Annotated in this window: 630 protein-coding genes, 9 tRNA genes and 10 pseudogenes (1 of these 649 cut by a window edge); 345 read left to right on the top strand and 304 right to left on the bottom strand. The window is 65.2% G+C overall.

Annotated elements, in window-relative coordinates; all coding sequences use genetic code 11:
- The 5 genes from H4O11_RS02430 to H4O11_RS02450 form a co-directional block, all read left to right on the top strand.
- A protein-coding gene (locus tag H4O11_RS02430) for a DUF3011 domain-containing protein (RefSeq protein ID WP_246333263.1) crosses the window boundary here: on the top strand, positions 1-623 show its 3' portion. Its footprint begins 46 nt before the window's first position; the window shows 623 of its 669 coding nt (coding positions 47-669); its start codon lies beyond the left edge, outside the window; the stop codon is at positions 621-623.
- A 20-nt stretch (positions 624-643) separates the two neighbouring features.
- A complete protein-coding gene (gene mtnA, locus H4O11_RS02435) occupies positions 644-1,708 on the top strand; it encodes an S-methyl-5-thioribose-1-phosphate isomerase (protein ID WP_182337835.1) in 1,065 nt (354 codons plus the stop codon).
- Between the two features lie 205 nt (positions 1,709-1,913).
- On the top strand, positions 1,914-4,628 hold the full coding sequence (gene gyrA / locus H4O11_RS02440; protein ID WP_182337836.1) for a DNA gyrase subunit A: 2,715 nt from the start codon (positions 1,914-1,916) through the stop codon (positions 4,626-4,628).
- 193 nt (positions 4,629-4,821) lie between these two features.
- Positions 4,822-7,344 carry a membrane-bound PQQ-dependent dehydrogenase, glucose/quinate/shikimate family gene (locus H4O11_RS02445; protein ID WP_182337837.1) on the top strand — a complete coding sequence of 841 codons (2,523 nt, stop codon included), beginning with the start codon at positions 4,822-4,824 and terminating at the stop codon, positions 7,342-7,344.
- A 98-nt stretch (positions 7,345-7,442) separates the two neighbouring features.
- Positions 7,443-8,051, top strand: a complete 609-nt coding sequence (locus H4O11_RS02450; protein ID WP_182337838.1) for a hypothetical protein — start codon at positions 7,443-7,445, stop codon at positions 8,049-8,051.
- Positions 8,052-8,070: 19 nt separating this feature from the next.
- On the opposite strand, the gene H4O11_RS02455 is transcribed toward H4O11_RS02450, so the two are convergent.
- The 4 genes from H4O11_RS02455 to H4O11_RS02470 all read right to left on the bottom strand — a co-directional run bounded on the left by H4O11_RS02455 (position 8,071) and on the right by H4O11_RS02470 (position 11,321).
- Entirely contained in the window at positions 8,071-8,463 is a 393-nt protein-coding gene (locus H4O11_RS02455; protein ID WP_182337839.1) for a DUF3037 domain-containing protein, read from the bottom strand.
- Positions 8,441-9,217 carry a HipA family kinase gene (locus H4O11_RS02460; protein WP_182337840.1) on the bottom strand — a complete coding sequence of 259 codons (777 nt, stop codon included), beginning with the start codon at positions 9,215-9,217 and terminating at the stop codon, positions 8,441-8,443. Before H4O11_RS02460 ends, H4O11_RS02455 begins: the two co-directional genes overlap by 23 nt.
- 100 nt (positions 9,218-9,317) lie before the next feature.
- Positions 9,318-9,992 (bottom strand): class I SAM-dependent methyltransferase, encoded by a 675-nt coding sequence (locus H4O11_RS02465; RefSeq protein WP_343042758.1) that lies wholly within the window; start codon positions 9,990-9,992, stop codon positions 9,318-9,320.
- Between the two features lie 90 nt (positions 9,993-10,082).
- On the bottom strand, positions 10,083-11,321 hold the full coding sequence (locus tag H4O11_RS02470) for an MFS transporter (RefSeq protein WP_182337842.1): 1,239 nt from the start codon (positions 11,319-11,321) through the stop codon (positions 10,083-10,085).
- Between the two features lie 65 nt (positions 11,322-11,386).
- Between H4O11_RS02470 and H4O11_RS02475 the strand changes: the two genes are divergently transcribed.
- Positions 11,387-12,190 carry an AraC family transcriptional regulator gene (locus tag H4O11_RS02475; protein WP_182337843.1) on the top strand — a complete coding sequence of 268 codons (804 nt, stop codon included), beginning with the start codon at positions 11,387-11,389 and terminating at the stop codon, positions 12,188-12,190.
- A 21-nt stretch (positions 12,191-12,211) separates the two neighbouring features.
- Here H4O11_RS02475 and H4O11_RS02480 read toward each other — a convergent pair whose 3' ends face one another.
- Positions 12,212-13,114, bottom strand: a complete 903-nt coding sequence (locus tag H4O11_RS02480) for a LysR family transcriptional regulator (protein ID WP_182337844.1) — start codon at positions 13,112-13,114, stop codon at positions 12,212-12,214.
- Between the two features lie 105 nt (positions 13,115-13,219).
- Here H4O11_RS02480 and H4O11_RS02485 point away from each other — a divergent pair, with 105 nt between their 5' ends.
- On the top strand, positions 13,220-13,954 hold the full coding sequence (locus H4O11_RS02485) for an SDR family NAD(P)-dependent oxidoreductase (RefSeq protein ID WP_182337845.1): 735 nt from the start codon (positions 13,220-13,222) through the stop codon (positions 13,952-13,954).
- A 26-nt stretch (positions 13,955-13,980) separates the two neighbouring features.
- Here the strand turns inward: H4O11_RS02485 and H4O11_RS02490 are convergent, their stop codons facing one another.
- Together H4O11_RS02490 and H4O11_RS02495 are read right to left on the bottom strand one after the other, a co-directional pair.
- Positions 13,981-15,135, bottom strand: a complete 1,155-nt coding sequence (locus tag H4O11_RS02490) for an aldo/keto reductase (RefSeq protein ID WP_182337846.1) — start codon at positions 15,133-15,135, stop codon at positions 13,981-13,983.
- A 101-nt stretch (positions 15,136-15,236) separates the two neighbouring features.
- Positions 15,237-15,680 (bottom strand): MarR family winged helix-turn-helix transcriptional regulator, encoded by a 444-nt coding sequence (locus tag H4O11_RS02495; protein WP_246333214.1) that lies wholly within the window; start codon positions 15,678-15,680, stop codon positions 15,237-15,239.
- Between the two features lie 93 nt (positions 15,681-15,773).
- On the opposite strand from H4O11_RS02495, the gene H4O11_RS02500 reads away from it, so the two are divergent.
- A complete protein-coding gene (locus H4O11_RS02500) occupies positions 15,774-17,276 on the top strand; it encodes an FAD-dependent oxidoreductase (protein ID WP_182337848.1) in 1,503 nt (500 codons plus the stop codon).
- Here the strand turns inward: H4O11_RS02500 and H4O11_RS02505 are convergent.
- The 6 genes from H4O11_RS02505 to H4O11_RS02530 are packed head-to-tail and all read right to left on the bottom strand — an operon-like array spanning position 17,273 to position 25,585.
- The gene (locus H4O11_RS02505) at positions 17,273-19,129 is read right to left on the bottom strand and encodes an NPCBM/NEW2 domain-containing protein (RefSeq protein WP_182337849.1); all 1,857 of its coding nucleotides are present in this window, start codon (positions 19,127-19,129) and stop codon (positions 17,273-17,275) included. The two genes, H4O11_RS02500 and H4O11_RS02505, sit on opposite strands and share 4 nt — an antisense overlap.
- 49 nt (positions 19,130-19,178) lie before the next feature.
- Positions 19,179-20,117: an N-acetylglucosamine kinase gene (locus H4O11_RS02510; RefSeq protein ID WP_182337850.1), complete on the bottom strand. Its 939-nt coding sequence runs from the start codon at positions 20,115-20,117 to the stop codon at positions 19,179-19,181.
- Positions 20,114-21,274: an SIS domain-containing protein gene (locus H4O11_RS02515; RefSeq protein ID WP_246333216.1), complete on the bottom strand. Its 1,161-nt coding sequence runs from the start codon at positions 21,272-21,274 to the stop codon at positions 20,114-20,116. The genes H4O11_RS02510 and H4O11_RS02515 overlap by 4 nt, the downstream gene beginning before the upstream one ends.
- Complete coding sequence (locus H4O11_RS02520; protein WP_182337852.1) at positions 21,261-22,550, bottom strand: D-tagatose-bisphosphate aldolase, class II, non-catalytic subunit; 1,290 nt, start codon at positions 22,548-22,550, stop codon at positions 21,261-21,263. Before H4O11_RS02520 ends, H4O11_RS02515 begins: the two co-directional genes overlap by 14 nt.
- 12 nt (positions 22,551-22,562) lie before the next feature.
- Positions 22,563-23,489: a DMT family transporter gene (locus tag H4O11_RS02525; protein WP_182337853.1), complete on the bottom strand. Its 927-nt coding sequence runs from the start codon at positions 23,487-23,489 to the stop codon at positions 22,563-22,565.
- Positions 23,486-25,585 carry a glycoside hydrolase family 36 protein gene (locus H4O11_RS02530; RefSeq protein ID WP_182337854.1) on the bottom strand — a complete coding sequence of 700 codons (2,100 nt, stop codon included), beginning with the start codon at positions 25,583-25,585 and terminating at the stop codon, positions 23,486-23,488. Before H4O11_RS02530 ends, H4O11_RS02525 begins: the two co-directional genes overlap by 4 nt.
- A gap of 148 nt (positions 25,586-25,733) precedes the next feature.
- Between H4O11_RS02530 and H4O11_RS02535 the strand changes: the two genes are divergently transcribed.
- Entirely contained in the window at positions 25,734-26,858 is a 1,125-nt protein-coding gene (locus tag H4O11_RS02535) for an amidohydrolase family protein (RefSeq protein WP_343042759.1), read from the top strand.
- Between the two features lie 131 nt (positions 26,859-26,989).
- On the opposite strand, the gene agaR is transcribed toward H4O11_RS02535, so the two are convergent.
- Positions 26,990-27,775: a transcriptional repressor AgaR gene (gene agaR, locus H4O11_RS02540; RefSeq protein ID WP_182337855.1), complete on the bottom strand. Its 786-nt coding sequence runs from the start codon at positions 27,773-27,775 to the stop codon at positions 26,990-26,992.
- 158 nt (positions 27,776-27,933) lie between these two features.
- Here agaR and H4O11_RS02545 point away from each other — a divergent pair, with 158 nt between their 5' ends.
- Positions 27,934-30,789, top strand: a complete 2,856-nt coding sequence (locus H4O11_RS02545; RefSeq protein WP_343042760.1) for a TonB-dependent receptor — start codon at positions 27,934-27,936, stop codon at positions 30,787-30,789.
- 55 nt (positions 30,790-30,844) lie between these two features.
- Here H4O11_RS02545 and H4O11_RS02550 read toward each other — a convergent pair whose 3' ends face one another.
- The gene (locus H4O11_RS02550) at positions 30,845-33,007 is read right to left on the bottom strand and encodes an AsmA family protein (protein WP_182337856.1); all 2,163 of its coding nucleotides are present in this window, start codon (positions 33,005-33,007) and stop codon (positions 30,845-30,847) included.
- Between the two features lie 225 nt (positions 33,008-33,232).
- Between H4O11_RS02550 and H4O11_RS02555 the strand changes: the two genes are divergently transcribed.
- The 5 genes from H4O11_RS02555 to H4O11_RS02575 all read left to right on the top strand — a co-directional run bounded on the left by H4O11_RS02555 (position 33,233) and on the right by H4O11_RS02575 (position 39,893).
- Positions 33,233-35,701, top strand: coding sequence for a S9 family peptidase (locus H4O11_RS02555; RefSeq protein WP_182337857.1), 2,469 nt, complete (start codon positions 33,233-33,235; stop codon positions 35,699-35,701).
- A gap of 78 nt (positions 35,702-35,779) precedes the next feature.
- Positions 35,780-38,167 (top strand): GH92 family glycosyl hydrolase, encoded by a 2,388-nt coding sequence (locus H4O11_RS02560; RefSeq protein ID WP_246333218.1) that lies wholly within the window; start codon positions 35,780-35,782, stop codon positions 38,165-38,167.
- 36 nt (positions 38,168-38,203) lie between these two features.
- Positions 38,204-39,004 carry an SGNH/GDSL hydrolase family protein gene (locus tag H4O11_RS02565; protein ID WP_182337859.1) on the top strand — a complete coding sequence of 267 codons (801 nt, stop codon included), beginning with the start codon at positions 38,204-38,206 and terminating at the stop codon, positions 39,002-39,004.
- Positions 39,005-39,045: 41 nt separating this feature from the next.
- A complete protein-coding gene (locus tag H4O11_RS02570; RefSeq protein WP_182337860.1) occupies positions 39,046-39,552 on the top strand; it encodes a GNAT family N-acetyltransferase in 507 nt (168 codons plus the stop codon).
- Positions 39,549-39,893 (top strand): hypothetical protein, encoded by a 345-nt coding sequence (locus H4O11_RS02575; RefSeq protein WP_182337861.1) that lies wholly within the window; start codon positions 39,549-39,551, stop codon positions 39,891-39,893. The genes H4O11_RS02570 and H4O11_RS02575 overlap by 4 nt, the downstream gene beginning before the upstream one ends.
- 9 nt (positions 39,894-39,902) lie before the next feature.
- Here the strand turns inward: H4O11_RS02575 and H4O11_RS02580 are convergent, their stop codons facing one another.
- The 5 genes from H4O11_RS02580 to hutI form a co-directional block, all read right to left on the bottom strand.
- On the bottom strand, positions 39,903-42,014 hold the full coding sequence (locus H4O11_RS02580; RefSeq protein WP_182337862.1) for a TonB-dependent receptor family protein: 2,112 nt from the start codon (positions 42,012-42,014) through the stop codon (positions 39,903-39,905).
- Positions 42,015-42,400: 386 nt separating this feature from the next.
- Positions 42,401-44,071 (bottom strand): urocanate hydratase, encoded by a 1,671-nt coding sequence (hutU, locus tag H4O11_RS02585; protein ID WP_182337863.1) that lies wholly within the window; start codon positions 44,069-44,071, stop codon positions 42,401-42,403.
- A complete protein-coding gene (gene hutG / locus H4O11_RS02590; protein ID WP_182337864.1) occupies positions 44,068-44,922 on the bottom strand; it encodes an N-formylglutamate deformylase in 855 nt (284 codons plus the stop codon). The genes hutU and hutG overlap by 4 nt, the downstream gene beginning before the upstream one ends.
- The gene (hutH, locus tag H4O11_RS02595) at positions 44,919-46,472 is read right to left on the bottom strand and encodes a histidine ammonia-lyase (protein ID WP_182337865.1); all 1,554 of its coding nucleotides are present in this window, start codon (positions 46,470-46,472) and stop codon (positions 44,919-44,921) included. Before hutH ends, hutG begins: the two co-directional genes overlap by 4 nt.
- Before the next feature lie 14 nt (positions 46,473-46,486).
- The gene (hutI, locus tag H4O11_RS02600) at positions 46,487-47,692 is read right to left on the bottom strand and encodes an imidazolonepropionase (RefSeq protein WP_182337866.1); all 1,206 of its coding nucleotides are present in this window, start codon (positions 47,690-47,692) and stop codon (positions 46,487-46,489) included.
- 68 nt (positions 47,693-47,760) lie between these two features.
- On the opposite strand from hutI, the gene H4O11_RS02605 reads away from it, so the two are divergent.
- Both H4O11_RS02605 and hutC read left to right on the top strand, forming a co-directional pair.
- Positions 47,761-49,131, top strand: coding sequence for a formimidoylglutamate deiminase (locus H4O11_RS02605; protein WP_182337867.1), 1,371 nt, complete (start codon positions 47,761-47,763; stop codon positions 49,129-49,131).
- Positions 49,132-49,157: 26 nt separating this feature from the next.
- A complete protein-coding gene (gene hutC / locus H4O11_RS02610; protein WP_182337868.1) occupies positions 49,158-49,883 on the top strand; it encodes a histidine utilization transcriptional repressor HutC in 726 nt (241 codons plus the stop codon).
- A gap of 59 nt (positions 49,884-49,942) precedes the next feature.
- Here the strand turns inward: hutC and H4O11_RS02615 are convergent, their stop codons facing one another.
- The 3 genes from H4O11_RS02615 to H4O11_RS02625 form a co-directional block, all read right to left on the bottom strand.
- Positions 49,943-50,917: a restriction endonuclease gene (locus H4O11_RS02615; RefSeq protein WP_182337869.1), complete on the bottom strand. Its 975-nt coding sequence runs from the start codon at positions 50,915-50,917 to the stop codon at positions 49,943-49,945.
- A gap of 231 nt (positions 50,918-51,148) precedes the next feature.
- Positions 51,149-51,652, bottom strand: a complete 504-nt coding sequence (locus tag H4O11_RS02620; protein WP_182337870.1) for a phasin family protein — start codon at positions 51,650-51,652, stop codon at positions 51,149-51,151.
- A 91-nt stretch (positions 51,653-51,743) separates the two neighbouring features.
- Positions 51,744-52,019 (bottom strand): polyhydroxyalkanoic acid system family protein, encoded by a 276-nt coding sequence (locus H4O11_RS02625; protein WP_182337871.1) that lies wholly within the window; start codon positions 52,017-52,019, stop codon positions 51,744-51,746.
- Positions 52,020-52,134: 115 nt separating this feature from the next.
- Here H4O11_RS02625 and H4O11_RS02630 point away from each other — a divergent pair, with 115 nt between their 5' ends.
- The 4 genes from H4O11_RS02630 to aroA all read left to right on the top strand — a co-directional run bounded on the left by H4O11_RS02630 (position 52,135) and on the right by aroA (position 56,758).
- Entirely contained in the window at positions 52,135-52,935 is an 801-nt protein-coding gene (locus H4O11_RS02630; RefSeq protein WP_182337872.1) for an FHA domain-containing protein, read from the top strand.
- Between the two features lie 127 nt (positions 52,936-53,062).
- Positions 53,063-54,148, top strand: a complete 1,086-nt coding sequence (gene serC, locus H4O11_RS02635; RefSeq protein WP_182337873.1) for a 3-phosphoserine/phosphohydroxythreonine transaminase — start codon at positions 53,063-53,065, stop codon at positions 54,146-54,148.
- 49 nt (positions 54,149-54,197) lie between these two features.
- A complete protein-coding gene (gene pheA, locus H4O11_RS02640; RefSeq protein WP_182337874.1) occupies positions 54,198-55,370 on the top strand; it encodes a prephenate dehydratase in 1,173 nt (390 codons plus the stop codon).
- A gap of 74 nt (positions 55,371-55,444) precedes the next feature.
- A complete protein-coding gene (aroA, locus tag H4O11_RS02645) occupies positions 55,445-56,758 on the top strand; it encodes a 3-phosphoshikimate 1-carboxyvinyltransferase (RefSeq protein WP_182337875.1) in 1,314 nt (437 codons plus the stop codon).
- A gap of 56 nt (positions 56,759-56,814) precedes the next feature.
- Here the strand turns inward: aroA and H4O11_RS02650 are convergent, their stop codons facing one another.
- Positions 56,815-57,393, bottom strand: a complete 579-nt coding sequence (locus tag H4O11_RS02650) for an energy transducer TonB (RefSeq protein ID WP_182337876.1) — start codon at positions 57,391-57,393, stop codon at positions 56,815-56,817.
- 143 nt (positions 57,394-57,536) lie between these two features.
- Complete coding sequence (locus H4O11_RS02655) at positions 57,537-58,178, bottom strand: energy transducer TonB (protein ID WP_182337877.1); 642 nt, start codon at positions 58,176-58,178, stop codon at positions 57,537-57,539.
- 115 nt (positions 58,179-58,293) lie between these two features.
- On the opposite strand from H4O11_RS02655, the gene serS reads away from it, so the two are divergent.
- Entirely contained in the window at positions 58,294-59,574 is a 1,281-nt protein-coding gene (gene serS, locus H4O11_RS02660; RefSeq protein ID WP_182337878.1) for a serine--tRNA ligase, read from the top strand.
- A gap of 286 nt (positions 59,575-59,860) precedes the next feature.
- Here serS and H4O11_RS02665 read toward each other — a convergent pair whose 3' ends face one another.
- Positions 59,861-60,445 (bottom strand): FMN-dependent NADH-azoreductase, encoded by a 585-nt coding sequence (locus tag H4O11_RS02665; protein WP_182337879.1) that lies wholly within the window; start codon positions 60,443-60,445, stop codon positions 59,861-59,863.
- A 121-nt stretch (positions 60,446-60,566) separates the two neighbouring features.
- Between H4O11_RS02665 and H4O11_RS02670 the strand changes: the two genes are divergently transcribed.
- The 6 genes and pseudogenes from H4O11_RS02670 to H4O11_RS02695 all read left to right on the top strand — a co-directional run bounded on the left by H4O11_RS02670 (position 60,567) and on the right by H4O11_RS02695 (position 67,021).
- Positions 60,567-61,559, top strand: coding sequence for a LysR substrate-binding domain-containing protein (locus H4O11_RS02670; protein WP_182337880.1), 993 nt, complete (start codon positions 60,567-60,569; stop codon positions 61,557-61,559).
- A gap of 156 nt (positions 61,560-61,715) precedes the next feature.
- Positions 61,716-61,805, top strand: a tRNA-Ser gene (locus tag H4O11_RS02675).
- 952 nt (positions 61,806-62,757) lie between these two features.
- A complete protein-coding gene (locus H4O11_RS02680) occupies positions 62,758-64,491 on the top strand; it encodes an ATP-binding protein (protein WP_182337881.1) in 1,734 nt (577 codons plus the stop codon).
- Positions 64,492-65,106: 615 nt separating this feature from the next.
- A protein-coding gene (locus tag H4O11_RS02685; protein WP_182337882.1) for an IS3 family transposase occupies positions 65,107-66,263 on the top strand; the annotation gives its coding sequence in 2 pieces (ribosomal slippage) (positions 65,107-65,347 and positions 65,347-66,263; 1,158 coding nt in all).
- Positions 66,264-66,569, top strand: a pseudogene (locus H4O11_RS02690) (integrase core domain-containing protein); the annotation flags it as partial.
- 128 nt (positions 66,570-66,697) lie between these two features.
- Positions 66,698-67,021, top strand: coding sequence for a hypothetical protein (locus H4O11_RS02695; RefSeq protein ID WP_182337883.1), 324 nt, complete (start codon positions 66,698-66,700; stop codon positions 67,019-67,021).
- Between the two features lie 343 nt (positions 67,022-67,364).
- Here the strand turns inward: H4O11_RS02695 and H4O11_RS02700 are convergent, their stop codons facing one another.
- Positions 67,365-70,133: a winged helix-turn-helix domain-containing protein gene (locus H4O11_RS02700; protein ID WP_182337884.1), complete on the bottom strand. Its 2,769-nt coding sequence runs from the start codon at positions 70,131-70,133 to the stop codon at positions 67,365-67,367.
- Positions 70,134-70,577: 444 nt separating this feature from the next.
- Here H4O11_RS02700 and H4O11_RS02705 point away from each other — a divergent pair, with 444 nt between their 5' ends.
- Complete coding sequence (locus H4O11_RS02705; RefSeq protein WP_182337885.1) at positions 70,578-73,751, top strand: TonB-dependent receptor domain-containing protein; 3,174 nt, start codon at positions 70,578-70,580, stop codon at positions 73,749-73,751.
- A 117-nt stretch (positions 73,752-73,868) separates the two neighbouring features.
- Here H4O11_RS02705 and H4O11_RS02710 read toward each other — a convergent pair whose 3' ends face one another.
- Positions 73,869-74,762, bottom strand: coding sequence for an SDR family oxidoreductase (locus H4O11_RS02710; protein ID WP_182337886.1), 894 nt, complete (start codon positions 74,760-74,762; stop codon positions 73,869-73,871).
- Between the two features lie 78 nt (positions 74,763-74,840).
- Between H4O11_RS02710 and H4O11_RS02715 the strand changes: the two genes are divergently transcribed.
- On the top strand, positions 74,841-75,407 hold the full coding sequence (locus tag H4O11_RS02715; RefSeq protein ID WP_182337887.1) for a TetR family transcriptional regulator: 567 nt from the start codon (positions 74,841-74,843) through the stop codon (positions 75,405-75,407).
- A 77-nt stretch (positions 75,408-75,484) separates the two neighbouring features.
- On the opposite strand, the gene H4O11_RS02720 is transcribed toward H4O11_RS02715, so the two are convergent.
- Positions 75,485-76,240 carry an SDR family oxidoreductase gene (locus tag H4O11_RS02720; protein ID WP_182337888.1) on the bottom strand — a complete coding sequence of 252 codons (756 nt, stop codon included), beginning with the start codon at positions 76,238-76,240 and terminating at the stop codon, positions 75,485-75,487.
- Positions 76,241-76,671: 431 nt separating this feature from the next.
- Between H4O11_RS02720 and H4O11_RS02725 the strand changes: the two genes are divergently transcribed.
- The gene (locus tag H4O11_RS02725; protein WP_182337889.1) at positions 76,672-77,232 is read left to right on the top strand and encodes an H-NS family nucleoid-associated regulatory protein; all 561 of its coding nucleotides are present in this window, start codon (positions 76,672-76,674) and stop codon (positions 77,230-77,232) included.
- On the opposite strand, the gene H4O11_RS02730 is transcribed toward H4O11_RS02725, so the two are convergent.
- The 7 genes from H4O11_RS02730 to H4O11_RS02760 all read right to left on the bottom strand — a co-directional run bounded on the left by H4O11_RS02730 (position 77,225) and on the right by H4O11_RS02760 (position 82,796).
- On the bottom strand, positions 77,225-77,431 hold the full coding sequence (locus H4O11_RS02730; protein WP_182337890.1) for a hypothetical protein: 207 nt from the start codon (positions 77,429-77,431) through the stop codon (positions 77,225-77,227). The two genes, H4O11_RS02725 and H4O11_RS02730, sit on opposite strands and share 8 nt — an antisense overlap.
- 389 nt (positions 77,432-77,820) lie before the next feature.
- Positions 77,821-78,054: a hypothetical protein gene (locus tag H4O11_RS02735; RefSeq protein ID WP_182337891.1), complete on the bottom strand. Its 234-nt coding sequence runs from the start codon at positions 78,052-78,054 to the stop codon at positions 77,821-77,823.
- Between the two features lie 364 nt (positions 78,055-78,418).
- Positions 78,419-79,144, bottom strand: a complete 726-nt coding sequence (gene hxsA / locus H4O11_RS19520) for a His-Xaa-Ser repeat protein HxsA (protein ID WP_425505987.1) — start codon at positions 79,142-79,144, stop codon at positions 78,419-78,421.
- Positions 79,072-80,241: a His-Xaa-Ser system radical SAM maturase HxsC gene (gene hxsC, locus H4O11_RS02745; RefSeq protein WP_182337893.1), complete on the bottom strand. Its 1,170-nt coding sequence runs from the start codon at positions 80,239-80,241 to the stop codon at positions 79,072-79,074. Before hxsC ends, hxsA begins: the two co-directional genes overlap by 73 nt.
- On the bottom strand, positions 80,228-81,721 hold the full coding sequence (hxsB, locus tag H4O11_RS02750; protein WP_246333220.1) for a His-Xaa-Ser system radical SAM maturase HxsB: 1,494 nt from the start codon (positions 81,719-81,721) through the stop codon (positions 80,228-80,230). Before hxsB ends, hxsC begins: the two co-directional genes overlap by 14 nt.
- On the bottom strand, positions 81,721-82,020 hold the full coding sequence (locus H4O11_RS02755; protein ID WP_182337894.1) for a hypothetical protein: 300 nt from the start codon (positions 82,018-82,020) through the stop codon (positions 81,721-81,723). Before H4O11_RS02755 ends, hxsB begins: the two co-directional genes overlap by 1 nt.
- Before the next feature lie 527 nt (positions 82,021-82,547).
- Positions 82,548-82,796 carry a FitA-like ribbon-helix-helix domain-containing protein gene (locus H4O11_RS02760; protein WP_246333222.1) on the bottom strand — a complete coding sequence of 83 codons (249 nt, stop codon included), beginning with the start codon at positions 82,794-82,796 and terminating at the stop codon, positions 82,548-82,550.
- A 204-nt stretch (positions 82,797-83,000) separates the two neighbouring features.
- Between H4O11_RS02760 and H4O11_RS02765 the strand changes: the two genes are divergently transcribed.
- Together H4O11_RS02765 and H4O11_RS02770 are read left to right on the top strand one after the other, a co-directional pair.
- On the top strand, positions 83,001-83,285 hold the full coding sequence (locus H4O11_RS02765; RefSeq protein WP_182337896.1) for a hypothetical protein: 285 nt from the start codon (positions 83,001-83,003) through the stop codon (positions 83,283-83,285).
- A gap of 433 nt (positions 83,286-83,718) precedes the next feature.
- Positions 83,719-84,141 carry a hypothetical protein gene (locus tag H4O11_RS02770; RefSeq protein WP_182337897.1) on the top strand — a complete coding sequence of 141 codons (423 nt, stop codon included), beginning with the start codon at positions 83,719-83,721 and terminating at the stop codon, positions 84,139-84,141.
- Positions 84,142-84,365: 224 nt separating this feature from the next.
- On the opposite strand, the gene H4O11_RS02775 is transcribed toward H4O11_RS02770, so the two are convergent.
- From H4O11_RS02775 to H4O11_RS02800, 6 genes are read right to left on the bottom strand one after another with little or no spacing between them, the layout of a single operon-like run.
- The gene (locus H4O11_RS02775) at positions 84,366-85,169 is read right to left on the bottom strand and encodes a hypothetical protein (protein WP_182337898.1); all 804 of its coding nucleotides are present in this window, start codon (positions 85,167-85,169) and stop codon (positions 84,366-84,368) included.
- The gene (locus H4O11_RS02780) at positions 85,166-85,810 is read right to left on the bottom strand and encodes a DUF3299 domain-containing protein (RefSeq protein WP_182337899.1); all 645 of its coding nucleotides are present in this window, start codon (positions 85,808-85,810) and stop codon (positions 85,166-85,168) included. Before H4O11_RS02780 ends, H4O11_RS02775 begins: the two co-directional genes overlap by 4 nt.
- Complete coding sequence (locus H4O11_RS02785) at positions 85,800-86,354, bottom strand: DUF3299 domain-containing protein (protein WP_182337900.1); 555 nt, start codon at positions 86,352-86,354, stop codon at positions 85,800-85,802. Before H4O11_RS02785 ends, H4O11_RS02780 begins: the two co-directional genes overlap by 11 nt.
- On the bottom strand, positions 86,351-87,604 hold the full coding sequence (locus tag H4O11_RS02790; RefSeq protein WP_182337901.1) for an ABC transporter permease: 1,254 nt from the start codon (positions 87,602-87,604) through the stop codon (positions 86,351-86,353). The genes H4O11_RS02785 and H4O11_RS02790 overlap by 4 nt, the downstream gene beginning before the upstream one ends.
- The gene (locus H4O11_RS02795) at positions 87,601-88,308 is read right to left on the bottom strand and encodes an ABC transporter ATP-binding protein (RefSeq protein ID WP_182337902.1); all 708 of its coding nucleotides are present in this window, start codon (positions 88,306-88,308) and stop codon (positions 87,601-87,603) included. The genes H4O11_RS02790 and H4O11_RS02795 overlap by 4 nt, the downstream gene beginning before the upstream one ends.
- Positions 88,305-88,853, bottom strand: coding sequence for a ZrgA family zinc uptake protein (locus H4O11_RS02800; protein ID WP_182337903.1), 549 nt, complete (start codon positions 88,851-88,853; stop codon positions 88,305-88,307). Before H4O11_RS02800 ends, H4O11_RS02795 begins: the two co-directional genes overlap by 4 nt.
- Positions 88,854-88,887: 34 nt before the next feature.
- Here H4O11_RS02800 and H4O11_RS02805 point away from each other — a divergent pair, with 34 nt between their 5' ends.
- Positions 88,888-89,364: a MerC domain-containing protein gene (locus H4O11_RS02805; RefSeq protein WP_182337904.1), complete on the top strand. Its 477-nt coding sequence runs from the start codon at positions 88,888-88,890 to the stop codon at positions 89,362-89,364.
- 81 nt (positions 89,365-89,445) lie between these two features.
- Here H4O11_RS02805 and H4O11_RS02810 read toward each other — a convergent pair whose 3' ends face one another.
- Together H4O11_RS02810 and H4O11_RS19425 are read right to left on the bottom strand one after the other, a co-directional pair.
- Complete coding sequence (locus H4O11_RS02810; RefSeq protein ID WP_343042761.1) at positions 89,446-90,858, bottom strand: alkaline phosphatase; 1,413 nt, start codon at positions 90,856-90,858, stop codon at positions 89,446-89,448.
- A 199-nt stretch (positions 90,859-91,057) separates the two neighbouring features.
- Positions 91,058-91,903 (bottom strand): AraC family transcriptional regulator, encoded by an 846-nt coding sequence (locus H4O11_RS19425; protein WP_281367567.1) that lies wholly within the window; start codon positions 91,901-91,903, stop codon positions 91,058-91,060.
- Between the two features lie 129 nt (positions 91,904-92,032).
- On the opposite strand from H4O11_RS19425, the gene H4O11_RS02820 reads away from it, so the two are divergent.
- Together H4O11_RS02820 and H4O11_RS02825 are read left to right on the top strand one after the other, a co-directional pair.
- A complete protein-coding gene (locus H4O11_RS02820) occupies positions 92,033-94,219 on the top strand; it encodes a TonB-dependent receptor (protein WP_220466551.1) in 2,187 nt (728 codons plus the stop codon).
- Between the two features lie 210 nt (positions 94,220-94,429).
- Positions 94,430-96,595 (top strand): TonB-dependent siderophore receptor, encoded by a 2,166-nt coding sequence (locus tag H4O11_RS02825; protein WP_182337906.1) that lies wholly within the window; start codon positions 94,430-94,432, stop codon positions 96,593-96,595.
- A gap of 58 nt (positions 96,596-96,653) precedes the next feature.
- On the opposite strand, the gene H4O11_RS02830 is transcribed toward H4O11_RS02825, so the two are convergent.
- On the bottom strand, positions 96,654-97,559 hold the full coding sequence (locus tag H4O11_RS02830; RefSeq protein WP_182337907.1) for a LysR substrate-binding domain-containing protein: 906 nt from the start codon (positions 97,557-97,559) through the stop codon (positions 96,654-96,656).
- Between the two features lie 95 nt (positions 97,560-97,654).
- Between H4O11_RS02830 and H4O11_RS02835 the strand changes: the two genes are divergently transcribed.
- The 7 genes from H4O11_RS02835 to H4O11_RS02865 all read left to right on the top strand — a co-directional run bounded on the left by H4O11_RS02835 (position 97,655) and on the right by H4O11_RS02865 (position 104,567).
- Positions 97,655-98,242 carry a LysE family translocator gene (locus tag H4O11_RS02835; protein ID WP_182337908.1) on the top strand — a complete coding sequence of 196 codons (588 nt, stop codon included), beginning with the start codon at positions 97,655-97,657 and terminating at the stop codon, positions 98,240-98,242.
- A 20-nt stretch (positions 98,243-98,262) separates the two neighbouring features.
- Positions 98,263-98,856: an NADPH-dependent FMN reductase gene (locus tag H4O11_RS02840; protein ID WP_182337909.1), complete on the top strand. Its 594-nt coding sequence runs from the start codon at positions 98,263-98,265 to the stop codon at positions 98,854-98,856.
- Between the two features lie 372 nt (positions 98,857-99,228).
- A complete protein-coding gene (locus H4O11_RS02845; RefSeq protein WP_182337910.1) occupies positions 99,229-99,930 on the top strand; it encodes a response regulator in 702 nt (233 codons plus the stop codon).
- On the top strand, positions 99,923-101,275 hold the full coding sequence (locus H4O11_RS02850; protein WP_182337911.1) for a sensor histidine kinase: 1,353 nt from the start codon (positions 99,923-99,925) through the stop codon (positions 101,273-101,275). Before H4O11_RS02845 ends, H4O11_RS02850 begins: the two co-directional genes overlap by 8 nt.
- A 164-nt stretch (positions 101,276-101,439) precedes the next feature.
- Positions 101,440-102,237, top strand: coding sequence for a MipA/OmpV family protein (locus tag H4O11_RS02855; protein WP_182337912.1), 798 nt, complete (start codon positions 101,440-101,442; stop codon positions 102,235-102,237).
- A 199-nt stretch (positions 102,238-102,436) separates the two neighbouring features.
- Entirely contained in the window at positions 102,437-103,885 is a 1,449-nt protein-coding gene (locus H4O11_RS02860; protein WP_182337913.1) for a DUF4832 domain-containing protein, read from the top strand.
- Between the two features lie 169 nt (positions 103,886-104,054).
- Complete coding sequence (locus H4O11_RS02865) at positions 104,055-104,567, top strand: nuclear transport factor 2 family protein (RefSeq protein WP_220466552.1); 513 nt, start codon at positions 104,055-104,057, stop codon at positions 104,565-104,567.
- Between the two features lie 35 nt (positions 104,568-104,602).
- On the opposite strand, the gene H4O11_RS02870 is transcribed toward H4O11_RS02865, so the two are convergent.
- Positions 104,603-105,265: an NAD-dependent epimerase/dehydratase family protein gene (locus tag H4O11_RS02870; RefSeq protein ID WP_182337914.1), complete on the bottom strand. Its 663-nt coding sequence runs from the start codon at positions 105,263-105,265 to the stop codon at positions 104,603-104,605.
- Positions 105,266-105,332: 67 nt separating this feature from the next.
- Positions 105,333-106,181, bottom strand: a complete 849-nt coding sequence (locus H4O11_RS02875) for a hypothetical protein (protein WP_220466553.1) — start codon at positions 106,179-106,181, stop codon at positions 105,333-105,335.
- 90 nt (positions 106,182-106,271) lie between these two features.
- Between H4O11_RS02875 and H4O11_RS02880 the strand changes: the two genes are divergently transcribed.
- The 6 genes from H4O11_RS02880 (at position 106,272) to H4O11_RS02905 (ending at position 114,446) form a co-directional block, all read left to right on the top strand.
- On the top strand, positions 106,272-107,159 hold the full coding sequence (locus H4O11_RS02880; protein WP_343042762.1) for a M15 family metallopeptidase: 888 nt from the start codon (positions 106,272-106,274) through the stop codon (positions 107,157-107,159).
- Between the two features lie 94 nt (positions 107,160-107,253).
- Positions 107,254-107,514 (top strand): PAAR domain-containing protein, encoded by a 261-nt coding sequence (locus H4O11_RS02885; protein WP_182337915.1) that lies wholly within the window; start codon positions 107,254-107,256, stop codon positions 107,512-107,514.
- 46 nt (positions 107,515-107,560) lie between these two features.
- Entirely contained in the window at positions 107,561-109,009 is a 1,449-nt protein-coding gene (locus H4O11_RS02890; protein ID WP_182337916.1) for a hypothetical protein, read from the top strand.
- The gene (gene tssM / locus H4O11_RS02895; RefSeq protein ID WP_182337917.1) at positions 109,009-112,695 is read left to right on the top strand and encodes a type VI secretion system membrane subunit TssM; all 3,687 of its coding nucleotides are present in this window, start codon (positions 109,009-109,011) and stop codon (positions 112,693-112,695) included. Before H4O11_RS02890 ends, tssM begins: the two co-directional genes overlap by 1 nt.
- On the top strand, positions 112,692-113,675 hold the full coding sequence (gene tagF / locus H4O11_RS02900; protein WP_182337918.1) for a type VI secretion system-associated protein TagF: 984 nt from the start codon (positions 112,692-112,694) through the stop codon (positions 113,673-113,675). Before tssM ends, tagF begins: the two co-directional genes overlap by 4 nt.
- Before the next feature lie 3 nt (positions 113,676-113,678).
- Entirely contained in the window at positions 113,679-114,446 is a 768-nt protein-coding gene (locus H4O11_RS02905) for an OmpA family protein (RefSeq protein ID WP_182337919.1), read from the top strand.
- Positions 114,447-114,490: 44 nt separating this feature from the next.
- On the opposite strand, the gene tssA is transcribed toward H4O11_RS02905, so the two are convergent.
- The gene (gene tssA / locus H4O11_RS02910; protein ID WP_182337920.1) at positions 114,491-115,552 is read right to left on the bottom strand and encodes a type VI secretion system protein TssA; all 1,062 of its coding nucleotides are present in this window, start codon (positions 115,550-115,552) and stop codon (positions 114,491-114,493) included.
- 244 nt (positions 115,553-115,796) lie between these two features.
- Here tssA and H4O11_RS02915 point away from each other — a divergent pair, with 244 nt between their 5' ends.
- The 6 genes and pseudogenes from H4O11_RS02915 to H4O11_RS02940 all read left to right on the top strand — a co-directional run bounded on the left by H4O11_RS02915 (position 115,797) and on the right by H4O11_RS02940 (position 122,827).
- Entirely contained in the window at positions 115,797-118,589 is a 2,793-nt protein-coding gene (locus tag H4O11_RS02915) for a type VI secretion system Vgr family protein (protein WP_182337921.1), read from the top strand.
- Positions 118,589-119,476, top strand: coding sequence for a DUF4123 domain-containing protein (locus H4O11_RS02920; RefSeq protein WP_182337922.1), 888 nt, complete (start codon positions 118,589-118,591; stop codon positions 119,474-119,476). Before H4O11_RS02915 ends, H4O11_RS02920 begins: the two co-directional genes overlap by 1 nt.
- A gap of 220 nt (positions 119,477-119,696) precedes the next feature.
- Positions 119,697-120,098 (top strand): DUF3304 domain-containing protein, encoded by a 402-nt coding sequence (locus H4O11_RS02925; protein WP_343042763.1) that lies wholly within the window; start codon positions 119,697-119,699, stop codon positions 120,096-120,098.
- Complete coding sequence (locus H4O11_RS02930; RefSeq protein ID WP_246333223.1) at positions 120,095-121,927, top strand: T6SS phospholipase effector Tle1-like catalytic domain-containing protein; 1,833 nt, start codon at positions 120,095-120,097, stop codon at positions 121,925-121,927. Before H4O11_RS02925 ends, H4O11_RS02930 begins: the two co-directional genes overlap by 4 nt.
- Positions 121,928-122,347: pseudogene (locus H4O11_RS02935) on the top strand (DUF3304 domain-containing protein); the annotation flags it as partial.
- Between the two features lie 18 nt (positions 122,348-122,365).
- A complete protein-coding gene (locus H4O11_RS02940; RefSeq protein ID WP_182337923.1) occupies positions 122,366-122,827 on the top strand; it encodes a hypothetical protein in 462 nt (153 codons plus the stop codon).
- A 68-nt stretch (positions 122,828-122,895) separates the two neighbouring features.
- Here H4O11_RS02940 and H4O11_RS02945 read toward each other — a convergent pair whose 3' ends face one another.
- From H4O11_RS02945 to tssJ, 7 genes are all read right to left on the bottom strand, one after another.
- Complete coding sequence (locus tag H4O11_RS02945) at positions 122,896-123,657, bottom strand: hypothetical protein (protein WP_182337924.1); 762 nt, start codon at positions 123,655-123,657, stop codon at positions 122,896-122,898.
- Positions 123,650-127,087: a peptidoglycan DD-metalloendopeptidase family protein gene (locus tag H4O11_RS19430; RefSeq protein ID WP_182337925.1), complete on the bottom strand. Its 3,438-nt coding sequence runs from the start codon at positions 127,085-127,087 to the stop codon at positions 123,650-123,652. Before H4O11_RS19430 ends, H4O11_RS02945 begins: the two co-directional genes overlap by 8 nt.
- A gap of 13 nt (positions 127,088-127,100) precedes the next feature.
- The gene (locus H4O11_RS02955; protein WP_182337926.1) at positions 127,101-127,574 is read right to left on the bottom strand and encodes a hypothetical protein; all 474 of its coding nucleotides are present in this window, start codon (positions 127,572-127,574) and stop codon (positions 127,101-127,103) included.
- 32 nt (positions 127,575-127,606) lie between these two features.
- Positions 127,607-130,123 (bottom strand): type VI secretion system Vgr family protein, encoded by a 2,517-nt coding sequence (locus tag H4O11_RS02960; RefSeq protein ID WP_182337927.1) that lies wholly within the window; start codon positions 130,121-130,123, stop codon positions 127,607-127,609.
- A gap of 10 nt (positions 130,124-130,133) precedes the next feature.
- A complete protein-coding gene (icmH, locus tag H4O11_RS02965) occupies positions 130,134-130,937 on the bottom strand; it encodes a type IVB secretion system protein IcmH/DotU (RefSeq protein WP_182337928.1) in 804 nt (267 codons plus the stop codon).
- Complete coding sequence (tssK, locus tag H4O11_RS02970) at positions 130,934-132,268, bottom strand: type VI secretion system baseplate subunit TssK (RefSeq protein WP_182337929.1); 1,335 nt, start codon at positions 132,266-132,268, stop codon at positions 130,934-130,936. The genes icmH and tssK overlap by 4 nt, the downstream gene beginning before the upstream one ends.
- 133 nt (positions 132,269-132,401) lie before the next feature.
- Positions 132,402-133,010, bottom strand: a complete 609-nt coding sequence (gene tssJ / locus H4O11_RS02975; protein ID WP_182337930.1) for a type VI secretion system lipoprotein TssJ — start codon at positions 133,008-133,010, stop codon at positions 132,402-132,404.
- 202 nt (positions 133,011-133,212) lie between these two features.
- On the opposite strand from tssJ, the gene H4O11_RS02980 reads away from it, so the two are divergent.
- The 14 genes from H4O11_RS02980 (at position 133,213) to H4O11_RS03045 (ending at position 152,080) form a co-directional block, all read left to right on the top strand.
- Entirely contained in the window at positions 133,213-133,830 is a 618-nt protein-coding gene (locus H4O11_RS02980; protein WP_343042764.1) for a tetratricopeptide repeat protein, read from the top strand.
- A gap of 39 nt (positions 133,831-133,869) precedes the next feature.
- Entirely contained in the window at positions 133,870-134,370 is a 501-nt protein-coding gene (gene tssB, locus H4O11_RS02985; protein WP_182337931.1) for a type VI secretion system contractile sheath small subunit, read from the top strand.
- A 3-nt stretch (positions 134,371-134,373) separates the two neighbouring features.
- Complete coding sequence (tssC, locus tag H4O11_RS02990; RefSeq protein WP_182337932.1) at positions 134,374-135,870, top strand: type VI secretion system contractile sheath large subunit; 1,497 nt, start codon at positions 134,374-134,376, stop codon at positions 135,868-135,870.
- A 137-nt stretch (positions 135,871-136,007) separates the two neighbouring features.
- Complete coding sequence (locus tag H4O11_RS02995; protein ID WP_182337933.1) at positions 136,008-136,505, top strand: Hcp family type VI secretion system effector; 498 nt, start codon at positions 136,008-136,010, stop codon at positions 136,503-136,505.
- A 151-nt stretch (positions 136,506-136,656) separates the two neighbouring features.
- Positions 136,657-137,142 carry a type VI secretion system baseplate subunit TssE gene (gene tssE / locus H4O11_RS03000; protein ID WP_182337934.1) on the top strand — a complete coding sequence of 162 codons (486 nt, stop codon included), beginning with the start codon at positions 136,657-136,659 and terminating at the stop codon, positions 137,140-137,142.
- A 1-nt stretch (position 137,143) separates the two neighbouring features.
- Positions 137,144-138,979: a type VI secretion system baseplate subunit TssF gene (tssF, locus tag H4O11_RS03005; protein ID WP_182337935.1), complete on the top strand. Its 1,836-nt coding sequence runs from the start codon at positions 137,144-137,146 to the stop codon at positions 138,977-138,979.
- On the top strand, positions 138,943-140,037 hold the full coding sequence (tssG, locus tag H4O11_RS03010; RefSeq protein ID WP_182337936.1) for a type VI secretion system baseplate subunit TssG: 1,095 nt from the start codon (positions 138,943-138,945) through the stop codon (positions 140,035-140,037). The genes tssF and tssG overlap by 37 nt, the downstream gene beginning before the upstream one ends.
- A 52-nt stretch (positions 140,038-140,089) precedes the next feature.
- Complete coding sequence (gene tssH, locus H4O11_RS03015) at positions 140,090-142,819, top strand: type VI secretion system ATPase TssH (protein WP_182337937.1); 2,730 nt, start codon at positions 140,090-140,092, stop codon at positions 142,817-142,819.
- A gap of 43 nt (positions 142,820-142,862) precedes the next feature.
- The gene (locus H4O11_RS03020; protein ID WP_182337938.1) at positions 142,863-143,219 is read left to right on the top strand and encodes a hypothetical protein; all 357 of its coding nucleotides are present in this window, start codon (positions 142,863-142,865) and stop codon (positions 143,217-143,219) included.
- A gap of 37 nt (positions 143,220-143,256) precedes the next feature.
- Positions 143,257-146,010 (top strand): type VI secretion system Vgr family protein, encoded by a 2,754-nt coding sequence (locus H4O11_RS03025; protein ID WP_182337939.1) that lies wholly within the window; start codon positions 143,257-143,259, stop codon positions 146,008-146,010.
- Positions 146,011-146,057: 47 nt separating this feature from the next.
- Positions 146,058-146,984: a DUF4123 domain-containing protein gene (locus H4O11_RS03030; RefSeq protein WP_343042765.1), complete on the top strand. Its 927-nt coding sequence runs from the start codon at positions 146,058-146,060 to the stop codon at positions 146,982-146,984.
- Positions 146,981-149,941 (top strand): T6SS effector BTH_I2691 family protein, encoded by a 2,961-nt coding sequence (locus H4O11_RS03035; protein WP_246333224.1) that lies wholly within the window; start codon positions 146,981-146,983, stop codon positions 149,939-149,941. The genes H4O11_RS03030 and H4O11_RS03035 overlap by 4 nt, the downstream gene beginning before the upstream one ends.
- A gap of 27 nt (positions 149,942-149,968) precedes the next feature.
- Complete coding sequence (locus tag H4O11_RS03040; protein WP_182337941.1) at positions 149,969-150,715, top strand: putative type VI secretion system effector; 747 nt, start codon at positions 149,969-149,971, stop codon at positions 150,713-150,715.
- Positions 150,716-151,087: 372 nt separating this feature from the next.
- Positions 151,088-152,080 carry a DUF6708 domain-containing protein gene (locus H4O11_RS03045; RefSeq protein WP_182337942.1) on the top strand — a complete coding sequence of 331 codons (993 nt, stop codon included), beginning with the start codon at positions 151,088-151,090 and terminating at the stop codon, positions 152,078-152,080.
- Between the two features lie 248 nt (positions 152,081-152,328).
- Here H4O11_RS03045 and H4O11_RS03050 read toward each other — a convergent pair whose 3' ends face one another.
- Positions 152,329-152,589 carry a helix-turn-helix domain-containing protein gene (locus H4O11_RS03050; RefSeq protein ID WP_182337943.1) on the bottom strand — a complete coding sequence of 87 codons (261 nt, stop codon included), beginning with the start codon at positions 152,587-152,589 and terminating at the stop codon, positions 152,329-152,331.
- A gap of 29 nt (positions 152,590-152,618) precedes the next feature.
- Entirely contained in the window at positions 152,619-153,023 is a 405-nt protein-coding gene (locus H4O11_RS03055; RefSeq protein ID WP_182337944.1) for a hypothetical protein, read from the bottom strand.
- Positions 153,024-153,508: 485 nt separating this feature from the next.
- Between H4O11_RS03055 and H4O11_RS03060 the strand changes: the two genes are divergently transcribed.
- The 6 genes from H4O11_RS03060 (at position 153,509) to H4O11_RS03085 (ending at position 158,522) form a co-directional block, all read left to right on the top strand.
- Positions 153,509-154,618, top strand: coding sequence for a DNA adenine methylase (locus tag H4O11_RS03060; RefSeq protein ID WP_182337945.1), 1,110 nt, complete (start codon positions 153,509-153,511; stop codon positions 154,616-154,618).
- Positions 154,619-154,735: 117 nt separating this feature from the next.
- A complete protein-coding gene (gene mntR / locus H4O11_RS03065; RefSeq protein WP_182337946.1) occupies positions 154,736-155,188 on the top strand; it encodes a manganese-binding transcriptional regulator MntR in 453 nt (150 codons plus the stop codon).
- The gene (gene tadA, locus H4O11_RS03070) at positions 155,185-155,706 is read left to right on the top strand and encodes a tRNA adenosine(34) deaminase TadA (RefSeq protein WP_182337947.1); all 522 of its coding nucleotides are present in this window, start codon (positions 155,185-155,187) and stop codon (positions 155,704-155,706) included. Before mntR ends, tadA begins: the two co-directional genes overlap by 4 nt.
- A gap of 68 nt (positions 155,707-155,774) precedes the next feature.
- Positions 155,775-156,347 (top strand): oligoribonuclease, encoded by a 573-nt coding sequence (gene orn, locus H4O11_RS03075; protein ID WP_182337948.1) that lies wholly within the window; start codon positions 155,775-155,777, stop codon positions 156,345-156,347.
- An 80-nt stretch (positions 156,348-156,427) separates the two neighbouring features.
- Positions 156,428-157,279, top strand: coding sequence for an EcsC family protein (locus tag H4O11_RS03080; protein ID WP_182337949.1), 852 nt, complete (start codon positions 156,428-156,430; stop codon positions 157,277-157,279).
- 130 nt (positions 157,280-157,409) lie between these two features.
- Positions 157,410-158,522, top strand: a complete 1,113-nt coding sequence (locus tag H4O11_RS03085; protein ID WP_182337950.1) for an alkene reductase — start codon at positions 157,410-157,412, stop codon at positions 158,520-158,522.
- Between the two features lie 75 nt (positions 158,523-158,597).
- Here H4O11_RS03085 and H4O11_RS03090 read toward each other — a convergent pair whose 3' ends face one another.
- A complete protein-coding gene (locus H4O11_RS03090) occupies positions 158,598-159,488 on the bottom strand; it encodes a mechanosensitive ion channel family protein (RefSeq protein WP_182337951.1) in 891 nt (296 codons plus the stop codon).
- Between the two features lie 171 nt (positions 159,489-159,659).
- The gene (gene ppsA / locus H4O11_RS03095; protein ID WP_182337952.1) at positions 159,660-162,038 is read right to left on the bottom strand and encodes a phosphoenolpyruvate synthase; all 2,379 of its coding nucleotides are present in this window, start codon (positions 162,036-162,038) and stop codon (positions 159,660-159,662) included.
- Between the two features lie 146 nt (positions 162,039-162,184).
- Here ppsA and ppsR point away from each other — a divergent pair, with 146 nt between their 5' ends.
- The 12 genes from ppsR (at position 162,185) to H4O11_RS03155 (ending at position 174,029) form a co-directional block, all read left to right on the top strand.
- Complete coding sequence (gene ppsR / locus H4O11_RS03100) at positions 162,185-163,006, top strand: posphoenolpyruvate synthetase regulatory kinase/phosphorylase PpsR (protein ID WP_182337953.1); 822 nt, start codon at positions 162,185-162,187, stop codon at positions 163,004-163,006.
- 488 nt (positions 163,007-163,494) lie between these two features.
- On the top strand, positions 163,495-164,007 hold the full coding sequence (locus H4O11_RS03105) for a DUF1249 domain-containing protein (protein WP_182337954.1): 513 nt from the start codon (positions 163,495-163,497) through the stop codon (positions 164,005-164,007).
- 40 nt (positions 164,008-164,047) lie between these two features.
- Positions 164,048-164,536 carry an NUDIX hydrolase gene (locus tag H4O11_RS03110; RefSeq protein WP_182337955.1) on the top strand — a complete coding sequence of 163 codons (489 nt, stop codon included), beginning with the start codon at positions 164,048-164,050 and terminating at the stop codon, positions 164,534-164,536.
- A gap of 290 nt (positions 164,537-164,826) precedes the next feature.
- The gene (locus H4O11_RS03115; RefSeq protein WP_182337956.1) at positions 164,827-165,441 is read left to right on the top strand and encodes a CDP-alcohol phosphatidyltransferase family protein; all 615 of its coding nucleotides are present in this window, start codon (positions 164,827-164,829) and stop codon (positions 165,439-165,441) included.
- Between the two features lie 13 nt (positions 165,442-165,454).
- A complete protein-coding gene (phaE, locus tag H4O11_RS03120; protein ID WP_182338405.1) occupies positions 165,455-166,537 on the top strand; it encodes a class III poly(R)-hydroxyalkanoic acid synthase subunit PhaE in 1,083 nt (360 codons plus the stop codon).
- Complete coding sequence (locus tag H4O11_RS03125) at positions 166,534-167,604, top strand: class III poly(R)-hydroxyalkanoic acid synthase subunit PhaC (RefSeq protein WP_182337957.1); 1,071 nt, start codon at positions 166,534-166,536, stop codon at positions 167,602-167,604. Before phaE ends, H4O11_RS03125 begins: the two co-directional genes overlap by 4 nt.
- A 50-nt stretch (positions 167,605-167,654) precedes the next feature.
- Positions 167,655-167,861 carry a PspC domain-containing protein gene (locus H4O11_RS03130; protein ID WP_182337958.1) on the top strand — a complete coding sequence of 69 codons (207 nt, stop codon included), beginning with the start codon at positions 167,655-167,657 and terminating at the stop codon, positions 167,859-167,861.
- A complete protein-coding gene (locus H4O11_RS03135) occupies positions 167,858-168,301 on the top strand; it encodes a hypothetical protein (RefSeq protein ID WP_182337959.1) in 444 nt (147 codons plus the stop codon). Before H4O11_RS03130 ends, H4O11_RS03135 begins: the two co-directional genes overlap by 4 nt.
- 212 nt (positions 168,302-168,513) lie before the next feature.
- Positions 168,514-168,729 carry a hypothetical protein gene (locus H4O11_RS03140; protein ID WP_182337960.1) on the top strand — a complete coding sequence of 72 codons (216 nt, stop codon included), beginning with the start codon at positions 168,514-168,516 and terminating at the stop codon, positions 168,727-168,729.
- Positions 168,730-168,952: 223 nt separating this feature from the next.
- On the top strand, positions 168,953-171,328 hold the full coding sequence (locus H4O11_RS03145) for a Tex family protein (RefSeq protein ID WP_182337961.1): 2,376 nt from the start codon (positions 168,953-168,955) through the stop codon (positions 171,326-171,328).
- Between the two features lie 229 nt (positions 171,329-171,557).
- Positions 171,558-173,717 (top strand): PAS domain S-box protein, encoded by a 2,160-nt coding sequence (locus H4O11_RS03150; protein ID WP_182337962.1) that lies wholly within the window; start codon positions 171,558-171,560, stop codon positions 173,715-173,717.
- Between the two features lie 96 nt (positions 173,718-173,813).
- On the top strand, positions 173,814-174,029 hold the full coding sequence (locus H4O11_RS03155) for a hypothetical protein (RefSeq protein ID WP_182337963.1): 216 nt from the start codon (positions 173,814-173,816) through the stop codon (positions 174,027-174,029).
- 45 nt (positions 174,030-174,074) lie between these two features.
- Here H4O11_RS03155 and H4O11_RS03160 read toward each other — a convergent pair.
- The 7 genes from H4O11_RS03160 to H4O11_RS03190 form a co-directional block, all read right to left on the bottom strand.
- Positions 174,075-174,160: transfer RNA gene (locus tag H4O11_RS03160), tRNA-Leu, on the bottom strand.
- Positions 174,161-174,293: 133 nt separating this feature from the next.
- Positions 174,294-174,369, bottom strand: a tRNA-Glu gene (locus tag H4O11_RS03165).
- A gap of 51 nt (positions 174,370-174,420) precedes the next feature.
- Positions 174,421-174,496 (bottom strand) — tRNA-Ala (locus H4O11_RS03170).
- A 44-nt stretch (positions 174,497-174,540) separates the two neighbouring features.
- Positions 174,541-174,616 (bottom strand) — tRNA-Glu (locus H4O11_RS03175).
- A gap of 52 nt (positions 174,617-174,668) precedes the next feature.
- A tRNA-Ala gene (locus tag H4O11_RS03180) sits at positions 174,669-174,744 on the bottom strand.
- Between the two features lie 182 nt (positions 174,745-174,926).
- A tRNA-Glu gene (locus H4O11_RS03185) sits at positions 174,927-175,002 on the bottom strand.
- Between the two features lie 53 nt (positions 175,003-175,055).
- A tRNA-Ala gene (locus H4O11_RS03190) sits at positions 175,056-175,131 on the bottom strand.
- Between the two features lie 309 nt (positions 175,132-175,440).
- On the opposite strand from H4O11_RS03190, the gene H4O11_RS03195 reads away from it, so the two are divergent.
- The 3 genes from H4O11_RS03195 to dsbG all read left to right on the top strand — a co-directional run bounded on the left by H4O11_RS03195 (position 175,441) and on the right by dsbG (position 178,225).
- A complete protein-coding gene (locus tag H4O11_RS03195) occupies positions 175,441-176,490 on the top strand; it encodes a GlxA family transcriptional regulator (protein ID WP_182337964.1) in 1,050 nt (349 codons plus the stop codon).
- A gap of 80 nt (positions 176,491-176,570) precedes the next feature.
- Positions 176,571-177,371 (top strand): TlpA disulfide reductase family protein, encoded by an 801-nt coding sequence (locus H4O11_RS03200; RefSeq protein WP_182337965.1) that lies wholly within the window; start codon positions 176,571-176,573, stop codon positions 177,369-177,371.
- 29 nt (positions 177,372-177,400) lie between these two features.
- The gene (dsbG, locus tag H4O11_RS03205; RefSeq protein WP_182337966.1) at positions 177,401-178,225 is read left to right on the top strand and encodes a thiol:disulfide interchange protein DsbG; all 825 of its coding nucleotides are present in this window, start codon (positions 177,401-177,403) and stop codon (positions 178,223-178,225) included.
- Positions 178,226-178,303: 78 nt separating this feature from the next.
- Here the strand turns inward: dsbG and H4O11_RS03210 are convergent, their stop codons facing one another.
- Both H4O11_RS03210 and H4O11_RS03215 read right to left on the bottom strand, forming a co-directional pair.
- Positions 178,304-179,071, bottom strand: a complete 768-nt coding sequence (locus tag H4O11_RS03210; protein WP_182337967.1) for a YggS family pyridoxal phosphate-dependent enzyme — start codon at positions 179,069-179,071, stop codon at positions 178,304-178,306.
- A 77-nt stretch (positions 179,072-179,148) separates the two neighbouring features.
- The gene (locus H4O11_RS03215; protein WP_182337968.1) at positions 179,149-179,655 is read right to left on the bottom strand and encodes a hypothetical protein; all 507 of its coding nucleotides are present in this window, start codon (positions 179,653-179,655) and stop codon (positions 179,149-179,151) included.
- 314 nt (positions 179,656-179,969) lie between these two features.
- Here H4O11_RS03215 and H4O11_RS03220 point away from each other — a divergent pair, with 314 nt between their 5' ends.
- From H4O11_RS03220 to lldD, 4 genes are all read left to right on the top strand, one after another.
- Complete coding sequence (locus H4O11_RS03220) at positions 179,970-182,756, top strand: beta-glucosidase (protein ID WP_182337969.1); 2,787 nt, start codon at positions 179,970-179,972, stop codon at positions 182,754-182,756.
- Between the two features lie 132 nt (positions 182,757-182,888).
- Entirely contained in the window at positions 182,889-183,647 is a 759-nt protein-coding gene (locus H4O11_RS03225; protein WP_182337970.1) for an SDR family NAD(P)-dependent oxidoreductase, read from the top strand.
- A 105-nt stretch (positions 183,648-183,752) separates the two neighbouring features.
- On the top strand, positions 183,753-184,208 hold the full coding sequence (locus tag H4O11_RS03230; protein WP_182337971.1) for an MgtC/SapB family protein: 456 nt from the start codon (positions 183,753-183,755) through the stop codon (positions 184,206-184,208).
- Positions 184,209-184,271: 63 nt separating this feature from the next.
- Entirely contained in the window at positions 184,272-185,405 is a 1,134-nt protein-coding gene (gene lldD, locus H4O11_RS03235; protein ID WP_182337972.1) for an FMN-dependent L-lactate dehydrogenase LldD, read from the top strand.
- 374 nt (positions 185,406-185,779) lie between these two features.
- Here lldD and H4O11_RS03240 read toward each other — a convergent pair whose 3' ends face one another.
- Complete coding sequence (locus H4O11_RS03240; protein WP_182337973.1) at positions 185,780-186,406, bottom strand: hypothetical protein; 627 nt, start codon at positions 186,404-186,406, stop codon at positions 185,780-185,782.
- 140 nt (positions 186,407-186,546) lie between these two features.
- Positions 186,547-187,428 (bottom strand): LysR substrate-binding domain-containing protein, encoded by an 882-nt coding sequence (locus H4O11_RS03245; protein WP_182337974.1) that lies wholly within the window; start codon positions 187,426-187,428, stop codon positions 186,547-186,549.
- 122 nt (positions 187,429-187,550) lie between these two features.
- Between H4O11_RS03245 and H4O11_RS03250 the strand changes: the two genes are divergently transcribed.
- On the top strand, positions 187,551-189,014 hold the full coding sequence (locus H4O11_RS03250; RefSeq protein ID WP_182338406.1) for an amidohydrolase family protein: 1,464 nt from the start codon (positions 187,551-187,553) through the stop codon (positions 189,012-189,014).
- Between the two features lie 3 nt (positions 189,015-189,017).
- Here H4O11_RS03250 and H4O11_RS03255 read toward each other — a convergent pair whose 3' ends face one another.
- Positions 189,018-189,818: a potassium channel family protein gene (locus tag H4O11_RS03255; RefSeq protein ID WP_182337975.1), complete on the bottom strand. Its 801-nt coding sequence runs from the start codon at positions 189,816-189,818 to the stop codon at positions 189,018-189,020.
- 176 nt (positions 189,819-189,994) lie between these two features.
- Here H4O11_RS03255 and H4O11_RS03260 point away from each other — a divergent pair, with 176 nt between their 5' ends.
- From H4O11_RS03260 to H4O11_RS03270, 3 genes are all read left to right on the top strand, one after another.
- Entirely contained in the window at positions 189,995-190,423 is a 429-nt protein-coding gene (locus tag H4O11_RS03260) for a hypothetical protein (protein ID WP_182337976.1), read from the top strand.
- 147 nt (positions 190,424-190,570) lie between these two features.
- The gene (locus tag H4O11_RS03265; RefSeq protein ID WP_182337977.1) at positions 190,571-193,291 is read left to right on the top strand and encodes an ATP-binding protein; all 2,721 of its coding nucleotides are present in this window, start codon (positions 190,571-190,573) and stop codon (positions 193,289-193,291) included.
- Between the two features lie 38 nt (positions 193,292-193,329).
- Positions 193,330-196,731 carry a hybrid sensor histidine kinase/response regulator gene (locus H4O11_RS03270; RefSeq protein ID WP_182337978.1) on the top strand — a complete coding sequence of 1,134 codons (3,402 nt, stop codon included), beginning with the start codon at positions 193,330-193,332 and terminating at the stop codon, positions 196,729-196,731.
- Positions 196,732-196,768: 37 nt separating this feature from the next.
- On the opposite strand, the gene H4O11_RS03275 is transcribed toward H4O11_RS03270, so the two are convergent.
- Complete coding sequence (locus tag H4O11_RS03275; protein ID WP_182337979.1) at positions 196,769-197,425, bottom strand: response regulator; 657 nt, start codon at positions 197,423-197,425, stop codon at positions 196,769-196,771.
- A 56-nt stretch (positions 197,426-197,481) separates the two neighbouring features.
- On the opposite strand from H4O11_RS03275, the gene H4O11_RS03280 reads away from it, so the two are divergent.
- A complete protein-coding gene (locus H4O11_RS03280; RefSeq protein ID WP_220466555.1) occupies positions 197,482-198,219 on the top strand; it encodes a response regulator in 738 nt (245 codons plus the stop codon).
- Positions 198,220-198,311: 92 nt separating this feature from the next.
- Positions 198,312-198,533 (top strand): hypothetical protein, encoded by a 222-nt coding sequence (locus H4O11_RS03285; protein ID WP_182337980.1) that lies wholly within the window; start codon positions 198,312-198,314, stop codon positions 198,531-198,533.
- A 66-nt stretch (positions 198,534-198,599) separates the two neighbouring features.
- On the opposite strand, the gene H4O11_RS03290 is transcribed toward H4O11_RS03285, so the two are convergent.
- From H4O11_RS03290 to H4O11_RS03350, 13 genes are all read right to left on the bottom strand, one after another.
- Positions 198,600-199,307 carry a DUF2968 domain-containing protein gene (locus tag H4O11_RS03290; protein ID WP_182337981.1) on the bottom strand — a complete coding sequence of 236 codons (708 nt, stop codon included), beginning with the start codon at positions 199,305-199,307 and terminating at the stop codon, positions 198,600-198,602.
- Positions 199,308-199,407: 100 nt separating this feature from the next.
- Complete coding sequence (locus H4O11_RS03295) at positions 199,408-201,567, bottom strand: TadG family pilus assembly protein (protein WP_182337982.1); 2,160 nt, start codon at positions 201,565-201,567, stop codon at positions 199,408-199,410.
- Positions 201,568-201,569: 2 nt separating this feature from the next.
- On the bottom strand, positions 201,570-202,088 hold the full coding sequence (locus tag H4O11_RS03300) for a DUF3613 domain-containing protein (RefSeq protein WP_182337983.1): 519 nt from the start codon (positions 202,086-202,088) through the stop codon (positions 201,570-201,572).
- Positions 202,085-203,029, bottom strand: a complete 945-nt coding sequence (locus H4O11_RS03305; RefSeq protein WP_182337984.1) for a tetratricopeptide repeat protein — start codon at positions 203,027-203,029, stop codon at positions 202,085-202,087. The genes H4O11_RS03300 and H4O11_RS03305 overlap by 4 nt, the downstream gene beginning before the upstream one ends.
- A gap of 2 nt (positions 203,030-203,031) precedes the next feature.
- Positions 203,032-203,961, bottom strand: coding sequence for a type II secretion system F family protein (locus H4O11_RS03310; protein ID WP_182337985.1), 930 nt, complete (start codon positions 203,959-203,961; stop codon positions 203,032-203,034).
- A 31-nt stretch (positions 203,962-203,992) separates the two neighbouring features.
- Positions 203,993-204,922, bottom strand: coding sequence for a type II secretion system F family protein (locus tag H4O11_RS03315; protein WP_246333226.1), 930 nt, complete (start codon positions 204,920-204,922; stop codon positions 203,993-203,995).
- Positions 204,923-204,930: 8 nt separating this feature from the next.
- Positions 204,931-206,277 carry a TadA family conjugal transfer-associated ATPase gene (locus tag H4O11_RS03320; RefSeq protein WP_182337987.1) on the bottom strand — a complete coding sequence of 449 codons (1,347 nt, stop codon included), beginning with the start codon at positions 206,275-206,277 and terminating at the stop codon, positions 204,931-204,933.
- Positions 206,262-207,512 (bottom strand): fimbrial protein, encoded by a 1,251-nt coding sequence (locus H4O11_RS03325; RefSeq protein ID WP_246333227.1) that lies wholly within the window; start codon positions 207,510-207,512, stop codon positions 206,262-206,264. The genes H4O11_RS03320 and H4O11_RS03325 overlap by 16 nt, the downstream gene beginning before the upstream one ends.
- 23 nt (positions 207,513-207,535) lie before the next feature.
- Positions 207,536-208,870 (bottom strand): type II and III secretion system protein family protein, encoded by a 1,335-nt coding sequence (locus H4O11_RS03330; RefSeq protein WP_182337988.1) that lies wholly within the window; start codon positions 208,868-208,870, stop codon positions 207,536-207,538.
- Between the two features lie 17 nt (positions 208,871-208,887).
- A complete protein-coding gene (gene cpaB, locus H4O11_RS03335) occupies positions 208,888-209,904 on the bottom strand; it encodes a Flp pilus assembly protein CpaB (protein WP_182337989.1) in 1,017 nt (338 codons plus the stop codon).
- A 20-nt stretch (positions 209,905-209,924) separates the two neighbouring features.
- The gene (locus tag H4O11_RS03340; RefSeq protein WP_220466557.1) at positions 209,925-210,413 is read right to left on the bottom strand and encodes a pilus assembly protein; all 489 of its coding nucleotides are present in this window, start codon (positions 210,411-210,413) and stop codon (positions 209,925-209,927) included.
- Positions 210,410-210,955, bottom strand: a complete 546-nt coding sequence (locus H4O11_RS03345) for an A24 family peptidase (RefSeq protein ID WP_182337990.1) — start codon at positions 210,953-210,955, stop codon at positions 210,410-210,412. Before H4O11_RS03345 ends, H4O11_RS03340 begins: the two co-directional genes overlap by 4 nt.
- Positions 210,956-211,059: 104 nt before the next feature.
- Positions 211,060-211,233 carry a Flp family type IVb pilin gene (locus tag H4O11_RS03350; RefSeq protein WP_182337991.1) on the bottom strand — a complete coding sequence of 58 codons (174 nt, stop codon included), beginning with the start codon at positions 211,231-211,233 and terminating at the stop codon, positions 211,060-211,062.
- A gap of 589 nt (positions 211,234-211,822) precedes the next feature.
- On the opposite strand from H4O11_RS03350, the gene H4O11_RS03355 reads away from it, so the two are divergent.
- From H4O11_RS03355 to betT, 6 genes are all read left to right on the top strand, one after another.
- The gene (locus tag H4O11_RS03355) at positions 211,823-212,806 is read left to right on the top strand and encodes a helix-turn-helix domain-containing protein (protein ID WP_182337992.1); all 984 of its coding nucleotides are present in this window, start codon (positions 211,823-211,825) and stop codon (positions 212,804-212,806) included.
- Positions 212,807-213,008: 202 nt separating this feature from the next.
- Positions 213,009-218,222, top strand: a complete 5,214-nt coding sequence (locus H4O11_RS03360; RefSeq protein WP_182337993.1) for a YadA-like family protein — start codon at positions 213,009-213,011, stop codon at positions 218,220-218,222.
- Positions 218,223-218,287: 65 nt separating this feature from the next.
- On the top strand, positions 218,288-219,136 hold the full coding sequence (locus H4O11_RS03365; RefSeq protein ID WP_182337994.1) for an OmpA family protein: 849 nt from the start codon (positions 218,288-218,290) through the stop codon (positions 219,134-219,136).
- Positions 219,137-219,273: 137 nt separating this feature from the next.
- Positions 219,274-219,558, top strand: coding sequence for a DUF6959 family protein (locus tag H4O11_RS03370; protein WP_182337995.1), 285 nt, complete (start codon positions 219,274-219,276; stop codon positions 219,556-219,558).
- Positions 219,559-219,636: 78 nt separating this feature from the next.
- Complete coding sequence (locus tag H4O11_RS03375; RefSeq protein WP_182337996.1) at positions 219,637-220,566, top strand: M14 family metallopeptidase; 930 nt, start codon at positions 219,637-219,639, stop codon at positions 220,564-220,566.
- Between the two features lie 265 nt (positions 220,567-220,831).
- Complete coding sequence (gene betT / locus H4O11_RS03380; protein WP_182337997.1) at positions 220,832-222,811, top strand: choline BCCT transporter BetT; 1,980 nt, start codon at positions 220,832-220,834, stop codon at positions 222,809-222,811.
- 40 nt (positions 222,812-222,851) lie between these two features.
- Here the strand turns inward: betT and H4O11_RS03385 are convergent, their stop codons facing one another.
- Entirely contained in the window at positions 222,852-225,473 is a 2,622-nt protein-coding gene (locus H4O11_RS03385; RefSeq protein ID WP_182338410.1) for a TonB-dependent receptor, read from the bottom strand.
- Positions 225,474-225,960: 487 nt separating this feature from the next.
- On the opposite strand from H4O11_RS03385, the gene H4O11_RS03390 reads away from it, so the two are divergent.
- The 4 genes from H4O11_RS03390 to H4O11_RS03405 all read left to right on the top strand — a co-directional run bounded on the left by H4O11_RS03390 (position 225,961) and on the right by H4O11_RS03405 (position 230,312).
- Positions 225,961-228,339 (top strand): ribonucleoside-diphosphate reductase subunit alpha, encoded by a 2,379-nt coding sequence (locus H4O11_RS03390; protein ID WP_182337998.1) that lies wholly within the window; start codon positions 225,961-225,963, stop codon positions 228,337-228,339.
- 135 nt (positions 228,340-228,474) lie between these two features.
- Positions 228,475-229,515, top strand: a complete 1,041-nt coding sequence (locus tag H4O11_RS03395) for a ribonucleotide-diphosphate reductase subunit beta (protein ID WP_182337999.1) — start codon at positions 228,475-228,477, stop codon at positions 229,513-229,515.
- Positions 229,496-230,008, top strand: coding sequence for a flavodoxin (locus H4O11_RS03400; protein WP_246333229.1), 513 nt, complete (start codon positions 229,496-229,498; stop codon positions 230,006-230,008). The genes H4O11_RS03395 and H4O11_RS03400 overlap by 20 nt, the downstream gene beginning before the upstream one ends.
- A complete protein-coding gene (locus H4O11_RS03405) occupies positions 229,980-230,312 on the top strand; it encodes a thioredoxin family protein (RefSeq protein WP_182338001.1) in 333 nt (110 codons plus the stop codon). Before H4O11_RS03400 ends, H4O11_RS03405 begins: the two co-directional genes overlap by 29 nt.
- A gap of 29 nt (positions 230,313-230,341) precedes the next feature.
- On the opposite strand, the gene fabR is transcribed toward H4O11_RS03405, so the two are convergent.
- Positions 230,342-230,995 carry an HTH-type transcriptional repressor FabR gene (gene fabR, locus H4O11_RS03410; protein WP_182338002.1) on the bottom strand — a complete coding sequence of 218 codons (654 nt, stop codon included), beginning with the start codon at positions 230,993-230,995 and terminating at the stop codon, positions 230,342-230,344.
- A 94-nt stretch (positions 230,996-231,089) separates the two neighbouring features.
- Here fabR and H4O11_RS03415 point away from each other — a divergent pair, with 94 nt between their 5' ends.
- From H4O11_RS03415 to H4O11_RS03435, 5 genes are all read left to right on the top strand, one after another.
- Positions 231,090-232,169, top strand: coding sequence for a flavin reductase family protein (locus H4O11_RS03415; RefSeq protein WP_182338003.1), 1,080 nt, complete (start codon positions 231,090-231,092; stop codon positions 232,167-232,169).
- Between the two features lie 13 nt (positions 232,170-232,182).
- Complete coding sequence (locus H4O11_RS03420) at positions 232,183-233,313, top strand: fatty acid desaturase family protein (protein ID WP_182338004.1); 1,131 nt, start codon at positions 232,183-232,185, stop codon at positions 233,311-233,313.
- A gap of 84 nt (positions 233,314-233,397) precedes the next feature.
- Positions 233,398-234,429, top strand: a complete 1,032-nt coding sequence (locus tag H4O11_RS03425) for a glucokinase (protein ID WP_182338411.1) — start codon at positions 233,398-233,400, stop codon at positions 234,427-234,429.
- 48 nt (positions 234,430-234,477) lie between these two features.
- On the top strand, positions 234,478-235,479 hold the full coding sequence (locus H4O11_RS03430; RefSeq protein ID WP_182338005.1) for a glycosylasparaginase: 1,002 nt from the start codon (positions 234,478-234,480) through the stop codon (positions 235,477-235,479).
- Positions 235,476-236,204 (top strand): copper homeostasis protein CutC, encoded by a 729-nt coding sequence (locus H4O11_RS03435; protein WP_182338006.1) that lies wholly within the window; start codon positions 235,476-235,478, stop codon positions 236,202-236,204. Before H4O11_RS03430 ends, H4O11_RS03435 begins: the two co-directional genes overlap by 4 nt.
- 338 nt (positions 236,205-236,542) lie before the next feature.
- On the opposite strand, the gene H4O11_RS03440 is transcribed toward H4O11_RS03435, so the two are convergent.
- The 9 genes from H4O11_RS03440 to mdcA all read right to left on the bottom strand — a co-directional run bounded on the left by H4O11_RS03440 (position 236,543) and on the right by mdcA (position 244,841).
- Positions 236,543-237,262, bottom strand: a complete 720-nt coding sequence (locus H4O11_RS03440; protein ID WP_182338007.1) for a GntR family transcriptional regulator — start codon at positions 237,260-237,262, stop codon at positions 236,543-236,545.
- Between the two features lie 94 nt (positions 237,263-237,356).
- Entirely contained in the window at positions 237,357-238,703 is a 1,347-nt protein-coding gene (locus tag H4O11_RS03445; protein WP_182338008.1) for an SLC13 family permease, read from the bottom strand.
- 91 nt (positions 238,704-238,794) lie between these two features.
- Entirely contained in the window at positions 238,795-239,712 is a 918-nt protein-coding gene (locus tag H4O11_RS03450; protein ID WP_182338009.1) for an acyltransferase domain-containing protein, read from the bottom strand.
- Positions 239,709-240,602 carry a triphosphoribosyl-dephospho-CoA synthase MdcB gene (gene mdcB, locus H4O11_RS03455; protein ID WP_182338010.1) on the bottom strand — a complete coding sequence of 298 codons (894 nt, stop codon included), beginning with the start codon at positions 240,600-240,602 and terminating at the stop codon, positions 239,709-239,711. Before mdcB ends, H4O11_RS03450 begins: the two co-directional genes overlap by 4 nt.
- The gene (mdcG, locus tag H4O11_RS03460; protein WP_182338011.1) at positions 240,599-241,234 is read right to left on the bottom strand and encodes a malonate decarboxylase holo-[acyl-carrier-protein] synthase; all 636 of its coding nucleotides are present in this window, start codon (positions 241,232-241,234) and stop codon (positions 240,599-240,601) included. Before mdcG ends, mdcB begins: the two co-directional genes overlap by 4 nt.
- A 3-nt stretch (positions 241,235-241,237) precedes the next feature.
- Entirely contained in the window at positions 241,238-241,942 is a 705-nt protein-coding gene (mdcE, locus tag H4O11_RS03465; RefSeq protein ID WP_182338012.1) for a biotin-independent malonate decarboxylase subunit gamma, read from the bottom strand.
- Positions 241,939-242,829: a biotin-independent malonate decarboxylase subunit beta gene (locus H4O11_RS03470; protein ID WP_182338013.1), complete on the bottom strand. Its 891-nt coding sequence runs from the start codon at positions 242,827-242,829 to the stop codon at positions 241,939-241,941. Before H4O11_RS03470 ends, mdcE begins: the two co-directional genes overlap by 4 nt.
- Positions 242,826-243,185 (bottom strand): malonate decarboxylase acyl carrier protein, encoded by a 360-nt coding sequence (mdcC, locus tag H4O11_RS03475; RefSeq protein ID WP_182338014.1) that lies wholly within the window; start codon positions 243,183-243,185, stop codon positions 242,826-242,828. The genes H4O11_RS03470 and mdcC overlap by 4 nt, the downstream gene beginning before the upstream one ends.
- 12 nt (positions 243,186-243,197) lie before the next feature.
- A complete protein-coding gene (mdcA, locus tag H4O11_RS03480) occupies positions 243,198-244,841 on the bottom strand; it encodes a malonate decarboxylase subunit alpha (protein WP_182338015.1) in 1,644 nt (547 codons plus the stop codon).
- 154 nt (positions 244,842-244,995) lie between these two features.
- On the opposite strand from mdcA, the gene H4O11_RS03485 reads away from it, so the two are divergent.
- The gene (locus H4O11_RS03485) at positions 244,996-245,313 is read left to right on the top strand and encodes a DUF3817 domain-containing protein (protein WP_182338412.1); all 318 of its coding nucleotides are present in this window, start codon (positions 244,996-244,998) and stop codon (positions 245,311-245,313) included.
- Between the two features lie 95 nt (positions 245,314-245,408).
- Here H4O11_RS03485 and H4O11_RS03490 read toward each other — a convergent pair whose 3' ends face one another.
- From H4O11_RS03490 to H4O11_RS03505, 4 genes are all read right to left on the bottom strand, one after another.
- Complete coding sequence (locus H4O11_RS03490) at positions 245,409-246,548, bottom strand: MFS transporter (protein ID WP_425505988.1); 1,140 nt, start codon at positions 246,546-246,548, stop codon at positions 245,409-245,411.
- Positions 246,549-246,569: 21 nt separating this feature from the next.
- Complete coding sequence (locus tag H4O11_RS03495) at positions 246,570-247,373, bottom strand: DeoR family transcriptional regulator (RefSeq protein ID WP_182338017.1); 804 nt, start codon at positions 247,371-247,373, stop codon at positions 246,570-246,572.
- Between the two features lie 531 nt (positions 247,374-247,904).
- Positions 247,905-249,392, bottom strand: a complete 1,488-nt coding sequence (gene proP, locus H4O11_RS03500; protein ID WP_182338018.1) for a glycine betaine/L-proline transporter ProP — start codon at positions 249,390-249,392, stop codon at positions 247,905-247,907.
- 201 nt (positions 249,393-249,593) lie between these two features.
- Positions 249,594-249,779, bottom strand: coding sequence for a hypothetical protein (locus H4O11_RS03505; protein WP_182338019.1), 186 nt, complete (start codon positions 249,777-249,779; stop codon positions 249,594-249,596).
- Positions 249,780-249,860: 81 nt separating this feature from the next.
- On the opposite strand from H4O11_RS03505, the gene H4O11_RS03510 reads away from it, so the two are divergent.
- Positions 249,861-250,571 (top strand): YjjG family noncanonical pyrimidine nucleotidase, encoded by a 711-nt coding sequence (locus tag H4O11_RS03510; RefSeq protein ID WP_182338020.1) that lies wholly within the window; start codon positions 249,861-249,863, stop codon positions 250,569-250,571.
- 27 nt (positions 250,572-250,598) lie between these two features.
- Here H4O11_RS03510 and H4O11_RS03515 read toward each other — a convergent pair whose 3' ends face one another.
- A complete protein-coding gene (locus tag H4O11_RS03515) occupies positions 250,599-250,841 on the bottom strand; it encodes a hypothetical protein (RefSeq protein ID WP_182338021.1) in 243 nt (80 codons plus the stop codon).
- A 190-nt stretch (positions 250,842-251,031) separates the two neighbouring features.
- Here H4O11_RS03515 and H4O11_RS03520 point away from each other — a divergent pair, with 190 nt between their 5' ends.
- The 3 genes from H4O11_RS03520 (at position 251,032) to H4O11_RS03530 (ending at position 254,206) form a co-directional block, all read left to right on the top strand.
- The gene (locus H4O11_RS03520; protein ID WP_182338022.1) at positions 251,032-251,445 is read left to right on the top strand and encodes a host attachment family protein; all 414 of its coding nucleotides are present in this window, start codon (positions 251,032-251,034) and stop codon (positions 251,443-251,445) included.
- Positions 251,446-251,450: 5 nt separating this feature from the next.
- Positions 251,451-251,774 carry a thioredoxin family protein gene (locus H4O11_RS03525; protein WP_182338023.1) on the top strand — a complete coding sequence of 108 codons (324 nt, stop codon included), beginning with the start codon at positions 251,451-251,453 and terminating at the stop codon, positions 251,772-251,774.
- Positions 251,775-251,863: 89 nt separating this feature from the next.
- Complete coding sequence (locus tag H4O11_RS03530; protein ID WP_182338024.1) at positions 251,864-254,206, top strand: GH92 family glycosyl hydrolase; 2,343 nt, start codon at positions 251,864-251,866, stop codon at positions 254,204-254,206.
- Between the two features lie 111 nt (positions 254,207-254,317).
- On the opposite strand, the gene H4O11_RS03535 is transcribed toward H4O11_RS03530, so the two are convergent.
- Positions 254,318-255,865 carry a thioredoxin family protein gene (locus H4O11_RS03535; RefSeq protein WP_182338025.1) on the bottom strand — a complete coding sequence of 516 codons (1,548 nt, stop codon included), beginning with the start codon at positions 255,863-255,865 and terminating at the stop codon, positions 254,318-254,320.
- A gap of 310 nt (positions 255,866-256,175) precedes the next feature.
- On the opposite strand from H4O11_RS03535, the gene H4O11_RS03540 reads away from it, so the two are divergent.
- From H4O11_RS03540 to H4O11_RS03620, 17 genes are all read left to right on the top strand, one after another.
- Positions 256,176-259,169, top strand: a complete 2,994-nt coding sequence (locus H4O11_RS03540) for a TonB-dependent receptor (protein WP_182338026.1) — start codon at positions 256,176-256,178, stop codon at positions 259,167-259,169.
- 130 nt (positions 259,170-259,299) lie between these two features.
- Positions 259,300-261,717 (top strand): TonB-dependent receptor domain-containing protein, encoded by a 2,418-nt coding sequence (locus tag H4O11_RS03545; RefSeq protein WP_182338027.1) that lies wholly within the window; start codon positions 259,300-259,302, stop codon positions 261,715-261,717.
- Between the two features lie 13 nt (positions 261,718-261,730).
- Positions 261,731-263,023, top strand: coding sequence for an aminotransferase class V-fold PLP-dependent enzyme (locus H4O11_RS03550; RefSeq protein ID WP_182338028.1), 1,293 nt, complete (start codon positions 261,731-261,733; stop codon positions 263,021-263,023).
- A gap of 300 nt (positions 263,024-263,323) precedes the next feature.
- On the top strand, positions 263,324-263,995 hold the full coding sequence (locus H4O11_RS03555) for a secretin and TonB N-terminal domain-containing protein (RefSeq protein ID WP_182338029.1): 672 nt from the start codon (positions 263,324-263,326) through the stop codon (positions 263,993-263,995).
- 25 nt (positions 263,996-264,020) lie between these two features.
- Complete coding sequence (locus tag H4O11_RS03560; protein ID WP_182338030.1) at positions 264,021-264,551, top strand: RNA polymerase sigma factor; 531 nt, start codon at positions 264,021-264,023, stop codon at positions 264,549-264,551.
- Positions 264,552-264,620: 69 nt separating this feature from the next.
- The gene (locus H4O11_RS03565; RefSeq protein WP_182338031.1) at positions 264,621-265,601 is read left to right on the top strand and encodes a FecR family protein; all 981 of its coding nucleotides are present in this window, start codon (positions 264,621-264,623) and stop codon (positions 265,599-265,601) included.
- 55 nt (positions 265,602-265,656) lie between these two features.
- A complete protein-coding gene (locus tag H4O11_RS03570; RefSeq protein WP_182338032.1) occupies positions 265,657-266,202 on the top strand; it encodes a hypothetical protein in 546 nt (181 codons plus the stop codon).
- 122 nt (positions 266,203-266,324) lie between these two features.
- The gene (locus H4O11_RS03575; protein ID WP_182338033.1) at positions 266,325-266,918 is read left to right on the top strand and encodes a hypothetical protein; all 594 of its coding nucleotides are present in this window, start codon (positions 266,325-266,327) and stop codon (positions 266,916-266,918) included.
- A 57-nt stretch (positions 266,919-266,975) separates the two neighbouring features.
- Positions 266,976-267,413 carry a type II secretion system major pseudopilin GspG gene (gene gspG / locus H4O11_RS03580; RefSeq protein ID WP_182338034.1) on the top strand — a complete coding sequence of 146 codons (438 nt, stop codon included), beginning with the start codon at positions 266,976-266,978 and terminating at the stop codon, positions 267,411-267,413.
- A 10-nt stretch (positions 267,414-267,423) separates the two neighbouring features.
- The gene (gene gspK, locus H4O11_RS03585; RefSeq protein ID WP_246333230.1) at positions 267,424-268,323 is read left to right on the top strand and encodes a type II secretion system minor pseudopilin GspK; all 900 of its coding nucleotides are present in this window, start codon (positions 267,424-267,426) and stop codon (positions 268,321-268,323) included.
- Positions 268,320-269,489, top strand: a complete 1,170-nt coding sequence (gene gspL, locus H4O11_RS03590) for a type II secretion system protein GspL (RefSeq protein ID WP_182338035.1) — start codon at positions 268,320-268,322, stop codon at positions 269,487-269,489. Before gspK ends, gspL begins: the two co-directional genes overlap by 4 nt.
- The gene (gene gspM, locus H4O11_RS03595; RefSeq protein ID WP_246333231.1) at positions 269,489-270,034 is read left to right on the top strand and encodes a type II secretion system protein GspM; all 546 of its coding nucleotides are present in this window, start codon (positions 269,489-269,491) and stop codon (positions 270,032-270,034) included. Before gspL ends, gspM begins: the two co-directional genes overlap by 1 nt.
- Complete coding sequence (gspD, locus tag H4O11_RS03600) at positions 270,031-272,400, top strand: type II secretion system secretin GspD (protein WP_182338036.1); 2,370 nt, start codon at positions 270,031-270,033, stop codon at positions 272,398-272,400. The genes gspM and gspD overlap by 4 nt, the downstream gene beginning before the upstream one ends.
- Positions 272,397-273,836 (top strand): type II secretion system ATPase GspE, encoded by a 1,440-nt coding sequence (gspE, locus tag H4O11_RS03605; RefSeq protein ID WP_182338037.1) that lies wholly within the window; start codon positions 272,397-272,399, stop codon positions 273,834-273,836. Before gspD ends, gspE begins: the two co-directional genes overlap by 4 nt.
- Before the next feature lie 11 nt (positions 273,837-273,847).
- Positions 273,848-275,047, top strand: a complete 1,200-nt coding sequence (gene gspF, locus H4O11_RS03610) for a type II secretion system inner membrane protein GspF (protein ID WP_182338038.1) — start codon at positions 273,848-273,850, stop codon at positions 275,045-275,047.
- 210 nt (positions 275,048-275,257) lie between these two features.
- Complete coding sequence (locus H4O11_RS03615) at positions 275,258-276,445, top strand: substrate-binding domain-containing protein (protein WP_182338039.1); 1,188 nt, start codon at positions 275,258-275,260, stop codon at positions 276,443-276,445.
- A gap of 196 nt (positions 276,446-276,641) precedes the next feature.
- On the top strand, positions 276,642-289,058 hold the full coding sequence (locus H4O11_RS03620) for a filamentous hemagglutinin family protein (RefSeq protein ID WP_182338040.1): 12,417 nt from the start codon (positions 276,642-276,644) through the stop codon (positions 289,056-289,058).
- Positions 289,059-289,240: 182 nt separating this feature from the next.
- Here H4O11_RS03620 and H4O11_RS03625 read toward each other — a convergent pair whose 3' ends face one another.
- From H4O11_RS03625 to gspH, 3 genes are read right to left on the bottom strand one after another with little or no spacing between them, the layout of a single operon-like run.
- Positions 289,241-289,858: a PulJ/GspJ family protein gene (locus tag H4O11_RS03625; RefSeq protein WP_182338041.1), complete on the bottom strand. Its 618-nt coding sequence runs from the start codon at positions 289,856-289,858 to the stop codon at positions 289,241-289,243.
- Positions 289,855-290,217 carry a type II secretion system minor pseudopilin GspI gene (gene gspI, locus H4O11_RS03630; protein WP_182338042.1) on the bottom strand — a complete coding sequence of 121 codons (363 nt, stop codon included), beginning with the start codon at positions 290,215-290,217 and terminating at the stop codon, positions 289,855-289,857. Before gspI ends, H4O11_RS03625 begins: the two co-directional genes overlap by 4 nt.
- Positions 290,214-290,663 carry a type II secretion system minor pseudopilin GspH gene (gene gspH, locus H4O11_RS03635; RefSeq protein WP_182338043.1) on the bottom strand — a complete coding sequence of 150 codons (450 nt, stop codon included), beginning with the start codon at positions 290,661-290,663 and terminating at the stop codon, positions 290,214-290,216. The genes gspI and gspH overlap by 4 nt, the downstream gene beginning before the upstream one ends.
- A gap of 114 nt (positions 290,664-290,777) precedes the next feature.
- Here gspH and H4O11_RS03640 point away from each other — a divergent pair, with 114 nt between their 5' ends.
- Positions 290,778-291,239 carry a general secretion pathway protein gene (locus H4O11_RS03640; RefSeq protein ID WP_246333232.1) on the top strand — a complete coding sequence of 154 codons (462 nt, stop codon included), beginning with the start codon at positions 290,778-290,780 and terminating at the stop codon, positions 291,237-291,239.
- A gap of 7 nt (positions 291,240-291,246) precedes the next feature.
- Here H4O11_RS03640 and H4O11_RS03645 read toward each other — a convergent pair whose 3' ends face one another.
- Entirely contained in the window at positions 291,247-291,579 is a 333-nt protein-coding gene (locus H4O11_RS03645; RefSeq protein ID WP_182338045.1) for a hypothetical protein, read from the bottom strand.
- Between the two features lie 264 nt (positions 291,580-291,843).
- Between H4O11_RS03645 and H4O11_RS03650 the strand changes: the two genes are divergently transcribed.
- The 6 genes from H4O11_RS03650 to H4O11_RS03675 all read left to right on the top strand — a co-directional run bounded on the left by H4O11_RS03650 (position 291,844) and on the right by H4O11_RS03675 (position 298,611).
- Positions 291,844-293,424 (top strand): ShlB/FhaC/HecB family hemolysin secretion/activation protein, encoded by a 1,581-nt coding sequence (locus H4O11_RS03650; protein WP_182338046.1) that lies wholly within the window; start codon positions 291,844-291,846, stop codon positions 293,422-293,424.
- A 33-nt stretch (positions 293,425-293,457) separates the two neighbouring features.
- Positions 293,458-295,248 carry a DUF2341 domain-containing protein gene (locus H4O11_RS03655; RefSeq protein ID WP_182338047.1) on the top strand — a complete coding sequence of 597 codons (1,791 nt, stop codon included), beginning with the start codon at positions 293,458-293,460 and terminating at the stop codon, positions 295,246-295,248.
- 11 nt (positions 295,249-295,259) lie between these two features.
- On the top strand, positions 295,260-295,673 hold the full coding sequence (locus H4O11_RS03660) for an ExbD/TolR family protein (protein ID WP_182338048.1): 414 nt from the start codon (positions 295,260-295,262) through the stop codon (positions 295,671-295,673).
- 5 nt (positions 295,674-295,678) lie between these two features.
- Positions 295,679-296,374, top strand: coding sequence for a TonB family protein (locus tag H4O11_RS03665; protein WP_182338049.1), 696 nt, complete (start codon positions 295,679-295,681; stop codon positions 296,372-296,374).
- A gap of 42 nt (positions 296,375-296,416) precedes the next feature.
- On the top strand, positions 296,417-298,165 hold the full coding sequence (locus tag H4O11_RS03670; protein WP_182338050.1) for a putative porin: 1,749 nt from the start codon (positions 296,417-296,419) through the stop codon (positions 298,163-298,165).
- An 86-nt stretch (positions 298,166-298,251) separates the two neighbouring features.
- Complete coding sequence (locus tag H4O11_RS03675; RefSeq protein WP_182338051.1) at positions 298,252-298,611, top strand: hypothetical protein; 360 nt, start codon at positions 298,252-298,254, stop codon at positions 298,609-298,611.
- A gap of 168 nt (positions 298,612-298,779) precedes the next feature.
- Here H4O11_RS03675 and H4O11_RS03680 read toward each other — a convergent pair whose 3' ends face one another.
- Together H4O11_RS03680 and H4O11_RS03685 are read right to left on the bottom strand one after the other, a co-directional pair.
- Positions 298,780-300,102, bottom strand: a complete 1,323-nt coding sequence (locus H4O11_RS03680; protein ID WP_182338052.1) for an ATP-binding protein — start codon at positions 300,100-300,102, stop codon at positions 298,780-298,782.
- Complete coding sequence (locus H4O11_RS03685) at positions 300,102-300,821, bottom strand: response regulator (protein WP_182338053.1); 720 nt, start codon at positions 300,819-300,821, stop codon at positions 300,102-300,104. Before H4O11_RS03685 ends, H4O11_RS03680 begins: the two co-directional genes overlap by 1 nt.
- Before the next feature lie 218 nt (positions 300,822-301,039).
- Between H4O11_RS03685 and H4O11_RS03690 the strand changes: the two genes are divergently transcribed.
- Both H4O11_RS03690 and H4O11_RS03695 read left to right on the top strand, forming a co-directional pair.
- The gene (locus tag H4O11_RS03690; protein WP_182338054.1) at positions 301,040-301,300 is read left to right on the top strand and encodes a hypothetical protein; all 261 of its coding nucleotides are present in this window, start codon (positions 301,040-301,042) and stop codon (positions 301,298-301,300) included.
- A 174-nt stretch (positions 301,301-301,474) separates the two neighbouring features.
- A complete protein-coding gene (locus H4O11_RS03695; protein WP_182338055.1) occupies positions 301,475-303,679 on the top strand; it encodes a TonB-dependent receptor domain-containing protein in 2,205 nt (734 codons plus the stop codon).
- A 159-nt stretch (positions 303,680-303,838) separates the two neighbouring features.
- Here the strand turns inward: H4O11_RS03695 and H4O11_RS03700 are convergent, their stop codons facing one another.
- Complete coding sequence (locus H4O11_RS03700; protein ID WP_182338056.1) at positions 303,839-304,264, bottom strand: YqaA family protein; 426 nt, start codon at positions 304,262-304,264, stop codon at positions 303,839-303,841.
- Positions 304,265-304,389: 125 nt separating this feature from the next.
- Between H4O11_RS03700 and H4O11_RS03705 the strand changes: the two genes are divergently transcribed.
- The 3 genes from H4O11_RS03705 (at position 304,390) to H4O11_RS03715 (ending at position 306,727) form a co-directional block, all read left to right on the top strand.
- The gene (locus H4O11_RS03705; protein ID WP_220466560.1) at positions 304,390-305,505 is read left to right on the top strand and encodes a phosphatidylinositol-specific phospholipase C1-like protein; all 1,116 of its coding nucleotides are present in this window, start codon (positions 304,390-304,392) and stop codon (positions 305,503-305,505) included.
- 69 nt (positions 305,506-305,574) lie between these two features.
- Positions 305,575-306,024 carry a helix-turn-helix domain-containing protein gene (locus H4O11_RS03710; RefSeq protein ID WP_182338057.1) on the top strand — a complete coding sequence of 150 codons (450 nt, stop codon included), beginning with the start codon at positions 305,575-305,577 and terminating at the stop codon, positions 306,022-306,024.
- Positions 306,017-306,727: a nucleotidyl transferase AbiEii/AbiGii toxin family protein gene (locus tag H4O11_RS03715; protein ID WP_182338058.1), complete on the top strand. Its 711-nt coding sequence runs from the start codon at positions 306,017-306,019 to the stop codon at positions 306,725-306,727. Before H4O11_RS03710 ends, H4O11_RS03715 begins: the two co-directional genes overlap by 8 nt.
- On the opposite strand, the gene H4O11_RS03720 is transcribed toward H4O11_RS03715, so the two are convergent.
- Both H4O11_RS03720 and H4O11_RS03725 read right to left on the bottom strand, forming a co-directional pair.
- Positions 306,702-307,112: a DUF350 domain-containing protein gene (locus tag H4O11_RS03720; protein WP_182338059.1), complete on the bottom strand. Its 411-nt coding sequence runs from the start codon at positions 307,110-307,112 to the stop codon at positions 306,702-306,704. The genes H4O11_RS03715 and H4O11_RS03720 overlap by 26 nt on opposite strands.
- Before the next feature lie 177 nt (positions 307,113-307,289).
- On the bottom strand, positions 307,290-308,423 hold the full coding sequence (locus H4O11_RS03725) for an alkene reductase (RefSeq protein WP_182338060.1): 1,134 nt from the start codon (positions 308,421-308,423) through the stop codon (positions 307,290-307,292).
- A gap of 151 nt (positions 308,424-308,574) precedes the next feature.
- On the opposite strand from H4O11_RS03725, the gene H4O11_RS03730 reads away from it, so the two are divergent.
- On the top strand, positions 308,575-309,501 hold the full coding sequence (locus tag H4O11_RS03730) for a LysR family transcriptional regulator (RefSeq protein ID WP_182338061.1): 927 nt from the start codon (positions 308,575-308,577) through the stop codon (positions 309,499-309,501).
- Between the two features lie 22 nt (positions 309,502-309,523).
- Here the strand turns inward: H4O11_RS03730 and H4O11_RS03735 are convergent, their stop codons facing one another.
- Positions 309,524-310,417: a LysR family transcriptional regulator gene (locus tag H4O11_RS03735; RefSeq protein WP_182338062.1), complete on the bottom strand. Its 894-nt coding sequence runs from the start codon at positions 310,415-310,417 to the stop codon at positions 309,524-309,526.
- A 16-nt stretch (positions 310,418-310,433) separates the two neighbouring features.
- Positions 310,434-311,435, bottom strand: coding sequence for a LysR family transcriptional regulator (locus H4O11_RS03740; protein WP_182338063.1), 1,002 nt, complete (start codon positions 311,433-311,435; stop codon positions 310,434-310,436).
- Positions 311,436-311,611: 176 nt separating this feature from the next.
- Between H4O11_RS03740 and H4O11_RS03745 the strand changes: the two genes are divergently transcribed.
- From H4O11_RS03745 to H4O11_RS03755, 3 genes are read left to right on the top strand one after another with little or no spacing between them, the layout of a single operon-like run.
- On the top strand, positions 311,612-312,343 hold the full coding sequence (locus H4O11_RS03745; RefSeq protein WP_182338064.1) for a gluconate 2-dehydrogenase subunit 3 family protein: 732 nt from the start codon (positions 311,612-311,614) through the stop codon (positions 312,341-312,343).
- 2 nt (positions 312,344-312,345) lie between these two features.
- On the top strand, positions 312,346-314,121 hold the full coding sequence (locus tag H4O11_RS03750; RefSeq protein WP_182338065.1) for a GMC family oxidoreductase: 1,776 nt from the start codon (positions 312,346-312,348) through the stop codon (positions 314,119-314,121).
- Positions 314,122-314,131: 10 nt separating this feature from the next.
- The gene (locus H4O11_RS03755; RefSeq protein ID WP_182338066.1) at positions 314,132-315,502 is read left to right on the top strand and encodes a cytochrome c; all 1,371 of its coding nucleotides are present in this window, start codon (positions 314,132-314,134) and stop codon (positions 315,500-315,502) included.
- A 66-nt stretch (positions 315,503-315,568) separates the two neighbouring features.
- On the opposite strand, the gene H4O11_RS03760 is transcribed toward H4O11_RS03755, so the two are convergent.
- The 5 genes from H4O11_RS03760 to H4O11_RS03780 all read right to left on the bottom strand — a co-directional run bounded on the left by H4O11_RS03760 (position 315,569) and on the right by H4O11_RS03780 (position 321,616).
- On the bottom strand, positions 315,569-316,315 hold the full coding sequence (locus tag H4O11_RS03760; RefSeq protein WP_246333233.1) for a phosphatase PAP2 family protein: 747 nt from the start codon (positions 316,313-316,315) through the stop codon (positions 315,569-315,571).
- Positions 316,308-318,035, bottom strand: coding sequence for an ArnT family glycosyltransferase (locus tag H4O11_RS03765; RefSeq protein ID WP_182338068.1), 1,728 nt, complete (start codon positions 318,033-318,035; stop codon positions 316,308-316,310). The genes H4O11_RS03760 and H4O11_RS03765 overlap by 8 nt, the downstream gene beginning before the upstream one ends.
- A 14-nt stretch (positions 318,036-318,049) precedes the next feature.
- Entirely contained in the window at positions 318,050-318,421 is a 372-nt protein-coding gene (locus H4O11_RS03770) for a diacylglycerol kinase (RefSeq protein ID WP_182338069.1), read from the bottom strand.
- Between the two features lie 100 nt (positions 318,422-318,521).
- A complete protein-coding gene (locus H4O11_RS03775) occupies positions 318,522-319,838 on the bottom strand; it encodes a sensor histidine kinase (RefSeq protein WP_182338070.1) in 1,317 nt (438 codons plus the stop codon).
- 83 nt (positions 319,839-319,921) lie between these two features.
- Positions 319,922-321,616, bottom strand: a complete 1,695-nt coding sequence (locus tag H4O11_RS03780) for a phosphoethanolamine transferase (protein ID WP_343042779.1) — start codon at positions 321,614-321,616, stop codon at positions 319,922-319,924.
- A 185-nt stretch (positions 321,617-321,801) separates the two neighbouring features.
- Between H4O11_RS03780 and H4O11_RS03785 the strand changes: the two genes are divergently transcribed.
- From H4O11_RS03785 to H4O11_RS03800, 4 genes are all read left to right on the top strand, one after another.
- A complete protein-coding gene (locus tag H4O11_RS03785) occupies positions 321,802-322,503 on the top strand; it encodes a response regulator transcription factor (protein ID WP_182338072.1) in 702 nt (233 codons plus the stop codon).
- A 63-nt stretch (positions 322,504-322,566) separates the two neighbouring features.
- Positions 322,567-322,956 (top strand): BlaI/MecI/CopY family transcriptional regulator, encoded by a 390-nt coding sequence (locus tag H4O11_RS03790; RefSeq protein ID WP_182338073.1) that lies wholly within the window; start codon positions 322,567-322,569, stop codon positions 322,954-322,956.
- Positions 322,953-324,452 carry a M23/M56 family metallopeptidase gene (locus H4O11_RS19300; RefSeq protein ID WP_182338074.1) on the top strand — a complete coding sequence of 500 codons (1,500 nt, stop codon included), beginning with the start codon at positions 322,953-322,955 and terminating at the stop codon, positions 324,450-324,452. The genes H4O11_RS03790 and H4O11_RS19300 overlap by 4 nt, the downstream gene beginning before the upstream one ends.
- A gap of 109 nt (positions 324,453-324,561) precedes the next feature.
- Complete coding sequence (locus H4O11_RS03800; protein WP_182338075.1) at positions 324,562-326,751, top strand: TonB-dependent receptor plug domain-containing protein; 2,190 nt, start codon at positions 324,562-324,564, stop codon at positions 326,749-326,751.
- Between the two features lie 27 nt (positions 326,752-326,778).
- On the opposite strand, the gene H4O11_RS03805 is transcribed toward H4O11_RS03800, so the two are convergent.
- The 7 genes from H4O11_RS03805 to H4O11_RS03835 form a co-directional block, all read right to left on the bottom strand.
- Positions 326,779-329,346 (bottom strand): TonB-dependent receptor plug domain-containing protein, encoded by a 2,568-nt coding sequence (locus H4O11_RS03805; RefSeq protein WP_182338076.1) that lies wholly within the window; start codon positions 329,344-329,346, stop codon positions 326,779-326,781.
- A 47-nt stretch (positions 329,347-329,393) separates the two neighbouring features.
- Complete coding sequence (locus tag H4O11_RS03810; RefSeq protein ID WP_182338077.1) at positions 329,394-329,933, bottom strand: TlpA family protein disulfide reductase; 540 nt, start codon at positions 329,931-329,933, stop codon at positions 329,394-329,396.
- Positions 329,930-330,931, bottom strand: coding sequence for a cytochrome-c peroxidase (locus tag H4O11_RS03815; RefSeq protein WP_182338078.1), 1,002 nt, complete (start codon positions 330,929-330,931; stop codon positions 329,930-329,932). Before H4O11_RS03815 ends, H4O11_RS03810 begins: the two co-directional genes overlap by 4 nt.
- 14 nt (positions 330,932-330,945) lie before the next feature.
- Positions 330,946-331,398 (bottom strand): protein-disulfide reductase DsbD domain-containing protein, encoded by a 453-nt coding sequence (locus H4O11_RS03820; RefSeq protein WP_182338080.1) that lies wholly within the window; start codon positions 331,396-331,398, stop codon positions 330,946-330,948.
- Positions 331,395-331,973 carry a YceI family protein gene (locus tag H4O11_RS03825; RefSeq protein WP_182338082.1) on the bottom strand — a complete coding sequence of 193 codons (579 nt, stop codon included), beginning with the start codon at positions 331,971-331,973 and terminating at the stop codon, positions 331,395-331,397. Before H4O11_RS03825 ends, H4O11_RS03820 begins: the two co-directional genes overlap by 4 nt.
- A gap of 119 nt (positions 331,974-332,092) precedes the next feature.
- Positions 332,093-333,448 carry a peroxiredoxin family protein gene (locus H4O11_RS03830; RefSeq protein ID WP_182338084.1) on the bottom strand — a complete coding sequence of 452 codons (1,356 nt, stop codon included), beginning with the start codon at positions 333,446-333,448 and terminating at the stop codon, positions 332,093-332,095.
- Between the two features lie 313 nt (positions 333,449-333,761).
- On the bottom strand, positions 333,762-334,388 hold the full coding sequence (locus tag H4O11_RS03835; protein WP_182338086.1) for a hypothetical protein: 627 nt from the start codon (positions 334,386-334,388) through the stop codon (positions 333,762-333,764).
- 194 nt (positions 334,389-334,582) lie between these two features.
- On the opposite strand from H4O11_RS03835, the gene H4O11_RS03840 reads away from it, so the two are divergent.
- On the top strand, positions 334,583-337,183 hold the full coding sequence (locus H4O11_RS03840) for a glycosyl hydrolase 115 family protein (protein WP_182338088.1): 2,601 nt from the start codon (positions 334,583-334,585) through the stop codon (positions 337,181-337,183).
- Positions 337,184-337,223: 40 nt separating this feature from the next.
- Here the strand turns inward: H4O11_RS03840 and H4O11_RS03845 are convergent, their stop codons facing one another.
- Together H4O11_RS03845 and H4O11_RS03850 are read right to left on the bottom strand one after the other, a co-directional pair.
- Complete coding sequence (locus H4O11_RS03845) at positions 337,224-339,326, bottom strand: TonB-dependent receptor family protein (RefSeq protein ID WP_182338090.1); 2,103 nt, start codon at positions 339,324-339,326, stop codon at positions 337,224-337,226.
- Positions 339,327-339,410: 84 nt separating this feature from the next.
- On the bottom strand, positions 339,411-340,340 hold the full coding sequence (locus tag H4O11_RS03850; RefSeq protein ID WP_182338092.1) for a LysR family transcriptional regulator: 930 nt from the start codon (positions 340,338-340,340) through the stop codon (positions 339,411-339,413).
- Between the two features lie 104 nt (positions 340,341-340,444).
- On the opposite strand from H4O11_RS03850, the gene H4O11_RS03855 reads away from it, so the two are divergent.
- On the top strand, positions 340,445-341,458 hold the full coding sequence (locus H4O11_RS03855) for a Vgb family protein (protein WP_182338094.1): 1,014 nt from the start codon (positions 340,445-340,447) through the stop codon (positions 341,456-341,458).
- A gap of 142 nt (positions 341,459-341,600) precedes the next feature.
- Positions 341,601-342,539: a M14 family metallopeptidase gene (locus tag H4O11_RS03860; protein ID WP_182338096.1), complete on the top strand. Its 939-nt coding sequence runs from the start codon at positions 341,601-341,603 to the stop codon at positions 342,537-342,539.
- Positions 342,540-342,645: 106 nt separating this feature from the next.
- On the opposite strand, the gene H4O11_RS03865 is transcribed toward H4O11_RS03860, so the two are convergent.
- Positions 342,646-343,194: a cytochrome b gene (locus H4O11_RS03865; RefSeq protein ID WP_343042768.1), complete on the bottom strand. Its 549-nt coding sequence runs from the start codon at positions 343,192-343,194 to the stop codon at positions 342,646-342,648.
- Positions 343,191-344,291 carry a catalase family peroxidase gene (locus tag H4O11_RS03870; protein WP_182338098.1) on the bottom strand — a complete coding sequence of 367 codons (1,101 nt, stop codon included), beginning with the start codon at positions 344,289-344,291 and terminating at the stop codon, positions 343,191-343,193. Before H4O11_RS03870 ends, H4O11_RS03865 begins: the two co-directional genes overlap by 4 nt.
- Before the next feature lie 129 nt (positions 344,292-344,420).
- On the opposite strand from H4O11_RS03870, the gene H4O11_RS03875 reads away from it, so the two are divergent.
- Both H4O11_RS03875 and H4O11_RS03880 read left to right on the top strand, forming a co-directional pair.
- Positions 344,421-344,936 carry a sigma-70 family RNA polymerase sigma factor gene (locus H4O11_RS03875; protein ID WP_182338099.1) on the top strand — a complete coding sequence of 172 codons (516 nt, stop codon included), beginning with the start codon at positions 344,421-344,423 and terminating at the stop codon, positions 344,934-344,936.
- Entirely contained in the window at positions 344,933-345,682 is a 750-nt protein-coding gene (locus H4O11_RS03880) for an anti-sigma factor family protein (RefSeq protein WP_182338100.1), read from the top strand. The genes H4O11_RS03875 and H4O11_RS03880 overlap by 4 nt, the downstream gene beginning before the upstream one ends.
- Before the next feature lie 20 nt (positions 345,683-345,702).
- Here the strand turns inward: H4O11_RS03880 and H4O11_RS03885 are convergent, their stop codons facing one another.
- Positions 345,703-347,061: a retropepsin-like aspartic protease family protein gene (locus H4O11_RS03885; RefSeq protein ID WP_182338102.1), complete on the bottom strand. Its 1,359-nt coding sequence runs from the start codon at positions 347,059-347,061 to the stop codon at positions 345,703-345,705.
- Between the two features lie 63 nt (positions 347,062-347,124).
- On the opposite strand from H4O11_RS03885, the gene H4O11_RS03890 reads away from it, so the two are divergent.
- Genes H4O11_RS03890 through H4O11_RS03900 form a run of 3 tightly spaced genes read left to right on the top strand, consistent with a single transcriptional unit; the run spans position 347,125 to position 348,571 of the window.
- Positions 347,125-347,625: a DUF2975 domain-containing protein gene (locus tag H4O11_RS03890; RefSeq protein WP_182338104.1), complete on the top strand. Its 501-nt coding sequence runs from the start codon at positions 347,125-347,127 to the stop codon at positions 347,623-347,625.
- 8 nt (positions 347,626-347,633) lie between these two features.
- Entirely contained in the window at positions 347,634-347,873 is a 240-nt protein-coding gene (locus H4O11_RS03895) for a helix-turn-helix domain-containing protein (RefSeq protein ID WP_182338106.1), read from the top strand.
- A complete protein-coding gene (locus H4O11_RS03900) occupies positions 347,870-348,571 on the top strand; it encodes a hypothetical protein (protein WP_220466561.1) in 702 nt (233 codons plus the stop codon). The genes H4O11_RS03895 and H4O11_RS03900 overlap by 4 nt, the downstream gene beginning before the upstream one ends.
- 12 nt (positions 348,572-348,583) lie before the next feature.
- Here the strand turns inward: H4O11_RS03900 and H4O11_RS03905 are convergent, their stop codons facing one another.
- Both H4O11_RS03905 and H4O11_RS03910 read right to left on the bottom strand, forming a co-directional pair.
- Entirely contained in the window at positions 348,584-348,991 is a 408-nt protein-coding gene (locus H4O11_RS03905) for a VOC family protein (protein ID WP_182338107.1), read from the bottom strand.
- Complete coding sequence (locus H4O11_RS03910; RefSeq protein WP_182338109.1) at positions 348,988-349,464, bottom strand: helix-turn-helix transcriptional regulator; 477 nt, start codon at positions 349,462-349,464, stop codon at positions 348,988-348,990. The genes H4O11_RS03905 and H4O11_RS03910 overlap by 4 nt, the downstream gene beginning before the upstream one ends.
- 235 nt (positions 349,465-349,699) lie before the next feature.
- On the opposite strand from H4O11_RS03910, the gene H4O11_RS03915 reads away from it, so the two are divergent.
- The 8 genes from H4O11_RS03915 (at position 349,700) to H4O11_RS03950 (ending at position 359,593) form a co-directional block, all read left to right on the top strand.
- Positions 349,700-352,360 carry a TonB-dependent receptor gene (locus H4O11_RS03915; protein WP_182338110.1) on the top strand — a complete coding sequence of 887 codons (2,661 nt, stop codon included), beginning with the start codon at positions 349,700-349,702 and terminating at the stop codon, positions 352,358-352,360.
- 29 nt (positions 352,361-352,389) lie between these two features.
- Positions 352,390-354,966, top strand: a complete 2,577-nt coding sequence (locus H4O11_RS03920) for a glycoside hydrolase family 3 protein (RefSeq protein WP_182338112.1) — start codon at positions 352,390-352,392, stop codon at positions 354,964-354,966.
- A complete protein-coding gene (locus tag H4O11_RS03925; RefSeq protein ID WP_182338114.1) occupies positions 354,963-355,985 on the top strand; it encodes a glycoside hydrolase family 16 protein in 1,023 nt (340 codons plus the stop codon). The genes H4O11_RS03920 and H4O11_RS03925 overlap by 4 nt, the downstream gene beginning before the upstream one ends.
- A 31-nt stretch (positions 355,986-356,016) precedes the next feature.
- On the top strand, positions 356,017-356,442 hold the full coding sequence (locus H4O11_RS03930) for a DoxX family protein (RefSeq protein WP_182338116.1): 426 nt from the start codon (positions 356,017-356,019) through the stop codon (positions 356,440-356,442).
- 160 nt (positions 356,443-356,602) lie between these two features.
- A complete protein-coding gene (locus H4O11_RS03935; protein ID WP_246333234.1) occupies positions 356,603-357,565 on the top strand; it encodes an acyl-CoA dehydrogenase in 963 nt (320 codons plus the stop codon).
- Positions 357,553-358,311: a PIG-L family deacetylase gene (locus H4O11_RS03940; protein WP_182338118.1), complete on the top strand. Its 759-nt coding sequence runs from the start codon at positions 357,553-357,555 to the stop codon at positions 358,309-358,311. The genes H4O11_RS03935 and H4O11_RS03940 overlap by 13 nt, the downstream gene beginning before the upstream one ends.
- Complete coding sequence (locus tag H4O11_RS03945; RefSeq protein ID WP_182338120.1) at positions 358,308-358,895, top strand: SAM-dependent methyltransferase; 588 nt, start codon at positions 358,308-358,310, stop codon at positions 358,893-358,895. Before H4O11_RS03940 ends, H4O11_RS03945 begins: the two co-directional genes overlap by 4 nt.
- Positions 358,892-359,593, top strand: a complete 702-nt coding sequence (locus H4O11_RS03950; RefSeq protein WP_182338121.1) for a glycosyltransferase family 2 protein — start codon at positions 358,892-358,894, stop codon at positions 359,591-359,593. The genes H4O11_RS03945 and H4O11_RS03950 overlap by 4 nt, the downstream gene beginning before the upstream one ends.
- Before the next feature lie 19 nt (positions 359,594-359,612).
- Here the strand turns inward: H4O11_RS03950 and H4O11_RS03955 are convergent, their stop codons facing one another.
- Positions 359,613-360,554, bottom strand: a complete 942-nt coding sequence (locus tag H4O11_RS03955) for a LysR family transcriptional regulator (protein ID WP_182338123.1) — start codon at positions 360,552-360,554, stop codon at positions 359,613-359,615.
- A gap of 135 nt (positions 360,555-360,689) precedes the next feature.
- Here H4O11_RS03955 and H4O11_RS03960 point away from each other — a divergent pair, with 135 nt between their 5' ends.
- Positions 360,690-361,082 carry a RidA family protein gene (locus tag H4O11_RS03960; RefSeq protein ID WP_182338125.1) on the top strand — a complete coding sequence of 131 codons (393 nt, stop codon included), beginning with the start codon at positions 360,690-360,692 and terminating at the stop codon, positions 361,080-361,082.
- 33 nt (positions 361,083-361,115) lie between these two features.
- Here the strand turns inward: H4O11_RS03960 and H4O11_RS03965 are convergent, their stop codons facing one another.
- Positions 361,116-361,451, bottom strand: coding sequence for a winged helix-turn-helix transcriptional regulator (locus H4O11_RS03965; protein WP_182338126.1), 336 nt, complete (start codon positions 361,449-361,451; stop codon positions 361,116-361,118).
- 86 nt (positions 361,452-361,537) lie between these two features.
- Here H4O11_RS03965 and H4O11_RS03970 point away from each other — a divergent pair, with 86 nt between their 5' ends.
- Positions 361,538-361,864 (top strand): nuclear transport factor 2 family protein, encoded by a 327-nt coding sequence (locus tag H4O11_RS03970; protein WP_182338128.1) that lies wholly within the window; start codon positions 361,538-361,540, stop codon positions 361,862-361,864.
- A gap of 16 nt (positions 361,865-361,880) precedes the next feature.
- Here the strand turns inward: H4O11_RS03970 and H4O11_RS03975 are convergent, their stop codons facing one another.
- Positions 361,881-362,855, bottom strand: coding sequence for an oxidoreductase (locus H4O11_RS03975; protein WP_182338130.1), 975 nt, complete (start codon positions 362,853-362,855; stop codon positions 361,881-361,883).
- A gap of 83 nt (positions 362,856-362,938) precedes the next feature.
- On the opposite strand from H4O11_RS03975, the gene H4O11_RS03980 reads away from it, so the two are divergent.
- Complete coding sequence (locus H4O11_RS03980) at positions 362,939-363,868, top strand: cupin domain-containing protein (protein WP_182338132.1); 930 nt, start codon at positions 362,939-362,941, stop codon at positions 363,866-363,868.
- Positions 363,869-363,955: 87 nt separating this feature from the next.
- Here the strand turns inward: H4O11_RS03980 and H4O11_RS03985 are convergent, their stop codons facing one another.
- The 7 genes from H4O11_RS03985 to H4O11_RS04015 form a co-directional block, all read right to left on the bottom strand.
- Positions 363,956-364,207 carry a hypothetical protein gene (locus H4O11_RS03985; RefSeq protein ID WP_182338134.1) on the bottom strand — a complete coding sequence of 84 codons (252 nt, stop codon included), beginning with the start codon at positions 364,205-364,207 and terminating at the stop codon, positions 363,956-363,958.
- Entirely contained in the window at positions 364,204-365,520 is a 1,317-nt protein-coding gene (locus H4O11_RS03990; protein WP_182338136.1) for a TFIIB-type zinc ribbon-containing protein, read from the bottom strand. Before H4O11_RS03990 ends, H4O11_RS03985 begins: the two co-directional genes overlap by 4 nt.
- 21 nt (positions 365,521-365,541) lie before the next feature.
- A complete protein-coding gene (locus H4O11_RS03995) occupies positions 365,542-366,693 on the bottom strand; it encodes an SPFH domain-containing protein (protein ID WP_182338138.1) in 1,152 nt (383 codons plus the stop codon).
- Positions 366,694-366,817: 124 nt separating this feature from the next.
- Complete coding sequence (locus H4O11_RS04000) at positions 366,818-367,093, bottom strand: hypothetical protein (protein ID WP_182338140.1); 276 nt, start codon at positions 367,091-367,093, stop codon at positions 366,818-366,820.
- Between the two features lie 169 nt (positions 367,094-367,262).
- A complete protein-coding gene (locus tag H4O11_RS04005; protein WP_182338142.1) occupies positions 367,263-368,855 on the bottom strand; it encodes an SDR family NAD(P)-dependent oxidoreductase in 1,593 nt (530 codons plus the stop codon).
- Positions 368,856-369,012: 157 nt separating this feature from the next.
- A complete protein-coding gene (locus H4O11_RS04010) occupies positions 369,013-369,939 on the bottom strand; it encodes a tyrosine-protein phosphatase (RefSeq protein WP_182338144.1) in 927 nt (308 codons plus the stop codon).
- Between the two features lie 17 nt (positions 369,940-369,956).
- Positions 369,957-372,230 carry a TonB-dependent receptor gene (locus H4O11_RS04015; protein WP_182338146.1) on the bottom strand — a complete coding sequence of 758 codons (2,274 nt, stop codon included), beginning with the start codon at positions 372,228-372,230 and terminating at the stop codon, positions 369,957-369,959.
- A 128-nt stretch (positions 372,231-372,358) separates the two neighbouring features.
- Between H4O11_RS04015 and H4O11_RS04020 the strand changes: the two genes are divergently transcribed.
- Positions 372,359-373,003, top strand: coding sequence for a TetR/AcrR family transcriptional regulator (locus tag H4O11_RS04020; RefSeq protein ID WP_182338148.1), 645 nt, complete (start codon positions 372,359-372,361; stop codon positions 373,001-373,003).
- A 55-nt stretch (positions 373,004-373,058) separates the two neighbouring features.
- On the opposite strand, the gene H4O11_RS04025 is transcribed toward H4O11_RS04020, so the two are convergent.
- The 6 genes from H4O11_RS04025 to H4O11_RS04050 form a co-directional block, all read right to left on the bottom strand.
- Positions 373,059-373,892, bottom strand: a complete 834-nt coding sequence (locus H4O11_RS04025; protein WP_182338150.1) for an SDR family NAD(P)-dependent oxidoreductase — start codon at positions 373,890-373,892, stop codon at positions 373,059-373,061.
- 56 nt (positions 373,893-373,948) lie between these two features.
- Positions 373,949-374,506, bottom strand: a complete 558-nt coding sequence (locus H4O11_RS04030; protein WP_220466562.1) for a thioredoxin family protein — start codon at positions 374,504-374,506, stop codon at positions 373,949-373,951.
- A gap of 76 nt (positions 374,507-374,582) precedes the next feature.
- Positions 374,583-375,662, bottom strand: coding sequence for an alpha/beta fold hydrolase (locus H4O11_RS04035; RefSeq protein ID WP_182338154.1), 1,080 nt, complete (start codon positions 375,660-375,662; stop codon positions 374,583-374,585).
- A gap of 64 nt (positions 375,663-375,726) precedes the next feature.
- Positions 375,727-376,467, bottom strand: coding sequence for an SDR family NAD(P)-dependent oxidoreductase (locus H4O11_RS04040; protein ID WP_182338156.1), 741 nt, complete (start codon positions 376,465-376,467; stop codon positions 375,727-375,729).
- A gap of 250 nt (positions 376,468-376,717) precedes the next feature.
- A complete protein-coding gene (locus tag H4O11_RS04045; protein WP_182338158.1) occupies positions 376,718-377,419 on the bottom strand; it encodes a LytR/AlgR family response regulator transcription factor in 702 nt (233 codons plus the stop codon).
- Positions 377,407-379,110: a histidine kinase gene (locus tag H4O11_RS04050; RefSeq protein WP_182338159.1), complete on the bottom strand. Its 1,704-nt coding sequence runs from the start codon at positions 379,108-379,110 to the stop codon at positions 377,407-377,409. Before H4O11_RS04050 ends, H4O11_RS04045 begins: the two co-directional genes overlap by 13 nt.
- Positions 379,111-379,297: 187 nt before the next feature.
- On the opposite strand from H4O11_RS04050, the gene H4O11_RS04055 reads away from it, so the two are divergent.
- Positions 379,298-380,938 carry an alpha/beta fold hydrolase gene (locus H4O11_RS04055; RefSeq protein ID WP_246333235.1) on the top strand — a complete coding sequence of 547 codons (1,641 nt, stop codon included), beginning with the start codon at positions 379,298-379,300 and terminating at the stop codon, positions 380,936-380,938.
- Between the two features lie 15 nt (positions 380,939-380,953).
- Here the strand turns inward: H4O11_RS04055 and H4O11_RS04060 are convergent, their stop codons facing one another.
- Complete coding sequence (locus H4O11_RS04060) at positions 380,954-382,057, bottom strand: alpha/beta hydrolase family protein (RefSeq protein WP_182338160.1); 1,104 nt, start codon at positions 382,055-382,057, stop codon at positions 380,954-380,956.
- Between the two features lie 56 nt (positions 382,058-382,113).
- A complete protein-coding gene (locus tag H4O11_RS04065) occupies positions 382,114-383,019 on the bottom strand; it encodes an AraC family transcriptional regulator (protein WP_182338420.1) in 906 nt (301 codons plus the stop codon).
- A 98-nt stretch (positions 383,020-383,117) separates the two neighbouring features.
- On the opposite strand from H4O11_RS04065, the gene H4O11_RS04070 reads away from it, so the two are divergent.
- Complete coding sequence (locus H4O11_RS04070) at positions 383,118-383,861, top strand: SDR family oxidoreductase (protein ID WP_182338161.1); 744 nt, start codon at positions 383,118-383,120, stop codon at positions 383,859-383,861.
- A 31-nt stretch (positions 383,862-383,892) separates the two neighbouring features.
- On the opposite strand, the gene H4O11_RS04075 is transcribed toward H4O11_RS04070, so the two are convergent.
- On the bottom strand, positions 383,893-385,308 hold the full coding sequence (locus H4O11_RS04075; protein WP_182338162.1) for a sensor histidine kinase: 1,416 nt from the start codon (positions 385,306-385,308) through the stop codon (positions 383,893-383,895).
- Positions 385,301-385,975, bottom strand: coding sequence for a response regulator (locus H4O11_RS04080; protein ID WP_182338163.1), 675 nt, complete (start codon positions 385,973-385,975; stop codon positions 385,301-385,303). The genes H4O11_RS04075 and H4O11_RS04080 overlap by 8 nt, the downstream gene beginning before the upstream one ends.
- A gap of 62 nt (positions 385,976-386,037) precedes the next feature.
- Here H4O11_RS04080 and H4O11_RS04085 point away from each other — a divergent pair, with 62 nt between their 5' ends.
- The 4 genes from H4O11_RS04085 (at position 386,038) to H4O11_RS04100 (ending at position 392,075) form a co-directional block, all read left to right on the top strand.
- Positions 386,038-387,288, top strand: coding sequence for a TolC family protein (locus tag H4O11_RS04085; RefSeq protein ID WP_182338164.1), 1,251 nt, complete (start codon positions 386,038-386,040; stop codon positions 387,286-387,288).
- Positions 387,285-388,466, top strand: a complete 1,182-nt coding sequence (locus H4O11_RS04090; protein ID WP_182338165.1) for an efflux RND transporter periplasmic adaptor subunit — start codon at positions 387,285-387,287, stop codon at positions 388,464-388,466. Before H4O11_RS04085 ends, H4O11_RS04090 begins: the two co-directional genes overlap by 4 nt.
- Positions 388,463-391,603 carry an efflux RND transporter permease subunit gene (locus H4O11_RS04095; protein WP_182338166.1) on the top strand — a complete coding sequence of 1,047 codons (3,141 nt, stop codon included), beginning with the start codon at positions 388,463-388,465 and terminating at the stop codon, positions 391,601-391,603. The genes H4O11_RS04090 and H4O11_RS04095 overlap by 4 nt, the downstream gene beginning before the upstream one ends.
- Before the next feature lie 136 nt (positions 391,604-391,739).
- Positions 391,740-392,075, top strand: a complete 336-nt coding sequence (locus H4O11_RS04100; protein WP_182338167.1) for a carboxymuconolactone decarboxylase family protein — start codon at positions 391,740-391,742, stop codon at positions 392,073-392,075.
- Positions 392,076-392,089: 14 nt separating this feature from the next.
- Here H4O11_RS04100 and H4O11_RS04105 read toward each other — a convergent pair whose 3' ends face one another.
- The 17 genes and pseudogenes from H4O11_RS04105 to H4O11_RS04180 form a co-directional block, all read right to left on the bottom strand.
- The gene (locus H4O11_RS04105; RefSeq protein ID WP_182338168.1) at positions 392,090-393,532 is read right to left on the bottom strand and encodes a serine hydrolase domain-containing protein; all 1,443 of its coding nucleotides are present in this window, start codon (positions 393,530-393,532) and stop codon (positions 392,090-392,092) included.
- Between the two features lie 201 nt (positions 393,533-393,733).
- Positions 393,734-394,507, bottom strand: coding sequence for a hypothetical protein (locus tag H4O11_RS04110; protein ID WP_182338169.1), 774 nt, complete (start codon positions 394,505-394,507; stop codon positions 393,734-393,736).
- Positions 394,504-396,957 (bottom strand): TonB-dependent siderophore receptor, encoded by a 2,454-nt coding sequence (locus tag H4O11_RS04115; protein ID WP_182338170.1) that lies wholly within the window; start codon positions 396,955-396,957, stop codon positions 394,504-394,506. Before H4O11_RS04115 ends, H4O11_RS04110 begins: the two co-directional genes overlap by 4 nt.
- A 111-nt stretch (positions 396,958-397,068) precedes the next feature.
- Entirely contained in the window at positions 397,069-398,043 is a 975-nt protein-coding gene (locus H4O11_RS04120) for a DUF4880 domain-containing protein (protein WP_182338171.1), read from the bottom strand.
- A 3-nt stretch (positions 398,044-398,046) separates the two neighbouring features.
- Positions 398,047-398,559, bottom strand: coding sequence for a sigma-70 family RNA polymerase sigma factor (locus H4O11_RS04125; protein ID WP_182338172.1), 513 nt, complete (start codon positions 398,557-398,559; stop codon positions 398,047-398,049).
- Between the two features lie 14 nt (positions 398,560-398,573).
- Positions 398,574-400,751, bottom strand: coding sequence for a TonB-dependent receptor (locus tag H4O11_RS04130; protein WP_182338173.1), 2,178 nt, complete (start codon positions 400,749-400,751; stop codon positions 398,574-398,576).
- Positions 400,752-401,163: 412 nt separating this feature from the next.
- A complete protein-coding gene (locus H4O11_RS04135; protein WP_182338174.1) occupies positions 401,164-401,868 on the bottom strand; it encodes a TetR/AcrR family transcriptional regulator in 705 nt (234 codons plus the stop codon).
- 9 nt (positions 401,869-401,877) lie between these two features.
- Positions 401,878-402,315 (bottom strand): Rossmann-fold NAD(P)-binding domain-containing protein, encoded by a 438-nt coding sequence (locus tag H4O11_RS04140; protein ID WP_182338175.1) that lies wholly within the window; start codon positions 402,313-402,315, stop codon positions 401,878-401,880.
- 306 nt (positions 402,316-402,621) lie between these two features.
- Positions 402,622-403,008, bottom strand: coding sequence for a hypothetical protein (locus tag H4O11_RS04145; RefSeq protein WP_220466563.1), 387 nt, complete (start codon positions 403,006-403,008; stop codon positions 402,622-402,624).
- A 1,788-nt stretch (positions 403,009-404,796) separates the two neighbouring features.
- Complete coding sequence (locus H4O11_RS04150; protein ID WP_102789240.1) at positions 404,797-405,762, bottom strand: hypothetical protein; 966 nt, start codon at positions 405,760-405,762, stop codon at positions 404,797-404,799.
- The gene (locus H4O11_RS04155) at positions 405,759-407,648 is read right to left on the bottom strand and encodes a hypothetical protein (RefSeq protein WP_146027616.1); all 1,890 of its coding nucleotides are present in this window, start codon (positions 407,646-407,648) and stop codon (positions 405,759-405,761) included. Before H4O11_RS04155 ends, H4O11_RS04150 begins: the two co-directional genes overlap by 4 nt.
- The gene (locus H4O11_RS04160) at positions 407,645-408,193 is read right to left on the bottom strand and encodes a hypothetical protein (RefSeq protein WP_146027615.1); all 549 of its coding nucleotides are present in this window, start codon (positions 408,191-408,193) and stop codon (positions 407,645-407,647) included. The genes H4O11_RS04155 and H4O11_RS04160 overlap by 4 nt, the downstream gene beginning before the upstream one ends.
- Before the next feature lie 779 nt (positions 408,194-408,972).
- Positions 408,973-409,206 (bottom strand): hypothetical protein, encoded by a 234-nt coding sequence (locus H4O11_RS04165; RefSeq protein WP_102789238.1) that lies wholly within the window; start codon positions 409,204-409,206, stop codon positions 408,973-408,975.
- A 356-nt stretch (positions 409,207-409,562) separates the two neighbouring features.
- Positions 409,563-410,716 (bottom strand): annotated as a pseudogene (locus H4O11_RS04170) (IS3 family transposase); the annotation flags it as partial.
- Between the two features lie 579 nt (positions 410,717-411,295).
- Complete coding sequence (locus H4O11_RS04175; protein ID WP_182338177.1) at positions 411,296-411,820, bottom strand: Pycsar system effector family protein; 525 nt, start codon at positions 411,818-411,820, stop codon at positions 411,296-411,298.
- Positions 411,765-412,640, bottom strand: a complete 876-nt coding sequence (locus H4O11_RS19250; RefSeq protein ID WP_220466564.1) for an E2 domain-containing protein — start codon at positions 412,638-412,640, stop codon at positions 411,765-411,767. Before H4O11_RS19250 ends, H4O11_RS04175 begins: the two co-directional genes overlap by 56 nt.
- Positions 412,640-414,172, bottom strand: coding sequence for an adenylate/guanylate cyclase domain-containing protein (locus H4O11_RS04180; RefSeq protein ID WP_102789236.1), 1,533 nt, complete (start codon positions 414,170-414,172; stop codon positions 412,640-412,642). The genes H4O11_RS19250 and H4O11_RS04180 overlap by 1 nt, the downstream gene beginning before the upstream one ends.
- Before the next feature lie 136 nt (positions 414,173-414,308).
- On the opposite strand from H4O11_RS04180, the gene H4O11_RS04185 reads away from it, so the two are divergent.
- Positions 414,309-415,229, top strand: coding sequence for a TIR domain-containing protein (locus H4O11_RS04185; RefSeq protein WP_102789235.1), 921 nt, complete (start codon positions 414,309-414,311; stop codon positions 415,227-415,229).
- Between the two features lie 2 nt (positions 415,230-415,231).
- Positions 415,232-415,810: an adenylate/guanylate cyclase domain-containing protein gene (locus H4O11_RS04190; protein ID WP_174704360.1), complete on the top strand. Its 579-nt coding sequence runs from the start codon at positions 415,232-415,234 to the stop codon at positions 415,808-415,810.
- Here H4O11_RS04190 and H4O11_RS04195 read toward each other — a convergent pair.
- From H4O11_RS04195 to H4O11_RS04205, 3 genes are read right to left on the bottom strand one after another with little or no spacing between them, the layout of a single operon-like run.
- Entirely contained in the window at positions 415,777-418,770 is a 2,994-nt protein-coding gene (locus H4O11_RS04195; protein WP_074058973.1) for a Tn3 family transposase, read from the bottom strand. The genes H4O11_RS04190 and H4O11_RS04195 overlap by 34 nt on opposite strands.
- A 23-nt stretch (positions 418,771-418,793) precedes the next feature.
- Positions 418,794-420,065 carry a site-specific integrase gene (locus tag H4O11_RS04200; protein ID WP_102789687.1) on the bottom strand — a complete coding sequence of 424 codons (1,272 nt, stop codon included), beginning with the start codon at positions 420,063-420,065 and terminating at the stop codon, positions 418,794-418,796.
- Positions 420,062-420,475: a MerR family transcriptional regulator gene (locus H4O11_RS04205; protein ID WP_017160757.1), complete on the bottom strand. Its 414-nt coding sequence runs from the start codon at positions 420,473-420,475 to the stop codon at positions 420,062-420,064. The genes H4O11_RS04200 and H4O11_RS04205 overlap by 4 nt, the downstream gene beginning before the upstream one ends.
- Positions 420,476-420,580: 105 nt before the next feature.
- Between H4O11_RS04205 and H4O11_RS04210 the strand changes: the two genes are divergently transcribed.
- From H4O11_RS04210 to H4O11_RS04235, 6 genes are all read left to right on the top strand, one after another.
- Entirely contained in the window at positions 420,581-421,198 is a 618-nt protein-coding gene (locus H4O11_RS04210; protein ID WP_182338178.1) for a cation efflux transmembrane domain-containing protein, read from the top strand.
- On the top strand, positions 421,195-421,551 hold the full coding sequence (locus H4O11_RS04215) for a hypothetical protein (RefSeq protein ID WP_182338179.1): 357 nt from the start codon (positions 421,195-421,197) through the stop codon (positions 421,549-421,551). Before H4O11_RS04210 ends, H4O11_RS04215 begins: the two co-directional genes overlap by 4 nt.
- Positions 421,552-421,637: 86 nt before the next feature.
- The gene (locus tag H4O11_RS04220) at positions 421,638-422,921 is read left to right on the top strand and encodes a TolC family protein (RefSeq protein WP_182338180.1); all 1,284 of its coding nucleotides are present in this window, start codon (positions 421,638-421,640) and stop codon (positions 422,919-422,921) included.
- Complete coding sequence (locus H4O11_RS04225; protein ID WP_182338181.1) at positions 422,918-423,868, top strand: efflux RND transporter periplasmic adaptor subunit; 951 nt, start codon at positions 422,918-422,920, stop codon at positions 423,866-423,868. Before H4O11_RS04220 ends, H4O11_RS04225 begins: the two co-directional genes overlap by 4 nt.
- A gap of 8 nt (positions 423,869-423,876) precedes the next feature.
- Positions 423,877-427,074, top strand: coding sequence for an efflux RND transporter permease subunit (locus H4O11_RS04230; RefSeq protein WP_182338182.1), 3,198 nt, complete (start codon positions 423,877-423,879; stop codon positions 427,072-427,074).
- On the top strand, positions 427,071-427,349 hold the full coding sequence (locus H4O11_RS04235; RefSeq protein WP_182338183.1) for a hypothetical protein: 279 nt from the start codon (positions 427,071-427,073) through the stop codon (positions 427,347-427,349). Before H4O11_RS04230 ends, H4O11_RS04235 begins: the two co-directional genes overlap by 4 nt.
- A 28-nt stretch (positions 427,350-427,377) precedes the next feature.
- Here H4O11_RS04235 and H4O11_RS04240 read toward each other — a convergent pair whose 3' ends face one another.
- From H4O11_RS04240 to H4O11_RS04285, 10 genes are all read right to left on the bottom strand, one after another.
- Positions 427,378-428,682: an arsenic transporter gene (locus tag H4O11_RS04240; RefSeq protein WP_182338184.1), complete on the bottom strand. Its 1,305-nt coding sequence runs from the start codon at positions 428,680-428,682 to the stop codon at positions 427,378-427,380.
- A gap of 18 nt (positions 428,683-428,700) precedes the next feature.
- Positions 428,701-429,426: an arsenical resistance protein ArsH gene (gene arsH, locus H4O11_RS04245; RefSeq protein ID WP_182338185.1), complete on the bottom strand. Its 726-nt coding sequence runs from the start codon at positions 429,424-429,426 to the stop codon at positions 428,701-428,703.
- On the bottom strand, positions 429,423-429,836 hold the full coding sequence (gene arsC, locus H4O11_RS04250; protein ID WP_102789630.1) for an arsenate reductase (glutaredoxin): 414 nt from the start codon (positions 429,834-429,836) through the stop codon (positions 429,423-429,425). Before arsC ends, arsH begins: the two co-directional genes overlap by 4 nt.
- On the bottom strand, positions 429,833-430,381 hold the full coding sequence (locus H4O11_RS04255) for an arsenate reductase ArsC (protein WP_102789629.1): 549 nt from the start codon (positions 430,379-430,381) through the stop codon (positions 429,833-429,835). Before H4O11_RS04255 ends, arsC begins: the two co-directional genes overlap by 4 nt.
- On the bottom strand, positions 430,378-430,725 hold the full coding sequence (locus H4O11_RS04260; RefSeq protein ID WP_102789628.1) for an ArsR/SmtB family transcription factor: 348 nt from the start codon (positions 430,723-430,725) through the stop codon (positions 430,378-430,380). Before H4O11_RS04260 ends, H4O11_RS04255 begins: the two co-directional genes overlap by 4 nt.
- A gap of 245 nt (positions 430,726-430,970) precedes the next feature.
- Complete coding sequence (locus H4O11_RS19305; RefSeq protein WP_246333236.1) at positions 430,971-431,378, bottom strand: copper-binding protein; 408 nt, start codon at positions 431,376-431,378, stop codon at positions 430,971-430,973.
- Positions 431,379-431,465: 87 nt separating this feature from the next.
- Positions 431,466-434,645 carry an efflux RND transporter permease subunit gene (locus H4O11_RS04270; protein WP_102789627.1) on the bottom strand — a complete coding sequence of 1,060 codons (3,180 nt, stop codon included), beginning with the start codon at positions 434,643-434,645 and terminating at the stop codon, positions 431,466-431,468.
- The gene (locus H4O11_RS04275) at positions 434,642-436,126 is read right to left on the bottom strand and encodes an efflux RND transporter periplasmic adaptor subunit (protein ID WP_167390410.1); all 1,485 of its coding nucleotides are present in this window, start codon (positions 436,124-436,126) and stop codon (positions 434,642-434,644) included. Before H4O11_RS04275 ends, H4O11_RS04270 begins: the two co-directional genes overlap by 4 nt.
- Complete coding sequence (locus H4O11_RS04280) at positions 436,123-437,433, bottom strand: TolC family protein (protein ID WP_182338186.1); 1,311 nt, start codon at positions 437,431-437,433, stop codon at positions 436,123-436,125. The genes H4O11_RS04275 and H4O11_RS04280 overlap by 4 nt, the downstream gene beginning before the upstream one ends.
- A gap of 71 nt (positions 437,434-437,504) precedes the next feature.
- Positions 437,505-437,897 (bottom strand): hypothetical protein, encoded by a 393-nt coding sequence (locus H4O11_RS04285; protein WP_102789625.1) that lies wholly within the window; start codon positions 437,895-437,897, stop codon positions 437,505-437,507.
- A gap of 317 nt (positions 437,898-438,214) precedes the next feature.
- On the opposite strand from H4O11_RS04285, the gene H4O11_RS04290 reads away from it, so the two are divergent.
- On the top strand, positions 438,215-439,267 hold the full coding sequence (locus tag H4O11_RS04290) for a DNA-binding protein (protein WP_032961134.1): 1,053 nt from the start codon (positions 438,215-438,217) through the stop codon (positions 439,265-439,267).
- A gap of 20 nt (positions 439,268-439,287) precedes the next feature.
- Here the strand turns inward: H4O11_RS04290 and H4O11_RS04295 are convergent, their stop codons facing one another.
- Complete coding sequence (locus H4O11_RS04295; protein ID WP_223293216.1) at positions 439,288-440,046, bottom strand: hypothetical protein; 759 nt, start codon at positions 440,044-440,046, stop codon at positions 439,288-439,290.
- Between the two features lie 125 nt (positions 440,047-440,171).
- Here H4O11_RS04295 and H4O11_RS04300 point away from each other — a divergent pair, with 125 nt between their 5' ends.
- From H4O11_RS04300 to H4O11_RS04360, 13 genes are all read left to right on the top strand, one after another.
- The gene (locus tag H4O11_RS04300) at positions 440,172-440,522 is read left to right on the top strand and encodes a helix-turn-helix domain-containing protein (RefSeq protein WP_043033515.1); all 351 of its coding nucleotides are present in this window, start codon (positions 440,172-440,174) and stop codon (positions 440,520-440,522) included.
- A gap of 174 nt (positions 440,523-440,696) precedes the next feature.
- Entirely contained in the window at positions 440,697-441,116 is a 420-nt protein-coding gene (gene copL / locus H4O11_RS04305) for a transcriptional regulator CopL (RefSeq protein ID WP_074058987.1), read from the top strand.
- A gap of 113 nt (positions 441,117-441,229) precedes the next feature.
- Complete coding sequence (locus H4O11_RS04310; RefSeq protein WP_012480217.1) at positions 441,230-443,098, top strand: copper resistance system multicopper oxidase; 1,869 nt, start codon at positions 441,230-441,232, stop codon at positions 443,096-443,098.
- Positions 443,095-444,363 (top strand): copper resistance protein B, encoded by a 1,269-nt coding sequence (locus H4O11_RS04315; protein WP_182338187.1) that lies wholly within the window; start codon positions 443,095-443,097, stop codon positions 444,361-444,363. Before H4O11_RS04310 ends, H4O11_RS04315 begins: the two co-directional genes overlap by 4 nt.
- A 12-nt stretch (positions 444,364-444,375) precedes the next feature.
- Positions 444,376-445,146, top strand: coding sequence for a c-type cytochrome (locus tag H4O11_RS04320; protein ID WP_012480216.1), 771 nt, complete (start codon positions 444,376-444,378; stop codon positions 445,144-445,146).
- A gap of 19 nt (positions 445,147-445,165) precedes the next feature.
- Positions 445,166-445,675, top strand: a complete 510-nt coding sequence (locus tag H4O11_RS04325) for a nuclear transport factor 2 family protein (RefSeq protein WP_012480215.1) — start codon at positions 445,166-445,168, stop codon at positions 445,673-445,675.
- 14 nt (positions 445,676-445,689) lie between these two features.
- A complete protein-coding gene (locus tag H4O11_RS04330) occupies positions 445,690-446,214 on the top strand; it encodes a DUF411 domain-containing protein (protein WP_223293215.1) in 525 nt (174 codons plus the stop codon).
- Positions 446,215-446,284: 70 nt separating this feature from the next.
- Positions 446,285-446,635: a four-helix bundle copper-binding protein gene (locus H4O11_RS04335; RefSeq protein ID WP_182338188.1), complete on the top strand. Its 351-nt coding sequence runs from the start codon at positions 446,285-446,287 to the stop codon at positions 446,633-446,635.
- A gap of 178 nt (positions 446,636-446,813) precedes the next feature.
- Positions 446,814-447,197: a copper homeostasis periplasmic binding protein CopC gene (gene copC, locus H4O11_RS04340; protein WP_005413416.1), complete on the top strand. Its 384-nt coding sequence runs from the start codon at positions 446,814-446,816 to the stop codon at positions 447,195-447,197.
- A 10-nt stretch (positions 447,198-447,207) separates the two neighbouring features.
- Complete coding sequence (gene copD, locus H4O11_RS04345; RefSeq protein ID WP_005995728.1) at positions 447,208-448,137, top strand: copper homeostasis membrane protein CopD; 930 nt, start codon at positions 447,208-447,210, stop codon at positions 448,135-448,137.
- Between the two features lie 61 nt (positions 448,138-448,198).
- The gene (locus H4O11_RS04350) at positions 448,199-450,625 is read left to right on the top strand and encodes a heavy metal translocating P-type ATPase (RefSeq protein WP_074058989.1); all 2,427 of its coding nucleotides are present in this window, start codon (positions 448,199-448,201) and stop codon (positions 450,623-450,625) included.
- A 28-nt stretch (positions 450,626-450,653) separates the two neighbouring features.
- Positions 450,654-450,929 carry a hypothetical protein gene (locus H4O11_RS04355; RefSeq protein ID WP_005413412.1) on the top strand — a complete coding sequence of 92 codons (276 nt, stop codon included), beginning with the start codon at positions 450,654-450,656 and terminating at the stop codon, positions 450,927-450,929.
- A 74-nt stretch (positions 450,930-451,003) separates the two neighbouring features.
- Positions 451,004-451,555, top strand: coding sequence for a DUF305 domain-containing protein (locus H4O11_RS04360; RefSeq protein WP_005995733.1), 552 nt, complete (start codon positions 451,004-451,006; stop codon positions 451,553-451,555).
- A 29-nt stretch (positions 451,556-451,584) separates the two neighbouring features.
- On the opposite strand, the gene H4O11_RS04365 is transcribed toward H4O11_RS04360, so the two are convergent.
- Entirely contained in the window at positions 451,585-451,773 is a 189-nt protein-coding gene (locus tag H4O11_RS04365; protein ID WP_187756563.1) for an arginase family protein, read from the bottom strand.
- 88 nt (positions 451,774-451,861) lie between these two features.
- Between H4O11_RS04365 and H4O11_RS04370 the strand changes: the two genes are divergently transcribed.
- A complete protein-coding gene (locus H4O11_RS04370; protein ID WP_005413409.1) occupies positions 451,862-452,149 on the top strand; it encodes a TonB-dependent receptor in 288 nt (95 codons plus the stop codon).
- Between the two features lie 26 nt (positions 452,150-452,175).
- Complete coding sequence (locus H4O11_RS04375; RefSeq protein WP_182338189.1) at positions 452,176-453,006, top strand: DUF4198 domain-containing protein; 831 nt, start codon at positions 452,176-452,178, stop codon at positions 453,004-453,006.
- A gap of 104 nt (positions 453,007-453,110) precedes the next feature.
- Here H4O11_RS04375 and H4O11_RS04380 read toward each other — a convergent pair whose 3' ends face one another.
- The 9 genes from H4O11_RS04380 to H4O11_RS04415 all read right to left on the bottom strand — a co-directional run bounded on the left by H4O11_RS04380 (position 453,111) and on the right by H4O11_RS04415 (position 461,963).
- Entirely contained in the window at positions 453,111-453,911 is an 801-nt protein-coding gene (locus tag H4O11_RS04380) for an efflux RND transporter permease subunit (RefSeq protein ID WP_425505991.1), read from the bottom strand.
- 107 nt (positions 453,912-454,018) lie between these two features.
- Positions 454,019-456,514 (bottom strand): efflux RND transporter permease subunit, encoded by a 2,496-nt coding sequence (locus tag H4O11_RS04385; protein ID WP_425505992.1) that lies wholly within the window; start codon positions 456,512-456,514, stop codon positions 454,019-454,021.
- Complete coding sequence (locus H4O11_RS19525) at positions 456,511-457,050, bottom strand: heavy metal-binding domain-containing protein (protein WP_421115963.1); 540 nt, start codon at positions 457,048-457,050, stop codon at positions 456,511-456,513. The genes H4O11_RS04385 and H4O11_RS19525 overlap by 4 nt, the downstream gene beginning before the upstream one ends.
- Positions 457,023-458,024 carry a heavy metal-binding domain-containing protein gene (locus tag H4O11_RS04390; RefSeq protein ID WP_224096873.1) on the bottom strand — a complete coding sequence of 334 codons (1,002 nt, stop codon included), beginning with the start codon at positions 458,022-458,024 and terminating at the stop codon, positions 457,023-457,025. Before H4O11_RS04390 ends, H4O11_RS19525 begins: the two co-directional genes overlap by 28 nt.
- Complete coding sequence (locus H4O11_RS04395) at positions 458,021-459,379, bottom strand: TolC family protein (protein ID WP_224096874.1); 1,359 nt, start codon at positions 459,377-459,379, stop codon at positions 458,021-458,023. Before H4O11_RS04395 ends, H4O11_RS04390 begins: the two co-directional genes overlap by 4 nt.
- A gap of 24 nt (positions 459,380-459,403) precedes the next feature.
- Positions 459,404-459,793, bottom strand: a complete 390-nt coding sequence (locus tag H4O11_RS04400; RefSeq protein WP_224096875.1) for a hypothetical protein — start codon at positions 459,791-459,793, stop codon at positions 459,404-459,406.
- 605 nt (positions 459,794-460,398) lie between these two features.
- A tRNA-Ile gene (locus tag H4O11_RS04405) sits at positions 460,399-460,501 on the bottom strand.
- A gap of 92 nt (positions 460,502-460,593) precedes the next feature.
- The gene (locus tag H4O11_RS04410; RefSeq protein WP_074058992.1) at positions 460,594-461,145 is read right to left on the bottom strand and encodes a 3'-5' exoribonuclease; all 552 of its coding nucleotides are present in this window, start codon (positions 461,143-461,145) and stop codon (positions 460,594-460,596) included.
- A gap of 80 nt (positions 461,146-461,225) precedes the next feature.
- Positions 461,226-461,963: a site-specific integrase gene (locus H4O11_RS04415; protein ID WP_182338190.1), complete on the bottom strand. Its 738-nt coding sequence runs from the start codon at positions 461,961-461,963 to the stop codon at positions 461,226-461,228.
- A gap of 101 nt (positions 461,964-462,064) precedes the next feature.
- Between H4O11_RS04415 and H4O11_RS04420 the strand changes: the two genes are divergently transcribed.
- Positions 462,065-462,991 carry a DNA-binding protein gene (locus H4O11_RS04420; protein ID WP_182338191.1) on the top strand — a complete coding sequence of 309 codons (927 nt, stop codon included), beginning with the start codon at positions 462,065-462,067 and terminating at the stop codon, positions 462,989-462,991.
- Positions 462,992-463,105: 114 nt separating this feature from the next.
- Positions 463,106-463,237, top strand: a complete 132-nt coding sequence (locus H4O11_RS19435; protein ID WP_269801247.1) for a hypothetical protein — start codon at positions 463,106-463,108, stop codon at positions 463,235-463,237.
- Between the two features lie 248 nt (positions 463,238-463,485).
- Here H4O11_RS19435 and H4O11_RS04425 read toward each other — a convergent pair whose 3' ends face one another.
- From H4O11_RS04425 to H4O11_RS04505, 17 genes and pseudogenes are all read right to left on the bottom strand, one after another.
- Positions 463,486-464,355 carry an MBL fold metallo-hydrolase gene (locus H4O11_RS04425; RefSeq protein WP_232767548.1) on the bottom strand — a complete coding sequence of 290 codons (870 nt, stop codon included), beginning with the start codon at positions 464,353-464,355 and terminating at the stop codon, positions 463,486-463,488.
- A 21-nt stretch (positions 464,356-464,376) separates the two neighbouring features.
- Positions 464,377-464,628, bottom strand: a pseudogene (locus H4O11_RS04430) (transposase); the annotation flags it as partial.
- Positions 464,629-465,528: 900 nt separating this feature from the next.
- Positions 465,529-466,266: a response regulator transcription factor gene (locus tag H4O11_RS04435; RefSeq protein ID WP_080341495.1), complete on the bottom strand. Its 738-nt coding sequence runs from the start codon at positions 466,264-466,266 to the stop codon at positions 465,529-465,531.
- Position 466,267: 1 nt separating this feature from the next.
- Entirely contained in the window at positions 466,268-468,727 is a 2,460-nt protein-coding gene (locus tag H4O11_RS04440) for a heavy metal translocating P-type ATPase (RefSeq protein WP_102789636.1), read from the bottom strand.
- Positions 468,728-468,805: 78 nt separating this feature from the next.
- Entirely contained in the window at positions 468,806-472,042 is a 3,237-nt protein-coding gene (locus H4O11_RS04445) for an efflux RND transporter permease subunit (protein WP_182338192.1), read from the bottom strand.
- A 15-nt stretch (positions 472,043-472,057) separates the two neighbouring features.
- A complete protein-coding gene (locus tag H4O11_RS04450) occupies positions 472,058-473,311 on the bottom strand; it encodes an efflux RND transporter periplasmic adaptor subunit (RefSeq protein WP_182338193.1) in 1,254 nt (417 codons plus the stop codon).
- Positions 473,308-474,561, bottom strand: coding sequence for a TolC family protein (locus H4O11_RS04455; protein WP_182338194.1), 1,254 nt, complete (start codon positions 474,559-474,561; stop codon positions 473,308-473,310). The genes H4O11_RS04450 and H4O11_RS04455 overlap by 4 nt, the downstream gene beginning before the upstream one ends.
- Before the next feature lie 56 nt (positions 474,562-474,617).
- Positions 474,618-474,965 carry a hypothetical protein gene (locus H4O11_RS04460; RefSeq protein ID WP_046272799.1) on the bottom strand — a complete coding sequence of 116 codons (348 nt, stop codon included), beginning with the start codon at positions 474,963-474,965 and terminating at the stop codon, positions 474,618-474,620.
- 108 nt (positions 474,966-475,073) lie between these two features.
- Positions 475,074-475,445, bottom strand: coding sequence for a diacylglycerol kinase (locus H4O11_RS04465; RefSeq protein WP_101098476.1), 372 nt, complete (start codon positions 475,443-475,445; stop codon positions 475,074-475,076).
- A gap of 73 nt (positions 475,446-475,518) precedes the next feature.
- Entirely contained in the window at positions 475,519-477,234 is a 1,716-nt protein-coding gene (locus H4O11_RS04470) for a phosphoethanolamine transferase (protein WP_182338195.1), read from the bottom strand.
- 163 nt (positions 477,235-477,397) lie between these two features.
- Complete coding sequence (locus H4O11_RS04475) at positions 477,398-479,032, bottom strand: ArnT family glycosyltransferase (RefSeq protein WP_167390411.1); 1,635 nt, start codon at positions 479,030-479,032, stop codon at positions 477,398-477,400.
- 614 nt (positions 479,033-479,646) lie between these two features.
- Positions 479,647-479,904, bottom strand: a complete 258-nt coding sequence (locus H4O11_RS19530) for a zinc-binding dehydrogenase (protein ID WP_425505993.1) — start codon at positions 479,902-479,904, stop codon at positions 479,647-479,649.
- Between the two features lie 12 nt (positions 479,905-479,916).
- Positions 479,917-480,363, bottom strand: coding sequence for a quinone oxidoreductase family protein (locus tag H4O11_RS04485; RefSeq protein ID WP_182338197.1), 447 nt, complete (start codon positions 480,361-480,363; stop codon positions 479,917-479,919).
- A gap of 100 nt (positions 480,364-480,463) precedes the next feature.
- On the bottom strand, positions 480,464-481,141 hold the full coding sequence (locus tag H4O11_RS04490; RefSeq protein WP_182338198.1) for a DsbA family protein: 678 nt from the start codon (positions 481,139-481,141) through the stop codon (positions 480,464-480,466).
- A 1,357-nt stretch (positions 481,142-482,498) separates the two neighbouring features.
- The gene (locus H4O11_RS04495; protein WP_167390418.1) at positions 482,499-482,672 is read right to left on the bottom strand and encodes a hypothetical protein; all 174 of its coding nucleotides are present in this window, start codon (positions 482,670-482,672) and stop codon (positions 482,499-482,501) included.
- Positions 482,673-483,184: 512 nt separating this feature from the next.
- The gene (locus H4O11_RS04500; protein WP_182338199.1) at positions 483,185-483,502 is read right to left on the bottom strand and encodes a hypothetical protein; all 318 of its coding nucleotides are present in this window, start codon (positions 483,500-483,502) and stop codon (positions 483,185-483,187) included.
- A 210-nt stretch (positions 483,503-483,712) separates the two neighbouring features.
- Positions 483,713-483,997 carry a hypothetical protein gene (locus H4O11_RS04505; RefSeq protein ID WP_017354460.1) on the bottom strand — a complete coding sequence of 95 codons (285 nt, stop codon included), beginning with the start codon at positions 483,995-483,997 and terminating at the stop codon, positions 483,713-483,715.
- 123 nt (positions 483,998-484,120) lie between these two features.
- On the opposite strand from H4O11_RS04505, the gene H4O11_RS04510 reads away from it, so the two are divergent.
- From H4O11_RS04510 to H4O11_RS04520, 3 genes are all read left to right on the top strand, one after another.
- Complete coding sequence (locus tag H4O11_RS04510; RefSeq protein ID WP_017354461.1) at positions 484,121-485,257, top strand: site-specific integrase; 1,137 nt, start codon at positions 484,121-484,123, stop codon at positions 485,255-485,257.
- 189 nt (positions 485,258-485,446) lie between these two features.
- Positions 485,447-485,686, top strand: a complete 240-nt coding sequence (locus H4O11_RS04515; RefSeq protein WP_146027648.1) for a hypothetical protein — start codon at positions 485,447-485,449, stop codon at positions 485,684-485,686.
- 312 nt (positions 485,687-485,998) lie between these two features.
- Entirely contained in the window at positions 485,999-492,058 is a 6,060-nt protein-coding gene (locus H4O11_RS04520) for a DEAD/DEAH box helicase family protein (protein WP_026070503.1), read from the top strand.
- An 804-nt stretch (positions 492,059-492,862) separates the two neighbouring features.
- On the opposite strand, the gene H4O11_RS04525 is transcribed toward H4O11_RS04520, so the two are convergent.
- The 5 genes from H4O11_RS04525 to H4O11_RS04545 form a co-directional block, all read right to left on the bottom strand.
- Positions 492,863-496,687 carry a hypothetical protein gene (locus H4O11_RS04525; RefSeq protein ID WP_051008550.1) on the bottom strand — a complete coding sequence of 1,275 codons (3,825 nt, stop codon included), beginning with the start codon at positions 496,685-496,687 and terminating at the stop codon, positions 492,863-492,865.
- Between the two features lie 91 nt (positions 496,688-496,778).
- On the bottom strand, positions 496,779-497,936 hold the full coding sequence (locus H4O11_RS19485; RefSeq protein ID WP_182338200.1) for a Wadjet anti-phage system protein JetD domain-containing protein: 1,158 nt from the start codon (positions 497,934-497,936) through the stop codon (positions 496,779-496,781).
- A 50-nt stretch (positions 497,937-497,986) separates the two neighbouring features.
- Complete coding sequence (locus H4O11_RS04535; RefSeq protein ID WP_158704768.1) at positions 497,987-501,406, bottom strand: SbcC/MukB-like Walker B domain-containing protein; 3,420 nt, start codon at positions 501,404-501,406, stop codon at positions 497,987-497,989.
- Entirely contained in the window at positions 501,393-502,049 is a 657-nt protein-coding gene (locus H4O11_RS04540) for a DUF4194 domain-containing protein (protein ID WP_017354467.1), read from the bottom strand. Before H4O11_RS04540 ends, H4O11_RS04535 begins: the two co-directional genes overlap by 14 nt.
- Before the next feature lies 1 nt (position 502,050).
- Positions 502,051-503,472: a Wadjet anti-phage system protein JetA family protein gene (locus tag H4O11_RS04545; protein WP_049400904.1), complete on the bottom strand. Its 1,422-nt coding sequence runs from the start codon at positions 503,470-503,472 to the stop codon at positions 502,051-502,053.
- Between the two features lie 118 nt (positions 503,473-503,590).
- Between H4O11_RS04545 and H4O11_RS04550 the strand changes: the two genes are divergently transcribed.
- From H4O11_RS04550 to H4O11_RS04565, 4 genes are all read left to right on the top strand, one after another.
- Positions 503,591-504,448, top strand: coding sequence for a BrxR family helix-turn-helix transcriptional regulator (locus H4O11_RS04550; RefSeq protein ID WP_146027645.1), 858 nt, complete (start codon positions 503,591-503,593; stop codon positions 504,446-504,448).
- A 353-nt stretch (positions 504,449-504,801) separates the two neighbouring features.
- Positions 504,802-506,367, top strand: a complete 1,566-nt coding sequence (locus H4O11_RS04555; protein ID WP_017354470.1) for a hypothetical protein — start codon at positions 504,802-504,804, stop codon at positions 506,365-506,367.
- Between the two features lie 57 nt (positions 506,368-506,424).
- On the top strand, positions 506,425-509,181 hold the full coding sequence (locus H4O11_RS04560; RefSeq protein WP_017354471.1) for a caspase family protein: 2,757 nt from the start codon (positions 506,425-506,427) through the stop codon (positions 509,179-509,181).
- 273 nt (positions 509,182-509,454) lie between these two features.
- Positions 509,455-509,940: a hypothetical protein gene (locus H4O11_RS04565; RefSeq protein WP_017354472.1), complete on the top strand. Its 486-nt coding sequence runs from the start codon at positions 509,455-509,457 to the stop codon at positions 509,938-509,940.
- A 144-nt stretch (positions 509,941-510,084) separates the two neighbouring features.
- Here the strand turns inward: H4O11_RS04565 and H4O11_RS19535 are convergent, their stop codons facing one another.
- The 9 genes from H4O11_RS19535 to H4O11_RS04600 form a co-directional block, all read right to left on the bottom strand.
- Complete coding sequence (locus H4O11_RS19535; RefSeq protein WP_080355009.1) at positions 510,085-510,702, bottom strand: flavodoxin family protein; 618 nt, start codon at positions 510,700-510,702, stop codon at positions 510,085-510,087.
- A gap of 105 nt (positions 510,703-510,807) precedes the next feature.
- Positions 510,808-511,848 (bottom strand): lipid A deacylase LpxR family protein, encoded by a 1,041-nt coding sequence (locus tag H4O11_RS04570; RefSeq protein WP_017354473.1) that lies wholly within the window; start codon positions 511,846-511,848, stop codon positions 510,808-510,810.
- 543 nt (positions 511,849-512,391) lie between these two features.
- Positions 512,392-513,135 (bottom strand): cation diffusion facilitator family transporter, encoded by a 744-nt coding sequence (locus tag H4O11_RS04575; RefSeq protein WP_049400906.1) that lies wholly within the window; start codon positions 513,133-513,135, stop codon positions 512,392-512,394.
- A 97-nt stretch (positions 513,136-513,232) separates the two neighbouring features.
- A complete protein-coding gene (gene gfa / locus H4O11_RS04580) occupies positions 513,233-513,808 on the bottom strand; it encodes an S-(hydroxymethyl)glutathione synthase (protein WP_005413334.1) in 576 nt (191 codons plus the stop codon).
- A gap of 56 nt (positions 513,809-513,864) precedes the next feature.
- Positions 513,865-514,974 carry an S-(hydroxymethyl)glutathione dehydrogenase/class III alcohol dehydrogenase gene (locus H4O11_RS04585; protein ID WP_005413335.1) on the bottom strand — a complete coding sequence of 370 codons (1,110 nt, stop codon included), beginning with the start codon at positions 514,972-514,974 and terminating at the stop codon, positions 513,865-513,867.
- A 265-nt stretch (positions 514,975-515,239) separates the two neighbouring features.
- Entirely contained in the window at positions 515,240-516,529 is a 1,290-nt protein-coding gene (locus H4O11_RS04590) for an NAD(P)/FAD-dependent oxidoreductase (RefSeq protein WP_037590709.1), read from the bottom strand.
- 72 nt (positions 516,530-516,601) lie between these two features.
- Positions 516,602-517,474 (bottom strand): carbon-nitrogen hydrolase family protein, encoded by an 873-nt coding sequence (locus H4O11_RS04595; RefSeq protein ID WP_017354476.1) that lies wholly within the window; start codon positions 517,472-517,474, stop codon positions 516,602-516,604.
- Positions 517,471-518,076 (bottom strand): GNAT family N-acetyltransferase, encoded by a 606-nt coding sequence (locus H4O11_RS19320; RefSeq protein ID WP_017354477.1) that lies wholly within the window; start codon positions 518,074-518,076, stop codon positions 517,471-517,473. Before H4O11_RS19320 ends, H4O11_RS04595 begins: the two co-directional genes overlap by 4 nt.
- Position 518,077: 1 nt before the next feature.
- Positions 518,078-518,485 (bottom strand): ketosteroid isomerase-related protein, encoded by a 408-nt coding sequence (locus tag H4O11_RS04600; RefSeq protein ID WP_017354478.1) that lies wholly within the window; start codon positions 518,483-518,485, stop codon positions 518,078-518,080.
- Positions 518,486-518,616: 131 nt separating this feature from the next.
- Here H4O11_RS04600 and H4O11_RS04605 point away from each other — a divergent pair, with 131 nt between their 5' ends.
- Entirely contained in the window at positions 518,617-519,576 is a 960-nt protein-coding gene (locus tag H4O11_RS04605; RefSeq protein WP_182338201.1) for a LysR family transcriptional regulator, read from the top strand.
- Between the two features lie 85 nt (positions 519,577-519,661).
- On the opposite strand, the gene H4O11_RS04610 is transcribed toward H4O11_RS04605, so the two are convergent.
- From H4O11_RS04610 to H4O11_RS04710, 21 genes and pseudogenes are all read right to left on the bottom strand, one after another.
- The gene (locus H4O11_RS04610; protein ID WP_026070507.1) at positions 519,662-522,313 is read right to left on the bottom strand and encodes an excinuclease ABC subunit UvrA; all 2,652 of its coding nucleotides are present in this window, start codon (positions 522,311-522,313) and stop codon (positions 519,662-519,664) included.
- Positions 522,314-522,354: 41 nt separating this feature from the next.
- Complete coding sequence (locus tag H4O11_RS04615; RefSeq protein ID WP_005413341.1) at positions 522,355-523,683, bottom strand: replication-associated recombination protein A; 1,329 nt, start codon at positions 523,681-523,683, stop codon at positions 522,355-522,357.
- 54 nt (positions 523,684-523,737) lie between these two features.
- Positions 523,738-525,042, bottom strand: coding sequence for an NAD(P)/FAD-dependent oxidoreductase (locus tag H4O11_RS04620; protein ID WP_026070508.1), 1,305 nt, complete (start codon positions 525,040-525,042; stop codon positions 523,738-523,740).
- 15 nt (positions 525,043-525,057) lie between these two features.
- Positions 525,058-525,888 (bottom strand): S-formylglutathione hydrolase, encoded by an 831-nt coding sequence (gene fghA, locus H4O11_RS04625; RefSeq protein WP_017354482.1) that lies wholly within the window; start codon positions 525,886-525,888, stop codon positions 525,058-525,060.
- Between the two features lie 68 nt (positions 525,889-525,956).
- Positions 525,957-527,285, bottom strand: a complete 1,329-nt coding sequence (locus tag H4O11_RS04630; protein ID WP_026070509.1) for a DUF3422 family protein — start codon at positions 527,283-527,285, stop codon at positions 525,957-525,959.
- A 503-nt stretch (positions 527,286-527,788) separates the two neighbouring features.
- A complete protein-coding gene (frmR, locus tag H4O11_RS04635; protein ID WP_017354484.1) occupies positions 527,789-528,064 on the bottom strand; it encodes a formaldehyde-responsive transcriptional repressor FrmR in 276 nt (91 codons plus the stop codon).
- A gap of 212 nt (positions 528,065-528,276) precedes the next feature.
- On the bottom strand, positions 528,277-530,256 hold the full coding sequence (uvrB, locus tag H4O11_RS04640) for an excinuclease ABC subunit UvrB (protein WP_017354485.1): 1,980 nt from the start codon (positions 530,254-530,256) through the stop codon (positions 528,277-528,279).
- Positions 530,257-530,489: 233 nt separating this feature from the next.
- The gene (locus H4O11_RS04645) at positions 530,490-531,413 is read right to left on the bottom strand and encodes a bestrophin family protein (RefSeq protein ID WP_227832955.1); all 924 of its coding nucleotides are present in this window, start codon (positions 531,411-531,413) and stop codon (positions 530,490-530,492) included.
- Between the two features lie 120 nt (positions 531,414-531,533).
- Positions 531,534-533,555: a cache domain-containing protein gene (locus tag H4O11_RS04650; RefSeq protein WP_017354487.1), complete on the bottom strand. Its 2,022-nt coding sequence runs from the start codon at positions 533,553-533,555 to the stop codon at positions 531,534-531,536.
- Between the two features lie 9 nt (positions 533,556-533,564).
- Complete coding sequence (locus tag H4O11_RS04655) at positions 533,565-534,962, bottom strand: sigma-54-dependent transcriptional regulator (protein WP_026070510.1); 1,398 nt, start codon at positions 534,960-534,962, stop codon at positions 533,565-533,567.
- 685 nt (positions 534,963-535,647) lie between these two features.
- Positions 535,648-536,307 (bottom strand): annotated as a pseudogene (locus H4O11_RS04660) (ATP-binding cassette domain-containing protein); the annotation flags it as partial.
- A complete protein-coding gene (modB, locus tag H4O11_RS04665) occupies positions 536,297-536,980 on the bottom strand; it encodes a molybdate ABC transporter permease subunit (RefSeq protein WP_005413347.1) in 684 nt (227 codons plus the stop codon). The gene modB and the pseudogene H4O11_RS04660, both read right to left, overlap by 11 nt.
- 3 nt (positions 536,981-536,983) lie before the next feature.
- Positions 536,984-537,727: a molybdate ABC transporter substrate-binding protein gene (gene modA / locus H4O11_RS04670; RefSeq protein ID WP_026070511.1), complete on the bottom strand. Its 744-nt coding sequence runs from the start codon at positions 537,725-537,727 to the stop codon at positions 536,984-536,986.
- A gap of 87 nt (positions 537,728-537,814) precedes the next feature.
- Positions 537,815-538,174, bottom strand: a complete 360-nt coding sequence (locus H4O11_RS04675) for a hypothetical protein (RefSeq protein ID WP_017354491.1) — start codon at positions 538,172-538,174, stop codon at positions 537,815-537,817.
- A complete protein-coding gene (mobA, locus tag H4O11_RS04680; protein ID WP_026070512.1) occupies positions 538,171-538,737 on the bottom strand; it encodes a molybdenum cofactor guanylyltransferase in 567 nt (188 codons plus the stop codon). Before mobA ends, H4O11_RS04675 begins: the two co-directional genes overlap by 4 nt.
- Positions 538,703-539,221 (bottom strand): molybdenum cofactor biosynthesis protein MoaE, encoded by a 519-nt coding sequence (locus tag H4O11_RS04685; RefSeq protein WP_017354493.1) that lies wholly within the window; start codon positions 539,219-539,221, stop codon positions 538,703-538,705. The genes mobA and H4O11_RS04685 overlap by 35 nt, the downstream gene beginning before the upstream one ends.
- 3 nt (positions 539,222-539,224) lie before the next feature.
- Positions 539,225-539,485, bottom strand: coding sequence for a MoaD/ThiS family protein (locus H4O11_RS04690; protein ID WP_017354494.1), 261 nt, complete (start codon positions 539,483-539,485; stop codon positions 539,225-539,227).
- Positions 539,485-540,738, bottom strand: coding sequence for a molybdopterin molybdotransferase MoeA (locus H4O11_RS04695; protein ID WP_017354495.1), 1,254 nt, complete (start codon positions 540,736-540,738; stop codon positions 539,485-539,487). Before H4O11_RS04695 ends, H4O11_RS04690 begins: the two co-directional genes overlap by 1 nt.
- Positions 540,735-541,733, bottom strand: coding sequence for a bifunctional molybdenum cofactor biosynthesis protein MoaC/MoaB (gene moaCB, locus H4O11_RS04700; protein WP_026070513.1), 999 nt, complete (start codon positions 541,731-541,733; stop codon positions 540,735-540,737). The genes H4O11_RS04695 and moaCB overlap by 4 nt, the downstream gene beginning before the upstream one ends.
- Before the next feature lie 8 nt (positions 541,734-541,741).
- Complete coding sequence (moaA, locus tag H4O11_RS04705; RefSeq protein ID WP_017354497.1) at positions 541,742-542,782, bottom strand: GTP 3',8-cyclase MoaA; 1,041 nt, start codon at positions 542,780-542,782, stop codon at positions 541,742-541,744.
- A gap of 31 nt (positions 542,783-542,813) precedes the next feature.
- A complete protein-coding gene (locus H4O11_RS04710) occupies positions 542,814-545,087 on the bottom strand; it encodes an FdhF/YdeP family oxidoreductase (RefSeq protein WP_026070515.1) in 2,274 nt (757 codons plus the stop codon).
- Positions 545,088-545,564: 477 nt separating this feature from the next.
- Between H4O11_RS04710 and fdhD the strand changes: the two genes are divergently transcribed.
- The 3 genes from fdhD to cydB all read left to right on the top strand — a co-directional run bounded on the left by fdhD (position 545,565) and on the right by cydB (position 548,948).
- On the top strand, positions 545,565-546,425 hold the full coding sequence (gene fdhD / locus H4O11_RS04715) for a formate dehydrogenase accessory sulfurtransferase FdhD (RefSeq protein ID WP_026070516.1): 861 nt from the start codon (positions 545,565-545,567) through the stop codon (positions 546,423-546,425).
- A gap of 109 nt (positions 546,426-546,534) precedes the next feature.
- Positions 546,535-547,923, top strand: a complete 1,389-nt coding sequence (locus H4O11_RS04720) for a cytochrome ubiquinol oxidase subunit I (protein WP_017354500.1) — start codon at positions 546,535-546,537, stop codon at positions 547,921-547,923.
- Positions 547,924-547,934: 11 nt separating this feature from the next.
- Positions 547,935-548,948, top strand: coding sequence for a cytochrome d ubiquinol oxidase subunit II (gene cydB, locus H4O11_RS04725; protein WP_017354501.1), 1,014 nt, complete (start codon positions 547,935-547,937; stop codon positions 548,946-548,948).
- Positions 548,949-551,234: 2,286 nt separating this feature from the next.
- Here the strand turns inward: cydB and H4O11_RS04730 are convergent.
- From H4O11_RS04730 to H4O11_RS04740, 3 genes are all read right to left on the bottom strand, one after another.
- On the bottom strand, positions 551,235-551,795 hold the full coding sequence (locus tag H4O11_RS04730; protein WP_026070517.1) for a cyclin-dependent kinase inhibitor 3 family protein: 561 nt from the start codon (positions 551,793-551,795) through the stop codon (positions 551,235-551,237).
- Between the two features lie 95 nt (positions 551,796-551,890).
- Complete coding sequence (locus tag H4O11_RS04735; protein WP_017354503.1) at positions 551,891-552,325, bottom strand: NIF family HAD-type phosphatase; 435 nt, start codon at positions 552,323-552,325, stop codon at positions 551,891-551,893.
- 95 nt (positions 552,326-552,420) lie between these two features.
- The gene (locus H4O11_RS04740) at positions 552,421-553,221 is read right to left on the bottom strand and encodes a hypothetical protein (RefSeq protein WP_017354504.1); all 801 of its coding nucleotides are present in this window, start codon (positions 553,219-553,221) and stop codon (positions 552,421-552,423) included.
- A gap of 95 nt (positions 553,222-553,316) precedes the next feature.
- Between H4O11_RS04740 and H4O11_RS04745 the strand changes: the two genes are divergently transcribed.
- The gene (locus tag H4O11_RS04745) at positions 553,317-553,562 is read left to right on the top strand and encodes a helix-turn-helix domain-containing protein (RefSeq protein ID WP_017354505.1); all 246 of its coding nucleotides are present in this window, start codon (positions 553,317-553,319) and stop codon (positions 553,560-553,562) included.
- A 432-nt stretch (positions 553,563-553,994) separates the two neighbouring features.
- Here the strand turns inward: H4O11_RS04745 and H4O11_RS04750 are convergent, their stop codons facing one another.
- Positions 553,995-554,822 carry a hypothetical protein gene (locus tag H4O11_RS04750; protein WP_049421696.1) on the bottom strand — a complete coding sequence of 276 codons (828 nt, stop codon included), beginning with the start codon at positions 554,820-554,822 and terminating at the stop codon, positions 553,995-553,997.
- 479 nt (positions 554,823-555,301) lie between these two features.
- Here H4O11_RS04750 and H4O11_RS04755 point away from each other — a divergent pair, with 479 nt between their 5' ends.
- The 9 genes and pseudogenes from H4O11_RS04755 to H4O11_RS04795 all read left to right on the top strand — a co-directional run bounded on the left by H4O11_RS04755 (position 555,302) and on the right by H4O11_RS04795 (position 565,091).
- Complete coding sequence (locus H4O11_RS04755) at positions 555,302-555,541, top strand: hypothetical protein (protein WP_049399270.1); 240 nt, start codon at positions 555,302-555,304, stop codon at positions 555,539-555,541.
- A 532-nt stretch (positions 555,542-556,073) separates the two neighbouring features.
- Positions 556,074-556,817, top strand: a complete 744-nt coding sequence (locus H4O11_RS04760; RefSeq protein ID WP_017354507.1) for a hypothetical protein — start codon at positions 556,074-556,076, stop codon at positions 556,815-556,817.
- On the top strand, positions 556,814-558,664 hold the full coding sequence (locus H4O11_RS04765; RefSeq protein WP_049399271.1) for a hypothetical protein: 1,851 nt from the start codon (positions 556,814-556,816) through the stop codon (positions 558,662-558,664). The genes H4O11_RS04760 and H4O11_RS04765 overlap by 4 nt, the downstream gene beginning before the upstream one ends.
- Before the next feature lie 80 nt (positions 558,665-558,744).
- Complete coding sequence (locus tag H4O11_RS04770) at positions 558,745-559,668, top strand: ATP-binding protein (protein ID WP_329761816.1); 924 nt, start codon at positions 558,745-558,747, stop codon at positions 559,666-559,668.
- A gap of 1,717 nt (positions 559,669-561,385) precedes the next feature.
- Positions 561,386-561,594 (top strand): annotated as a pseudogene (locus H4O11_RS04775) (integrase); the annotation flags it as partial.
- Between the two features lie 215 nt (positions 561,595-561,809).
- Entirely contained in the window at positions 561,810-562,775 is a 966-nt protein-coding gene (locus tag H4O11_RS04780; protein WP_026070609.1) for a CBASS oligonucleotide cyclase, read from the top strand.
- A gap of 7 nt (positions 562,776-562,782) precedes the next feature.
- Entirely contained in the window at positions 562,783-563,298 is a 516-nt protein-coding gene (locus tag H4O11_RS04785) for an HORMA-1 domain-containing protein (RefSeq protein WP_026070608.1), read from the top strand.
- Complete coding sequence (locus tag H4O11_RS04790) at positions 563,298-564,230, top strand: AAA family ATPase (protein WP_017355006.1); 933 nt, start codon at positions 563,298-563,300, stop codon at positions 564,228-564,230. The genes H4O11_RS04785 and H4O11_RS04790 overlap by 1 nt, the downstream gene beginning before the upstream one ends.
- A 135-nt stretch (positions 564,231-564,365) precedes the next feature.
- Entirely contained in the window at positions 564,366-565,091 is a 726-nt protein-coding gene (locus tag H4O11_RS04795; protein WP_026070607.1) for a DUF6602 domain-containing protein, read from the top strand.
- An 848-nt stretch (positions 565,092-565,939) separates the two neighbouring features.
- On the opposite strand, the gene H4O11_RS04800 is transcribed toward H4O11_RS04795, so the two are convergent.
- The gene (locus H4O11_RS04800) at positions 565,940-566,539 is read right to left on the bottom strand and encodes a hypothetical protein (protein WP_182338202.1); all 600 of its coding nucleotides are present in this window, start codon (positions 566,537-566,539) and stop codon (positions 565,940-565,942) included.
- A gap of 370 nt (positions 566,540-566,909) precedes the next feature.
- Positions 566,910-567,467: a hypothetical protein gene (locus tag H4O11_RS04805; RefSeq protein WP_182338203.1), complete on the bottom strand. Its 558-nt coding sequence runs from the start codon at positions 567,465-567,467 to the stop codon at positions 566,910-566,912.
- Positions 567,468-567,905: 438 nt separating this feature from the next.
- Between H4O11_RS04805 and H4O11_RS04810 the strand changes: the two genes are divergently transcribed.
- From H4O11_RS04810 to H4O11_RS04895, 18 genes are all read left to right on the top strand, one after another.
- Complete coding sequence (locus H4O11_RS04810) at positions 567,906-568,580, top strand: response regulator transcription factor (RefSeq protein WP_182338204.1); 675 nt, start codon at positions 567,906-567,908, stop codon at positions 568,578-568,580.
- The gene (locus tag H4O11_RS04815) at positions 568,580-569,935 is read left to right on the top strand and encodes a sensor histidine kinase (protein ID WP_182338205.1); all 1,356 of its coding nucleotides are present in this window, start codon (positions 568,580-568,582) and stop codon (positions 569,933-569,935) included. Before H4O11_RS04810 ends, H4O11_RS04815 begins: the two co-directional genes overlap by 1 nt.
- Positions 569,936-570,204: 269 nt before the next feature.
- A complete protein-coding gene (locus H4O11_RS04820; RefSeq protein WP_182338206.1) occupies positions 570,205-570,834 on the top strand; it encodes a hypothetical protein in 630 nt (209 codons plus the stop codon).
- A 133-nt stretch (positions 570,835-570,967) separates the two neighbouring features.
- Positions 570,968-572,194 (top strand): efflux RND transporter periplasmic adaptor subunit, encoded by a 1,227-nt coding sequence (locus H4O11_RS04825; protein ID WP_343042770.1) that lies wholly within the window; start codon positions 570,968-570,970, stop codon positions 572,192-572,194.
- Entirely contained in the window at positions 572,191-574,155 is a 1,965-nt protein-coding gene (locus H4O11_RS04830) for a MacB family efflux pump subunit (RefSeq protein ID WP_182338208.1), read from the top strand. The genes H4O11_RS04825 and H4O11_RS04830 overlap by 4 nt, the downstream gene beginning before the upstream one ends.
- Positions 574,156-574,361: 206 nt before the next feature.
- A complete protein-coding gene (locus tag H4O11_RS04835; RefSeq protein WP_182338209.1) occupies positions 574,362-574,754 on the top strand; it encodes a hypothetical protein in 393 nt (130 codons plus the stop codon).
- A gap of 76 nt (positions 574,755-574,830) precedes the next feature.
- Complete coding sequence (locus H4O11_RS04840; RefSeq protein WP_182338210.1) at positions 574,831-575,208, top strand: EF-hand domain-containing protein; 378 nt, start codon at positions 574,831-574,833, stop codon at positions 575,206-575,208.
- Positions 575,209-575,570: 362 nt separating this feature from the next.
- On the top strand, positions 575,571-575,834 hold the full coding sequence (locus H4O11_RS04845) for a hypothetical protein (RefSeq protein WP_182338211.1): 264 nt from the start codon (positions 575,571-575,573) through the stop codon (positions 575,832-575,834).
- Entirely contained in the window at positions 575,831-576,121 is a 291-nt protein-coding gene (locus H4O11_RS04850; protein WP_182338212.1) for a helix-turn-helix domain-containing protein, read from the top strand. Before H4O11_RS04845 ends, H4O11_RS04850 begins: the two co-directional genes overlap by 4 nt.
- A gap of 133 nt (positions 576,122-576,254) precedes the next feature.
- Positions 576,255-576,686 carry a DUF2946 family protein gene (locus H4O11_RS04855; protein ID WP_343042772.1) on the top strand — a complete coding sequence of 144 codons (432 nt, stop codon included), beginning with the start codon at positions 576,255-576,257 and terminating at the stop codon, positions 576,684-576,686.
- Between the two features lie 185 nt (positions 576,687-576,871).
- On the top strand, positions 576,872-578,911 hold the full coding sequence (locus tag H4O11_RS04860) for a TonB-dependent receptor (protein WP_182338214.1): 2,040 nt from the start codon (positions 576,872-576,874) through the stop codon (positions 578,909-578,911).
- Position 578,912: 1 nt separating this feature from the next.
- Positions 578,913-580,325 carry a PepSY-associated TM helix domain-containing protein gene (locus H4O11_RS04865; protein ID WP_182338215.1) on the top strand — a complete coding sequence of 471 codons (1,413 nt, stop codon included), beginning with the start codon at positions 578,913-578,915 and terminating at the stop codon, positions 580,323-580,325.
- Between the two features lie 115 nt (positions 580,326-580,440).
- On the top strand, positions 580,441-582,816 hold the full coding sequence (locus H4O11_RS04870) for a TonB-dependent receptor (protein ID WP_246333238.1): 2,376 nt from the start codon (positions 580,441-580,443) through the stop codon (positions 582,814-582,816).
- A gap of 90 nt (positions 582,817-582,906) precedes the next feature.
- Positions 582,907-584,859: a TonB-dependent receptor domain-containing protein gene (locus tag H4O11_RS04875; RefSeq protein ID WP_182338216.1), complete on the top strand. Its 1,953-nt coding sequence runs from the start codon at positions 582,907-582,909 to the stop codon at positions 584,857-584,859.
- 2 nt (positions 584,860-584,861) lie between these two features.
- Positions 584,862-588,740, top strand: a complete 3,879-nt coding sequence (cobN, locus tag H4O11_RS04880) for a cobaltochelatase subunit CobN (RefSeq protein ID WP_182338217.1) — start codon at positions 584,862-584,864, stop codon at positions 588,738-588,740.
- 4 nt (positions 588,741-588,744) lie between these two features.
- Positions 588,745-589,221, top strand: coding sequence for a MotA/TolQ/ExbB proton channel family protein (locus tag H4O11_RS04885; protein ID WP_182338218.1), 477 nt, complete (start codon positions 588,745-588,747; stop codon positions 589,219-589,221).
- On the top strand, positions 589,221-589,529 hold the full coding sequence (locus H4O11_RS04890) for a DUF2149 domain-containing protein (RefSeq protein WP_182338219.1): 309 nt from the start codon (positions 589,221-589,223) through the stop codon (positions 589,527-589,529). The genes H4O11_RS04885 and H4O11_RS04890 overlap by 1 nt, the downstream gene beginning before the upstream one ends.
- A 92-nt stretch (positions 589,530-589,621) precedes the next feature.
- Positions 589,622-590,017 (top strand): VOC family protein, encoded by a 396-nt coding sequence (locus H4O11_RS04895; protein WP_182338220.1) that lies wholly within the window; start codon positions 589,622-589,624, stop codon positions 590,015-590,017.
- A 145-nt stretch (positions 590,018-590,162) separates the two neighbouring features.
- Here H4O11_RS04895 and H4O11_RS04900 read toward each other — a convergent pair whose 3' ends face one another.
- The 6 genes from H4O11_RS04900 to H4O11_RS04925 all read right to left on the bottom strand — a co-directional run bounded on the left by H4O11_RS04900 (position 590,163) and on the right by H4O11_RS04925 (position 601,416).
- Positions 590,163-591,608, bottom strand: a complete 1,446-nt coding sequence (locus H4O11_RS04900; RefSeq protein WP_182338221.1) for a mannitol dehydrogenase family protein — start codon at positions 591,606-591,608, stop codon at positions 590,163-590,165.
- A gap of 2 nt (positions 591,609-591,610) precedes the next feature.
- Positions 591,611-594,238, bottom strand: a complete 2,628-nt coding sequence (locus H4O11_RS04905) for a glycoside hydrolase family 3 protein (protein WP_425506002.1) — start codon at positions 594,236-594,238, stop codon at positions 591,611-591,613.
- Positions 594,239-594,309: 71 nt separating this feature from the next.
- Positions 594,310-596,037 (bottom strand): glycoside hydrolase family 43 protein, encoded by a 1,728-nt coding sequence (locus H4O11_RS04910; protein ID WP_182338425.1) that lies wholly within the window; start codon positions 596,035-596,037, stop codon positions 594,310-594,312.
- 2 nt (positions 596,038-596,039) lie between these two features.
- Positions 596,040-597,293, bottom strand: coding sequence for a D-mannonate dehydratase ManD (gene manD, locus H4O11_RS04915; protein WP_182338222.1), 1,254 nt, complete (start codon positions 597,291-597,293; stop codon positions 596,040-596,042).
- Between the two features lie 17 nt (positions 597,294-597,310).
- Positions 597,311-599,251, bottom strand: a complete 1,941-nt coding sequence (locus tag H4O11_RS04920; protein ID WP_182338223.1) for a sialate O-acetylesterase — start codon at positions 599,249-599,251, stop codon at positions 597,311-597,313.
- 2 nt (positions 599,252-599,253) lie between these two features.
- Positions 599,254-601,416 carry an alpha-glucuronidase family glycosyl hydrolase gene (locus H4O11_RS04925; protein ID WP_425506003.1) on the bottom strand — a complete coding sequence of 721 codons (2,163 nt, stop codon included), beginning with the start codon at positions 601,414-601,416 and terminating at the stop codon, positions 599,254-599,256.
- A 199-nt stretch (positions 601,417-601,615) separates the two neighbouring features.
- On the opposite strand from H4O11_RS04925, the gene H4O11_RS04930 reads away from it, so the two are divergent.
- Entirely contained in the window at positions 601,616-602,698 is a 1,083-nt protein-coding gene (locus tag H4O11_RS04930; RefSeq protein WP_182338224.1) for a substrate-binding domain-containing protein, read from the top strand.
- 30 nt (positions 602,699-602,728) lie between these two features.
- Here H4O11_RS04930 and xylA read toward each other — a convergent pair whose 3' ends face one another.
- The 6 genes from xylA to H4O11_RS04960 all read right to left on the bottom strand — a co-directional run bounded on the left by xylA (position 602,729) and on the right by H4O11_RS04960 (position 612,138).
- A complete protein-coding gene (gene xylA / locus H4O11_RS04935; protein WP_182338225.1) occupies positions 602,729-604,060 on the bottom strand; it encodes a xylose isomerase in 1,332 nt (443 codons plus the stop codon).
- 30 nt (positions 604,061-604,090) lie between these two features.
- On the bottom strand, positions 604,091-605,608 hold the full coding sequence (gene xylB, locus H4O11_RS04940; RefSeq protein ID WP_182338226.1) for a xylulokinase: 1,518 nt from the start codon (positions 605,606-605,608) through the stop codon (positions 604,091-604,093).
- Positions 605,609-605,794: 186 nt separating this feature from the next.
- Positions 605,795-606,613: an aldose epimerase family protein gene (locus H4O11_RS04945; protein ID WP_182338227.1), complete on the bottom strand. Its 819-nt coding sequence runs from the start codon at positions 606,611-606,613 to the stop codon at positions 605,795-605,797.
- Entirely contained in the window at positions 606,603-607,619 is a 1,017-nt protein-coding gene (locus tag H4O11_RS04950; protein WP_182338228.1) for a glycoside hydrolase family 43 protein, read from the bottom strand. Before H4O11_RS04950 ends, H4O11_RS04945 begins: the two co-directional genes overlap by 11 nt.
- Before the next feature lie 26 nt (positions 607,620-607,645).
- Positions 607,646-609,118 (bottom strand): MFS transporter, encoded by a 1,473-nt coding sequence (locus H4O11_RS04955; protein WP_182338229.1) that lies wholly within the window; start codon positions 609,116-609,118, stop codon positions 607,646-607,648.
- Between the two features lie 101 nt (positions 609,119-609,219).
- On the bottom strand, positions 609,220-612,138 hold the full coding sequence (locus H4O11_RS04960; RefSeq protein WP_182338230.1) for a TonB-dependent receptor: 2,919 nt from the start codon (positions 612,136-612,138) through the stop codon (positions 609,220-609,222).
- A 396-nt stretch (positions 612,139-612,534) separates the two neighbouring features.
- On the opposite strand from H4O11_RS04960, the gene H4O11_RS04965 reads away from it, so the two are divergent.
- From H4O11_RS04965 to H4O11_RS05015, 11 genes are all read left to right on the top strand, one after another.
- On the top strand, positions 612,535-613,842 hold the full coding sequence (locus tag H4O11_RS04965) for an MFS transporter (RefSeq protein ID WP_182338231.1): 1,308 nt from the start codon (positions 612,535-612,537) through the stop codon (positions 613,840-613,842).
- 51 nt (positions 613,843-613,893) lie between these two features.
- On the top strand, positions 613,894-615,318 hold the full coding sequence (uxaC, locus tag H4O11_RS04970; RefSeq protein WP_182338232.1) for a glucuronate isomerase: 1,425 nt from the start codon (positions 613,894-613,896) through the stop codon (positions 615,316-615,318).
- Positions 615,319-615,341: 23 nt separating this feature from the next.
- On the top strand, positions 615,342-618,083 hold the full coding sequence (galB, locus tag H4O11_RS04975) for a beta-galactosidase GalB (protein ID WP_425506004.1): 2,742 nt from the start codon (positions 615,342-615,344) through the stop codon (positions 618,081-618,083).
- Positions 618,080-619,276, top strand: a complete 1,197-nt coding sequence (locus H4O11_RS04980) for an endo-1,4-beta-xylanase (protein ID WP_182338234.1) — start codon at positions 618,080-618,082, stop codon at positions 619,274-619,276. The genes galB and H4O11_RS04980 overlap by 4 nt, the downstream gene beginning before the upstream one ends.
- Before the next feature lie 133 nt (positions 619,277-619,409).
- Positions 619,410-620,210: a MipA/OmpV family protein gene (locus H4O11_RS04985; protein ID WP_182338235.1), complete on the top strand. Its 801-nt coding sequence runs from the start codon at positions 619,410-619,412 to the stop codon at positions 620,208-620,210.
- Positions 620,211-620,237: 27 nt separating this feature from the next.
- Positions 620,238-620,954 carry a response regulator transcription factor gene (locus tag H4O11_RS04990; protein ID WP_182338236.1) on the top strand — a complete coding sequence of 239 codons (717 nt, stop codon included), beginning with the start codon at positions 620,238-620,240 and terminating at the stop codon, positions 620,952-620,954.
- A complete protein-coding gene (locus tag H4O11_RS04995) occupies positions 620,935-622,338 on the top strand; it encodes a sensor histidine kinase (RefSeq protein ID WP_182338237.1) in 1,404 nt (467 codons plus the stop codon). The genes H4O11_RS04990 and H4O11_RS04995 overlap by 20 nt, the downstream gene beginning before the upstream one ends.
- Positions 622,339-622,399: 61 nt before the next feature.
- A complete protein-coding gene (locus H4O11_RS05000) occupies positions 622,400-623,092 on the top strand; it encodes a DUF3348 family protein (RefSeq protein ID WP_182338238.1) in 693 nt (230 codons plus the stop codon).
- 10 nt (positions 623,093-623,102) lie between these two features.
- A complete protein-coding gene (locus H4O11_RS05005) occupies positions 623,103-625,181 on the top strand; it encodes a DUF802 domain-containing protein (RefSeq protein WP_182338239.1) in 2,079 nt (692 codons plus the stop codon).
- Positions 625,178-625,825, top strand: coding sequence for an OmpA family protein (locus H4O11_RS05010; protein WP_182338240.1), 648 nt, complete (start codon positions 625,178-625,180; stop codon positions 625,823-625,825). The genes H4O11_RS05005 and H4O11_RS05010 overlap by 4 nt, the downstream gene beginning before the upstream one ends.
- Positions 625,815-626,147 carry a DUF2894 domain-containing protein gene (locus H4O11_RS05015; RefSeq protein ID WP_182338241.1) on the top strand — a complete coding sequence of 111 codons (333 nt, stop codon included), beginning with the start codon at positions 625,815-625,817 and terminating at the stop codon, positions 626,145-626,147. Before H4O11_RS05010 ends, H4O11_RS05015 begins: the two co-directional genes overlap by 11 nt.
- Before the next feature lie 198 nt (positions 626,148-626,345).
- Here H4O11_RS05015 and H4O11_RS05020 read toward each other — a convergent pair whose 3' ends face one another.
- The gene (locus tag H4O11_RS05020; RefSeq protein ID WP_182338242.1) at positions 626,346-627,089 is read right to left on the bottom strand and encodes a SapC family protein; all 744 of its coding nucleotides are present in this window, start codon (positions 627,087-627,089) and stop codon (positions 626,346-626,348) included.
- Positions 627,090-627,205: 116 nt separating this feature from the next.
- Positions 627,206-627,478, bottom strand: a complete 273-nt coding sequence (locus tag H4O11_RS05025) for a hypothetical protein (RefSeq protein WP_182338243.1) — start codon at positions 627,476-627,478, stop codon at positions 627,206-627,208.
- A gap of 328 nt (positions 627,479-627,806) precedes the next feature.
- On the opposite strand from H4O11_RS05025, the gene H4O11_RS05030 reads away from it, so the two are divergent.
- On the top strand, positions 627,807-629,942 hold the full coding sequence (locus H4O11_RS05030) for a TonB-dependent siderophore receptor (protein ID WP_182338244.1): 2,136 nt from the start codon (positions 627,807-627,809) through the stop codon (positions 629,940-629,942).
- A gap of 173 nt (positions 629,943-630,115) precedes the next feature.
- On the opposite strand, the gene fusA is transcribed toward H4O11_RS05030, so the two are convergent.
- From fusA to H4O11_RS05080, 10 genes are all read right to left on the bottom strand, one after another.
- Positions 630,116-632,143: an elongation factor G gene (fusA, locus tag H4O11_RS05035; RefSeq protein ID WP_182338245.1), complete on the bottom strand. Its 2,028-nt coding sequence runs from the start codon at positions 632,141-632,143 to the stop codon at positions 630,116-630,118.
- Positions 632,144-632,569: 426 nt separating this feature from the next.
- Positions 632,570-633,331: a heme ABC transporter ATP-binding protein gene (locus tag H4O11_RS05040; protein WP_182338246.1), complete on the bottom strand. Its 762-nt coding sequence runs from the start codon at positions 633,329-633,331 to the stop codon at positions 632,570-632,572.
- Positions 633,328-634,368, bottom strand: a complete 1,041-nt coding sequence (locus H4O11_RS05045) for a FecCD family ABC transporter permease (RefSeq protein ID WP_425506005.1) — start codon at positions 634,366-634,368, stop codon at positions 633,328-633,330. Before H4O11_RS05045 ends, H4O11_RS05040 begins: the two co-directional genes overlap by 4 nt.
- 17 nt (positions 634,369-634,385) lie before the next feature.
- Positions 634,386-635,456 (bottom strand): ABC transporter substrate-binding protein, encoded by a 1,071-nt coding sequence (locus tag H4O11_RS05050; protein WP_246333239.1) that lies wholly within the window; start codon positions 635,454-635,456, stop codon positions 634,386-634,388.
- Positions 635,457-635,509: 53 nt separating this feature from the next.
- Positions 635,510-636,886, bottom strand: coding sequence for a YncE family protein (locus H4O11_RS05055; RefSeq protein WP_182338247.1), 1,377 nt, complete (start codon positions 636,884-636,886; stop codon positions 635,510-635,512).
- A gap of 115 nt (positions 636,887-637,001) precedes the next feature.
- On the bottom strand, positions 637,002-637,997 hold the full coding sequence (locus H4O11_RS05060; RefSeq protein WP_182338248.1) for an alpha/beta hydrolase: 996 nt from the start codon (positions 637,995-637,997) through the stop codon (positions 637,002-637,004).
- Positions 637,998-638,166: 169 nt separating this feature from the next.
- The gene (gene crcB / locus H4O11_RS05065; RefSeq protein WP_182338249.1) at positions 638,167-638,559 is read right to left on the bottom strand and encodes a fluoride efflux transporter CrcB; all 393 of its coding nucleotides are present in this window, start codon (positions 638,557-638,559) and stop codon (positions 638,167-638,169) included.
- On the bottom strand, positions 638,559-639,854 hold the full coding sequence (locus H4O11_RS05070) for a replication-associated recombination protein A (RefSeq protein WP_246333303.1): 1,296 nt from the start codon (positions 639,852-639,854) through the stop codon (positions 638,559-638,561). The genes crcB and H4O11_RS05070 overlap by 1 nt, the downstream gene beginning before the upstream one ends.
- 148 nt (positions 639,855-640,002) lie before the next feature.
- Positions 640,003-640,641 carry an outer membrane lipoprotein periplasmic chaperone LolA gene (lolA, locus tag H4O11_RS05075; RefSeq protein WP_182338251.1) on the bottom strand — a complete coding sequence of 213 codons (639 nt, stop codon included), beginning with the start codon at positions 640,639-640,641 and terminating at the stop codon, positions 640,003-640,005.
- A gap of 109 nt (positions 640,642-640,750) precedes the next feature.
- The gene (locus H4O11_RS05080; protein ID WP_182338252.1) at positions 640,751-643,105 is read right to left on the bottom strand and encodes a DNA translocase FtsK 4TM domain-containing protein; all 2,355 of its coding nucleotides are present in this window, start codon (positions 643,103-643,105) and stop codon (positions 640,751-640,753) included.
- A gap of 255 nt (positions 643,106-643,360) precedes the next feature.
- Here H4O11_RS05080 and trxB point away from each other — a divergent pair, with 255 nt between their 5' ends.
- Positions 643,361-644,332, top strand: a complete 972-nt coding sequence (gene trxB, locus H4O11_RS05085; protein WP_182338253.1) for a thioredoxin-disulfide reductase — start codon at positions 643,361-643,363, stop codon at positions 644,330-644,332.
- 57 nt (positions 644,333-644,389) lie between these two features.
- On the opposite strand, the gene H4O11_RS05090 is transcribed toward trxB, so the two are convergent.
- On the bottom strand, positions 644,390-645,952 hold the full coding sequence (locus H4O11_RS05090) for an N-acetylmuramoyl-L-alanine amidase family protein (RefSeq protein ID WP_182338254.1): 1,563 nt from the start codon (positions 645,950-645,952) through the stop codon (positions 644,390-644,392).
- Between the two features lie 350 nt (positions 645,953-646,302).
- Here H4O11_RS05090 and H4O11_RS05095 point away from each other — a divergent pair, with 350 nt between their 5' ends.
- The 3 genes from H4O11_RS05095 (at position 646,303) to infA (ending at position 648,477) form a co-directional block, all read left to right on the top strand.
- On the top strand, positions 646,303-647,436 hold the full coding sequence (locus tag H4O11_RS05095) for a GNAT family N-acetyltransferase (RefSeq protein ID WP_182338255.1): 1,134 nt from the start codon (positions 646,303-646,305) through the stop codon (positions 647,434-647,436).
- The gene (gene aat / locus H4O11_RS05100; protein ID WP_182338256.1) at positions 647,433-648,173 is read left to right on the top strand and encodes a leucyl/phenylalanyl-tRNA--protein transferase; all 741 of its coding nucleotides are present in this window, start codon (positions 647,433-647,435) and stop codon (positions 648,171-648,173) included. Before H4O11_RS05095 ends, aat begins: the two co-directional genes overlap by 4 nt.
- An 85-nt stretch (positions 648,174-648,258) precedes the next feature.
- Positions 648,259-648,477 (top strand): translation initiation factor IF-1, encoded by a 219-nt coding sequence (gene infA, locus H4O11_RS05105; protein ID WP_005409596.1) that lies wholly within the window; start codon positions 648,259-648,261, stop codon positions 648,475-648,477.
- A gap of 159 nt (positions 648,478-648,636) precedes the next feature.
- On the opposite strand, the gene clpA is transcribed toward infA, so the two are convergent.
- Positions 648,637-650,919, bottom strand: a complete 2,283-nt coding sequence (clpA, locus tag H4O11_RS05110) for an ATP-dependent Clp protease ATP-binding subunit ClpA (RefSeq protein ID WP_182338257.1) — start codon at positions 650,917-650,919, stop codon at positions 648,637-648,639.
- Between the two features lie 330 nt (positions 650,920-651,249).
- Positions 651,250-651,576 carry an ATP-dependent Clp protease adapter ClpS gene (clpS, locus tag H4O11_RS05115; protein ID WP_182338258.1) on the bottom strand — a complete coding sequence of 109 codons (327 nt, stop codon included), beginning with the start codon at positions 651,574-651,576 and terminating at the stop codon, positions 651,250-651,252.
- A 164-nt stretch (positions 651,577-651,740) separates the two neighbouring features.
- Here clpS and H4O11_RS05120 point away from each other — a divergent pair, with 164 nt between their 5' ends.
- The 5 genes from H4O11_RS05120 to H4O11_RS05140 all read left to right on the top strand — a co-directional run bounded on the left by H4O11_RS05120 (position 651,741) and on the right by H4O11_RS05140 (position 655,582).
- The gene (locus H4O11_RS05120; protein WP_182338259.1) at positions 651,741-652,211 is read left to right on the top strand and encodes an NUDIX hydrolase; all 471 of its coding nucleotides are present in this window, start codon (positions 651,741-651,743) and stop codon (positions 652,209-652,211) included.
- Positions 652,208-653,347 carry a tRNA 2-thiouridine(34) synthase MnmA gene (gene mnmA / locus H4O11_RS05125; protein WP_182338260.1) on the top strand — a complete coding sequence of 380 codons (1,140 nt, stop codon included), beginning with the start codon at positions 652,208-652,210 and terminating at the stop codon, positions 653,345-653,347. Before H4O11_RS05120 ends, mnmA begins: the two co-directional genes overlap by 4 nt.
- A complete protein-coding gene (gene hflD / locus H4O11_RS05130) occupies positions 653,344-653,958 on the top strand; it encodes a high frequency lysogenization protein HflD (RefSeq protein ID WP_182338261.1) in 615 nt (204 codons plus the stop codon). The genes mnmA and hflD overlap by 4 nt, the downstream gene beginning before the upstream one ends.
- 184 nt (positions 653,959-654,142) lie before the next feature.
- Positions 654,143-655,333 (top strand): methyl-accepting chemotaxis protein, encoded by a 1,191-nt coding sequence (locus H4O11_RS05135; protein WP_182338262.1) that lies wholly within the window; start codon positions 654,143-654,145, stop codon positions 655,331-655,333.
- A 6-nt stretch (positions 655,334-655,339) separates the two neighbouring features.
- A complete protein-coding gene (locus H4O11_RS05140; RefSeq protein ID WP_182338263.1) occupies positions 655,340-655,582 on the top strand; it encodes a hypothetical protein in 243 nt (80 codons plus the stop codon).
- Between the two features lie 270 nt (positions 655,583-655,852).
- Here the strand turns inward: H4O11_RS05140 and H4O11_RS19490 are convergent.
- Positions 655,853-656,935: pseudogene (locus tag H4O11_RS19490) on the bottom strand (PAS domain-containing protein); the annotation flags it as partial.
- Positions 656,936-657,094: 159 nt separating this feature from the next.
- On the opposite strand from H4O11_RS19490, the gene H4O11_RS05150 reads away from it, so the two are divergent.
- Together H4O11_RS05150 and H4O11_RS05155 are read left to right on the top strand one after the other, a co-directional pair.
- A complete protein-coding gene (locus H4O11_RS05150; RefSeq protein ID WP_182338265.1) occupies positions 657,095-659,200 on the top strand; it encodes a sensor histidine kinase in 2,106 nt (701 codons plus the stop codon).
- Between the two features lie 5 nt (positions 659,201-659,205).
- A complete protein-coding gene (locus H4O11_RS05155; protein ID WP_182338266.1) occupies positions 659,206-660,975 on the top strand; it encodes an EAL domain-containing protein in 1,770 nt (589 codons plus the stop codon).
- Positions 660,976-661,053: 78 nt separating this feature from the next.
- On the opposite strand, the gene H4O11_RS05160 is transcribed toward H4O11_RS05155, so the two are convergent.
- From H4O11_RS05160 to flgA, 4 genes are all read right to left on the bottom strand, one after another.
- On the bottom strand, positions 661,054-662,277 hold the full coding sequence (locus H4O11_RS05160; RefSeq protein ID WP_182338267.1) for an ATP-binding protein: 1,224 nt from the start codon (positions 662,275-662,277) through the stop codon (positions 661,054-661,056).
- Positions 662,278-662,336: 59 nt separating this feature from the next.
- On the bottom strand, positions 662,337-662,675 hold the full coding sequence (locus H4O11_RS05165; RefSeq protein WP_182338268.1) for a flagellar protein FlgN: 339 nt from the start codon (positions 662,673-662,675) through the stop codon (positions 662,337-662,339).
- Positions 662,672-662,974, bottom strand: a complete 303-nt coding sequence (gene flgM / locus H4O11_RS05170) for a flagellar biosynthesis anti-sigma factor FlgM (RefSeq protein WP_182338269.1) — start codon at positions 662,972-662,974, stop codon at positions 662,672-662,674. Before flgM ends, H4O11_RS05165 begins: the two co-directional genes overlap by 4 nt.
- Positions 662,975-663,047: 73 nt before the next feature.
- The gene (gene flgA, locus H4O11_RS05175; RefSeq protein ID WP_182338429.1) at positions 663,048-663,692 is read right to left on the bottom strand and encodes a flagellar basal body P-ring formation chaperone FlgA; all 645 of its coding nucleotides are present in this window, start codon (positions 663,690-663,692) and stop codon (positions 663,048-663,050) included.
- 155 nt (positions 663,693-663,847) lie between these two features.
- On the opposite strand from flgA, the gene H4O11_RS05180 reads away from it, so the two are divergent.
- The 14 genes from H4O11_RS05180 (at position 663,848) to H4O11_RS19445 (ending at position 678,946) form a co-directional block, all read left to right on the top strand.
- Complete coding sequence (locus H4O11_RS05180) at positions 663,848-664,789, top strand: chemotaxis protein (RefSeq protein WP_182338270.1); 942 nt, start codon at positions 663,848-663,850, stop codon at positions 664,787-664,789.
- Positions 664,790-664,961: 172 nt separating this feature from the next.
- On the top strand, positions 664,962-665,357 hold the full coding sequence (gene flgB / locus H4O11_RS05185; protein WP_182338271.1) for a flagellar basal body rod protein FlgB: 396 nt from the start codon (positions 664,962-664,964) through the stop codon (positions 665,355-665,357).
- A 3-nt stretch (positions 665,358-665,360) separates the two neighbouring features.
- On the top strand, positions 665,361-665,768 hold the full coding sequence (flgC, locus tag H4O11_RS05190; RefSeq protein WP_182338272.1) for a flagellar basal body rod protein FlgC: 408 nt from the start codon (positions 665,361-665,363) through the stop codon (positions 665,766-665,768).
- 23 nt (positions 665,769-665,791) lie between these two features.
- Positions 665,792-666,475 (top strand): flagellar hook assembly protein FlgD, encoded by a 684-nt coding sequence (locus tag H4O11_RS05195; protein ID WP_182338273.1) that lies wholly within the window; start codon positions 665,792-665,794, stop codon positions 666,473-666,475.
- A gap of 31 nt (positions 666,476-666,506) precedes the next feature.
- On the top strand, positions 666,507-667,733 hold the full coding sequence (gene flgE / locus H4O11_RS05200) for a flagellar hook protein FlgE (protein ID WP_182338274.1): 1,227 nt from the start codon (positions 666,507-666,509) through the stop codon (positions 667,731-667,733).
- A 35-nt stretch (positions 667,734-667,768) separates the two neighbouring features.
- Entirely contained in the window at positions 667,769-668,518 is a 750-nt protein-coding gene (locus tag H4O11_RS05205) for a flagellar basal body rod protein FlgF (protein ID WP_182338275.1), read from the top strand.
- A 136-nt stretch (positions 668,519-668,654) separates the two neighbouring features.
- Positions 668,655-669,440, top strand: a complete 786-nt coding sequence (gene flgG / locus H4O11_RS05210) for a flagellar basal-body rod protein FlgG (protein WP_182338276.1) — start codon at positions 668,655-668,657, stop codon at positions 669,438-669,440.
- A gap of 40 nt (positions 669,441-669,480) precedes the next feature.
- Positions 669,481-670,173, top strand: a complete 693-nt coding sequence (flgH, locus tag H4O11_RS05215; RefSeq protein ID WP_182338277.1) for a flagellar basal body L-ring protein FlgH — start codon at positions 669,481-669,483, stop codon at positions 670,171-670,173.
- A gap of 11 nt (positions 670,174-670,184) precedes the next feature.
- Positions 670,185-671,303 carry a flagellar basal body P-ring protein FlgI gene (locus H4O11_RS05220; RefSeq protein ID WP_425505996.1) on the top strand — a complete coding sequence of 373 codons (1,119 nt, stop codon included), beginning with the start codon at positions 670,185-670,187 and terminating at the stop codon, positions 671,301-671,303.
- 1 nt (position 671,304) lies between these two features.
- Entirely contained in the window at positions 671,305-672,495 is a 1,191-nt protein-coding gene (gene flgJ / locus H4O11_RS05225) for a flagellar assembly peptidoglycan hydrolase FlgJ (protein ID WP_182338278.1), read from the top strand.
- Between the two features lie 8 nt (positions 672,496-672,503).
- Positions 672,504-674,384, top strand: a complete 1,881-nt coding sequence (gene flgK / locus H4O11_RS05230; protein ID WP_182338279.1) for a flagellar hook-associated protein FlgK — start codon at positions 672,504-672,506, stop codon at positions 674,382-674,384.
- On the top strand, positions 674,381-675,589 hold the full coding sequence (flgL, locus tag H4O11_RS05235; protein ID WP_182338280.1) for a flagellar hook-associated protein FlgL: 1,209 nt from the start codon (positions 674,381-674,383) through the stop codon (positions 675,587-675,589). The genes flgK and flgL overlap by 4 nt, the downstream gene beginning before the upstream one ends.
- 65 nt (positions 675,590-675,654) lie before the next feature.
- On the top strand, positions 675,655-677,145 hold the full coding sequence (locus tag H4O11_RS19495) for a flagellin N-terminal helical domain-containing protein (protein ID WP_182338281.1): 1,491 nt from the start codon (positions 675,655-675,657) through the stop codon (positions 677,143-677,145).
- A 289-nt stretch (positions 677,146-677,434) separates the two neighbouring features.
- Positions 677,435-678,946: a flagellin gene (locus H4O11_RS19445; RefSeq protein WP_182338282.1), complete on the top strand. Its 1,512-nt coding sequence runs from the start codon at positions 677,435-677,437 to the stop codon at positions 678,944-678,946.
- 143 nt (positions 678,947-679,089) lie between these two features.
- Here the strand turns inward: H4O11_RS19445 and H4O11_RS05250 are convergent, their stop codons facing one another.
- Genes H4O11_RS05250 through H4O11_RS05260 form a run of 3 tightly spaced genes read right to left on the bottom strand, consistent with a single transcriptional unit; the run spans position 679,090 to position 683,948 of the window.
- Positions 679,090-682,158 (bottom strand): efflux RND transporter permease subunit, encoded by a 3,069-nt coding sequence (locus H4O11_RS05250; protein ID WP_182338283.1) that lies wholly within the window; start codon positions 682,156-682,158, stop codon positions 679,090-679,092.
- A complete protein-coding gene (locus H4O11_RS05255) occupies positions 682,155-683,267 on the bottom strand; it encodes an efflux RND transporter periplasmic adaptor subunit (RefSeq protein WP_182338284.1) in 1,113 nt (370 codons plus the stop codon). The genes H4O11_RS05250 and H4O11_RS05255 overlap by 4 nt, the downstream gene beginning before the upstream one ends.
- A gap of 48 nt (positions 683,268-683,315) precedes the next feature.
- A complete protein-coding gene (locus tag H4O11_RS05260; RefSeq protein WP_182338285.1) occupies positions 683,316-683,948 on the bottom strand; it encodes a TetR/AcrR family transcriptional regulator C-terminal domain-containing protein in 633 nt (210 codons plus the stop codon).
- A gap of 295 nt (positions 683,949-684,243) precedes the next feature.
- Between H4O11_RS05260 and fliD the strand changes: the two genes are divergently transcribed.
- The 49 genes and pseudogenes from fliD (at position 684,244) to H4O11_RS05505 (ending at position 735,597) form a co-directional block, all read left to right on the top strand.
- The gene (gene fliD, locus H4O11_RS05265; protein ID WP_182338286.1) at positions 684,244-685,599 is read left to right on the top strand and encodes a flagellar filament capping protein FliD; all 1,356 of its coding nucleotides are present in this window, start codon (positions 684,244-684,246) and stop codon (positions 685,597-685,599) included.
- A gap of 152 nt (positions 685,600-685,751) precedes the next feature.
- On the top strand, positions 685,752-686,171 hold the full coding sequence (gene fliS / locus H4O11_RS05270) for a flagellar export chaperone FliS (protein ID WP_182338287.1): 420 nt from the start codon (positions 685,752-685,754) through the stop codon (positions 686,169-686,171).
- Positions 686,168-686,467, top strand: coding sequence for a hypothetical protein (locus H4O11_RS05275; RefSeq protein ID WP_182338288.1), 300 nt, complete (start codon positions 686,168-686,170; stop codon positions 686,465-686,467). Before fliS ends, H4O11_RS05275 begins: the two co-directional genes overlap by 4 nt.
- Positions 686,464-687,042, top strand: a complete 579-nt coding sequence (locus H4O11_RS05280; RefSeq protein WP_182338289.1) for a PilZ domain-containing protein — start codon at positions 686,464-686,466, stop codon at positions 687,040-687,042. Before H4O11_RS05275 ends, H4O11_RS05280 begins: the two co-directional genes overlap by 4 nt.
- 102 nt (positions 687,043-687,144) lie before the next feature.
- Positions 687,145-687,777, top strand: a complete 633-nt coding sequence (locus H4O11_RS05285) for a response regulator (protein ID WP_182338290.1) — start codon at positions 687,145-687,147, stop codon at positions 687,775-687,777.
- Between the two features lie 254 nt (positions 687,778-688,031).
- On the top strand, positions 688,032-689,441 hold the full coding sequence (rpoN, locus tag H4O11_RS05290) for an RNA polymerase factor sigma-54 (protein WP_182338291.1): 1,410 nt from the start codon (positions 688,032-688,034) through the stop codon (positions 689,439-689,441).
- Between the two features lie 11 nt (positions 689,442-689,452).
- Complete coding sequence (locus H4O11_RS05295) at positions 689,453-689,824, top strand: response regulator (RefSeq protein WP_182338292.1); 372 nt, start codon at positions 689,453-689,455, stop codon at positions 689,822-689,824.
- 1 nt (position 689,825) lies between these two features.
- Positions 689,826-691,310, top strand: a complete 1,485-nt coding sequence (locus H4O11_RS05300) for a sigma-54 dependent transcriptional regulator (RefSeq protein ID WP_182338293.1) — start codon at positions 689,826-689,828, stop codon at positions 691,308-691,310.
- Positions 691,311-691,536: 226 nt separating this feature from the next.
- Positions 691,537-691,971 carry a hypothetical protein gene (locus tag H4O11_RS05305; RefSeq protein ID WP_182338294.1) on the top strand — a complete coding sequence of 145 codons (435 nt, stop codon included), beginning with the start codon at positions 691,537-691,539 and terminating at the stop codon, positions 691,969-691,971.
- 205 nt (positions 691,972-692,176) lie between these two features.
- A complete protein-coding gene (fliE, locus tag H4O11_RS05310; RefSeq protein ID WP_182338295.1) occupies positions 692,177-692,539 on the top strand; it encodes a flagellar hook-basal body complex protein FliE in 363 nt (120 codons plus the stop codon).
- A 12-nt stretch (positions 692,540-692,551) separates the two neighbouring features.
- Positions 692,552-694,195 (top strand): flagellar basal-body MS-ring/collar protein FliF, encoded by a 1,644-nt coding sequence (fliF, locus tag H4O11_RS05315; RefSeq protein WP_182338296.1) that lies wholly within the window; start codon positions 692,552-692,554, stop codon positions 694,193-694,195.
- Positions 694,196-694,202: 7 nt separating this feature from the next.
- Positions 694,203-695,189 (top strand): flagellar motor switch protein FliG, encoded by a 987-nt coding sequence (fliG, locus tag H4O11_RS05320; protein WP_182338431.1) that lies wholly within the window; start codon positions 694,203-694,205, stop codon positions 695,187-695,189.
- 47 nt (positions 695,190-695,236) lie between these two features.
- Entirely contained in the window at positions 695,237-695,821 is a 585-nt protein-coding gene (locus H4O11_RS05325) for a FliH/SctL family protein (protein ID WP_246333308.1), read from the top strand.
- On the top strand, positions 695,818-697,203 hold the full coding sequence (locus H4O11_RS05330; RefSeq protein WP_182338298.1) for a FliI/YscN family ATPase: 1,386 nt from the start codon (positions 695,818-695,820) through the stop codon (positions 697,201-697,203). Before H4O11_RS05325 ends, H4O11_RS05330 begins: the two co-directional genes overlap by 4 nt.
- A complete protein-coding gene (gene fliJ / locus H4O11_RS05335) occupies positions 697,200-697,658 on the top strand; it encodes a flagellar export protein FliJ (RefSeq protein ID WP_182338299.1) in 459 nt (152 codons plus the stop codon). The genes H4O11_RS05330 and fliJ overlap by 4 nt, the downstream gene beginning before the upstream one ends.
- The gene (locus H4O11_RS05340; RefSeq protein WP_182338300.1) at positions 697,658-698,779 is read left to right on the top strand and encodes a flagellar hook-length control protein FliK; all 1,122 of its coding nucleotides are present in this window, start codon (positions 697,658-697,660) and stop codon (positions 698,777-698,779) included. Before fliJ ends, H4O11_RS05340 begins: the two co-directional genes overlap by 1 nt.
- A 173-nt stretch (positions 698,780-698,952) precedes the next feature.
- On the top strand, positions 698,953-699,471 hold the full coding sequence (locus tag H4O11_RS05345; protein WP_182338301.1) for a flagellar basal body-associated FliL family protein: 519 nt from the start codon (positions 698,953-698,955) through the stop codon (positions 699,469-699,471).
- A gap of 8 nt (positions 699,472-699,479) precedes the next feature.
- Positions 699,480-700,487 (top strand): flagellar motor switch protein FliM, encoded by a 1,008-nt coding sequence (gene fliM, locus H4O11_RS05350; RefSeq protein ID WP_182338302.1) that lies wholly within the window; start codon positions 699,480-699,482, stop codon positions 700,485-700,487.
- Positions 700,484-700,819, top strand: a complete 336-nt coding sequence (gene fliN, locus H4O11_RS05355) for a flagellar motor switch protein FliN (protein WP_182338303.1) — start codon at positions 700,484-700,486, stop codon at positions 700,817-700,819. Before fliM ends, fliN begins: the two co-directional genes overlap by 4 nt.
- Positions 700,816-701,205: a flagellar biosynthetic protein FliO gene (gene fliO / locus H4O11_RS05360; protein ID WP_182338304.1), complete on the top strand. Its 390-nt coding sequence runs from the start codon at positions 700,816-700,818 to the stop codon at positions 701,203-701,205. Before fliN ends, fliO begins: the two co-directional genes overlap by 4 nt.
- A gap of 1 nt (position 701,206) precedes the next feature.
- Positions 701,207-702,007, top strand: coding sequence for a flagellar type III secretion system pore protein FliP (gene fliP / locus H4O11_RS05365; protein WP_246333240.1), 801 nt, complete (start codon positions 701,207-701,209; stop codon positions 702,005-702,007).
- 82 nt (positions 702,008-702,089) lie between these two features.
- The gene (locus tag H4O11_RS05370; protein WP_182338305.1) at positions 702,090-702,359 is read left to right on the top strand and encodes a flagellar biosynthetic protein FliQ; all 270 of its coding nucleotides are present in this window, start codon (positions 702,090-702,092) and stop codon (positions 702,357-702,359) included.
- Between the two features lie 12 nt (positions 702,360-702,371).
- Positions 702,372-703,163 carry a flagellar biosynthetic protein FliR gene (gene fliR, locus H4O11_RS05375; RefSeq protein ID WP_182338306.1) on the top strand — a complete coding sequence of 264 codons (792 nt, stop codon included), beginning with the start codon at positions 702,372-702,374 and terminating at the stop codon, positions 703,161-703,163.
- Between the two features lie 152 nt (positions 703,164-703,315).
- Positions 703,316-704,614: pseudogene (locus H4O11_RS05380) on the top strand (diguanylate cyclase domain-containing protein); the annotation flags it as partial.
- 89 nt (positions 704,615-704,703) lie between these two features.
- Positions 704,704-705,834: a flagellar biosynthesis protein FlhB gene (gene flhB / locus H4O11_RS05385; RefSeq protein ID WP_182338308.1), complete on the top strand. Its 1,131-nt coding sequence runs from the start codon at positions 704,704-704,706 to the stop codon at positions 705,832-705,834.
- The gene (flhA, locus tag H4O11_RS05390) at positions 705,831-707,933 is read left to right on the top strand and encodes a flagellar biosynthesis protein FlhA (RefSeq protein WP_182338309.1); all 2,103 of its coding nucleotides are present in this window, start codon (positions 705,831-705,833) and stop codon (positions 707,931-707,933) included. The genes flhB and flhA overlap by 4 nt, the downstream gene beginning before the upstream one ends.
- Before the next feature lie 153 nt (positions 707,934-708,086).
- Positions 708,087-709,799 (top strand): AAA family ATPase, encoded by a 1,713-nt coding sequence (locus H4O11_RS05395; protein WP_182338310.1) that lies wholly within the window; start codon positions 708,087-708,089, stop codon positions 709,797-709,799.
- The gene (locus tag H4O11_RS05400; RefSeq protein ID WP_182338311.1) at positions 709,786-710,673 is read left to right on the top strand and encodes a MinD/ParA family ATP-binding protein; all 888 of its coding nucleotides are present in this window, start codon (positions 709,786-709,788) and stop codon (positions 710,671-710,673) included. The genes H4O11_RS05395 and H4O11_RS05400 overlap by 14 nt, the downstream gene beginning before the upstream one ends.
- Complete coding sequence (locus tag H4O11_RS05405) at positions 710,670-711,413, top strand: RNA polymerase sigma factor FliA (RefSeq protein WP_182338312.1); 744 nt, start codon at positions 710,670-710,672, stop codon at positions 711,411-711,413. The genes H4O11_RS05400 and H4O11_RS05405 overlap by 4 nt, the downstream gene beginning before the upstream one ends.
- 20 nt (positions 711,414-711,433) lie before the next feature.
- The gene (gene cheY, locus H4O11_RS05410; RefSeq protein WP_182338313.1) at positions 711,434-711,826 is read left to right on the top strand and encodes a chemotaxis response regulator CheY; all 393 of its coding nucleotides are present in this window, start codon (positions 711,434-711,436) and stop codon (positions 711,824-711,826) included.
- A complete protein-coding gene (locus H4O11_RS05415; RefSeq protein WP_182338314.1) occupies positions 711,826-712,443 on the top strand; it encodes a protein phosphatase CheZ in 618 nt (205 codons plus the stop codon). Before cheY ends, H4O11_RS05415 begins: the two co-directional genes overlap by 1 nt.
- 2 nt (positions 712,444-712,445) lie before the next feature.
- On the top strand, positions 712,446-714,278 hold the full coding sequence (locus H4O11_RS05420; protein ID WP_182338315.1) for a chemotaxis protein CheA: 1,833 nt from the start codon (positions 712,446-712,448) through the stop codon (positions 714,276-714,278).
- Positions 714,279-714,354: 76 nt separating this feature from the next.
- Positions 714,355-715,095 (top strand): flagellar motor protein, encoded by a 741-nt coding sequence (locus H4O11_RS05425; protein WP_182338316.1) that lies wholly within the window; start codon positions 714,355-714,357, stop codon positions 715,093-715,095.
- A gap of 1 nt (position 715,096) precedes the next feature.
- Complete coding sequence (gene motD, locus H4O11_RS05430; protein ID WP_182338317.1) at positions 715,097-716,089, top strand: flagellar motor protein MotD; 993 nt, start codon at positions 715,097-715,099, stop codon at positions 716,087-716,089.
- A gap of 4 nt (positions 716,090-716,093) precedes the next feature.
- On the top strand, positions 716,094-716,876 hold the full coding sequence (locus H4O11_RS05435; protein ID WP_182338318.1) for a ParA family protein: 783 nt from the start codon (positions 716,094-716,096) through the stop codon (positions 716,874-716,876).
- A 398-nt stretch (positions 716,877-717,274) separates the two neighbouring features.
- Positions 717,275-717,712, top strand: a pseudogene (locus H4O11_RS05440) (chemotaxis protein CheW); the annotation flags it as partial.
- A 348-nt stretch (positions 717,713-718,060) separates the two neighbouring features.
- Positions 718,061-718,369, top strand: a complete 309-nt coding sequence (locus H4O11_RS05445) for an STAS domain-containing protein (protein ID WP_182338320.1) — start codon at positions 718,061-718,063, stop codon at positions 718,367-718,369.
- Positions 718,366-718,731 carry a response regulator gene (locus H4O11_RS05450; protein ID WP_182338321.1) on the top strand — a complete coding sequence of 122 codons (366 nt, stop codon included), beginning with the start codon at positions 718,366-718,368 and terminating at the stop codon, positions 718,729-718,731. Before H4O11_RS05445 ends, H4O11_RS05450 begins: the two co-directional genes overlap by 4 nt.
- Before the next feature lie 63 nt (positions 718,732-718,794).
- The gene (locus H4O11_RS05455; RefSeq protein ID WP_182338322.1) at positions 718,795-720,786 is read left to right on the top strand and encodes a chemotaxis protein CheA; all 1,992 of its coding nucleotides are present in this window, start codon (positions 718,795-718,797) and stop codon (positions 720,784-720,786) included.
- Between the two features lie 300 nt (positions 720,787-721,086).
- A pseudogene (locus tag H4O11_RS05460) lies at positions 721,087-723,231 on the top strand (methyl-accepting chemotaxis protein); the annotation flags it as partial.
- Positions 723,232-723,534: 303 nt separating this feature from the next.
- Entirely contained in the window at positions 723,535-725,727 is a 2,193-nt protein-coding gene (locus H4O11_RS05465) for a methyl-accepting chemotaxis protein (RefSeq protein ID WP_182338324.1), read from the top strand.
- 94 nt (positions 725,728-725,821) lie between these two features.
- Positions 725,822-726,607: a flagellar brake protein gene (locus H4O11_RS05470; protein WP_182338325.1), complete on the top strand. Its 786-nt coding sequence runs from the start codon at positions 725,822-725,824 to the stop codon at positions 726,605-726,607.
- 517 nt (positions 726,608-727,124) lie between these two features.
- Entirely contained in the window at positions 727,125-727,616 is a 492-nt protein-coding gene (locus H4O11_RS05475; RefSeq protein ID WP_182338326.1) for a chemotaxis protein CheW, read from the top strand.
- 117 nt (positions 727,617-727,733) lie between these two features.
- Entirely contained in the window at positions 727,734-728,114 is a 381-nt protein-coding gene (locus H4O11_RS05480) for a hypothetical protein (RefSeq protein WP_182338327.1), read from the top strand.
- A gap of 95 nt (positions 728,115-728,209) precedes the next feature.
- On the top strand, positions 728,210-730,573 hold the full coding sequence (locus H4O11_RS05485) for a methyl-accepting chemotaxis protein (RefSeq protein ID WP_182338328.1): 2,364 nt from the start codon (positions 728,210-728,212) through the stop codon (positions 730,571-730,573).
- 163 nt (positions 730,574-730,736) lie between these two features.
- A complete protein-coding gene (locus H4O11_RS05490) occupies positions 730,737-733,010 on the top strand; it encodes a methyl-accepting chemotaxis protein (protein WP_182338329.1) in 2,274 nt (757 codons plus the stop codon).
- A gap of 60 nt (positions 733,011-733,070) precedes the next feature.
- The gene (locus H4O11_RS05495; RefSeq protein ID WP_182338433.1) at positions 733,071-733,937 is read left to right on the top strand and encodes a CheR family methyltransferase; all 867 of its coding nucleotides are present in this window, start codon (positions 733,071-733,073) and stop codon (positions 733,935-733,937) included.
- The gene (gene cheD, locus H4O11_RS05500; protein WP_182338330.1) at positions 733,934-734,530 is read left to right on the top strand and encodes a chemoreceptor glutamine deamidase CheD; all 597 of its coding nucleotides are present in this window, start codon (positions 733,934-733,936) and stop codon (positions 734,528-734,530) included. The genes H4O11_RS05495 and cheD overlap by 4 nt, the downstream gene beginning before the upstream one ends.
- Complete coding sequence (locus H4O11_RS05505) at positions 734,527-735,597, top strand: protein-glutamate methylesterase/protein-glutamine glutaminase (protein WP_182338331.1); 1,071 nt, start codon at positions 734,527-734,529, stop codon at positions 735,595-735,597. Before cheD ends, H4O11_RS05505 begins: the two co-directional genes overlap by 4 nt.
- 170 nt (positions 735,598-735,767) lie before the next feature.
- Here H4O11_RS05505 and H4O11_RS05510 read toward each other — a convergent pair whose 3' ends face one another.
- The 6 genes from H4O11_RS05510 to H4O11_RS05535 all read right to left on the bottom strand — a co-directional run bounded on the left by H4O11_RS05510 (position 735,768) and on the right by H4O11_RS05535 (position 742,157).
- Complete coding sequence (locus tag H4O11_RS05510) at positions 735,768-736,667, bottom strand: amidohydrolase family protein (protein WP_182338332.1); 900 nt, start codon at positions 736,665-736,667, stop codon at positions 735,768-735,770.
- On the bottom strand, positions 736,667-737,689 hold the full coding sequence (locus H4O11_RS05515; RefSeq protein WP_182338333.1) for an amidohydrolase family protein: 1,023 nt from the start codon (positions 737,687-737,689) through the stop codon (positions 736,667-736,669). Before H4O11_RS05515 ends, H4O11_RS05510 begins: the two co-directional genes overlap by 1 nt.
- Before the next feature lie 24 nt (positions 737,690-737,713).
- Positions 737,714-739,000, bottom strand: a complete 1,287-nt coding sequence (locus H4O11_RS05520; protein ID WP_182338334.1) for a carbohydrate porin — start codon at positions 738,998-739,000, stop codon at positions 737,714-737,716.
- An 81-nt stretch (positions 739,001-739,081) separates the two neighbouring features.
- Entirely contained in the window at positions 739,082-740,395 is a 1,314-nt protein-coding gene (gene dctA / locus H4O11_RS05525) for a C4-dicarboxylate transporter DctA (RefSeq protein WP_182338335.1), read from the bottom strand.
- Positions 740,396-740,437: 42 nt separating this feature from the next.
- A complete protein-coding gene (locus H4O11_RS05530) occupies positions 740,438-741,493 on the bottom strand; it encodes a 4-oxalomesaconate tautomerase (protein ID WP_182338336.1) in 1,056 nt (351 codons plus the stop codon).
- A complete protein-coding gene (locus H4O11_RS05535; protein WP_182338337.1) occupies positions 741,486-742,157 on the bottom strand; it encodes a 4-carboxy-4-hydroxy-2-oxoadipate aldolase/oxaloacetate decarboxylase in 672 nt (223 codons plus the stop codon). Before H4O11_RS05535 ends, H4O11_RS05530 begins: the two co-directional genes overlap by 8 nt.
- A gap of 100 nt (positions 742,158-742,257) precedes the next feature.
- Between H4O11_RS05535 and H4O11_RS05540 the strand changes: the two genes are divergently transcribed.
- On the top strand, positions 742,258-743,538 hold the full coding sequence (locus H4O11_RS05540) for a LysR family transcriptional regulator (protein ID WP_182338338.1): 1,281 nt from the start codon (positions 742,258-742,260) through the stop codon (positions 743,536-743,538).
- Positions 743,539-744,169: 631 nt separating this feature from the next.
- On the opposite strand, the gene acnB is transcribed toward H4O11_RS05540, so the two are convergent.
- The 8 genes from acnB to H4O11_RS05580 form a co-directional block, all read right to left on the bottom strand.
- Positions 744,170-746,761, bottom strand: a complete 2,592-nt coding sequence (gene acnB, locus H4O11_RS05545) for a bifunctional aconitate hydratase 2/2-methylisocitrate dehydratase (RefSeq protein WP_182338339.1) — start codon at positions 746,759-746,761, stop codon at positions 744,170-744,172.
- A gap of 60 nt (positions 746,762-746,821) precedes the next feature.
- On the bottom strand, positions 746,822-747,220 hold the full coding sequence (locus H4O11_RS05550) for a type II toxin-antitoxin system VapC family toxin (RefSeq protein WP_182338340.1): 399 nt from the start codon (positions 747,218-747,220) through the stop codon (positions 746,822-746,824).
- A 7-nt stretch (positions 747,221-747,227) separates the two neighbouring features.
- Positions 747,228-747,452, bottom strand: a complete 225-nt coding sequence (locus H4O11_RS05555) for an AbrB/MazE/SpoVT family DNA-binding domain-containing protein (protein ID WP_182338341.1) — start codon at positions 747,450-747,452, stop codon at positions 747,228-747,230.
- A 146-nt stretch (positions 747,453-747,598) separates the two neighbouring features.
- The gene (locus H4O11_RS05560; protein ID WP_182338342.1) at positions 747,599-749,035 is read right to left on the bottom strand and encodes an OprO/OprP family phosphate-selective porin; all 1,437 of its coding nucleotides are present in this window, start codon (positions 749,033-749,035) and stop codon (positions 747,599-747,601) included.
- A gap of 119 nt (positions 749,036-749,154) precedes the next feature.
- Complete coding sequence (locus H4O11_RS05565) at positions 749,155-749,931, bottom strand: ABC transporter permease (protein WP_182338343.1); 777 nt, start codon at positions 749,929-749,931, stop codon at positions 749,155-749,157.
- On the bottom strand, positions 749,915-750,748 hold the full coding sequence (locus H4O11_RS05570; RefSeq protein ID WP_182338344.1) for an ABC transporter ATP-binding protein: 834 nt from the start codon (positions 750,746-750,748) through the stop codon (positions 749,915-749,917). The genes H4O11_RS05565 and H4O11_RS05570 overlap by 17 nt, the downstream gene beginning before the upstream one ends.
- 19 nt (positions 750,749-750,767) lie before the next feature.
- A complete protein-coding gene (locus tag H4O11_RS05575; RefSeq protein ID WP_182338345.1) occupies positions 750,768-751,817 on the bottom strand; it encodes an ABC transporter substrate-binding protein in 1,050 nt (349 codons plus the stop codon).
- Positions 751,818-751,905: 88 nt separating this feature from the next.
- Entirely contained in the window at positions 751,906-753,012 is a 1,107-nt protein-coding gene (locus H4O11_RS05580; RefSeq protein WP_182338346.1) for a 4-oxalomesaconate tautomerase, read from the bottom strand.
- Positions 753,013-753,120: 108 nt separating this feature from the next.
- On the opposite strand from H4O11_RS05580, the gene H4O11_RS05585 reads away from it, so the two are divergent.
- The 4 genes from H4O11_RS05585 (at position 753,121) to H4O11_RS05600 (ending at position 758,397) form a co-directional block, all read left to right on the top strand.
- Positions 753,121-754,023 carry a LysR family transcriptional regulator gene (locus H4O11_RS05585; RefSeq protein WP_182338347.1) on the top strand — a complete coding sequence of 301 codons (903 nt, stop codon included), beginning with the start codon at positions 753,121-753,123 and terminating at the stop codon, positions 754,021-754,023.
- A gap of 177 nt (positions 754,024-754,200) precedes the next feature.
- Positions 754,201-756,954: an aconitate hydratase AcnA gene (gene acnA, locus H4O11_RS05590; protein WP_182338348.1), complete on the top strand. Its 2,754-nt coding sequence runs from the start codon at positions 754,201-754,203 to the stop codon at positions 756,952-756,954.
- 430 nt (positions 756,955-757,384) lie between these two features.
- The gene (locus H4O11_RS05595) at positions 757,385-757,759 is read left to right on the top strand and encodes a type II toxin-antitoxin system Phd/YefM family antitoxin (protein ID WP_182338349.1); all 375 of its coding nucleotides are present in this window, start codon (positions 757,385-757,387) and stop codon (positions 757,757-757,759) included.
- Entirely contained in the window at positions 757,759-758,397 is a 639-nt protein-coding gene (locus tag H4O11_RS05600; RefSeq protein ID WP_182338350.1) for an ATPase, read from the top strand. Before H4O11_RS05595 ends, H4O11_RS05600 begins: the two co-directional genes overlap by 1 nt.
- Before the next feature lie 92 nt (positions 758,398-758,489).
- Here the strand turns inward: H4O11_RS05600 and H4O11_RS05605 are convergent, their stop codons facing one another.
- Complete coding sequence (locus H4O11_RS05605; RefSeq protein WP_182338351.1) at positions 758,490-760,034, bottom strand: BCCT family transporter; 1,545 nt, start codon at positions 760,032-760,034, stop codon at positions 758,490-758,492.
- A gap of 171 nt (positions 760,035-760,205) precedes the next feature.
- Between H4O11_RS05605 and betI the strand changes: the two genes are divergently transcribed.
- The 5 genes from betI to H4O11_RS05630 all read left to right on the top strand — a co-directional run bounded on the left by betI (position 760,206) and on the right by H4O11_RS05630 (position 767,214).
- Positions 760,206-760,796, top strand: a complete 591-nt coding sequence (gene betI / locus H4O11_RS05610; protein WP_182338352.1) for a transcriptional regulator BetI — start codon at positions 760,206-760,208, stop codon at positions 760,794-760,796.
- 46 nt (positions 760,797-760,842) lie between these two features.
- Positions 760,843-762,318, top strand: coding sequence for a betaine-aldehyde dehydrogenase (betB, locus tag H4O11_RS05615; protein ID WP_182338353.1), 1,476 nt, complete (start codon positions 760,843-760,845; stop codon positions 762,316-762,318).
- A gap of 98 nt (positions 762,319-762,416) precedes the next feature.
- Positions 762,417-764,093, top strand: coding sequence for a choline dehydrogenase (betA, locus tag H4O11_RS05620; RefSeq protein WP_182338354.1), 1,677 nt, complete (start codon positions 762,417-762,419; stop codon positions 764,091-764,093).
- A 228-nt stretch (positions 764,094-764,321) separates the two neighbouring features.
- Entirely contained in the window at positions 764,322-765,998 is a 1,677-nt protein-coding gene (locus tag H4O11_RS05625; protein ID WP_182338355.1) for a long-chain fatty acid--CoA ligase, read from the top strand.
- Between the two features lie 346 nt (positions 765,999-766,344).
- Entirely contained in the window at positions 766,345-767,214 is an 870-nt protein-coding gene (locus H4O11_RS05630) for a crotonase/enoyl-CoA hydratase family protein (protein WP_182338356.1), read from the top strand.
- 173 nt (positions 767,215-767,387) lie between these two features.
- On the opposite strand, the gene H4O11_RS05635 is transcribed toward H4O11_RS05630, so the two are convergent.
- From H4O11_RS05635 to lysS, 3 genes are all read right to left on the bottom strand, one after another.
- On the bottom strand, positions 767,388-769,562 hold the full coding sequence (locus tag H4O11_RS05635) for an ATP-binding protein (protein WP_182338357.1): 2,175 nt from the start codon (positions 769,560-769,562) through the stop codon (positions 767,388-767,390).
- A gap of 2 nt (positions 769,563-769,564) precedes the next feature.
- Entirely contained in the window at positions 769,565-770,704 is a 1,140-nt protein-coding gene (gene rpfG / locus H4O11_RS05640) for a cyclic di-GMP phosphodiesterase response regulator RpfG (protein ID WP_182338358.1), read from the bottom strand.
- A gap of 207 nt (positions 770,705-770,911) precedes the next feature.
- Complete coding sequence (gene lysS / locus H4O11_RS05645; RefSeq protein WP_182338359.1) at positions 770,912-772,423, bottom strand: lysine--tRNA ligase; 1,512 nt, start codon at positions 772,421-772,423, stop codon at positions 770,912-770,914.
- Positions 772,424-772,705: the final 282 nt, after the last annotated feature.

Genomic DNA, 772,705 nt, shown 5'->3' on the forward strand with positions numbered 1-772,705 from the left:
TGGTGCGCTGCCAGTCGCACGACCTGGGCTGGGTGCACTGCGATATGGACGTGAGCCAGGGCGTGGACCTGGTGCGCCAGTTTTCCGACAACGCCTGCGTGCGCGGCAGCGAATGGGGAACCGACCGCTCCGGCGTGTGGGTGACGCTGGGATGCCGGGCTGAATTCCGCTCGCGTGCCGCCGCCCACGCCGCGCCGGCAACCGACGCCAGCAAGCGCCTGGTGCGCCGGGTGGTGCGTTGCGAATCCAGCGGGCGCCCGCAGAACTGCCCGGTCCGGCTGGACGGCGCACCGGTACGGCTGCTGCGGCAGAACTCGCGATTGCCGTGCCGCGAAGGACACAGCTGGGGATACCGCCGCAATGAGATATGGACCACCCGTGGCTGCCAGGGCGATTTCGAGGTCGGGGCGGAAGACGGCGGTGGATTCGTCGATGTGCCGCGCCGGCTGACCTGTGAGTCCAAGGACCGGCGCAAGCGTTTCTGCGGCGCCAGCATCAGTGTCGGTGCGAAGCTGGTCAAGCAGCTTTCCGGCAGTCCCTGCGAGCAGGGACGCAGCTGGGGATGGGATTCCAAGGGCGTGTGGGTGGACAACGGGTGCCGCGCCGAGTTTTCGGTGAACTGAGCCCGCATTACAATGGGTGCATGAACGCGCCCACCGATATTGATTACGCCCGCTATGACCACATCCGTCCGATCCTGTGGACCGGCGATGCCCTGCAACTGCTGGACCAGCGCAAGCTGCCGTTCGTGGTGGAACACGTGGCCTGCAGCAGCAGCGACGAGGTGGCTTCTGCCATCCACGCGCTGACCGTGCGCGGTGCACCGGCCATCGGCATCGCCGCGGCGTGGGGCGTGGTGCTGGCCGCACGCACGGTGCAGGCCGACGACGGCGCGCAGGCGCTGCAGAAACTTGAGCCTGCGCTGCAGCGCCTCAACGCATCGCGGCCGACGGCGGTCAACCTGGCCTGGGCACTGGCGCGCATGCGCCGTACGCTGGCTGTCGCCGGTGCGGATTGGCAGCAGGTGCTGGAGACCGAAGCCGAGGCCATCGCCACCGAGGACCTTGCAGCGAACCGCCACATGGGTGCGCTTGGTGCCGGGCTCATCGAAGCGGGCAGCGGGGTGCTGACACATTGCAACACCGGTTCGCTGGCCACGGCCGGTTTCGGCACTGCATTGGGGGTCATCCGTGCCGGCATGGCGCAGGACCGCATCGCGCGCGTGTTCGCCGGTGAAACCCGCCCCTGGCTGCAAGGCGCGCGCCTGACCGTGTGGGAACTGCAGCAGGACGGCATCGATGCGACCTTGATCGCCGACTCGGCGGCATCCCACCTGATGAAGACCGGGGCGGTGCAATGGGTCATCGTCGGTGCCGACCGCATCTGCGCCAACGGGGACACCGCCAACAAGATCGGCACCTACCAGCTGGCCATCGCCGCGCGCCACCATGGGGTGAAGTTCATGGTGGTGGCGCCCTCGTCCACGGTGGACATGGACACCGCTGACGGCAGCCAGATCGAGATCGAACAGCGCGACCCCGGCGAACTCTTCGGGGTGGGCGGTAGCCGCACCGTGGCCGAAGGCATCGCGGCGTGGAATCCGGTATTCGATGTCACCCCGGGTGAGCTGATCGATGCCATCGTGACCGAGCGTGGGGTGATCCTGGCCCCGACCGTGGCCAGCATGAAGGCGGCCTTCGGCGATTGAGCCTCCGGGCGTGGCTCGGCGCCAACGGGCCATCAGGTTGCGAACCAGGCCCTAAGTTGCTGATTTTTGCCGGTAAAAACCGCCTGAACAGGGGCGGAGGACGGCCCGTTGTGGTAGAATCCACCGGTTAATCGAGATTCCGCCGCTGCTGCTCCGTAAGGGGCTGGCGCGGCGGACTGGACCGCTCCCAGACAACGGAACCCGAATGGCAGAATCCGCCAAGGAAATCATCCAGGTCAACCTGGAAGACGAGATGCGCAAGAGTTACCTCGATTACGCGATGAGCGTGATCGTGGGACGCGCATTGCCGGATGCGCGCGACGGCCTCAAGCCCGTGCATCGCCGCGTCCTGTTCGCGATGAGTGAGCTCAACGCGCACAGCAACAAGCCTTACTTCAAGTCGGCGCGTATCGTCGGTGACGTCATCGGTAAGTACCACCCGCATGGCGACCAGTCGGTGTATGACACCCTGGTGCGCCTGGCGCAGCCGTTCGCGCTGCGCTACATGCTGGTCGATGGCCAGGGTAACTTCGGTTCCGTCGATGGCGATTCGGCTGCGGCGATGCGTTACACCGAGGCGCGCATGTCGCGGCTCGCCCACGAGCTGATGGCCGACATCGACAAGGAAACCGTCGATTTCCAGCCCAACTATGATGAAAAGGAACTGGAGCCGACGGTCATGCCGACCCGGTTCCCGAACCTGCTGGTCAACGGTTCGGCCGGCATCGCGGTGGGCATGGCCACCAACATCCCGCCGCACAACCTGACCGAATCGATCAACGCCTGCATCGCGCTGATCGACAACCCGGCCATCGATGTCGACGGCCTGATGGAATACATCCCGGGCCCGGACTTCCCGACAGCCGGCATCATCAACGGGACCGCGGGCATCATCGCCGGTTACCGCACCGGCCGTGGCCGCGTGCGCATCCGCGCCAAGGCCGACGTGGAAGTGGCCGACAACGGCCGCGAATCCATCATCGTCACTGAAATCCCTTACCAGGTGAACAAGGCGCGTCTGATCGAGAAGATCGCCGAACTGGTCAAGGAAAAGAAGCTGGAAGGCATCAGCGAACTGCGCGACGAGTCCGACAAGGACGGCATGCGCATCTACATCGAGGTCAAGCGCGGCGAGTCGGCCGAGGTCGTGCTCAACAACCTCTACCAGCAGACCCAGATGGAGTCGGTGTTCGGCATCAACATGGTGGCGCTGGTCGATGGCCGTCCGCAGTTGATGAACCTCAAGCAGATGCTGGAGGCGTTCGTCCGCCATCGCCGCGAAGTGGTCACCCGCCGCACCGTGTTCGAGCTGCGCAAGGCGCGTGCGCGTGCGCACGTGCTGGAAGGCCTGACCGTTGCATTGGCCAACATCGACGAGATGATCGAACTGATCAAGGCCTCGCCGAACCCCAACGAAGCCCGCGAGCGCATGCTGGCCCGCGTGTGGGATCCGGGCCTGGTCGGTGCGCTGCTGGGTGCAGCCGGCGCCGAAGCCTCGCGTCCCGATGACCTGCCCAAGGGCGTGGGCCTGGTCGAGGGCGGCTACCAGCTGACCGAAGTGCAGGCCACGCAGATCCTGGAGATGCGCCTGCACCGCCTGACCGGGCTGGAGCAGGACAGGCTGACGGATGAGTACAGGCAGCTGCTGGAAACCATCGCCGGACTGATCCACATCCTGGAGGATCCGGATCGCCTGCTGCAGGTGATCCGCGAAGAACTCATCAACGTGCGCGAAGAGTTCGGTGATGACCGCCGCACTGAAATCCGCCACAGCGAAGAAGACCTGGACATCCTCGACCTGATCGCCCCGGAAGACGTGGTGGTCACGCTGTCGCATGCCGGCTATGCCAAGCGGCAGCCGGTCAGCGCCTACCGCGCACAGCGTCGCGGTGGCCGTGGCCGCAGCGCGGCGGCGACCAAGGAAGAGGATTTCATCGAACAGCTGTGGCTGGTCAACACGCATGACACGCTGCTCACCTTCACCAGCTCGGGCAAGGTGTTCTGGCTGCCGGTGCACCAGTTGCCGGAAGCAGGCTCCAACGCGCGCGGCCGGCCGATCATCAACTGGATCCCGCTGGAGCCCGGTGAGCGCGTGCAGGCGGTGCTGCCGGTGCGGGAGTATGCCGAAGGCCAGTTCGTGTTCTTCGCCACCCGCAATGGTACGGTCAAGAAGACCCCGCTGGGCGAGTTCGCCTTCCGCCTGGCACGCGGCAAGATCGCCATCAACCTCGACGAGGGCGATGCGCTGGTCGGTGTCGGCCTGACCGACGGTGCGCGCGACATCCTGTTGTTCGCGTCGAACGGCAAGACCGTGCGTTTCGGCGAAGACAAGGTGCGTTCGATGGGCCGTACCGCCACCGGCGTGCGTGGCATCAGGATGGCCAAGGGCGAGGAAGTGGTCAGCCTGATCGTCGCCGAAAGCGCCGGTGGCGTGGAAGACGAGAACGACGACGAGAACAACGTGGTCGAGGATACCGGCGTGGACGGCGGCGAGATCGCGGTCGATGCCGGCGACGATGACGGCGCGCTGTATATCCTGACCGCCACCGAGAAGGGCTACGGCAAGCGCACCCCGCTGCCGGAGTATCCGCGCAAGGGGCGTGGTACCCAGGGCGTGATCGGCATCCAGACCAGCGAACGCAATGGCAAGCTGGTGGCTGCGGTGTTGATGGGGCCGGCCGACGAGGTGCTGCTGATCTCCGACGGCGGGACCCTGGTGCGCACCCGTGGCTCGGAGATCTCGCGCGTGGGCCGCAATACCCAGGGCGTTACCCTGATCCGCCTGTCCAAGGACGAAAAGCTGCAGGCCGTTGAACGGATGGATGCATCGATCGAAGACGGCGAAGACACCATGGCGCCCGGCGAGGACGGTGTGGTGGAGGCTGTCGCTGCCCCGGCAGGCGACAACCCGCAGGGCTGATATCACGCGCTGCAATGTGTTGCATGGAAGACGCCGGCCCCGTGCCGGCGTCTTCGTTCCGGCTGGATAAAGATCGCATGACGTTCACGTCAGCGATGGGATAACGCGGGCGGGGATCCAGTGCGCATGTGTTGTTGCCAGCACATCATCGCAGCACCGCGCTTTCCGCCCTGCCCAGCTCCAGGAGCCGTCGATGTCCGCATCTTCCGATTCCGAAGTCGTTTCCTCCCGTCCGCGCCATGCGCTCATCACGGTCCTGTCGCTGCTCCTGCTGCTGCTCGGGGGCGTGATCGGGGGATTGGGCGCGTGGCTGGCGCTGCTCGGTGGCTCCTGGTACTACGTGTTGGGTGGTATCGGCATGCTGGCCAGTGGGGTACTGCTGTGGCGCAACCAGCGCAGTGGCGCCTGGGTGTTCGCCGCGTTGTTCGTCGGTACCCTGCTGTGGACCTGGTGGGAGTCGGGCAGCAATTACTGGCGCTGGGTACCGCGCCTTGGCCTGGTCACCGCGCTGGGCTTCGTGCTGGCGTTGCTTGCACCGACACTACGCAGCCCGGTACCTGCGCGGATTTCGCGCAGCATTGCCGGTGTGCTCGCACTGGTGTTCGTCGCCGCCTTCACCCTGGCGTTCGTGCCGCATGGGGTCACGGCGGCAGCGCCAGGCTTCCCGCAGCCGCTGGCGGTGGCTGGCATGTCGCCGACCAAGGAAGCGCCGCTGCAGCCGGCGGACCGGCCCGCGCCGGAGGACTGGCCTGCCTGGGGGCGCAGCAACGAGGCCACGCGGTTCAGTCCGTCGCAGCAGATCACGCCGGACAACGTAGCCAACCTGCAGCCGGCGTGGACCTTCCGCACCGGTGACCTGCCCGACAAGCGCTGGGGGGCCGAGACCACGCCGTTGAAGGTGGGTGACAGCTTGTACCTGTGCACGGCGCGCAACCAGTTGATCGCGCTGGATGCGGCCACCGGCAAGGAGCGCTGGCGCTTCGACCCCAAGGTCAAGGATGCCTCCATTCCCTATACCGCCGCCTGTCGTGGGGTGTCGTACTACGAAGTGCCCGCTACGCCCTCGCGCGACACGCTGCTCAACGACGTCGCCGCCGATCTGGCACTGCCCACGCTCCTTGCCACGGCAGCTGCACCCGTTGCCCCCAGGGCTGCCTGTGCGGCACGGATCATCGAAGGCACGCTGGACGGCCGCCTGGTTGCCGTGGACGCCGCCACCGGCGCGCCGTGCCGTGATTTCGGCAACAACGGGCAGGTCGACATCACCGTCGGCATGGGTGATGTACCCCCGGGCTACGTCTCCATCACCGCGCCTCCGGCCATCGTGCGCGGGGTGATCGTCACTGGCCACCAGGTGCTGGATGGCCAGCGTCGCGACGCACCTTCGGGCGTCATCCAGGCCTACGATGCGGTGACCGGCAAGCTGCGCTGGGCCTGGGACATGGACCGCCCGGATCGCTCCGGCGCGCCGCCGGAGGGCGAGATCTATACCCGCGGTACCCCGAACATGTGGACCACCGCCACCGGCGACGATGCGCTCGGCCTGGTCTACCTGCCGATGGGCAACTCGGCGGGCGATTACTGGAGTGGCTCGCGCACCGAGAACCAGAACCGCTATGCGACCTCGCTGGTGGCCATCGACGTGACCAGCGGCAAGCCGGCCTGGCATTTCCAGGCGGTGCGCAAGGACGTGTGGGATTACGATCTCGGCTCACAGGCCACGCTGGTCGACTATCCGACCCCGGCCGGCAAGGTGCCGGCCATCCTGCTGCCGACCAAGCAGGGTGACATGTATGTGCTGGACCGCCGGACCGGCAAGCTGCTGACCGACGCGGAAGAACGCGACGTTCCCGGTGGCGGTGTCGAACCGGACCAGCGTGCGCCACGCCAGCTGTTTTCGCTGTTCCATACGCTGCGCAAGGATGACCTGACCGAGCGCGACATGTGGGGCATCACGCCGATCGACCAACTGGTGTGTCGCATCCAGTTCCGCAAGGCGAGCTACAAGGGTTTCTATACGCCACCGGAAACCGACCGCCATTCCATCGAATATCCTGGTTACAACGGTGGCTCGGACTGGGGTGGCGTGGCGGTGGATCCGCGGCGTAGCGTCATCATCGCCAACTACAACGACATGCCCAATTACAACCGGCTGGTGCCGCGTGCCGTGGCCGACCGCAAAGGCTGGTTGCCACGCGAACAGATGACGGCCGACAAGGGCGGCGCGGAAGGTGCCGGCGATCCGCAGGTGGGCACGCCCTACGCCATCGACGTCAATGCCGGTTGGCGTCTTCCCTTTACCAAGCTGCTGTGCAAGCAGCCGCCATACGGTGGCATCCGTGCCATCGACATGCGTACCGGCAAGACACTGTGGGATCGTCCGTTCGGCAGCGCACGCGGCAACGGGCCCTTTGGCCTGCGCTCCGGCCTGCCGATCGACATCGGCACGCCGAACAATGGTGGCTCGGTGGTTACCGCCAGTGGGTTGATCTTCATCGCGGCAGCCACCGACGACCTGCTGCGCGCCATCGACATGGAGACCGGCAAGGAGCTGTGGCACGCCAAGCTGCCCGCCGGTGGCCAGGCCAATCCGATGATCTACGAGTACCAGGGTCGTCAGTACGTGGTCATCATGGCGGGAGGCCATCATTTCATGGAGACCCCGCCGGGCGATTACGTGATCGCCTACGCATTGCCCGAAGGGAAGAAGATATAGGGCAGCAGCGCAACCCCTTTTCGCGCCCCTGCACGTTGGAAGTACTGTGCGGGGACGGGGTCGCCGCCATGTGGATCCATTGACGAGGAGGTGTGCAGATGAAGGAAATGGAAGGAATCCAGGTCTCGGTCGCTACCCGATGGCACCAGCTTGCGGTGCCACTGGGCTTTCTGCTGGCAGGCGGCAGCGTGGCCTTCATCGTATTCAATCGCGGTCCGCTGCTGCTGGCGTTCGCCGTGGCGCTGGGATTGCTGGTGTTGCCACCGGTGCTGGCTTTCGTCGGTTTTCCCACCCGCAACCTGGTCAGCGTGATGCCCGATGGATTGATCTTTTCGCGCCGTGACCCGGTTGCCTTCGCGGACATATCCAGTTGGGGCACCGATGATTTCCTCAAGCTGGTCCGCCCCGGCCAGCCCACGCTGTTGATCAGCGCGGTGGACCTGCCCAGCCGCGAGCGGCTGCTGCGGGAGTTCGAGACGGCACTGCAGGCCTGGCAGCAGCGCCAGCCTGCGGTGACCAGGCATGCGCGGCGCAGCTATTTCTACGGCTCGCTGCGTGCCCGTGCCATTGGCGCGCTGATCGTGGTGCTGGGCGTGGGTTCGTCCATCCTGGCGTTGTCCACGCGCGATCCTTCCTACCGCCTGGCGGCGGTCGGCGGCCTGGGCGCGATGTTCGGCCTGGCGATGATGCGGGGCAGGCGGGTATAGGGGCGCCGGCACGCGTCTGTCACTCGGGGGTACGCACCATTTTCGCCAGCAGGTGCTCCACCACGCCGGCAGGGTTCGTCGTACGGCCCACGTGCGAGCTGGACATCTGCACCACCGAGCTGCGCTTGGCGGTGAGGAAATGGAAGCGCGCACGTGCCGGCAACCGGGCGATCGGACCGGCATCGGCATCGCCGCGGCAGATGGCGACGATGGCATCCAGCCATGGTTGCAGTGCTTCCAGGTCCAGCGATGGCGCGAACGCGCGCAGGCGGCCGGGATCGATCTCGATGGCTGCTTCCAAGTGCCGCGCACCAGGGCAGGACACGATCACCCCGACGTTGATGAACTCCTCGCGCTCGACCCGCGGTACCACGCGGATCACCGCATAGTCATAGGTATGCAGCATGGGCACGGACGGCCTCCTGGACGAAGGCCGCGCGCCTGCGCAGGCGTTGCTTGAGATAATCCAGGTAGGCTTGGCGGTACGCGGCAGGGCTCTCGAAAGCCGGCTCATCGACCAGCCAGGCATCAGGCACCAGCGCCACGATGCGCTCGATTTCGTGATCCGGAAGGCGTGCTGCCAGCGCGTCGTCGACAGCGGCGATATCGGTGGCGAATGGCAGCAGCACATGGTCGCGGATCAGCACGAACGGTTTTTCGCAGGCTTCGCCGGCACTGGCCCAGTCGTGGTGGAAATACATCGCGGCCCCATGGTCGATCAGTTGCAGTTCGCGGTGCCATACCATCAGGTTGGGGTTGCGTGCCGTGCGGTCGACATTGCTGGTGAATGCATCGAACCAGACGATGCGCGAGGCGAGGCCGGCGTCCACCGGCATTGCTGCAGGGTCGTAATTTATCGCGCCTGGCAGGTAATCGCTGCCCAGGTTCAGCCCTTCGCTGGCGCGGATCAGGTCCTGGATTTCCGGGTCCGGTTCGGTACGGGCGAACTCCCGGTCCAGGTCGACGAACACCATCTCCGGAATCGGCAGGCCCAGCGTCCGCGCCAGTTCGCCGGCGATCAGTTCAGCGATCAGCGCTTTCGGTCCCTGTCCGGCGCCGCGGAACTTGAGCACCACCATGCCGTCGTCATCCGTCTCGACGATGGCGGGCAGGGAACCGCCTTCGCGCAGCGGGGTTACATATCGCAGGGCGTGCACGGTACGCACGGCGGTTTCCTTGTCAAAGCCGATCGCAAGGTTACCGCAACCGCCACGCCGGTAGTGACGGGCAATGCCCGTCACCAGGCAGAGCTGCCCGCGTATGCAGTCAGCCCGGTTTCCGGCCAACCCATCCCTTGAAGGTCAACCCTGCATAGAACAGCTCGATATCCACGAATCCCGCTTCCCGCAGCAATGCCGCTTCCTGTTCCGGGTCCAGCAGGGCAAGGCGCTCGCTGATGGCACGGGCGGCATTGGCAGCGTTGCCCGGATCGACGCCCGAAGACGCGGCAAACGCCGCATAGCGCGCCAGCCAGCGTGACTTGGCTGGCTCGGCCTGCGGGAAACTGTGGTGCGCAAGCACCAGCGGTGCGCCGGGTTTCAGGCGCCTGGCCAACTCGCGCAATGTCGTGCGGCGTTCTTCCAACGACAGGAAATGCATGACCAGGATCGACGTTGCGCCATCGAATGCCTCCTGTGGCGCTGAATCAAGATAGCCTTCGTGCAGTTGCACCCGTTCGGCCAGGGCGCCCAGATGGGCACGTGCCAGCGACAGCATCTCCGCCGAAGGATCAACACCCAGGAACTGCCAGCCCGGATGCGCCTCGGCGAAGACCTTCAGTTCCAGTCCGCCGCCTGCGCCCAGCACCAGCACGCGGCCGGTAGCGGGTACCGATTCGGCCAGCAGCAACGTGGCCATCTGTTGCAGCGCATGAAAGCCCGGCACCTGGCGGATGGGACCTTCCGCGTAGCGCGCGACGGCCTGGGGATCGGTGAAAGACACGGCAGGCCTCATCAGGCAGGGAGTGCCCCACATTGTATCGGCAGTGACGGGCCATGCCCGTCACCGGATAAAGCAGAGGGCGCCCCCGGATCAGTGGCTGCGGCGGTTCGGCAGCAGTGCAGCCACGATGCCCAGCAGTGGCAGGAACGAGATCAACTGGTAGACCCACAGGATGCTGGTGTGGTCGGCCAGCACGCCCAGCACCGCCGCACCCAGTCCGCCCATGCCGAAGGCAAAGCCGAAGAACAGCCCGGACACCGTGCCGATGCGATGGGGCATCAGCTCCTGCGCGTAGACCAGGATGGCCGAGAACGCCGATGACAGCACGAAGCCGATGATGACCGCCAGTACGCCGGTCCATGCCAGGTCGACGTATGGCAGTGCGAGCGCGAACGGCGCCACGCCGAGGATCGATGCCCAGATCACCGGCTTGCGGCCGATGCGGTCGCCGACCGGACCGCCGATCAGCGTGCCCGCCGCCGATGCCAGCAGGAAGGCGAACAGGTGCATCTGCGCGCTCTGCACCGACACGTGGAATTTCTGGATCAGGTAGAACGTGTAGTAACTGCTCAGGCCCGCGATATAGAAATACTTGCTGAAGATCAGCACCAGCAGGATCGCGATGATCCAGCCGACCTTTTTCGCCGGCAGGGCATTCGATGCCGCGGCCGGGCCGGTACCGGCGATGGCAGCAGCGGGAGGCGCGGCGGCCGTGCTGGCCAGGTGCTGCTGGTACCAGCGGCTGACATAGGTCAGCAGCGCGATGCCGATCAGCGCCGCACCGGCGAACCAGGCCACGCTGGTGCGCCCGTTCGGCACGATCACGGCCGCAGCCAGCAGCGGCCCGATCGCGGTGCCGGTGTTGCCGCCCACCTGGAACACCGACTGCGAAAGGCCATGGCGTCCGCCGGATGCCAGCCGTGCGATGCGCGAGGATTCGGGGTGGAAGATCGCCGAGCCGATGCCCACCAGCATCGCGGCCACCAGCACCATCGTGAAGTTCGGCGCATATGCCAGCAGCAACAGGCCGCACAGGGTGGAGGTCATGCCGAAGGGCAGCGAATAAGGTGCTGGCCGCCGGTCCGTGCGCAGGCCGATCAACGGCTGGAACAGTGATGCGGTGAGCTGGTACGTCAGCGTGATCAGGCCGATCTGGGCGAAGCTGAGGTTGAACTGTCCCTTCAGGATCGGGTACAGCGCCAGGATCAGCGACTGCATCATGTCGTTGACCAGGTGTGAACCGGTGATCGCCGCCAGCACGCTGGCGACAAGCGGGCGGCGCGAAACAGGCGCAGCGGCAGGGGGCAGGGAGGTGGCCGTCGAGGACATGGGGCAGGGGGGAAGTCGGGATGCAGCGCATGGTAGAGTGGCGCCGGTTGCCCATCCCGCGAGATATGGTCATTCATCGTCTGAAAAAGGACATCGCCGGGGCGCTCGGGCACGGTCGTCCGCTACCGGCCGGTGCCGAAACGCCAGTGTTCTGCCGCGCGCGCGATTATCTTGCCGATACCGTCATCGGCCTGCATCACCATCCCGACCGCCATCAACTGGTCTACGCCGAAACCGGCGTGCTGGTGGTGCATGCCGGTAGCGGTCGCTGGGTAGTGCCCAGCACGCGGGCGATCTGGATGCCGGTCGGCATGGGCCATCGCGTGGACTGCATCGGCAGAGTACGCATGCGCAGCCTGTACGTGCTGCCCGATGCCATGCCCCACGCGCCCGTCGAAGCCTCCACGGTATCGATCACGCCGCTGCTGGCCGCACTGATCCACGCAGCGGTGGAAGTGCCGCACCCTTATGACGAGCATTCACGCGATGGCCGGCTGATGCGCTTGATCCTGGACGAACTGCAGGCACTTCCCATCTTGCCGCTGCATCTGCCCGAACCCGCCGATCCGCGGCTGCGCCGCATCGCCCGGCAGCTGGAACGGCGGCCGGATGATCCCTCCACGCTGCAGGACTGGGCTGCGCGCCTGCAGGTGGACGTCAAGACCGTCCAGCGGCTGTGCCAGCGTGAGCTGGGCATGACGTTCGGCCAGTGGCGACAGCAGGCGCGCCTGCTGCGCGCGCTGGAGCAGTTGGCACAGGGGCGGAAAGTCATCGACGTGGCGCTGGCACTGGGGTACGACAGTCCCAGCGCGTTCGCCAGCATGTTCAAGAAACGTTTTGGCCTCAGCCCGAGCCGGTTCTTCAATTGAACCCTGTGCCGCGACGCGGTGTCAGGGAGTAGACCCACGGTGCCAGGCACGCACATGCTCCACCAGCGCACGCAGCTTGGCCGGCGGGTTGTGCCGGTTGGGGAAATACAGGAAGAAGCCGGGGAATGCCGGAAGGAATTCGGCAAGCAGCGGCACCAGTTCGCCGCGCGCGATGTACGGCGCGAACGTTTCCTGCATCCCGATGGTGATTCCACCGTCGGCCAACGCGGTGCGCACCATCAGCAACATGTCATTGCTGGTGATCCGTGGCTCGACGGTCACGTCGAAATCCTGGCCGTCTTCGGCGAATTCCCAGCGATAAGGCGCCACGCCGGGTGCCGGTCGCCAGCCGATACAGCGCTGTGCTGCCAGTTCGCGTGGGTGCGTGGGCGTTCCATGGCGGGCGAGATAGGCGGGCGAAGCGACCACCACCTGCCGTTGCGGTCCGGTGATGGGAATGGCCACCATGTCCTGTTCGATCACCTCGCCAAGGCGCACGCCTGCGTCGAAGCCGGCCGCCACGATGTCTGATTCATCGTCGGTCACCGTGACATCCAGGGTGATGCCCGGATGGTTTTCGGCGAACGCGGCGATCAGTGGCCCGGACAGGAAGTGCTCGGCAATGGAGGTTACCGCCACCCGCAACAGGCCGCGTGGCTGGCCCTCACCGGCTGCTTCTTCCATCGCCGTGGCCACCGTGGCAAGCGGGCCGGTTATCTGCCGGTGCAGGCGCTCGCCGGCCTCGGTCAGGCGCACGCTGCGGGTGGAGCGCTGCACCAGTGCGATGCCCAGGTCATCTTCCAGGCGACGGATGCCCTGGCTGACGGCGGAGCGGGTCACACCCAGGCGGTCGGCCGCCGCGCGGAAATTGTCGCCTTCGGCGACGGCAAGGAACAGGCGAAGCAGGTTGAGATCGGCGTCCATTGGTTACCAATACTAACCATTCTGTCCAGCCGCTGACGGATTCCCTCGACAGCTGATGGTCCGTAACGTGGCCGCTCCCGTTGCATCCACCATCAGGAGCCCGCCGTGAACGAAGTGTCCAACAAGATCGTGCTGATTACCGGTGCCAGCAGCGGTATCGGCGAGGCCACCGCCCGCCTGCTGGCCCGGCAAGGGGCAACCGTCGTGCTGGGCGCGCGGCGCGTCGAGCGGCTGCAGCGCATCGTTGCCGACATCGAAAGCAGCGGTGGCAGCGCACAGGCGCGCGAACTGGATGTCACCTGCCGTGACGACGTCGATGCATTCGTGCGCAGTGCGCTGGATGCGCATGGACGCATCGATGTCATCGTCAACAACGCCGGGGTGATGCCGCTTTCCCCGCTCGCCTCGCTGAAGGTGGAGGAATGGAACCGGATGATCGACGTCAACATCCGCGGCGTGCTGCATGGCATCGCTGCGGTGTTGCCGCCGATGCTGGCGCAGGGGCACGGGCAGGTCATCAACGTGGCGTCCATCGGCGCGCACGCAGTGTCGCCGACCGCTGCGGTCTACTGCGCGACCAAGCATGCGGTGTGGGCGATCTCCGAAGGGCTGCGCCAGGAGAGTCCTTCCATCCGGGTCACGACCATCAGTCCCGGGGTTACCGAATCCGAACTCGCCGACAGCATTTCAGACGCACGGGGCAGGGAAGAGATGAAAGCATTCAGGGCAACGGCCATCCCGGCCGACGCCGTTGCCCGCGCGATCGTATTCGCGATCGGGCAACCAGCGGACGTGGATACCAGCGAAATCATCATCCGGCCCACCGCCAGCCCGCATTGACGGCAGGATGTCGCCGCCTCGGCCGGTCACCCGGTAGCAGGCACGGGCGCGTCGGATGCGATCAGCTTCTGCTGCTTCAGCTCGGCCCAGAAATCGGCCGGGATCGCGATCGACATGGATTCCACGTTCGCCTGCACCTGTCCGGGCGTGCGCGCACCGGGAATGATGCAGGAGACCACCTCCGGCGCGTTGGCGAACTGCAGCGCTGCCGTCCGGATGTCGATGCCATGGCGTTCGCAGATCGCGGCGATCTGCGCGCGCTTGCCCGGCGCCCATTCGGGGATCGGGCTGCCATACAGATAACGCTCCCGGCCGGTCAGGTAGCCGGCCAGCAGCGGCGAGCCCACCATCACCGAAACACCCTTCTCGGCCAGTTTCGGCAAGGTGTCGTGCAGGGTGGCTTCGTGGTCCAGCAGCGAATACTGGCAGGCCAGCAGCATGATGTCCGGGTCCGCTTCGGCGACCGCGCGCAGCGCCGGCTGCGGCCGGTTCACGCCGAAGCCCCAGCCCTTGATCAGGCCTTCTTCGCGCATCTTCGTCAATTCCGGCATGGCACCGCGCAACGCCTCGGCAAAACGCTGCTCCCAGGGCATGCCCAGGTCTTTTTCATTGTCCGGCGACAGGTCGTGGATGTAGACGATGTCCAGCTGGGAAACCCCCAGCCGGTTGAGGCTGTCCTCCACCGAACGCCGTGCGCCGTCGGCCGAATAGTCGTAGCGGTAACGGAACGGAGCCGGGTCATGCCAGCTGGTCTTCTGCAGCGGCCCGGCGGTGCCGCTGAGCAGCCGTCCCACCTTGCTGCTCAGCGTGTACTGGTCGGCCGGATGCTGGTGCAGTTGCTGGCCCATGCGCCGTTCGCTCAGGCCCAACCCGTACCATGGCGAGGTGTCGAACAGCCGCACGCCGGCGGCCCAGGCCGCAGCCATGGTGGCCTGGGCCGCTTCGTCGCTGGTGGGGGCCAGGCTGCCCCCCAGCGGTGCACCACCCAGTCCGATCCGGGTGGGAGGACGGTAGCGGCCGCCCGTTCGCTGCGGGCCTGGCGCTGGCAGCCTGCCGCTGCGTGGCGTGCCGCGCGTAGGCAGCACGCTGCCCGGCGCGGGTTGCTGGGCGAACAGCGGGGAGGCGGCGATCGCTGCCGCACCGGCGGCGGCGACGGAAAGGAACTGGCGTCGAGAGTTCACTGGAGTTTCCTTGGGAAAGGCAGGCAGGGGTCTCTGGCGTCGTTCGACCATACCGTGCAGGCATGTCAATGCAGTGGGAACGGAGCACCGGGCAGCCGCGGTCATGCCCGATCGATGTCGACGGCCTCCAGGTCGGTGGCGAAACGCCGCATGAGCCGCACCAGGTCCTCGAAATCCCGCGTGTCCCACTCCGCGAAGATCATCCTTCCCATCTTCTCCCGCGCGATGTCCACCGCGTCGGTCATGGCCTTTCCTTGCCGCGTGACGATGGCTTCGCGCAGCCGCCGGTCGTGCGTGCTTTCCTGGCGCTGTATCAGCCCCAGCCCCTCAAGTTTGGCGACCTGGCGGCTGACGGTGGTGTAATCGCGGCCAATGCGGTCGGCAAGTTCCACCACGCCGATGGGCCCCAGGCGCTCGATCCCGACGAGCAGGGGAAACAACGCGCGATCCAGCGCGATGCCGGCTTTCCGGACCATCGCCTCGTCACGTTGTGGGCGGTTCATCACGCTGACGATGCTGACCATGGCGTCGTGCAGCGTGCGCAACTGGCTCGATATATGTGCATCTTGCACATTTCTTTTCGGTGGCATAGCATCCTCTCCAATCACGTGCATATTACACATATTGGAGCGCCCACCATGCAGCAGTTCGTCCCGGTCGATGTGATCATCTGCGGAGCCGGTGCGGCCGGCCTCACGCTGGCCCTGGATCTGGCCCGCCGCGGCGTTGCTTTCCGCCTGTTGGAACAACGCGACACGCCGTTCAATGGATCGCGTGGGAAGGGCATCCAGCCGCGGACACAGGAACTGTTGGAGGACCTGGGCGTGCTGGACCGGGTAGTTGCCGCAGGCGGGTTCTATCCGCCCCAGCGGGTGCACCAGGCCGATGGCAGCCACGTCGATTCAGCGGTCGCGGAGGTTGGTGCGGCAACGCCGGCGGAACCGTACGCGTTGCCCTTGATGGTGCCGCAGTTCCTTACCGAAGCCACCCTCCGCGAGCGCCTGGCGGAGCTGGGTTACCGGCCGGAGTTCGGCAATGCGGTGGTCGGTTTCGTCCAGGACGACGAAGGAGTGACCGTCGAGGTGGAAGGCCCAGCCGGCAGGTCGATGCAGCGTGCACGCTACCTGGTGGGCGCGGACGGCGGGCGCAGCTTCGTGCGCGGGGCGCTTGGGGTCGGCTTTCCCGGCAGGTCCCTCGGTGCGCGCGCGGTGGTGGCGGATGTCGTGCTGGCCGGCTTGAGCCGGGATGCCTGGCACCGTTTCAACACTGCCGACAAGGAGGCGCAGATGGCCCTGTGCCCATTGGCGGGAACCGACCTGTTCCAGCTGCAGGCACCGGTTCCACTGGAGGGTGAGGTCGATCTTTCGGCTGCAGGGCTGACCGCGATGGTGGCCGCGCGTACAGGCCGCCAGGATATCCGCATCGACGCAGTGGAGTGGGCGTCGGCTTATGCAATGAGTGCAAGGTTGGCCGATCATTATCGTCGTGGACGGGTGTTGCTGATGGGCGACGCCGCGCATACGCACCCACCGACGGGCGGACAGGGCCTCAACACCAGCATGCAGGATGCGTACAACCTCGGCTGGAAGCTGGCGGCGGTGCTGGAAGGCGCATCACAGGCGTTGCTGGACACCTACGAAGAAGAACGGCGGCCCATCGCGGCGGACATGCTGGGCATGGCGACGCGGTTGCTGGACGCGGCCCGCCAGGGCGACATGCGGCGCGGGCGTGAAGTGCAACAGCTCGACCTCGGCTATCGCCAGTCCTCGTTGTCCCGGCATGCCGCGGAGCGCGCCGGCGAACGCCTGCAGGCCGGCGATCGCGCGCCGGATGCCCTGCTGCGCGGAGCGGCAGGGCAGGCCCGGCGCCTGTTCGATGTTTTCCGTGGCGCCCACTGGACCCTGTTCGGTTTTGAAGCCTCGGCCAGCTCATTCGCACCACGATCGAACCTGCACATCCACAGGATCGGTCCCAGCGGCGACCTGCGTGATGAAGCGGGGCAGGTGCGTGCGGCGTATGGGCTGGCAGCGGGCGACTGGGTGCTGGTTCGTCCGGATGGCTACATCGCGGCCATCCGTGCGACCGGTGATGCAGCGGCGATGGAAGAGCACCTGCGCGACCTGGGCCTGGTAGCGGCCTAGCGCAGCTGCGCCTCGCCCCAGGCAACGGCGGGTGGCAGCGCCGGGCCAGGGGCCTGGTGCCCGCTGGCAACCCATTGCGCGACCAGTTCCAGTACCTGGCTGCCGGAGACCGCCACGTCGACCGGAAGGGCAGCGTCCGTGGCGCTGATTGCAGGGCTTTCAAACAGCAGGCGTCCGTCGCCGTAAACGCGGAACCTGACCTCGCCGGCATCGCGTGGCGCGCCCTCCAGCAGGCCGACCTGTGCGCTGAAACGTGAGAATTCGCCCTTCGCATGCACTTCAAGGCGCGAATTGGCATGCACGCCGATGCCGTGGCGGTATTCATGCCCGTCGATCCGGAGTGGCTGTCCGTCCGGCGCCGCGTCGGCACGTGGCGTCCCACCCTGCGGATCGCGCGGCGTGCTGTATACCGGCAGGCCGTCGGCCGCCACGTGGATGCGCGCGGTCATCTCGCTCAGCAGCATGCCTTCGGCCAGGATCGGCGTGCCTTTGACCTTCAGCATGACCACCTCGCGTGGCTGCAGGGTGTAGCGCAAGGCAGCGCGGGCCTGCGGCTGGTCTTCATGTCGCCACAGGTCGCGTACGGAGAACGCAGTGCCCGCGGCGAGCTTCATCCGTGCCGGGTCCACCGATGCCGTGGCAACCGACGGGCCGCGATTGAACAGCAGCACGGCGCGCTCGCCACGTACCGAAAGCGGCTTGACCAGCACCTGCACGCCATCGCCATCCTGTACCAGTGTCGCCTGGTTGCCGGCCGCATCCTGGTTCACCGCGATGACCTCGGGATTGGACAGCACCTCGATCAGCGCATCGGGCGCCTTGGCCAGGTCGAAGCCCATCAACAGCGGTGCCGACAGCATCGCCCATAGCGAGAAATGCGTGCGTGCTTCGGTCAGGTGCTTGCCATCGAATTCGCCCAGGCCCACCGCCAGCATGTCCGGGTCGTTCCAGCGGCCAGGGCCGGCATACAACTCGCGCTGCGATGCCGAATCGAAGTTGTGCAGCATGCTCTCCCAGGTCGGCTCGATGTCCGGGCTGGTACGCCACAGGTTGCCATGCCGGCCCCCCCAGTCGCGCACCCCGGCTTCGCCCCAGGGGCAGATCGACAGCACGTAATCGTTGTCCGGATTGAGTTCGGCCAGCAGGCGCCCGACGCGGGCGTACTGCGTTTCCACTGCATCGCGATCGGTGTGCAGCGCATCGCCGCGCACGATGGTCGGGCGCACCACGTCCAGGCCGGATTCGAGTACCGGCGCGCTGCCGGGGCCGAAGTCGGCCAGTCCACAGGCATCGACCTTCAGGTAATCGAAACCCCAATCCTGGAACATGGTCTTCAGGTCGGAGGCCTCGAAGCCCTGCAGCCCGATGCCGCGCTCTGCCACGCTGCCCACCGGCAGGTTCGGGCTGCTGCGATCAAAGGCCTGCGAACACGCATTGCGCCCCACGTCGGTATACAGCCCTGCCTTGAAGCCGCGGGCATGCAACTGGTCGGTCCAGGCGCGCAGGCTGGTGCGGCCATCGCTGCCTTCGGCGATGGGGAACATGGACGTGCGGATCCTGATCTCGCCGTTGGCCTGGCGTTTCAGCCACCAGCCGTCGTCGATGTTGATGTAGCGGTAGCCTGCCTGCTGCAGGCCACGGCGCTGGATGGCATCGACCACCGACAGCATCTTCTGCTGGTCCACTTCGGTCCGGAAAGCATTCCACGGGTTCCAGCCCATCGGGGGCGTCGCCGCCGCCCCATGGCCGTAGACACTGAAACGCGCCGTCGGCTGCAGCGCATCGTTGCGCTCGCTGGCCACGGCGGTGAAGGGAAGGGTGGCCAGCAGCGCGGCCATCAGCAGCGGTTTCATCGCAGGTCTCCGTCCAGGTCCGGTAGGGCGGGGCCATGCCCCGACGGTTTCAGTATCCAGCCAACTTGCGTGCATACATCGCCGCGCCGAAATGCGGTGCATGCAGCGGTTCCTGCAGTGCGAAATCCGCACTGGCCGCATGCAGCGCGGAAGCAAACGGCAGCATCAGCGCATCGCCGGCACTGAAGGCACCGCCGGACCAGGACAACGGCACGGTTTCACCGGCCTCGAAGCCCAGCGTGATCCGCAGCGCGTCGGCGATGGCAGCCAGCTCCTGCCCGGCGCGTTCGAAGATCGAGGCCGCCACGCCGTCGCCAGCGCGCGCCGCCTGGGATACCAGTGGCGACAGCCGGGCCAGCTCGCCGCGCGATCCGTGGCCTTCACCGTATACGAATGCGCAGATGTCCAGGTCATGTTCGCCGAGCTGGAAGTGCTCGCGCAGGATCGCGTGCAGCGGCCCCCGCGGCAGCCGGCCGTCGCTCATGCGCGAGAACGCGTTCAGGCCCTGCACCGCGATCCAGTAGGCCGAACCTTCGTCGGAGAACGCTTCGCCCCAACCGCCCGCCCGTGCCGACGCATCGCCGCGTCGCCCGTAACCCATCGAGCCGGTGCCGGCGATGATGTTGATGCCGTCGGCGCAGGCCAGCGAACCGGCCCAGCCGCACACCATGTCGTTGTCGCAGGCGTAGCGCGCATGGCCGAGTACCTGGCCGGGAAGCACCTGCAGCGTGGCCGTGGCACGGCTGTCCTCGCCATAGGCGGGCAGGCCGAAGAACGCATGGGCGATGTCGGCGCTGCCACGCTGCACCTGCGCCAGGACCTGCGCGAGGCCATCGGTGAGGACCTCGCGCACGCCGTCCAGCCCCACCTGCGGGTGGTAAGTGGTTCCCAGCTGCGCTTCGGCCAGCAGGTTGTCTTCGGCATCGATCAGCGCGAAGCGGGTCTTCGTGCCGCCGCCGTCCACGCCCAGGAAGAGGGCGCCGGTCATGCGTCCAGCGCGTACAACTGCACGCCCTGTACCACGCGGTTGACGATGCCGGCCGGGTTGGGATTGTCCGGTGTCACGCCGCGCGCCAGGGAATGCAGCAGGGCATGGATCTGCGCGATGGCGATGTACGGCCACGACAGGTCCAGGTCCGGCGCATCTTCCAGGCCGGCCACGACCATGACGTCGGCAGCCGCGTCGCTGCGCGGGCGTGCGGTGATCTCGACCACCCGCGCGGCGCTGCCTTCGCGACGCAGTTCGTCGATCAGGTCCTGGTCGTAGCGGCGGGTGTAGGGATCGTTGGAGACGAACACGAGTACCAGCGTGCGGTCGGTGAGGAAGGTCTTCGGTCCATGGCGGAAGCCCAGCGGCGAGTCGTAGCAGGTGGCCACGGCGCCATTGGTCAGTTCCCCCAGCTTCAGCGTGGCCTCGCGCGCCAGCCCCTGCAGCAGGCCGCTGCCCAGATAGACCACGCGGTCATGGCGGACGTCGGCCAGCGTGTGCAGCAGCGGCAGCGACGCGTCGATGACCTGCGCGGTGGCGGCGGCGATCGGGCCGATGCGTGCGTCCAGCGTGCCGGCCGGCAGCAGTGCGGCGGCGGTGGCGTACATCATGCAGCTGAAGCTGGAGGTCATCGCAAAGCTGGTGTCGTGGGTTTCCTCCGGCAGCAGGATGGTCATCGCCTGCGCTACCGGCACGCGGGCCAGCGCCCCTGCCGGGTTGCAGGTCACCACCAGGTGCCTTACGTCGTCGACCAGCGATTCGGCAAGTTCGACCGCAGCCAGGCTTTCCGGGCTGTTGCCGGAGCGGCCGAAGGACACCAGCAGCAGCGGCTGCGCCGGGTCCAGGTACAGCGTGGGTGCGCACACGATATCGGTGGTGGGTACGGCATCCACGCGCGCGGCCAGCGCACGGTCCAGCAGCGGCGCCAGGCACTGGCCGATGTAGGCCGAAGTGCCCGCACCGGCCAGGATGACGCGGGCACGCGGATCATCGACCAGCGGGCCGGCGAACGCGCGCAGCTGCGCGTGCATCTGCGCGACCATGGCATGCGTGCGCTCCAGCATGCGCGGCTGCTGGGCGATTTCGCGCGCGGTCCACAGCGCACCCTTCGCTTCCAGCGTGTGTTCGGGAAAGCCCAGTATTTCAGGAGAGGTCATGGTCTTGGCATGCATGGTGGTAGTCATCGAGGACAGCGCTGATATGGGCCATGGCCAGGGACTGCGGATCAAGCGAAGCAGTCCCGTTGCGTACTGCATGCAGGGCATGGGGGAGGTATTGGCCGATGAGCGGCAGCGGCGGCGGGTCGGCGCGCAGGTTGTCGAACAACTGCGCGCGCGCCTGTTCGATCCGCGCATCCGGCCAGTAGTAGCGGATGCGGTCGCTGAGGCTGTACTGCAGGTCGGTGGCCAGCGCGCGGCCTTCGCCGTGGTAGTAGCGCTGCCAGTAGCCCGGCGCGTCCTGCATGCGCTGCAGGGTCACCTCGCGCAGGCCGGCACGTTGCCCTTCGGCAATCCATTCGCGCTCGATCGCATCCAGTGCCCACAGAGCCTCACGCAGCGCGAAGGTCAGGCCGGGGCCGACCTTCAGGATGGCGAAATGATCGCGTACCAGTGCGCCCAGCGCATCGCGGGTCTGGTAATCGGTGGAGTGTGCTTCGAACACCATGCCCGGTACGGTGGTGACCGCTTCGCTCAGCGCATGCGCCTTGCTGCTGTCGTAATCGATGACATCGTGATGGTCGAACTCTACGCCCGGCTGCACCACCGAGGCCACCACGCGCTGCCACGCGTCCTCCAGGCCAGCACCGGCGAAGGCATCGCGGTGCGCCTGGATGGTGGCCAGCGCCGCGTCCGGGGTGGTCAGCGCCAGCCCTTCGATGGCCTCGGTGGCGCCGCCCGGCACCGGTACCTCGGTGCCGATCACATACACGGGTGCTTCGCCGCCCGCCACCGCCCAGGCCGCTTCGGCGGCACGGCACAGGCGCACGGCGCGGCGCACTATTTCTGCTTCCGGCAGCGGCTCTGGATCGCCAGAGCAGGCCATGGAACAGTCCAGGTGGATCTTGCGGAAGCCTGCCGCGATGTAGGCGGCCACCATGACCTCGGCCTTGTCCATCGCCGCGCCGGCGTCGAGGTCGGTCCAGGGGTTGGGGCCCAGGTGGTCGCCGCCCAGTGCGATACGTGACGTATCGAAGCCGACACGCTGGGCGATGCCATGCACGAAGGCAACGAAATCAGCCGGACGCATGCCGGTGTAGCCACCGTCCTGGTTGACCTGGTTGCAGGTGGCCTCGAACAGCAGCAGGTCCTGGCCGGTGCGCTGGGCATGGCGCAGGCTGGCTTCGATGACGAGGGGATGGGCCGAGCAGATCGAGGTCACGCCGGTGGCGTGGCCCTGCCGATGCCGCGCGACCAGGTCGAGCAAAGCGTGCATGGGAAAATCCTGTCAGGGGAGGGGGGGCCGTGGCGGTGCGCGTTCGGGTTCCAGCACCAGCAGCAGCGAAGCGACCAGGGCGAGCACCAGGCCGATGGCTTTCAACGGCCCCGGCACCACGCTGGCGAACAGCAGCGACAGCACGGCGGTGATCAGCGGCGCGCCGGCATTGCTCAGTGGCGCGACCACCATCGCCTTGCCGTGGCGGAATGCATGGACCAGGGTCAGCGCACCGATCGCGTTGAGTATCTGGATGCCGGCTGTCATCCACGGTCCGTCCAGTCCCATGTTGATCGGTTGCGACCAATCGGTCATCGCCAATGCCACCGGTGCCAGCAGCAGCGCGCCCAGGGTCATGTAGGCGAAGATGCTTTCCGCGCGCACGCTGTCGTTGGCGAGCTTCATGAAATAGGCCTGCAGTCCCCAGGCCAGCATGATCAGCAGCGACTGCAGGAACCAGCCCAGTCCGGCAGCGCCGCGGCCGAAGGACAAGTCCAGCAAGGGCAGGGCGACCAGCGCCAGCACGATGCCGAGCGTGCCCTGCCAGCCGGTGCGCTCGCGCAGCAGCAGGTAGGACAGGGCGATGGTGACCACCGGCGACAGCGAGATCACCGGGAACACGAAGTACGCCGGTCCCACCGTGAGCGTGTGGAACAGCAGCATCTGTCCGCCGGCGCCGAGCAGGCCGATGATCAATCCGTACGTTACCGCGCGCGGCGAGCGTTCCAGCTGCCAGCCGCCGCGCCACAGGATGTACAGCGCCGGCGGCAGCATGGTCAGTGCCCAGACGCAGTACACCAGCGTGTCCGGGAACCCATGCGCGGCCGACAGCGGCGACAGCGCGCCCCAAACGCCCCACAGCGCGACAGTGGCCAGCGCGAAGCCCAGCCATGGCCGACGTCGGGGGGCAGCGGACACGGCCACCGCATCGGCACTCATGCCGTGGTCCCGGCCGGGGTGGCCTGCAGGAACAGGAAGCGTTCGAAGCGCGCAGGCAGGCTGGCGGTGGCGCCGCCTTCGACCACGCCCAGGTCCTTCTCGTTGAACAGGTCGCGGACCTGCCAGCGGCCCGGCGGCAGCCCGCGCAGCTCCACCTTGCCGGTCCATTGAGGTGCGTAGAAGGTGTAGTACTGCGCGCCATCCTTGCGGATCGCATGGGCCTCGGGCTTGTCGAAACCGATGTCATACAGCGTGCCCAGGTACTCGCCCTTTGGCAGCATGTGGGTGTTGTACAGGCCCACCCACCTGCGCCACAGCGCCTCGCGCTCTTCGGTCAGCACGTAGCCGCCCGGTGGCATCGGCATCGAGGGGCGATCGGTGTCCTTGGGCCAGGTGAACTTGCTGGAGATCACCGCACCGATACCGACGCTGGAGGCGAAGTCATCACGGTTGTCCGACAGCTCCACGTGGTCGCCGGCGTAACTGCTGCGCTCGCCGATCAGTGCCTTGATCGACTTGCCCTTGCTGCGTACCTGCCACGAGGACAGCGGGTCGGAAGACGGGAACTGGTCGGTAGCCGGCAGGTTGTGGAAGGCGAAGGCGGTACCGCAGGGACACAGCTCCACCACTGCGTCGGGATTGGCATCGTGCGCGGCACGGTAGATCGCATCCCAGAACTTCGCCAGGCCGACCACCGAATCCTCCGGGCTGGCATGCTTGTGCGCCGGGTTGTAGCACGGCGCCACTGCGTTGAGATGCTGGCCATCGAGCTTGATGCCCTCGAAGCCCCAGTCGCCGATGGCCTTCCGGGTAAGTGCGACGTAGAAGTCGATGGTCGGCTGGTAGGCCGGGCACTGGGTCAGCGCGTTCCACCAGGTCACGGTCTGGAAAGCGCCTTCCTTGTCCAGCAGCAGCATGTCCACGTGGTCGTGCAGCACGTCGCTGCCCGGATCGGCTGCCAACGGTGCCAGCCACAGGCGCGGGCGCATGCCATGCCTGCGTACTTCGGCAGTGAAGGCACGCATGTCCGCATCGCCGCGCGGGAACTTGCGCAGGTCGATCTTCCAGTCGCCTTCATTGGTCTGCCAGCCATCGTCCAGTACCGCCCACTCGAAGCCGAGCTCCCTGGCCTTGGGCAAGGTGGCGTAGATCTGCTCGACGCTGAAATCGCGCTCATAGCCCCAGGCGCACCAGATCGGCGCGAACGCCGACTCCGGCGGGCGCGGGCCTTCGATGCCTTCGGCACGCATGAACGCCTGGTACTGCTCCAACGGGGCATAGAAGTCGCCTTCATGGACCGCCAGCAGGGTGCGCTCGGTGACCAGCTCCTGGCCCGGTGCCAGGGTGATGGGCTGCGGCGATTCGATGGCGATGGTCGCGCCCTTGGCAGTGCGCTGGACCGGCATCTCCAATGGACGCGGCACCGGTTCGATGTGGCCCACTGCCAGCCCGACGTCGCGGCGCCAGATGTTGGCCATCGGCGTGCCGCCGCCATAATCGGACGAGTCCATGGCCAGCGAGTTGCGCTGGTCGAAGCTGTCATCCAGCGGCTGCACCCAGTCGCGCCGATCCGTGTGGGTGGCGCCGGAGAAACTCCAGAATCCGCCCGGCGCATCGTCCAGCTGGTAGGCGCTGCTGCGCCAGCCGGTGACTTCCAGTGGTGCGTTGCCAATGTTGCGGTATCGCACCTGCAGCAGCGCGGCGCCTGGCTGGCTGTCGAAGCTGCTCACCGCTACCTGTTTTTCGACACCTGCGGCGTCGGCGCGGCCGGAGAAAACCACCTGCCGGCCGGAACCGTGGCGTGGGTCATCCAGCACATGCGCCTGCTGGTCGATCAGCGCAAAGTCGGTCAGGGCACCGCTGGCCAGCAGCAGTGCCTCGCTTGGCTGCCAGCCGGTGAGGGCTTTTCCATGGCGCGAAACACGCGTGTGCATGCGCTTGTCGAATGCGATGGACAACACGGCATCGCCGGCATCCTGGCCTGTGCTGCGGGAGGCAGTGGCGGCGCGCACCCAGGGGGCTGCACTCCAGACCATGCTGCCTGCCACGCTTCCGGCAATCAGCTTCAAGGCGGTACGGCGTCCAATCGGTGGCATGAGTGTCATTCCGGTGGAGATGCCTTGCATTCTGCGCGAGCGCTTCCTGTTGTTGCAAGCGTTTTGTTGCGATATGGTTCGATTAAGTTTCGTTTCCTTGCGAGGGTGGGCCATGCGGTTGGATACAGGTGTATGGAAAGCGTGTGCGGTGGCGGGTTTGTTCAGCATGGCGGCCTGTACGCCGACGCCCAGCGCGGAAACCGGCGTCGCGGCGGATACGTCCACCGAAGCGGCCGGCCCGGCTACGGGCGACGATGCGCCCTACGCCATGGCGGACTTCGCCACGGTGCGCAAGTTCGATGCGCATGTGCACGCCAACGATGCCGACACGTCGATGCTGCAGCAGGCGCGCGCGGACAATTTCGAACTGTTGTCGATCAATGTCGACTACCCGGATTTCCCCAGCCTGCAACACCAGCGCGAGATCACGCTGGCACAGGCCAAGGCCGATCCGGCCCACTTCCATTGGGCGGCGACGTTCTCGATGAGCGGGTTTGGCGACAAGGCCTGGTTGCAGCAGGTCAACGCCGGGCTGGACCGCGACGTGGCCGAAGGCGCGGTGGCGGTGAAGGTCTGGAAGAACATCGGGATGGTGGAAAAGGATGCGCAGGGCAAGGCGATCATGCTCGACAACCCCGGCCTGGCGCCGGTGGCCGAGCATGTGCGCGCGCTGGGCGTGCCGTTGATCGCGCACCAGGGCGAGCCCTACAACTGCTGGTTGCCGCTGGACAAGATGACCACCAACAACGACCGCGAGTACTTCGCCAAGCACCCGCAGTACCACATGTACCTGCATCCCGAGCAGCCCTCGCACGCGACACTGATGGCCGCGCGTGACCGTTTCGTCGCGGCCCACCCGACGTTGCGCGTGGTCGGCGCGCACATGGCCAGCCTGGAATACGACGTGGACGTGCTGGCCGGCTTCCTGGATCGCTTTCCGAACGCTACCGTGGACCTGGCCGCACGCATGAGCCAGGTGCAGTACCAGTCCAATGCGGACCGCGCCAAGGTGCGCGACTTCTTCATCCGCTACCAGGACCGGCTGCTGTACGGCACCGACCTGACCCAGTCGCCAGGCGCGGAGCCTGCGCAGGTCAAGGCGGAAACGCACGCGGTATGGCAGTCGGACTGGCGTTACCTGGCCACCGCTGAAACCCAGCATGTGGACGTGCTGGAAGCCGACGTGCAGGGACTGGGGCTGCCGCGCTCGGTTATCGACAAGGTGTATTACAGCAACGCCGTGCGCGAGTTCAACCTGCAGCGCGCGTTGTAGCGCCGAGCCATGCTCGGCGGCCTTTCGCGGTCACCACAGCCGCCGAGCATGGCTCGGCGCTACGGATGGTTCGGTGCCACGAATGGTTCGGCGTTACGGATGGTTCGGTGCCACGGATGTCGCAGCGACGTCTAGGCCAGCTGCAGGTCCACGCCCAGCGCGCGGCAGGCCTGGGCGACGTCATCGGGCGTACCGGTATCGGTGATCAACGCATCCAGGCCGGAGATCGGGATGATGCGGTGCAGGCAGACCCGGCCGAACTTCGAGCTGTCGGTGATGGCGACGATGGCCTGGGCGGCTTCGACCATCTTGCGGTTGAGCATGGCCTCGGGCTCGTAGTGGGTGGTGATGCCGCGCTCCAGGTCGAAGCCGTCCACGCCCAGGAACAGCAGGTCCACATGCAGCGCGTCCAGCGCTTCCACGGTCAGGCCGCCGTAGAAGGCCATGTTCTTGCGGCGCAGCTCACCGCCCAGCATCACCAGGTTGATGCGGGTCTTGGGGCTGAGCGCGGTCAGTACGCCGAAATCGTTGGTGACCACGGTGATGTCGATATCCGGCAGCGCTTCGGCCAGCTGGATGGAGGTGGTTCCCGAATCCAGCGCGATGGTATCGCCGGGCTTCACCATGGCGGCTGCACGCGCACCGATGCGCCGCTTCTCATCCAGGTAGACGGTGCGTTTGGCCTCGTAATGCGGTTCGGCGGCCGTGGCCGGCGCACTGACGGCGCCGCTGTCGATCCCGCCGCCGTAGGCGCGCGCCATGACCCCGCGCTCGGACAGGTAGCGCAGGTCCTTGCGGACGGTCTGCGGGCTGACACCGAACTGTTGGGCCAGGGAGGACACCTGCACGCTGCCGTGCTGGCGGACCAGTTCACTGATCTGTTGACGGCGATGACTGGTGTCTCGGGTGGCGGCCATGCAGAAAGCTCCTTTCAAACATTCCAGAGTATGGGCCTTTTCGTTACATTTCGCTATTGATGCAAAACGAAACCTCATATACGCTCGGTTTCGTTGTTTCACCAGCCAGGCCCCCACAGCCGTCCGTCCTACGCTTCATGCCTCAGGAGAGAGAGCCCGTGAACGCCGTCCGTCTGCACCGCCACTGTCTTTACCATGGAATTGCCCTTGCCTTGCTGATGCCCGCCGCCACGGCGTGGTCCCAGCAGGCTACTGCCACTGCGGCAGTCGACCCTGCCGGCGAAACTGCCGCGGCGGCCGAAGATGACCCCGACCGCACTGCCATCGACCTGGAGACCGTACAGGTCAGCGGCGTACGCGCCGCGCTGGCGCGCTCCACCGAACTCAAGCGCGATGCTGCCACCGTGCAGGATTCGATCAGCGCGCTGGAACTGGGTCGTTTCCCGGATGACAACGTGGCCGACTCGCTCAGCCACATCACCGGTGTATCCATCACCCGCACCGCCGGCGGTGAAGGGCAGAAAGTCAGCGTGCGCGGCCTCGGCCCGGAGTACACGCTCACCACCTTCAACGGCCGCATCCTGGCCACCGACGGCGCCGGTCGCGATTTTGCCTACGACGTGCTGCCATCCGATGTGATCAGCGGCGCCGACGTGGTCAAGGGCGCGCAGTCGGTGCTGACCGAAGGCGCCATCGGCGGCCTGATCAACCTGCGCTCGGCCAGTCCGTTCGACCAGAAGGGCCAGCACGCCATCGTCCGCGTCGAGGGCGACCGCAACCAGATGTCCGAACTCAACGGCCGCAAGTTCTCCGCGACCTACAGCAATACCTTTGCCGACGACACGATGGGTATCCTGCTGGGAGCGGTATATGCCGAGCGCAAGGACCGTACCGACATCGCCGGCAACGACGGTGGCTGGACCCGCAATCCCGATCCCAGCGACCCGAACTGGGGTGGCAATGCATGGGGCGGCAACATCGACCCCAACGGCAACGGCGAACTGGACCCGGATGAGTACGGCCTGATCGCGCCTGGCCAGTTCCGCGTCGGTTCGATCCTGGAAGACAAGAAGCGCCGCGCATTCTCCGGCAAGTTCGAATGGCGCCCCAATGATGACGTGACCATCGTGGTGGACGGCCTGAAGACCCGGCTGGATTCGCCGCAGGTGTCCTACCAGCAGTCGTTCTATCCGCTGTTCGCGCCGGGGCGCTGGTCGGACATCAACGTGCAGAACGGCATCGTCACCGGCTTCACCATGGACAACCCGGATCCGGAGCAGCGGATGAATCCGGAACTGCTCAATCAGACCGAACACCGCGTGGTGGAGACCGACCTGTTCGGCATCAACGGGCGCTGGAACGTCAACGACAGCCTGACCCTGACCGGCGACCTGTACCGTTCCAGTTCCGAACGTTCCTCCGGTGGCCAGGATACCTACGTGGTGCTGCGCATGAACCAGCCCAACGTAACCCGCATCGACCTCACCCGCGGCGCGATGCCCAACGTGACCACCACCTTCGACGATGGCCGCGACCTGAGTACAGGCCTGGCCAATGGCCAGTTCACCGACCGCGATTTCAACACCCATTACATGGAACTGCGCGGTGACAACATCAAGGACGAGATCACCGGCGGCACCATCGGCGGCAAGCTGTACGTGGGCGAGTGGAACATCGACAACCTCAACTTCGGCTTCACCCGCACCGAACGTAGCAAGCGCCGCGACCTGATCAACAACACCCTCAACGGCGGTGCCGATTACTACTCGGTGGACAACGCCATCAACGTGGGCGACCTCGGTGGCGGCGTACTGGACCGCACCCTGGCGCTGCCGCATTTCATGGACAAGGTCGGCTCGGCCTTTCCGCGCGCGTTCCTTGGCTTCGACGTGCCGAACTACCTGGCCAGCCTGGAGGCCTACAACGGCCAGCCGCGCCCGGATGGCACCGTCTACGACTATTCGATGGCGGCGCCGCAGTGGAATCCGCTGGAAAGCTACCGGGTGGAGGAGAAGACCAACGCGTTCTACGTGCAGGCCGACCTGTCCGGCGAGCGCTGGAACGCGGACGTGGGCGTGCGCGTGGTCAGCACCCAGACCCGTGCCGAAGCGTGGGACGCGAAGATCATCAGCATCACCGAGAACGGTGCCTTCAACTACACCGCGCGCTATGCCGATCCGACCCCGGTGCTGCAGGACGGCAGCTACCGCTACATCCTCCCGTCGGGCAACTTCACCTGGCGCTTCACCGATGACCTGATGCTGCGCCTGGGCGCGGCCAAGACCATGGCACGCCCGCCGGTGGACAAGCTGGCCCCGACCAACACCACCGCCAGCGTGTCATGGGGTGAGTTCACCCAGATCTACGGCGGCAACGTCGACCTCAAGCCGTATACCGCCAAGCAGGGCGACGTGTCGCTGGAGTGGTACTTCGCAGAACAGTCCATCGCCAACGTGGCGGTGTTCTACAAGCGCATCGAGAACCAGATCACCACCAGCTGGGAGCCGGGGCAGGACATCGGCGTACCGGGTTACCTGTTCAACGTCATGCGGCCGATCAATGGCGATTACGCCAAGGTCCATGGCGTGGAAGCCGGCCTGCAGCACTTCTGGGAGAACGGCCTGGGTTTCCGCGCGCAGTACACCCGCAACTGGTCCAAGAGCTTCGTCGACGGCGAAGAGCGTCCGCTGGAGGGCATCGCGCCGTCGGTGTATTCGCTGGGCCTGATGTATGAAAAGGGCCCGTGGTCGGTCAGTGCCACCGCCGACCACAGCGATGGTTTCGTCACCGCCACCAACGTGCTGGGTACCGGTTACAACGAACAGTCCGACAAGCTCACCTGGCTGACCGCGAGCATCTCCTATGAGATCAATGACATGTTCAGCGTAAGCCTGCAGGGCCAGAACCTGCTGGATGAGGCGCAGACCTACAGCATCAACGGCAACCCGTTGCTGTCGCAGGGCTACTACCGTTATGGCCGGTCGTTCACGCTGGGCTTCAGCGCGCGCTTCTGACGGTCCATCGGGGCCAGGTTCCTTCCTCGAGCGGAGGACCTGGCCCCATGCAGCTTTACTTTGGCGGCAGCAGCCGCGGCTGCTTGTCGTACCATTCCCGCGCACCGGCCAGATGCCATTGCCGCTGCTGGCCGTCCAGTTCGATGCCTGCGCCCAGCATTCCCCAGCGCAGGTACAGGTCACCCCGCTTGCCGGATTTTCCAAGGTCCAGGCGGCCACGTAACGAAAGACGATCGTTCTCTGCGTGCAGGTCATCCACCAGCAACTGGCCCTGTCGCCAGCGCAACTGGCCGGTAGCCTGTACCTGCCCGGAGTCAACCAGTCCCAGCACCCAGCGTGGGTACGCGCTGCGTTCGCCGAAGACGTCCAGCAACGGGCCCGCATCGCGCAGTTCCAGCCCTGCCACCGCCTCTGCCTGCCACGGCGCGGCCGCGCCAAGGTGCCCCTTGCGTATCGCCACCTCGCCCCACCAGTTGCTGTCGGTGCCATCGCCGATGCGCACGTCCTGCAGGCGCAGCGTGGTGCCGTCCAGATCGAATTGCCTGCTGTCGAAGTCGGCCCGGCGCAGTCGCGCCTGCAGGCGCGCGTTGCCGCGCATCGCTATGCCCGCCAGCTGCAGCCGTGCCTGCTGGCCACGCAGGTCCGCATGGCCGGTGCCGACCCGGCCGGTGGCGTCCAGCTCGACATCGCCACTGAGCAGGCCGCTGCCACCGAGCAGTTGCAGCGGTTCATCGCGCAGGTAGCGGTTGTAGCGGGCCAGGTCGGGCACCCGGGCATCGTTGAAGCGCAGGTGTGCACGGGCTCCTTCCTTCAGCTTTTCCAGGCGCGCGTCGCCGGCAAGATCGAGCGTCATCGCATTACCTTCGAACAGCACCTGGCCCGGTGCCTGGAGCGGAGCGGCGCTGAAGCGTGGGATGGCCACCTGCAGGCGCGCCTGGTCCGGCTTGCCGGCGACGATGCTCCCCTGTGCATGGGCGGCGCCACGCATCTGTATGCCGGCGACCTCGGCCACGGCCGTTACCTGCGGGATCTCCAGCGTGCTGCCCGGTGCGAGCTGCCCCGCTGCAAGCTCCAGGTCGGCGCGCAGCAGGCCACCGCCGTCCAGGTGGAACCATGGCTTGCGCACGAACAGATCGGAAATCCAGTTGAGCGATTCGAACTTCCAGCTGCCGCGCAGCTGGCCTGACAGGCGTGGCAGCAGGTCCGACATCGCGTGGAAGGGGATCTCGCGGCCGGCGACCTGCAGGTCTGCCTGCAGTTCGCTGCCGGTGGCCGGGTCGCGTGGCAGCCGTGCCTGCACCCGCACAGCCTCGGCCACGTCCAGCTGCAGCGCGAGCAGGCCGCGATCGGTCGCCCCGACCCCCGCATGCACCGGCATCCGCCACACCAGGTGGCTGCCCCGGCGCAGCTCGCCGTGGTCCATGGCAAGGTCTGCGGACAATCGGGCGGTGGACGGAACCGCGCCGACTTTCACCTGCGCGCCGCCGGTGTCGACGGTGATCGCCTGGCTGCGCGCATCGATCTTCAATCCTGCGGAAAGGATGCCGAACTTGCGCAGGCCCGGTGCCTGGTCGCGGTAATGGCGGGGGTAGCGTGCGTGGGCGGAGATGCTCGCTTCATCGAGCAGGGTCAGGCCATCGACGCTGACGCTTGCCTGTTCGAAGGTGGCGTTGGAATCGAACAGCTCCGATGGGCCGCCGCGCATCTGCTTGAGGAAACCGGCCGTCCCGCGTCCATTGCCAGTGATCAACAGGCCGCCGAACTGCCCGCTGCGGATGCTGTCGCTATGGATCGCATCGAGTCGCAGGGTCCAGCCGTCGTCACTGCGCGGCGGCGGCGCGATGGCCTTGTCCGCGCGCGTGACCACCGCGCGCACCTCGCTGGCATCCACGCGGGGAATGCGCACTTCGCGGCGGAACAGTGCCCACACGGAAATGCGCGCGCTGGCACGTTTGGCGCTCAGCACGTAGGCGGTGCGGTTGGCTTGCCCACGCATGCGCACGTTCCACAGCACGGCATGCCCGGGGACCACGGTCAACGCCGGTCCGGTCTGCAGCCAGTACTTCTCCGGCTTGCGGTTGGTGAGTGCGTCGAACAACGGGGTGTTGAGGAACACGTTGCCGGCGATCAGGTACACCAGGTACAGCGCCAGCAGGACCGCGAGGGTGGTGCGCAGCGGGCGTGGCCAGCGCTGCATGCGCTCGCGGATCAGGGACATGGCAGGGCGGATGGCGGAGGGATGGCACCACTATCGACAGGTGCGCGGCGCCATGGCGTGAAGGGGCGGCAGTGGCGGATTCGGGCACGCAGGGAATGCGCCACGATGTGCCGGATCCGGTGACTGGCCCTTCCGGCCCGTTTTCATCTGCACGGGCAGTGCTATGTTCCCCTGCAGGCCACGCAGCCATCGTGCGTCGGCAACCACCATCGCAAGGGGATCAGCATGCTTGTCCGTCATACCGCTCTGGCATCGGCCGTGGCCGTTGCTGCACTTGGCCTGCTGGTCGTCCCGTCGGCGTTCGCCGACTACAGCAGGCCGCCCGAACACCTGCTCAAGGTATTGAAAGCCCCGCCACCGCCGCTGCCCAGCGTGGACCCCAGCGGCCAGCGCCTGTTGCTGACCACGGCGCAGACCTATCCGTCCATCACCCGCGTCGCACAGCCCTACCTGAAGCTGGCCGGCGTGCGCCTGGAGCCCGGCAACCGCAGCCGCCACGACACCCCGGGGGGCTACGGCATCCCGGCCTGCGTGGCGGATTTCACCCTCGTCGATGTCGCCAGCGGCAAGCAGACCAAGGTGCCCTTGCCGCAGGGATGCGCTGGCCAGGCGCAATGGTCGGCCGATGGCCAGCGTTTCGTGTTCCAGAACGCGGTGGAAAGCGCGGTGCAGCTGTGGGTGGGCGACGCGGCCAGCGGCCAGGTCAGGCAGGTCCCCGACGTGCAGTTGAATCCCATCTTCGGCGATACCGTGCAATGGCTCGGCGGCACGCAGCAGTTGCTGGTGAAGCTGGTGCCAGCCGACCAGGGCCCGGCACCTTCCAATGGCGGCGTGCCGACCGGTCCGGATGCGCAGGAATCGCTCGGCAGCAGCGGCGAGAGCAGCACCTACGAGGCGCGCGACACGCTGGCCAGCACGCATGATGAGGCGCTGTTCGCGTACTACGGCCAGTCCCAGCTGGCCGTGGTCGATGCCAGCAGCGGCAGCACGCGGCCGGTGGGCCAGCCAGGCCTGTACAACGGCATCGACGCCGCCCCCGATGGCGTGCACGTGCTCACCGAAACCATCAGGCCACCGTTCTCGCACGCGGTGACCTACCAACGCTTCGCCCACGAGGTGGCGGTGCTGGACCTGGCCAATGGCCGCAGCGCGACCATCGCCAGCCTGCCGTTGGCCGACCGTGTGCCGGTGCACGGCGTACCCGAAGGGGCGCGTGACTTCGATTGGCGCGCTACCGATCCGGCCACGCTGGTCTACGCCGAGGCGCTGGACAAGGGCGACTGGAAAGTCAGCGTGCCGCATCGCGATCGCGTGCTGATGCTCAAGGCACCGTTCACCGGCAAGCCGAGTGAGATCGCGCGTACCGCGCAGCGCTTCGAGGGCATCGCCTGGAGCGCACAGCCGTCGGTGTCGTTCCTGTTCGAGAACGATGAGAACCGTCACTGGATACAGACCCGCATCGTCGATGTGGACCAGCCCGGGAAGGAAGGCCGGTTGTTGTGGGACCTGTCCAGCGACGAACTGTATGGCGATCCGGGCAACCTGGTGTTCAGGCGCCTGCCCAACGGCGCGTCGGTGGTGCGGCAGGAGGGGCAGTTCGTGTTCCTGCGCGGGCAGGGCGCTTCGCCGCAGGGCGATCGTCCGTTCCTGGACCGCCTGGACCTGGACACGTTGAAGACCGAACGCCTGTTCCGCAGTGATGCCGATGCCTACGAACAGTTCCTCGGTTTCACCAGCAGCCCCGGCCGCTACCTGACCTGGCACCAGTCGGTGATGGACCCGCCCAATGCGTTCGTGCGCGGGCAGGGCCAGCCGCTGGCTGGTGTGAAAGAGGGCGAAGCACAGTTCGCTTCGACCGCCACGGCGCTGACCACGCTGGCCGACCCCACGCCTGAGGTGAGGCAGATCAAGAAGCGGCTGGTCACCTACAAACGCGCCGACGGCGTGGACCTGTCCTTCACCCTGTATACGCCGCCGGGTTACCAGGAAGGCGAGCGCGTGCCTGCCATCCTGTACGCCTATCCGGCGGACTTCGCCAATGCGGAACAGGCCGGGCAGGTGTCCGGTTCGCAACAGACTTTTACCCGCCTGGCGCCGTATCGGCTGATGCTGCTGGCTGGCTACGCGATCATCGACAACGCGTCGTTCCCTATCGTCGGCGATCCCAAGACCGCGTATGACACCTACCTTGAGCAGCTGGAAGCCGATGCCCGGGCAGCGGTGGACAAGGCCGTGGAACTGGGCGTGGTGGACCGCAACCGCATCGGCGTCACCGGCCACAGCCATGGCGGCCTGATGACCGCCAACCTGATCGCGCATACCGACCTGTTCAAGGCCGGCGTGGCGACCAGCGGTTCGTACAACAAGACGTTCACGCCCTTCGGCTTCCAGAACGAGCGTCGTTCGGTATGGCAGGCGCAGGATGTGTACCTGAAGGCGTCTCCGTTCTTCTACGCCGACAAGATCAAGCTGCCGCTGCTGCTGGTCCACGGCGAGGATGATGCCAACCCGGGTACCGAACCGTTCCAGTCGCGCAAGCTGTACCAGGCCATCCGTGGCAATGGCGGCATTACCCGGCTGGTGATGCTTCCGAACGAGCCGCACTGGTACACCGCGTTGGAATCCAACCAGCAGCTGGTGTACGAAATGCTCAACTGGTTCGATACCTATGTAAAGAACAGCCCGGCGAAATGACCTTCGCCGCCGCCGGCCGTGCCGTACTACCTTGATCACCTGGGGCGCCGCCGTGCGCCCACCACATGGGAGTGAATGATGTCGCGTTCGTTTCGGGTCCTGGTCTCTGCCGTGCTGGCTGCTGCGCCGGTGTCGTTGCTTGGCGCCACGCCGCTGCCGGCCGACCTGGCTGCAGAGGTCAATCCCTTCATTGGCACCACCAATGCCGGCAACGTCTATCCCGGCCCTTCGGTGCCGTTCGGGATGGTGGCGTTCAGCCCCGAAATGACACCGCTGCCGGGCAAGCGCTTTCCGATTGCCGCCCCGGGTGGTTACGAATGGCGCTCCAATGGCGTGCGGGGTTTCAGCCTGACCCACGTCAATGGCACCGGCTGCACTGGTGCAAGTGGCGATATCCCGATCATGCCGGTCACGTTGCCGGTGGAACTGTCGCCATCATCGGTCGACGCGGGCATGCGCTATGCCAGCCTGCTCGACCATGGCAAGGAGATGGCACGTCCGGGTTCGTACGAAGTAACCCTGGACAATGGCGTTGCGGTCGGGCTCGGCGCCACTGCCCGCACGGCGACCGGCCGTTTCAGTTTCCCGGCCGACAAGCCGGCCAACCTGTTGTTCCGCACTTCCGACAGTGAAGTGGGCAGCAGCGATTCGCGCATCGTGATCGATCCGGCGACACGCACCGTGCGCGGTTCGGTGACCAGTGGCAACTTCTGTGGTTACCTGGCCGAGGACCGGCGCGAGAGCTACTACACCCTGCATTTCGTGGCCGAGTTCGACCAGCCGTTCGAGGTCGGTGGTACCTGGCAGGACGAAACGCTGCAGGCCGGCGCACGCGAGGGCGGCGGTGGCACCACCTACGGTAGCAAGGGGCATCCCCCAGCCGGCAAGGGCGCCGGTGGCTGGATCAGCTTCGATGCCACGCGCAGTCCGGTGGTGACCGCACGGATCGGTATTTCCTACGTCGACGAAGCCGGTGCACGCGCCAACCTGCGCCGCGAGAACCCGGCCGGCACCCCGCTGGAAACGGTGCAGGCCGCCACCCGCGCGCACTGGAACCGGACGCTTGGCCAGGTACGCATCGGCGGTGGTTCGGCCGATGAGCGCACCGTGTTCTATACCGCGCTGTACCACGCACTGCTGGCGCCAAACCTGTTCAGTGACGGTGACGGACGCTACCGTGGCATGGACGGCAAGGTGCACACGGTGGCGAAGGGGCAGGGCGCGCAGTACGCGAACTATTCCGGCTGGGATGTGTACCGCTCGCAGCTGCAACTGGTGACGCTGCTCAAGCCGGACGTCGGCTCGGACATCGCCCAGTCACTGCTCAACCAGGCCGACCAGAACGGTGGCGTGTGGGATCGCTGGACCCATCTCAGCGGCGCGACCGGGGTGATGAACGGCGATCCGTCGCCCCCTTCGGTGGCCGCCATCCATGCCTTCGGCGGCCGCGCGTTCGACCTCAAGCGTGCCTACGCCTCGTTGAAGCAGGCGGCCACCGTGCCGACCGTGCACGACCTGGGCCGGCGCGGCTGTCCGGTGCTGTGCGTGGGCCAGCGTCCTGGCCTGGACCAATGGATGAAGCTGAAATACATGCCGGTGGGTGCACCGGGGTGGGGCATGGCCTCGGACACGTTGGAGATGGCCGCCGCCGACTTCGGCCTCGCCGAGCTGGCCATGGCGGCCGGTGATCGCGAAGGCGCATCGCTGTTCCGCGAGCGCTCGGGCTGGTGGCGCAACCTGTTCAATCCCGATGCCACCGCGCAGGGCGGATACATCCAGCCACGCAATGCCGACGGCAGCTGGCCGGCATTCGATCCGGCGTCGGACGAGGAGTTCGTCGAGGGCAGTGGCGCCCAGTACCTGTGGATGGTGCCGTTCGATCCCGCTGGCCTGGTCGAGGTGCTGGGTGGACGCGAGGCGACCGTGCAGCGCCTTGATGCGTTCTTCCGCAAGCCGGATGGCAGCTGGGCGGTGACCAAGTCCGGGCCGTTGCATGCCGAGCTGGACAACGAACCGTCCATTGCCGCGCCATGGCTGTACAACTTCCTCGGCCAGCCATGGAAGACCCAGGAAACCGTGCGCCAGGCGATGCGCCAGATCTGGACCAACGCGCCTGAAGGCATGCCCGGCAACGATGACCTCGGGCAGATGTCGTCCTGGTATGTGTGGTCGGCATTGGGGCTGTATCCGGTGTATCCGGGCAGGGCCGAGCTGGTGATCGGCAGCCCGCTGTTTCCCGAAGCAGTGATCCAGCGCCCGGGCGCCACGATCACCATCAAGGCGCGCGGCGCGGCGATGGACGCGCCGTACGTACAGGCGTTGAGCGTGGATGGCAGGCCGAGCGAGCGCAGCTGGCTGCCGGCCAGCTTCGTGCAGCGTGGTGGCGTGCTGGAATTCGACCTGGGTGCGCAGAAGAACGAGCGCTGGGGCAGCAGCGAGGTACCGCCGTCGCATGGTCCGCGCTAGGCTGGAACCGATCCGTGCAACCGTTGGAGGAGCCGCATGTCCCGTCTTTCCCTTCCCGTGGCAGCGGCAGCAGCCGTCGTCCTTGCTGTTTCCGCTGCCTGCGCAGGTGCCAGCGAGGACCCTGCAGTGAATCCGCTGCTGTCCAGGCCGGTCGCCGAAGTAAAGGCCGATGAGGTCAGGTTCATGCAGCAGCGCCTGGCGGATTTCGCGCAGCTGCAACGTTACCGCGGCGAGAACGCGGCGTTGCCTGCCGCCGTTGCCGGACAGCCGCGCGTGGTGTTCTTCGGTGATTCCATCACCGAAGGATGGGGGGCCACCGGCAGCGACACGTTCTTCCCCGGCAAGGGCTACCTCAACCGTGGAATTTCCGGGCAGACCACCGCCCAGATGCTGCTGCGCTTCCGCCAGGACGTGGTTGCGCTGGAGCCGACCGTGGTGGTGGTACTGGCCGGGACCAACGACATCGCCGGCAATACCGGACCGGCCACGCAGCGGATGATCGAGGACAACCTGCACTCCATGGTGGAGCTGGCGCAGGCCCATGGCATCAAGGTCGTGCTTTCTTCGGTGCTGCCGGTCAGCGACTACCCATGGCAGCCGGGTGTGCATCCTGCAGGCAAGATACGTGCGTTGAATGCCGCATTGAAGGGCTATGCGGCACGGCAGGCTTTGGTGTACCTGGATTACCACGCGCCGTTGTCCAATGCGGATGGTGGGCTGGACAAGGCATTGGCCGAGGACGGTGTGCACCCGACCGCTGCCGGCTACGCACGCATGGCGCCACTGGCCCAGGCAGCCATCGATGCGGCGTTGACCGCGCCTGCGACGCGCCGTTGAAGCCATTCGGTGAACGGTACACCCCTGCGAGGCCTTGCAGAATGACCATCGAAATCCGCGAAGAACGTCCCGGCGACGTCAGCGCAATTGCCGCACTCACCGAAGCGGCGTTCCGTGATGCGCCGCATACCAGCCATACAGAGCAGTTCATCGTCGATGCGCTGCGCGATGCCGGCAAGCTGGCCCATTCGCTGGTTGCCGTCGACGACGGACAGGTCATCGGCCATGTCGCGTTGTCGCCGGTCACGTTGTCCAGCGGCGAAAGCGGCTGGCAGGGACTGGGGCCGATCTCGGTGCAGCCGGATCGGCAAGCGCAGGGTGTCGGTTCGCGGTTGATGCGGGCCGCGCTGCAGCGCCTGCGCGAATCCGGCGCGGCCGGCTGCGTGCTGCTCGGCGACCCGGCGTATTACACCCGTTTCGGCTTTGCCGCCTACCCGCAACTGGTGCTGCCCGGCGTACCTGCCGGGTATTTCATGGCGTTGTCTTTCGGTGGCGGCGTGCCGCACGCCGATGTTGCTTACGACGCAGCGTTTGAAGCAGGGCAGTGAGCACGCTTACCACGCCGGATGGACGTTACATCATCGTGCGCGGCCGGCTGTGGCGTGCCGCCAATCCCAACCTGGATGCAGCCACGCATGCCTTGCTGGTCAGGCAGCTGATGGACGCGCGGCGTGCGGTGAAGGCGGCCAACGGCGCGAAGGATGCCGGGCAGCTTGCTGCTGCCCGTGCCGCCGTGGATGTGGCGAAGACCGCGCTGGGCGAACGCGGTCCAGCCTGGTGGAGTGATGGCGCCAAGGACTTCAACCGGTACCTGGCCAGGAACAGCCCCTATGCGGAGTGGTTCGCCACGCTGCAGGCGGGGCCGGATCCTTCCGAAGACGGAACCTGACCCCGGTTGTCAGAAGCGCAACCGTGCGCCCGCATACACGCCGAACCCTTCGCCGGGCGTGGAGCGCGCCACGTCGTTCCCACCGTCGTCGTAGCCTGGCGTCACCGTCGCGGCATAGTGGCGGTCGCCGAGGTTGCGCAGTTCCAGCCATCCCTGCCAGCGGCCACTGGGCGCATCGAAGCCCAGCCGGCTGCCGAATATCACATGGCTGTCGGCGCTGAAGCTGTTGGCATAATCCACGAACATCTTCGAGGCATATTCGGTGTTCAACGCCGCATAGAAGCCTGAGCCGTGGTCGTAGCGCAGCTCGGCCTGGTAGAAGTGCTTCGGCAGGCCCGGCAGGCGGTTGTCGCCGAAGCGCTCGTCGTGGCGGTAGCGGAAGTCGCTGAAGGTATACGCCTGGCGCAACGACACCCGGCTGCTGCCGCCCTGCCACAGCGTGCTGTCCAGTCCGGCTTCCACGCCGCGATGGACGGTGGGGCTGGCGTTGTTCTCGGCAATGAACAGGTTCGGGACCGGCATGACTTCCACGCTCAACAGCTCGTGGTTGACGTGGGCGTAATAGCCGGTCAGTTCCCAGCGTCCGATGCGGGCTTCACCGCGTGCGCCCAGTTCCAGTGTCGTCGCGGTCTGGTTGTCCAGTTCGACCGGCGCGCGCTGGCGGCCGGTGGATGGGCCGTAGCCAGCACCGAAGTACTGGTTGGAGCCCCAGATCATCGACCATGGATGCGCCGGTTCCACCGAACGGCTGAGGTTGCCGAACCATTGCGTCTGCGGCGAGGCCTGCCAGGTAAAGCCCAGCCGCGGTGCGTAGTCCCAGTCGCGCTGGTTCAAGCGCTGGTCGGTCCGTGGCCATGTCACCTGCACGTCGCTGCGGGTCTGCACCACGGCGAAACCGGTCTGTACGTGCAGTGCGTCGGTGAGCGAGAGCTCGTTGCCGACGTGCAGCGTGCTGATGGTGCCCAGATGCGAGAAGTCGCGGGTATGGGTGCCGGCGGCGTAGCCGTTGCTGGCAAAGCGCAGGGTTTCGCGCACATCCGCATCCAGGCCGTGGGCGATACGCAGGCCGATCGTGGTCACGCTGTCATGGCCGAACAACGCATGCCGGCGGCGGTAGTCCAGCGTGGCGTTCAGATCGGCATAGTCCAGCTTCTGCCGGTACAGGCTCTCGTTCAAGTCCATCGGGTACTTGTGGTAAACCAGCCCGGCCTGCAACGAGGAATCCTCGTCCAGCTGCAGCGTGGTCATGTTGCCGATCCAGATGCTGCCCGGCTGTGGCCGCTTCGCATCGATGGCCAGGTTGGCCGGGTTGGCCGCGCGCGGATCATTGCGGACCTGGTCGCGGGTCAGGCGCCCGGGCGTTTCGTGGTTTGTCTCGCGGTAGCGCAGGAAGAAGCGCGTCTGCAGGTCCGGGGTGATCTGCCAGCCGATGTTGGCCATCGCACCCTTGCCGTCGCCGGAGGCGTGCTTCTGGTAACCGTCGAACTCGGTGTCGGTGTAGGCGAAGTAGTAATCCAGCGTGTCCTGTACGCCGCCATAACCGATGCTGCGCTTCTGGTAACCATGGCTGCCGGCTTCGTAGTGCAGTTCCATGCCCGGTGCGTCGCGGCCGTTGCGGCTGACGTAGTTGATCGCTCCGCCCAGCGCCAGCGCACCGCGCTCGAAGCCATTGGCGCCGCGCAGTACTTCAACGCGCGACAGCCACAGCGGCTCCAGCAGTTCGTAGGGCGTGCCGCCGGCACCGGTGAGCGGCAGGCCATCCAGCGATACCGAGATCCCCGATGCGTGGGCACCGGGCCCGCGATTGATGCCCGAACCGCGGATGGACACCTTGGTGCCTTCGTTGCCGGGCGACTGTGCACTGATGCCGGGCTGGTAGGCCAGTACGTCGGCGGTACTGCCAACGCGTCCCTGCGACACCGCGGCCAGGTCGATCACGTTGCCCGCGCCGGGAACGCGGGACAGCGCCTTGCGCGCGGCGTCGGTGGAATCGGCGGCGGTGACATCGACGCGGTCCAGGGTGGTGGGCTGGGCAGCGGTGTCGGCCAAGGCGGGCAGGGCGGTGAGCGCGGTCAGTACGGCGACGGTGAGCGCGCAGGTGCGGGGAACAGCAGATGTCATAAGCAGGGAAACCAGCAGCGGAGTGGAATCGCGGGCTGGGCTGGAAGCCTGTAAACCGCGATGAGGCGGCAAAAGTTAACAGGACGGCCGGATTCTGTCGAGCCCCTTGTCCCGTAGCGCCGAGCCGTGCTCGGCGGGCGGCGCGCCAAAGGCCGCCGAGCATGGCTCGGCGCTACAAAAAGGTGCATGGGTAGTGACGGGCCATGCCCGTCACCGGCGCGCAGCGTCGCGCAGGGAAAGCGACCCACCAAGGTAGTGACGGGCCATGCCCGTCATCGGCGCGCAGCGCCGCGCAGGGAAAGCGACCGACCATGGTAGTGACGAGCCATGCCCGTCACCGGCGCGCAGCGCCGCGGAAAACCGCCGAGCATGGCTCGGCGCTACGGTCAGCTGCCCAGGATGCCGGGCAGGTCCAGGCCTTTTTCCTTCGCGCAGTCCAGCGCGATCTCGTAGCCGGCGTCGGCATGCCGCATCACGCCGGTGGCGGGGTCGTTCCACAACACGCGACCAATCCGCTTGGCGGCCGCTTCGGTGCCATCGCAGACGATCACCATGCCGGCGTGCTGCGAAAAGCCCATGCCTACGCCGCCGCCGTGGTGCAGCGACACCCAGGTCGCGCCGCTGGCCGTGTTCAACAAGGCGTTCAACAGCGGCCAGTCGGACACGGCATCGGAACCATCGGCCATCGCTTCGGTCTCGCGGTTGGGCGATGCCACGCTGCCGCTGTCCAGGTGGTCGCGCCCGATCACCACCGGCGCCTTCAGTTCACCGTTGGCGACCATCTCGTTGAAGGCCAGTCCCAGGCGATCGCGATCGCCCAGGCCAACCCAGCAGATGCGGGCCGGCAGGCCCTGGAACTTGATCTTCTCGGCGGCCATGTCCAGCCAGCGGTGCAGGTGCGGGTTGTCCGGGATCAGTTCCTTGACCTTGGCATCGGTCTTGGCGATGTCTTCCGGGTCGCCGCTCAGCGCCGCCCAGCGGAACGGGCCGATGCCACGGCAGAACAGCGGGCGGATGTAGGCCGGCACGAAGCCCGGGAAATCGAACGCGTCCTCGACACCTTCTTCCAGCGCCATCTGCCGCAGGTTGTTGCCGTAGTCCACGGTCGGCACGCCCAGTGAGTGGAAGCCGAGCATGGCGCGGATGTGGTTGGCCATCGACGCACGCGCGGCCTTCTCCACTTCCTTGGGCGCCGACACGCGCTTTTCGTCCCATTCTTCCACCGTCCAGTCCTGCGGCAGGTAGCCGTTGACCGGGTCGTGTGCGGAGGTCTGGTCGGTCAGCAGGTCCGGCTTCACGCCGCGGATCAGCAGTTCGTCCAGCACGTCGGCGACATTGCCGAGCAGGCCGACCGACCGCGGCTTCTTCGCCGTGCAGGATTCCTCGATCAAGCGCAGCGCTTCATCCAGGTTGTCGGTCCAGGTGTCCAGGTAGCCGGTACGCAGGCGCATCTCGATGCTGCTCCTGCGGCATTCCACCGCCAGGCACGACGCGCCGGCCATCACCGCGGCCAGCGGCTGCGCGCCGCCCATGCCGCCCAGCCCACCGGTGAACAGCCACTTCCCGGCCAGGCTGCCGTTGTAGTGCTGGCGGCCCATTTCCACGAACGTCTCATACGTGCCCTGCACGATGCCCTGCGCGCCGATATAGATCCAGCTGCCGGCGGTCATCTGGCCATACATGGCCAGGCCCTTCTTATCCAGCTCGTTGAAGTGGTCCCAGTTGGCCCAGCGCGGCACCAGGTTGGAGTTGGCGATCAGCACGCGCGGCGCATCGGCATGGGTGCGGAACACGCCCACCGGTTTGCCGGACTGCACCAGCAGGGTCTGGTCGTCGTCCAGGCGCTTCAGTGTCTCCACGATGGCATCGAAGCTCTCCCAGTCGCGCGCGGCACGTCCGATGCCGCCGTACACCACCAGTTCCTGTGGGCGCTCGGCCACGTCCGGGTGCAGGTTGTTCATCAGCATGCGCAGCGGCGCTTCGGTCAGCCAGCTTTTTGCATTCAGCGTGGTGCCGGTGGGCGCGATGATGGTGCGGGACGGGTCGTTGCGGGTCATGCGGCGCTCCGGTTCGAGGCGAATTCAAGGCAGGCGTTGAGCACCTGCGCCAAGGTGCGGCGCAGCGGTGCGGCGTGGTCATCATCCAGCGGGGTGGGCCAGCTGTGCACATCCACCTGGTCGGGCGCGGGTTCGTGCATGTAGCCGCGGCAGGCCAGTTCCATCTGCAGGCTGTGCACGCCAGCGGGAACATCGCTGTAGTGGCGCGTGATCCAGCCGCCCTTGAAGCGGCCATTGCGCACGTGGCTCATGCCGCTCAGCCGGCACAGGTTTTCCACCACGTCGGCCAGGGTGTTGTCGCACGATGTGTCCACCGCGCCGGATGGACCGGCAGTACCGAGGTTGAACTGTGGCAACTGCCCGTCGAACAGGTGCGGGATCTGCGAGCGGATCGAATGCGCGTCGTAGACCACTACGGTGCCATGCCGTTCGCGAAGACGCTGGATCTGCGCCGCCAACGCCATGTGGTAAGGATCGAAATACCGGGCACGGCGACGCTCGATTTCCGCTGCATCCGGCGCCATGCCGTCGCGGTACAGCGGCTGGTTGTCGAAGCTGGTCAGTGGGCACAGGCCGGTGGTGTTCTGCCCGGGATACAGTGAAACGCCGCTGGGATCGCGATTGACATCGATCACCGAACGCGAGATCGCCGTCCGCACGGTGGTGGCGCCCAGGCCGCGCGCGAATGCGTACAGCTCATGCACCCACCAGTCCGCGTCACGCCGCGCCAGCCAGGGCGACACGAACTGATCGGCAAGGTCTTCGGGAAGGTCCGTGCCGGTGTGCGGGAAGCTGATCACCAGTGGTGCTTCGCCTTCGTGTATCTCCAGCCATCCAGGATGCAGGTTCATGCGCGGGGCTCCACGTCGGGCAGCACGTCGGCCAGTCCGGCGGCCAATGCGCCGCTGCGTACCAGGTCGGTCGCCGCCACCATGTCCGGGTGGAAGTAGCGGTCATCCTGCAGCGTCGGCACCTGCGCGCGCAGCAGTCCGCGCACCGTCTCCAGTACCTCGCTGGAGCGCAGCGGCGCGTGGAAATCGCAGCCCTGGGCAGCAGCCAGCAGTTCGATGCCGACCACGTTGGCAGCGTTCTCGGCCATCTGCAGCAGGCGGCGTGCGCCGTGCGCCGCCATCGACACGTGGTCTTCCTGGTTGGCCGAGGTGGGAATCGAATCCACGCTGGCCGGGTAGGCGCGCTGCTTGTTTTCCGAAACCAATGCGGCGGCAGTGACCTGCGGGATCATGAAGCCGGAATTGAGGCCGGGCCGCGGGGTCAGGAACGCAGGCAGGCCGGACAGTGCCGGGTCTACCAGCATCGCGGTGCGGCGTTCGCTGATCGACCCGATCTCGCAGATCGCCATGGCCAGCATGTCGGCGGCGAAAGCGACCGGTTCGGCATGGAAATTGCCGCCGCTGAGCGCTTCACCGGTATCGGTGAACACCAGCGGATTGTCGGACACGCCGTTGGCCTCGATTTCCAGCGTGGTCGCGGCCTGGCGGATGATGTCCAGCGCTGCGCCCATTACCTGTGGCTGGCAACGCAGGCAGTACGGATCCTGCACGCGCACATCATTGTCGCGGTGCGATTCGCGGATCGCTGATCCCTGCATCAGCGTGCGCAGCGCGGCCGCGGTGGCGATCTGCCCGTGTTGGCCACGGACGGCATGGATGCGTGGATCGAACGGCGTATCCGAGCCTTTGGCCGCTTCCACTGACAGCGCGCCGGTGACCAGTGCGGCCTGGAACACGATCTCGATCTCGAACAGGCCGGCCAAGGCGTAGGCGGTGGAGAACTGGGTGCCATTGAGCAGCGCTAGTCCTTCCTTGGCGCCCAGCTGCAAGGGCTGCAGCCCGGCCTGGGCCAGCGCGTCGGCCGCTGCCAGGCGCACGCCGCCCACGAATGCTTCGCCGACGCCGATCATCACGCTGGCCAGGTGCGAGAGCGGGGCCAGGTCGCCGGAAGCGCCCACCGAACCCTGCGCCGGCACCACCGGCACCACGTCCTGTTGCAGCATCGCTTCCAGCAGCTGCACGGTCTCCACGCGTACTCCGGATGCGCCCTGCGCCAGGCTGGCCAGCTTCAGCGCCATCATCAGGCGCACCACCGGTGCCGGCATCGGTTCGCCCACGCCGGCGGCATGCGACAGCACGATGTTCCGCTGCAGCGTGGCCAGGTCTTCGCGCTCGATACGCACGCTGGCCAGCTTGCCGAAGCCGGTGTTGATGCCGTACACCGGCGCACCCTTGGCGACGATGGCATCCACCGTCGCGGCGCTGGCCCGGATGGCGGGCAGCGCGGCGGCATCCAGTACGACGCGCGCGCCGCGGTACAGCTGTCGCCACTGCGCCAGCGCAACGTGGCCGGGGCGAAGAACCAGGGTATTGCTTACGTCATGTTGCATTGAAGCGCGCTCCATCAGATGGGGTCGGGCTGCCCGCGCACCACGCGCGCGTACAGCGGATTGAAGCCGATGCGATAGACCAGGTCGGCCGGGGCGTCGATGTCCCAGATCGCCAGGTCACAGTCCATGCCCACCCCCAGTTGGCCGATGCGGTCACCACGTCCCAGCGCCCGCGCTGCATTGCGGGTAAAGCCGGCGATGCATTCGTCCACGGTCAGGCGGAACAGGGTGGCGCCCATGTTCATCGCCAGCAGCGGGCTGGTGAGCGGAGAGGTGCCGGGGTTGCAGTCGGTGGCCAGCGCCAGCGGCACGCCGGCCGCACGCAGCGCCGCGATCGGCGGCAGGGTGGTATCGCGGGTGAAATAGAACGCACCGGGCAGCAGCACGGCGACCGTGCCGGCAGCGGCCATCGCCGCAATGCCGGCATCGTCGAGATGTTCGATGTGGTCGGCCGACAGCGCGCCGTGCCGTGCAGCCAGTTCGGCGCCGTGCTGGTTGCTCAGCTGTTCGGCATGGATCTTCACCGCCAGCCCGTGCGCGCGGGCCGCCTCGAACACCTGCGTGGCCTGCGCGGTGTTGAAGGCGATGTTCTCGCAGAAGATATCGACCGCTTCGGCCAGCCCTTCGGCGGCGATGGCCGGAATCATCGACTGGCAGACTTCATCGATGTACTCCTGCGCCTGCCGCCCCGGTGGCACGGCATGTGCGCCGAGGAAGGTCGGCACCACCTGCACGTCGCACTCCTGGCCCAGCTGGCGCGCCACCTGCAGCTGCTTGCGCTCGTCTTCCAGGGTCAGGCCGTAGCCGGACTTTATTTCAAGGGTGGTGACGCCTTCGCGGCGCATCGCCAGCAGGCGCGGGCGGCTTTCATGCGCCAGTCGTTCGTGGCTGGCAGCGCGGGTAGCGCTCACGGTGGCGACGATGCCGCCGCCGGCGCGGGCGATGTCGGCGTAGCTCACGCCCTGCAGGCGTTGCTCGAACTCATTGGCGCGGTTGCCGGCATACACCAGGTGCGTGTGGCAGTCGACCAGGCCCGGCGATATCCAGCGGCCGGCGCCGTCGATGCGGGTGGCTGGCTGCAGGTGCGCGGCACTGCCGGCGGTGCCGACATGTACGATACGACCGTCACGGCTGGCCAGCTCGGCATCGCGCAGGATGCCCAGGCCTTCGCCCTGCAGGGTCATCAGGTGTACGTTGGTCCAGAGGATGTCGCATTGCATGGGCGTCGGCTACACGGCGTGGCTTATATGTCTATACAATATAGGCGTCCTTTTCAGGTTGTCCAGCCATGATTGATCCGCTGTCGCCCACTGCTTTCCACGCCAGCCATGCGCTGTTGCCGCAGGGCTGGGCGCGCGATGTCCGGGTGCAGGTGGTGGATGGCCGCATCGGCGACATCACGGTCGGGCAGGCGGCGCAGGCCGGTGACAGGCCGGCGCAGGTCCTGGTGCCCGGACTGCCCAACCTGCACAGCCACGCCTTCCAGCGCGGCATGGCCGGCCTTGCCGAGATCGGTGGCGGCAACGGTGACAGTTTCTGGAGCTGGCGCGAGCTGATGTATCGCTTCCTGGCCAACCTGGTGCCCGATGCGGTGCAGGCCATCGCCGCGCAGGCATACATGGAGATGCTGGAAAGCGGCTTCACGCGCGTCGGCGAGTTCCACTACCTGCACCACGATGCCGATGGCCGTGCGTATGCCGATCCGGCGGAGATGAGTACGCGTATCGCCGCGGCCGCTGCCCAGACCGGTATCGGCCTGACCCTGCTGCCGGTGTTCTATGCCCATGCTGATTTCGGTGGGGCCGCACCGAATCCTGCGCAGCGCCGCCTCATCCACGGCGTGGACGGTTTCGCGCGCCTGCTGGAGGGCGCAGGCACCGCGCTGGCCTCGTTGCCCGATGCACGGCTGGGCATCGCACCGCACAGCCTGCGTGCGGTGACCGGCGAAGAGCTGGCCGCGCTGCTGCCGCTCACTACCGGCCCGGTGCACATCCATATCGCCGAACAGCTGCGCGAGGTGGATGCGTGCGTGGCCTGGAGCGGCCTGCGGCCGGTGCGTTGGCTGTACGAAAACGCAGCGGTGGATGCGCGCTGGTGCCTGGTGCATGCCACCCACATCGACGACGACGAACGCGCGCGCATCGTGGCCAGCCAGGCGGTGGCCGGCCTGTGTCCGATCACCGAAGCCAACCTGGGCGATGGCCTGTTCCCGATGCAGGCCTTCGCACGCGAAGGCGGGCGCTTCGGCATCGGCTCGGATTCCAACGTGCTGATCGACGCAGCCGAGGAGCTGCGGCTGCTGGAGTATGGGCAGCGCCTGGCGTTGCGTGGACGCAACGTGCTGGCCCCGGATGCCGCGCGCAGCAGCGGCCGCTTCCTGTTCGACGGCGCCGTGCAGGGCGGTGCCCAGGCACTGGGCGTGGCGGCGGGATTGCAGGCCGGTGCCAGCGCGGATCTGCTGGAACTGGATGCTGCCCACCCGGCCATGATCGGCCGCGAAGGGGACGCATGGCTTGACAGCTGGGTGTTCGCCGCACGTAATGGCGCGCTGCGCGCCGTCTGGCGCCACGGCCGCCAATGCGTAGCGGATGGCCGTCACCTGCAGCGCGATGCAATCAACGCACGTTTTGCCCAGGCCCTGCACGGCGTGCTGGGCTGATCTCTTTACTACTACCCGGAATTCCAGTGAAGGCAAGCAAGTCCGCCACGCTCAACCAGCGCATCCGCAGTGAACTGGAAAGCCGCATCCTCAGTGGTGAGTGGGCGCCGGGGTTCCGTATCCCGTACGAGCACGAGCTGATGGAGCAGTACGCCTGTTCGCGGATGACGGTGAACAAGGTGCTGACCGCGCTGGCCGAAAGCGGGATGATCGAACGCCGCCGCCGTGCCGGTTCGTTCGTTGCCCGGCAGTCGCCGCACCTGGAACTGGTGGCGCTGGAGATCCCGGACATCGCCGTGCAGGTCAGCGCGATGGGACATGCCTACGGGTATCGGTTGCTGCAGCGTGCACTGCGCAGCGCACGTGCCGATGATGCAGGCGAACAGGAACTGGCCGGTGATTCCCAACTGCTGGCGATGGACTGCCTGCACCTGGCCGATGCGCGCCCGCTGGCGCTGGAGCATCGGTTGATCAGCCCGGCTGGCGTGCCGGAAGTGCTGGAAGTGGATTTCAATACCACCGCGCCGGGCAGCTGGCTGCTGCAGAACGTGTCCTGGACGCGTGCCCAGCACCGCATCAGCGCCTGGGGAGCCGACGCGACAACGGCCCGGCTGCTGGACGTCAAGGTCGGCACCGCCTGCCTGGTGATCGAGCGCCATACCTGGCGTGGCGAACAGGCCATCACCCGGGTGCGGCAGATATTCCTGGGCGATGCCTGGGACCTGGTGGCACGCTTCGCCCCTGGCCGATAGCGCCGGGCCATCCTGTAGCGCCGAGCCATGCCCGGCGGCTCCCCCGATCCAACCGCGAACTACAACGTCGCGCACTGCCGCCAACGTACCGGCTCATCCACGCCTGGCCGCGCATTGAGCTGGACGCGCACGGTGCGCAGCGCTGGATAAGCGGTGACCACTTCGCAGATATCCGGCCACAGCGAGTCGATCTCGCCGGTACGGTCCACCGCCAGTGTCTGCCGTGTCTGCCAGATGCCGCTGGCCACGCCGGGAATCCGGCCCAGTGCGCGGGACACTTCCTGCTGGTAACGCTCCAGCGTTGCCGCGTCCGGATCGGCCTGCTGCGAACCGGCCACGTTCGCTGGCGTCGGCACGGTTTCACCCGCGCGTTCGGGCGCAGGTGCAACTGGTGCCGCCGTGGCCACCGCCACGACGACAGCGGGTTGCGGTTCGGCCACCTGCGCCGTCTGGTACCCCATGCCGGCCAGCAGGCCGAGCGTGCACGAGGCCAGCGCGGCGACCACGATGCGCTGCCGTGCGTGGCGGCGCGCGGCCGAATGCACGCGCGATTCGATGTCGCCGGGCAGGTAGGGCGACAGCATCGGCCACAGGCGCCGGCCATCCAGCACTTCCACCGCCTGCTTGCCGGCGACCACCAGGCCCTCGGCATCCACCCGTCCTTCGGTGATCAGGATGCCGCCATGCGCACCGGACAGGCGCGCCGCCGCACCCAGTTCGTTGATGGCGGCCGTGCCGATGCGGTATGCCAGCCCATGCTTGCAGGACACCAGCCACTGCCCGGCGTCGTTGCCCATCGGGAAATCACTGCACGACGCGCGGCTGTCCTCGTCGCTGTGCTGCTGCTCCTGCAGGCCGCGCTGTTCGTGCAGGGCACGCTTGACCAGTTCGGAAAACTCGCGCCAATGCATGCTGGCCAAGGCCTGCAGGCCCAGCGTCATCTGCTTGCGGCGGCGTGTCACCAGCCACAGGTACGCGGTGGCAAGCAGAAAACAGGCGAGGGCCAACAACAAAGCCAGGATCCAGGAAAACATGCAGACGGCAGCGCAGGGTACGGGAAGGGCGCACAGTGTAATGGCGCGGCATGGCGCGTGGCGCGGGCCTCGACGGCGGCGCAATGGCCGGCGATCGCGCACGAAAAACCCGCCAGTACCAAAAAGCCGTGAGGGGAGGGACAAACGGCGGGTGACTGGCGGGTTGAATTGATTCTGGCCCAGCCGCTGCTGCAATGCAACAACGGGAGCCAGCGGTCGCTCAGCGACAGGTCAGGGCACGCTGCCGGGCGACTGGTGGCTGCCCGGGGTGGGGTCGCCACTGGCCGGACTGCTGCCGCGGCTTTCCAGCCGGTTCAGGCGCGTGGTCAACGCATCGATGCGGGCATTCAACGCGCTTACATCTTCCGCGCTGGGTACATGCAGGCGCTTGAGCACGCCATGTACCCGGTCCTCGAACGCCTTTTCGACCTTGTCCCAGGTGCCGGAGGCTTTCTCACGGGCCTGGCCCAACTGCTCTTCCACGTTGTCGCGCCAGCCGGGGCCATTCTCCTCGGCCTTCTCGCGACGCCGGTTCTCGAAGGCCTCGCCTTCCTTCACCAGCCCATCGAAGAACCGGTTGCCCTCTGCCTGTGCACGGCCCAGCGCGCCCAGCCCGGCCAGCCAGACCTGCTGCGCCGAATCGCTGAGGCGACGGGAAACACGTTCGGCCTGTTCCTGGAAGGAGGCCTTGTCCTGCGCGTCGTTGCCGGGGTCGTGCTCGTCGTACTGGTTCATGGGGGTCTCCTGCATGGGCGGATGCAGGGGCCAGACTAACGCCGTCGGCGCGGATTTGGCGTGATGGCGGTGCAGGGGACCGCCAGCAGGTTCAGCCCAGCTTTTCCTTCAGCACGCGCTGGATCTCGCTCTCCACCATGCCCTTCATCGCCGACAGCAGGAAGCCCAGCTTGGCGGTCACGCGCACCGCGCCGGGCTGCAGTTCGATCGCCCCGTCCACGCCGCTGCCGGAGAAATCCAGCACATCGCCACGCCAGTTCGACTGCAGGCCGAAGCGCTCGGACAGCTTGGCCGCCACCTCCTCGATCGCCTTGCGTGCTTCCGGGGCGGCCAGGGCGTGGGCGTGCTGTACATCGATGCTGGACATGGGGATTCCTTGCGGGTGGAAACGGACTTGGGGCGTGCATTGTGCGCATCGCGACGGTAAACGCCAACACTGGCGGTTCTTCTGCGATCGTCGGCCACCTGCTAGTCTGCGCCGCATGCCTAAACTGCTCGTCCATTTCAGCCAACACGCACAGCCCGACCAACCCCTGGCGCCCGGCGTGCAGAAGATCGTGCGCCAGGCCAACGGCAGCATCCGCCTGGTCGAAGCCAGCCAGGGCAGCCTGCTGCTGGCCCAGCTGAGCCTGGATGATCGCGGCCTGTGGCTGCAGGTCGCCACCGGCGTGCGCGGGGTACACGTCAACGGCCGGCCCATCCGTCGGATGGCACTGTTGCGTGCCGGCGATGCGGTCTACGTCGATGGCGTGGAAATGCTGATCCAGGGCGAGGTGGACAGCCCGGTGCTGCCGCCGTCGGCGCAGGCGGCGGTGAATGATGACGAGCCGCGGCTGCTGCGCGGTGTCGGCGGCCCGCACCATGGCCGCAGTTTCACCCTGGACCGGCCCCGTGTGGTGGGTCGGGGCAGCGACGCGGACATCGAAATCGACGAGCCGGCGCTGGCCGAACAGCACGCGCGCATCGAACTGCATGGCGAGCGGGTGCTGCTGCGCGACCTCGGCCACGGCGAAGGCAGCCGGGTCAACGGCGTGGCGGTGCGGCACTGCTGGCTGCAGGGCGGCGACCAGGTCGTGTTCGATGGCCAGCACCGTTTCGTGCTGGAACTGGCCAACGACCCGCAGCAGCGTCCCGCCCCGCGCGAGGAATTCGTCTTCAACGACACCGACGCCGAGCCGGCCGAGTTGGCGCCGCGCGGTGTGCGGCGCTGGCCATGGCTGCTGGCCAGCGCGCTGCTGCTGGCTGGCGTGCTCAGCCTGCTGCTGTGGTTCGGCGCGCGCTGACCTGGTAGCGCCGGGCCATGCCCGGCGGCACCCAATGGATACCAATGCAACCAAATTTCCCTTGGACGGCGCGGCCTAAAGGCTGGTGCGCTGCGGCATACTAGGGGTCTTGCCCCACAGGTGTGACATGACGCGCGCGTTCAACTTCAGTGCCGGCCCTGCAGCGTTGCCGGAAGTGGTCCTGCGCCAGGCGCAGGAAGAGATGCTGGAATGGCATGGTGCTGGCGCCTCCATCGTGGAGATGAGCCACCGCGGCCCGGAATTCATGGCCGTTGCGGCCGAAGCCGAAGCCGACCTGCGCCAGCTGCTGGACATCCCCGACGACTATGCGGTGCTGTTCCTGCCCGGTGGTGCCACCACCCAGCAGGCACTGATCCCGATGAACTTCGCCAGCGCCGGCCAGCGTGCCGACTACGTGCTCACCGGCCACTGGGGAAAGACCGCCGTCAAGCAGGCCACGCCATATGTGTCGGTCAACGTGGCCGCCAGCAGCGAGGCCGAAGCCTTTCGTGATCTGCCCGACCGCGCCGGCTGGCAGCTCTCGCCCGATGCCGCCTACGTGCACATCACCGCCAATGAAACCATCCATGGCGTGGAGTTCCGCGATATCCCCGACACCGGCGGAGTGCCGCTGGTGGCCGATTTCAGTTCGTCCATCGCCAGTGAACCGCTGGACGTGCGCCGCTATGGGGTGATCTACGCCGGCGCGCAGAAGAACCTCGGACCGGTGGGCATCGCAGTGGTGATCATCCGTCGTGACCTGCTGCAACGCGATGGCCAGCCGCGCGCGGATATCTTCGATTACCGCTCGCACGCCGCGCGCGATTCCATGCTCAACACCCCGCCAACGTGGAACTGGTACCTGGCCGGGCTGGTGTTCAAGTGGATGCTGGCCGAAGGCGGCGTGGTCGAGTTCGCCAGACGCAATGCCGCCAAGGCAGCGCTGGTGTATGCCGCCATCGACGCATCCGGTGGCTTCTACCGCAACGAGGTCGCGCCCTCGGCACGCTCGCGGATGAACATTCCGTTCTTCCTGCCCAGTGCCGAGCTGGATGCGCGGTTCGTCGCCGAGGCCAAGGCGGCCGGCCTGCTGGCGCTGAAAGGGCACAAGGCCGTCGGTGGCATCCGTGCCTCGCTGTACAACGCCATGCCCGTGGCCGGCGCCGAAGCGCTGGTTGCCTTCATGGCTGATTTCCAGCAGCGTCACGGCTGAGTCTTCTCCCGGCGTGCGGTCTGCGCACGCCCTGCACCAAGGAATATCGATGGCAAGCAAACCTGCCAAGCCGGCCAGCAAGAAGGCCGCAGCCGCAACCGGGAAATCGAAGGCATCCAAGGCCGAGGTGGCGGCCAGTGCGCCGCCGGTACTGGCCGATGTGCGTGCCAAGATCGACCAGATCGACCGTGACATCCAGTCGCTGATCGCCGAGCGTGCGCGCTTCGCCCACCAGGTCGGCAAGGCCAAGGGCAAGCTGGCCGCGGCCGTGGACTATTACCGCCCGGAACGCGAAGCGCAGGTGCTGCGCATGGTGGTGGACCGCAACGAAGGCCCGCTCAGCGACGAGCTGCTGGTGCATGTCTACCGCGAAATCATGTCTGCCTGCCTGGCCCAGCAGGAGCCGCTGAAGATCGGCTACCTGGGCCCGGAAGGCACCTTCAGCCAGCAGGCGGTGCTCAAGCATTTCGGCCGCTCGGCGCTGGGCCTGCCGATGGCCAGCATCGAAGAAGTGTTCCAGGAAGTGGAAGCGGGCAACGCCGATTTCGGCGTCGTGCCGGTGGAGAATTCTGGGCAGGGCACCATCCAGATCACCCTGGACATGTTCCTCACCTCCAACCTGAAGATCTGCGGCGAAGCCGAACTGCGCGTGCAGCAGTACCTGATGTCGCGCAGCGGACGCCTGCAGGATATCGAACGTGTCTACGCGCATCCGCAGTCCTTCATGCAGACCTCGGCGTGGCTGCGCGCCAACCTGCCCAAGGCCGAGAAGATCCCGGTGGCCAGCAATGCCGAAGGCGCGCGGCGGGCCCGCAACGCCGACGACGCGGCGGCCATCGGCGGCGAGAGCGCCGGGCACGTGTATGGGCTGAAGAAGGTGGTCACCAAGCCGATCCAGAACGATGCCGACAACACCACCCGTTTCCTGGTGGTAGGCCGCAGCATCTTCCCGACTTCCGGCCACGACCGCACCTCGGTGCTGGTGTTCATCCATGACAAGCCCGGTGCGCTGTTTGACGTGCTCAGCCCGTTTGCCCGCCATGGCATCAGCATGAACCGCATCGAGTCGCGGCCATCGCACCACGGCAAGTGGGAGTACGGTTTCTTCATCGACCTGGCTGGCCATGTCGACGATGCACCGATGCAGGCCGCGCTGGCCGAACTGGAAGCGCATGCCGCGCAGATCAAGGTGCTGGGCTCCTATCCGGTGGCCGTGCCCTGAACCGCCCGGCGAGGGCCTGGCCCTCGCACTTTGTTCCATCGCCGCCCATGCGGCGCAGACGGAAGCAGCAGACGATGAGCAACGCGCAGTACTGGATCGCCCGCAAGGGCCAGCCCCTGCAGGGCAGCCTGGTCATTCCCGGCGACAAATCGGTGTCCCATCGCGCGGTGATGTTCGCCGCGCTGGCTGATGGCACCTCCACCATCGAAGGCTTCCTTGAAGGCGAAGACACACGCGCCACCGCGCGCATCTTCAGCCAGCTCGGCGTGCGCATCGAAACCCCCAGCGCCTCCCGGCGCATCGTCCACGGCGTCGGCATCGACGGCCTGCAGGCGCCCACCGCGCCGCTGGATTGCGGCAACGCCGGCACCGGCATGCGCCTGCTCTCCGGCCTGCTGGCCGGCCAGCGCTTCGACTGCACCTTGGTCGGCGATGAATCGCTGTCCGGCCGCCCGATGCGCCGCGTCACCGGCCCGCTGGCGCTGATGGGCGCACGTATCGACACCGAAGACGACGGCACGCCGCCACTGCACGTGCACGGCGGGCAGCCGCTGAGGGGCATCGAATTCGCATCACCCGTGGCCAGCGCCCAGGTGAAATCGGCCGTGCTGCTGGCCGCCCTTTACGCCGAAGGCGAAACCTCGGTGGTCGAACCGCACCCCACGCGCGATTACACCGAGCGCATGCTCGCCGCGTTCGGGGTGGACATCGAATACGCCCCCGGCAAGGCGCGCCTGCGTGGCGGCCAGCGCCTGCGTGCCACCGACATCGTGGTGCCGGCGGACTTTTCCTCCGCGGCGTTCTTCCTGGTGGCGGCCAGCATCATCCCCGGTTCCGAACTGCGCCTGTGCCAGGTGGGGCTCAACCCGCGCCGCACCGGCCTGTTGCACGCGCTGCGGTTGATGGGTGCGGACATCCGCGAAGAGAACCCGGCAGAGCAGGGCGGCGAACCGGTGGCGGACCTGGTGGTGCGGTATGCACCGCTGAAGGGCGCACGGATTCCCGAAGCGCTGGTGCCGGACATGATCGATGAATTCCCGGCGCTGTTCGTGGCCGCCGCAGCGGCGCAGGGACAGACCGTGGTGACCGGCGCGGCCGAACTGCGGGTCAAGGAATCGGACCGCCTGGCTGCCATGGCCACCGGCCTGCGCGCACTGGGCATGCAGGTGGATGAAACCGAAGACGGCGCCACGCTGCATGGCGGCGCCGTGCTGGGCAGCGGCACCATCGAAAGCCACGGCGACCATCGCATCGCCATGGCGTTTGCCATCGCCGGCCAGATCAGCGGCGGCGAAGTGCGCATCAACGACGTGGACAACGTAGCCACCTCGTTCCCTGGCTTCGATGCCCTGGCCGGCGGCGCCGGCTTCAGCCTGTCCACCGGCTGATAAAAAAGAATGCCGGCCACTGGCCGGCATTCCACTCGCCCACTGATGCAGCTAACTCAGCGTCCGGTAGTCTGGAAATCCACCGGCACGTTGACCACGCTGGCCACTGCCCGGCCGTTCTGCATCGCGGGCTCGAACTTCCAGCCACGTACGGTGGTCAGCACCGCACGGTCCAGGTCGCGATCACGCTGGCCACTGCGCGAGACGATGCTGGCCTCGGTGACCTGGCCGTTGGGGGCAACCTGCAGGCGTGCCACCACGCTGCCCTGCACGCCGTTACGCAGCGCGCTGACCGGATAGTCAGGCTTGGCATTGCTGGCCAGCGGACGTGCCTCACGGTTGCGTACCACCGGAGCCGTACGCTTCTGGGTGGTGGTTGCCGACGGCGCGGTGCGCGGCGTCGTGGCAGGCGTGGTCGCCACTGGCGTATCGGTAGCCGGCAGGCTGCGCTCGCCGATCGGCGCCGGCGCCACTTCCTCGTTGGACATGCGCAGCCACATCAGCGCGGCGGCGAACATTGCCACGATCAGCGCCACCCACAACCAAGGCGACGGACGGCGGCGTTCCTGGACCAGGTCGGCGTCCCCCTGATGTTCGGGCGATGCCGGCACTTCGGAAGCATGGGTAACATTCATGTCTGATCTCCTGCACAGTCGTTTCCGACGACGCCCAGAGTGTTGCCGCAGACCGGTTGCAGGTGCGTCAGCGCCGCGTCAATGCCGCGCGCAGGGTTCAGCTTCCAATGACGCTGGCGTTCAGCGATGAAACGAAGCCGTGATCAACGCCCGGGAGTAAAGTCGAAAGGCACTTCGACGCTGCCGGGCACCGGCTGGCCATTGCTCATCGCCGGAGTAAAACGCCAACGGCGCACCGCTTCGCTGGCCGCACGGTCCAGGTCACGCGAACCGCTGCGTTGAATCAGGGTGACTGCGGCGGGCCGGCCGGCCGCATCCACGTCCACGCGTACCACCACAGAACCGGAATCGCCGCGGCGCAAGGCGGCGGGAGGATAATTGGGCGGCGGCGACTGGCCGGCGATCGGCATGGGCCGGTCGCTGGGCGCAGCGGCAGCGGCCGGCGCATCGCCAGGCAGCGGCGCGGCCGGGGCAACGGGCGGCGGGGGCGGGGCGGTTTCCACCAGCTTCGGCGCCTCTTCCTGTGGCGGCGCCGGGCGTGCGTCGGGCATGTCGCTGGAACCGCCCGCAGCGGCCAGTGGCTCCGGCAACGGTTCTACCTCGGCCACTTGCTGCGGCGTCTGGGTTGCCGGGTCGGCCTGGTAGAACCCCTTGTCCCGGCTGGCCAGCCAGACCACCAGGAACAACAACAACCCACCGCAGAAGGCGATGCCGGCAATCTTCAAACTGTTGCGCGGAATCTGCAGGGTGATCGACTTGCCGGACGAGGAACGGGAAGCGGGCATGGCATGAACCGGGACAGGACCCCAGCGATTCTGTCACAGCCGCGATGAACCGGGCGGCAGAAACCTGCGTAACAGGCGATAATCCACTTCCTGATCCACGAACCGACTCCCTGCCATGCTCGATCCAGCCCTGCTTCGCCAACAGCCCGCCGACCTCGCCGAACGCCTGCGCACCAGTCGCGGCTTCGAGCTCGACGTGTCTGCGCTGGAGTCGCTGGAAGCCGACCGCAAGCGCATCCAGGTGCGCACCCAGGAACTGCAGAGCCTGCGCAACAGCCGTTCCAAGGCGATCGGCCAGGCCAAGGCCAAGGGCGAGGACGTGTCCGCCATCATGGCCGAAGTGGCCGCGTTCGCCGACGAACTCAAGGCATCCGAAGTGGCGCTGGACGGCCTGCGCGAGCAGATCGACGCCATTGCCATGGTGATCCCGAACCTGCCGTCCGAGGACGTCCCGGCCGGTGCGAACGAAGACGACAACGTCGAGCAGGCGCGCTGGGGCACCCCGCGCCAGTTCGATTTCAAGGTGCTGGACCACGTCGAACTGGGCGCACGCAACGGCTGGCTGGACGCGGAAACCGCCGCCAAGCTGTCCGGCTCGCGCTTCACCGTGCTGCGTGGCCCGGTGGCCCGCCTGCACCGCGCGCTGGCGCAGTTCATGCTGGACCTGCACACCGGCGAGCACGGTTATGAAGAAACCAACGTGCCGCTGCTGGTGAACCCCGAATCGCTGCGTGGCACCGGCCAGCTGCCGAAGTTCGAGGACGACCTGTTCAAGACCGCCGTCGGCGAATCGCCGCGCTACCTGATCCCGACCTCGGAAGTGCCGCTGACCAACATCGTCCGCGACGAGATCATCGATGCCGAGCGCCTGCCGCTGCGCATGACCGCCCATTCCATGTGTTTCCGCGCCGAGGCGGGCAGTGGTGGCCGCGACGTGCGCGGCATGATCCGCCAGCACCAGTTCGAGAAAGTGGAGCTGGTGACTGCCTGCCGCGCCGAAGAGAGCGATGCCGAACACCAGCGCATGACCCGGTGTGCCGAAGTGGTGCTGGAAAAGCTGGGCCTGCCGTACCGCAAGGTGCTGCTGTGCACCGGCGACATGGGGTTTTCCGCAGTGAAGACCTACGACCTGGAAGTGTGGCTGCCCTCGCAGGACACCTACCGCGAAATCTCCTCGTGCTCCAACACCGGCGATTTCCAGGCCCGTCGCATGCAGGCCCGCTGGCGCAACCCCGCCACCGGCAAGCCCGAACTGCTGCACACCTTGAACGGATCGGGCGTGGCCGTGGGCCGCGCGATGATCGCGGTGATGGAGAACTACCAGAACGCCGACGGCTCGATCACCGTGCCCGAAGCGCTGCAGCCCTACATGGGCGGCCTGCAGACCATCGCCTGACCGCCCCGGTAGTGACGGGCCATGCCCGTCACTCTTCTCGCGCCCCAAAAAAAACGGCCCCGCCTTCCCGGTAGTAACGGGCCATGCCCGTCACTCTTTTCGCGCCCCAAAAAAACGGCCCCGCATTCCCGGTAGTGACGGGCCATGCCCGTCACTCTTTTCGCGCCCCAAAAAAACGGCCCCGCATTTCTGCAGGGCCGCAGGGGTGGGCCGGAATGGGGGAGGGAATCTTCCGGCCCGTGGTCGCTGGCCGACGAGGAATCGCCAGCAACCGTGAACTGAAACCTCAGGCTGCGATCGCAGCGAACTCCGCTTCCGGCAGGCTGGCCAGCGCTGCCTCGATGGCGTCCTCGCGGTGCTTCGGCGAGTAGGCGATGCCCTCGGCACGCACGAACTCCACCTCATTGATACCCATGAACCCGAAGATCGCGCGCAGGTAGGGTTCCTGGAAATCGGCCGGCGAATCGCTGTAGATGCCGCCGCGGCTGCTGACGATGATCACGCGCTTGCCGCCGGCCAGGCCAACCGCGCCGGCTTCGGTGTACTTGAAGGTCTTCCCGGCCACCGCCACGCGGTCGATCCAGGCCTTCAGCGTGGAAGGGATGCTGAAGTTGTACATCGGCGCACCGATCACCACCACGTCGGCGGTCAGGAACTGCTCCATCACCTGCTGCGCATCAGCGGTTTCAGCCGCATCGGCCTGGGCCAGCGAGCTGCCACGCAGGTGCGGAATCGGATTGGCGTCCAGATCGCGGTAGGATACGTTCAGGTCCTGGACCTGGTCGTGGAAACGGGCGACCACCGCTGCCGACAGCTGGCGGGAGACCGAGTTGTCGCCGAGCGCGCTTGCGTCGATGTGAAGAAGCTTCATGGCAGTCACCTTTGTTCTGTGGGAGGCGGGAGCCCCGCCGACAGGACATACGATAGGTTGTTGCCAATTTGGGATAAAGGTGGTTGAATGCCACGTATTGTTCTAGATATGGAACTGCCGCATGCAAGACCTCAATGACCTCTACTATTTCGCCATGGTCGTCGACCATGGTGGGTTTGCCGCAGCAGAACGCGCGCTGGGCATTCCGAAGTCACGCCTGAGCCGACGCATCAGCCAGCTCGAAACCGACCTGGGCGTACGCCTGCTGCAGCGCTCCACGCGACGCTTCGCGGTAACCGACGTGGGCACCAGCGTGCACCGCCATGCACAGACCATGCTGGCCGAAGCACAGGCCGCACGCGAAGTGGTGGACCGGCTCAGTGCCGAACCGCGCGGCCTGGTACGTGCCAGCGTGCCGGTATCGCTGGCACAGATGCAGTTGCCCAAGCTGCTGCCGAAGTTCCTGGAGCAGTACCCCAAGGTGCGGCTGCAGTTGAACATCAGCAACCGCCGCGTGGACATCATCAATGAAGGCTACGACGTCGCCCTGCGCGTGCGTTCGCGGCTGGACGACGATGGCAGCCTGGTGATGCGCAGCTTCGGCCAGGTGCAGGAACTGCTGGTGGCCAGCCCGAAGTATCTCGACCGTGCCGGGCGTCCCAAGGACCCCGACGAACTGACCGACCACGTGACGTTGAGCATCAGCGAAGACGAGGCCCGCCAGCGCTGGGAACTGCACGGCCCGGAAGGCGCCGTGCGCCGCGTCGACCTGCAGCCGCGCGTGGCTGGTTTCGATTTCCCGCTGCTGCAGAGCATGGTCAAGGACGGATTCGGCATCACCATGCTGCCGGAAACCGTCTGCGCCGATGCCGTGCGCAGCGGTGAACTGGAAGTGGTGCTGCCGGACTGGTCGCTGCCGCAGGGCATCTGCCATGCCGTGTTCGCCTCGCGCCGTGGCCTGCTGCCGGCGGTACGGGTGTTCATCGACTTCCTGGCCGAGCACCTGCCCCCGCAGTTGGAAGCCTCGCGCCTGGACTGCGGTGGCGCCTGCGAACGGGCCAAGGAAAAGATCAAGGCGACCGCGCTGGGTGCACTGGCGATCGACGCCGGCTGACCGGCTTCCTGGTAGAGCGGGGCCCCGCCCCGCTGCTTTCCTGATGCATGCCCGGCATGCCTGTCTGTCCCAGATTGCATGGCGCGGCATGGGCAAACGCCCCCGGCCCATGCGAGAATACGCCTCCCCGGGAAATGCCCCCGGACGCAGCACATCGGAGAGATGGCCGAGCGGTTTAAGGCACCGGTCTTGAAAACCGGCGAAGGGTCAAACCTTCCGTGGGTTCGAATCCCACTCTCTCCGCCACCTTTTCGGACAAGTCATTGATTTTGAAAGATAAAATCATTCGACTCTAAATTCGGTATGCCAGCTGGTATGCCGCGCCCGCTTGGGCATACATGGACAGATCTGGACGCCACCTCTGGCTGACAGAGGCTGGGTTCGTTCGACGCTTCGGGGGCATTCCAAGAGTTGCATTGCTCAGTCTGGGGCGACTTCGTGACGTCTGCGATGGCCTCTCGCGGTCGGCAATCCGGGAGTCCTGATTTCTGCCCATGGCACGGGGAGGCTCAGCGGCGAGGGAAGTTGTGGGCGCAGCTGCCGACTCCCTGGCTATGCTTACTCAAGATCGTCGGAGGCGTTGGTGAGGCGGACGCAGCTTCATCATTGCGTGTCGCGAAGTCTGCAAAGCCGTCAGCTGACGGCGCTTCTTAGGCAAAGTGGCCCCTTAGTACTTCCGGCTGTCTCCCGGCGAAACTTGGGCGGGTGATCGCACGAGCCTGAAGCAGATAAAGCGTTGCATTCGGATCATCTGCTGTCGCAAATAGCTTGCTTAGCCCAGAAGTCTCCTGAGCGGGACTTTGATTGCTTGGGCCGTAGGTCGCAACGTTCTTCGCCGCGTTCGATCATGCCGATGTAGATCCTGTGGGCCCAAGCCGCTTCCGCGAAATCTTCGTATAAGAGTCCAAGGGCCCTTCCGAAATCCCTTACTTTGAACAAGTAGCTGTCACCGCGAGCGAAAGCCTCGCGCCGGGATTGTAGTGGCACCATCGAGATGGCCAAAGAGCGGATCACGGCCAGCGCGCTTTGCGCATTGGCCGTGGAAGCGGGCTTCCGTGGGCGACGTGTGCCGATATCTTCTAGAGGATGGTCTCAAGCTCACCTGCTTTGAGCCGATAGCGCTCTGTGGTACTACATTTCTGGATTGCCTTTATCTGCCACGCAGCGTCGTATGTCATTTGGAATGGAGCTCTTGGGAATGGATAAGCTCAACTTTGGCGTCAACTCTCGTATTGCCACTTTGCTTAGCAATGAGTACTCATCAACGGAGCGGGCGTTGATTGAGCTGATCGATAACGCCTGGGACGCTGATGCAACGAGGGTACTTGTGGATATCCCAGAGCCTCTCTCCGGTAATCCCATCGTCGTCTCGGACAATGGGAACGGAATGACCGTTGACCAGATCCGTACCCACTATCTGCAGATCGCGGCTGACAGAAGGCGACGCTCCGGCGACAGCTCCATTCGGTTCAAGCGGAAGGTCAAGGGCAGCAAGGGCATCGGCAAGTTCTCTGGTCTGATGGCCGCCGCCGAGATGCGCGTTGATACCGCAGTGGGTGGGCGGCGGGTGAAGCTGAGCTTCACCCTCGAGCAGCTTAAGGATGTTGATGGAATCGATGAACTGGAGATCCCCTACACGGTGTCTGTAGAGGATGAACATGTGCAGGGCACAACCATCACGCTCTCTCAGCTCAGGCAAGGGGGAGCTTATCCAGACGCCGTTGAACTGAGGCACTTGCTAGTCCAGTCCTACGGGCGGCGTCAAGACATGGTTATCGAGATCAACGGCAAACCATTGGACGTCGACGATGTTCAAGGCCATTTTGAGGAGAAGGCAATCAGTGTTCCAGGCGTCGCGGACCTGACTGTTCGATTCGCCCTGAGCGAGCGAAAGACCGGCATGAAGAGTCCGGGAATTCAGATCCGCGTGGGCTCGCGCATTGTGGGGCGGCCTTCACTCTTTGGGCTCGACCAACGTGGAGATATCTCGCCTAAGTTGCTGAAGAAGCTCTATGGCGAAATCGACCTAGAAGGCGTGGTGGACGCCAATGTTGCTAGCTGGGAGACCCTTGTTGCTGGTGACCCGACGTGGGCTCTCGTACAGGATCGTGTCAGGGATGCTCTCTATGAGAGCTATCAGGCTCGCTTCAAGAGGCATATGAGTTTGGCCCGGGCTCGGCTGCAGCAGCAGTTCAACAAGAGGATGGCCGAGCTCCCCGAGTACAAGCGTGAGTTTGCTGATAAGGCGATCATGAAGGTGCTCAATCGATACTCCGACGAGCCTCACGAGAGGGTTGCTCCCATGGTCGCGGTTCTGCTTGATGCTCTGGAGAGTAGCGACTACCGGCTTCTGCTCGAGCACATTGCGGGGGCCTCAAGCGCCGATGTCTCAAAGGTTGCAGACTCACTCAACGACTTTGGTCTGGCTGATATGGCCCATTTGGTTGATCAAGCTCGAGCTCGGACGGCTGTTCTTGATGCGCTTGAAGACTTGTCCCGGGACAAGAGTACGCTAGAAGCTACTATGCATAGGGCGCTGGAGAGCAATCTTTGGGTGTTTGGTCCGGAGTTCGCCTTGTTTTCGTCCAACAAGACGCTGCGTCGAATGGTGGAGGAATACTTGGACCAGAAGTACACCGGCGCCAATGCTACCGATCGGCCAGATTTGATGCTGAAGCAGAACTTTGCGGGAGAGTACCTGCTCATTGAATTCAAGCGCCCCGCGCATACGTTGACTGTCTCTGACTACCAGCAAGCAACTGGCTACAGGCATCACTTTGGTCCCTTCACATCCAGGCGTATCCGTGTCTACGTGGTTGGGGGAGATCGGGGCGCCTTTCCAACGAGCAACTTGGAACCGGACGTCGTAGGTACTTCATTTTTTGACGTCATCTCAATGGCGCGAACTCAGCTCGACTGGCAGCTCAAGTAGATCTTCAAAGGCCTGGATACGCGATGACGAACAGTAAGCCAATCCATGAGGAGCAGTGCCCTTTCTGCAAGGTCGGCGTCTTCGTAGACCGAGTGGGGCGCAATGGGCGCTTCAGGAGCTGTTCGAGCTATCGGGACTGCGAGAAAAAGCCGAGAAAGCGGCGCTGAAGGCGTGGGTTCACTTGCAGTCCTTTCGCCGTCGTTTGACGCAGCTGTCCGAGAGGACAGCTGCGTCTGTGGACGATTCCCGCTTCCTGGCTCTTAAGGTTCGCTCAACTAGGGGCTTGTGCGTCGCGCCAGCCGGTCAGAGTCGGCTTTGCTGGCCAGACAGCCTGTGTATCTCTAACACGTCGGTGCTTCTCAAATGCTTGCAATCTGCCCACCTCTAGTCGAGACAACAGCTCCTCGGGACAGTCGCGGCGGGAGAGGACATATTTCAGGTCTGACCATGTTCGATGTAGCCGCGGTTTGCATTCTTCTATCGCCGCTACGAACGGTTCAAATATGCTCTGACGTAGCATGTCCGCCGCCCGCATCTGCTCAGCAGCCAATTCGGGTTCTACCCCGTTTTCACGGACACTTACAAGAAGGTCGATTCAGGCCATGAGGAGTGTTCATGTCAAAGCGTAGGAAGTTCAGTGTCGAGTTCAAGCGCGGTGCGGTTGAGCAGGCGAGCCAGCCCGGTGTCAGCTGCGCCCAGGTGGCCCGGGACCTGGGCATTCGCGACACCTTGCTGACCCGCTGGAAGCGCGAGGCACAGAATCCGGGAGCGGCCGCTTTCGCCGGCACCGGGACGCCACGGGACGAAGAGTTGGCTCGACTCAAGCGCGAGTTGGCGCGGGTGAAGAAAGAACGTGATTTTTTGCGAGAAGCGGCGACGTTCTTTGCAAAGGGATCATCCTGAGGTATCAGGTGATCGAACGTTGTCGCGATGAGTTTCCGATTCGGCTGATGTGCCGGTGCCTGAAGGTATCGGCCAGCGGCTACTACGAGTGGAGTAAGCACCCTGCGAGCGCCCGGCAGGTCGACAATGAGCGCCTGGTTGTACGGATGCGCGAACTGCACGAAGACAGCCGCGGTACGTTGGGGGCTGGTCGCATGCGCGAAGACCTGGCTGAGGAGGGCGAAAGTGCCAGCCTGAACCGGGTTGCGCTCCTGATGGCAGCAGAAGGCCTGCAGGGCTGGCCCCGGCGCAAGCGTCGCGGGCAGCGTGCAGGTCCGGCCGTGACGCCACCAGGGGTGACTAACCTGCTTGAGCGCGATTTTGTCGCGCTGGAGCCGGAAAGCAAGTGGGTCACCGACATCACCGAGATCAAGACCCAGCAGGGCAAGCTGTATCTGTGCATCGTATTGGATCTGTACGACCAGCGTATTGTGGGCTGGTCAACGCACGATCGGCAGGACCGTCAGATGGTGCTGCGGGCCGTACAAATGGCGGTGTGGCAGCGGCAAGAAAGTCATGAAGTGATCCTGCATTCGGATCGTGGCAGCCAGTTCCGCAGCGGTGACTACCAGGCGTATCTGGCGGCTAACGGACTGATCTGTTCAATGAGCGCAGTGGGGCATTGCGGTGACAACGCGGCCTGCGAAGGCTTCTTTGGGCTGCTCAAGCGTGAGCGGATCTATCGAACGAGCTACCCCACACTGGATGCAGCACGAGCGGATGTGTTTGACTACATCGAGCGACGACATAATCCAAGGATGCGACGAAGGGTCGCCAGGCAGGATCAGAAGGTTGCAGCTCTTTTAGAACCGTCCGTGATATCGGGGTAGAACCCCAAGGAAATTTGCGGTAAGGCGACGGTGGCGTGGGCTCACAAAAAGGGAGTTGCCCTCCGTCTGATCGAGCCGGGCAAACCGAACCAGAATGCTTACGTCGAGTCCTTCAACGGGCGGCTCCGGGACGAATGCCTGAACGAGCATTGGTTTCCGACGTTGCTCCATGCCAGAACCAGTATCGAAAGCTGGCGGCGCGACTAGAACGAAGAAAGGCCTAAACGAGCGCTTGGCGGGCTGACGCCCGCCCAGTACGCCGCGCAGTTAGCCGGCAAGAGAGATAAAATCAGCTCCGGACTCTAAACCACACCTCTACTCAGGCCGGGGGCGTCGAAGCTCCAGCGAGACCTATAAAAAAACTTGCGCCTCTCTTGGCATGCGGAGGTTGGTGAAGCTCTCTTCTGGACACGCTTACAGGCTAGCAATGACATATGGAAAGCTCTGATCGCGTAACACTTGAGCATCTTTCAGAGGCCCGCAAGGCTGTGGCGGTCATGCGTTCCCGTTCGATGCTTGCTGCAGCTGCTGGCGGGCTTGTGTTTAGCGCACTTCTGGCTGGAATGTGGCTTTGGTTGCGCCCCGGTAAAGTTGCCCCGGCTGTGTTTATCGGCATTGTCAGTTATCTTCTCTTTGGTCTTCCCTTCCTGCTGCGATGGATTTTTCATTGGCGGAAAATCTACCGGCGTCTGGCGGAGTTGGAAGCACGTATCAAGGCTGGTGAGGTGGTGGAGGGATCGAAGGTATCCTTTCGTTGATGTAGGCCGCCGTCCAACCGCCCTTGGTGTCCCGCTCCCGGCTTCAAAGTGGGATTCAGGTTCCTGTTTGTTAGATTGGGCCTTGGCACGTCAGCGTTAGCGTTAGCGTTTGGTAGTCCACCCGAACGGGTTGTAGAGCTGCCGATACCAGCTGAACGCGACGGCCTGACCCACGTTATGCTCGTTGCACGCCGGCAGGCCTTCCTGGGTGCCAAACCCACCGTTGGGCGTGCATGTGTAATGACCCACTGATTTCCTGCTCAGGTGTTACTTTTCCCAAAGGAGACACCGATGAGCGAAATGATGGAAGAAGAGATCAAGCGAGGGGGCGTCGGGCGGCGGACTACCCCCCGCCGTCGCCAACCTCCGGCCGCGACGGCCGCTGCAGCAGCCCCCGCTGCAACGCACTTGCCAGTGCTGCCTCGCGCGTGCGCGCCTCCAGCTTGCGGTAGAGGTTCTTCAGATGGAACTTCACCGTGTTCTCCGACAGGTTCAGGCGGCGGCCGATCTGCTTGTTGGAATAGCCATGTGCCAGTTGTTCCAGTACCTCCAGCTCGCGTTCGCTGAAGGCCTCGCTCAGCGCCCATTGCTCGCCGCTGAGGCGCTCCAGCAGGGTCTGCACGGTCAATGCGCGGGTGGTGCCGGCGGTGGTCTGCGGGTCGTGCTGGCGGATCGAGCGCAGCATTGCCTTGGCCGGCAGCCCAAGCTCGGTGATCACCTGCCAGCTCTGGGTCCGGGCTACGTGGTCCAGTGCGTTGTGCAGCGGCGGCAGCGCCGCGTCCAGTTCGCCGCGCTGCTGCAGCACCAGCGCGATGCCTGCGCGCGCGCGCGACAGGTGGCACAGGTTATCGCTGGCCAGGCAGGCCTGCTCCAGTTGCTGCAGGATCGCCAGCGCGGCGCTGCTGCGTCCTGCCAGGCGATGCCAGCGCGCCAGCGCGAAGCCCAGCGCGGCGCGTTGGCGCCAGCGGTGCGGCTGCCGCAGGGTGTGAGTGAAGCCGGTTTCGCTGCCGGAGCGCGCAACCAGTTGCTCCACTGCGCCGCCGCCGGGCAGTTCCGCCAGGATCGACAGGCGCCACGCGATCGAGAGGTCGGACAAGCGCTCCAGCCGCCGCGCGTGCACGAGCCGGTCCACGCGTTCGAGCAGGGCCAGCGCCTCGCGCCCGCTGCGGTCACGTTGCTGCGCCAGGCCCAGGGCGGTTTCGTAGGCGCTGGCGAATACGTCCAGCCAGCCATCGTGCTGTTCGATGAACGTCAGCGCTGGTTCCAGCAGGTCCGCAGCCTGGTCGTGGCGGCCCTTCTCGTACTGCAGCTGTGCCAGCAGGCAGCTGGCCGCAGCGTGCAGCGTGCCGTCCAGATGCTGGTGGCGTGCAGCCAGCGCAAGCGCTTCCTGATACGCCGCTTCGGCCTCGCCCAAGCGACCACGGTAGTAGCGGCTTTGGCCAAGGTGCAACAGCGCATAGCCGGCGCCGATCTCGCTGCCGCTGCGCCGCATCGCCTCGCGCGCAGCCAGCGCATGGCGCTCGGCGCAGGAAAATTCGCCTTGGCCCAACGCGGTGGTCGCGCAGATACATAGCAGGATGCCCCGGCCGAGGTGGTCGTCCTCATCCAGCGCGCCGGCCTGCGCGGCCAGTTGCGGCAGGCCGTGTGGGTTGGCGCAGATCTCGTCCAGCAGGCTGCGCAACAGCGCCACCACCACGGTGTAGTCGCGCTGGAATGGCTCGCGTAGCGTGGCTGGAAGGTCGCGGAAGCGTTCCAGCAGCACCCGTGCGTGGCCGAATTCGCCCAGCTTCATGTGCAGGTAGGCCTGGGTGAGGTTGAGCGCGGGGGTGTCGCGGATCGCCTTGTGGTCGATGGTGCGCAGCAGCGCGCGCATCTGCGTGGTGCCATGGTGCAGCAGCAGTTGCCAGGTGCCTGCACGGGCGACGTAGCTGGCAGCCACTTCGATCGCACCGGCGTGCGAGGCGTGGCGCACCGCTTCCATCAGTTGGCCGTGCTCACCGAACCAGTGCGCTGCGCGCGCGTGGATGCGCAGTGGTTCCCCGGGGCGCTCGCGCTCGAGCTGCTGTTGCAGGTAGTCGGCGAACAGCGGGTGGTAGCGAAACCACTCGTGCTCGCCGTCCAGCGGCACCAGCAGGCCGTGGAAGTGTTCCAGGCGGCCAAGCAGGCGACCACTGTCCTCGCGCTCGCGCAGGTGGTCGGCCAGCGCGGCGTTGAAGCGCTGCAGTGGCGAGGTGCGCAGCAGGAAATCGCGGGTGGCCTCGTCCAGCTTGTTGACCACCTGTTCGGCCAGGTAGGCGGCGATCTGCGCCGAGCGGCCGCTGAAGCGCGCCACCTCGCTGTAGCATCGGTCACCGCCGTCCAGCCACAGCCGCGCCAGGTGCAGTGCCACCGGCCAGCCCTCGGTATAGCGGCGCAGTTCCTCGGCGACCTCGGCGGGAACCGCGGCGCCCAGCAGCGTGCGCGTCTCGGCGTCGTCCAGCGCCAGTTGCGCACAGCCCAGCCGCGCCAGGCGACCCTGCAGCGACAACCGTTCCAGCGGCAGCGCCGGCGCGCACCGGGTCGCCAGCAGCAGGCGCAATTGCGCGCCAGCGTGTTCGACGAGGCGCAGTACCAGTTCGTCAACCGCACCGCCGCCGGCGCGGTCGTAGTCGTCCAGCAGCAGGGTGATCGGGCGCGGCGCGGCGCGCACCGAACGGACCAGCGCATTCGTTGCCTGCATGAGGTCCTGTTCGTGCGCGTGTGGCTGCAGCAGATGTGCGCAGGGGCCGGGATCACCGCCTGTAGCCTGCAGCGCCAGCGCCAGGTGGCCGAGAAGGCGGGCGGGATCGGCGTCGTCCTCGTCCAGCGACAGCCACGCCACGGCGGTGCCGTCCTGTTGCAGGCGGCGGTGCCATTGCGCCAGCAGCATGGTCTTGCCGAAGCCGGGCGGGGCCAGCAACAGGGTCAGCGGCAGCGCGCGCGCCTGCTCAAGCTGTTCCAGCAGGCCGCGCCGCAGCACCACGCCAGCGCCCAGCGGCGGTGGCTCCAGCTTACTGCCCAGGATCCAGTCGGGCAGGGTGGGATCGCGCGGATGCGGCGGGCGCGGGGCAAGCAATGCGACAGGCTTCAGCATGGGATGGGCGACCGTTGGCGGTGTCCCGGGGACGCCGGCTGGCGTCATCGGGGCGGAAGAGGCAGCGGCATCGCACGCGCCGCCACGGTGCGGCGACGTCCTGCGGTGCATTGCTGTTTCATGGGTCCCCACCCGTGTCCGTCCTGGACACCTGCTCCCAACTTATGACACGGGCAAGACAAAAGCAAAGCCTGTAGGGGCCCGCGTTCGTTTCCGTGGTGCCCGATGCCGCTCCCCGCCTACCCACCCGCGTCCGACCTACCCGTCGCGGCTGCTCCGGGCCGTGTGCTGCCCACCTAGCATCGGGAGACGGCATGAGGGCGCGGCGGATGGTTGTCGGCCGTGTGCTGCTCGCCTGGACAACGTATCCAGACGGTCTGTCTGGTGCGCCGTTTTTTCCATCGTGCTGTCAGCGATTTCATTTCGGGGATTAAAGAGAGAGCCATGAATCGATTGATCCGCAAGAGCGCCCTGGCGCTTGCGTTGGCGGCGACGTTCGCCGGCGGCGCCAACGCGCAGTCCACCACCGGCAGCATCGTCGGCAGCGTGACCGAAGGCTCCGGCAAGACCGTGCTGGTGGAAAACAACAGCGGCTTCAGCCGCGAAGTGCCGGTGGATGATCGCGGCCGCTACGCGGTGGGCAACCTGCCACTGGGCACCTACAAGGTCACGGTGAAGCAGGGCGGGGCGTCCGTCGAAACCCGCGACAACGTTGGCCTCATCGTGGGCGCGAGTACCGACGTGTCCTTCGCCGGCGCCGGTGGCGTGCAGACTTTGGACGGCGTCACCGTCAGTGCCATGAGCGTGTCCCCGATCGACGTAACCAGCGTGGACACGCGCACCGTGGTCACCGCCGAGCAGCTGCAGCAGCTGCCGCTGGGGCGTAGCGCCGAGGCCATCGCGCTGCTGGCGCCGGGCGTGGTGGTCAACAGCGGTGGCTACGACAATGGCCCGCTGGGCGGCGCGCTGCCCAGCTTCGGTGGCTCGGCCGCTTCCGAAAATGCGTACTACCTCAACGGCTTCAATACCACTACGGCGAGCAACAGCCTGGGCGGCCTGACCCTGCCTTACGGCGCGATCGACCAGCAGGAGATATTCACCGGCGGCTACGGCGCGCAGTATGGTCGCAGCAATGGCGGGGTGATCAACCAGATCGGCAAGCGCGGCACCAACGAGTGGCACTTCGGCACGGCGGTGATCTGGGAGCCGAACGGCCTGAAGACCAGGCAGAAGGATCTGTACTGGCGCCCGGACAGCCAGACCCTGGACGTCGACAATACCGCCTATGACTACGCCAGGGCGGTCAACGGCCTGTACCAGCCGTCCAGCGAAACCAAGGCCAACCTGACCACTTACAGCGCTTATGTCGGTGGCCCGATCATCCAGGACAAGCTGTTCTTCTTCCTGGCTGCAGAGAAGGTCGATTCCGATGGCACCCGCATCGACTCCAATCGCGACTCGGACAACGGCAGCGCCGGCGGCCTGACCGACTACGACTATGAGCAGAAACGCTGGTATGCCAAGGTGGATTGGTACATCACCGACAATCACCTGCTGGAAGTGACTGGCGCCAGTGACGAATCCGAGACCCGCGGCGGCATCTATCGCTACGACTATATCAACCGCGAGCGCGGCGCCTACGTTACCGACGAATCGAAGTGGAAGACCGGGCCGACGCTGTTCACCGGCAAGTACACCGGTTACTTCGGCGACAACATCACCTTGACCGCGCTGTACGGCAAGATGACGACGCCCGACGAACTGACGCCGTTCAATTACGATGCGGCAAACGGCGCGCTGATCAGCAGCGCGGCGCTCCAGAATCCGGCCTACACCGGCGGCTCGCCGCTCATCGGCAACCAGCGGGTCAGCTCGGTCAGTTCGCCCGACCGCGAGTACAAGAAGGACAACCTGCGGTTGAACCTGGAGTGGCGCATCGGCGACCACGCGCTGAGCTTCGGCGTGGACAACCAGAAGTCAGAGGGCATCGACGTCGGCTCGATCCTGTCCGGCCCTGGCTATTCGTGGACCTACGGCCGCACCAACGACCCGTACGGCCTGGAGACCGGTGGCCTTATCAGCCAGTCGGCCAACGAGGCCGGTGGCGTCGGCGCGCCGAGCCCGGCGCTGGTCGATCCGGCCTACGGCGCGGGCGGCTATTACGCCATCCGCACCGTCAACACCAGCCTGTACTCCTACGAGGCCAAGCAGAAGGCGTACTACATAGAGGACAAGTGGCAGCTCACCGACAACCTGCTGCTCAGCCTGGGCCTGCGCAAGGACGAGTTCACCAACTACACGCCATTCGGCCAGGCCTACATCAACGTCGATGACGCCTGGGCGCCGCGCCTGGGCTTCAGCTGGGACGTGTTCGGCGACTCCAGCCTGAAGGTGTTCGGCAACGTCGGCCGCTACTACCTCGGCCTGCCGCTGTCGCCGGTGGGGCTGTTCACTCCGGCGGTCAACACCGATACCTACTTCACCTACAGTGGCATCAACGCGGACGGTACGCCGATCATTTCCGAGCAGCTGGGCTCGGCGGTATCGGCCAACTCGCGCTTCGGCAACATCGCCGACGTGCGCACCGCGGTGGCCAAGGACATCGAGGGCGAGAACCAGGACGAGATCATCCTGGGCTTCACCAAACAGCTGGAGAGCGGCTGGGTGTTCGGCATGCGCGGTACCCATCGCCGACTGAACGCCGGCATCGACGACCAGAACTACGATGTCTCCAACACTGCGCTGATCGAGGCGGCCGCTGCGCAGGGCGTAACGATCGACTGGTCGAAGGTATCCGGCGGCGCGCTGATCAATCCCGGCAAGACGAACACCTGGGGCGTGATCGGGACCGACGGCGAATTCCACGAGGTCGATGTGACGCGTGGGGCAGCGGGATTCCCGAAGCTCAAGCGCAACTACTCGGCTGTCGAGTTCAACCTGGAGCGCCCATTCGATGGCAAGTGGTACGCCAAGGCCAACTATGTCTGGTCGCACAGCTACGGTACCACCGAGGGCCAGCTGCGCTCGGACCTGTGGCGTACGGGCGGCGCGCTCGGCAGCTACCAGGGCCAGGCCGCAGTCTCCACCACCCAGAGCTGGGACCATGCCGCGCTGATGGAGCATTTCAACGGTGACCAGTCCAACGACCATCGCCACCAGCTCAAGCTGTACGGTTATTACCAATGGACCCGTGAGTGGGGCACTTCGGCGAACTTCAGCCTGATCTCGGGCGCGCCGCGCAACTGCCTGGGCAACTACTACGGCGACAACTATGAGGGCACCGACCCGGCCGGCTATGGCGGCAGTGCGATCACCGGTGGTCCGTATCACTTCTGCTACAACCCGGAGACCGGTACCGGCACGCCGTCGCCCCCGGGTTCGCACGGGCGCCTGGGCTGGATGGCCCAGCTCGACCTGGGCGTGACCTACAAGCCCTCATTCGCCGACGGCAAGCTGGCAGTCCGCCTGGACGTGTTCAACGTGACCAACGAGCAGACCGAGAGCAACATCTATCCGTTCTCGCAGCTGCCGGACGGCTCGGTGAACCCGTTGTGGAACCAGACGGTGGCGTATCAGACGCCGCGCAACGCCCGCTTGACGGTCAGCTACGACTTCTGAGCATTCGCCCCGGCCTGCCTTCGTGGCGGGCCGGGGTTGAGCCGGCTGGCCACGACTGGACGATCACCAATATCAAGCCTGGGTACGTCGACCTGCGAAAACAGCTTCCCGCGCTACTCAATGGCCGGGGTAGTGCCCACCCGCGATGTCTTCCAACAGCGTGGCATGTGTCGGCTCCCAACCCAACAACGAACGGGTGCGTGCGCTGGACGCCGGGGCATCAGCACCGAAGAACATGCCAAGCCAGTCGAAGTGCTGCTGTGCACGTTCGACCGGAATCGACTCCACTGGCACGTCCAGGAACTGACCCAGCGCCGTTGCAATGTCGCGCGTGGCTATCCCTTCTTCGGCGACGGCGTGCAGTACGCTGCCCGGGGGAGCCTTGTCGATTGCGAGTCGTACGAGCTTGCCTGCGTCGAGCCGGTTCACCGCCGGCCAGCGATTATGGCCCTCGCCCAGGTAGGCCGAAACGCCTTTCTCGCGGGCAATTCGCGCCAGTACTGCCACGAACCCGTGGTCGCCCCCAGCGCCGTGCACTGTCGGGGCCAGGCGCAGGACCATCGATCGTATGCCGCGGTCGGCCAAACCAACCGTATAGGTCGCGTTGGCGATGCGAGGATGGACCGAGACATTCGGTATGTCGTCCTCTCTACCCACACGACCAGGTGCCAGCCCAAGTGTTCCCGAGGCGATCAGTAAAGGACCGCCGGTGCCCTGCAGCACGTCCGCGAAGACTTCGATGGCAGCGCGATCAGTCTGTGCGGCTGCCGCCATTTGCGAGAAGTCATGGTTGTAGCCAAGGTGCACCACGCCTTCGGCTTGTGCCGCCGCGCTTCTCAGGCTGGCAAGGTCGTCGAGGCTGCCACGCACCGCCTCAGCGCCGAGTTGGGTGATCTTTGCGGCGGCTTCGTCATTCCGGGCAAGGCCGAGGACCTGATGTCCTGCAGAAACAAGCTCTTTGACGCTTGCCGAGCCGACCCAGCCCGAGGCGCCAGTGACGAGGATTCGCATGGATTGCTCCGTTGATGTCATGTTGTGACATCATCATAAACCTATGATGTCACTCTGTGTCAACACTAGGGTGAAAATATGGGTCGGTGGGAACCGGATGCCGAGAGCCGCTTCCGTGCTGCGGCCATTGAATTGTTTGGAGAGATTGGCTACGAGCAAACGACCGTGGCGGCCATAGCGGAGCGCGCGGGGCTGACCTCCCGTACCTTTTTTCGCTACTTTTCCGACAAGCGCGAAGTGCTTTTCAATGGCACCAAACCTCTTCAGGAGGCGATGTTGGAAGCGTTGTCCCAGGCCCCGGCGGAGGCGTCTCCACTAGAAGCGATTACGGCCGCCTTGCTGAAGGCTGGTGATTTCTTTGATGACGATCGCCGCCCGTTCGCGCGCCAACGCAGCAAGGTGATCGCGGCCAATGCGGAGCTGCGCGAACGCGAGCTGATGAAGTTGGCGACACTGTCTGCGATGCTCGCGCAGGCGCTACGCGAACGTGGTGCCAGCGAACCTGGTGCGAGCCTTGCCGCCGAAGTGGGCATTGCCGTTTTCAGGACCGCTTTCGAGCAGTGGGTCGGCGATGGTGAGCGATGCGACTACGGCGGGAAAGTGCATGAATCGCTTGAACAGTTGAGGATGCTTTGGGCCAACTGACGGCCTTTCTCCTGCGCATCAACATCGAACGGACTCCACTCCGTGGCCGAGGCTCGCCTCGGCCACGTGTATCTGCACTAGCTCGGATTCATGCTGGCAAAGAGGGCATCGTAGCTACCATCTCGTTCAGCCCAGCGTCGGGCATGGTCGCGTTCAAGCAGGATCTCGCCGCGGGGATGATCGAGTTGCTCCAGCTTCTGCATTACCTGTGCGATGTAGTCGGCAATGGGCATGGCGCGGGGATCTTCGGCCTGGTGCGCGCCGGTGAGTTCGGTTTGCACGTAGGGCGGGGATAGTTCCAGGACTTCCACCGGGACCTGTTTCAGCTGATGGCGTAGTGATATCAGCCAGGAGTGCAGGAATGCCTTGCTGGCGCAGTAGGTGGGGAAGCTTGCCAGCGGCAGGAAGGCCAGCGCCGAACTCATTGCCATGAAGGTTGCATCGGGGCGCATTTGCAGCGTGGGCAGGAAGGCGCTGGCCACCCGCAGCACGCCCACTATGTTGGTCTGGACGATGGCTTCGGCATCGCTCCCATCCCAGTGTGGGTCCGTCACATCTTCCGCGCGGGAGATGCCGGCATTGGCAATAAGCACGTTGAGATCGGGAAAACGGGTCTGGACGTCGCTCACAACGCGAGGCAGCGAGCTGGGATCCTCAAGGTCAAGCGTGATGCCGATGAGGCCGGGACGACGCGAGCTGATCTCATCGAGCAGGGCCTGGCGCCGCCCGGTGATGATGACGCGGTTGCCGCGGTCGTGGAAGGCTTCGGCAAGCGCGCGGCCGATACCGCTGCTGCCGCCAGTGATCAAAATGGTGTTGTCAGTCATCTTCATGGTGGTTACTTTTCCATCAGCGTGTTCAGGGAAAAGGCCACGGCAACGCGACTGTTCCAGCCGAAATGGCGCCCATGGATACGCATGCAAAGCCATGCAGGCGAACAGCTTGAACAGTTGAAACAGGGGGGCGAGGGCGCTGCCGTAAGCCAGTGTCCGAGTTCCCTCTGCTGAGGCCCACTCGGTATTGGGCGCGTTGGATGACGATAACGCCTGCGGCAATGCCAGGAAGAGATTGGCAGCGCGGCGGAATATAACGTCGGCGGCGGGGGGCGTCAAACAGGCGAGATGCTACGGATATCCTGACGTTGTCTGGATGTTTGTTGATCGCTTCGCATACCGAAAAAGTCCTGTCACCAGCACCCATTGGGTGGAAGCGTTGTCCGCTATTAGGCTATAAGAGACGTGTCCCCACCAATGGAGTACCCCTTTTGGCCCTTACCACGCTCAAATTGCTCAACGCCGAAATCAAGCTGCTGGAAGCCCGGAAGAAACTGGTCGAGAAACGTGATGGCGAGGTGCCGAAGGCGCTGGCGGTCCTGCAGAACTACGCCAAGGTACTGACCGAAGCCCAGCGCCGCAAAGTCGCCCAGATCATCGGCCTGGCCTCCGACGGCGCCGCCAGTACCGCCCACGCTGCCAGGACGCCGAAAGCCGCCAGGAGCCCGCTCAAGGGGCGCAAGCTCGGCAAGGTCGTTGCCAAATATCAACTGCCCAGCGGGGAAACCTGGGCCGGTCGCGGTTTGACGCCGCGTGTGTTTACCGCCTGGGCGAAGTCGGCCCAGGGCAAGGCCTGGATCGCGGCGAACCCGGGCGAACGCTTCCCCGCAGCCGGTGCTGCAGCGAAGGCACCGGCCAAAGCGACCAGGAAGGCCGGCAAGGTCGTCAAGAAAGCTGCCAAAAAGCCAGCTGCCAGGAAGGCAGCGAAAAAGGCGGTAAAAAAGGCAGTTCGCAAGGTCTCCAGCAAGCCGGCCAATCGCGCCGCTAAGTGAACTTCCGGAACATTTCGCGCGTGACGCTTTCCAGTTCGCTCTGGATGGCGTCAAACATTTCTGCCTCGATTTCGCCAAACGAACGCGTTTCACCGCATCCGGGGCAGACGACCGGTGCATCAGGCCGCATGTGATCTGAATCGAACTGCTGTTCAGCTCCGCATTTTCCACAGTTGAATGTTGCGGTGACTCTGTCCATTGCAGGCTCCGTGATGGTGATGGGTAGGGAAGCTCAGCGCGATCATGGGGCCGCCCTGGGTTCGCGTTGGCGGTGAATCTGGAAGCGAAAGCCCGAGTAGGTCCAGGCCTGGCTGAACCCGGGCGCGGGCTACTTGGGTGCGCCACGCCGCATTTTCGACGACGAACAGCCCCTGATCCACGAATACCGCATCGCCGCCAGGATCCTTGTTCGTGGCTTCACGCGCCCTGCAAGGTGGGACTGCTCGAATGGGCACCCTATTAGCCGGGGAGGCGGCCCCCATGATGCTTTTACTGTGGGTTCTTGGAACTGCGTCTGCATTCGCGGGCCTGCTTGGCCTGGTGACCGCCGCCGCATGGGCATGGAATGCCAGGAGAAGCTCGGTACGTTCACGAATGGAAGTCCTGAAGGCGGGCCTTGCAGATGGCCTGTCGGTTCCCGCAACCGGGGCATATCAAAACAGCCGCCCCGTCCAGGTCGAGCAGGCCGTGGTCGCGGATGGCTGCGAACTGGCGATGGCATTGCAGGCAGCTGCAATCAATATGAGTGACCTGCAGCAGGGCGCCCCCCTCATCCTTGACGCCTTCGACGCTGAGGAGATAGAACTGGCCGGTGTTGGGCATGGGGGAGCTCCAGACCGCACGGGCGAGGGACGTCCATGATGGACGTGAATGTGTAAGCTTGCCAGCCCCGCCGGGAATTCTCGTGAACGCTTCATAGGCGCGCCGGTTTGTAAGATTTCCCGGCGCTTTCAGACGATCTGTCAATAACGATTTTCAATCATCCGAGCACTGAAGCATCAACAAAGCTTGGATCTGTGCCTGTACTACCCTCCGCGTCTGCACTCTGCTCACTGAAGAATGCTTGCGGCGCCGTGCTCCAAGGAGTCGCCGGTCCCATCATATACACGGACGCGGATTTGACCGCTGGAGCATTGCAAAGTCCTTGATCAGACGTGCGACGTCGATGAGCATTCTCCCTTTCAAATCAAAGGCGAACGCCCAGCGCATCAAGCGTCGGAGTTGTCATCGTCCCGGTAGCCTTGATCCCATGCGCCAACTGGAACATTCGAAGCGCAGATTGCGTTTGGACAGAGAGTGTCCCGTCTATTGCCCCTGGGTCATATCCTTTCGAATATAGGGCCGCTTGCACTCTCATGATCAGTAGTTTCAGTTGGTCCGCATCCCGGTGTCCCGTGCCCTGGGATGGGGTGCTGCTGGGCTGAAGGCGCTGATACGACTGGCCCGGCAGCGTCGTATCCGTTGCAGCTGATGCAGGGTGTTGAAGATTCTGACGGGTAGCATTCGCCCCGCTTGAGTCTGTAGACGCGGGATGGGGGGTGAGCGTCGTTTGAGTGGCAGGTGGCGGTGTGTAGGTTGCGGGCGGCGGAGAATAGGACCTGTAGGAGCTTCCTGATCCCGATGAATGAGATCGATGTGAGCTATGAGACCTGTGAGAGCTATGGCTACGGTGACCCGCATACAGATTGTGGCGCCCTGCGTTCAGAGGGGAGCTGAGAACGGTGGCGTACTTACTGTCCAGCTGGGAGAGCAGAGAGATATCGGAGTTGCCTATCGGTGGCTCTGACGCAAGTGTGCCAAGGGAGGCAGCGCCAACTATGATTAGTGCATTGGACATCACTAGGCATCCTTGATGGGGGTGACGGCGCGGCTGGTCCACGCAGGCGTCACCCAGGAGAAGAACCCGCCGCATTGATCTTTGACGGCGCACGTACTACAGGCGGGGAGGTAATCATTCTTCCAAGTGGAGATGCTCTGTGCAGCGTAGCGCCAGAGGCTCCTGTCGATAGTGCATAGCGGGAGGTTATAGAGCGAGACGGAGATTCCGCCGGAATGTAGTACTTCAACCGCAGCTTCGAGTTGCGCTGCGTAATCTGCCGGGTCTGCCCACAGGTCCCGATGGTGGGCTTTGGCGAACCCAATCGGTTCCACGCCCATTAGGGCAACGTGTTCGACGAATGGCAGGTTGCGGCCTATGAAGCGCGCCAGCTGAGCGAGTCGCTCGAAGGTCGGGCGTACGAGCACCACGCGGATCTCAATGCGCTGCCTCGCCGCATGTAGGGCATAGATCCCGCGCAACGTCTCTGCAAATGCTCCTTCGCTCTGCACCACATAGTCGTGTAGCCCGTAATGGTCGCCGTAGAGGGGTATGCCCCAGCTGAGATTCGGATGAGCACCGTCGAACTTGGCATGAAGTCCCGGATCGCGCAGTCGTCCGTTGGATAAAATGTGCAAATGGGTGCATGGCAAGATGTCAGCGCACTTCCTCACCACGTCCACCAGCCCCTCGCCCAAGAGGGTTGGTTCACCGCCGCTTATCGCCAGCGACGGTTCGGTAGGATCAATGAGCTCAATGAGATCGAACAATTGGCGCACGCGCCAGTTGTCCTGTACATCACGAGGAGGTTGGGAACACATCAAACAATAGCTGTTGCAACGTTCGGTGGCGAAGAGGACGTTGCCATTGTCCCCACGGCGATATCGAACAGCTACTCGTTGCCGGATAGGATCCAGCTCAATGACGTCTCCGGGCCTTGCAATTCGCGTATCGCCCTCGAACTTGATCCATGGAAGACTTTCCGGCCAAACCGTTCCATCTGGAGGGAGCAAGGCGCCCCATGGGATATCGAGAAGAGATGTGCTGATGACCTCCTCAGGAGCATCCCGAAGGTCCAAGGCCATCTTGCCGATGGGAAGGCCTGAGCCCGCGAACTCTTCCAAGCTCATTACCTTCAGCAACGGCGAGACAGCCGTCAACGGCACTCGTGCCTTGGACTCAAGCGGCAACATCACATGGCTCCGGGGTTGAATTCCTCCGTGTGCCCCATGATTCCATCAGGCGCTTGGTAGCCCGGTCTGCCAACTCGTAGCGTTCGAGTAAGAGGTCGAAGAGGCCCAAGTTGCGTTTGCAGAAATCGCTTGTTGGTCTGTGACCAACAGGGTCACCCTGTCTGGCGTAATGCTCGATGGGATCGGCGCCGCAAAGGGGGACGTAAGCGCAGTCAGCACAGGTGGGAAGTGCCTCCGCGACGCCGGCGCCCAACAACAAGGACATGGCAGGTGAGGAAAGCCATGAAGAAATGGGCTGGGAGACATCTCCCAATGAAAAGCTATGGTCCCCCATTGCCGCTAGCATTCGTGCCTCGTCCGACGGGTATACACGCCCGTCATAGTCGTAAATTATGGCGCCCAATCCCGCGCCGGAAGGCGATCGGAGATCGACGTAGCCGTGACCAAACGAGGTGAACAGTTGGGAAAGCAAGAGGGACGCATACGACTCGTCCATCGGATAGCCAGACTTGTTCACCGCGATCAGGTGTTCGAAGGCTTTCTTGTAGAACGCCAAGTATTCGTTTGTCGAATAGCCAGTTCGTTCTGCGGTTTTCCTCGCGAACCCATACGGACTCAATGGCCGCAGCGATATGGAGTTCAGGCCGAGCTTGCGGTACTCATCGATGATGGCTTCTGGGACATCCAGACTGCGTCTGGTGAGAGTCGTGAGGGCAGATACAGCGTCGTCTCCCAAGCGACGACGACCAGCGTCGATGCCCCGCACTGTTCGCTCGTAGCTATCTCGCCCTGGTCGCGGTCGATTAGCGTTATGCAGCCATTCTGGGCCGTCCAATGAAGTTGAAAGCTTGAAGCGGTGCTCAGCGAGGAAGTCCAGTTGGAAATCGGTTAGGTCATGCAGCGTGGAAGCAAGTACGAACCGAAGGCTTCGCTTCTCTGCGCGATTTCGTTCAACGATGAGGTTGGTGATGGTCATCACTTGCTCAAAGTTGAGCAGGGGCTCTCCGCCCTGAAACTCGATGGTCAGCTCGGGGTTTGGCCACTCGAATAATCTGTCAACCGCCTGACGAGCGTGGTGCCCGGTGATGTCGAAGGAAGCGGCGTTTGTTTGTTGGCGAGAGACTTGGCAGTAGTTGCAGGTGTGATGGCAACGAAGGGAGACAACAAAGATATGCAGAGCGGGCCCGCCGATCAGGTAGGACTTTCGACTGCGGTATTGGCTAAACAGCGGAGCAAGCGTGCTCTGATGTGTGCCACCAATAGCTAGATGCCGAGCTTGGAGGTCTGCAAATAGCGGAGAATCGGCAGCTAGTTCATGCCTGATAAAGCGTTCCAAATCCCCCATGTCCATGAGGAGCCAGTCGCCAGCCATCGATGAGACAAAGGCGCGCTCACGATCCCAGGGCAGCCGCCTGAATCGCATCGGCAGCAATCGGTACGGTTGGGGTGGGTTGAAGGTCTCCGGTGGCCTGAACTTCATCACGGTAAACCGTCCAAAGGGCGCGCCTGGGCAAGAGCGGCTTGGACAAGTTCTTGCTGGATACCCTGAGTTTCCGCGCGAACCAAGGCACGTAACTTCTCATCCAGAAGATTGTTGAAGAGGCGCGCTCTAAGGTCGAAAGGGAGATCTTTACCGTGGGCGGCCCGGAAGACAACTACGAGGTTGCCTTCTCGCAACAAAAGCTCAATGGAACATTCGCCTGAGTGCCGATGGGCTGCTCGCGTCACTACCTCGTCGCTGTAAAGACTGCGATCAATGACAAATTCCGAGCTTTCCATTGCCCATCCCCCTTTGGATAGCCAAGCTTTGCATCCTGCGTGCGTGTTGACAAGGTCCCGTGATTATCGGTGCTGGCGTCGTCTGGCGAAGTTGACACGGTCCGCAAACACTTTTCTGAAGAAAACGAGGCCCGCCGCAGCTATTGCGACGAAGGTGAGCCAAGCGAACCATGACCCGACAAGGCTTCCCGCAGCGATTGACATAATCACGGAGACAATGAAGGTGAGGGGAAGTGCCCACCGAGGCGTGCCGTATTCAATTTCTGCTTGGCAGCCCCGACAGACAACGGCGCCCCGCGGGACGTCGTTGTGGCAGAAGGGGCAGGTCATCGAGTCAATCATTGGGGAAGCCATTCCAGGCAGCCGAGTCGGATGTGCTATCGGCCAGCTTCCGGGGAACTTTAGTTGAGTGATGCAGCATGGGCGGTGCGAGTGGCGCGGAACTGGTCAGAGCGAGTGTTGGTGCCCAGGACTGCATGGCTGGACTGCTGCTGCATGGTCGGTTGTGATGGCAAGGGTGCCCCGGTTTAATCGAAGCCCATTGGCATGGCCGACATCTGGTTGGTATTTCGTCGCAGTGCCTTGACATCAGTATCTGTCAGGCCCGCCGCGCTGCTCAACGCCGCCAAGGCGGTTCCGATGCGAACTCGGCCGGCAGGCCGGAGCGCCGACTCCAGGGTGGAGCGAATTTCGATTTCCGTACAGCGGCGATGATGGGTTATACGCACCTTGAGGATGCGATGGATGTCTGCGGGCAAGCTTCGAACAGTTGGCATGGGCAACTGATGCCTCCTATATGGTGGATAAAAATGATGTCATGAGGAGGAAGTAACATCATTGGGCAAGATTGGAGTTCATCAGGAGATTGTCCGCCAAACCCAGCCGCCTTGGCGCTAATGGCGGGTTTCGACGGGCTATTCCGTCATAGAGGGAGAGGAGGGGCAGAACCCATCCCGAGCTCCAATTCGATGGAGACTGCAATGCAATCAGGCCGCATTCGTAACGTGACGCTGGTCTTGGCGATGGCATCGATGTTCACCAGCTGCGCGTCAGCCCCGCCGTCGGGAGATACATCGGGTTCGACAGTTGGCACCGGGGACGCGGGATATCAACAAGCAACGGCTGATAGCCAGCGCATGACGAAGGAGCTGGCTCCTCCCTCCTCAGTGACCGTGCCAGGCAAGCTGCCCGTCTCCGAGCAGATCATCCGCAAGCCGCCAAATGAGCTCGGAATTATCGTCATTCCTCGGCAGGAGCCGCTCTGAGTCGAGCGACATAGTGACCCGTAGTGTCCTGCGTGAGGCATGCGACCAGCGGATCAGCGCAGGCAACTTCATCGTCAGTGCTTGATGCGACCGCTTGCCGATGTCCTGGGGTTGCCCGTGGATGGTCAGTTGGTACGGCAGAATCAAGTTTTCCTCATGGACGCCAACGCGCCCTCTGCGCACGATGACGGTGCTGGCTCGTAGAGCCAGCCGGGATTGGCATCCTGACTCAGGTAATTCCATCGTTACTCTGTTCTTGCCCCTGGGGCACGGCGGAGAATGCACTGCATCGCCAGTCGGTCATACGGCGGGCGATGTGTGGGGATCCTTGATCCGCCGGATTTTCTGATGGTTTTGCCTGCCGGTATGCCAACCCGCATCGCCCGCCACCTTGCGCCTTGGCGCAGGTGGCCCATGCCAAGCGAGGTGATCCATGTCCGCAGAACTCAGCGCCGGCGCGCGCCTGTACGCACTCATCGGCGAGGCCGTGCATAACCTGCCGCCGCGTTTCGTTACCAAGCTGGAACGCATCCTCAAGGCACAGGAAGAATCCCGACGCGGCTACCGCCCCGTGGTCGGCCTGCCATCGCTTCAGCAGCGCACGCCCACGGATGGATCAGCTGCAGACCCGCGCGAGCTGGCAGACGCGTGGCGCTGCGACCTGATGCTGGTTGATCGCAAGCTGCGCGGTCTTGGTGCCGTGCTGGAAGTCATGCAGACGGCCCATCTGGACGTGGGCGTGTATGACGACGTGGAAGAGATGTTGCTGGGTGGCCACCTGGTGGAAGGCCTGCTGGTGGTCGGGCGGGACCTGGTAGCAAGCGCGCGGGATGCCCTGCGCGGAGGATGTGGGTAACCGGTTCGACGGTCGGTGCGGTCGCCACTGTCGCGTCGCTGGCGTTCATCTTCTTGCTGGTGCTGAATTTTGACTGGGGGTGGTTCGCAGCTCCGCTCGTGTGGCCGGTGTATGGGGGCGTGGCGGGTGTGTGCGGCTACTGGTGGTTGTCGGTGATCCGTCTTTGAGGGTGTCCGGTGCCGTGCGGCGCAGCGGGGCGCAGTGAAGCGGGTCATGGACCTGCTCTACCGGCATTGCTGGGGGACCGTGGCGACGATGGTGCTGACCGGTTGGGCCAGCACCTGTCCCAGTGTTTCGGTCAGTTCCTCCGTCTTGGTTGCGCCGAGCTGTTGTCGCGTTGCTTCGCAGGCATCGACGATGCGCCGCCGTGCACCGGATCGGCCTGCATCGCATCGCCAGTCCGGGTCGGACAGGGGCAGCACGGCATAGGCGACGGTTTGGCAGGCCTGTTGCGCGCGTGTCGCCAGCGGGCGGTCGCGGTATTCGCTGGACATGGTGGCCTGCTGCCACGGCGTGAAGTAGCTGTCGGGGAAGCGCTCTGCGTAGCTGTCGATCCCTGCGCTTGGCTGGTCCGTCAGCTGGAAAGCCTGTCCACACACCACCTGGTTGGCCACCTTCTGCACGTAATGGTAGATCGCCCGATCCAATGCCGGGTTGGCCTCGGTGACCTGGCTCACGCCCGCCAGGATCGGCAGCTGCGCACGATTGGCCATGCGGGCCAGCTCACCGGCATGGGCGGGCGTGCACCGGTCGCGGGCGGTGGCCACGATGAGGAACAGCACGTCATTGCGAAAAGACGCATTGCGGGCGATTTCCGTTTCGATCTGCTGGATGGGCTGTCCGCCCAGGCTCGTATCGGCCTGCGCCCGCAGGCGTGTCACCTTTGGCGCCGCTACGGTGGCAGTGGCGCCAGTGGATAACGCAGGCCTCGCCCGGTCGGCATGACGCGGCCAGAACAGCAGTATCAGCATGACCATGGCCGCAGCCAGCGCGCCTATCCCGGTAATCCATCGAACCGGAAGCTTCATCCTGGAATCGTGCTGAGCGTGGCGTCCCGGGCTTCATAGGACGCACTGGCGATGTCGGCATCAAAGCGTGCGATATGCAGCGTGCCGCTGAGGTGGAAGGGCTCCCACAGTTCGGGAACCGGAATGGCGTGGCGCAGCACGACCCGGATGATCTGGTTGGGTGGCGGTGGTGGCACGTGGATGCAGGCGCCGTAGAACGACACGAACAGCAGCTCCCGAACGCGGCCTTGATCGTCCATCTCCAGGGGAACCACGTAGCCATCCAGCGCGAGGCCACGCCCTTCCATTTCCTCAACCACCTCCGCCGATCCAAACTGCGCTGCGCGGTTGGGGCTGCTGTGGTCAATGGCCATGCCGGGAATCGTTCCGGAACCGCTGTCGTCCATCAGCCCACCAGGGGCCACGGGCCGGCCGAAGCCGGTGCCGCCGATAGTCGGTGGTGGGCGCACGGTGCGGCTCTGCTCGGTCATCAGGCTTTCCCAGTCATCCACCGGTGCGGCGGGGAGGGGCGTAGGCGCAGTGCGCGACGTTGCCACCGGTGCCGACGCGGTCGTTCCCGCGGTCGTTTGCGCGTCATCGCCGGCGTGGCATCCGGCAAGGGCCACCAGTGCCAGCAGCAGGCAAGCCAGGTCAGTTCTCATAGGGTTTCAATCCTGCGTCCTGCATGGTGTAGGCCGATCCGGCGAGGGCATCGTCGAAGCGTTCGGCCGCAAGTTTCCCGGTCAGGAAGAACGGCGAATACATGTCCGGCATGGGGATGCCCTGCGCCAGCCTGACGTGGACGATCTGGTTGGGTGGCGGCGGTGGCACGTGGATGCAGGCACCGTAGTAGGGCACGAACAGGAACTCCCGCAGGCGCCCGTCGGCCTCGTTCTCCAACGGAACCACGTAGCCCGGCAGGCGCACGGATCTACCCAGCACGTGGTTGACGGTGCGGAAGGTGCCGAACTGCGGCATCGCGCGCGCCTGGTCATGGTTGACCTCGGGTACGTCGCCGTCTTCCAGCGCCTTGAGTTCCTCGGCGGGCATCATCTCCAGCCAGTCCAGTTCCTGCTGTTCGGCCACCACATCGGTAGCGGCTTCGACCACGTGCGCAGAGGCAGCGCCCCCGCCGTTTGAAGCTGCCTTGCAGCCGGCTGTTGCAGCGGTCACGCTGATCAACGCGATGAGGACGAAGTGCTTCATGTCTGCGGCGACAGTCCGTCGGAAAGGGTCCTGCGGTAGGCCAGCAGGGCAGGGAACAGGCCGGCCAGCGCACCGGCCAGCATCACCCCGCCGAGCCAGATCCATTCCCGTGGGTTGGGGCCGATGCGGTCGATGGACAGCCCGAACGCATCCAGCACCCAGCCACGTGCGGCCAGGCTGACGACGGCCAAGGTGGCAAGCGCCAGTACGCAGGCTGCCGTGGTGACCACGACGGCCTCCAGCACCAGCAGTGCCGCCACGTACGCAGGACGCGCACCCAGGGCGCGCAGGACGGCCATTTCCCGTCGTCGCTCCTGCAGCGTGGCCACCAGCAGGGCGACAAGCGAGGTCAATCCAAGCACCACAACCAGTCCACTGATCAGGCGCAGCGCGCCTTCGGCGGTGCCCAGTGTTCCCCAGAGTTGTTGCAGGGCAACCCCTGGCATCACCGCCAGCATGGGCTCATCCGGGTAGGCATTGATCTGCCGCTGCACGCCAAAGGTGGCGATGCGCGAGCGCAGGCCCACCAGGAAGGCGGTGATGGAGGTGGGCGTCAGGTCCTGATGGCGTGCGTCGTCGGCACTGATCGCCGCCCCGCGCAGATGCACGCCGGCGCGCCAGTCCAGGTGTATGGCTTCGATGGCTGGAAGGGAGACCAGCACGCTGGAGTCGACCGGGGTGCCGGTCCGGTTGAGGATGCCAACGATGCGGAACGGTTTGTCATCGTGGCTGGCCAGCGTCACCCGTCCGGTGCCATGGGCCAGTACGATCTCATCGCCCACCTGCTGGCCCAGCCGTCGGGCAACTTCGGCGCCCACCACGGTGTCGTACAGATCGTTGAACGTTTTCCCCTGCGACAGGGACAGCGGATGGCCAGCACCATGTTTGTAGTGTTCGAAGAAGCCGGTGGTGGTGCCGACGACGCGGAACCCCCGGTAGGAATCACCCAGCGACAGCGGAACCGTCCAGGCGATGTCATCCAGCGCGGCAAGCTCCTGGTAGCTCTGCCAGGACACATTGTTGGTGGCGTCGCCGATGTGGAAGATCGAGTAGAGCAGCAGGTTGACCGGTCCGGAACGCGCGCCGACGACCAGGTCCGTCCCGGAGACGGTGCTGGCAAATCCGGCATGCGCCTGTTCCCGGATCCGCTCGACCCCCAGCAGTAGGCACACGCTGAGCGTGATCACGACCAGGGTAAGCAGCACGCTCAGCGTGCGGCTGCGCAGGCTGGCAAAGGCGATCCGGATCATGCCGCCGCCCTCTGGCCAGATGGGCGATTGATGTCGGCAAGTTCGGACACGGCATCAAACAAGGGCGTCAGCGTTGGATCATGGCTGACCACGATGCAACTGATGCCATCCTGCCTGCAGGCCTGTCCCATCACGCTGAGGAATGCCTGGGCAGAGGCAGGATCCAGCGCCGAGGTGGGTTCATCGGCCAACAGCAACCGCGGCTTTCCAATCAGTGCCCGGGCGGCCGCCACGCGCTGTTGTTGGCCCACGCTCAACCGCCCGGCGGGGCGGTTGCAGAGCGATGCGGCATCCAATCCCAATGCGTCCAGCAGTTCCTTGATGCGCGCGTCCAGGCCCTGTGCAGCGGCGTTGCGCAGGGTGCGCGAAGCGAAACCCAGGCCCAGTGCGATGTTGTCGCGCACGGTCAGGAAGGGCAGCAGGTTGAACTGTTGGAAGATCACACCGCAATGGTTGGCACGAAAGCGGTCGCGGGCCGCGCCAGACAGGTCGCCAAGATCCTGCCCCGCAACCCGCACCTGGCCCTGCGATGCCTTCAGTACCCCTGCAATCAAGCCAAGCATCGTGCTCTTGCCGCTGCCACTGGTCCCGCGCAGCAGCAGTTGCTGGCCTGCCGGCAGGGTGAAATCGTCGATGACCAGCACCGGGTCGTGTCCCGGATAGGCGAAGCGAACCTGCTTGAGTTCCACGGCCAAGCCGGTCATCGCGGCAGATCCACGCGTTGCTGCGCCCCACGCAGCTCGACGCGCCCTTGGCCTTTGTCCGTTGCCAGGTCCACCACCGTTTCGTGCAGGTTGGCGAAGGCGGTGCCCAGTGAAAACGTCAGGTGGTCCAGCCGGGAAGGTTGCTGGCAGCGGTAGCGCAGCTGCACCTGGAAGCCGGCGTGGTGGTGGTGCTGGCCGTCGCCATGGTCGTGGTGGGCGTGTTGCTCATTGCCTGCCGCGAAGCCGTCCGCCGTGGCCTTCCGGCTGTCCAGGCGGCAGGACGCAGCAGCGGGGAGTTGCAGCCATGTGGCGCTGGTCAGCAGCGCGGTGGCCTGTTTGAGCTGGTCTGCCTCGGTCGGCGTGGCCGGTGGTCGTTCAAAGCTCAGGATTCCCATGCCGGGGGCCTGCAACGCGATGTCGAGCGTGTTGCCGTCAAGCGCGACCTGGACCTGCGCCTGGCCGTGGACATGGGGACCCTGTTGGCGCGTTTCATGGCCCGGTGCCGCTGCGGGGAGGGCGAGGAGAAGCAGGAAGAACGACTTCATTGGGGGGAGTCTCGTATTGTTATAATGTAACAATATGAAGCTTACTCCCCCCGATTCTGGAAGTCACATCCCCATCGCCAATGGCCACAAGGTGCACAGCCGGTTCGACCTGGCGGCCTCGTTCCTGTCGCTTGGCTGTGCGTTGCACTGCATGCTGCTGCCGATGCTGTTGGCATTCCTGCCCGGCTCGATGATTGCCCTTCGCTCGTTCCAGCATCCCTGGCATGGGGCGATGACCTGGCTGCTCAGGCTGTCCCGATGGGAATGGGCGCTTGCCCTCACCGCGACCAGCCTGTGCCTGTTGAGCATCAGCTGGGGATGGAGGACCCATCGGCGCAATCCACCCGTCATCTTGGCGCTTGCCGGTGGGGGGATGCTGCTCCTGGCTTCCCTGCATCCCCAGGTCCGTGAGGCGGTGATGCTGCATGGTGGCTTGGCGGCGGCCGGTGGTGCCTGCCTGGCAGCAGCGCACCTGGGTAATCGACGCGCGTTGGGCGTGATGTCGGATTGATCGCTGGAATGCTCAGCGCAGGGATATCTGCCGTGCGGGGCGCCGGCAAAGCAGGCAGCCCACCCAGGCCATCGTTCATCGCTACTCCAGCACTTCCCGGACCGCTTCGGCGACATCGGTGTTGTCGATGTAGCTGCCGTCGTTCCAGCCCACGTACGTGCCATAGGCGCGATCCAGTCCCCTGGTGCGCGCCCGTAGCCCTTCCGAGCCAGCGCCCTTGGCCCATAGTGGAACCAGTGCATTGGAATGGTTGCCGGTCGGCCGGAAGCTCATTCCCGGCATCACGCCGCGCCCGTGGTTGACGACGGGCGCGAAGGCTGTTCGCTGTGCATCCGGGCCCATCGGCAAGCTGTTGTCATGGTCGGTGGTGACGATGAGCAGGTTGTGCTCCCAGCCGCCGTTGTCCTCGACCCAATCCACGACGGCGGCGACCGCGTTGTTGAAGTCCACCGACTCTTCGATCAGGCGTCCGTACTGCGGTTGGTCAGTGCAGGGGCCATAGCTCCATTCGGTGCCGCAGGCGCTGGTGTGTGCCGCCCAGTCGGTTGCTCCGCCCTCGACCATGAGGAAGAGGCCTTTGCCCGAACGGCGCTTCAGGAACTCCAGGGCGCCCACGGTCATCGTGGACAATTCGGGGACGGTGGTGATCCGGCCGACACCGGACGGCCGCGTTGCATCGGTTCCCACCACGTCGGCCTGGCGGGCCTGTTGGAGCGTGCGTGCGACTTCCGGCACGCCGAGCAGGGGACGATCAGCCGGGATGCTGGCGTTGGCAAGATCCGAAAACGCAGCGTGGCTGCGGATCAGGCGCCAGGGTCCAGCGGGATTGTTGCCGACGGGCTGGTTGGATAGAACCTGTTCCCAATCCTGTTCGGAGACATACTCCCACTGCGATTGGCAGCCTTCCGCGGCGGCGGCATCGAGCGCGTTGGTGCAGGCCTGGCCATTCACGCTGAACCCTGGGCCCCCTGCACCCATCACCAGGTCCATATGGCCCTGCGACAGCATCTGGTGGGCGATCTGGTGATAGTTGTTCCGCGATGCGTTCTGCGCTGCAAATGCCGCCGGGGTGGCATGCGCGAACGGCACGGTGGTGACCACGCCAGTGGCCATTCCACGCTGTTTCGCCCGCAGTGTGTTGAACACAACCGCAGCGCCGTTGTTGTCGACATTGATGGCGTTGTTGTAGGTCTTGACGCCGGAAGCGAGCGCGGTGCCGGCGGCCGCGCTATCGGTGGCCACCGACGCCAGGTACTGGTAGCCGGCAAAGGGTAGGTCGGGGGCTGGAACGGCGGTGATGTCCCATGCCTTCGCGGCGTCATAGCCGATGCGCTGGGTGTCGTCCCGCGTTGGCTGGTTGCTCATGTTGAGCGGGAACGTCGTCATCGCCAGGCGAACGGGGAAATCGGCATAGGGGGCGCCTTCCCGGCTTCCATATTGCCAATAGGCCGCGGCATCCCAGGTGCCCCAACCGGCACCATCATTGATCATCACGATCACGTTCCTGGGGCCTGGTTCCTGCGAAGTGGCTTCGGCAGGGGTCAGCGATTGGCAACCCGCCAATGCGAGGGTAAGCGAGGCCAGGGCCAGTCGGAGACGGTGGGCAGGGGGCGTGAACGGCATGCGGGACCAGCCTGTTGATGTCGGGTGCCGCGTTATAACATAACAATATCGAGATGCGTCACCTCAGGCTCTACCCGGGCTGGACGCGTGTTCCCGTGGCCCGAAGACGGGTGGCCGACGGCGCGTGTCCGATGACGCGGCGAAATGCGGCGGCAAACTTGCTGGCGTTTGCGTAGCCGGCGGCATGCGCGACGGTCGTGACGCTTCTGCCGCGGGCGAGCTCAATGCGTGCCGAATGCATGCGTCGGTGGGTAAGGAAGGCATACGGAGACAATCCCGTCGCGGCACGAAGCGCACGCGCAAAGCGCGTCTCTTCCATTCCGACGGCGCGGGCCATCAGCGCGACGTTGGGCCGGCTGTCCGTCGATGCGTCGATGTAGTCGATCAGCGCCTGCAGTTGCGCCGTGCCCAGTGGCCGGGATGCAGGGTGGCGCGGCAACCGGGCGAGCTGCCCGAGCCGACGGATGATGGCATGGGCGCCAGCGTGGAGCAGGGCGTCTGAAAGCAGTTGGGTTTCTGCTGCTGACCACAGCGCGTGGAGCAGGGCACTGACGGTGGCGTCGCGGTGCAGTGCGTTGGCCAGCGGAGCCAGGGCTTCGGCCTCGAACGGCGTGCCGTGCAGGGAAGGCCAGTCGATGGCCAGGCCCAGCACCTCCACGGCCGGGCTCACATAGGTGCCGGTTTGCCCGGGAAGGACCAGGTTGAACTGCCCGACGGACCACAGCGCCTTGAGTCCGGCAGACGCGCTGGTCTGCTGCTGCAGCGGCCCTCCGCCATTCAACGCAAGGGCCAGGCGAAGCTGGGTGGCGTGTCCCATGGGCCCCGTGCTGGCGTCGAAACAGTGGTGGAGCAAGGCAACCGATCCGTCTGCACTGGACGACAGGCCCAAGCGTGGGTTGGCGGCTTCCCGCTTCAATTGTTCAACCAATGTCGTCATGGGGCGGGGAACGGAGTCCTGCACAGGGAAACGGAGTAGCGCCGCAGTCTAATTGTTACATCATAACAGCGGGGCTGCCTGGCCCTTGTTCCCCTTTGAGAGGTTTCCTTGAAAGCGCCTGTTTCCGTGGCTGCCGTTGTCGCGGCCAATCTGTTTGTCTTCGCTGCTCCGGGATTCGCCCAGGATCCGACCACGCTTGATGGGGTCCGCGTCACCGGCTCCAAGCGGGATACCCCCTATCTCAAAAGCGATCTGTCCGTCACCGTGCTCGACCGCCAGGCACTCAAGGAAGCGGGAGTGGTTGAATTCCGTGACCTGGACAAGCTGGCGCCGAACGTCAAGTTCAATGCCATGGGGCAGTTGAGCGACATGTTCATCTCCATTCGCGGCATCGAGTCCAATCCCTTCCTGGTCAACCGGGCCTCGGTCTACATCGATGGAATCCCGTTCCGGGAGCTCAGCAATGCCGTGCTCAACCAGGTGGATTCGGTTGAAGTGCTGCGTGGTCCCCAGGGCACGCTGTATGGCGCCAACAGCGAATCCGGCCTGGTGCTGGTCCGTACCCGGGGGCCTGCCGATGCTCTTGAAGGCGAGGTCAATGTCCGCAGCACCTGGTTTGGCAATGGCAACGGCAACAGCCTGGACGGGTTTGTCGCAGGGCCGCTGACGAAGGGCGGGGAACTGTCCGGGTCGCTGGCTTTCATGGCTTCCGACGAGGACAGCTACCTGCGCAACCTGACGCCCTTCGAAGGGACGGAAGGCAAGGTCCGCGAAGGCTACCTGCAAGGCAAGCTGCGCTGGCGGCCCAGTGATTACGTCACGGTGAATGCGCTGGCCTACCACCTGCGCACGCGCGCACCGGGAATGTTCGAATACGAGTACCTGCCCCTGGACGTGGGTCTTTACAACCGGACCTATGGGGCCAGCCTCAATGGCGGGCGGCAGACGGGCGACTTCACTTACATCAACGACGCACCGAAGCGCACGGAGAAGGACGAATCCGTTGCCGGTGTGAGTGCGCAGTGGCAGCTGGCGGCAGGCACGGTGGATGTCGCTGCATCCTATAGAGCGCAGGAAGACATGTCGGCAGGCTATGACTTCGACATGACCGAGCGGGCCGAACTGGCCGGGCGCATCTACGACAAACAGGACGCCTGGAACGCCGAGGCACGGTTCAGTTCCCTCGACGATCGTCCATTTACCTGGATGGCAGGTGTTTCCACTTACCGGACCGACAAGGATTCGATCCTGGGCACGTTCGTCGGACCGATCACGCGCGGACTGCACAGTTATAACCTGGCGCCCAGCCAGACGGCGAAGGGCGAGGACTACAGCGTGTTCGCCACCGCCAGCTACACCTTCCCCGCCGTGCCACGGCTTACCGCCAGCGTAGGGTTGCGCCATGAGCAGGCACGTCGTTCCACCGAGCAGCGCGCCGGATCACTGGACCTGGCGGCCGGTGGCGTGGTGCTGTACCGCGACGCGGCGCTTGCCCACACCTTCCGCGCCACGCTGCCAAGGGTGTCGTTGCGCTATGACGCCAGCGAGGACCTCTCGTTCTATGCTGCCTCCGCCAAGGGCTACATTCCGGGTGGTTTCAACCTGGCCGCTGCGCAGAGCGATGAAGTCAACGACAAGGTGTTGCGTTACGAATCGGAAATGATGTGGAGCCATGAGCTGGGCTTCAAGATGAACCTCGGCAACGGGCGGGGCCATGTCGGTGGTGCGCTGTTCCACATCACTTCGGACAACTGGCAGGAAATCCAGGTGGCAACGGATGCCGATGGCCGGCCGATCTCTTCGGATTACGTCGGTTCCGATGCCTCCATCCGCTCGCGCGGGGCAGAGCTGGAGGGCGCCTACGAGGTAGCCCCCGGGTTCACGCTCACGGCCAACGTGGGCTACGTGGATGCCAAGTACACCAAGCTGTGGGCAACGATCGACGAGAACCTGGCGGGAAATCGGGTCAAGTTGACGCCGCACTACACCGGCTACCTGGCCGCGCGCTACCAGCATTCGTCGGGTGTCTTCGCACGGGTTGAATCGGCCTTTACCGGCTCCAGTGCGCTCGACGAGCGCAACCGGGCCTACCAGCCGGCGGTTGCCATCCTCGGCCTGCAGCTGGGCTATGAGCACGGGCCATGGACCGGACGCATTTTCGTCCAGAACCTCACCGACAAGCGACGCGTCAACGGGCTGATCTTTGACAACCTGGCCTTTGGCCGCGACGGCAACTACTACGGCCCGATCGACAATCCGCGCATCGTCGGTGCGGAGATGAGCTTTACGTTCTAGGCCCGGGGGACGGTCGCGGGTAGTGACGGGCCATGCCCGTCATCGCCCATCACCGCCCATCACCGCCCAAAGCCTCAGGCCATGGCCCCACTCTCCCGGGGGGCCATGGATCGGCCGACTTTCCTTGGCGTCACGGATACGTCATCATTCCGCCCATTCCTTTCCCTCCAGCCGCCGCCAGAGGATCCAATCCTGCCTGGAGGCATTGCCGTGTCCGTCGTTCCGTCCCGTATTTCCCCGCTGACGCAGGCGGTTGCCGCTGCGCTGGCACTGGCCCTTTTCGCCCCCGCCGCGCAGGCGCAGGATGCGCCGGCACAGACCGACGACGAAGCCGCCCGGACCCTGCAGACGGTGCAGGTCACCGCCAACCAGCTGGGCACCGTCACCGAAGGCAGTGACTCGTATACGCCGGGCTCCATCGCCACGGCCACCCGCCTGGTGCTCAGCCCGCGGCAGACGCCGCAGTCGATCAGCGTGATCACCCGGCAGGAAATGAACGACTTCGCCCTGAACGGCATCGACGATGTCATGAAGGTCACCCCGGGCATCAGCATCGTCACCTATGACAGCGAGCGCACCGAGTATTACGCCCGTGGCTTTGCGGTACAGAATTTCCAGTACGACGGCATTCCGATGGCGCGCGATTCGGCCTACTCGGCAGGCAATACGCTCAGCGACATGGCCATCTACGACCGCGTCGAAGTGCTCAAGGGGGCTACCGGCCTGCTGACCGGCATGGGCGATCCGGGCGCCACCATCAACCTGATCCGCAAGAAGCCGACCAGTGAGCTGGCCGGCAGTGCCACGCTGGGCGTGGGATCGTGGGACAGCTATCGCGCCGAGGTGGATGTCAGCGGGCCGCTGACCGAAAGCGGCCGGGTGCGTGGCCGTGCAGTGGCCGCACAGCAGGACAAGCATTCCAACGTCGACCATTACCAGCGCACCAACAAGGTGTTCTACGGCATCCTGGAAGCCGACATCGACGACAGCACGCTGCTCACCGTCGGCGCGGATTACCAGGACAGCGATCCGCAGGGCTCCAGCTGGGGCGGCATTCCATTGCTGGACACCACCGGTAACTTCAACAAGATGCCGCGCTCGTTCAACAACGGCGCGCGCTGGAGCCGCTGGGGCCAGTACAGCCGTACTGCGTTTGCGACCCTGGAGCACACCTTCAGCAACGACTGGGTAGCCAAGCTGCAGCTCAACCATCAGGTGAACGGCTATGACGCGCCTCTCGGTGCAGCGGCCGGTGGCAACCCGGATCCGGTCACCGGCGAAGGCGTGAGCATGTGGCTGGGCAAGTACGTCGGCAAGACCACCAGCAATGCCGCCGACCTGTACGTAAGCGGCAAGTTCGAATGGTTCGGCCGCGAACATGAGCTGGTCGTCGGCGGCAGCGTGTCGCGCAAGCGCTGGATCAACAACGGATACTCGCCACAGGAAGGCTACGACGGCAGCGTGGCCGACTACCGCGCCTGGAATGGCGACGTGCCCGAGCCGGACTGGCAGTGGGGCTATGGCGATAACCAGGTCACCCGCGAGAGCGGTGCCTACCTGGTGGGTCGGTTTGACCTCGCTGACCCGCTGAAGCTGATCCTCGGCAGCCGCATCGCCAACTACAAGTCGCCCGATACCGATGAGAGTGGCGTGGTCGTGCCGTACGCAGGCCTGGTCTACGACCTCAACCGCAACTACTCGGTGTTCGCCAGCTACAGCACCATCTTCAAGCCACAGGGCAACCAGGACGAACAGGGCAGGGTGCTCGACCCGCTGGAAGGGCGCAGCTACGAGGCGGGCCTGAAGGCCGAGTTCCTGGATGGGCGCTTCAACGCCAGCGCCGCGGTGTTCCAGCTGGAGCAGGACAACTACGCAGAACCCAGCGGCGGGCTGACGCCCAGCGGCGGCATCGCCTACCGCGGGCTGATGGGCGTGCGCACCAAGGGCTACGAACTGGAGATGTCCGGCCAGGTGGCGCCGGGCTGGCAGGTGCAGGGTGGCTACGCGCACAAGATCGCGCGGCAACAATCCACCAAGGTATCCACGCTGGAGCCGGAAGACCAGTTCAGCGTGCACACCAGCTACCGGCTGCAGGGCGCGCTGCGCGGGGTGAGCATCGGTGGCGGTGCACGCTGGCAGGGCAGCACGTTCGGCACCATCACCAACCCGGCCGACGGCAGCAGCCTGGTGCACCGCACCGATCCCTACTGGCTGCTCGATGCGATGGCCCGCTATGAGTTCAACGACCGCCTGTCGGCCACGCTCAACGTCAACAACCTGCTGGACAAGCACTACTACACGATCTTCAGCTGGTACAGCACCTACACCTGGGGCGAGCCGCGCAATGTGCGGCTGACGTTGAACTACAAGTTCTGAGCAATGCGATGACGGCCACCCTGGCATGCCGGGGTGGCCGGATGATCCGGCTGGCCCGTCATCCCGGTTCGCCGCTGGGGTATGCAGCCTGGCTTTTCAGCCATTCGACGACAGTCTTGAGCGCATGGCGGCGCGTCGTCCCGGTGCTGTCAGGACACACGATCCAGTAGGCATCCGGCAAGCGCACCTCCCGTTCGCCGAACGGTCGTACCAGTGCCCCTCTTGCCAGTGCGTCTTCGGCCAGGCGCCCACGCGCGAGCGCAATGCCCTGTCCCAGTTCGGCTGCACGCAGCACCAGATCGGATGAGGCGAGGCGGGGACCGTGCTGCATCGGCAAACCAGCCGGGCCATGTTCCCGCTGCCAGCGTTCCCAACCCGCCACCGGGTCGCGATCATGCAGGAGGCGTAGATCCAGCAAGCTTGCGGGTTCTCCCGCAGCCCCCGTGGCCTGCCAGAAGGCTGGGCTTGCGACGGGAAACAACGTGTCGTCCATCAGTGGTTCGCAGTGGAGGCGCGGCCATGGGCCACTTCCCATCCTCACTGCGAGGTCGATTCCCTCGGAAAGTGGATCAAAACCTTGGCCTACCATCACGGACAGCTCGATCCTCGGATGTGCACGCTCCAGTGCAGGCAACCGCGGTAGCAGCCAGCGTGCTGCGAATGACGGGGCGACACTCATCGTCACCGAGAACGCCGAGCGTGCTTCGCGCGTTGCTGCGACGGCGGCCGCCATGTCCTGGAACTGCACAAGCAATCGCCGGCCCAGTTCGGCTCCCTGGCGCGTAGGCGTCCACGAGGCGCTGTCGCGCTCGTAAAGGGGCACTCCCATCCAGGCTTCAAGTTCGCCCAGGTGCCGGCTCACAGACGAATGCGCTATGCCGAGTTCACGCGCGGCCGCGCGTACACCGCCGTGCGCGCATATCAGTGCGAATGCCCGGAGAGCATTCAAAGGCAAGGTCTTCATGGTCTGAATATTAGACCAGTCCGGCACACGCACGCACCAATCCGTCCACCCAGAATCTGCCTATTCCACCTGCAACCAGGGAACGACATCGCCACATGGTTTCCAACTCCCTCATGGCCGCCGCTGGGCTGCTGCTGATTTCAACCCTTTCTCCCGGACCGAACAATCTGGTGGTATTGCGTGCCGCTGCCCATGGCGGCCTGCAGGCAGCAGGGCCAGCCATCGCTGGCATCGTGTTGGGCGGGCTGGCGATGCTTGGACTTGTCCTGGCAGGCCTTGGATCGACATTCTTGCACTCGTCATCGCTGCGTACGGTGGTGGCGACGGGAGGTGCCGGGTATCTGGCCTGGCTGGGCATCGGGCTGATGCGCGCCCACGCCGGGAATGAGGACCGGACTGCGCTTCCCGCCGGACTGGCAGGTCTTTTCGGCTTCCAGTTCCTCAATCCGAAGAGCTGGGTGATGGTGCTTTCCCTCGTAGCGGCGTTCCCGCAGGTCGGGCTGGCAACGACCTTGGCCTGGCTGGCACCTGCGTTCGTGTTGATTCCAACGGCGAGCCTGCTGTTATGGGCAAGCGCTGGCCAGCGGCTTGCAGTTCACTTTCAACATCCCACGACCCGCCGCCGGATTGACTGTGCCATGGGCATAGCGCTGCTTGCGTGTGCAATCCTCCTGTTGCTTTGATCCCATATAGGAACCCAACGATGTCATTGATCGATCCGCCGATTCGCGTGCTTGCCCTGGCCGGCAGCCTGCGCCGTGACAGTTACAACCGCCGGCTTCTCGAAACCGCAACCACGCTTGCGCCATCGGGCATGACGCTGGAAGTGCACGACACCATTGCCGACGTTCCTCTTTTCGACGAGGACCTGGAAGCAGCAGGAGGGCGTGGGCTGGAGGGAGTACGGCGTCTTCGTGACGCAGTCGCTGCAGCCGATGGCCTGCTGATCGCCACGCCCGAGTACAACCAGTCATTGCCTGGGGTAGTCAAGAACGCGATCGATTGGCTTTCACGGTCCGATGCCAATGGGCTGGGGGTGCTGGATGCCAAACCCGTGGCGATCATCGGCGCCACGACGGGGCCGTGGGGGACACGGCTTGCACAGGCGCAACTGCGCCAGACGCTGGCCGCCACGGGGTGCAGGACATTGCCAGCGCCCATGATGTTCGTTCGTGGTGCATCGCAGGCGTTCGACGTTGCAAACGCGCGCTATGACAGTGCCACGCAGGACAAGCTCCGGCTGGTCCTGGAGGCATTCCAGGCCTGGATCAGGTTGACGTTGCCGCGTACGGTTTGAACCGGTCTCCTGCGCCCAGGGCGTGAAGGGAGAGCGCACTTCATATGCGCGACATTTGCACGACATGCGTCGGCCATCATCGTTTCCCAGGCGGTTCCGCGATGGCCGGGCCGCAGGACGAGGAGGACCGGGAACAATGAAGTACTGGAGGCCGATCAGGTGGATATCTGCGCTGGTAACACCGGTGCGGAGTTCGGTTTTCACCTTGAAGGAGAAGCATCGAAGGCTGTACCTGCTTTTGAAGTACTCATTGAATACGGGCCTTGTCCTGCTGGCCTTCCTGCTGGTGTATGTCATGCTGGATTCGGTGGAGCGCGTCGGCACCGCCGCATTGTTCTGATCCGTACCCAGGCGCATGCGAGAAGCATCCCAGTGAGCAGAGAATCCCAGCCCTTATCGATCCTGATCATCGAAGACAACGCGCAGCTGGCAGCCAATCTCTACGATTACCTGGAGGGATGCGGGCATAGCCTGGACGCCGCCCCCGATGGATTGTCCGGACTCCACCTGGCATCGTCCAAGGATTACGACGCGATCGTGCTCGACTGGAATCTTCCCCGGCTGGATGGCCTGACCGTGCTGCGGCGGCTGCGGGGCGAGGCGAAGAAGCGCGTTCCGGTGATCATGCTGACCGCGCGCGACCAGTTGACGGACAAGATCGATGGTTTCGAGTCCGGGCTGGACGATTACCTGGTGAAACCGATCGCCCTGCCGGAGATCGAGGTCCGCCTGCGCTCGTTGGTGGCACGCCTCAAGCAGTCGGCTGCGCCCCAGAACGTGCTGAGCGTTGGCGATCTGCAGTTCCATGTCGGCACGATGGTGGTCCAGCGTGCCGGCCGGGACATCGTGCTCACCCGTACCGGGCGGCGCCTGCTGGAGCTGCTCATGCGCGAGAGTCCGCAGGTGGTGACGCGCGAACGCCTGGGGCGGGCAGCGTGGGGCGACAGCGTGCCGGGAACCGATCTGTTGCGCTCGCACATGCATGTGCTCCGCCGTGCGATACAGCAGGGCGAGGAAAAGACCCTGCTGCATACCGTGCCGGGCTCCGGCTACAGGCTTTGCGACCTTGGGTAAGCTCCTTTCCCTGATCCGCAAGCCGCGCGGTGTCCACTGGTGGATCAGCGTCGCCTTGATCGTGTTCGGACTGATCATGCTGGCGGCATTGAGCGCCCAGAGCTTCAGCAGCCAGCAGCTGATCGAGCACAAGTACTGGGTCTCGCTGTTGCAGTCGGTATCCGACGACCATGCCGCGCGTATCCGGAAGGATCGCAACGCGCCGCTTCCCACGACCGGCGTGGTCCGGTCCTGGTATGTCGAGGGAAAGAACGGCGCCGCCGCGGTGCCGCCCTATCTGGCCGGCCTGCCACCGGGTCTTTACTCGACAGAAGACCGGATCGGGTCCGCGCGCTTCGAGTCCAGGGAAAGTTTCCATGACCAGCAGAGCTTCCACGCGCTGGTGGTTGACCTGCCTCCGGGCCGGCTGGTCACCGAGGTCAACATCGATGTCCTTGAGAGCCAGCAGGACCATGACGCCATGCTCAGCGCGATCTGGGCGCTGGTGCTTGCGACGCTGATCGGCTGGGCCATCTTCTGGCTGCACGCCAACCTGGCCAGGCCGGTGCGGGACCTGGCCGACCGGATGCGCGCGATCGATCCGCGCGACATCGGGGCGAGGTTGCCGACCACTTACAAACGCGAGGAGATCCAGGTGATCGCCCGGGCCAGCAATGCCCACCTGGAGCGCGTGGAGCAGTTCATAGAACGGGAACGGAGCCTGATGGACCAGGCCAGCCACGAGTTCAGGACACCCATCGCCGTCATCGCCGGCGCGGTGGACGTGCTCAAGCAGATACCGCTTCCTGAAACGTCGCGACCTGCATTGGGCCGGATAGAAAATGCGGTCGGGGATCTGTCGGAGACCATGGTGGCGTTGTTGTACCTGGCGCGTGAACCGGAACGGGGATTTGAACCCGAAGACGTCACCGTGCTCCATGAGTTCCTGCCGCGCCTGGTGCAGGATCACGAACACCTGCTGGTGGGCAAAACAGCGCGGCTGAGGATTGGCGAACTGCAACCTACCTTCATCGCCGTACCGGATCCCATGGTGCGCATCGCGGTAAGCAACCTGGTCCGCAATGCCATCGAGAACACCGAAGCAGGGTTCGTCGAAATCACGCTGAGCAATGGCGTCATCTGCGTTGCCGACTCGGGCAGTGGATTCAATCCGGTTGAAGCCGCCCGGCGTTATCGGGACAGCCTGCGGCAGGCCGCGCCAGTGCGGGGGCAGGGCTTGGGGTTGTTCCTGATCGGTCGCATCTGCGAACGCTTCAAGTGGAAGCTGGCGATCGAAGCGGTCGCGATGGGGGGCACCCGCGCCACCCTGGACGTCACCGCCAGCATGTTCGAGCCCGGACCGTAGCACGGTTGGCCAGCACAGCTGGCGTTCAGCCTGCGAGCACCTGGCACGACATTCCGGCGACATCGCCGACTCATTCTGGAATGGAAGTCTGCAGCCGCCCGTGTCGAAGCGGCGGGCAGGCTCGCACGTTCGATATTCCATTACTTGATGAGGTCAGGCTTCCAATGAACAAACTACTGTGGCCGATGCTGCTGCTCGGCCTTCCCTTTGCCGCGGTTGCCCAGGCAGGGCAGGAGAATGACGGGGAATCGGCAGGTCCCGCGCGCTGGGGATTGGGCGTGGGCGTGATGGTCAACGACAGCCCGTACGCCGGGGAGGGCACGCGCGTGATGCCGGTGCCCTTGGTCAGCTACCACGGCGAACGCTTCTACCTCCGGGGAATCTCCGTGGGCTGGAAGTTCGTCAACAACGAAGCGCTGGAACTGTCCGTGCTGACCAAGCCGCGCCTCGATGGCTTCGACGTGGACGACCTGGGCCGGCGGGAACTGGCTGTCAATGGCATCGACCGTGGCCTGCTTGAGGATCGCGACAAGGCACTGGATGTCGGCGTGGACATGAAATGGAAGGGCCGGGCCGGGCAGCTGGACCTGGAACTGCTCGCCGATGCCACCGACAAGAGCGGTGGCCAGGAAGCGTCGCTCAGCTACAGCTATTCCTTCGAACTGGGCAACGGCGTGCTGACCCCGAACGTGGGCGTCACCTGGAAGTCCAAGGACATGGCGAACTACTACTACGGCACGCTGGACGAGGAAGTTGCGCGGGGCGTGGTCGACTACAAGCCCGACGCCGTCACGGTGCCGTATGTGGGCGTGAACTATTACCGGCCGCTGGGGGAGAAATGGTCGCTGCTGGGATTCGCCCGTTACAGCAGCCTGCCGGATGAGATCAAGGACAGCCCGCTGATCGAGCGCGATACCGATGGCACTGCGTCGGTGTTCATCGGCCTCACCCGCAGCTTCTGATCCCGCCGATGGACCTTCATCCGAAACTGTGATGCGTTCGTTATATTTCGGTATTGATGCATAACGAAACATAAGATAAGGTCGTTTGCGATCGCCCCGGTCGGTGCCGACCGGGGCGTATCGCCTCCCGGCGACAACAATCGTCTGCATGCTTCACCCCTGATCGCCGCCTTTTCCGCGCATCTGATGAGGTAAGTCCATGTCGTCACGTCCCGTTTCCGGTGTACTGGCCGTTGCCATCCTTGCGAGTGCGTTGGGCGCGGCCTGCGCCCATGCAGGCTCGCTCAGCCCTGCGGTGTCCACGCAGGAATTCGACAATCCGCATCGTGGTTTCATGCTGTGGGGGAGCTCCTATGCTGCCGATGGCGGCGTGGACAACTTCCACGATGCGCACATCTACCATGTGTACCTGCCGTGGAGGATCATCGAGACCGCCGACCAGGTGTTCGACTGGAACGCGGTGGAGACGCATTACCTGCAGCCGATCCTCGACGACGATCCGTTGGCGACTTTCGTGCTGCGGCCGGTGGCCGATTACCCGGACAGCGCGGGCAGCCAGATCGACGCGCACTACACTGGCGGCGAGAACGAGCGCGATTACCCCAAGTTCCTGGAGCAGGCACCGCTGTCGATACCGTATGCCGTGCGCACCCAGTGCGACGGCGACGGTCCGATCCGCAGCCTGGATTACAACAACCCCGCGGCCAGGGAGCAGATGGGCCAGTTCGTGCAGGCGCTGGCCGCCCGCTTCGATGGCGACCCACGCATCACCGCCATCCAGGTGGGCCTGCTGGGATTCTGGGGCGAGTGGCATACCAGTGGCTGCGAGGACCTGCAGCCGAACGCGCAGACGCGCTCGCTGATCCGCGACGCCTACGTCGCCGCCTTCCAGAGCACGCCACTGCAGACACGCTATGCGCGCAGTTCAGACGTGGGCTCGGCGATGTTCGGCTTCCATGAGGATTACTTTCCATCCTTCACCGGCAGCTGCAGCGCCTTCAGCCCGCAGATGCCCAGCTGCGACGATACCGGCTGGTGGAACCTGGAGTATGGCCTGGCCCACGAGGTACCTGCCGCGCGGCAGAACTGGATGGTCAACCCGGTCAGCGGCGAAAGCCCCAACAACAACCAGAAAGCGACCTGGACCAACCGTACCGCGGACGTGCGCAAGCTGCTGCGGGACTATCACTTCAGCTTCCTCGGCCCGGCCGGTGCGCACGAAACCAACGGCAACGCGAGCAAGCTGCGCGAACTCAAGAGCGACCTGGGGTATCGCCTGGGCATCACCCAGGTGAGCTGGCCCGACACGCAGGTGCGTGGCCAACAGGTCGCCCTGCAGTTGGACATCACCAACCATGGCTCGGCGCCGTTGTACAACGCTTACCACGTTGAACTGCATTGGGTGGCGGCCGATGGCACCACGCGCGCACGTACGACGATCCCCGACGTGGCGCTGGGCGGGATCATGCCCGGTACGGTGCAGAGCCACGGCACCAGCTTCACCGTGCCTGCCGGGTTGACCGCCGGCAGCTATTCGCTGCGCCTGGCGCTGGCCGACGATGCACCGGGCCGTCGCAACATCGCGCCGCAGAACGATGGCCAGGATACGGAACGGCGCCTGCCGCTGGGGCAGGTGCAGGTGCTTTGAGCGGAGGGATCAACAGCAGGCGTGGCGCATAGGCACGACGGAGCAGGCCCCTCGTGCCATCCTGCCGCATTGTCCAGAACAGCTAACCATGGCGTCCAGCGGCCGATGGATACCGACACCACGCGCCATCGCGCATCTTCTCCATCGCCCCCCAGTGAAGGAGAAATCCGTGGACAAGTCGATTCGGCCGGCACGGCTGTTGTTGATCGTCACCTTGATCATTGCCTCGATGAGCGCAGCCCAAGCCACCACGCCAGAGCAACCGGACCAGGTTGCTGCGCGCAATGAGGCCGCCGTGCGCGACGCGTTCGCCAACTGGTCCGCAGGGCAGGGCAGCGTGTTCGACCTGCTGTCTCCGGACATCACCTGGACCATCCACGGTTCCGGCCCGGTGGCAGGCACCTACAACGGCGTGGAAGCGTTCCTGCAGCGTGGTGCAGTGCCGCTGACCAGCCGCCTGGCGCGCCCGCTGGTGCCCAACCTGCATGCAGTGTGGGCCGTGGGCAATACCGTGATCATCCGCTTCGACGCTGCCTCCACCACCACCGGGGGCCACCCATACAGGAACCAGTACGTCTGGATATTCCGGATGGAGAACGGCGCCGTGGTGGAGGCCGAGGCCTTTCTCGATCTTGTCGCCTACGACAAGGTCGTGGCTGAAAACCAGCCGCGCCAGCCATGAACACTGCAAGCCCACTACAGGTCCATGGACCCCCTTCAGCCCAACGCACCCAGCCGGTTGATCTCGCGGTTTTCAACCACGGCCGGCGGCGTGGACAGGCTGGCCAACTGCAACATCGCCCGGCCGATCGTCCCGTTGGTCGTCGCCACGCCGGGCGCGCCCTTCACGATCACGCCCTGTAGCGGTTTCGACAGTGCATGGAAGAAGCGAAGCACGCCATGCGGGCTCCGGGTGCCTGCTTCAGGCAGGATGCCTCCCGGCCGCAGCATCACGGTGGTGATGGGCAGTGCCTGCAACGCGCTTTCGGTTTCACCCTTTACCCGTAGTGGCATCACGCGGCTTCCGGGATTGGAATGGGCGCCGGAGATATAGAAGAACCTGCCATGCGGGTTCGCTGCGGCGTAGGCACGGGCAACGGCAAGGGTCAGCCCAAGCGTTACGTGACGGTACTCGTCTTCGGCGGTGCCGATGGGCGGGGCGCCGGCGCAGTAGAAGCACGCGTCGATTCCGGCCAATTGCATCTGCAGGCTGGCCGCCTGGGCGAAGTCGGGCAGGACCAGCTCGTCCAGGCCAGCCTGTTGGAGACCGGTTTGGCGGCGGCTGAGCAGGGTGATGTGGGTTGCCTGCGGCGCTGCACGGCAGGCGCCGAGGACGCCCTGGCCGAGCAGGCCGGTGGCGCCGGTCAGCAGGATGTGCATGGCGGGCCCTGCGCGCTGGAGAGATGACAGTCGAGCATGGCTCGACTGTACAGCGGCAGGTGTGTTCTCAGCGTGCGGGGCAGGCCGGATCCTTGCCGGCGTGCGCGGCGCAGATGCGGCGCCGGCAATCGATGCCCCCGAGGGTATTGGCGCTGGGGCAGCGGCGCAGCTGGGCCTGGATCTCCGATCCGGTTGACGCGCCCGGGCTTGCCTTGGTGCGGTCGATGGAGTCGAACGCGGCGGTGGTGCTGGCGGCGTTGCGCTGGTCGTCGGCCCGGATCTTGGCGATCAGCGAATCCATGGATTCGTGCTGTGGCACTTCCTTGCGGTCATCCTTGATGATGCCGAGCAGGGTGCCGAGCAGGTCTTCATCGGTGGCCTGCTTCTGCTTCTGCGTGGCCTGGCGGCGTGGCTGGGCGCGCGCGCTTGCCGTCCTCGTCGCGGCCGGGGCGGGTGCCGCCGCAGCATCGGCTGCGTCGAGCGATGGCGTGCCCTCGGTCGTTGGCTGGCCGTCGGCCACCGCCGCCTGGGCGCCGCTGGCCTCGCTGCCGCCGCCGGCATCAACGATCATCGCCGCTCCGTCAGCAGCGCCGGTACGGGCTGCGGCGGGAGCATCGTTGCCGGGCAGCGGTGATGCACTGGCCGGGGTCCGTGAGTACAGGTCGGGCGTCTCATCGTGGCTGTTCCAGCCGAACCCGAGCAGGGCAGCGATCACGACCACCACCCCGATTACCGCGATGATGATCCAGCGCCGGCTTGCGCCTTTGCCGGAGGCACCTGTGCCACGGCCCTTGCCTTGGGGCGCACGGCCTTCAATGTCGGCGAGGATCCTTCCCGAAGCGGCCGCGCCGCTGTTGTTCGGATCGCTGCCGGAAAGAAGACTTGGACGATTTATTCCGCCATTATTCAAGTGCATCCAGCCTGGTTCGGGGGTCGGCATCATGCACGGCCCGGTTCGTCCGCATTCTAGTGTGTAAGGGGGGTGCGTCAACTCCAGGGAGGGCGCGTGGTTCTTGTCGTTGCTGTGATCGCACTGGTGCTGGTGTTCGCCATCGCCTGCGGCCTGCTGCTGTTTCCATCGTATGGCGAGCGGCTTCGGTCGTGGGTGTCGGACTGGCAGGCGCGCGGTGCCGAGCGACGCCTGCGGGCACGTACCCAGCGCATGTCACGTGAAGCCGAGCGCCAGCAGGCGCCGTTGTCGGACGTGCGCGAGGACCTGGGTGGCATGTTCGACACGCTGCGGCGACTGCGCTGGGTGATCGGCGGCGCGCTGCTGCTGGTGCTGCTGCCATCGCTGGCGATCCTGGTGGCCCGCCGGACCGTGGTACTCGATGATTTCCGTGGACAGGACCTGGCTGAATCGACCTCGATGGTTGCCCAGTTGCTGCGCGGTGAGCGGCTGGCGCCGCCGCCGCCACCGCCGCCGGAGGTGTTCACCACCGAGGAAATACGGCGGACGCGTCCGGAAGTGGTGACCGCCGATCGCCGCTGGGACAGCATCGACGCGGGCCTGCAGCAGCGCGTACTGGCCATTTTCGAGGTGATGCGGCGCCAGCACGGCTACGAAATGGTGCTGGTGGAAGGCTATCGCAGCCCCGAACGGCAGGCCGAGCTGATGGCTGGCGGCCAGGCGACCCGCGCCGGGGCCTGGCAGAGCTGCCACCAGTACGGTCTGGCGATCGATGCCGCGCCCATCCGCGATGGCAAGCTGCAGTGGGACATGGGCGATGCCTGGACCCGCCAGGGCTACATGCTGTACGGCGAACTGGCTGCCCAGGCCGGGCTGGAATGGGGCGGAAGCTGGCGCAGCATCAAGGATTACGTGCATGTCGAGCTGGCCAGCGCCTGCCGCAGCGCACGCGCGGCCAAGCGTGCCGAGCTGGCGCGGGGGTGATCCGGCGGTGCCAGTACTGGTATCGTAGCGGCGCTGACCGGCTGTGGCGGCATGAGGGACACGCCGGGAGTTCCCGGGACAAGGAGCAGGATCGATGGCACGACCGTTCATTGTGGTAGGAGATGCGCTGGACCATGGCGGCACTGTCGTGTCCGGCTCCGGCGACACCGATGTGTCCGGCAAACCGGTCGCGCGCGTAGGCGATAAGGTGGCGTGCCAACGGCACGGGAATACCACCATCATCAGCGGCGACGACAGCGCCATCATCGATGGCCGGCCGGTTGCGCGCCATGGCGACAAGACCGCCTGTGGCGGTACGCTCATTTCGAGCCAGGGCACGACCGGAATCGGTTGAGTACCCGGTGTTGATGAACAGGAATCAGCAGGGGGCAGGACGCTAGATGTTCGGTTTTGTTCGTGGTGCGTTGGCGGCGATCGTGGTTCTGGGGGTGACCTGGGGCGGCGTGATCGCCTATTGGCGCAGCGCCGGCACGGTACCGAACGCGCGCGACCTGCTGCTTTACCTGGGGTTGCTGCCTGCCGGCGTGTTCGGCGGTGGTTGGGCATTGCGCGGGATGCTGCAACGTGCGCGCGATGCTGCGATCAACCGCGCTGCGTCCGCACCAACGGGCGAAACAGCACCAGCGGGGCAGCCGGACGAGGCCGCCCTGGAGGCCACGCCGTTGCCGCGGCCACTGGCCGTGCTGGCTGCCGGGGTGCGCATGCCGCTGGGGCTTGAACCGGCCGCCTTGCTGGCCGATCCGCTCGGCAGTGCGCGGCTGCGCCCCCACCCGCAACAGCGTGATGACCGCGGCCTGCCGGTTTATGTGGCCATGTCCGATGCGGTGGATGCATCCACCCCGTTGGCGCAGGAACTGGATGGCGAACAGGTCGAGCATGTCCGCCGGGCGCTGGCCTTGCTGGAGCCGGTGGCCGAGGAGCTGCTGCTGCAGGCTGCACGGGCATTGCCGGTGCTGGCGCAGAACGAAGGCCGGGTGATCGCCGGTTGGCGGCAGACCGTTGCCGAGGCGGTGGAACGGCAATTGTCGATCGAGCTGCTGGTGCCCACGGACTGGCCCGCGCCCTTGCGCGAGGCCTGTGCGGCCTGGCTGCAGCGCGTGGCCGAGGACGATGGCATCGATCCGCGCCGGTTCGCGGTGCAGGTGTCGCCGGTGGACGGTGGCGACGAGGTCTGGCGACGGCTGCACCGGCGCCTGGAAGAGTCGTCACCGGCCACGCCGGGCTGGCAGGTGCTGCTGGCCTGCCATTCCAGCATCAGCCGGGCCAGCCTGGATCGGTTGCAGGCCAGTGGCCGGCTGCGTACTTCGGCCACGCCTGAAGGGCGCGTGCCGGGCGAGGCGGCCGCCGGCGTGCTGCTCGGCTGGCCGGCCGCCAGCGCACCGGTGCTGTGCGTCATGGAGCGCACCGAGCTTCCCGGGCAGTGCACCGGAACGGCACGTAGGCGCCTGACCGGAAGCTTGGCCGGCATGGCGCTGGAGCGCGGCCAGACCGAGGCCGCGCGCATTGACCTGGTGCTGTCCGACGCCGACCTGCGCGCAGGCCTGGCGGCCGAGGCCAGCGGCGCGGCATCGTCGGCCTGCAATGAACTTGATCTGTCGCGCCAGTACCTGGCACTGGGTGCCAACCTGGGCGACACCGGCGCCGTGCAGCCGCTGGCGCAGTTGGCGCTGGCCCATGCCCATCTCCAGGGGGGCGGCGAAGCCGCGCTGTTGCTGGCGGTGACGCCGGCAGCCACGCGCTGGGCCGCCGTGCTCGATTCCCGATTCCCAGAACAACGCGGTCCGGACGATACCCGGACCACCGATGCCGCCAAAACGGAACCCGTGTGATGTTCAGCAATCTTCGGTATTACCTCAGCGACTACCGCGTATGGATGGTGCTTGGCCTGATCGGTGCCGGCGCGGTCTCGTATTTCGGGGGCGACGGGCTACGTGAAATCGCGGTATGGGTGGCTATCGCACTGGCCGTGGCACTGGTGATCGCGCTGCTGGTGTGGGTGGTGCGGCGGTTGCTCGCCAACCGCGCCGCGCGCAAACTGGACCGCATGGTCTCCGACCAGGCTGACCAGGCAGTCAATGCCGCCCAGCCGGCCCAACGTGCCGATACCGAGGCGCTGCGCAGCCGGATGCTGGAGGCGGTGAAGGCGATCAAGTCGTCGCGCATGGGCGTGCTGAAGGGCAAGGCGGCGCTGTACGAACTGCCGTGGTACGTGATCATCGGCAACCCGGCTGCGGGCAAGAGCACGGCGATCCTCAACTCGGGCCTGCAGTTCCCGTTCCAGGACAACCGCAGCAACGTCATCCAGGGCATCGGCGGCACCCGCAACTGTGACTGGTACTTCACCACCAACGGCATCGTGCTCGATACCGCCGGCCGTTACTCGGTCAGCGTGGAAGACCGCCTGGAGTGGCTGACCTTCCTCGGCCTGCTGAAGAAGAACCGCCCGCGCGCGCCGATCAACGGCATCATCATCGCCGCCAGCATCGCCGAGCTGTCCGGCAGCAAGCCGGAGTTCGCGATCGAACTGGCCAAGAACCTGCGCCAGCGCGTGCAGGAAATCACCGAGCGGCTGGAAGTATTCGCGCCGGTGTACGTGGTGTTCACCAAGGCCGACCTGATCGCCGGCTTCACCGAATTCTTCCAGAGCCTGGACCCGTCCGAGCGTGACAGCGTGTGGGGGGCGACCCTGCCGTTCGACGTGGGCGCGCAACGCGATGCACTGGCCGATTTCGACGCGCATTTCGATGAGCTGGCCGAGGGCATCAAGGAGATGAGCCTGGCGCACATGGCGATGCAGCGCGGGCGCGAAGTCTCGCCTGGCCTGTTGACGCTGCCACTGGAATTCCAGGGCATCAAGCCGGCCCTGCGTACCTTCATTGCCACGTTGTTCGAAGAGAACCCGTACCAGTTCAAGCCGGTGTTCCGCGGCTTCTATTTCAGCAGCGCGCTGCAGGAAGGGCATTCGGTCCACCATGCCTCCGAGCGCGTATCGCGGCGGTTCGCGCTGCAGAATGGCGGCGGCACGACCGACGAGGCGCCGGTGGGGCATACGGCGTTCTTCCTCAAGGACCTGTTCCGCAAGGTGATCTTCGCCGACCGGCAACTGGTGCGGCAGTATTCCAGCCCGCACCAGAACCGGCTGCGGTTGGGCGTGTTCTTCGGTTCGGTCGCGGTGCTGGCGCTGGCACTGGGCCTGTGGACCTGGTCGTACACCACCAACGTGCAGCTGGCCAACAACGCCGCCAAGGACCTGGCGCAGGCCGTGCAGCTGCAGTCCGGACGGGTGGACCTGAAATCGCGCATCGACGCGTTGCTGCTGTTGCAGGACCGTCTGGAACAGCTCGACCGCTATGGCCGCAAGGGCAGCGTCACCACGCGCCTTGGGCTCTACCAGGGCGAGGCGATCCGCGAAAAGCTGCTGGCCGAGTACTACCACGGCATGCGCCAGGTGATGCTGGACCCGGCAGTGGCCAACCTGGAGAAGTTCCTGGGTGAAGTGGTTGCCCAGCGGGGCAAGCTGGGGCAGACCGCGCAGAAGGCCGCCAGCAGCAACGTGCTGTACCAGGATGCCTCGCCGACCAGCACCAACGACGCCTACAACGCGTTGAAGACCTACCTGATGCTGGGCAACCGCAAGCATGTCGAAGGTGGCCACCTGTCACAGCAGCTGACCCTGTTCTGGCGTACCTGGCTGGACGCCAACCGCGGCCAGATGAGCCGCGAGGAGATGCTGCGCGCGGGCGAGAAACTGATGACGTATTACGTGGCCCAGTCCTCGGACAAGGATTGGCCGCAGGTGCAGTCCAGGGTCGCGCTGGTCAACGACAGCCGCGAAGCGCTGACCCAGGTGATGAAGGGGCAGCCGGCGATGCAGCGCGTATTCGCGCAGGTCAAGGCACGTGCCGCTGCGCGCTTCGGCACCGTGACCGTGAACAGCCTGGTTGGCGAAGAGCGCAACAACGGCGTGGTCGCCGGCAGCTACGCGATCTCCGGCGCCTTCACCCGCCAGGCATGGGAAGAGTTCGTCAAGGATGCGATCAGCGAGGCGGCCAACACCCAGCTCAGCACGACCGACTGGGTGCTCGGCACCACCGAGCAGAGTGACCTGTCGCTGGCCGGCAGCCCCGAACACATCGCGCGCGAACTGGCCGCGCTGTACAAGCAGGAATACGCCCAGGAATGGCGCAAGTTCGTCGGTGGCCTGAGCATCAGCACCTTCAGTGATTTCGACGAAGCGGTGGCGCGGATGAACCGAATCGGCGACCCGGCCAATTCGCCGCTGCGCCTGCTGCTGCAGGAAATCAACAAGCAGACCATCTGGGACAACCCGGTGGCTGAAGCCCGCAACAAGCAGGCCACGGGAGGCTTCGTTGCCTGGTTCCAGCGCACCATCATGCGCCGCGACCCGGAAAGCGTGGCGCAGCAGCTGCCGGTCGGCCCGGTCGGCAAGGCCTTCGATGGACTGGCACGCCTGACCATGCCGCGCCAGGACCAGCCGGCGGTGATCGATGCCTACTTCGCCGAGATGGGCAAGCTGCGCAGCCGCCTGAACACCATCAAGAACCAGGGCCAGACCGGCGTGGGCACCCGCAAGCTGATGCAGGACACGCTGGGCAACGAGGGATCGGAACTGAGCAGCGCGCTGGCGCTGGTCGACGAGCAGGTGTTGACCGGGCTGGATGAATCGCAGCGCGATGCCATCCGCCCGCTGTTGCTGCGCCCGTTGACCCAGACTTTCACCGCGCTGGTCAAGCCGACCGAAAGCGAAATCAACCGTGCCTGGTCGGCGCAGGCCTATGCACCGTTCAACAACGGCATCGGCAAGCAGTATCCGTTCAACCTCAATGCAGACGTGGATGCCGCACCCAGCGACATCGCGACGATCTTCGGCAGCAATGGGGCGATTGCTTCGTTCAACAAAGAGGCACTGGGCACGTTGGTGATCCAGCGCGGCAACCTGCTCGAAGCACGCAAATGGGGCGGCACCGGCATCACCCTGGCCAACGAACTGGTCGCCAACTACGGCAACTGGGTTAGCGGTTCGGCGGCCGGCGTTGGCCAGGACACCACGATCTTCGAGATCCTGCCGTCGCCAGCGACCGGTGCGATCGAGTACACCATCGAGATCGATGGGCAGGTGCTGCGCTACCGCAACACCCCGCCGCAATGGACCACCATGCAGTACCCGAACGTCGGCGCAGTGCCCGGCGCGAAGATCAACGCGGTGACCAGCGATGGCCGCACCGTGGAGGTGTTCAACGCACCGGGCGGCAACGGCTTTACCCGCCTGATGACCGAGGGCAGTTATGAGAACCTGGACGAAGGCAGCCGCATTACCTGGAGCGCGCAGGGCGTGGCGGTGAGCGTGGAGATGCGCATCGTGCGGCGTCCTGGCGCAGCCGCCGAGGGTGGTGACTGGCAGCGCGGGCTGCAGTTGCCGGAAACCGTGGCCGGTGCCCCCGCCACGCCGGCTGCACCCGCACCGGCTGCACCGACGAGCGGAGGCACGCCATGAACCGGGAAGCCAACGCGGGCGTGTCCTACTTCGGCAAGGTTCCTTCGCGGGGCGACTTCGTGCGCGCTACCGATGACCACCAACTGGTCGCCTGGCTCGACCGCTGGGCGGGACAGAGCGTGGAGCTGCTGAGCCAGAATTCCGACTGGAAGCGCCTGTACGACGGTGCGCCGGACATCTACTTCGGCTTCCTGGGATCGCGTAGCCGTACCGTGGTCTGCGGACATTTCCAGCCCAGCCGGGATGCATCGGAGCGGCGTTTCCCGCTGTTGTCGGCGGTGCGGCTGGAGGCATCGGAGCCACTGGCATTCATCGGCCGTGGGCCGCTGGCGCTGTCCAAGGTCTGGACCGGGCTGTCACGGCTGGCCACCCAGGCAGTGGCTGACGCGGACGCCACCGGCACGCTTGCCGAGATGGCCACCACGCAGTTCACGCTCAACCCCGATGCGGTGGCCTACAACGCCACCTTCAACGATTTCCTGGAGATGCAGTCCATTGGCGCGCTGGAGCGCCTGTTCGCCGAAAGCGGACATGGCCAGGTTCGCCTGCGCCAGGTGCTGCCGGCGCTGGGGTTGCTGCTGCAGCCACTGCTGGCTGGTGGCAACGTCGCCATCGACAAGGCACTGGAATTCCCGCTGGTGCGCGATCCCCTGTACCGGCCGCTGGTGGCGGCATTCTGGCTGGACCTGGTGTCCTCCTTCCTCGGCAAGGGGGATTTCGAGCTGGGCGTGCTGATGCGCAACGATGCCGCACCGCGGATGGTGGTGGGCTTCAATGGCGCCGACCATCGTGCGCTGCGTGCCGTGCTTGATCCACGCGAGGCTGGCGAGTTCCTGATCCGCGTCGACCAGGCCGAATGGGTGGACGACTATCTGCACGGCGACTACAACCTCAACCGGCTTGCCGGCTACCTCGATCGCGACGAGCTGGCGCTGAAGACCGCGCGCAAGCTGTTCGGCGAGACTTTCCTGGGAACCTGAGCGATGCGACTCCAACGATTCCTGCCACTGGCGCTTGCAGCCCTGCTGCCTTTCCCTGCCGCGTTCGCCCAGGAGGCCGCGACCGAGCGCCCGGTGGTGGCCGAGGGCGTGGTTGCCGACCAGGCGACCAAGGCACGCATCCTGGAAAAGCTGCGTGGCGTGTATGGCAACGAGCGTGTCGTCGACCGCATCCAGGTGCAGGCGATCGCCACTCCGCCGAACTGGGGTGAATATGTCGCCGGCATGATCACGCCCGGCCTGCAGCGGGTATCGGCCGGCCAGTTGGAGATCAACGGCCAGTCCGTGCGCATCGGCGGCCAGGTGGCCAACGAACAGCAGCGCCAGCAGGTCGCCAGTGACCTGAGCCTGGCCAGCAACACGGCCTATACGGTGACCAACGGGCTCAAGCTGGGTGCATCGGACCAGAGCGTGCTGGACCAGACACTGGCCAACCGCATCATCGAGTTCCGCAGTGGCAGTGCCCAGCTCACTCCGCTTGGCGCCGGCATCCTGGATGAGATGGTGAGCAAGATGGCGCAGATGCAGGCGCGCTTCCTGATCGTCGGCCATACCGATGACGTCGGCAACCGCGAATCCAACCTGGAGCTGAGCCGTGCACGCGCGCTGGCAGTGAAGAATTACATGGTGTCCAAGGGCATCGCCGCCGGACGCATGGATGTGCTGGGCAAGGGCCCGGACGAGCCGGTGGTCGCCAACGACAGCCCGGACGGCCGCGCACGCAACCGTCGCATCGAATTCAAGATCCAGTAAACGCGTCGCAGGGCGGCCGCGATGCGCGGCCGCCGGCAAGGGTTTCAGGTGTTGTCGTTGTTCTGGTTGACGTCCAGCATCTCTTCCATCTGGTAGAGCACGCTGTCGTCCTTGATGACCCGCTTTAGCCAGACATGCAGTGGCATCTCGCCCCAGTTGGCGGCCTTGTCTGCCAGGTAGGCCACCGGGCTGTGCGGTTCGGTACGACGGAAGAATTCGGCAACCTGGCGCAGCTGGGCCAGCGCTTCGCGCCGCGTTGCCGGTGCGCCACCGGGACCGCGTGCAGCGGGGGAGGCGGCCTGCTGCCCGGCATCGGCAGCGAAGCCGTCCTCTTCGCCGGATGCTTCGTCCGCCGTTGAAGTCTGCCCGTCGATCAGCAGGCCCGAATCGCGTGCGGAACGTTGCACCGTGCGCAGCAGGTGTTCGATCAGTTCGCGTACCGCGCTGAAGCTGGGGCCGTCCATGCCCAGTCGCGCATCGACCGCTGCCTGCAGCTCGGCCAGGGCCTGGCCACAGTCGGGCAGGGTCTCCAGCAAGCGGCGGTAGAAGTCGGCAGAGGTATCGCGACGGGCTGCTTCCAGCTGTTCCAGCGTGGGCTGGCCATACTCGGGTTCGGCATTGCCGCGACCATGGGCAGCATCGAAGTCGAGCAGGGTGAAGCGGCCCTGCGAAGCAGAGGCAATCGGCGTGGTGCGCAGCCACTGCAGCGAATTGGACAGCAGCCAGGTGAGGTTGCCGATGCGTTCCTCCTGGTCGCCATCGACGGCCACCGGATGTACATCCTCCCAGTAGCGATCACACAGGCCGGCGATCAGGCGGTAGGCAGAGGCCAGCCCGGCGAAGCCGTCGATCTGCACTGCGGCCTCGGCCAGCCAGCCGGCCAGCCGCAGGTCCTTGGTGCGGCTGCGCAACAACTGGTCGCAGTCACGCAGCACGGTGGACCAGTCGGCGTACTTGATGTCGGTCTGCCACTCGCCCTGGTCAAGGGTGGGGTCGTCGGCGCGCCGGGATTCCTGGATCCGGTCGAACTCGATGGAGAAAGAAAGGTCCTGGCCGGTGGGTGAGGCGTCGTCGACAGGAGCCAGCAGGGCATCCAGATCCAGCATGGCGAATCTCGTTGGCGGGTGACCCCTGCATTGTAGCGCCGGGCCATGCCCGGCGAGCGCAGCGGCGCCTCTGCATTGGAACCTACTGGCATCAGCCTTGGAGGCGAGGGGGTTGCTCCGGTGTCAGGAAATTGACGAATTTGGGCGCTTGATGCTGGCCCGGTGGCGCAGGCTCTGGTAGTTTTCGTTACCTCAAGGTCGAAAAGCGGGGCTGTTGGCCGGCCCTCGCGCAGAAAGGTGGGCAATGGACGCACATGTCACGCTGCAGGCCGCACTGGCCGGATTCACCGATGGAAGCCGCCAGCACCGGCTGGCGCTGCCGGGATCGCCGTCGGTGGTGGTGGAACGCTGGCAGGGGCGCGAGGCCTTGTCGCAGGGATTCGATTACTGGGTGGACGTGCTGTCCACCGATGCGTCGCTGGCGTTCGAGGACTGGCTGGCCCAGCCGGCGCAGCTGCAGGTGCGGGCTGCCGATGGCAGCCAGCTCGTGCGCAGCGGCCTGATCAACGAAGCGGAGCTGCTGGGCAGCGATGGCGGCCTGGCGCGCTACCGCGTGCGTCTGGTCGGCTGGAGCTGGTGGCTGTCGCAGGGGCGCCACAGCCGGGTGTTCCAGGACCGCAGCGTAAGCGAGATCGTGGAGGCGGTGTTTGCCGGCTATGCGCCGCAGGCAAGCTGGCGCTGGAGCGAGGAGGCCGGTGACTTCCTGGCGCAGGCGCGGCCGCGGGGATATTGCGTGCAGTACCGCGAGAGCGACATGGCGTTCGTGGACCGGCTGCTGGCCGAGGAAGGCATCGGCTGGCGGATGGAGGCCTGCGAGGAGGCCCCGGCCGGGCACCGGATGGTGTTGTTCAGCGACAGCAGCCTGCAGGCACGCGATGCCAGCGGCAGCGTGCGCTACCACCGTGCCGACGCCACCGAGGCCAGCGACAGCCTGCAACTGCTGGGGCGTCGGCGGCGGCTGGGTGCCAGCCGGCTGGCGGTGCTCAGTTCCAGCTACGCGCACATGCAGGCCACGACGGCGCAGTTGCCGCTCAACGGCGGTGGTGGGCAGTCGCAGCGCGAGGTGTACGACCCGGTGGGCGAGTACGCCTTCGCCAGTGCGGCCGAGGCCGAGCGCTACGCCGGGCTGATGGCGCAGGCGCAGGAAGCCGGGTTGTCGCCGTGGGAAGGCGAGGGCAGCGTGCGCAGCTTCCAGGCCGGGCACTGGTTCGCGGTAACGCAGTGGCCGCATGGCGCGGCGCCGGAATTGCTGCTGACCACGTTGACCCATGCGGCGGTGAACAACCTGCCGCTGGATGCGCGCAAGGCCGCGCAGGACCTGCTGGGCGAAGTGGACGCGCCGCTGCCGGTCAGCGAATCGCTGTGGGCACGTGCCGAGGCGGTGGGGTATGCGAACCGCTTCAGCGCGGTGGAGCGCACGCAGCCGTGGCGCCCGGTGCTGGCCGACGAGACCGGTGCACGCTTCAACCCGCGTCCTACCGCGCCGGGCTACCAGAGCGCGCGGGTGGTCGGGCCCGATGCGGCGTTGAGCGCGGCAGGCAGCCAGGAAGTGCATGCCGATGCGCAGGGCCGGATCCGGGTGAAGTTTCATTTCCAGGAAGGCGCCGAGGGCGCCGCCAGCCAGGACAGCACCTGGCTGCGGGTGGCCCAGCGCTACGCCGGCCCGGGCGTGGGCAGCCAGTTCCTGCCGCGGATCGGCCAGGAAGTGCTGGTCGGTTTCCTGGGCGGCGACATCGACCGTCCGGTGGTGCTGGGCGCGCTGTACAACGGCCGTGGCGAGGCGGGCGTGGCGGCCACGCCGGGCGGACGCAGCGCGACATCGGATACCTCACTGTACGCACAGGCCGGCGATGGCAAGCCCAGCGCACAGGCCAACCTGGCCGGCGGCCACGCCCCGGCCTGGCATGCCGGCGGCGGCGGCGAGGACGGCCACCGGCATACCGGTGCGCTGTGGGGCGTGCAGTCCAAGGAGTGGGGCGGCAGCGGGCACAGCCGGCTGGTGTTCGACGACAGCGACCAGCAGTTGCGGGTGCAGCTGGCGACCACCCAGGCGCATAGCCAGCTGACGCTGGGCCACCTGCTGCACCAGGCCGACAACCACCGTGGCAGCTTCCGTGGCGAGGGCTTCGAGCTGCGCAGCGATGCGTGGGGCGCGATCCGAGGCCAGCGCGGGCTGTGGCTGAGCAGCTATGGGCACCCGGGCAGCGCACCGGCCGGGGTCGCCACCCAGCCGGTGGCGCTGCTCAAGCAGGTGCAGGGGCTGGGCAAGACGTTTTCGCAGGCCGCCGGCACGCACGTGACCACGCGGCTGGCTGCGCATGAAGGGGTGCAGCAGGCCAATGCCTCGCGGCTGGTGGCCGACCAGGCGCCATTGCAGGCGCTGCTGACCAGCGCGTCGACGGTGGTGCCGGGCACGGACTTTGAGCAGGCGCAGGGCGCGGCTGGCGAGCGCAGTGCGGCGCCGGGCCAGGACAAGGTGCCGCACAGCGGCGATGCGCTGCTGGGCGTGGCGGCGCCGGCGGGGATCGGGATGGTGGCCGGGCAGGGCTTGAGCTGGAGCGTGGGCGAAACGCTGACGCTGGCCAGCGGGCAGCACAGCGAAGCGGCGGTGGCCGGCAATGCACGGCTGCACAGCGGGCAGAGCATTGGGCTGCTGGCGGCGGCGATGGAGGGCGGACAGGGCGAGGCGCACAGCCTGAGCGTGGTCAGTGGCGAGGGCGCGCTGGACATCCAGGCGCAGAACGACGCGATCCGGGTGCAGTCGCAGGGCGCGCTGAAGATGGTGAGTGCGACGGCGGCGCTGGAGATGGCGGCGGGCAAGACGATCAAGCTGACCACGGCCGGCGGGGCCAGCATCACCATTGAAGGCGGCAACATCAGCGTGGCGTGCCCGGGCAGCATCACGGTGCATGCGAGCAAGAAGTCGTTTGTGGGACCGGTGCAGGAAGGGTATGCGTTGCCCCAATTCCCGCGCAGCAGTTGCAAGAGCTGCATACTTGATGCCATGCGCCAAGGCACGCCGGGGGTGCTGGTTTGATGAGGCGCTATGCTGTCATCGACAGTGCGCAACGGCCTCACTTCAATGAAAGGCTGGCCCGGCTCGGCATCCGCTATTGTTCATTGTTCGATGGGCAGGCCGAGTCGAGCCTGACGGACATAGCGCCGTTGTTGGTGGAGTATGCGAACGATGCCTCGGGTTCCGAACTCTCTGGGGAGATCGAACGGTTGGGCGTGGCCAAGCCGGCGGTCAGCCTGCTGGCAAGCCCTCTTTCGTTGCAGGATCTAGCGCTGCATTTCCGTGCCTTTCATCTGATCAAGGTGCCGGAAAAGGGAGGGCGGGAAATGCTGCTCCGTTGGTACGACACACGCATTCTTCCGGTTTGGCTGGACCTGCTGACGACGGCGCAACAGAAGGCATTCCTTGCGGGAATCCATCAGTGGCAGTACTTCGATCGCTTCGGCGACTTGCGGGAATGGGTATTTCCCACAATACCGAGCGAGGAACTGCCTTCGCTGCCGCCACTACGGCTGGATCAGGACCAGTACGCTCGGTTCCTGGATGCCTGTGAGCCCGATGTGGCGATCGCCCAGTTGCGCCGGATCATTCCAGATGAGATGCGTCGGGTGCCTGCTCGCAATTTGTTTCCATTTGTCAGCATGCACTTGGAGGATTCAAGGGCCCATGGTGTGCAGCAACTGGACGACCACGTGCAGTACCTGCTGCTGGCCCTTTATACCTCTGGAGGGTTCCGGGGCCATCCGGCCGTCGCAGCGCGACTTGCCAAGCATTGCGACCAATGCGTCGAACCCTTTCCCGAGTGGGCAGTGGCGCTGCCAGAGGACGTCTGGCAAACCGGCAGTCCGCTGTGGGATGTCTCCTCCAGCGAAGCCATCATGCAGGACATCACGGCGTGGCAGCAATGAACAACGTATATCTGGACCATCGACAGAGTTCGTTGATGCTGTCGGATGATGAATTGAATCCGGGAGAGATCTGGTGAATGTAACGATGCAACGTATTGAGAGGGGGCCGGCAGTGCCTGACGCACGGAGACTGCGTCGGGGGGCCCGTTGGGTCATCGCGTTGCTGGTGTTGTTGATGCCGTTACTGGCAGCTTGCCAAGGGCGAGGAGAGTCTACTGCCGTGGGCATCGTTGGTTACAACCATACTGATACAACCATCGCTCAATTTTTGATCAATGGAGAGAACGGCGACTCATTCGTGGATGCACATTCGGGAGGGGGGAGCACCTCATGTTGTGCAATGGTGCCAGACAACTGGCGGCCAGGTCTGGAGGTTGAGATTAGTTGGACTACTGATCTGAAGACTTACCAGAAGCGGATAGTTCCAATTCCAGAGTACGACGATGCGGCTGGCCATCTGGCAGTGCACTTCTTGCGTGATGGAAATATAAAGGTGTACGTAAGCAGCACGTATCTTGGTCATCCGGATTATCCATTGAAAGGTCCGGAGGCAGGCCTGAATGAAGGTGAGGATCCGGTGCGGAAAGATCTTCTTGATGCGAAAAGCAGGGGGAAGCCATGACAGCAACTACAACGGGCGCATTGCCGATGCCAGCTGATGGCATGCGGCGCCTGACGGGCCCAGAAGCGCAGCGCCGTGCCCAAGCATTGGCGTGTCTGCGCGACAAAAGCTCGGAGTGCCAAGGGCAGGTTCATGTGAACATTTACTTTGATGGCACTGGGAACAATCGCTTATGGCCGGGTACTTTCGTTTCCGGGAAGACGCGAAGTACAGAAACGCAGCTGGCACGCAATGGCCATAGCAACGTTGCACGCCTATACGACGCGCGTTTGAATGAAGAGGCTAGCGGCTTCTTCAATTATTACATCCCAGGTGTGGGCACGCCTTTCCCCGATGTTGGGGATGACAGCCAGGAAGGCGACATGCTCGGCGGTGGTGCTGCGCTATATGGTGCTGATCGCATTCATTGGGCGATCCTGCAGGTATTCAACGCAGTCAATAGACATCTCGCAGGCGTAGATCTTCTTGGTCGTGACCAGGTAAAGCTGCTGGTAACTGCGATGAGTAAGACACGTCTTTTTGAAGGTGCTCTGCGGCGAACTTTATTGACAATGGCTGCTCAGCGCTTGGAGGCGGCGGTCAAGAGTGACCCTCAGCGCAAGGTGAAATCGGTGAATATATCGGTGTTTGGCTTCTCGCGCGGTTCGGCGCAAGCACGAGCATTTGTTCACCGTCTCTACGAAATTGCCGAGATCTGGGGTAGTGGGTGTGGTTACAACGTGGCTGGAATCCCGATGCAGCTCAGCTTTCTGGGTATCTTCGATACGGTCGCTTCGGTCGGCCTCGCAGGCATGAGTCGAGTATCTCAAGGCAAATGGGACTGGGCATCGGGCGAGATGATGAGCATCCATCCGGAAGTGAAGCAGTGCGTGCATTTCGCTGCTTTGCACGAGCAACGAATCAACTTTCCGGTGGATCTTGCCACCAGCGGCAGGGAAATGCTGTATCCGGGGATGCACTCGGATGTCGGGGGGGGCTATTCGCCGGGTGGGCAAGGAAAGGATTACGTTGGCGGCAAGGCAGAGGGTACCGCCAAGCTGGCTCAGATTCCGCTGATCGACATGCATCATGAAGCAATTAAGGCTGGTGTACTGTTGAAGACGATGGAGGAGATCAAGCAGAGCTCTCTCCTCGGTATGCACTTTGGCTGTCACCCGCAACTGATCCGCGACTACAACACGTGGTTGGCCGGGCACGGTGCTGGTGGCGGCGCGCATGCAGAACAGATCCGTGCGCATTCCCGGCAATACGTCGCATGGAAGGGAATGCGGCTGTGGAACGGCCAGGAAAGCATGCTGCAGCAACCGTTCTACAAGCAGGCAGATGCAGAGGACCAGGTGGATTTGGCCAACGCACAGCGCGATTTCGGCAAGATGGTAAGCAATCTGGCCCAAGGGAAGAAGGACATGGCAGCGCATCGCGCCACTCTCGCGGAGATCGAGAAGCGGATGGAAGCCGGACGCCTGGCCGGACGCCCAGTGTTCGAGCCGACGCCGCGTGCATCCCAGCCAACGTATGATTACGCAAAAATCCCTGCCGAGACGAGCCAGTTGCTGGATATGGTGCTGTCGCATTCACCAGTTCCCGAACCGAGCAAGGTGCTCTTCGACAACTATGTGCATGATTCGTTGGCGGGCTTCTACATTGGTAAATACACTGAGCTGAATATCACGGTACTCAGCACGTACGGTTATCTGCGGTACCGGGGCGTCTTCAGCGTGGCGGGAAGCCAGCGCCAGGAATGTCGTGACCCGGCTACGCTGCCGCCAGCAAATATTCCTTCCATTGGTGGGGCATTCCAGCAACTCGGGATGGCGATGGGCGGCTGAGACCATACCGGTGATTACATTCACCAGCTGTACGTCAACGGGCAATGGGGTGGGAACTCACGCGCCTATGGCGGTGGCGGTAGCTTTGTGTGCTGTGTCACGTATCCGCGCACGTGGCGGCCGGACCTGACGGCGACCGTGAAGTGGACGACGTCGAGTTCGAATCCGAACGCCACTGAGGAAGAAGGGAAGCCGGTCTGGCATGAGAAGGTGGTGCCTATTGATCAGTACTTGAAGCCAGGTACTCGACTCAACGTGCATTTTCTGCCGAACGAAGACGTTCGTTTGGGCATTTGGAATGGGGCGGCAGGAGGTGCCGGCTATCCAGGGCCGCCGGCGCCAGCGGCGCCAGCGGATTGGCCACCTTGGCGGCATGACAAGAAGTGGATTCTTGTGGCGGATGCGCATGTTGGATATTGATTGAAAACGGTGACCTGCATGGATTCGTTGGAAAAATTCACAAAAGTAGTGCTTTCCATGATCATTGGAGGGATCCTGGCACTTACGATCCTTCTCTTGGGCTGTTTCCTGATTGACTTGATAGCTGGTCTCACGAAACCAGTTATCTATAACGACACTGCAGTTGGATCTTCTGGAGATAGCTCATTCGGGCAAGGCCACGGCATGTGGCTGATTTTCATGAGCCCTTTGGCATTGTTGTTTGGCGCAGTGGTCTTGTCCTTCCCTGTTTACCACCTGCTGTTTCGGTTGGCGATAGGACATAAGGTGCCAGAGCGCATCCAGATGGTTTGGGCCACGATAGCCTGCTGCGTCGTCGGTGCGATCGCTGGTTATTATCTCGGCTTAAGCTTCATCGGTGGCGCGGTCTGGGGTGGCAGCCTCGGGCTCCTCCTGGCCGTTCCCACCGTATGGTTGCGCAGCAGGCATCAGAAAGCCTGACTGGCTTGGCGGGCCTCACGGCCGGATAATAAATCTTGAATCCACCCAGTCCGTGCGGCTGCTACGGCTTACGGCGCCTGCAGCAGCTCGCACTGCATCCATCGGACGATGGCTTTCGACTTCCCTTGGTAACTCACCTGGCACCAACCACCACTGGCGTCCTGCACCGACACCGTATCGCCTTTGATTACATACGCCTTGCTCGCCACCCGTGAGTCGGGCTCCGGGTAAAGAAAGGCCTTGTCCTTGACCTGCGCGGCGACCGGATTGCTGGCGCTGGCATTGAAGATCGGCGAGTCCAACGCAGCAATGACAGGCTGGCGGGTCTTGTATGGATAATGGAAGGTGATGTTGCCGCTGGCATCGGCGACGTCGCCACCGATGTCGAAGAATTTCCGTGCTTTTTCGCTGACCACCGGATGCTTGCCTGAAACGTCCAATACCGTGACATCGTGCAGCTTGCCGGTGATCTCGAACGTGCTCGGGGCATCGCTGCTGTGGATGATGACCACCTGTTCCCCGGCGCTGCGCCCGTTGGCCAGGAACGCATCGTCGACGACGCTGTCGGTACCTGAATAAGGCAGTTCGTAGACGAACGTGGCCGGTGCGCCTTGGCGGGAGGCATAAACGGAAATGGCGGCAGGGCCCGACGGCGCCGAGCCGGGTGCTTCATCCTGTGGGCGTGCGTGGACGAAACAGAACACCGTCCCGTTGGCTTCTACCGGCTTGCTGGCTGCTTCCTGCGGCAGCGCATCGCAGGGCAGGGCGCTGGCATTGGCGCAGGCGCTGAGTGGGAGCACCAGGGCAACGGCGAGGAGAGCTCTAATCATTGGCTGTACACCTGCTGCTGAATTCCGTGTTGAAGATCGGCGAGATTTCCCGCTTGTAGCGTTGGCGATCGGCAAGGCCGGCAAGGCCGGTGTTGATGGGCTTGGTGACGGCGGTAACTGCATCGTCGCCGGACAGGTCCGTGCTGTTGGCAATGGCGGCGATGCTGTTGTCCTGCCAGAACCACAACGCGGACTCGATGGCTGCAGGATAGTTGCTTTCCAGCATCTCAGGATTGGAATCGATCGCCAGTCCGGTCGCATCAGCGCACTTTTTGTACGTGCTGTAGTGGGTCAGATGGATGAAGCCGCGCCCCCGATAATCCTTCCCCGGGTGCGCGGCATTGCCGAAGCAATGCTCGCCGTAACCTGGATCATTGCCGATCAGGTTGTCTTCGATCCATTGGAGCTTTTCCTGGTCGGTCCTGAAGGTGATACCCCTGCGCCGGAATCCCGCGTTGATCGCCGTGGGCGCAAGGCGGTAGAGCTTCACGGCGGTATAGGTCCGGCTGGAATAGTTCAGCGATTCCCTGAAGGCGACGAAGCCGCCAGTCTCCTTCTTCGCCTGGGCCAGTAGGTGCTTGACCTGGCTGCAGGTGTCCACCCCATATTTTTCGAATTGGGTTTCCGATGCGGTGATCAGCGCGGCGATGAAATCCTTGTTGACCGACGCGCCGCAGATCTGGTTCAGGAACTTCTCGGTCAGCGTGATGTTGGCGCCGCAGGTCTTGCAGACCAGGGCGCCGGATGCGGCACGCTGGCCCTGGAAATTGTTCACCAGTGCGATCGGGTGCAGATGGAATGCCTGCGGATCACTGGGGAACCCGTGCTTGCCAGCAACACCATCCCACCAGCGCAACCGGTCGATGCGTTCTTTTTCGATAGTCCAGTCGGCGAGCAGCTCACCCTGCATGTGCGGGTCCAGCGCGGTCCATTTATCCATGGATCCGCCCCATTCGCTTTCGTAATGGACGATCAGGTGGGAAATGGCCTGCGCCAACCATGGGCGCCGCTGTGCCTTGCGTAGTTCGTCCCGGCTCACCCCATCCTTGCCATCCAGGTCCATCACCCGGCGCAGTCGCTGGAACAGTGCGCTGCCATCGACCTGGTCGGCGGTGGCCTTGAAGTTCTCGCCCGATTGCGCCTCGCCGTTGACCTCCAGGCCATGCGCATGCATCTGCTCGTTGCTGGCTGATTCACGGGTGATGTCGAAGCCCGGCCAATCCCATGACGAGCACAGACGGACCTTGGCATGCGCCTTCTCGCGTGCCCAGCCCAGCGCGGTATTGCCATTGTCTGCGCCGATCTCCACCTGCCACCAACGGGTGCTGTCCGATTCGACCACTGCAGTGCCAAGATCGGCGACGGGCACCACCCTGGCGAATCCGGCGACGGGACCGTCGCCTTGGCCAACGACCAACGGAAAGCGGCTCCATGCAGGGACCTCGCGCCCGCTGATGGGCACGCCGTCCTGCAGGTGCGATGCCTCGACCCACAGCGGATCGCCTTCCACCGTGATCACTTCCCGGTTGGGATAATTGGCCTTGGCAGCGCTGTCCAGGGCGTTGAACTGCGCCAGATCGATGCCGTTGCCATTGGCATCCATGGCGCGCAGCAGGTGATGTTTTCCGCCATAGATGCGGGTGCTGTCGCCGCTGTAGCTACCGAGCGTGCTGCGCGCAAGCGTCTGCACCGTGCCCTTGCGGACCTGGGCCCATTTCGCGCCCGCGGTCGACTTTTCCGCCACCGCGCCTTCGGTGCTGGCGATGACCTGGTCGGCTTCGCCAGGGAGTACGAGCTGTGCACCTTCCTCCACCAGCAACAGGGTCCTGCTGCTGTCGGGTAGTTCAGCCGCACGGGCGCGACTTTTGTCGATGAACGCCTCCAGTTCCTGGCCGGCGAACACTTCCAGATGTACCAGCGGGCGCTCGGCACAGAATGGCCCAGCATCGCGTCGGCGGCGGTACTGGCCCAGATAGCCGATGAAATCACCGGCCTTCATCTTGATCGGCGCCTCCGGGATCACGATCTGGTCGGTTGCGGCGGGGTCGCTGATCGCTACTTTGTCCAGTTCGGGCGTATAGACCCAGCCATGTGGCGCTTGTTGGCTCGCACTCTGGTCTGGCGCTGCGACCATGGCGCCTTCATCGATGCTGGTGACTTTGCGCCACGCGCCCGTGCCGGCCTCGACGGTAAGTACGGTCGCCGGTGGCAACCAACCAATGCAGGCACTGGAACTGCCGCGTGCCTGGCGCACACGGAGGCCTTTCTGCTGGATGCTGCTGTCGAACGGATTGCGGTCCACGGCGCGGCTGGCGACACGGAAGCGGTTGTCCGGACTATCCCAATAGGCAGGACGTTGCCGGCCCTCGCCGGTATAGCTGTCCACCTGGGCCAGGTGCATGTACAGGCTGTAGAAGACCAGGGACTCTTCTTTCTTCTGCTGTTCAGCAGTCTGTTCGGTGGTCTGTCCGGCAGCCTGGCCTGTGGGGCTGCTGCCGGGGGTGCCGGTAGTGGTGCCGGGTGTTGCCGCCGGGGTTGCAGCGGCTGCAGGCGCTGGCGTTGCAGCGGTGCCGGATGCGGCTGGTGCGTCCGCGGCTTTCTGGGGTGCCGGCGGCAACTGCAGGGTGTGCTTGAGCAGAGTGAAACCGCTGGAGAACTCTGCCTCGCCGTTGCTGTAGCGACTGACCGGATAGGTGCCATCGATGCGGTATGCGATGACCTCGCCGGTGGCGATACAGCGCACGCCCTTGTCCTGCTGCAGCGTGCCGGCAGTACCCTGGTCGAAGTGCACGCCGCCGTGCCAGATGCCATTGGCACCCACCGGGTAGGCACCACTCTCTGCATTCCCCAATGCTTCCTGGTAGCGCTGTGACAGTGGCGCGGCATTCGTCGCCGGCGCGGCCGGCGGGCTGCGTTGTTCGCTCTGGTCCTGGGTCTGGTCCTGCGGCGCTTCGAGGATCTGGAAGGGATAGGCCCAGTCGCCGGTGGCCGGTGCGGCTGCATCTTCGTCCGGAAAATCGAACGTGGATGGCGCGACATGCGTACCGTTGACGATCACCTCGAAATGCAGGTGCGGGCCGGTACTGCCACCGGTGCTGCCAGCCTCGCCGATGGGTTGGCCCTTGACCACGTCAGCGCCGACCGCCAGCGGCGAGCGCTCGCGCATGTGTGCATACCGGGTGCGGACGACCTGGCCCCGCACGCTGTGCTCCAGCAATACGTACCAGCCCCAACCGGTGCCGGAGGCGGCGTTGAACTGATGGCGGACTTCCTTGACCACGCCGGCATAAGCGGCGGGGATCGGCGTGCCTTCGGGGGTTGGCCAGTCGTCTCCCTTGTGGCCGGTGGCCTGTCCGGTGATCGGGTGCACCTGGAGGCCGAACTGGCGGTTACCGCGGCGGAAGCCCGGGCCGGGATTATAGGGCGGCATTGCAGGTCTCTCCTTAGAACTGTTTCGTGCAGATCAGCACGGACTTGCCGGGGTCTGCAGGGTCCTTGATCAATTCCGGCCGGGCACCTTTCTCGGATGCCGCCGATGGGCGGAACTCGCTTCCCAGCCCGCGCTTGAGCTGCTGCCGGGCGGTGGCCAGGTCATCGTCGAAATACAGCGCGAACACCGGTGTGGTGGTCTTGGGCACCGCCAGGCGATGCACTTTCAATCCATGGAAACGTTCGTCGACGCAGAAGCTGGCCAGTACCTCATCGCTGTCGCAGCGCTGGCTCTCTATCGTCTTCAGGTAGGGATCGGTCGTGGTCTGCCGATATTCGTCGAAGTACAGCGTACCGAGCGTGCATTGTTCGAAGCCAGCTGTTGCTTTGGCAAATCCGCTTGTCGCGTTGGCCGCCGTGGCACAGCCGACCAGGCCGACCAATCCGAGCGTCGATACGAAGAGGAGTTTGGTGCAACTTGGCAGCATGTTCGCTGTTCCTTGGGTTCTGCGGCAACGGCTCAGTCGGAGAAGTCGAAGAACCGTTGCGGTTGTACGTTGACCAGGCCGTTGGGAAGGCTCAGCCGGTGGTCGGCCGAAGCGCCCCCCAGGAACGGATGCTCACTGGCCTTGACCGTGAAGTTGCCCGGGCAGGCAAAGGTGATGTCGCCGCCTTCCAGGGTGATGCGGCTCTGCCCGGCCTGCAGCACGATCTTCTGCTGGGCCAGCACGTCGATGCGGGTATCGGTGGCGGTGATCGTCACCGCCTGGTCGGCCAGCAGTTCCAGCTCGCCGGTATGCGCCTGCAGGCTCACCGCACCGGCGGCGGCGATGACCTTCAGCGGCCCGGCCTGCGCAAACAGGGCAGCATGCTGGCCGACGGTCGCCGCCAGGGTCCTGCCGGCCACCGCATGCAGGTCGTCCTGCGCGGTCAGCTGCAGGTTCTGGCCGGCATGGCTGATGCTGCTGTTGGGCGTGGTCCAGGCGATATGGTCGGGTGATTCGGCCAGCACGCGCGCTTCGGCGAAGCGCTCCACCGGCGTGTCACCGGCCGTGCGCCCATCGCTGCCGGGCTTCATCGCTGCCTGCCCACCCACGCTGCCGCTGTAGCGGCCATCGGCCGTCGGGTCCAGGCCCTGGTGCAGCGTTTCGATGCCCGGCAACCCTTCCAGTCCCGGCACCTGCTGGGCCTGCAGGGCATCGTGCAGCGCCTCGCTGGTGCGTTGGGCGCCCTTGATCTGGGCCACTGCCTCGGCCGCGTCCAGCTGCGTGGAGGTCGCCTGCGCGCGTGCGGTGGTCGACAGCAGCAGGCCCTGCGCGGCATGCACGTTGCCCCAGCCACCGGTGGCCAGTTCGAAACCCTGCCCACGCAGTGCGCCGCGGCTGGCATCGCCGCCCTGCAGCAGGTAACCCAGCTGCAGCGTGGAATCGGCCAGGCTGGTGTGCAGGCGGGTGCGCAGCTGGCCGGGGGTATCGTCCAGCAGCCACTGCTGGCTGCCGTTGCCATCATGGGCGGTGCTGTGCAGGCCGCTGAGCGTGCCGGGATGGTTGGCCTCGCCCTGCAGCCCGCCGCCGAAGGGCGGGGCGACCTCGCCGTTGTACAGCTGGCCGGTGACGCGCGGCTGGTCGATGTCCCCGTGCAGGAACTCCACCAGCACCTCGGCGCCGATGCGCGGCAGGAAGTGCGTGCCCCAGTTGGGGCCGGCCACCCATTCGGCCACCGGCACCCAGGTGCCGGAGGTGGCATCGCCCGGTGCGTGGCCGTCGCTGGCGTCCAGGCCGCCGGCATTGGGCGCGCTGCCGCGTTGCCAGGCGAACTGGATGCGTACCTGGTGGTCGCGGGTCGGGGTGACGGCCGCATCGGCCTGGCCGACCACGCGTGCGGTCAACGGGCCATGCAGGGTAGGCCGGTCGGTGGGCAGGGCGCGTAGCGCGGTGCCCTCGGGCACCACCACGAAGCGGTTGCGGTAGCTGCCGGGCTCCATCTCCTCGCGGCCCAGCAGCACGTTGATGCCGGGGTCCAGGTTGTTGCGGGCACTGTGTTCGATGGCCAGCACGGTGAAGCGCTGGCCGGCATGCTGCGGGTGCTGGCCGAGGGCGAAGGTGCTGCCGCTGGCCAGCGCGCGCACGCTGCCGCCGCCGGCATGCAGCGCCGAGGCCACGCGCAGGCCATCGAGGCGGTACTGCGCTTCATCGTCGGCCGAAGCTCCTTCGCCGAAGCGTCCGGCGCGCGGCTGCACGTGCACTTCCAGCGGCGGTAGCAGGCCAGCCTCGGCCTGGCCCTGGCCGCTGCTGGCGGTGAGGCGTTCGCTGTGCCAGCTGCCTACCGACAGGGCGCTGGGCGTGACCCGGCGCTGCGCGCCGAAGGCGGTGATGGCATCGGTGGCCTCGGCGATGTCGCTGCGGTGGAAACGCAGCGTACCGGCGTCGGCCAGTTCGGCCTGGGTATCGAACACCACCAGGGTATGGGTGCCGCCGTCCTGGCCATCGGCATGGTCGAAGCGCCAGGCCAGTCCGGATTCGGCCAGCAGCCGGGTGAGGAAGTCCCAGTCGCTCTCGCGGTACTGGGTGGTGATGGCGCGTGCCGGCAAGGCCTGCTGCACGTCGAAGCGGAAGCTGGCCTGCGGGTACTGCGCGAAGATCCGTTCGCACACCGCGCGCACGTCCAGGTCCTGGAAGATCACCGCATTGCGGCGCAGCGCCAGCAGTGCCGTCCACGGTTGCAGGGTCAGCCGCAGCCGGGTCAGGCCGCCGTCGCCGCCAAGGAAGGCCGCGTCGGTGCACAGCCCGTTCCAGGCCCGCAGGCTGCCGTCATCGCGGCGCAGCTGCAGCGTCAGTGGCTGTTCCAGCAGCGCATCGAGGTCGATGTCGCTGCGCGTGGACAGGCAGTCGATCTCGAACCGGAATGGTGCGCAGACTGCTTCGCTGCCCTGCAGGTGTTCGACCACCAGCCCCGGCACCGGGGCCTGCAGCTGGATCAGCCGCGCCTGCTGGGACGGAACGGCGAGGGCGACGAGCGGTGGAGGGGCGATATCCATATCAAGGCACTCACGGCAAGGTGATCGTGATGTGGGCGGTCCGTTGCGGCATCTGGACCACTTCGTTGTAGGCAGCCATCTGTTGCTTGGTCTGGTGGCCAAGGTAGGTGCGCAGGCCAAAGAAACCGACCACGCCGAAACTGGCGACCATCACCGCTGGCAGCCATAGCGGCACCACGCGGCGCAGGCTGTGGCGGACGTTGTCCGGCGGCAGCGCGTGCGGGGCGAAACCGTGGCGGTTGCCTTTGAGGTAGATGATCTCATCGCCCAGGCGGGCGGTGAGGTAGCCGAGCTTTTCCGGGCCTTCCAGCCGATACTTGCCCTCGAAACCCAGCAGCAGGCAGTAGTGGTAGACCTCCAGCGACGGCAGTCGTGCCGCGCCCTGGCGCCGCAATTCCTCGAGGCGGTCGAAGAAGTGTTCGCCGGCCAGGTGCTCGCCAAACAGGCGCAGCTGCAATGGGTTGCGTTCCCACGTCTCGTGCAGGGGCGAAGGCTGCGACAGGATGGCCTCGTCGACCGCCGCGCAGAACGCGTACTTGGCCGCGTAGATGTCTTCGGCGGCAATGCCCAGCTTGACGGCGCCGCGCTCCATGCCGTCCAGGTATTTCTGCACCGTTGCCACGAACGATTCGGCATCGGCCGGCAGGCGACCACGCTTGACCAGCAGCAGCAGGTAGAAGGCATCGGCCATCAGGTCCTGCAGGGTCTGCGGCGCGGTGGCTGCGGCGCCTGGCGTGCCTTGCGCGCCGTTCGATGCGCCGGACATCAGCGAGGGCATCGGGCCCGGGGTCGGTGGAAGATTCTGGTTGATCATGACGTCACCGCGATGAGTTCCATCTTCAGGTCATGCAGGCCGGCCGGTACGTAGATCGTGACCGACTGCGCCTTGAGCATGCGTTCGTACAACGTGCCGCGCGCATCGAGCTGGAAGTAATAACTGCCCGGACGCACCGGGATCGCTGCCGGCACCTGTGCGGCATGCGCCAGCTTGACGCCCGGCAATGCCGACAGCACGCACTTTTCGACGTCGTCCGGAGCACCCACCTTGAAGCGTACCGGCACGCTCTGCACCAGCTCCTGGCCGGGCAGGTCGGCAGACACCGACAGGTAGAACGTGGCGTTCTCGTCGATGCGCTGCGAGTCGATGCGCCCGAGATGGAACGACGGCTTCACTTCGTTCAGCGGGATCTGGAAGTAGCGCGTGGAGATCACCGTATCGAGCAGGTCGCGCACGATCTCGAACAGGCGCTCGAATCCGGCCTGCGGCTGGTCGTGCCGGTAGGGCGGCAGGTCGCTCAGCTGGTAGGCACTGGAGAATGTCATCAGCGCGCCGGCCATGCGCAGCAGTTCCTGGTGCAGGCGCTCGGGATGCAGGCGCGGATGCTGCAGCAGGTGCGCCAGCGCGCCGAACGAGCTGTTGATGGTATGCAGCAGCCAAAACGAGGCGATGTCGCCGGAGCGGAATTCGATGATGTTCTGCGAGGTCTGGCGATGCAGGCCGTAGAGCGCGTCGACCTTGGCCTGCAGCGAATCGAGCATGCCGCGCACGCTGCGCACCAGTGCCGGGGAGGCTTCCAGGTTGGCGCATGGCGGGATGAAGGCCTCGTCCAGTTCGAAGCCACCGGAAGAGGTGCGACGGATGCGGGCCACCGCGATCGATGTGTAGGCATCACGCGGCTGGTCATCGGTCAGCAGGCGCACGTGCTTGCCGAGATAGGCCAGGTCCGCGTCGGCCGCGTCGGTGTACAGATCCTTGGTGGGCCGATCGGCCTGCCGGTAGCGGGCCGTTTGCGATGAATCGCCGCTGGCGCAGTTGTCGCCGTCGTCGCGCAGCAGGGGCAGGGCAAGGTGGATCGTGGTTGCCGCCATTCCGGCTGGCAACTCCTTCAGCGAGAGCGCATCGGGCAGCGCGTCGTGCGCTGGCGCGTCATAGGACTCGCTATCGGAAAACACCACTGACAGGTCAAGCGGGCGCAACGTACCGCCGGCCAGTGCCTGCGGGTCGAATCGGATCCGGCGGCACCCCCAGCCATAAGGATGCAGCACCGTCGACAGGTCCTGCAGCCTTGCCTCGTGGTAAGTATCCTGCCGCTGGAAATGCTGCGGGCGCAGAAACAGGCCTTCACCCCACAACACTTTGGACATCCTGCTTACATGTGACACGGTTCGATCCTTGAAAAACTCGGTTGAATGCCATCGCTGCAGCATCGGCAGCCTGCGCCGATGACGGTGTCACCCCAGGGCCATACTAAACCACACCCGGAGTGGGCCATGATAATCATCGGCTGCAACGCACCGAGGCCAGGCTGGACGGATCGCCGGAAAGCTGGGTCAGCAACGCGGCGTTCTTCTGCGTGGTCAGCGCACAGGCATGGATGCCGACGGTGATGCCGTCGACCGGCAGTTGCGCTGCTTTTGCGTCAAAAGCCAGTCGCCAGCGGTTCTCGGCGGGGGCCCGGAACAGGGCCACCACGCCGATCACGCCGGTGCCGGCTGAGAGTTTCTCGTCCAGGCTCTGGCGGGCGCCAGGCGTCAGCACGATTTCATTCACCGATAACAGATCGGCACCGAGCGCGGCCTGCTCGCCGGCCTGGTCGAGAAACGCATTGAGGGGGGCCTTGTCGAAGCGCTGGGCGCTGCGCAGGTGGTAGACCTTGACGATGGCGGCCGTGGCGCGCTTGTCGTTCCCGGCATTGAGGTTACTGCCAGCAAACAGTCTCAGCTGTATGACGGGTGGTTCCGCGGGTTTGGTTTCGCGCAATCCGACAGCTTGTAGTGTTTTATCGACGCCGCTTCGGAATCCGCCGCTGGCACACCCACTAAATGAGATGACGGTCACAAAAATAAATGTGATGACGCGTGCGCAACGGGTGAAAGATCGCAGCATGCGTAAAGATCCTGTGAAATTCATATATAGATGTCATGGCTCGCCGACATTCACATTCCGCCAGTGAAGGCGCCCGCACTATACCCGTCAGCCTGCGTGGCTGTACACTCGCCAAAAAACCGACTCCAGAACATTCCTCGCAGCATGTTCGACATTGCAGGAAGCATCTGAAGCGAATGATTTGTCTTCAAGGAGAAACAGGGTGAAGAATGTAATGGTCGCGGCGCGCCCGCTGCTGGGTGTCACGTTGGGAATAACGCTTGCGGGTTGTTCGATGTTCTCGAAGAAAGAACCGCCGCCGCCGCCGTCTTTCGACACGGTGATGTCGGAGGCCGAGGCACAGGTAAATGCCGGTCCCGACGGTGCGGTCGCCGCGTTTGAAGAAGCAGCCAAATCCGATCCGACGCGCAAGGAGCCGTGGGTGCGTATCGCCCAGCTCCAGTTCGACCGTGGCAACTATGCGCGCGCCATCGTGGCCGCCGAGGAAGTCCTGCAGCGCGATCCCGATGACCTGGTGGCCGACGGCGTGATGACCGTGGCGGGCTTCCGCATTGCCAACCAGTCGCTGCAGCGCCTGCAGGGACGTGGCGCCCTCTCCTCTGATACGGCACGCACGGAAGCCAAGACCCTGGCCGATACCCTGCGCGCCACCATGGGCGATGCCGTGATCGAACCGGAGAAAGAGCAGCCGAAGCGCACCGTCCGCCGTACCCGGCGTGCCGCTACTCCGGCGCCCGCTGCGGCGACCCAGCCGGCCGCCAGGCCGGCCGCCAGCCAGCCGGCCAATGCCGACCCATTCAAGAACGTCGGCGGCAACTGATCGCCGGTTCGCACCCCAATTTTGTAAGGAGACGCCTGCATGGCCAAGAAGGACAGCATCCAGAAACGACTTCAGAAGATCCGGCCGCCGCGCGTGCAGCTGACCTACGATGTCGAGAAGGGCGATGCGATTGAACAGAAGGAACTGCCGTTCGTCGTCGGTGTGCTTGGCGACCTCAGCGGGAACCCGGAGCAGCCGCTGCCGAAGGTGAAGGACCGCAAGTTCGTCAGCGTCGACCTCGACAACTTCGATGAAGTCATGGACGGTGCCGCGCCGCGTGCGGTATATCGCGTTCCGAACAAGATCGGCGAGCAGGGCGGCGAGTTCGCCGTGGAGCTGAAATTCAAGTCGATCGACGATTTCCGGCCTGAGGCCGTGGTCGAGCAGGTCGAACCCCTGCGCAGGCTGCTCGAGTCGCGCACCAAGCTGGCCGACCTGCGCAACAAGCTGGCCGGTAACGAGAAGCTTGAGGACCTGTTGACCGACGTTCTGAACAACACCGAGCAGCTGAAGAAGCTCGGGTCGGACAAAGGGGAATAAGCCATGAGCGCAGACGCAACCAGCGTGACCCAGCCGGCCAGCGAGGCCGGTGTCGCCGAAGTGGGGCTGCTTGACCAGATTGTCGAGCAGAGCAAGGTCGCCAAATCCGAGAGCGAGCACAACCGGGCCAAGGACATCATTTCCGAACTGGCCAGGGAGGTGCTGGAAGGCACCGTGGTGGTGTCGGACAACCTCAACCTGACGCTGGACGCCCGCATCGCGGAGATCGACCGGATCATCTCCGAGCAGCTCAGTGCGGTGATGCATGCGCAGGAGTTCCAGCAGCTGGAAAGCACCTGGCGTGGCCTGCACTACCTGTGCCAGCAGACGTCCACCGGCCCGGCGATGAAGATCAAGGTCCTCAACGCGCCGAAGAAAGACCTGGTGCGTGACTTCAAGTCGGCCATCGATTTCGACCAGAGTGCCCTGTTCAAGAAGGTGTATGAGGAAGAGTTCGGTACGTTCGGTGGTGCGCCGTTCGGTGCGTTGATCGGCGACTATTACATTGGCCGCCAGCCGGAGGACATGTACTTCGTCGAGCAGATGTCGCACGTGGCGGCAGCGGCGCACGCGCCATTCATCTCGGCAGCGTCGGAAAGCATGTTCGGCCTGGAAAGCTTCACCGACCTGGGCAAGCCGCGTGACCTGGCCAAGGTGTTCGATACCGTTGAATACGCCAAGTGGAAATCGTTCCGCGAGGCCGAGGACAGCCGTTATGTCGGCCTGACCCTGCCGCGTTTCCTGGGCCGCCTGCCGTACAACCCGAAGGATGGAACCACCGTCGAGGGGTTCAATTTCGTCGAGGAAGTCGAAGCACAGGACCACAGCAAGTACCTGTGGTGCAACACCGCCTATGCGATGGCCGCGCGCCTGACCCAGGCCTTCGAGAACTATGGTTGGTGTGCCGCTATCCGCGGCGTGGAAGGCGGTGGCCTGGTCGAGGACCTGCCCACGCATACCTTCCGCACCGACGACGGTGAGGTGGCGTTGAAGTGCCCGACCGAGATCGCCATTACCGACCGCCGCGAGAAGGAATTGTCCGACCTCGGCTTCATGCCGCTGGTGCATTGCAAGAACACCGACTATGCCGCGTTCTTCGGCGCGCAGTCGGCGCAGAAGCCGAAGAAGTACAACACCGATTCGGCCAATGCCAACGCGATCCTGTCCGGGCAGCTGCAGTACATCTTCGCGGTGTCGCGCATCGCCCATTACCTGAAGGCGATGATGCGCGAGAAGATCGGCAGCTTCGCTTCGGCGCGCAATGTAGAGGACTTCCTCAACCGCTGGATCTCGCAGTACGTACTGCTGGACGACAACGCGGGGCAGGAAGCCAAGGCACAGTTTCCGTTGCGTGAAGCGGCGGTGCAGGTTTCGGAGGTGCCGGGCAAGCCCGGTGTCTACCGCGCGGTGGCCTTTGTCAGGCCACATTTCCAGCTCGATGAGCTGAGTGTTTCGTTACGCCTCGTGGCTGAATTGCCGGCCGGAGCAAAGAAGGGGTAACGAGTTGCTGTTCGTTGTAGCGTCGGGGGCATGAGACTCCAGGCATTTCAGCCAGACGCAGCCCGTAAATGGGCACACAACGCCGGGGGCTTTCCCGGCACCAATCTCACGGAAGAACGTAATTTAGGAGACCAGATATGCAACACGCTTTCCTCTCGATTGACACCATCAAGGGCGAGTCGCACGACGACAAGCACAGGGACTGGGTTGAAATCCAGTCGTTCTCGCAGGACCTCCTGCAGCCGCGTTCGGCAACGGCATCGACCTCGGGCGGCTCCACCGCCGCGCGCGTCAATCTGTCGCCGATCGAGGTCGTGAAGGCGATCGACCTCGCTTCCACTGCCCTGAACCAGGCATGCGCCAATGGCACCACCTTCCCGAAGGCCCGCATCGAATTCATGCGCGCCGACAAGGATGGCAATGCCATCAATTACTACCTCGTCGAGCTGTTGAACGTTCTTGTTCACCGCGTCACCACCACGGTGGACTCGGACGGCATGCCGCAGGAAGTAGTCCAGCTGAGTTACGGCGCCATCAAGTGGACCTACAACCAGCAGAAGCCCGAAGGCGGGATTGGCGGTAAGGCGGTTGCTCAGTGGAGCGCCACCAAGAACATCCCGAACTACACGGTTTGATGTGTCAATGCGATGGCGTCCCCGCGGGCGCCATCGCATCTCGCCGTGGTCATGACGACTGCAGGCATCGGCAGGACGGCCGGCGCCAGTTTGCTGTCTGGGCTCTGCGCCCCGTGCGACAGGCATGGACGCGCCTTGAACGAGAACGATGATGAAGGGACTCGAACCCAGCCTGCTCGAGAAACTGTTCGACGATGCACCGAAGTCCACGACGAGCAACGCCTACAAGGTGGCCTCGCTGGACCAGCACAAGGAATCGATCGCGCGCGACCTGGAAGGCCTGCTCAACTCGCGTGCCGCCTTCAGCGAAGCATCGCTGGATGGTTTCCCGAACTGCCGTCAATCGCTGATGACCTACGGGCTTGGCGATTTTTCGGCGATGAGCCTGTCCAGTGGTTATGACCGTGCTGCCATCTGCCGTTCGCTGGAACAGGCGGTGGCGCGCCACGAACGGCGCCTGCGCAATGTCAACGTCAAGCTGGAGGTCGGTGCGCAGTTCGGTGGCGGGCTGCACTTCACCATCCACGCGGTGCTGGACATGGAACTGGCCCGCGAACCGGTAAGTTTCGATGCCATGCTGCAGCCATCCACGCTGCAGTACCAGGTAAGCCGCATGCGCCGGCAGGCGACGGCCTGACATGCAGGACCTGCTTCCTTTCTACGAGCGTGAACTGGCCTACCTGCGCCGCTATGGGCGTGAGTTCGCCGAGCGCTACCCCAAGATCGCCGGGCGCCTGCAACTGTCTTCCGAAGGCAGCCAGGACCCGCATGTCGAACGTTTGATCGAGGCGTTCGCCTTCATGGGTGCGCGCATCTCCAAGCGCATCGAAGACGATTATCCCGAGTTCACCGATGCGCTGCTGGACGTGCTCTATCCGCACTACCTGCGTCCGTTCCCCTCGTGTTCGATCGCGCACTTCGACATGGAAGGCATGGGCGGAAAGCTCAGTGCGCCGGTGACCCTGCCGCGTGGCACGTTGCTGCAGTCGCGCATGGTCAAGGGCGTAAGCTGCCGCTTCCGCACCGCCTATGACGTCGTGCTGGCGCCGATCGGCGTGCGCTCGGCGCAGTATCGTTCGGTCGCCGAGCCGCCCATGGCGACGGCGTTGCCGGCCGGTAGCGGCGGCCAGATTTCCATCAGCTTCGCGCTGCTTTCCGACCAGGCCAGCTTTGCCGCGCTGGGCAACGATGCATTGCGCTTCTTCGTCGACGGCGAAGCGTCGTTCTGCGCGGCATTGCGCGACGCGCTGGCACTGGAAGTGAAGGCCGCCTATGTCGAAGCCGATGGCAACGGGCGCTGGCGCCGGCTTGATGCCAGTCCCCTGCAGCAGGCGGGATTCACCGAGGACGAGGCGCTGGTCGATTTCCCGGCGCGCTCGCATCCGGCCTACCGGCTGCTGACAGAGTTGTTCGGCTTCCCGGAGAAATTCGGCTTCTTCGACCTGCCACTGCAACAGGTGGCCGCCGGAGCAAGCCGCTGGTTCACCCTGCACCTGGTACTGAAGGCGTCGATGCCTGATCGTGCATCCGGCCATGTGCTTGAAGCGCTGGAGCGCGAGCATATCCGCTTGGGTTGTACGCCGATCGTGAACCTCTTCGAGCAACCCGGCGACCCCATCCGTGTCACCCACCGCAACGTCACCTATCCGGTGGTGGCCAATGCACGCAATGCCTACGCCTACGAGGTGTATTCGATTGATTCGGTGCACCGGGTGCGGCAGACGCCGCAGGGCGAGGTCATCCAGGAGTTCCGGCCGTTTTATTCGCTGCACCATGGCGAGGAACCCGAGCGCACCGGCCAGTACTGGGTAGCGCGCCGCGATGAGAACGTGGCCGCGCACAGCCCCGGTTACGAAACCGAACTCAGCTTCGTCGATCTCGATTTTGATCCCACCGTGCCACAGACCGACGTGGTCAGCCTGCGCCTGACCTGCAGCAACCGCGACCTGCCCACCCAACTGGCGTTCGGCGTGGCCGGCGGCGACCTGACCATCGAGGGAGGCACGCCGGCACGTGCGATCGCGCTGCTGCGCAAACCCAGCCGTCCCCTGCGTTTCCGCCAGGGCCGTGGCGCGCAATGGAGGTTGATATCGCACCTGTCACTCAACCAGTTGTCGCTGACCGGTAGTGGCCTGTCGGCATTGAAGGAGATGTTGCGGCTGTACGACCTGACCGGTTCCAGCGTGTCGTCCCGGCAGATCGAAGGCATCGTGGCGCTTGAACAGCATCCGGTGACTACGTGGATGTCGGGCAAGCACTTTGCTTCCATGGTGCGTGGGCTGGAAGTGCGGCTGAGCATCAACGAGAGCCATTTCGTGGGGACCGGCGTGGCCGCGTTCGCCCAGGTGATGGACCACTTTTTCGCACTGTACGTGCACGCCAACAGCTTCACCCAGCTGGTGTTGGCTTCCAGCGAGTCCGGGGAGGAAATCGTCCGATGCCCAGCGCGAAGCGGCGAATCGATCCTGGCGTAGTCCAGCAGTTGCTGGCGGAACCGCATCGCTTCCAGTTCTTCCAGGCGATGCGGGTGCTGGAGCGCGTGTTCCAGCGCCAGGGCGTCAAGGCCGGCCAGGCCGTACCGATGCGGGTGCGGTTCCGCAACACGCTGTCGCTCGGGTTTCCCACCGCAGACCTGGACCCGCATGGCGAAGCCTATTCCCTGAAGGGCGAGCTGCTGGAAGGCGATGCCTTGGTGGCGGCGCTGGAAGCCGGCGGGGAAGGGGTGGGCGAGGTACACCTGACCCCCCAGTTCATGGGCCTGCTGGGCACGACCGGTGCGTTGCCGCTGCACTACACCGAGACCCTGCAGGAGCGCGAGATCTACCTGCGCGACCGTACCGCGCGCGCGTTCCTGGACATCTTCTCCAACCGTGCCGTGGCGTTGCACTACGCGGCCTGGAAGAAGCACCGGCTGGCGCTGCAGTACGAGCTGGACCGCCGTGAACGCTTCCTGCCACTGATCCTGTCGTTGCTGGGCATGGGCATGTCGGGCCTGCGCGAGCGTATGGTCGACGAGAAGAGCCGGGTGTTCGACCAGGCCGTGGCCTATTACGCCGGCGCGATCCGCCAGCGCCCGGTGTCGGCGGTGATGCTCAAGCGCGTGCTCGGCGATTACTTCCGCGTGCCGGTGCAGCTCGAACAGTTCGTCGGTGCCTGGTACAAGGTGCCGGCTGGCCAGGCCACGCGGCTGGGCATGGCCAATGCCACGCTGGGTTCAAGCGCACTGGCCGGCGACCGCGTGTGGCAGCGCGACCTGCGCCTGCGCCTGCGCATCGGACCACTGCGCAGGCACGAATTCGATGCGTTGCTGCCCGGTGGCGATGCGGCGAACGCCCTTTCCAAATGGCTGTCGCTGTTGACCGGAGGTGGGCTGGAGTACGAAGTCCAGCTGGTGCTGCACGCCGACGACGTGCGCCCGTCCGCCATCGGCAAGGGGCATGCGGCGCGGCTGGGGTGGGATGGCTACCTGGCGACCCGGCCGGCTACCGAACATCGCGGCGACACCACCTACGGCATCCATACACTGCAATGACCCGTCGCATCCGCAGACGCACAGGAACCCAGCAAGGAGCAATGTTTCCCGCATGAGCATCAACTTGAAGACCCTGATCAGCAAGCTCGACGACACCTGTCGGCTGGCCGCCGAGCGTGCCGCCAACCTGTGCATGGCGCGCGGCAACTATGAGGTCGACCTGGAGCATCTGTTCCTTGCGCTGCTGGAGCAGCCGCAGAGCGATTTCGTGTTGATCGCGCGGCGCTGTGGCATCGCGCCGGAAGCACTGGAGCAGGACCTGTCCAACGAAGTGGGGCGCTTCAAGGGCGGCAACACGCGTACGCCGGTGTTTTCCCAGCACCTGCCGACATTGTTCGAGCACGCCTGGCTGATCGCCTCGCTGGATTCGGAAACCACCCGCATCCGCAGCGGTCATCTGCTGCTGGCGCTGCTGACCGAACCTGGCCTGTCGCAGCTGGCGTACCGTGGCTCCAAGTTGTTCGTGCGGATCAAGCTGGATGAGCTCAAGCATGATTTCGCGCGCCTGACCGAGGGCTCGCAGGAGGCGACGCAGGAGGTGCGTTTCGCCGATGCCGGCAGTGCCGGCTCCAGTGCCGAAGACGATGTCCCCATGCAGGCCAACGGCCTGTCCAGGACGCCGGCGCTGGACCAGTTCACCAACAACCTTACCCAGCGTGCGCGCGAAGGCCGCATCGACCCGGTGATCGGTCGTGATGGGGAGATCCGCCAGGTCATCGACATCCTGATGCGACGCCGCCAGAACAACCCGATCCTCACCGGCGAAGCCGGCGTGGGCAAGACCGCCGTGATCGAAGGGCTGGCGTGCCGCATCGCCGACAATGATGTGCCGGAAGTGCTGCAGGGCGTGGCGCTGCACGTGCTGGACCTGGGCCTGCTGCAGGCTGGCGCCAGCGTCAAGGGCGAGTTCGAGAACCGCCTGAAGAACGTGATCGACGAGGTCAAGAAGAGCCCGCATCCGATCATCCTGTTCATCGACGAGGCCCACACCATGATCGGTGCCGGCGGCACCGCAGGGCAGAACGATGCGGCCAACCTGCTCAAGCCGGCGTTGGCACGTGGCGAGCTGCGTACCATCGCAGCCACCACCTGGGGCGAGTACAAGAAGTATTTCGAGAAAGATGCCGCGCTGGCGCGCCGCTTCCAGGTTGTCAAGGTGGAAGAGCCCAGCGAGACGCTGGCCTCGGCGATGCTGCGCGGCATGGTGCCGCTGATGGAAAAGCACTTCGGCATCCGCGTGCTGGACGAGGCAGTGACCGAGGCGGTGCGCCTGTCGCATCGCTACATCAGTGGCCGCCAGTTGCCGGACAAGGCGGTCAGCGTGCTCGACACCGCCTGTGCCAAGGTGGCGCTGGGCCAGAGCGCGACGCCGGCGATCATCGAAGACACCCAGCGCCTGCTGGAACGCCTTGCGGCCGAACTGACGGCACTGGAGCGCGAAGTTGCCGGTGGTGCGCGTCATCATGACGAGCGCCTGGGCGAATTGCGCCAACTGCAGCAGGATGCCATCGCGGTGCTGGCGACAAACGAAGAGCGCCTGGGGCGCGAACGCGATATCGCGGCCAAGGTGGTTGCGCTGCGCCAACAGATGGAAGCTGGCAACGGTGCAGCGGCACCTGCATCCACCGATGCGGCTCCGGCAGTGAATGCCAAGCCGGCACGCGGCAGGAAGGCCGCGTTGCAGCTGTCGCCGCAGCAGGCCGAACTGGACGCCTTGCTGGGGCAACTGCGCGAGCTGCAGGGCGACACCCCGATGGTGCCGTTGCAGGTGGACGGCGGCGTGGTTTCCGAGATCGTCTCGGCCTGGACCGGGGTGCCGCTCGGACGCATGGTCAAGGATGAGATCCGCGTGGTGCGCAGCCTGGGCGGGCTGATTGGCGAACGCGTGATCGGCCAGGACCACGCGCTGGATGCGGTTGCCCAGCGCGTGCGTACCGCCAGTGCGAAGCTGGAAGATCCCAACAAGCCGCGTGGCGTATTCATGTTTGTCGGGCCCTCCGGCGTCGGCAAGACCGAGACCGCGCTGGCGCTGGCCGACATCCTCTACGGCGGCGAGCGCAAGCTGGTCACCATCAACATGAGTGAGTACCAGGAAGCGCACAGCGTGTCGGGGCTGAAAGGCTCCCCTCCGGGCTATGTCGGTTATGGCGAGGGCGGTGTGCTGACCGAAGCGGTGCGGCGCAATCCGTACAGCGTGGTGCTGCTGGATGAGGTGGAAAAGGCGCATCCGGACGTGCTGGAAATGTTCTTCCAGGTGTTCGACAAGGGCGCAATGGACGATGCCGAGGGGCGCGAAATCGATTTTCGCAATACCTTGATCATTCTTACGTCCAACGTGGGTTCTTCACAGATCATGCAGGCCTGCCTGAACAAGACTCCTGAAGAACTGCCGGCAGCCGACGCGCTTGCCGAAGCGCTGCGCCCGGTGCTGATGAAGACTTTCAAGCCGGCCTTCCTGGGCCGGATGAAGGTGGTGCCGTATTATCCGATCAGCGACGACGTGCTGGCGCAGATCATCACACTCAAGCTCGGCCGCATCCGCGACCGCGTCGCGGCCAACCACAAGGCGGCGTTCCAGTGGGATGGCACGCTGGTCGATGCGGTGTTGCAGCGCTGCACGGAAGTGGACTCGGGCGCACGCAATGTTGATCACATCCTCAATGGCACGCTGCTGCCAGAGATTGCAGAAAGTGTATTGGCGTCGATGGCCGAAGGCAGCAGGATCAACGCCATCAAGGTAAGTACCAGCAAGAACGGTGCGTTCAAGTACAAGCTGAGTTGAGTTGACCGCGGAATTTTCCGCCCATTCAAGAAGGAGAACACCCATGGATTTCTACGGATTGGATCGCAGCAAGGCCCTCACGCATTTCGACGGCGTTGCACTGGGACGTGCAGATCGCCAGACCGACACGGTGCGCGGCTGGAACCGCCTGCGGCCTGAGAACCTGCTGGACCTGCTCGATGGTGCCGCTACCGAAGCACGACGCGACGCACGTACGCTTGCCGCGCTGATGACCCGTGCCTCGTGGCGCATCAACCTGCAGGCGCCCTCGCAGGGCAAGGCCAACCAGCTGGTGAGCAATGCGCGCGAAGTCAGCGTGAGTGCCGGCGGCCGTGAATACCGACTGCAGCTGAGCGAAGGCTCGCGCCTCCAACTGGAGCGGATCAGCCAGGCCGGCTGATCTTCCGACGGACCGAACGAGCAAGCAAGGAGCTTCCATGGACGCAGTCGCCACCCTTCTGTCCACGCTGGGCGCCCCGGGCCAGTCCGAACGGCTGCTGCGGCTGCACACGCCGCTGGGCGCCGACCAGCTGGTGCCGGTGACCTTTGCCGGCGTCGAATCCGTGGACGGCATCGGCTTCCGTTTCGAGGTGATCGCGCTGTCACCCGATGCGGGCCTGTCCATGGATGCACTGCTGGGCGCGCCGGTGCTGCTGGAACTGCTCTGTGCCGATTCCAACGCCGACCTGCGCCCCTTCCATGGCCATGTCACCCAGGCCGAACGGCAGGGCAGCAATGGCGGCCTTGCGCGCTACCGGCTGCTGATGGAGCCATGGCTGGCATTGCTGGACCAGCGCGTGGACAGCTACGTCTTCCATGACATGAGCGTGGTGGACATCGTTGAAAACGTGTTCGCCGACTATGTCGGCCAGGGTGTACTCGATGCGGCCTGGCGCTGGGACCTGGCGGACAGCGCGCTGTATGCCAAGCGCAGCCTGACCACGCAATACCAGGAAAGCGACCTGGCCTTCGTGCAGCGGCTGTTGGCGGAAGAGGGCATCTGGTTCTGGTTCGAACATGCCGGCGATACCGAAAGCGATACCTTCGGTGCCCACACACTGGTGCTGGCCGACCACATGCAGGCGGCCGGCGACGCCGGTACGGTGCGCTTCCATCGCGGCGATGCCACCGAACGCGAAGACAGCCTGCAGCAATGGTCGGTATCGCGCCGTGCACGCACCAGCCGGCTGAATCGCGCCAGCTGGGATTACCGCAGTCTGGACCTGCGTGCGGTTTCTGCGCAGGCCGACGCCCCGCAGTTCACCGCGGAAGATGCCGATACCAGTGGCCCGTATGGGTGGGTGGACCGTGCCCAGGGCGAGCGCCGCGCGCAGCAGCACCTGGACGCGCAGCGCGTGCGCAGCCATACCATCAATGCCCTGGGACGCTGGCGCCGGCAGGCCCCGGGCACCCGCTTCACGGTGAGCCAGCATCCGGCCATCGCCGCCGATGCCGGGTTCCTGTGCCTGTCCGTGCAGCACCAGGCGCGCAACAACCTGGGCGCGGACGTGTTCGATGCGCTGGAGCAGGCGTTCGGTGAGCATCTGGCGCCGGTTACATTCCTGCCCACCGCGCTGGCTGGGCGCAGTGCCACGCATGATGCGTCGGCCAGCATATCGACCGAGTTCTATGAGAATCGCGTGGCGGCGTTGCCGGCCACGCAGACCTATCGCCCGCAGACCGAGGATGGGCATGGTGCCCGGTTGCATCCAAAGCCGACCATCACCGGCACGCTGGGCGCGATCGTGGTCAGCGACGGCGAGCCATTGCAGTCCGACCGCGACCATCGCATCAAGGTGCAGTTCGCCTGGCAACGCGGCGGCAATGCCAGCAGCGGACTGTCCCATCCGGGCGGGGACGACAACGCGCCGGGTAACGCCACGGCGTGGACCTGGGTACGAGTGATGACGCCATGGGCCGGCGACAACTGGGGTGGCGTGGTGTTGCCCCGACGCGGCCAGGAAGTGCTGGTGGGCTTCATGGAGGGCGATATCGACCGGCCGGTGGTGCTGGGCGCGGTGTACAACGGCCGTGGCCAGGCTGATGCGGCGCACAACCAGGTGGGCGGCGGCGGTGCTGGTGCCACCGGCAACGCTGCAGCGTGGTTCGAGGGCAATGAACATGCGGCGGTGTTCACCGGCTTCAAGAGCCAGGCGCTGGCCGACAGCCAGGCCGGCACCGGCGGCTACCAGCAACTGCGGCTGGACGACACGCCCGGGCAGGGGCGCGCCGAACTGGGCACCACCCAGCATGCCAGCGTGCTGGCGTTGGGCCACCTGAAGGGCGGCACGGACAACGTACGCCAGGCCGAGCGCGGCTTTGGCGCGGAACTGTCGACCCAGGCCTACGGCGCGCTGCGCGCCGGCCAGGGCCTGCTGCTGAGCAGCGAAGACGGCAACAACCAGCTCGCCGCTGATGCAGCACGCGAGCAGCTGCAGCAGGGCGATGAACTGCTGGCCAGCCTCGCCGAGGCGGCACGCACGCAACGGGCGGGGCTGCCCGATGAACCGGAGCGACTGCCGAGCCAGGAGGGGCTGACCACGCTGCAGGAATCCCTGGCGGCCACCACTGACGGCAGTGCCAACGCGGACATCGGCGGTGGCGCCGGCAAGGTGCCGGGCTGGAGTGCGCCGGTGTTGCTGGGCAGCGGCCAGGCGGGCGTAATGAGCCTGACGCCGGCGGACCAGGTGTGGGTGTCGGGCACGCAGACCACGCTGAGCGCGGGCAATGCGCTGAACTGGATGAGCCAGGGCCACCTGGTGCTGGCGGTGGCCGGTGGACTGGTGCTGTATACGCAGGGCGGCGCGGCACTGGCTGGTGCACCAAACCAGGAGAAGGGCATCGCGCTGCACGCGGCGCAGGGCAAGGTGAGCGCACGTGCGCACCGCAACCAGGCCACGCTGGCGGCCAAGACCGAAGTGCGCATCGCCAGCATGGAGGCCGATGTGGAGCTGGCTGCGCCGAGCCAACATCTGCTGGCCACGGCCGCTGGCGCCTACCTGCGGATAGAGGGCGACAACATCGAATTGGGTGCGCCGGGGACGATTGAATTCAAGGGCAGCCGCCGGGAGTGGATGGGGCCGCAGGCGGCGGCTGGCACTGCCGAGATCCCGAAGGGAGACTTCAAGGGATGCGACCCCCAGATGATGAATGCCCAGCTTCGTTATGAAGCAACGGCGGATCTGGGGTAGGTCGAGTCATGACAGCCGCAGTGTCAAATGAATCAAGAATCGAAGCGGTGCGCGAGCGCTTGTATGCGCTCGCCCAGGCGTCAGGGGCGCTCAAGTGCTACCTGCTCATGCAGACGGCAGACCTGCCCGATGAACTGGATGACCACCTCCAGCAGGCAATGTCGGCCGCAGGAATCGAGCCTGTCCAGGCGAAGATCGCCCAACTGCCGGCGCGTTACTGGCCCGTGCTGGTTACATTGAACCTGCGCGAGGGCCTGCACTCGGCGGTGTCCGCACAGGCGGTGTCGCTGGCAATGGCCGATACCGAGCCGCAATCGCTGCGTCGGGGAAAAGTACAGCGGACATGTGCCTGGATCTTCAGCGATATGTCCATCGACGAAGTGGCCCGCCACATTGCAACAACGGCAGTCGCCCATCATCCGGCGTCGCACAAGAATCGCTGGGTGCGCTACTACGATCCGATGGTGGCCGATCTGTTCTGGCGCGCCTGCACGCCGGGGCAGCACCTGCATTTCCTGCGGGGCATTGCGCATTGGGCCTATATCGACCGCTGGCAGCAACTGCAGCTCGTCCAGCCCTCCCGGATCGGGGAGGGGCCTGTCTCCCCGCTCACCGCGCCGGTCTGGGAGCGCCTGCAGGGCGTGGGCGCATTGAACCAGGCATGGCTGCGTGCCCGCAGCGAAGGCCTTGAGATAGAACCGGACCGCCTGTGGCGTGCCGCCGCGTCGCTGCAACAGGGCTATCGCAGCGGCCTGCGCAAGCACGTCGACCTCGACCTGTTTGCCTGGCAGGCGATTCAGCTGGGGCCCGATTTCTACAGGCATGACAAAGTACAGGCATTGCTCAAGCAAGCCAGCGAAGGCCATGACTACGGTGAACTGGCACATCAACTGGACGATGCGCAATGGCATCGGATTGGTCTGGAAGCGGGCACCACGCGTGCCCAGTCTGCTCAGGAACGAGAATCGCCATGACGAATGATGACACCCTGCCAAGATCCCCCGGTGGACAGACGCCGACGGAGAACGCCAGCGCGAGTATCCAATCCGGGAACAACGTTACTGACCTGCCTGCGGTAAAAGCCGTCGGGCCCGATGGAGGTGACGGCGATATCCCCTGCGATATATGCCGCAGCACCGGCCTTGTGATCCTGCCCGTCCGCTACACGGTGGTGCCTGCTTCCTGCCCAGGAGCGGGATTGGGCTCCCTGCCGCGGGGGCGTGCATGCAAGGAAGATGTGTCGGCTGCGGGCTATGAGTATGCGCTGCGCACGTTGCGCCAGGGCATGCTGTATTTGTTCTACGAACAATCAGGTCCCTACGGACCCAGGCAGTGGGAAGCGTATGCGGTGGCCGAGAACGGCACGCTGTGGCGGCAGCCATCTGCCCATGCTGCACGCAGCATTCAGGGTGGTGGCCTGCCTGCCTGCTCGCGTTCCTCGCACAACGCCGAGCGCATGGAGTTCATTACCGTGCAACGTCCACACCAGTGCGGCACGGTGTGGATGGCGTTCTCCGAACACCTGTGGACGCCGGCCACGCTGGATCGGTATGCCAGCGATCCCACGTTGCGTGCCGAGCGCATGCAGCCGATCACCCCGGGGGAGTGGATCGGCACGCCAAAGGCCAGGGAGGACGCCGCGCCGCTGGCAGGCGCCGACGGCCTGAAGGCGGTAATGGAATATCGCGGCTTCGAAGAGGCAATCGGCGAGCCTGTCGAGCTGCCACACCAGCAAAGGCCAGAAGAAATCAGCAATGCGGATGGCAGCCACAAGGACGTAGTCCTGAAACGCAATGCCACGCGTTACCGATGGTCGTTGCGCACCCACGCGTCCAACGGCCCTTCGGGCGAGGCCGCACTGCAGCAGCGCTATGCCTTGATGCAGTCGTTCAGCCACAACGGCCAGCAGGGCGACAAGCGCAAGGCCTACACCCCGATGTTGCTGGGTTTGTGGGATGCGGTGGGCGTTGCGCACGAACTCAACGGTTACCGTCACGACGTGGTCGGCGCCATGGCGCGCTACAACGAAGAGCGCGCCATGGAGCGCAACGCGATGGAGCATATCGAGGAGATCGATACGCTGCTGCAGCGCAATGCCGGGGTATTGTCAGACCAGTACGCGCGGGCAAGCCGTGCGCGGATGGAAGAGATTGAGCAGGACCTGAAGCAGTCCAGCAGCAACCCGGTGGTGCGCGCGGGCATGGAACAGATGCGTGCCCATGGCCTGGAATCATCGAACGAAGCGACTTGGGACAGCCTGTCCAAGGCGCTGCTGCCGCTGTACCAGCGGGAGGCGCGCGAGAAGTGGGAGAAGACCTATTGGCCGATGATCGACGAGCCCGCGTATACCCTCTTCAAGGAGAACGCGGGGAAGTTCGCCGAGGCGGCGATGGAGCTGTTGGCGCCCCGTACCCAATTACTGGGCAAGTGGCTGTCCAATGAGCTGTTCTTGGCGACGCTGGAGGACTACGACGGCACCTCGCCGGAATGCGGTGTTCGTTTCGAGGACGCGGTAACCACGGCTGTGGAAGGGCTGGGCATGGACGCGCTCGGACGCAAGCTGTTGCAGGACATGGCCAGCGACCTGAACGTGACTGGCCGAAGCTGCCTGCTGTGGCGCGTGGTGGCGCAGAACCAGGACGGGGCGCGGGAGGAGTTGCAGCAGGTGCTGGGCGAAGCTGACAGCCTGAAAGACACCGTGCTGTCGGCATCGGGCGCTGCCTGGAACACCTTCGTGACGACCAGCAAAACCTTGAAGAAGTTCATGGGCGTGTATAAGGGCTTCGACGCGGTGCAGAAGAAGGTGGGGCCGCTGACGCCAACCGATCGCATGCTGCGCGACAGCGGCGTGGACCGGTTCATCACCACGGCGGGTGCATTCCTGCTCAATTCCTTCCCATTGAACGGCTTGCAGGACAAGGTGGGCAACGGACTGGTGCGCTTCGTGCTGATGACACGGGGACTGATGGATGAAGCTGAAGCTTCGAACCTGATCAACCTGGAAGCCAGTACTGCCGTGGGCGTGCGCAACTACTTCCTGCAGCAGGTGAAGCACTACCAAGGCCAGAAGCTGACCGCCGGCACGCCGATGATGTACGCGCTGCGGGATGTGGAACGCCACCACGGCACAGAGCTGATGCGCCAGCGCTGGGCGCGGGCCAGTGAAGGCAGCCGCAATGCGATGCGGCTGGGTGCGCTGACCGGCGTGCTGGAGCTGGTGAACTTCATCAACCTGTTGAACAAGGCCGACAAACAGGCACGCGACTACGGCAGCCTGGTGGCATCCGGTGCGTCGCTGGTGGCGGTGTATACCAGCATGTCGGAGAAGGTGAGTACCGAGTTCTTTGGCGGTACCAGTCGCAGTGCGGCGAAGATGAAGGCTATCGGTGGGTGGCTGGGCGGGTTTGGTACTTATATTGGGGTTTATTACGATGTGGGAACTACTTTAGCTCGAACTGAAAGAAATAATTGGTCGGAGGCGCTCCTATACGCTGTTAAGACAGGTGCTGGCGCCGTAGTTGGCGCATCTCAGTTCCTCACTGCTTTGATATTCTCTGCACCACTCATTGAGAAGGCTCTCGGCCGACGGGGGGTGGTAATTTGGCTGGACGCAGCTAAAGCCGGCATACAGGCTGCTGCTGCGAAGGAGGGCGCGGAGATATTGGCAAAGGCTTCGATGAAGCGCCTTGGAGTCTGGATGCTGCGTTTGGGTAGCTGGGAGGTTACAGTAGCTTTGCTGGCCATTGACGTGCTGATCTACGTTGTTGAACCAGATGCCTTGGAAAAATGGTGCCAGAGCAATCGTTTTGGCAAGATTGATGAAGGTGGGTGGCTTGGCTTCGGTGCCAGTGCACCTCGCTATAAAACACTTAAGGAGCAGGACGAAAAATTCCATGGCGCCATGGGTGAGGTCAGTGCTCGTGGCGTTTGATTGAGATCATATGGCGAGGCAGAGAGCGTGGCACAAGAGCTGAATGGTCAAGCGCAGGTATTAAGCGGCAGGCTACGTAACGTAAAAGTCACCAATACCACAGCGGAGGTGTTCTTTCGCGCGGGTGACCGTGAGGGGATGGCGGCAACGGGGGTCGCGGCGGCTGCCTTGGGATTGAGTGGCGCCGCTGCAGGAATGGTGGCGATGTCCATGGAGGAGATGAGTGAGCCGGTCAGCCAGGTTAGCTTCGACATCGACGGAAAGCATGTAGAAGCATTGCTGTGGAACTGGCCATTCAAGGAAGAGGATGAGGTCCAGGTAGTGGTCGAGCCATCACCTTCCGGTAGCTATACCGGGTTCGCGGTTCTGGATCCAAGGGAGCAAATTATCGTCCTGTACCCGCATGTCTCTGCGGGGGGGGTAGCACATTGGAAGAACGTTATCCGATTGTCTTCCTTGGTGTCTGCGGCACTTGTTGTTTTCATTTATCTTCTGGTAATGGCTATTACATACTTCCCTGGTGGCGTGAGGGGGGATAGATTTTATGATTTTGCTAAATTTATGCTTCTCGCCTCGCCACTCCAGTTTTTGTTGTTCTTTGTTATAGGTTGTCGTATGGGGCGCCGTTTTACTGCGTTTGTCAGGATGGCCGAGCCGATATTTGCTGTGCTTGGCTGGAAAAACGTCAGAAATATAAGTCTTCGCAAGATGACCAAGGCCAAGAAGAAACCGACCGATCCGCCTGCAATGGGCGACAGCTACTTCCGCTATTGACATATCGATGGCAGCCTACCCTCGGGGCTGGCTCGCCGCACATGGGGTTGATGAGGCCCATATCTATTTTTCGGTAGAGCCTGCCTGGCGGAATTGTTGGCGCTGGGTAATGATTACGATGGGTGCGCCGTTGGCGAGGCTACGATACCTGCTTGCGCCCATCTACTCTCCTGTCCTGACGATCTTGGCTGCATGGCGCTGGCTGGTTTTTAACAGCTGCCGAAAGCCTGAATGGCTGCCTGATCTGGTCAGCAGAAATAGTTCTGCAGCAGAGCCGGGTGCTTGGCGAGAGCTTGCGCTTATTGCGGGAATTTGAAACGAACCCAAGTGCCCAGCACGGGACGTTCTGAGGAAATAGCTGGGAATCATGAAATGTTTACTGGTTGGTTGAAGGCCTTTCCGTCCGGACGAGCCCTGAGTCGTGAGGAACGTGCAGCTGGGCTTTCATCTGTGAGCTATGACAAAGTGGGTCTGGATGAACAGCTGAGCTTGACAAGATTGAACTATAACTTTTCGGAATTTGTTGATCGCGCGTTTCGAGTGCGCGGGAGTGCGGCCACTTTACTTGGATTTTTTTCATTTCTAATAGTTATGGGCACAATCCTTGCGCTCTGGTCGCTGACTTATGATCTCGCGAGTGGCGGTAAACATGATGTGGTCGAGTTGCTGACTACAGTTTGCATAGGTTCCGTGTTCCTGGTCTTCTTCCTGATTGCGATATGGTATGTATCGTTGAGGAAGGAGCTATTTGCATATCGTTATTATCCTGTAAGGTTCAATCGTACCTCTGGCATGGTATCGATTTTTCGTCATAATGGGCGTAACGGAGTTTTGTCTATTCCGTTCGATCAGGTCTTTTGGTTTGTCGGGCGTGGTGATCGCATGGAATTTTTGTGTGACCTCCGTGGTGCTGTTCTCGACGGTGAGAAGATCGTTCACATGTTTTCGGTCGGTCATTACTTCGAAGCAGCGGGAGAGCAGCGGGTCAGGTCACTCTGGTCTTTCATCTGTACATACATGGAGGGGGGGGCTGACTTGCTTGCTGCCCGTGGCGTGAAGGCCAATATCGATCTTTCGGTAGAACCGACATGGCGGAACTGCTGGCGTTGGGTAATGCTTACGATGGGCGCGCCATTTGCGCAGTTGCGATATGTGCTTGCGCCGATTTATTACCCTGTCCTGACGATCATGGCTGCATGGCGTTGGCTTGCCCTTAATAGCTGCCGAAAGCCGAAATGGCCGCTGGATCTGTTTAGTGGGCGTAGTTCCGCAATAGAGCCGGGAGCCTGGCGAGAACCTGCGCTTATTGGGGAATTTGAGGTGGACCCAGGTGCCCGGCTCCAGACGCCCGGAGGCAAGAGGTGATCCATATCGCCTGGGGAATTATAGGTACCAACGTCCGAAGGCCATGAGCGGCTGCAGGTCAAGAAATCGCTCGGCTACCTCGCCTGATACGAGGACGAAGAGCTTGGCGCCTTAGCCACGAAACGGGCGTGTCTGGCATAGTCCCGGGAGTCGATGCTTGCGATCTTGGGCGGACCAGCATTGAGTGACACCGAGGTCCAGCGGTTTGCTGCAGGCGGCGTCGAGGCCGCTTCAGGTCTACTGATGCGTCAGGAAGCTTCTGCCCGCAATCGAATCCCCAGCGTCTTCATCACGCTCAGTACCGTAGCGAAGTTCAGCGACTGCCTGCTGTTCAACTGCTGGCGCAGGGTCTCGCAGCTCAGGCTGCGATGCCCTCCCGGCACGCCGATCCCCCGCATCTCCGCGATGAGCAGCAGCGTTCTCACAATGTCGTCTGCATCGGCGTCGCGCAGACAGAGCCGCGCATCCAGCGACGCCGCCATTTCGGCTGCACGATCAGGCGACTGCATGGGCAGGCCTGCCTTGCCGTTGGCCCGGATCACCGCCCACCGCCCACATCATGCGACGACCTGGCCAGCGCCCGTCCGGCCACGATCAACCCTTCCACCAGATGATCGCTGAGCATTGCGTCGATGTCGCCGTCGCGCTGCCCGATATGCGCGGCGTACAGCAGCTCCAGGATCGCGTCCAATCCCTGCAGCGTACGAACCGGCACGCAAACCGTCTCTTCAATGGTAGGGCGCGTCCATGACCCGCCGCTCTCGTACTCGATACTCTCGCCAGCTTCCATCGACAACCTGGACAAACGCGCAGCCGCGGGATGGTCCCTGTCGTACTGCTCCAGCTTCCGCTCCAGCTCCTCGATGAAGTAGGGCGGCAGATCATGGATGGCGTCGCCCAGCAGGGCACGTAGGCGGGCGGAGCTGAGAGGGTGTTGGGACATCGGTAGACCTACCTTGCATGGCTGGAGGCCACCTGCGCCAGGGCGCAAGGTGGCGGGCGATGCGGGTTGGCATACCGGTGGAAACACAAAAAAGGCCGGCGGATCAAGGATCCCCACACATCGCCCGCCGTATGACCGACAGGCGATGCAGTGCATTCTCCGCCGTGCCCAAAGGGCAAAACAGAGCCAAATGTGTTGTCCATACAGGATGCCAATCCCGGCTGGTGCTCTTCGTCACCAGCGCGATCATCGTGCGTGGCACCAAGTGCCTGCGTCCATGAGGAAAATTGCGGATTTGCCCGCGACCAACCGGTCGATGCGGCAGGCGGGAAACGTCCAGATCACGAAGATGCATCCCCGCAGGGAACGCATCCAGATGCAGGCGGATTGCGTCCAGCGTGGTCCGTGCCATCGCCCGTAGGCGGCGACGGCACGCGTTGACGGTAGAATCACCGCCCGTCCCCCCGAAAACCCAGGAGCAGCGCTTGGTCCCGCAGGAAGATGCCGAGCACGAAGCCTTCCTGCGCAGCCAGCTGATTACCTATATCGGCAACAAGCGTGCGTTGTTGCCTTTCATCGAGGCCGGCATCGTCCATGCAAAGGCCTGCCTGGGCAAGCCGCGTATCGATTTCCTGGACCTGTTTTCGGGCTCCGGCGTGGTTGCGCGGCTGGCGCGCCGGCACGCGCAGGCACTGCATTGCAACGACCTGGAGTTGTACAGCTACGTAGGCAATCGTTGCCACCAAGCCAACGCCGGCGATGTCGACCACGCTGCATTGGGGGGCGAACTGAAGCGCGTGCGGGACGCGGTGCAGGCGGGCCTGGCGCCGGGTTTCCTGTGCGAACTCTATGCCGCTGGCAATGACGACAACATCCAGCCTGGCGAGCGGGTGTTCTACACGCGCCGCAACGCCATGTTCCTGGATACGTTCTGCCAGGTGCTGGCCAATTCCCCGGCGGCGCTGCAGCCTTTCCTGCTGGCGCCGGTGCTGGCGCAGGCGTCCATGCATACCAATACATCCGGCGTGTTCAAGGGTTTCCACAAGAACCGCGAGGGAATAGGGCAGTTCGGCGGCACGGCGCGCAACGCGCTGTCGCGCATCCTGCGGCCGATCGAGGTACAGGCGCCGGTATTGAGCCGCTTCGCCTGTGAGGTGCACCTGCACCGACGTGATGCAAATGCACTGGTGCGCGAGCTGGATCCGGTGGACGTGGCGTACTTCGATCCGCCGTACAACGAACATCCGTATGGGTCGAATTACTTCATGTTGAACCTGCTGTGCGATTACCGGCGGCCGCAGCAGGTCAGCCGGGTGTCCGGCATTCCCGTGGACTGGAACCGCTCGGCCTACAACAAGGCGCGCGAGGCGGAGGCGGCATTGTTCGATGCGGTGGCGGCGGTGCGCGCGAGTTTCGTGTTGATTTCGTACAACTCCGAGGGGTTCATCAGCCATGAGCGGTTCCTCGCCGGGCTGGAAGGGCTGGGCGCGGTGAGCGTGATGGATACGCGTTACAACACGTTCCGGGGCAGCCGTAACCTGGCGGCGCGCGATACGCATGTCACCGAATTTTTGTATCTGGTCGACAAGCGCTGACCTATCGGTGCTGAAGGCCGCTGGCCGTCAGGCTTGCTTGTACCGGCCGCTGCGCTCGCCGAGCATGGCTCGGCGCTACCAAGGGTGTGCGGCTTTCGGCCCGCGTACAATAGCCACATGCCCGATAGCGCCCGCCCGAAGACCGTTCTGCCCGCCACCCAGGTCCATATGGAGGGTTTCGCGCAGGTGCGCGAGGCGCGCCGGTCGGAGCTGGTGGAGGACTACGTGGAGCTGATCGCCGACCTGATCGCCGATGGGCGCGAGGCGCGGCAGGTGGATATCGCCAGCCGGCTTGGCGTGGCCCAGCCCACCGTGGCCAAGGCCCTGAAACGACTGGCCAAGGAGGGGTGGGTGGTGCAACGGCCCTACCGTGGCGTGTTCCTGACCCCGGAAGGCGAACAACTGGCAAGGGATGTGCGCGCCCGTCACCAGACCGTGGAGCAGTTCCTGCTGGCCCTGGGCGTGGATGCCGATTCGGCGCGCCGCGATGCCGAGGGCATCGAGCACCATGTCAGCGAGGCCACCCTGGCGGCCTTCGAGGCCTTCCTGCAGAAGGCGAAGACCCCATGACTGACGGCCTGCCGGTACACGACGCCGACGAGCACTGGATGCGCCATGCGCTGGCGCTGGCCGAGCGCGCCGAACGCGAGTTCAACGAGATCCCGGTCGGGGCGGTGCTGGTCAGTGCCCAGGGTGAGGTGCTGGGCGAGGGCTGGAACCTCAACATCGCCGACCACGATCCCAGTGCGCATGCGGAAATCGTCGCGATGCGCCGTGCCGGCAAGGCGACAGCCAACCACCGTCTGATGGGAAGCACGTTGTACGTGACGCTGGAACCCTGCGCGATGTGTGCGATGGCGATCGTGCATGCCCGCGTGGCGCGGCTGGTCTACGCGGCTACCGACCCCAAGACCGGGGCCTGCGGCAGCGTGTTCGACCTGCTCGGCGATGCCCGCCACAACCACCGCGTGGAGATCCACGGTGGGGTGCTGGCACGGGAGGCGAGCAACCGGCTTACCAATTATTTCCGTGCCAAGCGCGGTCGGCCGCTGCTGGCACTGGATGCACCGGCCACCGACGAAGGCTAGGCGGCGCGGTATGATGCGCGCATCAATTCATGGCGCGGCCGCAGGCCTGCCTCCAGCAAGGAACCAAGATGGCTGAAAGTGGCGCGGGCAATGATCGACTGATCTGGATCGATCTGGAAATGACCGGGTTGGATACCGACAACGATTCGATCATCGAGATCGCCACGGTGGTCACCGATGCACAGCTGAACGTGTTGGCCGAGGGCCCGGAATTCGCCATCCACCATCCGCTGGAACGGCTGGAGGCGATGGACGAATGGAACCGCAACCAGCATCGCCGCTCCGGCCTGTGGCAGCGCGTGGTCGACAGCCAGGTCACGCTGGGCCAGGCCGAGGCGGCGACGGTGAACTTCCTGGCCGAATGGATCGGTGCCGGTGCCTCGCCGATGTGCGGCAATTCGATCTGCCAGGACCGGCGTTTCCTGCACCGGCAGATGCCGCGGCTGGAGCAGTATTTCCATTACCGCAACCTGGACGTATCCACCATCAAGGAACTGGCCAGGCGCTGGGCACCGACGGTGGCGGCGGGCGTGGGCAAGAACAGCAACCACACCGCGCTGAGCGATGTACATGATTCGATTGCCGAGCTGCGCCATTACCGGCAGTTCATGGGCGAGCTGGCTGGCTTGCCGGCGGCCTGAAGGCAACGTGCCGGCCAGCGGCCGGCCTCAGCAGGGGGCGCGCACGCAGCGTTCAAGCAACCGGCGCTATGATCGGGGCCATGAACGAGCCGATCCTGCTGCCCCGCGATATCGCCCACCAGCCCACCGACTGGGCAGACCTGCAGCGCGCAGTGAATCTGCTGGAAGCGCCGACGATCACCGCGCGCATGGCCAACCTGGTCGGTACGCCGCTGGAGTTCGCGGTCAGCCGGTTGCCGGCATCGGTGTCCAACCGCATCCACGGTGCGGTGCAGGCAGCGCTGTTCAAGGCGGTGCAGGCGGCGTTGCTGAGCATGGACAACACGCCCGGAAAATCCGCCTCCACGCGCTGGCACAAGCTGGCGGCCGCCACCTCGGGGGCCGTGGGCGGTGCGTTCGGTTTTGCCGCGCTGCTGATCGAGCTGCCGGTATCGACCACCATCATGATGCGGGCGGTGGCCGATGTGGCGCGCAGCGAAGGCTTCAACCTGGCCGATCTGTCTACCCGCCAGGCCTGCCTGGAAGTGTTCGCGCTGGGTGGCAATGCGAAGAGTGATGATGCCAGCGAAACCGGCTATTACCTGGCGCGCGGGTTCACCGCCGACGTGGTGCGCCACCTGTCGGCCGAACTGGCGGGGCGCGTGGTGACCGGGCGCAACCTGACCCTGGGCGTGGCGCCCAAGGAAGCCGGCAAGCTGCTGGCCAAGCTGGCGGAAAAAGTGGCGGCGCGTTTCGGCGTGGTGATCACCGAGAAGTTCGCCGCGCAGGCGGTGCCGATCGTCGGGGCGGCCACTGGCGCGGCATTGAATACGATGTTCACCGATTACTACCAGGACGTGGCGCGCGGCCATTTCATCGTGCGCCGGCTGGAGCTGAAGTATGGCGAGGACGTGGTACAGGCCTGCTACGAGAGGCTGGCAACCGGGCGCTGACGCCGGGCTGTGCCCTGTGCCCGCCTCATCGTTGCGCGGGCGGCACAACTGTATTGCCTTGATGGGCCTGTAAGCCCGCGCAGGCGGCCCCCATCCTTGCGGCATGCTTATTCCGCAAGGACTCTCCCCCATGTTGTTCACGCCTTACTCCCTCGGCCCGCTGCAGCTGGCCAACCGCATCGTGATGCCGCCGATGACCCGCTCGCGCGCGGCGCAGGGCAACACCGCCACGGCCGAGATGGCGCGCTATTACGCGCAGCGTGCATCGGCCGGCCTGATCGTCAGTGAAGGCACCCAGATCAGCCCGCAGGGGCAGGGCTATGCGTGGACGCCGGGCATCCACAGCGCCGAGCAGGTGGCCGCGTGGCGCGTGGTGACCGATGCGGTGCATGCCGCCGGCGGACGCATCTATGCCCAGCTGTGGCATGTTGGTCGGGTTTCGCACGTGGCCCTGCAGCCGGGTAATGCCGCGCCGGTGTCTTCGTCGGCGCTGCAGGCCGAAGGGGTGAAGGTCTTCGTCGACCCTACCGGCGCGGGCCCTGGAGCCGGCGTCGGCGAGATGGTCCAGCATTCGATGCCGCGTGCGCTGGCCGAGGAGGAGATTCCCGGCATCGTCGCGGAATACGCACAGGCCACCCGCAACGCGCTGGCGGCAGGTTTCGACGGTGTGGAACTGCACGGTGCCAACGGCTACCTGATCAACCAGTTCATCGATTCACGGGCCAACAACCGTACCGATGGTTACGGTGGTTCGCTGTCCCATCGCCTGCGTTTCCTGCGCGAGGTGGTTGCGGCGGTGGTGGGCATCGCCGGTGGCGATCGCGTGGGCGTGCGGCTGGCGCCGCTGACCACCCTGCAGGGCGCGGTGGACGATACCCCGCAGGCCACTTATCTGGCGGCGGCGCACCTGCTGGACCAGTTGGGCGTGGGTTACCTGCATATCGCCGAGGCCGACTGGGAAGATGCGCCGGTGATGCCGGTGGCGTTCAAGGAAGCGTTGCGGATCATCTATTCCGGCACGCTGATCTACGCGGGCAAGTACACCGTCGAGCGCGCCGAAGAAGCGCTGGCCAAGGGGTGGGCAGACCTGATCGGGTTTGGTCGGCCGTTCATCGCCAACCCGGACCTGCCGATACGGTTGCGTGAGGGCGCAGCATTGAATGCACCGGACCGGGCAACGTATTTCGGCGGTGGTGCCGAAGGGTTCACCGATTACCCGATGCTGGAAGAAGCCGCAGCGTAAGGTAACGCCGGGCCATGCCCGGCGGGAGCAGGTGGAGCGGGCCGATGGCCCGCTGGACACGGTAAAGGCAGCGGGTCATGGACCCGCTCCACCCACGCCACTGTCCTTGCCGTGCAGGTACAGGTGCATGTCCTGCTGCGGGTAGGGAATGTTGATGCCAGCCTTGTCGTACCCCAGTTTGAGCTGCTCCAGTAGGGTCACCTTGGTGCCGAAGTGGTCGTCGGCCAGCACATGGCAGCGGATGCCCAGGTTGATCGAGTGCGCGCCCAGCTCGTACACCACCACGTCCGGTGCCGGCGTGGCGAGCACGCGCTTGTCGGCTTTCATGATCGACAAGGCGGTGTCGCGTGCCAGCTGGATGTCATCCTCGTAACCGATGCCGATGACCAGCTCGATCCGGCGCGTGGGCTCGGCGGTGAGGTTGATGATCGGCTCGGCGGTGATCAGCGTATTGGGGATGGTGGTGTGCTGGTTGTCCGCACCGGTGAGGACGGTCTGGAAGATGCGCACTTCGCGCACGGTGCCGGTCTGCCCGGCCACGGTTACCACGTCGCCGACGCGGAAAGGACGCAGGGTCACCAGCATCACCCCGGAGGCGATGTTGGACAGCGAATCCTTCAAGGCCAGGCCGACGGCCAGGCCGGCGGTGCCCAGCACGGCCAGCAGCGGTGAGATCGGCACCCCGAGGGTCGCGATCGCCAGCACCGCCACGATCACCAGTGCGGCGGCATACACCACGTTGCGCATGAAGCTGCCCAGCATGGGGTCCAGCCCGACCCGTGCGGTGGCACGGGGCAGTACGTTGGACAACCGGCGTGCGATCCAGATGCCGACCAGCAGCACCACGATCGCACCGATCAGCGGCAGGCCGTAGGTTTCGAAGATGCGTTCCCAGTCCAGGTTCTGCAACCAGGATGCGCCGGGAAGCGGCGGAGCGGTGTCGGGGGTAGGGGCTGCGGCAGGCATGCGGATCTCCTGGGAGGACACTGGAAACAACAAGCCCCGCATACGCGGGGCTTGTGTGTCACAGGAGTATGTCGGCCAACCGGTAAAGATCCTGTCGCGGTACGCCGGGCCATGCCCGGCGTACCCTTAAAGATCCAGTCGCGGTAGCGCCGGGCCATGCCCGGCGTGCCCTCAACCGGCCTGCTTCAGCTTGGCCAGGCGCAGCCAGGTGTCGACCACGGTATCGGGGTTCAGCGATACCGATTCGATGCCTTCCTGCATCAGCCATTCGGCCAGGTCCGGGTGGTCCGACGGGCCCTGGCCGCAGATGCCGACGTACTTTCCCTTGGCGCGTGCCGACTTGATCGCCATCGACAGCAGCTTCTTCACGGCAGGGTTACGCTCGTCGAACAGGTGCGCGACGATCGACGAATCGCGGTCCAGGCCCAGGGTCAGCTGGGTCAGGTCGTTGGAACCGATCGAGAAGCCATCGAAGATCTCCAGGAACTCATCGGCGAGCAGTGCATTGGACGGCACTTCGCACATCATGATGATCTTCAGGCCGTTCTCGCCCTGCTTCAGGCCATTCTGTTCCAGCACTTCGACGACCTTGCGGCCTTCTTCCAGCGTGCGTACGAACGGAATCATCACCCACAGGTTGTCCAGGCCCATTTCGTTGCGCACGCGCAGCACGGCCTTGCATTCCAGCGCGAATGCTTCGGAGAAGCTGGAGTCGACGTAACGGCTGGCACCGCGGAAGCCGATCATCGGGTTCTCTTCGTGCGGTTCGTAGTTGCTGCCGCCGATCAGGTTGGCATACTCGTTGGACTTGAAGTCCGACAGGCGCACGATCACCGGGTTCGGTGCCACCGACGCGGTCAGCGTGGCGATGCCTTCGGCCAGGCGGCCCACGTAGAAGCTGACCGGGTCGGCGTAGCCGGCGATCTTCTCGTCGATCTTCTTCTTGGTTTCCGCATCCTGGCGGTCGTATTCCAGCAGCGCGTTCGGATGGATGCCGATATGGCTGGCGATGATCATTTCCAGGCGTGCCAGGCCGATGCCTGCGTTCGGCAGCTGGCCGAAATCGAAGGCACGTTCCGGGTTGGCCACGTTCATCATGATCTTCAGCGGCGCTGGCGGCATGTTGCCCAGGTCCGTGGTGGTGCGCTCGAACCCAAGCTTGCCTTCGTAGATGAAACCGGTATCGCCTTCGGCGCAGCTGACGGTCACTTCCTGGCCGTCCTGGATCAGCTGCGTGGCATTGCCCGAGCCGACCACGGCCGGCACGCCGAGTTCACGCGCGATGATCGCCGCGTGGCAGGTGCGGCCGCCCCGGTTGGTGACGATGGCCGAGGCACGCTTCATCACCGGCTCCCAGTCCGGGTCGGTCATGTCGGCGATCAGCACGTCGCCGGGCTGCACGCGGGCCATGTCGTCCAGCGACTTCACCACGCGCGCGGTGCCGGCACCGATCTTGGCGCCCACGGCGCGGCCTTCGGCCAGCACCTTGCCATCGGTCTGGGTCAGCGCGAAGCGCTCGATCTGGGTGGCATGGCTGCGCGACTTCACTGTCTCCGGACGCGCCTGCACGATGAACAGCTTGCCGCTGACACCGTCCTTGGCCCACTCGATGTCCATCGGGCGGCCGTAGTGCTTTTCGATGACCAGCGCCTGCTTGGACAGTTCCTGCACGTCCTCGTCGCTGATGGAGAAGGTGTTGCGCAGTTCGGCCGGAGTGTCTTCGATGCGCACGCGCTCACCGGGGACATCCGAATACACCATGCGGATTGCCTTGCTGCCCAGCGAACGGCGCAGGATCGCCGGCTTGCCGGCGGTCAGCGTGGGCTTGTAGACGTAGAACTCATCGGGATTCACTGCACCCTGCACGACCATCTCGCCCAGGCCGAACGAAGAGGTGACGAACACCACGTCGCGGAAGCCCGATTCGGTGTCCAGGGTGAACAGAACGCCCGACGAACCCACGCCTGAACGCACCATCAGCTGTACGCCGGCGGACAGGAACACGTCCTCGTGCTTGAAACCGTGGTGGACGCGGTAGGCGATGGCGCGGTCGTTGTACAGCGAGGCGAACACTTCCTTGACCTTCAGCACCACGTCGTCGGCGCCGGTCACGTTGAGGAAGGTTTCCTGCTGGCCGGCAAACGAGGCATCGGGCAGGTCTTCGGCGGTGGCCGAGGAGCGCACTGCCACGGCGACATCACCGCCGCCGTTGTCGGCGCTCAGCTTTGCATAGGCGCTGCGGATGTCCTGGTCCAGCTGCGGCTGCAGCGGGGCGTCGATCACCCAGCCGCGGATTTCCTTGCCGGCTACGGTCAATGCGGCAACGTCCTCGACATCCAGCGTGGCCAGCTTGTCGAAAATCCGCTTGGACAGGTCGTTGTGGGCAATGAAGTCCTTGAAGGCTTCAGAGGTCGTGGCATAGCCACCGGGCACGGAGACCCCGAGACCGTCGAGATTGCCGATCATTTCGCCAAGCGACGAATTCTTGCCACCTACGCGGGCCAGGTCGGCCAAGCGCAGTTCGTGCAACCACAGGATATTCTCGTTCAAGCGCGATGCTCCGTATGGCCATCGCCCGAGGCGGGCTGGGAATGGCCGCGTCCGTAGGAAGAAGCCGCTATGATGCCGGTCGGACGGCCATCGGCACAAGCTTGCGATGGCACTGGTTTTAGGTTTCACACTGGGAAAAAGCGCGAATGACGACCATCCGACCGGTGTTTTATGTTTCCGATGGAACCGGTATCACCGCTGAAACCATTGGGCATAGCCTGCTGACCCAGTTCGCTGGATTCAGTTTCGTTACCGACCGGATGTCGTTCATCGACGATCCTGAAAAGGCTACTGAAGCCTGTGCCCGGATCCGGGCGGCGGGCGAACGCTACCAGGTGCGGCCGATCGTGGTGAATTCCTGCGTGGACCAGGGCCTGAGCGTGATCCTGGCCGGGAGCGGGGCGTTGATGCTGGACGTTTTCGCCCCTTTCATTGAAACCCTGGAGGCCGAGCTGTCCTCGCCGCGGGTGTCGCGGGTGGGCCAGGCGCACGGCATGGTCGACTTCGAAACCTACCATCGCCGCATCAACGCGATGAACTTCGCGCTGAGCCACGATGATGGAATCGCGGTGAATTACGATGACGCCGATGTCATCCTGGTGGCGGTATCACGGGCCGGCAAAACCCCGACCTGTATTTACCTGGCATTGCATTACGGGGTCAGCGCGGCCAATTATCCGCTGACCGACGAGGACCTGGACAGCGAACGGTTGCCGCCGCGCCTGCGCAATTACCGGCGCAAGCTGTTTGGCCTGACCATCGACCCGGAGCGGCTGCAGCAGATCCGCCAGGAACGGCGGCCGAACTCGCGTTATGCCAGTGCCGAGACCTGCCGGAAGGAAGTAGCCATTGCCGAACGCATGTTCCAGATGGAACGGATTCCCACGCTGAGCACCACGCATACCTCGATCGAGGAGATTTCCAGCAAGGTGCTGGCGACGCTGGGGCTGCGCCGCGAGATGTATTGAGCCGCGCCCGGCTCGGGTAGCGCCGGGCCATGCCCGGCGGATTGTCGGATAAGAGCGGGCCGCTGCGCTCGCCGAGCATGGCTCGGCGCTACGGGTGGTTCGGTGCTCGGGTAGCGCCGGGCCATGCCCGGCGGATTGCCGGCTAAGGGCGGACCGCTGCGCTCGCCGAGCATGGCTCGGCGCTACGGGTGGTTCGATGCTCGGGTGGCGCCGGGCCATGCCCGGCGGATTGTCGGCTAAGGATGGGCCGCTGCGCTCGCCGAGCATGGCTCGGCGCTACGGGTGGTTCGGTGCTCGGGTAGCGCCGGGCCATGCCCGGCGGATTGTCGGATAAGAGCGGGCCGCTGCGCTCGCCGAGCATGGCTCGGCGCTACGGGGGGTTCGGTGCTCGGGTAGCGCCGGGCCATGCCCGGCGGATTGTCGGCTAAGGGCGGGCCGCTGCGCTCGCCGAGCATGGCTCGGCGCTGCAGAACGTGTAGGATCAATCCATGGCACGAGCACGTCCCCGCATCGAACGCATCCCACGGCTGAGCCGGCTGAGCTGGTTGATGGGGCTGTATGCGGAAAACCACCGGCACCTGGTGCGACTGTTCGCCCCCGGCGACCTGGTGGTCGGCAGCTATGTGTCCTCGGTGGGCGATGGGCTGGACGTGCGCCTGGACGTTATTGCCTGCCATGCCTACACGGTGGAACTGCGCCTGACCTACGACCTGTGCGACCCGGTGACCGGGCAGCCGGATCCGTCGGCCTATATCCGCCTGTACCGCGATGCGCGGCAGGCAGAGACCACCCATTGCTACGTGGGCCGCCGCTGGCAGGACGTGGTCGGCATGTATCCGCCGCCGGCTGAGCTGATCAGCCACCGCATGCGCATGAACACCTTCCTGGGCAAATGGCTGGAATACCTGGCCGAACGCGGTCATGGCGTGGCGACGCTGGTGCGCGACCCGCATGCGGCGGCGGCCATGACTGCCGGACGGCGCCTGTCGCTGGTTCCCTGATCGTCCATAATCGTCGGCTTCCCCACCGCTGGAACGCCGCATGCCGTACACGCCGATCGTCGCCACCCTGGGCTATGTGCTTTCGCCGGATCGTCGCCAGGTGCTGATGATCCATCGCAACACGCGGCCGGGGGACCATCACCTGGGCAAGTACAACGGGCTGGGTGGCAAGCTGGATCCGGACGAGGACGTGGCGGCCGGCATGCGCCGGGAGATCCAGGAAGAGGCCGGGATCGACTGCACCTCGATGCAGTTGCGCGGCACCATCAGCTGGCCGGGTTTCGGCAAGCACGGCGAGGACTGGTTCGGTTTCGTGTTCGTGGTGGACGCGTTCGAAGGCACCCCGCATGCGGGCAACCATGAAGGCACGCTGGAATGGGTGGACCGGGACAAGCTGGACGCGCTGCCGATGTGGGAAGGCGACCGCCATTTCCTGCCGCTGGTGTTCGACGCGGACCCGCGTCCGTTCCATGGCGTCATGCCTTATCGTGATGGACGTATGCAGTCGTGGAAGTACAGCCGCCTGTAACGCGCCATGGCGGGTAGTGGCGGGCCATGCCCGTCAATCAGCCACGGCCAGGGCGCGTCGGTGCGTCACTTGTCCACAGGGGGTGTGGATTGTTGGTGAGCAACTTTGTGGATAACCGCCATGCGGCCCCGAGGGCCAAGGCTGTCAAGATGGGTGGCCAAAAATTCACCACGAATGAAGATATGTGATGGCCGGATGAACGGGCCCCCGAGCGCAGCTGTCGCCCTGCTGTCTGTCGCCGTGATGCCCGCTCGCGTAACCTGTAACCCACCGTTGTCCCGTGAGTTTCCATGAAACGACACTTCTCCATGCTGCGCGAGTTCCACCTGGCAGACTGGTTCACCCTGGCCAACGCGTTCTGCGGCACCGGTGCGGTGTTTGCCGCCATGCGGTTCCTGCAGGATGGGGCGCATGGCTATCTGCTGTTCGGCATGGCGCTGATCCCGCTGGCTTTCATCTTCGATGCGCTGGACGGGCGCATCGCGCGCTGGCGCAAATCCAGTTCCACCCTGGGTCGCGAGCTGGATTCGTTGTCCGACGTGATTTCCTTCGGCGTGGCGCCGGCCGCGCTGGCCTATGCCTGTGGCATGCAGGGCGGCTGGGACTGGCTGGTGCTGAGTTACTTCGTCTGCTGCGGTGTGAGCCGCCTGGCGCGCTACAACGTTACCGCCGAGGCATTGGCCGAAGGCGAGGACAAGGTGCCGTATTTCGAGGGCACGCCCATTCCCAGCAGCCTGCTGCTGGTGATCGTGCTGGCCATTGCCGCCAGCACCGGCGGCATCGGCGCCGACCTGTGGCTGGGCCAGTGGCAGGTCGGTCCGTGGCAGTTGCATCCGCTGGTGTTGCTGTTCGCGTTGTCGGGGTCGCTGATGATCAGCAAGACCCTGCATGTCCCCAAACCTTGATGCGGAAACAGGCATGAGCGAGCACGGCAGCGACAACGACAAGGGCTTCGAGGACCTGGCGCGGCAGTATTACAGCGCTTGGGGCGATGCATTGCGCCACGCGGGAAGCACCGGCGTGGGCGGTGGCGGCAACGACCCGGGAGACTGGAAGCAGGTGCTGGACTGGTGGGCGCAGTTGCTGCCCGAGCGTGGCCCCGGCCCCGCCGATGATGCCCTGCATCGTTTCCGCCAGCAGGCCGGCGGCTGGTACGGCACCATGCAGCAGGTCGCGGCGCGCTTTGCCGGTCGCGATGCCAGCAGTGCCGATGTCGCCCAGGCCTGGCGCGAAGCGGTGATGGGGCAGGGCAAGGACGAGGGGCTGCTGCACTGGATGTTGCAGGGCGCGCGCGGCAGCACCGGCGTGGAGGGTGGCCTGGACGATATCGTCGGCATGCTGGAGCAATGGCAGGAGCGCCTGGCGCCGTGGTTGCAGGGGCCGGCATTCGGTCCGGGACGCGAGCACCAGGCACGCTGGCAGAAGCTGCTGCAGGCGCAGCAGGAGTTCCAGGCGCACTCCAATGCGTATGTCGAGCAGATCCGGCAGGCGCTGGACGATGCTTTCGCGTTGTTCGAAAAACGGCTGGGTGAGCACGAAACGCCGGGCAGCCAGCTGACCAGTGCGCGGGCGATGTTCGACCTGTGGATCGAGGTGGCCGAAGAGGCCTATGCCAAGGTCGCGCTGTCCGATGCGTTCCAGCAGGTCTATGCCTCGCTGGGCAATGCGCAGATGCGCCTGCGGTCGGCCGTGCAGCGCGAAGTGGAGCAGATCAGCGAGCGGGTGGGGCTGCCCACGCGCACCGAGATGGATGCGGCGCACCAGCGCATCGCGGAGCTGGAGCGGCAGCTCCGGCGCCTGCAGGCCACGGTCGAACAGTTGAGCGGGACCGCGCAGGACGACCCTTGGGCACAGGCGGCGCAACCGGCGACGGCCAAGGTCGCCAAGGCGGCACCCCGGGCCCGCAAGCGTGCTGCGCCCGCACCGTCCCCGGCGCCCGGCCCGCGCAGGGCCGCAGCCGCGAAGAAGAGCCCACCCAAGCCACGGAAACCACGCACATGAAAGGCCCGTTGGGCTTCAACGCCGATGACCTGATGCAGGAGACCCTGGCCATGCAGCGCAAGCTGATGGAAGGCCTGCAACTGCTGCCATCGGTGGACGACGTGGATTACGGCGCGACCGCCCGCGAAGAGATATGGCGCGACGGCAAGGTGGCGCTGTACCGCTTCGTCGGCACCGAGGCGCCCACCCGGAAGCGCCCGCTGCTGATCGTCTATGCGCTGGTCAACCGTCCCTACATGGTCGACCTGCAGGCTGATCGTTCGCTGGTGCAGAAACTGCTGGCGCTGGGCCATGACGTATACGTGCTGGACTGGGGCTACCCGGACCGATCCGCGCGTTACCTGACGCTGGAAGACTACCTGCTGCGCTTCATCGACGGTGCGGTGGACGCCCTGGCCCGCCGCAGTGGCGGCCCGGTGGACATGCTCGGCATCTGCCAGGGCGGCGTATTCGCGCTGTGTTACGCCGCGCTGCGCCAACGCAAGCTGGCCAACCTGGTGACCATGGTCACCCCGGTCGATTTCCATACGCCCGACAACATGCTCTCGCACTGGGCGCGGCACGTGGACGTGGACCTGCTGGTGGACACGCTGGGGAACATCCCGGCCGATCTGATGAACGCCAGCTACCTGATGCTCAAGCCGTTCCGGCTCAATGTGCAGAAGTACGTGGGGCTGCTGGACATCCTCGACGACAAGGCCGCGCTGGAGGATTTCCTGCGCATGGAGAAGTGGATCTTCGATTCCCCGGACCTGGCGGGCGAGGCGTTCCGCGACTTCATCAAGCAGTTCTACCAGGCCAACGGATTGATCGAAGGCGGGGTGCGGATCGGCGCGGAAACGGTCGACCTGGCCAAGGTGACGCTGCCGGTGCTGAACATCTACGCCGAGCAGGACCACCTGGTGCCGCCGGATGCATCGCGCGCGATGCGTGGCCGGCTGGGCTCCACCGATTACACCGAATCCAGCTTCCGCGGCGGGCATATCGGGATATATGTTTCCGGCAGGGCCCAGCGCGAGGTGCCTGCGACCATCCATGGGTGGCTGCTGGCGCGCGAGGCCACCTGACGTAGACAGCACTGCGGTTACAGTCGGTGCACTTGAACCGGAGCCTGCCCATGAACACCGCCACGCCCCGTACCCTGTCGCGTTCACTGAACGACCGCATGATTGCCGGTGTCATGGGCGGCATTGCCCACCGCTTCGGCTGGAGCGCCACGCTGCTGCGCATCCTGTTCGTGATCATTTCGATCGCTTCGGCCGCCTTTCCCGGCATCCTGGTCTACCTGATCCTGTGGCTGCTGATTCCCAACGAAGCCGATTGAGCCGGTCCCCGCCATGGCTGCGCCTGCTGCAGGTGCTGGGCGCCCTGTGGACCGCACCCAATACGCTGATCGGCCTGGCCGGTGGCGCGGTGGGCATGCTGGCCGGGGCACGCCCGCGCTGGAGCGCGCGTGACTGCGCCGTGGTGTTCGATCACTGGCCGTGGGGGCCGGGCGGGGCCATCACGCTGGGCAACGTCATCCTGCACACCGGTGCGGACCTGGGCATTGCCTGCCGCACCTATGCACACCAGGCAGGCCGCTGCGTGGAGCCGATGATCCGCCTGGACGACCACGAGCGCGCACATGTTTACCAGTACCTGGTGCTGGGGCCGCTGTACCTGCCGGTCTACCTGCTGTGCGGCGGCGTCAGCGTGCGCAATCCGTTCGAACGGGCGGCGGATCATTACGCGCGGCATGGCCACGGCTGGTGGCCCCGCTAGCCGGCATCGACGACCGTTACGTTACTGTCCCGTTAAAAACACGTAAGCATTTCGCTGGAAACGGCCGTCATTTCCATGCAACGGGTCGTCATTACCCTTGGTGACAAGCCAGTCAGCCAGGACGCGCTATGCTGGCCCAAGGTGGTGGTGATGGCAGTACTGCAGCCGCCTCCTGATAGCAATGCAGTACGTAACGTAGAGGAAGACATCACATGGCAATTGTTCTTTATGTCGGTGGTAGCAAGGACGGCGACAAGGGCGTGATGCCCTATGGCTTCAGCAAATCCCGCGCCGATACCGCGCTGGGGCCGGAGATCTACACGGAGCGGTTCATGGAACTGCAGGGCGTGGGCAAGGTCAGGTTGATGGCGCTGGAAGGGCTGCGCGACGACATCGTCATGCAGCAAGCCGCCCGCCACTACCGCTGATCATCAGCAGGGGCCCGGACACGCCGCCAACGCGTGTCCTGGCCATGGGCCTGCCGCATGTAGTGCCGGGCCACGCCCGGCGACGGATCCCCAGCCCATTGCAAGGATGCCGTCGCCGGCAGGATTCCTGCCTCTGTTTCCAGCCCGCTTGTCAACGCCTTCCCGCGCCCGCCATGCCGGGCCAGAATGGGGTCTTTCCGCAACGCGGCCCCGGCCGGAAGCAATGTCAGACATCAAGCTTGCCCAGCAGATCGCCCAGACCATCGCCGACGAGATCGGTGCCCAGGCCGCCCAGGCGCGTGCCGCCATCGCCCTGCTGGATGAAGGCGCCAGCGTTCCTTTCATCGCGCGCTACCGAAAGGAAGTTACCGGGGGGCTGGACGATACCCAGCTGCGCAACCTGGAAACCCGCCTGACCTACCTGCGCGAACTGGAAGATCGCCGTGCCGCGGTGCTGGCCAGCATCGACGAACAGGGCAAGCTCAGCGACGAACTGCGCAATGACATCCTCGCCGCCGACACCAAGAGCCGGCTGGAAGACCTGTACCTGCCCTACAAGCCCAAGCGCCGCACGCGTGCGCAGATTGCCCGCGAGGCGGGGCTGGAGCCGCTGGCCGATGGCCTGCTGGCTGATCCGATGCTGGATCCGCAGGTGTTCGCTGCCGGTTTCGTCGATGCCGGCAAGGGCGTGGCCGATGCCAAGGCCGCACTGGAAGGTGCGCGCGCGATAGTGATGGAACGCTGGGGCGAAGACGCGGCGCTGGTGGGCGAACTGCGTGCATGGCTGTCGACCACCGGCGTGATCCGTGCACGCGTGGCCGAGGGCAAGGAAAACGAAGGCGCCAAGTACCGCGATTATTTCGAGCATGCCGAACCGCTGGCGAAGATTCCCTCGCACCGGTTGCTGGCATTGTTCCGCGCGCGGCGCGAAGAGATCCTGTACCTGGAACTGGACCCGGGCACGGATGCCGAGGCTGGCCACCAGTATGCCGAAGGGCGCGTGGCCTACCGCGCCGGCATTGCCGACCAGGGCCGCCCGGCCGACCGCTGGCTGCTGGATGCCTGCCGCCTGGCGTGGCGTGCAAAGCTGCACATGCACCTGCTGCTGGACCTGTTCAACCAGGCCCGCGAAAAGGCCGAGGCCGAGGCGATCACGGTGTTCGGCGACAACCTGAAGGACCTGCTGCTGGCCGCGCCGGCCGGCCCGAAGACGGTGCTTGGCCTGGACCCCGGCATCCGTACCGGTTGCAAGGTGGCGGTGGTCGATGCCACCGGCAAGCTGGTGGCCACCGACACCATCTATCCGCACGAGCCACGCAGGCAGTGGGAACAGTCGCTGCAGGCACTCAAGCACCTGTGCAGCAAGCACGACGTGGAACTGATCGCGATCGGCAACGGTACCGCCAGCCGGGAGACCGACAAGCTGGCCGGTGAGGTGATCTCGGCCTGCGGCAATCCGAAACTGCAGAAGGTGGTGGTCAGCGAGGCCGGTGCATCGGTGTATTCGGCATCAGAGTTCGCGGCCAGGGAATTCCCGGACCTGGACGTGTCGATCCGCGGCGCGGTGTCCATCGCGCGTCGCCTGCAGGATCCGCTGGCGGAACTGGTGAAGATCGAACCCAAGGCGATCGGCGTGGGCCAGTACCAGCACGACGTGGACCAGTATCGGCTGGCGCGTGCGCTGGAGGCCCGCGTGGAGGACTGCGTCAACGCGGTCGGGGTGCACGTCAACACGGCGTCGGCCGCACTGCTGTCGCGGGTGTCCGGCCTGTCGTCCACCGTCGCCGAGAACATCGTGCGCCACCGCGACGAAAACGGGCCGTTCAAGCGCCGCAAGGACCTGCTGAAAGTGGCGCGGCTGGGCGACAAGACTTTCGAACAATGTGCGGGCTTCCTGCGCATTGCCGACGGCGACCAGCCGCTGGATGCCTCCGCCGTGCACCCGGAGGCCTATCCGGTGGTGGAACGGATCGTGGCCGCCAGCGCCCGCCCGATCAAGGCGTTGATCGGCGATGGCAGCTTCCTGCGCGCGTTGAAGGCCGAACAGTTCACCGACGAGAAGTTCGGCGTGCCGACCGTGCGCGATATCCTCAAGGAGCTTGAGAAACCCGGCCGCGATCCACGCCCGGACTTCAAGGCGGCGCGCTTCGCCGATGGCGTGGAAGACATCAAGGACCTGCGCGAAGGCATGGTGCTGGAAGGGGTGGTCAGCAACGTGGCCGCATTCGGCGCCTTCGTCGATATCGGCGTGCACCAGGACGGGCTGGTGCATATCTCGGCGCTGTCGGACACCTTCGTCAAGGACCCGCGCGACGTGGTCAAGGCTGGCGATATCGTCAAGGTGAAGGTGCTGGAGGTGGACGTGGCGCGCAAGCGCATCGCACTGACCCGGCGCCTGGACGACACGCCCGGACAGGCAACCAGCAGGGCGGGCGCGCGTGACGAGCGTGGCGCAGGCCATGCCGGGCGCCGCGAGGGCGGTGGCGGGCGCGGCCAGGCGCGGGGTAACGGGGGCGCGGGCGGCAATCGTCCCGGCCAGTCCGCGGCGCCGGCCAACAACGCGCTGGCCGACGCATTCGCCCGCGCCAAACGCGGCTGAGCCAAGCGCAGCGGGCCGGTCCATCGTGACCGGCCCTGCCTCGCACGCCGGAAACGGGCGGGGGGCTTACGCAATGGGCCGGTATTGCGCACACTTCGATGCGAATGGGCCCTGCCGGGTCCGGACCAGAAGCCGGGGGGGCCATGACGGTCAATGCTGCAGGCGTGGCAATCGGAGCATGTCGCAAGCCGATGGCAGGCGTATGCCATGCCGCAGGTGGGCGTCGGCGATGAGCTCGGGCTCACCGGCTTCCAGCGATGACATGCGCGAGTGCCTGGAGCAGGCACTGGAACAGGTGCGCCGGCTGCGCATGATCATCGATGGCAGCGCGGCCGGCACCTGGGAATGGAATCCGCAGAGCGGCTGGATGCAGGTAAACGAGCGCTGGGCGGAGATCGTCGGTTACGCGCTGCACGAGTTGCAGCCGGTATCTTCCGATACGTTCGTGCAGTTGGTGCACCCGGACGACCTGCAGCGCTCGGACGCCGCGCTGCAGGCGCATTTCGATGGGCTGGCTGCGCATTACGAGTGCCTGCTGCGCATGCGCCACCGCGATGGCCGATGGGTCTGGGTGCAGGACCGCGGCCGTGTCTACGAATGGGACGGGCAGGGCAGGCCGCTGTGGATGGCCGGTGCGCACGCCGATGTGAGCGACCTGCAGCAGGCACGCCATGACGTGGCCGGTGCACGGCAGCGGCTGCAGGCAATCGTGGATGCATCCGACGAAGTGGCGGTGATCGTGACCGATGTGCAGGGCGTGATCACGCTGTTCAATTCCGGCGCCGAACGGCTGCTGGGGTATCGCGCCGAAGAGGTGGTCGGGCAGGCCAGCCCGGTGCTGTTCCACGATGAGCAGGAAGTGCAGGCGTTCCTGCAGGCGCAGCCGGCGACGGAAGGGGCCGGGCTGGATCTGTTTGCCATCTTCAGTGCGCGGGCGCGCGAGCATACGTTTTCGCGGCAATGGACGTTCCTGCGCAAGGATGGCCAGCACCGCCAGGTGCGCCTGTCGATCAGTGCGCTGTCCGATGCGCAGGGCGAGGTCACCGGCTTCGTGGGCATGGCCACCGACGTGACCGAGATGCTGCAGGCGCGTGCCGAAGCGCGGCTGGCGGAGGAAACCTTCGCCGGCGCCTTCACCAGTGCCGCGCTGGGCATGGCGCTGGTGTCGCTGGACGGCACGTGGCTGGACGTCAACGAGGCGCTATGCCGGATCCTCGGCTATTCCCGCCAGGAACTGCTGCAGGTCGATTTCCAGCAGCTTACCCATCCGGATGACCTGCCGGCGGAACTGCAGATGGTGCAGGACCTGCTTGCCGGGGAGCGTGCGCACTTCCATCTTGAAAAGCGCTACGTCGGTCGTGATGGCAACCTGGTGTGGGCGCGGCTGTCGGTATCGCTGGTGCGCGACGAGCGCGGTGATCCGCTGCACTTCGTGTCGCAGATCCAGGACGTGAGCGCGCAGCGGGCCAGCGAGCAACGCCTGGTGGATACCGAACAGCGCAGCCGCATCACCCTGGATGCGGTGACCGACCTGGTGCTGAGCGTGGACATGCAGGGGCGGATAGAACACGTGAACGCGGCGGCGCGGCACTGGCTCGCCCACGGCGCGGCGGATGCGCTGCACGGGCGTTTCGTGGGCGAGGTGATGCAGCTGACCACCGAATATGCACCGCTGTCGCCGCTGGACCTGTCGGTGCTGCTGGACCCGGATGGCAACGCCGTGGACCTGCATTCGGACCTGCTGCTGGTGCACGCCCACGGCCACGTGCCGATCGACCTGTCGCAGGCCTGGCTGCACGACGATGGCGGCGCGTTGCGGGGGGCGGTCTGGGTGATCCGTGACGTCACCCAGTTGCGTGCCCGCCAGCGTGAAGCACGCCAGCTGGCCGAACTGGATCCGCTGACCGACCTGGTCAACCGGCGCGGCTTCGAGGCGCACCTGCAGCAGGCCATCGCCCGTCTCGAGCGCACCGGCCAGGCGGCATCGCTGATGTTCATCGACCTGGACCGCTTCAAGCCGGTCAACGATACCTGGGGGCATCTTGCCGGTGACGCGGTGTTGTGGGCAGTGGCCAATGTGCTGCGCCAGGGCGTGCGCGATTCGGACGTGGTGGCCCGGCTGGGTGGCGACGAGTTCGCGGTGATCCTGGTGGGATGTTCGCTGCGGCGCGCGCGCCGGATCGCCGGCGACCTGCTGCATGCCATCGGGGGGCTGGAGATTCCCTGGGAAGGGCAGCAGCTGCGCGTCGGCGCCAGCATCGGCATCGCATCCATCCAGCCGGGGATGCGCGTGGACGAAGCGGTGGCATCGGCCGATGCGCAGTGTTACCGCGCCAAGGCAGCCGGACGCAACAACGTGCAGACCGAAAAAGGGGACGGAGGGAATTAAGTGAACTTAATTTCCTCCGTCCCCTTTTTCGGTTCTCAGCTGATGAGAGCGGTGCGCGACACACTGCTCCCCACCTTCAGACAGATGGGGAACGGCATGGCAGGTTGGGATCGACAGGTACTTCGCGCATATGCACCCGCAGTCATTGCCTGGCTGGCAGCCGTGGCCGGGTGGATGCTGCTGGAACGGGTGCCACTGCAGGCGCTGCAGCTGGAACCGGCGCTGCTGCTGCGCTGGGCGGTGGCCGTGCTGCTGGTGGCCACGTTCGGCCACGGTGGCTGGGTCAGCTGGCGCCTGTGGCGGACGCGTTGAGGCAACAAAAAAGCCAGGCGATCGGCCTGGCTTTCTTGATTTTCCTGGTGCCGGTGAAAGGACTCGAACCTTCATGGGGTTGCCCCCGGCTGATTTTGAGTCAGCTGCGTATACCATTCCGCCACACCGGCAGCGTGGCCGCGTAGTGTAATGAAATTCGTGCCGTACGCATAGGGTTGGCGCACGTCGCGCCGCGGTTTTCCGCGCGACCACAGCCAGGCGTAGGAAAAGAAAAACCCGGCCGAAGCCGGGTTTCTGCAGAATTGGCGTCCCCACGGGGATTCGAACCCCGGTCGCCACCGTGAAAGGGTGATGTCCTAGGCCTCTAGACGATGGGGACGCACGAAAACTTCAAGTTGTACTGCTTTCCAGGCGGCCTAATGCCTGAAAGTGGTGGAGCCAAGCGGGATCGAACCGCTGACCTCCTGCATGCCATGCAGGCGCTCTCCCAGCTGAGCTATGGCCCCACTAAAACGTCGGTTGCCTGCATGGGCAGGTTCCCGGATAAAACTGGCGTCCCCACGGGGATTCGAACCCCGGTCGCCACCGTGAAAGGGTGATGTCCTAGGCCTCTAGACGATGGGGACGCACGAAAAGCTTCAAGTTGTACAACCTTCCAGACGGCCTAATGCCTGAAAGTGGTGGAGCCAAGCGGGATCGAACCGCTGACCTCCTGCATGCCATGCAGGCGCTCTCCCAGCTGAGCTATGGCCCCGTTTAACCGAGCCGCCTATCATACCGGCACATTCACATTTGTGGAAGCCTTTTCTGCTTCCCCCGACGCCTGCATCGTCCATCACCGGGAGTGAAGGGGATGCAACGCGCCACGTGATGAATACCGAAGGCGAAGAACAAAAAAGACCCGGTTTCGGCCGGGTCCCTGTTGTTCCAGATGAGTGGCGTCCCCACGGGGATTCGAACCCCGGTCGCCACCGTGAAAGGGTGATGTCCTAGGCCTCTAGACGATGGGGACGCAGATCTCATCAATTTCATTGGCGACCTTCCGACGGCCTAATGCCGGAAGTTTGGTGGAGCCAAGCGGGATCGAACCGCTGACCTCCTGCATGCCATGCAGGCGCTCTCCCAGCTGAGCTATGGCCCCACGTCGCTGAGGTGCGAAATCATAGCGATGGCCCCCGGGGTTGGCAAGCATTTTCGGCAGTGCGGGCGCTTGGCCCGCTGCGCCCCTGTCCCGCGTGTTCACCCGCGTTCAGGAGCCTCTTCAACTGTGACGGTGATCAAATCGGGAGTGAGGTCCACCCTCCGTACCTGCTGATCAATGCGAGAAGTGACGCAGATTGCAGCTTTCTTCATAGCCGCCGCCTGTGTGCGATTCCTACCCTGCAGCCACCGAAGAGTCACGCCATCAATGGCGCCGGCTCGGTTCGTGGCGAGGCAAGAGGAGGAGCAGATGGACGCACACAAGAACGACCTGACTGAAATTGCTGTAGTGGAATACCCCGGCGCCGATCCGTCGGCGGCATCGATGTTGGCCGAGATGGCCCACGTCGGCAATCGCCTGGCGCAACAGCAAGGCCGTCATACCGCGCGCATCCTGGTGTCGCGCTGGGTGATGGCGGCCGATGGCGGCGGACCGCAGCGCGTCGCCGGCGCCGAACTGCTGGATGCGACCGTGCCAGCCATCATCGCCTTGCCCGGACAGGTCAGCCAGAACGGACAGATCCGTGACGAGGCGATCCTGCTGGACTGGCTCAGTGCCCACTATGACGGCGGCAGCCTGCTGGCGGCGGTGAATGACGGAATCGGCGTGCTTTCACGCGCAGGCCTGCTGGCCGGACGTGCCGTGGCCAGCCTGGACGCGACCCGGTTCCCCGGCCTGAGCGCACAGAACGGCAGTTGGGTACCGAGCGAGCGGCTGCTCGTCGACGATGGTGACCTGCTCACTGTCAGCGGCCCGCAGGCATGGCGCTTCCTCGGCCTGCGCCTGCTGTACCGGGTGCACGGCCAGGGCGTGATGGCGGCCGTGGCCCAGCAGCAGGGCATCGTGGTGCCGGCGGGCATGCAGCAGGACCTGGAACGTTTCAGCGCCAACTTCGCCCATGGCGATCGTGACGTGCTGAAGGCCCAGCGCTGGTTGCACACCACGGCGGCACGCGGGGCCACGCTGGGAGCGATCTGCCAGGCATCCGGGCTGGAGCCGCGTACGCTGCAGCGCCGTTTCCTGAAGGCCACCGGCCTGCGGCCGATCGAATACTGCCAGCGCCTGCGCATTGCCAAGGCGCAGTTGCTGTTGCAGCAGGGCGGGGCCATCGACGAAGTGGCATGGGGCGTGGGCTATGCGGACCAGAGCGCGTTCCGGCGCCTGTTCCTGCGCATCGTCGGCATGACGCCGGCTACTTACCGGCGGATGGTCGCCGGCAAGCTGCGCGATCGCGTGGCAGCGCCTGCACCCTCGCTGATGGGAACACCGGTGCGGCCGATTGATCGCCATGCAGCCTGAATGGGATCCGATGGCTTGCCTTGCACTGGACAGGGTGGTCGGACAGCATCGATCACCGTGAACAGAGGCAGGAGTCGTCGATGCTGAGCCTGGGGCCAGTACCACTTTCGGTGGTGCTGGCCGTTTCTTCGCTGCTGGTCGCCCTGCTGGCGGCACGTCTGTGGCCGCGCCCCGCGGGGGTTTCATGGCGTCCCGCCAATGCGCTGCTGATCGACATGTTCCTGCTTGGCCTGCTGGGCGCGCGGCTGGTCTTCGTGCTGCGCCATGGCGCGCAATACCTCGCAGATCCGTGGTCGGTGCTGCGTATCGGCGATGGTGGCTTCGACCTTCCTGGCTTCCTGCTGGTGGCGTGCGCATGGGCTGGCTGGAAGCTGCGACGGCTGCCGGGCCTGCGGGTGCCGGTGCTGGCAGGTGCGTTGCTGGCCCTGCTGGGCTGGGGCGGCATGTCGATGGGGCTGGAACGCTGGCAGGCACATCACGTGCAGTTGCCGGCGTTGGCCCTGCAGGACCTGCAGGGTGCACCGGTAGTGCTGGCTGCCGTGCCGGGCCAGCCAACGGTGGTGAATCTGTGGGCCAGCTGGTGTGGCCCGTGCGTGCGTGAAATGCCCGTGCTGGCCAAGGCCCAGCGGAGTCACGCGCAGGTGCGCTTCCTGTTCGTCAACCAGGGCGAGGACGCCGCTACCGTGCGCGGATTCCTGCAGCTGCATGCGCCGCAACTGCAGGGTGTGCTGCTGGATGAAGAGGCAGCGACATCCGAAGCATTGGGGGCCAAAGCCTATCCCAGCACGCTGTTCTTCGATGGACAGGGCCGGCTTCGCGAAATGCACCTGGGCGAACTGACCGCCGCGGGGCTTGAACACAAATTGCGCCGGCTACGGTAGCCTGCGCTGGCATCCCATAAGGAGTTTCCATGTTGTCCATTTCCCTGCGCGTCGCTCCGTCGGCGCTGGTGTTGCCGATCCTGCTGGCGCTTGCCGGTTGTGGCCAGGCCCAGACCCCGCAGAAGCCGACCGACGGCAAGCCCGCTGCAGCCAGTGCCGGTGCCCATCCGGACGTGTTGAAGGGTATTGAAAAGCATGGCTTCGAGGTGGTCGGTGAGTTCGATGCGCCGGGTGGCCTGCGTGGGTTCGCTGGCGTGGTCGGCGGGCAGCAGCCCGCCGCTGCGTACGTGACGCCCGACGGCAAGCACGTGCTGGTAGGCAGCCTGTTCGATGCCGAGGGCAATGACGTGGCCAAGGACCAGCTGGAGCAGAAGGTCGCCGGCCCGATGACCGAGAAGATCTGGAAGCAGTTGGAATCCAGTGCCTGGGTGGCCGATGGCAAGGCCAATGCACCGCGCGTGGTCTATACCTTCAGCGATGCCAACTGCCCGTATTGCCACAAATTCTGGGAGGCGGCGCGCCCGTGGGTTGATGCAGGCAAGGTGCAACTGCGCCACATCATGGTCGGGGTGATCCGCGAGGACAGCCCGGGCAAGGCAGCGGCGATCCTGTCGGCGAAGGATCCCAGCGCGGCCTTGCTGCAGAATGAAACCGGGTTCCAGACCGGTGGCATCAAGCCGGTCGCCATCAGCGCCGACGTGTCGCGCAAGCTGGACGCCAACCAGGTGTTGATGGTGGAAATGGGCTTCCAGGGCACGCCCGGCATCCTGTTCAAGGATGAGAAGGGCAGTGTGCAGCGCCGCTCCGGCATGCCGCAGGGCGCGGACATGGACCTGGTGCTCGGCCCGCGTTGAGTTGGGTGACGGCCGCAGGCCGTCGTGGGTGACGACGGTTGATCGTCACCCGTTACGCCAGCGGGGCATGGCCCCGCTCTACCTGGGCGCCGGCCAGTAAAAACTGTCCGGCGTAGCCCGCGACCCGAAGATGGCCTGGCCGACGCGCACCACTGTCGCGCCTTCTTCGATGGCGATCTCGAAATCGCCGGACATGCCCATCGACAGCTCCTCCACGCTCACCGTGGCCGGCACCTGCGCACGAAGCTGCCCACGCAGTTCGCGCAGGCGCACGAAGCAGGCACGCACGCGTGCGGCATCCGGGGTGAATTCGGCGAGGGTCATCAGCCCACGCACCTGCAGCCGATCGAATGCAGCAAGCGCCTGCAGGAAGTCGTGCACCTGCGCTGGCTGCAGCCCGTACTTGCTGGTTTCGGCCGACGTATTGACCTGGACGAAGACGTCCAGCTGGCGGTCTTCAACCTGCAGGCGTTGCTGCAGCGCGTCGGCCACGCGCAGGCTGTCCAACGCCTGGAATTCATCGGCGAAACGCGCAACGTCGCGCGCCTTGTTGGTCTGCAGGTGGCCGATCACCGACCAGCGCAGGCCGGCCAGGTCGGCCAGTGCGGCGGCCTTGCGCTGCGCCTCCTGCACCTTGTTCTCGCCCAGCCCACGACATCCTGCGGCCCAGGCCATGCGCAGGTGCGCCTCGTCGACGGTCTTGCTGACCGGAAGCAGCCGTACCTCGGCCGGATCGCGGCCAACGCGCTGGCAGGCAGCGGCGATGCGCTCGCGCACGGCCTGGATGTTGCGCGCCAGCGCGTCCACGCTGTCGGCCTGCGGCCAGGGGGGGGGAATCAGGGACATGGGCAATTCCACGGGGATGCAACAGCCGGCCAGTGTCGCCGCAGGGCGCTGCGAAGGCCAGCCCGATGGCCGCGGCTTCAGGGCGCGGCCTGGGCGCCCGGCTTTACGTAATGGGTGCGGCCGCCGTCATCGATGAACATCAGCTCCGGCAGGCCCTGCCACGACGTGAGCATCGCACCGGTATTGTTCTGGTGTTTCACCATGAGCGTCGCGCCCCGGTCCGGGTTGGCGACCACCTTGAACACTTCGGTGGAGGAGGTGGCATCGTCCAGGGTCAGCAGGGCTTCGCCGCCGGTATCGGTGGTTCCGTAGCCGCCGCGTTCGGATCCATCGGGGCCCAGCAGAACCAGGCCGGACAGCGGTGCGGCGCGAGGTGGTAGCGGATTGCCGGCGGAAGTGGGATCGGGCACCGGCGCGCCAAGGATCAGCCGTGCCTGTCCGTGGGCATCGGAGATGACCAGTCCACGTGCGTTGAGCACGCGTTGCGGTGATTCCAGCTGATGCTGCCGCCATGCCGTCCAGCCACAAGCCAGCAGGGCGCACGAGGAAACGATGAGGGCGGCAGTGCTGAGGGCACGCGTCATGGGCAGGCTCCTTCCTTGGATCAGGCAATGACAATAGCCCAAGCACGCAGGGCACTCCAGCACAGTGTTCGACTTTCGGCGAATACGACGAAGGTTGACAGCAAAGAACCGGCTCGACCACTCTTCACCGTTGGGTTGCCCTGCAACCCGGAGCAGGTTGTCACGCCGGACGGAGGGGTCCGCGCGCATGCCTGCTCGACCCCGGCCTCCGCCATATCACTCCGGTGATAGCGGCGTGCGGCCCGCGCTGCTCCCTTCGGCGGCACCCTTTTCCAGGACCGACTGCGCAGGCATCGGTAGACAGACGCCCGTCGATGAAAACGTTTACAAAGCAGATTTCCCTTTCCGCCGCGATCGCCCTGGCGCTTTCGGTACCGGCCTTCGCCGCTGAAACCGTGGCTGCCTTCACCGTGCTGGGCCTGGAGAAGGCTCCGGCCTCCGGCGATGTCGCCGTGCTTGCCGCGCAACTGCCGGCGCTGGATGCCGATGTCATCGCCGTGGACAGCGTTGAACGGGCTGCCGGGCAGATCGATCCGCTGCAGACCCTGGCTGACCAGTTGGGTTACGCCTACCGCTTCGTCACCTTGGCAACGGATGCGCAGGGCACCACGCGCGGCCAGGTGCTGCTGAGCCGCTTGCCGGTGCAGGAGGAATCCGGGCCAGGCCAGGCGGGGCGTGGTTATGTGCGGCTGGCTGATGGTCGCCACGTGGTGGCGGTGTATGCCGGTAGCGGCGAGGATCCGCAGGCGCTGGCGGCATGGGTGCAGTCCACGCGGCTGGGCGCGCCGGCGGTGTGGCTGGGCGCACGCGGAACGGATGCCGACGGGTTCACGGCGACGGCGCTTGAAGGCGCATCCAGTTCCGGCTTCGCCCCAGGTGATGCCGGCAAGGTGGCGTTGCACGATGCGGCCGGCAAGCAGTTGGCCGCGCGCCTGTTGAGCCTGCCTTATGCGGGCGACGGCGATGCGGCACGGCCGTGGATGGATACCACGCTTGGTGCCGACGAACGCACGCGCCTGCTGCTGGGACAGATGACCCAGGATGAAAAGTTCCAGATGCTGCGCAGCTACTTCGGGCTGGGCAAGGATGGAGGTCCGCTGCCGGAAGGTGCAGTCGGCTCGGCCGGGTTCGTCCCCGGCGTGCCGCGGCTGGGTATCCCGGCGCAGCAGTCGGCCGATGCCGGCGTGGGCGTGACCAACCCCGGTGGCATCCGACCGGGCGACTTCGCCACCGCGATGCCGTCGGGGCCGTCCACTGCCTCCAGCTGGAACCCGGCGATCGCCTATGCAGGCGGAGCCACCATGGGCCGTGAAGCCTGGCAGCAGCGCTTCAACATCCTGCTCGGTGGCAGCGTCAACCTGCAGCGCGATCCGCGCAATGGCCGCAATTTCGAGTACGCCGGCGAAGATCCGCTGCTGGCCGGCATGATCGTCGGCGAGTCGATCCGCGGCATCCAGAGCCAGCACGTCATCTCCACCATCAAGCATTACGCGATGAACGACATGGAGACGCGGCGCAACTTCCACAGCGTGGACATCGGCGAGCAGGCGATGCATGAATCGGACCTGTTGGCTTTCGAGATCGCCATCGAACACGGCAAGCCAGGTTCTGCGATGTGCTCATACAACAAGATCAACGGCATCTACGGCTGCGAACATCCATACCTGATGAACCAGGTGCTGAAGCAGGAATGGATGTTCCCCGGTTTCGTGATGTCCGACTGGGGTGGCGTGCACAGTGGGTCCAAGGCGGCACTGGCGGGGCTGGACCAGCAGTCGGCCGGTGAAGTGTTCGATGCCACCACGTTCTTCGATGCGCCGTTGCGCCTGGCCGTCGAGGGTGGGGTGGTGCCGCAGGCACGCCTGGACGACATGGTGTCGCGCATCCTGCGCACGATGTTCCTGCATGGCAACTTCGACAACCCGCCGCAGCACCAGCCGATCGACGTGGAAGCCGGTTTCGCTGCCGCGCAGCGCACGGTGGAAGAGGGCAGCGTGTTGTTGCGCAACGAGGGCAACCTGCTGCCGTTGGCCGACAGTGCCAAGCGGATCGTCATCATTGGCGGCCATGCCGACAAGGGCGTCATCGGTGGCGGTGGCTCGTCGATGGTCGGCATTACCGCCAAGGGCGGCAACGCGGTGCCGGGCGTGCTGCCGACCACCTGGCCGGGCCCGGTGATCTTCCATCCGTCCTCGCCGCTGGAGGCATTGCGTGCCGCGCGCCCGGATGCGGACATCCAGTACGTGGATGGCAGCAACGTGGCTGCAGCCGCGCGCGCAGCGGCCCAGGCCGACGTGGCCATCGTGTTCGCCACCCAGTGGTCGGCAGAATCGGTGGACCTGCCGGACATGCAGCTGCCAGGCAAGCAGGATGGCCTGATCGGCGCGGTGGCCAAGGCCAATGCGAACACCGTGGTGGTGCTGGAAACCAACGGCCCGGTGCGCACGCCGTGGCTGGCGCAGGTGCCGGCGCTGCTGCAGGCCTGGTATCCGGGCATCCGCGGCGGCGAAGGCATTGCCGCGCTGCTGACCGGCACGGTCAATCCGTCCGCGCGCCTGCCGGTGACCTGGATGGTCGACGAATCGCAGCTGCCGCGTCCGCACGTGCCGGGGCTGGGTTTCAATCCGGAACAGCCGCCGGTGGATGTCTTCGATTTCGATATCGAAGGTGCGAACGTGGGCTACAAATGGTTCGCGGCCAAGGGCCTGACCCCGACCTTCGCCTTCGGCCATGGTCTTTCGTACACCACCTTCGCCTACGACAACCTGCAGGTGAACGTGGAGGGCCAGCGGCTGGTGGCCAGCGTGGACATCCGCAACACCGGTGCGCGCGCCGGTGCCGACGTGGCCCAGCTGTACCTGAAGCTGCCGCAGGGCAGCACCACGCCGATCCGGCTGGTTGGTTTCGAGAAGGTGATGCTGCAGCCGGGCGAACAGCGCCGTATCCGCATCGAAGCCGAGCCAAAGACGCTGGCCAGCTTCGATACGGCCACCCGGCAGTGGAAGATCGCGGCCGGCAGCTACCAGCTGCAGTTGGGTCGCACGGCGGCCGAGCCGTTGCAGGTGGTGGACGTGGAACTGCCCGGGATCGTCGTGCGGTAAGGCGGGAAGCAGGCGCCGCTGGTGGTGGCGGGGAACCGGAATGGCCCGTCACCCCCGCAGGCGGTCCCGTAACGCGCGCGGGCGTAATGTCTGTCGCAGGCACCCATCCGCGTTTCCATGAGGGAAAGACAGATGATTGATTACCAGTTGAAGGGAAAGACCGCGATCGTCACCGGTGGCGTATCCGGTATCGGGCTGGCCGTGGCCAGGGTGCTGGCGGCATCCGGCGCGCGCGTTTCGGTCTGGGACCTGAAGCCGGAGGCAGTCGACGCCACTGCAGCGGCGCTGCGCGATACCGGCGTGGAAGCCATCGGCATCGCGCTGGATGTCACTGACGAGACGGCGGTGGACGCGGCGGTGAAGCGCACCGTGCAGGAGTTGGGGGGCGTGGACATCGCGGTCAACAACGCCGGCATCAGTGGGCCGGCAGCGAGCAGCGGGGACTATCCGATCGACGGGTGGCGACGGGTGATCGAGGTCAACCTGAGCAGCGTGTTCCTGTGCCAGCGCGCGCAGATCCAGGCCATGCGTGCAGCCGGTAACGGCGGCAGCATCATCAACATGGCCTCCATCCTGGGGCAGGTGGGCTACGCCGGATCGGTCGCCTATGCAGCGGCCAAGCACGGCGTGGTCGGCCTGACCCAGACCGCCGCGTGGGAACATGCCGCCGACCGCATCCGCATCAACGCGGTGGGCCCGGGGTTCATCAATACGCCGCTGCTGGACCAGATGGACGCCAAGGTACGCGCGACGCTGGAAAGCCGCCATGCCCTGAAGCGGTTGGGCACGCCTGAAGAAGTGGCGGCGCTGGTGGCCTGGTTGGCCAGTGATGCGGCGTCGTTCGCGACCGGTGCCTATTACCCCATCGATGGTGGTTACCTGGCGGTGTAACCGGGCTGGCGGCCCCGGCCGTCGCTACCCTGCGCGGAAGCCTGCTTCACGGCATCCGCACACGCATCCGGCCAACGTCTGCGCACGGGCGTCGGGAGAGGTGCGATGGACTTCAGCCAGGATGTATCGCTGCTGCTGCGCGTAGCGGCAGCCATGCTGTTCGGTGGCGTGCTTGGGTTCGAGCGTGAGCTTGGCAAGCATGCCGCCGGGCTGCGCACGCACATGCTGATCGCCGGTGCGGCGGCCTTGATCGTCGGGCTGGGCGATTCGGTCGCCGAACATTTCCAGCAGGACCAGTATCGCGACCTGCTGCAGATCGATCCCATCCGCCTGATCGAGGCGGTGGTGGCGTGCGTGGGCTTCGTCGCCGCCGGCACCATCCTGCGCGGCTCGCGCGAGGAAGAGGTCAGTGGGCTGACCACGGCCAGTTCGCTGATCATGTCCGCGGCGATCGGCATCGCGGTCGGCATCGGCGCCTATGTGATCGCCACCGGGGTGACCGTGTTGTGCCTGGTCGTGCTGGCGGTGATCCGGCAGCTGGAGAAGCGGATGCAGAAGTGACGGGTTACTCTTTGCTGGACGGCCAGCGGCCGTCGCTACCAGGGCCTTGGACCGCTTGCACCCATGATCATTTCTGCCTCCACCGATTATCGTGCTGCTGCGCAGCGCCGGCTGCCGCCGTTCCTGTTCCATTACGTTGACGGCGGCGCTTATGCCGAGCACACGTTGAAGCGCAACGTGTCCGACCTGGCCGACATCGCCTTGCGCCAGCGCGTGCTGCGCGACATGGGCGAACTGAGCCTGGAGACCGAGCTGTTCGGCGAAACGCTGGCGATGCCGGTGGCGCTGGCACCGGTGGGATTGACCGGGATGTTCGCCCGGCGCGGCGAGAGGCAGGCGGCACGTGCGGCGGCCAGCCGCGGCATCCCGTTCACCCTGTCCACCGTGTCGGTATGTCCTATCGAAGAGGTGGCTCCGGCCATCCCGCGGCCGATGTGGTTCCAGCTGTACGTGCTGCGCGACCGTGGCTTCATGCGCAATGCACTGGAACGCGCGCAGGCAGCGGGAGTGACCACGCTGGTGTTCACCGTGGACATGCCGGTGCCCGGTGCGCGTTACCGCGATGCGCATTCGGGCATGAGCGGGCCCAACGCGGCATTGCGCCGCATCGGCCAGGCCATCACCCACCCGCACTGGGCGTGGGACGTGGGCCTGCGCGGGCGCCCGCATGACCTGGGCAACATCTCCACCTACCGCGGCAACCCCACCGGGCTGGCGGACTACATAGGCTGGCTGGGCAGCAACTTCGATCCGTCCATTTCGTGGAAGGACCTGGAGTGGATACGCGAGTTCTGGAAAGGCCAGATGGTCATCAAGGGCATCCTTGACCCGGACGACGCACGCGACGCGGTCAGGTTCGGTGCCGATGGCATCGTGGTGTCCAACCATGGCGGGCGCCAGCTTGATGGCGTGCTGTCCACCGCACGCGCGTTGCCGGCGATTGCCGATGCGGTGCAGGGTGATCTGAAGATCCTCGCCGATTCGGGCATCCGCACCGGGCTGGACGTGGTGCACATGCTGGCGCTGGGTGCCGATACGGTGCTGCTGGGACGCGCCTTCGTGTACGCGCTTGCGGCGCAGGGTGAAGCGGGCGTGGCCAACCTGCTGGACCTGGTGGCCGCGGAAATGCGCGTGGCGATGACGCTCACCGGCGCGCGCACGATTGCTGACATCGGCCGCCATTCGTTGGCCGGGTAGAGCGGGTCCATGACCCGCTGCTGTTGCTGTGCTGACGGGCATGGCCCGTCACTACCGGTGGAGCGGGGTCCATGACTTCTGCTGTTGCTGTGCTGACGGGCATGGCCCGTCACTATCGGTAGAGCGGGTCCATGACCCGCTGCTGTTGCTGTGCTGACGGGCATGGCCCGTCACTACCGGTGGAGCGGGGTCCATGACTTCTGCTGTTGCCGTGCTGACGGGCATGGCCCGTCACTACCGGTAGAGCGGGTCCATGACTTCTGCTGTTGCTGTGCTGACGGGCATGGCCCGTCACTACCGGTGGAGCGGGGTCCATGACTTCTGCTGTTGCCGTGCTGACGGGCATGGCCCGTCACTACCTTGATGCATGGCTGTCATGGCAACGCTTGTGCCAGGTAGGATTCGATGACGTAGCTGAAAGGATGCCGGTCGCGGTCGCGCAGCAAGGCATGCACTTCCAGCAGCACCGCTTTCGGACCTTCCCCGCGTGGCGGCCAGTAGGCCTCGTCGCGCAGCGTCTGGCGCTGGAATCCCAGCGGCCCGACCACGCGTCCGAAGGGTTCGTCGCTGCCATCGAGCACCTTGTTCATCGCCGGTGTCAGCAAGCCCGGTACGTACCAGTTGTCGGCCTCCGACAGCACGCGCTGGCCGCAGGCCAACTGCACGCGCCGGTAGCGCAGCGGCGTATCGGCTTGCACCTGCAGCGCCTTGCGCACTTCTTCCGGGGCGTCGCGCTGCACGTCGCGCACCTGCACGGCGCGCACCCGCGCCTTGGCGGCCAGGCCATGTTCGGCACACCAGGCTTCCAGCGTGGCGGTGGCGCTATGGCCGGCCAGCAGGCGCGCATGCAGTGCCTGTGCCTGCTCGGCGCGCGCAAGCTGTGGCTGCACCGCGGCCGGCGGCGCAGGTCCGGCTGCGGCAGCAAAGGCAGCCACCGGTGCGGCGGCCAGCAGTGATGCGGCTTGCCAGCGAAGTCGGTCGGTGCGGTCGAACGGGCCCATGTGGATCCTGGGTAAAGGCTGTGCTGGAGTTTAACCTTTCCGGCCAGAAGCCGCTGTCGACAAGGCCGGTCCGATACCGTCCGCATGCCTGCCGGCAACCCCGGGATGTCATTGCAGGCAGGCCTGCCTGGACCCTCCGCTCATCGTGCTTCGTCATCTACCTGGCGCTTGAGTTCCAGCGCCAGCGCACGCACGCCGTCGTCGGCATTGTCGCGGTACAGGATGCCGATCTCGTAGCTGTCGATCACCGGCAGCCCACGCTGGCCATCGATGACCTGGTGCCCGGCCAGCACGGCGCGCCGCGGCAGCAGGCTGATGCCGATGCCATCTGCGACCGCGCCCTGGATGCCACTCAACGAAGAGCTGGTGAACGTGATCCGCCAGCGGCCACCGGACGCTTCGATGGCATGGATCATTTCGTCCCGATACAGGCCGCGCGGCGGGAAGGTCACCAGTGGCAGCGTTTCCTGTTGCACGCACGGTTCGTGTGCGCTGTCGATCCAATGCATCGGTTCGGGCCAGCAGTACACCGCCGGGCGGCTGTTGCGGCGCTGCTTGACCAGTGCCAGGTCCAGTTCACCGTGGTCGAAGGCGTGGGCCAGGTCGCGGCTGAGGCCGCTGCTGATCTCCAGCCGCACGCGTGGATGGCGGCGACTGAAGGCGGCAAGCATGCGCGTGGTCCGTGGGTTGACGAAGTCTTCGGGCACGCCCAGCCGCAGCGTGGTCGCCACGGTGGCACCGGCCAGCGCCTGCAGCAGTTCGTCGTTGAGCCCGAGCATCCGCCGCGCGTAGCCCAGCAGGATGTGGCCTGCGTCGGTGGGCTGTACATCGCGATGGCCGCGTTCCAGCAGCCGGTGGCCGGCCAGCATTTCCAGCCGGCGGATCTTCTGGCTGACCGTGGACTGGGTCGAATGCAGGCGGCTGGCGGCGGTGGTGAAGCTGCCGCAGTCGGCCACCCTCACCAAGGCACGCAACAGGTCCAGTTCGAACAGGGATCTATTCGTTTCATTCATCACAGGCATTCACTTATTTCGTTTCCGCATGTCGCCATCCACTTCTACCCTAGATGGCGAGGGCAGGCCAGCATGCTGCCCGAGCCCTTTCCCCGGCGCGCCCCGCCGCCCTCCTGGATGTTCCCATGCCAATGCCCACCCGTTCGCTGCTGTTGCTCGCACTTGCCACCGCGTTGCCCGCCACCGCCGTCGCTGCCGCCGCAGGCAGACAGGCCGACCTGTTGATCCGGCACGCCACCGTGGTCGACGTGGAGCATGCGCGCACGCTGCCCGGCCAGAGCGTGGCCATCCGCGGTGGGGACATCGTCGCGGTGGGAGCGGATGCAGGCGTGGCCGCCGAGTGGAGCGCCGACCGGCAGGTCGATGCCAACGGCCGCTACCTGATCCCCGGGTTGTGGGACATGCACGTGCACTTCGGTGGCGGCCCGGCGTTGGTGGAAGAGAACAAGGCGCTGCTGCCGCTGTACCTGGCACATGGCATCACCACCGTGCGTGATGCCTCCGGTGACCTGCCACGGCAGGTGCTGGAATGGCGTGGGCAGATCGCAGCCGGCACGCTGCCCGGCCCGCGGCTGCTGACTTCCGGCGCCAAGATCGAAGGGGTGAAGCCGGTCTGGAAGGGCACCATCGAAGTGGGCAGCACCGCCGACGTGGATGCGGCGATCAAACGCCTGCGCAACGACCGGGTGGACTTCGTCAAGATCACCGACAGCACGTTGAAGCCGGAGCTGTTCCTGTATGCCGCCAGCGAGGCGCGCAAGGCCGGGCTGAAAGCGTCGGGGCACATCCCGATGGCGCTGACGGTGGAGCAGGCGGTGGATGCCGGGCTGGCTTCCATCGAACACCTGGATTACGCCTATAAGGCCGGCAGCCGCGATGAGGCGACGATCGCGGCCGACTTCGCCGCGGGCCGCATCGACCGCGCCGAGGCCAACCAGCGCCTGGCCGGCAGCTTCGACCGGGCTACCGCGCTGGCGGCCTACCGCGATTTCGCACGGCGCGGGGTGTTCGTGACGCCGACCCTCAACGGCGGACGCATCCTCGATTTCCTCGACCAGGACGATCACCATGACGACCCGTACCTGGCCTATATCGGCCCGGGGTTGCGTGCGACCTATGCCTGGCGGGTGGAGCGCGCGGCCAAGGCCACGCCGGCGCAGGTGCAGGCACGGCACCAGCACTACAAGGAGGTAGCGGCGGTGCTGCCGATGCTGCAGGAAGCGGGCGTCACGATCATGGCCGGCACCGACGCCGGCTTCCTCAACTCCTTCAACTTCCCCGGCATCGGGCTGCACCAGGAACTGCAGCTGTTCGTGGCCGAAGGGTTGACCGCACCGCAGGCGCTGTCGGCTGCCACCCGTGCCGGCCCGGCATGGTTCGGGCAACTGGACCGCTACGGTTCGATCGCCGTCGGCAAGGCGGCCGACCTGGTGCTGCTGGATGCCAATCCGCTGCAGGACATCAAGGCGACCGAAGCCATCGACACAGTCGTGGTGCGCGGCCAGGTGCATGACCGGGCGGCGCTGGATGCGATGTTGCTGCAGGCGCGCACGCAGGTGCAGCAGTGGAACCTGCAGGCAGGAAAGGCGCGCTGAGGCTCAGTCGCCGCTGCGCGTTGCGGCGGTGCCGCCCTTGCCGCACCGGCAGGGGCACTGGCAGCCGTCACGGCGCGGCCGCTTGCTGTCCAGCACCCCGGCGAACAGTTCCGCGCCCATGATGCCGGTGGGGAAGGCGATGATGCCGTAGCCGAGCAGGATGGCGCACGCGGTGATCAACCGGCCCAGGCTGGTCTGTGGCGTGATGTCGCCATAGCCGGTGGTGCTCATGGTCACCGCTGCCCAGTAGACGCTTGCTGGAATGCTGCTGAAGCCGTTGCCGGGACCTTCGACCAGGAAGATGACGGTGCCCAGCACCACCACCAGCAGCACCATCACCCCGATGAAGACCAGGATCTTGCGCCGGGCACGGACCAGGGCCTGGCGCAGGTGGCGGGTTTCGTCCAGGTAGACCGGCAACTGCAGGATGCGGAACAGCCGCAGCAGGCGCAGCAGCCGCACGTCGGCCAGCACGTGCAGCCCGGGCAGCAGCAGGGCAAGGAAGGCCGGGAGGATGGACAGCAGGTCGACGATGCCGAAGAAGCTGCGCGCGTAGCGCCACGGTGAGCGCAGCAGCCACAGGCGCAGCAGGTACTCCAGCGTGAACAGTGCGGTGAATATCCATTCCAGTGCATGCAGCAGGCGGCCATGGCGCTGGTGCACTTCGGCCACGCTGTCCAGCATCAGCACCAGCACGCTGAGTACGATGAGCACCATCACCAGCGCTTCGGCGCGACGCATCAGCGATGCGCGTTCGGTGACGCGGCGGACAGCGCTGCGGAGGTGGGGGAGTGGAAGGGGCATGGGAGTAGCGCAGGGCGGAGGGGTCGTATCCGGCTGGCCTGCCGGTGCAGCCGCGAAGCTTCGGCCCTGCACGCGCTGCACGGAATACAGCAATCGCGAAATGCTGGCCGATGCCGCTGGTGGCCCTGTGCAGTGGCGTACCGGTCCAGCAAGGTGGGGCGGAACAGGAGGACGCCATGCACGCTGCGGCATTGTGGTTGCTGCTGTCCCTGGCCGGTGCGGGACAGATGGACCCAACGATGGCCGGCGTGGTGTACCGGTGCGGGCAGGCCGATGCGGTGCGTTACCAGGACGTTCCCTGCGCGGCAGGCGAAGCATCGCATCGCTGGCGTCCACCTGCGGGCCGCGTGGACCCGGCTGACGTGGCCGGCCCGGCCATCGTGAAGCGGGCCCCGGCAGCCGCCGCGCGGGGCAAGGCTGCCTCACGCCGGCGTCGCATTGCCGGGAGGAAGCCTGCGATGGCGCTGATTACGATCCAGCAGGACCCGGCCGCCTGTCGCAGGATGCAGCGACAGCGCGAAAATGCCCTTCGGCAGCGCCGCCGGGCACCCGGCTACCTGCTCGAACGGGCCTGGGACGACCGCGTCCGTGATGCATGCCGATGAAACAGACTGCATCGGCTGCAGGATTCAGGCGCGTCCTATGTGGATGCCGGTCAGGTCTGAATATCGTGGTCGGCTTCCTTCGCGAATCGTCCCTTGCCGACGCGCGCTTGCCTTCGACGGCAGGTGGCGCGGCCGGCCCCCGCTGCAATGAATGCCATCCTGCAACGCCTCTCCGCTGTGTTTCCCTGGCCTGGCCGTGCCGCCGGCAACGAGGACGGCGACCTGCGTGCGCTGCGCAGCCACCCGCGTCGCCTGCTCTACATCGCCGGGGCGTTGCTGGGCCTGTTGCTGCTGTCTGCGCTGGTGGCGGCCGTGGCCCTGCATGTACGCCGCTACCAGGAGGATCGCCTGCAGGGCTTCGTGCGGGCACAGGCGGCATTGGCCGCGCAGCTGACCCGCCATGACGCCAGCTACGCACGGCTGGTCAACATGACCGAGTACGCGTGGCAGCACCGCATGGACAGCGATCCGGCGGTGCTGGCCGCCGATGCACGCGCCTATCTGCACGATGGCCAGCGGCTGGTGCTGCAGCAGGGCGAACGTGGTGCGCCGCAGCTGGTGATCGGGCTGGGTACCGAACGCTGGCCGGCCGGACGCCTGCAGCGCTACCTGGCGCTGTCCCGTTCGATGTCGACGATCTCGCGCATGGCCTTTGCCGGCACCGATGTCGAAGCAGCAGGCGCGGCCTATTTCCTCGACCCGACCGGCCACCTGGCAGTGTTGAACCAGGGGCTGGCCGACAGCGATGCCTCTGCTTCGCTGCCACAGCTCGATCGCGAGCAACGCTTCGCGCGGATGCGTGCCTACGCCAACCTGTCGCCACCGGCATCGCCGGGTGACAGCGTGCCGGCGCTGCGCCCGGCCACCGGCAATGGAAGGGCGCGGCTGGGATTCGCCGCCCATCCCGTCACCGGGCGCGCCTCGCTGGTGTCGGTGTTCCCGGCCCATGACGGCATGCGCGGGCTGGGCGTGTTCGTGGCGTTCGAGCCCACCGATGGCCTGGCCCGGGTGTTGCGCGAGGCCAGCGACAGCAACCTGCTGGTGGTGGCGCCCAATGGCGAGGTGATCCTCGGTTCGCGTGCCGGCAACGAGATGCACCTGGTCGGGGCAATGCACGAGGCCGGGCTGTGGACGCATGCGCGCAGCGGCGTGACGGTGCACCGGCGCGGTGGGCAGTTCTACATCGCCGCGCTGGTCGCCGGCACCGACTGGCTGCTGGTGACGACCTACGGCTGGCGCGACATGCTGGCCGATGGCCAGCGCCTGGGGGTACTGGCCGCGGTGGTATGGACGGTGCTGATGGCGGTGCTGTGGCTGCTGCTGGCCTGGATCGACCGGCGCGTGCTGGCGCCGGCGGCCCGGCGTGCTGGCCGCGTATATGCGAGCGAGCAGATGTTCCGTTCGCTGATCCAGATGACGCCGATCGGGCTGTGCCTGCTCGACAGCGGGCAGGCCGTGCCGGTGGTGCAGAACGAACTGGCGCAGCGTTATGCCGGCGCGGCCGAGCGCGCGGGCCTGCCCCTGTACGAGGCGCTGCTGCAGGGCCATGCAGGGGCCACGGCGGGGCAGGAGGAAAACATGGACGTGCGCGAGTTCGAACTGTCGCACGCCGGCGCACGCAAGGTGGCGGCACGCCACCTGCTGGTGCGTGCCACCGAAGTGGTGCACCAGGGGCGCGTGGTGCTGTTGTGCGCCTTGCAGGACCTCACCGCGCGGGTGGAACTGCAGGAACAGCGCGATCGGCTGCACGAGGATGCCGAGGCCGCCAATCGTGCCAAGATGCATTTCCTGGCCATGATGAGCCATGAAATCCGCACGCCGCTGCATGGCATCCTCGGCCACCTGGAGTTGTTCGGGCGCTCCCGGCTGGATCCCGAACAGCGCACCCGCCTGCGACGCATCATCCAGTCGGCCGACTCGCTGCTGCTGATCATCAACGACGTGCTGGACCTGGAACGGATCGAGGCCGGCCGGATGGAGGTGGAACTGGTGGACTTCGAACCGGTGGTGCTGCTGGAACGGGTGGCGCTGCTGTATGCGCCGCTGGCGCAGGGCAAGGGCGTGGACCTGGACCTGGTGGTCGATGCCGGCCTGGGGCCGCTGTACCGTGGCGCGCTGGGCTGGATGGAACAGGTGCTGCGCAACCTGGTCAGCAATGCCGTCAAGTTCACCGCATCCGGACGTATCGAGATACGCATCCTGCCGGCGCGGCAATCGCCTGGCCTGCGGCTGGAGGTCGCCGATTCCGGTATCGGCCTCAGCGAGGCGCAGCAGCAGCGGCTGTTCCAGCCGTTCATGCAGGCGGACGAAACCATCAGCGACCGTTTCGGCGGCTCGGGGCTCGGGCTTTCGCTGTGTCGCCAGCTGTGCCAGCTGATGGGCGGCGACATCGATGTGCGCAGCACGCCCGGGGTGGGCAGCGTGTTCGGTTTCAGCGTCCCGGTGCAGCCGTGCCTGCAGGATGATGCCGTGCTGCCCGGGCCATTGGCCGGCCGCACCATTCTCGTGCATTCGGCGGTGGCCAGTTGGCGCGATGAACTGAGCCGTCGGCTGCGGGGTTGGGGTGCGGTGCCGTTGCCATTGGAGCATCCGGGCGACGTGGCACAGGTCACCGGGGTGGAAGGCATGCCGCTGGTCCTGTTCGAGCGCAACCAACCGGTGATCGGTGACGAGGCGCTGCAGCGCTGTGAACGCGTGGTCCGGGTCCGCGCCGACGGTCCCCTGCGTGCCTCGCGGCGGCAGGGGCATTGGCGCGCGTCCTGCTATTCGGGCCAATCGCTGCTGGAAGCGCTGGAGGCGACGGACGGGCCGGGTACCGCCATGGTCGCGTACAGCCCCATCATGGCGGCGCCTGCCGCAATCGGCTAGATTCGGAGCCGCCGCAACGGCGCAGAAGAGGACAAGGCTTGGACAGGCTGCCATCCACCGACGCATCGGTAGCGCAGGAGCGCGCGCAGTTGCCTGCACTGCGTCGCCACCAGCGCCGGCTGCTGTTTGGCGGCGGCGGGCTGGTCAGCCTGCTGATCGTGCTCACCGCCGTGGTGGCCGCATTCTCCGACGTCAACGATTTCCATGCCGCCGAACGCCAGCGTTTCACCGAAGCGCGCACATCGGTGGATTACTTCCTGTTCCAGCGCGACCGCGCCTACGCCACCATCATCAATGGCACTGACGCGATGTGGAGCAGCCAGCAGGCCTATCTGCAGCACCAGGGCGCGCCGCTGGCCGAGCGCTTCGAGGCCAGCGGCGGCGAACTGCTGGTACGTGCCGAAGGGCCGGCGGCGGTACCGTGGCTGGTGCTTGGGCGCAGCGACAAACCGATGCCGCGTCCCCTGCTGGACGCATACCTGGGGCTGGTGGCCGAGCATTCGGCGTATACCGCGGCCACCATTACCGCCCTGCGTGCACAGGGCATGGTCACGATGTACGCCTACGAACCGGAGGGCCGGCTGCTGGCGGTATCCGGCGTGGCCGACGAGGCGCAGTTGATGCGTGCGTTGCGGGTTGGATCGCGCGAGGAGATATTCGCGCGGCTGCTGGTCACCGAAGAGGCGGCGCGCCTGGTGCGCCCGGCGGCGGGCCCGGTACAGCACGCGGCGGCCAGCGGGCGGCTGGTTTCGCGTTTCGATGCCAACCCGGTCACCGGCCAGCCCTCGCTGGTCGGCCTGCAGACGCTTGCCGAAGGGCGCACGCCGTTCCTGCGGCGCGTGGTGTTCGAACCGGTGGAGAGCATCAAGACCCGGCTGGACGAGCGCGAGTCCGGGGCGTTCGCGGTGATCACGCGCGATGGACGCACCGTGCTGCGCAGCGCGGCCATGCCGCACGATCCCGACGCCGGGCTGGTCCAGCGCGCCATGGGCCAGGCGGGGGAGGGCGACCATCGTTTCTTCAGCCATGGCAGTTTCGTGGTCGCCGGTGCGCTGCGTGGCGTGGACTGGACCATGATCCACGCCTATGGCTGGAATGCACTGTGGGCTGACAAGGGGGCACGGCTGCTGGCCCAGCTGCTGGCGGCGGTGACCATCCTGGCGGCCTTGTGGTGGCTGCTGCTGCGGATGGACCGGCGGATATTCGCCCCGGCATTGGCCGATGCCTCGCGGGTGTATGAAAGCGAAGCGCTGAGCCGGGTGATCATCGATACCTCGCCGGTCGGCCTGGTGCTGATCGACCCACATACCGGGCAACCGCTGGTCCAGAACGAACTGGCCCGGCAGATGGCCAGTGACGCCGGTGGCAGCGGTGGCGACCTGTATGCCCTGCTGGCGGAACAGGCACGCCAGCAGCCCGGGCAGGCGGCACATGAATTCCAGTGGGCCACCCCGGCCGGCACGCTTCCGGATATCCGCCTGCAGGTATCGATGGCTCCTGCGAGCTATCGCGAGCGTGCCGTATGGGTGTGTGCGCTGCGCGACGTGACCGCGCAGGCAGAGCTGGAAAGGACGCTGCGCGATGCCCGTCGCGATGCAGAACGTGCACGCGAATCCGCTGAATCCGCATCGCGTGCCAAGACCGCGTTCGTGGCCACGATGAGCCACGAGATACGCACCCCGCTGAACGGCGTGCTGGGCCACCTGGAACTGCTGGGAAGATCGCCGATGCAGCCGGCGCAGCGCGAACGGCTGGACCGCATCCGGCTGTCGGCCGATGCGCTGATGGGCATCATCAGCGACGTGCTGGACTTCTCCAAGATCGAGGCGGGCCAGCTGGACATCGACCCGGTGCGGTTCGAGCCACGGCCCTTGATCGAACAGGCAGCGCTGCTTTATTCCGCTGACGCACAGCGCAAGGGCGTCAAGCTGTACTACGCCATCGAGCCGGAGCTGGAAAGGCCGTTCGAGGCGGATGTGCATCGTATCCGGCAGATCCTCAACAACCTGCTCAGCAACGCGGTCAAGTTCACCGAATCCGGCCGCATCGCGGTCCGGGCCGGCCTGTTGCAACGTCCACCCGGGGCCGCGCCGATGTTGCGCCTGCAGGTGGTGGATTCGGGCATCGGGCTGGATGAGGAGCAGCTGGCGCAGCTGTTCCAGCCGTTCCAGCAGGCAGATGCGAGCATCTCGCGGCGCTATGGGGGCAGCGGCCTCGGCCTTGCCCTGTGCCAGCAGCTGGCGCGCCTGCTGGGTGGCAGCATCCAGGCGGAAAGCACATTGGGCGTGGGCAGCGTGTTTTCGCTGGAAGTGCCGGTGCAACCGGCGGAGCGCGCCACCGAACCGCCGCGCCCGCTGCTCGGCAGGCGCATCACCTTGCTGTCGGCCGCAGCCGAATGGCGTACCGAGATCGGTCGCCTGCTCAAGCGCTGGGGCGCGGAGGTGCTGGTCATCGAGCAGCCAGGGCAGGTGGCCGGCGTGGTATCGGAGGCCACGCTGCTGCTGTTCGGGGAGCGGCGCGCCTGGGGCGTGGATGAGGAACAGGCGCTGATGCAGGCACATCGTCGCGTGGTGCGCGCCTACCCGGCTGGGCCGTTGTCCGCGGAAGACAAGCCCGATGGACTGCATGTGAGCTGCTATGCCAGCGACGCGCTGTTGCGCGCGCTGGACGATGCACGCCGTGACGCGGTACGGGTGTTGCCTGAAGTGCTGCCTGCGCCGGCAACGGAAAACGGGCGCATCCTGCTGGTGGAAGACAACCCGGTCAACCGCGAGCTGATCCAGCAGCAACTGGAAGAACTCGGCTATGGCGTGGATGCCGCGGAGAATGGCAAGGAGGCATTGCTGGCATGGGACCCGCAAGCGCATGTCGCCGTGCTGACCGACATCAACATGCCGATCATGGACGGATACCAGCTCGCCGCGGCGCTGCGCAGCCGCGCGCCGCACCTGCCGATCCTGGCGGTGACGGCCACCGCATTGGCCAGCGAACGGGAACGTTGCCGCCAGGCGGGCATCACCGACCTGCTGCTCAAGCCGTTGAACCTTGGCAACCTGGCACGCGCGCTGCAGGCCCACCTGGGCACCGCGCCGGTCCCGGGATCCAGCGCTGTCGCGGTTCCCACGCCTGCTGCCGCCGATATGCCCGAGCGCCTGCGGCGTACTTTCGTGGACAGTTCCCGTGACGACCTGGCGCGGGCCAGACGCGCGCTGCTACGGAGGGACGATGAGGCCCTGCTGGACCGCATGCACGCCTTGAAAGGCGTACTGATGATGCTGGGCCAGCGCGATCTCGGCAGGCGCTGTGGCCAGGTGGAAGCGGACCTGCGCGAGGGCCGGGAACGGATTGCCGATGACCTGCCGCAGTTGTTGCAGGACCTGGATGCGCTGGTGGAGCACCACGCCAGCCTGCTGCCACCGCAGGGTGACGGCAATGCCTGACCGCAACGCATGTGGCCGCAACTACCGGCCGAAGCCGTCAGTCGGCAGGCGTGGTCTTGCCCAGGCCGAGTTCCACGGCGTATTTGAACAGGTCCGCATCGCGTTCGATCCCCAGCTTGGCCATGCCGTTGACCTTCTGCGTGCTGATGGTCTGCTTGCGCCTGCCGAGCTGGTCGGCGATGGCATTGACGCTGAGGCCGGCGACGAACAACGACAGCACTTCATGTTCGCGCGGCGACAGCGGCAGCGGCGTGCGCACGTTGCCACGCAGCGGCAGCAGCGCCGCGATGCTGGGCGACAGATAACGCCTGCGGACGTGCGCGGCCATCACCGCGGCGGCGATATGGCCGACATCATCGCCCTTGCTGAGGATATGGGTGATGCCGGCCGCCGACAGCGCCTGCACGATGGCGGGCTGGTCCATGCCGGTGAAAACCACGATATGCATGGCCGGGTAGCGCGCCTGCAGCAGCGCCAGCAGTTCCAGTCCATCGCCGTGCTCGCCATGCGGCATCGCATAGTCGGTCACCAGCACGTCGCAGGGCTGGGAATCCAGCAGCGTGACCAGCTCGGTGGAATCGACCGCCGAACCGATGTGGTGCAGCGCAGGGACCGTATCCAGTGCCGCTTCGATCGCCATCCGGATCAGCGGGTGGTCGTCGGCTACGGCCACGCGGATCGTGTTGTCGGCCATTATGGACTCCAGGTTTCGTGTTTGGCCCGATGCAGTTCCGGGCGCGCCGCAACTATATGCCAGCTGGCTTCGAAGGTGGCATCCTGCAGCACATTCCTCCCTTGCCATGGGCCACCAGCGTGACCATCCGTATCGCAATCGCCGATGACCATCCGGTCCTGCTGGCCGGAATGGAGCACCTGCTGCAGTCGCGGCCCGGGCTGGTCGTGGCCGGCCTGGTGAAGAACTCCACCGCACTGGTCGAGCTTGTCAGCAGCACCAGCGTGGACGTGGTGGTAACGGACTTTTCGATGCCGCATGGCCGCTATGGCGACGGCATCGCCATGCTGCGCTTCCTGCAACGGCGCTTCCCGAAGATCCACCTGGTGGTGCTGACCGGCACCGAGAGCCCATTGGTGCTGGCCAACATCCAGGCCGCCGGCATCCGCTGCATCATCAGCAAGGCCGACCCGTTGGAGCATCTGCTGCCGGCCCTGCAGGCGGCCTGCAACGACGGCAGCTACGTGTCGCCTGAAGTACAAAAGCTGTTGGCCGGCGCTACCGCCGGGGACGTGCCGGGTGCGTCATTGTCCAAGCGCGAAAGCGAAGTGCTGCGCATGTATGCCGAAGGGCTTTCAGTGATCGAGATCGCCGTCAGGATCGGGCGCAGCCGCAAGACGGTGAGTACGCAGAAGATCGCGGCGATGCGCAAACTCGGCCTGGGCACCGATGCGGAAGTGTTCCAGTACGCGATAGCCCATGGCCTGGTGAATGCCTCGCAGCTGGCACGGGCCAAGGCCAGCGACGCAGGCTGACGCTGAAGGCCGTAATTCAGACCGGGTCCGATGCTTTTGCAGCAGGGGAATCCTATCGTCTGTGGGCTTACTTTGAGATCCCCGGTCCCGATGTGCCGCCCGTATCCGCTTCCCCCGTAATCCAGCTGCTGATCCAGTTCGCCGAACTGGCGGCCACGGAACAGGCCGCTTTCCTGGATACGTTGAACGTGTACCTGTATACCTCGCCGCAACAGCGCAGGATGCTGCGCCATGCCTGGTCCAAGGGGCTGGAAGGGTTGACGGATGTGGCCGATGCCCCGCCTCGCACGGGAGGGGCGCCGCGCAGGCGGTGATCCAGCCTGCCGGTCGGTGCGCCGTCTTCAGGCAGGTGCCGGCATTGGCCGGCACCCCGTATGCAATCAATACGTCGTGTCGGCGGCCGGCGCTTCAGGGGCCTGGGCGGGGGCCGGCTTGGGCAGGCTCAGCTCCGGGTCACCCTGCTGCAGCTGCAGCATCTGGACTCGCTGCTGCAGCGAATCAAGCTGGCTGTTGCTGCTCTGCAGGTCGGTACTCAGGCTGACCGCCTGCTGCTGTGCCTGTTCCAGCGCGGTGCTGACCTGCATCGATTGCGCACGTTCCTGTTCGAGCTGGGTCTGGAGGGTCTGCAGGCGCTGCTCGTTGAAGGCGACCAGGCGCTCGGTATAGCGCTTGCCGGCTTCCAGGCGGATGGAATCGATGTTGACCTGCGCCAGCTGTTCGGTCTGCTGCACGAACGAGCGGTATACGTGCTCGGCGTTCTCGACCGAATCGGTCTTGATCACGCGCCAGAAATTCTTGTCCTGGAACAGGGCCACGTAGTAGTTCAGCGTGCTGGGATTGAACAACAGGCTGGCACCGTAATTGCCATTGTAGGTGGTGCGCAGTTCGCTCAGCTGCTGGGCGTCCATCAGCTGGCGCAGCTCATCGACCGAACTGCGGGCGACCGGTGCGGCCTGGGCCGGGTCCGGCGTCGGCGTGCGGTCGGCGCGTGCGGCGAAGGCCGACGGTGCGGATAGGATCATCGCCAGTGCCAAGGCCCCGGCCAGCGTGCGCCGGTTTGGCGCTGCTTCCCCTGAGTTTTGTCGCATGTATAGACCACCCACGAGTGGATTGTTGTTGGTTGTGGAGTTTCCCCGACTGGAGTCTAGCACGCACGAATCGGTCGCAAATGCCCCCGGCCTGGACGGCTTAGTAGACCAGCTGGGCACCGCCGCACTGGATGGACTGGACATGGACGTCGGTACGGCCGAGTTCGAGGCCGAGGAGGTTGGCGAGGAGGTCGCTGAGCAGGCTGCCGATATTGTTGAGCAGGGGCTTGAGCAGGTCCAATGGCCCCTTCAGCACGATGCACAGGATACCAGTGCAGGCTATCTCCTCGTTACCTGGGGCAGTGACGCCGCCGCCGTTGAACTGGTCGAGAAACCCTTCCTCGGTATTGGTCTGGATGTAGGACGCCAAGTTTCGCTTAGCGCAGTTCTTGTAGTCCAGGCTTCCGACCACGCTATTGCAGCGCTCTACTACCAGGCCACCGAGGAGAGTTCCGAGAAGGCCCGGGAGGAGTCCACTACCTTGGCCGGTGACCGTTGCACGGAAACCTTCCCAGACCGTGCCGTCGCGGAAACAATTGAACAAGCCTAGAACGCAAGGCTCTGGGACTCCTTTCTTGATCTGCCAGCTTCCTAGTTTTTCGATCCCAAGGTCCTTGGATCCATGCTCAAGCAGCGTGATTGTACGCTCGATGTTGTACGTTCCGTTGCTGTTGCTTCCCGCGAGCAGGTAGCGTTCCGCAAGCTGATATGCCGTGTCGGACGTAGACAGCCCATTGCCCCGAGGATTCAGCATCCCGGACAGCACGTTCAACAGTTGGGTCGTGAGTTCGGAAACCGTGTTTCCCAACGCCAGCTTGTTGATCTGGGTGGAGCCCGTTTCGCCGGCCGCCAAGGTAATGCTCTGCTGGTCAGCCAGTGCATTGACCTTGATCTGGTTGTTGATCAGCGGGATACCCAGCAGGGTCAGCAGTTGTTCGTTCTGCAGTCCTGCGTCGCACACATTGGTCTTTGAGAAACGGTCTGCGTCGCCGACCTTGCCCACACAAGCACGCAGCACCGACGCGTCGACCTGGATGGTGGCGGTGGGAGGGCTGCTGCTACATTGCAGCGAGGTAAGCGTTCCCATCGCGTTGGTCACGTCCACATGCAAAGGCAGGTTAAGACGTGTGCCGAGCAAGCCGAGCAGCCCGCCGACAGCCGGAATGTTGTTCGTATCGATGTTGGCGAACAAGCGTACCTGTGCGTTGTAGGCGCGTGCGCCGACGCCACCGATAGCGATCGACGGCGGCTCGACCACGCCCGCTTTTACCTGCACAAGACCGAGGAGATTGAGGTTGTTCACGGCCACGCCGCGGCCATCGCTGGCGATGGTGATGCCGGTGGTGATGAGATCCAGGAGATTGACGTCCGCCTGCAGGGCGCTGCTTGCCGACCCATCGGGGGCGATGATCTTGGCGAAAAGTCCGCTGCTTCCGTCGTCGCTGCCGAGCTGGACGGCAAGGTCATCCAGGCTCAGCTCCAGGCCAAGCGCGTCGCGAAGCGCCTTGAGGTCGATATCAGTGACGCCGCTGCGGGCCAGTACACTGGCGCTGGCGTCGAGCAGGCTACCCAGCGAGACCTTGTTCGCAGCCAGCAGCGCGTTGAAGTCGCCGATGCTGATGTTGGCATCCACGGGAATGCCCAGCGCTTCCAACAGTCCGCCGGGTGTGATGTGGGCGTTGGCCAGTCCGTCATACCCCAGTACGGTGGTCGCATTGAGGTCCACGCCCACCAGCTTGAGCACATTCCCCAGCGGCGTATCGCCGTTTATCCGCAGCAACTGCGAGCCGACGCTGAACACCGCCGACGGGGCAGACCGCTTGGCCACAGCCTGCGCGGTGACGGTGGGCAGCGATTCGTTCTGGCCGAAGAACGGGATCACGCTGCGGCTGGCGATGACCCGCACCGCGTTGAGCGGATTGCCCTCCGATACGCCCTGCACGAAATGGTCGGCCGCTGCATGCACGGCATTCCAGTTGCCGCAGTGGATTTCAAGTTGGCCCGGGAAGGCATTGTCCTTCTCGGCATTGATCCGGGCTGCCGTATTGTTGCTGTAGCTTGTGTTGCATAGATCCAGCCGCTGCGCGCCGGCGATCGCGGACAGGTCCGCCACCTTCTGCGCATCACGCTTGGCCCAGTACAGATAGCCGATTTCGACCAGGCCGAGCATTGCCACCAGGCCGATCATCAGCAGCAGCATCGTGACCGACATGGCACCGCGCTGTCGGCCAATCCGTGATGGCAAGCGAGCGCGGGCCATGGTCAGTTACCTCCGCCCTGGTTGTTCTTGCCCACGGTGTTCTCGAAGAACTCCGGCAGCTCGTGTTCGAAGCTCTTCAGATAGCGCGTGTAGCTGGCGTGGGCCTGGTCGCCCAGCGTCGGCAGGCTGCCGCCGGCCTGGTCGCCTGATGCCTGCAGGCGCAGCAACTGGCGGGTGACGTCGCCGATCTCGGTGCGTGCCGGCTTCGCCGCGACAGGGACTGACTGGGCCGGGGCATACGCCGGTTCGTAGCTGGGCACGGGGGCCGGGGCATACGTCGGCGCGGCCGCGTCAGCCTGCAGTTCGGTCGCCACGGAGGGATCCGGTGCGGCATACACCTCTGCGGGCGCGGCAACGCGCCGGGGTGCTGGCGCCTGCACCGGTGCGGCAGCCACTGGGGCAGGCGTGACGCCGCCCAGCATGCGGCCGGTCACCGGCGCTTGCTGCGCCTGTGCCGTGGTGGCCGACAGCAGCAATGCGAAGGCCAGGCCGCGCGGGAGGAGGAAGAAGGACGATGTCATGGGGTGTTCTCCGTGGCGGTGGTGACCTGGCCAAAGCGTTCCAGCATGGTGGCTGGCAGGTGGGAATCATTGCGCTGGGCGGCGTCGACGACCGCCGACACCGTTTGCGGATCTGCAGCTACCCGCCGCGGCATGGCCGGGGCGGCAGCGACGCGTGCGGCAGCATTGGACGCGCGCGGGGGCGCGGCGCGTGGCGTGTCGGCGGCCAGCGCGGCATGGGCGGTACTGCTGGCGGCAGGTGGTGCTGGCTGTGCCGGGGTGATCTGTGCCTGGCGCTGGCGCAGGGCGATGGCCTGGCGTTGCACCTCCGCGCGGCTCTCGGCGCCCAGCTTGCCTTGCTGCATCAAGCGCTCGGCGGTTGCCGGGTCATTGCGCAGCAGGGCCCATACCGCCAGGTTGGCCACCGCGCGGGCATTGTCCGGCGCCAGTTCGATCGCCTTGGCCAGCGGCACCTGGGCCTGGGCCAGTTGGCCTGCCCGCAGCCGTGCATAACCCAGGTCGCCCAGCACGTTGGTGTCCAGCGGTTTGAGTTCGGCCGCGCGTGCCAATGCGGTCTCGGCCTTGCCGTCCTCGTCGCGGCCTGCGGCGATCAGGCCGATGCCATGCCATGCCGCGGCTGCCTGGTCGCCACGGGTCAGGCTTTCATACAGCGCGTTGGCTGCATCCAGCTGGCCGGTGTGGCGTAGCGCATCGGCCTGCAGCAGGCGCAGCGCGGGACTGTCGCCGTGGGTCTGGCGGAAGGCTTCGATGTGCGCGAGCGAGGCATAGTACGCACCCTGTGACTGCATGCGCTGGATCAGGTCCAGGTAGGTGCCGCGGGTATTGACCGGGTCGGATTGGGGCTCGGCCAGGCTGGGCCCGGCCTGCCTGTAGCCACCCACGCTCTGCGCGCAGGCAGCCAGCGCGAAACAGGACATCAGCAGCAGCGTTCGCAGCATCATGGTTACATCCGGGTGAGAGTGGAGGCGAGCGCCATCAGCGCAGGGCCGGACAGGACCAGCATCAAGGCCGGCAACAGGGTGAGCATCATCACCACGGTCATCTTCACCGACAGCTTTCCGACCTTTTCCTTCAGCGTGTTGCGGCGCTGCTCGCGCAGCCGCACGCTGAACTGCCGCAGCGGCTCCTGCACCGCGCCGCCGTGTGCATGCACCTGCAGGATCAACTGCACCAGGCCGCGCAGGTCTTCGTCGTCATAGGCTTCGGACAGGCGACGCAGTGACTGTGGACGGCTGCGGCCATGCGCGTAGGCGATATTCGCGTCGTGGATCTCCTGGCCCAGCACCGGCAGGGCAGGGCGCAGCTTCTCGCCCAATGTCTGCAGGCTCTGGTCCATGCTGAAGCCCACGCCCTGCAGCAGGCGCAGCAGGTCGATCAGCATCGGCAGTTCGTTGTTGACCTGCTTGCGCCGCCGCCGCGCCCAGCTGCCGAGCACGATCTTCGGCAGCAGCAGGCCGGCGGCCAGTGCGCCGATGCAGGTAAGCAGGCGCGCGGTGCCTTCGCCCGTGCCCAGTGCCAGCGCCGCCACCAGCACGGCGATCGCCAGCAGCAGGCGCAGGGCAAGATAGATGGCCGTGCCACTGCGGGTATTCCAGCCACCCAGGTCGAGCAGCATGCGGTCTTCGCTGGCCAGCAGTGCGCTTTCGATGCGGCCACCGCTGAAATGTTCGCCAAACGCTTCCAGCCAGCTGAAGCGCCCGGCGGCGGCCGCAGGGGCCGCACTTGCGGCGCTGTCACGCGGTTGCAGGGCACTCTGCAGCGTGTTTTCGCTGCGCTGCTGGCGCGTGCCCTGCATCCAGTGCACGATGCCGAACAGGGCGATGCCGGCGGCAAACACCAGCAGGGTCAGTACCCACCAGCTTGCAGGGTTCATCGCGGGTCTCCAGCAGGTGCGGGCAGGCGGGTCATATGGATTTGGCCAGGCGGTACAGCAGGAAGCCGCCGACCAGCTCCAGGCCAAGCGCTGCCAGCAGCAGCTTGTGGCCCTGGGGGTCGCGCAGCATCGGCTCGAAGAAGTCGGGGCTGGCAAGCGCCATCAGCAGGGCGCTGATGGGCGGCAGCAGCCCGAGCACCCAGGCCGACATCCGGGTTTCGGACGTGGTGGCCTTGAGTTCCTGCTGGGCCTGGTCGAGGTCGCGCATGAAATCGCTCAGCCGCTGCAGCACCTGGTCGGAGCGGCCACCGATGCGCACGCACACGCCCATCACCACCGACAGCACCTCCAGTGCTTCCACCCGCCATGGCGCCGCGGCCTGTGCCAGCGCGCGGTCCAGGTCCATGCCCGAGCGCGCGTTGCGCAGGGTGGCATCGAGCAGGTCGCGCAGCGGCGTGATGGTCTGGCCGGATGCGTTCTGGAATGACATCTGCAGGCTGTTGCCCAGCGCGGTCAGCCGCACCAGGTTGTCCAGGAAGTCGGGAAGCTGGCGGATCAACTTGCGCTGCAGCGCATTGACGCGACGCTGCAGCAGCAGCCAGGCGACCAGTGCGTACAGGCCCAGGGTGATCGGAAAGGCCCAGCCGGTGCCCAGCCGCAGGGCGGCGAACGTGGCCAGTGCAAGGCCCGGCACCAGCACCAGCAACGGGGCACGCCAACCGGGACGGATGCCGGCCCGGATCAGGGTGGAATCCCAGGGCAACGGTCGCTTGCCGCCGGCACCGGTGCTGCCGGGCACGGCCAGCAGGGCGGCGGCGGACGTTGCCGGCGCGCCACGGTGCAGGCGTTGTTCGGCATGGCCCAACGATGCCTGCGTCCGTGCGCGGCGCTGTGCGTTGCCCAGCAGCAGCAACGCGCAGGCAGCAAGCAGGACGGCCAGGCTGAGCAGGAGCAGGACCATGCCCATCGTCACCAGGCTCCCGGGCTGAAGGATTCGCGCAGCGCCTGCCGGAACGGTTCCAGCTTGTGCGAATGCGGGTGGAAGCCGAGCCCGATCCAGCGATCGGTCTCGCGGCCGTCACCGTCGATCTGCACTTCGTGGCGGAACATTTCCTGCGTGGAGATCATGTTGTCGCTGACGCCGGTGATTTCCGTGATCGACACCAGGACGCGGCGACCACTGCCCAGGCGCGAGATCTGCACGATGAAATCGATGGCGCTGGAGATCTGCCGCCGCAGGCTGTCCTCGCTGCCCTGGAAGCCGGCGAAACCGGCCAGCATCTCGATCCGGTACAGGCAGTCGCGCGGCGAATTGGCGTGGATGGTGGCCATCGAGCCGTCGTGGCCGGTGTTCATGGCCTGCAGCATCTCCAGCACTTCGGCGCCACGCACCTCGCCGACCACGATGCGGTCCGGACGCATGCGCAGGCTGTTGCGGACCAGGTCGCGGATGCTGACCGCGCCTTGTCCGTCGGCGCCACCGAGGCGGCTTTCCAGCCGCACCACGTGCGGATGGTTCAGCGACAGCTCGGCAGTGTCTTCCACCGTCAGCACGCGTTCGTTCTCCGGGATGTAGTTGGCCAGCGCGTTCAACAGCGAGGTCTTGCCCGAGCTGGTGCCGCCGGATACCAGGATGTTGCAGCGGCCCAGCACCATCGCCCGCAGCAACGCCTGCATAGCCTGGTCGAAGGTACCCATGGCCAACAGCTCGTCGGGGGTGAACGGGTCCTTGCGGAATTTGCGGATGGACACCATCGGACCGTCGACCGCCAACGGCGAGATGATCGCGTTGAGGCGACCGCCATTGGGCAGCCGCGCATCGACCATCGGATTGGAATCATCCAGGCGGCGGCCGAGCGGGGCGATGATGCGGCGCAGGATGCGCAGCAGGTGGGTGTCGTCAGTGAAGCGCTGCGGCGCCCGCTGCAGGCGCCCGCCCTGGGAGACGTGCACGTCGCGGTAGCCGTTGATCAGGATGTCTTCGATGCTGGGATCACGCAGCAGGTCCTCGAGCGGGCCGAAGCCGGTCAGCTCCTTGACCAGTCCGCTCGATACCGCCTGTACTTCCTGTTCGTTGATCGGAATGCGCCATTCCTGCACGAATGCCGCTGTCTCGCCCTCGACCCAGCGACCGACCGTGTCCGGTGCCCAGGCGTCGATGTCGATGCGCTCGTCTTCGATCCGGTTGAGCAGGTGTTCGTGCGCGGCCGAGAGCACCTTCTGGTACTGCTCGCTCTGCGCGAAAGGCGTCTGCGCCGACTCTGCCGGCACGTCGCGGAACTGGGCGTTCGGGAAGGGCATCACTTTGTCTTCCATTGCAGGCTACTCAATGCGTTGGCGAACCTGTCGCGCAGTCCATGCGCTTCAGGCGTGCTGGTGGTCGGGTCGAACCGGGCGAGCAGCGGAGCGAGTGCACGCAGGTACGGGTCGCGAGGTGCGTCGTCGAGCAGCAGGCGGCCATGGCTGGCGCTGGCGCGCAACCGTGGCCGGTCCGGCAGGGTGGCCAGCAGTGGCAGCTGGAAACGCTGTGCGATCTGCGCAGCGGAAAGGCCGGCCTCATCATCGTCGCGGTTGACGATCAGCTTCAACCGATCGCCGGCTTCGCGCAGGCCGGCCGGCAACTGGCGCAGCAACTGATCCAGCGAGACCAGGCTGGCGATGGCGTTGTCGGTGAGCAGCCATACTTCATCGGCGGCTTCCAGCAGGGCACCCGGCACCTGCCGCAGCGGGGTGCCACCGAGATCGCACAGCACGCTGCAGAACAGCCCGCGCAGGCGCTGCAGCAACAGGCCGGGATCGCTGGGTGGCAACGCCTCGCTGCCGGGGGCGCGGTCGAGCAGCACCAGCCCGCTGGGATGCCGCGCCATGGCGGTGCGGGCCAGCGTGGCATCGATGCGGCTGGCGCCGCGCAGCGCTTCGTCGTAATGGAACTGGCTGTCGATATTGAGGTACAGCGCCAGGTCACCGGCTGGCTGGCTCATGTCCAGCAGCAGCACGTCCTGCTGGTTGCCGGCCGCACGCATCTGCTGCGCCAGCACGCACAGGTGGGCGGCCAGCGTGCTGCTGCCCATGCCGGTGCGCACGCCCAGCAACAAGGTGACCGGTGCCTTGCGGCCCGGCTCCGGCATCGGTGCGGATGCCGATGGCGCGGCGGCGCGCTTGAGTACGTTCTGTACTTCTTCGGCATCGGCGTCGAGATCGATGAAGTCACGCAGGCCGATGCGCAGGGCGGCCACCACGCCTTCCACCTGCGGCACGCTGGTGGAACCGACGGCGACCAGGCACAGGTCCGGGCGCATCTGCCGCAACTGGCGTACCAGCTCGGCCGACGCGGTGGCGCGCGCGGCATGGAAGTCCAGCAGCACCACCGCCTGTGCGCCCACCCGCAGCTGCTGCACGGCACCGGGGAAGCCGGCATCGTGATGGCCCAGCGTCCAGTGCGCAGGCAGCTTGGCCGCCAGCTTCGGCACCAGGTCGCGGTCGCTGGCGAGCACGACCAGGTTCATCGGCATTCCCGACGAAGGCAGGCGGTGGTCGATGGCGAGTGACATGCGCTGCGTGCTCCGGCCATGGCTCAGCGTGAGAAGCCTGGGACGGCGTCCGGACCGGCCGGTCCGATCAGCCAGGAGCCCCATACCGGAAGGTTGGCACGGGCTTCGCGTTCGCCGGGCAGCGGCAGTTCGGTATTGCGTGCCAGCGGCTTCACCAGGCGTGGGGTGACGATGATCACCAGCTCCTTGTCCTGGCGCTTGTAGTCCAGGTTGCGGAAGAACGAACCGATGATGGGCAGGTCACCCAGCAATGGCAGCTTGTTGACGGTGGAGGCGATGGTGCTGCTGACCAGGCCACCGATGACGAAGCTTTCGCCATCGCCGAGTTCGACCGTGGTGTCGGCACGGCGGGTGCTGATGGAAGGCACCTGCACGCCGTTGAGGGTCAGCGCATTGCTGTAGTCCAGGTCGCTGGCTTCCGGTGCCACCTTGAGCGCGATGCGATCAGCCGAGAGCACGGTCGGCGATACGGTCAGGCCGATGCCGAACGGCTTGAAGGTGATGGTGGTGGTGCCCAGGCCCTGTGGCTCGAGCAGCGGCAGCTCACCGCCGGCGAGGAAGCTGGCGCTCTGGCCGGACAGCGCGACCAGCGTGGGCTCGGCCAGCACGCGTGCCATGCCGTTGCTCTGCAACAGGTCGATGTCCGCGCTCCACAGGTCCTTGCTGGAACCGAACACCAGCTTGAATGCCGACTGCAGCGGCGTGCTGCTGCCGCTGTCGCCATCACCACCGCTGGCGGTGCCGCCCGGGCGGGCGATGCCATACGAGAAGCCGCCGTTCTGGTTCTGGAAGTTGATGCCGATCTGGCGCAGCACGCTGCGGTTGAATTCCACGATCTTCACTTCGATCTGGACCACGCCGCCGGGGCCGACCGTGGACACATCAGCGACCTGGCCTTCGCCGCCGGCAGCGGCGTCGGCGGCCTTGCGCACCTGCGCATGGTCCAGCAGCGAGGGGCTGTTGCCACTGATCAGCGCCTGGTTGCCCTGTACGGTCAACGCGGCGTCGTTGCTGCGGGTCAGGCCATCCTGGACCGCGCTGCGCACGTCTACCTGCAGGCGCTGCGGATCGGTCTGGCCACGCTGCCACAACAGCAGGGTGGTGGTGCCCGGCGCCTTGCCCACCAGCAGCGCCTGGCGGTTGCCACGCAGCATCACCACATCGGCCACCGACGGATCGGCGATGGCCACCCGTTCCAGGTTGGCCGGCAGCGGCCACGGCCGCTGCTCGTGGGTCTGCAGCACGAAATCCGCTGCAGCGTCGGCCTGCACCATCAGCGGGCAGGCGACGGCGACGAACACGGTTGCCAGCAGGAGCGGGCGCAGGAACAGCCGACGGGGATTGTTACGTGGGGTCATGATCGGTCTCGTCGAGTTCAAGGGGTGCCGCCGCCGCGGATGATTTCAATGCCAGCCGCGCGCGGTGCCGCGGCCCGGCGCACGGGTGCCGCTGCCTGCGGGGGGCGCACACTGCTGCGGCCTGCCAGTGCATCGCCGTCGATGCCGGCGTATGCATCGTTTTCCGGATCGGTAAGTGCAGCGGTGCGTTCGGCATCCAGGCCACGCGCGGGCGCCAGCACCGGGCGCGGCAGCGGGAACAGTGATGGATCGGCGATGCCGGTGTCGGCCGGATTGCGCAGGGCCAGGAACAGCTTGCCCTGCTGGGCACCGAGCAGCAGGCGGTTCGCATCGGCCACCGGCACCGCCAGCACGGCGCTGCGGGCAGGCTGTTCGGGGCGGTTGCTGCCGCTGCCGCTGTTGCTGCCGGAGCCACGGATGTCTGCGGCACGGGGATCGCTGTCCGCGCTGGCGGTGGCTTCCTGCTCGCCCTGCGGCTGCGTCGGATGCAGGTCCTGCATGCCGTAGCTGAGCACGCGCAGCCGTGACAGCAGCAGGCGCGTCTGTGCCGATTGTTCTTTCTCACCCAGCCCCTGCGCGCCGCGCAGGTTGAGGAATACGTCGACGAAATCGCCGGGCAGGATGCGGTTGCCGGCGGCAGCCAGTTCATCCACCGGCACCGCCAGTGCACGCTCGCCCGGGCGCAGTTGCAAGGAGAAGCCCTGCGCCAGCAGGCCCTGCTGCAGCAGGGTGCCTTCGGGCACGTCCTGGGTGGGAACCAGGCCGATCACGCTGGACACATCCAGGAACGCCCCGGACGGTGCCTGCGGGCGGCTGGCCATGCGCACCTGACCTGGCTCGATCGGCACGCCGGCTGCCAGCCGGCCACTGGCCTCGACCACCATCACCGCCTGCGGTGCCTCGGCGGCGACACTGGTGGGGGTGCTGGCCGGTGGCGCGCTGGTGGCACGTCGGCCGACCACGAGGGCAATCAGCGCCAACAGCACGGCAAGGGCGATCAGGGCGATGGCGGCGATGCGGGTGAATTTGAGCATGGAGCTTCTCCTGGCGCCTCTCAGTTGCTGCCCACGTCAAGCTGGGCGACGGCGATACTGCTGATGGGTTTGTCCAGCACCCAGCCATAGAGACGGCCGGTTCCGGGCAAGAAAGGGTGGCTGCCGTAGTCGTAGCTGACCGCGACGTGGATGCATTGCGTATCAGCCAGGCCGTCGCACGGTGCCGGCATGGACACGACGATCGGCGCCGCGGCGGCGTTGCTGCAGCTCACGCTGTCGCCGCTGTAGGCCAGCAGCCATTGCATGGAGCGCTGCGCGGCCTCGCAGGCGGCGACACGGCGTTGTTCGGTGGTGCCAAAGCGCAGCGAGGCACGTGCGCCTTCGGACGAGGCGGTGGCCAGGGTCTGCTGCACGGCCATGATCATCACCCCGGTATAGGTGAGCAGCAGCAGCGGCAGCACGCCCAGCATCAGCATGAAGGCATATTCAATGGTGACCACGCCACGCTGGCGGCGACGGTTCGGCTGAGGGCGCATGCTGATGCTCATGGGGAGCCTCCGTTGATGGACCACAGCACCCAGGCGATGGCCGCGAAGCCGAGATAGGCGGCATAGGGAATGCCGACGCGTCCCTGGCGTGCAGCCTGCATCGTCTGCAGGGCAGGGCGTTGCTGCAGACGGTCCGATATCTGGTTCTGCAAGCTCATGGCGCGCATCGGCAGGAATCCCCGCACGCCGCGCCAGACATAAACTGTGACGGAATGCAGGCCTGCGAGCAGACTTGCACCGATCCAAACCGGTAGAAGTGCCTGCCAGCCCAACAGGAAACCCAGCACGGCGAAGAACTTGACGTCGCCGGCACCCATCCAGCGGATGGCATAGAAGGGAATCAGCGCGGCAAAGCCAATCAGCAGGCCGAGCAGGTGGGGGAGAATGTCAGTGAATGAAGAAGAGAGCGCCGAGGCCGCAACAAGTACGGCCCCAACGCCGGCTCCCGCCAGCAGCCAGGTATTGGGGACACGACGAGCGTACAGATCGCTGATCACGATCCGCAGACTCAAGGCCATGGCCAGCAGACCCAAGGCGGTCATCTTCCTGCTCCTCCGGTGAGCAATCATTCGGCGCACGTGCGCCGTGCATGCCAGATCCATTAGCAATGCATGGCACAGCGCTTGCGGAACGTTGTCGAGCCAACTTACGCAGTCTTGACGACGGCTTCGAGAGTTTTGAAGAGCTCGGTGAAGAACGACGTGATCGCTGGCTTGGCAGTTGCAACCAGAATGCCGGCGACAATCGCAGCCAGCAGGCCATATTCCAGCGCGGTAACGCCGTCTTCTTCTTTGAGGAACTTACGGATGGATGCGTTCATGGCAGTGAACTCCTTATCTTGGTTGGGTATTCCACGGAAACTGCGCCAATGGTCGATACGGCTCCGCCGCAACCATTTTCGTTCCCCGTCCATTCCCTGGGCGGGTAGCGGCTCCGGTATTGGAGCCTGCATGTCGTGGTAGCCAACTGCCAGGTTCTTTCGCTGACGACGCCGATAAAGAAGCGTCCAGGAGAACGGTTCCATCCGATAGCGTTTTCACTATTGTTCCCCGTCAGGCAGCCAGATGTCCCCCGGCGAGCCACCGTGCAGCTACTTTGCCCTACTTTCACCGCGCGACAACATCAATCGCTATGCAAATTCGGCAGGAATGCAGAATGTGATCGCCAGGTATGTCTAGACGTGAGTTGAATCACATTCCAAAAAAAATCGTGATAGGTTTTGCGTCAAAAAATTGACGCGTGTTTGGATCGATATACATCAAGTTATCAATTCGACAATATTGGTTTACTGCCGGACTTATTCAGGCATACTTGATTAGGAAAGCGTGAAGCGCATGACAGGCGCACACGCAGCGCGCCAGCCAGGGTGGCGCACGGGATAATCAAGAAACACGGGGGCGATCACTGTCATGGCCGATGGTGTAGGAGACGGCACGTGCAGGGACGAGTTGAGGCCGGTTGACCTGGCTACGCTCGCCAGCGTGCTGCGGGTATGCGATGTCGAACTCGTGCTGCTTGACGGCAAGGGGCCGCGTGCGGCCATCGATTCGCGCGTCCATGACGAAGCATTGTTCTGCAGCGCCCGGCTTGGCTTCCAGGCCCGTGGCCGCTTCATGCTGCCCACCGATTGGGCACTGATCGGTTTCGTCCATGAGGCCGATCCATTGTTGAGCTGGTGCCATGGCGTGCCGCTTGCCGCGGGCACCGTGCTGACGGTGTTGCCGGAAGGCATCAGCGAGTTCGCGCTTGCCGCAGGGACGCGCCTGACCGTGGTGCTGGTTCCCGTGGCACGCCTGCAACGCAAGCTTTCCGAACTGAGCCTGCGCAGCACGCCTCCATCGGGGCAGGCGCTGAGTTTGTTCACCGTCGGCGAGGGCGCGCCGCTGGCGAATCATTACGCTGGCCTGCAGCGCGTGCTGGCCAGTGGCGATGCCGCTGCACTGGCCACGCACGGTACCGATGCATTGCTGCATGAGCACGTGCAGGCGCTGCTGGCGTCGGGCCCGGGCGAGCATCCGGTGAACACCCGTGCACGCCGGACGCACTACCTGATCGTGCAGCGTGCGGAGAACTTCATGCGGCTCAACCTGCGCCACAACATCTATATGAATGAGATCTGTGACGCGGCCGGTGTCAGCGAGCGTGGCCTGCGCTATGCGTTCGAAGATCTGTTCGGCATCTCGCCCAACCGTTACCTGTCGATGCTGCGCCTGTGCGCGGCGTGCCGCGGGCTGTCGACCGCCGATGGCGGCCGCCGTTCGGTCAAGGCCATCGCACTGAGTTGCGGGCTGTGGGATCTGTCGCGCTTTGCCGACAACTACCGCAAGGTATTCGGCGAACTGCCCAGCGATACGCTGATGCGCGCCCCTGGTGCGCTCGGCCAGCCGGCGTGATCGGCATGCCCGGCACCGGCTGGAAAGTGCTTTGCCGGAATTGCATAGGCTGCTGCCGATTCCGGTGATGGTTTTGCCGGATCGGCCGATTGTCCTGCCGGAATGAAGTGCCCCGCCTGCGCTGCACGCGCTGAAATATGAGTCACCTGCCGCTCGGCAGCCCAACTGACTCACGCAGCGCCGTCCACGGGGGACAGAACTCATGAATCGTATTTTCCGCTTGGTGTGGAGCAGGCAGCTTCGCGCCATGGTCGTAGCCTCCGAACTGGCTACCGGCGCCCACGGCGGCGCATCCTCGCTCATCGACCAACGCAGCCTGTTGCCTGCGCCCGCCGTACTGGCGGTTGCGCTGGCATTGGCGCTATGCGCAGGCAACGCGAGCGCATCCGAAACCAACCAGACGCTGCGCGACCTGCAGGCGCTGGCTGCCAAGTACACCCAGCAGGCACCGCTTAAAGTGGATGCGGAAGTCGCCCTGGCGGCGATCGCCAGCCAGCAGGCTGCGCGTCCGCTGGCCGATGTCGATGCCAACGTGCGGTTGCGCCTGGCCAGCGACGTACCTGCGGTACGACGCGCGGTGCCGGTGGCTGTAAAGGTCGACGCGGGCGTACGTGCGCAGGTTGCCGCGCCGCCGGCCGTACGCAGCAGCGCGGCCAGTGCAGCGGCGGCATCGGTCAGCGCCGGCCTGGCGACGGCCGTGTCGCTGGACCGCACGGCCGCAGCCACGGCTGATGTAAAGGTGGCTGCAGCGCTGGACGCAACCGTTGCACCGGCCTCGACGGCACTGGATGCGCAGGTGGCTGCACAGGCTTCCGCGCGGCTGGCTGCCAAGGAAGAGGAGATTGCCGCGACGGACGCCGTGGTCAGCGCAGCGCTGGACAGCGACGTGGCCGGCGGCGTTGGCGTTGCAGGCGAGGCGAACGCGCTCGCTGCCGCGGACCGCAACCCGAAGCTGGCCACGCAGGCGCAGGCAACGGCCCAGGCCAGCAGCCTGGGGCTGGGCAGCATCATCGGTGGCGTCGGCTCGTTGCTTGACGGTGTAGGCGATGCAGTGGGTGGGCTGGTGCAGGGTGACCTGGGTGCGGTGGTGGGTGGCGTCGGCAGCGGCCTCGGTGGCCTGGTCGGCGGCGTAACCGACGGCCTTGGCCTGACCTCGCCCTCGGCGATTCCGCCGGACAGCCCGAAAGCACCGCGTCCGGCAGATCCGAACTCCGGCCTGATCATCGGCAGTGGTGGCCTGGTCGGTACCTTGTCCACGCTGGTCGGACCGACCGTGCAGGACCTGCTCGGTGGCGACGGCTATGTGCGCAACGGCAACCTGGCGGTCAGCAACGCCAACGTGATGCAGACGTACTCGGTGACCAACGTGCTGGGCATCCCGCTGGTGAACCTGTCGCCAGTGGGCACGCTGCTGAACGGCCTGGGCGGGGCCACCACCGGTGGCAGCTCGCACCTGACCCTGATCGGTGGCGTCACCTCCGACAGCTACATCTACAACATCAACAACGGCGATCCCAACGGGCTGCTGGGCCTGCTGCTGCCGGGCCAGGCACCGGACTGGGCGGCAAAGTGCCTCAACGTGCTCGGCGTGGTCTCCATTGACTGCTGGGCGGTGAACCCGGCACAGGACTACCAGGTGCTGATGGGCGATGGCGCCTATGCCAACGGCTCGCGCGAAGTGGTCATCGGCGCCAACGCCAGCCATCGCCTGCCGCTGCAGGATGCCAACGAAGCCTTCCCGGGCGCCGGGGTGAACGACCCCACCGACCCGACCGGCGTACCGACCGCAGACTATGCGGCGCGCCTGGGCCATTCGGTGATCGTGGGCGACAGTGCCAGCGGCACCGCCAACGGACAGGTGCTGCTGGGTGCCGAGGCGACCTCGGACAAGGCCAACAGCGTGGCGCTGGGCTTCCGCTCCAGTGCATTGCGTGGGGCGCAGGCCAGCTACAACGCGTACGGCCTGAACACCGCGCAGACGTCCAGTGGCGAAGTGTCGGTGGGCTTTGCCGGAGGCGAGCGCCAGATCACCAACGTGGCGGCAGGCAGCCAGGCCACCGACGCGGTCAACGTGTCGCAGTTGCAGGGCGCGATCAACCAGATCGAAGCAGTAGGCACCCTGGCGGTGACCTACGATGATGATGGCACCGGCGCGCCCAACTACCGCCGTGTCACCCTGGGTGGCGGCACCGGCAACACCACGCTGGCCAACGTGGCCGATGGCGTGGACGCCAACGATGCGGTGAACGTCGGCCAGCTGCAGGCGTCGGAGCAGGGCGCGCTGCGCTATGACACCGCGGCTGGTGGCGGCATCGATTACAGCAGCGCAACGCTGGGCGACGGTGCCACCGCGACCACCCTGCGCAACGTGGGCGCGGGCGCGGTATCGGCCACCAGCAACGAGGCCGTCAACGGTGCGCAGCTGTTCGGCAGCAGCCAATCGGTGGCTACCCACCTGGGTGGCGGTGCCGGCGTGGATGGCACCGGTGTGGTCACCGCGCCGACCTACAGCATCAGCAACGTGGGTGCCGACGGATCGGTCAGCAGCGGTGACTACAACGACGTCGGCACCGCCTTCGATGCAGTGGACGGATCGCTGGTCAACCTCAACACGCAGATCACCGACATCAACAACGGCGCGGCGTCGCGCTACTTCAAGGTGAACTCCAGTGGCGCCGACGCGGTGGCAACTGGTGCGGAGGCGGTGGCCATCGGTGCCGACGCCAGTGCGACTGCCGCCAATGCCGTTGCCCTGGGCAACGGCAGCGTCGCCGATCGCGACGACAGCGTGTCGGTCGGTGCTGCCGGCGCGGAGCGCCAGCTGACCAATGTCGCGGCCGCCACCGAAGCGACCGATGCAGTCAACCTGGAGCAGCTGCAGGCGTCGGAACAGGGCGCGCTGCGTTATGACACCGAAGCTGACGGCAGCATCGATTACAGCAGCGCAACGCTGGGCGACGGCGCCACCGCCACCACCCTGCGCAATGTCGGCGCAGGCGAGGTGTCGGCTACCAGCAATGAAGCCATCAACGGTGCGCAGCTGTTCGCCACCAGCCAGTCGGTCGCTACCCACCTGGGTGGCGGTGCCGGCGTGGATGGCACCGGTGCGGTCACCGCGCCGACCTACAGCATCAGCAGCGTGGGCGTGGACGGGGCGGTGAACAGCGGCGACTACAACGACGTCGGCACCGCCTTCGATGCGGTGGACGGGTCGCTGGTCAACCTCAACACGCAGATCAGCAACATCAACAACGGTGCAGCCTCGCGCTTCTTCAAGGTGAACTCCACCGGCGCCGATGCAGCAGCCGGCGGCAACGAGGCGGTGGCCATCGGTGCCGGCGCCAACGCCAGTGCCGACAATGCGGTGGCGCTGGGTTCGGGCAGCATCGCCGATCGCGCCGACAGCGTGTCGGTGGGCGCGGCGGGTGCAGAGCGGCAGCTGACCAACGTGGCGGCGGCAACCGAAGCCACCGATGCGGTCAACCTGGGCCAGTTGCAGGAATCGGCAGAGGGCGCGCTGCGCTATGACATCGCGGCCGATGGCAGCATCGACTACAGCAGCGCAACGCTGGGCGACAGCAGCACCGCCACCACCCTGCGCAATGTCGGCGCAGGCGAGGTATCGGCGACCAGCAACGAGGCCATCAACGGCGCGCAGCTGTTCGCCACCAGCCAGTCGGTCGCCACCCACCTGGGCGGCGGTGCCGGCGTGGATGGCAACGGGCTGGTCACCGCCCCGACCTACACCATCAACAGCGTGGCGGTGGATGGCTCGGTCAGCAGCGGCGACTACAACGACGTGGGCACGGCCTTCGATGCGGTCAGCGATTCGCTGGCCAACGTCGCCGACAAGACCGACAGCGTGGACCGCCTGGCAGTGAAGTACGACGCCGACGGCGCTGGCAATGCCAGCAACGCGATCACCCTGGTCGGTGATGGCAGCGGCAGCGCGGTGCTGCTGGACAACGTGGCCGACGGCAGCGTGACGGCGGGAAGTCGCCAGGCGGTCACCGGCAACCAGCTGTTCGAGAGCAACCAGACCGTGGCCAACTACTTCGGTGGCACGACGGTGTATGACGGCGCCACCAACACGTGGACCGCCCCGACCTTCCGCATCTCCTCCATCGCCACCGATGGCAGCGTGATCGGCAACGACTACAGCAATGTCACCGTGGCGTTCTCCGCGGTGGATTCCTCGCTGCTGAGCCTCAACCAGCGCATCGACAACATCGGTCCGGGTGGCAGCCCGTACCTGGCGGTGAACTCCAGCAAGGCGGCTGCAGTGGCCACTGGCAGTGATGCAGTGGCGGTGGGCGGCGAAGCGAGTGCGTCGGGCAATGCCAGCGTGGCTGTCGGCGATGGCGCCAACGCTACGGCTGACAACAGCGTGGCACTGGGCGCGGGCTCGGTGGCCGACACCGGCGCGCAGAGCGGTTATACCGGGGCCTATGGAGAAGCCGGTGCCAGCAATTCGGCCGGTGAGGTATCGGTGGGCAGCACCGGCGGCGAGCGCAAGGTCACCCATGTGGCCGATGGCTCGGACCGCTATGACGCGGTCAACGTCGGACAGCTGCAGAACGGCGTGGAGCACGCCATCAGCGAGTCCAAGAACTATACCGACCAGCAGATCACCAACATCAACAACGGCACCTCGGGCATGTTCCAGGTGAACGACAGCCAGTCGCTGGGCAATCCTTCGGCCAGCGGTGACAACAGCGTGGCAGGCGGCGCGGGCGCGGCGGCGGCCGGTGCCAATGCCACGGCACTGGGCAACGGTTCGCAGGCGCAGGCCGACAACTCGGTGGCATTGGGTGCGGGTTCGGTGGCCAACCGTGCCAACACGGTGTCGGTGGGCAGTGCCGGTGCCGAACGCCAGATCGCCAACGTTGCCGACGGCAGCGAAGACACCGATGCGGTGAACGTGCGCCAGCTGCAGGCATCGCAGCAGGGTACGCTGCGCTATGACAGCAACACCAACGGCACCACCAACTACAACAGCGTGACGTTGGGGCAGGCAGGCAGTGGCCCGACCCAGGTCCGCAACGTTGCCGCCGGTACGGCTGGCACCGATGCGGTCAACGTGAACCAGTTGCAGGCCGGCATGTCGCAGACCCTGGACTGGTCCAAGGCCTATACCGACCAGCGCATCGACAGCTTCGACCGCAACCTGCGCAAGGTCGACAACCGTGCCTCGGCAGGCGTCGCATCGGCGATGGCGGTGGCTTCGCTGCCACAGCCCAGCGAGGCTGGCCGCAGCATGGCCTCCTTCGCGGCAGGCAGTTTCAATGGTGAATCGGGCATGGCGCTGGGTATCTCCGGCGTCTCCGAGGGCGGGCGCTGGATCTACAAGTTCAGTGGCTCGACCAATACCCGCGGCGACGGTGGCGTTGCGGTAGGTGCCGGCATCCAGTGGTAAGCGCGCTGCGCTGGCCGGCACGGTGCCGGCCAGCATCAGCCCGACGACTTTCAGGGGGAATCTCCATGTTCATTCGAAATCACACGCTTCACGCGAAGCATTCCGCGCTGCTGGCAGGCCTGCTGGCCTGCCTGGCCATCACCGGTTGCCGCAGCCACGCTGCGGCCGACGATGCACCGGTGCAGGCAACTCCGGCGGGGGAGACAGTGCAGTTCCCGGACCCGGCCAAGGCTTCGCTGAAGGAAGGTGTGTTCGCCGACCCGGGCGACCTGCGCCGCTTCTCGCCCGGCATGACCAAGCCCCAGCTGTACGCATTGCTGGGAACGCCCCACTTCAATGAAGGCATGTGGGGCGTGCGCGAGTGGAACTACCTGTTCAACTTCCGCACGCCGCAGGCGACGGAGTACTTCACCTGCCAGTTCCAGGTGCGCTTCGACGGCAAGGGCGTCGCCCAGGGCGGCTACTGGAATCCGCAGTCGTGTGCGGCCCTGGTCGAGCCGCCACCGCCGCCAGTGGCCGAAGCCCCTGCGGTACTGCCACGCGAACCGCTGCGGCTGGCCGCCGATGCGTTGTTCGCCTTCGACAGCGATGTGCTCAGCGCGACTGGCCGGCAGGCAGTGAACGGCGTGCTGGGCCAGGTGCAGCGCGCCAGCCAGGTGCAGTCCATCGACGTGGTGGGTTACACCGACCGCATCGGTAGCGCCGACTACAACCTGGACCTGTCCAGGCGTCGTGCCGACGCGGTGCGCAGCGCGCTGGTGGAGGGTGGCGTATCGACCGCCGCCATCCGCGCCGAGGGCCGCGGCGATGCCGAGCCGCTGGTGCAATGCAGCCAGCGCAACCAGCGCGAGCTGATCGCCTGCCTGGCACCGAACCGGCGGGTGCAGATATCCGGCCGCGCACGCGCCGACTGAGCGCTTCTTTCCGTGACGCGCCCTGCGGGGCCCTGCACGTTCCGTGTCCCCCCTGGCCTGCTGGCACGCGCGGCAGCGTCTCCCCCGTCCAGTCCGCGCGTGCTGGTGGGCCAGGTTTTCTTTCCTGCAGGCAACCGATGAACGCCCAATTGGCCACCAAGACCCAGACCACGATCAGCCTGTATGGCCGGCTCGGCAACCATGCCGTGGTGCGCATGCCGGGTCGCCGGCATCCCGGCCTGATCGTCCAGGCCGATACCGTTTCCGGCTTTGTCAGCCAACTGCAGGAGGCGCAGTCTTCGCTGCGCGCCGGGCGGCTGCCGCGCGCCGATGCCGAGATGGGCCTGCTGATCACGGTGTTGCAGGAGTGGTACGCGCAGATCGAAGAACGCCTGGCCGAAGCCGGTGAGGCGATCGACTGACGCAGGCGGTGCGAGGGGCAGGGCGGCAGCCAGGCGGATGTTAAAGTAGCGGCTGTTTCCAGCAACCGCGAGCCCAGCATGCCTGCCAGCGCCTTCTATCCCGTGGGAACCCCCGGCCAGCCCTGGGGGCCGGCAGAACGCGCGCAATGGCGTGCACGACAGCAGCGCCTGCGCCGCTTCGACGAAGACGTCCTTCCGCGCATCGAGGCACTGGCCGAACGCTTCGAGCGGGTCCAGTACGGTGTGCTGGACTACGCCGGCGAGCGCTATCCGCTGCTGGCGCTGCGCAGCCGCGATTGGAACCCGTCGTTGCCGGCGGCGCTGGTCACCGGCGGCGTGCATGGGTATGAAACCAGCGGGGTGATGGGGGCGCTGCAGTTCCTTGAACAACACGCCGGATCCTACGCCGGCAGGATCAACCTGCTGGTCGCCCCCTGCGTCAATCCGTGGGGGTATGAGCGGATCAACCGCTGGAACTTCGATGCGATCGACCCGAACCGCAACTTCCGCGCCGGCGGCCCAGCGCTTGAATCCACCGCGCTGATCGCGCTGGTCGCGCCGCTGAAGGCGCAGATGGTGCTGCACATCGACCTGCACGAGACCACTGACAGCGACGAGAGTGAATTCCGGCCTGCGCTGGCAGCGCGCGATGGCCAGCCGTTCCAGCCCGGCCTGATCCCGGACGGGTTCTACCTGGTCGACGACAGCGACCATCCGCAGCCGGCGTTCCAGCAGGCGGTGATCGCGGCGGTGGAGCGGGTGACCCACATCGCGCCTGCGGACGACAAGGGCGAGATCATCGGCTCGGCAGTGGTGGCACATGGGGTGATCGAGTACCCGTTGGTTGCGCTGGGCCTGTGCGCCGGCATCACCGGTGCGCGCTTCACCACCACCACCGAGGTCTACCCGGACAGTCCGCGGGCCACGCCGCAGCAGTGCAACGATGCCCAGGTGGCGGCGATCCGCGCGGCGCTGGATTACGCGCTGCAGCACGCCCAGCCGTCTTGAGGCCACGCGAGGCCTGACGCATTCGCCGCGATCGGAGACGGCAGCGGCGCATGTCGTGATGGCGGGGTACCAGGCAACCGGCGGTCCGCAGCGCGCCGGGCGGCCTGTCCAAGTCATTGAGCCGGTTGGCGTTGGACCGGGTTGTCGGTGGCATGACAGGCGATGAGGGTCGCTGCCGCAGCCATGAGCGTTCATGACGCCGAGATGCGATGCGTGTCACGCTTCGCAGGATATATCCCTGATCATCCCGGAGTAGGCCGCTTTTATGGAAGCACTGGAGCCACGATCCACCCCGGTGCGAACCCTGCGACCTGTCTTCGCTGTTGCGTCGATCATCGTCGTGGCCTTCGCCGCCTTCGTCAGCCTGTACCCGCTGGGTGCAGGCCGCATGCTGATGCAGGCGCAGGACTGGGCATCGGCCAATGTCGGCTGGTATTACCTGCTGGCAATGACGCTGTACCTGGTGTTCGTCGTTGTCGCCGCCCTGTCGCCGTATGGCGGCATCAAGCTCGGTGCGGACCATGACGAACCGGAGTTCAGCTATCTGTCGTGGGCGGGGATGCTGTTCGCCGCCGGCATCAGCATCACCCTGTTCTTCTTCTGCGTCTCCGAACCGCTGACGCATTACCTGCAGCCACCACAGGGGGCAAGCGCGGCCGGTGAGCAGGGCGCGCGGCAGGCCATGCAGCTGCTGTTCCTGCACTGGGGCCTGCACGGCTGGGGCGTGTTCGCGCTGGCGGCCATGGCGATGGCGTACTTCGCTTACCGGCACAACCTGCCGCTGGCCTTGCGTTCGGCGTTGTATCCATTGATCGGCAACCGCATCAACGGCCCGATCGGCTATACGGTGGATGCACTGGGCATCGTCGCCACCGTGTTCGGGCTGGGCGCGGACATGGGCTTCGGCGTGCTGCATCTCAATGCGGGCCTGTCGCACCTGTTCGATGTACCGCACGCGCACTGGGTGCAGGTGACGCTGGTGGTGGTGATGATGGGCGCGGCGGTGGCCGTGGCAGTCACCGGCGTGGAGAAGGGCGTGCGCCTGATGTCCAACGTCAACATGCTGCTGGCCATCGCGCTGGTGCTGTTCATGCTGTTCGCCGGGCCAACGCAGTACCTGCTGGGCACGCTGATGCAGAACGCGGGCGACTACCTGGGCAGCGTGGTCGGCAAGAGCTTCGACGTCTATGCCTATGGTGGGCGGCCGGGCTGGATGGGCAGCTGGACGGTGTTCTACTGGGCCTGGTGGATCGGCTGGTCGCCGTTCGTGGGGCTGTTCATCGCGCGCATTTCGCGCGGCCGCACCATCCGCCAGTTCGTGTTCGGCGTGCTGCTGATACCGCTGGGTTTCACCCTGGCGTGGTTGTCCATCTTCGGCAACAGTGCACTGGACCAGGTGCTGCACCATGGCCAGTCGCAACTGGCGCAGCTGGCCATCGATGACCCACCGACCGTGCTGTATGCCCTGCTGGACAGCTATCCGTGGAGCCGCGCGGTGATCGGGATCACCGTGCTGGTGAGCTTCGTGTTCTTCGTGACCTCGGCCGATTCCGGTGCGGTGGTGCTGTCTACCTTGTCATCGCATGGCGGGGGGCCGGAAGACGATGGCCCGCGCTGGCTGCGGGTGTTCTGGGGCACGGTCACCGCCGTGGTGACCGCAGGCCTGCTGCTGGCCGGCAACATGGATGCGTTGAAATCGGCGGTGGTGCTGGCTTCGCTGCCGTTCTCGGCGGTGCTGCTGCTGATGATGTGGGGGCTGATGCGCGCCTTCTCCGATGAGTCGCACCGGCGCCGGGCACTGCAGCACCGTGCATCGCCGTTGATCGGCGCCAGCCGCCACCACAAGGGATGGCGCCAGCGGCTTGGACGCGCGGTGAACTTCCCGGTGCGCGACCAGGTGTACCGCTTCATGGACAGCGAAGTGAAGCCGGCGATGGAAGCGGTGGCCGAGCAGCTGCGCGGCCAGGGCTGGGAAGTGTCCACGCGCTTCGAGGCCGGTGACATGGAACTGTCGGTGGACCACGGCGAGCAGCAGGATTTCCTGTACCGGGTGATCCAGGCCGGTTACCGGGTACCGTCGTTCGCCGCGCACCAGGCGCGTACCAGCCGCTACTACCGTGCCGAGGTGCACCTGTACGAAGGCAGCCAGGATTACGACCTGGTGGATTACAGCCGCGAACAGATCATCAACGACATCATCAGCCAGTACGAGCGCCACGTGCAGTTCCTGCACCTGAGCCGCTGAGGGCAGGGACGGCGGCCATGCCGCCGTCCCCGTGGGGGCCTCAGAAGCGGTAGCGCGCACCCAGCGAGACGAACTGCCCGCGCAGGTTGTACTGGCTGATGTCGAAGCCGTTGGCGCCACCGGCCGGATCGAACGGCGGATCCTTGTCGGTCAGGTTCAGTACCGACAGCGACAGCGTGGTGCTGGGGATGCCTTCGTAGGCCACGTACAGATCAAGCTGGTGGTAGGGCTTGATCCGGTCGCGCAGGCCCGGGTTGCTGGTGGCGGTCGCCACGCGCTGGTCGTAGCCGCTGACGTACTGCAGGCTCAGCGTGCTGTTCCAGTCGCCGGCGGCCCAGTTCAACGACGTGGTACCGCGGGTGCGCGGCAGTGCGCCGTGGCGGTTGTTGCCGGCGCCGTCATAGGGCGCCTGGCCGGCCACCAGTGGCTGCTTGAAACTGAGCAGGTGGGTCCAGCTGCCCGCCACGGTGAAATTGCCCCAGCCGTCGGTGCGGAAGGTGCGGCTGGCCTCCAGGTCCAGGCCGGAGGTGGTCAGTTCGCCCTGGTTGGCATACTGGTTGGTGATGATCTGGATGCGGCCCTGTGCATCGCGCTGGACGCGGTCGGGGAACAGGCCGGGGTTGTCGACGATGAACTGCGCGCTGTCCGGCTTGATCAGGTTGTCCTGTTCAATGCGGTACCAGTCCAGGCCGATGCTGCTGTCCGCATCGGGCGACCACACCGCGCCCACGTTGAGGTTGCGCGAGCGCTCGGCCTGCAGGTCCGGGTTGCCGGTACGCAGGTTGGTCACGCCGCGGGTGCCACCGGGCTGCAGCGGATCGAACGGATCGACCACCGAGCCGTAGCTGATGGTCTGCCCCGGTGCGATCTCCGGCAATGACGGTGCGCGGAATCCACGCGAGAACGAGCCGCGCAGCAGCAGGCTGTCCAGCGGCTGCCAGCGCAGTGCGAACTTCGGCGAGAACGCATTGCCGAAGTCATCGTAATGATCGCCGCGGCCGGCCACCTGCAGTTCCAGGGTGCGGTGCAGCGGGACGCTGAATTCGGCGTAGGCGGCGCTGACCTGGCGTTCGCCGTTGACGATGTTGATCGCCGGACGCAGCTCGGTGCCGGACAGTACCTGCGCGCTGGTGCGTGCATCCAGCGACTCGCGGCGGATCTCCCCGCCCCAGGCGAAGCCGACCGCACCGGCCGGCAGCTCCCACAACGAAGTGGATGCCTTGACGTTCAGCGAATGCAGCTTGTACCAGCCCGGGCGCTTGGTCTGCAGGCGCAGTGCGTCCAGTGCCCCCGGCGTGCTGGACGGGTCGAGGAAGTCGTAGCTGCCATCGCGCAGTATCTGCTCGAATGCATAGCGGTTGATGAAGTTGTCGACGTACTCGCGCTGCTCGCTCTGCGAGGTCAGGGCGGCCACTTCCCAGTCCCAGCGCTCGCCGCTGCCGCGCACCCCCGCCAGGGCACGGTAGAACACCTGGGTGTTGTCCTTCAGGCGTGGACCGAGATCGAAGAAGCTGTACTCGAACGGCAGTGGCGTGCTGCCGGGATTGTTCGGATGGCCCACTGGCAACACGGCGGCGACGTCGGTGAGCGTGCCGGTGGCCGGATTGTAGGCGCGCAGGCCAGGGCCGACGGTCAGCGGCGCGCTGAAGACCTGGTCGGCCTTGTTGTGGCTGTACAGCACGTCGGCGAAGGCTTCGACATGGTCGCTGAAGCGGTAGGTCGCGCTCAACGAGGCCTGCAGGCGCTCGGCGCCGGGTTGCAGGGTCTTGAATGGCTGTGCGTTGAAGGCGCAGGCGTCGCCCGGCAGGGCACTGCCGAAATCGCTGTAGGGCCGCAGCACGCTGCCGTCGGGGCAGGGAGAGAACGGTTGCGGTGCGCGTGGGTCGGCCAGCCAGTTGCCGCCGGCGGTGGACCAGCCGGCCAGCCGGCCACCGGGCTTGTCGCGGAAATCGCCGCTGCGGGTGTAGGCGCGCTGGTCCGCGTCCAGCCGATCGCGCTTGAGCAGGTCCAGCCCGAACAGCACGTTCCAGCCCTGCTGCTCGAGGTCGCCGAAGCCGGCCAGCAGGTTGGCCTTGCGTTCGTCCAGGCCGCCCTGGGTGGCGGTGCCGAGGCCGCCGCCGACTTCCAGGCCCTGGAAGTCGCGGCGCAGGATGATGTTGATGACGCCGGCGATGGCATCGGAGCCATACACGGCCGATGCCCCGTCCTTGAGCACTTCGATGCGCTCCACCGCGCTGATCGGCAGTGCGTTGAGGTCGACGAAGGTGTCCTGGGTGTTGAGGGCGAAGCCGAAGTTGGCCACGCGGTAACCGTTGACCAGCACCAGCGTGTTCTTCGGCGAAAGCCCGCGCAGGCCGATCGACGCCGAGCCGGCGGCGAAGCTGCCGGTGTACTGTTCGTCGAAACTGTTGCCGGCGTTGGCCGACAGGTTGCGCAGCACGTCGGTGAGAGTGGAGCGTCCGGTCTGTTCGATCTGTTCACGGCTGACGATCTGCACCGGATTGGGGCCGGCGGTGTCGCTGCGCTTGATGTTCGAGCCGGTCACCAACACGGTGCCGAGGGTGGTGCCGTCCTTGCCGGTCTCGGCAGTTTCAGCGGCGCTGGCGGTGCCGGCGGCAAGGGTCAGCGCAACGGCGCTGGCGAGCAGGGTGGTGCGGAGCATGGAAGCGGCGATGCCCATCAGTGGAGGAAGCGCCAGTAGTGCATGCAGCCCCTGGCAGCGGCCAATGGCGATTACGCATTCAGTCATGCATAACGGTTTTTTAATGGTGCAGGCATCCAGGCAGGAGGGTCAGGCCTGGTCTGCTGCGACCGATGGTCGCGATGCTGGAAAATCGCCCATGTTGTGTTGACGTAGTGGGGAATCCCCACTATGTTGGGGCCGTCTCTCCCGGTCAGCCGCCGCCGCCGGACGATGTTGCAAACGTCCCGCGGCCTGCCCTGAAGGCTTGCCGTGTCGACGCGGCCGCCAACGTGCGGATGCAGGTCGCCCCCCACGGCCCGGATACCGGCCGCAGGCGCAGGCAGATGCCGACGACCTACGTTCCCGTGCATTGGCACACACCCGACTGCCCCGTGCGCCGGTATCACGCGCAGGGCTGCCATGGCAGCGGACGCCGACGTGCGTACGCACCTGGAGAAGCAGGACAATGACTGACAGTACCTTCCGCGCGGCCGAACCGGCCGGCGCTGGCGATGCCGTGCGCCGTGGTGGCGAGCGCGTGCCGACCTGGATCACCAAGGAAGCAGGCAACCGCCGCCAGCGGTTCGACGCTGCACGCCTGCAACGCAGCCTGGACCGCATCCATGCCGAGCTGCCGCTGCTGGACGTGGGCGACTATCGCCGCAGCGTGCAGGCGATGATCGAGCGCAAGCCAACGCTCAGTGCCGATGAGCTGGTAGACCTGCTGATCCGCGAGGCGGAATCGCGCGTGGACCTGGTGGCGCCGCAGTGGGAGCAGTTCGCCGCGCGGTTGTACCTGCAGCGCCTGTACAAGCGCGCCAGCCGCAACCGCTTCTACGACGCCAGCCTGAAGTACGGGTCTTACGTGGGCCTGCAGGAAAGCCTGGCCGACCGGGGCCTCTACAGCAACGACATCCTGCGCTGCTATTCCAAGGAAGAGCTGCAGCAGGCAGGGGAGATGATCGATCCGCAACGCGACACGCTGTTCGCGTACAACGGCCTGTACCTGCTGGCCACCCGCTACCTGGCCAGCGATGGATCAGGCGAGGTCTACGAGCTGCCGCAGGAACGCTGGCTGACCATCGCGCTGTTCCTGATGCAGGCCGAAGGCGGGCAGGGCAAGGACGGGCGCGAGCGCCGCATGCAACTGGTCGGCGAGGCGTACTGGGCGCTGTCGAACCTGTACATGACCGTGGCCACGCCGACACTGGCCAATGCCGGCAAGGTCGGTGGCCAGCTGTCGAGCTGCTTCATCGACACGGTGGACGACAGCCTGCAGGGCATCTATGACTCCAACACCGACATCGCGCGGGTATCCAAGCACGGTGGCGGTGTCGGCGCCTACATGGGCTATGTGCGCAGCAGCGGTGCGCCGATCCGCGGCGTGGCCAATTCGTCCGGCGGCGTGGTGCCGTGGATCAAGCAGCTCAACAACACGGCGGTATCGGTGGACCAGCTGGGCCAGCGCAAGGGGGCGGTGGCGGTGTACCTGGACATCTGGCATCGCGACATCGAAGCCTTCCTGGACCTGCGGCTGAACAACGGCGACCAGCGGTTGCGCGCGCATGATGTGTTCACGGCGGTGTGCGTGCCGGACCTGTTCATGGAAGCGGTGGAGCGGCGCGCGGACTGGTACCTGTTCGATCCGCACGAGGTGAAGCAGGCCAAGGGCTGGTACCTGCAGGACTTCTTCGACGAGAAGCGCGGGCAGGGCAGCTTCCGCGACCGCTATGCGGAACTGGTGGCCGACGAGCGCATCAGCCGCCGCACGGTACGTGCCATCGACCTGTTCAAGCGGATCATGTTGAGCCAGCTGGAGACCGGCAACCCGTTCCTGTTCTATCGCGACGAGGTGAACCGGAAGAACCCGAACAAGCACTGCGGCATGGTGTATTCCAGCAACCTGTGCACGGAAATCCTGCAGAACATGAGCCCGACGCGGATGATCCAGGAGATCGTCAGCGGCGACCAGATCGTGACCACCCGGCGTGCTGGCGACTTCGTCGTCTGCAACCTGTCTTCGATCAACCTGGGGCGGGCGATGGCGGCACCGGGCGACCTGCTGGCGGCCGACGTGCTGGAGCGGCTGATCCCGATCCAGGTGCGCATGCTGGACAACGTCATCGACCTCAATACGTTGCCGGTACCGCAGGCCACCATCACCAACCGTCGTTACCGTGCCATCGGCCTGGGCACTTTCGGTTGGCACCACCTGCTGGCACAGCAGCAGGTCCATTGGGATGACAGCGAAGCCGAAGCACTGGCCGACCGCCTGTACGAACGCATCAACTTCCTCACCGTGCAGGCCAGCCTGCAGCTGGCGCGCGAGAAGGGAAGCTATCCGATGTTCGCCGGCAGCGACTGGCAGACCGGTGCCTACTTCCGCGACCGCGGCTATGACAGTCCGGAATGGGACGTGCTGGCGAACGAGGTGGCACGCGACGGCCTGCGCAACGGCTGGCTGCTGGCGGTCGCCCCGAACATGAGCACTGCGCAGATCGCCGGGTCCACCGCGTCCATCGATCCGATCTACAGCGCGTTCTATTACGAGGAGAAGAAGGACTTCCGTCGTCCGGTGGCTGCGCCGGGGCTGTCGCTGGATACCTGGCCGTACTACGAAAAGGGTGCCTACAAGGTGGACCAGTTCGCCAGCGTGCGGCAGAACGCACGCCGCCAGCGGCATGTCGACCAGGGCATCAGCTTCAATCTCTACGTGCCGAGCAGCATCCGTGCCAGCACCCTGCTGGAACTGCACCTGTCGGCATGGCGCGAAGGATTGAAGACCACCTACTACGTGCGCTCCAACGACATCGACATCAGCGAATGCGAGTGGTGCTCGAGCTGACAGACCGCCGGGCATGGCCCGGCGCTACAAAGCCACATCCGGCCCGCGGTAGCGCCGGGCCATGCCCGGCGAGCGCACCGCGCGGCGTGCATTCAAACCGCCAGGCATGGCCCGGCGCGACAAAGGACATCCCCCATGGCAACACCCCTCGATCGCATCCGCATCCTCGAACCGCGCCACCCCAACCGCAGCACCGGCATCATCAACGGGCGCACCAGCGGCATACTGAACTGGAACGACATCCCGTATCCATCGTTCTATCGTGCCTACAAGGAACTGTCGACCAACTTCTGGATCCCCGACGAAGTGGACATGAAGCTGGACGCGCGCCAGTACGGCGAGTTGTCCGGGCGCGAGAAGAACGCCTATGACTCCATCATCGGGCTGCTGGCCACGCTGGATTCGCCGCAGACGCGCTTCATCTACAACGTCGCCGAATACATCACCGATCCGGCGGCGCACGCCAACGCGGCGATCATCGGCCAGCAGGAAGTGATCCACAACGAGAGCTACAGCTACGTGCTGGCGTCCATCACCGACCTGCCGAACCAGAACCGCATCTTCGAGATCGCGCGTACGCACCCGACCATCGTCAAGCGCAACGCGCCGATCATGGGGTCCTACGATGACTTCCTGCGCGAGAAGACCGCCGAGACGCTGCTGAAGTCGCTGATCCAGTCCTCGATCCTGGAAGGCATCAATTTCTACTCGGGCTTCGCGTTCTTCTACAACATGGTGCGGCAGAACCGCATGAACGGTACCGGCAAGATCATCAGCTTCATCAACCGCGATGAACTGGCGCATACCAAGTTCATCAGCGAGCTGATCCGGGCCATCGTCGGCGAGAACCCTGAACTGCAGAACGATGAGCTGACCGCCTATGTGCATGCAGCCTTCGAGCACGCGATAGAACTGGAAACGCAATGGTCGGCCGAGGTGCTCGATGGCATCGACGGCATCGACGTGGACGAGATGGTGCGTTACGTGAAGTATCGCGCCAACAAGATGGCCGGGATGCTGGGCATCGAGCGCCTGTACAGCGATGCCACCGACAACGAGATGCCCTGGATCCGTGCCTATGCGGACAATTTCACCGAGACCAAGACCGACTTCTTCGAGATGCGCAATGCAAGCTACAAGAAGACCAACCTCGACAATGGCTTCGACGATCTCTGATGCCGCCCCGGCGCTGGACATCCTCATCGTGGTCGCCTCGCTCAGTGGCAATACCCGCGAGCTGGGGCGGATGATCGCCGGCCGCTGCAGGCAGGCTGGCCATGCGGTGCACTGGCAGGAGGCTGACGAGGCCGATGCGGTGCCGCCATTGCAGGCCGACGCGGCCGACCTGCTGTTGCTGGGCAGCTGGACCGACAACGGCGGGCGCACGCCGGCGGAAATGAAGGCATGGGTCGCCAGGCTGGCTGGAAGCGGCCATCAGCCGCTCCACGTGGCGGTGTTCGGCACCGGGGAAACGCAGTGGGGTGCCGAGTATTACGGCGGCGCGGTGCACCGGCTGCGGCGCTACTTCCACAGCCCGCATCCGCCGCTGCTGATCGAACAGATGCCGCATGGCGATGCGCATGCCACGGCCATCGCCGCATGGACCGACGCGGTCCTGGACAACCATGGGAACCAGATGCATGCAGATCATCGACGTCACCACGCCTGAGCAGTTCCAGCACTGGGTGGCCGAACGGCCGCGGTTGCTGGTGGATTTCCACAAGGCCCAGTGCCCCGGCTGCCGGATGCTGGAACTGTCGCTGCAACGGGTGGCTGGCAGCGAAGCGGGGCAGGGCATGACCCTGCTGCGGGTGCAGCTGGAGGTGCTGGGCGAGGCGTTCTTCCGTGCGCTGGGGCTGCGGCAGACGCCGACGCTGGCGATGTTCCGTGACGGGCAGGAGGCGGCGCGGATGCCGGGTTACCAGAGCCCGGCGCAGATCGAGGCGGCCATCGCCACGCACCTGCCCCGGTAGGGCGGGGCCATGCGCTGCCGCCGGCTCCCTCAGCGCCTGCGGCGGAACGCGGCCGGGGTGCGTGCGCCGACGATGATCATCCGCACCATCGTTGACACTTCCTCGATCAGCTCGGCGTCGTTCTCCGGTGGCAGGTCCATCGCACTGGCGCCCATCGCGAACACCAGCCGGGTGATCGCCTTGGCGGCCAGCTCGGGGGCATGCAGCTTGACCCCGTCCACGGCCGCCAGCCGCACCAGGTCGTGCTGCAGCTCGTCTTCGAAATAATGCAGCTCGCGTTCGACCGCGTGCTTGAAGTCATCCGACCCGACCGCGCCTTCGCGCAGCAGCACGTGCAACAGCTTGTCGTCGGCGCGCAACTGTTCGATGAAGGTTTCCACCGACACCCAGACCACGCTGGTGGCCGAGGTGGTGGCGCGCCGCCGTGCCTGGCCGATGATGGTGCGCAGCGAACGGCCGGCCAGGTCGATCAGCGCGATGGACAGTTCGTCCATGTCGCGGAACTGCCGGTAGAAGCTGTTCGGCGCGATGCCGGCTTCACGCGCGACCTCGCGCAGGCTGAGCGTGGACAGGCTGCGGTGCGGCCCGATCAGCGCCAGCGCCGCGGCGATCAGATCCTCGCGGGTCACCGTGCGGCGGACCGGCGTGGCATCTTCTGGCGGGGGCATGACGGTGGGGGGCATGGGGCTACCGGGTCGGCGAATGCTGAATCATACCCACTTCTGGCGGATATACACCTGTATACACAGCTGTGTGCGCGGACGTATAGTTCGCTGCATGAACGCTGCCGTCCGCCCTATCGGGGTTGCCCGTCCATCGCTGGTTTCCCCGCAACGCTGGTTGTCGCCTGCGCTGTTCGACTTCTGGGCCGGCCACCTGAACCCGTTGTGGACCCTCCGCCAGCCGCTGGCGCGCCTGCTGCGCCGTGAGCCGGCGGGGGCCGGTGCCTGCACGCTGGTACTGCGCACCAACCGCCACTGGCGCGGCATGCAGCCCGGCCAGCACGTCACCCTGGGCGTGGAGATCGATGGCCGCCTGCTGCAGCGCAGCTACAGCCCCACGATGCTGGGCCCGCGCGAGCTGGCCATCACGGTCAAGGCGGTGGAAGGCGGGCGGGTCAGCAGGCACCTGGTGGAGCAGGCGCGGATCGGCACGGTGTTCCAGCTCGGTCCGGCCTTCGGTGAATTTTCCGTTCCCACCGCCGCGCCGCTGCTGCTGCTGGCGGCCGGCAGCGGCATCACCCCCATGCGCAGCCTGCTGCGTGCGCTGGCGGCCGGTCCGCTGGCTGCGCCGGTGGACCTGTACTACTGGGAGCGCCAGAGCGACGCCTTCAGCTTTCGTGAGGAGCTGCAGGCCCTGGCCGAGGCCGACCCGCAACTGCAGGTGCACCTGCTCGCCACGCGCGACGCACAGGCACCGGCGGCGCGGGTGGACGCCTGCGATTTCGATCAGCTGGGCGACGTGCCGCTGGCACAGCGACACGTGCTGGCCTGTGGCCCGGATGGCTTCGTCGCGGCCGCCCGGCAGCGCCTGCTGCATCACGTCGCCGGCTTCCAGGCCGAGGCGTTCACCCCGCCCGCTGCCGCGCCCGATGCCATCGGCGAGGTGCAGCTGACGCTGGCACGCAGTGGCCGGCAACTGGTGGTTCCGCGCGGCGTACCGCTGCTGGACAGCCTGGAAGCACATGGGCTGAAGCCGAAACACGGCTGCCGCATGGGTATCTGCAACACCTGTACCTGCCACCGCGTCAGTGGCGCCACCCACCACCTGCGTACCGGCGAACAGCATGCCGAGCCGGCCCAGCCGGTGCGGATCTGCGTCAGCGCCCCGACTACCGACCTGGTCCTGGACCTGTGAGGAACCCATTGCAATGAGCCGTCCTGACCGCGCCCTGTCCCCCCAGGAGCTGAATGCCTTCGGTGCAGAACTTGATGCGATCCGCGACCGCGTGATCGGCGAGCTGGGTGCATCCGATACCCGCTACATCCGTCGCGTGGCTGCCGCCGTGCGCTGGTCCAGCGTGCTGGGCCGCCTGCTGCTGTTTGCTGGTGCGTTCTCGCCGCTGTTCTGGTCGCCGCTGTTGTGGCCGGCCTGCATTGCCGGCGCGCTGCTGCTGGGCCTGGCCAAGATCCTGGAAAACATGGAGCTGGGCCACAACGTGATGCACGGCCAGTACGACTGGACCGGCGACCCGAAGCTGGAGGGCAACAGCTACGAGTGGGACATCGTGGCCACCAGTGACAACTGGCGCAAGACGCACAACTTCAAGCACCATACCTATACCAACGTGCGTGGCATGGACGACGACATCGGCTACGGGCTGCTGCGGATCTTCCCCGAGCAGCGCTGGCGCCCGTTCTACCTGCTGCAGCCGATCATCGCGCCGGTATTCGCGCTGCTGTTCCAGTGGGGCGTGGCGATCCAGGACCTGCGCATCGGCCGTTGGCTGAAGGGGCGCATGACCGCCCGCCAGTTGTGGAAGGAGACCCGTCCGGTGGGCGCCAAGATGGCGCGCCAGCTCGGCAAGGACTACGTGCTGTTCCCGCTGCTGGCCGGCCCGTTCTTCCTGCCGGTGCTGCTGGGCAACATGGTGGCCAACGGCCTGCGCAACATCTGGACCTACGTGATCATCTTCTGCGGGCATTTCACCGCCGACGCGGAAACCTTCCCCAAGGACTGCCTGCGCAACGAATCGCGCGGCCACTGGTACCTGCGCCAGCTGCGCGGCTCCTCGAACCTGACCGGCGGCTGGGTGATGAACGTACTATCGGGCAACCTCAGCCACCAGATCGAGCACCACTTCTATCCGGACCTGCCGGCCAACCGCTATGCGGCGATCGCGGTGGAGGTGAAGGACATCTGCCGTCGCTATGGCCAGCACTACAACACCGGTTCGCTGCCGCGCCAGTTCGGCCAGGTGGCCTGGCGCATCCTGCGCCATGCCTTCCCCAGCCGGCCCACGCGGATGGTCGCCCGGCAGCCGGCGGCCGGCACTGCCTGACGAAAACGCCGGCCCGCGCTATGCAAAGCGCGGGCAATGGCTGAGAATCGGGCGGATTGAGTTGCTTTGAGCAAAGGCGTGCGAGTGAACGTTGCGGCATCGTCCCCGGTCTCTGCGGAGATTCCTTCCCCCTTGCCGCGGCAACTGCCCGAGTTCCCCGATGCGTTGATCGTCGCCGATGTCGGCGGCACGTTCGCGCGCCTGGCCTGGTCCAGCGGCGACCAGCGCCAGCCGAAGATCGAGGGTTTCCGCAGCTTCCGTTGCGCGCAGTACCCCAGCCTGGCGGCAATCCTCGCCGAATTCGCCGCTGGGCGGCCACGGCGGCAGGCCAGCGCGGTGGTCGCCATCGCCGGGCTGCTGCAGGGCGACCAGCTGGTCAACGCGAACCTGCCGTGGCCGGTCGCCAGCGAGCGCACGCGACGTGAGGCAGGGCTGCAGGCACTGCGCCTGATCAATGATTTCGAAGCGGTGGCGCTGGCCATCCCGCATGTACGTGCCGATGCACTGGTGGCGCTGCATGGCAACGGCGCGCCGGGGCCTGCATGGCCGGCACTGGTGCTGGGTCCAGGCACCGGGCTGGGAGCGGCGCTGCGCTTCGCCGATGGCAACCGCCCGGTGCTGACCAGCGAAGTCGGGCATTCGGCCCTGTCGGCGGGTACGCCGCTGGAACTGGACGTGCTGCGCCTGCTGCTGGCGCGGTGGCCGCACGTGGACAATGAGCGCGTACTGTCCGGCACCGGCATGCTGAACCTCTACCAGTGCCTGTGCCAGTTGCAGGGCAGCGCGCCGCGCTGGACCGACACCGAAGGCCTGCTGGCGGCCGCGCACCGCCGCGACGATGCGCTGGCAGTGGAAACCGTGGCGGTATTCTGTGGATGGCTGGGCAGCTTCGTGGGGGATCTTGCCATCGCTTTCGGTGCGCGATCGGTGTACCTGGCCGGTGGCGTTTCCGCGCATATCGCCGCCTTCCTGCCCGACAGCCGGTTCGTGGAACGTTTCCTCAACAAGGGCGTGCTGGGCAAGGTGCTTGAGCAGGTACCCGTATGGCGCGTCGAACATGGCGAGCTCGGGGTGCTGGGCGCGGCTGCCTGGCGCGAGGATGTGCCGCACCCGTAGGTATCGGCCGCCGGCCGGTATGGGGACGTCGACCAGGAGAAACATCGCATGACCGATCGTAGAAGCTTCCTCCAGGCCGGTGCGCTGGCCGTCGGCGCGCTGGGCCTGCCACGCGGCGCCCGTGCCGGCGCAGACCCGGGCCCACGCGTGGTCTCGACCTGGGATTTCGGCGTGGGTGCCAACCAGGCCGCGTGGAAGACGCTTGCCGGCGGTGGCAGCGCACTCGATGCCGTCGAACAGGGGGCACGCTGGGCCGAGAGCGAGCTGTGCAACCCGACGGTCGGCCGTTGTGGCAATCCGGACCGCGATGGCGTGCTGAGCCTGGACGCCAGCATCATGGACGGTGACGGCCGTTGTGGCTCCGTCGCCGCCCTGGTGGACATCCTGCATCCGGTATCGGTGGCACGCCAGGTGATGGAGAAGACCCCGCACGTGATGCTGGTCGGGCAGGGCGCGCAGCAGTTCGCGATGGAGCAGGGTTTCCCGCGCGAGAAGCTGCTTACACCCGCGGCGGAGCAGGCGTGGAAGGCATGGTTGAAGACTGCCGAGTACGCGCCACAGATCAACGCCGAACGGCGCAGCATCCCCGGCGACAGCAGCAACCACGACACCCTGGGCATCCTGGCGCGCGATGCGCAGGGCCGGCTGGCCGGCGCATGCACCACCAGCGGCATGGCCTGGAAACTGCACGGACGGGTCGGTGACAGCCCGGTGATCGGTGCCGGCCTGTATGTAGACAACGAAGTCGGTGCGGCGACCGCATCCGGCGTGGGCGAGGAGATGATCCGCAACGCGGCCTCGTTCCTGGTGGTTGAACTGATGCGGCAGGGGCGCAGCCCGGCGCAGGCGTGCCACGAGGCGATCGCGCGGGTGGTGCGCAAACGCCCGGAGGCCAGCCGCACCCTGCAGGTGTGTTTCCTGGCGATGAATCGTGACGGCGAGGTGGGGGCCTATGCACTGCACCGCGGCTTCGTCTACGCGGTATGCGATGCACGGCGCCAGGACGACCTGCGCGATTCCAGCGCGGTCTACGACAGCGAACAGACGTGAGCGCGCGGCGGCTGCTGGAAATTGCCTGCGATGGGCTGGGATCGGCGTTGGCCGCCCAGCAAGGCGGCGCCGACCGCGTTGAACTGTTCGCCGATCTCGCCTCCGGGGGCCTGACGCCGTCGCACGGCACCATCGCGGTGGCGAGGGAGCGCCTGCAGTTGCCGTTGTTCGTGCTGGTGCGGCCACGTGCGGGTGACTTCCTGTACCAGGACTGGGAGGCCGCGGTGATGCTGCAGGACATCCGCCATTGCCGCGAACTGGGCTGCGACGGCGTGGTGCTGGGTGCGCTGACTGCCGAGGGCGATGTCGACCTGCCGCTGTGCCGCGAGCTGGTGGCAGCGGCCGGTGACATGCACGTCACCTTCCATCGCGCCTTCGATGCGGTGCGCGACCCGCGCACGGCACTGGAGCAGATCGTGCAGCTCGGCTGCACGCGGGTGCTGAGTTCCGGCGCGCGGGCAAGTGCGGCAGAGGGCATGGCGACGCTCGCCGGAACAGTGCAACAGGCGGCTGGACGCATCGGCATCATGGCCGGTGCGGGAATCACGCCGGACAACATCGCCGGGATCGCGCTAGGTACCGGATGCAGTGAGCTGCATGCCTCGGCCAAGCTGCGACGGCAATCGCGCATGCGACACCGCAACCTGGCGCTGGCAGGGCTGGAGGTCGATCATCTGCAGACCGATGTGGCACAGGTGGCCGCGTTGCGTACCGCGTTGGGGTAGAGCGGGTCCATGACCCGCTGCTTCTGCGCGGGTGACGGGCATGGCCCGTCACTACCAGGGGGAAGCGGGTGACTGCAGACCGATGTGGCACAGGTGGCTGCGTTGCGTGCCGCGCTGGGGTAGAGCGGGTTCATGACCCGCTGCTTCTGCGCGGGTGACGGGCATGGCCCGTCACTACCGGGGAAGCGGGTGACCGCAGACCGATGCGGCACAGGTGGCCGCGTTGCGTGCCGCGCTGGGGTAGAGCGGGTCCATGACCCGCTGCTTCTGCGTGGGTGACGGGCATGGCCCGTCACTACCGGGGAAACGGATGACGGGCATGGCCCGTCATTACCTGCCTAGATGCCGCCCTGGCGTGGCAGTGGCGCTGGTACGTTCAGCTGCCCGCCGGCGGCGACATAGGCGGCCAGCGCTTCGCCCTGGCTCAGCAGGTGCCGGTTCATGGTCTGCTCGGCGGCCTGTGCGTCGCGTCGACGGATGCAGTCCATCAGTTCGCGGTGCTCTGCCAGCGACTGCGCCATCCGACCGGGAGTCAGCAATTGGCGACCACGATGCATCTTCAGGATGCGGTGCAGGTCATGGGTGACCCGGATCAGCCAGGGGTTGGCCGCGTGGGTCTGCAGTGATTCATGGATCAGGTAGTTGTTGCGGTAATACTCGGCCAGGTCACCGCAGGCGGCGGCGGCTTCCATCGCATCATGCAGCGCCTGCAGTCCGTCGACGCCGGCATCGTCGATGCGCCGCACCGCTTCATGCGCGCAGCGGCCCTCCAGCATCGCCATCACCGGGAACAACTGGTTCAGGTCTTCCAGCGTAAGCCGGGTGACCCGGCTGCCGCGCCCGGCATCGATCTGTACCAGTCCCTCGGCGGCCAGCAGCTTCAGGCTTTCGCGCAGCGGCGTGCGGCTGATGCCAAGTTCGTCGGCCAGTGCCGGCTCGTCGATCCATTCCCCCGGCGGCAGCGCATAGTCGTAGATCTTCTCGCGAAGCTGCTCGGCCACCTCTTCATAGAGCGGCACGCGTCGATTGCTTTTGCGGGGGCCAGGGGCCAGGGGCATGGGGAAATGGATTGTCCAGAGGATGCAGCAGTTTACCGGTTGCGCCGTGGCGGTAGTGACGGGCCACGCCCGTCACCCACCCGCCATGCCGGCATTACATCCAGCCCGGCACCACGAACAGCAGCCAGGCCAGCAGCGGACCGAATGCCACCACCAGGCCGCTGTAGACCAGGAAGCGACGGAACAGCGCTTCGCGTTCTTCCTTGGCCGCCGATGCGACCACCAGCGCGCCATTGGTCGAGAACGGGCTGACATCGACCACCGTGGACGACACCGCCAGTGCGCAGATGACCCCGGCCGCGCTGAGATGGCCCTGCATCAGGAACGGCACCGCCAACGGAATGGTGGCACCCAGCACCGCTGCCGACGAAGCGAACGCGGAGACGATGCCGCCAACGTAGCAGACCAGCAGCGCGCCCAGCAGCGGAATGCCGATGCTGCCCACGCCATGGCCGACGAAGTCCACTGCGCCGGCCTTCTGCAGCACCGCCACGTAGGTCACCACGCCGCTGATCAACAGTACGGTGGACCAGCTGATGCCATCCACGGCGCCTTTCTGCGCTTTCGGCGATGCCAGCGCCAGTGCCACGGCCACGGTGATCGCGACCAGGCCCACGTTGAGGTCGTAGACCAGCGCGGCGATGCCCAGGCCCAACAGGCCGACCAGGGTAATGAAACGATCACGGTTGATGCGCACCTCGTCCAGTGCCTGCGGGTCGTTGGACAGGGTGCCACCGCCGGCGCTGACCATCGCGCCGTGCCCTTCGATGGCGAACTGCCGCGATGATGCCTGCGAGCCGGCAAGCAGCGGTTCGCTGGCGGTTTCGGGCCCGCGACGCATCAGCGCGACGCCGCCGAACACGAAGAAGCAGATGAAGGCCATCAGCAGGTTGAAGCCGAGGCTGGTCAGGAACACGGCCATCTCGGTGACGTCCAGCCCGGCCTTCTGCACCACCTGGTTGGTGATGCCGCCATACACGCTGATCGGCGAGAATCCGCCGGCCTGCGCACCATGGATGACCAGCAGGCCCATCATCAACGGGTTGATGCGGTACTGCTTGGCAAAGCGCAGCGCGACCGGGCCGATGATGGCCACTGCGGCCGGCCCGAGCGCGCCGAACGCGGTCAATACCGCAGTGACCACGAACATCACCCACGGAATGGCGACGATGTGGCCTCTCACCGCCTTGACCGCCCAGTGCACCAGCAGGTCGATGGTGCCGTTCTTCTGCGCGATGGCGAACAGGTAGGTGATGCCGACCAGGGTCAGGAACAGGTCGCCGGGGAAACCGGCCAACACGTCCTTGCCCTCCATGCCGACCCAGACCCCGCCCACGATGAAGGCGAGTGCGAAGGCTACCGCACCCATGTTGATGGGCAGGGCGGTAGCCACGATGAACATGATCACCAGACCGATGATCGTTGCGATTTCCGGACTCATGCGCCCTCCCGGGACACTCGGTTCGACTGCTGCACGGATGGCCACCCGCCATCCAGGGTCCTGCGTTGCCAGCGGTTGTTGCCAGGGCGGTTCATGCGCGTGCGCATGCCGTCGCCACCCATTCCACGACGCCCTCCAGCGTCTGGAAATCCTCCACCGAACGTGCCTGCAGCTGCGGATGCAGCTCGCGTGCGCGCCGGCTCAATGCACGGCCCGGGCCCAGTTCGAGGAACACCCTGCCGCCGTATTCCACGGCCTGTTCCATCACCGCCTGCCACTGCACGGTCTGGCTGATCTGTGCGCCGAGCGAATCGACCACGCGCCCGGCGCTGCCCACGGCGTGCCCGTCGATCCCGGCCAGCAGCCGCCGTTGCGGCGCACGTACGCCGGCACCGGCCAGCAGCGTGGTGAATGCCTGCGCGGCGGCAGCCAGCAAGGGGGTGTGTGCAGGCACGCAGACCGGTATCTCGACGCTGCGCGCACTGCGTGCTTCGGCCGCGGCCTGCACCTGCTGCAGTGCGGGACGGTGCCCGCCGAGCACGAAATGATCCGGGCCGTTGACGATGGCGACGGCCGCACCGTGCTCGATGCACAGCGCATCGATGACGGCACGGTCCAGCCCGAGCAACGCCAGCAGCGCACCATCGGCCGGACTGGCGGCGTCCATGGCGGCGGCACGGCGTACCGCCAGTTGCAGGCAGGTACTGGCATCGAAGCTGCCCGCCACCGCATGCGCGGCCAGTTCGCCGGCGCTGTAGCCGGCGACTACCACGGGCTGCGGCAGCTGTCGCTGCAACGCCTGCCAATGCGCCAGGGCACCGGCGCAGACCAGCGGCTGCGCCACGGCATTGCGGAAGCGATCGGGACGTCCGGCAACATCGGCCACTGGTGCGCCGAGCAGCTGTCCGGCCAGCGACAGCAGGTCGCGGCTTTCGCTGCACGCCTGGACGCGCGAAAACATGCCCGGATGCTGGCCGCCCTGGCCGGGGCACAGGATGACCAGGCTCATGGTGCCTCCTGGCGAGGCAGCAGGCCCATGCTTTCCATCTGTTCCTGCTGAAGCAGGAACAGGCTGCATGCCAGCAGGTCGGCGCTGCCGCCCGGACTCAGGCGGCGCGCTTCAAAGGAGCGGCACAGGATGTCCATGCGCGTTTCCCAGTCCGTGGCGCGCACGCCGCCTTCGGCAAGGAATGCACGTGCCTGCGCCTGCGCGAAGCGCAGCCCTTCGGCACCGCCGCGATGCAACAGGTTGAGGTCGTCGGTGGCCGCGACCAGCTGCATCAACGTCTGCACCCGTGCGGCGTTGGCCGGCAGGCCGTCATGCAATGCCGCGCGTAGGGTGGGGATGCCGATCGCCCGCAGCAGCGGGAAGCCATCGGCGGCTTGTTCACGCACGCCGCGGACAGCATGGCGCGCGCATGCGCGCTGGCCAGGGCTGGCGGGATCCAGCGCCCCGGCCAGCAGGTCATCGCGCCAGTCGGCGACGCTGGCGCAGACTGCCTCGGCCGTGGCAGGGGTGCCGCTGCCTGCGCGCAGGCGCGCGGCCTGTGCCACCAACAGGCCAAGGCTGAAGATGGCGCCACGGTGGGTATTGATGCCGCCGGTGGCAGACAGCATCGCGCGCTCGGCATCGATGCCCAGCCTGCGCAACGGTTCGAAGTCATCGCTGCGCGGCGCTGCATCGGCGGTCGCCACGTAGTAACCACGCAGCGCGAACAGGCTGCGCATGAAGGTAGCCGCGTCCATGTCGTGGTGGCTGCCACTGCTGAACGGCGTGACCAGTCCCGGCTTCGGGCTGCAGGCCAGTTCGCCGTGCAGCGCGCTGATCGCCAGCCGGCCCAGCCGACGTGCCGACGTGGTGGGAGCGTACGCGGGGCTGCAGGCGGGCAGGGCGTTCATGCCACGTCCCGTTGTTCGATCAGTGCAGTACGCGGCGACAGCCAGCAGGCCGCATCCGCCTTGACCAGCACCTGGGTCGTCGTGCCGGCGTACTCGCGCCAGTTCACGCTGCGCGCGCCGGGAAAGCGCAGCTCGCCGTCGGCGCGCAGGCCGTGTTCCGACTCCCATGCGTGCAGCAACCTGGCGATGCCCTTGGCCTGGTCGTGGCTGGCCACGTCCCACAGCAGGTCCAGGTCGGAGCCGGCATGCAGGTAGTCCAATCCAGTCAGTGCCTGCCAGGCGAAGCTGCCGAACACGCGCGGCGGCGGCTGCACGCTGCAACGGCGCAGCAGGGCCTGCAGGGGGGTGCGCCATGGCGCGGACACTGCGGCGATGACCGCCTCCAGCGTGAGCGGAGGCGAATGTCGAAGCACCTGGGCGGGGTCGATCCGCAATGCCAGCCGCTGGCGCTGTTCGGCCAATGGCAACGGAACGCCCAGCCGCAGCAGCGCGCCATCGACCGCCGGGTCACGCCGCGCCACTACCAGCGGCAGCCGCGCCCGTGCCCATGCGCGCAGGCGTGCATCGGACTGCGGCAGCAGCGCGGTCCATGTGGCATGCGGTTCTATCCAGGCCAGGTCGTGGCGATGCATTGCTCAGGCCTCGCCAGCGGCCACGGCGGCGGCGACATCGCGTGCCAGCAGGCGGCCTGCGCGCTGCAGCCCGCGTTCCGCGCGCAGGTCGGCAGGCACTGCGCTGGCAAGCGCTGCATCCAGTGCAGCGGCGAGGTCACCTTCCCATACAGCCTCCACCGCACCCATGCGCACGTAGTTGTCCACGCCCGGCGCGAACACCGGTGAGCTTTCGCTGAGCGCCTGCAGCTTCTCCAGCGGTTGCTTGGTCACCCGTGCCATCGCGCGCAGGTCCATCACCCGCACCTGCGCTTCGGGCAGGGCGAAGATGCGATCCGCCATCAGCCCGAAGGACAGGAAGCCGCCGCTGACCGATTCGCCATAGACCAGGCTGAGCAGCGGCGCGCCACGGCGGCGGGCAACTTCCAGGCTGCGCGCGAGGTGCGCGAAGCAGCCATTGATGCCCAGCAGTTCGTCGCGGCGGGCCAGGCGCTGGCCGGCGGTGTCCACCAGCATCACGATCGGTCGCTGCGGATGCGCCCGCGTGCTTGCCAGCACGCACGCCGACAGCGCCAGTGCGTGGTCTACGCCGACTTCCAGTTTGTTGGCGGTGCCGATCACGGTCACGACGCCGGCCGCCGTGGTGGCGGTACCGGTCAGCACGTCGTTTTCGCGATTGATGGCATGGCCGGCCGGGAACAGCGCCGGCAGCAGGGAAGCAAGCTTCATGGCAGTCTCCGCGCAGCGACCGCATCGAGGAAGGTGGGGGTGTCCAGCAAGGGCAGGCGCTCGGGATCGGCGATGCCCTGGCGGGCCCAGATCTGCAACCCGTCCCGGCAGTCGCCATAGGCATCGACGCGCGCCTGCAGTGCCTGCTGGGCCTGGTCGAGAGCGTCCAGCGGATCGGCGTCGGGCACGAAATCGCGCACCCGCTGCGCCGCTGCGTCGGCGAAGTCGTCCATGCGGTCGGCCACCAGCTGTGTCGCCTCGCCGATCAGGTAGCGGTGCTTGCCACCGGTGACGCGCCATACCAGCGCGCGATCACGCGAGTCGAACTCCTCCACGCCGCGCACCGTTTCGATCACTTCCGGGCCGGACAAGGAGAGGCGTCCTTCTTCGGACATCAGCACCGCGGTGCAGCAGCGGGCGACGATGCCCATGCCACCGAATGCACCGTTGCCACTGCCGACCAGCGCCAGCACCGGGATGCCTTCGGCGCGCGCGGCCAGCACCGCGCGCATGATTTCGGAGATGGCGATCAGTCCGGCGTTGGCTTCGTGCAGGCGCACGCCGCCACTGTCCAGCAGCAGCAACACCGCCCGGGGTCGCGTGGACAGCGCGCGTTGCAGCAGCCCGGTCAGCTTGGCGCCATGCACTTCGCCGACACCGCCGCCCATGAAGGCGCCCTGTTGCGCGGCGACCAGCACCGGCAACCCGCGCAGCGTGCCTTCGCCGACCACGATGCCGTCGTCGAAAGCGCCCGGCACGTCCAGCTGCGCCAGGTGCGGGCTGATGGTGCGTCGGCGCGGACCGTAATACTCGTTGAAACTGCCGGCATCGAGCAGGCCATCGATGCGCTCGCGTGCATCGGCTTCGTAATAGCTGCGCTGGCTCATGCGCGGCCTCCCTGCGCTGCATCGGTGGCGCCGCCTGTGGCCAGGCGGCGGTCGGCCAGGGTTTCCAGCGCCTGCTGCAGGCGCAGGCTGACCACCGCCGGGGTGGCACCGGCATCGTTGATCGACAGGCGCACGTCACGCAGCGGATGGCGCGCGGCGAAGTCGGCCAGCACCGCCTGCCAGATGGCGCCGAAGCCGCGCGCGGAGGTGATCACCTCGATCTCCATCGCGCCATCGAGCGCGGCCGGTTCGACCAGCACTTCCAGGTTGCCGGAGGCGACCACGCCCACCAGCGCATGCAGTTCGCGCGTGCCCAGGTCCTGCTGGCCGGGAAAACGATAACGAAGGGTTTCCATGGGGCGTGTCCCTTACCAGTTGCGGAAGCGTTTGGGTGGTTCGTACAGGCCGCCGGACCAGTGCACCAGGTCTTTCACCGAGCGCGCCGCCAGCAGGTCGCGGCTGGCGTCGCGGCTGCGCACGCCGAGGTCTTCGGCACGCCGGATCACGCCACGGTCGCGCAGGTTTTCCACCATTGCCTTGTCGCGGGCCATGCCGACGGCGGTGTAACCGGCCACGCCGCGGATCGCCTGTTCGCGCTCTTCCGGGGTCCGGCACAGCAGCAGGTTGGCGATGCCTTCTTCGGTGAGGACGTGGGTGACGTCGTCGCCATAGATCATCACCGGCGGCAGCGGCATGGCCGCACGTTCGGCCAGCTCCCAGGCATCGAGGCGGTCGACGAAGGCCGGTGCCATGTGTTCGCGGAAGGTTTCCACCATCTGCACCACCAGTTTGCGGCCGCGCGGCATCTGCCCCGGCAGCGCCGCCTGCTGGCCTGCCTTCAACCAGGCGGGGCTGGCGTGGCGGCGGCCGCGTGCATCCGATCCCATGTTCGGCGCACCGCCAAAACCGGCGATGCGGTCGCGCGTGGCGGTGGAGCTGTTGCCCTGCAGGTCGATCTGCAGCGTGGAACCGATGAACATGTCGCAGGCGTACAGGCCGGCGGTCTGTGAGAAGGCACGGTTGGAGCGCATGCTGCCGTCGGCACCGGTGAAGAACACATCCGGCCGGGCCTGGATGTACTTCTCCATGCCCAGTTCGGAGCCGAACGAATGCACCGACCTGACGAAGCCGGATTCGATGGCCGGGATCAGTGCGGGGTGTGGATTCAACGCCCAGTGGCTGCCGATCTTTCCTTTCAGGCCGAGCGATTCGGCATAGGTAGGCAGCAGCAGTTCGATGGCGGCGGTGTCGAAACCGATGCCATGGTTGAGGCGCTGCACGCCGTACTCGGCGTAGATTCCCTTGATGGCCATCATCGCCATCAACACCTGGATTTCCGAGATCTGCGCCGGGTCGCGGGTGAACAAGGGCTCGATATGGTTCGGCCGTGGGGCCAGGGTGACGAAGTCCACCCAATCGGCGGGAATATCGACGCGGGGGAGGGTGTCGACGATTTCGTTGACCTGGGCGATGACGATGCCGCCGCGGAACGCGGTGGCCTCGACGATTACCGGGGTGTCTTCGGTGTTCGGGCCGGTGTAGAGGTTGCCGTGGCGATCAGCGGCCTGTGCGGCGACCAGCGCGACCTGCGGGGTGAGGTCGATGAAGTAGCGGCCGAACAGTTCCAGGTAGGTGTGGATGGCGCCGATTTCGATCCGGCCCTCGGCCACCAGGCCGGCCAGGCGTCCGCCCTGTGGCCCGGAGAACGAGAAATCCAGGCGCTTGGCGATGCCGCGTTCGAATACGTCCAAGTGCGAGGGCAGGGACAGCACCGACTGCACCATGTGCAGGTCGCGGACCCGTGCCGGGTCGACCTGGCCAAGGCAGTCGGCGAGGAAATCGGCCTGCTTCTGGTTGTTGCCTTCCAGGCAGACCCGGTCGCCCGGTTCGATCACCGCCTCCAGCAGGTCCACCATGCGCGGGTGCGGCACCTCGCGCGGCAGGCCGGCCTGCGCAGCACGTTGCAGGCGCTGCTGGCGTTGCTGCTCAAGGGTATTCCAGACACGGGTCATGCCAGTGACCTCTGTAATTACGTAGTAATTACGACGCTATCACCGGATCTGACCGCCTGCAAGCTGGGCTGCAGCATGAAATAACGCGGATGCGTATCATGTGCATCTTTGCCTGACGGAGCTGCTCGTGAAGACCCTTCCTCCCATCAGTGGCATGGGCCGCGTGTTCGCCTGGGTCGCCTTCCTCGAGGCCATTACCTGGGCCGGCCTGTTGCTGGGCATGTGGTTGAAGTACGGGCCGCAGGCCACCGAGTCGGTGGTCTGGTTGTTCGGGCGCCTGCATGGCGTGGCCTTCCTGGTCTATGCGGTGGTGGCCGTGGTGGCGGCCGTGCGCCTGCGCTGGCCCTGGTGGGCCACCTTGCTGGCGGTGCTGGCGGCCGTGCCGCCGTTGGTCACCCTGCCGCTGGAATGGGTGTACCGCCGCCGCGGCCTGCTGGCCGACCCGGCCCAGCGCGTGCCGGTTCCCCGGTAATGACGGGCCGTGCCCGTCACGGCCAGAAGCAGCGGGGCATGGCCCCGCTCTACCGAGGGCAGGGTAATGACGGGCCGTGCGCGCCGAGGCCGGAATCAGACGCGCACGCGGCGGGCGGCGATGCCGACCCATAGCAGGGCGACCGCCACCGCCACGAAGGCCAGCAGCAGGCTGCTGGCCTGGGCGATGAAGCCGACCAGCGCTGGCCCGGCCAGTACGCCGGCATATCCCAGCGTGGTCACTGCCGGGATCGCCAGGCTTTCCGGCATCGCCGCCTGCCTGCCGGCCAGCGAGAACAGCGCTGGCACGATGTTCGCGCAGCCCATGCCGATCAGCGCATAGCCCAGCAGGGCCAATGGCAATGCGTCGGCAAGGCTGGCCAGCAGCAGGCCGCCCGCGCCCACCACGGCACCCAGCAGGATGGCGCGGTGATGCCCCAGGTACGTGATCACCCGGTCACCCAGCAGCCGGGTGACCGTCATCGCCACCGCGAATACGAAGAAGCCCAATCCCGCATTGCCGGCCGGCACGCCCTGGACCTCGTGCAGGAACACCGCGCTCCAGTCCAGCATCACGCCTTCGGCAAGGAAGGCGACGAAGCACAGCACGCCGATCAGCAGCACGATGCCGCGCGGCATGGCGAACATCGGTGCGTCATCGGCTGCACGATCCGTCCGCCAGTGCGGGGCGCTGGCCAGGACCAACAGCAGCATGGCCGCAACCAGCAGGCTGGCGCCCATCCATGGCGCGACACCCATCGCCAGCAGCGCGGTCATCGCCGCCGCACCGACGGCGCCGCCGATGCTGTAGAACGCATGGAAGCCGGACATCATCGGACGCGCCGCATCGCGCTCTACCATCACCGCCTGCAGGTTCATCACGCAGTCGCAGGCGCCGATGCCTGCCCCGAACATGAACAGGGCCAATCCCAGCGTGATGGCGCTGGGGGCGACGGTCAGCAAGGGCAGCGCGATGCAGGCCAGCAACAGGGTCGCCAGCATCAAGGCGCGGCAACCGAAGCGAGCGGCCAGGGCGCCGGCCAGCGGCATCGCCAGCAGCGAGCCGCCACCCAGGCAGAGCAGGGCAAGCCCCAGGCTGGCGTCATCCAGTCCGATACGGGCCTTGGCGAAGGGCACCAGCGGGGCCCAGGCGGCGATGGCGAAGCCGGGCAGGAAGAATGCCGCGCGCGTGGCGTGCTGCTGTCGCGTGGCGACAGGAGGGGAAAGGGACATCATCACGATTCTCTGCAAAGGAAGTCAGGCAGCGACGGGGGGCGCGAGCAGTACGTCCAGGCCGCGTTGGCGCAGTGCGTGCACCAGCGCTGCGGGCGCGTCGGCTTCCACCAGCAGGGTGTCGACCTGGACGTGGCGGGCGATCCGGTGGGCAGCCACCGCGCCAAGTTTTTCGTTGGTGGCCACCGCCACGAAGCGGTCGGCGCGGCGCAGCAGTGCGCGCTTGAACGCCGCCTCTTCGCCATCGATCGCCCAGGCATCGCCCTGGCTGTCGATGGCGCAGGTGCCGGCGAAGCAGACATCCACGTGCACGGTGTCCAGGTATTCCATGGCCTGCAATCCGAGCACCGCACCGGAACGTGGCTCCAGCCGTCCGCCGACCAGGGTGACTTCAATATCGTGGCGCCCCATCAGGGCCAGCGCGATATCCGGCGCGTTGGTGACCACCCGCAACTGCAGGTCGATGGGCAGGGCGGCAGCGATCGCGCTGTTGGTCGAGCCCGCGTCCAGTGCGACCACGTCACCGTGGCGGAGCAGTCCCGCCGCCAGCGAGGCCAGTGCCTGCTTGCGCGATGGGTCCTGCCGTTGGCGTTCGGCCAGTGGCGGGAACGCGGGGGTCAACGGCAGCGCGCCCCCGTGCACGCGCCTGCACAGTCCGCGCTGGGCCAGCTCACGCAGGTCGCGGCGGATGGAATCTTCGGAGACGTTGAAGTGGAGTGCCAATGGCGCGGCGAGCACGCGTCCCTGCTCACGCAGCAGGCGCAGGATTTCCTGCTGGCGTTCGCCGGGCAGGGGGATGGCAGGTTCATGGGCGGTGGCGTGCGACACAGGCGCTGACCTTCAGGCTCTCGATGCGATCATTCTATATCATTCGTGCACGGTCATGCATATTCGTGCATCAACGTGCATTAATTGGCATCGAGCATCGCAAGGACACCGATGCATTGATCCTGTATTCCAATGAGCGGAATCTGGAAGCTGCCGCTCCGCTTCGTTGCTTGAATACGCCTGCGCCGCCGTCGTCGGGGCGCACCCGGTGCAGGTGTGGCAACGGGGACATGGCTGTATGAAGCAATGAGGAGGCGTTACGGAAGCGGGTCCGAGTCCTGCCAGCTCCATCGCCTGGGTATTGGGGGGCCGATGCCCAGGTGGAGGGGCTGTACTGGTTTCGACGTGGCGAGCAATCGGCGTGGACAGCCCGGGAGGCGACCGACGTAACCGGCGCGACCACCATAATCGCCAACCAGGACGATTATCGCCAGGCCGCGTATCGCAGCCTGGTCCACGCAAGCGCACGTGGCACCCAACGCGCAGGCACCCCGCCGGCAACGGCGGGGTGTTTTTCATCGCATGCCAGGCTCAGCCCGGGCGGACGGCCTGCGGCTCCTCGCCTGCGGCCAGTGCCGGCAGGGTGGAATCGACGGTCACCTGCGAATCGCCGCGTAGCAGCGCAGCCGCTTCGGTATCGCTGGCGACCGCTGGCGGCGAACCGCGCAGTGGCAGGCCGGCGGTTTCGCGCACGAACATCATGGTGACCAGGCCGATCACCGCCGCGCCCATCAGGTAGTAGGCCGGCACCATGGGGTCGCCGGTGCGTTCCACCAGCCATGCGGTGACCAGCGGCGTGGTGCCGCCGAACAGCGATACCGAGACGTTGAACGCGATCGACAGCGCGCTGTAGCGCACCGGGGTATAGAACAGCGCCGGCAACGTGGACGGCATCGAACTGGTGAAGCACACCAGTGCCACGCCGAGCAGCATCAGGCCGATGAAGATGAGTCCGTCATGCCCGCTGCGCACCAGCAACAGGCACGGGATGGCCAGCAGCAACAGCGCGATGCACGCACCGATGATCATCGGGCGGCGGCCCAGCCGGTCACTGAACAAGCCACCGACGATGTTGAGCGGCATCATCACCAGCATGACGATGATGATCAGCAGCAGGCCCTTGCTCTCCGCGTAGCCCAGGGTGACGCTGAGATAGCTGGGCATGTAGGTCAGCAACATGTAATCGGTGACGTTGAACACCAGTACCAGGCCCATGCAGATGATCAGCTGGCGGCCGTGCACGCGCAGCAGTTCGCCCAGCCCGGGACGTTCATGGTCGCGCTTCTCGGCTTCTTCGGCGTACGCACGGAAGGCGGGGGTTTCTTCCAGCCGCATGCGCATGTACAGGCCCAGCAGGCCCAACGGACCGGCAACCAGGAACGGAATGCGCCAGCCCCAGTCGAGCATCTGCGTGGAGCTGAGCAGCATGTGCAGCGTGGTGACCGTCGCCGCGCCAGTGATATAGCCGCCCAACGTACCGAACTCCAGCCAGCTGCCCATCAGGCCACGGTTGCGGTCGGTCGAATACTCGGCGATGAAGGTCGCGGCGCCGCCATATTCGCCGCCGGTGGAGAAACCCTGTACCAGGCGCGCCAGCAGCAACAGTGCAGGGGCCCAGATGCCGATGCGTTCATAGGAAGGGATCAGGCCGATGCAGAAGGTGCCCAGCGCCATCAGGATCATGGTGAACGCCAGCACTTTCTGGCGCCCGTAACGATCGCCCAGCGGACCGAAGACCAGCCCGCCAAGCGGGCGCACCAGGAAGGCGACGGTGAAGGTCGCGAATGTTGCGATCAGCTGTGCGGTCGGGTTGCTGGACGGGAAGAACACCTGGCCCAGGGTGACGGCGAGGTAACCATAGACGCCGAAGTCGAACCACTCCATCGCATTGCCCAGGGCAGCGGCGCCCACGGCACGCCGCAGCATTGGCTTGTCGACCACGGTGATCTCTTCGACCTCCATCTGCCGTCGTCGCTTGAACCAGCCAAAGTGGGCATGTGCATTGGAATGATCCTGCATCTGCATCTCCTGTAAGAAAGAAAAACGGCAAGCCAGCGACCGGGGGCGCGGCAATGGAAAGGGGGAGGGTTGGCCGGAGCAGGCACGGCACGGCGCATCGCGCGCAGGACGCGCGACGAAACACACGCTGGCGGGCAGTGGGGGCTGCGGGCCGGTGCGGGAGCGGAAGGAGGGCGTATTACAGGCAGATGCCTGCTGCTGTCAGCCGCCAGGGTCCAGGGCGAGTCGCAGGACCTTCAGCGCGGAAATCATCGTGGCAAGCAGGGAGCCGGTCGGCAAAGCTTCCCACGTGGCAGCAAAGCCCGTCACATGGTGAATCGTGTCGATCATCGCGGCGTAGTATACCTGCATCAGCCTGTGGCCGCTCGCAATCAGCTGCGATGGCACGCTGTGTTCCATCACCGCCGCGTGCGCCCGCGCAGCCGTGCGATGCTAGGCTGCCGGCCGGATACGCGATGGAACATCGGCATGGATTACCGTCTTTTCCTGTTCGACCTGGACGACACGCTGCTGGACTTCCGCGCCTCCGAGCGCCTGTCCTTCGCACGCACGATGTCCAGCCTTGGCATCGAAGACGCACCCGATACGCTGTTCGCCGACTACCAGCGCAGCAACCAGCAGTTGTGGACAGACCTCGAGCGCGGGCTGGTCGACAAGGACTTCCTCAAGGTGGAGCGGTTCCGCCGCGTGTTCGCGCTGCACCGGCTGCAGGTCGATGCCGTGCGTGCCAGCCATGCCTACCTGGAATGGCTGCCGCAGACCGTGGTGCTGATCGACGGCGCACGCGAGGTCTGCGAAGCGCTGGCAGCGCACGGCGAGATCGGCATCATCAGCAATGGCATCGAGCAGGTGCAGGGCCGCCGCATCGCCAATGCGGGCCTGTCCGACCTGATCGGTTTCGTCGCCACCTCCGAAGCCTGCGGCCATGCCAAGCCGGATGTGCGCTTCTTCGATTACGCCACGCGCATGGCCACGGCATTCGACAAGGCGCGCACGGTGATCGTCGGGGACCGGCTGGAGGCGGACATACTGGGTGCCAACCGTTTCGGTATCGACAGCTGCTGGTTCAACCCTTCGCGCCGTATCAACGATGGGACCGCGCAGCCCACCCATGAAGTGCATCGCCTGCATGACATCCCGCGCTGCCTCGGTGCCATGCCCGTGCGTGCGGGTGCATGATCGGGCCGCGCAGGGGGGATGGCGGGGTCAGTCGCCCTTGTTGCGGCCGCTGAAATCGAGCGGCGCGTCCGAGCCTTTCTGGTTGTCGCTCTCCCAGACCTTGAGCGAGTCGCATCGGCTTTCGCGCTTGGCGGCGTGCGGTGGCAGGTCCTTCACCGACGCAGACTCCTGGCAACGGGCATACATGGCACTGTCGTCATAGGTTGCGCAGGCCGACAGGCCTGCCAACAGGAAACCGGAAAGCCCTACGATCCGCAGATTGGCATTCACGTCCGTCACCTCTGTCCTGGTCAGGCTGGAAGCCCCGAGCATGCAGCATAGCGGCCCAGCCTGCCATGCCTCAACCCGGTTTCCTGCGCGGCTGCTGCACGCTGCGCACACGCCCAGCACGCGCGATGCTTACAGGGTGCACTCTACGGTGGGGTTGCCGGCAATTGCACCCGGATGGGAGGATTCATACATGTCGCGGAACATTCCACAAGGCGCACTGGTCGTCGTGGCCGACGGTGGCTCGGCGCGGGTTTTCACCAACATCGGCAGTGGGCACGACCTGCAACTGCAGCAACGCGATGAGCTGACGCTGCGTGACGTGAGCGAGCAGGGGGTGTCTGGCCAGGGCCCCTCCGGGTCGGTTCCCAAGGACATGAGCATCGCCCAGCTCAACGAGGCGACATTCGCCAAGCAACTGGCCGAGCAGCTCAACGAAGATGCGTTGAACAACCGTTACGCGCACCTGGTGCTGGTGGCCGATCCACAGACCCTGGGCCGCATCCGGCCGCTGCTGCACAAAGAGGCCAACGCCCGGCTGGTGCTGGACCTCGCCAAGGACTTCACCAACGCACCGCTGGAAGACATCCAGCGCGCGCTGTCCTGACGGCCATGCAGATGCCTGCCGACACCCATGCCGCAGAGCCCTCGCGCGGGGAGGTGGAAAGCACCCGGGGTTGGTTGCTGCTGGAGTTCGGCGCCAGCTGGTGCGGCCATTGCCAGGCGGCGCGGCCGCTGGTGCACGCCTTCCTGCAGCAGAACGCGGTGACCCACCTGTGGGTGGAAGACGGCAAGGGGCGGCCATTGGGCCGCTCGTTCGCGGTGAAACTCTGGCCGACGCTGGTGCTGCTACGTGACGGCAGCGAAGTCGCCCGCGTCGTGCGGCCGCAGGGCGAGGATGACCTGCTGGCCCTGTCGCAGGCGCTCACCGTCTAGCGGGTTGACCCCAAAGCGCGCAGTGCAGCATGCCGTCGGCGCCGGCCGATGCTAGGATCGAGGCTCCTGAATCGATCTAAATTCCGACCATGGGAAACAGCGCAAGCAGTCGTTGGGTGGCCTTGGCCCTGGGAATCTGCCTGGCGCCGGGCGCGCATGCAGCCAGCGTGGGGGAACGCGCCTTTGCCGCAGTGGACCCGTTCATCGGGACGGCCGGCGAGGGACATACCTATCCCGGTGCAACGGTACCGTTCGGCATGGTGCAGCTGAGCCCGGATACACGCATCCAGCCGCGCGAGAAGGCCTATGACTGGGCGGCGGGCTATCGCCATGAAGACACCAGCATCGTCGGTTTCTCGCATACCCATTTTTCAGGTTCCGGCCACTCGGACCTGGGTGACGTGCTGCTGATGCCCTACACCGGTGAACCGGGACTGGAGCGCGGCGATCCGGACAAGCCCCGCAGTGGCTATGCCTCGCGGTTCCGCCATCAGGACGAGCGCGCCGAACCGGGCTATTACGCCGTCACGCTGGACGATTACCGCGTCCGCGCCGAGCTGACCGCCAGCGAGCGCGTCGGCGTGCACCGTTACGCATTCCCGGCGGGCGAGCAGGCCAAGGTGCTGTTGGACCTGCGCACCAGCCTCTACGATTATCCCGGCAAGATCCTGTGGTCGCGCCTGCGCGTGCATGCGGACGGCACGGTGACCGGGTTCCGCGAAACCCGTGGTTGGGCACCGGGAAGGCAGCTGTATTTCGCCATGCGCTTCTCGCGGCCGATGCAGGGCCACGCCCTGCACAACACCGAGGGCGACATTGCCTACAAGGGTTTCCCGCCGCCGGGCCATGACTCGCCACTGCAGCGTGCGCAGGTGGAGGGGCGGCAACTGGTGGCGACCTTCGATTTCGGCAGGCTGGATGCACCGCTGGTCGCCAAGGTGGCCATCTCGTCGGTGAGCGAGGCAGGCGCCATCGCCAACCTGGATGCCGAAGTCCCGGCCTTCGATTTCGACCGCGTGCGTGCCGATGCCAGGCACAAATGGATGGATGCGCTGGCCGTGCTGGACATCGAGGCGCCGCGGCCGGACCAGCGCAATGCCTACACCGCGCTGTACCACTCGCTGCTCGGCCCGACCCTGTCGATGGATGTCGACGGCCAGTACCGTGGCCCGGACAATGCGGTGCACCACGCCGAAGGCTTCCGCCACCACTCCACGTTCTCGCTGTGGGACACCTATCGCGCGCTGCATCCGTTGCTGACCCTGGTGCAGCCGGAGCAGCGCAACAGCGATTTCATCAATTCACTGCTTGCCCACCAGGCGCACAGCCCCTACGGCATGCTGCCGGTCTGGTCGTTCCATGGCCAGGAAACCTGGTGCATGATCGGCTACCACGCCGTGCCGGTGATCGCCGATGCCTACCTGAAGGGCATTCGCGGCTTCGACGCGGACAAGGCCCTGGCGGCCATGGTGGCCACGGCCAATTACGGCCCGTACGACGGCATCGCGCAGTACCGCGAACTGGGCTGGGTACCGATCGACGAAGAGGGCGAGGCGGCCAGCAAGACCCTGGAATACGCCTTCGACGACTGGACCATCGCACGGATGGCCGAGGCGATGGGGCGCAAGGACGTGGCCGAGACGTTCGGCAAGCGGGCAACGAACTGGCGCCATGCATTCGATGCGGAGACCGGCTTCATGCGCGCGCGCAAGCGTGATGGCAGCTTCCGTACGCCGTTTGATCCGTCGGCCAGTGGCTATGGCACCGACTATACCGAAGGCAATGCGTGGCAGTACTCGTGGTACGTGCCGCAGGACGTGCATGGCCTGGCCGAAGCGCACGGTGGCTCCGATGCGCTGCTTGCGCGGCTGGACCAGGTGTTCGAAGCCAAGGTCGACCCGTCGGTGTTCGAGCACATGGAAGACATCACCGGCCTGATCGGCTGGTACGCGCATGGCAACGAACCCAGCCACCACGTGGCCTACCTGTATGCCCATGCCGGGCAGCCATGGCGCACCCAGTCCCGCCTGAAGCAGATCATGGACACCCAGTACGCCGACCGTCCCGATGGGCTGGCCGGCAATGACGACCTTGGCCAGATGTCGGCCTGGTACCTGTTCACCGCGCTGGGTTTCTATCCAGTGGCACCGGGCAGCGGCGAGTACATCATCGGCCGTCCGTTCCTGCCCAGGGCGGCGTTGCACCTGCCCAACGGCAAGACCTTCAACATCATCGCCGAAGGGCTGGATGCCGGGCATGGTTACATCGCCTCGGCGACGCTCAACGGCAAGCCGCTGCAACGCACGTTCCTGCGCCATGCGGAGATCGTCGCCGGTGGCGAACTGCGTTTCGTGATGCAGGCCGAGCCGAACACCGCCTGGCCGGGGCAGGGCGCCGAAGCGCCGTACTCGATGTCGGCCGGCACCAGGTGATCCGGATCGTGGTGCTGCCCTGGCGGGTTGCGCCGTCGATGTCCGCGAGCGTGGGTATCCGGCGACGGCTGCGTCGCTAGCGAGGGAGACGTTCGCGCGGCTGCAGGGTGATCACCCCTGCAGCCATTCCTCGCAGCCGCTGCCGTTGCCCTCGGTGACGGCAGCCGCCGCCACGCTGCAGTGCTGCTGCATGCGCTGGCGCAGGTGCGCCAGTGTTTCGGCGCCGGCATGGTCGGCGCTCCAGGCCTGCAGCTTCCTGGCCAGGCGCTCGAAGCGCTGGCGCGTGCGCTGGTGGTAGCCGCCCGGTTGCCCATCAAGTTCGGCGATCACCTGCGAGGTCGCTGCTTCGATGGTGGTGGCGTCCTCGGGGACCAGGCGCAGCAGCCCTTCCACGTACAGCACGCCCCATTGCACGCGGGTGGCCGGTCCCTGCGCGCCTTCATAGGCCTGCCGCAGCCAGTCCACGGCCGCGGTCCGGTCACCCCGTGCTTCGGCCAGTTCGGCCAGCTCCGGCATGTAGTAATACGGCGTTTCGCTGCGCTGCAGTTCGGCCCGCAACAGGCTTTCCGCTGCCGCATCGTCGCCGGCCTGGCGCAGCGCGTAAGCGGCGGTGCTCACCGTCGCCTGGCGCTCATGGGCGGTGGTCGCTGCGGCATCGGCGGCCGCCACGCGTTCGCGCACGGTGTCGGCCAGCGGGGCGGGCAGGGCACCTTCGGGCTGCTCCAGCCGGGCCAGCGCGATCTCGGTGATGACGCGCGACAGTGCGTCGTCGGGCCGGTCGCCGCGCGCCGCATCGGCACGTTGCAGGGCACGCAGCAACTGGCCGCCCAGTGCCTCGCGGGAGGCCGGTCCTGCGCTGGCCCTGTCCACCAGTGCGACCCCACGGTAGCCGAGCAGGTCGCGGTTGCGTCGCACTTCTTCCGGCGCAGCCAGTACCGCCTGCAGCAGTTCGCGCACCTCGGTGGCGGGTGCCTTGTCGATGTCCCCGGCAGCCAGCCCAAGCAACGCGAACCGTCGCGTCAGCGCGGCATCCGGTGCCGATTTCGCCAACTGCTGCAGGATCTCCGAGGCATCCTTGTCTCCGCTCAGGCGGCTGGCGTCCACCTCCCAGCCATAATCGCCCAGCACCTGCCAGTCTTCGGCATCCAGCCGGCCCGGGCTGGCCAGGGCCAGCTTCAAGGTATCGGCGACCGCGCTGCGACGTCCGGCGGCCACGGTCAGGGCGCGGGTGAGTTCGGCGCTGTCATTGCCGCCGGCAACGCGGGTGAGTTCGTTCTGCTGTGGGTCCAGCACGATCAGGGTCGGGTAGCCGCGCACGCCGAAGCGCTCGCCCCAGGCCTGTGCACCTTCTTCGTCGCCATCGAGGTAGACCGGGACGAACCTGCCGGTGAGCGCGATGAAGGCCGGATCCTTGAACAGCCCGGCCTTGAGCTGGTTGCAGGGTGGGCACCACACCGCGCCCCAGTACAGCAGCACCGGCCGGCCGCTTTCGCGCGCCTCTGCGAAGGCATCGTCCACGTCGCCATGGCGCCAGTCGATCGCGCTGGCCTGCGGCGCGGTGCCTGCGCTGGTGGCGGTGCCGGCCGCAGGCGTGGAGGGAGTGCAGGCGCTCAGCAGGGTGGCGATGCCGAGCAGGCCGGAAGTAAGTACAAGGCGCATGGGGAATCCGCGGGTGGAAAGGGGGCGCATCGACGCGTACCGCATTCTATGAAGCCCTGCCACGCCACGACCGGCCCGGCTGATGCCCGCTGCTCATGTGCTCAGGCCGGCTGGTGATATGTGCCGGCCGGCATGGCCCCGGCTTCGCGCGAGTACCCGCGTCGCCTCGCCGGCAGGGTGACGATTGTCACGGATCACGTGATGCAAAACATCGCAATGCGCCAGTTGCAGATAACCACTGCGTATTTCTCTGCTGGGCACCGGGCAGGGTTAATGAAGGACGTTCCTTCCCGCCTGCATGTACCCCCTGATGACCCATGACCGTTCCTTCCTGCGCCCGCATCGGCTGGCGCTGGCGTTGCTGCTCGCCACCAGTTCCCCCTTGCTGCATGCCCAGTCCACCACCGGTGCCATCATCGGCCTGGCGCCTCCTGAAGCGCAACGCGTGGTCGTGCGCAGCGATACCGGCCTGACCCGCGAAGTGGCCGTCGATGGCCGTGGCCGCTATGCCATCGGCCAGCTGCCGCTGGGCCGCTATGCGGTGGAGGCGCGTGATGCGGGTGGCAACGTGGTGCAGTCGCGCCAGGATGTCGAGCTGACCGTGGGTGCCAGCACCGATGTTTCCTTCACTGCAGTCACCAGCCTGTCCGGCGTGCGGGTCAGTGCCGACCGGGCCGCGGCGGCCATCGATGTCAGCAGCGTGGATTCACGCACCGTGGTCACCGCCGAACAGCTGCAGCGGTTGCCGCTGGGGCGTTCGGCCGAAGCAATAGCCCAGCTGGCCCCGGGCGTGCTGTCCAACAGCGGCAATGGCGCATTCGCTGGCCCTACCGGCGCGCAGCTGGTCAGCTTCGGCGGCTCCTCCGCAGCCGAGAACGCTTATTACATCAATGGTTTCAACACGACCGACCCGCTGCGTGGACTGGGTGGCCTGACCCTGCCTTATGGCAGCATCGAGCAGCAGGAAATCTACACCGGTGGTTACAGCGCCAAGTACGGGCGCAGCGATGGCGGGGTGATCAATGCGGTCGGCAAGCGCGGCACCAACCAATGGCGCTTCGGTGGCCAGGTGACGTGGGAGCCTGCGTCGGCGCAGGCTGACAAGGACGATGTGTACTATCCGGCCGACGGTGCGCTGTATGCACCGGAAAGCAAGGACCGGCAGTGGGTGACCACCCGGAGCCTGTATGCCGGCGGACCCCTGCTGCAGGATCGCCTGTTCTTCTTCGGTTCGTACGAGCTGGAGCAGCGGCAGGGTACCGACGTCAAGAACGTGGAGGCCACCAATTCCTACTCCCGCTATGAGTACGACCGGCCGCGCTGGTACGCCAAGCTGGACTGGAACATCACCGATGACCACCTGCTGGAGCTGACCGGGGCGTCCACCCGCAACGTGTTCCGTGGCGACAGCTTCGCCTACGACTACGACGCGCTCAGCCGTGGTGCACGGCGCGGGGCGGAAGACATCACCAAGACCGGCGGCAACCTGTGGACGGCCAAGTACACCGGCTACCTGACCGACAGGCTCACCGTCAGCGCACTGTATGGAAAGCTCAGGACGGACGACTACATCGGCAATCCTGCCTACGATGGCAGCCTGGTCTACCTGTCCAATCCGAACCTGCAGAACCCGGCGCTCAATGGCGGCAGCCCGATCACCAACGCACAGACCACATCGCTGCTGGTCGATCCGGACCGTGGCAACCGTAGCGACAACCTGCGCCTGGACGTGAACTACGTGGTGGGCAAGCACAGCATCACCGTGGGCATCGACAACCAGAACGCGCGGGCATTGAACCGCGGTTCGGTGGGCTCGGCCGATGGCTACTACTGGATCTACGACCAGTCCAATCCGAACGTGCCGATCAACACCGGGCTGGGCGTGCCGGCCACCGGCGGTTATCCAAACGGCGAAGACGGCTATTTCGTGCGCCGTTACGACTACAGCGCATTGGCGTCGGTGCGCTCTTCGCAGCGGGCGCAGTACATCGAGGACAACTGGCAGGTCACCGACAACCTGCTGCTGAACCTGGGCCTGCGCCTGGACCAGTTCACCAACTTCAACCGCGACGGGGATGCCTACATCAAGCAGACCAGCGGGCAATGGGCGCCGCGGCTGGGTTTCAGCTGGGACGTCGATGGCGATGGCCGTTTCAAGGTCTACGGCAACGTCGGCCGCTACTATCTCGCCCTGCCGTTGAACCCGGCCTTCAATGCGGCCGGCGCGACGCTGGCGACGTCGACGTACTACACCTATGGCGGCATCGACGCGAACGGCTACCCCACCGACCTCACCGCGTTCTCCGGCGCGGTATCGTCCAACAACAACTACGGCCTGCTGCCCGACCCGAAGACCGTGGCGACATCCGGGATCGAACCGTCGTACCAGGATGAGTTCATCCTGGGCTTCAACAAGGCGCTGGGGCAGGACTGGGTCTACGGCGCCAAGGCGACCTACCGGGTGCTTCGCAGTGGCGTGGACGACTACTGCGATATCGACGCGGTGCTGGACAAGGCCGGCGACCTGGGCTTCGACGTGAGCCGCGACAGCAATCCGGTCAGCTGCTGGCTGATCAACCCCGGGCGGGCGAATACCTTCAACCTGGTCGACACCGCCGGCAATTACGTGACCGTGCCGCTGACCAACGCCGAGATGGGTTTCCCGCGTTTCAAGCGCAACTACTACGCGGTGAACCTGTCGCTGGAACATCCCTTCAACGGGCGCTGGTATGGACGTGCCGACTACAACTGGTCGCGCAGCTACGGCACCACCGAAGGCCAGTTGTTGTCAGGCATCGGCCAGACCGCGGTATCGACCACGCAGGCCTGGGATTACGCGGAGTTGATGGAACATACCAACGGGCCGCAGAGCAACGATGCCACGCACCAGATCAAGCTGCACGGGTACTACCAGGTGAACCCGCAATGGCTGGTGTCGGCCAACCTGACGGTGGTCTCCGGAACGCCGTTCAGCGCGCTCGGTTCGTATGGCCCGGACCAGACGGATCCCTCCGGCTACGGTATCGCCTACCACTTCTACAATGGCCAGCCGGCGCCTCCGGGCAGCCAGGGGCGCCTGCCGTGGCGCAAGCAACTGGACCTGGGTGTTTCGTATCGCCCGGCCGTGGCGGAAGGGCGGCTTGGCTTCAACCTGGACGTGTTCAACGTCTTCGACAGCCAGGCGGCACTGTGGCGCTCGCCGTATTCCGAGTTGAACCCCGGGCAGCCGGATCCGCTGTACGGTGCGGCGACGGTACGCCAGGCACCACGATCATTGCGGCTGAGCGTGAGCTACGACTACTGAGCGGGCCGGGAAAGGGCCGGGGCCACGGTTGTCACCGGCACGACACGGAAGGGGAGGAGACTTCGCGCGGCTTTGCGACGGAATCGTCGCGGGCCTCGTGCGTTTCCCATGATCCTTCCGGAGTTCCCCAGTGCAGAGCAGCAGGCTGTCGCGTGCCATCGTCCTCGCCCTTTCCCTCGTCGCGGCCGCCGCCGCTTCCGCCGCAGACAACGACGTCAGGGACGACGCCAACACCGCCGCTGCAAGCGCAACGCCGGCCGCCACTTCGCAGCTGGACACGCTGCTGGTCACCGGCACGCGTGCGTCCAACCGCACCCAGTTCGACACGCTGGCGCCGGTGGATGTGTTCAGCAAGGAAGAGATCCAGGCGGTGGAATCCAGCGACCTGAAGGATGTACTGGCGCAACTGGTGCCGTCGTTCGTGGTGCAGCGCCTGCCGATGGCCGACGGCCAGGTGTTCGTGCGTCCGGCAACGCTGCGCGGCCTGTCTCCGGACCAGACCCTGGTGCTGGTCAACGGGCGCCGCTTCCATCGCAGCGCGCTGCTTGGCGGCCGTGGTGCACAGGCAGCCGACCTGGCGCAGATCCCGTCCAGCGCGGTCAAGCGCATCGAAGTGCTGCGCGATGGTGCCTCGGCACAATATGGTTCCGATGCGATCGCCGGGGTGATCAACATCATCCTGGAAGACGAGGTGGGCAGCGAGATCACCGCCGGTTACTCGCAGTATGCGCAGGGCGATGGCAACTCGCGCGATTTCAGTGCACGCACCGGCATGCGGCTGGGCGACTACGGCAGCCTGGTGCTGTTCGCTGAAAGCTCCAGTTCGGCGGTTACTTCGCGCACCCGCCAGCGCCAGGACGCGATCGATTTCCAGGCCGCGCATCCGCAGCTGGACGTGCCTGATCCGGTACAGCGCTGGGGCCAGCCGGAGCTGGAAAGCCAGCGCGCCGGCTTCAACCTGAAGGCGATGGCCGGCGACACCACCGAACTGTATGCCTTCGGCCTGTATGGCCACAGCGAAGGCGTCAGCGATTTCAACTGGCGCAACCCGGATACCACCACCGGCGCCTTCCGCACCACGCCCATCTTCCCCGGCTGGGACCTGCGCGACATCTATCCGGTGGGCTTCAGCCCGCAGTATTCCAACGAGCAGGAGGACCTGCAGCTGGTCGGCGGCGCGCGCGGCGAGTTCAGCACGGACTTCCGCTGGGACGTCAGCGCATCCTACGGTCGCAATGCCATCGAGTACGGCCTGGGCAACGCGATCAATGCCTCGCTCGGCCCGGACAGCCCGACGGATTTCTACCTGGGCGAACTGACCCAGACCGAAAAGAACGTCAACGCCGATTTCAACTACAGCTGGAACGTGGCCGCGCTGGCCTCGCCGGTGAACGTGGCGTTCGGCGCGGAATTCCGCCAGGAAGCCTACCAGGTCAGCGCCGGCGAGCCGGCATCGTACGCCGTGGGTCCCGGTGCGGCAGCCGGGCTGGAGGCCAATGCCAATGGCGCGCCGGGTTTCTCCGACATGCAGGCAGGGCGCTGGACGCAGCAGAGCCAGGCCGCCTACCTCGATGTGGAAGTGCCGCTGGGCACGCGCTGGAGCATCGGCGCGGCTGGCCGTTACGAGCACTTCTCCTCGTTCGGCCGCACCCTGGACGGCAAGCTCTCGGCTCGCTTCGAGATCACCCCCGACGTGGCCCTGCGCGGCACCGTGTCCAGTGGCTTCCGCGCACCGACACCGGGCCAGTTGAACACCACCAGCACGGTGCAGGGACTGGACACGACCACGCTGCAGATCTTCACCAGCGGCCGCCTGTCGCCGTCCGATCCACTGGCCGTGCAACTGGGGGCGAAGGCGTTGACCCCGGAGCAGTCGCGCACCGCATCGGTGGGCCTGACCTGGCGCAATGCGTCGGGCTTCTCCGGCTCCATCGACGTGTACGACATCAAGCTCACCGACCGCTTCAGCCAGTCGGCCAGCTTCGCGGTACCGGCCGGCGTGCCCAACCCGATGGGCTACACCTCGGTCAATTACTACACCAACGATTTCGACACCAGCACCACCGGCGTGGACCTGGTCGGCAACTACCAGCGCGATATCGGTCCCGGCCGTTTCGGGGTGACCCTGGCCTACAACTACAACCGCACCCGCGTGGACGATGGCAGCACCAGCGTGGCCACCAATGAAACGCAGCGCGTGTTGTTCGAAGACCGCCTGCCGGAGCACAAGGGCAGCATCACCACCACCTGGGAAGCGGGGCCGTGGTCATTGATGGGGCGCGCGCGCTACTACGGTGCGTGGACCGATTCGACCGGCAACGCGACCGGCGACATCTACCAGCGCTTCGGCGCGATGGCGTTCCTGGACCTGGCGGTGGGCTATCGCTTCAACGAACGCCACAGCGTGCGGGTTGGCGCCGACAACGTGCTGGATACCTATCCGGACGAGGCGACCTTCCAGGCCAGCCGTGGCCTGGTGTATTCGCGCAACGCGCCCTATGACACCGATGGCGCCAACCTGTATGCCGAATACCGGCTGCGCTTCTGATGGGGGCGCACGGATGGAGCTGACGCGTCGTCGACTGCTGCTGGCCAGTGCACTGCTGCCTGCCAGCAGCCTGGTGGCTGCCGCCACGACCCGCGGCGCGGCCGACATTCCTGCATTGCCGGCGGCAACCGCAGCGCCGGACGTGCTGGCGCGCGACGAGGACTGGTGGGCCGCCGTGGCCGGCCAGTTCGACATCACCAGTGAAATAAACCACCTGGAGAACGGCTTCTGGGGTGCGATGGGCCGCAGCACGCTGCAGGCCTACCAGCGGCACACGGCTGAAGTGAACAAGGGCAATGCCTGGTATGGGCGTGAAGCCTATCCCGCTGCGTACGTGGCCGCCCGCGCTGAAACGGCGCGCATGCTGGGCGTGGAGGCGGATGAGATCGTGTTCACGCGCGGCGCCACCGAAGCGCTGCTGGCGCTGATCGGCGGCTACAACCGTCTGGCAGCCGGTGACCAGGTGCTGTACGCGGACGTCGACTACGACAGCATGATCGATGGCATGCGCTGGCTGGCGCAGCGCCGCGGCGTGCAGGTGGAGCGCATCGACCTGCCGGCCGTGCCGACCCATGCAGGCATCCTGCAGGCCTATGCGGATGCGTTCGCACGGCTGCCACGGCTGAAGCTGGTGCTGCTGACCCAGGTCAGCCACCGGCACGGGCTGGTGTTGCCGGTGGCGGAGATCAGCGAGCTGGCCCGCGCGCGCGGCATTGATGTGATCGTCGATGCCGCGCATGGCTTTGGCCAGCTGGACTACCAGGTGCCGGACCTCAAGGCGGACTTCGTCGGCATCAACCTGCATAAATGGATCGGTGCGCCAGTCGGTGTCGGCGCGGTCTACATCCGCCGCGGCCGGCTGGCCGACATCGACCCGTACATGGGGCAGGCCGATGATGGCCGTGTCGGCAGCCGGGTACATACCGGCACGGCCAACTTCGCCGCCTTCCTGGCCCTGCCTGATGCCATCGCGCTGCACGGGCGCATCGGCGTGGCCAACAAGCGCGCCCGCCTGCTGTACCTGCGCAATCGCTGGACGGTGCCGGCACGGGCGATGCCGCACATCGAGCTGCTGGCCGCCGACGACGACCGGCTGGGCAGCGCGCTGGCGTCGTTCCGCCTGCGCGGCAGGCCAGGCAAGGAAGAGAACATGGCGCTGCAGAAGCGGCTGCTGCGCGAGCACGGCATCTTCACCACCTGGCGTGACGGGCTGGCCTCGGGCTGCTGCGTGCGGGTCACCCCATCGGTGTTCACCCGCGCCAGCCAGCTGGACGCGCTGACCCAGGCGCTGGCCCGATTGCAGTGATGCCACCCTGCCTGCACTGACCGGCCATACCCATCCCCCAGGGACCGACGGGCCATGCCCGCCCCCGACACCGTCCAGGTACCGACGGGCCATGCCCGTCACCCGACACCGTCCAGGTAGTGACGGGCCATGCCCGTCACCCGACACCGCCCAGGTAGTGACGGGCCATGCCCGTCACCCATCCCCCGGTCATCAGCCTGAAACCTGGCCTGCCTAGAGTCGGGTAGGGCCTGGCGATGGCAGGCGGAGCGGCAAGGGCCGCCACCGCATCTCCCATCCAGGGCGCCAGTCGAGGGTGATGTGCACACGTACAGGGGGCTTGATGGACGCCATGCAGTCCTGCGCATCGTACTGCTCTGGGCCCTGCTGCTGCCGGGCCTGGCGGCGGCGCATGCCGATGCGGTTGATTTCGAGCTGCCGGCACAGCCGCTGGAGCGTGCGCTCGAGCGCTTCAGCATCGTCACGGGCTGGTCGGTGATGTACCCGGGAAGGCTTGCCGACGGCCGCAGCAGCCACCCGGTGCATGGGCGGATGCCACCGCAACAGGCGCTGCAGGAACTGCTGCAGGACAGCGGGCTGTATGCGCAGCCGGCCGGCGAGGACCGCGTCGTCCTGCGCGAAGCCGCTGGCGCGGCACCGGTTCCGGCAGGTCCCGCCGTGCCTGGCCTGCCCCCGGCCGAACAACAGCGTCGCTTCGCTGGCCTGCAGCGCAGCCTGCGCGCGGCATTCTGCGGCGACTCCGCCATCGCACCGGGCAACTATGCCGCCACCGTGGTCTTCCAGGTTGCTGCGGATGGAACGGTGGAGCAGCCCGGCCTGCTTGCCGGCAGCGGTGACAGCCAGCGCGACCATGCCGTGCTGGATGCCCTGCACGGGCTTCGATTGCCTGCGTCGGCGGCGGACCTTCCGCAGCCGGTGACCCTTGAAATCCGCCCGGCGCCGCCCGGCCACGACTGTGGCCGGCAGTGGTGACTTCCATGACTGCAAGGATCCGATCATGAACGACAGCGCGGCCGCCCTGGTGGACCTTCGGGACTACCTGCTCGGCACCTACGACGAGCTCAAGCGCCGGCTCTCGCGCCGCCTCGGTTCGGAGGACCTGGCCGGCGATGCACTGCAGGACACCTGGATGCGGCTGGATGCACGCCGCGACCGGCTGGCGCCGGTACAGAACCCGGCGGCTTACCTGCTGCGCATGGCGATGAACACCGTGGTCGACCGCCAGCGTGCGGATCATCGGCTGATGAGCACCGACGAGATCGGCGCGTTGATGGAGATGGCCGATCCCGGCCCCGGTCCTGCCCAGGTGGCCGAGACCGGATACGCAATGGAACACATGCTGGCGCTGCTGCAGCGGATGCCTGAACGGCGCCGGAGGATCCTGCTGGCGATCCGGGTCGAAGGCCTGCAGCAGCGCGAGGTAGCCGAACGGCTGGGGGTGTCGCTGCGGCTGGTGCAGCGCGAGCTGAAGGCGGCGCAGGAATACCTGGCCCTGCGCAGTGCCGACGGACAGCATGTGCGGTTCTGAGCGGCGGCGTCCGTCTACACTTTGACGCTACCCCAGAACCCCGCGCCGCGCGGGGACGGCAGGATCCTGATGGACGCAGACCACAACCCGCGACGAGAACTTGACGCCGTCGAGCGCCAGGCCCACGCATGGCTGGTGCGCCTGACATCCGGCGAGGCGACGGCGGCGGAGGGCGAGCTTTTCCGTCGCTGGTGCGCGGAGGACCCTGCGCATGGCCACGCCTTCGCCGTGGCACGGCAACAGTGGGAGCAGGTGGCACAGGCCGGACGTTGCCTGGAGGTGGCGCCGCTGCAGCGCACCGTGGCCGACGAGCGCCGTCGCTGGAGCCGCCGCGCCTTCCTCGGTGCGATGGTGGCCGCACCTGCCAGCCTGGCCGTGGTTGCCGCGCTGCACCCGCCGCTGGGCCTGTGGCCCACGCTGTCGGCGGTGGCCGCGGATTTCCATACCGGTACCGGTGAGCGCCTGCGCATCGAGCCGGTGCCGCAGGTGCAGGTCGACCTGGACACGCGCACCAGCCTGCGTCGGCGTGCCAGCACCGATGGCGCGGCGCTGGAGCTGCTGGAAGGACAGGCCGCGGTCCACACCCGTGGCCGTACCCCGTTGCGCCTGTTTGCCGGCGCCGGGCAGGTGGTGGCCGATGCCGGGCCGGCACTGCTCGACGTGCGTTGCATCGACGGCCAGGTGCGGGTGGCGTGCCTGCAGGGCGATATACGCATCGAACATGCACAGGGCCGGCTGCAGCTGCAGGCTGGCCAGCAGACCCGCTATGACGAGCGCCTGACCGGCGTGGTGTCCGAGGCGATCATCGCCGAGGTGTCTGCATGGACCACGGGAATGCTGGTGTTCCGTCGCTCTCCGTTGTCCGACGTAGTGGCCGAGCTGAACCGCTACCGGCGCGGGCGCGTGGTGCTGCGCGACGAACGCCTGGCCAATGAGCTGGTCAGTGGCCGCTTCGGCATCGATGACCCGGAGGCGGCGCTGGAACAACTGCGCCTGAGCCTGTCGCTGCAACTGCGTCGCTTGCCGGGGAAGATCGCGTTATTGGGGTGAGGTGGCATCCCGCTGCCTCGCCGTACCGCAGGGATCAGCACGGATGGGGTATTCGATGCGAAACGAGTCGGTCGGGGTGGTCGATCTGCGGCGCAAGCTGTCCGCTTTGCTGGAGACTACCCGGCAACAACCGCTGATGGTGCATCGCTACGGCACGCCCTGGGCCTGCGTGGTATCGGACGCGCAATGGCAGCAGCATCGCGCGGCGCTGGAATTCGATCCGGGACGGCACCCGCTGGCGCGCCTGCAGAAGCTGCAGCGCCAGCACCTGCCGTTGTCGGAACAGGGCATGTTCTCGCCGGCCGCCGCCGCGCGTGCGTTGATCGTGCATGCCATCTACCGCTTCGACGACCTTGGCGAGCTGCAGGAGCAGCTGCATTACGACCGCCTGCTGCACTGGTTCGTCGACGCGGGCGGAGTGGCGGCCGGGCAATGGTCGCTATCGGTGCTGCGCAGCGGCATCGTCCCGCTGCTTGACGCCGCCGGCAACGCGGAGGCGTTGTCTGCCTTCCTTGCCCGCGCCGACGTCAGCGACCTGGGAAGTGCCTGTGGCGGCGTGCCGCGCGAGGGCGGCATCGCTTTCAGGAGGATGACCGGATGATGACGCACGTACGCTGATCCCGCCGCGCGTCACGAATCGATTCATTGCCTGTCGCACCTGCGGTGTGTGTTCCGTCCTGTACAGGTACGGCGTCGTTGCATGCCGATGGATGGGGACACGCGATGGTGCGTGATGATCGCAAGGTCAACATGCTGGAGCTGGATCGCCACCTCAGCCACGTCCTGGAGCAGGCACGTGGCGCGCCGGTCAGCGTGCAGCGCTATGGCCAGCCATGGGTCTGGATCCTTTCCGCCGATGCGTGGTCCGATGCGGTGCGCTGGAGCGCGCTGGACACCAGCAACCATCCCTTGATGCTGCTGCGCGGGATCGCCGAGCCCCTGCTGGAACACCTGCCGGTGGCGCTGTTCGAACGGCCACGGCACGTCGGCAGCATGCGGCAACTGCAGCGCGCCGCGCTGCTGGTACACCTGCGTGGCGTTGCCAGCCCGCAGCGGCTGCACGATGGCCTGCAGCACAACGCGCTGTTCCGCGCTTTCGTCGGCATCGACCCCGGCGCTGTCTGGAATGAAGCGACATGCGAAGCGCTGCTGGATGCCTGGCGCGAGCCGGCATTGCGGGCATCGATCACCACGCTGTTGGCGGCGCTGCCGCCGCACCTGGTATCGGCGGCGGGTGGTCGCAGGGACGTCCGGCAGGGCATTGCGGCCCGGTCGGATGACGCAGCACAGATTGAAGGCCGTTGTTTATCGAATTGACACATGCAGGGCCGACGATGCTTCGGCGGTCTCTTCCGGGATGATGAGGACGAAACGATGGGCAGGCACGTTCGTATCCGCAGGGCAGGGCAGCAGGGTTTCAGCCTGCTGGAGATCATGGTGGTGGTGGTGATCATCGGCATTCTTGCCGCACTGATCGTGCCACGGTTGATGGATCGGCCGGACCAGGCAAGGGTGGTCGCTGCCCGGCAGGACATCGCCGCGCTGATGCAGGCACTCAAGCTGTACCGGCTGGACACCGGACGCTATCCGAGCGGCGAGGAGGGGCTGCAGGCGCTGATGAAGCCGCCTGCCGGTGCCAGCCCGATGCCGGTGGGTGCCTACCTGGAGCGCCTGCCGGACGATCCGTGGGGCAAGCCATACCAGTACAAGAACCCCGGCACGCAGGGTGAAATCGACGTGTTCTCCTTCGGTGCCGATGGCAAGTCCGGCGGCGAAGGGGGAGCGGCCGACATCGGCTCCTGGCAGCTGTGAGGTGACCGCGATGGACACGGTACGACGACGAGGCCACGGCGCATCGCAGCAGCGCGGCATGGCGGTGATCGTGGCGATGCTGGTGGTTGCCATCGTCGCGGTGATCGCTGCCGGCCTGATCCTGCGCCAGGCCAGCGCGCTGCGCAGCCTGCGCGGCGAGCAGCTGCGCGCCCAGGTTGCGATGGCGGTGGACGCGGCGATGGAGCGCGCCGCCGTGCAGCTGCGCGCCGATGCCGCCGAACAGCTCACCACCGTGTCCGTGGGGCGCTGGGCACGTCCGATCCTGCTGCAGTCGCCGCTGCCGGTGCAGTTGCAGCTGCATGATGCGCAGGCGCTGTTCAACCTGCGCAACCTGGTCCGCGACGGGCAGATGGACCCACACGAACAGGCCGTGTTCGGCCGGCTGTGTGCCGGACAGGGGTTGGGTGAAGCCGAGTGCGAACGGGTGGGCCGTTACGTGGTGGCGCGCATCAGCGGCGCCGGCGGCGGGCCAGTGCCGTTGCAGGACATCATCGCGCAGGCGCTTCCCGACAGCGACCCGCAGCGCGTGCAGGCCTTGCAGCGGGTGACGGTGCTGCTCCCCACCCGCACCGTGCTCAACACCAACACCAGCGAGGCCGGCGTGCTGGCGGCCGCATTGCCATGGACGCCACCGTCCAGGCTGCAGGCGCTGCTGGCCGAACGCCAGCAGGGACGCTGGTTCGTCAACGCCGGCGATATCGCCTTCCGGCTGCAGCTGACCCAGGCGCAGACGCAGGCGATGCGGGTGGGCATCCACAGCGAATGGTTCCTCGCCACCGGCCAGGTGCAGGCTGACGATGTCCGGGTCGATTTCCAGGCATTGGTCTGGCGTGAGCACCGTGACAACGGTGTGCGCATCCAGCGCATGTGGACCAGGATCGGCGCATGAGGCCGGGACAGCTGCGCCTGCGCCTGCCCGCCCTGTCGGCCCTGCACGCCGATGCGATGGTGGACTGGGCCTGGCGGGAACGTGATGCGGTGGTGGCGCGTGGCCGGCATGCATTGCGCGCCCTCGGCGAGCGCTATCCAGCAGCAGCGACCGTTGCCTGCGTGGACGTACAGGACCTGATCCTGCTGGAACTGCAGTTGCCGCGCTTGTCCGGGCGCCGCCTGCAGGTGGCCATGCAGGGAGAGCTGGAAGCGATGCTGCTGGACGATCTGGCCGAAGTGTCCTTCGCGCATGGACCGCAGGACGCGGACGGACGCGTGTCGGTTACCTGGCTGGGCAAGGCGTCGGTGCAGCACGTCGCCGCGGTGCTGGATGCCTGCGGCGTGCGCCTGCAGGGCCTGTTCCCGACGCCGTTGCTGCTGCCGTTGCAGCCTGGCCGGGCAACCCTGCAGGAGTGCGGCGATTACCTGCTGGTGCGCACCACGCGTGATCGCGGCTGGGTACAGTTCCAGGGCAGCGCTGACCGTGGGCGTATGCTTGAACAACTGCAGGCACGGTTGGCGGGCGAAGGGATCGAGCAGGTGCAATGGATCGGATCGCCATCGGAGGCGATGCCGGTGGTCGCCAACGCCGACGTGCTGCCACCCCAGGCTCTGTGGAACGGGCCGCTGCCGGCCTGGTCGCTGCCGTTGCCTGCGGTCCGTCGCGGTGCGCCCCGCTTGGCGATCGGGCTCGGCATCACGGCGCTGTTGCTGGCCGCGCTGGGCGTACAACTGCAAAGCTGGCAGATGGCCCGCCAGGGCGAGCTGCTGCAGCAGCGCATGCAGCGGCAGCTGGCGGAAGGTTTCCCGGAAATCGGCGAAGTAGTCGACCCGGTGATGCAGGCCCGGCGCGCACTGAATGCGCAGGCCGTCCGGCCGCGCCAGCAGGCCGAAGTGCAGCGCCTGGCTGCCACGGCAATGCAGGCGGTGCCGGAGCTGGCCGGTGCGGCCACGCGCATGGCATACCGGCCCGGGGTGCTGCAGTTGCAGCTGGACGCGGACGCTGGACTGGACCAGGACCCGGCGCGAAGGGAGCGCTGGCAGGCTGCGTTGCAGGCACAGGGCCTGCAGCTGGTGGCGCGCGGGCCTGGTGCGCTGGATATACGCAGCGATGGGGCACGCTGATGGCGCGCATGTTCCAGCGCGCCGCAACGGTGCCTGCTGGTGGTCGGCAATGGACCCGTGCCGCCGCGCAATGGTGGCAGCGGCTTGCGCTGCGCGAGCGGGTGCTTCTGGGGCTGATGCTGCTGGCCATCGTCGGCGCGGGGCTGTGGGTGGGCTGGTGGGAACCGCTGGCGAAGCAGCGGATGCACTGGCAGGAGGAACTGCCGCGGCTGCAGGCCCAGTCCCAGGCGCTGGAACCGTTGCTGCAGGCGCGGCGACTGCAGCGCGATGCGGTGCCGACCACGGCTGCCGACCTGCGCGCCCAGTTGCAGGCCAACGGGCTGGCCGCACAGGTCGAACTGGAAGAACGCGACGGATGCTGGCACCTGCAGGTGCGTGACGTGCCTGCCGATGCGTTGTGGAACTGGTTGCTGCCGGTGCTGGCCGATCCGGCGGTGCCGTTGCGGGAACTCACACTGGAACGGACAGGGGATGCCAACATGGCGGCGGCACGTGTTTCCGGCAGTATCGTGATGGGCGGCGGGGACGCAGGTGGCACGCCATGAGCCGCCTGCGTGCTATGGGGTGTTCGGCCGCGCTGGCCCTTGCCGTGGCGGCGCTGCAGGCGCCCGTGCCGGTGGCGGCCCAGGCCACCGCCGACGAGCGGGTACAGCTCAACCTGGTGGATACCGATATCGGTGGCGTGCTGCGCATGGCCGCGCGCTTCACCGGCCGCCAGTTCCTGATCGACCCACGCGTCACCGGCAAGATGACCGTGGTCTCCGATGGTCCGGTCGACCGCGCCCAGGCCTACCAGCTGCTGCTGGGTGCACTGCGCATGCGCGGCTTCGCGGTGGTGGAATCGGGTGGCAGCAGCCGCGTGGTGCCGCAGGCCGATGCCAAGGTGATGGGTGGACGGGTGGAAGGGGGTGGGGCAGGCGGCGAAATGGTCACCCGCACCTTCACCCTGCGTTTCGAGAATGCCGCGGCACTGGTGCCGGTGCTGCGGCCGATGATTGCCGCGGACAACCCGATCACCGCATCGCCCGGCAACAACACCCTGGTCATCACCGACTACGCCGACAACCTGGAACGCATCGCGCGGGTCATCGCCAGCGTCGATACGCCCGCTGGGATGGACACCGACGTGGTCAAGCTGCAGCAGGGCATCGCCGTGGACGTGGCGGCGATGGTCGGGCCGCTGCTGGACGCGCAGGGCAACGAACCGGGCCAGAAAGTGGTGGTGATGGCCGATCCGCGCAGCAACAGCGTGCTGCTGCGTTCCAGCAGTCCGGGCCGGACCCGGCTGGCACGGCAACTGGTGGAGAAACTGGACCGGGCCCAGGACGAATCCGGCAACCTGCATGTGGTGTACCTGCGCAATGCGCAGGCAACCCAGCTGGCCAGGGTGCTGCGCGGCGTGGTGGCCGGACAAAGCGATGCGCCGCGCGCAGGCGACCCGCTCGGCATCACGCCGGCAGCGCCCGACGGCGTGGCCGGTACCGGCACCACTGCGGCCAATGCAGCGGGTACCACGGGCACCGGCACCGCGATGCTCGGCTCGTCACGGCTGGGCGAAGGCAGCAAGGCAGAGGACGAGGACACGACCGGGTTCAGCCACAACGGCGTCTCCGTGCAGGCCGACCCCGCTACCAATACGTTGCTGGTATCGGCCCCGGAGCCGGTCTACCGCAGCCTGCGCCGGGTGATCGACCAGCTGGACCAGCGCCGTGCGCAGGTACTGGTGGAAAGCCTGATCGTGGAAGTCACCCAGTCCGATGCCGCCGAACTGGGCGTGCAGTGGATGCTCGGCAACGGCCGCAGCTTCGGCGGGACGCGCTTCGGTGGCAGCGGCCTCAATGGCAATGCCGGCACCACGCTGGACGTGTTCCCGAATGATGGCCTGAACCTGGGCGTCATCGACGGCACCATCAACCTGCCCGGAGTCGGCGAGATCCTCAACCTCAAGGCGCTGGCCAATGCCCTGCAGAGCCGCGGTGGTGCCAACATCCTGTCCACGCCCAACCTGATGACCCTGGACAACGAGAAGGCCAGCATCATGGTCGGGCAGACCGTTCCGTTCGTCAGTGGCCGCTATGTCACCGATGGCGGCGGTGGCAGCAACAACCCGTTCCAGACCATCGAGCGCGAAGACATCGGCCTGAAACTGCAGGTTCGCCCGCAGATTTCCGAAGGCGGCACGGTGAAGCTGGACATCTACCAGGAAGTCAGCAGCATCGATCCGCAGCGTTCCAACGACAGCACCGGCATCGTCACCAACAAGCGCGCACTGGATACCAGCGTGCTGCTTGATGACGGCCAGATCATGGTGCTGGGCGGGCTACTGGAAGACAGCGTCAGCCACGGCCGCGACGCGGTGCCGGGGCTGGGCCGCATCCCGGTGCTGGGCGCATTGTTCCGCAGCGATACGCGCAGCCGTTCGAAGACCAACCTGATGGTGTTCCTGCGCCCGCACGTGGTGCGCGATCCTGCCGCCGGCCAGCGGCTGACACGCGACCGCTACGATTTCATGCGCCATGCCCAGGCCAGTGCGCAGCCCGCCTCCAGCTGGGCGTTGCCGGACATGGCCGCGCCGCAACTGCCGCCGCAGGACCTGCCACTGCTGGGTGAAGGTGGCACCCAGGGCCTGCAGGACGCACCGGTAGTGCGGGGCACGGCAGCGACGCTGCACGCGCAGGGCGACGATGCGGTGCAATTGCTGCAGTTCGCCCAGGGACTGGATGCGGCACGTGCCGCGCAGGCGGTAGCGCAGGTCCGGGCACTGGGATTGCAGGCGTTTGCCGAAGCGACACCCGATGGCAGTGGCCAGCGCCTGCGGGTGCGCGTAGCGCGTGCCCCGGCCACGTTGGACCCGGCATTGGCGCAGCTGCGCGCACTGGGCTACACGCCGGAACTGGTGATCGGCCAGTGAGCGATGCGCACGCACCCTCGCTGCCGTTTGCCTGGGCACGCAGCCACGGCCTGCTGCTGCAACGGCACGAGGAGGGGCTGGTGATGCTGGGCACGGTGGCCACGCCGGCCTGGGCGGTGGCCGAGCTGCGCCGGCGGCACGGCGCGTTGCCGCTGCAGCTGCTGGACGAGGCGCAGTGGCGGCAGCGGATGGGCGAACAGTACCGTGACGGCGGCGATGCAGCCGCGCTGGTGGGCGCGGCAGAGAGCGAGGTCGACCTGGACCGCCTGATGCAGGACATGCCGGAAGTGGCCGACCTGCTGGATGCGCAGGACGACGCACCGGTGATCCGCATGATCAACGCCCTGCTGGCCCAGGCGGCGCGCGATGGCGCCAGCGACCTGCACATCGAACCGTTCGAGACCCATTCGGTGGTGCGCTACCGCGTCGACGGCACCCTGCGCGACATGGTGCAGCCGCGACGGGCGCTGCATGCCGCGCTGGTATCGCGGATCAAGATCATGGCGCACCTGGACATCGCCGAGAAGCGCCTGCCGCAGGATGGGCGCATCGCGCTGCGGGTCGGTGGCCGCCCGCTGGATATCCGCGTGTCCACCGTGCCGACCGGCCACGGCGAGCGTGCCGTGCTGCGCCTGCTGGAAAAAGACGCGGGCCGCCTGCAACTGCAGCGGTTGGGCATGGCCGACGATACCCTGGCGACCTTCACCGGCCTGATCCGCCAGCCGCACGGCATCGTGCTGGTGACCGGGCCCACCGGCAGCGGCAAGACCACCTCCATGTATGCTGCGCTGGGCCAGCTGGACGGGAGCAGCAGCAACATCCTCACCGTGGAAGACCCGGTGGAGTATGACTTCGCCGGCATCGGCCAGATCCAGGTCAACGCGCGCATCGGCATGACCTTCGCCACCGCGCTGCGCGCGATCCTGCGCCAGGACCCGGACACCATCATGATCGGCGAGATCCGCGACCTGGAAACCGCGCAGATCGCCGTGCAGTCCTCGCTGACCGGCCACGGCGTACTGGCATCGCTGCATACCAACGACGCCATCTCCGCGGTGACGCGGCTGGCCGACATGGGGGTGGAACCGTTCCTGCTGGCCTCGTCGTTGCGCGGGGTACTGGCGCAGCGGCTGGTACGCCGCCTGTGCGTCCACTGCCGGCAGCCCGACCACGATGCGCACGGCCAGCCGACGTGGCGCGCGGTCGGTTGCCCGGCCTGCGGCAACAGCGGTTACCGCGGGCGTACCGGCATCCATGAACTGTTCGTGGTCGATGACCGCGTGCGTGCGCTGATCCATGAAGGGCAGGGCGAACCTGCGCTGCGCGCGGCCGCGCGTGCGGCCGGCATGCGCAGCCTGCGCGAGGACGGCATGCGCTGGGTCGACGACGGGGTGACCACGCGGGAGGAAATCCTGCGCGTCACCGGCGACGACTGAGGACAGCGACGATGCCGCTGTTCGATTACCAGGCGGTTACTTCCGGCGGTCACACCGAGAAGGGGCAACTGGACGCAGACAGTCCGCGCGGTGCCCGCCAGGCATTGCGTGGCCGCGGCCTGACCCCGGTGGACGTGCGGCCGGCCCGCAGCGGTGCCTCGGATTGGCGGCGGCGCGCGCTGTCGGCCACGGAACTGGCGTGGGCCACCCGCCAGTTGTCCAGCCTGCTGGCCGCCCGGCTGCCACTGGAGGCGGCACTGAGCGCGGTCATCGAACAGGCCGAGAAGGCGCATATCGTGCAGGCGCTGACCGCGGTGCGCACCGACGTGCGCGGCGGACAGCGGCTGACCGTGGCACTGGCCGCACGCCCGCGTGACTTCCCGCCGATCTACCGCGCATTGGTGGGGGCGGGCGAAGACTCCGGCGACCTGGCGCGGGTGATGGAGCGCCTTGCCGACTACATCGAGGAGCGCAACGCGCTGCAGGCCAAGGTCATCACCGCCTTCATCTATCCCGGTGCGATCAGCCTGGTATCGGTGGCCATCGTGATCTTCCTGCTCAGCTACGTGGTGCCGCAGGTGGTCACCGCCTTCGTGCAGGCACGCCAGGTACTGCCGTTGCTGACGCGGGCGATGCTGGGCGCCAGCGCCCTGGTGCGCGAATGGGGCGCATGGGGGGCGATTGGCGGCGGGCTTGCCATCACCGGCTGGCGGCTGGCGCTGCGCCGGCCGGACCTGCGCCTGCGCTGGGACACGCTGATGCTGCGCGTGCCGGTGCTGGGGCGTTTCCTGGTGGGCGTGAACAGCGCACGCTTCGCGTCCACGCTGGCCATCCTGATCGACGCCGGCGTGCCGCTGCTGCGCGCGCTGGAGGCGGCGCGGCAGACACTGGGCAATGCGCACCTTGCACGCTGCGCCGACGATGTCGCCGCGCGCGTGCGCGAAGGTGCGCCCTTGGGGGCGGCGCTGAAGGTACAGAAAGTGTATCCGCCGATCCTGGTGCACCTGGTGACCAGCGGCGAGAAAACCGGTGCACTGGCGCCGTTGCTGGACCGCGCGGCACAGACCATTTCGCGCGAGATCGAGCGCCGCGCGATGGCGCTGACCGCGTTGCTGGAGCCCACGATGATCCTGGTGATGGGCGGGGTGGTGTTGACCATCGTGCTGGCGGTGCTGATGCCGATCATGGAAATGAACCAACTGGTGGGTTGAAGCCGGCCAGCGGAAATTCTCCACACAATCCTCCACACCTTTTCGCCGTCTTCCACACCTTTCTTAAGCGATCTGTCATCGCACGCGGCCAGCATCGATACCGATGCCGCGGTGCGGACTGGGAGGTCCATCGGCGGTAGCGGTCGTAGTGAGTAGTGACGTTCCTCCCTTGGCGTTTCACCTTCGCAGTAAACCCTTCAGGAGATGATCATGCACAAGTACAAGACCCTGGCCGCGCTGGTTGCCACCGCGCTGCTGTCCCTCGCCGGCACCGCGTCGGCGCAGGTTGCCGTCACCGGTGGCGGCGCCTCGCTGCCGGCCGATCTGTACAAGGGTTCGACCGACAGCATCCTGCCGGCCAACTTCAGCTATGCCGTGACCGGCTCGGGCACCGGCAAGAGCGCGTTCCTCACCGACAACTCCAGCCTGTTCAGCGCCACCGGCACCGTACATTTCGCCGGCAGTGACTCGGTGCTCAGCGCCGGCGAGCTGGCCACCTACAACAGCACCTACAACGTGCCGGGCGACCCGAACCGCTATGGCGCGCTGCTGCAGTTCCCGTCGGTGGCCACCTCGGTCACCATTCCGTTCAACAAGGCCGGTGCCGCGCTGAACATCTCCGATGCCAACCTGTGCGGTATCTTCTCCGGCCAGATCACCACCTGGCAGGGCGTGGCTGGCAGCGGTCGTACCGGTACCCTCCAGGTGGTTTATCGCAACGAGAGCAGCGGCACCAGCGAACTGCTGACCCGCTTCCTGACCACGGTCTGCGCCTCGCAGAACCTGGCGGGCACCACGCTGAAGCAGGTCAATGGCGTGCCGCGCTTCTCGGTGCAGTCGACCTTCAAGAACCTGTTCGTCAACAACACCGCCCCGGCCACCTTCGTCGCCGCGCCGGCCGACGGCGGCACCTCGCTGTACAACGCGGTGTTTGCTGCCACCGGCCGCATCGGCTATGTCGGCCCGGACGTGATCCCGGACTTGACCGATGCAACCCGTATCGCCACCCTGCGTGGGTTCTCGCCGGACGAAGTGAGCGTACAGGAGACGCTTGAGACGATCGCTCCGCCGAGCACCGTGGCCGACTTGGCCAATCCGGAGAAGTGGGTGCCGGTGTTCACCGATCCGGCTGATGGCTACCCGATCGCTGGCTACACCAACCTGATCATCGGGCAGTGCTACAGGGATAGCGACGTGACCACCGCCCTGCGTGGCTATCTTGCCCGCCAGTACAGCCCGGGTACCGCTGGCCTGAACGACGCGGCCATCCGTGCGCATGGCTTCATTCCGCTGACCCAGCTCTGGCGCGATGCCATCCGCAACAACCTGGTGCTGGCGAGCGCAGACAACGGTCTGGGCAACACGACCGACTGCAACGCCATCGGCCGTCCACAGTAAGCGCTTCGCATCAACGGAATGATGCCCAGGGTGCCGGCCGCAACGCCGGCACCCTTTCTGTTTGACGCCCCCTTCACTTCGCTGTCGGCTTTGCGCCGTCGCCGCCGTCTATCAGATGCGTGGCCAGCCGTTGCCGCCGGCCGCATCCATCCTGCCACCGCCCGCCTGGGCGGGTCCCATGGTTGACGAGGTCCCGATGTCGCACCTGCTTTCGCCTGCCGCGCGCCGCGCCGCCGCTTCCCGCCGCACCTTCGGCAACCACCCGATGGCCTGGGCCATCGCCGTGGCGCTGGGCACCATCGCGGTGCCGGTATCGGCGCAGCAGGCGTTCAGCCCGGCCTGGTTCGCCAACAAGGGCGCGGCGCAGAGCACCGCGGCGCAGACTGGGCGCCTGCCCAACGGCGTGCCGGTCAACTTCGGTGCGCCCACCCAGCAGCAGGACGCCGCGCGGCAGAAGCTGCAGCAGTCGATCGACAACCTCGGCACCGCCGCGCAGGCCATCGCGCTGCAGCAGCGCCTGCAGGAGCAGGCCCGGCAGAGCCTGCGCGCGGCCGGCTACGTGGTGGCCGACGGCCTGGCCAGCGGTGGCCTGAAGGTCGATGAGGACCCGTTGACCCGGGGCTGGTTGAATGCCCGCGAGGCGATCCAGGGCCAGGGCAGCGACGGACGGGTGCAGGTCAGCATCGAACAGACCGCCGACAAGGCGGTGCTGAACTGGGAAACCTTCAACGTCGGCGGCAACACCACGCTGAGCTTCAACCAGAACGCCGACTGGGCCGTGCTGAACCGGGTCAACGATCCGAGCGCACGGCCCAGCCAGATCCTCGGCCAGATCAACGCGCCCGGCACCGTGCTGGTGGCCAACCGCAACGGTGTGGTGTTCGGCAACAACAGCCAGGTCAACGTACGCAACCTGGTAGCGGCGGCGGCACGTATCAGCGATACCCAGTTCGCCGACAACGGCATCTACAGCGCTGACGCCAACACTGCGGCATTGACCGATGCCGTCGGCGCGGTGATGGTCGAACAGGGCGCACGCATCACCACCCACGAGCCGGGCACTGCCACCCGTAGCGGTGGCTACGTGCTGCTGGCCGGACACAGCGTGGACAATGCCGGCCAGATCGAAACCCGCAAGGGCCAGGCGCAGCTCGCCGCCGGCGACAGTTTCGTGATACGCCGCGGCGTGGGCACCGCGCAGAACACCGCCTCGACCACCCGTGGCAACGAAATCGCCCCGCGCTTCAACGCCGACAGCAGCGCCGGCAGCGTGCGCAACAGCGGCCTGATCCAGGCCCGCGAGGGCGACATCACCCTGGCCGGGCGCCAGGTGGAGCAGGCCGGCGTGGTCGTGGCGACCACCACGGTGAACCAGCGCGGCAGCGTGCACCTGCTCAATGCGATCAGCGATGCGCAGGGTGAGGTGACCCTTGCCAGTGGTTCAACCACGGCGGTGTTGCTGGAAGATGATGGCAAGACCACCGCACTGGACAGCCAGCGCGACGCGCTGATCGCCGAGTCTGCCACGCAGGACGCGCTGCGTGGCACCAGCAACAGCGGCAGCTTCGACAACCTGTCACGGATGCAGGACCGCCGCGACCAGTCGCGCGTGGAGATCGTGTCAGGCGGCAACGTAGCCTTCGCCGGCGATTCGCTGACCGTGGCGACGGGTGGCCAGGTCGTGGTCGACGCGGCTGGCCGCAGCGTGCTGGCCGACGGCGCGCGCGTGGACGTTTCCGGTGCCACCGGGGTCAAGGTGGCGATGGAGAGCAACAACGTCAAGATCAACGTGCAGGGCAATGAACTGCGTGATTCGCCGGACAACCGCGATACCGGCAAGCTCAACAACCTTAACGACAACAGCGCGTGGATCGACCGCCGTGAGCTGATCCACGTGCCGGCCGGCACCGGTGGCTACGAAGCCGAGCGCTGGTATGCCGCCGGCGGCCTGCTGGAAGTAGGCGGCTACCTCGACAACCAGGGCCACGGCATCGGCGAATGGGCGGCGCAGGGCGGCAGCGTGCTGCTGGGCGGCAGCGAAGTGATCACCCAGGCCGGTTCGCGCATCAACCTGGCCGGCGGCAGTCTGGACGTGGCCAGCGGGACGATCCACCAGACCTGGCTGCGCGGTAATGACGGCAACCTGTATCGGCTGGACGACGCGCCGGCCAACGTGGTGTTCGCCGGCCTGTACCAGGGCTATGCGCGCGAACATGCGCGCTGGGGCGTCACCGAGAATTTCCGCAACCCGGTCATCGCCAGCGAAACGCGGCTGGAAAACGGCTATACCGTGGGCCGTGACGCCGGCCAGCTGAAGTTGTCCGCGCCGACGGTGGTGCTGGACGGTGACATCGACACCAGCACCTTCCAGGGCAGCCGCCAGCAGCGTGGACCGGACACTGCGCTGGACGGCTATGCACAGGCGCAGACGGCGGTGGCGCGCAACGCATCGCTGCTGCTGGGCCGCTACAGCACGAGTGGTCGTGGCGGTGGGTTCGCCACCGATGTGCGCATCGGCGACACCGCGCCGGCCCTGGCGGACTGGGAACTGCAGGCGCCGCTGGACGAAGCGCGCCGCAATACGTTCTGGATCGATGCCGATGCGCTGAGCACGCAGCAGTGGGGCCGGCTGGACCTGGTCAGCACCGACAGCATCCACGTCACCGGCGATGTGCGCCTGCAGGATGGCGGCACGCTGGCCTTCAATGCGGCACAGGTACTCCTCGATGGCAGCATCACCGCGCATGGCGGCACGCTGGAAGCGGGCAACCTGCTGACTGTTCTGGGCAACAACACCCAGGCGCTGCTGAAGGACGGACGTAGCCTGGTTGCGCTGGGTGACAACGCACGCATCGATCTGTCCGGCACCTGGACCAATGCGTTGACGGATCCCACGGCGGGCAACCGCAGTGCCTGGAGCGACGGCGGCAGCGTGCGCCTGGAAAACAGCCACGATGTTCAGCTTGGTGCGGGCAGCAGCGTGCTGCTGGATGCCGGTGGACGCGTCGACAGCGATGGTGCGGTCAGTGGCGGCAAGGGCGGCAGCCTGGCCGTGCGCGCCGATGACGGACGCGTCAGCAGCGATGGCAGTGGGCGGGTCGCACTGGGCGACGGCGTGGTGATCAGCGCGCTGGGCATGCAGGGCGGTGGCGCGTTTTCGCTGGAGACCGGTGGTGGCGTCCTGATCGGCGATGCGCCGCAGGACGACGAACGACTGCGGATCGACACGGCCTTGTTCGGCAACGGTTTTTCCAGCTACGACATCAACGGCCATACCGGGCTTGACGTGGCTGACGGCACCCAACTGCGGGTGCTGCAGCCCGGGCTGCGCCAGGCGGCCGATGCCGCCGCCGCGCAGGACCGTGCGGCCGCCTTCGAGCGCTGGCTGGCGCCGCTGTACCAGGTGGACCCGGCCAGCGGTACGGTCAGCCAGCGCGCAGGTGCCAGCCTGGGCCTGCGTTCGGAGCGTGCCAACCAGGGCGGCGACCTGCGCATCGGCGCCGGGGCCACGGTCGAGGTAGACAGTGGCCAGAGCATCGCGTTGCGCGCAGGCAACGAGATCGCCGTGGATGGCACGCTGCGCGCGCGCAGCGGGCGCGTTTCGCTGGATGATGTCCGCCATCCGGAGCGCCTGTTCGACAGCGAGCCCGGCTCGCGTACCTGGCGCATCGGCGAGGCGGCGCTCATCGACGTCAGCGCCGACGCCTTCACTGCCACCGATGCCAGCGGGCGCCTGCAGGGCGTGGTGCACCAGGGTGGCAGCATCGAGATCGGTGGCGCACTGGACTGGGAACAGGACGACCAGATCGCCAACCGTCCGGTGGATGCCTTCGTGGTGATTGAACAGGGTGCGCGGCTGCAGGCTGCCGGCACCAGCGCCCAGTTGGATGTACAGGGTCATGGGCGGCAGCAGGTGGACAGCGATGGCGGCAGCATCGTGCTGCGCGTAGCCAACGCACTGTACCTGGACGGGACGATGGATGCGGCCGCCGGTGGCAGCGGTGCGCAGGGTGGCACGCTGGGCATTGCCTTCGGCGGCGGCATCTATGCGCCGGCCGCGACGGATGCCGTACTGGTGCCGCGTGCGATCACGCTGGGCCAGCAACGTCGCGAAACGGGCCTGCAGGACACGCCCTCCTACGGTCACGCCTATCTGGGCGTGGAGCAGATCCGTGACGGCGGTTTCGACCACCTGGCGCTGTTCGGCGATCTCCGTGCCGAAGGCGACGTCACCCTGGCGATGGGGCAGAGCCTGCGCCTGCACAGCCTCAGCCGTACCGGTCTGGGTTTCGCTCCCGGCACGGCAGCGGAGAGCAGCTTCACCCTTGCCGCCCCCTACCTGCGCCTGGCACAGGGGCGCTGGCAGCAGTTGTCCGGCCAGAACCTGCGCACCGCGGATGAGGCACCGCTGGAGCGCGACGTCGGGCATCGGCTACGTGCCGACGCGGGCCTGATCGATGTGCGCGACAGCGTCCATTTCGCTGGTTTCGACCAGGTGGACCTGCGTAGCAGCGGCGATATCCGCCTGCTGGCCGGCGTGGCCAGTTCCGACAACCTGGACGCGCAGTTGTTCGCGCCGAAGCAGATGGATCTGACCGCCGCGCAGATCTATCCGACCACCGGTGCGCGTGCACGCATCAGCGTCGGATTGAGTGAAAACAACCTTGCGACTGGCGACATGGGCAACTGGGTCGACCCGGCCGCACGGCTGCGGATAGCACGCACCGCAGGCAGCAACGCGGTGGTGCCGCACTCGGTGTTCGGCTCACTGTCCCTGTCCGGTCCCAACATCGAACAGGGCGGCGTGGTGCGTGCCCCGCTGGGCCGGCTGCAGATCGGCGGTTTGAACCCTGACAACACCGTGGGCGCTGACGTGGTGCTGCGCGCCGGCAGCGTTACCTCCACCAGCGGCACCGGGCTGTCCTTGCCCTACGGTGGCACCGTGGACGGGCTGCAATGGTATGTCGACGGCCGCCTGCAGGATGCGTCAACCGCCGCCGTGTTGACCACCGGAATCGAGATCACTGCGGCACGCACCCACGTTGAAGCCGGCGCCCTGCTGGACCTGTCCGGCGGTGGCGACGTGACCGGCGCGGCACATGTGAGTGGCCGCGGTGGGTCGGTGGACATCCTGCGCCACGCCCTGGCCGATGCCAACCCGGCTTACGGCTTCAGCGAATCGGGGAGCCCGGTGTATGCCATCGTGCCCGGTTTTGCCGCCGGCCAGGCGCCGGCGGGGCTGGCGCAGGGCAGCCAGGATCCGGCGCTCGGCCAGCAGGTGGTGATTCCGGCGGGGGTGCCCGGCCTGGCCGCCGGTACCTACACCCTGCTGCCGGCGGTGTATGCGTTGCAGCCGGGTGCATTCCGGGTGGAGATAGGGCGCAGCGGTACCGTGGGTGTCGGTGCGCCGGTGGCGACCGGCACCGGTTCGTGGCGGATTGATGGGCAACAGGGCAACGCTCTGGCTGGTACGGTGTCGCCGCTGCTGACCCAGTTGCTGGTGACGCCCGCCGACACAGTGCGCCGTCATTCCGGCTACAACGAAACCAGCCACGACCAGTTCATCGCCAGTGATGCACAGCGGCGCGGTCTGCCGCTTGGCCAGCAGACCGTGGATGCAGGCAGGCTGATGTTCACCCTGTCGCAAGGCGCTGGCCGCGACGGACACGCTGCGCTGGAGGTGGACGGCGATGCGCGCTTCGCCGCAGCCGAAGGCAGCAAGGGCCGCGGCGGCACGTTGACAGTTGACACCAACGGGACGCTGGAAATCCTCGCGGCGGGGCAGGCCTCGACGCTGGATGACGCGGAAACCGGCGCGTCGGTGCATGCCGATGCGTTGACGGCCCTGCAGCCGTCCAGGCTGACGCTGGGAGCGGCTCTTGGATCGGGGGCGACAAGCGCCGCGAATGGCATCCTGGTTCGCGACGGCGCCGTGTTGTCGGCGCCGGAACTGCTGCTGGGAGCGACCGAAGGCGGGCGCGGCATCGTCGTCGAGCAGGGCGCCACGCTGAGCACGCTGGGCCGCGGCGCGGCCGCGTTCGACGCGCGGGATGGGTATTACTATGAGAGCAGGAATTCAGCCCTGCTGGCGCTTTCGAACGGTGAGGTGAACCTGTTGCCAGTGGAAGGCGACGGCAATGTGAACATCGATATCGGGGCCTGCGTAACCACCTGCGATGGCGAAGCGCTGCTGGTATCCGAAGGCAGCATCATGGCCTCCACCAACGGCCGGTTCGAGTTGCAGGACAATGCCCGCTATGGCACCCGCCGGCTGGGGCTGGCGGTGGCGGCGATCAACCTCGGTCAGGCCGGGGCGCTGCAGGCCGCCGCTGCGGAGGGCGCGTTGCCGCCAGGACTGACGCTGAACCAGCAGGTCCTGGAGCAGTTGCTGCGCGGCAATACGGCGATCGGCGCGCCGGCACTGGAAGCGCTCAGCCTGAGTGCGGGTAATGCGATCAACGTGTTCGGCAGCGTGGAGCTGGACACGCGCGCCATCGCGGGCGGTCGCGGCCTGCAGCAACTGGTGCTGGGGGCGCCGGCCATCCATGGGTATGGCGACGCCAACGATCGCGCGCGCATCCATGCCAACACGCTGGTCTGGGACGGTACGCTGACCAGCGGCCAGCAGATCGGCAGCGATGCCACCGTGCCGCAGGGCGCTGCCATGGTGGATCGCCTGGGCAGCGGCCAGCTGGACATCGTGGCCTCCACCATCGAACTGGGTTCGGCGCCGTTTACCCGGCGCAGTTCCGAAGCGCGCGCCGGGCGCCAGCTGTTGGGCTTCTCATCGGTGAACCTGCAGGCCAGCGACCGGCTGCTGTTCTCCGGCAAGGGCGGCCTGGATGTATTCCAGCACCAGGGCGACTACGTGGCGGGCGAAGGCTGGCAGTACAGCGGCGGTGCGCTGGATATCGAAACGCCGCTGCTGACCGGCGCCGAAGCGGCGCAACTGGCGGTACGCAGCGGCGGCGCGATCACCTTGCATGGGGCGGCCGGCGGTGCGGGGGGTGACAACGCGGCACTGGGCGCCGAGCTGTCGCTGCAGGCTACCGACATCGTGCTGGACAGCAGGGTGCAGCTGGCCTCCGGCCGGCTGAGCGTGGACGCCCACCACGATGTCACGCTGGGGGCGAACGCCGACCTGGATCTGGCCGGGCGCAAGGTCAGCCTGTTGGATGTGGACAAATACAGCTGGGGCGGCGACGTGCAGCTCAGCGCCGAGGAAGGCGATATCCGCACCGATGCCGCGTCGCGGATTGATCTGTCGGCGGTGAACAACCGCGGTGGCCGGCTGACCGTGGACGCGATGGGCGCGCAGGGCGGCTGGGTGGACCTGGCCGGCAGCCTGCTGGGCGGTGCCAGCGGCCTGTATGAGACGGCCGGCAACCTGCTGCCGTGGGATGGCGGCGAACTGGTGCTGCGCGCGCGCCAGCTGCAGGATTTCCACGGCCTGAACCTGCGCCTCACCGAAGGCGGCGTGACCGGTGCGCGCAGTTTCCAGCTTGGCGAAGGCGACCTGGTGATCGGTGATGAGGTCAAGGCCCGCTTCGTGGATATCAGCGTCGATGGGGGCAGCCTGCAGGTGGACGGCCGCATCGATGCCAGCGGCGTGCAGGTGGGCAGCATCCACCTGGCCGCGCGCGATGCGCTGCGCGTGCAGGGCACGCTGGACGCGCATGGCAGCGGCCTGCGCGTGGACAGCTACGGCAAGATCATCGACAGCCCGAACCGCGCCCACGTGGAGCTGACCAGCAGCGAGGGCCGGGTAGCGCTGGGCAGCACGGCGCATATCGACCTGCGCAGCGGCAGCGAGGTGGCCGTGGGCACCGCCGCCGGCCAGAACGACGGCGCGCCGCGCGGCACGCTGCGCATCAACGTGCCGCGCGTGGGCAGCGACGATGCCGGCATCGACGTGGCCGGCGGGCTGCGGGTGGACGGCGCGCGCGATATCCAGGTCAACGGCTTCCGCCGCTACACCGACGCGCCGCTGGCGCCGACCGAGGATGTGCACGGTAACCTGCCGCAGCAGCTGACCCAGGCCTGGCTGGACCAGGTGGTGGACCCTGACAACCGGTTGTGGTTCGACGCCGCGCTGGCCAATGGTGGCCTGCAGCAGCGCCTGGCCGCACTGGGTACGCATCGCCTGCGACCGGGCGTGGAGATCGTGGCCACCGTCAACGACCAGAACACCCTGGGTGACCTAGTGGTGGCCGGCGACATCGACCTGTCCGGTTACCGCTATGGGCCACAGGCCGACCGCAACGATCCGACGCGCCGTGGCTTCGGCGAATCGGCGGCGTTGGTGCTGCGTGCCGAGGGCAACATCGATGTGCGCGGCAGCATCAACGATGGCTTCGCGCCGCCGCCGGCCAATCCGGATGAGGCCGGCTGGATCCTGGTGGAAAACCCCGATGGCGCCAGGCTGACCCCGTTCGGTGGCGACATCATCGTGCCCAACGAGGGCGTGCAGTTGCAGTCCGGCACCCTCTTCGTTGCCGGCGCGACGCTGAATTATGCGATTCCGGTCCGCGCGATGACACTGCCCGCCGGCACGGTGGTGCCGACCGACATGCGCATCGCCGCCGACCTGGTGCTGGGTGCCGGCACCGTGCTGCGCGCGGCGGTCACCACGGCCGACGGCCAGGTGATCGCGGCCGGCACGGTGCTGCCCGAAGCGTTGGCGCTGGGACAGGGCGCGGTACTGGGCGCGGGCTTCCAGCTGGGGGGCGCGCTGGCCATGGAAGGCCAGCTGTGGCCGGCCGGCGTCGCCTTGCCGACGGACATGCGGCTGTCCACCGCGCTGGACCTGAAGCCGGGCTCGTTGATTCCGTCGATGACCGCACTGCAGTTGCCCAACGACCAGCCGGTGAACCTGCGTCCGGTCGGCGCCGATGGCAGCCAGGGCCGCAATTGGGCGCTGGCGCCGATGCTGCCCGAAGGTACGACATCCTGGGACCTGACTGCGGTGGCCGGTGCGGATACCGGTGCGTCGGACATGCGCGCGCGGCGCTTCGGCGCACGCGGCGACCTGGTGCTGGCCGATACCCATCACGCAACGATCGGCACGGTGGAAACCACGCAGGTGTTCATTGGTGACCTGGTGGTCAGCCTGCAGGGCGCGCTTGACTGGACGGGGGACCCGTCGTGGGCCGGGCGCCCGGCCAGCGAGCTTGCAGAGATGTTTGGGCTCGATGATGCCACTTTCTGTGAGCTGTTTGCGGGTGCCTGCGAAGCCGCGCCGCGGCTGATCAGTCGCGAGGGCGTGCTGGACTTTGGCGGCGACGAGAGCTTCATCGGCGGTCCGGCCAAAGATTTCGCGGCAACATTCGGCCTTACCGAAGAGGAGTTCTGTTCATTTGCTGCGAACTACTGCTACGGCGGTGGCACATTGGTAGAGGAAACGGTCTACGGCACGCGCTTCGGCAGCCCCGCCTGGAGCGTGCTGCGTACCGGTGTGGGCGACCTGGAGTTGCTGGCCGCTGGCGACGTAGTGATGCGCTCCGGCTTCGGTGTGTACACCGCAGGTACGCCGACCTCGCTTGGTGCTGAACAGGACGCGGCATTCAACCTGCCGCGCGCAGTGCCACCGGGCAAGGACAGCCTGCTGGGGCCGGAACAGGCCGGCGGCAGTTACGATGCCGCGCTGGCGGCTTACCAGGCCTGGTATCCCGATGCCGGCGGCAACCTGCGCGTGGCTGCGGGTGGCAACATCAGCGGCGACGTATGGGGCGAAATCGCGCTGCCCGGTGGTGGCGCGGACAGCCGGGACCAGGCCTTTTACGCCAGCAATGCGATAGGCAACTGGCTGTGGCGGCAGGGCAGTGGCAGCACGCCGGGCATGGATCCGATCGCCACCAGCTGGTGGGTGAACTTCGGTACCTACGTCAACGCACGCCCCACCGACGTGGGGGTAACGCCACGGATGGTCGGCTTCACCGGCTTCGGCACGCTCGGTGGCGGCAACCTGAGCCTGGAGGCCGGTGGAGATGTCGGAGTGCTGGATGCCATGGGAGGTGCATTGCGGGGGCTCAGCAGCCCGCCGCATTCCACGGCCATCGTGGCGGCGGTGGGCTCCACTGGCCGGGTCAGCGATGGCGAACTGCACCTGACCGGCGGCGGCGACCTGTCGATCCGCAGCGGCGGTGCCTTCAACCCCAACCTCGCCGCGACGGCACAGACCCGCAACAACAACAACAACCGGCAGAACCTGGAACTCAACGGTACACTGGTGAACCTGCGCGGACAGGTGCTGCTGCAGGCATCGCGGGTGGGTGGCATCGCCACCAATGCGGCCAGCTATGCGGGCATCGGCGGTGACAGCGCGCGGCCGGTGGACCCGTTCGCCGCCCTGCGCGGTGAAGCGATGGGTGGGCCGGTGCTGGTGCTGGGCGATGCCTCCGCGTTGTTCCAGGCGCGCGGCGATGCGGTGCTGGGGGCGGTGGTCGATGCAGGGCGCGTCCCGGTGGTGAACTACTCACCGGTAGCACTGGCCGATGGCAGCACGGCGGCCGGCACCGGCTGGTTCTCGCTATGGACGGATGCGACGTCGCTGGACGTGGTATCGGCAGGCGGTGACCTGACCCCGGCGCTGGTCGGCACGCGGCACCTGATGAGCCGGGATGTCAGCAGCGAAAACTATGTGCTTCCCGCGGGGATGTATGAACGCGGCGAACAGTTGCGTCAATGGATGCTGCCTTCCAAGGTCCGGCTGCTTGCCGCTGGCGGCAGCATCAAGCTGGGCAATGCATCCAGCAGTGGGTATGACGTGCTGCTGACGCGGCCGTCGGCGCAGGGGGGGCTGGAGGTGCTGGCGGCGGATTCGATCCTGGCCGAGGAGGGCAGCGCGGGTATCAGCAGTTCCGGTGCCGACGCGCGGCTGCCGACGCCGTTCGATCCGGCGTTCATCGCCACCGTTGGCAACGTGACGGTGCACGACAACCTTTCACCCGAGGCGCCGAGCGCGGTTGCGCAGGCGAACCTGCCGCTGTTCTCCTTCGGTGCTGCCACCTTGCTGTTCAACGATCTGCGCGCCGCCGGTGCGACCGCCAACCGCTTCTACGCGGTGGACGGCGACATCATCGGCCTGCAGAGCGGCAATCGCTGGCAATTGGAGCCCACCTTCAGCGGCATCATTGGTCGTCCCCGTACCGCCTTTACCCTGAACGACATCGCTGCACCCGTACACGCGTATGCCGGCCGCGACATCCTGCTCAGCGATCTCAGCGGCCTGAACAACACGCCGAGCGACGTCAGCGTGGTCGAGGCCGGGCGCGATATCGTGCACACCAACATCAACATCGCCGGCCCGGGCAACCTGGAGGTCAGCGCAGGCCGGCAGGTCCGCCAGGAGAACGTTGCCAGCATCATCAGCACCGGCGGCCTGGCACAGGGTGATACCCGCCCGGGCGCCAGCATTGCAGTCACCGCAGGCAACCAGCACATCGACTACGCCGCGCTGCGCGCCCGCTACCTTGATCCGGCCAACCTGGCCGATCCAGCGCTGACCCTGGCCGAACAGCCGGGCAAGGCGGTCACACTGTACGGCGAGGAACTGGAGCAGTGGCTGCAGCAGCGCTTCGGTTTCAGGGGCGATGGCGCGCAGGCGCTGGCGTACTTCGATGCACTGCCGGGCGAACAGCAGCGTATCTTCCTGCGCCAGGTCTACCACGCTGAACTGCGCGATTCCGGGCGTGAGTACAACGATCCCGATGGTCCGCGCTTCGGTTCCTACCTGCGCGGCCGCGAGGCCATCGCCACGTTGCTGCCGGACACGGACGCCGCCGGCAACACGCTGGAGCGCGAGGGCGACATCGTGATGTTCGGTGCATCGGGCATCCGTACCCAAGCCGGCGGCAACATCGAGCTGATGGCGCCGGGTGGGCAGATCGTGGTGGGCGTGCAGGGTGAAGTACCGCCGTCGTCGGCCGGCCTGGTCACCCAGGGCGCCGGCGATATCCGTCTGTTCAGCGAGGGCAGCCTGCTGCTGGGCCTGTCGCGGGTGATGACCACCTTCGGTGGCGGTATCCAGGCATGGTCGGAAGAGGGCGACATCAACGCCGGTCGCGGCGCGATGACGTCGGTGCTGTACACCCCGGCGCTGCGCGTCTACGACCAGTGGGGCAACGCCAACCTGTCGCCGCAGGCGCCGGCCAGCGGCGCGGGCATCGCCACGCTGGCGCCGATTCCGGAAGTGCCGGCAGGCGACGTCGACCTGATCGCGCCGCTGGGCACCATCGATGCGGGCGAGGCCGGCATCCGCGTGTCGGGCAACGTCAACCTGGCCGCGCTGCAGGTGCTCAATGCGGCCAACGTGCAGGTGCAGGGCGAAAGCACCGGCCTGCCGGTGCTGGCCACGGTGAACGTCAATGCGCTGGCCTCGGCCAGTGCGGCGGCCAACAGCGCATCGCAGGGCGCGCAGGACGTGATGCGGCGGACGCAGGACGATGCGCGCCGCAACCGGCCGTCGGAGATCAGCGTGCAGGTGCTGGGCTTCGGCATCAGCAGCAGTGCCGAGCCGGCGGCGCGCGGCAGCGACGCGGTCGGCGCCTACGATCCGGCCAGTGCGTTCCAGTTCCCGCAGTCCGGCATTGCCCCGCGCAGCGAACGACGCTGAGGCCTGTCACGCCGGGCGGGAACGGCGCGGGGTGGCGGGATGTTGGGTAGCGCCGGGCCATGCCCGGCGGAATGGCGGGGGCTGCTGCGCATTCCAACAGGAATCCGCTGCGCTCGCCGAGCATGGCTCGGCGCTACCACTTGCCGAGCATGGCTCGGCGCTACCCGGCTTTTCCAACCGGATCACTGCAGCGGCAACACCCGCCGATAGACCTGCGGCCCGCGCGCATCACGCAGCACGAGGGTCATTTCCAGGCCCTGCGCGGGCAGCGCATCGGCCGTGGCCGGCAGGCTGTTCCAGCCTGCACCGGGCTGCCACGCGCGCAGGTCGAAGCGCTGCACGTCCTGCGCTACCGCAATGGCACCGGCCAGCACCGGGGCAGGCAACGGATACCCGGCGCCCGGCGCGCCACTGGCCCGGCGCAACGTGCGGCCCTGCTGGAACCAGCGCACGCGCTGCCAGCGCTGGCCATCGCTGCCGACGCTGCGGATGATCTCGATCGCGAAGGCGCCGCCGGGGTCGCGCGCGCTGGCCAGCGAAGGCGGCAGCAGTCGCTGGGGCGCATCGGCCGGCCGCAGGGCACCATTCAACAATTCGGTATCGGCACGCATTTCGATGTCGCGCTGGAACTGCTGCAGCACGCGCAGCGCGGCAGTGGTTTCGGTGTCCGCATCGCGCAGGTGTTCATCGCTGCGGGTCACGCTGTCCAGCGTGCGCCAGCAGATGACGCTGATGATCGCCATCACGGTGATGGCGATCATCACTTCGATCAGGGTGAAGCCGGCTTGCCGTCGCTTCATTGCGTGACGCTCCACGGATTGCGAACCTGCACCAGGCGCTGCCGGGGGTCCTGTGCCGGATGCACCGACAGCTGCACGGTGATGCCCTGCGCACCGCCCTGTTCGATGCGCTGCAGGCCGATGAACTGGCTTCGCCCCTGCTCGCACTGCCAGCGTGCATCTTGCAGCGGCGTGGCCTGCAGGCGCAGTTCTTCCCAGCGGTTCTGCACGCACAGCAGGGCCAGCCGCCGGTCGCGGATGCGCACATGGTCGTCGGTGGCGACGGCCACCGCACGCATCACCGCCGCCAGCGCCACCGCGACGATCGCCAGCGCGATCAGTACTTCGATCAGGGTGAAGCCACGCCCGCGCCGCTTCATTGCCGCACCTCGATCAGGCCGCTGCCATCGTCGCCCACGCGCAGCTGCTGCGCGCCGGCCGACAGCACCACTTCCCACGGCACGCCGATCCATTCCGGGCTGAGTTCGATGCCCTGGCGCGGTTGCACGCTGACCTCGACGGCCTGCCACGGCCGTGGCCGCAGCTGGTCGTCGCGTTGCAGCGTGGTCCAGCGTCCGTTTTCGCGGCGACTGAAGGCATAGCCCTTCGCATCGGCCTGCCAACGGATGCTGCGCCCGTCGATGTGGGCCTCGTCGCGTGCCACCTGCAGATGCTGCGCCAGTTGCAGCGCATCCTGGCGCAGCTTGCGCTGCGGATCCAGCAGGGTGCCCATGCCCAGGCCGATACCGGCCGTGCAGATGCCGATGATGACCAGCACCACCATCAGTTCGATCAGGGTGAAACCGCGTGCGCGCGACGGATGCATCAGGGCCTGCCTCCTGCCGTGACCAGTCGATCCAGCGTAGGCGGGCTTGATGAAACAAAAGCGTCAGCTGTACCTGTTAGCGTCGATGGGAACCGGATGGCAAGGGGCGCGGGCATGGAGAAGGGCCGTTGGGACCGCAACCACATGCTGGCCGCATTCGCCGCCGCCTGCCTGTTGGGCGTGCTGGCGTGGTGGGGTTGGGCGATGGCGGCAGGGCCGGCGGGTGCCGGTGCGCCACGCGTGCAGTTGGCCAGGGCACCGGGCAACAGCGCCGATCCGGCATTGGCCGCGCCACTGGTGGGCCTGCTGTCGCCAGGTTCCGTCCGCACCCAGGTACAGGTGCTGGGCGTGCTGGCTGGCAGCCAGGCACCGCTGGCGCTGCTGTCCATCGATGGCGGCGCGCCGCGCGCGTTCGCGCCCGGCCAGCGGCTGGGGCCATCCACCGTGCTGGGCAGCGTGGCGGTGGACACGGTAGAGGTGGAACAGGGCGGTCAGCGGCACTCGCTGCCGGTACCGATGCTGCCTGCGTTGCCCGAAGACGGCATCGTTCCAGCGGTCGCGACCGGCGCCCGCTGAGCTGGCCTCATCGTGCAGGGCGTTGCGGCTGCACCGAAGTGCCCAGCGCGTTACCCATGCGTTGCCGCGTTCCTTCCAGGTTGTACTGCAGCATCTGGTTGCCGGGCTGGCGCATCAGCCGCTCGGCTTCGGACAACGGGCGCGCAGCGCCCTGCGCGGGTGCCGGTGCCAGCTTTTCCTGCAGGCAGTTCCAGGCGGGGGTGCGCACGCCGTCGACTTCCACTTCGATGCAGGCCGGCATCGGCTGCGGTGCTTCCTGCAGTGGCCGTGGTGCATGGTCCTGGGCAGGCAGCGCGGCAGCCTGCAGCAACAGCGCGATGGACAGCAACAGGGTGCGCATGACGAACTCCCGGGCGGTGGATGGATATCCATGGGACGGATCCCGCGTGCAGTGTGCGCCAGCTTTCGTGCGTGGTGTGTTGGCGGCAACACGGGCACGGAAAAAAATCGTGGCGGTTTTGACGCGCCGTACACGTCCTGAAGAGGTACCCGCGCGCCGAGCCGCGCCCAAGCCTTCCGACACGACGCGATCCCCGAGATGAAACCCGAACAGCGCCGTCATGCAATACCCCATCCGCGCAGGCGTACCCTCGCTGCGGCGCTGATGTTGATCCTGTCGCCGACGCTGGTCGCTGCGCAGCAGGCTGCGGTGGATGCCGCCCCCGAACCGTCGGCCCCGGCCACGGTCACCCTCAATGAATACGTGGTGCGCGGCAATACCGTGCTGGACATGGCCCAGATCGAGCAGGCCGTGGCGCCTTTCCTCGGGCCGGGCAAGACCATGGCTGACGTGGAGAGCGCACGCGATGCCTTGACCGAGCTGTACCAGAAGGCGGGCTATCAGTCGGTCTACGTCGAATTGCCGGAACAGCAGGTGAGCGGTGGCGTGGTGCTGCTGAAGGTCAACCAGACCCCGATCGGCCAGCTGCGCGTGGTCGGCACCCGGCATGAATCGCCCGAACGCATCCTGCAGCGGGTGCCCTCGCTGGCCGAGGGCGAGGTGCCGGACTTCACCGCCGCACAGGCCGAACTGTCGGCGCTCAACCGGGGTGGCCTGCGCCAGGTGATGCCATTGGTGCGCGAAGGTGCGAGCCCCGGCACCATGGACGTGGACCTGCAGGTGGAGGAACGTTCGCCGTGGCGCGCCAGCGCCGCGTTGAACAACGACCACAGCGCCGACACCGAAGACCTGCGCCTGAGTGCGTCCATCGGCCATGACAACCTGTGGCAGCGCGGCCACAGCGCCTCGCTGAGCCTGTATACCGCGCCGGAAGACACCGACCAGGCCAAGGTCATCTCCGCCTCGTACGTGGCTCCCTTCGAAGGCACGCCATGGGGGCTGGAGTTTTCCGGCTACACCTCCGACAGCCAGGTGCTCAATGTCGGCGGGCAGGGGAGCGTCGGTGGTGGCACCAGCGTGCTGGGCGACGGCCATGCGGTGGGCGTCAAGCTGACCTACCTGCTGCCGGGCAGCGCAGCGTGGTGGCGGCAACTGAGCCTGGGGGTGGACTTCAAGGACACCGAGGAAGACACCCGGCTGGGCGGGGACAGCATGACCACGCCGCTGAAGTACGCACCGATCACCCTGGGCCTGACCGGCGTGCGCCAGGGCGAGCGTGATGTCACCAGCTTCAATGCGCAGCTGGTGGCCGGTACCCGCCGCCTGCTCGGCTATGGCAGCGACACGGCGGGCTTCGACCAGAAACGCTACCGTGCCGACCCCAGCTTCTTCGCGCTGAAGGGCGAGCTGTCCAATACCCACACCTTCGACAGCGACTGGCAGTGGTATGCGCGCGGCTCGCTGCAGGTGACCGATGCACCGCTGGTATCGGCCGAACAGTACGCCGCCGGTGGCATGTACACCGTACGCGGTTTCCTTTCGGCCGAAGCCATCGGTGATTACGGTGCGCTGGCCAACGTGGAATGGCGCACCCCGGCGTGGCGTGCGGGCGACTGGCTGGATGCGCGCCTGTACGCCTTCGCCGACGCGGCCTACCTGCGCCTGCGCGCGCCGCTGCCCGAACAGGACGACAAGTACAACCTGGCCTCGGTGGGCCTGGGTGCATCAATACGCCTGGGCGAACACTTCCAGCTTCGTTTCGATTACGCCTATCCCTACAGCGATGGACCGTCCACCCGAAAGGACGATCCGCGTTTCCATTTCAACCTCAGCACCAGCTACTGACGCGCCGTGCGCGTCGAACCGGAGATCCTTCGCATGGCACGTTTCCTCCCCAAACTGCTGCTGTTGCTTGCCGCGCTGGTCGCGCTGCCGGCCTGGGCCGCCGACGCCGACTGGTGGCAGGCCGAATGGCAGTACCGCAAGCCGATCACCCTGGATGCCGGCCCGCAGGGCGCCGGGCTGGGTGCCGACCCTGGCCGCAGCGCGGTGCTGCTGCGCCTGCATACCGGCAATTTCGCATTCGACGGCGTCGCCGAAGGCGGCAAGGACCTGCGTTTCATCTCCGCCGATGGGCGCACCGTGCTGAACCACCAGGTCGAACAGTTCGATCCGGAACTGGGCATGGCGCTGGTGTGGGTGGACGTGCCGAACCTGGCCGCGAGCGCCGTGCAGACCATCTGGATGTATTACGGCAACGCCAATGCGCCTTCCAGTGGCAACGGCCAGCAGGTATTCGATCCGGACTACACGCTGGTCTACCACTTCGCCGAGGCCAACGCCCCGGCGCGCGACACCACCGCGTATGGCAACAATGCCGGTGCCGTGGTGGCGCCGGCGGAAGGCGCGGTGATCGGGCGTGGCGTGCAGCTCGGTGCGGCGCCCTTGCCGCTGCCGGCCAGCGCCTCGCTGGCCAACGCGGCGGGTGCGGCATTCACCTTCTCCGCATGGATCAAGCCGTCCGCGCAGGCTGGCGTGCAGGCACTGTACAGCCGCCGCGAAGGCGACGGCGAAACCAGCAGCGAACTGCTGCTGGGGCTGGCGGACCGCGCTCCGTTCGTACAGCTCAACGGCCAGCGCAGCGCGCTGGCGCAGGCGATCCCGGAAGGGCAGTGGGCGCACGTCGCCCTGACCGCCGCCAACGGCACCCTGCAGCTGTACCTCAACGGCCGCGCGGTGGCCGAACTGGCTGGCGAACTGCCTGCTTTCACCAGCGCGCCGGTGATGGGTGCCGACGCGCCCGGTGCGGCCGAGCCGCTGGCCAACTTCGACGGCGCGCTGGATGAACTGCGTCTTTCACGCGTGGCGCGTTCGCCGGCGCTGTTGCAGGCCGATGCGGCCAGCCAGGGCGGCGACTCGCGCCTGGCCAGCTATGGCCCGGACGAGCAGACCACCGGCCAGAGCCACTTCGGTTTCATCCTCAAGGCGATGCCGGTCGATGCCTGGGTGGTGGTGGCGCTGCTGGGCCTGATGCTGCTGGTTTCGTGGGCGATCATGATCGCCAAGAGCCGCTACTTCGGCACGGTGGCCAAGGCCAACGCGGCATTCACCGTGCAGTACCGGCAGATCGCCGGTGCACCGGTGGCATCGCTGCAGGAACTGGAGCGTCGCGGTGCCATCGGCAAGGACGTGGTCGCCGACTCCACCCTGTGGCGGCTGTACCGCATGGCGATGGATGAAGTGAAGGGACGCCAGCATGGCAACCCGGGCCTGTCCGGGTCGGCGATCGCCGCCATCCGCGCCACGCTGGATGCCGAGGTGATCCGCGAAAGCGAGCGCATGAGCCGGCGCATGAACTGGCTGTCCACCACGATCGAAGGGGCGCCGTACGTGGGCCTGTTCGGCACGGTGATCGGCATCATGCTGGTGTTCGTGGTGGCGGCGATGGCCGGTGCGGTGGACATCAATTCGGTGGCGCCGGGCATGGCCGCGGCACTGCTGTGCACCGCGGCCGGCCTGGGCGTGGCGATCCCGGCACTGTTCGGCTACAACTGGCTGGTTTCGCGTTCGGAATCGATCGCTGCGGACATGGCGGTGTTCGTGGACGAGTTCACCGCACGGCTTGCCGAAGAGTTCGACCGCGATGCGGTCGGCTCCGTGCAGGCCTGAGGGCGCACGACATGGCGACCACGAAGCGGTTCGGACCGAAAAAGCGCGACAAGGGCATCAACGTGACGCCCTTCGTCGATGTGCTGCTGGTGGTGCTGGTGATCTTCATCCTGACCAGCAACGCCAGTATTCCCGGCATAGAGGTGAACCTGCCCAAGGCCAGCAACAGCATCGCGCTGGAGAAGCCGAAGACCAAGGCGATCACGGTGGACAACAACGGCCAGGTGTTCCTGGATGCCTATCCGGTCAGCCTGCCTGAACTGGAAGACCGGCTGCGTACCGAAAAGGCGACCAATCCGGACTTCCCGGTGATCGTGCGCGGCGACGCACAGGTGCAGTACGCCCGCGTTGTCGAGGTGCTGGACCTGCTGCGGCGCATCGAAGTCAGCCAGGTCGGCCTGGTCACCGGCAAGGCGCAGGGGTAGTCCCGGTGCCTGCTTCCCATCCCCCCGAGAAGGGCAACAAGGAGCGCCGCCTGCGGCAGCTGGCCACCGCTGCGCTGTTCGGCGGGGCGCTGTTGCTGCTGGTCGCGCTGTTTTGGTGGCTGCTGTCCAAGGACACCGCCAGTACGCGCAGGCCGGTGAACCCACCGCAGATGCTGACCCTGCCGCCGCCACTGCCGCCTCCGCCACCGCCGCCGGAACAGCCACCGGAGCCGGAGACACCGCCTGAAGAAATACCGGATCCCGAGCCGCAGGAACCGGTTCCCGCAGACGAGCCCGAGCCGGTCCCTGACACTTCCGATCCGGTGACCATGGAGGCCGATGCCCAGGCGGGCACCGACAACTTCGGCATCCGTTCCGGCAGCGGTGGTGGCATGAGCGGCACCGGTGCCGGAGGTGCTGGCAACGCGACCTATGGCCGCTACCTCGGTTACGTGATGCAGCAGGCCATCGCCCGCGAAGACCGCCTGAAACGGCTGGCGTTCCGCCTGCAGGTCGATGTCTGGATGGATCCCGATGGCCGGATCACCCGGGTGGAGCTGAGCCGTGGCAGCGGCAATGAAGAAGCCGATATCGCCGTGGTGGAGGCCCTTCGAGCACTGGACCGCGTCGATCAACGGCCACCGGCTTCGCTGACCTTCCCGGCCCGCGTGCTGGTGCAGGGCCGTCGCCCTGGACTCTGACCCTTCTGAACTCCCCGAATTCCTTTCGTAGCGAGACCTGTGATGAACATCCGCAACCGCGTCCTGGACGCTTCGACCCTCCACCCGGTACGACGGGCGCTGCTGTGCGGCGCCGTGCTGCTTGCGCTGGGCATGCCGACCGGCGCCATGGCCGCCGAAGAGACCACCATGGTCAAGCTGATCCGCGGGCTGATCGCCAGTGGCGCGCTGCGACCGGAAGACGGCCAGGCCCTGCTGCTGCAGGCCGAAGCCGAGGCCGCCAGGGCTTCGGCCGGCACGGCGGCGGCCACCCCGGCCGCGAGTACCGGCGGGGTGGCGCTGGAAGCCGGGGATGTGCGCGTGCCTTACGTGCCGCAGCATGTGCGCGACGGCATCCGCGATGAAGTGCGCGAGGAGGTGATGGCACAGGCCAGGCAGGAAGGCTGGGCAGCACCGAACGAAGTGGCCGAGTGGACCAAGCGCATCCGGGTCAGCGGCGACATGCGCGTGCGCAGTGAATCGCGCTTCTATTCGGACAACAACAGCGACATCGAGATCGACTGGGCCGCGATCAACGGCGGCAGTGGCTACGACACCAACACCAATACCAACCTGGTACTGCCGCCGCTGCGCAACACCCGCCAGGATCGCCGCAACCTGTGGCGCATCCGTGCGCGGCTTGCGGTGGAAGCGGACATCAGCGAGCGCACCCGTGCCGGGGTCCGCCTGGCCAGCGGCAGCAGCGACGGCCCGGTATCGACCACCGAACAGCTGGGCGGCGGACTGAGCAAGAAGGACCTGTGGCTGGACCAGGCGTGGTTGTCGTACGCACCGGCCGATTGGGTCACGATCACGGGCGGTCGCTTCGGCAATCCGTTCTGGTCCAGCGACACGCTGTTCTCCAACGACCTCAACTTCGATGGCCTGGCGGCCAGCTTCGACCATGACCTGCCCAGCGGCGACCTGTCGTTGTTCGGCACGCTGGCGGTGGTGCCGCTGGAATACACGTCGGACAATTCGCCCAGCCAGAGCCAGGTCAAGACCCCCAACGAGAACAAGTGGCTCAGTGGCGCGCAGGCCGGGGTGAACTGGCGCTTCAACGAGAGCAACGCCCTGCGCGCGGCGGTGGGTTACTACGATTACAAGAACATCAGCGGCAAGCTGTCGTCGTCCTGTACGCTGTATGCCGGCGCGGCCGGCTGCGATACCGACTGGTCGCGCCCGGCGTTCATGCAGAAGGGCAATACCCTGATGCTGATCCGCGACATCGCGCTGGATCCGTTCGACCCGGCCAATACCCCGACGCCGCAGTACGTGGGGCTGGCCTCGCCGTTCCGCCTGGCCAACCTCAACCTGCGCTGGGATACCGCGCTGAGCGAGGACATCGGGCTGCGGCTGGAGGGTGACTACATCCGCAACCTGGCCTATGACGAGCGGGCGATGTTCGCCCGCGCCAACAACGGCATCGTCAACAACTTCGGCGCCGGCGGCGGCACCGGCATCGAGGCCTTCCGCAGCGGTGATACCGCATGGATGCTGCAGGCCACCTTCGGTGCCACCACGCTGGACAAGAAGGGCCAGTGGCAGGCGCTGCTGGGCTACAAGCACATCGAAGCCGATGCGTTGCCGGATGCCTACAACGACCCGAACTTCCATCTGGGCGGTACCAACGCGCGCGGTTACTACGTGGGCGGGGCGTACGCCTTCGATCGCCGTTCGTGGCTGAGCGCGAAGTGGATGGCGGCCAAGGAAGTCAGTGGCGCGCCACTGGCCATCGACGTGTTCCAGCTGGAGTTCAACACCGGTTTCTAGCCGCGACGGCCGGGCCGGAAGGACAGGGCAGGGCGGTGCAGGAGCAGCCGTCCGCGCAGGGGACGTGCACCACGAAGGAGGATCCGATGAGTCGACGCAAACTGTTTGAAAGCCAGCAGCCGGGTGTCCAGCCGATCGGCCCGGGGCCAGCCTACGTATCGGTGGAGGGCCTGCGCCAGCACCTCGCCGAGTTCCTGCTTTACTCGGCCCGTCCCGTGGTGATCATGCGTGGCCGCAGCGAAGTGGGCTACTTCCTGCCGGCCCGGTGCTGGCGCGAACGCGACGACGATCCGGATGCAGCCGATGCCACCCGCGAGCTGCTCGATGCGGCTGGCTTCCAGGCCGAGGACATCGAGCGCGCGGAACAGATGTACAACCAGATGCGCGAACGTACCGTCCGCCATCGAGGCAGCCGGGCATTGCCCGGTGCTACCCCCGCTACGTAGCGCCGAGCGGTGCTCGGCGGTGGTTGCGATCGGTGCTCCGCTGCGCTCGCCGGGCATGGCCCGGCGCTACCTTTGCTGCGTCGCGCCGAGCGGTGTTCGGGGGCGGTTGCGATCGGTGCTCCGCTGCGCTCGCCGGGCATGGCCCGGCGCTACCTTCGCTGTGTCGCGTTACTGGCTGGCGGGCGAGGGCTGGCCGGGCAGGATCATCCGGGCCAGCAGGCCGCCGGTCTCCCGGTTGGCCAGCACCAGCCGGCCGCCGTGTGCCTTGGCGGTTTCATCGACGATGGCCAGGCCCAGGCCGATGCTGCCATTGCGCTGGCGACGGCTGGAATCGAGCCGCACGAAGGGTTCCAGCACTTCCTGCAGGCGTTGTTCGGGAATGCCCGGGCCGTCATCGGCGACTTCCACGACGATGGCCTCCGCATCCAGCCAGGCGCGCACCTCCACCATAGAACCGTGGTCGATCGCATTGTCGATCAGGTTGCCCAGCGCCCGCTGGATCGCGTTGGGTTGGCACAGCAGCCGGATGTGGCCGGGACCTTCATAGGCGATCGACGCACCGGTGGCTTCATACTCGTCGCACAGCGTGGCCAGCAGCGCGTCCAGGTCGATCCATTCCCGTGCTTCGCTGTCCCGGGCGCCGCCGAGGAAGGCCAGCGCCGAGGACACCATCGCCTGCATTTCGTCGATGTTCCTGCGCAGCTTCTGCCGGTCGATGCCCTGTGGCAGTTCCAGTTGCAGGCGCATGCGGGTCAGCGGCGTGCGCAGGTCGTGGCTGACCGCCGCGAGCATCCGGGTGCGCGCTTCGATCAGGCCGGTGATGCGGTCCTGCATGCTGTTGAAGGCGCGCGCGACGCTGCGGATCTCGCTGGGGCCTTCTTCGGTGATCGGTGCCGGCGAGGCGTCGCGCGCGAACTGCTCGACCTTCTCCGAGAGCCGGCGCAACGGATGGATGACGCGCCAGATCGCCCAGAGCGACATCGCCACCACGCTGACGAACAGGAACAGGGCGGCGCCGAATGCCGGCGATCCGAAGCGGAACGGATGGTAGCCCAGCGTGCCAGTACGCACCTCCAGTACATGGCGGCCGATCGGCACCAACACCTGGATGTTGCTGGCAAGGTCGGCGTCGCCGCAGGCGTGCACCGACAGCCCGGTCAGGTGCGGCAGCTCCGACCGCAACGCTACGCCCAGCACGAAGGCCTCCGATGAACTGCCTTCGCAGGCCACGAAGCCATCCTGCACGGTGACCTGCATGTTCGGCCGCTGCGCCGAGGCCAGCAGGGTGACCTTGCGCAGCTTGTCCTGCGGCACGCCTTGCAACAGGTCGACCAGGCTGACGATGCGATGCGCCGATGCCCACGGCCAGGGGGCACCGGCCTGCATGTTCTGCAGGTAGACCAGTGCCATCAGCAGCAGCGTGGTCGCCAGCATCGAGCTGGCGATGATCGCCACGATCTGCCCGAGCGTCGTCGCCAGGAAGCGCCGCATCAGCCGACCGACACGCTGGCATGGAACGCATAGCCGTCGGCGCGCACGGTGTGGATCAGCTCATCGAGCGGGCTGTTGCCGCTGAGCTTGCGGCGCAGGCGGCTGATCAGCAGGTCCACGGAGCGGTCGGCGATGGGAAAGCCATCGCCGCGGGTCAAAGCGATCAGTTCGATCCGCGACAGCACCTGGCGTGGATGCTGGCACAACACCAGCAGCAGGTCGGATTCGGCGCCGGTCAGTGAAATGCGCGTGCCGGCCGGGGAGCGCAGCAGGCGTCGGTAGGGATGGAAGACGAATCCGGCGAACTTCAACTGCAGGCTGAGCACCGATGCAGGTGCCGCAGTGTCGGCCAGCGGCGTACGCCGCAGCACCGCACGGATGCGCGCCAGCAGTTCGCGTGGTTCGAATGGCTTGGTCACGTAATCATCGGCACCAAGTTCCAGCCCGATGACCTTGTCCATGGATTCGGACAGAGCGGTCAGCATGATGATCCGCGGACGGTCCTGCGGATCCAGCCGGCGGCAGAAACTCAGGCCGTCCTCGCCGGGCAGCATCACGTCGAGCAGGATCAGGTCGATACCCCCCTGCTGCAGCACCCGGGTGGCGTCCTGCACGTTGCCGGCGAGCTGCACGGCAAATCCCTTCGCAACCAGGAAGGTCGCCAGCGAGGTGCCGATGTCCAGGTCGTCTTCGATGATCAGGATGCGGGAATCAGTCATTGCGGGGGGCGGGAGGCGTCTAGGGCGGCATTGTCCGCCAACTCGCTGCGACGGCGACGGCATCCGATGTGTCGATATCGACACAGTGTCTGAATATGCATATGGATCAGCACGTTAACGGACACCTGCGAAATCGTCGACATACCATCGAGGGTCGCCCGATGGCAGGGCAGCAGCGCGGCCATGTTGAAGAGACGATGACGGCAACGGATACACCAGTGCGGAATCCCCATGCGGCACGGCTTCGTGCTGCCGGACTGCGCGCGACGTCGGCACGGATTGCGGTGCTGCAGGTCATGCCGGAGGTGCTGGTCGCGCACGGCCATGCCACGCCGCAGTTGTTGTGGCAGGCCTGCGGGAAACGGGGCTATACGGTCCACCGCCAGGTGTTCTACCGGTTGCTGCCGGACCTGGTCGCCGCCGGCCTGGTCCCCCTCGACGCGATCCGCATCGGCGTGGACGAGCGCGCCGGCAACTGAGGCATGGCAATTGCGTGTCGTGCTGTGTCAAAGCCGACGCATTGCATCAATGTGCATGTGAATCAATAACTTATCGTTAATTATTTATGGTATTGGGTATCATTCTCATCTGTATTGCACCTCAAGCTGCCGCCAGAGGTCGTCCTCTCCCCCTTGCACGCTTGAGGTATATCGATGCACCCCGTCCACCTTCCTGCTTCCGCCGCGGGCCGTCCTGCCGTACGCAATCCGCTGACGCTGGCCGTTGCCGCGGCGGTCATGGCCGTCCTTGCTGCACCGTCGTTCGCCAGTGGCGCGCGACCGACCGCCGAACTGGACCGCATCGTGGTGACCGCCAGTGCGTCGCCGGTCAGCCTGGCCGATGCGCCGGCTTCGATCACCGTGATAGACCGGGAGGAACTGGAGAAGCAGCCGCTGGTCAGCATCAGCGAAGTGCTCTCCCGGGTGCCTGGTGTATCGGGTGGCCAGGGATTGAACGCCGAAGGGCAGAAGATCAAGCTGCGTGGCCTGCCTGCGGAGTACTCGCTGATCCTGGTCGACGGCCGTCGTATCGGCAACTCCTCGCGCGTGGCATTCCGTACCGACCTGCAGCGACAGGACCTGGACTGGCTGACCCCGGACATCATCGAGCGCATCGAAGTGGTCAAGGGACCGATGTCGTCGCTGTACGGTTCCGATGCGATGGGCGGGGTGATCAACATCATCACCAAGCGCATCCCGGACAAGTGGGGCGGATCGGCCACGATGAATTACAAGAGTCCCAGCGATTCGGATGAAGGCACCACCACCCAGATCGGTGCGACCCTCGGTGGGGCGCTTACCGACAGTGTGTCGCTGCGCCTTTCCGCTGGCCGTACCGAGCGCCAGCCGGACAGCAACGTGACCTCCGAGGCCGATTCCACCACCGGGACGCTGAGCGAAACGGTGGAGGGCACGTTGCGCTGGGCGGTCAACGAGCACCACGACATCGAGGTATTCGGTTCGGTGGCCACCCAGACCAACACCAACCCGCGCTACGCGCCGGGTGCCGATGCCGGTGAGTTCTGGCTCGGCGGCGAGGGCGAGGACGACGAGACCGAGAACTATCGCGTCGGCCTTGCCTGGAATGCCGATTTCGGCTGGGGGAATTCCACTGTCAGCGCCTACCGGACCGAGTACGACAAGAGCACCACGACCGAGTCCAACGGCGTGTTCTCGCCAACGGACCAGGTATCGAAGCAGACGGTGCTGGATGCGAAGATGACCGTGCCGTTCACTGCCGGCGTGCCCAATACGCTGACCTTCGGCGGCCAGTTCCAGAAGAACGAGCTGACCAATACCCGTACGCTGGGCATCAATTCCAACGGCGCACCGTCCATCGACGGCGTGGACCATTCCGGCCAGTCCAGCATCAAGGCTGATTCATGGGCGGTATTCGCCGAAGACACGCTGGACCTGACCGAGCGCTGGAACCTGACCCTGGGCGCGCGCCTGGACGATGACGAACGCTACAGCACCGAACTCAGCCCGCGCGTCTACAGCGTGTTCCATTTCAACGACACCTGGTCGCTGCGCGGTGGCGTGGCCACTGCGTTCCGTGCCCCGGACCTGGTGCAGACCGCCGCGGAGTTCAGCAGCGGTTCGCGCGGCAATGGCTGCAACAGCACCTTCGGGGCCTACGATGCAGTGGCCAATCCGAATGGATTCCGTTCCTCGAACAATGCCACCGGCTTCGTCAACTGCTATACCACCGGCAATCCGGACCTGAAGCCGGAAACCTCCACCAGTTACGAGTTGGGCTTCAGCTACAACACCGATCGCGTCGATGCCGGCCTCACCTTCTTCCATACCGACTTCAAGGACAAGATCATCAGCCAGGCGCACAGCCGCATCGCCAGCGATGCCATCGCGCCGGAGTTCCAGTCGCGCTACCCGTATGGCGTCTGGTATGTCACCACGGTCAACGTGCAGGACGCAGTGACACAGGGGCTGGAAGGTTCGTTCAATGCCAGGCTGACCGATGCCCTGGAGTGGAAGAACGCGGCGACCTACATCCGCAAGTCGGAGAACAAGGATACCGGTGCGGCGCTGATCGAGACCCCGAAGCTGTCCTGGTACACCGCGCTGGAGGCCACGGTGCGCGAGGCGCTGGTGCTGGAACTCAATGCGCAGTACGTCGGCACCCAGTACACCACCAGCACCGATACCGCGCCGGGCTCCTACCTGTCGCCGTACTGGCTGATGGGACTGAACGCCAATTACCGTCTCAACGAGAACGTGACCCTGCGTGCGGGCATCAGCAACCTGCTCGACGAAGACGTGGAGGCGGCCGACAGCGGCAGCGATTATTACACCCTGGAAGGGCGCGCCGTGTTCGTCGGGTTGACCGCGCGATTCTGAGTGCCGCCGGGCATGGCCCGGCGCTACCTTTGCTGCGTAGCGCCGAGCCATGCTCGGCGGTGGTTGCCATCGGTACCGCTGCGCTCGCCGGGCATGGCCCGGCGTTACCTTCGCTGCGTAGCGCCGAGCGGTGCTCGGCGGCGGTTGCCATCGGCGGCGTTACATCAGCCCCAGCGTGGCCAGCGCCAGCACCACGTAACGTCCCGCCTTGGCCAGCAGTACCAGCGGCAGGAACATCCGCAGCGGCTCGCGCATCACGCCGGCCGCCAGCGTGATCGGATCGCCGATCACCGGGGCCCACGACAGCAGCAACGACCAGCGCCCGTAGCGGTGGTACCACGCCTGCGCCTGCTGCAGGAGTGCCGGTGACACCGGAAACCACCTGCGGCCCTGGAAACGCAGTGCCTGCCGGCCCAGCCACCAGTTCAGCATCGCCCCCAGCACGTTGCCTGCAGTCGCCACGGCGACCAGCAGCCATGGGTTGCCGCCGCCGACCAGCAGCGCCACCAGGACCGCTTCGGACTGCGCCGGAACAAGCGTGGCCGCAACGAACGCGGCAAGGAAGAGTCCGAGAAGGGAAAGCATCGCGGTGATTCTAGTTGAGTGCTGGGTGCCCTGTCGGGCACTGTCATCAGGACATCCCCGGCGACATCTACCATCAGCGGCCAGGCCGCCACGACAGAGCGGCAAAGCATGGGAGGACCAGGCCGGTGGAAAGTGCGCGTGATGCAGGAAATCGACGTTCCCACGGACTGGCGGCGCTGGCGCTGATGGGGGGCATGTGGGTGGCTGGCGCGCATGCCGGGCAGGTGCAGGAGCCGCCATTGCGGATCAACGACATCCTCGCCATTGGCACGCACAACAGCTACAAACAGCCCATGCCTGCCGCACGGATGGCAGCGCTGCAGCAGCGGAACCCGCAGATGGCACAGGCGCTGGATTATGCACATCGCCCCTTGCTGGAGCAGCTGGACCACGGCGCGCGGCAGATCGAACTGGACGTCAACTTCGATCCGCAGGGCGGGCACTATGCCGCCGGCTCGTCGTCGGCCGAACTGCAGCAGCCAGGTTTCAAGGTGCTGCACATGCCCGGGCTGGACAACGCCAGCAGTTGCATCCAGTTGACCGCTTGCCTGCGCATCCTGCACGCCTGGTCGGAGTCCCATCCGGGACATGCGCCGATCCTGATGCTGTTCAACGCCAAGGACGAACAGAACGCACGGTTGGGCGGCATCGACGCGCTGCGCTTCGACGAGGCGGCATTCGATGCGCTGGATGCGGAGATCCGATCCGTGATGGGTCCTGGAAAGCTGGTCGTGCCCGATGACGTGCAGGGGGCGTACCCGACGCTGCGCGAGGCGGTACTGGCCGGAAACTGGCCAACGCTGGAGCAGGCGCGTGGTCGATTCCTGTTCGCGCTCGATGAGAATGAAGACAAGGTCGCGCTGTATCGCGGCGCGCGTTCCTCCCTGCAGGGCAGGGTGTTCTTCGTCAATACCGATGCCTCCTCACCGGCGGCGGCCTACATGACCCTCAACGACCCGCTGTCACAGCGTGCCGAGATCCGCCGCGCGGTGCAGCAGGGCTTCCTGGTGCGTACGCGTGCGGATGCAGAGACGCTGGAGGCGCGCGACAACGATGTGCGCCGCCGTGATGCGGCGCTGGCCAGCGGGGCGCAGTATGTGTCCACCGACTACCTGTGGCCTGACGCCCGCTTCCCGGGCGGCTACCGTGTAACGCTCCCCGGGAGTGCCGAAGCCACCTGCAATCCGGTACGGCAGCCAGGTGGTTGTCCAGCTGATGCGCTGGAACAGCAGGCGCAGTGAGCGTCGGATCGCTCGCTGGCCCTTGTTCCGACACCCGAAATGTCTGGGATACGTGACATATTGCAATAAATGTCTTATATTCGAGACATGCGCACACTTCAAATTCCACCGCCATCCCACGCCCCCGCCATCACGCTCGGTCCGCTGTTGCGCCGCGCGCGCAGGGAAGCATGCCTGACGCAGGCGGAACTGGCTGTGCGCGCCGGACTGAACCGGCAGAAGCTGGTTGAGCTGGAGCAGGGCAAGCCCGGTGTCGCCATAGCAACGTACGCCGTGGCACTGGCGGCCCTTGGCCTTGAGATGACGGTCCAGCCCAAACGGGTGCGGCTTGTCGACTACCCACAACTGAAGCGGCTGGCGTGGAATCGGCCCGGGGACGATGAAGTATCGGAGCAGGATGCGCTGGCACTGTATGAGCGCAACTGGAACCTGGTGGACCAGGAGTCGATGACAGCCGCCGAACGCGGGCTTCTGCAGCGATTGGTGGACCAGTATGGGGGAGGTGTGTTGCATGTTTGAGCGCCCACATCATCAGCGCATCCAGAAGGTCCTGCAGTGCTTCGACAACGAGCTGCTGACCCGGGCGAACTGTTTCTTTGGCGGTGGCACGGCCATCGTGCTCGCTCTTGGCGAGTATCGTGAATCCGTCGACATCGATTTCCTGTGCTCCGATGTTGCCGGCTACCGGCTGCTTCGGACATCGCTCGCACTACCACGGCTTGGCGCGGTGGTGAATCGACCCGTCGAATATGTGCGGGAAGTGAAGACCGAGCGCGACAAGATATCGACCTTCCTGCGGGTGGACGAGGCGCCGATCAAGATCGAGTTCGTGCTCGAAGGACGCATCAGCATCGGTGGTGCCAACGATCCTGCATTGGGAATACCAGTGCTGGATCGCGTTGATATGTACGCTGAAAAGCTACTGGCCAACACGGACCGCGGCCTGGACCGCTCGACGATGAGCCGCGATCTCATCGACCTCGGGATGATGATCCGGGGGTGGGGGCCGATTCCCGCTGGCGCCTGGGCTAAGGCGCAGCAGGCCTACGGCAGCGCCGTCGCATTGCATTACGGTAAATGCCTGGCACTGGTGGAGAATCGCGAGCATCTGCGAAAGAGCATGCGTGCGATGTCCATGGATACCAATCTGGCCGACGACCTGGTGGACGCATTGAAGCGTGAAGCGCCCGCCCCGATCAGGGCACCATCGCCGCGGAATTGATCAACCCGACCGCGATGGCGACACCGGCGGAAAACCAGCCGGCACTTTCGTTGCCTGCATCGATCTGGTCCGGGCCGCGACGAGTGATGATGGCGCGCGAAACGCCGAATGCCAGCAACTGCATGACGGCGGCGATGGCGCCCCAGATGGCGGCATCGACCAGTGAAACCGAGTTGCTGATCACCGAGTTGATCGGCAGCGCCAGGCCGATGAGTGCGCCGGCCATGCCGATGCCCGCGGCCTTGTTGCCTTGCCGGATCAGGGTGATTTCCTTGTGCGGGGTGATCAGTGCGACCACCGTGATGGCCAGCAGCAGGGTCAGCAGGCCGACACCGGCAAACGCGCAGAAAGAGAGGAATGACGGGCCGGAAATAACGTATTGCATGGCAATCCTTGAAGGGCGGGGCAGGCAGGGAGCAGGCGCGAAGGACATCCGCGGGCCTGGCGCCTGGCCTGCCACGTCGATGCCGTGCTGCAGGCAGCGTAACACCGACGCGCATCTTCCAAGGTTGCACGCATGCAGGCTGGCGCGCCGACCACGCCAGCCTGCCGCGTCGATCCGTTACGCCGCCTTGTAGGGCCCGTAATCAATGTAGCCGGCCGCACCACCGCCGTAGAACGTAGCGCGGTCCGGAGGGGTCAACGGCCAGTCGTTCTGCAGCCGTGCCACCAGGTCCGGATTGCTGATGTAGCTGGCACCGAAGGCGGCCAGGTCGATCACCCCTTCGGCGATCAGCGACTCGGCACCTGCGCGGTCCAGGCCGCCGGCCAGGATCAGCGCGGTGTGCGGCAACTGGCGCTTGATCTGGCGCAGCAGCGCATTGAAACCGGAGTCGCCGGCGGCGTCGACGGTCTTCTGGCCGACCTTGAAACCGGACTGGTCCATCACATGCACGTAGGCCAGCTTGCGGATGCCGATCTCATGCGCAAGCGCGGTGTAGGTTTCGTCGATCTGCGGATGCAGCGGCATGTCGAACAACTGGCCATACGGGGAAATGCGGATGCCGGTGCGCTGCGCGCCGATGCGCGCGACCACCGCATCGATCACCTCCAGGGTGAAGCGCAGGCGGTCCTGCAGCGCGCCTGCGGAATAGGCATCGGTGCGATCGTTGACCAGCGGGTTCATGAACTGCTCGAACAGGTAGCCGTTGGCGCCGTGGATTTCGACGCCATCGAAACCTGCCTCGATGGCATTGGCGGCCGCCTGCGCGAATTCCCCGACGATGCGCGGAATCTCATCGGTGGCCAACTGACGAGGTGCAGGCGGCTCGACCAGGCCGGGCTGTCCCGTCTCGTCATGGCCGAATGCCTGTGCACCGACCGCGCGCCTGGAACTGGCACTCACCGGCAACTGGCCATCGTGCTGGATGGTGGGGTGCGAAACCCGGCCTACATGCCAGAGCTGGGCGAACATGCGTCCTCCCACCGCATGCACCGACTGCGTCGTCAGGCGCCAGCCTTCGATCTGCTCGGCGGTGTAGATGCCGGGGTTGAACAGATAGCCCTGGCCCTCGCGGGAAATGGGCGTGCCTTCGCTGACGATGAGGCCGGCGGTTGCACGCTGCGCGTAATACAGCGCGGTGCGCTCGTCGGCGATGTCGCGTGGTGCGCGCGCGCGGGTAAGCGGGGCCATCACCACGCGGTTGCACAGCGGAATGCCGGACAGGTTGAACGACTCGAAAAGCGGGCTGGACATGGAGGGCTCTGCATGGGGAAGGGGCCGTGCGCCAGGCGCCGTTCCGGCGGGCTGGTGATGCGGATGGCTCGCATGCTAGATAGTTGCCGCATAAGCTACAATCCCGTGTATGGGCAATTTAATATTGCCAAAATGGCAATAAGGCGTCCGCATGCAGCTCAAGGCACTCCGTTACTTCCTGATGGTGGCCAGCACCGGCAGCTTCCTTGCCACCGCACGCCACTTCCAGGTGCCCGCGTCGTCGGTCTCGCGCTTCATCGCCGGCCTGGAAAAAGACCTTGGCCATCAACTGCTGTACCGGAGCACCCGCGCGGTCAGCCTCACCGAGGAGGGCGAGCGTTTCCATGTCCAGGCGCGCGAGGCCATCGAGCTGCTGGACCAGGCAGCCGAACAACTGGGGGGTGGCGAGACCGGCATCAGGGGACTGGTGCGCATCAATGCACCGGAAGCCTTCGGTCGGCTGCACATCGCCGAAGCGGTCAACGCCCTGCAGGACGCGTATCCCGGCCTCACCGTCGAGCTGAGCCTGACCGATCGCTTCATCGATCCGGTACAGGAGGGCGCCGACATCACCATCCGCATCGGGGCGCAGGTCGATTCGGGGCTTGTCGGCCGGATCATCGGTTTCCATCGGCAGCGGCTGGTTGCAAGCCCGGCCTACCTGGCCCGGCACGGCACGCCGCAGGCACCCGATGACCTGCTGCAGCATGACTGCCTGGTCTACAAAGGCCAGCTTGGCGCGCAGAAGTGGTATTTCCGGCGGCCGGGCGAGGCGTCTTCCAGCGTGGTGAACGTAAGCGGCCCACTGCGCAGCAACAACGCCGAGGCGCTGCTCGCCGCGGCATTGAAAGGGCGCGGCGTGGTGCTGTTTCCCACATGGTTGATCGATCCTGGCAGCTTCCAGCGTGGCGAGCTGTGCCCGCTGCTGGAGGACTGGGAAGCCTCGGCGATGGCGGAACAGCCGCATATCCAGTTGCTGTCGCCGCAGACTCGCCTGCGTTCGCGCAAGATCCGCGAGGTCATGGCTTTCCTGCAGGCGTATATCGGTTCGCCACCTTACTGGGACAGGGACGCGTAGCTGACCGCTTCCCGCAGTTGCCTCAGCCGCGGTAACGCAGCGCGTCGCGCAACAGGGTGAACGCCGGCGACGCCTGCCGGCGGCTGGGGTAGTAAAGGTGGTAGCCGGGGAAGGGCTCGCACCAGTCCGACAGCACGCGCACCAGCCTCCCTTCGGCAACGTGGGTTTCCACCAGGTCCTCGGGCATGTAGGCCAGCCCGAGGCCCTTGAGCGCGGCATCCAGGCGCAGTGCGATGTTGTTGAATACCAGCTGGCCCTCCACGCGCACCTTCACTTCCTTGCCTTTCTTCTCGAACTCCCATGCGAACAGGCCGCCATAGGTGGGCAGGCGGATGGTGATGCAGTTGTGCGCGGTCAGGTCATAGGGCGTCTTCGGCGCCGGGTGGCGGGAGAAATAGTCGGGCGACGCCACCACCGCCATGCGCATGTCCGGCCCCACGCGGATGGCGATCATGTCCTTGGCGACCTGCTCGCCCAAGCGAACGCCGGCATCGAAATTCCCGGCCACGATATCGGTCAGGCCATAGTCCACCAGCACCTCGATGTGCAGGTCCGGATGGTGGGGAATGAGCTTTTCCAGCACCGGGCGCAGTACCGTGATCGCGGCGTGCTCACCGGCCGTGATGCGCAGCTTTCCTGCCGGCTTGTCGCGGAATTCGCTGAGCAGGGCCAGTTCGGTGTTGATTTCCTCCAGTCGCGGCGCGACGACCTTCAACAGCCGTTCCCCGGCTTCGGTCGGCGACACGCTGCGCGTGGTGCGTGCCAGCAGCCGGACGCCCAGCCGTTCTTCCAGTTGCCGCATCGAACGGCTCAACGCGGGCTGGGATACTCCCAGTTTCGCCGCAGCACGGGTGAAGCTGCGCTCGCGGGCGACGACCATGAAGAGCGACAACTGGTCGTAACTTTCGTTGGACATTCATGCGTCCGGGTTATCAGATGGTTTCGATTATGCCACCGGGTGCCAGTAGTGGATGCGCGGCAAGCACGGCCTGCTGGCTGCGATGGTGCGGGGCGGCCCCGCGTTCCTCGTAAGCCCGTACGTGGGCCGGCAACTCTGCGTGCAGGTAATCAACGAACAAGGCGATGCGGCGCGAGTAGATGGACTTGACCAGGTGTGTTTCGGCGAATAGACGAGGCTCGCCGGCGGTTTCCGGCAGCACTTCGACCAGGCGGCCCGTGTCCAGCAGTGCGGCCACCTCCCAGCGCGAGCGTTGCATCACCCCGACCCCGGCCAGGGCCCATTGGATCATCGTGTCCGGATCGTTGGCACGCGCCACCACGTGCAGGCCCACGCGCTGCCGGTGTTCGCCCGCACCCAGCATCCAGGCCGGCGGTTCGGTTGCGCCGCCGCTGCCGCCATGGTCGATGCAGCGGTGCAGGGCAAGTTCTGCCACCGAACGCGGCGTACCGTGTTGCTGCAGGTATCCGGGGCTGGCGACCAGGATGCGCGGGCTGCTGAACAGCGGCCTTGAAATGAAGCTGGGATGTGGCGCGATGCCGCCACGGACGGCGATGTCGATCGCGTTGCCGATCAGGTCCACCGCTGCGCGGGACATCTGCAGGTCGATCCGTACGTCCGGATGCAGGGCCATGAAGCGGGCAGCGAGCGGGCCGACGACATGACGACCCAGCGGCACTGGGCAGGCAACCCGCAGCGACCCGCTGTGGCCATCGCGGTCGGCATGTGCTTCCAGTTCCGCGCGCTCGATCAACTGCAGGATCTCCTCGCAGCGTGCCAGGTAGGCCTCGCCCGCAGGCGTGAGCGACTGCCGGCGCGTGCTGCGCACCAGCAGCTTCACCGCCAGCCGGGTTTCCAGCTGCCGCAGGCGTTCGCTGATCATCGAGGTGGCCACGCCAAGCCCGCGCGCGGCTGCGGTCAAACTGCCTGCGCGGGCGGTGGCGACGAACGCGCGCATCTCTGCCAGGTCATTCATGCTGCACTGCAAGCCTGATTCGGAAAATCAGAATTGAGTTTTCACCATATCCCGGTTAATTGCACGCCCATTCACGGACATAGTGGTGCCGATACCGGGGTCCCGCAGCCGCCTGGAAGGGCCGCCAGCGGTGCCGCACGGTTTCAAACGCCAGCCAGATCCAACCGGAGCCAGCGATGTCGACCCATAACAACGAAGGGAGTGCTTCGCCCTCCCGGCGGCGCTTCTTCCAGGCGCTGACACTGGTCCCGGTAGTGGCAGCGCTGCCCGCCTGCCAGCCCTCGGCGCAGGAAAAGAATGCCGCAGCGGGCGCGGGCAAGGACAACACGGCCTACGTGCCCGATTTTTTCAACGAAGCCGAATGGGCGTTCGTGCTGGCCGCCTGCGACCGGCTGATTCCTGCCGATGACATCGGCCCCGGCGCGGTGGAGTCCGGCGTCCCGGAATTCCTCGACCGGCACATGCAGACGCCGTATGCCAGCGGCGATATCTGGTACATGCAGGGCCCGTTCCTGGAGGCCCCATCCGAATTCGGTTACCAGGGCCGGCTGGCGCTGCGTGACATCCTCAAGGTAGGCATCGCGTCGATGGATGCGCATTGCCGCAAGGCCTTCGACGGCAAGACCTTCGCCGCACTTGACGTGGAGCAGCAGGAAACGCTGTTGAGCCAGGCCGAGGGTGGCAAGCTGGGGTTGCAGGACATCGCCGACAAAGTGTTCTTCAGCAACTTCCTCAACGAGGTCAAGAACGGTTACTTCGCCGACCCGAAACATGGCGGCAACAAAGACATGGGTGCGTGGAAGATGATCGGCTATCCCGGCATGCGGGCGGATTACATCGATTGGATCAGCGTGCGCGACAAGCCCTATCCGCTGGGTCCGGTGGACCTGGCCGGAAGGAGGGGCTGAACATGGCAACAAGCAAGCCGAAAGTGGATGTGCTGATTGTCGGCATGGGCTGGACCGGGGCGATCATGGCCAAGGAGCTGACCGATGCCGGGTTGCACGTGGTGGCGCTGGAGCGCGGCGGTGATCGTGATACCCAACCTGATTTCGCCTACCCGAAGGTCGTGGACGAGCTGGAAGGTTCGGTGCACCGCCGCTTCCTGCAGAGCCTGGCGCAGGACACCCTGACCATCCGCCACAAGGCCGGTGACACCGCCGTGCCGTATCGGCAGATGGGCTCGTTCAAGCCGGGCACGGGCGTGGGCGGCGCCGGCAGCCATTGGTCAGGCTGTCACTTCCGCGCGTTGCCGGAAGACTTCCGCCTGCGCAGCAACATGGAGCAACGCTACGGGCGCGGATTCATTCCCGACGACATGACCATCCAGGACTTTCCTGTCAGCTATGAAGACCTGGAGCCGCACTTCGACCACTTCGAATACGTGTGCGGCACCTCGGGCAAGGCCGGCATCATCAATGGCGTGCTGCAGCCTGGCGGGAATCCTTTCGAAGGCTCGCGCAGCCGTGAGTTCGCGCTGCCGCCGAACCCGGATTACCTGGGCGCGGAGATGTTCTACAAGGCTGCCGAAGGCATGGGGTGGCATCCATACCCGATTCCCGCGTCCAACACCTCGCGTGCCTATACCAATCCCTATGGTTGCCAGATGGGGCCCTGCAATGCGTGCGGCTTCTGCAGCGATTACGGCTGCCTGAACTACTCCAAGGCCAGCCCGAACGCCTGCATCCTGCCGGTGCTGCGCCAGCGCGACAATTTCGAACTGCGCACCCATGCACAGGTGCTGCGGGTGAACCTGGACAGCACCGGAAAGAAAGCCACCGGGGTGACCTACCTGGATGCCAGTGGCCGCGAGATCGAGCAGCCAGCCGACCTGGTGCTGCTGTGCGCGTTCTCGTACATCAACGTGCACCTGATGCTGGTTTCCGGCATCGGCACGCCGTACGACCCGGAAACCGGCAAGGGTACGGTCGGCAAGAACTATTCGTACCAGAACCTCAACCGGGTAGTGCTGTTCTTCGACAAGAGCGTGCAGGCCAATGGCTTCATCGGCATTGGCGGCGCCGGCGCGACCATGGACGACCTCAACGGCAACCAGCTGGACAACGGCAAGGCCGGATTCGTCGGCGGTGGGCTGGTGTGGGCACGGCAGCCGGGGTCCGGACCGGTGCGCGGCATCAACGTGCCGCCGGGAACACCGTCGTGGGGCAGCGCGTGGAAGCAGGCGGCGGCGGACTCGTTCCGCCATTCGTTCTATTACGAAGTGCAGGGCGCCTGCATGTCCTACCGCCAGCATTACCTCAGCCTGGACCCGACCTATCGTGATGCATTCGGCCGCCCGCTGCTGCGCATGACCTTCGACTGGCACGACAACGAGGTCAAGGCCTCGCAGTACCTGGTCGGCAAGGCGCTGGAGATGAGCCGGATCCTCAATCCCATCGCGGTCTCCGGCGACGCCAAGAAGGATGGCAGCCACTACGACATCACCAAGTACCAGAGCACGCACACCTGCGGTGGCGCGATCATGGGCCACACGCCGGCCGATTCGGCATTGAACCGTTACCTGCAGTCGTGGGACGTGCCGAACGTGTTTGCGATCGGTGCCAATGCCTTCCCGCAGAACAACGGCTACAACCCGACCGGCATGGTGGGCGCGTTGGCGTACTGGTCGGCCAAGGCGATCCGCGAACAGTACCTGGCCAATCCCGGCCCGCTGGTGCAGGCATGAGGGCGTGGGCATGAGGAAGATCCTGTTGCTCCTGCTGCTGGCGGCGGTGCTGGTGCTGCTGGTCCTGTTCGTCTACGCCAAGCTGCCGACCGCAACCCGGGCAATCACCGCGAGCGGTTCGGCGGAACGTGCCGAACTGATCGAACGTGGCCGCTACGTGGCCACCGCCAGTGATTGCGTGGCCTGCCATACCGCGCCCGGTGGCGAAGAATTTGCCGGTGGCCTGCCGATTGCCTCGCCGATCGGCACCATCTACAGCACCAACATCACCCCGGACCGGAAGACCGGTATCGGCAGCTACAGCCTGGACGACTTCGACCGTGCCGTACGCCATGGCATCACCCCGGAAGGCGGCACGCTGTACCCGGCCATGCCGTACCCTTCGTACGTGCGGCTGACCGATGCCGACGTCGAAGCGATGTACACCTATTTCATGCAGGGCGTGACGCCACGCGAAAGCGCCAACCGCGATGTCGGCATCCGTTGGCCACTGTCGATGCGCTGGCCATTGGCGATCTGGCGCAAGCAGTTCGGGCCCGATCCGGATGCCGCCGGGCAGATGCAGGGTGGCCATGCCGATGAGGAGATCGCGCGTGGCGCCTACCTGGTGCAGGGTCCGGGACACTGCGGAAGCTGCCATACCCCGCGCGCGATCACGTTGCAGGAAAAGGCCATGGACGAGTCCGGCGCCGACTATCTTGCAGGCGGGCAGGTCATCGACGGTTGGCTGGCGGTGAACCTGCGCGGCAACAAGGCCGATGGCCTGGGCAACTGGAGCAGGCAGGACATCATCGACGTGCTGAAGACCGGACGCAGCGAGCGCCACGCGGTGGTGGGCACGCCGATGGCCGACGTGGTCCAGCACAGCACCCAGCACCTGACCGACGCGGACCTCGGCGCAATCGCGGCCTACCTGAAAAGCCTGCCGCCATCGGCTGGCGATCCCTCTTCGTTCGCGGCCAATCCGCAGACGGCGAGCGAGCTGCGTGCAGGCATCAACAGCACGCGCGGTGCCGAGCTGTACGTGGACAACTGTGCCGCCTGCCATCGCAGCGATGCGGAAGGCTATGCGCGCGTGTTTCCGAGCCTGGCTGGCAATTCCACCGTGCTGGCAGCCGATCCGACCACGCTGATCCACCTGGTGCTGGAGGGCAGCGAGATGCCCAGCACGGTGCATGCGCCGTCGAACCTGGGCATGCCGGGTTTCGCCGATCGCCTGACTGACGAAGACGTGGCCGAGCTGGGCACCTTCCTGCGTGGCAGCTTCGGCAACAAGGCCCCTGCGGTCACCGCAAGGCAGGTGGCCGGCGTGCGTGGCGACATCAGGAAAATGCGCAGCGAGCACAAGGAAGCGGCACACGATCCGACCGAGGTTGAATAACCGGACGCCCGCAGCATCACGTTGGCGCGAAGGGGCGGATGCCGGTCACTGGCCGGCACGCCGGATTCATGGCCGCCTCTGCCGCTGGGTCCGCCGTGGCGGCCACAGCCGGTACAGCCCCAGCGCGACGAACCAGCAGATCGCCGCCGTCCACAGGTCGTGCGACATGAAATGCGCGCCACGCAGCTGCTGCGACAGGCCAAACACCAGGCCCAGCCCTGCACCCATGCCCAGCGCGGCATGGCGCAACCGTGGCCGGACGTCCAACGCAAGGAAGTACAGCGCCAGCCAACCGTAACCGGCACTGGCGTGGCCTGCGGGAAAGCAGCCACTGGCAACAACTCCGACAGGCCTGGCATCCAGCAGTCCGTGGAAGGCGCGCGATCCTCCGAAGTCCACCAGGTCCCATGGGCAGTCCATGCCGGTTACCTTCTTCAGCAACGACACCACCACGGCCGAAAGCGTGACCGAGGCGAACAGGCGCAGCAGCGGCCGTCGCCATCCTGACAGCGTGCCGATCCACTCCGACGCAATGGCCAGTGCAAGCACCAGCAGGCCGGCGACAATCGAAAGGTCGTGGCCGAGCCTGTGCACCAGGTATTCCGTGACCCAATGATCCTTCAGCGTCCACGCCCCTCCCTGCAGGGCATAGAGCCTGGCTGCGATGGCCTGGTCCAGGCCGTTGCCCATCAGCAGCCAGGAGCCCAGCAGCAGCGCCAGCAGCGGATACAACACGTGGATCCTGGCATCGGGCAGGCCCATGCACGGGCGCCCGGACGCAACGGGCCGTGCCGCGCGGGCTGCATCAACCATCGTCATTCTCCGTCCAGCTGATCTGTTCCTTGCAACCGGACAACAGCGCCGATGCGGGCACCAGCACCCAGGCGTTGCGGTTGGCCTGTCCCATGGGAATGGCCTGCGTGCGGTCCACGCAGTTGCCAAGTGCCTTGTCGGTGACCAGGATCCAGCGTCGTGATGGCGCTGCCGCCACCCATGCCCGCGCCCGGTGCCACTGGACGTCCCACGGTTGCTTGAAGCCGAAGTCAATCGGCGGTCGCAGCGCCTGCAGATAGTTCTGCTCACGCCAATCGACCAGGCCGAGCTCGCCGCCAGGTCCGATGGCCTGGTCGACGCGCTGCATCAGTTGCCGGGCGGACGCCGACGGGTCCAGTGCCGGCATGATGCCCAGGCCGTAGATGGCCCAGATGCAGCCCATGGTCAGTACCGCGAGCGTTCCCGGGCGGCGCAGCCGCAGCCAGGCGACCAGGCCCATCAGCACGACGCCAAGCACCATCACCCAGCAGGCAAGCGCGTGGATGGACGCCGCATCCAGGTCGCGGCCGGCCAGCCTGGGTGCCATCCACGGCGCCTGCAGCAACATCGCCGCAGCCAGCACCAGCGCGGCAACCCCGATCACGACCGGGAAGGCGAACAGCACGATGCGGGCGAAGCGTTGCCGCAGCAGCCCGGGCAGCAAGGGCGCGGCGGCAAGGCAGACGATCGGCAGCGCCGGCAGGATGTAGACCTCGCGCTTGCCGGGACTGGCACTGAAGAACAGCAGCGTCAGCAGCACCCAGCCGATCAGCAGCACGTAGCGTGCATCGCCCCTGGATACCCTGCGCCACCACGCCGGCACCAGCCGCGGCAGCAACAGGCAGCCCGGCAGCCACAGGGTGAGGATGACCTGCGCGTAGTACCACGCGGGCTTTATGTGGTGCCACGCGCCCACGTAGCGGGTGGCGGTCTGCCGGAACAGGATCTCGCGTACATAGGCATCCAGCTCCGGTGCATGCGGACGCCAGTACGCCACGCCCAGCGGCAGCAGCCACACGGCCAGGCCGGCGACGAATCCTGCCGGAAGCAGCAGCCACTGCGCCTTGCTGCCGGGCACCGGCGCCAGCTTGCCGTAGCCACGCAACAGGCCCCATGGCAACAGCACCAGCAGCGGCAGGAACCCGACGCCCTTGGTGATGGTTCCCAGCGCTGCGATTGCCGCCGCACCGAACAGGGCCAGCCGGTCAGGGCCGCGCAGCAGGTGCCTGAGCAGTCCCCACATCGCCGCGGTGGTCATTGCCACCAGCACCATGTCGATCTGCGCCCGCTTGGCCATCAGGCCGAACTGCAGCGTGGCGAACAGTGCCAGCGCCGCATGCCGGCCCATCCTGCGGTTCCATAGCAGGCAGCCCATCCTGTAGGTCATCCACAGCGTCAGCAGGGCGGCGAGGAGCGAGGGCAGCAGGAAGGCGAGGTTCCAGTCGTTCACCACGCCATGGGCCACGGCCTGCAGCCACATGAAAACCGGTGGTTTCTCGGCGTAGATCTCGATGCCGCGATGCGGCAGCAACCATTGGCCGGTCTCGACCATGGTCCGTGCGGCCAGCACGAAGCGCGGCTCGTCGGGTGGCGAGGGGGAGCGCAGGCCGATGCCGGCAGCCAGGCTGAGCACGATCAGCAGTACCAGCGCCACGGTGGGCAGGTGGCGCGGACCAACGCGCCGTGCGGCCGCACTGGGCGGCAGGGTGGGGATAGCCATCCGGGCGCCGTCCGTCAGGATGCAAGGATCAGCAGCCACGTGGCTGCCGTCGCGAACAGCGCGACGAACACCGCAGCCGAACCCATGTCCTTCGCACGGCCGGCGAGTTCGTGGTGCTCGGCGCCATAGCGTTCGATGACTGCCTCGATCGCCGAGTTGAGCAGTTCCAGCGACAGCACCATCAGTACCGGAAGCATCAACACCGCGCGTTGCAGTCCAGAGTCCCCCAGGTAGAGGGCGGCGGGCAGCATCGCGGCGGCCATCACCACTTCGAGGCGGAAGGACGATTCATGCAGCCAGGCTGCGCGCAGCCCCTGCAGGGACCAGCCAAGGGCTTTGAGGGTGCGGGCGGGGCCGCGCGGCAGGTGTCCAGGAGTTCCGGGCATGGGATCGCAGAAAAGAGGGAGGGGCATCGCCATGTGGCGACGTGTCCCGGATTCTGCGGATGCCAGCGTCAGAGTTTGGTCGGAGAAATGACGACCGGCGTTAACTTTTCGCGAGGCTGGAGGACAGGTCGACGATGGCCCTGGTGCCTCGGCCATCGTCCTTGGCCTCGAACCTCAGGTTCCAGCCCAGGTGCCCGCACAGGCGCGCGATGAGCTCCAGGCCGATTCCTTGTCCATCGCGCAGCTCGCCACGGACCATCCGCGCGTAGAGCGCGCTGATCTCCTGGGGAGTCATGCCGTGGCCGGGATCGTCGATGACCACCTCGGCACGCTGGCTGATGCTGACCTGGATATCGCCCTTGTCGCTGTTCTCGATGGCATTGCGGATCAGGTTTCCGATCACCACCGACACCACCGCGGTCGGTGCCAGGATGATCGGCTTGCCCGCGGGCGCCACCGTGATGGTGAGGCTCTTGTCGCCACTCAGGAAGCGATGATCGGCCGCCAGCGTTTCGACCAGCTCGTCCAGTGCGATCAGTTCGCTGGTCTTCTCCAGCCGGTCCGGGCTCTTGGCCAGCACCAGCAGGATGGATATCAGTTCCTCGACCTGCGCGGTGATCTGCTTGATCCGGCCGAGCTGTTGCTGGGTGGTCTTTGCCGAGGTGCCGGGCTGGGACGCAAGGTCGGCCGCCCCGTCGATGATGGCGATCGGCGTGCGCAGTTCGTGGCTGACGCTGTTGATGAACTGCCGTTCGCGTTCGACGAACTGTTCGTTGCGGCGGATGTAGTCATTCAACGATTCGGTGATGACGGCCTGTTCGGAACTGGCCAGCGGATCAATGTCGATCACCTGTCCTGGCTGTTCGGGGGTGAGCCTGCGGATGCGATTGGAAAGATCGGTCAATGGCTTCAGCACCCGGCCCAGCCCCCAGGCAACCAGCAGGCCGAGCAGGACGATGGCCAGCACGTTCGATCCCAGCATCCACAACCCCAGGTTGTCCTCGTGGTGCTGCAGCTCGGTGATCTCCAATGCCAGCACCAGCTTCCTGCCGCGGACCTCCCTGACCAGGATCACCTTGTCCTGGTCGCCCACGCGTACCCCGTCGTGGACGCCGGGGGGATAGGGCGCGTAGACGGCGGGAATCGGCGACTGCTCGTCATCGCCGAACAGCTGGACGGTGTTGGTGTCGGTCCAGCGATAGTTCGGATCCTCGTCGCTGCGCTGGATGAAATGATCCAGCTCGGACTGCAGCAACGAGGTCCAGGTCAGGTCCTCGGCCTGCGAGTTGACGATCTGGCCGTGCAGGAAAACCGCGACCGAAAGCAGGGCGGCATACAGCAGCAGCCAACGGGTGACGCGGGTGCGCAGGCTGGTGCGCCCCTTTTCCGGCGTGCGCGGGGTGGTCTTTGGGGTCATGGTCTACTCGGGCGCATCTGCCGGGGTGGCGGCGGGATGTGTCCATGCTAACCGACGTGCCGTGGCCGCCGGCAACGTCCCGCTCAGGCCTGGTTGACCGGCGGCACGCATGCGGCGAACAGGTCCATGCCCGGATCGTGCGCGGTGGTCTGTACCTGCATCAGGCCCAGGATGGAGGAGAACAGCGCGTCATGGTCGGTCCTCTGCATCGCGCGTTGGCGAAGGCAGTCGATATCCAGCCCGCGGTCGACAGCGAAGCGGCTGGAGAACCACATGACCATGGGAACACGCGTCTGTTCGGCCGGGGCAATGGCATACGGAACGCCATGCAGGTAAAGGCCCTTCTCGCCGAGCGATTCGCCATGGTCGGACACATAGACCAGGCCGGTGTCGTAGTCTTCCATCGCCTGCAGTTCGTGGATTGCGTGGGCCAGGAAATGATCGGTGTACAGCACGGCATTGTCGTAGGCGTTGACGATTTCCTCGCGTGGGCAGTTGCCCAGGTCGGGGTTCTGGCAGGGTGGGGTGAACTTGCGGAAGCCGTCGGGATAGCGCTGGAAGTAGCTGGGTCCGTGGTTGCCCAGCTGGTGCAGGACCACCACGCGGTCCCCTGGCTGGCTGCGGGCGCGCTCGCCCAGCTGCCTGAGCAGGATCTCGTCCATGCAGCGCCCGTTCGCGCACAGGTCGGCGTCGGTGGCGTCGGACAGTGATTCGAACGTGGTTCCATCGCACACGCCCTTGCAGCCGGACTGGTTGTCGCGCCACAACGTGGTGATGCCGACCTTGTCCAGCACGTTGAGCAGCGACTGCTGGCGGTGGATCTGCTTCTCGTCGTAGTTGCGCCGTCCCAGTGGAGAGAACATGCAGGGCAGGGAAACTTCCGTGCTGGTGCCGCAGGAATGCATGTCGGGGAAGTTGATGACACCGATCTGGGCAAGCTCCGGCGTGGTCTGCCGTGCATACCCGTTGAGGCCCCAGTTCTGCGCCCGTACGGTCTCGCCAACCACCAGCACCAGCAGCCTCGGGCGGCTGCCGGCCGGACGCGCGACGGCCACTGCATCGGTGGCGATCGGCGTCTTCGGCGCCCGGTTGATCGGCGGGTTGGAGGTCAGGTTCTGCTTCAGGCCGATCAGGTAGTTCATCGGCGAGGCAAGGTACTTGATCTCCCGATGGTTGCGTACCATCGCGGCGACCTCGGCCGACGACAGCAGGGTGGAGCCCAGTGCAAGGGCCACCAGGCCGACCATGAAAAGTGGACGCACCCACGCCGTGCGGGTGATGGAACGCGCTGTGATGCGGACCCGCCAGAGCAGGGCAACCGGCAGCAGGGCATACAGCAGCAGCGGTCCGACAAGCGAGGTGGTAAGCAGTTCGCGGGATTCCTTGGCATCGGTGTGCAGGATGTTGCGCACCATGTCCGCATCCATGAAGACACCGTAGGTGGTCATGTAATGCACGGCCATCGCCGTGGTGACCAGCAACACCGACAGCACGGGCTTGGCCGTCCAGCGCCACACCAGCAGCGACAATAGCAGCCCGTTCACGGCAACCAGCAGGCCGGACAGCGACGCGATGAACAGCAGGTTGCCCGGATGCAGTGCAGTGGCCGCTTTCCAGAACGGCCCGTTGCTGAGCACCGCGAAGAACACCGCAGCGGCCAGGATCAGCTGTTCCTGGCTGAGCGCCGGGCGCCATGCGAGCACCGCCCGGAGCAGGGTCCGGGCGCGGGGAACGTCATCTGCGGAGGTGTTCGCCGCAGGTTGCAGGGATTCGGAAATTGCCACGTCGCTTGCCATCTGATGGATGTTGGGCGGCGAGTCTGTTGCGCGTGGCGTCGGATTTTGGTCGGAGCAGGGCTATCCTTTCGTTAACGGGACACGGCATGTGCCGGGTTGGAATGCTAGGCTCGCCTCGATAGCGCTGCGCCAGCGCCGTGTTTTCCTTGATACCCCGGAGGTTTCAGATGCGCATTCTGGTCGTCGAGGACAATCGCCAGCTGGTGTCCACGGTATTCCAGTACTTCGAAGAACGCGGCCATGAGCTGGATGTCGCGCCGGATGGTGTTACCGGCCTGCACCTGGCCACGAGCAACAGTTACGATGCAGTCATCCTGGACTGGATGCTGCCCAGGATGGACGGGCCGGACGTGCTCAAGCGCCTGCGCGAGGACCACGGCAGTGCCGTGCCGGTGTTGATGCTGACCGCGCGCGACGAACTGCCTGACAAGATCACCGGCTTCCGTTCAGGCGCCGACGACTATCTGACCAAGCCTTTCGAATTGCCCGAACTGGAAGTGCGGCTGGAAGCGTTGTTCCTGAGGGCGCAGGGAAGGACCGCGCAGAAGAGGCTGGTGGTCGGTGACCTGTCGCTGGACCTGCGTTCGCTGGAGGCCACGCGCCAGGGGCAGTCACTGCATCTGTACCCGGCCTGCCGGAAGCTGCTGGAAGTGCTGATGCGTGCCAGCCCCGCGGCGGTGCCGCGGCAGCAACTGGAATATGCGCTGTGGGGCGATGACCCGCCGGACGCGAACCTGCTGCGCTCGCATATCTACGAACTGCGCCGCAGCGTCGATGGTCCTTTCAGCACCAAGTTGATCCAGACGCTGCCACGCGTCGGCTACCGGCTTGCCGCCGCTGCCACCCAGGCGAGGCAGGCGGCGGAGTGACGCCCGCTTGACCGTGTGCGACACATGTCGCACACTTGCGACACACGTCAAATGGATGCGTCGATGAACCCTCCGACCACGCCCTCCAATGCGGAGCTGGAACTGTTGAAGTGCCTGTGGCGGCATGAGAGCTGCAGCGCACGGGAGCTGCACGATGCGGTTGGCCCCAAGCTGGAGTGGTCCTATTCGTCCACGCGGAAGACGCTCGAACGCATGGTCGACAAGGGACTGGTCGGTGAAGGCGTGGAGCGCGGGCTCAACATCTACCGTGCCAGGGTGGGAAAGGTGGCCACGTTGGCTGCGCTCAGCGCTGATTTCGCCCGCCGCGTGCTGGAGATCGACGGACCGCTGCCTGCACAGGCCTTCGCGGATAGTCGCCTGTTGAGTGAGGGCGAGCTGGAACAGCTGGAATCGCTGCTGCGCGATGACGCTGCCAAGGATCGGCGGGCATGAGCGCCCTGTCGGTTACGTTCTGGATGACCCACCTGCTGGCCAGCCTGGTCGTGGCCGGGCTGGCGCTTGTCCTCGGCACGCGCCTGCACGCGGCCTTGGGCCTGTCCCAGGCCGCGCGCGGGTATTGGGGAGGCGTGTGGTTGCTCGGCACCTTGCCGCCGCTGGTTGCCGCCGTCATGGCGGCCTGCCTGGCAGACGCCGCGGTGGCACTGCCGATGCTGCCGACACTGCCCTTGCCGGTCGCGTTGGACGTCGCGCTGTCGACACAGCAGGCCGGTACTGGCGGGGGTTCGTTGATGGAACTGCTGCCCGCGCCGGGGGCGATGCTCGCCACGGCGTATGTGATCGGGCTGGGCATCGCGTTGCTGCGCGAACTGCGCGGCAGCATCGCGCTTGCGTTGCTGGTGGGGCGTGCCGTACCGGTTGATGCGGGCGCCTGGCCCGGTCCGGCGTCGATGCACGAGGTCGCCCGGTTGGCCGATGCCGGAATCGCGGTGCGTTCAAGCCAACACCCGTTCAGTCCCTTCGCCGTTGCCTGGCCGCGACAGGCCATCATCGTGCCCGTGGACGCATTGTCTGGACTGGGCGATGCCGAGCTGGCGCTGATACTGCGGCATGAATCAGCACACCTTGCCGCGCGCGATCCACAGCGTGCCGCGTGGATGCGCTGCGTCGGTGCGGTGCTGTGGTTCAATCCGTTCGTGCGCCGCATTGCCGCCCGGGTGCAGATGGCAGCGGAGCTGCGCTGCGATGCCAGTGCGCTCGCTGGTGACGCGCATGCCGGTCGCACCTTCGCGGCCGCCTACCTGCACACGCTGCGACGGTACGCTTGCCTGCCTGCGTCGGCTACAGCATTGAACCACCGCGACCTGGACGGCCACGCGTTGCGGATCCGGCACATGCTGCATGGAGACCCCGGCAGGGGCACTCCGCGCGTCCTGCGCGCCGGCTTTGCCTGCACCGGCATCATCGCGGTGGGCGTGCTGTCGTTGGCCGAGGTTGCCCTGGCCACGTCGGTGATGGCAGCAACCCGCATGCAGGCCGCGCCTGACATGCCCCCCAGCGCGGTTGCCGCCGCCCGGGTTCCGGCATCGAATGCGTCGGCATTCCGTTTGCAGCCCCCACTGGCTTCCGCGCGGATCAGCGGAAGCTTCGGCGAGGGGGGCAGCATCCGCGAGCGTCCCCACCGGGGCACCGACTTTGCAGCCCGGGTGGGAACGCAGGTGCTGGCCCCGGCAGCGGGCGTGGTAACGGCGGCGACGAAGGCGTATCCCGGCGGGCCGAACTACGGCACCGTCGTGGTGCTGGACCATGGCGATGGCTGGCAATCACTGTATGCGCACCTGGATGGCATGGATGTACAGGTCGGCCAACGCGTTGCTGCCGGCGAGCAGATCGCCCGTGTTGGCCGCAGTGGACGGGTAACCGGACCGCATCTTCACCTTGAGGTGCTGCACCACGGCCAGCGGGTCGACCCGGAGCACCTGCTGCGCTAGCGGGATGCGACGCCGCCTGGCGCGCCCCTTCTTTCTTGTTCCATCCGCTTTCCCGGCTGCGGGAAGGATATGTGCTGCCTGTACGTTTGATACCCAAGGAGGATGATCCATGCCCGTTTCCGTGAACCCGATGCCTTGGGTCGGCATGCTGTTGCTGCTGCCACACGGCAAGCTTGCCGCGCAGGACCCGACACCGCCAGCGACCGATATCGATGCGGTAACGGTACAAGGCGCCCGCTACGACGCGCGGCGCGATGAAACGGCGTCGCGCATCGTGGCAGGCCGTGAAGAGCTGGCGCGGCATGGAGACACGTTGCTGACCGATGCGCTCAAGCGGCTGCCGGGGGTGACCGTGGGGGTACCTGCGCCGGGGCGATCCGGCGCCATTGCGCTGCGCGGCATGGGCGCCGGATATACCCAGGTCCTGCTGGACGGCCAGTTGCCGCCGGTAGGCTTCGACATCGATTCACTGACCCCGCAGATGGTCGAGCGTGTCGAGATCCTGCGTTCGGCGACGGCAGACCAGCGTGCCGAAGCAATTGCAGGAACGATCAACATCGTCCTGGCATCGGCCAAGCGGGAAGACAGCGACAGGGTACAGCTGGCGTGGGCGGCGGCGTCCAATGGCCGCCAGGTTCCATCGGCTACCTGGCAGCGCAATCGCCAGCAGGGGCCACGCAGCGATGCGCTCATCGCTACCGTGTCGCGCCGCGCATTCGGTGTCGAGGAATCGGCAGCCGAGCGCGAATGGGACGCAACCGGTGCAGAGCGCATCGCCCGGAGCAGCCGGCTGCGGTCCGAAGGCAGCCGCTCGACGCTGAATCTTTCACCGAGCATGGAACTGCAGCTGGACGAGGACAATACGCTGCGGCTGCAGGGCAGCGCCGAAGGCAGCCGTTTCGAGCGCATCACCGATATCGAGTGGGACACGCAGCGTGGCGCACCGCTGCGCCATGTGCAGTACCGGCAGCAAAGCGACGTCGAGGTGGCGCTGCTGCGCGGCGACGTCCGCTGGACAAGGAAGCTGGAAGAGGGCGGTACGTTTGAAGCCAAGCTGGGCGTCGGCGGCAACCGCGAGCGCAACCAGTATCGCGAACATGGCCGGGACATCCAGGGCCAGCCCAGCATGGAAGAGCACACCGCCGCCAGGCTGCGGGTGCATGGAATCAGCAGCAGTGGCAGCCATGCGCCGTCGGGCGTCGGCCGGCACAGCATGCGAACAGGCTGGGAAGCGAGCCTGGACGGGCGGCGTGAGGACCGCATGCAAGCGATCCAGTACCCAGGCAGCAACGATCCGGACATGCTCAGTGACCTCGGCTTCGACGCGGAGATACGTCGGCTTGCCTTCTACACCCAGGACGAGTTCACGGTCGGGCCGCGTTGGTCGGTGTACCTGGGGGCGCGCTGGGAGCGGATTGAAACCACCAGCGAGGGCAGCGGATTCATGCCGATCCGCAACCGGCAGCAGATGCTCGCGCCGGTGCTGCAATCGCTGTGGAAGCTGGGTGGTGGCAATGAGGGCAACGACCACGACAGCACGCGGCTTCGGGTTGCCTTCAGCCGTACGTTCAAGGCGCCGACCCTGGGCAGCATCATGCCGCGGCCATACACCACGACCAACAACCGCCCGTTGAACCCCGACCAGATCGGCAACCCAGCATTGCGCCCGGAACGGGCGACCGGCTTGGACCTGTCGCTGGAGACGGATACGGGCAACGGCAGCCGCTTCAACATCGGCGGCTACCTGCGGAAGATCGATGATGTGGTGCGCACGGAACTGCGCCAGCAGGAGGGGCGCTGGATGGCAATGCCGGTCAATGGCGCTGACGCCACGGCGTGGGGCCTGGAGATGGATGGCAGCCTGACCTTGTCCAAGGTGTTCAAAGGCTTCCCCCCGATCGATCTCAGGTTCAACGCCACCCGCGCATGGTCACGGGTCGACGATGTCCAGGGGCCGTACAACCGCATTCCCGAGCAGGTGCCCTTCAGCGCCACGCTTGGCGCCGACTACCGGATCAGCCCGCGCTGGAGTACCGGCATCAGCTATGGCCATGGCAGCAGCCGTGAGATCCAGACGACCCCCATCCAGCTTGATTTCGCCTCGGCACGACGCGAGCTGGATATCCACGCCAACTGGACACTCAACGCTGCAACCCGGTTGCACCTGAGTGCCAGCAACCTGCTGCAGCAGGAACTGGATAGTGGGCAGCGCTACCTGCTGGCCGGGGAGAGCCAGGAGCTGACGCGCAGCCGGCGTGGCACGGCCCTGTTCCGTGTCCAACTGGAGATCCAGCTGTAGCGCGAGGTCCTGCCGTGAAGTCGCCGGTCACCAGCGATAGCGCAGCGTGGCCGACCACGCCCCGCCCGAGCCATCTATCGGCCCGCCATTGGCATAACGGTAGTACTCGTTGGCGGCAAGCAGGGGCTCGGGCAGCCTGGTGACCTTGCGGTCGAATATGTTGTTGGCATTCACTGCGACATCCCAGCCGCCAACCAGCGTGGCACCCAGCTGCACATCGGTGATCCAGATGCCGCCGATGTCATAGGCGATCTCCGCCTGGCCCGCATACGGGCCCGAGGTAGCCACCGTGGTTGGTGAACCGTAGCGCTGGATGGTGCCGTAATGGCTCTGGCGCAGGCCGGCGCGCCAGCGCCCCAGCGTCCAGTCCAGGCCCAGCACCTGGCGCGATTTCGGTGCCTTGTACAGCAGTTCGTTCTGCGAGCCCTGGCTGAACACCGGCACGTCGTAGGCAGCCAGCACCGCGGGGGTGTCGGCCAGCCCGGTGATCTCGGCACGGGTATGGCTGGTGGCCAGCGTCCAGCGCAGGTTGCCTCCGCGTCCGAGGTCGAAGCGGCCTTCCAGCGTGGCTTCCACGCCCTCGGTGCGGGTGTCGGCCGCATTGATGAAGTAGCGCACGCCATCCTGCGCGCCCAGCCCGACCGAGGTCACCAGCGCGCCGGTGCCGGGGTACAGGCCTTCGCGGAACGTGGTGGACAGCGCGATGCGGTCGTCCACGTCGATGCGATACGCGTCCACGGTCAGCGACGTGCCGATCCACGGTTCGGCAACGATGCCCAGGCTCACGCTGCGCGAGGTTTCCGGGCGCAGCGGTTGCGCCCCCAGCGCCACGGCCTGGGGCGAGCCGGCCTGCACGACATGGTCGGTGAAGAAGTTGCCATTGGAGGTGTTGCGGTATGCCTGCGCGGCCAGCGATGGGGCCTGGAAGCCGTTGCTGATCGTGCCGCGCAGCGCCACGCGCGGGTTGATCTCGAAGCGGGTGGACAACCGCCCGGTGGTCTCGCTGCCGAAATCGGAATAGCGTTCATGGCGTGCGGCCAGGTCGATGCGCCAACGCGTGCCCACGTCGGCAGCCACGCCGGCATACACCGCGCTGCTGTTGCGTGACACGTCCACTTCATCTTCCGGACGGAAGCCCGGCAGCGCCTGTGCACCGCCCAGGCCTGCGCCGAGTACGGTACCGGCATACGGTCCATCCAGCACTGGCTGGCCGCCATGGGTGTAGGACTGCAGGTCGCCCGCGCCGATCCGGTAGCCCTCGTCGCGATACTCCGCACCAGCACTGAATTCCAGCGGTGCTGCCAGCCAGCCGGTCTGCAGCCGACGGCGCAGGTCCAGGTTGTGGGTCCAGGCGCTGTAGCGCAGCCGGCCGATGTAGAAGTCGGTCTGGCTGTCCACGCCGTAGGTGGGGTTGATGCTGTCGTGCAGGTTGATGTCGATGGTGTCCCGGCCATGGCCGCTGCTGAGGTCCCAGTCCCATTCGCCCAGCTGCCCGCGCACGCCCACGGTAAAGGCACCGTCTTCTTCGTCCAGGTGTTCGGTGGGGGCGAAGCCATCGGGGTGGATCGCACGTACCACTTCGTTGCGCAATGGCTGGCGGAAGTTCTGCGGTGCCCATGCATCGCGCTTGGCCAGGGTCAGCAGGCCGTAGGCTTCGGTGGTGGCGCCAAGCGGCAGGCTGGCATTGGCGGTGGCCGTCTTGGTGCGGAACGCGCGGATGCCGCGATTCTGCCATGCGTGATTGTCGCGGGTGGCTTCGCGCGGATCGGCGGTAGCGCCGGCGGGCAGGGTAGGGTTGCTGGCCTGGTTGCCGCCGGGGCGGACCGGATTGCCGGCCGCATCGCGCGGGAAGTAGTACAGGAAGCTGTCGCGCGCCGGGCTGGTGTAGTCGGTGGCTTCCTGGTCGTCGATCTGCGCGGCCAGGTGCAGGTAGCCGCCATCGCCGATGCCGAAGCCTGCATCGGCCTGGATGACCCTGGCCCGGCCGTCGCCGGCGAAATACTGGCCATCCCGGTAGGACACGTTGCCACCTTCGCGTCGCTTGTTGGTCACCACGTTGATCACGCCGGCGATGGCATCCGAGCCGTAGATGGCCGATGCACCGTCGCGCAGCACTTCGATGCGTTCGATCGCCCCGGTGGGAATCAACGCCAGGTCGGCCGGCGATGCGCCACCGAAACCGCCGGCACCGAGCAGCGCGGTGGAGTGGCGCCGCTTGCCGTCGATCAGCACCAGCACGTGGCTGGCGTTGAGCCCACGCAGCTGGCCGGCCCGCACCATGCTGTTGAGGTCGCCGGTTTCCAGTGGCAGGTTGAAACTGGGCACGGTGGTGTTGAGTACGTCCAGCAGGCTGGTGGCGTTGGCGGCGCGGATGTCCTCGGCCGAGATGATGTCGATCGGCGCGGCGCTTTCGCGCACGGTGCGGCCGGTGGCGCGCGTGCCGGTCACGGTGACCGTATCCAGCGTGGCCGCATGGCCGGCCGCGTCGGCGCTGGCGTCCGCATCGGGCCCGCCGGCCGCTGTGGCAGCGAAGGGCAGCACGAGGATGGAAAACAGGGTGGCAGGCAACGGATGACGCCGTGGAGGGTGCGGCATGACAGGGGTCCGGGTTGGAAGCAGGGCGGAAGCCAAGGGGGGCAGGTTCACTTGGCCGTCCCCGCGATCGCTGCCCATTGCGCCAGCTCGGCCGCGTCCAATGGGCCGTGGTGGGTACGCAGCACGCGGCCTTCGCCATCCAGCAACACGGAGAACGGCAGCGTGCCAGCGCTGTTGCCGAAGCGTGCCGCGCTTCCGGGCGGGCCATCAGGCTCCACCAGTTGCGGATAGGTCAGCTTCAACTGGTCGCGCAGCGCGGCCGCGGCATCCGCTTCGTCCAGCGCGACCCCGACCACGCGCAGGCCGCCCGGCACTTTCCCCTGTGCCTGGGACAGGCGCTGCAGGTCCGGCAGCTCTTTCAGGCAGGGGCCACACCAGCTGGCCCAGTAATTGAGCAGCACCGGCCGGCCTTTCCATTGTTCCAGGCTGGCGCTGGACCCATCCAGCGTGGTCCAGTGCAGGGCGGGCGCCTGCTGGGCGAAGCAGGGGGCGGCGAGCAGGAGGAAGCCGGCGAGCAGCAGGCGGCGGAGGTTTCGTGATGGGGAGGCCCCATCATCTGTGAGCAGGCGGGTTGCATGGCGGGTCATTGGGTAGCGGCTTTGGTCTGGGGCTGCAGGTGGGCGAAGCGGTCGTCGGTGAGCGTGAGCAGGAACTGCTCGATGTCATCGATTTCGCCGGCGGTCAGGCGCAGCGGATCGCGCAGCTGCGCATCGCGGCCGATCGAATCGGGGATCACCTTGGAGGGGTCGTCGTAGTAGACGATGACCTCACGCAGGGTCTTGAACATGCCGTTGTGCATGTACGGCGCGGTCAGGGCGACGTTGCGCAGGCCGGGAACCTTGAACTCGCCCTTCTGCGTGGCGTCGCCGGTGATCGCACCGCGGCCTTCATCGTTGAACTGGCGACCGTTGTAGATGCCGATGTTCTTGAACCGGTCGGAGGTGAAATCCTCGCCGGCATGGCAGCTCACGCACTGCGCCTTGCTGATGAACAGCAGCCGGCCGCGCTTGGCCGCCTCGCTGATCGCATCGTCCTGGCCCAGCACGTAACGGTCGTAGGGACTGTCAAAGGTATTGAGGGTTTTCTGGTAGGCCGCCAGCGCGCGGCCCAGGGTGCGTCGCGTGGGTGCGGCGCTGTAGGCATCCTCGAAGCGCTGCACCCACTTCGGGTCGGCCACCAGGCGTGCCACGGCTTCGTCCACCGGCAGGTCCATCTCCACCGGGTTGGCGATCGGTGCCAATGCCTGCTCCTCCAGCGTTTCGCTGCGACCGTCCCAGAAAAAGCGGGTGCGGCCGGCGCTGTTCATCACCGTCGGCGTGTTGCGCATACCTTCCCGTCCTTCCACGCCCAGGCTGACGACGCGGTCATCGGAGAACGCCTTCTCGGGTTTGTGGCAGCTGGCGCATGAAATCGTGCGGTCGCGCGACAGGATGGGGTCGAAGAACAACTGGCGGCCCAGCTGCGCCCGGGCGTCGTCGGACAGGTCGCCATCGAAGGTGGGTGGGTCGGCCGACAGCACCGGGCCCAGCATCAACGCCAGTGGCAGGCCGACCAGCAGGGCAATGGACAGGGTGGGACGGGGCATGGCGACACGCACGTTCAACGCGCGACGACCTCCTTCTGCACCAGCTCGCACAGGCCGCTCTCTTCGAAGCAGACCTGGGCGCGCAGGGTTGCGTTGACCGGGTCGCTGCCCTTGGCCAGTGGCAGGCGCAGCTGCCCGCGTTCGCTGAAGTAGGTGTAGCGGTATTCGCCGGCGAAGCCCCGGCCATGGCCTTCCTGCGAGCTCACAGAGCGCAATGGACCGGCCGGTTCGGCCTTGTCGGCCAGTGTCAGCCGTGCCGCGCGCGGCCCGATCTGTGGCTGTTCGAAATCGGACGCGTACAGGATCCAGCCGGGTTCGATGCTGGCATCGATCACCAGTTCACGCGAGCCATCGGCTGCTGCCTCCAGGCGTGGCTGCAGTTGCACCCGTTCCGGCTCACCGGCGCTGGCAGCCGAAGCCCCCAGCAGCCCGGCGGCCAGGACCAGGGTGGTAGCGGCGTGCCTCACTGCTGCACCGCCGAGGCCTCGGTGGTGATGCGCAGCTGCACTTCATCGGCGATGTTGGGCAGGAAGCCGGTCAGGCCGAACTCGCTGCGACGGATGACGCCGGTGGCATCGAAGCCGATGAGCGGCGTCTTGCGGCTGGGGTGTTCGCCGATCTTGTTGAGCGTGGCATCCAGCACCACCGGCTTGGTGACGCCGTGCAGGGTCAGCTCGCCGTTGATCTTCAGCCGGTCCTTGCCCTGCACGGCGACCGACGTGCTGCGGAAGCTGGCCTGCGGATGCTGGGCGATGTTGAACAGCTTCTCGCCCTTGACGATCTCATCCAGCTTCGCCACGTGGGTGTCCAGCTCGGCGAGCGGGATGTCCACTTCGACGCGTGCACTGGCCGGCTGCGCCGGGTCGTAGACCAGGGTGCCGGCACCGATGCCGGCGCGACCGGTGGGGAAGGAGAAGCCGTTGTGGTTCCAGGTAAACAGCACATCGGTATGGGTCGGGTCGAGCTGGTAGGTCACCGGGGCCGCAATGGCGGGCGTGGCCAGGGCGGTGGAAAGCAGGGCCGACAGCAGGGAGGTACGCATGGACACGATCTCGGAAGAGGCGCGCGGTTCCCCGCGGCATCAACGTGGATGCCGTGCAGGTACAGCGTCGCGGGACGGGGGCGACGGCCGGCGGAGGTGCCGGCCGGTCGCGGCGTGGCTTACGGCGAGGCGGGTGCCGCCACGGCCAGGGCCGTCGGCGATGCCGTTGCCGGAGTGGCGCTGGCGGTGCTGGCGAACGGATCGGGTTCGGCGATCAGCGTATCGAGCAGCCCGTTGAACTTGGCAACGTAGTCCTTGTAGTACTCGCCGGTCACCGTGCCGGTGTAACCGGTGTAGATCTCGCGGACCTTGCCGTCGCGGCCGATGATGATGGTGGTCGGGAAGGCCGCCATGTAGTTCAGGCCCTTGAGCTTTTCGGTGGCGACCTTCTTGTCTGCGATCCCGCCGAACACGATGTCGTAACGGATGTCGAAGTAGTCCTTGAAGGTGGTCAGCGCCTTCTGGAAGTAACCGAAATCATCCTCCTGCTCGAAGGCGACGGCCACCGCTTCCACGCCGCGGTGCTGGTTCTGCTTGAACCAGGGCGCCAGGAAGTAGGTCTGGTCGGTGCAGTTCGGGCACCAGGTGCCGATCACCTCGACGATGACCACCTTGCCCTTGTACTTGTCGTCCTTCAGCGAAACCTGCTTGCCCTGCAGGTCCGGGAAGCTGAAATCGATATGGTCCTGGCCATCCTTGAGGAAGGTGAGCTTGTACGGATCGGGCAGCTCGACCTTGTCGCTCTTCTCGCCCTCGAACTTGACCACGTTGTAGATGCCGCTGCCGAACGAGCCCTGGATGTTGCCGTCCTCGTCGATGGTGCCGCGGATCAGCAGTGGGCTGGGGCCGCTGAAGCCGGACAGGTAGAAGCGGTCGCCCTGCACGGTGCCTTCCAGCTCGCGGGTGTCACCGACCACGGTCATGAACACGCCCGACAGGTGGTTGCCTTCCTGCTTCAGCAGCGCAACCTGGTTGCGCTTGTCCTGGCGTGCGGCCTTGTCGATGGTCTGCACGGCCCATTTGCCGCTGAGGTCTGCAGCGGGCGCTTCGTCCTGGCCCGGCTTGACGAAACGCCAGTCGGCGCCGTGTTCGGCGGTGAAGGCCAGGTTGCGTGCACCGTTGCGGCTGGGCACCAGGTCCTTGTACTGGCCCGCCAGGTGCAGGCCGTCGTCGGACACCTTGCCTTCCAGCACGGCGTCATAGGTGTTCATGCGCACCGAGAACGTGCCGTCATCGCGCGGGGTAACCTTGAACTTGTCGGTGCGCGAGCCGTTGAGCAGGGTGAAGGTCGCGTCCTGCGCCCGCTTGCCCTTCACCTCGAAATTGAACGGGACCGGGTCGCCGTCGATGTTGAACTCGCCGCGCCACACGCCTTCGGCGGGAAACGCGGCCTTGCCTGCGGCAAACGAGGCAAAGGGCAGGGCAGATGCAAACAGCAGGGTCGCGAGAGCGCGGCCAGGGAACGGCAGTGTCATGGGATTGCTTCCAGGTAGTTGCCTTGGTCGCGCCAAGTCGCCGGAAATGCAGCACCCCCTTTCCTGCGCTGCACCCGAGTAAACAGCCATCCGTGGCCATGTCGCTGCGCCTGCATGGCGTGGGATGGATTATTGCCATGACTGTTGGGCAAAAGTTCAGCTTCGCTTGGAAGCGGATTGCATCTGCTTATTCGCTGTTTCGACGATGGCCAGCTGATAACCGAATGGGTATCAGCGGCGGGTGGAGCGGGTCATGTCGGCCTGGCCCGCGGCGCGGACCGGCCGGGCGCCAGCACGCCATGGCGGCTTGGCGCTATCGCCAGCGCACGGCGGCCAACGCCTTGGACAATCGCGCCTGGGCTTCCTGCTGGCTGAAAGGCGGCGTGCGCGGCGGGTCGTAGACCTCCGGCCGGGTACCTGCGACGACCAGGTCGATCGCGTAACAGTTGCCATCGCGGATTGCACGGTAACTGTCGGCTGATACGTAATGGCTCATGGCCGCATCGCCCACCTTGAAATGCGTAAAGGGGACGCCGCCGATATCCACCGTATCGGGCGATGCCGGGCCGGTGGCTTCGGCTGGCAATGCCAGGCACGCTGCCACCGATGCAGCGTCATCGCTGCGGCCAATACGCATTTCACCCGTGGTGATCCTGTCCGAGCCATCCAGTACCAGGCCCACCAGCGGGGTGCCGATGCTGTCCGGTTCGGCGAACAGCTTCCAGCTGGCGGCGGTCAGGATGCCGGTGTTGAAGTCGTGCGTGATGCGTGCGCCGTCCACGGGGGCGATGGTGATGCCGGAGCCTGGATCGGAATAGGCAGGCTGATCCAGGGCCGTTGCAGCCGGGACAGGCGTCGGTGGCGTGCCGTTGCCCGTTTCCGTCGTGGCGGATGCCGCGGCATCGTCGGCGTCGTGCGGAGCGCAGGCGGCTACTGCCATGGCCATCATCAATAATGAAAGTGCGGGAGTCGCGTATCTGCCCATGCGCATCACCAGTTCTCCAGGAGCGGCCACTATGCGCCCGGAAGGGTTGATGATTCGTGGAGGAGTTGCGCAACGCAGCAAGACCGCGGCACGGGAGTGGGCTACATTCGATCCATTGATGGTAGCGCTACCACCGGGGATGCGAACTGATGCGAACGTTACTGGCCCGCCTGGCATTGTCTTTCTGCGCATTAGCTGCGCCGGCTGCCCATGCCTGCTCGGCACCGGCGTCGGTCTGCGAACAGCCCGGCGTGGGCAGCTTCGCACTGATCGAGCGCTCGCAACCGGCTGCATTGCTGGTGGACGCCACGGCAGACCCCGCCGTGCAGCATGCGGCCGACGGATTCGCTGCTGACCTGCAGCGGGTGAGCGGCCAGTCGGCGACGCGGCTGCAACAGGCCAGCGACGTGCGCGGCGCGGTGGTCGTTGCAGGCGTGCTGGGGGAAAGCGCGGCCGTCGACGCGCTGGTCCAGTCCGGCAAGCTCGACGTTGCCGGACTGGCGGGCCAGTGGGAAGGCTATCGCCAGGTGGTGGTGGAACAGCCATGGCCCGGCGTGGAGCGCGCCCTGGTGGTGGTCGGCTCGGATCGGCGCGGCGTGGTGTTCGGCCTGTACGACCTCTCGGGGAAGATCGGCGTATCGCCCTGGTACTGGTGGGCGGACGTACCGGTGCAGCGCAAGACGGCGCTTTACGTGACAGCCGGTGTACATGTCGACCACCCGAAGGTGAAGTACCGCGGCTTCTTCATCAATGATGAGGACCCTGCCTTCAATACCTGGGCACGCAAGCGCTTCGGCGGCATCAACGCCGACATGTACGCGCATGTGTTCGAGTTGCTGCTGCGCCTGAAGGGCAACTACCTGTGGCCGGCGATGTGGCCGCCCAAGGCATTCAATGATGACGACCCACGCAACATGGTGCTGGCCGATGCCATGGGCGTGGTGATGGGAACCACGCACCATGAGCCGATGATGCGTGCGCACGAAGAATGGCATCGCAACACGGAGCAGGGCGTCACCGGCGGTCGCTGGGATTACGCCAGCAACGGCGAGAGCCTGCGCACCTTCTGGCGCGGCGGAATGGAGCGGATGATGTCGCGGGGCGATGGCCGCCCCTATGACAGCATCGTCAGCCTGGGAATGCGCGGCGACGGCGACGAGGCCATGGCCGAAGATACGGCCACCACGCTGCTGGAGACCATCGTCGCCGACCAGCGGCGGATCATCGCCGACGTCACTGGCAAGCCGGCGGCGCAGACCCCGCAGGTGTGGGCGCTGTACAAGGAAGTACAGGACTACTATGACCACGGCATGGACGTGCCTGACGACGTGATCCTGTTGTTCGCAGACGACAACTGGGGCCAGAACCGCCGTCTTCCGACCCGCGACTTCGATCGCGCCGGTGGCTTCGGTGTCTACTATCATTTCGATTACGTGGGGGCGCCACGCAACTACAAGTGGCTCAACACCACCCAGGTCGAAAAGACCTGGCAGCAGATGGACCTGGCCTACCGGCGTGGGGCGCGGGCCCTGTGGATCGTCAACGTCGGTGACATCAAGCCGGTGGAGTATCCGCTGGACTTCTTCATGAAGCAGGCGTGGGATCCGGAAGCGATGGACCTTGAAGCGCTGCGGCGCTATCCGGAAGCGTGGGCGCGTGCCAGCTTCGGCGATGACCAGGCGACGGCCATCGCGGCATTGGTGACGCGCTCCAGCCAGTACGCGGCGCGGCGCAAGCCGGAGCTCGTCGACGCCGACAGTTTCCCGCTCGGCGCCAGCAGCGGTGACATGCTGGACGGCGGTGAATTCGGTGCCATGGTGGCTGAGTGGGATGCATTGGAGCGGACGGCGTTGCAGGTCAAGGAACGGCTGCCAGCCAACCAGCGCGATGCATACTTCCAGCTGGTCGAGCATCCCATCATCGCCATGGCCAACCTATACCGCATGTACTACGCGGTGGCCTGGAACCGTCGCCTGGCCGCTACGGGAGATCCCCGTGCGAACAGTTTCGCCGACCGGGCCGAAGCGGCGTTCGCCCGCGATGGAGCGATCAGCGCGCAGTACCACGCCCTCAATGAGGGCAAGTGGGACGGCATGATGCTGCAGACCCATATCGGCTATACCAGCTGGCAGCAGCCGGAAGAACAGGTGATGCCGGAGGTCGTCCGTGTTCCTGCGGCGCCTGCATCGGCGTCGGTGCGTTTCAAGCCCGCGGCGTTCCGATCGATCCCCGGCGTGATGGCGATCGAGGCACCACGGTTCGCACGTCGCGTCGATGGGGCCGGCCTGCACTGGCAGGTGGTTCCGCACCTGGGACGCACGATGGGCGCGGTCATCGCGCTGCCACAAGGGCAGCCGGCCACCACGGTGGAGGACGGCGTGCGGCTGGAGTATGACGTGGACGTGGGACAGGGCGGCGACGTGACGGTGCAGCTGTACCTGGTGCCGACGCTGGATGTCAGTGGCGGCAACCAGCTGCGCGTCGGCGTGTCGCTGGACGACGGCCCGGTACAGGTGATCACCGACAGCCTGGTTCCCGCGCCCACCGAGACCACGCTCCCGCAGCAGCGCGACTGGAACAAGGCGGTGGAGGACAACGCACGGATCGTGCAGGCGCGCTTCCCGGGAACGACCGCAGGGCACCATGTGCTGAAAATCTGGCGCCTGGACGACAACGTCGTGCTGCAGAAGCTGGTGGTCGCCGACGTGCCGGTTCCGGCGAGCTACCTCGGTCCCGCGCCCGGGTTGTAGCACCGGGCGACGCCGGCCGCGCCCGGCGTCGCCACGTTGCTTAGAAGCGGTAGTTTCCCTGCACGTAGAAGGTGCGTGGCGCGGCGACCATCCGTCCAGCGTTGCCGTCCACGTTGCGGGTGTACCACCGTTTGTCGGCAAGGTTGTTCACCCCCACCGCGATATCCGTTTCCTGCAGCCACGGCAGCGTCCAGCTGGCCTGCGCATTCCACAGCCGCACGCCGGGCACGCGGCCAACCCGTGCATCGGCGCTTTCCTGCCAGGTATTGGCCGCATCGGAAAACTGCCCGCCCTGGTGCGTACTGGACACGTTGAAGGTCCAGGCCTCGTACTGGTAGCGGGCGCCGATGCTGTCGGTGTCGCGCGAATAGAACGGCACGTCCAGGCCACGGGCATCGCCGGACTGCTGGATCGCCTTGGTCCAGGTGTAGTTGGCGAACAATTCCAGCCCGGCCAAGGTGCTGTCTTCGCTGAAGTGATATTCCAGCGCGGTTTCCACGCCCTTGTGGTCGGTCGCGCCGATGTTCTGGAACGTGGGGGGAGTGATGCCCGGCACCTGCAGGATCTGGTTGTCGAAGCGCATCTTGAACACCGTCATCTCCGCACGCAGCGCACCGTCCTGCCAGCGTGCACCCAGTTCGGCCGTCTTGGCCACTTCCGGGTTGAGCGGGTTGCTGGCGGTCTGTGAGTTCAGCTGGATGTTCTGCACCGGGCCGAACGACGTGGTGTAGTTGCCAAACACCGTGAGGGCAGGGGTGAGCAGGTAGGCGACGTTGAGCGAAGGCAGCGCTTTGTCGTTGCGGCTGTCGAACGTGATGCCGCTACCGGCCTGCTGGCGCTGCATGTCGATCCATTCCATCCGTACGCCGGGAGTGATCCGCCACCGACCGATGGAAATCCGGTCGTCCACGTACAGTGAATGGGCGTCGGTGGCGTTGTCGAAGCGGTTGCTGGCACTGGCCGCGCCGGTGCTGCGGGTTACGGTGTAGCTGCGGTCGTTGCCGCGTTCGCGCAGGAACCGGTAGCCGGCGGTGACATCATGCACGGTGGCACCCCAGCGCAGGCGCTGGGTGAAGCGCGGCTCGATGCCCAGCACGCGGTAGTCGCGTGGCTGCACGGTGTCCTGGGTCCCCGCCGCATTGACCAGCGCGCTGGCACGGGTGCTCTCGTTGTAATACGCCAGTACTTCGAACTCGCTGCTTTCCGACAGGGTGTTGGTGTAGCCGAGGTCGATGCCACTGCGATGGCCCTTCCAGAAGTCTGTCGGGCGGGTGTTCTGGAACGGGTCGGCCTGGTATTGCGCTGGCGTCAGGCCGCCGGGCGTCAATGAGCGTACGGCGTAATGCGAGAGCTTTGCACGAAGTTCCTGATGGTCATCCAACGCATAGGCGAACTTCAGCGCAAGGTCGTCGAAATCATCGTCGCTGCCCTGGCGCCAGCCACGACCGTCCTGGCCGGAGTACAGCAATGCGACGCCCAGGCCGTTATCCAGGCGCGTACCGAGGAAGGTGTTGTACTGGGTGGCATCGCCGCCGCCGTGGTCATAGGCGGTGTAGCGCACCCCAGCGTCGCCCTGCAGGCCGCCCTCGGTGGGAATGGCGCGCGTGCTGAAATTGATGATGCCGCCGACGTTCTGCGGACCGTAGCGTACTGCGCCACCGCCACGCACCACGTCGATCGATTCGATGTTGGCCAGGCTGACCGGCGCGAACGACAACTGCGGCTGTCCATAGGGCGCCACGGCCAATGGCACGCCGTCGAGCAGCACGGTGGAGCGCGGCGAGTAGCGTCCGGTCAGGCCCCGCACGCCGATGTTGAGCGAGACCGAACTGCCTGCGGTGCCGGAATTGTCGGTGACCTGTACGCCGGGGATGCGTCGCATCGCATCGCCGATGCTGGCCGCTCCGCTACCTTCGATATGTTCGCGGTCGACCACCGTGCGGGCACCGGCGAAGCTTTTCACGCTTTCGTGCAGGCCGGTTCCCAGCCAGCTTCCGGAAACCTGGATGCTGTCCAGGGTGGTCGGGTCCGGGGCGCCGGTTTCCTGCGCGCGGGCGCCGCCCGGCAGGCTGAGCAGGGCAAGCAGGGTAGCGAGGGGCAGTTGGGCCAGGCGGGGCGTGGGAGGGATCAAGGCAGCGGTCATCGGAAAGGAGTGGAAGGGCAGTGGTAAATGAGAATTATTACTACTTTCGACGGCCATGGGAACCATGCCGTCCCCGCAGCGCGCTCAGGTGCCTTCCAGGGGCCGCTCCCATGGCGGATCGCCGGCGAATTTCCCGGCAAGGAAGGTCGACAATGCGCGGACCTTCTGCGGTGTGAACGGCGCATCGGGATACGCCAGCGATATGGTGCTGGCAACGGGCTCCCATCGGGTCAATACCGGTACAAGTCGCCCGGCAGCGAAGTCCTCGCCAGCAACAAAGGTGGCCAGCATCGCAATGCCTCCACCCGCCAGCGCGGCCAGGCGCAGTGCTTCGGCGTTGTCCGCTGCCAACATCGGAGAGACCTGGACCTCGACTTCCTGCTTGCCCCTGCGCAGCCGCCAGCTGTTGCCGTCCAGGAAGGGCGAGAAGTGCAGGACACGATGTGCCGCGAGGTCCGCAGGCGCTTCGGGCGCACCGCGCTGCCGGATGTACTCCGGTGATGCGCAGATCAGCCTGCGATTGGGCGCCAAAGGTCGAATCCGCAGGCCGCCGACTGCCGCCGGTGAGCCGATGCGGATTGCTGCGTCCATCCGCGCATCGAGCAGATCGACCATGCGGTCGCTGAAGGCCAGTTCGATGCGCAGGTCGGGATGGCACGCCATGAATTCCGGGATCAGCGGGGCGATATGGCGTTGTCCGAACAGATTGGGCACGGCCAGGCGCAGCGTGCCGGTGGGGCCGCTGGCGTAGCGCGATACTTCGGCTTCCGCATCAGCCATGCGCGCAAGCAGGTCTTCGCAGCGCTGGACATAGATCGCCCCGGCTTCGGTCAAGCTGACTTTCCGCGTGGTTCGTTGCAACAACCTGACGCCGAGCCGCGCTTCCAGTCGCGCGATCTGCCGGCTGAGCACGGTCGGGTCGATGTCCAGCTCGTCGGCGGCGACGCGGAAGCTCAGGCGCCGCGCCACGACAACGAAGCCACGCACGGTGGTGAGATCGGGCTCCTGCGACATCGGGATTCCATTGCTGCACCGGGAGCATCAGTGTATCGATAGGGTGCCCATTTATCGTGGCCAGGGTCGATATTAGGCTGTCTGCACATCAGCGAGGTGCAGCAATGAATCCGTCCCATGCCAGATCCATCCGCCGCAGGCATTCCGGCCGGCAGTACCTGTCCGGCGCGCTGCTGGTGGTGGGCCAGCTGTTTTCGACCGCAACGCTGCTGGCGCAACCTGCGCCCCAATCGGCCATCACGTTGCCGACGGGACCGCGCTACCCGAACGGTATTGCGGTCACCGCGGATGGCACGATCTTCACCGGATTCGTCACCAGTGGGGTAATCCTCCGCCAGCCGACGGGAGGCAAGTGGGAAACCTACTTCCCCGGGTCGGAGCACATCCATGCGGCGACGAGCCTTCGGCTGGATCCTGCGCGCAACCTGCTGTGGGGTACCTCGCCGGATTTTCTCGTCGAGGGCCGCCAACCACGCCGGAACCGGTTGTTCGCCCTGGATGTGGAAACGGCTGCGGTGCGACGCCTGATCGACGTGCCGGAGGGAAGTTTCGCCAATGACATCGCGATCGAGCCCGATGGTGGCGTGCTGGTCACCGACAGTTTCAAAGGCCGGATACTTCGCCTTGCACCTGGCGCGGATCGGTTGGAGGCCACGGTGGACCATCCCGCACTTGCGCCGCCACCTGCAGGCATCGGTGTTTCCGGAATTGCACGCGCGGGCGATGGTCGCCTGGCGCTGGCCAACTTCGGCACTGGCAGGCTGCTGGCTGTAGAGGTGGACGGTATGGTCAGGGAGATACGGTTGCCGCGCATGCTGGCCAATCCTGATGGCCTGGCGCTGGCCGCCGACGGTGCCCTGATTGTCTGCGAGGGCGATATCGAAGGTGGCAACGGACGCGTGCTGCGCATTGCCGATCCGTTCGCATCGGGCGAGCGGACGATCCAGGTGTTGGCCGCCCGGTTGGAGTCGCCAGTCAACCTGAGCCTGTCGCCGCAGCAGGAGGTGCTGGTGACCGAGGCGCGGATCCGCCACCGGTTGGCCACCACTACGCGCGTGCCTGCGCCGGAATCGTTCCGGATAATCAGGCTGGGGCTGGGTGTTGCCGCGGCGGAGTAATGGTTGGCGGATTTGGTGGTGGCTTCGGTGCGTCCGCCGGGCATGGCCCGGCGCTACCATGGGACTTCGTGGCGTTACCACGGCATTCGGATGGGGCGGCGTTGGGGGATAGAATATGCGGCTGCATTCTTGGAGCTGCATGATGACCAACGCGCATTTCTATCCGATCGGCACCCCTGGGCAGCCATGGGGCGACGCCGAGCGCGCGCAGTGGCGGGCCGCCCAGCAGCGGCAGCGTAGTTATTTCGATGACGTGGTAATCGCCCTGGAGCAATTGCCCGACGATTTCGACGTGGTGCAGTATGGCCAGCTCGACCATGCCCCGGACCATTACCCGCTGTTCGCCGTGGTCAACCGTGACTGGAATCCGGCACTGCCGACGGTGCTGGTTACCGGCGGCGTACACGGCTACGAAACCAGCGGCGTGCACGGGGCGCTGCAGTTCCTGTCCGACAAGGCACTGGGCTATGTCGGACGCGCCAACGTCATCGTGGCGCCGTGCGTCAGTCCATGGGGCTACGAGCGGATCCAGCGCTGGAACCGGGAAGCGATCGATCCGAACCGCAGCTTCCGTGATGGCGGGCAGATCGAAGAAGCCGCCTCGCTGATGCGCTGGATCGCGTCGCGTGGCGATGCCCTGCTGGTGCATCTGGACCTGCACGAAACCACGGACAGCGACCTGCAGGAGTTCGATCCGGCGCGTTGTGCACGCGATGGCAAGGAACTGGTACCGGAAACGATACCGGACGGTTTCTATGTGATCGGTAACAGCGAAGATCCACAGCCGGCGTTCCAGCAGGCGTTGATCGCGGCGGTGGAGAAAGTCACCCACATCGCGCCGGCCGACGCCAATGGCGAACTGGTCGGCATGCCGTTGCAGTCCCCTGGCGTGGTCTGGGGCGAGTCGCGCTCGATCGGTGCCTGTGCAGGCTTCACCGATGCGCGCTATGCGACCACCACCGAGGTCTATCCGGACAGCCCGCGCACGACCCCGGCCGAATGCAACCAGGCGCAGGTGGCCGCGATCTGCGCGGGTATCGATTTCGCCCTGGCGCAGGTCGAAACGTCCCCGAAGCGTTGAAAAACCAGCGGCACGGACGGCCTGCCGGCACCGGTATTCCCGGTTGATGCACGGCAGGCGCCGGCCGCTGGCCGACACCCCCGTGCTCGCCCGCCATGGCCAGGCGCTACCCGGTCTTCCGTGATCCTCCGATCATGCTCCGCAGTACGCCATCGCGGCGCACCCAGTGGTGGAACAAGGCGGCGGAAAGGTGGGCCAGCACCACGGCGAACAGCAGGTAAGCCAGCCACCCGTGTGCGTCGCGCAGCCAGGCATACAACGTCGCGTCATGCGGCGCGATGGGGGGCAGCTGCAGCCCTCCGCCCAGGGTGACCGGGTAGCCGCCGGCCGAGAGCATCATCCACCCGATCAGCGGCATGGCCAGCATCAGCGCATACAGCAGCACATGCGATGCATGTGCCGCCATGGCTTGCCAGGCGGGGAGGTCGGCGGGCAGGGCGGGTGGACGGTGCCGCAGCCGGTAGGCCAGGCGCACGATCGCGAGCAGCAGGATGGCGATGCCCAACGGCCGATGCAGGTCGATCAGCACCGGCCGGGCAGCAATGGAGCTGACCATTGCCACGCCGATGAACAGCATGGCGACGATCAGTACGGCCATCAGCCAGTGCAGGATCCGCGCAACCGGAGTGAAGCCGGGGGATGATGTGTTGTTCACGGATGGCTCTCCTCGCCGGTGGCTTCGGCGGCGTGCCCACGGGCGATTTCGCGCTCGCGGCGATTGAATGATTGCGAATAGACCGCTGAGCGTGCCGCAAGGATGGGGTCGTTCGAGGCGGCCAGCCCATCGGGCAGGATCAGCGGGTCGAAGTTGATGTCGCGGCATTCACCGGTGGCCTGCGGGGTGGCCGAGGTGAGTTCCAGTACCCCGGCCACCACCTGGCGGCGATCGTCCGGCCAGGCGTGGGATGGGTCATCGATGGGATCGCCAGGCGCTGCTTCGATGAGCACCAGGTCCCAGCGGACAGGACCGGCGGCCAGCCGGGTGGAGAAATCTTCGGCGAGGAAATCGGCATCAGCCTGCTCGCTTTGTTCGGCATCCAGTGGTTCAACGGCGGCATGCGGCCGCAGTGTCCAGCGCAGCGGATGCCTGCTGCCATCGGCGGCCGTGCCGATGAATGCATTGACGCTGTAGTAGGACGTATTGGCCCAGCTGTTCGACCACGGCGCGGATTTCGCCCATTCCTGCAAGGCCTTGGCCTGGGGGTGGGCGGCCATGAAGGCGGCCATCCGCGCTGGATCCGGTTTGCCGGTGGCCGGGTCCGGCGTGGAGGCCTGTACCTGTTCCTTGAAGCCTTCTGGCGTGGACACGGCGAAGAACGGGGTGCTGTTCATGGCCGTTCGCCACTGCTGCCCGTCATCGGTGCGCAGCAGCAGGGCGATGCTGCGGAAGCGTGCCTTGGCATCAGGTGCGTGCGGGTCCGTGCCGGGATAGGACAACCGGCCGATCACCGATACGTCCTGTTGGCTGAAGACCCTGGCGGAGGACAGCGGGCTTGCCGCGCCGCTGGCGTGGAAGCTGCCCACCACGCACGTGCCCTTGCTGTGCGAACGCCGGAAGCCGGGATGCGGTGGGCTGCCATGTTCGATGGCGTTGATGAGTTGCGGCGCGCTGAGTGCACGTGGCCCCAAGTAGCCGGCGCTCCAGGCAAAAGCCAGGGCAACGGTGCCTGCGATGGCACCAATGCCGGCAAGGGGAAGGAGGAGTGGGCGAAGGCGCGACAACGGTGGCGGTGAGGACGGGGGAGATGGCATTCCTGGCTCCGGGGCGGGGTTATGTGGGTAGGACGCCCCCGGGGCGCGGGTTATTCCGGATCCGTGCAGTCCGGGGAATAATGGCCCCACCCAAGCGTCCTACCTCAGAACGCCCCAGGGAATTCCACGATGCACGAACTTGACGAGGAACAGCTGCGAACGCTGCTGCCGGGCATGCGGCGCTTCGCGCGGTCCCTGGTGGCCGATGCAGGCAGTGCCGATGACCTGGTGCAGGCGGCGCTGGAGCGGGCATTGTCCCGATGGCGGACCCGCCGCGACAGCGAAGCGCTCAGGCCGTGGCTGTTCCAGATCCTGTACCGCCAGTTCATCGACGAGACGCGCCGCAATGCGCGACGGCAGCGCCTGGCCCTGCTGTTCGGTGCCCAAGCGCAGGAAGCCGCGCCGTCCGCCGAGCGGGTGCATGATGGCCGTGCGGTACTGGCGCAGTTCAACCAGCTTCCTTCCGACCACCGTGCGTTGTTGATGCTGGTTGCCGTGGAGGGTTTCAGTTACCGCGAAGCGGCCGACGCACTGGGGCTTCCGATGGGTACCGTCATGTCGCGGCTTTCCCGCGCACGTGATCGCCTGCGCATGCTTGAAGAAGGCCAGACCCACACCAACCGTCCCCTGAGGGGAGTGCCATGAACCGTCAACCCCCAAACGATGAAGAATTGCATGCGTATGTCGACGGCCGGCTGGAACCTGCCCGACACGCAGAGATACTGGCCTGGCTGCAGGCGAACCCCGCGCAGCAGGCGCGTATCGAGGACTGGATGCGCGATACGCGGAACCTGCGCGCGGCCTGGGCGGGCAACGAAACGCCTGCGACCGGGGCGATGCTGCCGGATCTCGGGTCCACGCGTCGCCGGTTGGTGGCACGCCGCCGCCAGCGGCTGGGCATGGTCGCTGCCTGCGCGCTGACGCTGTGCGTTGGCACCGGGTTGGGGTGGCAACTGCGCGCGGGTGCCGAGCCCGAACACCTGCCGATGGCCGATGCGGTCTCGGCATATCGGTTGTTCGCTGCAGGTGGCGTGCCGCTGGAGTTCAATGCCGGCGACCAGGGTCGGCTGGAAGGGTGGTTGCGCGGGCACTTCGGCACGGCCGCCGATGTGCCTGACCTGACCGCGCAGGGCTATCGCCTGCAGGGCGGAAGGCTGCTGTCCACCGCCGAAGGCGCCGCGGCGATGCTGGTGTACGAGACCGAAACGGGCCGGCGCATCGGGCTGTATGTCCGGCCGATGCCCTCAAGGACGCTGCCTGCCGGGGAGCGGCGTGATGGGCAATTGCTGGCGCAGTACTGGTCCAGGGGAAGCGTTGCATTCGCGTTGGTCGGACCAGAGGACAGCATCCGCACGCAGCCGCTGTTTCCCTTGCTTGGCGGCGCTGGTTGAGCGGGCTGTCCGGGCGGTCGTCACGTGTGCTGTTTCGTTGACGGGCAGGGTGCTTCACTACATTCAAGCGGCGTCCCAAGTTCGAGCCGCATGTGCTCCAGGTCCAGCGTCCAGTGGTCGAAGGCGTTCAGCACGTCGTTACCAAGCACGCCCTGGCCGCGTGAGCGGGCATCGCCGGATGCGCCAAGCGCCACGGGCAATGCAGGCAACATGATGCTGTGATCGTCGACTTCCATGCGGGCCTGCGGCCAAAGCGCGATCTCGCGCTCGGTCGCGCCCCCTGCACCCGCCAGTCGCTGCCGCGAGGTGGCCAGTCCCTGCAGTATCTCCGGGTGACGCGTCGCGAACGCTGGGGCAAGCGACGAATTGTTGCCACCGCTGTCCAGGTGCAGCTGGGCTGCAATGCCACCCACGCGTACATCGACGAACAGGTCGCTGCCAGCCAGCAACAGGTTGCGCCCGCGCGTGCTGCTGCCCGCGCCGGGTTCCGGCACCAAGGTGCCGGCGTGGTCGAAGCGCACCCGTTGCATGGCACGGAATACGGGAAAGCCGACGATCGCGTCGATGCGGTAGCCACCGGGCAGTGGCATTTCGAGCTGCGCGTCGTCGAGGATCAGGAACGCCACGTTCTCAAGGGTCAGTCCGGCAAAGTGGAGCGTATCGGCCATGGCAACCTGCACCGCCACGCCGGCGCGGCTGGAACTGCCCACCCGGGCCTTGCCCAGTGGATGCAGGCCCAGGCGACGTGCGGTACTGGCCGACACCACTGAAAGATTCGCACCCGTGTCCAGCACGGCCTCCTGCAGGTGGCCGTTGATCGATACGTACGAGCGCGGCAGCCCTGCCTTGTCACGCGTATAGGGCGTGGTGGCCGGCGTGAACGCGGCCACGCGCTGCGGTGGGGCAGGAGCCAAGCGCTCGGCCAGCCGTTGCATCATCGCGGCACCCTCAACGCTGGCGGTGTCGCCATGGCAGCGCTGCAGCAGTTCGCGATGCGCCTTGGCCGCCGCGAACGCGCGGGCGTAACGCGCGGAGGCGAATGCCGCATCGGCGATGATCGCCTGCGCGGGGACAGCTTCGCATCTTCCTCCTTCGTGCTGGCCCAGGAAGGCATCGGCCAGCGACAGCGCAGTGTCTTCATCCAACCGGCCCGCCGCCAGGCGCGCACGTGCCAGCTGCGCCCAATCGGGAGAAAGCGTGGGCAACGCAGCCTCGAGGCCAGCGAAGTCGCCTTCGGAAGCCGCATCGAACAGATCGGGTGGGGCCATGGGCGGCTCTGCTTGGGCCACTGGCCCAGCGGCGCCGGTGATCAGCAGCACCAGCGATGCCGCCAGCAGACGGGAGCGGCGAGCGGCTGGCCGCTTGTTGGTCTCGGTCATCTTGTGTATCCTGAATCAATCAATAAATGCTGTAAAACAGAAAATAATATGCGAAATACAGATATGTCAATCAAGCTGTGCCGCGCCTCGCGGAGGCTGCGCATGGTGCTGTGGGCAGGCGTGGTGCTGGGCCCCTTGCTCACGGCCAGTGCGCTGGTCGGCGCCTGGCAAGGAGGCAGCGGGCTGGGTGGGACAACGCTGGATGCAGCGGGATTGCCATTGCCATGGGCAACTGCACTGGCTGTTGCGCAAAGCCTGCTGGTGTCCGCTGCGCTGTATCAACTGGCAGCCCTGCTGGGCCAGGTCCAGGCCGAGCGGTTGTTTCCGCAACAGGCCAGCGGGCGGGTTCGTCGTTTCGCCGCGCTGTTGCTGCTGGCGGTCATCGTGCATGGGCCGGCATCGGCCGTGCTTGCGGCGGTGCTGGGGCCGCATGAGGGCACCGTTGCCATTGCGCTGGACATGGCCGACCTGCTCGCGCTGCTGGTCACGGCGGTGCTGTGGCTGGTCGCGCGCTTCTTCGATGCCGCCAGCCGGCTCGAGGACGACCACCGCTCAATCGTCTGAGGTAGACCATGGCCATCGTCGTACGCCTGGACGTCATGCTCGCCCTGCGCAAAGTGCGCTCGCGCGAACTTGCACAACACGTCGGCATTACCGAGTCGAATCTTTCATTGCTCAAATCCGGGCGCGTACGCGGCATCCGTTTCGAGACACTGTCCCGGATCTGCGATTATCTGCACTGCCAGCCCGGCGATCTGCTGACCTACGAGCCGGATGACGACACCACACCCTTGACCGGAGACTTTGAATGACTGCAATTGCCAGCCTTCCGCGTGCCTGCCTGTTCGTGGCCCTGATCGGCGCCTCGCCGCTGGCCGGGGCGCAGACGGCCACCGAGCCGAAGCGGCCTTCATTGGAAGCACTGAAGCGCAGCATCGCCGACGAGAATCCCCAGGTGCGCGTCGACACGGTCGACCATGAGCGCATCTCTGCCAAACGGATCGATATCGTCGGTGACGACGGCACCATCCGGATGACGCTCTCGGCGAACACGCCGGCGCCGATCATCGACGGGATCCAGTACAAGCGCGCCTTTGATGTCGCCGGCATGATCGTCTACGACGCCAAGGGCAGCGAACGCGGTGGTTTCGGCGTGGCCGATACGCCTGATGGCACCATGGCCGTGCTGGCGCTGGATCATCCGGCGATGGACGCGGCGGGCTGGCGCGTGTCGCCGGATGGATCGGTGATGTTCGTGATCAACCAGGCGCCGCCGTTGATTCGTGATGCAGGGCTGGGCAATCGCCTGGTTCCCGGCGTGGAGACGCCTACACGGGTGAAGCTCGATGTCGCGGCCGATGGAACGCCGGCAGTTTCCCTGGCGGATGGAAACAGCCAGCCCCGTGTACGGATGACGGTAACCGCGGAAGGCTACGGTGCCATCGAGTTCCTGGACGCCGGTGGCAAGGTGGTGCACGTGCTTGCCCCGGAGCGAGACCTGAAGCAGTAGCGGGAACGTGGTTCACGCACGCTGCTGGATCATTTTCCAGCCATTGCCGGAGGGATCGCGGAAGCCTGCATCCACGGTGCCATAGCGTTCCACCGGTTCCTGGGTGAACTCGACACCGGCTGCCTGCAGTCGTCCATGTGCCGCGCGGCAGTCGTCCACCGACAGCACCAGCGGCGGCATCGCGCCCTTGGCCACGACGGCCTCGAGCGCCTGTGCCGTCGCTGCGTCATGCACCGGCGGCCCGGGCTTGAACAGGCCAAGCTGGAATGCGGGCTGGTCGGGGTGCTGCACGGTAAGCCATCGGTACTCGCCGTTGCGCACGTCGGTATGGACCTGGAACCCAAGCTTTTCCGCGTAGAACGCCAGCGCTTCGTCCTGGTCGCGCACGTACAGCCCGACTACCTGGATACCCTGTGTCATGGAACCTCCGTTGGTTGGCGTCCTTTTGTAGCAAACGCCTGCCGCCGCCGCTTCTCCGAAACTGCGGTGTCCAATCCGGGGCGGTGGGCGGCGCGGACGGCGCATTCCGGTGCCTGCGCCCGTGCATGCGGCGCGGGCCGTTCACGGGTCCGCAGTGCCCCCGGGCTCTCGCCGGTGATGTCGTGGAATATGCGCCCGAAGGTTCCCAGGCTGTTCCAGCCGGTCCGGTAGGCGATATCCGTGATGGGCAGGTCCGTATCGCGGAGCAGGGCGATGGCGCGTTCGATGCGGCGTGCAAGCAGGTAGCGATGCGGAGGCACGCCGAAAGCCTGCTTGAACTGGCGGGCGAAGTAGGCTTCGGAAGCCATGCCCACCTGCGCCAGGCGGCTTACCGGCCAATGTTCGTGCGGCGCGGCGTCCATGCGGTCCTTCGCACGCAGCAGCCGGCGCAACAGCTCTGGACTCTGGCTCATCACGCACCATCCGTCGGTCGTCGATCCGGCGCGATCTTACGCCGTGGCGTTGCATTGCGGTGCTGCAACGCAGCGAAATTTGACCGGTATTCCAGTCCATCCCAGCGCAGGCAGGGCCTTTTGAACCTAATGCAGGGCTGGCGATTGACAGCGCTGTCAGCGGGCGCTTACAAACACCCACGTTGGGCGCGGGCTTGGTGAATACTCTCGAAGCAACCTTGGGGAAGGGCACTTGATGACCAAACATTGCCGGCAGCACGCGCTTGCAAGCGCGATCCTTGCATCGCTCATCGCATCCACTGCCGCATTGCCTGCCATCGCGCAGCCGACCGGGCAGGACCCGGCGCCTGCCCCGGCACGTGATGCCCCCACGCTGGATGCGGTGATCGTCACCGTGGAGCGCCGCGAACAGGACCTGCAGAAATATGCAGGTACCGCGCAGGCGATTTCCGCCGACGACATCCGTGCACTGGGCATCAACAACGAACTGCGGAACATCCAGGCGATGGTGCCCGGCCTGAGCATGGCCAACCAGGAAGGCAACCTGGAGATATTCATCCGTGGCGTGGGTTCATCGAACAACACCGAGCTCGGCGACCCTGGCGCGGCACCCCACATCAACGGTGCCTACATCGCCCGTCCGCGCGGCCTGGGCGGGCTGTTCTATGACGTGGAGCGCGTAGAAATCAACAAGGGCCCCCAGGGCACGCTGCGTGGCCGCAATGCGCTGGCAGGCTCGCTCAACATCATCACCAAGCGGCCCAACCTGGATGCATTCGAAGGGTACGTGCAGGCCGAGGGTGGCAATCGTGGCCACCAGGGCGGCGAGTTTGCCTTGAACATGCCACTGGGTGGCTGGGCGGCGATCCGCGTGGCGGGCTATACCGTGGAAAAGGATTCTCCGTTCGAGAACGCAGGGCAGGCACGGAACCTCGATCCGGCCGGTATCCAGGACGAACACGGTGCACGCATCTCGTTCCTGTACGAGCCCGATGAAAAGCTGTCGGTGTTCGCGATGGCTGACATGGGCAGGGAGGGCGGCACCGGTTATCCCGGCGCCAACATATTCACCGCTGCCCGGGCCGGTTACCTGCCCGACGACGTGGACCTGCGCAAGATCGTCTACCGCGGCGCGCAGGGCAAGCTGGACAGCCGCACCTGGAGTGCGCAGACCAGCGTGTCGTATGACTTCGGACCGGTGACGCTGGAATACAACGGCAGCTATCGTGACGTCGATTACCAGCAGACCAATGCGCAGAGCGAAGGCATCCTCTGGCCGGACCGCAACCTGGACCCGCTTTCGGCCAGCAACCCCGGCGGCGTGGACTACGACAACTATTCCACCCAGTACTGGATGACGAAGTCACAGTCCTATACCCATGAGCTGCGCCTGTCATCCGATGACGACCAGCGCCTGCGCTGGACCACCGGTGCGTTCCACTTCAATGAAGACCAGCAGGTCGGCTATCTCTCACTGGTGGACAAGGGACGCTGGTACTCGGGGACCGAGTTCACCATGCCCAAGGTCAACGGCCGCTCCACGGCGGTGTTTGCCGATGCCACCTTCGACATCAACGATCGCCTGCGCCTGAAGGGCGGCCTGCGCTACACCGAGGAACAGAAGTCCCGCTATGGCATCGGCGGCAACTGGGCACTGGGGCTGCCGGGCATCGGCGGCGATTTCTCGACCCGCCTTGGCACCGAGGGCTTTGCTCCTTCGTTCACCAATCGCCCCAACTTCGATGTCAGCAACATCACCTCACAGGCGGACATGGCGCGATTCCTGCTGGAGGGCATCCGCTCGCACGGCCGGAACGACACCATCCTGCAGCAGATCGGGGACGTGGCCAAGGGCGGGGATTTTGGCTGCCTGGACCGCCCGGACATCGGCGGCGATACCATCGACTGCCCGTACGAGAGCTGGGTACAGGTAAGCGGCATCCCGGCGCAGCAGTTTGGCCGCAGCAAGTTCAACTTCACCGACTGGCGTACCGGGCTGGAGTACGACCTGAGCGATGACCACCTGTTGTATGGGCTGGTCTCAAGTGGCCACAAGGCTGGCGGTTTCAACGACACCTTCGATCCGGAGGACATCCCGGAGACATTCAAGCCCGAATCGATCGTTGCCTACGAACTGGGCAGCAAGCAGTCGTTCCAGCTGTTCGACCGCACCTCCACCTTCAACCTCAGCGCGTTCTACTACGACTACCGCGACCAGGTGTTCCAGGACCTGGCGGTGATCGCGACCAACCCTTCCACCGGCGAGGCCACCGGCTATGCGCTGGTCAACCGCAATGTCGGCAAGTCCGCGGTATACGGCCTGGAGGCAGAAAGCGTGCTGCGCCTGCCGCGCAACTTCATGCTGAGCGTCAACGCGCTGTGGATGGACAGCGAGATCAAGCAGGGTACCGTGGCCGACGTGCGCAGCCAGAACTTCGACGCCGGTGGCGCGACCTCGCTGATCGACCTGTCGGGCAACGAGCTGCCGCTGGCCTCCAAGGTGACCTTCAACGTGCGCCTGCAGCACACCATGGAGCTGCCGTTCGGCACGCTGGATTGGCAGCTGCTGGCCGCTTACCGGTCGGCGTTCTACCTGACCCAGTACAACAACCGCGACATCGAATATGTCCGCAATGATCCCGATACCGGCACCCTGGTTCCCGACCGCACCGAAGGCGCCGCGCTGGCCGGTTTCCCGGATCGCCAGCGGGGCGAGACCACGGTGAACGCAGGTATCGGCCTGACTTCGCTGGACGGTCACTGGCGCATTGAAGCCTGGGGCAACAACCTGCTCGACAATGATGTCTCGCAGAAGGCACTGGTCGGCTCAGGCATCAACGTGCGTTTCCTCAATGACCCGCGCAGCTATGGCCTGCGCCTGCGCTACCAGTTCTGATGATCCCTTGCCCAGGAAGTCCTTTGCCCATGAAGACCCGCCTCCCGCATCATCATCCTTCCCTGCATGGATTGCGCCTGAAGCCGCTGGTCCTGTGCGCCACGTTGGTGCTGGCGTGCGCGCCCACCGTCGGGGCGGCGCCAGCATCCAACGCCAGCGCAGGGCAGATCCATCCTGCACAGTGGCCGCAGCCGAGCTGGCCGCTGGCCACTGATCCGGCAGTGGAGCGCCGGATCGCCGAGCTGATGGCGACGATGACGGTGGAGGAGAAGGTCGGGCAGATCGTGCAGGGCGACATCGGCAGCATTACCCCGGAGGATGTGCGCCGGTATCGGCTCGGCTCGATCCTGGCCGGTGGTGGTTCCGATCCGGGGGGCCGCTACAACGCCGCCCCTGCCGAGTGGCTGGCGCTGGCTGATGCCTTCTGGGAAGCCTCGATGGACACCAGTGGCGGCGGCAAGGCGATCCCGATCATCTGGGGCATCGACGCCATGCACGGGCAGAGCAACGTCGTAGGTGCCACGCTGTTTCCGCACAACGTCGGCCTGGGTGCAACGCGCAATCCGGAACTGCTGCGCGAGATCGCCCGCATCACCGCTGCCGAGACGCGTACTACCGGCATGGAGTGGACATTCGCGCCGACCGTGGCGGTACCGCAGGACGACCGCTGGGGCCGGGCCTACGAGGGTTATTCCGAAGATCCGGCACTGGTGGCGAGTTTCGCCGGCGTGTTCGTCGAGGGCCTGCAGGGCAAGGCCGGTGCGCCGGACTTCCTTGACGACCACCACGTGATGACCACGGTCAAGCACTTCCTCGGCGATGGTGGCACCACCAGCGGCAAGGACCAGGGCGACACCATCGTCAGCGAAGCGCAGCTGCGCGACATCCACGCCGCCGGCTACGTGCCGGCGATCGCGGCCGGCGCGCAGTCGGTGATGGCCTCGTTCAACAGCTTCCACGGCGAGAAGATGCACGGCCACAAGCCACTGCTGACCGACGTGCTGAAGGACCGCATGAACTTTGGTGGATTCGTGGTCGGCGACTGGAATGGGCATGGCCAGGTGAAGGGCTGCAGCAACACCGATTGCGCGCAGACCTTCATTGCCGGCATGGACATGGCGATGGCGCCTGACAGCTGGAAGGGCCTGTACGAGAGCACGGTCAAGCATGTCAAGGACGGCTCGCTGCCGATGGCCAGGCTGGACGATGCCGTGCACCGCATCCTGCTGGCCAAGTTCCGCATGGGGCTGTTCGAAAAGCCCAAGCCGTCGGCGCGTGCGCTGGGCGGCAAGTTCGAACTGCTGGGCTCGCCCGAGCATCGTGCGGTAGCCCGGCAAGCGGTACGCGAATCGCTGGTGCTGCTGAAGAACCAGCACGGCATCCTGCCGCTGGCGCCGAAGCAGCGGGTACTGGTGGCCGGTGACGGCGCCGACAACATGACCAAGCAGACCGGTGGCTGGACACTCACCTGGCAGGGTGATGGCACCCGGCGCGAGGACTTTCCCAATGCCGATACCATCTGGAATGGCATGAAGGCACAGGTGGAGGCGGCCGGCGGCAGCGCGGAGCTTTCCGTGACGGGCGCCTACAAGAGCAAGCCGGACGTGGCGGTGGTGGTCTTCGGCGAGGATCCATACGCCGAGTTCCAGGGCGACCTGCCGGACCTGATGTTCAAGGGAGGGCGCTCCGGCGACCTGGAGCTGATCAACAAGCTCAAGGCCGAGGGTATCCCGGTGGTCGCCGTGTTCCTCAGTGGTCGTCCGTTGTGGATGAACCGCGAAATCAATGCCGCCGATGCATTCGTGGCCGCCTGGCTGCCGGGCTCGGAGGGCGGCGGTATCGCCGATGTACTGCTGCGTGGGCCGGAAGGCAACGTGCAGCATGATTTCCACGGGAAGCTGAGCTTCTCCTGGCCGCGCCGTGCCGACCAATATGCAAACAACGTGGGCCAGGCGGATTACAACCCACAGTTCGCGTTCGGCCACGGGCTCACCTACAAGGATGACGGCAACCTGGCTGCGCTGTCGGAGGAGCCGGGCATCGATCCGAATGCGTCGCGCACCAGTACCTGGTTCGACCGCGGTGCCGCTACCACCGGGCTTACCCTGCGCCTGACCGCCGCCGATGGCGAGAAGATGGACGTGGTGCACCCCAACGTCGCGACATCGGATGGTTCGATCACGATGACGGCGGTCAACACCGACGTGCAGGAGGGCGCGCGCCAGTTCACCTTCAAGGGGCAGGGTACGGTCGAACTGCGTTCCAACATGCCGCTGGACCTGACGCGCGAAACCAACGGCGACGTGTTCGCGATCGCCGATGTACGGATCGATGAGCTGCCAGCGAATGCGAAGGTGGATTACCTTGCCGGCTGCGGTGAAGGCTGTGGCGGCGAGTTGCCGATCGGGCCTGCGCTGGCCAGGCTGCCCCATGGCGAATGGGCACGGATCGGCGTGCCGCTGAAGTGCCTGCGCGATGCGGGGCTGGATAGCGGCAAGGTCAGCATCCCGTTCGCCTTCCGCGGTGGCGCCGGGCTGCGGATATCGCTAGCGAAGGTGAGCATCGGCACCGATTACGACCAGAAAGTGGACTGTCCTTCGCCATGATGGCCCTGCCGCTGCTGGCAGGGCTGCTCCTGCCTGGCGGCGCTGGCGCTGGCATGGGCGTATCGCAGGCTTCGGGCTGGGAACTGGTCTGGCAGGACGAGTTCGATGGCGCCGTCATCGATGCGTCGAAGTGGGAACTGGAGGACAACTGTTGGGGCGGTGGGAATAACGAGCAGCAGTGCTATACCGCGCGGCGGGATGCGCAGCCGGGCGCCAATGCCTACCTGGCCGATGGCCTGCTGCATATCGTCGCCCGTTCCGGGCAGTGGACGGGCCCTGCCTCGCCTGGTGGCGATGGCGAGGCAACCGCCACGCTCCCCTTCACCTCGGCGCGACTGCGCACCCGCCATCGCCAGGAATGGACATTCGGCCGGTTCGAGGTCCGTGCGAAATTGCCGGCAGGGCAGGGGACGTGGCCGGCGATCTGGATGCTGCCAACCGATTCGCCGCACGGGCGGTGGGCCGCATCAGGCGAGATCGACATCATGGAAGCGGTGAACCTGGGGACGCCATCGGACGCGCCGGGCGCGGCGCCCGGGCAGGCGGAAACCCGGGTGCACGGCACGCTGCATTTCGGTCGCCCGCCACCGGGAAACAGGCACGCAGGTAGCTGGTACGCACTGCCCGAAGGCAAAAGCCCGGCTGACGATTTCCATGTCTATGCGCTGGAATGGGAGGCTGGCGCGATCCGCTGGTACGTGGATGGCGTGCATTACGCCACCCGGCACGCGGGGCAGTGGTACTCCCAGCGCGATGATGGGCAGGGCAACTGGGTGGACGCACCGCAGGGAGCTCCCTTCGATGCTGCATCGCGGTTTCACCTGCTGTTGAACGTGGCGGTAGGGGGCGATTGGGCAGGCAAGGCCAACGCTGGCGGTATCGACGCATCGGCGTTCCCGCAGGCGATGCAGGTGGACTACGTGCGCGTCTTTCGTTGCACCGCGGGACAGGCCGATGGCAGTGGGTGTGCCACGCGCGGCGCACGGCCGTCACGCGACGTTCGCATGCCCACGCCCTAAATGTCGCCATTGCGAGGGACGGAGAGTCCACATGTTCGACGCGCTGATCGACCGCCATCGTGATGCCCTGGTGCTGGTGGCGCGCCTGCTCCTGACCATACTGTTCGTAACCTCTGGCTGGTCCAAGCTCACCGATTTCCAGGGAACCGTCGGCTATCTGGCATCGCTTCATGCGCCCCTCCCGCTCGTTGCAGCGGCAGTTGCGGTCGTCATGGAGTTCTTCGTCAGCCTGGCATTGATCGCCGGCGTATGCGTGCGACCGCTTGCGCTGCTGATGGCTCTTTTCGTAGTAGGCACCGCCCTCATCGGCCATCCGTTCTGGTCAATGGAGGGTGCGGAGCGTGCCATGAACATGACCCAGTTCTACAAGAACCTGTCGATTGCCGGCGGCCTGCTATTGCTGGTCGTCACCGGCGCCGGTCGATTCGCGGTCACCCGGCGCACCGCCGCACGCTAGCGGTACGGCAGGTATCGGGCGAGGCGCCAGCCTGGGTGGGGCAGGTCCGGGCGAAGTCCACATGTCCGCGACGCGATGGTCACCATCCGCGTACGCCTGCGACTGTATCTGTAAGGCCTCGGCAGGATTCCTGGCCGCAAGGTGATCCCCGGTCCCTGGTATGGAACCATCAAACGAACAGGCCATCCCCACGTTGGAAGCTGCCGTCCGCGGCATGCTCGCACGCCAGCCGTCGCTGCCCCTGCCGGGTCGTGGCCACACGCTGGAACGCTGGCGCGCGCTGGCGGCCATCGCTGGGCGCGATCTTTGCCTGGCGAAGGTGCTGGAAGCGCACTACGACGCCCAGGCGATCCTCGCGGATCTGCATGCGCCGCCGTTGCCAGCCGATGTGCTGGCAGCGATATGGGCGGCCGAGGGGCCGCAATCCACGCTGCGTTTCGACCCGTCCAGCGGCACCGTGAGTGGCGACAAGCCATGGTGCTCCGGGGCGGGACTGGTTGACCTCGCACTGGTCGGCATCCAGCAGGACGGCATTTCCCGCTTGCTGCGCATTCGCACGGGTGCAGCCGGGATCGTGCTGCTTCCAGGGAACTGGCACGCCACCGGCATGGCGGGAATTCCCAGCGGCACCCTGCGCTTTGACAACGTGCCTGCCGAGATTGTCGGCCCCGCCGATGCCTATCTTGGGCGGCCCGGCTTCTGGCACGGGGGCGCCGGCATCGCGGCGTGCTGGTATGGCGCAGCGGTCATCCTCGCCGCGCCGTTGCATCGCTCCCCCCGGGTGGAAGGAGACGCACAGGCCGCCTCGCTGCTCGGGCAGGTGGACATGGCCCTGCAGTCCGCCGCCGCCTTGTTGCGTGAACTTGCTGGGCGAATAGACGCAATGCCGTCGCAGCCCCACCAGTCCGATGTGATCCGCGTACGCAGTGTCGTCGAGCGAAGCTGCGTGCAGGTGCTCGATGCGGTCGGTCGTGCGCTGGGGCCGGGACCGATGTGCCTGGACGCCGCGCATGCGCGGCGGTGGAGCGACTTGACCGTGTTCATCCGGCAGAGCCACGCCGACCGCGACTGGGCCGCCCTGGGCCGTGCGATCCACGCACAGGAGGGGCCGTGGACACTGTAGCCGTGCGTATTGAAGGCGAGGGAAACAGCGAGTCCGAATGGTCACGCAGCGCGTGGCTGGGCGCGTTGCCGGTGCGGGATGCGGACACGCTGCTGCAAGGGGCGCATGGCGTGGTGGTGGTGTCACCGCATCCGGACGATGAGGTACTTGCCTGCGCCGGCCTGATGCAGGCTGCCTGCGCACGTGGAATCCCGTTGCGGGTGGTTTCGGTGACGGATGGCGAGGCCTGCTACCCCGGGCAGTCGCTGTGGCCTGCCGAGCGGCTTCGCAGCGCACGTCGGCGTGAGTTGGCCGATGCAATGCGGACACTTGGCCTGGACGCGACGCAGGTGATTCCGCTTGGCTTGCCCGATGGTGGGGTGACTGAGTGCGAGGCGGAGCTGGTCTCCCACCTGGCGGCGATGCTGGCGCCGGGTGACCTGGTGGTTGCACCGTGGACAGGCGACGCACACCCCGACCATGAGGCTGCGGGACGCGCCGCCAACGCCGCGGCCCTGGTGCAGAGCCTGCGCGTGCTGCAGTACCCGGTATGGGCCTGGCACTGGCTCGATCCGCAGTCGGCAACCGCCCCATGGCCTTCAGCATGGCGGTTGCCCCTGTGCATGGCATCGCAGGCCCGGAAACACCGGGCGATGCAGGCATTTTCGACGCAGACCGGCGACATCGACGGCCTGGGCTGCGATCCCATCCTGCCGGAGCAGGTGATGGCACGCTTCAGGCGCCCCTACGAGGTGTTGATTGGATGAGTACCTTGGCCTATTTCGACCGGTTATATGAGCAGGCCGATCCTTTCCAGTATCGCAGCCGCTGGTATGAGGCACGCAAGCGTGCGTTGACGCTGGCCTGCCTGTCGCGGCAGAGGTACGCCAACGCATGGGAGCTCGGCTGTTCCAACGGCGTGCTGACCGCCGAGCTGGCTACCCGGTGTGACTCACTGTTGGCGACGGATGCAAGTGCGGATGCGCTGGCCAGTGCGGCCGCGTCGACCGCCGCGTGGCCCCAGGTGACGCTGCAGCACGCCCATCATCCCGAGGACTGGCCGGATGGCCGGTTCGATCTCATCGTCGTGAGTGAAGTCGGCTACTACCTAGCGCCGAAGGACGTGCTGCAACTTGCCAGCCAGGTGCATCGAAGCCTGATGGCCGGTGGGCTGCTGGTGGCCTGTCATTGGCGGCATGCCTTCGATGAAGCATTGAGCAGCGCAGGCCAGGTACACCACGCACTTTCGGAGGGGCTGGTGGAAACCTTCCACTATCAGGATGCCGACCTGCTGTTGCAGGGCTGGAGCACGGATGCGAGCAGCGTGGCGCAACGCGAGGGCCTGAGATGATCGCTGTCATCGTACCTGCCCACAACGAGGCCGACACCATTGCCAGGTGCCTGGAATCGGTAGCCGTTGCCGCAGCCCATCCCCGCCTGTGGGGCGAGGCGGTCCTGGTCGTGGTGGCGCTGGATGATTGCAGCGACGATACGGCCGGTGTCTGCGCTGGATATGGCGTGGCCATGGTGGTGATCAATGACCGTTGCGTGGGCGCTGCCCGCGCGGCGGCGGCAGAGCATGCACTGGCGCTGGGCGCGCGTTGGATCGCCAGTACCGACGCCGATACGACCGTTCCCTCCGACTGGTTGTGGAAGCAATCCAGTTGCAGCGCGGATGCCTTCTGTGGCGTCGTGGATGTGGTGGAGTGGCTCGATTATCCGCAAGCGGTGCAGGCGGAATTCTTCCGTCGTGAAGAGGCAGAGGATGGCCACGGACACATCCACGGCGCCAACATGGGGTTCAGTGCGTCGGCCTACCGTGCAGCCGGAGGCTTCGCGATGCTGCCCACGGGGGAGGACGTGGCGCTGGTCGATGCCCTGATGGGCAACGACGCGGTGATTGCGCGGCTGGCCGAACCCAAGGTGGCGACCAGCGCACGCAGGGTGTCCAAAGCCCCGCATGGGTTCAGCAGTTTCCTGCGTGCGCTTGAATGCGAAGTCATCGGCGCCGGTACTGCATTGACACCCGTACCCATGCCGTCGAGATGACGCGCTGCGGTTGAATGCCCTATGGGGGCGGGACGAGCTGGCGTGGCGGCTGGATGGCGGGCGCATGCTGCGCGACCAGCTCGACGACCCAGTCGATGAATACACGCAGCTTGCGGCTGACGTGCCGGTTCGGCGGAAACGCAACGTACAGCGGTATCGGCTCGAGTTGCCAGTCGTCGAACAATGGCACCAGTTCGCCGCGTGCCAGCGGCACCTGTGCCATGTACTGCGGCAACCACAGCACGCCCAGCCCTGCCACCCCGGCGGCCAGGTATGCATTGCCGTCGTCCACCGACAGCATGTGGCGCCCGCGCAGTTGCAGCAGTTCTTCGCCGCGACGCATCGCGTGGGCCAGCGGGGTGCCCGTGCGTGGATTGCGATAGCCGATGACACGGTGGTGGCCATCCTGCAGCGCCTGCGGATGCGCCGGTGAGCCTGCGCGGGCCAGATAGTCCGGTGCGGCATACACGCCCAGCGGCAGGTCGGCGATATGGCGGGCGCGGAGTGACGGCAGGATGAGTTCACCGCCGCGCACCACGCAGTCCACGTTTTCGTCGATCAGGTCCACCTTGCGGTCACTGGCACCCAGGTCCAGCTGGATGTCGGGATAGCGCGCATGGAACGCAGGCAGCGCAGGCATCAGCACCAGGCTGGCCAATGGCGCGGGGACATCCACGCGCAACCGGCCGTGCGGCGAGGAGGACGCTGCGGACAGGCTGGTCTCGGCATCGTCCAGGTCGGCCAGCAGGCGCACCACGCGTTCGTAGTACGCGACGCCGTCGGCGGTGGCGTTGACCTTGCGTGTGGTGCGGTGGAGCAGTTTCACCCGGAGATGCGTTTCCAGATATTGCACCAGCTGGGTCACGCGGGTCCTGCTTGCATGCAGTGTTTCGGCGGCCTTGGTGAAGCTGCCGGTTTCCACCACGCGGACGAAAGCCTGCATTGCGTCGATGCGGTCCATGCAGGGCTCCGGGACTGGGCGGGATTGTTTGGATTATACAAACAGTGATCCCGGGATCGGCATGTTTATCCCGGCGACGCGGCTGCATAGAGTGATCGCCACGTACCGGGGCCGTCGCCCCGCAAGGAGACTCCCATGACTACCCGTGACGCCATCTTTCCCGCCGGCCGGCATGACCTCTACACATCGCAGACCTATTCCGCAGCCATCAGGTCAAAGGATCTCCTGTTCGTGTCCGGGCAGGTTGGAAGCCGCAGCGATGGATCGCCCGAGCCGGATTTCGAGGCCCAGGTGCGCCTGGCATTTGCCAATCTGGAGAAGACCCTGCAGGCGGCCGGGTGCGGGTTTGACGATATCGTCGACGTGACGACCTTCCATACCGATCCGGAAAACCAGTTCGGCACGATCATGGCCATCAAGAGCGAAATTTTTCCGGAAGCGCCCTATCCGAACTGGACCGCGATCGGCGTCAACTGGCTTGCCGGGTACGATTTCGAGATCAAGGTCATCGCCCGTATCCCAGGGTAATCTGCTGTTGGTGCCCCGGGCGCGTCGCCAGCGCTATCCGGTCGAGTCCGTCTTCTGCTCCCGCCACTGCAGCAGGGCATCCAGCGCAGGGCACAACTTTTGCCCCCAGTCGCTCAACTGATACTCAACCTTCGGCGGCACCTCGGGGTAGACGGTACGGATGACGATTCCGTCCGCTTCCAGCCGCCGGAGCTGCTGCGCCAGCATCTTCTGGGAGATGCCGGGAATGCGGCGCTCCAGGTCGGAGTATCGTCGGACCTTGCCATCGAACAGGTGGAAGATGATCAGCAGTTTCCAGCGGCCTTCGAGCAGTAGCATCGTATCGGCGACGTCCGCGGCAGCGCTTTCAGGGGTGTAAGGCGTGCTCATGAGGGTAGTAACTTACTTCCTGGTGCGTTCTTGAAGGCCGGTGGGAACAGGTCGAGACTCTTGGCAACCTGTCAGGAGATCAACGCATGACCGTTTCGTTGCCCACATCCATAGCGGATTATTTTTCGCTCAGCAATGGCGACGCTGGCGTGGGGGTGGAAGATTGTTTTACCGATGATGCTCTCGTGGCGGACGAGCACCAGCAGCATCGGGGCACCGCCGCCATCCAGTCATGGCTGGACCACACGCGGGCGCAGTATGACTTCCAGACGGTACCCTTGCGCGTGTTTGCTGACGGTGACCGCACCGTGGTCCATGCGAGGGTAACCGGCAACTTCCCGGGGGGCGAGGTCGAACTGGCGTTTGCCTTCGTCCTGCAGGCAGCGAAGATCCGCCGCCTGGATATCCAGTGATGACCGTTGCGGTGGTTCAGTCGAAGGGTATGTCCAACCCCGTTCGCGCACGTGAGGCTTCCCATAGTTGCTCGGCCAATATGCGATCCATCGCCCAGGTGGCGACGCCTTTGCGTCCAATCTCACCGCGGTTGGTCGATGCGACGTTGCTGTCCTCGCAGTAGACCCCGCCCAGTTGATCCAGCAGTGGACTGGTCGCGACCCACAGGCTGGTCGCTGCGCCTTGTTCCAGGGTCTTCATCCCCTTGGCCGGGTCGATGCGCGGCCGACCGTGCTCATCCATGGCATCGAACGCCGCAACTTCCTGCGGACTCAAGTGCCGCGCCAGGTCGGTAAGGATCTGCCCCGGATGCAGCGAGAAGGCGCGTACGCTCTGGTCCTGCCCGCGCGCATCCAGCGCAAGCGTGAACAGTGCGTTGGCGGTCTTGCTCTGTCCGTAGGCGATCCACTTGTCATAGGGGCGCTGTCGGAAGTCGATATCGTCGAAGTCGATACCGGAAATCTGATGGCCGCGGGAAGAAACCGCGACCACCCGCGCCCCGTGCGCGGCCTGCAGCATGGGCCACAGGCCGCAGGCCAGGCGGTAATGGCCCAGGTGATTGGTGGCGAACTGTCCCTCATGGCCATCGGCATCGCGCGCCAACGGTGTGGCCATGATGCCTGCGCTGTTGATGAGCAGATGCACCGGTTCGCCTCGCTGGACGATGTCATGGCTGAAGGCGGCGACAGAATCCGGTGATATCAGGTCCATCGACGCGACCTCGATGGAGGCTACGTCGCTCAGCGCAGCACGCGCCCGGGCCATATCGCGCGCCGGCACGATTACGCGTGCGCCGGCCTGCGCCAGATGCCGGGCAGTGACCAGGCCGATGCCGGAGTAGCCACCGGTGACAATGGCGCACTTGCCGGTGAGGTCGATACCGGCCATGACCTCGCTGGCGGTACTGGCGGCAGCAAAAGGGCTGTCGATGGGCTGTTGTGGGGTACTCATGAGGATGGAACTCCATTGCGGATTCAGTGCCATTCTCCGTATGCTCTGCAGACGAACCAGTCCATAACATCCATATTTCTGTCGTGATCATCCAGAATGCTCCCGCCGACCCCTTGTCCGACGTGCTCAGCCTGGCCGGGCTGCGCGCGGCCTGTTCGGTCCGCCTGACCGCAGGCGGCGCCTGGGCGCTGCGGTTCCTGCCGATCGAGCTCAAGTTCAATATCGTGCAGCGCGGAAGCTGCTGGCTGGCGACGGAAGGAAGGGAGCCGGTGGAACTGCAGGCAGGCGACTGCTTCGTGGTGTCACGCACACCGTTCGTGCTGGCAAGCGATCCGGCGTTGCCCGCGGTCGACGCAGCGAAGGTATTTGCGGCCTCGCCGATGTTCGCCAACCATGGAGAAGGCGAGGAGGTTTCGTTGCTTGGCGGCAGCGTCACGCTTGCTGGCCCGGCGGCTTCGGAACTGCTCGACCTGTTGCCACCTGTCATCGTGATCCGCGACCACCCAATCGGCGCCTCGCCCTTTGCGTGGCTGCTTGATGCGCTGGACCGGGAATGGCGCGCGGACCTGGCCGGCGGACGCACCGTCTGCAATGACCTGCTGCGACTTATGTTCGTACATGCGCTGCGCCGGCATATCGATGCAGCCAACCCAGCGGCACTGGGCTGGCTGGGCGGCCTGCGCGACCCAGCCATCGCGGCGGCGTTGCGCGTGATCCATGCAGCCCCCGCGCAGACCTGGAAACTCGAAGCGCTGGCGGCGGTAGCGGGGATGTCCCGCTCGGCGTTCGCCGCGCAGTTCAAGCAGAGGGTAGGGCAGGCTCCGGTGGCTTACGCTGCCCAATGGCGGATGCGGGTAGCTGCCATGCAGTTGCTGGGAACGACGGACAGCGTGTCACGCATCGCCGCCTCGTCGGGGTTTCTCTCGGATGCGGCCTTTGGGGTAGCCTTCCGACGGGTGCACGGGGTGTCACCTGGACGCTATCGGGCGAACGCGCGTGGCGCCGGGACCTAGTGCGGCGATAGCCGGTTACCTCGGGTCGTCTGCCATTACCCGGACGCCTGTTCGCGCACGAATTGTGCCATGCCTGCCCTTGTCCGCTCAGCCGCTATCCCGCCGAACGCGGGCCCGGTACTCGCGCACGTTGTCGCCACGGATCCGCTTGTCCTGGGTACCGGTCACCGTGTCGACCTTCCTGTCCGAACCGGTAACCGGCTTGGCTTCCACGGCCGTTTCCCGCTCGAACGCGTGCGACTTGTCGGTATTGCGGTAATACCGGTACAGCGCCCAGTACAGCGCGGTGGCGCCGGCAGGGCCGGCCGCCAACAACCAGAGTCCACTATCGTCGCTCATACGCTGGCCACCAGGAAGAAAAGGACGAGGGCTTCGATGATGGTGCCGGTGGTGAGCGCGGCCAGCAGCAGCTTCCACTGCTGCACCGGCACGCTGCCCATGGTTTCACCGGTGCGGCCATTCACCGCGATGTAGTGCAGCATGCCGCCGTTCCTGCCGGGCTGGTGGTACGAATACAGCCACACCGGCAGGTACATCGACACCCAGCGCGTGCCATGGACATCCAGCCGCTCCTGCTCCCAGCGCACCCCGCGGTCATAGCGGCGCACGGAGCCTTCAACCTGTGCACGGGCGATGGACAACAGCTGGTCTTCCAGCCGTGGGCGCAGTTTTTCAACGTCCAGGTTGCGCTTTTCCGAGGTAAAGCCCGTCAGGTAGGAGGCGTTCCACTTCAGCGCGTTCTTGGTGTCGAACGGCAGGATGGTGTTGATGATGTTGTTGGTGTTGGCCCGCGTGTCCAGGTTGCCGCGCTCGGCGGACGACTCCATCGGCAGGTCGTCCACGGTGAAATCCACCTGCCGGTCCACCTGGTACACGTCGGCATCGTAGTAGGTCCGCTTGTTCTTCTCGGTACCACGCGTGTACTGGCGCGTCTGTATTTCGCCCTTGCCAGCCACGCTGGCGCTCACGTTGCTGTCGACGATCATGTAGGGCAGGTAGACGCCGACCACGTTCTCCGGCGTGAACTGCTCCTTGAATGCTTTCAGTGCGAACAGGCGACGCTTGTCCACGAACTGGCGGATGCGGGCGACTGCATCGTCCTTGCTGATCCGGAACGGCAGCACCGCGTCGGGCACCGCGCCGTTGGCGATCTGTTCGTTGACGCCGAATACGTGCCGGCACCAGTGGCAGCGTGCGGTCATCGTACTTTCGGTATTGATCGTGACCTCGGCGCCGCAGCCGGTGCATTTGAAACTCATCAGGCTGGCGGTATCTGCCTGGATATCGCGCGCGCCAGAGGCGATGACGGTACCGCGGAGCTGGTCGATGCCCGTCCCCAGCCCGAATTCCTCTTCGACCAGCGCGCCGTGCCATTCGTTACGGCAGTACTGGCAGACCAGTATGTCGGTGCCAAGCTTGAGCCGGATGTCGGTGGCGCCACACTTCGGGCAACGGTTGAGGCCATCCTTGAGCTCGGCGGCGGTGGTATCGAGGGCAACCGGATCCGGTGCCTGCAGCTCGTCACGGATCGGGGCGGGCAAGGTAGCCGGATCGAGCGGGAAACTGCCGGGCAGGGGAGGGACGTCCTGCGGCGATCCGGGGCCGGCCAGGGGCGTGGCCGGCAACGGCGGCGGGGTTCTGGGTTCGGACATCATGCTCGCGCGCCCTGCGTCTTACAGGCCCAGCGCCTTGGCCTTGAGTGCGTCGTAGTCATCCTGGGTGATCAGGCCGAGATCCAGCATTTCCTTCGCCTTCTTCAGCTTGGCCACCGGGTCGTCGGCCGCTGGTGCGGCAGGTGCGACCGGCTGCTGCATGCTGCCGACGCCACCGAACATGCCCGACGCCATGCCCACGCCGACCAGGCCTGCGGCACCGCCGTTCTCGCCGGCCGACTGGATGCCCTGGGCAACGCTGGCCTGCAGGTTGGAATTGCCGCGTGCACCGGCCAATGCGTCGGCGCGCTGCACGGTCTTGAGCAGCTCGCGGGTGTTCGGGTCGTATTCGATCGACACGATGGTCGTCTTGACGATGGCCAGGCCACGATCAGACTTCCACTGGTATCCCTGCTCGACGGCATCTGACAGGCTCTGGGCAAAACCGAGCGAATCCTGCTGCAGCCTGGTGATGCGGTTTCCCTTGCCCGGGTCGTTGGTATACAGGCTGAAGGCCGGTGCGAGCGATCCCACCACTTCGTTGAACAACTGGCTGGCAGCGGCATTGTCCAGGTCGGTGAAGTCGAACACCTGGCCTGGCTGGAGGTAGCTGGCCGGCACGAAATTCTTCACGAACAGGATCGGGTCGACGATCTTCAGCGTGTAGGAGCCGCGCGTCACCGCGCCGACCTGGGTGCCGAGGAAACCGTCGTCCCAGTAGATCTCGGACTGGGTACCGAAGCGGTTGTCCGGCAGTTCCTTCAGCGATACGAAGAACGCAGCCTGCTGCGAGCCCGGCTGGCCACCGAACTTGAAGCGTTCCCAGCTCTGGCGGATGAACGTGGAGACCAGGCCATCACCAGCGAAGATCGACTGCGAATTGACGTCGTCGGATTGCCATTCGTAACCGCCGGGTTCGGCGACGAAAGCGGTGATCGCGCCGTCCTGGAGCAGCAGCAGGCCGTAGCCTTCAGGCACGACGATCTTGGAGCCGTTGCTGATGATGTTGGAGGATGCGCCGGTGTTCGAGCCGCGGCCGGCATTGGTTCCGCGCGGAACCGCAGCGAACAGCGCCGCCGTTGTCGGCAGGCCTGCCGGTACGGTGTAGAAGTCCTTCCACTGGTCGGCCAGGACACCACCGACCGCACCTGCTACCGCCTGACGAAGACCCATGACAACTCCCTGATATTCGTGGCCGGGCACCGTGCCCACCATGCCCTGTCGACTATATCAGCAGCCGGCAGGTGCCTGTAGCGCCGGGCCGCGGCCAGCGGCCCGGGCCCGGCGATGCGATTCCTCAGGGGAGCTCGCACTTCAGTTTCCCGTCCACGTAATACGGTTTGGGGACATCCGGGTTCTCGCTGGTCTTCTCGAACACCACCTCGAACGAATCCACATCCGGCGTGCCTTGTCGCTCGGTACAGGCGTCCTGAAGCTTCTGCTTCACCGCCGCGATGCCGGCGTCACGATTCGCGCCGTCGGCACTGTTGGTCAGGTAGACGGTCTCGGCCGATGCCAACGGGCTCAGGCCCAGCAGGCAGCCAGTGAAAATGACAGCGTGCAGCTTCCTCATGCGGTTTCTCCCTGTGATTGGTGGGGCCAGCATAGGGAGGCAGGGTTAAGGCTTCGTTGCGACAGCGTGCCACGCAGGTCGGGTGGTGACGGGCCATGCCCGTCACCAAGGAAAAGCAGCGGGGCATGGCCCCGCTCTACCGGGCGGGCTACGGTTCGGCGCCTGGCCGTCACCAGTCGGTAGGCGCGTAATCCTTCAGGAACTGGCCCCAGACGTGCTCGCCGCTGTTGAAGCCGTGGATGATCGGGTCGACGATGCGCGCAGCGCCGTCGACGATGTCCAGCGGCGGATGGAAGCGCTCTTCCTGTACCTTCCTGGCCGCCAGCTCTGCCGGATCCTCGTCGGTCACCCAGCCGGTGTCGACGCTGTTCATATGGATGCCGTCGTTCTGGTAATCGGCCGCCGAAGTGCGCGTCATCATGTTCAACGCAGCTTTCGCCATGTTGGTATGCGGGTGGCGGGTGGTCTTGAAGTTGCGGTAGAACTGCCCTTCCATCGCCGACACATTGACGATGTGCTTGTCGCGCTCGGGCGTGCGCAGCATGAGCGGCTTGAGCCGCGCATTGATGATGAAGGGTGCAATGGCGTTGACCAGCTGCGTCTCCAGTAGCTCCACGGATGGCACTTCCGCCATCAGCAGGCGCCAGGAATTGCGACCGCGCAGGTCCACCTGCTGCAGGTCCTGGTCCAGGCGACCTTCCGGGAAGAGGTGCTGCTGGCCCAGCAGTTCATCGGCCAGCAATGGCACCTGCGACAGTTCGGCAGCACGGGTCAGGCCGTCGGCACCGTCCAGGTCGCGTCCCTGTGGCGCCGACAGCGCCGTTGCCGACGCAGTGCCCAGCAACTCGGCGCTGCGCAGGCCTTCGTAGTGGCCGACCAGGTTGCGGATGGTCTCGGGCAGCTCATGCAGTGCCGCGGTTTCCCCGGCCATCATGTGCGCATAGAACTGCGGCGGACGGCGTACCGTCTGGCAGGCGTTGTTGATGATGAAATCCAGCCGGGTGCGCGTGGCCAGCAGCTCGCTGCAGAACGCCTCCACGCTGGGGGTGTGGCGCAGGTCCAGGCCATAGACCTGCAAGCGGTGGCCCCACACGGCGAAGTCCGGTTCTTCGGCGTAGCGCGCCGCTGAATCGCGCGGGAAGCGCGTGGTCACGATCAGTTCGGCACCGGCGCGCAGCAGCTTCAGGCCGGCCTGGTAGCCGATCTTGACCCGGCCGCCAGTCAGCAGTGCCACCCGTCCCTGCAGGTCGGCGGTCTCGGTGCGCTTGACGAAGTTCAGTTCAGCGCAGGCCGGGCACATCTGGTCGTAGAAATGGTGCAGCTGGGTGAACTTCTGCTTGCACACATAGCAGTGGCGCAGTTCCGGCGAGTGCGTCGGCTCCGGCGCCGCAGCAGCTCCTTCGCCGTTGCGTGCATCATGCAGGCCGGCAGCATGCGGCGGGAAGTAGTTCGGCGTGCTGAACACCGGCTTGCGCCGCAGGGCACGGATGCCGGTCTGTTCGAGCAGCGCCTCGGCCTTGCGCACCTTTTCCTGGTGGCGCGCCTTCGCCTGCTGCTTGAGCATCTGCCGCCGCGCCTTGGGCTCGGGGTGGTAGACCTTGGCCACCACCTGGTGCAGGCGCACGCGGTCGGCTTCGGGCAGCGTGTCGAGCACGCTGCGGTCGGCCTCGATCGCCTCCAGCAGGTCCAGTGCCGTGCGCAGGCGTTCGGACAGGGGCAGGTCGTCGGCGTCGGCGACGGAGGGTGGGGCGATGGTATTCAATTCAGGTCCGGGAAGGGCGGCGGGAAGCCAGGGGTGGGCAGCAGAGCGATGACCGGCTCGATGCGGGCCCATGCTGTGGCGGGCCGGGGGGTGCCCGGCCGGCCGCTATTGTCCCTGATCCCGGGGCAGGGGGCTACTCAAGCGCCCCGCCCGCCGCTCAGCCGGCCTGTCCCAGCCGCTCCTTCAGCTGCTGGATTTCTGCCTCGCTGATGCCGATGGACTTCAGGTAGCCCTCGGCGCCGCCGTACTGCTGGTGCAGCGCGGCCAGGAACACCTCCATGTTTTCCGGCGCGGTGCCGCTCATGCCGGCCATTTTCCTGCCGATTTCCGGGTTCTGCCGGATCAGCTCCATGATCTGCGCGTTCATTGCGCTGTCCTTGGGCTGGCCCTCCAGGTAGTGCGCGGAGATCGCATAGTTGTGCACGATGTCGGCGTTGGATACCCCGGCCAGGTCCAGCAGCAGCCCGGCGATGATGCCGGTGCGGTCCTTGCCTGCGGTGCAATGGAACAGCACGGCACCATCACGCTGGGCGGCGATGCGCTGGAATACCTGCTTGAACTGCGGCTGGCTGTGTCCCAGCCACTGCACATAAGCCGTACCCAGCGAATCGGGGAAGGTCTTCATCATCTTCTGCAGGTCCATCTTCTCGGTGCCCATCAGCGACGTGCGCTGGTAGGCGAAGCGATCATCGTCGGCCAGCAGGTCCGGCGACTGCGCCTGCTCATCGGCGGTACGCAGGTCGATATCCAGCGTTACCCCGGCTGCCGCCAGCGCGTCTCGATCGGCGGCGGTCAAACGTCCCAGGTCGGCAGTGCGGACGAACGCGTTGGCAGGGATAGGCCCGTGCGTGCCCTGCAGGCCGGCGAAGGTGCGGGTGTTCCATGCGCCCTGCAGTGGAATGAGGCGCTGCGCATCGTCGGCAACCGGCTGCACGTTGGCAGGGTGGGCCGCCGCCGGGTCGGCAGGCGCGGACCTGGCTTCAACAGCCTGGGCGCCAGCGTGGGCGATGCTGCTGCCGGCCAGCATCGGCAGGCCCAGGGCCAGCGCAAGGGCCAGCGCGATTTCGGTGCTTCGGTTCTTCATCGGAGTCTCCAGGGGAATCAGAAGTTGACGGTCACGTCCAGGCCATACGTGCGCGGATCGTTGAAGATGCCGGTCTGGCCGAGGGCAGCGCTGTTGAGCTTGTAGAACAGGTGTTCTTCGTCCAGCAGGTTGCGTGCCCACAGCGAGAAGGCGATCGTCGACCCGGTGTTGTTCAACGGGACATCGACCAGCGCCACGCGGGCATTCACCACGAACGAGCTGTCGGTGAGCATCTGGTCGTACTCGCTGGTGTAGAAGCCGTCGGACCAGTTGCCGTCAAGGTGGAACTTGAGTGCGGAGAAGTTGGCGAACGGCACCAGGTAGTCCAGCGATACGCTGCCGGCATTCTTCGGGGCGAGCAGGGGCTGCACGGTGACTTCCACCCCGGCGCCGAACGGATCGACGGCATGCTGGGCATCGATTCTGGTGTAGGCGTAATTCAGCCCCAGGGTCAGGTTGTCCAGCGGCATGATGTTGAACTCCAGCTCCGCACCGCGCGACTTTCCATCGCTGAGCGCGTTGGTGGTGACCATGGTGGTGCGTGTCTCGCCGCTGTTCGGGTCGAACGGCAGCGAGAAGTCGATCTGCTTGTGCTCGATCTTCGAATCGAACAGCGCCAGGTTCAGGCGCGCGCGGTTGTCCCAGAACTGCGATTTGAAGCCCAGTTCGATCGCGGTCACTTCTTCCGGTGCGAAAGCGGTGTAGGTCGTGGACCGCGAATTGGCACCGCCAGCCTTGAAGCCGGTGCTGTACTTGGCGTACACCATCGCGTTTTCGCCCAGGTCGTAGGCGATGTTCACCATCGGATCGAAGCGCCCCCAGGCATCGTCGAAGGCCAGGTCGGTAGCCTCGCCGTTGACCGTGTAGAGGGTGCCCTTCTTGTCATCGCGGGTGTAGCGGCCACCCGCGGTCAGGTGCAGGCGCTCGAGCGAGGCTGGCGTCCAGGTGGCCTGTCCGAAGATGCCCAGGCTGTCGGTCCATGCCTTGCTGGCGCGATCGATGCGGACGCTGGCCAGGTCCAGCGGATTGGTCGCCGGGTTCAGCGTATAGCTGTTGCCGTCCGCGCCCCATTGCAGCATGTTCGGCGTCTGTGCGTTGTCGCCTGCGGTTTCGTGATAATAGAAAGCGCCGGCCAGGAACTGGACCTGCGAGGTATTGCCGATCAGCTGGAATTCCTGGCTGTACTGGTGCTGGTAGACCTGCGCCAGGCTGTAGCGACCGAAGGCCGTGTTGGGACCCCCATAAGCGGAGATCGCATCGACCAGGCCCATGTCGAACTGGCCCTGGGTGAGCTCGCGGTAAGAGCTGATGGACTTCAATTCCAGGTTGTCGCTGAGCGTCCAGCCCAGGTTGAGCAGGTGGCCGCTGGTGCGCCCGATGTTGTCCTCCTGTGGGCCGCCCAGGATGGATGAATCACGCCGGTCTTCACTGGCGCCGGCGACCTGCAGCGGGCTCAGGTACGGGCCCGGAACCAACACCTGCGTGTGATACGGGGTGGTGGCATCGTAGGAGCGGTCAAATGCATAAAGGGCGGAAAACGCGTCGCTCGGCTGCCACAAGGCACTCAGCCGTGCGCCGCGCTTGTCGTAGCTGTTGAAGTCGCGCTCGCCGCGCATCGGGTTGTCGGTGGTGCCACCGCGCTTGGCCTGCACCGCATCGATCTTGAAGCTGACATCGCCCACCTTGGGCAGGTCCAGGTGCAGGCCGCTGTTGTAACCGCTGTAATTGGATACTCCGGCGCTGACGCTGCCACCGAACTCACCGGTAGGCTGCCTGGTGACGATGCTGAGCGCGCCACCTTCGGTATTGCGCCCGAACAGGGTGCCTTGCGGCCCCTTCAGGACCTCGATGCGCTCCACGTCGTACAGCATGCTTCCCAGGCCCTGTGCGCGGCCCATGAACACGCCATCGACGTATATGCCAACGCCGGCGTCACGCGCGGGCTGGTTGGCATCGCCGGAGGCACCGATACCGCGTATGCCGATGTTCAGCGCAGAGCTGCGGGTAGCGAACGGGGTCACCCGCAGCGACGGGATCGCGCCATCGGACAGGCTGCCGATCGAGATCGCACTGCGGTCCTTCAGTGCCTCGGCATCCACGACGGAGACCGAGATCGGCGTCTCCTGCAGGTTGGTCGCGCGCTTCTGCGCAGTCACCACCACCTGGTCCAGCGCGACCACGTCGCGGGCATCGGCGTCGGCGGCGCCGGTTTCATTGGCCATGGCAACGGCGGGCAGGGCGGTGGCGATGGCAAGGGCCAACAATTTGCGGTGCAGCAAGGCGTGGCGCATCGGTTTCATTCGCAGGCAGTGAGGGGGCCGGCGCAGTCTGGGCGCGCAAAATGACAGATGAATGACCGTTCATTCATGCATTGGATCGCGTACTATTCCTGCAAGCTGGACGCCCTATACGACGAGCAATGACGCCGAACAACCTCTTCGCTTCACCGGCAGAAGACGCCGCTGCCGCCCGTGCCGAGGCCCAGCGCCAACGCATCCTGGATGCGGCACAACGCTGCTTCATCACCCGTGGATTCCATGCTGGATCGATCAGCGAGATCGCTGCCCAGGCGGATATCAGCCAAGGGCTGATGTATCGCTACTTCGAGAACAAGCGGGCACTGATCCTGGCGCTGATCGAACGACAACTGGTGCACGACAAGGATTCCATCGGACACATGCCGGCTTCATCGGACCTGGTCGAAGGCTTGTTGGGCTGCTATCAGCAGTGGGCGCGTTGGGAGACATTGGCGGCACGCGGCAACGCGATCGCCAGCGTGGCGCTGTATGCGGAAATCACGGCCGAAGCACACCGCGATCCGGTGGTGGCCGAGGTCCTGCGCCGGCATGACCGGCAGACAAGTGCTGCCATCGCCGACTGGCTGCGCCATCACGACAGGGCACGCGGCCGCCAGGTGGATGAGGACGACCTCAACCAGCGCACGCTGCTGTTGCGCCTGCTGGTCGAGGGTCTGGCGATGCGCGCCGTACGCGATCCCGATCTGGCGGCGGACACCGTCCGGCACCTGTTGGCGGGCGCGGTTTCAAAGGTGCTGGCGGAATGAGGCAGGGCTGGCCGAATGAACAGCCAGCCCTTTCGCACTGCCGTTGATGCTGGCATCAGGCATCAGCAAAGTCGGTGGATTGGCTCAGTGAGCGCCAACGTTCGAGTTCAACAAGTCGGGCATTGTCAGCGGCGCCGATGCTCGCCACCGCATCGCTGCCCAAGGCCAGGCGAAGCGGCGGAGAATCCATCGCTGCCACCGCGAGGATCACCTGCGCTGCCCGCGCAGGATCACCCGGCTGCCGGCCGTTGTAGTCGCGCTGTCGACGCGCCGTGGCACCGACCACCGCGTCATACTCTGCGCGGCCTTCGCGCAGCGAGGTCGACGCGCCGGCGAAGTCGGTACGGAATCCGCCGGGCTCGAGGAGGATGACATGGACGCCGATCAACGCCATCTCCAGCGCCAGGCATTCGGAGAAGCCCTCCACGCCCCATTTTGCGGCCGAATAGGGCGCGCGTCCCGGGGCGCCCAGTCGACCGCCCACTGACGACAACTGGAAAATCCGCCCGCTGCGCTGGGCACGCATGACCGGGATGGCCGCCTTGGAAAGGATGATCGTGCCGAACAGGTTGGTCTCGATCTGGCGGCGGAACTCCTCCAGTGGGGTATCTTCGACCGAATCGACGTCGCCATATCCTGCGTTGTTGACCAGGACATCCAGGCGGCCGAAAGCACCCACTGCGGCCTGCACCGCATGCTCTGCGGCGGCGGGCTCGGTGACGTCCAGCATCACCGTGCGTACGGCATCGCCGTAGCGCTCGGCGAGGTCGTGCAGCTGGCCGGGGTCGCGGGCGGTCGCTACCAGGTTATGCCCGGCTTGCAGGACCGCCTCGGAAAGGGCGCGACCGAGTCCGCGCGAACTGCCGGTAATCAACCAGGTGGATGGCATGGGCCTGCTCCCGTGGCTTCTGATGGAAATGCAGTGAGGGGCGTGTCCGGCCGGAGTCATCGGCGTGCGCTTGGCATCGCCAGCAATCTGCGGATCTGTGTTTCGGTGGCGGCATAGTCGCCTTCGCCAAAGTGCTGGTAGACGATGCGGCCCTGCTGATCGACCAGGTACAACGCCGGCCAGTATCGGTTGCCGTATGCGCGCCAGGTCTGGTAGCCATTATCCAGGGCGACCGGCCAGCTGATCCCGAAGCGCTTCACCGCCGCCTGCACGTTATGCAACAGCTTCTCGTAACCGAACTCGGGCGTGTGTACGCCGATCACCACCAGGCCCTGGTCGGAATAGGCATCGTGCCATCGCTTCACGTGCGGCATGACGTTGATGCAGTTGATGCACGAGTAAGTCCAGAACTCGACCAGCACCACCTTGCCACGCAGTTGTTGCAACGATTGAGGCGGGCCGTTGAGCCAATGGTCGATGCCCTTGAATTCCGGCGCCAGCGGGGCTGGCGTGCTCGGGCTGGGTGGGGCAGGGTCGGCCGCGGCGGCCGGAATGCAGGCGCTGGCAGAGATGCACGCAGCCAGCAGGGTGATGAGGGGACGGAGCATGGGCATGGGCGGATTCCTTTTGGACAACGGGGCAGGGGGCGCGTTACGCAACGAATATCCGCGCGAGCGCCGGCAGCCGCCCTCAAAGGGTGGAGGCGTCGATCACCGCCTGTGCGAAGGCCACCGGCGCCTCCTGCGGTGGGTTGTGGCCGACACCACCGGACAACAGGCGGTGCTCATGGCGACCGGTGAACTTGGCGGCATACGCTTCGGGCTTGGGGTGCGGGGCGCCGTTGGCATCGCCCTCCAGGGTAATGGTCGGCACGCCGATGCTCGGCGCTTGTGCCAGCCGCTGCTCCAGCGCGGCGTACTTCGGCTCGCCATCGGCCAGTCCCAGTCGCCAACGGTAGTTGTGCACGACGATGGCGACGTGGTCGGGGTTATCCAGCGCGGCTGCACTGCGATCGAAGGTCGCGCTGTCGAACTTCCATCGTGGCGAGGCCAGCTGCCAGATCTGGCGGGCGAAATCGTGGGTGTAGCGGGCGTAGCCGACGCGGCCGCGTTCGGTGGCAAAGTAATACTGGTACCACCATTGCAGTTCGGCCTGCGGCGGCAAGGGTGTCTTGCCGGCATCCTGGCTGCTGATCAGGTAACCACTGACCGAAACCAGTGACCTGACGCGTTCCGGCCATAGCGCGGCGACGATACCGGCCGAGCGGGCGCCCCAATCGAAACCGGCGAGGTTGGCGCGTTCGATGTGCAGGGCATCCATCAACGCCACCACATCGGCGGCCAGCGCGGCAGGCTCACCATTGCGCGGCGTGTCCGCCGACAGGAATCGCGTGCTGCCGTAACCGCGCAGGTGCGGGACGATCACGCGATATCCCTTGGCTGCCAGCAACGGCGCCACTTCGGCGTAGGCGTTGATGTCGTAAGGCCAGCCATGCAGCAGCACGACCACCTCGCCCGTGGCCGGGCCCAGTTCGGCATAGCCGATGTCCAGGTCGCCGGCGACCACGTGCTTGTCCGCCACCAGCGCAGGGGGCAGGAGATCGGCCGCCGCCGGCTGCGATGCAGCAGGTGCGATGGCGGCGCTGGCGATGCCAACCGCCAACAGTTGGCCGGCCAACAGCAGCGGCAGGAGGCCTGCGATCCTGCCGCGCGGGCGGCCGGAAGGCGGAATGGTCGCAGCAGGGAACGACGGGAGGGACGTTGAACGCATGATGTTCTCCTCGAAATCACCGGTAGTGACGGGCCATGCCCGTCAGGCACGCGGGCGGGTGGATTCAGATCACCCAGCCGCCATCGATCGTCAGGCTGGAGCCGGTCATGTAGCTGGCCTCGCGACTGGCAAGCCAGGCAGCGAGTCCGGCGACTTCGTCGGGCTGGCCGACGCGGCCCATCGGGTTGCGCTGCACCAGGTAGTCGATGAAATCGGTGGTGATGTCGGTTTCGATCGGTCCCGGCTGGATGTTGTTGATGGTGATACGGCGCGGGGCAAGGTCCAGTGCAAGCTCGCGCACCAGGGTGGCCACGGCCGCCTTGGTCATTGCATAGACGCTGCTGCCCACCACGCCAGCACGCACTGCGGTGTTGCTGCCGATGGTGATCAACCGGCCACCCTCGTTCATGGCGGCTGCGGCCGACTGCAGGGCGAGGAATACCCCGCGCACGTTCACCGCGAGCATCCGGTCCAGCACCTCGGTACGGAAGTCGGCCAGCGGGCTGCTGTCGTAGATGCCGGCATTGACCACGGCAACCTGCAGCGGGCCGAAATGCGCCACGGCCTGCTCCACGGCAGCCGCGATTGCTTCGGCGTCTGCGCTGTCAGCCTGGATGGCGATCGCCTGGCCGCCACCGGCCTGGATCGCCGCTACCACCTCGGCGGCGTTGTCGGGCCTGGATACATAGGTCAGCGCGACCGGATGCCCTTCGCGGGCCAGGCGCCGTGCGATGGCGGCGCCGATACCGCGGGAGCCACCGAAGACCAGGGCGGCGTTGGAGATGGGCTGTGCAATGGCAGTCATGCGGGTGTCCTGTAGGTCTGCGTGCCTGCGGAGGAGCCGCAGGCGTCGGAGGCCATTGGATGCCCGTGCGGTATCCGGAACGTGTCGTCGGACCGGGGACTTTGTCGTTTTTCCGCATGATGGCGGCCGCAGATACACAGGAATACAAAAGTCTGCGGGCCCGGGGTACGTCACCCCGTAGGGCCGCGCCATGCGCGGCGGAGCGCGGCGGATTGCTACCCTGGCCGAATCGCTTCCATCTGCCCTGCCGTCACCCGGCGCAGAGTTCGTGCCGTAGCGCGGCGACATGGGCGCGACCCACGGGCAGCTCGCTTCCGCCTGCCAGGACCAGCCAATAACGGCTGCCCGAACCGGCATGCAGTGCGCGTATGTGGCGCAGGTTGACCAGATAGGACCGGTGGCAGCGCACGAAGTCCGGAGGCAGCACGGCCGTCAGGCCGGCCAGGGATTTATCGTGCAGTTCGCTGCGGCCATCGAGCAGCCGCAGTTCGCTGTAGTCGCCGTCCGCGCGGATCCACAGCACATCCGCCAGCTCGACCAGCGCGGTTCCCTGTGCGCGCCAGACGCCCAGGTAACGGGCGAGTCCAGGACGATAGCGACCAGCATCAAGCAGGCGCTCGAGCGCCTGGCCGAGCCGTTCGCGCGTGAAAGGCTTGGGGACGAAATCCAGGACGCCGTGTTCGAAGGCCTGCAGTGCACGCTCGCGATGGGCCGAGACCACTACGCAGTGGTAGCGGCCGGCCACCGCGCGTCGCAGCAGGTCGAAGCCGTCCTCGCCCCCGAGGTTCAGGTCCAGCACCAGGCCGTCATGGGCGCTGCGCTGCAACCGGTCATCGGCTGACTCCAGGTCGGCCACGGCATCAAAGCGCGCACGGGTACCTGCCAGTTCGCTGCATAGCCGCAGCAGGCGCTGCCGGATCAGTGGCTCGTCCTCGACGATCAGGATGCGCATGCTACTTCGATCCGGCCGAACCAGTCGGCGCCATCGATGCCCTGGACGAAGCTCCAGCGACCAGGAAAAGCGGCAGCCAAGCTGGCTTCGATGTAGCGCGTGCCGGTACCTTGGCCGCGATGCGGCGCGGTCCCGCACGCACCACGCAGTTCCAGGATCCGTCGCCCGTTGCCACGATGCACATGCAGGCGGAACGGATGTTGCGCGCAGGCGAGGGCGCCAGCGTGCGTCAGTGCATTCTCGACCTGCGCGTGGAGAACGCCGGGCGGCAGCAACTGGCCGGTATCGTCGGCGTCGACCTCGAAGCCTATCTGCCGGTCCAGCGCCAGGCCGACGATGTCCAGGTGATTGCGGCACAGCGCCAGCTCGTCCTCCAGTGCAACGCACTGGTGGCGGCTGCTTTCACGCAGGCGATCAAACTGCTCGGCCAGCGACTCGACCAGACGGCTGGCGCGTGGCGGCGCCTGCTCGATCAGTTCCTGCAGGCAGGTCAGGGTGTTCATCAGCCAGTGTGGCTGGATGCCCCGCTGCAGCAGTTGCAGCGACAGGCGGGCGCGCTCTTCGCGCAGCAACGCGTTGTGCCTTTCCAGTGCGCGCAGCGTCGCTGCGTGACGCAACAGCAGGAAGCCCATCAACACCGCCAGCAGCAGGAAGTAGGGGCCATCGAGGAAGGCACTGCCGGCGACAGGCATCACCAGCGCGCCGACCAGCAGCATGGTCAGGATCGGCCAGCGTTCCCCGCGCTCGCCGCGAGCGCGCTGCAGCAACCATGCCGAGGCAAGCAGGCTCAGCAGGAGTACGGCCGCTCCACGGCCATCGAAGCTGGGCAGGAACACGACGATCAGTGCCAGCAAGGCCAGATAGACCACGCGCGCAGCCAACGGCACGGCGATGCCGAAGCGGCGTGCGAGGTATGCCGGCAGCAGGACCGCGGCCGCTACATGCAGGGCAAGCAGCGCGAACAGGCGCGGGCCATGCCATGGATACGCGTAGCCCAGCAGCGGACGCCAGGCCTCCACGACCGGCAACGCCAGGCCGACGGCGCCGAGCGCGAGCAGCAGCGGCGCGCCAGGCGTGCGCGATGGTCCGCGTTGCAGGGCCAGGAAATACAGCCAGGCCGCCGCGAGCGCGCCTGCGGCAAAGGCGGCGACCAGCCATTGCCGGAGGTGGTGGCCCGCGCCCGCCTGGACAGGTGCGATCTCGATGGCAGCGTCAGTGGCGTACATCCCAGGCCCCTGGTGATGGCTGGATGCGAGCACTGCCAGCTCGTCCATTCCGGTGCCGGCCGACGGCGGCAGCACGCGGACAATGTCGATGAGGCCGGGCTGCTCTTCCTCCGCGTTGCGTCCCACGACACCATTTCCGGCCAGTGGCCGTCCGTTCCAGTACAGCTGGCTGGCAGCACGCAGCGAAAGGCGCAATAGGCGGTCCGTCTTGTCAGCGGGCGTGGACAGCCGCCAGCGCAGCCAGTAAGGACCGTGCCATCCCGCCAGCACGCGCTGATCGAGCGGGCGCCAGTCCAGGCCATCCAATGGCGGGTCGGGCATGTGCCCGGACACTGGCATCGGTGCCGGTGCCATTTCGGCAGCCAGCACCTGCACCGTCGCCGGGGCGCGGGTCGACGCTGCCACCCAGGCCGCGAGGGCGAGCAGGAGCACGGCGACAGCGGTCAGGGTCCTCATGATCGGCATGCGCTTATCGTAGCTGGCCTGGGAGACGCTCGTCCCCCGGATGGAGCTGTTGGGCAGGCTGCCGCACCCGCTGCAGCGCACTGCAGCGGATGCTCAGGTTCTTCGCCCGGACCGCTCCGGCACTGTTGGCCATCCCATGATGGGCCGGCGGTACTGGAACGCCCTGGCCCTGCCATCAGAGCCCGTCATGCCCAGCGTCCTGTGTCTGCTGTTCCGCTTCCGCCCTCCGTTCGCGGCCTGCCTGGTGCTCATCGGCATGGCGCCGACGTTCGCCATTGCAGCAGGGACGCCCTTGGAATTCATGCCGTACGCGTTCGAGACAGAACAGCACGGCACGATCCCGGCCGAAGTCGCCTACCTGGACGTGCCGCGCCGGCATGCCGAGCCGGATGGTCCACGCCTGCGCCTGCGCGTGGTGCGCCTGCCGGCAACGGGCGGCCATGGCAGGGCCGCGCCGGTGGTCTACCTGGCCGGCGGGCCCGGCGGTTCGGGCGTTGGAACGGCACGTGGACCGCGTTGGCCGGTGTTCGACCAGGTGCGGCGCGAGACCGATGTGCTGCTGCTCGATCAACGTGGCACCGGGTTGTCGGAGCCGCCGCCACCCTGTCCTTACACGCATCGCTTCGACGATGGCCAGCCGCTGCAGCGTGATACGGCGCTCGCCGCGCTGCGCAGCATGGCGGGCCGCTGCATCGCCTATTGGCGGGAGGCGGGAATCGACATGGCGGCGTATACCGCTGCGGAGAGTGCTGCTGACCTGGAGCAGTTGCGCCTCGCCTTGGGCGTGCCGCGGATCAGCCTGTGGGGCATGAGCTACGGCACCCATCTGGCCCTGGCCAGCCTTCGTCTGCATGGCGCCGGTATCGACCGCGTGGTGCTGATCGGTGCCGAGGGGCCGGACGACACGCTGAAGCTGCCGCTGGCCGCTGATGCGCTGCTTGTGGATCTCGGTGTGGTCGCCACGAAAGATGGATTCGAGGACCTGCCCGGCGCTGCCCGACGCGTACTGGCGACGCTGCGACAACGCCCCGCCCAGGGCCGCAGCCTGATGCACCGGGGCAGGCAGGTGAACATCGGTGCATACGACGCGCAGCTGGCAATCGCTGTTTCGCTCGGCAGGCGCTCTACCCAGCAGATGCTGCCATTGGCGCTGCGCGATGCCGAGCGTGGTGACTACGGCCTGTTGTCCAGCATCGTGCTGGAGGTGCGCGGGCAGCTTGGCGAGTTGCGGGCGATGCCGCTGGCGATGGAGGTTGCGTCCGGACAGAGCCCGCATCGCCGCGATCTGGTGGAAGCGCAGGCCCGGCAGAGCCTGTTCGGCGACGCGCTGAACTTTCCCTTCCCGATGCTGGGCCATGATCTCGGGCTCGTCGACCTCGGCGAGGCATTCCGTGCACCACTGCACAGTGACGTTCCAGCGCTGTTCGTCAGCGGCACGCTCGACGGCCGGACACCACCGGCGAACGCGGAAGCGTTGATGCCCGGCTTCAGCAATGCGGTGTACCTGCTGGTGCACGGTGCCAGCCATGATGACGAACTGTGGCTGGGGGATCCGGCGCTGGCCACGCGTATCGCCGGCTTCCTTGCCGGTCGGCCGGTGAGCGATGCCGGGTTGCAGGTACCGCCGCCGATGTTTGCCAGGAGCAGGATCGATCTGCTGGCCACCATGCTGGGTGTCGGCACGGGCGCGGTGCTGGCGGCTCTGGTGATACTGGTGTTACTGCCATTGTTCGTACTGGTGCTGTCATGGAAATGGTTTTCCCGCTCGCGGATACGCCGGCGCGCAACGAAACACCAGGCAGGTGCAGGGCCGGCCATCACCGGGTAGGGCGGAGGGGATGCTTCAGTCCGCCGGCAGCGTCCTGCTCTGCATCAACATGGCTTCCACCACTTCATCCGGTTTGAACCCGCAATGCCCTTCACCGGTGCGGGGCAACACCTTCGGTGCAGGATCGGCCCCGGCCTTCGCCGCCAACGCCATATACACCGGTTCGAAGCGCAGCGTGACGGATGGATCGTCGTGGTTGTACTGCAGCAGCAACGGCCTGTGCAACACACCGGTCAGGCGCAGTTCCTGTTGCAGCCAGGCCTGCGCAGTGGCATCGGCGGCAACGCGTCGCACGCCGGCGTTGAATGCCTTGTCGTCGCCGAAACCCGCGTACTTCGTCTGCCGGTTGTCCACTGGCATGCCTCCGCTGCGCTTGACCAGCTCATGGAACACCAGTGCATGCAGGCTGATGGTGCCGGGTAGCTCATCCACCCGTACCTCCAGTCGCCTGGCAAGCAGTGCGGCAATTTCCGGCTTGGCCTCGATGGCCGCAGCGATGCCTTCGTACAGTTTCATCTGCGGCAATGCCGCAGCGGCCGGCGAGGCAAGCCCGGCGTCCGTCAGGCCGCTTGCGCCGGGAAAGAAGTAATCGAACGCCAGCAGCGAGGCCAGCATCTCGCCAGCCAGCACATCGCCCGGCAGGTTGGCTCCGCACAGGGAAACCCCGCCGGCATAATGCTGCGGCAGCCGCTCAAGCGTGGCGATCGCCACCGCGCCCCCCATCGAGAAACCCAGGATCCAGGTGCGCTTGGTGGTGGGGTTGCCCGCCACGAAATGCTGGCGGAGGCGCTCGGTATCGTTGATCGCCTCACCCACCGCCCAGCCCTGGCTGGCGTAGCCGCTCTGCGCTACCGCAAAGCCGGCCTTGACCAGCGCATCGCTGGACTCGTTGCCCGGCCACGGATCTGGCCGGGGCGTGCCGACCGGCTCGAAACCATGCGCGAACAGTACCAGTTCGCCATTCCAGTTGGCCGGGTAGTCGATGCGCCAGGGCGCGCCCTGGATCTGGCCGGTTTCGGTACGTGCCGCGGGCGAGGCAGGTGGCTTGCCCCATGCAGGCGGACAGGGCAGGGCGGTGCAAAGGCCCAGGCAGAGGGCAGCGTGCAGGAGCGTGCGCATGGGTTCCGTCCATCGGGGCGTAGTGCGAGCGTACGCCATGCAGGCGACAACCTGCATCACACCGCATCCCCACGTGCATAGCGCGCCGGCGACATTCCCACATGCCGCGCGAATGCCACGCCGAACGTATTGGCTGTCGCATAGCCGACGTGCTCGGCGACCTGCTCCAGGCTCAGCTGGCGGCCGAGCAACAGGCGCTTGGCCAAGGCCATGCGCCACGCAAGCAGGTACTCCATGGGCGCGATGCCCATGGCCCGGGTGAAGCGGGCGAAGAATGCCGAGCGTGACATGGCTGCTTCTGTCGCCAGCTCGACGACCGTCCAGGGATGTTGTGGGCGTGCATGCAACGCCCGCAGCGCGGCAGCGAGGCGCTCATCTCCCAGCCCGCGGGCCAGGCCGGAAGGAGCGGTGGTGCTGCTGCGGCTGCGCAGGGCTTCGATCAGCAGCACTTCAAGCAACCGTTCCAGGATCACCTCGCGTGCGGGGCGTCGCGCGCGCGCTTCTTCACTGACCATCTGCACCAGCGAAGCCAGGCGGGGTTCATCGCGCACGTGCACCACCTGGGGCAACAGGGATACCAGCAGCGCCGCGTCCGGGGAACCGAACTGGCAGTGGCCGACCTGCATGCGCAGCTCAGCCGGACCTTCCGGGTCGCCCACGCGAAAGTGGCCGTCACCGATCTGCACGGGCACGGTAGCCTGGCCACTGGTTTCATGATCGGCGTGCACGCTGCTGTTGACCAGATCCTGCACGGCAGGTACCAGGATGAAGTCGCCGGCCTGCAGCGTGATCGGTGCAGCGCCGTCGACGGACAGCAGGCACTGACCCTCGAGTACCGCACCATAGAAGGGATCGCCGGGACCCTCGCGGCGGATGTACCAGCGGCCCGCCCCTTCGATCAGCTTGGAGAACCGCGCTGTTGGCTGGAGCAGGGCGACGATCTCTGAAAGGGGATCGACCATGGCAGGACGCTTGAACATGAAATGGGGACGCTGGAGTGTAGTACGTCCGGTTGCGAGCAACCAACATGGACGCCTGTCCCCAAAAGAAGGAGTTCCCCATGTCCACGGTACTGATTACCGGCTGTTCCTCGGGTTTCGGCCTGGAGACCGCCCGCCTGTTCCTGGCCCGCGGCTGGCATGTCGTGGCGACGATGCGCACGCCGCGTGCCGATGTCCTGCCGGCGTCCGACCATCTTCGCATCGTGTCACTGGACGTTACCGACCCCGACAGCATCGCAAGTGCGGTCGAGCAGGCCGGGCCGATCGACGCACTGGTCAACAACGCAGGATTCGGCGCGCCCGTTCCCGTCGAGCTGACACCAACGGACATGGCCCGGGCGCTGTTCGACACCAACACGTTCGGCACGCTGGCGATGACCCAGGCTGTCCTGCCGCAGTTCCGCGAACGCGGTGCCGGCGTCGTGGTCAATGTGACCTCCTCGGTCACGCTCAGGCCATTGCCGCTGGTCGGCGTGTATAGCGCCAGCAAGGCGGCGGTCAATGCCTTCACCGAATCGCTGGCAATGGAAGTCGAACCGCTGGGCGTGCGCGTGCGACTGGTGCTGCCCGGGCGTTCGCCGGAGACGCGCTTCGGCGACAACGCATTCGTGCACCTGCGCGGACTGGACCACCCTGCATATGGCCCGCTGATCGAGCGCGTGCTGGGGGAATTCCGGAACAGCAATGGCCCGGTCACGCATGCACCCGACGTCGCCGAGGCGATCTGGCGCGCAGTGACCGATCCCACCGCGCCCATGCGTATTGCCGCCGGCGCGGATGCGGAGGAGTGGATGGCGGCGTAGGCCGGTGCGGATGGCTGCCGGATGTCGTGCCCTAGCGGCCAACGCCATCCGTATCCTTTGCCGAGGGAAAGCCCAGGCTGACCTGGGTGCCGCCCAGTGGCGAGGTGCCAATGGCCAGTGAAGCACCATGCCGGCCGGCGATTTCGGCGACGATGGCAAGGCCCAGGCCGCAACCATCACCGCTGGCATCGCCACGCCAGAAGCGTTCTGTGACGCGGGCGCGTAGCGGCGGGGCGATGCCGGGGCCGTTGTCGTTGACGCTGAGACGGATCTCCTCCCCGGTGGTCTCCACGCTTGCCGTAACGACGCCTTCCCGGGCGCCATAGCGCAATGCGTTGTCGACCAGGTTGGCGATGGCCTCACGCAGCAGTTGCGGCTCGCCCATCACCATGACGCCAGCGTCGGGGCCTTCGTAACCCAGGTCGACGCCCGCGATGACGGCCCGATCCATCAGGCGTTCCAGTGCGTTGCGGGCCAGTTCGGCGATGTCCACCGGCCGCATCGCCAGCATCGCCCCGGCACTGTCCTCGGAGCGGCTCAGGATCAACAGCTGATGGGTGAGATGGCGCAGCCGGGTCAGCCCGTGCAGCAGGCCTGCCAGTGCATCGCGCTGCGCGGCCGGATCCTGTTCGCGAAGCGCGCTTTCCAGTTCGATCTGCAGCCCGGCCAGCGGGGTGCGCAGCTGGTGCGCGGCGTTGCTGATGAAGCGGTGCTGGGCGTCCTGCATGGCCGACAAGCGGCTGACCAGCTGATTGAAGGCGTCGACCGCCGGCCATAGCTCACGCGGTACCGCCTCGTGCGGGTCCAGTGGCGTCAGCGCATCGAGCGGCGCACTGGCCAGGCGTCGCGCCGCGCGATTGGTGTGCCGCGCGGCTGCGCCGGTGCCCGACCAGGCCAGCCACGCCGCCAGCAGCAGAATCGTTCCCTGCAGCGGAATGCTTGCCAGCAGCAGCCGCTGCTCCAGCCGCAAGCGCTTGGTGCGGGTCTCGGCCACGCGGATGATGATCGGCGCGGTGGCACCGGCTGGCGTAAGCGCCACCTGCACCACGCGCACAGGACGGTCGTCCATCACCGCGTCGTAATACGTGCGGGCAGGGCGGTTGCCGCTGTCGCCCACCGGCATCGTCGTGTCGCCCGGCAGCACACCGGTGCCATACAGCCGCGTGCCATCGGCCTGCGTCACTTCCCCGTAGATCCGGTCGACGGTGTCCCAGGTAAACATGCGCGACACCGCCGGCGAGATGTCCATGCGGACACGCTCACCACGGACCTCGACCAGCTGCGCCAGCGACATCGCCGAATCCAGCAGCCAGCGGTCATAGACCTGTTCGGCGTAGTGCCGGGCCAGCATGAACGAACCTATCGCGCTGGCCAGCAGCAACACCAGCAGCGGCAGCCACAGGCGTCGCAGCAGCACCCCGCGCAGGCTGTAGGGTGCCTCAACCATCGCTGGCTTCCAGGCGATAACCGAGGCCGCGCAACATGCGGATGCCGACCTTGGCATCGGCCAGGTGCAGCTTGCGGCGCAGGCGGCTGATGTGGACCTCGATCACCGACAGGCTTGCCTCGTGATCCCAGCTGTAGACCGCATCGAACAGGCGTTGCTTGGCCACGATCCGGCCCGGTTGCTGCAGCAGGATTTCCATCAGGGCCAGTTCGCGGGCAGTGAGTTCCAGCGGGCGGTCGCCGACACGCAGCTCGCGGGTGCCGGTATCCAGGCGCAGCGCGCCCAGTTGGCGCAGCGCGGGTGCAGCACCCTGGCGGCGTGCGAGCGCGCGCAGGCGCGCCTCGAGCTCGCCGAGTGCAAAGGGCTTGGCAAGGTAATCGTCGCCGCCGCTGTCCAGCCCGCGGATGCGATCTTCCACGCCATCGCGGGCGGTGAGGATCAGCACCGGCACGCTGGACCCTTCCTGGCGCAGGCGTGCCAACAGGTCCAGCCCGTCGACGTCGGGCAGTGAAAGGTCCAGTACGACCAGGTCGTAGCAGACGCTGGCCAGCGCCGACGGCGCGGCCAGGCCGCGATCCAGGTGGTCACAGGCATGGCCGGCGCGGGTGAGGGCACGCACCAGGCCATCGGCCAGGGCGGCATCGTCTTCGATCAGCAGGATGCGCATTGCAAGGTTGACGCAAGGTTCGGGAAAGTTTGACGAAAGCGCTGCACCTTACCGTGTCGGCAATGAATACCACCACCCGATGTGCCGCCCTGGTGGCCGCACTGCTCATCGCACCCGCCACTGCGTCGGCGCTCACCATGGCCGAGGCGGAGCAGGCCATGGCACGGCACAACCCCGACCTGCTGGCGGCTGCCATCGCGCTGCGCGGCTCGCAGGGCGATGCGCTGGCAGCATCGCGCCGGCCCAGCCCGGAACTCAGCGTGGGCACCTCCAAGATCAGCCGCCAGGAGGGCATCGGGCCGGGCCGCTGGAAGGACAAGCGCGTCGATTCCACGCTGGGCCTGGGCTGGACCTGGGAACGCGGCGGAAAGCGGGGATGGCGCATGCGCCAGGCAGATGCCCTCGTCGATGCGGCGACGTTGGGCCTGCTCGACGGACGCCGCCAGCAGCAGGTCGCCCTGCATGAGGCGTACTTTGGACTGAAGGCGGCGCAGGAGCTGTGCAGCATCGCCGAGGAGGATCGGCGCGCCTCCGCCGAAGGGCTGGCGGCGGCCGCCCGCCAGGTGGCGACCGGCGCCATGGCCCCGATAGAGCAATCGCGCCTGGCGGTGGATGACCTCAAGGTGGCCGATGCCGCACGCGAGGCCGCGCTTGGCCTGCGCGACGCACGGCATGTGCTGGCCTTGCTGCTCGGCCATGACGCAGGGGATGCACTGAGCGCCGATGATGATTGGCCGCATCCCGGAGCGACGGCGACGACGGCTCCCGCCGCGCTGGATACGCGCGTGGACCTGCGTGCCGCGCAGGCGCGGGTGGAAGCGGCCGATGCCGCTCGCGCGCTCGCCCGCAGCGAACGCCGGCGCGATGTGCAGTTCGGGCTCGAGGCCGAGCGGGAGCCGGCCGATATCGGCGGCGTGACCTGGGGCGTGTCGATGAGCGTTCCGCTCGGCGGCGCCAGGCGCTGGCGTGGCGAGCAGCAACGGGCGGAAGCGGACTATGACGCCGCGGTGCTGGAGCAGCAGCAGTTGCGCCGTGAAGCCACCGCCGAACTGGACCAGCTGCGCCATGCGCTGGCGGCCGCCGCGCAGCGCCGGGCCGACCATGAGCACCTGCAGGGGCCCGCCGCACGACAAAGCCTGGATGGGCTGGAGCTGGCCTACCGGCGCGGCGCTGCCACGCTCACCGATCTGCTCGATGCACGGCGCAGTTGGCGTGAGTTCGAATCCGACCTGATCGATGCGCGTCTGGCGCATGCCTCCGCACTGGCGCGCTGGAACGCCGCCGTCTCCGTTTCCGAAGGACACACCCCATGATGCACGCCCCCGCTGCCGGCCTCCCGGCTCGCCTGCTTTCCCTGATCGCGGTCACCTTGCTGGCTGGTGGCTGCACGCGTGATGAGGGGGCCGCTGCGGTGCAGGCACCGACGGTCGAGGGCAACACGATCCGCTTTGCTGCCGACAGCCCGCAGCTGAAGGTGCTGCGCAGCGAGGAAGTAGCCGACGGCTCGGCCACGATCCTGCAGTTGCCGGCGCGGGTCACCTGGGACGACACGCGCTCGAGCATGCTGCGCTCGCCGCTGCCGGGCCAGATCGCGCGCATCGACGCGGTGCCTGGACAGAAGATCAAGGCAGGCCAGGTGCTGGCATGGGTGGCCTCGCCGGAGTTCGGCCAGGTACAGGCCGAAGGCGCGCGAGGCGCGGCCGAGCTGCGCCAGGCACGCAACGAGCTGGTCCGCGTACGGGAACTGCACGAGGCCGGCGTCGCCTCGGGCCGTGAGCTGGGCGAAGCCGAATCCGCGCTGGCGGTAAGCGAGGCCGAGCATGCAAGGCTGCAGGCACTGACGCGCTACTTCGGCAACGGCCGTGGCATCGACCAGCGCATGCCACTGCGGTCGCCGATCAACGGTGTCCTGGTCGAGCGCCGGATGAGCCCGGGCATGGCGGTCTCGGCAGATGCCGAGGCGCCGCTGGCGGTGGTGAGCGATCCGGATCGGTTGTGGCTGATCGTCGATGTTCCCGAATCGCTGGCAGGGCGGCTCAGGGCCGGGATGGCGGTGCGTGTCGCGCCGGGCCAGGGTGAGGCGACGGAGGCCGTGCTGGGCCATGTCGATGACTACGTAGACAGCGAGCGGCATGTCGTGCAGGCCCGGGCGGAGCTGGACAATCGCGCGCGCCGGTTCAAGGCGGGTCAATATGTGCGCGCCTCGATCACCGTGCCGATGGACGGTGGCGTATCGCTGCCGGAGGGTGCCGTGCTGCTGCTCGGCCGCGAGCAGATGGTCTTCGTCGACGAGGGCAAAGGGCAGTTCGTGCGCCGGTCCGTCCAGGCCGAGGAGCTGGGCCAGGGACGTCTCTGGATAGGGCAGGGCATGGCCGCCGGCACGCGCGTGGTGGTCGATGGCAGCCTGCTGCTGCAGCAGGTGCTCGATCAGCATGTCGGTGGAGCTGAAGCGGGCGCCGGCCATGCCACGGCAGGCAGGACCGCACCATGATCGACCGCCTGATCGCGTACTGCCTGCGCCAGCCGCTGATGGTGATGCTGGCGCTGCTGATCTTCATCGGCGGCTCGGTCGCGGCCTTCCGCCAGCTGCCGGTGGAAGCCTTCCCGGACGTCTCGGACACCCAGGTCACCGTAGTGACCCTGCATCCGGGCCGGGCGGCGGAAGAGGTGGAGCGCGAAGTCACCATGCCGCTGGAAGTGGCGCTGTCCGGCATCCCGCATTCGGTACGCGTGTTCTCGCACACGCAGTTCGGGCTGTCGATGATCATCCTGACCTTCGACGACGGCGCCGACGACTATTTCGCTCGTGCCCAGGTGATGGAGCGGCTGCAGGGCGTGGACCTGCCCGAAGGCGTGCAGCCGGAGATGGAGGCGATGAGCTCGGCGGTGGGGGAGATCTACCGCTACGTCCTGCACGCGCCCCACATGAGCTCCACCGAACTGCGCACCGTGCAGGAATGGGTGATGGAACGACGGCTGCGCACCGTGCCGGGCGTGGCCGACGTGGTCAGCTTTGGTGGCTTCGCGCGGACATTCCAGGTCGAGCCGGACCTGGGCAAACTGCGCGATCGCGGCATCAGCCTGGAAGAATTTGCCGGGGCGCTGGAGCGGGGCAGCGCCAATGCCGGTGGTGGCTATGTCGAGCGCGGCCAGCAGCAGTACCTGATCCGTGGCGTCGGCCTGATGCGCTCGCCAGCCGATATCGGCACCGTCGTGGTGGGAGAGCGGCAGGGTACGCCGGTACTGGTGCGCGATCTCGCCCGCATCGTTGATACCGGCCTGCCGCGCCAAGGCCTGGTCGGCCAGGACGACAACGATGATGCGGTGTTCGGCATGGTGCTGATGCGCAAGGGCGAAAACCCCTCGCTGGTGCTGGACGCACTGCACCAGCGCGTGGCCGAGATCGAGGCGAGCCACCTGCCGGAGGGTGTCACGCTGGAGCCGTTCTACGACCGTTCGTGGTTGGTGTCCACCACGTTGAAGACAGTGTTCCGCAACCTGGTCGAAGGTGCGCTGCTGGTGTTCCTGGTGCTGTGGCTGTTCCTCTACAACGCCCGCGCGGCACTGATTGTCGCGGCGATGATGCCGCTGGCCCTGCTGTCCACCTTCCTTGGCCTGCACCTGTGGGGCGTGCCAGCCAACCTGCTGTCGCTGGGTGCGATGGACTTCGGCATCATCATCGATGGTGCGGTCATCGTGACCGAGCACATCGTCTCGCGGATGGCGCAGATGCCAGCCGGCAGCACGCGACGGGAGCGGATGGCGACCGTGCTCTCGGCCGCCTCCGAGGTGGGGCGGCCGACGTTCTTCTCGATGCTGATCATCATCGCCGCGCACATCCCGATCTTCACGCTGCAGCGCCAGGAGGGCCGGATGTTCGCACCGATGGCCTATTCCGTGACGTCGGCGCTGATCGGCGCCCTGATCCTCGCCCTGACCGTGGTGCCATTGCTGTGCTTCTGGTGGTTGCGGCGCGAACGGCTCAAGGGCGAGAACCCGGTGATGAATCGGCTGGTCGGCTGGTATCGCCCATGGCTGGAAGGCGCGATGGCGCGCCCACGCACCGTGGTGCTGTCCGCCGTTGCGATGCTGGTGGTGACGTTGGCGCTGGGTACGCGGCTGGGGTCGGAATTCCTGCCCGAGCTGGATGAAGGCTCGATCTGGCTGACTGCAACGCTCGACCCCAGTACCAGCCTGGCCGAGGCGCAGGCGCAATCACGACGGGTCCGCGACCTGGTCAGGACGCTGCCGGAAGTCTCGACCGTGGTGGCCAAGCTCGGCCGCCCGGAGGACGGTTCCGATGCCAAGGGCGCCAACCAGATCGAAGCGCTGGTCGCGCTGAAGCCCGAGTCCGAATGGACGCGCCGGATCGACAAGCGCGAACTGGTCGCGCAGATGCAGCGCTTGCTGGAGGAACGCATTCCGGGTCCCGAGTTCTCGATCTCCCAGCCGGTGCGCGACAACATCCTGGAGAGCATTTCGCAGATCAAGGGGCAGGTGGTGATCAAGGTCAGCGGTGAGGACCTGGACGTGCTTACCCGCCAGGCCCAGGCGATCCTGGCCCAGGTCAAGGGCGTGGCGGGCGTGGAGAGCGCCTTCATTGACCGCGACGGCAGCCTGCCGCAGTTGCGCATCGATATCGATCGTGACCGCGCCGCGCGCTACGGCCTCAACGTACAGGATATCGATGCGGTGATCGAAACCGCCATTGGCGGCCGCGAGGTCGGCCAGCTATGGGAAGGTGAACGCCAGTTCCCGATCAGCCTGCGCCTGTCCGATGCCGATCGTGACCTGCAGCGCCTGCGTACCGTGCCCGTGGGGACGGCATCGGGCCAGACCGTGATGCTGGGGGATGTAGCCGACTTCCAGATGGCCAGCGGCGCGATAAACATCTCCCGCGAGAACGCCCAGCGCGTCAAGGCCGTGAGCATCTTCATCGCCGGGCGCGACATGGGCAGCGTAGTCGCCGACATGCGCAGGCAGGTCGATGCCAGCATCGATCTGCCGGAGGGCTACCGGATCGCCTGGTCGGGCGAGTTCGAGAACCAGCAACGTGCCATGGCCCGCCTGGGCTGGGTGGTGCCGCTGTCGGTGCTGATCATCTTCGTGCTGCTGTTCGATGCCTTCAAGGATGTCACCAGTGCGGCGTTGATCCTGGCCAACGTGCCGCTGGCGATGATCGGCGGCATCCTGGCGTTGCTGCTCACTGGCATCCCGCTGTCGGTGTCGGCCGCAATCGGCTTCATCGCCTTGTTCGGCCAAGCGGTGCTGAACGGCGTGATCATGCTGACCCGCTTCGGGCAGCTGCGCGAGCAGGGCATGGCGCTGTATGACGCCGTGGTGCAGGGTGCCCTGCAGCGACTGCGTACCGTGCTGATGACTGCGTTGCTGGCCATGTTCGGGCTGCTGCCGATGGCGACCTCCCATGCAATCGGTGCCGAAACCCAGAAGCCGCTGGCGGTGGTGGTGATCGGCGGATTGCTCACGGCGATGCTGCTGACCCTGCTGGTCCTGCCGACGTTGTATTACTGGGTGCATCGCCGGCGCGAGGCGCGGGCGGGACGGGGCAACAGCGCCGGAAGCACGGAGGCGGGTGATCCAACGGTGCTGGGCATCCATCGGTCGTGATCGTCATCCCGTGCGCCCCCGGCTGGCGCGAACATGCAGGTCGGACGATACTCCGGGTCGACCTGCATGCGTGTCGCGCCTTGTGGCCACCCCTGCAGGCCCATCCGTCACGGAAACAACCTGAGGAAGGCATGCCATGCTCGACTGGAATGAATACCGGACAGACCTGAAGAAAAGAATCTCCGAGATCGGCAAGCTGTCGCCGGATACGGTCCGTGGCTACGCGACGCTGAGCAATGCAGGGGCCCAGACCAACCATCTGGACGCCAAGACCCGCGAGTTGATCAGCCTGGCCGTAGCAGTGACGACACGATGCGATGGCTGCATCACCGTCCACGTGGATGCCGCGCTCAAGCACGGTGCCAGCCGCGAGGAGATCGCCGAGGCGCTGGGCGTGGCGGTGGCGCTCAATGCCGGTGCCGCGCTGGTGTATTCGGCACGCGTCATGGATGCCGTTGACGCGCATCCGTAGTACGCCGCGTCGATTCAGTTGCCCTTTGCCGTCCCGGCCAGTGCCCGAGACTTCGCATACATCGCCTCGGCTGTTGCCGTGTCGCCGAGTGCGGCGTGGCATTCGGCCAGGCTGTCCCATGCGTTGGCCGATCCAGGGTAGAGCGTGGTGTTAAGGGTGAACACCTTCAACGCCACGCGCGCGCCCAGGTTCTCGCGGATTGCATAACCGGTGGCGTTGATCGCGCGCTCCAGCTCGGCGGCGGGGATGCCGCTTCCATCGCGCAGCCACGCCTGCATCGCGTCTTCGCCAGCGCTGCCTTCGGCCAGTGCATGGGCGATCAGGCGCTCGGACAGCAGCGCATGCGGAAACGCTTCCGGTGCCGCCACGGCCATCACGCTGTCCACCAGCGTGCTGGACCAGACGTTGCGTGCGCTGCCATTGGTGAAGTACACGAAGATCCAGGTGTCACCAGCCAGGGTGCCCTTGTAGGCCAGTCGTGCCCGTACGCGCGTGCCGCCGTCATGGCCGACCTGGGTGTAGCCGTCGTTCCGGAGCGTATCCCAGCCACTGGAAATGTAATTGGTACTGCCGCTGCTCAATACCTGCGGCTGCCAAAGCGCCTCAAGTGTCGCGGGCCGGACCAGCTTGCCGGCGGCCAGCGCCTGCAGGAACCGGTTCATGTCAGCCACGGTGGTCTGCAGGTCGGAGTGGCCATACCCATAGTCCTTGAAGGCCTCTTCGTTGGCTGCCTGCAGCGCCCCCTGCCTGCCGACATAAGCCACCGCAGCACGGTTGCGCGGCACGCCGGGTTTGCCCAGCCAGGTGCTGCGCAGCTCCAGCGGCTGCAGGATGCGCCTGCGTGCAATGGTGGGGTAGGGCTGCCGGTAATGCGCTTCCAACAGGGCGCTGAGCACCAGGAAGTTGGTCTGGGTATAGCGGACGCGGCTACCCGGCACGAACAGCATTGGCGCATCGCCGGCAACCGCCAATGCAGCAGCAAGCGTGGGCGCCAGGCCGATGTAGCCCTTGCTTGTCCAGTGCCCATTGCGGTCCTCGAAATATTCGGCAACCCCGGAGCTATGGTTGAGGAAATCGCGCACCGGAATCGCCTGCCACGCCGCTGGCAGGTTGGGCACATGGCGGCTGGCGGGTGCGTCCAGGTCCAGCGCGCCCTCATCCACAAGCTGCATCACCAGCGTGCTGGTGAACAGCTTTGCCAGGGACTGCGCGCCGAAGACCGTGTCGGCGGTGACAGGGGCATGCTGGCTCCTGTCCCGTTCGCCGCCTTCAGCCTGGTAGACGATGGTGCCGTTGTGGGCGACCAGCACGGCCTGGCCAGCGATGCCATAGCGCTCGCGGTTGGTTTCAAGCTGCGCGTCCAGCCGGGCAGACAGTTCCGGAGCGGTCGCCACGGCGCCCAGGGCGAGGCCGCGTTCGCCCGCACCGGGGCTGTCGGCTTGGGCCGGTAACGCCATGGACACCAACATGCCAGCCAAGAGCGGGGCGATGATCGAACCGTGCATCCATGCGGCCTTGATCGATGGGAGCGCCATACTATGGGAATGCCCGGCGGCCATGGTCAACCCCAGGGGCGACCATCAGCTCACTCGGCCGGCGGCAGCAGCGGCCGGCGACGCAAGGCTCACGCAACCCGCCCCCCCACCATCACTGCCGGATCAGTCCAGCGCGTGCCGTGGGCCAGCGGACGCACAGTCCCTTGCAGGCTGTGGGGCGTCGGCGACCACCCACGCCACCGCGGCATCGAACAGGCGGTGGCCGTTGGGGGTCATGCGCTCGAACGTGCCGTTGTCCATGCCGATGAACACCCGGCGTGCCGGTGCCAGGAAGTCACCGTCCATCGTCGCCCCGCGCTCGTAACCGAACAGGGTGGCCTTCCCGGGCGCGCCCGGCCAGGTCATGATCACGTCCGCGCCGAGCCCGGGGCGTCCCCAGCCGGCCGGCGTGCGGGCCTCGGTCCAGGTGGTCAGGCCGGCGGGGATTCCTGCGGACAACGGGTGTGGCGCACGCACCATCCACCCGTAATGACCGGTCTCGAGCTCGCCGAAATCATCATCGCGCAACAGCCCGGTGAAGCGCAGGTCGTCGAGCAGGTCATTCTCCCAGGTCAGCAATGGCACGCGCATGCGCCGCAACGTGCCGACCAGCGCCGCCTCTGCCGTGAACTGATTGGAGCGCACGGTGGAGGACAGCAGCACGGCGTCGTAACCGCACACGTCAAGCTTTGAATCCAGCCCTTCGCTGGTCGTCACCGCGTAGCCGGCCGCCTGCAGGTGCGCGGTGATCGCGGGATCGGATGACCCATTGGGTGGTGCGGCGCGCATGATCAGCAGCAGGTTGCCCTTGGCCGGTTCCGCATGGACTGCGCCGGCGAGCAGCATCATGCAGGCGCAGAACGCGAGGGCAGGGATCTTGTTGCCGGATGCTCTCATCGGAAGCTCCCGCTGAAGGACACCATCACCGAGCGGCCCGCGGCGGGCGCGACCTGCACCAGTGAGGTGGCCGATTCAATGTAGTTTTCATTGGTGATGTTCTTCAGGCTGAGCGTCAGCCGGCGCCGCGGATCGAAGCGGTACCAGACGCTGGCATCCAGGCGGGTGTATCCGCCGATGTCCAGCAGGTTGTCGAGGTCGCCCCAGCGGGCACTGGCCGCCTGGATGCCGGCACCGGCACCAAAGCCGCGCCCAAGCCCCTGGTTCGGCTCCCATGTCGCCCAGATACTGCCGCTGCGCTTGGGCACGTTGGTCAGCATGTTGCCGACCGGAAACTCACTGGAGGCGATCAGCTCCGAATCGGTGAGCGCTGCGCTGCCGATGATCTTCCAGGCATCGGAAAGTTGCCCGGTGATGTCCAGTTCGACGCCGCGTACCCGTTGCTCACCTGCATCCAGGTTGTAGCCCGGATTGGCGGCATCCTGCTGCGCCACGTGCGCCCGGGTGAGCTGGAACACGGCCGTCGTGAGGGTGAGCCGCTGGTTCCACAGATCGGCTTTCACACCCATCTCGTACTGCTCGCCGGTCTCGGCGGGAATCGGCTCACCGGTGAGCGTCGGCTCGGGCTTGGACTGGAAGGATTTGGTGAAGTCGGCGAACAGTGACACGTTGGGAACCGGCTTCCAGACCAGTCCCACCCGTGGCGACCAGGCCTTTTCGTCCGAACCGTAGCTGGTCAGCCCCGCGTCGGTCTGCTTTGCGTGGTCGAAGCGCGCACCCACCAGCAGGTTGAGTGTTTCACCGATGTCGATCTGGTCCTGCAGGTAGAGCGCGCGTGTTTCCGCATTCACTTCACGATCCGGACGCTGGGTGAACGCGGTCGGCCGCGCGCCATGGACCGGGTTGTCGATATCAATCGCGGCCAGCGGCGAATTGAAGAAGGTCCGGAAGCGGTAGGAATCGGTGTACTGCAGGCCAATCACCGCAGTATGGTCGACGGCGCCGGTGGAGAAACGCGCGACCATGTCGAACTGCACATCATGGTTGTGGTTCTTCTCGTGCTGTTCCACCGCCGTGCGCGTCACCGTGCGACGGCCCGTGGCGGGGTCCACGCGGACGGCGTTGTAGTTGACGCCCAGCAGGTCCAGGCTGCCCTCATCGTAATGCCCCATGTGGCGCAGGGTGATGGCATCGCTGACATCATGCTCGATGCGGTAGCCGAGTTCCTTTCGGGTCGACTCGAAGGTGGCCCAGTCCTCGCCGAGGAAGCGGTCGCGGGGCAGGTCGATGGTATAGCCGCTGCCGTCGGCCTTGGGGACCGATACGATGCCCCGGTCCACCTGGCTGTTCTGCCGCTGCCAGGTCACGCTGGCGGTGGCACGGGTGCGTTCACCCGGCTCCCAGCCGAGTGCGGCGGACAGGAACGTGCGCTCGAAAGGCTCGGGCTGGTTGCGGAACCCGCCACTGGTCTGCGTCGCCCCGATGAGGCGGTAGGCAAGCTCATTTGCCTCACCCAGCGGGCCGGTCACGTCGATCTCGCCGCGATAGAAGTCATCGCTGCCCACCTGCACGGTGTAGTTGGCCTCCGGGGTGAACTGCGGCTTCTTGGTGACCAGGTTGATCAGGCCACCGGGATCGCCGCGGCCGTACAGCACCGAGGCAGGACCCTTCAGCACTTCCACGCGTTCGATGTTGGCCAGGTCGCGGAAACTGTCGTTGGTTTCGATGGCCGGACTGAGCATCACGCTGTCCACGGCGTAGTAGGACGACCGGAATCCGCGGATGGTGAAGCTCTCCGAACGGTTGCCGGCGGTGGTCCCGGCCTGTACGCCGCTCACATTCATCACCACGCTGGTCAGGTCGTTGAGCTGCTGGTCATCGATCACGGCACGCGGCACGACCTGGATGGACTGCGCGATATCGCGCAGGTTGGCACCAGTGCGGGTGGCGGTGGTGGTGTTCTCGGTGTCGTAGCCTTCGCCACGCTGGGCCAGGACGCGGATCTCCGATAGCGTGACGGCCTCGCGTTCCTCATGCCGGGGCCGGGGGGCAGGCAGGATGGCCGCTGCAGGGCGCGGACCGACATGGTAGCTGCCATCGGCTGACTTCAGCGCCTGTACCGGCGTATCCGCCAACAGCGCGGCCAGGGCCTGGTCCGGCGTGAACTGGCCGCGCAGGGGATGCGCGCGCAGGTGCCGCAGGGTGGCGCCATCGTAGGTCAGCAGCAGGTTGGAACGCGCGGCGACGGCACGCAGCGAGGACGCCAGCGGACCTTCCGGAATGTCATAGGCCTGCACGGCTGCGGCAGGCGCGGACTGGGCCAGCGCTGGGATGGGCGACGCCAGGGCAACCGGGCAGGTGCTGAGGGCCAGCAGAAGGCCGCGTCGCAGGAGCGAATCGCCGGCGGCGACGTGGCGGACGCTGCGATGGGCTGAAGTGGGGGAGGGCATCTGGATCCTGTCTGTGGGGGCTTTCACCAATCAAGTGACGTGAGCGCGCGGATCGGGCAGTGATTCGCCGACTGATCGCCTGATCTGTCCGTGCCGCTCGCTGCAGCCGGATCAGGCAGGCCCGACCACGACCCACCACGCGGTGCGCTGGCGGACCCGCACCGACAGCGCCGAAGACAATGCTTTCAGCACGGCATCGGTGTCCTGCAAGGGGAAAACGCCGGAGACCAGACGCTGGCCAACGCGGGGATCGCAACGGATCACGCCGGGCCGGTAACGTGACAGCTCAGCGAGAAAGATCGCCAGGGGCATGTCGTCGACAATCAACTGGCCGTCACGCCACGCGCCTGCCGTGGGTGCGAGCTGCTCGATGGGCTTGGCCGCCCTGGCGCCCAGCCTGATGGCTTCACCTGCCGCCAGCGCAGTGGTGGCAGCCCCCGATTGCAGCGACACCGCAGCCGCGCCTGCATGCACGGCTACCCAGGTGTAGTCGTCGAATCGTCTTGCCTGCACGAGGGCATGCATGAAGTCGACCCGCGCGAAGGGGGTACGCAACAGCACCGATGCGTCCGCTGCCGCGTGCTGCGTGTCGATCATCACCTCGCCACTGAGCAGTTCCACATGCCGCCGGGCATCCTGCAGCGACAGATTCAGTGCGCTGTGGGTATTCAACACCGCCGTCATGCCGGGTCCGAGCGCCAGCGTGCGCTGCTCGCTCTTGGCGGTCCGTACGTCAGCCAGTGCCTGCCGGCCATGGGGACTGCGTACCAGGGCAAAGCCGCCGGCACCTGAGATGCCGAGTGCCGCGATGGCTTTCAGTGCCTGCCGCCGTGCGGTCGGGCGCGGTTGCGGCGACAGGCTTGCAACGGCCGCCCTCCGGTCCAGCAGTGCGATCCGGCCGGTGACACGCTCCAGGTGCTGCCAGGCACGCTCATGTTCGGGGTCGGCCGCCCGCCACTGTCGCCATTGCTGGATGTCCTGCTCGGTGGCCTGGCCGGACATCAGTTCGGTCAACCATGCGGCGGCGGCATCGAGCACGGCATCGGCAAAGCGTGGCGGCACGTCCGCCGTCGCATCGTGCGCCATGACTCAGCAAGCCATCAGGAAAAGGCACTGCCGGTTCGCCCGGGTCAGGTACTGCTTGACCGAGCTGCTGGATACGCCCAGCCGCCGCGCGATCTCGCTGTAGGACATCAGTTCCAGATGGGCCATCAGGAACGCTTGGCGCGCCTTGCAGGGCAGGCCTTCCAGCGCCGCATCCAGGGCCCGGAGGGTTTCCAGCGCAAGCAACTGTGCCTCCGCAGACGGCGCATGCTCCGCGGGTGCAGCGGCGAGCTGTTCCAGGTAACTCTGTTCCAGCTTCCATCGTTGCCTGCGACGGATCAGTATCCGTCCGGCCACCGTGGCAAGGAAGGAGCGGGGCGCGCGGATATCCTGCGCGCCCCCTCCGCTGACGACCGCCAGAAAGGTGTCCTGGACTAGGTCCGCTGCATCGGTGGATGAGCCGACCCTGCGCCGCAACCAGCCGTGCAACCAGTTCCGGTGCTCGGCATAAAGGTCATGGACCGGATCATTCCAAGGCGGTGCAGCGCCTCTTGTCATCAGCCATCAACCGCTTAGAAGTCGAACTGCGCCGACAACAGCACCGTGCGCGGGGCTGCCACCGTACCGACGGTCAGCAGGGCACTGCTGGACAGCCAGTAACTCTTGTTGAACACGTTTTCCACGCTCGCGCGCAGCACGACCGGCGTGCCGCCGATGGCCGTGGTGTAGCGACCGCCCACGTCCACGCGGGTCCACGACGGCAGGGTGAGGGTGTTTTCAGCGTTGTATGGCGTGGCCGCAGTATGGATGCCGCGCGCATTGACGCTCAGGCCGGGCACCCACGGCAGCTCCCAATCCGCGCCCAGGTTGAATGCACGCTTGGGGACGCCGTTGGCATCGTTGCCCTGGTTCACGCCGCCAGCCGTGTTGGCCAGCTTGGCGTCATAGAAGGTGGCGCTGGCCATAACGTTCAGGCCGGGCAGCACCTCGCCGGCGGTGGACAGCTCCAGGCCGCGGTTACGCTGCTTGCCGTCGAAGCTGTACATGTTGGTGACCGGGTCGGTCAGCGCGTTCGGGCGATCGATCTGGAACACCGAGAACGTGGAGATCAGGCCGTGACGGTCCAGCTTGACGCCCGCCTCGTACTGCTTGGACTTGTAGGGTTCGAATACTTCGCCGGCATTGGCGGCGGTCTGCGGAGCGGTGCCGCCGCGGCTCAGGCCAGAGGTGAAGTTGGCGTACACCGCAACGTCCTGCAGCGGACGCACCACCACGCCCAGCAGCGGCGAGACCGCGCTTTCGTCGTAGGACGACGTGACCACGCCGGCGGCATCGAAGTTTTCCGCCTTGACCTGCTGCCTGCGCAGTCCGCCGGTGACCAGCACGCGGTCATTGGCGAAGGACAGCGTGTCGGTCAGCGACAGGCTGCTCAGCTCGGTTTCCGAATTCTTGGTCGGCGACAGGCGCACGCCGACCATCGGGATCAGCTTGATCGGGTTGTAGATGTTGGAATCGATCGTCTCGCTGAGCGGGGCGGACAGATAGAAGCTTCCCGCTTCGGATTTCAGCAGCGAGCCGGACACCGTGGCCAGGTGGCTGATGCCGAAGGTTTCAAAGTTCAGGCGCGCACCGATTTCGCCGGTGCGGTTGCGGGACTCCGCGTCGTACCAGGAATTGATGATGCGCAGGTTGCCGACATCATCGACGGCGTTGGTGGTGCGTGCCGAGGGGAAATCCTGCTCGCTGTTGCCGTAGCGGTAACCACCTGCCGCGTACAGCATCACGTTGTCGTTCGCATCGAACTCCAGGCGGGTGGCGATGGTACGGTCACGCGACATCAGGTTCGCACCGTCGTAGATGGCGGTGTGGCCGGACGGCGGCTTCGGGATGGTGGTGTTGTTCGGGCTGAAGCCGGTCTGCGCACGGAAATTGTCGACATTCTCGCGCTGCGAATAGGCATCCAGCGACCAGCGCAGGTTGAGCGAGCGGTAATCGATGCCGAGGGCACCCAGGCCGAACTTCTGGTGGCCGTCGTCCAGGCTGGTCTGGCCATCCTTGAAGACGCCATTGAAGCGCACGCCCCATTGCTGGTCCGCGCCGAAACGGCGGCTGGTATCCAGGTGGGCACCAAACACCGACTTGCTTTCATAGGTGGTGGTCAGGCGGGTCAGCGGCTCGTCGCCGGCGCGCTTGGTGACGATGTTGATGTTGCCGCCGATGCTGCCATTGGGGCTGATGCCATACATCAGCGTGCCGGGGCCCTTCAGCACCTCCACGCGCTCCATCAGCGCCGCAGGCATGCGGTTGGACGAGGTCAGGCCATAAAGTCCATTCAGGCCAACGTCGCCGCTGGTGACATTGAAGCCGCGGATCTGGAAATCTTCACTGAAGCTGCCGGTGGAGGTCATGACCCGCACCGATGCCTCGTTCACCACCACGTCGGCCAAGGTGCGGGCCTGCTGGTCTTCCAGCATGCGGGAGCTGTAGTTGGTGGTGCTGAAGGGCGTATCCATCACGTCCGACGAGCCCAGCACGCCGAGGCTGCCGGTGCGTTCGACACGGGCGGTTTCGGCCGTCACGTTGACCGAGTCCAGCCGCACGGCATCTTTGTCGGCGCCGGATTCGGCGGCACCGGCCATCAGCGGCGTGGCGATGAGGCAGGCCGCTCCCAGTGCGCTCAGTACGGCAAGGGAAAGCGCTTTCTGGTGCGGGGCGCGCGATACGGCAGTGCTACGGGACGACTGGGACATGGGCGAACGAGGCAACACATGGGGAGGGGAGTCTGCAAATGATAATTGTTCGCATAACGTTAACGCAAGGCGTGGTCACCCCCTGCGTCCGCGGACGCTTAGTGCGCTACTTCCGCCATTCGCAAGGATGCCCGCTGCAGTTGCAGCGTCGCGGCTCATCACATGAAAGGAGCACTCTTCGTCAGTCCGATTCCCGGACTGCTTGTCGACAGTGCGGTGCCGAGCTATCCGCGCGACGCTTGGTTCGGCCAAGAACCGAAGGCAATATCGGCCTCTGGCCGAAAATGGAAGTTGCTGCAGAGGGCAGGGGACGCAGCCGAAGCCGTGAGAAGGGCAGCTTCGGCCCGCCGGGCTTGGAGCCACCTCGTTGACGAGCCTCCCTCGCTGAATTTGCTGCAGCGTTCAATGTCGATCAACCAGCGATACGGTCCAGAAGCTCGGCGAGCAAGAGGCGTTCACCATCACTGATAGCTCCAACCTGTGGCAAGCGTGCACGAAGCATTACGGCCGCAGTTCGCTCACCGCTGTCGATATCCTCGGTGGCCGCTCCAACTACTGTAGCGAGCACCGCTTCGCGAACGGCATGCGACAGCCCCTGATCGCGTACCTCAGAGGGCTGCCGCAGCAGTGTCAGAATCGTCCCCGTCGCGCCTGCCTGAAGTAGTTCGAGGGTACGTGCTTCTGTGACCCGCAGACGTCCCATGCTTGCAAGTCGACGAACCTTGTCCCGCAGGAATTCCGTCCCCTGGCGCATGGCAGGGGTCTCACGCGCCCGAGTCGAACGCAACACCATCACCAGGAAGATGGCGGGTCGCGTCAGTCCGAACTCAATGTGTAGATCCCATCCCTCGCGCAGTTCCTGCAATGGGTCCGTCGTTGCCTCCCGTCGGGCCTTGGAGCCGACGTAGGCCTGCAATGCGCGCTCTGCAACTGCGTCAAGCAGGCCGTCCTTGCCGCCGAACAATCGGTACAGGATTGGCGGCTGAACACCCGCTGCCGCAGCGACGGCGCGAGTCGTTGCCGCTTCGATTCCCTGGGTCGTAATCAAGTCTTCGGCCGCAGAAAGGATCCGCTCGCGGTGAGTATTTTTTGCTTCTGGTGGAAGGCTCGAAGTCATGTATGAAATTCAGCGAAGCTGCCTGGAAGTATTCTGGAGCTTTGTCTCCAGATAGCTACGTAGCGTCGCGGCTGGGCGGCCAAGCAGATGTGCCAAGGTCGGATCGACTGTGGCGAACTCACCGGCTTCCGCGGCGTGGAAGTAACCAAGGACTATCTGCACCGTCGATTCAGGCATGCCTGAAGATCGCAGAGCAGATGCCATTACTTCCTGGGTCACAACCTTACGCACGATCGAACGACCCAGGAGGTCAGTTGCCAGCGCGGCCAGGTCGGCCAGGTCGAGTGCTGCATCACCTGTCAGCGGCGGCGTCGGGCCATCGAATTGGGCCTTGCCAGCCAACAACAGTGCGTCCACGGCCGCCAGATCATCGTGCATGGTCCACGCCACCTTGCCGTCGGCCGGCCCAGTAAGCGCTCCCGAAGTGAAACCCACCTGATTCATCATGTAGGCGCTGCTGGCGTAATAGCCGTGACGCAACGCCGTCCACAGCAGGCCCGACCGTAGTTCTTTCCCATGGCGCTTGGGGTCAGCTCTCCGAGCCTGTCGGCGCTTGGGGGGAACTCCGAAGCGAAGCCGGCCGTACCGGCGGCTTGGGCTGGCTATAGGGGCAGGGGCGAGTCAGCGTTGACCCTGCCAGAGCAGAGCCAAGCTTTGCCCTTCGCAGTATCGCTATTGATTATCGACCTGACCGCGGTATCTGCCCAGGTGACACGACTCAAACGAAACAGCGGCCGGTGTTCTCGCTGAGGCTCAGGCGGGGGACGTATCGGTGGTGCTTCGCCAGACCATTGCGACGAGCCAGAATGAGAATAACTGGACGATGTCGGCGGCCGCAGCCTCACACTCCACGTGTGCTTTGCGAGTGAGGGGGTGCTCAGGTTCAATTGTGCCAACCACGGCATCCCCGAGGAGTATGTCGTAACCTCGTGCTATCAAGGCCTGTTGCTTTAGGAGAAAGGCATCCTTTCCCCAAGTCAGATCGAACGAGCGACCCGCTATGCCGCGCTTTTTCGCGACGGCGACAATGTTCTCGCCCTGTTCAAGGGTCCAGCACGCATTCACCCATCCCTTCTTTCGGACAACGAGTCTACTGTCATTGAACAGGATGCTGCCCTGATCGGAGAATGGCTCGAACATGATCTGCGCGTCGCCACGAGCAAGGCCAGAAACCACATAGTTCCACGAAAACACAGAGTGGGGCGTGCATTTCAGCATCGGATCCGACCTCGGCACTGCGAAGTTACAGTATCCCTCGTGCGTCCCCGGACAGGGACGTTCTGGACAACGCTGCAGCAAATTCAGCGGTAGTGCCGGCCGTTGGCCGGCAATCTGGAGGTCCATCAAGTCTATGTTGAGAGACCCTCTGTTCGTCGCAGAGATTTGACGGCAAGCTAAGTCACTGATTTCTTGGGTCATAATTCTATCGCAACGCCACAATCTCCATGATCCAACGCAGATCTTTCTGTGCCTAGGATGCCAGTCGCAGACATTCCTTCCACTGGAAGGTCAGATGCCGACAATTCCGCCCTTCGGAGATCCGATGCAGACAATTCTGCATCTCAACGAACTAGTAAGGGGCGGTCCAGGTTTGGCAGGGAAGGATCCTCCATCCACTACACCTGACCGCCGGCTCTGCTTCGCTCCTTGCGGGCGCAGCCCAGCCACGCCAGAGTCAGAAGGCACGAGCTCCTTCTATGTCTGATCAACACCACTGGGCGGATCAGTGCGGCTTCATCATCGGTAGCAGAGCCGTCAAGTCGGCCGAGCAAGTGAAGGGCGGAGCTCGCGAAGCCGCGACCCAGTACCCGTTCGTATGCCCGCGCCAGGGCCTCGATCGCAGGGTTGTCAGACGGGAGGAGAGACATTGCCTGCGCGATCTCTCTTAGGACCGCCTGTGTGGGCCTACCCAATACACGGCCATCCAGGAACAGGTGCTCGCGGACTCTGTAGGCGGGGAGCAATACAACCGAAGCGCGCGAGGATGGCTGCCCCCCACCTTCCGAGGCCTCAGGCAAGCCTAAGCAGGCTCGCTCACGTGCCGAGAAGGTCGACTCGCGGAACTTCGCCGCAACTGAGGCCGTGATACGCGCCATCGGTCTTTCAAGCGCCTGAGGAAGCTCAAGAAAGAAGTCACGACCTGGCCCCATGGACGGGGCAAGGCGCGAGAACGCGGCCTTCTGGGAGCGAGCTTCGACGGATTGCCCATGACGTACGGTAGACGCCCTGATGAGCACGTCCGACGAGGCGTACTTCGGTCGGTACCAAGGGTAAGCCCTGCCGCGAAACAGGACTGCCGCCTCCTCGGCGGACGTCAGATCATCTCCCACCCCGATCAGCGTTCGCCGACCTCGACTCGCCCCGGCCCAGCGAAGGTATCGCTTTATCCAGCTGCCACGAAGGTCCTCGATCCTACCTTCTTCGTCAAGGGTATTCCGGCTCGAAACCGGGTCATGCCCGCATGGGCATAGTAGGGGAGGGGCATCGGAGCGAAAGCCATGCCATAGCGGTCTCGAGCAATGGTCGCACTGAGATGAGAGGGGTTGCGAGTGCCACGGACACCGGTTGACCCAAGGCATCTGGAACAACATCGAGTGATACCCAGTTTTCATGCACTCAGTACACCCCGACAGGTATGGACGCCAGTGCGTCGCAGAACCGCCGAATGCTTGCCAAGCAGTTGGCTGCCACAGTGGCGCGAGGATAGACGCAGCAGGAATTCTTGCCGCAATCGAAGTTCTGGCCTTTGCAGAGAGACAGAGCTGACGACACAAATCCTCGGTGTACCTTGGGCGAATGCCGAACGCACCATGACCATCACTGCAGTAAAGGCTATTGAATCTCAGCGTCTGAACAACGAATCCGAACGGGGAAATGCCGGCACTCCACGCTGGCGGTAGGTGGGCTACAGTTCTGACCTCACTGTCGCTATCCATTGATGCCTCCATCTGCTGTGAAAGTCAGCGCTCCCGATTCGCCATCAAAGGCAGCAAGATCCGAGAAGGCGACCGACATTTCAATGTCACTAGACGTGACCTCCTTGAAGCCAATTTTGCAGATGACCCTGGTCGCCAAGTAGTACGCAATGAGGCGCATAGCCTTGAGAGGCCACTCATCTTGACTGGAGTGCCCGGCTGCGGCGCGACAGCTGCAACCGGCATTCCAGATCTGCTCACTGAAATGCCGTAAACGGAACTCCCCGTCGTAGAGCTCTGGCGCAAGGCTCCTGGGCAAGGTAACGCCGGCTCCGGCGCTAGCCTCTACCTCGTCCTCGAAGCGCTCCAAGAACGTCTCAACGTCCAGGGCCCCTCGAATTCCATGCAGGCGATGGTAGCGGGTCAAGAAGCGCCCACGGACCTGAGGTGTGACCGTGGTTCTATTGATCTCTTCGCGCCGGCTGGAAGTGTGATTGTCCTGAAACAGGAAGATGACAAAGAGCGAAATGCCCTTCTTCTCCAGCGCGTTATCGATTGTAATGAAATGTTGAAAGGCGGCTTGCTCCAGCAAGTTTGCATCATCGGCGATGAAGAATAGCGATCCGCCGCCTGCAGACCTGAGCATCAGATCAACGGTATTAACGATCCTCTCGATCTTTCGGTCAGCAGCCTGGTGGGAGATCACTTGTGAGCCGAGCTGTGAAATGAACCAGTCCAGGAATGCGGACTCTCCAGGACCAAGCACCCGGAGGTTTGCCTGCTTGGCCACGTATTTGCATTCTGTCCATTCAGTGTTTGCGCAGATGAACTGCGCGAGGGTACTTTTTCCGAACCGGGTCAGCGAATGAAACCCGATACCGCGGTAGTCAACCTCAAGTGCGGAGATGATCTTGGTCAGAGCATCTTCCATGCCGCGGGTCGGGATGATGGGCTCTCCTTTGTAGTTGAACGTTGTCATTGCTTCGGCCCCTTCCTGCCCAAGTTGACCCGGCCGGTAATGGGTACGAACAAGTCCTCAGCAGGTGCTCGCTGTTGGCCGGTCTCGGCCAAAGGCAGTGTCGTTTCCTTAGCCACCGGTGAAGCCTCAGATGCCGCATCTAGGTCACGCCGGTGTCGCGTTGCTGCAAGCGCAGCGCCGTGCTCTGAGCTGAAGTTCCTTCTTACATGCTCCCTGTACGCGATGACCGCATCTTCTGCACCACTGATCTCGAAGCCATCCGTTCGGCTTCGGCGTTGGATTAACCGCCTAAGCGCAAGGCTATGCGGTGAGCGACCCCAAGGGCGGAGCGCCCTCAGGACTACGAACAGCTCTCCTGACGCGGTGTATAGATGCAAGAACCTTCCATCGTGGATGTCGACCTCTGCCGCGAATTTCTGGCCTAACAAGTCCCACCTGTTCTTCATTGATGCGGCTCGATACTTCGCGTGCCCAAAGCGCGCATAGGGCTGACGCCTCTTACGTCGATCTCCACGAATGGTTACGGAGAAGTTGTGCTTCGAAAGTGACCGAGCCCGATCCTCGTGATCCTTGGTGGCAAACAGCCATCCGCCAGACGCTGCAAAAGACTGAAGCGCCTCGACTGGCGTGCGGTTCTGGAGCGTGTTGATCGGCGATATGTTAGAAGCCGCGATCGTGACATCCATGAGATCTTCGAGTGCCGTGGGCTGCATTGGGAAGTTCTCGAATTTGTAGCCATTCGTTTTGGTCGCATCGGACAGCTCGCCCGCCGGCCGGAACCCGCCTGGCAGCTTTCGGACCACCGCTTCTTCCATCCGCTTGTTCCACGCTTCGAGGTGACCACGCGTTTCAGGAACATGGCTATGCCCAAGATGAATGACACCCATCAGCTCCGACGCCATTCGCAACCTATTGACCTTCAATTTGTGAGCCATCGCATTGTCGACACTCGTAATTGCTCCCGTTGCCACAAATCCAATGACGGACAAGGATCCGATGCACGCCCCTGGCTCATAGTTCATTGAGGGCACAACGAGGTCACGAACGGACCTTTCTCGCAAGCTTTCTGCGCATGCCGCGTTGAATTCGGTTCCGTTGTAGTTGGTGGAGAAGGAGAGCCACCAGCTAGAGCAGAGCCGCATCAGCGCGAAGTAGCCGACTATCAACCACGTCTTCGTGATCGTTTGGAAGAACGGGTTCCCATCCGCGTCCTCGCCTTCAACATTGAAATTCGTGTCCAAAGAGTGTCCATCGAACTGCACCCAGTCACCCATCTGTAGCGCAAACACTTCGTTCAGCTGGCTGGCTAGGGTTGCGTCCTCTATCTCGAAGCCATCATCTACAAACGGAGAGCCTTGACGCAGTCTTTTTAGGTACTGCAGGACGCTTCTCCTCGCACATGATTTGTCGTTAGCTGGATAGCGATCTGCCGGAACCGACTTCTGCACAGTCTTCTTCAGTAGTTTGAAGAATCGATCAAACTTGGGGCTGCGCTCATTTCTCGAAGGCAGTGGGCCGGCGTAGCCTATGAGCATTTCTTCGAATTCCGGGAGCTTTCTCAGGAACGAATTGAATGCTCCCGGTCCCGCAGCGGCTGGAAATTCTGCGGCAAGGCGTTGGCTGGTATTTCTTACTCTGTATGGCAGGCAGGCGCGCCAACCCCACGGCCGCCCATCTGGGGACGTCTGCTGTGTGTTTCGCAGCGTCAATGCAAGCGTCTTGGCGTTCAGCCCGTGACGCTTCGCGACCGCAGCGATCGAGGAGCCTGCGACGACGGCATGAACTGCGTCAACGCGAGCCTGGTAGGACTTGAGTTGGTTTGAGGTCAGCCCTTGAGGACTAAGCAGATCCCAGGACAGTAGCTCCTCGCGACTCACCCCGCTCATGGGTTTGCTCCCAGCGTAACTGACGACGAGGTCCGAAGCCTCTCATTGAAGTTGATCGCCAGGTCCCCGCGATGTACCAGAAGACAGGTCGCACTGCGAATATCCCGCCAATCGAACGTCGGGCGCAGGCTCGTTTCGATTGCATGGAAAGAGCTGACGGGGTGCCTTCTCATGTGGGTCATCACTGCGTCAATGAAGACACTGATTCCTCGCGACCGTCTAGCTGCCTGCACATAAGGAAGCAGCTCAAGTCGCGTGGCATTGGCCACCCGTGCTGCAAGAATGGACTGCAACTTCCGGATTGCAAGGTCCAAACCCGCACGCTGTGAAGCTTCCATCAGTTCGGCGCAAAACTGCTGTTCGGCGCGGAGCGCCGGAACAGTGGCGGCGGCCTGTCTGCGGAATACGATGAAGCTTTCGGTGCCACACTTCCTGGAGATCCAGAAGCAGAGCTCAACATCTCGGCCACGCACCAGTAATGTTCTAGGGCGCTCAACGTAGGTTGCCACGCTTGGATCAAACTCCAGATCCAGCGCCAAGGCCAAGCGGCATGGTTCCACGACAGCAACCAGGCGTTGGTTATTCCTTGGTGACTGGTAGTAGTAGGCGTCCAGTCTGGTGGATTCAGAGGGCGTGAGTGGGCGAGCGGTGTACGCCTCCTTGCTAGACGCGGGCGGGGTGTCTGATGAGGTGACTGAAGGGTGGGGAAGACTAGCCATGACGCCTCTCCCATTGAATCCCTAGCCGGTGGCCGGCAGGGGAGGCGGTGACCGGAGGAGCGGCAAGGGCATGGCACCGAAACTGAAAGAAGCGAGCCGCGTACCCAGCTAGCCAGTCATGGTGACTGTTCGCGGCAGTCATCACGGGGTAGTGGCGGGTGATGCCGCGCAGAGTGGCGACTAGCCGGCTTCGGCGTACAGGCCAAGCGGCATAAGAAGTTTCGGTGGGGCGCAGGTTGGGGTGATTGACCCGAGCAGTGTCGAACATTACCGGGCAGGCAGCTCCTGAAAGCATGGTTTTCTCCGGATTAGGTGCACGGTGGCACCACACCGCGAGGGACGGGGCGGGCCAGGGCGCAACCTTCACTCGGGTCGGCATATGCCGGCCCATGTAAAGGCAACACCTGTCTGGCCGACCATCACTGGCGGCTTGACTTCGCGGAAGAAATGAAGGAGCCTAAACCTGTTGGTGTTTAGTACTTCCTACCTCTCGCTCTTTCGAGAGGCTAATGCCCTCGTTGACGCGGGGGCATTGTCATTTCCAGGGGTCAGAGAGGGCGGTTTCAGCTCATGCTCAGGGCTTCCTGGTGGGTTGGGAAATGCGGCTAGCCGCCGGACGATGCCTTCGCAGAATCCACGAAGGCGGCAACATCGACAGTGTCGGCAAACCAGCCGCGGCGCTTGGGCAGCAGGAACATTTGGAAGGGCAGCGACCCGCGTGCGCGCGCCTTGGCCAACGACGCAGTGCTCTTGTAGCCAAGGATCCTTGCGGTCTGGGCCGCAGACAGAACAGCGCCGAAGGTGCGCAGGTACTTCGTTTCGAGCGAGTCTTCGGACATCTGCCGTACTCAGTCGTGGTCTGGCCGCGCAAGGTCGCGCACTGACAACAACTCTACTCGTGCGCGCAACCCCCTGCAATATGGCTAACATATTGATTGCAATGCACTTAATTGCGGGCAATTAGGCGTGGAAGCACTTTCAAATCGCATGGTTGGGAATGCGAAATTGCGCCGGTTGGGCTTTCAAAGCTTGAAAGCTTGCGGTTGAGTTCCTCGTGTCATTAGCGACCGCTTGTGAGGAGCTAGGAGACACCCCGGTAGCGTTCGACTCCTGCAACGTTCCGAAAAGCGATCTCCCTTGAGGAGCGCCCCCCCCATGGATAGGGCATCCAGAGCCGGTGCTTAGCCGGGTTCACCCCCGAAATCACGGACGGTTGAAAAAGGGTTGAAAACTTCAATTCCTGCCTTGCAACTCTTCGCCGCATCCTTGGGTTGTGGAACCGCTCGATGTATTCAAACACATCGGCTCTTGCCGCATCGAGGGTGGCGTACTTCATGCGATGAACCCGCTCTCGCTTGAGCATGCCGAAGAAGCCTTCGCATGCGGCGTTATCTCCACAGTGGCCCACCGCACTCATTGAACACACCAAGCCATTGGCTTTCAGATAGTTCTGGTAGTCGCCGCTCCGGAATTGGCTGCCGCGATCGGAGTGCAGGATCACTGAGTGACTGCCCTGGCGCTGCCAGATGGCCATCTGCACGGCCCGGATCACCATCTGCCGGTCTTGCCGGTGGTGCATCGACCACCCGATCACGCGCTGGTCGAACAGATCCAGCACGATGCACAGATACAGCTTGCCCTGGTGGGTCTTGATCTCGGTGATGTCAGTCACCCACTTGGTCTCAGGCTCCAATGCGGTGAAGTCACGTTCCAGCAGGTTGCGCACGCCCGGGGGCGTCAAGGCCGGCTGGCCACGTTGGCCACGGCGCTTCGGCCGTGGCCAACCCTGCAGGCCGTCAGCCGCCATCAGTCGAGCCACCCGGTTCAGGCTGGCTGACTCGCCTTGGTCGGCAAGGTCTTCGTGCATGCGCCCAGCGCCCAGTGTGCCCCGACTGTCCTCGTGCAACTCGCGGATACGGCTGAGCAGGCGCTTGTTGTCGCGCTGGCGGGCGCTGGGCAGGCGCTTGCTCCAGTCGTAATAGCCACTGGCCGATACCTGTAGGCAGCGGCACATCAGCCGAATCGGAAACTCATCGCGGCAACGTTCGATCACCTGATACCTCAGGATGATCCCTTGGCAAAGAACGTCGCCGCTTCTCGCAAAAAATCGCGTTCCTTCTTGATCCTGGCCAGCTCACGCTTCAGGCGGGCCATCTCTTCGTCCCGGGGCGTCCCGGCGCCGCCGAAAGCGACCTTGCCCTGGCTCTGGGCCTCCCGCTTCCAGCGGGTCAGCAGGGTGTCTCGGATCCCCAGCTCCCGGGCCACCCGGGCGCAACTGACACCGGGTTGGTTGGCTTGTTCAACCGCACCGCGCTTGAACTCCGCACTGAACTTCCTTCGCTTCGACATGAACACTCCTCAGGGCCTCAATCGGCCTTCTTGTAAGTGTCCGTGATAACGGGGGTGAACCCGCCGGAAGATCAAATCAGAAAGCATGATGCACTGGGAATCGCGGAGTAGAGGGCGGCGTAGAAGACGCAGTCGAGCAGAAGACTCGGACGCCGGGTTGTGAGGTGCTTTGGGCCGGAAGTTGTCCTCCGCCAAACGCGGGAGGAGGCATCCAGCTTCATGATTAGGATTCGTTATCGGGGGTAGGGTAGATGCCCACTTCTGGCCGAAGTCGGACATCTGCGAGATGGATTGCCGCCGCTGGGACGTATGCCGGCGAGGGCGACATCACGCACGCCGCTTCCCTCGATCCGGTGAGGCAGTCGTTCCATGGACGTACTGTCGAGCTGGTGGCTCGATGGGGTGCAATGGCGATGGATGAGGACTGTATGAGGGAAAGACCCTGGCGACCGTCGGCCCTCTTGTTTCCCGAAAGCCAAATGCAATGGCTGCCAAGGGGTGACGCCCCCACCTGATTCGAGGGGGATTCATTCAATCAAGGTGCCATGGTGCCGACTTTACCGGATCGATAGCGTGCTGCTACTTTACAGGCGGTGGCAGCAGGGTAATGAGCGCCATCCAAGGTGCAATGGTCAGGGCGGTAGCGAGGTAAGACCTCTTCAAGCACTTGAACTTAGCGACCAGGATCTTGGAATTCCTCCAGCATTGGCCCAACACGTCGCGCTCAAACCCATCCAGCGTTCTGGTTTCACACGCGCGCAGGAACTCAGACTCGGTCATTTTTTCGATTCGACTAAAGAAGATCAGCGAATTGGATCCGCCGCGAAGATCGGGAAAATAGCCCAACCACAGGTTCCAGAAGCTCAAAGTGAGGGGCGTCAGGAACAGCACGCCAACGACTGAAACAAGCAGGGTGAGATCTTCTGGCTTGGGGATTCGGGTGGAGAGCATCGCCAGCATGCCCAGGTTGATGCCCAGACCCACCGATAGCTTCGTGTCCACTCGCGAGAAGAAGCCAAGAACGAGTTGAAGCTGCTGCCATGCAGCGTTAACGCGGTCGCTTTGATTTGGCTGGCGGTCGCCAGTATCTCGAACTTCTTGCATGTTGAGGGTTCTCTTTCTTCGTGCATCCGACTTGCTTGCGCCGGATGGCGTTGCGAAGACCGCATGTCTCCAAGGTCCCGCAGCAAGCCATTCCCGCTGCAGCGCATTGATCAAGGAAGGCCCTGTCGGCTAGCGCGCAGCGGTGCCGCTCCAGGACATAGGTCGCCAGAGCTTCGGCGTGGTCCGCGCATTCCGCTGTCGTGCGCTTCGGTCGGCAACCGCAGGGGCAGGCCAGCTTTCCGGAAATCAGGGAATTGCTGCGAAGTGAAACGCGCGCAATCAGTTGATCGCCACGCCACAGCTCCAGTCGACGCTTTCCCGGCCGCACATCTTGCCGGACTTCGAACAGACCGGCTTGCGCCGCCGCCTTGAATTCTGGGCCCAGGCATTCGGCCGCCTGCTCCGCGATAGCTTGATGCTTGGCCGCGTCGCCATGGGCGCGGCCGTTTTCTGCACCTGGGAAGACCCTGCGTACATTCGCGCTGATTTGATGGGCCAAGAATCGATACACCGTCGACCACCACTGTCTGGCTGCCGCTTCGTCGATAATGTGCCCCGGCTTACCGTCACCCCATCCCAGGCAGAAGCTTTGGTTGGGGTTGATGTGTCTGTCAGGGCAGAATTGCGGAAGTTGGTGGTGTCCTGGGGCTTCCTTAGCAGACACGTGCTCCCCGGCGATGGAGATCGCCAGGGTGAAAACATGCACAGCCCCGCCTGGACGAGTGACCGAGATCTCAGCCCTCCCTCCGCCTGCGGCGCGATGCAGCGTGGCACCGTAGTCCGATGCCACGCCTTGCAGCAATTCGAAGGCCAACGCCATCAGTGGATATCTGAGTGCGGGCGGATCGGCTGTTCAAGGCCGGGAACCACCGCGGGGGCCGCCTCTGCGTAATGGGCCGCCAACACCGCCTTGGCCACTGGGTCACCCGACGCGGCCAGTTCTTCCACCGCTGCCGCGTAATCGAGGTTGGCCACCTTTCGGTCAGATGCGAACACTCGACGAACTGCGTCGGTACCGGCGTTGTAGGCCTTCTCACCGATCGCGGTCTGCACGCCATCGCACTGCCGCTGTTCGGCCTCCGAGGCCAGCACCGCCCTGCCGGTTGCGCAGCGCACCAAACTGCCCTTCATTCCCAGCCGGGACAGTGCCAGCGGCCCAAGCTCAAAGCCGATGGCCAGACCCAGCTCCTCGGTGATCGAACCCTCGGAGTTCAAGTAGTCAATGGCCACGGCGAAGCTGCTGCGAAGTGCGCCTGCGCACTGTACAGCTGTACTCACCGTCGCTTCGGTGTCGGTCTCCTTTGAGGTACCTTCCAGCAGCACGCCTTGCAGGCAATCGCCGATAAAGCGAATGCGCCGCCCGGCAAAGTCCAAGTGCACTACCGCATCCAGCTCTGACCGCAGCACGTGGAGAGCGCGTACCAGATGCTGCGGATCCTCATCCAGATGCTTATCTACGAAGTTGGTGAAGCCGTCGATGTCTGCATACAGCGACACACCCTCGAAGCGCTTGGACTTGGCAGCGCTAAGCAGGCTGAAGTCCAGATCGGAAATCGGCGGGGTAGGGCGGCTGAATTCGAATTCGCCAATGGGCAGGTCCTCCTGCTCCTCCTTCCAGAGCTCTATGATCCGCGTCTTGGAAACGCCCAAGCCTGCCGCCTCAACGCAGGCCGCCACCTGATCCTGGGTCAGCGGCGTGGTGCGGTCTTTGTCGCCGCTCAGCGCCGGCAGCTCGAGCAGCGCCCGTGCACCATGGGTGAGGTAAATGCCCTCCGCCACGCCATGGCCGGCGCACTTGGCGGCCTGATTTGCCGGGGAGCCCAGGAAGAGCGGCTCGCGGCTGGCGCGGCGACCGTTGTTGACGGCCAGTGCCAGCCCGCTGTCGATACCCACACGGACCTGTGCATTAGGGATGTGCTCATCCGTATCGCCCGTTTCGGCCAGAACGTCGATGGTCAGCTGGGCAATGGCCACCGCGCGCTCGATCCGTGCGCGCTCATCGGCATCGCCATAGGGCTTGGTGACCACCGCATGCAACCGTTGGTTGTGGAAATCCACGCGGACCGTCTCACTCTCGACCAGGAGGCGGTGGACGGCGCGGTAATGCTGATTCAGGAAGCGGAGAGCGCGCTTGTGGCACGTTTCCCCTTCAACATTGGTGCAGTTGAGCATGTCCTGCAGATTGACGATGTCGATGTAGACATGCGCGCCGTTAACCCGATAGGCGCGGTTGACCGCGATATTGTCCAACGAGGTCTCGCGCGTGTAGTCACGAATATCGACCTTACGGACTTCCTCGTAACGCGTGGTAAGGCGCTTCTTGGTGCGGTCTTCCTTCCAGCTATGTCCCATCGTCCTGCTCCCTGCGGCCAAATGGAGACCGAGCCGGAGCGGGTCGCGTCGCTCTCGGGCCGGGCACCAACCGGTTTTCGGCTGGTTCATTTGTCGTATATTGGGAGCCAGTTCACACTTTCAAGGGAGGGAAGGTATGGGGGCGAGCATTATCGAGCGACTTTCTGCCGACGGCGGCAGGCGACTGGTGGCGGCCTTGGCCGAGTTCCGCACCCTGGCGGGGCTGGAGGCTGCTGCCACGCAGCTGGCTGAGGCCGGGGAACTGCTGGAAGTCGCGGCTGGCGCGTCCTTCATCACGCAAGAAGATGCCGAAACCGACGTGTTTTTCATCGTTGCCGGTGCGGTGGACGTGATCGTCAATGGCAAGGTGGTCAATACCCGCCGAGTCGGGGAACACGTGGGGGAGATGGCAGCCATCGAGCCGACCCAGTTGCGTGCGGCCACCATTACCGCCACCGAGCCCACAGTGGTGTTGAAGGTGCCTGAAAGCGATTTCAGTCGCGCTGCCGATGCACACCCATTGATCTGGCGGCGCTTGGCAGCTGCTCTGTCGCGCCGGCTGAAGGAGCGTAACCGAATGATTACGGCCCCCCGCGAACGGGTCCGGGTCTTCGTGATGTCCTCGGTGGAGGCGCTGCCGGTCACCCGCCTGCTGGTGCAGCATTTCGAGCACGATCCCTTCCTGACGGTGGTCTGGGACCACGGCGTTTTCCGCGCGGCCAACTACACCCTTGATGAGCTGGAGGCCCAGCTGGAGCAGGCGGACTTTGCAATTGCCGTGGCGCATGCCGACGACATGGTGATCAGCCGCGGTGACGAGTGGCCGGTCATGCGCGACAACGTCGTCTTTGAGCTGGGCATGTTCATTGGGTTTCTGGGACGTCGGCGCGCCTTCCTGATGGAGCCGCGCGAAGACAAGCTGAAGCTGCCGAGCGATCTGGCGGGGCTGACTACCGTTCCTTACCGATACAAACCTGGTGCCGATGCCCGTGCCTTGCTGGCACCGGCGTGCGAGCAGATCCGCGCCCGGATTCTCGCCGCTGGACCGAGAGACTGACCATGACAGTGCTGGAAGAGATGACGGCAGCAGTGGAAGCGATCACGCAAAACCAATGGTCAACCCGACAGGGCCAGGTCGTGCCCGATCCTGAGGATCTGCGGCTCGGCAACGACGCAGTCGAGTTTGATCGCGCCACGGTCCTGTACGCAGACCTTAAAGGCTCCACCAAGATGGTCGATGCCGAGCATTGGTGGCTGAGCGCGGAGATCTACAAAGCGTTCCTGCATTGCGCCGCCACCATCATCAAGAAGGAGGGCGGCAAGATTACCTCCTACGACGGTGACCGCGTCATGGGTATCTGGGTCGGTAACCGGCAAGCCACGCCAGCGGCCAAGGCAGGGTTGAAAATAAACTACGCGGTCAAGAATATCGTCGTGCCGGCACTGCGGCGCCAGTATCCGCACTGGGCCGGCACCGTGAAGCAGGTGGTCGGAATCGACAGTAGTAGAGGGTCGGCAGGGAATCGTTACGTACAGGGCCAAAAACCGCCTAAGCGATTGAAACAAAATCATAATTTCCTTGTCCCGATAGCGGATCTCCCCGTCTATGGGGCCTGTTCAAGGACTTTCGCTGTATAGCTCAGCGGCGCCACTTCCCTATCAAGGTCGAGATGGTAGTCGCCGAAGCGATTGATGTGGCTGGTCCGATACGGCGACAGGCCGGCCAGGATCTCGGGCGTCAGTTCAATCCCCTCCTTCCGCATCTCAGCCAAGGTGCGGCTCATGCCCTCCACGTTGTGGAGGATGATCATGTTGGCGACCAGCTGGCTGTACTTGATGATCTTGCGCTGCTCGTGTTGGACGTTCTCAGCAATGATCCCCTGGCTGCCAAAGAAGACCCACTTCACGAAGCCGTTGTACTCCTCGCTCTTGTTGGTCGCAGCATGGATCGTTTTGCAGATCTCGTTGTCATCAATGTAGCGCAGCAAGAACAGCGTTCTGACGGCCTTGCCAAGTTCCCGGAAGGCGAAGTACAGCTTGTTCTTCCGACTATAGGTGCCCAGCCGGCGCAGGATCGAGGACGCGGTGATCTTGCCCAATCGGATCGAGATCACCACCCGCAGCATGTCGTGGAGATGGGTGGCGATCAGTTGCCAGTCGATGCTGTCTCCGAACAATGCCTGGATGTTCTTATAGGCCCTGCCAGGTTCGGGCCGGAAGAAATTCAGATCCTTGATGTTTCGTATCCTGGGCATCAGCTGGATGCCCAGCATGTGGGCCAGACCGAAGACCGGGTAGCTTTGGGCCTGCGTGTCGCCATGGACGATCTCAGGCTGGATGTCGGACGTGTTGGCCAGCAGGCCGTCGAGGATGTAGATGCCCTCGTGCACGCCACAGGGAATGAAGTGACTGAACAACGCCACGTATTTGTCGGATACGTGGTAGTAGCCGATGCCACCGTAACCGCCGTAACGGATGTGGTACTCCGACAACAGGTTGTCCTCGTAGACGCTCCATTTGGTGCCATCTGCTGAGGCGCTCTTCCCGCTGCCCCAATAGCCCGGCAAGTCGAATTTGTTGTAGGTATTGATGACCTCCACGATGGCCTTCTCAAGCACATCCTCGGTCACGTATTTGAGGTTGAGCCAAGCGACCTGGCGCCGACTGAAACCCTTGATCGACCGCGCCGTCTGCGTCGGCCCCAGGTTGCAGCCATAGCAAAATAGCGTGGTGATCACACGTCGGGGCAGATCTTCGACTTGGCTCTCGGTACCGGCGATCGGGCGGAAGAAACGGTGCAGATCCAGCCATTGGCTGGCATCGATCAGGACATCTACGATGCTGGACTCTGGGAGCCGTTCGGCGATGAGGCGATCCACGGCGGTAATCGCGCTGGAGACTTCGGCCCGTTGCCCCTTCCGCAGCACCAGGCGCCCATCTAGGATGTCCGCATGCGCGTTTTCCGGGAAACGCGCGTCAACCTCATCGGCCAAGGCGGTCAATTGTGCACGCAACCCCGCCACGAAAGACTCGGCGTCGGTGGGCAGGCCTGACACCTGACCATAGGCTTCCAGTTCCTGGGCCAAGGTGGCTTCATCGACCAGCTGCTCGCGGTAGTCGTCAAACCGTTCGCTGCTGGGAATGAAGAGATCTCCGGATTTCAGCTCGTCTTTGACCTGCACCAGCACGGCCACCTCAAAATACTTCCGGTGCATCCAGCCGGCGCCGGCCGCGCTGGCCCGCTTGCCGAACACGTGCTGACGCCAGAGCTTGGACATCCAGTCGAAGTCCTTTTCCGGGTCCAAACCGAGGGAAGCGACCTCGATCAGCTCACGGCGCTGGTTGCGCAGCGAGAGCACGGCTGCGATCAACGGCTCCATGCCGGCATCGTGGCTGGTCGCCCGCAAGTTCATCAGCTCAAGCCCATTGAACAGCAGCGGCCTGACCGCGCCATAGGGCTGCAGCATGAAAGGCAGGTAATTCTTCCCGGCGTAGGCCATATGTTCTTCGCATTCGGCCAGCAAGGTCGACACTTCCGCTTCCAGGCTGTTGTCGATGGCATCCACGCGCTGACTATCGCTGCCGTCGAGCTGATAGGCCTGCAGGATCTCCTTGAGCTGGCCGATGAGGAAGTCGGCCCGCTTGGCATGTTCGAGCTGGTAAGCCAGCAGCTTCTGCTGGGCCGTGTTCTCCAGCCCGCGCACCTGCTTGATGAACAACTCGGCTGCATCATCCAGCGTCTTGGCGTGCTGGGAGCGAATGAAGATGGTGGCCAGCGCATAGCGCTTGTCCTCAGCCAATTCGGCCAGTTCGCTGGCGTCATAGGCCCGAGCCATTGCACGGAATTGCTTGAGCTTGGGCACCGGCACATCGATGGGAGGCAGTTGGTCAGCCAACTGCTGCAGCATGCGGATGTGCTGCAGATAAAAACGAACTTCCTTGTTGGTCGGCCGGCCAGGCTCGCGCTTGAGCGATTGCCAGCCAGTAAATCTGGAGCCTTCCGGTGCGCGCAGCAATTCGTCAATGAGCGTGCGTGTGGCAGGCGTCAGTGCGTGGCTGATGCTGCGGTAGTACCCCAAATTGACCCGCTCGCGTGCGCCAATGGCGGCCAGCTCCAAGGTGCGGAAGCCTGGCAGTTCGTAGCGGTGGTGCACCAGCTCTTCGAGCAGGACGTTCACGATGTCCGGGATAGTGTGCTTGGTCTGGGCTGCTCCGGTGGCCACTGTGTCCAGCCAAGACAACCCAGCTTTGTCCAAGGGACGCACCCCAATGAACTGCCGCAGCTGCGGCATATGCCGGCGCTGGCTGCCGGAGGCGTCATAGCGTTCGAGCTGGTCGGTGTCCAATACGCGCCCGAGTCGGGCGGCCTTGGCGATGTGCTTCCGGATCCGCTCGGGCACTTCGGCCAACACTGTGAGGTAACCCAAGCGCTGGAAGAGCTTGAGATGGATCAGTACCGCCAGTTGCGGACCCGGCTGGGTGGTCAGCTGCTTGGCGAATGCAATCTCAGCGGCGGTGGGGGTAGAGATCTCCTCCAGTTCCTTGGCGGTGGGATCAGGCTTCAGTCGCGGGTAGGCGGTCTCGTGAAGGGTAGCCATTGGATCCGGAGGTTATGAGGGGATCAATCCCAGTGCCGGCCGTCGTCTGTATTGAGAGACGCTTCCAGGAAACACTGGTGCGTATCGGCCATGCGGTGCATGTCATCGAGCAACGTGGCCAGGATTTCATCCAGATCCCGATCGGGATCGGTGGGAACAGTTAACCGGTACTCGCTGCTGGCGGTGTTCAGACGCACTGCCTGGAACGGAGCCAAGCAGATCTCTTCAATCCGGCCCCGGGCCTTGGCCGCGCCGCGGCCCGCGCGGGCAAACGGGGTCAGCACCATGCGCAGACGGAGCTGCAGCGCAGATTTGCCCTCGGGTGCCGGCAGTGCCATCGCCGGTACCGGCGCGGTTGGACTGGGTAGGCTCGCTTCAATGCGGTCCCGGGCAAACGGGTCACGCCCATCCAGGTAGCGCATGGCCGACTGCACATCGCGCCAGCCCACGTACTCCATCAACGCCTTCATGTCCCAGCCTTGGTCGTTGGCCCAACTGGCAAAGCCGCGGCGCAACGAATGGCTGCTGTGGAGCCCCGCATCGGCAAAGCCGGCACTGGTCAGCAACTCGCGTAGCAGGCGCACCAAGCTATTGGGATGGAGGCCTTCGGCGCTCACCTGGCCCCATTGGTTGACCGCCCGAAATACCGGTCCTTCCTGCAGGTCGGCCGCCTGCAGCCACACCTGGGTCGCCTCCACCGGGCACAGCCGCGACAACGCCGGCACCTTGTAGGTAACGCCGGCCGCTCGGCGATCGCCCTTGCTGCGCGGCAGGAAACAGGTCATCCCCTGTCCCGGCACCAGCGTGAGATGGGCCACGTCCAGACGCAGCAGTTCATCGCCGCGAAAGCCACGCCAGAATCCGAGCAGCACCAGCGCTCGGTCCCGTTGGTGGCGCAGCGCTGCCGCTCCGTCGCCCCGCGCGCGTGCCGCCGCGATCGCAGCGGCCAGCCAGTCGTCGAGCTCGACCAGCCGCCGAATCTGAAGCGGCGCGGCTTGCTTGACCTGCCCGGGGTGCAGGGTCTGGATGCCTTTGAGCACCTTGCGCACCAGCGGCGACCGGGTGGGATCGACAAATCCGTGGTCGCGGTGCCAAGAGGCGATGGCCGCCAGGCGTTGGCGAAGGGTGCTGGTGGCCAGGGTCTGCGCATACGCGGCCAGGTATCGGGCCACGCTGTCAGGTGTCGCTGGGAGGTGGCCTTGCCACTCGACTTCAAAGTGCCGCAGCGCCGACGCATAGCTGCGCACCGTGTTCTGGCGCGTGGCCGCATCGAGGTAGCGGTCCAGTTCGGTCACTGGCGCGTGGCCTCCACAGCGACCGGCTGCCGCAGGGTCGACAGGATGGTGCATTCCGCCCGCTGCCCACCGTGGCAACTGGCAATCACCCGTTCCAACTCGCTGGCCATGCGCTGCAGGTCGGCCATGCGCGCCCGCACGTCGGTCAGATGGCTGCGTGCCAGCCGATCCACGTCCCCGCACGAAAGCTCCTCATCGCCGGCCAGCTGCAGCAGGCTGCGGACCTCCTCTAGGCTGAAGCCTAGGTCCCGGCCGCGCGCAATGAAGCGCAGCCGCTCGATGTCGGCCGGGCCATAGACCCGGTAGCCATTGCCCGAGCGCCCCGGGCGCGGCAGCAGGCCGATCCGCTCGTAATAGCGGATCGTCTCCAGGTGGCATCCACTGGCGTCGGCAGCCTCACTGATTTTCATTCGTAGTACGCTTGACTCCGTAGTAGCTACGGACTTTACCCTCACCTGCTGTGTCATGCCAGCGGCCCGCCCGGGCCCGGCTTCCCTGCGACTGGAGATGTTCCGATGAGTGATTGCGGCTGCCACCACGAGGCCAAGAATGCGCAGGAGCGGCGCGTCCTCTGGATCGCCCTAGCGTTGAACGCGGCGATGGCCGTGATCGGCGGCATCGCCGGCTGGATTGCCCATTCCACTGGCCTACTGGCCGACGCTCTGGACATGCTGTCCGATGCCACCGCCTATGCCATTGGCCTGGTCGCTATCGGGCGCACGGCGCGATTCAAGGCCAATGCCGCGTGGGTCAGCGGCAGCGTGCTGCTTGTGCTGGGTGTGGGCGTGTTGGTTGAGGTCGGCCGTCGCGTGATGTACGGCGCCGAGCCGGTCAGCGGCTGGATGATTGGCACCGCCCTGCTGTCGCTGGCGGTCAATATGACCGTGCTGCGCATGCTGGCGCCGCTAAAGTCCGGCGAAGTGCATCTGCGAGCGACGTGGCTGTTCACGCGGGCCGATGTGGTCGCCAATGTTGGGGTGATCCTGGCCGGTCTGTTGGTGTGGTGGCTGGCCAGCCCGTACCCGGATTTCGTGATCGGCGCCCTGATCGGCCTGTATGTGATCAAGGAAGCCTTCGAGATTTTGGGTGATGCCCGCCGGGCACGTGCCGACGCGCGCAAGACGGCTGCATGACCAGGTTTGGCCGGCAGGGCTCGGGCCTGCGCTGGCTTCTGCTGGCGCATCTGGCCGTGGGCCTGGTGACACAGCCGGTGCTGGCCCTGGTCGGCGAGCTGCATGCCCAAACCCACCTGGTCACTGCCGACCGCGGCCCGGCAGTGGCGCCGCCAGCTTCCGAGCGTGGCGTAGACGCCGCCCTGCACCGGCTTCAGCAGCTGGTGCTGTGTTGCAGCCAGGCCGCGCCAGCGCCTGAGATCCTGCTGGCCGTGGCGGACATCGGCCGGCATTTTCCGGTGATCCAAGCCAACACGCGCTCTTATCCGCACGAGCATCCGGTCGCGCCGTTCCGGCCTCCGATCGCAGGGTGATGTCCGCCGGCAGTGCCGGCCCAGCGACCCGCTGCTGCGCGCGGTGGTGATCGTTTGTTGATATCGAAATCTTTCGGAGTACTTCCATGCATGTGCGATTGGCGGCCTTGGCCGCATGGCTGCTGTTGGGCAGCGCGGCGACGACGGCGGCGGCCGCGGCCGCCGAGTTGATGACCTTGGACGACGCGTTTGCACGCGTGGCCCAAACCCACCCCGAGCTGCGCTTGGTCGATGCGCGGGCCATCGTGCTCGCTGCCGAGCGCGACCAGGCCGTACAGCGGCCACCGTGGACGTTGGGGGCGGAGGTCGAAAATGCGCTGGGCAGCGGCGCCGCTCGCGGCCTGGACAGCGCCGAGCTGACCCTGAGCCTGAGCTCGGTGCTGGAGCGCGGCGGCAAGCTCGACGCCCGCCGCACCTTGGCCCAGGGCCGGATTGATGCACTGGCCGTGCAGCGGGAGACCGGCCGACTGGACCTGCTCGCCGAAACGGCGCAGCGCTACCTGGCCGTGGTCGGTGCCGATCGGCAACGCAGCCTGGCGGACAAGGATGTTGGCCAGCGCCAGCGAACCGTGGCCGCTGCCCGGCAGCGCCTGGAGGCTGGCGCGTCGCCCGAGTCGGTGCTGCTGACTGCGCAGGCGGCGCTGGCGCGCGCAGAGCTGACCCGTGATCGCGCCGAGCAGCAGCGAATCGCCGCCCGTCAGCATCTGGCCGCACTGTGGGGCGAACGGGCTCCCAGCTTCGAGGTGGCCGCAGCCGATCCGATGACCTTGCCCGCGATCGCGTCCATGCAGACATTGGCCGAGGAACTGGAGCGCACTCCCGAGCTGGCGCAATTTGCCGACGCCGGCCGGATCGCGCAGGCGCGACTCCAGCTGGCGCGCTCGGCGGCCTCGCCAGACTTGTCGTGGCAGCTGGGCGTGCGCCGCCTGCAGGAGACTGACGACACCGCGCTGGTGGCCAGCCTGTCCATGCCGCTGGGCAGCCGCAGCCGTGCGCAGCCAGAGATCCGCGCCGGCGAAGCCGAACTGGAGGTGCTGGCAATCGAGCGCGAGGCCAAGGGCCTGTCGCTGTATTCCACGTTGGTCGAGGCCCATGGCCGCTATACCGTGGCGCAGGCCGAGGTTGCACGGCTGCAAGGCGACGTGCTGCCGAAGTTGGCCCGGGCCGAGCAGGCCGCCGAGCGCGCCTATCGCGCCGGCGCGATCAGCTACCTGGAATGGGCACAGTTGCAGTCCGAACGCACGGCCATGGCCCAGCAGCAGCTGGACGTGGCGCTCGATGCGCAGCGCGCCCTGATCGAAATTCAACGACTGACCGGCCAAGCGCTTGTAACGCCGCCGTCGGCCGCTTCCATTGGAGAAACCCCATGAATCGCTTTTCCTGGACCGCACTGGGCATGGCCCTGATGATGCTGGCCGCCTGCAACGCGTCGGCCCCCAACGAAGCGTCCGAAGGCGGCGCCGCCGCTGAGGGCGAAGAGCACGGCGAGCACGAGGAAGCGCCGCTGGAAACCAAGATTGCCGCCAAGGCGGCGCAGGCGGCGGGTATCCAGGTCGCGCCGGCAGGCCCCGGTGAGATTGCCGATGAGCATGAGGTGCAAGGGCTGTTGTCCCCGATTGACGGTCGCATCGCGCAGGTCACGGCACGCTTCCCCGGGCCGGTCCGCTCCGTGCGTGCGGGCGTGGGTGATCAGGTACGTGCCGGCCAGGCACTGGCCACGGTGGAGAGCAACCTGAGCCTGACGACCTATACCGTCACCGCGCCGATTAGTGGCGTGGTCATGGCGCGCACGGCCGCCGTGGGCATGGCGGCCGCTGAGGGCGCGCCACTGTTCGAGGTCGCCGACCTGTCCACCCTGTGGGTGGACCTGCACATCTTTGGGGCCGACGTCCAGCACATCGGTGCCGGCGTGCCGGTGACGGTCACCCGCTTGAGCGATGGCGTCACGGCGCAGACCACCTTGGAGCGCGTCCTGCCCGGCACCGCCACCGCCAGCCAAAGCACCATTGCGCGCGCCACCGTGGCCAACACCGATGGCCTGTGGCGTCCGGGTTCGGCGGTCAAGGCGCGGGTCACCGTGGATCGCCAATCGGCGGCGCTGGTGGTGCCAATCACCGCGCTGCAGACCGCAGAAGACCAGGACGTGGTCTACGTGCAGCAGGGCGAAACCTACCACACCCGGCCGGTGAAGCTGGGGCGCCGCGACGCCGAACGCGCCGAAGTGCTGGAAGGCCTCAAGGCCGGTGAACAGGTGGTGGTGGCCCAAAGCTTCCTGATCAAGGCCGACATCGAAAAGTCCACCGTGGAAGAGGAATGAGGCCCGCCATGCTCGAACGCCTCATTGGGCTGTCCATCCGCCATCGCTGGCTGACGCTGGTGCTCACCGCTGCGCTGGTTGCGCTGGGCGTGTGGAGCTACCGTCACCTTTCCATCGACGCCACGCCGGACATCACCAACGTCCAGGTCCAGATCAACACCCAGGCCCCGGGTTACTCGCCGCTGGAGGCTGAGCAACGGGTGACCTTTGCCATTGAAACGGCCATGGCCGGCCTGCCCAAGCTGGACTACAGCCGCTCGCTGTCGCGGTATGGGCTCTCACAGGTCACCGTGGTGTTCAAGGACGGCACCGACCTGTACTTTGCCCGCCAGCAGGTCGCCGAGCGCCTGCAGCAGATCGCTTCCCAGCTGCCCGACGGATTGGACCCGGAAATGGGGCCGATCTCCACCGGGTTGGGCGAGATCTTCATGTACACCGTGGAGGCCGAGCCCAACGCTCGCAAGCCCGACGGCACCCCGTACACCGCCACGGACCTGCGCACCCTGCAGGACTGGGTGATCCGGCCGCAGCTGCGCACCACGCCCGGCGTCACCGAGGTCAACACCATCGGCGGTTTTGAGCGGCAGATCCACATCACCCCGGACCCGGCCCAGCTGGTGGCCCTGGGCTTCACGTTGAACGACGTGGTCGCGGCGGTCATGCGCAACAACCAGAACATTGGCGCTGGCTACATCGAGCGCAATGGACAGCAATTCCTGGTGCGCGTGCCCGGCCAGCTGGCCAATCTGGAGGCGATCGGCAACATCGTGCTGGACCGCCGCGACGGCGTGCCCATCCGGGTGCGCGATGTGGCCAGCGTGGGCGAAGGCAAGGAGCTGCGCACGGGCGCGGCCACCCAGAATGGCCATGAGGTCGTGGTCGGTACCGCCTTCATGCTGTTCGGCGCCAACAGCCGGGAGGTCTCCCAGGCAGCCGCGGCCAAGCTGGACGCTGCCAACGCCAGCTTGCCTGCCGGCGTGCATGCCAAGGCCGTCTATGACCGCACCGCGCTGGTGGATCGCACCATCGGCACGGTGTCCAAGAACCTGATCGAGGGCGCGCTGCTGGTGGTGGTAGTGCTGTTCCTGCTGCTGGGCAATGTGCGCGCCTCGTTGATTACCGCGGCGGTGATCCCGTTGGCGATGCTGTTCACGATCATCGGCATGGTGCGTGGCGGCGTATCGGGCAACCTGATGAGCCTGGGCGCGCTGGACTTCGGCCTGATCGTGGACGGGGCGGTGATCATCATCGAGAACTGTCTGCGCCGGTTCGGGGAGGCGCAGCACGCGCTGGGCCGCCAGCTCAACGATGAAGAGCGCTATGACCTGACCGCCTCGGCCACCGCCGAGGTGATCCGTCCCAGCCTGTTTGGCCTGGGCATCATCGCCGCGGTCTACCTGCCGATCTTCGCGCTGTCCGGGGTGGAAGGAAAAATGTTCCACCCGATGGCGATCACGGTGGTGCTGGCCCTGACCGGCGCCATGGTGTTGTCGCTGACCTTCGTGCCGGCGGCGATCGCCACCTTCCTGCGCGGCCGCGTGGCTGAGCACGACAACCGCCTCATGCGCTGGTCGCGGGCCCGCTATACGCCGCTGCTGGATTGGGCACTGCGGCGCCGGGTCGTGGTGCTGGCAGGCGCGGCCGTGCTGGTGGTGGGCTGTGGCGTGCTGGCCACCCGCTTGGGTTCGGAGTTCGTGCCGAGCCTGGATGAAGGCGACATCACCTTGCAACCCATGCGTATTCCCGGCACCAGCCTGGAGCAGTCGGTGGCCATGCAGGAAACGCTGGAGAAGCGCCTGGCCCAGTTCCCGGAGGTGGCCAACATCTTCTCCAAGATCGGCACCGCCGAGGTGGCCACCGATCCGATGCCGCCATCGATGGCCGACACCTTCCTGATGCTCAAGCCCCGCGACCAGTGGCCCGATCCGCGTAAGCCCAAGGCCGAGCTGGTGGAAGAGCTGGAGGCGGCAGCCAAGGAAATCCCGGGCAGCAACTACGAGTTCACCCAGCCCATCCAGATGCGCACCAACGAGTTGATCTCCGGCGTCCGTTCGGACGTGGCAGTCAAGGTCTACGGCGACAATCTGGACCAGCTGACGCGCCTTGCCAGTCGGGTCGAGCGGGTCATGCGCAGCGTCCCCGGCGCCGAAGACGTCAAGGCCGAGCAGGTCTCGGGCCTGCCGCTGTTGACCATCACGCCAGATCCGGCGGCATTGGCACGGTATGGCCTGAATCCGGGCGATGTGCAGGAGACGGTGGCCACCGCCATTGGGGGCAGTGTTGCCGGCCAGTTGATCGAGGGCGACCGCCGCTTCGACCTGGTCGTGCGCCTGCCCGAAGCGCAGCGCCAAGACCCCGCTGTGCTGGCAGATCTGCCCATTCCGCTGCCGGCAAGCACCAGTGTCGATGAGTCCAGCCGTCTGGCCGCCGGCGCCAATGGGGGGCCTCGCACGGTGCCGCTGCGGGAAGTGGCCAAGATCCAGGTGGAGCGCGGGCCCAATCAGATCAACCGCGAGAACGGCAAGCGCCGCGTGGTGATCACCGCCAACGTGCGCGAGCGCGATCTGGGCGGGTTCGTCGGCGAGTTGCGCACACGCATCGGCCAGGATGTCGCGCTTCCAGAGGGCTACTGGATCGATTACGGCGGTACCTTCGAGCAGCTGATCTCGGCCACCCAACGCCTGGGCGTGGTCGTTCCGGTGACACTGGCGTTGATCTTTGCTCTGCTGTTCATGGCCTTCGGTTCGGCCAAGGATGCGACCATCGTGTTCAGTGGCGTGCCACTGGCGCTGACCGGCGGTGTGCTGGCACTGGCTCTGCGCGGGATTCCCCTGTCGATCTCGGCCGGCGTGGGCTTCATCGCACTGTCGGGCGTGGCCGTACTCAACGGCCTGGTCATGATCGCCTTCATCCGCCGTCTGCGCGAACAGGGCGATCTTCTGGACGACGCTGTCCGGGACGGCGCCCTTGGACGCCTGCGGCCGGTGCTGATGACCGCCCTGGTAGCCTCGCTGGGCTTCCTGCCCATGGCCTTGAATGTCGGCGCCGGCTCAGAGGTGCAGCGCCCGCTGGCCACTGTCGTCATCGGGGGGATTGTGTCATCCACCGCATTGACCTTGTTGGTGCTGCCGGTGCTCTATCGTTGGCTGCATCGCGACCGAGCTCCCCGCGGCGATCGCACTGCCTTGGAGTCCTCGAAATCATGAACGAGATCAACCTGGAACAGGTCCGCGCGGCGATGTTTACCGACCCGGGTGTGAAGGCGGTAGACGACGTACGCCTGGTCCCCGGCAAAGAAGATGGCCGTGCGATCGCGGCCACCATCACCGTCGCTGCCCCCTCAGTTGACTTGGACTTGGTGCACGCGGTGACCGCCCGCGTGCTGGCCGACCAATTCGGCATCGATCAGGTCATGCTGTGCTTCAACGATCCGGGTCCGGTGCCGCCGCCCCCCACCGCGGCACTCTTGAAGAAGATGTGATCGCCTGCGGCCCTGTGCGCCGACAGGGTCATTGAGCGAGCGGCAGCCAAATCCAGAGAGCGACGAGCGTGGCCAACAGGACCGGGGGCGTGAGGATTAGCCCTACCTTCATGTACTGTCCCCACGTGATCCGTTGGCCCTTGCCGGCGAGGACGTGCAGCCACAGCAGGGTCGCGAGCGACCCAATTGGAGTGAGCTTGGGGCCAAGGTCGTTGCCCACGACGTTGGCATAGATCATCAATTCGCGGGTGGCGGCCGGAAGATTGGCCCCATCGATGGCCAGCGCGCCCACCAGCGTCGCCGGCATGTTGTTCATGATCGAAGCGAGGCCCGCCACTGCGAAGCCGGTACCGATCGTGGCCACAAAGGTTCCCTGCGCCGCCAGCCACTCAAGCACCGCACTTGCCGCCTTTGTCAGCCAGGCGTTGCCAAGCCCATAAACCACCAGATACATGCCAACCGAGAACAGCACGATCTGCCAGGGCGCACCGCGCAGAATCTTGGTCAGGGCCATGGTTGCGCCTCGGCCGCCTGTCGCCCAGCGACCTGCAATTGCCATCAGCACCAGCGCAGCCACACCCGTCACCAAGGCGATCGGGACGCCTAGCGGCCCGGTTACGAAGTAGGCAACGAGCAGTAATGCGAGCAGGGGCAAAGCGGCGCGGAAGACAGCCTTGTCGCGGATCGCTTGATGCGGCGCTTCAAGATCGTGGACCGGGTAGGTGCGAGGAATGTCGCGGCGGAACCAGAGCCACAGAACGATCAGCGTGGCGCCGACCGACACCAAATTCACCGGCACCATGACCGCTGCGTAGCGCCCGAACGAGACGCCAAAGAAGTTCGCGGTGACGATGTTGACCAAGTTCGAGACAACGAGCGGCAGGCTGGCCGTATCAGCGATGAAACCGCATGCCACAGTGAACGCCAGCGCACTCGCAGGCGGGAAGTTCAAGCGCAACAGAATGGCCAGGACAATCGGCGTCAACAGGAGAGCCGCGCCATCGTTGGCGAACACTGCCGCGATCGCAGCGCCCAGCAAGACGATCAGTGGAAAGAGCTTCCGACCATTGCCGCCGCCCCAGCGGGCCACATGTAGGGCAGCCCATTCGAAGAAGCCGGCCGCGTCTAGGATGAGCGAGATGATGATGAGTGCGACGAAGGTGAACGTCGCATCCCAGACTATCCCCCACACCGTGGCGACGTCACCCCAACCGACGACGCCGGTGGCCAACGCTACTGCGGCGCCGGCGAGTGCCGACCAACCGATACCGAATCCGCGCGGCTGCCAGATGACGAATACAAGGGTGACGATGAAAATCGCGAGGGCAAGCATGAAGCGCTCCGACAAGGGTTAGATGGAGCGCTGATTCACGCGCTTGGACAGTTCTTCGGCGCTCTCAACACGCTCGGAATAGCGATCGGTCAGATACGCTGAGCGTCCACGCACCAGCCAGGTGAACTTCACCAACTCCTCGCATACGTCAGCAACGCGCTGATAGTACGCAGACGGCTTCATGCGCCCGTCCTCATCAAATTCCTGGAAGGCCTTGGCCACCGAGGACTGGTTCGGGATGGTGACCATGCGCATCCACCGGCCGAGTACGCGCAGCTGGTTTACCGCGTTGAAGCTCTGCGAGCCGCCGGACACCTGCATCACCGCCAAGGTTTTGCCCTGTGTTGGGCGCTTGGCGCCGTCGACCAGAGGAATCCAGTCGATCTGCGCCTTCATGATTCCGGTCATGGCGCCGTGGCGTTCGGGGCTGACCCAAACCATGCCTTCGCACCAGTACGCGAGTTCGCGCAGCTCACTCACCTTCGGATGATCCGGGGTGGCTCCGTCAGGCAGTGGTAAGTCGTGCGGATCGAAGATCCGCACGTCGCAGCCGTACCAGCGCAAGAGTCGGCCGGCTTCTTCTGCCAGCAGCCGGGAATAAGAGCGTTCCCGCAGCGATCCATAGAGGATGAGGATCCGCGGTGGGTGCCTTGGCTCGCCGGGCCCAGCTAGTGCGTCAACGTCGATCGGTGCAAGTTGCGTTGCGTCGATGCTCGGCAGATCTACGGCAATGCGATCAATCACGTCGACGCCCCGGCTGCGGTCACGATTTCGCCGTCTTCCTTGGTGAAGGAGGACACCGGGTTGTCGAGCAGCGCGAGCACCTTTTCGGACGGTCGGCACAGCGCCACGCCCCGGTCGGAAACAACGATGGGACGGTTGATCAGGATCGGGTGCGCCATCATCGCGTCCACCAGTTGTTCGTTGGTGAGCGCGGGATTATCCAAGCCCAGCTCAGCGTACGGTGTTCCCTTCTGGCGCAGGAGCTCACGAGGGGACATGCCCATCGCGGCGAGCAGCTCGACCAGCTTCTCGCGCGTGGGCGGCGCCTGCAGGTACTCGATGACCACCGGGTCTTCACCAGACTGGCGCATCATTTCAAGGGTATTCCGAGACGTGCCGCAGGCCGGGTTATGGTAGATCGTCAGCGTCATGATGATCCCTCAAGCCACGTCGGGTCGGGTCGGGGCGACGTGGCGCCCTCGAACTGCCCGATGTCGCTTACCTGCGCCGTCAAGGCCGCCCGCGACAGCGTGTGGATCGGTAGCGCGACGAACGCCTTGATGCGGTTCTCCATGTACACCAGCGCCTGCCGGAAGGCAGCGCGCTGCCACATGTCCCCGCGCGTTTCGTGGCTAGGGTCCTCGATGCCCCAGTGCCCGGTAACCGGCTGTCCTGGCCAGAACGGGCAGGCCTCGCCGGCGGCTTGGTCGCAGACGGTGAACACGAAATCCATGCGCGGGGCATCCGGCACTCCGAACTCGTCCCACGCCTTGGAGCGCAGGCCCTCGACTGGGTAGTCGGCCTGACGCAGCGTCTCGATTGCCAGAGGGTGGACCTCCCCCTTGGGGTGGCTGCCCGCGGAGAACGCATTGAAACGGCCATCGCCGATCTTGCGAAGGACGCTCTCGGCCAGGATCGAGCGGGCTGAATTACCGGTGCATAGGAACAGGACGTTAAAGGGCTGAGGAAAGCTCATGCGCAGGTCTCCGCGGTACAAGGAGTGACGAGGTTATTGAGGGCGCCGCAGATGTCCGGATTCCCGGAACAGCAGTCCTCAGTGAGGAATTCAAGAAGCTGGCGCATGTCCTCGTAGCTGGCCGCGTACAGGACGCGCCGCCCGTCGCGCCAAGAGCGCAGAAGGCTCGCCCGCTCCAGGGTCGCAAGGTGAAAGCTCATGCGCGGTGGCGCAATCCCAAGCGCTTCGGCGATCTCGCCCGACGGCATGCCATTGGGGCCTGCGCGCACGAGCATCCTGAATGCGGCTAGGCGGTCGGAATGCGCAAGGGCAGACAGCGCTGAGACAGCAAAGTCATCTTTCATAACTGCACTATACAACTATTCTTGTAGAATCAAAATGAGGTGGCGGACCCTCCGCCTCTACTCGGCGGAGCTGAGGAAGGTCGCCCGTGGCCGATGGCAACACCGTCCACGGCGAGCCTGTCTCGACATAGCGCCGCTCCTTCGCCATTTTCGCGAGGTCAGCTTCCAGGTGAAGCCAGTTAGTGGCCGACGCAGTTCTGGTCCGAGGGCGACACCGCCGCTCCTCGGATATCCCGCAGACCCAGCTACTGTGCAGGAGCGATTCGGGTGATCCTGGCCGTCATGCCTCGCGCCTCGAAATCGAACTGCACTTTCTGTCCGACCTCCACCGGAGCGATCAGCTCGGGCGATGCCGTGAAGCCCATCGTCATAGCCGGCCAGTGCAGTGCCTCTACCGGGCCATGGGCGATGGTGATCTTGCCGGCAGCAATGTCGACGGACTCCACCGTGCCGGCGGCTGAAGCGTTTTTAGCCCTCTCGGGCGAAGCGGGTTTTTCCCGATCAGCCATCTGTGCATGTTCTGTGGCCGACATAGCCATGTTGTCAGCCGTCGCAGCGGAGCCATGGGTGGTCGCATCGTCATTGCTGGGTGCCTGCGAGCATGCTGCCAGCAGCAGTATCGCCAGGGTGGACGCGAAGGGCATCAGTTTCATCTGTTCTTACCTCGATTATTGAAGGGTGACTGCAGAGTCATGCGACGGCAACGCAGTCGGCCTGCCGCCACCGTTATAAAAGCAATTTCAATGTGGTCTTTGACACGTCGCGGCATCTGGCGGCGGTGCCGCGGGCGTGGTTCGTGACAAAGTGCGACCACGCAGCAGGCGATACGCGGCCGGAATCACCAGCATCGACAGCAATGGCGCGGTGACCATCCCGCCGATCATCGGCGCGGCGATGCGTTGCATGACTTCCGACCCGGCACCGCCACCGATGAACAAGGGCAGCAGGCCGGCGAGGATCACGGCGACGGTCATGGCCTTGGGTCGCACGCGCAGCACCGCGCCTTCGCGGATGGCCGCCTCCAGCGTGGCGAGAGTCTCCGGTTCGCCCGCAGCGAGGCGCCGCTCCCAAGCGTGGCGCAGGTACAGCAGCATGATCACGCCGAACTCGGCGGCGACGCCGCCCAACGCGATGAAACCGATCATGGTTGCGATCGACATCGCGTGGCCGAGTCCCCAGATCAGCCACAGCCCGCCGACCAGCGCCAGCGGCACGCTCAGCAGAATGATGGCTGCCTCGCTGAAGCGGCGGAACACCAGGTAGATGAGCAGAAAGATGATCGCCAGAGCGGCCGGCACGACCCACTGCAACCGAGCCAGCGCCCGCGCCAGGTATTCGTACTGGCCCGACCATGCAATGCCATAACCCGGCGGCAAGGTGATGTCCTTGGCGGTGCGCTGCTGCAGGTCCTTCACCACCGAACCGAGATCCCGGCCGGCGACATCGACGAAGATGTAACCGACCAGACGTCCGTTCTCGCTCTTGAGCATCGGCGGTCCGGGCGTCAGCGTCAGATCGGCCACTTGCCCCAGCGAGAGTTCCACGCCACCTGGAGCCACCAGTGGCAATTGCGCTAGCGCCGCCAGCGAATCGCGTTGCCCGCGGGGGTAGCGCAGCACAATGGGATAGCGCTCGCGGCCCTCGATGGTCTCGCCGATGGGATCGCCACCGACGACCGTGGCGATGAGCTGCTGCAGATCCGCCTGGCTCAAGCCGTAGCGGGCTGCGACTTCCGGACGGATGCTGACATCAACATAGCGACCGCCGGTCACGCGCTCGGCCAACGCGGAACTCACACCGGGCACCGTTCTCGCGAGGCGTTCAAGTTCGCTGCTGATCTGCTCGATAACCCGGGTGTCCGGCCCCGACACCTTGATCCCGATCGGGCTCTTGATGCCGGTGGCAAGCATGTCAATGCGGTTGCGGATCGGTGGCACCCACAGGTTCGTCAGACCCGGCACCTTCACCGCCGCATCAAGTTCAGCACGCAACTTGTCCATGGTCATGCCAGGCCGCCATTGATCGCGCGGCTTGAACGTCACCGTGGTCTCGAACATCTCGATCGGCGCCGGGTCGGTTGCGGTATCGGCACGGCCGGCCTTGCCGAACACGTGCGCGACCTCGGGCACGGTCTTGATCATGCGGTCGGAAAGCTGCAGCAACTGACCGGACTTTCCCGCCGACAACCCCGGCAGCGCTGTGGGCATGTACAACAACGTGCCCTCGTCGAGCGGCGGCATGAACTCGCTGCCGATGCGCGCATAGGGAACGGCAGTGAGCAGCAGCAACAATCCGCTCAAACCCAGCGTCAGGCGCGGGTGCCGCAGGACCCAGTCCAGCACCGGCCGGTAGCCGGCGATCAGCACGCGATTGACGGGGTTGGCCTGCTCGGGACGGATGTGGCCGCGGATCAGGTAACCCATCAGCACCGGGATCAGGGTCACCGACAAACCGGCCGCCGCCGCCATCGCATAGGTCTTGGTGTAGGCCAGCGGGGAGAACAGCCGGCCCTCCTGCGACTGCAGCGCGAACACCGGCACGAACGACAAGGTGATCACCAGCAGGCTTGCGAACAGTGCCGGACCGACCTCGATGGCCGACGCGGCCATCAGATCCCAGCGTTCCTCGCCCTCCGGGTCACGACCGTTGGTTTCGCGCCAATGCTCCAGATGCTTGTGCGCGTTCTCGATCATCACCACGGCACCGTCGACCATCGCGCCAATCGCGATGGCGATGCCGCCCAACGACAGCAGGTTCGCGGTGATGCCCTGGTAGCGCATCACGATGAACGCGGCCAGCACGCCAAGCGGCAGCGTGATCACCGCGACCAGTGCCGAACGCAGGTGCCAAAGAAACAGAGCGCACACCAGCGCCACCACCAGGAACTCCTCGCCCAGCTTGTGGGTGAGATTGCGTACGGCCCCATGGATGAGCTCGGAGCGGTCATAGACCGGCACGATCTCCACGCCCTCCGGCAGGCTGGCTTGCAACTGCTTCAGTCTTGCCTTGACGTTCTCGATCGCGCTCAACGCATCCTTACCGGTGCGCAGCACGATCACGCCACCGGCGACTTCGCCCTCGCCGTCGAGTTCGGCGATGCCGCGGCGGAAGGTCGGGCCACGGGTGATGGTGGCCACTTCGCCCAGCAGGACGGGCACGCCGGCGGCGGTGCTGCTGAGGGGGACGCGCTCGAAATCCTCGCGGCTGCGCAGGTAGCCCTCGCTGCGCACCATCAGTTCGGCCTCGCCCTGTTCGATCACCGAGCCGCCGGTGGCACCGTTGGCCGCATCCACCGCCGCGATCACCTGCGCCACGGTGAGGTCGCGGGCCGCCAGTGCCTGCGGGTCGGGCACGATCTGCCAAGCGCGCACCATGCCGCCGACGCTGGCGACCTCGGCCACGTCGGGCACGGTCTTCAACTCGTAGCGCAGGAACCAGTCCTGCAGCGCCCGCAACTGGCCCAGGTCATGCTGGCCGGTGCGGTCCACCAAGGCGTACTCGTAGATCCAGCCCAAGCCCGTGGCGTCGGGCCCAAGGGCCGGACTGACGTCTGGAGGCAATTGATCGCGGACCTGGCTCAGGTACTCCAGTACGCGCGAGCGCGCCCAGTACAAGTCGGTGTCGTCGTCGAACAGGATGTAGACGTAGGAGTCTCCGAAGAACGAGAACCCACGCACGGCGGTGACGCCGGGCACCGACAACATCGTCGTGGTCAGTGGATAGGTGACCTGGTCTTCGACGATGCGGGGCGTCTGGCCGGGCCATTGGGTGCGGATGATGACCTGGGTGTCGGACAGGTCGGGCAGCGCATCCAGCGGTGTGTGTAGCGCCGACCACAGGCCGGCGGCAGCCAGCAGCACGGCCGCCATCAGCACGAGGGCGCGGTTGGCGATGGAGGCGCGGATCAGGTGGGCGATCATGGTTGATCTCCCGCGCGTTCTCCGATCGGCTCAAGCCGTTCCACCGTCAGTCCCTTGGCGTCGGAGCGGACAAAGGCGTGTACGCGGTCGCCAGTCTGGATGTCCTTGGCCACGTCCGGATTGGCCAGCGGAAAAGCCATCGTCATGCCCGGCATGTTCAGCGTCGCGAACGGGCCGTGGTCGAGGGTGATCTGTCCGCCGGCGATGGACTCGACGGTGGCCTCAGTCTCGTGCAGGACCGCTTGGCCCGCGGCTTCGGGCGCCTTGGCCGTTTCAAGACGTCCGAGCAATCCCGACAAACTGGCCTCCGAGTCGATCAGGAACTGGCCCGACACGACCACGCGCTCGCCGCCCTTGAGCCCGGCGAGGATTTCGGTGCGGCCACCGCCACTGCGGCCGGTGCGCACGCGCACCGGCTGGAAGCCGCCCTTGGCGTCCTGCACGATCACCCGACTGTCCGTGCCGGTGGCGATCAGCGCTTCGGTGGGCACCAGTGGTACCGGTGCGCCGCCTTCGGGCTGCACCGTCACCTCGGCAAACATGCCCGGCGCCAGCGCGCCGTCGGGATTGCGCAGCACGATCCGGGCCTGCTGCGTGCGGCTTGCCGTATCGACTTGCGGCAGCAGGGTTTCGACTTCGCCTGCGAAGGTCTGCCCCGGAAACGCGCTGACGACCGCCTCGACCGGCGTGCCCGGTCGCAACCGCGCCGCATCGGCCTGCGGGATCGCCGCCTCCAGCCACAGCGTGGCCGTGCCGTTGACGCGGAACAGCGGTGTGCCGGGCATCACCGTCTGGCCTTCGCGGGCTAGCACTTCGGTGACCACGCCGTCGTGCGGTGCGCTCAAGGTCACGCTGCCGTCGCGGCCCAGGCCGCCGGGCACGCCGAGTACGCGCAGCCGTTGCTGCGCGGCCGACTGCAGTTCCCGTGCCGACGCGGACTGCGCATGGCGCAGCGCCTGCGCTTCGGCCAGCGCACTGCTCCATCCTGGTGCCAGCAACGCCGCCAGCGGCTGACCCCGTGCGACCCTCGTGTACGGGGCCTTGACTTGCACCCGGCTCACCAGGCCTTCGGTCACCGCGCTAACCACGGCTTCCCGGCGAAGATCCCAGGCCAGCGTGCCTGGCACGCGCATCGTCGCCGCCAACCGGCCGACCTCGACTTCCTCGGTGCGGATGCCCACGCTCTGCCGCAGGCCCGGGTCGATGTTGACGCCACCGCCGGCCACTTCGTCGGCGTACTTCGGCACCAGTTGCATGTCCATGAAGGGCGACTTGCCCGGCTTGTCGAAGTGCTGGTCTGGCACCATCGGGTCGTACCAGTACAGCGCTTTGCGCTCGCCAGCAGCGGTCGCCGGTGCATCGGCTATCGCCATGTCGTGGTCGCTTCCGCGCTGGGCCCACCAGTAACCACCGGCGAGGCCGGCCACCAGCAGTGCGGCCGCTGCGGCGATCATCGCCACTCGATTCATCGTGTACGTCATGGCGAGCGTTCCTCTTCGGGCAGCAGATAGGCCAGCGCCGCCCAGGCGCGGCCGAGTTCGCCCAGGTGGCGGGCGTGCATCACGTGCAGTTCGATTTCGTCGCGGCGCGCTTCGAGCCACGGTTGCAGGTCGGCGCCGGCGGCGTAGGCGGCCAGCGCGGTCTTCGCGCGGTCACGGGCCAGCGGGAGCGACTCGGTTTCCTTGCGCGCCACCTGCCGCTTGAGTCCTTCCCATTCGGCCAGGGTCATGCGCACGCGCTCGGCCTGTGCACGACGGGCGTCCTCGCGTTCGGCGGCCACCGTGTCCAGTTCGGCACGCCGCGCGGCCACGCCGCGGTCCTGCCGGTTGCGCGGGAACAACGGCAGATCGATCGCGAACTCGACCATCAGCATGTCGCTGCGTGGCAGGCCTTCGGGCGTGCGTTCGCGCTGCCCGTAAGTCACGCCGAGGCTCCAGTCCGGCCGCTTCTCGGCAATGGCAGCATCGACTTGCGCTTCGGCGATGGTCTCGCGGGAGTGCCAAGGCAGAAGTGGCCCTTGTCGATCGACCGAGGCCACCAGCGTGGCTGGGGCAACCGGCAGCGTCATCAGCTCGGGCGGTGCGCCCTCGATGCGAAGCGCCATCGGTTCTTCGCCCAACCAGCGTGCCAAGCTGGCACGCGCGGCTTCCAACGACGCCTCGGCGTCGTCGATGCGGTTTTCCACTTCCAGCGCGGCGTTTTGCGTCGCCATCGCGTCGACCGCCGAACCGGTGCCGCCGGCGAGCCGTGCCTTGGCGGAGCGAACGGCTATGCCGGTTGGTTCGCGCAGGGCCTGCAACGCCGTGACTTCTCGTTGCGCCGCCCACTGGGCGATCCAGGCTCGCGCCACGGCCTGTCGCACGGCGAGTCGTTCGGCCACCGACAGCGCCTGTGCCTGCTCGACGGTGCGGTCGGCGACCGCCTGGCGTGCCTGACGCTTGGCATGAGCCGGAAAGTCTTGCATCACGCCGATCTGCTTCATGGTCATGAAGTCGGCGCTGGCGTCGAACGCGTCGGCGCCCGTTACCGGTAGATTGGCGACGCCCAGCGTCAACCTAGGGTCGGGCAAGGCCGCCGCGCGGACGGCTTCTTCCTGGCTGGCCGCAATCTGCGACTGACGCGCCTGGAGCATCGGGGCGCGCTCGGCCGCCAAGCGTACCGCGTCATCGAATGTGATGCTGGCCGTAGCAGACCAGGCAGGAGCGACGGCAAACAAGCCGAAAGCGAGCACCCAGACGCGCAAACGGCAAATGCTGCACCGGTGGTGCAGCGGGGAAGAAAACGACATGAGACCTCCGAACACGCAACGACGAGCGCGCCGGCGGATCCGGCAGCGCGGGGACGAGTTACGTTGGGGGTCTAGATCTGCAGGCTACAGAAGCGCTGCGCCGGCGGCGGGTCGGACCGGCAGGTGGGCACGTCTTCGTAGTACTGGGCTTCAACCGGCGGCAGTAAGGCCGCGGTCAACGCGAAGTGCACCGGCGGCAGGCCGAGCGACGGCACCTGTGGCGCTTTGAGGTCTTGGCTGGTGACGTGATCCCGCAGACAATGCTGGTCGCACAGGGCCGGTACCTGCGGATCGGGCATTTCCATGCCTTCGCAACCGGCCATGACCATCCGCGGTTCCAGTGGCGTTTCGCTGACGGGACACGCATAGGCGGCCAGCGCGATTTGCTGGAACAACAGCGCCAGCAATGCCAGCCAAGCAAAGCGCAGACGGAGCGAACGGGTCCGGAACGCGCGCAGCTTCATCGGCGACCCGCGCAGGGCAACACGACCACCCGAGCACACGGGCGTTGGTTACGCGTAAGAGGGGCCAAGGAAGAGAGCATTGCGATTGAGCATAGCTCTGCGAGTGCTTGCTTGGAAGCGCGGTACATGCCGGAAGTTCACGGAATGGTGGTTTCGTACTGCTTGACGTCTGTCTGACGGGCCCAACGGGGTATCACGCGGGATAATTCAATATTATCCCGTATAACTATTTTCGCCGACGAGCGGTCGTCTACCTGCTTTAATAGTATGTAATTACATGGTATGTAATACATTACGAAATAAAGTGGGGTGGCACGATGGCGCGCGCAGGACTCTATAAGAGTGACGTCCAGAAGGCGCGCGACGCGCTGCTGGCCCAAGGCAAGAAGCCGTCAGTCGACGCGGTGCGAGTGGCCTTGGGCAACACGGGCTCCAAGACCACGATCCACCGCTACTTGCGTGAACTGGAAGGAGAGGAAGGCGGCGGTCCGGCGAGGACGGTAGCCGTTAGTGATGCTTTGCAGGACTTGGTTGCGCGCTTGGCCTCGCGGCTCCAGGAGGAAGCAGAGGCCATCCTCACCCAGGAGCGTGAGCGCCATCAGGCTGAGCTCCACAGTCGGCAACAGGCGCTTTCCGGTGCCCAAGAGGAGGCTGCCGCCTTGAGCAGTCGGCTGCAGCGCACCGAAGCAAGCCTGCACCAAGAGCAAGCTGCTCACGCCCTCCTTCAACAGAATCTAGGTGACAGGATCGCGGAAATCGCCCAGTTGAACGAGCGCATCGCTGGCATGACGGTGCGGCTGGCTGATCATGAGGCGCATACGCGTTCTCTGGAGGACAAGCATGCCCATGCCCGGGAAGCGCTTGAGCACTACCGCACTTCAACCAAAGAGCAGCGTGAGCAAGAGCTTCGCCGTCACGAGCATCAGGTCCAAGAGCTGCAAGTAGCCTTACGTCAGGCCAATGAAGCCTTGGGCGCGAAGAATCAGGAGCTGTTGGTGCTGAACCGCGACAATGGTCAATGGCTGGAGCGCCACGGGCGGATTGAGCGTGAGCTTGCCCAGCTACGACAGGCCCACGAAGGCCAACACAGCGAGGTCGTGGCGTTGCGCCAGACCGCGACGGACTATTTGGCACTGCAGGAGCGCTGGAAGACTGACGCCAAGACCTTGGATACCATGCGCAACGAGCTAGCTCAAGTTCAAGACACCCTTGCGCGGGAGCGTGAGCGCCGCGAGAGCGCTGAAGCCGATGCGTTGCGTGCCAATGCACGTCTTGAAGCGCTAGAGCCTCTACTGAATCAACTGACGCCAGCACAAAATGCGGTGAAGAAAACTCGGCGCGGCCATGCGCAAGATGGGGGAGCCGACTGACGAGGCTGCTCGTTTGTCTGCTAGCGGCTGGGGTGGCGCTCACCTGTCCAGTACGCCCATTCCATAGGGACGACCCAATCTACAAACAGTTTGGCTACTGAGGACTCCGGTGCCAAATGATAGGGCTTGAACATGCCTTGCTCGGGCGAACTGGTCATCAGGTAGCGCAGGCGCTTCTGGACCTCCTGAAAGATGGCTTCCCGCACATGGGCGCTGTCGTGCACGCCAAGACGCATCGCCACCGAGGCACCTTGGCGTACCGCCGCCCAGCAGCAGTAACGCCACCGCGCGATCGGCAAGCCCCGCGGTCCGGATTGAAAGACGAACCCCACATCACGTGCCCAGCCTGGGTCGAAGTGATGTTTGAGCAATTGCTGCTCCAGAAACTGCTCGGTCTCCCAGAGTGCAAGTTCATCCCACAGCTCCAGTTTCGCGTCCGCCAAGTCTACATCGTGTGCCATATCGCCGAGTTGGTCTTCCAGCACCGGGAGCAGGTGCCTGCGCTCGTGGGTAGACCAGGCGAAAGCCCATTGCAGATCTTCGATGGGCGTGACCTCGGCATCGGGGCGGATCTGCCATCGATCCGCTGGCCAGGGAACTTGGATCAAGGCCAAGTCTCGCAGCGTGTCCAGCACCAGCAAGGTGGAGCGGCGTGTGGGCGCCACCGGTATGCGTCGTAGCTGCGCGGCTAACAGTGCGGCTAGGAAAAGGGTGCCACGAAGGCCCAACTCCTCGATGCTGGCGACCCCAGATGGCGTCATTGACGAGGTTCCGGGCATGCGGTTTCCGGGGATGAGGGAGCGGCGTGGCTCCTGGGGGGGGGGGGGGGGCGCTACCGGTGTCGCCGGTTGCCTCAAAGCTAAGAATATCTTAGTATGCAAGGCAGGGTACATCCGCCATCCTTATGGGGTCTCCATGGGGTGCGCGCGTGACTTTGTCCGTCGACTCAACACCGACCTTCGCTCGACGCCTCAAACAAGCCCGCCTGCACACGGGTTTGTCGCAGAAGGAGTTGGGCATCCGGGCCGGTCTGGATCCTCACGTGGCCAGCCCCCGAATCAACCAGTACGAGCGTGGCAAGCACGAGCCCATGCTGGAGATTGCTGAGCGGTTGGCCCAAGCGTTGGGGATCCCCGCCGCCTTCCTTTACACCGACGATGATCTGCTGGCCAAGTTGCTCCTGCGCTGGGGCTCGCTAAGCAAGCAGCAGAAGCGCGAGTTGGTGAAGCTGATCGAGGCCACGCCCGAGAAGTAAACCGAACAAGCGCTCGCCCTATGGGCAACTCTTCGCCTCAACCCGCCCTTTGGGCGCTTCTGGAGGGAGCTGCAGTGTCCGCGGCTAGTGCGACTGACAAGTCGCGACATCTCAGGCTTACTTGAGATTTTGTTCACGACCGATACACACGCGCCTTGTCTAAAGTGATATACCATGTCGCCCGTGTCAGCCTCCTCACTTCTACTGCGACTGTTCCTGATCGCCATGCTCGTGCTTAACGGCGCGTGGTCGGCGTTTGCGTCCGTCAGTATGAACCCGGTCATGGAAGAGCAGGCCAGCGAAGTGGCTGCCGCGGTGCAAGTCGACGAAGACTGCTTCGCCGATCACAGTGCTGAGCATCATCCCGATGCCACATCGATTGAAAAGGCTGGCACTGGGCATGGCGACCATGCCGGTCCCGACTGTTGCAAGTCTTCTGCGTGCCGGTGCGCCTGCGTACACGCTTGCGCGAGCGCACTTCCTGCGCGCCTGCATGTTTCGGTGCAACTGGCCTTGGGCCTGGATGTCATGCCGCTGCCCCTAGGGCATGCGGCACCTGCCTTGCCTCATCTGATCCGACCACCGATCGGCTAAGCGTCCCTAGGCGCCGCAATGGCGCCGTTGGTGTGGCTTGCATGCCTGTTTAGGCCAGCCGCCCGCTCTGTACCACCGCCCGCCGGTGGCAACACGACGCTTGGAGCATTTTCATGTCGCATGATGATTTTCGTGGTCCACGCGGTGGACCGCTGCTGCCTTCGCGGCGGCGATTTGTCCAAGGCTTGGCCTTGGGAGGCGCAGTCGCAGGATTAGGTTTCTGGCCCAAAGCCAGTTGGGCGCTCAAGGGGCCGGGACAACCCAACGTACTATCGGGCACTGAGTTTGACCTGACCATTGGCGAGACGCCGATGAACTTCACCGGCAAGACCCGCACCGCGATCACGGTCAACGGGTCCGTTCCGGCGCCGTTGCTGCGGTGGCGGGAAGGCACCACGGTCAACTTGCGCGTCTCTAATGCATTGCCCGCTAACTCCATCCATGGCGCGGACACCTCCATCCATTGGCACGGCATCATTTTGCCGGCCAACATGGACGGCGTGCCGGGTCTGAGCTTTGACGGTATCGGACGTGGTGAGACCTACCACTACCGGTTCACCCTGCATCAGGGCGGAACCTACTGGTACCACAGCCACTCAGGGTTCCAGGAACAAGCCGGGCTCTATGGCCCGATCGTCATCGACCCATTGGAGCCGGAGCCCTTCAGTTTCGATCGCGACTACGTCGTGATGCTGAGCGATTGGACAGACCTGGACCCGACGGCCCTGTTCGATCGTTTGAAGAAGATGCCGGGCCATGACAATTACTACAAGCGCACGGTCGGCGATTTTGCGCGCGATGTGAAGCGCAACGGCCTGTCGGCCACGTTGGAAGATCGCAAGATGTGGGGCGTGATGCGGATGACGCCCACGGACCTGTCCGACGTCAACGCCAACACCTACACCTACCTGATGAACGGCACGACCTCACTGGGCAACTGGACCGGTTTGTTCCGCAGTGGCGAGAAGGTGCGCCTGCGTTTCATCAATGGCTCTGCCATGACGTACTTCGATGTGCGTATTCCGGGGCTGAAGATGACCGTGGTGGCGGCAGATGGCTTGTATGTCCATCCGGTTTCCGTCGACGAGTTCCGCATCGCGGTAGCAGAAACCTTCGATGTGATCGTGGAGCCCTCCGGGCAGGACGCATTCACCATCTTTGCCCAAGACTCCGGTCGCACCGGCTACATCAGCGGCACGCTCGCTGTGCGCGAAGGATTACGCGCGCCCGTTCCGTCTGTGGATCCCCGGCCGCTGCTGACGATGGCAGACATGGGCATGGATCATGGGTCGATGGATATGTCTGGCGGCAGCAAGGGCATGGAAGGCGGCTGTGGTGCGGCCATGGGCATGCCTGGCATGACCCCACCTGTCAGCGGTAACGCGACCTCGGCCCATGCAGGCCATGCGATGCCCGCCGCCGGCGATGGTGCCATGGCAGGCATGCAGCACGGGGGCATGCAATCACACCCTGCTAGCGAGACCAACAATCCCCTGTTGGACAACCAAGCCATGAGCGTGAGTTCGCGCTTGGATGATCCGGGCAATGGCCTGCGCGATAACGGCCGTCATGTGCTGACGTATTCCATGCTCAAGAGCACCTTTGAAGACCCTGACGGACGCGACCCCGGTCGCGAGATCGAGCTGCATCTGACCGGACACATGGAGAAATTCTCCTGGGGCTTCAACGGTCAGAAGTTTTCCGATGTCGAGCCGCTGCGGCTGAACTACGGCGAGCGTATGCGCATCGTATTGGTTAACGACACGATGATGACCCATCCCATCCATTTGCACGGCATGTGGAGTGACGTGGAGGACGACAACGGCAACTTCATGGTGCGCAAGCACACGGTGGATATGCCGCCAGGTAGCCGACGCACGTATCGCGTGCGTGCCGATGCGTTGGGCAGCTGGGCGTTCCATTGCCACCTGCTTTATCACATGGAAGCCGGAATGATGCGCACGGTGAGGGTCGACGAATGAACATCAATAGACGCGATACCACCCTGACTGCGCTGACGGCTATCTCGCTGGCCCTGGCCAATGCGGCCAGCGCCCAATCTATGCAGCACGGCTCCATGCAGATGGAGCAGGGCGCGCAGACCCAGACTCAGGATCACTCTGCACATCAGGCGCCGACATCAAAACCTGCGCCAGCCCAAAAGCCTGCAACACCGGCCAAGACGAGCGAAGCGACGATCGATCATGCGGCGATGGGCCACGCCGAGCCGCAGGCTAACGCAGCCGAGCCTGCCATGCAGGGCATGGACCATTCGCAGATGGGGCACGGCTCGCCCGCGAGCACACCTGCGGCGCCCACAGCGCAGGCGCAGTCGATGCAGGGCATGGATCACAGTCAGATGGCACAGCCCGCTGCAGCCGACACCTCCGGCACGGCCACGCCTGCGATGCAGGGGATGGACCATTCGCAGATGGGCCATGATTCGCCCGCGCCCGCTACACCAGAAGCGGGAATGCAATCGATGGAGGGCATGGACCACAGTCAGATGGGACACGGGCCTGCAGCGCCAACGCAGCCGCGCACCCCGATTCCCGCGGTGACGGACGCGGATCGCAAGGCGGCCATCGCGCCGGAACACGCGCATCCGGTGCATGACAACTCGATCAAGAGCTACGTGCTGCTCAATCGCCTGGAAACCTGGGATGCCGATCCGGGCACCGGGCTGGGCTGGGAGGGCCAGGGCTGGATCGGTACGGACCTCAATCGCGTCTGGCTCCGCAGTGAAGGCGAACGCACGGATGGTCAGACCGAGTCGGCTGATCTGGAAGTGCTTTACGGCCGCAGTATCTCCACGTGGTGGGATGTGGTGGCCGGTGTGCGTCATGACTTCAAGCCTGGGGCATCGCAGAACTTCGCCGCTATCGGTGTACAGGGCTTGGCGCCGATGAAGTTCGAAGTGTCCGCCACAGCCTATCTCGGCGAAGGGGGCCAGACTGCCGCCAATGTCGAGGCCGAGTACGAATTGCTGCTAACCAACCGGCTGATCTTGCAGCCGCTGGTGGAAGTCACCGCCTATGGCAAGAACGATCCATTGCGCGGGATAGGTTCGGGTCTGAGTGCCGCTGAGGCGGGGCTACGACTTCGCTATGAGTTCACCCGAAAGTTCGCTCCCTACATCGGCGTGGTGTACGAGCGCGCGTTTGGCAGTACCGCAGACATGCGACGCGAGCATGGCGAGTCCTTTGAAGACACGCGCTTGGTCATCGGCCTTCGTACCTGGTTCTAAGGGGAACTGACAATGAAATCCAACAAAAAGATGTGGGTATGGCTCGGTGCCGGCGTGGCATTGGTTGCGGTGGTCGCAACCGCCACGGTCTCTCTGGGCGTGTACAACGTGGCCGCCGACGATCCGCATAGTCGCCCGGTGTATGCGCTACTTGAAACGGCGCGCGAGCGTTCCATTGAGGTGCGCGCCGCCAAGCTTCAGCTACCCACGAACCTTGATGATCCTGAGCGTATCCGCCAGGGTGCGGGCAACTACAACGCCATGTGCGTGACCTGCCATCTTTCACCAGACGCGGCGGCCACCGAGATGAGCAAGGGCCTGTACCCCGCGCCACCGAACCTAAGCAAACAGCCGGTCGCTCCAGCTGAGGCGTTCTGGGTGATCAAGCACGGCATCAAGGCCAGCGGCATGCCCGCTTGGGGCGGCAGCATGGACGATGAGTTCATATGGAACATGTCGGCCTTCCTGCAGAAGTTGCCCACGCTGGACGCGACTGCGTACAAGGAACTTGTCGACAGCAGCGAGGGCCATTCGCATGGCGGCGGCGAGACGCAAGGCCACCATGACGACGAAAAGGCCGAGGATCACCCTGCCTTATTCGAGCCGGGCAACAACTCCATGCCGCATGCGCACCCGCCGGGCGTGGACGACGATCACCACGGCCCGACACCCAGCGACACGGAAGTCGGGTTGGTGAGCCACGGCCATCCCGACGGCAAGGTGGAGTCGCACCCTGCACCACACACGCCCGTGGCCGATGACGGCCATGCGCACACCCATTGATCTCCTTGGAGCCCACGCAATGAACGCAACAGCAATCTCGTTCACCCTCGCACTGGCACTGGCCGTCGTGTCCCCCGCAATGGCGCAGGCGACACAGCCGCACGCACATCACCCCGCTGCCGCGGCATCTGCGGACGTCGACGTCCCAGTCACTGCAGAGGCCGCGGTCGCCGTAGCGGAGCGTTTCAACAGGGCCCTGTCTAGCGGCGATCTGGCCACGGTCGAAGCCCTGCTCGCTGCCGACGTTCTCATCCTCGAGTCCGGGGGCGCCGAACGCAGCCGCGAGGAATACATGGGCCATCACGCAGTCAGCGATGCGGCGTTCCTCAAGGGCGCCCATCGCCAGCTGCTCCGTCAGCGCGCACGAGCCGCCGGCGAGTTCGCGTGGGTCGGAACCGAAAGCGAGTTGCATGCCCAGAAGGACGGCCAGCCACTGACCGTCCAGAGCGCCGAGACGATGGTGCTGAAGGAGACCGCGGACGGCTGGCGGATCGTCCACATCCACTGGTCCTCGCGGACCAAGCGCTGAGTCGAGAGATTGAAATGACTACGCTCACATTGCACCGTCTGACTTTTGTGGTCCTTGCCGTGGCTGGTCTGGGTGCTTGCACCCAGGATGCTTCATCCGCGCAACCCACAACCTCGCCCTCCGCACAGGTTGTCGTCCCATCAGCCGACGCGACTCCAGCAGCCCTGCCACGCATGACCGTCCACAAGACCCCGACCTGCGGGTGCTGCGGTGTCTGGATCGACCACGTGCAGAAGGCGGGATTCACCGTGGATGTGCACGACATGGATGACCTGGGTCTGGTCAAGGAGCGGTTGGGTGTCCCCTATGCAAAGGGCTCCTGCCACACGGCCGAGATCGGCGGATACGTCATCGAAGGCCACGTTCCGGCCGCGGACATCAAGCGTCTCCTCGAAGAAAAGCCGAACGCACGCGGCCTGGTCCTCCCAGGGATGCCGCTTGGTTCTCCGGGCATGGAGGTCCCGGAGGGACGCCAGCAGCCGTTCACGGTCGAGCTGATCCATCGCGACGGAACCACTGAACCGTTCGCACAGCACTGATCCGTCGCAGCAACAGGGGACGGTGTTGCGGGCGCGCCGATTCTCGCCCGCGAGGAAGAAGGAGAACTACATGACTCACCATTCCGCAGCACACCGGCCCCAGGCCATGAACGAGTGCATCGACAACTGCACGCAATGCCATGCGATCTGCCTGGAGACGATCAACTACTGCCTGACCAAAGGAGGTGTTCACGCGGCCCCGGAGCATATCGCCCTGTTGGCGACGTGTGCCGATACCTGCGCAACCAGTGCCGACGCGATGCTGCGCGGTGCCAGCGTTCACGACGTGGTTTGCGGTTCCTGCGCGGAGATCTGCCGCCAGTGCGCCGATGCATGCGACGCCATGAACGACCCTGAGATGACGCGCTGCGCCGAAGTTTGTCGCCGCTGCGCGGAAAGCTGCAGCGCCATGGCAGCGTAATGCGTCGAGGATCCCGCCTGAGCCGGTGGGATCCTCGTCTCGCGAAAGCGGAAGTATCAAGAAAATCCGACAAATCGTGGTTTCGGTGACAGTCCGACATCTAACGCTTGTCGCATCGAACACAGCGCGGCCCCTCCCGAACGGGCTTTGCATCACATTCCAATGAGGATTTATCCATATGAAGTCGTCCAACGTCATTCGCTCCTTCGCGCTCGTCCTCGCAATCGCGGCCGGGCAGTTTTCGCTGCAGGTCGCGCACGCCCACGCCGCGCTGCAGCAGTCCACACCGGCGGCAAATGCGGTGGTGGCCTCGCCAGGCCAGATCGATCTCGTGTTCAACGAGACATTGATTCCGCGGGCGTCGCGTCTCAAGTTGCTCATGAAGCACGGCAGTTCCACCATGCCGATCGAGAATTTCACGACCGAGATCGTCAACAACGGCAAGACCCTGCGTGCCAAGTTGCCTGGACCGCTGGCTCCGGGCGTCTATACCGTGGAATACCGCGCCGTCGGTGGTGACAACCACCCCATGCCGGGCAGCTTCAGCTTCACGGTGCGCTGAGGAGTCGCGAATGTTCGACCTGTCGGCTTATGCACTGAGATTCTTGGAATACCTTGTCATCATGGTTCTTTTCGGGGTTCCACTCTTCGGTTGGTACGGGTCGCGTCGATCGGCACTCGCCGACGCCTTGGCCGGGTGGTCACTCATGGGCGTTCTATTGGCGGGTGCCGTAGCCGGTCTCGTGCTCACCGGGCTCGATGTCGTCTTCAAGACCGCGGGCATCATGGGAATGCCGCTTGCCGAGGTTGATCGCGGATCGCTTGGCTGGTATCTGCTCGAGACGTCCGCGGGCCGGGCAGCCATGGCGAGAGGCGCGCTGCTGGTCGCCCTGATGTTCGTGCTCGGATGGCATCGTCGCCGCGGGAAGGTGGAGACCGCCTTCCCGCTGGGGGCGATGCTGGCGGGCGGCGCACTCGCTTCGCTGGCATGGAACGGCCACGCCGCCGCTGGCGAGGGCTTGGCAGGCGCGGTCCGGCTTGCTGCAGGCATCGTCCATCTTCTCGCGGCAGGCGGCTGGATCGCAGCGGTCCTGATGTTCCTTGCCATGCTGCTGCGCGGCAAAGAGACGAACGGCAGCGGGCGTCTGCGATCAACGCATGACTTTCTGCATGGTTTTTCGACGCTGGGAACGATCTTCGTTGGTGCGCTCATCGTGTCCGGCATCGCGCACTACGGGGATCTCACCGCGTGGTCGTTTTCGGCCCTGTTCCAGAGCACCTACGGGAAGTTGCTGCTGTTCAAACTGGCCCTGTTCGCTGGAATGCTGGGTTTGGGAGCGCTGCACCGATGGACGCTGGTGCCGCGCTTGGAACGAGCGCTGACCAGCGGAGATCCCGCGCAGGAGGTGCGGGCTTTGCGGCAGAGTGTTACGGCTGAGGCCGCGCTGGCCATCTTGATCCTGATTGTTGTTTCAGTGCTCGGGACGCTCAGCCCCGAATAGCTGTGTAACCCGCAATGGCACACTGCCTTGGCAGTCCATCCCCACTAAAGCGAGCATCGGCATGAACTCACCGTCGTCCCATGACCATCACCATTCTGCAGGCGCAGCCCCTGTCGAGGCTGCGGATGGACGGGTCACCGATCCGGTCTGTGGCATGCAGGTCGATCCCGCCACGACGCAGCATCATGCGACCCACGCCGACACACCTTTCCACTTCTGCTCGGAGCGATGCCGCGCGAAGTTCGTGGCCGATCCGGAGCGCTATCTGACGCCCCAGGACGAACCCGAGGTGGCACAGCCCGGCGCCATCTACACCTGCCCGATGCACCCGGAAGTCCGGCAACAAGGTCCAGGCAACTGTCCCTTCTGCGGCATGGCGCTGGAGCCGGAAATGCCGAGCCTGGAGGACGATGACAATCCGGAACTTCGCGACTTCTCGCGCCGGTTCTGGTGGACGCTTCCGCTGACTGTGGTGACGCTCGTGCTGGCCATGTTCGGCCAGTACCTCCCGCGTGTCGTGCTGGGCGACGTGCAGATCCTGCCGTTGTCGATCGACGTGCAGACCTGGGTCGAGCTGGTCTTGACCACACCAGTCGTGCTGTGGGCCGGCTGGCCGTTCTTCGAGCGCTGCGTGCAGTCGATCCGCAACCGCAGCCCGAACATGTTCACCCTCATCGGGATTGGCGTTGCGGCCGCCTTTGGCTACAGCCTGGTCGCCACGCTGGCACCCGGCTTGTTCCCACCGTCGTTTACCGAACATGGGCGCATCGGCGTGTATTACGAGGCGGCGGCGGTGATCGTGTCGCTGACGCTGCTCGGCCAGATGCTGGAGCTACGAGCGCGTTCGAAAACGTCCGCGGCAATCAAGGGCCTGCTTGGTCTGGCGCCCAAGGAAGCCCGGCGGGTCAATGCCGACGGCACCGAGGAAGACATCCCGCTAACCCACGTGCATGTCGGCGACCACCTGCGCGTGCGACCCGGCGAAAAGTTGCCGGTGGATGGCGAAGTGGTGGAAGGCCGCTCCAGGGTCGACGAGTCGATGCTCACCGGCGAGCCGATCCCGGTCGAGAAAACCACTGGCGATCAGGTCATCGGCGCGACCCAGAACGGCACCGGCGCGCTGGTGATCCGCGCCGCCAAGGTGGGTTCCGACACTGTGCTGTCGCAGATCGTGCAGCTGGTCGCGCAGGCGCAGCGCGCTCGCGCGCCGATGCAGCGGATGGCCGATACCGTCGCCTACTGGTTCGTGCTCGCGGTCCTGGCGATCGCGGTGGCCACCTTCTTCATCTGGGGCTTCTTCGGCCCGGAGCCGGCCTGGACCTTTGCCATCCTGAACGCGGTTTCGGTGTTGATCATCGCCTGCCCCTGCGCGCTGGGTCTGGCCACGCCGATGTCGATCATGGTCGCCACCGGCAAGGCGGCACAGGTGGGCGTGTTGTTCCGCGATGCCGAGGCCATCGAGCACATGCGCCGCATCGATACCCTCATCGTCGACAAGACCGGCACCCTCACCGAAGGACGCCCCGCGTTCAAGGAAGTCGTGGCCTTCGAGGGCTTCGACGCCGACCAGGTGCTGCACCTGGCGGCCAGCCTGGACCAGGGCAGCGAGCATCCGCTGGCCGATGCCATCGTGGCCGAGGCCCGACGCCGGAACTTCGAGTTCGACCGCGTGGAGGACTTCGACTCGGTGACCGGCATGGGTGTGCGCGGAACCGTCGCCGGTCGCGCGCTTGCGCTGGGCAATACCGCCCTCATGGATGATCTGGGCGCCGATCCCGGTGCGCATGTCGACGTCGCCGAGCGTCTGCGCCGCGAGGGTGCGAGCGCCATGTTCCTCGCCGTGGACGGTCGCCTGGCGGGTCTGATCGCGGTCGCAGACCCGATCAAGGCGTCGGCCGCGGCCGCCATCAATGAGCTGCACGCCGCCGGGCTGCGCATCATCATGGCCACCGGCGACGGGCTCACCACCGCACGGGCTGTGGCCACAGAGTTGGGCCTGGACGAAGTGCATGGCGAGGTCCGCCCCGAGGACAAGGCCGAACTGGTGCAGCGCCTCAAGCGCGAAGGCCGGCGGGTGGCGATGGCGGGCGACGGCATCAACGACGCGCCGGCGCTGGCCGCCGCCGACGTCGGCATTGCCATGGGTACTGGCACCGACGTCGCGATGTCGAGCGCGCAGATCACCCTGGTCAAGGGCGACCTGCGCGGCATCCTGCGCGCCCGGAAGATCTCTCAGGCCACCGTGGCCAACATGAAGCAGAACCTCACCTTCGCGTTCGTCTACAACGCGCTCGGGGTTCCGCTCGCGGCCGGGGTGCTCTACCCCGCGTTCGGGATCCTACTGAGTCCGATGGTCGCGGCGCTCGCCATGAGCGTGAGCTCGGTTTCGGTGGTCGCCAATGCCCTGCGTTTGTCCGGCTCCACCGTTGTTGCCACCCCCCACCCTGACCGCGCCGATGAGCCTGCGCGCGGCCATTCCTGTCACTGATGGCTCATATCCCACAAGGAGTACTGCAATGAAGCGTTATGCCTCCCTCTCGATGATGGCCTTGTTCCTGATGGCGGGCGCGGCCTTCGCCGGCGGCCAGACCACCACGCCCACCACCGACCACGGTCAGCACAAGCCGGCGGCGGCCGATGCCGATTTCACCAAGCTCGATGCCAACAAGGACGGCTCGCTGTCCAAGGAAGAACTGGCCAAGCACAAGCTGGCGCCGCACTTTGGCATGCTCGATAGCAACAAAGACGGCAAGCTGAGCCCGCAGGAATTCGCTGCCGGCAAGGGTATGTAAGTGTTCTCAGCCCGGGAGCTGTTCCAACAGTTCCCGGGTTCTTCCGCCGTTCTGCCATTCCCACGGAGATTGTTATGTCCTCTTCGCACGGTACGCACGAAAACGCGCAAGACCCGCAGTCCCAGCACGCAAAACCGCACGCCTCACACCAACCTGCCCACCAGGCACAACAAGGGCATCAAGGCCATTACGGCCGCCTGTTGTTGATGATGGGCCTGTCTTTCGTGGCCATGTACGCATTGATGTACGCAATGGTCGATCAGTGGGCTAACGTCTATAACAACGTCAACCAGTTCTACATGGCGGGCCTGATGGCCGCTCCCATGCTGCTGATCGAGCTGTGGCTAATGTCCAGCATGTACCCCGATCGCCGACGCAATCTGATTCTGGCTGGTCTGACGGTGGCGTTCATGCTGTTCTGCTGGTGGGGCATTCGCACTCAAGCAGCGGTCACTGACAAGCAGTTCATCCGTTCGATGATTCCCCACCACGCTGGCGCCATCCTGATGTGTGAGGAGAATCGTCTGAAGGATCCTGAGTTGGTGAAGCTCTGCCAGGACATTATTACCTCGCAGACACAGGAGATCGCGCAAATGAAGCAGTTGCTGGCTGAGCGTTCCCGTTAGCTCACTGCCTTTTGCCAGCCGATATCACTTCACTGAGCCTGCGCACTGACCATTCGGTGGATCAAACGCGCGGCCACACGTGCGGTGGCTTGATCCGGATCCAGGGGCGGACACAGTTCCGCCACGTCGACCACACGTACCTTGCCCGAGGCCATGACCAGATCCAGCAGGGCTTCCAGGACCTCCAGACTCACCCCGCGTGGGTTGGGGGCGCTCACGCCCGGGGCCACCACCATTGAGTACGCCGGCAAGATCACCAGCGGCTTGGGTAGCTACACCCAGTGGCGTGGCTTGGGCTCACTGCGTATGGGCAAGAACCGTTGGACCGGCGTCTATTCGGCGCAGTACATCGGCAGCGCGGACGACATCATCGCCGTGCCCGACACGATCGGCTCGCATGTGTCCAGCGTGGTGTACCACAGCCTGCAACTGAGCTACGGCATCAAGAAGAAATGGGATATCTCCGCCGGCGTTGAAAAAGTGCTCGATAAGAAGGCGCCGTTCGTGAAGAACAACCCCAACACCGACACCGACACCATGACGTACGACTTGCTGGGTCGTCGCTGGAATGTCCGCTTTGGTTACCACTGGTAAGCCACGATCACGAGGAGCTACACATCATGAGAAACACGCAACTATCCGCCACACTACTGCTGTTCGCTGTGGCCGGCAGTGCCGGTGCGCACGACCTGTTTGTCGCTTTCTCCAAGCCTGGCACCGCAGCGGGCGAGGCGAACACCGCCTTGGTGAACAACGGCACCTTCGATGAAAGTGCTGGCGCAGTCACCCGAGCGCGTCTACAGGACGTTTCGCTGAGCCAGGACGGTGCCAAGGCCGCCCCGGACCTGGCCAGTTGGAAAGAGATCGGCAAGCAAAGCCAGCTCACCGTCCATCCGGCGGGCGAGGGCACCTATCTGCTGGGTGTCTCGACGATGGCTTCCACCAGCACACGTACGGCCAGCGAGTTCGGCAAGTACCTGGAGCTGGAAGACTTGCCCGATACGCTGGCCACCTATGACGCAAGCAAGTTCCCCAAAGGGGTCACCTATAGCTATACCAAGCATGCCCGTGCCATTGGACAGGTGGGCACGAAACTGACCGACGACTTCGCTGCCTCGCTGGGCTATCCGTTGGAGATCCGCTTGGCCCGCAATCCTGGAAGCGTGAAGGTCGGCGAACAGCTGTCGTTCCAAGTGCTGCAGCAGGGCACGCCAGTGCCCAACCTACGCGTGTACGTCGGTCATCGTGCTGATGCACCGGTCAAGGGCGGGCACGGTAGCGCTACGCTCCTGCGCACCGATGCCCAAGGCCAAGCCAGTTTCCAGGTGACCACCGCCAAGACCTGGTACATCCACACCAATCACATGGTGCCCTCTACACAAAAGGCTTTGGATTTTGTGTCGGATCGGGCGTCGCTGAGCTTTGAGATTTCCCCGCACGCCGGGCACTGACAAGTAGGCACGTAGGCGGTACTCTCCCCTTTGACGCCAGTCATGACTTCTTCCATGACTCGCGTCTTTTTGTGGGGACGGACCTCAGGTGCTCAGTCTGTCTCTCATTGGTCGCCCCGCGCCGCGCGCAATCCACGTCGCCGCACCAGATAGAACGCTGCGGGAATCACCACCATAGAGAGCACCGGTGCGGTGAGCATGCCACCCAGCATCGGCGCGGCGATACGTTGCATGACCTCCGAGCCGGCACCGGCACCAACGAACAGCGGAAACAACCCGGCCAGGATGACGGCTACCGTCATCGCCTTCGGGCGCACCCGCTGCACGGCACCTTCGTAGATAGCCTCTTGCAGGGTAGACACATCTTCCGGCGCACCGCTGGCCAAGCGCTGCTCCCAAGCATGACGCAGGTACAGCAACATGATGACGCCGAACTCAGCCGCAACGCCACCCAGGGCGATGAATCCGATCATGCTGGCTACCGAAATCGCATGGCCCAGCCCCCAGATCAACCAGAAACCGCCCACCAACGCCAAGGGCAAGCTGAGCAGGATGATGGATACATCGCTGAGCCGGCGAAACACCATCCAGATGACCAGGAAGATGATCGCCAACGCCGCGGGCACCACCCATTGCAGGCGTGCCAATGCCCGTTGCAGATACTCGTACTGCCCCGACCAGGCCAGACCATAGCCGGCAGGCAAACTCACCTGGGTCTGCATCGCGGCTTGCAGGTCCTGGACCACCGATCCTAAGTCGCGATCGGCCACATCGACGTAGATGTAGCCCACCAACCGGCCGTTATCGCTCTTGAGCATCGGCGGGCCTGGGCTGATTGACAGCTCCGCCACCTGGCTCAAGGTCAGTTGCACACCGCCTGGCGCGATCAGCGGCAGATCCTGCAAGGCCTGCAATGAGTCGCGCTGGCCACGGGGGTAGCGCAAGACGATGGGATAGCGCTCGCGCCCCTCGATCGTTTCCCCGATTGGATCGCCGCCAACGACCGTGGCAATCAGTTGCTGGAGTTGGCCTTGAGTGAATCCATGTAGCCCACCAACCGGCCGTTATCGCTCTTGAGCATCGGCGGGCCTGGGCTGATTGACAGCTCCGCCACCTGGCTCAAGGTCAGTTGCACACCGCCTGGCGCGATCAGCGGCAGATCCTGCAAGGCCTGCAATGAGTCGCGCTGGCCACGGGGGTAGCGCAAGACGATGGGATAGCGCTCGCGCCCCTCGATCGTTTCCCCGATTGGATCGCCGCCAACGACCGTGGCAATCAGTTGCTGGAGTTGGCCTTGAGTGAATCCATAACGCGCAGCGATTTCCGGGCGCACCTGTACATCGACATAGCGCCCGCCGGTGACGCGTTCGGCCAGTGCCGAACTCACGCCGGGCACAGTCTTGGCCACCTGCTCGATCTGCTGGCTCAGGCGCTCGATCTGCTCCACATCTGGTCCGGAGACCTTGATCCCAATCGGGCTTTTGATGCCGGTGGCCAACATATCGATGCGATTGCGAATGGGCGGTACCCATAGATTGGTTAGACCGGGAATCTTGACCGCGGCGTCCAACTCTTGGCGTAGCTTCTGAAGGGTCATGCCCGGGCGCCATTGATCCCGCGGCTTGAAGGTCACGGTGGTCTCAAACATTTCCATAGGTGCCGGATCGGTCGCACTTTCGGCACGGCCGGCCTTGCCGAACACGTGCTCGACCTCCGGTACGGTTTTGATCATCCGTCCTGAGAGCTGAAGCAACTGGCGCGCCTTGTCGGCTGACAGGCCTGGCAACGCAGTGGGCATGTACAGCAGGCTGCCTTCTTCCAAGGGTGGCATGAATTCACTGCCCAACCGGCTAAAGGGGATCAAGGTGAGCACCAGCAGCAGGCCACTGAGCAGCAAGGTGACACCGGGATGTTTGAGGACCCACAACAGAATGGGCCGGTATCCGGCGATCAGGATGCGATTTATGGGGTTCTGTTGTTCCGGCCGGATGTGGCCGCGGATCAGGTAGCCCATCAGCACGGGGATCAAGGTCACCGACAACCCTGCTGCGGCGGCCATCGCGTAGGTCTTGGTGTAGGCCAAGGGCGAGAATAAACGCCCTTCCTGCGCCTGCAGGGCAAAAACCGGCACGAAGGATAGGGTGATGACCAGCAAGCTCGCGAACAGGGCCGGTCCGACCTCGGCCGCCGAGCGGGCCATCAACTGCCAGCGCTCCTCACCCTGGGGTTCCCGACCGTGCTCCTCCCGCCAGTGCTCCAGATGCTTGTGTGCATTTTCGATCATCACCACCGCTGCATCGACCATCGCACCAATGGCGATGGCGATGCCTCCTAACGACAGCAAGTTGGCGGAGATCCCCTGGGCGTGCATCACGATGAAGGCCGCTAGGATACCCAAGGGTAGGGTGATGACGGCCACCAACGCCGAGCGTAGGTGCCACAGGAACAGCAGGCATACCAGCGCTACGACCAGGAACTCTTCACCAAGCTTATGGGTGAGGTTGCGTACCGCATCCTGGATTAGCTCGGAGCGGTCGTACACCGCCACCACTTCCACGCCTTCGGGCAAGCTGGATTGCAACGCCTGCAGTCGCGCTTTGACGTTCCGAATGGCCCCCAAGGCATCCTTGCCGGTCCGCAGGACGATCACGCCGCCGGCCACCTCACCTTGACCATCCGACTCTGCGATACCACGACGGAAGACCGGCCCGCGACTGATCGTGGCCACCTCGCCGAGCAAGACGGGGATGCCGTCGTTGCCGGTTACCGGCACCTGTTCGAACGCCTCCTGTGTGCGCAGGTAGCCTTCGCTACGCACCATCAGTTCGGCTTCGCCTTGTTCGATCACGGAGCCCCCGGTAGCGCCGTTGGCCGCATCCACCGCCTCGATGAGCTCGGCCACCGTCAGTCCACGGGCCGCCAACGCCTGCGGATCCGGCTGGATCTGCCAGGCGCGCACCGCACCGCCCACACTGGCTACTTCAGCCACGTCCGGCACGGTTTTTAGCTCATAACGAAGAAACCAGTCCTGCAACGCACGCAGCTGCCCCACATCACGTTGACCGGTCCGATCCACCAAGGCGTACTGGTAGATCCAGCCCAGCCCTGTCGCATCAGGACCCAGCGCCGGATTCACATTCGGCGGAAGTCGATCGCGCACCTGGCTCAAGTACTCGAGCACTCGAGAGCGAGCCCAGTACAGATCAGTGGCATCGTCAAACAGGATGTAGACGAACGAATCACCGAAGAAGGAGAAGCCGCGTACCGCTTTCACGCCCGGCACGGACAACATCGTGGTGGCCAACGGGTAGGTGACTTGGTCTTCGATGATACGCGGGGTTTGCCCAGCCCATTGCGTGCGGATGATGACTTGGGTATCCGACAGGTCCGGCAGCGCATCCAGCGGCGTGTTCTTTATCGACCAGATGCCGACCACCGCCAGCAGCGCGGCGGCAACCAGCACCAGCACGCGATTGGCGATGCAAGCATGGATCAGGCGCGCGATCATGGCGTGCCCTCCATCGCTTCGGACATGACGGCGCTTGCCTGGCAATCAGCGGCTGCGGCGGAGCCGAACTTGGGTACCAACTGCATATCCATGAACGGTGACTTGCCCGGCTTGTCGAAATGCTTCTCCGGCACCATCGGGTCATACCAGTACTGCACCGGGCAGCGTGGCGGCGTGGAGGTGGAGGTCTCTGGCGCGACAGGCGCAGGCTGTCTGGACGGTGACGGCACGACAGTGCGTGCGTCGTGCCCGGCGTCATGGCGCTCGTGTACACCTGATGCGCTGGCAGGGCTTGTAGGTTGTGCAGCGCCCAGGCGCTCCAACGCACCGGAGAGATTGGCTTCAGAGTCGAGCAGGAACTGACCCGAGACCACCACGCGTTCACCACCGGCCAAGCCTGCCACGATCTGCGTGCGCCCTTGCACGCTACGTCCGGCACTCACCCGCACTGGCCGGAAGCTCCCGTCCGGATCCTGCACGATGACCCGGCTGTCCCGCCCGGTGGCAATCAGCGCCTCCGTGGGAACGACTGGCAAGGCCTGCTCGCATCGGGCTGCACCAGAACCTCGGCGAACATGCCCGGCACCAGCCGACGCTGCGGGTTGCGCAGCACAATTCGCGCCCGCTGCGTGCGACTAGCCATGTCGACCTGGGGAAGCAACGCCTGGATCTGTCCGCCAAAGCGCTCTGCCGGCCATGCATTGACCGTGGCCTGCACTGAGGTCCCCAGCCGCAAGGTGCCCAGCGCTGCCTGGGGCACCGAGGCCTCCAGCCACAGCGTGTCCAGCCCATTGATCTTGAACAGTGGCGTACCGGGTATCACCGTCTGCCCCTCGCGTGCCAGGATCTCGGTCACGACACCACTGTGGTCTGCGCCAAGCACGACGCCACTTCTGGCCGAGGCGCCAGAAGGAACACCCAACGAACGCAACCGTTGTTGCGCGGCACCCTGTAGCTCACGCGCGCTCGCGGACTGAGCTTGGCTCAGGGTATGTGCTTCGGCGATGGCCGCGTTCCATGCCGGGGCCTGCACGGTGGCCAGCGCTTGACCACGACGAACCTCGGTAAACGGCGCCTTTACCTGCACGTGGGTGATCAAGCCTTCCGTGCGCGCACTGACCACGGTTTCCTGGGTCAGATCCCTCGTCAGTGTGCCCGGCACGCGTACAGCAGTCCCTAGTGACTCTACCGTCACTTCCTGAGTGCGTATGCCCACGTTCTGCTGCAGGCGCGGATTGATCTGCGTTCCGCCGCCCATGGCCTCATCTGCGTATTTGGGCAGCAACTTCATATCCATGAACGGAGATTTGCCCGGCTTGTCGAATCGCTGCTCCGGCGCCATGGGGTCGTACCAGTACAACACCTTGCGCGCTTGACCTGCGCCGCTCGTGCCGGTGGGCGGGGTGGAATCAGAGGTTCGAGTCATCCAGGCGTAGCCGCTGGCAAAGCCGAGCGCCAGCAACCCGAGGGCCACGGCGAGCTGTGTGAGACGCGTCTTGGTCGGGGTCATGGCGTGTTCTCCTCATGGGGCAGCAGATAGGCCAGTGCCGCCCAGGCACGGCCCTGTTCGCCCAGCAGACGGGCGTTCTCCAGTTGCAATTCGATCTCATCGCGCCGCGCTTCCAGCCACGGCTGCAGGTCGGCACCGGCGCCGTAGGCGGCCAACGCCGTGCGTGCGCGATCGCGCGCCAAAGGCAGGCTCTGCGTGTTCTGACGCTCCAACTGGCCGGTTAACCCGCGCCATCGCGCCATCGCGCGTTGCACCGACTCGGCTTGGATGCGCCGGGCCTCATCGCGCTCTGCGGACACCGCCTCCAGCTCAGCCCGTCGTGCCACGATGCCTCGTGCTTGGCGGTTCTTCTGGAACAGCGGCAGGCCCACGCCCACTTCCACCATGAGCATGTCGCTGCGCGCCATGCCGTCGAGTGCGCGCTCGCGACGTCCGTAGGTGAGCTCCACACTCCAATCCGGGCGGGTTTCGGCCACGGCCGCATCCACCTGGGCCTGGGCTAAGCTCTGGCGTGCCTCCCAGCCCAGTAGTGGTGTGTGCTGGTCCAGGTTGGCCAGCAGTTGGGTGGGCTCCAATGGCAACTGCGAAAAATCCGGCGCCGTACCACTGGCCAAGATCGCCTCTGGTGCAATACCCAACCACCGCGCCAGGCCGGCCTGCGCCGCGGCGTGCTCCGCATGTACCTGCTCCAGGCGATTGTCCAACTGCAGTAGGACGGCCTGGGCGGCAAGCACGTCACTGGCCCCGGCCGTGCCACCTGCCAAGCGAGCACGCGCCGCACGCTCGGCTATGCGCGCCGGCTCGCGCAAACCTTCCAACGCATCTACGGCTTGCTGCGTACTCCGCAGCTCGATCCAGGCCTGCGCGGCCGCTTGGACCACCATCTGCTGTTCGACCATCGACAGTGAGCGCGCTTGTGCCAGCGTCGCTTGAGCCAGCGCTTGCTCGGCACGTCGTTTCGCACGGGCAGGAAACTCCTGCATCAGCCCGACTTGCTGGGTGGTCATCTCGTCTGCCCGCAGACTGAAGGCATCGGGTCCGCTGACGGGCCAGTTCGCCAGCCCCACGATCAGACGTGGATCGGGCAACGCGCCGGCACGCGCGGCTTCTTCGGTACTTGCATCGATCTGGGATCGGCGCACCTGCAGGGTAGGGGCGTTAGCAAGCGCTTGTTGTAGTGCTTCGGGATAGCTGATCGGGATAGCGGGCGGTGCCGCCACCACAGGACCACTGAGCGCCAGGGCAAACAACACCCCGCACGCCATCCTGCGTCTTGCACGCAGAAAGAAGGACATCTCCATAAGACCTCCGGACAAACGACAACGAGCGTGCTGCAACACAAGCAGCACGAGCACGGGTCAATCCAGGAGGGGCTTAAATCAGCAGGCTACAGAAGCGCTGCAGGGGGGGCGGATCGGACACGCACACCGGAACATCCCGATAGAACGTGCGTGTACCGGTGGCAACAGAGCCTGCACGAGCGCGGAGGCGGCCAGCGCGGGCTGGTAAGGCACTTGAGGGGCCTTCGCATCGGCCGTGGCGATGTGATCGCGCTGGCAATGCTGGTCGCACAACGCCGGAGCATCGGGATCCGGCGCGGACATCTCTTCGCAACCGACCATCAGGGTCGCTTGTCCAGCATCCACCGATTCCAGCGGACAGGCGTAGGCCACCAGCGCCAGTTGTTGCAGCAGCAGCGCCCACAGTCCCAGCCATGCCAGTCGGGCACGAGGACGGGGTCGCCGCCATCGCCTCAGCAGCTTCACCATGACAGCTCCCGCACGCCCGAAGCAGCGCCTGCGGACGCTGGGCAGATCAGGGCAGGGGACGTGCGAGCTCTCATAATTGCCAGTCTAGCCCTCTTGGGGCCGACTGGCATTGATCACGATCAAGCCATCGCGCGGACTCAGCGGTGGCATCCGCCGCAGCAGGGGGATGCGGCCGGGGCGGCTGGCGTGTCGGCCTCAGAAGGGAGCACGGCGGCGATCACATACCGGAATTGACCGAGGAGGAGAAGGATCGGCAGACCCGCGAGGGTTTGGCCGACGTCGACGCTGGACGGACGATCCCGCACTAGGAACTACTGCAATGGGTCAGGCGACTGTCGGAGCCTTCTTGTTGAGGGTTTCCGTTGGGTCAGGAGCGTGGAAACTCTTGAATCCAATATTCAAGAAGGGCACGCGTGCCTGAGCAGTACTTCCGCAATGCCTCTGTCACGCGACTTCTGGTTCGATCAAGCCTAGCTCTGTAATCCACGAACTGTTGACGTCGAGGGGTGTTTCCTCGTTGAATCATGGCGATAGAGCCGATTCGGCTGTTTTTCTCACGAATCCCTGCCGACCCTCAAGTAGAAGCATTTTTCCGTCGTTGACGGTGGTGCCCCTGGTCGGAATCGAACCGACGTGTACGCGCTTATCTGGCGCGTGCTCTCACCGGGGTATAAGGCCGGCCCTCTGACCAACATGAGCAACAGGGGCGTGATCGATCGATGCGATCACGCCGGTATTCGAGGGTCGAGCTGGCTCAGGCGGTTCATGGGGCAAGCATACCGGGGATGGACGCTATGCCGCTATCCCCGGGCGCGGCGGTAGGAGTGGGCCCACGCCGGAGCAGAGATCCGGCCGGTCGCCACCAGCCAGGCCATCCGCAAGGCCTGCGCGTCCACCAACGCATGGTGGCGCCTGGCCCTATGTTCCGGATGGGCTGCGAACCAGTCCTCGACCAGCAGCCCAGGAAGGCCTTCCTTCGACATGCATGTCATGACCGGGGCCGGCCGGGGTCCGCATGCGGCAACCTGGTCATCGGGTAGCTCAAAACCATCCAGTGCATACCGCAGCAGCTGGAGATCGTTCGGGAAATCCGCCATCACCGCCAGCGCGTCGGTCTCGCTGAGGAAGGCGCGCAGCTCGGTAGTCAGGACGGCATCCGGCAGGGCTGCGTCGCCGCGGTCGAGCAGCGGGTAGACGCTCTGACGAACGAAGTCGGTGGGAGCCTCGGGCAGGCTGGCTCGCTCAGCGTAGAAAAGGCGGTCTCCACCTTCGTTCACCAGCGCCAGACTCACCAGCTCGCTGCCCGTTACATCGGCCCACTCGGTGTCCAAGAAGTAGTACGTGGTGGCCATGATTGAATGGTGCCACAGCTTCCCGGGGGGCCGAGCCTGGAAGTGCGGCCGAGGGTAGAATTCAGCGATCCATCAATCGGTTAGCGAAGATCTGGCCGTGCTCGTAACGATTCCCTGCCAGCCCTCGTCTTAGCCTGGTCCAGGTGGTAGACAAAACCGCCTTCGGGCAGGGCACGCAGATGCGCCAGGGTCGCTGCCGCCACCTCGCTGCGACGGCGACCGCCAGTGGAAAAGCCGAAGTAGAGCAGGGCGCGATCGCGCAGGCCTGCCAAGCCGGGGCCGCAGGTGGCCAGCAGCGCATGCAGCTCGAGCCGTGTGATCGCTGCCTTTTTGCGTGGGCGCTCCCCACGCTTATGCGCAGTCCGGCGGGCGCTGACCAGCAGCTGGCGCACCTCGACGCTGTCGAGGGGATTGGCCAAGTGCTGCAGCTGATGGACCTTGCTCAGCACCGAGACGCGGTGGGTGAGGGTGGCCAACCGCCACGGGCCAGGGCGGCTCTTCAACTTGGCCGCCACCAGCGCCTGGTCCAGCGCGGCCGGCAACTCCCAGCGCACACCCTCGGCGGTGTCGCGCGCCACGTGGTCGACGATGAATTGCACCACGGTTGCCGACGGCAGCGGCAGGCGTAGCGGCTGAGCGTAGCGGCCTTGGTACCAGCCGGCCCAGTAGCGCAGGGCGGTACGGTAACTGCGGGTGGTATTGGCGCTGTGCGCCGCCGCCAGGATCTGGTCAGCGGCGGTAGCGGCCTGCGCCGACAGCCGGGCCGGATCGGGCAGGGCGACACTCCGATCAACGGTAATGGAAGTGATGTTTTTCATATGTACTATGTACCTCTCACTACACGCTGGCGTCGATACATCCGATAATTCTACATTATCGGATGTACCGCTCGGATTCGTTCTTTTTCGCAGCTGGAGACATGTTTATGGCCCGGGGCCTCACTGAGCTGGACGTCCATCAGGCCGCCGACGACCTCATCGCCGGAGGCGATCGCCCCACGGTGGAACGCATCCGCGCCCACCTGGGCACCGGTTCACCCAATACCGTGACCCGTCACTTGGACAGCTGGTGGGCCAGCGTCGGCGCACGCCTGCGGCAGCGCGCCCGCGAGCAGGGCCGCCCGGACGTGCCGACGGAGGTGGACGCGTTGGCGCAGCGCTGCTGGGCCGCCGCCCTAGAGGCCGCCGCCGACCACGCGCAGGCCTTGGTGGTTGGCGAACGCGCCGATTTGCACGCGGCGCAGGCCGCCGTGGCCAGCCAGCAGGACGTGCTGGCGCATGAGCGCACCCAAGCGCTGGAGCGGCTGACTCAAGCCCAGCACGAGGCCCGTACGGCTGAGACCAGCGCCGCCGCCCTGCGCGAACAGTTGCGCCAGCTGCACGACGAGCGCGACGACCTGCGCCGCCAACGCGACGGCACTTCCACGCGCAACGAACTCCTGGAGGAACAGGTGGCCGCGCTGCGCGCCGAGCTGGCGCAGAAGGCCGACCAGCACACCGCCGAGCGCGATGAGCTGCTGGCGCATCTCCGCGCCACCGAAGACCGCGCACTGACCGAGGTGGACCGGGCACGCCAGGCGCTGCAGCAGCTCCAGCACAGCGTCACCGCGCAATCCCTTCAGCACCAGCGTGAGCTCAGCAACCTAAGCGCGGCCCGCCAGCAGGCTGAACAGACCACCGCCCAGGCACTGCGCGACCGGGACATCCAGAGCGCGCTGGCAAGCGCCTATGCCAGCCAGCTTGAGCGCTTGGGCGATCTGCCCGAGCAAGTGCGCGCTGCACTCACACCGCCGGCAGCGCCCGCGCGAACCAAGGCAAAACCGGTCCGCAAGGCGCGCTCGGGGTAGGCCGATGACCGGTGCGATTAGCTAGGCCAGCCCGATCATCCGCAAGCGGGGCAGGGTGCAGTCCTGCCCCGGATCCCACTCGCCGCAATAGACCCGTGAGGTACCTGATCCATGATGAGCAACGCCCAGGTGAACAGGATCCCCAGCGTCGAATTGCAGCTCTTCAAATGGATCACGCTGGTCGATGCCGTCGAGACTCCCGACTGCGTTGAGCTGGAGGGCGGCGCCCGGATCTGGATCAAGTAGGCATGCCATTCGCTGGCCGGCTTTGGCGATGATGTGCCAATACTCACGTTGAGCATTCAGCTCATCCCCTGCGTTAGAGGTCGCCGCTGGTCTACCGAATTTATCGAGATGTGCAGTAGCTTGATCCCGTGGCCGGCCTTATTTCTTCGAGCCGGCGCAAAATCAAAGCTATCGCCCTGCCCCATACGCAGAGGATCCATCCAGCTGCAGCGGCCAACGCTAACGCATCATCGCCAGAGGTGGCGGGGTCAAAACTTGAGCGTTTCACCATCTTCAGGAATCAAGACGCTGCCTTGGAGCGAATTTTCGATAACGTACTGCCGCAGGTCGGCGCGGGAGACAGTCGCGTGGTTCACGGCATCCATATGCACGGACACAATCTTCGCATTAGGGGCGAGCGTGTGCGCCCTAAGTGTATCCCCAGAACTCATGATGATCCCCGTATCAAAACCCGTGATGCGAGCATCGCCAGTGTTGAGGACGATAACATCCGGTTTATAGCGATTGATCGTATCCTGTACTTCATTCGTCCAGACGGTATCAGCAGCAAGGTAGATCGTTGGTGAACCAGCCTTTTCAAAGACCAAACCCATAACACTGCCAAGTCTCTTCGCCAGCGACTCAATCGCGTACATTGAATCCGAGCCGTGCTGAGTCACAGTGCGGGAGATAGCCACTCCGCCAAAAATTTCGCGCGGACGCAGGATCCGGACGTCTTTGAAACCCTTATCCCTCAGCAGCTTAGCGTCAACTTCGTTTTGGACGAATACGGGCATCTGCTTCGGAATCAGCGACTCAGCGGCGGGATCCCAATGATCCAAGTGGGTATGTGTCACAAGCACCGCATCCACTCCCTTGAGCACCTGACCGGTGTCGAAGGGAAGTTCGACGGTCGGGTTGCGCAATTCATTGCGATACGTTTCCGGGAAGCCTGGATAGGCGCCTTTAGAGGCCAGCATAGGGTCCACCAGCAATACGGTTTCGCCATACGTAATCTTAGCCGTGGCATTGCGTATCTGCTGGAACGACGTCGTCGCGCCCGAGACGCCTGCAGCATCTGCGTTGCTCTGGAGGCCTAGCGCCGAAAGCGTGCCAAGTGTAAGGGACAGCATTTTCATATGTCTTCTCTAATTGGAGTGATCGCGCTCCTCAGTCAGACGTTTCACCTCGGCCTTCAACCGACGCACCTCGGCTGAGTCCTTGGGCGTGGGCAACATCGACCCCTCTGGTGTGCCCGCCAAGGCCTCGCTCTTGGCCTTGCGGAGCCATTGGTAAAGGCTGTGGGATGAGACCCCCAGCCGCTTGGCAACCTCGGCTACAGCAAAGCCCCTTTGGGTAACCTGCTTGACCGCTTCGGCATTGAACTCATCCGTGTACTGCTTGCTCGCCATAGACACCTCTCTGGCTTCCATTGCTTATGGCTCTGAGATGTCTACGAAATCTTGGCCGGTCCAATGAGAACCTTTGTGCCCATGATAATTGGTCGCAGTTGATGAAAGCAGAAAAAAGGCTCAGGCGGCTAAACGGCCCTCACGAGAGCCATCCGTTACGCCGTCAGATGAGACGTACGTCTGGCTACTTTTTGCGTTTTATGGTTCTGCATCGGCCTTTCGCTGCCTTCTGCTTCCTACCCCCTGTCACCACATGCCTTGTAATCCACTGGGCAGCAGACGGTTCCGCGCTGAAGGTCCTAATGATCCTTTCAACTACAGTTGAATACCCCACCGTCGCACCTCTGAGCAGGTTGGTCCAGAACCGAGCAATGAGAAAAGACAGCACGCCACTCATAAGGACGGAGCCAAAGAACCAGAAATGACTAATGGGCGAGGTAACCTTCAGCCCCTTGGTAAACATATACGTCGCAAACATGCCTGCACCGGAATGCGCCAGCATTATCAACGACGTCGGCGAAGTGCGAACCCTGAAGACAACCGAGGTGGAAAGCGTTTCTACAGCCGACAGAAGAATCAGTAAAAGGCTTGCCGTTAATGCGGGGCACAGAAGCTGGCAACCAGACTGCTGCGTGTAAAGAAGGAATGGAGCCGCCAACAAGACCAGTGCCTCAAGGCACACGCTGGGATATCTCCTCAGGAACTGCCCCCAACTTCTTCGGGCTAATGCAAACATGTCCTGAATAAGGCTAGCCACCGTCATTGCGGCCATGCTGGATAGCGTGATACAGGCTGGGATCCAGAGCATCCTCTCCTCCGGTCCCGGCGCGAAAGGCTCCATAGCCACCACGCCCCAGGTGGCCATCGCAAGGAACGACACGATAGGCCATACAGCTTGGCTTACTTTTCGCATAGAGCTGCTACATCCGACGTGCAGGCTCTTCTTGGCGAGCCCGAAACGATCATCTCGGCCCCCAATCGATAGCCAAAGCGTGGCAGCGTATGTATCAACCTCTCGTCGAACCCCCCATCAACGCTTCGTCTGAGGGCGGACATATGAGATCGGAGCAGGTCCCGATCTGGCGGATCGTCCCCCCATAAAGCGTGCTCCAGCTCTTGGCGACTCACAGCCGAAGGGCTCGCCCGCATCAGAACTTGTAGCAACTTTCGGGATCCAGGGTAGAGCCGCAGCTGCCTTCCTTCCCTGGTCGCTATCAACGTTGCCAGATCGAGAGTAAGGCCACCGACTGTCAGCCGTCTGGTGGCCGGACGCCCTTGGGCGCGGTTCACTATCGCCTGAAGCCGGACTTCCAATTCCGGGATGTCAAATGGCTTGGTTACATAGTCATCCGCCCCAGAACGGAAGGCACGAATTTTATCGGACAGCTCCCGCCTCTCAGTAAGCATCAGAACTGGTACCGATACACCATGCTCAGACCGCAGCTTGCTGATCAGATCAGGGCCTTCGATACGCGGCAACGTCCAATCCAAGACGACTGCGTCATAGGTATTAGACACTGCAAGGTGCAGCCCTGTGACGCCGTCTCCCGCAGCATCGAGCTGATGCCCCCTGCACTCGAAATACTCGAAAATCGCCTTGGCAACCCGGAGATCACGGTCAATGACAAGAAGGCGCATGTCAGGACTGACGGTAGCCGAGAAGCCGAAGGGCATTGAACACCACCAGCAACGTCGAGCCCTCGTGCACGGCTACGGCGGGACCAATGCCAAGACCCATGATTGTGGCTGGAACGAGCAGTGCGACAACGCCAAGGCTGACATAGACGTTCTGACGGATCACCCCTCGGGTGCGACGACTGAGCTCCACAGCGAAGGCAACCTGTTTCAGGTCCTCGGACATGAGGGCAACATCAGCAGTCTCCAGCGCGACATCGGAAGAGGCCGCTCCCATCGCAATACCCACACTTGCACTGGCCATTGCAGGTGCGTCATTTACGCCGTCGCCCACCATCGCCACCCGCTCCGTCTCTTTTAATTGACGGATCGCCTTTACCTTATCGTCGGGCATGAGATTGCCCCATGCCTCGTCCAAACCGACGTCCCTTGCTACAGCTTGGGCAACAGTCTGATGGTCACCGGAGATCATGATCATCCGCTGGATGCCCAAGCTCCGTAACTTTTCCAATGCCTCACGTGCCTCTGGGCGCGGCGTGTCCATCAGCCCGATGATGCCCAGGTCCCGGTCGCCCAGGCGAACCGCCATGGTCGTTCTCCCAGCTTCGCGCAGTACATCGATAGCAGACTGCGCGTCAGTGGTGAGAGCTCCAATGCTACCGTTACCGAACATCTCTGCTTTTCCGATCCAGGCGCTGATGCCGTTCACTTTTGCCTGAACGCCGCTCCCCGCAAAGTTCGTAAGATCCGTCGCGCCCGTCACCTGGATGTCGCCCAGTCGAGCGCTCCCGTCGCGAACGATGGCTGCAGCTAACGGGTGGTCACTGAGGGCCTCTACGGCCACCGCAATTTGGAGCAACTCTTTCTCCGTTGCCCCCTGCATGACCTTGATATCGGTGATGCGCGGCTTGCCTTGGGTGAGCGTTCCGGTCTTGTCAAACGCGATGGCGCGGATCATTCCTAACTCTTCGAGCGGCGCTCCACCTTTGATGAGTACACCACCACGTGCGGCTCTTGCGATCCCCGCCAGAACAGCACTTGGCGTGGCTATGGCCAGTGCGCAGGGGCTCGCTGCTACCAAAACTGCCATAGCACGATAGAAGCTGTCACGGAATGGCTCATCAACCACAACCCAGGAGAAGAGAAGGAGTGCAGCCAGAATCAATACCGCAGGAACGAACACTCTCTCGAACTTGTCCGTAAAGCGCTGCGTGGGCGACTTCCTCGTCTCAGCCTCACTTACCATCTTGACGACGCGAGCGAGGGCGGATTCCCCTGATCTACGCGTGACTTCAACCTCCAAGGCGCCAGAGCCATTGATAGTGCCGGCGAAAACACGTGACTCCATTGCCACCGAATCAGACCGAACCCGTGCCAGGGCAGGGTCACTGACTGCCAGCTTATCGACCGGGATGCTTTCCCCGGTGACAGGGGCTTGGTCAACGCTGCTAGCCCCTTTGATAACGAATCCGTCCGCCGGCATCCGGTCATTGGGACGTACGACCACGACGTCTCCAGGTATCAAGGCTTCAACCCGGACTTCAACCACCCGTCCATCCCTCAGTACCTTGGCGGTCTCAGGGGCAAGCTTGGCGAGAGCTTCGATCGCACGCTTCGCCCGGCCCATCGCGTAATGTTCAAGGGCGTGACCGAGACTGAAGAGGAACAGAAGCAAAGCGCCTTCGGCCCATGCGCCGAGCGCGGCTGCGCCTGCCGCTGCAACCAGCATCAGCGTATCGATCTCAAAGCGCTTTAGCTTGATATTCCCGATCGCCTCGCCAAGCGTGAACCAGCCGCCAAAGACGTAGGCTGCTACGTAAAACGCTGTGGGAATCCAGGGCGTTTGGGTCAACCCAAGCTTTTCAATCGCAAATCCCACGATCAGGAGCAGGCCGCAAGCAAGTGAGAAGATCAGCTCACTATTGCCACCCAGGAGGCCCCCGTGGGAATGACCGGGGTCCTGTCCGTCCTTGTGATCGTGTCCTTCGCGCTGATCCTTCAAATCTCCCCTCGGACTCGGTGGCTCTTGCGCTACACCCAGCGCGTCAAGCTTCGCTCTCAGCTCCGCCTCGCCTGTCTTGGCTCTCTCGTACTCGATACTTATGCCGCCAGCTGGGCTGGTGGTGGCTTCAATGACGCCTGGTACGGCCTGCACTTGCGCCGCAATTGTCCTTGCCTTTCGTGCGTGAACGGCCGAACCAAGCTCCAAGAAAAGGTGGCCATACCGATCACCCAACTCAACGCCCATGGATGCCGCCACCTCTCGCACTCGCTGAAGCGAGACGATCTCGGGGTTGTAATGAATGCAGAGCATTCCGAGAGCTCCCTCGCCACCCTCGCACGCGTGCACGCGCGATACTCCGTTCATTTCCTCAAGGCCATCGACCAGCCTCTGCACGCAGCTGTCGTCGCGAGCGACGCCTGGGAGTAGTAGCGGCAGTTCGATTTCTGTGGTCAGGTTCATGTGTTCCCTCCAACGTCATAAGAATGGATCGGGAAGTCCGGCAGGCAGATGCGCTGCCGGACCCAAACATTCCATCAATCAGTGGGCAGTTTCCGGTTGCCCTTTGGGATCTGGCTTGGACAAACGGCCCGCAAATGTCGGCAGCACAAGCAGTGTGAGCACTGTGGCGGTCAACAGGCCGCCAATGACCACCGTCGCGAGAGGCTTCTGCACCTCAGCGCCAGACCCACTGGCAATGGCCATAGGAATGAAGCCGACGATCGCCACCAGCGCGGTGGTCACGACAGCGCGAATTCGGCTGCCGGCGCCGTTCATTGCCGCGATCAGTGGACTGTCACCAGCATCAAGCCTCTCTCTGATGGCTTGCATGAGCACCAATCCGTTCAGCGTCGCAACACCCGATACAGCGATGAATCCGACAGCGGCCGATACCGAGAACGGCATACCACGCACCAGCAATGCGAGAATTCCGCCAACTAGGGCAAGCGGGACGCAGGTGAACACCAAACCCGCCTCCTTTGCACTGCCCAATGCCATGAACAGGAGGCTGCCGATCAGCAGGAAGACAATCGGAACAACTGTCATGAGTCGCTTTTCAGCCCGCTGCAAGTTCTCGAACTGACCGCCCCACGTCATGTGCGCGCCCGGTGGAAGCTGTACGTCCTTCACCGCCGCCTGGGCCTCTCCCACAAACCCGCCCAAGTCACGACCGCGAACATTTGCCTGCACCACGACACGGCGGCTTCCGTTGTTTCGACTGATCTGGTTCGGCCCCTCGCTGATCTCGATGCGTGCGACAGAGGAGAGCGGGACGATGCCCCCAGTAGGCGTTGCAATCGGCAGCGATGCGAGCTGATCGGGGTCATTGCGTGCGTCGTCGCTGAGGCGAACAACAACATCGAACCGGCGGTCACCCTCGAAGATCTTGCCTGCCGCGGCGCCGCCAATACCGGTTGAAAGCGCGTCGCTTACGTCCGCCGCCGTGAGGCCATACTGCGCAGCTGCAAGATGATCGATCGCCACATTGAGGGTGGGTAGGCCGGAAATCTGCTCAACACGGACATCTGCCGAGCCCTGAACGTTTCTTAGCTTCAGCGCGATCTGGTCGGCAACAGCTTGCAGTTGCTCGAAGTTGTCGCCGTAGATCATGACGGCCAAGTCCGTACGTACACCTGAGATCAGCTCATTGAAGCGCAGCTCGATGGGCTGGCTGAATTCAAAGCTGTTGCCTATCTGCGAGGCGGCGATCTTTTCAAACCTCGCAATCAGATCCTCCTTGCTCAGGGAAGAGTCTGGCCACTCCTTTCTTGGCTTAAGTACGATCACACTGTCGGAGATGTTGGTCGGCATGGGGTCGATAGCTGCTTCTGCGGTACCGGTCCGCGAGAAGACCGTCACGACCTCTGGTTCAGCAGCAATAGCCTTCTCCAGCGCCAACTGCATAGCCAACGATTGCTCAAGCGACGTCGATGGCACACGCAATGCCTGCATGGCGAGGTTTCCCTCATCAAGGGTTGGCATGAACTCTCGACCCAGCATCGTAAAGCCGACCACGCCCATCCCGAGCATCAAAAGGGCGCTAGCGAACACTGCCTTGGGCCTACGAATCGCCGCTTGGATCGCCGGTTCAATACGGCCGCGCAGGACGCGGATGATTGCTGTCTCATGTTCTTCGTCCTGGTCGCCCTCGTGTCCCTCCTTATTCGCATGGAGCTTGGGTTCCCTGACCAGCAGGGCAGCCATCGCCGGTACGAAGGTAAAGGAGAAGATGAACGCGCCAACGAGGGCGAGCATGAAGGTGGCGGCCATCGGGTGGAAGGTCTTGCCTTCCACACCTTCCAACGTAAGGATCGGTGCGAAGACCAACAGGATGATCACCTGGCCGAACGCTGCAGGACGCGCCATCTTCCTCGCCGAGTCGGCGGCCACACGCAGTCGCTCCATTGCATTGAGGGGTCGGCCAAGTTCGGCACGCCTCTTCCCAAGCATCAGCAGGGTGGACTCGATCACAATTACCGCGCCATCTACAAGGATGCCGAAGTCCAGCGCTCCCAAGCTCATCAGGTTGCCGCTGATACCGAACTTGTTCATGCCGATAACAGCGAACAGGAACGACAGCGGAATAACCAAGGCGGTGATGGCTGCCGCACGCAGGTTGCCTAGCAGCAGGAACAGCACAACGACGACCAGCAGGGCACCTTCGGTTAGGTTCTTGGCGACAGTCTTGACAGTGGAGTTAACCAGCACACTACGGTCCAGCACTGGCTCTGCGAAGATCTCGGCGGGTAGGGATTCATTGACCTGTGCCAGACGCTCAGCAGCAGCTTGAGCGACGGTGCGGCTGTTGCCGCCAGCGATCATGAGTGCCGTGCCCAGTACTGCCTCATGACCGTTTCGGCTAGCTGCACCAAGCCGTGGGGCGCGCCCCATCCCGACCTCGGCAACATCGGCCACCCGGATCACCACGCCGTCCTTGGTGGCAACCGGCGACTGAGCCAGGTCGTCGGTCGTCAGGGCAAGGCCGTCGGCCCGAACGACCAGTCCTTCGCCCGCACGCTGGACGAAACCGGCACCAGCCTGGACGTTGGAGCGTTCCAGAGCTTGGACCAAATCGGCCAGACCCAGGTTGTATGCCGCCAGTCGAGCGCTGTCGGGGTAGATGCCGTATTCCTTGACGTAGCCACCTACGGTATCAACACCGGCCAGGCCGGGGCTGGAGCGCATCTGTGGTGCGATGATCCAGTCCTGGACAGTACGCAGGTACGTTGCGCGCTCCTGGGCGGTTCCAAGTCGATCGCCCTCTGGTGTCAGGTAAACCTCACCTTCTTGCCAGCCAGCCTGGCCGGGCTTGGCTAGCTTCTTGGGGTCAAATGGCTTGAAGTCCACCGTCCACATGAGAACCTCGCCCAGCCCGGTTGTAACCGGGGAGAGCATGGGGGACACGCCCTCGGGCAGATCTCCGGCAGCCTCCCGCATCCGCTCTGCCACCTGCTGGCGGGCGAAATAGATGTCGGTCTGATCAGTAAAGATCGCCGTGACCTGAGAGAAGCCATTGCGTGACAGGGAACGAGTGGTGTTCAGACCCGGGATTCCGGCCAAGGCCGTTTCCAGAGGATAGGTAACCTGGCGCTCAATCTGCTCCGGAGTAAGGGCAGGTGCGATGGTATTGATCTGAACTTGGCGGTTGGTGATATCTGGTACAGCATCGACTGGCAGCTTGCTCAGTTGGAACAAGCCAAAGCAGGCAATCAATGCAGCCAGAAACACCACGAGCCAGCGGAACTTGACCGCTGCTTCAATGATGATCTTGAACATGGTGTATGAGTTCCCTTAGTGGCCGTGCTCGGCTTCACCCTTGGCCAGTTCGGCCTTGAGCAGGAAGGCATTGGCGCCTACGAGGCGCTCACTACCCGTCAGGCCGCTAAGGATTTCGATTCGATTACCTGCACGACGGCCAGCGAGTACCGGCGTTGCCTTGAAACCACCCTCGACGGCAACGAAGACAACACTTCTGCCATCAACGCTTTGGACCGCATCTGCCGGCACGCTCATGCCTCCGGCGGCGCCATCGGCGATGATGACGGCCGAAACGGGGGAGCCGGCCGGTGGCAACTTCTCCGAAATTGGTTTGGCGCGAATGGTCGCAGTGCCGCCCTGCTGCATCACATTCGCAGCGGCGGCAATGACCTCAGCTTCGAAGCTTCCGCCCGGGCCAGTCACTTCCAGCTTCATTCCGGGCACCGCGAGAGTGGCCAGTGCTGGCGGTGCAGTGAATACGAGTTCATTCATGTCGGGATTGGAAACCTCCGCAACAAGCGTCCCAGCTGAGACGACGCCACCGGGCGTCACTTGGACGTTGCCAACCAAGCCAGCGACAGGACTCGAGATGGTCACCCGGCCGGAACTGTCCGGAGACCCGCTGGCCGCAACCTGCGCACGTGCAGCACTAGCGGCAGCATCCGCGGCCAAAGATCGCGCACGCGACGCCTCCAGCTCCTGGCGTGCCACTACGCCTTGCTCGACAAGGGATTTATCGCGGCCGTAGGCCAGGCGGATGGCTTCGGCCTCCGCCGCTGCGGCAGTAGCGGCGGCCTTGAACGTCGCGGCTTCTCCACTGACAACGATCACCAGGGGCTGGTTGCTCTTGACGGCCGTACCAGGTGCAACAAGCACGCGTTCAACGCGGCCGGTGACCGTTGATGCGATCGCAGCACGCCCCCCGATGGCCGGCTCGACGCGCCCAGCTAGGCGGGTCGATGCGCCACCGCCGCGCCCGACAGCCACCACGCCGATGCCAGAAGCCTTGATCTGGTCAGGGGTCAGCTTGACTACACCTTCCTCGGCCTCCTCTTCGCCGTGATCGCCATCGCCATCACCCTCACTGTGCGCCTCGGCGGAGCCCGGCTTAGCGTCAGCTGTGTGATCGTCGTGACCGTCATCCTTGCCAGCCGGCTTCTCTGCCTGGGCACCACTGGATTTAGCATCCTCCTGGGCACCGTCACTGCATGCGGTCAGCCCGCCGGTCATCAGCAAGGTAGCCAACAGCGTCGCTCCGATGAGCGTTTTGTTTCCGTACTTGTTCATTTTGCCTCCACAAACGGTGCGCGCCCTTCAAGGCGGGCGAGGTCGATTTCTGCTGCCACCCGGCTAAGACGGGCATCCACAGCACTGCCACGAGCAGCGATCAGGGTTGATCGCGTGCTACGCAGCTCCAATTGCGATATACGACCTGCCTCGAATCCGATGCGGGCCAGCCGATAGGCTTCGTCTGCAGCTTGTACGCTCTCATCTGCGGCCCGTGCGCGGCTGTTGGATGCTTTGAGACTCGCAACTGCCCCCAAGCGGGCTGCTTCACTGTCACTCTTCTGAGCAACCAGAACCGCTTCGGCAGCACGTTGTTCCGCGTAGGCGGCCTGGATCGCACCGCGGTTACGGTCAAATAGGGGGATCGAAAGGCTGATGCCCACGTTGTAGGCCTGGTCGCCTGCTTGGCGGAAGCGCGTCTGAGCCACGGACGCACTCAATTGTGGCAAGGCACGCTTGCGCTCGACATCTATAAGGCGACCGGAGGCCTCCGCTTCAGCCTGTGCAATGCGAACGGCAAGCGGGGGTGCCTCAATAGCGACTGGGTGAGAGGGCACGCGGTCAAGCAGGCTTTCACCGATGTCGGTCAGGGGACTGTCCACCAAGGACACCCCGGCCAGGCGCGCAAGCGCCGCATCCCGGTAGGCCTCGGCCTCATCCAGGCTTGCCTTCGCATTGGCGACCTCGCTCCGTGCCTGCACACCGCGCAGGTTGGGCTCACGGCCCTCGCTGACCATCGCAGCCACGGCCTTAGCGTCCTGTTCAATCAACGCCAATGCTTCGCTGGCCAGTTCATAACGGCGCAACGCAGCCTCTGCTTCGGCATATGTTGCCGCCAAGCGCCCGGCTGCGTCACTGCGCATCAGATCACCCCGTAAGCCTGCCGCGCCTGCCTCCGCACGCGCGGCGCGCACTCGGGCCCCTCGTTGACCCCAGATCTCCAATGGCTGGGAAAGCGTGACAATGCTGTCAGCGTTGGAAAAGCCTTTATAGGGTCCCGTGCCGTATGCATTTTCCGCTTCGATGGAGACCGTTGGATTGGGTAGTGCCCGAGCCTGTTGTACCCGCGCCTCGGCGGCCTCAGCCAGCGCGACGCCCTGGACGGTCGCAGGCATCTGGTCCAAGCGAGAAAGCAACGATTCGTAAGATGGTGCAGTTTGAGCAGCCACATGTCCGGTTGGCACCAACGCCAACAGAATAGCCACAGCCAACCCGGTCGCTGAAAGCGACCGGCCTGTCAAAATCGACATAAAAACTCCCGTAAATTATCTGAGCGAATGACCCGCAAGTGCGGGGCAGAGCCAGATCAGATACGGGGGGGGCGCATGGGACCGTCGAGTCGGAACGCGTAGACGTCCGCGTGCTTGGTACTGTGCAGCGAGATCCGGCCATCGGCGAAGAGATCATCGTGACCGGCAGTTGGCAGGCTTGCCGTTGAATGGTGGCAATGCCCATGGCCACAGGCATCGGCGCCAGACGAATCCTTGCCCTTGCCGGGGTCCTGGTCCGATTCGCCTGAGACGCCGTGCATGTCACCTACGGTGGCTGGAGCCTCCTGCGCGCATGCCAATGCCTCAGCCACGGGCACGACCACGAACACCGCCAGAAGCAGCAGCATCAGGTACATACGGATGGCGGGCAGAGAGCGACGCATGGGGGAAGGCTAGCAACCTCGTCTGGACGGATACAATTACATAGAAATACTACAGTTACGACACCGGACGCGCTGTCGGGTCCTGTTCAGGTTAGGGTGCCTAGAGGGTCAACCCAGCAGAACCAGGGCCCAAATGAGCGCCACGTTGCAAAGAGCCACGAACACAGCGCCCGAACCCATGTCTTTGGCGCGACCGGCCAGCTCATGGATCTCTGGGCCGTAGCGTTCGATAACCGCTTCGATGGCGGAGTTCAGCAGCTCCAAGGCCAGCACAGCCAGCACGCTCCCCATTAGAAGTGCTCGCTCTACCGCTGAGTGGCCCAGCAGAATCGCTGCCGGTAGTGCCACCACGGCCGCGACAACCTCGAGTCGAAACGAGGATTCATGCAGCCAAGCTGATCGTAGTCCTTGGAGGGACCAGCGGAGCGCCTTGAAGACGCGGGCAATGCTCCGCGGACGATGACCGTACATATCTGCCACTGCGTTGCTTCCTTAATTTAGGACCCCAAGAGCCGCTGCTGGGCGCTTCCAGCAGCGTGCTCGTTGTCGCCCGTTATGGGGTGGACCCGGAGTTGATGGAACAACCGGAGAAAAGATTCAGGCTTTCGTCCAACGACTTCGTCCGGACCTGCATGAGGCCGAGTACAGAATGGAAGAGGTTGTCGTGGCTGGCCGGCCGCTTTGATCGGTCCCGGACACATTGAAGGTCCAGGTTGTTGCTGCTCTTCATGCCCTCGGACATCCACATGACCATGGGCACTTTGATCTGAGTGTCGGGAGCAATGGCATAGGGGAGACCGTGGAGATAGACGTTCGCCTCGCCCAGTGACTCACCGTGGTCGGATACGTAGATCAATCCAGTGTCATGGCTTTGATCCTGCTCAAGCATGCGGATGGCCTTTCCTAAGAAGTCATCTGTTGCAAGAACTGCGTTGTCATACGCATTGACGATCTGCTGGCGTGTGCACTTGCCCAGATCTGCATTGCGGCAGTCAGGCGTGAACCTCCTCAGAACCTCGGGATATCGCTTGTAGTAGCTCGGCCCGTGGTTCCCCAGCTGATGCAGAACGACCACAACATCACCCGGATTGTCATCGATCGCGTCATGCAATCCCCGCAACATGATCTCATCGCGGCACGCTTGGTCATCGCACAACCCATCCTTGATAGGCACGCGGAAGGACTCAAACGCCAGGTCCGCGCAAACCCCCTTACAACCTGTCTGGTTGTCCCGCCATAACGTCTTGATGCCAGCTCGCTCAAGCACATGAAGCAGCGACTCTGAGCCCCTGATCTTGTCTCGATCGTAGTCTCGCCTTCCATACACCGAGAACATACAAGGCACGGAAACTTCAGTATTTGACCCGCAGGCAGTCACGTCCGAGAAGTTGACAACGTCCGATGCCGCCAGCTGTGGCGTTGTCTGCCGGCTATATCCATTCAGTCCCCAGTTCTGCGCGCGAACCGTCTCGCCTACGACTATGACCAGAAAGTGTGGCTTCGCACCTGGTGGATGGGGCTTCATTCTGGCGTCCGGACCGACCACCTGAATCGGACCCCGTTCGGCTCGCGTCTGTTCTCGGACAACCTTGGCAATGGAAGCAAGATAGTTTCCGGGTGTTGCCAAGTACCTGACTGGCTTGTGGTTACGCATGAGCGAGGACAGGTTGTCGAACGAGGCGAAGGCCGCGCCAGTTATGACCACGACAGAAACGCCGAGCAGAAGGACTCTAGCAAGTACGGCGCTCGCCAGACTGGAGGGACGCCGGATCCGAACCGTACATGCCACGACGGCTGGAAACACGCCTTTCATCAACACCGCAAGGAAGAATCCCCAGGTCAGCAGCTCGCCAGCCTCTGCGCTGTCAGTCTTCAGCACGTTTCGCACCATGCTTGCATCGAAGTAGACGCTGTAATTGTCTGAGTTGTAGGCGGCAGCAGCGGACAGGACAAGAAGCAAGGAAACGACGGGCTTTACCGTCCATCGAGTGCACAACAACCCAAGAAAGAGTACGTTCAAGGAGGTAAGAATCGCTGCCGTTGACAAGAGAAGCAGCGCACGGGCCGCTCCATCAACACCACTCTTGGCGATGACCTCTGCAAAGAAGGCGTTGTTGAGGAACAACGTGAAGTACAACGCCACAACGATGATCAGAGTACTGATCCCCAGCTGAGGTCCCCTGACATGCCTCCCAAGCCGACCGAGTGGATCTGAGACAGCTCGGCCTTGCCGATCACTCCGGCTGAAGCATTTTTTCAAGTAGTCCATTTGTTTTTCCGTTTGATGGACCCGCAGACGCGCTCATGGCGAGTACGCCGGCGCTGTGCAAACCGAAGTCGCTGTGCTCGCGGGTCTACTTAAGGGGCGCTCAGAGGGGCAGTACAGGTGCAAAGGACCTGACGCCCTCGACACTCGGAAGCGGCGGCGAGGTCTAGCGAATTGAGGTTTCGCATGTCGATAGAGCTCCAGCCGGAATGAGCCACCAGGTTCTTCGATTGGCTACTCCAAACTGCAAGGATGGATCCGGCCTTCGATCACCGCAGTTCTCTAGCACCGACCCCTCAATGAGCAGCCAACGCACGTCCTGGCGCTCCTGCTGCCAACTCAATGCCGTGGCAAGCTGCTGCCTAGCAGGCCGATTGAAGCCGAACTCCGCCGTGGCTGATTGCGACATGAGCAATTGCTGCTCGCGCCAACCGACCAGTCCCAGTTGCGCCGAAGGTCCGATGCGTGTGCTCACCTGTTCCATGAGCCCCCGGGATGAGCTTGCCTCGTTCAGGACGCTGGGACCCGCAAACCCGTAGACGACCCAAAAACCACTCATCCCCGTGAGCAGCCCCTTCCAGGCGCTGCCTGAAAGTGAGAGAGCCGCACCAACCAGCAAGGGCAACGAGGCGAGGAGGACCAGGATGGCGATCGAGTGCGAGTCCTCACTAGAGCCACGCTCAGTGAGAAGCTTCACTTCGAACCGAGGGTTGGAAGCGAGCATCCATATCCCCAAGGTCGCCGTTGCCGTACCCAGGAGCGAGACAAACGCGGTCGCCAATCTTCGTACTCCGACTCTTCCGACAATGTCTGGAAGAGACGCAGCGAGCGCCAAGCACAGCATCGGCAGGCCGGGGAGGATGTACATGTCTCGCTTTCCTGCAGGAACTGAAAAGAACAGTACGATCAGGGCGAGGCTGCCGACCGGAAGCCATAGACGTTCGTCAAAGCGACAAAGCCCTTTGTAGAGGCTTGGCCCCGCCCAGGGAAGAAGGGCGATCGTTGGCAACCACGACGTAGCTATAACTACGAGGAAGTACCACGGTGCCTGGAAGTGATGCCATGAGTTTCCGTAACGCTGGATCGTCTGGCGGAACAGGATGTTACGCGCGTACTCAAGGTTCTCTTGGGTGGGGTGGATCCATACAGCGATCAGCATCGGAATGAGCCAGATGCCAATCGCGACCAACAAGGCCAGGGGTCCCAGCCACGCGCGTCGATCACCTATCCAAGAAGCACTCATCTTCCTGGAAAACGTCAGCGCTAGGGCTGGAACCAGCATGAAGAGTGCAATCACTCCCACGCCCTTGGTGATCACTCCCAACCCGGCCGCAAACCACGCCACGGTCCACATCCGCCAATCCGGACCGCGAACAATGTGCCGAATGAGGCCGTAGTGGGCCAAGGTGACCCATGCAAGCAGCAGGGGATCGATCTGCGCGCGCTTCATCTGCAGAGTGAACTGCACGGCGAGGAGTAGCGCCCAACCTGCGTAGATCCCGGCCTGCTTGGACCACAAGCGCCGTCCTAGGTCGTAGGTCATCCACACACATGCGATACCTGACAGCACCGAGGGAAGCAGGAAGGCAATCCTGAGATTTCCGGTCAGCTGCAGCAGGGCAGCCTGGATCCACATGAAGAGCGGAGGCTTGTCTGCGTACAGCTCTCCACCGCGGCGTGGGAACAGCCAGTTTCCGCTGTCCACCATTTGGGAGGCAACCAAGGCGAATCTCGGCTCATCGGCAGGCCAAGGGTCGCGCAGGCCCAGGCCCGCACCGAGGACCACCGTAGCGGTTGCCATCAGCAGTGCCGCTTGACCGCGCGGAGTTCGGAGGTAGGTAGATATTGAGAGGGGCATTCAAGCCGCCTTCTTAGAGGCGGCACGGTGCCGTTCGGCGACTGCGCGAGCAGGCACGCGTCGGCCGGACGCACAAAGCGCCCAGAAACAAGATGTGATCATGGAAAGATCCGCTAAGGGTGATCGCAGAAGGACGAACAGGCGCCTAGCGCCTGGGTCGCGATCAAGCCCTGGGAGGTCTAATCAGCCTGTCGGGGGTGTGGGGCGCCACGGGCCGCTCGTAGAACACGTGCCCACCCTCATCCAGTGGCGCCTCGCCCGGCGCAAATCCGTTAGACGCCACGAATGCACTGCTGTGATGGCAATGACCATGACCACAGGCTGGGTGTGCCTTGTCGGAGTGCCTCTCGCCTGGCCCTGCTACTTCCTGATGGGACTGCTCTTCAGAGAAACAGACCGAAGCATCGACGACAGGCACTATTACCAGCACTGCAAGTAGCAGTGCCAAGGCGTAGCGCTTGGCGTGGATGGCAAGGGAAGTCACGTGCTGCTTCGACCCATACGGACGTGGCCGGGAAGATACCTTGCATCATAGTTCTCAGCAAGCTGAGGCTTGTTCATGTTCTGCCCGGGCCCGGGCGGGTGGAGCGGGAGCGGGAGCGGCCGAGCACCTTGCCACCAACTGGATCCAAGGCCAGGTCTGCACCTTTCCCGCCGGTGCCTCTCAGCACGCTTGCACGCAGATCATCTTCGGCCAGATCCACAACAACCTCAGCACCAGACCACTTCGCTCGTTCAACCTCGGCGGCCGAGGAAACGACGGCACTCGGCATGGCTCCCAGCGCTCTGCTCATCTGGATCAGTGCGTGTCCCACGGACCCGGACGCTCAAGAGATCAGCACTGTCTGCCCGTCCTTCACCTGTCCAATGCGGGTCAAAGCCTGGTAGGCGGTGACGTAGTTGATGGGAAAGGCGGCCCCCTGATCCAGGGTGATGGAATCAGGAAGGCGGATGATGCGCTTGTCCTGCACCAATGCCCACTGCTGCTGCAGGCCATCCTCAGTAATGCCGAGTGCGGCACCGCCGTAGATGGCCACGCGTGTTCCTGGCTCAAAAGCGCCGCTGTGTTCAACAATACCGGCACCGTCATTAGTCAGCACCAATGGTGCGCGTGCGTGCTCGACAATACCCGCGAGGACCTGGCTTGAAAGTGGGTTAACGGTAGCAGCGTGCATGCGAACCAACGTGTAGCCCTCACGTGGCGACGGTACTGGCCGTTGTTCAATGTGCATGGTGGGCGCAGGGCCGAATGAACTGGCTACGACTGATTTCATAAGTACTCCTGTTGGCGAATGCCGTGTAGACGGCGCCGCTGTGAGAGAGGGCTGGGCAGTGGAGACAGGGGCACCGAAGTGCTAGATATCAGCTATCGATCTATGCAGGCATTTGCCGCATCACGGCGATGGCTTCGAGAACGGCATCCGCTCCCTGATAGAGGACTTCAGAGCTCACCGGCTGCAGCTGGCCAGCAGTCTGGAGATACAGCTTTAGAACGCCCCGGACCTGTTCACTCTCCATCATGCGCTGAGTTTCATCGATGCGTTCGCAAGCCAAAAGGGCCAGCGCATCGTCAGCGTTGAGCTGCTCGGCAAACACCACTGGGTCAGAAGCGTATCCATGCCGCTCAAGGAAGCCGGACGTGATGGCCGCAGCGACCCTCGCGCTGCTGGTCTCCCGGCCGTCGATGTACCGCTGCCGCTGGAAGTGGTGGAGCAGCGGTAGCTCCAGGCGTCTGTCGAGGCCGCGCGCCAAGGTCAGTGCACGGGTCATCGGACCCGAATCGAAGCTGCCATGCGGACCGAGCAACACCTGCTGACGGTACGCCTCGCTGAATACCTGCCCGGTCAGTGCTTCAATCCTCTGATCGTTAGCCCACGCGTACTCTGCCCATTCCCGATTCTGCGGGCGAGCACCACGGCCTGTGAATAGACCGCTTGGCAATAACATCAGTTCGATAGAGGAGTCGTTAGTCAGCGCGTCGAGCGCCGGAGCGGCGGCGTAGCACAACCCGCACCACGGGTCGAATAGATAAAGCAGCGTTTTTTGCAGCATGAGAGAAAGGGGAGGGGAGGGATCAAGCCCTACCATATTGGATCTAAATCGGAACATATACCCCGCATTAACGACAGACTGTCAACCAGAACGAACATGTTTGCGTGTTTTACGACGTCCAAGGTACTCCCAGTCTCGCCCCCCCTTTGTTTTTGCTTCAGGCCGGCGAAGCGCCTAGACAGGACCGACCCGATGTAATTGGAAGAAGTCAGGGCATGGTGCACCGTGCAGGCATCGCACACCGGTATACGGCGGCCTGATTCTTCGCACGCAGGCAAAATAATCGCGCCATGAGAATCGTCTACGCCACCTCGCGGGATCTGATTGGCTCGCGGGAGCGGACCGGTGCTGTATATGCAGCCGCCGCGCTGGCCGTTCATGGGTGCAGCTGGTGATTGCGCCGGCGCGAATTAACTTGGGCTCGCTGCGGGTTGACCGCAGAAGGCCCAAATCTGGGCGTCATCTTCGGTGGCGGCGCTATCGCCAGAGAGCGGTTGATGGGCACCCGTGCCACCGCAGCCTTGAGGTGCAAACGTGGATCGTTGGGTGGCCAAGTTATGGGCACCGCGTAAGCAGAGGTCTGATGGCGGCGGCCGTTAACATAAGCTGCGTTATGCGAAGTAACGCATTGATCTTAAAAGCGTTTCCCTGCCGTGGCCGATCCTACTCCAGCAAAGAGACGTCATCAAGGCATCCGCGATGAAAGGTCTTCGCAGCCAGGCCTGAAGAAGCAGGGTTATCCTCGAACCCTCAGCTGCTTTCTCCATATGCATGGGGGAAACGTCGCGATTCCGGGTTAGCTGGCAGTTGAGTTCCCGCGAGCCTACCAGCGTGCGTCATCGCTCCAGGAGGAAAAATCTTGCTTCGCCGCCTCCAGCACGAGCGCTGGATGTAGGGCAAGAGCCTCTGCTGGACTGCCTCCGCACAATCGAGCATGCGGAGCGATCAGCCATTCGATTTCCTCCCAACCTGACGTCGGGCCGCCGGCTGAAACGCCATATGGGCCACGCAGTAGCGACAGTACCTCCGAGAGCACTGGCAAAGGCATCCCAGTAGAGTCCAGCTGCCATGGAGGAAAGAGAAACAGCTTCAGTTCCCCAATCCACACGCCCAGAACGCTCCCAGATTGCAGGCACTGCGTCAGGGTGCGGCCCTGGACGGCACTCGGGCTCAGTATCGCTTCGAACGCCGCCATATCGAGCCAATCCCGCGCGGCGTTCGATCTGGCCTGAGCGAAGGCAGATGTTTCCGAAGGTATATACCCGCGCATAGAATGCCTGCCTGGTAAATGAACAGCTCCCACAAGGATGCCACACGCTCTACTAAGGCAACCTGTGGGGGAAACGTCGCTTGAACGTCAGGCATCCAGCGGTTTGCCGCAACAAGGGCATTTCCCTCCTGCCAGTTCTCGATCGTATGCTGCGTTTTGGCGGTTGGCCAGCCAGACTGCTGCCACGGTAATGGAAACAACAAGCGCCACCAAGACGCCTGCGACGATGCTCATCTGTTGCAAGGTAGACAGGGAATTCATTGCATTGCCCACTAGGAAGACCAAGACGATGTCGCACTACAATTTTAGCCCCCAAATCGGAAGAACTTGCAGGAAATTTATCCGGAAAGGCACCCGATCTAACGTAGGCTGAGGGCTCTATGGCTGAACTCTGCGGGCGATATGGCTGCATCTGAAAGCTGGCCCACAGCAAGGCAGCTACTTGGAGGTCCTGCGACCAACGAGCTCCAGAAGAATTCGGGGCAAGTAATGCGTAGTTCCGCCAAATTAGCGGCGGCTTGTCCGAAGACTCGCGGAAAGATGGGCGGGTTTCCGGAGCAGAATGGGGCAGTTTCAGCTGTGAAAGGGGCAACTTGTCCGCGTCAGACAGCTGGATGGCTGCACTCTGCGGGCGAGATGGCTGCATTTGAACCCGGCGCACCCAGTCGATCCAAGGGCGGAACTTTGTTCAACCAGACAACTAGCACCCAGAAATTTCTACGACGGCTTGCGGCGGCCCAAGAATGTCTGCCTTGCGAACCAGAATCTCTGCCTCAACGGGGCAGAATTGTCTGCTGACGAACAAGCCGATCCAAAGCTTGATCCAGTGCCAGCCAGAGCCGACGAAAGCCACCCAGCGCCGCACGCGCTTGATTGCGCATAATGTATATTATGTTCAGAGATTGGCTGGGCAAGACTGCCTCGATGCCTGCAAGGATCACCCGGTCTGGTGAGTGGCGCTGTTGAGCGCTGCGAATTTGGGGCAGCTTGCGCGGCAACTTGTAGCAATTGATGCGCTGAGCTACGTGCAGTCCCAATGACTCGCTGTGATCTTGGTGCATCACCAATGGTGCGTCGCGAATCTGTTGCATCTCCAATGATGTTGCCAAGGCGTTGCAGCCACGCGCTTTCGAGAGCATCTAATTTGGGAGACGGCTATGACCGTCGGCTTCATTTCTGAGCTAGCTCAGCGGCTTGGACCCTCCAATTTTGAAGAGTCCAAGCGAACAATTCACTTGCTGGCTCCGGTGTCGCGGTCCCCGAGCCCCAACCACGTCAGAACCCCTTGGACTTCGGCGGTGTCAGTCAAGGCGCTGACTGATCCATTCCCATGTCGCCTTGCTGAGGTAGCCTTGGTACTCGCCACGGACAAGCTGGGATACAAAAATCCCGTCATTCTTATCGAGCTTCTGTTGAAGATCGGCAGATAGATCGTGAGCGCTCATATCCCCGGACACCCAGCGGACCGACTCCAGATCAGGATCTGCTACGTTCTGGTAGCGCTCCAGGTGCTTGAGGAACGCAGTCCTCTTTGCGTCGTAGTTGGCTTCTCGGTTCAAATTCCAGGTGACAACATAGACGGCCATTTCGATCCTTCGAGACTGACACCGAACGTGTCTCCGTGATCTTAGTAAGTGCGACATATACGGTTCCGATAAGATATATTTATCGGAACTCAGGCTATTTTTAATCCCTACTTTCAACCACTTATGAGCGACCTTCTTCCAGCTCTGACCACCGCGGCTCCTGCCAATCCGACTGTGGCGCAGCTCTCGCAGTCCTCGGCGGACGCGGTGCGCGAAGTCTTCGCCGAAGCGGCCTCGGCCAACACCACGCGCAGTTACGCCACCGCCTTGCGCTACTGGGCGGCCTGGTACCAAGGCCGCTACGGAGCGGTCATCGCCATGCCGGTCGACGCGTCTTGCGTGATCCAGTTCATCATCGATCATCTGGCCCGGCGCTCAGGCGATGCCCTGACCTGGGAGCTGCCGCCGACACTGGATGCGCTTTTGGTGGAAGGCAAATTCAAGCAGCGCCAAGGACCGCTCAAGCTGTCGACCATCGTCCACCGCGTTGCGGTGCTCTCCAGCGCCCATCAATTGCTCAAGCTGGCCAATCCCTGCGAAAGCAGCGAGGTTCGGCAGCTGCTGGCCAAGGGCCGTCGCGCCGCACATAAGCGCGGCGAGCGGCCGAGCAAGAAGACGGCGATCACTGCGACCGAATTGATGGCGATGATTGCGACCTGTGAGGACGATCTTGTTGGGAAACGTGATCGTGCCCTGCTCTACTTCGCCTTCGCCAGTGGTGGGCGCCGTCGGAGCGAGACGGCCCATGCCGTCTTGAGCAAGCTTGCGCCGATCGACGGCGGCTACCTCTACCACCTGGACGTCGGCAAAACGCTTCAGGAGGGCGTCAAAGCAGGCGGCTCGCCGGACAAGCCCTTGTTAGGTCCACCGGCCGAAGCGCTTCGCACCTGGATCGAAGCGGCTGGACTGCAGGAGGGTGCCCTCTTCCGCCAATTGACACGCGGGAAAGTTGGGGCCGGCTTGTCACCCAAGTCGGTGGCCACCATCATCCAGAATCGCGCCCGCGCTGCCGGATTGGTGGGGAGCTTTGGCGGTCACAGCCTACGATCGGGTTTCGTAACGGAAGGTGCTAGGCAAGGAATTGCCCTGCCAGCCATTATGGCAATGACCGATCACCGATCGGTGGTCAGTGTCATCGGCTACTATCAGGCCGGTGCGGCCGAAACGAATCCGGCGGCTCGAATGCTGGAAGCTGCCGCAAGGTCAAGTGCCGAGCGCCCCATAGGGCGGTATGGAGACACGACGAGCGCTGAGTCCTAGGCAATCGTGCGGTCAAACTAGTAGAAGTATCCTTTGATCGTCGCGGCTTCGCTGCGATCTATCACTGTCGGTCTCTGATGATCTCCCGTCGCAGTCGGCCCTCACGTCACGGAGATCGGGTGATCTGTGCCCGATGCTTGAGTCGGCCGTCTCCAGTAAATCGCGCGCGGCTACACCAAAGATCCTGCGATGCTTGGCGGTGCGAAAGGCAATGGCCACTCGACCCTGCCGTCCGATTTGCCGCTCTCGCATGGCAAGAAGAATCCCGTTTATGCGGTCATGGTCGAAGGTCCGGACGGCACCAGATTGCAAGCAGAAGCGGAGCTTCGTCTCGACCACTTTCGACCTGGCGGCTACAAACTGATTGCCTATCTCCCTAGACTCGATAAAGCTGATGTGCCCGTGATTAGCAAAGTCTGGAAGGTGTAAGTCGAGCCTCCGTTTCGGGCCGACAGCTGCCATGCTTCACCCCCGATAATTCCCCCTGCCCCCCCCTTTGTTCCGTTGATGTCCGCCTGCGGCCACATGCGTCCGATCAGCTCCTACGGACAAATGTCAGCCATGGGCTGAACAGCCGTTCTCGCGTCCGTGCGAGTGACCGATGTGATCGACGACGGATATACTTCGATTCACAATGCCGCTCGATGCGGCGACGGCATACCCGCTGGTGCTCGACGCCCCCGGGTTATGCTGGAGCGGCTCCCTTTTCTCAGGTTCGCACCCACTACCCAATCCATATTTATGGCCTCGAAAGCGCCCAAAAATTCGCAGCCATCCGCTGCTACAGCTCCCGCAACGGCACCGGCGGAGGGCGAACGCCGAGCGCTTCGTGGATACGTCGGCCAGTACGAGCGCGCGGGCGCTGCCATCTATGCCGCGCTTGAGCGCGACGAGCTGCTTTGGATTGGCGTCGCTGACCGCAACGCGGGCATTGCGGACGACCTGGTACTAGGATTCGATGGATTGGTGGTCGGTCACCAGTTCAAGACGTCCAAGTTCCCAGGCACTTTCACTGTTGAGACGCTGTTTACTGGTGCCAATGGTCTCTTGAAGCCCCTAGTTCAAGCTTGGCAGTGCCTGTCCAAGGACAACCCAGGAAGTCGCGTCGAGATTCACTTGGTCGTCAACGACTTTCCATCGGTTACCGACAAGCCAGGCGACGGCAGGCTACGGCACAGCGCTGCATTTCTCGAGGAGTTCCAACAGCATCCAAATCGGTCGCTGTCGGATTGGTCCGCGCGAGGATGGAGCCGACTGATCGACCACCTGCGCCGCGAAGCCGGCTTAAATGATGACGACTTCGAACAGTTCATGCATGCCCTGCGCGTGGTGTGCGGAGCTGCAGCGAACTTCATCCAGTCGCACAAGCTGAATGCGGAGCAGGCGAGACAGGCATGCGAGATTGCCAGCGTGCTGCCCAAGCTAGTCGCCGATGAACGCGACAAGGACAGGTGGACGCGTGACGAGCTGCTTCATGAGCTTGGATGGCGCGATCCCGCCAAGACTTTGCTCATCCATCGGTTCCCGGTCGGCGCCTATGTCCAGCGCAATCGGGACACTGAGGTCAAGCTACTAGCAGCGCTTCATGCCTCCAATCACGGCTACGTCTCACTCATAGGACCACCTGGCTCCGGAAAATCCACTCTCCTGCAGGTTGCGCTGGCCACTGAAGCAAGTGTCCGGCTCGTTCGTTACTTAGCGTACGTGCCGGGCGCGGCTCAAGGCGTGGGTCGTGGGGAGGCCGACAACTTCCTGACCGACGTAGGTACGCAGCTGCGGAACAGCGGTTTAGTTGGGCTTCGTCTTCGCGATGACTCGCTATCTGAGCGCCGCGAACAGTTCGGCGTCCTGCTACGGCAGGCTGGTGAGCGCTTCACTCGCGAAGGGATCCGTACAATCATCGTTGTCGACGGGCTAGACCATGTGCCACGCGAAGAACGGCCGACCAATTCGTTTCTGGGAGAGCTGCCTCTTCCCGCGGCAATCCCAAATGGGGTCGTGTTCGTGCTCGGCACGCAACGGTTGGATCTCGCTAATCTGAAGCCCGCCGTAAGAGCGCAAGCGGAGAAGAGCGAGCGACAGGTTCTCATGGGGCCTCTCGGTCGCGAGGAACTCACCTGGATGGCGGATGCGCTAGGCTTGCCTGCCGAGATTCCAAGATTGGATCTCAGCAATCTCACGCATGGCCACCCGCTGGCAACGCGCTACTTGATTCAGGCACTGCTGCACGCTGACGAAGCTGGTCGCAAGCACCTTCTTAGCGGCGGGATGCCGTTCGACGGCGATATTGAGACTGTATATTCAGCTGCTTGGCGCGAGATCGCAAACGATGTCGATGCCATGGATGTGCTGGGCTTCATCGCTCGGGCTGAGGCACCCATGGACCTGCGACTGCTGGCCACGATGGTCAAGGAGTCCTCGATTGAACGCGCCCTGGTCATTGCGCAGCACCTGCTCCGCAGTTCATCCCGGGGATGGAGCGTCTTCCACAACAGCTTTAGGCTGTTCGTCATCGCTCAACCGCGAACCCGCCTCGGGAGCGTCGACGCTGAATACTCGCAGCGCGTATACCGCAACCTTGCCCAGTTGGCGAAGAGCGCGCCACCTGAATCGGCACAGTACTGGCTTGAGCTGCGCTACCGCGCGCGTGCCGGCGACGGTGCCGATGTACTGGCATTGGCGATGCCCGCTCGCTTCAGGCAGCAGCTGGCTGACGGGCGTTCTATCGCCGAGATTCACGCCGACATCCGCCTCGCCCTGCTGGCAGTGCGTGAAACGCACGACGCGACCGCCTTTACACGACTGCTGCTGTGTCGTGACGAAGTGGATCGGCGCAAATCAGCCCTTGAGTACGCCAACCAACTCCCGCTGGCTATGCTGGCGGTGGGGAACATTGAAGCAGCTGTCTCCCTCGTGCAGGACTTCCCCAGCCAGGGCTACGAGGTCGTCGACGCCCTACTAGCGCGAGGCGACTTCGACCGCGCGAAGGAGCTGTTTGAAAGCCTCGAACCACTATCGCAGCTCCATACGCCCAAGTTCAGAAACTACGGGCACCAGCACAACATCAAGGAATTCGAAAGATGGGCAATGCGCGCCGTCCACTTCCGAGACACCGAGCAGATCCAGATAGCGATTGATCATCTCGCCGCAGAGGGTCTAAGGGAGCCGGAAACGGTGGATCCGCAATCTGCCGTAGCGCTGCGGCTGCATCTTAGGAGGGAAGCCGCAAAGGCGATGCTAGGTCAGAAGGTTGGCTCCGATCCTCAAGAACTATGTAGCAAGCTCGGAGTAGCCAACGAAGATAAGCCGTCGGTGATGGTTCACGCAGGGCTTGCGGCCAGTCGACGTGGCGACGTTGGGCAAGCGCTTGCGCTGTTTGATAGTGCCGTCGCTCTTCCCCGGTTCGGGGAGGTACCAAACGGCTACCGTCAACGGATGGCGCTGATCGCATTCGAAGCTGGCCGTCGTGACCTAGCCGAGGCCCTGTTCGACAAGCTGGTCGCACCGATGATCTCCATGTGCGACGACAAGACGGACCTGGCTGGGCTGGGCAATCTGGTCGGCGCAGTGATGCATCACGCGAGGCTTTGCACGCTGCTCAAGAGGCCACTGCCAAGCGTGACACCGTCGAAGCACACCTTCCTTCATCCACTCCAACAGCACGCTTCGACGATAGGTGTGCTTCTAGCTCGCGCTGCCGGCGTCAACGGGTCCTTATCGGCAGGCGGCATCCAAGGCATAGCCCGCACGTCCCTTGGGTATGTCCTACGTCTCGCATCAGAAGGCGGCAGCGAGTCATACCGTATCCAGCAGTCTTTGAAAGCGATCCCCACGCTCGTGCAAGCGCTGCTGAGGCTCGGCGCCGAGCGCGGTGAGACTGAGTATCGCGCGGTACTTCGGGAGGTTGACTCAGCCATCGCTTCATCGGCGTCGAAGGGAACTGCTTACCTGCGACGCAGATTGGCTGTCGATGCATATCGCGTTGACGGTGATCGTGCGGCGGCGGCGGATCGGCTTAATGCCCTCGTGGCGGAGCTTAAAGAAAGTACACCAAGCGAGCAGATCGACGGGCTAGCGAATCTAGCCATCGGGTTGGCTGCGGTCGGGGAGTTAGAGCGGGCGAATCAGTTGCTGGCGACGGTTCCTGAGCAATGCCTTGGCTATGCCTTGGCTCCCAAGAAAGACCCGCAGTACGCGATCTGGCGAAACACTCTAGCTCTCGCGAACGCGGCTGACCCGGAAAACCGTGTCAAGCGGGTCTCAGACCTGATGCGTCAGGTCGGTGGCATGACCAAAACGGAAGGGTCGTCGGCCGCGCGTCGCCTTACCATGGCACTGATTAAGGAAGCGATGCAGGTTGGACCTCGCTTCGGCTTCGAGGTGTCAAAGACACTGGCGGATTGGCATCTAATCGGCTGGCCGAATCGTGTCGACCTGCTCATGACGGGGATGGTCAGGCGAAACCCTGAACTCGTCTTGGCATGCGCGACCGTCTGGTGCGGTCTCTGCCTGCCATTCTATATGGAACCGCACTACCGGGATCCGTCCCATGTTGGTGACTTCATCGACGCCTCCGCGGACGCAGCCGGCCCTGACCAGATTGAACCGCTCGCTCTGATGCTGCTTGGGGCGGTCGAGGTAGCCAGCAGAGCGCACGAGAGAATCACGCTGCTCCAGCGCATTCACAAGGCTTCCGGAAAGCATGGATTCTCGTCGCCTGAGCTCGAAGCCGCCATCGCCCGGTGGACGCCAGAAGCGCCGGAGCCTCGACACTCGTATACGTCTAACAAGTACGCCTCGGAAGCTACTCTCGCGGATCTTGAACTCGCGTTTGAAGCAGATAGCGACGAGCTGAACCACAACGCCCCGGACCGTTTCGAAGAGCTGGCAGACACAGCTCCGATTCATCTGGCGCGAAGGGTCTTTGAGCGCTGGCAGGTATTGCAGGACAACGCACGCTGCCGTTTCCTGATGGTGAAGCGGTTTGCTGCAGCCGATGAGGTCGATTACGCCAAGAAGCTTATGCAAGGCTACGAGACAAGCAACGACCCCTGGAGTTCCTGGAGCCAAGGGATGGGTGGCGGCAAGTTCTTCTACTTTAAGGCGAAGAAGCTTCTGCACGGATCATCCACATGCCCTGCGGCCTTCGAGAACATAGTCGATTCAGTGACAACGGGCCAGGAGAATACCCAGGCACTGCTCACAGAGCTGGATTCGATACTGCCGGTCATCAGCTTGACGCCAGATTGGCCGGCTATCTGGTCGCTGATTGAGGAGCAGATGACCTGCACTCGCGAGTTCCAGTTGGGGCGACCCTTCCAGTCGAGCGAGCTACCACTCAGCGACACGGACCTTTTGGAGGAGTTGCTGCACTTTGCCTATCGACTTCCCATTGCAGAGGTTCAGCGGCACGCGCGCAATTGCGCCCTGAGCTTGGCAAGGCAAGTCGGACAGGGTCAATCTTTGTTCACATCCCTTATCCGGCGACTTATGGACGGTGACTTGGACGCCCCCTTGCAGGCACTCGGAACGCTGCTCGCTGCCGACAGCGCGAACCTCGAGCCCGTATTGGGCCGCGCCGTAGCTGCAATGGTCAGTCACCGTGACATTGCAGTAGCCGAGTCAGCCACGCTCTTGTCGCATCGGTGGGGGCTGGCTGTCTCTTTTGACGCGACGCCACTGCCGCTCTTCTATCTCCTCGAATTCAGTGACCTGCCAGAGAGCGACCAGGCATTCACGGACGAGAGAACTGGTGCAATGCGCGTCGAATCGCCGCTTGGCTGGACTCGTATGTTGCGCTCGACGGCACGTCACATTGCAAAGGCGGCAGACATCGAGGAGATGACAGTTCGCCGTCGCGCGGCGATGTTCATCCAGGATTGGGGTGGACTTGAGGCCTTCGGGCCCTCTGGTGTCAAAGAGCTTGAGGCTCAGCTTCGTGTCCTTGATATGCAGATCACTTACATGAAGCCACACGCCTACATCGCCATTGCTGCCCTTCGCCACGTCGCAGGGGAGCTGCGCCTGGCCGGCAAGTTGGAGAGCCGGGACAGTCCGATGCTGTTGGAGAGATTGGGCTACCCGCTTCCGCCTCGGCCATTGATGCTCCCGCGAGTTCGTCCCGAGTGGATTCGAAGGCCGCTGATTGACCGAAGTGCCGGTTGGTCCGAGCGAGAGCAGAAGTGGATTGACGAGGTTGACGGCGATGTTGCCCCTTTCCTGGCGCACTGCGACGGCCAAGTCGTGGCCGAGGTGTCTCGCTTCCATATCCACAAGGCACGACTGTCAGAGCACCGCTTCTACCGCTTTAGAGCACCTTGGGCAGAGACTGATAGTGAAGAGTTCGACGATTGTTACGCCAAGCTGCCCATCGCTGTTTGGCTAGGCCAGTACGTCCCACTCGACAATGATCTGGCACCAACGCTGGTAAGGCGAGTTGTCTGCTCCGTGGACATGGGCTTTGACACAGCGGCCAATCCGTTTGCATTATGCCCAAACTGGGTTGAGGGGCTTCGCTGGCGCGCTCATGACGAGACACCGAGCGTATTCTTCGATGCGAGCGGAACGGTGGTCGCAGAGCTTCACTGGTGGCGTGACGCTGGCCCGGTTGGAATCGATGCGGATTCTCTGTGGGGCGAGGGTTGCTACCTCGTTGTGACGCCGGCTGGCCTGGAACAACTCACCGCCGCTTATGGGAAAGAGTCCTTAGCCGTTAATGTGTTCGCAAGCAGGCATATAGAGCAGCCGAGTAATTGCGGGCAAACTCTCCTAAGAACGGCGAAGGGCGGATACTCGGTCTAAGGCCATCCATACTCCGCTTCGATCCTAGACGCTAAACTACAGGCTGTTATCGCTGACGCAGCCCTTCTGGCGTAAGAACTGGAACGACCGCTATGCGTCGGAAGCAGCCATTGCCCTACCACGATAGACACCCCGAATCCATGTTTGGCCTTGAGCCTGCTTCGGTCCATCGCTGTTGGAGCCAAGGCTGAACCTAAAGCCCATCCTTCCTGGGCGCATCGGATAAATCGGGAGAGACTTCAATATCTTCTAGCCGGTCACTCCCAGGATTCGCGCGGAGCCTGGAAAAGAGGCAGAGTCGAATCTTGGCGCTAGTCGAAGTGACACCATTGGTCCAGATCTCTCCTAGATCTTTGAGCGCAGCCTGCACCCACGCTGCCCCGCTGCCCGTTGAGGTAGCCGGCCTGCATACGCCCACGGCCCAGCAGATCCGACTGGGCCATGTTAGGCGTCACAACCTGGAGCGGCTCACCTGGCGATGCCAGCTGGCCCCATATCGGCTGGACCACGCAAAGCGCCGTCTGTCACCACAGGGATACGCCGAAGAACAGCGTTCATCCGGCGGTTCTTCGGCGACCTGCTACCAAGGACTTACTGGGTCCCAAGCTGCTTGAGTGACAGTCCCGCCTGAGTTGCCGCCCTGTTGCTGTTCGGCCACAGCTGATTGTGCCCGCGTAGAACCAATCAGTGTGCACAGGGTCCTTTCATCTATGTACATCGAATTCACAATGAGCCAACAGGACCGAGTATCTATGCGGGGCGCAACACCAAGATGACTAGCCGGCTCCATCTCACCCATACGCATCATTCAAAGCGCTGTTCCCGTCGACTGTGATCTTCCGCCTCCCTCTGTCGCTCTCTTCGCACTGTGAGCTCGATCCGTTCAAGCCTCTCCGCCACAAGATTCCTAACTTCGGCCAATGGATGCTCCAGCAGCTCAGCAAAAGCTTTGGCCCGAATTTCTATGATGTCAGCCAACGAGCTAGACCAACTCATGGGCTGGATTCCGGCAAACATCACATCGACGATGCATTGCTTGTCCACTGCGGCTTCCAGCAAGCCTTTGATGGACGCACTGAGGACAACGCGTTTGGGATGTTCTAGTGGTATATCGGTTGCCTCTACAGTTGAGTAGGCGCAGGTCGCTGCGGCAACACCCACGATCCGATCTTGATCACCTCGACACCAGGTAATCAACCGATCCACCGGCATACTATTGAGTGACGGCGAAGCACCTCCGAAACGACACTTGAAAACGCGATCAATCAAACGACGCTCCCTATCGTCGCCCGTGAAGATCTCTCCAAGGACAATCTCCGGGAAGTTGCGGAATAGCGTTGTCATGAGGACTTCGAAATCAGAGCTGCGAATTCTAAGATCATCCAACCCTTCGCAAAGCAACCTCACGATCTCCTCGACTTCCTGTTCTGGAGCAGACTCAGATAGGCACTGCTGGGCGATCCGCTTGGTCCCTCGGATGCGATTCAATTCAGTCTGTCCGCGCTTCCCCCCGAGTAGAGCGCGAATGGCGTCGCGCCCTGTCGAAAGGAGATCTTCACTCGGCACGTAGTTTCCGCCCCTCCCCGCGAAGAATCGCATTTCTAGCACACTAAGCGTGGTGTAGAAGCCATCATGGCGCTGGTTCAATATGGTGAACAGTTCCGCGAGCTCGCTGTCGGTAAGGGACTCGTGCATGCGGCCATAGGCAAGCTGTCCAAACCGCCACGCTTCGAACTCTTCCCCTCGAGCCAACTCAATCAGCATATTGAACCCCCATGGGCCAATCTTGATGGCGCTGAGCAGGTAGATGAAGAAGGTCCGCAACAAGGGATGATCTAGCACCCGCTCCAACATCACCATGGCCAAGCGGGGGTCGATATCGTTTGCAGCGCTGATATAGCCTTGAAGCACCTGTGGATTGAGCTTCGCAGGCGCCTGCAGTTGCACCAGGCTCAAAAGACGCTCATAAGTGGCAATTAGGTCGACGCTGCCTTGCGCCAGCCCAATGCCGAAAGGATGCAGTGCATCGAACTCGCCCGACCAAAGCCCTGGACCCAATCGCTCTAAGCAACCTAGCTCTGCTGCGGCCATCTCACCAAGAGAGATGACCTTCTCTTTGATCATCTCGTCACTGAAGGCTACTTGCCCCCCCCTACTCTCGATGTGATCCCAAGTATTGGACAGCACATAGGCCTCGATCTCAGAATAGAGGTCGGATGGTGCCGCAACGCGCGAAAGTGACTCCAGCCGAGCCAGTAGATCAGGATGAGCTGAGTCGCCATCGAAGCCAAGCGTCTTCTTTACCGAGACCCACATCTGCGGCCATTCCCCTTTCGAAGCATGACTTCTGACTATCTCCTCGAGATCATCAAAACAGCCCGCAAACGTCCATAGTTCCCGGAAATGACCTGCCAGAAGTGAGCGCGCCCAGTCGCGAAGAGTCAAGTCATCACATGTCAGCACCGGTCGCAGCAAGTTCAAGAAGCCGATATACCACTCGAGCTCTTCGGCACGCGTTCGCGGCTGCCAGCCAGCATCACGTCTACGTGCACCGAAGTCGAACGCAGAGAAAGACGTCCAGTGCGTCGCTTCGAACGCAGCATGGAACAGCTCGGCTGCGATCTCGCGATGCCTCTCGGTGCCCGACTCGAGTAGCTTGCTGACAAACGCACACCGCCGTTCTGGTCGCGCCAGCGTACCTGACAGGTGCAACGAGAACAGATGCCGCATCTGTCCAACTATGCTGTCCCTGTTCTCACCTGACTTCTCGCCCTCGGAGAACTTCAGCATGACCGTCGCAGCACGATCAAACTTATCGTCGTCGTAAGCTAGCTGGTGCAGCAGGCGCACGAACAACCTGAAGTTTCGGTTCTCGCGCGAGGCAAAGCCTGGCTTGGTTGCGGCGTTCTCGATCAGCTGCAGCACGGTCTCCGGGAATACCGGCGCTATGTATAGCAATGCAGACAGCGTGCCTTCGTTACACGATCCAATATCATGCAGCGGTCCGCCGGGGCTCACCCAACTATTTGCCATCCGAACCGCAGGCTCGAAATCGTGCAGGTATCCCAGTCGATGCGCACATGAGACGAAAAGTCGGAGGTTCTCTGGCTTTAGCAGCTCGGCATTGATTGCATCGACAGGGATGTTCTCCAGCGCACGCTTCGCCAAACGATTGGCAAGTGCATGAGGAAGAACTGCTCTCCACTCACCACGACTCTGCGCGAGCTGACGACGCATCAACTCAGCCTGAGCCCGATGCAGACCACGACGATCGAGGCCAACGATGGCACTTAGGACGCCAAGCTCATCATTGAACTCGGACGAGGAGACATTGAAGGAATAGACGAGCGATAGCGCTTCAGCGCATTCCAGAAGTTCATTGGACGCTCCTTTTCGTTGACTGAACAACCTATGGAAAAGGTCCTCGTCGGAGAAGTTTGTCAACGTCTCATCTGCATCTACCCGGCTGGCCAGCGCGATCGCGATGCGCGAATTGCCGCCGGAAAATTCGGCGATTTTGCCCGCGTTCAACTTCCCGATGTCTGGGTGCCGCCGCTGGATCAGCATCGAGACCGTCTCCTCGCTGCACGGCTCGAGGTGGATCACTTCGGTTTCCTCAGGACGATCGTCCGAGATGTCGTACTCGATTGTCAGAAGGCTGAGCATCGCGCTACTTGCGGAGACCTGCTTCTGCAACTGCCGATGCACGTCTGGCGGGCAGTTGTCCAGCACCAATTGAACCGCATGATCGTTAGCAACGATGTATGAAACTAGCTCGGATGCCGTCGGTGTCAAGTTCTCACCCAGGTCGGCGTAGATTGCGCTAGCTGGTGACAAGGCCTCCTCACCAACGTTCGCCTCAAACAGGGCCTGCGCGAATCGCGTCTTCCCCACTCCGGAGAGGCCGGTGATGCGCACCGCACTACCGCGGCGGCGCAACCGTTCTCGAGCTAGATGTATACCCTCAGAAACAGGCATAGGAGTCTTTGCGCTCGAGTTCGCGTCAATCACGCAGGGGTGGTCATCAACAAGGAATGCGTCGTTCTGGGCTGGGGGAGTAGCTGCCCACCTCCCGAAAGGCCTCCAGCCGGACAAGGGGCGGCCGAGGCGCGCACGAACCCACAGCGCAACGCTTGGATGCCGCCGTAGCCAAGTCGCCAATCGATCTCGACCATAAAAGTCAACGCGCAGAGACGCTTTTCCAGGAAGGGTCTCCGCGACCGCCTCCATCGCCCGCACTCGACTCGCCAACATGCTGTCTGAACAATCGTCCTTGCCACTAACGATAATGTAGGCACCATTTCGATCGGCAAGATCTGCAAGTACGAGCTTTGGGGTGCCACCCTCCAACATCTCGTCCCTGCATGCCGCCGCACCCATAGCATGCTTCTTGACCTGGAAACCGCAGATCCCACGAGGAACAAAGCCGTCGTTGGACGGCAAGTCCATAGCCTCAATACGGACATCCAAACCGCCATCAGGTGCCTCCTGCGCACCTCCCCACATAACGCTCTTCGGCCGACGCCCCTGCTGGATTACCTCCGCTTCGCAAAGACGGGCAACCAATTCACGCAGATCGCCAGCACTGAGCGCTGTGATATCTACAGCATCAAGTTCAAAAAATCTCATGATTCCCTTCCCGCAATGATCGGGGCACGCGCATCAAGGCATTAAAGACGGCGCAAAGCAATTTGTCGCCTAGGTCAGACTGCCCAGAATTCTAGGAGCCTGGAAACTGTGGAAGGAGAACCTCCTGCTCCAGCGTCCCCGGATGCGTTTCCACATGAATGGCCAAGTCATTCCACCCGATGGATCGACAAGTTCGAGATATTGCGCTAGACACCGATTCAGCCGTTGGCTTGAGAGCGTAACCGAGACCAATGAGCTCCCTGGGATCCATCAACCACGGCTTCAGGGTGAACCCCGCCTCGGCGGCAGATCCTGCGATGACGGCGCCAATTCTCATCCCCCCCTCATCCAAGTCGCCGAAATGAAACGCCTGAGTTGTCTGGCAAGGAAGTGATTTCAAGATCAGCATGTAGACCTGTCTCCAGGATGGGGACGGCCTACCACCGGTATAGAGCAGCACGAGGCCGACTTGATCAGATGCAGCTTCAGCAAACTCATGGAATGTCTGTCGATTCTCTATGGTGAGAACACGCCAACTCAACACGGCTGGATTCGGCACGAATCCAGTGATGTGGGCAGGAGCGAAGCCGAGATATGGATGAACCACTCCCACCACCGTAGTCGACGTAACAACCGTAAGCGGACCTGAGATCAGTACGGGCAATGGTTCCTTGTGCAGGCCTATGGCCGAGAAGACCTCGCTACTATCAAGTCCAGATGGTGCAATAGAGTTGAACCAAAGCAAATCGATCCATTTCACGATGCCCTCCACTCGCTTGCTGTCACCAAACATCATGGCCGAAACCCGGCGCAACAGTTCGTCCCTGACGACACCTCGCCTTGCTGAAATGAGTCTGATTGCATCCAGTATTTGCGCTACAGAAGCATCGGTAGCCTCTTGCCCGCGAACCTTATGGCCCAGCGACCAGCGCTCAATGACCTCGGTCAGTACGGGGAAAAGGCCGGTGTGAGTGTCCAGCATGGAACGGGCCTCTGATACGGAATCACGACGAAGTCGTGCGCCCAAGAAGTTCGCCAGCTTTGCGAGGTTCAGTACGGCAACGCCCGCAACATCTAGAGGCGGCTGCACCATCACCTTGGCCTTGATTTCGATGGCTCCAGAGCGCTCAGCCAGTTCAAGTTCGGAACGAAACGCTCTTGCATCCTCGATGCTGCGCAGGCTGAAGAACTCTGGGCATGATGACTCCGTCAGCCTGAGAGCTATTCGCTCATCCTTGCCACGACTCACTGCATTCTGGGAGCGATTGAAAATTGACGTAAGGAAGGCCCGGGCTATAGTCATGCAACGACCCCTTCCCCATGGGGCATTCGACTTGCTTCAACACGCTTGAGCTCCTCCTCGAAAAGCTCGGGATGCTTGCGCCAGTTATCGGAATCCAGAATTACATGACCATCGTCATCAATGCGTACGTGTTTGATGGAGATAAGATCGTCGTCACGGTACATCTCGATGTAGGTATCCACCGATTCGTTGATCTTACCCAAGGCATCGTCCGGTGCCGCGACGATGGGCTGAAGGCCCAATGCCTTCAGGTACTCAAAGACGGCACGGGTATTCACTGAGTCAATCTTGTCACCCAACTCATCGAAAATTATCAGCGACATGCCGCCTTGATCACCGCGCAACTTTCCCAATGCGCGCGCCATCGACGCTGCAGCAACGATGAAAAGAGGCGCGCGGTGCTCGCCCCCGGAACCCTTGTCCATGCGCTTTGAGAAGTCGGTCACCGTCACACCATTGCTGCGAACGTCAATCTCGAAGTTGAAGAAATTGCGATAGTCCTCCAGAAGCCTGTTGGCCTCTGCATCCTTTCCCTCAAGCATCGCCCTGAACTCAGGAGGAGCATCCACCTGTCCAGAGAAGATATCCCCCTCCGGTCCCGCACCAGCCACCTTCAGTATGAATTTGTACAGCGACTCATGATCTTTATTGAGATTGGTGACGAAGTGATACTTCTCGTTGTTCGAGAATGGCGGCAAGCGCTCCATCGTACTGTTCAGCTCATTGAGCGTGCTGCGCATGCTGGCGAAGTGGTCGCTCAGGCGGGCGGCGATCTGCACCTTGAACGTTTGCTCTGCCGCTTCTGCAGCTTCCGCGGAAAGCACTTGGTAGTGATGGAGCTCGGATTCCTCTAGCCGTTGCTTCTCCTGAGCCATCGTCTCGCACATGGCACCCAAGTCGCCCACCGCGATATCCATCTGCGGATCGAATTGGTTTGCGTATGTAGACATGTCACTTGCCAAGGCCTGCACCTGGGAAGACAGCTGATTGCCACTTCTAACCGTAGCGTCACTAATCTTCGCCACAATCGTATGCAGCGATAGGCCGGAACCATCAAACTCATCGCGTTTTGTTTCGAACCACTCATCACCCACGTATTCATTGCGGCGACTGAGAGCCGCCTTTGAGCAGATTCCGTTGGTTCTATCCGCAAGCTCGTCTAGCCGTCTCTGTGCTTGCCGGAAAGCCTCACCATGAGTTCCGACGTCTCTGCTGCTTTCTTCCAGCTTCGACTGTGCTGCCAGGGCAGCTCGCCTTGCCTCTGTGATGAGCAGCTGACGAGCAAGGAGATCAGGTGCGCTTGCGATCTCTTGCATCGCCGCCTTTGCATCAAGCGCGGATTGCTCCTGAATGTGCGAGTTCAGCCATCTTTCAATGTCCTGGATACGTCCTTCAAGTCCCACCAACTTCTCAAGGGCTTCAACCAACTGGCGCGACCGGTTCGCCTCCTGCTCGCATTCGGCTGCGTTCTGCCCCAAAGTGCTGCGCTGCTGCCGAAGCACCGCCAGGCGATGGCTCGCATCTTGGCGTCCCAACACCAGTTCCGTTGCAGACAAGGGGCGTCGACGGCCGAAATCAGCACGTCCAGCCTGCTCGCCAGTACGGGTGAAGCCCTCTGGGCTATCCGTGGTGACGCGCTCCAATCGCTCCAGCCGGCCGAGTCGAAGACGGATATAGTCCACCGCCACTTGATTGTCACCCGCGATCAGGTGCGCGAGACCCATTGGCGGAACCACACCCATATCCGCCTTCGACTTCACCGGGTTCACCAACAGTACTGAATCCGGCTTTGTATCCCACGGAATCTTGTTGAAAACGGACAAGGCATCCTCAAACTTGCCGCTACGGACAACCAGGGCAGTGCGCGAACGACCAAGGAATCCCTCGATTACGGGTGCCCAGTCGGCATCTGTGACTGTAACCAAATCGCAGACGGGCGTGCACAGAAGTCCTTTGTCTCCAAGTATGTTCACAACTGCTTGGACGGCCGGCGGGAGTTCCGCTTTGCCTTCCTGGATGCGTTTGATCTGCTCGTTAGCGATCCTAAGTTCATTTCCAAGCTTGGACAGCCTCTGCTCGTCATGGTCTAGCTGACGCCGTGCCGACTGGATGATCGGAGCAACCCGCATGCTGGACTCGCGCAATGCTGCCGAGGCCTGCGAAACGTCAAGCACAAGCGCATCGGATACGGATGTACTGGAAACCGCATCAAGAAGCTCAACCCACGGCATCGCCAGATGCTGCCAGCCTCCGAGATCGGGTTTCACGCGGTTGGCCTTCTCGAAGCCCGCCACCACCTCGCGAATGGCCTGGGCCACGTTGGTTTTGATAGGTCTAAGTGATCTCTCTCGTTCGCTGGCCAGGTCACGGGCGGCACTGATCGCCGGATCTGCTGCTGATTGAAGCTCTAGTTCGATGTACACGCCGTTGAGTCGATCATGCTCCGCCTTGGCGCTGTCGACTGCATTCTGCGCTGCCTGATGCCTGTCCCGCGCTTCATGCAGCGTAGTTTGTGCCGCATCAACAGCATCCATGTGTTGTTCACGCTCATAGTCATCCAACAGCGCCCTATAGGTCGCTGCGTGCATCCGAGTCTGAGTAGCCTTATGACCGGCTGCGATCAAGCTTTTGACGTTCTCAAGCCTGTCCAGTGTTTCCAGAACCTTGGCTTGAAGCGAGCGCAGATTGTCGAGCTGGGAGCGGAAGTTCTTGAGCTCGATAGGATAGGCATCGACAATGTAATTTCGAACAAAGCTGCTGGTGTCAGGAACTTTCTGCAGATTAAGCGCATTCTTCATCGCTCGCCGAAAAGCTCTCGGGTCGATGCTGCCCCCTCCTTTGGGGCGCAAGGCGAACAACATTGCTTCAACCTGCTTCTCCGCCGACGGAGGCACTGCGAGCCTACCATTCACGCGACTGACTGCGTCCTCCATCAGCTTATTGAACGTTCCCCAGGCCAACGGCAAAAGTTCCGCCTCGGCGTTCGCTTCAAGATGATCATCTAACGCGAGCGCAACCCCTTGGACCACATAGCGCCCGTAGACGTGCAGCTTTGGGTCGCCCACTGACGCGCCCAGGGCCAGGCCAACCGAAACCGGCGGCAATTCGCCCTCAGTGTCGCGAAACACCATGGTCAAATAGGACGTCGCATTCTCACGAATATGCTCGTCACCGCGATAGTAGCCGAGGCAGTATTCGCGCACTGAACGCCCTCGAGTGCCTGATACCCCCCCTGACTGCGCATTGAGATCGATTTGATTCTGATCCCCTCCGTACAAGACGATCTGCATCGCATCCAGAATCGCAGATTTTCCAGATCCGTTAGGCGCCACAATGCCTGTTGCAGGGCTAAAGCTCAGGGTTTCGGCACGGAATAGGAAAAACTGTACCAAGTGAAATTTCTCAAGCAGATACATCGCCATCCTCCGTGACTTCATTCATTGCGTCGAAAGTAGCCGCATCCCCCTCACCTGCCACTTCCTTACGGAAGGATTCCAGATGGCTCAAGTATTCCTTCCGCAGCAGATCTCCGATCGCGGGATGGATGCGAACCTTCGCGAGCTGATTCCGTACATCGTCCTTGTCCTCAAAGGCAGCAATCCCCCAGCGCTTGAACTTGGTCATCAAAGAGCGGAAGTCCCCAGGCGAGGGAAAGTCCCTGCCCGTTTCCTTCTCGTAGTGCTCTTGCAAGTCAGGCAAATCGACGAAAGTTTCGCCATTTGGCTCTTCGCGCCCCTCGAAACGGACGCGATGATGAACGCCGGCGAGCACCAACAGCAGCAGGGTTTCGTCCTTGCTGGCTCGCTGTTGGGTCAGTACGTGCACGGGCCGCGCCACGATGTACTGGTAGTTGGTGTCGTGCAACAGCTCGATGCCAAGGGGACGAACTGCCTGCTCAAAGTCATTGATATTTCGGCTGACAATGCCGTAATCCTTCCGGGTCGCCCGGTCAGAGGCGGACAAGACCTGATGGGTTACTAGCCGATAGGCCGCCTGCTCGTAGTCCTGCTCTTCGTACATAGTGTCGCGGCTAAGCGCCTTTTCCCAGTGGCGTGCCATGTCATTTCACCTTGGTGATGTAGAAGTCCGGCATGTCCAAATACGGCCCGGCAATTCGTTCATCACCGGCGCTTTGGAAGCGATATCCAGGTAGTCGCTTTGAAATTCCTTCATGGTGCTTCTTTCCGAGGCCTGTCATTGCTTCCTGTGCGTAGGTGGACAGCGTCTGCACCATTCGAAATTGCTTGATACCGGTGATGGGAAGCTGAGACGCCCGGATCTGCCTACCTCCTCCCATGACACCCTGCAAGTACACCCTCACCTCTGTTGGCATGGCGGTACGCGCATCACGCGCACGCCTGTGCAGGTTCATCCGCGCCTCCTGCTCGGCTGTCATCTGCCGCGGAGAATCCGCGGTCCTGGGAATGGGCGGACGGGCGATGCGTGGTTGAAACAGGAGTTCACCGGAAAGCAATGCTCCGGGCCCAACGGGCATGGAGGCGTCGAAGTTCTCCGCAGCATTGACTCCGGCGATAGCCTTTTTGATCCGTCTCTCGAGCTGGCCCGGCGCGCGAAGCTGGTACTCGATCATGGCCAGCATGCGACGCTCGATATGGCGCTGATCCTGGCCCAAGCGATCGAAGTAGTCTTGCAGACGATAGACATTGCTCAATCGCCTGATCGCCTTCTCATAGACAGCCTCAGCCGTGCCTTTATCACCTTTGTAGCGTCGCTCGGCCAACCACACGATGATCCGTTCCCGATGATCCCCGTAATGGATTTCCTGAGTTAGGCTCAACACCTGCGCCTTTCGTGCGAGGGGGTGATCGGCGCCAGCCAAGTCCGCATAGTCAGCCATGACGTGCTTGGAAATGTAGTCTTCAAACAACCGACGGATAGCCGCCCCGGGGGTCGCGGACTTGAATATCTCGCGCTGCAGGGTACGCACGTTCAGACTCATGGCGGCAATCCCGGACAGAAGCGCATGGGCGCTGTCGCCGGCGTTTACGAAGTCGTCACCGTAGACATTGCTTGCAGGATCAAGCACCCGACGTAATGTGTCTTCAATGGAACGCATCTTCGCGCCCACCATCGCCGGCGTGTCTTCTGTGAAGACCTGCAAGGTGGCAAGGAAACGGCTTACCACAGCAGTCATGGACAGAGTGCGCGTGAGTCCCACCTGCTCTTCTTCGAACCAGCCATTCTCCGTGAGATGGCTCAAGTACATGTTGGCGCGAATGTTGAGCGGAGTGAGCTGGCCTACCCCCTCTTCTGCCTGCCAAGCGTCATCGTGTTCGAGGTAGTTCTCGATGAACTGCGTCAACTGCCGCCGTTCCCAGCCGGTCGCCGGGGGAACCTCAGCCTCTGGCCCGAAGAATTCTTCGTACAGACCCAAGAGCAGCCGCCAGTAGTTCTCCCGATTTGCCGAGGCCAATGGGCGAAAGAGTTGCGATGGCAGTACCTCAAACAGAGAGCTGGACACTGTGCAACTCCACAGAAGTTGGGCTATCTACTTCACATTAGCATAAACGCTAACATATCATAAACGCTAACTTAGCATCAATGCTAAGCTGCGTGTCATCTGACCCCGGCCCAGCCCCATGCCCCGCCCCCGCCCCAATCCAAACAAAAGTCCGGAAACACTTCGAGCCATCGAAACGCTGCTCCTCTGGGAGGGGCAAGTCACCAATGAGCGAGTACGCCAAGTGTTTGATCTGCATATCACCACGGTAAGTCGATTGCTAACCCAATATGCTGAACTCAATGGAGGCGGCCTTGAGTACCGAAGCCATGTGCGCGGATACGTGGCGATGTCTGGCTTCAGACCCCTCCTAACCGAAGGGCTGATCGAAGAGTACCTTGCGTTTGAGCGCCCCCAGGAAGCTACAGGCTTTATCGAGAGCTCCCAGCTTATCCTCGGCGGCGTTGAACGACGCCACTTCGCACTGCTTAATCGTGCCTGCAGAGAGGGCAAGGGGCTCGTTGGCGAGCACCGGTCCATGCGCAACCCAGCACCTCGCACCAAACGACTGTTCCCTCATGCGCTGGTGCAGGCAGGCAGGCGCTGGCATGTTCGCGCATTTGTCATCGCCGAGGACGAGGCGGAAGCCGGACGCTTCCTGGACCTGTCTATAAATCGGCTGAGCGGCTTGAAACAGCTGGCTGATCCTCGGCCAGAGCGGGCCGAGCCTAGCCAGGACGCCGCCTGGCAGACACAGGTAGAGCTGTCGATCGTCCCCCATCCGCATCTGACACCAGATCAGAAGGATATGGTGCGTATCGAGTATTTCGGAGGTAAGGCAGCCTACAGGTTAAGAACCCGTGCCGCACTACTCCAATACCGACTACATGAACTGCGCTGCGCCACCGATGCAGAGAAGGAGCCGCCGAACGAATTTCACCTCTGCGTCGACGATCCAACCGCGATCCAACCGTGGCTATTTGGCGAGCTGAATTAGCGGATGGCATGATCGTAGCCAAACTTGAGGCCCGGCACGGATACCGCGCTACCCCTGCCTGGGTAGCTACCCTACATAGGAACCGTATCAGATGGACGCCATTGGCATTCAAAGCCAATTCTCCGTCTGTACCTCAATGATCAGGTCGATGAGCCGTGCCCTCGTGTCCCTATCGATCGAGCGCCAAATGCAAACTACCGCCCCAGCTGCGGCATGGTCCGGGGCATTCAACTCTAGCCCTTCGCTTACTCGGCATTGAGGTGACCAATCCCTACCTAGGCGATTACTGATTGCCCACTTCATAAACTCATGGCACTCTGGGTTGGCATCATTCTGGTCACAGGGGGCCAGGTATGGGCAGTCTGCATCAAATCCACAGTCGCAACGGCCGTATCGGTGCCGGAACCGATACGAAGCCAGAGGATATCGACGCTATCGTCACGGCGCTTCGTAAGGACGGGCGTGGTCATTTGCTGCTTTACTTTCACGGGGGCCTGGTCGACAAGGCCGCGGGTATCGGTATTGCCCAGCGACTTGAGGGGCGCTTTTCTCAATCGGCCTATCCGGTTTTTTCCGTGTGGGAGTCGGGTTTCGTTGAAACGATCCGCAACAACCTGCGCGAGCTGCCGGATGAGCCGGTATTCAAGAATCTGGTGCGCAAGGCGCTAGAGTACGCGCTCCGCCGCTTGGGAGGTAGCAACGGCGCCCGGACCATCACGCCGGGCAACGTCGATGCAGGGAAGGTCCGCCAGGCAGTTGATACATATTGGAGCGATCCCAGTCGCAATCACGTGCCCTACCGTGATTTCAAACCTGTAGTGGGGCCCTCAGGTGCGCGTGCGGCGAGTGCGCTGATCGACGACGCCGAGATCGAAGCCGACTTGCAAACCGACAGCGAGTTTGTGGTCGCCATGCAAACCCTGCCAACCGCGTTAGACGAAGCACGCGATGCATTCATCGGGGGCGGAGCGAGCGTTCGAGATACCCCGTTCTCGCAGGCGGTATCAACGCAGGTCGCCGGGGTCGAGGGAGGCCGCGGGTTGATCGTCTGGTTCAAAGTTTCCCTTCTGGTGAAGCGCATCCTGCAGGGTGTTCTGCGTCGGTACGCGGATCAACGCGATCACGGCCTGTATGCAACGGTCGTAGAGGAAGTGTTGCGTGGTGTTCATTTTGGTGGCAGTGGACTCAATGAATGGGGCAAGGCACTCCAGTGGAACCGCATGAAGCAGGACTCACTCGATGCGTTCGGCGACGGCTCCGACCTGTATGCCGGAACTGCGCTGCTGGAGCGGCTGCGTGCCGCCCATGCCTCTGAAGGGCTGCTATCGAGGATCACTCTAGTCGGCCACAGCACTGGCGCCGTCTACATCGCCAATTGGCTTGACAAGGCATCAGAGCTTCTGCCGGCCGAGATTGCATTCGACGTCGTGTTCCTGGCGCCCGCCATCACCTACGAGCGCTTTGCCGCCACGATCACCCAACATGGCGATCGCATCCGTCACTTCCGCTTGTTTGGCATGCGCGATGAATTCGAACGGGACGATCAGGTCGTCGGAGACGACTCTAAATTTCCCAATGGGCAGGACTGGAAGCGCTTCATCTATCCCAGCTCCCTCCTCTATCTGGTGTCGGGTGTCCTCGAATCGCGCCCAAATTCCGACGGAACGCTCGTCGACGAACCGGACATGCCGCTGCTGGGCATGGAACGCTTCTTCGCTTGGCACCACATCTACTCAGATAGCAAGTTTCCCGAAATAGGTGCAGTCCGCGCGTGGCTCGGAGCTGCACCGAACCGTACGATCTGGTCCAAGTCCCAAGGACAGACAGCAGGCTTGAACAGCACAAGCATTGATCACGGAGCTTTCGACGACGACGAAGATACGCTGCTCAGCGTTGAGAGCCTCCTCGGCGGATGGTGACATCTTCGAGAGCACGCCAAAGGTGCCCTTGTGTACGCAACAGGGAGAGATGTGGACATGCCGCGAGATGATCACTACGCGATCGTGCTGACAATTAACCGTTATCCCGGCCTGAGTGACCTCCATGGACCTGAGAACGATGGCGAAGAGTTCCGGCAATGGCTCCTCGATCCGGAGTACGGCGACCTGGACACCCGACGTATCCAAGTCATACGGTCGCAGGATTATGGCGTGGCAGCGACCCCGGACGACGCAAACCCGACCGAGAAGGAGCTCAAGAAGGCGCTTAATCTATGGCTGCGCACCCCGAACGGATGGCATGACCGCATTGGACAGCGCTTGTATCTGTTCTTCGCCGGACACGGGTTCACAGCCGGTTCGGCGATTCACGACCCGGCACTATTCTCGGCCGTCGCGCAAAACGGCGACACGGCGCATATCGCCGTCCTGCGTTATGCGTCGAAAATCGCCAACGCGGGTTTCTTTGATGAAATCATCCTGGTAACGGACTGCTGCCAGGACGTACTCAAGGCGAGCCAGGTGCTCGAGCCGACTTGGACCCCGCCGGACCGGCAACGAACGGCACACGTCCGATTGTTCCAGGCGTATGGAGCGCCGCGGGGACGTCAGTCCTTTGAGCGCAACATTGGCCCGGCCGGGCAGTCTCGCGGCCTGTTCACTAGCGTCCTACTGGACGCGCTGCGCAGCGCACCGCCTGACGCCGACGGATGGGTGACGGATCGCGCCGTCGCGGACTACTTCCAGGTGCTATGGGCCGATCGCTACGAACAGGAAACCGGATACACGCCACCACTGACTCCCGCAACGAAGCGGATTCGAATATATCAGCGCCCGGCGTCGGCGCCAGCTTCCGCGCTCCCACGCCGGGTTGCCGTCGACCTGAGCCGCATCATTGCTAAATTCGCGGCCATCGACCGGCAACCGGATCCTGACATCTCACCTTACCCACCCGCGCCGCCCACCGACATGACGCCAAATGGGCAGCTACGCAGTAGCCAGCTTCGCCAGCTCGAGCATCCCATCGTGGAGCTGACCCCGGGTCTGCATCTCGTCGTTACACCAGGGAATCTACCCGACGTCGCCTTCGAGGTTCCCTACCCGGTGCTGCCAGCTGCAGGCAACACCCCTCCCGTTGCTGCACCTATCGACATGCCCGCTTTGCGAACCGACGAGGTTGCAGCGCAGCCGGTGGTGTTGAGGACGGACAATCCCAACGCGCAGATCACGGTGCTCGATGCTAGCTACGCTCGTGTCAGCATCGGTACGGGAGTGGTCTCGCTGTCCTTAGCTCCGGGACTCTACAAAGCCCTGGTGCACGTCGGGGCCGAATCGGCGCAATCGCTGTTCGTTGTTGCGGATGCGCCCCTCGACCAGCGGTTGCCCGGGCCCGAATTTTCCGCGGCTGCGCCCGTCATCGGCACGTCAACCACGCACCAAAATCAGTCCCTTCATGCCGCTGAATACTCGATGATTCCGACGGAGCCAAGCCGCGATCTCAGCGAAATCGGTGAGGTCTTTGTCTTCGCGCGCGACTCCAGTTTCAGTCCCGACGGCTCTCTAAACCCCGCGCCACCGTGGCGGCAGTGGCACCTCAGTTCCCTTGTAGGGGCAACCTTGGAGGAGCGCCTCATCCACAGTGGTACGGACGACAGGCTCGGCTACGCCTACCTCAAATTAGCAGCAACAGCTGGCAGCCTCGCACTGCGAACGGCCAGCCCTTGGGACGAGTCGAATGAAGACGGACTGGTCGTCCCGGTGATTAAGGGGTGGCGTACCGAGATCTACCTTGACTGTACCTCAGCTCCGCCAACCCCTCCGATGGTGGACACTCAGGGCGCACGAATGCTCGACTTGGCGACTGCCTCCATCCATCTGGTCCGGATGGGAAGTGCGTCACTGCTGTTCGATCCGATCGGGCTTGCGACGGAGGCGGCGCGAGCGCAGCTTACAGTCGGCCGGGAGGTGGCGGTGCCATCAACCGAGCAAGCAATGGCCAGCCCGATGTGGGCCTTGTACGCGGCCCTCGCTGCCTTCCAGCGGGGCGGGCAGCACATCGATACCGTTGGACAATGCGTTGCAGCCGTTCCTAAGGAAATCAGGGAGGGTCTATCCGATTTTGCGGTGCTCGCGCAATGGCTAGGCCTATCGAACGTGGCCCATCCGCTCCGTAACCCACCCGCGCTGGCGGCCTCATGGAGCCTTGCCTCAAAGCTGGAGGCGCGAGGCGGACTGGCCTCCGAACTGTTCGAGGAGATCGGCCAATGGCGGTCCGGTGGGAGTCTATGGACTCTCTGGCAGCGTTCAGTTGATGACCGCTGGTTGTTGCGAAATCGGCTTTCTGACCAGGCTATGGGCACTCTGAAGGGTAATGCACAGGGGATTGACGACGCGGCAACCCCGCAAGTGCTCGCCCCCGCCTGGTCACTGGACACCTGGGTTCCGGTCGAAGACGGCCTGAGGTGTCCTAATCCCACCCATAGCCCCTTCCAGCAAGCACTCCGTCGGCGTCTTCTGGATGCGCTGGCTGAGCGCCACACCGATGCCGACAGCGGCGCCTTCACCACTGTGTCGCTGCCACCCGAGTCCGATGTCTTCGCCTTGGCAGCGGAGCTCATGCTGTCGCCGATATACGCCATGGCCGCCTATAGCAAGCTGTATGCGGAAGCCCGCCGCCAATCCGACCTGGGCCCTCTCATCGAGTGGGTAACGGTGAACGGAGATGAACCCGACCCAGACTCGACAGCCACCAAGTCGAAGCGCAGCACTCACCTGCAATCAATGGACGACTACTGAGAGGCGAATCGTAAGCGCGGCCTTCACGCGAACCCCATCCAAGTATTCTTAGCGGTGTCTAGGCAAAGTTGTCCCAAGTCACTGCCGACCTGCGTTGCCAGCCCGAAGCGGTTATAGGTCAAGAATCTAGATGAGGTGCGACGCCCGGCCTACAGGATGACATCCTCCCGCGTGTTAGGCGGCTCTCAAGTAGCGCCATTTCTTGGTGGTCCTTGTGCCTTCGCTGTGGCAGTTTGCGATTCGGACCTCACACTACTCACATAGAATGCTGAAATGCCGGTAAGCGCCAATCTCGCCTACGACCTTCTCAAGACCGTGAGCAAACTGGAATTCCAGCTCCGACGGCACGGGGACTTCTTCCGGAAAGACCGGACGGGGCAACCGACGTCCGACGTGGCTTGGCGCAAGGTGCAAGAGCGCGTCCGAAAGTTGGGCGACGATTTCGCGTCAGAGGTTCCTGAGTCGGCGCGTGCGCGCCTTCTCTGTCAACGCGATGAGCGCCCCATGAAGCAGATGATTATTGAAGAGAACGGGAACTTGGTGGCCCGCTTTTGCCCCTGCCCATTGGATGCCGAATCGGATGCGGTCGCGCTGGTGGAAGCCATGCGGCAAGTCCGCAACAACCTCTTCCATGGTGGCAAAGAAGATTCGGAAGTGGATCCGTACGAAGAAGACAACGATTGGGTCTACGCCGCGACGCAGGTTGCGATTGCTCTCCAGCATGCGTTGTCTAACGGACGGCTCGACAATCGCGAATGAAACCACCTCACGAAACTCTCGGGACGGCCCTAGGCCGTTGACGAGCGTGCAGCAAGGGGCGACGCGGCGATTGGCATAGCGCTAGCTAAGGCGAGGGGTGCCGACTAAACGCAGCATTGGCCGGGGGCATTCATGGTAGGTCGGTCACATCAGATCCGTAATTCTGAGATCATCTGGGTCCGATCTTCTGAACCAGGCACGCTTGCGCGCCAAAGGCCGATGCTCGAATGATCGCGCACCTCGTCGAACTATCTCTCGCCCAAGGAGCTCAATAGCTGACTGCTTCCATGATCCTCTGGATGTAGTGACTAGTACGACCTTTTTCCCAGGGAACATGTTGCTCCTAACAAACTCCCAAGCCGGCGGCGCTGGGCAACCACGCCAGATGGGTGTTCCCAAATAGATAGCGTCATAGGGAGCTAGATCCATCCACGCGGGATTTATCCACGCGTCATCAAGACCCCCATCAGCCATAGCATTCACCCACCCGGCCAAGCCCAATGAGTAGTCAAATGCTTCGACAGCACGCAGATCGGCGTGTAACTGGTTCGCCAGATAACTAGAGGCTAAGGCGGTGTGCCCAGAGCGAGAGTAGTAGACCACCAGGGCATCGGGTAAAGGAGATCTCGATGGGGCCGGCGCCTTTAGCTTCTGAAGTTTCTCCAGCCTTCGTCGCGCTGCCCACACGACACAGCAATCAATCACCTTGATCCCAGCGGCAAGCGCGACGATGACTACGACGAGCTTGGTGATTAGCATCATTCAGTACTCTCCATCATGCACTCCCGCGTTACTTCTGTAGTCGCTCTGCGAGGTACTGCACTCAAGGACATTGCATGGTCGAACACCCGCGATCGTCGCCACCTACTATAGCGAGCGGCTAATAGTGAAGCTTCCGAACACCGGCGACTGGCGCTGGCCATAGAACTCCCGGGTGCTGTGGTAACGCGCCATTGCGAATCTCCAGCGCCCGCGCATCACCGCGATGCCGTAGCCGCCTTGGGCGACCACGTGGCGCTTGTCCACGCTGTGGCTGTTGCGGAAGGTATTGCCGTCCAGAGTGATGTCGCGGATTACCCATGCCGCGTCGGTGGTCGCAAACAAGTGCCAGGACCAGCCGCTGAGGCGGCCACCACGGGTCGGCGCGGTGTTCTCGCCGGCCGGGCGCAGCGGCGTGCTGCCGAAGTCGTCGGGCAGCTTCCAGCCGAAGCGCACTTCGCCACCGGCGTTGGCCTTGGTTTCCAGGTTGCCGATCGCACCGCCATAGTGACTGATCGCATCCCAGCCCCAGCCGCCGGCATTGACACTGGCATCGGCCGGCCAGCGGCGCATGCGCTCGTGGGTCAGCATGAACACCGGCTCGTTGTGCAGCTGGTTGTCCCAACCCTTGAACTTCTCGTCCCCTAGCGCGTCGTGCACGGCGTTCTGCACCTGCCTGCCCTGGGCCCAGGGCCCGACCACGCCCACGGCCAGCTGGGTGGTCTGCAGGCGGTCGCCGCTGCGTGCGTTGAAGCCGAAGCTGGCCAGCAGCACGCCGGCATACGGCCGGTCATCCTCGATCAGGTCGCGGCGGGTCGGGTCGGTGGGGGTGAAGATGGCCTGGCCGATGCTGAAGATCATGTTCTGCTGCTCGAACCTGCCGGGGTGCAGGCCTTCCAGGTACTGGTTCACCCAGCGCGCCATGCGCGGCAGGCACGGGTCGGCGGTGTAGTCGACCAGGTTCGGCGAGACCAGGGTCAGCTGCGCGCCGTTGGTATAGCCCTGGTCTTGGTGGCGGCCACCGAACAGGTCGTTGTCGACGCGGAAGCTGATCTGCGGCGGGTGATCGCGCATCGCGTCCGGGCCACATTGTTCGGCCGCCTGGGCCACCGGGGCTCGGGCAGCGGCCAGGAACACGAGTGCCGCCATCACAGACAACCGACTAAGCGCCAGTCTTTTCATGGGCTTGCTGCCATTTGACTCAATGTGAGGTTCAATTGAAGATCTAATGCGCTGTCGCAGTAGACCCGGAGGAAGGGGTTTGAGCCATACACCAGGCCATCAGCCGGCCGCACGCCAATTGCTTTCAAAGGCGGCGCATCCCTGCAGCAGTATCTAGCGCTCTTGGGCTCGCCAAGACGTTCGCCTGAGCAAGAGATCGTCCAGGCCCTCCCCTAGTGCCGCAACAGCCGGCGCCCCAGGTACTGACCTAGACTGAAGGGCACGTCACCTCGCTGCGAAGCAACGTCAGCCGCTCAAGATGGACGTTTCAGAATCACAGTCAGTTTGTTGATCTCTGACTGAGAGAATGGCCACCCCGCCAGCAACTCCGCATCATGTGAGGTGGGGCATATGCGCTCAGCGGGCTCGCCAGATGCGTCCAGGAATGACTCCGGTCGCAGCGAGTTTTGTGGAAGGCTCCCAATCGCAGGGCTAGCCTCCGTGCTGAGCACGGAGGCACCACCGCACTAGCTACTTACGCCGACCTATCCACGCCGAAATGGAGCTACGAAGCAATCTAATGGCCCAGACTGCGACAACCGACGCTCCGATGAGGCCTGTGACTGAGTCCAGCCACGTCACGTCCCAGATCATCCCCACGACAAGTGCAGTAATTGCGAGTGCCGTTACAGCGGTGTCCGTAGCGACGTGAAGATAGGCCGCACGAAGATTGGGACTCCTGCGCGCATCGGCCCCCTTCTCGTCAGCATGGCGCTCATGCGGAACGTGGCAGTGATCAACCGCAGCACCTTCGCGATGGTAGGCAGAATGTAGCCACCGCGCTGAGAATATATTTGTAATCAAACCCGCAACGGCGATGGCAAGCGCTTCTGAGTACTGAACAGCCTCTGGCGCATGGAGACGCTCCGTCGATTCATAGGCCATCGAAGCGGCAATCCAAAGCATGATCATCGCGCTTACGCTCGCCGCGATGAGCTCAACCGCTAGCACCCGAGCCGCGCGCTCTGGGCGGCTCTGATTCCGCTCAGCGTACCAAGCGATAGAAAGTGCGAACAGGAGTACCAGCACGTGAGAGCTCATGTGCCAGCCATCTGCGAGAAGAGCCATCGAGTTGAAGGCCCATCCTCCAGCAATTTCGACGGACATCATGACCGCAGTGAGAGTCGCGGCCTTCGTAATTGCCCGTGCGTTGCCGGTGCTCTGTACGCCCTGCAGAGTCCGCTCGTGCATTGCGTTGGGGGGAAGCAAGGACATGGTCGAAGACTCCAGGCTCTGAGCGAAAATGTATACGCCGGTGGCGTACTGTCAGGAAGTACCGCCCCTTGCATGCAAGGGGCGGCATTTACACTGCTTAGGAGAGAACGCCGCTGAGTCGTGCAGCATGCGCGGACAGCGCATCCATGAGCGGCGGGTTCAACACGTCGTACGGCTCCAGGGACAGAGCCTTCAGGCGGCTACGGACGCCGTCCATCTGTTCCGGCCTTGCGCCGCCGCCTTCGATGATCGAAGACACGAATGCGGCGAAGCGCGGTTCTTCCCAGCCCTTCTGTTCGGACAGTTCAACGTGAATGAAGTCCAGGCCGTAGAAGGCATGGGACTTGTTCTCGATGCGGCCAAACATGTGGACACCGCAGTCCTTGCACGCGTGGCGCTGGATGGTCGCAGCCGGATCGACAATCGCCAGCTTGTCGGCATTCGCCGTGATCGAAACGGTATCGCGGGGAACGACACCGACCACGGAGAAGATGGCGCCTTCCGGCTTCCAGCACTTGGTGCAACCACAGGCATGGTTGTGGGCCACATTGCTTGCGACGGAGATCTCAACCGGCTTGTCAGAGCACAGGCACTTCAGCGTGCCGCCCTTGAAGCCGGCGGTTCCGGCAACGACGCCGGAATCGACCGAGGGATGGATAGTTTGGTGTTGCATGGACTTAAACTCCTATTGTTGGAAGTGCAGCACCGGTTGCCCGGTGCTGCGGTGCATCAGTAGTTGATGACAGTACGAATGGACTTGCCTTCGTGCATGAGTTCGAAGGCTTCGTTGATTGCTTCCAGGCCCATCGTATGGGTCACGAACGGAGCCAGATCGATCTCACCCCGCATGGCGTCTTCGACCATGCCAGGCAGCTGGCTACGGCCCTTCACACCACCGAAGGCGCTGCCAATCCAGCGACGACCGGTCACGAGCTGGAACGGACGGGTGGAGATCTCCTGACCAGCACCGGCCACACCGATGACAACGCTCTGGCCCCAGCCGCGGTGTGCACACTCCAGCGCCGAACGCATCACATTGACGTTGCCGATGCACTCGAAGCTGTGATCGACGCCCCAGCCGGTCATCTCAACGATGACTTCTTGAACCGGACGGTCGTAATCCTTCGGGTTCACGAATTCGGTTGCGCCGAACTGCTTGGCCAACTCGAACTTGGACGGGTTGGTGTCCACTGCGATGATGCGACCAGCCTTCGCCTGACGAGCACCCTGGATCACCGCCAGGCCGATGCCACCGAGGCCGAACACGGCCACGCTGTCACCTTCCTGCACCTTGGCCGTGTTGTGCACCGCACCAATGCCAGTGGTGACACCGCAACCGAGCAGGCAGACGTGCTCCGGATTCGCTTCCGGATTGATCTTGGCCAGAGAGACTTCGGCCACGACGGTGTACTCGCTGAAGGTCGAGCAGCCCATGTAGTGATACAGCGGCTGGCCGTTGTAGCTGAAGCGGCTGGTGCCATCAGGCATCACACCCTTACCCTGGGTGGCGCGTACGGCAACGCACAGGTTGGTCTTGCCGCTCTTGCAGAACAGACACTCACCGCATTCTGCGGTGTACAGCGGGATGACGTGATCGCCGGGCTTCACACTGGTCACGCCCTCGCCCACTTCGACAACGATGCCGGCGCCTTCATGGCCCAGCACCACCGGGAACAGGCCTTCAGGGTCATTGCCCGACAGGGTGAATGCGTCGGTATGGCAGACACCAGTGCTGGTGATCTTCACCAGTACTTCGCCCTTCTTCGGCGGAGCAACATCGATTTCGACGATCTCGAGCGGTTGACCGGGACCGAATGCAACGGCTGCACGGGATTTCATGTGAGTTCTCCTTGGGTGTAACGAGATAAGTGCGACAACGGTCTTTGGGGCGAGCTTGATCAGTGGTACATCGGGCGCGCCGCCCCTGGCGCCGGCTCTAGAACGCGTTTCAATCAGGTCGAATGCGCCTACAGCATTCTTCTTGGCGAGCTGTTGGGACCAAGTATTGGACTTCGATGGATTGCTGTATATGGAACAGATTGGATTTCATAATTCCTTGCGTTGGAATTGTTGACTCGCAGCTCCGCCCCTCAGCTCGCCCGCATCAATGCAACTTGAGGCGAGGCTCCGTACTCCGTCCCAATGCGTCTGCCAGCATGCGCGCAACCACCCGGCGTGTACCGAACAGGCTCCTCTGGTGCATGCGATACAGTGAGATGTAGAACATCCTGGCCAGCCAGCCCTCGACCTTGAATGACCCCATGAGGTTACCCATCAGCGTGCCAACGGCGCCCTCCCTCGACAGGGACACCAGCGATCCATAGTCTCGATAGGTGAAGCTGGGCAGCGGGCGTCCCTCGATACGGCGGGTAATCGCCTGCGCAAGGAAGTGAGCCTGCTGATGAGCGGCCTGTGCCCTGGGGGGAACGTTTGTACCGCTGTGTCCATTCGGGCAGGCTGCACAATCCCCGAATGCGAAGATGTTCGGATCCTGCGTTGTCTGCAGCGTTTCAGATACCTCGAGCTGGTTGATGCGATTGGTCTTTAGGTTCCCGAGGGATGCAAGGAAGACGGGAGCACGGATGCCCGCCGCCCATACCTTCAGCCTCGCAGCAACCTTGATGCCATTGGCGAGTTGCAGGCCCTCTTCATCCACTAGGGTCACAGCCGAGCCACACATGACACGAACGCCTTCATGTACAAGTCGCTCGGCGACCGGCAGGCTCACGCGCTCTGGCAGAGCTGGCAGCACTCGCGGACCAGCCTCGATAAGCGTGATTTTCAGATTCTCGGGAGAGATCTTGTCCAGCCCATAAGCGCTAAATTGCCTTGCAGCATCACGCAGCTCGGCCGCCAGCTCGACACCGGTGGCGCCGGCGCCGACGATCGCAACCTCCAGTGTTTCTGACTTGCCGCGCGCTTGCGCGCCCATGTACTCGCTCAGCAGCCGCTTCTGGAAAGCAATGGCGGCATCGGGATCGTCCAGGAACAGGCAATGATCCGCTGCACCGGGAGTTCCAAAGTCGTTCGTTCCGCTACCCACGCTGATCACCAGGGTGTCGTAGGAGATCGAGCGACGGGGCGCAATAACGTTGCCCTCCTCATCGTACAGTGGGGCAAGCTCGATCTTTCTGGACTTCTGATCCAAACCCGTCATCCGCCCCAACTGAAACTGGAAGTGATTCCAGCTAGCCTGGGCGAGATAGTTGAGCTCACTTTCTGCGGCATCCAACGCGCCTGAGGCAACCTCGTGAAGAAGTGGCTTCCACAGATGCGTCATCCGAGCATCGACAAGAGTGACTTTTGCTCGCCCTGAGCGCCCGAGCTTCCGGCCCAGCTGCGTAGCCAGCTCCAGCCCTCCGGCCCCACCACCAACAATGACAATACGATGCATTTTGATTCCCCAGGTATTTGAGTTGCCAGCGACGCCCACGAGCACTTCATGGCCCAGGCATCTAGACGTTGGTTAGTTCAGGACCTCAACGGAATGGAAGCGGAGCTGACCATCCCAATCCTTGTCGACGGCTACCTGCGCTCGTGCACGGCTTGCTTCGAGCGCTGCGAAGTCAATGTCAGCAATCGCCCACTCCTGATCGTCGGAGGTCGCTGCGAGCACGCCGTCACTGGGGAAGCCATGGTCCATCGGTGAGAGGATCATTGCCTCACCGGTGTTGACATCAAGCGCTTCACTCCAGTCGGCGACGCCAGCGGTGACCGCCTTTGCCACGAACATCCGATTCTCAAGCGCTCGCGCTCGGCACCCAACATCGACACGGGTGGCACCGGCGTCGGTGTCGGTGCAACTTGGCACCAACAGCAAGCGCACCCCTGCCTCCTGCTGGAGGCGAACAGGAAGCGGAAATTCGCTGTCATAGCAAACCGCAATCCCGACACGCTTTCCGTCCTGCTCAAACGCCGCGATGCGATCGCCAGGCTCGATGACAACTGCCTGCTTCTCGAAGCCAGTAAGCTGAAGCTTGTCCTGCCATCCGCTGCGACCATCAGCTGTGAACCACCAGGCACGGTTGCGATACATCCCATGGGATGTTGCGGTGAGGAACGTTCCTGCCTGGATGGTCATTCCCAGTTCGACAGCCAAGGTGCTATAGAGCTCACACCATGCGCTCTGATAGATCTGGAGCGACTCCAGGGTGGACCTCAGGCTAAGCTGAAGAGCTTCTGGAAGAGTCGAACCCAGTTCCAGCGACAGGTATTCCGGAAGTACTGCAAGCTCAACTCCTTGTTCCCGTGCGTCATTCAGAATTCGGCGCTGGCGCGCAGCGAACTCGGCAAAGGTCTTCGGACGACCGATCACGTACTTAGCTGCTGCAATCTTCATGTAACGTCCTCCAAGGAACGGAGCCAAAGTGAAAGTGTCTGCTCGGTTTCGTGCGTGGCCCCATGCTGCCGCCAAGGAAGAGCGACCTTCATCGCGCTCTGTTGTGCATACCCACGGCGAGTCCAGAAGCCTTCATTGCTTCGATATCCAGGTGGCCTAAGCGGATCAGTCTCCGACCGAACCACCGACGCGAAAGAAGACCACTTGAAGCCCTTTCGTCGGGCTTGCTCCTCTCTTCGATCAAAGAAGACGTGGCCCAAGCCAGCTCCTCTGTACTCCGGCCTCAGTACGGACTCCCCGCAGTAGAAGACTTCTTCTGGCCGGGGACCGTGCTCCTGGAAGGGACGAATGAAAGCGGCATCGGCGCTCAACAAAGGAAGGCCAGTCGATGCACCTACAACGTCCCTTCCATCCCTGGCCAGGACAACGATGCCCCCGTCAGACGTCGCATAATTGCGGAGGTAGTGACGCTCATAGTCCATGTCTCCTTCGTACAGGTAGGGATAGCTACTGAATATCTCGATCCGCAACTGAGCGACGCGATCGAGCCAGTCCTCGATTTCGGTGCCGACCAGTACCTCTACTCGCACGTTGGTAGCCATTTCAGGGCGCCTTGTGGACCTGGGAAATCCAGTCCTCCAGGTTGTAGTAGTTGGTGACGCGCGCAATCTTTCCATCACGGATGTCAAAGAACGCGCCACCGGGAAGAACATAGATCTGCCCTGCCGCTGCAGGGAGACCTTCGTCCGTGTGGTGGTAGAGTCCGTGCACCACGTACTCCGCGCCGGCACGCGCACCATCGCTGCTGTACATCACCACGATGTCGTGAAGCTGCTCGCTGTAGCAGGAATCCATGCGGCTCAGGAACGCGCGGAATGCGTCGATCCCTACTTCGCGACTCCCCTGATTTAGATCGTGCACAACGTCATCAGTGAGCATCGAGAGCATCGCGTCGCGATCACCGCGGTTGAATGCCTGGTAGTACTCTTCGATGTAGTTGAACTTGCTCATCAGGTTCTCCGGTCAGGTGAGGGTGTGGAGGAATTCTGGAGACCTGAAGAATTGTTGTATATGGAATTGATAGGATTTCATAATTCCCTGAAATGGAATAATATGAGCCCAACGACCATGGGGGCCTTGAGATGAACAGCGAGCTGGATCTTCTAAAGACGTTTAGGGCCGCGGCTGAGGCGCCGAGCTTTCGTGAGGCCGCTGTTCGACTGGGAAGCTCTCCTCAGGCCATCACCCGAGCGATACAGGCCCTTGAAAGTCATTACGGGGAGCTGTTGTTCCACCGAAGCACACGCCAGGTTCGCATCACGGCCTTTGGGGAGGATCTCTTACATCAGCTGCGGCCGGCGCTTGAGGGCTTAGACAAGCTGTGGCGCCCGCGAACCAAGGCGACGGCCTCACAGATTGTGGGCACAGTCCGAATTAGTGCCCCTCACAGCATGGGCTCCAGGGCAGTTCTTGCCGCCTTGGATACAGTGACCCAAAGTCACCCGGGAATTGTCTTGGACGTTCGCTTAAGCGATCGGGTTGCAGACGCTGTCGATGAAGGGATCGATGTCGGAATCCGCGTCGGCTTCATGCGTGATAGCAGATTCATTGCGAAGAAGGCAGGAGAGATGCGACTGCACATCGTTGGCTCCCCCGCACTTGTAGAGAGAATCGGAGCACCAGCGGAGACTAGCGAGCTCTCGCGGTTTCCACTGGTTGCATCGGTGGACATCAATACAGGCAGGCCCTGGCGCTGGTACCTGGCTGGAGGCGTACAGGTGGCGCCGACAGCACCGGTCTTCATTGCAGACAATGCCGACATGGAGATGGCAGGGGTCATTGCGGGCTTGGGGTTTGCCCAACTTGCTGATTACATGGCTGCCCCACTCATTCAGTCAGGTGTTCTGCAGCGTGTGATGGAAGAATTCGATCCTGCGCCGTGGGGCTTGTACGTCTATCGGCCTCAACGCGGCCCAGTCTCACCTCGCGTCAGAGTAGTTTTCGATGCACTCCATTCCGCCGTCGGAGCACTACCAAGCCTTACGCAGATGGCGCCCTCCCCCACCTCGGCCCTAACGCCATCCAAAGCAGGGAAGCGCTAATGCCGAGTCGCTTGGCCGCTCTCTGATACGGGATCTGGCCGCCATGAGCGCCAGGGACGCTCATGGTGGCCAAAAGAGCGTCGGGTCAACCCGCGCGGGCGAGTTCCTCAGCCAAGAAGGGGGCGGTACGGCTTCTCTTCACGCGAGCGACCTGTTTTGGAGTTCCTGCCGCCACGATCTGCCCGCCCGCATCACCGGCACCTGGACCCACGTCGATTACCCAATCCGCCTGAGCAACGGCACGCATGTCGTGCTCAATCATGACCACCGTATTGCCGGCATCAACGAGCCGCTGGAGCTGCACAAGCAGCCTATCCGCGTCCGAGGCATGGAGGCCCGTAGTGGGTTCATCCAGGACATACAGTGTCCGCCCGCGCTGGCTTCGTTGAAGCTCTGTGGCCAGCTTGATGCGCTGCGCTTCACCACCCGATAGCTCGGTAGCCGGCTGGCCCAGTCGAAGGTATCCAAGGCCAATCTCCTTCAGCAACTGAAGTGGGCGAGCGATCGCGTCCTCATCGCCAAAGAATTCACGTGCATCCTCGACAGTCATCCGCAGAACGTCTGCAATGTTCTTACCGTTCCAAAGCACCTTCAGCGTAGCTTCGTTGTATCGCGCACCGTGGCACGTTGGGCACGGTGCATAGACGCTAGGCATAAACAGCAGCTCGACGCTCACGAACCCCTCCCCTTCGCACGTCTCACAACGTCCCTTGGCCACGTTGAAGGAGAATCGACCTGCGTCGTAACGTCGACGCCGCGCATCTGGTGTTGCGGCAAACAGCTTTCGAACATGATCGAAAAGGCCGGTGTAAGTCGCGAGATTCGATCGCGGCGTCCGTCCGATTGGCTTCTGATCAACCTGGACGAGACGCTGAATAGCATCGACATCTCCGCCGAGGTGTCCCCCTGTCGTCTCGATGACGGTTGGCCCGTCTGCTGCCCCCGTTTCCACCGCGTCGTCTTCAGGCTCGTGTCCAAGTTGAAGCATCATCAGCTCCGGCAACGCTTGGGCGACGAGGCTGGACTTGCCCGATCCCGAAATCCCGGTCACCGCGGTGAGGATGCCCAGAGGTATCTTCGCATCAATGCGCTTCAGGTTGTGACGCTGGATGCCCTGAAGTTCCAGCCAACCACTCGCTTGACGCTCTTGGCCACTAGGGGGCGGGACCTTGTCAAAGAGGTACAACGCGGTACGTGACTCGTCGATGTCACGAAGACCATCCGGCTCTCCGCTGTAGAGCACTTTGCCGCCCCGCTCTCCCGCCTCAGGCCCAACATCCACCAACCACTGGGCACGGCGCATCAGCTCCAGATCGTGCTCCACAACAAATACGGAATTACCACCGTCGCGGAGGCGGTCCAAGGCGTCATAGAGAGCCTGGCTGTCGGAGGGATGAAGACCTGCCGACGGCTCGTCCAACACGTACACCACGCCAAAGAGCAGCGAGCTCAACTGCGTGGCGAGTCTCAATCGCTGCAGCTCGCCAGCGGACAATGTCGGCGTAGCGCGATCCAAAGTTAGATAGCCAAGCCCAAGGCCACGCAACTGACTGATTCGGCTCATCACTCCACTAGCGAGGCGCTGCGCGGCCAGGCGCTTCTCCTCCGACAGCGCTGAGGTGCGGCGGACGTCAGGAGACACCGCGTGGACCGCCCGCCCACTGGCCGCCCTATCGGCGCGATCACGACGGGTGGCTTCCTTGTTCGCCTTGCCCCCGCCAGCATGAGCACTGAAGTCTCCTTGAGAAATGGGCTCGAGCAGGGAAGCCAGTTGGTCAAGAGGCATCTGCATGAATTGACCAATGTCCACACCCGCAAATGTCACTGACAGCGACTCTGCCTTAAGGCGCTTGCCATGGCAGGTGGGACAAAGCTTACCCTCCATGTATCGCGATACGCGGCGCCTCATCAGGGCACTTTGCGTGTTAGCAAACGTGTGCAGGACATACCTACGGGCGCCAGTGAAGGTTCCCATGTAGCTCGGCTCAGTTTTACGCTTCAGGGCCGCACGCGTCTCCGCCGGCGTGAACCCAGCATAGACCGGCACAGTGGGCGACTCCTCGGTAAACAGAATCCAATCGCGGTCTTTCTTGGGAAGGTCCTTCCAAGGCCTATCAATGTCGTAGCCCAGCGTCACCAGAATGTCGCGAAGGTTCTGCCCGTGCCATGCAGGTGGCCACGAAGCAATGGCACGCTCACGGATGCTCAGCTTTGGATCCGGCACCATGAGGGCCTCTGTCACCTCGTACACATGGCCAAGGCCATGGCAGGTCGCGCATGCGCCCTGGGGAGTATTGGGTGAGAAGTCCTCGGCATAAAGCATAGGCTGATCAGCCGGATATGCTCCCGCGCGGGAATACATCATACGAATGAGGCTGGATAGCGTGGTGACGCTACCCACCGAAGATCGCGCATTGCTGGCACCACGCTGCTGCTGCAGCGCTACTGCCGGCGGGAGTCCATCGATGGAGTCAACATCAGGGACGCCTGCCTGATCGATTAGGCGTCGAGCATAGGGAGCAACGGACTCAAAGTACCTCCTTTGAGCTTCCGCATAGATTGTCCCGAATGCAAGAGATGACTTCCCGGAACCGGATACACCGGAAAAGACGACCAGTGCGTTGCGAGGAATTGAGACATCAACGTCTCTAAGGTTGTTCTCACGCGCACCGCGCACCTCTACAAGGCCGCTTGCTGCGACACTGCAGGAAGCTTCACCGAATGTGGCGTTTGGCATGTGCATGTCTCTGTAGGTTGTAGACGTTAAGTTCAGCTGGATCACTGGCCCGAAGAGGGATCGGCTTCGGTTTGCGATGCCTCTTCATCCAAGGCTCGCTGCCATGCCTGTCTCTCAGCCAAGGCGCGCTCAGCTCCCCGATCAGTGGGCCGATACCAGTTCGGCCTCTCCACACCCTCCGGCAGGTACGTCTGTCCAGCTGCGTAGCCGTCTGGCTCATGATGCGCGTAGCGATATGCTTGTCGATACCCCATCTGCCTCATAAGCTTCGCTGGAGCATTCCGAAGATGCATGGGAACTGGTAATGATCCGTGCTCCTTGACGAAGGCCCTTGCTAGATCCCAAGCCGCATAGGACGCATTCGACTTGGGGGAGAGCGCCAGATAGGTCGCAGCCTGGGCCAAGACAATTTCACCTTCAGGAGAGCCAAGTCGCTCATACGCCTGCGCAGCGTGGATGGCCAAGTGCAGAGCGCCCGGATCAGCATTTCCGATATCTTCGCTTGCCATAACAATCATTCGACGTGTGACCTGGCTCACGTCCCCGCCCCCATCCAGAATGCGCGCTAGCCAGTAGAGGGAGGCGTCGGGATCAGAGCCACGCAGTGATTTGTGAAACGCGGAGAGCTGCCAATAGAACTCGTCCCCGCCCTTATCGAATCGACGCAGTGACGGGCTGGTGGAGCGCTTGGCAAACTCAAGATCCACCTCTTCCACCCGCTTCTCAGAGGCCGCAGTTGAGACCTGCTCGAGAAGATTCAGGAATCTGCGGCCATCACCATCAGCGAAGCCCTTCAGCAGCTGCAATGCGGGATCGGAGAGGTCAACGCCTCGCAAGTGAGGTCTGGCGCGTTCGTAGAGCTTCTCAAGATCTGCGTCAGACAGAGGCTCAAGTGTGTACACCTGCGCGCGCGAAAGCAGCGCCGAGTTAACGGCCAGTCCTGGATGCTCTGTGGTGCCGCCCACCAGCGTGAGTAGCCCTGATTCAACGTGAGGTAGCAGCGCATCCTGCTGGGCCTTGTTGAACCGGTGAATTTCGTCGACGAAAAGTACCGTGGAGCGACCGCGGACGTCGAGTTCGGCCCGCGCATCATCAATGGCCTGCCTGATGTCCTTTACCCCGGCGAGTACGGCGGAGATCGCAATGAAGTGACTGTCAGTCACCATCGCTGCGAGGCGCCCCAGGGTGGTCTTACCGACGCCCGGGGGCCCCCACATGATGAAGGAGTGCAGACTTCTTGCTTCAAAGGCAAGACGCAAAGGCTTCCCCGGCCCCAGCAGGTGTTGCTGCCCAACGAACTCGTCGAGAGACTTCGGTCGTAGCAGTTCGGCCAGTGGTGCCCTTGGTTTCGCTGTGAATAGATCTGCCAAGGTGTTCTCCTTCGGGAAGTCAGTTGCGAGTGTGCATTCAGAGCGTCTTGGCCCCTATTTCAGCTTCCCATCCAATGAGCCGCTTGTGGCATTGCTTGCTTTTTCACGGAGGATGATGCGAGCCCCTCTGTATCCAACGCTGTGATTCCATACCCAGCTCATTGCGACGCTCAGGCGATTTCGCACTCCGATAAGGAAGTAGATGTGAGCGAGCTTCCAGATCCACCATGCGATTCCTCCGCTCAGCTTTAGCTTCCCCATATCGATTACTGCAAGGCTGCGTCCAATCGTGGCGAGGTTGCCCTGGTGCCGGTACTTGAATGCAGCGGTCCTCCGCGCCCCTGTTATCAGCCCTTCAATCTGGCCCGCGACGTACTTGCCTTGCTGCTTGGCCGCCGGCGCGATTCCAGGAACGGTCTTTCCGTCCGCAGTGGCTGATGAAGCAGTGTCCCCGATCACGAAAATGTTGGGGGAACCAGGCACCGTTAGATCAGGGCCGACGATTGCGCGCCCCGCCCGATCTGATTCGGTGTCGAGCCAACGTGCGGCTGGAGACGCCTGAACTCCCGCTGCCCAGACGATTGTGGATGCCGCCAGCTTCTTGCCATTGAGCATCACCCCATCAGAGGCGCACTCGGTGACAGGGGCCCCCAACAAAACGGATACCCCAAGCTTCTCGAGGGCGCGCCTCGTGTACTCGGAGAGCTTTTCAGGAAAGACGGGGAGCAGCCGCGGACCCGCCTCAATGAGAAATACCCGGGTTTTGCTGGGATCAACTGACCGAAAGTCATCCTGCAGCGTGCCACGCGCCAGCTCCGCGATGGTTCCGGCAAGCTCGACACCTGTAGGCCCACCACCAATGATCACAAAGGTTTGAAGGGCCTCTCGAACCTCGGGATCATTGCAGAGCTCCGCTTGCTCGAACGCGCTCAAGATCCTGCCTCGAATGGTTGTTGCATCCTCCAGGCTCTTCAGGCCTGGAGCGTACTTCGACCATTCGTCATGCCCAAAGTAGGCATGTGTTGCTCCCGTAGCGAGCACAAGGGTGTCGTAAGGGTATCGAGTGCCGTCCTGAAGGATCACTTGGCGGGCAGCTTTATCCACACCCTCGACCTCCGCCATGAGGGTTCTGACCTCCGGGCGGTCACGGAACAGATAGCGGATCGGCCATGCGATCTCCGACGGTGACAGTGACGCACCAGCCACCTGGTAGAGCAGCGGCTGGAACAAGTGATAGTTCCGCCGGTCAATGATTGTTACATCGACATCCACTCCTTCAAGGTGCGTGGCGGCCTCCAGTCCGCCGAAGCCCGCCCCAACGATCACAACTTGATGACGATTTCTGGAGGTCTTGATCACGGCAGCACTCCTTGGTTAGGTGTTCAGCGCCGATGCGTGGTGCTTGAGATGATCGGCAATGAAGCTGGAGATGAAGTAGTAGCTATGGTCGTAACCATCGCGAAGGTTCAGCGAAAGCGGATGATTCACCTTGGCGCATGCATCTTGAAGCAGTTCGGGGCGGAGCTGATTCTGCAAGAAATCATCGCTGAGCCCTTGATCCACGAGCAGGGGCAGGCGCTCCTTTGCATCTGCAATCAGCTCCACGGCGTCATACTGCCGCCACTGCTCCTGATCTCCCCCCAAGTAGGCCGAAAACGCCTTCTGGCCCCAAGGAGCCTGGGTGGGTGCCACGATCGGAGAGAAGGCGGATACGCTGCGATAGCGACCTGGATTTCGCAAAGCGATGACCAAGGCACCGTGGCCGCCCATTGAGTGGCCGCTAATTGAGCGAGCCTGGCTAACAGGGAAGTTCTTCTCAACGAGAGCAGGCAGCTCACTTACAACGTAGTCATACATGCGGTAGTGGTCGGACCACGGTGCCTCGGTGGCATTGACGTAGAACCCCGCACCTTGGCCGAGATCGTAAGCTGGATCATCCGCGACGGACTCTCCGCGCGGACTTGTATCCGGAGCAACGATGGCAATGCCATGCTCAGCAGCGAGCTGCTGCACTGCAGACTTGGTGATGAAGTTCTGCTCTGTGCACGTCAGGCCAGAGAGCCAGTAGAGAACAGGTACCGGGCCGCTGGACGCCTGCGGAGGGAGATAGACTCCAAACTTCATGGTGCAACCAAGGCTGGATGATTCATGCTGGTAGACGTCCTGCCATCCACCGAAGCTTGCGTGACGCTCAATGCGTTCCATTGTTCTTTCCTCTGAGTTGAATTTGATAGGCCATCTATCGCGAATCGAATGTGGCCTTAAGCGAGGCTTTAGGCCTTGTCCTCGACTGCCGAGTCACCGTGTGCATGCCTGATCCTTCGGACAATCCACCAAATCAGCAGCAATACAGCGGGAACCAAGATCGCAGTGACGGTTGCTGCGATGTCATGCGTCCCAGGCAAACCCTTGAGCAGGTATGCGAGAAGACTCACGACGTAGTACGAGATGGCGGCCACCGACAAACCTTCCACCGTCTGCTGCAGGCGCAGCTGAACCTTCGCCCGTTCATTCATGGACGCCAGTAGGTCGCGGTTCTGCCGCTCGAGCTCAACATCAATCCACGACCGGAGGAGCGAGATCGAGCGCGTCAACTTGTCTGAGAGCTTCCCCTGTCGCTCCTTCACTGACTGGCAAGTTCGCATGGCCGGTGCAATCCTTCGATACAAGAAGTCCGCCCAGGTGCTATAGCCGGCAACTTGATCCTCCGCCAACGCATCCAGTCGCTCTTCAACAATTTCGTAGTAAGCCCGACTTGCACCAAACCTATAGAGATTTGCCGCGGCGTCCGCCTCCAACTCTGCAGCCAGGCTGGTCAAATCCGAGAGGAGCACGTCACTGTCACGACGTCCGCCGGAGGCCCTGCGCATCTCTTCAGTAATTGCAGCCAGACGCGCCTCCATGCGACGAAGATTCGACGTCATGGAACGAGTCAGCGGTAGCGCTAGGAGGGCAAGCGTTCGGTATGTCTCGACCTCGAGCAGTCGTTGCGCCAGCGCTCCTGCCCGCGCCGGAGTCAGGTCGCGATCAAGGATGAGCATGTGGGTTAGCCCTTCCTCGTCTTGACGGAAGTCGGTCACAATGGCCGCGGCACCGTTCTCAACCAGCGAGTAGCAGCGGCTGACGGGATCAAAGCAATCTATTTCCTTCTCCGCCTCCGCGGTCCAAGGCAAAAGCCTGACGCTAACAGCCGAGATCACGGGTCCTGGCGGCTTGAATCCCTGTCTAAACGGGTTGTCCCCACAAGGCTCACCTGTTTCTGAGCTCAGTGGTGCGCTCCAGAGGTAGGAAGAGAACTCAGTGTGCTTCTCGCAGTGCAGATCACCCTCATTCCACGTAAGCGCGTGATGAGGTGTGGTGTGATCCTCGACTGCAGCCCCCATACGACCTGAAAGATCGTCGATCGCGGCACGATCTCGACTCATGTCCCCTTCTGTCATGAAGGAGAGCTGGAGAAGGCTTCGCGGAGACTGGGTGAGAAGGTGCGGTCGCGCATGGACTTCCTCAACGGCGGCGCGGCGGTCCGCGTGCGCCGGCATCCCATATACGTAGCCTTCTGCTGGCGTGCCTGCAGCTTGGCTCAGGCCGGATGGGTCATTCATACATAGCCTCAAGAATGGATGATCTTCTAAACACCGCTCACGGGAGGTCTATCACTTGCTTGTGCGATAGCTCAGCGAAAGGTCGTGTGGTGGAGCCGGCTCTGGTGTAGGGCGGTAGTGGGAACCACAACAAGCTGGGAGGACAGCACCGCATAGATCGCAGGCCCTTGCTCTCCCACCTTCCAGCCAGGCGCGGACCGCATGGGAGTCGCAACGAGGCTGGAAGCTCACTTCAAAGGGCCTCCCATGACTCAGTCAGATGCCGAAGGCAACGATGCCGACAGAGATTGCCCGCTCCAAGAAATACAGACAGGCGCAACTCGACTGACATCATCCAGCATGCCTTGGAGCCTCCTGGAAAGGCCTCAACGTCCTAGTCGTGACGCCCTAACCCACGAAGGGGTTAGGAATGGCGGGTTCTACTTGGAAATGAAGTAGTTCGGACACCCATAGATTGCCTCCTCTACTTAGTACTAGCGCCATCAAGCAATGTCGCGAACTGACTAACGGAGATAGGAGCGGACAATAGAGATGGTCTCGTCAATCGACTTCCTTTGAGAGTCGGTGTGGGTGTCGCTATGCGGGAACTCTTCACGCAGATAGCTCTCCAGAACCGTCGCCATCAAACCATTGACCGCCCCGCGCACAGCAGCAAGCTGCTGAAGTACTGCAGCACATTCCGCCCCGCTCTCCAGAGCCTGCTCCAATGCAGCCACCTGTCCGCTGATCCGACGTACGCGGGTAAGGGCCTGCTTTTTCTCCCGAGGGCTGTGAGGCATTGCGCACCTGTCCGTATCACATGAGGGAACGATACTATACTCCCCGATAGTATGCAAGCTAGCAATCTGCGAGGGTCTTTAACTCCGTCAACTGAGTCTGCGCCTGATTTCGAGCCGCCGCCAGAGGCCAGTGACAGACCCCTCCCGCCCCACCCCCACACCACAAAAGGCGGGCTCCTGTAGGAGCCACGCCCCACCACTCGAAAGAGTGGTTACATGTAGATGAATTGGCGGTATAGCTTGTCTAGCTCCAGCCTGACGAACTCGATCTCCTCCTCGTCCCCGGCATCAGAGAGCTCCAGAAGCTGTCGCTCCTTTGATGTAATTCGATCACAGAGGTCTTTTAGGTTGGCGCAGAACTCCGCTGAATGGGCTTGCGACCGGTCAGGTCGAGCCTCTGTTGATCCCAACATTCCGCGAGACGTTGACGGGGTGATGCCGAACTCCTCATTGAACGCGATCTGATGCTGTCGCCTGTCATCAGTCTCAGAAATGGCCTGCCGCATCGCACTAGTGATCGTATCGGCATACATGATCGCCTTACCGCGCGAGTTTCTTGCGGCTCGTCCAATCATCTGAATGAGGGCCTGGCTCGACCGAAGGAAGCCCGCCTGGTCCGCATCAACGATAGCGACCAGAGAGGCCTCAGGAATATCGAGCCCCTCTCTCAGCAGGCTGATACCCACTAGCACATCGAACTCGCCGGCCCTCAGCCCATTGATGATCTCAACTCGATCCTCTGCCTTGATATCCGAGTGCATGTACTTCGCACGCACCCCTTGATCCTCGAGGAACTCGCACAGCTCCTCAGCAGACACCTTTGTCAGCGTGGTCACCAAGACCCTGTCGCCCTCTCGTACACAACGGGCGATCTCTGACAGAAGATCGTGCCTGTAGCCCTCCCTCGGCCTCACCTCTACCAGCGGATCGAGCAAGCCAGTGGGCCTGATGAGCTGGTCAATCAATCTTCCCTTGGATCTCCCAATCTCATAGGCGCCAGGCGTAGCCGAAACGAAGATCGTCTGGGGCTTGATGGCTTCAAACTCAGAGAAGCTAAGCGGTCTGTTGTTCATCGCCGAAGGTAGACGGAACCCGTACTCGATTAGAGTATCCTTCCTGCTCTGATCGCTCCTGAACATCGCCTCGATCTGAGGAACCATGACGTGCGACTCATCAACAAATAGCAGGCCATCCTTCGGGAGGTAGTCCATGAGTGTCGTCGGCCTAGCTCCTGAAGGCTTCGAGTTCAGGTAACTGGAGTAGTTCTCCATGCCAGAGCAATATCCCAGCTCCCTCATCATCTCCACGTCGTTCGTGATCTTCTCGTAAAGCCTATTTGCCTCAACGATTCGACCAGATGCGTTGAGCTCCGTCACCCTGGCCTCCAAATCCTTGAGGATGGCCTTCGTAGCCTCATTGATTTCTGTTTTGGGGCTTGCGAAGAGTGTCTTTGGAGAAACGAGGTAGCGCGTCTCATCGCCAAGCTTCTTCCCTGTAACCGCATCAATCCAGGTGAGCGACTGCACTCTCCCCTCGTCCGTGAGCTCTACTCTAATTGCCTTGTACTCAGAGTCGGCGGGAAAAATATCGACCACATCGCCAGACACACGGAACGTGCCACGCTTCAGGGTCCGCTCAGTCCTGTCGTACTGAAGCGATGCAAGCCGACGCAGGAAGTCCCTCTGATCCAGTTCGATTCCAAGCGCAAGCTCAACCTGCAGATCCCGGTAGCTCTGTGGGTCTCCCAGTCCATAGATTGAGGACACCGAAGCGACAACAATCACGTCTCTACGCTCAATCAGAGACTTCGTAGTCGATAGTCGAAGCCTCTCAAGGTGATCATTGATGGCTGAGTCTTTCTGGATGTAACGATCGCTACCTGGGATATAGACCTCTGGCTGGAAGAAGTCGTAGTAGGAAACGAAATACTCCACGGCGTTCTCGGGGAACAGCGCCTTCATCTCCCCGTAGAGCTGAGCAGTCAACGTCTTGTTTGGCGCAAGAATGAGCGTGGGTCGCTTCAGCCGATGGATCACATTGGCCATCGTGAAGGTCTTCCCTGACCCTGTAATTCCCTTCAAGGTCTGATGTGTTGCTCCCTCCTCGATGCCAGCAATTAGCCTGGCAATCGCTTCGGGTTGATCCCCGGCCGGCGTATGATCCGAATGCATTACGAACATATCTGTTGACATCACTTACGCTCCTACTGGCTCATTCTTGATCGTTAGAGGAACTATTCCCGTCTCACAGACTCCATCCCATATGTGCGAGCGGAACCAAGGGGGCTGTACGAATGCTATCTTTGGGCGAGTTCCTTTCAGGTGAGCCTGGCAACCCATGCCTGACTAGCGCTAGGGCGTGAGCTGGCATGTCGTTACATGCCGGAGCGGCCTCAGAAGTGCACCCGCCGCCCTCCGCTCACGCCTCACTCCTCCCTACCTGGCTGCTGTACCGACTCCTGATCGACCGCAGTCAGAGCCAGCGTTGACATTAGCTCTGTCTCGATCGTCCTCTGCATTGAGTAGATCGGGAGCGCGTTCGGCGCGGAACTGAATGGCTCCTCCAGCTGACGGCCCAGCGCATCGAGACCAAAAAACGTGTACGCCACAATGAGCACCGGTAAAAAGGTCCACCACCCCAATGTTCCTGCCAGCGCAAAAGGAAGTGTTGTGCAGAATACGATCGCAGTCCGGTGAAGCAGCAGCGAATACGAGAATGGAATCGGAGTATTGAGTATCCTCTCGCACCCCCCCTGGATACGAGCCAAGTTGGCAAGCTGCTTATCCATCACCGAGTACTGAATCGAGTCGATCCTTCCCTCATGAGCCAGATGGGCAAGCTTCAAGCCAATGCCCTGGAGCACAGCGTCCGTCGGATTCGGGCCTTGTGATGCCTTGCCAATATCCCACCAAGGTGCGATCGCATGGGCTTCGTCGGCCCGGCGCAGTCGAGAATAGAGGCCAGCACTGAAGCCACACAGGCCTCGCAGGATCTGTGCTCGGCTGTTTGGATCCAGCAGGGACGTCTGCCTGGCTATTGAGCGACACGCTATGACCAGGTCACCCCAAAGGTGCCTCGCCTCCCACCATCTGGAGTAGCAAGCGTTGTTTCGAAAGCTCATGAATACGGAAAGTGCGATACCAATGAGCGTGAACGGAACGGCACTGAAGCGAGCAAAGATTCCTGGATGCTCCGTTGATGCGAGCACCGCTCCTGCGGTCACAATGCTAATCAGTAGTAGATGCAATGCGATCCTGGGCAGGATGGTACCCCTGACGGCAAACGCAACGTCCCACAACGTCGGCTGCCTTCGCATTCTCGTTTCAACATCTGGGAGACGGTGTGTCATGCCAACCTCTGATTCATTGATCGACTGCTGGCGTCGATACGCCTAGGCAACAAATTCCTTCCACTTGAGTTCGAAATGCGAATGACATCACGCCGTTCGCATGACACTGCTACAGCAGGTCTAAAGCAGTTCATCGTCGGCAGCCTCGGGCATCCATAGTTCAATGACCGTCCCTGTCAGGCCGGTTCTCACTACCGACAGGCTGCCACCGTGGCGGTTGGCAAGCATCTGACTGATGGAAAGACCCAGCCCAGTACCTTGACGATGTTTGGTCGTAAAGAATGGCTCAAAAATTCGGACCAGAATGTCCTGAGGAATGCCGCTTCCAGTATCTGAGACTCGCAAAGCGACGCCAGGGTGACCATGAACGTCGTCAACGTCCAACGTCGCCAATCCCAGCGTTCCGCCCTTCTGCATGACATAGATTGCATTGATCAGGAGGTTCACAAGAATTTGCTGCAGCTCGCCCCGATTGCCCGTTACGAGCCGTGTGGACAGGAAGTTCTTCTCTATCTTCACGGGATGGCGCTTGATGAGGTGTTGAATCAGGGGCAGCGTCTCCAACATCAGCGTGGCAGGCTCTAACAGCTCACTATGACCGGAGTACTCACTGGGCTTGGAGAACTGCAGCAACTTGGAAACAATGGTGCTGATACGCCCAATTTGATCCTCAATGAGGTCAATCTCTTCTCCAAACCCTTGACCCTCGGGCTCCCTGATCGAGTCACGCAGAAGCTCGAGGTTCCCCTGCATGACGGCAAGCGGATTGTTGATCTCGTGCGCTATTCCTGCTGCGATCTCGCCAATTGTTGCCAGCTTCTCAGTGACAATCAGGTGCTGGGTCGTCTCTTCCAACCGTCTATTGGCTAGTGCGAGACCAGCAGTTCGCTCCTCTACCCTGGAATTGAGCTCCTCGTTCCAGGCGACCAGCTGCCGTTCCTTCTCTTCCAGCTGACAGAGCAGCTGGTCCAAGTGCGAAGCGACACGTCCGATTTCATCATTGGATGCCCCTGCTCCGGAGCGAGCACTGCGGTCGCCCGCCTTGACCCGTCCAATTGCCTGATCCATCCGCTCAAGTGGCTTGAACACGCCGCGAGCGATGTACAGAAAAAGGGGTACGGTGATGACTGCAACAAGGAGGCAACCGAACACGATCGCTCCGATGGAATTTCGACGGGCGGTGGTGAATGGCTCCTCCAGAAAGCCCACGAAGAGCATACCAATAGGTACGCCCCGGCCATTGAGAATGGGCATATAGCCGGCAATGTACCAATCATTGACTACGTAGGCTCTCGCCTGCCAGGTCTTTCCCTGGCCCAGCACGGCCTCGGCCACTTCAGAAGACACCCGTGTCCCCGACGCTGGGTTCCCTCCCGCCAACAACGCGTTGGTGCTGATGCGGGTATCACCAAGGAAGATGGAGGCTATCCCTGTTGCGCCAGTACGCAGGGCCTTATCTCGGTAGACAAGATCAGTGATCTGCTTGATGAACTCGGTGTTGTGGTTCAGCAGAGTACCCGCAATCAAGACGCCAACCTGATTGTTTGGAAGTGCAACCGGCGTTGCAGCTTGAATCATTAGGCCCCGCTTCTCACTCTGGGCCGAATCGACAGGATTCCTTGCGTTATGCGGACGAATGACCTCGGCCCGTGCGGCGAGCTTTGGGGAGATCTCCATCAGATCGTCCCGGCTTACCACCCCCACCTCCACGCTGGACGCTCCCTTCAGGGCCTTTTCGATGACTGACCAGTCCAAGTCAAGCTCAGCTGGCGAGGCCGGCTCACTACTAGCCAACAAGCGACCGTTTGAATCCAACAGTGCGATGAAGTCTAGTGAACCACCTTGGGCTTTCGACGCTAGTAGGCTGCCAAGCTCTGCATTCTTGTTGACCCCCTGGCTAATGACGCCATGGAAGCTCTGCGAATCAGCAATCGCAGCCAGCGTCGCGCGGTCGTTGACGAGCAGCTGGTTCATGTACTGTCCCGCAACTTTCAGGTCCCCGCCAACCTTCGAGGCGAGCAGTCGGTCGAAGCGCAAATCCCATTGGTAGATGAGTCCGCCGACGATAGCCGGCAGGATCACAAACATTGGAAGGATCGCGATTAGAAGCAGGCGGAAGCGAACTGAGCGCGCTCGGTTCATTGCAGATTCCTAGGCTGATACATTCCAACTGGAGCACTTACGATCAATCGTCTTTCGCGATATGCCCAAGATCGTGGCCGCTCTTTCGCGATCTCCGCCAGTCTCACGAAGCACTGCAAGGATGTGCCTGCGCTCGACCTCCGAGAGCAGCCGGCTTCGTGGGTCAGAGAGTGACTCCAACCGCTCAAGCTGAGTCGGAAAGTGTCCGAGTATCAGGCTACGCTCAACGTAGTTGTGAAGCTCGCGGACGTTCCCGGGCCACGAGTAGCTCTGAAGATATGCCCGGATCCTTTCGTCGATCGGAATCGGTTGAAGGCCAAGCTGCAGCCCCAGCTCACGCATGAAGCCCGCCGCCAGCTCCAACACATCAGCGCCGCGGTCATGAAGGCGAGGAAGCGACACCTCGAGAACGTTGATGCGATAGTAGAGATCCGACCGGAATGTTCCATTCTTCACTTCCGCAACCAAATTCTTGTTGGTTGAGAAGATGAATCTGACATCGATCGGAATCTCCCGATCTGCGCCAACTGGTCGTATCCGTCTATCTTCAAGCATCCTTAGCAGCTTTCCTTGGAGAGCCAAGGGAAGATCAGCGACTTCGTCAAACAGCAATGTTCCGCCTTCTGCATAGGCGACCAGTCCTTGGCGAGACGAGTTCGCTCCACTGAACGTTCCTTTGAGACTCCCGAACAGTTCAACGTCAATCAACTCGCTGGGAACAGCTGCACAATTTATTGGAATGAAAGGATGAGATGCCCGTGCGGACAACGCGTGCAGCGATCTTGCGGCAACCTCCTTTCCAGAGCCGGATTCTCCAGTGAACAGCACGCTACTGGGCAGTGGTGCGACCTTCGCGATCAGATCCTTGGTGGCCTGAATCGCACGCGAGCTACCTGTGAGCCTGTCTCGAAGCGCAGCTGGTGCACCGGAGCCATGTAGCTCGTGACGGAGAATGGCATTCTCCCGCCGTAGGCGACCGCGTTCCAGGCAGCGCGATATAGCGGCCAGCAACTGATTGGTTCTGAAAGGCTTGAGAAGAAAATCAGCCGCTCCCGCGCGGATAGCGCCGATAGCGGAATCCAAGTCTGCGTACGCAGTAATCAGAATGAAGTCGGCCAAGACCCCTCCCCTGCGCTGGTCCTCCAGCCACGCGATGCCACTCTTCCCTGGCAACACGTTGTCCACAATCACGATGTCAAAGTGGCGCTCCGTCAGATGCTGCTCCGCTTCAATGGTGTCAGCTGCAGCTTCCACAACTTTGCATCGCGGTCGCAAGGCACGAACCAAGAAGCTACGCATGCCAGGTTCGTCGTCAACGATCAGTATCGATGAGCGCGCAAGGTCCGGCCATGCAAGATCGCCGTTTGCGCGCTCTTCGGAAGATTGGTTGGCGCTCTTTGGCGTCATGTTTCCCTCAGTACAATTGAAGCGTGGCTAGTTCCGTCGATTCGTGTTCGAGTTCATTTCGATCTTTCGACCGCTAGATGACGGGTGACATATCGAACAAAACACCCCCTCTCACGACGTAGGACGTTGTGCACCAAAGGCCAGTCTGAGACGTTCAATGCTGTCGACCTCAGTCATATGCCAATCCGGAACTCTTGCCCTACGAGCCTAGTATCGACCTCTTGGTGGCCAAACGGACCGGGGGCTCCTCGCCATATTGCCCAGAGCGCCAATGGCCTCCGTGCCCCTCCAAGCCCCTCGGCGGTCGGTCGCCACGGGAGGCTGGAGAAGTCTCGCTCCCTTCGAGCGGATCATTACGCCAATTCGGCCATATGGGAAGCGCTGGGTGCGCGTTGTCCCCGCCTCGGCCGGAGCCACGCAGCGCGGCCAAGCGCGGGCGAGTCGATCCGCCTTGCAAGAAGGTCCAGGCCCTACCGCTCGCCTACCGGCATAGAGATGCCTATGCACCAGGGTCGTCTCCCATTTGCGCGGCTCGCGGGCAGATGTATCGTGGCTTTGGACTCTCTGAGTCTCCGACTGACTGATGGTTGCTCTTCCCCTCAAGACCCGGGCTTGTTGGGGAGCCGACTAAGGATGGTAGAAGGCGGGGCTGACGGGTCGGCCTCTGACGCGAGCCGGGAGGAGAGATCAGTCGCCCATTTTCGATGCAGGCGATCTGGCCCCCAAATATCTCAATGTCGTTGGGATCATGGCTGATCAGCAGCAGTGGAATACCGGCCCCGTCCAGCACGGCCTCCAGCTCCTGCCGCAAGTGCTGGCGAAGATCCTGGTCCAGCGCGGAGAACGGTTCATCCAGCAGCAGCGCCTGCGGCTGCGTCACCAAGGCGCGTGCCAAGGCGGTACGCTGGCGCTGGCCGCCGGACACCTGCGAGGGCAGCAGATCACCCACCGTATCGATGCGGAATGCGTGCAACCACTGCTCCACCGCATCGAAGCGCTGGCCGACCCGCGGATTCAACCAGCCCTTCTGCAGACCGAACGCCACGTTCTGGCGCACGCTCAGGTGTGGGAACAGCGCGTAATCCTGGAACACGTAGCCCAGCCGGCGGTGCTGCGGCGGCAGATCCACACCGGTGGCCGCATCGAACAGGGTCTGCCCCTGTAGGCGCACATGACCCTGGCCCGGCCTCAGCAGCCCGGCCACCGCCTTCAGGGTCAGGCTCTTGCCCGCGCCCGAGGGCCCGAACAGCACCACCTGCCGCTGCGTGCACTGCAGCGACACGTCCAATACGAAATCCTGGCCGGCCGCCTGCAGGCGACGCTGCACCTGCAGGTCAAGCCACATCACGCAGCTCCCGGCGACGTCCGCCCACCAGCCGCGCGGCCAGCAGCAGGATCACGATGCACACCACCGAGGTCAGGATCACCAGCGCATTGGCCTTGCCGTCCTGGCCGGCCTGCACCGCTTCGTAGATGGCGATCGACAGCGTCTGCGTGCGGCCGGGAATGCTGCCCGCCACCATCAGCGTCGCGCCGAACTCGCCCATCGCGCGTGCAAACGCCAGCAGCAGGCCGGCGAGGATGCCGCGCCACGCCAGCGGCAGCGTGATGCGGAAGAACACCGCTGCTTCGGACACACCGAGCGTGCGTGCGGCCTGCTCCAACTGTCCATCCACTTCCTCGAACGCCGCGCGTGCCGGCTTGAACACCAGCGGCAGCGAGGCCACCGCCGCAGCGATCACCGCCGCCTGCCAGGTGAACACCAGGTTGATGCCGAACCACGACTGCAGCCACGCGCCGATCGGGCCGTTGCGGCCGATCAGCACCAGCAGGTAATACCCCAGCACGGTCGGCGGCAGCACCATCGGCAGGGTCAGCAGCGAATCCAGCAGCTCACGGCCAGGAAATCGCCGACGTGCCAGCAGCGCGCCCAGTGCCACGCCCAGCACCAGATTGATCGCGGTGGCCCAGCCGGCCACCTTCAGCGACAACCACAGTGCGCTCCAGTCGAGATCCATGCCTCAGGGCTTGCCGAACCCATGCTTGGCCAGGATCGCCTGGCCCTGTGCCGAACGCACGAAGGTGGTGAAGCGCTTGGCTTCAACCGGTTGCGCACTGGCCTTGGTCACCGCCAACGGATAGGCAATGCGCCCCGCCACCGGCACCGCGAAGGCACGGCGCACCCGATCAGGCATCGCCTGCGCATCGGTGGCATAGACGAAGCCGGCATCCACTTCACCGCGCGCCACGTAGTCCAGCGACTGGCGAACGTTCTGCGTGGTGATGGTCTTGCCCTGCACCGACGGCCACAGGCCCGCCGCTTCCAGCGCGCCCTTGGCATAGCGGCCGACCGGCACGCTGTCCGGGTTGCCCAGTGCGATGCGCTGCACACCGGCACCGGCCAGGTCCTTCAAGGTACGCGGCGCAGCCTTGGCCTGCGGCGGCACCACCACCCACAGCGCGTTCACCGCGAACACCTCGCGGGTGCCGGCCGCCAGCAGGTCCTGCTGCTGGGCCTGGTCCATCGTGGTTTCATCGGCCGACGCGAACACATCCACCGGCGCGCCGCGGCTGATCTGCTGCAGCAGCACGCCGGACGCGGCGAAGTTGAAATCGACCTTGGTTCCCGGGTGTGCCTTCTCATAGGCGGTGCCCAGTTCGCGGAAGCTCTCGGTCAAGCTCGATGCCGCCGACACCGTCAGGTCGGCCGCCAAGGCCGGCACCGTGGCCAGCAGTCCCAGCAACAACAGTCCAACTCGTTTCATCATTGGTTTCCCCGTTTGGTTGGGTTTAGATCGGTTTCACCGCCTATCCTTGGCATCGCAGGCGCTACATAGCTGGCCCGCCCAGAGCTAGGTAGAGGGTGCACGACGGTGCGGACCTCGTTGGCGCAGGCTGTCTCGTACATCCACATCGAATTGAAGCTGCAGCGAGATGTCATCATCCAGCGCAATGCCAAAACCCAGACCATCACGACAGGGCAAACGTAATGCCAAGGACTGAACCGCTTCGCGAGGAAGCATCAACCGGCAGTACTCGCTCCCCTCCAGAAGCACCGCCTGTTGCCCTGCATGCAGTGATAGCACCATGCCCCAGCCGCGATCGCCGCCGAACCGCGTCAGGTTCTCCACCGATTCGCCGGCCAGCAACTGCGCTAGCTCCTCTTCATCAACGCGCAGACGAACTGCCTGCCGCTGTAGCTGGACTTTCATGATGCAATGAACTCGAGCTCGGTTGAGGTGTTGCAGTTGAGTAGCTGGTCGTATTCGCTATCCGCCAGTGGCAGCTCGATTGCGCCCAAGCGTTCTCGCAGGGCGTGTAGCGAGCGGTGCGCCGCCGGATTCTCGATCAATTCCCGCAACACATGCCGGCAATGGTCATCAATCTGCAACCGCATCGGCAGGGGTTCTTCCGCAAACAGCACACAGGCAGCCGAAGGCGCATCACGTAACCGTTGTAGTAACGCCGGGGTCACATTGGGCGTATCCACCGGAAGCACCAGAGCGGCAGCGTCCGGCATGCACATGGCCACACTGTAGAGCCCGCCCAACGGGCCGCAGCGTGCCACGCGATCAGGAATGCCACCGAAGGCCGGGTAGTTGCCACTCACCCATACCCTTTCCGCACCTGCCTGTCGCAGCAGGCCACGCATGTGCTCTAGCAGGGTTCGCCCGTGCCACGGTAGCAGCGCCTTGTCACGGCCCATCCGGCTGGAAAGACCACCGGCCAGCACGATGCCGTCAGTGGGAATGTTCGTGATCGTGTGCACATTCATGGGCATTGTCATGAGCTTGCGTGGGTTCGTTATCCGCATGGCAGAGACTGCAGCCTTCGGTCCACTCGCTGTCGCCGTCCTCGTAATGCTCCTGCTTCCAGATCGGGCACTGGTGCTTGACCACCTCGATCAACTGCCGGCAGGCCCGGAATGCCTCGTCTCGATGCGGGCTGCCGGCGGCCACCACCACCGCCACATCGCCAATGCCCAACCGGCCCTTGGCGTGGGCCACATACAGCTTCAGCTTCGGACCGAACGTCGCCTCGACCTCTGCCGCCAGGCGCTTGAACTCGTTCAGCACCAAAGGTTCGAACAGGTCGTACGTGATCCCGGTCACCGGCCGGCCGATGTTGACGTCGCGCACCTTGCCGATGAACACGTCGATGCCGCCGAAGCCCGGATCAGATACCGCCGCGATGCCTTCGGCCGGATCGATCGCCGCCTGCGCGCGGTCCACCACCGTCGCGATGATCTTCTCGCTCATCGCTCAGCCCCCGCTCACTGGTGGCAGGATCGCCACGCGGCCATCGTCGGGCAGCGCCTCGTGGTCGCGCAGCACGCGTTGCTGGTCGGCAAACGCCGAGTAGTCCAGCAGGCCCGCGCGGAAACCCGGCCAACGCACCGGCAGCAGCTCGCGCAGCGCCTGGCGCAGATCGGCCACGGTGCCACCGGCCACATCGACGGCGATTTCGCGGCTGGCATCCAGATCGGAAAACGCACCGAACAACTGCAGATTCACCTGTTTCATCATGACTCCTGGCTCACCAGCTGCACCGGTTCGTGGTGACCCCAGCCCTGCACGCGCACGAAGGTGCCAGCGCTGGCCAGGTCTCCCTCGGCCTCCAGCACCACCCAGGCGTTGGCCTGCAGCATGGACATCAAACGGAACGACTCCTGCCCGGACAGTACGCGCGCACTCAGGCGCCCCTGCCCGTCCATTTCCACCCGCGCCCGCGCGTGGAAGCGCAGACCGGGCGGCTTGCGCACGTCGGCCTGCAGCGGCAGCCGCAACACCGGTTCCGGTGCAAGCCCCAGCAGGCGGCGCAGTACCGGCTCGACGAAGAAGCGCTGGCCCACGGCAGCCGAAACCGGGTTGCCGGGCAGGCCGAAGTACAGCGCGCCATTGGGCAACACCGCGAACAACAACGGCTTGCCGGGGCGGATCGCCACCTTATGGAAGACGATGCGCGCACCACGGCCACGCAGCGCATCGGGAACGAAGTCGTAGCGGCCGGCCGACACCGCGCCGGTACTGATCAGCAGCTGCGCGCCAGCGGCCAGCGCTTCATCCAGCACCGCATTGAACGCGGCCACGTCGTCGCCCACCGTGCCCTGCCAGACCACCTCGGCACCGGCCGCCTGCAGGCGGCCCACCAGGTAGGGGCGATTGCTGTCACGGATCTGGCCCGATTCCAGCGCCTGCGCCGCCTCGGTCACCAGTTCCTTGCCGGTGGCGATCACCGCCGCCCTCGGCCGCGCCACCACCGCCACCTCACCCACGCCCAGGGCGTGCAGCAGGGTGCGGGCATTGATATCCAGCACCTGGCCGGCGCACAGCACGCGCTCACCCTCGCGCACGTCCTGGCCGCGCAGGCGCACGTTCTGGCCCGGCTTCACCGTCGCGGTCAGCGCGATGCGGGTCGGGCGGCCGTCCTCGCTGGCGAGGATCTCCACGTTCTCGACCGGCACCACCGTATCCAGGCCAACCGGCATGCGCGCTCCGGTCATGATTTCCCAGGCACCCTCGCCGCCTTCGGCGCCGGCATCGCCGGCTGCCTGCCAGCCCTGCACCGCGAATTCGGTACCGGCCTCGAACGTCGCGCCGTTGGCGCGCAGCGCAAAGCCGTCCATCGCCGAATTGTCGAACGGCGGCAACGACTGCCCGCTGTGGATGTCACTGGCCAGGGTACGGCCGCCGGCTTCATGCAGCGGCACGCGCTCGGCCGGCAGCGGCGTGGCCGCGTCCAGCAGGTGCTGCAAGGCTTCGCAATAGGGAATCATGAGTGGCCATCCCCCTCGACCATCGCCAGGGCGTGGCCCAGTACCGGCGCCAGGATATCCAGGCACTGCGCCGCCGCCTTCGGGCTGCCGGGCAGCGCGAACACCAGCATGTTGCCCAGCTGCACCACCTCGGCGCGGCTCAGCCAGGCCATCGGCGTGTGCTGTGCACTCAGCGCGCGCACCATCTGCGCCAGGCCATGTACCGGCCGCGCGTTCAGGGAACGGAGCGCCTCCGGGGTCAGGTCACGCGGGCCCAGTCCGGTACCACCGGTACACAGGCACAGGCGCACGCCCTCGGCGGCCAAGGCCTGCAGGCGACCCGCCAATGGCTCGATGCCATCGGGCAACACCTCAGCGGCCACCACCTCGCCGCCCAGCTTTTTCAGGCCGGTCACCAGGGTCGGGCCAGAGATATCCTCATAGGTGCCGTCGCTGGCGCGATCGCTCAGCGTGATCACCGCGCAGGCCGCGCCCTCCAGGCCCTTCGGCGCACGCGGCTTGAAACGCGTGCGCTCGGCATCGTCCATGCCGTCGGGGTGCAGCCAGACACCGCGCTTGCCGCCTTCCTTGAACAGCAGGCGGATACCTTCGATGCGCAGGGCCGGTTCCACCGGCTTGCTCAGGTCGTACAGGGTAAGCAGCGCCGCGTTGACGCCGGCCAGTGCCTCCATCTCCACGCCGGTGCGCGCCTCGCTGGCGCACTCGCACCACACGCGGATCGCCTGCCGTTCCGGTACCGGCGCGCAGAACACCTGCACCAGTTCCAGCGGCAGCGGGTGGCACAGTGGCATCAGCATCGAGGCCATCTTGGCGCCCTGCAGGCCGGCAATCTCGGCCATCACCAGCGCATCGCCCTTGGGCAGGCGGCGCTCGACGATCAGCGGATAGGCCACTGGACCGGCATGCAGCTCGCCCACCGCCACCGCACGTCGGCGGGTGATGCGCTTGTCGCGGACATCGGCCATATGGAAGGCCGCATTCAATTCCCCACTCATCGTGTTGCTCATCCTCCGATGGAGGCCAGGTGCGGGGTCAGCCCGGTCTGGCCCTGGTGCAGTCCATGCCCGGCCGCTTTCAGGCCAAGCTGCGTGGTAATGCGTGCCAGCAGCGCGTCATGGTCATCGTCGCTCTGCAGCAGCGGGCGCAGCGGCACGCCGAACTCGCCGAACAGGCACAGCCGCAGGTCACCCTTGGCGGTCACCCGCAGGCGGTTGCAGCCCTTGCAGAAGTCACGCGAATACGGGGCGATGATGCCCACCGTGCCGCGATGGTCCGGGTGGCTGTACTCACGCGCCGGGCCGGCATCGGCGGCGCGCGGCCGTTCGTGCCAGCCAGCCGCCAGCAGCTGCTCGATCACCACGTCGGCGCGCAGGTGGTGGCGCTGGAAATAGGCTTCGTTGTCGCCGGTGCGCATCAGTTCGATGAAGCGCACGCTGAAGGGGCGGTCACGCAGGTAGTCCATCCACTGCGGCAGCTCGTCGTCGTTCAGGCCACGCAGCAGCACCGCATTGAGCTTGATCGCCGGCAGGCCCAGCGCCTGCGCCAGGGCCAGGCCCTGTTCGATCTCCGGCAGGCGGTCATGCCCGGTGATGGTCTTGAAACGTTCGCGCTGCAGGCTGTCCATGCTCACGTTCAGCGCGGTCAGGCCGGCGCGGTGCCAGCCCGGCAGGCGCCGCGGTAGCAACGTGCCATTGGTGGTGATGGCCACCTTGCGGATGCCCGGCACCGCCGCCACGGTGGCGATGATCTCATCCAGGTCCTTGCGCAGGCTGGGCTCGCCGCCGGTCAGGCGGATCTTGCTCATGCCCAGCGCGGCAAACGCACGCACCAGGCGCGCGATTTCTTCCACCTGCAGGAAGCGCGGGCGGCCATCGGCCTGGTAGCCGTCGGGCAGGCAGTAGCTGCAACGGAAGTTGCAGGCTTCGGTCAACGAAAGGCGCAGGTACGGAAAGCTGCGTCCGAAACCGTCGGTGAGTTGGCGGGGATGATCTGCCAGTGCGCCCTCACCTACCGGCTCTGGCGCCCGAATGAGCTCGGCTGACATTCTTAGTCCTCCCTACGACATGCCGGCGCAATCACTGTGAAATGACCACCCTGACCGGGATCGACTTCGCCGCGGGGGTACCACTGATGCGATCGAAGTAATCCAGAGGTAGCAGTGGATTGAGTTCAGGGTAGTAGCCCGCAATCGCGCCACGCGGCATCGGATAGTCAAGCACAGTCAACCCATCGACCCGCCGGCAGACGCCATCACTGGAGATCGTCTCGAGGCTCACCTGTTCCTCCTTCCCAATCCCTCGTGCTACTCGATCTTCCAGGTTCATGAAGAGGATCATTCGATCGTTATACACACCGCGATAGCGATCGTTGTAGCTGTAGATTGTCGTGTTGTACTGGTCATGGGAGCGAACCGTGGCCAGCCGAAGCATAGTGGGATCCTCGACCAGGTCGTTCACTTCAAGACCCGGCAACACCAGAATATTGGCCTTCCCGTTAGGTGTCGGCCACTCACGGCGGCGCGGCGGAATGTCCAAGTGGAAGCCACGCGGCGCCTGGATCCGTTCATTGAAGTCTGCGTAGATGCTGGGATAGACCGCCGCGATCAGCTCACGAACATGGTTGTAATCGTGCATGCAAGCTGCCCAGTCGACCTTGCTGTCCGGCAGTGTTGCCATTGCCATGCGGCACACGATCTCAACTTCCGGAAGAACATGTTCACTCACAGGCTCCAGTACTCCACGGGATGCGGTGACATTCGACATGGCATCCTCAATGGTGACAAACTGCTCACCCAGCGGGGTATGGATCCACTCCGAGCGCGCCACCACCGGTAGGATCAGCGCCTCCTTGCCATGCACTAGGTGGCCACGGTTGAGTTTGGTGGCGATGCCAACCGTAAGCTCAAGACCACGCATTGCCCTGTAGGCAATTTCGGTATCAGGAACAGCATGGATGAAGTTCCCGCCCATGCCGATGAAGACCTTGGCGGTTCCAGCCAGCATCGCCTCAATAGACTCAACCACATGGTGCCCATGTTCGCGCGGCGGTTCGAACCCGAACACGTCGCGAACTTGGTCCAGGTAGCGTTGCGTCGGCTTCTCATCAATGCCGACGGTACGGTCGCCTTGCACGTTGGAATGGCCGCGAATAGGAGCAATGCCCGCCCCGGGCTTTCCGAAGTTGCCGCGCAGCATCAGCAGATTGGCAACCTGCTGCAAAAGGCGAGATCCTTGCTGGTGCTGGGTCAGGCCCATGCCATAGCAGATAATGGTCGCACGGGAACGGATGTAGATCTCTGCACAACGCAGAATCTGCTCCTTCTTGATCCCGGACACTTGGACGATCTGGCTCCACTCCAGGGACATCACTTCTTCACGCAATGCCTCCAGCCCGACGGTGTGCTCGGTCAGGAATTCGTGATCGAGAACAGACTCGCCGGCCGCTTCCCGCTCGAACATAGCCTTCATGATGCCCTTGATCAGGGCCAGGTCACCGCCGATGCGAATGTGTACAAATTCACTGGAAATCTCGGTGGAGCCAAACGTGGCCATCTGCACGACGTCCTGGGGCTCGGCAAAGCGAATCAGCGCACGTTCCGGCATAGGATTGACCGCGACAATTGGAGCATTACGCTTCCGCGCCTCCACCAAGTTGGACATCATTCGTGGTGAGTTGGTGCCTGTGTTCTGGCCGATGACGAAGATGGCCTCAGCATGCTCAAAGTCATCGAGCACGATAGTGCCCTTGCCGACACCAATTGCCGGCGGCAACCCCCGGCTGGTCGGCTCGTGGCACATGTTCGAGCAGTCCGGGAAGTTGTTGGTTCCGAACTCGCGCACGAAGATCGAGTACAGGAACGCGGCTTCGTTCGGCGTCCTCCCCGAGGTGTAGAACTCAGCCTCATGCGGGCTGGACAGGGCCTGCAGGTGTCGCCCGATCAGCGCGAAGGCCTCATCCCAGCTACAAGGAACGTAATGGTCGGATACCGGGTCATATCGCATCGGCTCGGTCAATCGACCCTGCATCTCCAGCCAATAGTCGGACTGCGCCATCAGCTCCTGGACAGTGTGCTCCGCGAAGAACTCACGCGTGGCGCGATGCTTGGTTGCCTCCCATGCCAAGGCCTTCGCACCGTTTTCGCAGAACTCCAGCTTCTTGGTGTGATCTGCATCCGGGAAAGCGCAACTGGGGCACTTGAATCCCCCAGGCTGATTCATCGACAAAAGCGCTTTAGATCCCTTGGCAATGACGCTCTGCTGCATCAGAACCTTGGCGGTTGCACCGGCGGCACCCCAACCACCGGCAGGATGGTCGTAGGCTTTGTAACGGGGGATCTTCTGCTCTGACATGACAGGCACTCGCAGCATGCAATTGGGAGTGGGAAAAGTTAAGCACGCGACGGCCTCCCCTTCCACGGACAGTATGTCCACCCTGCCCAGACAAGACGTCCGGCGTACACGCCGGGGATCGAATCGAGGCACTGGTGTCCGATACGAGTGCCTCAACGGACCCGAAGCGCTCATCCTGGCCCTCACCACGAACAGGTCTTCACGCCACCCGCCATCGATTGTAACTATCTAATTTATCGGGCGTTTTCTAGCTACAGGCACATGTAGCGGACAGGCGGGCCACAGCCCCTCGAACAGAATGTCGGATCAACTCAGCCAAACTGTCCATCTGCGAACATTTGTAAATTTTGACCGCAGCGGGGTGTACGCCTTGGGATACTCTCCGCACTGTCAAACCACTAAGAAGTCCCCGACCCGAGGGACCCTGCACGCCCAGATCATCGTTACCGGCTTCCCTCCCCGCCAGGCCTCATCTCCATGCAAGCGCCCAGCCCAGTACCTGCCAACGAGCCCTGCGGCATCGCATATCGAAGAACCCTTCGGTGGCGTGGTGGCGAGCGCGGCTCAATCATGGACAGCGTTGCCGAAGAAGTGCCTGTCGCGATGCTCTACAACGACAGTCCTTTCTCGGTGATGATGGCCAGCCCAACGGATCTGGAAGACTTTGCGCTGGGCTTTTCCATGACGGAGGGAACAATTTCTGATCCCTCCCAACTTCTCCGGATTGAAGTGAGGCCATCGCTGGAAGGCATTGAGCTGGCGATGGAAGTCACAGATAGTGCGCCCATCGTGTCAATGCCCAACGACGCCACCCGCAACCTACCCGGGCGTAGCGGTTGCGGGCTATGTGGAGCTAGTCGACTGGAGCAAGTGCTCAGAATGCCTTTGCCAATCGACCGACCCACCACCTACTCCGCCTTGGCGCTACGCGTAGCACTGTCCTCGCTAAAAGGGCTACAGCCAATGAACGAGGCTGCCGGCTCAACCCACGCAGCAGCATGGGTTCTCCCGGACGGAGCTATCGAAGTGGTACGCGAAGACGTGGGCAGGCACAACGCACTAGATAAGCTCATTGGTGCAATGAGGCGCTCATCGACTTCAACCAACGAAGGTCTCGTGCTTCTATCTAGCCGTGCTAGCTACGAAATGGTGAGTAAGGCCGCCTATGCAGGCATGGCGATCGTTGCAGCGGTATCGGCACCCACAGCCTTAGCCATAGATCTCGCAAAGGCCGCAGGGATCTGTCTTGTCGGTTTCGCGCGCTCGGATGGCTTCAACATCTATTCACACCCCCAGCGCCTACTCGATTTGGAAGCTGCACACCTAGCAGCCGTATGACGCCAGATGACGCCTGCCGTGCAATGAGCAAGGATCTCCGCCGATGAAATTGCTAGGCACCATCGGAACTTGAGCCGCTAGCCACCACCCACCCCCTATTGGGATCGTTATGGACGCCCTCCTCCTTTCCCGAATTCAGTTCGGCTTTCTCATCAGCTTCCATGTGCTCTTCCCTGCCTTCACCATTGGCTTGGCCAGTTGGCTTGGTTTCGTGGAATGGCGCTGGCTTCGAACCCGCAACCCGGTGTGGCGGGATCTGTTCTTCTTCTGGCAGAAGATCTTTGCCGTGTCCTTCGGCATGGGCGTGGTAAGCGGTATCGTCATGGCGTTCCAGTTCGGCACAAACTGGCCTCGTTTGAGCCAGATCGCCGGAACCGTAATCGGCCCCCTACTGACTTACGAGGTCCTGACAGCCTTCTTCCTGGAGGCAAGTTTCCTCGGAGTGATGATGTTCGGCTGGGGGCGAGTATCACCACGCCTGCACTTCTTTTCCACATGCATGGTCGCACTTGGAACGCTCTTTTCAACGTTCTGGATTCTTGCCTCCAACAGCTGGTTGCATACGCCTGCGGGCTACGAAATGATCAACGGAGTGGTCCATCCGGTTGACTGGTTCGAGGTTGTGTTCAATCCATCGTTCCCCTATCGACTGGCCCATATGGCAATAGGGTCATTCATAACAACCTGCTTCGTGGTGGGTGGTGTTGGCGCCTGGTACCTGCGGCGTAAGGAGCACGTCGAAGCCGGCCGCAAGATGCTTGGGGCGGCTGTGATATTTGCGGCCATTACCGTTCCTGTTCAGATTTTCGTGGGTGACATGCATGGTCTGAACACCCTCAAGCACCAGCCGATGAAGATCGCAGCGGTAGAGGCTCACTGGCATCAGGGCCAAGAAGGTGAAGGAGTTCCGCTGGTCGTCTTCGCTGTACCAAATGAGAAGGAAGAGCGGAACGATCTTGAGATCGCGATTCCGCGTGTTGGCAGCCTCATCCTGACTCACTCCATGGATGGAACCTTCGCACCGCTGACATCCGTACCGGCGAGCGAACGACCTCCGGTCACGCCTGTGTTCTTCGCATTCCGGATCATGGTTGGGATAGGCACCCTCATGCTACTGCTCGCCTGGCTTTCTGCTTTCACCCTGGCCCGCCGTAAGCTGTTCGATTCCGGGGCCCTGCTGCGCGCTTGGAACTGGATGCTTCCAAGTGGGTTCGTTGCTTTGGTGGCCGGCTGGTTTGTCACCGAGATGGGGCGCCAGCCTTGGATTGTCTATGGCGTTTTGCGAACGGCTGATGCCGTGGGACCGCAAACGGCCTGGATGACAGCGATCTCACTCGCGGTCTATGTCGCTGGATATGCGTTCGTATTTGGTTGGGGCATCTGGTATCTGGTCAAGATCCTCCGACATGGCCCACATGCCCAAGACGGAAGTCCGTCGCTAGAGGGTGGTGATCGCACACCTGCACGGCCTATCTCGGCCGCTGATCAATCTCTCTGAGGAACGCTGACATGGACTCGATGACCTGGTTGCCCATCGCCTGGTTCGCCGTCATCAGCTTCGGCGTCCTGATGTACGTCGTCCTCGACGGCTTCGTACTCGGTATTGGCATTCTCGCGCCCTTTGCCGAGGATGAAGAGCAGCTCGATGTGATGATGAACACCGCTGCCCCAATATGGGATGGCAACGAAACCTGGCTGGTGCTCGGCGGAGCCGGATTGCTAGCAGCGTTTCCAACAGCCTATGCAGCGCTTCTTTCGGCCCTGTACCTTCCAGTACTTCTGCTGCTTGTATCATTGGTTTTCCGGGGGGTCGCCTTTGAGTTCAGGTTCAAAGCCCATCGCTCCAAGAGGCTTTGGAGCGTGGCTTTCGGCCTTGGCTCGCTTCTGGCCGCGTTCTCTCAAGGAGTGATTCTTGGCACGGTGGTGCAAGGCGTGCCAATGACTGGTGACACCTACGCTGGCGGGCCATTCCTATGGTTCAGCCCCTTTGCCATGCTTACCGGAGCAGCCTTGGTTGCCGGCTACGCCTTGCTTGGAGGCACCTGGCTAATCTTGAAGACCGAGGGGCGAACCCACGCACTTGCCAGGCGCCTGACCCGCCCCCTGGTGGTCGCCGTGATCGTGGCCATGGGGCTCGTGAGCAGCTGGCTGCCGTTCCTTGATCTGCGACTAATGACTCGCTGGTTCAGTGACGGGAATTTCTGGTGGCTGTCCCCCGTCCCCCTTCTTACGCTCGCCGTGGCAGTGGCGCTGTGGCGCGCGGAGAAACGCCCCACTCATGATCTTGCCCCTTTCCTACTGAGCCTGTCGTTGTTTGTCCTGGGTTACCTAGGCCTCGTACTCGGCATGTGGCCGTACCTGCTCCCCCCGGCATTGACGATCTGGGATGCAGCAGCGCCAGTGTCGTCGCTTGGCTTCAGCCTGGTCGGCTTGGCGGTCATGCTTCCTGTCATCCTGGGCTACACCGCCTGGTCATACCGCGTTTTCCGCGGCAAGGTGAGTGCGAGCACGAGCTATCATTGAGCGTGATATGCCGCCCATTCGCCTGAAGTGGAGAATGGGCTCAACTAAAGCCCGGAAAGGGCGAGTGGGTTCGGTGGCGGCCGACTCATGAACTGAATGTCACTGGACTATCTTCAGCTAAGCCGAAGGTCAAATGCCACCGCCTCTGGCCCTCGACTTGACTCAATCAGTTAGCCAATACGCCCGGCCTCCCAGAATCGTGTATCGCCCTAAGACACACAGGATGTGATGAGTGGGGCCTTCAGCCGACCCTGAATCGTATGCCTTCGGATCGAACTGACTTGAAGGAAAGTCGATGATTCACGGTGAGGTGGTAGAAGAACGCCTCACACCAACGAAGTCGCCTAGAAAGAAGGACTACATCATGTATGGGGCCGCTACGAGATAGCCACCTGACAAGAGTGAGTGGGTCCCTTCCCGACAGCATGGGGCTAAGTAGCTCAACAGTAGAGCCTCTGGCCAACGTGCAAACCCACGGCCGTACGGATCTTAACCATAGGTGGAAGCCCTCCCGCTCAAGCCTACGCCTTTCAGCAAGCTCCGCTCTGAGCTGACGCCGGCGAACTTGGCGGGCTATCTCCAAGTGTGGCGAGTACTCCCCCTTGCCATGATAGGCAACCTTCAGGACGTAGCCCCGGGCCCTGGTAGGAATCGGTGAGTACGAAGCTCGAACACGCGCAAAGAAGTACCCCGCGAAAACGGCAGTTGCGACGAGAACAACATGAAGTTCGCTCGGGGCGATACGGTATCCACTCGCGGTGAAGAACTGGACGCAAACAAGTCCATCACAACCCGTAGGAATCAACGTTCGATACAACGTCGTCCCGGGAACATACAAGAGAAAAATGAAGCCATAGGCGCACCATTTCCAGCAATGAACTCGCTGATCCAGCACCGGCTCCCAACTGAGCTCTCTTTTGGGGCGGCGCAGAACGTAAGCGCCAATGAAGAGCAGCGAAGGAACGCCCAATAGCAGCAGCAGGTCGATGATCTTCTGAATTGAGTACATGGCAGGGTACTTAGAACGTCGCTCCGGAGCTCCTGGGCAAACGGGATGCCATCGACTGGATTCGTGGCCGGGACGACCCGCCAGGAGTCTGGACAGGGCTGTATCGGCCGCGCGACATGGAACTTGAACCACTGATTCGTCCATGCTCAATGGCCTACTCGCGCTCCTCGGCATAGCACGGCTCCCCAAAGAACCTAGAACACCGCTGGAGGAAGCGACGGGACTTTCACTCACAACTCCAGCGCAGCCACGGACAGCAGTGTGGCGATATCTGAAGATCAGATAGACGCGGACTCGCCTCGCTGCTATGCTGGTGAGCTAGGCGAGCGATCTGAGAGACAAGTGGCCTATGTTGTCACCCAACCGACCCTCATTTCGCATTGGCCAGAGTTGGACGATTTCGTTCGTTCAATCGGCCCGTTCTTAGCCTGCGCCTGGTGCGCACTGGAGCGCTCAAGGACCGTAAGCGGGCCTGTTGCCGCCGAGGGCTTGGCCTCAGCCGCACTCGATACGCTTGCCTCACTTCGCGTACTGCAGCGCATTCCCATCGCAGCCCCCAATTCCGGGGCGAGGTCCTTGTATGAGCCTCTGGCATGGACCTATCAGGCCGCTTGGTCACGTCAGGACGTGAGTCTGGAGGCCAGGTTGACCAGTACGCTTACCCGATGGGCTGCCGAATGCCCGTCCACTGCCAAACGGACCTTGGGAACCTCGCTCGCAGAGAGCGAAGCCCGTGCATACCTGGCCAACCTGCTACGCAAGTATCGGCTATCTCCCACGCTGGGCAATGGCCTGAGATCGACCCAGCTCCCGGAGTGGAATGCACTGAGCTTGGGACGCAAGAGGTATGTACTGTGGGCCGGCATGCGCAACGTTGCGTCGGAGTTCCTGAAAGCTGATCTGGACGAGGAGGCCGCCCGTCGGGTACTTGATCGAGAGATCAGCAGGAGATGCACTTGGCTCGTTAGCCGAGTTCAATCGGGAGCACTTGGCCCGACTGACTTTTGCTTCGTGCCAGGCCATGGCTGGCGTCAGCCGTTGATCTTGGACGTGGCAATGGAGACGTTTATCCCTCTGGGCAGACAGTACTGGCTGCAGCCAAGTAGCGACTGGAGGCTTTAGCGGATACTCTCCGCGCCGCGTCCACTAGTGGGCGCGCGACCCAGCGAATCCGGTGTCAGCGGTCGACTAGATCGCGTAGGTATCGGTGGCGCCAATAGCCAGGGCTGGCCTTGAACGACTGATGAGCTCGCCACGCGTTTGATCTGGAAGGGCAACTACGAGCGCAGTCCCTGTGCCCATTGCTGCAGGAAATCCTCCTGGACAGCGGTCTCGATGGCACCCGGCCTGACACGTCGCACCGAGCCAATGGCAGCCTGCGCTGTTCGCTCAGCCCCTGACTGCAGTAGAAGCATCGCTGCGACAGTGCCGGCTCGCCCCAGCCCACCCTTGCAGTGGACCACAATGCGCAGGCCCGAATGCAAACTCCGAACGAGCATTGACCCCAGTACTGGCCATCGTTCGAGCAACCTCTGGTCAGGTGCTGCGCCATCCGTGATTGGAAGGCCATGCCATGAGATGCCCTGCCCTTCAACCACTTGAGGCAAGCACTCGATCCGCAACTCACTGAACTCCCACGGCTCGAGTAGCGTGATCAGGTGGCTGGCTCCCCAACACTGAATCACAGAGACATCCACATCGATGTCTCTCGCCCATGCCCCCGTCATCGCAACTTCTTGGTACTTACCTGGCGCGAAGGTCACACCAATTGCCCCTCCCCTTTCGCCAACCGGGAGTTCCGCGATAGCTAAAGGGTGGGTCAAACTTGTTCGAATCATGTCGGATCTCCTGAACGACAGCCCATTCCTATGCAGCAACCGGCGCTGCTGGCTGGAAGAGCTGCACCCGCCAACCCACTCACTAAGCACACCAACTACAACGGAACAACCAATCGTTCCTTCAGCATCTCAAGGGCCACTTCCAGGCCGGCGTCATCCGCGTCATATGGAGCGCCGAACAAAGAGACCTCAATCCAATAGCGCTCCTGCCCCGGATGGATGTAGTCCGCGTGATCGTCCAGCAACAGCGCTGCACCCAGGATCGGAGACACATACCGGAGGTCCTTCGTTGCCCCTCCCCAGAATGTATATGGCAACTCAGCGAACCAGCCTGGCGCGCTCCCTTCCTCGACCAGCAGCCGCGAAATCCTGCGGAAAGCTGCCTCAGGGACCGTGGTGTAGATGACCAGATGCTCGAAGAGTTCATGAGCGACCTCAAGGAACTGATAAAGCCCTGGGCGTGGAATCTGGCTGACAGCATTTGAGATCAGCGTCCCCTCGAGATCGAGAGCAAGGATGGTCGGTCGCATTGAGCGCTAGGATCCTCATCAGCAGTTGGACACTTGGATCTGGAGCGTTCCGCGCTGCGCTTGGTCATCGGACGCAGTTGCGGAACGCCAATGAGTCAGATATCTGAGAACTTCTCGGCTTGCTTAAGCTGATTCTCCAGAGACTGGATCTTTTCCCTATAGTTGGCAGCTATGTAGGGCTTGTCATTGAAGTCCAAAGCCGTCTGAGGAATTAGTTCGAGCTCGACTCGCGTTGAAGACGCTTGTCGAATTGCCAGTGTCGACCACGCATCATCACCTTTTACGAAGCCAACATTGAAGCGCGCCGTGACGCCGCGGCTCGGCTTGAGGCCATCAATCGATCGGAAGTCGCTGTGCACCCGCGACTTTGCCGTGGGCTGAGCTTCGCCATTGATGTAGAGCGTCGCCGCCCAGCTGGCCTGGCTGAGCGCCAAAGTTGAGCTATTCGCAATTCGCGCCTCAATGACCGGCTTCGGGCCAAAGAAGCTGTCCTCGATCCGTAACGTTGCGCCACTCGCACGCACTCTTTCTAGTTCGGTGATCGTCGGCCGCTGCGCGTTGGCCTGCTCCTGCAGAGCAAGAATTTCTTTTGGATGGGCATCCCTAATCTGCTTGATGTGCCCCCTAACCACCTGTCTTATAGATGCATTCGGGTAGGCCTTGTTCAGCTCAGCCAGATCAAGGCCGGCAACGGCCCAGTTGAAGGCATCCCGCTCATGGGCACTCAGCTCGGCGTCAATTGCGTCAATCGACGCTCTGTATTGCTCCTGCGTGCCGTCAGTGACCAACTTCCTGTCTACTGGACCGCTGCAGGCGGCAACTAGGACCGTCAGAGCAAGCAGCAAGCCCTGCCTGCCCCAGCCAGCTGCGTCGCGTCGACGTTGTTCTTTGATCATGCCCTTCCCCTGTCAATGAGAAGCACAGGATATCTGGTTTTTAGATATCGGAGAACTGGATATAGCTTCTGAAGCCGCTCAACCAGGGTGCGGCCGTGGCCAAGACAATCCATCGCAAGGAATACGCCGCCCTGATTGAGACCGTCAGAGACGCGCGCTTGGCTGCTGGCCTTACCCAAGTACAAGTGTCCAGCAAGCTGGGGCGCAGCCAGTCGTTCATTAGCGATGTTGAGACAGGGAAGCGCAGGGTTGACGTCGTGGAGCTTAGGGACATAGCGCGCCTGACAGGCCTATCCCTGGGCAAGCTCATTGCCGACTTTGAGAAGCGACTCAAAGACTGACTTTACTGAGCTAAGGCTCAGTCTTCTTCAGATGCGTACCACTAGGCTCACGCCTAGTGCCCACCCCACTATCCCGCTCAACGAGCATGCGACCACTTTGAGCAAATGGCTTCTTGCCAGTTCTGGCTACACAGGACTGGCTGGTCAAGTGGTGGCCTCCAGCGCACCATCCGAGCTAGAAGGGAAAGCATTCATAAGCCCTGTCGGCGCGCTTGACTGACGATTCCTTCGCAATAAGAGGTTCAGCGCTTCAAGGAAATCCCTTTGGGGCGACCTCTTCGTACTGACCATAGCTTAAAAGGCTCGGCATGCATTGCAGAACCAGCATGCGCATCTCCCCGCAAGAACAGTGACCTCCACCGCGCGGCTAGCGTTGATACCTCTCCCTTGTTGACGCCACTTCAAGGTAACGAAAGATCCTGGAGGCGCATCTCACGGCTCATCAACCATGGGATGCGGATGCTCAACGTCAACCAGCATGTCGACAGAACGCATGAACTTCAGAAGCACTGCGCCCAGAGGCTTGATGCGGGTGTAAGGCGAGCTTCCGATGCTAGAAGTGGGCAGGACTTCCGCCACGCATGCCGCTACCGGACTGATTGGCGCAAACTGCTTGAGAGTTGCAACCTCGCCGTGACAAACATCCTCCGGCACGTCCAGCAGCCCAAGAAACAGGTCGTCAATTGCATCTTGAGTCGGCAAAGATCCGCCGAGCTCAGTCCCAGCCAGCTGCGCGAATGCTCCTTGCCTTGTCAGATCATTCACGAAAGCAAGATAGTGCGAGTGAAACCGGGCGAAGAATGTATCCACCCCACCTGTGCGAGGAGTCACCGGAAGCATGCACGGATAGTCATCTGCGAAGAATACCCCCTTCGCCGAATTGCTACTAAACGCGCTGGAATCCGTATTGCCAAGTGGAAACCCAACATCCTTTGGCAACAGCGATCCCCTACGAAGCCTGACCACCCGCTGCTCCATCAACAGCTGGATTGCCGTGCATGCGTCGGGGCGCAATCCCCAAACAGCACAAAAACGAATAATTGCCCAGCGTAGTGCATCCCGGACATCTACTGCAGTCTCGAGCCTACCGCTGTCTATAGCTAACAGATAGTTACACGCACACAGGCCTATCGCGTCCAAGGAGCCACCTTCGGCCACGTTGAACATGGACTCCAAGGCATCTACCCGACTTGGCGCATAGCTGCTGAGGCCAGGGAGATTGTGATGAGAAGCCACCAGGCGTTCGGTGATGGACGGCATCAGTAGCCCAAGACGCTCCATTAGTGATCGACGTACGCCCCGCAATTGCTCCGCAGTGGGAGCCTCTGTGCTGCAGATCATCCAGATCGGATGCTCGAAGGCCTCCTTTGCAGCCGCGAACGCTGGATCCCCATGCACCGAGTCAATCAAGTATCCACCAGGACCGCGTAGCTTCCCTGGATGATGCCCCTTGCTGAAGAACCGGTAGAAGGATCGGGGACGACCGTTGGCCGCTTGCGCGTGTATATCGAGCCCAACTCTAGGCAAGAGCAACTGATCAAGATCATCCCAGGTCAGTCGATCGCCATGCAGCCTTCGCACAACGCAGGCCCACACGCTATTGCGGACGACCAGCGCCACGTCTGTTGGAATCTTGCCACGAGGCATACTTATGGATCTTCTGAAGCGGGACTAAAGAATCCCCTAGAACTGGCTGCAATTGTGCATGATGGGGTCCAACGGTAGCTAGGAGTTGCGTCATGCCTATCCAGAATCCAGAAGCAGCAGTCTCCACCGAACTCAGTCGCGAGCTGCTAGAGCGGCATGGGGAGCTCATGGGCGGCAGCGACCTCCAGCGGAACCTTGGCTTTCCAAACGGCCGCACCTTCGGCCGAGCCGTCCAGCGTGAACTTTTGCCGGTTCGCACCTTTCCGCTGCCAGGTCGGCGGGGGTTGTTCGCCAAAACGCGAGATGTCGCTGAGTGGCTGAACTCGCTGTAATTCCTGAGCACGCGAGCTGAGGCCGAAGCCAAAAGGCCCGCACCACTTCTGATCTGCTGAAACTCACCTAGGCGCACAGTGCGCCCCTGAACGGCTTGACGCCAAAACTCCAGCTTCAAAGGAGGCATTTAGCCCCCCAGTTCATCAAATCTCCGACCCCGGAAATGAAATCGCCCCCGCAGCAACGGGGGCGATAGCCTCTCGCCGGAGCGAGAGGGGGTGAAGCTCTACGATAACGTATGTAGGCTCCCGCAATTCCGACTTCGTGTCAAGCGGCAAAGCTGCTTGAGCGGGCATCTGCGCGCTCCGACTGCCATCGTATGGCAATCGGCACGGCACCCCATGCCCGAAATCCCCAATGACCCTGCTGGCCATTGCCGCCAGTACCGAGCCTCATTCTCCGAGGCCAACCGGGAAGTCGATCGATGAAGATCCAACACTCAGCTGACCATGCATTGAGTCATCCCTCAATCGCGATTGCGCAGCGCCACTCCTCGACCATGCGAACTGCAGTCATCCACAAGGAGGCAGCATGAGCAACCACGCGACCAATCCCGTGAGCCCGTTCCAAGGCGTAGCGTCTGCACGCGCCTCCGACCCGCTCCACAATGGGAAGGATCGACCGCTGGCCCCCCGTGAACTAACCGCTGGCCAGATCAAGAGGGGGGACATCTTCACCTTCTTTAGCCCGAAAGAGAACCGGACGGTTACCGTACACGGCCCCCTGCAACTCGCGCTTCGACTGCAATTGGAGTTTGATCCATCAGTGGCGGCCGTGACCGAGAGGCCTCGGTCCATCCCGGTAGGACTTGACAGCATGGAACTCCATTTCTGGTTTCAGAGGCGCGGAGGCCAGGAGATCTATGCAAACGTCATTCCGAATTCGCAGACAGTACCCGGCGTGGATGGCAAGCGTCGTCCTCGCGAGCTGGACCGGCTTCGTTCAGCAGCCAAGGATGCAGGCATCTCTTTGTGGCTAATCACGGAGGACGAACTCAAGGCGCCCGGCGGCAGGAATGAGCTCTGCTACCAACTGCTCGGGTTCTGCCAGTCAGCCAAGGATCTGGGGAGCAGCCTGGCGTTGCGACAGGAAATCGCCGCGACCATCGAGCGAAGCGGCAGCATCAGTGCAGATGAACTCATCCATGAGCTCAGGCACCACCCTCGAACTCACATTCAGGGGGTCGTGGCTGAGTTGCTTCACGTCGGATTTCTGGCGACCGATGCATTTCCTCGAATGACGGGGCGATCAAGGATCTGGAGGGCCGACCCATGAGTTCCAAGTTCAATGCCGTCGACCTCGAGTCGATCCGGGCAACTCCAAGGCCAAATGGGATCGTACTTCCAGCTGATCAACAGTCGGAATTTCAAGCCCGCCTGTCAGCACTCACCAGCGTCCTTGATGGGGCAACCTTGGTCGACGCAGCCCTTCGATGGGGCGTGCCGCGAAATACCCTCTCTCGAATGATCCGGACCGCACTGCTCTTCGACGAGAGCGGTCATCGAGTCGGATACCGAGCCTGCATTCCCTATGCGCGATTCAGCGTGTCAGATCGCAACAACTCGGTCGTCCCCGATAGTTCACATCCGTTCGCCATAGATGCTGTCCTGCAAGCGATCCCCGAACTCGGCGATGCAGTCGCAAGATTCAAGGGCGCCTTGCCAACACAGTCCAAAAGGAGCCCCGCGTTCGACAGGCTGCATTCCCAGTTCGTGAAGGTGCTGACTGGGAAGGGCTTTCAGGCCATGTATCCGCTCAACATCCGTGACAAGGGAAGACGAGCACTGACCTCCCTCATAAAGCGCATCCGAGGCACAAAGAGCGAAAATGAGATGCTCTTGGCTGCGGATGAGCCTACTTCCACCCGAATCGAGAACCTACTCAGCATTCGGCCATTTGATCGAGTTGAGTACGACGAGCATTCCGTCGACATCGACGCATGGCTGGCCATGCCGATGGCGGACGGCTCATTCCGGCTAGAGAAGATTAGTCGGATCTGGCTACTGGCAGTTGTTGATGTCGGGAGTGGCGCCATCCTTGGTTGGGAAATGGTGCTTGGCCGGAAGTACGAGCAACACGATGTAGTCAGCCTGTTCGCGAAGATCATGAGCCCCTGGCAACCAAGGGATCTGAGCACGTCGAACTTGAGCTACTCGACTAGTGCATGGATGCCGTCGATCTACCTAGTGGATGAGGTAGTGATGAGAAGCGCAATGATCGCAATGGACAACGACTCATCCCATCACGCCAAGATGACAGTCCGAAATCTCATTGATCATCACAAGGGAATCCTGCACTTTGGACGATCCGGGATGGGCGAAGGTCGCCCCTACATCGAGGCTCTATTCAAGAAGATTGAGAATGGCCTGCTGCGCCACATCGCCGGCGGCTTTGCTCCCGCAACGCAAGTGAATGAGCGTCAAGTCACTACAAAGCTTGACGGGAAAGACCACCCCATTCTCCTGGAGGTCTTGAAAGACCTCATTGACACCTATGTTACCTCGCACAATGTGACGAGCCGGTCCACTCGCGAACCCAGGTCGCCCAAGCGAATCATTGATGAGCATCTGGCATCTGGGGAGTGGGTGTGGCATGCACCTGGCACCGAAGATGACGTGAGAAACATGACCGTTAGGCGGATGAAGGTGACCATCAGAGGCTCCAGAAGGAGTGGTGTACCTCCCCTCGTCTATCTCGACCACGCTAGGTACAGGTCACCAACACTGTCTGGACAGTGGCACCTGATTGGGCAGTCATTTGACGCAACCTACGAAGACTGGCGAGACATTCGCAAGCTGACCCTCTGGAGAGGCGGTAAGCGTGTACTCACACTTCACGCTCTCGCCCCATATGCGAGCGTGGCCCACACGCTGTCGATCAGGAAGCGCGCGGCACGCTGGGCGAAGAGCGACGCGTCACGGGAGCCCGGTAACTACTGTTTAGCCGACAACATTGAGGCCTATCACGCAGCCGTCCGATCGGCGGCCGCTGGCGTCAGGGACAGCGCCTCGCTCATGGCAGCTGGCGATGTGCCCAAGCCACCTTCCACGACCAACAGTCAGGGGCAAGGCTCTCCACTGATGGGAATCCGCAGGGCCACGTTCAACACGAGGCTCCGCTGATGAAGGCCCCGGCGAGCCTTGAGAACCACCCAATGCACGCGCGACATCGCCCCAATATCCAGACTCTCCCCTTACTGCGAATGGCATCTGGATTCGCCACGTGCCTGGAGTATGGGCGGCCGAGCCTGAGGATCATTGGCGATGGCCGGTGTGGGAAGTCAACTGCCACGCGAATACTTGAAACCACCACTTCTTGGCGACCATTTCCTATTGGATTCCTCCGGATGGTCGTCGGAAAACCGACTACCCCTAGCGAAGGCAACTTCTTCCGCGAGGTCATCCTTGGACTGGGCATGAGGGCAACAACCGTAGCCAGCCCACAGGATCTCCTCCTCAGGATCATCCGGGCAATTGAGCAGGAAGCCGCTAGAGCATCGGCCGACGTGGTCGTGATTGCGATCGATACGGCTGAGCAGCTCACGCTCAAGGACTACGCCCACCTTGCAAAGCTTCAGAACCACTTCCTCGGATCATCAGTGCAACCGTTCTTTCTCTTCATCCACCAGAGCAACAGCGTGATTGGAGGCGCAGACGATCTTAGTCAGCTGGCGCCGCCACATCTGTATGGCCGATTCTTTGTCGACAGCCATCCTTTTACCGGGCTTCTCTGGGACATCCCGACGGAGGACGCTGACGTGCAGGACGCATGTGATGTCGCCTTGGCATTTCGCCAGCTTGACCAAGTTATGAGGTGGCCGGACGAGGGAGGAAAGACCTACACCGAAGCATTCGCACCCTATGCTTACAGCGTTGGCTGGCGCCTTGAGAAGGAGACCGAAGCGATACGCGAACGAATTGAGAACCTTGCCAATCAAGGCAACTATCCCGTTCCCAAGGATTGGCTCATGGCCTCCTTCAACCAGTTTGTCTACCACCTACTCACCAAGATCGCTGCTGGGCGCAACGATTTCGAAGGGCTTACTACCCAGCACATTGATGAAGCTCTCCTGCGCAGCGCATACGCCGGCTTCGAAAGCTCAAGAAATAGGGCCGTAGGCAAATGAGGAGCGGCGCTCAGCTGGTCGGCGGCAACCTCCGACTTGTTCCATACCAATCGGCTTTTGGCTGCGTCGCGAGGCTATCGCGACTGAACCAGGCCAGGCGGGTCACGGAGTACTCACAACTCCTCGGAATCAAGCCAAACAGAAACATCAACCTGCTCTTGAGCCTGACGACCTCGCAAGTACAACAAGAGGCACTCTCTACAACCCTTGGGATCGAGACTCCGCCCGAGTGGGACTTGGCGGCGTGGTATCCGTTCATGACGGACGACCCGAGACTGCCCTCCCATCTCAGGTTGAGGTACTGCCTTCCTTGCATCAGACTCGGGTATCACACCACACTGCATCAGCTGCCCTGGATTTCCACGTGTCCCTGGCATGGCGTTCGCCTGCGCCAGAGTTGCCCACGATGCAATGGATTTCCGGTGACAGTCGCTGGCACGCCCACGAAGTTGCTCACCTGTGCGTGCGGCTTTGACCTTATGAATGAGTCGGCTTCCGCCTTGCAGAGACACCCCCACCCCAATGCCACGGCGTATCTACAGGCCTACCTCAACTGGTGTGCGGAGCAAAGGCGTACAAGTCGGCTGATCGTAACTCCAGGGGTACACGTTGATCCCAGCAGGATTTCCAGCCTTGTGGACCTTCCTCCTGGCCTGGCGCTACGCCAGGCCAGGAGGGTCTGCAACGCTAAAAGGTACAGGCTCACGACACACCCAGATCAACAATCACCACCAGCAGGCGCAGATACAGCACTACGTGCAAACCATACGGGCTCTGAGGACGACTCAGGCCCAATCCTCCGTTACATTGACCAGAATGCAGCCAGAGGTTCCCGACGAGGTCGATCAGATCAGGCCTTTAGCCCTCAAGGCGAGCGAGTCGCCGGAGCTCGGGATCAACCGGCTCCGGATGGATGGAGCAGCTACGCCGCGACCAGGCCAGGCGGGCGCTATCGAGTGATTCACCCCAACTATTTGAACTTCGTAGATGAGCTCCTGGGCAAATTCAGCCATTCCAGCCCGCAGCGGGTGAGCAACTCGGGATTGGGACTACGAGTGAGACTAGCGGTGCTCGCCCAGGGCTACGCGGACGGCATCCTCCTCTCGGAGCATGAGGGCAACTTGAGCGCGCTTCCGGAGCGTTATAGATCGCCCAGTCCCATTGCGCTTTTGGATACGAGCCATCCACACGAATTGCGCGTGGCGTTCGGATAACGCAACCCTAAGCAAAGGCATCGATCGCCCCACCCTAAACTTCTGACGCACAACTCAGCTGCCGAGATAGAGAAGCCGCCTGTTTGCACCTGGAAATGGGCGGCACCCATTTATTCGTAGCATTTGCCAACAACAGCAATCGAATCCACGCCAGGGCCAGGCGCCTTCAATCCGTGATGCTGATGCACCAGTCAATGCCAGATGGCGCCATCGGGCAGAGACTCTGGCTGGTCTACCATCAGTAGATAGTCAGGAGCAAGATGACGCTGAGGGTTCGGCGCCGCGCGATAGGCCTGAATGACGTACTGGACCAGCGGGACTTCCACCCCAAACCGAAGACCTTAGGTGCCCCGCATGTACTCCTCGCGCACCATCTGCCGTTGTGCGCCAGTCAGTTGCGGATACTGCCCACCGCTAGGATCACCGATGACGCGCTGTCCTGCCGCGTGCGGGCACCCGGGTTGACTTGGCGATAGGCGCCCCACACCACCGCCGTGGTCATCCAGCACCGCGCCGCACTCGCCGGCCTGGAGGGGACTTCGGCGGACACAACCTGCGCTCGGGCTTCATCACCGAAGGGGCGCACCAAGGCTTGGCGCTGCCCGCCCTGATGGCGAATACCGATCACCGCTCGGTGGCCAGCGCGGCTGGCTACTTCCAGCAGGGCGGCGCCCAGCACAACCCGGCCGCACGGCTGCTCGACGCGGATTGAGCCCGTCCCAGGCGCGCCGCGTCCCGGCACCCACCCACGCCCTTGAAACTGTGAAAGCCATCCCAATGTTGATCGGGAGCTATCAGCTTTCCGGCCCGTGATCGGGGAAGAGTCGCAGTTCCTGCGACAACGAGCCGGCAAGTTGGCAGCGGGGAAGTCGCAGTACCACCTCACCTATCCGCCGGTCGGCACGCGCCCGGCTTGGAGATCGATGCATGGGAACGCAGCACGTAGGCCATAGGGAGCTTGTCAATTTTGCCGACGATCGGGTCAATCTGCCACGCGATAAAGCCAATGAGCTACGCGCGCAGGCGCGTGGACTGAGAGAGCGTCTGGAGACCTACCTAGGGCAGCACCCGGATTTCACCCTTCGAAAGATGATCCTTTCGGGAAGTCTGGCAAAAGGCACCGCATTGCGGTCGCTCAACGACATTGACGTGGCCTGTTACATCAGTGGGGCAGACGCCCCCAAGGACATTGGGAGGCTGCTGGAGTACTTGGCAGAGCGGCTTCGAAAGGCTTATCCAAATTTCAAGCCCGAACAAGTCAAGCCCCAGACTTACTCCGTAACAGTCTCGTTCCAAGGTTCTGGGCTGGATGTGGACGTGGTGCCGATCCTCTATGACGGCGATCCTGACTGGTATGGCAACCTAGTCAGTCAGGATGATGGCTCGTTCTTGAGAACCAGCATTCCCCGGCACCTAGAGTTTGCCAAGCGGCGTAAACAATTGCAGCCTTCGGATTTTGTGCAGGTGGTGCGCTTGGTCAAGTTCTGGGCAAGGCGCATGAAGACGGAAGTTCCCGGCTTTCGTTTCAAGTCCTTCATGATCGAGATGATCCTGGCAAAGCTGTGCGATGAGGGGCGTGATTTCTCCAACTACCCCGAAGCGCTCCAGCACTTCTTCACCTACGTGGCGCAGAGCGGCCTTCGCGAACAAATCGCATTCCAGGATTACTACCCTACCGCCATTATCGCCGCCTTCTCCGAGCCTATGCAGATCATTGATCCGGTGAACGAGAAGAACAACGTGGCCAAATTGTACGGTCACGCGCAGGTCGATGCCATTGTCGAGGCGGCATTGGATGCCGGCGACGCGATTGATGCGGCACTGGCTGCACCGACCAAGCAGGAGACCGTGCGCTACTGGCAAAAGGTCTTCGGCTCTTCCTTCCAAGCGTGAGGGCCCTATGACTGGCAGCTACACACAATCAAGCACCAGCACCTTTACGATCACTCATGCCCGCCACATGGCAGCGAAATTGGCCGCCGACCTCAAGCGTATGCAGCGCTTCTATGGGGCGCCCAGCGATGACAGAATCGCCGCTTATGAGACCGAAGTGGTTGAATTGTTGAAGGCCGGCTATCTGGACACAGTCACCTACGGTTTCAAGCGGGGTGATAACTGGATCGAGCCCACACTGCGCTACACCGCAAAAGATCTTGCAGGCATGTCCGGAATCGATGACGATCCCGGCAAGCTCCGCCCAGGCGCAGATGTATCCGGGGCGAGCTTCTACAACTACCTGACGTATTCCTCTGCCTGGTTCACGCTGTCGGCTCCTCAGCGGGAGTCATTTGAAAAGTCGCTTCCATTTCAGCGTACCGGGGCAGCCGAGCCTGGTATCAGCGGAAGCCTGGTGTCTGACCGCAGCTACTCTGCGGGTGGCAAGGCACTCGACCGCCTCAGTGTCAGGAGCTACTAATGCACTCAAAGCCAACCCTTGACGAGTTGTTTGATCAACGTCGCATCTATCCGGACATCGACGCCCGCACCCGATTGGATCGGCTGATTGGCGTGGACGATCAGAAGGCTCGCTTGTCGAAGATTCTCGGCCTGCTAGTCCACCCAGCTGGCCTGGAATTGTGGGCCAAGCGCCATCACCCAGGTGCCGCAACGCTGCTTGATTCCGTACTGCGCCGACCTCCTTTGGTCATTCTTTCCGGTGACGTCGGCTCTGGCAAAACCGAATTGGCAGAGACTATCGGTGATGCCGTGGCGCGACAGGAGAAGATTGATATCACCTTGTTCCCGCTCAGCCTGGCCACCCGAGGCAAGGGACAGGTTGGCGAGATGACCCAGCTACTCACCACAGCGTTCGACTACGCGCTGGCAGAAGCGACCAAATTGCAAGGTCGCGGAAAAAGCACCGGAGGGGTCATCTTGCTGGTGGATGAGGCCGATGCGCTGACCCAGTCTCGGGAATCGGCGCAGATGCACCATGAGGATCGAGCAGGGGTCAATGCCTTCATCAGGGGTATCGATCGTCTGGCGCAGACGAAGGTGCCCGCCGCCGTGATCATGTGCACCAATCGCCTCAACGCGCTGGATCCGGCCGTACGCCGTCGCGCCGCTGACATTTTGACCTTCAACCGTCCTGATTCAGCTCAGCGACGCTACGTCCTGGAACACCAGTTGCGACCGCTGGGTCTATCCTCCGTGCAGATCGAAGGGCTGGTAGAGGCCACTGGAGCGAAGGATGGACAAGAGGTCGGCTTCACCTACTCTGACATCACACAGCGGTTGATCCCCTCGATCGTACTAGATGCTTATCCAGACCGATCGATTGAGAGCAAACGCGCGCTTGAGATTGCTCGCCCAATGCAGCCAACGCCGGCGTTTCAGGATCATGGCTGAGATGCCTTCCCAGCACGCGCCGGGGCGCCGCTGACACTGTTTCGTGTGGCACAGCTGGCTGCCCCACCCCAGTCGCTGCTATTTCACATTGTTGACCAGGCAAGCGCCTGCTGCTGAGTGTATGGAGGTCCCAAGATGTCCCAATGGTCACTTTCACAGCTGCTTTCTTCATTGCATGAGGATGTTCAGCTGCGCCTTGCCACTGTCCGGAAGACGTTCAATCACCCAGGGTCCAAGGGGGATGCCAGTGAGAACGTGTGGATCAGCTTGCTGGATACCTACCTACCAAAGCGCTATCAAGCTGCGAAGGCACACGTGGTGGATAGTCAAGGAAATTTCAGCCAGCAGATTGATGTGGTGATTTTCGATCGGCAGTATTCACCGTTTATTTTCACCTACGAGGGTGAAATCATTGTTCCTGCCGAGAGCGTCTATGCGGTGTTCGAAGCCAAGCAGACAGCGAATGCAGAGCTGGTGGCGTACGCCCAGCAGAAGGTGGCAAGCGTTCGACAGTTGCAGCGCACTAGCCTGCCAATCCCGCACGCGGGTGGGGTCTATCCGCCAAAGGCCTTGATGCCAATTCTTGGCGGGCTGCTGACCTTTGAAAGTGACTGGAGTCCAGCGCTTGGGCCCTCCCTGGAAAGGGCACTGACCGCCAATCCCGGCGACGGGCGCTTGGACCTTGGCTGCGTTGCTGCGCATGGTCACTTCTTCTTTGACCATTCCAAGGATCGCTATCTCTTTGTGAATGAGAACAAGCCCGCGACGGCGTTCCTCTTCAAACTCATCGCCCAACTTCAGTTCAGTGGGACCGTACCGATGATTGATGTTGAGGCTTACGGCCAGTGGCTGACGAAGTGATGGCTTGGTCATGGCAGCTGTTGGGCGCGACATGAGGCATGCCTGCCCGGGTACTCCGCGCTGTTTAGCGAGGAAGCTTGCCTGAGGGAGACGCCTCTAGGCTTCACGCGCTTCGTGCCCAGCTCGAGGTGCACCGAGTGAGGTCGCTGCCTTCCGGCCCGGAGCACGGATGTTTCAACTTGGGGCGTCGCGCGATTAGCTTGTGCACAATCAGCGTCAGCGGGCCAGCGCGAGGCTGGCTGAATCTCTAGCGATGCCGCGACTATCCCTTCCTCCGAGTCCGAGTCCGAGCCCCACCTCGACCACGTGGCGGGGCCGACCTAAAGGAAGAGGTTCGCAACCTCCAATGGCCACCTCGACTGCTGCGAGAGCGGCTCGGCCACAATCATCGATAGCCTGCCGGACAAGAGCATTCCAGTCCCCACAGCATTGATTACGCTCGTTTGAACTACGCCGCCGGGCACAGCCGCTCCATTGGCTTTGCCTCAAATTAGAAGCCGTGCATTGGCGCCGCACCAAATTCATGCACTAGCGTTGTGCAATGTCCAACTACACAGCATTGGCGCGCGCGCGATTGTGGTGCAACACCGCATCGATCCATTGATTAATCAATGAGATACAGAATCATAGTTTTGCGCGTGCAACAGGCGCAGCTCATATCCGGCGTCGGTCATGGGGGCTCGGTCCTTGGGCCAGTATCGCGCCCACCTAGCAACTTGCCCTCACCCGCGGGCTATGCCCGCAAAGGTAAGGGAAGCCGGTACTTGGCTGGCATTGAACAGCACTGGCTGCGGTCGGCTGAGCACCCGATTAGGATCCATCGGACATCGCCTGCGCGACGCGAGCGCCTACTCGCATCTCAGCCACTCGATTTCGTCCAGTACACGTTTGTCCTGGGATGCGAATGACGTTGGCAGACGCTCACCAGCCATGAAGGAATACACCACTGCGTAGTCGGGCCCTCGCAGCCTCCGGTTGCAGATGTAGCCCCGGTGCACCGCGGCGAAGCTGCACGCGGCCATCAATTCGTCTTCCCCTTCCACGGCCTGGCGCGGCGAGTCGCCCTGGCGCCAGATGAACCACGCGCCGTCCTCGCTTGGGTCGGGAATGGCCAGCACCGTAGCATCCAGACGCTGGGCCTGATCTATTCGAGATACGGCGATTTTTGCGATGTATGCGTCTGCCCGGAAGTCCACAAACCGCCATCCGCCAAAATCGCTTTGGTCCATGACCGCCAACGAGATCAGCCCGTCGGCGCCGCTGCATCCATCGCCGCCCTCACGGCACCTGCCACGGAGCGCAAAACCGCCGTGAACCACATCGCTTTGACCGGGTCTGGACGGGGTGATGTCGACGGAGTGCGGTACGCAGAAGTCACCGCGCGCGCCGTCGATCCGGTACATCGTCGTCGAGTCGCCGCATCCGGCCAGCGCAACGGCCGTAAGCATCAAGGCCAGCCTAGTTCTTGCAACTTGGGGACGGGCAGTAGTCATAGACACTCCGTGATGTGCCGCCGATGGCATTGAGCACTTTTTCCAGCGCATCGACCTTGTAACCTCCAAATATCTTCGGACCAGCGCCGCTTTTGATGAACACTGCCTCGTGGAACTCGCCGATGATGGCGCGATCGATGGTTTCAGGCCGGCTATGACACCACGGGCATCACCTCTTTGCCCGGCCTGAGTCAGTCTGACCATGAAATATTCATGAGGATGCCTCGGGTCATGAAAGTACCTCCCGCGCGGGCGCCCTACTCTCGCGACCCTGCCCTGCTCAACCCTGGATTTGCCAGCGACGCTGGAGCATAGAAAGACCCTGCTAGCGAGCCGGGGCTTTGGTCTTCAGAGCGAACTGACTGCAATCCTTCGGCTCAACAGCCGGCACTGGCATGGGGGACGTTGTTTCGCCTGTCGCGCCCTTATGCCCCTCTGAAGCCGACATCTCACTTAGCGCCTCCAGGTCTGACGCGGGCAATCGAGTACCCACGCCATTGAGGTGATAGAACCGCTCGAAGATGTTACCGCCCGAGCCAGTTGCAGCCGGTACGAATTCGATCGTGAGGGTATTACCTGTGGTGGCCTCTTTCGCCCGTTTAGCAGACGGCCCCCAAGTCACAATGCCCTTCACCAACTCCCCGCCTACCGCCACTTCCGCGTTGTCCTTTACACCAAGTTGCAGGGCCACAGTGGCTTTCCCCAGCTTCATTCCAGCACGCGCCTCATCCTGCCCGCGACTCGTCTCGATCAGCGCATTCTGTACCTCACAGATTGCCTCCGAGAGCGTCATCGTCGGCTGCGACTCTTTGGTAAGGCCCCCAAAACATCCCGCCGACCCGAAACACGCCAGCGCGATGCCGGCGATCTGCCAGTTCTTCATGTCTTGCCCCCCTGTGGGCGGGATTGCCCCGCGCGGGTGAGGATACTAGAGGAACGTGCACTGATAGCGTCACGTCTCTGCCCGGCCTGAACCCTGACGCATCAGCACTGCGCAACAGCAAAGGATCCGAGCAGGCAGAAGGGCGATCTTGCGAGCCAGCATTGATGGCGGATCATAGGACGATAGCCGCTCCTTAGGCACCGTTTTGGCAAGGTTGGAAGATTCCTGCCCACATCACAACGCCCGGACAGAATTTATAAATAAAACCCTGTACAAACAACTACATAAACAGTATTTATAATCTAATTTATAACATCGCCACTCCGGCGTCGCGCAGCAACCCGCCATGTTCACGCAATCTTCCTGTAATACGTTGCGCAGCTACCGAACATCCATCCCCTACTCCCATCCCCGGGACCCACGGACCGGAGCCCCGCGATGCACATCCTGCTTGTCGAAGACGAAGCCGAACTGGCCACCACGCTCAGGAACGCCCTGCAGCGCGAGCGGTACGTAGTGGACGTGGCCAACAGCCTGGCGCTGGCCAGGGAGTCAGCGCAGTGTGGATTGCACGATCTGGTCCTGCTGGACCGCACCCTGCCCGATGGCGACGGGCTGACCTTGATTCCCGTATTGCGCAGCAGGAACCCTGGCGTGCCGGTGATCGTGCTGAGCGCGCTGGACCAGCTGCCAGACCGTATCGAAGGCCTGGATGAAGGTGCAGACGATTATCTCGCCAAGCCCTTTGCCCTGGAGGAACTGTTTGCGCGGATCCGCGCCGTACGTCGTCGGCCAAGCGGGCTGCACATCGAAACCGTCAACGTCGGCAGGCTGGTGTTCGACCCCATGTCGGGCGAGACCACCGTGGCCGGGCAACGGCTCGACCTGCCCCGCCGCGAGATCCGCGTGCTGGGGGCGCTGGCCAGGCGGCTTGGCCGCACCGTGCTGCGGGAGTCGATTGAAATGGCCGTATACGGATTCGACGACGGCATCCATTCCAATACGCTGGACTCGCACGTCTCGCGGTTGCGGCGCAAGCTGGCCGACGCCGATGCCGGCGTCGAGATCCATGCCATCCGGGGCGTTGGATACCTGATGCGGGAAAGCAAGTAATGGCGCGTCGCCCGTCGTTGAAGTGGCCGCTGATCATCAAGCCATTGATCTTCCATCTGCTGGCGTTGCTGATCGCCTTCTTCGCCCTGCTGATGGTGCTGGTGCGCGCCGACAGCGGCGGCTACTACACCATCCAGACATTTGCCCCGATAGCGGTCAATGCCGTGCAGCGCGACGACCAGGGCCGGCTGTACGTGCAGCCCACGCCGGAGTTCACCGAGGCATTGAAGGCAGCGCCGGACGCGTGGTTCATCGCCCAGGACCAGCAAGGGCACCACGTAACGTATGGCAACGTGCCGCAGGTCTATGCCTCCTTGGTGGGGGGGCTGGCCAGCATCCCCTATGGCGACCTGCGCGGACGGGAAAAGACCGATGGACTGGCCGCGGCGGTGCGCCAACACTCGGGCCCGGCAGGCCGGCTCACGATCATGGCCCATGGCGAGGTGGACACGCTGACGTGGATGATGGCGCTTGCCGCCCACGTCATCACCCTGCCGATCTTCCTGATGCTGGCACTGGTGACCCTGATCGTGACGCCCATCATCGTCAAGCGCGCGTTGGCTGGCGTGGAGCGCACCGCGCGCGAAGCCCGTGAAATCTCCGCCAGCCGCCGCGGCATCCGCCTTACCGAAACAGCCGTTCCGGTAGAGATCGTGCCCTTGGTGACGGCGGTTAACGAGGCCCTGGACAGGCTGGATGAAGGGCACGAACGCCAGCGCCGCTTCATCGCCGCGGCGGCACATGAGCTGCGGACACCCATCGCGATCCTGAAAGTGAAGATCGATGCGGCGGACGAATCCACCTCGCGCAGCCTCGCCGTCGAAGTGGCACGCCTGGCAACATTGGCCGAGCAGTTGCTTGACCTGCATCGCCTGGACGATGACGGCCATAAGGAAACCATCAACCTGGCGCGGCTGGCCAAGCGGGTTGCCGCCGACCTGGCCCCCCTGCTCATCCAGTCCGGGCGAACCGTCGCGGTAGCGGTGGAGCCCCATGCCCCGGTGCTGGGCGAAACCGGCGCCATCGAACGGGTGATATCGAACCTGGTGTTGAATGCCGCCGAACATGGTGGGCGCCACGTCATCGTGCGGGTGCAGGATACGTGTATCGAAGTCGAGGACGACGGTCCGGGCATTCCCGCCAGCGAACGCGAGCGCGTGTTCGAGCCCTTCCAGCGGTTGCGCCCGCGGCAGACCGGTGCCGGCCTGGGCCTGAACCTGGTCAAGCAGGTCATCGACCGCCACGGCGGGCACGTCACGATTCTCGATGCCCCTGACGGAGGCGCATTGATCCGCATCGAACTGCCGCCGCATCCCGGCGTCACCAGCAAGGTCAACACGCTTGCCGAGGGCTGACTGGCGGCTGTCCGCCCGCCCCTGCCTGCCCGGATCGGCAAGCTTGCGGCAATGTTGCGCGGCCAGCATGGAAATCGATGGCGTGGCAGCGCCATCGCGTTCCGTCCTGACAGGAAGCCTGCAACGTGTCCAAGGAAGCCTCTCCGCCTCGACCGGCGAACACCCCCCGCACAACCGCTGAACCACTGTCTTCAACGCTTACCGCTGCGGCCTGGAACCGGCGGCAGAAGCCTCGTCGGCTGCATGGCCCCGCACAGTGGCCGCGCTGGTTGCGCTCCATTCCTGAGGCCGAGCGCTCCGGTGCGCTCAGCCACCTGTTCACCGCACTGTTCTTCGCCATCCCCGGTGCTGCCCTCGCCTTCGCCGGCAGCCTGCGCGCATCGGCGGCCCTGTCGCTGGCGGTGCTGTTGTTCGTCGCTGTACACGCCGCGCTGCATGTACTGTCTGCCCTGCACCACGCCCGACGCGGCATCGCCTCGCCGCTGCTGCGCAGCGTGGACCGGCACCTGCCCTGCCTGATGGTGGCCGGCACCCTCATTCCGTTGGCCGCGCACGCGGGTGGCCACGTGCCGATGATCCTGCTTGCGCTGGCCTGGCTGGCTTCGGGTGTGCTCGTGGCATCCAGCATGCACGGCGTCCCTGCGCACCCCATATGGCGTGGCGTTCTGCGGACAGCATCGGCAGCGCTGCTGTTGCTGGCGGCTGTCCTGCTCAGCCTGCCAGTGGCCGGGCCGCTGCTCGCATGGCTGCTGGCCGGTGCACTGTGCTGCGCCGCCAGCCTCGGCCTGCAGTGGCATCCCCGCCATCGGCTCGCTGCGATGCTTCGGCATGCCCTGCTGCCGCTCGGCAGCCTTTGCCACTTCATCGCCGTGGCATTGATCGCCGTACCTGCCGCCTGACATCGCCAACGGCAACGCAAGGTTCGCGCAATCCTGCACATCGACACTCGACGGCTGTCGACGCCTGCCATCCAGCACGCGCCCCTATCTGCGAGGACCCTTCGATGCCCTGCCCCCCATGGACGCTGCGCCCGTGAGCGCCGCCGCCCCCAAACGCCGCCGCCTGCTGGTCGGTGCCGCCGTGCTGCTCTGCGCGGGGGTCGCCGCCTACGCCTGGCTGGCACCCGAGCCACCCCCGGCGCTGGAGGTAGCACCCGTGGTACGCGGCGACATCGAGCAGGTGGTGGAGGCAACCGGCACGCTGAAGCCCTCGCGGCTGGTCAGCGTGGGTGCGCAGGTATCCGGCCGCATCGAAACACTGCACGTAAAACTGGGCGACAAGGTGAAAGCCGGCGACCTGATCGCCGAAATCGATTCGCGCACCCAGCGCAACACGTTGCAGAGCGCGCAGGCGGCCCAGCGCAGCGCACGTGCCAACCGCGACGCCCTGGCCGCCGACCTGCGCCAGCACGAACTGACGTTGCAGCGCCAGCAGCGCCTGGTCGCGTCGCAGCTGGTGGCCCGTGCCGACTTCGACGCCGCCAGGACCAGGGTGGACGCCACCCGCGAACAGGTCGCGGCGCTGGATGGGGAAATCGTGCAACGCCAGACCGATGTCGACGTTGCGCAGACCAACCTGGAATACACCCGCATCACCGCCCCCACCGATGGCACCGTGCTTGCGGTGGTGGCCCGCCAGGGCCAGACGGTCAATGCGGTGCAGAGCGCACCGACCATCGTCATGCTGGGCAACCAGGATGTCATGACCGTCTATGCCGAGATATCCGAAGCCGACGTGGTGCACACCACGCTGGGACAGGAGGCGTTCTTCACCATCCTGGGGGATACCGGCCGACGCTACAGCAGCACCCTGCGCGACATCGCCCCGGCGCCGGAATCGATCATCAACGAAGACACCTCCAGCTTGGCATCGCCGGCTTTGTCCGCCGGCGGCAGCCGTACCGCGATGTACTACAACGGCCAGTTCGACGTGGACAATGCAGACGGACGGCTGCGCAGCTACATGACCGCACAGGTGCGCATCGTGCTTGGCCGGGCGTCGAACGTACTCACCATTCCCTCGGCTGCACTCGGCCCGCGCGCCGGCGATGGCAGTTATACCGTGCAGGTCCGTGGCGCCGACGGCCACCCGGCTCCACGTCGCATCACCACCGGGCTGGACGACCAGATACAGGTAGAGATCAGGAGCGGCCTGGAGGAAGGCGAACAGGTCGTGCTGGCCTCGGCCGCTGATGCCGATGGCCCGCCCGCGCCCGCCGACGGCACGCAGGCGGACCGCGCGTCCGCCCCGCCGCGATGAGCACGCACATGGGCGATCCCCTGCTGCGCGTGCGTGGACTGCGCCGCGAATTTCCTGCCGGCGAACAGACGCTGGTGGTACTCGATGACGTGGACCTGGACATCCGCGCTGGCGAGCTGGTGGCGATCGTCGGCCAATCCGGTTCAGGCAAATCCACCTTGATGAACATCCTGGGCTGCCTGGACCGGCCGTCCGCCGGCTCATACCAGGTGGCGGGGCGCGAGACCGGGCAGATGTCGCCCGACGAACTGGCGGAGCTGCGCCGCGAGCATTTCGGCTTCATCTTCCAGCGCTACCACCTGTTGAACGACCTGGGGGCGATCGGCAACGTCGAGGTCCCGGCCATCTATGCCGGCATGCCCGCGTCGGCGCGGCATGATCGTGCCACCCAGCTGTTGACCCGGCTTGGCCTGGGCGGGCGCCTGGACCACCTGCCCGGCGAGCTGTCCGGCGGCCAGCAGCAACGCGTTTCGATCGCGCGTGCGCTGATGAACGGCGGCGCGGTGATCTTCGCCGATGAGCCTACCGGTGCGCTGGATACGCACTCGGGCAAGGAAGTCATGAAGATCCTCGGCGAGCTGCACGCCGAAGGCCACACCGTGGTGCTGGTCACCCATGACATGGCCGTGGCCGAACATGCGCAGCGCATCATCGAGATCCGCGACGGTCGCATCGTGGATGACCGGCCCACCCGCACGTCCACCGCCAGTGGCGGCGCCACCGCCGGGTGGCAGCAGGGCAGCGACGGCGCGGGCTGGCAGGCGCTGCGTGACCGCTTCTCCGAGGCCTTCCGGATGGCCCTGCGGGCGATGAATGCACACCGCATGCGCACCTTCCTGACCATGCTCGGCATCATCATCGGCATCGCCTCGGTGGTGTCGGTGGTCGCCCTCGGCACCGGCGCGCGCCAGGCCATCCTGTCCAACATCTCCTCGCTGGGCACCAACACCATCGAGATCTATCCGGGGTCCGGCTTTGGCGACCTGCGTTCTGCGCTGGTGGAGACCCTTACCCCCGGCGACAGCGTCGCCCTGGCGGCGCAGCCCTTCGTCGACAGTGCCACCCCGGGCGTGGCGACCACGGCCACGGCGCTGCATGGCAACCGTTCGGCCAATGCGCAGGTCCAGGGCGTGAGCGAGCAGTACTTCCGCGTCCACGGCATGAAGCTTGGCGAAGGCAGCTTCTTTGGCCACGCAGGCGTGCAGGGGTACCAGCAGGTGGTGGTGATCGATGCCAACACGCGTGCGCGGTTCTTCGCCCCGCGTGACAATCCGGTTGGGCAGACGATCCTGATCGGCAACGTACCCGTCCGGGTGGTCGGCGTGGTCAAGAAGGACACTGCGGCCGCGGGCGATGCCTCGGTGCTTCGTGTCTGGGTGCCTTACACCACGGCCATGGCACGCATGCTTGGCCAAAGCCATGTATCCAGCATCACCGTCCGCGTCTCCGATGCGATCACCATGGAAGCTGCCGAACAGGCGATCACCCGGCTGCTGACCCGGCGCCATGGCAGCAAGGATTTCTACATGAGCAACAACGCGCAGATCCGTGAATCCATCGAGCAGACCACCGGCATCCTGACGATGATGATCAGTTCGATCGCGGCCATCGCCCTGGTCGTTGGCGGTATCGGCGTAATGAACATCATGCTGGTCTCGGTAACTGAACGTACCCGCGAGATCGGCGTGCGCATGGCTGTGGGCGCGCGCCGCAGCGACATCCTGCAACAGTTCCTGATCGAATCGGTGCTGGTCTGCCTGCTGGGTGGGCTGCTGGGCATCGGCGTGGCGCTCGCGTTGGGCCTGGTGCTGGCGTTGGCCGACGTGGGCTTCAGCCTGGTGTTCTCGACGGAGTCCATTCTTGCAGCATTCGCCTGCTCCAGCCTGATCGGGATTGGATTCGGCTTCCTGCCTGCGCGGCGGGCAGCGCAGCTGGATCCGGTGGAGGCGTTGATCCGTTGAGGACGCCCCTACCCTGCCAAGGCGCGCAGCGACGCCATGAAGGATCGCCTGATCGGACGCTCCGCGGCGCGTCGTGCGCTGCAAAGTGAGAAAAGCATCCTGCTGTCGATGTGAGTAGCACCGGAATCATGGCTACGGCAGGTTCGCGCAATGTTGCCCCTGTCTACTGCACCTCGTTGGAAGATTCCATTCAAGGAGCAATAACCATGTTTCTAAAAGCTGGACGAACGGTGCTGCTGCTCGGCGCGGTAAGTCAACTGTTGATCCTGATGCCCTACGCCGGCGTCGCCCATGCACAGCAGAACCACCACCACCGTGCCGACTGGGAACGGGACCGGGATTATCGCCCGCACGAGGATCGATACCAGAGGGAGCGGGAACGGGAGCGGGAACGCAAGCGCAAGGATGAGGCAAAGGCCACGGGCATCGCGGTGGGCGTCGTCGGCACCGCCGTGCTGGCCGGCGTGATCGCTGCAGCGGCCAAACGCGAGAAGGAAAAGCGCGCACGAGCGGACTACTGCATCAACCGCTATGGAAATTACGACCGCGCGAACGACACCTATCGAGCCGCAGATGGATATACCTACCGCTGCCAGTAAGGACGTGCCCATGCCACCCGGGCGGTGCATGTCGCACGCCATCTCCGTACGCTTGAATCCAAGGAACAGACCAAACATGAAACCCATAGCACTGCTGCCCATCCTCTGCCTGCTTCCGTCGCTGGCATTCGCCGCGACGTCCGATACCAAGCAGGCCTACATCGACACGACATTCGCCGCCATGGACACCAACAAGGACGGGCGCGTGGACAAGATCGAATACACGAAGTACCAGCAGTCGCGCTTCAATGAGCAGGCCGAGTCCATCGATGCGGCGTTCAAGGAGATGGACAAGGATGGAGACGGCAAGATCAGCAAGGCCGAAGCGCAGATCGTGCCGGAAATCGCCAAGTACTTCGATGCATTGGATACCGACCACGACGGCTCGCTGTCGCTGGCGGAAATGCAGCAGGCGATGGTTGCTGCGCAGACTGCCGATGCCGTGAAGAAGTGAGCTGCGCACTGAGAACGAACGTGGCGGATAAGGGCAGCGGGTCATGGACCCGCTCTGCCGAGGGAATTCCGCAGTTTTCCTCATGGACGCAGGCGGCCCGGCCCGCCGACGATGATCGTGCTGGAGCGGACATGCGCCAGCCGGGATTGGCATCCTGATCACGAATGAACTTTTGGACTCTGTTATGCCCTCTGGGCACGGCGGAGAATGCACTACACTGCCCTCCAGTACACGGTGGGCGGTGTGTGGGGATCCCTGATCCGCCGGTTCTTCGGTTCATTCTGCCGGTATGCCAACCCGCATCGCCCGCCACCTTGCGCTTCGGCGCAGGTGGCCTCCAGCCATGCAAGGTAGGTCCACCGATGTCCCAATACCCTCTCAGCTCCGCCCGCCTGCGCGCCCTGCTCGGCGACGCCATCCACGATGTGCCACCCTGCTTCATCGAGAGGCTGGAGCGGCAGCTGGAGCAGTACGACAAGGACCACCCTGAGGCTGCGCGTCTGTCGACGTTGTCGATGGATGCTGACGGGAGCATCGCGTACGAGAGCAGCGGGGCATGGCCCCGCTCTACCGTGGGAGACATGGTTTACGTGGCCAGGTCGTCGCATGTGCGGGGCGCGCCGTGACCCGTGCACGCGACAAGGCAGGCCTCGCCGGGCAGGCAGCTGGCGATGCCGTCGAAACGGCGGTCCTGGACGGCCTGCTTCGCCAGCGCGATGTTGATGCGGCAGACGTGGCAAGGGCGCTGTTGCGTGTTGCCGAGATGCGGGGGATAGGCGTGCCCGGGGGGAATCGCAGCCTCAGCTGCGAGACCTTGCGCCAGCAGTTGAATGGCAGGCTCACCCTCAACTTCGCCACCGTGCTGAGGGTGATGAGGGCCTTGGGGATTCGCCTGCGCGCGGATGCCGGCTGAAGGCAGGCCCCGGCAGCCTCTTTCACGCCACGGCCGGCACACATTCCCCGCCGCACGCGACAAATGGTCGCAGCCCGTGCAATCGAAGACGTTTGCGGCCCGGTGCACGGCCCGTTCGCTTTAGAATCAGGCAGTGCGTCCTCCTTTCCTCCATCGCTGGCTCCACGTCTGCGCATGCCTGGCCATGCTGCTGGTGATGGCGGCGCCGGTGGTCAGCCGGGCGCTGGCGCACCCGGCGATGCCGCCGGTGCAGGCACTGGTTGCCGGGCCCCAGGTCCCTGCGGCACACCACATGCATCACGATATGGGGCACGGCATGGGCCATGACATGGCGTCCCATGCCGATCATCCGCGCCCTGCGTCACCCCATGCCGAGCATGACATGGGCGTGGAGTGCGACTACTGCCTGATCGCCGCGCGGATGATCAGCCTGCTGGTGGCCGTGCTTCTGTTGATGACCCTCTGGCCGGCAGTGTTCCGCGCCCTGGCAGGATTCATCGATACGCGGCGTGCCCCTGCTGCGGGCACGCTGGGCGCGCGCGGACCACCCGCACTCGTCTGCTGATCCAGTCCATGTACTGACGCGCGCTTCGGCGCCTGGCTGTCATCGCCTGCGGCAACGCCATGGCCATCGCCGTGGCAAGGCGACGTGCGCCTGGATCCTGTCCCCTACCCTGCATCCGGCCACCGCGCCGGTTCTTCTGCCTGCCCCGGTCACGCTGTGATCGCGGCATCTCGATGTCGTGGACAATGAACAGACTTCTTTCGATCCGACCGCTGCCAGGCGCCGTGCTGGCTGCGCTGGCCTGCGCGGCCCTCGGCCCTTCACCGGCGGCCGCCCAGGATGGCACCGTGTTGACCCTGGGCACCGTGCAGGCGCGCCCGGCTGCCGAACGCGAACTGTCGGCACGATCGGTATTCACCTCGGTGGACATCATCGGCGGCGACCTGCTGCAGCGGCAGAAGGTGGAGCACAGCTGGGAGCTGCTGATGAACGCCCCCGGCGTGCAGGTCACCCAGTTCAAGATGGGGACCGATGCCGGGCGATTCTCTTTCCGTGGCTTCAATGGCGAAGGCCGCATCAACGCGGTCAAGCTGCTGATCGACGGCATTCCCAGCAACGACAACGCCGGCGGCATGCCCTACCTGGATGCCGTATTCCCGCTGGACATCAGCGCCATGGAGATCGTGCGCGGCACCAACGACGCCCGTTATGGCCTGCATGCCATCGCCGGCGACGTGAATGTAGTGACCCGCCAGGGCGGCAAGGACGGGCAACTGAGCATCACCGCCGGCAGCTTTGGCACGCGCGACATCCAGCTGGCGAAGGGTTGGGAGCGCGGCGCGTGGTCGCAGAACTACTTCCTCGGCTGGCGCGATGCCGATGGCGAGCGCCAGCATGCCGACGCGACACAGCGCAGCTTCGCCGGCAAGTGGTTCTACACCGATCCTGATGGCCGCTGGCGCGCCGGGCTGACCAGCCGTTACTACAGCAACAACGCGCTGGAAGCCGGCTACCTCAGCCATGCCGAAGTGAAGGCCAACCCCAGGCAGTCCCCGGACTATGCGCGCGATGACCGCAGCGAGCGCGAAGCCGTGCAGACCGCGCTGCACCTCGATGGCCACCTGGGCACCGACTGGCGCTGGAATGCCAAGGCCTACCAGAACGACTACCGGAACCAGCGCTGGGTGACCTTCACGGAAGGCGGCGCGCAGCAGGAGCGCTACAACGATGAAACCCATCGCGGCCTGCTGTTGAACGCCACCTGGCGTCCCGACACGCGGCTTGCCGAGTTCGTGCTGGACGCCGGCGTTGACGCGCAGTGGCAGGACAACATCGCGCGCCGCTATCGCACCGTGGCCCGCGAACGCCAGGCCACGCTGCGCGATTGGGATTTCGATCTCGACACGCGCGGTGCCTACGTCCAGGCAGTGATCCGCCCCCTTGCAGCGCTGAAGATCGTACCGGCCTACCGGGTGGATCGCATCCATGGCAGCTTGCTGGACGCGGCCACCGGCACGCGCGCACCAGCCAACGACTACGGCCTCATCAGGCAGCCGAAGCTGAGCGCTTCCTATGACCTCAACGCGACGACGGTGGCCTACGCCAACTGGGGCCGCACCTTCCAGATCGGCAGCGGCGATGGCGCCTACCGCAGGCAGGCACGCGATCTTGCGCCGTCCCTCAACGAGGGCTGGGAGACGGGAATCAAGTGGACACCCCTCCACGGCCTGCAGACCCGGCTGGCCTATTGGGAGCAACGGGCGTCGGACGAGGTGGCGACCATCCTGGGCGTCAATGGTGAGATCGGCGCCAACGAAGTCGGCAACGTGGGCGAAACCCTGCGCCGCGGCTGGGACGCGCAGCTGGCCTGGCAAGCCAGCGCGCAATGGCGGGCATGGGCCTCCTATTCGCGCCAGAAAGCCATCATTGAAGTGCCCGACCCCGGCGCGCCACGGACCCGTGGCCGGCAGATCGAGAACGTACCGAACTGGCTGGCCAGTGCCGGCGTGGAATACACACCGAATGCCGATTGGACCTTCAGTGCCTGGGGCAACGGCCAGGGCGACTACTTCGTGGAGCGCACCAACACGCTCGGCCGCTACGGTGGCCATGCACTGTTGAACCTGGGCGCCAGCTATCGCGTGGATGCGCTCAACAGCGTTGCGCTGCAGCTGAAGAACGCCACCGACCGCTTCTACGTGTATGCCTGGTATGACAGTGGATCGTCCGGCTATTCGCCGGGTGACGGGCGTGCGCTTTACCTCAGCTGGACCCGGGAGCTCTGACATGCACGCCATCGCCTCCTCGCCGCAGCCAGATCACTGGCGGTTCTACCGCGCCGTGTGGCGCTGGCACTTCTATGCAGGATTGTTCGTGCTGCCGTTCATTGCCTGGCTGGCACTGACCGGCGCGGTCTACCTCTATCAGAAGCCCATTGACCGCTGGGTCCACCATGACCTGAAGGTGGTGGCGGCATCGCAGGCCGCCCCTTCGCTGGCCAGCGCGCAGGTGGCTGCGGTGCAGGCGACCAGCGGCGGCGAGGCCTTCCGTTACACCACGCCCGAACGCGCCGATGGCAGCGTGGAAATCGCGGTACTGGGAAAACAGGGACAACGCGAGGTCTACTACGTCGATCCCGCCTCGGCGCGGGTGCTGGGGCACCTGCCGGAGAAAGGCACGTTCTCCGGCGTCGTCCGCCAGTTGCACAGCCTGGACCTGCTCGGCGGCTGGGCCAGTGCGCTGATCGAAATAGCGGCTGGCTGGGCCATCCTGCTGGTGCTCACCGGGGTCTACCTGTGGTGGCCGCGTGGCCGGAACGGCGGGGTCACCTCGGTGCGGGGAAGCCCGGGGCAGCGGCTGTTCTGGCGCGACCTGCATGCGGTGACCGGGGTGTGGGTGGGCGTGGTGCTGCTGTTCCTCGCCCTGACCGGCATGCCCTGGTCGGTGGTATGGGGCACGCAGGTCAATGCCTGGGCCAATGGGCATGACTATGGCTATCCCGCCGGCGTGCGGGTGGCGGTGCCGATGTCCGATCAACGGCTGGCCGATACCACCACGCCCGGTTGGACGATGGAACACGCGCAGCTGCCGGCCTCGTCGGTACCGCCCGGCCAGCCGCCTTCCGCTGACAGCCACGCGGGACACGAGGGGCACGGCGGTGCGCTGGGCGACCTGTCGCCACGAACCGGTGCGATCGGTATCGACGCCGCGCTGCAGCGGTTCAACGCGCTGGGCATGGCCGCCGGTTACGCGGTGGCGCTGCCGCGCGGGCCGATGGGCGTGTACACCGCGTCGGTGTATCCGGAGAGGCTGGCGCGCCAGCGGGTGGTCCATCTGGACCAGTACAGCGGCCGCGTCCTGCTGGACATGGGCTACGCCGACTACGGCGTGCTGGGGCGTGGCCTGGAATGGGGCATCAACGTGCACCTGGGCCAGCAGTACGGCACCTTCAATCGCGTATTCCTGCTCATCGCCTGCGTGGCGATTCTGCTGCTGTGTGCCAGCGGTGCGGTGATGTGGTGGAAACGCCGGCCGGTCGCTGGCCTGGGCGTGCCGCCGCTGCCGCGGCAGCGCCGGACCGTGGCCATCGTCTTTGCGTTGCTGTGCGTGGGCGGCGTGCTGTTCCCGCTGGTCGGGCTGTCACTGCTGGCCGTCGGCATCGTCGACTTCGCCCTCAGCGGAGGCTGGCGCCGGTACTGATGTCATCACCAACCGTCATGTCGATGGCGTGATGTGACGCCTGCGTGGCGTGATCGCTGATGGCGGCCAGGTGGCCATGGCCCGTGCAATGGACCCATCCACCACGAGGCCTGCAATGCGCGCTCAAGCTGACTCCTCCTCCCTGCCCAACACGGCATCCGCCCGCCCCCGGCTGGCCATGCTGACCGCTGCGATCCTGTGCAGCGGCCCCCTTCCCTTGCAGGCGCAGGAGGTACTGGAGGAGTCACCCCAGCGCCACGCCGCACAACACCGCGTGGCCACGGCGACCACGCTGGATTCGGTATCGGTTACCGGCAAGCGCCTGTCCGAAGCGGTGGAAGCCATCGGCACCGACCACGTCACCGCCACCGTGGCCATCACCCGCCAGGCCTTGTTGTCCGCGCCGGCCGGCATCACCGGCCTGAAGATGCTGGAGTCGCTGCCGGGCTTCAACGTGCAGGCCAACGACGCGTTGGGGATGTACGAGTTCGGCAACTCGGTGTCGGTACGTGCATTCAACTTCCAGCAGATCGGTTTCCTGCTGGATGGCATTCCCATGGGGCGCAGCGACCAGTTCGGTGGCAGCCCCATCTACCGCTACGTGGAAAATGAAAACCTGCAGTCGGTCACCGCCTCCAGCGGCGCCGGCGATGTATCCCTGCCCAGCTATGCCTCGCTGGGCCCGATCGTCAGCTACGACACCGTGCTGCCGGCAAAGGAATTCGGCGGCTCGCTCAGCCAGACCTTTGGCAGCGACAACCTCAAGCGCAGTTTCGCGCGGGTGGATTTCGGCGAACATGCCGGCCTGTCCGGTTACGCCAGCGGCTCACGTACCGAGAGCGATCTGTGGCGCGGCCCCGGCTACATCAAGCGCGACCACCTGGAGGGCAAGCTGCGCTATGCCTTCGCCAACGGTGGCGCGCTGACCTTCCTCACCGTCCACAACGACTATTACGACTACGACTCGCCATCGATCACCAAGGCGCAGTACCAAGGTGCCGCGGGCGATGCATTCGGCCGCTCGGGACGCGATTTCGCCTACCTCGGCTACGTGCCGGAGCTGGCCGAGTCCACCGCCGGGGTGCCCTGGTCCAATGCGCTGTACAACCAGTACTACAAGTTCGCGGTGAACTCGCGTTCGGATCACCTGTATGGCCTGACGCTGGATCTGCCGGTGGGCGACAACATCGATGTCCGCAGTACCGCCTACTACGAGCGCAAGGGAGGCTATGGGGTCTCGCCGGAAGCGTACGCGACCTCGCTCGCTTCCCATGCCGCCGAGGCCGCGACCTATCCGGAACTGGTCGCGCCACGCGGCATCCAGTACGGGCTGTCCGGCATCGATGGCATCCGCAAGGGAATCACCAGCAAGGTCGACTGGCACTTCGGCGACGTCCATACGCTGAGCGCGGGCTTCTGGTACGAGGATGACGATTACCGCCGCAGCCAGCGCCGCTACAACGTCCAGGACGGCCATCCCGATGGTGCCGTGCTGTATGGCGAGGTCGTGCACCACCAGCGCGACTATGCGTCCGCCCGACGGACACGCCAGTTCTTCCTGCGCGACACGCTGGGCCTGCTGGATGACCGCCTGCGCCTGGACATAGGCTTCAAGGCGACCTCGATCGACTATGCCATCGAAGGCCATCGCAATCCGGCCGACTACATCGCCCAGCGCACGCCGCGCCTGACCGATGGCTGGCGCGACAGTTTCCTGCCGCAGGTGGGCGCGGTGTTCAACCTCAACGCCACCGACCAGCTGTTTGCTTCCTACTCGGAAAACCTGGCGCTGCCACGCGGCGCCGACGATATCTTCTCCGCTGCCAGCCCGGCCGTACGCGGGCCAGCGGCAGAGACATCCAGCAACTGGGAACTGGGCTACCGCACCAACCGCAGCACCCTCAATGCCTCGGCCGCGCTGTACTACACGCGCTTCGACAACCGCCTGCAGTCCTATGCGGCACCGGTGCCGGGCAGCACCACCACCGAGACGTTCTTCCAGAACGTCGGCGCGGTGGATGCCTACGGCGTGGAGCTGAGCAGCCAGTGGAAGCCCGAAGCGCTGGGCGGCCGGATCTACTTCAACGGCAACCTGTCCTGGAACGTGTCCACCTTCCAGGACGACTTCTCCACCTTTGCCATCAAGGACAACGACGTGCCCGACGCACCGCGCTGGGTGTTCCAGGGCGGGGTCACCTGGGAAGCCGCCAGCTGGGCGCTGTTCCATCTGCAGGCACGCACTATCTCCGAGCGCTATTCCAACCTGACCAATACCGAATCGGTCGGCGGCTACACCGTGTACAGCGCATACGCCGATTTTGGCGAGGCGTGGGACTGGGGCCTGTTGAAGGACATCAAGCTGCGCTTGAACGTGGACAACCTGTTCGACCGTGACTACCTGGGCACCATCAGCAGCACCACCAATACCGCCGCTACATTCCGGCCGGGCCCGGCGCGGACGCTGCAGGTGACCCTGTCCACGCGCTTCTGATGGCCAGCGCCAGCCGTGCCGGCGGGCAGATGTGAGGGGAGTGTGAATGATGCTATGTTATAGCATTACACGTACGCGGAATCGCGCCACATGCCACTCCCCTCTTTCGCCCCATCCCGTCGGCACGCGCTGGCCGTTGCGGTTTCCCTGGCCTGCAGCGGCACCGTGCAGGCAGCGGCCGATGCCCGCCAGTTGGACCCCGTGGTGGTCACCGCCACCGCGACCGACCGCCTGGCCAGCGACGCGCCGGCCTCGATCAACGTCGTCACCCGCGAACAGATCCAGATGCGGCCGGTGCTTGACCTGGCCGATGCCCTGCGCGGCACGCCCGGCGTCACCGTCGCCGGCGTAGGCTTCGGCCGCCGGGGCATCCGCATCCGTGGCATGGATCCGGAATACACCCTGGTGCTGCTCGATGGGCAGCGCGTCAATGCCGCCAGCGATGCCATCGCGCATGCCGACTTCGACCTGGGCTGGATGCCGGCTTCGGCCATCGAGCGCATTGAAGTGGTCCGTGGCCCGATGTCGTCGCTGTACGGTTCCGAGGCGCTCGGTGGCGTGGTCAACGTCATCAGCCGGCGTGCCACCGATGACTGGCAGGGCAACCTGGTCTACAACGGCGGGGTTGTCGGCGGCGGCCGCGGCGGCAACACCACGCAGGCCGGACTGTACGCTGGCGGCGCGCTGGTGCCGGGCATGCTGGGCCTGAGCGTGTTTGCCGAGCACCGCCAGAAGGAGGCAACCGAGGACCCGACCGACGCGCGGCTGGATGAGCAGGAGGCGCGCCGCGTCAACACCGGGCGCGCGGTGCTGACCTGGACGCCTGACGAGCGCCAGCGCATCGACCTGTCACACCTGGAAGGAAGCGAATACCGCCGCCGCAACGCACTGCAGGCCGGTGCGGCGCCCTATGTCTACGAAACGATCGACGACATCCAGCGCCGGCAGACCACGCTGGCCCATCAGGGCGACTGGAACTGGGGACAGACGCGGATCAGCGCGTACCGCAGCGAACTGGACCGCGAGAACCGTCGCGACCGCGGCGATGCCACCCGCCCGCAGCATCTGCGCGATGACATGGTCGATGGCCGGGCAACCGTGGACGTCGGCCGCGCGCACCGGGTAAGCGTGGGCGGTGAGTGGCGCCGCGAGCGCCTGGATGATGCGTCGGCTTCCGAATCCGGCCAGGTGCAGGCCATCCAGGCTGCCTTCTTCGTGCAGGACGAAATCCAGCTCACCCCGGCTCTGTCGCTGGTGATCGGCGACCGCGCCGACCATCACCCGGAGTTCGGCTGGCACCACAGCCCGCGCGGATACGCGGTCTGGCATGCCAGCGAGGCGTTCACCCTCAAGGGCGGCATCGGCACCGGCTTCAAGGCGCCCAGCCTGAAGCAGCTTTCGCCCGGATACTCGGCGGTGGGCGGCGGCGGCCGCTTCACCATTGTCGGCAATCCATCGCTGAAGCCGGAGAAGAACACCAGCTATGAGCTGTCCGCTGGCTGGCAGCGCGAAGGCTGGTCGGCCCAGGCCACCGCCTTCCAGAACGAGCTGAAGGATCTCATCCAGACCCTCTGCGTGCGCGCATGCGGCGTGCGTGGCGGCGAGCTGCGCCACTACACCAATGTCGCCGAGGCAAGGATCCGTGGCCTGGAGCTGGCTGGCACCGTGCCGCTGGCCGATGGCCTGCGGCTGGAAGCCAACTACAGCTGGCTCGATCCGCAGGACCGTGAAACCGGCCAGCAGCTGCTGGAACGTCCACGCCGCAGCGGCTCTGCCAGCCTGGTCTGGGAACAGGGAGCGCTGCAGGCCTCGCTGCGTGGCGAATACATCGGCACGCAGAAGCAGGCGTCGGACACCTCGCAGGTGACCCTGCCCGACTACACGCTGGTTTCCCTCGATACCCGCTGGGCCATCACTCCCAGGTTGAGCATGGTGGTCGGCATCGACAATATCGCCGACAAACGGCTGGATGAAACCGGTGCGCTGTACGCCTACCCGGAAACGGGACGTTACGTGCACGCCGGCTTCGACCTGGCGTTCTGACCATGCCTGTCCGTGCCTGGATACTCGTGCTTGCCTCGTGGCTTGCCCTGCCCGCCCAGGCGGCAGGGCTTCGCGTGGAGGTGGTGACCACCGACTTCATCATGCCTGCCCGCATCGCCGCGCTGGATGCGATCACCGCACCGGAGGGGGTCCGCTTCGTGCATCGCGTGGTGGGCAGCGCCACGACATTGCCTGATCACTGGCCGCAAGGCGTGGACCTGGTGCTGATCGACACGCCGCGTCCTGCCGACGCCGAACAGGTCATGGCATCGGTCGGGCCGGCACTGGCAGCGGGCCAGGTGCCCTGGCTGCGCATCGGCGGCGGTGCACCGGCTTCGGGCGCGCTGTCCGCGGCGCAGGCAGGCCGCATCGCCGGCTACTACAGCAACGGCGGCGGCGCCAATGTCCGCACGCTGGGCCGCTGGCTATCGGCATGGCGCGATGCTGATCCGGGCATCGAGTCGCTGCCCGAACCGCAACGGCTGGGTACCACCGGCTACTACGCCGATACCGGCGTGCCGGCCACGTCGCCGTTGCAGCTGCAGGAGTACTGGAAGCGGAACGGCCAGGCGGCGTGGCCGAAGGTGGGCGTGGTGGTCGCGGCCAACACCGTCGGTTCGATGCAGACCCAGGTGCTTGACGCGTTGATCGAGGCCGGGCGCCGCCACCAGGTATCCGTGTTCGGCTTCTGGTTCGACCAGCAGGATGACGATGGGCTGCACGATGCGGCGGCACCACTGGACGTGACGGCGCTGGTCAACCTGACCCACCTGCAGAATGGCGGCGCACGCGCGGCGGAATTCGCGCGGCTGGACGTGCCGGTCATCCAGGCCTTGAACCATCGCCAGGGTGATGCCGCGCAATGGCGCGCTGCCAGCAGTGGCGTGCCGATGCCTTTGCTGGCCACCTTCGTCGCGCTTCCCGAAAGCTGGGGCGTGTCCGATCCCATCGTGCTCTCGGCCAGCGAGCACGGCGCCATGCTGCCCATTCCCGAACAGGTGGAGGCGCTGGCTGCCCGGCTGGCGCGCATGGCGGCACTGCGCGCTCGTCCTGCCGCCGACAGACGCCTGGCGCTGCTGTTCTGGAACGCACCGGATGGCGAGAAGAACCTTTCGGCTTCCCATCTGAACGTGCCACGCAGCGTGGCGGCATTGTCGCAGCGCCTGCAGGCGGCGGGTTACCGGGTGACGCCGGCCGACGAGAAGGCGCTGATCGACGATGCGCAGGCGCTGCTGGGCGGGTACTACCGGCCGCAATCGCTGGACGACCTGCTGGCCCGTGACCTGGCCGTCGCCTTCCCCGTGGCGCGATACACCGACTGGCTGCAGACGCTCCCCGCTCAGCGGCGCAACGAACTGCTGCAGCGCTGGGGCGACCCGGCCACGCACCCCTCGGTCCGCCGCATCGACGGCAGGCCCAGTTTCATCCTGCCGCGCTTGGAGCTGGGCCACCTGCTGCTGATGCCGCAACCGCCACGCGCCGGCCGGGTTGGGCAGGCCACGCACGACCTGGAATCGGTACCCAGCCACTACTACCTGGCTGCCTATCTCTACCTGCGCTCATCGTGGCAGGCCGATGCGCTGATCCATTTCGGCACCCACGGCACGCAGGAATGGACACCGGGCAAGGATCGCGGGCTGTGGGCAGGCGACTATCCGTGGCTGGCCGTCGGCGACCTGCCTGTGTTCTACCCCTACATCCAGGACAATGTCGGCGAAGCCGTGCAGGCCAAGCGGCGCGGACGCGCGGTGGTGGTCAGCCACCAGACGCCCGCGTTTGCGCCATCCGGCCTGTATGACGAGCTGCGCGACCTGCACCAGCTGGTCCATGAGTTCCAGCAACTGGACCAGGGCCAGGTGCGCGATGCAACGGCGGCCCGCCTGCGCGAACTGGCATCGAACAGCGGCATCGCCGGTGACATGGGCTGGACTGCCATCGACATGGAAGTACGCTTTCCGGCTTTCCTGCAGGCGCTGCATGACCACCTGCACGAGCTCGCCCGCCGCCAGCTTCCGCTCGGCCTGCATACCTTCGGCGAAGCAGCGAAGCCGGAGCATCGGCTGCTCACGGTGATGCAGCAGTTGGGGCCTTCGTACCTGCGCGGCCTCGGGCTGGATCCGCAGGAGGCGCATACCGGCGATGCCGAGGCGATTCGCCAGGGCCTGCCGTACCGGACGCTGTCACGCTACCTGCGCGAAGGCCAGGACATCGCCGGCGTTGCCGATGAGGCCCTGCGCGCACAGCTGCTGCGCGGCCGCCAGCTCGACGCCGCGCTTGCCGATACCCAGGAGACCGAGTCGCTGCTGCACGGCCTGGAAGGCGGGTTCGTGCTGCCGGGCACCGGCGGCGATCCGATCCGCTCACCGGAGGTGCGCAGTGGACGCAACCTGTATGCCTTCGCGCCGGACCGCATCCCCACGCGGGCGGCCTTCGACAGCGGCAGGCAGGCGCTGGACCAGTTGCTGGAGGCCTATCGCCAGGAACATGGAGCAACCGTTCCGGACAAGCTGGCCATCAGCCTGTGGTCCAGCGAGGCGATCCGCCACCTGGGTGTGCTGGAAGCCCAGGTACTGCACGCGATGGGCCTTGCGCCGCGCTGGGACGCCGCCGGGAAGGTGGTCGCACTGGATATCGTGCCGGACACGGAAATGCAGCACCCGCGCATCGACGTGGTGGTGCAGGCGACCAGCGTGTATCGCGACCAGTTCGATCCATTCCTGCGCCTGCTGGCCGATGCGGTGGCACGGTTGGCCGCGATGCCCGCCACGCCGCGCAATCCGATCGCCCGCCATGCCCAGGCACTGGGCGCGAAACTGCGGGACCAGGGCATGCCGGCCGAACAGGCAACCGCGCTGGCAGCGCTGCGCATTTTCAGCAACGCGCCCGGCACCTACGGAAGCGGGCTGAGCAAGGCCGTGCTTGACCGCGAAGCTGCGGCGGGCAAGGACGATGCAACGCTTGCAGGCGGCTTCCTCGAGCGCCTGCAACATGGCTACGACGGCCAGGGCCGTGCGATGACGCTGCCCGATGGCAACCTCTTCGCCGAACAGTTGCGCGGCGTGCAGGCCGCGGTGCTGTCGCGCTCCTCCAACCTGCATGGGCTGCTCAGCACGGACCATCCTTTCGAGTACCTGGGTGGGCTCGCGCTGGCGGTCCGGCACCTGGACGGCAGCAGTCCTTCCCTCTATGTCTCCGACCTCCGCCAGGCCGGACCATCGACCACCAGCGCGGCGCGTTTCCTGGCCGATGAGCTGCGTACCGGCGTGCTCAATCCGCAATGGATCGGTGCGATGAAGGAAGAAGGCTACGCGGGCACCCTGGAGGTACTGAAGACCACCGACAACCTGTTCGGCTGGCAGGTCACCGCGCCCGGCACGGTCCGCGATGAACAGTGGCAGGCCCTGCACGACACCTACGTCCGCGACAGCAGGGGCGAAGGAATCGCCGAATGGTTCGAGCGCGAGAACCCGACCGCGCAGGTGCAGCTCATCCAGCGGCTGCAGGAGGCCATCTGGCGCGGCTACTGGAACGCCGATGAGGCGACCCGACAGCAACTGCAGGAGCGCCTCGATGCACTTGCGGCCATGGCCACGCCCGCCGGATCGACGCCCCGCACCGCCATTGCACCCGGCGGTTTCGGATTGCAGGCGCCCTCGCCTCCCTCCTCGCCTCCCTCGCCTGACGCCGCACCGGCCCTGCCGGCGGCAGCTGCCCCCGCGCAGGCCACCGTCCGCGGACGCGTCATGCGGGAGGTTCCCGTCCCGACCGCTGCGCCACCACCGCACACCCCCATCGCCGTGCTGGCCCTGCTGATCCTGTTTGCCCTCGGCGCGGGCCTGCAGGCCCGCAGCAATGCCCGCCGCCCCCTCCCACGAGCCTGAACCCATGAATGCACTCGAATCCACCCTGTACGATCTTTCGCACGTTTTCCTGGCACCGGTGCTGGTATTGATCCTGGCCGCGCTGGCCTATGCCTTCATCGCCTCCGGCGCCTTCGGCTGGGAGGCGTTGCAGCGCCGTCGCGGCCGTCATCGTTCGGCGCTGTTGCAATGGCAGGCCCGGCACGGCGGCAGCAGCGATGATGCCGAGCTGTGGATACTCAAACGGCTGGAGTGGCTGCGCATCGTCTCGCGCACGGCTCCGATGCTGGGCCTGGTCGCCACCATGATCCCGATGGGCCCGGCCCTGCTCGCACTGACCAGCAGCGATGCCAAGGGCGTCGGCGAAAACATGGTGGTCGCCTTCTCGTCGGTGATCCTCGCCCTTCTTGCAGCCAGCCTGACCTTCGTGATCCTGACCGTTCGGCGACGCTGGCTGCTGCAGGAACTGCGCCAGCTGGAACGTCGGCAGGAGGCAGGGTGATGCGCTTCCTCGACGACGACGACGCGGATGATCCGATCCTCTCGGTGGTGAACCTGATCGACCTGTTCCTGGTGGTCGTCGGCATCCTGATGATCGTGATCGTGCGCAATCCGCTCAACCCCTTCGCCAGCAGCGATGTCACGGTCATCGAAAACCCGGGCAAGGAGGACATGCGCATCACGGTCAGGCAAGGCGAGGAACTGACACGCTATGAGTCCACCGGGGAGATCGGCGAAGGTGGCGGGGTAAAGGCCGGCGTGACCTATCGCCTGCCGGACGGGCGGATGGTCTACGTGCCGGAGGGCTGAACGTTCCGGCACGTGGGCCGACCCGGGTGGACCGTGACATGGCGGATACTGCGCCTAGAATGCATCCACACCCTTGGGATGGAGATCTGGAGATGTTCAACCACATCATGGTCGGCACCAATGACATCGAGCGTTCGAAGGCGTTCTACAACACCGTGCTCGGAACTGTCTTCGGCGCTGCGCCGCCGCATGCCGACACCGCGGCATCCGGCCACAAGCGGCTCTTCTATCGTCATGAAGGCAGCACGTTCGCGGTGACCCAGCCCATCAACAACGAACCGGCGGCTCCCGCCAACGGCGCCACGGTCGCGTTCAAGTGTGCCTCGCCCGAGCAGGTCCAGGCCTTCCACGATATTGCCGTCATGAACGGCGCCACGTCCATCGAGGATCCGCCGGGGCTCAGGGTTGGCACCCTGGGTTCCCACCATCTCGCCTACGTGCTGGATCCGGATGGCAACAAGCTCTGCGCGATCTACCGCATGCGCTGAAACGCGGGCGGGCCATGCCCGGCGAAATTCCTGTAGCGCCGGGCCATGCCCGGCGAGCGCAGCGGCCGCCATACATTCCGCCGGGCATGGCCCGGCGCTACGGAACGTAACGATCGTCCTGGATTCCGCCGGGCATGGCCCGGCGCTACGACGCGCCGCGATGTCGCACCGCATCGTACGCACGCTCCAATGCAGCGGTGAAGCGCGCCTCCGTGGCCAGGGCACCGAACACCGTCGGCAGCGCCAGGAACGCCGGCACGTCATGCCGACCGTCGCCGGTGCTGGCAGCGCCGATGGCACGAAGCTGGCCATCCAGCGGATCCGCCAGCGCCACACCGGCCCGTGCCTGCTGACGGATGAAATGCAGCCACGCCGCCACCGGCATGCACAGCGCATCGATGCAGCGCCCCGCAGCCAGCGCATCGGCGATGGTGCCGAACAGGCGCACCGGGATCTTCTGCGATCCGTCCTGGGCGATCTGGATCAACTGGTGGCTCACCGCCGGGTTGCTGAAGCGCTGCAGGATCGCGTCGATATAGGTCTCCGGATCCAGCCCCGGTGGCAACGCCGTGCTGGCCGCGATGTCGCGCATCAACGCGGCCACGAACGGCCCCAATGCCGGGTCTGCCATGGCCTGGCCGACGGTTCGCAGGCCCTGCAGCAGCCCCAGGTAGGCCAGTGCGGAATGCGCCGCATTGAGCAGGCGCAGCTTGGCCCGGTCGTAACCGGCGATATCGTCACTCAGCGTCACCCCTGCCCGCTCCCAGTCCGGGCGCCCGTTGCAGAAACGGTCCTCCAGCACCCATTGCGTGTAGCGTTCGCGCTGTACCGGCCACGCATCATGCAGGCCCAGCACTTCATCCACGCTTTCGCGCAGGGCGTCGTCGGTGGCGGGGGTGATGCTGTCCACCATCGAACAGGGAAAGGTCACCTGGTCGGCGATCCAGCTGGCCAGCTCGGCATCCACCCGTTCGGCATACTGCAGCGTTGCCCGTCGCAGGCGATTGCCGTTGTCGGCCAGGTTGTCACAGCTGAGCACGGTATAGGGACGCTCACCGGCCGCATGACGGGCGCGCAGGCCCGCCACGATGTAACCGATCGCGCTGCGCGGCCGGTCCGGGGCAGCCAGGTCATGCGCGATGTCCGCATGTGCCATGTCCACGCCGTCGGCAGACAGGCAGTATCCCTTCTCGGTCACGGTCAGCGTGACCAGCCGTACCTGAGGGTCGGCCAGGCGCGCCAGCACCGCGTCCTGCTGTGTCCCGGCGAACAGCACTTCGCGGATCGAACCAATGACCCGCTGTTCCGGCTCCGCATCCAGCAGTGCCAGCGTATACAACCCGTCCTGCGGGGCCAGTGCGTCGGCGGTTGCCGGGCTGTGCAGCGACACCGCACAGATGGCCCAGCCGGGTTCGCCCGCCAGCAGGCCGTCCACGTACACCGCCTGGTGCGCACGATGGAAGGCACCAGCACCCAGGTGGACGATGCCGATCCGTGTCGCGTCACGCTGATAACCCGGACGGCGGACGCCGATGCGTGCGCTGTCCAGGGTGGCATCGGACAGGCGTGGCCGGTCCAGGGTGGAGGGCATGCTCATTCCGGGGTGACCTCGAACGCCGCACGCTGGCGGATATCACTGCTGGAGGCACCGACCTGCAGCTCGTAATGGCCCGGATCGACGACGTAACGTTGCCCCGCCTCGTCATAGCGGCGCAGGTCGGCCCCGGGATGCAGGGTGAACTGCAGCTCGCGTTCTTCACCGGGCCGCAGGGTGATGCGTTGCACGCCGCGCAGGTCCTTCAGTGACCGGCCCGTGCCGTCCTGCTGCCCACGGACATACAGCTGCACCACTTCGTCGCCGGCGCGTTCGCCACTGTTGCGCACCCGCACGCTGGCCTGCAGCGTACCGGCCGCGCCGACGCGGGTACGATCCAGGCGCAGCCCGTCGTACTGGAACGTGGTGTAGCTCAGCCCATGGCCGAACGGATACAGCGGCTCGCCGTCGAAGTAGCGGTAGGTCCGCCCCTGCATCGCGTAGTCCTCGAACGCCGGCATCAGCTGGTCGGCCTTGTAGAAGGTGATCGGCAGGCGACCGGCCGGATTGACGTCGCCGAACAGCACGTCGGCCACCGCATTGCCACCGCGCTGGCCGGGATACCAGGCCACCAGCAGCGCCGGCAGGTGTGCCTTGGCCCAGTCCACGCCCAGCGCCGAACCGGTGGTCAGCACCGCCACCACCGGCGTGCCGGTGGCCTGCATGGCCTCCAGCAGCTGCTGCTGCGTCGCCGGCAGCCGGATGTCGGTGCGGTCGCCACCGGCAAAGCCAGGGTAATCGACCTGCATCTCTTCGCCTTCCACGTCGCCGGTGAGGCCGCCGACGAACACCACCACGTTGGCATCGCGCGCGGCCTGCACGGCCTCTTCCAGCGGCGGCAGCGCCCCTGGCATCTCCCAGGCCAGGCGCACGCCGGCATCGCGCTCGCCTTCGAAATACTCCAGGCGCAGGTCGTACGCACGCTGGCCCTGCAACTGCAGCTCCACGCTTTCGGCCTGCAGGCGGTCGCTTTCCTTCCAGCGGTCGATCACCGGCTTGCCATCCAGGTATACGCGTACGCCGTCGTTGGCCGCTGCTTCCAGGCGGTAGGTTCCACTGCGTGGCGGAACCAGCTGGCCGCTCCAGCGGATGCTGAAGTTGTCATCCGGCAGGCTCTGCCTGGGGCCGACTTCGCCACGTGCACGCAGCGTATCGGTGGGCGACCCGCGGTCCCAGCGGAACGCGATCTGCGGATCGACGCGGACCAGCGCCGGAGTCCCGGCCAGGTCGCGGTTGGCGAAGTACTCGCCGCGCAGCCCGCGCTCGCTGCTGCCGGCCGCGGGACGCAGGTACCGTGGCTCGATCAGCGGCGTCGCTGCGGGATCGCTGCGCCCCTGCACCAGGTCGGCGCCACGCGCATGCACCACCTCGGCCTGCGGCACTGCCTCGCGGATGCCCTGCAGGATCGTCACCGGGGCGGCCGGGGTACCGTAGTAGTTGCCCAGCAGCGCCATGGTGTCATCGGCAGTGGGGCCGACCACTGCAATCCGCTTGAGCGTGCGTGGCAGCGGCAACAGCCCGTCGTTCTTCAGCAGCACGATGGATTCCTGCGCCACCTTGCGCGCCAGCGCATCGTGTCCGGGCGACTGGTTGGCCGTATACGGGATGCGCTGCCAGCGTACTTTTTCCGCTGGGTCGAACATGCCCAGGCGCATGCGCGTAGTGAACAGCTGGGTCACCGCGGCATCCACCGCCTGTTCGCTGAGCAGGCCCTTGTGCACCGCTACCGGAATCGACTGGGCATAGGTGTTGCCGCAATCCAGCTGGGTTCCGTTGCCAACCGCCAACGCGGCCGCTTCTTCGGGCGTGGCGACGATACGATGGTTCTTCCAGATATCGACCACCGCCCAGCAGTCGGACACCACGTAGCCCATGAAGCCCCACTGCGTGCGCAGCGTGTCCTGCAGCAGGAAGCGGCTGGCGCTGGCGGACTCGCCGTAGACACGGTTGTAGGCGCCCATCACCGAGGCGACATGGGCCTCCTTCACCAGTGTCTCGAAGGCCGGCAGGTAGGTGTCATACAGGTCGCGACGACTGGGTGCGACGTCGAAATGGTGGCGGTCCGCCTCCGGACCGCTGTGCACCGCGAAGTGCTTGGCGGTGGCGTCCAGCTTGCGGTACACCGGATCGTCGCCCTGCAGGCCCTGCACGAAGGCAACGCCCAGCCGCGCGGTCAGCCACGGATCCTCGCCATAGGTTTCCTGGCCACGGCCCCAGCGGGGATCACGGAAGATGTTGATGTTCGGTGACCAGTACGTCAGGCCCTGGTAGCGGCCGTGTTTGCCTTCGGCAACGAAGCGATGGTGCTTGGCCCGCGCTTCGTCGCTGATGGCGGTGGCGACCTGGCCCAGCAGCGGTACGTCGAAGGTCGCGGCCATGCCGATCGCCTGCGGGAATACCGTGGCACCGCCGGCGCGGGCCACCCCATGCAGGCCTTCATTCCACCAGTCATAGGCCGGCACGCCGAGGCGCTCGATCGCCGGTGCGTCGTTCTGCATCTGCGCTGCTTTCTCTTCCAGCGTCATGCGTGCAACCAGCGCGCTGGCACGTTGCTCGAACGATGCGTCGCCATCCAGCCATGGGCGATCGTCGGCGGACACCGGCATGCAGGCCAGTACCAGCGCCATCGTCAACGGGGTCCGGTGGCGCAGCAGGTAACTGAAACGATTGCGGGACATGCAGGCGACTCCTGTCGGGTTCATGGGGTCCGCTCGTCGCGGGTATGGGGACCAAGCGTGGCGCCGACGAAGCCACCGGCATGGTCGGTGCTCAGCACCCGGCCATCGGCCTCGGACAGCAGCACATCGTGGCCATGCGCATCGTGGTGGCCAAAGCGGTAACGCGCGCCATCAGCGGCGACGGTCAGCACGATGGCCTGTCGTCCTGGCGGCAAGGGCTGGCGCGCCACCACGACGGCCGGGCCGTCGCCGTCGCGCTTTTCAAGGAACAGTTCATCGCCCTGTCGCTGGCGACGCACGCCGAGGTAGTACCAATGGCGTTCGTTCTGGAACACCGCCAGGCCAGCGCTGGCACCGCGGGCGGGCAGCTGCAGCGCGATGCTGGCGTCGAAACGCAGATGCTGCTGGCGCCGGGCCAGGAAGCTGGGATTGCGCAGCGAGGACAGGTCCTCGCGACGCGGGCGCAGCAACAGGTGGCCCGGCCGCGAATGCAGGTCGACCCAATCCTGCGTCGGCACCCGCAGGAACGACCATTCGTGCCGCAGCGTGCGGGCGTCGAATCCATCGCGCCAGGTGAAATTGCCGCTGTTGGGCGCCTGCTGCACCGGGCCGCGGGCGAACCCCGGGGCCGGCAGCGCATACGGAATGGCGGCGCCGGGCGGCAGGACAAGCGGCCACCCGTCCTGCCATTGCACCGGCAGCAGGAAGGTTTCGCGGCCGGTGTTGTAGTGGCGCTGTCCGTAGGTGCGGCTGGCCAGGAACAGGGCCCACCAGCTGCCATCGGGCCCCTGCACCAGGTCGGCATGGCCTGCGTTGATGATGGGCAGCCGACGTCCTGCCGGCAGGTCGCGCTGGGTCAGGATCGGGTTGCCGGGAAAGGCTTCATAGGGACCCAGTACGTGGCGGCTGCGCAACACCACCTGCGAATGCTGCGGACCGGTCCCGCCCTCGGCGGCGGACAGCACGTACCAGCCGTCCCTCTTGTACAGGTGCGGCCCTTCTATCCAGATCGGATTCGCTGCCGGGTCCACGCCACCGTCCACCAGCACCGTGGCCGGGCCCTGCGTGCGGCCGGCGTCGACGTCGATGCGCCGGATCCAGACCGCGCGATGGCCGTCGTAGCGCGCCGGGCCGGCGGGCGCATCATTGTTGAGCAGGTAAGCCTGGCCGTCGTCGTCGAAGAACAGCGAAGGATCGATGCCGGCGACGTCCGGCAGCCACGTTGGATCCGACCACGGGCCGGCGGGATCGGTTGCACTGGCGATGAAATTGCCGCCGCTGTCCACGGCGGTGCCGACCACATGGAAGCGACCTGCATGGAAGGCGATGGCCGGTGCGAAGATCCCGCGCGACACGCCAAGGCCGTCGAAATCCAGCAGGCCGGGGCGGTCGATGACATGGCCGATCTGCCGCCAGTGCACCAGGTCGGTGCTTTCGTGCACGGGAATGGCAGGGAAATAGCCGAAGCTGGAGTTGACCAGGTAGAAGCGGCCATTGGCCGCCACCACGCTCGGATCGGCGTTGAAACCGGCCAGCACCGGGTTGCGGAAGTGGCCTTCCGGCAACGTGCTGGCGAAAGCTTCGTCCTCGCCGCGGTATTCAAACCAGTCAAATACCGTCGGCCGCAGCGCACCGGCGTCCGCAGCCGCGATGGGCGCCGCACCCTGCCCGGCCGCGCCCTGCGCGCCCACCGCCAGCAGCAGGGCCACAAGCCACCACGCGCACGCCCTTCCCTGCCCCCGGCGCATGCTCACCAGTCCCACATCGCGCCGTCTTCCAGGCGCGCGACCGGCAACTGCTTCGGCGCATACGGATACTTCGCCGCCAGTGCCTCGTCGATGTCCACGCCATGCCCGGGAGTGTCGCCCACGTGCAGGCGGCCACCGCGCAGCACATAGTCGTGCGGGAACACCGCGTCGGTTTCGTCGGTATGGAACATGTACTCCTGGATGCCGAAGTTCGGTACCCAGGTATCGAAATGCAGGGCCGCGCCCATGGTCACCGGCGACAGGTCGGTGGCGCCGTGGAAGCCCGTACGCACCTGGTGCAGGGCAGCGAAATCAGCCAGGCGACGCAGGTGGGTGATGCCGCCGCCGTGCACGATGGTGGTACGGATGTAGTCGATCAGCTGGTTTTCGATCAGGTGCTTGCAGTCCCATATCGAGTTGAACACCTCGCCCACCGCAAGCGCGGTGACCGAGTGCTGGCGGATCAGCTCGAAACCCTTCTGGTTTTCGGCCGGGGTGGCGTCCTCCAGCCAGAACAGGCGGTAGGGCTCGACGCTGCGGGCCAGTCGCGCGGCCTCGATCGGGCTCAACCGGTGGTGCACGTCATGCAGCAGTTCCACCTGCGGGCCATGGTCGGCGCGCAAGCGGGCGAACAACTGCGGCACCACGTCCAGATAACGCGCGGTGTTCCATACCGTTTCCGCAGGCAGCTCGCTTTCGGCCGGCTCATAGCCCTTTCCGCTGGAGATGCCATACGCCTTCTTGACGCCCGGCACGCCGCATTGCGCGCGCACCGCCAGGAAGCCCTGTTCGATGAAGCGCCCCACTGCATCGGATGCCTCGGCGATGTCGCGGCCATTGGCATGACCATACACCAGCGCCCCTTCGCGCGAACGTCCGCCCAGCAGCTGGTACAGCGGCATGTCGGCCATCTTGCCGAGGATGTCCCACAGCGCCACGTCCACTGCCGCGATGGCGCTCATGGTCACCGGGCCACGACGCCAGTACGCACCGCGGTAGAGGAACTGCCACATGTCCTCGATGCGGCCAGCATCGCGGCCGATCAGGTTGGGCAGCACGTGGTCCTGCAGGTAGGACGCCACGGCCAGCTCACGGCCGTTCAGCGTGGCATCGCCGATGCCATGCACGCCCGAACGCGTGGTGATCTTCAGGGTGACGAAATTTCGCCCTGGCGACGTGACGATGACCTTGGCGTCGACGATCTCGCGGTCGCGCGACGAGCCGTGGGAAGGGGCGGTGGAAGCTGCGTTGCTCATGATGGGTTCCGCTGGGTTCATTCGATCGGGAGTTCGAAGGGACCGGCCGGCAGGCCGTCCCTGTCGTAGAGGGTGACTACCGGGCTGTCGGCCCATCCGTAACGCACGCGCTGCGCGCCGGTGACCGCGCCGGCGTGCAGGTACACGCGATCGCCATCGATGCGCGCGGTGGCGTAACGGCAGCTTTCCTGCGTGGCGCCACACAGTTCGAAGCCCACCGGACCGGCACCGCCATAGGCCACCAGGCCATCACCGGTCTGCGCGAATTCCACGCTGACCCGGTCGCCCTGCCGGCGCGCGTGCAGGGCGACCGGACCGGAGGCGGACAGCGTTTCGCCGTACACCACGTGGCGGGCGGCACGCGCCAGGCGACGCCCCACGTCCTGCTTGTTGGCCGGGTGGATGTCACCGCGTTCGCCCAGGTCGATGGCCACCGCCAGGCCCGAATGCGCATCATCGGCGACGGTACGCCGCTGCGCCTCGCGCAGCCGCGCCCATTCGCTGTCCTGCGGGTGCAGTGGCGCCGCGCCGTAGTTGGCCAACTGCACCACCAGCAGCGGCAGTTCGCTGCCGAAACGGGCACGCAGGTCGTCACGATAGGCGGCCAGCAGCGCCGCGTACTGGTCAGGCTGGAACGTGTTGGATTCGCCCTGGTACCAGACCGCACCGCGCAACCCATAGCCCGCCAGCGGCGAAATCATGCCGTTGTACAACCCGGCCAGGCCGCTGGTCGCCATCCACGGCGCGGTGGGCGGCGTGCCCACGTCGGCCGGCGCTGGTTGCCCTTGCCAGTCCTGCAGCGGTACGCGCGTGCCATCGTCCAGCACTAATGCCTGGCGCTCCGGTGGCCCGCCGATGCCGCCTTCGCGGTAGGTGTTGAGTACGTTGACCACGATCCGGTTCGTGCCCGGTTGCAGCACGCCTGCCGGCACCGCATAGGCGCGCGGCGCATCGGCGCCGGCGTCGCTGCCGACCGCCTTGCCGTTGATCCACGTCATGTCCACTTCATCCACCGGCCCCAGCTGCAGCGTGGCATGCAGCGCTGCCTGCGCCGGCGTCAGCCGTGCGGTGGCGCGGTACCAGTGCATGCCCACGACATCCTGCTGTTGCGGATCGATCCAGCGCACCGATGGCTGCACATCCTTCCAGCTGGCGGCTGCCTCGTCCTGCCAGGGAAGCTGGCCGCCGGCGACCGCCGGTTGCCGTTGCCACCATGCCTGCCACAGCTTGCCCCAGCCTGCGATGGCCTGGGCGGGATCGCGTTCGCGCTGCTCCAGTACATCCAGCTGCGCTGCGTAGTCGCCAAGTCCACGCAGCGCAGGCGCGCTCAGCCAGGCCTGGATGCGGGTACCCCCCCATGAAGCGTGGACCAGGCCGATCGGTACGCCGACCACCGGCTGCAGTTCACGGCCGAAGTAATAGCAGGCCGCGGAGAAATCACGGACGCTGTCCGGGCTGGCCAGCTGCCACCGCGGCGCCTTGGCGAACCGTGCCAGCGGTTCCGCGCTGGCCTGCTTTTCCACCTGCAGCAGGCGCAGCTGCGCATTGCCGGCACTGGCGATCTCCGACCGCGAATCCAGGCTGCGGTGGACCTGCAGTTCCATGTTCGATTGCCCACTGCACAGCCACACATCGCCCAGCAGGATGTCCTGCAGCTGCTGCACCTGCGCGCCCGCGCGCACCTCCAGTCGATACGGTCCACCTGCGCCCAGCGCAGGCAGCTGCAGGCGCCACTGCCCCCGTGCATCGGCACGCGTGCGCGCATCCTGCATGCCCAGCCGTACATGCACCTCTTCACCGGCAGGTGCCTGTCCCCACAACGGAATCGGCTGGTCGCGCTGCAGCACGGCATGGTCGCCGAAAGGAGCCGACAGCAGCGGCTCGTCGGCCACCACGGTGCCGGCACTGCAGGCCAGCACCACGGCGACTACAAGGCGGGGAACACAGGTCGCGGACATGGTCAGATTCCTGGAGCGAACGGGAACGAGAGCGACTGGTAATACGACAGCGGATGCGCCGGTGGCGCCTGTCCGGCCGGCAACGGACGCTGGCTCAGGCTCTGGAAGTACGCCACGCAGGCATCGCGCCACCATTGCGCTTCGTCCTGCTGGATGGCCAGGAACGCGGCGACTTCGCGATGCCGCTCCGGATCGACGTAGGCGGCAAGGCCATCCCAGGTGCCGCGCATCGCGGCGACTTCGTCGACACCGTGCCCGTAACGGATCACCAGTTCGTCCCACAGCGTGCGGCCGGAGGCCATGCGGTGGTCCCAGCGGACATGGTGGAACCACAGCAGGTACTGCTCGGGTACGGTAGCCAGGTTGCCGTACTGGCGCGCCAGTGGCGCCGCGTACTGGCCCACTGCATCGCTTCCACCGGCACTGCGGTCGAAGCCGATGCCATCGGCGCCGGCGCGGTGGTAATACACCGGATCCCAGTCCGGGCGTTCGCTGCCGGCATCCCACGGGGCAGGCCCATAGTGATGGCTGCGCCCCATCAGGTGGGCCAGGCCCAACGGCGTCATGTAATCCACCACCGCCTCGTGTGAGCGCATCATCATCGCCAGCGCCGGGGCAACGAAGGCTGGATCGTTGGAGAACGTCATGCGCAGCCATTCTTCGGCGATGCGGCCGGCATCGTCCATCGGATCCCACGCCAGGCGGCCGAACGCATACCAGTTGGCCTGGTCGAACTGCGAGCCGCTCCAGTTGCGGTCGCTGCCGATGTTGGCCACCCCGGCCATGCCGGTCAGCCTCGACTTCTGCAGCGAACCGTCGACCACCCTGGCCACGGTGGATCCCTTGCCCTGCACGTAGGTGTCGGCGCGCAGCGTCTCTTCGTACATCGGCCCGAGGTAGGCCAGGTGGGTGGCGAAGCCCAGGTATTCCTTGGTTATCTGGAACTCCATCATCAGCGGTGTCTTCGGCATGGCACCGAACAGCGGATGGAACGGTTCACGTGGCTGGAAGTCGATGGCGCCGTTCTTGACCTGCACCAGCACGTTGTCGCGGAAGCTGCCGTCCAGCGGCACGAACTCGTCATACGCCTGCTTGGCACGGTCCGGCGAGGTCTCATGCGAATACACGAACGCCCGCCACATCACGATGCCATCGTGGGGTGCCAACGCATCGGCCAGCATGTTGGCGCCGGCGGCATGGCTGCGGCCATAGTCCTGCGGGCCCGGCTGGCCTTCGGAATTGGCCTTGACCAGCAGGCCACCGAAGTCGGGAATGTAGCGGTAGATCTCATCCACCTTGTCCTTCCACCAGCGCTGTACGGCCGGGTCCAGCGGATCGGCGGTCGGCAGCCCACCGATCTCGATCGGCGCACTGAAACGCGCGCTCAGGTAGACGCGGATACCGTAGGGGCGCATCACCGACGCCAGCGCCGCGGCCTTTTCCAGGTACATCGGAGTCAGGCTGAGCGCATTGGCGTTGACGTTGTTGAGCACCGTGCCGTTGATGCCGATCGAGGCATTGGCGCGCGCGTAATCGGTGTAACGCGGATCCAGCCAGCCCGGCAGCTTCTGCCAGTCCCACAACGACTGCCCGGCGTAGCCCCGCTCCACGCTGCGGTCCAGGTTGTCCCAGTGGTTCAACACGCGGCGCTGGATCTTCGGCGACTGGCGCAGGTCGACATCGGCCAACGGCTGCGTTGTCTGCACCAGGCGCAACAGGTGGAAGACACCGTGCAGGGTGCCGACATCGCTGTTGGCGGCCACCACGATGCCGCCCTGGCCGCCTTGTTGCAGGTGCCGGATCAGGTAGCCCTCTTCGCCCAGGTCCTGCAGCGGCAGGTGCAGGGCCGCGATCCGTGGCGATGATGCCGGCGTGCCGACCTGCACGATGGGCTGTCCAACCGCTGCGGCCCCTGCTGCCGTCGCGCCCAGCAACCCCTGCAAGCCACGGACCAGTTCGTCCCGTGCCGCACGTTGCACCGGCGTATCGGCCGGCGCGTCGACGCCGCCCAGTTGCTGGCGGTATGCCTGCGCCTGCGCTGACGGCAGCGGCAGGTAGCGCAGCCACAGCTCATGGCCATCCTCGGCGGCAACCGGCCATGCCACCAGCAGGCTGGCCAGCACCAGCAGCATCGTGGCGATGCGCCTGCCCCGCCCTGCCTTCATCGACGCGGACGGTGCACCGACCGGGGTATCGCTGCCAACGGGGAACTGCGTACCAGCAGACATCATGTTGCCTCCACGGGATCCATCAAAGGGGTGTTGCTCGCCGCTGTGTTCGGTTACCGCTACCATGCCGGGACGTCCGCAGCGGCCATCGCACGTCATGGCCCGGGTCGCGGCACCACTTTCCGAGGGTCGATACGTGAGCAACGACAGGAAATCCATCCGCCGCAAGAGCCACGGCATCACCATCGACGAGGTCGCCAGCCTGGCCAAGGTCTCGCCGATGACCGTGTCGCGGGTGGTCAACGGCAAGGGAAACGTCCGCGACTCGACCCGCGAACGCGTGATGCGCGCGGTCGACAAGCTGGGCTACACCCCTAACCTGGCCGCCAGCACGTTGGCCGCCGCGCAGAACACGCGCATCGCGTTGATCTACAGCAACCCAAGTGGCGCCTACCTGCGCGAACTGCTGGTCGGCGTGCTGCACGTGGCGTCGCGCACCGCCATCCAGCTGGTGATCGACTACTGGGATGAAATGGACGCCGCCGACGAGCGCAAGGCCGCCCGCCGCCTGGCCAAGGGTGTGTCCGGGGTAATCCTGCCGCCGCCATTGTGCGAATCGCATGCCGCCGTGCAGGAACTGGTGAAAGCCAACGTGCCGGTGGTGGCGATCGCTTCCGGACGTTTCCACGACCGCATTTCCTGCGTGCACATCGACGAATTCCGCGCCGCCCGCGAGATGACCGAACACCTCATCGCGCAGGGCCACCAGCGCATCGGCTTCATCAAGGGCCGCGATGACATGACCGCCAGCGAGCTGCGTTTCGAAGGCTTCCGCGCCGCACTGGAAGCGCACGGGCTGCCGTTGGACAGGCACCTGGTGCAGGCCGGCAACTACACCTACCGCTCCGGCCTGCAGGCGGCCGAGAAGCTGCTGTCGCGCCGCGTGCTGCCCAGCGCCATCTTCGCCAGCAACGACGACATGGCCGCCGCCGCGGTATCGGTGGCGCACCGTCGCGGGCTGGAAGTGCCGCGCGACCTGTCGGTGGTCGGTTTCGATGACAGCTCTTCGGCCACCACGGTCTGGCCCGAACTGACCACCGTCCGCCAGCCGATCGGTGCGATGGCCGATGCCGCCGTCGATGTCCTGCTGCGCAGCATCCGCAGCGGCGAACAGGGCGAACGCAGCATCGTCGACGAAGTATTCGGCCACCAGCTGGTGGAACGCCAGTCGGTGGCCCCGCCGCCGCGGACGACGACGGGGCGTGGCAGGACGGGATGAGGTCACTGGCATCGCCCGTCCCTGCCCGGCTCAGCGCAGCAGGTACTGGTTGACCAGGTTTTCGTACGCTTCCTGGCGGCCGCTGGTCTGCGCCGGCTCACCGGCACCGCGGGCCAGGTCGGCGATGGCCGCCAGGTCCAGCCTGCCCTCGGCGAATGCCTTGCCATTGCCGCCATCGAAGCTGGCGTAGCGCTGCTGGCGCCACTGCTCCAGCGGCGATGTGGTCAGCAGCCCATGGGCGACCTCAAGCCCGCGCGCGAACGCATCCATGCCGCCGATATGCGCGATGAAAAGATCCTGCATGTCGGTGGATTCACGGCGCGGCTTGGCATCGAAGTTCAACCCGCCTTCCAGCCCGCCCTGGCGCAGCACCACCAGCATCGCGCCGATGGTGTCGTACAAGTCGGTCGGGAACTGGTCGGTGTCCCAGCCATTCTGCGGGTTGCCGCGGTTGGCATCGATGCTGCCCAGCAGCCCTGCATCGGACGCCACCTGCAGGTCGTGCTGGAAGGTGTGCCCGGCCAGCGTGGCATGGTTGGCTTCGATGTTGAGCTTGAAATCCTTTTCCAGGCCGTGCTGGCGCAGGAAACCGGCCACGGTGGCGCTGTCGAAATCGTACTGGTGGTTCATCGGCTCCATCGGCTTGGGCTCGATCAGGAAGTTGCCCTTCAGCCCGATGCTGCGGCCATGGTCGCGTGCCGCCGCCAGGAAACGCGCGAAGTTTTCCAGTTCGCGCTTCATGTCGGTGTTGTGCAGGCTCGAATAGCCCTCGCGGCCACCCCAGAACACGTAGTGCTCGCCGCCCAGTTCGACGGTGGCTTCCAGCGCCGCCTTGACCTGGATGGCCGCGCGCGAGACCACCGCGAAATCCGGATTGGTGCCCGCACCGTTCATGTAGCGCGGGTGCGAGAACAGGTTCGCGGTGCCCCACAGCAGCTTCATGCCGGTGGCATCCTGGCGTTGCTTGGCCAGCCCGACCATGTGCTTGAGGTTGCGCTCGTATTCGCCGATGTCCTCGGCATCCGGTGCCAGGTCGATGTCGTGGAAACACCAGAATGGCGTGCCCAGCTTGGTGAAGAATTCGAATGCGGCATCCACCTTGGCTTCGGCGGTGGCCATCGGCGAGCCGGATTCCCATGGGAACCGGCGGGTGCCGGGACCGAACGGGTCGTGGCCGGCATTGCCGAAGGTATGCCAGTAGCAGGTGGCGAAGCGCAGGTGCTCGGCCATGGTCTTGCCGCCGATCACCCGGTTGGCGTCATACACCTTGAACGCCAGCGGGTTGTCCGATTCGCGGCCTTCGAAGCCGATGCGGCCGATGCCGGGGAAGTATTCCTTTGCGCCGATGAAGAGGCTGGTCATGGTCAATCCTTCATTGCTGGGGGGATGGGGTCAGGCGTACAGCGGAGTGATCGCCTGCAGGTAGGTCTGGAAACGCTGGTAGCCGGCGGCATAGGCCGCGACATGCTCCGGGTTGGGTCGCGTGGACAGGGCCTCGTCCACCTGCAGGTGCGCAAGCACCACGTCGGCCAGCGTGTCGGCGGCGCCCGTGGCGCGCTGGTGGGCCCACAGCGCCTGCAGCGCGGCACCGAACGCGGCACCCTCGGGCTGGCTGGGCACCACCACCGGCAGGTCGAACACGTCGGCCACCAGTTGGCGCCATTGCGCGCTCTTGCTGCCGCCGCCGGTGAGCAGCACGGTGTCGAAGGAGAGCCCGGCATCGACGAAGGCGTCATAGCCATTGCGCAGGCTGTAGGTCGCCCCTTCCATCGCGGCGCGGTAGTGATGCGCGGCAGTGGCGTTGTGCAGGTTCATGCCGAACAGGCTGGCACGCGCCCCGGGCAGGTCCGGCGTGCGTTCGCCATTGAAGAACGGCAGCATCACCAGGCCATCCGCACCCGGCGCCGTGCTGGCGATGGCCGCTTCGGCCCCGCTACGGTCGAGCTGGAACAGCCGCGCGGTGGTTTCGGTGGCGACGGTGCAGTTCATCGTGCAGATCAGCGGCAACCAGCCACCGCTGGAGGAACAGAACGCTGCCCAGCGTGCCTGCGCATCGACCACCGGATGGTCGGCAAAGGCGAACAGCGTGCCTGAAGTGCCCAGGCTCATCGTCAAGCGGCCCGGCACCACGTTGCCGGTGCCGATCGCGGCCATCATGTTGTCGCCGCCACCGGTGGTGACCAGCACGCCTGCGGGCAACTGCAGCAGGCCCGCGACAGCCGGCAGCAGTGCGAACGTGGTGCCGGCTTCGACCAATGGCGGCAGCGCATCGCGCAGGTCGCGCCGGTCGTCGATCGCACGCAGCATCGGCTCGGACCAGCTGCGGCTGCGCACGTCCAGCCAACCGGTGCCGGACGCATCGCCGGCTTCCATGAAGCGCTCACCGGTCAGCCAGAAGTTCACGTAGTCATGCGGCAGCAGGATGCTGGCCATTGCCGCGTAGGCATCGGGACGATGCACGCGCGTCCATGGCAGCTTCGAGGCGGTGTAGCCGGTGAGGATCGGGTTGCCGGCCAGCTCCACGCTGCCAGCGACGCCACCCACCGCCTGCATGATCGCCTCGGACTCGGCATGCGTGCTGGTATCGCACCACAGCTTCACCGGCGCGGTGACGTCGCCGTCGGCCGATAGCGCAACGAAGCCGTGCTGCTGGCCGGAAACGGCGATGGCACGCACGCGCAGGCGCTGGCCTGGCTCAAGCGCGGCAAAGCAGGACTGGATCGCATCGATCCACCAGCGCGCCTCCTGTTCGCGGGTGCCGTCGTCACGACTGGTCAGTTCCAGCGCTGCGGCGGTGGTGGCGACCACGGCGCGTGCCTGCGGATCATAGGCCACCAGCTTGACGCCCTGCGTGCCCACATCCAGGCCGATGAACAGGCCGTCTTCGCGTGTTGGAACGGTTTCAGCCATGGACCTGTCCTGTGAATGGTAGCGCTATCATAAAAATATCCAAAAAAAGGCGGATGTCTCTTCCGCTGCATTTCCAGATGCAGATGCACGATGCCATCTGCATGGCCCTACTCTAAGCAAGAACGGGCACAAAGCCATGCTGCAGCGCGCAAGCGCTCCCCTGCCATGGCACCGCGATCATCCCTGCTACTCGAACACCCAGTCGAACCAGGTGCCGACCTGGTCGCCCGCAGCCAGCACGCCAGGCACCAGGTTGAACGCGTCCGGCGGCCCGGTCTGCGGCTCCACGCAGGTGGCATGCGCGGGTTCGTCGAATACCACCCAGTGATCACTGCCGGCGCGCAGCGTCAACACCTGGCCGCCACGTCGCAGCAACACCGGCTGCGTGTTGAGGAAGCAGTCGTCCCACGGCCGTGCCGGCACCTCGACGACCGGCAGCCGCGCGATGCCATCGGCGTCACGTGGATAGCAGGCGGTGGGCGCGAACTGAAGCTGGCCTGGCTTGCGGAACCACGGATGCCAGCCCAGCACCGGCATCGGCATCGGCCTGGCGCCGGCCTGCACGCTCAGCTCCAGGTGCAGGCGTGGTCCGTCGATGGCGATACGTTGCCGGGCACTGCCGCCGAACGGCCACTGCGTTCCTTCGCCCAGCGCCAACGACAATATGCATTCCCGTGCCGTCGCCTGCTCCACCTGCCATGGCAGGCGATAGCCGACCCCATGGATGGCATGGGCACCCAGCGAAGGAGGCAGCTGCACGTCGCGCCCGTCGAAGCGGAATCGCCCCCCGCGCACGCGTCCGGCCCACGGCAGCATCGGATAACACCCCCACGCGATGGCAGCTGCCTCGACGCCGTCAGCACCCACCAGCCATGGCTGCCCTGCATGCACCACCTGGGCGAGCCGCCCGCCGGCCTGCGGTGCCACGCTGACGGCCAGCGGCCCGTCGCGCAGTTCGATCAACGGGCCAACCGCCAGCGGCAAGTGGGCAGCGTCACTCGCCATAGGGGTGCAGCGTGCGGATACGTCCATCCGGCTCATGGTGCAGTTCGGCGACTTTCATGTTGCGCAGGTGGGTCACGCCTCCGGACAGGATGCTGTCGTGGTAGTAGAGCCACCAGCGGCCTTCGAACTGCACGATCGAATGATGGGTGGTCCAGCCCAGTACCGGTGTCAGGATCACGCCTTCATAGCGGAATGGTCCATACGGATTGTCACCGACCCCATAGCACAGCAGATGCGTGTCACCGGTCGACCAGGACAGGTAATAGCGACCCTGGTGGTGGTGCAGCCACGGGCCTTCGAAGAAGCGCCGTGCATGGTCGTCCGCGCGCAGCGGCTGGCCGGCTTCGTCCAGGATCACCACCTCGCGCGTCGGCTCGGCCAACTGCGTCATGCCGGCCGCCAGCCGCCCTACCCGTGGGCCCAGCGCCGGCGCGGCGCCTGTCGGCTCCACGTGCGCGCTGTCGTAATGGTTGTCGCGGTAATGCTGCAACTGGCCGCCCCAGATGCCACCGAAATACAGATAGTGTTCGCCATCATGGTCGGCGAACACCGCCGGGTCGATGGAATAGGTCCCCTCCATGGCTGTCGCTTCGGCCTGGAATGGGCCCTCCGGACGCGGGCTGCTGGCGACGCCGAGGCGGAACCGGCCGTCGGCGGCCTTCGCCGGGAAATACAGGTAATACGTGCCGTCACGAAACGCGGCATCCGGCGCCCACATCTGCTTCTCGGCCCACGGCACGTCATCGATGTCCAGCGCGACGCCGCAGTCCTCGGCCGGGCCTTCCGGCGTCGCCATCCGGAAGACGTGGTAATCGCGCATGCCGAAGTGGTCGCCGTTGTCATTGAACGCCACGCCGGCATCGATGTCGTGCGAGGGATACACGTACAGCTGGCCCTGGAAAACATGCGCGGACGGATCGGCCGTGTACATGTGGGTGACCAGCGGTGCGGACAGGGCCGAGGCCTGCAGGTCCTGCAACTGCCGGGGATCGAGTCGTTTGCTCATCGTAGGGTCTTTCGTAGGGGGATGGATCAGGCTGCGGTGCGACGTGCACCCAGCTCCTGTTCGATGCGGGCCTCCAGCGGCCGGTCGATGCGGTACAGGAACAGCAGGGCGATCGCGGCGAGGAAGGGAATCGCGCTGTACAGGCTCACGGTCAGGCGTATGCCCTGGGCGACGCCCGGCAGCTGCACCGGTGCCGCCGCGTCATAGCCATGGCCCGCAAGGATCGCGGCAACCAGCGCGCCGCCGATGCTCAGCCCAATCTTCAGTCCGCACAGCATCGCCGAGAAGATGATCGCGGTGGCGCGGCGATGGTTCTTCCATTCGGAGTAATCGGCGACGTCGGCGATCATCGCCCACAGCAATGGCGTGGTGATGCCGTAGAAGAACCCGTGCAGGATGTACGCCATCACCACCGTGCCCACTGCCTGTGGCGGGAAGAACCAGAAAGCCAGCAGGCACAGCGTGGCCAGCAGCAGCGCCGCGCCGAAGGTGTCGCGCTTGCCGAAGCGGTCGGCGAAGGACTTGGAACAGCCGATGCCGACGATCATGAAGATGATGCCGGCCGCACTGAACAGGCTGAACGCCGACGTCGCCGGATCCTTGGGCCAGTGGAATCCCTCCAGGCCCATGCCGCGCAGGGTGCCGTCGACAGCAGCAAGCGCGTGGTTGAAGCCGACCTGCTGGATGAAGGCCGACAGCGCCTGTTCGTCGAGGTAATAGCGGAAGTAGTACACGTACATGCCACCCTTCAACGCCAGGGTGATGAATACCAGGATGGTCAGCAGCAGCATGATCCGCCACGGGCCATTGTTCACCAGGTCCGACAGGTCCTGGCGCACGCTGGAAGACTGCTCCACGGCCGGCAGCACGCGTTCGCGCGTGGTGAAGAAGGTGATCAGGAAGAACACCGTGCCGACCACCGCGAACAACGCCATGGCGTGTTCGAAGCCGCGTGCGCGGTCGCCGTCGCCCAGCACCAGCACCAGCGGCAACAGCAGCACCTGGATGATGAACTGCGCGATCATCACCGCGACGAAGCGCCAGGAAGACAGGCTGTTGCGCTCGGCCATGCTGCCGGTCAACACGCCACTCAGTGCCGAGTACGGCAGGTTGTTGGCCACGTACACCAGCATCAGCAGCGTATAGGTGGCCAGTGCATACACCACCTTGCCCTGTGGGCCGAAATCCGGCGTGCTGAACGCTGCCAGTGACAGCGCACCGAACGGCACCGCCGTCCACAGGATCCACGGCCGGAACCGGCCCCAGCGGGTACGCGTGCGGTCGGCCACCAGGCCCAGCACCGGCGTGAACACGAAAGCACCCAGCAACCCGACCACGAAGATGATCTTGGCCGCCGTGGCCGGTGGTATGCGGTAGACGTCGGTGTAGAAGAACGCCAGGAAAGTCACCAGCGTCTGGAAGATCAGGTTGGCGGCCAGGTCGCCCAGGCTGTAGCCGAATTTTTCAAGGGAGGACAGCTTTTCCGTTGCCTGGTTCATGGATCCTGGAAGCCCGTGGAGCGTGCTGCGTGGAAAGACGCCGCGTCCGCCTGCCCCGGAGTGCGGCGGACGCGGCAAAGCACAACCCTTCCCTGCGCGGCCTAGAAGGAGCCGCGCAGGCCGAGCATGATGGTGCGGCCCGGATCGTAGATATCGTTCACCGCGTTGGAATACCAGAAGTTGGAGCGCTGCGTCTCGCCGGTCAGATTGACCACGTTGAGCGTGATCTGCGGCTTGGACCAGACGTTCTCCAGCGTGTAGCTGGCCGACAGGTCCCACTGCCCGCGCGATTCGCCGATGATCTGGGCATACGGGATGCCCTGCTGGTTCGGCCCGGTGCCGACGATGGCATCGGTATGGTTGTACGACGCACGCACCGAGAACGGTCCGCGCTCGAAGTACGCCGTGGCGTTCCACAGCTTCGGCGCGATGCCGTACAGGTTGCCGGTCAGCTGGTCGGCATCATTGCCTTCGGTGGACAGGTCGATGTCGGTGTAGTTGGCCATGATGCCCAGGCCATCCAGCAGGAAGTCCAGGGGCTGCACCCAGATCAGCTCCCAGCCACGCACGTTGACCGTGGCATCGGCGTTGACCTGCTGCTGCACGATCACCGTCGCCGCGTCCGGGCCGCCGCGTGCGGCGATCGCCGACTGCTGGTCCGGGGTCAGGTCGGCATACGGGATTCCCAGCTGCGAGAACGGGATGGTGTTGGTGCCCTGGTAGGTGTAGCCCTCGATGCGCTTGTTGAACAGGCTCAGGCCGATCATGCCTTCGCCGCCGGTATACCACTCGCCGCCCAGGTCGAAGTTGGTCGACACGTACGGCGTCAGGTTCGGGTTGCCCTGGCTGGCGTTGAGCGCGGACAGGTCGGTGAAGGTGGTGTTGGGCAGCATCGAGCTGGGATTGGGCCGGGTCATGGTGCGTGAACCGGAGAAGCGCAGCACCACGTTGTCGGCAACATCCCATGCCGCGTTGAACGAAGGCAGGTATTCGTCGTAGTCGCCCTTCAGCGTCTGCCACTGGCGCACCCCGGCGATGGTCACCGGGCCGCTGACATCCTGGTCGGTGGTCACGTAACGCACGCCGGCATTGAAGCGCAGCGTGCGGTTCATGACCTCGCCTTCGCCGTTGATCTCGATGTAGGCGCCGAACGTCTTTTCCTCGAAGCCACCGGTGGAGCCGCCGGTGTTGGGACCGGCCGATTCGGGTGCCGAATCGCTGTACTGGCCATAGTTGGTGGCATTCTTGAACGCATCGAAGTCCGCGGTGATGAAACCGTACGGGCCCGGGCGCAGGTAGTTCACCAGGTCGGCGTCGGAGATCTTCGACAGCACTTCGCTCTGCCATGCCTCGCTGTTGTCGAAGCCCTGGATGGTGCGCCTGTTCTCATCGTAGGCCACGCCAACGCGGATGTTGCTGCGGTCTTCGCCGAACTGCAGGTCGGCACGTGCGCCCTTGGTCTCGGTCACGCGCTTTTCGTTCTGCACGTTGACCCGGCCGCCGGCCCAGGTCCAGCCTGCGTTGGGGTCGTTCAGGTCCAGGTCGGTGGTCCAGGTCGGCTCGCTGCCGGTGTTGCTGTACTGCAGCGTGGTGCGCGGCGAGTTGACCAGGATGGTCGGCGATTCGCGGAACATCCAGCTGCGGCTGGCATTGGCCTGCACGTCCAGCTTGATCATGCCCTCGTCGCCGAACAGGAAGCTGGCGCCCGGGTTCACGCTCCAGTATTTGACGTCTTCGATGTACGGTCGCGCTTCGAGGAAGAACTGCGCGTTGCTGAAGGTGGCATCGGTCACCACGCCATTGGCATCGACCTGCATGTTGATCGGGATCATGCCGTCGGCGCCGAAGTTGCGGCCGACCAGGTTGATGTCGATCCGGTCGTTGGTGCGGCGTGCCTTCGAGAACATGGTGTCCAGGTAGAAGCGCGCGTACTCGTTCGGGCGCCATTCCAGCGATGCCACTGCCGCGTCGCGTTCGCGGTCGCCGGACATGTGCACCGGACGGCTCAGGCGCGGGATCAGTGCGTCGCTGATCTGTTCGATGCTCAGCCCGGGGTTGAGCGCCAGCAGCGCGTCCCGGTCGATCAGCGCGCCCGGGGTCAGTCCGGCGCCGATGGTCGAGGCATTGTCCGGCACGGTATTGGGAATCAGCCAGTTGCCACCACCACCGGCATTGCATTCGGCTGGCCGGACCGCACTGCCATCCACGCCAGCCGGCGGCGCCAGCCCGCACTGGGTGTAGTTCAGGCCGGGATTGGTCCAGCCCACCGTCTCATAGCCTTCCACGCCGATCTTGCCGCGCGTGGAAGTCACCCCGACCAGCACGCCGAAGGTGCCTGCATCGTTGGTCCAGCTTCCCAGCACCGAACCCTGCGGCGTCAGCTTGTCGACATTGTCGTTGTAGGTGCCCTGCAGCTGGTAGGTGACGTGCGTCCCCGGCCGATCGAACGGCCGTGCGGTACGCATGTCGACCACGCCGGCGATGCCGCCCTCCGGCAGGCTTGCCTTGGGTGTCTTGTTGACCGTGAGCTGGGTGAAGAACTCGGTCGGGAACAGGTTGAGGTCGACCTCCCGGTTCTGGTTCTGCGCGTTCAGGCCGATCGATGCGGTTGCCACCGGCGCGCCGTTGACCACCGTGGTGGTGAAGCTGTTGGGCAGGCCGCGGATGGCGACGTTGAGCCCTTCGCCGTTGACGTCGCGGGACAGCTGGATGCCCGGGATGCGCTGCAGCGATTCGGCGATGTTCATGTCCGGGAACTTGCCGATGTCCTCGGCGAAGATCGAGTCGGTGAACCCGGTGGAATCGCGCTTGGCGTCGGTGGAGAACTGCACGCTGCTGCGATAGCCGGAGACCTGGACCCTGTCCAGCTCGGTGACCTGCGTATCGGCAGGGGAAGGCGGTGCAGCATCCTGCGCCTGCGGCGTGGTCGCTTCCTGCGCCATCGCAGCGCTGGAAGCCAGTCCAAGCAGCGCCATTCCCAGTGCGCGCGACAACGTGGTTCTTGCGTGACTTCTATGCACCGTAATCCCCTTCCCTCATCAAGTGATCGATGGTCGAGTGCCGCGCTGGCGGACGTCGACCGCGTTGGACTGCTGCATGGGGGCAGGCCCGTTGCTCCGGGCTGGAGGCGATGGTAGCGCTACCAATCGAATGTGCACGCTGCATGGCAACAAAAATGAAACCTTGCCGGCGACAGCCCCTTCCACGCTTTCCCGCCGTTGCAGGCAGATGCACGCGGCAGTGGATTTCCATTTCCAAGCCGTGCTAGTGGTAGCGCTACCAGACAACACCGGAATACCTGTATTTCCATCGTTGTCGGCCTGATTGCCACGCCTGCGCCTGCGCTGTGGCGTGCTGCAACGCGACATCCGCTTCGACCTGCCATGACCGCCCGACGAACACGCAACGGAGTCCCTGTGAGCGAAATCCCTGCATCCGCCCTCCCCGCCCCTGCCCGCGTCGGGCGCTATCGCTGGCGGGTCTGCGCCATGCTGCTGGCAGCGACCACCATCAATTACGTGGACCGCCAGGTGCTGGGCGTCCTCGCTCCGTTCCTGCAGACCGAGATCGGCTGGAACGAGATCCAGTACGGCTACATCGTGACCGCCTTCCAGGGTGCATACGCGCTGGGCCTGCTGTGCGCGGGCGCGATCATCGACCGCTTCGGCACGCGCATCGGCTACGCCATCGCGATCGCGGTGTGGAGCCTGGCTGCAATGGGGCATGCACTGGCGGCCGGCGTGGTCGGCTTCGCGGTCGCGCGCTTCGCGCTGGGCCTGGGTGAGTCCGGCAACTTCCCGGCGGCGATCAAGACCGTCGCCGAATGGTTCCCGCGCCGCGAGCGCGCCTTCGCGGTGGGCATCTTCAACTCCGGGTCGAACATCGGCGCGATCATCGCGCCACTGCTGGTGCCACTGGTAGCCGCCGCATGGGGATGGCAGGCCGCCTTCCTGTTCACCGGCCTGCTCAGTGCGCTGTGGCTGGCAATCTGGCTGCTGTGGTACCGCACGCCCGAACAGCAGCCGGCGCTGTCACGCGCCGAACTGGAGCTGATCCGCAGTGATCCCGCCGAGCCCACCACGCGTATCGCCTGGAAGCAACTGCTCGGCCACCGCCAGACGTGGGCCTTCGTGGCCGCCAAGTTCATGACCGATCCGATCTGGTGGTTCTTCCTGTTCTGGCTGCCGAAGTTCCTGCATGCCGAATATGGCCTGTCGCTGCTGCAGCTTGGCCTGCCGTTGATCATCATCTTCGTGCTGGCCGACTGCGGCAGCATCGCCGGCGGCTGGCTGGCCGGGCGCCTGCTGCGCGCCGGATGGAGCGTCAACCGGGCACGCAAGGGCGCGATGCTGGTCTGCGCGCTGGCGGTGGTTCCGATCATTTTCGCCGCGGGCGCCGACAACCTGTGGCTGGCGGTCGGCCTGATCGGGCTGGCCACGGCCGGGCACCAGGGTTGGTCGGCAAATGTATTCACCCTGCCCTCGGACATGTTCCCGCGACGCGCAGTGGCCTCGGTGGTCGGCATCGGCGGTTTCGCCGGCGCGGTCAGTGGCATGCTGATCTCCACCTTCACCGGATTCCTGCTGCAGAGCACCGGCAGCTATGTGCCGGTATTCCTGATGGCCGGTTCTGCCTATCTGCTGGCCCTGCTGGTGGTGCACCTGATCGTGCCGGCGCTGGCGCCGACCGCGCTCGGCGGCGACGCTGGACCGCCAGTGGCCTGAGCACCTGTCCCAACGCCCTCCCTACCCTTCCTGTTGCTGCCCACGGACGCCATGACTGCCACCACCCGCCCGCTGCACCTGCATCCTGATCGCCTGTTCCCTTCCGACCCGGTCCAGCGCGACATCGCACGCCGGCTGCATGCACAGGTCGTCGGGCTGCCGATCATCAGCCCGCATGGCCACACCGACCCGGCGTGGTTCGCCGGCAATGCGCCGTTCGAGAACCCCACCGAACTGCTGCTGCTGCCGGACCATTACGTGTTCCGCATGCTGTACAGCCAGGGCGTGGACCTGGACAGCCTGGGCATCCCGCGCGCGGATGGTTCGCGGGCGCCGGTCGACCCGCGCCAGGCATGGCGGGTTTTCGCCAGGCATTTCGCCTTGTTCCGCGGTACGCCCTCGTCGACCTGGCTGGCGCAGGTCTTCCATGATGTATTCGGGCTGTCGGTGCAGCTGGACGCCGGGACTGCCGACTACTACTACGACCACATCAACGCCGCCTTGCAGACGCCGGCGTTCGCTCCGCGCGCGTTGTTCGAACGCTTCAACATCGAGTTGATCGCCACCACCGAATCGCCGCTGGACGATCTGGCGCACCACGCCGCCATCATCGACAGCGGCTGGCATGGACGGGTGATCACCGCCTATCGCCCCGACCCGGTGATCGACCCGGAGCACGAAGCCTTCCCCACCGCGCTGCAGCGTTTTGGCGAACTGACCGGCGAAGACGTGCACCGCTGGCAGGGCTACCTGCGCGCCCATCGGCAGCGCCGCGCGTTCTTTGCGGCAATGGGCGCCACCTCTACCGACCATGGACACCCCAGCGCCCGGACGGCCGACCTGCCGCCCGCCGAAGCCGAGCGCCTGTTCGATACCGTGGTGGCCGGCAAGGCCAGCGCAGCGGAAGCGGAGCTGTTCCGCGCCCAGATGCTGACCGAGATGGCGGCGATGAGCGTGGATGACGGACTGGTGATGCAGTTGCATCCGGGCTGCTTCCGCAACCACAACCGTGGGCTGTTCCAGCGCTTCGGCCGCGACAAGGGCGCCGATATCCCGCTGCGTACCGAATACGTGCACGCGCTGAAGCCGCTGCTGGATCGCTTCGGCAACCATCCGGATTTCCGCCTCATCCTGTTCACTCTGGACGAGAGCACTTACGCACGCGAACTGGCCCCCTTGGCCGGCCACTATCCGGCGCTGCTGCTGGGGCCGGCATGGTGGTTCCATGATGCACCCGAAGGCATGTGGCGCTTCCGCGAGCAGACCCTGAGCAGCGGCGGGTTCTACAACACCGTCGGCTTCAACGACGATACCCGCGCGTTTCTTTCCATCCCCGCACGCCATGACGTTGCCCGGCGCGTGGACTGTGCGTTCCTGGCCAAGCTGGTGGCCGAGCATCGCATCGAGGAAGACGATGCCGCCGAGGTGGCCGTGGACCTGGCCTACCACCTGCCCAAGCGGGCGTACCGCCTGTGAGCCGCCCACGATTGCTGTTGCACGTGTCGCTGGCAACGCTGCTGGTCGCTTCGGTCGCGCTGCCGGCCCGGGCCGGCGATCCCGCCGCGGGACAGGACACGGCACCGGCACCGCGCGAACGCCGCCTGCTCGACGAGGGCTGGCGCTTCCACCTGGGCGAAGCCGACGGCCACGGCGCCGGACTGGCCTATGACGTGCGGCCGGTGCTGGAGGACAGCGAGGACGGCAAGGACGCCGACGCGCAGCCCGATGCGGCACAGGCCGTGCAGGCCGATGGACAGGACGTGTTGAAGCCGTGGATCCTGCCCACCGCCAATTACCTGCTGCCCGAGGCCCGTCGCCATGCCCGGCCCAGCGGCAACCCCGGTGGAACACATCCGTTCGTGCAGCCCGGGTTCGACGACAGTGGCTGGCAGCAGGTCAGCCTGCCGCATGACTGGGCCATTGCCGGCCCCTTCCTGGTCGACGGGCCACATGGCGGCATGGGCCGGCTGCCCAGTTGGGGCATCGGCTGGTACCGGCGCACGCTGGACATTCCCGCGAGCGACCAGGGCCGCCGGCTGACGCTGGAAATCGAAGGGGCGATGTCCTATGCCGCGGTCTGGTGCAATGGGCAGTTGATGGGAGGCTGGCCTTACGGGTACAGCTCCTGGGAACTGGACCTGAGCGACTGCCTGCGCGCCGGCGCGTCGAACCAGCTGGCCATCCGCCTGGACAATCCGCCTGCGTCGGCGCGCTGGTATCCCGGCGCCGGCCTGTATCGGCATGTCTGGCTGCGCAGTACGCAGCGCCAGCATGTGGTCGACGGCAGCGTGCGTGTCACCAGCCCGGTCGCCACCCCCGGCAAGGCGCAGGTGCGCGTGCGCGGCGAGCTGCGCAACGACGATCCGGCACCGCGCACCCTGCGCACGGACATCGCGCTGTTCGTCCTGGAAGCAGATGGCCGAATCGCGGACAGGCCGGTCGCGCAGGCGGCATTACCCCCTGCCCGCGTTGCGGGAGGAGCCACCGCAGCCTTCGACCGGTTGCTGCAGGTGGACCAGCCACGGCTGTGGGGTCCGCCACCCAACCAGCAGCCACACCGTTACGTGGCGGTGGCCACGGTGCGTGATGGCGCGCGCGTGGTCGACCGGCATGAAACCCGTTTCGGCATCCGCGACGTGCGCTTCGACCCGACCGGCGGCCTGCAGGTCAACGGCGAGCGGGTGCAGCTCCGCGGCGTCAACAACCACCATGACCTCGGCGCGCTCGGCGCGGCCTTCAACCGACGCGCCGCCGAACGCCAGTTGCAGATCCTGCAGGCGATGGGCACCAATGCAATCCGCATGGCGCACAATCCACCCGCACCGGAACTGCTGGAACTCACCGACCGCATGGGCCTGCTGGTGGTCGACGAGGTATTCGATTCGTGGGAGATGAAGAAGACCCCACTGGACTTCCACCTGGTGTTCCCCGAGTGGCACGAGGCCGACCTGCGGGCGATGCTCCGTCGCGACCGCAACCACCCGTCGGTGGTGCTGTGGAGCATAGGCAACGAGGTGGGCGAACAGTACAGCGAAGCGGACGGTCGGCGCATCGCACGCACCCTGCGTGGCATCGTCCGCGAAGAGGACGAGCGCCCGGTCACGGCGGCGATGAACTATGCCAAGCCGGACATGTCGCTGCCTGCCGAACTGGATGTCATTTCGCTGAACTACCAGGGCGAAGGCATCCGCCAGCAGGCGGAATTCGAGGGCACCGAGCGCATCCGCACCCCGCCGCAGTACGACGCCTTCCGTGCCCGCTTCCCCGACAAGGCGATCCTGGGCAGCGAAACCGCCTCCACCCTGAGCAGCCGGGGCAGTTTCCTGTTCCCGGTCACCCCGCTGGCCACCTCGCCGGTGCGCCAGGGCCAGGGCGGCGACGAGCAGGTCCACCAGGTCAGCGCGTACGAACTGTATGCGGTGGATTTCGGCGTCAGCCCGGACGTGGTGTTCGCCGCGCAGGACCGGCATCCCTTCGTCGCCGGCGAGTTCGTCTGGACCGGCTTCGACTACCTGGGCGAACCCACGCCCTACTACAGTTCCCGCAGTTCCTACTCCGGCATCATCGACCTGGCAGGCTTTCCCAAGGACCGCTACTACCTGTACCAGGCGCGCTGGCGCCCCGACCTGCCGATGGCGCACCTGCTGCCCCACTGGACCTGGCCGGGCCGCGAGGGCGAGGTCACGCCGGTACATGTGTTCACCTCTGGCGATGAAGCCGAACTGTTCGTCAACGGCGTCAGCCAGGGGCGCCAACGCAAGGCGCCAGGCCAGTACCGGCTGCGCTGGGATGCGGTGCGCTACCAGCCCGGCGAACTGCGCGTGCAGGCCTGGCGTGACGGCAAACCCTGGGCCGAGGATCGCGTACGCACCGCGCAGGAAGCCACCCGGCTGCAGGCCGAAGCAGACCGCACGATGATCTCCGCCGACGGCCGCGACCTGGCCTTCATCAGCGTGCAGGTGCGCGATGCCAGCGGACAGGCGGTGCCACGCGATGCCCGCGCGATCCGCTTCCGTGTCGAGGGACCGGCCGAACTGCTGGCGACCGACAACGGTGATCCAACCGACATGACCGCTTTCCCCAGCCCGGTCCGCAACGCCTTCAACGGCAAGGTGCTGGCGATAGTCCGCGCCCTGCCCGGGGCCAGCGGCCGCGTGCACGTACACGCTGAAGCGCAGGGACTGGCGCCTGCGGTCGTGGCGATCCAGCTCCAACCAGGCCCGATGGAGGCATCACCATGAAACGCCCTGCCCTGTTGCACCGGCCACGGCCGGCCCTGCGGCTTGCCGCGCTGCTTTCCTGCATGGCGCTCGCGCCGCTGGCCAGCGCGGCCGCCCCTCCGGCGCACGCTACATTGAAGCAGGCCTATGCCAACGACTTCCTGGTCGGCGTGGCGCTGGACGATGACCAGGTCCATGGGCGCGAAGCCGGTGCGCAGGCGCTGGTGTTGCAGCAGTTCGACAGCATCACCGCCGAGAACGAAATGAAACCCGAACGCCTGCATCCCGCGCCGGATGTCTACGATTTCAGCCGGGGCGATGCGTTCGTGGAGTTCGGCCGGCGCAACGGATTGTTCGTCGTCGGCCACACGCTGCTCTGGCATGTGCAGACGCCGGGCTGGATGTTCACCGATTCGGCCGGCCGGCCGAATACCGCCGAGGTGCAGCTGCAGCGCCTGCGCGACTACATCGATACCGTTGCCGGCCACTACGCCGGGCGGGTACAGGCCTGGGATGTCGCCAACGAGGTCATCGACGAGGACGGCAGCTACCGCCAGAGCCCCTGGCTGACGAATGTCGGCGACGGCGACCGCCTGCTGCGCGAGGCCTTCGCGGCTGCCGCACGCGCCGATCCGCAGGCCGAGCTGTACTACAACGATTTCAATACCTTCAAGCCAGAAAAGCGTGCCGGCATCGTGCGCCTGGTGAAGATGCTGCAGGCTGCCGGCCTGCGCATCGACGGCGTGGGCATGCAGGGGCACTGGGGAATCGATGGGCCTTCCATCGCCGAGATCGAGCAGACCATCGATGCGTTCGCCGCGCTGGGGGTCAAGGTCATGATCACCGAGCTGGACGTAGACGTCCTGCCGCGGCCGGAGATGGCCGATGGACTGGATGCCGACCGCCACGTCGAGCTGCCTGACGATCCGGTCGTCCGCCAGCGCCTGGACCCCTACGCCGACGGCCTGCCAGCCGAGGCCCAGCAGCGCCTGGCCACGCGTTATGCCGAGCTGTTCGCGCTGTTCCAGCGCAAGCGCGATGTGATTGGCCGGGTCACTTTCTGGGGCCTGCATGACGGGCAATCGTGGAAGAACGGCTTTCCGGTGAAGGGGCGCACCAACCACCCGCTGCTGTTCGACCGCCACCTGAAGCCGAAGCCGGCACTGGAAGCCGTGATCCAGGTACCTGCAGCCTCCGCCGCGTCGACCCGGTAGAGCAGGTCCATGGCCCGCTGCCGTTGGATCCGGCAGCGCGCAGGGCATCGCCCCCTGCCCGCAGCGGGGCAGCGTAAGTCTTCCGTAAGAATCCCCGGAGAACACTGCGCGTGTCCTTCCGGAACCTGTCCCCATGCTCAGATATGCCATTGCCACCACGCTGTTGTTGTCCACCTCCGTCGCCGCGCAGGAAGCGCCCAGTACCGAAGCCGTGCTCGCCGAACGTGCCGATGACCGCTGGGAAATCGGCATCGGCGTTGTCGCCAGGGACAGTCCCTACGCCGGCGAAGGAACCCGCATCCGCCCGTTCCCGATGGTCCGCTTTGAAGGCCAGCGTTTCTTCTGGCGCGGCCTGTCCGGTGGCCTGCACCTGTACAAGGGCGAATCGTTCGGCATCGATGCGGTGGTGTCCGGTCGCTTCGATGGCTTCGACATCGATGACCTCGGCCGCACCGAACTGGCCCGGAACGGCATCGATGCCCGCCTGCTGTCCGACCGCGACGATGCGCTGGACCTGGGCCTTGCGTTGCGCTGGGAAGGCCGCGCCGGCGAGCTGACCGTACGCGCCCTCGCGGATGTGACCGATACCAGTGGTGGCTACGAGCTGGGCGCCGACTATGCCTATCCGCTGCAGCTGGGCAGGACCACGCTGGTGCCGGGCGTCGGCGTGCGCTGGCTGTCCGACGACCTGGCCAACTATTACCATGGCACACTGGACGAGGAGATCCGCCGCGGCGTGGTTGCCTACCGCGCCGATGCCGCCGTGGTGCCGCAGGTCAGCCTCGGCTTCCAGCGCCCCCTGTCGCGCAGCTGGAAGCTGTCCGGTGGGCTGCAGTACCAGTTCCTGCCTTCGGAGATCACCGACAGCCCGTTGATGGAGCGCGACGTCAGCGGAAGTGCCACGTTCCGCCTGGGCATCAGCCGCAGCTTCTGACCCCTTCCGCCGATGTCGCAGGAACCGATGACCGAAAGCACCCGACAGCTGCATGGACGGATCGCACTGGTGGAAGACCATGTGCGCTTGTCCGTGCTGGTCAAGCGCGGGTTGGCCGGCATCGGCATCGCCGCCGATGTATTCCCCACCCTTGCCTCCGCCTGGCATGCGGTGGGCGACCAGCCCTATGCGGTGGTGGTGGTCGACCGCGGGCTGCCTGATGGCGATGGGCTGGAGCTGGTGCGCTGGATGCGTGCGGCCGGCAACACCACGCCCTGCCTGATGCTGACCGCGCGCGATGCATTGCACGACCGGGTGGACGGGCTGGATGCCGGCGCCGACGACTACCTGGCCAAGCCATTCGCCATCGAAGAACTTGCCGCCCGGGTGCGGGCGCTGATGCGTCGCCCCGCCGAGCTGCGCGACCCGCGCCTGGCCCACGACGACCTGAGCCTGCGGCCCGAGGACGGCAGGCTGTGCCGTGGCGACGAATCGGTAAGCCTTGCACCTGCCGAGCTGCAGATCATGATCTGCCTGCTGCGCGCCGCCGGCCAGGCGGTCCGCCGTGGCACGCTGGAGGCCGCCGCCTGGGGCATGGGCGACGCGGTGACCCCCAATGCACTGGACGTGGCCCTGCACCGGCTGCGCCGGAAACTGGCCGCGATCGAATCGCGGCAGGCGCTGGTGAACCTGCGCGCACACGGCTATGCGCTGAGGGCTGGCGATGCGCCTGCGCCCCCTTAGCCTTGCCGCGCGCCTGGTGCTGGCCAGCCTGCTTGGCATGGCAGCGGCGATCGGCGTTGCGTTCATGGTGATGTCCGACGGCAAGTGGATTTCTTCGCCAGGCAGGGTGATGCGCATCGAGTTGGCCGATGAGGTGGCCGACATCGCCAAGGTAATGCGGCCCGCAGCCGATGGCGCGCTGTCGGTCGTGCTGCCCGAGCGCATGGTCAGCATGTACGACGCCATGCCACGGGATGCGGCTTACATGGTGCTGGACACGGCCGGCACGGTGCGTGCACAGAGCGTTCCCGGGCCGGCACGCGAGGTGCTGCAGGCCATGTCTTCCGGCAACGGCTTCGCCACGGCCTACCTGCACCACCCGGAGCTGATGCTGGGAACGCTGGAACGCGACGTCGTCCAGGACGGGCAGACGTACACCATCCGGGTGGCCCAGAGCCGACGCCTGATACTCACCCTGAAGCGTTTTGCGGGCGAGCTGTACCTGCGCTCGGCTGCGATCAACTCATTCCTGGCGCTGCTGACCTTCGCCGTGGTGGTCTACCTCACGGTGCGGCGCATGCTCCGCTCGGTGCGCGAGGCATCTGCCGAAGCGGCCCGGATCGGCCCCGGCACGCTGTCCGCACGGCTGCCCACCGACCGCGTGCCGACCGAGCTTGCGCCGATGGTCAGCGCATTCAACGGTGCCCTGGCGCGGCTGGAAACCGGCTTCCGCGTGCAGCAGGAATTCCTGGCCTCGGCCGCGCACGAGCTGAAGACACCGCTGGCACTGCTGCAGGCACAGATCGAACTGGAAGATTCACCGAACAAGGCCGACCTGCTGCGCGACACCGCGCTGATGGCGCGCATCGTGCACCAGCTGCTGCATCTTGCCGAGGCCAGCGAAGGCCACAACTATGGCTTCGCCCAGGCCGAGCTGGCGCCGGTACTGCTGGAGGCACTGGAATACCTGCAGCGCGCCGCGCAGCGACGCGGGGTGCGGCTGGAGCATGCCATCCAGGCTCCGCCACGGCGATTGCAGATGGATGCCGGCGCGGTGTTCGTGCTGGCCAAGAACCTGATCGAGAATGCGATCAACCACGCGCCGCCGGGCAGCGTGGTGCTGCTGTCCTGCGACGATTCGGGTTTCCGCGTGTGCGACCAGGGCTCCGGCGTGGCAGCCGGCGACCAGCCACACCTGTTCAAGCGCTTCTGGCGCGGAAACTGCGACGGCGATGGGGCTGGCCTGGGCCTGGCGATCTGCCAGCAGATCTGCCACATGCATGGCTGGACAATCCGCCATGAGCCCCCCGCTGCCGGCAACGGCGCCTGTTTCGTCGTTGAGCTGGGCCCGCCTGGCAAGGCATTGGCCGCCCATGGGCCGGATCCGGACCCCGGCAGGGGCTGAACGGTCGCTCCGGCGGTGACCCGCGTTCGCGTGTAAAATCATGCGTTTTGCACCCTAGATAATGGCCAAGCCGTCTTCCCGGGGCCCTGTCCCGGGGCCGACGATCATCCGCCAGCTGGCGCAGCTGGCCGCCAGCCCCCTGCCGGCATCCAGCCCTTCGGTGCCTGACCGGCTCAGCCAGTGGTTCGACTGGAACCGGGCCGTGGCGCTGCAGGGGGCACTGGATGGCCGGCTGCCGCCGGCAGAGGCCGACGCGGCGTGCTTCGATGCAAGCGAAGAGGCCGACTGCGCGCGCATCCGCACCGAAATGGGCACGCTGGTGGCACGGACCGCGATGGCGCTTGGCGACGCCGACCACGAGGCCTGCCGCACACACTACCTGTCCGTACAGCGCTCCCTGCAGGCCGCGACCGGCCGCCTGCGCGGCCGCCTGCGCGACATGCTTGCACAAGGCACGCCGACCCAGGCACGCCTGGCCCAGGTGGACGCCCTGCTGGAACAGGTCCTCAGCCCGCGCGAATCCAGCCTACTGGCAGGCATTCCGCTGGCGATCCGCCAACGGGCCGAGCGGCACGCCACGGCGGAATCCCCGCACGGCGATATCGCCGATGGTGCGGCCGCCACCGCGGCCGGCCCTGCCCCGGGCCAGCACCACACCGCATTCGTGCGCGAACTGCAGGCCCTGCTGCAGTCCGAACTCGAGCTTCGTTTCCTTCCCATCGACGGGCTGCTGTCTGCCCTTCGCACCCACTGATCGGGTTTCCATGCTGCGTAACGCACTTCATCTCGTCATCTTCCTCGCCGGCCTGGTTGCCGCACTCTGGATCGGCATCGGTTACATCGGCAGCCATGCCGTCGGTGCCACGGTCGCCTTCGTCATTGCCGCCTGCTACCTCGCCGGCGGCATGGAACTGCTGCGTTATCGACGCTCCAGCACGGCCTTGGCGCAGGCGCTGGACGATCCCGCCGCCGCCACCGACCTCCCGGCATGGCTGCAGCGGCTGCCGGCCGAACTGCGCAGCGCGGTACGCCTGCGCGTGGATGGCGAGCGCGTCGCCCTGCCCGCCCCGGCGTTGACGCCCTACCTGGTGGGCCTGCTGGTGCTGCTGGGCATGCTGGGTACGCTGCTGGGCATGATGGCAACCCTGCGTGGCACCGGCATCGCACTGGAAAGCGCCACCGACCTGCAGGCAATCCGCGGTTCGCTGGCCTCACCGGTGGAGGGGCTGGCGGTGGCGTTCGGAACCTCCATCGCCGGCGTGGCCACCTCGGCGATGCTGGGCCTGCTGTCGTCGCTGCTGCGTCGCGAGCGGCTGGCAGTCACCCAGGCGCTGGACCTGCGCATCGCCACCGACCTGCATCGCCATACCCAGGCATGGCAGCGCGCCGAGACCCTGCGCCTGCTGCAGCTGCAATCGGACGTGATGCCGGCGCTGGTGGACCGGCTGCAGGTGCTGGTCGACGACGTACGGCAGGCCAGCAACAACAGCCATGAGCAGTTGCAGGCACGGCAGGCCGCCTTCCATGCGTACGGTGAAGCCAGCCAGGCACAGCTTGCCACGTCCCTTGAACAGTCATTGCAGCGCGGCGTGGAAGCCGGTGCACTGGCCATCGGTGGCGCACTGGCCCCCATGCTGCGCAGCACGCTGGACGGCCTGGCTGCCGAAAGCGCACGCACCCAGGCCAGCATCACCGATGCCGTGCAACAGCAGGTGACCGGCCTGCAGCAGGGTTTCGAACGCGCCAGCGCGACGGCAGGCAACGCCTGGTCGTCAGCGCTAGCCAGCCAGCGCGAGGCCAATGCCGAACTGGTCGACGCCCTGCGCACCATGCTGCAGCAGTCCGCAGCCACGCAGCAACAGGGCGCAGCGGAGCTGGTGGACAGCATCGGACAACGCCTGCAGGCCAGCAACGAAGTGCTGGCAGAAAACTGGCAGGCCATCACCCGGCAGCAGCAGGACGCCCATGCTGCGCTGGCCGAGCACAACGCCCAGTCCTGGCAGCATGCCGCTGCCGGGCACAGGCAGCAGGCGGAAGCGCTGCTGGCACGCCTGGAGGCAGGCAACACGCAGTTGCAGGAGCGCATCGGCGAAGGCGACGCACGGCGCATGGCGGCCTGGTCGCAGGCCTTCACCGCGCTGGCCGACAACGCCGGCGCGCAATGGCGTCGCGACAGCGAGGAGGTCGCGCAACGACAGCAGGATATCTGCGACGCACTGGAGCGCGCTGCAGCCCGTATGGGCACCGAGGCACAGGCCCACGCCAGCAGCACCATCGCCGAAATCGGCCGCCTGGTCGACGCGGCAGCCGAAGCGCCGCGTGCCGCGGCCGAGGTCGTGGCCGAGCTGCGCGAACGCCTGTCCGACAGCCTGCTGCGCGATACCGCCCTGCTCGATGAGCGCACCCAGCTGCTGGGTACGCTGGGTACCTTGATGGATGCCATCAACGTTGCATCGACCCAGCAACGCGTTGCCGTGGATGGCCTGATCGAACAGGCCGGCGCGCTGCTGGAACGCACCGGGGCGCAGTTCGGCCAGCAGGTGCAGGCCAATGCCGAGGTGATGGACGGGCTGGCGACGCAGCTGGCTTCCGGCGCCGGCCACGTTACCGCCCTGGCACAGGGGCTGGAAGGCGCGGTCACCACCTTCTCTGCCAGCAGCGACGGCCTGTCCGGCCACCTGCAGCAGCTCGCCGGCGCGCTGGATGCTTCGCTGCAGCGCAGTGATGAGCAGCTGGCGTATTACGTCGCGCAGGCGCGCGAGGTGGTCGACCTCAGCCTGCTGTCGCAGAAACAGGTCATCGACGAACTGAAGCAGCTGTCGGCCACGGCAGGCAAGGCATGAGCGAAGAGATCGACATCGACGGCGAATCGTCCGCGCCGATCTGGGCCGCGTTCGGTGACCTGATGTCGGTGCTGCTGGGAGCGTTCGTGCTGATCCTGGTCGGGGTGGTCGCGGTGCAACTGGAACTGTCCGGACGCCTGGACCAGGAAGTGAAGCAACGCCAGGCCGCCGAACAGCGGCGGCAGACGCTGGAGCAGGCATTGGCCGGCCCGCTGGCGGCTGGCCGGGTCACCCTGGTGGACGGACGCATCGGCATCCGCGGCAACGTGCTGTTCGCGCTCAATTCCGACCAGTTGCAGCCGGAAGGCCGCGAGGTCCTGCGCAGCCTGGCGGGTCCGCTGAAAGGCTGGCTGGCCAGCCAGGAAGAAATCCTGATGGTCAGCGGTTTCACCGACGACCAGCCGGTGCACGAGAACAACCGCCAGTTCGCCGACAACTGGGAACTGTCCGCGCAGCGCTCGCTCACCGTCACCCGCACGCTGATCGCCGAGGGCGTCCCGGCCAACACGATATTCGCCGCAGCGTTCGGTGCAGGACAGCCGGTCAGCTCCAACGCGGACGAAGAAGGTCGTGCGCGCAACCGGCGCGTGGAGATTGCCCCGGTCGCACGGCCCGGCACCCGGGATGCAGTCGATGGGCACTGACCGCCATGATGGATTGGCCGGCCTGGTAGCACGACTGGATGCCGGGTCGCGTTCGGCGGCCACGTTTCCGGAACTGCCGGCGCTGGCTGACATGCGCATCCAGTGGGAGCAGCTGCATGCGGACAGTCGCCTGCGCATCACCCTGCAGCAGGCCCCGGCCGAAGGCGGGCCGCTCAACTCGGCGGTGCTGGTGCATCGCATGCTGACGTTGATGCAGGAAACCTCGCCCGGCTACCTCCGCCACTTCGTGGCCTATGCCGATGCGCTGTCATGGCTGGAACAGATGCAGCCGTCCGCCACACCGGCCAAGCGCAGGCGCTAACCGCCCACGCATCGCGCCCGTCCGGGTGGTAGTGACGGGCCATGCCCGTCTAGGCGGTGGCACAGACCCTGCCCGTCCGGGCGGTAGCAACATACCCTGCCCGTCCGATCGGCGGTGACAGACCCTGCCCGTCCGATCGGTAGTGACGGGCCATGCCCGTCACCGGCACAAGCAGCGGGGCATCGCCCCGCGCTGCCATCAGGCTTCGCGCAACGCCTGGCGACGGGTCAACTCACTGAAGCGCGACAGTGACATCAGGTGCTGGTGCACCAGCGCCAGCCACCCCTTGCGGTGCCAGTCCAGCACCACCGCATCGGGCAGCTTCTGGAACTTCTCCACGTCCACCACGCTGAAGCCCTGCAGGGTCATCTCGCGACCATTGGGCAGGCGCACGTTGGCGTTGCGGACCACCAGCAGGTCCTGTTCCACCAGTGCCTTGGAGAACGCCTGGGTCTGCTCATGCTCGCCGGTGAAGCGGCCGCAGAACTCCAGTGCCTGCTGCACCATCTCGCTCGCCTTGCCGTCTTCGAACAGCGGATTGCCTTCTTCGCCGCCCTTGACCAGGCGGTCGCTGTCTTCGTCGATGCCGAGCACGAAGTTCTTGCCGCCGTCGGTGTCGATGAAGATGAAGGGGTGGCGGCGCACATAGGCGGGGACATAGGTGTCCTCTTCCCACTGGCCGTCGGCGATGAACAGGTTGTCCTCGGTGATGCCCAGCGCGGCCATCGGCACGGCAGCCGGCCCGGCGAACAGGATCGGGAAGCTCTGCAGGGCCATCGCGAACTCGCCTACCACCAGCGGAATGGCATTGCTCTTGGCGGCGAACTGCAGCCTGCCCGGCAGGATGCGCAGGTCGGCGTGTGCATCGGACTGCAGCGGCACCGGGCGGCTGTAGAACAAAGGGGTGCCTGCGGCAGGCGCAGTGTCGTTGTCAGTGGTCATCGTGGAAAGCCATCTCTACTCGACGCGCCAGCCATCCCGGGCGCGAATGCGGGTGGAACATGAACCCCGCATTATCATCAAGCCATGTGGCAATCACCACCCTGCCGAAAGGCGCATCATTTCAGCTGCAGCGGATAGCGTTGCCACAGCACGTGCACCAGGAAGCCGGTGAGTTCCGGATCCTTGCCACGGATCGCCGCCCGGATCTTGTCCAGCAGGACCATGTCGCTGCATTTGCGCACATCGGCATGGTTGGCCTGCCCGGCACGGCGTGCCCGGTAGCGCGCGGCGCGCTGGGCATCGCTCATCGCGTACCCGAACTTCGGCGGCCTGCCGCGTTTGCGTGGCAGTGCCAGTTCGAAGGTTCCGGGGTCTTTGTCGTCGCGCATGCGTACGGGGAGGGAAAACGGCCGCGCACTTTATCGTGAGGCATCACTTTAATCCAGTCCCTGGGCGCAAAAAACCCTGAATTTCCCGCCTCCGGACACGATATCGCGCGGCATCGCAACGGGCGAGGCAGGGGCTATTGTGCGAATGGTTCGCAATTGCATTACGCCTCGCGCATGGCTACACTGCGCGCAACCTCATTGAAAGCCGCGCCAGGCGCGCTCGGCCCCCCGGTCCGGGTCGACGCCGGTCGGCACGCGCATGCCCATGACCCGAGCAATTTCCGCCCCATCCCGCCCCTGCCGCCACCCGCTGGCCCTCGCCTGCCTGATGGCTGCACTGTCCCCGGCGCTGCACGCGCAGCAGGCCGCCACCGAGCTCGACGCGGTCAGGGTGAATGCCTACCGCGCCGCCAACAGCGTCAGCGGCGCGACCAAGACCAGCACCTCCGTGGCCGAGACGCCGCAGTCGGTTTCGGTGATCGAACGCGCCGAGCTGGACGCGCGCGGCGTGCAGTCGCTCAACGATGCGATGCGTTACGTGGCAGGCGTCAGCCTGGAAAGTTCGGGCATCGACAACCGGGTCGACGATTTCCGCATCCGTGGTTTCGATGCAGGCAGCTGGGCCAACAACGTCACCCTGGATGGCATGCGCGCACCGCAGGGCAGCCAGTGGAACCGCAGCATGTTCGACAGCTGGAACCTGGAGCGGGTGGAAGTGCTGAAGGGCCCCTCAGCGGTGATGTATGGACAGGTCGCACCGGGCGGCATGGTCAACCAGGTAAGCAAGACGCCGCAGCCGGGCCAGCGCCAGCAGCTGCGCCTCGGACTGGATGCGAACGGCCAGTACAGCGCCGCCTTCGATGTCGGCACCGGGACCGCCGACGATACCCACCTGGTACGCCTGGTCGGCCTGTATCGCGATGGCGACACGCAGATCAAGCATACCTCGCAGGAACACTGGTTCCTTGCGCCCAGCTACACCTGGCAGATGGCCGAACGCACCCGCCTCACCCTGCTCGGCATGTACCAGAAGGATGACGGCGGCGCGACCTACCAGTTCCTGCCGATGGACGGCACGCTGCGTGCCACGCCCCAAGGCCACATGAAGAACACCACCTTCATCGGCGAGCCGGACTGGAACACGTTCGACCGCACGTTGTGGACGGCAGGCTGGATGTTCGAACATGCCTTCAACGACCACCTGACCTTCAGCCAGAGCGCGCGGCGCACGCACGTGGATTCGCTCTATCGCGGCGTGGTCACCTTCGGCGCGCTCAGCGCGGACGGGCGCACGCAGAACCGACGCGGCGTGCAGGGTACCGGCGACTCCGACGGCGATACGTTCGACACGCGCCTGCAGGCCCGCTTCGCCACCGGCAGCGTGGACCACACCGTCGTGGTCGGCTGGGACTGGCAGCGCGCCGACTGGGAGGGCGTGCGCAGTGCCATGAGCAACCCACCCCCGATCGACATCTTCAACCCGGTGTACGGCGGCTACGTCCCCACTGTCGCCTCCGAGGCGCCGACCGGCGGTGTCAACCGGCAGAGCGGCATCTACCTGCAGGACCAGCTGTCCTGGGGCAACTGGCGGATGACCCTCGGTGGACGCTACGACTGGACCAAGGATGACACCAGCAGCTCCACGCGCAACCTCGCCACCGGTGTGGCCCAGCTCACCGGGCGCAGCGTGATCAAGAGCGAAGCGTTCACCGGCCGCGCCGGGCTGCTGTATGTGTTCGACAATGGCCTGACGCCCTATGTGAGCTACGCCGAGTCGTTCCAGCCGTCGACGAAGAGCCCGCTGGACAGCTTTGCCAACACCGCCTTCGAGCCGGTGTCCGGCACGCAGTGGGAAGCCGGCGTCAAATACCAGCCGGCCAACGTCGACGGCCTGGTGACCCTCTCGGCGTTCGACCTGCGCCAGCAGGACATGATCGTCGACGATCCAGACCCCACGCATAACACCTGCGGTGCGACCGGCACGGTGCGATGCGCCATCCAGGGCGATGAAGGGCGGGTACGCGGCGTGGAGCTTGAAGGACGCATCACCCCGTTCGACGGCTTCAGCCTGATCGGCGCGGCAGCCTGGATGGATTCGGAGATGATCCGCTCCGATGCCTACAAGGGCAGGCAACTGGCGATGGTGCCCGACTACACCGCATCGTTCTGGGCCGACTACACCTTCAGCGGCGGTGCCCTGGAGGGGTTGAGCCTGGCCGCCGGCGCGCGCTACAACGGCCGCAGCTTCGGCGACAGCGCGAACCTGTACCGCATTCCGGGCTACACGTTGTTCGACGCGGCTATCCGCTACGACGTCGGTCGCGTGGGCAGCAGCGACCTGCAACTGGCGTTGAACCTGAGCAACATCGCCGATCGCCGTTACGTCTCGACCTGCACCACGGTGTCGTCCTGCTATTACGGCAGCGGCCGCACCGTGATGGCCACCGCGCGGCTGGGCTGGTAACTGCCCTTGGGATGTCGTGGCGCCGAGCCATGCTAGGCGTTGCGTGAAATGAAAAGGGGCGGCCAAAGCCGCCCCATCCGTATTGCATCACTACCCGCAGGAGGTCGTAGCGCCGAGCCATGCCCGGCGTTGCCTGGACCTCGCCGAGCATGGCTCGGCGCTACAGGATGGCATCACGCCGCAGGCGCGTAGCCATGCAGCTGCATGGTGCTGCTGGCCCGTCCCTGGCTCAGCGAACGCAGCGCCGTGCTGTAGCCCTGCAGGCGTGCCAGCGGGGCCAGCCCACTGACCTGCGAACGACCATCCTGCTCATCGATCGCCTGCACCCGTCCATGGCGCCGCTGCAGGTCACCGACCACGTCACCGACACTGCCCGCCGGCGCCAGCACCTGCAGTTCCATCACCGGCTCCAGCAACTGCGTGCCAACCTCGGCCAACGCGGCCTTTACGGCTTCCGCCGCGGCGCGATGGAACGCCTGCTCGGACGAGTCCTTGGCATGGGTCTGGCCATCGACCAGCACCACTTCCACGCCAACCACGGGATGGCCCTGCGGGCCTTCCTGCAGCGCCGAACGCACGCCCAGCTCGACCGCGCGGATGAAGTTGCGCGGCACCGCACCGCCGACGACACGGTCGCTGAACACCACCTCGTCGTCATCGCGCGGCAGCAGATCCAGCACCACGTGGGCGAACTGGCCCTGCCCGCCGGTCTGCTTGACCACCCGTCCCACCACGCCAGGAACTTCCCGGCGGGGTTTTTCCAGGTAGGCCACGCGTGGCTGGCCGACCTGTACCTCGACCTTCCACTCGCTGCGCAGGCGCTCGACCATCACTTCCAGGTGCAGCTCGCCCATGCCCCACACCAGGGTTTCCCCCGTATCACGCTCGGTCTCGACGCGGAACGATGGATCCTCCTGCACCAGGCTGGCCAAGCCCTGGCTGATGCGCAGCAGGTCACTGGCGCGCGCCGCCGACAACCGCCACGCGAGTACCGGCGGCTGCGCCTGGATGGCCTCCAGCAGCAACGGCTGTTCCAACCCCGCCAGCGTTTCACCGCTGCCGGCATCCTTCCAGCCCATCACCGCGACGATGTCGCCCGCTTCGGCCTGGACGATGTCGTGCAACTGGTCGGCCTGCACCCGCACCAGCCGCCCGATCCGCCGCGGCCCATGGTGCGAACTGGACACGCGGTCGCCTACGCGCAACGTGCCCGAATACACCCGCACGAACGCAAGCGCACCCTGCGGCGGATGGGTGACCTTGAACAGCAGTGCCGCCAGCGGCCCTGCGGGATCCGGCGGCAACTGCAGCGATCCGGATTCCAGCGTGGCCGCCACCGATGGACGATCCAGCGGCGATGGCAGGTAGTCGACGATGGCATCCAGCAGCGGCTCCACGCCCTTGCCCTTGAACGCCGCACCAGCCAGCACCGGCACGCCGGCACCGGTCACGGTGATGCGTCGCAGCGCGGCATGCAGCGCCCCGGCGTCGATCTCGGCGTCCTGCAGCCATGCATCGGCCAGCACGTCATCGAGTTCGGCCGCCGCCTGCACCAGCGCGTCACGCTGTGCCTGCCACTGCGGCTGCTGTCCAGCGCTCCATGGCTGGCGCTGCAGCGTGCCGGCTTCATCCCAGCGCAGCAGTTGGCGTTCGACCAGGTCGACCCAGCCTTCAAAGGCACTCTCGCTGCCCAGCGGCAGCCCCAGCGGCAACGGCCTTGCCTGCAGGCGCTCCGACAACTGCGCGACCACCCGCTCGAACGAGGCGCCAACGCGGTCCATCTTGTTGACGAACGCCAGCAACGGCACGCCATGCCGGCGCGCCTGGCGCCAGACGGTTTCCGACTGCGGCTGCACGCCATCCACCGCGGAGAACACCGCCACTGCACCGTCCAGGACACGCAGCGAGCGCTCCACTTCGATGGCGAAGTCGATGTGCCCGGGAGTGTCGATCAGGGTCAGCCGGTGCGCAGGCAGGTCACGGGGCGCCCAATGCGCCTGCACGGCAGCTGCGCCGATGGTGATGCCACGTTCGCGTTCGATGGCCGAGAAATCGGTCGTCGCCGCGCCGTCGTGTACTTCGCCCACGCGATGGATCTGCCCGGTCTTCCACAGCAGGCGTTCGGTAAGCGTGGTCTTGCCCGCGTCGATGTGCGCGATGATGCCGAGGTTGCGGCGCAAGGAAAGGGTATGGGTGTTCATGGGGTGCTCCTGCAATGCCAACCACGAGGGACCGCGTGTCCCGGTTGGCGGCAGGACACGCGGCTAGCGTTCGGTTTCGGCGATCTGGTGCATGGCACGTTCTCCTTCGTCGATTCGGTGTTGCAGGAAACAAAAAAGCGCCCGGTTGGGCGCTCTGCGTGGGGTCAAGGCAACCGTCATGCGGTCAACCGCCTTGTAATCCGCCGGGCAGACGCACCCGTGCCGCGCATGCGCGGGCCAGGATGTGAAACGTCAGCAGCGGAAAGGCGTCCATGGAACTCACCAGGAAGTGGAGCGCGTATTGTGCGCCTGCCAGCGGGGGAAACAAGCGGGAATTGCGTACATGGATGGAACGATGAGGATCTGTGGCGCGCCATCTTTCCGGTGACGGGCATGGCGCTTTCCGGTGACGGGCATGGCCCGTCACTACACCACCACCACCAGCGGTACCGGCCGGCTGGGGTGCTGCAGCACCCGCACCTGCTGCTGGTATACCCGGCCCAGGATGGATTCGGTCAAGACCTGTGCCGGGGTACCGTCCGCCGCCACCCTGCCCTGTTCCAGCAGCACGATCCGGTCGGCATGGCCAGCGGCCAGGTTGAGGTCGTGCAGCACCACCAGCACGCATGCCCCTGCATCGGCCAGGCCGCGCACCCGGCGCAGCGTCCGCTCCTGGTGGCGCAGGTCCAGTGCAGCGGTCGGCTCGTCCAGGAACAGCACCGGGGTGTCCTGTGCCAGCACGCGCGCAAACGTGGTGCGTGCGGATTCGCCCCCGGACAGCTGCTGCACTTCGCGCAGGCGCAGCGCCTGCAGTTCGGCCGCGTCCAGCGCGGACTCGACAAGTCCCGTATCGCGATGCAGGTCCGGCGGATGCGGCAGCCGCCCCATCGCCACCACCTCCTCCACGCTGAAGGCAAAGCGCACCGCGTGCTCCTGCGGCATGACCGCGCGTTCGCGTGCAAGCGCACCGGCGCGCAGCGCGTGCAGGGGGGCCCCGCGCAGCAGCACCTGGCCGGAGTCGGCCGCGAGGTCGCCACAGGCCGCACCCAGCAGCGTGGACTTTCCCGCCCCGTTCGGGCCCACCAGCGCGGTGACGGTGCCGGCCTCGAATGCCAGGTCGATGTCGGCCAGTATCTGCCGCTGTTGCCGGCGTACGCCGACATGCTGCAGGGCAAGCAAGGCGCTCATGACATCGCCTTGCGGCGCTGCTGCAGCACCAGCCACAGGAAGAACGGCGCGCCCAGCGCTGCGGAGAACAGCCCCAGCGGAATCTCCGATGGCGGGTCCAGCGTGCGCGCGGCGGTATCGGCGATCACGATCAGCAATGCGCCCAGCACGCCGGACAACGGCAACAGCCAGCGGTGCCCCGGGCCCACCAGCATCCGCGCGACGTGCGGCACCACCAGCCCGACGAAACCTATCGAGCCCGCAAAGGCCACCGCCGCGCCCACCAGCAGCGCGCTGAACGCCACCAACCGCCGCCGCGTACGGCCAACGTCCAGGCCCAGGTGCTGCGCCTGCCGCTCACCGAGTGCCAGCATGTCCAGTGGCGTGGCCAGGCGCAGCAGGGCGAACGCGCCGATGACGAAAAGCGGCGCGACCGCCGCCACGTCGCTCCAGCTCGCCCTGGCCAACGACCCCATCTGCCAGAACACCAGCGACTGCAGTTCAGCCTCGCTGGCGACATAGGTCAGGAAGCCGATCACCGCCGAACAGAATGCGGCCATCGCGATGCCCACCAGCAACAGGGTCGCATTGCCATGGCCGCGTCCGGGACGTGCCAGCAGGTAGGTGATGCTGATCGCCAGCGCACCGCTGAGGAAAGCCGCCACCGGGATGATCCAGCCCCCTGCGCTGGCGGCACCCAGCACGATGGCGGCCACCGCACCCAGCGCCGCCCCCTGGCTGACGCCGACGATGCCGGGGTCCGCCAACGGGTTGCCGAACAGGCCCTGCAGGCTGGCCCCGGCCATCGCCAGCGCCGCCCCTACCATCGCCCCCAGCAGCACGCGCGGAATGCGCAACTGCCAGACCACCGCGAGGTCGCGTGCACTGACCTGCGCTGCGTCGAGCAGGCCCAGCTTCACCGCGATGGCCTGCAGCACCTCCAGCGGCGGCAGCCGCAGCGGCCCCACCGCGAATGACGCCAGCACCGCGCCCAGCAGCACCGTCGTCACCAGCAGCAGCATCGCCTGGCCGCGCCGCCGCCTGCGTTGCTGCGGCATCCCCACCGAACGCTGCGTCATGCCGGTGGCAGCGCCGCAAGCGCACGCGCCAGGGCCAGCGCACCCGCACCGGAGCCCACGCTGGTGTATTTCAACTGCATGTCCGGCATCACCCAGACGCGGCCGGCCTGCCCGGCAGGGGTCTGCTTCAGCGTCGGGTAGGCCTTCCATATGCCGTCGGCACCACCGAACAACTGCAGGTCATGTTCGGTGACCAGGATGATGTCCGGCGCGGCGGCCACCACGCCCTCGTTGCTGAGCGCCGAGAAATTGGCCACGCCGGCCTCGGTGCCGATGTTGAGGCCGCCAGCCAGCGTGATCAGCTGCCCTGAGGCACTGTCCGCACCCGCCACGGTGGGGCTTCCACCGGCCCCGGTCGCGGAGATGTGGATCACCCGTGGCTTCCACGTGCCCCGCGCAGCGATCGCAGCGGCCGCGTCCAGCTGCGCCTGCACCGCATCGGCAAGCCCTGCCCCTGCATCGGCCAGTCCAAGCGCGGCCGCGACCTTGCGGATCTTGTCCGGCGCCGGCTGCAGGTCGTCGATGATCACCGCATCCTGTCCTACCGTGCGCAACTTGTCGGACAGGTCGCGATGGCGACGCAGGCTGTTGCCCAGGAACAGCGATCCGCCCAGGCTCAGCACGCCCTCCACGCCAGTGGTCTTGTTGAACAGGAACTGGTGTGGCGCCGCCCTGCCTGCCGCCGTGACCGTGTTGGTGGGCGCGGCAAACACCGCGCTGCCCTGCCCCAGGGCCTCGATCACCGCGATGATGTCGTCGCCACCGGCAATGATGCGACCGGGGTCGTCCACCTGCACCTCGACGCCATCATCGGAACGCACGCTGGCTGGCAGCTGCGGGGTTCCTGCCGGAACCGAAGGCACCTGCCCACCATCGAGCCGCTGCCAGCCTTCCGGCAACGCATCGGCGGCATCCACCGCGGCCGACGACGATGCAGGACGCGATGCCGCCCCCCCCCCCGCGTTGGCGGCGTTGTCGGCCTGGCCGTCGCCCGCGCTGCAGGCCGCCAGGCCGAGTGAGAGGGCCAGCGGAACCATCCGCAGGGCGACGATGTGCCTGGTTTTCATTGTTGCTGCTCCTGGACGGGGCGAGCGTTGCCGCCCCGTGTTGCGGCGCTGGCTTACAGCTGGCGCAGCGCGATGCGGGTGATGCGGTCGCCCTTGGGATCTTCGGCGCCCTTGGACTTGTTCACCGCGAATACGTTGCCCTTGCCATCGGCGCGCACGTGGTTGGGGAAGGTGCCGCCTTCCAGGTTGCCCACGACCGTGCCATCGGCGTCGACCACCGTCACCGTGCCGGCGCCGCGGTTGCTGACATAGGCGAGCCCGGCCAGCGGATCGAACGCAACGTTGAGCGCCCCGGCGCCCACCGCCACGTCATGCAGCACGGTGCCGGACGCCACGTCGACGATCAGCAGGTTGTCGCTGCCCTGCGAGGCGACGAACAGGCGGTTGCGCTTCGCATCGTAGGCAACGCCGGAGGCACTGGTGGCGTTGCCCAGTGCGATGACCTTGTCGACCTTGCCGCTGGCCACGTCGATCACCGCCGCTTCGGGCGTACCGATGCTGACGGTGAACAGCTTGCCGGACGGCTCGTCCAGCACCAGGCTCATCGGTACGAATTTTTCGTCGTCCACGCCGGATGTCAGGGTGATCGACTCGAGGGGCTGCAGGGTCCTGGCATCGAACACCGAGAGGTGGTCTTCACCGGTCGCCGAGGCGAAGACCTTGCCGTGCGCGCCGTCCACCACCACGTCGCGCGCATGCGGCACTGCACCCACGTCGAACTGGCGTACCAGCGACAGGTCGGACTGGCGATAAACCGCGACGGTGTTCTGGCGGGTGTTGGTCACCCACACGTTGCCATTGGCATCATCCACGCCGACGCCATACACGGCGTACACGCTGTCGCCCTTGCCACCCGGCACGGTGGCCGGCGTGATGGCCTTGAGCACCTCCAGCGTGGTCGGATCCACCTTCAACAGCTGCGACTGGGTCACCGGCGGACGGCCCACCGCAGAGGTCACGAAGACCGCGTTGCTGGCAGCACTGTAGGCACTCTGGTACAGCCCCTGCACCAGCTTGTTGGATGCGGTGGAGAAGCGCTCCTGGCCACTCAGGGCCAGCTTCGGGGAAACACGCAGCGTGGTCACCGCCGCCGCCGCCGGGCCGCTGGCGCGCGCCACCAGCGGGTGCTGGCCCGGCACCGCGTCGGCCGGGATGGCCAGCTCGGTCTTGAACTGGCCGTTGTCGTCCACGATCAGCGGCGAGCCGGTCAGTACGGCCTGGCCACGCAGCAGTTCCACCTGCTGGCCCGGAACGAAACCGCTGCCGATGATCTCGGCGCTGCCGCCGGCAACCGGATTCTCGCTGCGTGCGGTGAGCTTGCCTTTGAAACCGTTGGCCGGCGCGTCGAACACCGGCTGTGCGGTAGCGCTTGCGGCTAACAGGATGGCGGCGGCCAGGGTGCCGATCCGAAGGGAAGTGCGTGCGGTCATGACATGCTCCTTGCATGGGGTGCGCGGTAGCGCGGTGTGCCATTGCCTTGGCGTCCTGCCCGCGTGCGGGCATTGCCTGGGTGAAAGGTGCGCACGGCCATGCCGTACGCGGAATTCAATGCGCGCCCTGCACCGCGCCGTGGTCGGCGATTCCATACAGCGCCGCCAGCGTGGCCTTGAACGAAGCGGAAAGCATCGGGCCGTGGCCCAGTCCGGGGAACTCGCGATACTGCACCTGCAGCCCGGGCACCGCGGCCAGCCGTCCGGCCAGCGCATGTGCCGCGTCCGACGGCGCACCTCCTACGCGACGCAGATGGGCGACCACGCGGGGATTGGCCATGTCACGTACACCCCGGTTGCCACTGCGTTCATCGCCGCCGAGCATCACCCACAGCTGGATGGGCTGGCCGGCACTGTTGTCGATGAACTGGGTTTCCATGTCGCCCAGCGGTGCGCCCTGGCTCCACCACAGCGATGGACTGGCGGCCACGTACTGCTGGAATGCGGCCGGACGCGTGTACAGGCTGCTGAGCACGAACAGCCCGCCCAGCGAATGCCCCCACAGCGCCTGGCGTTGCGGATCGATGGAGGCGCGGCGCGCGACCTCCGGTTTGACCTGGCGCTCGATGACGTCGAGGAACGCATGCGCGCCACCGCCGACCACCTGCAGTTGCCCGCTTTCGTCGTCTGCGCGATCGATCCACGCGGTGTAGTCGCGGGTGCGCTGCACCGAGTCGATGCGGCGCTCGTTGTCATGGCCGATCAACACCAGCACCGGCGGCGCCGGACTGGCGGCCAGTTCGGCCAGCAACGGCTGGTCCAGCACCATCGCCACGGCATTGCCATCCAGTGCATACAGCACCGGCGCCAGGGCCGTCGATGGCCGCACCGGCACGCCAAGGTTCACCCGCCAGCGGCGCTGCCCATCGGCGCTTTCCACGACGAAACGCTCGAAGCGGTAACTGCTCGCCGGCGCGTCCAGCACGGTCTGGCCGACCAACTGGTCCGGATTGCGCTGCTGCGCCTGGCTGGAGAACGTGGCGGTGGCAGTGAAAGCACAGAGCACGATGAACGTCATCGCACGGCGGAAGACAGGGGGGCGGTGGAACATGCGGGACGACTCACGACAGGATCGCCGGCACCGGCCGGTACCCGGCAAGGCATCGGATGCCTCACGGCCCAGTCTATCAAACGAGAATGGTTATCGCTTGCGATTCACGTGTCGGAATGTTTCCACTGTGTCAGCGGTTACACAGACCGTGCCCGCCGGCACCCGGCAGCTACCGGGCGGTTTCGGCCAGGCGCGCGCCCAGCCACACCAGCAGCAGGCCACCGGCCAGGCTGGCGCCGAGGTAGACCGGCACCATCAGCCCGCGATCAGTCCGCGCGAATACCAGCGTTTCCAGCATCAACGAGGAAAACGTGGTCAGGCCGCCCAGCAGCCCGACAACCAGGAAGGCGCGCAGCAACTGCACGTTGCCGCCGCGCTGGTGCAGCCACACCAGCAGGTAGCCGGCAGCGAAGGCGCCGATGAAATTGGCCGTCAGGGTGCCCCAGGGGAAGCCCTGGCCGAAGTTCCTCAACATGGCATCGCCGATGATGAAGCGCAGCGCTGAACCCAGTGCGCCACCGGCCATCACCAGGCCCACCTGCTGCCACCATGCGCCGCCCATCAGCCTTCGTCCTGCTGCTGGCGACCGGATGCCTGGCGTGCCTGTCCGCGCTGCACGCGCAGCCGGTCCAGTTTCTCCTTCAGCTTGATCTCCAGGCCGCGCGCCACCGGCTGGTAATACACCCGCTCGCCCATGGCGTCGGGGAAGCCGGTCTGGTCCAGTGCGATGCCCCCCTCCACATCGTGGTCGTACTGGTACTCCGCGCCGTAGCCGAGGGTCTTCATCAGCTTGGTCGGTGCATTGCGCAGGTGCAGCGGCACTTCCATGGTGCCGGTTTCGCGTACCTCGGCCTTGGCCTGGTTGAACGCGGCATAGCCGGCATTGGACTTGGCCGTGCTGGCCAGGTACAGCACCAGCTGCGCGAACGCCAGCTCGCCTTCGGGGCTGCCAAGCCGCTCATAGATGTCCCAGGCCTCCAGCGCCATGGTCTGCGCACGCGGATCGGCCAGCCCGATGTCCTCGATGGCCATGCGGGTGAGCCGGCGCGCCAGGTAGGAGGGATCGCAGCCGCCATCCAGCATCCGGGTCAGCCAGTACAGCGCCGCATCCGGATTGGAGCTGCGCACCGACTTGTGCAGTGCCGATATCTGGTCGTAGAACTGCTCGCCGCCCTTGTCGAAGCGTCGCGTGCGATCGGCCAGCACCTGCACCAGCGTCTGCGGGGTGATGTGCCCGCCTTCGTCCGCCGCCAGCTCCGCGGCGATCTCCAGCAGGGTCAGCGCGCGCCGCACGTCGCCATCTGCGGCGCTTGCGATCTGCAGCAGCAGTTCCGGCTCTATCTGGATGCCCTCCCCGCCCAACCCACGTTCGCCGTCGTCCAGCGCGCGCTGCAGGGCCTCGACGATGTCCTGCGGCGAGACGCCTTCCAGCACATGCACGCGGCAGCGCGACAGCAGCGCCGAATTGAGTTCAAAGGACGGATTTTCCGTGGTGGCACCGACGAACAGGATGGTGCCACGCTCGATATGCGGCAGGAACGCATCCTGCTGGGCCTTGTTGAACCGATGCACCTCGTCCACGAACAGCACCGTGCGACGTCCTTCGGCGAAACGCTGTGCCGCTTCGGCCAGTACCTGGCGCACTTCCGGCAGGCCGGACAGCACCGCGGAGATGGCACGGAATTCGGCATCGGAGTACTCGGCCAGCAGCAGCGCCAGCGTGGTCTTGCCACAGCCCGGCGGCCCCCACAGGATCATCGAATGCACGCGGCCGGATTCCACCGCGCGGCGCAGCGCGCTCTCCGGCGCCAGCAGGCGTTTCTGCCCGACCATTTCATCGAGCGTGCGCGGGCGCATGCGCTCGGCGAGCGGACGCAGGTGGTCCCGATCCACGCTCAGCAGATCAGGCCCGGGGAATGAAGAAGTGCGTTGTCTGGCCACGCGTCATTGTAACGCGTGGCATGGGCCAGGACGGTAGCGCCGGACCATGCCCGGCGCTACGGCGTCATTCGCCGATGACGTCGGTGCCGGCCGGTGGGGTGAAGCGGAACGTGTCGTTGGCGAACGAGGGATTGCGCTTCCAGCCACTGAAGGTGATGACCGTGCGCTGGCCAACCGCATCGGTGATTTCCATCTTCGACAGCCCCTGCGCGCTGAAGCCCAGCGCGGCATGCTGGAAGCTGGCTTCGGTCTCACGCTTCGGGGTCAGCGACAACCATTCCAGGCCGTCGCGCGCGGCGGCTTCTTCGCTGAGGTCGTACTGCTGTTCCAGCAGCGCCGGGTTGATCAGCGCCGTCAGCGGGCTGTTCTGCTCTTCCTTGCCCTGTGCGCGCACGGTGGCCTGCTCCAGGTCCGGTTCGTGCATCCACACCTTGGTGCCATCGGCAACGATCACCTGCACGTGCGGCTTCTGGTATTCCCAGCGGAACAGCCGCGGCGCGGACAGCGCGACACGTCCACTGGTGGTTTCCTTGACCTTGCCACGGGTGTCGTACACCTGCTGGCTGAACTGCCCGTCCAGGCCCTTCAGCCCGGTGGTGAATGCCTTGAGTTCGTCGCGCGCGCCGGCCCACGCGCTGGTGGACAGCAGGCACGCGCTGGCGAGCGCGGAGGTGGCAAGGAAGCGGCGGAAGCTGGCGTGCATGCGGGTATCCAAGGGAGCTACAGGACAGTAAGGCGGATTGTGCCGGGGGCAACCTGAATGGGCAGCTAGGCGATAGCGGCCAGGCCTCCCGGGAGACCTGGCCGACGCATTACTTCGGCGGCGGTGGCGCCAGTACGGTTCGGTCACCGTTATGTTCGGGCGAGCTGACCACGCCTGCCGCCTCCATCGCTTCGATCAGCCGCGCGGCGCGGTTGTAACCGATCTTCAGCCGGCGCTGCACGCCGGAGATCGAGGCACGCCGGGTTTCAGTCACCACCCGCAGCGCTTCGTCGTACAGCGGATCGGACTCATCGCCGGACGAGGCGGTCTCCGGCAGGCCACCCGCGCCCACCACCACGCCGTCGCCCATGGTCTGCACTTCGTCCAGCACGCCTTCGATATAGTCCGCCGGGCCCATCGCCTTGAGGTGTTCCACCACGCGATGGACTTCTTCATCGGAGACGAAGGCACCGTGCACGCGGTCAGGCATGGCCGTGCCTGGCGGCAGGTACAGCATGTCGCCGTGGCCGAGCAGCGTTTCCGCGCCGGACTGGTCCAGGATGGTGCGCGAATCGATCTTGGAGCTGACCTGGAAGGCGATGCGGGTCGGGATGTTGGCCTTGATCAGGCCAGTGATGACGTCCACCGACGGGCGCTGGGTGGCCAGGATCAGGTGGATGCCGGCGGCACGGGCCTTCTGTGCCAGTCGTGCGATCAGCTCTTCGACCTTCTTGCCGACGATCATCATCATGTCGGCGAATTCGTCGATGAAGATCACCACGAACGGCAACGTCTCCAGCGGCCGCGGCGCTTCGCCCAGCTCCGGGTTCGGCTTGAACAGCGGGTCCATCATCGGCTGCCCGGCGTCTTCGGCGTCCTTCACCTTCTTGTTGAAGCCCGCCAGGTTACGCACGCCGACCGCGCTCATCAGCTTGTAGCGGCGCTCCATCTCGGCCACGCACCAGCGCAGGCCGTTGGCGGCCTCCTTCATGTCGGTGACCACCGGCGCCAGCAGATGCGGGATGCCCTGGTAGACACTCAGTTCGAGCATCTTCGGATCGATCATCAGCATCCGCAGGTCTTTCGGCGAGGCCTTGTACAGCAGGCTCAGCACCATCGCGTTGACCGCCACCGACTTGCCCGAGCCGGTGGTACCGGCGACCAGCAGGTGCGGCATGCGCGCCAGGTCGGCCACGGTCGGGCGGCCCGCGATGTCCTTGCCCAGCGCCAAGGTCAACGGACTGGCGGCCTTGTCGTATTCCTTGGACCGCAGCAGTTCGGACAGATAGATCATTTCGCGGGTGACGTTGGGGATCTCCAGGCCGATCACCGACTTGCCCGGGATCACGTCCACCACGCGCACCGACTTCACCGACAGGCCGCGGGCGATGTCCTTGTCCAGCGAGCTGATCTGGCTGACCTTGATGCCCGGTGCCGGCTCGATCTCGAAGCGGGTGATCACCGGCCCCGGATAGGCGCCGACCACCACCGCATCGATGCGGAAGTCCTTCAGCTTGAACTCGATCTGCCGCGACAGCGTTTCCAGCGTTTCCTCGTCATAGCCCTTGGGCTGCGGCTTGGGGTCATCCAGCAGCGCCAGCGGCGGCAGGTCCGAGCCATCGCCATTGACGCCCTGGAACATCGGGATCTGCGTGTCGCGCTTGGCGCGGTCACTCTTCTCGATCACCGGCTCCGGACGGGGCTCGATCTTCACCGGCTCGCGCTTGGCACGCACCTCGGCATCCACCTTGCGCACTTCCTGGCGTTCCTCGCGCATCACCCGGGTCTGCTTCCACTCGGTGGCCTGCTCCTTCTTCTTCTCCAGCAGCGGCGCCAGCGACATCACGCCCTTGCCGATCCTTTCCATTACCTGCAGCCAGGACAGCCCGGTGGCCAGGGTGATCGAGGCCAGCAGCAACACCAGCACGAACAGGTTGGCACCCAGCGCACCGAAGCCAACGCTGAGCGAACTGCCAACCAGCTTGCCGAGGATGCCGCCAGCCGCCGCCACGTCCGCACTGAACAGACGCAGATGCAGGAAACCGGTGCCGGCGATCAGGAAGCCGACCAGCCCGACCAGCCGCAATGCCGGGTCCAGGTCGTTTTCGCCTTTGGCTTCACGCTTGAGCCCGAACATCGCGATCCAGGCCAGTGCGCCCAGGATGACCGGCAGCAGGAAGGCCATGTAGCCGAACAGCTGCAGCAGCACATCGGCGATCCAGGCGCCGGCACGGCCGCCCATGTTGTGCACCGGCGCGACGATGCTGCCGGTATGCGACCAGCCCGGATCGGTCGCCGAATAGGTGAACAGGCTGGCCACCAGGTACAGCAAGGCCGGCGCAACGGCGATCACGCCCAGGTCGCGCCACAGGCGCTGGCGCCGGGAGTTGTCGGACGGGGTCGGATCGCCGCGGCGGGATTTGCCTTCGGCTGGTCTGCTGCGTTCGGGGACCTGCTTCGCCACCTTGGACACTACCTTTGGAATACGCTGTTAGTGGTTGATAATAAACGAACCGCGCCAGATTTCCGTCACCGCCTGCTGGATCGGCCATTGCCGCCCGCCACAGACCGCCTGGCAGCAGGTCCGCACGCCTGCCGGACCGCGGCGTTCTACTTCCCGCCTTGAATCACCCCGTCCCAGCCATCACTCTATGGTCTGCCACCAAGGTCGCGCAAACCAGCGCAGGGCCTTGCCCCGTCTACTTTCCCGCGAGTTTACATGAGCCCCAGCACGCCTTCCCGCCATCAGCGCCTCGTCATCCTGGGTTCCGGCCCCGCCGGCTGGACTGCTGCCGTCTACGCCGCCCGCGCCAACCTGAAGCCGGTGGTGATCACCGGCCTGCAACAGGGTGGCCAGCTGATGACCACCACCGAAGTGGACAACTGGCCCGGTGACGCCCACGGCCTGATGGGCCCGGACCTGATGTCGCGCATGCAGGCCCACGCCGAGCGCTTCGAGACCGAAGTGATCTTCGACCATATCCATACCGCCGACGTTTCCCAGCGCCCGTTCAGGCTGGTCGGCGACAGTGGCGAGTACACCTGTGATGCGCTGATCATCTCCACCGGCGCTACCGCCAAGTACCTGGGCATCCCGTCGGAAGATATCTTCAAGGGCCGCGGCGTGTCCGCCTGCGCCACCTGCGACGGCTTCTTCTACCGCGACCAGGACGTGGTGGTGGTCGGTGGCGGCAACACCGCCGTGGAAGAGGCGCTGTACCTGTCCAACATCGCCCGCAAGGTCTACCTGGTCCACCGCCGTGACACGCTCAAGGCGGAGAAGATCATGCAGGACAAGCTGTTCGCCAAGGTCGCCGCCGGCAAGATCGAGACGGTGTGGCACCACCAGGTCGACGAAGTGCTGGGCAACGACGCCGGCGTGACCGGGGTGCGGGTCAAGTCCACCCTGGACGGCAGCACCCGCGACATCGAAGCCCATGGCTTCTTCGTCGCTATCGGCCACCATCCCAATACCGAGCTGTTCAAGGGCCAGCTGGCGATGAACAACGACTACCTGGAGATCCGTTCCGGCCTGGGTGGCGGTGCGACGGAGACCTCGGTCAAGGGTGTGTTCGCCGCCGGCGACGTGGCCGACCAGCACTATCGCCAGGCGATCACCTCGGCCGGTTTCGGCTGCATGGCCGCACTGGATGCCGAGCGCTACCTGGACGCACAGGGCAAGATCGGCTGATAGCCGCGGGCCAGGCTGGCGCCGGATGCACTGGCGCCAGTCGCGTCGGGATGGGAGTCACCACATCCCGATCCGGGCCTGCCGGGCACGATGCCCTTCCTTGGCGCTGGCAGGACCTGTACAGGTAAGCCGATGCTGCGCGGCCGCGCTGGCAACGCCATCGTCATCGCGCAGGACCGTCTGCCACAGCGAGATGCGCGTGTGGTCGCCCCGGCCACATTCAATTTCGAAGGTCAGTGGAGAATCCAGCGGCTCCTTCTTTACTTCTTCCCCGCCATCGCAGGTAGAGTCCTGCGGACATTCGAGCGGCGTCACTTCCATCGTCACCGGGAACCGGGGATGGCCCTCGAAATGCACCTCCACTTCACCGACCGTATGTGGCGGCAGGGTCACGTCGGTGACCCGCTGGATGGCCAGTGGCTGGCAGGGCTTGCCTTCGCGCCAGAGCCGGTAGCCCTTCTCCACGCCTTTCATCGCCGCCGCCCGGAAGACAGGATCCTGCAGGGCCAACGCGTCATCGGGATTGGTATGGAAGGCGGCTTCGACAATCACTGATGGCATCTGGGCGAGGCGGTTCTCCCCCTTGTTGTCAGGATGTGCTTCAGCGCTGACGACAAAGTCATGGTACGCGTCGGCAGCGGTAACAAGTTCGCGCACATAACACAGAATGCTTGAAGCCAGAAGCCTGCTCTGCTCACGTCCCGTCTGGTAGATCACCCTGGTGCCGGTCGCGGAAGGCCCCGCAGCGTTCGTGTGCAGATGGATGGCCACGTCAGCATCATGGTGGTTTGCAAACAGCGGCCGACTACGGATGTCTTCCTTGTAGTGATGATCGTCCGATGTTCCGGAACCAAGCGAGTTCCATATCTCCGGGTTATCTGGATACTGCGCCTCAAGGTGGTATCGCCCTGCCACTTCCCACCAGGCCCTCCCGCTTGATTCATGGATATCCGTCGACGTTGTCCTGGGCCGAAAGACCGGCATCTGGCTTCGGCTTTCGAGCCAGCCTTTCAACTCCTCCGCATATAGAGGTGTTATCAAGTCCTCGAGTACTCCATTCCTTGGATCACGCTGGGTGACCCAGATGTCCTTTACCAGCCGACGATAGTAGCCATGTCCTGCGGACACCATCGCCGAACCCGCACCTGATCCAAACCTGGCGGCCTCTGCTTCGCGCCCGTGGGCATCCTCTTCCTGCAGCTTTGGGAAGTAGAAAAAGAGATCCCGTCCATCGAAACGATACTGGACGCGGGCCGCCGCCAGGAACGGAGCACTGGCGGCCATCAAGGCATGCCGGAATTCATCCAGTTGGTCCTCGAAAGGTGCCTCCGCCTCATGGGGCAGGAACTCCCGGGAGAAGTCGACGACGATATCCCGGGTAGCAAGGTTCATCGTCGCGTTGACGGCGCCAGATGTACTCTGCCCCTCAAGTCGTACTACACCCTGCATGACACGCCGTGCTTCGGCTGACAGCAACGCGTCAAGCTCCAGGTCCTGGGGTGATGCCCGCACATCCACGGGCGTCGTTGGTGGGCCGTTGCGTGCAACGCCTGGCGTCACGATTGCACCGAGCGCCAGCAAGCACCCCGAAATGCCGATATGACGGACAAAACTTTTCATCGTGCCCCCTCTGCCAGGCCGCCCTTCGGCCACCTTCAGTCTCCCCGCCCCCCATGCTGGCTGCCTACTTCAGAACCCTGATTCCCGCGTGGGTGGATCGGCCTGGCCGAGAGGGGCGCGACTTGCCGGGTAACCAGCGCGGGGAATGAAGCCTCGCACGCGTGCAGCAGGGCGAAAGTGCGTTGAGCTTCTCGGCCAGCACGTGCTGGATCTCCATCCCTTCTTCCGGCGGCACGTTGTGCCACACCGCCTTCGGCGCATTGGGCAACGGATGGCCCGATGATGTCCTCCAACGCTGCCTGGCAGGCGTCTACCGCCGCATCAGGCACGTCCACCAGTATGCTGTATGCATGTTCGAACCACGCATCCTGCCGTCGCTTGATGACCTGGGCGCCCAGGCCTGGGACGCCCTGCACGACGGCTGCAATCCCTTCGTCAGCCATGCTTTCCTTGCCGGACTGGAGACGCACGGCTGCCTGCGCGAGGAATGGGGCTGGCGCCCGCAGCACTTCACGCTGTGGGATGGCGGCAAACTGGTTGGTGCCATTCCAGGCTACCTGAAAGACAACTCGCATGGCGAGTTCGTGTTCGACCACGCCTGGGCGAATGCCTATGCACGCCACGGGCGCGATTACTACCCGAAGTGGCTGGGCGCGGTGCCCTACTCGCCGGTCACCGGGCCACGCCTGCTGGCGCGCGACGAACGCGTGCGCGACGCGCTGCTGCCTGCGCTGATCGAGGCACTGCCATCGCTTGGCGTATCCTCGGCGCACATCAACTTCCATGGTGCCGGGGATGACGCCGCGTTCGGCACCGGCTGGCTGCTGCGCGAGGACGTCCAGTTCCAATGGCACAATCCCGGCAACTGGGACACCTTCGACGCGTTCCTGGCAGCGATGAACCACAAGCACCGCAAGAACATCCGCCAGGAACGGGCCAAGGTTGCCCGCCAGGGAATCCGCTTCCGGGTGGTACATGGCGACCAGGCCAGCCGCGCCGACCTGCAGGCGATGTACCGCTTCTACCTGCAGACCTTCCTGGAATACGGCAATGCACCGGCACTGACCGAAGCCTACCTGCGCCACCTGGCGATCCGCCTTGGCCGTGGCCTGGTGCTGTTCCTGGCCGAACAGGACGGTGAGCCCATTGCCGGCGCGCTGTGCCTGCGCGGCGGCGACACCCTGTATGGCCGTTACTGGGGTGGGGCCGCCCTGCCCGGCCTGCATTTCGAGGCCTGCTATTACCAGGGCATCGAGTACTGCCTTCGCGAAGGCCTCGCCCGCTTCGAGCCGGGCGCCCAGGGCGAGCACAAGCTGGCCCGCGGGTTCCTGCCGCACAACGTACGCAGCCGGCACTGGATGGCTGACCATGATTTTGCCGACGCGTTGCGGGAGTGGTGCGGACACGAGCGGGACGAAGTCGCCGCCTACCGCGCGCACCTGCTGCTGCACACGCCGTTCCGCCAGGACGGCAGCCCCGCATGACCCGCCGGCTGCCCTGGCGCGTGGCCGATGCTGCCGACGCGCCGTTTCCACCGGCCGAGACCGCGCTGCGGCAGCCTGATGGCCTGCTTGCAGTGGGCGGTGACCTGCAGCCGGTGCGCCTGCTCAATGCCTACGCGGGTGGCATCTTTCCGTGGTTCAGCGAAGGCGAGCCGATCCTGTGGTGGTCACCGGACCCCCGCATGGTGTTCCGCACCGACGACGTGCACCTGTCCCGTCGTTTCCGCCGCCAGCTACGTGGGCTGGACTGGACCGTCACTGCCGATACCGCCTTCGAACGGGTGATGCACGCCTGCGCGCAAACCCCGCGGCCAGGCCAGGACGGCACATGGATCAGCCCGATGATGGTCGAAGCCTATACCGCGCTGCACGCGCTCGGGTTTGCCCACTCGGTGGAGGTCTGGGACCAGGACCAGCTGCTCGGCGGGATCTACGGCGTCGGAATTGGCCAGATGTTCTTCGGCGAAAGCATGTTCAGCGCACACAGTGGAGGGTCCAAGGTCGCGCTGGCCGCATTGGCCCACCTGCTCGGCCGCTGGGGCGTACCGTTGATGGACGCGCAGGTGGAGAACCCGCACCTGCTGCGCATGGGCGCCTTCCACCTGCCCCGGGCCGAATTCCTGCAGCAGGTCCGCCACGCGGTGACCCTGCCCGGCCCTGATGGAAACTGGGCTGCAACCGTCGGCCAGATGCCGGCCCGGCAACTGCTTGACGGTTAACACAATCTTTGCAAAAACCCGCGCTTGCGCGTAAAATGCTGCGCCTTAGGCCCCAGTGGCCGTTCTCTGAACCGCACAGGACTACATGTCGAAAGACGATTCCATCGAGTTCGAAGGCACCGTCAGCGAGACGCTGCCAAATACGACTTTCCGCGTCCGCCTCGAAAATGGTCACGAAATCATTGCCCATATTTCCGGCCGCATGCGCAAGAACTATATCCGCATCCTTACCGGTGACCGGGTCAAGGTTGAAATGACCCCGTACGACCTGACCAAGGGTCGTATCACCTACCGCATGAAGTAAGCGGTCCGACGCCCTGGCGTCGACGAGAAAGGCCAGCCCTCGAGCTGGCCTTTTGGCGTACCTGCGATCCACCCTGCCACCCAGCACGGTAGTGACGGGCCATGCCCGTCACCCGCGCGCAGCGCGCAACAGCAGCGGGTCATGGGACCCGCTGTGTCGTCAGTCCACCGTGGCCGGCAACAGCCTCTCCGGCTCGGCGAAGGTCTCCACGATCAGCTCGTTGTCGCGCACGTCGATGCTGACCCTGCCGCCGCCGACCAGCTTGCCGAACAACAGTTCGTCGGCCAGCGGACGCTTGACCTTGTCCTGGATGACCCGGGCCATCGGCCGCGCACCCATCAGCGGATCGAAGCCGTGCTGGGCCAGCCAGTCGCGCGCGGTCGGCGTGGCCGACAGGCTGACGTGCTTTTCCTGCAGCAGCATTTCCAGCTCGATCAGGAATTTGTCCACCACGCGCAGGATGTGCTCGAAGCCCAGCGCCTGGAACTGCACCACCGCGTCCAGCCGGTTGCGGAACTCCGGGGTGAAGCTGCGGCGGATGGTCTCCATCGCATCGGTGGCGTGGTCCTGCTTGGTGAAGCCGATCGACCGCCGCGCGGCCTGGGTTGCGCCGGCATTGGTGGTCATCACCAGCACCACGTTCTTGAAGTTCGCCTCGCGTCCATTGGTGTCGGTCAACACGCCGCGGTCCATGACCTGCAGCAGGATGTTGAAGATGTCCGGATGGGCCTTTTCGATCTCGTCCAGCAGCAGCACGCAGTGCGGCGTCTTGACGATCTTCTCGGTCAACAGGCCGCCCTGGTCGAAACCAACGTAACCCGGGGGCGCACCGATCAAGCGACTGATCGAATGCCCTTCCATGTACTCGGACATGTCGAAGCGGACCAGTTCGATGCCCAGCTGCAGCGCAAGCTGCTTGGTCACCTCGGTCTTGCCGACGCCGGTCGGCCCGGCGAACAGGAAGTTGCCGATCGGCTTTTCCGGATTGGCCAGTCCCGAACGGGCCAGCTTGATCGCCGAGGACAGCGTCTCGATGGCCGGGTCCTGCCCGAAGATCACCATCTTCAGGTTGCGCTCCAGGTGCTGCAGCACATCCTTGTCGGTAGCGCTGACCTGCTTGGCCGGGATGCGCGCCATCTTGGCCACGATCCCCTCGATTTCCTCGATGTCGATCAGCTCCTTGCGCTGGCCTTCCGGCAGCAGGCGCTGGCGGGCGCCAGCCTCGTCGATCACATCGATCGCCTTGTCCGGCAGCAGGCGGTCACCGATATGCTTCACCGACAGGTCCACCGCCGCCTGCAGCGCATCGTCGGCGTAGGTCACGCCATGGTGCGCCTCGTACTTCTGCTTGAGGCCCTGCAGGATCTCATAGGTCTCGCCCACGGTCGGCTCGACGATGTCGATCTTCTGGAAGCGCCGGGCCAGCGCGCGATCCTTTTCGAAGATGCCGCGATATTCCTGGAAGGTGGTCGACCCGATGCAGCGCAGCTCGCCCGACGCCAGCGCCGGCTTGATCAGGTTCGAGGCATCCATGGTGCCGCCGGACGCCGAACCGGCACCGATGATGGTGTGGATCTCATCGATGAACAGCACCGCATTGGGCACCTTCTTCAGCGCGGTCAGCACGCCCTTAAGGCGCTTCTCGAAATCGCCGCGGTACTTGGTGCCGGCGACCAGCGCACCCAGGTCCAGCGAATAGATCACCGCGTCGGACAGCACTTCCGGCACCGAGCCTTCCACGATGCGCCGGGCCAGGCCTTCGGCGATGGCGGTCTTGCCGACACCGGCCTCGCCCACGTACAGCGGGTTGTTCTTGCGCCGGCGGCACAACACCTGGATGGTGCGCTCGATCTCGTCGGCACGGCCGACCAGCGGGTCGATCCGGCCGTTGCGGGCCTGGTCGTTGAGGTTGCTGGCAAACTCGGCCAGGGCGTCACCCTTGCCCTCGCCCTCCCCGCCCTCGGTGCGGCCCTCGGGGTCCGCCGGGGACGGCTGCTCGCCATCTTCGCCCAGCTTGGCGATGCCGTGGGACAGGTAATTGACCACGTCCAGCCGGGTCACGTCCTGCTGGTTGAGGTAATAGACAGCGTGCGAGTCCTTCTCGCCGAAGATCGCCACCAGCACATTGGCACCGGTGACCTCCTTCTTGCCGGACGACTGCACGTGGTACACCGCGCGCTGCAGGACGCGCTGGAAGCCCAGGGTCGGCTGGGTGTCCCGGCCATCGTCTTCGGCCAGGCGCGAGACGGAGGCCTCTATGGCCTGCTCCAGTTCCTGGCGCAGGCGGTCTGCATCGGCCCCGCACGCCTTGAGGACGGCCTGGGCTGACGGATTGTCGAGCAGTGACAACAGCAGGTGTTCGACGGTCATGAATTCATGCCGCGCTTCCCGTGCCCGCTTGTAGCACTGGCCAATGGTGTGCTCGAGGTCTTTACTGAACATGCTCTACTCCGGCGGCAGTTGAAGACGATATGCGGCCTGACCACACGTTTTCCATCACCCTAGCGAAACTACACGTTCAGATGGCGTTAGTACGGAAGCATGCAGCTCGTCAGTACGGCTTGACGATAACCTACAACGGCCCATCCCGGAGCATCAGGCATCGCGGGAAAGACCTGCCCGAATGAGGGAGGGGCGGCCAGGACAGGCGTGATGGGAATGACCCGGGCACGGGGCAGCGGCAATGGCCGGGCCATCAGCGTCGCCGGCGGCCCGCCGGGACCGGAAATGGAACGCAGTGGTCCGGCGGCACCATCGAAAACACCCGGGGATTCAGGCCTTTTCCATCGTGCACAGCAGTGGGTGTTGGTTCATCCGCGCGTACTCGTTGACCTGGGCAACCTTGGTCTCGGCCACTTCGCGGGTAAACACGCCGCAGATGCCGCGGCCGCGGGTATGGACATGCAGCATCACCTGGGTCGCCCGGTCCAGGTCCAGGCTGAAGAACTGCTGCAGCACGTCGACCACGAAATCCATGGGGGTGTAGTCATCGTTCAACAGCATGACCTGGTAGAACGGCGGCGGTGCGACCTCCGGACGCGCGGGGTCGAGCAGCACACCCTGGCCGGAATGGGATTCGTGGGAAGTCTCGCGAGGCATCCCCATATTATAGAGGGTGGGCCGGCTGGATTGGACGGCACACGCTGGCCCCTTCACAATCTGCCCCATCTTCCCGCACTGCTTTCACAGGATTTTCATGAAAAGGACGCTGCTCGCTTCGCTGCTGCCGCCCATGGCTGGCATTGCGTCTGCTGCCGGACAGGATGACTGCTGAGGTGGCCGATGCCACGCAACGCTGGGCGCCGCGCGTGACCGTCGCCACGGTGGTGGTCGACGCCGGCCTCGTGCTGCTGGTCGAGGAACGCATTGGCGGAAAGCAGGTGCTGAACCAGCCAGCCGGGCATCTGGAGCCTGGCGAAAGCCTGGCCGCGGCGGCACTGCGCGAGACATTGGAAGAAACCGCCTGGGACGTCGAGCTGGACGCCTTCATCGGCTGCTACCAGTGGACCGCTGCCGACGGCACCGCGTTCCTGCGTTTCTGCTATGCAGCCCATCCACTGCGCCATCATGCCGGGCAGACACTGGACAGCGGGATCGAGCGCGCGATATGGATGGCGCCGGAGCAACTGCTGGCCCAGTCCGACCGCCTGCGCAGCCCCCTGGTCTGGCAGGTGGTGGCCGATTACCTGGGTGGCCAGCGCCACCCCCTGTCACTGGTGAAGGAGGTCGCATGAGTACGCCGCGGATCATGGTCGGTGTTTCCGGTGGCGTGGATTCATCGGTGGCGGCCTGGCGGCTGGTCCAGCAGGGCGAGCCGGTGGCCGGTCTGTTCATGCAGAACTGGGCCGACGACGGCAGCGGCGAATGCCGCGCCGAGGATGATCGCCGCGACGCGGTGGCGGTGTGCGGCCTGCTGGGCATCCCGTTCCACTTCCGTGATTTTTCCGATGAGTACTGGAAGCAGGTGTTCGAGCACTTCCTGGCCGAATACCGCGCAGGACGTACGCCGAACCCGGACGTGCTGTGCAACCGCGAAGTGAAGTTCAAGCACTTCCTGGACGCCGCCCGCGAACTGGGTGCCGAACGCATCGCCACCGGCCACTACGCCCGCATTGCGCAGCACGGTGGGCGCTGGGCGCTGCTGCGCGGCGCCGACGGCAGCAAGGACCAGAGCTATTTCCTGCACCAGCTGGGACAGGCACAGCTGGCCGCCACGCTGTTCCCGATCGGCGACCTGAACAAGAACGACCTGCGCCGCATGGCCCGCGACGCGCGGCTGCCCACCCACGCCAAGAAGGACTCCACCGGCATCTGCTTCATCGGTGAGCGCGACTTCCGCGAGTTCCTCGGCCAGTACCTGCCGGCGCGCAAGGGGCGCATCGTCGATCCCGATGGCGTGGACATCGCCGAGCATCCCGGCGTGTTCTATTACACCCTGGGCCAGCGCGAAGGCCTGAACATCGGCGGTGTCCGCGGCCGACCGGCCGCGCCCTGGTACGTGGTCGGCAAGGACGTGGCCAGCAATGTGCTGTACGTGGACCAGGACCGGGAGAGCCCGTGGCTGATGTCACGTGAACTGGCCACCGAGACCGCGCACTGGATTGCCGGGGCACCACCGGCCAGCCGCTTCGAATGCACCGCGCAGACCCGTTACCGGCAACCGGACGAGCCCTGCACGGTCAACGTGCGCGATGATGGCAGCGTGCACGTGCGCTTCGCCCATCCCCAGCGCGCCGTAACCCCGGGCCAGTCACTGGTGCTGTACGACGGCGACGTCTGCCTCGGCGGCGCGGTGATCGCCGCTACCGACGCACCGCTGGAACAGCGGTTGCGCGACACTCCTTCTCCCTTTGAGGTATCTGCTGCATGAGTTTTACCGTCGACGACCGCATCCTGGCACTTGCCGGCATCGCCCAGGCCCTGCAGCAGGTGCGCCGCATCGCCGATACCGGGCATTCGGATGCCGCTGCGGTGCGCACGGCCATGGACAGCGTATTCCGCATCGAAGCGGCGTCTCCGCAGGAAGTCTATGGTGACCTCGAGGCGCTCAAGCCCGGCCTGCGGCTGCTGCACAACTATTTCCGCAACCAGGGCCAGGACCCGATCCTGCCCAAGCTGGCCCTTGCGGTGCTGCAGCTGGAACGTCGCTTCATCCGCGAGCAGGACACCATCGCCAAGGTGACCGCCGGCATCGAGCGCGCCAGCCGCCAGGGCAGCGAGCTGGGCGACAGCGGCCATCCGGACGTGCTGGCCACGCTGGGCGGCGTGTATGCCGACACCATCAGCCACCTGAAGCCACGGGTCATGGTGCAGGGCAACCCCCACTACCTGGGGCAGGCCGGCGTGGTCGCCGAGATCCGCGCGCTGCTGCTGGCAGCCGTCCGCTCGGCGGTGCTGTGGCGCCAGCTGGGCGGAAGCTACTGGGATTTCCTGCTCAACCGCAAGGCGATGGTCGACGCAGTGGACCGCGCGCTGCGCTGAGCCATGCCCGGCGACGAAGGCCCCGCATGACGCCGAAGGCCTGCGTAACGCCGAGCCATGCTCGGCGACGATCTGTGTAGCGCCGAGCCATGCTCGGCGGAAGCGCCTCGGCGGATCGGACTGTCCGGCTAAAGAGAACGGGACCCCGGCCGATACAGCATCCATGGCTCTCCCGAGAACGTCCATGTACTCACGCATCATCATCCGTCTGGCCGCACCACTGGTACTGACCCTGCTGCTCCCTCTCGCGTTTGCCCTGGAGTGGCCCGCAGCCCTGCGCTGGGCGATCCTGTCCACGATGACGCTGAGCTGGCTCGGCTTTGCCTGGTGGACCACGCGCGCCCCGGCACAGCGTTCGCCCGAACAGGCCCGCATCCTGCGCGAGCAGGACCAGTTGCTGACCGAGCTGCGCAGTTTCGTCGGCAACGAAGTCGATGGCTCGCGCAGCGAAGTGGAACGTGCCCGTGACCTGATCCGGCAGGCCGTTTCCGGCCTGGGTGGCAGTTTCGATGCCATGAACCGCAAGTCGCGGCAGCAGAGCCAGGCACTGGCCCGGATCGTCGATCGCACCGGGGAAGATGGTGCCTCCGGCCTGGATGTCGCCCGCTTCGCCCAGCATGCCAGCCACCAGATGGAACAGCTGGTGGAGGCACTGGAACAGGTCAGCGGCCAGAGCACCACCACCGTGCAGCACATCGACCAGATGGCGCAGCACCTCGACGGCATTTTCGCGTTGCTGGAAGACGTCAAATCGATCGCCGACCAGACCAACCTGCTGGCCCTCAACGCCGCCATCGAAGCGGCGCGCGCCGGTGAAGCCGGCCGTGGATTCGCGGTGGTGGCCGACGAGGTCCGCAACCTGTCCGAGCGCTCCACCACGTTCAACGAACAGATCCGCAAGCTGGCGCACAGCTCCAAGGACGCCATTGCCAAGGTGCGTGAAACCGTCTCGCACATGGCATCGCGTGACCTGGACCGTTCCCGCGATGCGCGCATGGAGGCGGCTTCGATGGTCGACAACGTGGCGCAGATCAATGCGTCGCTGGGCGATGGCATGCGCGAGGTGTCCGAGTGCGCACGCGCCATCGACGGCAGCGTGGCCGAGGCCGTGCGCGCGCTGCAGTTCGAAGACATCGCCACCCAGGCGCTGGGCGGGGTGCACGTCCACCTGGACCGGCTGACCGCGATCAACCGCGAGGCATCGGCACTGCAGGAACTGCTGCACCGGCATGGCGGCGCGCTGGATGAGGAGATCGTCACCGCCCTGCAGCGCACCGGCAGCCGCCTGCGCGACATGCGCAACGAGTGGGAGCGTCCGCCGCACAAGCCGGTGACCCAGCAGAGCATGGGCGCCGGAACCGTCGAACTGTTCTGACCCGGCATGTCGTCCATGCCGGTACGCGATGACCAGGGCCCCGGCACCGCCGGGGCTTCCGCGTGCCTGTCCCGTTCCCCGGCGCGCACGCAGTTGCAGCGCCTGGAAGCGCTGGCGCATGGGGAAATGGTCGAATTGAGGCGCAGGGCGCAGGCACGGCCCTACCCCGATGCAGGCTGCACCGAGCAGGCCAGCATCGCCTGGGATCTCGGCCTGGATGCCAGCTGCGCCGGTAGAGCGGGTCCATGACCCGCTGCTCCTGCTTCCGGCATCATGCCAAGGGCAGCGGGGCATGGCCCCGCTCTACCACTCGAACAGGACCACCGCGCCGGTAGAGCGGGTCCATGACCCGCTGCTCCCGCTTCCGGCATCATGCCAAAGGCAGCGGGGCATGGCCCCGCTCTACCGCTCGCTGGTGATGTCACGGAACAGGACCACCACGCCGGTAGAGCGGGTCCATGACCCGCTGCTCCCGCTCCCGGCATCATGCCAAGGGCAGCGGGGCATGGCCCCGCTCTACCGCTCGCCGGTGATGTCACGGAACAGGACCACCACGCGCGCAGGCAGCCCGTCGCCGCCGTCCATTTCCACCAATGCCTGCACCGATGCCCGGATGCCGGATGGGCGGTAGAAACACAGGTCGAGCTGTTCCGGCAGGCCGCCGGCGGCACTTCGCTCCAGCGCCGCAGCGAACGCCGTGCGGGAATCATCGGCATACAGCGCCAATGCCTGGTCGAGGCTGACCGGCGCCTCGCGCAGGCCATGGATGCGACAGCACTCCTCGGTCCATTGCATCTCCCCGGTCGCCACCTCGATCTCGCAGCAACCGATCCGGCCCAACGCCGAAACACGGTTGAGCAGTCCGGTACGCCGACGAACCAGCGCATCGGCCTGGTGCTGCTGCACCTGCTGGTCGTGCACCTGCGCTTCCAACTGCTTCTGCCGCTCGATATCGACATGGGTGCCGAGCATGCGCAACGGCTGGCCATCGGCGGTGCGCGACACCACGCGGCCACGGCCGCGCACCCAGCGCGCCGCCTGGCCGGGCTGCTGCAGGCGGTACTCGGCGCTGTATGGGCCCGCTTCACCGCGCAGGTGCGCCTGCAGCGCGGCACGCACGCGCTCACGATCCCCGGGATGGACATGGTCCAGCAAGGCGCAGGCATCGTCCTGCCGTTTGCCGGCAGCGCCATCTTCGGCGCGCGGCCAACACACCATCCGGTCACCGGGTACGTCCCAGTCCCAGCGGCCGTGCCCGGCATCGTCCAGCGCCAGTTCCCAGTGACCGTCTCCTGCCACGCAGGCGGGATGGGGAATGCTCAGCGTGAAGGCCAGCAACTGGCCGTCGTCGTCATGGGCCGCACGCATCCAGCCGTCATGGCGGCCCTGCGGGCCGCCGGGCAGGCTGCAGCGGACGATCCCGCCGTCGGCGGCCAGCAGGCGGATGTCCTCAAGCTGCGCCCGGAAGGCCGCGGCGGCAGCGGGCAACCCCTGCTCCCGCGCCATCGGATTGGCGGCCAGCGGGGTGCCGTCACGGTCAAGGATCACCAGCGCGGAGGCGAGCGGGTGCTGCAACAGGCTGGCGATGATCCCTTGGTCCACGTGGCGTGCTCCGGTAGCGCTCCCGACAACGGGTAACGCGAACGTTAGCGGCCTGCCAACGGGATAATTGAGCCTGCGGGAACCATGCCCGCGGCCACCACAGGCTAAGATGGCCTTCGTTGCCGCAATACCTCCTGCAGATACGCTTCGGCCCCTCCCATGCCCCTGGATTCCATCGGCGATAGTTCCCCTCCCGTGCGGACCGCGCGGCTGGCCAGCGCCCTGCGTCGCGAGCGCCGGCGCGTGGTGCTGGGCTACCTGCTGCTGGCAGTAGCCTGGATCGCCAGCAGCGATGCGGCGGTCTTCGCCATGGTCGGCAACACACCGCAGGCAGCACTCTGGCAGAGCGGCAAGGGCATCTTCTTCGTCTTCGCCAGCGCGGCCGTGCTCTATCTCGTGCTGCGGCCGCTCGGCAGGCACCTGCTGCAGGCCAATGCACGGTTGGCTGCTTCCGAGGCGCGCCACCGCCAGGCGTTCACCGGCAACCCCGGCCCCATCCTGATCTACGACCTGCAGACCACCGAGATACGCGACGCCAACCCGGCCGCCTGCCAGTTGTTCGGCTGGTCGCGCGAAGAGCTGCTGCAGCAACCGATCAGCCTGTTGTGGCCAGCCGGGGCCGAAGCCCAGCTCGCCGCCAGGATCGAACAGCTGCGCCAGCATCCCGCGGAGTCCTGCGTGCTGCGCTCCGCGCTCCAGCTGCGCGACGGCAGCATGCGGCAGATGGAAGTGCGCAGCAACGCCATCGAGGTGGATGGGCGCCCTGCCCGGCTGCTGATCGTGATCGACCGCACCGCCGAGGACGAGGCGCTGCTGCGTCGGGACCAGGCCCTGCAGCGCGTTGACGAAGCCCACGAGCTGGCGCGTATCGGTGCATGGCAGCTCGACCCGGCCACCGGATTGGCGCACTTCTCGCCGCAGATCTACCAGTTGCTGGGGCGTCGCCCACCGCAGGTGCGCACCTGGCATCCCTTCGAGGACCTGCTGGTGCCTGCCGATCCGGCCACTGCCGGCATGGCCGCGCAGCTGCTGGCCGGGATGCGCTCCGGTGGACCGGTGCACGTGGACGTGCTGTTGCCGCTGCTGGGCATGGATGGCCGTCCCTTGATGGCCCACCTGCGCGCCGAACACGGCCTGGACGAAGGCGGCCAGCCACGGGTGGTGGGCACGCTGCAGGACGTCACCGAACGCGAACAGTCACGACGCCTGCTGCGCGAGCGCGAAGAGCAGTTCCGCGAACTGGTGCGCGTGCTGCCTGACGGGGTGATCATCCTGTCCGACGACCATGTGCTGTATGCCAACGCATTCGCGGTTCGCCTGTTCGGTTACCAGGGACACGCCTTGCTGGGCGAACCATTGCATGCGCTGGTCTGCCACGCCGGGCTGGAGGGCGTGCGTGCACAGCTGCGTGATCCGCCGCCCCCTGCCAGCACCGGACATGCCATCGTCACCGGCATGCAGCGCGCCGACGGCGAGCAGTTCCAGGCCGGCCTGGCGGTAGGTGAAGTGCGCTATGGCGGGCGCGACTGCCACCTGCTGATCGTCCACGACCTGAGTGGTGCCGAACGCACCCGTGCCGCGCTGGAGAACAGCAACCGCGAACTGCAGGCCATGGCAGGGCGCCTGTTTTCGCTGCAGGAGGATGAACGCCGGGCGATTTCGCGCGACCTGCACGATGACATCGGCCAGGCGATCACGGCGATCAAGCTGTCGGCATGGGCAGCGCTGGACGAAGCCGATCACGCCCGCCGCAACGAAGACCTGGAACAGATCGTCGGCCTGGCCGACAGCACGGTGGCCAAGCTGCGCGACCTCTCCACGCTGCTGCGCCCACCGCAACTGGACGCACTGGGCCTGGAGGCCGCGCTGCGCTGGCAGGCCGGCGTGTTGTTCCGTGCATCGCAGACCGAACTGCTGGCCGATATCCAGCCCCTGCCGCAGCGTCCGGACAACGACATCGAGCAGGCCTGCTTCCGCATCGCACAGGAGAGCCTGACCAATGCACTGCGCCATGCACATGCCAGCCAGGTATCGCTGCACCTGCGCGATATCGGCCAGGGGCGCCTGCACCTGCAGGTACGCGACGACGGCGAAGGTTTCGACCCCATGGGCCCGCGCGGGCTGGGCCTGATCGTGATGCGTGAGCGCGCGCAGAGCGTGGGTGGACAGCTGCATATCGAATCCGCCCCCGGCGAGGGTACCCTTGTCGACCTGCATCTTCCTTACCGCGCTGGCGCGTCGCCTGCCGAACCCGTGGAAACCTGATCGTCATGTGGAACAGCAACCAGCCGCCGGTGAGCATCGACGACGCGCCGGATCGCCTTGGCGCCGGCAACCCGGAGCTGCAGGCCATGGTGGCCGAAGCCGCATCGGGGGGCGTGCCGATGATGCTGATGCACGTGGACATCGATCATTTCTCCTCGGTCAACGAGAACATGAGCGCCGAAGTGGGCGACCACGCGCTGGTGCTGGTCGGGGAACGGCTGCAGTCCTGGCTGCGTGGGCGCGGCAAGCTGTGGCGGCATGGCAGCGACGAGTTCCTGATCGCCGTGGCACGCACCAGCGACGTGCCGCTGCCCGAGGACTTCGCCGAAGAGATCCGGCAGCAGCTGGAACTGCCGCTTTCGGTGCTGCCGTACACCCTGTTCATGACCGGCAAGCTGGGCGTCAGCCTGTGCCCGGAACACGCCAGCAATGCCTCGCGGCTGCTCGACCATGCGGAAGATGCGCTGTACCAGGCTGCGCGCGAAGGCGGCAACGCGGTCCGCATCCACACGGTGGATACCCCGCCCAGCGCGCACAGCGAGAGCATCATCGCCCGCCAGATCATCGATGCGATCCCCAACGGCGAGCTGAAACTGCGTTACCAGCCCTTGGTGAGTTCCCGCGACGGCCACGTGGTCGGCATGGAAGCCCTGCTGCGCTGGCAGTCCCCGACACTGGGCATGCTGGTGCCGGAGCGGTTCATGCGGACCGCCGAGCGCCTGGGCATCATCGTGCAGATCGGCACCTGGATGCTCGAAGGAGCGCTCAAGCAGGCCCGGTCGTGGCGCGACCAGGGTTTCGATGATTTCACCCTCGCCGTCAACGTTTCCACCCTGCAGCTGCTGCGGCCGAACTTCTTCGCCGAGGTCATGGGCCTGATGCAGGCCACTGGCGTGCCCGCCCACATGTTGACGCTTGAGATCAACGAAAGCGCGCTGACCAACAACGTCAACTTCGTCCATGAAACCCTGGTCAGCCTGCGCAATGAAGGCATCAGCCTGAGCCTGGACAACTTCGGCACCGGCGACTCCAGCCTCAGCGCGCTGGTGCGCTATCCGGTGGACAAGCTGAAGATCGACCGCAGCTTCATCAAGAGCGCACCGGCAGGCAACCGCGAGGCAGCCATCGCACGCGCGATCATCGCCATGGGCCACCAGCTGGGCATGACGGTGATCGCCAACGGGGTTGAATCCCAGGCGCAGCTGGGCTTCCTGCGGCGCAATGACTGCGATGTGTTCCAAGGCTATCTGTTCGGCGAGCCGATGTCCGCCGATGCGGCGGGGATGACGCTGCGTCGCCGTTACCTGCGGCCGGAGGCATTCGCCGAAACGCGCCCGGATCGCACGCTGCTGCTGCTCGATGACGAGGAGAACGTGCTGCGGTCGCTGGTGCGCCTGTTCCGCCGCGATGGTTACCGCATCCTGGCGGCCGGCAACGTGCGCGATGCCTTCGACCTGCTGGCGATCAACGACGTGCAGGTGATCCTTTCCGATCAGCGCATGAGCGACATGAGTGGCACCGAGTTCCTGGGCCGGGTGAAGATGCTGTACCCGGACACGATACGCCTGGTGCTTTCCGGCTATACCGACCTCAACACCGTCACCGATGCGATCAACCGCGGGGCGATCTACCGCTTCCTGACCAAGCCGTGGAACGACGACGAGCTGCGCAAGCACATCCACCAGGCATTCCGCACCTACGAGGAGCAGCGGCGCAGCAACAGCGGGCCGTTGCCGGTGGGGCCGGATGGCGATAGCGGTAGAGCGGGTCCCTGACCCGCTGCCGTTGGCATGATGCCGGAAGCAGGAGCAGCGGGTCATGGACCCGCTCTACCGGGGCCCCCGGCCATGGAATCACCGCGGCTGTTTGATCGGCAGCACGAGGCGGAACTTCGAGCCCTCGCCGGGCGTGCTTTCCAGGTCGATGCGGCCGTTATGCTTGTTGATGATGCTGTAGGAGATCGACAGGCCCAGTCCGGTGCCGCTGCCCACCGGCTTGGTGGTGAAGAACGGATCGAAGATGCGTTGGCGAAGCTCCGGTGAAATGCCACCGCCGTCATCTTCGAACTCCACCCAGGCCTGGTCGCCGTCCACCCCGGTGCGCACGGTGATCGTGCCGCGGTCGGCGATGGCGTGCCCGGCATTGAGCAGCAGGTTCATGTACACCTGGTTGAGTTCTGAGGGCAGGCATTCCACCAGCGGCAGCTGGCCGAACTCGCGATGCAGCTGCACCTTGTACTTCAGCTCGTTCCAGATGATGTTGATCGTCGACTCGAGCCCGGCGTGCAGGTCTACCAGCTTCCATGACTCGTCCCGTCCGGAATACGAGAAGTCTTTCAGGTCGCGCACGATGCGGGTGACGCGCTCGATGCCTTCGCGCGACTCGGCCATCAGCTGCGGCAGGTCACGGCTGATGAAATCGATGTCCAGCCGCGTGCGGATATCGTCGATTTCCGGGATCAGGGTCTTCGGATCCGGCGCGCGCAGGGCGCGCTCGTAGGCCTCGATCACCGTGAACAGGCTGCGCAGGTATTCCTGCAGGCTGCCCAGGTTGGAATGTACGTACCCGATCGGGTTGTTGATTTCATGCGCCACGCCGGCCGCCAGCTGGCCGATGGAGGCCATCTTCTCCGACTGCAGCAGCTTTTCCTGCGCACCGTTGAGGCGCTGGTACGCCTGCCGCAGTTCGGCATGGCGCTGCTGCAGTTCACGCTCGTAGTCCGCATGGCCTTCGATACGACGGAACGTACCCAGGAAATAGCCCAGTCCCTGGTCGCGGTGATGGTAGATCTGTGCAGTGACAACCCCATCGCCCATCACCAGGCTGCCGCTCCATTGGCCGTGCTGGCGCGCCTGCAGCAGCGCATCGGGCGGGAGCAGCGGACGCAACCGCGATGCGGCGCCTTCCTCGCCATCGGCCGGCACGCCCAGCAGGGCCTGCATCGCCGGATTGGCGATCAGCACCGTGTCGTCGTCGGTAAACAGCAGCAGGCCTTCGCGCACCGGGTCCAGCAGGGCCTCGAGGACGTGCCTGGACGGGAACGAAGGGACTTCAGGGGGGATTGCGGCAGGCGCCATGCAGGGTCGTACGTTGCGAAGCAGACGCCACTATACGACGGCAGGCGCCGCCGCGAGGTTCAGGCCACCGCCAGCGGACGCCGCAACGTGTTCTGCTGTGCCTGGCCACGATTGTCATACACCGGCGCGTCCTCGCTGCGGCCAAGCTGGCGCAGCGCCCAGTTGACCTCGCGGCGACGGCGCGAAAGCAGCACGCCGTTGGCGCGGTTGCGCTCGGCCAGTTCCTGCAGGCGCGCTTCCTGGCCCTGCGGCAAGGCGGCTTCAAGCGCGCGCAACGCGTCCAGCTTGGCCCCGGTCGCGCGCACCAGCGCATGTACGTCATGCCCCACCAGGGCCTGGCGTTCGGCGTCCAGCGCCTCGCTCAGGCGCTGCATCGGCTCGCTCATGGGCGTGCTCATCCGTGCAGCTGCTGGTCCAGGTCGATCATGCGCGAAGCGATCGCTTCCGGATCGATCCGGTAGCTTCCGTTCTGCAACGACTCGCGCACTGCGGCCACGCGCTGTGCGTCGATGGCTGGCGCACTGCTCAGTTCGCGCTCGATCGCCTGCAGGTTGGTCGCTTCGCCGGTCAGCTTCAGGCTGTCGGCCGCTTCCACCGGGCGTGCCGGCGTGTCGGCACTGACGCCGGGCCGGTTCGAAGGGGCCAGCGTGCGAAGGGCCGGTGCCGCCTGCAGGGTACCGTCGATTTTTTGGCTCATGGGAGCTCCTGGGGTTGCCATACACAAACGATAACGGCCACCCGGCCGTGATCTTTAGGGGTTTTGCAAATTTTCAGCGCGTCACGAAAACGTCGCCGTTGGCGGCCACGATACCCTGCACCACCTTGCGCGAGGCCAGGTTTTCCACCGACAGCCGCTCGTTCTCACCCGCATCGCCCAGCGCCTTGCCGGCAACCCGGACTTCCACACTGCCGCTGCGCGACACCAGCGCCACGCTGTCGCCGCGCCGTACCAGCCGTTGCGTGACCAGGTCCGACGCCGACAGCAGGCTGCCCGCCTGCAACGTGCGCCGGGCCACACGGCCGATCGCCCCGCTCGGATCGGACAGCACGGCGCCGGCAATCCGCGCTGCATCACGCTGCGCAGTGGAGATATCGGCCGCCGCCAGCGTTTCTCCAGCGGCGATGCCACGGGACAGCACCAGCACGGTCTGTTCATGGCGCACCTTCACCGGCACGAACAGGCGCCAACCGCCCGCGTCCGGGCAACTCACCTCCACCGTGGTGTTGGCGGTGGGCTGGGCCAGCAGCGCCTGCGCGCAGGCAGGTAGCCGCAGCGCGTCGGACACCACCGCCTCGCCCTGTGCCCCTTCACCGAGGGTGCTCACGGCCGCGGCCCGGATGCTGTCCACCGGCTGCCACGACGACGCCCAGCCTGGCAGGGCAACCAGCAGCGACATCCAGCACAGGGTTTTCAGGAAAGGCATGCACGCTCCAGCGCTTGGCAATGCCACGGCCGGTGCAAGCGCCGTGCCAGTGCCACCCCGCCCTGCCGCCCGGCGGCCGCGCGGCGCGGGGAACGCGCGGGCCGCTGTCCCCTCAAGTCCCCCGCCGCACCGCCGATACACCCTCCATGTCACATGACCTGCTCAACCGTATCGACCAGCGCACCCGCCTGGCCGGCCACAATCGACTGGCGCTGCTGTTGTTCCGCCTCGGTGGCCGCCAGCTTTTTGGCGTGAACGTATTCAAGGTGCAGGAAGTACTGCGGCGCCCGTCGTTGTTCCAGGTGCCGGGCTTGCCGGGGCAGTTCTCCGGCGTGGCCGATGTCCGCGGGCGTTCGGTACCGGTGCTGGACCTGGGCGTGGCCATCGGCCATCCCGAGCGCGACCATGGCGGCGATGGCCCGGGCTACCTGGTGGTCACCGAGTTCAACCGGTCCATCCAGGGGTTCCTGGTCAGCGGCGTGGAGCGCATCGTCAACATCGCCGTGCAGGACATCCACCCACCGCCTGAGCTGGGGGCTACCTCCACCTACCTCACCGCCGTTACCCGCTTCCAGGGCGAGCTGATCCAGGTGATCGACGTGGAAAGCGTGCTGGCCGACATCGCCCAGTTGCGGGGTGAGGCGGTACTGGACCCGGGCATGGCGCTGCCGGCCGATGCACCACCGATGCAGGTGCTGGTGGTGGACGATTCGCGCGTGGCACGCCAGCAGATCCGCAGCGTGCTCGACCAGCTGGGAGTGGGCGCGACCCTGCTCTCGGATGGACGCCAGGCGCTGGACCACCTGCTGCAGATCCATGCATCCGGGGAAGACCCGGCGGAGCGCTACGCGATGGTGATCTCCGACATCGAGATGCCGGCGATGGACGGCTACACCTTGACGACGGAAATCCGGCGCCATCCAGGATTGGCAGGCCTGCATGTGCTGCTGCATACCTCCCTGTCGGGTGTTTTCAACAACGCGATGGTCGAGCGCGTCGGCGCCAATGCGTTCGTCGCCAAGTATTCCCCGCACGAGCTGGCCGATTTCGTGCTGGCGCGCCTGCGCAAGGTCGCCGAGGCCGCCTGACACCGTGCGGGGTGACGGGCATGGCCCGTCACTACCCCCGGTTGCGGATGGGATGCCCGCGCTGCGCGCGGGGTGACGGGCATGGCCCGTCACTACCGGTGCCCGGCGCCGGAAAACCTGCTTTGGCACGCCGCTTGCAGCCGCTCCCCGCAACGTCCTGCGGGAGTGCGCCATGCCCAACCTCATCTCCGATTACCTGGGTCTCCATGCCCAGGCCATGCCATTGCGCGAACAGCGCATGAAGCTGATCGCCAGCAACCTCGGCAACGTCGACACCCCTGGCTACAAGGCCAAGGACCTGGACTTCGATGCCGCGCTGCGCAGTGCGCAGGGCCAGGCCGGCAATGGCCTGATGACCACCACCAACGAACAGCACCTGGCGATCGGCAACGGCCTGAACCCGTTCCAGATCTCCCGCGAAGGCGTGCAGCCCAACCTCGACGGCAACACCGTCGACCCCGATGCCGAACGCGCTGCCTACGGCCGCGCCGCGCTGGAATACCGCGCTTCGCTCAGCTTCGTCGAATCCAAGGTGCGCACCATGCTCACCGCCATCACCGGGCAATAAGCCATGAGCAACCTCCCCATCTTCGATATCGCCGGCTCGGCGCTGCAGGCGCAATCGGTGCGCATGAGCACGATCGCCTCCAACCTGGCCAACGCCGATTCCATCGCCGGCTCGCCTGAGGCGGTGTACAAGCCGCTGGAGCCGATCTTCCAGGCCGTTACCAGCCGGACCGATCCGAACATCACCTCGGTGCAGGTCAAGGAGATCTCGCAGAGCGATGCCGCGCCGATCAAACGCTATGAACCCGGCCATCCGCTGGCTGACACGGACGGCTACATCTACCAGGCCGACGTCGATCCGGTCGCGCAGATGGTCAACCTGATCTCCACCTCGCGCAACTACCAGGCCGGCGTGGAAATGCTGGGTACCGCCAAGGAACTGGCCTTGGCCACGTTGACGATGGGCCGCTGACGCGTGCCCGCAAGGAGTCCCACATGAGCACCGCGATCAATACCCAGACCAGCCAGGATGTCTATTCCGCGCTGGGCCTGAACGCCCCCAACAGCAACGCCACCAAGAACAAGGACACCCTGGACCAGGCCGATTTCCTGCGCCTGATGACCGAGCAGCTGCAGCACCAGGATCCGCTCAAGCCGATGGACAACACGCAGATGGTCGCGCAGATGGCGCAGCTGTCCACGGTGCAGGGCATCAGCGACCTCAACACCACCGTGCAGGGCTTCCAGGCCTCGATGGCCAGCGACCAGGTACTGCGTGGCGCGGCGCTGGTCGGGCACGACGTGCTGGTGCCCTCGGAAAAACTGGTACTGGAAGACGAAGGCAGCGTCGGCGGCGTGGTGGCAGCGCCCGGCGCCGGCTTCATCACCGTGGACATCACCGATGCCAACGGCCTGAAAGTCGCGCAGGTGAGCGTGGAAGCGACCGAGGCCGGTGAAACCAGCTTCGAGTGGGACGGCAAGGACAGCAGCGGCAACCGCCTGCCGGCCGGCACCTATTCGCTGGCCGCCAACCATACCGATACCGCCGGTGCGCAGACCAAGCTGGGCACCTACGTGCAGGCACCGGTGGAAAGCGTGACCGTCGGTTCCGACGGCCTCTACCTCAATCTCAAGGGGCTGGGTGTCGCCCCGATCGACTACGTGCTCCGCATCAGCTGAGCCCCCAGACCGCCTACCCGAGGAGCTACCCATGGCCTTCAACGTATCCCTGTCCGGCATCAACGCCGCCAACACCGACCTGAGCGTCACCGCCAACAACGTCGCCAACGTCAACACCACCGGCTTCAAGGAATCGCGCGCCGAGTTCGCCGACCTGTTCTCGGCCACCAGCTACGGACTGTCGCGCAACGCAGTCGGCTCCGGCGTGCGCGTGTCCAACGTCGCCCAGCAGTTCAGCCAGGGCAACAACACCCAGACCGGGCGCAGCCTGGACCTGGCGATTTCCGGCGAAGGCTTCTTCACCATGAACATGAACGGCCAGCGCACCTACTCCCGCGCCGGCAACTTCCAGACCGATCCGCAGGGCTTCGTGGTCAACCCGCAGGGCGCCCGCCTGCAGGTGTTCGCCCCCAATGCGGACGGCACCAGCTTCGACGCCGGCCGCCTGACCGACCTGCAGCTGCTCACCACCGACAGCCCGCCCAAGCAGACCGGCAGCGTGCAGCTGGCCTTCACCCTGCCGGCCAACGCCACCGCGCCGACGGTCACGCCGTTCGACCCGACCGATTCCAACAGCTACAGCCAGTCCAGCGGCGGCGTCACCGTATACGACTCGCTGGGTGTCAGCCATACCCAGACCTCGTATTTCGTCAAGACCGACGTGGCCAACCAGTGGGAGGTCTACAACTACGTCGATGGCCAGCGCGTCGGTGATGAGCCCACCACGCTGACTTTCAACGAAAGCGGTGCGCTGACGGCACCGGCCGACGGCAAGATCGTACTGGGCGGTTTCGCCCCGGACACCGGTGCCGGCCAGCTGAACCTGACCCTGGACGTGGCCGGTTCGACCCAGTACGGCGAAAAATTCGCACTGCGCAACTTCCAGCAGGACGGTTACGCGGCCGGCAAGCTCAACGAGATCAGCGTGTCCGACCAGGGCGTGGTGTATGCACGCTACTCCAATGGCGACGACAAGCCGCTCGGCCAGGTCGCGCTGACCAACTTCAACAACGTGCAGGGCCTGCAGGCCACCGGCAACAACATGTGGGTGGAAACCTTCGACTCGGGCGCACCGCGTACGGCCGCGCCGGATTCGTCGGACCTGGGCAAGATCCAGGCCGGCGCGCTGGAATCTTCCACCGTGGACCTCACCGAGCAGCTGGTGAACATGATCGTGGCCCAGCGCAATTTCCAGGCCAACTCGCAGATGCTCAGCACCCAGGACCAGGTCACCCAGACCATCATCAACATCCGTTGATGATGGCCGGCTGACCACAGCACGGAGCTTCCGAGATGGACAAGGCCCTCTACGTCGCGATGACCGGTGCGCGCGCTTCCCTGCAGGCGCAGGGCACGGTGTCGCACAACATCTCCAACACCGATACGCCTGGCTTCAAGGAAGCACTGGCCAATACCGAATCATTTCCGATCCGCGGCCCAGGGTTCGCCTCGCGCGTGGACGCGTTGCATGTCGATGCCGGCTTCAATCGCCGGGTCGGCGCGCAGCAGATCACCGGCAATCCGCTGGACCTGTCGTTGCAGCCGGGGAGCTGGCTGGCCTTGCAGGCCCCCGATGGCGGCGAAGCCTATACGCGGGGTGCGGCGCTGTCGCTGACCCCGAATGGCCAACTGGTGACTGCCGGCGGCCACCCGGTGCTGGACGAGAACGACAACCCGATCGCCATTCCGCCGCACCAGGCGATGGAGATCGGCAACGACGGCACCCTCTCCATCATCCCCATGGGCGAAGGTCCGCAGACGATGGCGGTGATCGGCCGGATCAAGGTGGTGGCCGCCGCCGATGATCGCCTGCAACGCGGCCTGGATGGCCTGTTCCGCAATACCGATCCGCAGCAGCCGTTCGTGCAGATGCAGGGAAAGTCGCTGGAAAGCGGCCAGTTGGAGGGCAGCAACGTCGATGCTGCCGGCGCGCTGGTGCAGATGATCCAGCTGCAGCGCCAGTACGAAATGCAGGTCAAGGTGATCAAGCACGGCGACGAGAACGCACGCAGCGCCAACAGCCTGCTGCGCCTGAACGGCTGAGCCCGCGCAGGCTGACGGAATCCTGGCGCTGCTGTCTGGCACACCGCTTGCACTACCCAGCTTGAAGCACCTGCGCCCCATCGCAGGTTACCTGTCCCGCCCGTGACGGCCGGGGCAACCAGCAGAGGAACTGACCATGAACCAGGCACTGTGGATCGCCAAGACCGGCCTCGACGCGCAACAGACGCGGATGTCGGTGGTGTCCAACAACCTCGCCAACACCAACACGACCGGCTTCAAGCAGGATCGTGCCAGTTTCGAGGACCTGCTGTACCAGCAGGTACGCCAGCCTGGCGGTGCGTCCTCGGCACAGACCCAACTGCCGACCGGCCTGCAGCTGGGCACCGGCGTACGGGTGGTCGCCACCGCGAAGAACTTCGAACAGGGCAGCCAGCAGCAGACCGGCCGCGCGCTGGACGTGATGGTCAACGGCCGTGGCTTCTTCGAAGTGACGATGCCCGATGGCAGCTCGGCCTATACCCGCGATGGCGCCTTCAAGGTCAGCCAGGACGGCGAACTGGTCACCAACAGTGGCTACCCCGTGCAGCCGGGCATCCAGATTCCCGAAGGCGCGCAGACGCTCACCATCGGCACCGATGGCACCGTCAGCGTCAAGATGGCCGACGACGCCGCCACGGTGGAGATCGGCGCGCTCACCCTGACCGACTTCATCAACCCCGCCGGCCTGCAGGCACGCGGCGAGAACCTGTACCTGGAAACCACCGCATCAGGGCCGGCACAGAACGGCAACCCCGGCCTCAACGGACTGGGCAACGTGGTCCAGGGCGCGCTGGAAGGCAGCAACGTCAACGTGGTGGAAGAGCTGGTGTCGATGATCGAAACCCAGCGCGCCTACGAAATGAACGCCAAGGCCATCTCCACCACCGATTCGATGCTGGCCTACCTCAACAACAACGTCTGACCACGCCTTCCCCATCATCCTCCTGGAAACCATCCCCGCCATGCAGCACTCCGCTCCCCTCGCCCGCCTCACCCTCGCCGCCGCCATCGTCGCGCTGCTGGGTGGCTGCGTGATCGCCGGCGACGTGCGGCCGTATCCGGCGATGGCACCGGTGCAGCCGATCATGCCGCCACAGGCGCAGGCCACCGCCGGCGCCATCTATGCCGCCGGCCCCTCGCTGCAGTTGTATTCGGACCGCCGGGCGCGTGATGTCGGCGACCTGCTGACCATCACCCTGCAGGAAAACACCCAGGCGCAGACCAGCGCCAACACCGCCACCAGCAAGGAATCGGAACTTGCGCTGGGCACGCCGACGCTGTTCGGCGCACCGGTCACGCTGGGTGGCAAGGACATCCTGTCGGCCAGCGCCAATGGATCGCGCGATTTCACCGGCCGTGGCAACAGCGCGCAGAGCAATCGCCTGCAGGGCAGCGTGACGGTCACGGTGATGCAGCGCCTGCCCAACGGCAACCTGGTGGTGCAGGGACAGAAGAACCTGCGCCTGAACCAGGGCGATGAACTGGTGCAGGTACAGGGCATCGTGCGCGCCGCCGACATCGGTCCGGACAATTCCATTCCCTCCAGCCGGGTGGCCGATGCACGCATCGTCTACGGCGGCCGCGGTGCGGTGGCGCAGTCCAACGCCATGGGCTGGCTGAGCCGCTTCTTCAACTCCGGCCTGGCGCCGTTCTGAGCACCGCACCCATGATCTTTTCCCGCTTCCCGCTGCGCATGCTGCTCGCTGCCCTGGCCCTGGCCACGCTGGTTGCACCGGCGCATGCCGAACGCATCAAGGACCTCGCCCAGGTCGGCGGCGTGCGTGGCAACGCGCTGGTCGGCTATGGCCTGGTGGTCGGCCTGGACGGCAGCGGTGACCGCACCAGCCAGGCCCCCTTCACCGTGCAGAGCCTGAAGAACCTGCTCGGCGAACTGGGCGTCAATGTGCCGGCGAACGTCAATCCGCAGTTGAAGAACGTCGCCGCCGTGGCGATCCACGCCGAGCTGCCGCCGTTCGCCAAGCCCGGCCAGCCGATCGACATCACCGTGTCTTCGGTCGGCAATTCCGTATCGCTGCGCGGCGGCTCGCTGCTGATGGCGCCGCTGCGTGGTGCCGATGGGCAGGTCTACGCCATCGCCCAGGGCAACCTGGTGGTGGGCGGATTCGGCGCACAGGGCCGCGATGGCTCGCGGGTGTCGGTCAACGTGCCCAGCGTCGGCCGCATCCCCAACGGCGCCACCGTCGAACGCGCGTTGCCGGACGTGTTCGGCGCCGCCGGTGAAATCACCCTCAACCTGCACCAGAACGACTTCACCACCGTCTCGCGCATGGTTGCCGCACTCAACAATGCCTTCGGCGAGGGCGCTGCCCGCGCGGTGGACGGAGTGACCGTCGCGGTCCGCTCGCCGACTGATCCGGGCGCACGCATCGGCCTGCTGGCGCGGATCGAGAACCTGGAACTGACCCCCGGCAACGCACCGGCCAAGGTAGTGGTCAACTCACGCACCGGCACCGTGGTGATCGGCCAGCAGGTCCGCGTGGGTGCTGCGGCGATCTCGCACGGCTCGCTCACCGTGACCATCCAGGAAGGCACCAACATCAGCCAGCCCAATGCCTTCGCCGGTGGCCAGACCGTGGTCGCGCCGCAGTCCACGGTCACCGCCGAGGCCGATGGCAGCCGCATGTTCAAGTTCAATGGCGGCACGTCGCTGGATGAGATCGTGCATGCGGTCAACGCCGTCGGTGCTGCGCCGGGCGACCTGATCGCGATCCTGGAAGCACTTAAGCAGGCCGGTGCGCTGAGCGCCGAGCTCGAGGTGATCTGACATGCGCATCCAGCCGGCCTTCGAACTCAATCCTTCCCAGCGTAATGATCCGCAACGGATCGACAAGGTCGCGCGGCAGCTGGAAGGACAATTCGCGCAGATGCTGGTCAAGAGCATGCGCGAGGCCAGCTTTGGCGATTCGCTGTTTCCCGGCGAGAACACCATGTTCCGCGAGATGTATGACCAGAAGATCGCCGAGGCGATGACCCGTGGCAAAGGCCTGGGCCTGTCGGCGGTGATCACCCGCCAGCTTTCCGGCGCGGCCGGCGATGGTCCTGCGCTGGATGCGCGGATCAATGCCCCCGATGCCAGCCGCGCCTACCAGCTCAATGCGCCCGCAGCCACCGCCCCGGAACTGCCGCTGGATGATGCCGACCAGGCCGTTCGCATGCTGCAGCAGATGGCCTCCGGCACGTCGCCGCACGCCCGGCAACCGATGGAACAGACCCTGGACCTGATTGCCGGGCGCGAGAGCAGCCGCATGCACCAGGCACTGGGCAGCACCGATCCCTACGCGTCGACGCCGGATGCAGGCGCGCAGATGCTGCCGGACGATCAATGGGCAGCCACCGCAACCAACCGTGGCAGCGGGCCGTCGGCGATGGATGCCCTGGCCAGTTCTTCCGCGGTGGCGCGACTGGGCGCGCATACGCCGGAAGGTTTCGTTGCCGGCATCTGGCCACACGCACAGACCGCGGCACGGGAACTGGGCGTGGACGCGCGCGCGCTGGTCGCCCAGGCCGCGCTGGAAACCGGTTGGGGCAAGCGCCAGATCACCCACGGCGATGGCCGCAGCGCGCACAACCTGTTCGGCATCAAGGCCGCTGGCTGGAGCGGCGACCGGGCCACCGTGGGCACCCATGAGTACGTGGACGGCGTGCGCCGCAACGAAACCGCCAGCTTCCGCAGCTACGCCTCGCCGGCCGACAGCTTCGCCGACTACGTGCGGCTGCTGAAGACCAACCCGCGCTACCAGAAGGCGTTGCAGGCCGGCACCGACGTGCGCAGCTTCGCCCACGGCCTGCAGCAGGCCGGTTATGCGACCGACCCGTCGTATGCCAGAAAGATCGCCAGCATCGCCGGCGGCCCGACCATCGAACGCGCGGTATCCGCCATCGGCGATGCCGGCGCGCGGCTCGGTCGCACATTCGCCAGCACTGCCCAGGCAGCGCTGGCGACCACCCGTCGCTGAGGAACTCCATGACCAGCGTGCTCTCTACCGGTACCAGTGCCCTGCTCGCCTTCCAGCGCGCACTGGCCACCACCAGCCACAACGTGGCCAACATCAACACGCCCGGCTACAGCCGGCAACGGGTGGACTTCGCCACCGCCGATCCCCAACAGATGGGCTTCGGCACGGTGGGCAATGGCACCCGCATCGCCGATATCCGCCGCGTCGCCGACCAGTTGGCGATCTCGCGGCTGCTCGATGGCAGCGGTGAACTGGCACGCCTGAAGCAGCTGTCGACCATGGCCGATCGGGTGGATGCCCTGTTCTCCGACGCATCGACCAACGTCGCCGGCGTCTGGTCGAATTTCTTCGATTCGGTCAGCGGCCTGTCCTCCAATGCATCGGCCACCGCCGACCGGCAGAACGTGCTGGACAGCGCCGGCACCCTGGCCAACCGGTTCCGCCAGCTCAACGGCAACCTGGACAGCCTCAACAGCGAGGTCAACAACGGCATTACCGCCGCCGCCACCGAAATCAACCGGCTGGCCGCGGAGGTGGCGCAGATCAACGCGGCCATCGGCAGCAATGCCACCGATGCCGCGCCGGACCTGCTGGACCGCCGCGACCAGCTGATCGCCAGCCTGGTCGGGTACACCGGCGGCAATGCGGTGATGCAGGACGGCGGTTTCATGAACGTCTACACCGCTGGCGGCCAGGCACTGGTGGTAGGCGCTACCGCCAGCAAGGTCACCACGGTCACCGATGCCTACCAGCCCGAGCGGCTGCAGTTGGCACTGGAAACCCAGGGCGCGAAAGTCGTGCTGGATTCCAAGGCGCTGGGTGGCCAGGTCGGCGGCCTGATGGAATTCCGCGACACCGTGCTGACGCCGGCGCAGGCCGAACTGGGCAAGCTGGCCATCGGCCTGGCCAGCACCTTCAACGAGACCCACCGCAACGGCGTGGACCTGTACGGCAACCTCGGCACCGACCTGTTCAACATCGGCAGCCCGCGGGTCACCGGCAACACCAGCAATACCGGCAGCGCCACCCTGCAGGCCAGTTTCGGCGACCTGTCCAAGCTGGACGCGCAGAACATCGTGCTGCGCTTCGACGGCACCCAGTGGCAGGCCAGCCGCGCCGATACCGGTGCCAGCATTGCATTGACCGGCACGGGTACGGCAGACGATCCGCTGGTGATCAATGGCGTGGAACTGGTTGTGTCCGGCACGCCTGCGGCCAACGACCGCTTCCTGCTGCAGCCCACCGCCAACGTCGCCGGCAGCATGTCGGTGGCCATCACCGATCCCTCGCGCCTGGCCGCCGCTGCACCGGTCAAGGGCGAAGCGGCGACCGCCAACACCGGCAGCGGCAAGCTCACCGACCTCAAGGTGACCGATGTTGCCGACCCGGCCCTGCGCACGCCTGCGGCGATCGTCTTCATCTCGGCGACCGAATACACCATCGATGGCGGTGACCCGCAGCCCTATACCCCTGGCCAGACCATCAGTGCCAACGGCTGGAGCTTCAACCTCGATGGCGCGCCGAAGGCCGGCGACCGTTTCGATATCAGTCCCACCGGTGCCGGCTCGTCCGACAACAGCAATGCGCTGGCATTGGCCAAGGTGGAGGACGCCAAGATCTTCAGCGCCGGCACCGTAACCCTCGGCGGTGCACTGGGCGGCCTGACCACCCAGATCGGTGCGGCGGCACGTTCGGCGGAGTATTCGCTGCAGGCCCAGCAGGTCATCACCGACCAGGCACAGGCCGCGCGGGATTCGGTGTCCGGCGTGAACCTGGACGAGGAAGCGGCGGACATGCTCCGCCTGCAGCAGGCCTACCAGGCCGCCTCGCAGCTGATATCCACCGCCGACAACATGTTCCAGACCATCCTCGGAGCCGTCTCGCGATGAACGACCGTATTTCCACCGGGATGATGTACAGCCAGTCGGTATCGCTGATGCTGTCCAAGCAATCCAGGATCAACCATCTCGAACAGCAGATCGCCACCGGCAGCAAGATCGTGTCGGCCAAGGACGATCCGGTCGGCGCCGGCACCGCCGTCGGCCTGGACCGCGTGGCCGCCGGGCTGGAGCAGCTCGGCAAGAATGCCAACAACGTGCAGAACCGGCTGGGCCTGCAGGAAAACGCGCTGGCGCAGGCCAATGAGCTGATGACCCGCGCAGTGGAGCTGAGCATCCAGGCCAACACGCCGGTGCCGGGAGAGACCGACCTCAAGGCCATCGCCAGCGAGCTCAAGTCGATCCAGGACAGCCTGCTGTCGCTGGCCAACAGCAAGGATGGCAGCGGGCGCTACCTGTTCGGTGGCAGCAGCGATGCCGACGCGCCGTTCCTGAAGTCCGGCGGCACGGTGGCCTACGGAGGCGACCAGACCCAGCGCCAGGTGGAAGTCGCGCCCGGCCAGCTGGTCAACGACGCCCTGCCCGGCAGTGAGATCTTCATGCGCATCCGCACCGGCGACGGCACCGTGGATGGCAGCGCGGCAGCCGGCAACACCGGCAGCGGCCTGTTGACCTCGATCAGCCGCGACGGCAGCGATGCCTGGGAAGGCGGCGCACTCACCATCCGCTTCACCGAGGCCGGCGAAGGCGCCTACGAAGTACTCGACGCTACCGGCGCGGTAGTGGCCAACGGCACCCATGCCGCCGGCGAAGACATCGTGGTGGGCGGCATCCGCCTGCGCATCGAAGGCGAACCGGCGGCCGGCGACAGCTTTGGCGTGGAAGCATCCAGCACCCGCGACATCTTCGGCACGCTGGACAAGCTGGTGGCCGCGCTGGAATCGGACCCGCAGACCGCCGCCGAGCGCACCAGCATGCAGAACGTCCTGCAATCAAGCATGCGTGACATCACCCGTGCGTCGGAAAACATGATCGACGCACGCGCCAAGGGCGGTGCCCAGCTGGCCGCCATCGACGATGCCGCCAGTGCCCGCGAAGCCACCTCGGTCACCATCAAATCCACCCTTTCCACCCTGCGCGACCTGGACTACGCCGATGCCATCGGCCAGTACAAGCTCGAAAACGCGGCCCTGCAGGCCGCGCAGACGATCTTCAGCCAGATGCAGGCCATGTCCCTGTTCAACACCATCCGCTGACCTTCATCCGGGCGCCCTGAGCGCGTCCATTCCAACAGACCCAGAGCCACCCACGGAGACGCCCCATGGCACAGATCATCAACACCAATACGATGTCGCTGAACGCCCAGCGTAATCTTTCCACCAGCGGCAATTCGCTGGCCACGTCGATCCAGCGCCTGTCCTCGGGCCTGCGCATCAACAGCGCAAAGGACGACGCGGCGGGCCTGGCGATTTCCGAACGCTTCACCACCCAGATCCGCGGCACCAACCAGGCCGCACGCAACGCCAACGACGGCATTTCGCTGGCGCAGACCGCCGAAGGCGCGCTGGGCGAGATCGGCAACAACCTGCAGCGCATCCGCGAACTGGCCGTGCAGGCACGCAACGCTACCAACTCGGCTTCCGACCGCCAGGCGCTGAATGCCGAAGTGCAGTTGCTGAAGGCTGAAATCCAGCGCGTGGCCGAGCAGACCAACTTCAACGGCACCAGCCTGCTGGACGGCAGCTTCACCAACCAGGCCTTCCAGATAGGCGCCGACCAAGGCCAGACGATCAACATTTCCCAGATCGCCAACGCCAACATCAAGGTGTTGGGCAATTGGAACCAGGTCGATACGGCAGCCAAATTCACCGCAACCGCGCCGGTAGGCACAGGTGAAGGTGCTGTTGGTCCTGGCGCCGCCACGTTGGACCTCGCAGGCGCAACGGATCCAACCGCTGAATTTACCTTCCAAGTCGACGGCAACCAAGTCACTGTTGAACAGGACCCCACGCGTGATGCCGAAGGCCTTGCCGCGGCTGTGGCAACGCAGATCAACACCGTCCGGCCCAATCTGGCGACCGCTGACGGAAACAACGTCGCACTATCAAACACGACTGCTGCGCCGGTCGTGATCGATGCCTTCTCCAACGCTGTTGCAGCCCAGACTGTAGGCGCACAGGGTACCGGTGGCACCGCTACCTTTGATGCAGGCAGCTTGACCCTGACTGGCGCCAAGGGCACGGCGACCATCAACTTCGCCGCTGCCGGTGGTGCTGGCCAGCGTGCCAGCGACTTGGTCAAGTCGATCAATGACCAGAGTTACAACACCGGCGTTACTGCCTCGCTCGATGATACAGGCAAGTTGGTGCTGGCTTCGCAGAGCGGCGACTTTTCCATCGCCGGCGCAGAGGATCTGACGGCGCAGACCGGCCTGAGTGCGGGGGACACCGCTGCGGACGAGATCGGCAGCGCTTGGGTCCCAGGCGAGCCGAAATCAGGCTTCGCTGACCTGGATATCACCACCACCGCTGGCGCCGACAATGCACTGAACGCCATGGACGCCGCCCTGCTGTCCATCAACTCATCGCGCGCCGACCTGGGTGCCGTGCAGAACCGCTTTAGTTCGACCATCGCCAACCTGACCACGTCCTCGGAGAACATGTCCGCTGCACGCAGCCGCATCCGCGACGTCGATTACGCACAGGAAACAGCCGAGCTTACCCGCGCGCAGATCCTGCAGCAGGCCGGCACGGCAATGCTGGCACAGGCCAACCAGGTGCCGCAGAACGTCCTCAGCCTGCTGCAGTCGTAAGAACAGGCTCCTGTAGCGCCGAGCCATGCTCGGCGGCTTCTGGCCTGGGATGCCGCACGTACCAAAAGGCTCCGCCATGCACTTGGCGGGGCCTTTTTTTCATGATGGATCGCCCGCCGGGCACGACCCGGCGTTACAAAAATATTGACTTGTGGCTAAAGGCTGGACAGGCAGTGCCGTTATTGACTTCAGCAGCGGCAGCACACCCCCCACCCGGGCCGCCATCCACTGCCCCCGATACCGGCCAGGCTGAACTGCCGGACCCACTGCCAAAAAGGAAAACCGCACCATGGCACAAGTCATCAACACCAACACCATGTCGCTCAACGCCCAGCGCAACCTGAGCACCAGCGGCACGAACCTGGCCACCACCATCCAGCGCCTGTCCTCGGGCCTGCGCATCAACAGCGCAAAGGACGATGCCGCTGGCCTGGCGATTTCCGAGCGTTTCAGCACCCAGATCCGCGGCGTGAACCAGGCTGCCCGCAACGCCAACGACGGCATTTCGCTGGCGCAGACCGCTGAAGGCGCACTGGGCGAAATCGGCAACAACCTGCAGCGCATCCGTGAACTTTCCGTGCAGTCACGCAATGCCACCAACTCCGCGTCTGATCGCGAGGCCTTGAACTCGGAAGTGCAGTTGCTGAAGGCCGAAATCCAGCGCGTCGCCGAGCAGACGAACTTCAACGGCACCAACCTGCTGAACGGAAAATTCCAGAGCCAGGCCTTCCAGATCGGCGCCGACCAGGGCCAGACCATCGACATTGCCCAGATCGCCAATGCCAACATTGCAGCGTTGGGCAACTGGAACGAAGTTGACACCGCAGGCTCGGTGACTGCTACCAAGGCCGCCGGTACCGGTGGCGCAGGTGCTCCCGGAACTACACCGGTCACCTTGGATCTCTCCGGCATCGATGCTGGCGATCTCGACGATGGCTTCACCTTCGATCTGGACGGCACGCAGATCACGGTTGGCGGCGGCACGGGCCGTACCGCAGAGGCGTTGGCAGCCGACGTAGTCGATGCCATCAATGCGCAAGCCGATGGTTTGGCGGCCGCTGATGGCGGCAACGTGATCTTGACCAACGCGACCACGACCGATGTCGTCGTTGATAACTTCAGCAACGGCTTGGCTAACATCACCGCTACTGCCGCAACGCCGGGCACCGGCACCGGCACCGCTACCTTCAGTGCAGGCAGCTTCATGCTGACCGGCTCCAAGGGTACCGCCGTCGAGATCAAGTTCGACGCAGCCGGCAGTGCAGAACAGCGTGCGGATCAGCTGGTCAAGGCGATCAACAGCCAGAGTTACAACACGGGCGTCAGTGCATCGCTGGACGAGGCCGGCAATGTCTCGATGAAGGCCGCCGACGGCAACTTCACCATCGCAGCAACGGCTGACACCGATGAAGCGCGGGAGGCACTGCTCGCTCAGACCGGCCTGACCGCTGGCGAGACCGAGACCTACGCCAAGGGCGTCGCCCGGACCGGCTTCGCCGATCTTGACATCTCGACCGAGGCCGGCGCCGACAATGCAATGAAGGCAATGGACGCCGCGCTCAACTCCATCAACTCCTCGCGCGCTGACCTGGGCGCGATCCAGAACCGCTTCACCTCGGTCGTGGCCAACCTGAACACCTCTTCGGAGAACATGTCGGCCGCCCGCAGCCGCATCCGCGACGTGGATTACGCTTCGGAAACCGCCGAGCTGACCCGCAACCAGATCCTGCAGCAGGCAGGTACGGCGATGCTGGCCCAGGCCAACCAGTCCAGCCAGAGCGTGCTGAGCCTGTTGCAGTAATCGAAGCGGCAGGTTTCATCGCATAACGGAAAGGGGGCGAAAGCCCCCTTTTTGTTTGTTTGATGACCAGATGCCGCTGCGCTCGCCGGGCATGGCCCGGCGCTACAGGGGCGTGGCCGGGCGCCACAGCGCATGGCTGGGCGCTACGGGTGCCGGGCGTGCGAAGAGCGCCGCCTGAACTTCCGCGACAGCCACTCGCCCAGGTCATCCACCACCGTGAACGCAGCCGGGATCACGATCAGGCTGAGCAGCGTGGAGGTGATCAAGCCACCGATCACGGCAATGGCCATCGGCGCGCGGAAGCTGGAATCACCCGCAAAACCCAGCGCGATGGGCATCATGCCCGCCCCCATTGCCAGCGTGGTCATGATGATCGGCTGCGCGCGCTTGCGGCAGGCGTCCACCAACGCATCGTGCTGGCTCATGCCATGCTCGTCCTCGGCAATCACCGCATAATCCACCAGCAGGATTGAGTTCTTGGTAGCGATGCCGATCAGCATCAGCAAGCCGATCAAAGCCGGCAGCGACAGCATGTTCTGGGTGATCAGCAGTGCGCCGAAGGCACCGCCAGCGCACAGCGGCACCGCCGCCAGGATCGTCACCGGCATCAGCGCATGGTTGAACAACAGCAACAGCACCATGTAGATGCACACCAGGCCAGCGGCCATGGCCAGCATGAAGCCGATGAACAACTCGACGAACACTTCGGCATCGCCGGTATTGAGGAAGCTCACTCCCGGCGGTACCTGCATGACGCTGGGCAGTGCCTGCACCTCGGTCATCACCTCGCCCAACGGTCGGCCGTTGAGTTCGGCAGTCAGGGTGACGTTGCGCTGGCGCTGGTAACGCGAGATCTGCGATGGGCCGCTGCCCTGGCGGATCTCGGCCACCGCTGCCAGCGGCACCGGGCCATCCCGGCCCGGCACGCGCAATTGGCCGATCAGCGCAGGATGGGCCAGCGTCGCTTCGGCGAAACCGACCCGGATAGGCACCTGCCGATCAGGCAGGTTCAACTTGGCCATGCGTTGCTCGTAGTCACCGGCCGTGGCGATGCGCGCCGCTTCGGCAATGTCGGCGGTGGCCACGCCCAGGTCGGCTGCACGGGCGGAGTCCGGAACGATCTGCAGTTCCGGCCGCAGCAGCGACGCCGTCGAAGTGACGCTACCCAGGCCCCGGATGCCGCGAAGGTCGCGCTCCAGCGCGATGGAGGCTTCCTGCAGGCGCTGCGGGTCATCGCCGGACAACACCAGCTGCAGCAGGTTGCCCGGTTCGGAGCTGACATAGCTCACGCGCACGCCGGGCAGGTCGGCCAGCTTCTGCCGGGCCTCACGTTCCAGCACGCGCTGGTCACGGTCGCGGCTGTCGGCGGCACCCCAGTCCAGCACCAGCGTGGCCTTGCGCGGTTCGCCCACGCCGGTTGCGCCGGGGTCGCCCAGGTCCAGCACGCTGCCCACCGCGGTATAGACCTGCTTGAGCTCGGGCATGTCCTTGAGCAGCCCACGCGCGCGCTCGGCCACCTCCACGGTCTCCTGCAGGCGCGTGCCCGGCGGCAGTTCCAGGTTGAGGTTGCTGCGGCCCAGGTCGGACTGCGGAATGAACGTGGCCGGGATGAACGGCACCAGGCCAAGCGAAGCGACGAACAAGCCAGTGGCCAGCCACAGCGTACGGCCACGATGGCGCAGTGCCGCATCCACCCAGCCGAGGTACCAGAGCATCAGCCGTGAATCCGGCTTCTCTTCACCATGCGGCTTGAGCAGGTAAGCGGCCATCATCGGGGTGAGCAGCCGCGCCACCAGCAGCGAGAACAGCACGGCGGTAGCGGCCGTCCAGCCAAACTCGCGGAAGAACTTGCCGGCGATGCCGGGCATGAAGGCCACCGGCACGAACACCGCCGCCAGGGTGAGCGAGGTGGCGATCACTGCATTGCCGATCTCACCGGCTGCTTCGCGCGCGGCATCCAGCGGGGACTTGCCCATGCGCAGGTGGCGCACGATGTTCTCGATCTCCACGATCGCATCGTCGACCAGGATGCCGACCACCACCGACAACGCCAGCAGGGTGATCATGTTCAGCGTGAAGCCGAAGAAGTACATCACCGCGAAGGTGGGGATGATGGACAGCGGCAACGCCAGCGCAGCCACCCACGTGGCGCGCCAGTCACGCAGGAACAGCCAAACCACAAGCAGCGCCAGCAGCGCGCCCTCGTACAGCATCGTCATCGACGAATCGTAGGAGCGGTGGGTCTCATCGATCGCGGTGGTGACCAGGCGGAAATCGATGCCCGGGTGCGCCGCCTTGATGGTGTCCAGCGCGTCGTGCACGCCGGCTTCTACCTTGACCTCGCTGGATCCGCGCGTGCGCGACATCGAGAACGCCACCACCTGGTCCCCGTCCAGCAATGCCGCTTCGGTCGGATCGGCAGCCGCGTCAGTGATCGTCGCCAGGGTCGACAGCCGCACCGCCCGACCATCCGGCAAGGCGATGGAGAAATCACGCAGCGCCTGCGCATCAGCCACCGTACCCAGCGTGCGGATGGTCTGCTGCGCCCCGTCGATCTCGGCCTTGCCGCCTGCGCGCTCCACCTGGATGCGGGCAAGCTGCTGGGACACATCGCCAGCGGTGACGCCCATCGCGATCAAGGCATTGGGGTCCAGGTCCACGCGGATCTGGCGCTGGACGCCCCCCACCCGGGTGACCCGCGCCACGCCCTGCACGCCATACATGGCACGCGAGATGTCACGGTCGACGAACCAGCTGGCTTCGTCGCTGCTCATGTGCGGGGCAACCAGCGCATAGGTCATCAGCGAGCCGCCGATATCGACCTTGGAAATCACCGGTTCCTGGATGTCCTGCGGCAGGTCGGTGCGGATGCGAGTGACCGCATCGCGGGTATCGTCCAGCGCAGTGGCCAGGTCGGCCTCCAGCTGGAATTCGATGGACGTCGTGCTGACACCTTCGCTGACCGATGAGATCACGCGTTTTACGTTGTTGACCGTGGCGACCGAATCCTCGACCTTGCGGGTCACCTCGGCCTCCAGCTGGCTGGGCGAGGCACCGGGCTGGGTCACCGTCACGGTGGTCATCGGGAAAGCGATGTCCGGGAAGCGCGCGACCGGCAACTGATGGAAGCCCCACAGTCCGGCTACGCAGAGCACGACGAAGATCATCAGCGCAGGCAGCGGGCGCTTGATCGCCCAAGCGGAGAAATTCATCGTGCGGCCGCCTTCGCATCGCCGGCCTTCGCAGGAGCGATCACGCGTACGCGGTCGCCCTCGCCCAGGAAGCCTGCGCCCTCCACCACCACGTTGTCACCGGCCTTCAGGCCTTCCAGGATCGCGGTGCGGCCCTGCACCGCCTGCCCGGTACGCACGCGCAGGCGGCTGGCCTGCTGCTTGTCGTTCACGGTGAACACGTAATTGTGGCCATCGCGCTGCACGATCGCCGCGGTGGGGATGGTCAATGCCTGGCCGTCGCCGGTGACGATGCGGCCTTCCACGTAGATTCCCGGCTTGAGCGGGCCCGGCGTCGGCAGGTCGGCATAGATCGTGCCGGTGCGGGTCTGTGCATCCACGCCCGGGGTAACGGCGCGGATGCGGCCTGCCACCACCTGCCCGGCGTAAGGCAGTTCGACGGTGTTGTCCACGGCAACATCGGCCAGCTGGTTTTCGGGCAGCTCGGCCCGCCATTCCAGGCGACCATCGCGGATCAGGCGCAGCAGCTCGGTACCGGCGGACACCACCTGGCCGGGCTGCACCAGGCGCTTGGAGACCAGGCCATCGGCCGGCGCACGCAGGTCGGCGAAGTCACGGCGCAACCGGGCTGCATCGCGCGCAGCACGGGCGGTCGCCGTCTGCGCTTCGGCGTTGATGCGATTTGCCCGCAGTTCGTCCAGGCTGCTGGCGCTGATCAACTGCTGGGCGGCCAGCTTGGCGCTGCGCTCGTAATTCATCCGCGCAAGGTCCTGCGCCGCCTGCGCCTGGCGCAGCGAGGCATCGGCCTGGGCCAGTTCGCTGTCCAACGTGCGATGGTCCAGCTGCAGCAGTACCTGGCCCTTCTTTACCCATTGGCCTACGTCCACCGGCAGCGCAGTCACCCGCTGGCCGCTGATCTCCACGCCCAGCTGCATTTCCTCGTACGCAGTGACCGGGCCGGACACCAGCACCGTTCGCGCCATGGGCTGCAGCCGTGCCGTGGCCAGCGACACCGGCAGTGCCGACATGGCTGTTTCGGCCTCATCGGCTTTTTCATCCTTGCCGGCGCAGGCGGCGAGCAGCGTGGCAATCAGGAACAGACAGGTACAACGCAGGATTGAAGCGCGCATATGTGGCTTTCCGGGTCGAAGCAGCAAGTACAGAAGGAGGATCGGGATTCAGGGTGCGCGGGACAGGCGCTGTTCGATGCCGTCCAGCATCAGGCCCAGCCCTTGTTCGAAACGTGTATCGAAATCGACTTCGCCCCAGACCTCGCGCGCTTCCCAGCAATGCGGGAAACGCTGCTCGGCCAGCGCCATGAACGCTTCGCCCAGCGCCTCCATGCTGCCGTCGCCGGGCCAGGATTGCTCTTCGATGACGAACCCCATCGCGTAGTACACAAGATCCATGGCAGCGGTGGCCGCAAAGCGTGCCGGTGCACCTGCACCCACCAGCGCAGCAATGCTGGCCTCGCCCACGCGCAACACGTTCTCGGTAGCCAGGAAGGTGCCGGCATAGACACGTGCACCATCGCGGTGCACCTTGAAGGCCACCCGGAATTCGCGCGCGATCTGCAGCAGGGTCTGCCGCCAGGGCTGCCCCCCCGGGATGACACGGGCCACGTCGGCGATCATCGCGTCGGCCATTGCGTCGATCAGCGCCTGCTTGCTCTTGAAATGCCAGTAGAGCGACGGAGCGCGGATGCCCAGCGAACAGGCCACCTTGCGCAGCGTGACCCCTTCCAGGCCTGCCTCGTCCAGGATCCGGAATGCCGCCTCGACGATGTGCTCGCGGATGATGGGTTGGCGCACGTGCTGGGCTTGGCCTAACGTTGTTAGGGGGCAAATCTAACAGCGTTAGGTTGGGCAGTACAAGCTTCTCTGTACCGACACGTCCGCCGGGCATGGCCCGGCGCTACATCGGCACGTCCGCCGGGCATGGCCCGGCGCTACATCGGCACGCCCACCGGGCATGGCCCGGCGCCACAACGGCTGGCACGGGGCTTGCAGGACAAGGGGCAGCGTACAGACGCTCAAGCTCGCCCCACGATGGCCGATAGCAGGTGTATGCCACCGGCGCGCGCCGTCACTGCACAAGGATCTTTCCATGTCCCTCGGCACCATCGGTTCCGGCCTCGACATCCCCAACCTGGTCTCCCAGCTGGTCGCCAATGAGCGCGCGCCCAAGGAAAACCAGATCAACACGGCCGGCGTCGCCGCCACCGCCAAACTTTCGGCGCTGGGCACGATCAAGAGCGGCATGACCAGCCTGCAGACCGCCTTGAACACGCTGGTCAAGGGCGTGGCCAATCCAGGCATCAAGCCCAGCACGCCCACCGAATCCAACTTCACCGCTGTCATCGATACCAGCAGCACCGCCGGCAAACCGGCAGTGGGCACCCATGAAGTGGAGGTGCAATCGCTGGCGCAGAACCAGAAGCTCAGCTCCAGGGCCTACGAGAAGGACGCGACGATCGGCGATGGCACGTTGACGATCGGTTATGGCGACAAGACCATCGATGTCACCATCCCGCCCGGCGCCAAGCTGGCCGAGGTCGCCGCGGCCATCAACTCGGCCGCCGGTGGCAAGGGCGTGACCGCCGCCGTCGTCACTGCCGATGATGGCCAGCACCTGGTGCTCAGCGCGGTGGATTCCGGCACCGAAGGTGCGCTGACGGTGAACGCCAGCGGCGGCAATGGCGGCCTGGCGGAGCTGGTCTACGACGGCAGCGATGCCTCGAAGATGACCCAGATGGTCGAAGCCAAGGATGCGGTGGTGGTGGTGGACGGCTTCACCCGTACCTCCAGTTCCAACACCATCACCGATCTGGTGCCGGGCATCACCCTGACCCTGACCAAGGCCGAGGAAGGCAAGAAACAGACGCTGACGCTGAGCCCGGACAACAGCACGCTGAAGACCAACCTCAATGCCTTCATCACTGCCTACAACTCGATCCAGTCCACGCTGAAGAGCTCCAGCACCTACAACGCCGAAACCGGTACCGCGGCCACCTTCACCGGCGATGCGATGGTGCGCGGGCTGCAGCAGCAGCTGCGCAGCTCGTTGAGCGCGAACGTCAACGACCTGAAGGACCTGGGCGTGACCATCGGCGCCGACGGTACGCTCAGCCTGGACGCCGCCAAGCTGGACACCGCCATGGCCAAGGACCCGGAAGCGGCCAAGTCGCTGTTCGGTGCCGAGGGCAGCATCGGCAAATCCATGACGGCGCTGCTGAAGAGCAACCTGGACAGCACCACCGGCACCATCAGCCAGCGCACCGATTCGTTGAACAAGCAGATCAAGGCGCTGGAAAAGCAGCTGGATGACCTGGATGCACGGATGGAAAAAGTGTCCGATCGCTATACCAAGCAGTTCACCGCGATGGAAGGCCTGGTCACGCAGATGCAGACCGCCAGCAATACGCTGTCGCAGCAGCTGGCCAACAACAATTCCAACAAGTAACCGACCGACGCCATCGACCTGGCGTCACCCGGCCTCCACGCCGGCCCCTCAAGTTCTTCGGCGCCCGCGCCGATAGCAAGGTAGTACCGGTGCCACGGCCCGCTCGCCATCCAGGGCATGCGGGCACCTCCGCACCCCAGGAGAGTCCATACATGTACGGCACAAACCGGCAGTTCGCCGAGCAGTACCGCAAAGTCGGCGTCAGCACTTCGGTCGTCGACGCCGATCCCCACAAGCTGGTGGCGCTGCTGCTGGCCGGCGCCTGCGAACGCATCCGCATCGCCGAGGCATCGCTGCAGCGCAACGACCAGGCCCGCAAGGGCAAGGCCATCGGCGAAGCCTGCGCCATCGTCGGCCACCTGGACGGTTCGCTGGACCATGAGGCCGGTGGCGAGATCGCCGGCAACCTGTCGGCGCTGTACGAGTTCGTCATCGTGCGCCTGACCGAGGCCAACCTGCACAACGATGCCAACGCACTGCAGGAAGCACTCGGGCTGATGGTGGAGATCGATTCGGCCTGGAACGCCATCCCCGTCGAACAGCGCAGCGTGCGCGGCGCAGGCTCGCCATGACCGCCCAGGTGCTGCAGCCGCTGCATTCCTCGCTGGATACGCTGGAAGCCTCGCTGCCGACCGGTGACCACGCGCAGAGCGAGCGCCTGATGGGCGAACACCTGCAGGCGGTGGCGGCGTTGTCGCTGGTCGTGGAACGGCCGACCGACGATGCCATCCGCGCCCTGATCGCGCGCCAGCAGCAGGTAATGGGGCGCATGCTCCAGCTGCGCGACGAAGCTGCCGCCCGCTTGAACCAGGGCAAGCGTTCCCTTCGCGCCGCACATGCCTATCTCAAGGCAGAATCCCTGGCATGAACGATCCCGCCGCCCCGCTGATCCACCACCCGGCCGAAAGCGAGCTGTTCGACGAGACGCTCAGCTGCGATCTCGACCTGCCAGCCGATTTCGTCCGTGGCAACGGCGGCGTACGTTCAAGCGTCACCGAACACCTGCTGCGCAGCATCGCGCTGGTGGAGGACAGCCGCGGCGAGGACAAGGACGACCGGGGCGAAACCAGCGTGTCGCAGCAGCGTATCGAAGCCAAGCTGGACCTGGTGCTGGTGCTGATGGGGCGGCTGGTCCGCCAGCAGGGCGATGCCCTGCCCCTGCGCCCCCTGCGCTGGTCGCGGCGCGGCATCCGCCTGCAGCTGGGTCCACGCAGCGGCGCTGCCCCCGGCAGCCAGGGACTGGTAAGCCTGCAGCCCAGCGATTGGCTGCCCGATCATGTCGACCTGCCCGTCCAGGTGCTGGCCGAAGCGGCCGATGGAGCCGGCGGACATTACCTGTGGCTGCGTTTCGCCGACCTCGGCGATGGCCTTGAGATGGCGCTGGAGCGGCATCTTTTCCGCGTCCACCGGCGCCAGATCGCCGATGCACGCAGGCTGCGCTGAGGCCCGGGTTACGCGACGCGCGTCGCTATCCCGGCCTGTTGCTATTGGCGACCCGTCCCACCTCGGCTAAGGTGGACCTCTCCCTGCTTGTAGCTCCTGCCTGTGCGCGTTCTCATCGTCGACGATCACACCCTGGTCCGTGCCGGTCTCGGCCGACTGCTGCAGGGGTTTGCCGACGTCCAGTTGGTGGCCGAAGCCGGCAATGCCGAACAGGCGCTGCAGCAGACGCTGCAGCATGCGCCGGACGTGGTCCTGATGGACCTGTCGCTGCCCGGCCGCACCGGCCTTGAAGCACTCAGCGACATCCGCCTGCACGCCCCCGGCTCACGCGTCGTGATGATGACCATGCACGATGACGCCGCGCATGTACGCGATGCGCTGGATCGTGGCGCGGTCGGTTTCGTGGTCAAGGATGCCGCCCCGGCCGAGCTGGAGCTGGCCCTGCGTGCGGCCCATGCCGGCCAGGTGTTCCTCAGCCCGCAGATCTCGGCCAAGATGCTGGCGCCCATGCTGGGACGCGAGAAACTGGTGGGCGTGGCCGCCCTTTCCCCGCGCCAGCGCGAAATCCTGCGCCGCATCGGCACTGGCCAAAGCAACAAGGAAATGGCCGCGGAGCTGGGAATCAGCGTCAAGACGGTGGAAACGCACCGCGCCCGGATGATGGAGTCGCTGGGCTGCCGGCGCGCCAACGACCTGGTGCTGATTGCCGCGCGCCACCAGAACGAGCTGCAGTAGCAGCCAGGTGACAGTTTCCCGACATGCCGCAAGGGCGGCGTCGGATTCCAACCCGATGCGGCCTGCAGGCAGCACCAGAAATCAGCGGCTTGGGAAGCCCCGTCGACGGAAATTCGTTGTGATGTAGGGATATTCCTTACACGCTGTCGGTAATAACACCATGGCACTCAGGAACCCCCCGATTCCCCCTGCCCCGACGGCAAAGCAAGATGTGTTCCACAACGCGCTGGGGACTCGGCGCGAGGGGGACACCGATGAAAGCCACACTCAGCGCCCAGTTGGGCCAGAACCTTCACCTGACACCGCAGTTGCTGCAGTCGATCCGCCTGCTGCAGTTGAACGGCCTGCAGTTGGAGCAGGAAATCCAACAGGCACTGGACAACAATCCGTTGCTGGAAATCGAGGACGCCCACGACGGCGACCAGGACAGCCCGACGGCGCAGGACCCGGCGCTTGATTCGGCTGCCTTCGATGAACTGCCCGACAGCGGCATGTGGGATGTTCCCGGTGCCAGTTGGCAGGATGGCGATGACGATCGCATGGCGCGCATCGCCGCCGGCCACTCCAGCGATCCGCAGTTGCGCGTGCTGCAGGCACTGGCACTGGAGTTGCCGGAGCGCGGGCTGGCAGTAGCCGCGTTCTGGCTGGAGCACTGCGATGATGCCGGCTACCTGGACGCGCCGGTGGCGCAGTTGTCGATGCTGGCCAGTGCCCGCCTGGACGTGCCGACCGCGGAGGTGGAAGCCATCCGCCAGCGCCTGCTGCACGGCGATCCGGCCGGAATGGCGGCACAGGACCTGGGCGAGTGCCTGCGCGCACAGTTGGTGGCGCTGCCCGGCGTGGTCGCCGCGCGCCACCTGGCCCTGCGCATCCTTGGTGGTCCGATGGAACTGCTGGCCAGCCATGATTACCCTGCGCTGACCCGCGCCCATGACGCCGAAGAGACCGACGTGCACGAGGCCGTCCGCCTGATCCTGTCGCTGCAGCCGCGCCCCGGCGATACGCTGCTGCCCGAACGCAATACCGTGGTGGTGCCCGATGTCACCGCCTGGCACGCCGATGGCCAATGGCGCGTCGCACTGAACGCACGCACCAGCCGCCGCGTCAGCATCAACCGTGATTACGAACAGGCCCTGGCCGCCACGGCCGATGCCAGCCCGGCCATGCGCGAGATGCTGGCCGAAGCCCGCTGGCTGACCCGTGGCCTGTCGATGCGCCATGACACCCTGCTGCGCACCGCGCGGGTGATCGTCGAACGCCAGGCCGCCTTCCTCACCCGCGGCGACGAGGCCATGGCGCCGCTGACGCTGAAGGAAGTGGCCGATACCATCGGCATGCACGAGTCCACCATTTCGCGCATCACCACCGGCAAGTACCTGCAGACACCGCGTGGCACCTTCGAACTGAAGCATTTCTTCGCCGTGCGGCTGGAAGGCGCCAGTGTCTCCGGCGCGGCAGTGAAAGCCATGGTGCGTCGCCTGATCGAATCCGAACCGAGCGGACGGCCGCTGGCCGACGAGGCCATCGCCGGCCTGCTGTCGCGCCAGGGCGTCAACATCGCCCGCCGTACCGTTGCAAAATACCGGGAACAGCTGGACATCGCCCCGGCCCGTGAACGCCGCCGGCAGACCGTCCGGCAACCGCATATGGCCCGGGTGGGCTGAGGATGAACGCAGTGGACAAGCTCACCGTATTGCTGGTCGACGACCATGAGGGATTCATCAACGCCGCCATGCGCCACTTCCGCAAGGTCGACTGGCTGACCGTGGTCGGCAGCGCCGGCAACGGGCTGGAAGCCATCGAACGCTCCGAAGCATTGCGCCCGCAGGTGGTGTTGATGGACCTGGCGATGCCGGAGATGGGTGGGCTGCAGGCAACCCGGCTGATCAAGTCGCAGGACAACGCCCCGTACATCGTCATCGCCAGCCATTTCGATGATGCCGAGCACCGCGAGCATGCGCTGCGCGCCGGCGCCGACAGTTTCGTCAGCAAGTTGTCCTACATCCAGGAGGTCATGCCGATCCTGGAAGGCCTGAAGGGGAACTGAGATGAGCGAGTCCCGGATCCTGCTGCTGGACAACGATGCCATCCGTGCCGAACACACCGTCGCCCTGCTGGAATTCATGGATTTCAATCCACGCTGGGTGGCTGACGCGGCGGATTTTTCCCTCAACCGCCATCGCCAGAACGACTGGATGGCGGTCATCATCGGGGCGCTGGACGAAGGCACCGACAGCGAGGCGTTGTACCAGTGGCTGGGCAAGAGCAGCCTGCCGCCGCCGGTCATGCTGATCGACGGCGATGCAGCGGCCTTCGCGCGACGCCATGGCCTGCATGAAGCGAATGTCTGGCCGCTGGAAGCCCCATTGCGCCACGCCCAGATGGAAGCGCTGTTGCGCCGGGCCAGCCTGAAGCGGCTGGATGCGGAACACCAGGCCGGTGCCGTGCAGGAACAGGGGCCCACCGGAACCGGTCCGGCAGTGACCGCGCTGCGGCAGATGATCGAACAGGTAGCAGCGTTCGACACCACCGTACTGGTACTGGGCGAGTCGGGCACCGGCAAGGAAGTGGTATCGCGTGCCATCCACCAGCGCTCGCCGCGTCGTGACGGGCCGTTCGTGGCCATCAACTGCGGTGCCATCCCGGCAGACCTGCTGGAAAGCGAACTGTTCGGCCACGAGAAAGGCGCCTTCACCGGTGCCCTCAGCGCCCGCAAGGGCCGCTTTGAAATGGCTGAAGGCGGCACGCTGCTGCTGGACGAGATCGGTGACATGAGCCTGCCGATGCAGGTGAAGCTGCTGCGCGTGCTGCAGGAGCGCAGTTTTGAACGCGTGGGTGGCAACGAAACCATCCGCTGCAATGTGCGGGTGGTTGCCGCAACCCACCGTAACCTGGAAAGCCGTATCGCCGAAGGCAGGTTCCGCGAGGATCTGTTCTATCGGCTCAACGTGTTCCCGATCGAGGTGCCTGCGCTGCGCGAACGCCTCGAAGACCTGCCAACCCTGGCCGAGAACATCGCCGCGCAGCTGGCCCGTACCGGCCGCGGCGAAGTGCGCTTTGCCGCCGAGGCGCTGCAGGCACTGGAATCCTATGCGTGGCCGGGCAACGTGCGTGAGCTGACCAACCTCGTCGAACGGCTGGCGGTGCTGCATCCCGGTGGCGTCGTCCGTGTGCAGGACCTGCCCGCGCGCTACCGGGCAGACATGCCGGCCGCGGCCGTGGTCGCGGTGGCCGCGCCTGCCGCGGCGCCGGTGGCCGAGGAACGCCTGGACCTGCGCAGTTTCTCATTCCATTCCCCCGGCGCACCGGCGGCAGCGGCGGCGCCTGCGGCGCAGCCGTCACTGCCCGATGACGGGCTGGACCTGCGCAACCACATGGCAACGATCGAGCTGGCACTTATCCAGGAAGCATTGGAGCGCACCCAGGGCGTGGTCGCGCATGCTGCGCAGCTGCTCGGACTGCGGCGTACCACCTTGGTGGAGAAGCTGCGCAAGTACGGCATCGAGCGCGAGCAGACCGAACTGGTCAACTGACGGAATGCGCGGTGACGGGCATGGCCCGTCACTACCAGGGGCGGGTCCATGACGTGCGTCGCGCGGTGACGGGCGTGGCCCGTCATTACCAGGGGCGGGTCCATGATGTGCGTCGCGTGGTGACGGGCATGGCCCGTCATTATCCGGCCCGCACTTTGCAGTTTTCCTCAATGCCAGCGGGCCGCTGACGTTCGAGGCTGGGACTCCTTCCTGCAGGAGCCCTGCCATGCATCGTGCAACCCTCGTCATCGGCCTCATGGCCATGACCGCCGCCTTCGCCAGCCATGCCGTCGAACCCGGCTGCGTCATGCCGAAGGAAATCGAAGGCCGTCGCTTCACCAATCTCAGCGACGCTGCCTGGCGTCCTGACAATCCCCACGCCGGGCGCATGGTGCGCGTGGACTTCAGCGGCGGGCGTTACCTGCTCAGCGTGCTGGGCAGCCGCCAGCGGCATCATGGCAGCTATACCTATACGCGCCTGGCGCCGACCATCGGCGTGATCGACATGCACGAGGCATTCGAAGCCGGCGACAGCCGATACCAGTTGGTGCTCATCTGCCTGACCCCGCTGAAAGGCCGGTTCGTCTTCACCCAGTCCAGCGGGCCGGTGGTGCCGGAGCACCGCCAGAATGGCGGCATCTGGACGTTGCAGCCGCGTTGAGTCCGCATGGCCGGAAACCCGACGCCGGGTTTCCGGCGCAGCGGCCGGGGCCAGCCCGTTCGCCCGGGACCACGCGCCTTCCGCAACGGCAAGGGATCCGCCCCCTGCAGGATGGACCTGCCACTCCATGAACGATTCCGGCATGCGACTTGCAGGAAGCCACGGGCAACACCCCACCCCGTAACGTTCCATGGAATCGCGCCACATGACCCATTCCGTCACCTCGATCCTTTCGCAGATCCGCAGCTTCCAGACCCAGGCCAGCCAGTCCGTGGCCAGCCCGTCGGCGGAGATGCCCCGCAGCAATGCGATCCCGACCGTGACCGATATCGGCGCGCCCTCCCCCGCCAGTTTCAGCGACACCCTGCGCGGCGCGCTGGCAGGCGTCAATGACGCACAGCAGAAGTCCGGCGCGCTGGCCCGTGACTTCGAACTGGGCGTGCCCGGTGCCGACCTGGCCAAGGTGATGGTCGCCTCGCAGCAGTCGCAGATCGCCTTCCGCGCCACCGTGGAAGTCCGCAACCGTCTCGTCCAGGCTTACCAGGACGTGATGAACATGCCGCTGTAAGGACCACGCCAGATGGCACTGACCCTCTCCAAGGAAGCGTTGAACGGCGAAAAGGCCGGGCAATGGTTCGACCGCCTGCAGAGCCTGCAGATCGCCCGCCGGCTGGGCCTGATGGCGATGATCGCCGTGGCCGTGGCCGCTGGCCTGGCCGTGTTCTTCTGGTCACAGAAGCCCGGCATGGTGCCGCTGTATACCGGCCTGGACCAGAAAGCCACCGCCGAAGCCACCGACCTGCTGCGCGCTGCACAGATTCCATTTGAACTGGATGCAGCGACCGGTGGCATCACCGTGCCGGAGAAGAACCTGCACGACGCACGGCTGAAGCTGGCCGGCTCCGGCCTGACCGACAGCGGCCGGCTCGGCTTCGAGCTGATGGAGCGCGATCCCGGCTTCGGTGTCAGCCAGTTCGTGGAAAACGCGCGCTACCAGCACTCGCTGGAAACCGAGCTGTCGCGCACCATCAACACCCTGCGCCCGGTACGCGATTCGCGCGTGCACCTGGCCATCCCCAAGCCCAGCGCGTTCACCCGCCAGCGCGATGTCGCCAGCGCTTCGGTGGTGCTGGAGCTGCGTGGCGGCCAGCAGTTGGAGCGCGGCCAGGTCGACGCCATCGTGCACATGGTCGCGGCCAGCATCCCTGACCTGGCGCCAGAGCGCGTCACCGTGGTCGACCAGGGCGGACGCATGCTCAGCGTGTCCGATCCCAACAGCGAAGCGGCACTCAACGCGGCGCAGTTCGAACAGGTGCGCCGCCAGGAGACCTCCTTCAACCAGCGCATCCGCGAACTGCTGGAGCCGATGACCGGCCCGGGCAGGGTCAAGCCGGAAGTCAGCGTGGCCATGGATTTTTCCATCACCGAGGAAGCGCGCGAGCTCTACAACGGTGAACCGGCCAAGGTCCGCAGCGAGCAGACCAGTGAGAACTCCACCAATGCCACCGGCCCGCAAGGCATCCCGGGCGCAACCAGCAATGCGCCGCCGGGCCAGCCGGCACCCGCGGCAACCACGCCCGCGCCCACCGAGACCTCACGCAACGCCACCCGCAATTTCGAGCTGGACCGCACCCTGCAGCACACCCGCCAGCCCGCCGGGCGCATCGAGCGCGTGTCGGTCGCGGTGCTGCTGGACAACGTGCCGCGCCCCGGTGCGAACGGCAGGGTCACCGAGCAGCCGTTATCGGCGGCCGAGCTCACCCGCATCGAAGGCCTGGTCAAGCAGGCCGTCGGCTTCAACGCCGAGCGCGGTGACACCGTTTCGGTGATGAATGCCCCGTTCGTGCGCGAAGCGATTCCGGTGGAAGCGCCGAACTGGTGGGAACTTCCCTGGGTCCAGGATGGCCTGCGCCTGCTGCTTGGCGCGGTGGTGGTGCTCGCCCTGCTGTTCGGCGTGCTGCGCCCGGCCATGCGCGCGATCAGTGGCAACGGCCCCACCCCGGCACAGATCGGGCAGGAACCGCTGACCGCCGACGTGCAGCTGATGGACGACGAGCTGGAGCTTCCGGCGCTGGAACGTGATCGTGCCACCGTGGCCGCCGGCACCCCGCTGGCACTGCCGGTGGACTCCTATGAGGAACGCCTGCGCATGGCCCGCGATGCCGTGAAGACCGATTCCAAGCGCGTGGCCCAGGTGGTCAAGGGCTGGGTGGCCAATGACTGAGGTCGTGCTGACCGGCGTGCAGCGCGCCGCCATCCTGCTGCTGTCGCTTGGCGAGCAGGAAGCGGCCGACGTGCTGCGCCACATGGAACCCAAGGAGGTGCAGAAGATCGGCATCACCATGGCCACCATGAGCGACGTGACCCGCGAGCAGGTCGAACGGGTCATGGATTCCTTCAACAACGAGCTGACCTCCAAGACCTCGCTGGGCGTCGGCTCGGACGACTACATCCGCAACATGCTGGTGCAGGCGCTGGGCAGCGAGAAGGCCAGCAGCCTGATCGACCGCATCCTGCTCGGCCGCAACACCACCGGCTTGGACGCACTGAAGTGGATGGACCCGCGTGCGGTGGCCGACCTGGTACGCAACGAACACCCGCAGATCATCGCCATCGTGATGGCCCACCTGGAAACCGACCAGGCAGCCGATGCCCTGAAGCTGCTGCCCGACCGCACCCGCGTGGACGTGCTGCTGCGCATCGCCACCCTGGACGGCATCCCGCCCAACGCGCTGAACGAACTCAACGAGATAATGGAGCGCCAGTTCTCCGGCAACCAGAACCTGAAGTCGTCCAACATCGGCGGCGTGCAGGTGGCGGCCAACATCCTCAACTTCATGGACAGCGGCCAGGACCAGGCGATCCTCGGCGAGATCGCCCGGGTCGACGCATCGCTCAGCAGCCGCATCCAGGAAATGATGTTCGTGTTCGACGACCTGGTCGACCTGGATGACCGAGAGATGCAGCTGGTGCTGCGCGAAGTGAGCAGCGAACGGCTTGGCCTGGCGCTGCGCGGTGCCGACATCAAGGTGCGCGACAAGATCACCCGCAACATGTCCCAGCGCGCAGCGGAGATACTGCTGGAAGACATGGAGGCACGCGGCCCGGTGCGCCTGTCCGATGTGGAGGCAGCACAGCGCGAGATCCTGTCCATCGTCAAGCGCATGTCCGATGAAGGCAGCATCACCCTGGGCGGCAGCGCGGAGGCCATGCTGTGAACAACGTGATCCGCTGGCACGCACCGGACCTGCTGGCGCAGTCGCCGCTGCTGGAGCAGACCCTGCAGCTGCACGGCGAGACGGAACCAGGGCCGGAACCCGAACCGATCCTGCAGCCGCCCACGCTGGAGGAAATCCAGGCCATCCAGGACAGCGCCGAGAAGGAAGGCTTCGCGCGCGGCCATGCCGATGGTTTCGCCCAGGGCCAGGCTGAAGTGCGCCGGGTCGTGGCACAGATCGAGGGCATCCTGGACAACTTCAGCCGGCCGCTGGTGCGGTTGGAAAATGAAGCCGTGGCCGCGCTGGGCGAACTGGCGGTGCGCATCGCCGGATCGCTGGTCGGCCGTGCCTACCAGGCCGATCCGGAACTGCTCGCGCAGCTGGTCGCCGAGGGCGTGGACGCGGTAGGCAGCAGCAGCCGCGACGTGGAAGTACGGCTGCATCCGGACGACATCACCGCCTTGTCGCCACTGCTCACGCTGTCGCCGCAGCAGCGTCTGGTGCCCGATCTGGCGCTGGGCCGCGGCGACCTGCGCGTGCACGCCGAAAGCGTGCGCATTGATGGCACCCTGGACGCCCGCCTGCGCGGCGCACTGGACGCGGTGATGCGCCAGGTCGGAGGCGCTGCATGAGCGACATCGACCTGCCGCTGCCACCCGAATGGACCGGCGCCCGCAACCTGCGCCTGGGCGCGCGGCTGGATGCGTTGCGCTTCGATACCCTGCACGGCCGCGGCCTGATCCGCGAAGGCGTGCTGCGCCGCGCCGTCGGCCTGACCCTGGAAGCCGTGGGTTGCGAGGCCCCGCTGGGCGCCAGCTGCAAGGTCGAAGTGGATGGCGGCTGGGTCGACTCGGAAGTGGTCGGCTTTGCCGGCGAGCGCACCTACCTGATGCCCAGTGCCGAACTGCATGGGCTGTTGCCCAATGCCCGCGTCGTGCCGTCGATGCGCCGCGGCGGCGGCGTCGATGTCGGCGAGGGCCTGCTCGGCCGCGTCATCGACAGCGACGGCGTGCCGCTGGACGGCAAGGGACCGATCCGTGCCGAAGGCTCGGTCGGGATGGCCGGGGTATCGATGAACCCGCTCGCCCGCGAGCCCATCACCCAGCCACTGGACGTGGGCGTGCGTGCCATCAATGCGCTGCTGCCGATCGGCCGCGGCCAGCGCGTTGGCCTGTTTGCGGGTTCCGGCGTGGGCAAATCCACCCTGCTGGGGATGATGACCCGCTTCACTTCGGCCGACGTGATCGTGGTCGGGTTGATTGGCGAGCGTGGCCGCGAAGTACGCGACTTCGTCGAATCCACCCTGGGCGAAGAAGGCCTGCGCCGCGCCGTGGTGGTCGCCGCACCGGCCGACCGGCCACCGCTTGCCCGCCTGCATGGTGCCTATCGCGCCACTGCCATCGCCGAGTGGTATCGCGACCAGGGCCTGAATGTCCTGCTGCTGATGGACTCGCTGACCCGCTTTGCCCAGGCGCAGCGCGAAATCGGCCTGTCGGTGGGCGAGCCGCCAACCACCCGGGGTTATCCGCCCTCGGTATTCGCAAAGCTCCCTGCACTGGTCGAACGCGCCGGCAACGGCGCCAAGGGACGGGGCTCGATCACCGCCTTCTACACCGTGCTCACCGAAGGCGACGATCCCCAGGATCCCATCGCCGATGCGGCGCGGGCGATCCTTGACGGCCACATCCTGCTCTCGCGCCGGGTCGCCGACAGCGGCCTGTACCCGGCCATCGACGTGGAATCCTCGGTCAGCCGCGTGGTCACCGAAATCGCCGATGAACCCTGGCGCCTGCGCATCCGCAAGCTCAAGCGGCTGGTCTCGGCGTACTCGTCCAACCGCGACCTGATCGCCATTGGCGCCTACCAGCGTGGCAACGACGCCGCCACCGACGAGGCACTGGAACGCTGGCCGGAAATCGTCGAGTTCCTCGGCCAGGACGTGGCGAAGGCCGCCGATCTTCCCCATAGCCAGGCCGCGCTGAAGCGGCTGGTCGAACCGGAGAATCCCGCATGATGCAGTCCAAGCGCATCGATCCGCTGCTCAAGCGCGCACAGGAAAAAGAAGACACCGTCGCCCGCGACCTGGCCGAACGCCAACGTGCGCTGGATACCCATCTGTCGCGCCTGGATGAGCTGCGGCAATATGCCGATGAGTACGCCAACGCGCAGCTGGCCGCGACCAGCCCCGCCCAGTTGTTGAACCGCCGCGCGTTCCTGGACCGCCTGGACAGTGCCGTCACCCAGCAGTGCAGGACGGTGGACAACAACCGCGAGAAGGTCGAGGCCGAGCGTTCCCGCCTGTTGCTGGCCAGCCGCGACAAACAGGTACTGGAGCAGCTGGCCGCCAGCTACCGCGCCCAGGAACAGCAGGTTGCGGAGAAGCGCAGCCAGCGCGAGATGGATGACCTCGGTGCACGCCGGGTACGCCTGCTGCAGGCCGATGATGGCGAAAACGGAGGCCAGCGGTGATGGCCGGTGCGCTGCCCGGCGGCGTTGCCACCGGCGCAGCGGAGGGCAGCGTCCAACGATCCGGACCACGCTCCGGCGCGCAGGCCGGAGCGAAGGGACAGGAATTCGAACGGATGCTTGGGGCGCCGGTCGGCAACGACGCGCAGCGTACGACACGTCCGGACCACGCGCAGGCCCCGGCGAGCGAACCGACCCGTGCCCGGCGCGATGCTGCAGGCGCCTCCGGGGAAGAAGCCCTTGACGAAGCGGATGCTTCCGCCGCCGAGCCTGCAAAGGCGAAGGACGCCGACACCGCCAGCCAGGAAGAAGCCGGCGACTGGCCCCCGGCCGGACTGGCCGGGCTGATGCTGTCCATCGCATTGCCCGCGGCCGGGCCGACTCCCGCCGCGGTGGATGCATCCACCACACCGGCCGCCGGCAGGACATCGCCGCCGCTTCCGCCACCGGTGCCGGCTGCCGGACCGGCCGTGGCCAACGCCGTCGGCACGGCAGCCGCTGGCGATCCCGCCGCGAGCGCCGATGCACCACCGGCGACCGACCTGCCATTCGACCTGGACGCGCTGTTGCAGGCATCTGCCGTGGATGCCGGCGAATCGTCGGATGGCCCGCCGGCCGTGGCGCCTGCACTGCATGGCATCGGCGCGTTGCAGGCCCTGCGTGCGGGCGCCGAGGTGCCTGCGCTGCGCGGCACCGGGCCGACGCCAACGCCGGTGCTCGGCCAGGACAGCTTCGACGAGGCAATCAGCGCACGCGTTGGCTGGCTGGCCGAACAGAAGATCGGCCATGCGCACATCCGCATCAGCCCGGACGACCTCGGCGCGATCGACGTGCGCCTGCAACTGGACGGCGACAAAGTCCACGCCAGCTTCTCCAGCCCGCACGTGGAGGTACGCCATGCGCTGGAAAACAGCCTGCCGCGGCTGCGCGAGATGCTGGGCGAACAAGGCTTCCTGCTGGGTAATGCCGATGTCGGCCAACAGGCACAGGGTGACTCCACGCCGTCCCAGGGCCATGCGGGCATCGCCGCCATCACCGGTGATGGGGATGCGGTAATGGAGGAGGTCAGTCTCTCCAGCGGGCAGGTGATCCGCCAGCGCGGGATTCTTGACGCATACGCATGACCGGGCAGCGGGGCATGGCATGGCCCGGCCCATATTCCGCCGGGCATGGCCCGGCGCTACGGCGAGGCGGGCATGGCCCGGCGCAGCCGCGCCAATAATCCGCCACGCCGCTTCGCCACGCTTCCGGCACGGTGCTTGCATATCCCTGCAGGCAACCCCGAGGAGCTCCATACGTGGCCACAGCCGCAGACAAAACCAAGAAACCCGCCGACAAGGACAAGGCCGCCTCGCCGCGCCATCCATTGCTGGTTACCGCGCTGATTGCCGTCCTCGCTGCCGCTTCCGCCGGCAGTGCCGCGTGGTACTTCACCCAGGCCCAGCACGCCGGCGCCGATGGCAGCACCGCGGCCAAGCCCAAGGCACGGCCGGCGCCAGCGCAGTATTTCGCCCTGGAGCCGCCATTCGTGGTCAACCTCAATGGCCCGGCCGATGGCCCGCGTTACCTGCAGGTGGAAGTGCAGCTGATGACCCGCGACAACGACGCGCTGGATGCCATCCGCATCCACTCCCCGGCGCTGCGCGCACGCCTGTTGATGTTGTTCTCGCAGGTCGCCCCGGAGCAGATCGCCGACCGCGCGGGCAAGGAAAAGCTGCAGGCCGCATCGCTGGCCGAAGTACGGAAAGTGCTGCTTGCCGAAACCGGGAAGCAGTGCGCCGATGAGCTGTTGTTCACCAGTTTCGTGACCCAGTAAGGGCTGCCATGAATGATCTGCTGTCACAGGACGAAATCGATGCCCTGCTGCATGGCGTAGACAGCGGCGCGGTGGAAACCGAAGTGGATGCGGCGGCCCCCGGCGAAGCCCGTTCCTACGACTTCGCCAGCCAGGACCGCATCATCCGCGGTCGCATGCCCACCCTGGAAATGGTCCATGAGCGCTTCGCACGGCTGTGGCGCATCGGCCTGTTCAACCTGATCCGGCGTTCGGCCGAACTGTCGGTGCGTGGCATCGAACTGGTCAAGTTCAACGACTACATGCACTCGCTGTACGTGCCGACCAACCTCAACCTGATCCGCTTCAAGCCGCTGCGCGGTACCGGGCTGATCGTGTTCGAGCCGACCCTGGTGTTTGCCATCGTCGACAACTTCTTCGGCGGCGACGGGCGTTACCCCACCCGCATCGAAGGACGCGAGTTCACCGCCACCGAGATGCGCGTGATCCACCTGCTGCTGAAGCAGACCTTCGCCGACCTGCGCGAAGCATGGGCGCCGGTGATGGACGTGGAGTTCGAGTACATCAACTCCGAAATCAACCCGCACTTCGCCAACATCGTCACCCCGCGCGAATACGTGGTGGTGTGCCGCCTGCACGTGGAGCTCGATGGCGGTGGCGGCGACATCCACGTCACCCTGCCCTACTCGATGCTCGAGCCGATCCGCGAACTGCTGGACGCCGGCATCCAGAGCGACCGCAACGACCGCGACGAGACGTGGGGCGAGACGCTGCGCGAACAGCTCGATATCGCTGAAGTCACCCTGTCCAGCGTGCTGGCCAGCAAGCGCATGAGCCTGCGCGAACTGACCCGGCTGAAGGTCGGCGACATCCTGCCGATCGAGCTGCCGCCACAGGTGCCGATCTGCGTGGAGGACATTCCGGTGTTCACCGGCCAGTTCGGCATCGCCAACGGCATGAACGCCATCAAGATCACCGCCACCCATCCACCGGGGACGCGCCAGCGCGCACCGGTCAGCCAGGAAGACCTGCAATGAACGATACCGACGCCAACGCGCCCAGCCCGGCGCAGTTCGACACCCTGCATGCCGACGATGCGCAGGGCACCGACCTCAACCTGGACGTGATCCTGGATGTACCGGTCACCCTGTCGCTGGAAGTCGGTCGTGCGCGCCTGCCGATCCGCAACCTGCTGCAGCTCAACCAGGGCTCGGTGGTGGAGCTGGAGCGCGGCGCAGGCGAATCGCTGGATGTGTTCGTCAACGGCACCCTGATCGCGCATGGCGAGGTGGTGGTGATCAACGATCGTTTCGGCGTGCGCCTGACCGACGTGGTCAGCCCCAGCGAACGGATCCGGAGACTGCGTTGAACCTGCCTGCGCTCATCGCCACCGCGCAGGTTGGCCAGCATGCCCCGGGCACGCCCGGCCTGGTCGGCGCGGTGCTGGCGTTGTTGGCCGTGCTGGCCCTGGTGGTCGCGCTGGGCTGGCTGCTCAGGCGCCTGCCGGGCAGCAGCTTCCGCCAGAGCGAAGCGATCAGGCTGGTTGCCAGCGTCGCGGTGGGCGCCAAGGAACGCGTGGTGGTGCTGGAGGTGAACGGCGAACAGTTGCTGCTGGGCGTGACGGCCGGCGGCATCAGCAGGCTGCACACCCTGGATGCACCGTTGCCGCCGCCGACGCCGATGCGCGTGCCAGACCTGAAGAACCTGCCCAATTTCGCCCAGTTGCTGCAGCAGCGGCTGCGCAAGGACTCCTGAGATGCGCCTGTTTTCATGCCTGCGGGCTGGCCAGCGGCCCGCACCCGCCACCGTGGCCAGCTGGCTGCTGCTGGCACTTCTGTTGCTGTTGCCTGCATTGGCCTTCGCCGCCCCCGGTGCGGCCGGCACCCCGCTGCCGGACGTGACCGTGGGCAAGGTGGGCGGGCAGAACGTCAGCCTGCCGCTGCAGACCCTGCTGCTGATGACCGCGATCACCCTGATCCCGTCGATGCTGCTGGTGCTGACCGCGTTCACCCGCATCATCGTGGTGCTGGCGCTGCTGCGCCAGGCACTGGGCACCGGCCAGACGCCGTCCAACCAGATCCTGCTCGGGCTGGCCCTGTTCCTGACCGCGATGGTGATGCTGCCGACCTGGGACAAAGCCTGGAGCACCGGCATGGCGCCCTACCTCAATGGCGACATCGACTTCCAGAGCGCCTGGGCGTTGACCACCCAGCCATTGCGCGGCTTCATGCTGGCGCAGATCCGCGAAACCGACCTGATGACCTTCGCCGGCATCGCCGGGCATGGCACCTATGCCAGTCCCGATGCGATCCCGTTCCCGGTACTGGTCGCTTCATTCGTCACCAGCGAGCTGAAGACCGCCTTCGAAATCGGCTTCCTGATCTTCATCCCGTTCGTGATCATCGACCTGGTGGTGGCCAGCGTGCTGATGTCGATGGGCATGATGATGCTGTCACCGATGCTGGTATCGGCCCCCTTCAAGATCCTCCTGTTCGTGCTGGTGGATGGCTGGGTGCTGACCGTCGGCACGCTGGCGGCCAGCTTCAATCCGGCCTGATTGCCGCGAGACCGGCCGGACGTTGCCGACCGCCGCATCAACCACCGCCGGGCATGGCCCGGCGCTACAGATGGAAAGACAGATGTCTCCCGAACTTGCCCTGACCGAACTGCGCGGCGGACTGCTCGCCACCTTGTGGGTAGCCGGCCCGCTGCTGCTCACCGTATTGGTGGTGGGCGTCGTGGTGGGCGTGGTGCAGGCCGCCACGCAGCTCAACGAACCGACCATCGCCTTCGTGGCCAAGGCGGCTGCACTGACGGCCGTGCTGTTCGCGCTGGGCAGCCTGCTGCTCGGCCACATGGTCGAGTTCACCACCCTGCTGTTCCAGCGCATCCCGCACCTGATCGGCTAGGCAGGGCGCCCGATGGATCCAGCAACCCAGATGGCAGCCGACGGCCTGCAGGCCTTCGGGATGATCGGCGACACGCTGTGGACGGTGCTGCGCCTCGGTGCGATGGTCATGGCGATGCCGTTGATCGGTACCCGGGCGGTTCCGTCACGGATCAAGCTGCTGTTGTCGGCCACCCTGGCCATCGCCCTGGCGCCGGTGCTGCCACCGGTCCCGGCCTGGACCGGCTTCGATGCCTTCACCGTGCTGGCCATCTTCCGCGAGCTGGTGATCGGGGTGACCATCGGCTTCGTGCTGCGGCTTGTGTTCGAAGCCGGCGCGCTCGCCGGCGAGCTGATCGCACAGGGTACCGGCCTGTCCTTCGCGCAGATGGCCGACCCGATGCGCGGTGGCAGCTCCGCCGTCATCGGCCAGTGGTTCTACCTGATCTTTGGCCTGCTGTTCTTCACCGCGAATGGCCACCTGGCCCTCATCTCGCTGCTTGTCGACAGCTATCGCGCGCTCCCCATCGGCACTCCCCTGCCCGATCCGCATGCGCTGGCCGGCATCGCGCCGACGTTCCTGCTGACCGTGCTGCGCGGTGGCGTCGCGCTCGCCCTGCCGCTGATCGTGGCGATGCTGGCGGTGAACCTGGCCTTCGGTGCGCTGGCACGCGCAGCCCCTGCCCTCAATCCCATCCAGCTGGGCCTGCCGGTGTCGGTGCTGCTGGGGCTGGTGCTGCTGGCCGTGCTGGTTGGCGACATGGGGCCGCCCGTACAGCGGCTGTTCGATGCGGCGTTCGAGGCTGCAGGCGCGGTGACCGCCTGATGCGACACGGCCATCCCCTGCAGTAATTCTGACCTTCCATCGCGGGGAGCGGCAGCGCCGGCGCGGCAGTTTCCCAATGCGCTGCGCCGGCATGCCACGTTAGATTCGTTCCACGCCCTGCGGGCATGCAGGGCCGGTCCGGGAGAACGTCGATGCTGGCGCGAAGCTACGATATCTGGATGGTGGCGCTGTCATTCCTCGTCGCTGTCCTGGCGTCCTTCACCGCACTGGCCATGGCTACCCGGGCGACCACCGCCCGCAGCCCGGCCGCCACCTGGGCATGGCGGTTGGGGGGCGGCTGCGCGATGGGCCTGGGTATCTGGTCCATGCATTTCATCGGCATGCTGGCCTTCTCCCTGCCCATCGCCATCAGCTACGACCTGGCGCTGACCCTGGCCTCGCTCGCGGCCGCCATGGCAGCATCGATTTTCGCGCTATGGCTGGTCTCGCTGGCGACAATGCCGCGCTTCCGGCTGGCTGCAGGCGCCGTGCCGATGGCGTCGGGAATCGCCACCATGCATTACCTGGGCATGGCGGCGATGCGCATGCAACCGTCCATCCAGTGGCATGCCGGCTGGGTGCTGGCGTCGCTGGCGGTAGCGCTGGCCGCCAGCTGGGTCGCCCTGTACATGGCCTTCCGCCTGCGCCAGGATGCGGCACTGCTGCATGATCGCCTTGCCGCGGCGGGGCTGCTCGGCCTGGGCATCGGGGGCATGCACTACACCGGGATGGCCGCTGCGCGCTTCCCCGACGGCAGCGTCTGCGGGGCCATCGGCACGTACAGCCTGCCTGCCAACATGCTGGCGCTGCTGGTGTTGATCGGTACCGTGCTGATCCTGGGCCTCGCCCTGGGCCTTGCCTGGATGGAACAGCGCGTGGAAGCGCAGCTGCTGCGGATGCGCGATACCGCGCTGCATGATCCGTTGACGCGGCTGCCCAATCGCCGCCTGCTGCAGCGGCGCATCGAAGGCGCGCTGGCACAGGTCGAACAGGAGGGCGGACGGTTCGCGGTGGTCTTCCTGGACCTGGACAGGTTCAAGCAGGTCAACGATGCGCTCGGCCACCAGGCTGGCGACGACCTGCTGGTCGCCGTCAGCACGCGCATCGTACAGCTGCTGCGCCCGGGCGACGTACTGGCGCGGCTGGGCGGGGATGAGTTCGTGCTGGTCGTGCGTATCGTCGGCGATGACGATATGACCCTGCTGGCCCGGCGCCTGTTGCGGGCGGTGGAAAGCACCCCGCTGGCCCAGGATCATCGGCTGCACATCAGCGCCAGCCTCGGTATCGCCGTGTGCCCGGAGCACGCCACCACCGAGCGGCAACTCATGGCCTGCGCCGATGCGGCCATGTACGTGGCAAAACAGGCAGGCCGCAACCAGTATGCGATGTACGCCATCGGCATGGCCGGACCGATCGGGCGGCAGCGCCACCTGCTGGCCAGCCCGCAGCGGCCACAGGCGGAGCTGGCCGCTACCCGGTAAGGCCCCTCCGCTGGCACGGATCTTGCACGCCACCTCGCATCCCCCTGGGCCTGCGTGCGATGTCCGAGAACGAAGACGGCGGCGAGAAAACCGAACAACCAACAGAAAAACGCCTGCGTGAAGCCCGCGAGCAGGGCAACACGCCACGCTCGCGCGAGCTCGCCACCGCGGCGGTGTTCGGCGGCGGCGTACTGGCCGTGATGGCCAGCGGCGGCACGCTCGCCCATGGCGCCATCGACTGGATGAAGCAGGCACTGCAACCGGACCTTGCCGTGCGCCAGCAGCCGATGGAGATGTTCGGCCATGTCGGTGATCTGTTCCTGCGCCTGCTGCTGGTTGCCGCCCCGCTGGTGCTGGTGTGCGTGCTGGCCAGCTTCCTGGCACCGGTGGTGATGGGCGGCCTGCGCTGGTCTGCCAAGGCGATGACCCCGGATTTCACCCGGTTGAACCCCGCCGCCGGACTGAAGCGGCTGTATGGACCGGAGGCGGTCGCCGAGTTCGCCAAGTCACTGCTGCGGGTGGTGTTCGTCGGCACCGCCGCCGGCATCGTGATGCTGGGGGGCATGGACACCCTGCGCGGCCTGCTGAACCAGCCGCTGGAAAAGGCGATCGTGCATGGGCTCGGCTTCACCCTGAAGCTGTTGCTGGCCACCGCGGTGGCGATGTTGCTGCTGGCCGCCATCGATGCGCCGTACCAGCGCTGGAACTGGATGCGCAAGCTGAAGATGACGCGCGAGGAGCTGCGCCGGGAAATGAAGGAGAGCGAGGGCAGCCCCGAGGTCAAGGGCCGCATCCGCCAGATGCAGCACCAGATGGCCAACCGCCGGATGATGGAAGCGGTGCCCGGCGCCGACGTGGTGGTGGTCAACCCCACCCACTACGCGGTGGCCCTGAAGTACGAAGGCGGCAGGATGGGCGCACCCACCGTGGTGGCGCTGGGCGTGGACGAAACCGCCCTGCGCATCCGCCAGGTGGCCGACGGCAGCAAGGTCGCCATCGTCTCGGCGCCGCCTTTGGCACGCGCCTTGTATCGGGAGGGGGAACTCGGAAAGGAAATCCCCGTGAGACTGTATTCGGCCGTTGCCCAGGTGTTGTCCTATGTCTACCAGCTGCGCAGCTGGCGCGGTGGGCCGATGCCCGTGGCACCGCAGGTGGACGTGGACGAACATGCCGATGGCGGTCGCCGATGAGCACCCAGGCCGCAGGTTTCAATACCCGTCGCCTGCTGGGCATGATCCGCCAGGGTCTTGGCGCACCGTTGATCGTGCTGTCGCTGCTGGCGATGGTGGTGGTGCCACTGGCCGCGCCGGTACTGGACGCACTGTTCACCTTCAACATCGCCATCTCGTTGATGGTGCTGCTGGCGGTGGTGTACGTGAAGCGTCCGCTGGACTTCACCATCTTCCCGATCGTGCTGCTGGTCACCACCATGCTGCGCCTGGCGCTGAACGTGGCGTCCACGCGGGTGATCCTGCTCAACGGCCAGAACGGCCACGAGGCGGCCGGCAAGGTGATCGCCGCCTTCGGCGAGTTCGTCATCGGCGGCAACTACGCGGTCGGCATCGTCGTCTTCGCGATCCTGACCATCATCAATTTCGTGGTGATCACCAAAGGCGCCGGGCGCGTTTCCGAAGTCACCGCGCGCTTCACCCTCGATGCCATGCCCGGCAAGCAGATGGCCATCGACGCCGATCTCAATGCCGGATTGTTGACGCGCGAGGAAGCCAAGCTGCGCCGCGAGGAAGTGCGCGAGGAAGCCGATTTCTACGGTGCGATGGATGGCTCCAGCAAGTTCATCCGCGGCGATGCCATCGCCGGCATCCTGATCCTTTTCATCAACCTGATCGGCGGCCTGGCCGTGGGCATGCTCCAGCACGACATGGCCTTCGGCGATGCAGCCGCCACCTACACCCTGCTGTCGATCGGTGACGGCCTGGTGGCGCAGTTGCCGGCACTGCTGGTATCCAGCGCGGTGGCCATGCTGGTCACCCGCGCCTCGCGTTCGCAGGACATGAGCCAGGCCATGATGGGCCAGGTGTTCGGCCAGCACCGCGCGCTGGCCATCGCGGCCACCATCCTCGGCGTCGTCGGGCTGGTCCCCGGCATGCCGAACCTGGCCTTCCTGACCCTGGCTGCCATCCTCGGCTACATCGCCTGGAAGATGTGGAAGAAGAGCCAACTGGCCGAAGCCCAGGCAGCCGCCGCGCCAACCACCCCCGCCCTCGACGCGCTGGGCCGCCCTGCCGCACCGGCGCCCACTGCCGAACTGACCTGGGACGAACTGCGCCCGGTCGACCCGCTGGGCCTGGAGGTCGGCTATCGCCTGATCCCGCTGGTCGATGCCGCACAGGGCGGTGAGTTGATGGCCCGCATCAAGGGCGTGCGCCGCAAGCTGACCCAGGACATCGGCTTCCTGGTGCCTTCCGTACATATCCGCGACAACCTGGAACTGCCGCCCACCGGCTATCGGCTGCTGGTGCATGGCGTGCCGGTGGCCACCGCCGACATCCATCCGGACCGCGAACTGGCCCTGGACCCGGGCAGCGCGCTGGGCCAGCTGGACGGCATCGCCGGCAAGGACCCCGCGTTCGGCCTGGATGCCACCTGGATCCAGCCCCACCAGCGCGCCCATGCCGAGTCGATGGGCTACACGGTGGTCGATCCGGCTACGGTGGTGGCGACCCACTTGTCCCACCTGATCCGCGAACACGCGCCGGAACTGCTCGGCCACGAAGAGGTGCAGCAACTGCTGGCCAACCTGGCCAAGAGCGCGCCCAAGCTGGTCGAAGACCTTACCCCCAAGGCGCTGCCGTTGTCGGTGGTGGTGCGCGTGCTGCAGAACCTGCTGGTCGAACGCATTCCGGTGCGCCAACTGCGCAAGATCGCCGAGGCACTGGTCGAGACCGCGCCCTCCAGCCAGGACCCGGTCGTGCTCACCGCCGCGGTGCGCAACACGCTGGGCCGCTTCATCGTGCAGGAAATCGCCGGCATGTCCGCCGAGCTGCCGGTGTTCACTCTCAACCCGCAACTGGAACGGGTCTTGCAGGAGTCCACGCAGGGCAATGGCGCTGCGCTGGAACCCGGACTCGCCGAACGGCTGCACCAGAGCCTTGCCGACTGTGTCAGCAAGCAGGAAGCCCGCAACGAGCCCGCGGTGGTGCTGGTTCCGGGCCCGGTGCGTGCCGCGCTGGCACGGCTGGTCCGGCACAGCGTTCCGTCGCTGTCGGTGCTGGCGTACAGCGAAGTGCCGGAGGACAAGCGCTTGAAGCTGGTGGGGACCATCAGTTGACCGCGCACCTGCGGCGCGCCGGAAACCTGGCAGCGCCACGAACAAGCTTCACCGATCTGATCCAACCATTTTCGAAGGGGAACCCGCACCGTGCTGACCACCGACCAACCGCGATCCCCCGCCACTGAACCGAATCCGTCCCGGTACCCAAGCATGAAGATCAAACGATTCGTCGCCGCCGACATGCGCGCGGCCATGAACCTGGTACGCAAGGAACACGGACCCGACGCCGTGATCCTGTCCAACCGGCGGATCGAGGAAGGCGTGGAAATCGTGGCCGCCGCGCATTACGACGAGAGTGCCGTACAGCGCGCACTGGACGCGGCGCGCAGGGACATCGCACCGACGCCCGCGCCCACGCCGCGGCCGCGCAGTGCCGCCGAAGCGATGATCGCCGCGATGACCCGCCGCCGCGCACCGGCCGCGGACGCCGAGCCGGTGTCGGCCACCACCTCGGCGGTGGCGGCACTGGCCCGCGCTGCGGTGGGCGCCACCGGCCGCACCTTGAACAGCGCCGACGAGATCGTGCCCCGGCGCGGCAGCGAAGGCTTCGCCGCCACGCTGGCACGCGCCGCCGGCGATGCCCCGCCCACCACGTTGCTGCAGCCCGCCAATGAACCGTCGCGTCTGGAACCGGTCATCGCCCCGCCCGCGCGCCCATTGATTGACGCACCGAAGGCGGACGCCCGCCTGCCGCGCACCTGGGTGGAGAGCGCCAGCTTCAGCCTGGACGCACCAGCGCCGGTTGACAGCCCGTTGCGCGCGCCGATGTCCGCCGTGGCAAGCTTCATCGCGCCGGTCGTGCCGCCCGTACCATCGGCACCACGGCCGCCGCCGCTGCCCCTGCCATCTGCCGGTACGGCGGAGCCACGCTCCGCTGACGCCGAAAGCGTGACGACCCGCGATCGCCGCCCGGCCGAACCGCCGGCCGCTCCCGCGCTGACCGTCATCGCCCGCGACGACGACGAGATGCGTCGCCTGCGCAACGAAGTGGCCGGCATGCGCCAGGTCATCGAGCGCGAGATGAACCGCTTCACCGATGAGCGCCTGCGTGGCAATCCGGTGCGGGCGGCAGCGCTGGACCTGATGGACGAATACGGCTTCGATGCCGGCATCAGTCGCGACGTGGTGCTGCAGATCCCGCTGGAAACCGAAGTCCATCGTGGTCGTGGCCTGATGCTGGGGCTGATCTCGCGCAAGCTGCCGATCAGCCCGATCGACCCGCTGGAGGCCGGCGGCGTGATCGCACTGGTCGGTCCCACCGGTGCCGGCAAGACCACCACCATCGCAAAGCTGGCCTCGCGCTTCGCCGAAGCGCATGCCCCGCGCGATGTCGCCCTGGTCACCACCGACACCGCCCGCATCGGCGCCCGCGAGCAGTTGTACGGCTTCGGTCGCCAGCTGGGCATCGCCGTGCACGAGGCGGGCAGCGGTACCGACCTGGACCAGCTGCTGGAACGCCTGAAGGACTACAAGCTGGTGCTGATCGACACCGCCGGCGTCGGTCCACGCGACCGCACCCTCGCCTCCCAGCTGCAGTGGCTGCGTGCCGCGCGCCAGGTCAGCACCCTGCTGGTGCTGCCGGCGAACACCAGCCTGGGCGACATGGACGAAGTGGTGCGCCGCTTCAGTGCCGCCAACCTGCAGGGCGTGGTGCTGAGCAAGCTGGATGAAACCGGCCGCTTCGGCACCGCGCTTTCGGTCGCCGTGGACCATCGCCTGCCGATCACCTGGGTGACCGATGGACAGGATGTTCCCGAAGACCTGCACCGGGCCAGCGCGGCCAACCTGGTACTTCGCCTTGAAGATCTGCGCCGCGCGGCCGATATGCCCTGCAACCCGGAGTTGAACCATGCCGTCGCGTGAGTACGCCAAGCTGACCACCCCCTCCCCGCTGTCGGCCACCCGCAGCCAGCCGCCCGGCGCGGTCCGTACCATCGCCGTCACCGGCGGCAAGGGCGGCGTGGGCAAGACCAACGTGTCGGCCAACATGGCCGTTGCGCTGGCAGGCATGGGCAAGCGCACGCTGCTGCTGGACGCCGACCTCGGCCTGGCCAACATCGATGTCATCCTCGGCCTGCAGCCGAAGTTCACCCTGGCCGACCTGGTCGCCGGACGCTGCACGCTGGAACAAGTGATCATCGAAGGCCCCAACGGCGTGCTGGTGGTGCCGGCCGCGTCCGGCCGCCGGCACATGGCCGAACTGGCGCCGGCCGAGCATGTCGGCCTGGTCAACGTGTTCTCCGAGCTGGAGCGCGAGCTGGACGTGATGGTGGTCGATACCGCCGCTGGCATCACCGATGGCGTGCTGACCTTCTGCCAGGCCGCGCAGGACACCGTGGTGGTGGTCTGCGACGAACCGGCGTCGATCACCGATGCCTACGCACTGATCAAGGTGCTGTCGCGCGAACGCGGGATCGACCGCATCCAGGTGGTGGCCAACATGGTGCGCGACCAGAACGAAGGCCGCGTGCTGTATGAAAAGCTCTCGCGCGTGTGCGAGAAGTTCCTCGCCGATGTGTCGCTGAACTATCTCGGCTGCGTGCCGCAGGATGACTGGCTGCGCCTGTCGGTGCAGCGCCAGCAGCCGGTGGTGAAGGCCTATCCGTCCAGCCCGGCGGCGCTGGCGATCAACGAGATCGCCCGTCGCACCGCGCGCTGGCAGGCCCCTACCGAACCCCGCGGCGGCGTGGAGTTCTTCCTCGAGCGCATCCTCCGGCAACGCGGGGTGGTGGTATGAAAGGCGCCGCCCAGTACCGCGAAGTGCAGCGCAGTGCCGCCACCGACTGCGTCAACCAGCATTCGGACCTGGTCCGGCGCATTGCCCATCACCTGGCGGCGCGCCTGCCCGCCAGCGTCGAGGTAGACGACCTGATCCAGGCCGGCATGATGGGCCTGATCGAAGCCTCGCGCAGCTACGACGCCGAGCAAGGGGCCTCGTTCGAGACCTACGCCTCGATCCGCATCCGTGGCTCGATGATCGATGAGATCCGTCGCGGCGACTGGGTGCCGCGTTCGGTGCATCGGCGCGCACGCGATGCCGCCGCCACCATCCGCCGCCTGGAACAGGCCAGCGGCCGCGCCGCCTCGGCCATCGAAGTCGCCGCGGCGATGGACATGCCGCTGCCGGAGTACCTGCGGCTGATGGAAGATGCCGCGCGCGGACAGGTGCTGAGCCTGGAGTCGCGCATCGAAGACCAGGGCGAACTGGACACCATCGCCCAGGGCGGCCCGAACCCGCAGCAGGTGCTGGAGCGCGGTGAGTTCGGTCGCGAACTGGGCAAGGCGATCGGCCTGCTGCCCGAACGCGAGCAGCTGGTGCTGTCGCTGTACTACGAGCAGGAACTGAACCTGAAGGAGATCGGCGCGGTGCTCGGCGTGAGCGAGTCGCGGGTCTGCCAGATCCACGGCCAGGCGGTACTGCGCCTGCGTGGCAGATTGAAGACCTTCGAGGCCGCCGACGCGGGCCTGGAAGCGTAAGTACCCAAGAGGAAGAAGCTTTGAACAAGAACATGCGCATCCTGATCGTCGACGACTTCTCGACCATGCGTCGCATCGTCAAGAACCTGCTCGGCGACCTGGGCTTCAGCAACACCGCCGAGGCCGAGGATGGGCACGCCGCACTGGCCATGCTGCAGGGCCAGTCGTTCGATTTCGTGGTCACCGACTGGAACATGCCGGTCATGACCGGCATCGAACTGCTGCGTGCGATCCGCGCCGATGCCCGGCTGAAGACGCTGCCGGTGCTGATGGTGACTGCCGAGGCCAAGCGCGAACAGATCATCGAAGCCGCCCAGGCCGGGGTCAACGGCTACATCATCAAGCCGTTCACCGCGCAGACCCTGCAGGAAAAGCTCGGCAAGATCTTCGAGCGCCTGGCGGCGAGCGCCTGATGGACAACCCCATCACCGACAAGAGCTGGCTGGTCCAGCGCCTGCAGGAAGCGCTGGCCGCGCTGGAAGCCGGCGACGAAGCGGGCTGGCGCCTGCAGATCGACGCGCTGGCCGCCGCCCGCACCCAACCGATGATGGCCGGCCTGTCGCGGCTGGCGCGCGAACTGGGCCAGGCACTGGGTGAACTGCCCCACGTCAATGCCGAGGCCGGCGAGCTGGATGATGCCTGCGCGCGGCTGGACCACGTGGTGGCGATGACCGAGCAGGCCACCCACCGCACCCTGGACCTGGCCGAGGAATGCCGCGGGCTTGCCGCGCGCCTGGGCGAGGACGAACTGCCGCCGCTGGAACGGCAGCAGGCACTGGAACGCATCCGCCACAACCTGACCGAGATTGCGCTGACCCAGAGTTACCAGGACCTGACCGGGCAGATCATCCGCCGCGTGGTCGGCATCGTGCGCCGCGTCCATGAAGGGTTCGGCGCGCTGGGCCTGCCCCCGGAACTGCAGGGCGGCCGCAACGCATCCACGTTGGCCGGCCCGGCGGTCATTGGCGTGGACCGGCATGCGGTGTCCCAGCACGACGCCGACGACCTGCTGTCCGACCTGGGGCTATGAGCATGGGCGCGATCGCCGACGACATCGCCGCTGATTTCATCATCGAAGCGCAGGAGATCCTCGATCGCCTCGGTGAGCAGCTGGTCAGCCTGGAACAGGCACCACGGGACAGCGACCAGCTCAACGCGGTGTTCCGCGGTTACCACACCCTCAAGGGCGGTGCCGGCTTCCTCGGCATCACCGCGATGGTCGAACTGTGCCATGCGGCTGAAGAAGCCCTGGGCCTGGCCCGTTCCGGCCAGGCGGCCTTGCAGCCGCATCATTTCGATGCCGCGCAGCAGTCGCTGGATTACCTGCAGGCGATGCTGGACGCGGTATCGGCTGGCGAAGAGCCGGGCCATGCGCCTCCGGACCTGGTCGCCCAGTTCGACGTCGGCAGCGCCCCCACCCACGCTGCCGGCACGATCGCCGGCAACGGCGACCCGGACCTGATCAGCGACGACGAATTCGAAGCACTGCTGGACCAGTTGCACGGCGGTGGTGCGCCGACGGCAGTGCCGGCCAAGGCTGACGACGGGCTGATGGGAGAGGACGAATTCGAAGCGTTGCTGGACCAGCTGCACGGCGGTGCCGTTCCAGGCAGCAACGGGCTTGCCGACACGGAAACCGCGCCCCGCGGGGACCTTCCCCCCCGGCGCGCCGTTGCCGCGCCGGCGCCCCGGCCGGCCAAGCCGCTGGCCGAAGCCGAGCAGACCGTGCGCGTGGACACCCGGCGCCTGGATGCCATCGTCAACCTGATCGGCGAACTGGTGCTGTCACGCAACCGGCTGAAGACCCTGCGCGTGCGCCTGCGCGATGAAGAACTCGACCGCGCGGTCTCCACCCTGGACATCGCCACTGCGCGCCTGCAGTCCGCCGTGATGCGTACGCGCATGCAGCCGGTCGGCAAGGTGTTCTCGCGCTTCCCCAAGGTGGCCCGCGACGTCGCCCGCTCGCTGAGCAAGGAAGTGGAGCTTGAACTGGTCGGCGCCGAGACCGAGCTGGACCGCAACCTGGTGGAGGCGCTGGCCGACCCGCTGGTGCACCTGGTCCGCAACGCCATCGACCATGGCGTGGAGGCACCGGAGCTGCGCGAAGCGCAGGGCAAGCCGCGCAGCGGCCACGTCCGGCTGTCGGCGCAACAGGAAGGCGACTACGTCAGCATCGAAGTGCAGGACGACGGCGCCGGCATCGATCCCGAGAAGCTTCGTGCCAAGGCTCGCGAAAAGGGCCTGATCGATCCCGAGGCGGCGGCACGGCTGACCAGCGAGGAATGCCTGCACCTGGTGTTCCTGCCGGGCTTCTCGACCAAGCAGCAGGTCACCGACATTTCCGGGCGCGGCGTCGGCATGGACGTGGTGCAGTCACGCATCCGCGAACTCAGCGGCCAGATCCAGATCCAGTCCGAACTGGGTCGCGGCAGCCGTTTCATGATCCGCGTGCCGCTTACCCTGGCCATCCTGCCCACCCTGCTGGTGCAGGCCGGCGAGGACGTCTATGCATTGCCACTGGCACGCGTGCTGGAAGTGCTGCATGCGCCGGCAACCTCGCTGGGCTGGTTCGATGGCCGGGCCGTGCTCGACCGCCGTTCGCACACGCTGGCCCTGGTGGACCTGCGCCAATGGCTGGACGTGGCGCCGGCCCCCTCCCAACTGCTCACCATCGTGGTGCTGCAGGCCGGCGAAGCGCGATTCGGCCTGGTCGTGGACCAGGTACGCGGCCGCGAGGAAGTGGTGATCAAGCCGCTGCCCAAGGCCCTGCGCGGACTGCGCGGCTATGCCGGCGCCACCCTGATCGGCGACGGCAGGATGGCGCTGATCCTGGATGTCGACGGCCTGCGTACCCCGCAGGACTGAACCAGAACCCCGATGCCGGTCGGCACGTTGCCGGCTGGAACCTCAAGTCACCCCGCTACAGGCCGCTAACGGAACCATGGACAGACTCAGCCTCATAGGACTCTTCCTCGCCCTGGCATCACTGGTCGGAGGCAGCATCCTCAAGGGCGCTGGCCTGGCCTCGCTGTGGTCGCCTGCTGCCTTCGTGATCGTGATCCTGGGCACGCTCGCGGCGATCCTGCTGCATACCGCGCCGGCCGTGTTCAAGCACGCGTTCAAGATCGTGCGCTGGGTGATCCGCCCGCCACAGAGCGACCGCCGGGAGCTGATCGCGCAGATCGTGGAATGGAGCAACATCGCGCGCCGCCAGGGCCTGCTCGGGCTGGAAGCGCAGGTGGAGTCACAGAACGATCCGTTCCTGCGCAAGGGCCTGCAGTTGCTGGTGGACGGCGTGGAGCCGGAAACCATCCGCCACATGCTGGAAATCGAACTGAGCACGCAGGAGCACCAGGACATGGCCGCGTCCAAGGTGTTCGAAGCGATGGGCGTCTATGCACCGACGCTGGGCATCATCGGCGCGGTGCTGGGGCTGATCGCGGTGATGAAGAACCTGGCCGACCCGAGCAAGCTCGGCCATGGCATCGCTGCGGCGTTCACCGCCACCATCTACGGCATCGCCTCGGCCAACCTGCTGTTCCTGCCGGTGGCAGCCAAGCTGAAGAGCGTCATCGCCCACAACACCCGTGACCGTGAGATGGCCATCGAGGGGTTGATCTCCATCGCGCTGGGCGAGAACCCGCGCAACATCGAAACCAACCTGTCCGGTTTCCTGCACTGACATGGCCCGTCGCCGGCATCACGAAGAGTCCACCCACCATGAGGCCTGGGCCATCCCCTACGCCGACCTCATGACCCTGCTGCTCGCCTTCTTCGTGGTGATGTACGCCATTTCCACTGTCAACGAAGGCAAGTACCGCGTGGTCGCCAGCGCGCTCAGCACTGCCTTCGGTTCGGCGCCCCGCACCATCAACCCGGTCCAGGTCGGCAGCAACCAGGTAAAGGGCGGTGCCTGGGATGCGCCGTCGGTGATCCATGCCGGCAGCCGGATCGGCCCTTCCGCGCCGGCGCCGGCCAACGACCCGACCCTGCTGCCGTCGATGGCCTCGCAGATGCGCTCGCCGATCTCCTTCCGCGACCAGGCACAGCTGCGCGAAGCAGAGCGCCAGCTGGATGCCATTGCCGAACGCCTGACCGCCGCGCTGTCGCCGCTGATCGAGCGCGGCATGATCACCGTGCGCCGCACCGAACTGTGGATCGAGGTGGAGATCAACAGCGACATCCTGTTCCCCACCGGTTCGTCAGGCCTGGACATCCATGCCCGCGACACCCTGTCCAGGCTGGCCGAAGTGCTGCGCGAGGTGCCCAACAGCGTCCGCGTGGAAGGCCACACCGACAACATCCCCATCGCCACGGCGCAGTTCCCCTCCAACTGGGAACTGTCGGCGGCACGCGCCGCCAGCGTGGTCCACCTGTTCGCCGACCAGGGCCTGCAACCGGCGCGGCTGGCGATGGTCGGTTACGGCGAGTTCCGTCCACGCGAAGACAACGACAGTGCAGGCGGACGCAACCGCAACCGCCGGGTGATGGTGATCATCCTGGCCGATACCAGCCGTGCGGTGGACGCGATCAGCGAGCGCCTGAACGCAGCGGCCGACACCGGCTCGCCCGCTGGCCCTGCCTCCCCCGCCCCTTCCACTGTGCAGGCACCCGCCACGCCTGCGCCGGCAGGCAGCCAGATCGGCGCCGCCATCACCCCAGCCTTGAAGGAGTAGACCGATGCGCATCTGGGCAATCGCCAACCAGAAGGGCGGAGTCGGCAAGACCACCACCACCCTGGCCCTGGGCCGTGGGCTGGTCGCGCGTGGCCATCGCGTGCTGCTGATCGATCTCGACCCGCACGCATCGCTGACCCGTGCCTTCGGCATTCCGCTGGATCCGCCTCCGGCCGGCGTGCTGGACCTGTTCGCCACCCCACCGGCCGAACTGGCCGCGCTGTGCCGCCCCACCGCGCTGCCTGGGCTGGACCACGTCTGCGCGCAGGCCGCGCTGGCCACGCTGGAACGACGCAGCGCCAACCAGCCGGGGCTGGGGCTGTCGCTGCAGAACGCGCTGGCGCGCCATCAGGCACGCCACGATTACATCCTGCTGGACTGCGCCCCCACCCTGGGGCTGTTGATGATCAATGCGCTGGCGGCGGCCGACCGGCTGGTCATCCCGACCCAGGCCGAGCCGTTGGCTCTGCACGGGCTGGACGGCATGGTCCGCACCGGCGAGATGGTGCAGCGCTCGCGGCGCCGGCCGCTGCCGCTGTCCATCCTGCCGACGCTGTTCGATCGCCGCACCCGCACCGGCAACGAGAGCCTGCGGCAGATGCAGGAAACGCATGGCAGCCTGGTCTGGGACGAGGCGATTCCGGTGGATACGCGGATCAGCAACGCGACCACGCTGATGGCGCCGATCGAAGGCGATGACTATCCGGGCCGTGGCCTGGCCGCCTACCGTCGTGCGCTCAACTGGATCCTTGCAGAGGACGCGCGTGCGCTGGAGCAGGCCGCATGAACAGCGAAGCCGTGCTCGACGATTACCTGGAGCAGTTGCTGGGCGAGGCGGTGCCGGTTGCAGCGACCGTCGCGGCCTGCGCCCCGGCACCGGCGGAGATCGATGCACCGAAGATCGACCCGCCGGGGCGCGAGCCGACCTGGGACGACCTGCCCGATGAGGTGATCTACGAGACCGGCGAGGATACCGCCGCCCTGCTCGTCCATGCCGACAGCCCTTCGCTGCAGGCCGCCTTCGAAGCAGCGGCGGAGCCGGCCACGGTCGACGTGGCAGCAGCGCCGGTGTTGCCGCCGCGCACGTCCTCGCGTACGGCGTCGGTGCCCATCGACGAAGCCGTCGGGCCGGCAACCACCTGGCGGGAACTGCAGGAACAGGCACGCAACCCGGCGCACAGTCCGCCACGCCGCGCCGCCGAGCGCAGTACGCGCTGGCTGCGGCTGCGCTGTGGCAGCCAGGCCTATGCGCTGGAGCTGCTGAAGGTGCAGGAGGTGGTGCTGCCGGTGCCGTTGCTGCCGTTGCGCGGCACCGCCCCGGCAATGCTGGGCATCATGAACCTGCGCGGCCAGGTGGTGCCGGTGATGGACCTGGGCATCCACCTGGGCGGCGCGCCGGTCGATGAAGATGCGCAGACCCGCATCGTGGTGCTGGAAGAGCATGGCGAGATCATGGGCCTGCGCGTATCGGCGGTGGAGGACGTGACCAACCTCGGCGAGTCGCAGATCGAACCGCCGGATACCGCGCGCATCTGCCGCATCAGCAATGACATCTTCCGCGGCGTGGCCCGCCTGCAGCAGCAACCGATGATCCTGCTCGACGCCACCCGCCTGCTCGCCTGAGGTAGAGCGGGTCCATGACCCGCTGTTCCTGCCGGTGACGGGCATGGCCCGTCATTACCGGTGCCGCGCTCCGTTGCTCCTGCCGGTGACGGGCATGGCCCGTCACTACCGGTGCCACGCTACGCTGCTCCTGCCGGTGACGGGCGTGGCCCGTCGTTACCGGTGCCGCGCTCCGCTGCTCCTGCCGGTGACGGGCATGGCCCGTCGTTACCTCGCACCCCGGTAGAGCGGGGCCATGCCCCGCTGCCGTTGGCGTGGACCCGATCCGCAGGCAACAGTCCAACGCGGCCCTAAAGCTTCCCGGCGTATTGCCGCTATGAAGTCTGGAACCGTTTGTCCGGAGCAATGATGAGCACTGTGGACCTGGGTGAAGATCTCGGCATCGAGAGCAGCACCGAGCTGAAGAACCGCCTGGCCCCGCTGCTGGCTGCGGACGGGCCGTTGACGCTGGATGCCAGCCGGGTCGGCCGTATCCATACCGCCGCCATGCAGGTGCTCTGCGCCTTCGTGCAGGCCCGCCGCAACGCCGGCCTGCCGACCACCTTCCACGGCGGCACCGCAACCTTCAACGACGCCGCGCGCCTGCTCGGCCTCGTCCAGGCCCTGGGCCTGGAAGTACCCCATGACAACCTGAAATCTGTGGAGAACGCTGCATGAGCGCACGTATCTTGGTGGTGGACGATTCGGCTTCGATGCGCCAGATGGTCTCCTTCGCCCTCACCTCGGCCGGCTTCGCCGTCGAAGAAGCCGAGGACGGCGCGATCGCGCTGGACCGCGCCAAGGGCCAGCGTTTCAACGCCGTGGTCACTGACGTCAACATGCCCAACATGGACGGCATCGCGTTGATCCGCGAACTGCGCCAGCTGGCCGACTACAAGTTCACCCCGATGTTGATGCTGACCACCGAATCGGCGGCGGACAAGAAGTCCGAAGGCAAGGCGGCCGGTGCCACCGGCTGGCTGGTCAAGCCGTTCAATCCGGAACAGCTGGTCGCCACGGTGCAGAAAGTCCTCGGCTGACCGCCCGCACCGCACTGCCACGCACTGCCCATTCCCCTTCCCACGCCCACGGAACGCACTGACATGAGCATGGACCTGCAACGCTTCCACGCCACCTTCTTCGAGGAAAGCCGCGAAGGACTGGACGCGATGGAAGCTGGACTGCTTGCCCTGGAATCGGGCCAGCAGGACGCCGAGCTCATCAACTCGGTGTTCCGTGCCGCGCATTCGATCAAGGGCGGCGCCGGCACCTTCGGCTTCGACGCCATCGCCGCGCTCACCCACGTGCTGGAGACACTGCTGGACGAACTGCGTGCCGGCAAGCGCGCACTGGAAGCCGATGCCGTGGATGCCATGCTGGCCTCGGTGGACGTGCTGCGTGCCCTGCTGCGCGAAGCCGAGCACGGCCAGCAGGCCGATCCGGAATCAGTGGCGGCGATCAAGGCCCGGCTGGAAACCATCCTGTCCGGCCATCCGGTCGCCGTGGCGGCCTCGGCCACGCCGGCGGCGCCGGAAGCCGGCCCGGAAGCGTGGCAGATCGGTTTCGCGCCGGCACCGTCGATGTTCATGAGCGGCAACGACCCGCTGCGCATCATCCGCGAACTGGAACACCTCGGCCCGCTGCAGGTGCAGGCGCGCATGGAGCGCCTGCCGGGCTTCGAACACCTGGACCCGTTCGAGGCCCACCTGGCCTGGGACCTGGGCCTGGTCGGCCCGATCAAGCGCAGCCAGATCGAAGACACTTTCGCCTGGGTGGTGGATGACTGCGAACTGGATATCCGCGCCGTCGCACCGCCCAGCCTGGCAACCCGGCCCACGCCAACGCCGGCACCCGCCACTGCGCCCATGGCACCGGCACCGGCCACGCCAGCCACGGTCAGCGTGGCCGCCACCGGCAACCAGGAAGCGGAAACCTCGATCCGGGTCAGCGTGGACAAGGTGGATGCGCTGATCAACCTGGTCGGCGAACTGGTCATCACCCAGGCCATGCTGAAGCAGGTGTCCAACGCCATCGATCCGGCGCATGCCGAACAGCTGTTCGCCGGCCTGGACCTGCTGGAACGCAACACGCGCGACCTGCAGGAAGCGGTGATCGGCGTACGCATGTTGCCGGTGGATGCGGTGTTCCGCCGCTTCCCGCGCCTGGTGCGCGATCTCTCCAGCCGCCTCGGCAAGCAGGTGCGCCTGCGCACCGTCGGCGAAGGCACCGAACTGGACAAGGGGTTGATCGAAAAGATCGCCGACCCGCTGGTGCACCTGGTCCGCAACTCCATCGACCACGGGCTGGAAATGCCCGACGTCCGTCGCGATGCAGGCAAGGAAGAAACCGGCACCATCACCCTGGCAGCCTCGCACCAGGGCGGCCACATCGTCATCGAAGTCAGCGACGACGGCCGCGGCCTGGACCGCCAGCGGATCCTCGCCAAGGCCACCGAGAACGGTATTGCCATACCGGACAACGCCACCGACAACCAGGTCTGGGATCTCATCTTCCAACCGGGATTCTCCACCGCCGATGCCGTCACCGACCTGTCCGGCCGTGGCGTGGGCATGGACGTGGTCCGCCGCAACATCCAGGCGCTGGGCGGCGAAGTACAGATCGAAAGCCGCGCCGGCAGCGGCACGCGCACGCTGATCCGGCTGCCGTTGACCCTGGCCATCCTGGACGGCATGACCGTGTCGGTGGCCGGCGAAACCCTCATCCTGCCCCTGGCCTATGTGCTGGAGGCCCTGCAGCCGCAGGCCAACGACGTGCGCAGCATGGCCGGCGAAGGGCGCGTGCTGCGCGTCCGCGGCGAGTACCTGCCGATCGTATCGCTGAGCGAATACTACGGTTACGCCGAGCGTCGCAGCGACGAGTCACTGGTGGTCGTGGTGGAAGGCGATGGCCAGAAGATCGCGCTGGAAGTGGACGAACTGGTGGGCCAGCAGCAGGTGGTGGTGAAGAACATCGAGAACAACTACCGCCGCATCGGCGGGGTGTCCGGCGCCACCATCCTCGGCGACGGCCGTGTCGCCCTGATCGTCGACATCGGTGGCCTGGTGCGTTCACTGCGCGTCCCGCAGGCCGCCTGACCGCCTTTCGCGCATTGCGCGGTGACGGGCATGGCCCGTCACTACCTGCAAACACGCTGCCTGTCCGCTTTTCGCGCATTGCGCGGTGACGGGCATGGCCCGTCAGTACCCGGTAGAGCGGGTCCATGACCCGCTGCTGGAAGCAGGCCGCCTGGTCGCATTACCGCCGCCCTACAGAACCGCCGGTCCGCGCCGCTATCCCTGCATGCGGCGTGACATGTCGATGACAACACGCCCCTCCCCCGCTCCATAACCGCCAGCGGCTCCTCCGCTGCGCTCCGTCCTGCCTGGAGTACCCGCATGAAGTGGTTCCGCGACCTGCCCATTGCCCGCAAGCTTGCGGTGGGCTTCACCCTCACGACCCTGATGACCGTCGTGCTCGGCGGCTTCGCCCTGCTGCGCCTGTCCGAAGCCAACGCACAGCTGCACATGATGTCCAGCAACGCCGTGCCCTCGGTCCAGCATCTTGGTGAAGTACGCTCGCAGCTCGGTGAGTTCCGCACCTATGAGATGGCCCAGCTGACCATGCTGGACCAGCCGGACCGGGTCGCCGACTACAACACCCGCATGGATGCCGTCGCCAAGGTCGTGCACGACGAACTGGACGCCTATGCGGCGCTGCCCGCCAACGACCAGGAGCGCGCGCATTTCAAGATCGTGCTGGAGGACGTGGAGGCCTACTTCTCCGCCAACGCCCGCATGCGTGCCGCGGGCGACGCCGGCGATGCGGTGCTGGCCCAGCAGATTTCCGACGAACAGTCCCGCCCCTTGCGACGCAAGCTGTTCGATGACCTCAAGGCGCTCAGCGCCTATAGCGGCACGCTGGTGGATTCGGCCATCGCCAGCGCCAATGCGAGCCACCGCAACAGCCTGGTCGCCATCCTCGGCGCCATCCTGCTGCTCTCGCTGGTCGCCGCCACGCTGGCCGTGGTCATCTCGCGCGCGGTCACCGTACCGCTCGGCAAGGCAGTGCGGGCCATCGAAGCTGTAGCCCGCGGCGACCTCAGCGTCACCACCCAGGCCAGCAGCCGCGATGAAGCCGGCAAGATGCTCACCGCCACCGCCGAGATGACGGCGATGCTGCGCCGCTTCTCCGAGCAGACCCAACGGATGGCGGACATGCACGCCGGCCCGGACATCAGCCATCGCATTCCGGAAGACTTCCCCGGCATCTATGGCCAACTGGCGCATGGCATCAACATCGTGGTCTTCGAGCACCTCGATGCGCTGCGCGATGCAGTGGACGTGCTGAACCAGTATGCCATCGGCAACCTCGCCCCCGACGCGCGTCGCCTGCCGGCCAGCCGCGCGTTCCTGCACGAATCCATGGATGCGGCCAAGTCCAGCCTGCTGGCGATCAACACCCAGATCCACCAGCTGGCCTCGGCCGCGGCAGCCGGCGATTTCAGCCAGCGCGGCGACGCCACCCTGTTCGAGCATGATTTCCGGCTCATGATCGAACAGCTCAACGCCATGATGCAGCTGGCCGACGGCAACCTCAGCCAGCTGTCCCGGCTGTTGCAGGCCATTGCGTCGGGAGACCTGACCGCTCGCATGGATGGCCAGTTCCGCGGCGTGTTCGCCCGCATGCGCGACGATGCCAACACCACCGTCTCGCAGCTGACCGGGATCGTATCGCGCATCCAGGCATCCACGCAGAGCATCCGCGGCGCCGCCAGCGAAATTGCCGCCGGCAACAACGACCTGTCGCGCCGTACCGAACAGCAGGCCGCCAACCTGGAAGAAACCGCCGCCTCGATGGAGGAGCTGACCTCCACCGTGCGCCAGAACGCCGAGCACGCCCGCCAGGCAAACCAACTCGCCATCGGTGCGGCCAGCGTGGCCTCGCAGGGCGGCCAGGTGGTCGGCCAGGTGGTCAGCACCATGAGCGACATCGAGGCATCATCGAAGCGGATCGCCGAGATCATCTCGGTCATCGACGGCATCGCCTTCCAGACCAACATCCTGGCGCTCAACGCCGCCGTCGAAGCCGCCCGTGCCGGTGACCAGGGCCGCGGCTTCGCCGTGGTCGCCAGCGAAGTGCGCACCCTGGCGCAGCGTTCCGCGGCAGCGGCCAAGGAGATCAAGGGCCTGATCGATGAATCGGTCGGCAAGGTCGCCGACGGCTCGGCGCTGGTGCACCAGGCCGGCGCCACCATGGGCGAGATCGTCGCCTCGGTGCAGCGTGTCACCGACATCATGGCCGAGATCTCCGCCGCCTCGCAGGAACAGAGCGCAGGCATCGAACAGGTCAACCAGACCGTGGTGCAGATGGACGAGACCACCCAGCAGAACGCCGCACTGGTGGAAGAAGCCACCGCCGCGGCACGGGCGATGGAAGAACAGGCCCTGCACCTGACCGAGGCAGTGGCGCAGTTCCATCTGTCCGGAGCGGAACGGTCGCCAGCCGCGGCCCGCGTCGGCGCTGGCGAAAGGCAGGCAGCCTGAGCATCGCGCCGCGTCGGCGAGCAAAGCCGGTTCAAGTTCGCCAGTAGGGGGCCGCTACCGCTAGTAGCCACCCAACGGATGGATCGATGGTCGCCAGCGCACGCAGTTCGTGCTTCGCACGCAGGTTGTCCCCCGCCGTCGCGGGGCTGCTGCTGTTGATGCTGTGGCTCGGTTGGACCCTGCCTGCGCTGTGGGCGCAGGCGACCGACCCCTTCGCGCCCGCCGTATGCGCGCCTGCTGCGGCAAAAGCCGCAGGATCGCTCCCTTGAACCGCAGCCCATGCCACATGGAGTACCACGCATGCCCGCACAGCCCACCGCCTTTGACGCACTCGCCGGTCACGAAACGCTTCCCTTCCTGCAGGTCCTGAGCGCCCAGGCCGATCGCCTGTTCCTTGCCGTCACCGGGCTGCTGGCGCTCGTGTCCATGGCCATGTCCCTGCACGGCGGCAGCTGGCTGCCGTTCCTGTCGGTCAGCCTGCCAGCGCTGCTGGTGGTCGCCGCCCAGGTACGCCTGCTGCCCGGCACGCGGCTGTCGCGCTGCACCGTCGCGCTGGCCTGGATGGTGCTGTCGGCCACGCTGATCCACCAGACCGGCGGCATGCTGGAAACCCATTTCACCGTCATCGTGCTGATCGCCCTGCTGCTGTACTACCGCGACTGGTTGCCGCTGGTGGTGGCCGCCGCGGCCATCGCCGTGCACCACGTGGTGTTCTTCATGCTGCAGCAGCGCGGCCTGCCCTACCCGGTGTTCACCCCGGGTAGCGGCATCGGCATCCTCGCCCTGCATGCCGCCTACGTGGTGGCCGAAACCAGCCTGCTCTCGGTCATGGCGGTACAGATGCGCCGACAGTTGATGCTGCTCGGCCATGACCCGCGCCAGTTGGCCCAGCTGGCCCGCGGCGTCGCGGCGGACCAGCCGCTGCCGCATGGCATCCATGCCACGCAGTTCCCGCCTGAATCGCTGGCCCACGCGCTGGTCCAGGCCAGTACGCAGTTGCTGCAGCGTCGCCAGCAGGAACAGGCGTCACTGGCCGACACGCTGCGCATCCGCACCGCGCTGGACGATGTCACCACCAACGTGATGATCGCCGACCGCGAACGCAACATCGTGTTCGTCAACCGGCCGCTGCAGCAGATGCTGGCCGAGGCCGAGGGCGACCTGCGCCGGGACCTGCCGCAGTTCAGCGCCAGCGACCTGATCGGCCGCAACATCGACATCTTCCATCGCAACCCGGCGCACCAGGCCGCGTTGCTGGACGGCCTGGTGGGCACCTACCGCGCGCAGATCCGCGTCGGCGGTCGCCTGCTGCGGCTTATCGTGAACCCGATCATCGGCGACGATGGCCAACGCCAGGGCTTCGTCGTCGAATGGTCCGACCGCACCCTCGAAGCGCAGGTGGAAGAGGAACTCGGCCGGATCGTGCAGGCCGCCGCCAGCGGAGATTTCAGCGGCCGCGTGGCCTGTGAGGGCAAGGACGGCTTCTTCCTGCAACTCGCCCAGCAGCTCAATTCGTTGATGGAAACCAACGCCAGCAGCATCGAGCAGATTTCCCTGCTGCTGTCGGCGCTGTCGCGCGGCGACCTCACCACGCGCATGGAAGGTGAATTCCACGGCGTGTTCGGACGCATCCGCGACGACGCCAATTCGACCATCGCCCAGCTGACCCGCATCGTCGGCAACATCCAGGGCGCATCGCGCAGCATCAACGCCACCGCAGGCGGGCTGGCGCAGGGCAACGGCCACCTCGCCAGCCGCACCGAACAGCAGGCGGCCAGCCTGGAAGAAACCGCGGCCACGATGGAAGAACTGACCGCCACCGTGCGACAGAACGCCGAACACGCGCGCACCGCCAACCGCGTGGCCAGCGGTGCATCCGAGGTGGCCTCCGCCGGCGGCGAGGTGGTCGGCCGCGTCGTAGCGACCATGGCCGAGATCGAGCAGGCATCGCGGCGCATCGCCGAGATCATTTCAGTGATGGACGGCATTTCCTTCCAGACCAACATCCTGGCACTGAACGCCGCGGTGGAAGCTGCACGCGCCGGCGAACAGGGCCGGGGCTTCGCCGTGGTGGCGGCCGAAGTACGCACCCTGGCACAACGCTCGGCCGAGGCGGCCAGGCAGGTCAAGGGCCTGATCGACGACTCCGTCGGCAAGGTCACCCACGGCGCGGAGCTGGTCGGCCGTGCCGGCGCCACCATGCAGGACATCGTGCAGGCGGTGCAGCAGGTCAACCAGATCATGCGCGAGATCGCCGCGGCATCGCAGGAACAGAGCGGCGGCATCGAGCAGGTGAGCCAGAGCATCAGCCACATGGACGCGACCACCCGCCAGAATGCGGCGCTGGTGGAGGAGTCGACCCAGGCCACCCATGCCATGGCCGACCAGGCCGCGCGCCTGGCCGAAGCCGTGGCCCGCTTCCGGCTGCAGGACCAGCAGGACGACGCAGCGGTGGCGCAGCGCTTGCACGAGATCGCCCACGCACAGCACTGAGCCGGGCCTGCTTCAGTTGGCCGGAACCCCGCCGATATGCTGGAAGACAGGCCGCGTCACATGGCGCGGCCTCCCGCCATCGAATGCATGAACGATGTCCGCAGGCAGCCACGACGCAGCACCGCACGCCGCCATCGTCCGCGACGACGATGAGGATGACCACGCGCGTTATCTCGTGCGCAATCCGCTGCGGGTGCACCAACTGCTGAGGCAACTGGTCGAGCAGCGTGCGCTGCTCAACGCCCATATCGGCGGACGCGACCAGGGTTTCCCCAGTGCGGTGCTGGAGATCGACGAGGCGCAGGGCCAGTTGCTGCTGGACGGCAGCCCGCACGAGGCCACCAACCGGGCCGCCGAGCAGGCCGGCTACCTGCTGTGCCTTGCACGGCTGGACCGGGTGCTGGTGCGCTTCCACGTCCATCACCTGCGACGCGAACGGAATGGGCGCCACCTCGCCTTCCGCGCGCCGCTGCCCGATTCAATCGTGCACCTGCAGCGCCGCGAGCTCTACCGGCTGGAAACGCCGGTCACCGCATCCCCGCTGCTGCTGTTGCCCGCAGCCGATGGGCGGGTGGCGACGTTGGCGATGCGGGTGGTGGACATCAGCGGCGGCGGGTTGGCCATCACCACGCCCGCAGCCTGCCCGGTTTTCGGCATGCAGAAGCACTACGAAGCCGAACTGTCGCTGCCCGACGGCCCCGACCTGCGGGTCGGCCTGGTCGCCTGCAACCAGCACATCCAGACCCTGCCCAACGGCACCCAGGTGAACCGCGTGGGGCTGCGTTTCGAGCACCTGCCGCGCGGCGGCGACAGGGCCATCCAGCGCTACATTCTCCGCATCGACCGCCAGCGCAGCGCCCGCAGGAACGGCGACGGTTGATGCCGGTATCCGGTAGCGCCGAGCCATGCTCGGCGGCTCTCCTGCCATCAACGCCCGATGCCGGATGCAGGCCGCGCTGCGCGCTCGCCTGGCATGGCCAGGCGCTACCGGGGATACGGGTAGCGCCGAGCCATGCTCGGCGGCTCTCCTGCCATCAACGCCCGATGCCGGGTGCAGGCCGCGCTGCGCGCTCGCCTGGCATGGCCAGGCGCTACAGGGGATGCCGGTAGCGCCGAGCGATGCTCGGCGGCTCTCCTGCCGTCAACGCCCGGTGCCGGATGCAGGCCGCGCTGCGCGCTCGCCTGGCATGGCCAGGCGCTACCGGGGATGCCGGTAGCGCCGAGCCATGCTCGGCGGCTCTCCTTGCCGTCAACGCCCGGTGCCGGGTGCAGGCCGCGCTGCGCGCTCGCCCGGCATGGCCAGGCGCTACCGGGGATGCCGGTCCGGCACTAAAGTCCCGCCCCGTCCGGCCGATATCCAGCCTGAGACCGGCAATCACGGCACCCAGGACACCTCGATGAACGACAAGCACCAGGCAGCTGCCGATACCGGCGGCGAGTTCCTCAGCTTCACCCTCGGCGACGAACACTACGGGGTGGACATCCTCAAGGTGCAGGAGATCCGCGGCTACGACGCCGTCACCCGCGTACCGGATGCCCCTGACTACATCAAGGGCGTCATCAACCTGCGCGGCACCATCGTGCCGGTGATCGACCTGCGCCTGAAGCTGCGCCTGGACAACGCCCGCTACGACGCGTTCACCGTGATGATCGTGCTCAACGTCGAAGAGCGCGTGGTCGGCATCGTCGTCGACAGCGTCTCCGACGTGATCCCGCTTTCGGCCGAGCAGATCCGCCCCACCCCGGAGTTCGGTGCCGCCGTGGACACCCGGTTCATCTCCGGCATCGGCACCCAGGACGACCGCATGCTGATCCTGCTGGACATCGAAACCCTGCTCGACAGCGCCGACGTCGGCCAGCCAGCCGTGGTCGAAGAAGCCGCTGCCTGATCCCCGCAACAAATTCCTTCAGTTCCACCTGGATCTGCCGATAGCGGAGTCAGGGCCCGCCTGCGATGGAGCGCGACTGGGCAGGCCACCCCATCCCCATCCCCGGAGAACCTTTCCATGAAGTCCCTGATCACCGCCGCATCGGCCACCCTGCTGGCTGCCACCGCCCTGACCGTATCGGCCCAGTCCGCCATGATTCCGCCGGAGCTGGCCGCGCGCCAGGTCGGCAAGGAAGGCATGGTCTGCGGCAAGGTGGAAAAGGCCCGTTATGCCGAAGGTTCCGAAGGCCAGCCGACGTTCCTGTACATGGGCGGCGCATTCCCGCGCCACACTTTCTCCGCGCGCATCTCCGGTGCCAACCGCGGCAAGTTCAGCTTCCCGCTGGAAACCCTGGAAGGCAAGGACGTGTGCGTGATCGGCAAGATCGAGCGCGATGCCTCCCGCGCTGAAATCGAAGTCAGCTCCCCGGCCGGGCTGAAGCTGGCCGACATCAAGTAATACGACCTGTCCCGCCACGCCGGCCCGCCCGGCGTGGTCGCTGCACCCGGGCCATGTCGGCCCGGACGCGTCCGTCATTGGAGACTGCAACGCCCATGCGCTGGATCAACGACCTCAAACTGATGCCCAAGCTGCTGGCCACCTTCGGTGTCCTGCTGTTGGTGATGCTGCTGCAGGGCATGGTGGCCTACCGCGGCCTGCACTCGCTCAACGACGTGACCACGACACTGGCCGGCAAGCGGATGGAAAGCATCCGCATGGCCGGCGAGATGCGCGGACTGCTGGGTGAGTACCGCAACTCCTCCTACCAGCAGCTGATCCGCGCCAGCGAGGACGTCAAGGCCGAAGCGCGTGCCGGCGTGGCCGACATGCGCAAGCAGCTGGATGCATCCATCAAGGCCTACCCGGCCCTGATCGACGGAGGGCAGCAGAAGGCCCTGTTCGACACCTTCGTCAAGGACTGGAACGACGCACTGGCATCCTACGACTCGGTCAGCGAGATGCTGGAGCTGCAGCTGCCCGACGACGCCGTCGATACGTTCGTTGGCGAAACCCGCGCCAAGCACCGCAAGTCCGCCGCTGCGCTGGAAGCACTGATCGCCGAAGACAACCGGCTTGCCCGCGCCGCGCGCGAAGAAGCTGAATCCACCTATGCGACCTCGGCCACGCTGATCGTCATCGCCCTGCTCGGCGGCACCGCGCTCGGCTTCGTACTGGTCTGGCTGTTCGCCCGCGCCCTGGTCGGCAGCGTACGGGGTGCGGTATCGGTCGCCAACGACGTGGCCAGTGGCAAGCTGGACGGCCATATCGACACCACCCGCTCGGATGAAGTGGGCGACCTGCTGCAGGCCATGCAGCGCATGCAGCGGGACCTGCGCGAACGCATCGAACGCGACCAGGCCATCGCCAGCGAGAACCTGCGCATCCGCACCGCGCTGGATTACAGCTCCACCGGCGTGTTCCTCAGCGATGGCGACCAGCAGATCGTGTACGCCAACCGTGCCCTGCAGCAGTCGCTGAGCGACCATGCCGACGAGGTGCGCAAGGACCTGCCCGAGTTCGACCACGAAACGCCACTGGTGGGCCGCTCGGCCGCCGAACTGGAGCATGGTGGCAAGCTCGACCCGGCGCTGCTGGCCGAGCTGGCCCGTGCCGGCGTGGCCCGCCGCGAGGTCCAGTATGGCCAGGCGCAGTTCGCGCAGGTCATCTCCACCATCCGCAACGAAGCAGGCGAGACCGTTGGCCATGTGACCGAATGGCGCGACCGCACGCCCGAAGCGGCGGTGGAGGCCGAGGTTGCCCGGGTCATCGCCCAGGCAGCGGCCGGCGACCTGACCGGACGCATCGATGATGCCGACAAGGACGGCTTCTTCCTGCAGCTGGCCCGGCAGATCAACGGCCTGCTGGACGCCAACGCATCCAGCATCGACCAGGTCTCCCAGCTGCTGGCCGCACTGTCGCGCGGTGACCTGACCGTCCGCATGCAGGGCGACTACCAGGGCGTATTCGCCCGGATGCGCGATGATGCCAATGCGACGGCCGAACAGCTGAGCGGCATCGTCACCCGCATCAAGCATTCCAGCCGCGCCATCAACTCGGCGGCGGGTGAGATCGCCAGCGGCAACAACGACCTGTCGCGCCGCACCGAACAGCAGGCCGCCAACCTGGAAGAAACCGCCGCCTCGATGGAGGAACTGACCTCCACCGTGCGCCAGAACGCCGAGCACGCCCGCCAGGCCAACCAGCTGGCCATCGGTGCGGCCGGCGTGGCCTCGCAGGGTGGCGACGTGGTCGGCCAGGTGGTCACCACGATGTCCGCCATCGAAACCTCGTCGAAGAAGATCGGCGAGATCATCTCGGTCATCGACGGCATCGCCTTCCAGACCAACATCCTGGCACTCAACGCCGCCGTCGAAGCCGCCCGTGCCGGTGAGCAGGGCCGCGGCTTCGCCGTGGTCGCCAGCGAGGTGCGCACCCTGGCGCAGCGCTCGGCCGCCGCCGCCAAGGAGATCAAGGGCCTGATCGACGATTCGGTCGGCAAGGTCGCCGACGGTTCCGCATTGGTGCACAAGGCCGGCACGACCATGGCCGAGATCGTCGCCTCGGTGCAGCGCGTGACCGACATCATGGCCGAGATCTCCGCCGCGTCGCAGGAGCAGAGCGCGGGCATCGAACAGGTCAACCAGACCGTGGTGCAGATGGACGAAACCACCCAGCAGAACGCCGCACTGGTGGAAGAAGCCACCGCCGCGGCGCGTGCCATGGAAGAACAGGCCGGCCACCTCAGCGAGGCGGTGTCGGTGTTCCAGCTGGACGAGGCCGACCAGCCGCACGACGCGCCGGTTGCCACCCGCACGCGCGTCGCAGCCGCGCCGGCACCCGCCGCGACCCCGTCGCGCCGTCCGCCAAGCCGCCAGACGGTAACCGAACTGGCCGACGGCGACTGGCAGGAGTTCTGATAGATAAAAAGGGGACGGAGGGGATTAAGTGGCAATTGGCCAGCTTCGAGCTGGCCAATTGCCACTTAATCCCCTCCGTCCCCTTTTTTGCCTCAACTGTTGCTGTCTTCGGCCGATAACAGGGGTGACGCGCTCCCCCTTTTCCCCGTTCCGGCCTCGCTCCATGACGTTCAATCATTACTGGCACCAGTACTTCGACAATCTGTCGGTCCGACGCAAGCTCAACCTGCTCACGCTGTTGATCGCCATCGGCATCGTCGCCTTGTCGGTGGTCGCCGCTCGCATGCAGTACCTGGACCTGACCGACACCCGCAAGGCGTCGCTTGCCGTCCAGGTGGAGCTGGCCGAAGGCGTGCTGGCCCACTACCATCGCCTGGCCAGCACCGGTGAACTCAGCGAAGAGGTGGCCAAGACCGCCGCGCTGCAGGCGCTGGATTCGATGCGCGCGGAGAAGGACACGTATTACTACAACGTCCTCGACACCGATTACACGCTGCTGATGCATCCGTTCGCCGCGGACCGCGTCGGCAAGGTCCAGAAGGACTACAGGTCGGCCGATGGCATCCAGACCTACTACCTGCAGGTCGGCATGGCGCGCCTGGGCGGCGGCTATGTTCCGTACCAGACCAGCAGGCCCGACAGCGAAAAAGTCGACAAGATCACCTACGCGCACCTGTTCGCACCCTGGCAGTGGGTGGTCACCAGTGGCATGTACATGGACGACGTGCAGGCACAGGCCTGGGCCTTCACCCTGGTGATGGCCGCCACCGGTGGTGGCGTGCTGCTGCTGGTACTGGCGCTGAGCTGGGTGATCGGCAACCGCATCGCCGACCCGCTGCGCAGGGCCACGCGGATCGCCGAGGGCATCGCCGCCGGAAAGCTGGACAACAGCATCGGCGCGCAGCCGAGCGATGAAACCGGTCGCCTGCTGGCAAGCATGGCGCGCATGCAGGACCAGCTGCATGCAGTGATTGCCGGCCAGCGCGAAATGGCCCGCCGCCACGAAGCCGGTGAGCTGGGCTACCGCATCGACGCCAGCATCATCCCCGGCGAGTACGGGCAGATGGTGCGCGACACCAACAGCCTGGTCGCCAGCCATGTACAGACGCTGCACGACGTACTCACGGTGGTGCAGCAGTATGCCGTGGGCGACCTGCGCGGGGATATCGCACGCTACCCCGGTGAGAAGGCGCTGATCACCAGCACCGTCGACACGGTCAAGGGCAACCTCGGCCGCATCAACGCCGAAATCAAGCGACTTGCCAGTGCCGCCGCCGCCGGTGACTTCAGCCAGCGTGGCGATGCCATGCAGTTCGAGCACGACTTCCGCACCATGGTCGAGAACCTCAACGCGATGATGGCGGTGAGCGACGACAACCTGGGCAAGCTGTCGGCGTTGTTGTCGGCGATCGCCGAAGGCGACCTGACGGTGCGCATGCACGGTGACTTCCAGGGCGTGTTCGCCAGGATGCGCGATGATGCCAATGCCACGGTCGCCCAGCTGACCCGTATCGTCGGCCAGATCCAGGCCGCGACGAGCAGCATCACGTTGGCATCGGGCGAGATCGCCAGCGGCAACAATGACCTGTCGCGGCGCACCGAACAGCAGGCGGCCAACCTGGAAGAAACCGCCGCCTCGATGGAGGAACTGACCTCCACCGTGCGCCAGAACGCCGAGCACGCCCGCCAGGCCAACCAGCTGGCCATCGGTGCGGCCGGCGTGGCCTCGCAGGGCGGCGACGTGGTCGGCCAGGTGGTCACCACGATGTCCGCCATCGAGGCATCGTCGAAGAAGATCGCCGAGATCATCTCGGTCATCGACGGCATCGCCTTCCAGACCAACATCCTGGCGCTCAACGCCGCCGTCGAAGCCGCCCGTGCCGGTGACCAGGGCCGCGGCTTCGCCGTGGTCGCCAGCGAGGTGCGCACGCTGGCGCAGCGCTCGGCCGCCGCCGCCAAGGAGATCAAGGGCCTGATCGATGCCTCCGTCGACAAGGTCGCCGACGGCTCCCGGCTGGTGCATGACGCCGGCACCACGATGGGCGAGATCGTCGCCTCGGTGCAGCGCGTCACCGACATCATGGCCGAGATCTCCGCCGCCTCGCAGGAACAGAGCGCGGGCATCGAACAGGTCAACCAGACCGTGGTGCAGATGGACGAAACCACCCAGCAGAACGCCGCGCTGGTGGAAGAAGCCACCGCCGCGGCACGCGCGATGGAAGAACAGGCGGCACAGCTGGCCGATGCAGTGGCGATCTTCCGGCTGGACAACCGGGTCGACGCGGCCGTCCGCGCCGTCGCTGCCCGGGTGGAAACGGCCATGCCCACCGCTACTGCCGCCCTGTCCAGGCGCCCGGCGCCACGCACGACACACCGCCAGCCACCGGCGTCCCGCCCGCTACCTACCCCCGACGACGGCAACTGGCAGGAATTCTGATTGCCCCGGCGCGGCCCCGCCTCCGCGCCCTCTCCCCCGCCCTGGACACACAACGTGACCCTGCCGCCCTCCTCCATCGTCCGCAGCGAAAACCGCGAGTTCGATTTCGCCGACCGCGATTTCCGCCGCGTCTGCGAGCTGATCTACCAGCGTGCCGGCATCGCGCTGGCGCCCGCGAAGCGCGACATGGTCTACGGACGCCTGTCGCGACGGCTGCGTGCGCTGGGCCTGCGCAGCTTCCAGCATTACCTGGACCATCTGGAAAGCGGCGGCGACGACGAGTGGCAGGCCTTCACCAACGCGCTGACCACCAACCTCACCGCCTTCTTCCGCGAGCCGCATCATTTCGACAGGCTGCGCGAGGAACTGCAGCGCCATGCGGCCAGCGCGACCGGCAGCAACCCGCTGCTGTTGTGGTCCTGCGCTGCGTCCACTGGCGAAGAACCGTATTCGATGGCGATCACCGCGTGCGAGGCCTTCGGCACGCTGACACCCCCGGTGCGCATCGTCGCCACCGATGTCGACACCCAGGTACTGGCAACCGCCGCGCGGGGTGTCTATGCGCTGGAACGGGTGACCGGCGTGGAACCCGCACTGCGCCGCCGCTACTTCCAGCGCGGTACCGGCCCCAACGAAGGCCAGTGCCGCGTGCTGCCGACATTGCGCGGGATGGTCGACTTCCGCCCGCTGAACCTGCTTGCCCCGCGCTATGACATTGGCGGTCCGTTCACCGCGCTGTTCTGCCGCAACGTGATGATCTACTTCGACAAACCCACCCAGCGCGGCATCCTGGGCCGGCTGGTGCAGCACCTCTCGCATGACGGGCTGCTCTACACCGGCCATTCCGAAAACTACCTGCATGCCGCCGACCTGATCGCGCCCTGCGGCCGCACGCTGTACCGCCGGGCAACGGGAGCACCTGCATGAACCTGGCCCTGCGTGGCGACGATGTCATGCGCTACTTCGACAGCCGCTTCAAGGTGACGGCCGCGAAGCTGCTGCCGACCCAGTACCTGGTGGTGGACGATGACACGGCGTTGACCACCATCCTCGGCTCCTGCGTGGCGGCATGCCTGCGCGACCCGCTGCTGCGGATCGGCGGCATGAACCATTTCCTGCTGCCCGAAGGCAATGTCGGTGACGGCGCACCCGCGCGCTATGGCAGCTATGCGATGGAACTGCTGATAAACGACCTGCTGAAGCGCGGCGCGAACCGCAAGCGCCTGGAAGCCAAGGTGTTCGGCGGCGCCAACGTACTCAAGGGCTTCACCAGCAATCCCGTTGGCACCCGCAATGCCGAATTCGTGCGCCAGTACCTGCAGGCCGAGCACATTCCCATCGTCGCCGAGGACCTGTGCGGCATCCATCCCCGCAAGATATGGTTCTTCGCCGACAGCGGCCGCGTGGTGGTCAACCGCCTTCCGCATGCACACGAGGCCGAGGTGGCCGCCGCCGAATCGGCGGTGCGTGCACGCCTGTCCAAGGCGCCGGTCACCGGTGGCGTGGAGCTGTTCGAATGAGCGTGGTCCCGCCATGCCGCGTGCTGGTCGTCGACGATTCGGCCGTGGTACGGCAGATCCTCAGCGAGATCCTGGCCAGCGATCCGGGCATCGAGGTGGTCGGTACCGCGGCTGATCCCCTGCTGGCCCGCGACAAGATCAAGCGGCTGGCGCCGGACGTGATCACGCTGGACGTGGAAATGCCGCGCATGGACGGCCTGGCGTTCCTGGAGAACCTGATGCGCCTGCACCCGTTGCCGGTGGTGATGATTTCCTCGCTGACCGAACGCGGCGCCGACACCACCCTGCAGGCCCTGGCACTGGGCGCGGTGGATTTCGTCTCCAAACCGAAACTGGACGTCAGCCGCGGGCTGCAGGCCTACGCTGATGAGATCATCGAGAAAGTGAAGGCCGCTGCGCGCTCCCGGGTGCGCGCCCTGGTACGCGTGCCCGTCGCGCCGAAGCTGACGCTGGCTCCGCAGGCGCCTGCCGCATCGCGGTCGTCGCAGTTCCGCACGACGGATCGGCTGATCGCCCTGGGCGCTTCGGCCGGCGGCACCGAGGCGCTGCGCGTGGTACTGGAAGGCTTGCCAGCCGACGCACCGGCGGTGGTGATGACCCAGCACCTGCCAGCGACCTTCAGCGGTGCGTTCGCCGAGCGGCTGGACCGGCACTCGGCGATGGCGGTGCGCGAGGCCAGCGATGGCGAGGCGGTGCTGCCCGGCCATGCCTACCTGCCGCCCGGTGGCAGGCACCTGCGGGTAATCCGCGACGGTGCGCGCTGGCGTTGCCGGGTCGATGATGGTCCCGCGGTGAACCGGCACAAGCCGGCAGTGGACGTGTTGTTCCAGTCCGTGGCGCTCAGTGCCGGCGCCAACGCCATCGGCGTGATCCTGACCGGGATGGGCGATGACGGTGCGCGTGGCCTGCTGCAGCTGCGCCAGGCCGGCGCACCGACGCTGGTGCAGGACGAAGCCACCTCGGTGGTATGGGGTATGCCGGGCGCGGCGATGAAACTCGGCGCAGCCGACGAAACCGTACCGCTGGAGAAGATCGCCGAACGGCTGCTGGCGCTGGCGCGGGTGTAGAGCGGGGCCATGCCCCGCTGCGTTTCGCGCCCCAGACCCGGTAGAGCGGGTCCATGACCCGCTGCTCTTCATTGGGGCCTCGTTGCGCGGCCGCCGGCCATGGCCGCCCGAAAAGCAGCGGGTCATGGACCCGCTCTACCATTCGGCATGGCGCCCGCCGCGAGGGGGTCCTACCGGTTCGCAACACCCCAATACAACCGCATCGGGTTATCCACCAGCAGCCTGCGCTGCAGCTCCGCCGTCGGCGCGATATGCGGGATCACGTCCACCAGCTGCCCATCGTCGGGCATGTGCTGCTTCATGTTCGGGTGCGGCCAATCAGTACCCCACAGCACCCGGTCCGGGAAGCGTTCCACCAGGTGGCGTGCAAACGGCACCACGTCCGCATAGTCGGGCGGCCCTAGGCGTGACAGCCGCTCCGGACAGCTGACCTTGCTCCAGACGTTCTCGTTTTCATCCATCAACTGCACGAAACGCTGGAATGCCGGCCCGTCAACCGGCTGGCTGACATCCGGACGCCCCATGTGGTCGACCACCACGGTGACCGGCAACGAACGGAAGAAGTCCCAGCGCTCGTCCAGGTCAGCGGCCTCGAAGTACACCACCACATGCCAGCCCAGCGGCGCGATGCGCTCGATGATCGCGTGGTAATACGCGTCCGGCTTCGGATCCACCAGCCGCCGCACGAAATTGAAGCGCACGCCGCGCACGCCCGCGGCATGCAGCGCCTGCAGCTCGGCATCGCTGACCGTGTCGCGCACCGTCGCCACGCCACGGGCGAGGCCGCCGGCAGACTGCAGCGCGTCCACCAGGGCACGATTGTCGGCGCCATGGCAGGTCGCCTGCACGATCACGTTGCGACTGAAGCCAAGGAAGTCGCGCAACGCGAACAACTGCTCCTTGCCGGCGTCACACGGGGTGTACTTGCGCTCCGGTGCATACGGGAACACCTCGCCCGGGCCGAACACATGGCAGTGCGCATCCACCGCCCCGGCCGGCGGCACGAACCGCGGCCGGCTGGGCTCGGCGTGGAAATCCAGCCAGTCCGCGTCCTTCTGGAAGGCGGCCATCACAGCCCCCTCGCCTTCAGCTGCGCGTCCAGGCGCGGATAGACCCGGCGCGCATTGCCTTCGAACACCTTGCGGCGATCGGCCCCGGAGATATCCAGCGCCTCGACGTAGCGCTTGGTATCGTCGAAGTAAAAGCCGGTCTCCGGGTCGATGCCACGCACCGCACCGACCATTTCCGAGCCGAACAGGATGTTGTCGATGTCGATCACCTTGAACAGCAGGTCGATGCCCGGCTGGTGGTACACACAGGTATCGAAGAACACATTCTTCATCACATGCTCGGCCAGTGGCGGTTTGCCCAGCATGTCGGCCAGGCCGCGGAAGCGCCCCCAATGGTACGGGACCGCGCCACCGCCGTGCGGGATGATGAAACGCAGCGTGGGGAAGTCACGGAACAGGTCGCCCTGCAGGAACTGCATGAATGCCGTGGTGTCGGCGTTGAGGTAGTGCGCACCGGTGGCATGGAAGTTCGCGTTGCAGCTACCCGATACATGGACCATCGCCGGCACGTCCAGCTCCACCATCTTTTCGAAGAACGGATACCAGGCACGATCGGTCAGCGGCAGGCCGTTCCAATGGCCACCGGACGGATCCGGGTTGAGGTTGCAGCCAACGAAGCCGAGCTCCTGCACGCAGCGCTCCAGCTCGGCGATCGAATGGGCGATCGGTACGCCCGGCGACTGCGGCAACTGGCACACGCCGATGAAGGTTTCCGGGTACAGCCCCACCACCCGCGCGATCAGGTCGTTGCAATGGCGCGTCCACGCCGCACTGACCCGCTCGTCGCCGATGTGGTGGGCCATGGTGCTGGCACGCGGCGAGAAGATGGTCATGTCCGCGCCGCGCTCGCGCAGCAGGCGCAGCTGGTTGGATTCCACGCTGTCGCGCAGTTCGTCGTCGCTGATCAGCGGATAGACCGGTGCCGGCAGCGTGGCGTCCTTGAAATGCGCGACCTGCGCCTTGCGGAACGCGTCATGGGCGCCGGGTGCGGTGGTGTAATGGCCGTGGCAGTCGATGATCATGGGGGATCTCCTGGGAACGATGGATCACCAGCCGAACAGCTGGGCGAAATGGACGTCCATGCGCAGGCCGACGATCAGCGCATCGTGGATGTCGGTGGTGCGGGTGGGCGCGTAGATGGGGTCTGGATTGATCACGTACTGCAGGTTGGGCATCAGCCGGATGCCCTTGTGCACCGCCCAGCCGTAGCTGAGCTCGGCGATGATCTCATCGGCATTGGGCGCACCGCTGCCGCCATTGCGCGTCCGGCGATCGCGCAGGAAGGCGACCTGCTCGTCGCTGAAGTGCGTGTTGGAAATGAACATCGCCAGGGTGTCCTGGTCACGCCCGGCGAACGTGCCGGTCTGGACGAAGCCGGCCGACACGAAATGGTCCACTGGCGCCTCGTTGCCGGTGTTGACGTAGGCCCGCGCGAACAGCGCCAGGTTGCGCTCGCCCTCGCCGCGCAACACGGTCTGGTCGGCCATCGCATACCAGCCGATGCGCGCGCCATCCTGCATCGCGGTGGCCTTGCCGGTCAGCGCGGCCGAGTTGCCGTCGGCATCGAAATACGAGCTCTTGCCGCCATCGCTGTTGCGGTACATGCCCACGCGGTAGGTCCGTGGCAGGCGGTCGTTGGCGAAGCTGGTCTGGTAACCCGCCTCATAGGCGCTGATGGTGCCGGTGCCCTCGCCCACCGAGAAGTCCAGGCCGTTCTTGCCGGCCTTGTTGAGCTCGTTGTTGTAGTCGAATGCACCGCCCTGGGCGTACCAGCGATCATTGAAGTCATAGCGCAGGATCGCCGCCCACGACGAGTTCGGGTACGCGGTGATGCCCAGGTCGGTGATCGCACCGTACGGCGTCAGGCACATCGCGTTGCTCATGAACACGCAGTTGAGCGGCGAACTGTTGAAGTAGCTGTTCACCGGGGCGCGGCCGGCAGTGATGCTGAAGCCGTTGTCGAAACGATGCCGCACGGTGAGCCGGGTCAGCCGGCCCCCGGCGACCGGGCGCCAGGTCTGCTGGGCGCTGATCGAATTGCCGATCTTCTCGCGCGCCAGGTTGCGCCCGGCGAACCACGCCCACTGCGCGTCCACGTCGGTGTTGTGCACGCCGAACAGCGTGTCCAGGTCGAACTTCGACTGGGCCATCACCCAGTACGACCCTTCGGTGCCCTGTTCGACACCGCCGACCGGGTTGGATGCCACGTTGCCGACCAGGTCCAGGGTCAGGTCGATACCCTCGGGAATGCCGCGCTCGGCGGCCATGGCCGGCCCGGCGGCCAGTGCGGCCCCGGCCAGCAGGAACAACGGATTACGCAGGAATGCAGACATGAAACCTCCCTCCCCGACGCCAACGGCGCCAGGTCGTTGCAATGGTCCAGGCACTGCGGGCATGCCGCAGCATTCGGTGGATCAGGCGGGTTGTGCGCCGAGTACGCGCTGGCGGGTGCGGCGGGTGCCGATCTGCGCGGCCATCACCTTCTCGTCCAGCTTGCCTTCCCACTTGGCGATCACCAGTACCGCGATCGCATTGCCGATCAGGTTCACGAAGGTCAGGCCTTCGGCCAGGATGCGATGGATGCCCAGGATCAGCGCGATGCTGGCCACCGGGATGGTGCCGGTGGTGCCCAGCGTGGCGGCCAGCACCACGAACGCCGCACCGGCCACGCCCGCCGCGCCCTTGGAGGTGAGCAGCAGCACCGCGATCAGTCCCAACTGGTGCCACACGGTCAGCTCGGTGTTGGTCGCCTGGGCCAGGAACAGCGCCACGGTGGTCAGGTACAGGCAGGTGCCGTCCAGGTTGAAGGAGTAACCGGCGGGGATCACGAAGCCGACCACGCCCTCTTCGCAACCGAGCTTCTTCATCTTCTCGATCAGCCGCGGCAGCACCGTCTCGGTCGACGTGGTAGCCGCCACGATGATGATCTCATCGCGCAGGTAGCCCATCAGGCGCCACAGGCTGGCACCGGTCCACCAGCACACCGCGCCGAGCACGAACACCGTGAACGCCGCACAGACCACGAAGAACTCGATGATCAGTTCGCCCAGCGACAGCAGCGAGCCGGCGCCGAACTGGCCGACGGTGAAGGCAATGGCACCGAAGGCACCGATCGGCGCGAAGTACATGACGTAGCCGATGATCTTGAACAGCACGCCGGATGCGCTCTCGATGACATTCATCACCGGCTTGCCGCGCTCGCCCACTGCCGCCAGCGCCACGCCGAACAGCACCGCGACGAACAGCACCTGCAGCACATGCGCCTCGGTGAACGCGCTGACCAGCGTGTTGGGAATGATCGCCATGATGTAGGACACGATCGACTGGTCGTGCGCGGTATGCACGTAGCCCTGGATGCTGGCCATGTCGATGGTGGCCGGGTCGATGTTCATGCCGGCACCGGGCTGCCACAGGTCAACGGCGACCAGCCCGACGATCAGCGCCAGGATGGTGATGACCTCGAAGTAGATGATCGACTTCAGCGCCAGCCGTCCGACGCTGCGCATGTCGCTCATCCCGGCGATGCCATGCACCACGGTGACGAAGATGATCGGCCCGATCATCATCCGGATCATCTTGATGAAAGCGTCACCAAAGGGCTTCATCGCCGAGCCGATATCCGGTGCCAACCAACCCAGCAGCACGCCGATCACGGTGCCGGCCAACACCTGGAACCACAACTGGCCGAACAGGCCGAAGCGGCTGGGCCGCTTCACTTCAACGGTCATACAAACCCTCCCAGGTCATGAGAATAGACAGGCGCCGCCTGTTCAGTCGAACAGCGCGCCATCGAACAGTTTTCGCGCGGTGCGCAGCACCGCAGCCCGGGAAACCTTCCCGTCGGTATCCACGTCGATCACGCAACCGGTGGCCCCGCTGGGGTGTTCCACCTGCATGTTCTTCACCGCACCGTCCGGCAGCACCGCCAAGGCATGTGCCGGCGAATCCGGCAGCAGGCACGCAGTTGCCACGGTCACCGCACCCAGTACGCCGATCGAGGCGTGGCAACGGTGTGGAATGAACGAGCGCACGCTGATCGCCCCGCCAGCACCCGGCGCGGCCACCAGCATCATCTTTGGCACCGACTGCACCGCCACGTCGCCGAGCCGCATCAAGGGGCCGGCCAGCAGGCGGATCCGCTCCAGCCGCGCCTTCAGCGCCGTATCGGCATCCAGCGTGGCACGATCCTCGTGGCCGCTGATGCCCAGGTCCTGCGCACGCAGCACCACGCAGGGCATGCCGTTGTCGATCAGGGTGGCCTGCACGCCATCGATGGTGTCCACCACGTTGCCGGTGGGCAGCAACGCGCCACAGCTGGAACCGGCGATATCGGCGAATGCCAGTGGTACCGGTGCCGCGGTACCGGGCACGCCATCGATGCGCGCATCGCCATCGTAGGTCACCTGGCCGCCCGGCGTCCGCACGCTGGCGATCGCCACCTTGCCGGTGTTGGCCATGAAGATGCGCACTTCCGTCTGCTCGCCATCGGCATCCACCAGCCCGCGTTCGATCGCGAACGGACCGACGCCGGCCAGCATGTTGCCGCAGTTCTGCGCATCGCTGACCACCGCCTGGTCGACCGCCACCTGCAGGAACAGGTAGTCCACGTCCGCGTCTTCGCGCGCCGAGCGGGACACCACTGCGACCTTCGAGGTCAGCGGGTCAGCGCCGCCCATGCCGTCGATCTGGCGCATGTCGGGCGAGCCATAGGCGCGCAGCAGGAAGGCATCGCGCGCGTCCGCGTCGGCCGGCAGGTCCGCGGCGAGGAAGAACCCGCCCTTGGACGTGCCACCGCGCATCCACATCGCGCGTACGCCCTCACTCATAGCGCAGCCCCTTTGCCGCCAGGCGCTCGCGCATGGCATAGATGTCCAGGCCCAGCTCGCCGTTGGCCAGCCGCACGCGCTTGTCGGCTTCGCGGGCCTCGCGCGCCTGCGATTCGGCCATCACCCGTGCGGCATCGGCACGCGGCACGATGCAGATGCCATCGTCGTCGGCCACCACGATGTCGCCCGGGTGCACCAGCGCACCGCCGCATACCAGCGGCACGTTCACCGAGCCCAGCGTTTCCTTCACCGTGCCCTGCGCATGGATCGCCCGGCTCCATACCGGGAACCCCATCGCCGTGAGGTCGCGCACGTCGCGCACCCCGGCATCGATCACCAGCCCGCGGCCGCCATGTGCCTGCGCCGACGTCGCCAGCAGGTCGCCGAAGTAGCCATCGGTGCAGTCGCTGGTCGGCGCCACCACCAGCACGTCGCCCTCGCGCAGCTGCTCGATGGCCACGTGCATCATCCAGTTGTCGCCTGGCGGCACCGAAACCGTCACCGCGCTGCCGGCAATGCGCGCGCCCGGGTAGATCGGACGCAGGCGCGGATGCAGCAGGCCGCTGCGGCCCTGCGCCTCATGCACGGTGGCCACGCCGGCCTCGGCCAGTGCCTGGATCAGCGCCGGCTCGGCGCGTTCGAATCGGGTAACGACGCGGGACATCCATCCATCCTTCGTTGGGGATGGCGCAGTCTGTTCCGTGGCACAGAACCCCTCAAGATCGTTTTCTGTCCGTGCCATTCAATCTGGTTATAGTCATGTCATGGACCTGCTTGCCGAACTGAACCTGAAACACCTGCACGCGCTGGTCGCGGTGCATGAACATGGCGGCATCAGTGCAGCCGCCCCGCGCATCAACCTGTCCCAGCCCGCACTGACCCAGGCCATCGCACGGCTGGAGCGGCAGCTGGACACCCTGCTGTTCGATCGCCAGCCCGGCGGCATGGCACCCACCGAGGCAACCGGCCTGCTGGTGCCGCGCATCCAGCGCGCCCTCGGCTACCTGTCGCGCGGCGTGCGGCTGGCCCGTCGTGCCGGGCGCCTGCCCGCGCTGCCGTCGCTGGAGCGTCGGCTCACGCTCAGCCAGCTGCGCGCGCTGATCGCCGTGGACAGCGCAGGCAGTTACACCCTGGCGGCTGCACGCGTCGGACTTTCGCAGCCGGCCATGCACCGCGCGGTGCGCGAACTGGAATCGATCATCGAGGTGCCGCTGCTGCAGCGACGCGGCAAGACCCTGCAACCCACCGCCGCAGCCACCCGCCTGCTGCGGCTGGTTCGCCTTGCACTGTCCGAGCTGGCTGCAGGGCTGGATGAGCTGGCCACGATGCGCCACCAGCAGGGCGGCCGGCTCGCCATCGGCGTGATGCCATTGGCGCGCGCGCTGCTGTTGCCGCAGGCACTGGCCCGCTTCGCACAGGCCTGGCCCGGCGCCACCGTCAACGTGGTGGAAGGCCCTTTCGCCGAAGTGCTGGCCGACCTGCGCGCCGGCAGCCTGGACCTGCTGGTGGGTGCCATGCGCGACCTGAGCGCGGTACCGGACGTAGTCCAGGAAGGCCTGTTCGACGACGACCCGGTGATCGTCGGCCGTGTCGGGCATCCACTGGGCGGTGGCAGCAGCGGCGCGTTGAAGTTCGAACGGCTGCTGGATTACCCGTGGGTGATCCCGGCCACCGGCGCACCGGTGCGCGCGCGATGGGAACGCATGTTCCTGGACCGCGGCCACGAACCGCCGACGCTGCGCATCGAATGCGGATCGCTGGTGATCACCCGCGGCCTGCTGCTGGAAGGTGACTGGCTGACGCTGATGTCGCGCGACCAGTTCCTGATCGAACGCCGCGCCGGGCTGCTGACCGAACTCGGCCTGGCCGGCCCCGCGCTACGCCGCCGCATCGGCCTGACCAGCCGCGCGGACTGGCACCCCACCCGGCCGCAACAGGCCTTCGTGCAGACCTTCCGCGACGTCTGCGCCGAACGCAGCAGCGACGATCCCGGCGCGTGGCCATTCCGCTACCCCTCCCCGGACCATCCCCGCACAACGGCATGACCCCGGCATAACCCCGCTCCCGTAGCGCCGAGCCATGCTCGGCGGCCCTTCGTCGCCACGCCGAAACCCCTCCAGCGGGGCATGGCCCCGCTCTACAGAACCGTGCCGGCAAAACGACATGACCCCGGTCCCCTGTAGCGCCGAGCCATGCTCGGCGGCCCTTCGTCGCCACGCCGGAATCCCTCCAGCGGGGCATGGCCCCGCTCTACAGAACCGTGCCGGCAAAACGACATGACCCCGGTCCCCTGTAGCGCCGAGCCATGCTCGGCGGCCCTTCGTCGCCACGCCGGAATCCCTCCAGCGGGGCATGGCCCCGCTCTACAGAACCGTGCCGGCAAAACGACATGACCCCGGCCCCTGTAGCGCCGAGCCATGCTCGGCGGCTCTTCGCCACCGCGCCGGAACCCCTCCAGCGGGGCATGGCCCCGCTCTACAGAACCGTGCCGGCAACCTGCAATAAACCCGGTAGAGCGGGGCCATGCCCCGCTGCCCTTCGTTGGGACCTCGCTGCACGGCCGCCGAGCATGGCTCGGCGCTACGGAATTTTCGTCTGGCATCGCGCGGCGCGGCGCAAGCAAAAACCCCCGGCTTGCGCCGGGGGTCCTTGTTTCAACACGTCAGCCGATCAGGCTCAGGCAGCGACGGTCTTCGCCGATTCCTGGTATTCCTCGATCTGGTCGAAGTTCATGTAGCGGTAGATCTCCGCACCGCTGGCGTCCAGCACGCCGACATCGGCCATGTACTCTTCCTTGGTCGGGATGCGGCCCAGGCGCGAGCAGATCGCCGCCAGTTCCGCCGAACCCAGGTACACGTTGGAGTTGCGGCCCAGGCGATTGGGGAAGTTACGGGTCGAGGTCGAGAACACCGTCGCCCCCTCGCGCACCTGTGCCTGGTTGCCCATGCACAGCGAGCAGCCCGGCATTTCCATGCGTGCACCGGCGCTGCCGAAGGTGCCGTAATGGCCTTCGCGGGTCAGCTCCGAAGCATCCATCTTGGTCGGCGGGGCCACCCACAGCTTGGTCGGAATGTCACGCTTGCCTTCCAGCAGCTTTGCAGCAGCACGGAAGTGGCCGATGTTGGTCATGCACGAACCGATGAACACTTCGTCGATCTTGGCACCGGCGACTTCGGACAGCGTCTTGACGTCATCCGGATCGTTCGGGCAGGCCAGGATCGGCTCGTGGATGTCGGCCAGGTCGATCTCGATGACCGCGGCATACTCGGCGTCCGCATCCGGTGCCAGCAGCTGCGGATCGGCCAACCAGGCTTCCATCTTCTCGATGCGACGCTGCAGCGAACGCGGATCCTGGTAACCCTCGGCAATCATCCACTTCAGCAGGGTGATGTTGCTGGTCAGGTATTCGATGATCGGCGCCTTGTCCAGGTGCACGCTGCAGCCTGCCGCCGAACGCTCGGCCGACGCATCGGACAGTTCGAACGCCTGCTCCACCTTCAGGTCCGGCAGGCCTTCGATTTCCAGGATGCGGCCGGAGAAGATGTTCTTCTTGCCAGCCTTGGCCACGGTCAGCAGGCCCTGCTTGATCGCATACAGCGGGATCGCGTTGACCAGGTCACGCAGGGTCACGCCCGGCTGCATCTTGCCCTTGAAGCGCACCAGCACCGATTCGGGCATGTCCAGCGGCATCACGCCGGTGGCGGCAGCGAAGGCCACCAGGCCCGAACCGGCCGGGAACGAAATGCCGACCGGGAAACGGGTGTGCGAATCGCCGCCGGTGCCGACGGTGTCGGGCAGCAGCATGCGGTTGAGCCAGCTGTGGATCACGCCGTCGCCCGGACGCAGCGAGATGCCGCCACGGGTGGAGATGAACTCCGGCAGGGTGTGGTGGGTCTTGACGTCCACCGGCTTCGGGTAGGCCGCGGTATGGCAGAACGACTGCATCACCAGGTCGGCCGAGAAGCCCAGGCAGGCCAGGTCCTTCAGCTCGTCACGGGTCATCGGGCCGGTAGTGTCCTGCGAGCCCACCGAGGTCATCTTCGGTTCGCAGTAGGTGCCCGGGCGCATGCCCTGCCCTTCCGGCAGGCCACAGGCGCGGCCAACCATTTTCTGCGCCAGCGAGAAACCCTTGCCGGTGTCGGCCGGCTGCACCGGCAGGCGGAACAGGTCGGTCACCGGCAGGCCCAGCGCTTCGCGCGCCTTGGCGGTCAGGCCACGGCCGACGATCAGCGGGATGCGGCCACCGGCACGCACCTCGTCGAACAGCACGTCCGACTTCACCTGGAACTCGGCGATCACTTCGCCGTTCTTCAGTGCCTTGCCGTCGTACGGGCGCAGCTCGATGACATCACCGTGCTGCATCTGCGACACGTCCAGTTCGATCGGCAGCGCACCGGCATCTTCCATGGTGTTGTAGAAGATCGGCGCGATCTTCGAACCCAGGCAGACGCCGCCGAAGCGCTTGTTCGGGATGAACGGGATATCTTCGCCGGTGAACCACAGCACGCTGTTGGTGGCCGACTTGCGCGAGGAACCGGTACCGACCACGTCGCCCACGTAGGCGACCAGGTGGCCCTTGTCCTTCAGCGACAGGATTTCCTGGATCGGGCCGCGCTTGCCGTCTTCTTCCGGCACGAAGGCTGCGTCGGGACGCTTGTTCTTCAGCATCGCCAGGGCGTGCATCGGAATGTCCGGGCGGGTGGTGGCGTCCGGTGCCGGCGACAGGTCGTCGGTGTTGGTTTCGCCCGGCACCTTGAACACGGTCAGGGTCATGCTCTGCGCGACTTCCGGACGGCTGGTGAACCATTCGGCATCGGCCCAGCTCTGCAGCACGGACTGGGCGTTGGCGTTGCCGGCCTTGGCCTTTTCCTGCACGTCGTGGAAGGCATCGAACACCAGCAGGGTGTTCTTCAGCGCGGCCGCGGCGATGCCACCGACGGCGGCGTCATCCAGCAGCTGCACCAGCGGGGCGACGTTGTAACCGCCGAGCATGGTGCCCAGCAGTTCGGTGGCGCGCTCGCGGCTGATCAGCGGGTTCTTCTCGCTGCCGAAGGCCAACGCGGCCAGGTACGAGGCCTTGACCTTGGCAGCGTCATCGACGCCTGCCGGCACGCGGTGGGTCAGCAGGTCGAGCAGGAACTCGGCTTCGCCAGCGGGCGGGTTCTTCAGCAGTTCGATGACATCGGCCGTCTGCTGCGCGGTCAGCGGCAGGGGCGGGATGCCAAGCGCAGCGCGCTCGGCGACGTGGTGGCGGTAGGCTTCCAACATGACAACTCCCGGGGAGTACGTGAAAAAAACGGGTGAATGAGCAGATGACAAAAACGTGGTTCAGGCCTGCGGCACGATCAGCTTCAGGCCTTTGAAATAGTCGCGATAGAACGCGTCGTTCCAGGTAATCAGGCCGTCGCACTGCAACAGGGCGTGGGCGCCGATCATGAAACCGTCCAGGCCGCGGCGGTCGTTGCCACGCTGGCGGTGGCGGCGCTGCATCTCGCCGGCACGCAATGCCGACTTGGCTTCCAGCGCGTTGAAATGGACGCCCATTTCCTCCAGCGCTTCCAGCACTTCGGCACCGCCGCGCAGGGCCGCGCACACTTCGGCCAGCGTCGCCCCGCAGACCACCACGCGGCCACCGACCAGGCTCTGCCGCAGGCAGGCCTCCACCGCATCGGCCTGTGGGCCGTTGCTGAGCAGTTCGATCAGGACCGGGGAATCGACGGCGATCATGGCGTGGTCAGTCCTCGTCACGGACGGCCTTCACGGCAGCGGCGGAAGAGTCGAAACCATCCAGCGCGAACTTGCCACGCGCACGGGAGATGGCATCGTCCACGCTCTTGCGCAGGATGATGCGGCCGCCTTCCAGCTCCACGGTGAGCTGGGTGCCCTTGGTCAGCCCAAGGGCATCACGAACTGCCTTCGGCAGGGTGATCTGTCCGCGTTCAGCAACGGTGGCTTCCATCGGTAGGCCCTCTTCGGTATGCACGAATTATACATACTTTGGCCGGCATACCGCCAGCAGCAGAAAAAGGGGACGGAGGGGATTAAGTCGTTTTCGGCCATTTCGTGGCCGAAAACGACTTAATCCCCTCCGTCCCCTTTTTGCTGTCAGAACACCAGTTGCAGGCGGGTGTTGAAGGTGGTGCCCTGGTCCGGGCCCACGTAGGCGCCGCTGCGGTTGTCGGTCTTCCAGCGCACGACGTCCAGCATCACCCGGCTGTAGTCGTTCAGGTACCAGTTGCCGCCCAGCGTCCAGGCGCGCCCGGTGCCGCCGGTCGGCAGTTCGGCGTAGTCCACGTCCTCGTAGCGTGCCTTCAGCTCGAAGGCGCCGTGGCCGCCGGCGGTCACCGGCTCGTCCACCTTCACCTTGCCCCAGGTGCCGGCCTTGGCCGAATAGGCTGGCCGCGCCCCGGCAACGAACCACCCTGCCCCGACCGACCATGCCTCGTGGTCCAGGTCGTAGCGTCCGCTGGCATCGATGCCGCGCAGGTTGCGCGTGCCCCATTCGCCACTGGTCCAGAACCGGCCGAAGTAGCCCGCCGCTTCCAGGCCCCAGGCGTTGCTGCGCTCGGCGCCCAGCAGCGTGCCCGGCGCGATCTTGATCTCATCGTTGTAATGGCCGCTGATCGCCGCGCTGCGCAGCACGCCGCTGGCACCGGCCGATATCTCCTCATGGAAGGCCCAGCCGGCCAGGTGCACGGTCGCGTCCTTGGTCAGCAGCGGGTTCCAGTGCACGCGCGTGGCCCAGGTCAGGCTGTCGTTGCTGCTGCCGCTGTTGTTCAGGTCGTTGCCGGCCACCGACACGCTGGCGTGCCAGCCTTTGCCATACACGCGTTCGGTCAGCCCGACGCCGAACAATCCGCGCTGCGGCAGCATCAACGTACCCACCACGTTGCGGTCCTGGAACGGCGTATTGGAGGTGCTGCTGGAACCGTCCAGCCCGCGATCATTCAGCCGGTTGCCGATGGTCAGGTCGGCCGGGCGCCCGAACAGGGAGTGGTCGACGGTGGCATACACCGACTTCCAGGCCACCTCGTTGTCGGCGAAGTCGCCCTCCACCGCCCAGCCCAGGATGCCGTAACGCCCTTCGGCGCCCAGCCGGACCGAACGGATCTCGGTGCCGGACAGGTTGCGCCCGGCATGGTCCGAGCCCGAGGTGCTGGACTGGTCGACGAACAGGCGGCCACGCGGGCGGAACGTGATATCGCCATCGGCGCTGCTGAACTCCGGCGCGCCCTTGGACCAGGACACCTTCGGCGCCTTCGACTGCGCCGCTTCAACTGCCGCGACGCGCTGCTCCAGCACCGGCGCCTGGACAGCGGGTGCCGCCGCCGGCGTCCCTCCTTCCACCGCGCGCAACCGCGCTTCCAACTGCTGGATCTGCAGCGCCTGCTGCTGCACCAGCGCACTGAGTTCAGCCTGGCCCAGGGGAGCCGGCGCGTTGGCCGGCGACGAAACCGCCTGGGCGCCGGCATGGCCGCTGGCCAACAGCAGGCCGAGCGCTACCGGCAGCGCTGCACGTGGCAGCACATGGAATGTATGCATGGGTTCTCTCCGGCCAGCCGGCCCCGTGGCCTGTTGCTGGCCTGTTGCGATGGTGCGGGGGAATTGACTCGGCAGCAGGCACCACCGGGACGAGGGCCGGTGGTGCCTGCTGGCCGCCGTCAGCTGGTGGCTGACTGCTGCGCGTTCGGACGCCAGGTGATGACGCGGTTCTCGACGATGTCCAGCATCGCGTCGATGACCAGCACGAAGGCAGCGAGGATGATGATGCCGGCGAACACGCCCACGGCGTTGAAGTTGCCTTCCGCCTGCGCGATCAGGTAGCCCAGGCCGGCCGATGCGCCGAGGTATTCGCCGATGATCGCGCCGACCACCGCAAAGCCCACCGACGTGCGCAGCGAGGACAGGATCCAGCTCGCCGCCGCCGGGAAGTACACGTGGCGCAGCAGGTCGCTGCGGCCTGCACCAAGGATGCGGGCGTTGGCCAGTACCACCGGATTCACTTCACGCACGCCCTGCATGGCGTTGAAGAAGGTGGTGAAGAACACCAGCGTCACCGCCAGCGCCACCTTCGACCACAGGCCCAGCCCAAGCCACAGCACGAAGATCGGGGCCAGCACCACGCGCGGGATGGCATTGAAACCCTTGATGAAGGGATCCAGGATGCGTGCCGAACGCCGGCTCAGGCCCAGCCACACGCCGCCAGCTACGCCGAGCGCGGTACCGATCAGGTAGCCCAGCGCGGTTTCGGTCAGGGTGATGTAGACGTGCTGGTAGAACGAGGTGTCGGCCAGCCAGGTGTACATCTGCCTGCCGATGTCCAGCGGTGCGGGGAAGAAGAACGGGTCGACCCAGCCCAGCGTGACACCGAACTGCCAACCGCCGAACACGCCGACGACAAGGGCGATCTGGATGAAACGGTCAATCCTGGCGTGCATAGCTCTTCTCCACTTCACCGCGCAGGCAGGCCCAGATATCGCGGTACAGGTCAGTGAAACGTTGGTCCAGCTTGATTTCGGCAACGTTGCGCGGACGCTCCAGGTCCACGTCGAAGCTGCGCACCACGCGGCTGGCCGGCCCGGAGGACAGCACCACCACGCGGTCGCCCAGCGCGATGGCTTCTTCCAGGTCATGGGTGATCAGGATCACCGAGCGGCGATCCTCCTGCCACAGGCGCAGCAGTTCGTTCTGCATCAGGTGGCGGGTATGGATGTCCAGCGCCGAGAACGGCTCGTCCATCAGGATCACCTTGGGCTCCACGATCAGCGCCTGCGCCATCTGCACGCGCTTGCGCTGGCCGCCGGAAAGCTGGTGCGGATAGCGATGTTCGAAGCCGGTCAGGCCAACCTTGGCCAGCCAGGTGTTGACCTTCTGCCTGCGCTCGGCTTCGCCGACACCACGGAAGCGCAGCCCCAGCTCCACGTTCTGGTAGGCGGTCTTCCATGGCAGCAGGGCATCCTGCTGGAACAGGTAGCCGACCGATTCCTGCACGCCCTCGACCGGCTTGCCGTCGATGGCGATCTCGCCCGCGGTGGGCGCCAGCAGGCCGGCTACGGAGTTGAGCACGGTGCTCTTGCCGCAGCCGGTCGGCCCGACGATGGCGAGGAATTCCCCGTTGCCGACCTGGATGTCGACATCGCGGACGGCGGTGAAGTCGCCGAAGGACATGGTCATCCTGTTGATGCTGACCATGGTCTGCGCAGGCTCCATCTGCGGTGCGCCATTGAACTGGCGCACGGTGGCGTTGAGTGCCATGGGGAGTCTCCCTTGTGGGTTACGGTTGGGCCGGCGTCGAGGCGGCGCTGGCGCGCTCGACGAAGGTGTTGGTAAAGGTCCTGGACAGGTCGATGTCGGTGTTGGCGACGTCCTTGTTGAACTCGCGCAGTACCTTCAGCGGTGTTTCCAGGTCGGCCGGGGTGAAGTGGCCGTCGGTGGTGAAGATGGCGCGGGCATTTTCCACGGCGTGGGCGTAGGTCTTGCGGTCGCCGGACACATAGGCGTCAGGCAGCACCGCGACGATGTCTTCGGCGCTGTTGTCGGCAATGAAGCGCAGCGCCATCTGCTGCGCACGGGCGATCTTCTCGGCCGCTTCCGGACGCTTTTCCAGGAAGCTGCGGTTGGCATACATCACCGAGGTGGGATACAGGCCGCCGTATACCTGGCGTGCGCCTTCGTCACTGCGCGCATCGATGATGATCCGGCCGACCTTGCGTTCGGTGATCAGCGTGGCGGCCGGATCGTAGTTCACCAGCAGGTCGATCTTGCCCTGCTCCAGTGCCGCGACCGCGGCAGCACCCGACCCCACGCCGATCAGCGCGATGCTGTCCACCGGGATGTCGTGCTGGGCCAGGAAGTGGCGCACGAAGAAGTCCGACGACGAACCCGGCGCGGTGATGCCGACCTTCTGGCCCTTGATGGTTTCGGGCTTCGCCGGATCGAACGTACCGTCCTCGCGCCCCGCCAGCACCAGCCCGGAATTGCGTGACAGCAACACGAAACCGACCACGTCCTTGCGCTTTGCCTGCATCTGGATGGTGTGGTCGTAGAAACCCACGGCGACGTCCGTGGAATTGGCCACCAGCGCCTGCAACACCTTGGAACCGCCCTGGGCGAAGTTTTCGGTCTGCACCTTCAGGCCGACCTGGTCGAAGTAACCGTTGGCGTCGGCGATGAAGAAAGGCAGGTTGTTGAGGTTGTAGGAACCGACGCTGATGCGCACCGGCTCGTTGTCGGCCGCGCTGGCACCCTCGGCGCCTCCCTTGCCGCAGGCGGCCAGCGCCAGCGTTGCCGCGACCAGCGCGGTCTTGAAGATCTGCTTGTACATCCATCCCTCCCAGGATTGTGGGGCGTTGTTGCTGTAGTGGTGCCGGGACGGTGGCGCCTTCGCGGCGCACCCTCCCGACGCAATCAGGTCATGCCGCGGAAGTCCATTGGCGTGCTTCGGTGGAAAATGGCGAGGTAGCGAACACGCAACCCTCGAACAGGCGGCGGGCGGTGCGGACCACGCTGGCCACGACCGGCGCATCGTCCGAGCGGCGGCTCAAGCCCACGTCCAGGGCACCGCTCGGATGTTCGAGGGTAATGCCCACGGGCAGGTCCACACATCCGACGAAAGTGTTGGCCAGCGTCCCCGGCGTCACTGCTGCGGTGGCGATGCCCACCCCGCCGGTGATCGCCAGTGCCGTATGGCAGTGATGTGGCATGAAATAGCGCACCTGCAGTTGCCCGCCATGTCGCGGGGCGGACAGCAGCACCGGCTTGGGAATCACCTTGCCCCCCGCTTCGGCGATGCCCATGCGCGCGCCCGCCTCGATGCGGATGGCTTCCATGCGCTCCATCAGCGCGCGGTTCGCATTCAGTTCCGCCGGCGATTCATCGCCACGCACGCCCATGTCCAGCGCGCGCATCATCACCATCGGAATGGCGCAGTCGATCAGGCTCACGGCCACGCCATCGATCTCCTCCTGCGCATTGCCGCTCGGCAACAGCCGGCCGGTACGCGCGCCGGCGGCATCCAGGAACGCCAGCCGGACCGGCGCTGCGCTGCCCGGCGCGCCGGCAATGCGCGTATCGCCGCGGTAGGCCACCTGCCCGCCCGGCGTTTCCACCGTCGCCAGGATGATCTTGCCGGTGTTGACATTGTGGATGCGCACCTCGGTACGCGGATGCCGGCCCGCCACCAGGCCCTTCTCGATGGCATACGGCCCCACCGCCGCCAGCATGTTGCCGCAGTTCGGCGAGGTATCCACCACCCGCTGCTCCACCTTGACCTGGGCGAACAGGTAGTCGACATCCGCATCGCTGCGGCTTGGGCGGTCGACGATGGCCACCTTGCTGGTAAGCGCGTTGCCGCCGCCGATGCCGTCGATCTGCAGCGGATGACCCGACCCCATGACCTCCAGCAACAGGCGGTCACGCAGGGCGGGATCGGCAGGCAGGTCCGAGGCGAGGAAGAACGGCCCCTTGGAGGTGCCGCCGCGCATCAGGACGCAGGGAATGGAGGTGAGATCGTTGGACATACGTGTGCTAGATTGATGCGCCTATCAGATCAATGAACTTCTGTGATCCGATACTGACATGACCCCAATTGATCTGTGAATTGCTCTTTTTTGGATGATTGATACGTTATGAGCATCAATTGTGAAATCCTCGACCTGCGCGCATTCCTGCTGGTGGCAGAAACACGCAGCTTCCACCGCGCTGCGGAAGCGCTGCACGTTTCCCAGCCCGCGCTCAGCAGGCGCATCCAGAAGCTGGAACAGGCGGTGGGCTCACCGTTGCTGGAACGCACCACGCGCAGCGTTTCCACCACGGCGGTGGGCGAAAACCTGTTGCCGCTGGTGCGGCGCATGCTGGAAGAGTTCGACGGCTCGCTGTTTTCGGTGCGCGGGCAGGACGACACCCGTGGCGCGCAGGTCACCATCGCCTGCCTGCCCACCGCCGCGTTCTATTTCCTGCCCAGCGTCATGGCACGCTTCCACGAAGCCTTCCCGAACGTGCGCTTCCGCATCCTGGACATTCCCGCCACCGAGGGACTGCAGGCGGTGGAGCGCGGCGAAGTGGAGTTCGGCATCAACTTCATGGGCGCCAACGACCCCAACCTGGACTTCGACGTGCTGGCCGAAGACCCGTTCGTGCTGGCCTGCCGCCGCGACCACCCGCTGGCGAAGAAGCGCAAGGTGGAATGGGCCGACCTGGCCAGGCACCAGTTGATCACCGTGCACCGCACCAGCGGCAACCGCACCCTGCTCGACGGCGCGCTGGCACGCGAGAACCTCAAGCTGAGCTGGCACTACGAGGTGACCCACCTGTCCACCTCGCTGGGCATGGTCGAGGCCGGCATCGGCGTGTCGGTGCTGCCGAAGATGGCCACCCCCGACGGCGAGCACCCTACCCTGGTGACCCGCCCGATCGGCAATCCGGTGGTGTCGCGCACCATCGGCATCGTGCGCAGGCGCAGCGCCCTGCTCTCCCCCAGCGCCGAACGCTTCCTGCAGATGTTGATGAGCCAGTGGCGCGGCAAGCCGTGACATCGGCACGACATGCATCTGTGTAACGTTGCGTGCTGAGCCCAGGGCTGGCAATACCCCGCCGCTGTCGCATACTGCGAAGGATCGGCGGGCGTGCAAAGCCCGACGGCAGCCGCAAGCAGGCAGGCGCCCCCGGGCGCCGCCATTGCAAGCCATCAGCAAAAGGAGTCATCTGCAATGAGTGATTCGTTCTCCACGCGCAGCCAGCTGGACGTCGGCGGCAAGCGCTACGACTACTTCAGCCTGCCCAAGCTCGGCCAGCGCTTCGACATCTCCCGCCTCCCCTATTCGATGAAGATCCTGCTGGAGAACCTGCTCCGGCACGAGGACGGCGGCGTTACCGTCGGCAAGGAACACATCGAAGCGCTGGCAACGTGGGACCCCAAGGCCGAACCGGAAACCGAGATCGCCTTCATGCCCGCGCGCGTGGTGCTGCAGGACTTCACCGGCGTGCCCTGCGTGGTCGACCTGGCCGCGATGCGCGATGCGGTGGTCAAGCTCGGCGGTCGCCCGGAGCAGATCAACCCGCTGATTCCCTCCGAACTGGTCATCGACCATTCCGTGCAGGTGGATGTGTTCGGCAAGGCCGACGCGCTGGACCTCAACGGCAAGATCGAATTCCAGCGCAACCAGGAACGCTACGGCTTCCTGCGCTGGGGCCAGAAGGCATTCGACAACTTCAAGGTGGTGCCGCCGAACACCGGCATCGTCCACCAGGTCAACCTGGAAAACCTGGCCCGCGTGGTGATGGCTGTCGACAAGGATGGCGGCTCGGTGGCCTACCCCGATACCGTGTTCGGTACCGACAGCCATACCACGATGATCAACGGCATCGGCGTGCTGGGCTGGGGCGTGGGCGGCATCGAAGCCGAAGCCGCGATGCTTGGCCAGCCATCCTCGATGCTGATCCCGCAGGTGGTTGGCTTCAAGCTGACCGGCCAGATGCCGGAAGGCGCCACCGCCACCGACCTGGTGCTGACCGTCACCCAGATGCTGCGCAAGCACGGGGTGGTCGGCAAGTTCGTCGAATTCTTCGGCGACGGCCTGCAGCACCTGCCGCTGGCCGACCGCGCCACCATCGGCAACATGGCCCCGGAATACGGTGCCACCTGCGGCATCTTCCCGATCGACAATGAATCGCTGAATTACCTGCGCCTGTCCGGCCGTGGCGAAGAACAGATCGCACTGGTGGAGGCCTATGCCAAGGCCCAGGGCCTGTGGCATGACGCCAGCACCGCGCCGGCGCAGTACAGCGCCACGCTGGAACTGGACATGGGCACGGTCAAGCCGTCGCTGGCGGGCCCCAAGCGCCCGCAGGACCGCGTGCTGCTGGAAGACGTGCAGGCCAACTACCGCGATGCCCTGGTCGGGCTGACCGCCAACCGTGACAAGAGGGACGTGGACGTTTCCACCTTCATCAACGAAGGCGGCGGCGCCGCGGTCGGCAACGAACAGCTGGCCAAGGGCCAGGCCGACGTGGAGCTGGATGGCAAGGCCTTCCGGCTGAAGGATGGCGCGGTAGTGATCGCGGCGATCACCTCCTGCACCAACACCTCCAATCCGGCGGTGATGATCGGTGCCGGCCTGCTGGCACGCAACGCGGCCGCGCGCGGCCTCAACCGCCAGCCATGGGTGAAGACCTCGCTTGGCCCGGGCTCGCGCGTGGTCACCGATTACCTGGAAAAGGCCGGCGTGCTCAAGGAGCTGGAAAAGCTGGGCTTTTTCGTGGTCGGCTACGGCTGCACCACCTGCATCGGCAACTCCGGCCCGCTGCCGCCCGAAGTCAGTGCCGGCATCGCCATCGGCGACCTGGTGGTCGCTTCGGTGTTGTCGGGCAACCGCAACTTCGAAGGCCGCGTGCACCCCGAAGTGAAGATGAATTACCTGGCCAGCCCGCCGCTGGTGGTGGCCTATGCGATCGCCGGCACCACCGACATCGACCTGACCACCGAACCGCTCGGTACCGGCAGCGATGGCCAGCCGGTGTACCTGCGCGACATCTGGCCGAGCAACAAGGAGATCGGCGATGTCATCGCCGCCACCCTCGGGCCGGAGATGTTCAAGCAGAACTACGCCGACGTGTTCAAGGGCGATACCCGCTGGAACACCATCGCCTCGCCGGACGGTGAGCTGTACGAATGGAGCGATGCCTCCACCTACATCAAGAACCCGCCGTACTTCGAAGGCATGACCATGCAGGTCGGCAGCATCGACGACGTGCACGGTGCGCGGGTGATGGGGCTGTTTGGCGATTCGATCACCACCGACCACATCTCCCCGGCCGGCAACATCAAGAAGGATTCGCCTGCGGGCCGCTTCCTGCAGGAGCGCGGCGTACAGCCCGCCGACTTCAACAGCTATGGCAGCCGTCGTGGCAACGATGACGTGATGGTGCGCGGCACCTTCGCCAACATCCGCATCAAAAACCTGATGTTCGGTGGCGAAGAAGGCGGCAACACCCTGTACTACCCGCCCGTGGGTGGCGAGCCGGAGAAGCTGGCGATCTATGACGCGGCCATCAAGTACAAGGCCGACGGCGTGCCGCTGGTGGTGCTGGCCGGCAAGGAATACGGCACCGGTTCCTCGCGCGACTGGGCAGCCAAGGGCACCCTGCTGCTGGGGGTGAAGGCAGTGATCGCCGAAAGCTTCGAGCGCATCCACCGTTCCAACCTGGTCGGCATGGGCGTGCTTCCGTTGCAGTTCCGCAATGGCGAGAACGCGCAGTCGCTGGGCCTGGACGGTTCGGAAGTATTCGACATCACCGGCCTGCAGGACGGCGCCAGCAAGCGCGCCACGGTCACCGCGAAGAAGGCCGATGGCACCACCCGGACCTTCGAGGCCTCGGTGATGCTGCTGACCCCGAAGGAAGTGGAGTACTTCCGCCATGGCGGCCTGCTGCAGTACGTACTGCGCCAGCTGGCCGCCCGTTGAGGGCTCTGGTTGGTCGAACGGGCTGAGCCCCCTCGCGGCTGGGGGCTGATTGTTCCGGGGATTGGCGACGGATGGGTGGGGCTGTGCGGGACCCGCCGTGAATACGTCCTGTAGGCTTGTGTTCGGCTCCTGCCTCACACAGTCCCGCACAGCCCCACCCACCCGTCGCTCTAGACGGGTTCCGTGCCCCCAGCCGCGCATGAAAAATAAAACAAAGGCAGGTGCTTTCAGCACCCGCCTTTGCTTTCGCCTAGGCTCCGCTTGCTTTGGCTCCGTTCTTCCTTCCCCACCGCCGGGGGCACGGATGCCGGCCTCCCCCAGCAACATCAAGGCGCCACCGGAAAAATGAATAATTCCTGTTTTATGCAATTCATCTAATTTGCTCGAAACAGGAGTACCCTGCAGACATGGTCACCCTGTGGAGTCCGCCATGCTGCACGCCCCGATCACCTTCGAACCGATCACCGAGCTGACCCGCACCACCGCCTCGTCGGTGAAGGAACACTGGCGCAAGGTCATGCAGGAAGTCCGCGACCAGCGCATGGTGGTGGTCACCAACCACAATGAACCGCAGGCGGTGATCATCTCCGCCGACCAGTACCGCGCCCTGCAGGCCAAGGTCGAAGACCTGGAACAGTCCCTGCTGGAGCTGCGCAGCCAGGCACCGGCGCTGGACGAACTGCGCCAGGGCTTCGATGAACGCCTCGCCGTGCTGCAGCAGGCCCAGGCCGGTGAACGCGCGCGCGACCTGCTGCGCCGCCCTGCCCGCCTCGGCGGCAAGCTCAAGGCCGGCACCGGCTACTGATGGCGCGTCCGTTCCTGTATGTGCTGGCCGGGGTCAACGGCGCCGGCAAGAGCTCCATCGGCGGCCATCTGTTGCGCGAAGCCGGCCTGGACTGGTTCAACCCGGACACCTTCGCCCGCGCCCTGTGCCACCAGCTGGGCATGTCCCAGCCGGAGGCCAACGGGCAGGCCTGGCAGGAAGGCGTCAACCGACTGCAGGCCGCGCTTGCACGGGGCACCAACCATGCCTTCGAAACCACGCTGGGCGGCAATTCCATCACTGCGATGCTGCACGAAGCCAGCCGCACCCATGACGTGCTGATGTGGTTCTGCGGACTGTCCAGCCCGGAACAGCACATCGCGCGGGTCAAGGCGCGGGTGCAGGCCGGCGGCCATCCCATCAATGAAGCCGATATCCGCCGCCGCTGGCCGCTCGCACAGCAGAACCTGATCGGCCTGATGCCGGTGCTGGCCGGGCTGCAGGTCTACGACAACAGCAGCGAGGCCGAACCTGGCGAGGCCGTGCCGGATCCGCAACTGGTGCTGCAGATGGGCGATGGGGCGTTGGAATGGCCGGCAGCCGATGATCTGGCGCACCTGCGGCAGACGCCGGAATGGGCGATCCCGTTGCTGGAGGCGGCGCTGCGCATGCCGCGGTGACGGGCGTGCCTGGTGTTTTTTGCCGGTGACGGGCATGGCCCGTCACTACCTGGCGCCGTGCCGTTTGAGCTGGTGACGGGCATGGCCCGTCATTACCTGGCGTCGGGGTCGGTGCGCAGGGCGCGCAGCAGGCCCAGCATGTAGAACGCCAGGGTGAACGAAAACGGCAGGCCGCACAGCACCACCGCCGTCTGCATGGCGCCGAAACTGCCCGCCAGCAGCAGGCCGATGCTGACAACGGTGATCACCACCGCCCAGAACACCCGCAACCAGATCGGCGCATCGTGGCCGTCCTCCACGCCCCCGTCCACGCGCCGCGTACACAGGTTGGCGATCATCAACGCACCCGAATCCACCGGGGTCAGGAACAGCACGAAACCGATCACCACGGCGGCGCCGGCAACATACGGTGCCCCGGGCAGATACTCCAACAACTTGAACAGCGTCATCGCGGCATCGGCCTTGGCCACCTCGCCCAGCACCGCCTGGCCATGGTTCAGCACCAGGTCGATGGCGGTGTTGCCGAAGATCGACAGCCACGCCAGGGTGAAACCCAGCGGGATCAGCAACACGCCCAGGATCACTTCGCGGATGGTGCGCCCACGCGAAATACGTGCCACGAACAGGCCGACGAAGGGCGCCCAGGCGATCCACCAGGCCCAATAGAACAGCGTCCAGCTGCCCAGCCAATCGCGGCCTTCCGGCTGGTTGAGATAGATGTCAAAGCTCTTGCGCACGAAGGACGCCAGGTAGTCACCGGTGTTCTGCACCAGCCCATCCAGCAGGTGCAGCGTCGGCCCGGTCACCAGCACGAACAGCAGCATCAGGCACAGCAGGCGCACGTTGAGGTTGGACAACCAGGCGATGCCCTTCTCCACCCCGGCCATCACCCCGATGGTGGCCACCAGCATCATCGCCAGCACGACCGCCACCAGCACCTGCGGCGTGTCCGGCACCCCGAACAGATACACCAGGCCGGACTGGACCACCAGCGCCCCGATGCCCAGGTTGGTCACCATCGAGATCAGCGTTGCCAGGATGCCGAAGCCATCGACCATGTCACCGATACGGCCGTGGATGCGCTCGCCAAAGATCGGGTACAGCGCCGATCGCAGTGCCAGGGGCAGGCCGCGGCGATACGCAAAATAGCCCAATGCGACACCTACCAAGGCATACAGCGCCCAGCCGTGCAGGCCCCAGTGCAGGAAGGTCAACGCCATCGCTTCGCGGCTGGCCGCGATGGTGCCGCCCTCCTGGTCCGGCGGGGTCAGGAAGTGGTCCAGCGGCTCATAGGCGCCGTAGTACAGCAGGGCAATGCCGATACCGGCAGAGAACAGCATCGACACCCAGGGCACATAGCCGAAGGCCGGCGATTCCTCGTCATGGCCCAGGCGGATGGCGCCGTAGCGGGAAAACGCCAGCCACAGCACGAAGCCCAGGCAGGCCACCATCAGCAGCATGTACCACCAGCCGAAGGCCGCCGAGACCTGGACCTGCGCCGCCTGCAGCCAGTGCTCGCTTGCCTGGGGATGCAGCACCGTAAGCAGGCCCAGCACGCCGATGGACAGGGCCGAGCTGAGGAAGACGAAACCGTTCAACCGCAGGGGCGAGGAAGCAGAGGTAGCGGTGGAAGACATTGCGTTGTCTCATCGATCCTGGAGGCACAGGGTCCCGGCCGGATCGGGGGGCGGGACCAAGGCGTGGGGGCGCGGACGCATCCTACGCTTTTATTGATTGAACGTTCAATCAACAAAAAGTATAGTGATCCCCATGGCCGGATGACCGGCGCGCCATCCATGGAGTGACCAATGCCGAAGAAAGGCGTGGAGCCGGTCCGCCGCGAACAGTTGATCCGGGCCACTTTCCAGACCATCGACGAGATCGGACTGGCCGACGCGACGGTCGCCACCATCGCGCGCAAGGCAGGCCTGTCCACCGGCATCGTGGCGCACTACTTCGGCGACAAGGACGGCCTCCTCAATGCGGCCATGCGCCAGATCCTGCGCGAGCTGAAGGCTGCCGTGGCACGCTTCCGCGACACCTGCGCCGATGACCCCCGGGCCCAGCTGCGCGCCATCGTCGATGGCAACTTCGACGAAAGCCAGACCAACGGCACCGCCATGCGCGTCTGGCTGACTTTCTGGGCCGCGAGCATGCACCAGCCCGAGCTCGCCCGGCTGCAGCGCGCCAACGACCAGCGCCTGTATTCCAACCTCTGCCATCAGTTCAGGCGCGTCCTGCCGGCCGAGCCAGCCAGCCTGGCCGCACGCGGCCTGGCCGCGATGATCGACGGCCTGTGGCTGCGCGGCAGCCTGGTCGGTGGCGAGTTCAACGCCGACAGCGCCCGCCGCATCGCCTACGCCTACATCGACTTCCAGTTACAGGCCGGCGCGCTATAAGCGCCTTGCCGCTGCCATCCCTCCCTTTCCCCTTCCAGGAGACCTCATGTCCACGCCCCTGCCCCTGCAGCAGCTCTACATCCACGGCAAGCTGGTCGACGCCACCAGCGGCAAGACCTTCCAGAGCATCAACCCGGCCACCGGCGAGGTGATCGCCGAGGTGCAGGTCGCCAACAGGGAAGACGTCGAGCGCGCTGTCGCCAGCGCCGCCGAAGGGCAGAAGGTGTGGGCCGCCATGACCGCGATGGAGCGCTCGCGCATCCTGCGCCGTGCGGTGGACATCCTGCGCGAACGCAACGATGCGCTGGCCCGGCTGGAAACGCTGGATACCGGCAAGGCGCTCAGCGAGACCACCACGGTGGACATCGTCACCGGTGCCGACGTGCTGGAGTACTACGCCGGACTGGCCACGGCCATCGAAGGCAACCAGGTGCCGCTGCGCGAATCCAGCTTCTTCTATACCCGTCGCGAGCCGCTGGGCGTGGTTGCCGGCATCGGGGCATGGAACTACCCGGTGCAGATCGCGCTGTGGAAGTCCGCACCGGCGCTGGCCGCCGGCAACGCGATGGTGTTCAAGCCGTCCGAAGTGACCCCGTTGACCGTCATCGAACTGGCGAAGATCTATACCGAAGCCGGGGTGCCGGATGGCGTGTTCAACGTGGTGCAGGGCCCGGGCCGTGACGTCGGCCAGTGGCTGACCGAACACCCCGTGATCGAGAAGATCTCCTTCACCGGCGGCGTGGAAACCGGCAAGAAGGTGATGGCCTCGGCCGCCTCGTCGTCGTTGAAGGAAGTGACCATGGAACTGGGCGGCAAGTCGCCGCTGCTGATCTGCGACGATGCAGGGCTGGAGCGTGCCGCCGACATCGCGGTGATGGCCAACTTCTTCAGTTCCGGCCAGGTCTGCACCAACGGCACCCGCGTGTTCGTGCCACGCGCCATGCTGGCCGCGTTCGAGGCCGCCGTGGTCGAGCGCGTCAAGCGCATCCGCATCGGCGATCCACAGGATGCAGCAACCAACTTCGGCCCGATGACCAGCTTCGCGCACATGGACAACGTGTTGCGCCTTATCGAGTCCGGCAAGTCCGAAGGCGCGCGCCTGCTGGTCGGCGGTGGACGTGCCACCGAAGGCGCGCTGGCCAAGGGCGCCTATGTGCTGCCGACCGTGTTCTCCGACTGCCGCGACGACATGACCATCGTGCGCGAGGAGATCTTCGGGCCGGTGATGAGCATCCTGGCCTACGACGACGAAGACGAAGCCATCCGCCGCGCCAACGACACCCATTTCGGCCTGGCCGCCGGCGTGGTCAGCCGCGACGTCAGCCGCGCCCATCGCATCATCCATCGCCTGGAAGCCGGCATCTGCTGGATCAACACCTGGGGCGAATCGCCGGCGGAAATGCCGGTCGGCGGCTACAAGCAATCCGGTGTCGGACGCGAGAACGGTATTTCCACGCTGGCCCATTACACCCGCATCAAGTCGGTGCAGGTCGAACTCGGCGATTACGCCAGCGTGTTCTGAACCGCACGGCCCGGCGCCCGTCCCGGCGCGCCAAGCCGACCCGACACACCGCTGGCCGGATCCGCCCAGGCGCCCCGGCCACGCCGCAGGAGAAGACCATGAGTACCCATAACGAATACGACTACATCATCATCGGCGCCGGTTCGGCCGGCAACGTGCTGGCCACGCGCCTGACCGAGGATGCCGACGTCACCGTCCTGCTGCTGGAAGCCGGCGGCCCGGATTACCGGCTCGACTTCCGCACCCAGATGCCGGCGGCGCTGGCATTCCCGCTGCAGGGCAAGCGCTACAACTGGGCGTACAAGACCGACCCGGAGCCGCACATGAACAACCGCCGCATGGACTGCGGCCGCGGCAAGGGCCTGGGCGGTTCTTCGCTCATCAACGGCATGTGCTACATACGCGGCAACGCGATGGACTATGACAACTGGGCCAGCATGCCGGGCCTGGACGACTGGACCTATGCCGACTGCCTGCCCTACTTCCGCAAGGCGGAAACCCGCGATATCGGTCCCAATGACTACCACGGCGGCGACGGCCCGCTGCGGGTCACCACGCCCAAGGCCGGCAACAACGAACTGTTCGCGGCGATGATCGAGGCCGGCACGCAGGCCGGTTATCCGCACACCGACGATCTCAACGGCTACCAGCAGGAAGGCTTCGGCCCGATGGACCGTACCGTGACCCCGCGCGGCCGCCGCTCCAGCACCGCGCGCGGTTACCTGGACCTGGCCCGCGCACGCCCCAACCTGACCATCGTCACCCACGCGCTGACCGACCGCATCGTGTTCTCCGGCAAGCGCGCGATCGGCGTGGCCTGGCTGCGTGGCGAGCAGCCGCAGCAGGCGCGCGCGCGGCGGGAAGTACTGCTGTGCGGTGGCGCCATCGCCTCGCCGCAGGTGCTGCAGCGCTCCGGCGTCGGCCCGGCGGACCTGCTGCGCGGCCTGGGCATCAGTGTCGTGCACGACCTGCCCGGCGTCGGCGCCAACCTGCAGGACCACCTGGAAATGTACCTGCAGTACGAGTGCAGGCAGCCGGTTTCGCTGGCCCCGGCGCTCAAGCTGCACAACCAGCCGGCGATCGGCGCCGAATGGCTGTTCAACGGTACCGGCATCGGCGCCAGCAACCAGTTCGAAGGCGGCGGCTTCATCCGCAGCAACGAAGAATTCGACTGGCCGAACCTGCAGTACCACTTCCTGCCGGTGGCCATCAATTACAACGGCTCCAATCCGATCAAGGCGCACAGCTTCCAGATGCATGTCGGTTCCATGCGCTCGCCCAGCCGCGGCCGCATCCACGTGCGCTCCACCGACCCGCGCGAACACCCGAGCATCCTGTTCAATTACATGTCGCACGAACAGGACTGGCGCGAGTTCCGTGATGCCATCCGCATCACCCGCGACATCTTCGCCCAGCCGGCACTGGCCGCCTACACCGGCCGCGAGATCTCGCCCGGCAGCCAGCTGCGCACCGACGCGGAAATCGATGCGTTCGTGCGCGAACATGCCGAGACGGCCTACCACCCCTCGTGCTCGAACAAGATGGGCAGCGCCGACGATCCGATGGCGGTGGTCGATGGCCAGGGCCGCGTGCATGGCATGCAGGGGCTGCGCATCATCGACGCCTCGATCATGCCGCAGGTGGTCACCGGCAACCTCAACGCGCCGACCATCATGATCGCCGAGAAGCTGGCCGACGTGCTGCGCGGACGCAGCCCGCTGCCGCGCAGCACCGCGCCGTATCATCGCGCCAACGGCGCCCCGGCCCGGAGGTAGCGCCGGGCCATGCCCGGCGGATTTCGTATCTGCCGCTGCGCTCGCCGGGCATGGCCCGGCGCTACGGAATGCTGTCCGTGACGGCCGGCGTTACGGAATGTCCGCCGGCCCCCACCGGCGGGCCTCTTCGCGTTTTCCATCCGGGACGGTATGCTGGGGCGGCTGGATCTGACGGATACTGGCTTTCGCACCACCCATCATCACCACTTGTTTCCTGGAGGGGGAATCATGAGCCTGGAACGTCCCTGGTTGCAGAGTTATCCGAAAGGCGTGCCCGCCGAGATCGACGTGGACGAATTCCACTCTGTTTCCGCTGTCTTCGACGCCTCCGTGGCCAAGTATCGTGATCGCCCCGCTTACTCCAGCTTCGGCAAGGTACTCACCTATGGTGAGACCGATGCGCTGGTCGAGCAGTTCGCCGCCTACCTGCTGGGCGAACTCCAGCTCAAGAAGGGCGACCGCGTTGCGCTGATGATGCCCAACTGCCTGCAGTACCCCATCGCCACCTTCGGCGTGCTGCGTGCCGGCCTGACCGTGGTCAACGTCAACCCGCTGTATACCGCACGCGAATTGAAGCACCAACTGGTGGATGCCGGCGTATCGGTGCTGGTGGTGGTCGACAATTTCGGCGACACCGTGCAGCAGGTCATCGCCGACACGCAGGTCAGGCACGTGGTCACCACCGGCCTGGGCGACCTGCTGGGCGCCAAGGGCGTGCTGGTGAACTTCGTGCTGAAGTACATCAAGAAGATGGTGCCCAACTACAGCCTCAAGGGCGCGGTGCGGTTCCGCCAGGCCTTGAAGCTGGGCAGCCGCCACACCCTGCCGAAGGTGGAGATCGACCACGACGACATCGCCTTCCTGCAGTACACCGGCGGCACCACCGGCGTGGCCAAGGGCGCGATGCTGACCAACCGCAACCTGGTGGCCAACATGCAGCAGGCCTCGGCCTGGATCGGCGCATCGGGTATCGAGGCGGGCAAGGAGTGGGTCATCACCGCCCTGCCGCTGTACCACATCTTCGCACTGACGGCGAACGGACTGGTCTTCATGAAGTTCGGTGGCTGCAACCACCTGATCACCAATCCACGCGACATGAAGGGGTTCGTCAAGGAACTGAAGGGCACGCGCTTCACTGCCATCACCGGCGTCAACACGCTGTTCAACGGCCTGCTCAACACCCCCGGTTTCGACGAAGTGGATTTCACTTCGCTGAAGATCACTCTGGGCGGCGGCATGGCGGTGCAGCGTTCGGTTGCCGAGCGCTGGAAGAAGACCACCGGCGTCACCCTGGTCGAAGCCTACGGCCTGACCGAGACGTCACCGGCGGCCTGCATCAACCCGCTGGACCTGGCCGAGTACAACGGTTCGATCGGCCTGCCGATCCCGTCCACCGATGCCTGCATCAAGGACGACAACGGCAACACGCTGGCCGTCGAAGAGGTGGGCGAACTGTGCATCAAGGGCCCGCAGGTGATGAAGGGCTATTGGCAGCGGCCGGAAGACACTGCGGGGGCCGTCGATGCCGACGGCTGGCTGCACACCGGCGACATGGCGAAGATGGATGCAGAGGGCTTCTTCTACATCGTCGACCGCAAGAAGGACATGATCCTGGTCTCCGGTTTCAACGTGTATCCCAACGAAGTCGAAGACGTGATCGCGATGATGCCCGGCGTGCTGGAAGTAGCTGCGGTGGGCGTGCCGGACGAGAAGTCCGGTGAGATCGTCAAGGTGGTCATCGTCAAGAAGGATCCCAGCCTCACCGCCGAACAGGTCAAGGAACACGCACGCGCTAACCTGACCGGCTACAAGCATCCGAAGATCGTCGAGTTCCGCAAGGAACTGCCGAAGACCAACGTGGGCAAGATCCTGCGCCGCGAACTGCGCGACGCCCCGCCCGCGTGATGTTTCCGTAGCGCCGAGCCATGCTCGGCGGATGGCAACCGCTGCGCTCGCCGGGCATGGCCCGGCGCTACATGGATCAACGCCGGGCATGACGCCGGTGATGGATCAACGCCGGGCGTGACGCCGGTGATGGATCGATGCCGGGCATGACGCGGTGATGGATCAACGCCGGGCATGGCCCGGCGCTACATGGCCAGGATGAGCGAAACATGACAAGCCCGGGGCGGAAACGTCCCGGGCTTTTGCATTCGTGGCCACGGTGTCGGTGTAGCATCCGGCGAGTGGACCCGTTCGGCCCGCCGACCACCGACCCACCCGCGGGCCAGCCGATGCTGAGGAACCTGCCATGAGCACCATTGAAAAGCTGCCCGTCAACCGCCCTTACACCACCATCCGCGTCGAGGACAGCAACGACAGCGCCGCGCATTGGCTGTACATGCACGCTGATGCCGCCACCGGCATCCGTCCCTGCTGCCGCAAGGACATGCTCGATGAGATGTGGAGCTACATGAGTGCCATCACCCGTGGCCCTGCCACGCGCCACGATGGCCGGCTGCGCCACTTCGTGCTGGCTTCCGATGCCAACGCCTACAACCTCGGCGGCGACCTGGACCTGTTCACCAGGCTGATCCGCGAAGGCAACCGCGATCGCCTGCTCGCCTATGCCCAACGCTGCGTGGAAGGCGTGCACCACCTGCATACCGGCTTCGGCGGCGACATCCGCTCCATCGCGCTGGTACAGGGCGACGCGCTGGGTGGCGGCCTGGAAATGGCGCTGGCCTGCCATACCATCGTCGCCGAGGAAGGTGCCGGCATGGGCCTGCCGGAGGTCCTGTTCGGGCTGTTCCCGGGCATGGGCGCGTACTCCTTCCTGTGCCGCCGCGTCGCACCGCAGCTGGCCGAAAAGATCATCCTTGATGGCCGCGTCTACAGTGCCGAGGAGATGCATGCGATGGGCGTGGTCGACGTGCTGGTGAAGAAGGGACAGGGCCGCAAGGCAGTCGAAGACCTGGTCCGCCAGCACCAGCGCATCCCGCAGTCGTACCTGGCCATGAACGCCGCACGCAACCTGGCCCAGTCCGTGAGCTATGACGAACTGCTGGAGATCACCAAGGTCTGGGTGGATTCCGCCCTCGCACTGGGCGACAAGTCGCTGCGCACCATGGACCGCCTGATCAAGGCGCAGACCCGCCGTGCCGGCCTGGATGCCGCCTGATCGCAGCCCTCCCCCGTGGGTCGATGCCGGATGTTCCGGCCGCTACACATTCCATGTAACGCCGGGCCATGCTCGGCGACAGATTCCGCCGAGCATGGCTCGGCGCTACGGACGGCATCGCCTGGCGTGACGTCATACGACGGCATCGCGTGGCATGGCGTCATGCGACGCCATCACCGTGGGTCGGCTTCATCCACGCCCGCCTGGTTGCGCTGCATGGCCCGCGCGTCCAGTGCCAGCTTGCCTTCCTTCACCGCACCGGACAGCACCATCAGGCGTTGCCGCCACTCGGCCTTGAGTTGCCAGTCGGCCATGCGCATCAGTTCACCGGCGCGGTTGGCCGCGCGCACCAGCCCGAGGTTGCTGGCCACGCCCTTGATCGCATGCGCCTGTTCGCGGAACTGTTCCCAGTCCATCGCCTCGCCCTCGGCCTGCGCCTTCCCCATGCAGGTCTCGGCATCGCCCAGGCATTGGCGGATGAACTCGCGCTCGAAGCCCTCGCCCATGCCCAGTGACGCCAGTTCGTCCAGCACCGCCGAATCCAGCACGCCGTCGACCGTGGTGACCGTGCGTACGATCGGCGGGCTGCTCTTCAGGTCACGATTGGACGCAATCCCGGCCAGGATATCCAGCAGCCGCATCGCCACCACCGGCTTGGCCAGGAAGGTATGCGCACCGGCCTGGGTGCAACGCTGGATCGCCTCCGGCGTGACATCGGCGCTCAGCACCAGCACCGGCGTGCGCGGCGCACCACCGGCCTGCATCACGCGCAGTTCCTTCAGCATGTCCAGGCCGCTCATGCCGGGCATGTGCAGGTCGACGATGGCCGCATCGAAATCACTTTCGGCCAATGCATCCAGTACCGCTTCGCCCCCGTTGACGCACAGCACCCGATGGCCGGCCTTCTGCAGCAAGCGCTGCAGCACCATGCGGTTGGCTTCGTGGTCGTCGGCGACCAGGATGTTCATGCTGCGCACGCGCGCGCGATGGCGCAGGAAAGGATCGGCAAAGGCGATCACGTTGCCGTTGCCGGCATCCGGCACGCCTCCGGCCAGCGCCGGCACGGGCGTCGCGGTGGCCTGCGGCAGTGGCGGAGCGAACGGCACCTCGACCCAGAAGCAGCTGCCCCGCGGCGGGTTTTCCTGGTAGCCGATCGCGCCCCCCATGGCCTCCACCAGGCCCTTGGCGATGGTGGTGCCCAGGCCGGTGCCTTCGTGCCGCCGCGCCATGCTGACATCGGCCTGCTCGAAGGCCTCGAACAGGCGCGGGCGCATCGCCGGCGCGACGCCGATGCCGGTATCGATGATGTCGAAGCGCAGGCGAACGCCGCCGTTTGCCTGCGCGCTCACCACGCCGACACGGATTTCGACCTTGCCGTGGTCGGTGAACTTGACCGCGTTGCCAGCCAGGTTGAGCAGGATCTGCCGCAGGTGTCCGATGTCCCCGCGCAGCCGGGGTGGCACCGCGGCGTCGACGTTCACCCGGTAGTCCAGCCGCTTGGCCTTGGCCTGTGGCAACAGGATCAGGCCGATGGCCTGGACCACGTCGCCGAGCGCGAAATCCTCGGCGACCACGCGCAGCTTTCCCGCCTCGATGGCCGAGATGTCCAGCACCTCTTCCACCAGCGCCAGCAGGCTGCGCGAGGACGCCTGGATGGTGTTCAGGCACTCGCGCTGCTCTTCGTCCAGGCGGGTGGTGGCCAGCACCTCGGTCATGCCCGACAGCCCGTTCAACGGCGTGCGGAATTCATGGCTCATGTTGGCCAGGAAACGGCTCTTGGCCTCGCTGGCCCGGCGGGCCTCGGCCATCGCCTCGGTGAGCTGGCGCAGCAGGGTGGAGAAGTACAGCGGCACAGCGGCCAACCCCAGCCACAGGCCGAACGCCAGCCGTGAATTGTCCACCCAGTACGGGGTATACAGCGCGGTACTGCCGAAGCTGATCATCGCCATCGCCACGGCGAGATACAGGTAGTTGTTGCCAAAGCGCATGCCGTTGCCGACGGTCACCCACATCACCACGATGTAGGCCCACGACAACGGTTCGCCCATCTGGATCATGCCGGCGGCGATCAGCCCATAGTCGGCCAGCATGCCAAGGATGCGACGCGGATCCGAACGTTCCGGCCGCCACAGCAGCCAGCCAAACGCCAGTAGTGACAGTGCCAGCCCTGCCAGCACGATCGCCAGCACGCCCTCGTACTGCGGATGCGGCAGCCCATCGCGCATGCTCGGCATCAGCACGTACGCCAGGATCAGGCTGATCAGCACGATGCGCACGACCTGCTGCCCGTGTTCGCTGTCCTGGCGCTGGGCCAGGCGTTGCCGCAACAGGGGCCGCAGCGCGTGCATGGTCACAGGCCCGGGCGTGCCGACGCAGTGGAGTGCTCGGCGCAGATCTGTTCCAGCGCTTCACGCCCACGCAGCAGGGCATCCACCACGCGCGGGTCAAACAGCCGGCCACGCTGGGCGTACAGATAGGCCAGCGAGGCATCCAGCGTCCAGGCCTCCTTGTACGGTCGCGGCGAAATCAGCGCATCGAATACATCGGCCACCGCAACGATCCGTGCCTCCAGTGGAATCGCATCGCCCACCAGGCCATCGGGATAACCGCTGCCGTCGTAGCGCTCGTGATGGCGCAGCGCGACCAGTGCGCCCACCTGGATGAAGCGGTTCTGGCTGCCGCTGAGCAGTTCGTAGCCGATGCGCGGATGGCGGCGCATGGTCGCCAGCTCTTCGTCATTGAGTTTGCCCGGTTTCAGCAGCACGGCATCGGGAATGGCGATCTTGCCCATGTCGTGCAATGGCGCGGCCATCTCGATCAGCTTGGCCTCATCCTCCGGCAGTCCCAGCTGCTCGGCGATCAGGCCGGCCACGCGCGCCATGCGTTCCAGGTAGGCACTGGTGCCCGCGTCACGGAACTCGATCGCCCGCGCCAGCCGCGACAGCGTTTCGCGTTCGCGCTCCTCCACCTCATGCATGCTGGCCAGCAGCCGCTGCTCCAGCGACAGCGCGCGTTGCTTCACGTTCTCCGACTGCTGCCGCAGCTGCAGCAGGTTGTAGCAACGTGCACGCAGTTCACGTGGCCGGATCGGCTTGACCAGGAAGTCGATGACCCCTGCTTCCAGCGCGGCCTGGCGGACCGGCTCGTCCCCGACCACGGTGATCAGGATCACCGGGATGTCGCGATGCTTGGGCAGGCGGCGGAAGCGGCGGGCGAACTCCAGCCCATCCATTTCCGGCATGCGGAAATCCAGCAGCAGCAGATCCACCGCATGTGCTTCGCACCATGCCAGCGCCGCAAGCGGATCGCCGAAATCGTGCACGCTCAGTTCCGGTGCGATGTCTTCGATGACATGGCGCAGCATCGTTCGGGCAGACGTCTGGTCGTCGACGATGACAATGTTCAATGCTGCTTCTGCCTGCTGGTTCGACCACCCTGGAATCCGGGTCGGCGAGGATAACCTGCCATCCCGTACACCTGCACCCTGCATCGGTCCGATTCCCGCCATGCGCACCCCGCCCCCGCATCATCATCGCCAGCACAGGATGCTGGCATTCTGGACGCAACCCGCTGCCTCCCCCTGGGGCAATGGGGCCAATTCAGCCATTGCAGGCCATGGCGACACGATACTCCAGCCCGGCAGGCAGTCAACGTCCCGCGCCCGGCCTGCAAGCGCGGGCCAGCAGCCGATGGAAGGTCAGGCTTCCGGACGCATGTACGGGAACAGCAGCACGTCACGGATCGAACTGCTGCCGGTCAGCAGCATCACCAGCCGATCGATGCCGATACCCAGGCCACCTGTCGGCGCCATGCCGTACTCCAGCGCGCGGATGTAATCGGCGTCGTAATGCATCGCCTCGTCGTCCCCGCCCTCCTTGGCCGCTACCTGGGCCTGGAAGCGCGCGGCCTGGTCTTCCGGATCATTCAGTTCGGAGAATCCGTTGGCCAGTTCCTTGCCGTTGATGAACAGCTCGAACCGGTCGGTGTAGCCCGGTGCATCGTCGTTCGAACGAGCCAAAGGCGACACCTCCACCGGATGATCGGTGATGAAGGTCGGCTGGATCAGGGTGTGTTCGACGGTGGCCTCGAAGATTTCCAGCAGCAGCTTGCCCCAGCCGTAAGACGGCTTGACCCGGATCTTCAGCCGTTCGCAATGGCGCAGCAGCGCGTCGCGGTCGGTGCAGTCGGCCAGGGTGATCTCCGGATTGTGGTGGCGCACCGCTTCATCCATGCGCCAGCGCCGGAACGCCGGGCCCAGGTCGATGGAAACGCCCTCCCACTCCACGACGGTGGTGCCCAGCACCTGCTGCGCCACGTCGCGGATCACGCCTTCGGTCAGGTCCATGATCTCGTTGTACGTGGCATAGGCCTCGTACAGCTCCATCATGGTGAATTCCGGGTTGTGCCGCGTGCTGACGCCTTCGTTGCGGAAATTGCGGTTGATCTCGTACACCCGCTCCAGGCCGCCCACCGTCAGGCGCTTGAGGTACAGCTCCGGCGCCACGCGCAGGTACAGGTCCAGGTCCAGCGCATTGTGGTGGGTGGTGAACGGCTTGGCCGTGGCGCCGCCGGGGATGTAATGCATCATCGGCGTCTCGACTTCCAGGAAGTCGCGGTTGTCCAGCCACGCGCGCATCGCGCGGATGATCTTCGAGCGCTTGATGAAGACCTCGCGCGACTCCGGGGTCACGATCAGGTCGACGTAACGCTGGCGGTAGCGCTGCTCCACGTCGGCCAGGCCATGCCACTTGTCCGGCAGCGGGCGCAGCGACTTGGTCAACAGCCGGATCGACTCGGCCTTGACCGACAGCTCGCCGGTACGGGTACGGGTCAGGCCGCCTTCGATGCCGACGATGTCGCCCACGTCCCAGCCCTTGAACGCGGTGTAGGCATCGCCCAGCACGTTGCCCTGCAGGAATGCCTGGATGCGGCCGGATTCGTCCTGGATCTGGGCGAAACTGGCCTTGCCCATCACCCGCTTGGCCATCAGCCGGCCGGCCACCTTCACCTTGCGGTCGCCGGCTTCCAGCGCCTCGGCTGTCCACGCTTCGGCATCGGCGAATTCGGCCTGCAGCTGGCCAGCGAAATCGGCGCGACGGAAGTCGTTCGGGTACGCGATCCCCTGCCCGCGCAGCGCTTTGAGTTTCTCACGACGCTCGGCGATCAACTTGTTTTCGTCGACGGGGGGGGTATCGGTAGCTTCGCTCATGGATCTGCGGGAATCGTGTAGTGAGGGGGGAGTCTTGCACCCGGCATGGCCGGCCCGCCAGCATACCAAAACCGCCCCACCCCCGGCCTTGGGACCGCCGTAGCGCCGGGCCATGCCCGGCGATGCTTCGCGGAAATCCGCCGGGCATGGCCCGGCGGTCCGGCGCACAGGGAGCGTGCGACAGCCAATGCAGCACGCGTGCCACCAGGTGCCGTGCGTCCTGTTGCAACTGACATGCGTAGGCATCGGACAGGCGCTGGAAGCGTTGGATCAGATCCGCCT

The organism is Stenotrophomonas tumulicola (genome assembly GCF_014117215.1).
Taxonomy (GTDB): Bacteria; Pseudomonadota; Gammaproteobacteria; order Xanthomonadales; family Xanthomonadaceae; genus Stenotrophomonas; species Stenotrophomonas tumulicola.

Excerpts from the sequence above, each read along its gene's own strand:
- H4O11_RS02840 (WP_182337909.1), top strand. The coding sequence starts at position 98,263 with ATGTCATTGATCGATCCGCCGATTCGCGTGCTTGCCCTGGCCGGCAGC.
- H4O11_RS05505 (WP_182338331.1), top strand. The coding sequence starts at position 734,527 with ATGAGCGTGGTCCCGCCATGCCGCGTGCTGGTCGTCGACGATTCGGCC.
- H4O11_RS05150 (WP_182338265.1), top strand. The coding sequence starts at position 657,095 with ATGCCCCTGGATTCCATCGGCGATAGTTCCCCTCCCGTGCGGACCGCG.
- H4O11_RS02785 (WP_182337900.1), bottom strand. The coding sequence starts at position 86,354 with ATGAAGCACTTCGTCCTCATCGCGTTGATCAGCGTGACCGCTGCAACA.
- H4O11_RS03920 (WP_182338112.1), top strand. The coding sequence starts at position 352,390 with ATGAAGACCCGCCTCCCGCATCATCATCCTTCCCTGCATGGATTGCGC.
- H4O11_RS05300 (WP_182338293.1), top strand. The coding sequence starts at position 689,826 with ATGAGCGAGTCCCGGATCCTGCTGCTGGACAACGATGCCATCCGTGCC.
- icmH (WP_182337928.1), bottom strand. The coding sequence starts at position 130,937 with ATGATCAACCAGAATCTTCCACCGACCCCGGGCCCGATGCCCTCGCTG.
- H4O11_RS04035 (WP_182338154.1), bottom strand. The coding sequence starts at position 375,662 with ATGCGTTCAACGTCCCTCCCGTCGTTCCCTGCTGCGACCATTCCGCCT.
- H4O11_RS04815 (WP_182338205.1), top strand. The coding sequence starts at position 568,580 with ATGGCGCGTCGCCCGTCGTTGAAGTGGCCGCTGATCATCAAGCCATTG.
- H4O11_RS04280 (WP_182338186.1), bottom strand. The coding sequence starts at position 437,433 with ATGTCGTTTTCTTCCCCGCTGCACCACCGGTGCAGCATTTGCCGTTTG.
- motD (WP_182338317.1), top strand. The coding sequence starts at position 715,097 with ATGGCCCGTCGCCGGCATCACGAAGAGTCCACCCACCATGAGGCCTGG.
- flgG (WP_182338276.1), top strand. The coding sequence starts at position 668,655 with ATGAACCAGGCACTGTGGATCGCCAAGACCGGCCTCGACGCGCAACAG.
- H4O11_RS03535 (WP_182338025.1), bottom strand. The coding sequence starts at position 255,865 with ATGCGCCTTGTACTTACTTCCGGCCTGCTCGGCATCGCCACCCTGCTG.
- H4O11_RS03080 (WP_182337949.1), top strand. The coding sequence starts at position 156,428 with ATGAACGAGCCGATCCTGCTGCCCCGCGATATCGCCCACCAGCCCACC.
- H4O11_RS04800 (WP_182338202.1), bottom strand. The coding sequence starts at position 566,539 with ATGCTTACGGCCGTTGCGCTGGCCGGATGCGGCGACTCGACGACGATG.
- H4O11_RS03825 (WP_182338082.1), bottom strand. The coding sequence starts at position 331,973 with ATGCGTACCTCCCTGCTGTCGGCCCTGCTTTCCACCGCCCTGGCCACG.
- H4O11_RS05625 (WP_182338355.1), top strand. The coding sequence starts at position 764,322 with ATGAGCCTGGAACGTCCCTGGTTGCAGAGTTATCCGAAAGGCGTGCCC.
- H4O11_RS04525 (WP_051008550.1), bottom strand. The coding sequence starts at position 496,687 with ATGAGATTTTTTGAACTTGATGCTGTAGATATCACAGCGCTCAGTGCT.
- H4O11_RS04110 (WP_182338169.1), bottom strand. The coding sequence starts at position 394,507 with ATGAGAGCATCCGGCAACAAGATCCCTGCCCTCGCGTTCTGCGCCTGC.
- H4O11_RS03115 (WP_182337956.1), top strand. The coding sequence starts at position 164,827 with ATGAAACGACACTTCTCCATGCTGCGCGAGTTCCACCTGGCAGACTGG.
- H4O11_RS19250 (WP_220466564.1), bottom strand. The coding sequence starts at position 412,640 with ATGGCGTTGGCCTTCGAATTGCTGCAAGGCGTGGCATCGGACTACGGT.
- xylB (WP_182338226.1), bottom strand. The coding sequence starts at position 605,608 with ATGGCTGAAACCGTTCCAACACGCGAAGACGGCCTGTTCATCGGCCTG.
- H4O11_RS19305 (WP_246333236.1), bottom strand. The coding sequence starts at position 431,378 with ATGAAACTGATGCCCTTCGCGTCCACCCTGGCGATACTGCTGCTGGCA.
- H4O11_RS04215 (WP_182338179.1), top strand. The coding sequence starts at position 421,195 with ATGACCAGGTTTGGCCGGCAGGGCTCGGGCCTGCGCTGGCTTCTGCTG.
- fghA (WP_017354482.1), bottom strand. The coding sequence starts at position 525,888 with ATGGAACGCATTGAGCGTCACGCAAGCTTCGGTGGATGGCAGGACGTC.
- aroA (WP_182337875.1), top strand. The coding sequence starts at position 55,445 with ATGAGCAACGCGCAGTACTGGATCGCCCGCAAGGGCCAGCCCCTGCAG.
- rpoN (WP_182338291.1), top strand. The coding sequence starts at position 688,032 with ATGAAAGCCACACTCAGCGCCCAGTTGGGCCAGAACCTTCACCTGACA.
- H4O11_RS02765 (WP_182337896.1), top strand. The coding sequence starts at position 83,001 with ATGCAATCAGGCCGCATTCGTAACGTGACGCTGGTCTTGGCGATGGCA.
- H4O11_RS02480 (WP_182337844.1), bottom strand. The coding sequence starts at position 13,114 with ATGGACGCCGATCTCAACCTGCTTCGCCTGTTCCTTGCCGTCGCCGAA.
- serC (WP_182337873.1), top strand. The coding sequence starts at position 53,063 with ATGACGCGCGCGTTCAACTTCAGTGCCGGCCCTGCAGCGTTGCCGGAA.
- H4O11_RS05395 (WP_182338310.1), top strand. The coding sequence starts at position 708,087 with ATGAAGATCAAACGATTCGTCGCCGCCGACATGCGCGCGGCCATGAAC.
- flgC (WP_182338272.1), top strand. The coding sequence starts at position 665,361 with ATGAGCAACCTCCCCATCTTCGATATCGCCGGCTCGGCGCTGCAGGCG.
- H4O11_RS03470 (WP_182338013.1), bottom strand. The coding sequence starts at position 242,829 with ATGAGCCAGCGCAGCTATTACGAAGCCGATGCACGCGAGCGCATCGAT.
- H4O11_RS04435 (WP_080341495.1), bottom strand. The coding sequence starts at position 466,266 with ATGCGCCTTCTTGTCATTGACCGTGATCTCCGGGTTGCCAAGGCGATT.
- H4O11_RS02705 (WP_182337885.1), top strand. The coding sequence starts at position 70,578 with ATGAATCGATTGATCCGCAAGAGCGCCCTGGCGCTTGCGTTGGCGGCG.
- H4O11_RS05520 (WP_182338334.1), bottom strand. The coding sequence starts at position 739,000 with ATGTCTGCATTCCTGCGTAATCCGTTGTTCCTGCTGGCCGGGGCCGCA.
- H4O11_RS03975 (WP_182338130.1), bottom strand. The coding sequence starts at position 362,855 with ATGAGTACCCCACAACAGCCCATCGACAGCCCTTTTGCTGCCGCCAGT.
- H4O11_RS02715 (WP_182337887.1), top strand. The coding sequence starts at position 74,841 with ATGGGTCGGTGGGAACCGGATGCCGAGAGCCGCTTCCGTGCTGCGGCC.
- H4O11_RS04130 (WP_182338173.1), bottom strand. The coding sequence starts at position 400,751 with ATGTCCCAGTCGTCCCGTAGCACTGCCGTATCGCGCGCCCCGCACCAG.
- H4O11_RS04655 (WP_026070510.1), bottom strand. The coding sequence starts at position 534,962 with ATGACGCCAAAGAGCGCCAACCAATCTTCCGAAGAGCGCGCAAACGGC.
- H4O11_RS02830 (WP_182337907.1), bottom strand. The coding sequence starts at position 97,559 with ATGAAGACCTTGCCTTTGAATGCTCTCCGGGCATTCGCACTGATATGC.
- H4O11_RS02565 (WP_182337859.1), top strand. The coding sequence starts at position 38,204 with ATGTCCCGTCTTTCCCTTCCCGTGGCAGCGGCAGCAGCCGTCGTCCTT.
- H4O11_RS02735 (WP_182337891.1), bottom strand. The coding sequence starts at position 78,054 with ATGCCCAACACCGGCCAGTTCTATCTCCTCAGCGTCGAAGGCGTCAAG.
- H4O11_RS02560 (WP_246333218.1), top strand. The coding sequence starts at position 35,780 with ATGTCGCGTTCGTTTCGGGTCCTGGTCTCTGCCGTGCTGGCTGCTGCG.
- H4O11_RS03875 (WP_182338099.1), top strand. The coding sequence starts at position 344,421 with ATGCACGAACTTGACGAGGAACAGCTGCGAACGCTGCTGCCGGGCATG.
- phaE (WP_182338405.1), top strand. The coding sequence starts at position 165,455 with ATGAGCGAGCACGGCAGCGACAACGACAAGGGCTTCGAGGACCTGGCG.
- H4O11_RS03815 (WP_182338078.1), bottom strand. The coding sequence starts at position 330,931 with ATGCCCCGTCCCACCCTGTCCATTGCCCTGCTGGTCGGCCTGCCACTG.
- H4O11_RS02505 (WP_182337849.1), bottom strand. The coding sequence starts at position 19,129 with ATGAAACCGCTGCTGATGGCCGCGCTGCTGGCCACCCTTCCCTTCACC.
- fliP (WP_246333240.1), top strand. The coding sequence starts at position 701,207 with ATGCGCCTGTTTTCATGCCTGCGGGCTGGCCAGCGGCCCGCACCCGCC.
- H4O11_RS02885 (WP_182337915.1), top strand. The coding sequence starts at position 107,254 with ATGGCACGACCGTTCATTGTGGTAGGAGATGCGCTGGACCATGGCGGC.
- rpfG (WP_182338358.1), bottom strand. The coding sequence starts at position 770,704 with ATGCAGGGTGCAGGTGTACGGGATGGCAGGTTATCCTCGCCGACCCGG.
- H4O11_RS03225 (WP_182337970.1), top strand. The coding sequence starts at position 182,889 with ATGATTGATTACCAGTTGAAGGGAAAGACCGCGATCGTCACCGGTGGC.
- H4O11_RS03615 (WP_182338039.1), top strand. The coding sequence starts at position 275,258 with ATGCACAAGTACAAGACCCTGGCCGCGCTGGTTGCCACCGCGCTGCTG.
- H4O11_RS04350 (WP_074058989.1), top strand. The coding sequence starts at position 448,199 with ATGAACTCACCGTCGTCCCATGACCATCACCATTCTGCAGGCGCAGCC.
- gfa (WP_005413334.1), bottom strand. The coding sequence starts at position 513,808 with ATGCAACACCAAACTATCCATCCCTCGGTCGATTCCGGCGTCGTTGCC.
- H4O11_RS05275 (WP_182338288.1), top strand. The coding sequence starts at position 686,168 with ATGACCGCCCAGGTGCTGCAGCCGCTGCATTCCTCGCTGGATACGCTG.
- H4O11_RS04830 (WP_182338208.1), top strand. The coding sequence starts at position 572,191 with ATGAGCACGCACATGGGCGATCCCCTGCTGCGCGTGCGTGGACTGCGC.
- H4O11_RS04055 (WP_246333235.1), top strand. The coding sequence starts at position 379,298 with ATGCCCAGCGTCCTGTGTCTGCTGTTCCGCTTCCGCCCTCCGTTCGCG.
- H4O11_RS02945 (WP_182337924.1), bottom strand. The coding sequence starts at position 123,657 with ATGATTAGAGCTCTCCTCGCCGTTGCCCTGGTGCTCCCACTCAGCGCC.
- H4O11_RS02615 (WP_182337869.1), bottom strand. The coding sequence starts at position 50,917 with ATGTTTTCCTGGATCCTGGCTTTGTTGTTGGCCCTCGCCTGTTTTCTG.
- modA (WP_026070511.1), bottom strand. The coding sequence starts at position 537,727 with ATGAAACGAGTTGGACTGTTGTTGCTGGGACTGCTGGCCACGGTGCCG.
- flgL (WP_182338280.1), top strand. The coding sequence starts at position 674,381 with ATGAACGACCGTATTTCCACCGGGATGATGTACAGCCAGTCGGTATCG.
- tadA (WP_182337947.1), top strand. The coding sequence starts at position 155,185 with ATGACTGACGGCCTGCCGGTACACGACGCCGACGAGCACTGGATGCGC.
- H4O11_RS04185 (WP_102789235.1), top strand. The coding sequence starts at position 414,309 with ATGGGGGCGAGCATTATCGAGCGACTTTCTGCCGACGGCGGCAGGCGA.
- H4O11_RS04320 (WP_012480216.1), top strand. The coding sequence starts at position 444,376 with ATGAAATCCAACAAAAAGATGTGGGTATGGCTCGGTGCCGGCGTGGCA.
- H4O11_RS05045 (WP_425506005.1), bottom strand. The coding sequence starts at position 634,368 with ATGCCGCAGCAACGCAGGCGGCGGCGCGGCCAGGCGATGCTGCTGCTG.
- mntR (WP_182337946.1), top strand. The coding sequence starts at position 154,736 with ATGCCCGATAGCGCCCGCCCGAAGACCGTTCTGCCCGCCACCCAGGTC.
- fliF (WP_182338296.1), top strand. The coding sequence starts at position 692,552 with ATGGCACTGACCCTCTCCAAGGAAGCGTTGAACGGCGAAAAGGCCGGG.
- H4O11_RS04590 (WP_037590709.1), bottom strand. The coding sequence starts at position 516,529 with ATGCATCGTATTGTCATTGTTGGTGGTGGGGCCGGAGGGCTGGAGCTG.
- H4O11_RS04210 (WP_182338178.1), top strand. The coding sequence starts at position 420,581 with ATGAGTGATTGCGGCTGCCACCACGAGGCCAAGAATGCGCAGGAGCGG.
- H4O11_RS04995 (WP_182338237.1), top strand. The coding sequence starts at position 620,935 with ATGCGCCTGCGCCCCCTTAGCCTTGCCGCGCGCCTGGTGCTGGCCAGC.
- H4O11_RS02960 (WP_182337927.1), bottom strand. The coding sequence starts at position 130,123 with ATGGATATCGCCCCTCCACCGCTCGTCGCCCTCGCCGTTCCGTCCCAG.
- fliE (WP_182338295.1), top strand. The coding sequence starts at position 692,177 with ATGACCCATTCCGTCACCTCGATCCTTTCGCAGATCCGCAGCTTCCAG.
- H4O11_RS03255 (WP_182337975.1), bottom strand. The coding sequence starts at position 189,818 with ATGCCCCTTCCACTCCCCCACCTCCGCAGCGCTGTCCGCCGCGTCACC.
- tagF (WP_182337918.1), top strand. The coding sequence starts at position 112,692 with ATGAACCGGGAAGCCAACGCGGGCGTGTCCTACTTCGGCAAGGTTCCT.
- H4O11_RS05600 (WP_182338350.1), top strand. The coding sequence starts at position 757,759 with ATGGCGCGTCCGTTCCTGTATGTGCTGGCCGGGGTCAACGGCGCCGGC.
- H4O11_RS02855 (WP_182337912.1), top strand. The coding sequence starts at position 101,440 with ATGAACAAACTACTGTGGCCGATGCTGCTGCTCGGCCTTCCCTTTGCC.
- H4O11_RS04010 (WP_182338144.1), bottom strand. The coding sequence starts at position 369,939 with ATGAAGAACCGAAGCACCGAAATCGCGCTGGCCCTTGCGCTGGCCCTG.
- H4O11_RS04455 (WP_182338194.1), bottom strand. The coding sequence starts at position 474,561 with ATGTCGATTTTGACAGGCCGGTCGCTTTCAGCGACCGGGTTGGCTGTG.
- H4O11_RS05570 (WP_182338344.1), bottom strand. The coding sequence starts at position 750,748 with ATGGCACTCAACGCCACCGTGCGCCAGTTCAATGGCGCACCGCAGATG.
- H4O11_RS03760 (WP_246333233.1), bottom strand. The coding sequence starts at position 316,315 with ATGGTTGATGCAGCCCGCGCGGCACGGCCCGTTGCGTCCGGGCGCCCG.
- H4O11_RS03035 (WP_246333224.1), top strand. The coding sequence starts at position 146,981 with ATGACGAATGATGACACCCTGCCAAGATCCCCCGGTGGACAGACGCCG.
- H4O11_RS02475 (WP_182337843.1), top strand. The coding sequence starts at position 11,387 with ATGGTCATTCATCGTCTGAAAAAGGACATCGCCGGGGCGCTCGGGCAC.
- H4O11_RS04770 (WP_329761816.1), top strand. The coding sequence starts at position 558,745 with ATGGCATCTGGATTCGCCACGTGCCTGGAGTATGGGCGGCCGAGCCTG.
- H4O11_RS05250 (WP_182338283.1), bottom strand. The coding sequence starts at position 682,158 with ATGAATTTCTCCGCTTGGGCGATCAAGCGCCCGCTGCCTGCGCTGATG.
- H4O11_RS02710 (WP_182337886.1), bottom strand. The coding sequence starts at position 74,762 with ATGCGAATCCTCGTCACTGGCGCCTCGGGCTGGGTCGGCTCGGCAAGC.
- H4O11_RS04175 (WP_182338177.1), bottom strand. The coding sequence starts at position 411,820 with ATGCAAGAAGTTCGAGATACTGGCGACCGCCAGCCAAATCAAAGCGAC.
- H4O11_RS04445 (WP_182338192.1), bottom strand. The coding sequence starts at position 472,042 with ATGTTCAAGATCATCATTGAAGCAGCGGTCAAGTTCCGCTGGCTCGTG.
- H4O11_RS05000 (WP_182338238.1), top strand. The coding sequence starts at position 622,400 with ATGGCCAAGCCGTCTTCCCGGGGCCCTGTCCCGGGGCCGACGATCATC.
- H4O11_RS03520 (WP_182338022.1), top strand. The coding sequence starts at position 251,032 with ATGTCGCGGAACATTCCACAAGGCGCACTGGTCGTCGTGGCCGACGGT.
- H4O11_RS04900 (WP_182338221.1), bottom strand. The coding sequence starts at position 591,608 with ATGCCCTCCACCCTGGACCGGCCACGCCTGTCCGATGCCACCCTGGAC.
- H4O11_RS03050 (WP_182337943.1), bottom strand. The coding sequence starts at position 152,589 with ATGCAGTCGCCTGATCGTGCAGCCGAAATGGCGGCGTCGCTGGATGCG.
- H4O11_RS03935 (WP_246333234.1), top strand. The coding sequence starts at position 356,603 with ATGGAACCATCAAACGAACAGGCCATCCCCACGTTGGAAGCTGCCGTC.
- H4O11_RS02530 (WP_182337854.1), bottom strand. The coding sequence starts at position 25,585 with ATGCCACCGATTGGACGCCGTACCGCCTTGAAGCTGATTGCCGGAAGC.
- H4O11_RS05555 (WP_182338341.1), bottom strand. The coding sequence starts at position 747,452 with ATGGAAGCCACCGTTGCTGAACGCGGACAGATCACCCTGCCGAAGGCA.
- H4O11_RS03310 (WP_182337985.1), bottom strand. The coding sequence starts at position 203,961 with ATGAACCCTGCAAGCTGGTGGGTACTGACCCTGCTGGTGTTTGCCGCC.
- H4O11_RS03230 (WP_182337971.1), top strand. The coding sequence starts at position 183,753 with ATGGACTTCAGCCAGGATGTATCGCTGCTGCTGCGCGTAGCGGCAGCC.
- H4O11_RS04490 (WP_182338198.1), bottom strand. The coding sequence starts at position 481,141 with ATGCTGCAAAAAACGCTGCTTTATCTATTCGACCCGTGGTGCGGGTTG.
- betI (WP_182338352.1), top strand. The coding sequence starts at position 760,206 with ATGCCGAAGAAAGGCGTGGAGCCGGTCCGCCGCGAACAGTTGATCCGG.
- H4O11_RS04460 (WP_046272799.1), bottom strand. The coding sequence starts at position 474,965 with ATGCGTCGCTCTCTGCCCGCCATCCGTATGTACCTGATGCTGCTGCTT.
- orn (WP_182337948.1), top strand. The coding sequence starts at position 155,775 with ATGGCTGAAAGTGGCGCGGGCAATGATCGACTGATCTGGATCGATCTG.
- H4O11_RS03090 (WP_182337951.1), bottom strand. The coding sequence starts at position 159,488 with ATGCCTGCCGCAGCCCCTACCCCCGACACCGCTCCGCCGCTTCCCGGC.
- acnB (WP_182338339.1), bottom strand. The coding sequence starts at position 746,761 with ATGTTGGAAGCCTACCGCCACCACGTCGCCGAGCGCGCTGCGCTTGGC.
- H4O11_RS05530 (WP_182338336.1), bottom strand. The coding sequence starts at position 741,493 with ATGAGTGAGGGCGTACGCGCGATGTGGATGCGCGGTGGCACGTCCAAG.
- mdcB (WP_182338010.1), bottom strand. The coding sequence starts at position 240,602 with ATGAACGCCCTGCCCGCCTGCAGCCCCGCGTACGCTCCCACCACGTCG.
- H4O11_RS19300 (WP_182338074.1), top strand. The coding sequence starts at position 322,953 with ATGAGCGCCCTGTCGGTTACGTTCTGGATGACCCACCTGCTGGCCAGC.
- H4O11_RS03055 (WP_182337944.1), bottom strand. The coding sequence starts at position 153,023 with ATGTCCCAACACCCTCTCAGCTCCGCCCGCCTACGTGCCCTGCTGGGC.
- H4O11_RS19320 (WP_017354477.1), bottom strand. The coding sequence starts at position 518,076 with ATGGCTACCAACGTGCGAGTAGAGGTACTGGTCGGCACCGAAATCGAG.
- H4O11_RS02835 (WP_182337908.1), top strand. The coding sequence starts at position 97,655 with ATGGTTTCCAACTCCCTCATGGCCGCCGCTGGGCTGCTGCTGATTTCA.
- H4O11_RS03750 (WP_182338065.1), top strand. The coding sequence starts at position 312,346 with ATGGCAACAAGCAAGCCGAAAGTGGATGTGCTGATTGTCGGCATGGGC.
- H4O11_RS04890 (WP_182338219.1), top strand. The coding sequence starts at position 589,221 with ATGCGCTTCCTCGACGACGACGACGCGGATGATCCGATCCTCTCGGTG.
- H4O11_RS04315 (WP_182338187.1), top strand. The coding sequence starts at position 443,095 with ATGAACATCAATAGACGCGATACCACCCTGACTGCGCTGACGGCTATC.
- H4O11_RS04835 (WP_182338209.1), top strand. The coding sequence starts at position 574,362 with ATGTTTCTAAAAGCTGGACGAACGGTGCTGCTGCTCGGCGCGGTAAGT.
- H4O11_RS03340 (WP_220466557.1), bottom strand. The coding sequence starts at position 210,413 with ATGAGCATCAGCATGCGCCCTCAGCCGAACCGTCGCCGCCAGCGTGGC.
- H4O11_RS05090 (WP_182338254.1), bottom strand. The coding sequence starts at position 645,952 with ATGAAAAGTTTTGTCCGTCATATCGGCATTTCGGGGTGCTTGCTGGCG.
- H4O11_RS05155 (WP_182338266.1), top strand. The coding sequence starts at position 659,206 with ATGTGGAACAGCAACCAGCCGCCGGTGAGCATCGACGACGCGCCGGAT.
- gspM (WP_246333231.1), top strand. The coding sequence starts at position 269,489 with ATGGCGCGCATGTTCCAGCGCGCCGCAACGGTGCCTGCTGGTGGTCGG.
- H4O11_RS02470 (WP_182337842.1), bottom strand. The coding sequence starts at position 11,321 with ATGTCCTCGACGGCCACCTCCCTGCCCCCTGCCGCTGCGCCTGTTTCG.
- H4O11_RS04330 (WP_223293215.1), top strand. The coding sequence starts at position 445,690 with ATGACTACGCTCACATTGCACCGTCTGACTTTTGTGGTCCTTGCCGTG.
- H4O11_RS05405 (WP_182338312.1), top strand. The coding sequence starts at position 710,670 with ATGAAAGGCGCCGCCCAGTACCGCGAAGTGCAGCGCAGTGCCGCCACC.
- H4O11_RS03870 (WP_182338098.1), bottom strand. The coding sequence starts at position 344,291 with ATGCCATCTCCCCCGTCCTCACCGCCACCGTTGTCGCGCCTTCGCCCA.
- H4O11_RS04095 (WP_182338166.1), top strand. The coding sequence starts at position 388,463 with ATGATCGACCGCCTGATCGCGTACTGCCTGCGCCAGCCGCTGATGGTG.
- H4O11_RS04390 (WP_224096873.1), bottom strand. The coding sequence starts at position 458,024 with ATGACCCCGACCAAGACGCGTCTCACACAGCTCGCCGTGGCCCTCGGG.
- H4O11_RS03105 (WP_182337954.1), top strand. The coding sequence starts at position 163,495 with ATGGCACGAGCACGTCCCCGCATCGAACGCATCCCACGGCTGAGCCGG.
- H4O11_RS02790 (WP_182337901.1), bottom strand. The coding sequence starts at position 87,604 with ATGATCCGGATCGCCTTTGCCAGCCTGCGCAGCCGCACGCTGAGCGTG.
- H4O11_RS04355 (WP_005413412.1), top strand. The coding sequence starts at position 450,654 with ATGAAGCGTTATGCCTCCCTCTCGATGATGGCCTTGTTCCTGATGGCG.
- H4O11_RS04555 (WP_017354470.1), top strand. The coding sequence starts at position 504,802 with ATGGGCAGTCTGCATCAAATCCACAGTCGCAACGGCCGTATCGGTGCC.
- H4O11_RS04735 (WP_017354503.1), bottom strand. The coding sequence starts at position 552,325 with ATGCGACCGACCATCCTTGCTCTCGATCTCGAGGGGACGCTGATCTCA.
- H4O11_RS05420 (WP_182338315.1), top strand. The coding sequence starts at position 712,446 with ATGGGCGCGATCGCCGACGACATCGCCGCTGATTTCATCATCGAAGCG.
- tssG (WP_182337936.1), top strand. The coding sequence starts at position 138,943 with ATGCCCAGCGCGAAGCGGCGAATCGATCCTGGCGTAGTCCAGCAGTTG.
- H4O11_RS02940 (WP_182337923.1), top strand. The coding sequence starts at position 122,366 with ATGGATTCGTTGGAAAAATTCACAAAAGTAGTGCTTTCCATGATCATT.
- flgE (WP_182338274.1), top strand. The coding sequence starts at position 666,507 with ATGGCCTTCAACGTATCCCTGTCCGGCATCAACGCCGCCAACACCGAC.
- H4O11_RS04140 (WP_182338175.1), bottom strand. The coding sequence starts at position 402,315 with ATGATGAATCAGGTGGGTTTCACTTCGGGAGCGCTTACTGGGCCGGCC.
- H4O11_RS04990 (WP_182338236.1), top strand. The coding sequence starts at position 620,238 with ATGACCGAAAGCACCCGACAGCTGCATGGACGGATCGCACTGGTGGAA.
- hutU (WP_182337863.1), bottom strand. The coding sequence starts at position 44,071 with ATGACCCGCAACGACCCGTCCCGCACCATCATCGCGCCCACCGGCACC.
- H4O11_RS02680 (WP_182337881.1), top strand. The coding sequence starts at position 62,758 with ATGGATAAGCTCAACTTTGGCGTCAACTCTCGTATTGCCACTTTGCTT.
- modB (WP_005413347.1), bottom strand. The coding sequence starts at position 536,980 with ATGGATCTCGACTGGAGCGCACTGTGGTTGTCGCTGAAGGTGGCCGGC.
- H4O11_RS03745 (WP_182338064.1), top strand. The coding sequence starts at position 311,612 with ATGTCGACCCATAACAACGAAGGGAGTGCTTCGCCCTCCCGGCGGCGC.
- mnmA (WP_182338260.1), top strand. The coding sequence starts at position 652,208 with ATGAGTACGCCGCGGATCATGGTCGGTGTTTCCGGTGGCGTGGATTCA.
- H4O11_RS03415 (WP_182338003.1), top strand. The coding sequence starts at position 231,090 with ATGAACGCTGCCGTCCGCCCTATCGGGGTTGCCCGTCCATCGCTGGTT.
- agaR (WP_182337855.1), bottom strand. The coding sequence starts at position 27,775 with ATGGCCGCCACCCGAGACACCAGTCATCGCCGTCAACAGATCAGTGAA.
- H4O11_RS03400 (WP_246333229.1), top strand. The coding sequence starts at position 229,496 with ATGGCTTCGACGATCTCTGATGCCGCCCCGGCGCTGGACATCCTCATC.
- H4O11_RS05020 (WP_182338242.1), bottom strand. The coding sequence starts at position 627,089 with ATGACCACTGACAACGACACTGCGCCTGCCGCAGGCACCCCTTTGTTC.
- H4O11_RS03195 (WP_182337964.1), top strand. The coding sequence starts at position 175,441 with ATGGACGCACACAAGAACGACCTGACTGAAATTGCTGTAGTGGAATAC.
- H4O11_RS04840 (WP_182338210.1), top strand. The coding sequence starts at position 574,831 with ATGAAACCCATAGCACTGCTGCCCATCCTCTGCCTGCTTCCGTCGCTG.
- H4O11_RS04310 (WP_012480217.1), top strand. The coding sequence starts at position 441,230 with ATGTCGCATGATGATTTTCGTGGTCCACGCGGTGGACCGCTGCTGCCT.
- H4O11_RS03925 (WP_182338114.1), top strand. The coding sequence starts at position 354,963 with ATGATGGCCCTGCCGCTGCTGGCAGGGCTGCTCCTGCCTGGCGGCGCT.
- H4O11_RS04785 (WP_026070608.1), top strand. The coding sequence starts at position 562,783 with ATGACTGGCAGCTACACACAATCAAGCACCAGCACCTTTACGATCACT.
- H4O11_RS03570 (WP_182338032.1), top strand. The coding sequence starts at position 265,657 with ATGCGAAACGAGTCGGTCGGGGTGGTCGATCTGCGGCGCAAGCTGTCC.
- H4O11_RS02755 (WP_182337894.1), bottom strand. The coding sequence starts at position 82,020 with ATGGAAAGCTCGGAATTTGTCATTGATCGCAGTCTTTACAGCGACGAG.
- H4O11_RS05180 (WP_182338270.1), top strand. The coding sequence starts at position 663,848 with ATGTCACATGACCTGCTCAACCGTATCGACCAGCGCACCCGCCTGGCC.
- H4O11_RS04470 (WP_182338195.1), bottom strand. The coding sequence starts at position 477,234 with ATGGACTACTTGAAAAAATGCTTCAGCCGGAGTGATCGGCAAGGCCGA.
- H4O11_RS03370 (WP_182337995.1), top strand. The coding sequence starts at position 219,274 with ATGAACGCCCAATTGGCCACCAAGACCCAGACCACGATCAGCCTGTAT.
- H4O11_RS03085 (WP_182337950.1), top strand. The coding sequence starts at position 157,410 with ATGTTGTTCACGCCTTACTCCCTCGGCCCGCTGCAGCTGGCCAACCGC.
- H4O11_RS03405 (WP_182338001.1), top strand. The coding sequence starts at position 229,980 with ATGCAGATCATCGACGTCACCACGCCTGAGCAGTTCCAGCACTGGGTG.
- H4O11_RS02630 (WP_182337872.1), top strand. The coding sequence starts at position 52,135 with ATGCCTAAACTGCTCGTCCATTTCAGCCAACACGCACAGCCCGACCAA.
- gspH (WP_182338043.1), bottom strand. The coding sequence starts at position 290,663 with ATGCATCCGTCGCGCGCACGCGGTTTCACCCTGATCGAACTGATGGTG.
- H4O11_RS04135 (WP_182338174.1), bottom strand. The coding sequence starts at position 401,868 with ATGACTTCGAGCCTTCCACCAGAAGCAAAAAATACTCACCGCGAGCGG.
- H4O11_RS05415 (WP_182338314.1), top strand. The coding sequence starts at position 711,826 with ATGGACAACCCCATCACCGACAAGAGCTGGCTGGTCCAGCGCCTGCAG.
- moaCB (WP_026070513.1), bottom strand. The coding sequence starts at position 541,733 with ATGAGTGGGGAATTGAATGCGGCCTTCCATATGGCCGATGTCCGCGAC.
- H4O11_RS04325 (WP_012480215.1), top strand. The coding sequence starts at position 445,166 with ATGAACGCAACAGCAATCTCGTTCACCCTCGCACTGGCACTGGCCGTC.
- copL (WP_074058987.1), top strand. The coding sequence starts at position 440,697 with ATGTCGCCCGTGTCAGCCTCCTCACTTCTACTGCGACTGTTCCTGATC.
- mdcG (WP_182338011.1), bottom strand. The coding sequence starts at position 241,234 with ATGCATCGCCACGACCTGGCCTGGATAGAACCGCATGCCACATGGACC.
- H4O11_RS04425 (WP_232767548.1), bottom strand. The coding sequence starts at position 464,355 with ATGAAAATGCTGTCCCTTACACTTGGCACGCTTTCGGCGCTAGGCCTC.
- H4O11_RS03945 (WP_182338120.1), top strand. The coding sequence starts at position 358,308 with ATGAGTACCTTGGCCTATTTCGACCGGTTATATGAGCAGGCCGATCCT.
- H4O11_RS04335 (WP_182338188.1), top strand. The coding sequence starts at position 446,285 with ATGACTCACCATTCCGCAGCACACCGGCCCCAGGCCATGAACGAGTGC.
- H4O11_RS19445 (WP_182338282.1), top strand. The coding sequence starts at position 677,435 with ATGGCACAAGTCATCAACACCAACACCATGTCGCTCAACGCCCAGCGC.
- betA (WP_182338354.1), top strand. The coding sequence starts at position 762,417 with ATGAGTACCCATAACGAATACGACTACATCATCATCGGCGCCGGTTCG.
- mdcA (WP_182338015.1), bottom strand. The coding sequence starts at position 244,841 with ATGACCCGTGTCTGGAATACCCTTGAGCAGCAACGCCAGCAGCGCCTG.
- H4O11_RS04400 (WP_224096875.1), bottom strand. The coding sequence starts at position 459,793 with ATGGTGAAGCTGCTGAGGCGATGGCGGCGACCCCGTCCTCGTGCCCGA.
- H4O11_RS03275 (WP_182337979.1), bottom strand. The coding sequence starts at position 197,425 with ATGGCCGACAACACGATCCGCGTGGCCGTAGCCGACGACCACCCGCTG.
- H4O11_RS19495 (WP_182338281.1), top strand. The coding sequence starts at position 675,655 with ATGGCACAGATCATCAACACCAATACGATGTCGCTGAACGCCCAGCGT.
- H4O11_RS03130 (WP_182337958.1), top strand. The coding sequence starts at position 167,655 with ATGAACACCGCCACGCCCCGTACCCTGTCGCGTTCACTGAACGACCGC.
- H4O11_RS05370 (WP_182338305.1), top strand. The coding sequence starts at position 702,090 with ATGTCTCCCGAACTTGCCCTGACCGAACTGCGCGGCGGACTGCTCGCC.
- fliN (WP_182338303.1), top strand. The coding sequence starts at position 700,484 with ATGAACGATACCGACGCCAACGCGCCCAGCCCGGCGCAGTTCGACACC.
- H4O11_RS03375 (WP_182337996.1), top strand. The coding sequence starts at position 219,637 with ATGCCTGCCAGCGCCTTCTATCCCGTGGGAACCCCCGGCCAGCCCTGG.
- H4O11_RS05015 (WP_182338241.1), top strand. The coding sequence starts at position 625,815 with ATGGGCACTGACCGCCATGATGGATTGGCCGGCCTGGTAGCACGACTG.
- infA (WP_005409596.1), top strand. The coding sequence starts at position 648,259 with ATGTCGAAAGACGATTCCATCGAGTTCGAAGGCACCGTCAGCGAGACG.
- fliJ (WP_182338299.1), top strand. The coding sequence starts at position 697,200 with ATGATGCAGTCCAAGCGCATCGATCCGCTGCTCAAGCGCGCACAGGAA.
- H4O11_RS03020 (WP_182337938.1), top strand. The coding sequence starts at position 142,863 with ATGGATTTCTACGGATTGGATCGCAGCAAGGCCCTCACGCATTTCGAC.
- H4O11_RS03675 (WP_182338051.1), top strand. The coding sequence starts at position 298,252 with ATGAGTCGACGCAAACTGTTTGAAAGCCAGCAGCCGGGTGTCCAGCCG.
- H4O11_RS05560 (WP_182338342.1), bottom strand. The coding sequence starts at position 749,035 with ATGCATACATTCCATGTGCTGCCACGTGCAGCGCTGCCGGTAGCGCTC.
- H4O11_RS04765 (WP_049399271.1), top strand. The coding sequence starts at position 556,814 with ATGAGTTCCAAGTTCAATGCCGTCGACCTCGAGTCGATCCGGGCAACT.
- H4O11_RS04925 (WP_425506003.1), bottom strand. The coding sequence starts at position 601,416 with ATGAAGGCAGGGCGGGGCAGGCGCATCGCCACGATGCTGCTGGTGCTG.
- H4O11_RS03810 (WP_182338077.1), bottom strand. The coding sequence starts at position 329,933 with ATGACCCGCCATGCAACCCGCCTGCTCACAGATGATGGGGCCTCCCCA.
- H4O11_RS03220 (WP_182337969.1), top strand. The coding sequence starts at position 179,970 with ATGAAAACGTTTACAAAGCAGATTTCCCTTTCCGCCGCGATCGCCCTG.
- H4O11_RS04120 (WP_182338171.1), bottom strand. The coding sequence starts at position 398,043 with ATGGCGCACGATGCGACGGCGGACGTGCCGCCACGCTTTGCCGATGCC.
- H4O11_RS04550 (WP_146027645.1), top strand. The coding sequence starts at position 503,591 with ATGCCCCGCCCCCGCCCCAATCCAAACAAAAGTCCGGAAACACTTCGA.
- H4O11_RS04805 (WP_182338203.1), bottom strand. The coding sequence starts at position 567,467 with ATGAAGAACTGGCAGATCGCCGGCATCGCGCTGGCGTGTTTCGGGTCG.
- H4O11_RS03885 (WP_182338102.1), bottom strand. The coding sequence starts at position 347,061 with ATGACCGAGACCAACAAGCGGCCAGCCGCTCGCCGCTCCCGTCTGCTG.
- H4O11_RS03330 (WP_182337988.1), bottom strand. The coding sequence starts at position 208,870 with ATGACCCCACGTAACAATCCCCGTCGGCTGTTCCTGCGCCCGCTCCTG.
- H4O11_RS03785 (WP_182338072.1), top strand. The coding sequence starts at position 321,802 with ATGCGCATTCTGGTCGTCGAGGACAATCGCCAGCTGGTGTCCACGGTA.
- H4O11_RS02860 (WP_182337913.1), top strand. The coding sequence starts at position 102,437 with ATGTCGTCACGTCCCGTTTCCGGTGTACTGGCCGTTGCCATCCTTGCG.
- H4O11_RS04220 (WP_182338180.1), top strand. The coding sequence starts at position 421,638 with ATGCATGTGCGATTGGCGGCCTTGGCCGCATGGCTGCTGTTGGGCAGC.
- H4O11_RS03345 (WP_182337990.1), bottom strand. The coding sequence starts at position 210,955 with ATGACCGCCTTGGGTCTGCTGGCCATGGCCTTGAGTCTGCGGATCGTG.
- H4O11_RS04755 (WP_049399270.1), top strand. The coding sequence starts at position 555,302 with ATGCCTATCCAGAATCCAGAAGCAGCAGTCTCCACCGAACTCAGTCGC.
- H4O11_RS05605 (WP_182338351.1), bottom strand. The coding sequence starts at position 760,034 with ATGTCTTCCACCGCTACCTCTGCTTCCTCGCCCCTGCGGTTGAACGGT.
- H4O11_RS02670 (WP_182337880.1), top strand. The coding sequence starts at position 60,567 with ATGCAAGACCTCAATGACCTCTACTATTTCGCCATGGTCGTCGACCAT.
- H4O11_RS04065 (WP_182338420.1), bottom strand. The coding sequence starts at position 383,019 with ATGGTCGATCCCCTTTCAGAGATCGTCGCCCTGCTCCAGCCAACAGCG.
- H4O11_RS04575 (WP_049400906.1), bottom strand. The coding sequence starts at position 513,135 with ATGTCCTTGCTTCCCCCCAACGCAATGCACGAGCGGACTCTGCAGGGC.
- H4O11_RS02805 (WP_182337904.1), top strand. The coding sequence starts at position 88,888 with ATGAAGCTTACTCCCCCCGATTCTGGAAGTCACATCCCCATCGCCAAT.
- H4O11_RS03840 (WP_182338088.1), top strand. The coding sequence starts at position 334,583 with ATGCGAACGTTACTGGCCCGCCTGGCATTGTCTTTCTGCGCATTAGCT.
- H4O11_RS04595 (WP_017354476.1), bottom strand. The coding sequence starts at position 517,474 with ATGAAGATTGCAGCAGCTAAGTACGTGATCGGTCGTCCGAAGACCTTT.
- H4O11_RS04030 (WP_220466562.1), bottom strand. The coding sequence starts at position 374,506 with ATGCCCATGCTCCGTCCCCTCATCACCCTGCTGGCTGCGTGCATCTCT.
- fliM (WP_182338302.1), top strand. The coding sequence starts at position 699,480 with ATGAATGATCTGCTGTCACAGGACGAAATCGATGCCCTGCTGCATGGC.
- H4O11_RS05595 (WP_182338349.1), top strand. The coding sequence starts at position 757,385 with ATGCTGCACGCCCCGATCACCTTCGAACCGATCACCGAGCTGACCCGC.
- H4O11_RS04875 (WP_182338216.1), top strand. The coding sequence starts at position 582,907 with ATGCCACTCCCCTCTTTCGCCCCATCCCGTCGGCACGCGCTGGCCGTT.
- H4O11_RS05070 (WP_246333303.1), bottom strand. The coding sequence starts at position 639,854 with ATGCGCCCGCGCACGCTCGATGAAATGGTCGGGCAGAAACGCCTGCTG.
- H4O11_RS05450 (WP_182338321.1), top strand. The coding sequence starts at position 718,366 with ATGAGCGCACGTATCTTGGTGGTGGACGATTCGGCTTCGATGCGCCAG.
- H4O11_RS04540 (WP_017354467.1), bottom strand. The coding sequence starts at position 502,049 with ATGGCACGCCACTGGGAAAAGGCGCTTAGCCGCGACACTATGTACGAA.
- H4O11_RS04790 (WP_017355006.1), top strand. The coding sequence starts at position 563,298 with ATGCACTCAAAGCCAACCCTTGACGAGTTGTTTGATCAACGTCGCATC.
- H4O11_RS02515 (WP_246333216.1), bottom strand. The coding sequence starts at position 21,274 with ATGACCTCTCCTGAAATACTGGGCTTTCCCGAACACACGCTGGAAGCG.
- H4O11_RS03790 (WP_182338073.1), top strand. The coding sequence starts at position 322,567 with ATGAACCCTCCGACCACGCCCTCCAATGCGGAGCTGGAACTGTTGAAG.
- H4O11_RS05205 (WP_182338275.1), top strand. The coding sequence starts at position 667,769 with ATGGACAAGGCCCTCTACGTCGCGATGACCGGTGCGCGCGCTTCCCTG.
- H4O11_RS03640 (WP_246333232.1), top strand. The coding sequence starts at position 290,778 with ATGGAGAAGGGCCGTTGGGACCGCAACCACATGCTGGCCGCATTCGCC.
- H4O11_RS02905 (WP_182337919.1), top strand. The coding sequence starts at position 113,679 with ATGCGACTCCAACGATTCCTGCCACTGGCGCTTGCAGCCCTGCTGCCT.
- H4O11_RS04495 (WP_167390418.1), bottom strand. The coding sequence starts at position 482,672 with ATGAATTCCCTGTCTACCTTGCAACAGATGAGCATCGTCGCAGGCGTC.
- H4O11_RS02650 (WP_182337876.1), bottom strand. The coding sequence starts at position 57,393 with ATGAATGTTACCCATGCTTCCGAAGTGCCGGCATCGCCCGAACATCAG.
- H4O11_RS02795 (WP_182337902.1), bottom strand. The coding sequence starts at position 88,308 with ATGACCGGCTTGGCCGTGGAACTCAAGCAGGTTCGCTTCGCCTATCCG.
- H4O11_RS03155 (WP_182337963.1), top strand. The coding sequence starts at position 173,814 with ATGGCAGGTTGGGATCGACAGGTACTTCGCGCATATGCACCCGCAGTC.
- H4O11_RS03620 (WP_182338040.1), top strand. The coding sequence starts at position 276,642 with ATGTCGCACCTGCTTTCGCCTGCCGCGCGCCGCGCCGCCGCTTCCCGC.
- H4O11_RS03445 (WP_182338008.1), bottom strand. The coding sequence starts at position 238,703 with ATGAGTCCGGAAATCGCAACGATCATCGGTCTGGTGATCATGTTCATC.
- moaA (WP_017354497.1), bottom strand. The coding sequence starts at position 542,782 with ATGTCAGCCGAGCTCATTCGGGCGCCAGAGCCGGTAGGTGAGGGCGCA.
- H4O11_RS03450 (WP_182338009.1), bottom strand. The coding sequence starts at position 239,712 with ATGAGCCTGGTCATCCTGTGCCCCGGCCAGGGCGGCCAGCATCCGGGC.
- H4O11_RS04485 (WP_182338197.1), bottom strand. The coding sequence starts at position 480,363 with ATGAAATCAGTCGTAGCCAGTTCATTCGGCCCTGCGCCCACCATGCAC.
- H4O11_RS03910 (WP_182338109.1), bottom strand. The coding sequence starts at position 349,464 with ATGAGCCAGAGTCCAGAGCTGTTGCGCCGGCTGCTGCGTGCGAAGGAC.
- H4O11_RS04720 (WP_017354500.1), top strand. The coding sequence starts at position 546,535 with ATGGACGCCCTCCTCCTTTCCCGAATTCAGTTCGGCTTTCTCATCAGC.
- betT (WP_182337997.1), top strand. The coding sequence starts at position 220,832 with ATGGAAGCACTGGAGCCACGATCCACCCCGGTGCGAACCCTGCGACCT.
- H4O11_RS03700 (WP_182338056.1), bottom strand. The coding sequence starts at position 304,264 with ATGCTTTCCCTTCTCGGACTCTTCCTTGCCGCGTTCGTTGCGGCCACG.
- H4O11_RS04100 (WP_182338167.1), top strand. The coding sequence starts at position 391,740 with ATGCTCGACTGGAATGAATACCGGACAGACCTGAAGAAAAGAATCTCC.
- H4O11_RS04560 (WP_017354471.1), top strand. The coding sequence starts at position 506,425 with ATGCCGCGAGATGATCACTACGCGATCGTGCTGACAATTAACCGTTAT.
- gspK (WP_246333230.1), top strand. The coding sequence starts at position 267,424 with ATGGACACGGTACGACGACGAGGCCACGGCGCATCGCAGCAGCGCGGC.
- H4O11_RS03350 (WP_182337991.1), bottom strand. The coding sequence starts at position 211,233 with ATGAACGCATCCATCCGTAAGTTCCTCAAAGAAGAAGACGGCGTTACC.
- H4O11_RS05550 (WP_182338340.1), bottom strand. The coding sequence starts at position 747,220 with ATGATCGCCGTCGATTCCCCGGTCCTGATCGAACTGCTCAGCAACGGC.
- H4O11_RS03900 (WP_220466561.1), top strand. The coding sequence starts at position 347,870 with ATGACTGCAATTGCCAGCCTTCCGCGTGCCTGCCTGTTCGTGGCCCTG.
- H4O11_RS03550 (WP_182338028.1), top strand. The coding sequence starts at position 261,731 with ATGGAGCTGACGCGTCGTCGACTGCTGCTGGCCAGTGCACTGCTGCCT.
- H4O11_RS03695 (WP_182338055.1), top strand. The coding sequence starts at position 301,475 with ATGCACCCCGTCCACCTTCCTGCTTCCGCCGCGGGCCGTCCTGCCGTA.
- H4O11_RS04205 (WP_017160757.1), bottom strand. The coding sequence starts at position 420,475 with ATGAAAATCAGTGAGGCTGCCGACGCCAGTGGATGCCACCTGGAGACG.
- flgH (WP_182338277.1), top strand. The coding sequence starts at position 669,481 with ATGCAGCACTCCGCTCCCCTCGCCCGCCTCACCCTCGCCGCCGCCATC.
- H4O11_RS03715 (WP_182338058.1), top strand. The coding sequence starts at position 306,017 with ATGTTTGAGCGCCCACATCATCAGCGCATCCAGAAGGTCCTGCAGTGC.
- H4O11_RS04505 (WP_017354460.1), bottom strand. The coding sequence starts at position 483,997 with ATGGCCGTCTATGTTGTCACCTGGAATTTGAACCGAGAAGCCAACTAC.
- gspG (WP_182338034.1), top strand. The coding sequence starts at position 266,976 with ATGGGCAGGCACGTTCGTATCCGCAGGGCAGGGCAGCAGGGTTTCAGC.
- ppsR (WP_182337953.1), top strand. The coding sequence starts at position 162,185 with ATGACGACCATCCGACCGGTGTTTTATGTTTCCGATGGAACCGGTATC.
- H4O11_RS03290 (WP_182337981.1), bottom strand. The coding sequence starts at position 199,307 with ATGCGACAAAACTCAGGGGAAGCAGCGCCAAACCGGCGCACGCTGGCC.
- H4O11_RS03250 (WP_182338406.1), top strand. The coding sequence starts at position 187,551 with ATGCCCACCCGTTCGCTGCTGTTGCTCGCACTTGCCACCGCGTTGCCC.
- H4O11_RS03395 (WP_182337999.1), top strand. The coding sequence starts at position 228,475 with ATGGCAACACCCCTCGATCGCATCCGCATCCTCGAACCGCGCCACCCC.
- H4O11_RS03325 (WP_246333227.1), bottom strand. The coding sequence starts at position 207,512 with ATGTCACTCGCCATCGACCACCGCCTGCCTTCGTCGGGAATGCCGATG.
- H4O11_RS05165 (WP_182338268.1), bottom strand. The coding sequence starts at position 662,675 with ATGAGCACGCCCATGAGCGAGCCGATGCAGCGCCTGAGCGAGGCGCTG.
- H4O11_RS03245 (WP_182337974.1), bottom strand. The coding sequence starts at position 187,428 with ATGCCTGTGATGAATGAAACGAATAGATCCCTGTTCGAACTGGACCTG.
- H4O11_RS02955 (WP_182337926.1), bottom strand. The coding sequence starts at position 127,574 with ATGCTGCCAAGTTGCACCAAACTCCTCTTCGTATCGACGCTCGGATTG.
- H4O11_RS04190 (WP_174704360.1), top strand. The coding sequence starts at position 415,232 with ATGACAGTGCTGGAAGAGATGACGGCAGCAGTGGAAGCGATCACGCAA.
- H4O11_RS05535 (WP_182338337.1), bottom strand. The coding sequence starts at position 742,157 with ATGTCCCGCGTCGTTACCCGATTCGAACGCGCCGAGCCGGCGCTGATC.
- H4O11_RS02500 (WP_182337848.1), top strand. The coding sequence starts at position 15,774 with ATGCAGCAGTTCGTCCCGGTCGATGTGATCATCTGCGGAGCCGGTGCG.
- H4O11_RS03125 (WP_182337957.1), top strand. The coding sequence starts at position 166,534 with ATGAAAGGCCCGTTGGGCTTCAACGCCGATGACCTGATGCAGGAGACC.
- H4O11_RS04360 (WP_005995733.1), top strand. The coding sequence starts at position 451,004 with ATGTCCTCTTCGCACGGTACGCACGAAAACGCGCAAGACCCGCAGTCC.
- mtnA (WP_182337835.1), top strand. The coding sequence starts at position 644 with ATGAACGCGCCCACCGATATTGATTACGCCCGCTATGACCACATCCGT.
- H4O11_RS03765 (WP_182338068.1), bottom strand. The coding sequence starts at position 318,035 with ATGGCTATCCCCACCCTGCCGCCCAGTGCGGCCGCACGGCGCGTTGGT.
- aat (WP_182338256.1), top strand. The coding sequence starts at position 647,433 with ATGACCCGCCGGCTGCCCTGGCGCGTGGCCGATGCTGCCGACGCGCCG.
- H4O11_RS05635 (WP_182338357.1), bottom strand. The coding sequence starts at position 769,562 with ATGCACGCGCTGCGGCCCCTGTTGCGGCAACGCCTGGCCCAGCGCCAG.
- copC (WP_005413416.1), top strand. The coding sequence starts at position 446,814 with ATGAAGTCGTCCAACGTCATTCGCTCCTTCGCGCTCGTCCTCGCAATC.
- H4O11_RS03565 (WP_182338031.1), top strand. The coding sequence starts at position 264,621 with ATGGACGCAGACCACAACCCGCGACGAGAACTTGACGCCGTCGAGCGC.
- clpA (WP_182338257.1), bottom strand. The coding sequence starts at position 650,919 with ATGTTCAGTAAAGACCTCGAGCACACCATTGGCCAGTGCTACAAGCGG.
- H4O11_RS05465 (WP_182338324.1), top strand. The coding sequence starts at position 723,535 with ATGCCCGCACAGCCCACCGCCTTTGACGCACTCGCCGGTCACGAAACG.
- H4O11_RS04690 (WP_017354494.1), bottom strand. The coding sequence starts at position 539,485 with ATGAAACAGGTGAATCTGCAGTTGTTCGGTGCGTTTTCCGATCTGGAT.
- H4O11_RS02525 (WP_182337853.1), bottom strand. The coding sequence starts at position 23,489 with ATGAGTGCCGATGCGGTGGCCGTGTCCGCTGCCCCCCGACGTCGGCCA.
- H4O11_RS05140 (WP_182338263.1), top strand. The coding sequence starts at position 655,340 with ATGTCGTCCATGCCGGTACGCGATGACCAGGGCCCCGGCACCGCCGGG.
- H4O11_RS04285 (WP_102789625.1), bottom strand. The coding sequence starts at position 437,897 with ATGAAGCTGCGCGCGTTCCGGACCCGTTCGCTCCGTCTGCGCTTTGCT.
- H4O11_RS04510 (WP_017354461.1), top strand. The coding sequence starts at position 484,121 with ATGAGCGACCTTCTTCCAGCTCTGACCACCGCGGCTCCTGCCAATCCG.
- H4O11_RS03990 (WP_182338136.1), bottom strand. The coding sequence starts at position 365,520 with ATGTCCGAACCCAGAACCCCGCCGCCGTTGCCGGCCACGCCCCTGGCC.
- H4O11_RS03110 (WP_182337955.1), top strand. The coding sequence starts at position 164,048 with ATGCCGTACACGCCGATCGTCGCCACCCTGGGCTATGTGCTTTCGCCG.
- H4O11_RS02520 (WP_182337852.1), bottom strand. The coding sequence starts at position 22,550 with ATGCACGCTTTGCTCGACCTGGTCGCGCGGCATCGGCAGGGCCACGCC.
- gspL (WP_182338035.1), top strand. The coding sequence starts at position 268,320 with ATGAGGCCGGGACAGCTGCGCCTGCGCCTGCCCGCCCTGTCGGCCCTG.
- H4O11_RS04375 (WP_182338189.1), top strand. The coding sequence starts at position 452,176 with ATGAGAAACACGCAACTATCCGCCACACTACTGCTGTTCGCTGTGGCC.
- H4O11_RS02665 (WP_182337879.1), bottom strand. The coding sequence starts at position 60,445 with ATGAAGCTTCTTCACATCGACGCAAGCGCGCTCGGCGACAACTCGGTC.
- H4O11_RS05475 (WP_182338326.1), top strand. The coding sequence starts at position 727,125 with ATGAACGACAAGCACCAGGCAGCTGCCGATACCGGCGGCGAGTTCCTC.
- H4O11_RS02870 (WP_182337914.1), bottom strand. The coding sequence starts at position 105,265 with ATGCACATCCTGCTGACCGGCGCCACCGGCCTGCTCGGCCAGGGCGTC.
- H4O11_RS04235 (WP_182338183.1), top strand. The coding sequence starts at position 427,071 with ATGAACGAGATCAACCTGGAACAGGTCCGCGCGGCGATGTTTACCGAC.
- H4O11_RS04105 (WP_182338168.1), bottom strand. The coding sequence starts at position 393,532 with ATGGCGTTACCGGCCCAAGCCGACAGCCCCGGTGCGGGCGAACGCGGC.
- H4O11_RS05575 (WP_182338345.1), bottom strand. The coding sequence starts at position 751,817 with ATGTACAAGCAGATCTTCAAGACCGCGCTGGTCGCGGCAACGCTGGCG.
- lldD (WP_182337972.1), top strand. The coding sequence starts at position 184,272 with ATGATCATTTCTGCCTCCACCGATTATCGTGCTGCTGCGCAGCGCCGG.
- H4O11_RS04520 (WP_026070503.1), top strand. The coding sequence starts at position 485,999 with ATGGCCTCGAAAGCGCCCAAAAATTCGCAGCCATCCGCTGCTACAGCT.
- H4O11_RS03280 (WP_220466555.1), top strand. The coding sequence starts at position 197,482 with ATGCCAGCTGGCTTCGAAGGTGGCATCCTGCAGCACATTCCTCCCTTG.
- lolA (WP_182338251.1), bottom strand. The coding sequence starts at position 640,641 with ATGCACGCCAGCTTCCGCCGCTTCCTTGCCACCTCCGCGCTCGCCAGC.
- H4O11_RS05095 (WP_182338255.1), top strand. The coding sequence starts at position 646,303 with ATGTTCGAACCACGCATCCTGCCGTCGCTTGATGACCTGGGCGCCCAG.
- H4O11_RS03710 (WP_182338057.1), top strand. The coding sequence starts at position 305,575 with ATGTCTTATATTCGAGACATGCGCACACTTCAAATTCCACCGCCATCC.
- H4O11_RS04060 (WP_182338160.1), bottom strand. The coding sequence starts at position 382,057 with ATGCGCACGCTCCTGCACGCTGCCCTCTGCCTGGGCCTTTGCACCGCC.
- H4O11_RS04685 (WP_017354493.1), bottom strand. The coding sequence starts at position 539,221 with ATGAGCGAGAAGATCATCGCGACGGTGGTGGACCGCGCGCAGGCGGCG.
- H4O11_RS05160 (WP_182338267.1), bottom strand. The coding sequence starts at position 662,277 with ATGGCGCCTGCCGCAATCCCCCCTGAAGTCCCTTCGTTCCCGTCCAGG.
- H4O11_RS02695 (WP_182337883.1), top strand. The coding sequence starts at position 66,698 with ATGGAAAGCTCTGATCGCGTAACACTTGAGCATCTTTCAGAGGCCCGC.
- H4O11_RS03295 (WP_182337982.1), bottom strand. The coding sequence starts at position 201,567 with ATGGCCCGCGCTCGCTTGCCATCACGGATTGGCCGACAGCGCGGTGCC.
- H4O11_RS04600 (WP_017354478.1), bottom strand. The coding sequence starts at position 518,485 with ATGAGCAAGTTCAACTACATCGAAGAGTACTACCAGGCATTCAACCGC.
- dctA (WP_182338335.1), bottom strand. The coding sequence starts at position 740,395 with ATGACCGTTGAAGTGAAGCGGCCCAGCCGCTTCGGCCTGTTCGGCCAG.
- H4O11_RS02620 (WP_182337870.1), bottom strand. The coding sequence starts at position 51,652 with ATGAACCAGTACGACGAGCACGACCCCGGCAACGACGCGCAGGACAAG.
- H4O11_RS04570 (WP_017354473.1), bottom strand. The coding sequence starts at position 511,848 with ATGGCGGCACTCGTGTTCCTGGCCGCTGCCCGAGCCCCGGTGGCCCAG.
- H4O11_RS03650 (WP_182338046.1), top strand. The coding sequence starts at position 291,844 with ATGTTGATCCTGTCGCCGACGCTGGTCGCTGCGCAGCAGGCTGCGGTG.
- dsbG (WP_182337966.1), top strand. The coding sequence starts at position 177,401 with ATGTTGTCCATTTCCCTGCGCGTCGCTCCGTCGGCGCTGGTGTTGCCG.
- H4O11_RS03420 (WP_182338004.1), top strand. The coding sequence starts at position 232,183 with ATGAGCCGTCCTGACCGCGCCCTGTCCCCCCAGGAGCTGAATGCCTTC.
- H4O11_RS03770 (WP_182338069.1), bottom strand. The coding sequence starts at position 318,421 with ATGCCCGGAACTCCTGGACACCTGCCGCGCGGCCCCGCCCGCACCCTC.
- tssH (WP_182337937.1), top strand. The coding sequence starts at position 140,090 with ATGAGCATCAACTTGAAGACCCTGATCAGCAAGCTCGACGACACCTGT.
- mdcE (WP_182338012.1), bottom strand. The coding sequence starts at position 241,942 with ATGAAGCTTGCTTCCCTGCTGCCGGCGCTGTTCCCGGCCGGCCATGCC.
- H4O11_RS03685 (WP_182338053.1), bottom strand. The coding sequence starts at position 300,821 with ATGACTGATTCCCGCATCCTGATCATCGAAGACGACCTGGACATCGGC.
- H4O11_RS05135 (WP_182338262.1), top strand. The coding sequence starts at position 654,143 with ATGTACTCACGCATCATCATCCGTCTGGCCGCACCACTGGTACTGACC.
- H4O11_RS04165 (WP_102789238.1), bottom strand. The coding sequence starts at position 409,206 with ATGTCCGAAGACTCGCTCGAAACGAAGTACCTGCGCACCTTCGGCGCT.
- H4O11_RS03955 (WP_182338123.1), bottom strand. The coding sequence starts at position 360,554 with ATGGACCGCATCGACGCAATGCAGGCTTTCGTCCGCGTGGTGGAAACC.
- H4O11_RS03995 (WP_182338138.1), bottom strand. The coding sequence starts at position 366,693 with ATGGGTCTTCGTCAGGCGGTAGCAGGTGCGGTCGGTGGTGTCCTGGCC.
- gyrA (WP_182337836.1), top strand. The coding sequence starts at position 1,914 with ATGGCAGAATCCGCCAAGGAAATCATCCAGGTCAACCTGGAAGACGAG.
- flgK (WP_182338279.1), top strand. The coding sequence starts at position 672,504 with ATGACCAGCGTGCTCTCTACCGGTACCAGTGCCCTGCTCGCCTTCCAG.
- H4O11_RS04295 (WP_223293216.1), bottom strand. The coding sequence starts at position 440,046 with ATGCCCGGAACCTCGTCAATGACGCCATCTGGGGTCGCCAGCATCGAG.
- mobA (WP_026070512.1), bottom strand. The coding sequence starts at position 538,737 with ATGAATGTGCACACGATCACGAACATTCCCACTGACGGCATCGTGCTG.
- H4O11_RS05435 (WP_182338318.1), top strand. The coding sequence starts at position 716,094 with ATGCGCATCTGGGCAATCGCCAACCAGAAGGGCGGAGTCGGCAAGACC.
- serS (WP_182337878.1), top strand. The coding sequence starts at position 58,294 with ATGCTCGATCCAGCCCTGCTTCGCCAACAGCCCGCCGACCTCGCCGAA.
- H4O11_RS04650 (WP_017354487.1), bottom strand. The coding sequence starts at position 533,555 with ATGAACCGAGCGCGCTCAGTTCGCTTCCGCCTGCTTCTAATCGCGATC.
- acnA (WP_182338348.1), top strand. The coding sequence starts at position 754,201 with ATGAGTGATTCGTTCTCCACGCGCAGCCAGCTGGACGTCGGCGGCAAG.
- H4O11_RS04420 (WP_182338191.1), top strand. The coding sequence starts at position 462,065 with ATGTTTATGGCCCGGGGCCTCACTGAGCTGGACGTCCATCAGGCCGCC.
- H4O11_RS03970 (WP_182338128.1), top strand. The coding sequence starts at position 361,538 with ATGACCGTTTCGTTGCCCACATCCATAGCGGATTATTTTTCGCTCAGC.
- H4O11_RS03430 (WP_182338005.1), top strand. The coding sequence starts at position 234,478 with ATGACCGATCGTAGAAGCTTCCTCCAGGCCGGTGCGCTGGCCGTCGGC.
- H4O11_RS04605 (WP_182338201.1), top strand. The coding sequence starts at position 518,617 with ATGAACAGCGAGCTGGATCTTCTAAAGACGTTTAGGGCCGCGGCTGAG.
- H4O11_RS02780 (WP_182337899.1), bottom strand. The coding sequence starts at position 85,810 with ATGAGAACTGACCTGGCTTGCCTGCTGCTGGCACTGGTGGCCCTTGCC.
- H4O11_RS05060 (WP_182338248.1), bottom strand. The coding sequence starts at position 637,997 with ATGTTCCACCGCCCCCCTGTCTTCCGCCGTGCGATGACGTTCATCGTG.
- H4O11_RS04710 (WP_026070515.1), bottom strand. The coding sequence starts at position 545,087 with ATGTCAGAGCAGAAGATCCCCCGTTACAAAGCCTACGACCATCCTGCC.
- fliD (WP_182338286.1), top strand. The coding sequence starts at position 684,244 with ATGTCCCTCGGCACCATCGGTTCCGGCCTCGACATCCCCAACCTGGTC.
- H4O11_RS02995 (WP_182337933.1), top strand. The coding sequence starts at position 136,008 with ATGCAACACGCTTTCCTCTCGATTGACACCATCAAGGGCGAGTCGCAC.
- H4O11_RS05120 (WP_182338259.1), top strand. The coding sequence starts at position 651,741 with ATGACTGCTGAGGTGGCCGATGCCACGCAACGCTGGGCGCCGCGCGTG.
- H4O11_RS03540 (WP_182338026.1), top strand. The coding sequence starts at position 256,176 with ATGACCCATGACCGTTCCTTCCTGCGCCCGCATCGGCTGGCGCTGGCG.
- H4O11_RS03860 (WP_182338096.1), top strand. The coding sequence starts at position 341,601 with ATGACCAACGCGCATTTCTATCCGATCGGCACCCCTGGGCAGCCATGG.
- H4O11_RS04740 (WP_017354504.1), bottom strand. The coding sequence starts at position 553,221 with ATGATCAAAGAACAACGTCGACGCGACGCAGCTGGCTGGGGCAGGCAG.
- H4O11_RS05630 (WP_182338356.1), top strand. The coding sequence starts at position 766,345 with ATGAGCACCATTGAAAAGCTGCCCGTCAACCGCCCTTACACCACCATC.
- clpS (WP_182338258.1), bottom strand. The coding sequence starts at position 651,576 with ATGCCTCGCGAGACTTCCCACGAATCCCATTCCGGCCAGGGTGTGCTG.
- H4O11_RS04585 (WP_005413335.1), bottom strand. The coding sequence starts at position 514,974 with ATGAAATCCCGTGCAGCCGTTGCATTCGGTCCCGGTCAACCGCTCGAG.
- H4O11_RS04370 (WP_005413409.1), top strand. The coding sequence starts at position 451,862 with ATGGGCAAGAACCGTTGGACCGGCGTCTATTCGGCGCAGTACATCGGC.
- H4O11_RS04780 (WP_026070609.1), top strand. The coding sequence starts at position 561,810 with ATGGGAACGCAGCACGTAGGCCATAGGGAGCTTGTCAATTTTGCCGAC.
- uvrB (WP_017354485.1), bottom strand. The coding sequence starts at position 530,256 with ATGTCAACAGATATGTTCGTAATGCATTCGGATCATACGCCGGCCGGG.
- H4O11_RS03680 (WP_182338052.1), bottom strand. The coding sequence starts at position 300,102 with ATGCGGCGCTTCCTGGCGACGACGCTCGGGCAGATCGTGGCGATCATC.
- H4O11_RS05025 (WP_182338243.1), bottom strand. The coding sequence starts at position 627,478 with ATGCGCGACGACAAAGACCCCGGAACCTTCGAACTGGCACTGCCACGC.
- H4O11_RS05490 (WP_182338329.1), top strand. The coding sequence starts at position 730,737 with ATGACGTTCAATCATTACTGGCACCAGTACTTCGACAATCTGTCGGTC.
- H4O11_RS04075 (WP_182338162.1), bottom strand. The coding sequence starts at position 385,308 with ATGGTTGAGGCACCCTACAGCCTGCGCGGGGTGCTGCTGCGACGCCTG.
- H4O11_RS04515 (WP_146027648.1), top strand. The coding sequence starts at position 485,447 with ATGCTTGGCGGTGCGAAAGGCAATGGCCACTCGACCCTGCCGTCCGAT.
- betB (WP_182338353.1), top strand. The coding sequence starts at position 760,843 with ATGTCCACGCCCCTGCCCCTGCAGCAGCTCTACATCCACGGCAAGCTG.
- fdhD (WP_026070516.1), top strand. The coding sequence starts at position 545,565 with ATGCAAGCGCCCAGCCCAGTACCTGCCAACGAGCCCTGCGGCATCGCA.
- H4O11_RS05280 (WP_182338289.1), top strand. The coding sequence starts at position 686,464 with ATGAACGATCCCGCCGCCCCGCTGATCCACCACCCGGCCGAAAGCGAG.
- tssB (WP_182337931.1), top strand. The coding sequence starts at position 133,870 with ATGGCCAAGAAGGACAGCATCCAGAAACGACTTCAGAAGATCCGGCCG.
- flgJ (WP_182338278.1), top strand. The coding sequence starts at position 671,305 with ATGCGCATCCAGCCGGCCTTCGAACTCAATCCTTCCCAGCGTAATGAT.
- H4O11_RS02730 (WP_182337890.1), bottom strand. The coding sequence starts at position 77,431 with ATGGACAGAGTCACCGCAACATTCAACTGTGGAAAATGCGGAGCTGAA.
- H4O11_RS03575 (WP_182338033.1), top strand. The coding sequence starts at position 266,325 with ATGGTGCGTGATGATCGCAAGGTCAACATGCTGGAGCTGGATCGCCAC.
- H4O11_RS05010 (WP_182338240.1), top strand. The coding sequence starts at position 625,178 with ATGAGCGAAGAGATCGACATCGACGGCGAATCGTCCGCGCCGATCTGG.
- H4O11_RS03915 (WP_182338110.1), top strand. The coding sequence starts at position 349,700 with ATGACCAAACATTGCCGGCAGCACGCGCTTGCAAGCGCGATCCTTGCA.
- tssE (WP_182337934.1), top strand. The coding sequence starts at position 136,657 with ATGAAGGGACTCGAACCCAGCCTGCTCGAGAAACTGTTCGACGATGCA.
- cydB (WP_017354501.1), top strand. The coding sequence starts at position 547,935 with ATGGACTCGATGACCTGGTTGCCCATCGCCTGGTTCGCCGTCATCAGC.
- H4O11_RS04865 (WP_182338215.1), top strand. The coding sequence starts at position 578,913 with ATGCACGCCATCGCCTCCTCGCCGCAGCCAGATCACTGGCGGTTCTAC.
- H4O11_RS03850 (WP_182338092.1), bottom strand. The coding sequence starts at position 340,340 with ATGTCGCAGGAGCCCGATCTCACCACCGTGCGTGGCTTCGTTGTCGTG.
- H4O11_RS04150 (WP_102789240.1), bottom strand. The coding sequence starts at position 405,762 with ATGACAACGTTCAACTACAAAGGAGAGCCCATCATCCCGACCCGCGGC.
- H4O11_RS02770 (WP_182337897.1), top strand. The coding sequence starts at position 83,719 with ATGTCCGCAGAACTCAGCGCCGGCGCGCGCCTGTACGCACTCATCGGC.
- tssM (WP_182337917.1), top strand. The coding sequence starts at position 109,009 with ATGTTCAGCAATCTTCGGTATTACCTCAGCGACTACCGCGTATGGATG.
- H4O11_RS05580 (WP_182338346.1), bottom strand. The coding sequence starts at position 753,012 with ATGTCCAACGATCTCACCTCCATTCCCTGCGTCCTGATGCGCGGCGGC.
- hxsC (WP_182337893.1), bottom strand. The coding sequence starts at position 80,241 with ATGTTGCCGCTTGAGTCCAAGGCACGAGTGCCGTTGACGGCTGTCTCG.
- H4O11_RS04730 (WP_026070517.1), bottom strand. The coding sequence starts at position 551,795 with ATGATTCGAACAAGTTTGACCCACCCTTTAGCTATCGCGGAACTCCCG.
- H4O11_RS05220 (WP_425505996.1), top strand. The coding sequence starts at position 670,185 with ATGATCTTTTCCCGCTTCCCGCTGCGCATGCTGCTCGCTGCCCTGGCC.
- H4O11_RS04015 (WP_182338146.1), bottom strand. The coding sequence starts at position 372,230 with ATGCGCCACGCCTTGCTGCACCGCAAATTGTTGGCCCTTGCCATCGCC.
- frmR (WP_017354484.1), bottom strand. The coding sequence starts at position 528,064 with ATGCCTCACAGCCCTCGGGAGAAAAAGCAGGCCCTTACCCGCGTACGT.
- hutG (WP_182337864.1), bottom strand. The coding sequence starts at position 44,922 with ATGAACCTGCATCCTGGATGGCTGGAGATACACGAAGGCGAAGCACCA.
- H4O11_RS03145 (WP_182337961.1), top strand. The coding sequence starts at position 168,953 with ATGTCAGACATCAAGCTTGCCCAGCAGATCGCCCAGACCATCGCCGAC.
- H4O11_RS04290 (WP_032961134.1), top strand. The coding sequence starts at position 438,215 with ATGGCGCGCGCAGGACTCTATAAGAGTGACGTCCAGAAGGCGCGCGAC.
- H4O11_RS03315 (WP_246333226.1), bottom strand. The coding sequence starts at position 204,922 with ATGGTCCTGCTCCTGCTCAGCCTGGCCGTCCTGCTTGCTGCCTGCGCG.
- hxsB (WP_246333220.1), bottom strand. The coding sequence starts at position 81,721 with ATGAAGTTCAGGCCACCGGAGACCTTCAACCCACCCCAACCGTACCGA.
- H4O11_RS05330 (WP_182338298.1), top strand. The coding sequence starts at position 695,818 with ATGAGCGACATCGACCTGCCGCTGCCACCCGAATGGACCGGCGCCCGC.
- H4O11_RS03880 (WP_182338100.1), top strand. The coding sequence starts at position 344,933 with ATGAACCGTCAACCCCCAAACGATGAAGAATTGCATGCGTATGTCGAC.
- H4O11_RS03625 (WP_182338041.1), bottom strand. The coding sequence starts at position 289,858 with ATGAAGCGACGGCAAGCCGGCTTCACCCTGATCGAAGTGATGATCGCC.
- H4O11_RS03720 (WP_182338059.1), bottom strand. The coding sequence starts at position 307,112 with ATGCAATACGTTATTTCCGGCCCGTCATTCCTCTCTTTCTGCGCGTTT.
- H4O11_RS04070 (WP_182338161.1), top strand. The coding sequence starts at position 383,118 with ATGTCCACGGTACTGATTACCGGCTGTTCCTCGGGTTTCGGCCTGGAG.
- H4O11_RS05585 (WP_182338347.1), top strand. The coding sequence starts at position 753,121 with ATGAGCATCAATTGTGAAATCCTCGACCTGCGCGCATTCCTGCTGGTG.
- H4O11_RS19435 (WP_269801247.1), top strand. The coding sequence starts at position 463,106 with ATGAGCAACGCCCAGGTGAACAGGATCCCCAGCGTCGAATTGCAGCTC.
- H4O11_RS03260 (WP_182337976.1), top strand. The coding sequence starts at position 189,995 with ATGCACGCTGCGGCATTGTGGTTGCTGCTGTCCCTGGCCGGTGCGGGA.
- H4O11_RS03725 (WP_182338060.1), bottom strand. The coding sequence starts at position 308,423 with ATGTCCAGCCCGCTTTTCGAGTCGTTCAACCTGTCCGGCATTCCGCTG.
- H4O11_RS03510 (WP_182338020.1), top strand. The coding sequence starts at position 249,861 with ATGGATTACCGTCTTTTCCTGTTCGACCTGGACGACACGCTGCTGGAC.
- H4O11_RS05485 (WP_182338328.1), top strand. The coding sequence starts at position 728,210 with ATGCGCTGGATCAACGACCTCAAACTGATGCCCAAGCTGCTGGCCACC.
- H4O11_RS03490 (WP_425505988.1), bottom strand. The coding sequence starts at position 246,548 with ATGATGTCCCTTTCCCCTCCTGTCGCCACGCGACAGCAGCACGCCACG.
- H4O11_RS04410 (WP_074058992.1), bottom strand. The coding sequence starts at position 461,145 with ATGGCCACCACGTACTACTTCTTGGACACCGAGTGGGCCGATGTAACG.
- H4O11_RS02720 (WP_182337888.1), bottom strand. The coding sequence starts at position 76,240 with ATGAAGATGACTGACAACACCATTTTGATCACTGGCGGCAGCAGCGGT.
- H4O11_RS05480 (WP_182338327.1), top strand. The coding sequence starts at position 727,734 with ATGAAGTCCCTGATCACCGCCGCATCGGCCACCCTGCTGGCTGCCACC.
- H4O11_RS04045 (WP_182338158.1), bottom strand. The coding sequence starts at position 377,419 with ATGCGCATCCTGATCGTCGAGGACGAGCCACTGATCCGGCAGCGCCTG.
- H4O11_RS05515 (WP_182338333.1), bottom strand. The coding sequence starts at position 737,689 with ATGATCATCGACTGCCACGGCCATTACACCACCGCACCCGGCGCCCAT.
- H4O11_RS05400 (WP_182338311.1), top strand. The coding sequence starts at position 709,786 with ATGCCGTCGCGTGAGTACGCCAAGCTGACCACCCCCTCCCCGCTGTCG.
- H4O11_RS04905 (WP_425506002.1), bottom strand. The coding sequence starts at position 594,238 with ATGGCGCTGGTACTGGCCTGCATGCCGGTGTCCGCCGACGATCGCCCA.
- copD (WP_005995728.1), top strand. The coding sequence starts at position 447,208 with ATGTTCGACCTGTCGGCTTATGCACTGAGATTCTTGGAATACCTTGTC.
- H4O11_RS03730 (WP_182338061.1), top strand. The coding sequence starts at position 308,575 with ATGCAGCTCAAGGCACTCCGTTACTTCCTGATGGTGGCCAGCACCGGC.
- H4O11_RS03830 (WP_182338084.1), bottom strand. The coding sequence starts at position 333,448 with ATGACACTGCCGTTCCCTGGCCGCGCTCTCGCGACCCTGCTGTTTGCA.
- H4O11_RS04950 (WP_182338228.1), bottom strand. The coding sequence starts at position 607,619 with ATGAGCAAACGACTCGATCCCCGGCAGTTGCAGGACCTGCAGGCCTCG.
- H4O11_RS03485 (WP_182338412.1), top strand. The coding sequence starts at position 244,996 with ATGGGCCGCGTGTTCGCCTGGGTCGCCTTCCTCGAGGCCATTACCTGG.
- H4O11_RS03950 (WP_182338121.1), top strand. The coding sequence starts at position 358,892 with ATGATCGCTGTCATCGTACCTGCCCACAACGAGGCCGACACCATTGCC.
- gspI (WP_182338042.1), bottom strand. The coding sequence starts at position 290,217 with ATGAAGCGGCGCGGGCGTGGCTTCACCCTGATCGAAGTACTGATCGCG.
- flhA (WP_182338309.1), top strand. The coding sequence starts at position 705,831 with ATGAGCACCCAGGCCGCAGGTTTCAATACCCGTCGCCTGCTGGGCATG.
- hutI (WP_182337866.1), bottom strand. The coding sequence starts at position 47,692 with ATGCAATGCGACATCCTCTGGACCAACGTACACCTGATGACCCTGCAG.
- H4O11_RS03800 (WP_182338075.1), top strand. The coding sequence starts at position 324,562 with ATGCCCGTTTCCGTGAACCCGATGCCTTGGGTCGGCATGCTGTTGCTG.
- H4O11_RS04040 (WP_182338156.1), bottom strand. The coding sequence starts at position 376,467 with ATGACTGCCATTGCACAGCCCATCTCCAACGCCGCCCTGGTCTTCGGT.
- H4O11_RS04895 (WP_182338220.1), top strand. The coding sequence starts at position 589,622 with ATGTTCAACCACATCATGGTCGGCACCAATGACATCGAGCGTTCGAAG.
- H4O11_RS04020 (WP_182338148.1), top strand. The coding sequence starts at position 372,359 with ATGACGCCGAACAACCTCTTCGCTTCACCGGCAGAAGACGCCGCTGCC.
- H4O11_RS03305 (WP_182337984.1), bottom strand. The coding sequence starts at position 203,029 with ATGATGCTGCGAACGCTGCTGCTGATGTCCTGTTTCGCGCTGGCTGCC.
- H4O11_RS03855 (WP_182338094.1), top strand. The coding sequence starts at position 340,445 with ATGAATCCGTCCCATGCCAGATCCATCCGCCGCAGGCATTCCGGCCGG.
- H4O11_RS04230 (WP_182338182.1), top strand. The coding sequence starts at position 423,877 with ATGCTCGAACGCCTCATTGGGCTGTCCATCCGCCATCGCTGGCTGACG.
- H4O11_RS04750 (WP_049421696.1), bottom strand. The coding sequence starts at position 554,822 with ATGCCGTCCATCACCGAACGCCTGGTGGCTTCTCATCACAATCTCCCT.
- H4O11_RS04980 (WP_182338234.1), top strand. The coding sequence starts at position 618,080 with ATGAAACGCCCTGCCCTGTTGCACCGGCCACGGCCGGCCCTGCGGCTT.
- H4O11_RS03240 (WP_182337973.1), bottom strand. The coding sequence starts at position 186,406 with ATGGGCCCGTTCGACCGCACCGACCGACTTCGCTGGCAAGCCGCATCA.
- H4O11_RS05340 (WP_182338300.1), top strand. The coding sequence starts at position 697,658 with ATGGCCGGTGCGCTGCCCGGCGGCGTTGCCACCGGCGCAGCGGAGGGC.
- H4O11_RS03265 (WP_182337977.1), top strand. The coding sequence starts at position 190,571 with ATGAATGCCATCCTGCAACGCCTCTCCGCTGTGTTTCCCTGGCCTGGC.
- gspD (WP_182338036.1), top strand. The coding sequence starts at position 270,031 with ATGAGCCGCCTGCGTGCTATGGGGTGTTCGGCCGCGCTGGCCCTTGCC.
- H4O11_RS02800 (WP_182337903.1), bottom strand. The coding sequence starts at position 88,853 with ATGAAGTCGTTCTTCCTGCTTCTCCTCGCCCTCCCCGCAGCGGCACCG.
- H4O11_RS05040 (WP_182338246.1), bottom strand. The coding sequence starts at position 633,331 with ATGAGCGCCTTGCTTGCCCTGCAGCATGTCGGCGTACGCCGGCAACAG.
- H4O11_RS03215 (WP_182337968.1), bottom strand. The coding sequence starts at position 179,655 with ATGACGCGTGCCCTCAGCACTGCCGCCCTCATCGTTTCCTCGTGCGCC.
- H4O11_RS04090 (WP_182338165.1), top strand. The coding sequence starts at position 387,285 with ATGATGCACGCCCCCGCTGCCGGCCTCCCGGCTCGCCTGCTTTCCCTG.
- H4O11_RS04645 (WP_227832955.1), bottom strand. The coding sequence starts at position 531,413 with ATGACACACCGTCTCCCAGATGTTGAAACGAGAATGCGAAGGCAGCCG.
- H4O11_RS04240 (WP_182338184.1), bottom strand. The coding sequence starts at position 428,682 with ATGCTTGCCCTCGCGATTTTCATCGTCACCCTTGTATTCGTCATCTGG.
- fusA (WP_182338245.1), bottom strand. The coding sequence starts at position 632,143 with ATGAACACCCATACCCTTTCCTTGCGCCGCAACCTCGGCATCATCGCG.
- H4O11_RS03210 (WP_182337967.1), bottom strand. The coding sequence starts at position 179,071 with ATGTCCCTGATTCCCCCCCCCTGGCCGCAGGCCGACAGCGTGGACGCG.
- H4O11_RS02510 (WP_182337850.1), bottom strand. The coding sequence starts at position 20,117 with ATGACCGGCGCCCTCTTCCTGGGCGTGGACGGCGGCGGCACGAAGACC.
- tssF (WP_182337935.1), top strand. The coding sequence starts at position 137,144 with ATGCAGGACCTGCTTCCTTTCTACGAGCGTGAACTGGCCTACCTGCGC.
- H4O11_RS05055 (WP_182338247.1), bottom strand. The coding sequence starts at position 636,886 with ATGACCGCACGCACTTCCCTTCGGATCGGCACCCTGGCCGCCGCCATC.
- H4O11_RS02450 (WP_182337838.1), top strand. The coding sequence starts at position 7,443 with ATGAAGGAAATGGAAGGAATCCAGGTCTCGGTCGCTACCCGATGGCAC.
- H4O11_RS03740 (WP_182338063.1), bottom strand. The coding sequence starts at position 311,435 with ATGAATGACCTGGCAGAGATGCGCGCGTTCGTCGCCACCGCCCGCGCA.
- H4O11_RS03895 (WP_182338106.1), top strand. The coding sequence starts at position 347,634 with ATGGCCATCGTCGTACGCCTGGACGTCATGCTCGCCCTGCGCAAAGTG.
- H4O11_RS03560 (WP_182338030.1), top strand. The coding sequence starts at position 264,021 with ATGAACGACAGCGCGGCCGCCCTGGTGGACCTTCGGGACTACCTGCTC.
- H4O11_RS04085 (WP_182338164.1), top strand. The coding sequence starts at position 386,038 with ATGAATACCACCACCCGATGTGCCGCCCTGGTGGCCGCACTGCTCATC.
- cheD (WP_182338330.1), top strand. The coding sequence starts at position 733,934 with ATGAACCTGGCCCTGCGTGGCGACGATGTCATGCGCTACTTCGACAGC.
- H4O11_RS03440 (WP_182338007.1), bottom strand. The coding sequence starts at position 237,262 with ATGCCCCTGGCCCCTGGCCCCCGCAAAAGCAATCGACGCGTGCCGCTC.
- H4O11_RS04910 (WP_182338425.1), bottom strand. The coding sequence starts at position 596,037 with ATGCGCCGGGGGCAGGGAAGGGCGTGCGCGTGGTGGCTTGTGGCCCTG.
- H4O11_RS04440 (WP_102789636.1), bottom strand. The coding sequence starts at position 468,727 with ATGAACCTGACCACAGAAATCGAACTGCCGCTACTACTCCCAGGCGTC.
- H4O11_RS03670 (WP_182338050.1), top strand. The coding sequence starts at position 296,417 with ATGAACATCCGCAACCGCGTCCTGGACGCTTCGACCCTCCACCCGGTA.
- H4O11_RS03300 (WP_182337983.1), bottom strand. The coding sequence starts at position 202,088 with ATGACATCGTCCTTCTTCCTCCTCCCGCGCGGCCTGGCCTTCGCATTG.
- gspF (WP_182338038.1), top strand. The coding sequence starts at position 273,848 with ATGCCGCTGTTCGATTACCAGGCGGTTACTTCCGGCGGTCACACCGAG.
- H4O11_RS03360 (WP_182337993.1), top strand. The coding sequence starts at position 213,009 with ATGAATCGTATTTTCCGCTTGGTGTGGAGCAGGCAGCTTCGCGCCATG.
- H4O11_RS04025 (WP_182338150.1), bottom strand. The coding sequence starts at position 373,892 with ATGCCATCCACCTGGTTGATTACCGGCAGTTCGCGCGGACTCGGTCGC.
- H4O11_RS03755 (WP_182338066.1), top strand. The coding sequence starts at position 314,132 with ATGAGGAAGATCCTGTTGCTCCTGCTGCTGGCGGCGGTGCTGGTGCTG.
- flgM (WP_182338269.1), bottom strand. The coding sequence starts at position 662,974 with ATGAGCCAAAAAATCGACGGTACCCTGCAGGCGGCACCGGCCCTTCGC.
- flhB (WP_182338308.1), top strand. The coding sequence starts at position 704,704 with ATGTCCGAGAACGAAGACGGCGGCGAGAAAACCGAACAACCAACAGAA.
- H4O11_RS03390 (WP_182337998.1), top strand. The coding sequence starts at position 225,961 with ATGACTGACAGTACCTTCCGCGCGGCCGAACCGGCCGGCGCTGGCGAT.
- H4O11_RS04565 (WP_017354472.1), top strand. The coding sequence starts at position 509,455 with ATGCCGGTAAGCGCCAATCTCGCCTACGACCTTCTCAAGACCGTGAGC.
- H4O11_RS05425 (WP_182338316.1), top strand. The coding sequence starts at position 714,355 with ATGGACAGACTCAGCCTCATAGGACTCTTCCTCGCCCTGGCATCACTG.
- pheA (WP_182337874.1), top strand. The coding sequence starts at position 54,198 with ATGGCAAGCAAACCTGCCAAGCCGGCCAGCAAGAAGGCCGCAGCCGCA.
- H4O11_RS04270 (WP_102789627.1), bottom strand. The coding sequence starts at position 434,645 with ATGATCGCCCACCTGATCCGCGCCTCCATCGCCAACCGCGCCCTCGTG.
- H4O11_RS04300 (WP_043033515.1), top strand. The coding sequence starts at position 440,172 with ATGGGGTCTCCATGGGGTGCGCGCGTGACTTTGTCCGTCGACTCAACA.
- hxsA (WP_425505987.1), bottom strand. The coding sequence starts at position 79,144 with ATGCGGCGGGTTCTTCTCCTGGGTGACGCCTGCGTGGACCAGCCGCGC.
- H4O11_RS04845 (WP_182338211.1), top strand. The coding sequence starts at position 575,571 with ATGTCCCAATACCCTCTCAGCTCCGCCCGCCTGCGCGCCCTGCTCGGC.
- H4O11_RS03735 (WP_182338062.1), bottom strand. The coding sequence starts at position 310,417 with ATGTCCAACGAAAGTTACGACCAGTTGTCGCTCTTCATGGTCGTCGCC.
- tssC (WP_182337932.1), top strand. The coding sequence starts at position 134,374 with ATGAGCGCAGACGCAACCAGCGTGACCCAGCCGGCCAGCGAGGCCGGT.
- H4O11_RS04760 (WP_017354507.1), top strand. The coding sequence starts at position 556,074 with ATGAGCAACCACGCGACCAATCCCGTGAGCCCGTTCCAAGGCGTAGCG.
- H4O11_RS05005 (WP_182338239.1), top strand. The coding sequence starts at position 623,103 with ATGCTGCGTAACGCACTTCATCTCGTCATCTTCCTCGCCGGCCTGGTT.
- H4O11_RS05445 (WP_182338320.1), top strand. The coding sequence starts at position 718,061 with ATGAGCACTGTGGACCTGGGTGAAGATCTCGGCATCGAGAGCAGCACC.
- H4O11_RS05470 (WP_182338325.1), top strand. The coding sequence starts at position 725,822 with ATGTCCGCAGGCAGCCACGACGCAGCACCGCACGCCGCCATCGTCCGC.
- H4O11_RS03320 (WP_182337987.1), bottom strand. The coding sequence starts at position 206,277 with ATGGAAGACAAAGTGATGCCCTTCCCGAACGCCCAGTTCCGCGACGTG.
- H4O11_RS03525 (WP_182338023.1), top strand. The coding sequence starts at position 251,451 with ATGCAGATGCCTGCCGACACCCATGCCGCAGAGCCCTCGCGCGGGGAG.
- fliS (WP_182338287.1), top strand. The coding sequence starts at position 685,752 with ATGTACGGCACAAACCGGCAGTTCGCCGAGCAGTACCGCAAAGTCGGC.
- H4O11_RS05305 (WP_182338294.1), top strand. The coding sequence starts at position 691,537 with ATGCATCGTGCAACCCTCGTCATCGGCCTCATGGCCATGACCGCCGCC.
- hutH (WP_182337865.1), bottom strand. The coding sequence starts at position 46,472 with ATGCAACATGACGTAAGCAATACCCTGGTTCTTCGCCCCGGCCACGTT.
- H4O11_RS04885 (WP_182338218.1), top strand. The coding sequence starts at position 588,745 with ATGAATGCACTCGAATCCACCCTGTACGATCTTTCGCACGTTTTCCTG.
- H4O11_RS03660 (WP_182338048.1), top strand. The coding sequence starts at position 295,260 with ATGGCGACCACGAAGCGGTTCGGACCGAAAAAGCGCGACAAGGGCATC.
- H4O11_RS02890 (WP_182337916.1), top strand. The coding sequence starts at position 107,561 with ATGTTCGGTTTTGTTCGTGGTGCGTTGGCGGCGATCGTGGTTCTGGGG.
- H4O11_RS04050 (WP_182338159.1), bottom strand. The coding sequence starts at position 379,110 with ATGCCGATCATGAGGACCCTGACCGCTGTCGCCGTGCTCCTGCTCGCC.
- H4O11_RS04115 (WP_182338170.1), bottom strand. The coding sequence starts at position 396,957 with ATGCCCTCCCCCACTTCAGCCCATCGCAGCGTCCGCCACGTCGCCGCC.
- H4O11_RS03960 (WP_182338125.1), top strand. The coding sequence starts at position 360,690 with ATGACTACCCGTGACGCCATCTTTCCCGCCGGCCGGCATGACCTCTAC.
- H4O11_RS04255 (WP_102789629.1), bottom strand. The coding sequence starts at position 430,381 with ATGAGCTTTCCTCAGCCCTTTAACGTCCTGTTCCTATGCACCGGTAAT.
- H4O11_RS02550 (WP_182337856.1), bottom strand. The coding sequence starts at position 33,007 with ATGTCCCTGATCCGCGAGCGCATGCAGCGCTGGCCACGCCCGCTGCGC.
- H4O11_RS03805 (WP_182338076.1), bottom strand. The coding sequence starts at position 329,346 with ATGCCGCACCCTCCACGGCGTCATCCGTTGCCTGCCACCCTGTTTTCC.
- H4O11_RS04000 (WP_182338140.1), bottom strand. The coding sequence starts at position 367,093 with ATGAGGAAGCTGCACGCTGTCATTTTCACTGGCTGCCTGCTGGGCCTG.
- H4O11_RS02875 (WP_220466553.1), bottom strand. The coding sequence starts at position 106,181 with ATGCACTTGAATAATGGCGGAATAAATCGTCCAAGTCTTCTTTCCGGC.
- H4O11_RS03530 (WP_182338024.1), top strand. The coding sequence starts at position 251,864 with ATGGGAAACAGCGCAAGCAGTCGTTGGGTGGCCTTGGCCCTGGGAATC.
- H4O11_RS04080 (WP_182338163.1), bottom strand. The coding sequence starts at position 385,975 with ATGCGCATCCTGCTGATCGAAGACGATGCCGCCCTGGCCGATGGCCTG.
- H4O11_RS03890 (WP_182338104.1), top strand. The coding sequence starts at position 347,125 with ATGTCAATCAAGCTGTGCCGCGCCTCGCGGAGGCTGCGCATGGTGCTG.
- H4O11_RS03365 (WP_182337994.1), top strand. The coding sequence starts at position 218,288 with ATGTTCATTCGAAATCACACGCTTCACGCGAAGCATTCCGCGCTGCTG.
- hflD (WP_182338261.1), top strand. The coding sequence starts at position 653,344 with ATGAGTTTTACCGTCGACGACCGCATCCTGGCACTTGCCGGCATCGCC.
- H4O11_RS05565 (WP_182338343.1), bottom strand. The coding sequence starts at position 749,931 with ATGCACGCCAGGATTGACCGTTTCATCCAGATCGCCCTTGTCGTCGGC.
- trxB (WP_182338253.1), top strand. The coding sequence starts at position 643,361 with ATGAGCCCCAGCACGCCTTCCCGCCATCAGCGCCTCGTCATCCTGGGT.
- manD (WP_182338222.1), bottom strand. The coding sequence starts at position 597,293 with ATGAGCAACGCAGCTTCCACCGCCCCTTCCCACGGCTCGTCGCGCGAC.
- H4O11_RS02580 (WP_182337862.1), bottom strand. The coding sequence starts at position 42,014 with ATGACATCTGCTGTTCCCCGCACCTGCGCGCTCACCGTCGCCGTACTG.
- H4O11_RS02555 (WP_182337857.1), top strand. The coding sequence starts at position 33,233 with ATGCTTGTCCGTCATACCGCTCTGGCATCGGCCGTGGCCGTTGCTGCA.
- tssA (WP_182337920.1), bottom strand. The coding sequence starts at position 115,552 with ATGCTGGATCTGGATGCCCTGCTGGCTCCTGTCGACGACGCCTCACCC.
- H4O11_RS03140 (WP_182337960.1), top strand. The coding sequence starts at position 168,514 with ATGGCAATTGTTCTTTATGTCGGTGGTAGCAAGGACGGCGACAAGGGC.
- H4O11_RS04810 (WP_182338204.1), top strand. The coding sequence starts at position 567,906 with ATGCACATCCTGCTTGTCGAAGACGAAGCCGAACTGGCCACCACGCTC.
- H4O11_RS04415 (WP_182338190.1), bottom strand. The coding sequence starts at position 461,963 with ATGAAAAACATCACTTCCATTACCGTTGATCGGAGTGTCGCCCTGCCC.
- H4O11_RS04795 (WP_026070607.1), top strand. The coding sequence starts at position 564,366 with ATGTCCCAATGGTCACTTTCACAGCTGCTTTCTTCATTGCATGAGGAT.
- tssK (WP_182337929.1), bottom strand. The coding sequence starts at position 132,268 with ATGTCCAAAGTGTTGTGGGGTGAAGGCCTGTTTCTGCGCCCGCAGCAT.
- H4O11_RS02605 (WP_182337867.1), top strand. The coding sequence starts at position 47,761 with ATGATTGATCCGCTGTCGCCCACTGCTTTCCACGCCAGCCATGCGCTG.
- H4O11_RS03200 (WP_182337965.1), top strand. The coding sequence starts at position 176,571 with ATGCTGAGCCTGGGGCCAGTACCACTTTCGGTGGTGCTGGCCGTTTCT.
- H4O11_RS03835 (WP_182338086.1), bottom strand. The coding sequence starts at position 334,388 with ATGGCAGTAGCCGCCTGCGCTCCGCACGACGCCGACGATGCCGCGGCA.
- H4O11_RS04475 (WP_167390411.1), bottom strand. The coding sequence starts at position 479,032 with ATGGCAACCGCTACGGTGGTCCTCGGTGCGGGCCTGGGCCTGCGCGAC.
- crcB (WP_182338249.1), bottom strand. The coding sequence starts at position 638,559 with ATGGGCGGCGCATGGTGGCAGCAGGTGGGCCTGGTGATGGCCGGTGGC.
- H4O11_RS02775 (WP_182337898.1), bottom strand. The coding sequence starts at position 85,169 with ATGAAGCTTCCGGTTCGATGGATTACCGGGATAGGCGCGCTGGCTGCG.
- H4O11_RS05195 (WP_182338273.1), top strand. The coding sequence starts at position 665,792 with ATGAGCACCGCGATCAATACCCAGACCAGCCAGGATGTCTATTCCGCG.
- H4O11_RS03985 (WP_182338134.1), bottom strand. The coding sequence starts at position 364,207 with ATGAGCGACGATAGTGGACTCTGGTTGTTGGCGGCCGGCCCTGCCGGC.
- H4O11_RS03150 (WP_182337962.1), top strand. The coding sequence starts at position 171,558 with ATGAGCTCGGGCTCACCGGCTTCCAGCGATGACATGCGCGAGTGCCTG.
- H4O11_RS19535 (WP_080355009.1), bottom strand. The coding sequence starts at position 510,702 with ATGATGCTAATCACCAAGCTCGTCGTAGTCATCGTCGCGCTTGCCGCT.
- mdcC (WP_182338014.1), bottom strand. The coding sequence starts at position 243,185 with ATGGAAACCCTTCGTTATCGTTTTCCCGGCCAGCAGGACCTGGGCACG.
- H4O11_RS04450 (WP_182338193.1), bottom strand. The coding sequence starts at position 473,311 with ATGAACAAGTACGGAAACAAAACGCTCATCGGAGCGACGCTGTTGGCT.
- cpaB (WP_182337989.1), bottom strand. The coding sequence starts at position 209,904 with ATGCTCAAATTCACCCGCATCGCCGCCATCGCCCTGATCGCCCTTGCC.
- H4O11_RS04155 (WP_146027616.1), bottom strand. The coding sequence starts at position 407,648 with ATGAGCGGGGTGAGTCGCGAGGAGCTACTGTCCTGGGATCTGCTTAGT.
- H4O11_RS02625 (WP_182337871.1), bottom strand. The coding sequence starts at position 52,019 with ATGTCCAGCATCGATGTACAGCACGCCCACGCCCTGGCCGCCCCGGAA.
- H4O11_RS05540 (WP_182338338.1), top strand. The coding sequence starts at position 742,258 with ATGGACCTGCTTGCCGAACTGAACCTGAAACACCTGCACGCGCTGGTC.
- H4O11_RS04180 (WP_102789236.1), bottom strand. The coding sequence starts at position 414,172 with ATGGGACATAGCTGGAAGGAAGACCGCACCAAGAAGCGCCTTACCACG.
- H4O11_RS02700 (WP_182337884.1), bottom strand. The coding sequence starts at position 70,133 with ATGCTGAAGCCTGTCGCATTGCTTGCCCCGCGCCCGCCGCATCCGCGC.
- lysS (WP_182338359.1), bottom strand. The coding sequence starts at position 772,423 with ATGAGCGAAGCTACCGATACCCCCCCCGTCGACGAAAACAAGTTGATC.
- H4O11_RS03025 (WP_182337939.1), top strand. The coding sequence starts at position 143,257 with ATGGACGCAGTCGCCACCCTTCTGTCCACGCTGGGCGCCCCGGGCCAG.
- H4O11_RS03905 (WP_182338107.1), bottom strand. The coding sequence starts at position 348,991 with ATGACACAGGGTATCCAGGTAGTCGGGCTGTACGTGCGCGACCAGGAC.
- H4O11_RS03045 (WP_182337942.1), top strand. The coding sequence starts at position 151,088 with ATGTTTACTGGTTGGTTGAAGGCCTTTCCGTCCGGACGAGCCCTGAGT.
- H4O11_RS02655 (WP_182337877.1), bottom strand. The coding sequence starts at position 58,178 with ATGCCCGCTTCCCGTTCCTCGTCCGGCAAGTCGATCACCCTGCAGATT.
- proP (WP_182338018.1), bottom strand. The coding sequence starts at position 249,392 with ATGCAGGATCATTCCAATGCACATGCCCACTTTGGCTGGTTCAAGCGA.
- H4O11_RS04630 (WP_026070509.1), bottom strand. The coding sequence starts at position 527,285 with ATGAATGACCCATCCGGCCTGAGCCAAGCTGCAGGCACGCCAGCAGAA.
- H4O11_RS04955 (WP_182338229.1), bottom strand. The coding sequence starts at position 609,118 with ATGAACCAGGCAACGGAAAAGCTGTCCTCCCTTGAAAAATTCGGCTAC.
- H4O11_RS02920 (WP_182337922.1), top strand. The coding sequence starts at position 118,589 with ATGAGGCGCTATGCTGTCATCGACAGTGCGCAACGGCCTCACTTCAAT.
- H4O11_RS04125 (WP_182338172.1), bottom strand. The coding sequence starts at position 398,559 with ATGACAAGAGGCGCTGCACCGCCTTGGAATGATCCGGTCCATGACCTT.
- H4O11_RS04145 (WP_220466563.1), bottom strand. The coding sequence starts at position 403,008 with ATGTTCGAGCCATTCTCCGATCAGGGCAGCATCCTGTTCAATGACAGT.
- H4O11_RS04385 (WP_425505992.1), bottom strand. The coding sequence starts at position 456,514 with ATGATCGCGCGCCTGATCCATGCTTGCATCGCCAATCGCGTGCTGGTG.
- H4O11_RS02445 (WP_182337837.1), top strand. The coding sequence starts at position 4,822 with ATGTCCGCATCTTCCGATTCCGAAGTCGTTTCCTCCCGTCCGCGCCAT.
- tssJ (WP_182337930.1), bottom strand. The coding sequence starts at position 133,010 with ATGCTGCGATCTTTCACCCGTTGCGCACGCGTCATCACATTTATTTTT.
- H4O11_RS04695 (WP_017354495.1), bottom strand. The coding sequence starts at position 540,738 with ATGATTCCCTATTGCGAAGCCTTGCAGCACCTGCTGGACGCGGCCACG.
- H4O11_RS04675 (WP_017354491.1), bottom strand. The coding sequence starts at position 538,174 with ATGAAAGTCCAGCTACAGCGGCAGGCAGTTCGTCTGCGCGTTGATGAA.
- H4O11_RS02930 (WP_246333223.1), top strand. The coding sequence starts at position 120,095 with ATGACAGCAACTACAACGGGCGCATTGCCGATGCCAGCTGATGGCATG.
- H4O11_RS04860 (WP_182338214.1), top strand. The coding sequence starts at position 576,872 with ATGAACAGACTTCTTTCGATCCGACCGCTGCCAGGCGCCGTGCTGGCT.
- H4O11_RS04500 (WP_182338199.1), bottom strand. The coding sequence starts at position 483,502 with ATGCAACAGATTCGCGACGCACCATTGGTGATGCACCAAGATCACAGC.
- arsC (WP_102789630.1), bottom strand. The coding sequence starts at position 429,836 with ATGACGCTGACGATCTACCATAACCCGGCCTGCGGCACGTCTCGGAAT.
- fliR (WP_182338306.1), top strand. The coding sequence starts at position 702,372 with ATGGATCCAGCAACCCAGATGGCAGCCGACGGCCTGCAGGCCTTCGGG.
- H4O11_RS03775 (WP_182338070.1), bottom strand. The coding sequence starts at position 319,838 with ATGACCCCAAAGACCACCCCGCGCACGCCGGAAAAGGGGCGCACCAGC.
- H4O11_RS05255 (WP_182338284.1), bottom strand. The coding sequence starts at position 683,267 with ATGCGCGCTTCAATCCTGCGTTGTACCTGTCTGTTCCTGATTGCCACG.
- H4O11_RS19430 (WP_182337925.1), bottom strand. The coding sequence starts at position 127,087 with ATGCCGCCCTATAATCCCGGCCCGGGCTTCCGCCGCGGTAACCGCCAG.
- H4O11_RS03645 (WP_182338045.1), bottom strand. The coding sequence starts at position 291,579 with ATGCGCACCCTGTTGCTGTCCATCGCGCTGTTGCTGCAGGCTGCCGCG.
- H4O11_RS03355 (WP_182337992.1), top strand. The coding sequence starts at position 211,823 with ATGGCCGATGGTGTAGGAGACGGCACGTGCAGGGACGAGTTGAGGCCG.
- H4O11_RS04610 (WP_026070507.1), bottom strand. The coding sequence starts at position 522,313 with ATGCCAAACGCCACATTCGGTGAAGCTTCCTGCAGTGTCGCAGCAAGC.
- H4O11_RS05510 (WP_182338332.1), bottom strand. The coding sequence starts at position 736,667 with ATGGCCGCCTTCCAGAAGGACGCGGACTGGCTGGATTTCCACGCCGAG.
- H4O11_RS02570 (WP_182337860.1), top strand. The coding sequence starts at position 39,046 with ATGACCATCGAAATCCGCGAAGAACGTCCCGGCGACGTCAGCGCAATT.
- H4O11_RS04985 (WP_182338235.1), top strand. The coding sequence starts at position 619,410 with ATGCTCAGATATGCCATTGCCACCACGCTGTTGTTGTCCACCTCCGTC.
- flgB (WP_182338271.1), top strand. The coding sequence starts at position 664,962 with ATGCCCAACCTCATCTCCGATTACCTGGGTCTCCATGCCCAGGCCATG.
- H4O11_RS04225 (WP_182338181.1), top strand. The coding sequence starts at position 422,918 with ATGAATCGCTTTTCCTGGACCGCACTGGGCATGGCCCTGATGATGCTG.
- H4O11_RS05050 (WP_246333239.1), bottom strand. The coding sequence starts at position 635,456 with ATGAAAACCAGGCACATCGTCGCCCTGCGGATGGTTCCGCTGGCCCTC.
- H4O11_RS03385 (WP_182338410.1), bottom strand. The coding sequence starts at position 225,473 with ATGCTCCGCACCACCCTGCTCGCCAGCGCCGTTGCGCTGACCCTTGCC.
- fabR (WP_182338002.1), bottom strand. The coding sequence starts at position 230,995 with ATGCCCCCCACCGTCATGCCCCCGCCAGAAGATGCCACGCCGGTCCGC.
- H4O11_RS02760 (WP_246333222.1), bottom strand. The coding sequence starts at position 82,796 with ATGCCAACTGTTCGAAGCTTGCCCGCAGACATCCATCGCATCCTCAAG.
- H4O11_RS03655 (WP_182338047.1), top strand. The coding sequence starts at position 293,458 with ATGGCACGTTTCCTCCCCAAACTGCTGCTGTTGCTTGCCGCGCTGGTC.
- H4O11_RS03965 (WP_182338126.1), bottom strand. The coding sequence starts at position 361,451 with ATGAGCACGCCTTACACCCCTGAAAGCGCTGCCGCGGACGTCGCCGAT.
- H4O11_RS04920 (WP_182338223.1), bottom strand. The coding sequence starts at position 599,251 with ATGTCCGCGACCTGTGTTCCCCGCCTTGTAGTCGCCGTGGTGCTGGCC.
- H4O11_RS04260 (WP_102789628.1), bottom strand. The coding sequence starts at position 430,725 with ATGAAAGATGACTTTGCTGTCTCAGCGCTGTCTGCCCTTGCGCATTCC.
- H4O11_RS03845 (WP_182338090.1), bottom strand. The coding sequence starts at position 339,326 with ATGACCGCTGCCTTGATCCCTCCCACGCCCCGCCTGGCCCAACTGCCC.
- H4O11_RS04870 (WP_246333238.1), top strand. The coding sequence starts at position 580,441 with ATGCGCGCTCAAGCTGACTCCTCCTCCCTGCCCAACACGGCATCCGCC.
- H4O11_RS04535 (WP_158704768.1), bottom strand. The coding sequence starts at position 501,406 with ATGTATCTGCTTGAGAAATTTCACTTGGTACAGTTTTTCCTATTCCGT.
- uxaC (WP_182338232.1), top strand. The coding sequence starts at position 613,894 with ATGACTGCCACCACCCGCCCGCTGCACCTGCATCCTGATCGCCTGTTC.
- H4O11_RS03930 (WP_182338116.1), top strand. The coding sequence starts at position 356,017 with ATGTTCGACGCGCTGATCGACCGCCATCGTGATGCCCTGGTGCTGGTG.
- H4O11_RS04275 (WP_167390410.1), bottom strand. The coding sequence starts at position 436,126 with ATGACGTACACGATGAATCGAGTGGCGATGATCGCCGCAGCGGCCGCA.
- H4O11_RS04945 (WP_182338227.1), bottom strand. The coding sequence starts at position 606,613 with ATGGCGAGTGACGCTGCCCACTTGCCGCTGGCGGTTGGCCCGTTGATC.
- cobN (WP_182338217.1), top strand. The coding sequence starts at position 584,862 with ATGCCTGTCCGTGCCTGGATACTCGTGCTTGCCTCGTGGCTTGCCCTG.
- H4O11_RS04195 (WP_074058973.1), bottom strand. The coding sequence starts at position 418,770 with ATGGCTACCCTTCACGAGACCGCCTACCCGCGACTGAAGCCTGATCCC.
- xylA (WP_182338225.1), bottom strand. The coding sequence starts at position 604,060 with ATGACCAGCCTCTTCATCGGCGCAAAGGAATACTTCCCCGGCATCGGC.
- H4O11_RS05455 (WP_182338322.1), top strand. The coding sequence starts at position 718,795 with ATGAGCATGGACCTGCAACGCTTCCACGCCACCTTCTTCGAGGAAAGC.
- H4O11_RS02915 (WP_182337921.1), top strand. The coding sequence starts at position 115,797 with ATGGACGCACATGTCACGCTGCAGGCCGCACTGGCCGGATTCACCGAT.
- H4O11_RS05030 (WP_182338244.1), top strand. The coding sequence starts at position 627,807 with ATGGCTGCACTGTCCCCGGCGCTGCACGCGCAGCAGGCCGCCACCGAG.